The sequence below is a fragment of the Rouxiella sp. S1S-2 genome, assembly GCF_009208105.1.
Classification (GTDB): Bacteria; Pseudomonadota; Gammaproteobacteria; order Enterobacterales; family Enterobacteriaceae; genus Rouxiella.
Genome location: NZ_WFKL01000001.1, coordinates 1 through 922,746, shown reverse-complemented (window position 1 = coordinate 922,746; position 922,746 = coordinate 1). Strand labels below are relative to the sequence as shown.

The 922,746-nt window shown below is 51.2% G+C and carries 829 protein-coding genes, 19 tRNA genes, 10 rRNA genes, 7 pseudogenes and 3 riboswitches (1 of these 868 only partly in view); of the genes and pseudogenes, 396 read left to right on the top strand and 469 right to left on the bottom strand.

Features of this window, described 5'->3' with window-relative positions:
- The 3 genes from GA565_RS04330 to GA565_RS04320 all read right to left on the bottom strand — a co-directional run.
- Positions 1-420: the 5' portion of a hypothetical protein gene (locus tag GA565_RS04330; RefSeq protein ID WP_152197482.1), read on the bottom strand. The gene continues 861 nt to the left of window position 1, outside the view; only the first 420 of its 1,281 coding nucleotides appear in the window; its start codon is at positions 418-420; its stop codon lies beyond the left edge, outside the window.
- Between the two features lie 73 nt (positions 421-493).
- Entirely contained in the window at positions 494-2,677 is a 2,184-nt protein-coding gene (locus tag GA565_RS04325; RefSeq protein WP_152197481.1) for a polysaccharide biosynthesis tyrosine autokinase, read from the bottom strand.
- Between the two features lie 283 nt (positions 2,678-2,960).
- Entirely contained in the window at positions 2,961-3,518 is a 558-nt protein-coding gene (locus GA565_RS04320) for a LuxR C-terminal-related transcriptional regulator (protein WP_226950902.1), read from the bottom strand.
- An 897-nt stretch (positions 3,519-4,415) separates the two neighbouring features.
- Here GA565_RS04320 and GA565_RS04315 point away from each other — a divergent pair.
- Positions 4,416-5,165, top strand: a complete 750-nt coding sequence (locus tag GA565_RS04315; protein WP_152197479.1) for a DUF3053 domain-containing protein — start codon at positions 4,416-4,418, stop codon at positions 5,163-5,165.
- A 19-nt stretch (positions 5,166-5,184) separates the two neighbouring features.
- On the opposite strand, the gene GA565_RS04310 is transcribed toward GA565_RS04315, so the two are convergent.
- Positions 5,185-5,538 (bottom strand): helix-turn-helix domain-containing protein, encoded by a 354-nt coding sequence (locus GA565_RS04310; RefSeq protein WP_055782885.1) that lies wholly within the window; start codon positions 5,536-5,538, stop codon positions 5,185-5,187.
- A gap of 388 nt (positions 5,539-5,926) precedes the next feature.
- Between GA565_RS04310 and GA565_RS04305 the strand changes: the two genes are divergently transcribed.
- A complete protein-coding gene (locus GA565_RS04305; RefSeq protein ID WP_226951016.1) occupies positions 5,927-7,111 on the top strand; it encodes an efflux RND transporter periplasmic adaptor subunit in 1,185 nt (394 codons plus the stop codon).
- A gap of 15 nt (positions 7,112-7,126) precedes the next feature.
- Positions 7,127-10,285, top strand: a complete 3,159-nt coding sequence (oqxB, locus tag GA565_RS04300; protein ID WP_152197477.1) for a multidrug efflux RND transporter permease subunit OqxB — start codon at positions 7,127-7,129, stop codon at positions 10,283-10,285.
- Positions 10,286-10,426: 141 nt separating this feature from the next.
- Here oqxB and GA565_RS04295 read toward each other — a convergent pair whose 3' ends face one another.
- Entirely contained in the window at positions 10,427-10,891 is a 465-nt protein-coding gene (locus GA565_RS04295; RefSeq protein WP_055782879.1) for an Rrf2 family transcriptional regulator, read from the bottom strand.
- Between the two features lie 225 nt (positions 10,892-11,116).
- Entirely contained in the window at positions 11,117-12,412 is a 1,296-nt protein-coding gene (locus tag GA565_RS04290; protein WP_055782876.1) for an NCS2 family permease, read from the bottom strand.
- 326 nt (positions 12,413-12,738) lie between these two features.
- On the opposite strand from GA565_RS04290, the gene GA565_RS04285 reads away from it, so the two are divergent.
- Entirely contained in the window at positions 12,739-13,644 is a 906-nt protein-coding gene (locus tag GA565_RS04285; RefSeq protein WP_152197476.1) for a LysR family transcriptional regulator, read from the top strand.
- 29 nt (positions 13,645-13,673) lie between these two features.
- Here GA565_RS04285 and GA565_RS04280 read toward each other — a convergent pair whose 3' ends face one another.
- A complete protein-coding gene (locus GA565_RS04280; protein ID WP_152197475.1) occupies positions 13,674-14,693 on the bottom strand; it encodes a transporter in 1,020 nt (339 codons plus the stop codon).
- Positions 14,694-14,898: 205 nt separating this feature from the next.
- Here GA565_RS04280 and ppk2 point away from each other — a divergent pair, with 205 nt between their 5' ends.
- The gene (gene ppk2 / locus GA565_RS04275; RefSeq protein ID WP_055782868.1) at positions 14,899-15,822 is read left to right on the top strand and encodes a polyphosphate kinase 2; all 924 of its coding nucleotides are present in this window, start codon (positions 14,899-14,901) and stop codon (positions 15,820-15,822) included.
- Positions 15,823-15,869: 47 nt separating this feature from the next.
- Here ppk2 and GA565_RS04270 read toward each other — a convergent pair whose 3' ends face one another.
- Positions 15,870-16,754 carry a LysR family transcriptional regulator gene (locus GA565_RS04270; RefSeq protein WP_084984182.1) on the bottom strand — a complete coding sequence of 295 codons (885 nt, stop codon included), beginning with the start codon at positions 16,752-16,754 and terminating at the stop codon, positions 15,870-15,872.
- 129 nt (positions 16,755-16,883) lie between these two features.
- Between GA565_RS04270 and GA565_RS04265 the strand changes: the two genes are divergently transcribed.
- Positions 16,884-18,434 carry an MFS transporter gene (locus GA565_RS04265; RefSeq protein WP_152197474.1) on the top strand — a complete coding sequence of 517 codons (1,551 nt, stop codon included), beginning with the start codon at positions 16,884-16,886 and terminating at the stop codon, positions 18,432-18,434.
- Here GA565_RS04265 and GA565_RS04260 read toward each other — a convergent pair.
- The gene (locus GA565_RS04260) at positions 18,428-18,592 is read right to left on the bottom strand and encodes a XapX domain-containing protein (RefSeq protein WP_152197473.1); all 165 of its coding nucleotides are present in this window, start codon (positions 18,590-18,592) and stop codon (positions 18,428-18,430) included. The two genes, GA565_RS04265 and GA565_RS04260, sit on opposite strands and share 7 nt — an antisense overlap.
- A 20-nt stretch (positions 18,593-18,612) precedes the next feature.
- Positions 18,613-19,158, bottom strand: a complete 546-nt coding sequence (locus tag GA565_RS04255; RefSeq protein WP_226950901.1) for an NADPH-dependent FMN reductase — start codon at positions 19,156-19,158, stop codon at positions 18,613-18,615.
- A gap of 111 nt (positions 19,159-19,269) precedes the next feature.
- Between GA565_RS04255 and GA565_RS04250 the strand changes: the two genes are divergently transcribed.
- A complete protein-coding gene (locus tag GA565_RS04250) occupies positions 19,270-20,067 on the top strand; it encodes a helix-turn-helix transcriptional regulator (RefSeq protein WP_152197472.1) in 798 nt (265 codons plus the stop codon).
- On the opposite strand, the gene GA565_RS04245 is transcribed toward GA565_RS04250, so the two are convergent.
- From GA565_RS04245 to exbB, 4 genes are all read right to left on the bottom strand, one after another.
- Complete coding sequence (locus GA565_RS04245; protein ID WP_055782851.1) at positions 20,054-20,533, bottom strand: cold-shock protein; 480 nt, start codon at positions 20,531-20,533, stop codon at positions 20,054-20,056. The genes GA565_RS04250 and GA565_RS04245 overlap by 14 nt on opposite strands.
- Before the next feature lie 178 nt (positions 20,534-20,711).
- A complete protein-coding gene (gene alkB / locus GA565_RS04240) occupies positions 20,712-21,365 on the bottom strand; it encodes a DNA oxidative demethylase AlkB (protein ID WP_152197471.1) in 654 nt (217 codons plus the stop codon).
- A gap of 117 nt (positions 21,366-21,482) precedes the next feature.
- On the bottom strand, positions 21,483-21,914 hold the full coding sequence (gene exbD / locus GA565_RS04235; RefSeq protein WP_152197470.1) for a TonB system transport protein ExbD: 432 nt from the start codon (positions 21,912-21,914) through the stop codon (positions 21,483-21,485).
- Positions 21,915-21,921: 7 nt separating this feature from the next.
- Positions 21,922-22,905 (bottom strand): tol-pal system-associated acyl-CoA thioesterase, encoded by a 984-nt coding sequence (exbB, locus tag GA565_RS04230; RefSeq protein ID WP_226950900.1) that lies wholly within the window; start codon positions 22,903-22,905, stop codon positions 21,922-21,924.
- A gap of 303 nt (positions 22,906-23,208) precedes the next feature.
- On the opposite strand from exbB, the gene metC reads away from it, so the two are divergent.
- Both metC and GA565_RS04220 read left to right on the top strand, forming a co-directional pair.
- On the top strand, positions 23,209-24,396 hold the full coding sequence (metC, locus tag GA565_RS04225) for a cystathionine beta-lyase (RefSeq protein ID WP_152197469.1): 1,188 nt from the start codon (positions 23,209-23,211) through the stop codon (positions 24,394-24,396).
- 181 nt (positions 24,397-24,577) lie between these two features.
- Positions 24,578-25,240, top strand: a complete 663-nt coding sequence (locus GA565_RS04220) for a DedA family protein (RefSeq protein WP_152197468.1) — start codon at positions 24,578-24,580, stop codon at positions 25,238-25,240.
- A 34-nt stretch (positions 25,241-25,274) separates the two neighbouring features.
- Here the strand turns inward: GA565_RS04220 and GA565_RS04215 are convergent, their stop codons facing one another.
- Positions 25,275-26,204, bottom strand: coding sequence for an AraC family transcriptional regulator (locus GA565_RS04215; protein ID WP_152197467.1), 930 nt, complete (start codon positions 26,202-26,204; stop codon positions 25,275-25,277).
- 279 nt (positions 26,205-26,483) lie between these two features.
- Between GA565_RS04215 and dkgA the strand changes: the two genes are divergently transcribed.
- Entirely contained in the window at positions 26,484-27,314 is an 831-nt protein-coding gene (dkgA, locus tag GA565_RS04210) for a 2,5-didehydrogluconate reductase DkgA (protein ID WP_152197466.1), read from the top strand.
- A gap of 73 nt (positions 27,315-27,387) precedes the next feature.
- Here dkgA and ftsP read toward each other — a convergent pair whose 3' ends face one another.
- From ftsP to parC, 3 genes are all read right to left on the bottom strand, one after another.
- Positions 27,388-28,809: a cell division protein FtsP gene (gene ftsP / locus GA565_RS04205; protein WP_152197465.1), complete on the bottom strand. Its 1,422-nt coding sequence runs from the start codon at positions 28,807-28,809 to the stop codon at positions 27,388-27,390.
- Between the two features lie 132 nt (positions 28,810-28,941).
- Complete coding sequence (locus GA565_RS04200; RefSeq protein WP_152197464.1) at positions 28,942-29,688, bottom strand: 1-acylglycerol-3-phosphate O-acyltransferase; 747 nt, start codon at positions 29,686-29,688, stop codon at positions 28,942-28,944.
- A 279-nt stretch (positions 29,689-29,967) separates the two neighbouring features.
- On the bottom strand, positions 29,968-32,241 hold the full coding sequence (gene parC, locus GA565_RS04195; protein WP_152197463.1) for a DNA topoisomerase IV subunit A: 2,274 nt from the start codon (positions 32,239-32,241) through the stop codon (positions 29,968-29,970).
- 315 nt (positions 32,242-32,556) lie between these two features.
- Here parC and GA565_RS04190 point away from each other — a divergent pair, with 315 nt between their 5' ends.
- A complete protein-coding gene (locus GA565_RS04190) occupies positions 32,557-33,156 on the top strand; it encodes an NAD(P)H-dependent oxidoreductase (RefSeq protein WP_055782818.1) in 600 nt (199 codons plus the stop codon).
- Between the two features lie 131 nt (positions 33,157-33,287).
- Positions 33,288-33,593: a putative quinol monooxygenase gene (locus GA565_RS04185; RefSeq protein ID WP_152197462.1), complete on the top strand. Its 306-nt coding sequence runs from the start codon at positions 33,288-33,290 to the stop codon at positions 33,591-33,593.
- A gap of 47 nt (positions 33,594-33,640) precedes the next feature.
- Here the strand turns inward: GA565_RS04185 and GA565_RS04180 are convergent, their stop codons facing one another.
- Positions 33,641-34,045 carry a helix-turn-helix domain-containing protein gene (locus GA565_RS04180; RefSeq protein ID WP_193311873.1) on the bottom strand — a complete coding sequence of 135 codons (405 nt, stop codon included), beginning with the start codon at positions 34,043-34,045 and terminating at the stop codon, positions 33,641-33,643.
- Positions 34,046-34,345: 300 nt separating this feature from the next.
- Positions 34,346-34,678 carry a hypothetical protein gene (locus GA565_RS04175; RefSeq protein ID WP_152197460.1) on the bottom strand — a complete coding sequence of 111 codons (333 nt, stop codon included), beginning with the start codon at positions 34,676-34,678 and terminating at the stop codon, positions 34,346-34,348.
- A 619-nt stretch (positions 34,679-35,297) separates the two neighbouring features.
- Here GA565_RS04175 and GA565_RS04170 point away from each other — a divergent pair.
- Together GA565_RS04170 and GA565_RS04165 are read left to right on the top strand one after the other, a co-directional pair.
- On the top strand, positions 35,298-35,627 hold the full coding sequence (locus tag GA565_RS04170) for a hypothetical protein (RefSeq protein ID WP_152197459.1): 330 nt from the start codon (positions 35,298-35,300) through the stop codon (positions 35,625-35,627).
- Positions 35,628-35,661: 34 nt separating this feature from the next.
- Positions 35,662-35,955: a DUF2767 family protein gene (locus GA565_RS04165; RefSeq protein ID WP_152197458.1), complete on the top strand. Its 294-nt coding sequence runs from the start codon at positions 35,662-35,664 to the stop codon at positions 35,953-35,955.
- A gap of 1,301 nt (positions 35,956-37,256) precedes the next feature.
- Here the strand turns inward: GA565_RS04165 and gap are convergent.
- The 7 genes from gap to nudF all read right to left on the bottom strand — a co-directional run bounded on the left by gap (position 37,257) and on the right by nudF (position 43,881).
- Complete coding sequence (gene gap / locus GA565_RS04160) at positions 37,257-38,267, bottom strand: type I glyceraldehyde-3-phosphate dehydrogenase (protein WP_152197457.1); 1,011 nt, start codon at positions 38,265-38,267, stop codon at positions 37,257-37,259.
- A gap of 77 nt (positions 38,268-38,344) precedes the next feature.
- Complete coding sequence (locus GA565_RS04155; RefSeq protein ID WP_152197456.1) at positions 38,345-39,325, bottom strand: GlxA family transcriptional regulator; 981 nt, start codon at positions 39,323-39,325, stop codon at positions 38,345-38,347.
- A 111-nt stretch (positions 39,326-39,436) separates the two neighbouring features.
- Positions 39,437-41,332 carry a DNA topoisomerase IV subunit B gene (gene parE, locus GA565_RS04150; protein ID WP_152197455.1) on the bottom strand — a complete coding sequence of 632 codons (1,896 nt, stop codon included), beginning with the start codon at positions 41,330-41,332 and terminating at the stop codon, positions 39,437-39,439.
- 55 nt (positions 41,333-41,387) lie between these two features.
- A complete protein-coding gene (gene yqiA, locus GA565_RS04145; protein WP_152197454.1) occupies positions 41,388-41,969 on the bottom strand; it encodes an esterase YqiA in 582 nt (193 codons plus the stop codon).
- Positions 41,969-42,796, bottom strand: coding sequence for a 3',5'-cyclic-AMP phosphodiesterase (gene cpdA, locus GA565_RS04140; protein ID WP_152197453.1), 828 nt, complete (start codon positions 42,794-42,796; stop codon positions 41,969-41,971). The genes yqiA and cpdA overlap by 1 nt, the downstream gene beginning before the upstream one ends.
- 27 nt (positions 42,797-42,823) lie before the next feature.
- A complete protein-coding gene (locus GA565_RS04135; RefSeq protein ID WP_055782766.1) occupies positions 42,824-43,249 on the bottom strand; it encodes a DUF1249 family protein in 426 nt (141 codons plus the stop codon).
- Positions 43,246-43,881 carry an ADP-ribose diphosphatase gene (gene nudF, locus GA565_RS04130; protein ID WP_152197452.1) on the bottom strand — a complete coding sequence of 212 codons (636 nt, stop codon included), beginning with the start codon at positions 43,879-43,881 and terminating at the stop codon, positions 43,246-43,248. Before nudF ends, GA565_RS04135 begins: the two co-directional genes overlap by 4 nt.
- A gap of 227 nt (positions 43,882-44,108) precedes the next feature.
- Between nudF and tolC the strand changes: the two genes are divergently transcribed.
- From tolC to GA565_RS04115, 3 genes are all read left to right on the top strand, one after another.
- Complete coding sequence (gene tolC, locus GA565_RS04125) at positions 44,109-45,617, top strand: outer membrane channel protein TolC (protein WP_152197451.1); 1,509 nt, start codon at positions 44,109-44,111, stop codon at positions 45,615-45,617.
- Between the two features lie 234 nt (positions 45,618-45,851).
- Positions 45,852-46,517, top strand: coding sequence for a DUF1190 family protein (locus GA565_RS04120; protein WP_152197450.1), 666 nt, complete (start codon positions 45,852-45,854; stop codon positions 46,515-46,517).
- A gap of 2 nt (positions 46,518-46,519) precedes the next feature.
- Positions 46,520-47,680 carry a glutathionylspermidine synthase family protein gene (locus tag GA565_RS04115; RefSeq protein WP_055782752.1) on the top strand — a complete coding sequence of 387 codons (1,161 nt, stop codon included), beginning with the start codon at positions 46,520-46,522 and terminating at the stop codon, positions 47,678-47,680.
- 74 nt (positions 47,681-47,754) lie between these two features.
- On the opposite strand, the gene ygiD is transcribed toward GA565_RS04115, so the two are convergent.
- The 4 genes and pseudogenes from ygiD to ribB form a co-directional block, all read right to left on the bottom strand.
- Positions 47,755-48,540 (bottom strand): 4,5-DOPA dioxygenase extradiol, encoded by a 786-nt coding sequence (ygiD, locus tag GA565_RS04110; protein WP_152197449.1) that lies wholly within the window; start codon positions 48,538-48,540, stop codon positions 47,755-47,757.
- 141 nt (positions 48,541-48,681) lie between these two features.
- Positions 48,682-49,526, bottom strand: a pseudogene (locus tag GA565_RS04100) (phosphoethanolamine transferase).
- Positions 49,527-49,583: 57 nt separating this feature from the next.
- The gene (locus tag GA565_RS04095; protein ID WP_152197446.1) at positions 49,584-49,904 is read right to left on the bottom strand and encodes a hypothetical protein; all 321 of its coding nucleotides are present in this window, start codon (positions 49,902-49,904) and stop codon (positions 49,584-49,586) included.
- A 565-nt stretch (positions 49,905-50,469) separates the two neighbouring features.
- Positions 50,470-51,123, bottom strand: coding sequence for a 3,4-dihydroxy-2-butanone-4-phosphate synthase (ribB, locus tag GA565_RS04090; protein ID WP_152197445.1), 654 nt, complete (start codon positions 51,121-51,123; stop codon positions 50,470-50,472).
- A gap of 136 nt (positions 51,124-51,259) precedes the next feature.
- A riboswitch (FMN riboswitch) is annotated at positions 51,260-51,444 on the bottom strand.
- 156 nt (positions 51,445-51,600) lie between these two features.
- Between ribB and GA565_RS04085 the strand changes: the two genes are divergently transcribed.
- Complete coding sequence (locus GA565_RS04085; protein WP_152197444.1) at positions 51,601-51,933, top strand: accessory factor UbiK family protein; 333 nt, start codon at positions 51,601-51,603, stop codon at positions 51,931-51,933.
- Positions 51,934-52,033: 100 nt separating this feature from the next.
- On the opposite strand, the gene hldE is transcribed toward GA565_RS04085, so the two are convergent.
- From hldE to GA565_RS04070, 3 genes are all read right to left on the bottom strand, one after another.
- The gene (gene hldE / locus GA565_RS04080; RefSeq protein ID WP_152197443.1) at positions 52,034-53,461 is read right to left on the bottom strand and encodes a bifunctional D-glycero-beta-D-manno-heptose-7-phosphate kinase/D-glycero-beta-D-manno-heptose 1-phosphate adenylyltransferase HldE; all 1,428 of its coding nucleotides are present in this window, start codon (positions 53,459-53,461) and stop codon (positions 52,034-52,036) included.
- A 158-nt stretch (positions 53,462-53,619) separates the two neighbouring features.
- Entirely contained in the window at positions 53,620-56,472 is a 2,853-nt protein-coding gene (glnE, locus tag GA565_RS04075) for a bifunctional [glutamate--ammonia ligase]-adenylyl-L-tyrosine phosphorylase/[glutamate--ammonia-ligase] adenylyltransferase (protein WP_152197442.1), read from the bottom strand.
- Positions 56,473-56,527: 55 nt separating this feature from the next.
- Positions 56,528-57,835 carry an inorganic triphosphatase gene (locus GA565_RS04070; RefSeq protein ID WP_152197441.1) on the bottom strand — a complete coding sequence of 436 codons (1,308 nt, stop codon included), beginning with the start codon at positions 57,833-57,835 and terminating at the stop codon, positions 56,528-56,530.
- Between the two features lie 234 nt (positions 57,836-58,069).
- Between GA565_RS04070 and GA565_RS04065 the strand changes: the two genes are divergently transcribed.
- Together GA565_RS04065 and GA565_RS04060 are read left to right on the top strand one after the other, a co-directional pair.
- Positions 58,070-58,690, top strand: coding sequence for a TIGR04211 family SH3 domain-containing protein (locus GA565_RS04065; protein WP_055782729.1), 621 nt, complete (start codon positions 58,070-58,072; stop codon positions 58,688-58,690).
- Between the two features lie 163 nt (positions 58,691-58,853).
- Entirely contained in the window at positions 58,854-60,092 is a 1,239-nt protein-coding gene (locus GA565_RS04060; protein WP_152197440.1) for a multifunctional CCA addition/repair protein, read from the top strand.
- Positions 60,093-60,185: 93 nt separating this feature from the next.
- On the opposite strand, the gene bacA is transcribed toward GA565_RS04060, so the two are convergent.
- Positions 60,186-61,013 (bottom strand): undecaprenyl-diphosphate phosphatase, encoded by an 828-nt coding sequence (bacA, locus tag GA565_RS04055; RefSeq protein WP_055782723.1) that lies wholly within the window; start codon positions 61,011-61,013, stop codon positions 60,186-60,188.
- A 181-nt stretch (positions 61,014-61,194) separates the two neighbouring features.
- A complete protein-coding gene (gene folB / locus GA565_RS04050; protein ID WP_152201304.1) occupies positions 61,195-61,554 on the bottom strand; it encodes a bifunctional dihydroneopterin aldolase/7,8-dihydroneopterin epimerase in 360 nt (119 codons plus the stop codon).
- A gap of 108 nt (positions 61,555-61,662) precedes the next feature.
- Between folB and plsY the strand changes: the two genes are divergently transcribed.
- Positions 61,663-62,304: a glycerol-3-phosphate 1-O-acyltransferase PlsY gene (gene plsY / locus GA565_RS04045; RefSeq protein WP_055782715.1), complete on the top strand. Its 642-nt coding sequence runs from the start codon at positions 61,663-61,665 to the stop codon at positions 62,302-62,304.
- 78 nt (positions 62,305-62,382) lie between these two features.
- Here the strand turns inward: plsY and tsaD are convergent, their stop codons facing one another.
- On the bottom strand, positions 62,383-63,396 hold the full coding sequence (gene tsaD / locus GA565_RS04040) for a tRNA (adenosine(37)-N6)-threonylcarbamoyltransferase complex transferase subunit TsaD (protein WP_055782712.1): 1,014 nt from the start codon (positions 63,394-63,396) through the stop codon (positions 62,383-62,385).
- A gap of 347 nt (positions 63,397-63,743) precedes the next feature.
- Between tsaD and rpsU the strand changes: the two genes are divergently transcribed.
- From rpsU to rpoD, 3 genes are all read left to right on the top strand, one after another.
- Complete coding sequence (rpsU, locus tag GA565_RS04035) at positions 63,744-63,959, top strand: 30S ribosomal protein S21 (protein ID WP_001144069.1); 216 nt, start codon at positions 63,744-63,746, stop codon at positions 63,957-63,959.
- A gap of 259 nt (positions 63,960-64,218) precedes the next feature.
- Entirely contained in the window at positions 64,219-65,964 is a 1,746-nt protein-coding gene (gene dnaG / locus GA565_RS04030; RefSeq protein WP_152197439.1) for a DNA primase, read from the top strand.
- A 220-nt stretch (positions 65,965-66,184) separates the two neighbouring features.
- Positions 66,185-68,023 carry an RNA polymerase sigma factor RpoD gene (gene rpoD, locus GA565_RS04025; RefSeq protein ID WP_152197438.1) on the top strand — a complete coding sequence of 613 codons (1,839 nt, stop codon included), beginning with the start codon at positions 66,185-66,187 and terminating at the stop codon, positions 68,021-68,023.
- Between the two features lie 93 nt (positions 68,024-68,116).
- Here the strand turns inward: rpoD and mug are convergent, their stop codons facing one another.
- Entirely contained in the window at positions 68,117-68,617 is a 501-nt protein-coding gene (gene mug, locus GA565_RS04020) for a G/U mismatch-specific DNA glycosylase (RefSeq protein ID WP_152197437.1), read from the bottom strand.
- 143 nt (positions 68,618-68,760) lie between these two features.
- Here mug and GA565_RS04015 point away from each other — a divergent pair.
- The 3 genes from GA565_RS04015 to GA565_RS04005 all read left to right on the top strand — a co-directional run bounded on the left by GA565_RS04015 (position 68,761) and on the right by GA565_RS04005 (position 71,022).
- Positions 68,761-68,837 (top strand) — tRNA-Ile (locus GA565_RS04015).
- Between the two features lie 266 nt (positions 68,838-69,103).
- Positions 69,104-69,838 carry a DUF6216 family protein gene (locus GA565_RS04010; RefSeq protein ID WP_152197436.1) on the top strand — a complete coding sequence of 245 codons (735 nt, stop codon included), beginning with the start codon at positions 69,104-69,106 and terminating at the stop codon, positions 69,836-69,838.
- Positions 69,839-69,957: 119 nt separating this feature from the next.
- On the top strand, positions 69,958-71,022 hold the full coding sequence (locus GA565_RS04005; protein WP_370518089.1) for an SNF2-related protein: 1,065 nt from the start codon (positions 69,958-69,960) through the stop codon (positions 71,020-71,022).
- Positions 71,023-71,181: 159 nt separating this feature from the next.
- On the opposite strand, the gene GA565_RS04000 is transcribed toward GA565_RS04005, so the two are convergent.
- Positions 71,182-72,105: an AraC family transcriptional regulator gene (locus GA565_RS04000; protein ID WP_152197435.1), complete on the bottom strand. Its 924-nt coding sequence runs from the start codon at positions 72,103-72,105 to the stop codon at positions 71,182-71,184.
- Between the two features lie 263 nt (positions 72,106-72,368).
- Here GA565_RS04000 and GA565_RS03995 point away from each other — a divergent pair, with 263 nt between their 5' ends.
- From GA565_RS03995 to GA565_RS03985, 3 genes are all read left to right on the top strand, one after another.
- Positions 72,369-73,118, top strand: coding sequence for an SDR family NAD(P)-dependent oxidoreductase (locus tag GA565_RS03995; protein ID WP_152197434.1), 750 nt, complete (start codon positions 72,369-72,371; stop codon positions 73,116-73,118).
- A gap of 17 nt (positions 73,119-73,135) precedes the next feature.
- Positions 73,136-73,849 carry an SDR family oxidoreductase gene (locus tag GA565_RS03990; protein WP_152197433.1) on the top strand — a complete coding sequence of 238 codons (714 nt, stop codon included), beginning with the start codon at positions 73,136-73,138 and terminating at the stop codon, positions 73,847-73,849.
- Positions 73,850-74,118: 269 nt separating this feature from the next.
- Positions 74,119-75,339, top strand: coding sequence for a multidrug effflux MFS transporter (locus GA565_RS03985; RefSeq protein ID WP_152197432.1), 1,221 nt, complete (start codon positions 74,119-74,121; stop codon positions 75,337-75,339).
- A gap of 144 nt (positions 75,340-75,483) precedes the next feature.
- Here the strand turns inward: GA565_RS03985 and GA565_RS03980 are convergent, their stop codons facing one another.
- Entirely contained in the window at positions 75,484-75,816 is a 333-nt protein-coding gene (locus tag GA565_RS03980; RefSeq protein ID WP_152197431.1) for a helix-turn-helix domain-containing protein, read from the bottom strand.
- A gap of 114 nt (positions 75,817-75,930) precedes the next feature.
- Here GA565_RS03980 and gstA point away from each other — a divergent pair, with 114 nt between their 5' ends.
- A complete protein-coding gene (gstA, locus tag GA565_RS03975) occupies positions 75,931-76,557 on the top strand; it encodes a glutathione transferase GstA (RefSeq protein ID WP_152197430.1) in 627 nt (208 codons plus the stop codon).
- 50 nt (positions 76,558-76,607) lie between these two features.
- Here gstA and GA565_RS03970 read toward each other — a convergent pair.
- Positions 76,608-76,899 (bottom strand): annotated as a pseudogene (locus tag GA565_RS03970) (hypothetical protein).
- A 71-nt stretch (positions 76,900-76,970) separates the two neighbouring features.
- Between GA565_RS03970 and GA565_RS03965 the strand changes: the two are divergent.
- Positions 76,971-77,114, top strand: a pseudogene (locus GA565_RS03965) (LysR family transcriptional regulator); the annotation flags it as partial.
- 305 nt (positions 77,115-77,419) lie between these two features.
- Positions 77,420-78,094: a YecA family protein gene (locus GA565_RS03960; RefSeq protein WP_152197429.1), complete on the top strand. Its 675-nt coding sequence runs from the start codon at positions 77,420-77,422 to the stop codon at positions 78,092-78,094.
- A gap of 44 nt (positions 78,095-78,138) precedes the next feature.
- On the opposite strand, the gene GA565_RS03955 is transcribed toward GA565_RS03960, so the two are convergent.
- The 3 genes from GA565_RS03955 to GA565_RS03945 form a co-directional block, all read right to left on the bottom strand.
- A complete protein-coding gene (locus GA565_RS03955; protein WP_152197428.1) occupies positions 78,139-79,266 on the bottom strand; it encodes an acyltransferase family protein in 1,128 nt (375 codons plus the stop codon).
- Between the two features lie 403 nt (positions 79,267-79,669).
- Positions 79,670-80,836 (bottom strand): nucleotide sugar dehydrogenase, encoded by a 1,167-nt coding sequence (locus GA565_RS03950; protein WP_152197427.1) that lies wholly within the window; start codon positions 80,834-80,836, stop codon positions 79,670-79,672.
- Between the two features lie 81 nt (positions 80,837-80,917).
- A complete protein-coding gene (locus GA565_RS03945) occupies positions 80,918-81,799 on the bottom strand; it encodes a beta-1,6-N-acetylglucosaminyltransferase (RefSeq protein WP_152197426.1) in 882 nt (293 codons plus the stop codon).
- Between the two features lie 54 nt (positions 81,800-81,853).
- On the opposite strand from GA565_RS03945, the gene GA565_RS03940 reads away from it, so the two are divergent.
- A complete protein-coding gene (locus GA565_RS03940) occupies positions 81,854-82,915 on the top strand; it encodes a glycoside hydrolase family 43 protein (RefSeq protein WP_152197425.1) in 1,062 nt (353 codons plus the stop codon).
- Between the two features lie 25 nt (positions 82,916-82,940).
- Here GA565_RS03940 and GA565_RS03935 read toward each other — a convergent pair whose 3' ends face one another.
- The 15 genes from GA565_RS03935 to GA565_RS03865 form a co-directional block, all read right to left on the bottom strand.
- The gene (locus GA565_RS03935) at positions 82,941-84,176 is read right to left on the bottom strand and encodes an EpsG family protein (protein ID WP_152197424.1); all 1,236 of its coding nucleotides are present in this window, start codon (positions 84,174-84,176) and stop codon (positions 82,941-82,943) included.
- A 36-nt stretch (positions 84,177-84,212) separates the two neighbouring features.
- Positions 84,213-85,493 carry an oligosaccharide flippase family protein gene (locus GA565_RS03930; protein WP_152197423.1) on the bottom strand — a complete coding sequence of 427 codons (1,281 nt, stop codon included), beginning with the start codon at positions 85,491-85,493 and terminating at the stop codon, positions 84,213-84,215.
- Between the two features lie 20 nt (positions 85,494-85,513).
- On the bottom strand, positions 85,514-86,404 hold the full coding sequence (locus GA565_RS03925) for a glycosyltransferase family 2 protein (RefSeq protein WP_152197422.1): 891 nt from the start codon (positions 86,402-86,404) through the stop codon (positions 85,514-85,516).
- Between the two features lie 18 nt (positions 86,405-86,422).
- Positions 86,423-87,328 carry a glycosyltransferase gene (locus tag GA565_RS03920; protein ID WP_152197421.1) on the bottom strand — a complete coding sequence of 302 codons (906 nt, stop codon included), beginning with the start codon at positions 87,326-87,328 and terminating at the stop codon, positions 86,423-86,425.
- Entirely contained in the window at positions 87,315-88,307 is a 993-nt protein-coding gene (locus GA565_RS03915) for a glycosyltransferase family 2 protein (RefSeq protein ID WP_152197420.1), read from the bottom strand. Before GA565_RS03915 ends, GA565_RS03920 begins: the two co-directional genes overlap by 14 nt.
- Before the next feature lie 13 nt (positions 88,308-88,320).
- The gene (locus GA565_RS03910) at positions 88,321-89,124 is read right to left on the bottom strand and encodes a glycosyltransferase (protein ID WP_152197419.1); all 804 of its coding nucleotides are present in this window, start codon (positions 89,122-89,124) and stop codon (positions 88,321-88,323) included.
- Positions 89,125-89,154: 30 nt separating this feature from the next.
- Positions 89,155-90,207, bottom strand: a complete 1,053-nt coding sequence (locus GA565_RS03905) for a glycosyltransferase (protein ID WP_193311872.1) — start codon at positions 90,205-90,207, stop codon at positions 89,155-89,157.
- Positions 90,194-91,621, bottom strand: a complete 1,428-nt coding sequence (wbaP, locus tag GA565_RS03900) for an undecaprenyl-phosphate galactose phosphotransferase WbaP (protein ID WP_055782639.1) — start codon at positions 91,619-91,621, stop codon at positions 90,194-90,196. The genes GA565_RS03905 and wbaP overlap by 14 nt, the downstream gene beginning before the upstream one ends.
- A gap of 105 nt (positions 91,622-91,726) precedes the next feature.
- Positions 91,727-93,904: a polysaccharide biosynthesis tyrosine autokinase gene (locus GA565_RS03895; protein ID WP_152197417.1), complete on the bottom strand. Its 2,178-nt coding sequence runs from the start codon at positions 93,902-93,904 to the stop codon at positions 91,727-91,729.
- Positions 93,905-93,922: 18 nt separating this feature from the next.
- Positions 93,923-94,357 (bottom strand): protein-tyrosine-phosphatase, encoded by a 435-nt coding sequence (locus GA565_RS03890; RefSeq protein ID WP_055782632.1) that lies wholly within the window; start codon positions 94,355-94,357, stop codon positions 93,923-93,925.
- 3 nt (positions 94,358-94,360) lie between these two features.
- On the bottom strand, positions 94,361-95,500 hold the full coding sequence (locus GA565_RS03885; RefSeq protein ID WP_152197416.1) for a polysaccharide export protein: 1,140 nt from the start codon (positions 95,498-95,500) through the stop codon (positions 94,361-94,363).
- Positions 95,501-95,595: 95 nt separating this feature from the next.
- Positions 95,596-97,011: a capsule assembly Wzi family protein gene (locus GA565_RS03880; RefSeq protein ID WP_226951015.1), complete on the bottom strand. Its 1,416-nt coding sequence runs from the start codon at positions 97,009-97,011 to the stop codon at positions 95,596-95,598.
- Between the two features lie 956 nt (positions 97,012-97,967).
- Entirely contained in the window at positions 97,968-98,501 is a 534-nt protein-coding gene (locus tag GA565_RS03875; protein WP_152197414.1) for a methylated-DNA--[protein]-cysteine S-methyltransferase, read from the bottom strand.
- Between the two features lie 139 nt (positions 98,502-98,640).
- Positions 98,641-99,336, bottom strand: a complete 696-nt coding sequence (locus tag GA565_RS03870; RefSeq protein ID WP_152197413.1) for a phosphatase PAP2 family protein — start codon at positions 99,334-99,336, stop codon at positions 98,641-98,643.
- Positions 99,337-99,416: 80 nt separating this feature from the next.
- The gene (locus tag GA565_RS03865) at positions 99,417-100,031 is read right to left on the bottom strand and encodes a response regulator transcription factor (RefSeq protein WP_152197412.1); all 615 of its coding nucleotides are present in this window, start codon (positions 100,029-100,031) and stop codon (positions 99,417-99,419) included.
- A gap of 727 nt (positions 100,032-100,758) precedes the next feature.
- Here GA565_RS03865 and GA565_RS03860 point away from each other — a divergent pair.
- From GA565_RS03860 to GA565_RS03850, 3 genes are all read left to right on the top strand, one after another.
- Positions 100,759-101,040, top strand: a complete 282-nt coding sequence (locus GA565_RS03860) for a YjcB family protein (protein WP_152197411.1) — start codon at positions 100,759-100,761, stop codon at positions 101,038-101,040.
- 257 nt (positions 101,041-101,297) lie between these two features.
- Positions 101,298-103,610 carry a beta-glucosidase BglX gene (gene bglX, locus GA565_RS03855; RefSeq protein ID WP_152197410.1) on the top strand — a complete coding sequence of 771 codons (2,313 nt, stop codon included), beginning with the start codon at positions 101,298-101,300 and terminating at the stop codon, positions 103,608-103,610.
- Between the two features lie 218 nt (positions 103,611-103,828).
- Positions 103,829-105,862, top strand: coding sequence for an NADPH-dependent 2,4-dienoyl-CoA reductase (locus GA565_RS03850; RefSeq protein WP_152197409.1), 2,034 nt, complete (start codon positions 103,829-103,831; stop codon positions 105,860-105,862).
- Between the two features lie 23 nt (positions 105,863-105,885).
- Here GA565_RS03850 and rlmG read toward each other — a convergent pair whose 3' ends face one another.
- Positions 105,886-107,025: a 23S rRNA (guanine(1835)-N(2))-methyltransferase RlmG gene (gene rlmG, locus GA565_RS03845; protein WP_152197408.1), complete on the bottom strand. Its 1,140-nt coding sequence runs from the start codon at positions 107,023-107,025 to the stop codon at positions 105,886-105,888.
- Positions 107,026-107,196: 171 nt separating this feature from the next.
- Between rlmG and GA565_RS03840 the strand changes: the two genes are divergently transcribed.
- The 6 genes from GA565_RS03840 to GA565_RS03815 all read left to right on the top strand — a co-directional run bounded on the left by GA565_RS03840 (position 107,197) and on the right by GA565_RS03815 (position 113,307).
- Positions 107,197-107,703 carry a M48 family metallopeptidase gene (locus GA565_RS03840; protein ID WP_055782601.1) on the top strand — a complete coding sequence of 169 codons (507 nt, stop codon included), beginning with the start codon at positions 107,197-107,199 and terminating at the stop codon, positions 107,701-107,703.
- A gap of 70 nt (positions 107,704-107,773) precedes the next feature.
- Positions 107,774-108,787 (top strand): Gfo/Idh/MocA family protein, encoded by a 1,014-nt coding sequence (locus GA565_RS03835; RefSeq protein ID WP_152197407.1) that lies wholly within the window; start codon positions 107,774-107,776, stop codon positions 108,785-108,787.
- Between the two features lie 9 nt (positions 108,788-108,796).
- Positions 108,797-109,543, top strand: a complete 747-nt coding sequence (locus GA565_RS03830) for a glutamine amidotransferase (RefSeq protein ID WP_152197406.1) — start codon at positions 108,797-108,799, stop codon at positions 109,541-109,543.
- Positions 109,544-109,917: 374 nt separating this feature from the next.
- On the top strand, positions 109,918-110,877 hold the full coding sequence (locus GA565_RS03825; protein ID WP_304621421.1) for a TerC family protein: 960 nt from the start codon (positions 109,918-109,920) through the stop codon (positions 110,875-110,877).
- Between the two features lie 312 nt (positions 110,878-111,189).
- A complete protein-coding gene (locus GA565_RS03820; RefSeq protein WP_152197405.1) occupies positions 111,190-111,738 on the top strand; it encodes a hypothetical protein in 549 nt (182 codons plus the stop codon).
- A 651-nt stretch (positions 111,739-112,389) separates the two neighbouring features.
- Positions 112,390-113,307: a nucleoside hydrolase gene (locus tag GA565_RS03815; RefSeq protein ID WP_152197404.1), complete on the top strand. Its 918-nt coding sequence runs from the start codon at positions 112,390-112,392 to the stop codon at positions 113,305-113,307.
- A gap of 63 nt (positions 113,308-113,370) precedes the next feature.
- On the opposite strand, the gene mgtA is transcribed toward GA565_RS03815, so the two are convergent.
- Positions 113,371-116,082, bottom strand: a complete 2,712-nt coding sequence (gene mgtA / locus GA565_RS03810) for a magnesium-translocating P-type ATPase (protein WP_152197403.1) — start codon at positions 116,080-116,082, stop codon at positions 113,371-113,373.
- Positions 116,083-116,546: 464 nt separating this feature from the next.
- Here mgtA and treR point away from each other — a divergent pair, with 464 nt between their 5' ends.
- The 3 genes from treR to treC all read left to right on the top strand — a co-directional run bounded on the left by treR (position 116,547) and on the right by treC (position 120,761).
- Positions 116,547-117,515, top strand: a complete 969-nt coding sequence (gene treR / locus GA565_RS03805) for a trehalose operon repressor TreR (RefSeq protein WP_152197402.1) — start codon at positions 116,547-116,549, stop codon at positions 117,513-117,515.
- A 129-nt stretch (positions 117,516-117,644) separates the two neighbouring features.
- Complete coding sequence (gene treB, locus GA565_RS03800; RefSeq protein ID WP_152197401.1) at positions 117,645-119,060, top strand: PTS trehalose transporter subunit IIBC; 1,416 nt, start codon at positions 117,645-117,647, stop codon at positions 119,058-119,060.
- A 51-nt stretch (positions 119,061-119,111) separates the two neighbouring features.
- On the top strand, positions 119,112-120,761 hold the full coding sequence (gene treC, locus GA565_RS03795; protein ID WP_152197400.1) for an alpha,alpha-phosphotrehalase: 1,650 nt from the start codon (positions 119,112-119,114) through the stop codon (positions 120,759-120,761).
- On the opposite strand, the gene GA565_RS03790 is transcribed toward treC, so the two are convergent.
- Positions 120,758-121,279, bottom strand: coding sequence for an NAD(P)H-dependent oxidoreductase (locus GA565_RS03790; RefSeq protein ID WP_152197399.1), 522 nt, complete (start codon positions 121,277-121,279; stop codon positions 120,758-120,760). The two genes, treC and GA565_RS03790, sit on opposite strands and share 4 nt — an antisense overlap.
- Before the next feature lie 307 nt (positions 121,280-121,586).
- On the opposite strand from GA565_RS03790, the gene nrdD reads away from it, so the two are divergent.
- From nrdD to GA565_RS03730, 12 genes are all read left to right on the top strand, one after another.
- Positions 121,587-123,713: an anaerobic ribonucleoside-triphosphate reductase gene (gene nrdD / locus GA565_RS03785; protein ID WP_193311966.1), complete on the top strand. Its 2,127-nt coding sequence runs from the start codon at positions 121,587-121,589 to the stop codon at positions 123,711-123,713.
- Positions 123,714-123,717: 4 nt separating this feature from the next.
- Positions 123,718-124,182 carry an anaerobic ribonucleoside-triphosphate reductase-activating protein gene (gene nrdG / locus GA565_RS03780; protein WP_152197398.1) on the top strand — a complete coding sequence of 155 codons (465 nt, stop codon included), beginning with the start codon at positions 123,718-123,720 and terminating at the stop codon, positions 124,180-124,182.
- A gap of 213 nt (positions 124,183-124,395) precedes the next feature.
- Complete coding sequence (gene phnF, locus GA565_RS03775) at positions 124,396-125,121, top strand: phosphonate metabolism transcriptional regulator PhnF (protein ID WP_152197397.1); 726 nt, start codon at positions 124,396-124,398, stop codon at positions 125,119-125,121.
- Positions 125,121-125,564, top strand: coding sequence for a phosphonate C-P lyase system protein PhnG (gene phnG / locus GA565_RS03770; protein ID WP_152197396.1), 444 nt, complete (start codon positions 125,121-125,123; stop codon positions 125,562-125,564). The genes phnF and phnG overlap by 1 nt, the downstream gene beginning before the upstream one ends.
- A 2-nt stretch (positions 125,565-125,566) precedes the next feature.
- A complete protein-coding gene (gene phnH, locus GA565_RS03765; RefSeq protein ID WP_152197395.1) occupies positions 125,567-126,148 on the top strand; it encodes a phosphonate C-P lyase system protein PhnH in 582 nt (193 codons plus the stop codon).
- Entirely contained in the window at positions 126,148-127,242 is a 1,095-nt protein-coding gene (locus GA565_RS03760) for a carbon-phosphorus lyase complex subunit PhnI (protein ID WP_152197394.1), read from the top strand. Before phnH ends, GA565_RS03760 begins: the two co-directional genes overlap by 1 nt.
- Positions 127,232-128,113, top strand: a complete 882-nt coding sequence (locus GA565_RS03755) for an alpha-D-ribose 1-methylphosphonate 5-phosphate C-P-lyase PhnJ (RefSeq protein ID WP_152197393.1) — start codon at positions 127,232-127,234, stop codon at positions 128,111-128,113. Before GA565_RS03760 ends, GA565_RS03755 begins: the two co-directional genes overlap by 11 nt.
- Complete coding sequence (gene phnK, locus GA565_RS03750) at positions 128,110-128,898, top strand: phosphonate C-P lyase system protein PhnK (protein WP_152197392.1); 789 nt, start codon at positions 128,110-128,112, stop codon at positions 128,896-128,898. The genes GA565_RS03755 and phnK overlap by 4 nt, the downstream gene beginning before the upstream one ends.
- Positions 128,899-128,922: 24 nt before the next feature.
- Positions 128,923-129,633 carry a phosphonate C-P lyase system protein PhnL gene (gene phnL / locus GA565_RS03745; RefSeq protein ID WP_152197391.1) on the top strand — a complete coding sequence of 237 codons (711 nt, stop codon included), beginning with the start codon at positions 128,923-128,925 and terminating at the stop codon, positions 129,631-129,633.
- Positions 129,630-130,766, top strand: a complete 1,137-nt coding sequence (phnM, locus tag GA565_RS03740; protein ID WP_152197390.1) for an alpha-D-ribose 1-methylphosphonate 5-triphosphate diphosphatase — start codon at positions 129,630-129,632, stop codon at positions 130,764-130,766. The genes phnL and phnM overlap by 4 nt, the downstream gene beginning before the upstream one ends.
- Entirely contained in the window at positions 130,766-131,368 is a 603-nt protein-coding gene (gene phnN, locus GA565_RS03735) for a ribose 1,5-bisphosphokinase (RefSeq protein ID WP_152197389.1), read from the top strand. The genes phnM and phnN overlap by 1 nt, the downstream gene beginning before the upstream one ends.
- Positions 131,365-131,979 carry a DapH/DapD/GlmU-related protein gene (locus GA565_RS03730; RefSeq protein WP_152197388.1) on the top strand — a complete coding sequence of 205 codons (615 nt, stop codon included), beginning with the start codon at positions 131,365-131,367 and terminating at the stop codon, positions 131,977-131,979. Before phnN ends, GA565_RS03730 begins: the two co-directional genes overlap by 4 nt.
- Before the next feature lie 213 nt (positions 131,980-132,192).
- On the opposite strand, the gene GA565_RS03725 is transcribed toward GA565_RS03730, so the two are convergent.
- The gene (locus tag GA565_RS03725) at positions 132,193-132,630 is read right to left on the bottom strand and encodes a YhbP family protein (protein WP_152197387.1); all 438 of its coding nucleotides are present in this window, start codon (positions 132,628-132,630) and stop codon (positions 132,193-132,195) included.
- A gap of 228 nt (positions 132,631-132,858) precedes the next feature.
- On the opposite strand from GA565_RS03725, the gene GA565_RS03720 reads away from it, so the two are divergent.
- Positions 132,859-133,146: a GIY-YIG nuclease family protein gene (locus tag GA565_RS03720; RefSeq protein WP_055782525.1), complete on the top strand. Its 288-nt coding sequence runs from the start codon at positions 132,859-132,861 to the stop codon at positions 133,144-133,146.
- A 61-nt stretch (positions 133,147-133,207) separates the two neighbouring features.
- Here GA565_RS03720 and GA565_RS03715 read toward each other — a convergent pair whose 3' ends face one another.
- The 3 genes from GA565_RS03715 to GA565_RS03705 form a co-directional block, all read right to left on the bottom strand.
- Complete coding sequence (locus tag GA565_RS03715; protein WP_152197386.1) at positions 133,208-134,563, bottom strand: carbohydrate porin; 1,356 nt, start codon at positions 134,561-134,563, stop codon at positions 133,208-133,210.
- Positions 134,564-134,969: 406 nt separating this feature from the next.
- Entirely contained in the window at positions 134,970-135,473 is a 504-nt protein-coding gene (locus GA565_RS03710; RefSeq protein ID WP_152197385.1) for a GNAT family N-acetyltransferase, read from the bottom strand.
- Positions 135,467-136,018: an SCP2 domain-containing protein gene (locus GA565_RS03705; RefSeq protein ID WP_152197384.1), complete on the bottom strand. Its 552-nt coding sequence runs from the start codon at positions 136,016-136,018 to the stop codon at positions 135,467-135,469. The genes GA565_RS03710 and GA565_RS03705 overlap by 7 nt, the downstream gene beginning before the upstream one ends.
- Positions 136,019-136,299: 281 nt before the next feature.
- Here GA565_RS03705 and GA565_RS03700 point away from each other — a divergent pair, with 281 nt between their 5' ends.
- On the top strand, positions 136,300-137,295 hold the full coding sequence (locus GA565_RS03700; protein WP_152197383.1) for a peptidase U32 family protein: 996 nt from the start codon (positions 136,300-136,302) through the stop codon (positions 137,293-137,295).
- Positions 137,296-137,308: 13 nt separating this feature from the next.
- Entirely contained in the window at positions 137,309-138,187 is an 879-nt protein-coding gene (locus GA565_RS03695) for a U32 family peptidase (protein WP_055782511.1), read from the top strand.
- Between the two features lie 23 nt (positions 138,188-138,210).
- On the opposite strand, the gene GA565_RS03690 is transcribed toward GA565_RS03695, so the two are convergent.
- The 3 genes from GA565_RS03690 to GA565_RS03680 are packed head-to-tail and all read right to left on the bottom strand — an operon-like array spanning position 138,211 to position 141,514.
- The gene (locus GA565_RS03690) at positions 138,211-139,380 is read right to left on the bottom strand and encodes an ABC transporter permease (protein ID WP_152197382.1); all 1,170 of its coding nucleotides are present in this window, start codon (positions 139,378-139,380) and stop codon (positions 138,211-138,213) included.
- A complete protein-coding gene (locus tag GA565_RS03685) occupies positions 139,377-140,525 on the bottom strand; it encodes an ABC transporter permease (protein ID WP_152201299.1) in 1,149 nt (382 codons plus the stop codon). Before GA565_RS03685 ends, GA565_RS03690 begins: the two co-directional genes overlap by 4 nt.
- A gap of 11 nt (positions 140,526-140,536) precedes the next feature.
- Positions 140,537-141,514 (bottom strand): HlyD family secretion protein, encoded by a 978-nt coding sequence (locus tag GA565_RS03680; RefSeq protein ID WP_055782505.1) that lies wholly within the window; start codon positions 141,512-141,514, stop codon positions 140,537-140,539.
- 225 nt (positions 141,515-141,739) lie between these two features.
- Here GA565_RS03680 and GA565_RS03675 point away from each other — a divergent pair, with 225 nt between their 5' ends.
- A complete protein-coding gene (locus GA565_RS03675) occupies positions 141,740-142,777 on the top strand; it encodes a luciferase-like monooxygenase (RefSeq protein ID WP_152197381.1) in 1,038 nt (345 codons plus the stop codon).
- A gap of 86 nt (positions 142,778-142,863) precedes the next feature.
- Here GA565_RS03675 and GA565_RS03670 read toward each other — a convergent pair whose 3' ends face one another.
- From GA565_RS03670 to rlmE, 17 genes are all read right to left on the bottom strand, one after another.
- Positions 142,864-144,801 carry a DEAD/DEAH family ATP-dependent RNA helicase gene (locus tag GA565_RS03670; protein WP_152197380.1) on the bottom strand — a complete coding sequence of 646 codons (1,938 nt, stop codon included), beginning with the start codon at positions 144,799-144,801 and terminating at the stop codon, positions 142,864-142,866.
- Positions 144,791-144,865, bottom strand: a complete 75-nt coding sequence (gene yrbN, locus GA565_RS24930; protein ID WP_223499600.1) for a protein YrbN — start codon at positions 144,863-144,865, stop codon at positions 144,791-144,793. Before yrbN ends, GA565_RS03670 begins: the two co-directional genes overlap by 11 nt.
- Before the next feature lie 121 nt (positions 144,866-144,986).
- Positions 144,987-145,871 (bottom strand): lipoprotein NlpI, encoded by an 885-nt coding sequence (gene nlpI / locus GA565_RS03660; RefSeq protein ID WP_009636792.1) that lies wholly within the window; start codon positions 145,869-145,871, stop codon positions 144,987-144,989.
- 130 nt (positions 145,872-146,001) lie between these two features.
- A complete protein-coding gene (gene pnp / locus GA565_RS03655) occupies positions 146,002-148,119 on the bottom strand; it encodes a polyribonucleotide nucleotidyltransferase (protein ID WP_152197379.1) in 2,118 nt (705 codons plus the stop codon).
- A gap of 344 nt (positions 148,120-148,463) precedes the next feature.
- Positions 148,464-148,733: a 30S ribosomal protein S15 gene (rpsO, locus tag GA565_RS03650; RefSeq protein WP_055782493.1), complete on the bottom strand. Its 270-nt coding sequence runs from the start codon at positions 148,731-148,733 to the stop codon at positions 148,464-148,466.
- Between the two features lie 155 nt (positions 148,734-148,888).
- Complete coding sequence (gene truB, locus GA565_RS03645; RefSeq protein ID WP_152197378.1) at positions 148,889-149,833, bottom strand: tRNA pseudouridine(55) synthase TruB; 945 nt, start codon at positions 149,831-149,833, stop codon at positions 148,889-148,891.
- On the bottom strand, positions 149,833-150,246 hold the full coding sequence (gene rbfA / locus GA565_RS03640; RefSeq protein ID WP_055782486.1) for a 30S ribosome-binding factor RbfA: 414 nt from the start codon (positions 150,244-150,246) through the stop codon (positions 149,833-149,835). The genes truB and rbfA overlap by 1 nt, the downstream gene beginning before the upstream one ends.
- Before the next feature lie 98 nt (positions 150,247-150,344).
- Positions 150,345-153,044, bottom strand: a complete 2,700-nt coding sequence (infB, locus tag GA565_RS03635; protein ID WP_152197377.1) for a translation initiation factor IF-2 — start codon at positions 153,042-153,044, stop codon at positions 150,345-150,347.
- A gap of 24 nt (positions 153,045-153,068) precedes the next feature.
- On the bottom strand, positions 153,069-154,577 hold the full coding sequence (gene nusA, locus GA565_RS03630; RefSeq protein WP_055782480.1) for a transcription termination factor NusA: 1,509 nt from the start codon (positions 154,575-154,577) through the stop codon (positions 153,069-153,071).
- A 21-nt stretch (positions 154,578-154,598) separates the two neighbouring features.
- Complete coding sequence (rimP, locus tag GA565_RS03625) at positions 154,599-155,051, bottom strand: ribosome maturation factor RimP (protein WP_139804091.1); 453 nt, start codon at positions 155,049-155,051, stop codon at positions 154,599-154,601.
- 213 nt (positions 155,052-155,264) lie between these two features.
- Positions 155,265-155,341: transfer RNA gene (locus GA565_RS03620), tRNA-Met, on the bottom strand.
- A gap of 91 nt (positions 155,342-155,432) precedes the next feature.
- Positions 155,433-155,519 (bottom strand) — tRNA-Leu (locus tag GA565_RS03615).
- A gap of 111 nt (positions 155,520-155,630) precedes the next feature.
- A complete protein-coding gene (gene secG, locus GA565_RS03610) occupies positions 155,631-155,966 on the bottom strand; it encodes a preprotein translocase subunit SecG (RefSeq protein ID WP_045049016.1) in 336 nt (111 codons plus the stop codon).
- A gap of 289 nt (positions 155,967-156,255) precedes the next feature.
- Positions 156,256-157,590, bottom strand: a complete 1,335-nt coding sequence (gene glmM, locus GA565_RS03605) for a phosphoglucosamine mutase (protein ID WP_152197376.1) — start codon at positions 157,588-157,590, stop codon at positions 156,256-156,258.
- An 11-nt stretch (positions 157,591-157,601) separates the two neighbouring features.
- Positions 157,602-158,438 carry a dihydropteroate synthase gene (gene folP, locus GA565_RS03600; protein WP_055782471.1) on the bottom strand — a complete coding sequence of 279 codons (837 nt, stop codon included), beginning with the start codon at positions 158,436-158,438 and terminating at the stop codon, positions 157,602-157,604.
- 113 nt (positions 158,439-158,551) lie between these two features.
- A complete protein-coding gene (gene ftsH / locus GA565_RS03595) occupies positions 158,552-160,495 on the bottom strand; it encodes an ATP-dependent zinc metalloprotease FtsH (protein ID WP_152197375.1) in 1,944 nt (647 codons plus the stop codon).
- 56 nt (positions 160,496-160,551) lie between these two features.
- The gene (gene rlmE / locus GA565_RS03590) at positions 160,552-161,181 is read right to left on the bottom strand and encodes a 23S rRNA (uridine(2552)-2'-O)-methyltransferase RlmE (protein ID WP_055782465.1); all 630 of its coding nucleotides are present in this window, start codon (positions 161,179-161,181) and stop codon (positions 160,552-160,554) included.
- Between the two features lie 183 nt (positions 161,182-161,364).
- On the opposite strand from rlmE, the gene yhbY reads away from it, so the two are divergent.
- Positions 161,365-161,661: a ribosome assembly RNA-binding protein YhbY gene (gene yhbY, locus GA565_RS03585; RefSeq protein WP_045049011.1), complete on the top strand. Its 297-nt coding sequence runs from the start codon at positions 161,365-161,367 to the stop codon at positions 161,659-161,661.
- A gap of 158 nt (positions 161,662-161,819) precedes the next feature.
- Here yhbY and greA read toward each other — a convergent pair whose 3' ends face one another.
- Positions 161,820-162,296, bottom strand: coding sequence for a transcription elongation factor GreA (greA, locus tag GA565_RS03580; protein ID WP_055782459.1), 477 nt, complete (start codon positions 162,294-162,296; stop codon positions 161,820-161,822).
- 279 nt (positions 162,297-162,575) lie between these two features.
- Between greA and dacB the strand changes: the two genes are divergently transcribed.
- The 3 genes from dacB to pmrB are packed head-to-tail and all read left to right on the top strand — an operon-like array spanning position 162,576 to position 165,796.
- Entirely contained in the window at positions 162,576-164,009 is a 1,434-nt protein-coding gene (gene dacB, locus GA565_RS03575) for a serine-type D-Ala-D-Ala carboxypeptidase (RefSeq protein WP_152197374.1), read from the top strand.
- A 30-nt stretch (positions 164,010-164,039) separates the two neighbouring features.
- Positions 164,040-164,702: a two-component system response regulator PmrA gene (gene pmrA / locus GA565_RS03570; protein WP_152197373.1), complete on the top strand. Its 663-nt coding sequence runs from the start codon at positions 164,040-164,042 to the stop codon at positions 164,700-164,702.
- Entirely contained in the window at positions 164,699-165,796 is a 1,098-nt protein-coding gene (gene pmrB / locus GA565_RS03565; protein ID WP_152197372.1) for a two-component system sensor histidine kinase PmrB, read from the top strand. The genes pmrA and pmrB overlap by 4 nt, the downstream gene beginning before the upstream one ends.
- 56 nt (positions 165,797-165,852) lie before the next feature.
- Here pmrB and cgtA read toward each other — a convergent pair whose 3' ends face one another.
- From cgtA to rplU, 4 genes and pseudogenes are all read right to left on the bottom strand, one after another.
- A complete protein-coding gene (gene cgtA, locus GA565_RS03560; RefSeq protein ID WP_084983209.1) occupies positions 165,853-167,019 on the bottom strand; it encodes an Obg family GTPase CgtA in 1,167 nt (388 codons plus the stop codon).
- Positions 167,020-167,167: 148 nt separating this feature from the next.
- A pseudogene (locus GA565_RS24925) lies at positions 167,168-167,280 on the bottom strand (EamA family transporter); the annotation flags it as partial.
- Between the two features lie 110 nt (positions 167,281-167,390).
- Positions 167,391-167,648 (bottom strand): 50S ribosomal protein L27, encoded by a 258-nt coding sequence (gene rpmA / locus GA565_RS03555; protein ID WP_055782444.1) that lies wholly within the window; start codon positions 167,646-167,648, stop codon positions 167,391-167,393.
- An 18-nt stretch (positions 167,649-167,666) separates the two neighbouring features.
- On the bottom strand, positions 167,667-167,978 hold the full coding sequence (gene rplU, locus GA565_RS03550; protein ID WP_009636772.1) for a 50S ribosomal protein L21: 312 nt from the start codon (positions 167,976-167,978) through the stop codon (positions 167,667-167,669).
- Between the two features lie 259 nt (positions 167,979-168,237).
- On the opposite strand from rplU, the gene ispB reads away from it, so the two are divergent.
- Positions 168,238-169,209, top strand: coding sequence for an octaprenyl diphosphate synthase (ispB, locus tag GA565_RS03545; RefSeq protein WP_152197371.1), 972 nt, complete (start codon positions 168,238-168,240; stop codon positions 169,207-169,209).
- A gap of 43 nt (positions 169,210-169,252) precedes the next feature.
- On the opposite strand, the gene GA565_RS03540 is transcribed toward ispB, so the two are convergent.
- Both GA565_RS03540 and GA565_RS03535 read right to left on the bottom strand, forming a co-directional pair.
- Positions 169,253-169,618 carry a DNA-binding protein gene (locus tag GA565_RS03540; RefSeq protein ID WP_152197370.1) on the bottom strand — a complete coding sequence of 122 codons (366 nt, stop codon included), beginning with the start codon at positions 169,616-169,618 and terminating at the stop codon, positions 169,253-169,255.
- A gap of 147 nt (positions 169,619-169,765) precedes the next feature.
- A complete protein-coding gene (locus GA565_RS03535) occupies positions 169,766-170,131 on the bottom strand; it encodes a DNA-binding protein (RefSeq protein WP_152197369.1) in 366 nt (121 codons plus the stop codon).
- A gap of 651 nt (positions 170,132-170,782) precedes the next feature.
- On the opposite strand from GA565_RS03535, the gene GA565_RS03530 reads away from it, so the two are divergent.
- Positions 170,783-171,118, top strand: coding sequence for a helix-turn-helix transcriptional regulator (locus tag GA565_RS03530; protein WP_152197368.1), 336 nt, complete (start codon positions 170,783-170,785; stop codon positions 171,116-171,118).
- Positions 171,119-171,133: 15 nt separating this feature from the next.
- Here the strand turns inward: GA565_RS03530 and mdh are convergent, their stop codons facing one another.
- Positions 171,134-172,072 carry a malate dehydrogenase gene (mdh, locus tag GA565_RS03525; RefSeq protein ID WP_152197367.1) on the bottom strand — a complete coding sequence of 313 codons (939 nt, stop codon included), beginning with the start codon at positions 172,070-172,072 and terminating at the stop codon, positions 171,134-171,136.
- Positions 172,073-172,535: 463 nt separating this feature from the next.
- Between mdh and argR the strand changes: the two genes are divergently transcribed.
- Both argR and yhcN read left to right on the top strand, forming a co-directional pair.
- Positions 172,536-173,006 (top strand): transcriptional regulator ArgR, encoded by a 471-nt coding sequence (argR, locus tag GA565_RS03520; RefSeq protein ID WP_009636766.1) that lies wholly within the window; start codon positions 172,536-172,538, stop codon positions 173,004-173,006.
- A gap of 570 nt (positions 173,007-173,576) precedes the next feature.
- The gene (gene yhcN, locus GA565_RS03515; protein WP_152197366.1) at positions 173,577-173,840 is read left to right on the top strand and encodes a peroxide/acid stress response protein YhcN; all 264 of its coding nucleotides are present in this window, start codon (positions 173,577-173,579) and stop codon (positions 173,838-173,840) included.
- A 149-nt stretch (positions 173,841-173,989) separates the two neighbouring features.
- On the opposite strand, the gene mpl is transcribed toward yhcN, so the two are convergent.
- Positions 173,990-175,372 carry a UDP-N-acetylmuramate:L-alanyl-gamma-D-glutamyl-meso-diaminopimelate ligase gene (gene mpl, locus GA565_RS03510; protein ID WP_152197365.1) on the bottom strand — a complete coding sequence of 461 codons (1,383 nt, stop codon included), beginning with the start codon at positions 175,370-175,372 and terminating at the stop codon, positions 173,990-173,992.
- 168 nt (positions 175,373-175,540) lie between these two features.
- Here mpl and fbp point away from each other — a divergent pair, with 168 nt between their 5' ends.
- Together fbp and ppa are read left to right on the top strand one after the other, a co-directional pair.
- Complete coding sequence (gene fbp, locus GA565_RS03505) at positions 175,541-176,545, top strand: class 1 fructose-bisphosphatase (RefSeq protein WP_055782410.1); 1,005 nt, start codon at positions 175,541-175,543, stop codon at positions 176,543-176,545.
- A gap of 174 nt (positions 176,546-176,719) precedes the next feature.
- On the top strand, positions 176,720-177,250 hold the full coding sequence (gene ppa, locus GA565_RS03500; protein ID WP_055782407.1) for an inorganic diphosphatase: 531 nt from the start codon (positions 176,720-176,722) through the stop codon (positions 177,248-177,250).
- 104 nt (positions 177,251-177,354) lie between these two features.
- Here ppa and GA565_RS03495 read toward each other — a convergent pair whose 3' ends face one another.
- The 3 genes from GA565_RS03495 to GA565_RS03485 are packed head-to-tail and all read right to left on the bottom strand — an operon-like array spanning position 177,355 to position 183,295.
- Positions 177,355-177,705 carry a gamma-glutamylcyclotransferase gene (locus GA565_RS03495; protein WP_055782403.1) on the bottom strand — a complete coding sequence of 117 codons (351 nt, stop codon included), beginning with the start codon at positions 177,703-177,705 and terminating at the stop codon, positions 177,355-177,357.
- Positions 177,706-177,707: 2 nt separating this feature from the next.
- Complete coding sequence (locus tag GA565_RS03490; RefSeq protein ID WP_152197364.1) at positions 177,708-181,556, bottom strand: translocation/assembly module TamB domain-containing protein; 3,849 nt, start codon at positions 181,554-181,556, stop codon at positions 177,708-177,710.
- The gene (locus GA565_RS03485) at positions 181,553-183,295 is read right to left on the bottom strand and encodes an autotransporter assembly complex family protein (RefSeq protein WP_152197363.1); all 1,743 of its coding nucleotides are present in this window, start codon (positions 183,293-183,295) and stop codon (positions 181,553-181,555) included. Before GA565_RS03485 ends, GA565_RS03490 begins: the two co-directional genes overlap by 4 nt.
- A 145-nt stretch (positions 183,296-183,440) precedes the next feature.
- On the opposite strand from GA565_RS03485, the gene msrA reads away from it, so the two are divergent.
- Positions 183,441-184,088: a peptide-methionine (S)-S-oxide reductase MsrA gene (gene msrA / locus GA565_RS03480; RefSeq protein ID WP_152197362.1), complete on the top strand. Its 648-nt coding sequence runs from the start codon at positions 183,441-183,443 to the stop codon at positions 184,086-184,088.
- A gap of 206 nt (positions 184,089-184,294) precedes the next feature.
- The gene (locus GA565_RS03475) at positions 184,295-185,626 is read left to right on the top strand and encodes a hemolysin family protein (protein ID WP_152197361.1); all 1,332 of its coding nucleotides are present in this window, start codon (positions 184,295-184,297) and stop codon (positions 185,624-185,626) included.
- Positions 185,627-185,763: 137 nt separating this feature from the next.
- Here GA565_RS03475 and GA565_RS03470 read toward each other — a convergent pair whose 3' ends face one another.
- Positions 185,764-185,967 (bottom strand): DUF1107 domain-containing protein, encoded by a 204-nt coding sequence (locus GA565_RS03470; protein ID WP_055782386.1) that lies wholly within the window; start codon positions 185,965-185,967, stop codon positions 185,764-185,766.
- 418 nt (positions 185,968-186,385) lie between these two features.
- On the opposite strand from GA565_RS03470, the gene GA565_RS03465 reads away from it, so the two are divergent.
- Complete coding sequence (locus tag GA565_RS03465; protein WP_152197360.1) at positions 186,386-186,943, top strand: YtfJ family protein; 558 nt, start codon at positions 186,386-186,388, stop codon at positions 186,941-186,943.
- A gap of 62 nt (positions 186,944-187,005) precedes the next feature.
- On the opposite strand, the gene cysQ is transcribed toward GA565_RS03465, so the two are convergent.
- Entirely contained in the window at positions 187,006-187,749 is a 744-nt protein-coding gene (cysQ, locus tag GA565_RS03460) for a 3'(2'),5'-bisphosphate nucleotidase CysQ (protein WP_152197359.1), read from the bottom strand.
- Between the two features lie 259 nt (positions 187,750-188,008).
- Between cysQ and GA565_RS03455 the strand changes: the two genes are divergently transcribed.
- Positions 188,009-189,967, top strand: coding sequence for a bifunctional 2',3'-cyclic-nucleotide 2'-phosphodiesterase/3'-nucleotidase (locus tag GA565_RS03455; protein WP_152197358.1), 1,959 nt, complete (start codon positions 188,009-188,011; stop codon positions 189,965-189,967).
- Between the two features lie 73 nt (positions 189,968-190,040).
- On the opposite strand, the gene fklB is transcribed toward GA565_RS03455, so the two are convergent.
- Entirely contained in the window at positions 190,041-190,661 is a 621-nt protein-coding gene (gene fklB / locus GA565_RS03450; RefSeq protein ID WP_152197357.1) for an FKBP-type peptidyl-prolyl cis-trans isomerase, read from the bottom strand.
- Between the two features lie 194 nt (positions 190,662-190,855).
- On the opposite strand from fklB, the gene GA565_RS03445 reads away from it, so the two are divergent.
- On the top strand, positions 190,856-191,572 hold the full coding sequence (locus GA565_RS03445) for an OapA family protein (protein WP_152197356.1): 717 nt from the start codon (positions 190,856-190,858) through the stop codon (positions 191,570-191,572).
- 71 nt (positions 191,573-191,643) lie between these two features.
- Here the strand turns inward: GA565_RS03445 and rplI are convergent, their stop codons facing one another.
- From rplI to yjfP, 5 genes are all read right to left on the bottom strand, one after another.
- Entirely contained in the window at positions 191,644-192,096 is a 453-nt protein-coding gene (gene rplI, locus GA565_RS03440; RefSeq protein ID WP_152197355.1) for a 50S ribosomal protein L9, read from the bottom strand.
- Positions 192,097-192,135: 39 nt separating this feature from the next.
- Positions 192,136-192,363 carry a 30S ribosomal protein S18 gene (rpsR, locus tag GA565_RS03435; protein WP_004392491.1) on the bottom strand — a complete coding sequence of 76 codons (228 nt, stop codon included), beginning with the start codon at positions 192,361-192,363 and terminating at the stop codon, positions 192,136-192,138.
- Between the two features lie 4 nt (positions 192,364-192,367).
- Positions 192,368-192,682, bottom strand: coding sequence for a primosomal replication protein N (priB, locus tag GA565_RS03430; RefSeq protein WP_071988424.1), 315 nt, complete (start codon positions 192,680-192,682; stop codon positions 192,368-192,370).
- Positions 192,683-192,690: 8 nt separating this feature from the next.
- Positions 192,691-193,083: a 30S ribosomal protein S6 gene (gene rpsF / locus GA565_RS03425; RefSeq protein ID WP_017492198.1), complete on the bottom strand. Its 393-nt coding sequence runs from the start codon at positions 193,081-193,083 to the stop codon at positions 192,691-192,693.
- Positions 193,084-193,265: 182 nt separating this feature from the next.
- Complete coding sequence (gene yjfP, locus GA565_RS03420; RefSeq protein ID WP_152197354.1) at positions 193,266-194,015, bottom strand: esterase; 750 nt, start codon at positions 194,013-194,015, stop codon at positions 193,266-193,268.
- Between the two features lie 192 nt (positions 194,016-194,207).
- Between yjfP and bsmA the strand changes: the two genes are divergently transcribed.
- Entirely contained in the window at positions 194,208-194,531 is a 324-nt protein-coding gene (gene bsmA / locus GA565_RS03415; protein ID WP_152197353.1) for a biofilm peroxide resistance protein BsmA, read from the top strand.
- A 30-nt stretch (positions 194,532-194,561) separates the two neighbouring features.
- On the opposite strand, the gene GA565_RS03410 is transcribed toward bsmA, so the two are convergent.
- The 14 genes from GA565_RS03410 to nnr form a co-directional block, all read right to left on the bottom strand.
- Positions 194,562-196,193 (bottom strand): isovaleryl-CoA dehydrogenase, encoded by a 1,632-nt coding sequence (locus GA565_RS03410; protein WP_152197352.1) that lies wholly within the window; start codon positions 196,191-196,193, stop codon positions 194,562-194,564.
- A 195-nt stretch (positions 196,194-196,388) separates the two neighbouring features.
- Positions 196,389-197,135, bottom strand: coding sequence for a 23S rRNA (guanosine(2251)-2'-O)-methyltransferase RlmB (gene rlmB / locus GA565_RS03405; protein ID WP_152197351.1), 747 nt, complete (start codon positions 197,133-197,135; stop codon positions 196,389-196,391).
- A 132-nt stretch (positions 197,136-197,267) separates the two neighbouring features.
- Positions 197,268-199,835 (bottom strand): ribonuclease R, encoded by a 2,568-nt coding sequence (gene rnr / locus GA565_RS03400; RefSeq protein WP_152197350.1) that lies wholly within the window; start codon positions 199,833-199,835, stop codon positions 197,268-197,270.
- Between the two features lie 41 nt (positions 199,836-199,876).
- Entirely contained in the window at positions 199,877-200,302 is a 426-nt protein-coding gene (gene nsrR / locus GA565_RS03395; protein ID WP_055782345.1) for a nitric oxide-sensing transcriptional repressor NsrR, read from the bottom strand.
- Positions 200,303-200,581: 279 nt separating this feature from the next.
- Entirely contained in the window at positions 200,582-201,880 is a 1,299-nt protein-coding gene (locus GA565_RS03390) for an adenylosuccinate synthase (RefSeq protein ID WP_152197349.1), read from the bottom strand.
- A 206-nt stretch (positions 201,881-202,086) separates the two neighbouring features.
- Positions 202,087-203,097: a protease modulator HflC gene (gene hflC, locus GA565_RS03385; RefSeq protein WP_152197348.1), complete on the bottom strand. Its 1,011-nt coding sequence runs from the start codon at positions 203,095-203,097 to the stop codon at positions 202,087-202,089.
- A gap of 3 nt (positions 203,098-203,100) precedes the next feature.
- Positions 203,101-204,375, bottom strand: a complete 1,275-nt coding sequence (gene hflK, locus GA565_RS03380; protein WP_152197347.1) for an FtsH protease activity modulator HflK — start codon at positions 204,373-204,375, stop codon at positions 203,101-203,103.
- A gap of 17 nt (positions 204,376-204,392) precedes the next feature.
- A complete protein-coding gene (gene hflX, locus GA565_RS03375) occupies positions 204,393-205,751 on the bottom strand; it encodes a ribosome rescue GTPase HflX (RefSeq protein WP_055782331.1) in 1,359 nt (452 codons plus the stop codon).
- 98 nt (positions 205,752-205,849) lie between these two features.
- Complete coding sequence (hfq, locus tag GA565_RS03370; protein WP_152197346.1) at positions 205,850-206,158, bottom strand: RNA chaperone Hfq; 309 nt, start codon at positions 206,156-206,158, stop codon at positions 205,850-205,852.
- A 114-nt stretch (positions 206,159-206,272) separates the two neighbouring features.
- The gene (miaA, locus tag GA565_RS03365; protein WP_152197345.1) at positions 206,273-207,214 is read right to left on the bottom strand and encodes a tRNA (adenosine(37)-N6)-dimethylallyltransferase MiaA; all 942 of its coding nucleotides are present in this window, start codon (positions 207,212-207,214) and stop codon (positions 206,273-206,275) included.
- Positions 207,207-209,171 (bottom strand): DNA mismatch repair endonuclease MutL, encoded by a 1,965-nt coding sequence (gene mutL / locus GA565_RS03360; protein ID WP_152197344.1) that lies wholly within the window; start codon positions 209,169-209,171, stop codon positions 207,207-207,209. The genes miaA and mutL overlap by 8 nt, the downstream gene beginning before the upstream one ends.
- A 42-nt stretch (positions 209,172-209,213) precedes the next feature.
- On the bottom strand, positions 209,214-210,983 hold the full coding sequence (amiB, locus tag GA565_RS03355; RefSeq protein WP_152197343.1) for an N-acetylmuramoyl-L-alanine amidase AmiB: 1,770 nt from the start codon (positions 210,981-210,983) through the stop codon (positions 209,214-209,216).
- A gap of 7 nt (positions 210,984-210,990) precedes the next feature.
- Positions 210,991-211,458, bottom strand: coding sequence for a tRNA (adenosine(37)-N6)-threonylcarbamoyltransferase complex ATPase subunit type 1 TsaE (gene tsaE, locus GA565_RS03350; protein WP_152197342.1), 468 nt, complete (start codon positions 211,456-211,458; stop codon positions 210,991-210,993).
- A 10-nt stretch (positions 211,459-211,468) separates the two neighbouring features.
- Positions 211,469-212,983 (bottom strand): bifunctional ADP-dependent NAD(P)H-hydrate dehydratase/NAD(P)H-hydrate epimerase, encoded by a 1,515-nt coding sequence (gene nnr, locus GA565_RS03345; RefSeq protein ID WP_152197341.1) that lies wholly within the window; start codon positions 212,981-212,983, stop codon positions 211,469-211,471.
- Here nnr and queG point away from each other — a divergent pair.
- Positions 212,982-214,139 (top strand): tRNA epoxyqueuosine(34) reductase QueG, encoded by a 1,158-nt coding sequence (queG, locus tag GA565_RS03340; protein WP_152197340.1) that lies wholly within the window; start codon positions 212,982-212,984, stop codon positions 214,137-214,139. The genes nnr and queG overlap by 2 nt on opposite strands.
- Before the next feature lie 301 nt (positions 214,140-214,440).
- Here the strand turns inward: queG and GA565_RS03335 are convergent.
- From GA565_RS03335 to orn, 4 genes are all read right to left on the bottom strand, one after another.
- Positions 214,441-214,516, bottom strand: a tRNA-Gly gene (locus GA565_RS03335).
- A gap of 100 nt (positions 214,517-214,616) precedes the next feature.
- Positions 214,617-214,692, bottom strand: a tRNA-Gly gene (locus tag GA565_RS03330).
- A gap of 83 nt (positions 214,693-214,775) precedes the next feature.
- Positions 214,776-214,851, bottom strand: a tRNA-Gly gene (locus GA565_RS03325).
- A 204-nt stretch (positions 214,852-215,055) separates the two neighbouring features.
- Positions 215,056-215,622: an oligoribonuclease gene (orn, locus tag GA565_RS03320; RefSeq protein WP_055782303.1), complete on the bottom strand. Its 567-nt coding sequence runs from the start codon at positions 215,620-215,622 to the stop codon at positions 215,056-215,058.
- A gap of 108 nt (positions 215,623-215,730) precedes the next feature.
- On the opposite strand from orn, the gene rsgA reads away from it, so the two are divergent.
- The 3 genes from rsgA to mscM all read left to right on the top strand — a co-directional run bounded on the left by rsgA (position 215,731) and on the right by mscM (position 221,105).
- Positions 215,731-216,768, top strand: a complete 1,038-nt coding sequence (rsgA, locus tag GA565_RS03315; RefSeq protein ID WP_152197339.1) for a small ribosomal subunit biogenesis GTPase RsgA — start codon at positions 215,731-215,733, stop codon at positions 216,766-216,768.
- Between the two features lie 73 nt (positions 216,769-216,841).
- Positions 216,842-217,747: an archaetidylserine decarboxylase gene (gene asd / locus GA565_RS03310; protein ID WP_152197338.1), complete on the top strand. Its 906-nt coding sequence runs from the start codon at positions 216,842-216,844 to the stop codon at positions 217,745-217,747.
- Between the two features lie 22 nt (positions 217,748-217,769).
- Positions 217,770-221,105: a miniconductance mechanosensitive channel MscM gene (mscM, locus tag GA565_RS03305; RefSeq protein WP_152197337.1), complete on the top strand. Its 3,336-nt coding sequence runs from the start codon at positions 217,770-217,772 to the stop codon at positions 221,103-221,105.
- A gap of 54 nt (positions 221,106-221,159) precedes the next feature.
- Here the strand turns inward: mscM and GA565_RS03300 are convergent, their stop codons facing one another.
- From GA565_RS03300 to epmA, 3 genes are all read right to left on the bottom strand, one after another.
- Entirely contained in the window at positions 221,160-222,518 is a 1,359-nt protein-coding gene (locus tag GA565_RS03300; RefSeq protein ID WP_152197336.1) for an 8-oxoguanine deaminase, read from the bottom strand.
- 87 nt (positions 222,519-222,605) lie between these two features.
- Entirely contained in the window at positions 222,606-223,979 is a 1,374-nt protein-coding gene (locus tag GA565_RS03295) for a nucleobase:cation symporter-2 family protein (RefSeq protein WP_152197335.1), read from the bottom strand.
- A 247-nt stretch (positions 223,980-224,226) separates the two neighbouring features.
- Entirely contained in the window at positions 224,227-225,204 is a 978-nt protein-coding gene (gene epmA, locus GA565_RS03290; protein WP_152197334.1) for an elongation factor P--(R)-beta-lysine ligase, read from the bottom strand.
- Positions 225,205-225,403: 199 nt separating this feature from the next.
- Here epmA and frdA point away from each other — a divergent pair, with 199 nt between their 5' ends.
- The 5 genes from frdA to blc all read left to right on the top strand — a co-directional run bounded on the left by frdA (position 225,404) and on the right by blc (position 229,411).
- Positions 225,404-227,200 carry a fumarate reductase (quinol) flavoprotein subunit gene (gene frdA / locus GA565_RS03285; protein ID WP_226950898.1) on the top strand — a complete coding sequence of 599 codons (1,797 nt, stop codon included), beginning with the start codon at positions 225,404-225,406 and terminating at the stop codon, positions 227,198-227,200.
- Complete coding sequence (locus GA565_RS03280) at positions 227,193-227,927, top strand: succinate dehydrogenase/fumarate reductase iron-sulfur subunit (RefSeq protein ID WP_226950897.1); 735 nt, start codon at positions 227,193-227,195, stop codon at positions 227,925-227,927. The genes frdA and GA565_RS03280 overlap by 8 nt, the downstream gene beginning before the upstream one ends.
- An 11-nt stretch (positions 227,928-227,938) precedes the next feature.
- Complete coding sequence (gene frdC, locus GA565_RS03275) at positions 227,939-228,352, top strand: fumarate reductase subunit FrdC (RefSeq protein ID WP_152197333.1); 414 nt, start codon at positions 227,939-227,941, stop codon at positions 228,350-228,352.
- 36 nt (positions 228,353-228,388) lie between these two features.
- Positions 228,389-228,748, top strand: coding sequence for a fumarate reductase subunit FrdD (gene frdD / locus GA565_RS03270; RefSeq protein ID WP_152197332.1), 360 nt, complete (start codon positions 228,389-228,391; stop codon positions 228,746-228,748).
- 138 nt (positions 228,749-228,886) lie between these two features.
- Complete coding sequence (gene blc / locus GA565_RS03265; RefSeq protein ID WP_152197331.1) at positions 228,887-229,411, top strand: outer membrane lipoprotein Blc; 525 nt, start codon at positions 228,887-228,889, stop codon at positions 229,409-229,411.
- Positions 229,412-229,525: 114 nt separating this feature from the next.
- On the opposite strand, the gene GA565_RS03260 is transcribed toward blc, so the two are convergent.
- The 3 genes from GA565_RS03260 to efp all read right to left on the bottom strand — a co-directional run bounded on the left by GA565_RS03260 (position 229,526) and on the right by efp (position 230,629).
- Positions 229,526-229,660, bottom strand: coding sequence for an entericidin A/B family lipoprotein (locus tag GA565_RS03260; RefSeq protein ID WP_055782258.1), 135 nt, complete (start codon positions 229,658-229,660; stop codon positions 229,526-229,528).
- Positions 229,661-229,815: 155 nt separating this feature from the next.
- Entirely contained in the window at positions 229,816-229,944 is a 129-nt protein-coding gene (locus GA565_RS03255; protein WP_152197330.1) for an entericidin A/B family lipoprotein, read from the bottom strand.
- 118 nt (positions 229,945-230,062) lie between these two features.
- Entirely contained in the window at positions 230,063-230,629 is a 567-nt protein-coding gene (efp, locus tag GA565_RS03250) for an elongation factor P (protein WP_055782251.1), read from the bottom strand.
- 40 nt (positions 230,630-230,669) lie between these two features.
- Between efp and epmB the strand changes: the two genes are divergently transcribed.
- Positions 230,670-231,698 carry an EF-P beta-lysylation protein EpmB gene (gene epmB / locus GA565_RS03245; RefSeq protein WP_055782247.1) on the top strand — a complete coding sequence of 343 codons (1,029 nt, stop codon included), beginning with the start codon at positions 230,670-230,672 and terminating at the stop codon, positions 231,696-231,698.
- A gap of 104 nt (positions 231,699-231,802) precedes the next feature.
- On the opposite strand, the gene GA565_RS03240 is transcribed toward epmB, so the two are convergent.
- From GA565_RS03240 to GA565_RS03225, 4 genes are all read right to left on the bottom strand, one after another.
- Positions 231,803-232,147, bottom strand: a complete 345-nt coding sequence (locus tag GA565_RS03240) for a DUF4156 domain-containing protein (RefSeq protein WP_055782243.1) — start codon at positions 232,145-232,147, stop codon at positions 231,803-231,805.
- 293 nt (positions 232,148-232,440) lie between these two features.
- Positions 232,441-234,087, bottom strand: coding sequence for a chaperonin GroEL (groL, locus tag GA565_RS03235; RefSeq protein WP_055782236.1), 1,647 nt, complete (start codon positions 234,085-234,087; stop codon positions 232,441-232,443).
- A gap of 49 nt (positions 234,088-234,136) precedes the next feature.
- The gene (locus GA565_RS03230; RefSeq protein ID WP_009636718.1) at positions 234,137-234,430 is read right to left on the bottom strand and encodes a co-chaperone GroES; all 294 of its coding nucleotides are present in this window, start codon (positions 234,428-234,430) and stop codon (positions 234,137-234,139) included.
- A gap of 153 nt (positions 234,431-234,583) precedes the next feature.
- On the bottom strand, positions 234,584-235,066 hold the full coding sequence (locus tag GA565_RS03225) for an FxsA family protein (RefSeq protein ID WP_152197329.1): 483 nt from the start codon (positions 235,064-235,066) through the stop codon (positions 234,584-234,586).
- Between the two features lie 379 nt (positions 235,067-235,445).
- On the opposite strand from GA565_RS03225, the gene aspA reads away from it, so the two are divergent.
- The 6 genes from aspA (at position 235,446) to GA565_RS03195 (ending at position 242,527) form a co-directional block, all read left to right on the top strand.
- Positions 235,446-236,882 (top strand): aspartate ammonia-lyase, encoded by a 1,437-nt coding sequence (gene aspA / locus GA565_RS03220; RefSeq protein WP_055782226.1) that lies wholly within the window; start codon positions 235,446-235,448, stop codon positions 236,880-236,882.
- A gap of 173 nt (positions 236,883-237,055) precedes the next feature.
- Positions 237,056-238,357: an anaerobic C4-dicarboxylate transporter gene (locus GA565_RS03215; protein ID WP_152197328.1), complete on the top strand. Its 1,302-nt coding sequence runs from the start codon at positions 237,056-237,058 to the stop codon at positions 238,355-238,357.
- Positions 238,358-238,461: 104 nt separating this feature from the next.
- Positions 238,462-240,225: a protein-disulfide reductase DsbD gene (locus tag GA565_RS03210; protein ID WP_152197327.1), complete on the top strand. Its 1,764-nt coding sequence runs from the start codon at positions 238,462-238,464 to the stop codon at positions 240,223-240,225.
- A 144-nt stretch (positions 240,226-240,369) separates the two neighbouring features.
- Positions 240,370-240,945 carry a transcriptional regulator gene (locus tag GA565_RS03205; RefSeq protein WP_152197326.1) on the top strand — a complete coding sequence of 192 codons (576 nt, stop codon included), beginning with the start codon at positions 240,370-240,372 and terminating at the stop codon, positions 240,943-240,945.
- Between the two features lie 131 nt (positions 240,946-241,076).
- Positions 241,077-241,152, top strand: a tRNA-Phe gene (locus GA565_RS03200).
- A 454-nt stretch (positions 241,153-241,606) separates the two neighbouring features.
- Positions 241,607-242,527, top strand: coding sequence for a glycosyltransferase family 2 protein (locus GA565_RS03195; RefSeq protein ID WP_072156516.1), 921 nt, complete (start codon positions 241,607-241,609; stop codon positions 242,525-242,527).
- A 440-nt stretch (positions 242,528-242,967) separates the two neighbouring features.
- On the opposite strand, the gene dhbA is transcribed toward GA565_RS03195, so the two are convergent.
- Genes dhbA through GA565_RS03175 form a run of 4 tightly spaced genes read right to left on the bottom strand, consistent with a single transcriptional unit; the run spans position 242,968 to position 247,446 of the window.
- Positions 242,968-243,726, bottom strand: a complete 759-nt coding sequence (gene dhbA, locus GA565_RS03190; protein ID WP_152197325.1) for a 2,3-dihydro-2,3-dihydroxybenzoate dehydrogenase — start codon at positions 243,724-243,726, stop codon at positions 242,968-242,970.
- On the bottom strand, positions 243,726-244,595 hold the full coding sequence (locus tag GA565_RS03185; protein ID WP_152197324.1) for an isochorismatase family protein: 870 nt from the start codon (positions 244,593-244,595) through the stop codon (positions 243,726-243,728). The genes dhbA and GA565_RS03185 overlap by 1 nt, the downstream gene beginning before the upstream one ends.
- 3 nt (positions 244,596-244,598) lie before the next feature.
- Positions 244,599-246,227 (bottom strand): (2,3-dihydroxybenzoyl)adenylate synthase, encoded by a 1,629-nt coding sequence (locus GA565_RS03180; protein ID WP_152197323.1) that lies wholly within the window; start codon positions 246,225-246,227, stop codon positions 244,599-244,601.
- 16 nt (positions 246,228-246,243) lie between these two features.
- Positions 246,244-247,446, bottom strand: a complete 1,203-nt coding sequence (locus GA565_RS03175) for an isochorismate synthase (RefSeq protein WP_152197322.1) — start codon at positions 247,444-247,446, stop codon at positions 246,244-246,246.
- Positions 247,447-247,651: 205 nt separating this feature from the next.
- Here GA565_RS03175 and fepB point away from each other — a divergent pair, with 205 nt between their 5' ends.
- Complete coding sequence (fepB, locus tag GA565_RS03170; protein ID WP_152197321.1) at positions 247,652-248,617, top strand: Fe2+-enterobactin ABC transporter substrate-binding protein; 966 nt, start codon at positions 247,652-247,654, stop codon at positions 248,615-248,617.
- 55 nt (positions 248,618-248,672) lie between these two features.
- Here the strand turns inward: fepB and GA565_RS03165 are convergent, their stop codons facing one another.
- Both GA565_RS03165 and entS read right to left on the bottom strand, forming a co-directional pair.
- A complete protein-coding gene (locus tag GA565_RS03165) occupies positions 248,673-251,645 on the bottom strand; it encodes a LysM peptidoglycan-binding domain-containing protein (protein WP_193311871.1) in 2,973 nt (990 codons plus the stop codon).
- Positions 251,646-251,884: 239 nt separating this feature from the next.
- Positions 251,885-253,153 (bottom strand): enterobactin transporter EntS, encoded by a 1,269-nt coding sequence (gene entS / locus GA565_RS03160; RefSeq protein ID WP_152197319.1) that lies wholly within the window; start codon positions 253,151-253,153, stop codon positions 251,885-251,887.
- A gap of 213 nt (positions 253,154-253,366) precedes the next feature.
- On the opposite strand from entS, the gene fepD reads away from it, so the two are divergent.
- The 4 genes from fepD (at position 253,367) to GA565_RS03140 (ending at position 258,181) form a co-directional block, all read left to right on the top strand.
- A complete protein-coding gene (gene fepD / locus GA565_RS03155; protein WP_370518087.1) occupies positions 253,367-254,383 on the top strand; it encodes a Fe(3+)-siderophore ABC transporter permease in 1,017 nt (338 codons plus the stop codon).
- Positions 254,380-255,411 (top strand): iron-enterobactin ABC transporter permease, encoded by a 1,032-nt coding sequence (gene fepG, locus GA565_RS03150; protein WP_152197318.1) that lies wholly within the window; start codon positions 254,380-254,382, stop codon positions 255,409-255,411. The genes fepD and fepG overlap by 4 nt, the downstream gene beginning before the upstream one ends.
- Positions 255,411-256,214: an ATP-binding cassette domain-containing protein gene (locus GA565_RS03145; protein ID WP_152197317.1), complete on the top strand. Its 804-nt coding sequence runs from the start codon at positions 255,411-255,413 to the stop codon at positions 256,212-256,214. Before fepG ends, GA565_RS03145 begins: the two co-directional genes overlap by 1 nt.
- Before the next feature lie 182 nt (positions 256,215-256,396).
- On the top strand, positions 256,397-258,181 hold the full coding sequence (locus GA565_RS03140; protein WP_152197316.1) for a hypothetical protein: 1,785 nt from the start codon (positions 256,397-256,399) through the stop codon (positions 258,179-258,181).
- A 99-nt stretch (positions 258,182-258,280) separates the two neighbouring features.
- Here the strand turns inward: GA565_RS03140 and GA565_RS03135 are convergent, their stop codons facing one another.
- The 3 genes from GA565_RS03135 to fes all read right to left on the bottom strand — a co-directional run bounded on the left by GA565_RS03135 (position 258,281) and on the right by fes (position 263,781).
- Positions 258,281-262,219, bottom strand: a complete 3,939-nt coding sequence (locus GA565_RS03135) for an enterobactin synthase subunit F (protein ID WP_152201294.1) — start codon at positions 262,217-262,219, stop codon at positions 258,281-258,283.
- A gap of 61 nt (positions 262,220-262,280) precedes the next feature.
- Positions 262,281-262,463 carry an MbtH family protein gene (locus GA565_RS03130; RefSeq protein WP_084984366.1) on the bottom strand — a complete coding sequence of 61 codons (183 nt, stop codon included), beginning with the start codon at positions 262,461-262,463 and terminating at the stop codon, positions 262,281-262,283.
- Positions 262,450-263,781, bottom strand: a complete 1,332-nt coding sequence (fes, locus tag GA565_RS03125; RefSeq protein WP_193311869.1) for an enterochelin esterase — start codon at positions 263,779-263,781, stop codon at positions 262,450-262,452. Before fes ends, GA565_RS03130 begins: the two co-directional genes overlap by 14 nt.
- A gap of 282 nt (positions 263,782-264,063) precedes the next feature.
- On the opposite strand from fes, the gene GA565_RS03120 reads away from it, so the two are divergent.
- Both GA565_RS03120 and GA565_RS03115 read left to right on the top strand, forming a co-directional pair.
- A complete protein-coding gene (locus GA565_RS03120) occupies positions 264,064-266,313 on the top strand; it encodes a TonB-dependent siderophore receptor (protein WP_152197314.1) in 2,250 nt (749 codons plus the stop codon).
- A 68-nt stretch (positions 266,314-266,381) separates the two neighbouring features.
- The gene (locus tag GA565_RS03115; RefSeq protein WP_152197313.1) at positions 266,382-267,068 is read left to right on the top strand and encodes a 4'-phosphopantetheinyl transferase; all 687 of its coding nucleotides are present in this window, start codon (positions 266,382-266,384) and stop codon (positions 267,066-267,068) included.
- Positions 267,069-267,131: 63 nt separating this feature from the next.
- Here GA565_RS03115 and GA565_RS03110 read toward each other — a convergent pair whose 3' ends face one another.
- Genes GA565_RS03110 through GA565_RS03100 form a run of 3 tightly spaced genes read right to left on the bottom strand, consistent with a single transcriptional unit; the run spans position 267,132 to position 268,872 of the window.
- On the bottom strand, positions 267,132-267,377 hold the full coding sequence (locus tag GA565_RS03110) for a pentapeptide MXKDX repeat protein (RefSeq protein WP_055782155.1): 246 nt from the start codon (positions 267,375-267,377) through the stop codon (positions 267,132-267,134).
- A 60-nt stretch (positions 267,378-267,437) separates the two neighbouring features.
- Entirely contained in the window at positions 267,438-268,229 is a 792-nt protein-coding gene (locus tag GA565_RS03105) for a molybdopterin-dependent oxidoreductase (protein ID WP_152197312.1), read from the bottom strand.
- A 10-nt stretch (positions 268,230-268,239) separates the two neighbouring features.
- The gene (locus tag GA565_RS03100; protein ID WP_152197311.1) at positions 268,240-268,872 is read right to left on the bottom strand and encodes a cytochrome b/b6 domain-containing protein; all 633 of its coding nucleotides are present in this window, start codon (positions 268,870-268,872) and stop codon (positions 268,240-268,242) included.
- Positions 268,873-269,048: 176 nt separating this feature from the next.
- Here GA565_RS03100 and GA565_RS03095 point away from each other — a divergent pair, with 176 nt between their 5' ends.
- The 6 genes from GA565_RS03095 (at position 269,049) to GA565_RS03070 (ending at position 276,484) form a co-directional block, all read left to right on the top strand.
- Positions 269,049-269,771 carry a response regulator transcription factor gene (locus tag GA565_RS03095; RefSeq protein ID WP_152197310.1) on the top strand — a complete coding sequence of 241 codons (723 nt, stop codon included), beginning with the start codon at positions 269,049-269,051 and terminating at the stop codon, positions 269,769-269,771.
- 3 nt (positions 269,772-269,774) lie between these two features.
- Entirely contained in the window at positions 269,775-271,247 is a 1,473-nt protein-coding gene (locus tag GA565_RS03090; protein WP_152201292.1) for an ATP-binding protein, read from the top strand.
- Between the two features lie 100 nt (positions 271,248-271,347).
- Complete coding sequence (locus GA565_RS03085; protein ID WP_152197309.1) at positions 271,348-272,385, top strand: S66 peptidase family protein; 1,038 nt, start codon at positions 271,348-271,350, stop codon at positions 272,383-272,385.
- Positions 272,386-272,501: 116 nt separating this feature from the next.
- The gene (acs, locus tag GA565_RS03080) at positions 272,502-274,463 is read left to right on the top strand and encodes an acetate--CoA ligase (RefSeq protein ID WP_152201290.1); all 1,962 of its coding nucleotides are present in this window, start codon (positions 272,502-272,504) and stop codon (positions 274,461-274,463) included.
- Between the two features lie 54 nt (positions 274,464-274,517).
- Positions 274,518-274,829 carry a DUF485 domain-containing protein gene (locus GA565_RS03075; RefSeq protein ID WP_152197308.1) on the top strand — a complete coding sequence of 104 codons (312 nt, stop codon included), beginning with the start codon at positions 274,518-274,520 and terminating at the stop codon, positions 274,827-274,829.
- Positions 274,826-276,484 carry a cation acetate symporter gene (locus tag GA565_RS03070; RefSeq protein WP_152197307.1) on the top strand — a complete coding sequence of 553 codons (1,659 nt, stop codon included), beginning with the start codon at positions 274,826-274,828 and terminating at the stop codon, positions 276,482-276,484. Before GA565_RS03075 ends, GA565_RS03070 begins: the two co-directional genes overlap by 4 nt.
- Before the next feature lie 287 nt (positions 276,485-276,771).
- Here GA565_RS03070 and rrf (GA565_RS03065) read toward each other — a convergent pair.
- The 6 genes from rrf (GA565_RS03065) to GA565_RS03040 form a co-directional block, all read right to left on the bottom strand.
- Positions 276,772-276,887: ribosomal RNA gene (gene rrf, locus GA565_RS03065) — 5S ribosomal RNA — on the bottom strand.
- Between the two features lie 24 nt (positions 276,888-276,911).
- Positions 276,912-276,987: transfer RNA gene (locus GA565_RS03060), tRNA-Thr, on the bottom strand.
- A 56-nt stretch (positions 276,988-277,043) separates the two neighbouring features.
- Positions 277,044-277,159: ribosomal RNA gene (rrf, locus tag GA565_RS03055) — 5S ribosomal RNA — on the bottom strand.
- A gap of 126 nt (positions 277,160-277,285) precedes the next feature.
- Positions 277,286-280,193: ribosomal RNA gene (locus tag GA565_RS03050) — 23S ribosomal RNA — on the bottom strand.
- Between the two features lie 255 nt (positions 280,194-280,448).
- A tRNA-Glu gene (locus GA565_RS03045) sits at positions 280,449-280,524 on the bottom strand.
- 186 nt (positions 280,525-280,710) lie between these two features.
- A 16S ribosomal RNA gene (locus GA565_RS03040) occupies positions 280,711-282,253 on the bottom strand.
- Positions 282,254-282,784: 531 nt separating this feature from the next.
- On the opposite strand from GA565_RS03040, the gene GA565_RS03035 reads away from it, so the two are divergent.
- Positions 282,785-283,330: a gamma carbonic anhydrase family protein gene (locus GA565_RS03035; RefSeq protein WP_152197306.1), complete on the top strand. Its 546-nt coding sequence runs from the start codon at positions 282,785-282,787 to the stop codon at positions 283,328-283,330.
- A gap of 75 nt (positions 283,331-283,405) precedes the next feature.
- On the opposite strand, the gene aroE is transcribed toward GA565_RS03035, so the two are convergent.
- From aroE to dprA, 5 genes are all read right to left on the bottom strand, one after another.
- The gene (gene aroE, locus GA565_RS03030; protein WP_152197305.1) at positions 283,406-284,224 is read right to left on the bottom strand and encodes a shikimate dehydrogenase; all 819 of its coding nucleotides are present in this window, start codon (positions 284,222-284,224) and stop codon (positions 283,406-283,408) included.
- 12 nt (positions 284,225-284,236) lie between these two features.
- Positions 284,237-284,806: an L-threonylcarbamoyladenylate synthase type 1 TsaC gene (gene tsaC / locus GA565_RS03025; RefSeq protein WP_152197304.1), complete on the bottom strand. Its 570-nt coding sequence runs from the start codon at positions 284,804-284,806 to the stop codon at positions 284,237-284,239.
- On the bottom strand, positions 284,803-285,357 hold the full coding sequence (locus GA565_RS03020; RefSeq protein ID WP_152197303.1) for a type I DNA topoisomerase: 555 nt from the start codon (positions 285,355-285,357) through the stop codon (positions 284,803-284,805). The genes tsaC and GA565_RS03020 overlap by 4 nt, the downstream gene beginning before the upstream one ends.
- A gap of 70 nt (positions 285,358-285,427) precedes the next feature.
- Entirely contained in the window at positions 285,428-285,901 is a 474-nt protein-coding gene (locus tag GA565_RS03015; protein WP_055774021.1) for a DUF494 family protein, read from the bottom strand.
- Positions 285,873-287,042: a DNA-protecting protein DprA gene (dprA, locus tag GA565_RS03010; RefSeq protein ID WP_152197302.1), complete on the bottom strand. Its 1,170-nt coding sequence runs from the start codon at positions 287,040-287,042 to the stop codon at positions 285,873-285,875. The genes GA565_RS03015 and dprA overlap by 29 nt, the downstream gene beginning before the upstream one ends.
- Before the next feature lie 132 nt (positions 287,043-287,174).
- Here dprA and def point away from each other — a divergent pair, with 132 nt between their 5' ends.
- The 5 genes from def (at position 287,175) to mscL (ending at position 292,082) form a co-directional block, all read left to right on the top strand.
- Positions 287,175-287,684: a peptide deformylase gene (gene def, locus GA565_RS03005; protein WP_152197301.1), complete on the top strand. Its 510-nt coding sequence runs from the start codon at positions 287,175-287,177 to the stop codon at positions 287,682-287,684.
- A gap of 93 nt (positions 287,685-287,777) precedes the next feature.
- On the top strand, positions 287,778-288,716 hold the full coding sequence (fmt, locus tag GA565_RS03000; RefSeq protein ID WP_152197300.1) for a methionyl-tRNA formyltransferase: 939 nt from the start codon (positions 287,778-287,780) through the stop codon (positions 288,714-288,716).
- Between the two features lie 103 nt (positions 288,717-288,819).
- Entirely contained in the window at positions 288,820-290,109 is a 1,290-nt protein-coding gene (rsmB, locus tag GA565_RS02995; protein WP_152197299.1) for a 16S rRNA (cytosine(967)-C(5))-methyltransferase RsmB, read from the top strand.
- Positions 290,110-290,166: 57 nt separating this feature from the next.
- A complete protein-coding gene (gene trkA / locus GA565_RS02990; protein WP_152197298.1) occupies positions 290,167-291,543 on the top strand; it encodes a Trk system potassium transporter TrkA in 1,377 nt (458 codons plus the stop codon).
- 125 nt (positions 291,544-291,668) lie between these two features.
- Positions 291,669-292,082, top strand: coding sequence for a large-conductance mechanosensitive channel protein MscL (mscL, locus tag GA565_RS02985; protein ID WP_152197297.1), 414 nt, complete (start codon positions 291,669-291,671; stop codon positions 292,080-292,082).
- Positions 292,083-292,164: 82 nt separating this feature from the next.
- Here the strand turns inward: mscL and GA565_RS02980 are convergent, their stop codons facing one another.
- The 30 genes from GA565_RS02980 to rpsJ form a co-directional block, all read right to left on the bottom strand.
- Positions 292,165-292,356, bottom strand: coding sequence for an alternative ribosome-rescue factor A (locus tag GA565_RS02980; RefSeq protein WP_152197296.1), 192 nt, complete (start codon positions 292,354-292,356; stop codon positions 292,165-292,167).
- A 51-nt stretch (positions 292,357-292,407) separates the two neighbouring features.
- Entirely contained in the window at positions 292,408-292,845 is a 438-nt protein-coding gene (gene zntR, locus GA565_RS02975; protein WP_152197295.1) for a Zn(2+)-responsive transcriptional regulator, read from the bottom strand.
- A 232-nt stretch (positions 292,846-293,077) separates the two neighbouring features.
- Positions 293,078-293,467: a 50S ribosomal protein L17 gene (gene rplQ, locus GA565_RS02970; RefSeq protein WP_009639198.1), complete on the bottom strand. Its 390-nt coding sequence runs from the start codon at positions 293,465-293,467 to the stop codon at positions 293,078-293,080.
- A gap of 40 nt (positions 293,468-293,507) precedes the next feature.
- Positions 293,508-294,497, bottom strand: coding sequence for a DNA-directed RNA polymerase subunit alpha (rpoA, locus tag GA565_RS02965; protein ID WP_002919219.1), 990 nt, complete (start codon positions 294,495-294,497; stop codon positions 293,508-293,510).
- 25 nt (positions 294,498-294,522) lie between these two features.
- Complete coding sequence (gene rpsD / locus GA565_RS02960; RefSeq protein WP_055774040.1) at positions 294,523-295,143, bottom strand: 30S ribosomal protein S4; 621 nt, start codon at positions 295,141-295,143, stop codon at positions 294,523-294,525.
- A gap of 30 nt (positions 295,144-295,173) precedes the next feature.
- Positions 295,174-295,563: a 30S ribosomal protein S11 gene (gene rpsK, locus GA565_RS02955; RefSeq protein WP_004929731.1), complete on the bottom strand. Its 390-nt coding sequence runs from the start codon at positions 295,561-295,563 to the stop codon at positions 295,174-295,176.
- 17 nt (positions 295,564-295,580) lie between these two features.
- Positions 295,581-295,937 carry a 30S ribosomal protein S13 gene (gene rpsM / locus GA565_RS02950; protein WP_009639196.1) on the bottom strand — a complete coding sequence of 119 codons (357 nt, stop codon included), beginning with the start codon at positions 295,935-295,937 and terminating at the stop codon, positions 295,581-295,583.
- Between the two features lie 148 nt (positions 295,938-296,085).
- Positions 296,086-296,202, bottom strand: a complete 117-nt coding sequence (gene rpmJ / locus GA565_RS02945; protein WP_002227352.1) for a 50S ribosomal protein L36 — start codon at positions 296,200-296,202, stop codon at positions 296,086-296,088.
- Positions 296,203-296,235: 33 nt separating this feature from the next.
- Positions 296,236-297,567: a preprotein translocase subunit SecY gene (gene secY / locus GA565_RS02940; protein ID WP_055774042.1), complete on the bottom strand. Its 1,332-nt coding sequence runs from the start codon at positions 297,565-297,567 to the stop codon at positions 296,236-296,238.
- A 7-nt stretch (positions 297,568-297,574) separates the two neighbouring features.
- Entirely contained in the window at positions 297,575-298,009 is a 435-nt protein-coding gene (gene rplO, locus GA565_RS02935) for a 50S ribosomal protein L15 (RefSeq protein ID WP_055774045.1), read from the bottom strand.
- A 3-nt stretch (positions 298,010-298,012) separates the two neighbouring features.
- Complete coding sequence (gene rpmD / locus GA565_RS02930; RefSeq protein WP_009639193.1) at positions 298,013-298,192, bottom strand: 50S ribosomal protein L30; 180 nt, start codon at positions 298,190-298,192, stop codon at positions 298,013-298,015.
- A gap of 2 nt (positions 298,193-298,194) precedes the next feature.
- Complete coding sequence (gene rpsE, locus GA565_RS02925; RefSeq protein ID WP_009639192.1) at positions 298,195-298,698, bottom strand: 30S ribosomal protein S5; 504 nt, start codon at positions 298,696-298,698, stop codon at positions 298,195-298,197.
- Positions 298,699-298,712: 14 nt separating this feature from the next.
- Positions 298,713-299,066 carry a 50S ribosomal protein L18 gene (gene rplR / locus GA565_RS02920; RefSeq protein ID WP_009639191.1) on the bottom strand — a complete coding sequence of 118 codons (354 nt, stop codon included), beginning with the start codon at positions 299,064-299,066 and terminating at the stop codon, positions 298,713-298,715.
- Between the two features lie 9 nt (positions 299,067-299,075).
- The gene (rplF, locus tag GA565_RS02915; RefSeq protein ID WP_055774047.1) at positions 299,076-299,609 is read right to left on the bottom strand and encodes a 50S ribosomal protein L6; all 534 of its coding nucleotides are present in this window, start codon (positions 299,607-299,609) and stop codon (positions 299,076-299,078) included.
- A 13-nt stretch (positions 299,610-299,622) separates the two neighbouring features.
- Positions 299,623-300,015, bottom strand: a complete 393-nt coding sequence (rpsH, locus tag GA565_RS02910) for a 30S ribosomal protein S8 (RefSeq protein WP_009639189.1) — start codon at positions 300,013-300,015, stop codon at positions 299,623-299,625.
- A gap of 33 nt (positions 300,016-300,048) precedes the next feature.
- Positions 300,049-300,354 carry a 30S ribosomal protein S14 gene (gene rpsN / locus GA565_RS02905; RefSeq protein WP_055774049.1) on the bottom strand — a complete coding sequence of 102 codons (306 nt, stop codon included), beginning with the start codon at positions 300,352-300,354 and terminating at the stop codon, positions 300,049-300,051.
- Positions 300,355-300,368: 14 nt separating this feature from the next.
- Entirely contained in the window at positions 300,369-300,908 is a 540-nt protein-coding gene (gene rplE / locus GA565_RS02900) for a 50S ribosomal protein L5 (protein WP_017493969.1), read from the bottom strand.
- A 14-nt stretch (positions 300,909-300,922) separates the two neighbouring features.
- Positions 300,923-301,237, bottom strand: a complete 315-nt coding sequence (gene rplX, locus GA565_RS02895; protein WP_009639186.1) for a 50S ribosomal protein L24 — start codon at positions 301,235-301,237, stop codon at positions 300,923-300,925.
- Positions 301,238-301,248: 11 nt separating this feature from the next.
- Positions 301,249-301,620 (bottom strand): 50S ribosomal protein L14, encoded by a 372-nt coding sequence (rplN, locus tag GA565_RS02890; protein WP_008457164.1) that lies wholly within the window; start codon positions 301,618-301,620, stop codon positions 301,249-301,251.
- A 172-nt stretch (positions 301,621-301,792) separates the two neighbouring features.
- Positions 301,793-302,047, bottom strand: a complete 255-nt coding sequence (gene rpsQ, locus GA565_RS02885; protein WP_009639185.1) for a 30S ribosomal protein S17 — start codon at positions 302,045-302,047, stop codon at positions 301,793-301,795.
- Positions 302,047-302,238 carry a 50S ribosomal protein L29 gene (gene rpmC / locus GA565_RS02880; RefSeq protein WP_009639184.1) on the bottom strand — a complete coding sequence of 64 codons (192 nt, stop codon included), beginning with the start codon at positions 302,236-302,238 and terminating at the stop codon, positions 302,047-302,049. The genes rpsQ and rpmC overlap by 1 nt, the downstream gene beginning before the upstream one ends.
- Positions 302,238-302,648 carry a 50S ribosomal protein L16 gene (gene rplP, locus GA565_RS02875; protein ID WP_009639183.1) on the bottom strand — a complete coding sequence of 137 codons (411 nt, stop codon included), beginning with the start codon at positions 302,646-302,648 and terminating at the stop codon, positions 302,238-302,240. The genes rpmC and rplP overlap by 1 nt, the downstream gene beginning before the upstream one ends.
- A gap of 12 nt (positions 302,649-302,660) precedes the next feature.
- Positions 302,661-303,359 carry a 30S ribosomal protein S3 gene (rpsC, locus tag GA565_RS02870; RefSeq protein ID WP_045049850.1) on the bottom strand — a complete coding sequence of 233 codons (699 nt, stop codon included), beginning with the start codon at positions 303,357-303,359 and terminating at the stop codon, positions 302,661-302,663.
- A 17-nt stretch (positions 303,360-303,376) separates the two neighbouring features.
- Positions 303,377-303,709: a 50S ribosomal protein L22 gene (gene rplV, locus GA565_RS02865; RefSeq protein ID WP_004391423.1), complete on the bottom strand. Its 333-nt coding sequence runs from the start codon at positions 303,707-303,709 to the stop codon at positions 303,377-303,379.
- A 14-nt stretch (positions 303,710-303,723) separates the two neighbouring features.
- Positions 303,724-304,002, bottom strand: coding sequence for a 30S ribosomal protein S19 (gene rpsS, locus GA565_RS02860; RefSeq protein ID WP_004929772.1), 279 nt, complete (start codon positions 304,000-304,002; stop codon positions 303,724-303,726).
- A 14-nt stretch (positions 304,003-304,016) separates the two neighbouring features.
- Complete coding sequence (gene rplB / locus GA565_RS02855; protein WP_009639180.1) at positions 304,017-304,841, bottom strand: 50S ribosomal protein L2; 825 nt, start codon at positions 304,839-304,841, stop codon at positions 304,017-304,019.
- Between the two features lie 18 nt (positions 304,842-304,859).
- Positions 304,860-305,162, bottom strand: coding sequence for a 50S ribosomal protein L23 (rplW, locus tag GA565_RS02850; protein WP_009639178.1), 303 nt, complete (start codon positions 305,160-305,162; stop codon positions 304,860-304,862).
- Positions 305,159-305,764, bottom strand: a complete 606-nt coding sequence (gene rplD / locus GA565_RS02845) for a 50S ribosomal protein L4 (RefSeq protein WP_009639177.1) — start codon at positions 305,762-305,764, stop codon at positions 305,159-305,161. Before rplD ends, rplW begins: the two co-directional genes overlap by 4 nt.
- A 16-nt stretch (positions 305,765-305,780) precedes the next feature.
- Positions 305,781-306,410, bottom strand: a complete 630-nt coding sequence (gene rplC, locus GA565_RS02840) for a 50S ribosomal protein L3 (protein ID WP_017493963.1) — start codon at positions 306,408-306,410, stop codon at positions 305,781-305,783.
- A gap of 33 nt (positions 306,411-306,443) precedes the next feature.
- A complete protein-coding gene (rpsJ, locus tag GA565_RS02835; protein WP_009639175.1) occupies positions 306,444-306,755 on the bottom strand; it encodes a 30S ribosomal protein S10 in 312 nt (103 codons plus the stop codon).
- Positions 306,756-307,163: 408 nt separating this feature from the next.
- Here rpsJ and GA565_RS02830 point away from each other — a divergent pair, with 408 nt between their 5' ends.
- Positions 307,164-307,691: an A24 family peptidase gene (locus GA565_RS02830; protein WP_152197294.1), complete on the top strand. Its 528-nt coding sequence runs from the start codon at positions 307,164-307,166 to the stop codon at positions 307,689-307,691.
- 17 nt (positions 307,692-307,708) lie between these two features.
- Here GA565_RS02830 and bfr read toward each other — a convergent pair whose 3' ends face one another.
- From bfr to fkpA, 11 genes are all read right to left on the bottom strand, one after another.
- Positions 307,709-308,200: a bacterioferritin gene (bfr, locus tag GA565_RS02825; RefSeq protein ID WP_055774057.1), complete on the bottom strand. Its 492-nt coding sequence runs from the start codon at positions 308,198-308,200 to the stop codon at positions 307,709-307,711.
- 76 nt (positions 308,201-308,276) lie between these two features.
- The gene (bfd, locus tag GA565_RS02820) at positions 308,277-308,471 is read right to left on the bottom strand and encodes a bacterioferritin-associated ferredoxin (RefSeq protein WP_084984291.1); all 195 of its coding nucleotides are present in this window, start codon (positions 308,469-308,471) and stop codon (positions 308,277-308,279) included.
- A gap of 157 nt (positions 308,472-308,628) precedes the next feature.
- A complete protein-coding gene (gene tuf / locus GA565_RS02815; protein WP_152197293.1) occupies positions 308,629-309,813 on the bottom strand; it encodes an elongation factor Tu in 1,185 nt (394 codons plus the stop codon).
- 70 nt (positions 309,814-309,883) lie between these two features.
- Positions 309,884-311,998, bottom strand: a complete 2,115-nt coding sequence (gene fusA / locus GA565_RS02810; RefSeq protein WP_055776266.1) for an elongation factor G — start codon at positions 311,996-311,998, stop codon at positions 309,884-309,886.
- A gap of 213 nt (positions 311,999-312,211) precedes the next feature.
- The gene (gene rpsG / locus GA565_RS02805) at positions 312,212-312,682 is read right to left on the bottom strand and encodes a 30S ribosomal protein S7 (RefSeq protein WP_009638962.1); all 471 of its coding nucleotides are present in this window, start codon (positions 312,680-312,682) and stop codon (positions 312,212-312,214) included.
- Between the two features lie 96 nt (positions 312,683-312,778).
- Complete coding sequence (gene rpsL, locus GA565_RS02800) at positions 312,779-313,153, bottom strand: 30S ribosomal protein S12 (RefSeq protein WP_013573668.1); 375 nt, start codon at positions 313,151-313,153, stop codon at positions 312,779-312,781.
- A 142-nt stretch (positions 313,154-313,295) separates the two neighbouring features.
- Positions 313,296-313,583, bottom strand: coding sequence for a sulfurtransferase complex subunit TusB (gene tusB / locus GA565_RS02795; protein ID WP_152197292.1), 288 nt, complete (start codon positions 313,581-313,583; stop codon positions 313,296-313,298).
- A gap of 13 nt (positions 313,584-313,596) precedes the next feature.
- Positions 313,597-313,974, bottom strand: a complete 378-nt coding sequence (tusC, locus tag GA565_RS02790) for a sulfurtransferase complex subunit TusC (RefSeq protein WP_152197291.1) — start codon at positions 313,972-313,974, stop codon at positions 313,597-313,599.
- A 21-nt stretch (positions 313,975-313,995) separates the two neighbouring features.
- The gene (tusD, locus tag GA565_RS02785; RefSeq protein WP_152197290.1) at positions 313,996-314,388 is read right to left on the bottom strand and encodes a sulfurtransferase complex subunit TusD; all 393 of its coding nucleotides are present in this window, start codon (positions 314,386-314,388) and stop codon (positions 313,996-313,998) included.
- Between the two features lie 2 nt (positions 314,389-314,390).
- Positions 314,391-315,107: a transcriptional regulator gene (locus GA565_RS02780; RefSeq protein WP_193311868.1), complete on the bottom strand. Its 717-nt coding sequence runs from the start codon at positions 315,105-315,107 to the stop codon at positions 314,391-314,393.
- Between the two features lie 275 nt (positions 315,108-315,382).
- A complete protein-coding gene (fkpA, locus tag GA565_RS02775) occupies positions 315,383-316,231 on the bottom strand; it encodes an FKBP-type peptidyl-prolyl cis-trans isomerase (protein ID WP_152197288.1) in 849 nt (282 codons plus the stop codon).
- Positions 316,232-316,493: 262 nt separating this feature from the next.
- On the opposite strand from fkpA, the gene GA565_RS02770 reads away from it, so the two are divergent.
- Entirely contained in the window at positions 316,494-316,712 is a 219-nt protein-coding gene (locus GA565_RS02770) for a protein SlyX (protein ID WP_055776248.1), read from the top strand.
- A gap of 117 nt (positions 316,713-316,829) precedes the next feature.
- On the opposite strand, the gene slyD is transcribed toward GA565_RS02770, so the two are convergent.
- The 4 genes from slyD to kefG form a co-directional block, all read right to left on the bottom strand.
- Positions 316,830-317,378 carry a peptidylprolyl isomerase gene (gene slyD, locus GA565_RS02765; protein ID WP_055776239.1) on the bottom strand — a complete coding sequence of 183 codons (549 nt, stop codon included), beginning with the start codon at positions 317,376-317,378 and terminating at the stop codon, positions 316,830-316,832.
- 114 nt (positions 317,379-317,492) lie between these two features.
- Positions 317,493-317,696, bottom strand: coding sequence for a YheV family putative zinc ribbon protein (locus GA565_RS02760; RefSeq protein WP_055776236.1), 204 nt, complete (start codon positions 317,694-317,696; stop codon positions 317,493-317,495).
- A gap of 108 nt (positions 317,697-317,804) precedes the next feature.
- The gene (gene kefB, locus GA565_RS02755) at positions 317,805-319,652 is read right to left on the bottom strand and encodes a glutathione-regulated potassium-efflux system protein KefB (protein ID WP_370518014.1); all 1,848 of its coding nucleotides are present in this window, start codon (positions 319,650-319,652) and stop codon (positions 317,805-317,807) included.
- On the bottom strand, positions 319,616-320,167 hold the full coding sequence (kefG, locus tag GA565_RS02750) for a glutathione-regulated potassium-efflux system ancillary protein KefG (protein WP_152197287.1): 552 nt from the start codon (positions 320,165-320,167) through the stop codon (positions 319,616-319,618). The genes kefB and kefG overlap by 37 nt, the downstream gene beginning before the upstream one ends.
- A gap of 138 nt (positions 320,168-320,305) precedes the next feature.
- Here kefG and GA565_RS02745 point away from each other — a divergent pair, with 138 nt between their 5' ends.
- Positions 320,306-322,219, top strand: a complete 1,914-nt coding sequence (locus GA565_RS02745; protein WP_152197286.1) for an ABC transporter ATP-binding protein — start codon at positions 320,306-320,308, stop codon at positions 322,217-322,219.
- A 63-nt stretch (positions 322,220-322,282) separates the two neighbouring features.
- Here GA565_RS02745 and tauD read toward each other — a convergent pair whose 3' ends face one another.
- The 5 genes from tauD to GA565_RS02720 all read right to left on the bottom strand — a co-directional run bounded on the left by tauD (position 322,283) and on the right by GA565_RS02720 (position 326,564).
- On the bottom strand, positions 322,283-323,131 hold the full coding sequence (gene tauD, locus GA565_RS02740) for a taurine dioxygenase (RefSeq protein WP_055776230.1): 849 nt from the start codon (positions 323,129-323,131) through the stop codon (positions 322,283-322,285).
- The gene (tauC, locus tag GA565_RS02735; RefSeq protein ID WP_152197285.1) at positions 323,128-323,961 is read right to left on the bottom strand and encodes a taurine ABC transporter permease TauC; all 834 of its coding nucleotides are present in this window, start codon (positions 323,959-323,961) and stop codon (positions 323,128-323,130) included. The genes tauD and tauC overlap by 4 nt, the downstream gene beginning before the upstream one ends.
- Positions 323,958-324,725, bottom strand: a complete 768-nt coding sequence (tauB, locus tag GA565_RS02730; RefSeq protein ID WP_152197284.1) for a taurine ABC transporter ATP-binding subunit — start codon at positions 324,723-324,725, stop codon at positions 323,958-323,960. Before tauB ends, tauC begins: the two co-directional genes overlap by 4 nt.
- 10 nt (positions 324,726-324,735) lie before the next feature.
- Complete coding sequence (tauA, locus tag GA565_RS02725; RefSeq protein ID WP_193311867.1) at positions 324,736-325,725, bottom strand: taurine ABC transporter substrate-binding protein; 990 nt, start codon at positions 325,723-325,725, stop codon at positions 324,736-324,738.
- A 236-nt stretch (positions 325,726-325,961) separates the two neighbouring features.
- Positions 325,962-326,564, bottom strand: a complete 603-nt coding sequence (locus GA565_RS02720; RefSeq protein WP_152197283.1) for a LysE family translocator — start codon at positions 326,562-326,564, stop codon at positions 325,962-325,964.
- A gap of 101 nt (positions 326,565-326,665) precedes the next feature.
- Between GA565_RS02720 and GA565_RS02715 the strand changes: the two genes are divergently transcribed.
- A complete protein-coding gene (locus GA565_RS02715; protein WP_152197282.1) occupies positions 326,666-327,664 on the top strand; it encodes a hydrolase in 999 nt (332 codons plus the stop codon).
- 3 nt (positions 327,665-327,667) lie between these two features.
- Positions 327,668-327,916 carry a YheU family protein gene (locus tag GA565_RS02710; RefSeq protein WP_055776207.1) on the top strand — a complete coding sequence of 83 codons (249 nt, stop codon included), beginning with the start codon at positions 327,668-327,670 and terminating at the stop codon, positions 327,914-327,916.
- Between the two features lie 29 nt (positions 327,917-327,945).
- On the opposite strand, the gene GA565_RS02705 is transcribed toward GA565_RS02710, so the two are convergent.
- From GA565_RS02705 to GA565_RS02675, 7 genes are read right to left on the bottom strand one after another with little or no spacing between them, the layout of a single operon-like run.
- A complete protein-coding gene (locus GA565_RS02705) occupies positions 327,946-329,337 on the bottom strand; it encodes an amidohydrolase family protein (protein WP_152197281.1) in 1,392 nt (463 codons plus the stop codon).
- Between the two features lie 24 nt (positions 329,338-329,361).
- On the bottom strand, positions 329,362-330,144 hold the full coding sequence (locus GA565_RS02700; protein ID WP_152197280.1) for a cysteine hydrolase family protein: 783 nt from the start codon (positions 330,142-330,144) through the stop codon (positions 329,362-329,364).
- Positions 330,141-330,584, bottom strand: coding sequence for a cupin domain-containing protein (locus tag GA565_RS02695; protein WP_152197279.1), 444 nt, complete (start codon positions 330,582-330,584; stop codon positions 330,141-330,143). The genes GA565_RS02700 and GA565_RS02695 overlap by 4 nt, the downstream gene beginning before the upstream one ends.
- Positions 330,585-330,624: 40 nt before the next feature.
- Positions 330,625-331,563 carry an ABC transporter permease gene (locus tag GA565_RS02690; protein WP_152197278.1) on the bottom strand — a complete coding sequence of 313 codons (939 nt, stop codon included), beginning with the start codon at positions 331,561-331,563 and terminating at the stop codon, positions 330,625-330,627.
- Positions 331,560-332,681, bottom strand: a complete 1,122-nt coding sequence (locus GA565_RS02685; protein WP_152197277.1) for an ABC transporter permease — start codon at positions 332,679-332,681, stop codon at positions 331,560-331,562. The genes GA565_RS02690 and GA565_RS02685 overlap by 4 nt, the downstream gene beginning before the upstream one ends.
- Positions 332,678-334,240 (bottom strand): ABC transporter ATP-binding protein, encoded by a 1,563-nt coding sequence (locus GA565_RS02680; RefSeq protein WP_152197276.1) that lies wholly within the window; start codon positions 334,238-334,240, stop codon positions 332,678-332,680. The genes GA565_RS02685 and GA565_RS02680 overlap by 4 nt, the downstream gene beginning before the upstream one ends.
- A gap of 33 nt (positions 334,241-334,273) precedes the next feature.
- A complete protein-coding gene (locus GA565_RS02675; RefSeq protein WP_152197275.1) occupies positions 334,274-335,293 on the bottom strand; it encodes a BMP family protein in 1,020 nt (339 codons plus the stop codon).
- A gap of 139 nt (positions 335,294-335,432) precedes the next feature.
- Between GA565_RS02675 and GA565_RS02670 the strand changes: the two genes are divergently transcribed.
- A complete protein-coding gene (locus GA565_RS02670) occupies positions 335,433-336,332 on the top strand; it encodes a LysR family transcriptional regulator (protein ID WP_152197274.1) in 900 nt (299 codons plus the stop codon).
- A 21-nt stretch (positions 336,333-336,353) separates the two neighbouring features.
- Here GA565_RS02670 and GA565_RS02665 read toward each other — a convergent pair whose 3' ends face one another.
- The gene (locus GA565_RS02665; protein ID WP_152197273.1) at positions 336,354-337,175 is read right to left on the bottom strand and encodes a creatininase family protein; all 822 of its coding nucleotides are present in this window, start codon (positions 337,173-337,175) and stop codon (positions 336,354-336,356) included.
- A gap of 271 nt (positions 337,176-337,446) precedes the next feature.
- Here GA565_RS02665 and GA565_RS02660 point away from each other — a divergent pair, with 271 nt between their 5' ends.
- Positions 337,447-338,316 (top strand): phosphoribulokinase, encoded by an 870-nt coding sequence (locus GA565_RS02660; RefSeq protein ID WP_152197272.1) that lies wholly within the window; start codon positions 337,447-337,449, stop codon positions 338,314-338,316.
- 88 nt (positions 338,317-338,404) lie between these two features.
- On the opposite strand, the gene GA565_RS02655 is transcribed toward GA565_RS02660, so the two are convergent.
- Entirely contained in the window at positions 338,405-338,815 is a 411-nt protein-coding gene (locus GA565_RS02655; protein WP_055776171.1) for an OsmC family protein, read from the bottom strand.
- Positions 338,816-339,162: 347 nt separating this feature from the next.
- Here GA565_RS02655 and crp point away from each other — a divergent pair, with 347 nt between their 5' ends.
- Both crp and GA565_RS02645 read left to right on the top strand, forming a co-directional pair.
- Complete coding sequence (crp, locus tag GA565_RS02650) at positions 339,163-339,795, top strand: cAMP-activated global transcriptional regulator CRP (RefSeq protein ID WP_009638999.1); 633 nt, start codon at positions 339,163-339,165, stop codon at positions 339,793-339,795.
- A 63-nt stretch (positions 339,796-339,858) separates the two neighbouring features.
- A complete protein-coding gene (locus GA565_RS02645; RefSeq protein WP_152197271.1) occupies positions 339,859-341,937 on the top strand; it encodes a YccS/YhfK family putative transporter in 2,079 nt (692 codons plus the stop codon).
- Between the two features lie 61 nt (positions 341,938-341,998).
- Here the strand turns inward: GA565_RS02645 and GA565_RS02640 are convergent, their stop codons facing one another.
- From GA565_RS02640 to GA565_RS02610, 7 genes are all read right to left on the bottom strand, one after another.
- Positions 341,999-343,213, bottom strand: a complete 1,215-nt coding sequence (locus GA565_RS02640) for an aspartate aminotransferase family protein (protein WP_152197270.1) — start codon at positions 343,211-343,213, stop codon at positions 341,999-342,001.
- Positions 343,214-343,355: 142 nt separating this feature from the next.
- Positions 343,356-343,931 (bottom strand): aminodeoxychorismate synthase component II, encoded by a 576-nt coding sequence (locus GA565_RS02635; protein ID WP_152197269.1) that lies wholly within the window; start codon positions 343,929-343,931, stop codon positions 343,356-343,358.
- A gap of 97 nt (positions 343,932-344,028) precedes the next feature.
- Positions 344,029-344,619, bottom strand: a complete 591-nt coding sequence (locus GA565_RS02630; protein WP_152197268.1) for a putative adenosine monophosphate-protein transferase Fic — start codon at positions 344,617-344,619, stop codon at positions 344,029-344,031.
- Complete coding sequence (locus GA565_RS02625) at positions 344,609-344,788, bottom strand: YhfG family protein (RefSeq protein WP_370518013.1); 180 nt, start codon at positions 344,786-344,788, stop codon at positions 344,609-344,611. Before GA565_RS02625 ends, GA565_RS02630 begins: the two co-directional genes overlap by 11 nt.
- 45 nt (positions 344,789-344,833) lie before the next feature.
- On the bottom strand, positions 344,834-346,360 hold the full coding sequence (locus GA565_RS02620; RefSeq protein WP_152197267.1) for a helicase HerA-like C-terminal domain-containing protein: 1,527 nt from the start codon (positions 346,358-346,360) through the stop codon (positions 344,834-344,836).
- 65 nt (positions 346,361-346,425) lie between these two features.
- A complete protein-coding gene (gene ppiA, locus GA565_RS02615; protein WP_055776153.1) occupies positions 346,426-347,001 on the bottom strand; it encodes a peptidylprolyl isomerase A in 576 nt (191 codons plus the stop codon).
- A gap of 113 nt (positions 347,002-347,114) precedes the next feature.
- Positions 347,115-348,398, bottom strand: coding sequence for a cytosine deaminase (locus GA565_RS02610; protein ID WP_152197266.1), 1,284 nt, complete (start codon positions 348,396-348,398; stop codon positions 347,115-347,117).
- A gap of 217 nt (positions 348,399-348,615) precedes the next feature.
- On the opposite strand from GA565_RS02610, the gene nirB reads away from it, so the two are divergent.
- The 5 genes and pseudogenes from nirB (at position 348,616) to GA565_RS02585 (ending at position 355,608) form a co-directional block, all read left to right on the top strand.
- Entirely contained in the window at positions 348,616-351,168 is a 2,553-nt protein-coding gene (gene nirB, locus GA565_RS02605; protein ID WP_152197265.1) for a nitrite reductase large subunit NirB, read from the top strand.
- Positions 351,165-351,515, top strand: a complete 351-nt coding sequence (nirD, locus tag GA565_RS02600; RefSeq protein WP_152197264.1) for a nitrite reductase small subunit NirD — start codon at positions 351,165-351,167, stop codon at positions 351,513-351,515. The genes nirB and nirD overlap by 4 nt, the downstream gene beginning before the upstream one ends.
- Before the next feature lie 126 nt (positions 351,516-351,641).
- Positions 351,642-352,379 (top strand): annotated as a pseudogene (gene cobA / locus GA565_RS02595) (uroporphyrinogen-III C-methyltransferase); the annotation flags it as partial.
- A 283-nt stretch (positions 352,380-352,662) separates the two neighbouring features.
- Entirely contained in the window at positions 352,663-353,778 is a 1,116-nt protein-coding gene (locus GA565_RS02590; protein ID WP_226950896.1) for a collagen-like triple helix repeat-containing protein, read from the top strand.
- 111 nt (positions 353,779-353,889) lie between these two features.
- Positions 353,890-355,608 (top strand): ShlB/FhaC/HecB family hemolysin secretion/activation protein, encoded by a 1,719-nt coding sequence (locus tag GA565_RS02585; RefSeq protein ID WP_152197263.1) that lies wholly within the window; start codon positions 353,890-353,892, stop codon positions 355,606-355,608.
- A 14-nt stretch (positions 355,609-355,622) separates the two neighbouring features.
- Here the strand turns inward: GA565_RS02585 and GA565_RS02580 are convergent, their stop codons facing one another.
- Positions 355,623-356,339 (bottom strand): helix-turn-helix transcriptional regulator, encoded by a 717-nt coding sequence (locus GA565_RS02580; RefSeq protein ID WP_152197262.1) that lies wholly within the window; start codon positions 356,337-356,339, stop codon positions 355,623-355,625.
- Positions 356,340-356,462: 123 nt separating this feature from the next.
- Between GA565_RS02580 and GA565_RS02575 the strand changes: the two genes are divergently transcribed.
- Complete coding sequence (locus tag GA565_RS02575) at positions 356,463-357,845, top strand: MFS transporter (protein ID WP_226950895.1); 1,383 nt, start codon at positions 356,463-356,465, stop codon at positions 357,843-357,845.
- 155 nt (positions 357,846-358,000) lie between these two features.
- On the opposite strand, the gene trpS is transcribed toward GA565_RS02575, so the two are convergent.
- From trpS to pilM, 11 genes are all read right to left on the bottom strand, one after another.
- On the bottom strand, positions 358,001-359,005 hold the full coding sequence (gene trpS, locus GA565_RS02570) for a tryptophan--tRNA ligase (protein WP_152197261.1): 1,005 nt from the start codon (positions 359,003-359,005) through the stop codon (positions 358,001-358,003).
- Positions 359,006-359,008: 3 nt separating this feature from the next.
- Positions 359,009-359,707, bottom strand: coding sequence for a phosphoglycolate phosphatase (locus GA565_RS02565; protein ID WP_152197260.1), 699 nt, complete (start codon positions 359,705-359,707; stop codon positions 359,009-359,011).
- A complete protein-coding gene (gene rpe, locus GA565_RS02560) occupies positions 359,700-360,389 on the bottom strand; it encodes a ribulose-phosphate 3-epimerase (RefSeq protein WP_152197259.1) in 690 nt (229 codons plus the stop codon). Before rpe ends, GA565_RS02565 begins: the two co-directional genes overlap by 8 nt.
- A gap of 26 nt (positions 360,390-360,415) precedes the next feature.
- Positions 360,416-361,228 (bottom strand): adenine-specific DNA-methyltransferase, encoded by an 813-nt coding sequence (gene dam / locus GA565_RS02555; protein ID WP_055776128.1) that lies wholly within the window; start codon positions 361,226-361,228, stop codon positions 360,416-360,418.
- Positions 361,229-361,307: 79 nt separating this feature from the next.
- Entirely contained in the window at positions 361,308-362,372 is a 1,065-nt protein-coding gene (gene damX / locus GA565_RS02550) for a cell division protein DamX (RefSeq protein ID WP_152197258.1), read from the bottom strand.
- Positions 362,373-362,398: 26 nt separating this feature from the next.
- Entirely contained in the window at positions 362,399-363,487 is a 1,089-nt protein-coding gene (gene aroB, locus GA565_RS02545) for a 3-dehydroquinate synthase (protein WP_152197257.1), read from the bottom strand.
- A 56-nt stretch (positions 363,488-363,543) separates the two neighbouring features.
- Positions 363,544-364,065 (bottom strand): shikimate kinase AroK, encoded by a 522-nt coding sequence (gene aroK, locus GA565_RS02540; RefSeq protein WP_055776120.1) that lies wholly within the window; start codon positions 364,063-364,065, stop codon positions 363,544-363,546.
- A 363-nt stretch (positions 364,066-364,428) separates the two neighbouring features.
- Positions 364,429-365,754, bottom strand: coding sequence for a DNA uptake porin HofQ (hofQ, locus tag GA565_RS02535; RefSeq protein ID WP_226950894.1), 1,326 nt, complete (start codon positions 365,752-365,754; stop codon positions 364,429-364,431).
- A gap of 30 nt (positions 365,755-365,784) precedes the next feature.
- Positions 365,785-366,678, bottom strand: coding sequence for a hypothetical protein (locus tag GA565_RS02530; RefSeq protein ID WP_152197256.1), 894 nt, complete (start codon positions 366,676-366,678; stop codon positions 365,785-365,787).
- 13 nt (positions 366,679-366,691) lie between these two features.
- Complete coding sequence (locus tag GA565_RS02525) at positions 366,692-367,237, bottom strand: PilN domain-containing protein (protein ID WP_152197255.1); 546 nt, start codon at positions 367,235-367,237, stop codon at positions 366,692-366,694.
- Entirely contained in the window at positions 367,234-368,082 is an 849-nt protein-coding gene (gene pilM / locus GA565_RS02520; RefSeq protein WP_152197254.1) for a type IV pilus biogenesis protein PilM, read from the bottom strand. The genes GA565_RS02525 and pilM overlap by 4 nt, the downstream gene beginning before the upstream one ends.
- 156 nt (positions 368,083-368,238) lie before the next feature.
- Here pilM and mrcA point away from each other — a divergent pair, with 156 nt between their 5' ends.
- Positions 368,239-370,794 (top strand): peptidoglycan glycosyltransferase/peptidoglycan DD-transpeptidase MrcA, encoded by a 2,556-nt coding sequence (mrcA, locus tag GA565_RS02515; RefSeq protein ID WP_152197253.1) that lies wholly within the window; start codon positions 368,239-368,241, stop codon positions 370,792-370,794.
- 106 nt (positions 370,795-370,900) lie between these two features.
- Here mrcA and nudE read toward each other — a convergent pair whose 3' ends face one another.
- Positions 370,901-371,458 carry an ADP compounds hydrolase NudE gene (nudE, locus tag GA565_RS02510; RefSeq protein ID WP_152197252.1) on the bottom strand — a complete coding sequence of 186 codons (558 nt, stop codon included), beginning with the start codon at positions 371,456-371,458 and terminating at the stop codon, positions 370,901-370,903.
- Positions 371,459-371,861: 403 nt separating this feature from the next.
- Between nudE and GA565_RS02505 the strand changes: the two genes are divergently transcribed.
- The 7 genes from GA565_RS02505 to GA565_RS02475 all read left to right on the top strand — a co-directional run bounded on the left by GA565_RS02505 (position 371,862) and on the right by GA565_RS02475 (position 378,641).
- Positions 371,862-374,009: an intracellular growth attenuator family protein gene (locus GA565_RS02505; RefSeq protein ID WP_152197251.1), complete on the top strand. Its 2,148-nt coding sequence runs from the start codon at positions 371,862-371,864 to the stop codon at positions 374,007-374,009.
- Positions 374,010-374,059: 50 nt separating this feature from the next.
- Entirely contained in the window at positions 374,060-374,725 is a 666-nt protein-coding gene (yrfG, locus tag GA565_RS02500) for a GMP/IMP nucleotidase (protein ID WP_152197250.1), read from the top strand.
- A 47-nt stretch (positions 374,726-374,772) separates the two neighbouring features.
- A complete protein-coding gene (gene hslR, locus GA565_RS02495) occupies positions 374,773-375,186 on the top strand; it encodes a ribosome-associated heat shock protein Hsp15 (RefSeq protein ID WP_152197249.1) in 414 nt (137 codons plus the stop codon).
- A gap of 52 nt (positions 375,187-375,238) precedes the next feature.
- The gene (gene hslO / locus GA565_RS02490) at positions 375,239-376,108 is read left to right on the top strand and encodes an Hsp33 family molecular chaperone HslO (protein ID WP_152197248.1); all 870 of its coding nucleotides are present in this window, start codon (positions 375,239-375,241) and stop codon (positions 376,106-376,108) included.
- A 192-nt stretch (positions 376,109-376,300) separates the two neighbouring features.
- Complete coding sequence (gene pckA, locus GA565_RS02485; protein WP_152197247.1) at positions 376,301-377,920, top strand: phosphoenolpyruvate carboxykinase (ATP); 1,620 nt, start codon at positions 376,301-376,303, stop codon at positions 377,918-377,920.
- Positions 377,920-378,165 (top strand): plasmid stabilization protein, encoded by a 246-nt coding sequence (locus tag GA565_RS02480; protein ID WP_152197246.1) that lies wholly within the window; start codon positions 377,920-377,922, stop codon positions 378,163-378,165. Before pckA ends, GA565_RS02480 begins: the two co-directional genes overlap by 1 nt.
- On the top strand, positions 378,162-378,641 hold the full coding sequence (locus tag GA565_RS02475) for a type II toxin-antitoxin system VapC family toxin (protein ID WP_152197245.1): 480 nt from the start codon (positions 378,162-378,164) through the stop codon (positions 378,639-378,641). Before GA565_RS02480 ends, GA565_RS02475 begins: the two co-directional genes overlap by 4 nt.
- 112 nt (positions 378,642-378,753) lie before the next feature.
- Here the strand turns inward: GA565_RS02475 and envZ are convergent, their stop codons facing one another.
- Complete coding sequence (envZ, locus tag GA565_RS02470) at positions 378,754-380,103, bottom strand: two-component system sensor histidine kinase EnvZ (protein WP_152197244.1); 1,350 nt, start codon at positions 380,101-380,103, stop codon at positions 378,754-378,756.
- Positions 380,100-380,819 (bottom strand): two-component system response regulator OmpR, encoded by a 720-nt coding sequence (gene ompR, locus GA565_RS02465; RefSeq protein WP_055776081.1) that lies wholly within the window; start codon positions 380,817-380,819, stop codon positions 380,100-380,102. The genes envZ and ompR overlap by 4 nt, the downstream gene beginning before the upstream one ends.
- Before the next feature lie 327 nt (positions 380,820-381,146).
- Between ompR and greB the strand changes: the two genes are divergently transcribed.
- The 5 genes from greB (at position 381,147) to GA565_RS02440 (ending at position 388,001) form a co-directional block, all read left to right on the top strand.
- Positions 381,147-381,626 carry a transcription elongation factor GreB gene (greB, locus tag GA565_RS02460; protein ID WP_152197243.1) on the top strand — a complete coding sequence of 160 codons (480 nt, stop codon included), beginning with the start codon at positions 381,147-381,149 and terminating at the stop codon, positions 381,624-381,626.
- 122 nt (positions 381,627-381,748) lie between these two features.
- Positions 381,749-384,088 (top strand): Tex family protein, encoded by a 2,340-nt coding sequence (locus GA565_RS02455; protein ID WP_152197242.1) that lies wholly within the window; start codon positions 381,749-381,751, stop codon positions 384,086-384,088.
- Positions 384,089-384,397: 309 nt separating this feature from the next.
- Positions 384,398-384,625: a ferrous iron transporter A gene (gene feoA, locus GA565_RS02450; protein ID WP_152197241.1), complete on the top strand. Its 228-nt coding sequence runs from the start codon at positions 384,398-384,400 to the stop codon at positions 384,623-384,625.
- Positions 384,622-386,979, top strand: coding sequence for a Fe(2+) transporter permease subunit FeoB (gene feoB / locus GA565_RS02445; protein ID WP_152197240.1), 2,358 nt, complete (start codon positions 384,622-384,624; stop codon positions 386,977-386,979). The genes feoA and feoB overlap by 4 nt, the downstream gene beginning before the upstream one ends.
- Positions 386,980-387,074: 95 nt before the next feature.
- Positions 387,075-388,001 (top strand): LysR family transcriptional regulator, encoded by a 927-nt coding sequence (locus GA565_RS02440; protein ID WP_152197239.1) that lies wholly within the window; start codon positions 387,075-387,077, stop codon positions 387,999-388,001.
- Between the two features lie 25 nt (positions 388,002-388,026).
- On the opposite strand, the gene mdcH is transcribed toward GA565_RS02440, so the two are convergent.
- The 10 genes from mdcH to bioH form a co-directional block, all read right to left on the bottom strand.
- Positions 388,027-388,956, bottom strand: coding sequence for a malonate decarboxylase subunit epsilon (gene mdcH / locus GA565_RS02435; RefSeq protein ID WP_152197238.1), 930 nt, complete (start codon positions 388,954-388,956; stop codon positions 388,027-388,029).
- Entirely contained in the window at positions 388,953-389,594 is a 642-nt protein-coding gene (locus tag GA565_RS02430) for a malonate decarboxylase holo-ACP synthase (RefSeq protein ID WP_152197237.1), read from the bottom strand. Before GA565_RS02430 ends, mdcH begins: the two co-directional genes overlap by 4 nt.
- Before the next feature lie 30 nt (positions 389,595-389,624).
- Positions 389,625-390,587 carry an AEC family transporter gene (locus GA565_RS02425; protein ID WP_152197236.1) on the bottom strand — a complete coding sequence of 321 codons (963 nt, stop codon included), beginning with the start codon at positions 390,585-390,587 and terminating at the stop codon, positions 389,625-389,627.
- A gap of 151 nt (positions 390,588-390,738) precedes the next feature.
- The gene (gene mdcE, locus GA565_RS02420) at positions 390,739-391,551 is read right to left on the bottom strand and encodes a biotin-independent malonate decarboxylase subunit gamma (RefSeq protein ID WP_152197235.1); all 813 of its coding nucleotides are present in this window, start codon (positions 391,549-391,551) and stop codon (positions 390,739-390,741) included.
- Positions 391,551-392,399, bottom strand: coding sequence for a biotin-independent malonate decarboxylase subunit beta (locus GA565_RS02415; protein WP_152197234.1), 849 nt, complete (start codon positions 392,397-392,399; stop codon positions 391,551-391,553). The genes mdcE and GA565_RS02415 overlap by 1 nt, the downstream gene beginning before the upstream one ends.
- The gene (gene mdcC / locus GA565_RS02410) at positions 392,389-392,691 is read right to left on the bottom strand and encodes a malonate decarboxylase acyl carrier protein (RefSeq protein WP_152197233.1); all 303 of its coding nucleotides are present in this window, start codon (positions 392,689-392,691) and stop codon (positions 392,389-392,391) included. Before mdcC ends, GA565_RS02415 begins: the two co-directional genes overlap by 11 nt.
- Positions 392,692-392,706: 15 nt before the next feature.
- Positions 392,707-393,585: a triphosphoribosyl-dephospho-CoA synthase gene (locus tag GA565_RS02405; protein ID WP_152197232.1), complete on the bottom strand. Its 879-nt coding sequence runs from the start codon at positions 393,583-393,585 to the stop codon at positions 392,707-392,709.
- Positions 393,586-393,587: 2 nt separating this feature from the next.
- A complete protein-coding gene (gene mdcA / locus GA565_RS02400) occupies positions 393,588-395,249 on the bottom strand; it encodes a malonate decarboxylase subunit alpha (RefSeq protein WP_152197231.1) in 1,662 nt (553 codons plus the stop codon).
- 308 nt (positions 395,250-395,557) lie between these two features.
- Entirely contained in the window at positions 395,558-395,827 is a 270-nt protein-coding gene (locus tag GA565_RS02395) for a YdgH/BhsA/McbA-like domain containing protein (RefSeq protein WP_152197230.1), read from the bottom strand.
- A 244-nt stretch (positions 395,828-396,071) separates the two neighbouring features.
- Positions 396,072-396,884, bottom strand: a complete 813-nt coding sequence (gene bioH, locus GA565_RS02390) for a pimeloyl-ACP methyl ester esterase BioH (RefSeq protein WP_152197229.1) — start codon at positions 396,882-396,884, stop codon at positions 396,072-396,074.
- A gap of 58 nt (positions 396,885-396,942) precedes the next feature.
- Here bioH and gntX point away from each other — a divergent pair, with 58 nt between their 5' ends.
- Positions 396,943-397,626, top strand: coding sequence for a DNA utilization protein GntX (gene gntX / locus GA565_RS02385; protein WP_152197228.1), 684 nt, complete (start codon positions 396,943-396,945; stop codon positions 397,624-397,626).
- A gap of 59 nt (positions 397,627-397,685) precedes the next feature.
- The gene (nfuA, locus tag GA565_RS02380) at positions 397,686-398,261 is read left to right on the top strand and encodes a Fe-S biogenesis protein NfuA (protein ID WP_055776027.1); all 576 of its coding nucleotides are present in this window, start codon (positions 397,686-397,688) and stop codon (positions 398,259-398,261) included.
- Between the two features lie 37 nt (positions 398,262-398,298).
- On the opposite strand, the gene malQ is transcribed toward nfuA, so the two are convergent.
- Together malQ and malP are read right to left on the bottom strand one after the other, a co-directional pair.
- Positions 398,299-400,380, bottom strand: coding sequence for a 4-alpha-glucanotransferase (gene malQ / locus GA565_RS02375; protein ID WP_152197227.1), 2,082 nt, complete (start codon positions 400,378-400,380; stop codon positions 398,299-398,301).
- Positions 400,381-400,389: 9 nt separating this feature from the next.
- The gene (gene malP, locus GA565_RS02370; protein ID WP_152197226.1) at positions 400,390-402,798 is read right to left on the bottom strand and encodes a maltodextrin phosphorylase; all 2,409 of its coding nucleotides are present in this window, start codon (positions 402,796-402,798) and stop codon (positions 400,390-400,392) included.
- Positions 402,799-403,149: 351 nt separating this feature from the next.
- Between malP and glpE the strand changes: the two genes are divergently transcribed.
- Positions 403,150-403,470, top strand: coding sequence for a thiosulfate sulfurtransferase GlpE (gene glpE / locus GA565_RS02365; protein WP_152197225.1), 321 nt, complete (start codon positions 403,150-403,152; stop codon positions 403,468-403,470).
- A 65-nt stretch (positions 403,471-403,535) separates the two neighbouring features.
- Here glpE and GA565_RS02360 read toward each other — a convergent pair whose 3' ends face one another.
- Positions 403,536-404,612 carry an acyltransferase gene (locus GA565_RS02360; protein WP_193311866.1) on the bottom strand — a complete coding sequence of 359 codons (1,077 nt, stop codon included), beginning with the start codon at positions 404,610-404,612 and terminating at the stop codon, positions 403,536-403,538.
- 636 nt (positions 404,613-405,248) lie between these two features.
- On the opposite strand from GA565_RS02360, the gene glpG reads away from it, so the two are divergent.
- The 3 genes from glpG (at position 405,249) to glpD (ending at position 408,677) form a co-directional block, all read left to right on the top strand.
- On the top strand, positions 405,249-406,085 hold the full coding sequence (gene glpG / locus GA565_RS02355) for a rhomboid family intramembrane serine protease GlpG (RefSeq protein WP_152197223.1): 837 nt from the start codon (positions 405,249-405,251) through the stop codon (positions 406,083-406,085).
- Between the two features lie 9 nt (positions 406,086-406,094).
- Positions 406,095-406,853: a DeoR/GlpR family transcriptional regulator gene (locus GA565_RS02350; RefSeq protein WP_055776011.1), complete on the top strand. Its 759-nt coding sequence runs from the start codon at positions 406,095-406,097 to the stop codon at positions 406,851-406,853.
- A 312-nt stretch (positions 406,854-407,165) separates the two neighbouring features.
- Positions 407,166-408,677, top strand: a complete 1,512-nt coding sequence (gene glpD / locus GA565_RS02345) for a glycerol-3-phosphate dehydrogenase (protein ID WP_152197222.1) — start codon at positions 407,166-407,168, stop codon at positions 408,675-408,677.
- Between the two features lie 93 nt (positions 408,678-408,770).
- Here glpD and glgP read toward each other — a convergent pair whose 3' ends face one another.
- From glgP to asd (GA565_RS02315), 6 genes are all read right to left on the bottom strand, one after another.
- Complete coding sequence (gene glgP / locus GA565_RS02340) at positions 408,771-411,218, bottom strand: glycogen phosphorylase (RefSeq protein WP_152197221.1); 2,448 nt, start codon at positions 411,216-411,218, stop codon at positions 408,771-408,773.
- 28 nt (positions 411,219-411,246) lie between these two features.
- Positions 411,247-412,677 (bottom strand): glycogen synthase GlgA, encoded by a 1,431-nt coding sequence (glgA, locus tag GA565_RS02335; protein ID WP_152197220.1) that lies wholly within the window; start codon positions 412,675-412,677, stop codon positions 411,247-411,249.
- An 85-nt stretch (positions 412,678-412,762) separates the two neighbouring features.
- Entirely contained in the window at positions 412,763-414,040 is a 1,278-nt protein-coding gene (gene glgC / locus GA565_RS02330; protein WP_055775997.1) for a glucose-1-phosphate adenylyltransferase, read from the bottom strand.
- 24 nt (positions 414,041-414,064) lie between these two features.
- Positions 414,065-416,053 (bottom strand): glycogen debranching protein GlgX, encoded by a 1,989-nt coding sequence (gene glgX, locus GA565_RS02325; RefSeq protein ID WP_152197219.1) that lies wholly within the window; start codon positions 416,051-416,053, stop codon positions 414,065-414,067.
- Entirely contained in the window at positions 416,053-418,239 is a 2,187-nt protein-coding gene (gene glgB, locus GA565_RS02320; RefSeq protein ID WP_152197218.1) for a 1,4-alpha-glucan branching enzyme, read from the bottom strand. Before glgB ends, glgX begins: the two co-directional genes overlap by 1 nt.
- 400 nt (positions 418,240-418,639) lie before the next feature.
- Positions 418,640-419,743: an aspartate-semialdehyde dehydrogenase gene (gene asd / locus GA565_RS02315; protein WP_055775987.1), complete on the bottom strand. Its 1,104-nt coding sequence runs from the start codon at positions 419,741-419,743 to the stop codon at positions 418,640-418,642.
- Between the two features lie 227 nt (positions 419,744-419,970).
- Here asd (GA565_RS02315) and GA565_RS02310 point away from each other — a divergent pair, with 227 nt between their 5' ends.
- Complete coding sequence (locus tag GA565_RS02310) at positions 419,971-420,564, top strand: YhgN family NAAT transporter (protein WP_055775986.1); 594 nt, start codon at positions 419,971-419,973, stop codon at positions 420,562-420,564.
- A gap of 79 nt (positions 420,565-420,643) precedes the next feature.
- On the opposite strand, the gene rhaM is transcribed toward GA565_RS02310, so the two are convergent.
- The 4 genes from rhaM to rhaB are packed head-to-tail and all read right to left on the bottom strand — an operon-like array spanning position 420,644 to position 424,510.
- Entirely contained in the window at positions 420,644-420,958 is a 315-nt protein-coding gene (rhaM, locus tag GA565_RS02305; RefSeq protein WP_152197217.1) for an L-rhamnose mutarotase, read from the bottom strand.
- Positions 420,948-421,790 (bottom strand): rhamnulose-1-phosphate aldolase, encoded by an 843-nt coding sequence (gene rhaD / locus GA565_RS02300; protein WP_152197216.1) that lies wholly within the window; start codon positions 421,788-421,790, stop codon positions 420,948-420,950. Before rhaD ends, rhaM begins: the two co-directional genes overlap by 11 nt.
- Before the next feature lie 9 nt (positions 421,791-421,799).
- Positions 421,800-423,056 (bottom strand): L-rhamnose isomerase, encoded by a 1,257-nt coding sequence (locus tag GA565_RS02295; RefSeq protein WP_152197215.1) that lies wholly within the window; start codon positions 423,054-423,056, stop codon positions 421,800-421,802.
- A complete protein-coding gene (gene rhaB / locus GA565_RS02290; RefSeq protein ID WP_193311963.1) occupies positions 423,053-424,510 on the bottom strand; it encodes a rhamnulokinase in 1,458 nt (485 codons plus the stop codon). The genes GA565_RS02295 and rhaB overlap by 4 nt, the downstream gene beginning before the upstream one ends.
- A 317-nt stretch (positions 424,511-424,827) precedes the next feature.
- Between rhaB and rhaS the strand changes: the two genes are divergently transcribed.
- Both rhaS and rhaR read left to right on the top strand, forming a co-directional pair.
- Positions 424,828-425,652, top strand: a complete 825-nt coding sequence (rhaS, locus tag GA565_RS02285) for an HTH-type transcriptional activator RhaS (RefSeq protein ID WP_152197213.1) — start codon at positions 424,828-424,830, stop codon at positions 425,650-425,652.
- A gap of 12 nt (positions 425,653-425,664) precedes the next feature.
- Positions 425,665-426,516 (top strand): HTH-type transcriptional activator RhaR, encoded by an 852-nt coding sequence (gene rhaR, locus GA565_RS02280; protein WP_152197212.1) that lies wholly within the window; start codon positions 425,665-425,667, stop codon positions 426,514-426,516.
- Between the two features lie 47 nt (positions 426,517-426,563).
- Here rhaR and rhaT read toward each other — a convergent pair whose 3' ends face one another.
- Complete coding sequence (rhaT, locus tag GA565_RS02275) at positions 426,564-427,598, bottom strand: L-rhamnose/proton symporter RhaT (protein WP_152197211.1); 1,035 nt, start codon at positions 427,596-427,598, stop codon at positions 426,564-426,566.
- Positions 427,599-428,030: 432 nt separating this feature from the next.
- On the opposite strand from rhaT, the gene aldA reads away from it, so the two are divergent.
- Entirely contained in the window at positions 428,031-429,470 is a 1,440-nt protein-coding gene (gene aldA / locus GA565_RS02270; protein ID WP_152197210.1) for an aldehyde dehydrogenase, read from the top strand.
- A gap of 166 nt (positions 429,471-429,636) precedes the next feature.
- A complete protein-coding gene (locus GA565_RS02265) occupies positions 429,637-430,104 on the top strand; it encodes a DUF3574 domain-containing protein (protein ID WP_152197209.1) in 468 nt (155 codons plus the stop codon).
- A gap of 91 nt (positions 430,105-430,195) precedes the next feature.
- Here the strand turns inward: GA565_RS02265 and GA565_RS02260 are convergent, their stop codons facing one another.
- Both GA565_RS02260 and gntT read right to left on the bottom strand, forming a co-directional pair.
- The gene (locus tag GA565_RS02260; RefSeq protein WP_152197208.1) at positions 430,196-431,380 is read right to left on the bottom strand and encodes a NupC/NupG family nucleoside CNT transporter; all 1,185 of its coding nucleotides are present in this window, start codon (positions 431,378-431,380) and stop codon (positions 430,196-430,198) included.
- Between the two features lie 138 nt (positions 431,381-431,518).
- The gene (gene gntT / locus GA565_RS02255; protein WP_152197207.1) at positions 431,519-432,835 is read right to left on the bottom strand and encodes a gluconate transporter; all 1,317 of its coding nucleotides are present in this window, start codon (positions 432,833-432,835) and stop codon (positions 431,519-431,521) included.
- A gap of 276 nt (positions 432,836-433,111) precedes the next feature.
- Here gntT and GA565_RS02250 point away from each other — a divergent pair, with 276 nt between their 5' ends.
- Positions 433,112-433,645, top strand: a complete 534-nt coding sequence (locus tag GA565_RS02250) for a gluconokinase (protein ID WP_152197206.1) — start codon at positions 433,112-433,114, stop codon at positions 433,643-433,645.
- Between the two features lie 17 nt (positions 433,646-433,662).
- Here GA565_RS02250 and gntR read toward each other — a convergent pair whose 3' ends face one another.
- Both gntR and GA565_RS02240 read right to left on the bottom strand, forming a co-directional pair.
- Positions 433,663-434,658, bottom strand: coding sequence for a gluconate operon transcriptional repressor GntR (gene gntR, locus GA565_RS02245; RefSeq protein WP_152197205.1), 996 nt, complete (start codon positions 434,656-434,658; stop codon positions 433,663-433,665).
- A 140-nt stretch (positions 434,659-434,798) separates the two neighbouring features.
- Entirely contained in the window at positions 434,799-435,494 is a 696-nt protein-coding gene (locus GA565_RS02240; protein WP_152197204.1) for a pirin family protein, read from the bottom strand.
- Positions 435,495-435,882: 388 nt separating this feature from the next.
- Here GA565_RS02240 and GA565_RS02235 point away from each other — a divergent pair, with 388 nt between their 5' ends.
- Positions 435,883-436,377: a GNAT family N-acetyltransferase gene (locus tag GA565_RS02235; protein WP_152197203.1), complete on the top strand. Its 495-nt coding sequence runs from the start codon at positions 435,883-435,885 to the stop codon at positions 436,375-436,377.
- Positions 436,378-436,418: 41 nt separating this feature from the next.
- On the opposite strand, the gene GA565_RS02230 is transcribed toward GA565_RS02235, so the two are convergent.
- Positions 436,419-437,624, bottom strand: a complete 1,206-nt coding sequence (locus tag GA565_RS02230) for an MFS transporter (protein WP_152197202.1) — start codon at positions 437,622-437,624, stop codon at positions 436,419-436,421.
- Between the two features lie 505 nt (positions 437,625-438,129).
- Here GA565_RS02230 and GA565_RS02225 point away from each other — a divergent pair.
- On the top strand, positions 438,130-439,224 hold the full coding sequence (locus tag GA565_RS02225) for a porin (RefSeq protein WP_152201278.1): 1,095 nt from the start codon (positions 438,130-438,132) through the stop codon (positions 439,222-439,224).
- Between the two features lie 169 nt (positions 439,225-439,393).
- On the opposite strand, the gene GA565_RS02220 is transcribed toward GA565_RS02225, so the two are convergent.
- Both GA565_RS02220 and GA565_RS02215 read right to left on the bottom strand, forming a co-directional pair.
- Positions 439,394-439,660, bottom strand: coding sequence for a LysR family transcriptional regulator (locus GA565_RS02220; RefSeq protein ID WP_055775966.1), 267 nt, complete (start codon positions 439,658-439,660; stop codon positions 439,394-439,396).
- A 466-nt stretch (positions 439,661-440,126) separates the two neighbouring features.
- Positions 440,127-440,393 (bottom strand): LysR family transcriptional regulator, encoded by a 267-nt coding sequence (locus tag GA565_RS02215; RefSeq protein WP_152197201.1) that lies wholly within the window; start codon positions 440,391-440,393, stop codon positions 440,127-440,129.
- A gap of 370 nt (positions 440,394-440,763) precedes the next feature.
- On the opposite strand from GA565_RS02215, the gene GA565_RS02210 reads away from it, so the two are divergent.
- The 3 genes from GA565_RS02210 to GA565_RS02200 are packed head-to-tail and all read left to right on the top strand — an operon-like array spanning position 440,764 to position 443,853.
- The gene (locus tag GA565_RS02210; RefSeq protein WP_152197200.1) at positions 440,764-441,903 is read left to right on the top strand and encodes a succinylglutamate desuccinylase/aspartoacylase family protein; all 1,140 of its coding nucleotides are present in this window, start codon (positions 440,764-440,766) and stop codon (positions 441,901-441,903) included.
- 13 nt (positions 441,904-441,916) lie between these two features.
- Positions 441,917-442,894, top strand: a complete 978-nt coding sequence (locus GA565_RS02205) for a threonine/serine dehydratase (RefSeq protein WP_152197199.1) — start codon at positions 441,917-441,919, stop codon at positions 442,892-442,894.
- Positions 442,891-443,853, top strand: a complete 963-nt coding sequence (locus GA565_RS02200; RefSeq protein WP_152197198.1) for an ornithine cyclodeaminase family protein — start codon at positions 442,891-442,893, stop codon at positions 443,851-443,853. Before GA565_RS02205 ends, GA565_RS02200 begins: the two co-directional genes overlap by 4 nt.
- An 8-nt stretch (positions 443,854-443,861) precedes the next feature.
- Here the strand turns inward: GA565_RS02200 and GA565_RS02195 are convergent, their stop codons facing one another.
- The 4 genes from GA565_RS02195 to GA565_RS02180 all read right to left on the bottom strand — a co-directional run bounded on the left by GA565_RS02195 (position 443,862) and on the right by GA565_RS02180 (position 452,797).
- A complete protein-coding gene (locus GA565_RS02195; protein ID WP_152197197.1) occupies positions 443,862-444,497 on the bottom strand; it encodes a transcriptional regulator in 636 nt (211 codons plus the stop codon).
- 129 nt (positions 444,498-444,626) lie between these two features.
- Positions 444,627-450,179, bottom strand: coding sequence for a hypothetical protein (locus tag GA565_RS02190; RefSeq protein WP_152197196.1), 5,553 nt, complete (start codon positions 450,177-450,179; stop codon positions 444,627-444,629).
- 151 nt (positions 450,180-450,330) lie between these two features.
- Positions 450,331-452,202 carry an amidohydrolase gene (locus GA565_RS02185; RefSeq protein ID WP_152201276.1) on the bottom strand — a complete coding sequence of 624 codons (1,872 nt, stop codon included), beginning with the start codon at positions 452,200-452,202 and terminating at the stop codon, positions 450,331-450,333.
- 16 nt (positions 452,203-452,218) lie between these two features.
- Positions 452,219-452,797, bottom strand: a complete 579-nt coding sequence (locus GA565_RS02180; RefSeq protein WP_152197195.1) for an antibiotic biosynthesis monooxygenase — start codon at positions 452,795-452,797, stop codon at positions 452,219-452,221.
- 125 nt (positions 452,798-452,922) lie between these two features.
- On the opposite strand from GA565_RS02180, the gene GA565_RS02175 reads away from it, so the two are divergent.
- Together GA565_RS02175 and GA565_RS02170 are read left to right on the top strand one after the other, a co-directional pair.
- Positions 452,923-453,831 carry a LysR family transcriptional regulator gene (locus GA565_RS02175; protein WP_152197194.1) on the top strand — a complete coding sequence of 303 codons (909 nt, stop codon included), beginning with the start codon at positions 452,923-452,925 and terminating at the stop codon, positions 453,829-453,831.
- A 109-nt stretch (positions 453,832-453,940) separates the two neighbouring features.
- Complete coding sequence (locus GA565_RS02170) at positions 453,941-455,680, top strand: lysophospholipid acyltransferase family protein (RefSeq protein WP_152197193.1); 1,740 nt, start codon at positions 453,941-453,943, stop codon at positions 455,678-455,680.
- A 12-nt stretch (positions 455,681-455,692) separates the two neighbouring features.
- On the opposite strand, the gene GA565_RS02165 is transcribed toward GA565_RS02170, so the two are convergent.
- From GA565_RS02165 to GA565_RS02155, 3 genes are all read right to left on the bottom strand, one after another.
- Positions 455,693-457,078 (bottom strand): PTS transporter subunit EIIC, encoded by a 1,386-nt coding sequence (locus GA565_RS02165; protein ID WP_152197192.1) that lies wholly within the window; start codon positions 457,076-457,078, stop codon positions 455,693-455,695.
- A gap of 26 nt (positions 457,079-457,104) precedes the next feature.
- Complete coding sequence (locus tag GA565_RS02160; RefSeq protein WP_152197191.1) at positions 457,105-458,175, bottom strand: SIS domain-containing protein; 1,071 nt, start codon at positions 458,173-458,175, stop codon at positions 457,105-457,107.
- A 213-nt stretch (positions 458,176-458,388) separates the two neighbouring features.
- Entirely contained in the window at positions 458,389-459,438 is a 1,050-nt protein-coding gene (locus GA565_RS02155) for a LacI family DNA-binding transcriptional regulator (protein WP_152197190.1), read from the bottom strand.
- 280 nt (positions 459,439-459,718) lie between these two features.
- Here GA565_RS02155 and GA565_RS24595 point away from each other — a divergent pair, with 280 nt between their 5' ends.
- On the top strand, positions 459,719-459,865 hold the full coding sequence (locus GA565_RS24595; RefSeq protein ID WP_158086946.1) for a hypothetical protein: 147 nt from the start codon (positions 459,719-459,721) through the stop codon (positions 459,863-459,865).
- Here the strand turns inward: GA565_RS24595 and GA565_RS02150 are convergent.
- The 7 genes from GA565_RS02150 to GA565_RS02120 all read right to left on the bottom strand — a co-directional run bounded on the left by GA565_RS02150 (position 459,862) and on the right by GA565_RS02120 (position 465,161).
- Positions 459,862-460,695: a Cof-type HAD-IIB family hydrolase gene (locus GA565_RS02150; protein ID WP_152197189.1), complete on the bottom strand. Its 834-nt coding sequence runs from the start codon at positions 460,693-460,695 to the stop codon at positions 459,862-459,864. The genes GA565_RS24595 and GA565_RS02150 overlap by 4 nt on opposite strands.
- Positions 460,696-460,830: 135 nt before the next feature.
- Positions 460,831-461,136, bottom strand: a complete 306-nt coding sequence (locus GA565_RS02145; RefSeq protein WP_152197188.1) for a hypothetical protein — start codon at positions 461,134-461,136, stop codon at positions 460,831-460,833.
- A 17-nt stretch (positions 461,137-461,153) separates the two neighbouring features.
- Positions 461,154-462,419, bottom strand: coding sequence for a PTS sugar transporter subunit IIC (locus tag GA565_RS02140; RefSeq protein WP_152197187.1), 1,266 nt, complete (start codon positions 462,417-462,419; stop codon positions 461,154-461,156).
- Between the two features lie 98 nt (positions 462,420-462,517).
- Positions 462,518-462,823 carry a PTS sugar transporter subunit IIB gene (locus GA565_RS02135; RefSeq protein ID WP_152197186.1) on the bottom strand — a complete coding sequence of 102 codons (306 nt, stop codon included), beginning with the start codon at positions 462,821-462,823 and terminating at the stop codon, positions 462,518-462,520.
- A 98-nt stretch (positions 462,824-462,921) separates the two neighbouring features.
- Entirely contained in the window at positions 462,922-463,365 is a 444-nt protein-coding gene (locus tag GA565_RS02130) for a PTS sugar transporter subunit IIA (protein ID WP_152197185.1), read from the bottom strand.
- A gap of 292 nt (positions 463,366-463,657) precedes the next feature.
- Complete coding sequence (locus tag GA565_RS02125) at positions 463,658-464,224, bottom strand: AAA family ATPase (protein ID WP_152197184.1); 567 nt, start codon at positions 464,222-464,224, stop codon at positions 463,658-463,660.
- Positions 464,217-465,161, bottom strand: a complete 945-nt coding sequence (locus tag GA565_RS02120) for a tagatose-bisphosphate aldolase (RefSeq protein ID WP_152197183.1) — start codon at positions 465,159-465,161, stop codon at positions 464,217-464,219. The genes GA565_RS02125 and GA565_RS02120 overlap by 8 nt, the downstream gene beginning before the upstream one ends.
- Before the next feature lie 235 nt (positions 465,162-465,396).
- Here GA565_RS02120 and GA565_RS02115 point away from each other — a divergent pair, with 235 nt between their 5' ends.
- Complete coding sequence (locus GA565_RS02115; protein ID WP_152197182.1) at positions 465,397-466,329, top strand: sugar-binding transcriptional regulator; 933 nt, start codon at positions 465,397-465,399, stop codon at positions 466,327-466,329.
- Positions 466,330-466,424: 95 nt separating this feature from the next.
- Here the strand turns inward: GA565_RS02115 and GA565_RS02110 are convergent, their stop codons facing one another.
- Positions 466,425-467,627, bottom strand: coding sequence for an NAD(P)/FAD-dependent oxidoreductase (locus GA565_RS02110; protein ID WP_152197181.1), 1,203 nt, complete (start codon positions 467,625-467,627; stop codon positions 466,425-466,427).
- A 319-nt stretch (positions 467,628-467,946) separates the two neighbouring features.
- Here GA565_RS02110 and pitA point away from each other — a divergent pair, with 319 nt between their 5' ends.
- On the top strand, positions 467,947-469,446 hold the full coding sequence (gene pitA, locus GA565_RS02105; RefSeq protein WP_152197180.1) for an inorganic phosphate transporter PitA: 1,500 nt from the start codon (positions 467,947-467,949) through the stop codon (positions 469,444-469,446).
- A 116-nt stretch (positions 469,447-469,562) separates the two neighbouring features.
- On the opposite strand, the gene uspB is transcribed toward pitA, so the two are convergent.
- Positions 469,563-469,898, bottom strand: a complete 336-nt coding sequence (gene uspB / locus GA565_RS02100; protein ID WP_055775904.1) for a universal stress protein UspB — start codon at positions 469,896-469,898, stop codon at positions 469,563-469,565.
- 455 nt (positions 469,899-470,353) lie between these two features.
- On the opposite strand from uspB, the gene uspA reads away from it, so the two are divergent.
- Both uspA and GA565_RS02090 read left to right on the top strand, forming a co-directional pair.
- Positions 470,354-470,797, top strand: a complete 444-nt coding sequence (gene uspA / locus GA565_RS02095; protein ID WP_152197179.1) for a universal stress protein UspA — start codon at positions 470,354-470,356, stop codon at positions 470,795-470,797.
- Between the two features lie 189 nt (positions 470,798-470,986).
- Positions 470,987-471,832, top strand: coding sequence for a MerR family transcriptional regulator (locus GA565_RS02090; RefSeq protein WP_152197178.1), 846 nt, complete (start codon positions 470,987-470,989; stop codon positions 471,830-471,832).
- Here GA565_RS02090 and rsmJ read toward each other — a convergent pair.
- The 3 genes from rsmJ to GA565_RS02075 form a co-directional block, all read right to left on the bottom strand.
- Complete coding sequence (gene rsmJ / locus GA565_RS02085) at positions 471,795-472,541, bottom strand: 16S rRNA (guanine(1516)-N(2))-methyltransferase RsmJ (protein WP_152197177.1); 747 nt, start codon at positions 472,539-472,541, stop codon at positions 471,795-471,797. The two genes, GA565_RS02090 and rsmJ, sit on opposite strands and share 38 nt — an antisense overlap.
- A 9-nt stretch (positions 472,542-472,550) precedes the next feature.
- Entirely contained in the window at positions 472,551-474,638 is a 2,088-nt protein-coding gene (gene prlC / locus GA565_RS02080) for an oligopeptidase A (RefSeq protein WP_152197176.1), read from the bottom strand.
- A 107-nt stretch (positions 474,639-474,745) separates the two neighbouring features.
- Entirely contained in the window at positions 474,746-475,177 is a 432-nt protein-coding gene (locus GA565_RS02075) for a molybdopterin-binding protein (protein WP_152197175.1), read from the bottom strand.
- Positions 475,178-475,471: 294 nt separating this feature from the next.
- Here GA565_RS02075 and GA565_RS02070 point away from each other — a divergent pair, with 294 nt between their 5' ends.
- Together GA565_RS02070 and gorA are read left to right on the top strand one after the other, a co-directional pair.
- Positions 475,472-476,314, top strand: a complete 843-nt coding sequence (locus GA565_RS02070; protein WP_152197174.1) for a 23S rRNA (adenine(2030)-N(6))-methyltransferase RlmJ — start codon at positions 475,472-475,474, stop codon at positions 476,312-476,314.
- 170 nt (positions 476,315-476,484) lie between these two features.
- The gene (gorA, locus tag GA565_RS02065) at positions 476,485-477,837 is read left to right on the top strand and encodes a glutathione-disulfide reductase (protein WP_152197173.1); all 1,353 of its coding nucleotides are present in this window, start codon (positions 476,485-476,487) and stop codon (positions 477,835-477,837) included.
- A gap of 62 nt (positions 477,838-477,899) precedes the next feature.
- Here gorA and GA565_RS02060 read toward each other — a convergent pair whose 3' ends face one another.
- Entirely contained in the window at positions 477,900-480,791 is a 2,892-nt protein-coding gene (locus GA565_RS02060) for a dermonecrotic toxin domain-containing protein (RefSeq protein WP_152197172.1), read from the bottom strand.
- A gap of 266 nt (positions 480,792-481,057) precedes the next feature.
- Positions 481,058-481,936 (bottom strand): LysR family transcriptional regulator, encoded by an 879-nt coding sequence (locus GA565_RS02055; protein WP_152201274.1) that lies wholly within the window; start codon positions 481,934-481,936, stop codon positions 481,058-481,060.
- Positions 481,937-482,102: 166 nt separating this feature from the next.
- Here GA565_RS02055 and GA565_RS02050 point away from each other — a divergent pair, with 166 nt between their 5' ends.
- The 9 genes from GA565_RS02050 to GA565_RS02010 all read left to right on the top strand — a co-directional run bounded on the left by GA565_RS02050 (position 482,103) and on the right by GA565_RS02010 (position 489,752).
- A complete protein-coding gene (locus GA565_RS02050; protein ID WP_152197171.1) occupies positions 482,103-482,828 on the top strand; it encodes a pirin family protein in 726 nt (241 codons plus the stop codon).
- Between the two features lie 444 nt (positions 482,829-483,272).
- Positions 483,273-484,778, top strand: a complete 1,506-nt coding sequence (locus GA565_RS02045; protein WP_152197170.1) for an asparagine synthetase B family protein — start codon at positions 483,273-483,275, stop codon at positions 484,776-484,778.
- 1 nt (position 484,779) lies between these two features.
- A complete protein-coding gene (locus GA565_RS02040; protein ID WP_152197169.1) occupies positions 484,780-485,532 on the top strand; it encodes an enoyl-CoA hydratase/isomerase family protein in 753 nt (250 codons plus the stop codon).
- 12 nt (positions 485,533-485,544) lie between these two features.
- The gene (locus GA565_RS02035) at positions 485,545-486,366 is read left to right on the top strand and encodes a TauD/TfdA family dioxygenase (RefSeq protein WP_152197168.1); all 822 of its coding nucleotides are present in this window, start codon (positions 485,545-485,547) and stop codon (positions 486,364-486,366) included.
- 43 nt (positions 486,367-486,409) lie between these two features.
- Positions 486,410-487,552 carry a proline dehydrogenase family protein gene (locus GA565_RS02030; RefSeq protein WP_193311865.1) on the top strand — a complete coding sequence of 381 codons (1,143 nt, stop codon included), beginning with the start codon at positions 486,410-486,412 and terminating at the stop codon, positions 487,550-487,552.
- Positions 487,549-487,809, top strand: a complete 261-nt coding sequence (locus GA565_RS02025) for a 2Fe-2S iron-sulfur cluster-binding protein (RefSeq protein ID WP_152197166.1) — start codon at positions 487,549-487,551, stop codon at positions 487,807-487,809. Before GA565_RS02030 ends, GA565_RS02025 begins: the two co-directional genes overlap by 4 nt.
- Positions 487,810-487,817: 8 nt before the next feature.
- Complete coding sequence (locus GA565_RS02020) at positions 487,818-488,669, top strand: SUMF1/EgtB/PvdO family nonheme iron enzyme (protein WP_152197165.1); 852 nt, start codon at positions 487,818-487,820, stop codon at positions 488,667-488,669.
- Positions 488,656-489,204 carry a hypothetical protein gene (locus GA565_RS02015; RefSeq protein ID WP_152197164.1) on the top strand — a complete coding sequence of 183 codons (549 nt, stop codon included), beginning with the start codon at positions 488,656-488,658 and terminating at the stop codon, positions 489,202-489,204. Before GA565_RS02020 ends, GA565_RS02015 begins: the two co-directional genes overlap by 14 nt.
- Complete coding sequence (locus GA565_RS02010) at positions 489,201-489,752, top strand: CpmK protein (protein WP_152197163.1); 552 nt, start codon at positions 489,201-489,203, stop codon at positions 489,750-489,752. The genes GA565_RS02015 and GA565_RS02010 overlap by 4 nt, the downstream gene beginning before the upstream one ends.
- 105 nt (positions 489,753-489,857) lie before the next feature.
- Here the strand turns inward: GA565_RS02010 and ybiX are convergent, their stop codons facing one another.
- From ybiX to GA565_RS01995, 3 genes are all read right to left on the bottom strand, one after another.
- The gene (gene ybiX, locus GA565_RS02005) at positions 489,858-490,535 is read right to left on the bottom strand and encodes a PKHD-type hydroxylase YbiX (RefSeq protein WP_055775861.1); all 678 of its coding nucleotides are present in this window, start codon (positions 490,533-490,535) and stop codon (positions 489,858-489,860) included.
- A gap of 63 nt (positions 490,536-490,598) precedes the next feature.
- Positions 490,599-492,884 carry a catecholate siderophore receptor Fiu gene (locus GA565_RS02000; protein WP_152197162.1) on the bottom strand — a complete coding sequence of 762 codons (2,286 nt, stop codon included), beginning with the start codon at positions 492,882-492,884 and terminating at the stop codon, positions 490,599-490,601.
- A gap of 423 nt (positions 492,885-493,307) precedes the next feature.
- On the bottom strand, positions 493,308-493,949 hold the full coding sequence (locus GA565_RS01995; protein ID WP_152197161.1) for a hydrolase: 642 nt from the start codon (positions 493,947-493,949) through the stop codon (positions 493,308-493,310).
- A 359-nt stretch (positions 493,950-494,308) separates the two neighbouring features.
- On the opposite strand from GA565_RS01995, the gene GA565_RS01990 reads away from it, so the two are divergent.
- The 9 genes and pseudogenes from GA565_RS01990 (at position 494,309) to GA565_RS01950 (ending at position 502,752) form a co-directional block, all read left to right on the top strand.
- Complete coding sequence (locus GA565_RS01990) at positions 494,309-495,379, top strand: dipeptidase (RefSeq protein WP_152197160.1); 1,071 nt, start codon at positions 494,309-494,311, stop codon at positions 495,377-495,379.
- A gap of 186 nt (positions 495,380-495,565) precedes the next feature.
- Positions 495,566-495,643, top strand: coding sequence for a pyrroloquinoline quinone precursor peptide PqqA (gene pqqA, locus GA565_RS01985; RefSeq protein WP_038328232.1), 78 nt, complete (start codon positions 495,566-495,568; stop codon positions 495,641-495,643).
- 57 nt (positions 495,644-495,700) lie between these two features.
- Positions 495,701-496,612: a pyrroloquinoline quinone biosynthesis protein PqqB gene (gene pqqB / locus GA565_RS01980; protein WP_152197159.1), complete on the top strand. Its 912-nt coding sequence runs from the start codon at positions 495,701-495,703 to the stop codon at positions 496,610-496,612.
- Between the two features lie 10 nt (positions 496,613-496,622).
- Positions 496,623-497,390 (top strand): pyrroloquinoline-quinone synthase PqqC, encoded by a 768-nt coding sequence (gene pqqC, locus GA565_RS01975; RefSeq protein WP_152197158.1) that lies wholly within the window; start codon positions 496,623-496,625, stop codon positions 497,388-497,390.
- Between the two features lie 26 nt (positions 497,391-497,416).
- Complete coding sequence (gene pqqD / locus GA565_RS01970) at positions 497,417-497,674, top strand: pyrroloquinoline quinone biosynthesis peptide chaperone PqqD (RefSeq protein WP_255474466.1); 258 nt, start codon at positions 497,417-497,419, stop codon at positions 497,672-497,674.
- Positions 497,661-498,806, top strand: coding sequence for a pyrroloquinoline quinone biosynthesis protein PqqE (gene pqqE / locus GA565_RS01965; RefSeq protein ID WP_152197157.1), 1,146 nt, complete (start codon positions 497,661-497,663; stop codon positions 498,804-498,806). The genes pqqD and pqqE overlap by 14 nt, the downstream gene beginning before the upstream one ends.
- Positions 498,803-501,229, top strand: coding sequence for a pyrroloquinoline quinone biosynthesis protein PqqF (pqqF, locus tag GA565_RS01960; protein WP_226950893.1), 2,427 nt, complete (start codon positions 498,803-498,805; stop codon positions 501,227-501,229). Before pqqE ends, pqqF begins: the two co-directional genes overlap by 4 nt.
- Positions 501,230-501,418: 189 nt before the next feature.
- Positions 501,419-501,505, top strand: a pseudogene (locus GA565_RS01955) (NAD(P)H:quinone oxidoreductase); the annotation flags it as partial.
- A 119-nt stretch (positions 501,506-501,624) separates the two neighbouring features.
- A complete protein-coding gene (locus GA565_RS01950) occupies positions 501,625-502,752 on the top strand; it encodes a GNAT family N-acetyltransferase (protein WP_152197156.1) in 1,128 nt (375 codons plus the stop codon).
- Between the two features lie 7 nt (positions 502,753-502,759).
- Here GA565_RS01950 and GA565_RS01945 read toward each other — a convergent pair whose 3' ends face one another.
- Both GA565_RS01945 and GA565_RS01940 read right to left on the bottom strand, forming a co-directional pair.
- Positions 502,760-504,592 carry an ABC transporter ATP-binding protein gene (locus GA565_RS01945; RefSeq protein WP_152197155.1) on the bottom strand — a complete coding sequence of 611 codons (1,833 nt, stop codon included), beginning with the start codon at positions 504,590-504,592 and terminating at the stop codon, positions 502,760-502,762.
- 142 nt (positions 504,593-504,734) lie between these two features.
- Positions 504,735-506,252, bottom strand: a complete 1,518-nt coding sequence (locus tag GA565_RS01940; RefSeq protein WP_152197154.1) for an MDR family MFS transporter — start codon at positions 506,250-506,252, stop codon at positions 504,735-504,737.
- A gap of 85 nt (positions 506,253-506,337) precedes the next feature.
- On the opposite strand from GA565_RS01940, the gene GA565_RS01935 reads away from it, so the two are divergent.
- Positions 506,338-507,051: a TetR/AcrR family transcriptional regulator gene (locus tag GA565_RS01935; RefSeq protein ID WP_152197153.1), complete on the top strand. Its 714-nt coding sequence runs from the start codon at positions 506,338-506,340 to the stop codon at positions 507,049-507,051.
- A gap of 83 nt (positions 507,052-507,134) precedes the next feature.
- The gene (gene cytX, locus GA565_RS01930) at positions 507,135-508,400 is read left to right on the top strand and encodes a putative hydroxymethylpyrimidine transporter CytX (protein WP_152197152.1); all 1,266 of its coding nucleotides are present in this window, start codon (positions 507,135-507,137) and stop codon (positions 508,398-508,400) included.
- Here cytX and GA565_RS01925 read toward each other — a convergent pair.
- From GA565_RS01925 to GA565_RS01880, 10 genes are all read right to left on the bottom strand, one after another.
- On the bottom strand, positions 508,397-509,068 hold the full coding sequence (locus GA565_RS01925; RefSeq protein ID WP_055775820.1) for a GntR family transcriptional regulator: 672 nt from the start codon (positions 509,066-509,068) through the stop codon (positions 508,397-508,399). The two genes, cytX and GA565_RS01925, sit on opposite strands and share 4 nt — an antisense overlap.
- Before the next feature lie 82 nt (positions 509,069-509,150).
- Complete coding sequence (locus GA565_RS01920; RefSeq protein WP_152197151.1) at positions 509,151-509,945, bottom strand: carboxymuconolactone decarboxylase family protein; 795 nt, start codon at positions 509,943-509,945, stop codon at positions 509,151-509,153.
- A complete protein-coding gene (locus tag GA565_RS01915) occupies positions 509,942-510,346 on the bottom strand; it encodes a cupin domain-containing protein (RefSeq protein WP_152197150.1) in 405 nt (134 codons plus the stop codon). Before GA565_RS01915 ends, GA565_RS01920 begins: the two co-directional genes overlap by 4 nt.
- 14 nt (positions 510,347-510,360) lie before the next feature.
- Positions 510,361-511,260: an NAD(P)-dependent oxidoreductase gene (locus GA565_RS01910; protein WP_152197149.1), complete on the bottom strand. Its 900-nt coding sequence runs from the start codon at positions 511,258-511,260 to the stop codon at positions 510,361-510,363.
- Between the two features lie 21 nt (positions 511,261-511,281).
- Positions 511,282-512,628 (bottom strand): MFS transporter, encoded by a 1,347-nt coding sequence (locus GA565_RS01905; protein ID WP_152197148.1) that lies wholly within the window; start codon positions 512,626-512,628, stop codon positions 511,282-511,284.
- Positions 512,629-512,797: 169 nt separating this feature from the next.
- On the bottom strand, positions 512,798-513,193 hold the full coding sequence (locus GA565_RS01900) for a carboxymuconolactone decarboxylase family protein (RefSeq protein ID WP_152201271.1): 396 nt from the start codon (positions 513,191-513,193) through the stop codon (positions 512,798-512,800).
- Positions 513,194-513,279: 86 nt separating this feature from the next.
- Complete coding sequence (locus GA565_RS01895; protein ID WP_152197147.1) at positions 513,280-514,716, bottom strand: aldehyde dehydrogenase family protein; 1,437 nt, start codon at positions 514,714-514,716, stop codon at positions 513,280-513,282.
- Between the two features lie 2 nt (positions 514,717-514,718).
- Positions 514,719-515,606 carry an NAD(P)-dependent oxidoreductase gene (locus tag GA565_RS01890; RefSeq protein ID WP_152197146.1) on the bottom strand — a complete coding sequence of 296 codons (888 nt, stop codon included), beginning with the start codon at positions 515,604-515,606 and terminating at the stop codon, positions 514,719-514,721.
- 41 nt (positions 515,607-515,647) lie between these two features.
- Entirely contained in the window at positions 515,648-515,977 is a 330-nt protein-coding gene (locus GA565_RS01885) for an NIPSNAP family protein (protein ID WP_226950892.1), read from the bottom strand.
- 45 nt (positions 515,978-516,022) lie between these two features.
- A complete protein-coding gene (locus tag GA565_RS01880; RefSeq protein ID WP_152197145.1) occupies positions 516,023-516,832 on the bottom strand; it encodes an N-acyl homoserine lactonase family protein in 810 nt (269 codons plus the stop codon).
- Positions 516,833-517,066: 234 nt separating this feature from the next.
- Here GA565_RS01880 and panE point away from each other — a divergent pair, with 234 nt between their 5' ends.
- Positions 517,067-517,987 carry a 2-dehydropantoate 2-reductase gene (gene panE, locus GA565_RS01875; protein WP_152197144.1) on the top strand — a complete coding sequence of 307 codons (921 nt, stop codon included), beginning with the start codon at positions 517,067-517,069 and terminating at the stop codon, positions 517,985-517,987.
- 91 nt (positions 517,988-518,078) lie between these two features.
- Here the strand turns inward: panE and GA565_RS01870 are convergent, their stop codons facing one another.
- The 10 genes from GA565_RS01870 to GA565_RS01825 form a co-directional block, all read right to left on the bottom strand.
- Positions 518,079-519,725, bottom strand: a complete 1,647-nt coding sequence (locus GA565_RS01870; protein ID WP_152197143.1) for a malate:quinone oxidoreductase — start codon at positions 519,723-519,725, stop codon at positions 518,079-518,081.
- 489 nt (positions 519,726-520,214) lie between these two features.
- On the bottom strand, positions 520,215-521,846 hold the full coding sequence (locus GA565_RS01865; protein ID WP_152197142.1) for a GMC family oxidoreductase: 1,632 nt from the start codon (positions 521,844-521,846) through the stop codon (positions 520,215-520,217).
- A gap of 67 nt (positions 521,847-521,913) precedes the next feature.
- Positions 521,914-523,410: a cytochrome c gene (locus GA565_RS01860; RefSeq protein ID WP_152197141.1), complete on the bottom strand. Its 1,497-nt coding sequence runs from the start codon at positions 523,408-523,410 to the stop codon at positions 521,914-521,916.
- A gap of 160 nt (positions 523,411-523,570) precedes the next feature.
- The gene (locus tag GA565_RS01855; protein ID WP_152197140.1) at positions 523,571-524,143 is read right to left on the bottom strand and encodes a sorbitol dehydrogenase family protein; all 573 of its coding nucleotides are present in this window, start codon (positions 524,141-524,143) and stop codon (positions 523,571-523,573) included.
- Positions 524,144-524,596: 453 nt separating this feature from the next.
- A complete protein-coding gene (locus tag GA565_RS01850; RefSeq protein ID WP_152197139.1) occupies positions 524,597-525,388 on the bottom strand; it encodes an anti-sigma factor in 792 nt (263 codons plus the stop codon).
- Complete coding sequence (locus GA565_RS01845; protein ID WP_255474465.1) at positions 525,378-525,884, bottom strand: RNA polymerase sigma factor; 507 nt, start codon at positions 525,882-525,884, stop codon at positions 525,378-525,380. Before GA565_RS01845 ends, GA565_RS01850 begins: the two co-directional genes overlap by 11 nt.
- 48 nt (positions 525,885-525,932) lie before the next feature.
- Positions 525,933-526,496, bottom strand: a complete 564-nt coding sequence (locus tag GA565_RS01840; RefSeq protein WP_055775767.1) for a M48 family metallopeptidase — start codon at positions 526,494-526,496, stop codon at positions 525,933-525,935.
- Positions 526,493-527,065: a cytochrome b gene (locus tag GA565_RS01835; RefSeq protein ID WP_152197137.1), complete on the bottom strand. Its 573-nt coding sequence runs from the start codon at positions 527,063-527,065 to the stop codon at positions 526,493-526,495. The genes GA565_RS01840 and GA565_RS01835 overlap by 4 nt, the downstream gene beginning before the upstream one ends.
- A 111-nt stretch (positions 527,066-527,176) precedes the next feature.
- Entirely contained in the window at positions 527,177-527,737 is a 561-nt protein-coding gene (locus GA565_RS01830) for a GNAT family N-acetyltransferase (protein WP_370518009.1), read from the bottom strand.
- Positions 527,738-527,786: 49 nt separating this feature from the next.
- The gene (locus tag GA565_RS01825) at positions 527,787-528,545 is read right to left on the bottom strand and encodes an SDR family NAD(P)-dependent oxidoreductase (RefSeq protein WP_055775762.1); all 759 of its coding nucleotides are present in this window, start codon (positions 528,543-528,545) and stop codon (positions 527,787-527,789) included.
- A gap of 127 nt (positions 528,546-528,672) precedes the next feature.
- Here GA565_RS01825 and GA565_RS01820 point away from each other — a divergent pair, with 127 nt between their 5' ends.
- From GA565_RS01820 to GA565_RS01805, 4 genes are all read left to right on the top strand, one after another.
- Positions 528,673-529,572, top strand: coding sequence for a LysR family transcriptional regulator (locus tag GA565_RS01820; protein ID WP_193311864.1), 900 nt, complete (start codon positions 528,673-528,675; stop codon positions 529,570-529,572).
- Between the two features lie 100 nt (positions 529,573-529,672).
- Positions 529,673-530,686 (top strand): inner membrane protein YhjD, encoded by a 1,014-nt coding sequence (gene yhjD / locus GA565_RS01815; protein WP_055775755.1) that lies wholly within the window; start codon positions 529,673-529,675, stop codon positions 530,684-530,686.
- Between the two features lie 344 nt (positions 530,687-531,030).
- Positions 531,031-532,353 (top strand): MFS transporter, encoded by a 1,323-nt coding sequence (locus tag GA565_RS01810; RefSeq protein ID WP_055775752.1) that lies wholly within the window; start codon positions 531,031-531,033, stop codon positions 532,351-532,353.
- A gap of 58 nt (positions 532,354-532,411) precedes the next feature.
- Positions 532,412-533,170, top strand: a complete 759-nt coding sequence (locus GA565_RS01805) for a CDP-diacylglycerol diphosphatase (protein ID WP_055775749.1) — start codon at positions 532,412-532,414, stop codon at positions 533,168-533,170.
- A 69-nt stretch (positions 533,171-533,239) separates the two neighbouring features.
- Here the strand turns inward: GA565_RS01805 and GA565_RS01800 are convergent, their stop codons facing one another.
- Entirely contained in the window at positions 533,240-535,303 is a 2,064-nt protein-coding gene (locus GA565_RS01800) for an AsmA family protein (RefSeq protein ID WP_152197135.1), read from the bottom strand.
- A gap of 238 nt (positions 535,304-535,541) precedes the next feature.
- Between GA565_RS01800 and GA565_RS01795 the strand changes: the two genes are divergently transcribed.
- Positions 535,542-536,474, top strand: a complete 933-nt coding sequence (locus tag GA565_RS01795; protein WP_152197134.1) for a sugar kinase — start codon at positions 535,542-535,544, stop codon at positions 536,472-536,474.
- Positions 536,475-536,553: 79 nt separating this feature from the next.
- On the opposite strand, the gene GA565_RS01790 is transcribed toward GA565_RS01795, so the two are convergent.
- The 3 genes from GA565_RS01790 to GA565_RS01780 form a co-directional block, all read right to left on the bottom strand.
- On the bottom strand, positions 536,554-538,092 hold the full coding sequence (locus tag GA565_RS01790) for a pitrilysin family protein (RefSeq protein WP_152197133.1): 1,539 nt from the start codon (positions 538,090-538,092) through the stop codon (positions 536,554-536,556).
- 409 nt (positions 538,093-538,501) lie between these two features.
- The gene (locus tag GA565_RS01785; RefSeq protein WP_152197132.1) at positions 538,502-539,782 is read right to left on the bottom strand and encodes a dicarboxylate/amino acid:cation symporter; all 1,281 of its coding nucleotides are present in this window, start codon (positions 539,780-539,782) and stop codon (positions 538,502-538,504) included.
- A gap of 293 nt (positions 539,783-540,075) precedes the next feature.
- Complete coding sequence (locus GA565_RS01780) at positions 540,076-541,410, bottom strand: EAL domain-containing protein (RefSeq protein WP_152197131.1); 1,335 nt, start codon at positions 541,408-541,410, stop codon at positions 540,076-540,078.
- Between the two features lie 335 nt (positions 541,411-541,745).
- Here GA565_RS01780 and GA565_RS01775 point away from each other — a divergent pair, with 335 nt between their 5' ends.
- Positions 541,746-543,245: a PhoPQ-activated pathogenicity-related family protein gene (locus GA565_RS01775; RefSeq protein WP_152197130.1), complete on the top strand. Its 1,500-nt coding sequence runs from the start codon at positions 541,746-541,748 to the stop codon at positions 543,243-543,245.
- Positions 543,246-543,334: 89 nt separating this feature from the next.
- Here GA565_RS01775 and dppF read toward each other — a convergent pair whose 3' ends face one another.
- The 5 genes from dppF to dppA all read right to left on the bottom strand — a co-directional run bounded on the left by dppF (position 543,335) and on the right by dppA (position 549,061).
- Positions 543,335-544,345, bottom strand: a complete 1,011-nt coding sequence (gene dppF, locus GA565_RS01770; RefSeq protein WP_152197129.1) for a dipeptide ABC transporter ATP-binding subunit DppF — start codon at positions 544,343-544,345, stop codon at positions 543,335-543,337.
- Complete coding sequence (dppD, locus tag GA565_RS01765; protein ID WP_055775730.1) at positions 544,335-545,357, bottom strand: dipeptide ABC transporter ATP-binding protein; 1,023 nt, start codon at positions 545,355-545,357, stop codon at positions 544,335-544,337. Before dppD ends, dppF begins: the two co-directional genes overlap by 11 nt.
- Positions 545,358-545,367: 10 nt before the next feature.
- Positions 545,368-546,282: a dipeptide ABC transporter permease DppC gene (dppC, locus tag GA565_RS01760; RefSeq protein ID WP_152197128.1), complete on the bottom strand. Its 915-nt coding sequence runs from the start codon at positions 546,280-546,282 to the stop codon at positions 545,368-545,370.
- A 10-nt stretch (positions 546,283-546,292) separates the two neighbouring features.
- Positions 546,293-547,312, bottom strand: coding sequence for a dipeptide ABC transporter permease DppB (dppB, locus tag GA565_RS01755; protein ID WP_152197127.1), 1,020 nt, complete (start codon positions 547,310-547,312; stop codon positions 546,293-546,295).
- A gap of 141 nt (positions 547,313-547,453) precedes the next feature.
- A complete protein-coding gene (gene dppA, locus GA565_RS01750) occupies positions 547,454-549,061 on the bottom strand; it encodes a dipeptide ABC transporter periplasmic-binding protein DppA (protein WP_152197126.1) in 1,608 nt (535 codons plus the stop codon).
- 629 nt (positions 549,062-549,690) lie between these two features.
- Here dppA and GA565_RS01745 point away from each other — a divergent pair.
- The 3 genes from GA565_RS01745 (at position 549,691) to GA565_RS01735 (ending at position 553,222) form a co-directional block, all read left to right on the top strand.
- Complete coding sequence (locus tag GA565_RS01745) at positions 549,691-549,849, top strand: hypothetical protein (protein WP_193311863.1); 159 nt, start codon at positions 549,691-549,693, stop codon at positions 549,847-549,849.
- Positions 549,850-550,669: 820 nt separating this feature from the next.
- Positions 550,670-551,491, top strand: a complete 822-nt coding sequence (locus GA565_RS01740; protein ID WP_055775717.1) for an alpha/beta fold hydrolase — start codon at positions 550,670-550,672, stop codon at positions 551,489-551,491.
- 195 nt (positions 551,492-551,686) lie between these two features.
- Positions 551,687-553,222, top strand: coding sequence for an FAD-dependent oxidoreductase (locus GA565_RS01735; RefSeq protein ID WP_152197125.1), 1,536 nt, complete (start codon positions 551,687-551,689; stop codon positions 553,220-553,222).
- A 48-nt stretch (positions 553,223-553,270) separates the two neighbouring features.
- On the opposite strand, the gene GA565_RS01730 is transcribed toward GA565_RS01735, so the two are convergent.
- Positions 553,271-554,167 (bottom strand): LysR family transcriptional regulator, encoded by an 897-nt coding sequence (locus tag GA565_RS01730; RefSeq protein WP_152197124.1) that lies wholly within the window; start codon positions 554,165-554,167, stop codon positions 553,271-553,273.
- Between the two features lie 118 nt (positions 554,168-554,285).
- Between GA565_RS01730 and GA565_RS01725 the strand changes: the two genes are divergently transcribed.
- On the top strand, positions 554,286-554,711 hold the full coding sequence (locus tag GA565_RS01725; RefSeq protein WP_055775705.1) for a VOC family protein: 426 nt from the start codon (positions 554,286-554,288) through the stop codon (positions 554,709-554,711).
- Between the two features lie 105 nt (positions 554,712-554,816).
- Here the strand turns inward: GA565_RS01725 and GA565_RS01720 are convergent.
- The 4 genes from GA565_RS01720 to GA565_RS01705 all read right to left on the bottom strand — a co-directional run bounded on the left by GA565_RS01720 (position 554,817) and on the right by GA565_RS01705 (position 557,912).
- A tRNA-Pro gene (locus tag GA565_RS01720) sits at positions 554,817-554,893 on the bottom strand.
- A gap of 112 nt (positions 554,894-555,005) precedes the next feature.
- Positions 555,006-556,691: a kdo(2)-lipid A phosphoethanolamine 7''-transferase gene (gene eptB / locus GA565_RS01715; RefSeq protein WP_152197123.1), complete on the bottom strand. Its 1,686-nt coding sequence runs from the start codon at positions 556,689-556,691 to the stop codon at positions 555,006-555,008.
- Between the two features lie 179 nt (positions 556,692-556,870).
- Positions 556,871-557,296 (bottom strand): organic hydroperoxide resistance protein, encoded by a 426-nt coding sequence (locus GA565_RS01710; RefSeq protein ID WP_055775700.1) that lies wholly within the window; start codon positions 557,294-557,296, stop codon positions 556,871-556,873.
- A 151-nt stretch (positions 557,297-557,447) separates the two neighbouring features.
- The gene (locus GA565_RS01705) at positions 557,448-557,912 is read right to left on the bottom strand and encodes a MarR family winged helix-turn-helix transcriptional regulator (protein WP_055775697.1); all 465 of its coding nucleotides are present in this window, start codon (positions 557,910-557,912) and stop codon (positions 557,448-557,450) included.
- A gap of 130 nt (positions 557,913-558,042) precedes the next feature.
- Here GA565_RS01705 and GA565_RS01700 point away from each other — a divergent pair, with 130 nt between their 5' ends.
- The 9 genes from GA565_RS01700 (at position 558,043) to urtE (ending at position 570,618) form a co-directional block, all read left to right on the top strand.
- Positions 558,043-558,633 carry an HD domain-containing protein gene (locus GA565_RS01700; protein ID WP_055775695.1) on the top strand — a complete coding sequence of 197 codons (591 nt, stop codon included), beginning with the start codon at positions 558,043-558,045 and terminating at the stop codon, positions 558,631-558,633.
- Between the two features lie 157 nt (positions 558,634-558,790).
- On the top strand, positions 558,791-560,635 hold the full coding sequence (atzF, locus tag GA565_RS01695) for an allophanate hydrolase (protein WP_152197122.1): 1,845 nt from the start codon (positions 558,791-558,793) through the stop codon (positions 560,633-560,635).
- A gap of 12 nt (positions 560,636-560,647) precedes the next feature.
- The gene (gene uca, locus GA565_RS01690) at positions 560,648-564,277 is read left to right on the top strand and encodes an urea carboxylase (RefSeq protein ID WP_152197121.1); all 3,630 of its coding nucleotides are present in this window, start codon (positions 560,648-560,650) and stop codon (positions 564,275-564,277) included.
- A 20-nt stretch (positions 564,278-564,297) separates the two neighbouring features.
- Positions 564,298-565,017 (top strand): GntR family transcriptional regulator, encoded by a 720-nt coding sequence (locus tag GA565_RS01685; RefSeq protein ID WP_152197120.1) that lies wholly within the window; start codon positions 564,298-564,300, stop codon positions 565,015-565,017.
- 46 nt (positions 565,018-565,063) lie between these two features.
- On the top strand, positions 565,064-566,332 hold the full coding sequence (urtA, locus tag GA565_RS01680) for an urea ABC transporter substrate-binding protein (protein WP_152197119.1): 1,269 nt from the start codon (positions 565,064-565,066) through the stop codon (positions 566,330-566,332).
- A gap of 81 nt (positions 566,333-566,413) precedes the next feature.
- Positions 566,414-568,018 carry an urea ABC transporter permease subunit UrtB gene (gene urtB / locus GA565_RS01675; RefSeq protein WP_152201266.1) on the top strand — a complete coding sequence of 535 codons (1,605 nt, stop codon included), beginning with the start codon at positions 566,414-566,416 and terminating at the stop codon, positions 568,016-568,018.
- Positions 568,018-569,094, top strand: a complete 1,077-nt coding sequence (gene urtC, locus GA565_RS01670) for an urea ABC transporter permease subunit UrtC (RefSeq protein ID WP_152197118.1) — start codon at positions 568,018-568,020, stop codon at positions 569,092-569,094. The genes urtB and urtC overlap by 1 nt, the downstream gene beginning before the upstream one ends.
- Positions 569,091-569,897 carry an urea ABC transporter ATP-binding protein UrtD gene (gene urtD, locus GA565_RS01665; protein WP_152197117.1) on the top strand — a complete coding sequence of 269 codons (807 nt, stop codon included), beginning with the start codon at positions 569,091-569,093 and terminating at the stop codon, positions 569,895-569,897. The genes urtC and urtD overlap by 4 nt, the downstream gene beginning before the upstream one ends.
- A gap of 22 nt (positions 569,898-569,919) precedes the next feature.
- Entirely contained in the window at positions 569,920-570,618 is a 699-nt protein-coding gene (urtE, locus tag GA565_RS01660; RefSeq protein WP_152197116.1) for an urea ABC transporter ATP-binding subunit UrtE, read from the top strand.
- Positions 570,619-570,681: 63 nt separating this feature from the next.
- Here the strand turns inward: urtE and GA565_RS01655 are convergent, their stop codons facing one another.
- Positions 570,682-570,930: a GlsB/YeaQ/YmgE family stress response membrane protein gene (locus tag GA565_RS01655; RefSeq protein ID WP_152197115.1), complete on the bottom strand. Its 249-nt coding sequence runs from the start codon at positions 570,928-570,930 to the stop codon at positions 570,682-570,684.
- Between the two features lie 402 nt (positions 570,931-571,332).
- Between GA565_RS01655 and GA565_RS01650 the strand changes: the two genes are divergently transcribed.
- From GA565_RS01650 to GA565_RS01640, 3 genes are all read left to right on the top strand, one after another.
- Positions 571,333-571,590 carry a YdgH/BhsA/McbA-like domain containing protein gene (locus tag GA565_RS01650; protein WP_055775672.1) on the top strand — a complete coding sequence of 86 codons (258 nt, stop codon included), beginning with the start codon at positions 571,333-571,335 and terminating at the stop codon, positions 571,588-571,590.
- Positions 571,591-571,761: 171 nt separating this feature from the next.
- Complete coding sequence (locus GA565_RS01645) at positions 571,762-572,394, top strand: LysE family translocator (protein WP_152197114.1); 633 nt, start codon at positions 571,762-571,764, stop codon at positions 572,392-572,394.
- Between the two features lie 48 nt (positions 572,395-572,442).
- A complete protein-coding gene (locus tag GA565_RS01640; RefSeq protein WP_152197113.1) occupies positions 572,443-572,889 on the top strand; it encodes a GNAT family N-acetyltransferase in 447 nt (148 codons plus the stop codon).
- A gap of 40 nt (positions 572,890-572,929) precedes the next feature.
- Here the strand turns inward: GA565_RS01640 and yfcF are convergent, their stop codons facing one another.
- The gene (gene yfcF, locus GA565_RS01635; protein WP_055775663.1) at positions 572,930-573,559 is read right to left on the bottom strand and encodes a glutathione transferase; all 630 of its coding nucleotides are present in this window, start codon (positions 573,557-573,559) and stop codon (positions 572,930-572,932) included.
- A gap of 113 nt (positions 573,560-573,672) precedes the next feature.
- Here yfcF and GA565_RS01630 point away from each other — a divergent pair, with 113 nt between their 5' ends.
- Positions 573,673-574,215 carry a hypothetical protein gene (locus tag GA565_RS01630; protein WP_152197112.1) on the top strand — a complete coding sequence of 181 codons (543 nt, stop codon included), beginning with the start codon at positions 573,673-573,675 and terminating at the stop codon, positions 574,213-574,215.
- Here GA565_RS01630 and GA565_RS01625 read toward each other — a convergent pair.
- Positions 574,212-574,664 carry a GNAT family N-acetyltransferase gene (locus GA565_RS01625; RefSeq protein WP_152197111.1) on the bottom strand — a complete coding sequence of 151 codons (453 nt, stop codon included), beginning with the start codon at positions 574,662-574,664 and terminating at the stop codon, positions 574,212-574,214. The genes GA565_RS01630 and GA565_RS01625 overlap by 4 nt on opposite strands.
- 70 nt (positions 574,665-574,734) lie before the next feature.
- Positions 574,735-575,313 (bottom strand): helix-turn-helix domain-containing protein, encoded by a 579-nt coding sequence (locus tag GA565_RS01620; RefSeq protein WP_152197110.1) that lies wholly within the window; start codon positions 575,311-575,313, stop codon positions 574,735-574,737.
- A 157-nt stretch (positions 575,314-575,470) separates the two neighbouring features.
- On the opposite strand from GA565_RS01620, the gene GA565_RS01615 reads away from it, so the two are divergent.
- The 4 genes from GA565_RS01615 (at position 575,471) to GA565_RS01600 (ending at position 579,976) form a co-directional block, all read left to right on the top strand.
- Positions 575,471-576,664: a benzoate/H(+) symporter BenE family transporter gene (locus GA565_RS01615; RefSeq protein WP_370518008.1), complete on the top strand. Its 1,194-nt coding sequence runs from the start codon at positions 575,471-575,473 to the stop codon at positions 576,662-576,664.
- 163 nt (positions 576,665-576,827) lie between these two features.
- Complete coding sequence (gene idnD, locus GA565_RS01610; RefSeq protein WP_055775649.1) at positions 576,828-577,859, top strand: L-idonate 5-dehydrogenase; 1,032 nt, start codon at positions 576,828-576,830, stop codon at positions 577,857-577,859.
- Positions 577,860-578,025: 166 nt separating this feature from the next.
- Positions 578,026-579,054, top strand: a complete 1,029-nt coding sequence (locus GA565_RS01605; RefSeq protein ID WP_152197109.1) for an isochorismatase family protein — start codon at positions 578,026-578,028, stop codon at positions 579,052-579,054.
- A gap of 1 nt (position 579,055) precedes the next feature.
- Positions 579,056-579,976: a GlxA family transcriptional regulator gene (locus tag GA565_RS01600; RefSeq protein WP_152197108.1), complete on the top strand. Its 921-nt coding sequence runs from the start codon at positions 579,056-579,058 to the stop codon at positions 579,974-579,976.
- A 2-nt stretch (positions 579,977-579,978) separates the two neighbouring features.
- On the opposite strand, the gene GA565_RS01595 is transcribed toward GA565_RS01600, so the two are convergent.
- Positions 579,979-580,974, bottom strand: a complete 996-nt coding sequence (locus GA565_RS01595; protein ID WP_152197107.1) for an acyltransferase — start codon at positions 580,972-580,974, stop codon at positions 579,979-579,981.
- A gap of 247 nt (positions 580,975-581,221) precedes the next feature.
- Here GA565_RS01595 and GA565_RS01590 point away from each other — a divergent pair, with 247 nt between their 5' ends.
- Positions 581,222-582,457 (top strand): MFS transporter, encoded by a 1,236-nt coding sequence (locus GA565_RS01590; protein WP_152197106.1) that lies wholly within the window; start codon positions 581,222-581,224, stop codon positions 582,455-582,457.
- 61 nt (positions 582,458-582,518) lie between these two features.
- On the opposite strand, the gene GA565_RS01585 is transcribed toward GA565_RS01590, so the two are convergent.
- Positions 582,519-583,127 (bottom strand): glutathione S-transferase, encoded by a 609-nt coding sequence (locus GA565_RS01585; RefSeq protein ID WP_152197105.1) that lies wholly within the window; start codon positions 583,125-583,127, stop codon positions 582,519-582,521.
- A 239-nt stretch (positions 583,128-583,366) separates the two neighbouring features.
- On the opposite strand from GA565_RS01585, the pseudogene fdhD reads away from it, so the two are divergent.
- Positions 583,367-584,134 (top strand): annotated as a pseudogene (fdhD, locus tag GA565_RS01580) (formate dehydrogenase accessory sulfurtransferase FdhD); the annotation flags it as partial.
- Positions 584,135-584,406: 272 nt separating this feature from the next.
- The gene (gene sodA / locus GA565_RS01575; RefSeq protein WP_055775629.1) at positions 584,407-585,027 is read left to right on the top strand and encodes a superoxide dismutase [Mn]; all 621 of its coding nucleotides are present in this window, start codon (positions 584,407-584,409) and stop codon (positions 585,025-585,027) included.
- Between the two features lie 100 nt (positions 585,028-585,127).
- Here sodA and GA565_RS01570 read toward each other — a convergent pair whose 3' ends face one another.
- Together GA565_RS01570 and GA565_RS01565 are read right to left on the bottom strand one after the other, a co-directional pair.
- On the bottom strand, positions 585,128-585,487 hold the full coding sequence (locus tag GA565_RS01570) for a YibL family ribosome-associated protein (RefSeq protein ID WP_152197103.1): 360 nt from the start codon (positions 585,485-585,487) through the stop codon (positions 585,128-585,130).
- Between the two features lie 90 nt (positions 585,488-585,577).
- A complete protein-coding gene (locus GA565_RS01565; protein WP_152197102.1) occupies positions 585,578-587,089 on the bottom strand; it encodes a PLP-dependent aminotransferase family protein in 1,512 nt (503 codons plus the stop codon).
- Between the two features lie 161 nt (positions 587,090-587,250).
- Between GA565_RS01565 and GA565_RS01560 the strand changes: the two genes are divergently transcribed.
- A complete protein-coding gene (locus tag GA565_RS01560; protein ID WP_152197101.1) occupies positions 587,251-587,862 on the top strand; it encodes a LysE family translocator in 612 nt (203 codons plus the stop codon).
- Positions 587,863-587,955: 93 nt separating this feature from the next.
- Entirely contained in the window at positions 587,956-588,387 is a 432-nt protein-coding gene (locus GA565_RS01555) for a hypothetical protein (protein WP_152197100.1), read from the top strand.
- A 13-nt stretch (positions 588,388-588,400) separates the two neighbouring features.
- Here GA565_RS01555 and GA565_RS01550 read toward each other — a convergent pair whose 3' ends face one another.
- The 3 genes from GA565_RS01550 to GA565_RS01540 all read right to left on the bottom strand — a co-directional run bounded on the left by GA565_RS01550 (position 588,401) and on the right by GA565_RS01540 (position 592,367).
- The gene (locus GA565_RS01550) at positions 588,401-588,949 is read right to left on the bottom strand and encodes an MltR family transcriptional regulator (RefSeq protein WP_152197099.1); all 549 of its coding nucleotides are present in this window, start codon (positions 588,947-588,949) and stop codon (positions 588,401-588,403) included.
- A gap of 197 nt (positions 588,950-589,146) precedes the next feature.
- Complete coding sequence (mtlD, locus tag GA565_RS01545; RefSeq protein ID WP_152197098.1) at positions 589,147-590,295, bottom strand: mannitol-1-phosphate 5-dehydrogenase; 1,149 nt, start codon at positions 590,293-590,295, stop codon at positions 589,147-589,149.
- 155 nt (positions 590,296-590,450) lie between these two features.
- Complete coding sequence (locus GA565_RS01540) at positions 590,451-592,367, bottom strand: PTS mannitol transporter subunit IICBA (RefSeq protein ID WP_152197097.1); 1,917 nt, start codon at positions 592,365-592,367, stop codon at positions 590,451-590,453.
- Between the two features lie 662 nt (positions 592,368-593,029).
- Here GA565_RS01540 and GA565_RS01535 point away from each other — a divergent pair.
- Positions 593,030-593,764, top strand: a complete 735-nt coding sequence (locus GA565_RS01535; RefSeq protein WP_226950891.1) for a LuxR family transcriptional regulator — start codon at positions 593,030-593,032, stop codon at positions 593,762-593,764.
- Between the two features lie 410 nt (positions 593,765-594,174).
- Positions 594,175-594,900 carry a LuxR family transcriptional regulator gene (locus GA565_RS01530; protein WP_152197095.1) on the top strand — a complete coding sequence of 242 codons (726 nt, stop codon included), beginning with the start codon at positions 594,175-594,177 and terminating at the stop codon, positions 594,898-594,900.
- Here GA565_RS01530 and GA565_RS01525 read toward each other — a convergent pair.
- Positions 594,895-595,530, bottom strand: coding sequence for an acyl-homoserine-lactone synthase (locus GA565_RS01525; RefSeq protein ID WP_152197094.1), 636 nt, complete (start codon positions 595,528-595,530; stop codon positions 594,895-594,897). The two genes, GA565_RS01530 and GA565_RS01525, sit on opposite strands and share 6 nt — an antisense overlap.
- Before the next feature lie 890 nt (positions 595,531-596,420).
- On the bottom strand, positions 596,421-597,236 hold the full coding sequence (locus GA565_RS01520; RefSeq protein ID WP_152197093.1) for a sugar phosphate isomerase/epimerase: 816 nt from the start codon (positions 597,234-597,236) through the stop codon (positions 596,421-596,423).
- A gap of 346 nt (positions 597,237-597,582) precedes the next feature.
- Here GA565_RS01520 and GA565_RS01515 point away from each other — a divergent pair, with 346 nt between their 5' ends.
- The gene (locus GA565_RS01515; protein ID WP_152197092.1) at positions 597,583-597,945 is read left to right on the top strand and encodes a hypothetical protein; all 363 of its coding nucleotides are present in this window, start codon (positions 597,583-597,585) and stop codon (positions 597,943-597,945) included.
- Positions 597,946-598,012: 67 nt separating this feature from the next.
- Here the strand turns inward: GA565_RS01515 and GA565_RS01510 are convergent, their stop codons facing one another.
- Positions 598,013-598,798, bottom strand: a complete 786-nt coding sequence (locus tag GA565_RS01510; RefSeq protein WP_152197091.1) for a DsbA family protein — start codon at positions 598,796-598,798, stop codon at positions 598,013-598,015.
- Positions 598,799-598,996: 198 nt separating this feature from the next.
- Entirely contained in the window at positions 598,997-599,713 is a 717-nt protein-coding gene (locus GA565_RS01505; RefSeq protein WP_152197090.1) for a DUF3053 domain-containing protein, read from the bottom strand.
- 351 nt (positions 599,714-600,064) lie between these two features.
- Positions 600,065-600,167, top strand: a riboswitch (guanidine-I (ykkC/yxkD leader).
- A gap of 71 nt (positions 600,168-600,238) precedes the next feature.
- Here GA565_RS01505 and GA565_RS01500 point away from each other — a divergent pair.
- The 7 genes from GA565_RS01500 to GA565_RS01470 all read left to right on the top strand — a co-directional run bounded on the left by GA565_RS01500 (position 600,239) and on the right by GA565_RS01470 (position 609,027).
- Positions 600,239-601,300 (top strand): putative urea ABC transporter substrate-binding protein, encoded by a 1,062-nt coding sequence (locus GA565_RS01500; protein ID WP_370518086.1) that lies wholly within the window; start codon positions 600,239-600,241, stop codon positions 601,298-601,300.
- A gap of 37 nt (positions 601,301-601,337) precedes the next feature.
- Positions 601,338-602,150, top strand: coding sequence for an ABC transporter permease (locus GA565_RS01495; RefSeq protein WP_152197088.1), 813 nt, complete (start codon positions 601,338-601,340; stop codon positions 602,148-602,150).
- Between the two features lie 21 nt (positions 602,151-602,171).
- Positions 602,172-602,885, top strand: coding sequence for an ABC transporter ATP-binding protein (locus GA565_RS01490; protein ID WP_152197087.1), 714 nt, complete (start codon positions 602,172-602,174; stop codon positions 602,883-602,885).
- Positions 602,886-602,896: 11 nt separating this feature from the next.
- Positions 602,897-603,631: an urea amidolyase associated protein UAAP1 gene (locus tag GA565_RS01485; RefSeq protein WP_152197086.1), complete on the top strand. Its 735-nt coding sequence runs from the start codon at positions 602,897-602,899 to the stop codon at positions 603,629-603,631.
- Positions 603,631-604,266, top strand: coding sequence for an urea amidolyase associated protein UAAP2 (locus tag GA565_RS01480; RefSeq protein ID WP_055775563.1), 636 nt, complete (start codon positions 603,631-603,633; stop codon positions 604,264-604,266). The genes GA565_RS01485 and GA565_RS01480 overlap by 1 nt, the downstream gene beginning before the upstream one ends.
- A 98-nt stretch (positions 604,267-604,364) precedes the next feature.
- Positions 604,365-607,961 carry an urea carboxylase gene (uca, locus tag GA565_RS01475; protein WP_152197085.1) on the top strand — a complete coding sequence of 1,199 codons (3,597 nt, stop codon included), beginning with the start codon at positions 604,365-604,367 and terminating at the stop codon, positions 607,959-607,961.
- Positions 607,962-608,124: 163 nt separating this feature from the next.
- Positions 608,125-609,027: a Kdo hydroxylase family protein gene (locus tag GA565_RS01470; protein WP_152197084.1), complete on the top strand. Its 903-nt coding sequence runs from the start codon at positions 608,125-608,127 to the stop codon at positions 609,025-609,027.
- Here GA565_RS01470 and GA565_RS01465 read toward each other — a convergent pair.
- Complete coding sequence (locus tag GA565_RS01465) at positions 609,012-609,695, bottom strand: DJ-1/PfpI family protein (protein WP_152197083.1); 684 nt, start codon at positions 609,693-609,695, stop codon at positions 609,012-609,014. The genes GA565_RS01470 and GA565_RS01465 overlap by 16 nt on opposite strands.
- A 107-nt stretch (positions 609,696-609,802) precedes the next feature.
- Here GA565_RS01465 and GA565_RS01460 point away from each other — a divergent pair, with 107 nt between their 5' ends.
- Complete coding sequence (locus GA565_RS01460) at positions 609,803-610,747, top strand: GlxA family transcriptional regulator (protein ID WP_055775553.1); 945 nt, start codon at positions 609,803-609,805, stop codon at positions 610,745-610,747.
- Between the two features lie 21 nt (positions 610,748-610,768).
- On the opposite strand, the gene GA565_RS01455 is transcribed toward GA565_RS01460, so the two are convergent.
- The 3 genes from GA565_RS01455 to glyQ all read right to left on the bottom strand — a co-directional run bounded on the left by GA565_RS01455 (position 610,769) and on the right by glyQ (position 615,182).
- Positions 610,769-611,959, bottom strand: a complete 1,191-nt coding sequence (locus GA565_RS01455) for a PLP-dependent aspartate aminotransferase family protein (protein ID WP_152197082.1) — start codon at positions 611,957-611,959, stop codon at positions 610,769-610,771.
- Between the two features lie 229 nt (positions 611,960-612,188).
- Positions 612,189-614,258, bottom strand: a complete 2,070-nt coding sequence (gene glyS, locus GA565_RS01450; protein WP_152197081.1) for a glycine--tRNA ligase subunit beta — start codon at positions 614,256-614,258, stop codon at positions 612,189-612,191.
- A gap of 9 nt (positions 614,259-614,267) precedes the next feature.
- Positions 614,268-615,182, bottom strand: coding sequence for a glycine--tRNA ligase subunit alpha (gene glyQ / locus GA565_RS01445; RefSeq protein ID WP_055775539.1), 915 nt, complete (start codon positions 615,180-615,182; stop codon positions 614,268-614,270).
- A 390-nt stretch (positions 615,183-615,572) separates the two neighbouring features.
- Here glyQ and GA565_RS01440 point away from each other — a divergent pair, with 390 nt between their 5' ends.
- From GA565_RS01440 to GA565_RS01430, 3 genes are read left to right on the top strand one after another with little or no spacing between them, the layout of a single operon-like run.
- Positions 615,573-616,910: an MFS transporter gene (locus tag GA565_RS01440; protein ID WP_152197080.1), complete on the top strand. Its 1,338-nt coding sequence runs from the start codon at positions 615,573-615,575 to the stop codon at positions 616,908-616,910.
- A 52-nt stretch (positions 616,911-616,962) separates the two neighbouring features.
- The gene (locus tag GA565_RS01435) at positions 616,963-617,529 is read left to right on the top strand and encodes a DNA-3-methyladenine glycosylase I (RefSeq protein WP_152197079.1); all 567 of its coding nucleotides are present in this window, start codon (positions 616,963-616,965) and stop codon (positions 617,527-617,529) included.
- A gap of 35 nt (positions 617,530-617,564) precedes the next feature.
- Positions 617,565-617,975, top strand: coding sequence for an N-acetyltransferase (locus GA565_RS01430; RefSeq protein WP_255474436.1), 411 nt, complete (start codon positions 617,565-617,567; stop codon positions 617,973-617,975).
- Between the two features lie 34 nt (positions 617,976-618,009).
- On the opposite strand, the gene GA565_RS01425 is transcribed toward GA565_RS01430, so the two are convergent.
- A complete protein-coding gene (locus GA565_RS01425) occupies positions 618,010-618,771 on the bottom strand; it encodes a FadR/GntR family transcriptional regulator (RefSeq protein ID WP_152197077.1) in 762 nt (253 codons plus the stop codon).
- Positions 618,772-619,023: 252 nt separating this feature from the next.
- Between GA565_RS01425 and GA565_RS01420 the strand changes: the two genes are divergently transcribed.
- The 13 genes from GA565_RS01420 to GA565_RS01360 all read left to right on the top strand — a co-directional run bounded on the left by GA565_RS01420 (position 619,024) and on the right by GA565_RS01360 (position 632,358).
- Positions 619,024-619,764 carry an SDR family oxidoreductase gene (locus GA565_RS01420; RefSeq protein ID WP_152201263.1) on the top strand — a complete coding sequence of 247 codons (741 nt, stop codon included), beginning with the start codon at positions 619,024-619,026 and terminating at the stop codon, positions 619,762-619,764.
- Between the two features lie 41 nt (positions 619,765-619,805).
- Complete coding sequence (locus GA565_RS01415) at positions 619,806-620,648, top strand: fumarylacetoacetate hydrolase family protein (protein WP_152197076.1); 843 nt, start codon at positions 619,806-619,808, stop codon at positions 620,646-620,648.
- 50 nt (positions 620,649-620,698) lie between these two features.
- Positions 620,699-621,976 (top strand): L-fuconate dehydratase, encoded by a 1,278-nt coding sequence (locus GA565_RS01410; protein ID WP_152197075.1) that lies wholly within the window; start codon positions 620,699-620,701, stop codon positions 621,974-621,976.
- A 25-nt stretch (positions 621,977-622,001) separates the two neighbouring features.
- The gene (locus tag GA565_RS01405; RefSeq protein ID WP_152197074.1) at positions 622,002-622,886 is read left to right on the top strand and encodes an amidohydrolase; all 885 of its coding nucleotides are present in this window, start codon (positions 622,002-622,004) and stop codon (positions 622,884-622,886) included.
- On the top strand, positions 622,870-623,646 hold the full coding sequence (locus GA565_RS01400) for an SDR family oxidoreductase (protein WP_152197073.1): 777 nt from the start codon (positions 622,870-622,872) through the stop codon (positions 623,644-623,646). The genes GA565_RS01405 and GA565_RS01400 overlap by 17 nt, the downstream gene beginning before the upstream one ends.
- Positions 623,643-624,011, top strand: coding sequence for an L-rhamnose mutarotase (locus tag GA565_RS01395; protein WP_226950890.1), 369 nt, complete (start codon positions 623,643-623,645; stop codon positions 624,009-624,011). The genes GA565_RS01400 and GA565_RS01395 overlap by 4 nt, the downstream gene beginning before the upstream one ends.
- Before the next feature lie 147 nt (positions 624,012-624,158).
- A complete protein-coding gene (gene fucP / locus GA565_RS01390; protein WP_152197071.1) occupies positions 624,159-625,388 on the top strand; it encodes an L-fucose:H+ symporter permease in 1,230 nt (409 codons plus the stop codon).
- A 174-nt stretch (positions 625,389-625,562) separates the two neighbouring features.
- A complete protein-coding gene (locus GA565_RS01385; RefSeq protein ID WP_152197070.1) occupies positions 625,563-626,225 on the top strand; it encodes an OmpA family lipoprotein in 663 nt (220 codons plus the stop codon).
- A gap of 161 nt (positions 626,226-626,386) precedes the next feature.
- Positions 626,387-627,424, top strand: coding sequence for a LacI family DNA-binding transcriptional regulator (locus GA565_RS01380; RefSeq protein ID WP_152197069.1), 1,038 nt, complete (start codon positions 626,387-626,389; stop codon positions 627,422-627,424).
- Positions 627,425-627,653: 229 nt separating this feature from the next.
- Positions 627,654-628,436 (top strand): sugar phosphate isomerase/epimerase, encoded by a 783-nt coding sequence (locus GA565_RS01375; protein ID WP_152197068.1) that lies wholly within the window; start codon positions 627,654-627,656, stop codon positions 628,434-628,436.
- 89 nt (positions 628,437-628,525) lie between these two features.
- Entirely contained in the window at positions 628,526-629,794 is a 1,269-nt protein-coding gene (locus GA565_RS01370; protein ID WP_152197067.1) for an MFS transporter, read from the top strand.
- A gap of 115 nt (positions 629,795-629,909) precedes the next feature.
- The gene (gene ghrB / locus GA565_RS01365; protein ID WP_152197066.1) at positions 629,910-630,890 is read left to right on the top strand and encodes a glyoxylate/hydroxypyruvate reductase GhrB; all 981 of its coding nucleotides are present in this window, start codon (positions 629,910-629,912) and stop codon (positions 630,888-630,890) included.
- Positions 630,891-631,098: 208 nt separating this feature from the next.
- On the top strand, positions 631,099-632,358 hold the full coding sequence (locus GA565_RS01360) for a valine--pyruvate transaminase (RefSeq protein WP_152197065.1): 1,260 nt from the start codon (positions 631,099-631,101) through the stop codon (positions 632,356-632,358).
- A gap of 94 nt (positions 632,359-632,452) precedes the next feature.
- Here GA565_RS01360 and ibpB read toward each other — a convergent pair whose 3' ends face one another.
- Both ibpB and ibpA read right to left on the bottom strand, forming a co-directional pair.
- Positions 632,453-632,896: a small heat shock chaperone IbpB gene (gene ibpB / locus GA565_RS01355; protein ID WP_152197064.1), complete on the bottom strand. Its 444-nt coding sequence runs from the start codon at positions 632,894-632,896 to the stop codon at positions 632,453-632,455.
- Between the two features lie 127 nt (positions 632,897-633,023).
- Entirely contained in the window at positions 633,024-633,434 is a 411-nt protein-coding gene (gene ibpA / locus GA565_RS01350; protein WP_152197063.1) for a small heat shock chaperone IbpA, read from the bottom strand.
- 345 nt (positions 633,435-633,779) lie between these two features.
- Here ibpA and GA565_RS01345 point away from each other — a divergent pair, with 345 nt between their 5' ends.
- Positions 633,780-634,124, top strand: coding sequence for a YceK/YidQ family lipoprotein (locus tag GA565_RS01345; RefSeq protein ID WP_055775478.1), 345 nt, complete (start codon positions 633,780-633,782; stop codon positions 634,122-634,124).
- A 22-nt stretch (positions 634,125-634,146) separates the two neighbouring features.
- Here GA565_RS01345 and GA565_RS01340 read toward each other — a convergent pair whose 3' ends face one another.
- The 7 genes from GA565_RS01340 to dnaA all read right to left on the bottom strand — a co-directional run bounded on the left by GA565_RS01340 (position 634,147) and on the right by dnaA (position 645,598).
- The gene (locus GA565_RS01340) at positions 634,147-635,424 is read right to left on the bottom strand and encodes a DUF3748 domain-containing protein (protein ID WP_152197062.1); all 1,278 of its coding nucleotides are present in this window, start codon (positions 635,422-635,424) and stop codon (positions 634,147-634,149) included.
- A gap of 9 nt (positions 635,425-635,433) precedes the next feature.
- A complete protein-coding gene (gene yidA, locus GA565_RS01335) occupies positions 635,434-636,249 on the bottom strand; it encodes a sugar-phosphatase (RefSeq protein WP_055775472.1) in 816 nt (271 codons plus the stop codon).
- 131 nt (positions 636,250-636,380) lie between these two features.
- Positions 636,381-639,380 (bottom strand): hypothetical protein, encoded by a 3,000-nt coding sequence (locus GA565_RS01330; RefSeq protein WP_152197061.1) that lies wholly within the window; start codon positions 639,378-639,380, stop codon positions 636,381-636,383.
- Between the two features lie 158 nt (positions 639,381-639,538).
- Positions 639,539-641,953, bottom strand: a complete 2,415-nt coding sequence (gene gyrB, locus GA565_RS01325) for a DNA topoisomerase (ATP-hydrolyzing) subunit B (RefSeq protein WP_152197060.1) — start codon at positions 641,951-641,953, stop codon at positions 639,539-639,541.
- A 19-nt stretch (positions 641,954-641,972) separates the two neighbouring features.
- Positions 641,973-643,061 (bottom strand): DNA replication/repair protein RecF, encoded by a 1,089-nt coding sequence (gene recF / locus GA565_RS01320; RefSeq protein ID WP_152197059.1) that lies wholly within the window; start codon positions 643,059-643,061, stop codon positions 641,973-641,975.
- A gap of 37 nt (positions 643,062-643,098) precedes the next feature.
- Positions 643,099-644,199 carry a DNA polymerase III subunit beta gene (dnaN, locus tag GA565_RS01315; protein WP_152197058.1) on the bottom strand — a complete coding sequence of 367 codons (1,101 nt, stop codon included), beginning with the start codon at positions 644,197-644,199 and terminating at the stop codon, positions 643,099-643,101.
- 4 nt (positions 644,200-644,203) lie between these two features.
- Positions 644,204-645,598 (bottom strand): chromosomal replication initiator protein DnaA, encoded by a 1,395-nt coding sequence (dnaA, locus tag GA565_RS01310; RefSeq protein WP_055775455.1) that lies wholly within the window; start codon positions 645,596-645,598, stop codon positions 644,204-644,206.
- A 774-nt stretch (positions 645,599-646,372) separates the two neighbouring features.
- Between dnaA and rpmH the strand changes: the two genes are divergently transcribed.
- From rpmH to mnmE, 5 genes are all read left to right on the top strand, one after another.
- Entirely contained in the window at positions 646,373-646,513 is a 141-nt protein-coding gene (rpmH, locus tag GA565_RS01300; RefSeq protein ID WP_009637487.1) for a 50S ribosomal protein L34, read from the top strand.
- A gap of 18 nt (positions 646,514-646,531) precedes the next feature.
- Positions 646,532-646,891, top strand: coding sequence for a ribonuclease P protein component (gene rnpA, locus GA565_RS01295; RefSeq protein WP_009637488.1), 360 nt, complete (start codon positions 646,532-646,534; stop codon positions 646,889-646,891).
- On the top strand, positions 646,855-647,112 hold the full coding sequence (gene yidD / locus GA565_RS01290; protein ID WP_055775452.1) for a membrane protein insertion efficiency factor YidD: 258 nt from the start codon (positions 646,855-646,857) through the stop codon (positions 647,110-647,112). Before rnpA ends, yidD begins: the two co-directional genes overlap by 37 nt.
- A gap of 2 nt (positions 647,113-647,114) precedes the next feature.
- Entirely contained in the window at positions 647,115-648,749 is a 1,635-nt protein-coding gene (yidC, locus tag GA565_RS01285) for a membrane protein insertase YidC (protein ID WP_152197057.1), read from the top strand.
- A 103-nt stretch (positions 648,750-648,852) separates the two neighbouring features.
- The gene (gene mnmE, locus GA565_RS01280; RefSeq protein ID WP_152197056.1) at positions 648,853-650,217 is read left to right on the top strand and encodes a tRNA uridine-5-carboxymethylaminomethyl(34) synthesis GTPase MnmE; all 1,365 of its coding nucleotides are present in this window, start codon (positions 648,853-648,855) and stop codon (positions 650,215-650,217) included.
- Between the two features lie 74 nt (positions 650,218-650,291).
- On the opposite strand, the gene GA565_RS01275 is transcribed toward mnmE, so the two are convergent.
- On the bottom strand, positions 650,292-651,188 hold the full coding sequence (locus GA565_RS01275) for a hypothetical protein (RefSeq protein ID WP_152197055.1): 897 nt from the start codon (positions 651,186-651,188) through the stop codon (positions 650,292-650,294).
- A gap of 451 nt (positions 651,189-651,639) precedes the next feature.
- Here GA565_RS01275 and GA565_RS01270 point away from each other — a divergent pair, with 451 nt between their 5' ends.
- Both GA565_RS01270 and GA565_RS01265 read left to right on the top strand, forming a co-directional pair.
- A complete protein-coding gene (locus GA565_RS01270) occupies positions 651,640-652,362 on the top strand; it encodes a 4'-phosphopantetheinyl transferase superfamily protein (protein WP_152197054.1) in 723 nt (240 codons plus the stop codon).
- A gap of 41 nt (positions 652,363-652,403) precedes the next feature.
- Complete coding sequence (locus tag GA565_RS01265) at positions 652,404-652,973, top strand: NADPH-dependent FMN reductase (protein ID WP_152197053.1); 570 nt, start codon at positions 652,404-652,406, stop codon at positions 652,971-652,973.
- A 79-nt stretch (positions 652,974-653,052) separates the two neighbouring features.
- On the opposite strand, the gene GA565_RS01260 is transcribed toward GA565_RS01265, so the two are convergent.
- Positions 653,053-654,390 carry an NCS2 family permease gene (locus GA565_RS01260; RefSeq protein ID WP_152197052.1) on the bottom strand — a complete coding sequence of 446 codons (1,338 nt, stop codon included), beginning with the start codon at positions 654,388-654,390 and terminating at the stop codon, positions 653,053-653,055.
- 267 nt (positions 654,391-654,657) lie between these two features.
- Between GA565_RS01260 and yieH the strand changes: the two genes are divergently transcribed.
- On the top strand, positions 654,658-655,323 hold the full coding sequence (gene yieH / locus GA565_RS01255) for a 6-phosphogluconate phosphatase (protein WP_152197051.1): 666 nt from the start codon (positions 654,658-654,660) through the stop codon (positions 655,321-655,323).
- Positions 655,324-655,468: 145 nt separating this feature from the next.
- Positions 655,469-656,050 (top strand): TetR family transcriptional regulator, encoded by a 582-nt coding sequence (locus GA565_RS01250; protein WP_255474464.1) that lies wholly within the window; start codon positions 655,469-655,471, stop codon positions 656,048-656,050.
- A gap of 86 nt (positions 656,051-656,136) precedes the next feature.
- On the opposite strand, the gene phoU is transcribed toward GA565_RS01250, so the two are convergent.
- The 25 genes from phoU to ravA form a co-directional block, all read right to left on the bottom strand.
- On the bottom strand, positions 656,137-656,892 hold the full coding sequence (gene phoU, locus GA565_RS01245) for a phosphate signaling complex protein PhoU (RefSeq protein ID WP_152197049.1): 756 nt from the start codon (positions 656,890-656,892) through the stop codon (positions 656,137-656,139).
- Between the two features lie 9 nt (positions 656,893-656,901).
- Complete coding sequence (gene pstB / locus GA565_RS01240; protein ID WP_370518085.1) at positions 656,902-657,669, bottom strand: phosphate ABC transporter ATP-binding protein PstB; 768 nt, start codon at positions 657,667-657,669, stop codon at positions 656,902-656,904.
- Positions 657,670-657,712: 43 nt separating this feature from the next.
- Positions 657,713-658,600, bottom strand: coding sequence for a phosphate ABC transporter permease PstA (gene pstA / locus GA565_RS01235; RefSeq protein WP_055775420.1), 888 nt, complete (start codon positions 658,598-658,600; stop codon positions 657,713-657,715).
- Position 658,601: 1 nt separating this feature from the next.
- Entirely contained in the window at positions 658,602-659,558 is a 957-nt protein-coding gene (pstC, locus tag GA565_RS01230; protein WP_152197047.1) for a phosphate ABC transporter permease PstC, read from the bottom strand.
- Between the two features lie 102 nt (positions 659,559-659,660).
- Complete coding sequence (pstS, locus tag GA565_RS01225) at positions 659,661-660,701, bottom strand: phosphate ABC transporter substrate-binding protein PstS (RefSeq protein WP_152197046.1); 1,041 nt, start codon at positions 660,699-660,701, stop codon at positions 659,661-659,663.
- A 308-nt stretch (positions 660,702-661,009) separates the two neighbouring features.
- Positions 661,010-662,593 carry an amino acid adenylation domain-containing protein gene (locus GA565_RS01220; protein ID WP_152197045.1) on the bottom strand — a complete coding sequence of 528 codons (1,584 nt, stop codon included), beginning with the start codon at positions 662,591-662,593 and terminating at the stop codon, positions 661,010-661,012.
- Positions 662,594-662,605: 12 nt separating this feature from the next.
- A complete protein-coding gene (locus GA565_RS01215; protein WP_152197044.1) occupies positions 662,606-663,658 on the bottom strand; it encodes a hypothetical protein in 1,053 nt (350 codons plus the stop codon).
- Positions 663,645-664,928, bottom strand: coding sequence for a pyridoxal phosphate-dependent aminotransferase family protein (locus GA565_RS01210; RefSeq protein WP_152197043.1), 1,284 nt, complete (start codon positions 664,926-664,928; stop codon positions 663,645-663,647). The genes GA565_RS01215 and GA565_RS01210 overlap by 14 nt, the downstream gene beginning before the upstream one ends.
- A gap of 296 nt (positions 664,929-665,224) precedes the next feature.
- Positions 665,225-667,054, bottom strand: coding sequence for a glutamine--fructose-6-phosphate transaminase (isomerizing) (gene glmS, locus GA565_RS01205; RefSeq protein WP_152197042.1), 1,830 nt, complete (start codon positions 667,052-667,054; stop codon positions 665,225-665,227).
- Positions 667,055-667,280: 226 nt separating this feature from the next.
- The gene (glmU, locus tag GA565_RS01200) at positions 667,281-668,654 is read right to left on the bottom strand and encodes a bifunctional UDP-N-acetylglucosamine diphosphorylase/glucosamine-1-phosphate N-acetyltransferase GlmU (RefSeq protein ID WP_152197041.1); all 1,374 of its coding nucleotides are present in this window, start codon (positions 668,652-668,654) and stop codon (positions 667,281-667,283) included.
- Between the two features lie 300 nt (positions 668,655-668,954).
- Positions 668,955-669,380 carry a F0F1 ATP synthase subunit epsilon gene (locus GA565_RS01195; protein ID WP_055775404.1) on the bottom strand — a complete coding sequence of 142 codons (426 nt, stop codon included), beginning with the start codon at positions 669,378-669,380 and terminating at the stop codon, positions 668,955-668,957.
- A gap of 52 nt (positions 669,381-669,432) precedes the next feature.
- Entirely contained in the window at positions 669,433-670,815 is a 1,383-nt protein-coding gene (atpD, locus tag GA565_RS01190; protein WP_055775401.1) for a F0F1 ATP synthase subunit beta, read from the bottom strand.
- Positions 670,816-670,847: 32 nt separating this feature from the next.
- On the bottom strand, positions 670,848-671,714 hold the full coding sequence (gene atpG / locus GA565_RS01185; protein ID WP_055775399.1) for a F0F1 ATP synthase subunit gamma: 867 nt from the start codon (positions 671,712-671,714) through the stop codon (positions 670,848-670,850).
- 57 nt (positions 671,715-671,771) lie between these two features.
- The gene (gene atpA, locus GA565_RS01180) at positions 671,772-673,313 is read right to left on the bottom strand and encodes a F0F1 ATP synthase subunit alpha (RefSeq protein WP_055775396.1); all 1,542 of its coding nucleotides are present in this window, start codon (positions 673,311-673,313) and stop codon (positions 671,772-671,774) included.
- Between the two features lie 12 nt (positions 673,314-673,325).
- Complete coding sequence (atpH, locus tag GA565_RS01175) at positions 673,326-673,859, bottom strand: F0F1 ATP synthase subunit delta (RefSeq protein WP_055775393.1); 534 nt, start codon at positions 673,857-673,859, stop codon at positions 673,326-673,328.
- 14 nt (positions 673,860-673,873) lie between these two features.
- On the bottom strand, positions 673,874-674,344 hold the full coding sequence (atpF, locus tag GA565_RS01170; RefSeq protein ID WP_055775391.1) for a F0F1 ATP synthase subunit B: 471 nt from the start codon (positions 674,342-674,344) through the stop codon (positions 673,874-673,876).
- 65 nt (positions 674,345-674,409) lie between these two features.
- On the bottom strand, positions 674,410-674,649 hold the full coding sequence (gene atpE / locus GA565_RS01165; RefSeq protein ID WP_004093904.1) for a F0F1 ATP synthase subunit C: 240 nt from the start codon (positions 674,647-674,649) through the stop codon (positions 674,410-674,412).
- A gap of 50 nt (positions 674,650-674,699) precedes the next feature.
- The gene (gene atpB / locus GA565_RS01160; RefSeq protein WP_152197040.1) at positions 674,700-675,482 is read right to left on the bottom strand and encodes a F0F1 ATP synthase subunit A; all 783 of its coding nucleotides are present in this window, start codon (positions 675,480-675,482) and stop codon (positions 674,700-674,702) included.
- A 42-nt stretch (positions 675,483-675,524) separates the two neighbouring features.
- Positions 675,525-675,917: a F0F1 ATP synthase subunit I gene (gene atpI, locus GA565_RS01155; protein ID WP_082457376.1), complete on the bottom strand. Its 393-nt coding sequence runs from the start codon at positions 675,915-675,917 to the stop codon at positions 675,525-675,527.
- A 641-nt stretch (positions 675,918-676,558) separates the two neighbouring features.
- The gene (gene rsmG, locus GA565_RS01150; protein ID WP_152197039.1) at positions 676,559-677,179 is read right to left on the bottom strand and encodes a 16S rRNA (guanine(527)-N(7))-methyltransferase RsmG; all 621 of its coding nucleotides are present in this window, start codon (positions 677,177-677,179) and stop codon (positions 676,559-676,561) included.
- A 70-nt stretch (positions 677,180-677,249) separates the two neighbouring features.
- On the bottom strand, positions 677,250-679,139 hold the full coding sequence (gene mnmG / locus GA565_RS01145; protein ID WP_055775382.1) for a tRNA uridine-5-carboxymethylaminomethyl(34) synthesis enzyme MnmG: 1,890 nt from the start codon (positions 679,137-679,139) through the stop codon (positions 677,250-677,252).
- A gap of 375 nt (positions 679,140-679,514) precedes the next feature.
- Complete coding sequence (mioC, locus tag GA565_RS01135) at positions 679,515-679,958, bottom strand: FMN-binding protein MioC (protein WP_152197038.1); 444 nt, start codon at positions 679,956-679,958, stop codon at positions 679,515-679,517.
- A gap of 89 nt (positions 679,959-680,047) precedes the next feature.
- On the bottom strand, positions 680,048-680,509 hold the full coding sequence (asnC, locus tag GA565_RS01130) for a transcriptional regulator AsnC (protein WP_055775375.1): 462 nt from the start codon (positions 680,507-680,509) through the stop codon (positions 680,048-680,050).
- A 17-nt stretch (positions 680,510-680,526) separates the two neighbouring features.
- On the bottom strand, positions 680,527-681,993 hold the full coding sequence (gene viaA, locus GA565_RS01125; protein ID WP_152197037.1) for an ATPase RavA stimulator ViaA: 1,467 nt from the start codon (positions 681,991-681,993) through the stop codon (positions 680,527-680,529).
- Between the two features lie 3 nt (positions 681,994-681,996).
- A complete protein-coding gene (gene ravA, locus GA565_RS01120) occupies positions 681,997-683,505 on the bottom strand; it encodes an ATPase RavA (protein ID WP_152197036.1) in 1,509 nt (502 codons plus the stop codon).
- A 321-nt stretch (positions 683,506-683,826) separates the two neighbouring features.
- Between ravA and kup the strand changes: the two genes are divergently transcribed.
- The 7 genes from kup (at position 683,827) to rbsR (ending at position 691,742) form a co-directional block, all read left to right on the top strand.
- A complete protein-coding gene (gene kup, locus GA565_RS01115; RefSeq protein ID WP_055775365.1) occupies positions 683,827-685,695 on the top strand; it encodes a low affinity potassium transporter Kup in 1,869 nt (622 codons plus the stop codon).
- 227 nt (positions 685,696-685,922) lie between these two features.
- Complete coding sequence (gene rbsD, locus GA565_RS01110; RefSeq protein WP_055775362.1) at positions 685,923-686,342, top strand: D-ribose pyranase; 420 nt, start codon at positions 685,923-685,925, stop codon at positions 686,340-686,342.
- Positions 686,343-686,349: 7 nt separating this feature from the next.
- Entirely contained in the window at positions 686,350-687,855 is a 1,506-nt protein-coding gene (gene rbsA, locus GA565_RS01105; RefSeq protein ID WP_152197035.1) for a ribose ABC transporter ATP-binding protein RbsA, read from the top strand.
- Positions 687,856-687,861: 6 nt separating this feature from the next.
- Complete coding sequence (rbsC, locus tag GA565_RS01100; RefSeq protein ID WP_152197034.1) at positions 687,862-688,836, top strand: ribose ABC transporter permease; 975 nt, start codon at positions 687,862-687,864, stop codon at positions 688,834-688,836.
- A gap of 29 nt (positions 688,837-688,865) precedes the next feature.
- On the top strand, positions 688,866-689,756 hold the full coding sequence (gene rbsB / locus GA565_RS01095) for a ribose ABC transporter substrate-binding protein RbsB (RefSeq protein WP_084984279.1): 891 nt from the start codon (positions 688,866-688,868) through the stop codon (positions 689,754-689,756).
- 51 nt (positions 689,757-689,807) lie between these two features.
- On the top strand, positions 689,808-690,737 hold the full coding sequence (gene rbsK, locus GA565_RS01090) for a ribokinase (RefSeq protein ID WP_152197033.1): 930 nt from the start codon (positions 689,808-689,810) through the stop codon (positions 690,735-690,737).
- The gene (gene rbsR, locus GA565_RS01085; RefSeq protein ID WP_152197032.1) at positions 690,738-691,742 is read left to right on the top strand and encodes a ribose operon transcriptional repressor RbsR; all 1,005 of its coding nucleotides are present in this window, start codon (positions 690,738-690,740) and stop codon (positions 691,740-691,742) included. It abuts the gene before it with no gap.
- A 53-nt stretch (positions 691,743-691,795) separates the two neighbouring features.
- Here the strand turns inward: rbsR and GA565_RS01080 are convergent, their stop codons facing one another.
- The gene (locus GA565_RS01080; RefSeq protein WP_152197031.1) at positions 691,796-692,485 is read right to left on the bottom strand and encodes a FadR/GntR family transcriptional regulator; all 690 of its coding nucleotides are present in this window, start codon (positions 692,483-692,485) and stop codon (positions 691,796-691,798) included.
- 531 nt (positions 692,486-693,016) lie between these two features.
- Between GA565_RS01080 and GA565_RS01075 the strand changes: the two genes are divergently transcribed.
- The 4 genes from GA565_RS01075 to rrf (GA565_RS01060) all read left to right on the top strand — a co-directional run bounded on the left by GA565_RS01075 (position 693,017) and on the right by rrf (GA565_RS01060) (position 698,165).
- A 16S ribosomal RNA gene (locus GA565_RS01075) occupies positions 693,017-694,559 on the top strand.
- 141 nt (positions 694,560-694,700) lie between these two features.
- Positions 694,701-694,776: transfer RNA gene (locus GA565_RS01070), tRNA-Glu, on the top strand.
- Between the two features lie 240 nt (positions 694,777-695,016).
- A 23S ribosomal RNA gene (locus tag GA565_RS01065) occupies positions 695,017-697,924 on the top strand.
- A 125-nt stretch (positions 697,925-698,049) separates the two neighbouring features.
- Positions 698,050-698,165, top strand: a 5S ribosomal RNA gene (gene rrf / locus GA565_RS01060).
- A gap of 161 nt (positions 698,166-698,326) precedes the next feature.
- On the opposite strand, the gene mobB is transcribed toward rrf (GA565_RS01060), so the two are convergent.
- Together mobB and mobA are read right to left on the bottom strand one after the other, a co-directional pair.
- Positions 698,327-698,845, bottom strand: a complete 519-nt coding sequence (gene mobB, locus GA565_RS01055; protein WP_152197030.1) for a molybdopterin-guanine dinucleotide biosynthesis protein MobB — start codon at positions 698,843-698,845, stop codon at positions 698,327-698,329.
- Complete coding sequence (gene mobA / locus GA565_RS01050) at positions 698,842-699,414, bottom strand: molybdenum cofactor guanylyltransferase MobA (protein WP_152197029.1); 573 nt, start codon at positions 699,412-699,414, stop codon at positions 698,842-698,844. The genes mobB and mobA overlap by 4 nt, the downstream gene beginning before the upstream one ends.
- Positions 699,415-699,587: 173 nt before the next feature.
- On the opposite strand from mobA, the gene GA565_RS01045 reads away from it, so the two are divergent.
- The 4 genes from GA565_RS01045 to polA all read left to right on the top strand — a co-directional run bounded on the left by GA565_RS01045 (position 699,588) and on the right by polA (position 704,902).
- Positions 699,588-699,857 (top strand): YihD family protein, encoded by a 270-nt coding sequence (locus tag GA565_RS01045; RefSeq protein ID WP_152197028.1) that lies wholly within the window; start codon positions 699,588-699,590, stop codon positions 699,855-699,857.
- Between the two features lie 92 nt (positions 699,858-699,949).
- On the top strand, positions 699,950-700,936 hold the full coding sequence (locus GA565_RS01040; RefSeq protein WP_152197027.1) for a serine/threonine protein kinase: 987 nt from the start codon (positions 699,950-699,952) through the stop codon (positions 700,934-700,936).
- A gap of 48 nt (positions 700,937-700,984) precedes the next feature.
- A complete protein-coding gene (gene dsbA, locus GA565_RS01035) occupies positions 700,985-701,626 on the top strand; it encodes a thiol:disulfide interchange protein DsbA (RefSeq protein ID WP_152197026.1) in 642 nt (213 codons plus the stop codon).
- Between the two features lie 477 nt (positions 701,627-702,103).
- Complete coding sequence (gene polA, locus GA565_RS01030) at positions 702,104-704,902, top strand: DNA polymerase I (RefSeq protein ID WP_152197025.1); 2,799 nt, start codon at positions 702,104-702,106, stop codon at positions 704,900-704,902.
- A gap of 358 nt (positions 704,903-705,260) precedes the next feature.
- On the opposite strand, the gene yihA is transcribed toward polA, so the two are convergent.
- Positions 705,261-705,905, bottom strand: coding sequence for a ribosome biogenesis GTP-binding protein YihA/YsxC (gene yihA / locus GA565_RS01025; protein WP_152197024.1), 645 nt, complete (start codon positions 705,903-705,905; stop codon positions 705,261-705,263).
- Between the two features lie 323 nt (positions 705,906-706,228).
- On the opposite strand from yihA, the gene yihI reads away from it, so the two are divergent.
- Positions 706,229-706,759: a Der GTPase-activating protein YihI gene (gene yihI / locus GA565_RS01020; RefSeq protein WP_055773453.1), complete on the top strand. Its 531-nt coding sequence runs from the start codon at positions 706,229-706,231 to the stop codon at positions 706,757-706,759.
- Between the two features lie 68 nt (positions 706,760-706,827).
- On the opposite strand, the gene GA565_RS01015 is transcribed toward yihI, so the two are convergent.
- From GA565_RS01015 to GA565_RS01005, 3 genes are all read right to left on the bottom strand, one after another.
- Complete coding sequence (locus GA565_RS01015; RefSeq protein WP_152197023.1) at positions 706,828-707,355, bottom strand: cytochrome b; 528 nt, start codon at positions 707,353-707,355, stop codon at positions 706,828-706,830.
- A gap of 33 nt (positions 707,356-707,388) precedes the next feature.
- Positions 707,389-709,347 carry a TonB-dependent copper receptor gene (locus GA565_RS01010; protein ID WP_152197022.1) on the bottom strand — a complete coding sequence of 653 codons (1,959 nt, stop codon included), beginning with the start codon at positions 709,345-709,347 and terminating at the stop codon, positions 707,389-707,391.
- Positions 709,348-709,567: 220 nt separating this feature from the next.
- Complete coding sequence (locus GA565_RS01005; protein ID WP_152197021.1) at positions 709,568-710,305, bottom strand: A24 family peptidase; 738 nt, start codon at positions 710,303-710,305, stop codon at positions 709,568-709,570.
- A 348-nt stretch (positions 710,306-710,653) separates the two neighbouring features.
- Between GA565_RS01005 and gspG the strand changes: the two genes are divergently transcribed.
- From gspG to hemN, 14 genes are all read left to right on the top strand, one after another.
- Positions 710,654-711,073 carry a type II secretion system major pseudopilin GspG gene (gene gspG / locus GA565_RS01000; protein ID WP_055773459.1) on the top strand — a complete coding sequence of 140 codons (420 nt, stop codon included), beginning with the start codon at positions 710,654-710,656 and terminating at the stop codon, positions 711,071-711,073.
- 13 nt (positions 711,074-711,086) lie between these two features.
- On the top strand, positions 711,087-711,542 hold the full coding sequence (locus tag GA565_RS00995) for a transglycosylase SLT domain-containing protein (RefSeq protein ID WP_152197020.1): 456 nt from the start codon (positions 711,087-711,089) through the stop codon (positions 711,540-711,542).
- Between the two features lie 6 nt (positions 711,543-711,548).
- Entirely contained in the window at positions 711,549-712,724 is a 1,176-nt protein-coding gene (locus GA565_RS00990; protein ID WP_152197019.1) for a type II secretion system F family protein, read from the top strand.
- Entirely contained in the window at positions 712,721-714,358 is a 1,638-nt protein-coding gene (locus GA565_RS00985; protein WP_152197018.1) for a GspE/PulE family protein, read from the top strand. Before GA565_RS00990 ends, GA565_RS00985 begins: the two co-directional genes overlap by 4 nt.
- Positions 714,339-715,058, top strand: a complete 720-nt coding sequence (locus GA565_RS00980) for a hypothetical protein (protein ID WP_152197017.1) — start codon at positions 714,339-714,341, stop codon at positions 715,056-715,058. The genes GA565_RS00985 and GA565_RS00980 overlap by 20 nt, the downstream gene beginning before the upstream one ends.
- The gene (locus GA565_RS00975; protein WP_152197016.1) at positions 715,055-715,555 is read left to right on the top strand and encodes a hypothetical protein; all 501 of its coding nucleotides are present in this window, start codon (positions 715,055-715,057) and stop codon (positions 715,553-715,555) included. Before GA565_RS00980 ends, GA565_RS00975 begins: the two co-directional genes overlap by 4 nt.
- The gene (locus tag GA565_RS00970; protein WP_152197015.1) at positions 715,545-716,096 is read left to right on the top strand and encodes a hypothetical protein; all 552 of its coding nucleotides are present in this window, start codon (positions 715,545-715,547) and stop codon (positions 716,094-716,096) included. The genes GA565_RS00975 and GA565_RS00970 overlap by 11 nt, the downstream gene beginning before the upstream one ends.
- Positions 716,093-716,653, top strand: a complete 561-nt coding sequence (locus GA565_RS00965) for a hypothetical protein (RefSeq protein ID WP_152197014.1) — start codon at positions 716,093-716,095, stop codon at positions 716,651-716,653. The genes GA565_RS00970 and GA565_RS00965 overlap by 4 nt, the downstream gene beginning before the upstream one ends.
- Positions 716,643-718,547, top strand: a complete 1,905-nt coding sequence (locus tag GA565_RS00960) for a secretin N-terminal domain-containing protein (RefSeq protein ID WP_152197013.1) — start codon at positions 716,643-716,645, stop codon at positions 718,545-718,547. Before GA565_RS00965 ends, GA565_RS00960 begins: the two co-directional genes overlap by 11 nt.
- Entirely contained in the window at positions 718,544-719,020 is a 477-nt protein-coding gene (locus GA565_RS00955) for a type II secretion system protein (RefSeq protein WP_055773473.1), read from the top strand. Before GA565_RS00960 ends, GA565_RS00955 begins: the two co-directional genes overlap by 4 nt.
- A complete protein-coding gene (locus tag GA565_RS00950) occupies positions 719,007-719,375 on the top strand; it encodes a type II secretion system protein (protein ID WP_152197012.1) in 369 nt (122 codons plus the stop codon). The genes GA565_RS00955 and GA565_RS00950 overlap by 14 nt, the downstream gene beginning before the upstream one ends.
- A gap of 49 nt (positions 719,376-719,424) precedes the next feature.
- Positions 719,425-719,883 carry a hypothetical protein gene (locus tag GA565_RS00945; protein WP_152197011.1) on the top strand — a complete coding sequence of 153 codons (459 nt, stop codon included), beginning with the start codon at positions 719,425-719,427 and terminating at the stop codon, positions 719,881-719,883.
- A 287-nt stretch (positions 719,884-720,170) separates the two neighbouring features.
- Complete coding sequence (locus GA565_RS00940; RefSeq protein WP_152197010.1) at positions 720,171-720,860, top strand: response regulator transcription factor; 690 nt, start codon at positions 720,171-720,173, stop codon at positions 720,858-720,860.
- A gap of 224 nt (positions 720,861-721,084) precedes the next feature.
- A complete protein-coding gene (gene hemN, locus GA565_RS00935) occupies positions 721,085-722,458 on the top strand; it encodes an oxygen-independent coproporphyrinogen III oxidase (RefSeq protein ID WP_152197009.1) in 1,374 nt (457 codons plus the stop codon).
- 73 nt (positions 722,459-722,531) lie between these two features.
- On the opposite strand, the gene GA565_RS00930 is transcribed toward hemN, so the two are convergent.
- Genes GA565_RS00930 through GA565_RS00920 form a run of 3 tightly spaced genes read right to left on the bottom strand, consistent with a single transcriptional unit; the run spans position 722,532 to position 725,360 of the window.
- Entirely contained in the window at positions 722,532-723,665 is a 1,134-nt protein-coding gene (locus GA565_RS00930) for an L-dopachrome tautomerase-related protein (protein ID WP_152197008.1), read from the bottom strand.
- An 18-nt stretch (positions 723,666-723,683) separates the two neighbouring features.
- The gene (locus GA565_RS00925; protein WP_152197007.1) at positions 723,684-724,376 is read right to left on the bottom strand and encodes an RraA family protein; all 693 of its coding nucleotides are present in this window, start codon (positions 724,374-724,376) and stop codon (positions 723,684-723,686) included.
- Positions 724,377-724,379: 3 nt separating this feature from the next.
- Positions 724,380-725,360: a hydroxyacid dehydrogenase gene (locus GA565_RS00920; RefSeq protein ID WP_152197006.1), complete on the bottom strand. Its 981-nt coding sequence runs from the start codon at positions 725,358-725,360 to the stop codon at positions 724,380-724,382.
- A gap of 94 nt (positions 725,361-725,454) precedes the next feature.
- On the opposite strand from GA565_RS00920, the gene GA565_RS00915 reads away from it, so the two are divergent.
- The 4 genes from GA565_RS00915 to GA565_RS00900 all read left to right on the top strand — a co-directional run bounded on the left by GA565_RS00915 (position 725,455) and on the right by GA565_RS00900 (position 728,260).
- Positions 725,455-726,345 carry a LysR family transcriptional regulator gene (locus tag GA565_RS00915; RefSeq protein ID WP_152197005.1) on the top strand — a complete coding sequence of 297 codons (891 nt, stop codon included), beginning with the start codon at positions 725,455-725,457 and terminating at the stop codon, positions 726,343-726,345.
- Between the two features lie 339 nt (positions 726,346-726,684).
- On the top strand, positions 726,685-727,113 hold the full coding sequence (locus tag GA565_RS00910; RefSeq protein WP_152197004.1) for a DoxX family protein: 429 nt from the start codon (positions 726,685-726,687) through the stop codon (positions 727,111-727,113).
- Between the two features lie 76 nt (positions 727,114-727,189).
- The gene (locus GA565_RS00905) at positions 727,190-727,666 is read left to right on the top strand and encodes a heme-binding protein (RefSeq protein ID WP_152197003.1); all 477 of its coding nucleotides are present in this window, start codon (positions 727,190-727,192) and stop codon (positions 727,664-727,666) included.
- A gap of 123 nt (positions 727,667-727,789) precedes the next feature.
- Positions 727,790-728,260, top strand: coding sequence for a heme-binding protein (locus GA565_RS00900; protein WP_152197002.1), 471 nt, complete (start codon positions 727,790-727,792; stop codon positions 728,258-728,260).
- A 99-nt stretch (positions 728,261-728,359) separates the two neighbouring features.
- Here GA565_RS00900 and GA565_RS00895 read toward each other — a convergent pair whose 3' ends face one another.
- From GA565_RS00895 to glnA, 5 genes are all read right to left on the bottom strand, one after another.
- Positions 728,360-729,046, bottom strand: coding sequence for a TerC family protein (locus tag GA565_RS00895; RefSeq protein WP_152197001.1), 687 nt, complete (start codon positions 729,044-729,046; stop codon positions 728,360-728,362).
- Between the two features lie 8 nt (positions 729,047-729,054).
- Positions 729,055-730,344, bottom strand: a complete 1,290-nt coding sequence (locus GA565_RS00890) for a CitMHS family transporter (protein WP_152197000.1) — start codon at positions 730,342-730,344, stop codon at positions 729,055-729,057.
- A gap of 458 nt (positions 730,345-730,802) precedes the next feature.
- Positions 730,803-732,215 (bottom strand): nitrogen regulation protein NR(I), encoded by a 1,413-nt coding sequence (gene glnG, locus GA565_RS00885; RefSeq protein WP_045049689.1) that lies wholly within the window; start codon positions 732,213-732,215, stop codon positions 730,803-730,805.
- 7 nt (positions 732,216-732,222) lie between these two features.
- Positions 732,223-733,272, bottom strand: coding sequence for a nitrogen regulation protein NR(II) (glnL, locus tag GA565_RS00880; protein WP_055773503.1), 1,050 nt, complete (start codon positions 733,270-733,272; stop codon positions 732,223-732,225).
- Positions 733,273-733,509: 237 nt separating this feature from the next.
- Complete coding sequence (glnA, locus tag GA565_RS00875) at positions 733,510-734,919, bottom strand: glutamate--ammonia ligase (protein ID WP_055773507.1); 1,410 nt, start codon at positions 734,917-734,919, stop codon at positions 733,510-733,512.
- Positions 734,920-735,353: 434 nt separating this feature from the next.
- On the opposite strand from glnA, the gene typA reads away from it, so the two are divergent.
- From typA to fabY, 5 genes are all read left to right on the top strand, one after another.
- Positions 735,354-737,177, top strand: a complete 1,824-nt coding sequence (gene typA, locus GA565_RS00870; protein ID WP_055773509.1) for a ribosome-dependent GTPase TypA — start codon at positions 735,354-735,356, stop codon at positions 737,175-737,177.
- Positions 737,178-737,372: 195 nt separating this feature from the next.
- Positions 737,373-737,975, top strand: coding sequence for a glucose-1-phosphatase (gene yihX, locus GA565_RS00865; RefSeq protein WP_152196999.1), 603 nt, complete (start codon positions 737,373-737,375; stop codon positions 737,973-737,975).
- A gap of 18 nt (positions 737,976-737,993) precedes the next feature.
- Positions 737,994-738,854 (top strand): virulence factor BrkB family protein, encoded by an 861-nt coding sequence (locus GA565_RS00860; RefSeq protein WP_152196998.1) that lies wholly within the window; start codon positions 737,994-737,996, stop codon positions 738,852-738,854.
- Positions 738,855-738,861: 7 nt separating this feature from the next.
- The gene (gene dtd, locus GA565_RS00855; RefSeq protein ID WP_152196997.1) at positions 738,862-739,299 is read left to right on the top strand and encodes a D-aminoacyl-tRNA deacylase; all 438 of its coding nucleotides are present in this window, start codon (positions 738,862-738,864) and stop codon (positions 739,297-739,299) included.
- A gap of 34 nt (positions 739,300-739,333) precedes the next feature.
- Entirely contained in the window at positions 739,334-740,266 is a 933-nt protein-coding gene (gene fabY, locus GA565_RS00850; RefSeq protein ID WP_152196996.1) for a fatty acid biosynthesis protein FabY, read from the top strand.
- A 52-nt stretch (positions 740,267-740,318) separates the two neighbouring features.
- Here fabY and GA565_RS00845 read toward each other — a convergent pair whose 3' ends face one another.
- From GA565_RS00845 to gmk, 7 genes are all read right to left on the bottom strand, one after another.
- Positions 740,319-742,004, bottom strand: coding sequence for an AsmA family protein (locus GA565_RS00845; protein ID WP_152196995.1), 1,686 nt, complete (start codon positions 742,002-742,004; stop codon positions 740,319-740,321).
- A 163-nt stretch (positions 742,005-742,167) separates the two neighbouring features.
- Entirely contained in the window at positions 742,168-743,598 is a 1,431-nt protein-coding gene (locus tag GA565_RS00840) for an NCS2 family protein (protein WP_193311956.1), read from the bottom strand.
- 121 nt (positions 743,599-743,719) lie between these two features.
- Positions 743,720-745,801 carry an ATP-dependent DNA helicase RecG gene (recG, locus tag GA565_RS00835; RefSeq protein ID WP_152196993.1) on the bottom strand — a complete coding sequence of 694 codons (2,082 nt, stop codon included), beginning with the start codon at positions 745,799-745,801 and terminating at the stop codon, positions 743,720-743,722.
- Entirely contained in the window at positions 745,798-746,493 is a 696-nt protein-coding gene (gene trmH, locus GA565_RS00830) for a tRNA (guanosine(18)-2'-O)-methyltransferase TrmH (protein ID WP_055773526.1), read from the bottom strand. Before trmH ends, recG begins: the two co-directional genes overlap by 4 nt.
- A gap of 3 nt (positions 746,494-746,496) precedes the next feature.
- Positions 746,497-748,605, bottom strand: coding sequence for a bifunctional GTP diphosphokinase/guanosine-3',5'-bis pyrophosphate 3'-pyrophosphohydrolase (gene spoT / locus GA565_RS00825; protein WP_055773528.1), 2,109 nt, complete (start codon positions 748,603-748,605; stop codon positions 746,497-746,499).
- Positions 748,606-748,619: 14 nt separating this feature from the next.
- Complete coding sequence (gene rpoZ / locus GA565_RS00820) at positions 748,620-748,901, bottom strand: DNA-directed RNA polymerase subunit omega (protein WP_017493940.1); 282 nt, start codon at positions 748,899-748,901, stop codon at positions 748,620-748,622.
- Between the two features lie 54 nt (positions 748,902-748,955).
- A complete protein-coding gene (gmk, locus tag GA565_RS00815) occupies positions 748,956-749,579 on the bottom strand; it encodes a guanylate kinase (RefSeq protein WP_152196992.1) in 624 nt (207 codons plus the stop codon).
- Between the two features lie 280 nt (positions 749,580-749,859).
- On the opposite strand from gmk, the gene ligB reads away from it, so the two are divergent.
- Positions 749,860-751,590, top strand: coding sequence for an NAD-dependent DNA ligase LigB (gene ligB / locus GA565_RS00810; protein ID WP_152196991.1), 1,731 nt, complete (start codon positions 749,860-749,862; stop codon positions 751,588-751,590).
- Here ligB and GA565_RS00805 read toward each other — a convergent pair whose 3' ends face one another.
- A complete protein-coding gene (locus GA565_RS00805) occupies positions 751,591-752,208 on the bottom strand; it encodes a trimeric intracellular cation channel family protein (RefSeq protein ID WP_152196990.1) in 618 nt (205 codons plus the stop codon).
- A gap of 339 nt (positions 752,209-752,547) precedes the next feature.
- Here GA565_RS00805 and GA565_RS00800 point away from each other — a divergent pair, with 339 nt between their 5' ends.
- On the top strand, positions 752,548-753,168 hold the full coding sequence (locus tag GA565_RS00800; protein WP_152196989.1) for a TetR/AcrR family transcriptional regulator: 621 nt from the start codon (positions 752,548-752,550) through the stop codon (positions 753,166-753,168).
- Positions 753,169-753,234: 66 nt separating this feature from the next.
- Positions 753,235-754,509 carry a beta-ketoacyl-ACP synthase II gene (gene fabF, locus GA565_RS00795; protein WP_152196988.1) on the top strand — a complete coding sequence of 425 codons (1,275 nt, stop codon included), beginning with the start codon at positions 753,235-753,237 and terminating at the stop codon, positions 754,507-754,509.
- Between the two features lie 55 nt (positions 754,510-754,564).
- On the opposite strand, the gene GA565_RS00790 is transcribed toward fabF, so the two are convergent.
- Positions 754,565-754,945 (bottom strand): DUF6515 family protein, encoded by a 381-nt coding sequence (locus GA565_RS00790; protein ID WP_055773540.1) that lies wholly within the window; start codon positions 754,943-754,945, stop codon positions 754,565-754,567.
- Positions 754,946-755,188: 243 nt separating this feature from the next.
- A complete protein-coding gene (locus GA565_RS00785) occupies positions 755,189-756,052 on the bottom strand; it encodes a YicC/YloC family endoribonuclease (RefSeq protein ID WP_084982216.1) in 864 nt (287 codons plus the stop codon).
- 127 nt (positions 756,053-756,179) lie between these two features.
- Between GA565_RS00785 and rph the strand changes: the two genes are divergently transcribed.
- Positions 756,180-756,896, top strand: a complete 717-nt coding sequence (rph, locus tag GA565_RS00780; RefSeq protein ID WP_152196987.1) for a ribonuclease PH — start codon at positions 756,180-756,182, stop codon at positions 756,894-756,896.
- A gap of 87 nt (positions 756,897-756,983) precedes the next feature.
- Entirely contained in the window at positions 756,984-757,625 is a 642-nt protein-coding gene (gene pyrE, locus GA565_RS00775; protein ID WP_055773547.1) for an orotate phosphoribosyltransferase, read from the top strand.
- Positions 757,626-757,694: 69 nt separating this feature from the next.
- Here pyrE and slmA read toward each other — a convergent pair whose 3' ends face one another.
- The 3 genes from slmA to coaBC form a co-directional block, all read right to left on the bottom strand.
- On the bottom strand, positions 757,695-758,291 hold the full coding sequence (gene slmA, locus GA565_RS00770) for a nucleoid occlusion factor SlmA (RefSeq protein WP_055773549.1): 597 nt from the start codon (positions 758,289-758,291) through the stop codon (positions 757,695-757,697).
- A 234-nt stretch (positions 758,292-758,525) separates the two neighbouring features.
- Positions 758,526-758,984: a dUTP diphosphatase gene (gene dut / locus GA565_RS00765; protein WP_152196986.1), complete on the bottom strand. Its 459-nt coding sequence runs from the start codon at positions 758,982-758,984 to the stop codon at positions 758,526-758,528.
- On the bottom strand, positions 758,962-760,176 hold the full coding sequence (coaBC, locus tag GA565_RS00760; RefSeq protein WP_152196985.1) for a bifunctional phosphopantothenoylcysteine decarboxylase/phosphopantothenate--cysteine ligase CoaBC: 1,215 nt from the start codon (positions 760,174-760,176) through the stop codon (positions 758,962-758,964). The genes dut and coaBC overlap by 23 nt, the downstream gene beginning before the upstream one ends.
- Before the next feature lie 185 nt (positions 760,177-760,361).
- On the opposite strand from coaBC, the gene radC reads away from it, so the two are divergent.
- From radC to mutM, 4 genes are all read left to right on the top strand, one after another.
- On the top strand, positions 760,362-761,042 hold the full coding sequence (gene radC, locus GA565_RS00755; protein ID WP_152196984.1) for a DNA repair protein RadC: 681 nt from the start codon (positions 760,362-760,364) through the stop codon (positions 761,040-761,042).
- Between the two features lie 298 nt (positions 761,043-761,340).
- On the top strand, positions 761,341-761,577 hold the full coding sequence (rpmB, locus tag GA565_RS00750) for a 50S ribosomal protein L28 (protein ID WP_005164747.1): 237 nt from the start codon (positions 761,341-761,343) through the stop codon (positions 761,575-761,577).
- Between the two features lie 16 nt (positions 761,578-761,593).
- The gene (gene rpmG / locus GA565_RS00745; protein WP_004392084.1) at positions 761,594-761,761 is read left to right on the top strand and encodes a 50S ribosomal protein L33; all 168 of its coding nucleotides are present in this window, start codon (positions 761,594-761,596) and stop codon (positions 761,759-761,761) included.
- Between the two features lie 126 nt (positions 761,762-761,887).
- Entirely contained in the window at positions 761,888-762,697 is an 810-nt protein-coding gene (gene mutM / locus GA565_RS00740; RefSeq protein WP_152196983.1) for a bifunctional DNA-formamidopyrimidine glycosylase/DNA-(apurinic or apyrimidinic site) lyase, read from the top strand.
- Here the strand turns inward: mutM and coaD are convergent.
- The 6 genes from coaD to rfaQ all read right to left on the bottom strand — a co-directional run bounded on the left by coaD (position 762,694) and on the right by rfaQ (position 768,620).
- Positions 762,694-763,179 (bottom strand): pantetheine-phosphate adenylyltransferase, encoded by a 486-nt coding sequence (gene coaD, locus GA565_RS00735; RefSeq protein ID WP_152196982.1) that lies wholly within the window; start codon positions 763,177-763,179, stop codon positions 762,694-762,696. The two genes, mutM and coaD, sit on opposite strands and share 4 nt — an antisense overlap.
- A complete protein-coding gene (locus tag GA565_RS00730; RefSeq protein ID WP_152196981.1) occupies positions 763,176-763,958 on the bottom strand; it encodes a glycosyltransferase family 2 protein in 783 nt (260 codons plus the stop codon). Before GA565_RS00730 ends, coaD begins: the two co-directional genes overlap by 4 nt.
- Positions 763,959-763,961: 3 nt before the next feature.
- A complete protein-coding gene (gene waaA / locus GA565_RS00725) occupies positions 763,962-765,239 on the bottom strand; it encodes a lipid IV(A) 3-deoxy-D-manno-octulosonic acid transferase (protein WP_152196980.1) in 1,278 nt (425 codons plus the stop codon).
- A 66-nt stretch (positions 765,240-765,305) separates the two neighbouring features.
- The gene (locus GA565_RS00720) at positions 765,306-766,415 is read right to left on the bottom strand and encodes a glycosyltransferase (protein ID WP_152196979.1); all 1,110 of its coding nucleotides are present in this window, start codon (positions 766,413-766,415) and stop codon (positions 765,306-765,308) included.
- 1 nt (position 766,416) lies between these two features.
- Positions 766,417-767,544 (bottom strand): glycosyltransferase family 4 protein, encoded by a 1,128-nt coding sequence (locus GA565_RS00715; RefSeq protein WP_152196978.1) that lies wholly within the window; start codon positions 767,542-767,544, stop codon positions 766,417-766,419.
- On the bottom strand, positions 767,541-768,620 hold the full coding sequence (rfaQ, locus tag GA565_RS00710) for a putative lipopolysaccharide heptosyltransferase III (RefSeq protein WP_152196977.1): 1,080 nt from the start codon (positions 768,618-768,620) through the stop codon (positions 767,541-767,543). Before rfaQ ends, GA565_RS00715 begins: the two co-directional genes overlap by 4 nt.
- 227 nt (positions 768,621-768,847) lie before the next feature.
- Here rfaQ and GA565_RS00705 point away from each other — a divergent pair, with 227 nt between their 5' ends.
- Together GA565_RS00705 and GA565_RS00700 are read left to right on the top strand one after the other, a co-directional pair.
- Positions 768,848-769,804: a polysaccharide deacetylase family protein gene (locus tag GA565_RS00705; protein WP_152196976.1), complete on the top strand. Its 957-nt coding sequence runs from the start codon at positions 768,848-768,850 to the stop codon at positions 769,802-769,804.
- A 1-nt stretch (position 769,805) separates the two neighbouring features.
- A complete protein-coding gene (locus GA565_RS00700; protein WP_152196975.1) occupies positions 769,806-770,903 on the top strand; it encodes a glycosyltransferase family 9 protein in 1,098 nt (365 codons plus the stop codon).
- A gap of 49 nt (positions 770,904-770,952) precedes the next feature.
- On the opposite strand, the gene GA565_RS00695 is transcribed toward GA565_RS00700, so the two are convergent.
- From GA565_RS00695 to rfaD, 4 genes are read right to left on the bottom strand one after another with little or no spacing between them, the layout of a single operon-like run.
- Positions 770,953-771,855, bottom strand: a complete 903-nt coding sequence (locus GA565_RS00695; protein ID WP_152196974.1) for a sugar glycosyltransferase — start codon at positions 771,853-771,855, stop codon at positions 770,953-770,955.
- A complete protein-coding gene (gene rfaC / locus GA565_RS00690; protein ID WP_152196973.1) occupies positions 771,839-772,825 on the bottom strand; it encodes a lipopolysaccharide heptosyltransferase RfaC in 987 nt (328 codons plus the stop codon). The genes GA565_RS00695 and rfaC overlap by 17 nt, the downstream gene beginning before the upstream one ends.
- On the bottom strand, positions 772,813-773,874 hold the full coding sequence (gene rfaF / locus GA565_RS00685; protein WP_152196972.1) for an ADP-heptose--LPS heptosyltransferase RfaF: 1,062 nt from the start codon (positions 773,872-773,874) through the stop codon (positions 772,813-772,815). Before rfaF ends, rfaC begins: the two co-directional genes overlap by 13 nt.
- Before the next feature lie 28 nt (positions 773,875-773,902).
- Positions 773,903-774,829 carry an ADP-glyceromanno-heptose 6-epimerase gene (gene rfaD / locus GA565_RS00680; protein ID WP_152196971.1) on the bottom strand — a complete coding sequence of 309 codons (927 nt, stop codon included), beginning with the start codon at positions 774,827-774,829 and terminating at the stop codon, positions 773,903-773,905.
- A 241-nt stretch (positions 774,830-775,070) separates the two neighbouring features.
- On the opposite strand from rfaD, the gene GA565_RS00675 reads away from it, so the two are divergent.
- Both GA565_RS00675 and tdh read left to right on the top strand, forming a co-directional pair.
- Positions 775,071-776,267: a glycine C-acetyltransferase gene (locus tag GA565_RS00675; protein WP_152196970.1), complete on the top strand. Its 1,197-nt coding sequence runs from the start codon at positions 775,071-775,073 to the stop codon at positions 776,265-776,267.
- A 33-nt stretch (positions 776,268-776,300) separates the two neighbouring features.
- Positions 776,301-777,323, top strand: a complete 1,023-nt coding sequence (tdh, locus tag GA565_RS00670; protein ID WP_152196969.1) for an L-threonine 3-dehydrogenase — start codon at positions 776,301-776,303, stop codon at positions 777,321-777,323.
- A 73-nt stretch (positions 777,324-777,396) separates the two neighbouring features.
- Here the strand turns inward: tdh and GA565_RS00665 are convergent, their stop codons facing one another.
- On the bottom strand, positions 777,397-778,395 hold the full coding sequence (locus GA565_RS00665) for a divergent polysaccharide deacetylase family protein (protein WP_152196968.1): 999 nt from the start codon (positions 778,393-778,395) through the stop codon (positions 777,397-777,399).
- Positions 778,396-778,397: 2 nt separating this feature from the next.
- A complete protein-coding gene (gene envC, locus GA565_RS00660) occupies positions 778,398-779,660 on the bottom strand; it encodes a murein hydrolase activator EnvC (RefSeq protein WP_152196967.1) in 1,263 nt (420 codons plus the stop codon).
- A 397-nt stretch (positions 779,661-780,057) separates the two neighbouring features.
- Here envC and GA565_RS00655 point away from each other — a divergent pair, with 397 nt between their 5' ends.
- The 5 genes from GA565_RS00655 (at position 780,058) to cysE (ending at position 783,246) form a co-directional block, all read left to right on the top strand.
- Positions 780,058-780,489 carry a rhodanese-like domain-containing protein gene (locus tag GA565_RS00655; protein ID WP_152196966.1) on the top strand — a complete coding sequence of 144 codons (432 nt, stop codon included), beginning with the start codon at positions 780,058-780,060 and terminating at the stop codon, positions 780,487-780,489.
- A gap of 40 nt (positions 780,490-780,529) precedes the next feature.
- On the top strand, positions 780,530-780,778 hold the full coding sequence (gene grxC / locus GA565_RS00650) for a glutaredoxin 3 (protein WP_152196965.1): 249 nt from the start codon (positions 780,530-780,532) through the stop codon (positions 780,776-780,778).
- 67 nt (positions 780,779-780,845) lie between these two features.
- The gene (gene secB / locus GA565_RS00645) at positions 780,846-781,316 is read left to right on the top strand and encodes a protein-export chaperone SecB (RefSeq protein WP_055773599.1); all 471 of its coding nucleotides are present in this window, start codon (positions 780,846-780,848) and stop codon (positions 781,314-781,316) included.
- Positions 781,316-782,335 carry an NAD(P)H-dependent glycerol-3-phosphate dehydrogenase gene (gene gpsA / locus GA565_RS00640; RefSeq protein ID WP_152196964.1) on the top strand — a complete coding sequence of 340 codons (1,020 nt, stop codon included), beginning with the start codon at positions 781,316-781,318 and terminating at the stop codon, positions 782,333-782,335. The genes secB and gpsA overlap by 1 nt, the downstream gene beginning before the upstream one ends.
- A 92-nt stretch (positions 782,336-782,427) precedes the next feature.
- Positions 782,428-783,246, top strand: coding sequence for a serine O-acetyltransferase (gene cysE, locus GA565_RS00635; protein WP_055773601.1), 819 nt, complete (start codon positions 782,428-782,430; stop codon positions 783,244-783,246).
- Between the two features lie 53 nt (positions 783,247-783,299).
- On the opposite strand, the gene trmL is transcribed toward cysE, so the two are convergent.
- From trmL to cpxR, 3 genes are read right to left on the bottom strand one after another with little or no spacing between them, the layout of a single operon-like run.
- A complete protein-coding gene (gene trmL, locus GA565_RS00630) occupies positions 783,300-783,788 on the bottom strand; it encodes a tRNA (uridine(34)/cytosine(34)/5-carboxymethylaminomethyluridine(34)-2'-O)-methyltransferase TrmL (protein ID WP_084982232.1) in 489 nt (162 codons plus the stop codon).
- Positions 783,789-783,833: 45 nt separating this feature from the next.
- Positions 783,834-785,204, bottom strand: coding sequence for an envelope stress sensor histidine kinase CpxA (cpxA, locus tag GA565_RS00625; protein ID WP_152196963.1), 1,371 nt, complete (start codon positions 785,202-785,204; stop codon positions 783,834-783,836).
- Positions 785,201-785,902 carry an envelope stress response regulator transcription factor CpxR gene (gene cpxR, locus GA565_RS00620; RefSeq protein ID WP_055773604.1) on the bottom strand — a complete coding sequence of 234 codons (702 nt, stop codon included), beginning with the start codon at positions 785,900-785,902 and terminating at the stop codon, positions 785,201-785,203. The genes cpxA and cpxR overlap by 4 nt, the downstream gene beginning before the upstream one ends.
- Before the next feature lie 149 nt (positions 785,903-786,051).
- Here cpxR and cpxP point away from each other — a divergent pair, with 149 nt between their 5' ends.
- The 3 genes from cpxP (at position 786,052) to GA565_RS00605 (ending at position 789,146) form a co-directional block, all read left to right on the top strand.
- Positions 786,052-786,546: a cell-envelope stress modulator CpxP gene (cpxP, locus tag GA565_RS00615; protein ID WP_152196962.1), complete on the top strand. Its 495-nt coding sequence runs from the start codon at positions 786,052-786,054 to the stop codon at positions 786,544-786,546.
- A gap of 451 nt (positions 786,547-786,997) precedes the next feature.
- The gene (pfkA, locus tag GA565_RS00610; protein ID WP_055773606.1) at positions 786,998-787,960 is read left to right on the top strand and encodes a 6-phosphofructokinase; all 963 of its coding nucleotides are present in this window, start codon (positions 786,998-787,000) and stop codon (positions 787,958-787,960) included.
- Positions 787,961-788,156: 196 nt separating this feature from the next.
- Entirely contained in the window at positions 788,157-789,146 is a 990-nt protein-coding gene (locus GA565_RS00605) for a sulfate ABC transporter substrate-binding protein (RefSeq protein ID WP_152196961.1), read from the top strand.
- An 88-nt stretch (positions 789,147-789,234) separates the two neighbouring features.
- Here GA565_RS00605 and tpiA read toward each other — a convergent pair whose 3' ends face one another.
- The 6 genes from tpiA to GA565_RS00575 form a co-directional block, all read right to left on the bottom strand.
- Entirely contained in the window at positions 789,235-790,002 is a 768-nt protein-coding gene (gene tpiA / locus GA565_RS00600) for a triose-phosphate isomerase (protein ID WP_152196960.1), read from the bottom strand.
- 141 nt (positions 790,003-790,143) lie between these two features.
- On the bottom strand, positions 790,144-790,746 hold the full coding sequence (locus GA565_RS00595; protein WP_152196959.1) for a DUF1454 family protein: 603 nt from the start codon (positions 790,744-790,746) through the stop codon (positions 790,144-790,146).
- Positions 790,747-790,773: 27 nt separating this feature from the next.
- Positions 790,774-791,520 (bottom strand): ferredoxin--NADP(+) reductase, encoded by a 747-nt coding sequence (fpr, locus tag GA565_RS00590; RefSeq protein WP_152196958.1) that lies wholly within the window; start codon positions 791,518-791,520, stop codon positions 790,774-790,776.
- A gap of 118 nt (positions 791,521-791,638) precedes the next feature.
- Positions 791,639-792,649, bottom strand: a complete 1,011-nt coding sequence (gene glpX, locus GA565_RS00585; protein ID WP_152196957.1) for a class II fructose-bisphosphatase — start codon at positions 792,647-792,649, stop codon at positions 791,639-791,641.
- A gap of 147 nt (positions 792,650-792,796) precedes the next feature.
- Entirely contained in the window at positions 792,797-794,317 is a 1,521-nt protein-coding gene (gene glpK / locus GA565_RS00580; RefSeq protein WP_152196956.1) for a glycerol kinase GlpK, read from the bottom strand.
- 42 nt (positions 794,318-794,359) lie between these two features.
- Positions 794,360-795,202 (bottom strand): MIP/aquaporin family protein, encoded by an 843-nt coding sequence (locus GA565_RS00575; protein WP_055773613.1) that lies wholly within the window; start codon positions 795,200-795,202, stop codon positions 794,360-794,362.
- A gap of 469 nt (positions 795,203-795,671) precedes the next feature.
- Here GA565_RS00575 and zapB point away from each other — a divergent pair, with 469 nt between their 5' ends.
- Positions 795,672-795,911: a cell division protein ZapB gene (gene zapB, locus GA565_RS00570; RefSeq protein ID WP_055773614.1), complete on the top strand. Its 240-nt coding sequence runs from the start codon at positions 795,672-795,674 to the stop codon at positions 795,909-795,911.
- Positions 795,912-796,195: 284 nt separating this feature from the next.
- Here the strand turns inward: zapB and rraA are convergent, their stop codons facing one another.
- The 7 genes from rraA to priA form a co-directional block, all read right to left on the bottom strand.
- A complete protein-coding gene (rraA, locus tag GA565_RS00565; RefSeq protein ID WP_055773640.1) occupies positions 796,196-796,681 on the bottom strand; it encodes a ribonuclease E activity regulator RraA in 486 nt (161 codons plus the stop codon).
- Positions 796,682-796,805: 124 nt separating this feature from the next.
- Positions 796,806-797,723: a 1,4-dihydroxy-2-naphthoate polyprenyltransferase gene (locus tag GA565_RS00560; RefSeq protein ID WP_152196955.1), complete on the bottom strand. Its 918-nt coding sequence runs from the start codon at positions 797,721-797,723 to the stop codon at positions 796,806-796,808.
- Between the two features lie 100 nt (positions 797,724-797,823).
- Positions 797,824-799,158 carry an HslU--HslV peptidase ATPase subunit gene (gene hslU, locus GA565_RS00555; protein WP_152196954.1) on the bottom strand — a complete coding sequence of 445 codons (1,335 nt, stop codon included), beginning with the start codon at positions 799,156-799,158 and terminating at the stop codon, positions 797,824-797,826.
- Between the two features lie 12 nt (positions 799,159-799,170).
- Positions 799,171-799,707, bottom strand: a complete 537-nt coding sequence (gene hslV, locus GA565_RS00550) for an ATP-dependent protease subunit HslV (protein ID WP_055773617.1) — start codon at positions 799,705-799,707, stop codon at positions 799,171-799,173.
- A gap of 114 nt (positions 799,708-799,821) precedes the next feature.
- Positions 799,822-800,766 carry a cell division protein FtsN gene (ftsN, locus tag GA565_RS00545; protein ID WP_152196953.1) on the bottom strand — a complete coding sequence of 315 codons (945 nt, stop codon included), beginning with the start codon at positions 800,764-800,766 and terminating at the stop codon, positions 799,822-799,824.
- Between the two features lie 71 nt (positions 800,767-800,837).
- Entirely contained in the window at positions 800,838-801,866 is a 1,029-nt protein-coding gene (gene cytR, locus GA565_RS00540; protein WP_152196952.1) for a DNA-binding transcriptional regulator CytR, read from the bottom strand.
- Positions 801,867-802,101: 235 nt separating this feature from the next.
- A complete protein-coding gene (gene priA / locus GA565_RS00535) occupies positions 802,102-804,297 on the bottom strand; it encodes a primosomal protein N' (protein ID WP_152196951.1) in 2,196 nt (731 codons plus the stop codon).
- A gap of 205 nt (positions 804,298-804,502) precedes the next feature.
- On the opposite strand from priA, the gene rpmE reads away from it, so the two are divergent.
- Complete coding sequence (gene rpmE, locus GA565_RS00530; protein WP_055773620.1) at positions 804,503-804,715, top strand: 50S ribosomal protein L31; 213 nt, start codon at positions 804,503-804,505, stop codon at positions 804,713-804,715.
- Positions 804,716-804,797: 82 nt separating this feature from the next.
- On the opposite strand, the gene metJ is transcribed toward rpmE, so the two are convergent.
- On the bottom strand, positions 804,798-805,115 hold the full coding sequence (gene metJ / locus GA565_RS00525; RefSeq protein WP_004392248.1) for a met regulon transcriptional regulator MetJ: 318 nt from the start codon (positions 805,113-805,115) through the stop codon (positions 804,798-804,800).
- A 350-nt stretch (positions 805,116-805,465) separates the two neighbouring features.
- On the opposite strand from metJ, the gene metB reads away from it, so the two are divergent.
- The 3 genes from metB (at position 805,466) to metF (ending at position 810,194) form a co-directional block, all read left to right on the top strand.
- On the top strand, positions 805,466-806,626 hold the full coding sequence (gene metB / locus GA565_RS00520; protein ID WP_152196950.1) for a cystathionine gamma-synthase: 1,161 nt from the start codon (positions 805,466-805,468) through the stop codon (positions 806,624-806,626).
- A 3-nt stretch (positions 806,627-806,629) separates the two neighbouring features.
- Positions 806,630-809,065, top strand: coding sequence for a bifunctional aspartate kinase/homoserine dehydrogenase II (locus tag GA565_RS00515; RefSeq protein WP_152196949.1), 2,436 nt, complete (start codon positions 806,630-806,632; stop codon positions 809,063-809,065).
- A gap of 220 nt (positions 809,066-809,285) precedes the next feature.
- Positions 809,286-810,194, top strand: a complete 909-nt coding sequence (gene metF, locus GA565_RS00510; protein WP_152196948.1) for a methylenetetrahydrofolate reductase — start codon at positions 809,286-809,288, stop codon at positions 810,192-810,194.
- 162 nt (positions 810,195-810,356) lie between these two features.
- Here metF and ppc read toward each other — a convergent pair whose 3' ends face one another.
- Together ppc and argE are read right to left on the bottom strand one after the other, a co-directional pair.
- Positions 810,357-813,002 (bottom strand): phosphoenolpyruvate carboxylase, encoded by a 2,646-nt coding sequence (gene ppc / locus GA565_RS00505; protein WP_152196947.1) that lies wholly within the window; start codon positions 813,000-813,002, stop codon positions 810,357-810,359.
- Between the two features lie 316 nt (positions 813,003-813,318).
- The gene (argE, locus tag GA565_RS00500; protein ID WP_055773625.1) at positions 813,319-814,470 is read right to left on the bottom strand and encodes an acetylornithine deacetylase; all 1,152 of its coding nucleotides are present in this window, start codon (positions 814,468-814,470) and stop codon (positions 813,319-813,321) included.
- 205 nt (positions 814,471-814,675) lie between these two features.
- Here argE and argC point away from each other — a divergent pair, with 205 nt between their 5' ends.
- From argC to argH, 4 genes are all read left to right on the top strand, one after another.
- On the top strand, positions 814,676-815,680 hold the full coding sequence (gene argC, locus GA565_RS00495; protein WP_152196946.1) for an N-acetyl-gamma-glutamyl-phosphate reductase: 1,005 nt from the start codon (positions 814,676-814,678) through the stop codon (positions 815,678-815,680).
- A 170-nt stretch (positions 815,681-815,850) separates the two neighbouring features.
- Entirely contained in the window at positions 815,851-816,624 is a 774-nt protein-coding gene (argB, locus tag GA565_RS00490) for an acetylglutamate kinase (protein WP_152196945.1), read from the top strand.
- 78 nt (positions 816,625-816,702) lie between these two features.
- Positions 816,703-817,923: an argininosuccinate synthase gene (locus tag GA565_RS00485; RefSeq protein WP_055773628.1), complete on the top strand. Its 1,221-nt coding sequence runs from the start codon at positions 816,703-816,705 to the stop codon at positions 817,921-817,923.
- A 127-nt stretch (positions 817,924-818,050) separates the two neighbouring features.
- Positions 818,051-819,424: an argininosuccinate lyase gene (gene argH, locus GA565_RS00480; RefSeq protein ID WP_055773629.1), complete on the top strand. Its 1,374-nt coding sequence runs from the start codon at positions 818,051-818,053 to the stop codon at positions 819,422-819,424.
- Positions 819,425-819,539: 115 nt separating this feature from the next.
- On the opposite strand, the gene GA565_RS00475 is transcribed toward argH, so the two are convergent.
- Positions 819,540-820,271 carry a glutathione peroxidase gene (locus tag GA565_RS00475; RefSeq protein ID WP_152196944.1) on the bottom strand — a complete coding sequence of 244 codons (732 nt, stop codon included), beginning with the start codon at positions 820,269-820,271 and terminating at the stop codon, positions 819,540-819,542.
- A 161-nt stretch (positions 820,272-820,432) separates the two neighbouring features.
- Here GA565_RS00475 and oxyR point away from each other — a divergent pair, with 161 nt between their 5' ends.
- Positions 820,433-821,353, top strand: coding sequence for a DNA-binding transcriptional regulator OxyR (gene oxyR, locus GA565_RS00470; RefSeq protein ID WP_152196943.1), 921 nt, complete (start codon positions 820,433-820,435; stop codon positions 821,351-821,353).
- On the opposite strand, the gene sthA is transcribed toward oxyR, so the two are convergent.
- On the bottom strand, positions 821,336-822,736 hold the full coding sequence (sthA, locus tag GA565_RS00465; protein ID WP_152196942.1) for a Si-specific NAD(P)(+) transhydrogenase: 1,401 nt from the start codon (positions 822,734-822,736) through the stop codon (positions 821,336-821,338). The two genes, oxyR and sthA, sit on opposite strands and share 18 nt — an antisense overlap.
- A gap of 208 nt (positions 822,737-822,944) precedes the next feature.
- Between sthA and fabR the strand changes: the two genes are divergently transcribed.
- A complete protein-coding gene (gene fabR / locus GA565_RS00460) occupies positions 822,945-823,625 on the top strand; it encodes an HTH-type transcriptional repressor FabR (RefSeq protein WP_055773642.1) in 681 nt (226 codons plus the stop codon).
- The gene (locus GA565_RS00455; protein ID WP_055773633.1) at positions 823,600-823,959 is read left to right on the top strand and encodes a YijD family membrane protein; all 360 of its coding nucleotides are present in this window, start codon (positions 823,600-823,602) and stop codon (positions 823,957-823,959) included. Before fabR ends, GA565_RS00455 begins: the two co-directional genes overlap by 26 nt.
- Positions 823,960-824,011: 52 nt before the next feature.
- Here GA565_RS00455 and trmA read toward each other — a convergent pair whose 3' ends face one another.
- Positions 824,012-825,118, bottom strand: a complete 1,107-nt coding sequence (trmA, locus tag GA565_RS00450) for a tRNA (uridine(54)-C5)-methyltransferase TrmA (RefSeq protein WP_152196941.1) — start codon at positions 825,116-825,118, stop codon at positions 824,012-824,014.
- Between the two features lie 152 nt (positions 825,119-825,270).
- A riboswitch (cobalamin riboswitch) is annotated at positions 825,271-825,510 on the top strand.
- 68 nt (positions 825,511-825,578) lie between these two features.
- Here trmA and btuB point away from each other — a divergent pair.
- The 13 genes from btuB to yjfF all read left to right on the top strand — a co-directional run bounded on the left by btuB (position 825,579) and on the right by yjfF (position 839,268).
- Positions 825,579-827,438 carry a TonB-dependent vitamin B12 receptor BtuB gene (gene btuB, locus GA565_RS00445; RefSeq protein ID WP_152196940.1) on the top strand — a complete coding sequence of 620 codons (1,860 nt, stop codon included), beginning with the start codon at positions 825,579-825,581 and terminating at the stop codon, positions 827,436-827,438.
- A complete protein-coding gene (murI, locus tag GA565_RS00440) occupies positions 827,383-828,264 on the top strand; it encodes a glutamate racemase (RefSeq protein ID WP_152196939.1) in 882 nt (293 codons plus the stop codon). The genes btuB and murI overlap by 56 nt, the downstream gene beginning before the upstream one ends.
- Before the next feature lie 424 nt (positions 828,265-828,688).
- Positions 828,689-830,231 (top strand): 16S ribosomal RNA (locus tag GA565_RS00435).
- A gap of 72 nt (positions 830,232-830,303) precedes the next feature.
- Positions 830,304-830,380: transfer RNA gene (locus GA565_RS00430), tRNA-Ile, on the top strand.
- A gap of 134 nt (positions 830,381-830,514) precedes the next feature.
- A tRNA-Ala gene (locus GA565_RS00425) sits at positions 830,515-830,590 on the top strand.
- A gap of 212 nt (positions 830,591-830,802) precedes the next feature.
- Positions 830,803-833,710, top strand: a 23S ribosomal RNA gene (locus GA565_RS00420).
- Between the two features lie 125 nt (positions 833,711-833,835).
- Positions 833,836-833,951: ribosomal RNA gene (gene rrf / locus GA565_RS00415) — 5S ribosomal RNA — on the top strand.
- 91 nt (positions 833,952-834,042) lie between these two features.
- Positions 834,043-834,119: transfer RNA gene (locus tag GA565_RS00410), tRNA-Asp, on the top strand.
- Positions 834,120-834,172: 53 nt separating this feature from the next.
- Positions 834,173-834,248 (top strand) — tRNA-Trp (locus GA565_RS00405).
- A gap of 413 nt (positions 834,249-834,661) precedes the next feature.
- Positions 834,662-835,618, top strand: coding sequence for a galactofuranose ABC transporter, galactofuranose-binding protein YtfQ (gene ytfQ / locus GA565_RS00400; protein WP_152196938.1), 957 nt, complete (start codon positions 834,662-834,664; stop codon positions 835,616-835,618).
- Positions 835,619-835,746: 128 nt separating this feature from the next.
- Complete coding sequence (gene ytfR, locus GA565_RS00395; RefSeq protein ID WP_152196937.1) at positions 835,747-837,252, top strand: galactofuranose ABC transporter, ATP-binding protein YtfR; 1,506 nt, start codon at positions 835,747-835,749, stop codon at positions 837,250-837,252.
- A gap of 10 nt (positions 837,253-837,262) precedes the next feature.
- Positions 837,263-838,282 carry a galactofuranose ABC transporter, ATP-binding protein YtfT gene (gene ytfT, locus GA565_RS00390; RefSeq protein WP_152196936.1) on the top strand — a complete coding sequence of 340 codons (1,020 nt, stop codon included), beginning with the start codon at positions 837,263-837,265 and terminating at the stop codon, positions 838,280-838,282.
- Positions 838,282-839,268, top strand: a complete 987-nt coding sequence (gene yjfF / locus GA565_RS00385) for a galactofuranose ABC transporter, permease protein YjfF (protein WP_152196935.1) — start codon at positions 838,282-838,284, stop codon at positions 839,266-839,268. The genes ytfT and yjfF overlap by 1 nt, the downstream gene beginning before the upstream one ends.
- A gap of 15 nt (positions 839,269-839,283) precedes the next feature.
- Here the strand turns inward: yjfF and hdfR are convergent, their stop codons facing one another.
- Complete coding sequence (gene hdfR, locus GA565_RS00380; RefSeq protein WP_152196934.1) at positions 839,284-840,111, bottom strand: HTH-type transcriptional regulator HdfR; 828 nt, start codon at positions 840,109-840,111, stop codon at positions 839,284-839,286.
- 118 nt (positions 840,112-840,229) lie between these two features.
- Between hdfR and GA565_RS00375 the strand changes: the two genes are divergently transcribed.
- Complete coding sequence (locus GA565_RS00375) at positions 840,230-840,568, top strand: DUF413 domain-containing protein (protein ID WP_055773416.1); 339 nt, start codon at positions 840,230-840,232, stop codon at positions 840,566-840,568.
- Between the two features lie 25 nt (positions 840,569-840,593).
- Here the strand turns inward: GA565_RS00375 and GA565_RS00370 are convergent, their stop codons facing one another.
- Positions 840,594-842,147, bottom strand: coding sequence for a YifB family Mg chelatase-like AAA ATPase (locus GA565_RS00370; protein WP_152196933.1), 1,554 nt, complete (start codon positions 842,145-842,147; stop codon positions 840,594-840,596).
- Positions 842,148-842,467: 320 nt separating this feature from the next.
- Between GA565_RS00370 and GA565_RS00365 the strand changes: the two genes are divergently transcribed.
- The 8 genes from GA565_RS00365 to GA565_RS00330 all read left to right on the top strand — a co-directional run bounded on the left by GA565_RS00365 (position 842,468) and on the right by GA565_RS00330 (position 851,165).
- A complete protein-coding gene (locus GA565_RS00365) occupies positions 842,468-843,685 on the top strand; it encodes an MFS transporter (protein ID WP_152196932.1) in 1,218 nt (405 codons plus the stop codon).
- Between the two features lie 153 nt (positions 843,686-843,838).
- Positions 843,839-843,937 carry an ilv operon leader peptide gene (gene ilvL, locus GA565_RS00360; RefSeq protein WP_072156395.1) on the top strand — a complete coding sequence of 33 codons (99 nt, stop codon included), beginning with the start codon at positions 843,839-843,841 and terminating at the stop codon, positions 843,935-843,937.
- A gap of 150 nt (positions 843,938-844,087) precedes the next feature.
- A complete protein-coding gene (gene ilvG / locus GA565_RS00355) occupies positions 844,088-845,734 on the top strand; it encodes an acetolactate synthase 2 catalytic subunit (RefSeq protein WP_152196931.1) in 1,647 nt (548 codons plus the stop codon).
- Positions 845,731-846,006 carry an acetolactate synthase 2 small subunit gene (gene ilvM / locus GA565_RS00350; RefSeq protein ID WP_055773409.1) on the top strand — a complete coding sequence of 92 codons (276 nt, stop codon included), beginning with the start codon at positions 845,731-845,733 and terminating at the stop codon, positions 846,004-846,006. The genes ilvG and ilvM overlap by 4 nt, the downstream gene beginning before the upstream one ends.
- Positions 846,007-846,021: 15 nt before the next feature.
- Positions 846,022-846,954 carry a branched-chain amino acid transaminase gene (locus tag GA565_RS00345; protein ID WP_152196930.1) on the top strand — a complete coding sequence of 311 codons (933 nt, stop codon included), beginning with the start codon at positions 846,022-846,024 and terminating at the stop codon, positions 846,952-846,954.
- Positions 846,955-847,023: 69 nt separating this feature from the next.
- The gene (gene ilvD / locus GA565_RS00340) at positions 847,024-848,874 is read left to right on the top strand and encodes a dihydroxy-acid dehydratase (protein ID WP_152196929.1); all 1,851 of its coding nucleotides are present in this window, start codon (positions 847,024-847,026) and stop codon (positions 848,872-848,874) included.
- Positions 848,875-848,879: 5 nt separating this feature from the next.
- On the top strand, positions 848,880-850,424 hold the full coding sequence (ilvA, locus tag GA565_RS00335) for a threonine ammonia-lyase, biosynthetic (RefSeq protein ID WP_152196928.1): 1,545 nt from the start codon (positions 848,880-848,882) through the stop codon (positions 850,422-850,424).
- A 39-nt stretch (positions 850,425-850,463) separates the two neighbouring features.
- Positions 850,464-851,165 carry a DUF2461 domain-containing protein gene (locus tag GA565_RS00330; RefSeq protein WP_152196927.1) on the top strand — a complete coding sequence of 234 codons (702 nt, stop codon included), beginning with the start codon at positions 850,464-850,466 and terminating at the stop codon, positions 851,163-851,165.
- 37 nt (positions 851,166-851,202) lie between these two features.
- Here the strand turns inward: GA565_RS00330 and ilvY are convergent, their stop codons facing one another.
- Positions 851,203-852,087: an HTH-type transcriptional activator IlvY gene (gene ilvY / locus GA565_RS00325; RefSeq protein WP_055773398.1), complete on the bottom strand. Its 885-nt coding sequence runs from the start codon at positions 852,085-852,087 to the stop codon at positions 851,203-851,205.
- A gap of 284 nt (positions 852,088-852,371) precedes the next feature.
- Here ilvY and ilvC point away from each other — a divergent pair, with 284 nt between their 5' ends.
- Positions 852,372-853,847 carry a ketol-acid reductoisomerase gene (gene ilvC / locus GA565_RS00320; RefSeq protein ID WP_055773396.1) on the top strand — a complete coding sequence of 492 codons (1,476 nt, stop codon included), beginning with the start codon at positions 852,372-852,374 and terminating at the stop codon, positions 853,845-853,847.
- A gap of 93 nt (positions 853,848-853,940) precedes the next feature.
- On the opposite strand, the gene ppiC is transcribed toward ilvC, so the two are convergent.
- Positions 853,941-854,222, bottom strand: coding sequence for a peptidylprolyl isomerase PpiC (gene ppiC, locus GA565_RS00315; RefSeq protein WP_055773394.1), 282 nt, complete (start codon positions 854,220-854,222; stop codon positions 853,941-853,943).
- Between the two features lie 185 nt (positions 854,223-854,407).
- Here ppiC and rep point away from each other — a divergent pair, with 185 nt between their 5' ends.
- A complete protein-coding gene (gene rep, locus GA565_RS00310) occupies positions 854,408-856,435 on the top strand; it encodes a DNA helicase Rep (protein WP_152196926.1) in 2,028 nt (675 codons plus the stop codon).
- 39 nt (positions 856,436-856,474) lie between these two features.
- On the opposite strand, the gene gppA is transcribed toward rep, so the two are convergent.
- Both gppA and rhlB read right to left on the bottom strand, forming a co-directional pair.
- On the bottom strand, positions 856,475-857,971 hold the full coding sequence (gppA, locus tag GA565_RS00305; RefSeq protein WP_193311861.1) for a guanosine-5'-triphosphate,3'-diphosphate diphosphatase: 1,497 nt from the start codon (positions 857,969-857,971) through the stop codon (positions 856,475-856,477).
- Between the two features lie 4 nt (positions 857,972-857,975).
- Positions 857,976-859,271, bottom strand: a complete 1,296-nt coding sequence (gene rhlB, locus GA565_RS00300; RefSeq protein ID WP_055773390.1) for an ATP-dependent RNA helicase RhlB — start codon at positions 859,269-859,271, stop codon at positions 857,976-857,978.
- Positions 859,272-859,403: 132 nt separating this feature from the next.
- Between rhlB and trxA the strand changes: the two genes are divergently transcribed.
- The 19 genes from trxA (at position 859,404) to GA565_RS00205 (ending at position 880,588) form a co-directional block, all read left to right on the top strand.
- Positions 859,404-859,730 carry a thioredoxin TrxA gene (gene trxA, locus GA565_RS00295; protein WP_152196925.1) on the top strand — a complete coding sequence of 109 codons (327 nt, stop codon included), beginning with the start codon at positions 859,404-859,406 and terminating at the stop codon, positions 859,728-859,730.
- A 456-nt stretch (positions 859,731-860,186) separates the two neighbouring features.
- Positions 860,187-861,446 carry a transcription termination factor Rho gene (gene rho / locus GA565_RS00290; protein WP_055773386.1) on the top strand — a complete coding sequence of 420 codons (1,260 nt, stop codon included), beginning with the start codon at positions 860,187-860,189 and terminating at the stop codon, positions 861,444-861,446.
- Positions 861,447-861,866: 420 nt separating this feature from the next.
- Complete coding sequence (gene wecA, locus GA565_RS00285) at positions 861,867-862,961, top strand: UDP-N-acetylglucosamine--undecaprenyl-phosphate N-acetylglucosaminephosphotransferase (RefSeq protein ID WP_055773383.1); 1,095 nt, start codon at positions 861,867-861,869, stop codon at positions 862,959-862,961.
- A 99-nt stretch (positions 862,962-863,060) separates the two neighbouring features.
- Positions 863,061-864,116 (top strand): ECA polysaccharide chain length modulation protein, encoded by a 1,056-nt coding sequence (gene wzzE, locus GA565_RS00280; protein WP_370518004.1) that lies wholly within the window; start codon positions 863,061-863,063, stop codon positions 864,114-864,116.
- 108 nt (positions 864,117-864,224) lie between these two features.
- Positions 864,225-865,355 (top strand): non-hydrolyzing UDP-N-acetylglucosamine 2-epimerase, encoded by a 1,131-nt coding sequence (gene wecB / locus GA565_RS00275; protein WP_152196923.1) that lies wholly within the window; start codon positions 864,225-864,227, stop codon positions 865,353-865,355.
- The gene (wecC, locus tag GA565_RS00270) at positions 865,352-866,650 is read left to right on the top strand and encodes a UDP-N-acetyl-D-mannosamine dehydrogenase (RefSeq protein WP_152196922.1); all 1,299 of its coding nucleotides are present in this window, start codon (positions 865,352-865,354) and stop codon (positions 866,648-866,650) included. The genes wecB and wecC overlap by 4 nt, the downstream gene beginning before the upstream one ends.
- 37 nt (positions 866,651-866,687) lie before the next feature.
- On the top strand, positions 866,688-867,395 hold the full coding sequence (rffC, locus tag GA565_RS00265; protein WP_152196921.1) for a dTDP-4-amino-4,6-dideoxy-D-galactose acyltransferase: 708 nt from the start codon (positions 866,688-866,690) through the stop codon (positions 867,393-867,395).
- A 4-nt stretch (positions 867,396-867,399) separates the two neighbouring features.
- The gene (gene rffA / locus GA565_RS00260; protein WP_152196920.1) at positions 867,400-868,530 is read left to right on the top strand and encodes a dTDP-4-amino-4,6-dideoxygalactose transaminase; all 1,131 of its coding nucleotides are present in this window, start codon (positions 867,400-867,402) and stop codon (positions 868,528-868,530) included.
- 1 nt (position 868,531) lies between these two features.
- Positions 868,532-869,782, top strand: a complete 1,251-nt coding sequence (gene wzxE, locus GA565_RS00255) for a lipid III flippase WzxE (protein WP_152196919.1) — start codon at positions 868,532-868,534, stop codon at positions 869,780-869,782.
- Complete coding sequence (locus GA565_RS00250) at positions 869,779-870,864, top strand: TDP-N-acetylfucosamine:lipid II N-acetylfucosaminyltransferase (protein WP_152196918.1); 1,086 nt, start codon at positions 869,779-869,781, stop codon at positions 870,862-870,864. Before wzxE ends, GA565_RS00250 begins: the two co-directional genes overlap by 4 nt.
- Positions 870,861-872,240: an ECA oligosaccharide polymerase gene (gene wzyE / locus GA565_RS00245; RefSeq protein WP_152196917.1), complete on the top strand. Its 1,380-nt coding sequence runs from the start codon at positions 870,861-870,863 to the stop codon at positions 872,238-872,240. The genes GA565_RS00250 and wzyE overlap by 4 nt, the downstream gene beginning before the upstream one ends.
- A 2-nt stretch (positions 872,241-872,242) precedes the next feature.
- A complete protein-coding gene (gene wecG, locus GA565_RS00240) occupies positions 872,243-872,980 on the top strand; it encodes a lipopolysaccharide N-acetylmannosaminouronosyltransferase (RefSeq protein ID WP_152196916.1) in 738 nt (245 codons plus the stop codon).
- Positions 872,981-873,204: 224 nt separating this feature from the next.
- Positions 873,205-874,578, top strand: coding sequence for an amino acid permease (locus tag GA565_RS00235; RefSeq protein ID WP_152196915.1), 1,374 nt, complete (start codon positions 873,205-873,207; stop codon positions 874,576-874,578).
- A 153-nt stretch (positions 874,579-874,731) separates the two neighbouring features.
- Positions 874,732-874,808: transfer RNA gene (locus GA565_RS00230), tRNA-Arg, on the top strand.
- A 68-nt stretch (positions 874,809-874,876) separates the two neighbouring features.
- Positions 874,877-874,952 (top strand) — tRNA-His (locus GA565_RS00225).
- A gap of 55 nt (positions 874,953-875,007) precedes the next feature.
- Positions 875,008-875,094 (top strand) — tRNA-Leu (locus tag GA565_RS00220).
- A gap of 70 nt (positions 875,095-875,164) precedes the next feature.
- Positions 875,165-875,241: transfer RNA gene (locus GA565_RS00215), tRNA-Pro, on the top strand.
- Between the two features lie 269 nt (positions 875,242-875,510).
- Entirely contained in the window at positions 875,511-877,892 is a 2,382-nt protein-coding gene (locus tag GA565_RS00210; RefSeq protein ID WP_152196914.1) for a glycoside hydrolase family 3 C-terminal domain-containing protein, read from the top strand.
- A gap of 731 nt (positions 877,893-878,623) precedes the next feature.
- Positions 878,624-880,588, top strand: coding sequence for a hypothetical protein (locus GA565_RS00205; RefSeq protein WP_152196913.1), 1,965 nt, complete (start codon positions 878,624-878,626; stop codon positions 880,586-880,588).
- A 109-nt stretch (positions 880,589-880,697) separates the two neighbouring features.
- Here GA565_RS00205 and hemY read toward each other — a convergent pair whose 3' ends face one another.
- From hemY to hemC, 4 genes are read right to left on the bottom strand one after another with little or no spacing between them, the layout of a single operon-like run.
- A complete protein-coding gene (hemY, locus tag GA565_RS00200; RefSeq protein ID WP_152196912.1) occupies positions 880,698-881,891 on the bottom strand; it encodes a protoheme IX biogenesis protein HemY in 1,194 nt (397 codons plus the stop codon).
- 3 nt (positions 881,892-881,894) lie between these two features.
- A complete protein-coding gene (gene hemX, locus GA565_RS00195; protein ID WP_152196911.1) occupies positions 881,895-883,040 on the bottom strand; it encodes a uroporphyrinogen-III C-methyltransferase in 1,146 nt (381 codons plus the stop codon).
- A 22-nt stretch (positions 883,041-883,062) separates the two neighbouring features.
- Positions 883,063-883,803 (bottom strand): uroporphyrinogen-III synthase, encoded by a 741-nt coding sequence (hemD, locus tag GA565_RS00190; RefSeq protein ID WP_152196910.1) that lies wholly within the window; start codon positions 883,801-883,803, stop codon positions 883,063-883,065.
- Entirely contained in the window at positions 883,800-884,741 is a 942-nt protein-coding gene (gene hemC / locus GA565_RS00185; protein WP_152196909.1) for a hydroxymethylbilane synthase, read from the bottom strand. Before hemC ends, hemD begins: the two co-directional genes overlap by 4 nt.
- A gap of 306 nt (positions 884,742-885,047) precedes the next feature.
- Between hemC and GA565_RS00180 the strand changes: the two genes are divergently transcribed.
- The 7 genes from GA565_RS00180 (at position 885,048) to uvrD (ending at position 893,467) form a co-directional block, all read left to right on the top strand.
- The gene (locus tag GA565_RS00180; RefSeq protein WP_152196908.1) at positions 885,048-887,606 is read left to right on the top strand and encodes a class I adenylate cyclase; all 2,559 of its coding nucleotides are present in this window, start codon (positions 885,048-885,050) and stop codon (positions 887,604-887,606) included.
- A gap of 156 nt (positions 887,607-887,762) precedes the next feature.
- On the top strand, positions 887,763-887,963 hold the full coding sequence (locus GA565_RS24920) for a lipoprotein (RefSeq protein WP_055773430.1): 201 nt from the start codon (positions 887,763-887,765) through the stop codon (positions 887,961-887,963).
- 58 nt (positions 887,964-888,021) lie between these two features.
- Positions 888,022-888,846 (top strand): diaminopimelate epimerase, encoded by an 825-nt coding sequence (gene dapF / locus GA565_RS00170; protein ID WP_152196907.1) that lies wholly within the window; start codon positions 888,022-888,024, stop codon positions 888,844-888,846.
- Entirely contained in the window at positions 888,843-889,553 is a 711-nt protein-coding gene (locus GA565_RS00165) for a DUF484 domain-containing protein (protein WP_152196906.1), read from the top strand. The genes dapF and GA565_RS00165 overlap by 4 nt, the downstream gene beginning before the upstream one ends.
- On the top strand, positions 889,550-890,461 hold the full coding sequence (xerC, locus tag GA565_RS00160; protein ID WP_152196905.1) for a tyrosine recombinase XerC: 912 nt from the start codon (positions 889,550-889,552) through the stop codon (positions 890,459-890,461). The genes GA565_RS00165 and xerC overlap by 4 nt, the downstream gene beginning before the upstream one ends.
- Entirely contained in the window at positions 890,461-891,177 is a 717-nt protein-coding gene (yigB, locus tag GA565_RS00155; RefSeq protein ID WP_152196904.1) for a 5-amino-6-(5-phospho-D-ribitylamino)uracil phosphatase YigB, read from the top strand. Before xerC ends, yigB begins: the two co-directional genes overlap by 1 nt.
- A 124-nt stretch (positions 891,178-891,301) precedes the next feature.
- Positions 891,302-893,467, top strand: a complete 2,166-nt coding sequence (gene uvrD / locus GA565_RS00150; protein ID WP_152196903.1) for a DNA helicase II — start codon at positions 891,302-891,304, stop codon at positions 893,465-893,467.
- 1 nt (position 893,468) lies between these two features.
- On the opposite strand, the gene GA565_RS00145 is transcribed toward uvrD, so the two are convergent.
- Entirely contained in the window at positions 893,469-893,945 is a 477-nt protein-coding gene (locus GA565_RS00145) for a WbuC family cupin fold metalloprotein (protein WP_152196902.1), read from the bottom strand.
- A gap of 456 nt (positions 893,946-894,401) precedes the next feature.
- On the opposite strand from GA565_RS00145, the gene corA reads away from it, so the two are divergent.
- Together corA and GA565_RS00135 are read left to right on the top strand one after the other, a co-directional pair.
- Positions 894,402-895,355, top strand: coding sequence for a magnesium/cobalt transporter CorA (gene corA, locus GA565_RS00140; RefSeq protein ID WP_055773337.1), 954 nt, complete (start codon positions 894,402-894,404; stop codon positions 895,353-895,355).
- Positions 895,356-895,480: 125 nt separating this feature from the next.
- Positions 895,481-896,527 (top strand): AbrB family transcriptional regulator, encoded by a 1,047-nt coding sequence (locus GA565_RS00135; RefSeq protein WP_370518084.1) that lies wholly within the window; start codon positions 895,481-895,483, stop codon positions 896,525-896,527.
- A gap of 8 nt (positions 896,528-896,535) precedes the next feature.
- Here GA565_RS00135 and rarD read toward each other — a convergent pair whose 3' ends face one another.
- Together rarD and GA565_RS00125 are read right to left on the bottom strand one after the other, a co-directional pair.
- Positions 896,536-897,465 carry an EamA family transporter RarD gene (gene rarD, locus GA565_RS00130; protein ID WP_152196901.1) on the bottom strand — a complete coding sequence of 310 codons (930 nt, stop codon included), beginning with the start codon at positions 897,463-897,465 and terminating at the stop codon, positions 896,536-896,538.
- A 26-nt stretch (positions 897,466-897,491) separates the two neighbouring features.
- Positions 897,492-897,974, bottom strand: a complete 483-nt coding sequence (locus GA565_RS00125; RefSeq protein ID WP_152196900.1) for a thioesterase family protein — start codon at positions 897,972-897,974, stop codon at positions 897,492-897,494.
- A 210-nt stretch (positions 897,975-898,184) separates the two neighbouring features.
- Here GA565_RS00125 and pldA point away from each other — a divergent pair, with 210 nt between their 5' ends.
- The 3 genes from pldA (at position 898,185) to rhtC (ending at position 901,671) form a co-directional block, all read left to right on the top strand.
- Positions 898,185-899,063 (top strand): phospholipase A, encoded by an 879-nt coding sequence (gene pldA, locus GA565_RS00120; RefSeq protein ID WP_152196899.1) that lies wholly within the window; start codon positions 898,185-898,187, stop codon positions 899,061-899,063.
- Positions 899,064-899,150: 87 nt separating this feature from the next.
- The gene (recQ, locus tag GA565_RS00115; protein WP_152196898.1) at positions 899,151-900,983 is read left to right on the top strand and encodes an ATP-dependent DNA helicase RecQ; all 1,833 of its coding nucleotides are present in this window, start codon (positions 899,151-899,153) and stop codon (positions 900,981-900,983) included.
- A gap of 58 nt (positions 900,984-901,041) precedes the next feature.
- Positions 901,042-901,671, top strand: a complete 630-nt coding sequence (rhtC, locus tag GA565_RS00110; protein WP_152196897.1) for a threonine export protein RhtC — start codon at positions 901,042-901,044, stop codon at positions 901,669-901,671.
- A gap of 53 nt (positions 901,672-901,724) precedes the next feature.
- On the opposite strand, the gene rhtB is transcribed toward rhtC, so the two are convergent.
- Entirely contained in the window at positions 901,725-902,345 is a 621-nt protein-coding gene (gene rhtB, locus GA565_RS00105) for a homoserine/homoserine lactone efflux protein (protein ID WP_152196896.1), read from the bottom strand.
- 171 nt (positions 902,346-902,516) lie between these two features.
- Here rhtB and pldB point away from each other — a divergent pair, with 171 nt between their 5' ends.
- Positions 902,517-903,509 carry a lysophospholipase L2 gene (gene pldB, locus GA565_RS00100; protein ID WP_152196895.1) on the top strand — a complete coding sequence of 331 codons (993 nt, stop codon included), beginning with the start codon at positions 902,517-902,519 and terminating at the stop codon, positions 903,507-903,509.
- Between the two features lie 48 nt (positions 903,510-903,557).
- Positions 903,558-904,367, top strand: coding sequence for a sugar/pyridoxal phosphate phosphatase YigL (gene yigL, locus GA565_RS00095; RefSeq protein ID WP_152196894.1), 810 nt, complete (start codon positions 903,558-903,560; stop codon positions 904,365-904,367).
- A gap of 75 nt (positions 904,368-904,442) precedes the next feature.
- On the opposite strand, the gene glpT is transcribed toward yigL, so the two are convergent.
- From glpT to GA565_RS00080, 3 genes are all read right to left on the bottom strand, one after another.
- Entirely contained in the window at positions 904,443-905,795 is a 1,353-nt protein-coding gene (gene glpT / locus GA565_RS00090; protein WP_152196893.1) for a glycerol-3-phosphate transporter, read from the bottom strand.
- A gap of 317 nt (positions 905,796-906,112) precedes the next feature.
- Positions 906,113-906,679, bottom strand: a complete 567-nt coding sequence (locus GA565_RS00085; RefSeq protein WP_152196892.1) for a DcrB family lipoprotein — start codon at positions 906,677-906,679, stop codon at positions 906,113-906,115.
- A gap of 107 nt (positions 906,680-906,786) precedes the next feature.
- Positions 906,787-907,476, bottom strand: coding sequence for a 7-cyano-7-deazaguanine/7-aminomethyl-7-deazaguanine transporter (locus GA565_RS00080; RefSeq protein WP_152196891.1), 690 nt, complete (start codon positions 907,474-907,476; stop codon positions 906,787-906,789).
- A gap of 243 nt (positions 907,477-907,719) precedes the next feature.
- Here GA565_RS00080 and tusA point away from each other — a divergent pair, with 243 nt between their 5' ends.
- Positions 907,720-907,971, top strand: a complete 252-nt coding sequence (gene tusA, locus GA565_RS00075) for a sulfurtransferase TusA (RefSeq protein ID WP_152201257.1) — start codon at positions 907,720-907,722, stop codon at positions 907,969-907,971.
- A 62-nt stretch (positions 907,972-908,033) separates the two neighbouring features.
- On the opposite strand, the gene GA565_RS00070 is transcribed toward tusA, so the two are convergent.
- The 4 genes from GA565_RS00070 to rsmD all read right to left on the bottom strand — a co-directional run bounded on the left by GA565_RS00070 (position 908,034) and on the right by rsmD (position 912,214).
- Entirely contained in the window at positions 908,034-910,382 is a 2,349-nt protein-coding gene (locus tag GA565_RS00070; protein ID WP_152196890.1) for a zinc/cadmium/mercury/lead-transporting ATPase, read from the bottom strand.
- Positions 910,383-910,467: 85 nt separating this feature from the next.
- The gene (locus tag GA565_RS00065; protein WP_152196889.1) at positions 910,468-911,094 is read right to left on the bottom strand and encodes a lysoplasmalogenase; all 627 of its coding nucleotides are present in this window, start codon (positions 911,092-911,094) and stop codon (positions 910,468-910,470) included.
- A 231-nt stretch (positions 911,095-911,325) separates the two neighbouring features.
- Entirely contained in the window at positions 911,326-911,601 is a 276-nt protein-coding gene (locus tag GA565_RS00060; protein WP_152196888.1) for a DUF1145 family protein, read from the bottom strand.
- Positions 911,591-912,214 carry a 16S rRNA (guanine(966)-N(2))-methyltransferase gene (rsmD, locus tag GA565_RS00055; protein WP_152196887.1) on the bottom strand — a complete coding sequence of 208 codons (624 nt, stop codon included), beginning with the start codon at positions 912,212-912,214 and terminating at the stop codon, positions 911,591-911,593. The genes GA565_RS00060 and rsmD overlap by 11 nt, the downstream gene beginning before the upstream one ends.
- A 260-nt stretch (positions 912,215-912,474) precedes the next feature.
- Here rsmD and ftsY point away from each other — a divergent pair, with 260 nt between their 5' ends.
- From ftsY to rpoH, 4 genes are all read left to right on the top strand, one after another.
- On the top strand, positions 912,475-913,935 hold the full coding sequence (gene ftsY, locus GA565_RS00050; protein ID WP_152196886.1) for a signal recognition particle-docking protein FtsY: 1,461 nt from the start codon (positions 912,475-912,477) through the stop codon (positions 913,933-913,935).
- A 5-nt stretch (positions 913,936-913,940) separates the two neighbouring features.
- A complete protein-coding gene (ftsE, locus tag GA565_RS00045) occupies positions 913,941-914,612 on the top strand; it encodes a cell division ATP-binding protein FtsE (protein WP_055773300.1) in 672 nt (223 codons plus the stop codon).
- On the top strand, positions 914,602-915,582 hold the full coding sequence (ftsX, locus tag GA565_RS00040; protein WP_152196885.1) for a permease-like cell division protein FtsX: 981 nt from the start codon (positions 914,602-914,604) through the stop codon (positions 915,580-915,582). Before ftsE ends, ftsX begins: the two co-directional genes overlap by 11 nt.
- A 328-nt stretch (positions 915,583-915,910) precedes the next feature.
- Positions 915,911-916,768, top strand: a complete 858-nt coding sequence (gene rpoH / locus GA565_RS00035; protein ID WP_152196884.1) for an RNA polymerase sigma factor RpoH — start codon at positions 915,911-915,913, stop codon at positions 916,766-916,768.
- Positions 916,769-916,866: 98 nt separating this feature from the next.
- On the opposite strand, the gene panM is transcribed toward rpoH, so the two are convergent.
- Positions 916,867-917,274 carry an aspartate 1-decarboxylase autocleavage activator PanM gene (panM, locus tag GA565_RS00030; RefSeq protein ID WP_152196883.1) on the bottom strand — a complete coding sequence of 136 codons (408 nt, stop codon included), beginning with the start codon at positions 917,272-917,274 and terminating at the stop codon, positions 916,867-916,869.
- A gap of 412 nt (positions 917,275-917,686) precedes the next feature.
- On the opposite strand from panM, the gene GA565_RS00025 reads away from it, so the two are divergent.
- The 5 genes from GA565_RS00025 to livF all read left to right on the top strand — a co-directional run bounded on the left by GA565_RS00025 (position 917,687) and on the right by livF (position 922,575).
- Entirely contained in the window at positions 917,687-918,799 is a 1,113-nt protein-coding gene (locus tag GA565_RS00025; RefSeq protein ID WP_152196882.1) for a branched-chain amino acid ABC transporter substrate-binding protein, read from the top strand.
- 91 nt (positions 918,800-918,890) lie between these two features.
- Positions 918,891-919,817 carry a high-affinity branched-chain amino acid ABC transporter permease LivH gene (livH, locus tag GA565_RS00020; RefSeq protein WP_055773290.1) on the top strand — a complete coding sequence of 309 codons (927 nt, stop codon included), beginning with the start codon at positions 918,891-918,893 and terminating at the stop codon, positions 919,815-919,817.
- Positions 919,814-921,103 carry a high-affinity branched-chain amino acid ABC transporter permease LivM gene (locus GA565_RS00015; RefSeq protein WP_152196881.1) on the top strand — a complete coding sequence of 430 codons (1,290 nt, stop codon included), beginning with the start codon at positions 919,814-919,816 and terminating at the stop codon, positions 921,101-921,103. Before livH ends, GA565_RS00015 begins: the two co-directional genes overlap by 4 nt.
- Entirely contained in the window at positions 921,100-921,870 is a 771-nt protein-coding gene (livG, locus tag GA565_RS00010) for a high-affinity branched-chain amino acid ABC transporter ATP-binding protein LivG (protein WP_152196880.1), read from the top strand. Before GA565_RS00015 ends, livG begins: the two co-directional genes overlap by 4 nt.
- Before the next feature lie 3 nt (positions 921,871-921,873).
- A complete protein-coding gene (livF, locus tag GA565_RS00005) occupies positions 921,874-922,575 on the top strand; it encodes a high-affinity branched-chain amino acid ABC transporter ATP-binding protein LivF (protein WP_152196879.1) in 702 nt (233 codons plus the stop codon).
- The last annotated feature ends 171 nt before the right edge of the window (positions 922,576-922,746 follow it).

Below are 922,746 nucleotides of genomic sequence, written 5' to 3'. Positions count from 1 at the left end.
CCCCATGAAGAAAGAGGGAATGCCGACTATACCAATAAAGACTATCGAAGGGCACATTAAAAACAGAGCAACAATATTGGTTTTATGGTCGATGTGCAATTCTGACTTTGCCTCATCACTCCGCGTTTCTATGACAAATTTTCCCTTAAGTTCATTTTTATAAGCAATCGCGTAGCCAATGAACATAAACAGACTAAACAACAGAGTGACAAAATTGACGAAGGTTATTTCCTTAGGCAAAGGATAATTTGCCCAAGGGTATATATGCTTGGAATACTGTAAAAAAGAAGGAAATGCGAAAAACCAGACGACAAATATCAGCCACTGAGTAATGAACAGCCCTACTCTATTGACGATAAACAAAATCAAAAACATGATAATGTTTATAGATACTAATAAAAAATAAGATAGTTCAAGCATTCACTTTCTCTCAAAGGCACTTGATTACAGAGTTTAATCTTGGAAAACTCGTGTCGTGTCCATAAAGTGATTATCAGGCCTCTTTCTGGCTTGAATAGGCTATACCATAGTTGTCATAGCCGTAGGTATAATAACTACCCTGTTTTTTTTCTAAGCCATTCAATATACAGCCAGTCACCTTGACACCAGTTTGCGCGAGTCGGTTGATGCACACTTCAATCTGTTTCGCAGTATTTTCCTCAAATCTGGCAACCAGCAGTGTGGTATCTACGTATTGACCAATAATAGCAGCCTCTGTGACCGCCAGAATCGGTGGTGTATCAATAATAACGTAGTCATAGTGCTTGGATGCCCAAGACAGCAAGTCTTCTAAACGACGATTCATTAATAGTTCGGCGGGATTAGTCGGGATCCGGCCTCGCGATATATAATCGAAATTCGATCCACGAGCAATCTTAACTGCCTCATGGAACTCGGCTTTGCCCGATAGAATTTCAGAAAGTCCCAAACCAACATCCTGAGCGAATATGGCATGCAAGTTTCCTCGGCGCATATCGGCGTCAATCAATAAAACTTTTCTACCAATTTGCGACATAACTTCCGCCAAGTTTGAGCTGATAAATGTTTTACCCACTCCCGGACTGGCTCCCGAAATCATTATTAGATTATTGTCCGTTTCAATCATAGCAAAGTGAAGGCTGGTGCGTAGATTCCTGATGGCTTCTATCGCTAAATCAGCAGGATTTTCCAGTGCCAGTAAACCGCGCGTAGCTTTACTGATATTGGTTTTTTTCACGTCGTTGTACTTAGACGAGGAACGCAGTCTGCTCAAATGCCATTCTGAAATAGGAATATTTGCATAAACATTGATGCCGTACTCTTCCAGACTCTCGGAAGAGTTAATCCCTTTATGCAGCATTAGACGGACAAAGACGAATCCGACCGCAAAAATACCGCCAAAAACCACGGCCATAGCGAGTAATAATATCTTTTTGGGTTTAACCGGCTTGGGTCGAGTCAAAGGGATATCAATGATTCTGACGTTTCCAATGGCGCTGGATTTAGCGATATCCAGCTCTTGCTGCCTGTTGAGCAACTGCATATAAACAGTCCGTCCCGATTCAACATCTCGACTGAGTCGCAGTACCTGCTGCTGAGTATCAGGCATAGTTGAAACTTTGCTATTCAGACGTTCTTTTTCTTCTTTAAGCGTCTGTTTCTTTTCAAGAAGTGCTTTGTAAGTTGGATGATCTTTGGTGTAAAGCTGAGAGATCTCAGCTTCTCTAAAGGTCAATTCGTTCAATTGGTTTTCGACGTTAACAATTTGGTCGAGCACCGTTTTAGCTTCCATCGGAAGATCAATAGTATCTTTCTGCTGTCGATACTGGTTCAGCTTATCCTCAGCAGTATCAAGGTCGCTCCTGACTTTAGGCAACTGAACTTTCAAAAAATCCAAGCTTTTGGCATCATGCGCGGCCTGGCGATCGATATTCTGCGCCAGGTAATTACTGGTTATGTTATCAAGTATGCGCTTGAGAAGTATACTGTCAGTACCGGTCAACACCAGGCTAAGCATGCCACTGTCTTTACCTTGCTCGGAGACAGAGTAGTTATTTTGCAGGTTATCAATAGCATCGAATTCACTGATGTATTTAACGCTAAATTCATCACCGGGGTTGGCATCTATTTTATCGACTTTGATGGATATATTGCTATCTTCCACCAACTCGCCCACGCGTCCCTTGGTCTTAAACGTTTTACCTGAGATGAGATAGTGATTAGCATCAATAATGCTGATAATCACCTTGGGCACACTGCTGCCGTCTGCCGGCAAATAGAGTCGGCTAATGGCCAGTTGCCCCGGTGCATGCCCCATCATTCGTGCCCATCCAGGACCAAATATCGGGAAATACAGCTGCTTCACAACCGTTTGCAAATTAAGGTCACTGACGGTTTTCCCTAAGATCATCCGTGACTGCAACAGAGAAATTTCAGGCGCTGACTGCGGCGTTGAATCAGGCAGCATTTGATTAAGGCTTTCAAGAATGGCATTCCCTTCTTTTTGCTCTACCTGGATCACGGCATCAGCCTGATAAACCGGCGTAGCAAAAAGGATATAAATAAGGGTCAACAGCGTAATAGCAGCTGTAAGACAGATAATCAATCGACGATTATCCACCAATTCGCCAATGAGACGACCTGGAGATATTTCATGAGAACTTGAAACTATTTTCTTTTGAGATAGCGCAGGCGACATGCTTAGTTTCCCTGATGGATTTATCCGCTAAGTTTTGCAACCCATAACTTTCTGGATTGATTCATCAATTAATGTTTTAACTGGCATTAAAAAAACATAAATAATAAATATGCTACCGCCCCTGGCTTTCGGCTGCCACAGCGCCCATATTAAAGCTTCACGTCATCTATTACATTCAGACAAAAGTGTGCCGACCTGTCTATAAGCAGGATATTTAAGGTGGTAATATTATTTAATATATAATGTTAGGGGCTTACCCATAACTGGGTAAGCCCTATTTTTGTCAATTTATAGCTTGGCGATTTTTATTACCTACATCGTGGCATTGCAAAAAGAACAATGCCGAGCTGCTGCTAACATCAACACCAATTTTTCTTAATGAATTGCATTTATGAACGCTGATTGTTTTTACACTTAATTTTAAAATATTCGAGATATTCATGACAGACAATCCTGACATCATCATCACCAGCACCTTACCTTCCATTTTGGTAATATTATAATCATAAGGTGTATCATTGCTGGCAATGTGTTGGAGCTGGATAAATTTTTCTAACGCACTCACGACGCATGTTATGCTTTTTTTCTTCTCGATAAACTTAAATTTCTTTTTGAAAAAAAGTTCAAGCATCAACATATCCACCGAGGAAGAGATAATAAGTATTCTTTCCGGATCGATAATATGTTCATTTTCTTTTAAAAAGTCATAGCACTTTTGAAAACCACTCCCGGATGGATCTATAATTAGATAATCCTTGGTTGATATATTCACCCCGTCATTCTGATTAAAAGGAATAACGCCGTTAATGTACGGCAGTTTTTTAGAGATAATTTCTTTCAACGTCAATTTAGTAAATTGACACTCGCTCCAGATTATTATCCGAGGCATGAGGCCGCCTAAATAGTATGTTTAAAAACACTCTTCCCCCTGTGTACCGGAAGAAACAGAGCCCTTCCCGACCAAACGTTAAGTCCTGCAGTAAGCTACCAATGTCTACTTCATGTTTATTCCTTTATCTTTATGGTATGTAGAATAGTCCCCAGCCCAAACTCTTCAAATCGTTTTTGACACTTGTAAAACACGTTAATGATAGGTTACAGCAATCAATATACCTGGTTTTATCGGTACAAATCGCCTTAATGTTAGGAGTAGTCTTAAAAGCTTTGCTACTTTTTAATCAAAAGGCGCAGGATTCTGTTCAAAAATGATAAATTAGCCAATTGATCTAGGAGTTTTCCTAAACACATTAAACAGCTTTTCACCGCCAAAGCATTTTAGATTAAAAGACTTTAAACACCAATTAAGGCAGAATAAAAAACCAAAAAAATAAGGATTTAAGTTTTAATATTTAAAACTTATGACTGTTATCTCAATATCAAAACCTCTCTTTTCACTTTCTTCAGATAAATCAACCAGAATGTTAATTAACACAAACTCAGCTCTCACACATTTAACAACACAGTAACATGCTCTGACATCAAGCAAGCGTCCTAAAAGGTCGCTAAACCTACAATACATGATGATTTTCATCAGCATAAGGTCTTATGATTTGTTGCGCAGCGTTATCAATTGTGACGAATACTCTTAAGGTTTTCATCGAGGACGATAATGCAGCAGCAGTACACTGGGCGCGAGCTTGCATAAAGTTGCCGTTAACAGGCCCCACCTGGACGGCGATCGTGCTTTTACGCTAAGGTTTTCAAGAGCAATAATCTTTGGAAAAGGAGAGAAGTCGAGATGGAAAATGTCGCAGAAATACAGACTGAACGAAAATTAATAAAGCAGCATGCTCTTTTTAACTCGTCAATTATTGCAATACTTCTGTCCTTAATAATAGCAATAAGTGGCTGCGGTGATAAAGAACCGGCCCAGCGTAAAGCCTTTATTGAATTTATTCAGACCCGATTATTAGTCACTCAAACGTTAGCCGTCCCACAACTGTCTGAAGAACAGATAAAGTCATTTGGCGGATACAGTAAAGATTATGCGGTGATTACCGATTTCCACCAGCAAATGGATACTGAACTCAATGCGTCATTGGCGCCGGTATTTAGCAGTATGAATTCAGTGACGTCGGTAAATGCACTGCTGGAACAGCGGGACAGGTTACAAGAGATGGCGAATAACAGCGCCCAGTTGGCAGAAAAGATTGATGTAATAAAATTACAGGCCGATGCGCGGCACGATGCCTTAAAGCAGCCTCAGGACCTAAAAGAAGTGTATGACCAGGCCTATAACAAAGTCGTTTCAAAACCAGCGGCATTGGCGGAACAGGTGTTCACTCTACTGCCTCAGGTGTTAAAACAAATTGTTGTTAAGGCCGATTTCATTAAAAGTCAGGGTAAAAATGTGACGATTTCGGGCAGTACTTTGCAGTTCGCCACCCAGTCTCAATTGGATAAATACAACGCTATCCAGAAAAAACTGGTTCCGCTCAATGCACAGCTGATGGAACTCAGCAGGCAAATGCAGCAAACGGTGCACTAAACGCTGCGCAGGCCTTTTATCAATGGCACATATGCTGTGTGGAATGGCCGTTTTCTGCACGGCGCCAGTCACCCGGAGTTTGGCCAAACTGGCGTTTAAAGCTGCGGGTGAAAGATTGCTGGGAATCAAAGCCCAGAGAGATTGCCACGCTGACAATGGTTTCGCCGCTGCTGGCTAACATGTCGGCAGACTTTTTCATTTTCTCTGCACGAATGTATTCGCCCATCGGCAAGCCGGTGTGCTCTTTGAACATTCTCTGCAAATGCCAACGTGAATAACCGGCACGCTCGGCCACGGTTTTAATATCCAGTCTTTCTTCAAGATTATTGTCGATCCAGTCGATCAGGTCGTGAATAAAATCTTCGGTTTTCATCTCCGCTCTCCCGCTATGTTTTTTGCCCTCACCAAGAGAGCCTTGTTAAAGGCTGACGCAGTTTTGGTTAAAATGCAAGTTTTACTATTGCATTTTAAACTTTACACGACAATTGTTACTGCCTTTCACAAAAGGGCTTTTCAGATAGCACATAAAGTGCAACAATAATTCTTGCAGTTTGTCAGCCAGCTCCCTACAATCCCCTCTAGTTAATGTATCAGTTATTGATACCTTATCATATCAACGATCGACACAAACTCATAAAATCCTATCAGACAAGGGACGTTACTCCGGTGGACAGGACCGGCGGTACTGGCTGATGGCGCTTGTTCACCAGAAATAGACACTGGAAATAAAAACAATGATCAGCCTGCAAAATTTTTCCGTGATGCCAAGCGCACGTCGCTCTGGCACGCATCTTCTCCCTCGTCTCTCAGGGATAGCGCTGTTCGTCACACTTCTTGTGGGATGTGATAACAGCGTGGCACAGCGTTCTGCACCACCCGCTCCGGCGGTTAGTGCGGCCACTGTTGTCATTAAACCTATCACCCAATGGGACGAATTTACTGGCCGTATCGAAGCGGTGCAAAGCGTTCAGCTGCGTCCGCGAGTCTCGGGTTATATCGATAAGGTGAACTACCAGGAAGGTGACGAGGTTAAAAAAGGTCAGGTGCTGTTCACCATTGACGACCGAACTTACCGCGCCGCGCAGGAACAAGCACAGGCACAGCTAGTTAGAGCCAAAAATCAAGCCAGCCTCGCCCGCAGCGAGTCTGCACGTACGGAAAAATTGGTTGCCTCTGAAGCTATTTCAAAAGAGCTGTGGGAGCAGCGCCGCTCGGCTGCCGCACAGGCCCAGTCTGACGTATTGTCTGCGCAGGCTCAGCTTGATATGGCGCAGCTTAATCTCGACTTCACTCGCGTTACCGCACCGATTGACGGCAAGGCCAGCCGGGCAATGATAACCGCAGGCAATCTGGTTACCGCCGGAGACAGCGCCAGTGTACTGACGACGCTGGTGTCGCTCGATAAAGTCTATGTCTATTTCGACGTTGATGAGAGTACCTTCCTGCGCTATCAGGCCATTGCGCGCGACGCCAAACATAAAAATACCGCACTGCCGGTACAGGTCGCGCTGGTTGGCGAAACGGGTTATCCACATCAGGGCGTGCTCGACTTCACCGACAACCAACTCACCGCCAGTACCGGCACCATTCGTATGCGCGCCGTGCTCGACAACAGTGACCGCAGCTTTACACCAGGCCTGTTTGCCCGCATTCAAATGCCGGGCACGCCAATGTTTGACGCGATGCTGATTGACGATAAAGCCGTGTTAACCGATCAAGACCGCAAATATGTCTACGTGGTTGATGCCGCGGGCAAAGCTGAGCGTCGCGATATTCAGATTGGCGCGATGGCCGGCGGGTTACGCATCGTGCAGCAAGGCCTGAAAGCGGGAGATCGGGTCGTTATCGACGGCGTGCAAAAAGTATTTATGCCGGGGATGCCCGTCAACGCCAAGAGCGTCGACATGGCGGCCAACGTTACGTCGGCTACCCGCCAAGCACAATAACAGAGAATCTGACCCATGGACTTTTCCCGCTTTTTTATCGACCGGCCGATTTTTGCGGCGGTGCTGTCGATACTGATTTTAGTCACCGGTGCTATTGCAATACCGCTGTTGCCGGTGAGCGAATATCCCGACGTTGTGCCACCGAGTGTGCAGGTGCGCGCCGAATACCCCGGTGCTAACCCGAAAGAGATTGCTGAAACCGTTGCTACCCCTTTGGAAGAGGCGATCAACGGTGTTGAAAACATGATGTACATGAAGTCAGTAGCCGGTTCTGACGGCGTGCTGGTCACGACGGTCACCTTCCGTCCGGGAACCGATCCGGATCAGGCGCAGGTTCAGGTGCAAAACCGCGTTGCGCAGGCCGCGGCTCGCCTGCCTGAAGACGTGCAGCGCCAAGGCGTGACTACGCAGAAGCAGTCACCCACGATGACGTTGGTGGTGCATCTGTACTCCCCTTCCGGCAAGTACGATTCACTGTATCTACGCAACTATGCCACCCTGAAGGTCAAAGATGAGCTGGCGCGTTTGCCCGGCGTAGGACAGGTACAAATTTTTGGTGCCGGTGAATACGCCATGCGCGTTTGGCTGGACCCGAATAAGGTCGCAGCGCGGGGATTAACGGCCTCTGACGTGGTCACCGCCATGCGCGAGCAAAACGTACAGGTTTCTGCCGGTCAGCTAGGCGCGGAACCGATGCCAAAAGAGAGCGATTATCTGCTGTCTATCAATGCGCAGGGTCGTCTGAAAGATGAGACCGAATTCGGCAACATCATTCTGAAAACCAGCGAAGATGGTTCGATTGTACGCCTGCGTGACGTCGCCCGCATTGAAATGGGATCGGGCAGCTATGCCCTGCGCTCGCAGCTCAATAATAAAGACGCGGTAGGTATCGGCATCTTCCAGGCGCCGGGCGCCAACGCCATTGACCTGTCGAACGCCGTGCGTGCCAAAATGGCCGAGTTGGCTACCCGTTTTCCCGATGGGCTGACCTGGCGTGCGCCGTATGACCCAACGGTATTTGTACGCGACTCGATAAGCGCCGTGGTGCATACCCTGCTTGAGGCCGTGGTGTTGGTGGTGCTGGTTGTTATCCTGTTCCTGCAAACCTGGCGCGCATCGATTATCCCGCTGCTGGCGGTGCCTATTTCGGTTATCGGTACTTTCAGTATTCTCTACCTGCTGGGCTTTTCGCTCAATACGCTGAGCCTGTTTGGGCTGGTGTTAGCCATCGGCATTGTAGTGGATGACGCCATCGTGGTGGTGGAGAACGTCGAGCGTAATATAGAGGAAGGGTTGGCGCCGAGAGACGCCGCGCATCAGGCGATGCGTGAAGTTTCGGGTCCGATTGTAGCGATTGCTCTGGTGCTGTGCGCGGTGTTTGTACCGATGGCCTTCCTGTCTGGCGTAACCGGTCAGTTCTACAAGCAGTTTGCCGTGACTATCGCGATTTCAACGGTTATTTCGGCGATTAACTCGCTGACGCTGTCACCGGCGCTGGCCGCTATTTTACTGAAGTCCCACGGTGCGCCGAAAGACATGCCGTCGCGTTTGATCGACCGGCTGTTTGGCTGGCTTTTCAAGCCGTTTAACCGCTTTTTCAACGCCAGCTCGCACGGTTATCAGAATGCAGTATCTAAAACGCTGAGCCGTCGTGGCGCAGTATTTGTCGTCTATATTCTGCTGCTAGGCGCGGCCGCCTTTATGTTTAAAGCCGTGCCGGGCGGATTTATTCCAACTCAGGATAAACTGTACTTAATTGCCGGCGTGAAAATGCCTGAAGGTTCTTCACTGTCACGTACTGACGCCGTGGTGCGAAAAATCAGTGCGTTAGGCCTGCAAACGGACGGCGTGATCGACGCGGTAGCCTTCCCAGGGCTTAACGCCCTGCAATTTACCAACACGCCAAACACCGGCACGGTATTCTTTGCCCTGAAACCGTTGAGCGAACGTACCCGCACCGCGGCGCAAATTAATGCCGAAATAAATGCCAAGATTTCGCAGATTCAGGAAGGTTTTGCGTTCTCTATCATGCCTCCGCCGATCCTCGGCCTCGGTCAAGGTTCGGGCTATTCGCTTTATATTCAGGACCGAGCCGGTCTGGGCTATGGCGCACTACAGTCTGCGGTGAATACGATGTCGGGTGCCATCATGCAGACTCCGGGTATGGGCTTCCCTATTTCCTCCTATCAGGCCAATGTGCCGCAGCTTGAAGCGAAAATTGACCGCGAGAAAGCCAAAGCGCAGGGTGTTTCACTTGATGATCTGTTCAGTACGTTGCAAACCTATCTTGGCTCGTCATACATCAATGATTTCAACCGCTTTGGGCGCACCTGGAAGGTGATGGCGCAGGCCGACGGGCAGTTCCGCGACAGCGTAGAAGACATTGGCAATTTACGCACCCGCAACAATAAAGGTGAGATGGTGCCTATCGGCAGCATGGTGAACATCACCACCACCTACGGGCCGGACCCGGTTATTCGCTACAACGGCTATCCGGCGGCAGACCTGATTGGTGATGCCGATCCTCGCGTACTTTCTTCATCACAGGCGATGACCGAAGTGGCCGCAATGTCGAAAAATCTGCTGCCTAACGGCATGAACATCGAGTGGACCGACCTGAGTTATCAGCAGTCAACGCAGGGCAATGCGGCGCTTATCGTCTTCCCGATGTCCGTGCTGCTGGCGTTCCTGGTACTTGCCGCCCTGTATGAAAGCTGGACGCTGCCGCTGGCGGTGATTCTGATTGTCCCCATGACCATGCTGTCGGCGCTGTTCGGTGTCTGGCTTACAGGTGGGGACAACAATGTGTTTGTGCAGGTTGGACTGGTGGTACTGATGGGACTGGCATGTAAAAACGCCATCCTGATCGTTGAGTTCGCGCGTGAACTAGAGCTGCAGGGCAAAGGTATTGTTGAAGCCGCGCTGGAAGCCTGTCGCCTGCGTTTACGCCCGATAGTCATGACGTCGATCGCCTTTATCGCAGGGACCATTCCGCTGATTCTGGGCCACGGTGCCGGTTCAGAAGTGCGCGGCGTAACCGGGATTACTGTCTTCTCGGGCATGCTGGGGGTCACGCTATTCGGTCTGTTCCTGACGCCAGTATTCTACGTCGCATTGAGAAAGCTGGTGAGCAAGAAGAGTGAGTCCAAAACGGAGAACGTAACCGTAAATTAACTCGCCACGCTATGTAGGAAACGTCACTAAAACGAACAAGGGGACTCGCCGCAAGACGAGTCCCCTTTTTTGAATAAATATAATGGTAATAAAGTTAAGTTTTAATAACTTAAGATTTGAATAAACATACTGGCCGAAAAACTATTTGTTAATTGCCAGCTCGGCACCGGTGCAGTTGTAACTGCCGTTGCGTTCAAACTCAGCCAGCGCATCCGCTACCGTGTAGCGAGCAAGTACGGCCATTGAGGCTTCTTCGGCCTCACACACTACAGATTTGAAATATCCGCAGGCGTTGGCGCTCACCAAGCATTTAGCCTTGCCTTCCGGCCTGGCGGCCCACAGTCGCTTGTCTTCGATAACGCCGGTGTAAATATCACGCAGCGTAATGGTGTCGGCCATGCGGCCCAGACGAATAGAGCCGGTGCGGCCCAGCGTCGAGACGATAATTCCGTGATGCGTTAGCGGCACCATCAGTTTACGAATAAAGCTCGGATTAGCTTCCAGTCCCGCTGCCAGAGTCGCACTGGTACAGCGCTGACCTGACTTTTCAGCCAGTGCCACACTAAAAACCATCTGCATTGCTGTTGGAAAGCGAAAATCTAACATGTCGTTATCCTGGGAAAGCGGGATTAAAAATACACTCTTGCGCCCTAAAAAAAATTCGCTGGCGAAGTGCTCAATAATATAACAAATACTGGCGTATTTTTGAAGTTGGAGGGCACATAAAGGCCTATCGCGGCGACGAAAAATGAAAAAAAAAGAGGGCTTCACGCGGGAAGCCCTCTTTGCTTTTACTCAGTCCGGAATAACATCCGGCTGCATATCTGAGAGTTAGGCGCTCAACCAACCGAGCTTAATGACGAACAGGATCGACAAGATAACCAGCGCCGCATTCAGCTCACGACCGCGGCCACTCAGCAGTTTCACCAATGTCCAGGTGATAAAACCAAACGCGATGCCGTTGGCGATGGAGTAAGTCAGCGGCATGGTCAGCGCGGTAACGGTGACAGGCGCAGCAACGGTAATGTCTTTCCAGTCAATTTCGGCCAAACCTGAGGTCATCAACACCGCAATGAACAGCAGCGCGGGGGCAGTGGCGAATGCCGGAATGCTGCCGGCCAACGGCGCAAAGAACAGGCTCAGCAGGAACAAAATTGCCACCACAATCGCGGTTAAGCCCGTACGACCCCCGGCCCCTACGCCAGCCGCAGACTCGATGTAACTGGTCGTGGTTGAGGTACCCAGCAGCGAACCAAACAGGGCCGCGGCGCTGTCGGCAACCAAGGCACGGCCCATTTTCGGGATGTTCCCATCTTCGTCTGCCAGACCCGCGCGTTTGGTTACGCCAATCAGGGTACCGGAGTTGTCGAACACGTCAACGAACAGGAAAGCAAACACGACGCTAATCAGACCAACGTTAAATGCGCCCTTAATGTCGAGCTGCATGAAGGTCGGCGCGATTGAAGGCGGCATCGACATAATGCCACCAAATGGCGTGAAGCCCAGCGCGATCGCGAGAATAGTCACGGCCAAAATACCAATCAGCACTGCCCCGGTCACTTTACGCGCTTCCAGAACCACGATAATCACGAAGCCCAGCATAGCAAACAGCGGCGCTGGCTTAGTCAAATCACCCAGACCCACCAGCGTTGCCGGGTTGGCAACCACAATGCCCGAGCCTTCAAGTGCGATAATCGCCAGGAATAAACCAATACCGGCGGCAATGGCCGAACGCAGCGGCATAGGAATGCTGCGAATAATCCATTCACGAATTTTGAAAATAGACAGCGCGAAGAAAATACAGGCGGAGAGGAAAACGGCACCCAAGGCTATTTGCCAGGTGTAACCCATGTGCAGCACAACGGTATAGGTGAAGAAGGCGTTCAGGCCCATGCCTGGCGCCAGTGCTATCGGGTAGTTTGCAATGAAACCCATCAGTGCGGAACCGATTGCGGCAGCCAGACAGGTTGCAACAAACACGGCACCTTTATCCATCCCGGTCGCGCCAAGGATTGAAGGGTTTACAAACAGGATATATGCCATGGCTAAAAAGGTGGTCAAGCCTGCCAATATCTCGGTACGTACGTTAGTACGGTGAGCTTTGAGTTTAAAAATTTTCTCTAACATTCGATGTCTCTCGGTCGCGTTGTATGAACTACACGCTTGTTATAGGTTTTGTTTTTCAAAACACTTCCGCAGGCCGAGAGTCGATATGCCATAGATTCGTCCGACTCAAAAATAAAGACACACGGAAATTACTGCGTGTTTTGACGAACCCTGTCATCACTGTCTGTTTAATTATCAGCGCAAACGTTTACTTTCCAACCTATTTGGATAAAAAACGTCTGATATCGCTGTTTTACAAAGAACCATCGACCAATCTAGGAAAAATAGGTGATGCAGTCCATAATAGATATCTCACTAAATCACTGCAAAAATTAGTACACCCTCTTATGTCGCCATTTTCTCGCTTTTCACAATACTTTGTTGAGGTCGCACGAACGGGAAGTTTGCGTAAAGCCGCAGAAACGCTGCACGTTTCGGCTTCGGCAATTAACCGGCAAATTTTGCAAGCCGAACAAACTATGGAAACGCCGTTATTCGAACGTTTGCCAACGGGTTTAAAGCTAACGTCGGCCGGTGAGGTGCTATTTGATGATATTAAGCGCTGGCGCAAGGAGTTTGCCCGCACCCGTGAAAGATTTGATGAAATGCAGGGATTACGTCGGGGTCACGTTAGTATTTCGATGATAGCAGCCTTAAGTGAAGGCATCATGGCGCAGCTGATTGCAGATGTAGGTAAAGAATATCCGTATCTGACCTTTACTCTTCGTATTGAAGAGAGCCGTAATATTAGCGAACACGTCAGTTCGGCTGAGGTGGATTTTGGCCTGCTGCTTGACCCGGTCGAGCACACCGGTCTCGAGGTCCGCGCTTTTGCAGAACTGCCGATCGGCATTGCCATGCCAAAAGGGCATCCGCTGGCGCATAAAAAGGTGCTGTCTTTTAGTGATATCACCGATTACCGGCAAATCATTCCTTCTGAGCCGCTGATGGTCAATGCGCGCGCCAGGCTGTTGTACAACCGCTATCAGCTGCACGAGACGCCGTCGATCGTTTGTAATGATGTCAGAATGATGCGCGAATTAATCCGCAAAGGTGCCGGTGTAGGGGTTCTGAGCCTGCTGGACGTCATCCCGGATTTGCAGGAAAATCGACTGGCCTTTGTGCCGCTTCAGGGTCACAGCGTTAAGCCGCTGACCCTGGCACTGTGCGTCGCGCCACGTCGCCAGCTCTCACGTGCGGCACAAATCGTTATCCAGAAAATGATTGTCATGATGGAGCAGATAGCGCTTTAGAAAATGCGGGCACGCCGACCTGAGCGCGGTTAGTCATCGTCCTTCTTACGCAGAGCAAACCAGCCGGCAATCACGGTAAAGACCACCACCACTAACACCAGCAGCATAAAGCCGTGCGGGTTTGAGGCCAGCGGGATCCCGCCGACGTTCATACCAAAAAATCCGGCAATAATGTTAATGGGCAGCGCCAGTACGGTGATGACGGTCAACACGTAAAGTGTACGGTTGTTCTGCTCCATTTGGCTCGAGGAAATCTCCTCCTGCAGCAGGCGAATGCGTTCGGTTAACCCCACTAAATCGTTCAAAACCACGGTAAACTCTTCGGCAAACTGCCGTAAATCCGCCACCACTTCAGCATTCAACCAGCGTGGCGGGCGATTCATCAGTCGAAACAGTGCCGCCGGTTCCGGTGCCAACAATCGCTGAAAGCGCAGTAACTGCCTGCGCATTCGCCCGAGTCGGGTGCGGTTTTTCTTTACATGCCCACTCAGCAATCGCTCTTCAACCTGATCGACATACTGGTTAGCCTGACGAACAATCTGTTCCAGCACCTCTTCCTGCTCTTCAAGCAAATGCACTAACAGCGCCGAAGGGGTGCCTGGTGAAAGGTATTCGAGTTTGCGAAAAAGCCGCTCAATCAGCCGTAAGGGCTTATGCCGCGCCGTAATCACCAGACCGGTGCAACAGTAGAGCCACAGCGTTGCCGTCTCTTCACCCGAACTGTCGGGTTGAAAATTAGCATCGTTAAGTACCGCAAACAGCACATTGTCCTGGCTTTCAATGCGCGTGCTGTGCGATCCGTTGCGGATCTCGTCAAAAAAAAAGCTCTCGACAGAAAACTGCTTTTTAAGCCATTTTTCCGCCGCTGCATGATTCAGGTTAATGTGCAGCCAGATAAATCCGCTGGCATTTTTATGCTGGTGATATTCGTCCAGTATTTGCCCGGACGTTACCCGACGCGGTGGCCTGTTCTCATCAAATACGAAGCCATATATCAGCCCTGTGACTTCATCGTTAAAGTCTATTTTCTGCGTTTTATCTTCCAGCATACTTTATCTATATCGACCGGGAACATTGTCTCATTACGCCAGTTGCCAGAATAAAATCAACTTATTTCATTGGCCGCCGTTAATAAAATTATCAAGAGTAAACAGACGTTTAACTGTCATTTTTCTGCAATAAAAATGACACATTGGGTACGAATAATCTTAATGGAATTAATTGGCCTGCGGCATGACTTTGAGGGAAAGCGTTATGGCTATGCATGAGAATGGTTCAGCGGGTGAATTCACCTTTAACCAACGCTTATTACAAGAATTTTACGACAGCTACGACGAAGAGCTTGAAATGGAGCTAGACGATCGCCGCCTTGGTGACGGCGAGCCTGACTCGGATGACCAAAAAGCCTGGCGCAAACAGTATTTTCGCGAGCTGCTGCGCATGCAGGGCGAACTGGTAAAATTACAAGACTGGGTGATGCGCACCGGGCACCGCGTGGTGATCATTTTTGAAGGCCGCGACGCCGCAGGTAAAGGTGGAGTGATTAAACGCATTACTCAGCGCCTCAACCCTCGCACCTGCCGCGTAGCCGCCCTGCCAGCACCTAACGATCGTGAACGCACTCAGTGGTACTTCCAGCGCTATATCGCCCATTTGCCCGCCGCGGGTGAAATGGTGCTGTTCGACCGCAGCTGGTACAACCGCGCCGGCGTTGAGAAGGTGATGGGTTTTTGCAGCGATCATGAATATGAAGAGTTCTTTCGCAGCGTGCCCGAGTTCGAAAAAATGCTGACCCGCAGCGGGATCCAGATTATTAAATACTGGTTTTCTATTACCGATGAAGAGCAGGAACTGCGCTTTTTGAGCCGCATTCATGACCCGCTAAAACAATGGAAACTCAGCCCGATGGACCTTGAAAGCCGCCGTCGCTGGGAAAATTACACCGCGGCCAAAGAAGTGATGCTTAAACGTACGCACATTGCCGAAGCGCCATGGTGGATAGTGCAGGGCGTTGACAAGAAGAAGGCGCGTTTAAACTGTATCAACCATCTGCTACAGCAGGTGCCCTACGAAGAGATAGAATCGCCGCCAATCACGCTTCCCAAACGTAACTACAGCGATGACTATAAACGCACGCTGCTGCCTGAGACGATGATCGTCCCGGATCTGTACGACTGATCTGCGCTGCTTCATTCCGATCCCGCGAGACACTGCGGGATCGAGAATTATTCTCCCAATACCTTCTTTTCAGTCAGAAAATCAATAAATACGCGAATTTTCGGCAACAGATGACGGCTGCTGGGCCAAACCATCGAAAATTTTCCTGCGTCACTTAAACAGTCTTCAAGCACAGAAATTAGCTCCCCGGACGCCAGATACTCTCGCACAATAAACTGCGGCACGTAGGTTAGGCCAACTCCGCGCAGTGACGCCTGCAGCAGCCCTTCAAGGTTATTGAATGACAGCGGTACGGGGAGAGTTATGTGATAGTCCTCGTTAAAATCCCAGCTCTGAAACTGGCCATTTTTAGGAAAGCGATAGCGCAGGCACAGGTGCTGCAGCAAGTCCTGTGGGTGCTGCGGCTGTGGATGACGAGCAAAATAGCCCGGACTGCCAACGATGACAAAGCGAAACGGTCCCAGCGTGCGCGACATCATCTCGGAATCCGTTAATTCACCGCTGCGCACCGCAACATCCACGCCTTCGGCAATGATATCGACCATCCGATCGCTGAAATCCAGTTCCAGCTCAATTTCAGGATAACGTTGCATAAATTCGGCAAGATAAGGCAGCAGTATGCGATAGCCAATCGCCGGTAAACTGACCCGCAGCTTACCGCGCGGCAGGGAGGAAAGCCTGGAAAGCTCATGCTCGGCCTCTTCAATTTGCGACACAATAGCCTGACAGCGCTCGAAGAAAAGCTGGCCTTCATCGGTGAGGCTGATGCGACGGGTGCTGCGATTAAATAGCCTGACGTTGAGCCTTGTCTCCAGGCGAGCCACGCTTTTTCCCACCGCAGAAGCCGAAATCCCGAGTCGTTCTCCCGCGGCGGTAAAGCTTTGAAACTGGGCGGCGCGCACGAACGCCAGCATGCCATTGATGTTATCCATACTCTTAGCCACAACCTTATTAGAGCGCTTTTGTCCTTAATCATCGGACATAAAGCCTGTTTCCGTCAAATTACGGACATTTTATCATCATGAGACCGAGTTTTATTTTGTATGATCTGGAGAAGCCTCATGAGTAATCCTTCTATTACCGCCGCGCCGCCGAGTAAAACGCCGGTGCTGGTCGCCATCTGTCTGGCGGCGATTATTCTGCCGTTGAGCTTCGTGAGTGGCTCCATTGCCACACCGGTCATTGGCCGTGAACTGGGTGGCAGCGCGCAGGCGCTCAGCTGGATAACCAATGCGTTTATGCTGAGCTTTGGCTGTTTCTTGATGGCAGCTGGCGCACTGGCCGACGAGATTGGCCGCAAAAAAGTATTTATCGTCGGCGTTTCACTGTTTGCTCTGCTCTCTGGGCTAATAGGCTTTAGCTCTAACCTGCTGTGGATTGACGTGATGCGCGCCGCTCAGGGCGTGGCCGCCGCCGCCGCGCTGGCGGGAGGCTCTGCCTCGTTGGCGCACGAATTTAGCGGCCGAGCGCAAACTCGCGCCTTCAGTCTGCTCGGCAGCAGCTTTGGCATTGGCCTGGCCTTTGGCCCGTTTTTAGCCGGATTATTGATCGCGCATTTTGGATGGCGGTCAGTGTTTTTATCCTCAATGGTGATTGCCCTGCTTTCGCTCTCTATCGGCGTGACGCGCCTGAATGAGTCGAAAAATCCTAATGCGGCAGGAATCGACTGGCCCGGCACACTCCTTTTCACCGCCATGCTGGCTCTGCTGACCTGGGGACTGATGGATATTCCGGTGAAGGGAGCTACCAGCTTTGAGGTGATGGCTCTGCTGTTTGCCACGCTGGTGCTACTGGTGTTGTTCATTGTGGTTGAAAGGAAGGTCAGCCATCCGATGCTCGATCTTTCACTTTTCCGCTATGCGCGCTTCATTGGCGTACAGGCACTGCCGCTGGCCACCGCTTTTGCCTTTGTGGTCCTACTGGTGCTGTTACCGATGCAGTTTATCGGCATAGCCGGTATGAGTGAGGAGCAGGCCGGGCTGATGATGATGGCGCTTTCGCTACCGATGTTGGTCGTGCCGCTGCTGGCTGCATTCCTTACCCGCTGGATATCTGCAGGCATTGTTTGCACCGGCGGATTGCTGATTGCTGCCGTCGGTCTCGTCTGGCTAAGTCAGAGCATTGCCAGTCAGAATATGCTGGCGACGCTGCTGCCCATGGCGGTGGTAGGCATTGGGATTGGGCTGCCGTGGGGCTTGATGGACGGGCTTTCGATAAGCGTCGTGCCAAAAGAGCGCGCGGGGATGGCGACCGGTATTTTCAGCACCACCCGCGTTGCCGGTGAGGGCATTGCGCTGGCAATTGTCGGCGCAATGCTGGCAGGTTTTGTCGGTCAGGGGATAGTAAAACTTACGAAGGACAGTGATAGCGCATCGGCAAGCGTTGCTATACAACGACTGGCGACCGGTGACTTGCATCAGACTCAGCGAGCATTGCCGCAGGTTAGCGCCCAACAGCTTACTGAAATCTATGCCGGCGCGTTGCATCACCTGCTGCTTTGGCTTGCCGCGCTGACACTGATTTCAGCAGTGATCGTCTATGTTGCCCTGTGTTTGAAAAAACACACCGCACCACAGCCGGTTAGCGAACCACTTTACCCGCAGGATCAGTGAAAATAGGCGCTAACGGTCTTGAATAACACACTGCCCAGAAAAACGCCCGCTGCCCCGACGATGCCCACAAGGGTCGGCGGAGCAGGTAACGGCAGTTTTAACCAAGAGAAAAACAGGCCAACCGACAGTCCCGCGATCAACGCATAGAAAATCTGCATGTTACTTTCCCGGTAAGATCTTAAATTCTATCAAGGAATTGATTGAGGGTCTTCTGAACAAAGAGGCGGGTGGACTCATCGGTCAACCGCCCTTCACTGACCTTTTGTCCGACGAAAGTAATGACGACTTCAGGCAAGGGATCGAGTTTGCACAACATAGACGCTAGGGTTTCACGCAGTTGATACTGCGCTCTTACGCCACCCAGCGCGCCGGGCGAAAGGGTAACGAACATCACCGGCTTACCGACCATGCTGCTGGTAAAGGCCGGGCGCGATAGCCAGTCAAGGGCATTTTTCAGCACGCCCGGAAGACCATGGTTAAATTCCGGTACAACAATCAAAACGGCGTCGGCGTTGGCGACTAAGTCACGCGCCTGATGCACGTCGGCGGGACCCACCGGCAAATCGAGATCCTGGTTATAAAAAGGCAGTGCTCCAATCTCCAGACTGGCAAATTCGGCACCTTTGGGCAGCATTTCAACCAGCGAATTCAATACAATCTTGCTGTAAGAATCGTTACGCAGGCTACCTGCCATGCCGACAATACGCAGTGATTTAGTCATCATATTTCCTCATTTAAATGGCGCTCAGTTCAGTGAGCGGCGAATAAATGGCATTATGACAATATTAATGATAAAAACATTCGCGTAACTGACAACTCGCTTTGAGGTTATGCCATGTCGCTCTTAATCCCTCTTGAAGCCAGGCGTTTTAGTCATTCCGCTGGTACGCAGGTCGCCGAACATCGTCATCCGCAGGGGCAACTCACCTTCGTGACGCAGGGAACGTCGTCAATAACGACCCGTGACGGATGGTGGCTGGCGCCGCCGGGGCGCGCGGTGTGGGTGATGCCCGATGTCGCGCATACTGCCTCCTACAGCGAACTCTCGAACGTGATCCAGCTGCTGATTGCGCCGCAGCTTTGCGCGACCCTGCCAAAAGCGTGCCTGACGCTGCATGTTTCAGATTTACTTCGCGAACTGGCGATCGAAGCGCTGACCTTTGCCACACCCGGGCGAAATAATGCCGATATTCCGGCTATCTGCCAGCTGATCGTCCACCAGCTCGGTGCGGCGTCTTCCGGCATCTCGCTGTTTATTTCCAAGGGAAAGGATCGCCGCCTGCGCCAGATAACCGGCCTGTTGCAGCAAGATCCGGGGAGTCGTTATTCGCTTGAACAGGTCGCAGAAATTGCGGCCTGCAGCCCGCGCACGCTGGCGCGTTTGTTTCAGGCCGAAACCGGGATGACGTTTACTCGCTGGCGAGACCATCTACGGGTAGTGAGCGCCGTAGACCGACTGTCGAGAGGGCAAAATCTTACGCAGGTGGCGCTGGAGTTGGGCTATCAAAGCGCCAATGCTTTTTCGACCATGTTTACGCGGCTCTTGGGCGAGCCGCCTGGACGTTATATGCGCAGCCTGATGAGGGCTGATTCGGCTGTTAGCGCGGGTCAGACAGGAATTACAGTGCCTTGAGAATTTTTACCGTAGCGTCGACGTCAATTTCGTCTTCAGAAAAAACATAGCTGGTATTCTGGAAAGTGGTTACCAGCAGTTTTTTCATGGTTCGCGTTTCGGCTTTGGTCTCTTCGTCTTTCGGCTTAATGCGGTTCATCAACAGACCAACGGACAGCACGGCGTTCTCTTTATCGATTTTTGAGTCCGCAGGCACTTCTTCGCTGTAGGCCAGGAAGGACTTGATGCTGGTGATTTTGATGCGCTCGCCGGCAATGTGAATATGCTTGCTCTCGGGTGCCACTTTCACCGCAAAAGCCGACAGGCCTTTGTTATTGGTGGTGGGCTCAAAGGTCACCACGGCATCTTTTTTGATCAAATCAGGGTTGGCGACTTTAATCACATGGAAATAACGGTTATCACCGTTTTCATCTTTGATAAAGCCAAAACCTTTATCTTCAAACCAGGTTGTGATTACACCGTTCATCGCTCTTACCGCCTAATAAATTCGTTCAAAAAATGCCTGTTCACGCCCGACGTCTACGCTAAACGTGGGGGTAAATCAGTGAAGTCGCCTAGTTTAATGCACATTGCATGCGAAGTCCTGCGCTTTCCTGTTCTTTATAGCCCTCAAAAGAGGCCGTTTAAGAACGTCCTGTAGACGCTTAATGCGCCTTACGAAACGTCAGATTAAAGCGGTACTGGCCGGTTAACGAATGTTCACCCGTTTTCAGAGGCAAAATACCGTGGTAGCGCAGGCGCGCAGGCCCTCCCCACACCACAATGTCGCCGTGGGTCAAATTGACGCGCTGAGTTTTATCGCTGCGCTCCAGCCCGCCAAACTGAAACACGGCAGGCAGCCCGAGGGAAATCGATACAATCGGCTGTCCGAAATCCTCTTCGTCTTTATCCTGATGCAGCGACATTTTGGCACCAACCTGGTAGCGGTTAATCAGGCAGGCATCGGGCATGAAATCATCGAAACCAGCTTCGCGTGCGGCATGAATGGCCAAGGTGCGAAACAAATCCGGCATAGCAGGCCACTGCCTTTGGGTTTCAGGCGAAGTAGACTGGTAGCGATACCCCTGCTGGTCGGTCACCCACCCCAGGTCACCACAGTTGGTCATCGCCACCGACATTGCATAACCGCCAGGCGTAGCGCGATACTGAAAAGGCACCTGAATGGCAATATTGTCGATAGCCTTAAGCAGTTCACGGCAGTCGGCCAGCGCAGCACCGCGCAGCACCACGGCGCCGGGGCACAAGTCCTCACGCCAGCTTGGGTGAAAATCCGGGTGATCGAAAAGATCGAGTGTCATGTGTCCTCCTGCCAGTCAAACCAACATTAAGTATAACAGCCCCTGCCGATCTCAATAAAAAAGCCCGAGACAATGGAATGTCTCAGGCTTTTTAACGTGGTGATAACGGTGTGTCGTTTACTTGGCCGCTGCGCCGTTTTTCTCTTCGCCCACCAGACCGACTTTCAGGTAACCGGCGGTACGCAGGTTATCCATCACGCTCATGATAGTGGCGTAATCCACCGTTTTATCGGCGCGGAAGAAAATAGTGGTCTGCTTATCACCCTGGGTGAGCTGGCTCAGCATCGCGCCCAAGCTCGCCGCGGTGACCGGGTCGTCACCGAGGAACATCTGGTTGTCCGCTTTCACCGACAGGAACACCGGCTTAGGTGGGCGAGGCTGTGACTGGGCGGTAGAAGCCGGCAAATTAACCCGCACGTCTACCGTTGCCAAAGGCGCTGCCACCATAAAGATGATCAGCAGCACCAGCATAACGTCGATAAACGGCGTGACGTTAATGTCATGCATTTCGCCGCTTTCATCGAGGTCGTCGTTCAAACGAATTGCCATGATTGACTTACCCTACGCGTAACTTATGACCCGCCTGGGCGCGCGGTGCTTCATCGGCACTGGCTGCCAAATCCAGATCGCGACCCTGCAAGAGCAGAATCTGTGCCGCTACGTCGCCAACCTGATGACGGTATGACGCAATAGTACGGGCGAAAATATTGTAGATAACCACCGCAGGTATTGCCGCAATCAGACCCACCGCTGTCGCTAACAGGGCTTCGGCGATACCCGGTGCCACAACGGCCAGATTGGTCGTTTGCGTTTGGGCAATGCCGATGAAGCTGTTCATGATGCCCCATACCGTGCCGAACAGGCCGACAAACGGTGAGATAGCCCCGATGGTGGCCAGAATACCGTTACCACGCCCCATATGACGACCGGCAGCGCTTACGCGACGCTCAAGGCGGAAACCTGTCCTGTCTTTAATACCGCCGTTGTCGCTAGAACCCGCCGACAATTCAAGTTCGTTTTCGGCATCGCGCAGCATCTGGCTGCTGATGCTGTTGGCGGAGAAGCTTTCAGCCTGTTCCAGCGCCTCTTTCAGCGAGCGAACCGGCAGCAGTGAAGAAAGCTCACGGCGCAGGCGACGTTTGCCTGTGAACACTTCGGCACCTTTACTGAACAGTAAGGTCCAGGTCACGACAGAGGCTAGCAGCAGGCCAATCATGACAATTTTTACCACGATGTCGGCGTGCTGATACATGCCCAATACGGACAGGTCTTTTGGAATGATTGGCGTTTGCGAAGACTGAGCTGCGCCGTTGTCGGCACCGTTAGTGCTCTGCAGCACGGGTGCTGCGCTACCGTCTGTTGCGGTTGGCGCCGCTGCTGAAGGTTCGACAGATGCAGACGAAGTCTGCGAAGGCGCAACTGCGTTGGACGCATTGGAAGCAGGCGCTGCCCACGCGCTGCCGCTTAATCCAGCAATCAGCACCCATGAAGTCATTACAGTACCGATTCTTGCTGTACCACTTTTACGCGTACTCATCATCTGTTTTACGTCCGTCAAAAATGACACCGCTTTGTTCATCTTAATGCGACACGTTTGCACGTAGCGCCTCCAGCCATAATCATTTATTGAAAATATTAATAGCGGCAAATCATAGCAAAAAAAAAGCCACAAGTGATAGTAGTTCTCATTATTATTTACATTACGCATAAGACTAAAAAATCATCCAGGGGTGAAATATGAAACTTTCTCACACATGCTGCCAAATGACTGACCCAGGCGAGATGGCATGTTAACGTAATAAAAAGCGCCAAATGGCCCAGTTAACAAGGTGAAAGCGGTCTTATGACATCCAAGAAGATTGAAACAGCATTAATCAGCGCGGGAAGAGACAAAAAATTTACTCAGGGATCGGTTAATACTGTTATCCAGCGAGCGTCTTCACTGGTGTTTGAGTCCGTTGCAGAAAAAAAGTTCGCCACTGCCCATCGCGCCAACGGCGAATTGTTTTATGGCCGTCGCGGCACGTTAACCCATTTTTCGCTGCAGGAGGCGATGGTCGAGCTTGAAGGCGGCGCGGGCTGTGCGCTTTATCCCTGCGGTGCGGCGGCGGTGAGCAACGCCATCTTGGCATTTATAGAAACCGGTGACCACGTGCTGATGGCCAGCTCGTCCTACGAACCGACGCAGGATTTCTGCTCCAAAGTACTGACCCGCCTCGGCGTGAGTACGACTTATTATCCGGCCTCGATTGGCGCGAACATTGCCCGCATGATGCAGCCCAATACGCGCATCGTATTTCTTGAGTCCCCGGGGTCAATCACTATGGAGGTCCCTGATATTCCTGCTATCGTGCAGGCCGTGCGCGCGGTCTCGCCGGAAGTCATTATCATGATCGACAACACCTGGGCGGCAGGCATTTTGTTCAAGGCGCTGGAGTTTGATATTGATATTTCGATTCAGGCGGGCACCAAATACATTGTCGGCCACTCGGACGCGATGATTGGCACGGCGGTGTCTAACGCCCGCTGTTGGGAACAGCTGCGCGAGCAGTCTTATCTGATGGGGCAAATGGTTGACGCCGACACGGCCTATGTCGCCAGTCGAGGCTTGCGCACTATGGGCATTCGGCTCAAACAGCACGCAGAAAGCAGCCTGCGTATCGCGCAGTGGCTTGAAACACATCCCGACGTTGCCCGTGTGAATCACCCTGCGCTGCCCGGCAGTCAGGGGCATGAATTTTGGAAGCGCGATTTTACCGGCAGCTGTGGCCTGTTTTCCTTTATTCTGAAAAAGCGCCTGACCGACGGCCAGCTGGCCGAGTATCTCGACCACTTTGAGCATTTCAGCATGGCGTACTCCTGGGGCGGTTTCGAATCGCTGGTGTTAGCTAACCAGCCCGAAGAAATTCAGGCTATTCGACCCGGGGAGCAGGTTGATTTCACCGGAACGCTGGTTCGCGTACACATCGGGCTGGAGAACTGTGACGACCTGATTGACGATTTGAATTCGGCCTTTGCACGCATCGTCTGAGTGTAAGAAAATCATTGCGACAGGCCGCGCAAATCCTTACTTATCTGATAGGATTGTGTGCGGTTTTTGACCATAATATGTAAAATACTTATAAAGGTTGTTGGTACTATTTTTCTTTTCTCGTGACCTCTGGCAGTTGCCCGAAATTTCACGTTTTGCAGCACATCAGACAGGAAATACTATGGCGGTATTAACTCAGATTCTTCACGCACTCTGGCAACACGATTTTAGCGTTTTAGCCAATCCAAACGTTTTGTGGGTCGTCTACGCCGTTCTGTTTACCACGCTGTTTCTTGAAAACGGTCTGCTGCCCGCCTCTTTCCTTCCCGGTGACAGCCTGCTGCTGCTGACCGGCGCGCTGGTGTCAAAAGGGGTCATGAGCCTGGTACCGACGCTGATTATTTTAATCGTGGCCTCAAGCCTGGGTTGCTGGTTCAGTTATTTGCAGGGCCGATGGCTGGGTCATACTCGAATAGTGAAAGGTTGGCTGTTGCAGCTGCCGGCGAGCTATCACGAACGCGCTCATAATTTGTTTCTTAAACACGGCTTAGCCGCCCTTCTAGCCGGTCGTTTTCTGGCGTTTGTGCGAACACTACTGCCAACGATCGCCGGTATTTCAGGTCTTGATAATGCCCGATTTCAGCTGTTTAACTGGCTCAGCGCCGTGCTGTGGGTCGGGGTTATTGTCGGCATGGGCTATGCGCTGTGCCATATCCCTCTCGTTCAGCGCCATGAAGAAAAAGTCATGGCCGGGCTAATGATCCTGCCCGCCCTGCTGTTAGTGACCGGTCTGGTTGGCGCGGTGCTCGTGGTTTGGCGCAACCGCCGCAAGATAGCCTCTTAATTAAGAGTGCTTTCTTATCACGAGCGCTTTCTGATTAAGAGCCAAATACAGTTTCAGACAGACTCAGCGAATTGCCCTCACGCATACGGGCAATTTCGTCACTTGGGGTCACGCCGAAATAGCGTTTAAATTCCCGACTAAACTGCGATGCACTTTCATATCCGACGTTTAGGGCCGCGATACTGGCCTTCACTCCGTCATAAATCATCATCGTCCGCGCCTTGTGCAGCCGATAGTTTTTCAGATATTGCAGCGGCGACGTGCTGGTGACGGCCTTAAAGTTGTGGTGAAACGCGGAAACGCTCATATTGACATCGCTGGCCAACTGTTCAACGCTGAGCGGCTGGGCATACTGATTTTCAATTTTCCGCAGCGCTTTGGCTATCTGGCTAAAATGGGTATGACGGTTTACCAGCGCCTGCAGCGCGCCGCCGTTTTCGCTGGTAAGTATAAAGAACAAAATTTCACGGATAATTTGCGGGCCGAGCACTTTGGCGCGCAGCGGTTTATCCATCACGTCAAGCAAACGCTCGCTGGCGCAGAGAATATCTTCATCCAGCAGGCCGGAGGTAATCCCGGACGACTGATCGGGCTGGTGCGCAAACCCTTCATCCCCCATTTCCATGAGCAGGTCCTGCAGCATCACCGAATCAATACGGATAGAAACGCCTGTCACCGGGCGCTCGGGCGTGCCAAAAGTCTCACATTCAAACGGCAGAGGAACGGTAAGCATCAGATAGTTTTTGGGGTCATAAGAAAAGGTTTTATTGCCCAGATAACCCACCTTGCTGCCCTGAAATACAATCGTCAAACTCGGGTTGTACATGACAGGCTGGCGGGCGTGATAGCTTGAGTAACACATCAGCGTGGCCTGCGGCACGCTCGACTGAAATTTATTCGTACCTTCCGTCAGGCGCTCGACTTTTTTAGCCAACTCCGCGCACAGGCTCTCGACATCTTGCATTACTCATCTCCGAACAGAAACAAACTGGCAATGATTCTGCCATATTCGCCGATTTTTCTATACAGGATTGCAGGACTGGGCAAGGTTTAAACAGAAATGTGCATCTCAAATGCTCAACCATGCCGCTAAAGTGTGGGATTGGCAGCGCTGAAGTCACTTTTTAGATAAATAACTGAAAATGAATCATTAGCAAACTCAGCGAAATGGCTATTCGTTTACTAAACTTACCCCATCAGGCACTTAATGCGTGGATTACGCATCCCCCAACAGGAGAGATTTATGTCAACGCAATCCATCATACAACTTCATGACGGCAACCACATTCCTCAGCTCGGCCTCGGCGTTTGGAAGGCAAGCAATGACGAAGCGACTCATGCGGTAGGCACAGCGCTCAACGCGGGCTATCGTCATATTGATACTGCCGCAGCGTATAAAAATGAGGAAGGCGTAGGTAAAGCGCTTCAGGAAACCAGCGTTCCTCGTGAAGAAATTTTCGTTACCACTAAACTTTGGAATGACCAGCAGCTGTATGCACAGAAAGCGCTGGAAGAGAGCCTCGAAAAACTTAAACTCGACCATGTCGACCTTTATCTGATCCACTGGCCGCTGCCGGACAAAGGCAATTATGTTGAATCCTGGAAACAGCTGCTTAAGCTTAAGGAGCAGGGGCTGGCGAAGAGCATTGGGGTGTGTAATTTCCACATTCCTCACCTTCAGCGCCTTATTGACGAAACCGGCGTTGCGCCAACCGTAAACCAGATTGAGCTGCACCCTTCTCTTGCCCAGCGTCAACTGCACGCCTGGAATGCCACTCACCGCATTGCTACTGAGTCCTGGAGTCCACTCGCACAGGGCGGTGACGGTCTGTTTGATCAACCGTTAATTAAAAAACTGGCTGAGAAGTACGAAAAAACCCCGGCGCAAATAGTGATCCGCTGGCATCTGGACAATGGGCTGATTGTTATTCCGAAATCCGTTACGCCGAAACGTATTCATGAAAACTTTAACGTTTTCGACTTCAAGCTGGAAAAAGAAGAGTTAGCAGAATTTACCAAGTTGGACACTGGCAACCGCTTAGGGCCGAATCCAGAAGATGTACTCAATTTCTGATTTGAAAGAACTCTACATGGGGGAGTCACTCCCCCATTCTGCCCTTCAGCTTTGAACATACGCAGGCAGTGGACTAAAAGTTTGAAGCGGGTTGTACGACCATTTGCCCCATCGTTCCGCGGTCGGCAAGTTCCAGCGTCTGGCTATAATAGAAGAAGGGAAAGTGCTCGTAGGACGGCTGATTGAAATACACCAGCAAATCGACCTCGCCATCGACCCACACCGTATCTTTAAAACCGGCATCCTCAATCAGAGGCGCGGCGCCGTTCACCGATTTAACCAGGAAATTCACCCCCTGCACGTGGAAAGGCTGCGGCAAATCGGCGTGAATGGTCCAGCGTTCCCACGTTCCCTGCATCGCCTGCACGTCGGTTCTTGACGCATCAAATACTGCACCGTTGATCCCCGGCTGACTGTCTCCCAGACGGAACTCACGGCTGCGCACCACGTTGCCGGTGATAAGCTGATCGGCGAGCAGGCGCATGGGCAGGTTATCGGTCACCAGCGGCAACAGGCCGGTAGGTCTCAGCGTCAGAACCAGGGTGGAAACCAGAATGCTTGATGGCTGGAATAGCCCACGCAGCCGGTCCATAATGCCCGCCGCTTCACCGGCAGAAATTGAAACCTCGTCGCCCTGTGTCATATCAATCAGCACTTCTCGGCGTTCGCCCGGCGCCAACGACAGACGAGAAACACTCACCGGTGCGGGTAAGAAACCCAGGTCGGAAGCCACCACGTGGAATGGACGATTATCGCTCATGGTCAATTCATAACGGCGAGCGTTGGAGGCGTTAAGCAGGCGCAGGCGAACCCAGCCGCGTGAAACCTGCACAAACGGACTTTGCACGCCATTAACCAGCATAGTGTCGCCGAAGAATCCTCCGCTGGCCGGTGTGTCGTACTGCGGAACGCCGAAGTTGTCGAGCCGTTTGTCCTGAATGATGATTGGAAAATCATCTACACCATAATGATTGGGCAGCGGCAGGCTTTTGCTGACTTCATCTTCCACCAGCCACATTCCAGCCAGGCCGTTATAGACCTGCGGCGCCATATGGGATGGCGTATTGGCGTGGTACCAGCAGGTTGCGGCTGGCTGACGAATCGGCAATACTGGCGACCAGTCGCTGCCGGAAGACATCATTCGTGCTGCACCGCCGGTTAACGTTCCGGGCACCTGCAAACCGCTGATAGTCATTGAAGCCGGCGACGGCAGGCGGTTGCTGTAGATAAGCTTGACGTCATCACCGCTGTGAACTCGCACCGTCGGCCCGAGATACATGCCGTTGAATCCCCATACCGGTGCCTTGCTGCCGCCAAGAAAAGACCAGTGCGCCTGCTGCAATGTCAGGAAAAGAGGCTGTCCGCGGCGGGATTCAATGAGTGGAGGAATGGGCAACGCCGGCTGCGCATCACCTGCATGTGCCCTCAGCGGCAGTGATCCAGCGGCTAGCGCCAATCCGGATGCCTGTAAAAAATTGCGACGACTGAGGGACATATCTTCTCCATGAGAACAAAATCTAAGCGGCAGTATAAGCTCACTAACCCTCAATGGCGGTGAGCACTAATAGCAATCACTCAGGGAGGAGCCGACTCGCATAGACTCTCTATTACCCGAGTGATTGAAAAACTATTTATTTTTTTTCTTTAATTCAGCTTCGCGAATAGCCACTTCGGCATCTAGCTCGGCAATTTTCACACCCATTATCTGATGACAATGCTCAACTAATTCACGCATGCGCTCTTTACCGTATTGCGTGGTGTCGACCGGCGGCAGCATTTCAATGATCACCTGACCGTTATTCCAGCGATTCAGTTTAATTTTGTTGCTGGTATTAGACACGCAAATAGGCACGATGGGCACGCCTGCGGCAATGGCGGCATGGAACGCACCGGTTTTAAACGGCATAAGGCCACGGCCGCGGCTGCGGGTGCCTTCAGGGAACATCCAGATTGACACATTTTTCTTTTTAATCTGCTCGACAACCTGCGAGATAGTGCCATGCGCCTTCGCACGGTTATCTCTATCAATCAACAGGTTACCGGTCACCCAGTAAAGCGGGCCAAAGAAAGGTATCCAGAGCAGGCTTTTTTTGCCGACCGTGACCGTTCTTGGCTGTACGACGTTGGCCGCGGTCACCATGTCGTAATTGTTTTGGTGATTGGCAATATAGATGCAGTTTCCGTAATGCGCCGCTTCAGCAGGGATGCGTTTCTCAACCTTTAGGCCAAATATCGGTGCCAGTCCGCCAAAAAGATGGCCGAAAGTCGCTACATGTTTTGGATTTCTTGGGCTGAAAAGGCAATAAATCGAGCCGAAAATACACACCAGAATTGAGAAAACCACGACATAAATAAAGCGAAAAATAAGTAACATAACACCCTCTTAAGCATACAACCGAAGTCAACAGAATTGACCCTGCGGTTCCTTTGCCGCTGGGCTATTCTCGGGCCTCAGCAAGCTCTATACAATAGTTATTCTTCACCCGAAGAGGGTTTTTATTAATCCAGATAATAGAGTTTGTTACAAACGTGGATTAATTGTGCTCAGGAATAAAGATTATCAGTGCGCTACGTAAGTTAACAAGCAACGTCTCGCCTTTGTGACCCCACACAATTCAGGGCACAAAAGTGCCCTGAATATGTCGGTAAAAATTTACTCTTCGCTTTCTCCGATGGAAGGACGAGCCGGGGCGTCAACCTCAACTCTGTCAATCCTCTGGAGCCCACGCGGCAGCAGCGTACCTTTGCGGCCTCGCTCAGCGCGGAACTTCTGCAGGTCTTCAGGACGCAACGTCAGTTTGCGTTTACCTACGTGCAGCGTAACCGATGTTTGCGGAGCCAGTACCAGCAGCCAGGCGAGATTGTCCTTGCCCGCGGCAGCATCTGCCGAGGCAATAGACACAATCTTGTTGCCTTTACCCTTCGACAACTGCGGCAAGTCAGCCACCGGGAACAGCAGCATACGGCCCGCGCTGGTAACAGAAAGCAGCATATCGTCTTCGCCCACCAACTCGATAGGCGGCAACGCCTTGGCATTTTCAGGCAGAGTAATCATAGCCTTGCCTGCACGATTGCGCGCCACCAAGTCGTTAAAGGTACAGACAAAACCGTAACCCGCATCTGAGGCCATGAGCAACTTCTGGTCATCGGCGGCCATCAGCACCTGCGAAATCGTGGCGCCTGGAGGCGGCGTCAGCTTGCCGGTTAACGGCTCGCCCTGCCCGCGCGCCGACGGCAGCGTATTGGTGTCTAGCGCATAGCTGCGACCAGTGGAGTCGATAAACACCACCGGCTGATTACTTTTACCCTTGGCAGCGCTGCGGAAGCTGTCTCCGGCCTTGTAACTCAGACCGGTAGGGTCGATGTCATGACCTTTAGCACTGCGCACCCAGCCCATTTCTGACAACACCACCGTTACCGGTTCAGACGGAACAAAGTCGCTTTCGCTCATGGCCTTTGCTTCACCACGTTCGATGATTGGCGAACGGCGATCGTCACCGTAGGCTTCGGCATCGGCCTGGATCTCTTTACGGATCAGGGTACTCAGCTTGCGCTCCGAGGCCAGCAGCGCCTGCAATTGATCGCGCTCTTTTGCCAGTTCGTCCTGCTCACCGCGGATCTTCATCTCTTCGAGTTTGGCCAAGTGGCGCAATTTCAACTCGAGGATCGCCTCGGCCTGCGTTTCACTCAAAGCAAAACGCGCCATCAACACAGGCTTAGGCTCGTCCTCGGAGCGAATGATGTGGATCACTTCATCAATATTCAGGAAAGCAGTCAGTAAGCCTTCCAAAATATGCAGGCGTTTCAGCACCTTATCGAGGCGGAAATTCAGTCGACGACGAACGGTATCGCGACGATATGACAGCCACTCGTTCAGGATCTCTACCAGCCCTTTCACCTGCGGGCGGTTGTCCAGACCGATCATATTCATATTAATGCGGTAGCTGCGCTCAAGATCGGTGGTCGCAAACAGGTGATTCATTACCTGATCGAGATCAACACGGTTCGATCGCGGCACAATCACCAGGCGCGTTGGATTCTCATGATCGGATTCGTCGCGCAGATCCTCAACCATAGGCAGCTTCTTGGCCCGCATTTGGTTGGCAATTTGCTCCAGCACTTTCGCGCCCGAAACCTGATGCGGCAGTGCGGTGATAACGGCGTCACCGTCCTCTTTTTTCCACAGCGCACGCATGCGAACCGAGCCTTTGCCCGACTCATAGATTTTGCGAATTTCATTGCGCGGGGTAATGATTTCAGCTTCAGTCGGGAAGTCTGGCCCCTGCACAAACTCAAGCAAATCTTCCAGCGTACTGCCCGGTTTTTCGAGCAGCGCCACAGCAGCGTTAGCGACTTCACGCAGGTTGTGCGGCGGAATATCTGTCGCCATACCCACGGCAATACCGGTAGTGCCGTTGAGCAAAATATTGGGCAGGCGCGCAGGCAGCATTTTCGGCTCCTGCATAGTGCCGTCGAAGTTTGGCACCCAGTCAGAAGTTCCCTGACCCAGCTCGCGCAGCAGTACTTCAGCATATTTCGACAGGCGCGATTCGGTATAACGCATGGCGGCGAAGGATTTCGGGTCATCCGGCGCACCCCAGTTCCCCTGCCCGTCAACCAGCGGATAACGATAGGAGAAAGGCTGTGCCATCAATACCATGGCTTCGTAACAGGCACTGTCGCCGTGCGGATGATATTTACCCAGCACGTCACCGACGGTACGCGCTGATTTTTTGAATTTGGCATTATTGCTGAGGCCAAGCTCAGACATGGCATAAATAATGCGGCGCTGAACCGGCTTGAGGCCGTCGCCAATATAAGGGAGTGCCCTGTCCATGATTACGTACATGGAGTAGTTCAGATAGGCATTCTCGGTAAACGTGTGCAGCGCTAAACGCTCTGTACCGTCATGAGTCACTTCGCTCATTACTTTTTATCCTCAGCCCCATGGCACTGTCGTGCTGGAAAATAAACGTTCTGGAAAATAAGGAGGCCTGCTTGCAGACACGCGCAGGCGCTGCCGCACAAGGCGATGATGTTCGCGATAGTACATCATATGGCGTATAGCTGTCACAGTTGCTGTGATTTGGTCGCGCATGTTATGCTCAAAAAACTCATAAAAAGTCGATAACGCCGCCTGATTATTGCATTTTAAGCAATAGTATTGTGCTCTGGCGCACATTTTTCACGTCAACGATCTCTTGTACACTCTGTTTAACAGTTTAATAACGAGGTCATTGCCATGAGCAACATATTGATTATCAACGCAGGAAAAACATTCGCCCACTCAAAAGGCGCACTTAACATCAGCCTGACAGAAGTTGGCGACACGTTCCTGCGCGATGCAGGACACAGCGTGCGCGTCACCAATATCGAACAGGGTTATGATATTGAAGCCGAAATACAGAGCTATCTGTGGGCCGATGCCATCATTTACCAGATGCCGGGTTGGTGGATGGGCGCGCCGTGGACATTGAAAAAATACATTGATGAAGTGTTCACCGAAGGCCACGGTCGTTTGTACCAAAGTGATGGTCGTTCGCGTTCAGACGCGTCAAAAAAATACGGTTCTGGCGGCCTGATTCAAGGCACAGCATACATGCTTTCTGTCACCTGGAATGCACCACTTGAAGCCTTCGAAGATAAAGACCAATTCTTCCACGGTGTGGGCGTTGACGGCGTTTATCTGCCGTTCCATAAAGCCAACCAGTTCCTGGGCATGGATACACTGCCAACCTTTATGTGTAACGACGTTATCAAAGACCCCGACATTGAAGGCTATTTTGCCCACTATCGCGCGCACCTCGACCACGTATTTGGTCAGGCCGAAGCGGCAGAATAAGCATTCAGTTAATTCTGTAAATCTTAAGCGTGTTTGGCAAAGGCGGTGTTTATTGCCACACTCAGGGGTCACCATTCGCGTGAGTCAGTCATGTTTATGGCTCACACATTTAAAGGGAAACCGAGGTTTTTATGATAACCGTAATTGCTGAAATCATCATCAAGCCGGGCCGTCGTGATGCGGTGCTAGAAAAAATCACTCAGCTTCTACCCAGCGTTCTGGAAGAAAAAGGCTGTCATCGCTATGAGCCTTTTATCGACGTCAAAGGCCAGATACCTTGGCGTCAAAGCGCACCGGATTCTATTTTCATGCTAGAAGATTGGGAAAGCCTGGCACATCTGGAAGATCATCAGCAGGCAGCTCATATGCACGCACATCGTGAAAACATTAAAAACGATGTGGTGGATGTAAGAATTAACATTATCGAAAAAGCCTGATTTTACGGGGTCAATGCCCAGCAAGAAGACTAAACAAACCGGAGTCGTTAACGCGGCTCCGGTTTTTTATTGTCCGACTTTATCTCCAATTCATAGATGGCGATGCCTATCTTTATCAATCTCGACGTCATCTCGTCGGGTTCAACGCCGGCTATCTTCGCCTGGGTAATAATATAGTTGGATAAGTCTGTAGACACCCGCAGCCTGCCGGGCGGCATATCGCCGTCAGCGGGCGCTTCGTCATCCCGACCATAGGCAAGCCAGGTGAAAGAGACCGAAAGAGCCTGAGCCAACTTGGTCAATACTACGGGGGTAGGTTTTACCTTGCCTAACTCGTAGCGTGAAACCTGAACCAACGAGACTCCGGATTTTTGAGAAAGGCAAACCTGTGACCATCCCAACGCCGTGCGCCTAAAAATGAGCCTTTTTCCTATTTCTTCACTGTTGTTCATAGCGTTTAAATGCCATCTCATTCAGACAGGTTATTAAAGGGCTATAAAATAAAATTTATAGCGCGAGTCAGCCATACGCCCGGCACTTCCTCGCCTACGCTAGCAAAACAGGGATCAGGATACACTTTATCAGATTCAATTTTTTTGATTCAAATCCCTTAAAAAACCTCTTTCTGCGGTGAAATCCGAATCTTCCTACAGGATAATTTTTATTATAAGAAATTTTCTGGAATTCCAATCAATCTATCACTCATTACAAGAGCTTATGATAAAACATAAGCTTTTCTGATTAATCGCGACTTACCATGGAATCGGCTTTTTCTTCCAAATGTTATTTTTTTTGTTTTTAATTTTAAAGAAAAGCAAGGGTCCTATCCAAGAAGCAAGCAGGCATAATAGACCGGAGACGATGATGACTCCGCCGTCACGTACGCTTTGAAAAAGAAAAAAGAAAATCACCAAACAAGCACTAATGAGCAATATTCTTATTGCTAACATTTGTTTTCTCTGCCTGGTATTTATATATCCTTTCATCATTTCTGCGCCACAATGAAAACAATTGGTTGGGCTTTTGGATAGCGGACTATTACAAAAAGGGCAGGCTTCAAACTCTATTTTACGTTCATTGTGCATAGACAATTCCCAAAGTGCATTTTTGTAGTAGGGTAGAAAAAATCCCAATACGAAGGTTAGGATTAAGCGTGCAGGGTATTTTTATAAAATTCTACTGCTTCTATTATAAATAACACATAAACCAACTTGAAATCTGATTAAAAATTTTAAAAAAATGAGCCAACCCCACATCACTGAGCACTCATAAATTTCAGCTTAATTTTCTTTAATTTAGCTTATGGAAGCCTATTATCTTTGGCAACTTCACACGCAGTACGGCTATTTTTTTAAAAAAAATTAACGCAAAAAAAATCAACAATGCACTTTATGGGTAATATTTGTGTCAAAGTATTAATACTTGTTTTTTTTCATGAATAATGAGACGCCTAAAACTGTACATTTAAAACTTTCCTGTATAGGTTTTAAAACATTTAAAAAACGATTAATTAACACTATGCTGTCTAATTAGTATCCACCTGTAACCATAAAAACGATCAAATTCAATAACTTAGCGAAATCAATAATAAAAAAATTGATCAATATCAGTAACTTAGCTACCATGGACGGGCAGTATAAATACTAACTGCCTTTGGGTTGTGATTCAACACCAGGGAAAACGTCATTGCTGAGGTTAAAGAATATGGTAGAAATCAGCGAAACCGAACTTATAAAAATGTTTGAAAGGGTATTAATCCTTTCAAAAATTGATAGTTCAAAAAGCATAGCCATTCTTAAAAATAAATATTCTGAGCCTCAGGTAGTCAGTGCCGCGATTGCAGCTGTAACATCAACAGGAGCCAAATTCTACGTTGTTGAACTTATTGAAGATGGCAAAAATCCAAATCAGCCTCATCAGTTTACTATTTATGATGGCAGTCGATTACTGATGGGTAATGAAATCGCCAAAGAAATTTTGGATTCCGTAGACCTGGTTTTTGAAACTCAAGAACCTATGCTAGAGGACCCGTAGGCGTATTTCACTGAGGTTACATTCAGGAGAGTAAATGAATACCAATGAAGCCGACATTCTCTACGGCGAGGCATGCAGAATAATAGGAGAAAAAGCGTTTGCTTTTGCCCAGGAAGGGATCGAAACCAATAAAGCAATAATTGCCCACTCATTACGTGAAGAATTACGCCAGGTTAAAGAAAGTCGCACCTTAGAACGAAAATCACTGATGCTAGCAATACAACTATTGGAAGGTTCAATAGAAAATGAAAGCGTCGCCGATAATGGCAGTAAAGCTCAAAGAGATAATATTTCAACAGCTAACGAGGAAAAGGAAAAACATCGTTAATTCACGCATAAAGCTTAACAATGCGGTGCTAAGAGGTTAAGGAATGATGCAAATACTTGTCTGCATTTGAAGATAACTTGGCGATAATCCACACAAAGATTGCGTTAATTTCGGATAGAGCAAACAGTAAAAATAGGATAACTCCTAAATAAGTAAATAGCTTAAATAAAATGTAATATTTTGTATGTGTAATATTTCTGTCATCTTCTTTAAGGAGAGGATTTTCTGCGTGTAATTTTTGATCAAAATTTTTGGTCAATCAAGTTTTCAATTCAACTTTAGTTAGCACCTTTACTGTCAGGAACTTTCACTGTGCTCTACTTGAGCCTCTTGCACGATATGCCCACCGTGACACCTCACCTCCCAGCGAGGTCATTCATGGTGGTCAGCTTTGAACAAAGCTGGAAAGTGGGTTCGAAAAGAGGTAGAACGACCAACATTTAGTGTTTCTAACGTCATGATAAGGAAAATAAACAGCATTTGATGCTGGGAATATAAAGAGGAAACAGACTTTCCGTACTTCATACCAGGTAATTTCTCTACATTAACCTCTTTATTTCAAATTCCCATTTTAGTGTTCTTTGCCATGTGATGACCTAAGCGATTAAAAATATATTCACACGCCGTACTTGTTATAATGTAAGAAACCAATAACACATTCTCCGTAATAAATAGCTCTCTATTTTCACGCAAAAATTACATCGTGCTTTATCCAATTCTTTAGATATCCCCTCAAGCAAAGCGTTATGGCGACAGATAATACAGTCCTTAATGGCAATGCATGGAATAATGTACTGATAGGATTTACATCTTATTGCAGTTGAGGGTTACACTTTATAATGATAATAAAAATAAACCCTAACTTATTGAATATGATCAAATTTATTTGATTTTAAAATTAGCCTTCCATGAAGGTTTTATGACCAAATTGGTATCATGAAAATCCGCCAGCATTATAAAAACTCACTCTACATAGTTTTATTCACACACTGATAAATTCCGAATCACTGACAGAAGTAGTCAATAAAAACAGTCAAACTAATACTCTCCCTTCCCCTTCGTGCTCTGTACATAAATTATTTATAAGAATGAAAAAAATTAATTGCTATTGCCACCTTCGCCTTTTCTTCGCGGCTGGGAAGAATCGACCACTGCATGCTGTCCCCACTGCTGACCAGCCGCGTCAGTCGTTGCTGGATAGGCAGTGAAAATAGCGGTTCGGATCATTATCCACTGTGGGTTGAAATCTCTGCCTGATAGCGTGGATTTCAACCCCTTAGTTCTTAACCTATTAACCGGGTCTATAGGCCGCGTTTTTCCATCAGAACCGCCAAGTCGACCAGGCGGTTTGAGAAGCCCCATTCGTTGTCATACCAGGCAAGAATCTTGATCAAATTACCGCCGATGACCAGTGTGGAAAGCCCATCAATGATTGAGGAACGCGGGTCCCCCTGATAGTCGCTGGAGACTAAAGGCTCATCGCTGTAACCAAGTATCCCCTGCAGGGGGCCAGATTCTGCCGCTTTACGGAAGGCGGCATTGATTTCCTCCACCGTCACATTGCGTTTAAGCGTCACGGTCAGGTCAACGATAGAGACAACAGGAACCGGCACACGCAGCGAATAGCCGGTCAGTAGGCCGTCCAACTCAGGAATAACTTTGCCGATCGCTTTAGCCGCCCCGCTGGAGTAAGGAACAATCGACAGTGCTGCCGCACGCGCTCCGCGCAAATCTTTTTCCGGCTGATCGTGCAGAACCTGACTGTTGGTGTAGGCGTGAGTCGTGTTCATCAGGCCGTGTTCGATACCAAAGTTTTGATGCAGTACCTGCACCGCAGGTGCCAGGCCATTGGTGGTACAGCTGCCGTTGCTGACCACTTTATGGCGCGTCGGATCATAGCGCTCATCGTTGACCCCCATCACCACGGTCAGGTCATCGTCCTTGCCGGGTGCGGAGATGATCACCCTCTTGGCACCGCCTTGGGTGATGTGAACTTCGGCTTTGGCTTTATCGGTGAAAAATCCGGTGGCTTCGATTACTACGTCAACGCCCACGCTGCTCCACGGGATTTGCCCGGGGTCACGTTCACTAAAGACGCGAATCACTCGGCCATCCACCAGCAACTGTCCCTCGCCCGCTTCAACCTTGGCCGCTAACGTGCCAGAAAGTGAGTCGTATTTTAAGAGATGCGCCAGCGTTTTACTGTCAGTCAGATCGTTAATCGCCACTACCTGAAAGTCGTCGCGGCCCAGAGCGGCGCGCAAAACATTGCGACCGATTCTGCCGAAGCCATTGATACCCACCTTGACCATAATGCACTCCTCAGTTATTTGCCTATATTAAAAATAGTGCAGTGAGGATTTGGCGTAAATGACAATTAGGGATCAATTTAGGCCATATTTCGAGCATAAAAGCGCTGACGGTAATCTGCAGGACTGAGCTGAAGATTGCGTTCAAAAACGCGTCGCAGATTGAGGCTGTTGCCGAAGCCGGTATGCAAGGCGATTTGTTCAAGTTTGTCGGAGCTTTGTTCAAGATGTTGACGAGCCACATCCAGGCGAACTTCTTCGACATAGCGTGCGGGGCTGACGCCGGTTTGCCGGGTGAATACGCGAGTGAAATTGCGCGGACTCATCGATACCCGCTCGGCCAATTTTTCTACCGACAGATTGTCGGCAAGATTTTCGAGTATCCAGGACTGAAGCTCGCGAATAGGGCCTGGTGTGTTGGCCTGATTGAGCAGAAAACGGCTGAACTGCGACTGCCCGCCGGGCCTGCGCAGAAACATCACCATATCCTGCGCCACGCTGCGGGCGAGGACGAAACCGTGATCGTCTTCGACCAGCGCCAACGTCAGATCAAATCCTGAGCTGACGCCTGCCGAGGTCCAGACTGCGCCGTCCTGAATATAAATAGGCCCTTTTTCAACGTTAACCCGAGGGAACGTTGATTGCAGGGCGTCGAGCATTCGCCAATGAGTGGTTGCCCTGCGCCCGTCCAACAGACCTGCCCCAGCCAGAAGCCAGGCTCCGCCACAAATTGAGACGATACGTCGCGTATAGGGTGCTGCGCGGCGGATCCAGTCCATTACCGCGGCACTCTCCACCACGTCGGATCCCTTACCGGTTATCAACACGGTGTCACGGCTCAATTCGGGGTCAAGCTCAGAGAGGAGATGGTCTGCCAGCAGATTAAGGCCCGACATTCCATGTACTACACGATGTGGCTGGGGCGTAGCGAGGCTGACCTGGTAAGGAGCCTGTTGGGAGTCGGGGAGTCTCAAGCGGTTTGCCTGCGTCAGAATATCGGCGATCCCCGCCGGCTCGAATAACATGCCCCCGTCGGGGGCAATAATCAGGAATGTATGCATGTCCTTAAAATACAAATTGGACAAAATAAGTCAAGCCTGGGGATCACCACAGTAAGCCGGGCGACTTACTGTCTTTTCGCTAATGTGCTGAGTGGATACCGAAATTGACCCTCAAACGGACAGTTCGGCAGTGTCGCCTTTGTCCTGTAGCCAATTGCGGCGATCTTCAGAACGCTTTTTGGCGAGCAGCATGTCCATCATGCGCAATGTCTGATCGATATCTTCTTCGTCGATGGTTAACTGCACCAGGCGACGCGTGTTGGGATCCAGCGTGGTTTCACGCAGCTGCAGGGGGTTCATTTCACCTAACCCTTTGAATCGTTGAACGTTAGGCTTGCCCTTTTTACGTTTCAACTGCTCCAGCACGCCGGCCTTCTCTTCTTCATCCAGCGCGTAGAACACCTCTTTACCCAAATCGATGCGGTACAGAGGCGGCATGGCAACATAAACGTGACCTCCGCGAACCAACGACCGGAAGTGACGCACGAACAGTGCGCACAGCAGGGTTGCAATGTGCAGGCCGTCGGAGTCCGCATCCGCAAGGATACAAATTTTGCCGTAACGCAGCTGGCTCAGATCTTCGCTGTCGGGATCAATACCGATCGCCACGGAAATATCATGTACTTCCTGCGAAGCCAACACTTCGTCTGAAGAGACTTCCCAGGTGTTGAGGATCTTACCTTTCAACGGCATGATCGCCTGAAACACGCGATCGCGTGCCTGCTTGGCGGATCCGCCCGCTGAATCCCCTTCCACCAGGAACAGTTCAGTCATGTTCAGGTCTTGAGAGCTGCAGTCGGCCAGTTTACCCGGCAGCGCCGGTCCGCTGGTCAGCTTTTTGCGCACCACTTTTTTGGCTGCACGCATACGACGCTGCGCGCTGGAAATCGCCAGCTCGGCAAGCTGTTCGGCCGCCTGAACGTTCTGATTTAGCCACAGGCTAAAGGCGTCTTTCACCACACCTGAAACGAATGCCGCACACTGACGTGAAGAGAGACGCTCTTTGGTTTGCCCTGCAAACTGCGGATCCTGCATTTTCACCGACAGCACATAGGCACAGCGGTCCCAGATGTCTTCGGCCGACAGTTTCACGCCGCGAGGCAGAATATTGCGGAATTCGCAGAACTCGCGCATCGCATCAAGCAATCCCTGACGCAGGCCGTTAACGTGGGTGCCACCCTGCATGGTCGGGATCAGGTTAACATAGCTTTCGGTCAGCATTTCGCCGCCTTCAGGCAGCCACAGCAACGCCCAGTCAACCGCTTCTGTATCACCGGCAAAAGTGCCGACAAAAGCTTTTTCAGGCAGCGTGATCAGGCCATTTACCGCTTCCATCAGGTAGTCAGTGAGACCATCCTGATAACACCAACGCTGTTCAGTATTGTTAACCTGATCTTTGAAAATAATTTCAACGCCGGGACAAAGTACCGCTTTGGCCTTCAGTAAATGGCTGAGGCGACTTACTGAAAAACGCGGGCTGTCGAAGAAGCTGACGTCTGGCCAGAAATGGACGCTGGTACCGGTGTTGCGCTTACCGACCGTGCCGGTCACGTTCAAGTCCTGAACTTTATCACCGTTTTCAAAGGCCATTGAATAGACCTGGCCGTCGCGGCGCACGGTAACTTCGACTCGGGTGGACAAGGCATTAACCACAGAAATGCCCACGCCGTGCAGGCCGCCGGAGAACTGGTAGTTTTTGTTGGAGAATTTACCCCCGGCGTGAAGGCGGCAGAAAATAAGTTCTACGGCCGGAATGCCTTCTTCGGGGTGAATATCAACGGGCATGCCGCGACCGTCGTCGGTGACTTCAAGAGACTGGTCGGCGTGCAGGATAACTTCGATACGACGGGCATGGCCCGCCAGCGCTTCATCGACGCTGTTATCGATAACTTCCTGGCCAAGATGGTTTGGCCGGGTGGTGTCGGTATACATGCCAGGGCGGCGACGCACAGGTTCAAGGCCGCTAAGAACCTCAATAGAATCCGCGTTATAAGTAGATTGGCTCATCGTTTATTAATTCGTGGCTCTGGTTGTAAGTGAACGATACTGTTGTTGGCGAAGCTCAATCTGATGCCAACCCCAAGAAATCCACAATCGGTGGGAAAAAACGCTCAAAACCGACAAATGCATGATTACCTTCAGGTTCTACAGTTTGGCGGCACGACGTGTAATACGCCACGGCCTGACGGTAGTCGAGGGTCTCATCGCCGGTTTGCTGGAGTAACCACAGTAAATCCGGTGACTCCAGAGGGTCTACCTGCATCACTTTAAGATCGTAAACATGGCGAGACTCTAACACATATTGCTGGCCGGTGTAGGGGTTGTAATTGCGCCCCAAAAAGTCGTTTAACAGTTCATAAGGACGGACCGCGGGATTAACCACCACAGCAGGCAGAGTGAAACACTGCGAAAGCCAGGTGGCGTAATAACCGCCGAGAGAGGACCCCACGAGGCCTATTTTTTCGCCCGATTTGTCCATAATCAGCGTTTCGAGCTGCTCGGCGGCATCAGCAGGATGCGGTAACAGTTCGGGAACAACCATCTCTATGCCCGGATGGTGTTCGGCCAGCCAGCCTTTTAACGCCGTGGCCTTGGCCGACTGTGGAGAACTGTTAAAGCCGTGCAAATACAGCAACGTACTCATTAATATCCTTCCGCATCGGCATCTGGGCTGAATTCGTTGGTCTCGAGGCGGCAAACTTCGGTTTCTACACGCCCATTGGGATGCAGCGTAAGATAGCGCCAGCCCGGTGCAACGGTGTCGAGCGTAAAGTTGGTGCAGTGCGGTTTAAACTGCACACAAGTAGACGGCGTGGCGTACAGCCGCTTGCCGTACCAGTCGACGTCCATCTCCTGATGAATATGCCCGCACAGCAGCGTGGTGACTTTTGGGTACGCCTGCAGCGCGTTGGCCAGCGTGTGCGCATTACGCAAGCTGTGCTGGTCAAGCCAGGTACAGCCCGAAGGCAGCGGATGGTGGTGCAGCATGATCAGCGTAAATCGCTCAGGCTGCGCGTCAAGACAGCGGGTCATCCATTCAAGCTGATATTCACTGATTTCGCCGTGAGGCACGCCAAAAACCTGGGTGTCGAGCAGCAGCACCTGCCAGTCGTTGCCCAGCAACACCTGTTTGGAAGGATGAATACCCGCCTCGGCCAGCGCATTGACCATCGCCGGTTGAAAATCGTGGTTTCCTGGCAGCCAGACACAGGGGGCAGGAAGGCGATTCACCCCACGTGAGAAATGATGATAAGCCTCAAGAGACTGATCCTGCGCCAGGTCACCGGTTGCAGCAATAATGTCGACTTCGCGCTGCTGAGCACAAATAGCGTCCAGCACGGCGCGATAGCTGCGAAACGTATTCACACCCAGCAAAGTCTGATCTTCACCAGCAAAAAGATGAGTATCTGTAATCTGCAGTATCCTGACTTTGGCCCCATCTACCAAAGGCAGCTTAAACAGGCTTTCCAAATTCGATCCTTTGTTATTGAAGTCTGTCTAACAAACCGGAACTGGCATCGCTCCATGCGCCAGACAATAGCGCAACCAATCAGCGAGAAACTGGTTAATTTGATGCTTTTCGTCACGCTGATGCAACTTTTTATTAGGATAATCATAGCGTGCTTTGAAGCGAAAGATCTGTTGGCTCGCACACACTTCGGCAACCATTGCGTCGTGATAAAGACGAACGGTCATTGAAGGCAGGCTCCAATAACTGACCGCCGGTGCCGTCTGCGTGATTTCGACCAGTGAGGTGTAGCGTGTCGATTCGAGAATTTTTAGCTGGTAGGTGGCGTTGGTCACCTGATAAGACACTGTCTGTCCAACTTCATCATTTCGAGGCAGCAAACGGCGCAGCTGAGCGAAATTGGTTTCGCACAGACGCATCATTTCAGGAAAATCGGGAACATAGCGCTTTATCATTCTTTAACCCATTCTTTTTTTAAGGATTCATGGTGCAGAGTCAGCCACTGTAAGGCAATCACTGACGCGGCATTATCTATCGCTCCTTCTTCCACCCAGCGGTAAGCCTGCTCCCGGCTAACCACGTGTACCTGGATGTCTTCATTTTCAGTTTCCAGACCATGAATTCCTTCTGCCGTTGTGGCATCGACTTCACCGACCATAATAGAAAGGCGCTCGCTGGTACCACCCGGACTTGCCAGATAGCTCAGAACCGGTTTACAGCGCCCGACGACAATGCCGGCTTCTTCCAATGCTTCACGGCGGGCAACGTCTTCAACCGTTTCCCCCTCTTCAATGATACCGGCCACCATTTCAAGTAGCCAGGGGGTGTCGCTGCTTTCCAGAGCAGGAAATCGAATCTGTTCGATCAGTACCACTTCGTCACGCACAGGATCATAAGGTAGCAGAACCGCAGCATGTCCACGTTCAAAAACTTCGCGCACCACTTCGCCACTCATTTCACCACTAAACAGCCGATGACGAAACCGGTAAGCGTTAATGCGAAAAAAACCTTGGTAGCGGGTATCAACAGCAATAATTTCTACATCATCTTTGCCGAAACTCACTGGCGAACCTTTGAACTTGGTCATATTGACGTCCCCCTGTCAGCGATTGAAATAAAATTATCCCCATTTCAGGTCATTTTGATGAAGATGCGGTAATAATAATCAAGGTTTTTTGTGTTAGATTTGGATTCACGCACGTGAGATGGCACATTAAGCCACACAGTTCGCTCACCGGTCTCTGCTAGAATCCGCGTCTGTTTGTTTTAATGACAGCATTAAATAATAACATTGCTGCACTACAAGGAATGCAAATGAAGAAACTGCTCCCTCTTCTCATCACCCTGGGTCTTGGCGGCTTCAGCACGGTAACCCAGGCTGAAAATCTCATGCAAGTTTACAAACAAGCCAGGGAAAGTAACCCGGATTTGCGCGCATCTGCCGCAACGCGTGATGCTGCATTTGAGAAAATTAACGAGGCACGCAGCCCGCTGCTGCCGCAGCTGGGGTTAGGTCTCGACTATGGCTATAACAACGGATATCGCGATGCCAACGGTGTAAACAGCAACGTGGGCAGCGGATCGTTACAGTTGACCCAGACACTGTTTGATATGTCCAAATGGCGTGCCCTGACTCTGCAGGAAAAAACGGCCGGTATTGCCGACGTCACCTATCAGACGGCACAGCAGTCCCTAATTCTGAACACCGCCACGGCCTATTTCAACGTTTTGAGTGCGATTGATGCACTTTCCTATACAGAAGCGCAGAAACAGGCGGTGTACCGTGAGTTGGACCAAACCACCCAACGTTTCAACGTCGGCCTGGTTGCTATTACTGACGTACAGAACGCCCGCTCCACCTACGACACCGTGTTAGCCAACGAAGTCACCGCGCGTAATGCGGTAGACAATGCGCTGGAATCACTGCGTCAGATAACCGGCGTTTTCTATCCTCAGTTAGCTTCACTGAATATTGCGACCTTCACCACTCAGCGCCCGGAACCGGTAAACAGTCTGCTTAAAGAGGCGGAAAGCCGCAACCTGAGCCTGCTGTCAGCCCGTCTTTCGCAGGACCTGGCGCGTGAAGAAATTCGCTACTATCAGGACGGCCACATGCCTACGCTGGATCTGACCGCATCAACCGGGATCAGCAACACCAAGTATAACGGTTCGCGCACTGGCGAAGGCAGCAGCTATCAGGACAGTGATGCAGGGCAGAATAAAGTCGGTCTGAGCCTGACTATTCCCCTCTATAGCGGCGGTTCGGTCAGTTCTCAAGTCAAGCAGGCGCAGTTCAGCTTTGTGAACGCCAGCGAGCAGCTTGAAAGCTCTCATCGCACGGTCGTGCAGACAGTGCGATCGTCTTCCAACAACATTTCGGCTTCAATCGGCAGCATCAACGCTTACAAACAGGCGGTGGTTTCTGCACAAAGCTCTTTAGATGCGATGGAAGCCGGTTATAGAGTGGGGACGCGTACCATTGTTGACGTACTGGACGCCACTACCACGCTGTATAATGCCAAACAGCAGCTCTCCAGCGCACGCTATAATTATCTGATTAATCAGCTTAATGTGAAATCAGCACTGGGTACGCTTAATGAAAACGACCTGCTGGCGCTGAACGGCGCACTGGGCCAACCGGTGGCTACCAGCCCTGAGCAAGTCGCACCTGAAACCCCGCAGCAGAACGCAGCGGCCGACGGTTTAAACAGCTATAACGATAACAGCAATACCAGCGCAGCACCTGCGGCTCCGGTAAAACGCGTTAGCGCGACTCACGAACCGAAGACGGTGAAAAAGAGCGGCAATCCCTTTCAGAACTAATGACTGAAAATATCCCTGCTTTTTAAGAAACAAAAACCGCCCGAAAAAGGCGGTTTTTTTCTTTATATACCTTAAAAACCCCTTTTTCGCCGTCGATTTCACGTCTGAACGTAAAGTCTCGTAACGATTGCCATTCTTGCTTTAATAGTAAGCATCTTTACCTTATTCTTATTCTGTTACAAATGTAACCTACTCTGGGAAAGGGCGAAAAAGCCCGACTATGGGATCAATACAATGAAACGGACACAAAACATCAACCTGGCTACTTTCCGGAAATCCTGGCGTAGCTCGAAAATTACTCCCATTGCTTTTGCTATCAGTGCCGCATTTATGCTCAGCGCCTGCGAGAAAAGCGACGACAACGTTTCGCTTTATCAAAATGCCGACGACTGCTCAAAGGCGAACCCGTCCACCAGCGCACAGTGCGCCAAGGCCTTTAACGACGCCAAGGCTGAAGCGGCTAAAACGGCCCCTAAATATGCCAATCGCGCCGACTGCGTGGCCGAATTCGGTGAATCACAGTGTACCCAGGCACCTGCTCAGGCCGGTATGTCCGCTGAATCTCAGCAGGGCGGCGGCAGCATGTGGATGCCATTAATGGCCGGCTTTATGATGGGACGCATGATGAGCGGCGGCGGTTACGCGCAGCAACCGCTGTTTACCTCAAAAACCGCAGGCAGCCCGGCCAACGGCAAGTTTGTTGACGCTACCGGTAAAAGCTACGGTCCGGCAACCACCGGTCGCAGCATGAACGTGCCGCCTTCAGCCATGGCGCCTAAACCGGCAACCACCTCAACCGTAACCCGCGGCGGATTTGGTGAAAGCGTCGCCAAACAAACCTCAATGCAGCGCAGCGCAGCGTCGTCAACACGTACTCCAATGCGCAGTATGGGTGGCTAAGAATGAAACGCGTAGCTCTGCAAGAACGTCCTAACTGGCGCGAAAAGGCCACGGAATTTGGCTTTAATTTTCACACCATGTACGGCGAACCGTACTGGTGTGAAGACGCCTACTACCAATTCACGCTGGCGCAGATTGAACAAATCGAAGACGCCACCGCAGAGCTGCATCAAATGTGCCTCAAGGTGGTTGAAAGGGTTGTTAAAAGCGATGAGCTGATGGCAAAGTTTCAAATTCCCAAACATTGCTGGGAGTTTGTCAGAGCGTCGTGGCGCACTCAGCAACCCTCACTCTATTCACGGCTGGACCTGGTTTACGACGGCGTGAATCCACCCAAGTTGTTGGAAAACAACGCAGACACGCCGACTTCATTATACGAAGCGGCCTTTTTCCAGTGGCTGTGGCTTGAGGATCAGATTGCGGCTGGCAACCTGCCTGCCGGCGCTGACCAATTCAACAGCATGCAGGAAAAACTGATCGAGCGATTTGCCGAGCTGAAAACTCAGCATGGTTTCTCGCTGCTGCATTTTGCCTGCTGTCAGGACACGGAAGAAGATCGCGGCACCGTTCAATATTTGCAGGACTGCGCGCAGGAGGCCGGACTAGCCAGTGAATTCTTATTTATAGAAGAGATTGGCTTAGGTGAACGCGGCCAGTTCACCGATCCTAAAGATCAGATTATCAGCAATCTGTTCAAGCTTTATCCGTGGGAGTTTATGTTCCGGGAAGTGTTCTCGACCAAGCTCGAAGATGCGGGCGTTCGCTGGCTCGAACCTGCCTGGAAGGCGATTATTTCCAATAAGGCCCTGCTGCCGCTGCTGTGGGAGATGTTCCCGCACCACCCTAACCTGCTCGAGTCCTACTTCGCTGAAGACAATCCTCCGCCGATGGCGAGTTACGTGATAAAACCGCTTTTCTCGCGCGAAGGTGCCAACATCCGCATCATCGAGAACGGCAAAGAAGTCGCCAGCGCCGAAGGCCCTTACGGTAAAGAAGGCATGATCGTACAAGAATATTGTCCAATGCCGCGTTTTAACGACAGTTACACGCTGATTGGCAGTTGGTTGGTCAACGACCAGCCGTGTGGTATTGGCCTGCGTGAAGACCGAGCGTTGATAACCCAAGACCTGTCACGTTTCTACCCGCACAGCATTATTGGCTGATGATCTCAAAGGCCAATTCTGGGCAATAAAAAACGGATAATCGCCAATCTGCGCGATTATCCGTTCTAAAAGTATTAACCCAGCTGTACCGACAGCATACTCAGTGAACTCATCACAATCCCCTGCGTTGGCATGGAGATCGGCTCAATGCCGTCCCACGATCCCAACAGATAAAGCAGCGGAAGATAGTGTTCAGGCGTTGGATTAGATAACGCGCCACCGTCGTGCTGCATAAAGTTAACCAAAGGATGATCCTTAGCCTCACCTTTCCAGGATAGGTTATCGATAACATACTGGTTAAACGAATCGGCCCAAGGATAAGGCTCTGAGTTTCCGTCCCATTTCACCATCCGCAGGTTGTGCACCACGTTTCCGCTGGCGACAATCATCACACCTTCATCACGCAGCGCAGCCAGCTTTTTACCCAGCTCATAATGGTATTCGGCAGGCTTGGTACCGTCGATGCTCAATTGAATCATCGGGATATCCGCCTCGGGATACATCTTGATCAGTACGCCCCAAGAGCCGTGATCGAACCCCCATTCGCTGTCAGCCGTCACCGTCAAGGGTGCCAGAACGTCTTGAACGCGTTTTGCCAATGCCGGAGAGCCTGGCGCAGGATAGCGTTTATCAAACAGCGCCTGCGGGAAGCCCCCAAAGTCGTGAATAGTGCGTGGGTTTTCCATCGCGGTAACGGCGGTCCCACGGGTGTACCAGTGGGCAGAAACAGCAAGAATAGCCTTAGGACGCGGCAGACTCTTACCCAACGCTTCCCAGGCACGAGTATAAATATTATCTTCGAGCACGTTCATCGGGCTACCGTGTCCCAAAAACAGTGCTGGCATACGCAGGGTCGTCATAAAATGTTCCTTATCACTCAAGGTTAAGAGGCAACGCCAGCCAATTTGGCGGGCGTTTGATAAAGTAACGTTACTCTTTTTCATCGCCAGAAACAGCCGGATAACCGTGATGATGATATTCAATAAATTTGAATGGTAGTCTCAAAGAGCGGGACTGTCCTGCGCAAGTGATGAAAAATACACCTTGCTGTGATCGAATTTGATCACCGTATCTTGGTTATTGCGCGGAACGTTCGCCATCATATTGCAGTCGGAATTAATTAATTTATCTTTAATGCCAGTCCACTGTGAAAAAAACGACAAAAAATTAAGCGCACTTCGCGGACGATCAACCGTTTTTCTCTCATGACTGTCTGAGGCGGTAATAAACATAGGCACTCTATAATTTTGCTTAAACTTATCACCATGAATCAATCGAGCATACTGGGTGTCTTTATCAGCAAATTCCAGACCGTGATCGGCAAAATACATATGGACCAACTTTTTCCGCTCGCCTTGGCCATATCAGCAACATCAGCGAGCAGTTTATCTGTCTGAGCAATACTTTCTATATAACAGGAAATTTCTTTTGACTGGCTAAATGTTGAATATTTCTCATTGGTTCTTGAACACGCTCTTGAGTGAGAACCTATTAGATGAATAACAATAAGCTTGACCGGTTTATTTTCACTAATAGCCGAACGGATTTGCGGAAGCACTCTACTGTCTGGGACATATTTATTTTTCTGATACTCTCCTCTTTTAATAAAAATGACACTTTTAGCATTCATTGCGATAACAGAAACAGGAGTCTCCCCCTCGCCGATCATTCCCTGATTAGAGTACCAATAGGTGGAAAATCCCGCCTTATTGGCAAGGGAAACAATATTACTGCTCGAGTCAGGCTGTTCATTTATACGTAAAGTTAAACTGTTCAAAAGGGACATAGCCGTAGAAGACGCGGCAGAAATATAGTTCGTGAAGGTGACCCCTGATGCCGAGCTCATGAAAGGTGTATTTTTTATATTAAAACCATAGGCTTGCATATAGTCACTGCGAACACTTTAGCCAATAACCAAGATATAAAGCTGATAGCCGGCAGAGGTTTTTTGAAACCCCCAGCGATCTGGCAAGCCTATTTGATGCTTGAGGAGTGCACTTTGCTCAACGAACGTAAGATAATTACTGACCGCCTCACTGCTTGCTTTAAGAATCGGTAAACCGTTGCTAAATAAAGGTAATGCCCCCGTCTTCATATAGGCTTTCATTGAGGGAGAGAATAAGTAAATAAGAATATAGAGAATAATCCATCCTCTATACTTTACCTTTCCTATTTTCACATTAAAAATCATTAACGTCAGGACAACACCCATTAACGGCGTCACATAGTAAAACCATGGAATGGCTTTTAAAAACTCCAGACTTTCTGACTTACTGGCATAAAAAATATTAGCGATGGAATTATAATCCGGCGAACCATAGGTTAACGCGATGGGTAGATACGCTGATGAGAAAAACCAATAAAAATAATTAACGACTTATAGCCGCGAGAAGTAAAACTACGCACAATAATCAAAACAAGAAATAGACTTATCGAGTGTATAAGTTTAAAACTGTAGCCAAATGACAGACAAGAAAACACACAAAATAAAAAACTCTTATAATGTTTTGATTTCTTTTTATAAGATAAATAATTTTCAAATTAATACCAATGCAGCAACAAAATGATGCTACAAAGACTAAAGCTTAGCAAGTAAACCTTCTAGAAACTCGTCCTTAAAAACAAACTAATTAATTATTATCAAAGTTAATAATGATTAATAATAGTTGACTTGGCTATTAATAAAATCTAATGACCCTAATGCCCTTATTTAGCGTTGTTTAGGTGTAAAAAAACCGACATAACTTACGTCGGCTTTTTCTTATCACTATCTGAGTAACAATCGCAGATCAGCTTGCCTGCTGAGACTGTACTTGGCGATATGCCACTAAGTCGTCAATGGTGACAACCGGCATGTTATGACCGTTAGCGAAGGCAATGGCTTCAGGTGCATGGGCCATGCTGCCGTCGTCGTTAGTCAGTTCACACAGTACGCCGTAAGGACCAAAACCGGCCAGTCTTACCAAGTCGATTGTCGCTTCGGTGTGACCGCGACGCGTCAATACGCCACCGTCGCGCGCGCGCAGCGGAAACACATGACCGGGACGATTAAGGTCGGAAGGCTTGGCGTCTTTGGCTATCGCTGCGCGAATGGTGGTCAGACGGTCAGACGCCGATACGCCGGTAGTCACGCCTTCAGCCGCTTCGATGGTCACGGTAAATGCGGTTTGATAAGCGCTCGAATTATTCTCGACCATCATAGGAAGTTCAAGATGCTTGCGGTGTTCGTCGGTGATGCACAGGCACACAATGCCACTGCCGTGGCGAATCGTCAGCGCCATTTGTTCAACCGTCATGGTTTCTGCCGCGAAGATCATATCACCTTCATTTTCGCGGTTTTCGTCGTCCAGCACCATGACACCCTGGCCGTTGCGCAGCGCGGCAAGCGCACGTTCAACGCGTTCTGTCGGGGTACCGAATTCGGAAAGTAGAGTCTGATTCATGGTAAAATAACCTCATTAACACTATGAAAAATAAATGGATTACCAGAATCAGGGCGTCTTGCGGAGTTAGCATGGCCGTGCACATAGCAGGCTATCGCTATAAAATAACGTTGCGGGCATTCACGCCCGATCATTTCGTTACTCTCTCCCATCCGGACTATAACCGTCGGCCCCGGAATTACACCGGATCTGCTGACCTTAGGCTTCCATTATTTGGAAACATAAGCGCTCGCGGGCTTCCACGATGATGAAAGAGTGTTTCATCAAGTTGTTCTGTGGTTTACCGCCGGTGGGGACTTGCACCCCGCCCTGAGAATAAGCAAGGCAACTATAGCGCCAAAAAAAGGCCTGAGCAATGCGCCCAATGAGCAATTGGAGCTGTATTAAGCGCGATTAAAGCTGTCGTCAAAGGTTTATAGAATAGCATTCTGGCATTACACTAGTAGAACGCCACTTTTCTGAAACAGGTTAACGACTATGATCGACACTAAAAAAATTGAACAAATTGCTCGTCAGGTGCATGAAGCCATGCCGAAAGGGATCCGTGAGTTTGGGGAAGACACAGAAAAGAAAGTGCGCCAGGTTCTTCAGGCTCAATTCGGCCGTATGGATTTAGTTAATCGTGAAGAGTTTGACGTGCAGACCCAAGTATTGCTGCGCACGCGTGAGAAGCTCACGCTGCTGGAACAGCGACTGGCAGACATTGAAAGCAAACTGGCTACGGCTAACAGCGCACCCGCTTCCGCCTCTGCTGCATCAGTTGCGACCGCGCCCGCTTCAGCACCGAAAGCTGACAAACCGCAGGAATAAACATTCCCTGATGGTTCATAGAGTACAAAAAGTAAAAGGCCCGCATATGCAGGCCTTTTCTGTTTATAACGCGCCGAACCGCCGCGTCACTGCTGCAGGATTACTCCTGCGATTTGATCTGATTAATTATTTTGGTGGTCGATAGTCCATCTTCAAAATTCAACACTTTGACTTCACCACCGTTAGCCCACACTTCATCGCATCCGGCAATCTGGTGCGGCTGATAGTCACCGCCTTTAACCAGCAGGTCTGGCAAAATACCGGCAATCAGGCGACGCGGGGTATCTTCTTCGAAATCAACCACCCAATCCACGGCACCTAACGCAGCCAAAACAATCATTCGTTGCGACAGTGGATTCACCGGACGAGTCTCACCTTTCAGGCGCTTGGTTGAGGCATCGCTGTTCACTGCCACAATGAGCCTGTCGCCCAGTTTGCGCGCATTCGCCAGATAAGAGACGTGTCCGGCATGCAAAATATCAAAAATGCCGTTAGTCATGACCACTTTCTCACCGCGTTGACGCGCCCGCGCTACGGCAGCTTTCAGCTCTGCTTCCGTCATCACGCCAAAGCCCGTATCAGAGCGACCATGCACGGCGTTTTCAAGCTCAACGGAAGAAACAGTCGAGGTGCCGAGCTTGGCAACCACCACGCCCGCGGCGGCGTTTGCCAGGAAGCAGGCATCTTCCAGGCTGTTGCCCGCGGCCAGCACGGTGGCCAACACGCCAATTACCGTGTCACCGGCACCGGTCACATCGAACACTTCCTGCGCCTGCGTCGGCAGATGCAGCGGCGCTTTGCCCGGCTGTAGCAGCGTCATACCCTGCTCGGAACGCGTGACCAACAGCGCTGAAAGCTCAAAATCAGCAATCAACTGCATGCCTTTTTCTACCAATTGCGCTTCATCTTTACACGGGCCGACGACGGCTTCGAACTCAGAAAGATTAGGCGTCAGCAGTGTTGCACCACGATAAGGCTCAAAATCAGCCCCTTTTGGATCGATAAGCACCGGCACGCCGGCCTCTTTAGCCAGCGCAATCATCGCCCGCACGTCTTTCAATGCACCTTTGGCATAGTCAGACAGCACCAGAGCACCGGTGTGCGGCAGAGCTTGCCTGATTTTTTCCAACATCGGCTGCAGATCAATCCCCTCAAAACCTTCTTCAAAGTCGAGACGGATAAGCTGCTGATTGCGCGAGAGAACGCGCAGTTTAGTAATCGTCGGATGTGTAGGCACCGCCAGAAAATCACAGCTGACGTTTACTTCGCTCAAACGTTCACTTAAGGCACGAGCCGCATCGTCAACGCCGGTCAGGCCAATCAGCCGAGAACGCGCACCGAGAGAGGCAATGTTCATCGCCACGTTTGCCGCACCGCCCGGCCGCTCTTCAATCGTATTCACCTTAACAACCGGCACCGGCGCTTCCGGTGATATGCGGCTAGTTGGGCCATACCAGTAGCGGTCAAGCATTACGTCACCGACCACCAGAACGCCGGCACGGTGAAACTCAGGCAAAGTCACTTTCATCCCACACTCCAATTACTTTGGATATAAACTTGGAAAACAGGCTATCTGAACAAATCGTAGCCAAAAAAAGAGTTAGTTGGTCGCTAAATCGTGTTGTCATCCCGAAAACAATGCGCGCGATAATATCACAAGCGAAAAAGGTTGGGGCTAAAACCCATTTAGCCCAGCCATCGCTGCCAGCTTGCCTTAATATGTTCGCGCTCGGTGACAAACATATCGACCGCAACTTTCCCATTATGTTCCTGTAATGCCAGATGATGAATCTCATCGCGCAGCGTGACATAGGCATGCGTGAGCTGCACGGCTTCGTCCTGCGACATGATTTGATATTTCGCCATCAGCTCGAAAATGCGCACATTATCGGACCAGCGGGTTAAATCTGGCTCACTGCTGGCGTAACGCAGGACCAGGTATTGAGCGATAAATTCTATATCGGTAATGCCACCAGGATCGGCTTTGAGATCAAACACCTCGCCTTTTTTGGTCGCCAGATGGGCCACCATCTTTTCACGCATTTCACGCACTTCTTTTTTCAACACTTCGCCATCGCGCGGCTTGCAGAGTATTTCACGGCGAATACCGTTGATCTGCAGAGTCATTTCAGGACTGCCGTAGACTACGCGCGCGCGCACCAGTGCCTGATGCTCCCAGGTCCAGGCGCTCTCCTGCTGATAATCCCTGAAAGCGGCAATGGTGCTTACCAGCATGCCGGACGCGCCGGACGGCCGCAGGCGATCGTCAACCTCATACAGAATACCTGAAGCGGTGCGGGTGCTGAAAAGATGCATAATCCGCTGGGCAAGACGCAGATAAAACTGACGTCCGTCGATGCTGCGCGGGCCGTCGGTCACCACGTCCATCGGACAGTCGTGAAGGAAAACCAAATCCATATCGGAGCTGTAGCCCAGCTCCCAACCGCCCAACTTGCCGTAACCAATAACCGCAAAACCGCGCCCAGCCTGATGCTGCAAGTGTGACGGCTGACCGTAGCGCGTTAGCATATGGTCCCACGCTTGCTGGATCACCGCCGTCAAAATCGCTTCGGCGAGGTAGGTCAGATGATCGCTGACTTTCATCACCGGTAGCACGCCGGCAATATCACCCGCCGCGATGCGCAGCTGCTGCGCCTGTTTAAACTGACGCAGCGCCTCAATTTGCTGCTCTTCGTCGTCGGACGGCACGCGCAGCAAATACTGGCGCAGCTCATCGGGATAGGACTCCGGCGCAATTGGCTGATACAACGTGTTCGGGTCGAGCAGTTCATCGAGCAATATCGGGTGACGCGCCAGCTGGTTGGCAACCATCGGCGAGGCGGCACAGAGGCGAATAAGCTGTTTCAGTGCCCCCGGATATTCAACCAGCAGCTCGATATAGGTGGTTCGTGTGACGATATTGAGCAGCAAGAGTGTCAACCTTTGCAGCAGAGTATCGGCCGTTTTGTAAGTACATACTTTCGCCAAAATCCTTGGCATCAGCTGGTCGAGCTGATCACGCCCGCGTGGACCAATGGTGCGTTTATCAACATCCTGTCGAAAGTCATTGATGGTGCGCAGCAGGTTGGCACGCGCCGATTCAGAAAGTTGCTCTGCCAATGGCTGCAGGTCACTGTCGTCGAGTTGGTCGGTCCACAGGCTGTTAAACGGCTCCTGCTGCGGGTCATCTCCCGCATCGGGCGTATCGTCGCCAATCAGCTCGTCAAACACAGCGCGTACCGCCAGCATGTGTTCGGTAACGTTTTGATTCAGCGCATCCCAATGGGTGTAGTTCATTCCCCAGGCCAGCCTTGCGCGGTTGAGGTCGTCAGTGGGCAGCGTTTGCGTTTGCTCATCGGCAATGGCCTGCAATAGATTTTCCAGACGACGCAAAAAAAGATAACTGTCAGTCAGTTGGCGAACCTGCGTCTCTGGCAGTAAATTCAGCGCCTCTACTGCCTGCAGGGTCGGTAACAGCGCGCGCTGCTGCAGGGAAGGCTCACGACCGCCGCGGATCAGCTGAAATACTTGCACAATAAACTCAATCTCGCGGATACCGCCGGCGCCGAGCTTGATGTTGTCTTTCAAACCACGGCGGCGAACCTCACGGGCAATCATGCCTTTCATGTTGCGCAGGGACTGAATCACGCTGAAGTCGATATAGCGACGGAAAACGAACGGCTTCAGCATCTTGCGTATTTCCTGACTGCTGGCGTCTTCTGCGCCGCCCATCAGTTTCGCTTTGACCATGGCATAGCGTTCCCAGTCGCGGCCCTGCTCCTGATAATAATCTTCTAACGCTGAAAAACTCATCACCAGCGGACCACTGTCGCCAAAAGGCCGCAGACGCATATCAACGCGATACACAAAGCCGTCGATAGTCGGCTGATCCAGCGCTTTAATCAGACGTTGGCCGAGACGAATAAAGAACTGCGCGTTTTCAAGCTGACGCCGTCCGCCCTGAGTCTGGCCGTTTTCCGGGTAAGAAAAAATCAGATCGATATCAGAAGAAAAATTGAGTTCGCCGCCACCCAGCTTGCCCATGCCAAGTATCAACAGCCGCTGCGGGTCGCCTGCGGCATTAACCGGCGTGCCCCATTCACGACAGCAGGTGTCGTACAGCCAGTCGCGCGCGGCGACAATCAGCGTTTCTGCCAATACGCTCAGCTGTTGCAGCGTTTGTTCACAACTGCTGGTTTGCATCGCCTGAGACCAGCTGATGCGCAGCATTTTTTCCTTGCGGAACAGGCGCAGCGCCTTCATCAGCCCGGCTTCGTCATGAACCTGCGCCAGGGACGTCGCCAGCTCTGATGCATAATGTTGCCACTCATCCACTCGAGGCGGGTTGGCAGCCATCTCCTGCCACCACTGCGGATGAACAATAAAGTTCTCACTGATAAAATCGCTGCTGGCCAGCACGCGCAGCGCGCCTTCGGTCAGTTCAGGCACATCGGTGAGCTGCTGTTGTTCGAGGCTTTGTTTAAAACGCAGATGCAGCTTTTCGGCCTGAGCTTCAAGCAGCGGGGTGAGAGGCAACATTCTTCGGGTTCCTTTCATCATGTCGGCCTGACGAGGCGTCAGGCCGGGCTGTCAATTAACGAGGTTGTCCGTTTAACCAAAATGCTGGCTGCATCAAAGCATGCTGGCGCGCTGAGTCTTCCCAAGCGTGCTGCTGCTGCACAATGGCCTGCTGGAGTTCGGTCCAGACTGTAATATAAGCCATTGATTCCTCGAAAGGATAGGCGCCTGAAAGCAAATGGAAAGAGATGATTTGGCGTTTGAGGCGCGCCAGTTGGTCACGAAAACCCTCTTCCGTCAGCGATTGTGCAAATGCGTCTTTCAATTCGGCGGCGGTGCGCCCAAGCATGACATCGCAAAAACGCTTGAAGGAGCCGTCGAGTTTCTTCTGCGATTTATCATCTATGAACGGTTTCCAGGCTTCGTTTGCCAGCCATGAAGTGAGTGCTAACTTACATTCAAGATAACGGGCACTCAGGCAGACTTCCTGCGCATCAAGCCCTTTTTGATCGAGCTTTTCGGCTAATTCGGTCAACATTGCGCGAAGCTCGGTGGAGGCTTTACGCGGAATTAATCCGCCGTAGATAACCAGCGTCTGACGTACGGCCTCAACGCCCTGCAGCACGTTGATACGCACCGCTTTATCACCCCGAACCCACAGCTCTTCATGATACTGCCAATGGGCAAGAGAAAGCTCCAGCATACCGCTAAGTGCTTGTTCAACCGTTGCTTTCGGCGCAGCGTGGAATATTTTTAAGGGGCGAGGCTCACGCAAAACGTTGCCCTGAGCCAAGTGATAACCGCGCGCTGCCTTGCTCAAACCGCCGAGACGCAGCCCGCCATTTTTACCCAGCAGCGCAGCCAACGCCAGCAGATCGGCGGTGTTGCCTTCTTTAATTTCCAGCTCAATTTCGGACAGCGGTTCAGAAAGCTCACCGGCGGTCACATTGCCCTGGTCCAGGCCAAGTTCAATCTGGCTTTGCTGGTAAGTGATTACCCACTTCTCGCGAACGAAATCGGTACGAAATAGCGGTGCCAACTCGGCCTGTAGCGCGCTCACGTCACAGCCCTGCGGCCAGATATCGGCCGGGAACAGGCTCAGGTCCAGCTCGGGCTTGGCGATGCTGACGTTATACTCAGGGCGCTGGTGCAGACCCGCCACCACTTTACCGGCAGTTTTAATGGTCATCTCATAGCTGTCGTCGAAACCACGAATGCGCAGACCCATGTCCAACTTACGCAGGCGGTTATCCGCCGTCTCGTAATAAATGTTGGTGAGTTTCTGTGGCGCAGAATGTGTGGGGGTAAACGCCGCCAGCTGCTCAGGAAGTTCGGCAATGGCCGCTGGGCTGGCAATAAATTTTAATTCGATTTCTAGGGTCATAAGTCTTTGCACCGCATCTTGGCTGATAAGAACGTCTTGAATGATAAAAAATGTTTTGCCAATTCTAACACACACGCCTCGCGCGAGCCGCATGTCGTGGGATTGTAAGATAGTTCCCATTCAGGTTTATGCGTTGCGTCGTCACACTGTTGCACTTACTATCGTTCAACATTTATGTCTATCGCCATATAGGGTACCGAATACCGGCCCGCAAACTACGAAGAATGAACAATAATGAATAAATTACGCCTTTTAGGTTTCGCTTTACTCACTTTAGGCATCACCTGTGGCGCTCACGCCGATGAGAAACGCTACATTTCCGACGATTTGATCACCTACATTCACAGTGGTCCAGGTAATCAGTTTCGCATCGTTGGCACCCTGAATTCAGGTGATGAAGTTACATTAAAAAGCGTCAATAACACCACTAACTACGGTGAAGTCGTTGATGCTAAAGGCCGTAACGCCTGGATCCCACTCGACCAGTTGAGCACCTCGCCTAGCCTGCGCACGCAGGTTCCTAACTTGCAACAGCAGGTTAAAACGCTGACTGACAAACTGACCAATATTGATAATAGCTGGAATCAGCGCACCGCCGAGATGCAGCAAAAAGTCTCTTCGAGTGATGGCATTATCAACGGCCTGAAGAAAGAGAATCAGGACCTTAAAAATCAGCTTATTGTCGCACAAAAGAAAGTTAGCGCGGTCAACGTTCAGCTTGATGACAAGCAAAGAACCATTATTCTTCAGTGGTTTATGTACGGTGGTGGCGTGGCAGGTATTGGTCTAATCCTCGGTCTGGTGCTTCCGCATCTTGTGCCTCGCCGCAAGAAGAAAGATCGCTGGATGAGCTGAGTTTTTACTCGCATCATTGAGACTGAGTGAATGAAAAGGCACCGAGCGTGCCTTTTCGTGTTGCTGGTGCATAGCGCATTAGTCAGAAATTCCATTAACAAATTTGCTACAATGAAAGCCTGAAGCGCTTTTTATTTTGGTCATATTTCCAAGGAGTTAGCCCGTGAAAATCTATCTGGTCGGCGGTGCCGTCCGCGACAGGCTGTTAAACCTTGCCGTCAGTGAGCAGGATTGGGTGGTGGTCGGATCTACCCCTGAGACTATGCTCGAGCTTGGCTATCAACAGGTTGGCAAAGATTTTCCGGTTTTTCTGCACCCCGTTAGCCGCGAGGAATACGCCCTCGCCCGCACCGAACGCAAATCAGGCGCAGGCTATAACGGCTTCATCTGCTACTCCTCCCCAGATGTAACGCTGGAGCAGGACCTGATGCGCCGTGATTTAACCATTAATGCGATTGCCCGCAGCGCCGACGGCGAGCTTGTCGACCCTTACAAGGGTCAGGGTGATATTGAAGCCCGCGTTTTACGCCACGTTTCCGACGCCTTTGGTGAAGATCCACTGCGCGTGCTACGCCTTGCCCGCTTCGCCGCACGCTTCGCCCATTTAGGTTTCACTATCGCCCCCGAAACGCAGCAGCTAATTACGCAAATGGCCGCCAGCGGTGAACTTAAAGCTTTAACGCCTGAAAGAGTGTGGAAAGAGACGGAGAAGGCGCTGCAAACGCAGGATCCGCAAGTTTATTTCCAGGTATTGCGCGACTGCAATGCACTGAAAGTGCTTTTCCCAGAAGTTGATGCACTATTTGGCGTGCCGGCTCCGGCTAAATGGCATCCTGAAATTGACACCGGCATTCATACCTTGATGACGCTTAAGATTGCCGCCGAGCTTAGTCAGGATGTCGATATACGCTTTTCGGCGCTGTGCCACGATCTGGGAAAAGGGCTAACGCCGCCTGAACACTGGCCAAGCCATCACGGCCACGGTCCTGCCGGGGTCAAGCTGGTTAAGCGACTTTGTGAACGGCTGCGCGTGCCGACCGCCATTCGTGATTTGGCCGTACTGGTTGCCGAGTTTCATGACCTTATTCATACGGTTGAACGACTTCGCCCTGAAACGCTGCTCAAGCTTTTCGACAGCATTGACGTCTGGCGTAAACCGCAGCGCCTTGAGCAGATGATCCTCACCAGTGAGGCAGACGCACGCGGCAGAACCGGATTCGAACGCAATCCTTATCCACAGGGCGATTATCTACGTGCGGCCTTTGCTGCCGCCAATGACGTGTCTGTTAAAGACGTCGTGGCGCTAGGATTACAGGGCATGGCAATACGTGAAGAGTTGGGCAAGCAGCGCATCGCTGCCATCGCACAATGGCGCGCAACGCAGAGCATAATGCCCCATTAAACGACTCAACGTCATTTCAAGAAAAGAGCGTTCTGCCAACAAAAAACCCGCCGAAGCGGGTTTTTTACTGTTTATTGCACTTATATTGCCGAACTAACTGATGAATACCCAGTAAACCAGCGCAGCCACCACGAAACGATAAATCGCGAAAGGAACAAACGAAATACGTTTAATGAGCGACAGGAAGGTTTTAATCGCAATCAGCGCCACAATAAAGGCGGTCACGAAGCCCACGGCAAACATCGGCAAATCTGACCAGCTCAGGATGGAGTGGTTCTTATAAAGATCGAGCGTACTGGCGCCTAACATCATCGGAACGGCAAGCAGGAACGAATATTCCGAAGCCGCGTAACGACTGACGCCCATCAGCAAACCGCCACCAATCGTTGCGCCAGAACGCGAGAAACCAGGCCACAGCGCCAGACATTGGAAACAGCCAATCATAAAGGCCTGCAGGTATGTAATATCATCAATACCCACTGCTTTAGGAAACTTTGGCTTTACCCATTCAGCAACCAGAATATATATACCGCCAACCACCAGCGCATACATGACATATTTAGGTTCAAACAGCGCTTTAATGTTGTGGCTGAACAGTAAACCGATCACGACGGCAGGGATCATACCAAGGAGAATATGCAGCAGAGTAAGGTGACCTTTACCCACGCCTTCGTGCTCGACTTTCTTGCCAAAATGTATGCCAATCAGGCCGAAAAGACGGCGCCAGAATACCACCACGACGGCCAAAATTGAACCTAACTGTATGATAACCTCAAAAACTTTTGATTTATCATCGGTAAAGCCCATTAAATGACCGGCGATGATTAAATGTCCGGTCGATGACACCGGCAAGAATTCCGTCAAGCCCTCAACGATACCTAAAATCAGCGCGATTAATAGCTGATGACCTTCAGTTACCATAATTTCCCTGCCCTAAATAGAGTGTTCACTTAACAGCGCAATATGCTCTAACGTCTTAAGGCAAAATTAAGATTTTGCCTACTTTCACCCAATACCACTCTCCCAGAGTAATAGTAGTAATGCGTTATTATGACAACAGTTTTTCAATTTATACGTTATAAGGGCTAATTTAAATGAAAATTTATTTAATAAACTTTCCACGCTCGATAATGACACCCACGTTAGCCGCGTGTGCAATGGCGCCAGGCTTGCTAAGTTTAATTTTCACCCACGGCGTATTGAAACGCGCCATGAGTAAACTGGCCACTTCTTCCGCCACACGTTCGACCAGCGCAAAGCTTTGCGACGTGACGTGTTCGATAACTGCATCGCTGACGTCGGCGTAGCTTAAACAGTCATTAACGTCATCGCTTTTGGCTGACTTTTGATTGTCCCAGGCAAGTTCGATATCAAACACCAGCTTCTGCTGAATTGTTTGTTCCCACTCAAAAGCGCCTATGGTGGTGATTACATTTAGTTGCTCAATAAATACGATATCCATCACGCGTTCTCCTGTTTTTGGCCTTGCTGGATACCACTTCCAGCTGAAAGTGCGTATTATCCATAGAAGTAGTGATTTAAACGACCTCTAATAGACGGAATTGCTTTTATGAGTGCAACCGCGCTTGGAATGATTATTTTCGCCTACCTATGCGGCTCGATTTCCAGTGCTATTCTGGTTTGCCGCCTGGCGAGACTCCCTGACCCACGAACCCAAGGTTCTGGTAATCCGGGTGCCACCAACGTGCTGAGGATCGGCGGTAAAGCCGCTGCGGCCACGGTGCTCATTTTCGACGTGCTGAAAGGCATGTTGCCGGTATGGGTGGCCTACAAATTTAACGTGACACCGATGTATTTGGGACTGACGGCCATTGCGGCCTGCGTCGGCCACATCTATCCGGTGTTCTTCCGCTTTAAGGGCGGCAAGGGCGTGGCGACGGCGTTGGGCGCGATTGCGCCGATCGGCTGGGATCTTACTGGATTAATGACCGGCACTTGGTTACTCACCGTATTGCTCAGTGGCTACTCGTCATTGGGTGCTATTGTCAGTGCGCTGATTGCGCCCTTTTATGTCTGGTGGTTTAAACCGCAGTTCACTTTCCCGGTAGCGATGCTCTCCTGCCTTATTCTTTTGCGCCACCACGACAATATTCAGCGGCTGTGGCGAGGTCAGGAAACCAAAATCTGGACGCGACTCAAGCAGAAGAAAGCCGCCCGAAAAGCCGCTGAAGCCGCGAAGAACAACAAATAGCAGGCATAAAAAAACGACCTTTTAAGGTCGTTTTTTTTATTTCTAGCGCTTTATCATTAGCCTGCGTGAGGCACTCAATTAAACGGGTGCAAGCTCATCCAAAGGCCAACGCGGCCTAACGGAAATACTTAAGTCGGCGTTCGCACTGGTTTTCAAGCGCACCATGCCCGCATAGGCAATCATCGCGCCGTTATCGGTACAGAATTCTGGACGCGCATAGAACACTTCACCGCCGCGTTTTTCCATCACTTCAGCCAATTTGCTGCGCAACGTCCGGTTTGCACTGACGCCGCCGGCCATGACCAGACGTTTGAATCCGGTATGATCCAGCGCGCGTCTGCACTTGATTGCCAGCGTATCAACCACGGCATCTTCAAACGCGCGGGCGATATCGGCGTGCGTTTGTGCGTCACTTTCATTGCCACGAATAGTGTTGGCGGCAAACGTTTTTAATCCTGAGAAACTGAAATCAAGGCCGGGACGGTCGGTCATTGGGCGTGGGAAAGTAAAACGCCCCGCGACGCCCTGTTGCGCCATTTTCGACAGCAGCGGTCCTCCTGGGTAGTCAAGACCCAGAAGTTTTGCTGTTTTATCAAAGGCCTCACCGGCGGCGTCGTCAACCGATTCGCCGAGCAGCGTGTATTCACCGATGCCGGTCACGCTGATAAGCTGCGTGTGCCCACCGGAGACCAGCAGCGCCACAAAGGGGAATTCCGGCGGATTATCTTCAAGCATCGGGGCTAAAAGATGCCCTTCCATATGATGAACGGCAACGGCCGGAACGTTCCAGGCAAACGCCAGCGATCGCCCGATGGTTGCACCGACCAGCAGCGCGCCGACCAGTCCAGGACCGGCGGTATAAGCCACGCCATCGATGTCCTGTGCCGTTAGATTTGCCTCTTTCAGTGCTTCCTGAATAAGCGGCAGCGTTTTACGCACGTGGTCACGTGACGCCAGTTCAGGCACAACGCCGCCGTAGTCAGCATGCAGTTTTACCTGACTATACAGTTGATTAGCTAACAACCCGTTTTCAGAGTCGTAAATTGCAATCCCGGTTTCATCACAGGACGTTTCTATACCCAGTACTCGCATTACTCTTTCCATCATGTTTTCGCGCTAACTCGCGGCGCGTAGTCTAGCATACAACCTCGCGGCGGTATTGCTTCCTCACGGCCAAAGCGCGGAGTTAATGAGCACAAACGCCAGCTTTTTGTGCAAATCAGTGATTAATGTCGAGCAATTCGAATTGATTGGTATATAATCGCCGGCCGACGCAAAAGCGAGCGCACAGTCCATCATTGAAAGGATTGTAATGCGCCTGTTTCAATTTGCCATTGGGCTTTACAAGGCTAGGCAAATTGGAGTAAAATTCCGCACCATTTTGAAATGAGCTGGCACCACGCTAGCGAACAAACCGATTTTATCGAGGTGAGAGGCACATGCCTGTAATTAAAGTACGTGAAAACGAGCCGTTCGACGTAGCTCTGCGTCGCTTCAAGCGTTCCTGCGAAAAAGCAGGTGTTTTGGCCGAAGTTCGTCGTCGCGAATTCTATGAAAAACCGACTACCGAACGTAAACGCGCTAAAGCATCTGCAGTAAAACGCCACGCCAAGAAACTGGCTCGCGAAAACGCACGTCGCACTCGTCTGTATTAATTCTTCGGGGGCAACCCCACCCGCGTGATACTGTTTTTCTAAAACGCGCAGACCGAGTAGTTGCATACGAAGGCCGTGCTTTCCGAAAGGAATGCGCGGCTTGTTCTCGTTTATAGGCTATATCCAAAAGATTTCGTGATGCGGCAAGGCGGCAACCGAACGAACGCCCGAAAGCTTACCTCGGTAAGTGACAGGGTTGAGTGGGGAGAGCCAACGCAGCAGCAGTGCGAAAGATGAAGGGTAAGTGAGTAAGGGGCTTATGGCTGGGAGAATTCCGCGCGTATTTATCAATGACTTGCTGGCTCGCACCGACATCGTCGACTTAATCGATGCTCGTGTGAAGTTAAAAAAGCAAGGCAAGAATTATCACGCGTGCTGCCCATTTCACCATGAGAAAACACCCTCATTCACCGTAAACAGCGATAAGCAGTTTTATCATTGTTTCGGCTGTGGAGCACACGGCAACGCCGTCGACTTCCTGATGAACTACGACAGACTCGAATTTGTCGAATGCATCGAGGAACTGGCTACCATGCAAGGTTTGGAAGTGCCGTATGAAGCTGGCACCGGCCCGACCCCTATGGAACGCCACCAGCGTCAAAGTCTTTACCAGCTAATGGAACCGCTCAGCGAGTTCTACAAGCAGTCACTTAAGCAGCCTGCCGGTGCACCCGCTCGCGAGTATCTGACGCAGCGCGGTTTAAGCGACGACGTTATCAACCATTTTGCCATTGGTTTCGCCCCTGCGGGCTGGGACAACGCGTTAAAACGCTTTGGCAAAACCGCCGACGACAGAACGTCTCTGACCGACGCGGGTATGTTGATTACTAACGAACAAGGACGCAGTTACGACCGTTTTCGCGAACGTGTCATGTTCCCTATCCGCGATAAACGCGGCCGGGTTATTGCGTTTGGTGGACGAGTATTGGGCGACGCACTCCCCAAGTATCTCAACTCCCCGGAAACAGAAATTTTCCATAAAGGCCGTCAACTGTATGGCCTTTATGAAGCACAGGTGAATCACCCAACACCCGCCCGACTTCTGGTGGTTGAAGGCTATATGGACGTCGTCGCGCTGGCGCAGTTCGGCATTGATTATGCCGTCGCCTCGCTGGGAACCTCGACCACGGCTGAACATATTCAGCTGTTGTTCCGCGCGACCGACACCGTGATTTGCTGCTATGACGGCGACCGTGCAGGACGAGAAGCAGCCTGGCGTGCGCTCGAAACTGCACTGCCCTATTTGCAGGACGGCCGACAGCTGCGGTTTATGTTTTTACCCGACGGCGAAGACCCTGACACATTGGTGCGTAAAGAAGGCAAGCAGGCGTTTGAACAACGTATGGAAGAGGCGCATTCAATCTCGACTTTTCTGTTTGATACACTGATGCCGCAGGTAGATTTGAGCAGTCCCGAAGGGCGAACCAAACTGAGTATGCTCGCACTGCCGCTGGTGAGCCAGGTGCCAGGCGAGACGCTGCGACTGTATTTACGCCAGCAGTTAGGTAACAAACTCGGAATTTTAGACGATAGCCAGTTAGAAAAACTGATGCCGAAGCCGGCGGAGAGTGTAAATAGCTACCAGGCTCCCCAGCTAAAACGCACAACCATGCGTATACTGATAGGGTTACTGGTACAAAATCCACAACTGGCTACACTTATACCCTCGTTGCAAGGTTTAGAGCAATCGAAACTTCCGGGTCTGGACCTGCTGAAAGAGCTGGCAGACATCTGCAACGCCCAGCCAGGCTTGAAAACCGGACAGTTGCTAGAGATGTATCGAGATAATAAATTCGGCCCACAGCTTGAAATATTGGCAATGTGGGACGATATAGCAGATAGGGACATTGCAGAAAAAACATTCCTGGACGCGCTGGACCATTTATTTGACTCGGCATTGGTGCAAAGACTGGAAACATTGATTGCCCGCTCACGAACCGACGGCTTGAGTGCCGAAGAGCGGGAAGAGGTCAAGGCCATTACCGAAGCGCGCAGAAAACGTTAAAGCAGTTGTACGACTAAATTTTCCTGATGCCTCCGTCGTGATAAATGGATGAGCAAGGACCAAGAACACCAACGGCTTAAGTGCCGATATATAGCGGGATGCTACCCCGCAAAATGCCGCCATAGTGGGCCGCGGCGAAATCAAATACGCCCCAAATGTTATTGTTGGCGGTTTCGCCGACCGACACCAACCCAATACTCTGAAGTGTGGATACCGTCTTATGGAGCAAAACCCGCAGTCACAGCTTAAGCTACTTGTCACCCGTGGTAAGGAGCAAGGCTATTTGACCTTTGCTGAGGTCAATGACCATCTGCCGGAAGATATCGTCGACTCCGACCAGATCGAAGACATCATCCAGATGATCAACGACATGGGCATACAGGTACTTGAAGAAGCGCCTGATGCCGATGACTTGATGCTGGCCGAAAATAGACCTGATACCGACGAAGATGCAGCAGAAGCAGCAGCGCAGGTGCTCTCAAGCGTAGAATCTGAAATCGGCCGTACCACCGACCCTGTACGCATGTATATGCGTGAAATGGGTACCGTAGAACTTCTGACCCGTGAAGGCGAAATCGACATCGCCAAACGTATCGAAGACGGTATCAACCAGGTGCAGTGCTCGGTTGCTGAATACCCAGAAGCTATCACCTATTTGTTAGAGCAATATGACCGTGTTGAAGCAGGCGAAGCTCGCCTGTCAGACTTGATCACCGGTTTCGTTGACCCTAACGCAGAAGAAGATGTTGCACCGACCGCGACTCACGTAGGTTCTGAACTGACTAATGAAGAATTAGACGATTCAGACGACGATGAAGAAGACGACGACGATGCAGAAGACGACAACAGCATCGACCCGGAGCTGGCGCGTCAGAAGTTCACAGAACTGCGTGAACAACATGAAGCCACGCGTTCTGTTATCAAGAAAAACGGTCGTAGCCACAAAAGCTCTGCAGAAGAAATTCTGAAACTGTCTGAAGTTTTCAAACAGTTCCGTCTGGTGCCAAAACAGTTCGATTTCCTGGTTAACAGCATGCGTTCCATGATGGATCGCGTTCGTGCTCAAGAACGTTTGATCATGAAACTGTGCGTTGAACAGTGCAAAATGCCGAAGAAAAACTTCGTTAACCTGTTTGCCGGTAACGAAACCAATCAAACTTGGTTTGATGCGGCACTGGCCATGGCTAAACCATGGTCTGAAAAACTGAAAGAAGTGACTGAAGATGTGCAGCGAGGCCTGTTAAAACTGCGTCAGATCGAAGAAGAAACCGGTCTGACCATCGAGCAGGTTAAAGACATCAACCGTCGCATGTCGATTGGTGAAGCGAAAGCGCGTCGCGCTAAGAAAGAGATGGTGGAAGCCAACTTGCGTCTGGTTATTTCTATCGCCAAGAAATACACCAACCGCGGCTTGCAGTTCCTCGACCTGATTCAGGAAGGTAACATCGGCCTGATGAAAGCCGTTGATAAGTTTGAATATCGCCGTGGCTATAAGTTCTCGACTTATGCAACCTGGTGGATCCGTCAGGCTATCACCCGCTCTATCGCCGACCAGGCGCGTACCATCCGTATCCCGGTACATATGATTGAGACAATCAATAAACTCAACCGTATTTCCCGTCAGATGCTGCAAGAGATGGGCCGTGAACCAACGCCGGAAGAGCTGGCCGAACGCATGCTGATGCCAGAAGACAAGATCCGCAAAGTGCTGAAAATTGCCAAAGAGCCTATCTCCATGGAAACGCCAATCGGCGACGATGAAGATTCGCATCTGGGTGACTTCATCGAGGATACCACCCTCGAGCTGCCGCTGGATTCTGCAACTTCCGAGAGCCTGCGCTCAGCAACGCACGACGTGCTGGCTGGCCTGACTGCACGTGAAGCTAAAGTTCTTCGTATGCGTTTCGGTATCGACATGAACACTGACCACACGCTGGAAGAAGTGGGCAAACAGTTCGACGTTACCCGTGAACGTATTCGTCAGATCGAAGCGAAAGCGTTGCGTAAACTGCGCCACCCGAGCCGCTCAGAAGTTCTGCGTAGCTTCCTCGACGATTAATCTTTCTGATTAACCGCGCGTTGAAAGCAAAAGCCCCGTCTGGATTTTCCGACGGGGCTTTTTTATTGCCATCAATTGCTTAACCAAAACGCCTCAGCGCCCGTTTAGGGCTTCGTGCAACTGTTGATAGCTTTTAACCAGCTCGTCCAACGTCGCGCGGTTAAGGCCGCTAGGATTAGGCAGTACCCAAACCTCGGTGTCACCCAGCGTTATCTCCTGACGCCCCCACGCCACCTTGCGGATGCCAAACGCGCTGCTGAACGCCTGCTTGCCCAATACCGCCAGCGCCCACGGCTGATACTGCATCATTTTGGCCTTCAGCGCCTCACCGCCGTCGCGAAGCTCATTGCGCGCCAGTTCGGTTGCTTCGACGGTCGGGCGTTCAACCAGCATCGTAATCCCGCAGCCGGTATCCAGCAGATGCTGTTCCTCCTCTGGTTTGAGTAAACGATCGGTAAAACCCGCCTGATAAATCACTTTCCAAAAGCGATTATTCGAATTGGCGAAGTGAAAACCATGATGGGCTGTCGACAACCCGGGATTGATGCCGCAGAAAACCACCCGCAGATCGGCGCTGATGATGTCAGTGATCATGTTTAAGCCTTAAGCCGTTTTTAATGTAGCTATCCTAAAAACTCGCAGCAATAACAACAAGCTAAAAGTTGAACATAAAACAGGCATACGGTCGTTTGAGGTGTAGACCTAGGGTGACTAACTACCGTATAATCCTGCACCGCGGCCCCTTAGCTCAGTTGGTTAGAGCACGCGACTCATAATCGCTTGGTCACTGGTTCAAGTCCAGTAGGGGCCACCAAATTTTCCCTGTTAAATCAGGTATCTAAGCCACTTCTAAAGGAGTGGCTTTTTTATTGCCTCGAGACATTGCCTCAAAAGTGTCGCACGAGACAATTTACTCGTACACTAACTAACCAGCTCTTGTCTCAAACAAGACTTCTAACCTCAAATTTTTTAATCTCGCTTGATTAGCAGACGTGGTATCTGAAAATTAGCCCATTCGAGTTGCTTTTTAGTTTCCAAGTGATAAAAGGGAATAAGGATATAAATAGACAAGGAGTCTACATGAGCAGCGTTAATATTATGAATGAAACATTGAGCATTGATCTCGTCAATTCTTCCATAGGAATAATTACCGGAATTATTAGTTTTCTGACAGCTGCATGTGCTTTGTATAAACTATTAAAAAAAAGATTAAATTCGTTTCCAAAATATCAAAGAAAGTTATTCAAAAAAGCTAAAATAAAAACATGGAAGATGTCGTTATTTTCAATAAAAATATCATTAGATGAACTACCAATAATTACTAAGTCGGATAAAGTCCTTTCATCATTACTCATCTGTTTGGCCATAACTGGCATGTCAGTGTCAGGGTATTTTTTATATAAAATATCTTTAATTCCAGAAAACTGGGCTGCATTGACACTCAATTCTTCTAAAGAGGATTTTTTGATAACCTATGGTAAAGCAACATCATTCGACAGAAAACAAGCATGGACTATTGATAACGAAAAATGCCTTAAAATTTCAGCAGCTAACTTCGCCGTGGAGAATAATACATCTAAAAATCTTGCAGAGGTAGTCTGCGAGATGGTTAGTAAGAAAAACCAAAACCCCGAGGTTGAAAAAGCTATAAAAAACACAAAAGATGTTAAGGTGATTTATTTTATTTTTTTTCCCATTCTAAAATTGCAACTTCTTTGGTTAGTTATTAACGCCTATTTGACTTTACTCTATAAAAGAAAACTTCGGGGGGTCATAATAAGTGAATACAATAGATCTTTCCAATATTTAACTTGATAAGATAAACTTTTAGTTTTAATGAAAATAATAATTTAATATTTGCATCAAAAATGAGGCTGTAGGCTATTTGCTCACAGCCTGACTGCATTCGTATTAACTACCTTTGAACATATCAAATATCACACGGGCAAAGCTTTTGTGACAAAGTGCGCCGGGCTCTTGATAGTAATGAGAAAGAGGTTATTCTAAACGCCGACGAACAAGGCTTGGGTAAAACGCTGCAGACGATTTCTTTTTTAAGATGGCTGAAAGAAAACAACGCGGTGAGCACCGATCAAGGCAAAGAGCGCGGGCCAATCCTGATTGTTGCACCCACTTCGTTGCTTGAAAACTGGAATGCAGAGGTTGAGCAACATACGGATTCCGAAGGTTTGGGCCATTTAATGAGACTTTATGGTTCAGCGTCAAGCCAATATAAGGTATTTGACGCCAAAGGTATCGAGACAAAGGATGGAAACGCGCTGCTTGATTTTAAGCAGCTTCATGAAGCTATAGTCGAAGGTAAAGGGCATCGTTTCTGGATGCTGACTACCTATACAACGCTGACAAACTATCAACATTCATTCGCCAAAATCAATTTCTCAGCCGTAGTGTTTGACGAGATTCAGGCACTTAAAAACCCGGTATCACTGCGCGGCTACGCTGGGCGTGCAGTCAACGCTGATTACCGCATAGGGCTAACTGGGACCCCTATAGAAAACGCAACCGCCGATCTATGGGCGGTGATGGACCAACTGGCCCCAGGCTCGCTCGACACCTTACGCAACTTCAAAGAGCATTACGACGAGCCTAATGAATGCAATATGGTTCAACTGCATCAGCGAGTGTTCCACGCGCAAAACGGCCTGCCACCGCTGGCGTTTCGGCGATTAAAAGAGGACGTGGCGAAAGAATTGCCCATCAAGACGCGATACCTCTATCCCCGTTTGATGCCCGAGGGACAGGCCATTGCCTATGAGAATGCCAGGGTTAAACTTTCACAAGGCGGGCCAGGCGCTGCATTAAAAATGCTGCAGCATATTCGCGGCGTTTCCGTTCACCCAGCGATGGAAATGACAGGAGATCATCAAAGCTTCATTGAAGCCTCCCCACGTTTGCAGGCCTGCTTCAATATTCTTCATAGAATCAAGGTCATCGGGAACATTCTTTCGACTGTTTATTGCAAAGCCTCATGTCACTAAAACGCAGTCGTTAAAATAATGCATGTTGTATCTCCCCTGAGGTTGCGGCTATCAACACAGGCATAGAAATGGAAGTCTTATTAATTATTCGCAGCCATAATTAAACTCCCCCACCCCACAACACCCTTCTTACTCTACTCCACAATTAATAATCCCACTCTAATCTGGCCAATATGACTCAGCTTTCACCTTTAATAATTCACGTAAACGCTGCGCCTCTTTCAAAGGAGGATGCCCGAAGAAATGTTTAAACTCCCTGCTGAACTGTGTCGGACTCTCGTAGCCGACTTTTATTGAGGCTTCGGCAGCTGAAACTCCGCCTTTAACCATCAGTAAACGAGCCTGATGAAGGCGAGTCGATTTGAGGTACTGAATTGGGGTCGTGCCGGTAAAGTTTTTGAAGTGCACGAAAAATGCCGGGGTGCTCATACCCGCCTGTTTTGCCAGTGTTTCAACATCCAGACGCTCCTGAAATCGTCCGTGAATGGTGCGTAATGCAACGGCAATTTGCCCAAAATGCCCCTTGCCTGACAAGGCAGCCCGCAGCGTTCCGCCTTGCACATCTAACAGTACGTGATAATAAATTTCTTTTAGTAATCCGGGACCGAGCACCTTAGCGGCAATCTTGTCAGAAGCCGCCTGAATCAGCCTGAATACGGCCTCGCCCAACGATTCATTTAGCGGTGTCGACAGCATAGAGTTCGGCTCTGCTTCAGGAATATCGCACTCCGTTAATTCAAACAATATTTCCGCAATCATCACCAGATCTAATGAGATAGAAAGCGCAAGGAGGGGTTCATTATCACTGGCGACCGTTTGGCTGGTAAAGGGCAATGGCACCGACAGAACCAAATAGTGCTGGGTGTCATAGACAAACTCACGTCCTCCCAAAACGCCTGTTTTTTTGCCCTGAACGACAATAACGATGCAAGGTTCATAAAGCACCGGCGTATGCGGCATCGATTCGTTCACTCTCAAGAGCTTAACTTTGTTCAACCAGGTACGCGTATATCCTTCTTCAGGTGTCAGCGCTATCAAGGTGGAAATGAGTTTTTGCCTGAGCTCATTGCTTAAACCGGACATAGACACCCCTAAGTCATTCAATAATATATTGAGATATTTACACCTATTTTTGACGGAATTATATAGGAATAGGCAATATTTATAAAATTATCGCCATTGTTGCTAAATGACGTTTTCTCTATTCTGGCTGCAACGAACGACAGAAAGGGAGAAGACATTATGAGGCAGTCTAGCAACGCCCTAGGGGTCTGGCTTTTTGCGGGTACAGACAGTGTTCCCGGGCAAGTCATGGCGAAGTACCACACTGCTTTTAAGGGCCGAAAATGAAAGAACTCTCCTTCGGGCTAAACGATAAAGTCGCGATAGTTACCGGCGCTGCCGGTGATATTGGCAAGGCCACTGTGAATCTTTTACTGGAACACGGCGCCAGAATTATCGCTCAGGACATTAATCCAGCGGTAAACATGATGGCGATTCCCGGCCGAGTGATCCCAGTGGTGTGCGATGTGCGTTACGAAAAATCTGCAATCGACACGGTGTCTTTGGCGTGCTCAGCATTTGGTCAGCTTGATATTTTGGTGAATAACGCAGGCAAAACGCTGAACAAGCAGGTTACTGAAACCTCTGTTGATGAGTGGGACAACATTATGTCCATCAATGCCAGGGGCTATTTTTTGCTGTGCCGCGAGGCGCTGAAAGTGATGCAACCACGCCGCGAAGGCGCAATGGTGAATGTGGCATCGATCGTCAGCATTGTGGGAATGAAAACGACAGCGGCATACGCGGCTTCTAAAGGCGCCATTGCTCAGCTGACAAAAGTACTTTCGCTGGAAGCAGGTGAAAACAATATCAGGGTCAACTGCGTTGCCCCAGGGGTTGTTGAGACCAATATTCTGGACGGAATTGTTGAAGACAGCCGCGCAACGCTCGCCAGTTATGGGCATGCGCACCCACTCGGCCGAGTCGCTCAGCCCGAGGAAATCGCTGAAGCTATTGTCTGGCTAGCTTCACCCAAGGCCAGCTTTGTAACCGGTGCCGTTCTGGTTGCAGATGGCGGATACACAGCACAATAATTATCTGGAGTAATAAAATGAACAACTCAAGTATTTTGATTGTAGGGGCAGAAAGAGGTCTCGGTCTTGGTCTGGCAGAATTCTATTTATCTCGGGGATGGGAGGTTTTTGCCACCTATTATCCAGGCTCTGATCTGGCATCCCTGGAAACATTAAGTAAATCTTATCCGGGCCAACTCTCTTCAGCGCCGATTGATGTCACCGACAAAACTCGGATAGAACCGTTTATGAATCAGATTGGCGTGAGAAAGTTTGACGTAATTTTCATGATCGCCGGAATTTTTGGCCCGTTACACCAGTCTGTCTTGCAGGCCACCGATACGGAATTCCAGCAAATTATGATGACCAATTCCTTTGGTCCGGCACGTCTGGCTCGGCATTTGATCCCGACGCTCAGTCCTCAGGGAACGTTGTGCTTTATGACCTCTCACAGGGCCAGCATCGCGGCCAACGATGAGCCGGGAATTGGCCTTGAATTATACCGAGCCAGTAAAGTGGCACTCAACATGCTAGCTCGCTGTATTTATATGGATATTCAAGGTGCAGGCCATACCGTTTTGTCCATTCATCCGGGCTGGGTAGCCACTGCTATGGGTACACTGGATGGTGCAGTAGAAGCCGAGATTGATGTGAAGACCAGTGTAAAAGGCATGGCTGACGTGATAGAACAGCATCGTCACGACAATACTCATCTCTACCTTGATTACGAAAACAAAACCTGGCCTTGGTGACCTGTTTAGCCCGCAGAAAATGATTAAATGCGGGCTAACTCCTTACTGCTTTAAGGGACCCGGACAGGGCAAGTTTTTCCTGTCTGGGCTGCTGGTTGTTTAATTCTGATCCCACCTTCAAGGTGTTCTCATCCTGAGTATCCGGTTTATTATTCTGATCATTATTTATTAGTGAGTTTCTCTCATAAGGCCTATCCGCTCGCAATAGATTATCTATAGCCACAGTGTTGATAATATAGCTCATCTAACTACTGAAAAAACGGACCTCCATGTTCCATTCCCAAGTACTATCCATTAAAACAACGGGACTGCCTTTTATTATCATTCTCAGTGCATTAATGGCAGTAACCTCCTTATCAACCGACATTTATTTACCCGCCATGCCTGTGATGGCGAAAGATCTTCAGGGCGATGCAGAGTTAACGGTCACAGGTTTCTTAATCGGTTTTTGCATTGCGCAACTAATTTGGGGACCACTCAGTGACCATTTTGGTCGACGCTTGCCACTGTTCGTTGGCATAGTGTTGTTCGTTATAGGTTCTGTGGGCTGTGCCTTATCATCAGATATTGTACAAATCGTTTTCTGGCGCGTATTTCAGGCTCTGGGGGCATGCACGGGCCCCATGCTAGCGAGAGCGATGATCCGCGACCTGTATAGCCGTACTCGAGCAGCACACATGCTTTCCACCCTGATGATGGTTATGGCTATTGCGCCCATCGTCGGGCCGCTGCTTGGTGGGCAAATCATTACTGTGACCTCGTGGCATTCTATTTTTTGGCTGCTGGCGATTATTGGTACCTTAATGCTTATTTCTGTCTTCTGGCTGCCCGAGACATTGCCTGAAGAAAAACGCGTTCAGGCATCTTTATCTGGCGCTCTATACAATTATTACCAGTTGCTGACCAACACCAAATTTATGTGTTTTACGCTATGCCTGACATTCTACTATGTCGCTGCCTATGCGTTTATTACCGGGTCCCCTTTTGTCTACATCACCTACTTCGGCGTTGACCCGCAGCATTATGGTTGGTTATTTGCGTTCAATATTGTCGGGGTAATGGCGTTAAGCATCGTTAACCGACGGCTGGTGCATCGTTATCCCCTTGAAGCCTTGCTCAAGTTTGCCATATTCGTCGCCGCCCTTGCTGCCGTCGTCCTTGCTGCTGCTACCGGACTGGGGTTCGGCGGGATTAGCCTGATTGTGGGTGCAGTATTTATCTTCTTTTGCATGAATGGAATTATTTCTGCGACCTCTACGGTTTGTGCATTGGATGCCGCCCCCAATATAGCGGGTTCGGCATCGGCACTAATAGGCGCGCTGCAGTACGGGAGCGGGATTATTTCGTCTTTGTTACTTGCCCTGTTCAGCGATGGAACACCGTGGACAATGGGTTGGATAATGGCCACTTTCACGCTAGCAAGCGCAGTGATAGCGCTGACCATGCAAGCGACAAAAATGGGCAGCGAGCAATCTGCTATCAAAAACTGATAACACAAAGACCAGCTCGGAAATAGCTGAGCATCAGAAATGAGCGGATTTTACTGATAGAGTTTTCAGCGCGATGAACACAGGTTAAAGATTACAACGGCTGCTTAACCAGGAAGCGTTAAGCAGCCCCAGATCGCCATCACATCAGCACTCAACGCCTTCATTTCGCCCTTTCAGCCACAGGCCCAGTTCCTGAACGACGTTGATCACTTTTTCCAGCCTGAGTCCGTCCGGCGTTAAGTTATAAATAACCTTAACCGGGACTTCAGGGAAAACGGTCCGCAGAACAAGCCCTGCCTCTTCTAACGCACGTAAATCCATGGTGAGCATACGCTGTGAAATTGCCGGTATGTCTCTGCGTAATTCGCTAAACCTTTTAGGTTTTTCCAGGAGATAGGAAACGATTAATAATCGCCATCGGCCGCCAATTAAGTTCATCGCCTCTTCAACAGAGCACCCGGAAACAACGCTTTTCATTTTATAAACCCAGTATAATTTATGTACCTACACTACATTAATGTGCCTTCTTCCAAATTTCAACCGACGTTGTTAACCTTCTGGCCTACCTTAACGCTCAGTAAGGAAATACGCATGAAACTTTATTTTTCTCCCGGCAGCTGTTCCCTCTCTCCGCATATTGCCCTTCGCGAAGCGGGATTAGATTTTGAATTAATTCGTGTTGATACCAAGACGCACAAATACGCTAACGGACAGGACTACTACAAAATAAATGAGCTGGGATATGTCCCCGCCCTTCAAATTGAGAATGGCGAAGTATTTCGTGAAGGGGCGACGTTAATACAGTACATCGCCGATCTGGCACCTGAATCCGGCCTGGCGCCGAAGAATGGCACTATTGAACGCTATCGTTTACAAGAGTGGCTAAGCTTTCTCTCTACCGAGATTCATAAAGGGTCGATCCCTCTTTTCTACGGTGCGGGCAATTACTTTGATATTGCGAAAACCAAACTGCTCACTCATTTTAATTGGATCGATAAACAACTTGCGGACAAACAATTTCTGATGGGAAGTCAGTTTACTGTCGCGGATGGCTATCTATTTGCCCTCACGGGTTGGGTTAAAGCCGACTGGATGGCCTCTGTTTATAATCTGGATGCCGACTTAACTGATTTAAAAAATCTGGCGACGTGGTACACGCGCGTTATAAGCCGCCCAACGGTTCAAGAATCTATGAGGGCTGAGTTGCTGCTGTTCTAATACACAAAAATAAACCCACTTAATAGTGGGTTGTCATAAAATAGGCCTGATCAATTCTCGGCAAATTTCGCCAGCGCGTCGCCGTTGAGACGATAGCGGATCCACTCGCTTTGAGGTTGAGCGCCGATGCTAAGATAAAAATCTATCGCTGGCTTATTCCAGTCGAGCACCACCCACTCAAGGCGCCCACACTGGCGTTTAACGGCCAAACAAAGTGTCTCTGATTTCGTTCGGGGTAGTGACGACTTCTTGCGGTGCTTTTTCATAGACTGCCAGTTCAACAATCATGTTGTAAATTGCGTCGGCGTCGGAGGCGCGTGCCTGGCGAATGCTGATATCCATATGTTTACCCTTTTCTCTTCAGATTGATGACGGCAAGCATAAGCGGTACAGTTCAATGAATTAAGTGCAATATGAACGATCCGCTTTTTCATCGCGAAGGCCACCGGATGTCTCCCAGCGTTTATGCCTGTCAGTTGGCACCGGCAATTGCTACGGCGCTCACCTCGCTGAATCAAAACCTTTCGCCAAAGGCAGCGTTTGATCCCGCAGCCAGTGATTGGTTGAAGCAGGCTCTTAAAGGGGTTGCTGCAAAAAATCAAAGCTGACAGAGGGATGCATTTTCTCTCCTTGGTAAAATCATGCAATCTTTTTGATCGATGATGACTCGCCAAGTACTTTATAATGATCGACAGACAGAAAGCCGACTATCAATCTCAGAGAAACGAGGTGCAGACATGCTTGGAAAATGGTTGTTCATCATCGCAGCATCCGCAGCAATTCTGATCTACATAAACTGGGATAAGATATTACCGGCAGTAGAACCCCTGCTTAGATAATAAACTCCATGGGAGAGAACAGCATGAAAGAAGGACCATTAACCGAGAAAGAGCTGGAATGGCTTGAGGACGTGCTGGAGAAGTACGGCAATGACACATCTGTGGTTGACGTCGCCGAGTTGGATGGGTTGCTGACCGCCATCCTCTCCGGCCCACGAATGATCGAACCGAGCGAATGGTTAGTCGCGCTGTGGGGCGGGCCGGAACATATTCCAAAATGGGCGTCTGAGCGTGAGCTTAATCGCTTTATGGAGCTGTCCTTTCAACATATGAATGACATTTCCGACCGGTTGACTGAATATCCGGATCAATTCGAACCCCTTTTTGGCGTTCACGAGATTGATGATGTTGAGTATACAGTTGTAGAAGAGTGGTGTTACGGCTATATGCGGGGATGGTCGCTGGATGACTGGTCAGCACTGCCGGCATCGCTAGAGCCTGCACTGAAGGCCATTGCCCTACACGGAAGTGAAGAAAATGCGCCAGTGCTTGAAGAAATGACTGAGGAAGAAGTCGAGCTCAGTATTGAAAAAATCAAACCTGCGGCTTTGGCGTTGCATGACTACTGGCTAACACAGCGAGTCGATGAGCCTGAAGCGCCGGCCTTAACGCCCGTTATCGCTGCGCCCAAGATTGGCCGCAATGACCCCTGCCCATGTGGCAGTGGGAAAAAATATAAGAGCTGTTGTTTGCAGTAGAGATGAAAAAAAGCCACCTGTTGGTGGCTTTTTTTCATCTCGAATCAAGTTTGTGGAGTCGCTAATTTTGCTACTGTATTCTTTTTAAACTTAAGCCCGAAGATAAATGCCCCCACGCTACTACGTTTCAACAATGTATATAGCAGGTAGCAAAATACAATACTGATAGTTCCAACCAAGGCTATGTAAATAGTGGGCGAGCTATTCGGAATAATGGAATTAAGCAACCAGCCAAAATAGAAAGTTAGTGGGAAGTGAAAGATATATATAATTAGAGCCGAGTTTATCGTTGATGAAATAAACGTAGAATTTCTGATTTTAAGGGTTCTAAAGAAAAATATTGACTTTAACGATAGTGCAATTGAATAGGCTCCGCCAAGTAATGTACCTAGATAACGTGCGGGTCCTGAAACCTCATCAACTCTGACTACGTAGAAAATCAAGACCATTATCAACGTCATAATTGCCAATGATTTCCACGAAAGAAGCCAGCCTTTTGAAAGGTGTTCAAAACACTCGTGCCGACTATAAATAAAACATCCCAGATAAAAGAACACACAGAATCTGAGCGTTACAGGGATTATCTCAGATTCAACCCCCATTTCTCGAACCAAATATTTTACGAAAAACAAAGCAGAAGAAAGCAAATAACAAAGAATCAATATATAGGCCGCATTTTCCTTTGTAATTTTCTTAGAAATGCCCTCAAGCCATTTAAACGGAGTCAAGAAAGATATTAACGTCAAAGATAAAAGAAACCACAAATGATTCAAATTAAAGTATGAGTTAATAATTAGCTCTCTATCAATAGGCGCATCATTAACAAATGCTGTTACTATCGATATAAGTGGGCTAACTATAATGAATGAGCATAAGAAAGGAACACAAACCCTAGTTATCCTGTTGAGATAGAACCAATTAATTCCTTTTCTTGCTATCACCATAGCAGCAAAAATCCCTGACAATACGAAAAACACCTCCATCCTAAAAGTATGGATTACTTCAAAAATTGATTTGGTAAGAAGTGGATATTCTTTATCAGATGAATAATACCACCACGTTCCATTATATATTAGCTGGGATGAGTGACCAAAAACTCCGATAAGAATCAATAAGGCTCTGAACAAATCAAGACCTATAGAACGCTCTGGTAAAAACTCTTGCTTTTCCATTAAACTTACTTTCCATTAAAATATTTTTTTACTTTGAGGATAAAACTCCATATGTCTTAGCAATGGTATTAGATAAAGCGAGCGCTTAAAAGCATTTTTATACGACAATGCGGGTCTCAACGGCTCGATTGGTTAATTTTCATACAATTATTTATTTCAGAACTTCTAACATTAACCATTCAAACTTCAATACTTAAAAAATCACTATCTATTTCATCAATCACAAATAGCCCCACACGCAAATATAAAAGTGGATGTTTTAAGAGTTAGTAAATATGAAAATTTTTGTGTAGTAGCATTGAGGATAGAGGATGGAATAAATAGGAGGGAATAAATGAGGAAAAGTGTTTGTATAATAGCTATCAAAAAAGCCCGGCTAGCGGGCTTATCTATTGTGAATGAATTAGTCACTGCCGAACAAATCACGGGTATACACTTTGTCCGCGACATCTTTCAACTCATCAACCAAGCGGTTGGCGATAATGACGTCACATTCCCGTTTTAACTCGGCCAGGTCGTGAGTCACAGGTGAATTGAAGAACTGACTCTCTTCCAGCACCGGTTCGTAAACCATTACCTCAATGCCTTTAGCCTTGATACGCTTCATGATGCCCTGAATCGCAGAAGCACGGAAATTGTCAGAGCCTGCTTTCATCACCAAACGGTAAATGCCTACGCGCTTAGGTTTACGCTGAACAATGCTGTCGGCAATAAAGTCTTTACGGGTGCGGTTAGCATCAACAATCGCGTTGATGATGTTATTAGGCACGTTTTCGTAGTTGGCACGAAGCTGTTTGGTATCTTTCGGCAGGCAGTAACCACCATAGCCAAATGAAGGATTGTTGTAGTGCGAACCAATACGAGGATCAAGGCCGATGCCGACGATAATCTCACGGCTGTTAAGGCCATGATGTTCAGCATAGCTGTCTAATTCATTGAAGTAAGCAATACGCAGTGCCAGGTAGGTGTTGGCAAAGAGTTTGATCGCCTCGGCTTCAGTATCGTCAGTAAACAGCACGTCGATATCTTTTTTTATCGCGCCTTCAACCAGCAGATCAGCAAACGTCTTGGCCTTATCGCTCTTGCTACCAACAACAATACGCGACGGATGGAGATTGTCGTAAAGCGCACGGCCTTCACGCAGAAACTCAGGCGAGAAGATAATGTTATCAACGCCGAGCTTTTCTTTGAGGCTGCGAGTGAATCCAACCGGAATGGTGGATTTGATAACGATGGTGGCTTGTGGATTAATGGCAAGCACATCATTAACTACGGCTTCAACACTTTTGGTATTGAAGTAGTTAGACACGGGGTCATAATCCGTTGGCGTAGCGATAATGACAAAATCAGCACCCTGGTAGGCCTTCTGTTTATCAGTAGTTGCAGTAAAATTAAGCTCTTTAGTCGCAAGATACTCTTCGGTTTCTTTATCGACGATTGGTGAAACCCTGTTATTCAACTTATCAACTTTGGCCTGATCGATGTCAAGGGCCACAACTTCATGGTTCTGCGCAAGCAGTATGCCGTTTGAGAGACCGACATAGCCTGTACCGGCGATAGTAATTTTCATTAGCAACCTACAATAAAGTTAAAATAATCCTAAAATTATAAGCCACAAAACATTGATAGAAAATCAATGAATGACCGAAATTCAGCTTCTTATGAAAGAATTCATGAATTCTTGGTCAGCGGTTGGGCTTATTTTTCGCGCGAAAAGAGCACGGCTATCTTTGATTTTGTCTAGATCGACTACATTGAGTACTCTTGGGTATTCGGGGCCTGAAACCCAATCTATGTAGCGTAATGCGTCGTTGATGGCGGAATCATCATGGTAAATATTAATATTGGGTTTGGTTTTCAGTATGCTGTGGAAGAACACTTCATCGGCACACAGAGAATGCTGGAAAACACTAACAAAAGTCTTATTATTCTCTGTATATTCCACGATAAATTGCACAGCATCTTTGGTTAGAGTGAACCAATTTGTGCCTTTAAAAAGCTTAGGGAAAAGATGCTGATTACTGGTAAAATTTTTATTGATAAAAAGAATATTCTTAAATATTTTATGAAACTTTCTCGTTACGGAAACCGTAATGCCGGACTTCCTATTATAAAAAGCCTCGGGATAGAGATACTTAACCCGCTCTTCAGGATCAACATAGGAGTTTCTTGAGTCCTGGTAATGAATGAATTCTTTACCCATATGGTCATTCAAGAAGGCATCGATAGTGTCATTACTCATAACCGGGATATCATCACCAGATATCAGGAAAAAATATGAGTAGTTGAATTTCAATGAAAATTCCATCAACTTTAGCGTAGCCGCAATCTGAGAGAATCGTCCCCACTGTATATCAACTCTATCTTCTAAAATAATGACGTTTGTTTTAGACAGAAAAACGAAGTCATTTACGTTTGATTTAGCATCAACATGTAATATCACTGTATTATCATTATATGATGAAAGATACTTAACAGTATGAACGAGTGGAGCCGTGACTTTATGGCAAACTATAGCTATGATCTTATTCATAAACACCTTGTCTCTCAGAGAGATACTTGCATTAACTCACTCAAGAGGTAAAAAATGAAAAATTTAAGATTAATCGCATTAATAACATCTACTCTTGCGATTACTAATCCCGCATCAGCAGCAGAGAATCTATTAAGTACCAATAATGATGTTAATGGTAATTTAATAAATGCCCACTCTGGTGGAGTAATTTATAAAAATGGCACTTATTATTGGTACGGAGAATATAGAAGCCCGAAACCTAAAAATAATGCACATTGGGATAGCAATCAGAAAGTTACAATGTATGAATCGAAAGACATGCAAAATTGGAAGTATGACGGAGTCATACTAGATGTTTCAAATGACCCACAGAACTGGGATCTTGAACGCCCCAAAATAATTTATAATGAGAAGAATAAAGAGTACATTATGTGGTTCCACATGGAGCCCAATAGAAAATTCACTGAAGGCTTTGCGGGTGTCGCTTCATCAAAATCAATAACAGGACCTTATAATTTCATTGGTGCATCTAGGCCTAATAAAGACGTTCAACCTATTCAGAATTTCAAACAAGACAACAACAACTGGTTTGTAAAAAAAGCCAACGAAAAATTTAACAATTATTTACCCAACGGCCAGCAGGTGAGAGATTTAACAGCTTTTGTTGATGACGATAAAAAAGCTTATTTGATATATGAAAGTGAAGATGACTATTCATTACAAGTAGTTCAATTATCTGATGATTATAAATCTTTCTCGCCAAAATACTCACGCATATTGGTAGGCAAGCAAAATGAAGCGCCAACCATTACTAAAGCCAATGGTAAATATTTCCTTATCACTTCTGGATTAACAGGGTATAAACCTAATCCACCAAGAGTGGCAGAGGCAGACTCCATCTTGGGCCCATGGACTGAGTTAGGCAGCCCTGTTGTGTCTGAAGGAAAGGTGTCAGCTGGAACCTTATTTAATGCTCAGCCAAGCTACCTGTTCTTTGATCCCAAAAGCCAACGAAATATTTTATTAATGGACCAATGGGATATAAGTAACGGTGGTTTCTCTAACCTTTGGAAAAGTACCTACGTCTGGCTACCTGTAGACATAATCAATGGCCGCCCTACAGTAACAAACTAATTATGTGTTCAAGGGGGCTAATAATTTAGCCTCCGACACCTTGTTTATTTTTAACCCAGTTTCCATCCGCACCAACTTCTTTCAGATAGTTTTTAAAGTCTTGATCTGAATAATAAAGCAACGTAATAGGAGAAGTATAGTAACTTTTCCACAGCTGCCCCCAAATAATCGCGATCCTTTGTACATAAATATCTAAAAGGAGACCTGATAGAACAATATATCCAGTAAAGAATATAAGTATCATTTTCTTTTTAAACATAACGTCGTAGTAAGAAGGTAAAACCCTTGATAATAAAATGAGGTTACAAACAACCAAGTATCGTTGAACTGCCGAAAATGACAATGACATCAAAAAGGTGACAGGGATAAGTAAACACAAGAAATTATCAATTTTAGGATATTTGTTTTTATCCAGCAAGAAAAGAACCAGTACACCAAACTGAAGTAAGTTTCGAACTAAAAACACACCCAATGTATTTAGATTAGTTGATGCATCTGCCCAACCACTTTCGACATAACCACTCAATGCATATTGAGCAACACTCAAGAAGCTGAACTGATTCAATATAAATGGCAATGCGGTTGCACTTATTAGAAACGCCATAATTGAAAGCGGTATAACGCTTTTCTTACTCAGTGTAATGAATTTACTCGCTATAAAACACATTAGAACAAGTGCCATAGAAAAATGCACCGTTATTGCCACTATCATGGCTAATAACCCTTTTTTCTTAGAACCTGAAAAATATGTTGTTACGCCATAAACGGAAATGGCGATTGAAAGGCCAAAACGTAGACCCAAGGCAAAATTTATAATATCGAAGGCAGAAAGTATAACTAAAAAAGAAATAAATTTCTTTTTACCGCTCATCTCTATATCTACAATTTTTGTGCCATTTCTTAATGAACAAAGGACAAAGTAGATCATCATTGCGCCATAAGTTGCAGGCAATATGAAATAAGGTAAACTCAAACTTTTGAAAATAACAATCGTCAGATAAAAGAATACATCTGGATGACCGCTTAAAAATGAAAGAGCGCTGGTTGCTGTTGTAAAGCTCTCGAAGTCAAGAAATCGGCGATACGAATCTCCATAAGGAGGAATTTTAATTAAGAAACAAAAATAAAAAAAAGATATAAGTATAAAAGGCATTCTATTCATACCCTTTTTGCCGATCGCGGCGATTGAAAATACAAAGCCTGCAATTGGTAAAAAGAATGTCGCGACTATACTTAAAGGTAGATATTTACTAATTTTCATTTATTTATTACCCATAAATCAACATTTAGTTCATCACTATGCTTTAGATCTTAGTTTCTTAAAAATGGGCCAAAATGATAGCGTAGCAAGATGAAGCCTAAATATTATCCCTCTTTTAAAGAAATAGTTAAGTACGGTAAGTGATACAACTTCTGTAAGAAGAGTAGCAATAGCTGCCCCTACTATTCCATACATATTTATAAATATGAAATTCAGCGCTACACTTAGAATCGTCACGCATATCATTTTCTTCGATAAAAATGTATAACCAGAGTATTTAACAATTATCCTGGCAGATATGGTTCCTAATAAACTGATAAAAGTTGAAAAACAGAGTATTAGAAGAGGTATGTAAGATAATGAGAATTGATCTCCGTACAACAATTTTAGAATCATTTGTCCTAGAAGGTAAAAACCCAGAATAACAAGTAGTGAGACAAATATAATAACGAGATTTAAACCTGCTGTTTTGAATATCGTGTCTGTTTCCTCTTTCTCTCTGAATATGCTCGGTAGAGATGAAGTAATCAGTGAATTACAAACAAATGCCCAAGACCCTGCAAGGGTAGCAGCAACAGAAAATATTCCAACTGCTTTAGAACTTTCCATGCTGCCAAGTATCAACATCCCGAGTCGAGGATAGATTGCTACAGATAAAGTCGAAATTACCAGACTTGCGCCACATACAAGAACGTAATTTACATACTTTCTTCTATGCCGCTGAAATTTTGGTTTGATGGCAAAATTCTTTCTATAAGCAATCAATCTAACACAAAAAGGTATTAAGCTTGTTAATACAATAGGTATACACAGGAATAATGGATTAAGTTTTAAGAAAGGAATGAACCAGCGAATTATCAGACTGATAGTTAACCCTGACATATTTACCATTGTATTTTTCTTAGACTCTAATTTCGCGTCGTTATAAATAGCAAAAACATCTAAAGAAAAGAACAAACATGATAAAAAGACAGAAAAAACATACGCAAAACTGGTTAAATCATATTTTTCGTAAAAATACCACAGTACAGGTATAGAAGCAATAATATATACAAGCCCGCGTAACATTACGGTAGCGTTTATCAACTTTATCCCAGAGCGTTCATTACGAGATACTCTTTTAAAAATTAAAACGTCACTACCTAATTGGGCTAATACTTGTATTATCTGAAATAACGAAGTGGCGTATGCTATCTCACCAAATATTGTAGGACCAACATACTTTGCAACAAATGATGTGACAAATATCAGACCAAATATAGATATTACTTTTTCAAGCATCATCCATAGCGAGTTGTATAGTACTTTCTTATTCAAACCTTACCCCTAGAATACACTTAAAGCTTAAATAAAAAGTTATTAAAATATTTCATATAAATTGATACCACCAAACATTTTAACCGTTTCTTTAGGCTTACATGCACTATTTTTGGCAGTTCATTATCAATATATTCATATTGTTCAGAATCTGATAAATCATTAACGCTCACAATACGATGTTTTCTTAGCTCATCTTCTTTGGGCAATGAGAAACCACGACGTTTATACCAAACCTCCTCAGATACGATTTCATGTTTGAAGGTATCTCCGGATAACTCTCTACTGCGAACTAAAAATCTATTTTTGATTTGTTCAATCGTTCTATACTGAAAATGTTTCAGCCTTATTCTCGAGGTTGCAGCATTCAGCAGATTGCACGGCCATCCTTCTTCTTGAGTCCAACATAGATTATTTTTATTTTTTACAAATCGGATTTCAGAATGATTACATTTATACCATTTTAAATTTTTATATGTAAAATCATTACTATTATCTAGTGATAACTGAAATTTGTAGTCGTGCTCTGTGAAGTAATACTGGAATGAAGCGTTGTAAACATGATCAACGTCAGAAGGTAGTTTACCTAAAAACTCTTTGGGATTATCAATGTAGAACTCATCACCATCTAAACGACACCACCAATCATTGGTGCTCGAAAAACTTCTATACTCTCGGTATAGTATTTGACGTAAACCTTCATTAAACTTGCCGCCATACTGTCCCCAAAGAACAACATTATCATGTTTCTCTTTAAGTTCATTTAACCTATCCCATGTACTATCAGTGCTCATATTATCGATAATAAATACTTTATCAGCCCAAACGGTGGCTGATTCAATAGTATCGAAGATTATGTCACCTTCATTTTTTACAACAACAAGCGCAAAAACCTTAAAGTTATCTTTCATTTACTCCCTACCTAAATTTTATATTTTGCTAAAAGTTCTTTTTTTACTTATAAGAGAATAAATCAATTTAATTAAAGCTATGTGTTTTAATTTCTCTTTTAAATAAACTTTAGCGTTAGTAACCGTAAAGTTATTTAATAAGTTAATTAGCGTTATTGCTTGGCCTCTATTCATTAGATCTTGAAAGAATAGGCTTTTATGTTGTTCTTTAGATAAGGTGTTCGCATGTTTCTCTATAAACATACGATAGCCTGCGTAAGCTCGACTGCCGGTTGTAATTCGAGGTCTATTTTCATCGACATAGAAAATGTAAGTTGGCTGGCTCAGCTTAAAACAATTTCCAAATCTGTACACTAGCCGATACCACATATCATAGTCTTGCCAGGCGGGGAAATTAATGTCAAACCCACCCAACTCCCTGAGATAGGCAGTTTTCGTAAACACCTGATTGCCAATCAGGTTGGCATTACCCAGCATCTCACTCGTAATATCACCTTGATAAATATCACCTACATTTATCTTGGCATCATTCTTATAAAACCGAGTAGCCGTTAGAATATCTTTTTTACTGGAAAAATGAAAATCCACGAAAATTTTAATACGATCTTCAGTAAATTCGTCATCGTCGTCGAGCCCAGTGATAAAATCACCCTTAGCCAATTCGATGCATCTATTTCTTGCGAAACAGGCCCCGCGAGAGGTTTCATTTACGACATAGCTGACTCTTGGGTCTTTCTCTGTGTACTGCTGAAGTACCTCAACAGTTTCATCGGTAGAGCCATCACTACAAATAATAAGTTCAATATTTTTATAAGTTTGGTTAAGAACAGAGTCAATGGCGCGAGCAATCAGCACTCCCCGATTATGAGTGGGCATATATACGGAGACGAGTGGATGACTATCACTGAAGTTAGCTTGCTCCATTTCTATTACCTATTTTATTTTGCGTTGATTTCAAAAGCAATGCGAGTCTCGGGGAGATTTTAAGCAATATTAAGTAAAGCTTTATTTTATTACCCAAGGATTTACTTTTGAGAATATTACTTAAAGTAAATATTTTTTCGTCAGCAGAGGTTGTTACTTTAGTGATGCATTTTAGTGTATCAGTGGCTCTCTGATTTATTATCACACATGAAGTTACAAATAAACCATGATACAAGTAGCTATTAATGTAAGCTTCTCGGTATATTTCGGTTACTTGATTAGCCGTCAAAAACTCATATAATTGTTTTAATATAACAAATTTATGATCAATAATATTTTCATTAAAATCACGCATTATCGAACCATTACGAATTCTATAAAAATATAATGGATAATCTATAAACTTAACTTTTTCTTGGTAAAAGACTTTATAAACTATCGCAAAGTCTTCAAACAACATTCCCTCAGGGTATTGTAACTTATTAAAAATATCTCTTCTATAAATCTTCCCCCATGCATTAGGAATAAAATTTATAGACTCAACCACATTGGCATAAATATTCGAATCAGTAGACTTGTCGAAGTTATTCCCGACATCTCTAATAAACTGCCCAGAATCTGTAATTTCTCTGTAACCACAACAACAAATATTTGCGTCACCAATAGCTTCAAGCATCATACCGAGATAATTATTATCTAAGTAATCATCACTATCGAGGAATGTAACAAACTCACCTTCCGCAAAGGTAAGACCAAAGTTCCTTGCTGAAGACAAGCCACCATTTTTCTTGGTGACTATTCTAAAATCAGCATTCCCCTCTATTTTATTTCTTATTTTATCTACTGATTTATCTTTTGAACCATCGTCAACAAAAATGACTTCGTAGTTTTGGTAAGTTTGATTTAAAAGACTATCTACACATTCTTCTATGTATTTTTCAACATTGTAAACAGGTACGACGACCGATATTTTTTTCATGAGATTCTAAGCCTTAAACTTTCACTCTATCTTTGTTATATAAAAATGAAAGAATACCGCTTGGCACTATCCTTGTCGCTGAGCGCACCATGAAAATAAGCAACCCACCATATCGTCCTGTCAGCTTAAGCTCTCTTTTCAGTCTCATGAGTTCAATTTCACTTTTTACGTAATTTAGTCCTCGGCGTTTTGATACCATTTGCTTGCCAATTCTTGCATTAACTAAGGATTCAGGCATATTTTCAAAATGATAACCGGCCGATATCATTCTAAGCCAAAGATTATAATCTTCCATATACAGATGATGCCTGTAGCCGCCAACGGCAAGGACCTTAGACTTACGGAATACTATAGTCATGTGATTGAACGGGTTTTTCCAAATCGAAAATTTGCGAATATCGTCATTATTCTCAGGTAAAATTTTCAACCTTTGATTATTATATTCATCAAACTCGATTATACTCGCTCCCAGCATATCAACATTGTCATTTTCTGTGATAAAGTTAATTTGCTTCTCAAATCTCTCGGGCAGGCATATATCGTCAGTATCCATCCTGGCCACAATCTCATGACTACAATACTCTAAGCCTTTCTGTAGAGCTCTTCCTAGTCCAACATTTTTTTCGAGCGCGACAACTTTAATATTAATTCTATCATTGAATGATTCAACAACAGTCTTTAATCTTTCATTAATGTAACCATCAAATACGATAACTACTTCATCTGCTTGTAGAGTTTGAGATTTTATACTTTCCAAACATTCAATTAAATTTTGTGGCTCTTCTTTATTATAGAGCGACATTAGTACTGAAAACATAGACACCTCGTCAACATAATCATCGTGAGATTATACGAGTATTGATACCCATTCTTTGTAAATCTCATCCCCGGTAAAAATTCTAGAATTATGTAGCGAACGCAGGCTTAACTCTAGCCTTTGCCTATCGTCTTTCAATAATTCTTCTATTTTTCTCACAAACGCAGCATCATCGTCATAATCAATAACAAAGCCATCGTCTTTTATTATTTCTATTGGGCCAGTTTCGCAATCAAAGGCTACCGCAGGCACACCGAAGTTTTTCGCTTCAATTAAAACCATAGGTAAACCTTCATATCGAGATGTCATGACAAGCAATGATGATTTTTTATACCACTCATCTAAGTTATGCCCAGGATTCTCAATAGAAACATTATTGATATTATTCTTAGAGATAAACGCTTCTAACTGTTCACGGTCTTCTCCACTGCCAACAATGACAAGTTTCCAACCCTCTGAGTTTATCTTTATCCAGTTTGATAACAAGCGCTCAAAGTTTTTCTGATAGGTTAACCGGCCAACCGCGAGAACTATTTTTACCTTTTTAGCAATTTGGTCAACGTCTAACGTTGCATGCTCATAAGGAGAACAGTTTCTGACTACTTTCACTTTACTTCCGAGTTTTTCGGCAAGATAACGCCTGTCAGATTCAGTTAAAACAACAATCTCATCGGCCATTTTATATGCAGGCCATTTAATAATCTGTTTCGCTTTAGAAAAAGATTTGAATGAAACATGGTCATTACATATTACTTTTGCTTTTACATTAATCATTTTCAATAAAGGAACTGCCTGTGCAGATAGTTTCCCCATTGATAATACGATTACAAAATCAAACTTCTCACGTTTGATTGAAAAACCGTAATCTAAAAGATTACGGCTCCGTGAGCTATATTTTGGGGATTTAATTACTACACGTTGGTCAAAATCATAATAGGGCTTCCCCGATGACATACTATAAATTGATGTCTCTATACCATTTTTAACAAACAATCCTGATATCAGTGACGCAACACGATCAGTTCCGCCACTATTAGATATTCCATCGATAAGAATACACAATTTCATTTTAGTACGCGCCATCTCGTTTAAAAACCACGCCGACTGTTTTAAACAGGATTGCGATGTCATTCCACATTGACCAGTTCTTCACATACCAGGCATCGAAGTAAACGCGGGTTTCATAATCAACATCGCTGCGGCCACTTACCTGCCAAAGTCCGGTCATCCCCGGTTTGCTTAATAGGTAGTAATCAACCTGGTCGCGGTAACGCTCAAGCTCAGCATGAATAATCGGACGAGGACCTACCAGGCTCATCTCACCTTTTAACACGTTAAACAACTGTGGAAGCTCATCCAGGCTGGTGCGGCGCAATAGACCACCAATCTTGGTGACGCGCGGGTCATTCTTGAGTTTAAAAGTTTCATCCCATTCGGCACGCGCCTCTGCATCTGATTCCAGCAGTTCTGCCAGCAGCTCTTTTGAGTTGATTGCCATTGAACGAAACTTCAGACATTTAAACGGTACGCCACCCTTGCCGATACGCTCATGGCCGTAGATTGCCGGTCCGCCGTCTTTTTTAACTTTACGACTGATGTACAGCAGTGCAGGAGAGAGCAGGACAATAATGGCCAGTGAGGCGAAGATATCAAACAGGCGTTTGCTGATGCGTGAAGACCACTTTGCAAGATTCTGATGCACACGGAAGATCATAACTTCATGGCTAAAGATAAACGACATGTCAGTGCTGTCGAGCGGCATTCCCCTCAAGGTAGGAATGACGGACACATAGCGATAACCTTTAATCATCAACTCACGAAGCCACGAGTTGCGAATATCGCCCTCATCGTTCTCCACGGCAACAATAAACTGCATTCTCTTATCGATGCCATTCTCAAGCCACTTGGCATCACTGTGAATAACCGGCAGGCCTTCGAGACGGTCGTCAGGCAGATTGGAGGGTTTATCAGAAATAAAACCAATGATGCGCAGACCCATATTGGTTTCGCCGGTGATGGCCTTACAAGCTTCCGTAGCATTTTTACCGCTACCGATAATCATGGTATCGCGCTGCCACAGCCCCATTTTATCCAGCAGTTTTTTGGTAAGCATGCGCGCAACGGGTACCAAAATAATCACAAATGCCCACGTCATGCCCCACAAGTAGCGGGAGAAATACCACTTGGCGAAGGCAATAACCGCAATTTCAACAATTGCGAAAATAATCAGCGTCCGCAGGATCTCTTTTAGTTCAAACCAAAAAGTTTTACGGTAAAAATAGTGACGCAGGCGAACGCCACACCAGATAACCATGGTGCAGGCCAAAAGCCAGTGCAGAACAATCCAACCTTCAATCTGATCATCAGGTACATCAATATCATAATGACTCAATGTCAGGTGCATTAACCCTATTGCCAAATAAAGCGAAAGTGCAAAAGTTAAAAAATCCGAAAGCGCCAGGGCACAAGTGACCCATAAATTTCTTGCAAAACGCATTATGTGAGTCCTTACAAAGGAGAAAAAGCAATACGAGAAGTGTGTATAAATAGACTAAAAATCGGGCCTGAAGAGTTCCAGGCCCGTAAAGCAGTAAAGTACTACTTAATCTTTTTTATCGCTGTAGCTGTAACCATAATGACTGTAGCCATAGCCGTAATAACTGCTGGCCTTTTTCACTACGCCATTGAGGATACAGCCTTTAACTTCCACGCCGCTTTGCTCGAAGCGCTTCACACTGACTTCTATCTCTTTCGCGGTGTTCTGCTCGAAACGCGCTACCAGCAGCGTAGTACCTGTATAACGGCCCACAACGGCAGCATCGGTCACGGCCAGAATCGGCGGGGTATCAATCATCACCAAATCATAATTAGCCGAAGCCCAGTCTAATAACTCTTTAAAACGTTTATGCATCAACAGTTCGACGGGATTAGGCGGCAACTGGCCGCGCGAAATAAAGTCAAAGTTGACGGATGAAATAGGTTTAACACACTGCGCGATGGAAGCCTTGCCACTTAAAATATCGGATAAACCATTTTCAAAACCGGTATTAAACAGTTTATGGGTGTAGCCTTTTCGCATATCCGCATCGATAAACAGGATCCGCTGGTCGCCCTGCGCCAGAACCGCAGCAAGGTTACTGCTGATAAAGGTTTTACCGGCATTAGGGCTTGCACCGGAAATCATCAGAATGTTGTTCGAAGCTTCTAACATCGCAAAGTGCAGGCTGGTGCGCAGACCACGGATGGCCTCAATGGCTAAATCGGCCGGATTCTCCAAGGCAAGGAAACTGCCCCACTCAACCTGTTTCTTAGTTTTGAGCTTGCCGGTTTTTGCCACGTTCTGTTTGTTGAGCCATTCAGAAACAGGAACGCTGGCATAAACGTTAATACCCAGTTCTTCCAGCTGTTCCGGTGAATCGATACCACGGCGCAGGAACACTCTAAGTAATACGAGTCCAACCGATAAGAATCCGCCTAGCAGCATACCGATCAATACGATAAGAACTTTTTTAGGTTTGACCGGTTTTGGTTGAGTCACTGCATCATCAATAATACGCACGTTACCAATCGCGCTGGATTTAGCGATGCTAAGTTCCTGCTGACGATTCAACAACTGCATATAAATGGCGCGGCCCGATTCAACGTCACGGCTTAAGCGCAGTACTTCTTGCTGTGTTGCCGGCATACCTGATACACGCTTGTTCAGCTTGATTTTCTCTTGCTCGAGAACACCACGCTTTTCAAGTAAAGCCTTATAAGTTGGGTGACTCTTGGTATAGAGCTGAGATACGTCGGCTTCGCGGAAAGTCAGCTCATTAAGCTGGTTGTCTACGTTTACAATTTGATCGAGTGCTGATTTGGTTTCCAGCGAAAGATCAACCGAGTCGCTTTTACGGCGATAAGCATTCAGCTTATCTTCAGCGGTGTCTAAATCACCACGCACCTGTGGTAATTGCTGGCTGAGAAACTGTAGACTTTTCTCATCCTGAGCCGCCTGACGATCAATATTCTGTGCGAGATAGTTATCACTGATGCTATTCAGAATATCTTTAATCAAAGTCGGGTTTGGGCCTGCAAGAGTCAAGTTCAGCATACCCGTATCTTTACCTTGGTCTGCCACATTCAATGTGTTTTGCAGACCAGTAATGGCATCTAAGCGAGTCTGATAGGCAACGTTAAATTGAGTCCCTGGCTTGGCATCAATTCTATCAACCATCAAAGAAACACCTTGCTCGGTAAGCAATTCACCTACGGTGCCTTTGAAATCATGAGGAAAACTTTCACCGGAGATATGGTAATGATGAGCATCATCTACGGTTAAGACAATTTTAGGGGTTTTTCCATCGCCACTCTCAAGATAGAGCCGATTAATACTTAATTGCCCCTGTTTCACACCGGTCAAACGCGCCCAGCCGCGACCAAACAGCGGGAAATACTTCTGCTCAATAGCGGCCTGTAAGTTTAAATCATCAACCGTTTTGCCAATCACCATACGTGACTGCAGCAGGGCTATTTCAGGCGTGGACTGCGGTTGGCTGTCTGGCAATATCTGGCTGAGGCTGCTAATCAGGGCATTGCCCTGCTTTTGCTCAACCTGAATCATTGCATCGGCCTGGAAAATAGGCGTGGCAAATAAAGCATAAACAATCGCCAGGACTGTAAATACAGCAGTAACGCTAATTATTAATTTACGATGGTCAATCAATTCACCGATTAACCGGCCTAGATCAATTTCATCAGAGTCCGGGGTTGCCGGTTTATTGGAAATAACAGAAGACATGCAATGAGTTCCTAAAAGTTAACCACCCAGCTTTTTTGACCAGCTCTGGCAGGCTTGATCAATTAACTGATAAACATATTCGAAAGCTTCCTGGCTCTGGCGATATGGATCGGGGATCTCTTTTTTGTTCAACCAATGCCCTAAGAGCAGAGTTTTACCGCGCGCCTCCGTGGCCTGTTGAGTGACCTGCTCAACGTGAGATCGCTCCATCACCAGTATTAAATCGTACTGGCGAGCCAGCTGGGCACTAAACTGACGCCCACTGTGTCCTTCTAACGAAAGCCCATATTTTTCAGCAGTCCGTGAAGCTTGCTCGTCAGCCTGGTGGCCCACAAGGGCCCCCACGCCGGCTGAATCTATCTTTAAACCGGGTAATAGTTGACGAAGTCGTCTCTCTGCCGTTGGTGAACGGCAGATATTCCCGGTACAGATAACCAATACCGAATTAAACATAGATCAATTCCAGTTCTTAATATATTTAGCTGCTTGTACCGCCGAGTTGATGCCAGTGATGGTAGGGACCAACTGCGAAATTACGCGGTTCCAACGAACCAGTGGAGCACTTGTCACATAAACAGTGTCATACGGCTGAAGCTGGAACTGAGAAGCCATAATCATCGCTGAGGCATCTTTAGCATTAAGCTGATAGATGTTGGCGATATGACCCTGCGGGTCGCCCTTCAACTGACGGATAACGAAGATACCAGAGGCATCAGAGGTGGTCTGATTCACACCGTTAACATTGCCCAGCGCCTCGGCCAACGTCATGCCGCTGCGGTCCATTTTGAGCGTTCCCTGATTCACCACTTCGCCCATAACAAACACTTTCAGATTGTCATTGCGCGGCACATACAAAATATCACCCGGATACATCAGGTGGTTCTGCGTCAGGTCACCTCGTTGCAGCAGCGCATAGAGGTTAACCGTTTGGTCTTTACCATTGTGCGTCAGCACCGCATTACGCCAGTCGGCGTTCTCGGCCAATCCACCGGCGGCGTTGATTGCATCAATGACGGTCATAGGAATATTGGTAATTGGCAGTTGCCCAGACTTGGCGACTTCACCCGACATATACACTTTTTGCGAGCGGAAGGCGGCAACGCTGAGGTCAACCTGCGGACTCTCAATGTAAGTCACCAAACGGCTGGCAATTTCCTGGCGCACTTCTGCCATGGTTTTACCCGCTACGTGCACTTTACCGATGTAAGGATAGAAAATATCCCCATCCGCACCCACCCAGTTACCGGTATCGGCCGCACTGCGGTACTGGCCCGCTGGGGTTGTCAACTCGGGGTGGTCCCACACGGTGGCCATCAACACGTCGCCAACACCGATGCGGTACTGATAGTTATTGATTAAAGCCTGCAGTTCTGGGTTCGGTTTAGCCTCGATAGGCGCAGGACGGAGCTGTCTCACCAGTCCCGGCGTCATCGGATAAACGTTAATTTTTTGATTCCAATCAGAATCGCTGTCTGGAAGTTCAACGACATTTTTACGCAGGCTGTTTAAACCCTGCCCTGGAACCAACGTACACCCGCTAAGCAATCCTACAAGTACAGCCACCGCTGTTAACTTGATTACATGTTTTTTTGTCATTGATTTAGTTCAACGTTAGAGTCAAGTTACGGAAAGGAAGCGCTATCACCATCCCCCCAAATTTAATTTGCGACCAAATTATGCTGTCAGGTCGCTTAGAGGTTTAAAGGTATATCCAATTGTGCGCTGGCACCTACATCGTTGCTATCGCTGTTATTAGCATCGGTGTACCACAGTCCCAGATTCAGTCGTACTGAACGATAAACGTCGCCACCCCAGCCTAACTGCACGCCCTTGAGGGTGTCTGCATGAGGGAAGGCGCTGTTGATCTGCTCATTTTCCGGGTTAACTTTTACATAAGCTACGCGGACGCTCCAACGCTGGTTGTCTTCGGTAACCAACTCTGTTTTAGCCGCCAATAAACGACCGTCGCCACCCATGGCGTCACCCAGCGGATATCCCTGCTGGTAGTAACCGCCTTTATAAATATGGTGGGTATAACTGTAGCCGGTTCTTGAGCCATTGGTGCGGGTATCGTGCGCTTCGAGATACCAGTTGATGGCGTCTTTATTCCAGCTATGGTGACCTTCAATACCGCCGAGGTACATATTAGCGGAAGGCAATTTACCGGACTCATCTTCACCGATCATTTGTCCGTAGAAGCTAATCGGAATACCCAGCGTCGGTTCGAGTTTATATTTGAAATCAAAACCGGCAAGCTGATTACCTGGCTCATTAGGATCGTTGGCGGTGGTATTATCATTACCAATCACCCCATCCCAGAAATTGCCGAATGATTCAGGACGCCCCTGGCCACCCCATTGCAAAATACGCGATGCGCCTAATTCGAGTGAACGCCACGGAGAGAAGCTTAAGCGACCGCCGATAATTTTAGTATCGGGAACAGAGGTATATTGCGACATCTGGCTGGCGGAGATTTGATATTGCCAAGGTCCAATCCAGTTCAGCCACCACGTCGTCGGCGCAGCCTGACTGTCACGCTGTAGCATAAAGCCGGTTAAAGGACGCGCGGCATCGGAACGGATCAGGCTGCCTTCGTAACCCGGCCCCCACCACTGTGGAGTCTGACCAAATGACAACCATTGGTCCCAAATCTTAACGGCGCCGTAGCTATTGTTAGGGTTGATGTGCGAGGGAGAACCAATCTGCTCATTGCCTTCCCAGTTGCCCTGTAAATGCACGTCCCACCATTCACCGCTCTGGTTAACAGCCAGCGAGAGTTTATTATTGGCAGTAGGAGTCTGTGCGAAGCCCTGTGGTAAACCCGGTTTGTCGGTAGAGGCGAAGCCCGTAATACGCGCGTCAGACTTCAGGGTACGCATGCGTTCCTGAACCCTTTCAATGGCCAACTGTTCTGAAGAATAAGAGGGATGCGCTTTTTTCAGAGCCTGTTCAACGGCGTCCTGACTGATCGGCCAAGTGGTTAAACTGAGCTGAATCACTCCTCGGTCGGCCAACCAGGTTAAATCTGAACGCAAGTCGTTATCTGGAAGTAGCAATCCATTTGCCATTGCACTGCCAAACGGTAATAAGGCAAGCCCAATACACATCCCAATAACACGAGTTTTAGAACGAATTGGTTTTACTGCCGTTGGTTTATCCATCAGGGTGATCCCTCTCCTTTGCCGAGAATGACTGATTGTGGTCAATTACGATGGGATTGGGCCCATCCGCATTGTCGATATGGGAAAAATAGCGCAACGTTTATATAATGTATATGTTGGCTACTTCATTCTATTGGGGTTCAGACAGCGTAAGCATTCACAATAAATTTGTATGCAAAGCGGATAATGCCACAGGGGCATGAGGGGTTATATACTTTTCAACATAAAGCCTGCAGCTTTTGGGTATCTATTACCCACGCTACCGCCCTGGCTTGTCAGCTACCAAGGCACTGTGGGCTCCATGCCCCATCATCGCTAGGCGATTGTCCGGTTTTCCCGCTTAAAAACAGCACATCAACATATTATTACTACGTCGATCGCTCTGTCTGAACACAACAAACTGCCTCCTCTTCAAATTTGAAGAGTTATGCAGGTAACGCGACTAAAATGACAAGACCTATTATCGACACATTGACTTAATTGTTAAGAAAAATAAAATGAAATTAGCCATCAATTACATTTTTCTCGCGATCTACGGCACACAATCACCCCAGTTGATCGCCATTCTTGACCACAAATCATACTCGTACAGCTTCCCAATACCCTTAGTTAATCAAAACTCAAAGAACTAAACGATAGGAATAAGCTTGTTTTTCTATGCATTGTAGATTTTCTTTGTATTGTCCCAATTCCAAACCTTTGCATCTTCAGACTGAGCGGCAGAGCTCTTCCCCAACGGCAACCGCACAAACGCTGAACCCGGCTGGGTTAACGTTACGTCCATATAGTTACAATTTAATAACTCAAGCAGGAAAAAAATTAAGGATTAATTCAGCAATATAAAGGGCGATATTTAGAAGGGAAGAAAGGGGGTGCGACCGCAAAGCGCGTTCGCACGCGGATTAAAAATCTAGTTCGGACTGCAGGCACATACTGGCCTTTGAGGGCGTTGAAAAATCATGCCCTTCTAGCGTCAATAGAAAAGCTTTTGCCTCAAGGCCACCGGCAAATCCTGTTAAGGCACCCGATGCGCCGATCACCCGATGGCAGGGTGCGATGATAGAAATTGGATTTCTGCCGTTGGCCGCCCCTACTGCACGGACAGATTTGGGATTACCCAATGCGCTGGCTATTTGTGAATAACTGCGTGTTTCGCCGAAGGGAATTTCAAGCAGAGCCTGCCAGACTTGTCTCTGAAACCCGGTACCCTCAAAATCCAGCTCGAGGACAAACTGCCTTCTGGTCCCGGCAAAATACTCATTCAGCTGCTTTTCTGTCTCCAGCAGCATCGGATGATGATTATCTTCAATCAATGTTCCTAGCCTGACACGATTCTCTCGCTCACTTTCCCACAGCACGGCCGCAAGCCTGGTTTCTCTTGCCACCAGCGTTAATACCCCAACCGGCGAATTCATCAGCTTAAATGCATTTTCCATGCGGTTAACTCTCTGGGAATGAAAAGATGATCCAGTGTAGGCAAAGTTGAGGGGTTAGGAAACAACAGCAGAAGATTTATACCGTCTCCCCTTTTGCCTTATTAAAATCAAAGCCAAAAGAGGAGCAGAAACGCACTCTTTATTTTGCCATCTGAGCCTGAAGCTCAGCTTTTGCTGCGTCATACTCACGGGTAAATTCAGGTTGTTCAAACATTTTTTGCGCCATGAGCGCGGCGCCGGTGCGGCTCATTACGGTATCTGAACGGTAATGGAATCCAGCGACCAGGCGATTCTCGGCATAATCCGCAGCGCGCGTAAACAGTGCGTTACGCTTTTCAGGCACCATGTCACCTAAAACGGTAGCCATCAGATAACCAATAGTTGAATGACCTGACGGCCATGAACCTGAGGTTGATTTTTTCAGCAACGGGTGAAGCTCATCAGAAACCATATAAGGACGGGATCGGTGGAAGTATTTTTTCGCATGGTCATCAACCACATCTTCTGTGGCAACTACGCGGTCGAAAAATGCGGCCAGCTTCGGCAATTTGGCGGCGTCAAAACCCGGCCCCATGACGTCGGCAAAACGCCATACATTTTCCTGTGCATCGGCAATAGCAGCTTTTTCTTGTTCTGGCGTGCGCTTGGCCTGAATAGTCAGCAGCTCGGCTATTTCAGCTTTAGTTTGATCAGAATCATCGGCGGGTGGCGCGGGCAGGTATTGACTTAAATCGACATCTTTAGCGGTGATGAAAGGCTTGGCTTCGTCGGCAGCTTGTGCGGTAAAAACCGCCCCGAAGGTTAAAAAGGCGAGAACGGCGACAAAATTACGCAAGATAAAAACTCCTGTTATGAGAATGTTGGCAGGAGTTTATGGATGAAAGATGACAGTTAAATGACGTGATAATTTAAATATTAAAGTTTAACTTTATACTGATAACCTATTTTCAAAAGGCCAAAGCTGTTTCTAGCACCTAATTTTTGCATTACGTTTCTTTTATGTGTCTGAACCGTTTTATAACTCACGCCTAAATGCTCGGATATTTCAACAGGTGTATTATTATTCAACAATAGCGACATCACCCTTAGTTCACTTGAGGTTAATGACAACGCATTATCATCCGAGTTAACGACCGAAAGCAGATGAGGACTGCAATAATAGTCTCCTGTCATCCCTTTATTAATGGCATGCTTTATACATTCCAGACCGTCTTTTTTAGAAATAAGAACGCGCGCCTTACACTTCATTAACTCTCTGATAAGAAAGATATTATCAACATCGGTACAGACGATAAGCGTGACGTTATTCCAGTGTTGGGAATTATGCCGGATAAAATCAATGCCATCCATTGGAAATAAATTAGTGTCATAAATTTCCATGACAAGTATGTCGATCATTTCTGCATCAAGCATAGACTGTAACGGAGGGAAACCTTTTAGCGCACCTTTGACTTTCACATCTTCGGGAATAAGCGCCCTGATGGCCATACAGGTAAAGGAATGCGGCTCCATTAAGACCAAGTTTTTCATAGTTCCCTTAAATATAAAGAGTCATCCTAACGGCACATGAAAATATAAAATCAGCAGCACATCATGAATAGGCCTAATTCTCTTAATCTCAATTAAAAATAAAAAAACCAAAAATAAGGCCTATCTAGGTTTTTTGTATTGATATTGGCACTTTAGCGAAATTAAATACTACGTCTCCTTAAGCGGAAAACAGGGTTAAGCGTATTATTTACACAAAACTAACAATCAGCCATGGTAAAGCGCGTTAGGATTTTTCTTAGTAAGTTTGAAGGGACATGAAACAACTCCAAAAAAATTTATGCTTAAGTATGAAAAACACCCAAATTTATGGCAGATCGGCCGCAAGTAATAAATTTTATATTAATAAACCTACTGAATTAGGGGGAGTGTTCACCTCTCACTGAAAGTAACCGTTAGTGTTATAAAAACAGCAAGATACCTCTGACGCTTTTAAAGCAAAGCGTTTCACCCCTTTAACGGGTAAGGAAAGCTTTTCAGAAAAGAGTAGGGGTCTCCTTTTATTACTTTTATACGAATTAGGGGGATTTATATTCCAGATTGTTTTTTGCACAACCTCATAATCCGATGATAGAATGTGATCCGCATCACACTTAGTGACATTTGACGATTTACAACTTAACACTATTACTTATTTAAAATCAGTCAATTACTTGAATCAAAAACCGTTTTGAGCGTAAAAATTGACTGCATCAAAGGAAAATATTCGATGAGTACCCTGACTACTGGATTCATGATGATGCGCTGGGAATTACTAAGCGCACTGATGATGTTTCTCGCCAGCCAAATGAACGTGGTATGCCGTCAAACCAGTAAAAATACCTTGGCCTTTATGTGCAGTGGCTTAGGACTGTCCATGACCTGCTGGTTTGTGATGGGATTAATGGGCATGACATTCAGCATTGAGGCTATTACGCAATTCTGGATGACGTCCAAAGACGTATTCATCGATATTATGAGCAAAACGCCAACCAACTGGCCAATGCCTTGATAAGGGGCCTATTGCCCGGAATCTGCCGTTAAGCGAGTGCCTGCCGGTTCTCGCTGTCATTCCTCTCCTCAATGCTTTAAAGCAAATTGCGATCTTTATCCATAGAAATTAAATAATGAGTTGTTTAGCAGAGTTATTAATTGCTAAATCGCAAATTCCCGTATTAGATTCACCCTTACTTCAAAAAAAATTATTAAGCTTTCCATCACCCTTTAAGCCATTGGCCGGGTAGAAGAAGTTGGGATAAGGGATCTTGAATGAAACCGCATTACTTGATTAGCGCCGTTGTTTTACTGTTTAGCTCACCGCTTTATGCTCAAAACGCACCGCCAGCCCCTATAGATACGGGTATACCTCAGTTACAGGGTAAGGCGCGCGATGTCTTCATCTCAAACCTGATGAAAAAAATGACCTTGGACGATAAAATCGGCCAGCTCAACCTCGTCAGCGTGGGCCCCGAGAATCCCAGGGAACAAATTATCGCCGATATTCGTGCGGATAAGGTTGGCGGCGTTTTTAACACCGTCACCAAGCATGATATTCGTCAGATGCAAGATCAGGTGCAATACAGCCGACTGAAAATCCCGCCTTTTTATGCCTATGACGTCGTGCACGGTCAACGCACCGTATTCCCTATCAGTCTGGGGTTAGCTGCCAGCTGGGACATGAGCGCCGTCGCGCTGAGCGCGCGCATTTCTGCCGAAGAAACGGCGGCTGATGGCCTGAACATGACCTTTTCACCGATGGTCGATATTACCCGAGACCCGCGCTGGGGCCGCGTTTCTGAAGGTTTTGGCGAAGACACCTATCTCACCTCGCGCCTAGCCTATGAAACGGTCAAAGCCTATCAGGGCAGTGATCCTTCAGCCCCGAACAATGTCATGGCTAACGTTAAACATTTTGCTCTGTATGGCGCGGTGGAAGGCGGGCGTGAATACAACACCGTTGATATGAGTCTGTCGCGGATGTTTAACGACTATATGCCTCCCTATAAAGCAGCCCTGGACGCCGGAGCCGGCGGGGTAATGGTTGCACTCAACTCGGTGAATGGCGTACCGGCCACCTCAAATTCCTGGCTGTTAAAAGACATTTTACGTGACCAGTGGAAATTTCACGGGCTAACGGTCAGTGACCACGGTGCAATTGGCGGATTAGTTAAACACGGCGTAGCGGAGAACGACCGTCAGGCGGCCGCAATGGCGCTGAAAGCCGGTGTTGATATGGACATGGCCGACAACATGTATGGCAAATATCTTAAAGGCTTACTTAAAGATGGGCTGATATCGCAAAAGGACATCGACAGCGCGGTGCGTGACGTATTAACGGCCAAGTGGGACATGGGCCTGTTTGTCAGTCCGTATCGCCATCTGGGCCCTGTCTCATCGGACCCTGTCGATACTAACGCCGAAAGTCGCTTACACCGCAAAGAGGCGCGAGAAGTTGCCCGTACCTCGTTAGTGCTGCTAAAAAATGAGAATCAGACTCTGCCGTTGCAGAAAAAAGGCACCATTGCGCTTATTGGGCCGCTGGCAGACAGTCAGCGTGACATGATGGGCAGTTGGTCGGCGGCAGGCGTGGCCAAGCAGTCCGTTACCGTGCTTAAAGGTATGCAAGATGCTCTTGGCGATAGAGCGACCCTGCTTTATGCCCGTGGATCCAATATTACCAACGATAAAAACATTTATGATTTCCTGAACTCCTATGACAAAGCGGTAACCAACGATCCGCGAACGCCGCAGCAGATGATCGATGAAGCCGTTAAAACGGCCGAAAAAGCCGACATCGTCGTCGCGGTGGTCGGTGAGTCACAGGGCATGTCCAGCGAAGCCTCGAGCAGAACGGATATCAACATTCCTGAAGCTCAGCGAGCACTGCTCAGCGCGTTAAAGGCCACAGGAAAACCGCTGGTGTTGGTGCTGATGAACGGCCGCCCGTTGACCTTAAGCTGGGAAAACGACATCTCCAGCGCCATGCTGGAAACCTGGTTTAGCGGCACCGAGGGAGGTCATGCCATCGCCGACGTACTGTTTGGCGACTACAACCCGTCCGGCAAACTGCCGATGACCTTCCCGCGCGATGTGGGGCAAATTCCTATTTATAACAGTATGTTGAACACCGGAAGACCGTTCAATCCTCAAAAACCCGATAAATATACCTCGCGTTACTTTGATACGCCTAACGGCCCGCTGTTCCCCTTCGGCTATGGACTGAGCTATACCGAGTTCAGCGTCTCGGATATTACCCTGTCTGCCACCACGCTTGCGGCGAAAGGCGACATCAAGGCCAGCGTGATGGTTAAAAATACCGGCAAAGTCGCGGGCGCAACCGTGGTGCAACTGTATATGCAAGACGTTACCGCTTCGATCAGTCGTCCGGTGAAAGAGCTGCGCGGCTTTGAAAAAATTTACCTGCAGCCCGGTGAAGAAAAACGTGTGACCTTCAGCCTGGAAGAAAAAGATCTTCGCTATTTCGACAACCAGCTGAAATGGGCTTCACAGCCGGGTAAATTCAACATTTTTGTTGGCTTAGATTCTCAGAACGTTAAGCAAAGCAGCTTCCAGCTGCAATAATCTTCTAAACCCAGCCAATATCGCCTCTCGGGCCGTTAACTACCCGAGAGGCGAGTACTCCTGCCTCTTTCCCGCATTATTTATGACCCCTATCACAATCACAGCAGCCTTTATTTGAAAGCCACACGGCAAGCGGTAGATTTAACCCCATCTCATCCGACCACTTAATTTATTGCCCAAATTTATGGGTATGGCGGAATTTATTGATGGAGCCCGTTATGAATAATCAATCCGTCCCCTATCCTCATTTGCTTGCGCCACTTGATCTCGGCTTTACCCAGTTGAAAAACCGCGTCCTGATGGGCTCAATGCACACCGGTTTGGAGGAAAAAGAAGACGGTCCGCAGCGTATGGCGGCCTTCTATGCGGAAAGAGCCGCCGCGGGGGTTGCGCTGATTGTGACCGGAGGCATTGCGCCCAATGTTCAGGGCGTGGTGTATCAAGGGGGCGCGATATTTAATCACGCTTCACAAATTGCGCCTCACCAAATCGTGACGGACGCCGTGCACAACGCCGGCGGAAAGATTGCGCTGCAAATTCTTCACGCCGGGCGCTACAGCTATCAGCCTAACCCCGTGGCGCCCTCAGCGCTGCAGGCACCGATCAACCGTTTTTCACCGCAGGCGCTGAGTGACCAACAAATAGAACAAACTCTCGAAGATTTTTCGCAATGTGCAGCGCTGGCGCAGCAGGCAGGCTATGACGGCGTAGAGATCATGGGCTCAGAGGGGTATTTGATTAATCAGTTTCTGACCGCACGTACCAACCAGCGCGAGGACCAATGGGGAGGTAGCCCAGAGAATCGTATGCGGTTTGCGATTGAAACCGTGCGCCGCGTGCGTGCCCGCTGTGGTGTCGAATTTATCATTATTTACCGACTCTCGATGCTGGACCTGGTGGAACAGGGTTCTGACTGGCATGAAATTGAGCAGTTGGCGGTGGAGATTGAGCGCGCTGGTGCAACGCTGATTAATACCGGGATCGGCTGGCACGAAGCGCGCATTCCGACCATTGCAACCCGCGTTCCTCGCGCCGGATTCAGCTGGGTCACTCATCGTCTCATGGGTAAAGTGACTATTCCGCTGATCACCACCAACCGAATTAACGATCCGCAGGTTGCTGAGGACATACTCGCGCGCGGCGACGCCGACATGGTTTCTATGGCGCGCCCGTTTCTCGCCGACCCACAGTTTGTGCAAAAAGCCGCTGAAAATCGCGCCGACGAAATTAACACCTGCATTGGCTGTAATCAGGCCTGCCTTGACCAGATCTTCATGGGTGAGTTGACCTCGTGTCTGGTCAATCCACGCGCCTGCCGCGAAACACACATGCCGATTGTTGCCACCGAGCGGCCTAAACGGCTCGCCGTGGTGGGTGCAGGTCCGGCAGGGTTAGCGTTTGCCACTGCCGCTGCCCAACGCGGGCACTGTGTGACCCTGTTTGATGCCCAGCAGGAAATTGGCGGGCAGTTTAATATCGCCAAGCAAATTCCGGGTAAAGAGGAGTTTTATCAGACTCTGCGCTACTTCTCGCGTCAGCTTAGCCTGCTCAGTGTGCAACTTGAACTGGGCGAAAAGGTGGAGGCGGATACGCTGGCGGAATTTGATGAGGTCATTCTCGCTTGCGGGATTTTACCGCGCCTGCCAAAAATTACCGGTATCGACCACCCGAGCGTACTCACTTATCTTGACGTACTGCGTGATAAAAAACCGGTGGGTCAACGGGTGGCCATCATCGGCGCGGGCGGCATTGGTTTTGATACCGCAGAATATCTCAGCCACGTGGAACCCTCGTCCAGTCTGAATATTAAAGCTTTTCAGCAGGAATGGGGCATCGACCCCAGCCTGAAAACGCGCGGAGGTTTAGCCGCAGAAGGCCCTCATCCCACACCCTCGGCACGCGACATTACGCTTTTGCAACGCAAGAGCAGCAAAGTTGGCGCGGGATTAGGCAAAACGACCGGATGGATCCATCGAGCAAGCCTGTTGGCACGCGGCGTTCATATGCAAAATGGCGTGACCTATGAGCGCATCGACGGCGAGGGACTGCACATTATTCGTGAGGGAGAAGCCTACTGCCTGGCGGTGGATAACGTGATTATCTGTGCGGGACAGGAGTCACAGAGGAGCCTGTCGGAACCGCTGCGTCAGCGTGGAAAAATTGTTCATCTGATAGGCGGCGCAGATGTGGCCGTTGAATTGGATGCCCGTCGCGCCATCGATCAGGGCACCCGTTTAGGTCTGACTATTTAATAATGATTTTCTGAATCATAGGGTTAGTAACCGGCATTGGTTTTTACCGAACGCAGGATAACAAACTTCTGATTAGTGGCAATGGTGGTGCAGTTGCCGAACAGGCGGCGCAGTTTCTGGTAATAGTCCAGATGACGGTTGCCCACGATGCGTAATTCACCGCCCGGCTGCAGGCAGCGCTTGGCGTCGCAGAACATGCGCCATGCAGTGTCATCGCTGACCACGGTGCCCTGATGGAACGGCGGGTTGCACAATACGGCGTGCAACGTTTCACGCTCAACGCCGGCCAGCATGTTATTCACTTCAAACTCGCAGCGGGCAAGATCCTGCGGCAGGTTGTTTTCGACGTTGGCGCGACTCGATTCAACGGCCATGTAAGACTCATCGACAAACAACATTTCAGCATCTGGGTTAAGCGCCAGTGCGGTGATGCCGATGACGCCATTGCCGCAGCCGAGGTCAACCATGCGGCCTTCAATACCCTCTGGCAAATGCTGCATAAAGAAGCGCGCGCCAATATCCAGTCCCGTGCGAGAAAACACGTTGGCATGGTTGGTGATGCGCATTTCGCTGTCGTCTAACGCCCATTCGGTCGTGACCTGCTCGGCAGGCTGCATATCGCTTTCGGCCTGACAGTGTATCAGACGGGCTTTTTTCCAGGCCAGGCTGGTACGCGTAGGGCCGAGGATCTTCTCAAACAGCTGCAGCGTAGAGGTATGAATATCTCGCGCTTTGGCGCCGGCGATAATTTGCGTATCGGGCGTCACTACCTCACGCAGTGCGCGCAGCTGTTGCTCAAGCAGGGCCAGCGTTTTAGGCACCTTGATAACCACTAAACCCGGTGCCTGCGGCAGAGGTGCCAGGCTGCTTTGGTGGGTTACCCGCGAATCATCCAGGCCGTTGAGGCGCAGGTTATGCTGGGTCGCCAGTTGGCTCATAAACGAATCGCCGATGCTTACCGGTGAAAACGCCTGCAGCGCACAGGTCAGAGTACCGAAACTGTCGTTAAAAATAAGCACAGGACGGCCATTGAGTGTGTCGGTGGTCAAGGTTTGCAGCAAATACTCATCCGCCGCTTCCCATGCCTGCAACGTGGTGGATTCTTCCTGCAGCGGATAACGTTCCAGCTCAAGATGCAGTGTATCCAGTTCAAAATGGCTCATTGGCCCTCCTCAAATTTCAATTTGCGCTGTTTATCCCTTAAATTGCGCTATCAGTAAAATGTTTTTTCAGTTAAAAAGGGATTATCTGTCACCCCTTGCTGCCCGCTGGCCTTTTACGGGTGGATTGCGTGCAGGTTTTCCCCTAATTAAAGAGAGCCAAAGCAAACAGTTATGCCAGAATTGACCTATCTGCAAGGGTATCCGGAACATCTTCAGGCCCAGGTGCGCCAGTTGATCGACCAAAATCGTCTTGGCAGCGTTCTGCTGAGCCGCTATCCAGAACCTCACGAGCTGACCACCGACAAATCGCTCTATCAATATACGCTCGACTTGAAAAACCAATATTTGCGCAGCTCGTCTCCACTGAGCAAAGTGGCCTATGATAATAAAATTCACGTTATGCGCCACGCGTTGGGCCTGCATACTGCCATTTCACGCATTCAGGGCGGCAAACTGAAAGCCAAGGCCGAAATACGCGTTGCTACGGTGTTTAAAAGTGCACCGGAGGCATTTCTGCGTATGATTGTGGTTCACGAGCTGGCACACATTAAAGAAAAAGAACATAACAAAGCGTTTTACAGCCTGTGCTGTCACATGACGCCGGATTATCATCAGCTCGAATTTGATACACGCATGTACCTGACTCACCTCGATCTGTTCGGAAAACTGTATCGTTAGTAATCTGTGTTTACTCACATATTACTCATGTTTTTCTCAGATATTTTTCATGCCAATAAGGGAGTAAACCATGATTCGCTTTGCCGTAGTGGGCACTAACTGGATAACCAAAAGCTTTATCGACGCCGCCCATGAAAGTGGCAAACTCAAGCTGACGGCGGTTTACTCACGCACGCTGGAAAATGCCAAAGCACTTGGTCACGACTACCCGGTAGAACACTATTTTGATTCACTGGAAGCCCTGGCCGCTTCTGACGCAATTGACGCCGTTTATATTGCCAGTCCCAACTCCCTGCACTGCGAACAAACTCTGCTGTTTCTCAACCATAAGAAACACGTAATTTGCGAGAAGCCGCTGTCCTCCACTCTCGCAGAGGCGGAGCAGGCAATTCGCTGCGCCAACGACAATCAGGTGGTGCTGTTTGAGGCCTTTAAAACGGCCTATTTGCCTAACTTCCTGCATATGAAAAGTACGCTCGGCAGAATGGGGCCGCTGCGCAAAGCCATTTTTAACTACTGCCAGTACTCGTCGCGCTATCAGCGCTATCTGGCGGGAGAGAATCCTAATACCTTTAATCCCGCGTTCTCCAACGGCTCCATTATGGATATCGGCTATTACTGCCTCGCCAGTAGCGTGGCGCTATTTGGCGAGCCAAACACGGTGGTTGCCAGCGCGACGCTGCTGGAGAGCGGCGTGGATGCTCAGGGAACCGTGCTGATGGGCTATAAAAACACGACCTACGGTGATTTTGAGGTGGTGATCAACCACTCGAAAGTGAGTGATTCGCTGCTACCAAGTGAAATTCAGGGCGAAGAGGGCACACTGCAAATCGATAAACTATCTGAATGCCAAACGCTGCGCTATACGCCACGCGGTGGGCAAACGCTGGATCTAACGCAGCCTCAGCACATCAACACTATGCTCTATGAGGCAGAAACCTTTGCCACCCTGGTAGACAGCAAGTTTTATGGCCATCCGGGATTAGAAGTGTCGCGTATTACGGCCAAACTGCTGACTGAAATTCGTCATCAGACGGGCGTAGTCTTCCCTGCGGATAACCAGCGGGTTGTTGAAAATATTTAAGGAATTAGCATGAGTCAATGTGTCCAAAAACCCCTACTTATTTTGCAAACCGGCCAGGCGCCTGAACCTATTCGTGCGCTGCACGGCAATTTCCCGCAGATGTTTATTCGTCAGGGAAATATCGACAGTCAGCAGGTAGTCATTATTGACCTGCAGGCCGGTGAGCGCCCTCTTCCGCCGAGCCACTATGCTGGAGCGGTGATTACCGGTTCACGTAGCATGGTGACCGAACACCTTGAGTGGAGCGAGTACGCCGCTGACTGGATACGTCAGGCTATGCTGAGTAATTTGCCGATGTTGGGTGCCTGCTACGGGCACCAACTTATGTCGTATGCGCTGGGCGGAAAAGTCGATTTTCATCCCCAGGGCATTGAAGTCGGTACGGAAGAAATTGAGCTACTGCCGGCGGCCAACAATGATCCTCTGGTTTCAGCGCTTCCTGCACGGTTCAGCGCCAACCTGATCCATCTGCAAACCGTGTTGCAGCCGCCTGCCTGCGCCACGGTTTTGGCAAAATCAGCGCACGATCCACATCAGATCCTGCGCTACGGTCCCAACGCCATTAGCACCCAGTTTCACCCAGAGTTCAGCGCAGCCGTGATGAGAACTTATTTGCCATGGCTTGACCAGCAGGCATCCGACGACAGCGTTGATTACTATGGGAAGCTCGAAAACGTCAGCGAAACGCCGCTCAGTCAGGGGCTGCTACTCGCTTTCATAGCATCACTGGGAAAGCAGCGCGCACTAGCAGGTTAGTCGCCTAAATGTTTCGTGCCGCTTGACGAATGAAACATTTTGAATTACTTTCTTCTCTGCAAAGGGGAGTAACTTCCTAGTCGGCTAATCGTCAATACGGTGATTCACTTCACCCGGTTACCGAGCAACCCTAATTAAATATTCCTGTTATAGATACTGTAGCAAGGCGGCAAGTGAACGCATTCCGATGAGCCTACGAGTGTAGGTGATTCGGGTAAGTGAACGCAGCCAACGCCGCTACAGTGTCAAGAACGCAGAATATTTTGGGTTGTGAGTGAGACCTTGCCAGAAGGCGAGGTTTGCTCACAGCTCAACAAAGAGCGGCTAACGTCTTCTGACGTTAGCCGTTTTTTTGCTTTCTAGAGGGTTGTAACATGATGAATTCCGTTGGAAATCCGCTGTTGTGGGGTTCTTTCGCGGTGGTGGTGGTGGTCATGCTGGCGATAGACATGCTGCTGCAGGGGCGCAAAGGCGAGCAGAGCATGACGATGAAAAGTGCAGCGCTGTGGTCACTGCTCTGGGTGGGCCTGTCATTGCTGTTTAACTATGGTTTCTGGTGGTATCTCAACGGCGAATTTGGCCGCGAAGTTGCCGATAAGCAGGCGCTGGCTTTTCTAACCGGTTATCTGATCGAGAAAGCTCTGGCGGTCGATAACGTCTTTGTCTGGCTGATGTTGTTCAGTTATTTCAGCGTACCTGCCAGCCTGCAGCGCCGAGTATTGGTGTATGGCGTGTTGGGTGCGATTGTGCTGCGTACCGGTATGATTTTCGCCGGCAGTTGGCTGGTTTCTGAGTTCAGCTGGATCCTTTACGTATTTGGCGCGTTCTTGCTGTTTACCGGTATTAAAATGGCGCTGGCCAAAGAAGACGACGGCGCTATTGGCGACAAACCGATTATCCGCTGGCTGCGCGGGCGTTTACGCATGACGGATGAGCTGTCGGGCGAGAAATTTTTCGTACGCCGCAACGGGCTGCTGTACGCCACCCCGTTGGTTTTAGTGTTGATCATGGTAGAACTCAGCGACGTTATCTTTGCCGTTGACAGCATTCCGGCTATTTTTGCTGTCACCACCGATCCGTTTATTGTGCTGACTTCAAACCTGTTTGCGATCCTGGGCCTGCGTGCCATGTATTTCCTGTTGGCTAACGTTGCAGAGCGCTTCTCAATGCTCAAGTATGGCCTGGCGGTGATTTTGGTATTTATTGGTGCAAAAATGCTGCTGCTGGACCTTATTCACATTCCAGTGGGTATCTCTCTGGGCGTTGTGGCCAGTATTTTGGCTTTAACCTTGATCATTAACGCTTGGGTTAACTATAGAAACGATAAATCTTAGATACTTAAAAAGATAATTACTTTTGACATAATCGATTAACGAAATCTTGAAAACACCCTTTCTGCTAGCAGCTTAAATAATCAACGCAGGTAGAAAGGGTGTTTTCAAACTACCCCGCCTTTCGCCATCACGACTTTCTTCAACGATAAATACCTACGATTATTGCATGAGTTCAATCACTCCAAACTGGCTAACAAGCCTACTTAGATCAAGAAAAACATCACACATGATGCAATAAAAGCGTTTTTTGAGAATCTAAAATTCATTTTTTTCCTAGTATATAGCATTATTAAAAATATAAAGGTGAAGAAAATGCCGATGATATACCCTATTGTGTTTAGACAACCCACCGTTTCATTTATTACAAAAGCCGTTCCAAAAAAAAGTGACAACCCTAAGGGATTTAAAAAATTAATAAATAATGTGATGAATATTTTTAGAAAACCATCAAGCTTAAAAATGAATGTTAAGCTCTCGAGTAAAAAGGGCAAAGTCATGGAGTTTCCTACGCATTTGGAAGACTGCAACTACTTTATTGAGAAGGGTAACGCTACCACGCTTACTCTCACAGGGTGCAAAAAAAACTTGCGTGACATCGATCGAGCTTTTAATAACACTATAAAAAACAATGAGTACTCAGAAAATCTCTCAGATGTTGAGCAATGTACAATCCAGGATGATTTCTATGAGCTGATTGAACGTTGTTATAAAAAACCTGATCTTCTCCCGCCGCTATCGGCCGAAGATATTTTTAACGAAATATACACCAAAGAACGAAGGGATAATGATCTTGAGAAGTGCATAAGTGGCGCCAGAGAGAATACACGGCTAAAATCAAAAACACTTGGCTTAGTACCCTGAAGGTCTAGATGTCTAAAAAAATCTTCAGGCAAAAGAAATTTTAACGTTTTTTTATAGTTTATAATTATAAAACCATTAAGTTATGACAAAATAATTTTACTGAAAAAAATGTCTACACGCATCGCACAAATCAATTATTCTATGACTCACATCCGCATGCTGCCTGATAAGGCAATTTATGAATTATATAATGATAAAAATCATAACAAGGCTATTAGCACTATTCTCGGAATAAAAAAGTAGCCACAATATGTCAACATTATTGTCCATTAAAAATAGAACATAAACTGGCCCCCTACGCATTGGATCACCTTAAAAACGTTCAGAAAGACCTTATTAAACATAGAAATGTCAGCTTTGAACCGTTAGATACATTAATCACTATAATGGTTAAGACTGAAACGGTAAGACCCACCAGAATTAACAAGATCAAAAAAACTTTATTAGGATGAGATCCTGTTAGCAAAATCAAAAACTGGTTCACACAGTCCCCGCTTACTCCAGCCACCATAAAAACGGAAAATAGCCACAATGGTCAGACGCATAATGACCCCAAGTATCATTAAACGGGTTGCCGAGGCGCGGTAAGACCGCTAGTTTTATAGCCTCGGCGGCGCGCAGGCGCGCCCATCAATTAGAGGCAGGTGGTCTGTGGCACATCATAAAATTATTCTCGATTGCGACCCAGGTGTAGATGACGCGGTTGCTATTTTACTGGCACTGGCTTCACCCGAAGAGATAGAGCTGATAGGTATAACCACGGTTGCAGGCAATGTGCCACTCAAGCGTACGGCCTACAACGCGAGACGAATTTGTACCCTCGCAGGTCGTGAAGACATTCCGGTTTATGCCGGGTGCCCTCGCCCGATGCTTGAAGCCGCAGGCCCACAGTCAACGGTGCACGGCGACGACGGGTTAGGCAACGTCAAGCTTCCTGAGCCGGGTTTTGCTCTGCAAGCTCAACATGCGGTAGATTTTATCATTCATTCTCTTCACGCCGAGCCGGGCCAGATAACTCTTTGTCCCATCGGGCCGATGACGAATATTGCCCTGGCGATTATCAAAGACCCGTCTATCGTCCCGAAAATAAAACAGATTGTCTTCATGGGCGGTGCGGCTTTTTGCCCGGGAAACACCTCGCCGGTGGCCGAATTTAATATCTATGTTGACCCCTGGGCGGCACACGTGGTGCTGAGCGCGGGCATCCCTCAGGTCATGCTGGGCCTGGATGTGACACTGCAAGCTAAAATTGACGCCGCTTATCTTGATGAGCTGCAACAGATGACTCCTCTGCTGGAAATCACCACGGCAATGATGCGCAGCTATGGCGCAGGTGATCCTTGCCTGCATGACCCCTGTGCGATTGCCTGGCTCATCGACCCAAGTTTATTCAAAGGGGTACAGGGAAAAATTAGCATAAGTTATCAGAATGATACGCACCGCGGCCAAACGCTGGTTGCGGTGAAGTCGCGCCATTTGGAAAACAACGCGACCAATATTGAAGTGATTACTGAAGTGAACAATCCTCAACTTCTGAAGATGCTGAGCGAACGACTGAGCCGCCTGTAGAGCAAACGACTCCCTGCGCACCTTGCTGCATCAAGGATTAAGGGCGCAGAGAGTCTATATCGGTTACTGCCAGCCGTAGCGGCGGAAGAAAATGCCTTTAACTGCCTGAGTCAACACCATATAGGCCGCCAGAATCGCTACCAGCCATGGGAAGTAGCCTAATGGCAATGCCTGCAGTTGCAGGAATCCGGCGGCGGGAGTAAAGATAAGGCCAATGCCCACCACGACCACCAATAACGTCATCATGCACAGCGGCCACGACGCGCGACTCTGAATAAACGGCACTTTCCGCGTGCGGATCATATGCACAATCAGCGTTTGCGACAGCAGCCCTTCAATAAACCAGCCGGTCTGGAATAAAGTGTGCATTTCTGGCGTATTGGCTTTGAATACCCACCACATCAGCGCGAAAGTCAGCATATCAAACACCGAGCTTATCGGACCAAAGAACACCATAAAGCGTCCGATATCGCCCGCATTCCAGCGCTGTGGCTTCGCCAACTGCTCTTCATCAACGTTATCAAAGGGGATCGCAACCTGAGAGACATCATAAATCAGGTTCTGTACCAGCAGGTGCAGCGGCAGCATCGGCAGAAACGGCAGAAAAGCACTGGCTACCAATACGCTGAAAACATTACCGAAGTTGGAGCTGGCGGTCATTTTGATGTATTTGAGCATGTTGGCAAAGGTGCGACGGCCCTCGGTAACGCCCTGTTCCAGCACCATCAGGCTTTTTTCCAGCAGGATAATATCCGCCGCTTCTTTGGCGATATCCACCGCAGAATCCACCGAAATACCAATATCAGCCGCCCGCAGTGCCGGTGCATCATTGATGCCGTCGCCCATAAAACCAACAACGTGGCCCTGTTCACGCAGCACGCGGACAATGCGTTCTTTATGTAACGGCGCAAGTTTAGCGAAAACGCGGGTTGTTTTAGCCACCTCAGCCAGTTCAGCATCGCTAAGTCGTTCTATTTCGCTGCCGATGACAATTTTATCCACTGACAGACCGACGTCCTGACAAACTTTTCTCGCCACCAGCGGATTGTCACCGGTGAGGATTTTCACCGTTACGCCTTTATTTTGCAGCGCTTTCAAAGCCGGTGCGGTGCTCTCTTTTGGTGGATCGAGGAAGGCGATATATCCGGCCAGGACCAGGCTGGACTCATCGGCTACCGCATAGTCTCCCGTACGTGAGGGCATGACTTTATGGGCGACGGCGACCACTCTGAGTCCCTGCTGGTTAAGATCGTCGGTAATGCGGCGGATGCGCTTTAATAGTTGATCCGTCAACGATACAGTTTCATCGTTAAGCTGAACAAGGGTACAAATTGACAGAATTTCTTCCAGCGCGCCCTTACAGATCAGGCGATGATGGTCAGCGGCTTCAGACACCACGACCGACATGCGACGTCGGTCGAAATCAAACGGAATTTCATCGACTTTACTGTAGTGCTCAACCCCCTGCTCCATCTTCGCGGCTTCCGCACCTGCAAGCACCGCCACGTCGAGCAGGTTTTTCAGTCCCGTCTGATAATGGCTGTTGAGCCAGGCCAAATGCAGCACATTGTTGCACGGTGAACCCAGTACGTCGGTGTGGCGCTCAAGAATGATTTTATCCTGCGTTAGGGTGCCGGTTTTATCGGTACACAGAATATCCATCGCGCCAAAATTTTGAATCGCATCCAGATGTTTAACAATCACTTTCTGGCGGGAGAGCTTAACCGCGCCTTTTGCCAAAGTAGACGTCACGATCATTGGTAGCATTTCAGGCGTAAGGCCTACGGCAACCGACAGCGAGAACAGCGCCGCCTCCCACCAGTCACCCTTGGTGTAGCCATTAATCAGCAACACTACCGGCGTCATCACCATCATAAAGCGAATCAGTAACCAGCTCACTTTGCTGATGCCGCGCTGGAAGGCGTTAGGCTGCTCATCCTGTTTAATCACCCGTTCGGCAAGCTGGCCGAACCACGTCTGTGCGCCCGTGGATATCACCATCGCCATTGCGGTACCGCTGATAACGTTGGTGCCCATAAAGCACAGCGTGTCCTGCTCGAGCGGGTCACAATCAACCGGCAAACGGCTATTGGCCAGCTTCTCGACGGGCAAGGACTCACCGGTCAGCGCCGCTTGGCTGATAAACAGGTCTTTAGCGGAAAGAATACGCAAGTCTGCCGGGATCATATCCCCCGCCGAAAGTTTGACCAGATCCCCAGGCACGAGCTGATTGATAGGTAATTCTACCGTTTCACTGCGCCCGGTATGGGTATCACAGCGCAGCACCGTGGCAGTATTGCTGACCATGGCTTTCAAGGCGTCGGCGGCTCTGTTCGAGCGGGCTTCCTGCACGAAGCGCATCAGGGTAGAAATAACCACCATGCTGCCAATCACCAGCGTGGCTTTCATGTCTTCCGTGGCGTATGACACCGCGGCCAGCAGGGTCAGAAGCAGGTTGAAGGGGTTGCGATAGCAAATCCACAGATGCTGCCACCAGGGCGCGGGCTGCTGGTCGTCGGTTTGGTTGGCCCCTACGCGTTCGCGTACTGCGTCAGCTTCAGCATGGGTTAGCCCCTCAAAATGGCTACCGAATTGCGTATATAATTGTTCAACATCGGCGCGAGCACAGTCCTGAGAGTGCTGAACAATAGACGTTGGCACATCGTGCCCGGAGGTGGGTTGCACATTTTCCAGCATCGGAGAACGGCGGATCAGGCGGCGTGGCAAATTACGGCTGAACATAGTGAACAGTCGATGGGTGAAGGCTTTGAACATAACTCGTACCTTTATTGCGCCCACGACCCGACATTCCCTTAGGTTTTAAGGCAATATCCGCGGTAATACACGCAGACGCAGCATCAAAACACGGGCTATTACGTCGTGGGGATGGCAAAGGATTAAAAGCATTGCGAGCAATAGAGCAGGCAGATGCTTACCAAATTTTATCCGGTAAGTAGCTGCAAAAAGGCGGGTGCTTACCGGATCAGAACGAACTCACTGGGTTGGGGTCGGGATCCATAAAAATTTTCTCGGTAAGTTAAAAACATTTTCGCTGAGAGAAGGGACATGTGTAAAACTCTGACCCAGGTTGCATTCGTCTCAGGAATTCATGCCTAAAGAAGTAAAATCCGTTAGGGTATGACGGTGCGTCATTGTCGCGCATACTGCGCCACTTGAACTGATCTCGATCAATTCGGTGCGCGAAATATACTCCTCTTAACTTGAACCGTTGATAAACCATGCAAAATCGTCTGACTATTAAAGACATTGCCCGACTGAGCGGTGTGGGGAAATCTACCGTTTCCAGAGTGCTGAATAATGAAGGCCACGTCAGTCCACAAACGCGTGAACGCGTGCTGGCGGTTATCGAGCAACAGTCATTTCTGCCCTCAAAATCCGCCAGAGCGATGCGCGGTCAAAGCGATAAAGTCGTTGCCATTATCGTCTCTCGTCTCGATTCGCCGTCTGAAAATCAGGCGGTGCGCACTATGCTGCCGCTGCTGTATGAGCAGGGCTACGATCCCATCGTGATGGAAAGCAAGTTCAGCGTGCAGCGCGTGCAGGAGCATCTGCAAGTTTTACACCAGCGTGCGGCCGACGGCGTGATTCTGTTTGGCTTCACTGGCCTGGACGAGCAAATCCTAGAAGGCTGGCGGGAAAAAACCGTGATCGTGGCGCGTCAGTATCAGGGATTTTCCAGCGTGTGCTATGACGACAGCGGCGCTGTCAATCTGTTGTTGAATCAGCTTTATCAGCAAGGGCATCGCCACATCAGCTACATGGGAACTCACGAGGCCGACACCACGACGGGTGCGCTGCGTACTCAGGCTTATCAGGAATTTTGTCTGCATAAACGGCTTGAACCGGTGCTGACATTGGGCGAACTCACCTACCACAGTGGGTATGAGCTGGCACCGGGAATTTTGCGCGCTGACACCACTGCGGTAATTTGTGCCTCCGACAGCATCGCGCTTGGGGTAGCCAAGTACCTGCAACAGCAGCAGAAAAACGATATTACCCTGTGCGGGATCGGTAATAACCTATTGATGCGCTTCCTGTTTCCTCAGGCACTGACGGTTGAATTAGGCTATGGGCGCGCAGGCACTGAAGCCGTACGCCTGCTGATGTCGCAGCTGCACTCCGCCCCGTCTGAACAACATATTATTGTGCCCTGCCAGCTGGCCGATCCCCTGCCTCAGACCGTCTGATTTATTTCTTAATGCTCACAAAAAAAGGTGATTTTGTGATCTCCCGCTAATTTCCGGGAACGTTCCCAGACAGAGTTAACGTCTCAGGATATGCTCATGTTTTTCTCACACTGCCGGAAAGGCCAAACTATGAGTAAAATGAGACAGCAGGATGTAGAACAACTGATTGAATGGGTGGGCGGCAGCGAAAATATCGCCTCCGTCACTCACTGTATTACCCGTTTGCGTTTTGTACTTAACGACACCTCGAAGGCTAAGCCCTCAGAGATTGAAACCCTGCGCATGGTCAAAGGGTGCTTCACCAACGCCGGTCAATTCCAGGTCGTTATCGGTCCTGAAGTGGATGACTACTATAAGGCTCTGCTTAAGCTCACCGGTAAAAACAGCGATAACAAAGAGCAAACCAAGATCGCCGCTCGCCAGAATATGAATATATTCGAGCGCTGCATCTCTCATTTTGCCGAAATATTTTTTCCCCTGCTGCCGGCGTTAATCAGCGGCGGTCTGATCCTCGGCTTCCGAAACTTGATCGGCGACATCCCGCTCAGCGGGGGTCAAACGCTGGCGCAGATGCACCCGCTGTGGCAGACGGTTTATGATTTCCTGTGGCTGCTCGGCGAAGCAATCTTTATGTTCCTGCCGGTCGCGGTGTGTTGGTCCACGGTCAAAAAGCTCGGCGGCACCGAGATTCTGGGCATTGTTTTGGGCATCACCCTGGTGTCGCCACAGTTGATGAACGCCTATCAGCTGGGTCAGCAAACGCCAGACGTATGGCACTTCGGTTGGTTCACGGTGCAAAAAGTCGGTTATCAGGCGCAGGTTATTCCTTCCATGCTCGCCGGTATTGCACTGGCCTGGATTGAAAGTGGCCTGAAGAAAATTATTCCTAACTATCTGTATTTGGTCATTGTACCGGTCACTTCGCTGATTATTGCCGTATTCCTGGCACACACGCTCATTGGTCCGTTTGGCCGCATGATTGGCGACGGTGTTGCCTGGGCGGTTAAGTCGGTAATGACCGGAAGCTTGGCGCCGATTGGTGCCGCACTGTTCGGCTTCCTCTATGCCCCGCTGGTGATTACTGGCGTGCATCAGACCACGCTGGCTATTGATATGCAGATGGTACAAAGCACCGGCGGTACACCGGTCTGGCCGCTTATCGCTATCTCTAACATTGCGCAAGCCGCCGCGGTGCTGGGTATTGTGATCATTAGCCGTAAACACAACGAACGTGAAATCTCTGTCCCAGCCACTATTTCGGCCTTTTTAGGGGTAACAGAGCCAGCAATGTACGGGATCAACCTGAAATACCGCTTCCCGATGCTGTGCGCGATGATAGGTTCCGCCCTCGCCTGTCTGGTATGTGGCCTGTACGGCGTCACCGCTAACGGCATTGGCGTGGGTGGCTTACCCGGCATTCTGTCCATCAAATCTCAGTTTTGGTCGGTGTACCTGGTCTCGATGCTCATCGCCATTGTGGTTCCGCTGGTTCTGACCATCCTGGTTTATAAACGTAAACATCGCCGTGGTGAATTGGCCGTTTAACTTTTCTCGGCGGAAGTCCCCCTTCCGCCTAATTTGAGAGGGATTTTGTTAATGAGTACTTCTTTACCCTGGTGGCAAAACGGCGTTATCTATCAAATTTATCCCAAGAGTTTTCAGGACAGTACCGGCAGCGGTACGGGAGATTTGCAAGGCATTATTCGCCGTCTGGACTATTTGCAGCAGCTTGGCGTGGATGCCATTTGGCTCACGCCGGTTTATCTGTCGCCACAGGTTGATAACGGTTATGACGTGGCCGACTACTGTGCCATTGACCCGGCTTATGGCACCTTAGACGACTTTATCGCCCTGGTTGATGCTGCCCACCAGCGCAATATTCGCATCATTATGGATATGGTGTTTAACCACACCTCTACCCAGCACCGCTGGTTTACCGAGTCGCAAAATCCACAAAGTCCTTATCGTCAGTACTATGTGTGGCGCGACGGGGCCGCCGATGTGCCGCCTAACAACTGGCACTCAAAGTTTGGCGGCAATGCCTGGCAATGGCACGCAGAAAGCGGGCAGTATTATTTGCATCTTTTTGCCCATGAGCAGGCCGATTTGAACTGGGAACATCCTCCGGTACGTCAAGAGCTCAAAGAGATTTGCGAGTTTTGGGCCAATATCGGCGTTGATGGCCTGCGCCTCGACGTGATTAATCTGGTTTCAAAACAGCAAGATTTCCCGAATGATGACCAGGGCGACGGCCGCCGTTTCTATACTGATGGTCCGCGCATTCATGAGTTTTTACAGGAGATGAGTCGCGACGTTTTTAAGCCACTTGGCCTGATGACGGTAGGTGAAATGTCGTCAACCCGTCTGGAACACTGCCGCCGCTATGGCGCGCTGGATGGCAGCGAGCTTTCAATGACCTTTAACTTCCATCACCTCAAGGTTGATTATCCAGACGGTCAAAAATGGACGCTGGCCAAGCCTGATTACGTGGAACTCAAAAGAATCTTCAACCAGTGGCAGCAGGGAATGCACGGACACGCCTGGAATGCGCTGTTCTGGTGTAATCACGATCAGCCGCGGATCGTTTCTCGCTTTGGCGATGAGGGAATATATCGGGTTAAAGCCGCTAAAATGTTAGCCATGGTGCTGCACGGCATGCAGGGAACGCCCTATATATATCAAGGTGAAGAGCTTGGAATGACCAATCCTGGCTTTAAAGATATCAAGCAGTATCGCGATGTTGAGAGCCTGAATATGTTTGCAGAACGCTGGGCTTTGGGTCAGGACAGCAACCCCCTGCTGGAGATTCTGGCCTCGAAATCTCGCGATAACGGCCGCACGCCGATGCAGTGGGACGATACTGAAAATGCGGGCTTCACCGAGGGTGAGCCATGGATTGAGCTGTGCGCTAATTATCCCATCATCAATGCGGCAGAGGCGCTCGAAGATATTGATTCGGTGTTCTATTTTTACCAGCGGCTCATTACGCTGCGTAAAAAGCAGCCGCTGCTGACCCACGGCGACTATGTTGACCTGCTGCCTGACCATCAGGCGCTCTGGTGCTACCAGAGACGTTGGCAGAGTCAGCAACTCAGCGTGCTGGCAAATCTGAGTAACGAACCACAGTTTTTTGATTTACCTGACGTTAAAGGAAGCCTGTTGTTGAGTAACTATCCAAACAAACCGCAGGATAACATCCTACGGCCATTTGAGGCAGTTTACTGGCTGCACAATAACAACGATTAATGGCTGACCAACCTGACCGCAGCATCAACGTGCTTTGCCAGCAGCTCATCGGTCAGGTTATTCGCGCCCTGCAGCAGCAGCGGCGCGGCATAGTGCATGCCAGTACGATTAGCCATCGCGTGGAAGGGCAGCAGCAGTGACGCCACAGGATATCGGTTATAACCATCTGCCGTGTAGGCCTGCTCGTTACCGCCGGTTGATACCACCAGTTGCAACGTTTTGCCTTGCAGCGCGTTGCCTTCAGACCCGTAAGCATAACCATAGGTCAATACCGCATCCTGCCATTCGCTGAGGATAGCCGGAGAGCTGTACCAGTAAAATGGAAACATCATCACCACCCGTTGATGCGCGTCCAGCAGTTGATGCTCACGCGCCACATCAATCTTATAATCTGGATAAGCACGTGACAGCTCATGCAACGTGACGTCAGGCAGGTCTTTCAGAGCATTGACCAGCGCTTTGTTGATGACCGCACTGTCCGGGGTGCGATGGGCGCTTAAAATCAGCGTTTTTTTCATAGTAAAATCCTCAAGTCAGAATGAAAATTCCACCCCTGCGGGTGGAATGGCGTTCAATATTGAGCATTGTTTCACAGCGCTCTATCAGTCTGTAGAGTGTCACCGGTCAATTCAGTTTCAACCCAAAGTTAAAGCCACTCCATCGCACCTCGCGATAACAAAATTCTTTGTTTTAGATCAAACTGCCAGGTATTAAGCTCAGCGAAAAATCAACATGTGGTGTGTATAGTAATTTGATTAACCATATGTAGTGATTATACCCCTTTAAAGGAGTGGCCTTGTGAATTCAGAAACCCCGAACCTGCTGGTGATTAAACGCGACGGCTGCCTTGTGGCATTTGATGAGAAATTGATCGAGCAAGCCGTTCAGCGCGCCGCACAGGCCGTGGGTATTGAAGATGTGGCTTACAGCGTTCAGGTCGCGTGCAGGGTCGCCGAAAGTTTTAACGGCTGCCAGAGAGTGGATATTCACGATATTCAAAATGCAGTTGAAAATCAGCTGATGGCCGGTGCGCACAAACGGCTCGCACGGGCCTATATTGAGTACCGCCACGACAGGGACGTAAAACGCGAGCAGCGCGGCCGTTTAAATCAGGAGATCCGCGGTCTGGTTGAGCAAAGTAACCTTGAGCTGCTCAATGAAAATGCCAATAAAGACAGCAAAGTCATTCCTACCCAACGCGACCTGCTGGCCGGTATTGTGGCGAAACACTATGCCCGGCAACATATTCTGCCGCGTGATGTGGTGCTGGCCCATGAGCGCGGTGAAATTCACTATCATGATCTCGATTACTCGCCTTTTTTCCCCATGTTCAACTGTATGCTCATCGACCTAAAAGGCATGTTGAATCAAGGCTTTAAAATGGGTAATGCCGAAATAGACACGCCAAAGTCGATTTCGACCGCCACTGCCGTGACCGCCCAAATTATTGCTCAGGTTGCCAGCCATATTTACGGTGGCACCACCATTAACCGGATTGACGAAATTCTGGCCCCCTTTGTCACGCAAAGTTTTAAGAAGCATAAGAAAACTGCACGTGAATGGAGCATCACCGACGTTGAGGGTTACGCCCACCGATTAACCGAAAAAGAGTGCTATGACGCTTTCCAGTCTTTGGAATATGAGGTCAACACGCTGCACACCGCCAACGGACAGACGCCGTTCGTCACCTTCGGCTTTGGTCTGGGCACCTGTTGGCAGTCGCGCCTGATTCAGCAGTCAATTTTGCGCAATCGCATCGCCGGGTTGGGTAAAAATCGAAAAACGGCGGTGTTCCCAAAGCTGGTTTTTGCCATTCGCGATGGGCTTAACCATAAAGCGGGCGATGCCAATTACGACATCAAGCAGCTGGCGCTAGAGTGCGCCAGCAAGCGCATGTATCCTGACATTCTTAATTATGATCAAGTGGTTAAGGTTACCGGTTCGTTTAAAACCCCGATGGGCTGTCGCAGCTTTTTAGGCGTTTATGAAGAGCACGGCGAGCAAATTCACGACGGGCGCAACAACATCGGCGTGATTAGCCTTAATTTGCCGCGCGTGGCCCTGGAGGCCAAAGGAGACGAAAGTGTCTTTTGGACTCTGCTCGACCAGCGCCTGCTGTTGGCCAAAAAAGCCTTGATGACGAGAATTGCACGCCTCGAAGGGGTAAAAGCACGCGTGGCGCCCATTCTTTATATGGAAGGCGCATGCGGTGTTCGTTTGCAGGCCGATGATAATATTGCCGAAATTTTTAAAAATGGCCGCGCCTCAATCTCATTGGGCTATATCGGCGTGCATGAAACCATCAATGCGCTGTATGGCAATCGACAGCATCCGTTTGATGCCAGCGCCCTGCGCGACAAGGCCGTTGCTATTGTTGCCTATCTCAAAGCGGCCACTGAAAGTTGGAAACAAGAAACCGGTTATGGGTTCAGCCTCTACAGCACGCCAAGCGAGAATCTTTGCGACCGCTTCTGTCGCCTTGATAAGGCAGAATTCGGCATCATCGCCGGCGTCACCGATAAAGGCTATTACACCAATAGCTTCCATCTCGACGTAGAAAAAAAGGTCAATCCTTATCAAAAACTGGATTTTGAAGCGCCCTATCCCCCAATTAGCAACGGCGGCTTCATCTGCTATGGCGAATACCCCAATTTGCAACATAACCTGCGCGCACTGGAAGACGTTTGGGATTATAGCTACTCACGCGTGCCATATTACGGCACCAATACGCCAATCGACGAATGCTATGACTGCGGTTTTACCGGTGAATTTTCCTGCACCAGCAAAGGGTTTACCTGCCCGAAATGCGGCAACCACGACTCGGCCCGCGTGTCGGTAACCCGCCGTGTTTGTGGCTACCTCGGCAGCCCTGACGCTCGGCCATTCAATGCCGGAAAGCAGGAGGAAGTTAAACGTCGGGTTAAGCATCTTGCCAGCGGAAAGTTAGGATAACAGCATGAATTATCATCAATATTATCCTGTCGACGTGGTTAATGGTCCCGGTACTCGCTGCACGCTGTTTGTTTCCGGCTGCGTGCATCAGTGCCCCGGATGTTATAACAAAAGTACCTGGCGGCTAAATTCCGGCCTGCTTTTTACTCAGGAAATGGAAGACCTGATCGTCGCCAATCTGCAGGATACGCTTATCCCGCGTCAGGGGCTGTCGCTGTCGGGCGGCGATCCGTTGCATCCGCAAAATCTGCCGGCGATTAACCAGCTGTTGCGCCGCGTTGTCAGTGAGTGTCCGGGAAAAAACATCTGGATGTGGACCGGCTATCGGCTAGAGGAACTCACCGGCGAACAGCGGGAAACGTTGGCATGGGTTAATGTGCTTATCGACGGGAAATTTGTACAGAGCCTGCGCGACCCGTCATTGATTTGGCGCGGAAGCAGCAATCAAGTGATTCACTATTTGCGTTAATTTCCCCCGTTCTATTGTTCATCTCCTTGCAACCCCCGCTTCACCGAACTGTCATTTTTGCACTTCAAGATGGTGTCAACGTCGAACTGAGGTTGACATCATGCACGCTTTTACCCCAATCGCATCGTCTCTACATCAAGCGCAAAAGCGCGGCCGCCGAGCAGTTTATTACGCAGTCGCTGCACTCCTGTACGCCGCGAGGTATTCATTGTGATGGACTTATCTAGACATCCGACCAGTTACCCTACCCGCTATCAGCAAATCGCTGCCCAGCTGGAGCATGAACTGCGCAGTACCTATCGCTGCGGCGATTATCTGCCACCGGAAAATCAGCTTGCCGAACGTTTTCAGGTTAATCGTCACACGCTCAGACGTGCGGTGGATGAGCTGGTTGAACGCGGCTGGCTACAGCGCCGTCAGGGCATTGGCACGCTGGTGCTGATGCGCCCTTACGACTATCCGCTGCATTCTCAGGCCCGCTTTAGTCAGAACCTGCTGGATCAGGGAAGCCACCCCACCAGTGAACGGCTGCTGGGCGTGCTGCGTCCCGCTACCGACCACGTCGCAACCGCCGTTGGCCGCCAAGAAGGCGACACGGTTATTCACCTGCGCACGCTGCGCCGCGTCAACAATGTGCCGGTCTGTGTGATCGATCACTATTTGCCAGACCTCGACTGGTGGCCGGTGTTGCAACATTTTCAAAGCGGATCGCTGCATGACTTTATCCGCACTGAAATACATCAGCAGTTAAGCCGCCGTACCACCCGTATCAACGCCCGTCGCGCATTGGCAAAAGAGAGCAAGCTGCTGGAAATCGTCCCGCAGGCGCCGCTGCTTTGCGTGCGTACCATAAATACCTGTGACAGCAACGATAGCGTGGCGGAATACTCCGTCAGTCTGACGCGTGCTGACATGATTGAACTGACCATGGAGCACTAATGGACGCCTTACAAACTCGTCAACGCTGGATGTCGGTACTGGCCCACAGCCAGCCGTCGGAGCTGCTTGCACACTGGCAGCCGCTAAATCTCACCCCCACGTTTCAGCGCCTTCGCCCGGCAGAAACCGGACTCACTCAGCTTCAGGGCCGCATGGGCGGCACCGGAAAACGTTTTGTGATGGGCGACATGACCGTCACTCGCGCGGTGATTCAACTTGCCTCCGGCGTTTACGGCTACAGCTACGTTCGCGGCCGTGACAAAGACCATGCCGAACTCTGCGCGGTAATCGATGCCTTGCTGCAGGTCTCCGGCATGGAAGAGTTAATACACAAACGCGTAATTGCCCCTCTGGCGGCCAGCCAGCAGGCCCGTCGCGAACAGCGCGCTCGCGAAATTGCGTCCAGCCGCGTCGATTTCTTCACTCTGGTTCGGGGAGAATAATAATGTCACTTGTTGCCAGTTTTCAGCATCCGGTTGCCGATGCGCAGTACAGTTTTCGCCGCATTCTCAAGGCATTAAGCGAACCCGGTTCAGTCGTCACTCTGCCCTCGATGCCAGGTTTCGGCAAGCTCGGTTCCGCCAGTGCTTGCGTGCTGCTGACGCTGATTGATAAAGACACGCCGCTGTGGATAAGCCCGCAGCTCGACGATGATATTTTGCGCCAAAATCTGCGTTTTCATACCGGCGCGATACTGACCGAAGACCCGAGCAGCGTCAGTTTTGCTCTGGCCCAAGGCTCACTCGATAGCGCCACCTTGCTGGCTTTTCCGTGCGGCGACGAGATGTCTCCCGAGCTGGCCACCAGCGTGATTGTGCAGCTTGAGTCTCTGGAAGGCGGAACGCCGCTGCGCCTGCTGGGTCCGGGTATTGAGCACCAGCGGGTAATCTGCCCGCAATTGCCGCAGGCCGTCACGGAGTATTTGTTGAATCGTCCGCACCGTTTCCCACTGGGGCTGGATTTCATGTTTACCTGCGGTGAGCAGTTGCTTGCCTTACCGCGCACTACCCGCGTGGAGGCCTGCTAATGTACGTTGCCGTTAAAGGGGGCGAAAAGGCCATTGAGGCCGCCCATGAACTGCTGGCGCACCAGCGTCGCGGAGATAGCCGAATTGTTGAGCTCAACGCCGAACAAATTGAGCAACAGCTTGGCCTCGCGGTTGACCGCGTAATGAGCGAAGGCGGAATTTACGACCCACAGCTGGCCGCCTTGGCGATAAAACAGTCGTCCGGTGACCTGGTTGAGGCCATTTTTCTGCTGCGCGCGTACCGCACCACGCTGCCGCGTCTCGCCGTCAGCCAGCCGCTGAACACCGCCAATATGCGTCTCGAGCGCCGTGTTTCGGCAATTTATAAAGATCTTCCCGGCGGCCAGGTGTTAGGCCCGACCTATGATTATACCCATCGCCTGCTGGACTTTGCTCTGCTGGCCGAAGGGCTGGAACCCGTCGCGCCCAAAGCCGATGAAACTCTGCCCGAGGCCTGCAGCCACGTGTTTGACCTGCTGACCCATCAGCAGCTCGCGGTGCGCGAAGACGACGACGGCAGCGAGCCGGACGACATCACCCGCACTCCGCCGGTTTATCCCGCCTCACGCGCCGCACGATTGCAGCAACTGGTGCGCGGAGACGAAGGCTTTTTGCTGTCGTTGAGCTACTCCACTCAACGCGGCTATGGCCGCACCCACCCGTTTGCCGGTGAAATCCGCACCGGTTGGGTGACGGTAGAAATCGTGCCGGAAGAGCTGGGCTTTGCCATTGATATTGGCGAAATTCTGCTGACCGAATGCGAGATGGTTAACGGCTTTATTACGCCAGAAGACCGACCGCCGCATTTCACCCGCGGTTACGGGCTAGTGTTTGGCCGCGCAGAGCGCAAGGCAATGTCGATGTCACTGATTGACCGCGCGCTGCAAACCACTGAACACAATGAGCAGGTTCGCAGTCCGGCGCAGGACGAAGAGTTTGTGCTATCGCACGCCGATAACGTTGAAGCCGCCGGCTTTGTGTCACACCTGAAACTTCCTCACTACGTCGATTTCCAGGCCGAGCTGGAGCTGTTGCAGCGTTTGCGCAAACAGCGTGACGCCGCCTTGGGCAAGGACACTTCTAATGAAAAATAATAAAGCGGCTGCTACGGCCACCGGCTACAACCAGGGTTACCTCGACGAACAAACCAAGCGCATGATCCGCCGTGCCATTCTAAAAGCCGTGGCGATCCCGGGTTATCAGGTGCCGTTTGCAGGCCGTGAAATGCCGATGCCTTACGGCTGGGGCACCGGTGGCATTCAGATAACCGCCAGCGTGATCGGCCAGGAAGACGTGCTGAAAGTGATCGACCAAGGCGCCGACGACACCACCAACGCCGTGTCGATCCGCCGCTTTTTTAAAAACGTTGCCGGTGTAGAAACGACCGAGAAAACCTGCGATGCGACGCTGATTCAGACCCGCCACCGTATTCCTGAAACGCCGCTGGTGGAAGATCAGATCCTGATTTTTCAGGTGCCGATCCCAGAACCGCTGCGCTTTATTGAACCGCGCGAAACTGAAACGCGAAAAATGCACGCGCTGGAGGAGTATGGCGTGATGCAGGTGAAACTGTATGAAGATATCGCGCGCTTCGGCCACATCGCCACCACCTATGCTTATCCGGTGAAAGTGAACGATCGCTACGTGATGGATCCCTCGCCGATCCCAAAATTTGATAACCCAAAGATGCACATGATGCCCGCGCTACAGCTGTTTGGTGCCGGGCGTGAAAAACGCATTTATGCGCTGCCGCCTTTTACCAAAGTTGAAAGCCTGGACTTTGAGGATCACCCGTTTACGGTGCAGAAATGGGATCAGCCCTGCGCCCTCTGCGGATCGCACGACAGCTATCTCGACGAAGTGGTGCTCGACGATCTCGGCAACCGCATGTTTGTCTGCTCCGACACCGACTACTGCGCCCAACAGCTTGAAACCGCATCTTCCCAAGAGGCCAACACTCAATGAATCAGGTCAACTCTTCCGCCACGCCGCTGCTTTGTGTCGAGAATCTGACGCACCTTTACGCGCCAGGCAAAGGCTTTAGCGATGTGTCATTCCAGCTCTATCCTGGCGAAGTGCTGGGCATTGTCGGCGAATCTGGCTCGGGTAAAACCACGCTGTTGCAGTCCATTTCAGCGCGTCTTGCGCCGCAGCAGGGTCAGGTAATTTACAACAACGGCGTACAGCCAGCGCAGTCACTTTATCAGATGCCTGAAAGCGATCGTCGCCGCCTGTTGCGCACCGACTGGGGCGTGGTGCATCAGCATCCGATGGACGGCCTGCGTCGTCAGGTTTCGGCGGGGGGCAACATCGGCGAACGTTTGATGGCGGTCGGCGAGCGCAACTATGCGCGCATTCGCCAGCAGGCCAGTCAATGGCTTGAAGACGTCGAAATCCCGGTTTCGCGTCTCGATGACCTGCCTACCACCTTCTCCGGTGGTATGCAGCAGCGCCTGCAAATTGCCCGCAATCTGGTGACGCATCCACGTTTGGTCTTCATGGATGAGCCAACCGGCGGCCTCGACGTCTCCGTTCAGGCTCGCCTGCTGGACTTGCTGCGCACGCTCGTGGTTGAAATGCAGCTGGCGGTGGTGATTGTCACCCATGATTTGGGCGTTGCGCGGCTGCTGGCTCACCGTTTACTGGTGATGAAACAGGGTCAGGTGGTGGAAAGCGGCCTAACCGACCGCGTGCTGGATGACCCGCATCATCCTTATACCCAACTGCTCGTTTCATCCGTTTTGTCCTGAGAACCCTTTAAGAGTGATAAACCAATGACAACCAGACTCCGGGTCGAAAAACTGAGTAAAACTTTTGTCTTACATAATCAGCAAGGGATCAGGCTGCCGGTGTTTCACAACGCCAGCCTTGACGTTAACGCAGGTGAGTGCGTGGTGTTGCACGGCCATTCAGGCAGCGGAAAATCTACCCTGCTGCGCTCGCTATACGGCAACTATCTGCCGGACAGTGGCCACATTTGGGTTAAACATCAGGAACAGTGGGTCGATATGGTCAGCGCACAGGCGCGTGAAATTCTCGACGTACGCCGCCACAGCGTAGGCTGGGTGAGCCAGTTTCTGCGTGTTATTCCGCGCATCAGCGCCCTTAATTTAGTGATGCAGCCGTTGGTGGAGTTAGGTATCGACAAACCGCAGGCCGAGCAGCGCGCCAGCGCACTTTTACAGCACCTGAATGTGCCGGAGCGCCTGTGGCAGCTCGCCCCTTCAACGTTTTCCGGTGGTGAACAGCAGAGGGTAAACATTGCGCGCGGATTTATCGTCGATTATCCGGTGCTGTTGCTCGATGAGCCCACCGCCTCGCTGGATGCCACCAATCGCGCGGCAGTCGTCACGCTGATTGAAAAGGCCAAAGCGCGCGGCGCGGCGGTAGTGGGGATTTTCCACGATGAAGACGTGCGTGAGCGCGTGGCCGACCGGCTGCACGTCATGGCACCAGAATTAGCGAATGCGGAGAATTTGGCATGATTATCAACAACGTCAATCTGGTGTTGGCGGAAGAAACCGTAAAAGGCTCTATCGAAATCAAGGAAGGGATTATCGCTTCCTTTACTGATACCACCAGCCAACTGCCGCAGGCGCTTGATGCAGAGGGTGGCTGGTTGATGCCCGGTTTTGTCGAACTGCACACCGATAATCTGGATAAATTTTTCACCCCGCGCCCCAAAGTTGACTGGCCAGCGCATTCGGCGATGAGCAGCCACGACGCGCTGATGGTTGCCAGCGGGATAACCACCGTACTCGACGCGGTGGCCGTTGGCGACGTGCGTGACGGCGGTCATCGGCTCGAGAATCTGCAAAAAATGATCGACGCGGTTATCTACAGTCAGAAGGCCGGACTTAACCGCGCCGAGCACCGCCTGCACCTGCGCTGCGAGCTTCCGCACTCCTCTACACTGCCGCTGTTTGAAGAGTTGATGAACAAACCGGGCGTGTCGTTGGTGTCACTCATGGACCACTCACCGGGCCAGCGTCAATTCGCCACCCCGCAGAAATATCGCGAATATTATCAGGGCAAATACCAGCTTAACGACCAGCAGATGGAGGAGTTTCAGGCCACGCAAATCGCCAACTCGCTGCGCTGGGCACAGCCTAACCGCAGGGCGATTGCCGCACACTGCCTTGAGTTGGGTATCGCACTGGCCAGTCATGACGATGCTACTGCGGCGCACGTCAGCGAGTCGAAAGCACTGGGCAGCGTCATTGCCGAGTTCCCAACCACTGAAGAGGCGGCCCGTGCTTCGCACGCAGAAGGTCTGCAAGTGTTGATGGGCGCGCCCAATATCGTGCGTGGCGGCTCGCATTCCGGCAACGTAGCGGCGAAACATCTGGCCTCGGTAGGACTGCTTGATATTCTTTCTTCCGACTACTATCCCGCCAGCCTGATGGACGCCGTGTTCCGCATTGCGCTGGATGAAGGCAACGCCTTCAGCCTGTCACAGGCAGTGGCGCTGGTGACACGCAATCCTGCGCGCGCGCTGGGATTAGAAGACCGGGGAGTGATTGCCGAAGGCAGACGCGCGGACATGGTATTGGCGCGGGCGCACGAGAGTCATCACTATGTGCAAAACGTCTGGCGTCAAGGAATACAGGTATTCTGATGGCTAAGTTAGTCTACGTGATGGGTGCGTCTGGCGCGGGCAAAGACAGCCTGCTCGACGCGCTGCGTAACAAAACGCCGCTTGGGCTGCTGGTTGCGCATCGCTATATCACTCGGCCGGCCCATGCTGGTGCGGAAAATCATATTGCGCTCAGCCTTGACGAATTCCACCAGCGCCAGGCACACGGTTTGTTTGCCCTCGATTGGCAGGCGCACCAAACGCACTATGCGCTGGGCGTCGAAATTGACCACTGGATGCAGCAAGGTTTTAGTGTAGTCATCAACGGATCGCGTGCCCATTTGGTTGAGGCAAAAACGCGCTACGGTCATGCGCTGCTGCCTGTTTGCCTGCACGTCTCGCCGCAGGTGCTTGCCGAACGCCTCCACGCCCGCGGCCGTGAAACAGAGCATGACATTCAGCTACGCCTGCAGCGGGCCGCAGACTATCAGCACAGCCTGCCCGCCGAGTGTCATCTGCTCAATAATGACGGCCGCCTGCAGGATACGCTGGCCGAACTGTTGACGCTGCTTTCTTCACTGGCCGTTAGCCCGGCGACTTCCAATGACCACACGCTGGTTTATCCACAGGACAATGCACTATGACGCTTTCTAACCCAACGCAGAGTGAAGCAAAGATTGGTGAAAACGTAATACTGAAACAAACGCGTTTAGGCCAATACGTACATATTTCTGACGATGCTACTTTTGAAGAAGTTGACATTGACGACTACTCCTACACGGCGGGCCATAATCAGATCCACTATGCCTCAATCGGCAAATTTGCTTCCATTGCCACTTATGTACGCATTAATCCGGGTAATCATCCTACCTATCAACGTATTGCGCAGCACCATTTCACCTACCGAAGCTCGGCCTACGATTTAGGTCAGGACGACAATGACTTCTTCAACTGGCGTCGCGAGCATGCCGTTACCCTTGGCCACGACGTGTGGATCGGCCACAATGCGGTGATCATGCCGGGCGTGAAGATAGGCAACGGCGCAGTAATCGGATCCTCTTCGGTTGTCACCAAGGACGTCGAGCCGTTTTCGATCGTTGCCGGCGTGGCGGCGAAAAAGATCGGCATGCGTTTTGACGATTCACTGATCGAGAGGATCGAACGCAGCCAGTGGTGGAACTGGAGTCATCAAACGCTGCAGGAAAGGATGCCGGAGTTCAGAAATCTAGACAGTTTTGTCGAGAAGTATCTGTAAGCTGCCCCGATAAGACACTTGGCGCAAACAGCATGGGGAGGGTTTTAGATCTGCGAAAATTTGGCGTTTTTGGTTATAGACTATCACAGAGTTCAATGACTGATTAATACCTGGAATCACAATTTACACGGCCCTGTTGCCGCAGGCTGATCTTCTCTCCTTGAATACTGACCTTGCCGCCTGAATAAAAAAGGCACAAGGTCAGCCGTTAAATCACGTCTCCCGCTGCCAGAACAATTTTTTACCGAAGCCCAACGTGTTATCGGTCATTTTGATTTCATCTAACCGCAGTGCCCAAACGGGCGCTTTCATGGCAATGGCGACCGGAAACTGTTTACAGTAGCTCGCACGGGCGGCGGCATCCTCTTCACCTTCTAACATCGTGGCGCTGCCGCTGTACTGAATGCCCTGAATCAGCGCCACTGTTTTAGGCTGTTTGGCGACAGTCCCGACGACGTGAGGATTGCGGTGCATCAGTGAGCCGTGACGCGTCTTTAATTCCGTCATGAAATACAAGCACATACGCTCAATGTCCGTCACGTAAAAACAGGTCGCACTCCATATGTCACCGTCTGCATGGGCACACAGCGCCAGCACGTGATTTTTACTCAAGTAACGGCTGATAATTTTTAGATCTTCGGGATCATTCATGCCCGGCTCCTGCCAAAAAATTTGCCCTATCTTAGCGCGATGTCGACCAAGTTACAGTCTGCCGTTTTGTTCGCACAGCATGGAAGGTGTGGTTTTACTTCACTTATTCTGGCCGCTGTGGGTTAATCTGCTGCATCGTCCATTACCGCCAAGAGTCACGCCTTTATTGTGAAAAGCCTTGCCACTCACCCTTCTTCGCCTCACGCAGCCGCTGTCTGGCATCTTTACATGCTGCGCACGCCAACGGGTATGCTGTACACCGGCATCACGACCGACGTTTTGCGCCGTTTACAGCAGCATCAATGCGGGAAAGGTGCAAAGTCGCTACGCGGAAAAGGGGAACTAACGCTGGTATTCCACTGTGCAGCGGGCGACCGATCGCGAGCGTCGCAGCTGGAATATCAAATAAAGCAGTTGAGTAAAAAACAGAAAGAGATATTAGTGAGGGAGTGCCCGGAGAATATCGCTGAATATTTGGCCGTCACGACGGGATATTCACCCAAGGTTATTATATAAAGGGGGCGCCAGAAGCGCCCCGTATTAGTAAACTGGCCGATTAACGCATTCTCTGCATTAATTACAGTGCCACGTTGACCATTATGCCGCCAACAAAAGCATCTTTAACCTGGCTGACTGCGCCCGGTGCGGAAATATATTGCAGGTTCGGACGAACTGTTAGCCAATCCGTTGCCTGAATACCGTAGTAGAGTTCGTAATCATATTCAGCCCCACTTTGCACCGGCAAATAAGTTGGGTTGTTATAATTATTAACGCCGTTAGCCGCATTTTGATCGCGCTGCGTTTGGCTCAAATCACTGTTAACGTGAATACGACCTACGCCGAAGCCAAGCTCATCTTTAGGACGTGAATCGAAAATCCCTTTATAAGTAATCGCCACGGACTGATAGTTGTCAGTGCTGGAGGTTTTCTTGTCGTTCATTACGCCCTGAACGGTCAACGACAGTCCGCGACTGTTATCGCCATTAACCGCGGTCAACTGTTGCTGAACCAATACATAACCGCCGTAGGCATGCGCTTGGTCGCTGTACTGCTCGGAACCGTTTTGAATCGATCCGCTGCTGTAAACGTTGCCTTTGGTCGAGCTGTAATAGAAGCCCAGCGCGTATTTACCGGCCAATTTATCCGGCCCTAACGTCGGTGTCCAGCCAACTTCTACTGGGATCAGGTTACCAATCGAGCCAGAGCTGTCGAGACGGAAGCCGTTGCCGGTATCGTAGTTTTTAGGGTTCTGATTATAAATACCCACCTGAGTATAGATTTCAGGCGTAATATTAAGCTTGATGCGACCGCCCCATTGGGAGATTGGCCAGTTGTACCAACGATCACCGCGCCAGTTACCCGCCTGACCGCTGCCCAGCGCCAGGTTTTGGAAGTTGCTTTTCAGTGAGTCAAAATCTTCGCCAACGGTGACGCGACCGGCTTTAATATCCAGCGTATCGTTGAAATATCCCTGACGGATCCAGAATTGAGTCAGGCGCGTTGTTTGACCACGGCCCCACACTTCCTGCGACGAAGAGAGTGTGCCGGTACGCGGGTCGCCGACGGCATCGTTGGAGATGTTTCTGCCGTTACGGTTGGTGACGGTCATCTGGAATTCGGTGTCTTTCCAGTTGAGCAATTTGTCTAAATCAAGGTCGACGCCAAATTGCCACTGGTCGGCATAGCGCGCCGTCGTGCTTTTATCATAGCCGCCGGAAAAGTTGCTTGCCGCTTCACCGGTATAGTTTACCTGGAAATCAACGCCTTCCTGCTTGAGTGTGGATCGCTCGCCGCCCCAATCCCCGAGCATCCACGGAGAATTTGGCGAAAATGGCCCGCTGTCAGCGGCCAATACTTGGGCTGAGCTAAAAAGCAGTCCAACAGAACATGCCAGATACAGCTTTTTGAAACGAAGGGGGGATTTATTGGCCACTTTAGATTCCTTTTGATTCTTAAAGTTCAGTATTAACTTCAGTGACAATAATGTTATTCCCTGTAGAGTAATATTCTGTGACGTGCATTCGATTATTTAAAACAAGACAATTAAATATGTAACACAACGTTGGCGCTCGGCGGTTTAAATATCGGCAGTTTTTACCTTTTGTGCTAAAAGCAGCAATGAATGATATTAATTTATAATAATGCAGTGAATTTGGCTGTCGTTTGTAATTATTCGTAAATATCAAATAGAGTAATAATTACACTGAGATAGCTTCAGTTAATTTCTTATTACGTCGGTCGCCATTAGCAAATAAAGCTATTTTACGTAATAAGCATTTTTTACCTATAAAAAAGCCGATGTAACAACATCGGCCATTGAGCGGAATATATTTCAGCGACTAAATGTGATTAAAATGTGGAGAGTATTCCACCAACCCGCTGGCGCCTTCGAGGGCATTGTCCGCTAAAACATACAGTTGGAATGCTTTTTCGGTTTCTGGCCAGCAGCAATGGAGATTGTGCTCGGCGGCAGGTTTAAAACCAAATCGTCCATAATATTCTGGAGACCCCAGCACTACCACAGCGGCATAGCCAAATTCGTTGAGCGAATCGAGCCCCTCATACACCAGCTTTTCACCCAATCCCTGACGACGCAGTGACGCATGTACCGCCAACGGGCCTAATCCCACCCATTGACGATCTTCGCCTTGCACGTCGACCGGCGTAAATGCGGCATAACCTACCACGCCGCCTTCATCGTCTGTCGCGACAACGCCCAGCGTCAGTAAACCGTCTTCACGTAAACGCTGAACCAGGTCAGCTTCGGTATCGCGGCCAAAGGCCTCTCGCAGCAAATTATCGATGCCTGCGGCATCTACAGGTATTTCAACTCTGATTAACATGACGATACTGCCGGTGAGAATGACTCGCCGTCCTCTTGTTTACGCGTTTCAACGCAGGCCGTTTCAACACTGCCTGCGGCTACAAAGGCCGCAAGCTGGTCAAGCCCGTGGCGCAATAGCGCGGGCATGCTTTCGAGCTCGATAGAGTCCATCAGGTTTTTAACGTTCAGGCCCAATTCAGTGTCTCCTTCAATACGTAAACGCCGTTTGAAGAACAGCGTATCAGGATCTTCTCGGCGTGCGGCGACCAATATCAAATCGTTTGCCGTGCCACAGAAGCTTACGTCGGCCTCTCCCTGCTGACAAACCTCAAGTTTGCCGTCATTCACTGTCATCAACCATTGCAGATTAAGATCGGTTATCTCGATGCGCAACCAACGTCCCGACAGAAAATCGAGCTCTCCATCGGCCAGCGCTTCCTGAAATTGCCAGCCAAGCACCTGTTGCAGAACCTGGCGCTTAAGTGCAAAGGGGGTAAATTTTAACGGTACACTTAACAGTGACGGCCCTTGACGCACCATTCGTGCTCGTAGTTTTTGCAACACTGGCACTTCTCCTTTTGATAACGGTCTTCTGGGAAATATTGAGCTGAAAACAACGCATTTTGCCATATCGGCAGCAGCGCGCCGCCGTCTACATCAACATTTCCCTATAAAAATAGTGCACCAGAAATATCCCATACACAACCTCTGCCTGTTGTTGGAATCGCTCAACCGAGCATAAGCTGCCTTAAATCAAAATATTGCCTGCCAAGCTTATCTAAAATGAGCGTCAATTCCGGCCGCACGTCGTGCAGGCTTTTTAGCAGTATTTGCAGGAGATGACGATGGAGCTACTTTGCCCGGCGGGGAATCTTCCCGCGCTGAAAGCAGCGATTGATAATGGCGCAGATGCGGTTTATATCGGACTGAAAGATGATACCAATGCCCGGCACTTTGCCGGTCTCAACTTCACCGAAAAAAAGTTGCACGAAGCGGCAGAGTACGCCCATCGTCGGCGGCGTAAGCTGCATATTGCTATTAACACGTTTGCCCATCCTGACGGCTATGCACGCTGGGAACGCGCCGTGGATATGGCCGCTCAGCTAGGGGCCGATGCGCTAATACTGGCTGATTTGGCGATGCTTGAGTACGCTGCAACGCGCTATCCGCAGGTTGAACGCCACGTGTCGGTACAGGCCTCGGCCACTAACGAGCAGGCGATCGCATTTTATAAAAACAATTTTGACGTCGCCCGCGTCGTGCTGCCGCGCGTGCTGTCGATGCATCAGGTGCGGCAACTTTCGCGCAGCAGCCTGGTTCCGCTCGAAGTCTTTGCCTTTGGCAGCCTGTGTATCATGGCTGAGGGCCGCTGCTACCTCTCCTCCTACCTGACCGGTGAATCACCTAACACCGTGGGTGCCTGTTCACCCGCGCGCTTCGTTCGCTGGCAGCAAACGCCACAGGGCATGGAGTCACGCCTCAACGATGTACTGATTGACCGCTACGAACCGAACGAAAATGCCGGCTACCCTACGCTGTGCAAAGGACGCTACCTAGTGGATGACGTTCGCTATCACGCCTTGGAAGAACCCACCAGTCTCAACACCCTTGAGCTGCTGCCGGAGCTGTTTGCTGCCAATATTGCCTCTGTGAAAATTGAGGGCCGTCAAAGAAGCCCGGCCTATGTGAGCCAGGTGACACGGGTATGGCGGGCAGCCATTGACCGCTGCCGCAATAATCCTCAGGAATTTAAGACTGCGAAAAGCTGGATGGACGAGCTAGGCTCGCTGTCGGAAGGGACACAAACCACACTGGGTGCTTACCACCGCAAATGGCAATAATTAAGGGAAAATCATGAAATACTCATTAGGTGCCCTGCTTTATTATTGGCCAAAAACGGAGGTTGAGGATTTTTATACCGCGGCCATGCACAGTGAGGCCGACATTATTTATCTCGGCGAAAACGTCTGTACTAAACGGCGCGAGATGAAAGTGGCGGACTGGCTAGAGTTGGCCAAGCAGGTCAGCGCAGGCGGAAAACAGGTGGTTATCTCGACGCTGGCGCTGCTGCAAGCACCTTCAGAACTGACCGAATTAAAACGCTACGTTGAGAACGGCGATTTTCTCATCGAGGCGAATGATATCGGTACGGTCAATATGGCGGCAGAACGTAAACTGCCGTTCGTGGCCGGTCATGCGCTTAACTGCTATAACGCCGTCGCGCTCAATATTCTCTATAAGCAGGGGATGGTTCGCTGGTGCATGCCGGTGGAGCTCTCTCGTGACTGGTTGGCAAACCTAATGACGCAGTGCCAGACATTGGGCATTCGCGGTAAATTCGAGGTTGAAGTGCTGGCCTATGGTCATCTGCCGCTGGCGTATTCGGCGCGTTGCTTTACCGCCCGCGCGGAGAATCGCGCCAAGGACGACTGTGAAACCTGTTGTATTCACTATCCTCAGGGACGCAAAGTGCTGTCGCAGGAAAACCAGTTACTCTTTGTCCTTAACGGCATTCAAACTCAAAGCGGCGCCTGTTATAACCTCGGCAATGACCAGCTGACCATGCAGGGCATGGTCGACATTGTTCGGCTCTCACCGCAGGGATTTGATACGTTGAAAACGCTGGCCGATTTTCGCGCCAACGAACGCGGACTTTACCCGCTGCCGCTCAGCCAAGGCGCCGAGTGCAACGGATATTGGCAGAATATTGCCGGTCTGCAGCTACTTGAATAGCCCAGTCGCCTAGCATTGACGAGTTAATCATTACGCAGCGGCTTTTTGCGATGCAATAAGCTGCGCAAACGGCCACTGTCACGCAGTAACCCCAACCCAATGCCCAACGCGGTGTAAAACGCGCACAGCAACAGCAGCATCAAGATATCGCTGCCTACTTCATTAAACGGCAGCCCCATCTGGTTAACGCCCGCAATCGCCTTGGTCGCCCAGGTGGAAGGCAGCATGGAGGATACGCCGCGTACCCAGTCGGGCTGCGCCTGCAGCGGCCAGATGGTGCCCGAAATATAGAACACCGGCATGGTAATAAACGACAGCGTCAGGTAAATCATTTCCACGCTGCGCAGGCACTCGGTGACAAGCTTTCCCAACCCCAGCACCGCCAGCAGAAACGGGAAGGTCAGCAACAGAATTTCCCCGATACTGGCTGTTTGCCGGTAGCCCAACACCCACGGCCACAGTACGAACAGCACAATCGACAAAAATAACCAGATGGGGATCAGCGCAGACAGGCCGCCAAGAAACGCCGGAATAGCCGGTTTCCCATCGGGGGCGCTTTTTAAGGTGATATTGACCCGCACGCTGGCGATTAACAACGAGTGCTGCAAGAGCATCACCAGCAGCCCTGGGAAGATAATGGCCGCAAAGCTTATGCCAGGGTTAAATAAGTCGAGCGTTTGCCCCACAATTGGCATAAGCAGCACGCTGGCCTGTCGGTTGCTGAAGCCGCTGCTCAGCAGCAGTTGTGTATTGTATTGCGACAGCAGACTTTGATAGGCGGCTACGACGTCTTGTTGAATTTGGCCGTTGGCCAGTCGGTTGGTCGCATCCCCGTACACCGGAATAACGATGTCCTGACCGGCGAGAATTTTCTTTTCCAAATCGACCGGCATAATAACTACGGCAAACAGCTTGCGGTCTCCCAGGTCTCGACGCGCCTCAGGAATGCTGTCGTAGCTTATCGTTTTAATCTTCGACGTCGCATCAAGATCCCGCGTTAACAGGCGGCTGGCGCTGCTGTGGTCTTGATCGATAACCGCAACGGGTAAGTCCCACACCGTTCGGTTGGCATAAACCATGCTCATCAGGCACAAAGAAATCAGCAGCATCATCCACATCGGCTTTTCCAGCATGCCATGCAGAGAGTGCGTGAAGGTACGCCAGTAAATCGAAAATCCTTCGCGGCGCGTCATTTACCCGGCTCCTGTTTTTTCAGGCGCATGTAGAGTTTTCGGTGCACCAACAGGCCGGTTATCAACGGATAGACCAGTAAAATGGCACAAACACCCAGAATGCGACTGCTGGGAACCTGGCGCAGAAAGACATCGAACATGGCATTCAGCGCATGCGTTAGCGGCTCGATTTCAGAAATTATTCGCGCAGGAAGCGGCATGGATAGCTCAGGAACAGCCATACCCGAGAAGGTCAGCGCCAGACCCACGAAGATAGCCATCATTGAGTAGGCAGAAATTGTGGTACTGGTGAAGGTAAACAGCAACAGCCCCAGACTTTGGGCGGCGATCACATAAAAAAATGAGATTAACAGCATGTCGAGAGGATTACCGCTGACTCGCGCATCAAACACGCCGACCAGTAGCGCAATCTCCACCATCAGCAGCGCGGTAAAGCACAGCGTGTACGGTGCCAGTTTCCCCAGCAGGCTGAAGGTAAAAGATGGTGCAGCAAGCAGCGCCTGACTGCGCGCCATCACATAAATCATGCAGGTGACGGTAAACAGCTGTAAAAGATGAATCGTTGCGGCGAACTGCTGATAATAAATGTAGCTGCCGCTGGCGTTAAACAGGCTGCCGTATGAGAGATCGACACTGGCCAGTGAAGGTACCGTTTTACCGATTTCGGCGGCAATAATGCTGCGATAACGGGTGTTAAGTTCGGTCATTAATCCACTGAAGTCCTGAGTGGAATACAGCCCGGCACCGTAAAATAGCGCATTGTAATACAGTACAACGCTCGGCTGGCGACCGGCCAGAACGTCGGCTTCAAAGCGCGGCGGAATATACAGCAGCGCATAATCCTGAGCGGTGCGCAGCCGATGCTCGGCCTCCGGTAAACCACCGGCGTAGGCGACAACGTGGGCATGCGAACCGGCGTCGAGCTTGCGAACCAACTCCTTTGAGAGTTTACTGTGATCGTTATCGACGATCGAAACCGGCAGGTCGAGCAACGTGCCCTCCGAGAAGTTACTCGCAATCAGCGCGAACAAAATCAGCGGAAAACACCAGCACAGCCAATGGATCACCGGTTGGCGAAAAGCATGGCGGGTCTCACGGGTAAACGCGCGGCTGAAACAGCGCCATGCGGCCTTTGCTCGATGCATTGCGTGCGCCATCAGTGCGCTGCTTTCCACTGCCACAACGCACTCATACCCTGCCGAAGACCGGGAACCGGCTGTAGCGGATAGAGCCTGACCTCAAACGTTTTTAAATCGAAATCACCGGTGGCGCGGGTGGCGCGTTTCGTGGCGTAATCTCCCAACGGGGCAATATAACGGACCTCGGCCTCGACGTGTTTGTCGCCAATACCCGGTACCCGCAGCGAGATTTTATCACCCTTGCGAATTCCCGCCAAAATATCCTCACGCAGGTTAAAGACGAAATAGGCCTGCGGCAGACGCACCAACGTCAGCAGCGGACTGTCGGCGCTTTGAAGCTCACCGACCTCGGTAGGGATTGGCCCTACTTCGCCGTCGACCGGTGCCTTAACCTGTAAATCATCCGTCTGCGCTTTAATCTCCAGCAAATTCTCTTCGGCAGCACGCAGTTGAGCGGCATAAACATCACGCTGCTCAATGCGATCGCCGTTGACGCCCTCATCCAAATTAGCCTTCGCGACCTGCACCTGTTGATAGGCACTGTCGCGCGCTTCACGGGAGTCCTCAAGGTCAGAAGCCGAAATATAGCCTTTGGCTGCAATACGGGCGTTGCGATTAAAAAGGTCGCGCGCATTAGCATAGGCGGCCTGCGACTGCGCCAGTGTCGCTTTCAGATTACGGATACTCTCTTCACGGGTGCCGTTCAAAGAGAGATCAAGCTGCGCTTTAGCCTGATCGCGGGAGGCCTGAAGCGAACGTAGCTGAGCCATCAGCTCAGGACTGTCGAGAGTGATTAACAGTTGACCCGCCTTAACGTCGTCACCGCGCTGAACGTGACGTTCAACAATGCGCCCTTTAGCCTTTGAGGCAACAATAACTTCTGGCGCATCAACCTCGCCCTGTAATAACAGGGACTGATTGCTGGCGCGAAATAAAACGGCAAGAGAAATAACGACAGCAACCAGCAGCAGGGTTAATAATATCCTTTTGTTCATTTTTTCTCTCTTACCTTCTTATCTGTTTAATTCGACCATTTTTAGCACATATTGCCGTGCTTTATAAGGCATTGAATTGTTCGCGATTACTGATCAAACAACCGCAGCAGCAGTCAGTACCGCTCAAATAGCGTATTCAGGCAGTTGGAAATGGTGAATACTGGTTTTTATCATTAGCTGATAAATATTCTAAACGTTTATCAGAGAAAACAAGGTGAATAAAACATGTCTGAAGCGAACGCTAAAAACATTCCAGTCCCCTTCTCTGTGCTCGATCTTGCGCCCGTCCCTCAGGGTAAAACACCAGCCAATGCTTTCCAAAGCTCGTTAGAGCTGGCGCAGCATGCCGAAAAATGGGGCTATCAGCGCTACTGGCTGGCCGAGCATCACAACATGACCGGCATTGCCAGCGCCGCAACCTCGGTACTGATTGGTTTTATTGCCGCCGGCACTAAAACGATCCGCTTGGGATCGGGTGGCGTGATGCTGCCCAACCATTCACCGCTGGTGATTGCCGAGCAGTTCGGTACGCTGGCCACGCTCTACCCCGATCGTATCGATTTAGGGCTTGGCCGTGCACCGGGTACCGATCAACGCACCATGATGGCACTGCGCAGGCATATGTCGGGCGAAGTTGATAATTTCCCGCAGGATGTTCAGGAACTGCAGCACTATTTTGCCGACGTGAAGCCAGATCAGGCTGTACAGGCGGTTCCGGGCCAAGGATTGCACGTGCCAATCTGGCTGTTAGGCTCGAGCCTTTATAGCGCCCAACTGGCCGCTGCGTTGGGCCTGCCGTTTGCCTTCGCCTCACACTTTGCACCCGATATGCTCTATCAGGCACTGTCGATTTATCGCAGCAAATTCAAACCTTCAGCGCAGCTGCAAAAGCCGCATGCCATGGTCTGCATCAACGCGATTGCCGCCGATACCGATGAAGAGGCGCGCAGAATGTTTACCTCGAACCAGCAGCAGTTCATTAACCTGCGTCGTGGCAAACCTGGCAAGCTGCCTGCACCGGTGGATAACATTGAAAGCCTGTGGTCACCGCAGGAAAGCTTTGGTGTCGATCAGGCGCTACGCCTTTCGGTGGTCGGTAACAAAGAGACGATTCGTCACGGATTGCAGGCGATTGCCCGTGAAACCGAGGCGGATGAGTTGATGATCAACGGCCAGATATTTGACCACGCGGCTCGACTGCATTCGTTTGAAATTGTGTCGCAGCTTCAGGGGGAAATCTTTAAGCAGCCACGTATCGACTGATTCCTGACGTTTTCAGCCCATAAAAAAACCAGCCCGAGGGCTGGTTTTTTATTGCACATTTATCTCAAGCCATGCGACTGGACAGATTATGCGTCGGTAGTGCGACGTGGTGCACGGCTTGGCGGACGACGTTCGCCTGCTGCCGAGTTGCCACCTTCACGACGTTCGCCGTTGAATGGACGACGACCCGCAGGTGCGCCACCTTCACGACGATCACCGCTGAAAGAACGTGGAGCACCGTTACCACGACGCTCACCGCCAGCACCGGCCGGACGCTCACGACGATCGGCCTGAGGTACTGCATCGCCCATCAACTGCATGTTCATCGGCTTGTTCAGGATGCGAGTACGGGTGAAATGAGACAGAATTTCGCCCGGCATACCTTTAGGCAGCTCGATAGTTGAGTGGGTACCGAACAGCTTGATGTTACCGATGTAACGGCTGCTGATATCGCCTTCGTTAGCGATAGCGCCAACGATGTGACGCACTTCAACACCATCATCACGGCCAACTTCAATGCGATAAAGTTCCATTTCGCCAGCGTCACGACGCTCACGACGTGGAGCGCCATCGCGCGCAGGACGATCGCCATCACGAGCAGGACGTTCGCTACGTGCAGGACGGTCACCGCGTGCAGAACGCTCGCCACGGTCAGGACGGTCTTCAAATTCGCGACGCGGTGGACGGCTTTTGAAGATTGGGTCAGCGGCAACGATCAGTGGACGTTCGCCCTGAGCCATTTTCAGCAGTGCTGCGGCCAGAGTTTCAACATCCAGCTCTTCAGCAGGCTGAAGTTTAGCCAGCAGAGCACGGTACTGATCCAAGTCACTGCTTTCAAGCTGCTGCTGAACTTTAGCGGCAAACTTGGCCAGACGACGTTGACCCAGCACTTCTGCAGTTGGCAATTCCACTTCTGGAATAGTCAGCTTCATGGTGCGTTCTACGTTGCGCAGCAGGCGACGTTCGCGGTTCTCAACGAACAGCAGCGCGCGACCCGCACGGCCAGCACGACCGGTACGGCCGATACGGTGAACGTAAGATTCTGAATCCATAGGGATATCGTAGTTCACAACCAGGCTGATACGTTCAACGTCCAGACCACGTGCTGCCACGTCGGTTGCAATCAGAATATCCAGACGACCGTCTTTCAGACGTTCCAGAGTCTGCTCACGCAGGGCCTGGTTCATGTCGCCGTTCAGTGCTGCAGAGCTGTAACCACTACGCTCCAACGCTTCAGCCACTTCCAGGGTCGCGTTTTTGGTGCGAACAAAGATGATAGCCGCGTCAAAATCTTCAGCTTCCAGGAAACGCACCAGTGCTTCGTTCTTACGCATGCCGTGCACAGTCCAGTAGCTCTGGCTGATGTCTGGGCGAGTCGTCACGCTTGACTGAATGCGAACTTCCTGTGGATCTTTCATGAAGCGACGAGTAATACGACGAATCGCTTCTGGCATGGTTGCAGAGAACAGCGCGGTCTGATGTTCAGCCGGGATCTGCGCCATGATAGTTTCTACGTCTTCGATGAAGCCCATACGCAGCATTTCATCGGCTTCGTCCAGTACCAGACCGCTCAGGTTAGAGAGGTTCAAAGTACCGCGTTTCAGGTGATCCAGCAGACGACCAGGCGTACCCACAACAACCTGTGGACCCTGACGCAGTGCGCGCAGCTGCACGTCATAGCGTTGGCCGCCGTACAATGCAACAACGTTCACGCCGTGCATGTGCTTAGAGAAATCGGTCATCGCTTCAGCAACCTGAACCGCCAGTTCGCGGGTAGGGGCCAAAACAAGAATTTGTGGTGCTTTCAAAGAAGCATCAATGTTGTGCAACAGTGGCAGCGAGAACGCTGCAGTTTTACCACTACCAGTCTGCGCCATGCCCAGAACATCGCGGCCTGCTAACAGGTGCGGAATACATTCGGCTTGGATCGGTGATGGTTTTTCGTAGCCCAGATCGGTCAGGGCAGCAATGATAGGAGCAGACAGCCCCAGGTCAGCAAAAGAGGTTTCAAGCTCAGTAGTCATGTACACGTGCCTCATTAATAATGGCAGCCAGTCTACATAACTCGTCGAGAAAATTTTCAGTCATTTTCATTGAAAAGTGTGAACCGGCTCAAATTAGTTTATAAAACGAACAAAGCAACCCTCGCCCGTTAAGGCGATTAAAAATGGCATAGGCCATGGTTAATCAGGCTGATTAGTGTCGTCAGCTATTGCTGGTCCGATTCTGATAGGTCGTCTTGCTCTTGGCCCAAAAGCGCCAATTCCAACAATGCATAGCGGTGCTCAACAAAATTGTGAACGTTGTTAGCTACCGTCAGTTTGAACAGAGCAGAAGCGCTGTCCTTGTCCCCCAGACTTAGGTAATGTTTACCTAAATAGAAGTCAGTTTCACTGAGATGCTCAGCGAGCGAAGTGTTATCCGTTGCTTCTGCCTTCAGGCGGTCCATCAGCGTGGATTCGCTGATTTTGCCCAGGTAGAATTCGACGATATTCCATCCCCATTGCCCTCTGTCCGCTTTGTCATAACGCTGCTGCAGCGCTACTTCGGCATTCTTAGGATTGATTTCTCTTTCCACAAGATATAGCCATAACGAACGGAAGGGATCATTTGGATCGTCTCGATAAAACGCCTGCAAATCATCCTGCGCCAGCGGATATCTACCACCGTAATACAGTGCGATACCGCGATTTAAACGCGCGTAATTGTAAGTTGGATCAAGCTCTAGTACAGAATCAAACGCTTCATAGGCAGCATCGTAATTGCCTGCCTGCGTTAGGTATATCCCAAGGTAGTTAAAAACTTCTGGCATATCAGGACGAATAGACAGCGCTTGTGAGAAATCATTTCGCGCCAGTGCTCTTAGCCCGAGACTATCATACAGTACACCGCGCTCATATAATAGCTGCGCACGCTCATCATCTGTCAATGAACGACTGGCAAGTATTTGTTCCATTCGAGCCAGGATAACTTCCTGCTGCAAAGTAGGCTGCAGCGGGATTGCCAGGACTTCGTTTTTGCGCCAATCATGGTTGCTGCATCCTGCCAACAAAAGTGTTGTCGCAACATAACAACAGCGCAAGAAAGGCTTCATTTCAACTCCCGAAGACAAACATTGGACAAACTTCCTGTTATCCGCTTGCTTAGCATAAATGCGTCCTGCACTCATGATACGAACAGCTCCCGACTAAATAGCCGGGAGACTGTAAACTACAGGTTACAGATTACTCTGCAGCTGGTTCAGCTGAATCTTCAGAAGGCGTGGTGGCTTCTTTAATGCTCAAGCGCACACGACCCTGACGGTCAACTTCCAGAACCTTAACCGGAACTTCCTGACCCATCGTCAGATAGTCAGTCACTTTCTCTACGCGCTTGTCGGCGATTTGAGAAATGTGAACCAGACCTTCTTTACCGCCGCCGATGGCAACGAACGCGCCAAAGTCAACGATGCGGGTAACTTTACCCTGATAAATGCGGCCAACTTCGATTTCAGCAGTGATTTCTTCGATACGACGAATAGCGTGTTTTGCTTTTTCGTTGTCAGTCGCAGAAATTTTAACCGTGCCGTCATCTTCGATTTCGATGGTAGTACCGGTTTCTTCAGTCAGCGCACGGATTACAGAACCACCTTTACCGATGACATCTTTGATTTTGTCAGCGCTAATTTTGATGGTGTGAATGCGTGGAGCAAACTGAGAGATATCGCCACGAGACTGGCTGATTGCCTGGTTCATCACGCCCAGAATGTGCAAACGAGCACCTTTGGCCTGACTCAGAGCAGCCTGCATGATTTCGCGGGTGATACCTTCGATTTTGATATCCATTTGCAGTGCAGTGATACCTTCGCTGCTGCCTGCTACTTTGAAGTCCATATCACCCAAGTGGTCTTCGTCACCCAGAATGTCGGACAGAACAACAAAGTTTTCGCCTTCTTTAACCAGACCCATCGCGATACCCGCAACGGCGGCTTTAATCGGCACACCTGCGTCCATCAGGGCCAGTGATGCGCCACAAACGGAAGCCATTGAAGATGAACCGTTAGATTCGGTGATTTCAGATACAACACGAATGGTGTATGGGAAGTCTTCGAACTTAGGCATTACGGCCAGAACACCGCGTTTTGCTAAACGGCCGTGACCGATTTCGCGACGCTTAGGTGAACCTACCATGCCCGTTTCACCTACGGAGTACGGAGGGAAGTTGTAGTGGAACAGGAAGGTGTCAGTTTTGGCACCCATCAGTTCGTCAAGATTTTGTGCATCGCGGGTTGTACCCAGCGTTGCAGTAACCAGTGCCTGAGTTTCACCACGAGTAAACAGTGAAGAGCCGTGGGTACGTGGCAGTACACCGGTACGCACGTCCAGACCACGGATCATGTCTTTTTCGCGGCCATCGATACGTGGCGCACCGCTAAGAACGCGGCTACGAACAACATTTTTCTCGATTGAGCCCAGCAGATCAGAGATTTCGCCAGCGTCCAGCGTTTCATCTTCACCCAGCAGCGCGGTGGTGACTTCGTCTTTGATCACGTTAACGCGAGCATAACGCTCTTGTTTGTCAGTAATGCGGTAAGCGTCACCCAGTTGAGCTTCTGCTTTAGCCGCAATGCGAGCGTGCAGGTCAGCGTTAACCACTTCTGGCTGCCAATCCCACTTAGGTTTGCCAACTTCAGCAACCAGTGAGTTGATTTCGTTGATAACGATCTGCTGTTGGTCATGACCAAACACCACTGCGCCGAGCATTTGCTCTTCGCTCAGTACTTCAGCCTCTGATTCAACCATCAGCACAGCACCCTGGGTACCGGCAACAACCAGGTCCAGTTTGCTTTCAAGCAGTTCGTCGGCGGTTGGGTTCAGCACGTACTGGTCGTTGATGTAACCAACACGAGCAGCACCGATTGGGCCGTTGAACGGAATGCCTGACAGGCTCAGCGCAGCAGAAGCACCGATCATCGCAACGATGTCCGGGTTAACCTGTGGGTTCAGTGAAACCACGGTCGCGATAACCTGAACTTCGTTCAAGAAGCTGTCCGGGAACAGTGGACGAATTGGGCGGTCGATCAAACGAGAAGTCAGAGTCTCGCCTTCGCTTGGGCGCGCTTCACGACGGAAGAAGCTGCCTGGGATTTTACCGGCAGCGTAAGTACGCTCCTGGTAGTTCACGGTCAGAGGGAAGAAGCTCTGGCCTGGTTTCGCTTTTTTCTGGCCAACAACGGTAACGAATACCGCAGTATCATCCATGCTAACCATAACGGCGGCGGTGGCTTGACGCGCCATCATGCCGGTTTCGATGGTCACGGTGTGTTGACCGTATTGGAACTTACGAACTGTCGCTTTAAGCAATGTAATATCCTTTTCGTGTGACGCGCAGCTGTTATGACAGCAGTTCACGTCAATAAATTCTGAACTTCACACTACATCCTCGCGACTAATGACAATCCTTAACCCTCTCATTGGGATTAAAGTCTCTCATTAGCCGCGCGAACCTCTGTAACGGAAGATCTCGCGAACAAACTACTCTTTTTGAAACTCTACTTTTTTATAAAATCGGGTTTGTTGAACCTGCGTTACAAACTTTTATTTATAAAAAAGTAGCGTAGAAACAACAGACTTGCCAGTAAAAGCTTTTCTGTCGCTTCCTAGAATAAAGGGGCCAACTTGGCCCCTTTACACTGAAACTCGCTAACTTAGCGACGCAGACCAAGACGTTCGATAACGCTGGTGTAACGTGCTACGTCTTTACGCTTCAGGTAGTCCAGCAGTTTACGACGCTGAGAAACCATACGCAGCAGACCACGACGGCTGTGGTGATCTTTTTTGTGCTCTGAGAAGTGACCTTGCAGATGGTTAATCTGAGCAGTCAACAGGGCAACCTGAACTTCGGTAGAACCGCTGTCGTTAGTACCGCGACCATAGTCAGCAACGATTTGAGCTTTAGCTTCAACGCTTAGAGACATAATGAACTCCAAAATATTATAGATTAATTTAAACGGGCGCCGATCTCTAATTCAGCAACCCCATGCACAAGCTGCGCTATTCTACTCTTTGATATGCGCGATCGCAACATGAGCAACACTGTGTTAACCCGCATTCGGAATTCCCCGACTGCAGATTACTCAGGGTACTCTACGACCAGGCGCTTGGGAGCAACGCGGCCTTGATCATCGATTTCACCTACACCGATGAACTTTCTCTCTTCACCTTCAGTCATGCGCACCAGGCCGGAAAGCGGTACACCAGAGGCCTGCACTGGCTGACCCTGCTTGACATAACCCGCCACGAAGGGCAGCAAATTGACTTCGGGAAAATCTTCACACGGGCTGTCCATCGGCAACAGCAGAGGATCGAGCAGTAAACGCGGTTCGATACCCTCAGCTTCGGCTTTGGCAATCAGCTCCTGCAGCTGTTCCATGGTGACCATACGCTCAGACGGGTAGGTCGCCACCTGCAGGCGGCGTAGGAAGGATACGTGCGCACCACAACCGAGTTTTTCACCCAGGTCATCAACGATGGTGCGAATATAAGTGCCCTTCGAACAGTGGATCTCCAGCTCGACTTCATCGCCTTCCCAGCGAATGAACTGTAGCTCATAGACTGTGATACTGCGCGATTCACGCGGAACCTCTATCCCTTCGCGCGCATACTCATAAAGTTTACGGCCTTGGTATTTCAATGCTGAATACATCGAAGGGATTTGCTGCGTCTCACCACGGAAACTATTGAGGGCAGCCTGCAACTCGGCTTCGGTAAAGGTGACAGGGCGTTCTGAAATGATCTGACCTTCTGCGTCAGAGGTATCAGTACGCTGGCCCATGCGGGCAATCACGCGGTAACGCTTGTCGGAGTCGAGCAGAAAACGTGAAAACTTGGTCGCTTCACCCAGGCACAGCGGCAGCATGCCGGTTGCCAGAGGATCCAACGCACCGGTATGCCCCGCGCGATTGGCGTTATAAAGGCGTTTTACCTTTTGCAACGCATCGTTTGAAGACAGACCCAGTGACTTATCCAGTAACAGAACGCCGTGAATATCACGACCGCGGCGACGTGGACGACTCATTAGGATTCCTCGTCGTCGCCTGCTGCAGAACGACGTTCAGCATCATTTTTCACGACGTTGGTGACCAGGTTAGACATGCGCATACCTTCAACTAAAGAGTCGTCGTAGGCGAAAGTCAGCTCTGGTACTACGCGCAAACGCATAGCTTTACCAATCAGGGTGCGGATGAAACCTTGAGCATCCTGCAGGGCCTTAATTCCGTTTTTAACGCGGTCAGGATCCTGAGGCTCAGTGGTCAGCACGTCTAAAAATGTCACGAATACTTTGGCATACGCCAGGTCGCGGGAAACTTCTACGCCGGAAACCGTTGCCATGCCTACGCGCGGGTCTTTCACTTCACGCTGCAGGATAATAGCAATTTCTTTTTGCATCTCTTGGGAGACGCGTTGGGTACGGCTGAATTCTTTAGCCATAATTTATTACTCCAAACTTTTACTTCAACCATGCATCAGACAAATAAGGGGGCGCAAGGCCCCCCAATGGTTCTGGATGTAATCGAAAACGTAAAACGTTAAGCGATGGTGCGCTTGATTTCGATGATTTCGAATACTTCGATAACATCGCCAGGGCGCACGTCGTTGTAGTTCTTAACGCCGATACCACATTCCATGCCGTTACGGACTTCGTTAACGTCATCTTTGAAGCGGCGCAGAGATTCCAGCTCGCCTTCATAGATAACCACGTTGTCACGCAGAACGCGGATTGGGTTATTACGTTTAATCATACCTTCAGTAACCATACAGCCTGCGATAGCGCCAAATTTCGGTGACTTGAACACGTCACGAACTTCAGCCAGACCAATGATTTGCTGTTTGTATTCTGGTGCCAACATACCGCTCATCGCCTGTTTGACTTCATCAATCAGGTTATAGATCACGGAGTAGTAACGCAGATCCAGGCTTTCGTTTTCAACGACGCGGCGAGCAGATGCATCGGCACGCACGTTAAAGCCAAGGATGATTGCGCGAGAAGCGGCAGCCAGCGTTGCGTCGGTTTCGGTGATACCACCTACGCCCATACCCACAATTTTGACTTTAACTTCTGCAGTTGACAGATTCTGCAGCGCATCAGAGATAGCTTCGCAAGAACCCTGCACGTCAGATTTCAACACGATGTTAAGCTCAGAAACTTCGCCTTCGGTCATGTTCGCAAACATGTTTTCCAGTTTAGATTTCTGCTGGCGAGCCAGTTTAACTTCGCGGAACTTACCTTGACGATACAGCGCAACTTCACGCGCTTTCTTCTCATCACGAACGACGGTAACTTCATCACCCGCAGCCGGAACGCTGGACAGACCCAGAACTTCGACAGGGATAGAAGGACCCGCAGAGGTGATGTCGCGACCCATTTCGTCACGCATCGCACGCACACGGCCGTATTCGAAGCCACACAGGATAATATCACCCTTGTTCAGCGTACCTTCCTGAACCAGCACGGTAGCCACTGGGCCACGACCTTTATCAAGGAAGGATTCGATAACAACGCCGCTTGCCATGCCGGTGCGAACGGCCTGCAATTCCAGAACTTCAGCTTGCAGCAGGATGGCGTTCAACAGTTCGTCGATACCGGTACCGGCTTTCGCAGATACGTGGATGAACTGAGATTCGCCGCCCCACTCTTCTGGCATAACGCCATACTGAGAAAGTTCGGTTTTAACGCGCTCTGGATCAGCGTCTGGCTTATCAACTTTGTTCACCGCAACCACGATAGGCACGCCAGCTGCTTTCGCATGTTGTACGGCTTCGATGGTTTGTGGCATCACGCCGTCATCAGCAGAAACAACCAGAACAACGATGTCGGTAGCCTTGGCACCACGAGCACGCATTGAAGTAAACGCGGCGTGTCCAGGGGTATCGAGGAAGGTTATCATGCCGTTTTCGGTTTCAACATGATAAGCACCGATGTGCTGTGTAATGCCGCCCGCTTCGCCTGCAGCTACTTTCGTTGAACGAATGTAGTCGAGCAAAGAGGTTTTACCGTGGTCAACGTGACCCATGATGGTGACGACTGGCGCACGCGGTTCAGCAGCAGCTGAAGCGGTGTCACGGTCGCTCATCAGCGCTTCTTCCAGCTCGTTTTCACGACGCAGGATAACTTTGTGACCCATTTCTTCAGCAACCAGCTGAGCAGTTTCCTGATCGATAACCTGGTTGATGGTGGCCATGGCGCCCAGTTTCATCATCGTTTTGATGACCTGAGAACCTTTGACTGCCATTTTGTTTGCCAATTCGGCAACGGTAATGGTTTCGCCCACGACAACGTCGCGGTTCACGGCAACGACAGGCTTGTTAAAGCTCTGCTGCAGCGTGCTTGGTTTGCGCTTGCCTTTACCACCACGGCCAACGGCACGGGCTTCTTCGCGATCGGCTTTAGATTCAGACAGTTTATTGCCTTTCTTCTGCTTGGTCGCTTTACCACCGCGTGAACGGGTGCGGCGTTCGCCTTCAACTTTGGCATCATTCTCATCTTCTGCAGCACGTGCGTGCTGTGAAGTCGTCACATGATAGTCCGCAGTTTCAGCTTCGGCTTCGCTTGGCGCTGGCGCTTCAGTCCATACGCCTGAGTCAGCCATTTTGCGAGCTTCTTCAGCTACACGCTTGGCATTCTCTTCGATTTTACGCAGTGCTTCTTGTTCCGCTTTGCGCTTAAGTTCAGCGGCTTCGGCTTCACGGCGTGCTTTTTCTGCCTGAGCTGGCTTGGTTACTTCGTCGGTATGTTGATTCGTCACTTTATCTTTTTCCGCTGCGTCACGCTTAGCTTTATCAGCGGCCTCACGTTTGGCTTGCTCAGCGGCTTCACGTTTAGCTTTTTCCTGAGCGGCCACTTGCTGGGCCTGCTCTTGTGCTTCACGCTGAGCCTGTTCTTCCGCTTCACGCTTTGCCTGCTCTTCCGCTTCGGCCTGGGCAAGTTCTGCCTCGGTCATATCACGTTTAACATAAGTGCGTTTCTTGCGGACCTCGATTTGCACCGATTTACTCTTCCCGCCGGTGCTCGGAACATTAAGTGTACTACGCGTTTTGCGTTGTAACGTCAGTTTGTTTGTCGCATTCGAATTTCCACCATTCAAATGCGCCAACAGTGTTTCTTTTTCATGCTGGGTGACAGAGTCAGCTTCAGACTTGTCAATCCCTGCGTCAGCAAATTGCTGTACCAGGCGATCGACCGGAGTTTGAATCTCCGCTGCCAGCGATTTTACGGTTACATCTGTCATGCTGTTCCTTCCTGCTACAGTTGATTACGCATTGTCGCCAAACCAACAGATATTACGTGCGGCCATGATTAATTCACCAGCCTGCTCGTCATTAAGACCTTCAATATCTGCCAGATCGTCGACACCCTGCTCGGCAAGATCTTCCAGCGTGCAAACACCGATTGCTGCCAGTTTAAACGCCATGCTGCGTTCCAAACCTGCAAGATTCAGCAGGTCCTCAGCAGGCTTGTTGTCACCGAGACTTTCTTCCTGTGCAAGGGCCAGGGTGGTCAGCGCTTCTTTCGCACGTTCGCGCAGCGCATCTACCGTGTCTTCGTCCAGACCATCGATTTCTAACAACTCGTTCACCGGCACGTAAGCCAGCTCTTCGAGGGTAGAGAAACCTTCTTCAACCAGAACAGTCGCGAAATCTTCGTCGATTGCCAGGTATTTGGTGAAGGTCTCAATTGCAGCATGCGCCTCGGCCTGATGTTTGGCCTGCAGGTCGTCTGCCGTCATCACGTTCAGTTCCCACTTGTCGTCACCACGGTGCTGTTTCAACAGTTGAGAAGCTAAACGTACGTTTTGGCCGTTACGGCCGATCGCCTGTGCCAGGTTGCTGGCTTCAACGGCGATATCCATGGTGCACTTGTCTTCATCAACAACGATTGACGCGACGTCTGCCGGCGCCATGGCGTTGATAACAAATTGCGCAGGATTGTCATCCCAAAGGATGATATCGATACGTTCACCGCCCAGTTCACTGGAAACGGCCTGAACGCGCGCACCGCGCATACCGACACAAGCACCAACAGGGTCGATACGCTTATCGTTAGTTTTCACTGCAATCTTGGCACGTGAACCCGGATCGCGGGCTGCGGCTTTGATTTCAATGAGTTCTTCGCCGATTTCTGGTACTTCGATGCGGAACAGTTCAACCAGCATCTCGTTACGTGAACGGCTCACAAACAGTTGAGCACCGCGAGCTTCAGGGCGCACAGCGTAAAGTACGCCGCGAATACGGTCACCTGAGCGGAAGTTCTCGCGTGGCAACATGTCTTCACGAAGGATCACGGCTTCAGCGTTGCTACCCAAATCCAGGGCAATGCTGTCACGGTTAACTTTTTTAACTACGCCGGTAACGATCTCGCCTTCCTGTTCACGGAACGCGTCGACCACCATTGCACGTTCAGCTTCACGTACTTTCTGTACGATAACCTGTTTTGCAGTCTGCGTGGTGATACGGTCAAAGGTGACGGATTCGATTTGATCTTCGACGTAGTCGCCCAATTCAATGGAAGGATCTTCGTATTGAGCAGCTTCAAGCGTAATTTCGCGCGTCGGTTGGGTAACTTCATTTACAGCTACCCAGCGGCGGAAGGTGTCAAAGTCGCCGGTTTTACGGTCAATGGTGACGCGAACTTCGATTTCCTGCTCGTACTTTTTCTTGGTCGCTGTCGACAATGCAGTTTCCAGCGCTTCAAAAATTTTCTCGCGCGGAAGGGACTTTTCATTCGAAACTGCTTCTACAACAGCCAGAATTTCTTTATTCATCCTCGTTGCCTCATCCTAACTTTAAAAGTGGGGTACCAGGTTCGCCTTCTGGATGTTGCTCAGTGCGAACACTTCGTCTTTACCATCCACCGTAACCGTGATCATTTCGCCTTCGACAGCCTTGATTATTCCCTGCCATTTGCGGCGGTTCTGCATTGCCATACGCAATACCACGCTGACTTCATCACCGAGGAAACGTTGATAATGAGCGGCGGTGAACATAGGGCGGTCGAGGCCCGGGGAGGAAACTTCCAGATTGTAGGCAACGGTAATCGGGTCTTCTACTTCGAGTACAGCGCTAACCTGGTGGCTGACATCAGCACAATCATCAACGTTGATCCCGTCTTCACTATCAATATAGATGCGTAGTGTCGATTGGCGAGCTCGAACGAACTCAATACCTACCAGCTCGAAACCTAATGCTTCGACCGGCGCTGAAATCATCTCTGTTAATTTTTGTTCTAATGTGGACAAGTCCACCCCCAAGACATAAAAAAAGGGCCTAATAGCCCAGTGATTCTGTTGCCAAATAACAAAAAACCCCGATAAATCGGGGCTTTATGCAACTGGACCCTATTTGCCGCAATGCGGCTTCGGCTCACTTTCAAAAGGATTTTTTTCAAATGGATACTCGGAAGCACCAGGGAGATACTAGCAGTATATTTGAAAACAAATACTTGAGGAAAGTGGTTGCGGGGGCCGGATTTGAACCGACGACCTTCGGGTTATGAGCCCGACGAGCTACCAGGCTGCTCCACCCCGCGTCCGAAAACAACGTAACGCGTACATATTGTCGCGACTTGATGCCGCAAAATACTACGCTGATAACCGCAAGAATGCAAGTCATCAAAAGATTGGTACCGAGGACGGGACTTGAACCCGTAAGCCCATTCGGGCACTACCACCTCAAGGTAGCGTGTCTACCAATTCCACCACCTCGGCACTCTTTTTTTCCCAATCGCACTTACTGTCCAAGTAATTGCCATTGTTAGAAACTTTTTACTTCTACACTGACGCTGGCGTCAATGTTTGCTGCTGATACTGAACTACAACTTACTTAGGAATATCGCTGCTTGGGCCTGTAGGAGCTGCCGGTGCAGTAGTCTGCTCAGATTTAACTGGCTGACCCAGATTTTCCCACTCGCTGCCTTTTTGGCTTTTATTGGTGCTCATGTTCCCCAAGATCAAACTAATGACGAAGAACAGCGCCGCCAAAATAGCCGTCATGCGGGTCATAAAGTTACCGGAACCGCTCGAACCGAACAACGTGCCAGATGCACCTGCTCCGAAAGAGGCTCCCATATCTGCACCTTTACCTTGTTGCAGCATAACCAGACCGACAAGGCCGATTGCCACGATAAGGAAAATCACCAGAAGAGCATCGTACATAGTTGTACCTGTATCCTTGCGGGTTCACCGCGTGCTAATTGCTTCTCACCAGCTTCTTACTATGATTAGCCGTAGACCTTTAAGGACCTACTGAAGCGGGTGTGAATACTAACCAAAGCGTTATGCTCGTGCAAGGGCAATTTTCAGCTTATTGTTCAATTGCAGAAAAAAGCGCCAAATACTGCCATTTTGTCGCCAGAGTGGCGATAAGATAATCAATTGCGAGCAATATTTTCTTATTATTGCAATGACATGGCAACACCTTTGCCGATGTTGCCCTGTCAGTCAATCAAACGGCTTTTACGGCATCGGCAATGTGATTGGCCAGTTTTTCAACCAATACGGCATCTTCACCTTCGACCATCACGCGGATCAGTGGCTCGGTGCCAGATTTACGCAACAACACGCGACCTTTACCCGCCAACTGTTTTTCGACGTCTGCGGTGATACTTTTAACGTTTGCGTCTTCCAGTGGATCGCTCTCGCCGGAGAAGCGCACGTTAACCAAAATCTGCGGCAGCAGTTTCATGCCACTGCACAAGTCGTGCAAAGTCATATGATTGCGGACCATTGCAGTAAGCACTTGCAAACCGGCCACAATGCCGTCGCCGGTCGTGGTTTTGTCGAGCAAAATAACGTGCCCGGAATTTTCAGCCCCGATGCGCCAGCCTTTTTCCTGCAATTTTTCAAGGACGTAACGGTCGCCGACTTTAGCACGAGCAAAAGGGATCCCCAACTGTTTGAGTGCCAGCTCAAGGCCCATGTTGCTCATCAGCGTGCCGACCACACCGCCGCGCAGTTGGCCTTGACGCAGGCCTTCCCGGGCAATGATGTAGAGGATCTGGTCGCCATCAACCTTGTTGCCTTCGTGGTCGACCATAATGATGCGGTCGCCGTCGCCGTCAAAGGCCAGACCCAGATCGGCCTTTTCTTCAAGTACGCGCTGCTGTAATAACGCCACGTCGGTAGCCCCGCAGCCTTCATTGATGTTCATGCCGTCCGGCTCGCAGCCGATAGCAATCACTTTGGCACCCAGTTCACGCATGACGCTGGGTGCAATGTGATAGGTGGCGCCGTTGGCGCAGTCGACAACAATTTTTAATCCGCTTAGGCTAAGCTCAGCCGGAAAAGTGCCTTTGCAAAATTCAATGTAGCGGCCTGCAGCGTCAACAATACGGCTGGCTTTACCTAATTCGGCAGACTCAACACAGGTCAGCGGCTTTTCCATCTCGGCTTCGATGGCTTCCTCTACGTGATCCGGCAACTTTGTCCCGTCGGTCGAGAAAAATTTAATGCCGTTGTCGTAATACGGATTGTGGGAAGCAGAAATGACGATACCTGCCTCAGCGCGGAAGGTGCGGGTCAGGTATGCAATCGCCGGCGTTGGCATTGGGCCGGTGAATGAGGCTGAAAGCCCCGCGGCAGCAAGCCCCGCCTCAAGAGCAGACTCCAGCATATAGCCTGAGATACGGGTATCTTTACCGATAATCACTTTGCCGAAGCTGTGACGAGCCAGTACTTTGCCCGCAGCCCAACCGAGCTTTAATACAAAATCAGGCGTAATCGGGGTATCGCCAACTTTGCCACGAATGCCGTCTGTACCAAAGTATTTACGGTCGCTCATAATTTATTTTTTCATCCCTTCTTAGCTGAAAGTGTTGCTTCGACGATACGCATGGCTTGCACCGTTTCTTTGACATCATGGACTCTGACAATCTGCGCACCCTGCATGGCGGCAATCACCGCGCAGGCAATGCTTCCTGCCACTCTTTGTTCAGGGGAAACGTGCAACAGCTGGCCAATCATCGATTTTCTCGACATGCCGACGAGTAGCGGTAACCCAAAATGGTGGAATTCGGCCAGTCTGGCCAGCAATTCATAGTTGTGGTGTAAATTCTTACCGAAACCGAACCCAGGGTCGAGCAACAATTTATCTTTCGCTATTCCCGCCTCAAGGCACTGGGCAATATGTTGCACAAAATAGCCATCAACTTCAGCGATCAAATCGTCGTAATGCGGCGACTGCTGCATTGTTTTTGGGTCACCCTGCATATGCATCAGGCAAACTGGAAGCCCCGTCGCCGCCGCCGCCTGCATCGCACCGGGTTCCTGAAGCGAGCGAATATCGTTAATCAAATGCACGCCAGCCGCGGCAGATTCGCGAATGACTGAGGCCTTAGAGGTATCGACCGACAGCCACACGTCAAAACGGCGAGCAAGCGCCTCAACCACCGGCACAACCCGTGAAAGCTCTTCATCATCACTGACTTCGGCCGCACCGGGTCGCGTAGACTCACCGCCAATGTCCAAGATAGTGGCTCCCGCATCGATCATTTCATGGGCGTGCTTTATCGCCAAATCAAGATTGTTATGGCGACCGCCGTCGGAAAACGAGTCGGGAGTGACGTTGAGTATTCCCATAACCTGAGGAAAGGTGAGATTGAGGGTGCTGCCGTTCGCGGTGAGCTGCATGGTTGTGTTCCTGTAATGCTTCTTATGGGCTCAATATGTAAAAAACCCCGGTCGAGGCCGGGGTTTTATTTTAGTCACTACAGACTGTTGAAGCAAAGCCTGCAATCAGCAACTTACTTGCCGCTGAACTGCTCGCACATCGTATTACCTGGATTAGGCGTACGTGGCTCATCGACAGGCGTTGGCGCTTTAGGCGTACCATTGTTGTCATCTGAACCGGTGCTGCTTGCAGCATCCCAACCGGCTGGCGGACGAACCACATCTTTACGCAACATCAGATCGTCGATCTGTGGAGCATCGATGGTTTCGTACGTCATCAGCGCTTTTGTCATGTTATGCAGGATATCCATGTTGGCATCCAGAATTTCACGAGCGCGCTTATAGTTGACTTCGATTAACAACTTCACTTCCTGGTCGATAATACGTGCCGTTTCATCAGACATGTGCTTGGCTTTCGCCACAGAACGACCCAAGAATACTTCGCCCTCTTCTTCTGCATACAGAAGTGGACCCAGTTTCTCGGAGAAGCCCCACTGAGTGACCATGTTACGGGCAATCGAGGTAGCCACTTTAATGTCGTTAGATGCACCGGTAGAAACTTTACCCGCACCGTAAATAATCTCTTCTGCCAGACGACCGCCGTAAAGCGTGGAAATCTGACTTTCAAGTTTTTCACGGCTGGCACTGATTGCATCGCCTTCCGGCAGGAAGAACGTCACACCCAGTGCGCGACCACGAGGGATAATCGTTACTTTATGAACCGGGTCGTGACCCTTGTCTTTCAGTAACCAGCCAATAATTGCGTGGCCCGCTTCGTGGTAGGCAGTCGATTCTTTTTGCGCTTCTGTCATCACCATGGAGCGACGTTCTGCACCCATCATGATTTTATCTTTGGCTTTTTCAAACTCAACCATCGACACGACACGCTTGTTGCCACGTGCAGAGAACAGAGCCGCTTCGTTGACCAAGTTAGCCAGGTCAGCACCCGAGAATCCTGGAGTACCGCGCGCAATTACCGCGGCATCAATATCCGGAGACAGGGGAACACGACGCATGTGAACTTTAAGGATCTGCTCACGTCCGCGCACGTCCGGCAAGCCAACCACTACCTGACGGTCAAAGCGGCCTGGACGCAACAGCGCCGGGTCAAGCACGTCTGGGCGGTTAGTTGCGGCGATAACAATAATACCTTCATTACCTTCGAAACCGTCCATCTCAACCAGCATCTGGTTCAGGGTCTGTTCACGTTCATCGTGACCACCGCCCAAACCGGCGCCGCGTTGGCGACCCACAGCATCGATTTCATCGATAAAGATGATGCACGGTGCCGCTTTCTTGGCCTGTTCGAACATGTCACGCACACGAGATGCACCCACACCCACGAACATTTCAACGAAGTCGGAACCTGAAATAGTAAAGAATGGCACCTTTGCTTCACCGGCAATGGCTTTTGCCAGCAGGGTTTTACCGGTACCCGGCGGGCCCACCATCAGCACGCCTTTAGGAATTTTACCGCCCAGTTTCTGGAAACGGCTTGGTTCGCGCAGGTAATCTACCAGCTCGCTCACCTCTTCCTTGGCTTCGTCACAGCCTGCAACGTCGGCAAAAGTGGTCTTGATTTGATCTTCCGTCAGCATACGGGCTTTGCTTTTGCCAAAGGACATCGCGCCCTTGCCACCGCCGCCCTGCATTTGCCGCATAAAGAAGATCCAGACCCCTATCAGCAACAGCATCGGGAACCAGGAAATAAAGATAGATGCCAGCAGGCTCGGCTCTTCAGGCGGCTCACCAACAACTTTCACATTCTTCGTCAACAGGGTATCCAGTAATTTTGGATCGTTGACAGGGATATAGGTCGTGTATTTGTTACTGTCTTTCTTGGTAACGTTAATCTCACGTCCATTGATACGCGCTTCACGAATCTGGTCTTGGGTCAATTCGGACATGAAGGTAGAATAATCTACCCTACGGCCATTAGACTCGCTGGGCCCAAAGCTCTGAAATACAGACATCAATACAACCGCGATGACTAACCAGAGAATCAGGTTCTTCGCCATGTCACTCAAGGGATTAACCTCATATTACAACTGTGTTAACAAACAGCGTTAGGGAACTACAGTTTTCGCCCTGTCGCTACGATGTACACTTCTCGGGAACGAGCTCGGGAAGCGTCTGGCTTACGAATCTTAACCTTCGTAAACAGGGAGCGAATTTCCCGTAGGTATTCATCAAAACCATCTCCCTGGAACACCTTCACCAGGAAACTTCCGCCTGGTGCGAGTACATCACGACACATATCCAGCGCTAACTCAACCAGATACATCGATTTTGGTATATCGACTGCCGGAGTACCACTCATATTCGGGGCCATATCGGACATGACCACCTGAACCTTGCTTTCTCCTACTCTCTCGAGCAGGGCTTTGAGAACCAGTTCATCACGAAAATCGCCTTGAAGGAAATCGACTCCCACGATTGGATCCATCGGTAAAAGATCCAAAGCGATAATTCGCCCTTTGTTGCCAATCTGCGTTACGACGTACTGTGACCATCCCCCCGGAGCTGCACCTAAGTCAACCACGGTCATACCCGGTTTAAACAGCTTGTCGCCTTGCTGTATTTCATCAAGTTTAAACCAGGCACGGGAACGCAGCCCTTTTTTCTGTGCTGCTATCACATATTTATCGCTAAAGTGTTCCTGCAACCAGCGACTGGAACTTGCAGAACGCTTTTTATTAGACATTATTTAGTAACCATATAGTTTTCAAACTACCCTGAGTAGAGCCTTAACAACAAGCTCTTAGCGTCGTTTAGTCTATGGCTAAGTCGTCTTGGCACATCACTCGGTTGCATACCGAGTTGGTGATATAGATGAGATGGCGGTAGAATGCCCCGTTTTCAATCCCAACTTAAGTAAAAAAAGACGATGAATCTTAACAATAAACAAAAACAGTTCCTGAAAGGCTTGGCACATCCGTTAAAACCGGTCGTCATGCTAGGTAATAACGGCCTCACCGAAGGCGTGCTTGCCGAAATCGAACAGGCGCTGCAACATCATGAGCTCATCAAGGTGAAAATTGCCGCCGAAGAGCGTGAGACCAAGACGTTGATCGTAGACGCAATTGTGCGGGAAACCAAGGCGAACAATGTACAAGTCATCGGCAATATGCTGGTACTGTATCGTCCTTCTACCGAAGACCGCAAAATTATCTTACCGCGTTAACTTTTAAGAGTTTAACGAAAAGCGCTTTGGATTTAACGAAAAGTTGCTATCTATACGTGGTTTTACAAAAGGCCCTCTCGGGCCTTTTTCATTTTACCGTCAAAATCAACGCTAAAAAGAGCGGCAGCCCTCACAAAAACCACCGCCTGACGAATAAATTAAATATATTCTACTTTCAATACTTCGAACTCGACATCGCCGCCCGGCGTTTTAATCACCACCACGTCGTCTTGCTCTTTGCCAATCAGGCCTCGCGCTATCGGCGAATTCACAGAAATCAGGTTCTGCTTAAAGTCAGCTTCATCATCGCCTACGATGCGGTAGGTCTGCTCCTCGTCAGTATCAAGATTCATCAGAGACACTGTTGCCCCAAAGATGACACGCCCGGTGGCAGGCATTTTCATGATATCAATGACTTGTGCATTTGACAGCTTGGCTTCAATTTCTTGAATACGGCCTTCACAGAACCCCTGCTGCTCACGTGCAGCGTGATATTCGGCGTTCTCTTTCAAATCGCCATGCTCACGCGCGGTGGCAATATCGGCAATTATTTTAGGTCGACGAACGCCTTTAAGGTGGTCGAGTTCTTCACGTAATCTTTCAGCGCCACGCAATGTCATCGGAATCGGTTTCATATTTTCACTACCTCTAACTTTGTCCTTTCGGTAAAACACCGTCCTGAATTTATCAGGTAGAAATCAAGCCTTTAGGGCCAACTCGCTCTGGCGACAAACAAAAAAAACCTCACCCGGAGTAAACTCCAAGCCAGGATTGGTTTTTCATTTTGAGTGGTATTTTAGCCTAGAGTTCCTTTGGGATCATTGTTTACTTTCACCCACGTTGCACCCCCGTTCGTTGCATCGTAGTATGGCACCACGTCATCCTGCAGTTATCCAGAGCCTATACTCAAAATAATGCGTTTTTTACGAATTGTCAGTGGATTAGCCTGCGCGATTGCTTTTAATGCAAACGCCGTACAGGTAGAAAACTATACCCAGTACCTGCCAGAAGGCACTAACCTGTCGGTATTGGTAAAGAAGATTGGGGCAACCACGCCGGTACTCGACTACCACGGCGACCAAATGGCCCTGCCTGCCAGTACCATGAAGATATTTACTGCGTTGGCCGCCCTGCTGCAACTGGGGCCAGATTTCCGCTTTAATACCACCTTTGAGACTAAAGGCAGCATTAGCGGTGGCGTACTTCGTGGTGATTTAGTCGCTCGTTTTGATGGCGATCCCACGTTTAAGCGTCAGAATATTCGCAATATGGTCGCCGTGTTGAAAAAACAGGGCGTCAAAGAAATAAGCGGTGACGTGGTCATTGATACCTCAGTCTTTGCCAGCCATGACAAAGCCCCCGGCTGGCCGTGGAACGATATCACACAGTGCTTCAGCGCACCGCCTGCCGCTGCCATTGTTGACCGCAACTGCTTCTCGGTTTCGCTTTACAGCGCCGCTAAACCGGACGAGAACGCGTTTATTCGCGTGGCGTCTTACTACCCGGTACAAATGTTCAGTGAAGTTCGTACGCTGGCTAAAGGCTCGCCCGATGCCCAGTACTGTGAGCTTGACGTGGTCCCCGGTGAGTTTAACCGCTTTACGTTAACCGGCTGTTTAACCCAACGCAGTGAGCCCCTGCCTCTGGCATTTGCCATTCAGGACGGCGCGGCCTATGCCGGTGAAATCCTTAAAGACGAGCTTAAACAGGCTGATATTCAAATTGATGGCCGATTAAAGCGTCAAACGCGCGTTACGCCAGCGGGAACCATACTGGCTCAAACCCAGTCTGCGCCACTGCACGAGCTGCTGCACACCATGCTGAAAAAGTCAGACAACATGATTGCCGACACGGTGTTTCGCACCCTAGGCCATCAGCTTTATGGCGTTCCGGGCACTTGGCGTGCCGGTTCCGACGCCGTGCGTCAAATTTTACGTCAGAAAGCCGGGATTGATTTGGGCAATACCATTCAGGTTGATGGGTCAGGCCTGTCGCGCCATGACTTGGTCTCGCCTAAAACCATGATGCAGGCGCTGCAATTTATCGCCGAGCACGACAAGGATCTTGATTTCATCTCGATGCTGCCGCTGGCCGGTCACGATGGAACTCTGCAGTACCGCGGAGGGCTACATGAAGCCGGAGTAGACGGCAAAGTGTCGGCAAAAACCGGTTCACTGGCCGGCGTTTACAACCTGGCAGGCTTTATTACTACCGCCAGCGGGCAGCGCCTGGCGTTTGTGCAATATCTGTCGGGCTATGCGGTTCCGCCTGAAGATCAACGTACACGTCGCGCACCTTTAGTTCGTTTCGAGAGCCGTCTGTATCGAGATATTTACCAAAATAACTAAAGAGTCAATGGCTGAGGATCTGAGTTTATTATGAAATTATTGATTGTTGAGGATGATGATCTTCTGCGTCAGGGGTTAACATTGGCGTTACACGGCGAAAACTACGCCAGTGACAGCGCGTCCACGGCAGCAGAGGCCAACGCGCTGCTGCAAAGCAGTCAATACAGTCTGATAATTCTCGACCTCGGCCTCCCGGACACTGATGGCGCGACCCTGCTGCGCCAATGGCGGCGTCAAAATATCTCGCTGCCAGTGCTGATTTTGACCGCGCGCGACGCCCTCGAAGACAGAGTTGACGGGCTCGACGCCGGTGCAGACGATTACCTGATTAAGCCTTTTGCCCTGGTTGAACTGCTGGCGCGCGTCAGGGCACTGATACGCCGCTATCAGGGCCATAGCGATAATCTGCTCACCGTCGGGACACTGACACTCAACCTCTCTTCTCAACAAGTTTATCATCAAGAACAACTGGTTGAGATTACGCCCAAAGAGTTCGCCATTCTGTCTCGGCTAATCATGCGTGCCGGACAAACGGTGAATCGCGAGCTGCTGCAGCAGGATCTTTACTCCTGGCAGGACGATCTTGGTTCAAACACTCTCGAAGTTCATATGCACAACCTGCGTCGCAAGCTGGGTAAAGACTTAATTCATACCGTGCGCGGCATCGGTTATCGACTGGACATGCCAAAATGACCAGCATGCGCCGCCGCCTATTGGTGATGCTGGCTCTGATTTTATTTGTCACCCAACTCATTAGCGTTTTTTGGCTGTGGCATGAAAGCCAGGAGCAGATTAATTTGCTGGTCAATGACACGCTGTCTGCCAAAGTGCGCAACGCCCACGTCGAAAAAGAGATTGCCGAAGCCATTGCCTCGCTGATTGCTCCGTCGTTAACCATGCTGGCGGTGACGCTGCTGTTAAGTTTCTGGGCAATAAGCTGGATAATCAGACCCCTTAAACAGCTGCAGCGCCGCCTTGAAACACGCTCTGCCGACAATCTTTCTCCGTTACCGTTGAATAGCGAAATTCAGGAAGTGGTATCGGTAACCAACGCACTTAACCAACTTTTTACCCGACTGTCGAAAACCATTGCTCAAGAGAGATTGTTCACTGCCGACGCCGCGCACGAGCTGCGTACGCCGCTGGCTGGACTGCGCCTTCATCTTGAGTTAATGGAGAAGAATGGCGTTGACGGCAGCAGCATGCTGATAGGCCGTATCGACCTGTTGATGCACACCGTAGAACAGCTTTTAATGCTTTCTCGCGCTGGGCAGAATTTTGCTCAGGGCCAATATCAGAAAGTAGATTTGCTCAACGATGTCGTGCGGCCATTGCATGAGGAACTCAGCGAAATGCTGGCAGGCCATCAGCAGCAGTTGATAGTCAAACACGACGGGGTACCACCGGTGGAGGGCGATGCGGTTCTGCTGCGCCTGATGCTTCGAAACGTGGTTGAAAATGCTTATCGCTACAGTCCGCACCACAGTGACATAACAATATCGCTCACCCAAAGCAATCAGGGCGTTTTATTACAGATAGATGACTGCGGACCAGGGATTGACGAGAAGACGGCAGGAGAGCTGACTCAGGCCTTTAGACGAGCAGATCAGCGTTTTGGCGGCAGTGGGTTAGGACTGAATATTGTCCTGCGTATTCTTAATCTTCACGGCGGAAGGCTTGAGCTTAAAAATCGTCTTGAAAGCAGCGGGTTAAGTGCGCAATGCTGGCTACCGGAACAAGCTTTTACTCAAAACAGCACCTCTGCACATCTCGACTACGACGTATAAAAAAGGTCGCACAAATGCGACCTTTCATAACAATAATGTTCTGTATTACGAGGTGATTAACGCTCGTAAATGATTTCAACGCCCTCGTCGTCTTCATCATCCCAGTCGTCCCAATCGTCGTCTTCTTCTTCAACTTCTGCCAGCTGTTCACGGTGATAATCGTCCCACATGAACTCAACTTTCTCTGGCACGGCTGCTTCAACGGACATGTGCTTAGGATTGGCGTTGATGAACTTCATCACTTCCCAGCACAGCGCATTAACACCGTCACGGTTAGCGGCAGAAATCAGGAAGTAATCGCCTTCCCAGCCCATGCCTTCAGCAATCTCTTTTGCACGACGCTCGGCTTCTTCCTGCCCGATAACGTCAATCTTATTGAAGACTAACCAACGTGGTTTGGATGCCAGATTCTCATTGTACTGCTTCAGCTCGTTGATGATGATTTTGGCATTTTCAACCGGATCTGATTCATCGATTGGCGCAATATCAACAAGGTGCAGCAATACGCGGCAGCGCTCAAGATGTTTGAGGAAGCGGATACCCAGACCCGCGCCGTCGGAAGCGCCTTCAATCAGACCTGGAATATCGGCCACCACAAAGCTTTGCTCGCTGTCCATACGCACCACGCCCAGGCTTGGAACCAGGGTGGTAAATGGATAATCGGCAACTTTTGGTTTTGCGGCAGAAACAGCACGAATGAAGGTAGATTTGCCTGCGTTTGGCAGACCCAACATCCCTACGTCGGCAAGCAGCATCAGTTCCAGGGAAAGGTCGCGCAGTTCACCTTTGGTACCCATGGTTTTCTGGCGCGGAGAACGGTTAACGGACGATTTAAATCGGGTGTTACCCAATCCGTGCCATCCACCTTTAGCGACCAGCTGTACCTGGCCATGACGTGTCATGTCGCCCAGGACCTCACCCGTTCCCTGATCCAGTACGCGAGTACCGACGGGGATTTTAATGGTGATATCTTTGCCGCGTTTGCCGGTACAGTCTCTGCTCTGTCCGTTCTCGCCGCGCTCGGCACGGAAAGATTTTACAAAGCGGTAATCGATCAGGGTGTTCAGGTTTTCGTCAGCGATCAGAAATACGTCGCCGCCGTCTCCGCCGTCACCGCCGTCAGGACCGCCGTGTGGAATATATTTTTCGCGGCGGAAGCTAACGCAACCATTACCGCCATCGCCCGCTACGACCAGGATCGTCGCTTCATCTACAAACTTCATTTGAACTGTCTCCGTAAATCATTCACCCGGATGCTTGAATTAGCCATCAGGTCTTGTTCTGTTCCTGGTTGCATTCACAGGTCGATTGCAGACAACATTGCCACTGCAATGCCCATCAAAGCAGTAAATCAACCGGTTAAGGTCAACCTCCGCAGGACAGAAGACAGGCTACTTGCCAGCGTAAAAAAATGTCTCAGGCTTCGCCAAAGGAAGCAGTGCGATAGCACATAAAGTGTACAGCAAAATGAGAATCTGCGTTGAAGTCAGTTTTCCTGACGTCCATTTTCTTGCCGGTGTTGGCCAACAGAATGTAAAAAGCCCCGCAACTAATTGCGGGGCTTACATCAATCTATCTAGACGAGAACGGTAAATTAAGCAGCTTCGATGCTGATGAATTTACGGTTGTCCTTGCCTTTAACTTCGAACTTGACTTTACCGTCAGTCAAAGCAAACAGAGTGTGGTCACGACCGCAACCCACGTTGATACCAGCGTGGAATTTGGTGCCGCGCTGGCGAACGATGATGCTGCCTGCCAGAACTGATTCGCCGCCAAAGCGTTTTACGCCCAGACGTTTAGCTTCTGAATCGCGACCGTTGCGGGTGGAGCCGCCAGCCTTCTTGTGTGCCATAGTTCCGCTCTCCTAATCTTAAGCGCTAATGCCGGTGATTTTAACATCAGTGAACCACTGACGGTGGCCCTGCTGCTTACGGTAGTGCTTACGACGACGAAACTTAACGATCTTAATTTTCTCGCCACGACCGTGAGCAACAACTTCTGCTTTGATCACACCGCCAGCAATTAAAGGCAAGCCGATGTTGATTTCTTCACCGTTAGCGATCATCAGAACTTGGTCAAACTCAATTGTTTCACCAGTTGCGATGTCCAGCTTTTCCAAGCGAACAGTTTGACCTTCGCTTACTCGGTGTTGTTTACCACCACTTTGGAAAACCGCGTACATATAAAACTCCGCTTTCCGCGCACTCAACTTTGTATAGTCCAGAGGGCGCTATAAATATTCACAATAGGGCGCGAATTCTACGCAAAAAATCAGCATAAGACAAGAGCACAATCACTAGAAAAGAAGAAAAAAAGCGCAGTTCACTGGAACTCGTTTATCTCACTCATTTTTCAAGTACAATCTCTGCTACAGTTTGCATCATGTGCCAATGTGAGCCCGTTCTCATTGCGGTGAAGAGAAATACAGCCGAAAAATCACAATGAACCTAGAACAGATTACCGACCTCACCGAACAGGATATGGCTGCAGTTAATGCGGCAATTCTCGAACAGTTGAACTCAGATGTTACGCTCATCAATCAACTAGGCTATTACATCATTAGCGGTGGTGGTAAACGAATTCGCCCGATGATTGCCGTTCTTGCTGCACGCGCGCTTAACTACGGCGGCGACAAGCATGTGACCGTTGCCGCGCTGATAGAGTTTATTCACACTGCAACGCTGTTGCATGATGATGTCGTGGACGAGTCTAATATGCGTCGTGGCAAAGCAACCGCCAATGCTGCATTTGGAAACGCAGCCAGCGTGCTGGTTGGCGATTTCATCTACACCCGCGCTTTCCAGATGATGACTGACCTGGAATCGCTCCCTGTGCTGGCGTTAATGGCCAAAGCAGTGAACGTGATTGCCGAAGGTGAAGTGCTGCAATTGATGAACTGCAACGATCCGGACATTACTGAAGATAGCTATATGCAGGTTATCTACAGCAAAACGGCGCGTCTTTTTGAAGCTGCTGCACAGGCATCCGCCATGCTTGCCGGGGGCAGTGATGCGCAGATAACCGCACTGCAGGACTACGGCCGCTATCTGGGCACTGCCTTCCAGCTGATTGACGATTTGCTCGATTACGACGCCGATGGCGACACGTTAGGCAAAAATACTGGCGATGACCTCAATGAGGGCAAACCTACGCTGCCGCTGCTGCATGCCATGAAGCACGGTGATGCACAGCAATCCACCATGATCCGCGAGGCTATCGAGCAGGGCAACGGCAGACACTTGCTGGAACCCGTGCTTGCGGCTATGCATCAATGGGGTTCGCTAGATTATACGCGCCAACGCGCTGAAGAAGAGGCTGACAAGGCGATTTCCGCACTGCAAGTGTTGCCTGAATCACCCTACCGGCAGGCCCTGGAAGGCCTCGCTCACTTAGCCGTGAAGCGCGATTTCTAAATCGGCCGTACCATCAGGCTGCCCTTTTTTTGGGCGGCCTGACTTAATGAGATTTTTCATCACTGAATGAGATACGTTTGATCATCGCCGTCATACCTTCACGGACAATAAAAGATACGATCTGTTCGCGCTCGGCTTCACTAAGTTGCTTATAACTCTCAATCCATATGAGTAAAGGGTCGTGATAGGAAGCGCACAAATATTCTGCTGATTTTTCCTGAATAATTAACGCTGGTTTCGTCATATTCGGCAGACTGTCGATATGATATTCAACGGCCCTGCCCTGCACACCCATGCGGCGTCTTTTTTCCCATCCCTGTCTTCTTGCCATTCCATGAATTCCCTGTGTTGAAGTCGGGAGTCCATTAATTCCAACGAGATCTTTCGCTGCAAACCATTCCTTTTTCATGGCATTCCTTTTATTAGTCTTAACTCATAGAAATAACAGCAAAAATTTATACATGCTTATGCTGTACGCTCTACAATTAACACATAAGATGACACATTTACATCAACAGCCAATTAAAAAAGGGTGATAAAGCGTTCAATTAAAATCTTAATAAATACTTTTATTGGAAACATTCAGCCTATTTATCATTTCGGTCATACCTTCACGCACAATAAAGGTAATAATCATATTTCGCTCTTCTTCACGTAGCTGTTTATAACTTTCGATCCAAATGGCCAAAGGATCCTGAAAGGTTGAGTACAGATATTCTGCAGACTGCTCATTCAGTGCCAACTTTGAGGCTGCTTTTACCGGCAAACTTTCAACATGATATTCCACACCTCTTCCCTGAACACCAAAGCGCCGACGTCTCAGCCAGTTTTGTCGGCGAGCCATATTATGAACTCCCTGTGTTGTCGAAGGGAGGCCGGTAAAACTAATCAGTTCTTTAGCAGAAAACCACTCTTGATTCATAAAGTCACTCTCTAATTAATACAGGAGAATAATAATTGAAAATAACACCCTGCATATTTGGTTGATTATTTTTGTTCTTGCGAAGCCAATGAAGAAAAGCCTTTACATTGAATGCTAACTTATACCACTACACAGTACCACTGTGCATCTATAAATTAAAACACCATTACTTAAGCTTTTGTGATGAAATATTTTTATGGATAAAATGTAAATCGAGCAACTTATTTACCACCACAAGATAATTAATTTTTAATATTAAAGTATTTATTAAATTAAAACATAACATATTCAATAACATGCATTGTTAAAAAATTATTTATGCGGCTTAATTTATTAGAAAGGAAAACGGAAGTTAAACAATTTAATTGTGCTCGTACGCTCTTAATAAAATCCATTAATTCAAATATCACTTTCTAATAATCTCGACTTGACCACATAAACCCTTAAATAACAGCCAGTTATTGAATATCAAAACATGAACTAGTAGTTTGTATAATTCGTTCATTTAATGATGAAAAATAATTGTTCTTTTTGAGAAAGGCGTTTGAACAAAGTACGAAAATTTGCTCTTATATGTTTCCTAATAGAATATTGAAAACACCCTATTATTTAGGAAGTAAATTTGCCGGCTCATTATAAAAGGGAGCGACTATGTTTTTACGGAAAGAAGATTGGCACCACGCTGATATCATCGCATCATTGCATAAACAGCGAACGACTCTGGCAGCCTTATCGCGATCTGCAGGATTAAGTTCTTCAACTTTGGCTAATGCACTTTCACGCCCGTGGCCAAAGGGTGAATGGATAATTGCAAATGCGTTACAATTGCACCCGTCGGAAATTTGGCCGAGTCGATATTTCTGTCCGAAAACTGACGAATTGCTTGAAAGAAAAATGCGAATTAAAGCGCATCAGCCCAGGGCAACAACTAGCGCAAAAAGTACACCGCCGAAAGAGTTTCCGGCGGATAATGAGGAACAGGGGTAAAATTATTGTTATGGATTAGTTGTTAATGAACTGCTCACCTAGTTCTATATCCTTACGCAGAACGTCCAACATCGAGTCCAGCGCCTGTTGTTCAAATGCGCTTAACTTGCCGAACTCTTTGAGTTCGGCGACCCCATTTTTACCCAGTAATATCGGCTGAGCAAAGAAACGGGTGTATTCGCCACTTCCCTCTACGTAAGCGCACTCAACAATACCGGTTTTACCCTGCATTGCGTGCACCAGTGAAAGGCCTAACCGCGCCGCAGCCTGCCCCATAGAAAGCGTTGCCGAACCGCCGCCTGCCTTGGCTTCAACAACTTCAGTACCTGCATTTTGAATATGTTTCGTGAGCTCAGCCACTTCACTGTCGGAGAACGTAATACCCGGTACCTGAGAAAGCAGAGGCAAAATAGTTACCCCTGAATGGCCGCCAATAACCGGTACTTCTATATCTTGAGGCTGTTTTCCTTTTAACTCGGCAACAAACGTATTGGCACGCAGCGTGTCCAGCGTGGTTACACCAAACAGTTTATTCTTGTCATAGACGCCGGCTTTTTTCATGACCTCGGCCGCTATGGCCACCGTAGTATTGACCGGATTGGTAATAATTCCGATGCAGGCCTGGGGACAGGTAACCGCAATCTGCTGCACTAAATTACGCACAATGCCGGCATTAACATTAAAGAGATCCGAACGATCCATGCCAGGTTTACGGGCAACACCGGCAGAAATCAGAACAACGTCTGCCCCTACTAACGCGGGGGTTGCATCTTCCCCGCAGAATCCTTTGATTTTAACAGCGGTTGGTATATGGCTGAGATCTACCGCCACACCCGGAGTGACGGGGGCGATGTCATACAGAGAGAGTTCAGAGCCAGCTGGCAATTGGGTCTTAAGTAGAAGAGCGAGGGCCTGTCCGATACCACCTGCGGCGCCAAGGACTGCAACTTTCATCCTATACTCCTTTTTAAATGACGTTAAAAATACCGCGCATTCATTCACTTAATAACCTTAGTAAACAGCCGTATTAAAAACAAACGGCTTATAGAGAGATTGCGAGCTGGCGCAGAATTTAAAATAGGGCGCTATCGATGTGCTTTGATTATTTTGTTTTTCTTATCATTGAGATAAAACGAAGGGATACCACCAAGCCGAAGAAAAGTAACCATCTAATTTTAGTAAATTAAATGAAAAGAGGATTTATTATCAACTAATGGTTATTTTATTAAAATAATTTTAATATTAGCGCCTGTGCTAATTCATTCATTCGGCATATTCATTTAAGTTAATAATTATGAAATAAACCTGAACCTATAAAAGTTAACTCTTTCTTGCTTAATTTCCTTTTGCAGGATTGCATAAAAATGCAAATATATGCATAATCAACGCACTATCATCGTGATTCTATGGGTGCAAAATGCGTAATCCTGCTAAACAGGAAGATTTAATCAAAGCTTTCAAGGCTCTCTTGAAGGAAGAGAAGTTCAGCTCTCAGGGTGAAATCGTTGTCGCACTGCAAGATGATGGCTTCGAAAACATCAATCAGTCCAAAGTTTCGCGCATGCTGACCAAATTTGGTGCGGTAAGAACGCGCAACGCCAAGATGGAGATGGTGTATTGTTTGCCGGCAGAAATTGGGGTTCCCACTACCACCAGTCCGCTTAAAAACTTGGTACTGGATATCGACTACAATGATGCCGTGGTTGTCATTCGCACCAGTCCGGGTGCTGCGCAGCTTATCGCCCGCCTGCTAGACTCATTGGGTAAGTCAGAAGGCATTCTTGGCACCATCGCAGGTGACGACACCATTTTTATTACCCCGGCACGCAAGTTTACTGTCAAACAACTTTACGATGCAATTTTAAGCCTGTTTGAACAAGAGCTGTAATAGTTCAGGGTCGCCGCGCATCGCGCCGGCTGACCCAATATTCTTCCCTCGTCCCACAGTACCCTCGTGTTATTCGTCACTTCCCAGCTTAAGCAGCATAATCATCTGATAGATATCGCACATATAGCTAAATCAACTTAACAAATTGATTTAAATAATGTTTAGGCGCAGTCGCTCGATAAATAATCATCTATTATGCTTTTTGGTTATAAAAAAGGCAATAAGTGGGCTTTTAACACCCCTAAAAACTATTAGCAAACTATTAATATTTTACGTTATTAGATGTACACTTGTTTTCGTGATGTGAATCACATTGAGTTAAGGCATCACAACCTTGTTATAAGACGAGATTTGAATATCCATTCAAATGCCGCCGATAAAACGGATTTATCGCTGCAAAAATTCTGCATTATGTGCACAAACCTCCGTTCGCAAGACTCACGCGACCCCGTTTGGCATAACGCCCTTTTTTACAGTTCTGATAAGTCCATCAATTAAACCGTGTGACCGTCTTCACCTGCAATTTTTACCGTCAAGACAGGTCGTGCAAAGGTAAATGAGGAAATTATCATGAAAATCACTACAGCTATTGCCGCATTGGCTCTCTTTTCTGCCGTATCGTTCGGCGCTTCTGCTGCTCAACTCGTGACAAATCAGCAGGCTGAAAACCTGCAGTCTGTCGGCACAATCAGCGTAAGTGGTATCGATGGCGTGCCTAGCGATATTCGCCAGCAGCTTTCTCAGAAAGCAGACAGCCAAGGGGCATCGTCTTATCGTGTCATCGAAGCACGTAATGACGGTAACTACCACGCGACTGCCGAAATTTATAAGTAACAACGAAATATTGGCGAGAACGGCTTTACCCTAATAATTTGAATATAAACAATTAATACGCCGTTCTCTGGCGCTACCGAACCCTCGTCGTCCTGTCCGACGACACCCTTTTGCCCTCGCTTGCGAGGGCTTTTTTTAGGGTTTAACGCTTACTTCCGGTTAGCCGCAGACTCAGCTTTTTTTTCAAGCGCCGCCAGTAATTTACTGTGGATCCCGCCAAAACCACCGTTGCTCATCACCAGAATATGGTCGCCCGGCTGAGCCGTCTTGACAATCATGTCCGTCAGCCCGTCAACGTCGGCATGCCAGTGCGCCGGTTGAATACAGCGTTCGGCAACTTCAGCCACCTGCCACGGGATATTTTGCGGCTGCAGCAGGAATACCTCATCAGCACGTCCCAAAGAAGGGGCCAGTTCGTTTTTGCTCATGCCCATTTTCATGGTATTTGAACGAGGCTCAAGCACGGCAATGATCCGCGCAGTGCCGCCCACTTTGCTACGAAGAGCAGCCAGTGTCGCCAGAATAGCCGTAGGGTGATGGGCAAAATCGTCATACACGCTCACGCCGTTGGCAATACCACGAAGCTCCAGACGACGACGCGCATTGATGAACCCGTCCAGCGCCCTGCAAGCATCGGCAGGATTAACCCCCACGTGGCGCGCGGCGGCAACGGCCATCAGGGCGTTGTGCATATTATGTTCACCCACCAGCGACCACGAAACCTCGCCGGCAACTTCGCCGTTAAGCATGACCTGAAACTTGCTGGCGTCCGGCGTGGTTTTCTTGGCATTCCAGGTGCAGCCGTCACCGGCAAATTCCTGTTCGCTCCAGCATCCCATCGCCATAACCTGTTTAAGCGGCGTGTCGTGCTCGGGCAGAATGATTTTACCCTGTCCCGGAACCAGCCTGACCAGATGATGGAACTGTTTCTGAATCGCCTTTAAGTCATCGAAAATATCGGCATGATCAAATTCGAGATTATTAAGGACAAGCGTACGCGGGCTGTAATGAACAAATTTGGAACGTTTGTCGAAGAACGCACAGTCATATTCATCAGCTTCGATGACCATGAATGGGCTATTGCCCAAGCGCGCAGACACATCAAAATTGCCCGGTACGCCGCCAATCACATAGCCTGGCTCGTAACCGCACTCTTCGAGGATCCACGTCACCATGCCCGCAGTGGTGGTTTTGCCATGTGTACCGGCGACGGCAATCACCCAGCGGCCTGGAAGTACGTGGTCGTGAAGCCACTGTGGACCCGAAACATAAGGGATACCCTGCTCGAGTACCGCTTCAACGCATGGATTGCCTCGCGTCATCGCATTGCCGATGACAACCAGGTCTGGCTGCGGGTCTAACTGAGTGGGTGAGTAGCCCTGAATCAACTCAATTCCCTGACTTTCCAACAACGTACTCATCGGTGGATAGACGTTGTCGTCCGATCCGGTTACCTGATGTCCCTGTGCGCGGGCCAGCATTGCCAGTCCGCCCATAAACGTGCCGCAAATCCCAAGAATATGAATGCGCATAAATTTTCCATTATTGCTCTTAAGTCAGTGGCTATTCTAACGCTCAGAATCCTCCAGAAGAAATGGATTTGCCTATGATCCGTCCATATATTTGGGCTAAACTGCTTACGCTTCTGTAAAAGATTTATTAAAAATCGGTTACTCATCCTAGGATTCAGGGAACGTATCATGAAAACGTTAGGCGAATTTATTGTTGAAAAGCAGCAAGATTTTCCACATGCCACAGGCGAGCTTACTGCGCTACTCTCGGCAATAAAACTTGGTGCCAAGATTATTCATAGAGATATCAACAAGGCAGGTCTGGTAGATATACTCGGCACCAGCGGCGTTGAGAACATTCAGGGCGAAGTTCAGATGAAACTCGACCTGTATGCTAACGAAAAGCTCAAGGCTGCAATGAAAGCGCGCGGCGAAATTGCCGGCATCGCGTCTGAAGAAGAAGACGAAATTGTTGTCTTTGAAGGTGAACGCGCAAATAATGCGAAATACGTGATCCTGATGGACCCGTTGGACGGCTCGTCCAACATCGACGTTAACGTTTCAGTCGGCACTATTTTCTCTATTTACCGCCGTACATCACCACTGGGCCAACCGGTTACCGAAGCCGACTTCCTGCAGCCGGGCAGCCAGCAGGTTGCAGCGGGCTACGTGGTTTATGGGTCATCCACCATGCTGGTTTACACCACCGGTGCTGGCGTTCACGCATTTACCTATGACCCGTCTTTAGGCGTATTCTGCCTCTCCCACGAGAAAGTCATGTTCCCGCCAAAAGGCTACATGTACTCCATCAACGAAGGGAACTACATTAAATTCCCTAAAGGCGTTAAAAAGTACATCAAATACTGCCAGGAGCAGGACGAAGCGTCCGGCCGCCCTTACACCTCACGCTACATTGGCTCTTTGGCTGCAGATTTCCATCGCAACCTGTTGAAAGGCGGCATTTACATTTATCCAAGTACCGCAAGCCATCCTCAGGGCAAACTGCGTCTGCTTTACGAATGTAACCCAATGGCCTTCCTTGCCGAACAGGCTGGTGGTAAAGCCAGCGACGGTAAAAACCGTATTCTGGACATCGTGCCTACCAAGCTACATGAACGCGCGCCGTTCTTCGTCGGCAACAGAGACATGGTTGAAGATGCTGAACGCCTTATCAAACAGTACCCTGACGAATAAAAATCCAAGCTGGGCTGTTTGCTAAATTACTTTTAAGTACCCAAACTCCGGGGTGGCATGATGCCGCCCCGATTCTTTTTTAGGAAAAAACGGACCATGAAAAGGCGGGAATTCCTGTCGGAGTTGGCTATAATGTCCGGCACTCCATTTCTGGTTCAATAAAGGAAACCAACAATGAGCTTACTCAATGTACCGGCTGGCAAAGACATGCCAGAAGATATCTATGTTGTTATCGAAATTCCGGCCAACGCCGATCCAATCAAATATGAAGTAGATAAAGATACCGGTGCACTTTTTGTTGACCGTTTCATGTCAACGGCGATGTTCTATCCGTGCAACTACGGTTACATCAACCACACTCTGTCTCTTGATGGTGACCCGGTTGACGTTCTGGTTCCGACCCCATACCCGCTGCAACCAGGTTCAGTTATTCGCTGCCGTCCAGTTGGCGTATTGAAAATGACTGACGAATCGGGTGAAGATGCGAAAGTTGTTGCGGTTCCACACACCAAGCTGAGCAAAGAATACGATCACATCAAAGATGTGAACGATCTGCCTGAGCTGCTGCGTGGCCAGATCACCCACTTCTTCGAGCAGTATAAAGCGCTGGAAAAAGGCAAATGGGTTAAAGTTGAAGGTTGGGACAACGCAGAAGCGGCGAAAGCCGAGATTGTTTCTTCATTCGAGCGTGCTAAAGCAAAATAAGGCCGCTGCCTGCTTTGCTTTGTCGCAAAAAAAACACCGCCCGTTGGGCGGTGTTTTTTTACCGACTTTATACTTAACTGACGAAGACGACCCTTACCTTTTTCTCACTTATCTTCATCCGCACGTTTGAGCCAGTCACCACCCTTAATACGCTCTACTCCCTCGAGAGAACGAATATACAGATAGATCCAGGCACTGCCGTACGGCGTGGAGATTAGCTCACGACGGTAATCTTTGGTGTTACTTTTCAGCTCGTCAAGCTCAGCCATAATGGATGAGTTGATGCGGTAAACTTCGCAATAGATTTTCCCTTCCCCGGGAACTGCTGCCGGATAATGCCCCAAATTATAAAGGGCATAGCCGTCAAGCTCGTGGTCACCCAACCACTGAGCGTTTGTCATCCAGTGACTATTACCCTGCTTGCGTCGTAAACTGCCGTAGACAATTATTCGCATGGTTAAAACTCAAACTGATAGAGCAAATCTAATGCCTGATCTATGCCAGACACCGCTTCCAGATACAATTTAGGCATTAAACGATAGCGCAGCGTCAGGGTCGCCAGTGAGTCAAAAATACCCACTCCGTACTTAACTTGCAGCCCAGGCAGGACATAACCACTGACCACAACCTGAGAGCTGTCCCCAACGCCCTGCGTATCCAGCGCCAAATTACTGACGCCAAATGCCTCACCGATTTTACCCACAAGTTTGCCACTTTGTGCAACCCCCATGCCGATAAGCATTGAAGTCATGGCGCTACTGTCGGCTCCCGAACTGTCGAGTCCCTGTCCGCGTAACAAATAAGACAGCGCTTCTTCCTGCGACATGGTCGGGTCAGAGAAAACCTCAAGCTTAGGCGCGTCTGCTTCACCGGTTACCCGCACACCTGCCACCACGTCATTTTCGGTGGAATCCGGATTACGGATGGCCTCGAGGTTGAGCAACGGCTGGTCTGCCGGACCCGAGAACAACAGCTGGCCTTTTCTGACAATGAGGTCTTGCCCGTAGGCGTGGAACCGACCGGAAGGAATATCAATCTGGCCGTTTAATCCTAACCCACGTTTGTCCTGTTGTACTTTGAGTGCGCCTTTCAAGCGCGCTTTCAGACCAAAGGCATCGAGTCGAACATCATCTCCGATGTTCACCACAAGATTCGTGTTGATAGGTATCGAGGTCGATGCCGGAGCTATCGGCTGATGCTGGTTATTTAGCATAACCTCATCAGACGAGACGCCAACCGCGCTCTCCGGAAGCTCCTGAACCGTAATACGCGCCCAGGGAATATCAACCCTACCGTTCAACGAAAATGCCTGCGGTGTAGCATCAAACACTAGATCGGGTGAGACATCAAGCCGAACCATTGGTGGAACCGATACCCTAACCTTATCTCCCTTCGCCGCGATACGCGCACGCCAGTTATTTGGCTCACTCCAGTCTGCATTACCGTCAAGCGCCAACTGCCCGTGGTTGGTCCTGATGACCCCCGCAAGCAGCGATGACATACCGTTGAAATTAATGTTCAAATTGGCGTTAGTGATATCAAACGGCATAAACTGCGCATCAAAATCTACATCGGTCAGCGCCAGCTTGCCGTAAACCTGCGGCATTTTAGCATTCCCTGCCACGCGTAAATTGGCATTGAGTATGCCGGAAGCTTTTTCACCGTCCATAAGCGCCGGCTGCAAAATACCCATAGAGATGCGAGTGATGTTGACGTTACCGCTGAGATTACGTTTGCCCAATGGATCGGCAATCTGAATCTTGCCATCAAGCTGACCATTGTTGGCAATTTTGATTAACCAATCAAGATTCGCGCGACCGTTTTGCAGTGCAGCATTAAGGTTAAGCGTATCGAAAGCCACGGGCAGAGGATTGCCCTGCACAATCTGCTGCACTTTTACCCCTTTGCCTACCAGCGACACGCTGGCCTGCGGCAAACCACCCTGCGCCTTCCAGGCAACGTTGGCCTTGCCGCTGAACTGCCCAGCAAGCTGGGTATCGTCGGTCAGGAAGGGTTTTAGCATTGCCAAATCAAAGCGATTAAGCACGATGCTGGCCTGCCCGCTGGCACCGGCGTCGATGGTCGTCGGCACACAAACGTCGGCATTAGGGTTCTGCCAACAGTGAGGACCTATGGTCACACGCTGCTCGGTATTAAAGTAGGTCAAGGCAATCGGACGCGTTAGACGCCACTCGCCCACCGGCGTATCAAACAGCGTATTGCTGATAGTGCCTTTCCACTGCTGCGTTTTGCGTTCAAAACTTCCGTTCAGCGCCAGACGCCCGCTGACCGGTTTACCGCTCACACTGAGGTTAAGCTGATGCTGCTTTTCATTACCTTTGGCATCGAGTGTAATGTCGCTAATATCCAGCGCATCCTGCTTGAGTTGCTGAACCTTAACCGCCAGCGTGCCCTGTATCTGGTCACTTGACGTCACATCCCCCTTAATGTTGACACGGCTGACGCTCATAGCCTGCCATTTCAGATTACTGGCCGTTAAATCAGCCAGCACCTGCGGCGCTTTCAAATTACCGCGTAGCTGGATCATGCCTTTAACAATCCCCCCCAGTCCCGGCAGTGCGCCGTCGAGGTGAGGCGCATCGACGTTGGCATCCAGCACCCATTTGTCGCTAAGCTTGCCCTTAACGTCGAGGTTATTGCGGCCGAGTTCAAGATGCAGCTGCGGAATATCCCACTGGCCGTAGCTGTTGCCACGCAGATTACCGCGGGCCTTCACCAGATTCTTTTTAACGTTACCGTCGAGTTCGAGAGTAGGAACCTGAAGCTGCCAGGTGCCGCCGTACAAGCTGCCGCGCATGGCAATCTTGCCCTGCAGTTTGGCCGGCCACTCCGGCCACTGTTTGGCAGTATCAATGCCGTTCAGGGTCAGCAAAGTATTCCAGCTTACCGCCTTGCTCCAGTCCACCACGCCGGTCAGGTCGGTATTGCCCTGTAGCGCGGCCAGTCGCAGTAGCGTCAGTTTAAATTGCTCAAGGTTACCTTTACCGTCTACTGAAAGGTTGGCCGAGGGCAGTTGTTCACCGCTGAAGCTGGAGCGAAGAGACAGCGCATAGTCCGTTGCCTTGCCGCTGAACTTCATAGTAAAGCCTTTCACCTGATACTGCGGCGTACCGGTCAGCGGCCACTGCAGCGCGTCGCTTTGCAAATTCAGGTCAATCGGCAGTCCAGCTTGTGCCAGCTCGGTTTGCACCGCTAACTGAGCGCGCACTGGCCCTGAAAGGTTTACGCCGACTTTTAACTGATTTCGCAGCTCACCGCCGACGGTCAGTTTTATTTTCTCGCCCTTCAAGGGATCGATATTGACCGCGGTATTCACGGTCATATCGACCGGCCAGTTACCGCTTAGCTGCGCCTGCCCCAGGCCGTCAATGGATCCCTGCGGGGATCGAACCTCAAGCTTATCAAGCTTAAATTGCTGATTTTCAGTGGTAATTTTTAGCAATAGGCGGTTAATCAGCAGGTCGTTATCACCGGTCAAACGCAGATTTTCACCGGTGATTTGCTGAACGGTGAGATCCAGCGGCAGCTTGAAGTCCGGCAGCTCAGGCAGCAACGGTTTAGCAAACAGCGCCTTTAACGTCTCGCCAATCGGAGGCTCTTCAGCGGCAGATTTGGCTGCTTTTTCTGCTTTTTTCGCCGCATTGGACGGTTCGCCGGTCACTTTCTCCGTCACTTTTTCCACGGCTTTGTCGGTAGCTGCCTGTACAACAGGCGGCAGCGGGTGCGGCGGTGTTTTTGGCAGAGCAATAAGCAAACCAGAGATGTTGGTCGGTAGCAGCGTGAGTGCGCGGTCCTTCCACTCTATGCCGGTGCGAAACTCCGCCAGCGACACCGTTTTGTCATCAATGGTGACGTTGACATTATTGAGCGTCATCAGTCTCAGATTGATGGGATAAGGCGTGCTGAGGTTGGTCAGCGGCTCGCTGGACTCCGGCTCTGGCGCGGTTGAAGGCGCCATCTCTTGGGTGTTGACCACCACATTGACGTCCTGCGCGCGCACGGCGTTCACACACAGCTGGCTGTGCCTGAAACAGGATAAATCAACGGAAAGATGGAACTCACCGGCGTGGACGTCAACGCCGGGCATTTTATACTCCACGCCTTTTAGTGTCAGACTGCGCCAGCCGCCCTCGACGTTGGCAATCGACAGTCCCGGCACAAAGCGCTGCGCGCCGTTAAGCAACAGATGCAGACCGGTTTGCGTACCCACCAAAAAACCTACCGTGCCAATCAGCAGCAGCAGAATAATCAGGAACGCCAGGCAAATCTTTTTAAACAAACTCATAGTTCTGGACCCAGGCCGATGTAAAATTGCAATCCATGCTCGTTCTGATCACCCACCGGCGCAGCGATGTCAAATTTGACCGGACCAATCGGTGACGCCCAGCGCACACCCACGCCCGCACCCGTTTTAACGTCGCTTTTCGCGATATCATTCACCGCTTCGCCGCTGTCAACAAACACCGCGCCCCACCATTTTCCGGTCACGTTATATTGATATTCAAGGGAACCGGTCGCCAGTTTTGATGCCCCCGTCAGCTTGCCATCGTCATCTTTAGGCGAGATAGACTTATATTTATAGCCGCGAATACTGCGATCGCCACCGGCGAAGAAGCGCAGTGAAGGCGGGACTTTTTCAAAATCGTTAGTTTCGATCCAACCCACGTTGCCGCGCACCACAAAGCGGTTTCTGTCACCTAACATGCGGATCCAGACGTTTTGCGCCTGCACTACGGCAAAGTCGATATCTGAGCCCCAGGTGGTATCAGAGACGTCGAGAGAATAGCGCTGCGTATCACCCCAGGTTGGCATCAGGCCGCCGCGTGAACGGGTTCGGCTAACGGTTACACCCGGATAAATCAGCATCGTGGTGTTGGTGACGTTACCCTGCGTAAAGTGGTCGAGGCTCCAGCGCAGGTTCACCGAGCGCTGCCAGCCGCTGTCACTGTCCCAATAGCGCGCCACGTTGGCGGTACTTGAGTCAGACTTGGTGTCGTTAAGGTCTTCACGTTTGAAGCCCCCTTGCACCAGATAATATTGCTGGAGGGGATCTTTAAGCAGCGGGATTTTATAGCTCAGATCCAGTGTTTGTTCAGGTGCAGACAGGCTGACCGAGGTCTCAAGGCTCTGCCCGCGATCGTTTAGCCACGGTTTTTTCCAGTTGGCTTTCACTCGCGGCCCCACGTCGGTGGCATAACCGCCACCGAGTTCAAGGGTGTTACGCGTGCGCGGCGTGACGACAGCATTGAGCGGCAGCGTTTTACTGGCTTTGGCTTCTTTATTGTCAAAGTCAGGCGAAACGACCACGGAGTTGAACCAGCCAGTGGCGGCCAGACGGCGGTTTAGCTCGGCCAGCTGCGCCGAACTGTAGTAATCACCTTTATGGAAAGGCACGACGTTTTGCAGATAGTCATTGCGTATCTGCGCGCCTTCGAAGTTGACCTGCCCAAAACGATAGCGCTGTCCACTGTCGAAATCGATATCCCAAAATGCCTGATGTTCATCTTCAATCACCCCTAGCTGGCTCTTGCGCATATCCGCATCGAAATAGCCTTTGCGCAGGGCAAGACCGCTCAGCGAGCCTTTGAAACTGTCATAGGTTCCGTGATTGAGGAGGGTGCCATTGGCCGGTACTTTAGTTCTTTTCAGGGCTTCGAATTCGTCATCCTGTTTCGCCTGCCCTTCTATCGTGACGGTGGTTCCGGCGATTTTTATCGGCGTACCCGGCGAAACTTTAGCAATCAGAACGGGCCTGCCCGGCGGCGGCGTTTGAACAAAATCAAAATCGATGGTGGGCTGATAGTAGCCCAAGGGACGAAGCCCCAGCTGTATCGCCTCACTGACCCTGGCGCGGAAACGGCCATCGGCAGACACCTCGTCAGTTCCAATGGAAGAGAGGCGTACGCGAACGTTTTTCTGCAAGTCTCCACTCAGTCCTTCCAACTGCAGCCGCACCTTGGCAGCATAGGATAACGGGGGTACCAGCAGTACGGCTAACAAACAAAGTTCACGGTATCGTGGCACAAGCTCTCCTGCTATGTTTCATTATCCTGTTAAAATAGCTATGCAAATCGTCGCCGTAGTACGATGTGCATAAGGTGCTATTGTGTGCAAAGACACTATCAGATACAACCAACAACTTTAATGAATAATATGACTGGAGTCTCTCGTGGTCCAACTCTCAGATAAAACACAGGCAATTACTAAAGAAGATGCGCTGCCAGGTCGCACCACACCGATGCCGGTCGCCACGCTTCACGCCGTAAACGGCCATTCCATGACTCACGTTCCTGATAACATGCAGGTTGCTATTTTCGCGATGGGTTGCTTTTGGGGCGTAGAGAGACTCTTTTGGCAGCTGGACGGCGTTTACAGCACGGGGGCAGGCTACGCGGGAGGATTTACGCCTAATCCAACCTATCGGGAAGTGTGCAGTGGTCAAACCGGCCATGCCGAAGTGGTACGCGTGGTGTTTGATCCCACAATAGTCAGCTATGAACAGCTCCTGCAAACGTTTTGGGAAAATCATGATCCCGCTCAGGGTATGCGCCAAGGCGGAGATATCGGCACCCAGTACCGTTCAGCCATCTACGTGCTCAGCAGTGAACAGCAGGACGCGGCGCAGGCGAGCTTTACGCGTTTTCAGCAGGCCATGCGGGCGGCCAACGACAGCCGCCACATCACCACTGAAATCACTGAAGCGCTGCCCTTTTACTACGCTGAAGATGACCATCAGCAATATCTGTACAAAAATCCGCAAGGCTACTGCGGACTCGGCGGAATTGGCGTGTGTCTGCCACCGCAGCTTCAGAACTGATTCAGGGGCGGGGAAAACGGCTAGAGATTCAGCAGTGGCGGTTATATCATTGGCACTGCTATACTATGCGGGCCGCAATCGCGGCCCGGTAAATACGTTTCTTGCTGTTATCTTAGCTTTTATCACCTTCGCGTGATTTTTCTTTTAACAATACCAAACGATTTACCTTCCCTGTCGGCCCTGCGCCGGTGTTAAACGGATAGACTATGTTAAACAGTATCTTACTGATTCTTTTATTAATCGCGATCAGTGCCTTTTTCTCCCTTTCGGAGATATCGCTGGCTGCCTCACGTAAAATCAAACTCAAACTTTTGGCAGATGAAGGAAACATCAACGCCACGCACGTGCTTAAAATGCAAGAAACCCCAGGATTGTTCTTCACCGTGGTACAGATTGGGCTTAACGCCGTTGCTATACTCGGTGGTATCGTCGGCGATGCTGCGTTCTCTCCGGCATTTCAACTCTTTTTCGAGAAGTTCATGTCACCTGAACTTGCCGATCAAGTCAGCTTTATCTGCTCATTCGTTCTGGTCACCAGCCTGTTCATTTTGTTTGCTGACCTGACACCGAAGCGCATCGGTATGATTTCACCCGAAATTGTTGCCGTTCGGATAGTCAACCCGATGCGTTTCTGCCTGTTTGTATGCAGGCCTTTGGTCTGGTTCTTCAACGGACTGGCAAACGTCATTTTCCGCCTGTTTAAGCTGCCAACCGTGCGCAACGACGACATCACCTCCGACGATATTTATGCGGTGGTGGAAGCCGGCGCCTTGGCCGGCGTGTTACGCAAGCAGGAACATGAGCTGATTGAAAACGTGTTTGAGCTTGAATCACGCACCGTACCCTCCTCCATGACTTCCCGCGAAAGCGTGATTTACTTTGACTTGCGCGAAAGCGAAGACAGCATTAAGAATAAGATCTCTACCCATCCACACTCCAAGTTTTTAGTCTGCGACGGGCAAATTGATCAGGTTGTGGGCTATGTCGACTCAAAAGACCTGCTGAACCGCGTATTGGGTAATCAAAGCCTGATGCTAAGCAGCGGCGTGCAAATCCGCTCGGCGCTGATCGTGCCGGATACGCTGACCCTGTCTGAAGCACTTGAAAGTTTTAAAGCGGCGGGTGAAGACTTCGCAGTAATTCTTAACGAATACGCGTTAGTGGTGGGCATTATTACCCTCAACGACGTGATGACCACGCTGATGGGTGACCTGGTGGGTCAGGGCATGGAAGAGCAAATAGTGGCCCGCGACGAAAACTCGTGGCTTATCGAAGGCGGAACGCCAATCGAAGACGTCATGCGCGTGCTGCATATTGAAGACTTCCCGCAGTCGGGCAACTACGAAACTATTGGCGGCTTCATGATGTTTATGCTGCGTAAAATTCCTAAACGCACTGACTTTGTGAAATTTGCCGGTTTCAAGTTTGAAGTGGTAGATATCGACAGCTATAAAATTGACCAGCTGCTGGTGACCAGAATAACCGATAAGCCAGTGACGCCTCTGCTGCCAAAATCGCCGCAAGACATCGCCGAGTAGTCCGCGTTAGTCCTGTCATGAAAAACGAAAGGCCGCGAATCATTCGCGGCCTTTTCTGCTTTGGCGTAAAACCAGTAAATTATTGCTAATGACTTGAAACTTAATACAAATAAAGCGTAAATGACGCCTTGTCGATTCTAAGCATTAAGCTGCAAATGCATAACCTGCTTGTTTACCTCTGACATCACGCTGAAATGGCGCTTGTCGCGAATTTTTGGCAACAAAATCTTGCCCTGATCGAACTCAAATGCCCCGACATCCTTGATGTACAGGCGGCCTCTGAACAACGTTTTCACATATTTCGCCACCATCAGTGGGTTATAACGTTGGAAGATCCTCATTTTGTTTCTTTTTCCTCCCTTTTGGTATCTCGCATGCTCAGACTCGACGCTGACCAAAAGAATCAGTACAGATTGTCTGAGTGGTACTTTTCCTACACTGAGTAGACCTTGAAGGTATCACCCAGTTCCCTTTATACCAGTCCATTTCACTACTTTTACACACGCTGACGATACTGACGTTCAATTTTAAAACGCTGGGCAGTGTAACCCTTCAATATGTACCGGATATTACAGCGCATTAATTTTTCACTATTCTACTGCCTGCCGCCATCAGACAAAATCCAAATTTTTGCTAAGGACAGCACATTGTTGACGTTTCAACAGGACAGACCACTTGAAAGCATTCTATGCTTCTCACAGTTTGTACTGCCGTTTGCCTCACAAATACCCTCCCTTACCGAAATTGACAGGAGAATCTATGCTCGTTAAGTTTTTATCAATTATAGCCTGCTTATCAGTTTCATTTATGGTTTCAGCCCACAATTTTGACATCGGTAAACGCGTTAACGCCGTCGGCATTGATGATAAGGGGGAGCTTAACTACACCAATGGTGAATTTAGCTACAGTAAATGGAACAGTGCCAAGCTGCCGGGCAAGGTGCGCATTTTGCAGCACATCGCCGGACGCACCTCTGCCCGAGAAATGAATGAACCACTGATTGAGGCGATAAGAAAAGACAACCTGCCGCGCGACCGTTACCAGACCACCACCATTGTGAACACTGATGACGCCATCATTGGCAGCGGATTGTTTGTACGCCATAGCATAGAGGGCGGTAAAAAGGAGTTTCCGTGGTCGCAGGTTATCGTCGACAGCAACGGAGCAGCACAAAGGACCTGGGCGCTACAAAGCCAAAGTTCGGCCATTGTGGTATTGGATAAAGACGGCATTGTGCGTTTTGCCAAAGAAGGCGCGTTAACGGCTGAAGAGGTGCAAAAGGTGATTGATACGGTGAATCAACTGGTGAAAGAGTAGGAAGCGGATGAGCGAAAAGTAAAAGCGCACAGCGGCGCTTTTACGCTCAACACGGACAAGCCTTAAAACAGCGAGACGCGGAAGCCTGGATTGAGGAAAGACTCTTTCGGCACGTAGGTCAGCGTCTGCCCCTGCCAGTCGGTAACGGTGGCACCGGCGGCGTTGGCGACGGCATGACCCGCGGCGGTGTCCCACACGGAGGTCGGTCCAAAACGCGGATAAAGCTGAGCAGAACCTTCCGCCACCAGACAGAACTTGAGCGATGAACCGATAGTCACGGTTTGATGCTCGCCAAGCTGGGCCAAATAATCCTGCAACTCTTGGTCATTACTGTGCGAACGGCTGACTACCACCAGCGGCGGATGTGCTTCACGTGCGGTGATTTCAACGCGCTGGCCGTTTTCTTCTTTCCATGCTTTGCCATCAGCCGCCGCGTACATCACGCCGGTGACCGGCACATATACCACACCGAGCACCGGATTACCGTCCTCAATCAATGCGATATTGACCGTGAACTCGCCGTTACGTTTAAGAAACTCTTTGGTGCCGTCTAAGGGATCGACGAGCCAGAAACGTGTCCAGTTTTGACGTACAGACCACGAAGGCGGATCTTCTTCTGACAGCAGGGGAATGTGTGCGTCCAGCGCCTGCAGGCCCTTTTTAATGACGTTGTGCGCGGCAATATCTGCCGCCGTTACGGGAGAGTCATCATGCTTCTGGCGCGCGTTGAGCGGCTGCTCACCGTCGTACACCTTCATAATCGCGTCACCGGCATCACGCGCGAGCTGGCAAATTTGTTCCAACATTCTGCACCTCAGTACTTAATCTATGAATTTATCATCTTTGATTAAGCCTAGTTTTTTTTACCGTGAATAGCTATCTCGGATGCAGATTCTGTTAATGAATTAATTTCAAAGGTATTTTCTTTAGCGCCTCACGTCGCCAGCTTTGGGTCTTAAACAGATTAAGATCACATTTTATAGTGACAACTGGTTACATTCTCTAATATTTTTGAGATACATGTCGTGTTTATTCCCTCTTTTTACCTCTGACGGAGCCAATGTCATGCCTAAGCGTCACCTGAGACTTTCTGCACTCGCCCTGCTGGTCGCGGCGGGTACTGCCCATGCGGCAACGGTCGATTTGCGCATTATGGAAACAACCGACCTGCACAGTAACATGATGGACTTCGACTATTACAAAGATAAACCTACCGACAAGTTTGGTCTGGTACGCACCGCCAGCCTGATTGAAGCGGCACGGGGCGAAGTCAAAAACTCAGTTTTGGTTGATAATGGTGACGTGATTCAAGGCAGCCCGCTCGGCGACTATATGGCAGCCAAAGGGCTGAAAACAGGTGAAATACATCCTGTTTATAAGGCAATGAATACCCTGGACTATGCGGTAGGCAATCTGGGGAACCACGAGTTTAACTACGGTCTGGACTATCTCAAAAAAGCGCTGGCCGGGGCGAAATTCCCTTATATCAATGCCAATGTCATTGATGACAAGACCGGCAAGCCGCTGTTTACCCCTTTTATCATAACCAACAATCAGGTGACCGACAGCGAAGGCAAAACACATAACCTGCGCATTGGCTACATCGGTTTTGTTCCCCCGCAAATTATGGTGTGGGATAAAACCAATCTGCAGGGCAAAGTTACCGTGGCCGATATTACCGAAACCGCCAAAAAATGGCTTCCGGAAATGCGCAAACAAGGTGCCGACATTATTGTCGCCATTCCCCACTCCGGCCTCTCCGCTGAGCCTTACAAAACGCTGGCTGAAAATTCGGTCTATTACCTTAGCCAAATTAAAGGTATCGACGCCATTATGTTTGGCCATGCCCACGCGGTATTCCCAAGCGAAGAGTTTGCCAATATCAAAGGGGCCGACATTAAACAGGGAACCCTGAACGGCGTGCCTGCTGTGATGCCCGGCATGTGGGGCGATCATCTCGGGGTGATCGATTTAGTGCTCAACAATGACGACGGAGGCTGGAAAGTCACCCAAGGTAAAGCGCAAGCGCGGCCGATTTTCGACAAAGTGGGTAAAAAATCGCTGGCGGCGGAGGATCCAAAACTGGTGAAAGTGCTGGCGGCCGATCATAACGCCACCCGCGAGTTTGTCAGTCAGCCGATCGGTAAATCAACGGCCAACATGTACAGCTACCTGTCGCTGGTACAGGATGATCCTACTGTACAGATCGTAAATAATGCCCAGAAGGCCTACACCGAGCACTTTATTCAGGGCGATCCGGACTTGGCCGATCTGCCGGTGCTTTCTGCCGCTGCACCGTTTAAAGCCGGCGGGCGCAAAAACGATCCGGCCAGCTTTGTCGAGGTCGAAAAAGGTCCGTTGACCTTCCGCAACGCCGCCGATCTCTACCTCTATCCTAATACGCTGGTCGTGATGAAAGTGACCGGCCAGGAAGTGAAAGATTGGCTAGAATGTTCGGCCGGTCAATTTAATCAGATTGACGTCAACAGCAGCAAGACGCAGTCGCTGATCAACTGGGACGGTTTTCGGACCTATAATTTTGACGTGATTGACGGTGTAAAGTACCAGATTGACGTCACTCAGCCTGCGCGCTTTGATGGTGAATGCACTCTGCAAAACAAAAACGCGGAACGCATCAAGAACCTGACCTATCAGGGCAAGCCGGTGCGTGCTGACGCCGTGTTCCTGGTGGCGACCAATAACTATCGCGCCTACGGCGGTAAATTTGCCGGTACTGGCGACAAGCATATCGCGTTCGCCTCGCCGGATGAAAACCGCGCCGTGCTGGCCGCCTACATCAGCGCCGAGACCAAAAAGCACGGCGCTGTCACGCCAAGTGCCGATAATAACTGGCGTCTGGCGCCGATTGTCGCCAAAAAGCCGCTGGATATCCGTTTTGAAACCTCGCCAGACCCGAAAGCCGCCGAGTTTATCAAAACACAGGCTCAGTACCCGATGACGCCGAAAGGTACAGACGCCGTGGGCTTCGCCGTTTATCAGATAGATTTGCAGTCCAAAGGCTAACAGCCTGAACCTGCAGCAACAAAAAAGGCGCCGAGGGCGCCTTTTTTATGCTTACTTCCTACAATCGTTACGATTACAGGATTTCCAGCAACTCGACTTCAAAAGTCAGTGCGCTGAATGGTGGGATGGACGCACCCGCCCCGCGCTCGCCGTAGGCCAGGTTGTGAGGGATATACAGCTCCCATTTGGAACCCACTGGCATCAGGGTCAGCGCTTCAATCCAGCCAGCGATAACGCCGTTAACCGGGAACTCGGCTGGCTCGCCGCGCTGTACGGAGCTGTCGAACACGGTACCGTCGATAAGCTTGCCGGTGTAGTGAACGCGAACGCGATCCTGACGACCCGGGATAGGACCGTCGCCCTGAGTCATCACCGAGAATTGCAGGCCTGACTCAGTGCTGGTCACGCCTTCGCGCTGTGCGTTGGCAGCCAGGAATTCCTGACCTTCAACGGCCAATGCTTCCTGACGCTCACGACGCACGGCGTCGGCACGCTCGTGAACTTCACGCAGTGCGCGGTGAACCACGTCAACTGGCACAGCAGGGGTGTTCCCTTCTAGCGCATCGCGTAAGCCTGCAAGAAGTGCGTCAGGCTCGAGGCCTTGTAAACCAGATTCCTGCAGCTGTTGACCGACCTGCAAGCCGATACCGTAACTTGCCTGCGCTTCAACGCTGTCAAATGAAGGGGTTGTCATGGAATTTCCTTTAATCATAAAAAGTCGAAGACGCAGCATAACAGCGCAGGACTTTTGGGTAAAATGTTACAACGAAAATCGGCGCTTCTGTCGCTATCCTGGAGCGCTGTGAAACGGCTATACTTAGGGTTAATAACAAGTCGACCAATTTACATCTGATTTTATTGGCATTACGTGCAACAAGAGAGGTTGTCATGGGCAAATACCCGCCCAGGAGAAGGAAGGCCACACGCATTTATCAACCCATGTTGAGATCGTGGATTTCGATTATGCAGAAGCCGTTGCAAAAGAGGGCCACAGAAGCGGAGACAGAGACGGAAATCGCGCAGGATGAAGCCCTTGATACAGAAACCGCTGGGCGTCCGGTATTGAAGCCAAAGTCCCCGTCTCTGTTCGACAAGATTTGGCACTTTAGCGACGATTTCCACTGGATGGAACCCCTGCCCTATTTCCACCGCCGCTGGTTAATCATCAGCGTTATCGTGGTACTGGTTGCGCTGCTTTGGCCCTATTCGCCAGAGAATACCTATGCACCTTCGGATCGCTCGACCTCAATCCCGATGCAGGCCGATTTGCGCAATGAACAGGGGCGTACCACACAGATGCAACCTGATGGCGCCAATCAGTCGGCGGCTTCGCAAAATCAGGGAAACTGGAGAAGTTATCAGGTGCAGCCTGGGCAGACGCTGGCCCAGCTGTTTCGCGATAACAATTTGCTGGTTAATGACGTGTTTGCCATGGCACAAGTTGAGGGAAACGACAAGCCGCTGAGCAACCTTCACGCTGGTCAGCAGGTGAGAGTTCAGCTTAATGCGCAGGGCGTGGTGACCGCGCTGCAGGTGACTAACGATCAGAACACGACTGTGACCTTCTCACGCCAGCCAGACGGCAGCTATCAGCGCCAGCGCTAAAAACCCTGCCTCTTAAAACGCAAAACGCCGGCACAAGGCCGGCGTTCTGACGGATTACTTAACGCGTAATATTACGCTTCAGCAACCACAACTACGTTCAGCTTGGCAAACACGTCGCTGTGAACTTGGAAGTCCACTTCGTGTTCACCCAGAGTGCGCAGAACGCCCTCTGGCAGACGAACTTCGCTCTTGGAAACCTTAACACCGGCCGCAGTTACTGCGTCAGCGATGTCACGGGTACCGATAGAGCCGAACAGTTTACCTTCGTCGCCTGCTTTAGACGCGATGGTAACAGAGCCCAGTTCGTTGATGCTGGTTGCGCGAGCTTCAGCGGCGCCCAGAACGTCAGCCAGTTTGGCTTCCAGTTCTGCACGACGTGCTTCGAAATACTCAACGTTTTTCTTGGTAGCAGGAACAGCTTTGCCCTGTGGTACCAGGAAGTTACGAGCATAGCCCGCTTTAACGTTAACTTGATCACCCAGGCTGCCCAGGTTTGCTACTTTATCAAGCAGAATAACTTGCATTACCTTAACCTCTCAAAGTCGTTTATGGACAGTGGCCTATTACTGATGACGATCAGTATATGGCAACAAAGAAAGGTAGCGAGCGCGCTTGATACAACGAGCGAGCTGACGCTGGTATTTTGCACGAGTCCCAGTGATACGGCTCGGTACAATTTTACCACTTTCGGTAACGTAGTTTTTCAGCGTAGCGATATCTTTATAATCGATCTCTACAACGCCTTCCGCGGTGAAACGGCAGAACTTGCGACGACGGAAATAACGTGCCATTAGGCTAGTCTCCAGAATCTATCAAATCAATCTGCTCGGCATGTAACACCACTTTGTTCAGTCCATTGCGACCTTGATGGCAGCTAATGAATCCGGAAACAGTGAGTTGCGTGCCGACCGTTATACTGTGAGTTAATGCTTGTGACTGATGTCCACTAACAACCACGGGCATTCTGCACCATGCTTGTCGGTTAAATCCGGCTTCCTGTTGCTGCGAGCGATGCTCAAGCACAAACTGGCAGTGAGGAATACCCGATGGACTGACTTTACGAATGGGGGTCTTGCACACAGTGCCAGACAGCTCCAGGCGATTAGTCATCACAATTATTACTCTTCAGAATCCCCAGCTTCGGAATCATCGTTAGCTTCGGCGAAATCTTCACGACGCTCACGGCGTTCGTCTTTCGCTTTAACCATTGGTGAAGCTTCAGTTACGGCGTGTTTAGTGCGCATAACCATGCTACGGATAACGGCGTCGTTGAAGCGGAAGTTAGTTTCCAGCTCATCGATCGCTTCCTGCGGAGCTTCAACGTTCAGCAGAACGTAGTGGGCTTTGTGCAGTTTATTGATCGGGTAAGCCAGCTGACGACGACCCCAGTCTTCCAGACGGTGAATCTGACCCGCAGCGTTAGTGATTACAGCACTGTAACGCTCGATCATGCCCGGAACCTGTTCGCTCTGGTCAGGGTGAACCATAAATACGATTTCGTAATGACGCATAGAATTGCTCCTTACGGATTATTCAGCCTCCTGTCAGGGTCAACCGTGGCCCATGGAAGCAAGGAACGTGTTATGTGTACGGCTGAAAAAATGACGCGCAATTATATGACTGGACGCTCAGAAACTCAAGCACCCAGTCTGATTAATTTTTCGTCGTCGTACCGTTGACCGTTTGGCGTGGTTTAAAGATGGGTGGTGAAAAATTCAGTGGTGCGGATTGAGGCGTAAACCGAGACTCGATGTTTGGCTGCAGGTTCACTAATAAAAGTCAGGTTAGCCGCGTCGTTATACGCTTCAAGCGTCTGCCTGAGCCTGGCACTTTCATCGAACGGCACAACGTCATCCTGCTCACCGTGCCAGACCAACAGCGGCTTGCTGGCGATAAGCGCGGTTTTATCGCGGATATCCAGACTTAGCAGAAGTTCGGTTTCTCGCTCAAATGCCTCACGCGTCAGACCAGTATCTGCGCCAAACGAGGGATAAAGATGGTCAGCCAGCGAGGAAAAATAGCCAGATCCCATTAAATTGGCCGCCACTTTTACCCACGGAAAGTGAACCAGAGCCGCCATGGTGGTCATACCGCCCATCGATACACCGCCGACACCAAGGCGATTTTCATCGGCCAGGCCGCGGGCAACAAAGGTCTCTTTCAGCAGCGCGAGGTCGGTGACATTCGTTTGTAAAATGCGCCAGAAGTTATTGAGCAACACGCCTTCGTCAGGCTCGGCACGGGCGCCGTGCATCAACGCATCGGGTAAAATGACCCGATAACCGGCTTTTGCCAGCATGTATCCAAAGTAGGAGTAAATCTCTTTCGACGAGGTAAATCCGTGGTAGAAGAATACGGTGGGCAGTAAGTCATGATATTTCCCGACAGGCACCGCGTGGATAAGCTGAATACCTTCAACGTCTTCCTCATACATCTCAACCATCTCTCGCTCCTTAAATTTGCAGGCCCGGCTGGGTCAGGTTGCCTGTAAGCTACCTGATTCATTCTATCCACCCGCAAAAAAGCCACCACTAACTTTTGGCTATTTTTTATATTCAAAATGACACACTATCGGATTCGCCAGCGGCCTGTCTGCGGCGCTACACTGAGTCAGGCTTGTTGAGGAATAAAACCCATGAAAATGACCTTGTGCAATATCAGGCGCGTACTTGGCGCAGCCGTGTTACTCAGCGCATTGAGCGCCTGCAGCGTTTTTGAAACCACGCCGATGCCGCCTCCTGCGCCGACCAGCCACGCGCAGGAAGTGGTCAGAGCGCAAACCACTACCCTGACCAAGATAGGCACGGTTTCTGCCGATGCATTGGGCAGCCCGATGGACGTTGAGCGGGCGATTAAACACAAGGCCGACGAAGCGGGTGCACACTACTACCTGATTCTGCTGGTCAGTGACAGTATTCGTCCGGGGCGCTGGTACTCGGAAGCCATCCTTTATAAATAAATGATAACGGAGAGGTTAATCGGCACACCGCTACTGTGCACCGATAGCTCGCTCGAGAAGCTGCTGGCAAAGCCGGTCATCAATCTGGCTGTCACCGCGATCGTCCAGCGTCATACGGCACCAGGCATCGGCCAGCGGGGGCGACGAGTATTCCAGCATTTCAGCCGCGGCATACAGGTTAAACAGTTGACTGGCGATGACGCGCCCTAGCCCTTCGTCTGCCCTTTTCAGCCGTTGGGCAAACTGCCGTACCGCTTTATCAAACAAGCGGTTCTGCCCGCGCGACTGATGCAACCGGTGTTGCACCTCCTCAACCGCCGACGGCATCTTTTTCAGGCTGCGCAGCACGTCAAGGCACATGACGTTGCCTGACCCTTCCCAAATGCTGTTGACCGGCATTTCGCGATACAGCCGTGGCAGTTCACTTTCTTCGCAGTAGCCAATCCCGCCCAGGACTTCCATCGCCTCAGCCACAAAGGGGATCCCCTGGCGGCAAATTTCGAACTTGGCGGCGGGAGTAAGTAAACGGCTAATTACCTGTTCGTGCGCATCGTTCACGCTGGCGCGGGCGTGGGCCAAACGGAACAATAACGCGGTCTGTCCCTCCAGGCGCAGCGCCATTCGACTCAGCACCTGGCGCATCAACGGCTGTTCAATCAGCGGCTTGCCGAAAACCTGGCGCTGGAAGGCGTGATAAAGCGCGACGGAGAACGCGCGGCGCATCATCGCGTGGCTGCCAAGTGCGCAATCGAACCGCGTGTGCCCGCCCATTTTTAGGATGTGCCGCACGCCCTCGCCCTCATCGCCCAGCAGCCAACCGACGGCGTCGAAGAATTCAACCTCACTGCTGGCGTTGGAGCGATTCCCCAGCTTGTCTTTCAGACGCTGAATACGCACGCGATTACGCTCACCGTCGGGCAGAACTCGGGGTAAAAAGAAGCAGGAAAGTCCGCCTTCCGTCTGGGCCAACACCAGATGCGCGTCACTCTGCGGGACAGAGAAAAACCACTTGTGCCCGACCAGTCGATAGGGTTTGCCCGGTCCGCGCCCGTCGACGGCGGTAGCAATAGTGGTATTACTGAGCACGTCCGAACCGCCCTGCTTCTCCGTCATGCCCATGCCAATCAGCAGCCCGCGTTTTTTATCACCGGAAAGCAAATGTGCGTCATAGCGGTCTGAAAGCAGCGGCGTAAGCCAACCGCTGAACTCGGCAGGCAAACTCTGCTGCAACAACGGAATAGCACCGTGTGTCATGGTGACGGGGCAAAGCGTGCCGGCCTCAACCTGCGCGTGCAGCACAAAGCGGGCAGCGCGTGCCACGTACGAGCCAATGCGCGCGTCCTCTTCCCACGAGAGATTATGCACTCGATTGGCCACCAGACCCTGCATCAGCAGATGCCAGGCGGGATGAAAACGCACGTCGTCCAGCGGCTCTCCGGTTGGCTCGAAGCGCAGCAAATCAGGTGGATTAGCATTGGCCAGGCGCCCCAGCTCCAGCGACTCTGCCGAGCCCAGCTGCTGGCCCAGCGAGGCGAGTACCTCCAGGTCCCAGCCAGCATGTTGACGAACCACGGCTTCGCGCAACGCTGTATCAGAAAGGAAGAGATTACTGTTGTTTAAAGGCTTGGGTTGATTAAAAACCCGATGAGTTTCCCAATTCATTACCACCTCCGTCATCCATAGCTTCAGGATTCAGTATGGTAAAAACTGATTATTTTACCGCAGAGTGGATCACAAACAGGGGAAACGCCCGCAGCCTTGAAAGCTGCGGGAGAGGGGTCAGGCCTGACTTATTCTTTTTAAAAGAGTAAGACACTCATGGTTAAACATTCAAGCTGACCTTGCTAAAGCCGGTTATCAGCCTTTGGCTTTGACTGCACGCTGACGAACCGCTTCAAACAGGCATACACCGGTTGCCACCGAGACGTTCAGTGATGAAACAGAACCGGCCATAGGGATGCTAATAAGTTCATCGCAGTGGTCACGCGTCAGACGACGCATACCTTCGCCTTCAGCGCCCATCACCAGCGCCATCGGGCCGGTCATTTTGCTTTGGAACAAGGTGTGGTCGGCTTCACCGGCGGTGCCAACGATCCAGACGTTGTGCTCCTGCAACACGCGTAAGGTGCGTGCCAGATTAGTGACGTTAATCAAGGGCACGTTTTCAGCCGCGCCGCTGGCCACTTTTTTCGCCGTGGCATTCAGCTTGGCAGAACGATCGCGAGGCACAATTACCGCATGAACACCGGCTGCATCAGCAGTACGCAGGCAGGCGCCCAGATTATGCGGGTCGGTTACGCCATCAAGCACCAGCAGGAAGGGCGACTCCAGACTCTCAAGCAGAGCCGGCAGATCGTTTTCCTGATATTGACGCCCCTCTTTTACCCGCGCAATGATCCCCTGATGGACCGCGCCTTCAGACTTGTCGTCCAGCCACTGACGGCTGGCAACCTGAATCACGATGCCGCTAGATTCCAGCTCGTCGATCAGCGGCTTCAGGCGTTTATCGTCACGGCCTTTCAGAATAAACACTTCCAGAAAGCGCTGCGGATCGTTGTCAAGTAAGGCTTTAACGGAGTGAATACCGTAAATAATTTCGCTCATGATGCTCTTTAAAATAGGACTCTTTAAAAAAACATCATGCGGGCAAATGCCCGCATGATGGAGTGATAGCTTAGTGGCTTAACGGAGATTCTATCATTGACTGACGCAGGCATCAGTCAATAAATACGCAGATTAAGATTCAACCTGTTTTTTCTTCGCCCGTTTGGCCTTGGTGGCCGCCGCTATTTTTTGGGTTTTATCAGAAGGCTTTTTGGCTTTCTTTGGCTTGCCGTCTTTACCGACGGCACTGACCACTTTAGCGCCTTTGCCTGCCTCGGCCGTCACCGCCGCCTTCGCAGTTTCTGCCTTGCCCGTGCCCGCTCTTTTCGCTTTCGCCGGTTTGGCTGACTTGTCGCCCTCTTTGCGGAAAGCGCTATCTGGCTCAAAATTCACGTTCTTTTTGGCAGAACGACGGCGGCCTGCATTGGCTGCACCGGCTGGACGCATACTGCGTTCCCCCCCCTTCTTGGCTCTGTCGCGTGCCGTTTTACCTTCACCACGCGGTTTGCGAGTGCTGGAAACAAGAGCGAAATCGATTTTACGCTCGTCCATGTGAACAGCCTCAACGCGGATTTCGACCGCATCGCCCAGGCGATAAACGCTGCCTGAAGACTCACCGACCAGACGTTGGCCAATGTTGTCATAGCGATAGTAGTCGTTGTCCAACGATGAAACGTGCACCAGCCCGTCGATAAACAGGTCCGCCAGACGGACAAAGAAGCCGAATCCGGTCACGCTAGAGATAATCCCGTTAAAGACCTCACCCACGTGGTCTTGCATAAAGTCGCATTTCAGCCAGTCGGCGACGTTGCGGGTCGCTTCGTCGGCGCGGCGCTCTGCCGTCGAACAGTGATCGCCCAACACCACCATTTCGTCGTAATCGCTGTGGTAACCGCCAGTCGGCGTCCAACGATCTTTCAAAGTCCCATGCTCTTTTGCCAGCACATATTTGATAGCGCGGTGCAGTGCCAGGTCAGGATAACGACGGATTGGCGAGGTAAAGTGACCGTACGAAGTCAATGCCAGACCGAAGTGCCCACGGTTTTCCGGATCGTAAATCGCCTGCTTCATCGAGCGCAGCAGCATAGTTTGCAGCATCTCGCGATCGGGACGATCTTTCAGTTGATCCATGATATCGGCGTAGTCTTTCGGCTCAGGCTTCAACCCGCCGCCCATCGTCAGACTCAGCTCACCCAATACGCTTCTTAGCGCAGAAATGTGATCATCACTTGGGCGGTCATGCACGCGGAACAGTGCCGGCTCGTTATGTTTTTCAACAAAACGCGCCGCCGAAATGTTCGCCATGATCATACATTCTTCAATCAGCTTGTGCGCGTCGTTGCGCACCGTGGCCTCAACGCGCTCAATGCGACGTTCGGCGTTGAAGATGAACTTGGCTTCTTCGGTTTCAAAGGCAATACCGCCGCGCTCTGCACGCGCCTGGTCGAGCACTTTGTACATCTTGTGCAGTTCTTCCAAGTGCTTAACCAGCGGAGAATACTGCTCGCGCAGCTCTTCGTTGCCTTCGATGATGTGCCAGACTTTGGTATAAGTCAGGCGCGCGTGGGAGCTCATCACCGCTTCGTAGAACTTGGACGTGGTGAGTTTACCCGTGGCAGAAATGGTCATTTCGCAGACCATGCACAGTCTGTCGACCTGCGGGTTCAGTGAGCAGAGGCCGTTCGACAGCACTTCCGGCAGCATCGGTACAACCTGAGACGGGAAGTAGACCGAGGTAGCACGGCTGCGTGCTTCGGCGTCTAGCGCAGTGCCTGGGCGAACATAATAACTGACGTCGGCGATAGCAACCCATAAACGCCATCCGCCACCGCGTTTTGCTTCACAGTAAACGGCATCATCAAAGTCACGCGCGTCCTCGCCGTCGATGGTAACCAGCGGCAAATTGCGCAGATCAACGCGACCTTTTTTGGCCTCTTCAGGCACCTGTTCACTCAGGCCGGCAACCTGTTTTTCAACCTGCGGCGGCCAGACGTGAGGAATTTCGTGAGTACGCAGTGCGATATCAACCGCCATGCTGGTACCCATTTTATCGCCGAGGACTTCAACGATTTTACCCACGGCCTTGGTGCGGCGCGTCGGGCGCTGAGTCAGTTCGACCACCACCATATAACCCATGCGCGCACCGTTTACCGCGTCGGCCGGGATAAGAATGTCGAAGCTTAGACGGCTGTCATCGGGCACCACAAAACCTGCGCCCGCGTCGGTAAAGTAACGGCCAACAATTTGGCTAACTTTAGGCACTACGACGCGAACAATGCGCGCCTCACGACGGCCTTTGCGATCGGTTCCCACCGGCTGAGCAAGAACAACGTCGCCATGAAGGCACATTTTCATCTGCTCGGCGGAGAGGTAGACGTCGTCTTTTTTCACGCCTTCCAGGCGCAGGAAGCCGTAACCATCACGATGGCCAATCACGGTACCTTTCAGTAAATCCAGACGTTCAGGCAGTGCATAGCATTGGCGGCGGGTAAACACCAGTTGACCATCGCGCTCCATCGCACGCAGACGGCGACGCAGCGCTTCAAGCGGCTCTTCACCTGACAGATTAAGTTCATTTGCCAGCTCTTCACGGCTGGCAGGCGTTTCGCGCTTGCCTAAATGTTCGAGAATAAATTCGCGGCTGGGGATAGGCGATTCATATTTTTCTGCTTCCCGTTCCAGAAATGGATCTTGTGACATAGCGGTTCCTCCGTTGTCATCAGCAGTTTGTTGAAAATCTTTCATTCAACAAGCAATAATTTGTAGAGTTGAGAATTATCCTTGACCATATCGGCCAGTGTGTATTGATTCAACTCATCAAGAAAGTGTTCTACGGCTGTATGCAGTACCTGCTTTAAACGACATGCAGGGGTGATATGGCAAAACTCTGCCGAACAATTAACCAAGGCTAACGGCTCCAGTTCACGGATGACGTTGCCCAATAAAATGGTCTCAGCCGGCTTACCCAGTCTGATCCCACCGTTTTTACCGCGCATTGCCGTGACCAATCCTGCCCGACTCAACTGATTAATAATTTTCACCATGTGATTACGCGAGACACCATACACTTCGGTAACCTGCGAAATGTTGGTGAGCTGACCCTCAGGCAGCGATGCCATATAAATCAGCGCTCTTAAACCATAATCGGTAAAACTCGTTAACTGCACACTAACCTCTGGGTACTTTTACCCTTTTCATTCGCGATTATGATGACAGCAATAATGCGCATATACCCGAAAGATGTCAGGTAAGATCAAGATTACTCTATTGGATGGGCTGGCCGCCACAAAGTTTGTCTTTAAATCAATCACACGCTGAAAATGGGAGCATTAGCTGGAGAAAAACGTCGGCGAAGGTATTGGCTGGCACACAAATTGAAACCGGGCGCGATGCCCGGTTTTTAGTGTACCCGCCGAAGCGGTACATTTTGCAGCGCGTAATGACGTTTATGCGTCAAACGGGTCACGCAGGATCATGGTTTCGCTGCGATCAGGGCCGGTAGAGATAATATCAATCGGCACTTCGGTCAGCTTTTCTACACGTTTAATGTAGTCGCGCGCCGCCTGCGGCAGTTTATCGAGCTCTTTCACCCCAAAGGTGGTTTCGCTCCAACCGGGCATGGTTTCGTAAATAGGTTCGATACCTTCCCAATTTTCAGCGGCCAGCGGCGTAGTAGTCACCTCTTTGCCATTCGGCAGGCGATAACCGATACACAGTTTGACCTCTTTGAGGCCATCAAGCACGTCGAGCTTGGTCATGCAGAAACCTGAAAGCGAGTTTATTTGCACTGCGCGACGAACCGCAACGATGTCGAGCCAGCCACAGCGACGGCGACGGCCAGTGGTTGCGCCAAATTCGTTACCCTGCTTGCACAGGTATTCGCCGATATCGTCGAACAGCTCAGTAGGGAACGGACCTGCGCCCACACGCGTTGAGTATGCTTTAACAATACCCAAGACGTAGTCCACATAGCGCGGGCCAATACCTGAACCGGTGGCCACGCCGCCCGCGGTGGTGTTGGATGATGTCACGTAAGGATAGGTGCCGTGGTCAATGTCGAGCAATGTGCCCTGAGCACCTTCGAACATGATGAGTTCACCCTGCTTGCGGGCGTTATCGAGCAGGTCCGACACGTCAACCACCATCGCGGTCAGAATGTCAGCAACTGCCATGACATCATCAAGAACTTTTTGATAATCAACCGCTTCTACTTTGTAGTAGTTCACCAGTTGGAAGTTGTGATAATCGATAATTTCTTTCAGCTTGTGGGCAAACGTTTCTTTATTGAACAGATCACCGACGCGCAGGCCACGGCGGGCCACTTTATCTTCGTACGCAGGACCAATACCGCGACCGGTGGTGCCGATAGCTTTTGCACCGCGGGCCTTCTCGCGCGCCATATCAAGGGCAACGTGATAAGAAAGGATCAGCGGACAAGCCTCGGAGATTAGTAGACGTTCGCGAACCGGGATCCCACGAGCTTCAAGTTCACCCATCTCTTTCATTAACGCGTCAGGTGCCAGAACCACACCGTTGCCGATGATGCTGGTGACGTTTTCACGCAAAATGCCAGAAGGAATTAAATGAAGTACGGTTTTTTCACCGTTGATAACCAGAGTATGACCGGCGTTGTGACCGCCCTGATAGCGCACAACATATTTAGCCCGTTCAGTCAGCAAGTCGACAATTTTGCCCTTGCCTTCGTCACCCCATTGAGTGCCAAGTACGACAACGTTCTTACCCATCTCGATAATCACCAGGTTGCGTTAAAAAAGGATTCTACCATCCTGACCCACGCCTTTCAGTACTTTTTGCATACGATTGACTGAAAAATATCCGTTTCGTGGTACAGCTCTCTTACTCAAAAATTCTTAATATTCAGATATGACAAAAGGCCCGTAAAGGGCCTTTTGGGGTACTGCAAAGTAGACAATTTTAGCGTGAAATCGGCTTACGGCTTGATGGTTTTGGCCGGTGATTTCATATAGCGGAAGAAATCATCATTTGGACTCATGACCATCACGTCATTACCGCTGCTGAAGCTCTCTCTATAAGCCTGCAGGCTACGGATAAAGCCATAGAAGTCCGGATCGGCGCTGAATGCATCGGCAAACAGTTTAGCGGCCTGAGCATCGCCTTCACCGCGAGTAATACGCGACTGACGCTCTGCTTCTGCCAGAGTACGGGTGACTTCGTAATCGGCGGTAGCGCGCAGCTTCTCGGCTTCTTCCTGACCCTGTGAACGGTGACGACGCGCTACAGCTTCACGCTCTGCACGCATACGTTGGAAGATAGCGTCAGAAACTTCGGCCGGCAGGTTGATTTGCTTGATACGCACATCAACCACTTCAATACCGAGTGCTGCCATGCTGTTAGGGTTCACCGCAGGCACTTTGCCGTTGGTTTCCTGCTCTACGCGCTTGGCAACGGAGGCGATAGCATCATCGGCTTCGGTGGTAGCGGCAGCAGCGGCGTCATCGTCATCGGTGCCTTTATTCAGGGCATCACGCACGTCCAGAGTCAAACGGCCGCGTGAATCGGTAACGATATCTTTTACGTCCAGACGACCAATTTCGGAACGCAGACGGTCACTGAATTTACGTTTCAGCAGAACTTCTGCCTGCGACACATCGCCACCGCCCGTTGCCAGGTAATAACGGCTGAAGTCGCTGATGCGCCATTTCAGGTAGGAGTCTACGATCAGGTCTTTCTTCTCTTTGGTGACGAAGCGGTCAGCCTGGTTGTCCATGGTCTGAACGCGTGCATCCAGTGATTTCACTGATTCAACGAAAGGCACTTTAAAATGCAGGCCCGGCGCATACACCAGCGGCTTATTGTCGCCATCGCGCAGAACTTTACCGAAACGCAGCACAATGCCACGCTGGCCTTCCTGAACCACAAACAGTGAAGCATAGAGCGCCACCAGCACCACAACAACGACAAGTATTATTGACTTACGCATTGGTTATTCTCTCCCTACGCGAAGGGTGTCGTCACGCTGTGCATCTGCACGGCGTTGATCCATGACACTGCCAGAAGAACTTGAGCTGTTGCTGGCACTGCTTTTCTTAGCGCTATTTGACGGCGTGGATGACTGGCGCAGCGGGATCATGCTGCTCGCGTCATCACCGCTGTCGTTGGTTGCACCGGCTTTACCGCGCAGAAGCTGGTCAAGCGGCAACACCATCAAATTGTTGCTTTTATCGTTAATCAGCACTTTACGCGTGTGGCTCAGTACGTTTTGCATCGTCTCGATATACAGACGCTCGCGGGTAATTTCCGGCGCGGCTTTATATTCAGGCAACAGTTCGGCAAAACGGGCAACTTCACCCTGCGCTTCGAGCACGGTACGATCTTTGTAAGCTTTAGAATTTTCTAACAAACGCTGCGCCTGACCGTTCGCACGAGGCTGAACTTCGTTGGCGTAAGCTTCGGCTTCGCGAATGTATTGCTGTTCGTTTTCACGCGCGGCAATCGCATCATCAAACGCGGCTTTCACCTCTTCAGGCGGACGTGCCGTCTGGAAGTTGACGTCCTGTACCGTAATACCCATGTGATAAGGACGGATGGTCTCTTCGAGCACGCGCTGTGTATCGCTACGCACTGTAGTACGACCTTCGGTCAGAATTTTATCCATGGTGTATTTGCCGATTACGCCGCGCAGCGCACTGTCAGTAGCCTGACTCAGGCTGTCGTCAGCGTTGGCTACGCTAAACAGATAGGCGCGAGGATCGGTTACGCGGTACTGCACGTTCATTTCAACGCGTACTACGTTTTCATCGGAGGTCAGCATGATGCCAGAAGCCGCAAGCTCACGCACTGATTCAACGTTAACCGCTTGAACCTTATCGATAAAAGTGGGCTTCCAGTTCAGGCCAGGCTCAACCAAATGGCTGAACTTACCGAAACGGGTAACCACGCCACGCTCTGCTTCTTTAATGGTATAGAATCCGCTGGCTGCCCAAATCACCACCACGGCGACCACGGCAAGACCGGCGAAACGACCACTCAAGTTCTTTTGCGGGCCGGTGGTATTTCCGTTGCCGGATCCCTTACCACCAAAACCGCCAAGTTTTTTGCTGAGTTTACGAAAGATATCATCAAGATCGGGAGGGCCTTGTTCGCGCCCGCCTTTGTTGTTATTGCCACCAGAATTATTTCCACCAGAGTTGCCGCTATTGTTGCTGCTTCCCCAGGGGTCGCGGTCCTGTCCGTTATTACCGGGCTGATTCCACGCCATGTTATAGCTCCATTATTCTATGATTGGTGTTCTTCAGGCTCTATATCAGTCAAGTTATCCCAGTGGTTTTTCTCTTCGAAATCTACCGGGAATCCGTTACGGACATACTCGCCCATAGCCGGTTCTTGTTTGCAGAGGCGACGCCAGTCAACAATGGGCATACGCACCATAAGACCCACACTCCCGTCCTCTTCATTCCATTCTTTTTCAATCGCCTGAAGCTGGTAAAAACGGCTACGAAGGCGGCCCGCTTCCGGTGGCAAACACAGTTCTACCTGTGCTATTTCACCTGACAGACGCTCCGTTAATGCCTGAAATAGCAACGGGATACCTTCACCCGTCACGGCCGATAACCAGACCCTGATTGGTAAATTCTCGTCGTTACGGTCGATACGTGGAACAAAATCGTCCAGCATATCTATTTTATTCATCACTAACAGCGCAGGGATGTCATCTGCTTCAATCTCTGCCAGCACCGTATTTACCGCGTCAATATTTTCCTCAACGCGAATATCGGCTGCATCAATCACATGCAATAACAGAGATGCCTGTCGGGTTTCCTGCAACGTTGCTTTAAAAGCGGCAACTAAATCGTGGGGCAGGTGACGAATAAACCCTACGGTATCTGCCATCACCGTTTCACCCACGTCGGCAACCATAATGCGTCGCAGAGTCGGATCAAGTGTGGCAAACAACTGATTAGCCACGTAAACATCGGCATCAGTAATTCGGTTAAACAGTGTGGACTTTCCGGCGTTGGTATATCCAACGAGTGAAACAGTCGGAATATCAGCCCGCACTCTGGAGCGTCGTCCCTGCTCGCGCTGTTTGGCAACACGTTCAAGGCGACTTAAAATAAGGGTAATTCTGTCGCGTAAAAGACGGCGGTCAGTTTCAAGCTGGGTTTCGCCGGGACCGCGCGAACCGATGCCGCCACCCTGACGTTCAAGGTGAGTCCAGCCTCGCACCAGTCGGGTTGCAATATGGCGTAACTGTGCCAATTCTACTTGTAGTTTACCTTCGTGAGTACGGGCGCGCTGGGCAAAAATATCTAAAATAAGTCCGGTACGATCGACCACGCGACATTCGCACAAAGCTTCCAGGTTACGTTCCTGGCCAGGTGATAATGCGTGATCAAACAGGATTACAGATGCGCCGGTTGCTTTAACGGCATCTGCGATTTCTTGGGCCTTTCCTTCACCGACAAAGTATTTAGGGTGCGGTGCCTTACGGCTCCCGGTGATGACTTGCAACGCCTCAACACCTGCAGAAGATACCAGCGATTCAAATTCGCTCAGATCTTCAGTGACTTTGTCTTGCGAGAAATAGATATGAACCAGTACGGCCTGCTCACCGGCTTCATAACGGTCAAACAAGCGTGTGACCTCTCAATTGAGAAATAAGATTCAACGAGGGGCACATAAGCGGTTTTACACCTCTTATGAACCCCTTCGAAATTGAACAGCTGTGCGCCTTATTCGGCGTCATCGCCATCCTGCGGCTGCTGTGTAGCAGACGGTGTGCTTCCATGATGATAGTTGTTGGTCGTGCCACCACCTGGATTATTACTATGGTGAGAAACTGGGCGTGAAGGCACAACGGTGGAGATAGCGTGTTTGTACACCATCTGGCTTACCGTGTTTTTCAAAAGAATCACAAACTGATCGAAAGACTCAATCTGGCCTTGCAGCTTAATACCATTCACCAAGTAAATAGAAACCGGAACACGTTCGCGACGCAATGCGTTCAGGAACGGATCTTGCAAAGATTGCCCCTTAGCCATTCTATCTTTTCCTTATTTGTTTGTTGTTTGTAACTTAGAGCCTATAAGCTCGAAAATAAATCACATAAAAAATTTGCGCGTTGAGTACTTATCAATTGTACACAATCATCCAACCTATGCACTAACAACCTGAATTACACGGTTTAAGGCTTCTTCCGGCTTTTCTGAATCAAGCCATTCGACCCCTTCCCAACCACGCAGCCAGGTCATCTGGCGTTTGGCCAGCTGCCGTGTCGCACAAACACCACGATAAACCATTTCATCGTAGTCGATTTCGCCAGAAAAATATGACCACATCTGGCGATAACCCACACAACGAACGGAAGGCATGTCCGTATGCAAATCACCTCGAGTGAAAAGCGCCCTGGCTTCGGTTTCGAATCCGTTCGAGACCATTTGCTGGAAGCGCATTTCAATACGATCATGCAACAATTGACGACTCGTAGGTGCAATCGCAAATTGATGTACCCGGTAAGGTAAGCTTTCACCCGAAGTTTTAACGAGTTCCGTTAAAGTTTTACCCGAAATATAAAAAACTTCCAGTGCTCTGGAGAGTCTCTGCGGATCATTCGGATGAATTCGCAGTGCCGAAACGGGATCTATCTCACTCAGTGTAGCGTGTAAAGCTTCCCATCCCATCTGCGCAGCCTGCGCCTCAATGCGTTCTCGCACTTTTGGGTCCGCCGGTGGAAGAGGAGAAAGCCCCTCGAGCAACGCTTTGAAATAAAGCATTGTTCCACCCACTAATAACGGAATTTTCTTACGCGAGGTTATTTCATTCATCTCACGCAGTGCATCGGCGCGGAAATCAGCGGCCGAGTAAGATTGCGCAGGGTCCAGAATATCTATCAGACGGTGCGGAGCGGCCTGCAACTCTTCAGCGGTAGGTTTTGCCGTGCCGATATCCATGCCTTTGTAGATAAGAGCAGAGTCGACGCTAATAAGTTCAACCGGAAGATGCTGGCGCAGGGCCATCGCCAGGGCAGTTTTGCCCGAAGCCGTAGGGCCCATAATAAAAATAGCGGGAGGTAAAGCTTTGTTTTCTAGATCAGTCATGCTTGAAAGCCGCCAATGCCGGCTGTAAATCAACAGGTTGCAAGAGTCCGGACGGGGGGGACTTGACCAACTGGGGGCAAAGCCGCTCAACGTCCGTGAGTAATTGTATTGCTTGTGAAACAGTCCAGACCTCATGCTCACTGCCGATACTGCGGGCGAACCACATAGCTACCGCATCAGGAGTGACCTCCCGCAGAACCGCAATATAGCCTAACAGGTCGGGTATCAACTTTTGTAAATTTTGTTTACGTAATGGTAAAGGTACAGCGCGTAAGGTCCCACGCTGCTGTTCCAAAAGCATTTCTATACCAAAATGCTGCAACATGGCCTGATGCTGAGTAAAGGCCGTACGTTCTTCCTTACTTAACGTCAGTTTTACCGGAATAAGTAAGGGCTGAGGCCGTAATCCTTCAGAAGTGGGGGTGAGCTGGGCCGTTTTCAACCATCTTTCCGCTACGGGCAGTGATAAAAGCACAAGTTTTTGTTCACGCTCCAGCAGGGCAAAGAGTGAATTGCACACCGTCATCACCCGACCAAAGCTCTGGCTGTGCCCTTCAAGGGCATCTTCCTGAGCGGCGTTTGTATTTGTCACAGCCGCCGTTTTCTCACTCACCGCTGGCGCGGCGGATGCGTTGTTAAGCGCAGGCTTCTGTGCAGTGTTATATGCTGAATTTTCAGACGGTTGCAGCAGTTGCTGATAAAGCTCGCCCTGCGGCCTGGTGTATGGATTACCTTCTGTAAACCTTTGAGCAGGTTCACGCAGGTGTGCAGAACGCGAGGTTTCAGGAAAAACAGGTTTAGCCGCTGAGGGTGTTTTTGCCGCCGGTTCCCGCTGTGTTGACGTGCTTCTTGCCGGTTCGGAAGGTTGAGCAAAATGGTTACCGCCCGCGGCCTGACGATTCTCGGGCTGCCAGCGCGGTTGCTCTTCTGCCGTTTCTTCGGTGTTCAGCCGCGGGCTGCCCGCCTGCTGCAACACCGTCACTATCGCCTGATAGATAAAGTCGTGTACCAGCCTCGACTGATGAAAGCGAACTTCGTGCTTAGCGGGGTGCACGTTAACGTCAACCTGATGGGGATCGACGTCGAGATACAGCACATAGGCAGGCTGCTGATCATCTTTAAGCTGGTCCTGATAGGCCTGGCGGATCGCGTGGTTGATCAGCCGGTCTTTCATCATGCGGTTATTTACATAGCAATACTGCATGTCAGTCAGACTGCGTGAACCTGCAGGGTCAGCAACCCAGCCGCGAATGGCAAGATCGCCGTGACGCCATTCAACCTCAAGCGCGTGTTCAACAAAAGTGGCGCTGCAGATGCTGGCCAGACGGCGCGAATTTTGTGCCGGGTCTTTCACCGCACGATACTGTCGCATCAGCTTGCCGTTGTGGCTGAGATTAATCGCCACGTCGAAACGCGCCAGCGCAATGCGTCTGACCACTTCATCAATATGGGTGAATTCGGTTTTTTCCGTGCGCATGAACTTGCGACGTGCGGGCGTGTTGTAGAAAAGATCCAGCACTTCAACCGTTGAACCCTGCGGATGCGCGGCCGGTTTTACCGTTACCGCCATGTCGCGCCCTTCGGCATAGGCCTGCCAGGCTTCATCCTGCGTGGCGGTGCGTGAGGTCAGCATCAGACGAGAAACGGAGCTGATACTGGCCAGCGCCTCGCCGCGAAAGCCCAGGCTGAGGATGGCCTCAAGATCGTCAAGCGAGCTGATTTTACTGGTGGCATGACGCGCCAAAGCCAGCGCAAGTTCGTCTTTACCAATACCGCAGCCATTATCACGAATGCGAATAAGCTTGGCGCCGCCGCGGTCAATATCAATATCAATGCGCGTGGCACCCGCATCGAGACTGTTTTCAACCAGCTCTTTCACTACCGACGCGGGCCGTTCAACAACCTCACCGGCGGCAATCTGATTTGCCAGCTGCGGTGGCAGTATCCGAATCGGCATGGTCGCTCCTGTCATCGTGAAAAGATTACCTTCAACGCCCGGTCAGGAGTGAGGAATGGTCAGGGTCTGACCAAGCTGCACATCGCCGGATTTCATGTGATTCGCCGTTCTAATATCGCTCATGCTAACACCGTATTTTGAAGCAATGGCCGACAGCGTATCGCCGCGCACCACTTTATGCTTCGCCGCCTTTTTGGCCGACTGCGCTTTGCTGACTTTCGCCGTCACGTTTCGTGAAACCGCAGAAGTGGCTGCCGGAACTTTCAGCCGCTGCCCTACCCACACGCCGTCTTTTTTCAGCTTGTTGAGATCGCGCAGCGTACTCGGCGTAGTACCATAATGCGCCGCAATGCCTGTCAGCGTTTCACCGCGTTTTACCTGATGAATCTGTGTGGCGCCGCCCAGCGCCGCCGTGGCTTCAATCGGCCCCGGCTGGCTCAGTGATCCGCTTGCTGGCGTTGAGTCAGTTACCGCCGTTGCGCTCGCCAGCAACGGTCGGTTTTCGACCTTTGGGCCGGATTGCAACGGATGTGCCAGGAAATAACTGCGCAGGCCTTCATAGATGGCGTGAGCAATTTTATCCTGGTACGCGCTGCTTCCAAGCAGCCGCTCCCCACTTGGATTACTGATGAAGCCGGTTTCTACCAGCAGCGAAGGGATATCCGGTGAACGTAATACTCCGAGGCTGGCGTGTTCAGGCTTGGCTTTGTGCAGCGCGCCCACTTTGCGCAGCTGCTGCAATACTTTGGTGGCGACGTCATACCCTACGCGCTGTGAGTGCCCAAACTGCAAATCAAGCACCGCCTGACTGAGATAAGGATCTGAGGCGGTATTGGCCAGCATGTCTCCGGCACCGCCGAGCAGTTCCGACTGTTTCTCATGCTGTTCGAGCCAGTTACCCATTTCGCTGTTGGCACGGCGGTTGGACAGCACCCACACAGACGCACCGCTGGCACTTCGATTCGGCGCCGCATCGGCGTGAATAGAGACCAGCAGGTTAGCGCCCTTTTTACGCGCCACGTCCGAGCGGCCCATAACCGAAATAAAATAATCGCCGTCGCGAGTTAGCACGGGTTTAAACATAGGGTCGCGGGCCATCTCGGCCTGCAGCTTGCGGGCAATGGCAATGGTCACATTTTTCTCTTTCAGGCCGCCGCTGCCCTGTGCGCCAGGGTCCTGGCCGCCGTGACCGGCATCAATTGCTACAATCACCTGATTGTCAGAGGTTGTACCACGCGTTCTTGGCGTGAGGCCGGTGCTGGCAACGGGGGCACGGGTCGTGAGGGGAGCTTTATCGCCGTCAAAAGGATTACCCGCCGGCAGTGCGGCAGGCGCGGCCTTGCTGGTTGTTTGCACGCGAGAAATAGTCGGTGAGGAACCCCGCTGCGGTGCAGCGGCGTTGAGCGTAAACACCACGGTGTACTGGTTGCCGTCCAGCTGAACCTGTGCGTTAGTTCTAACCCTTTGGGTCAATTCAAATACCAGACGCTGCGTTGTCGCCTCGGCCGGGGTACTGGCGCGCACGCGTCTTACCAGATTTTGCCCGCTAAAATTCAGCGGCAGTCCGCGCATCACGCCATTTTGCTTAATATCGATCACCACCCGCTCTGGGCTGTGCAGCGGGAAGAAGGAATAGTCAGGTTTACCATCAAATGTGATGGTAACGGTCGATTGTGCGCTCCCATTGGAAACATTGATATTTTTCATGCCTGCACCAAAGGCAGGAACGATTGCAGCCGGTGCCATCAAGGTAAGCGTGAGCACCACAATAGCCGCGACTGTTTTCCAAAATCTGTTAACGCATTGAATCATTACAGCATTATCCTTGCTCTTGTAGCTTCTGCAGTAGACGGCTACCGGCCTGTGAAACGGCCTTGATGGTCGCCAATCGTCCTTCCGCCTGGTAGTCGAGCGTCAGCTCCAGGTCAGGTTCAGGCAAAACGCCCGCACCTTGCTGCGGCCACTCCACCAGACAAATCGCGTCTTCGGTAAAATAGTCGCGAATGCCCATAAACTCCAGCTCTTCGGGGTCGGCGAGACGGTACAGATCAAAATGATAAACCGCCATCGGATGAAGCTGATAAGGCTCCACCAGCGTATAAGTTGGGCTTTTAACATTGCCCTTGTGTCCGCGCGCCTGTAAAAAACCGCGGCTAAAGGTGGTTTTACCTGCGCCTAAATCTCCAAAAAGATGGATAACGGTTGAGCCCATACAGGCAGTGGCTAAATCAGCCCCAAGTTTCAAGGTTGCGTCTTCGTCTGGCAGAGGTAAGGTCAGTTGATTCATTGGATAATGTCTATTTTTCTAGGTCAGGGTTAACCAACGGGGTTATCCAGGTTAACAAATCCGTTGCCAGCATGCCGCGTGTGCCCTGGCGTTGCGCAATGATGTCTGCCGCCGCACCGTGAACTACCGTTCCGGCGCAGGCTGCATCATAAAAAGATAACTTCTGGGCGAGCAAGGCGCCAATCACGCCTGAAAGGATATCACCCATGCCGCCGCTTGCCATACCGGCGTTACCGACGTCGGCAATCGCGACTTGGCCGTCTTCAGAGCCTATCAGCGTACCCGCGCCTTTTAATACCACGACACCACCGTAGCGTTCGGTCAGGCGTTGCAAAGAAAGTAAGCGGTCGCTTTCAATTTCCTTCACTGTACAACCCAACAGTCGGGCGGCCTCACCGGGATGAGGCGTCAAGACGCGATTTTGCCGTTTCTGTGGATTTTTTGCCAGCATGTTAAGCGCATCTGCATCCCATAATGCAGGTTTTTCGCTTTCGGACGCGCGTTTGAAAGCGGATTTTCCCCAATCGTTCTGACCTAACCCCGGCCCAATGACCACCGCGCTGGCCCAATCCAGGCCCTCGGCCAACGATTCGTCGTTCAACGCCTGCACCATCAGCTCGGGACGGGCGGTGAGAAGCGGGGCAATATGTTGCTTATGAGTGAGTACTCGCACCATACCTGCGCCGGTGCGCAGCGCGGACTCTGCCGCCATGCGGATAGCGCCAGCAAAGCCCGTATCTCCGCCAATTAGCAATAAGTGTCCGTGCTCGCCCTTGTGGGAACAGGGCCGACGCGGTTTGAGCCATTCAGCCAACCGCCGTGCGTCAAGGCGCTGCAGCAGGGGCCGATGGCCGCTCAGCCAGCTTTCAAGGCCCAGCGCGCTATGCTGCAACTCACCGACGTAGTCGCGGGCCTGTCCGGTGAGCAGGCCGGGCTTCAGGGCAATAAACGTTACTGTCAGCGCAGCGTGAACCGCTTCCCCCGCCGCCGTGCCGGTTTCGGCCGCCAGCCCTGACGGAATATCAAGCGAAACAACCGGCACATTTTGCTGATTAATCGCTTTAATCACCTGCGCCAGCGGTTCCCGCGGCGCCGAAGTTAGCCCCGTGCCCAACAGTGCATCAACCAGCAGGTCAGCATCCTGCGGCCAGTCGGCGTTGATGTTGCCAACCTGCCCGCCGGCATTCAACCACCCTTTTTTTGCCTGTTCAGCTTCGGCGGGTAAGGGTTTGGAGCCGCTTACCGCCAGCAGAGTTACGCTGAGACCGGCATTTTTAGCCAGACGCGCAACTTCATAGCCGTCGCCGCCATTATTGCCGTGGCCGCAAAGCACCAGCCACTGGGTAGCATGGGGAAATTTCTGTCGAGTAGCACGAAAAGTGGCGGCGGCGGCACGCTGCATTAGCGTAAACAATGAAAGGCCTGTATCCTGCGCCGCTTGCGATTCGGCCTGCCGCAACCAGTCTGCAGAATAGACGGAATAGGGTAAACTGTGCAGGTCCTGTTTTTCAATTTGGTTAGTCATGACGCACCTCCTCGATCTCGAACAATTAGCCCAACATATCAAGCAATGGGGCCAGTCGCTAGGCTTCCAACAGGTTGGTATCTGCGATACCGACCTGTCGGCTGAAGAGCCGAAGCTACAGGCATGGCTTGATAAACAATATCACGGAGAGATGGAGTGGATGGCGCGTCATGGCATGTTACGCGCCCGCCCGCATGAGCTGCTGCCCGGAACGCTGCGGGTTATCAGTGTGCGCATGAACTACCTTCCCGCCAAGGCCGCCTTCGCAAAAACGCTTAACAATCCAACACTTGGCTACGTGAGTCGCTACGCATTGGGCCGCGACTATCATAAAGTTTTACGCCAAAGACTGAAAAAGCTCGGCGATATGATCCAGACATTTTGCACTGAATCTCAACCTGACCTTGCACTCAGCTTCCGTCCATTTGTTGATTCAGCCCCCATCATGGAACGCCCTTTAGCCGAGAAGGCTGGACTCGGCTGGGTTGGTAAGCACTCACTAATTCTTAACCGAGAATCCGGCTCATGGTTCTTTCTCGGCGAACTCCTCATCGACCTGCCCCTGCCGGTGGATAAACCGCAGGAAGAGCAGTGCGGGCGCTGCGTGGCCTGTATCACTATCTGCCCGACCGGCGCTATCGTTGCGCCCTACCAGGTCGATGCACGTCGCTGTATCTCTTATCTGACCATTGAGCTTGAGGGCGCTATTCCAGAAGAATTTCGTCCACTGATGGGTAATCGTATTTATGGCTGTGATGACTGCCAGCTTATTTGCCCGTGGAACCGCTACTCGCAACTGACCGACGAAGATGATTTCAGCCCGCGAGCCGCCCTTCATGCCCCTGAGCTCATCGCGCTGTTCAATTGGAAAGAGGAGAAGTTTCTGCGCATTACTGAAGGTTCGCCCATTAGACGCATCGGACATCTGCGTTGGCTGCGTAATATTTCCGTGGCGCTGGGCAATGCCCCCTACGATGAAAACATCGTTTTAACGCTGCAAAGCAGAAAAGGGGAAAATAGTATGCTGGACGAACATATCGAGTGGGCTATCGCACAGCAGCTGGCCAGAAGAAGCGAACACCAGATAGAGGTGCAGTCTTCACAGAAGAAAAGGCTGATCAGAGCGGTGGAAAAAGGTTTGCCGCGAGACGCATAAAATGGGGGTTATTTTGTTAATACAGAATTATCCCCGCTGTGCATAAAAATAAAATTGCTTTGCCGATCAATTGCAAAAAAAAGAGCAAGCGATCGCCATAACGTTTTAGTATTAATTTTTATCGATAAAAATCAATTAGTTATTTTTTGGCAATATGCAGCGTACGAATAACCTACAGTGCAAAAAACGAACGAAATCTGTGGATAACTCTGTTCACAAAATTAATTCAACTCATTTTTGGCAAAGGCAAAAACGCCCGTAAGAGGCATTGTGACTGGGTTGGTGATTTGAAGAAGAAAATTGGAGCGGGAAACGAGACTCGAACTCGCGACCCCGACCTTGGCAAGGTCGTGCTCTACCAACTGAGCTATTCCCGCTTAGAGATGCAATGTGCACCAGGTTGCTACTTTATTTCCAGAAGCTCTCTTCGTTGTGAAGAGTCGCCTTCTTTTCAATAAATACAACATTTGAAAAGTTTGGAGCGGGAAACGAGACTCGAACTCGCGACCCCGACCTTGGCAAGGTCGTGCTCTACCAACTGAGCTATTCCCGCGTCGCATGGTACTGCTGTTTGCTTTACTGCTTTTCTTACTATAATCGTTTCAATTAACTTTTGAAAAGCCAATCAAAAAAATTTGGAGCGGGAAACGAGACTCGAACTCGCGACCCCGACCTTGGCAAGGTCGTGCTCTACCAACTGAGCTATTCCCGCTCTGCATACTAACGAAATTCTTCATCGGTACGGGGTGCGCATTATACGAGAAATCTTTCATGCCGCAAGCCCCATTCCAGAAAAAAACCTGTTTTTATTCAATAAAGCGTTCAACTGCTGATTAAAAGAACAAAGCGTTTAATTAACCAGCAAAAGGCATCATTCAGCCTATCGAAAACAGAGTAAAAATATTTTTGCCGCCGATCACAGCTTGATAAAATGTTCACGATAGTAAGCAAGCTCAGCCACTGACTCGCGAATATCGTCCATCGCCTGATGGGTGCCCTGCTTAGTTAATCCGTCAAGAATTTCGGGCTTCCAGCGACGCGCCAGCTCTTTCAAGGTGCTGACATCAAGATAGCGGTAGTGAAAATAGGCTTCAAGCTCCGGCATGTACTTAAACAGGAAGCGCCTGTCCTGACCGATGCTGTTGCCACAGATAGGCGATTTCCCTGCGGGGACCCACTGCTGTAAAAATTCAATGGTCTTTTGCTGGGCGGTATTTTCATCGAAAGTGCTGGCTTTAACCCGTTCAACCAGGCCACTACCGGTGTGCGTACGCACGTTCCATTCATCCATCAGTGCAAGCTGTTCATCGGATTGATGCACCGCCATCACCGGACCTTCAGCCAGCACATTAAGGTTTGCATCCGTCACCAGCGTGGCAATTTCAATGATTCGGTCGCGCTTTGGGTCAAGGCCGGTCATTTCCAAATCGATCCAAATCAAATTGTTATCACTTGCGGTCGGGCTGTTATTGCTTGCAGACATAGATACTCCAGTCATGAAAAGTCCCACAACGGTTAATTAATACGAAATAGCTGGTATCATAGACGTTTTGGTCGCAACGAGCGATTAAAGCCAGTCAAGTGAGGCGCAGTGACTAAGATAAAACTGTCAAAAGGGCAACAACGTCGCGTTAACGCCAACCACGAGCGTCGTCTGACCAAGACCGACAAACGTAAAGAGCTAGACGACTCCCTGCACGGTGAACCACAAGAAGGTGTGGTGATCAGCCGTTTCGGGATGCATGCCGACGTTGAAGCTACCGACGGCAGCCAGCATCGCTGCAACATCCGTCGGACCATCCGTTCACTGGTCACCGGTGACCGCGTCGTCTGGCGTTCAGGCGAAAACGCCAGCGTTAAAGGCATTGTTGAAGCCGTACACGAACGTACGTCGGTATTGACGCGTCCAGATTTCTACGACGGCGTCAAACCAATTGCCGCCAACATCGACCAGATTGTGATTGTTTCCGCCATTTTGCCGGAGCTGTCGCTAAACATTATCGACCGCTATCTGGTGGCGTGTGAAACGGTTGAAGTCGAGCCGCTGATCGTGTTGAACAAAATCGACCTGCTCGACGATGAGAGCCGCAAGTTTGTGGCGCAAATGATGGATATCTACCGTCGTATCAATTATCGCGTGTTAGAAGTGTCGAGCTATACCGAAGAAGGCATGCCGGAGTTTATTACCGCATTGACCGACAGAATCAGCATCTTTGCCGGTCAGTCCGGGGTGGGGAAATCCAGCCTGCTGAACTCGCTGCTGCCGCCGGAAGAGAAGCAAATCGTGGTCAACGATGTGTCTGATAACTCAGGTCTGGGCCAGCACACCACTACTGCCGCTCGCCTGTATCACTTCCAGCACGGCGGCGACGTCATTGACTCGCCGGGCGTTCGTGAATTCGGCCTGTGGCACCTGGCACCCGAGCAAATCACTCAGGGCTTCGTTGAATTCCGTCCCTACCTCGGCTATTGCAAATTCCGCGACTGCAAACACGGCAATGACCCAGGTTGTGCAATTCGTGAAGCCGTCGACAAAGGCGAGATTGCCGAGGAGCGTTTTGATAACTATCACCGTATCCTCGAGAGCATGGCCGATGTAAAAACGCGTAAAAACTTTGATAGCCTCTGAAAACAGCCGTCAGTTTGATTAACATACTGGGCTGCTTTGGCTATTTATTTTCAATTTTTTTAGAGGATGACCCGTGTTAGACAGGATCAAAATAAAACTTCAATATTTAATTCCTAAACAAGGTCTTACCAGACTTGCAGGTTGGGGCGCCGAACGCCGTGGCGCCCTGTTGACCCAGTGGGTCATCAAGGCATTTGCCGGTTATTACAAAGTTGATATGAAAGAGGCGCAGGATCCAAGCTTCTCGGCCTACCCGACTTTCAACGAATTCTTCGTTCGTCCACTGCGCGCCGGTGCGCGTCCGGTGGTCAGCGGTCTTGATATGCTATGCCTGCCAGCCGACGGCGCAGTCAGCCAGCTTGGCCCGATTAGCGACGGTAAGCTGTTCCAGGCCAAAGGCCATTTTTACACGCTAGAAGCCCTACTGGCCGGTAATTATCAATTGGCCGAACAGTTCAACGAAGGCATGTTCGCCACCACTTATCTCGCGCCGCGCGACTATCACCGCGTGCACATGCCTTGCGACGGCGTGCTGCGTGAAATGACCTACGTGCCGGGTGACCTGTTCTCCGTCAACCCATTGACGGCGGCTAATGTCCCGAATCTTTTTGCCCGCAATGAGCGTGTCATCTGCGTATTTGATACTGAGTTTGGCCCTATGGTGCAGATTCTGGTCGGTGCGACCATCGTTGGCAGCATTGAAACCGTCTGGGCAGGTCAAATTACGCCACCACGCGAAGGCATCATTAAGCGCTGGACCTATCCGGCCGCCGGTGCTGAGGGCGCCATTTCGCTTGAAAAAGGCCAGGAGATGGGACGTTTCAAGCTCGGTTCAACGGTTATTAATTTGTTTGCCGCCAATCAGGTCGAGTTTGTTCCGCAGCTAAAAAATGGCACCGTCACTCGCATGGGTGAGCCGTTTGCCGAAGCTGTACGCCATCGCGCAGCCGAGCCGGTCTCAGCCGAAAGCGTTATTTAAGATTGTTGAAAGGAAATTGTCCGTGCGCCTGATACCCAGCCTATTGGTGAGTTTGCTGTTGGCGCTGCCACTGTACGCCAACGCAGCGCTCTCAGAAGACCAGCTTCAACAGGAGCTGAAGCAAGCCGAATCCAATAAGGAAATGGCCAATCAGGCTCAGGTGGTTGAGTCACTGCAGAGTGCCCTCAACTGGCTCAGCGAGTCGCGCGCTTCACAGGCACGATCCGGGCAATATCAAACGGTTATCGATGACTTTCCGCGCCTGACGCAAAGCCTGCGTCAGGAGCTAAAAGTACAAACTGATAAACCGCTGCCGGTGGACGACACGCTTTCCAGCACCGAACTCGACCAGCAGATCCTTCAGGTCAGCAGCCAGCTGCTTGAAGAAGCTCGCCAGCTTCGACAAGAGCAGGACCGTTCGCGTGAAATAAGCGACTCTCTGAGTCAGCTGCCGCAGCAGCAGTCCGAGGCACGCAACGCGCTGGCCGATATCGATCAGCGTCTGCAAAGTTTTAACAATAATAAAACCGTTCTGGCGCAGGCCAAACTTAAAGCCCTGCAGGCAGAGTCTGCGGCCCGCAAGGCGCGGGTTGATGAGCTTGAACTGGCACAGCTTTCTGCCAACAATCGCCAGGAACTTTCAAGGATCCGCGCCGATCTCTACAAAACGCGCCACGATCGTCTTGATGAACAGCTGCAAACTCTGCGCAACAATCTTAATGCCCAGCGTCAGCGTGAGGCCGAAACCGCGCTAGAAAAAACCGAGCAGTTGGCAGAGCAAAGCGGCGAACTGCCAAAGTCGATTACGCAGCAGCTGCAGGCCAACCGCGAGCTTTCATTAGCGTTAAATCAGCAGGCGCAACGCATGGATCTGATTTCATCGCAACAGCGCATGGCCGCCGCGCAAACCCTGCAAGTTCGTCAGGCATTGACCACCATTCGCGAACAGGCTCAGTGGCTCGATGCCTCACCGCTGCTCGGTGAAACCCTGCGCGCTCAGGTTGCCAAACTGCCTGAAATGCCCAAACCGCAACAGCTGGACGGCGAAATGGGCCAGCTGCGCGTTCAGCGCCTGCACTACGAAGATCTCCTCGGCAAACAGCAGCAGTATCGCCAGGGGCGTCAGGACGACGGCCAGCCGCTCAGCGCCGCGCAGCAGAGGATCCTTCAGGCCCAGCTGAAAACGCAAACCGATTTACTTAACTCACTGCTATCAGGCTGCGACACGCAGATTCTCGAGTTAACCAAGCTAAAAGTGGCCAACACGCAGCTGGTTGAAGCGCTGAAAGACATCAACGATGCCGCGCACCGCTATCTGTTCTGGGTCGCCGACGTCAGTCCAGTCGGCTTTAGTTATCCATTGCAGATCATGCATGATCTGAACCGCCTGCTGTCGCTGGATACCTTTTCCCAATTAGGTAAAGCCTCAGTAATGATGGTGACCAGCAAGGAAACGCTTCTGCCGCTGTTTGCTGCCTTGATTTTGGTGATTGTCGGCGTCAGTTCACGCCGCCATTACTATAACTTCCTCGACCGCGCCAGTAGCCGAGTGGGCAAAGTGACGCAGGATCAGTTTTCGCTGACGGCGCGCACGGTTTTCTGGTCAATTCTGGTGGCACTGCCCCTGCCGGTACTGTGGGCGGCGTTGGGCTACGGTCTGCAAAGCGCGTGGCCTTTTCCGATTGCGGTGGCAATAGGCGACGGCGTAACCGCCACGCTGCCGGTGCTGTGGCTGTTTATGATAAGTCACTATCTGGCACACCCTAAAGGTCTGTTCATCACCCATTTCAACTGGCCACAGCGTCGCGTCGCGCGCGCATTGCGCTACTATTCGCTCTCAATTTGGCTGGTTGTGCCGCTGATTATGGCGCTGATCACCTTTGATAATCTCAATGACCGAGAGTTTTCCAACACCCTCGGACGCCTGTGCTTCATCGTACTTTGCGTGCTCCTGAGTCTGGTCACCCAGAGCCTCAAACGCGCGGGCATACCGCTCTATCTGGATAAACAGGGTGACGGTGAAAATCTGCTGAACAGCACGCTGTGGTGGATGATGCTTTCTGCGCCGCTGATTGCCGCCTTTGCCTCAATGCTGGGTTATTTGGCGACCTCACAGGCGCTGCTGGCTCGACTGGAAACCTCGCTGGCAATCTGGTTCCTGCTGCTGGTGATTTATCACATTATTCGCCGCTGGATGCTGATTCAGCGGCGCAAAATCGCCTTTGAGCGTGCCAAACAGCGCCGCGCCGAGATACTGTCTCAGCGCGCGAAAGGTGAAGAGGAATCACAGCTGGCCAACAGCAGTGAAGGTGCGATTGAGGTTGAAGAGCCGGTGGTTGACCTCGATACCATCAGCGCGCAGTCGCTGCGTCTGGTTCGCTCTCTGCTGGCAATGATTGCGCTAGTGTCGCTAATTTTTCTGTGGTCAGAAATCCACTCTGCGTTTTCGTTCCTCGAAAATATCAAACTGTGGGACGTTTCCTCAACCGCGCAGGGTGTAGAGAGCATGCAGCCCATTACGCTGGGCCACGTGCTGATTGCGATTCTGGTGCTTATCATCACCACTCAACTGGTGCGTAACCTCCCAGCTCTGCTCGAGCTGGCGCTCTTGCAGCATCTGGACCTCACGCCAGGCACTGGCTACGCTGCGCTGACCATCACCAAATACGCCGTGCTGCTGATAGGCGGCCTGACCGGCTTTTCCATGCTGGGCATCGAATGGGGCAAGCTACAGTGGTTGGTTGCCGCAATGGGTGTCGGATTGGGCTTTGGCCTGCAGGAAATCTTTGCCAACTTTATCTCCGGCCTGATGATCCTGTTCGAAAAACCGATTCGCATTGGCGATACCGTGACAATCCGCAACCTCACCGGCAGCGTGACCAAGATAAATACCCGAGCAACCACTATCGTTGACTGGGACCGCAAAGAGATTATCGTGCCGAACAAGGCCTTTATCACTGAACAGTTCATCAACTGGTCGCTGTCAGACTCTGTCACCCGCGTGGTGCTCACCGTGCCTGCACCGGTTGAGGCCAACAGTGAAGAGGTAACGTCAATTTTGACCCAGGCGGCTCGCAAGTGCTCACTGGTGCTGGATACGCCGGCGCCCGAAGCTTATTTGGTTGATTTACAGCAGGGTATTCAAATTTTCGAATTGCGTATGCACGCCGCCGAGATGGCACACCGTATGCCGCTGCGTCATGAAATTCATCAGCTGATTCTGGCCGGATTCCGTGAACACGGTATTATTCTGCCCTTCCCACCTTTCCAGGTACGGATGGAAACGCTGCATCGCGCGCAAAACGGCGGCAATGCTACGCTCAGCAGCGGAGGTCCGCGCACGCCGGGGGATTTGTAGTATTGATGCCCTGATTTCCCCCTGCGTTTTTGCCCGCAGGGGGAAAAGGTCTTTCTACAGCGTTTCGAACAGCTTTTTAGCGGCCTGACGATGCTGCAAAATCAGTGATTTTATGTCCATATCGACGATCTTGCCCTCTCTGACTCGCCATTTCCCCCCCACCATCACGCTGTCTGCACGCTCAGCTCCGCACAACAATAGCGCGGCAATGGGGTCGTGACTCCCGCTAAACCGCAATTCATCCAGCTTAAACAGCGCCAGATCCGCCTGCTTGCCCACCGCGAGCTGTCCGATGTCGTCGCGACCAATGACCCGTGCCGATCCGCGCGTTGCCCAGCCCAGTATCCGCTCAGGCGTCGCGTATTCAGTCCCGTATTTCAGCCGCTGTAAATAAAGCGCCTGCCGGGCTTCGTACATAAGGTTAGAGGCATCATTAGAGGCCGAACCGTCAACACCGAGGCCAATCGGCGCACCTGCGGCCTCAAGGTCGCGGGTGGGGCACATTCCTGATGCCAGCCGCATATTCGATACCGGACAGTGGCAAATTCCGGTGCCCGCCGCGCCAAGACGGCGAATTTCTTCGTCGTTAAAATGAATGCCATGCGCCAGCCAAGTCCGGTCGCTCAACCAGCCAACGCTGTCGAGATAATCCACCGTTCGCAGCCCAAAACGTTGCAAACAGAACTGCTCTTCGTCCAGCGTTTCAGCAAGGTGGGTGTGCAATCGCACGTCTTCACGCTGCGCCATACGTGCACTTTCGCGCATGATGTCGGTCGTCACTGAAAAAGGCGAGCACGGCGCTAACGCAATTTGCATCCATGCCCCCTCGCCGCGCTGATGATAACGGTCAATCAGCCGCTGGCTGTCCTGCAAAATCACCTCAGCCGACTGCACCGTGTGCATGGGCGGCAACCCGCCGTCGTCCTCTCCCAGACTCATCGACCCACGGGTCAGCAAGGCGCGCATCCCCAGTTCGCGCACCACTTCGACCTGAACGTCAATGGCGTCTTCCATGCCCTGTGGAAACAAATAGTGATGGTCAGTTGTGGTGGTACAGCCGGAGAGCAGCAGCTCTGCCATTGCTACGCGGCTTGCCAGCGCCAATGCATCGGGCTGCAACCGCGCCCATATCGGGTAAAGTTGCTTAAGCCACGGAAACAGTGGCGCATTGACCACCGGTGCCCAGGCACGGGTTAAGGTTTGATAAAAATGATGATGGGTATTGATGAGCCCCGGCAGCAGTACGCATTCGGCGGCGTCTATCACGCTGTCTACGGGACGCGACGGCTGCTGCCCGACGGACAGCAGTTCATCAATGCGGGAACCTTCAATAACAACCCCGCCGTCGGCATTGAGCGCATTGGCGGTGAAAACGGCGAGCGGGTTTTTGATCCAAGTACGTTGCGTGAACATAACTGGCTCCTTTAGGTTAAAAGTCATAAAGTTAGCCAGCTCAGTTATGCCCTGTCTGCTGATCCAGGGGCGCCGCAGCGCAGAATTTTAATTCACTTTAATCGGTTTTACCGCCTCCACGGCCTTTTCATGCTGCTCGGCGGGCATCATGAAATTCAGCAGCATGGCTACCACACCGCCGCTGGTCACCGCATGACCAAAGATATTGCCGATAATTTGCGGGAACTGTTTCAGCACGTCCGGCACGGCCTCAACGCCCAGCCCGATACCAAATGAAATCGCGACAATCAGCATCTCACGGCGGCCTAGCGGCATCTGGGTCATGATACGGATACCTGCCGCAACCACGCTGCCAAACATCACCAGCGTTGCACCGCCCAACACCGGCGCAGGGATCTGCTGCAATACGCTGCCAATAACGGGGAACAGCCCGAGCAAGGCCAGCAGACCGCCGATGTACAACCCTACGCGACGGCTGGCTACGCCCGTCATCTGAATAACCCCGTTATTCTGAGCAAACGTGGTGTTGGGGAAAGCCGAGAACATCGCCGCCACCATGCAGCTCACGCCGTCGGCCAGAATGCCGCCCTTCAGGCGCTTGCGGAAACTTTCCCCTTCAATCGGCTGCTGCGACAACATGCAGTTGGCCGTCAGGTCGCCCACCGCCTCGAGAATGCTGATAAACGACACCAGCGCGATGGGCACGAAAATAGTCCAGTCAAAGTTGAAGCCGAAACGGAATGGCCGCGGCAGTTCAAACCAGCTGCCCTGCAGAGGTTTAAAGGTCAGATGCCCAGTCAACGCCGCCGCCAGGCAGCCAACCGCAATTCCCACCACAATCGCCGACAGACGCAGACTGCGCACTGAGGTGCGGTTAAGAATAACAATCACCAGCAGGGTCAAGGCTCCTAGACCGAGGTTAGCCGGTGCACCAAAATCTGCAGCCCCATGGCCGCCGCCCCAGTCGGTAATACTGACTTTAATCAGGCTGATACCGATGAGCACAATTACCGTGCCGGTCACCAACGGCGTGAAAGCCCGGCGCAGCTGACTAATAAAACGGCTCACGACCAGCGGAATAAATGCCGCCACAAAGTTAACGCCGAAGATCATCGCCATGATGTCTTCTGGCGAACCACCACGACTTTTAACCAAAAATCCGCCGGAGAGGATCACGCCTAAAAAGGCAAAGCTGGTGCCCTGCAGGCAGATCATCCCTGCTCCAATGCCCATAAAACGGCGCGCCTGAATAAAGGTTCCGATCCCGGAAGCCAGCAGCGACATGCTGATCAGATAGGGTAAATAGGCAGTCAGTCCTAGCACCGAGCCGATGATCAGCGGAGGCGTAATGATCCCAACGACGCTGGCCAACACGTGTTGAACAGCAGTGAAAAACGCAGGCGCGGGGGCAATGCGCGCTTCCAGTCCATAGAGCAGCTCTTTTTCATTGGATTCAGACATACGAGGTTCCGGCATAGTGGGGTAATGATTCTGCTATGCATAAATCAGGCCAGAGGAAAGGAGGGAATGTGCATAAACCGGGCGAGGTCGCGTATTACAAGGGATGAAGGGGTGTGAGTTTTTCCTGAAACTTTAAAATCAGAAAATCTTCATTTGCATACTTTTGTTTCATGAGGTGCAAATTTTCGATTTCTCAGCACTAAAACTGTGCAAATCCCCCTCGTAGTGCAAGGGGGAGAATGTTTCATCAGGCGCGGGTGACAGGAAATGCTAATACATCGGCCAGGCTTTCAGCACCCAAGGCAATCATAATCAGGCGGTCTACACCCAACGCAACCCCAGAACACTCAGGCATACCCTGTTCCAACGCCGCTAACAGGTTGTTATCGATAGGATGCTGCGGCAGCCCTCTGGCAGCCCGCTTGCGGTTGTCTTGCTCAAAACGCTGGCGCTGCTCGCGCCCGTCGGTCAATTCGCGGAAGCCGTTGGCCAGCTCCACGCCTTTGTAATAGACCTCAAAACGCTCGGCAACGCGATGATCCTCCGTACTGATTTCAGCCAGAGAGGCCTGCGTCGCCGGGAAATGATAAACAAAAGTCGGTTTGTCACGGCCAATGTGCGGCTCAACGCCCATGGCAAACAGCAGCTGTAGTAGCGTGTCGCGATCCTCCTCTTCATCGGCGATATTCGAAAGATCCAGCTTGGCGGCCACTTCACGCAGCTGGGCTTTGTCGGCTGACAAAGGATCAACCTCGAGATGGCGGATAAACACTTGCTGATAAGACACGGTTTCGGCCGTATCGCAGTCGAGGATCTGCTGCAGAAGATCGTCGACTTCATTCATCAGGCGGTACATATCGTAGCGTGGACGGTACCACTCCAGCATGGTGAATTCCGGGTTGTGATAGCGCCCGGCTTCCTCATTGCGGAAGCTTTTTCCCATTTGGAAAATCGGTCCGCTTCCAGCCGTCAGCAGGCGTTTCATGTGATATTCCGGGCTGGTCATCAGATAAAGGGTCATGCCCTCCGCCGCACCGGGTCCAACAAAGCAAGTTTCAAAAGGAAACAGATGAATGTCGGTGATCGTCGCCTGACCCATGGCCGGTGTTTCCACCTCCAATATGCCGCGATCGCTGAAAAATCGTCGAATTTCAGCGAGGATTGCCGCACGCTTCAACAAATTGGCGATAGATGCACTGGGTTGCCAGCTTGCTGTTTCGCTCATGATTACTTACTCCGATGTCAGACAGGGCATGCAGTCTACCCGCATCCCCGTATGCAAACAAATTTCGCTCATCGACGCTATTGCAGCGAAAACTGGCGAAATCAGCGTTTATATCAAATTCCACGCCTTGCTCCTTAAGTATGATCGTCAAGATCAACATCGTCCCATCCCTGTTTCCACCTCTTCATGGAGCAATATCGTGGAAATTTTTAGTGCTGATATCGTGATCGTGGGTGCTGGAGGTGCGGGACTTCGCGCCGCGATTGCCGCCGCCGAGGCCCATCCACAACTCAATATCGCCCTCGTGTCTAAAGTGTATCCTATGCGCAGCCATACCGTGGCCGCAGAGGGAGGATCGGCAGCCGTTACTCAGGATAATGACAGCTTCGCCAGCCATTTTCAGGACACGGTTTCGGGTGGTGACTGGCTGTGCGAGCAGGACGTCGTCGACTATTTTGTCCGCCATTGCCCGCAGGAAATGACCCAACTTGAGCTATGGGGCTGCCCGTGGAGTCGCAAGGACGACGGCAGCATCAACGTAAGACGATTTGGCGGCATGAAGACGGAACGTACCTGGTTTGCTGCCGACAAGACCGGTTTCCATATCCTGCACACGCTGTATCAAACTTCGCTGAAATACCCGCAGATTCGCCGATTTGACGAGTATTTTGTGGTTGATTTGCTCGTAGACGATGGCCGCGTGCACGGCCTGCTGGCCATTAACATGATGGAAGGAACCCGCGTTCAAATCCGCGCCAAAGCGGTGGTCATGGCCACTGGCGGCGCGGGCCGGGTTTATCGTTATAACACCAACGGCGGCATCGTAACCGGCGACGGCATGGGCATGGCCCTGCGCCACGGCGTGCCTTTACGCGATATGGAGTTCGTGCAATATCATCCGACGGGACTGCCGGGCTCGGGAATTCTCATGACGGAAGGCTGCCGCGGTGAAGGAGGAGTCCTTATCAATAAAAACGGTTACCGCTATTTACAGGACTACGGTATGGGCCCCGAAACGCCGCTGGGGCAGCCGAAAAATAGAACCATGGAGCTCGGCCCGCGCGACAAAGTTTCTCAGGCATTTTGGCATGAATCACTGGCGGGCCGTACAGACCCGACTCCCAGAGGCGATGTGGTCTATCTCGACCTGCGCCATCTCGGCGAGAAAAAGCTGCGTGAGCGGTTGCCGTTTATCTGTGAACTGGCGAAATCCTATGTCGGTATCGACCCGGCACGAGACCCTATTCCTGTTCGCCCCACCGCGCATTACACCATGGGCGGTATAGAAACCAACGCCCGCTGCGCCACGCGAATTGACGGACTTTTTGCCGTAGGCGAATGCTCCTCGGTCGGCCTGCACGGCGCCAACCGCCTGGGATCCAATTCGCTGGCAGAGTTGGTGGTATTTGGCCGCCTGGCCGGTGAGCAGGCGGCGCAGTTCGCACTCAACGCCAATACGGCGTCAAACTGGGCGATTACCGCACAGGGTCGGGACATTGAGCGCAGCTTGCACAGCATGATGCAGCAAGAAGGGACTGAGAATTGGGCCACAATCCGCGACGAGATGGGCCTGTCGATGGAAGAAGGCTGCGGAATTTATCGTACGCCGGAGTTGATGCAAAAAACGATCGCCAAGATTGATGAGCTGAAAGCGCGGCTAAAAAAGGTAAAAATTAAAGATACCTCCAGCGTATTTAATACCGACCTGCTCTACACCCTCGAACTTGGTTACGGACTGGACGTGGCGCAGTGCATGGTGCATTCGGCATTCCAGCGCAAAGAATCTCGCGGCGCCCACCAGCGAGTCGACAATGGCTGTACCGAACGCGACGACGTTAATTTCCTCAAGCATTCACTGGCCTTCTATATCCCCGATGGGTCGCCGCGTCTTGATTATTCTGCCGTCAATATCACCACACTGGCACCGGCGCAGCGCGTGTACGGAGCCGCCGCCGACGTGCAGGACCTCAAAGATAAGGAGCAGACAGGTGATTAAGCTCAATAATCTGCAGATTGAAATTCAGCGCTACAATCCTGAACGCGACAGCAGCCCGCATCCGGTTAGCTACCCGGTCCCCTTTGATAACCAGACCTCGCTACTCGATGCACTCGGCTACATTAAGGATAATCTGGCCAGCGACCTGTCTTACCGCTGGTCTTGCCGTATGGCTATCTGCGGCTCCTGCGGCATGATGGTCAACGGGGTGCCGAAGCTCGCCTGCAAGACGTTCCTGCGTGATTACCCACAAGGTATGAAAATAGCGGCGCTGGCGAACTTTCCGGTTGAGCGTGACCTGGTGGTGGACATGACCCATTTTATCGAGAGCCTCGCGGCAATCAAACCTTACATCATCGGTAATGACCGCGGCGTAGAACTAGGCCCCAATCGTCAAACGCCCGCGCAGATGGAGAAGTATCACCCGTTCTCCGGCTGCATCAACTGCGGTCTTTGCTACGCTGCCTGTCCGCAGTTCGGGCTTAATCCCGAGTTTATTGGTCCTGCTGCCATTGTGCTGGCGCAGCGCTATAACCTTGATAACCGAGACAATGGCAACCGGCAGCGCATGCCTATGCTCAACGCTGAAGACGGCGTGTGGCGTTGCACCTTTGTGGGTTATTGCTCTGAAGTCTGTCCAAAACAGGTCGATCCGGCGGCAGCTATTCAACTGGGCAAAGTTGCCAGCAGCCAGGATTACCTCATTGCACGATTGAGGCCTCAATGAGGGAAAAAAATATGACTCGCACGACGCAGCCTGCCAGCAAGCGCAAAGCCTATCGGCCAGAAATGTCGGCTAACTGGTGGTTGAAATCGGCTTTTACCCGTTTTTATATGCTGCGTGAAGCGACGGCGATACCAACTCTGTGGTTCAGTTTGCTGCTGCTGGCAGGACTAGTTTGTCTCAAACACGGCCCCGAGAGCTGGCAGGTCTTTGTGAATTTTCTACACAATCCGCTGGTGCTGGTTTTGAACGTAATCACCCTTTTGGCGACGCTGCTGCACGCCAAGACGTGGTTCGAGCTAGCACCGAAAGCAGTAATTGTGGTGGTGAAGGCGCATAAAGTCGGCCCACAGCCGATTATTACTCTGTTGTGGGTCTTGGCACTGCTCACCACGCTGCTGGTGCTGACCACTGCCGCGCTGTATTAAACGACGCGGACTGATAATTATCGGATTGAGGTAAAAATGAGAAAATCGACACCCGTACGCTCAAATGAACCGATTTTTTGGGGGCTGTTTGGCGCAGGCGGTATGTGGAGCGCTATTGTTTCACCGGCCATAATTCTGTTGGTCGGTATTTTGCTGCCGTTGGGCTGGTTCCCCGCTGAAGCACTGAGTTACCCCAGGCTGATGCATTTCGCACAGAGCTTTATAGGGCGAATGTTTCTGCTGCTGGCTATCGTCCTCCCTATTTGGTGCGCACTGCATCGACTGCATCACAGTCTGCATGACCTGAAAATCTCGCTGCCGGGAGCACAATGGCTGTTCTATGGTTCGGCCAGCGCATTGAGTCTGGTCTGTGCGCTGGTACTTTTCATTATCTAACGGCATAACCTCCTGCCGCTAAAAAGAGGGGCGATATCGATAGATAAGCCGCTGTATCGCTGTCTTTTATCACTAAGTCACTGTCAGACTCGCTTCCCATTATCTACACTGTAGATTCAACTTTAGAAAGGGAAGACAATGCGTATTTGGTCAAAAATAAGCGTCGTTATTACGGCACTGCTTTCGGTTGCCTGCAGCGTGACACCACCAGACAACGTTAAAGTGGTGAATAATTTCGAGATTAATCGCTATCTGGGCAGTTGGTATGAAATTGCCCGACTCGACCACAGTTTTGAAAGTGGTTTGGAACAGGTGACCGCAAACTATAGTCTACGTGACGACGGCGGGATAAAGGTGATAAATCGCGGCTTTAACCCGGCGAAAAATCGCTGGCAGCAGAGCGAAGGAAAAGGCTATTTCACCGGCCCAACGTCAAGAGCCGCGCTTAAAGTCTCGTTCTTCGGTCCGTTTTATGGCGGTTATAACGTCATCGAGCTGGATAAAGACTATGGCTATGCGCTGGTTTGCGGTCCGGATAGAAGCTATCTGTGGATCCTCTCTAGAGCGCCAAAACTTGATGAGGGTGTAAAACAGCATCTGCTTGAAACCGCACAGCATTATGGTTTTGATACCAGCAAGCTGGTGTGGGTCAAACAGCCCTAGCGCTAACTCGGTAAAGGTCAAAAGGGGTGACACTGCAGTCTATCGTCACCCGGTTAACTCTCGGTCTACTCATCAATACATCTGCGTTAAGTGCAAAATTTATGCATCCGCAAATTATTGTGCACTGCGTTGAATCGCCTGTCCGCCCGCTGAAACGTCTTCACCCACGCCGCGAGTAGTATTACAGGCGCTAAGCAGGCTGGAGAGAACAAGAACGGAGGCGATGGCGAGAATACTTTTCTTCAGCATATAAAAATCCTTCCTATAAGAGAATGTAAAGTATGGCGCTTTAAGTGTAGTAAAAAATGGCAATGACTGGAGTCAGGCTGGCGAAATTTCGGATAAATAAGAGGGAGTGCGGGCAAAAGTAGAACATGAAAGGGCAAAAAAAAGGCCGACTTTCGTCAGCCTGCTCTGGAAATGGCACCGCCGAGGTGTGACACATCTTCACCAAAACCGTGAACCGTATTACAACCACTTAACGACGCCAACATCAGCACTGAAACCACGATAAACAACATTCTTTTCAACATTGTTACGCAATCCAATTAATGGGTCGAACACGAGCACCACAGCAGCGGTGGTGCTCTCTTGCAAAACACGTTAGTGCACTGTTATTTAACGAGAAAACGTTACTTAACGCGTGAAACGTTACTTAACGCGTGAAACGTATTCGCCAGAACGGGTATCAACACGAACAACTTCGCCGATCTGTACGAACAATGGAACCTTAACAACGGCGCCAGTAGACAGAGTCGCGGGTTTGCCGCCGGTACCGGCAGTATCACCTTTCAAACCTGGGTCAGTTTCGGTGATTTCAGCTTCGATGAAGTTCGGTGGCTGGACGGCGATAGGACGACCGTCCCACAGGGTAACGATACATTCCGCGTTGTCCTGCAGCCATTTTGACGCATCAGAAACGGTCTTCTCATCCACACCGTGCTGCTCGAAAGTTTCCGGGTGCATAAAGTGGTAGAACTCACCGTCGTTGTACAGGTAGTTCATGTTGGTATCAACAACGTCCGCGCCTTCACAAGAGTCAGTAGACTTGAAGGTTTTCTCTACGCGAGAACCGGTCAGCAGACGACGCATCTTAACGCGTGCGAAAGCCTGACCCTTGCCCGGTTTAACAAATTCACTGGATTCGATCGCGTAAGGCTCGTTCTCGAACATGATTTTAAGACCCGGACGGAAATCGTTGCTAGAATAAGTCGCCATAATGGCCCTCTAATTTTAAACTGGTAGCTTAGCCAAAAAAATGGCACACATTGTAACCCTAAAAACGCCTTTTAGAGAAGATTGGTTGCATCAACTCGGCGATGTTATTACAGACCCGGACGAACTGCTTACGCTTCTGGCACTTAACGATCATGCACAATTGCAGCAGGGCCGCGAAGCCCGTCGTTTATTCCCGTTACGCGTACCCCGCGCATTTGTTGCGCGCATGCGGTCGGGCGATCCACAAGACCCTTTACTTTTGCAGGTTCTGACGGCACGCGAAGAATTTATCGCGGCACCCGGCTTTAGCACTGACCCGCTCGATGAACAAAAAAGCGTGGTACCGGGGTTATTGCACAAGTACCGCAATCGCGCACTGTTGCTGGTCAAAGGCAGCTGTGCGGTTAACTGCCGCTACTGCTTTAGACGCCATTTTCCCTATCAGGAAAATCAGGGAAACAAAAATAATTGGTCTCAGGCGCTGGAGTATATCCGTACTCAGCCCGAACTGGATGAAATAATTTTCTCCGGTGGTGACCCGTTGATGGCGAAAGACCATGAACTCGACTGGCTCATTAGCGAGCTGGAAGGCATTCCACACATTAAACGTCTGCGAATTCATACGCGTTTACCGGTAGTTATTCCTGCACGCATCACTGAGGGGCTTTGCCAGCGCCTGAGTGACTCTAGACTGCAGGTACTGATGGTGACCCATATCAATCACGCCAACGAAATTGACGACGCACTGCGTGAAAGTATGACGCGTTTGAAAAATTCGGGTGTGACATTGCTCAATCAAAGCGTATTACTTCGCGGCGTTAACGACTGCGTCGAGACCCTGGCGGCGCTGAGCAATGCGCTGTTTGATGCGGGCATTATGCCCTACTACATTCACGTGCTCGACAAAGTACAGGGCGCGGCGCATTTCATGGTCAACGACGATGAGGCAAGAGTCTTGATTAAAGGCCTGCTCAGCCGCGTTTCCGGCTACATGGTACCTACGCTAACCCGTGAGATTGGTGGAGAGCCTAGCAAAACGCCACTGGATTTAAATCTGAAACAGTCGTGATTTTTTCGTGATTTTTTTACTGATAAGTTTCAGAGTCGCATAAAGCAAAAGGGATGCCCGTTGGCATCCCTTTTTTATTGGCGGTATTTATCGGTTTTGGCCACTTAAGGGCACTTATAAACCTGACCCACCATTTTGCTGTCGAGCGGCGCGAGGCTGGACAAAATATTTTGCGTCGGGCTGTTGGCACCATAAATGGTATTGCCGCCCATTTCTGCCGCTTTGTTACGCAGGTCATTTGCTGCGCCGCGCATCGCGCTGCCGTCACCGTTGGTGCCTGAGAACCAGTTGCTCTGTGCGCCAGTTACGGTTCCCAAAGGCTGACACTGGCTGCTCGGCTTGTCGTCGGTAAATTTGACTTGTTGACCGGCAGAACTTAATTGTTGTGTTGTGCTGCAACCCGCCAGCAACATGGCAGCTGAAAGGCCAAGCAACATTTTAATCCGCATCTCTTTCCCCATTTATTTTTGAGAAGTACTTAACGCCTATCAGATAACATTTCGCAATCTAAGGCATCCGTTGCCGAGTTTACCCAAAATTCAACGCATTATCTGAAACGAACCCGTAATAGAGCGTGGCACTAGTCTACACGTTATTTAATCTGGACGATGAGACTTATCTTACTTAACCCGACAAAATAAAGGTACAAATAAAAAAACCCGACCTAAAAAGGCCGGGTTTCTTTAACTCTGACAACGCCGAAGCGTGGTCAAAATTCAGCAGAAAAGCCGCTGGGGGATGATTACATCATGCCGCCCATGCCGCCCATTCCACCCATACCGCCAGCACCGCCCATGTCGCCTTTATCATCTTTAGGCAGGTCGGTAATCATGCACTCGGTGGTGATCATCAGACCAGCTACAGAAGAGGCGTACTGCAGAGCAGAACGAGTCACTTTAGTTGGATCCAGGATACCCATCGCGATCATGTCGCCGTATTCTTCGGTGTAAGCGTTGTAGCCGTAGCTGCCTTCGCCCGCTTTCACGTTGTTAGCGATGACAGAAGCTTCTTCACCGGCGTTGATAACGATCTGACGCAGTGGCGCTTCCATTGCACGCAGTGCAACTTTGATACCCACGGTCTGGTCTTCGTTGTCGCCTTTCAGGCCAGCCAGTTTGTGCGCAACGCGGATCAGCGCAACACCACCACCGGCAACCACGCCTTCTTCAACCGCAGCACGGGTAGCGTGCAGGGCATCTTCAACGCGGGCTTTCTTCTCTTTCATTTCAACTTCAGTCGCTGCGCCAACTTTCAGAACAGCAACGCCGCCTGCCAGTTTAGCCACACGCTCTTGCAGTTTTTCTTTGTCGTAATCAGAGGTCGCTTCTTCGATCTGTTGACGAATCTGAGCTACGCGGCCCTGAATAGTCGCTTCTTCACCAATACCGTCAATGATGATAGTGGTGTCTTTATTGATAACAACGCGCTTGGCCTGACCCATATCTTCCAGGGTCGCTTTTTCAAGCTCCATACCGATCTCTTCAGAGATTACGGTACCGCCGGTCAGGGTTGCGATGTCTTGCAGCATAGCTTTACGACGGTCGCCAAAGCCTGGTGCCTTAACAGCAGCCACTTTAACGATGCCGCGCATGGTGTTAACCACCAGCGTTGCCAGAGCTTCACCTTCAACGTCTTCTGCAATAATCAGCAGTGGTTTACCGGCTTTCGCAACGGCTTCCAGCACTGGCAGCATTTCACGGATGTTGGAGATTTTTTTATCAGCAAGCAGGATGAACGGGCTTTCAAGTTCGATAGCGCCGGTTTCTGGCTTGTTGATGAAGTAAGGAGAGAGATAGCCGCGGTCGAACTGCATACCTTCAACAACGTCCAGCTCGTCAATCAGGCCAGTGCCTTCTTCAACGGTGATAACGCCTTCTTTGCCTACTTTTTCCATCGCCTGAGCAATCAGTTTGCCCACGGTTTCGTCGGAGTTGGCAGAAATAGTACCAACCTGAGCAATGGCTTTAGAGTCAGAGCAAGGAACAGACAGTGTTTTCAGCTCTTCAACAGCAGCAACAACCGCTTTGTCGATACCGCGTTTCACGTCCATTGGATTCATGCCGGCAGCAACAGCTTTCAGACCTTCAATGATGATTGCCTGAGCCAGAACAGTCGCGGTAGTGGTACCGTCACCCGCAGCATCGTTAGCTTTGGACGCAACTTCTTTCACCATCTGAGCGCCCATGTTTTCGAACTTGTCTTCCAGTTCGATTTCACGCGCTACAGAGACGCCGTCTTTAGTGATGGTCGGCGCACCGAAAGATTTGTCCAAAACTACGTTACGGCCTTTAGGACCCAGAGTAACTTTAACTGCGTTGGCAAGAATGTTAACGCCGTTCAGCATTTTTACACGTGCGTCATTACCGAATTTTACATCTTTAGCTGACATTATAATTTCCCTTCAATTCGTTCAGTTCAGAAAAAGTGATATGAGACGATTAGGCTTCAACGATAGCCAGAATGTCGCTCTCAGACATGATCAACACTTCTTCATTGTCGATCTTCTCAGCTTTAACGCCGTAACCGTCGTTAAAGATGACGATATCGCCAACTTTCACGTCGAGCGCTTTAACTTCACCGTTTTCCAGAATGCGACCATGACCGACGGCCAGAATCTCACCACGGGTTGATTTACCCGCCGCTGAGCCAGTCAAAACGATGCCGCCAGCAGATTTGGATTCAACTTCTTTGCGCTTGACGATAACGCGGTCATGCAATGGACGAATTTTCATTGATAACTCTCCTGTGAGCAGGTCTATATCTAATTATTTAGGGTTGAATGTCAGGTACAAGCCAATCCTGACCTCGTGGTTTGATTAATGGGGGCATTCCGCGCCCCTTCAAGGGCAGAAAGAAAATTTTTTGAATTTTCTTTCTGCGCAAACTTAGCGATCTTTCGGATCTTTGCGGTCATCTTCAATCTGAGAGACCAGCCGCTCAGTGTGGTCGTCTTTACGCTGGAACTCGCCGTCAAAGGTGTTACCCGTCGCTGGACCTGCACCCCCGGGGCGATAAATATTTAAATGCGGCATTAATTTTAGGGTCAGCGATTTTTGCACCGGCGGCAACAGCAGCAGAAGGCCCAAAATATCGGTGAAGAAACCAGGGACAAGCAACAGGAATCCGGCCAGCACCAGCGACACGCTTTTCACCATTTCGGCCGCCGGACTCTCACCCTGAGCCAGCTTTTGCTGCATCTGGAAGATAGTTTTCATCCCCTGATTGCGCACCAGAGAGACGCCAACGCAGGAGGTGAAAACCACCAGCAGCAGGGTCATTGCCACACCTAACACGGCAGCAACTTTGATAAATAAGGTTATTTCTATGTAAGCCAACAGAAACAACAGCAGTAGAGGTAACCAGCGCACTGCGCTCTCCTTATACTTGTAATATATCTAGAGGGCCCTGAATCACACGTTAAGCCAGCGATTCAGAACTCTATAATAGGGGCCCCATAGGCTTATCCTATGAAGGCTGACTACCATGAGATGGTATCGTTAACGGGTCATTTCAAGCCGTTGGCGATATTTAAATTGGTCGAGGTACTGATTTGTGAGAAATTTCACAGATACGTAAACCTTTCGAACAAAAGCATTGCCGTAATGCACTAAGTGCGTGCATTTCGCCAAGAGCAGCATATGATCGCCCTCGCGGTCGCTCTTAGTGGTGTATTATTTTATTTAACTCAGCGTCTGTAACATCTCTCTAATCAGCCTGTAACTGTTTAGCACCAAAAAGAAGGTTCTCATGTCAAATACGATCCGTATCGAGGAAGATCTGCTGGGCACACGTGAAGTGCCAGCCGATGCTTACTGGGGTATTCATACCCTGCGCGCTGTTGAAAACTTTTATATTAGTAACACTAAAATCAGCGATGTTCCGGAATTTGTCCGTGGCATGGTGATGGTAAAAAAAGCGGCCGCGTTAGCCAATAAAGAGCTGCAAACTATCCCTCGCAAAATTGCCGACGTGATTATTCAGGCCTGTGATGAAGTGTTAGATAAAGGGAAATGCATGGACCAATTCCCCATCGACGTTTTCCAGGGCGGTGCCGGTACTTCTGTAAACATGAACACCAACGAGGTGTTGGCGAATATCGGCCTTGAGCTGATGGGCCATCAAAAAGGGGACTATCAGTTCCTGAATCCCAACGATCACCTGAACAAATGCCAATCGACCAACGATGCTTACCCAACCGGTTTCCGTCTGGCGGTCTACGCCTCGGTGCTTAAACTTATTGATGCCATTGCCCAGCTGGGTGACGGTTTCGAGCGCAAATCGGTAGAGTTCGAAAAAATCCTGAAGATGGGCCGCACCCAACTACAAGACGCGGTGCCGATGACGCTGGGCCAAGAGTTCCACGCGTTTAACGTGCTATTAAAAGAAGAAACCCGCAATCTGCTGCGCACCGGCGAACTGCTGCTTGAGGTTAACCTTGGGGCAACGGCTATCGGTACTCGGCTGAATACGCCTGAAGGCTATCAGGCGCTGGCGGTGCAGAAGTTGGCCGAAGTCAGCAACCTTCCCTGCGTACCGGCAGAAGACTTGATTGAGGCGACCTCAGACTGCGGCGCGTACGTTATGGTGCACAGCTCGTTGAAACGTCTGGCAGTTAAACTGTCTAAAATCTGTAATGACCTGCGCCTGCTCTCTTCCGGCCCACGTGCCGGTTTGAACGAGATTAATTTGCCAGAACTGCAGGCCGGCTCATCTATCATGCCTGCCAAGGTGAACCCGGTTATCCCGGAAGTGGTGAATCAGGTGTGCTTCAAAGTCATTGGCAACGACATCTGCGTCACTATGGCGGCAGAAGCGGGCCAGCTGCAGCTCAATGTCATGGAACCCGTTATTGGCCAGGCGATGTTTGAATCTATCCATATCCTGACCAATGCCTGCTACAACCTGCTGGAAAAATGCATCAACGGCATTACTGCTAATAAAGAAGTGTGTGAATTCTATGTGTTTAATTCAATCGGGATCGTAACCTACCTGAACCCATTTATCGGCCACCACAACGGCGATATTGTCGGTAAAATCTGTGCGGAAACCGGTAAAAGCGTGCGCGAAGTGGTACTGGAGCGCGGCCTGCTGACCGCCGCCGAGCTCGACGACATCTTCTCGGTTGAGAACCTGATGCATCCGGCCTACAAAGCCAAACGTTATACCGATGAAAACGAGCAGTAGCTTTTATCCAAGCGTGTCAACGCTTGAGGTTTGAGCTTAATCAAGGGTGTGAGGATTTTTTAACCTCGCGCCCTTATTTTTAAACAAAACACTGTCACAACGCTGCGTTTTATTGATACTTCCCCATTAAACTCTCCGGTAAGTAAATTTTCGAGACTAATGGAAAAGTCATTATGGTAATCATTGAATTAATCATCGTTTTTGCAGCTATTTTTCTGGGGGCTCGTCTCGGCGGGGTCGGCATTGGTTTTGCCGGTGGGCTAGGTGTGTTGGCGCTGGCACTGATTGGCGTTAAACCCGGAACCATCCCATTCGATGTTATTTCCATTGTGATGGCTGTGATCGCCGCCATCTCGGCCATGCAGGTCGCGGGAGGAATGGATTTCCTGGTGTTGCAAACAGAGAAGTTGCTGCGACGTAATCCCCGCCACATCACTATTCTGGCGCCAATCGTCACCTACTGCCTGACCGTGCTGGCCGGCACGGGAAATATTTCACTCTCTGCCCTGCCGGTGATTGCCGAGGTGTCAAAAGAGCAGGGCATCAAGCCCAGCCGTCCACTTTCGACCGCCGTGGTTGCGGCGCAAATTGCCATTACCGCCTCTCCTATCTCTGCCGCCGTGGTTTACATGTCGTCAGTGATGGAAGGTCACGGCGTCAGTTATCTGCATCTGTTGATGGTGCTTATTCCCTCTACACTGTGCGCGATAATTCTGACCTCCATCTTCGTTAGCCTGTGTTTTGACTCAACACTGAGCGATGACCCAACCTATCAGAAGCGCTTTAAAGAAGGTCTAATCAGCCTGCGCGGCAATAAAATCCTTAAGGTTCAGCCGCGCGCCAAGGCCTCGGTGTGCATCTTTTTACTCGGCGTGTTGTCGGTTGTGGCCTACGCGGTGATCAGCAGCCCGAGCATCGGTCTGGTGACGACACCACCGATGACCACCAACAGCGCGATTCTCATCATCATGCTGAGCGTTGCCACGCTGATTACCCTGCTTTGCAAAGTCGATACCGACCTGATTCTATCGTCGGGAACATTTAAAGCCGGTATGAGCGCCTGTATCTGTATTCTCGGCGTGGCGTGGCTGGGCGACACCTTCGTGCAGGCCAATCTCGGGTGGATAAAAGACACCGCGGGCGGCATGATTCAGGCCCATCCGTGGCTGCTGGCGGTGATCTTTTTCTTCAGCTCAGCGCTGCTTTATTCTCAGGCAGCAACTGCCAAAGCGCTGATGCCGCTAGCTTTAGCGCTGAACGTTTCACCGCTGACTGCCGTCGCATCATTCTCCGCGGTCTCCGGCCTGTTCATCCTGCCCACTTATCCCACGCTGGTGGCCGCCGTGCAAATGGACGACACCGGCACGACCCGTATTGGAAAATTTGTGTTCAATCATCCGTTCTTTATTCCGGGTACAGTGGCGATAATTCTGTCAGTCATGTTCAGCTTCGCACTCGGCAGCATCATTCTTTAACAGTCTGACGTTCTCCAATTCCGCCATGGCGCGTATAATGGCGGGTGAAAAAATAGGCGACAGAAAGCCCTGTCGCCGACCAGAAAAGAGAAAATGCGCCTGTGATGGATTACCCGATTTTGAAAAAATTCTTTCTGCTGTGCGGCCTGCTGCTGTCGTCCAGCCTGCTATTTTTGCCTGCCAACAGCCACGCTTCCCTGTTTGGCGACTCAAGTTCACAGCCGTTTGTGCAGGTGAATCAAGCATTCAACTTTGATTTCTCTCAACAAGGCTCGGCGCTAAAGCTCAATTGGCAGATACGCGAGGGCTATTACCTCTATCGCCAAAAAATCGAGATAGTGCCCGAAAACGCCACCCTGGCGGCTTATTTCCTGCCACAGGGCTTGTCGCACAAGGACGAGTTTTTTGGCGATTCACAGATTTATAAAAATAATCTGAACCTGCTGATCCCAATTCGCGATGCCAAGGACAACGCCAAGGTTCGGGTGACTTATCAGGGCTGCGCGGCAGCAGGATTCTGCTATCCGCCTGAAACCCGCGAAGTGCCGCTGAACGAAGTAATTGCCGACGGTAAAGCCAGTGCCACTGCACTTGCTGAGGCACCCACCCCGTCTGCGCCGGTAACCCTTCAGACTTCATCTCAGCCCACGCCGCTGCCCTTCTCACCGCTTTGGGCGCTGATTATCGGTATCGGTATTGCGTTTACCCCCTGTGTACTGCCGATGTACCCGCTTATTTCGAGTATTATTCTGGGCCGCGAGCGTCCTCACAGTCTTAAACGCATCTTCCTGCTGGCGATGTTATATGTGCAAGGAATGGCGCTAACCTACACGCTGCTTGGCGTCGTGGTTGCCGCCGCCGGACTGCAATTTCAGGCCGCGCTGCAAAGCCCGTGGGTGCTGATTGGCTTGTCAGTGATGTTTATTGCGCTGGCCCTCTCAATGTTTGGCCTGTTCAGCCTGCAGCTCCCTTCATCGTTGCAAACGCGGCTGGCGTTAATGAGCAATGAGCAAAAAGGGGGATCGCTGATTGGCGTGTTCATCATGGGTGCTTTGGCCGGGCTTATCTGTTCACCCTGCACCACCGCGCCGCTCAGCGCAATTTTGCTCTACATTGCGCAAAGCGGTAATCCTTGGGCTGGCGCGGGTACGCTTTATCTCTATGCTTTGGGCATGGGTATTCCGCTCATCGCGGCCACTATGTTTGGTAATCGGCTGCTGCCACGCAGCGGTCCATGGATGCACTATGTAAAAGAAGGCTTTGGCTTTGTCATTCTTGCGCTGCCGGTGTTTTTACTCGAGCGGATATTGGGTGACGTCTGGGGACTGCGTCTGTGGAGCATTTTAGGCATCGCCTTCTTCGGCTGGGCTTTACAGCTGAGCCTTAAAAGCACGCGCGGCGTTTTCAGACTGCTGCAGTTGGTGTTTCTCGCTGCCGCACTGATAGTCAGCCGCCCGCTGCAGGATTGGGTATTTGCCCCTGCCGTTAGCTCGCAGACCTCAGCGCATGCGCTGAGTTTTCAGAAAATAAACAACGTTGACGAGCTGAATGCGGCGTTGCAGCAGGCTAAAGGCCGACGCGTTATGCTTGACCTCTATGCTGACTGGTGCGTGGCCTGCAAAGAGTTTGATAAATATACATTCAGCACGCCGCAGGTGCAGGATGCACTTGCTAACACGCTACTGCTGCAAGCCGACGTGACCCAAAACAGTCCACAACAGGCCGCACTGCTCAAACGCCTTAGCGTGCTTGGGCTGCCGACCATTTTGTTTTTCGGTCCCGACGGTAAAGAGTTGCCGCAGTCGCGGGTGACCGGCTTTATGGATAGCGCAAAATTCACTACACATTTGCACAATACCCAGCCTTAAACGACACTATTAGACTGAGCTATTGGTGCAGTAGCAAACATTACGATTTTATATTTCCCAATAATTGCCCCTCACATCGGGCGGCAAGCAAGCACAGCCAACGTGGCGACATAGCCAAGAATGCAGGGAAATGAAGGAGATAAAGTGCTACGAGAACAGGTTTTAGACCAGACGCTAAATTTACTGGAGCAGCGCGGCATAGCCACGCTCACTCTGGACGCCGTTTCCGAGTTGGTCGATGTGCCACTCAATGAACTAACGCTTTTCTGGCCAGACGCCGAAGCGCTGCTTTACGATTGCTTGCGGCATCACGGTGACCAGATTGACGTCTGGCGCCGCCAGTTGCTGCTCGACGAATCCCTGAGCCCGCCTCAGAAGCTGCTGGCACGCTATAAGGTGCTTAACGAGCAGGTGAGACAACATCGTTATCCGGGATGCCTGTTTATCGCTGCCTGCAGTTTTTATCCAGACCGCGACTCGTCGATTCACCAGTTGGCCGAGCAGCAAAAACAGGCCTCCTTCCTCTATACCTTCTCTTTACTGCAAGAGATGGGCTCTGATGACGCTGAAATGGTGGCGTATCAGATGGAGTTGATTCTGGAAGGCTGCCTGAGCAGGCTGTTGGTAAAACGCCAACTGCACGACGTTGAAGTCGCCAGACGACTGGCGGAAGATGTATTGAACATCGCCCGCTGTCGCGAGCACGGTGCACTGTCTTGAGCCACAGCGGTCTACTTTCATCGCTTAATGGCGTTTTTTGGCTGAAAAGCCAGCAGTTAGACGGCTTTTAACAATTTTACTGCATAAATGCGTTGACGGCGCAGAGCCAATACGGTTTAATGCGCCCCGTTGCCCGGATAGCTCAGTCGGTAGAGCAAGGGATTGAAAATCCCTGTGTCCTTGGTTCGATTCCGAGTCCGGGCACCATTTTTAGAAGAACCCGCCTATGGCGGGTTTTTTGCTTTCTGACCCCCTATCTAAAACGCTGCCAAATGTAAGCCCTGCACTTTTTACAGATAAATATATTTTCCCTGCTGCATGACAGGGCTTTGTAAGCCTGTTGTCCTGATGGCTATAACCGCAAAAATATATTTACAAGTTCAATCAATGGTTAACGAAGGTTCAACAGATTTAAACCTTTTCCCATTGCCCTGTAAATTCTCTCTAACTATGATTATTATCATACTTGAAGAAATTTTAACCCAATAAACTCGATTACTAAGATTAAACTTAAGAACAATAGTTCTTTTTAATTGTCTTAATCTACTCTGGATGTTGTTTCTTGGAATTCAACGACAGGCGTGATACGGAGTGCTAAAATGCTGAAATATTCAATGTTCAACCTGAAGAAAACACCTTAGCCACCTAAGAAATTATAAAAATGAAACTATATGACTTGAGTGTTATTGTCACCGCGCACAATTGCGCCCAGTATCTGACATCATGCTTAGACTCTATAAAAGTTGCCTTAGGGGAAAAATTTTCTCAGTGCGAAATCGTGCTCATAAACGACTCGTCCACTGATGCTACGCCTGCTATTTTTCAGGCGTTTGCTGCGGGTCAAAACAACGTCGTCTGCTTCGACGTTGCCTTTAAAAACATTGGGACAGTCAGAAACTTCGGTGTATCACAGGCTCGCGGAGAGTACATCACCATGGTTGACGGTGACGACCAGCTACAGCCTGAATCTCTGATTGAAATCATTGAGTTTTTGAACCACCATGAGCCTGACATGCTGATTACCAAACTGATGGAAATCAGAGGGGATATTATTCCTCCTAGCCTGCCACTGCTTGCAAAATCTATTACTACCACTACTGCCATCAAAAAGTATTTAATTCATCAAGAATTTCAGGCGCACTTTATTGGTAAGTTTATTAAACGTAGCGTTTTATTACGCTGCAAATTCCCTAATTATATATGTTATGAAGACTCATTTGTTTTCCCTGAGCTATTAAAGAGCTGCAAGAAAATCTATATTTCACCAACCGGTCCGTACATGTATTTCAAACATGGTAATACTTTATCCAGTGACATTGATGAAGAAAAAATTAAACTCTGCAAGCAGGGCCTGGACCAAATGTCTTTGGTTCTAAAAGAGGAATACAAATTTCTTCAGGTTTGCCACTGGATAGAATTTATTAACCGCAACCATCTGACCATCTCAAAATGGAAAGACCGCAACTCGATCAAACAAAATATTGAGGATGTTGATACTCTGCCATTTTTATTACATCCTGCTATCCGGATAAGCTATAAACGCAAGCTGATAAAAGTGAAAAAGCTCATTCGCTCATGGTAACTCTTGGCGCACAGCCTGAAAAATATTGAGATGTAATCTAACAAAATCAATACATTGAAAGTAAAGTGCTCAGACCCTCCTGGGCAGTAGCATTATCTCATCTCCCCTTCATCACCGCCTGATTTCGCATTAAAGCTTTAAACGTCTATCCTCAAAACCATCAAACCTGAACAGCGCCTTTATTGTTGCTGGCAGTATGTTAAAGCTTTTACCCTTCTATAAGCCACATCCATACACTCGCCTGACTGAGCCCTTCATAAATCACCCCCTATACGTTATGCATATAATGCGGCTCGCATTTTTTGCATAAAAACTGACAACATTATTACCCCTAAAATGTGACTTTCATCGTAGATGAAGATCGCATTCTTCACTAAAAATCCATAATTAAAAACCCGCATTACGCGGGTTTTTAGTTGCCTTTAGTATCCTGCAAATAATTAGGCTGAAAGTGTCGCACCGCCGTCGATAACAATATCTTGCATCGTGATATGACCCGCGCGGTCGGATGCCATAAATAATACAGCATCGGCCACGTCCTGAGGTTTGCCAATCTTGCCTAACGGAATGCCCAACTTAAATTGCTCGGGGAAGCCAGCGATAGTTTTCTGCTCACCCGTGGCATTGGTCCACATACCACGCTGCATCGGCGTGTCGGTTGAACCAGGTGAAACAAGATTACAGCGAACGCCGTAGGGTGCCATTTCCAGCCCAACGCTCAGGCACAGGCTGCGCAATGCCGCCTTGGAGGCGCAGTAGGCCGACATACCAATGCGCGGAACGTGAGCAGCATTAGACGCAATGCTGACAATAGCGCCGCGTTTCTGACGACGGAAAACCGGCAGCGTATAGCGGAACATGTTAAAAGCCCCGCCGGCGTTTACGGCCAGACAATCGTGCCAGTCATCGTCACTGAGCTCGTCGGTGGCGCCCATGCGTAAAATGCCCGCGCCGTTGACCAACACGTCCAGTTCATCGCATTCACTGAGCAGTCGCTGGCACACTTCGCGTACAGCCTTAGGGTCAGTAATATCAAGTAGTTCGGTGCGAAACGGGTAATCGCCGTCGCTGAAGTGTTTGTCGAAACCCACGACCTCGGCACCGGCCTTAACAAAGGCCAATGCGGTGGTGTAGCCTATTCCCTGTGCCGCGCCGGTCACCCAGACGCGTTTTTGCGAAAATTCCTGCGTGCTGTCCATTACGCTTTCTCTCCTGACAACAGCGTCCACCAGCCGTTAAGAGTTGGTGTTTTTGCCAGCGCCACAAAGTCGATATCTTCACGAATTTTACGCCAGCGCGTTGCCAGCGCCATGATACGTACGGAGTCCAGCCCGTAATCAATCAGGTTGTCGTCGTTATCGAGATCAGCGGCGTCTTCATCCAGCAATTGCAGAATTTCGTTACGCAGCTGCTCTTTGTTGGCATAGCCAGGCTTAGCCGCTTCCTTGATGAGATCGGCGGTCATCACCACGCGACCACAGCGACCAGCGGTATAACGCAGTGCCATCAAATGTTCATCGCGCGAGAAATCCGCCAAGCCGTCGGCCACCATGAAAGGCTGGATATTACGCATGAACCCGTCAATCGCCGTGGTTAAGCAGCCGATGTGCGCATAGACCCCGCAAATGATCAGCTGATCGCGACCGGTTTCCTGCAAAATATCCTGCAGCGGCGAACGATGAAACGCACTGTAGCGCCACTTCACCAGCACCTGATCGTCTTCGTCCGGTGCTAGCGCAGCAACCACTGCCTGCTGCTCAGGATGCTTATTTAGCCCAGGTCCCCACATGTCGTTAAGCAACGCGCGGTCTTCATCGCTCTGATTATTGGGCTGAGCGGTATAAAACACCGGAATACCCTGCGCCTTGCAGTAGCGACGAAGATTAGCAATGTTCTCAACCACTTGCTTAACCAGCGGGCTGTCTTCTCCCCAGAAGTTTAAAAAATACTGCTGCATGTCATGGATAAGTAACGCCGCGCGCGAGGGTTCCAGTTCCCATTTCACCTTGTTGGTGGGCAGTTCAGCCACGCTAGGCAAGGCATAAGATTCGAGTTTTGGAATAGCCATCGTTTATTCTCCAGAGGATTGGGTAGGCAACTGCGCGTCAAAAGTTTGGCGCAAAAGTTTTTTATCGATTTTACCGACCGGCGTCAGCGGCAGTCGGTCGACACGGATAAAGCGGTCGGGCAGCTTGAATTCAGCAATGCCCTGCTCGCGCAGGTGGCGGCGGAGGGCCACTGATTTCAGCTCAATATTTGAGATAATAAAGGCACAGCTTTTCTCGCCCATCAGCTCGTCGGGCATCGACACCAGGGCCGCATTGACGATTTCTGGATGGCGCAGCAGCAGGTTTTCAATCTCTTCGGCGGCAATTTTCTCGCCACCGCGATTGATCTGATCCTTAAGACGGCCTTCTACTTTTACATAGCCGTCTTCAGTCAGTGAGATAAGGTCACCGGAGCAGTAGAAGCCGTTTTCATCAAAGGCTTCGGCGTTGTGCTCGGGGCTTTGATAATAGCCGCGAAAAGTATAAGGGCCACGCGTCATCAGGCGCCCGACTTCACCGGCGGGCAGCGCATTACCCTGTTCATCCGCAACCCAGAGTTCGTCACCCGGTGACATCGGATAGCCCTGAGTGGTCAAAATATGCGACTCGTCATCGTCCAAACGCGTGTAGTTCACTAATCCTTCGGCCATGCCGAACACCTGCTGCAGCCGACAACCGATTTCATTTTGAATACGCACGGCCAGCGTTTCCCCCAGCTTGGCACCGCCAACCTGCAACAGCGTCAAGCTGGTCAGCGCCTGGTTGCTGCCCCATTCTTCAATCGCTTGCAGCCAGAGCGTGACCGCCGGAGGAACCAGCGCGGTGACGTTAATTTTATGTTGTTCAATCAGTTTGAAGCAGACCGTTGCACTCGGGTCAGCTGCCAGCACCATTTGCCCAGCGCCGTAAAACACGCCGAGTGCGCCCGGAGAACTCATCGGGTAGTTGTGCGCTATCGGCAGCGCGCATAAATAACGCGTTTCACTGTCAAAATGGCAAACCTCCACGCTGGCACGAATGCTGTAATAATAGTCGTTGTGGGTGCGAGGAATAAGCTTTGGCGTACCGGTGCTTCCGCCCGAAAGCTGGAAGAAGGCGACCTGATCCGCGGCAGTTGGCGACGCCGTAAATTCTTGCTGGGGTTCAGCTATCCACGCCGCCAGCGACTGCTCGGCGCGTTCGGCATTGCGCAGCGCAACCTGACGCAGCGAGGTGTGCTGAGCCAAAAAAGCATCAAGAAAAGTATCGTCGCCAAACAGTACGTGGTCGCGGTCGGCAATCAGCAGCGCAGGATTGATTTGGCTGGCATACGACTGTAGCTCGGTGCGTTGATGGCTGAACAACGCATTAACCGGCACCACGCCAATTTTCAACAGCGCAAAAAACACCACGTAGAATTCGTTAACGTTACCCAGCTGCACCAGGGCGGTATCGCCTGCAACCAGGCCTCGGCGACGCAGCGCGCCCGCCAGACTGTCCGACTGCTGGTTAAGCTCGCGATAACTCAGACTGCCTGTCGCATCAATCATCGCGACATGGTCATTGTTGGCCTGACGGGTAAGAATGTCGGTCAGCGGCTCATCTATCCAATAACCGCGCTCGCGGTACAGTCGTGCAAAATTCTCCGGCCAGGCGGTAAAGGTTATGCTCATATTCTTATTCTCAGACTTAGTTCAAACCAAATGCGCGAAGCATGGTATTCAGTTTTACGCCAGTTTCGCGCCACTCAGATTCAGGAGAGGAGTCAGGAACGATGCCTGCTCCAGCAAACAGCCGCACCTGATCGCCGTTAACGGTGCCACAGCGGATCGTAACCACCCATTCACCATTACCACGATCGTCACACCAGCCGACGATCCCGCCAAACAGGCCTCGATCGAAAGGTTCGAGTTGCTCGATCAAATCACGGGCAATTCGCGTCGGTGACCCGCAAAGCGCCGGCGTCGGATGCAGAAGACAGGCCAGCGACAGGGCATTTTCCTGCGGATCCAGCACGTCGCCATCAATCGGGGTAGACAAGTGCCACAGGGTCGGCGTGCTCAAAAGCTCTGGCGTGGCGGGGATGTGTAAATGACGACTGCGGCACGCCAATACCCGGCGCATGCCTTCGGTCACTATCTGGTGTTCATACAAATCCTTGCCCGAATCGAGTAAAACGCGACTCACTTCGGCGTCCTGCTGTGGGCAGCTTTCGCGACGGGCAGAACCGGCAAGTGGATTAGAGTAAAACTTATTGCCATTTTTACGCAGCAGCAGCTCTGGGCTGGCACCGATAAGCGCCCCCTGCTCCAGCGGAACGTGAAAGTGATAGCCGTTAGGGTTTTGGACAATGACGCGGTTCAACAGCGCCGGACGTTCTACCGCACCGCGCGTTTTAATCTCCAGCAGACGCGATAGTACGGCTTTATCTAACTTACCGTCGTTCATCGCCTGCACCGCATCGGTAACCATCTGCATAAACTGCTGCTGTTCAGGCAACTCCGTTTTACTTAGCACGGCCGGTAGCTCGCTTTCCTGGGCCTGAACTGCGGACATTACCGCGCTGCGCTCAATCCAGTGCGTCTTTTTTGGCACAAATAGAGCCGAAGGTTGGCGTTTATCAAAAGGTATTGCCCCGCAAAGTACGGGATGTTTGATTCCCGCTGCGCGAGCATCGGAAAATGCAGCCTGCACCGCCTGTTGAAATTTACCGTTAATCGCATCGCCATCGACGGCAGGCTCACGGACGTTGGTCAAGCAACCTTCCGTGCTCAGGCTTTTGAAAGGCGATGTAAAGAAAAAACCCGAGGTAGGGGAAAGGTCGGCAAAATTGATGTTTTCGGCCTCGCGCTGTTTACCGGCTAAATCGCGCTCTTTCATCACAGTATCCATCTGTACACTCCCACGCAGTGTATTCACACAAAAAGTAATGATAATTTGCATGATAATTATTATCATTTGTATTTGATCGCGTTTAAAGTACGTGATGAGTGTAACAGTGTCAATGAAACGGAATTTTGCCCCGGAGCAATTCGCTGGCATTCTTACTGGATTTCCCCAAATGAAACCGGCAGTTATTCACAATTAAGGTCTTAAAATGAAGTTAACAACGTTGCGCCCTTTGGCCGCTATTTTAGGAATATTCACCCTTCTGACGGTTTCGGCCCATGCAGCCGAAGGTTGGCCAAGAGAGATTAAAACCTCGCACGGGGTGATAACTCTGCAACATCCTCCTCAGCGTATTGTTTCCACCAGCGTCACCGTCACCGGCACACTGCTGGCTATTAATGCGCCTGTGATTGCCAGCGGTGCCACCAGCCCCAATACCCGCATCTCGGACGACCAGGGTTTCTTTCGTCAGTGGAGCAGCATCGCCAAACAACGTGCGGTAAAACGCCTTTATATCGGTGAACCCAACGCCGAGGCGATTGCCGGTGAAGCGCCTGATTTAATTATTATTGCCGCCACCGGCGGAGATTCTGCGCTAAAAGTTTACGACCAGCTTTCCGCGCTCGCGCCGGTGATGGTGGTGAATTACGATGACAAAAGTTGGCAGGAACTGGCAGTAGAATTGGGTGAAGCGACCGGTAAAGAAGCCGATGCGGCTAAAACCGTCGCCAGCTTTGACGCACGCGAGAAAGCCCTAAAGCAAAGTATTCATTTACCTGCGCAGCCAGTCTCGGCTTTGGTTTATCGTCCCGACGGCAAAGCCGCCAACCTGTGGACACCGGCCTCCCCGCAGGGGCAAATGCTGGAACAGCTGGGCTTTACGCTGGCACAACCTCCGGCCAATGTCGCCAGCGGTCAAACGCAGGGCATTCGCAAGGACATTATTCAGTTGGCGGGTGAAAACATGGCGATGGGCTTAAACGGCAAATCGCTGCTGCTGTTTGCCGGTGATCAAACTGATGCTAAGCGTCTGGAAAGCAATGTGTTCCTGAGCCACCTGCCTGCGGTACAAAACAAGCAGGTGTTTGCCTTAGGCAACGACACCTTCCGACTGGATTACTACAGCGCCAGCAATCTGCTGACGCAGCTGGAAACGCAGTTTAGCGGCCATTAATCCGCTTGGTGGGTTGGGGAACAGAGTGTGTTTGAGATTGAAACGACCAAGTAAACTATGCTCCCCACCCACTCATCATACCGGGTACGACAGGAATTCGTAATGTCTGCCCCACGGGTAATGGCCCTTCAAGAGATGCAAGTAAATCTCTGTTGGCGTTGAACAGTTCAACATATCGGTCTTCTCTATTGGCCCCATAGGCTTTTTTGGCAATATCTTTGAAGGTATCCCCCTCCTCAATAGTATAGGACACATAGTTTAGTGTACTATCTCTGGGAGCAATTGGCGCATTCGCTGTTACTGATTGCCTATCTATGTGAGCAATTGCCGCATTCGCTGCTGCTAATTGCCTCTCTTTGGACGCCGTTGCCAACAAATTATATACTGCTTTTGAGACTCCCCCCAAAAATCTCACTAATAAGTTGACAGCAGCGGGTGGCACGTTTAACTTTAAAAAGGCGGCGACAGTCTGAGTGTCTTTCGCAACAAAGTTAAATTTCATGCTAAATAACTTATCAACAAATTTTGAGAGGGTTATTAATTTATCATTAGGATTATCCAAGATTTTATCAGCTGTATGTCTTACTTCCTTGGCTAATGATAAACCCCTTGGAATAATCGGTCGTGTGGCTAAAATACCTGCCAATAAATGCGTTGACAATGCCGTCAAACCGTCTCTAAGATGAGCTATAGTTTTCGCTCTATCATCTTCAGCCAAGGCTTTTAATGTAGAAGGTACTGCATTACATAAACCGAGCCCTATATTGGCAGAGATACTCATTCCAGTAAATGGAGCCCAGAAAGGTAAAAGTTTAAGTAAAACTTCAATGCCCCCCGCCAACGCGAATAATGTTGATTCTCCACGCGACACGATAAGTCTATCAAAATCATCTTCGAAATTGTCAACGACGACTTTAGCTAAAATATCCTGAACACGCCCTTTTTCACCTAAGGAAAATGGCGATGTCACTCCGGTGAAAAACATCTTCAACAGATTATATTTACCTTCAAGAGACGCAAATGATGCGGGGACTTTATTCTGTTGACTCTTAGGCAATCCAGCATTCATCTCTATTAACAGTTCAGTCTGGCCCGCGAGATTGTTTTCAGCATCCTTTAATTTAACAGGCACAAAACTGCTGCTGGTACCATGAATCATTCTTCCAACCAAGAATAGATTCGAGACAGGATACCCCTTGAATTTTATCTGCTGAACATCATTGAGATCTTCTGAGCTGACCTTATCGAAATTAGTGTGCGTGGCCATATTCATTTGATTATGGATGTAAGCGTTCGTTTCGGCAGATGCTCGGATCGAATCTTTTATTGAATTAAGAGCAGTGGCTGAGGAAACTGTACGTTTCATTTTCATGTTGACATAAGTTTGTAAGCTGTCATCTGTAAAGGTCGTACTTATGCCGTTATTTTTAAACTCAGCAGGCCATTCTATTTTATAACTCTGGTTATTGTGTGCTCTATTAGATCCAATTAGTGGTGTCAGTTTTCTCAATAATTCACCCGTCGCTATCTCAAGGGGCGTTACTCTTATAAAAGTATTTTTAGTCCCTGTTAGTAGTCCCCCCTTGTTGATATTGAAGACACTCACTTTAACCTTAGTGTCCTGAATTTTCTTAAATACATCCCCAGACATACCGCTACGCTTACATTTATAGGCAAGTATCTCCGTAAAATAATCCAAGACGGGTTTATTGGGCTCCATATTTACATTTGCGTCAAGCAAAGGGTACAAATTGCTCAACGAATCGTTTGGGGCGATCGGGCCTATTATACGCCCGCCCTGAACAGCATCAGGTAGAAGTGCCAATAGCGCCGCGGCTGCACCCGCCACCGGACCTGCGATAGCCGTTACCGCCATACCCGCCAACAAACTGTTAGCGGCGGCATTTAATGGTCCAGCAGCAACTGGCATATCTGCCGCTTTTTTTGACGCGTTTTTGTCTGGCATTTCATAGCGAGATTGTCTTTGTTCGCCGATCTTGGCGTCGCGTTTTAAAGTGGGTGGCGTCTCTGGAACCGTAGTAATCGCTGAGACCGAGTTAAGCGTATGAAACAACCACAGCGCCTTCTCCGGCAGCGTCAATTTATCAAGCGCGCGTCCCTGTTCCTGAGGCTGACGAAAAGCTCTTTCCGGCTCGAGATGCGACATAGGATTATGAGGGATATCGTCTTTGAGCAGTGCGCTCTGACACCTACCCGGCAGCGCTGCAAGTAATCCCTGAAGCATACTCAGTAAAACTTCCGTTTCATTTCGAGTCGGTTGGCTTGCGCCAGTTCCGCGTTGAGCGGCAACCACAAGTTGCAGAAACTGCCTGCGGTCGATTACCCCACCCTGCTTTGAGCCTTCATCTTTACTGAAGTGACTATCAATATGCTTTCTCAGGTTTTGAAAGCTGACCTTTCCTGGATTGTCCTTCACGCTGGAGCTTTTATCAGCCTTGTCGCCAGAATCCATTCTATTGCTTAACAATGGGACCAGTTTCAATACTTTTTCACAGCAGGCAAAGTCCCATTTTTTATTGTCCAATTTATCCGATAACCCATGGATCCCTTGTTCAAGGTCTTTGAAGCTTTTCTCATATTGGTCAGCAAGTTTGAATGTCTGCTCTGAAATAGCCTGAGTGAACTCCTGCACTTTTTGGGGGGTTACCAGCAAATCGAGTTCGTGATCCTGCAGATCGCTGACATCGTGTCCTTCACACTGTGCAATGACGAATTTGATAAACGTATCTTTTTCACAGGCAGTTTTCTCTAGCCAAGAGAAGTCTAAAGAGGCCGCACTGCTCGTACCCAGCTGCTCTTTATCCGTATCCCGAACGACTTGCAGGAAAAGCGCACGCGTGCCCTGATTCCATTCTGGGCTTTGTAAACTTTCCAACTGATCGAGCACCCGGCCGTGTTCGGCATAATTAAGGCCAGAGCCCTCATCAAAGCTCTCGATGCCTGGGCTATTAAAGCTACAATACCCTGATGCCGAAGGATTATTGTTAATTGGGTTATTGATGTGCATTTCATTCCTTGAATACATTGGGCAGAAGTCCCAGGAATGAAAAATATGCAGTGAAAATTTTTTCCTCCCAGGCCTGATAGAACCCCTAGCGTAAAACTAATAACGCCGCCACATTATCGGTTTTAGTGACTTCCTATTGGATTTAGACAAATTCACGAAAAGTAGGCAGGAGAGAAGAAGTGGAAACTCAAAGCAAGCGCCAACCTAAGCTGGCGCAGTGAAACACGTTCAAGCGCGGCTTAACGCTCCTTTACTGTCTTGATGGGTTGTGAGGCCGACTCTACTTCGCCGTTACCTACCTGTCGTAGCGCCCCGAGGGAAAAGGCCAGCACCACGCCCACGATGGCAGCGCCCAGACCAAAACTCGCCGAGCTAGTGACAGGCAGCATCACCGACCCCATCGCGCCCAGCAGTAATGCTCCCAACGCATCGCCCGTCACGTTTTGCGCGGTCCACAGCCCGTTGACTCGGCCTAAATAGGCGTCCGGCGTCAGACGCTGAATTAGCCCGTACTGCAACAGTGAGTTAATGGCGCTGAGATAGCCAAAAATCGCCAAACACAACAGCGCCATGCCATACCACGGCATCAGACTAAATAGCCCGACGGCAATGAAGGCGAAGAGGGCGGTCATCAGCATCATCCTGCCGGGCCGAGCTACGCCCGCTACCCGGCCGCTGGTGAATGCGCCCATTGCCGCGCCGAGGGGAACCGCCGCATACATCAAACCGAGCCTGGAGGCATCTACCTGCCAAACGCCCGCCAGCGCCGGATAGAGCACACGCACGGCGCTGGCCATGGTGAGCAAGGCACCTATCAGCGCGACCATACCGATGATTTTATTTTCAAATAAAAAGCGGAATCCGCTGACCAAGGCGCGCAGCGGATGCTCACGAGGCTGCGGCGGCGGTGATAGTTGCGGTAAACGCAGCAATGGCACCAACGTCAGTAACGTCCCCAGCGCCGCCAGTGCGTAATTCCACACTACGCCGCCGCTGGCAATGATTATCCCCCCAACCGCAGGAGAAAGAATCGAACCAAAGCGCACGGTCAGCATGCTTAACGCACCGGCCTGAACCAGATTTTCACGCCCGACCAAGGTGGGCGTTGCAGCCAGCAGCGCCGTCACGCCCACCGCGCCAAAAAAACCGTCCCATACGGACAAGAAATAGATAACCGTGAGCGACGGCGACGGCAGCGCCGCATTAATGCACAGGCCAATAAAGCCCAGACCGCAGGTTGAGCGCGCAAACAGGATAAGCCGGCGGCGCTCGTAGCGGTCGGCCATCACGCCGCCCATGATCAATCCAACAAACATACCGCTTGCAGCCAGTGTCACTGCCAGCCCCACCAGCAGGGGGGAGCCTGTCAGTGCCTGAATTTGTACCGGCAGTGCAATACCCAACAGCCCAAGTGCCAAAATCGAGATAAAGCGGGCAAAAAACACCGAGCGAAAGGCCGGGTGGGTTTTGAGTAAACTAAAGTTAAGTAAAATCGAGGGTTTATCCATTACAAAATAAGATCCAAAAGTCACTGGGGTGTCGGCCAGACGGCCGGCGGTGGAAAGCTGCAGTGGTTACTGCAACCTTTCAATGAGTCATGCTACCATATACAAATACAAGCGATAACGATAATAAATATCATTACCATTACTTAATGAGTTAGCTTCGATGGACCGTTTCGATTGACTGTATCGATGAGAAAGGCTGCTATGTCTCGGCTTATGATGTCTACTGCCCTCCCGCCCGTTCCACGCCAACTGAGTGGAATGCTGCTCGCCATATTGCTGCTACTGGTTATGGTGGCGCTCAGCCTTTCAGTGGGTGAAAAATCAATCCCGCTCGACAAGGTGATACAGGCGTTAAAGGGCCAATGCTCCAGCGCCGACTGCGTGATTATTCTTGATGCTCGCCTACCCCGTACGCTGGCCGGCATTCTTGCGGGCGTGGCGCTTGGCCTGTCGGGCGCGCTGATGCAGATTTTGACCCGCAACCCGCTGGCCGACCCCGGCATTCTTGGCGTCAACGCCGGTGCAGGTTTTGCAGTCGTTGTCGGTATCGCCTTTTTTGGTGCGACACACATCGAACAATTTTTGTGGTACGCCTTTGGCGGTGCGCTGGTGGCGACCCTGCTGGTGGCGATAATCGGCGCACTGGGGCGGGGAAGGATCAACCCCATTCGCCTGACGCTGGCCGGTGTGGCGCTGGGTGCCGTGCTTGAAGGCATGTCTTCGGGTATCGCTTTGCTTAATCCCCAGGCTTTAGATCAATTGCGCTTCTGGCAAGCAGGTTCACTGGATATTCGCAGCATGTCGGTGATTCGCACCGTGGCGTTACCGATAATTTTTGCCAGCGTGTTAACCCTTTTCATGGGCCGAGCGCTGAACAATTTGACCATGGGCAGCGAACTGGCTACCGCACTGGGTACCCGGATTGCCCTGACGCAGCTCTGCGGGTTGCTGGCGATTACGCTGCTGTGCGGCAGCGCCACGGCGGCGGTGGGTCCGATTGGTTTTGTGGGATTGATGATGCCGCACATCGCACGACGCCTTTCTCGATCCAATCCACGCTGGATGCTGCCTTGGACGCTGGTACTCACCCCTTCGCTGCTGCTGGCCGCCGACCTGATTGGCCGCCTGCTGGTGGTGGGTGAAATGCGGGTTTCGGTGGTCACTGCCATTATCGGTGCGCCGGTATTGATTTGGCTGGTTCGCCGTCATCGGGGGCTGAGTCGAGGATGAGCAGCAATCATACTGCCGGTCAGTTGTGCGCGAGCACTAAAAAATCTCGCAGGCTGCGACCCATGTTGACTGCGGCAGGACTGCTGCTGTGCTGTGCCGCGCTGGCGGTTTATGCACTCGGTAGCGGCACGCTTGCTCTCAGCGCGCATCAGGTGATTGACGCCCTGCGCGGTGAAGGTCCAAAAAATCTCTCGGTCATCGTGACCCAGTGGCGTTTGCCACGCGTGGCGATAGCGCTGATTGTGGGCGCAGCGCTGGGAATAAGCGGCGCTATTTTTCAATCTTTAATGCGCAATCCGTTGGGCAGCCCCGACGTGATTGGTTTTAATACCGGTGCCTACAGCGGCGTGCTGGTGGTGATTGTGCTGTTTAACGGCAGCATTAATCAGATAACCGCCGGGGCGATGGCCGGAGGGATTATCACCGGTCTGCTGGTTTACTGGCTGGCGTGGCGCAGAGGGGTTGAGACATTCAGGCTGATTATTGTCGGCATCGCCGTTCGTGCTCTGCTGATTGGCTTTAATACCTGGTTAATTATTAATGCCTCCCTCGAGTCAGCGCTGACTGCCGGACTGTGGAGCGCTGGTTCACTGAACGGCATGACCTGGCTTAAAAGCCTGCCGGCTGTCGGCGTTATCGTGCTCGCCATGCTGCTGGCGCAGGGGATGTGCAAAAGAATGCGCCTGCTCGAAATGGGCGATGACACCGCCAACGCACTGGGCGTACCGGTTGAGCGCTCGCGCCTGCTGCTGCTGCTCAGCGGCGTGTCGCTTACCGCTGCCGCTACCGCCATTGCGGGTCCGATATCGTTTATCGCGCTGGTTGCACCACAAATTTCCCGCCGCCTGTGTGCCAATCAAACTCAGCCGCTATTCTTGGCGGCATTAACCGGCGCTCTGCTGCTGTTGGTCGCCGACGTGGTGGCCCAACGCGTGTTCCTGCCTTATCAATTACCCGTTGGGGTGCTGACGGTCAGTATTGGTGGCATCTATCTGATTGGGTTATTAATTCGAGAGTCCAGACGCTAATGAACACTGAACCGTTTTCCCCGTTACGGGCCGAGAATCTCACCCTTGGCTATGAAAAAAAGGTGGTGGCGAGCGACCTGTCAGTGTCGATCCCCGAAGGCAAGCTGACGGTGATTATTGGTCCCAACGCCTGCGGAAAATCCACCCTGCTGCGCACCCTCAGTCGCCTGATGCAACCGCAGGCGGGCGCGGTGTGGCTAAATGGCAAAGCCATCAGTGAGGTGCCGACCAAAGAGGTGGCCAAACAGCTTGGCTTGTTGCCGCAAAGCTCGACTGCGCCTGGGGATATTAGCGTCGCCGACCTCGTGGCGCGCGGGCGTTATCCGCATCAAACGCTGTTCAGCCGCTGGCGCAGCGAAGACACGCAGGCCGTGGACGATGCCATGCGGGCAACGGGTGTTTTCGAGCTGGCAGACAGTCTGGTCGATACGCTTTCCGGTGGGCAGCGTCAGCGCGTGTGGATAGCCATGGTGCTGGCGCAGCAAACGCCGTTGCTGCTGCTTGATGAGCCAACAACCTGGCTGGATATCGCCCATCAGATTGATTTGATGGAATTAATGTGCCGGTTAAATAAACAGAATGACCGCACGTTAGTGGTGGTTCTGCACGACCTTAACCACGCCTGCCGCTATGCAGGCCATCTGATTGCTATGAAAGACGGTAAAATTCTGGCTCAGGGTGCACCGGCGGATATTGTGACGTCTGAGCTTATTGAACAGGTGTTTGGCCTACGTTGTCACATCATTGACTGCCCAATTTCCCATACCCCGCTTATTATTCCCCTGGGGCATCGGGACTCATAAAGGCATTGTTATTGCCATATTATAAAGAGATTCTTAACTTTATTAATATGCAGATTTTTCTTATTAGAGAATAGGGCATTCGGTATCTGCTGGTGGCTTATCTCAATGTAATCATATTTAGATTAATGTAAAGTTATGTGAATGGATATTTAGTTGACATAACTTTAACGAGGATTATTTAAATGAAACTTAAAACCTTGGCATTGATCATTTCGGCCTTTTTTATCAGTAATAGCTACGCCGTACAACATATTAACAGCGAGCAATATCAGAAACTTTTACCTAAAGATGAAAGTGGACAAGTTAATTATGATCTGAAATTAGCGGATAAAATTGATGTTCAGTATCACTGCGACCTTAAAAGTGAAAACGGTGAGTTAGTCCTTGACCGAAATAATTGTGAAAAAACCCCATTCAATATTGATTGGAAGAAAAACTATCCTGATACTGTTAAATTAAACTTATACAAAGACCCAAGTAATAAAACGATTGAAGAACATAAATTGTGGGCCATGGCTTTTGCACAGGCATATGTTAGCAGCATGGTAGAAATGCAGTATGGCTTAAATAAAAAAGACGGTACTTTTGACTTATCACAGCCTTTTGGAACGGGCGAATCGTTTGGCGAGTACTTTGCGCGTAACTTAGGGCCTAACTATTATCTTTCTAAAGGATTACAAGAGAGCTCTTTAGGTAAAGATATTCCTGAGTTACAGGACGACGGCGTTTTGCAGGTTGAATATAAAATAGGTACAGATCTTAGCGCTTGGGGCGGTCTAAAAGGCTCAGGTGAGGGTGGTTTCCCATTAGTGTTTACAAAATTGGACCCTCTAAAGGTTCTTCACTCTAAACACGGCGTAGCGCGTAATATCGTGGGTTCAGCACTGACCAGCAGCTATTACAACGGGATGGCGTTGGGGATTACCAGCGGTTCTATCAAAGCCTACGACCAGGCGACCGCAGACTCGTTAAGCATCAACAAGATGAATAAGTTTTTGCAACAGGCTAAAAGCAGAGATGGTTTAGCTATTGTGATGAGCTTTATGTATAACCGTGGCGCGTATGCGGCCAGAGATCAGGTACTTAAAAATAACGAAGTATTTGAACATTGCGCAAGCGTGGTTGATAAGTTGGCGAGCGACGTTACCTGCTTTAATCAGGCAAATGACCCAGGCTCAAGATATATGCGTCAAATTCCAGACGTCAATCATACACTTTTGGCAGCCGCTGCTGATGAGTCCACCAGTTATGATGTAGAATTGACCCGCGATGATATTTCGAACTATCTTGATCTAATTCAACGCTATGGTTTCTACAGCAAAGAAGATATTGATAAAGCAAAAGCGCCAGTATTAGCCAAGTTTGATCAAATTGCTGCCAAGCAGGTTATTTCTTATCGTCACGATTTTGGTAAAATACTGGAAGTGATGATGGTGAATTTACCGATTGCTGAATTTGCAGAAAAAGCACCTATTGATATGAGTAAAAAATCAACGTTAACTAACGTCGGGAAAATGGTATTTCTTAGCGTAACGGGCGTCGACAATTACTACAGCTGGCTAAATCCTGGACAAACTGTTCCTGTCGATGCAAACAGCAAAATTACCCAATTATATCTCGCGGGTGGAAAAGCCACTGATATTGCCTGTGCAGGCGTGGTTCAGTCGGAGCTTGCCGCAGCAACAGCCGAAAAGCCTGTTCATTTGTCGTTAAGTTTGTCTGGTGGCCAGTGCCAGGTTGATAGCAACTACGTCAAACCTGATGATAAAGTTCAGCCAGTCAAAGATCTCAAAAAATGCAGCAGCTATCCCGAATGGAACGCCGACAGTGATTATAACCCACCTGCAAAAGTCGTTTTAAATAAAACCATTTATAATCTGAAATGGGGCACTGTACACGATCAAAATAATCCTTCCGCCAATGATTGGAAAGGCGGCATGTGGGAAAACAAAGGGACTTGTAACTAATCAGTGCTAAGTGACTGAAGTATGAAAAATGCCGTGATATATATCGCGGCATTTTTTTTATACCCATCAGCGTCTTTTTCTTTCTAACTACGCATAATTTTATAAAGCGCGTAATATTCGGTTAAGCATCGGCCCCAATATTTTAAACGACACCGGTGAAACGATATCAACGTGCGCACAGTCCAATTCGTGAACCTGAAGAGAATCCACATAATGTGACCAGGTCTGCTGCACGTCCATTCCCTCCTGCAGGGTGCGGCGTGCAACAAACAGCGTGGCTTCGCCGTTAAAACGTGCAGTGTGGGTGGCCGACAACAGCCGCACCGAATCGGCATAGTTGGCTTCGATTTTGTCGAACATCGAATTTTTGTCGCCCTCGTCTGTCGGGTCCAGCGCCCCTTCTGAAACCGCGATAAATTGCTGGCGTTCGCGCTGGATCTCTTTAAGCACGTTGTCGTCGAGCATCACGTCCCAGCTTTGCGTTTCTGGCGGATAGGTATCCAACAGCCCGAGGAACGCCACCTCCTCCCCTCTGGCCTGCAAACGGGCCGCAATGCCCTGCGCCAGGGTGCCGCCCAGCGAGTAACCGATAAAATGGTACGGCCCGTGGGGCTGAACGCTTAACACAGTTTGTAAATGTGCATCGCACACCTGACTCATATTTTGACTCGTGCACAGAGGTCCATCTGGATGCGGTGACTGAATGCCAACTACCGACCACTGCTGGTCAATGTAGCGCGGCAACACGCTGAACTGCCAAGAGAATCCTGAAGCAGGATGCAGGCAAAACAGCGTCGGCCCTGTGCCGCTGCGCAGCGGCAACAGTGCCTCAAACCCGCAGTTATCAGCCTCAGCCTGGCTTTGCTCCTCACCTAATAGCGCGGCCAGCTGTTCGATTTTAGAAGCCACCATAATTTGACCCACGCTGACCGGCCTGCCCAGCTCACGGCGCAGCTGCGCGGCTAAACGCATCGCCAGCAGCGAATGGCCACCGAGGGCAAAGAAATCGTCGTCAGCAAATACCGTCTCGCGAGATAACAGTTTGGAAACCGCCTGCGCTATCAGCGTTTCAAGGCCGGGTTCAGGCTCACGCCCCTGAGTTTGCTGCGCTGATTCAGGCTGTGGAAGGGCTTTGCGGTCCAGTTTGCCGTTAGCACTCAGCGGCAGCGTGGGCAGTTCGACCAATGCGACCGGCACCATGTGCGGCGGCAAAATTTCGGCCAGCGCGTTGCGCAGTGCCTCTAGACTGAGACGCACATCCTGCTGGGCGACCACATAACCCACCAGTTGGCGCGCATCGCCGCCGGTTGCGTCCTGCGCTGGCGTGCCCAACGTCATGGCATGCGCCACCGCCTGCGTGATGCCGGGCAAAGAGAGCAGCGCGTGATCAATATCGCTCAGCTCAATGCGCTGACCGCGAATCTTCAATTGAAAGTCACTGCGTCCGAGATATTCAACCGCCCCGCTCGGTAACCAGCGCGCCACATCACCGGTGCGATACATGCGGCCACCGTTACCCTGCGGGTCGGCAACAAAGCGGCTGGCGGTGAGGTCCGGCCGCCCCAGATAGCCCTGTGCCAACTGCACGCCGGTGAGATAAAGATCCCCAGCAATACCCGGCGGCACTGGCTGCAGTCGGGCATCGAGAATGTGCAGGCCGGTATTCCAAACCGGTAAACCGATCGGCACATTCGCGCCGCTGACGGCGGCCAGTGACTCCCCCCACGCCGGATGATAGCTGACGTCGACAGCCGCTTCGGTTGGCCCATAAAGATTGTGTAATGCCACGCCGGTGCGGCGCTGCCACAGGCGGCACAGCTCGGTGGGCAGCGCTTCACCGCTGCAAAATACCTGACGCAGCGAGGCACAGTGGCGCACCGCATCCGCTTCTTCCAGCGTACTGACAAACGCGGCCAGCATCGACGGCACAAAGTGCAGGGTCGTCACGCGATGGTGCGCAATTAGCTGCTGCAGCTGCTCGGGGTCACGATGGGCCTCCGGCGGTGCCATCACCAGTTTGGCGCCCACGATAAGCGGCCAGAAAAACTCCCACACCGAGACGTCGAAACTGCTCGGCGTTTTTTGCAAAACGACGTCATCACCGCCAATAGGATATTGGTTTTGCATCCACAGCAGGCGGTTAACAATGGCCTGATGCCCCACCACCACGCCTTTTGGCCGACCGGTCGACCCTGAGGTAAAGATGAGATAGGCCGGATGCTGAGGTGAGGGTCCCTTAAATACCTGAGGAAAATCTGATTTCAGGTTTAACAGGTCGTCATAAATCATCACGTTGCCTTGGCGGGCAAAGCGCGGTAGCTGGCCGTTATCAGTGATTATCAGACGCGGCGAGGCGTCTTCCAGCATCATTGCCAGACGGTCATCAGGATAGCTGGTGTCCATCGGTAAATAGGCCGCACCGGCCTCAACGATGGCCATTAGCGCCAGTGAAAGAAACACCGAACGCGGCAGCGCGACGGCCACGATATCGCCCGGTTTAACCCCTTGCGAAATCAGTCTTTGCGTCAGGGCAATAACCTGCTCGCGGGTCTCTCGATAGGTAAACTGGTGCCGTTCGTCAGCCAATGCTGGGGCGTCGGGCGTTTTCTCCGCCTGCTGCGCCAAAAGGCAGCTCAAGGTGCTCTCTTCGACCGGAAACGCGGTGTCATTCACCCGCTCAATCAACGTGCGATCGGCGTCAGTAAGCATATCGGCATCACCGGTCAGCAGCGCAGTATTGTCAGCAAACTGGCTTAGCAACAGCGGCAGGCGCTGTAAGTGTGCGGCAAGCTCATCGGGCTGATAGCGTTCGGCGTTTGCCAGTAAATCAACGGTCAACTGGCCGGACTCGTCAATATAAAGTGCTATCTCCAAATCGCGAACCGGACCGGAGGCAAGCTCGTGAGTCACCCCTTCCATCCCGTTGAAATCAAGACGGAAATCGAACATTTTAAAGTTAAACACGGTGCCATACAGCGGCTGAGAATCACCTACGCTGCCAATATCACGCGGGATCTGCTCGGCGTCGTAGCGTTGATGGCGGCGTGCCATTTTCAACTCTTGCGCAATGCTGCGGGCTACCTCGACCAAGGTCTGCTGCGGCGCCACGTTGAATCCTACCGGCAGCACGTTAATCACCGGACCGGTGGCACACAGCGCGGCCGAGCCCATACGGCGCATAAAGATAAATCCGGCACCCAATTCGGTTTGCCCGCTGAGCCGCGAAACCCACAGCGACACCAGCGCGAGCGCCATGTCGGACGGCGTCAGTTTATGCGCCTCGCCCGTTGCAGCAAGCCGAGAAAACTGCTGCGGGCTACAGGCCTGAGAAAGACGGAAAATATGCGTAGACGGCGTTTGTCCGACCAACGGCTGCGCACTGATGCTGGCGGCGGGCGGCAGCTGGCGGGCTTTTTTCAGCCAAAATTGGCGGTCGCGCTCGTAAAGCGCTGACTGCTGATACTGCTGATACTCCTCCACCACCTCGCGAAAAGGCACAAACGGCGAGGCTTCGGGCTGCTGCTGCTGGCACAGCGCGGTGTAGATCTGGGCGATTCGGCGGGCGATGGCGGTAAAGCTGAAGGCATCGACGATGGCATGGTGATAGCGCTGATACCAGAACCAGCGGTCCTTGGCTACGCGGATCACGATATGGCGAAACAGCGGCTGCCCGTCCGCCACGCGCAACTTGCCGTTAAGATCATCACGCATCAACGCCAGCGCGGCAGATGCCTGGCATTCGATCTTTTTCAGACCCTGCGCGGCGGCTTGCGACTGAGCGCTGTCGTAAAGATCGACCCACTCAACGGCGGGGATCTCTACCGCCCCGTCAACCCACTGCACCGGCACGCCGTCGTGTTCGTCAAAACGCATACGCAGCGTATCGGCCTCAGAAAGCCCCTGGCCTATGGCCTTGCACAAATTTTCGCGGTCAAGCTGACCGGTTAATTCAATATAGTGAGCAACCGCATAGGCATTGTCGTGGGGAGAAAGTTGGTCTGCAACCCAGATACCCGGCTGTGCGGCCACCAGCGGCATAACGTCGTGGCTGGCGGGCGAATGATTTTTAGATTGAAGCTTTGACGTTGCGTCCTGCACCTTAAGCACTCCTGCGAGTTAATTCGAGCCAGTTAATACAATCCGTGCGTGCTGCGGGGCCAAAAACCGCCTCCCATCCCTGAGGAATAGCGCTGAAATCCGGCCACAGGCTGTACTGATTTTCACTGTTTTTCAGCACCCACAGTGTCTGGGCCTCATCATCAAAAGGATTAAGCTTTTCCATTAGCGACTCCCGTCTGTTTAGTCACGATAAAGTCATCGGCCCACAGCGCCTCAAGCCCGTCGAGCAGCCCACCCCGCCAGCACAGCGCATCGTGTCCGCCTTCGACCACGCGGTAATGCACGCGATGCGGTGCGTTTTTAAAGGTGTCGAGCAGGTCATTGTTCACTTTGTGGATCAGCCCTTCGTGACGGCCCGCCTCCATAAATATCTTCAACGCACTCTGTTGCCCAAGCCCCTGCTCGATTTGTTTCGGCAGCCAGCAGGCGTCCTGCGGCGTTTCACCGAGCTGCAGCATGTCGCGACGCGGCCACCAGAAAGAACCCGACTGGGCGAGCACGCAGCCAAAACGCTGCGGCCAGTTCAGCGCCGCATACAGCGACGAAAGACCGCCAAAGCTTTGTCCAGCAACCACCGTTTTGGCCGGATCGGCAGAATAGGCTGCGCGCTTTTCAACTTCCGGCAGCAACTCTTCCTGTACCGCCAGCCAGAAATCAGAGTTACAGGTCAGCTCCTGTGCGCGGTGCTGACTGTCTATCACCTCGATAAGCACATAAACCGCCACCGGTAATTTGCCCTGCGCAGTTTGCTGCATCAGGGGTTCCCAAATCGGCATTTTTTGTGACCAAAACTGCCCGTCGAGTAAAATAGCCAGCGGGCGGGAAGACAGGCTCTCCCCCTCGCCGGTGGTGTAAATCCAGACATTGCGCTGGTTGCCCAATCGCTCGCTGCGCCACTGATAGCGCTGAATCTTGGCCGGAGGCGCAGGCATACACAGTCCGCTTGAGGTGTTATAGCTATCGAAATCTCGCCAGGCAGGCTGCGGCGGCGCATCGGGGAGGCTAAGGCCGGAAAGCGCATGGCCTTTTGCTCCGGGCCATGAGCGGGTTGGGTTCAGTAAATCGTGGCTCGCGTGAGAAAATATGCTGCGCCACCAGCTACGTACGGCAAACATTCGTCCGAAGGCGTCGTCGATTTCTGCGCTAAAAGGCCGGTCTTCAACGCTGGGAATAAAGCTGTAGCTGCCACGCCAGTCAGACTGGAGTTCGGTTTGCCAATACCAGACGTCAGTGCCGCTCAGCCTTTGCAGACTCTGTGGCGGGGAGGATTGATGATGGTCAGTCAGACAGTTGATGTTGATCCAGACCCGTTGATAAGAAGAGGTGAATTCGCTCCCCTGAGGATCGCGCCAGAAAAAGGTGACTTTGCAGCAGCCCTCTTGCGAAGACTCGACCCAGGGCGTTCCCCGGCGAGCCACCTCCAACCACCATCCGTTGCTTCCTGCATGCTTGCTGTTCAACAGCGTACTGCTCGCTGACATTGACAGCCGGTCTACACAATCTGGTTTCAAAACGCTTACTCTTTTTAAGGCGATAAAGAATATTCAATACTTAGAAGATGTTAACTTCTAACACCGTATGAACCCCATCTTAAACTTAAAAAGAATAGTATTGATAATTATTTTCATTTGCAATAGTGTGTAACCGCCCATCCACAGGGCTGGCTTTTCCATTAGCGGATAAGTACACACAACAGGCCATCCCGCTGTTTGCGTCTTCTTTCTACTGACAGTGTAGGGATGGGTTTCAGGGTAGAGACCAGCATGACTTTTAAACTTTCGCAATACTCTTTGGCTACAGTAATAGGGCTCGGATTAGGCACTTCTGCACTGTCGTTCTCCCTCAGCGCGGCAGAAACCCTATCCAAAGAAAACACAGACAAAGGCGACACTATTGTTGTCACCGCCGCCCAGCAAAACCTTCAGGCTCCGGGCGTTTCCACCATTACCTCCGCTGAAATTCAAAAACGACCGCCTGCGCGCGACATCAATGAACTGATCCGCACCATGCCAGGCGTAAACCTTACCGGTAACTCCACCAGCGGCCAGCGCGGCAACAATCGTCAGATTGACATTCGCGGCATGGGGCCGGAAAACACCCTTATTCTGATCGACGGACTGCCGGCCAACAGCCGAAACTCTGTGCGTCAAGGCTGGCGCGGTGAACGTGACACGCGCGGCGACACCAGCTGGGTTCCGCCAGATATGATTGAGCGCATTGAAGTGCTACGCGGTCCCGCGGCCGCACGCTATGGCAACGGCGCCGCCGGTGGCGTGGTGAATATCATCACCAAAAAAGACACCAAAGACTGGCACGGATCGTGGAATACCTATCTCAATGCGCCGCAGCACAAAGATGAAGGCTCAACCAAGCGCACTGATTTCAGCCTGTCAGGCCCGCTGGGCGATCAGTTCAGCTTCCGCTTGTTCGGCGGCTACAGTAAAACTAAGGCCGATGCGCAGGACATCAACGCCGGGCATCAGTCAGAGCGCACCGGAACCTATGCCGACACGCTTCCAGCCGGTCGTGAAGGGGTGATTGACAAAAATATCGATGCCCTGCTGCACTGGGATTTCGCCCCAATGCAGTCGCTGGAGTTTGAAGTTTCAAACGGCCGTCAGGGCAATCTCTACGCCGGTGACACGCAAAACACCAACACCAGCGCGCTGGTGAAGAGTATGTACGGAAAAGAAACTAACCGTATTTATCGCCAAACCTATGCGCTTACCTATCGCGGTGCCTGGGAAAACGGCGTTAGCACCACCCATTACGTTCAGTATGAGAAAACCACTAACTCACGCATGAATGAAGGACTGGCGGGCGGCACTGAAGGGATTTTTGCCGACGACAGCTTCAAGGATACTCATCTTGGCAACGTGCTGGCACACAGTGAAGTCAGCATTCCATTCGACCTGGGCGTACCGCAAACCGCTACGCTGGGTACTGAATGGAACCAGCAGAAGATGAAGGACGGATCGTCCAATACGCAGGCGCTGTCCGGCGGAACTATTGCGGGCATCGACAGCAGCGGTCGCAGTCCTTACTCCTCTGCGCAAATCTTCTCGCTGTTTGCCGAAGACAATATCGAACTGACCGACAGTACCATGCTAGTGCCGGGACTGCGCTTCGATCACCACTCCATTGTCGGTGATAACTGGAGCCCGTCGCTTAATCTGTCGCAGGAGCTGGGCGACCACTTTACCTTGAAAATGGGCATTGCCCGCGCCTACAAAGCGCCGAGTTTGTATCAGACCAACCCTAACTATGTGCTCTACAGTAAGGGACAAGGCTGTGCGGCAAGTACCGGCGGATGCTATCTGCTAGGTAATAAAGATCTCAACGCCGAAACCAGCACCAACAAAGAGATAGGCCTTGAGTATCACGACGGTGGTTTACTGGCGGGCCTCACCTACTTCCGCAACGACTATCGCAACAAGATTGAAGCGGGTTATCTGCCAACCGGCACCTCGACCAGTAACGTCTCGACCGACGTTTATCGCTGGGAAAATGTGCCAAAAGCCGTGGTTCAGGGATTGGAAGGCACCCTGAATATTCCGCTCAGCAGCAGCGTGAACTGGACCAACAATGGAACCTATATGATTGAAAGTAAAAATAAGGAGACCGGCGATTACCTGTCGATCATTCCGAAATTTACTGTCAATTCTACGCTGAGCTGGCAGGCAACCGAAGACCTCTCAATGCAATCCACCATGACCTGGTATGGCCGTCAAAAGCCGAAGAAATACAACTACAAGGGCGAGGATGTGACCGGCAGCGAGAAGCATGAGGTCAGCCCTTATGCCGTGTTTGGCCTCAGTGGCACCTATACAGTTTCGAAATACGTTAGCGTAACCGCGGGCATCGATAACTTGCTCGATAAACGCCAGTTCCGCGCCGGTAATGCGCAAACCGTAGGTAATGCTGTCACCAATGCGTATATGTACGGTGCCGGGGCAGCAACCTATAATGAACCGGGAAGAACCTTCTACATGAGTTTAAATACCCACTTCTAAGCTCGAATAAGCCCCTGTTTCTGTCGGGTACGGCCCGTGCCCGACAGTTACCTTCAAAGTGTCCGCCGATGAATATTCATTTTTCCTGTTTTACCCTGTCTATGCCGGACTTCATTCAGCCGATTGTGGTTGCGCACTATGATGTCAATACGTTGGAACCTGAGGATTTACTGATTTTACCTTATCGCGACGCGCTCTTAAGGGCTGTCCCTTCGCGTAAGGCAGAGCATCTTGCGGGCAGGCTGGCAGCACGAAAAGCAATGACGGCGCTGGGCATGAGGCCGCAAATCCCTGCGGTAGGTACACATCGTCAACCACTCTGGCCATCTGGCGTTGTCGGCTCAATCAGCCACACCGATCGTCTGGCGCTGGCGGCGGTTGCTCTCTCGTCTGAAGGGGTCTGCGGACTGGGCCTCGATATCGAACCGGTGATTTCAACGCAGCAAATGGCGGATATTATCGACGGTGTCCTTCTGCCTGATGAACACGGGCTGTTGTTACAGAGTGAGCTGTCAAAAGAAGAGGTTTTGACGCTGATTTTTTCGGCCAAAGAGAGCCTGTTTAAGGCGCTTTTTCCGCTGGTTGGCGAATATTTTGATTTTTCGGCGGCGTTTATGACGGCTCTATCGCCGTCGACTCAACGCTTTACGCTCACGCTAGCGGAGTCTTTGACGCCTGCACTGAAGGCAGGTATGACGTTTGACGGGCAGTGGCACTGTTTCGAGGGCGATATCCTGACGCTGATACGCTTTTAATGCAAAGAATGGAAGACAAAGGCAACCCTGAAACATCTCATTCAGAGTTGCCCAAGGTGAAGCTTACTGGCTCATGGCTGATTTTTTCTTCATTTCATCTTTGCCCATGGTGTCTTTGCCCATATGATCTTTAGACATTTTGTCTTTACCCATGTGGTCTTTACCCATAGTGTCTTTGCCCATGTGGTCTTTAGACATGCTCATGCCGTCTTTCTTCACCACAGGTTTTGTCATTGCGTCTTCAGCGTGCGCACTCATCATACCCAGCATCAATGTTGAAGAGATCATTACGGCGATTAACTTTTTCATGGTATTTCCTTCTCATTTTTAGATAATGCACGAAGCGTGCAGGGTCATTTTCAATAGCAATTAACTTCCACCAAACCAGTTGTAGCCCTGGTCTTCCCAGTAACCGCCGGGATAGGCATTAGTGATTTCAATTAGCTTGATATGCTTGGGATTTTTGTAACCAAGCTTGGTCGGCATTCTCAATTTCATGGGGAACCCGTACTTACGCGGCAAAATTTGCCCATCGTAGGTCAGTGCCAACAGGGTCTGAGGATGCAGCGCCGTTGCCATATCAATGCTGGTGTAATAGTCGTCGGCGCATTTGAAGCTCACATATTTCGCGCTAAGGTCAGCACCAACGAGTTTTAAAAATTGTGAAAACGGAATACCGCCCCACTTGCCTATCGCGCTCCATCCTTCAACGCAGATGTGTCGCGTTATCTGGCTTACCTGCGCCATCTGGTAGAGCTGCGCCAGCGACCAGGTAGACTTGTCTAACACTTTGCCTGCCACTTGCAGACGATAAGAGAGCGGGTCAACCTCGGGCGCATCCTCTTCACTGTAAAAGGCGTTAAAAGGAAAAGGCCGGGTTATCATCGACTCTGCATATTCTGGTGCCAGACGGTTTGCGCCGAATAGCCACGCCTGCACTCTGTCGTTAAATCCTGAAATTGAGACCAACGCTTTATCAACACTCGCGTTATCGCTGATATCGCAGCCGGTGAGCATCGCCATACCGCCCAGCGTCAGACCCTGACGCAAGAAATTGCGACGGGAGGACGCGTCAAGCTGCCGAGCAATCAGCCCCTGGGCTTCTTTGACGATGTCGTCTGCATCAGCGCCCGGCATGATGATTTTGCTGTCTTTTTTCATCGATATGACCTCAGCGTCCACGCAGCATGGCGAGTAATGTTTTAGGCACCAGCAGCACCATAATTAAATGTACGGCGACAAAACCGACCATCGACGACATGGCGAAAAAGTGCACATAGCGGGCCACATCAAAACCGCCCATCAGCGTACGCAGCAGCGGAAACTGTACTGACTTCCACAGCACCAACCCCGACAGCACCAGCAAAATACCGTCAACCATTACAAACAGGTAGGCGACCCGCTGCACCATGTTGTAATGACGTAAATCGTCATGCGCCAACTTGCCTTTCAGCGCTGCAAACAAGTCTGCCAATATGGCGCGTGGCGTTACCGGGAAAAACTTTGCTTTTAACCGCCCGGTGAAGATGTTCATTAACAGGTAGAACAGGCCGTTGATGCCGAACAACCACATGCCGGCAAAGTGCCACTGAATACCTCCGCCGAGCCAGCCACCCAAGGTTATCGACTTGGAAAATTCAAAATTAAACAGAGGCGATGCGTTATAAATTTGCCAGCCGCTGGTGACCATAATCAGAATCGCCAGTGCATTAATCCAGTGGGCTAAACGCAGCCAGAGGGCGTGAACAATCGCCGGTTTGCTATGGCCACCTGCCGCAGGTGGCAATTCAGTGTGTACTGTCATGCTGTGCTCCCAAACCCGCTATTTACGATGACACCTGCCGTTTCGATGGAATGAGTATTGCGCCGATTTGTTCCCCAAGACCTCACGCAAAGTTAAATAAAATGTGATAACTCCGCCTGATGACCTTGTGTAGACTGCAGTGAGATGAATACGCTTTAAACAGGTCAGGGCGCGCTATGGACAAGACTAAAAAGATTCTGATTGTCGAAGACGACAGCAATATCGCTGAACTTCTGACGCTGCATCTTCGTGATGAGGGCTATCAAATTACCCACGCGGCGGACGGCAATATTGGCGTGGCGCTGCTGGATAAAGGCGGTTGGGATGCGTTGATACTCGATTTGATGTTACCGGGCGTTGACGGCCTGGAAATCTGTCGCCGGGCAAGAAACATGACGCGCTATACGCCCATTATCATCATTAGCGCCCGCTCCAGTGAAGTGCATCGGGTGCTTGGACTCGAGCTAGGTGCCGATGATTATTTGGCCAAGCCCTTTTCGATGCTGGAACTGGTCGCGCGCGTTAAAGCGCTGTTTCGGCGTCAGGAAGCCATGGGCCGTAATCTGCAAATGGATGCGGGAACGCTGAACAGCAGCGGATTGGTGATTGACCCTATTTCGCGCGAAGTGATGCTAAATCAGCAAATTATCGAACTCACACCGCGCGAATTTGATTTGCTGTACTTCTTTGCCAAAAATCCGGGAAAAGTATTCTCCCGCCTCAGCCTGCTCAATCAGGTTTGGGGATATCAGCATGAAGGTTATGAACATACGGTTAATACGCATATCAATCGCTTACGTACCAAAATTGAGGCGAATCCGGCCGAACCTGACCGTATCCTCACTGTTTGGGGAATGGGCTATAAATTCATGCATTCCACCGAGGAGGCGCAGGGATAAATGATGAAGAATATGACGTTAGCACAGCGGCTTACGCTGGTTTTTATTGTTCTTCTGGTGGCCTGCGGCACCATTTCGGGCGTGTTGCAGGTGCGTTCCAGCAATCAGTACAGTCAGGCGGTTATACAGCGACTGTCGCAGAACCTTGCCAAGCACATTGCCGACAGCAACCCCCTGCTGAGTCAAAATGGGCTTAACAATGCCTCGGTGCATACGTTGTTTGACCAACTGATGGCGGTGAATCCCAGCGTTGAAGTCTATCTGCTCGACAAACAGGGAAATATTATTGGTGACGCCGCGCCAGCGGGCTCGTTGAAACTAAAACGGATAAATCTGCAACCGGTGCAAGCGCTGTTGCAGGGCGCAAAAATGCCGGTTTATGGCGATAATCCGCGCCATATTACCAATGATTCACATCAGGTGTTTAGCGCTGCCCCGCTGCTCGACAATGGGCAAGTGCAGGGTTATGTCTATATCGTTCTGCTTGGCGATGAATATACCGCGCTCGACAGCGATGCTCAGCTACATTCGGCGGTATTAATGGCCGTGCGCTCGATGGGATTAGTGATTTTATTTGGTCTGGTCGCGGGCGCGCTGGCTTTCCGTTGGGTGACGCGTCCGATCCGCCGTTTAACAGAGCAGGTCAGCAGCCTGGACAGCGGCGGAATGGAGGCGGTTAAAGCACTCTCTCACTCCTTACCGGATCCCAAGGCGCAGCGTGATGAAGTCTTCCAACTGCAGCAGGCGTTTATCAATATGGCTAAACGTATCGATGAACAATGGCAGAGCCTGACTCGTCAGGACCAGCAAAGACGCGAGTTTATCGCCAACATTTCACATGATTTGCGTACGCCGTTGACCTCGCTGCATGGTTATCTTGAAACACTGTCTGTTAAATCAGACCAGCTAAGTACCGAAGACCGGCAGCGTTATCTGAATATTGCGCTGGTACAAAGTAAAAAGGTGGGACGTCTGGCGCAGGAACTTTTTGAGTTGGCGCGTCTTGAGTATGGCGTGGTTAAACCGCAAAAAGAGCCATTTTCAATGTGTGAACTGGTGCAAGATGTCTATCAGAAATTTGAATTAACGGCGGAAACGCGTCATTTGGTGCTACAGGCAGACATGATGCCGGGTATTCCTCTGGTTAATGCCGATCTGGCGATGATGGAGCGTGTGATGACTAATTTGCTGGACAATGCCATCCGTTTCACCCCCGATCACGGCACCATTGAGATACGCCTTTGGCCGCAAAAAGAGAAAGTGATGGTGCAGCTTAATGACACCGGACCGGGTATTGCCGCCGAGCTTAAGGCGGACCTGTTTATTCGGCCCTCTATATTAAGTACCGGTCGAAAACGTGCTGGCGGCTTGGGGTTGATGATAGTGAAGCGGATCCTTGAGCTGCACGGCAGTGATATTGCGCTGATTGAACACCCGGGCAAAGGTGCCTGCTTTGAGTTTTCAGTGCCGGTATAACGCGAACCTTTTGGCACTTGCGCTGTGGCTATCATCTTTCTATTGAGCAAATCGGGTAAATAAGCGATGTTTAATCTCCCCCAGTAATAAGGAGATTGCCGTGATAACCCGCTATCAACCACTGTTAGCTCAACCACTTAAGCCGGGAGAAACCATTGGTTTCTTCTCGGCTTCTGCGCCAGTGACCGTCACGGCACCGCAGCGCTTCGCCCGTGCTCAACGCTTTATTCAAGATAAAGGATTCGGCCTGAAAGCCGGACTCTTGACGCAGAAATCAGACTTCTACCGCGCGGGCACCATTCAAGAACGTGCAGAAGAGTTTAACCAGCTGCTGCGCTGTCCGCAGGTTCGCTGCGTGATGTCGACTATTGGCGGCATGAACAGTAATGCGCTGCTGCCGTATATCGACTATGAGGCGATTAGAGCCGACCCTAAAATCATTATTGGTTATTCTGATACCACCGCGCTGCTGCTGGGCATCTATGCCCAAACGGGGCTTATCACCTTTTATGGCCCCGCACTGGTTGCCTCCTTTGGCGAGTTTCCTCCTCTTATTGATACCACCTGGCATTCCTTCTCCCAACTGTTGGTCACACCGCCCGCACTGCCTTATACCTATCCTCAGCCCGCCGTATGGAGCGATGAAAGGCTCAACTGGGATACCGCAGTTCCCGAGCGGCCTAAAAAGCTTTACGACAATGACTGTCAGTTTCTCGGCACCGGAAGGGTAACAGGCAGAGTTATCGGCGGTAACCTGAATACCCTCTCAGGCATTTGGGGAAGTCCTTATATGCCCGACATTGTTGAGGGCGATATTCTGTTTATTGAAGACAGTCTGAAAGACATTGCCACCGTTGAGCGCTCATTCAACATGTTAAAACTTAATGGCATATTTGACCGCGTTTCGGCGATATTGCTGGGTAAACACGAAGGTTTTAATGACTCAGGCAGCGGGCGTCTGCCAATTGATGTACTGCTTGAGGTTCTCAACGGTCAGCCACTGCCCATCGTTGACGGCTTTGACTGCTGCCACACCCATCCAATGTTAACGCTGCCGCTAGGGAGTCAAATCCGGGTAGATTTTGAGCGAAAAGTGGTTGAATTAACCTCCGCTTATTTGAGTTCTTCTGCCAACTAATTGTCTTGCAAAGGCATTGCGTGATCTGCGACCCAAAACCCAAACAAAGCTTGGGGAGCAACCTACAATTAACCATTGATTGACATAGTATTAACCTATTCATAAGGAGAAAAATGATGAGCCAATCCCATAAGCACCCTATTCCTGCGCCTATTGCAGAACGAGCCCTGATTACACCTGAGAAATATCAACAATACTATCAACAGTCTGTGGAAGATCCTGACGCATTTTGGGGGGAGCAGGCGAAAGTCATCGATTGGATCAAACCTTTTACTCAAGTGAAAAACACTTCGTTTGCACCGGGTAACATTGATATCCGCTGGTTTGAGGACGGTACGCTGAATCTGGCGGCCAACTGCCTTGACCGTCACCTCGCCGAACGCGGCGATCAGGTGGCTATCATCTGGGAAGGCGACGACCCTAAGGCCGAAAATAAATTCGTCACTTATCAACAACTGCATGAAGACGTTTGTAAATTTGCCAATGTCTTAAAAGATAAGGGCATTAAAAAAGGCGACGTAGTCGCAATCTATATGCCAATGGTGCCAGAAGCGGCGGTCGCCATGCTGGCCTGCGCACGCATCGGCGCCGTGCATTCGGTTATCTTTGCCGGGTTCTCACCCGAAGCCGTTGCAGGACGAATCATCGACTCCAATGCCAAACTGGTGATCACCGCCGATGAGGGCCTGCGCGCCGGTCGCACCATTCCGCTGAAGCAAAACGTTGACGACGCGTTGAAAAACCCGGGCGTAGTGACCATCACCCACGTTATCGTTTATCAGCGCACCGGAAAAAAAGGTGAATGGAAAGAAGGTCGCGACGTCTGGTGGCATGACGAAATTGCCCACGCGTCGGCAAACTGCCCACCAACCGAAATGAAGGCCGAAGATCCGCTGTTTATCCTTTATACCTCTGGCTCAACCGGCAAACCTAAAGGGGTATTGCATACCACCGGCGGTTATCTGGTTTATGCCGCGCTGACCTTCAAATACGTATTCGATTATCACGACGGCGATGTTTACTGGTGCACCGCTGACGTAGGCTGGGTAACAGGCCACAGCTATCTGCTGTACGGCCCCCTGGCGGTAGGCGCGATTACGCTGATGTTTGAAGGCGTGCCAAATTATCCCACCACTAACCGCATGTCACAGGTTGTTGATAAACATAAGGTCAATATTCTTTATACCGCACCCACGGCTATTCGCGCATTAATGGCCGAAGGGGATAAGGCCGTTGAAGGTACCAGCCGCAGTACGCTGCGCATTCTCGGATCGGTCGGCGAGCCGATTAACCCAGAGGCCTGGGAGTGGTATTACAAGACGATTGGTAACAGCAAATGTCCGATCGTCGATACCTGGTGGCAGACTGAAACAGGCGGTTTCATGATTACCCCGCTGCCGGGCGCAACGGAGCTTAAAGCGGGTTCGGCCACGCGTCCGTTCTTCGGCGTGCAGCCTGCCTTAGTCGATAACGAAGGCAATCCGCAGGAAGGCGCGACCGAAGGCAATCTGGTCATCGTTGACTCTTGGCCGGGTCAAGCACGTACGCTGTTTGGCGATCATGAGCGCTTTGAGCAGACCTATTTCTCAACCTTCAAAAACATGTACTTCAGCGGTGACGGTGCACGTCGTGACGAAGACGGTTATTACTGGATAACCGGCCGCGTTGATGACGTGCTGAATGTTTCCGGCCACCGTCTGGGCACGGCAGAGATTGAATCTGCGCTGGTTTCTCATCCTAAAATCGCCGAAGCGGCGGTGGTTGGTTTCCCTCACAGCATCAAGGGACAGGCAATTTATGCCTACGTAACGCTGAACCACGGCGAAGAACCGACGCCGGAGCTCTATGCCGAAGTGCGTAACTGGGTACGCAAGGAAATAGGGCCTATCGCAACGCCGGACATTCTTCATTGGACGGACTCACTGCCAAAAACCCGCTCAGGCAAGATAATGCGCCGTATTCTGCGCAAGATTGCCGCTGGCGATACCTCTAACTTTGGAGATACCTCTACCCTCGCCGATCCTGGCGTGGTCGATAAACTGTTGGAAGAAAAACAATCAATGAAAACGTCGTCATAATTTTCACCGCCTCGGCGCGGTGAACTCAATCAATGCCTCACAGGAGTCGTGTCGATGAATGATCTCATTTATCAGAAGGTTGAAAGTAATCCGCGTTTTAAAGAGTTGGTGCATAAGCGCAGCCGGTTTGCCTGGCTGCTCTCCATTATTACGCTGCTAATGTACGTCGCTTTTATCTTCCTTATCGCCTTCGAACCTCAATGGCTGGGCACGCCGCTTTACGCAGGCGCCACCATTACGCGCGGGATCCCAGTGGGCGTTGGGCTGATTGTTATCTCTTTTGTATTAACCGGCATTTATGTCGTGCGGGCAAACGGTGAATTTGACCGTCTGACGGCAGATATTATCCGCGAGGTGAAACCATGAACGCCCGCCGTCTGGGCGTTTTGGCCTGTCTGGCGCTGAGTTCTAGCGCTTGGGCCGCCGAGGGGATTTCCGGTGCTGTTAAACGACAACCGCTGAACATCGAAGCTATCATCATGTTCGTGCTGTTCGTCGGTGCCACACTGTATATCACTTACTGGGCCTCTAAACGGACCCGCTCCCGTCAGGACTACTACACGGCGGGTGGGCAGATAACCGGTTTGCAAAACGGTCTGGCTATTGCCGGGGACTTCATGTCTGCCGCCTCTTTTCTCGGTATTTCTGCGCTGGTTTATACCTCCGGTTATGACGGCCTGATTTACTCGATAGGTTTTCTGATCGGTTGGCCGATTATTCTGTTTCTGATAGCCGAACGCTTACGGAATCTGGGCAAATATACCTTCGCCGACGTGGCCTCTTACCGACTGAAACAAAAACCTATTCGTACCCTTTCAGCCTGCGGCTCGCTAGTGGTCGTCGCGCTGTATCTGATTGCTCAGATGGTGGGTGCGGGTAAGCTTATTCAGCTTCTATTTGGTCTCGACTATATGGTTGCCGTGGTGCTGGTGGGTATTTTGATGGTGCTCTATGTGCTGTTTGGCGGCATGTTGGCAACCACCTGGGTGCAAATCATTAAAGCTGTATTGCTGTTGGCGGGCGCAAGTTTTATGGCGCTGATGGTAATGAAATCAGTTGGATTTAACTTCAACACCCTGTTTGCTCAAGCGGCGGCGGTGCATCCGAAAGGTATTGCCATAATGAGCCCCGGGGGGTTGGTCTCTGACCCGATATCTGCGCTGTCATTAGGGCTGGCGCTGATGTTTGGTACAGCGGGATTACCGCATATTCTAATGCGGTTCTTTACCGTTAATGATGCCAAAGAGGCACGTAAAAGCGTCTTCTATGCCACTGGATTTATTGGTTATTTTTACATACTCACTTTTATTATCGGCTTTGGTGCCATTGTATTAGTGAGTTCCAATCCGGCCTTTAAAGATGCCAGCGGTGCCCTGCTAGGCGGTAATAATATGGCGGCGGTGCATTTGGCAAACGCGGTGGGAGGTAGCTTCTTCCTCGGCTTTATCTCTGCCGTAGCCTTTGCCACCATACTGGCGGTCGTGGCTGGCTTAACACTGGCAGGTGCCTCGGCGGTTTCACATGACCTTTATTCCAGCGTAATAAAGGACGGCAAGGCAACGGAGCTTGCCGAGCTGCGGGTATCAAAATCGACAGTAGTGGTGCTTGGTTTTGTGGCCATTGCGTTAGGTATTTTGTTTGAAAAACAGAATATTGCGTTCATGGTTGGGCTGGCATTCTCCATAGCCGCCAGCTGTAACTTCCCGATTATTTTACTGTCGATGTATTGGTCAAAACTTACGACGCGCGGTGCGATGATTGGAGGATGGTTAGGGCTGCTCACGGCAATTATTTTGATGATCCTAGGTCCAACTATTTGGGTACAAATCCTGGGTCACGCCAAGCCGATTTATCCTTATGAGTACCCAGCGCTGTTCTCAATGATCGTGGCATTTGTCGGTATTTGGTTCTTCTCGATCACTGATAAATCCCCTTCGGGCGCGGCAGAAAGGAAGCTTTTTTGGCCACAATTTGTACGCTCTCAGACCGGTATTGGCATCTCTCAGAGCAGTAAACACTAATAATTAGTCGATAATTTAAACAAAAAAGGCCTCGATCGTCAGATCGAGGCCTTTTTATTGCCGTTTTATGCTTACAAAAAACCCCAGTCTTTCGACTAAGGTTCTGTGCTTTATTTGATGCCTGGCAGGTTATGCATGACTTCGTCATACACCCTTCGGGCCGTTGCAGGCAACGTGCTAAAAGCGAAGCTTTTAGTCCTACTCTCTTATCGAGCAGGCAACCGGCCATCAATGCGCCAAACAAAAAAACCCCAGTCTTTCGACTGAGGTTTCTCTGTTTATTTGATGCCTGGCAGTTCCCTACTCTCGCATGGGGAGACCCCACACTACCATCGGCGCTACGGCGTTTCACTTCTGAGTTCGGCATGGGGTCAGGTGGGACCACCGCGCTAGTGCCGCCAGGCAAATTCTTTTAATACTTTATTTCTGGTGCTGATACCCAGAGTCGAACTGGGGACCTCACCCTTACCAAGGGTGCGCTCTACCAACTGAGCCATATCAGCATACTAATCTACTGCAACACCTAGCTGGTTAATTCACAGCAAGATGTTAAATTGATGCCTGGCAGTTCCCTACTCTCGCATGGGGAGACCCCACACTACCATCGGCGCTACGGCGTTTCACTTCTGAGTTCGGCATGGGGTCAGGTGGGACCACCGCGCTACTGCTGCCAGGCAAATTCGTTTTATTCTAACCGCTTTCCCCATCATTCAGGGTAAGCCATCAGAACCAATCTTTGAACAAGCTGATTTCATTGAAACTTAAGTCTTTTGTGTCTCTCTAAAACACCTTCGGTGTTGTAAGGTTAAGCCTCTCGGGTCATTAGTACTGGTTAGCTCAATGCATCGCTGCACTTACACACCCAGCCTATCAACGTCTTAGTCTTAAACGTCCCTTCAGGGAGCTCGAAGCTCCAGGGAAGACTCATCTCGAGGCAAGTTTCGCGCTTAGATGCTTTCAGCGCTTATCTTTTCCGCATTTAGCTACCGGGCAATGCCATTGGCATGACAACCCGAACACCAGTGATGCGTCCACTCCGGTCCTCTCGTACTAGGAGCAGCCCCTCTCAATCTTCCAACGCCCACGGCAGATAGGGACCGAACTGTCTCACGACGTTCTAAACCCAGCTCGCGTACCACTTTAAACGGCGAACAGCCGTACCCTTGGGACCTACTTCAGCCCCAGGATGTGATGAGCCGACATCGAGGTGCCAAACACCGCCGTCGATATGAACTCTTGGGCGGTATCAGCCTGTTATCCCCGGAGTACCTTTTATCCGTTGAGCGATGGCCCTTCCATTCAGAACCACCGGATCACTATGACCTACTTTCGTACCTGCTCGAGCCGTCACTCTCGCAGTCAAGCTAGCTTATGCCATTGCACTAACCTCACGATGTCCGACCGTGATTAGCTAACCTTCGTGCTCCTCCGTTACTCTTTAGGAGGAGACCGCCCCAGTCAAACTACCCACCAGACACTGTCCTCACCCCAGATTATGGGGCCGAGTTAGAACATCAAACATTAAAGGGTGGTATTTCAAGGTTGGCTCCACGCAGACTGGCGTCCACGCTTCAAAGCCTCCCACCTATCCTACACATCAAGGCTCAATGTTCAGTGTCAAGCTATAGTAAAGGTTCACGGGGTCTTTCCGTCTTGCCGCGGGTACACTGCATCTTCACAGCGAGTTCAATTTCACTGAGTCTCGGGTGGAGACAGCCTGGCCATCATTACGCCATTCGTGCAGGTCGGAACTTACCCGACAAGGAATTTCGCTACCTTAGGACCGTTATAGTTACGGCCGCCGTTTACCGGGGCTTCGATCAAGAGCTTCTCCTTGCGGATAACCCCATCAATTAACCTTCCGGCACCGGGCAGGCGTCACACCGTATACGTCCACTTTCGTGTTTGCACAGTGCTGTGTTTTTATTAAACAGTTGCAGCCAGCTGGTATCTTCGACTGTCTTCAGCTCGGGAAGCAAGTTCCTCCACCTAGCGACAGCGTGCCTTCTCCCGAAGTTACGGCACCATTTTGCCTAGTTCCTTCACCCGAGTTCTCTCAAGCGCCTGAGTATTCTCTACCTGACCACCTGTGTCGGTTTGGGGTACGATTTAATGTTACCTGATGCTTAGAGGCTTTTCCTGGAAGTGCGGCATCAACTACTTCATCACCGTAGTGACTCGTCATCACGCCTCAGGGTTAATATGTAACCGGATTTACCAAGTTACACCCCCTACACGCTTAAACCGGGACAACCGTCGCCCGGCTAGCCTAGCCCTCTCCGTCCCCCCTTCGCAGTAACACCAAGTACAGGAATATTAACCTGTTTCCCATCGACTACGCCTTTCGGCCTCGCCTTAGGGGTCGACTCACCCTGCCCCGATTAACGTTGGACAGGAACCCTTGGTCTTCCGGCGTGCGGGTTTTTCACCCGCATTATCGTTACTTATGTCAGCATTCGCACTTCTGATACCTCCAGCAGCCCTCACAGACCACCTTCAACGGCTTACAGAACGCTCCCCTACCCAACAACGCCTAAGCGTCGCTGCCGCAGCTTCGGTGCATGGTTTAGCCCCGTTACATCTTCCGCGCAGGCCGACTCGACCAGTGAGCTATTACGCTTTCTTTAAATGATGGCTGCTTCTAAGCCAACATCCTGGCTGTCTATGCCTTCCCACATCGTTTCCCACTTAACCATGACTTTGGGACCTTAGCTGGCGGTCTGGGTTGTTTCCCTCTTCACGACGGACGTTAGCACCCGCCGTGTGTCTCCCGTGATAACATTCTTCGGTATTCGTAGTTTGCATCGAGTTGGTAATCCGGGATGGACCCCTAGTCGAAACAGTGCTCTACCCCCGAAGATGAGTTCACGAGGCGCTACCTAAATAGCTTTCGGGGAGAACCAGCTATCTCCCGGTTTGATTGGCCTTTCACCCCCAGCCACAAGTCATCCGCTAATTTTTCAACATTAGTCGGTTCGGTCCTCCAGTTAGTGTTACCCAACCTTCAACCTGCCCATGGCTAGATCACCGGGTTTCGGGTCTATACCTTGCAACTTGACGCCCAGTTAAGACTCGGTTTCCCTACGGCTCCCCTATACGGTTAACCTTGCTACAAAATATAAGTCGCTGACCCATTATACAAAAGGTACGCAGTCACCCAACAAAGTAGGCTCCCACTGCTTGTACGTACACGGTTTCAGGTTCTATTTCACTCCCCTCGCCGGGGTTCTTTTCGCCTTTCCCTCACGGTACTGGTTCACTATCGGTCAGTCAGGAGTATTTAGCCTTGGAGGATGGTCCCCCCATATTCAGACAGGATGTCACGTGTCCCGCCCTACTCATCGAACTCACAATCTATGCATTTTTGTGTACGGGACTATCACCCTATACTGTGCGACCTTCCAGACGCTTCCACTAACACATAAACTGATTCAGGTTCTGGGCTGTTCCCCGTTCGCTCGCCGCTACTGGGGGAATCTCGGTTGATTTCTTTTCCTCGGGGTACTTAGATGTTTCAGTTCCCCCGGTTCGCCTCGCATGGCTATGTATTCACCATGCGATAATGTGACGTATCACATTGGGTTTCCCCATTCGGGTATCGTCGGGTATAACGGTTCATATCACCTTACCGACGCTTTTCGCAGATTAGCACGCCCTTCATCGCCTCTGACTGCCTAGGCATCCACCGTGTACGCTTAGTCGCTTAACCTCACAACCCGAAGGTGTCTTCTTTAATCAATAAAGAGCGACCACGTTCGTGCTGCGATTATTTGAGAGACTCTAATACAGGCGCCCATAACTCAGTACTTCTACGGAGAGTTATGTTCAGCTGTATCGTTTCAATTTTTCAGCTTGTTCCAGATTGTTAAAGAGCAATATCTTAAACACGACTCGTTAAAGTCATCTTTAAGATAATTTCTGACCTGCACGGTCAGAGTGATAACGACTTTCACGCGTTATCGGATGGCGTCCCCAAGGGGATTCGAACCCCTGTTACAGCCGTGAAAGGGCAGTGTCCTAGGCCTCTAGACGATGGGGACACGGAAATTGCTTAGCAAATCACTGATTTGCTATTTCCGTGTAAAGGCGAGAATTTGCTATGCAAATTCAAGCGACCGATGTTTTAACATCTCGGTAGCTTCATACGCCTTTAACGAATGGGTGCTCTTGCTCATTTACATCTATCAGACAATCTGTGTGGACACTGCACAATGCGTATCTTTAGGTAAGGAGGTGATCCAACCGCAGGTTCCCCTACGGTTACCTTGTTACGACTTCACCCCAGTCATGAATCACAAAGTGGTAAGCGCCCTCCCGAAGGTTAAGCTACCTACTTCTTTTGCAACCCACTCCCATGGTGTGACGGGCGGTGTGTACAAGGCCCGGGAACGTATTCACCGTAGCATTCTGATCTACGATTACTAGCGATTCCGACTTCATGGAGTCGAGTTGCAGACTCCAATCCGGACTACGACATACTTTATGAGGTCCGCTTGCTCTCGCGAGTTTGCTTCTCTTTGTATATGCCATTGTAGCACGTGTGTAGCCCTACTCGTAAGGGCCATGATGACTTGACGTCATCCCCACCTTCCTCCGGTTTATCACCGGCAGTCTCCTTTGAGTTCCCACCATTACGTGCTGGCAACAAAGGATAAGGGTTGCGCTCGTTGCGGGACTTAACCCAACATTTCACAACACGAGCTGACGACAGCCATGCAGCACCTGTCTCACGGTTCCCGAAGGCACTAAGCTATCTCTAGCGAATTCCGTGGATGTCAAGAGTAGGTAAGGTTCTTCGCGTTGCATCGAATTAAACCACATGCTCCACCGCTTGTGCGGGCCCCCGTCAATTCATTTGAGTTTTAACCTTGCGGCCGTACTCCCCAGGCGGTCGACTTAACGCGTTAGCTCCGGAAGCCACGCCTCAAGGGCACAACCTCCAAGTCGACATCGTTTACAGCGTGGACTACCAGGGTATCTAATCCTGTTTGCTCCCCACGCTTTCGCACCTGAGCGTCAGTCTTTGTCCAGGGGGCCGCCTTCGCCACCGGTATTCCTCCAGATCTCTACGCATTTCACCGCTACACCTGGAATTCTACCCCCCTCTACAAGACTCTAGCTTGCCAGTTTCAAATGCAGTTCCCAAGTTAAGCTCGGGGATTTCACATCTGACTTAACAAACCGCCTGCGTGCGCTTTACGCCCAGTAATTCCGATTAACGCTTGCACCCTCCGTATTACCGCGGCTGCTGGCACGGAGTTAGCCGGTGCTTCTTCTGCGAGTAACGTCAATCGTTGCTGCTATTAACAACAACGCCTTCCTCCTCGCTGAAAGTGCTTTACAACCCTAAGGCCTTCTTCACACACGCGGCATGGCTGCATCAGGCTTGCGCCCATTGTGCAATATTCCCCACTGCTGCCTCCCGTAGGAGTCTGGACCGTGTCTCAGTTCCAGTGTGGCTGGTCATCCTCTCAGACCAGCTAGGGATCGTCGCCTAGGTGAGCCATTACCCCACCTACTAGCTAATCCCATCTGGGCACATCCGATGGCGTGAGGCCCGAAGGTCCCCCACTTTGGTCTTGCGACATCATGCGGTATTAGCTACCGTTTCCAGTAGTTATCCCCCTCCATCAGGCAGTTTCCCAGACATTACTCACCCGTCCGCCGCTCGTCACCCAGAGAGCAAGCTCTCCCGTGCTACCGCTCGACTTGCATGTGTTAGGCCTGCCGCCAGCGTTCAATCTGAGCCATGATCAAACTCTTCAATTAAAAGTTCGATTTGCTGAAACAAGTTCAGCGATGCTCAAAGTTACTTCACATCATTCATAATGAATTACTGCTTGGTCACTCTAAGACTTGGCATTGCTGCCTTGATATTCTGTTGCCACCGAAGTGGCTGATATCGTCTTGTGAGTGCCCACACAGATTGTCTGATAAATTGTTAAAGAGCAGTGAGTTACGCGCTTTCGCTTGCTAACTCGAGGTGGCGTATATTACGCTTTCCTCATTTAATGTCAACCGATTATTTTATCAATCAACATCATTTTTAATTCTTCCCGACTCGTTCACACCGCGTTGCTGCTGCGTTGTTCCCTGTCGTTGGAGCGGCATTATAGGGATCCCGATTTATTCCACAAGTGTTTTTTGATCTTTTAAATTCAACCGCCTGTTTTTTGCTCCTTTCGTGGAGTTCTTGCACGATCGGATGCTTTTATCGACGATCCTGTCGGGCAATACTATGTATTAAGAGATCCAGAGACTATATTCCCAGAGACAGTCAGTCTCATAAGAGAGGAATATATGTCTAAGTTTTTACGTTCCTATAAAGGAACCCGCCCAAAATTGGGCGAACGCGTGATGGTTGATCCCACCAGCGTAGTGATTGGCGATGTAGATTTGGCGGACGACGTTAGCATCTGGCCCTTGGTTGCCATTCGCGGTGACGTCAACAATGTGGTCATTGGCTGTCGCAGCAATATCCAAGACGGCAGCGTTCTGCACGTTACCCACCAGTCCGCACATAATCCTGAAGGCTTTCCCCTGATTATTGGCGAAGACGTAACGGTGGGGCATAAAGCCATGCTGCACGGCTGTACGGTAGGAAACAGAGTGCTGGTTGGAATGGGGTCAATAGTGCTTGATGGCGCAATAATTGAAGATGACGTGATGATTGGTGCCGGCAGTTTGGTGCCGCCGGGTAAAAGGCTGGAGAGCGGCTATCTCTATTTAGGCAGCCCGGTCAAACAAGCCCGGGAACTTACGGCCGCAGAAATCGCAGGTTTGACCTACTCATCCAATAACTATGTTAAATGGAAGGATGAATACTTGTCAGGAGAAGACAGGTAACCGCCCGCACTCTTTATTCTCTTCTTTACTCAGTTCAATGCAGCGGGGATCTGAATGCGGATCCCCTTATTTAGGTTAACCAGCAAGATCTTGCTTCAACTGTTCTAGCACCGGCTCAATATCAGGCATTACGCCGTGCCAAAGATAGAAGGCGTGTGCGGCCTGCCCCACCAGCATTCCCAACCCATCGGCAGTATGTTCTGCCCCGTGTTGTTTTGCCCAGGCAATAAAAGGTGTTTCGCCCGCCTGATAGAACATGTCGTAGATGCGGGTCTGCGGTGTTATTACCGAAGAGGGTACTGCGGGTACTTCACCTTTGATTCCTGAAGCCGTGGCGTTGATGAGCAGATCAAACGGCTGTCCTTCGAGGTCAGCCATCGCAACGGCGGTAATGTCGCCTTTGGCTTCGAAAATATTCTGCAGATGCTGTGCGCGCTCAAAAGTACGGTTAGTGACGACCACGACGCAGCCGAAATCAAGTAAAGGCAGAATAACACCTCGCGCCGCGCCGCCTGCACCCACCAACAAAACGCGATTGCCAGGCTTGATCATATCCAGCCGCTGCAGATCGCTCAGCATACCAACGCCGTCGGTATTGTCGCCCAGTAGACGGCCATCCTCTAATAGCTTCAACGTATTAACGGCACCGCTCAGCGAAGCGCGGTCCGACAGTTCATCTGACTCGGCAAATGCTCGCTCCTTAAAAGGAACGGTAATATTTGCGCCTTTTGCTCCATTGGCAAAAAAACCGTGCAGCGTCTCTTCAAATTCATCATGCGGGGCCAAAACGGTGCCGTATAGATGCGCAATACCGGTTTGCTCAGCAAAAAGGGCGTGAATACGCGGTGATTTGCTATGACTGATTGGATTACCGAATACAGCAAAAGAGGACATGACTGACTTTCCTTAACCTTGGCGTATGAGTTCGCCGGTAGTGGCATCTTTAATTTCTGACGGGTTTTGACGCCCACCGACCTCGCCTTCCAGCACCGGGAAGTGTGGCCCGAATTGCAGTTTTACTTCAGCAGCCGTACGACAAGGTAGCTGACCACTGAGATTAGCACTGGTTGAAACCAGAGGCTTGCCGTACTGACGGCAAAGATCTTTCACTAAAGGGTGGTCACTCACCCGAACGGCAAGGGAGGTAAAACGCCCCGTTAGCCACTGCGGTGTGGACGCCTTTGCCGGCATAACCCAAGTTACCGGCCCCGGCCAGCTGGCAAAAATTTGCTGGAGACGCTCGGCGCTGAGCGTTGACTCGTCTATATAAGGAAGCAGTTGCTCATAGCTGTCGGCAATCAGGATAAGTCCCTTGTCGCGCGGTCGCTGCTTAAGAGCCAAAAGTGCCTCAACGGCCTGTTCACTGTCGGGGTCGCATCCCAGTCCAAAAACGGCCTCGGTAGGATACGCCACGACCTGCTGGTGTTTTAATGCCTGCAATACGGCAGGTATATTGAATTCGGATTGTTGGCTCATATTTTTATATCTGCTTTAACTACGGCTTTACCGCATAACTTACTGGCACAAAAGAGTTTGATCCCCTGCGCCGTTTTCTTTTCCATTAACAACGGATAGTGGCAAGCCTCGCAGCTGCCCGCAACCGGTTTATTGTTAATGGCAAACTGGCAGTCGGGATATCTGTCGCAAGCGTGAAATACCTTGCCGAATCTGGATTTGCGCTGTAGCAAATGCCCCTGACCGCACTGCGGGCATGACAGCGACGTTTCTTCCGGTTTATCGATAACTTCAATATGGTCACAGGCCGGATAATCAGAACAGCCGATAAACATGCCAAAACGCCCCTGACGTAAAACCAGGGTGGACTGGCATTTAGGGCATTGCTGTCCGTCTAGGATTTTAACAATGTGGCCATCGGCCAGAGTTTTTAACGGGCGGATGTGCTGACATTCAGGATAGTTGGAACAACCGAGAAAAGGGCCGTGGCGACCACTGCGGATCACCAAATCGGCCCCACATTCCGGACAGATTTCATTTTGCTTCCCAGCAAAAAGCGTTGCTTTTGTCATGCTCTGTATTTTACCCGTTACCTACAAACTACTCGCGTCGTGTTAACCACTGTAACGAACGCCCATAGCTTTAATGCAGATAACCTTCATTAACGTCAAATAACAGCTCTTCCATTTGCTGATATGCACTTTCATAGCCTGGAATATTAAAGAGAACCATCAATACGACCCACTTGAGGTCTTCAAGATCGAACTCGTCCGTATCCAGCGCCATAACACGATCGACAACCATTTCCCGGGTATCGACGTTCAACACTTTAATCTGCTCCAAAAATAACAGGAATCCCCGGCAGCTGACGTCTAAGCGACTCATCTCTTCGTCGGTATAAACTCTCAGAGCAAAGGGGTCCGCATCCAGCAAATGCGATGGCGTGCCACCCTCTTGCAAGTCTGCAAGTTTTTCTAGCCAATTTAACGCGTTGTGGATATCGGTACGGTGAAATCCGGCTTCGGTTAAATCATCTGTTAACCTATCTTGGTCGACACTCATCTCCGCTTCGTTATGAATGTAAGTTTCAAATAAGTACATTAGTACGTCGAACATGGCCTGCCCTCCTAATTCGGACATAGCCGCCGGATACAGCTGCGATCCATCCTGCTAACTCCAGTTCGAGCAATTTAACTGCTACCTCTGGCACAGGTTGGCCGGCACGTTCAGCGACGACGTCAACAGGTGTCACCTCATATCCTACGTTAGCCAACACATCGACAAATGGCAATTCAAGTTCGGTAACTTCCGCACAAATATTCACTTCTTCAGCAATTTTTTCGCTCAGCAGGGTCGAATCATCAGAAAATGCGTCATTTTCGGCAGAAAGCCAGGTCAGCCCGCTGCCAATATGTTCGGCGATATCCAGCGGATCCGTGACCAGATAAGCACCCTGCTTAATTAGCCAGTGGGTACCTTCACTGTTGGGATTATGCACTGAGCCTGGGAGCGCAAAAACCTCTCTTCCCTGCTCAAGCGCACAGCGGGCGGTAATCAGTGACCCACTGCGCAATGAGGCCTCAATAATTAAGACTCCCACGCTCATTCCACTGATGATACGGTTGCGTCGCGGAAAATTATGCGGCAACGGCGGCGCTTTAAGCGGAAACTCGGAAACGAGCGCGCCGCCATTATCAAGAATGCGCTTCGCTAAGGATTTATGAATTTGTGGATGAATATACTGCAGGCCGCTGCCCAGTACCGCGATAGTTTTGCCCTGAGCGTCAAGGGCTGCACGATGGCAAATACCGTCAATGCCCATGGCCAAGCCGCTCGTAATCGTAAAACCGCTGTTAACCAGACCGGCAGCAAAATACTGCGCCCAATGTTCACCATAGTGGCTACAGTCGCGACTTCCCACCATCGCCATCTGCGGTGAAAGCAGCAGTTCAGGCGGGCCTTGCACATAAAGCAGCCGCGGCGGTGAAGCAATTTTTTTCAGCAGAGGCGGGTATTCGGGATTGTTAAGCGAGATAAGGTGATGATTTTCCTCCTCCAGCCACGCAAGAGAAGCAGTAATATTCAACGAGTGTGGATGAAAAAACGCGCTGCGCTGTTCCTCCGTAAAACCCTGAGCACGAAGCAGAGCAGAAGTCAGCGGCGTGTCATCATCGAGTGAGTCGACCCACTGACAAAGCCGTGCTGCCCTGAGGCCTTTTACCTCAGAGAGCCTGAGCCACACTTCCTGTTGCGTCATGGTTGCTATTTCCTGTTTAAACGCCGTCCTGGCGCTGTGCTCAATTGATAGACGATGCTGTCAATCAGAGCCGGAAATGTCTAGAATAGAGATTATATATCGTCAATCCCTTGAATAAAGATCCAGAGATTTATGTCCGTATTACAAATATTGCATTTCCCAGACGACAGGCTTCGCATTGTTGCTAAACCAGTCAAAGAAGTTAACGCCGAAATTCAGCAGATCGTGGATGATATGTTCGAAACCATGTATGCAGAAGAAGGTATTGGACTGGCCGCGACGCAGGTTAATATCCACCAGCGCATCATCGTTATTGATGTAACCGATGATAAAAGCCAACAGCTGGTGCTGATTAACCCTGAACTGCTCGAAAAAAGCGGCGAAACGGGTATTGAAGAAGGCTGCCTGTCCATCCCTGACCAACGCGGTTTGGTGCCTCGTGCAGCCAACGTGAAGATCCGTGCGCTCGATAGAAACGGTAACAGCTTCGAACTTGAAGCCGACGAACTTCTGGCTATCTGTATTCAGCATGAGATGGACCATCTGGTGGGCAAACTCTTCGTTGATTACTTGTCGCCTTTGAAGCGTCAGCGCATCCGTCAGAAAATGGAAAAACTGGCAAAACTCAACGCACGAGGCTAATCCTCGCGCATTGTGTCATGTCATCACAGGCTATTTTTTTAATAAGCCAATTTTCCCAGGCGCTTTTAAAGCCCTTATTACAGGAAATAAGCTTTGCGGATAATATTCGCCGGAACCCCTGATTTTGCAGCGCGTCATCTTGACGCGCTTTTGACGTCTGAGCATCAGATTGTTGGCGTTTTCACCCAACCCGATCGTCCTGCCGGACGCGGAAACAAACTGACGCCAAGCCCGGTCAAAACATTGGCATTGCAGCACGGGATTCCCGTTTTCCAACCCAAATCCCTGCGTCCTGAAGAGAGCCAGCAGTTAGTGGCAGACCTGCAGGCCGACGTGATGGTGGTGGTGGCATACGGTTTGATCCTGCCCAAAGCAGTGTTGGCGATGCCGAAACTGGGCTGCATAAACGTGCACGGATCCTTACTGCCTCGCTGGCGCGGCGCGGCGCCAATTCAGCGTTCCCTGTGGGCAGGTGATGCTGAAACTGGTGTCACAATTATGCAAATGGACGTTGGCCTTGATACCGGCGACATGCTGCATAAAGTCTCCTGCGCCATTGAGCCGCACGACACCAGCGCATCACTGTATGACAAACTGGCCAACCTCGGACCACAGGGCATGCTGCATACTCTGCAACAGCTCGAACAAGGCACGGCAACGCCTGAGGTTCAGGACGAATCACTGGTGAGCTACGCCGAAAAGCTGAGTAAAGAAGAGGCGCGTCTCGATTGGTCTCTCAGTGCCGAACAGCTTGAGCGCTGTATTCGCGCGTTCAATCCGTGGCCGGTAAGCTATTTCGTTATTGATGAACAACCGATAAAAGTTTGGCAGGCTCAGGTCATCGACCTTGAGAAAAGCGCAGCTCAGCCAGGCAAAATACTCGCGGCAGATAAAAAAGGCATTCAGGTTGCCACGGCGCAGGGCGTGATCAATATCACCCAGCTTCAGCCGGCGGGCAAAAAACCGATGTCTGCTCAGGACCTGCTGAATTCACGCAGTGAATGGTTCACACCCGGCACGGTGCTAGACTAACTACGCCACCCGGTATCATCGTTACCATCAGGATACCGGGTTCTGCCCTCTCCCTTTTACACCTACGACGTGGGTATGCTGACTGAGGTCGGCTTTTTTGACTATGAAAAACACATATAACCTCCGCAGCATAGCTGCAAAAGCCATTAGCCAGGTTCTGGATCAGGGCCAGTCGCTCTCGGCCGTCCTGCCAGGCCTGCAGAAAAGTATTGCAGATAAAGACAAGTCGCTGCTGCAAGAGCTGTGTTTTGGCACATTACGCGTTTTGCCTGAGCTGGAGTGGTGTTTACAGCAACTGATGGCCAAGCCGTTAACCGGGAAGCAGCGCACGCTGCACTACCTGCTGATGGTAGGCCTTTATCAGATGCTGCATACCCGCATCCCTGCACACGCTATTTTAGCTGAAACCGTTGAAGGAGCCGTGGCGTTAAAGCGTCCGCAGTTAAAAGGATTGATCAATGGCGTACTTCGCCAGTTCCAGCGTCAGCAGGTTGATTTACTCCAGCGGATGCAGAATAACGACAGCCGCTATCTGCACCCCAGCTGGCTATTGAAACGAATTAAAAACGCCTACCCAGAGCAGTGGCAGCATATCGTTGATGCCAACAATCAGCGTCCACCGATGTGGCTACGTGTTAACCGTCAACATCACACTCGCGATGCTTATCTGGCACTACTTGCACAGGCTGAAATCGAAGCTTTCCCACATCCGGAGTATGCAGATGCTTTGCGTTTGGCTACGCCGTGCGGCGTAACTGCACTCCCCGGTTTCGACCAGGGTTGGGTAACAGTGCAGGATGCCTCGGCGCAGGGAAGTGTCAGTCTGCTTGACCCGCAGAACGGCGAGACTATCCTTGATTTATGCTGTGCGCCAGGCGGTAAAACTACTCACATTCTCGAAGCGGCGCCGAAAGCCCACGTGTTGGCGGTTGATGTCGACGAGCAAAGACTGTTGCGCGTGCATGAAAATCTAAAACGTCTGGGTCTACACGCCGAAGTCAAACAGGGCGACGGTCGTGAGCCTCAGATATGGGCTAGCGGGAAAATGTTTGACAAAATTCTGCTCGATGCTCCCTGCTCGGCAACCGGCGTTATACGTCGTCATCCTGATATAAAGTGGTTACGCCGAGACAGCGACATTGAAGAGCTGGCACGCCTGCAGGCCGAAATTCTTGAGGCTATTTGGCCCAGCCTGAAACCTCAGGGCGTGCTGGTTTATGCCACCTGCTCTATTCTGCCTGAGGAAAATAGCCAGCAAATTTCCGCTTTCCTGAAACTGCACCCCGACGCAACGCTGGTTGAGACGGGTGATGTTGCTAAACCAGGTAGGCAAAATCTTCCTGATGCCGAAAGCGGTGATGGTTTCTATTACGCTAAGCTAATTAAAGGCTAACCTCGATTCTTTGAGTCGACGGTTCTTGACGACAAATAAGGCAATACAGAGAGTGCGATGAAAATAATAATTCTCGGTGCCGGCCAGGTGGGCGGTACGCTGGCTGAAAATCTGGTGGGAGAAAACAACGATATTACTATTGTTGATACCAACACCACGCGTCTGCGCCAATTGCAGGACAAATTTGATCTGCGCGTCGTTCAGGGACACGGCTCTCATCCGCGCGTTTTACGCGAGGCCGGAGCAGAAGATGCCGATATGCTGGTTGCCGTAACCAACTCTGACGAAACCAATATGGTGGCATGCCAAATAGCCTATTCGCTGTTTAATACGCCTAATCGTATTGCGCGGATACGCTCTCCCGAGTACATCCGCGAGTCTGAAAAGCTTTTCCAGCCCGAAGCCGTGCCTATTGACCACCTGATCTCCCCAGAACAGTTGGTCATCGACTATATCTACAAGCTGATTGAATACCCTGGCGCGCTGCAGGTCGTTAACTTTGCGGAAGGCAAGGTCAGCATTGCGGCAGTGAAAGCCTATTACGGCGGTCCATTAGTGGGTAGCGCGCTGTCGGCGATGCGCGAGCACATGCCGCACATCGACACCCGAGTCGCGGCAATATTCCGTCAAGACAGGCCGATTCGGCCACAAGGTTCAACCATTATCGAGGCGGGTGACGAAGTATTCTTTGTTGCCGCATCGCAGCATATTCGCGTGGTAATGAGCGAACTTCAACGTCTGGAGAAACCGTACAAGCGCATTATGATTGTCGGCGGTGGTAATGTCGGTGCGGGTTTGGCTCTGCGTCTTGAGAAACACTACAGCGTAAAACTGATCGAACGCGATCAGCAACGAGCTGCAGAGCTAGCCGAGTTGCTACAGGATACTATTGTGTTCTATGGCGATGCATCCGATCAGGAGCTGCTGGCAGAGGAGCACATTGAGCAGGTCGACGTCTTTATTGCCATCACCAATGATGATGAGGCAAATATCATGTCGGCAATGCTGGCAAAACGCATGGGCGCCAAAAAAGCGATGGTGCTTATTCAGCGCAGCGCCTACGTTGACCTGGTACAGGGCAGCGTTATTGATATTGCCATTTCACCGCAGCAGGCGACTATTTCTGCACTGCTCGGTCACGTACGTAAAGCGGATATTGTCAGCGTTTCTTCCCTGCGCCGCGGCGTAGCAGAGGCCATTGAGGCTATTGCCCATGGCGATGAAAGCACCTCTAAAGTTGTAGGTCGCACGGTGGAGCAGATAAAACTGCCACCGGGCACTACGATTGGTGCGATTGTGCGTGGTAATGAAGTCATTATTGCCAACGGAAGTACCCGTATTCAACAGGGTGACCACGTTGTGATGTTTATCACTGATAAAAAATTCGTTCGCGACGTCGAAAGATTGTTCCAACCGAGCCCATTCTTCCTCTAATAGCTCTGTAAGAAGCGAAATTTATCAGGTAATTAACCAAATACTGTCAACTTTGGTAGCGCATATGCTACAAATGGTCTTTACTTTGATTGACATAATTTGTGGATTTTCCAAGGAGTCATTTTATGAGTTTTTTGAAAGAGTTTCGTGAATTTGCCATGCGCGGCAACGTTGTCGACCTTGCGGTTGGTGTAATCATTGGTGCAGCGTTCGGCAAAATTGTTTCATCTTTGGTTGCCGACATCATTATGCCTCCGTTGGGACTGCTTATTGGCGGCGTTGATTTTAAATCTTTCGCCTGGGTTTTACGCGAAGCGCAAGGCGCGGCCCCTGCCGTTGTGATGCACTACGGCGTCTTTATTCAGAACATCTTCGACTTCCTTATTGTGGCGTTAGCAATCTTCTGTGCTATCAGTTTGATGAATAAATTGCGTAAGAAAGAAGAAGCGGCACCAGCACCGTCTAAACCAACGGCGGAAGAAACCCTGCTAGCGGAAATCCGTGATTTGCTGAAAGAACAGCAAACACCAAGACTCTAAGCGAGATTTTACTGACAAAAAAGCCATCGTTGAGCGATGGCTTTTTTATTGCTGATGAATCAGAAAAACAGTGTTAACCGTTTTATACCGTGAATAATGTAAAAAGGTTAACACTGCCCTCCCAATTCGCTCCTTTGCCTTTTTTATCTTTACGGCGATAGCTTCCTTTCCCTTTAAGATTTTTTTCTACCCGCTGCCTAAATAGAGGGTCGTGCAACAGTGCCTGGATGGCATTATCCTGAATAACACCTTTTTTATGCTGATACTGACTCATAGTAACCTCGTCAAATTAACAGACTGCAGCATTAGTGCTGCGCTGATAAATTTATGCTCTATTTTCACTTTTTGCAATATCACCACTCGCCCCAGTTTCCAACGCTTCAAGAATCGAACAGCTGCTGCTTGAATGTTCACCACCGCAGCATGCTGAACTTAAACGCTGCAGTGAATCACGCATGCGGATCAGTTCACTTAACTTATGTTCAACTTCAGCCAAGCGGCTTTCGACGATCGATTTTGACTCGAGGCAAGTATGATGTGCGGGATCAATACGGATCGACAACAATTCTTTGATGGTATCTAAGGTAAAGCCGATCGTTTTGGCATAGCGAATAAATCGTAGCCGTTGCAGATCGTTATCAGTATAGAGACGATAGCCTGCCTCACTGCGTTCTCCCAGAGACATCATGCCCTGCTTTTCGTAATAGCGAACCGTATCAGGTATTACGTCAGCAAGCTTTGCCAATTCACCAATTTTATACACGCAAACCTCCATTAAGCCGACCCCGAATTAGACAACCCTAGTCAGCAATCGATGACAAATATTACCGTATCCAAAAATGGCTGCAGAGAACTAGCATAGCGCGGTCAGGTGCAAAAGCGTAGGGGAAGGAGGATCGCCAGCACAAACTTGATCCTACAAAAACAGAGGCTAGGCAAAATTTAGACGTAAAAAAACCGGGCACTAAGGCCCGGCTTTTTCATGCATCTACAGATTATTCAGCAGTTGCTACTTCTGCGCTTGATTCTGCACGATCAACGAGCTCGATGTATGCCATCGGCGCATTGTCGCCTGCACGGAAACCACACTTCAGAATACGAGTGTAACCACCGGCACGGCTCGCGAAACGCGGGCCCAGTTCATTAAACAGTTTTGCCACGATCTCGTTATCACGAGTACGGGCGAATGCCAGACGACGATTTGCAACGTTGTCGGTCTTGGCAAGAGTAATCAGCGGCTCAACAACGCGACGCAGCTCTTTCGCTTTCGGCAGGGTCGTCTTGATTATTTCATGACGAACCAAAGAGCCGGCCATGTTACGGAACATAGCCGTACGGTGGCTGCTGTTACGGTTCAGTTGACGACCACTCTTACGATGGCGCATGACCTTATCCTTCTCAGTAAAACCTTAACCTGTGATCCGGTTACTCGTCAGCAATACTTGCCGGTGGCCAGTTTTCCAGGCGCATGCCCAGAGACAAACCACGGGAAGCAAGTACGTCTTTAATCTCAGTAAGAGATTTTTTACCTAAGTTAGGCGTCTTAAGAAGCTCAACTTCGGTACGCTGTACCAGATCACCGATGTAGTGGATTGCTTCTGCTTTGAGGCAGTTAGCAGAGCGGACAGTCAATTCCAGATCGTCAACAGGGCGCAGCAGGATTGGATCGAACTCCGGCTTCTCTTCTTTGACTTCTGGTTGACGTACATCACGTAAATCAACAAAAGCTTCAAGTTGTTCAGCAAGAATGGTTGCCGCACGACGGATCGCCTCTTCAGGATCGATCGTACCGTTGGTTTCCATTTCGATAACCAGCTTGTCCAAATCAGTACGCTGTTCTACACGCGCTGCTTCAACATTGTAGGCAATTCGCTCTACAGGGCTGTAGCATGCATCTACTAACAGACGACCAATTGGGCGCTCATCTTCTTCCGAATGAATTCGGGCAGACGCCGGCACATAACCCCGGCCGCGCTGAACTTTGATACGCATGCTGATAGCAGCGTTTTCATCGGTCAGGTGGCAGATAACGTGTTGCGGCTTGACGATTTCGACATCACCATCATGGGTGATATCGGCTGCAGTCACAGGGCCAATGCCAGACTTATTCAGGGTAAGAATAACTTCATCTTTCCCTTGAACTCTCACCGCCAGCCCTTTCAGGTTGAGCAGGATTTCCAGGATATCTTCCTGTACGCCTTCTTTGGTGCTGTACTCATGCAGTACACCATCAATCTCAACCTCGGTCACCGCGCAACCCGGCATGGATGAAAGCAGAATACGGCGCAGTGCGTTGCCTAAAGTATGGCCAAAGCCACGTTCTAAAGGCTCAAGGGTCACCTTGGCGTGCGTCGAACTGACTTGCTCGATATCTACCAGGCGCGGTTTTAGAAACTCTGTCACAGAACCCTGCATTGTGTCCTCTCTTTGGTACTAAGCTTTACTTAGAGTAAAGCTCGACGATCAGGTGTTCGTTAATGTCAGCTGACAGATCGGTACGTTCAGGAATACGTTTGAACTGACCTTCCATCTTAGCAGCATCAACTTCAAGCCAAGTCGGCTTTTCACGCTGTTCAGCCAACTCCAAAGCGGCCTTCACGCGAGATTGCTTTTTAGCTTTCTCACGGATGCTGACAACGTCATTCGGAGATACCTGATAAGAAGCGATGTTGACAACGCGACCGTTTACCATAACAGCTTTGTGGCTAACCAGCTGACGTGACTCTGCACGCGTAGCGCCGAAGCCCATACGGTAAACAACGTTATCCAGACGACCTTCCAGAAGTTGCAACAGGTTTTCACCGGTGTTGCCCTTCAGGCGGGCTGCTTCTTGGTAGTAGTTACGGAACTGGCGCTCCAGAACACCGTAGGTACGGCGAACTTTTTGCTTTTCACGTAACTGCACGCCATAGTCAGACAGACGCGGTTTACGCGCACCGTGCTGACCAGGAGCTTGATCAATCTTACACTTGGTATCGATCGCGCGAACGCCAGACTTAAGGAATAAATCTGTGCCCTCACGACGGCTAAGCTTGAGCTTAGGACCCAAATATCTTGCCATTTTCTCTCTCCAACAATCCTAAAAGCAGCGTTATACGCGACGCTTTTTCGGCGGACGACAACCGTTATGAGGGATAGGAGTCACATCAGTAATATTAGTGATGCGGAAACCAGCCGCGTTTAACGCGCGGATAGTAGACTCACGACCAGGACCAGGTCCTTTAACCATAACTTCCAGATTCTTGATACCGTACTCTTTCACTGCATCTGCACAGCGCTCTGCTGCAACCTGAGCTGCGAACGGAGTGGATTTACGAGAACCACGGAAACCGGAACCACCAGCTGTTGCCCAACCCAAAGCATTACCCTGACGATCGGTAATAGTCACAATGGTGTTGTTGAAAGACGCATGGATATGAGCCACGCCGTCAGAGACTTGTTTTCTTACACGCTTACGTGTACGAACAGGTGCCTTTGCCATTTATTCTATCACCCCGATTATTTCTTGATCGGTTTGCGCGGACCCTTACGGGTACGTGCGTTAGTCTTGGTACGCTGACCGCGTACTGGAAGACCACGACGATGACGCAAACCACGATAAGTTCCAAGGTCCATAAGACGCTTGATGCTCAGGGTGACTTCACGACGCAGATCACCTTCAACAATGAACTTGGCGACTTCGTCACGCAGCAATTCGATTTGCTCTTCAGACAGCTCTCTGATCTTAACATTTTCAGCAATACCAGACGCAGCACAGATAGCCTGTGAGCGGGTCTTACCGATACCGTAGATCGAAGTTAATGCGATCACGGTATGTTTCTGATCAGGAATGTTAATGCCTGCTATACGGGCCACTATGCACTCCTACTATTTATATACGGCAACACCATTCTGAAAAGCCCGTTTTCAGGATACTCAAATAGTGATGCAGCTTACATACAAAAGATTGGCTGGCTAATCTAGCCAGCTCAACCCAACTTTGCAAGAAAAATATGCGAGATAATCAGCCTTGACGCTGTTTATGCTTCGGCTCGGCGCTGCAGATTACGCGAACGACACCGTTACGCTTAACAATTTTGCAGTTACGACATAATTTCTTGACGGAAGCACGAACTTTCATTTTTACTCTCCGTTACTTCGCAAACACACCAGATTAGCGATTATAGCCTTTCAGGTTTGCTTTCTTCAGCGCAGACTCATACTGACTTGACATCATCAGAGTTTGCACTTGAGCCATAAAGTCCATGATGACCACAACTACGATGAGTAGCGATGTGCCACCAAAGTAGAAAGGAACTTTCATTGCGTCACGCATGAACTCCGGGATAAGGCAGATGAAAGTAATATACATCGCGCCGACCAAAGTCAGGCGGGTCATTACTTTATCAATATACTTCGCCGTTTGCTCTCCCGGACGAATTCCTGGTACAAATGCACCGGACTTCTTCAGGTTATCTGCTGTCTCACGTGGGTTGAAAACCAACGCAGTATAAAAGAAACAGAAGAAGATGATTGCAGTAGCATAGAGTAACACATAAAGCGGTTGCCCAGGCTGCAAATACAGCGAAATTGTTGTCAGCCAGTTCCAACCAGTTCCGCCACCGAACCAAGATGCAATCGTGGCCGGGAACAGAATGATGCTGGAAGCAAAGATAGCAGGTATTACGCCGGCCATATTCACTTTCAACGGTAAGTGTGTGCTCTGTGCTGCATATACACGACGACCTTGCTGACGTTTGGCATAGTTAACGACGATACGACGTTGACCACGTTCCATAAACACAACAAAGAACGTCACTGCAAACACTAATACTGCAACCAACAGCAACAGGAGGAAGTGCAGGTCGCCTTGTCTAGCTTGTTCGATAGTATGACCAACAGCTGGCGGGAGACCCGCTACGATACCCGCAAAGATTATAATCGAAATACCGTTACCGATACCACGTTCAGTAATCTGTTCACCCAGCCACATCAGGAACATTGTCCCAGTAACCAAGCTCACAACTGCAGTAAAGTAGAATGAAAGGCCTGGGTTTAACACCAGACCTTGCATACCAGGCATATTCGGTAAACCGGTAGCAATACCGATTGATTGGAATACGGCCAATACCAGCGTACCGTAGCGGGTATACTGACTAATCTTACGACGGCCAGCCTCCCCTTCTTTCTTTATTTCTGCAAGCGCTGGATGAACCACCGTTAACAGCTGGATAATGATCGATGCCGAAATATACGGCATGATCCCCAGAGCAAAGATCGAAGCACGGCTAAGAGCACCACCAGAGAACATGTTAAACATTTCAATGATGGTGCCTCTTTGCTGCTCGAGCAATTTAGCAAGTACAGTGGCATCAATACCAGGGATCGGAATAAAAGAGCCGATACGGAAAACAATCAGCGCACCGATAACAAACAAAAGTCTGCGCTTCAGCTCGCCAAGTCCACCTTTAGCACTTTGAAAATCTAATCCCGGTTGCTTAGCCATCTGCTACTTATTCCTCTATTTTACCGCCAGCAGCTTCGATAGCAACACGAGCGCCTTTGGTGACACGCAGACCACGTACGGTTACCGGACGAGTAACTTCGCCTGAAAGGATTACTTTCGCGAACTCGATCTGGATACCAATTACGTTAGCGGCTTTCAGCGTGTTCAGGTCGATTACGTCGCCTTCAACAAGAGCCAGTTCAGACAGACGAACTTCTGCCGTGATCATAGCTTTGCGAGAGGTGAAGCCGAATTTCGGCAAACGACGATATAAAGGCATCTGACCACCTTCAAACCCGCGACGTACGCCACCGCCAGAACGTGAGTTCTGACCTTTGTGACCACGGCCGCCGGTTTTACCCAGGCCAGAACCAATACCACGACCTACACGCCTTGGCGCCTGCTTGGCACCGTCAGCCGGAGACAGAGTATTTAAACGCATCTCTTACTCCTCAACCTTAACCATGTAGGAAACCAGATTGATCATGCCGCGAACAGAAGGAGTATCCTCACGTTCTACAGTGTGACCAATACGACGCAGACCTAAACCAGTCAAAGTTTGCTTGTGTTTCGGCAAACGACCGATGCTGCTTTTTGTTTGAGTTACTTTAATAGTCTTTGCCATGGTTATTTCCCTAGAATTTCTTCGACGGACTTACCACGCTTGGCAGCGACCATTTCTGGGGACTTCATATCTTCCAGAGCTGCGATAGTTGCACGAACCACGTTAATCGGGTTAGTAGAACCATAAGCTTTGGCTAATACGTTGTGTACCCCTGCGACTTCCAGGACGGCGCGCATTGCACCACCGGCGATAATACCGGTACCTTCTGAAGCCGGCTGCATGAACACACGGGAACCCGTATGAGCACCTTTAACAGGGTGCTGCAGGGTGCCGCTGTTCAGCGCGACATTTAACATATTGCGACGGGCTTTCTCCATCGCTTTCTGGATCGCTGCCGGAACTTCGCGTGCTTTGCCGTAGCCAAAACCAACGCGACCGTTACCATCACCAACTACTGTCAGTGCGGTAAAGCTGAAAATACGGCCACCTTTTACGGTTTTAGATACGCGGTTTACCGCGATCAGCTTTTCCTGCAGTTCGCCAGCTTGTTTTTCGATGTGTGACATCTTACACCTCTACCTTAGAACTGAAGGCCAGCTTCACGGGCAGCATCTGCCAGTGCCTGGACTCGACCATGATATTGGAAACCAGAACGGTCAAAGGATACTTTCGAAATCCCTTTTTCCAATGCGCGTTCAGCAATAGCTTTACCTACAGCAGTTGCGGCATCTTTGTTACCGGTATACTTCAATTGCTCAGTAATAGTTTTTTCTACTGTAGAAGCAGCAACTAATACTTCAGAACCGTTAGGTGCAATCACCTGTGCGTAAATATGACGCGGGGTACGATGTACCACCAGACGTGTCGCACCCAATTCTTTGAGCTTGCGGCGTGCGCGGGTCGCACGACGGATACGAGCAGATTTCTTATCCATAGTGTTACCTTACTTCTTCTTAGCCTCTTTGGTACGCACGACTTCGTCGGCGTAACGGACACCCTTGCCTTTATAAGGCTCAGGACGACGGTAGGCACGTATATCTGCAGCAACTTGACCAATCATCTGCTTATCGGCGCCTTTCAGCACGATTTCAGTTTGACTTGGACATTCTGCAGTAATGCCTTCCGGCAGTTGGTGCTCGACAGGGTGAGAGAAGCCCAGGGCCAAACTCACCGCGTTGCCTTTGATGGCAGCACGATAACCAACACCAACCAATTGAAGCTTTTTAGTGAAGCCGTCGGTAACACCTACAACCATTGCGTTTAACAGTGCACGAGTGGTACCCGCTTGGGCCCATGCGTTTGCAAAACCTTCGCGTGGAGCGAAAGTCAGTGCGTTTTCTTCCTGTTTAACTTCAACGGCGTCATGGATAGTACGTGACAGCTCGCCGTTTTTACCCTTTACCGAAATTACCTGACCGTTGAGTTTTACCTCTACGCCGGCAGGAATGACGACGGGTGCTTTTGCAACACGAGACATGCTTTCCTCCCGATTAAGCTACGTAGCAGATAATCTCGCCACCAAGACCAGCCTGGCGAGCTGCACGATCAGTCATAACACCTTTAGAGGTAGAAATAACAGCGATACCCAAACCGGCCATAACCTTTGGCAGCTCATCTTTTTTCTTGTAGATGCGCAGGCCAGGACGGCTGATTCGTTGAATGCTCTCTACCACTGCCTTGCCCTGGAAGTACTTCAGTACTAATTCCAGTTCAGGTTTGGCGTCGCCTTCGATTTTAAATTCTTCAATGTAGCCTTCTTCTTTAAGCACGTTGGCAATTGCCAGTTTCAGCTTAGAGGAAGGCATGGTGACCGCAACTTTGTTCGCGGCCTGACCGTTACGGATACGGGTCAGCATATCCGCGATCGGATCTTGCATGCTCATCTGTCATTACTCCCGTGATTCAATTGGTGACAATTACCAGCTAGCCTTTTTAAGGCCCGGAATTTCACCGCGCATGGCGGCTTCACGGACTTTAATACGGCTCAACCCGAACTTCCGCAAGAAAGCGTGCGGACGACCAGTTTGACGGCAGCGATTACGCTGACGAGACGGGCTGGAATCACGCGGCAGAGTCTGCAGCTTAAGAACGGCATCCCAACGTTCTTCGTCGGAAGCGTTCACGTTAGAGATTGTCGCTTTCAGTTCAACGCGTTTGGCGAAGAATTTGTCAGCTAATTTCACGCGCTTGACTTCGCGTGCTTTCATGGATTGCTTAGCCATTAGTAACCCTTACCTTACTTACGGAACGGGAAGTTAAAGGCAGCCAGCAGAGCGCGGCCTTCATCATCGGATTTCGCAGTAGTGGTGATGGTAATATCCAAACCACGAACGCGATCGACTTTGTCATAGTCGATTTCCGGGAAGATGATCTGTTCACGCACGCCCATGCTGTAGTTACCACGGCCGTCGAATGACTTAGCGGACAAGCCACGGAAGTCACGGATACGTGGTACAGCAATAGAGATCAGACGCTCAAAGAATTCCCACATGCGTTCGCCACGCAGGGTTACTTTACAGCCGATCGGATAGCCCTGACGGATTTTGAAGCCTGCAACTGATTTGCGTGCTTTGGTGATGAACGGCTTTTGACCGGAGATTGCTGCTAAGTCAGCTGCTGCGTTATCCAGCAGTTTCTTATCAGCGATCGCTTCACCAACACCCATGTTCAGGGTGATCTTCTCGACCCGAGGGACTTGCATGACAGAATTGTAATTAAACTCAGACATGAGTTTCTTTACGACATCGTCTTTGTAGTAATCATGCAGTTTCGCCATCGTACTACTCCAAATTACTTGATAGTTACGCTGTTAGACTTGAAGAAACGGACTTTTTTGCCGTCTTCGAATCTAAAGCCTACACGGTCAGCCTTACCGGTTGCCGTGTTGAAGATCGCAACGTTAGAAACTTGAACTGCAGCTTCTTTTTCAACGATGCCGCCTGGTTGGTTCAGAGCCGGTTGAGGCTTCTGATGTTTCTTAACCAGGTTGATACCTTCAACAATGACCTTGCCAGAAGACAGGACATTTTTTACTTTACCACGCTTACCTTTATCTTTGCCGGTAAGCAGGATAACTTCGTCATCACGACGGATTTTCGCTGCCATGGTTTCGCTCCTTAGAGTACTTCTGGTGCCAGAGAGATAATTTTCATGAACTTCTCATTACGCAGTTCACGAGTTACCGGCCCAAAAATACGCGTGCCGATTGGCTGCTCGCTGTTATTATTTAAAATAACGCATGCATTGCCATCGAAGCGAATGACAGAACCGTCCGGGCGACGAACACCCTTCTTGGTGCGCACCACTACCGCCTTCAGCACGTCGCCTTTCTTCACCTTACCACGTGGAATTGCTTCCTTGATGGTAATTTTGATGATATCGCCAACGCCTGCGTAGCGACGGTGCGAGCCACCCAGAACCTTGATACACATTACGCGACGTGCACCGGAGTTGTCGGCCACGGTCAGCATAGTCTGTTCTTGGATCATGTTAGTGCTCCGCTAATGTCAACTACAACTTATAAGACCTAACAATAGGCCATATAGAAATCCCCACAAATGAGGGCGCAGCATTATAACACTGCTTCTTCATTATGGGTAGAAAAAATAAACGGCCCAGGTCTCCATGAGCCGCTTATTCATTTTCGAGAGCGCGATTCTATTACAGAATTGCTTTCTCTACAACGCGAACCAGTGTCCAAGACTTAGTCTTAGACAGCGGACGGCATTCGCTAATTTCAACGACGTCGCCGATACCGCATTCGTTGTTCTCGTCATGTACGTGCAGCTTAGTCGTACGCTTGATGAATTTACCGTAGATTGGGTGCTTCACGAAACGCTCAATCGCAACAACGATAGATTTTTCCATCTTGTCACTGATCACACGACCTTGCAGAGTACGGATCTTGTCACTCATTACGCGCCCGCCTTCTCAGTCAGTAAAGTCTTCACACGTGCAACATCACGACGCACTTGCTTCAACGTGTGTGTTTGCTGCAGCTGGCCGCTGGCCGTTTGCATGCGCAGGTTAAACTGCTCACGCAACAGGTTCAGAAGCTCAACGTTCAGCTCTTCCACGCTTTTTTCACGCAGCTCTTTTGCTTTCATTACATCACCGTCTTAGTTACAAAGGTGGTTTTAATAGGCAGTTTCGCTGCTGCAAGCTGGAATGCTTCACGCGCCAGCTCTTCAGGCACACCGTCCATTTCGTACAGGACTTTACCAGGCTGGATCAGGGCAACCCAATACTCCACGTTACCCTTACCTTTACCCATACGAACTTCAAGTGGCTTCTCGGTGATCGGTTTGTCCGGGAATACACGGATCCAGATCTTACCTTGACGCTTAACTGCACGGGTCATCGCACGACGTGCTGCTTCAATTTGACGAGCAGTCAGGCGACCACGGCCAACAGCTTTCAGACCGTAAGTGCCGAAGCTCACATCCGTACCTTGCGCAAGACCACGGTTGCGGCCTTTGTGCACCTTACGGAATTTTGTACGCTTTGGTTGTAACATCAGCGACTCTCCTTACTTGCGGCCTTTACGCTGCTGCTTTTTAGGTTGAGCAGCCGGTTCCGGTTGTTCAACTGCAGCCATACCACCCAGGATCTCACCTTTGAAGATCCATACCTTAACGCCGATTACACCATAAGTGGTGTGCGCTTCAGATGTGTTGTAATCGATATCCGCACGCAGAGTATGCAGTGGAACACGACCTTCACGGTACCATTCGGTACGCGCGATTTCAGCACCGCCAAGGCGGCCGCTTACTTCAACTTTGATACCTTTAGCGCCAAGACGCATTGCGTTCTGTACAGCACGCTTCATAGCACGACGGAACATAACGCGACGTTCCAACTGTGAAGTGATGCTGTCAGCAACCAATTTTGCGTCAAGTTCCGGTTTACGGATTTCGGCGATGTTAATCTGTGCAGGAACGCCAGCGATACCCGCTACGACCTTACGCAGTTTTTCGACATCTTCACCTTTCTTGCCGATAACGATGCCAGGACGAGCGGTGTGAATAGTCACACGGATGCTCTTCGCTGGACGCTCGATAACGATGCGAGAAACGGAAGCTTTCGACAATTCTTTAGTCAAGAACTGACGAACTTTAAAGTCGCTGTCCAGGTTGTCAGCGAATTCTTTGGTATTTGCATACCAGGTAGAATTCCAAGGTTTGACAATACCTAGGCGAATACCATTAGGATGTACTTTCTGACCCATTGCTAGTCTCCAGAGTCTCAGCGATCGGACACAACCACAGTAATGTGGCTGGTGCGCTTCAGAATGCGATCTGCACGACCTTTAGCACGCGGCATAATGCGCTTCATGCTTGGGCCTTCGTCTACGAAAATCTTCGTGACTTTCAGATCATCGATGTCAGCGCCATCGTTGTGTTCTGCGTTAGCAATGGCAGACTCCAGTACCTTCTTAACCAGACCAGCAGCTTTCTTGTTGGTGTAGGCCAGAGTTTCCAGAGCTTGCGACACTTTCTTACCGCGGATCAGGTCTGCAACAAGGCGGACCTTCTGAGCAGAAGAACGAGCGTGGCGATGTTTAGCTATAGTTTCCATCTCTTCCTCCTACCTTAGCGCTTTTTAGCTTTTTTATCAGCCGCATGGCCGCGATAAGTACGAGTCGGCGCGAATTCACCCAGTTTGTGACCGACCATTTCATCGGAAACAAATACTGGTACGTGCTGACGACCATTATGGACAGCGATGGTCAAACCGATCATGTTAGGAAAGATCGTTGAACGACGGGACCAAGTGCGCAAAGGCTTCTTGTCTCCGCTTTCCACCGCTTTCTCTACCTTCTTCAGCAAGTGCAGGTCAATAAAAGGACCTTTCTTGAGAGAACGTGGCATGGCTTATCCTCTAATTATTTTTTGCTACGGCGGCGTACGATGAACTTGTCAGTACGCTTGTTGCTACGGGTTTTCTTACCTTTGGTCTGAACGCCCCATGGTGTTACTGGGTGTTTACCAAAGTTTTTACCCTCACCACCACCGTGTGGGTGATCGACTGGGTTCATCGCAGTACCGCGAACGGTAGGACGAATACCACGCCAACGTGCAGCACCTGCTTTACCCAGAACGCGAAGCATATGTTCAGAGTTACCAACTTCACCCATGGTGGCGCGGCAGTCGATCTGAACTTTACGCATTTCGCCAGAGCGCAGACGCAGAGTTACGTAGGAACCATCACGAGCAACGATCTGAACGTAGGCACCAGCAGAACGAGCCAGCTGGCCGCCTTTACCTGGTTTCATTTCTACGTTATGAACCGTTGAACCAACTGGGATGTTGCGCATCGGAAGGGTGTTACCCACTTTGATTGCAGCATCAACGCCAGATTGGATCTGGTCACCCACTTTCAGGCCTTTTGGCGCCAGGATATAACGGCGTTCGCCGTCTTTGTACAGAACCAGCGCGATATTCGCGGAACGGTTCGGATCGTACTCCAGACGCTCAACCACTGCAGCTACACCGTCTTTGTTGCGTTTGAAGTCAACCAGACGATAATGTTGCTTGTGGCCACCACCGATATGACGGGTGGTGATACGGCCATTGTTGTTACGGCCACCGCTTTTGCTCAATTTCTCAAGCAGCGGGGCAAAAGGTTTACCCTTGTGCAGCTCAGGGTTAACCACTTTAACAACGTGGCGACGGCCCGGAGATGTAGGTTTACATTTAACAATTGCCATTGTGCTTACTCCTCCGACTTACTCTGCGCCGCTGATGAAGTCCAGGTTCTGGCCTTCTTTCAGGGTGACGTAAGCTTTTTTCCAGTCGCTACGACGACCAACACGCTGACCGTGACGTTTAGACTTGCCTTTAACCAGCAAGGTATTAACGTCTTCGACTTCGACTTCAAACAGTTTCTTAACCGCAGCTTTGATTTCTGCTTTAGTCGCGTCGAGGGCAACTTTGAGTACGATGGTATTGTTCTTTTCCATCGCGGCGGATGCTTTTTCAGAAACGTGCGGCGCGCGCAGCACTTTCAGCAGACGTTCTTCACGAATCATGCCAGCATCTCCTCAACTTGCTTAACTGCGTCAGCAGTCATAACGACTTTGTCGAAGGCGATCAGGCTTACTGGATCGATACCTGCTACATCGCGAACGTCAACCTTGTACAGGTTACGTGCGGCCAGGAACAGATTCTCGTCGACTTCGCCGGTTACAATCAGCACGTCTTCCAGAGCCATGTCTTTCAGTTTCTGAGCAAGCAGCTTAGTTTTAGGCGCTTCTACAGAGAACGTCTCGACAACGATCAGGCGATCTTGACGTACCAGTTCGGACAGAATGCTTTTCAGCGCGCCGCGGTACATCTTTTTATTTACTTTTTGACTGTGGTCCTGTGGCTTTGCAGCAAAGGTCACACCACCGGAACGCCAGATTGGGCTCTTTACAGAACCTGCACGCGCACGGCCAGTACCTTTCTGACGCCATGGTTTCTTACCGGAACCAGTTACTTCAGCACGGGTCTTCTGAGCGCGAGTACCTTGACGGGCACCTGCTGCGTAAGCAACAACAACCTGGTGTACCAGCGCTTCATTGAAATCACGCCCGAAGGTAGTTTCGGAAACAGTCAGCGCGCTCTGCGCGTCTTTCACTACTAATTCCATTCCTATCTCCTCGACGTTAAGCCTTAACAGCAGGTTTAACGATCAGGTTGCCACCGGTAGCACCCGGAACAGCACCCTTGACCAGCAGCAGGTTGCGCTCAGCGTCAACACGTACTACGTCCAGGCTTTGAACGGTTACACGCTCGTTACCCAGTTGGCCTGCCATTTTCTTGCCTTTGAACACTTTGCCCGGAGTCTGGTTCTGACCGATAGAACCCGGAACGCGGTGAGACAAGGAGTTACCGTGTGTAGCATCTTGAGTACGGAAGTTCCAGCGTTTAACAGTACCCGCGAAACCTTTACCTTTAGATGTACCAGTAACGTCTACTTTCTTAACGTCTGCGAAAATTTCAACGCTAATGTCTTGACCTGCAGTGAACTCTTCACCTTCTGCAAGGCGGAATTCCCACAAACCACGGCCAGCTTCTACGCCAGCTTTAGCGAAGTGACCCGCTTCTGGTTTGGTTACACGGTTAGCTTTTTTGCTACCAGTAGTAACCTGAACAGCACGGTAACCGTCGTTTTCCAGATCTTTGATCTGAGTAACGCGGTTTGCTTCAATTTCGATAACGGTTACAGGGATAGAAACACCATCTTCTGTGAAGATGCGAGTCATACCCACTTTCTTACCGACTAAACCAATCATTGTTTCAACCTCTCAATCGCTCAATGACCCTGATTAACCCAGGCTGATCTGCACGTCTACACCAGCAGCCAGATCCAGACGCATCAGAGCATCAACGGTTTTCTCGGTTGGCTCAACGATGTCAACCAGACGCTTGTGAGTGCGAATCTCATACTGATCGCGCGCATCTTTATTGACGTGCGGAGAAATCAGAATGGTAAAGCGCTCTTTGCGGGTCGGCAGCGGAATTGGACCACGAACTTGCGCACCAGTGCGCTTCGCGGTCTCAACGATTTCCGCAGTTGATTGATCAATCAAACGATGATCAAACGCTTTCAGGCGGATACGGATTCTTTGGTTCTGCATGAGACCAGAGCTCCAATTATTTTAAACGTAAAATGACTACTACTCGGTCCCATTTCGATTGATGGGAGAGTGTAATCGTTCTTCACATAACCCCCATATCGGGAGTATTGTTTGCCGAGCGGTTACTTTGCTCGACAACTAATTCTTATCGAATTAGGCTTACCAAGATTAGGTAAGCCCGCGCATTATACGTAACACAGCAAAGTAAGCAACCCCCTAAGGCAATAAAGTGCGTTTATTTCGTACACGCCCCCTCCCCCTCTTGGCTGTTGCAGTCGATTTGTGAGACGTCGCCCGAAGTTGAAAGCTCATCCCCCACGGCGTTTTTTTAGGATTGTTTGTTCGCTGGCAAAGATTATCCTCATGGCTTCATAAAGGAGTAACCTTATAGATATTGAGGGATATTAAATGTTTAACGATCTTTACCAGCTCGGTATTGTTCACGGCTATGCCTTTATCACCTGTGTGATTCTGGTCGGTTACTTACTGGCACTGAGTGTTATCGACATAGAACGGTTTCAGTTACCCGACCGCCTTACTCTTTCTCTGCTGTGGGTTGGTTTGATGCTGCACGCATTATTTACACCACAATTTCTTGCCAGCTCCGTTATCGGTGCAGCTGCAGGTTATTTTTTTTTATGGGCTATTTATTGGCTGGTGAAATTAGTGATCAAAAAAGAGGGGTTGGGTTATGGCGATTTTAAACTCATGGCGGCGTTGGGGGCATGGCTGGGATGGGAATGTTTACCGTGGGTGGCGGTCTATGCTTCGATAACGGGGATAATCGTGTTCTTTTTGCGATTCTGTTTCAATCGTAACAAAGGAGAAATACCGTTTGGACCTTTCCTTGCTGCTGCCGGGGGTATAATTTATATCAGCCAGCAAATGAACAGCCTGGCTGATCCTCGGTGTATATTCTGCGTAACGTTTAAATAACGGATTTAGTCCAAGGACTAATGCGCCGCTTTATTTGATTCTTCTTTTATCTGGGTCTGAACGTAATTTTGCAGGCCCACTCGACCTATAAGATCAAGCTCGGTTTCAATCCAGTCAATGTGGTGCTCCTCATCGGCCAGGATTTTTATCATCAAATCGCGACTTACGTAGTCATGAATTGAATCGGCGTAGGCAATGGCTTCACGTAAATCTTTGGCACCTTCCAGCTCGAGAACCAGATCGGACTTGAGCATTTCCTCAATGTCTTCACCAATGTTGAGCTTGCCGAGATCTTGCAGGTTGGGAATGCCTTCCAGGAACAGGATACGCTCGATGTAAATATCGGCGTGTTTCATTTCATCGATGGATTCGTGGTATTCGATGCCGTTGAGTCGCATCAAGCCCCAGTTTTTGAACATTCTGGCGTGAAGAAAATACTGATTAATGGCAACGAGCTCATTTCCTAGCAGCTTGTTAAGGTGCGCAATGACTTTTGTATCGCCTTTCATAGGAATACCCTCCGCTCTAGTTCTATGAAGTGTAGAACCAGTTAGCAAAGAGTCAAAAAAATAACCCTACTATTTATCAGGCAACTTCGATGATATAGGTAATGCTCTCTTGCTCCTCAACCAGGATCTGTCTGGCCTGCCTGATGCATTTTCCACAATCAGTTCCGATCGGGACTAATTGGCGAAGCTGTTTCATCGTTTGTGGCTGATGCTGCCGAATGACTTTGCGGATCACTTTGTCAGTGACTGCATTACACAAACACACGTACATACACTAACTCAATAATTAACCTATTCAGTTAACTGTAAATGAGAATAGTTTTTATTTCAATTACGTTCTGAAAAATTTACATTACAACTTTTATTAAAAGATAGGCATAAAAAAGGGTGCCGAAGCACCCTTTTCAATTGCATCAAGAAATCAGCGATTAAGCGAGAACTTTAGCAACAACACCAGCACCAACAGTACGACCGCCTTCACGGATTGCGAAACGCAGGCCGTCGTCCATCGCGATTGGGTGGATCAGGGTCACAACCATGTTCACGTTGTCACCTGGCATTACCATCTCTACGCCTTCTGGCAGTTCGATGGTACCGGTCACGTCAGTTGTACGGAAGTAGAACTGTGGACGGTAGCCTTTGAAGAACGGAGTATGACGGCCGCCTTCATCTTTGCTCAGGATATAGACTTCTGAGTCAAATTTGGTGTGTGGTTTGATTGAACCTGGTTTAGCCAATACTTGACCACGTTCGATGTCTTCACGCTTGATACCGCGCAGCAGAACACCTACGTTCTCGCCTGCACGACCTTCGTCAAGCAGTTTACGGAACATTTCAACGCCGGTACAGGTAGACTTAACGGTGTCTTTGATACCTACGATTTCTACTTCTTCGCCAACTTTAACGATACCGCGCTCTACACGACCGGTAACAACTGTACCACGGCCGGAGATGGAGAATACGTCTTCGATTGGCAGCAGGAATGGCTTGTCAATTGCGCGCTCTGGTTCTGGGATGTAAGAATCCAGGAAACCGGCCAGCTCAATGATTTTAGCTTCCCACTCAGCGTCGCCTTCCAGTGCTTTCAGCGCTGAACCACGAACGACTGGCAGATCATCGCCTGGGAAGTCGTACATAGACAGAAGTTCACGAACTTCCATTTCTACCAGTTCCAGCAGCTCTTCATCATCAACCATGTCACATTTGTTCATGAACACGATGATGTAAGGAACGCCAACCTGACGACCCAGCAGGATGTGCTCACGAGTCTGTGGCATTGGGCCATCAGTCGCAGCAACAACCAGGATAGCGCCGTCCATCTGAGCAGCACCGGTGATCATGTTTTTCACGTAGTCGGCGTGCCCTGGGCAGTCAACGTGCGCGTAGTGACGAGCTGGGGTATCGTACTCAACGTGAGAAGTGTTGATGGTGATACCACGTGCTTTTTCTTCTGGTGCGTTATCGATCTGGTCGAATGCACGAGCAGAACCGCCGTAGGTTTTAGCCAGAACGGTGGTGATAGCAGCAGTCAGGGTAGTTTTGCCGTGGTCAACGTGGCCGATAGTACCAACGTTGACGTGCGGTTTGGAACGTTCAAATTTTTCTTTAGACACGGATATATTCCTTACTATTGTGCTCTCCCCTCAAGGAGAGAGCACGGGATCATTGTGTTAAAACCTAGGCTTATTTACCACGAGCTTCGATTACAGCCTGGGCAACGTTGCTTGGCGCGTCATCATACTTCAGGAATTCCATGGAGTAAGATGCACGGCCTTTGGTCAGTGAACGCAGCTGAGTCGCATAACCGAACATTTCGGAAAGCGGAACTTCAGCATGAATCACAACGCCAGTAGCGTTAGATTCTTGGCCTTTCAGCATACCACGACGACGGCTAAGGTCACCGATCACGTCACCGGTGTTCTCTTCTGGAGTTTCTACTTCAACCTTCATGATCGGCTCAAGCAGAACTGGTTTCGCTTTCTTAAAGCCATCTTTGAAGGCGATAGAAGCGGCCAGTTTAAACGCCAGCTCAGAGGAGTCAACGTCATGGTAAGAACCGAAGTGCAGACGCACACCAAGATCTACCACTGGGTAACCCGCCAACGGACCTGCTTTCAGCTGCTCCTGGATGCCTTTGTCAATCGCACCGATGAATTCACCTGGAATTACACCGCCTTTGATTTCGTTGACAAACTCGTAGCCTTTCGGATTCGAGCCTGGCTCCAACGGATACATGTCGATCACAACGTGACCGTACTGACCACGACCACCAGACTGCTTGGCGTGCTTACCTTCAACGTCGGTAACTTTGGCGCGAATCGCTTCACGGTAAGCTACCTGCGGCTTACCAACGTTAGCTTCAACGTTGAATTCGCGACGCATACGGTCAACCAGGATATCCAGGTGAAGTTCACCCATACCTGCGATGATTGTCTGACCAGATTCTTCATCAGTCCAAACGCGGAATGATGGGTCTTCTTTAGCCAGACGGCCCAGAGCCAGACCCATTTTTTCTTGGTCAGCTTTGGTTTTTGGTTCTACAGCAACGGAGATTACCGGCTCTGGGAATTCCATACGCTCAAGAATGATCACGTTGTTCGGATCACACAGGGTATCACCCGTAGTCACGTCTTTCAGACCGATCGCTGCAGCGATATCGCCTGCACGAACTTCTTTAATTTCTTCACGCTTGTTAGCGTGCATCTGAACGATACGGCCCAGACGTTCACGCTGAGATTTCACTGGGTTAAATACAGTGTCACCTGAGTTGACGAGACCGGAGTAAACACGGAAGAACGTCAAGTTACCCACGAATGGGTCAGTAGCGATTTTGAACGCCAGAGCAGAGAACGGCTCAGAGTCGTCAGAATGGCGAACTGCTGGAGTGTCTTTACCGTCATCCAACATACCGTTGATAGCTTCAACGTCGGTTGGTGCTGGCAGATACTCAACAACAGCATCCAACATTGCCTGTACGCCTTTGTTTTTAAACGCAGAGCCACAGGTAACCAGGATAACTTCATTGTTCAGAACGCGCTTACGCAGAGAAGCTTTGATCTCTTCTTCAGTCAGCTCTTCGCCACCAAAGAATTTCTCCATCAGCTCATCAGAGCCTTCAGCAGCGGCCTCAACCAGTTTCTGGTGCCATTCTTCAGCCAGTTCTTGCATATCAGCCGGGATCTCTTCGTATTCGAAGGTCACGCCCTGATCGGCTTCGTTCCAGTTGATTGCTTTCATCTTCACGAGGTCAACAATACCGGTGAATTTCTCTTCTGCGCCGATAGCCAGCTGCAGAGGGACCGGAGTTGCATTCAGACGTGATTCAAGCTGACCAACAACTTTCAGGAAGTTAGCACCCATACGGTCCATTTTGTTAACGAACGCGATACGAGGAACTTTATATTTGTTGGCTTGACGCCATACGGTTTCAGACTGTGGCTGAACACCGCCAACAGCACAGTAAACCATTACTGCGCCATCAAGAACACGCATAGAACGTTCAACTTCGATGGTGAAGTCAACGTGTCCTGGGGTGTCGATGATGTTGATGTGGTGTGGTTCGAACTGCTTAGCCATACCAGACCAGAAACAGGTAGTCGCAGCGGACGTGATGGTAATACCACGTTCCTGCTCCTGCTCCATCCAGTCCATGGTTGCTGCGCCGTCATGTACTTCACCGATTTTATGGTTTACACCGGTGTAGAACAGAACACGTTCGGTAGTCGTCGTTTTACCGGCGTCGATGTGCGCACTGATACCAATGTTACGGTAGCGCTCAATGGGTGTTTTACGAGCCATTTGATTCCTCTATTACTAGGGCGTTCAAGTTCAGTTAATCCAAACGGGCAACTGTTGCCAGCGCCCGCTTGTTTAGCATATACCCGCAATATTTCAAATCGCAGATGCGTTAGCTGTTTCGCTCACCCCGGTCAAATACCGAAGTAAATTCCCGGGGATCTTTCAATTGCCCGCTTTCTGCAACTGAAATCTTGGGGTATCTACAACTGGTAATTACCAGCGGTAGTGGGCGAACGCCTTGTTGGCTTCGGCCATACGGTGAACGTCTTCACGTTTCTTAACAGCAGTACCTTTGTTGTCTGCTGCATCAGAAAGTTCGTTCGCCAGGCGCAGAGCCATGGATTTATCACCGCGTTTACGAGCAGCTTCAACGATCCAACGCATTGCCAGAGCATTACGACGAACCGGACGTACTTCAACTGGAACCTGATAAGTAGAACCACCTACGCGGCGGGACTTAACTTCCACGGTCGGACGGACGTTGTCCAGAGCGACTTCGAAAGCTTCCAGGCTGTCTTTACCGCTACGTTGAGCCAGGGTCTCAAGTGCGTTGTAGACGATTGCTTCTGCAGTAGATTTTTTACCATCTACCATCAGGATGTTTACGAATTTCGCCAGAAGTTCGGACCCGAACTTAGGATCTGGCAGGATTTTACGTTGACCAATGACGCGACGACGTGGCATGGAAATACTCCGTTGTTAATTCAGGATTGTCCAAAACTCTATGAGTTTATTTTGACAGTAATGTGAAAATGTTTGGCCTTACTTAACGGAGAACCATTAAGACTTCGGCTTTTTAACGCCGTATTTAGAACGAGATTGCTTACGGTCTTTAACGCCTGAACAGTCCAGTGCGCCGCGGACGGTGTGGTAACGCACACCTGGCAAGTCTTTTACACGACCGCCACGGATCAGGATCACGGAGTGTTCCTGCAGGTTATGACCTTCACCGCCGATGTAGGAGGTAACTTCAAAACCGTTAGTCAAACGAACACGACATACTTTACGCAATGCGGAGTTCGGTTTTTTTGGAGTGGTGGTGTACACACGGGTACAAACGCCACGTTTCTGCGGGCATGCTTCCAGCGCTGGAACGTTGCTTTTAGCAACCTTCGTAGAGCGTGGTTTGCGTACCAGCTGATTAATTGTTGCCATTAAAAAGCTCCTGGGATTTGTTTCGTAAACTGCTTTGTAAACACGTGATAAATCGACCCACAATCGGCAGATGCCAATATGGGACGCAGAATTTTATTGCTGACCTGTGAAAGTGTCAAGAAATATACAGCATTTCGCGAAATCACCACGCAACGTGCTGAGTGTGCTTCTCGGTTAAATCAACGAATCCAGTATAGTCGATCGGCGTCACTTTGTGTGAAATTTGACCAATCAAACCTCTAGCCTGCAGATCTTCGCTGAGCACATAAACCGGGCAACTCAGAACAGATATATGGGACTGTGCCAGACTATTTTCAAGTGCCGCCGTGACACCATCCTGCATAAGCAGCAGAGCATCAGAAGGGCTTATCAATCGGATAAGTGCTGCAAGATCACACTGTTGAGGAGAATGGGCCAAGGTAAAAAGCATCTTCTATCTCTGATTAAAATGTGAGTATTACGTGATAATTTGACAGTCGCTGGCGTAGACGTTCAGGTGAGAGTTTCTCGACGTCGAGCACCCAATCGTCAAATTCTGCCAGTCCTCGCTCACTCGCCGACGCCTCACAAAGGAAGCACTCCTCCACGTCGTAAAGCGGTAAAACACCGTAAGTGGCGATATAATTACGCGCTAAAATTTTTTCTGGCTGCTGGCCGGGTAAAAGCTGTAAAACGCCATCCGCCACAAAAAACACGCCGATATTTTCGGATAATGCCGACGTAGCGAGCAGCGCATCCAACCCTTCTCTGCCGGCCGACGTGCCATGCGGCCCCTGTGAAAAAACAAAAGCCACTTTTTTTGCGTCGATTTCTGCCTTCATAACCCTGTCCGTTCCCACCGGTTAAAACTGTACCAGACGATCGCTGCCGAGCGTGGCTTCCGCCAGGCTACCTAATCCGGTTAACGAGAAGCCGGGCTGCAGGTTTGCGTTGATGTCATCTCGGTTAGCGGCTTCATCCTGGTCAATAATGCCTCGACGCAGAGCCGCGGCCACGCAAACGTTCAGTTCAACCTGATGAGACATCGCCAGCAGTTGCCAGGCGCGCACCAGATCAAACTCGTCTGTCGCCGGTGAGCTGAGCTGATTGCCGTTAAGCACACCTTCCCGATAGAAGAATACGCTTTCAAGTTTATGACCGCGTGCAAGCAGCGCCAGAGCGAACTGATAGGCAGCGCTGGCCTGCTGGGTGCCGTAGGGCGCTCCGGTGACCAAAATACTGTATCGCAGAGTCAACCTTAATTCCCCAACGGCTCGCCGCTTTTGAACTGCCGGATATAAAGATAAACCGTGTGTTTGGAGATATTCAGACGATCGGCCACCTGGTTAATCGCATCTTTGATATCAAAAATACCTTTCTCATACAGGTTAAGCACCACCTGACGGTTTTTGGCATTATTGGTCACGTTGCGATCGGCATTCACTTCTTCAATCGTAAACTCCAGCGTCTGTGCGACGAGATCATCGACGGAAGAAGCAAAGTTCACAGAGGGAGAAACGTCCTGCGTTTCAGGCGGCATAAAGGTTTGCATGATCTGCGAAAAAGGCACGTCGAGATTCATGTTGATGCACAGCAGCCCGATCACCCGCTGGGCGTGATTCCGAATAGCGATGGTCACTGACTTCATCAACACGCCGCTTTTCGCACGGGTAAAATAGGCTTTAGACACGTTGCTGTCCGCACCCGTCATATCGTGCAACATACGCAGCGCTAGGTCAGTGATAGGCGAGCCTATCTTACGCCCGGTGTGTTCCCCATTGGCGATACGAATAGCCGAGCATTTCAGATCTTCTAAAGAATGCAGAACTATTTCACAGTGTTGGCCAATCAGCATAGCCAAACCGTCCACCACTGCTTCGTAGGAAGCAAGAATTTCATGGTCGGTTGCACTAAAAGGACGTTGGTCCAGCAAATCCAGATCACCGGTTTCGCCATTTAAAAGCGAATTAGACATTGAAGCTACCACCCTCTACATCGGGACCTTACTCATCATCTGGAGTAAGACTCACCGTTCAATCAGTTTTGGCAGGGTATCACTGCAGCAAAACAGCAGTGAAAATAGGTCCCTACGAGTTTTCAAGTTACTGACGTTAAGCTTGAGAGATAAAGTCGTCAAGTTATCATCATAGAGTAACCCCAGTAAAAATGGGGGAGAAGTGATTAAAAAGCTGAATACAAAAAAAAACCGCCGCATAAGCGACGGTTTTCTCGAACAAAAGTCAGAAATATTTATTCTGATTTTGCAGCTGCAGCAGGGTCAGCTGGCTGAGTTGCGTCTTTCGCGTCAGCTTTTGGTGCTGGTTTGATATCCAGCAACTCGACTTCAAATACCAGAGTAGAGTTGGCAGGGATACCTGGGACACCGCTTGCGCCATAAGCCTGGGCAGGTGGGATTACCAGCTTGATTTTGCCGCCTTTCTTGATGTGTTTCAGGCCTTCGGTCCAGCCTGGGATAACACCGTCAAGACGGAATGACAGTGGCTCGCCACGCTTGTAAGAATCATCAAACACAGTACCGTCTGGCAGAGAACCTTTATAGTTAACGACTACAGTATCGCTGTCTTTAGGTGCTACGCCGGTGCCTGGTTTCTCAACCAGATACAGCAGGCCAGTGTCAGTTTTCTTCACGCCTTTTTCTTTAGCGAAGTCTGCACGGAATTTCTCACCGGCGGTTTCGTTAGCTTTGGCATCAGCTTCCATTTTCTGCTGAGCTGAAGCTTTAACTTTTGCTTCAAAGGTTTGCAGTGTTTTTTCAATATCTGCATCAGACAGCTTGCTCTTATTTGCAAACGCATCCTGAACACCGGCGATCAGCTGGTCTTTATCCAGTTTGATGCCCAGTTTTTCTTGTTCTTTAAGCGAGTTGTCCATGTAACGACCGAGTGAAGCACCCAGCGCGTAAGCAGCCTGCTCATCGTCGTTTTTAAACTGTGCATTCGTGGTAGCTGGTGCTGTAGCCGCTGGTGCAGCCGCAGTAGAATCAGTCGCTTTTGCAGCATCAGCTGCCATGGCCTGAGTGGCGCCCAGGGCAAGAGCCATCGTTGTAGCTAACAGCGTTACTTTAAACAGTGATTTCATCCATTTCTCCAAGACTTGAGGCTCTTACCTCAAGTAACAATTACGAAAGTTCGCCGGTTAATATAACTGTCCGTGTCAATGCATGACAATCGCTATACTACCCGAACGCGCTTAAATAGGACCTTTTTTGCTTCAATAAGTTTCTGAAGTCGCCAGAAAATGGGTAACTCTGAGTTTTTTCTGAATATTGCGGGTAGAATATGGCCCAAAATCTGTCACTCTGATAGACAATCCTTACCAGGCGGCATTAAAGGCTCAAATTATGGAACAAAATCCCTTCGAACAGCGGATTGAAGCGCTGGAAAGTAAACTGGCTTTTCAGGAAGTCACTATCGAAGAGTTGAATCAGATAGTGACCTCGCACCAGCTCGAAATGAGCCGGTTACACGATCACCTGCGCATGTTAACCGACAGACTGCGTGCCTCTCAGCCTTCAATGATTGCCGATGCGTCAGAAGAAACGCCGCCTCCGCATTATTGATATGCCGAATGAAAGCTCGCTAATGCAGGCTAAAACCTATTGGCGAGCATGCGCTGAGCAATAAAAAAGGCGGCCATTTAGCCGCCTTTCTCATTTTCTAACCGGAAATACTGCCGATTAGTGGCTGCAACCACAGCCGCCGGTGCCGCAACCGCCTTGACCGTGGTCATGGCCGTGATCGTGGTCATGGTCGTGACCGTGCTCACCGTGAACGTGGCCGTGAGCCAGTTCTTCTTCGGTTGCTTCGCGGATAGCCACAACTTCAACGTTGAAGTTCAGGTTCTGACCCGCCAGCATATGGTTACCGTCAACCACCACGTGATCGCCGTCAACTTCGGTGATTTCTACTGGAACGGGACCCTGATCGGTGTCAGCCAGGAAACGCATGCCTACTTCAAGCTCGTCAACACCCATGAAGACGTCTTTCGGTACACGTTGAACCAGGTTCTCGTCGTAGTTACCGTAAGCTTCGTTAGCGCCTACGTGCACGTCAAAACGATCGCCAACCGCATGGCCTTCCAGCGCGCTTTCCAGACCGGAAATCAGCGAGCCGTGACCGTGCAGGTAGTCCAGGGGTGCGCTCACCGGTGATTCATCAACCAGCACGCCGTCTTCTGTACGAACCTGATACGCAACGCTGACAACCACGTCTTTAGATACTTTCATGATAACTCCTACCGTTGAAAACTATAATTTCGTCAAATACTGGATTTTGGCGAAGATTGTAGCGGAAAACCGCGCCTCTGTACCCCTAAGCATAAAAAAAGGCGCGCCATAACGCTACTCGGGATGAAAGATCCCAATCACTTGCTCTTCGGCGCGCACGTGCTTGGTCACCTGCTCATCGGTCTGGCGTTTGTGGTGCCCACACTTGGCGCACTCCACCACTTCGACCTGATCTTCCTGCCATAACATCAGTGTATCCAGTGCCTTACACTCAGGGCATACCGCACCGGCGATAAAACGTTTACGGGTTGTAGCCATTTCTTGCCTCTCATGAATTTCAGCCGCGAGGCGTTATTTCTCGCTTCGCCGTACGAAATCCTTTACAAAAAATATTCGGAAACTTCTGTCATCGTACGCGCCGAAACACTATTCGTCATCGTCCCAGCCATCGAGTTGCCGTCTTTCCTTGTGCATTTCGCTCTGGAAGATATCCTCCAGCTCGCGCCGAGCCTCTTTGACACGAGAAATCTGTGCCACGTCGCCCTGCACCTGCGGCACCAGCTCACGCAGCATACGCATGTCAAGACGACGAAAATGCTGCTGGGCGCGATAGGCGCTGTGTGGATGCATACCCAGCGTAATCAGTGCCTTCTTGCCCAACTCCAGCGCGCTGGAAAACGTTTCACGCGAGAAGTTCTGCACACCGGCCTGAAGCAGTTCGTGCGCTTCTACGCGACCGCGCGCACGCGCCAATATATTGAGGTGCGGAAAGTGTTCCTGACACAGACGCACAATTTCCATAGTGTCTTCCGGTTCATTACAGGTGATCACTATCGATTTCGCCTTTTCTGCCCCGGAGGCGCGCAGCAGTTCAAGCTTGGTTGCGTCGCCGTAATACACTTGATAACCGTAGCTGCGCATCAGGCCCACGGCGCTAATATCGCGTTCAAGCACCGTGATACGCATTTTGTTGGCCATCAGCAAACGGCCAATAACCTGGCCAAAACGCCCAAAGCCAACCACGATCACCTGCGGTTCGTTGTCCTCAACAAAATGCTTCTCGTCACTCTCTTCCTGAGCGTTATAACGACGGAACAAAATCCTGTCGACCAGTTTCAGCAGCAGCGGCGTAGTCATCATCGAAAGCGTGACCACCACCAGCAGCAGCGCCAGTTGGGACTGTGAAATCACCTTCAACGCGCCGGCGGCAGAGAACAGCACAAAGGCAAACTCGCCGCCCTGACTCAGTACAGCGGCAAACTGCAAACGTATCGAGGTGCCAAGACCAAACACACGGGCAAACAGGTAAAGCACGCAGCCTTTGACCATCACCAGCAACACGACACCGGCCAGCACAATCAGTATTTGGCTGTAAAGCACGCCGAGATTCAGCGCCATTCCCACCGAGATAAAGAACAGTCCAAGCAATAGTCCCTTAAATGGCTCGATAGCGATTTCCAGTTCGTGCTGATATTCACTTTCAGCCAGTAATATTCCGGCGATAAACGTCCCCAGCGCCATCGAAAAGCCCAGCTCCTGCATAAACAGCGCCGCACCCAATACGGTGAGCAGCGCCGCCGCGGTAAACACTTCGCGTACGCCGGAGGCAACAATAAGGCGAAAGATCGGCCGCAGAAGATAGCGCCCACCGACCAGCATGCCGACAAACGCCAGCACTTTCATGCCGATCATCGACCAGTCATTACCGCCCGAAGAGGTACCTGCCAGAACCGGTACCAGCGCCAGCGCGGGAATAACCGCGATATCCTGAAACAGCAACACCGCAAAGCCAAGCTGACCGCCTTCGTTACGGGTCATGCCTTTATCCTGCATTAACTGCATCGCCATTGCGGTGGACGACATCGCCAGCCCAATACCGCCGATCACCGCCGCCTGCCAGGCAAAATGGGTCAGGTAAAGCAGCCCGCCCAGTACCAACGCGGTGAGAATAACCTGCCCCGCGCCAACGCCAAATATTTGACGACGCAGCTGCCAGAGCTTGCCGGGATTAAGCTCTAAACCGATGATAAACATCAGGAACACGACACCCAGCTCCGAGAAGTGCAAAATTTCGTCTACGTCGCGAATAAAGCCCAGCCCCCAGGGACCAATGGCGATACCGGCCAGCAGGTAGCCGAGTACCGCGCCAATTCCCAGACGCTGTGCAATCGGCACCGCCACAACAGCGGCAAATAAAAACATCAATATTGCGGTGGGTAAATTCGAACTGTCGATAGTTAAACTCCTCCGTGTGGCATGGGGGACTGAAGCCATTCGCCGTAGGCTTCTGCGTGGCTGGCCAACACTTCCGGCTGCTGACGTCGCGCCCAGTAGATGATAATGGGCGTCATCCAGTGCATGTGGCACATGGCGGCGGTCAGCTCGAACGGCCGCATAATTTCACTCATCTTGTAGCGATTGTATCCCCCCGGTCGATAGGCGCCTTCCGGTTCGCCGGTTGTGACTACCGAACGCCAATATTTTCCACTCAGCGCCGTGCCGCCCGCACCGCTGGCAAAACCGCGAGCCAGCACGCGATCCATCCACTCCTTGAGCAACGCCGGACAGCTGTAAGTGTATAAAGGGTGTTGAAAAACAATCACCTTATGCTCACGAAGCAGCTCCTGTTCGCGATGAATATCAATAAAAAAATCGGGGTAGTGCGCATAAAGATCGTGGACAGTGACGTTATCCAACTGCCGGGCCCTGTCGAGCAATAGGCGATTGGCAACCGAATCGGGTGATTCCGGGTGAGCGTACAGCAGCAAAACCTTGGGTGGCTGCGACATCAATACCTCCAAAGCGTCGTCAGGGTGCAATTTTTCAGCTACCATGCTCCGCAAATACAAAATGGGACGTTCCAGACGTCTTATTTACCTTAATATCGTGACAGTCCAATTTAACATACCTTAATTAAACGGCGCTTTATGATAGTTTTCTCATCGTTACAAATCAGGCGTGGCACCAATGTGCTGCTTGACAATGCATCTGCCACTATCAATCCGGGCCAAAAAGTCGGGTTAGTAGGTAAAAACGGCTGCGGTAAATCGACCCTGATTTCGCTGCTGAAAAACGAAATGAGCGCCGACGCGGGCAATCTGACATTTCCGTCCAACTGGGCGTTAGCCTGGGTTAATCAGGAAACGCCAGCACTCGACGTGCCCGCCATTGAGTATGTTATCGACGGTGACCGAGAATTTCGTCAGTTAGAATCCGAATTACAGGCTGCCAACGAACGCGACGACGGTCATGCGATTGCCACGTTGCATGGCAAACTGGACGCGATTCAGGCCTGGACCATTCCGGCCCGCGCCGCCAGCCTGCTCAGCGGACTCGGCTTTAGCCAAAGTCAGCTACAAAATCCGGTGAAGTCTTTCTCCGGCGGTTGGCGTATGCGCCTCAACCTGGCCCAGGCGCTGATCTGCCGTTCTGACCTGCTACTGCTCGACGAACCTACCAACCACTTGGATCTCGATGCAGTGATTTGGCTCGAGAAGTGGCTGAAAAGCTATAACGGTACGCTGGTGCTGATTTCCCACGACCGCGACTTCCTTGACCCGATTGTCGATAAAATCCTGCATATCGAACAGCAGACGATGAATGAATACACCGGTAACTATTCGTCGTTTGAACGCCAGCGCGCCACCAAATTGGCCCAGCAGCAGTCCCTGTTTGAACACCAGCAGGAGAAGGTTTCGCACCTGCAAAGCTACATCAACCGCTTCCGCGCGCAGGCGACGAAAGCCAAGCAGGCGCAGAGCCGCATCAAAATGCTTGAGCGTATGGAGCTGATTGCTCCGGCGCACGTCGACAATCCTTTTCAGTTTAGTTTCAGGTCGCCAGAAAGTCTGCCCGACCCGCTGCTGCGAATGGAAAAAGTCAGCGCGGGCTATGGCGATAACGTCATCCTTGATTCTATCAAGCTGAATTTAGTACCCGGCTCACGCATCGGCCTGCTCGGACGCAACGGCGCGGGTAAATCAACGCTGATTAAACTGCTGGCCGGCACCATGCCGCCACTGTCGGGCGATATTGGCCTGGCAAAAGGCGTTAAGCTCGGGTACTTCGCCCAGCATCAGCTGGAGTTTTTACGCGCAGAAGACTCACCGCTGCAGCATCTGGTGCGTCTGGCAGACAAACAGACTGAACAGCAGCTGCGCGATTACCTCGGCGGTTTCGGCTTTAACGGCGATAAGGTTACCGAAAAAACCGAACGTTTCTCGGGCGGCGAAAAAGCCCGTCTGGTGCTGGCACTGATTGTCTGGCAGCGCCCCAATCTGCTGCTGCTCGATGAACCGACCAACCACCTTGACCTCGACATGCGCCAGGCCTTGACCGAAGCGCTGATGGACTTTGAAGGCGCCATGGTGGTGGTTTCGCACGACCGTCACCTTCTGCGCTCCACCACTGATGACTTGTATTTGGTGCACGCTGGCAAAGTTGAACAATTCGACGGCGACCTTGACGACTACCAGCAGTGGTTAGTTGATATTCAACGCCAGGAGACACAGCAGGACGCGCCGGAGAAAGACGCGGGGGTCAACAGTGCACAGTCGCGTAAAGATCAGAAACGCCGCGAAGCCGATTTCCGCAACCAGACCCAGCCGCTACGCAAGCAGATAACCACCTGGGAAAAGCAGATGGAAAAACTCGGCGCTGCGCTGGCAGCCGTTGAAGAGAAACTGGCGGACTCGGCTATCTATGACATCAGCCGCAAGGCCGATCTCACCGCCTGTTTGCAGCAGCAGATAAAGGTCAAGGGCGAGCTGGAAGAAGTGGAGATGCATTGGCTAGATGCTCAGGAACAGCTTGAGCAATTAGCGCAAGAGTTCAACGCCTGAGAATAGAATAACGGTATGAAAACCGGTGGCGCGAACCTGCGCCACCGGACCTCGCTAAATGCCTTACGCCTGAAAGTACGGCTTGTCTCCAAGAATGGTTGCACGATGCATAATTCGTCGCTGCGGCAAATAGTCCGCATTGGCGTAGTGCTGCGTTACGCGATTGTCCCACAGTGCGATATCGTTCTCCTGCCATCGCCAGCGCACCTGAAACTCGGGTTTGGTGATGTGGCGGAATAGAAAATCAAGCAGCGTTGCACTCTCTTTCTCCGCCAAGTCAACAATGCGCGTGGTGAACCCTTCGTTAACAAACAGCGCCTGCTTACCCGAAACTGGATGCGTACGAATAACCGGATGCAGCACCGGCGGATTCTTTTCTTTGGCTTTCAGCCACTGCTGATGCTCCTCAGGCGTTTTACGGTATTTATACTCCTGGAAAGACTTGGTGAAGTCATGCTCGGCCTGCAAACCGGCCAGTAGCTGTTTAAACGGTGCTGACAGCGCCTCATAGGCCGCAATACCGCTGGTCCACAGCGTATCTCCGCCGGTAGAGGGCAGCCGCTTTGCCGCCAGAATCGCACCCAGCGGCGGGGTTTCAATAAAGGTGACATCCGTGTGCCAGTTGTCGTTATCCGGCGGATTGTTGTCGTCGGTGTCGAGAATGATAATTTCCCGCGCCTCCGGTGTTTGCGGATAAACCGGATGAATATGCAGGTCACCAAAGCGCGCCGCCAGCGCACGCTGCTCAACCGGCGTCACCGGCTGGTTGCGGGCAAACAGCACCTGATACTTCAGCAATGCATGATACAACTGTTCAAACTGCGCATCGGATAGCGGGCGGTTAAGCGACACATCCTCCACCAACGCACCAATATACGGACCCAGCGGGGTAATTTTCAGACGTTCGTTCATTGTTGTTCTCCGTGCCAGGGGGTTAATTTGCGCTGTAGGTAGCGCAGGCCCAATTCGAGCGCACAGGCAATTAGCGCGATAACGCTAATGCCGGCGATAACCACGTCAGTCGCCAAAAACTCTCCGGCCGACTGCACCATAAATCCTAATCCACGGGTGGCGGCGATAAGCTCCGCGGCCACCAGCGTTGACCAGCCGACGCCCAATCCAATGCGCACGCCAGTTAAAATTTCAGGTAATGCCCCCGGCAAGATGACATGCCACAGCACCTGCCAGCGGCTTGCGCCTAACGCCTGCGCGGCGCGAACTCGCACCTTTGACGCGCTGCGTACGCCCGCCAGCGCCGACATTGCCACCGGCGCAAAAATGGCCAGGTAAATCAGCAGAATTTTTGATGTTTCACCGATCCCGAACCAAATCACCATCAGCGGCAAATAGGCCAGCGGAGGAACCGGGCGATATAGCTCAATGAGCGGGTCTAAAATGCCGCGCAGGGTTTCGTTTAACCCCATCGCAATCCCCACCGGCACGCCGATAATCACCGCGGCCAGCAGCGCAACCACGATCCGCGCCAGACTGGCTTCAAGGTGCTGCCACAGGGTTGCGTCCATAAAACCCTGCGGACTGGCGATAGTAATCAGCTGATGCAACACCTGCTGCGGCGCGGGCAGAAACAGCGGCGGAATAAGCTTCAACGCCGTCACCGCCCACCAGATAAACAGCAGTGTTGCCAGCGTGGCAATGCTAAGACGGACGTTGCGCGGTAGCGACCAGCTTCTTGCCGTCGGCGCATCGCGCGTTATCGCTTTAATCACCGGTTCAGCGCTCATAGCTGGGCTCCTCGCTGCTGGAACACCTGACTCAGCACGTACTCACGCTGGCGGATGAATTCTGGGTCTGACTTGATGCTGCGGCAGGACTCACCGTCGGCATAGCGTTTACCAAAGTCCAGCGAGATGCGCTCCAGCACTCTGCCCGGACCTGGCGATAGCAGCAACAGCTCACTGGCGAGAAAAATCGCCTCTTCAATGTCGTGCGTTATCAGGAAAATTTGCTTGCCGGTGTCACGCCAGATGTTCAACAACAGCTCCTGCATCTGCTCGCGAGTAAACGCATCCAGCGCACCAAAAGGCTCATCGAGCAACAGCAAACGCGGGTCGGCCGCCAGCGCGCGAGCAATCCCCACCCGTTGGCGCATGCCGCCCGAAAGCTGCCACAGGTTATGCCGCTCATAACCGGCAAGTCCTACTTTAGAGAGCATCCGCTCCGCCGTTTGTCGACGCTGGCGTTTTTCAATGCCCGCCAGTTGAAGGCCAAATTCGACGTTGCTCTGCACATCACGCCACGGCAACAGCCCTTCATGCTGAAAAACCACGCCGCGTTCGGCACCTGGCCCCGTCACTGGCGAGCCGTCCAGGCTAATCGACCCGCCGCTGGGCGAGGTAAATCCGGCAATAAGATTGAGCAGCGTGGTCTTCCCGCATCCTGACGGACCGAGTACCACCACCAACTGCCCGGCGTCTATCTGCAACGAGATGTCATGCAGCACCGGATTTCCCTGATACTCCGCAGAAAGTTGAGAGACCTGAAGCATGCCGTTCTCCTTACGATTGCGGGCTGGCCTGCACGGCCTTCACGAATTTGTTGGTCACGTAGCTGCTGTAGTCAGAATCGACCTGATCGACCTTGCCCTGCTCTTTAAGGAAACTGGCAGTGTCTTTAATGGCTTTATCAACCGGCTGTCCCAACTGCACTATCTGCTCGTCAACCGGCAGATAGCGGTTACCCTTAACCAGCCCGGCAATTTGTTCATCCGGCACGCCGCTAAGGCGCGACAGGGTATTAAGGTTTGAGGCATCTTTAAGCCACTGGTCAGGATTTTGCAGATAGGCTTTTTGCGCGGCCAATGCGCTGCGAGCAAAGGCAGTCACCACTTCAGGGTGTGCCTGAGCAAAATCTTTACGCACTACCCAAACGTCAAGCGTTGGTGAACCCCATTTGCCGACTTGGGAAGAGTCGGTCAGCACCTTGCCGGTTTTTTCCAGCTCGTTGACCGCCGGTGCCCAAACGTAGGCGCCGTCGATGTCACCGCGCGCCCAGGCGGCAGCAATGGCCGGGGGTTGCAGGTTCACGATAGTGACTTTTTTAGGGTCGATTCCCCAATGCTTCAGGGCCGAGAGCAGGCTGTAATGGGTGGTCGAGATGAACGGCACCGCGATGCGTTTGCCAATCAGGTCCTGCGGACTGTTGATGTTTTTCTTCACCACCAATGCCTCAGAACTTCCCAGCTCAGAGGCCAGCAAGAAAGCCTCGATAGGCAGCTTCTGGCTGGCCGCAACGGCCAATGGGCTCGAGCCGATATTGCCAATTTGCACATCTCCCGAGGCCAGCGCACGCAGCACGCTAGAGCCGCTGTCGAATTTGCGCCAGTCCACTTTGGCACCCGACTCCTTGGCAAAGGTATTTTCAGCCTGTGCCACTTTCGCCGGTTCCGCCGACGTTTGGTAAGCCACGGTGACATCTACCGCGTGTGCGCTAAGTGCAGTCAGTGACAACAGCAGTGCTGCGCCACGAAATATTGAACGGTTTACCATCGGTGAGTGCTCCACAAAAGTGATGAATCATTTTTCTTGGGGTGAGTAGAGCGTTTGTAGCTGAGCACAGGACGCATTAAAAGTAATAATAAATTACTGTTAATATCAAAATGGAATATGCAATGTTTTTGCTGAAAACTTTAGCCCTTCACTGACAAGAACAACTCACGAGGGGATAAAAAAACGGCCATCTCGTTGGATGACCGTCTTCATTATTAATTCACACTAAACCGGCATCAACGCCATATCAACAGCACGCAGGCAGCGGTTAACAACCCCATCGCTACGTTGAAGGTGTACCAGGCACGACGACTGCTCAGCAGGCGACCGATGACCGTACCAAAGCCCAGCCAGATAATTCCAGACACCAAATTGACGATAAACACGCCAAGACTGATTGCCGCCACCGAGTGATTGTACTGCGCACCGGCAAGGCTAAAGCTGGCGACCGCACCCAGCCCCATCAGCCAGGCTTTTGGATTAAGAAACTGCAACAGCCAGCCTTGATACAGGCGGATGGGCTTCGCCTGCGCGGCGTCAGTTTCCAGCGTTTCATAGGCTGAGGTGGCAATTTTCCACGCCAGCCACAGCAGATAAAGGCTGCCGAGCACTTTAAGGATGGTGTGCAGCGCCGGGTAAATCAAAATTAATCCACCCACGCCGAAGGCTACCAGCAGCACGATACTTTGCATACCCAGCATGATGCCAATCATCAACCACAACGAACGCATAAACCCGAAGTTTGCCCCCGAGGTGGTCAACAGCATATTATTTGGGCCCGGCGTAATCGCGGCAACCCATAAAAACCCTAGCATCGAAAGAAATAAACCCAGTTCCATTTTACAGGTGCTCCCCACCCCCAACTATTGTGCAATTAGCAGTGAAGCTATCAGTGTGGTATTGGTAGTACAAGCTTCCAACACGAGATTTTTTTCGCAAAATGGCTGAAAATTTTCACCCTCTGCGCGGCGCTAGCAATCCGCATCTACAGACGTTATTACCCCGCCTGGTCAGAAGACACGTTAAGCTCAAACCGGTTTGGCAGCGACTCGAACTACCAGACGGTGATTTTCTGGACTTGGCATGGAGCGAAAACCCCGAATTTGCCCAACAAAAACCGCGTATGGTGCTTTTTCACGGTCTGGAAGGCAGCTTCACCAGCCCCTATGCGCACGGACTTTTGCAGGCCTGGAAGGACCAGGGCGGCCTTGGCGTTGTCATGCATTTTCGTGGCTGCAGCGGTGAACCCAATCGGCTGCAGCGGATCTATCACTCTGGGGAGACCAGTGATGCCCGCTTCTTCCTCCGCTGGCTAAACGAGACTTATGGCGATGTACCCACTGCGGCAGTGGGTTTCTCACTTGGCGGCAATATGCTGGCCTGCTATCTCGGGCAGGAAGGCGCAGACTGTCGGCTCACGGCGGCGGTGATTGTCTCGGCACCGCTGATGCTCGAACCCTGTGCCCGTCGTCTTGAGCAAGGTTCTTCGCGGATTTATCAGCACTACCTGCTGGACCAGCTCAAAGCCAATGCGCGGCGTAAACTGATTAAATATCCCGGCACGCTGCCGGTGACCTTGGGGCAACTTAAGTCGATGCGACGTATTCGCGAGTTCGACGAAGCTATTACCTCCAAGGCCCACGGTTTTCAAAACGCACTAGACTATTATCGACGCTGTAGCGGCATGCCTCTACTGGCGAGAGTCAAAGTACCGCTACTGATCATTCATGCCAAAGATGACCCTTTTATGACCGACGCGGTTATTCCAAACATACAAGACCTGCCGCCTGAGGTAGAATATCAGCTGACCGAACACGGGGGACACGTCGGTTTCGTTGCCGGCAGTTGGCTCAATCCCGTGATGTGGCTAGAGCAACGAATTCCCGAGTGGCTCGCCCCGAGACTGGCATGCGAATCAACGATTGAGAAAAGAAAATAGCAGATGATCATTCCCTGGAAAGAATTGCCAACGGAAACGCTGGACAGCGTCATTGAAGGTTTTGTACTGCGCGAAGGCACCGACTATGGCGAGCAGGAACGCACGCTGGAGCAAAAAGTAGAAGATGTTCGCCGCCAGCTTAAAAGCGGCGACGTGGTTTTAGTATGGTCAGAGCTGCATGAAACGCTGAACATCATGCCGCGCGGGCAGTTTCGCGCCGGTGAAGAAGAAATAGAAAGACCGGACTATTAGTCTTACGTCTTTATTTAAAAAACGCTGCTCTAGAAAGCACTGCCGCGCCACGGCCGACGCTTAAATCGGTCGCTGCCTGCGCGCTCGGACAGACTGTTAGCTGCGCGCTGAGAGCGCCGCAGCACCTCGCGTTCATCAACTCGGGTGATTTTCCCTTGGCGTAGTACCGCTTCACCATCGACAAAAACGTCCGTGACCTCATGTCCCAACGCTGAGTAGACCAGCGATGAAACGGGGTGATGCACCGGTGTCATCGCAGGATGATCAGTACCCACCACTGCAATATCAGCCTTTTTACCGACCTCAATAGAACCAATAAGATGGTCAAGGCCGATGGCTCGCGCGCCGTCGATGGTCGCCATCTCAAGCACTTTTTCCGCCGTCATAATAGTCGGGTCACGATGTACACCCTTTTGCAGCAGTGCCGCCATTTTCATCGCCTGAAACAGACTGTGATTATTACTGCTAGCCGGTCCGTCAGATCCTAGCCCAACAGTAATGCCCGCCGCCAACATTTCAGGAATGGGTGCCACGCCGGAGGCCAAATACATATTGCTGCACGGATTATGAGACACGCGGACATCGTGATGCTTAAGCGCGCGAATATCACGGCTGCTGCACTGCACGCAGTGAACCGCCAAAACGTCCGGCCCCAGAAAGCCGATTTCACTGAGAAACTCGGTATCTGTACACTGAAAACGCAGTTGCGACTGGGAGATTTCAAAATCCGTTTCGGCGACGTGCGTGGTAATTAAAGCGCCGGTTTCATCGGCCAGCTCGCGGGTGCCGCGCAGCACTTTCTCGTCGAGCGCCCAAATCATGCTCGGTGCAATGCCCACTTTTACCCGGCTTTCCGGGCGATTGTAGCGATAAATCAGCGCACGTGCGTCGGCAAGGGCTGCTTCGGGCGTTTCAATCAGGCGGGCGGGAATGCCATGTTCTTCACCCGTGGTCAAAAAGCCGCGGCAAACGTGCCCACGAATCCCCGTCACCTCAAAGGCTTCGACCACTTTGGCGGTTAATCCGGGGCGAGGATGCGCATACATAAAATCAACCAGCGAAGTCACGCCGGAGCGCAGCGACTCCACGCAGCCGTGCATCGCCGCCGCCAAAACATCTTCTTCGGTCAGCTCAACGGCGCTGGGTCCGGTCATGCAGGTGAACCATTTTTTAAGCACCATGTCATCACCCAGCCCTTTCAGCAGAGTTTGAAACAGGTGCGTATGCGTATTTACCATGCCGGGAATAATGATGGCATCCCGACAGTCGATAACCTCGCACTGCGGATTTTTCGCCTCAAGCTGTTGGCGCGTGCCGATGGCGGTAATAAATTCGCCCTCAATCAAAATGCTGGCTTCTTCCAGTACGTCGCGCTGCGGGTTCATGGTTATCACCCAGCCGTCTGCCAAAATGTATCCCATCGACTCTTCCTCTTTCGAACCTTTTTAACCCGCCAACTGGCTGACAAGTTGCTCAGAATCAATCACGAAACCAAAGCATTGGCGAACGTTATACAGCGTGGCGTCCATACAATACTGCGGTGAAGTCGTGGCGCAGCAGTCCTCCAGCAGCAGGCAGTCATAGCCATGAAAATTGGCATCCTGCAGCGTACACAGCACGCACTGATCGGCATTTACGCCAGCAAACAACAGCGTCGTGACGTTCAAATTACGCAAAATACTGTCAAGTTCGGTGTCTTTAAAACCCGACATCCGGTATTTATTGACTCGAATGTCGTCAGCCAGCGGCGCAAGCTCATCAACCACCGCGGCGGCCCAACTGCCGGACTCCAGCACCGGCTCGCCCGACAGTGGCAAAGGGTCGCCCAATCCCACGCCCTCACCGGTGGGTTTATAAACGTGCAGCAGCGCCGGGCTAAGGTTTAATCGGTCAGCACGATTCCCCCAGTTAAGCCAAACCACCGGCATCTCGACCTCTCGCAGCGCGGGCAGCAAACGCTGCAGCGGTGCAATGGGCGCGCGGGCGGGCATAACGTCAACGCCGATATGCCCCAGCCAGCCGTCGGGATGGCAAAAGTCATTTTGCATGTCGATAACAATCAGTGCGGTGCGGTTGACGTCGAGCTGAATACGGCGCTCGCCATCCTGCGCAACGGCCACCTGCGGCGGCGGTGCATCGCGGACTAAATCAACCTCATCTGCCGAAACGTGCCAGAGATTGCGTGCGCTGGAACCTAGCGGAACCAGAGGAGTTTGCCGCTGTTTCATCGCGCAGAACTCCCCTTCACCCCACTAAGGACGCGCAGGTCCTCCTCATCCAGCTCAACCCGCTCACCGCTGCGAATCAGCTCGGCAAAGCCTTCGTTCGGGGTCATCACCGTCAGGGTATAGAGCTTGCTGCTGCCGGTATTGCGCACCACGTGTTCATTGCCAGGATTAAGCAACAATGCTTTCCCCTGGCTTAATGGCACTTCCTTATCGCCGCACAGCGCTACGCCCTCGCCCGCCAGCACATAGAAAAACTCGTGCGCATGTGCGTGCTCATTGGGCGGAGTAGCGCCTCCCACCTTGAAAATTTCAATCACGAAAATGTGCTCAATATCATCCTGATGCTTGTCAAACAGGATGGCGAAATAGTTGGTGTCCGTCGGGCCAATACGGAAAGCCTGAGCGGATTGAGCATCGGTAGCGCGAAATACAGTGGTCATAGAACTCTCCTAAAATATCCGGGCAGTGGCGATGCCACTGTTATTCCTTGCGGTAAGGCTGGGTCAGCGCGCCCGGCTGTACCGTTTTTCCGACCACGCCGGACATCGCCAGAATGGTCAACAAATAAGGCAGTGCCAATAAAACCTGTGCAGGCAGCGCGTTATCAAACAGTTGTAAAGAGAGCTGCAGTGCATCGGCAGCGCCAAAGATAAACGCCGCCAACAGCGCCTTAATCGGGCTCCAGCGCCCAAAGATGACGATAGCGAGTGCGATAAACCCTTGTCCGCTAACAATATTGTCGCGAAACAGACCGATTTGCGCGGTCACCAAATAGCCGCCAGCCAGACCGGCACCGAGACACGAAAGCATCACGCCATAGGTCCGAATGCGCTGCACGTTAAGGCCCGCGGCGTGCGCCGCGCGCGGATTCTCGCCCACGGCGCGCAACGACAGGCCAAAACGGGTGTGAAACAGCCCAATCTGCGCCACAAACACCAGCACCAGCGTCAGGTAAAGCGGCCAAGGTTGGTTGAAGAAGATGGGTCCCACCAAGGGGATCTTGGCCAGACCCGGCAGAGGTAATGGATTGAACATCGTAAGGGTCGGCGAGGTGTTATTGCCGATAACCAGACTGTAAACGTAGGTCGCCACGCCGGCGGCCAGAATGTTGAACACGATGCCCACCACCACCTGACTGGCCAAAGCCCGCAGGTAGAAGAACGCTAGAAATAAACCGACCAGCAGACCGCCTACGCCCCCGGCAAAAAAACCGAGCACGGTAGAGCCGGAATAGACCGCCACCAAATAGCTGGATAACGCGCCCATTAGCACCGTGCCTTCAATCCCGATGTTTAGCACCCCTGAACGCTCGGCATAAATTTCGCCCAGTGAGGCCAGCAATACCGGTCCGGCAAGACGCACGGCCGCCGCCAGCCAGGTGACAAAAAACGCGATATCAATGTGTGACCACAGGCTCATGATTTGCTCTCCGTGGCGGGGTCGATGAGTGCGTGCTCGGTACGACTAGGCCAGTTAATTCGGTAATAACGCAGAATGTCGCCCGCCAAAATCAGCAGCACCACCAGGCTTTCGAGAATAAAAATAACCGACGTTGGCAGACCGCTTTCACGCTGCATCGCGCTGCCGCCCACTTCGAGTCCGCCGTAGAGAATGGCCGTAGGTATCACGACCAGCGGATTGAGTCGTGCCAACAGCGCCACGACTACGCCGACGAAGCCAACGCCGCCTGCCAATCCGTCCATCAGTCGATGCTGCACGCCCAATACCGCGCACAGTCCGGCAAGGGCCGCCATACCGCCGCCGAGAAACACCGCCAACATTTGACGCCGTATCACGTTAATCCCGCCGTAGCGCGCCGCCTTAGGATTGAGTCCGCTAACGATAATTTCGTAACCCATTGGCGTTTTACGGATCAGTGCCCAGACAAAAACCGAGCACGTCAGCGCGATCAGTAGCCCCATGTGCGCCCGCGTACCGGGTAAAATAAAGCCTAACCAGCTTTCCATCGGCAAACGCGGCGTCTGCGGCAAATCGCCCACCGCACGCATCGGACCCGAGACCAAATATTGGATCAGAAAGGCGGCCACATAGTTGGCCATCAGCGAAATCAGCACATCGTTGCCGCCAAAGCGCACGCGCAGGAATCCAACCATGCCAGCCCACACGCCGCCTGCGGCAAAGGCGGCTATCAGTACCACCGGCCAGAACGCCCAGACAGGCAGCATTATTGCCATGCCCTGCGGCGTGCCGCCCAAGGCCACCCAGGAAGCCGCCGCCGCGCCCACCAGGAAGCAGCCTTCAAATCCGATATAGCCCAGTCCACCACGCCAGACAACGATAGTTGCCTGAGCAATTAAAATCAGCGGCGTGGCCTGCACCAACGTCTGAGCGAAGCCGCGCAGTGAGCCAAACGCCTCATCAAACAGCGAGGCAAACGCCGCTAACGGATTGGCGCCAAAGGGAATAAACAGCAGCCCAGCCAGAATAAAAGCCACCAGCAGTGCCAGTAGCGTTGTACCCGCCAGCGCCAGTGAAGAGTCGGCGGGGATGTGACGCTTGATGAGCAACGGCTTCATGACGCCTCCCGCGATAAACGGCCACCGGCCATCAGTTCACCAATGTGTTCCACACTGGCCTCGGCCGCGTTCAGCACGCCGGCAATTTGCCCTTCATACATCACGGCGATCCTGTCTGATAAATTCATGATTTCTTCAAGTTCTGCGGAGATCATCACAATGGCGCAGCCCTGTTGCCGCGCCTCGAGCAGCCCCTGCCACACCGCCTCCACCGCGCCAACATCAAGACCACGCGTCGGTTGCTCGACCACTAGCACCCGTGGTTTGCGCATGACCTCACGGCCAAGGATCAGCTTCTGCAGGTTTCCGCCCGAAAGTTTTCCAGCCTCAAATTCGAGGTCCGGCGTGATCACGTTAAAGTGGTTAACGATAGCCTGGGCTTTTTGCGCGATGGCTTTAGAGCTGAGAAACCAGCCTTTGGCATAAGTATGCTGCCGAGGCTCACCCAAAATGGCGTTATCGGCTATCGACATGGCGGTAACCGACCCCACGCCGCGCCGGTCTGCGGGAATAAATCCCATACCGGCGGCGCGTCGCTGGGCCGGTGAGTGCTCGGAAATATCTTCGCCGCCGAGCATGATGCGCCCCGCCTCAATCGGGCGCAGATTGAGCAACGCATCGGCGAGTTCCGACTGCCCGTTACCGTCGACACCGGCAATGCCCAAAATTTCACCCGCGTGAACCTTTAGCGCCACGCGCCAAATTTTTTGGTTACCGGCTTCATCACGCATGGCGATGTTATCGATGTGCAGCACTTCTTTGCCCGGAGCCTGCGGCACTTTTACTATCCGCAGCAACACGTCACGACCCACCATGCGGCGCGCGAGATCGGTTTCAGAGGTGTCGCCCACCGCCACGCTCTCGACCATACAGCCGCTGCGCATAACCGAAACACTGTTGGCAATGGCCATAATTTCATAAAGTTTGTGGGTTACGATGACGATTGAACGCCCCTCGACACGCAGTGAATTCAGGGTTGCAAACAGACCCTCTTTTTCACGCGGCGTCAGTACGGCTGTGGGTTCATCAAGAATTAGCACCTTGGCATCGCGGTAGAGCAGCTTGAGTATTTCTACCCGCTGCTGGACGCCAATCGGTAAATGGGCCACTTTCGCCCACGGGTCAACCGCCAGTCCGTGGCGGTCTGAAATCTGCTGCAAACGTTTTGCGGCGTCCTGTAAATCGAGGCGGCCGCTGCGCGTTTCTTTCAATCCGAGAATAACGTTCTCAACCACAGTCATCGGCTGAACCAGCATGAATTCCTGATGCACCATGCCAATGCCTAACGCAATGGCATCGCTCGGACTGCGGATACTGACCGGCTTACCCTCGACTAAAATTTGTCCTTCATCTGCCTGATACAGCCCGTACAGAATCTGCATCAGCGTGCTTTTACCGGCCCCGTTTTCGCCCAGTAGCGCGATAATCTCACCGGCACCGACTGACATGCTCACGTTGTGGTTAGCCGTGACCTTACCAAACCGCTTGGTGATGCCTTTTAGTTCAACAACCGGCACTTTGGCATTAACCGCCAACAGGCAAGGTTCAGACAGGGTCATTCACAAATTCCTCAGGTTTTACTCAGCTTTCACTCAGACTTTAATCAGTGAGGCGACGTTGATACTGCCCGCATCAAGCTGGCTCCATACGGCCTGGAATGTTGCCCAAGCGTCGGCGCTGACCAACTTGCTGTTAAAACTCTCTTTGCCATAAAGCGGAAGCCAGGCTTTCGCGACGCTAGGCTGCCACTCTTGTCCGCCGAGAAACGTTTTGTCGCGTACGCTGTGCGCTACGGACTCAACGACCCACGGCAGATTGGTTTCAAAGCTGGTCGCCACAAAGTCCGGGGCGATATTTTTTTGGTCGGCATAGCAACCGATGGCTTTCACCTTCGCCGCCGCCGCACCCTGAATCGCGCCCAGACCGGTAACGTCGGCGGTGTGCCAGATAACGTCGGCACCATTACCTATCATGGTGCTGGCGGCTTCACGGCCTTTTGCCGCGTTGTCGTAATCACCGGTCACGATACCCAAGCCTTTAATCCCCGGGCGCGTTTTTTCGGCACCGGCAATAAAGGCTCGCATCATGCCCTGCTGAGTCGGGTTATCCCCGCCGCCAACATAGCCCACTGCTTTGCCTTTTTCGGAAATTAACGCCGCCAGCGCACCGGCACCGTAGGCTGCATTTAGATAGGCAAGATTGACGAACTCCACGTTGGTCGGCGCTTTTTCGGCCGGTTTAAAGGTGGTAGCAAAGAAATAGGTATCAGGGTATTCCGGCGCAATTTGGTCAAATTCAGAGCCGTATTCAAAACTGTGCCCGATAATCAGGTTATAGCCGTCGTCGGCATAGCCACGAATAACCTGGTCCATCTGCGCCTGTGCCACGCTCTCGCTGCTGGCAACTTTAAAGCCCTGCGCTTTCAGATTTTGCAAACCCTGATAAGCCAGCTGGCTCCAGCCACCGTCAGCCACCGATCCCGGCAGTAACAGAGCAACCTTGATCTCTTTATCCGCCGCAAAGGCCTGGCGAGAAAATAACGGTGCAGCAATAGGAATCAACATCATGCTTGCCAAACCTTTGGCAAAATTACGGCGCGATAAACCAGACATAAGCTTTACTCCCCCAAGAACAGTGCTCCATTTATGCCCACAAATTCGCTACCTTAAAAGCATTGTTTTTCGCACTCTTCGATGCCTTTTTGGCAACACTTGATGAAAATATCGCCGTAACCTTTATTTGGAGAAAAATATGCTGCAACACCGACTGCTGATGTATCTCGATCAGGTTGCGCGCGCGGGTTCTATACGCAAAGCCGCAGCACGCCTGCATATTTCCGCATCCGCTATCAACCGGCAGATTCTGGCGCTGGAAGACGAACTCGGTACGCCGCTGTTTCAGCGTCTTCCACGTAAGATGGTGCTCACCGCCGCCGGTGAAGTGCTTATCCACCACGTTCGTCAGAGTTTTAAAGAACTTGAGTGGGCCCAGGTGAAAATTGAGGAGCTGAAGGGGCTGCGTCGCGGCGAGGTGACAGTGGCGATGATGAGCGGGCTGGCGGCCAACCTCATCCCACGCATGGCCAGCGAATTTCGACGCGCCAACCCGCGGGTGAAGCTTATTTTGCGGCAGTTGACCAACGGCGATGAAATCATGGCGGCGGTAGAATCCGGTGAGGCTGACCTAGGGATAGGGTTCGACTTTGACTTGCCTCCCACGCTGCGGGTGCTGTCCAGCGTAGCCGGCAGGCTGGGTGCCGTGGTTGCACCGGGACATCCGCTAGCCGATAAGACCAGTCTGCGGATCAGCGACTGTATCGCCTATCCGATTATCATCGCTGACAAAAGCACGGTCATTCGGCCCTACCTCAATGACGTGTTCGCCAAGGCGTTGGTCAGCGCACATCCGGTGATTGAAACCAATTCGATTGAGGTCATGCGCCACGCGGCGATGGTCGATCAGGGACTGACTTTCCTGACCCCATTCGACATTGAATTTGACCAACGCGCGGGCCGACTCATTTATATTCCGGTCAGAGAGTTGGGGCAGCAAACCCAGCAACTGATGCTGATTGGGCACGACAGAGGCACCAGCGCGATAGGCAGCGTACTGGCCGAAACGGTAAAGGGCATGATGTCTGAAACCGGTTGAAGTGCCGGCTTGGCTATGACGTTATTTGGCGTTAAAACGCGTTTTCTGATTGAGCGCGCTTAGCGGATACTGCGCCACTTCGCCTACCAGCGACACCAGCGCACGCGCCGCACGCTCAACCTGTTCTTCGCCTCGAGCCGCATCGGCTGCCGCTGCATTACCGGTCACGCCTGCCGGATGGAGGTCCTGAGCCTGCCAGCCAAAGCCCACGCCGCCTTCTGGGGTCAGAATACCGCCCTTTTCTGCCAGCGCTTCGGCCGCTGACACAAAGTTTTCGGCCCGCTCCATCGCCACCAATTCGGGGTGCAAATGCAGCATTACGCTGGTTTCAGACTCTCCGCCGTGGATGCCAAACTCCAGCTCATTCGCACGATAAAGGTCGCTGCTGTCGATAGTTGCAAACCAGCTAGCGCCCACTGCAAGCATGCCAAGCTCAACGCGAAGCTGGCGACATACGATGTCCATCAACTGAGGCTGGCCACCGTGGGAGTTCCAAAAAATTATCCTGCGCGCACCGGCCCGCCATGCGCTTTTCGCCACTTCAAACCATACTTTAGCCAACACCTCAAACGGCAGCGTCAAGGTGCCAGGATACTCAAGATGTTCGTCGGACTTGCCTATCGGTAAGGCGGGTAACACCAGCGCTGGCTGGTCGGCGGGTAATAACGTCACCGCACGCGCGACAATACCGGCGTTAATGGCGGCGTCAACCCGCACTGGCAGATGCGGACCGTGCTGCTCTACCGCGCCAATGGGCAGAATTACCACCACATTTTCCATATCAAGCTGGCTAAACTCCAGCGTGGACAAATCCCACCACCAGCGGGAGGAAGGCATTTTCATCAGGAAATTCTCCGAAATCTTGTGCGAGACAACCAGGAATATTGCCCTCCAGTGTAGAGAATAATGCGTGAGATTAAAGCATCAAAAAGGTGTCACTGCGTTGCGTTAAAGGCATCAATCAGAAGTGCGGTCGGTTAAAAGTTCCGATGAGAGGCTCTATAATTCAGCGCATAGATATGGTAACAATAAGCGTAATTATGCGTATTAGCCTTCCCCAATAGATTCCTGGTGCAGATGCGTTGACTGCAATTTGAAAGATGAAGGGATTACCATGTCAGCTAAACACCCAGTTATAGCCGTAACCGGCTCAAGCGGCGCCGGAACCACCACCACCAGCGTGGCGTTTCGCAAGATATTTCAGCAGCTCGGTCTGCATGCGGCCGAGCTTGAAGGCGACAGCTTCCATCATTTTACTCGTCCAGAAATGGACGCCGCCATTCGTAAAGCGCGCGACCTCGGCCGACACATTAGCTACTTTGGCCCCGAAGCCAACGACTTCTCGCTACTCGAACAGAGCTTTGTTGAATATGGCAAAAGCGGTACTGGGCGTTCGCGAAAATATTTGCATACTTATGACGAAGCCGTGCCCTACAATCAGGTACCCGGCACCTTTACGCCGTGGCAGGCGCTGCCTGAGCCAACCGACATTCTTTTTTATGAAGGACTGCACGGTGGCGTAGTCACCAACCAGGTCGATGTCGCCAAACAGGTCGATTTATTGGTCGGCGTGGTACCCATCGTTAACCTTGAGTGGATACAAAAGCTGGTGCGCGACACCGGCGAGCGCGGCCACTCGCGTGAAGCAGTGATGGACTCGGTAGTGCGGTCGATGGACGACTACATCAATTACATTACGCCGCAGTTTTCACGCACCCATATTAACTTCCAGCGCGTACCGACCATCGATACCTCTAACCCGTTTGCCGCCAAGGCCATTCCTTCGCTGGATGAGAGCTTTGTGGTTATTCATTTTCAAGGTCTGGACCAGATTGACTTCCCCTATCTGCTGGCAATGCTGCAGGGATCGTTTATTTCGCACATCAATACGTTGGTGGTGCCGGGGGGAAAAATGGGCCTGGCGATGGAGCTTATTATGGGGCCACTGGTGCAGCGGCTGATGGAAGGCAAAAAGATCGAGTAATCAGTCGATATACTTCGCAAAAACGCCGCTAACCTTCACGGCGCGGCGTTTTATCACTTTCTATTGCCTAAACAGCAAACCGGGCTGATTACTCTTGAGCATCAATCACTTCAAAACTGTGAGTGATGGTGGCCGCTTTGCCGAGCATCAGTGAAACCGAGCAATATTTTTCGGCCGACAGGCTCACGGCACGTTCAACCACTTTATCGGTCAAATCTTTGCCGGTGACGATAAAGTGCAGGTTGATGCGGGTAAACAGACGCGGCGCCTCTTCACGACGTTCGGAGGTCAGTTTCACTTCGCAGCCCAACACCTCGTTGCGGCCTTTTTGCAGAATCGACACTACGTCAATCGCACTGCAACCGCCTGCCGACATGAGCAGCATTTCCATCGGGCTAGGGGATTTGTCACCCGCATTGCCGTCCATAATGACCTGATGTCCAGACGAAGATTCTCCGAGAAACGTTAACCCTTCAACCCACTTTACCCGTGCTTGCATTTGCCTTTCTCCGGTAATAATTTTTAAAACAGACTACCCTTAACCCCTGAAACTGGCAATGGAACTCGATCCGCATCATGCTGAAGCGAGACAACACAAGACACGTCCGCAAACCTGTGCTACAAACAAAGCCGAAAGAAACTTTCCAACAAGTTGCGGCTAGGTTTTTTAGGTGTTAACAGGATAACCTTGGTGATAATGGCAAATTACAGCTGAAATCACTCCACCTGCCGCTTGCAGCATTGCTGGTCAGTTCATATGCTAAAAGAGCGCGAAGTAAAAAATCGCCGAACAGGGATTTCAAAGCCCTGTGATTTTGGGCAGCGATAATAAGAGGATAATAGCTAATGGTTCTCGGCAAGCCACAAACAGACCCTACTCTCGAATGGTTCCTGTCTCATTGTCATATACATAAGTATCCATCTAAAAGTACGCTGATTCACCAAGGTGAAAAAGCCGAAACGCTTTACTACATCGTGAAAGGTTCGGTTGCCGTTCTGATTAAAGATGAAGAAGGCAAAGAAATGATACTTTCCTACCTTAACCAAGGTGACTTCATCGGCGAGCTGGGACTCTTCGAAGAAGGACAGGAACGTAGTGCATGGGTTAGAGCCAAAACTGCCTGTGAAGTGGCCGAAATTTCCTACAAGAAATTTCGCCAGCTCATCCAGGTTAATCCAGACATTCTGATGCGCCTGTCCGCACAGATGGCAAGCCGACTGCAGATAACGTCCGAGAAAGTGGGCAACCTTGCCTTCCTCGACGTGACCGGTCGTATTGCACAAACTCTGCTGAATCTGGCTAAACAGCCGGATGCCATGACCCATCCCGATGGCATGCAGATCAAAATTACCCGTCAAGAAATCGGTCAAATAGTCGGCTGTTCACGCGAAACTGTGGGTCGAATTCTTAAAATGCTTGAAGATCAAAGTCTGATTTCAGCCCACGGTAAAACGATTGTCGTTTACGGCACCCGTTAATCGTCTTAAAAACGGCGCAGCAGATAACTGTTGCGCCGTTTTTGTTAGCCTATCTGCACAAAAATGACGCTTTGGCAAAGACTTTTTTATCACCCTGAAGTTAACTATGCGCTAAGACAAACGCTGGTTCTCTGCCTGCCCATTGCCTTCGCTATGCTGTTTGGCCAGTTGAAAATGGGTCTGCTGTTCGCGTTGGTGCCCGCATGCTGCAACATTTCAGGTCTCGATACCCCACATAAACGCTTTTTCAAACGCCTGTTGGTCGGTGGATCACTGTTCGCCGTCAGCAGTATTTTGCTACAGTTGATGTTGGTTAACTGGCATCTGCCGCTGCCGCTTATCATGCTCGGCCTGACGCTGGTCATCGGCGTGACGGGGGCGATAAGTCCGCTGCATGCGCGTCTATTACCGGGCGCGCTGGTTGCCGCTATCTTTACGCTCAGCATGGCGGGCGTAGTGCCGATTTGGCATGCGCCACTGCTGTTTGTGGTCGGGACTGCCTGGTACGGCGTATTTAACTGGCTGTGGTTTCGCCTGTCTGAAGAGCAGCCTATGCGCGAAACCCTAAGCCAGCTGTATCTCGAACTCGCCGACTATTTTGAAGCCAAATACAGCCTACTGACCCAGCATACCGATCCCGATACCGCCCTACCGCCGCTGCTGAACAGGCAACAAAAAGTCATCGACTTGATTGCTCTGCTTTATCAGCAGTTGCACATGCTGCCGACGCACGACCACCAGCATCATAAAAAGCTGTTGAGACGTTTTCAGGTAGCACTAGACCTTCAGGAGCACATTACGGTGAGTCTGCATCTGCCCACCGAGGTGCAAAAGCTGATGGAGGAGAGTCATGCCGAGGCGGTAATTCGCCGCAATGCTCAGGTGATTGCTGCCCGTCTGCGGGTGATTGCCAACGACATTCTTTATCACCGCCGTTCCGAGCGCTTCACTATGGCCAATGAGCTGGCGGCGCTGGAAAAAATATCTTCGCGCTACCGTGACAACCCGGTCGGCCAGTTTTGCTATTACCACTTCAGTCGCATTGCGAGACTGCTGCGTACCCAGCGCCCGCTTTATCGCCGTGACCTGATGCAAACCCAGGCCCGCCTGCCGTTCTGGGCGGCGTTGAAAAGCTATTTGTCATTCAAGTCGGCCGCACTGCGCAATGCGGGACGTTTGGGGGTTATTCTGGCCATCGGCAGCAGTCTGGGGCTATTTTTTAATTTACCCAAACCCTATTGGATCCTGCTGACGACCCTGCTGGTCAGCCAAAACGGCTATAACGCCACCCGCGTGCGCATTCAGCACCGTGCGTTAGGCACGCTGATTGGGCTTATCATTGCCGCAGGGCTTCTGCAGCTTGCCCTCCCGCAAAATCTGCAGCTGTTTTTCATGCTGATGATTACCTTAATTTCATACACCGTGCTGCGCAAAAACTACGGATTGGGGATGATTGGGCTGACGGTAACGGCAGTTTATACCCTGCAAATTTTGGGATTAAACGGCGCCAACTTCCTGCTGCCGAGGCTGCTTGATACGCTGATAGGCTGTGCGCTGGCGTTTGGTGGCACTATCTGGCTATGGCCACAGTGGCAGAGCGGCCTGTTGCGTACTAACGCGCATCAGGCGCTGGAGGCCGATCAGGAGGCAGTGCGTTTAGTGCTGGCGGATGACCCCGACCCTGCGCAGTTGGCCTATGCGCGCATGAAGGTCAACCAGGCGCATAATCAGCTATTTACGTCGCTTAATCAGGCGATGCAGGAACCTGGGTTCAATTCGCGCTATTTAAACGATATGCGTCTGTGGGTGATGCACAGCCAGTTTATTGTCGACCACATCAATGGAATGACGATTTTGGCCCGCGAGCACTACATGCTGACGCCCAAGCTGGCGATGCAGTATTTGCAAACCTGCGAGATTGCGCTGCAAAGCTGTCAGCAGCGCCTGACCTACGACGGTCCGAGCAGTGAAACCAAGCTGTTTAACGCCCCGGAGCTTCATCCCGATATGCCGATTACCGAAATGGAACGGCACCTTCGCCGCATGCTGGCGCACCTGAGCGCGATGCACACCATTTCTTCACTGGCGTGGAAGCAGAGGCCGCATCACGGAATTTGGCTAACGCGAAGAGTGAAGGAATAGCGTCTTGAACCCCTCCCCACGTTTTTGGGGAGGGCTAGGGTGGGGCTACAGCAAACGTCTATTAACCTACCAGTTTCTGCGCCGCTTTCTCAAAACGCGCCATGCCCTCTCTGATATCGGCGAAATCAATCACCAGTGACGGGGCTAAACGCACCACGTTAGGCCCAGCAACCAGAATCATCAAACCAAACTCGGCGGCGGCGGCCAGCAGCTCTCCGGCGCGGTTTTTGTATTTCTCCGACATTTCTGCGCCAATCAGCAGGCCCTGACCGCGGAATTCCTTAAACACGTGATACTTTTCGTTAATCGCTTCCAGCGCCTGAATAAAGGCGGCGCGGCGCTCTTCAACACCGGCAAGGACCTCTGGGGTATTTATAATGTCCAGTGCTGCTTCAGCCACGGCGCAGGCCAGCGGATTGCCGCCGTAGGTGGTGCCGTGTTTGCCCGGTGCCATCACAGAGGCCACGTCTTCGGTGGTAATCATTGCACTCACCGGGAAACCGCCGCCCAGCGCCTTGGCCGTTGACAGAATATCTGGCGTCACGCCGTAGTGCATATAGCTGAACAGCTTGCCGCTGCGGCCCATGCCGCTTTGTACTTCATCAAACACCAGCAGCGCCTTGTGCTCGTCGCACAGGTCACGCAGCCCCTGCAGAAATTCCTGAGTCGCGGGTGTGACGCCACCCTCGCCCTGAATCGGCTCAACCACGATAGCGCAGGTGTGATCGTCGATGACTGCTTTCACGGCGTCTAAATCGTTAAAAGGCACGTGAACGATGTCAGCCGGTTTAGGACCAAAGCCGTCGGAGTACTTTGGCTGTCCGCCAACGGAAACCGTGAACAACGTGCGCCCGTGGAAGGCGTTGTGGAAGGCAATGATTTTGCTTTTGTACGGGCTGTGCTTGGCTGAAGCGTAGTAACGCGCCAGTTTAAACGCCGCTTCGTTGGCTTCAGCGCCAGAATTAGCGAAAAATACGCGATCGGCAAAGGTCGCATCGATCAGTTTCTGCGCCAGGCGCAGCGCAGGCTCGTTAGTAAAGACGTTACTTACGTGCCACAGCGTTTCGCCCTGCTCGTGCAGAGCGTTAACCAGCGCCGGATGGCAATGACCCAGTGCGGTTACCGCGATGCCGCCAGCAAAATCGACATACTCGGTGCCCTGCTGATCCCAGACGCGACTGCCCTTACCTTTGACCGGAATAAACTTGGCCGGTGAATAAACAGGCAAAATCACCCGATCAAATGCATCACGACCTACTGCCGTTTTTTCTGTCATTGCCCTTTGCTCCATTGCACTGTCGCTGCTAACAGGAATTCACACCCGAAGTGAATGTGAAAATATAATCATAAAATATGCATAAAAAATCACTCACAGGCAAATATAAATCATCACTCTTGCGTAAGTAATTTTTAATGCTCTAAATTTTAAGGAAATTATCGAGCAGCTGATGCCCTTGCTCGCTGAGAATGCTTTCCGGATGGAACTGCACGCCATGCAGCGGCAGGGTTTTATGGGCGATACCCATTATTTCACCTGGGTCCTCGGCACTGCCGGTCCACGCGGTGAGGCTAAAACAGGCGGGCAGTGTCTCGGGCTTTACCACCAGAGAATGGTAGCGCGTGACGGTTAACGGGTGATTAAGGCCTGCAAACACGCCGGTTCCGTTGTGTTCTATCTGCGACGTTTTGCCGTGCATCACCTGCTGCGCGCGCACCACCTCGGCACCAAAACTTTGCGCCATGGCCTGATGTCCAAGACAGACACCGAGGATCGGCAGCGTATCGGCAAAATGGGCTATCGCGCTGAGAGAAATTCCGGCCTCGTTCGGCGTGCAGGGCCCGGGGGAGATAACCAGATGCGTGGGGTTGAGGCGGGTGATATCGGCAAGTTGCAGCTCATCGTTACGCTTTACCAGCACGTCTGCGCCTAACTCGCAAAAGTACTGGTAAAGGTTATAGGTAAAAGAGTCGTAATTATCGATTAACAGCAGCATGGTTTTCCGGTTCAACAAAGTCGGGGAATTAACCGCGCCATTCTACCTATTTTCGACGACGACCCGCAGAACTTTCCCACACTTGCCTGACCTTCGGCTAAGCATCGCTGACGATCGTTTTAAAAACCTGGCTTAAGGGCAGTTCGTCACCAAAAGCCGCCGCCTTATTGGCATCAGTCCAGCGTTGCGTATCCACCTGACTCCAGTCAATGCCATAGCCTGCATGGGTCAGGAGCTGTTCAAAGAAAATTCGCTGCGCTCGACCGCTGCCATAGCGAAAAGGATGCAGGAGATTGATTTCACTGTAATAGTGAGCGATGCGTTCGCAGAGTGCGTCCTGAGTGAGTCCGACCAAATAGTCTTCATTCTCAAGCGCCTGCATCAGGCTGTTTCCTTCGCGCTCAATGTAGGCGAAGTGGCAGAAAGGCGTATCGTCTTTAGCAATGTCGATTTCACGCAGTTTGCCGGCCCAGTCATAAATGTCCTGAAAAAGGGCGTAATGGATGGCACAAAGGTGCGGAAGTCCCATATTGGGCGGCCCCAGCTCAATCATGGCGGCCCGTAGCGGGGTTAACTCAAGTTCAGCCTGCAGAAGGCGGTGCGACTCGTGAATTTCGAGCCTGTTTCTCAGAACGTTGATCCCTTTATAGAGATAAGGGTCATCACCGGCTATCAGCTTATCGCTCATAGTGTCCCCTTAATGTCTCGATTCTTGCAAAGATCTGCTCATCCGCTAGCTCAACCAACGCGGTTTTCAGGCCGTCCAGCGCCGCACTGCTTTGAAAGTTGTGATTTCTGCGTTTCCGGTAAAACTGTTCTTTCTGTTTTTCTGTCATTTTTGTCATTTTTGTCGCCATACCTTCCTCACTTGACCAAAGACAGTGGAGTTTACGTATAGAACATCAGCGTTTTCTGCCGCCCATGATTGAGCCGAGCACGCCGCGTATAATCTCGCGCCCTATCCCTCGCGCCATGCTTTTTGCCGCTGTTTGCACCATGCCGTCGTGCTTGCCACCGCGCGGGCCGGTAGTGCCAAACAGTAAATCGTTGAGTCCGCCCATGAGTCCGCCACCGGTCGATTTTTCGGCTGCAGGATTTTTGGCATCGACATTATCCGCCGGGGTTCCCACCGTATTGAATCCCTGAACGCTCAGTTTTTCATAAGCGGATTCACGGTCGATGGCGTCTTCATAGCGACCATACAGCGGCGATTTGTTGATGGCCTTATTCATGCCCTCTTCGCCAAGCGGACCCATTTTTGACTCAGGCGCTATGACCATCGCCCGTTCAACAATTTCCGGCCGCCCTTTTTCATCAAGAAACGACACCAGCGCCTCACCGACGCCGAGTTCGGTAATCGCCGTTTCTACGTCAAACGCCGGATTGGCCCGCAGCGTTTGCGCCGCCGCTCGCACCGCCTTTTGATCGCGCGGCGTAAACGCGCGTAGCGCGTGCTGAACGCGATTGCCCAACTGCCCCAGCACCGAGTCGGGGATATCCAACGGATTTTGCGTTACGAAGTAGATGCCCACGCCCTTAGAGCGGATCAGTCGCACCACTTGTTCAATTTTGGTTAACAACGCAGCAGGCGCCTCGTTAAACAGCAAATGAGCCTCATCGAAGAAGAAGACCAGTTTCGGCTGCTCCGGGTCACCCACCTCGGGCAAATGCTCAAACAGCTCGGCCAGCAGCCACAGCAGGAATACCGAATAGAGTTTTGGCTGATTGATAAGTTTGTCCGCCGCCAGCAGGTTGATTATGCCCTGCCCGTTGGCGTCGGTTTTCATCAAGTCTTGGATATCCAGCATCGGCTCGCCGAAGAACGCGTTGGCACCCTGGCTCTCAAGGGTCAGCAGGCCACGCTGAATAGCACCAATCGAGGCCGAAGAAATATTGCCATACTGGGTTTGAAACTGTTTGGCGTTGTCTCCCACGTACTGCAACATGGCGCGCAGGTCTTTCATGTCGAGCAGCAGCAGGCTGTTGTCGTCGGCAATTTTAAAGACCAGCTGCAAAACGCCGTTTTGTACCTCATTGAGGTCGAGCAGGCGGCCTAGCAGCAGGGGACCTAAATCAGAGAGGGTGGCGCGAACGGGATGCCCTTTTTCGCCAAAAATGTCCCAGGGGATGATAGTGCAGGCCGCGGGCTGCCAGTCGGTGACGCCAATCGCTGCCAGTCGGGCATTGAGTTTATCGGAGGCCACGCCTTCGGTGCCGATCCCCGATAAATCGCCTTTAACGTCGGCTAAAAAAACCGGCACCCCAAGGCGGGAAAACTGCTCGGCCATTTTTTGTAACGTGACCGTCTTGCCGGTGCCTGTTGCACCGGTTATCAAACCGTGGCGGTTAGCCAAAGCAGGGAGAATAGCCAAGTCCTGAGCCGGTTTTCCGGCATGCATTGCTTTTGCAATAACACGAGGTTCACTCATCTTCTCTCCTTGCACGGCTGCCCTGAGGATAGCGCGGGCAGCCTGGGTTTAGGCTTTAAGAAAGGTTATGGCAGAACTTTAGCAGACAGAATCACAATCGGCGTTGTTGGCACGTTTTGATAAGGCCCCACGTTGTCAGTTTTTACCGATGAAATTTTATCAACTACGTCCATACCTTTGATAACTTTACCAAACACCGCATAACCGAAATCGGTTTGGCCGTGATCGAGGAAGGCGTTATCGGCCACGTTCAGGAAGAACTGGCTGGTTGCGCTGTCTTTGTCCGAGGTGCGCGCCATAGAGATGGTGCCACGCAGGTTACGCAAACCGTTATCCGCCTCGTTTTTGATCGGCGGGTTGGTACTTTTTTGCTGCATGTTGGCGGTGAAACCTCCGCCCTGAACCATAAAGCCCGGGATCACGCGATGAAAGATGGTGTTGTTATAAAAACCAGCCTGCACGTAATCCACAAAATTCTTGACGGAAACCGGCGCCTTCGCATTGTCGAGTTCAAGCTCGACGTTCCCCGCTGAAGTGGTCAGCAAGACATGGGTGTCCGCAACCTTGGCTGCAAATGCCGCCGGGGCCATTGCGGTGAGGGAAAGCAAAGCTGTGAAGGTCACTAAAGTACGTTTAAACATGACGGTTCCTTTCTCCAATAGGCAAGCCACAAAACGCATTGATTCTAAAGACCCACACCCCTTCGCGCCAGCCCTTTACCGTTATTTACGCAATGTGAGAGCTTACCGTTAAATCAGCGAGTAAAATCAACGGGTTCATCGGTCTTAAGATGGATGAGTGTCTCTGCCGGGCGCGTCTGCGCAATCACCTTTCCCTGACGAATAGAATAGCGCACCGGCACCTGACGTCGAATCGCATCAAAGCCATTCTCTGCCGGAAGAATAATCAGATTGGCGGCATGACCTTGAGTAATCCCATAATCCTGAAGATTAAGCGTTTTGGCGCTGTAAGTCGTGATCAGTTTCAGCCCGTCGTTAATGTGTTCGTATCCCATTAGCTGGCAAACGTGCAGCCCCATTTGTAGCACTTGCAGCATATTGGCGGTGCCCATCGGATACCACGGGTCAAAGACGTCATCATGGCCAAAACAGACGTTAATTCCGGCCTCGAGCATCTCCTTCACGCGGGTAATACCGCGGCGCTTGGGATAGGTGTCAAACCGGCCCTGCAGATGAATATTCACCAGCGGATTCGCGACAAAATTGATGCCTGATAGTTTTAACAGCCTGAAGAGTCTTGAAGTATAGGCACCGTTGTAAGAGTGCATCGCCGTAGTGTGGCTGGCGGTAACCCGCGCGCCCATGTTTTCGCGGTGGGCCAAAGCCGCAACCGTTTCGACAAAACGTGACTGCTCGTCATCGATTTCATCACAGTGCACGTCAACCATACGGTGGTATTTCTGCGCCAATGCGAAGGTTTTATGCAGCGATTCGACGCCGTATTCGCGGGTAAATTCAAAGTGAGGGATCGCGCCCACCACGTCAGCCCCAAGCCTGAGCGCCTCTTCCAGCAGGGCTTCGCCATTGGGATAAGACATAATCCCCTCCTGCGGGAAGGCGACGATTTGCAAGTCTATCCACGGCGCAACTTCCTGCTTCACCTCAAGCATGGCCTTTAGCGCCGTTAACGTCGGGTCGGAGACGTCAACGTGAGTGCGCACGTGCTGAATGCCGTTGGCGATTTGCCATTTCAGGGTGATCCACGCGCGCTGCTTCACGTCATCATGGGTCAGCAGCGCCTTGCGCTCGGCCCAACGTTCAATACCTTCAAACAGTGTACCGGAGATGTTCCACGACGGTTCACCGGCGGTTTGCGTGGTGTCGAGATGAATATGCGGCTCAATAAACGGTGGCACCGCCATGCCTCCCTGGGCATCGAGAACGTCGTCACTCGTCGCTTCACCCTGCGGCTGACTGATTATCTGACGGATCTTTCCCTGTTCAATATCAATCTGCCATAGCCCCTGACAATCGGGCAGGCGTACGTTCTTAATGGCCCGCAGGCTGTTTTGCGTCACCGTTACCTCTCTGGCTGCGTGTTATTTTTTTATCTTACTTAAAACAATAGCTGATACCGCCACATACGGAAGAACTCCATCAATTAATCGTATGTAATTTCAACAAACAATCCAGATACTCCCTAGGGGGTAGATTAATATCGCGGTTGATTTGCATCAAAACCTCACAGCGGCAAGGGCCTATGTTAGGCGTATAAACATCAAATTTGAGGCAAATATGCGCAAAGTCAGGCTCGCGATTATTGGCAATGGCATGGTGGGTCACCGCTTTATTGAAGATCTTCTGGATAAAGCCGCGCCGAACACCTTTGAAATCACCGTTTTCTGTGAAGAACCTCGCGTGGCCTACGACCGCGTGCATCTTTCCTCCTATTTTCTGCATCATACGGCCGAAGAACTGTCGCTGGTGAGTGAAAGTTTTTACGCCGACAATCAGGTAAATGTGCTGATTAGCGAACGGGCCATTGCACTCGACAGGGTGAATAAAGTCATCCACGCCGACGGTGGACGCCGCGTTCCCTACGACAAACTGATTATTGCTACCGGCTCCTATCCCTGGGTTCCGCCGATTAAAGGCGCAGACGGTGCGGACTGCTTTGTTTATCGCACCCTTGAAGACCTGGATGCCATTGAAGCCTGTGCCAAAGTCAGCAAACGCGGCGCGGTGGTAGGCGGTGGACTGTTGGGACTCGAAGCCGCTGGGGCATTAAAGAACCTCGGTGTTGAGACCCACGTGGTGGAGTTTGCACCGGGATTGATGTGCGAACAGCTCGACGTAATGGGCGGCAATCAGCTGCGACAGAAAATTGAAAACATGGGCGTGCGGGTACACACCGGTAAAAACACCCAGGAAATTATTGACGGAGGAGAGACGGCGCGCAAAACCATGCAGTTTGCCGACGGCAGCTGCCTTGACGTTGACTTTATCGTCTTTTCGACCGGTATTCGCCCGCAGGATACGCTGGCTCGGCAGTCGGATTTACTGCTCGCACCGCGCGGCGGTATTGCCATAAACGACCAATGCCAGACCAGCGATGCGGATATCTACGCCATCGGTGAATGTGCCGCCTGGAACCAGCGGGCGTTCGGCCTGGTCGCACCGGGATATAAAATGGCGCAGGTTGCCGTCGACCATCTCCTTGGCCGCGACAACGCATTTACCGGTGCAGATATGAGTGCCAAGCTCAAGCTACTGGGCGTTGACGTCGCCGGGATTGGCGATGCACAAGGCCGCACACCCGGCGCGCTCAGCTATGTTTATCTCGACGAAAGCGCTTCGCTGTATAAACGGCTGATCGTCAGTGAGGATAATAAAACCCTGCTCGGCGCGGTGCTGGTCGGCGACACGGGGGATTACGGCAATCTGCTGCAATTGGTGCTTAATAAGATCCCTCTCCCCGAACACCCTGAAAGCCTGATCCTTCCCGCCCACGGAGCCGGCGGGGGCACGACCCTGGGCACCGATGCGCTGCCGGCAAGCGCGCAAATCTGCTCCTGTTTTGACGTCACCAAGGGCGATATTATTTCCGCCGTACAGGCCGGTTGCCACACGGTAGCCTCAATCAAGTCAGAAACACGCGCAGGCACGGGCTGCGGTGGCTGCATTCCGCTGGTCACCCAAGTGCTTAATGCCGAGTTGGCAAAGCAGGGCGTTGAGGTTAATCACCACCTCTGCGAACACTTTTCCTACTCACGTCAGGAACTTTATCATCTGATTCAGGTAGATAAAATCCACAACTTTGAGCAACTGCTACAAAAATACGGTCAAGGCTACGGCTGCGAAGTGTGTAAACCTACCGTCGGATCGCTGCTGGCCTCATGCTGGAGCGACTACGTGCTTAGCCCGCAAAATGCGCCACTGCAGGACACCAACGACCTTTTCCTCGCCAATATGCAAAAAGACGGCACCTACTCGGTCATCCCCCGCTCACCGGGCGGCGAAATGACTCCGCAGGGTCTGCGGGCAATTGGCGACATCGCCGAGCAGTTTAGCCTGTACACCAAAATTACCGGTTCGCAGAGGATTGGCATGTTTGGGGCACAAAAAGACGATCTTCCCGCTATTTGGCGACTATTAATTGCCGCCGGATTTGAGACCGGACAGGCCTATGCCAAAGCGCTGCGCATGGCGAAAACCTGCGTGGGCAGCACATGGTGTCGCTTCGGCGTCGGCGACAGTCTGGGGTTTGGCATTTCGCTTGAGAATCGCTACAAAGGCATTCGTACGCCGCACAAAATGAAATTCGGCGTTTCCGGCTGTACCCGTGAATGCTCGGAGGCGCAGGGAAAAGACGTGGGCATTATTGCCACCGAAAAGGGCTGGAACCTCTACGTTTGTGGCAACGGCGGCATGAAACCACGCCATGCCGACCTGCTTGCCGCCGATTTGGATAACGACACGCTGCTGCGCTATCTCGACCGCTTTATGATGTTCTATATCCGCACTGCCGACAAACTCCAGCGCACCTCAGTGTGGCTCGAAAACCTAGAAGGCGGCATTGATTATCTGCGGGGCGTCATTATTGACGACAACCTGGGACTCAGTGGCACGCTGGAAGCCGACCTTTCCCAGCTGCGCGGACTCAGCCGCTGCGAATGGCAGCAAACGCTGGAAGACCCGTCGGCGCAAACGCGATTCCGTCATTTTATCAATAGCAATCAGCGAGACCCGCTGGTGCAGTTTGTGGCCGAACGCGCACAGCATCGCCCGGCGAGTCCGCAGGAACGCATTCCGGTGACGCAGCGTGCCGCCGAGGAGAAAACCGTATGAAATCATGGATAACACTTTGCTCTATAGATGATATTACGCCGGGCTGCGGCATATGCGCACAGGTTGGTCAACACCAGATAGCGCTGTTTCGACCGCACAGCCAGCAGGAGGTGTATGCGCTGAGCAATATTGACCCCTTTGCGCAGGCCAGCGTGCTGTCGCGCGGTATTATCGGCGAACATCAGGGGGAGTTGTGGGTCGCCAGCCCGTTGAAGAAACAGCATTTTCGGCTCATTGATGGCCAATGTATGGAAGACGAAACGCGCAGCATTGTCCGCTATTCCGTCAGAGTTGAAGACGGCAACGTGCAGATCGACAGTCGCTGTTTGTCCCTCTTGCCGCGATGAGACTAAACGATAAACACACAGCCGTGGTTAAGGGTCTCTCGGTTTTTTTACCGTTGAAGTGAGTAAAGCATGGATTATTTGCCGTTATCTTGTCAGCCCAAAGACTATGACAGCCTGCAAGCCGGGGGAGAAGTGGCGCTCGTCGGCGCAGGTCCGGGCGATGCCGGTTTGTTAACGCTTAAGGCCCTACAGCAAATGCAGCTCGCCGATGTGGTGGTCTATGACCGGCTAGTGTCCGATGAGGTGTTAAACCTCGTACGGCATGACGCAGAGCGAATTTTTGTCGGTAAGGCGTCGGGCAATCACTGCGTTCCACAGCAGCAGATCAATCAAATTTTGGTTGAACAGGCGCAGCGCGGTAAACGCGTGGTGCGTCTCAAAGGCGGCGACCCGTTCATCTTTGGCCGCGGTGGCGAAGAGCTTGAAGCGCTGGCAGCCGCAGGTATCCGCTTTTCCGTGGTGCCCGGCATTACGGCGGCATCGGGCTGCTCGGCCTACAGCGGCATCCCCCTCACCCATCGCGACCATGCACAGAGTGTCAGGCTGATAACCGGCCACGCCAAACAAGACGGCGTTCTCGACTGGCCGTGTCTGGCGCAGGGAAAACAAACGCTGGTGTTTTATATGGGACTCTCGCAGGCAGGAGAAATTCAGCACCAGCTTACCCAACACGGTTTAGCGGTGAACACGCCGGTGGCATTGATTGAAAACGGCACCACTGCGGCCCAGCGCGTTTTCACCGGGGAGCTGTGGCAGCTCAGCGCATTAGCTACGCAGGTTATCAGCCCGAGCCTGATTATCATCGGTGGCGTGGTGCAATTGAGAAGTACGCTTAATTGGTTTCCAGGCAACGGGTCGCGGTGACCCAAAAAAACCCCTTATAACTTTATGCGCACAATCCCTTATTAAACGCTATTACCTAGTGTTTAAATACCTATCTTTACATTTAAGTGGAATTAAACTGCGTAAAAATTAACCCGCACGAAATATGATCCTTTCTACAAATCCTTTTTGGAACATAAGTTCATCTAACCATTTATTTCTCCTAAAAAAAGCATAAAACACTACCCAAAGTGTAATTTTACACACATCGAACTAATATTTGAAATGCGTCAATCCGGACGTAATTTATGCGGAGGATTGCATTATGCGCTCTGAAAATAATATGAGTCAGATGAGTAAAATTGCTACGGCTGTTCTTTTCTCACTCGCGCTTGCCGCATGTAGTGGAGGAGGAGGCGGCTCACATACCACCGCAAAAACCGGGACTTCCGGTTCTGCGACAACCGGGACTGATGGCTCGGGAACAGCATCAACCGGCTCCGGCACCACCTCGAGCGGTGACGGCACAACCACGACCGGTGGCACCGGCACAACGGCTGGCAATGGCGGTACTGGAACAGGAACGGGTACCGGCGTTGGGACAGGAACGGGTACCGGTTCCGGTAGCGGTGGAAACGGGACGGGAACGGGTGGAACCGGCACAGGCACCTCAACCACGCTGGTTACCGGCAGTATTCTAGGCAGTACCGGCGGTGCGGTCAGCGGGGTGGGTAATCAGGTCAGCAGTATCGCCACCCAAACGCCTATCAGCAATATCCCGATTGCCGGTCAAGGCGTGGCTACCGTGCTCAACAGCACTGGTGTCGCCGTTTCAAATATTGGCAGCGGCGTAACAAACGGCGTCGGGCAATTCGGTTCAAATCCTAATGCCATTGGCGTCACCGCCGCCGGTGTTCCCACTGCCGTGGCTAGCCTCGGCACCGGCGTCTCCGGGCTTGGAACTTCACTTGCCAGCAACGGCGCAACAACGCCTCTTGCCGGTGTCACCACACCAACCGGTGGACTGGTCAACAAAGTCGGCACCGTCGTCACCGCGACCGGTACGGGATTGGCCAATAACTTAACCACCGGCTCCACCTCGCAAATTACTACCGGCGCGACCGGCATTGTGACGCCAGTTCTTTCATCCGTTCAAACCACTACCCAAACTGTCGGTTCGGCAACAGGGTTAGGCGCCCCGGTCAGCTCACTGTTGGGGAACGTAGGTAACACCGTGGCCGCGACAGGTACCCAGGTATCAACTAACGCACCAGCGATAGCGGGCGTGGGGTCAACCGTCACCCACGTCGGGAATGCAGTGACACAGACCGGCGGTGTGGTCTCTTCAGGCAATAGCGCCAACGGGGGGCTATTAGGCAAAGTGGTTACCACCGTCACTACGCTGCCCAATACGCTAGCCACCTTAAACACTCAAAAATAAATCTTAATCAACGGGATAGGCACGATCTGCCCTGCGCAGCGCGTGCCTTGGTTAATACACCTGTCGTAGTCATGTTGTTGCAGCTTATACCTATGCGATAAAGGAATTTCCATGAGAATAAAAACCTGCATAGTTGTTTTAATGGGATCGGCTATCGGCTACACCTCGGCCGAAATGTTCCCTACTCTCATCGACCCCAATAACCCGGCTAAACTCGCCACACCTGTTTCAGAACCCAGCATGCCCAAATCGTCGCCAAAAATCAGCCTTTCTACACCCAAACTCTCGCCTGCATTTACCCCAAGCACCTTGGTGGAAGTAAAACATCTGCAGTTTATTGGCGGCACGCGCTACTCCTTGGGGGAGTTAACGCAGCCATTTCTAAAATTCGTCGGTAAGAAAGTGGCGCTGAGCGAACTGCTGGCTGCCGCCGACAGCCTGACGCAGCGCTATCATCACGACGGCTACGTGCTGTCTTATGCCTATCTGCCTTCAGACAACTTTCAGGACGGCGTTCTTAAGGTGGGATTGGTTGAAGGCTACGTGTCGAACACTCAGGTTCACAGTGATAACACACAGGTGGGTATTTGGCTCAGTAAACTGTCGCAAAAAATCATGGCAGAGAAGCCGTTAACCGGGGACACCTTTGAGCGCTATAGCCTGCTGATGGCGCGCACGCCCGACACCAAAGTGACCGCCAGTGCCAAGAATCCTGACAATATTTACGGCGCCACCGTGATGGATGTTGAGGCCAAAAGGACGCGTAACTGGAATGTCATTACCTCGGTGGATTCGCGCAAAGGCGAAACCGACGGCGTGATTAATGCCACGCTGAGTGGCTTAAGCCAATACGGTGAGCAGCTGGGCGTGGCTACCTTGCTGCCCCTAAGTGGGTCAACCGAGAAAAAATACGCCGGCCTGAACTATCAACAGTACTTGGGGGATGACGGTTTATTGATGCAGCTGAAGGGCAGCTATTTTCAACAAAATGATAAAGACTTCAATACGCTGCAAACCTTACCCAATAATATTAACGTCGATTACAAGGCCAAGCAGACCCAATATAACGGCGGTTTTACCCTGAGCTACCCCTTGGAGTTAACGCGTAAAACGCAGTGGACCTTGAGCGGCGGCGCGGACTATCTGTACAAAAAATACAACTACGACTTAAAAGCCGCGGCAAACGGGCAGGACATCCCTCTTGAGAGTATCAATCAATACGTCCGCTACCCGGCCGTGGAGCTGTCGCTGAACGGTTACCGTGAATACAGTCAGTTTTACTGGAATGCGCGGTTCAATGTCCGCCAAGGGATCGACAGCCTTGGGGCGAGCCGCACCACGCCAAACACCGATTTGACCTTTACTCGCTGGCGCTTCAACGGTGAAAGCGCCTACCTGTTCGACAAAAAATGGCGGCTGAGCACGTCGTGGGAGGGGGACTGGTCGGATAAAAATCTACCGGAGCCAGAGCGCGCCAGCTTCGGTGCCATGCACTATGGCCGAGGCTATCAGGACGGCGAGGCGACGGGTGATTACGGATTTGGCGGGCAGGTCGAGATGCGTTATATCCATGATATTGAACAAGGAGTGTGGCTCAAAACCTTACAGCCCTATGTTGTGATGGACACCGCGCACACTGGCTTTAACCAGCCGGGGATACGCAAACAAAACTTGGCGTCTTATGCGCTAGGGATAACCTTGGCGGATAATAAACACTATTCAATTTCCGTTGAGGCCGCTCGCCCCATCGCCGATGTGCCACTCGACAGCAACAACCGCGCCTGGCGTTTTAATGCCACCTTCACTTACAACTTCAACAATGACAGCTAATGAAAAATCACGACTTAGGGCAGTGGCATAAATAAAAACGTGCCTTGCTGATAGCGAATGCCAAAATGCTCCTCAAAGGCGGCCCAACCGGTCGCCGTCACTTTCAACGATCGCGTGTCGGGTAGACGAACCAGCCATTTCCAGGCTAAAAACGCCGTCAATAGGCGGGCGCCCAGCGGGCCGGCAAGATGATATTGCCGTTCAGTCCAGTCGAGACATTGGCGCATGTTATCGGCCTGATCTGAAATAGCATGGCTAATTTCAACGCCCCGTTGTTCAAGCCAATTATGTCCCGCATCGCTCAAGATGTAGCACTGATTACCCTCCACCAGCAGTCCACGATTTAGCATTCCCTGAGTCATAGCGACGCCAATCTGACCCGCCAGATGATCGTAACAACAGCGGGCAAACCGCAGATCTTTGGCGGAGCGATTGGGTGTAGTCAGCCATTGTGATCCAACCGGACCGACCGACGCCAAACTTTCAAGAAGATGTGAGACATGCGGTCCGGCAAGCTGGTAATAGCGATGGCGGCCCACTGCCTCAACGGTCACTAAGCCGCCCTCGCGCAGTTTGCCAAGGTGAAAACTCGCCGTTTGCGCCGTAATGCCTGCCGCGTCGGCCAATGCGCTGGAGGAAAGAGACTCACCGCCGGACAGGGCTATCAACATCACTGAACGAACCGGCTCGGCAATCAGGTGAGCAACAACGGAGATGCGAAATTGGTTCATTGTGTCCATCTTTCAGTGGGATAAGTTACGATAATAGGAAATACAACACTTCGACACGCCTCGAATCATTATTTGGCGGCGGCGGGCTATAGTCAATCCATCTCACGCTATGGACCTCAGCCTTTGCCAATCGACAATGCTATCACCGCCCAAAAAGGGTTAGTTGCCGCCACCTGCCTCAGCTACGTTATCGTGATACTCGACACCTCAATTGTTAACGTTGGCCTCGCCCCTCTTGCCTCCACTCTGCAAACCACCGTGTCCGGACTGCAGTGGGTAGTGAATGCCTACACCTTAACCTTTGCCAGCCTGCTGCTCGGCGGCGGGTCGCTGGGTGATAAATTTGGCGCAAAAAAAACGTATCTTATCGGATTACTGCTTTTTGCCGCCGCCTCGGCAGGATGTGGACTGTCCTCCACCCTTCCCGCTCTTATTTTCGGCAGAATATTGCAGGGTGTAGGCGCGTCTCTGCTGGTACCCTCCTCGTTGGCGTTGATTAACAACGCGTTTTCCAACACGCATGGCCGAGCCAAAGCCATCGGCGTCTGGGCCGGTTGCGGAGGTATCGCCATGGCGGCGGGTCCACTATTAGGTGGGGTTCTGATCCACTTTTTTGGCTGGCGAAGTATTTTTCTGCTCAATGTGCCGATTGCCCTGCTTGCCGCACTGCTGGCGGTGCGCATCCCCGCCCCCGCTTCCCCCACTCACCGGAAACCGATAGATTTGAGCGGGCAGCTGCTCGCGATTATCTCGCTGGCGACGTCGATTGCCGTCCTGATTGAAATGGCGCCACGCGGCTGGCACGACCCTCTCATACAGCTTGGCACGGCAGTGGCGTTAGGCGCCTGCGGACTTTTCGTCATGGTCGAGCGTCGCTGCAAACAGCCGATGCTACCGATGAACTTGTTTCGTCTTGCAGAATTCTCCGCCTCGGCGCTGGTGTCGCTCATTTCGGGGTTAGTATTTTATGGACTCTTTTTCCTGTTGAGTCTTTATTTTCAGCAGGTTCGCGGATGGACACCGCTGGATACTGGGCTAGCCTTTCTTCCTCTGACCCTGCTGGTGACATTAGGCAGTTTTAGCGCGGGTAAAATTAACCGACTCATCGGGCCGCTTTGGCTGATTGCCGGTTGCTGCGGTTTATATGCCGCCGGCTTTGCGGGGCTGCTGTTCATGGGGGAAAACGCACCTTACTGGCGTATTGCCCTGTGTTTTCCGGCACTGGGACTGGCAGCAGGAGTGATAACACCGGTCGCAACGGCCTCACTGATGGGCAGTATCAAAAAAGACAGGGCAGGCATCGCAGCAGGCGTGCTGAACGCCAGTCGGCAAACGGGGTCGGCGCTGGGGGTCGCAATTTTTGGCAGCTTAATGATGTCGATTCAATCCTTTACCACCGGCCTGCACCTCGCCCTCTGCGTCGCTATCGCGCTGTCAGTACTGGCAGGCGTCTTGTGGACCGCGATATTATTACCCAGCTCCAGCCATAAAAAAACCACGCCCTAAAGACGTGGTTTTGATAGAACATTTCCAGAATCAAATCGGAAGTATTTGGCTTTGCAGCAAGGTGGCAAGCTTGGGCATCCCGATGAGCTGACACAGGTCAGTGATTCGGGGGACCAAGCAAAGCCAACGCAGCCGTGGATCCAAGAACGAAGGATTTACGGTGCAGGGACAAAACCGATGGCTTCATACACCTTCTTCAACGTTACCTGAGCACGCGAGCGCGCTTTTTCAGCCCCCTCACGCATCACCTGTTGCAAGAAAGCTTCGTCGGCGCGGTACTGGTGAAAACGCTCCTGCAGACCGGTCAGCATCTCGGAAACCGCTTCTGCCACAGCACCTTTCAAGTGACCATACATCTGACCTTCAAACTCCGCTTCCAGCTCGGCAATGCTCTTGCCGTTCACCCCTGAGAGAATATCCAGCAGGTTGGAAACGCCCGGCTTGGCGACCTGATCGTAACGAATGACCGGCGGCTCTTCCGAGTCCGTCATGGCGCGTTTGATTTTTTTGGTCACAGACTTGGTGTCTTCGAGCAGGCCAATCACGTTGTTGCGGTTGTCGTCTGACTTGGACATCTTCTTGGTCGGGTCCTGCAATGACATCACGCGGGCACCAGACTTCGGAATAAACGGCTCGGGAACGGCAAAGGTGTCGCCATAAAGCGCGTTGAAACGACCTGCGATATCGCGACTCAGCTCCAGATGCTGCTTCTGGTCTTCACCTACCGGCACCTGATTGGTCTGGTACAGTAGAATGTCGGCCGCCATCAGCACCGGATAGTCAAACAGACCGGCGTTGATGTTTTCAGCGTAGCGCGCAGACTTGTCTTTAAACTGCGTCATGCGGCTCAGTTCACCAAAATAAGTGTAGCAGTTCAGCGCCCAACCGAGCTGGGAGTGCTCGGCCACGTGTGACTGAACAAAAATCGTGCTCTTCTTGGGATCAATACCGCAGGCGAGATACAGCGCCAGGGTGTCGAGGGTGGCTTTGCGTAATTGAGCAGGATCTTGACGTGCAGTAATTGCGTGCAGGTCAACGATGCAGTAAATGCAGTCAAAGTCATCTTGCATTTTAACCCATTGACGCAGAGCACCCATGTAGTTACCAATGCTCAATTCACCAGAAGGTTGTGCGCCACTAAAGACGATGGGTTTACTCATTTTTTAAGCTTCCTGATCCTTTAAAGAGGGTAGCCCTAAGGTGGGCAAAAGGTCGGCAAAACATTCGAGAACCCGGTCGGGTTTACTCAGCGCGATGTCTTCACCGTAATTATAACCGTAGGTCATGCCCACACACTGACAACCCGCCGCCTGCGCCGCCTGAATGTCATTGCGTGAATCGCCCACAAACACCAGCTCACTGGCACGCAGGCCCAAATTGGCCAGCATCAGGTACAGCGGAGCGGGATGCGGTTTTTTTTGCACCACGTCGTCACCGCCCAGCACCTGGGAAAATAAACCGTCAAGACCCAACGACACCAGCAGCGGCGCAACAAAAGGCGTCGGCTTGTTGGTTATCAGGCCCAGCGGAATACCTGCCGCCGCGAGCGCATGCAGCGTTTCTTTTACCTGCGGATAGAGTTTGCTGCCACCGGCGGCGGTCTCGGCATAGTAATGGTCAAATTTGTCACGTACGCTCAGACAGAATGCGGGACTGAGATCACCTTCGGCCCAGCGCACCGCGCGCTCTACCATGACGTCGGCACCGTTACCAATCCAGGTGCTGACGCGCGCTATGCCCGCTTTTTGCAGCCCAACGTCTTCCAGTGCGCGGTCTACCGCCTCTGCCAGGCCCGGCGCGCTGTCAACCAGCGTGCCGTCGAGGTCAAAAGCGACACCCTGCGGGGAAAGAGTCTCACTCATGGGAAACCTTAGCCAGTTCGCTGCGCATGCTGTCGATCACTGTGCGGTAGTCAGGCTGGCTAAAGATAGCCGAACCGGCAACAAACATGTCGGCGCCGGCAGCCGCAATTTCACCGATATTGTCGATTTTTACGCCGCCGTCGATTTCGAGGCGAATGTCGTAGCCGCTTTCGTCAATGCGCTGGCGCACCTGGCGCAGTTTATCGAGCGTGGCGGGAATAAAGGTCTGTCCACCAAAGCCTGGGTTAATCGACATCAGCAGAATCACGTCGAGCTTGTCCATCACGTAGTCTAGATAGCTCAGCGGGGTCGTTGGCGTAAACACCAGTCCTGCCTTGCAGCCATGTGATTTGATGAGTTGCAAAGTACGGTCAACGTGTAGCGTGGCTTCAGGATGGAAAGTAATGTAGGTCGCACCTGCTTCGGCAAACTGTGGGATCAGACTGTCGACCGGCATCACCATCAGGTGAACGTCAATCGGTTTATTAATCCCTTTGTCTTGCAGATACTTATGCAAAGACTGGCAGACGTTTGGACCGATAGTCAGATTCGGTACATAGTGATTATCCATGACATCGAAATGCACCACGTCGCCGCCTGCTTCCAATGCCTTGACGGTGTCTTCACCCAGGCGGGCAAAGTCAGCCGCAAGAATGGATGGAGCAATCAAAAACTTTTTCATCCGCATCTCCTACGCTTTACGTTTAGTTAGCTATACAAAGCCAAAAGCTCGGTTACCTTGCTGCGCTGCAATATGTTACTGCTGATGGTGCGTCTTGCGGTCACGACATGCAGCACCGCAGAGGCATACCAGTCACGGGTCAATTCAGTATCGTGGTTCGATATTAATACCGGCACACGCTGCTCCAAGGAAAGTTGCTCGGCCATTCGGGCGAGGTTTTTCTGGTCAGTCATGCTAAAGCTGTTGGTGTGGTAAGCGGTAAAGTTCGCCGTAGCCGAAAGCGGCACATACGGCGGGTCGCAATACACCACGGAACCCTTTTCAGCTTTCAACAGAGTTTGCTGGTAATGTTCACACACAAACTGTGCATTCTGTGCTTTTTCAGAGAACCAATGCAATTCGTCCTCGGGGAAATAAGGTTTTTTATAGCGCCCAAAAGGCACATTAAACGATCCACTGAGGTTGTAGCGACAAAGTCCATTGTAACAATGGCGATTAAGATATAAAAAAAGCAGCGAACGACGGTAACTGTCAGTGCTGGCATTGAACTCTGCCCTGAGCTGATAGTACCGTTCGGACTGATTAAACTCTGGAGTAAAAAGCTCTCTTGCGTCACGAATGAACTCTACATGACGCAATTTTACGATGTTGTACAACGCAATCAAATCGTTGTTAATGTCGGCCAGAATATAGGCTTCATAATCAGTGTTAAGAAACACAGATCCCGCACCAACAAAAGGCTCAATCAAGCAATCTCCCGCTGGCAGATAACGTTTGATGTCATCAACCAGCGGATATTTACCACCAGCCCATTTTAAAAAAGCGCGGTTCTTCTTCATGCCGTCAGTTAGCTACTTATACAATTCACAGCCGCGGATTGTACCCTGTTTTAGACAGCACATCGCGTACAGATCAGATTCATTTTTTAAGGTCTTGCTGTACTTGATGTACAGGCTTAACCCACGGTTTTTTCGCTTGAACGTCGGCAGGTAAACTGGCTATCGCGCGTTTTGCTTCGGCAGAAGACGCATAGTTACCGCTGACTAATACAAACCAGGGTTTGCCATCGCGTGCGGTCTGATAGACGGTGTAGTTTTTAAGCCCCTGCTGACGAGCAAAAGTATTCAAAGAGTTAGCCTGCGATGCACCGCTAAGCTGCAGGGTAAAATGGCTACCTGGTGCAGATTTCAGCGCGGCAGCGCTGCCCGACTCGACGCTCGTTCTTGCGGGAGCAGCGGCATGATGCTCTGCTTCTCCTTTGATTTCAGGCTTACGCACAGGCTCCGCGGCCTTGGCAATTGGCTTTCTGGCTGGCGTAGTGTGTTCGGTACGACGTTCGGTGCGATGTTCAACGGCGGTGGTTTTTTCCGGCGTGCGGTGTGCAGGACGCGGTGTCACTGCGGCCGGCGCGCGGCCTTTAAGGCTGCTGTTGATAGTAGCCGGTGCCGTTGGTAATGAGGTCAGAGACTGATTGCCCGCATTAATGCCATCCTGAGCAGCGGCGTTAACCTGCCCCTGCTGCTGGGAAAGCGCATCGTTAATATCGCCCGGCAGGTCTACGCGCTCTTTCTGACCGTTATCGGCCTGAGGCTGAGCCTGCGTCGGGGTAGAAGAAATAGGCGGCAGACCGATGCTTTTCGGCTGCGAAGACGCATTGGCATCAGACTGAGTCGCAGACGAAGGTGTCTGAGCATTAGGCGTTGCTGGCGTGCTGCTCGCGGTTGACGCATCACTGCTCGAACCAGAAAGATTAATATCTTTCGGCCCGTTAGAAGGCGCAGCAGCGTTATTTTGAGCCGGAGACTTCAGCGCAGAGCCGATCCCCAGAATCAACAGCAGCAGCACAATAATGCCAATACCAATCATTAAATACTGACGGGATACCGCAAGCTTTGGTGCAGGCGAAGACTGTTTACGCGAGCGCTGTGGGCGGCGGTCGCTGGTATCTGGCTTAAGATCGTCTTCCGGTGTTAAATCGTCCATCTAAAATCCTCCAACCCGTCTGAATTTCAAGGCACCCGGCAATCTTCAATCGAGGCCAACACCATGTCATGAGGTACGCCTTTGCGCACTTCAGATTGCCCCACTGCCGTTGGCAGAACCAGGCGCAACTCACCGGCCAATACTTTTTTATCGCGCATCATGTGTGGCAGATAAGACTCGGCGGTCATCTCCTGCGGGCCGCTGACAGGCAAGCCTGCGCGTACCAGCAAAGACTTCACACGCTCGATGTCCTGCAGACTGAACTGACCAAGACGATGCGCGGTATAACAGGCCATAACCATGCCGGCGGCGATGGCTTCGCCGTGTAGCCAGTTGCCATAGCCCATTGCAGCTTCAATAGCATGGCCGTAGGTGTGACCCAGATTGAGCAAGGCACGCATGCCGTGTTCGTGCTCATCAGCGGCCACAACCTCGGCTTTCAGCTCGCAGCAACGACGAATGCAGTAAGAAAGCGCGGTGATATCGAGCGCTAACAGTGCATCGAGGTTGTTCTCGAGCCAAACGAAGAAATCGGCATCCAGAATAATGCCGTATTTGATAACCTCTGCCAGACCAGAAGAAAGTTCACGCGCTGGCAGAGTACGCAGGCAGTCTACATCGACCACGACCGAAGCAGGTTGATAAAATGCCCCAATCATGTTCTTGCCTAACGGATGGTTGACGGCAGTTTTGCCCCCAACGGAAGAGTCAACCTGAGAAAGCAGCGTGGTGGGCACCTGTATAAAGCGCACACCACGTTGATAGCTAGCCGCAGCAAAGCCGGTCAAATCACCCACAACACCGCCGCCAAGCGCGATGAGCGTGGTATCACGACCATGAGGTTTTTCCAGTAACGCCGAAAAAACTTCATTAAGAACAGACAGGGATTTGTACTGTTCGCCATCAGGCAGAATCACCTGATCAACACGAACGCCTGCCTGCTCCAGCACTGAACGAACTTTGTCCAGATAGAGAGGTGCCAATGTCTGGTTTGTAACCAGCATGACTTGATCACCCGCCTTTACAGGCATAAAAGAAGCCGGATCGTTAAACAATCCGGCGGCAATCGTAATGGGATAACTACGTTCCCCTAACGTTACAGTAATCCTCTCCATGTCGTGCTCAATGACCTTCTTAACTTACACCCTCAGGCTATGGTGGAATACCAAAATTAATTGCTTTCAATCATGTTAATGATTTGATTAGCAACAACTTTGGCGCTTTGGTCGTCAGTACGGATTGTCACGTCCGCTATCTCTTCGTACAGCGGGTTGCGCTCTGCCGCAAGTGCTTCAAGCACTTCACGTGGCGGAGAACTCACCTGCAACAAAGGACGTTTCTTGTCACGTTGAGTACGTGCCAGCTGTTTTTCAATTGTAGTTTCTAAATATACGACGACGCCGCGGGCTGACAAGCGGTTACGCGTTTCACGTGATTTCACGGATCCGCCACCAGTTGCCAGAACGATGCCTTGTTTTTCGGTGAGCTCGTTGATCACTTTCTCTTCGCGGTCGCGGAATCCTTCCTCACCTTCCAAATCAAATACCCAGCCCACATCAGCTCCGGTACGTCGCTCAATTTCGTGATCGGAGTCAAAAAACTCCATATTGAGTTGTTGAGCTAACTGTCGACCAATAGTGCTTTTGCCGGCACCCATAGGCCCAACCAGAAAGATATTGCGTTTCTCTGCCATGTTTTTCGGTATTACTAAGACAATTCGTTGATGATAACCCGCCCCGCCAATCACATCAGCGGCGGGACCTAAACTGAAACCTCATGAGCGATAGTGCGAGATCAGATGAAAATTATCTCAACACTCCTGGTAGTTTGGCAACCGAATAAACTACATGTAACTACTTAGCGCTCCGCAGGAGGGAAACCATACGTTTTTATCGGCGCGCTGGCATTAAAAAAATCTCGGTGCTCAATTCGGTAACCCTTGTAAGCTAAATCTGCCGCAGCGTCAAACTCAGAAGCCTTTCAAGACACAAAAAGTTGCATACGCTCAACGTTATTGTGCGGTTTCAGTCAGACAGTATACCCAAACTTTTGCTGCTTATTGGCTGTTGATTAACGTTGGGGTGATAAAAATCACCAATTCGCGACGTTGGTCATGCATAGATTGTTGTTTAAACAGCCCACCTATCAAGGGAATATTGCCTAAACCCGGTACTTTATTCTCTGTGTTTATACCCTGTTGCTGAAAAATACCGCCTAATACCAATGTCTCGCCGTCTTTCACCGTGACTTGCGTTTTAATTTCCTGCTTATCAATCGACAGCGCTTCCCCCTCCGCCTGCTTTATTTTACGCCCCGGCATGTTCTGGCTTATTTGCAGCGCCAGAGTGATGGCGCCATTGGGTAAAATCTTGGGTGTGACCTCCATGCCCAGCACTGCCTCCTTAAATTCGATAGATGTACTGCCGCTGGCACCGCTCGACACCTGATAAGGTATTTCAGTGCCCTGCTTGATGCTCGCGGTTTGCATATTAGCGGTCATCAGACGCGGGCTGGCGATGATTTCAACCTGGTCCTGCTGTTCCAGGGCGCTCAGTTCAAGTGTCAGCAACCTTTCTCCGATGCGCGCCAGCGTAAAACCGGCGCTGAGAATCGGGTTTTCTACCGCCTGCCCAATGCTCACGTCCCCCACCAGCGACGATTTCACCGCCTCTGACGGACGATTTATCCCCCAACGCACGCCCAGCTCGCGCAGGCTGTCGCTGTTCATGGTCACAATGTGCGCCGCGAGCTGAACCTGCTGAATAGGCAAGTCCATCGCCTCGACCCAGGCCTGCGCATTCTTCAGCTCCGACGGTGCATCGCGGATCAGCAGTTGGTTGGTGCGTAAATCGGCGCTGACTATCGCCCGCGGTGAGAGCAAGCTGCCCTTTTGAGCATTAAGCTGCGCAGCCACCGTCGTAACGTCGGCGTGCTTTAGCGCCAACGTTGTGCTCACTAGCGGGCGTGCCAATTTTTGCCGTTCGGCCTGCTCGGCCTTTTTTTGCTGCTGGTGCAGCAGCTCCGACTCGGGAAAGATCATCAACACGTTGCCCTGTCGCTGGCTGGTCAGCTTGCCCATGCGCATTACCACGTCCATCGCCTGCTGCCACGCAATCGCCTTTAACCGCAGGCTCAATCGTCCCTCCACGCCCTGCCCGATGATTAAATTCACCTGTTGATGATCGGCCAGTGCCTGCAGGATCAAGTTTATCGGTGCATCAAAAAATTCGAGATTCATAGGCAACTGCGGTTTTTTGTCGGCGACCTTCGTTGACCTAGGCTGCTCTGTTGCGTGCGCATTCACCATGCCCGCTGCGGCCAGTATCAGACCGACAAGCCCTAACACCCGCCTGATATTATTGTTCTTTAGATTGTGATTCATAGGATTGCCTTGCATGACGGATTGAGCGGTTCATGATTCCGCCAGAGTGAATGTGTGCCGCTGTAACCCGCACTGCGGGTCATCGAGGCTGATAAGCACCTGTTTGTTGGTCACCGCGTCAATACGCCATTTCCCGTCCGCCAGTGTTTGCCCCGACGCGGCTTTAAACCACGTTCCCGCGGAGAGCATTAACCATCCGGTGTAATTGTTTGAATTACCCAAGATGCCTTTGAGCTGTGCCAAATCCTGCCAGCGGTTTTCCTGCTGACAAGCAGTACGCTGTTGGCGAGAAAAAGGGTCTCGGCCGGACGCAGTAGAAAAAATTGTGGCCGCCCGCTTCTGCGCCGCCTTTTCTATTTGCCCGCGGTAGTCCGCCAGCAGCAGCGTCACGTCAAGCAGCGGCGAAGCGCCCTGCGGTTTACTCGTCGCACTTTGCGTCATGCGCAGGTGTTCAATCACCGCCGGTGTCAAGGTGTGGTCAAGTAACGCCTGTAAGAATTGCAACAGATCAGCATAGCGCATTTGCAGGGTAAAGGTTCCGCGCTGGCGCAGCGCATTTTGTGGTGAAGCCTCTGGTGATGCCGGTATCCAGTGCAGTAGCCTGCCACCGGCCGCGTTAAGTGGCGCAAGAATACGCTGTGGCAGCGGCAGCATTGCCATGTCGACTTGAACGATTTTGAGCAATTCAGCCTGCAGTGCAGCGCGTGAGGGTTGACGTAATAGCGTGCGCTGCTGCACCTCAATCATCTGCCGCTGCTGTTGAGCCTGTTCCCGAAGTGTAGTGGCTGACTGCAGCAGGCCGGAAAGCGCAAAATGATAACCCGAGGATATAAAGAGAAGCAGCCCTGTTGCCACACCCAGCGCAATGTGCCAGTCCGGACGCTGCAAGATTTGCCTGACCTGTTGGCGAAATTCCGTTCGCATTGTGTCCCATCCTCTATGGTTTTTCTACGGCGCGCAGTGTGGCATCTAACGAAAAATAGAGATTTTCGTCAGCCAGTTGCTTCACCTCACGCAGCTGAGTCTTAGGCAATACCGCCTCGAGGCGTAATGCTTTACTGAGCGTCAGGATCCGGTTGTAGTCTTGGCTTTGCCCTTCCAGATTGAGCAAGGCCGCGCTTTGGCTCATCTGTTTTATCCAAACGCCCGTGGGAACTGCCGTAGATAAATGCTGCAACAGCTGCACATACTGCACGCTGTGCTCAAACCGTTGCTCGCTCAACCGGTTCAACGTTGCAGCTTGCTGATAGTCGGCTTTCAACGCATTGACCTGTTCTAGCCGAGTTTTCAGCGCGTGGCGATAGTCGCTTAATCTGCCGACATCGATTTCATGCTGGCGAATCTGCCACTGTGCTCGTGCACCCAGCAGCAGCAGCAACAAGACTACGGCAGCCACCCCGGCAAGAATGACAGTGAGCCAAAAGCGATAACGTTTATCGAGCTGCTTCTCACGCCACGCCAGCAGATTGACGCGCAGCGTCATTGATCTGCCGGACGAACGGCCAGACCGGCAGCAAGGGCAAAGGCGGAGGTTTGCAGCGGCAGCGGCGGTGACATTTGTGCAAAGGCGACAAAAGGCGACCAGGCAATCGTACCCTCGGGCGGCGGGTCGTCGAAAATACTGCTGTAATAGACGTTGCCGTCGCAAAGTTTGCCTGCCCGATACTGTTTAGCGAGCGTTTTGGGTAGGTCGTCCGGGCTAGGCACTTCGTCGTCATCCAGCAGGCCAAATTGAAAGGGCAGGCCGTGGGGAGAGGCCCAAAGCCACTCTTTGCTCAGGCGATGCAGCAATAAGGAATCCGCAGGAAGGCCGGCGGCACAGGCGCCTGACTGCAGTGCGCAAGGCGTTAATTCAATGACCTGAGGAAAAAGACCGGCCTGCGCCAAACAGTGCTGCCACTGGGTCAACTCTTCCTGACGCGCGGCGGTAACAATCAGCTGCTGGCTGTCGCAGGAGTCGGCCCGATAGTCCATCACCAGCGACTCTACCGCCAGCGGCAGCTGTTTTGCCGCGCTGGTGCGGATGAAAGCGCTACGATGTGGCTCCCGTAGTCTATTATCAGGAGCGGGAAGGCGAACCTGTATAATTCTCTGTGCGGGAAGACATATCCTTAATGAAATGGTTACGGGTAAACATATTCTCCAGCGTGATAATATGGCGATTAATTGCTCAGTCTCATGTAATATTCCCTGCCGCATGACCTCCTGCGGCAACGGCTGCTGCCACCAATGGCGCAGTTGCCAGCCGTTACGTCGTCGCTGAACGGCGATAGCTCTGGCGTAACCGTTTTGAATATCCAGGCCCACTTGCCATGCAAAGTGTCGCATTTTATTCAACCTCCGTGTTGTTAAGGGTACAACCCACTCCAATTTGGATGGGTATATCTATGTGGCAGGCTTGCTTTTATACTCTGCCTTCGACTACCGTACTGCGCGCGCGGCTGTTTATAAACTGCCCAAATGTCATAAAATGGGAAATATCAGGTGAAGTTCGTAAAGTATTTATTGATCCTTGTAGTGTGTTGCATTGTGTTGGGAGCCGCCTCGGTATATGGGCTTTACAAATATATCGAACCGCAGCTGCCGGACGTCGCGACGTTAAAAGACGTTCGCTTGCAAACGCCTATGCAGGTTTACAGCGCCGACGGCGAATTAGTCGCCCAGTACGGTGAGAAGCGTCGTATTCCTTTAAAGCTGAACCAAATCCCACCGGAGATGGTGCACGCATTTATTGCGACAGAAGACAGCCGCTTTTATGAGCATCACGGTATCGACCCGGTCGGTATTTTCCGTGCGGCTTCGGTTGCCCTGCTTTCAGGCCGAGCCACTCAGGGTGCAAGCACCATCACTCAGCAGCTGGCCAGAAACTTCTTCCTCAGCCCTGAACGTACGCTGACGCGAAAAATCAAAGAAGCCTTTTTGGCTATCCGCATCGAACAGATGATGACCAAAGACGAGATCCTTGAGCTTTATCTCAACAAGATCTATCTGGGTTATCGTGCCTATGGCGTCGGCGCGGCCGCACAGGTCTATTTCGGTAAAAATGTTGATCAGTTAACCCTTAGCGAAATGGCGGTGATCGCCGGTTTGCCGAAGGCGCCTTCGACCTTTAATCCGCTTTATTCTCACGACCGTGCGCTGTCTCGCCGCAACGTGGTCCTGTCTCGTATGCTTGATGAGAAATACATCACTCAGGCACAGTACGATGACGCCCGTCAGGCTCCGCTGATTTCAAACTATCACCCGCCAGAAATTGCCTTCTCTGCGCCTTATCTGACCGAGATGGTGCGACAGGAGATGGTTAAACGTTATGGCGACAACGCCTATAACGATGGCTATAAGGTTTACACCACCATTACGCGCAAAACTCAGCTGGCCGCGCAGGACGCGCTGCGCAACAACGTGATGGCCTACGATATGCGTCACGGCTACCGTGGCCCGTCGAACCAGCTGTGGAAAGTGGGCGAAACGCCTTGGGACCAGAAAAAAATCGTTAACTCGCTGAAAATGCTGCCTGTTTACGGCCCGCTATTCCCAGCCGTTGTCACGCAAATTGACGGCGCACAGGCAACAGCGACGATGGCTAACGGCGACAGCATCACTCTGCCGTTTAGCGGAATGTCATGGGCTCGCGCCTTCCGTTCCGACACCAGCCAGGGACCCAACCCTAAAAAAGTGGCCGATGTGGTTCAGGCGGGTCAACAAATCTGGGTACGTAAAGTGGGCAATGACTGGTGGCTTGGGCAGGTTCCTGAGGTCAACTCGGCCATTGTTTCTCTTAACAACGTGACAGGCGCCGTTGAGGCACTGGTGGGCGGCTTTGACTTCAATCAGAGCAAATTTAACCGCGCCACTCAGGCATTGCGTCAGGTCGGTTCAAACATCAAACCTTTCCTGTATACCGCGGCACTGGACAAAGGACTGACGCTGGCGACCATCCTTAACGACGTGCCTATCACCCGTTGGGATGCCGGTGCAGGTACCGAATGGCGTCCGAAGAACTCCCCAGCAACCTATGACGGTCCAATTCGTTTACGTCAGGGTCTGGGCCAGTCTAAAAACGTGGTGATGGTGCGTGCCATGCGCGCCATGGGCGTAGATTACGCGGCAGATTATCTGGAACGCTTCGGCTTCCCGCCTGCAAACATTGTGCATTCAGAATCACTGGCGCTCGGCTCGGCTTCATTTACACCCCTGCAGATGGTGCGTGGCTACGCCGCATTGACCAACGGCGGTTATCTGATAGACCCTTATTTCATCGCCAAAATTGTCGATGAATCAGGCAACACGGTGTTTGAAGCCAAACCGCGTATTGCCTGTGAAACCTGCGATATTCCGGTGATTTACGGTAACTCGCAAAAAACCGCCGTGCTGTCAGACGACAACGTCGAAAACGTGGCCGTCTCTGAAGAGTCTAAAAACGCGACCGTTCCCCAGCCGCAGCTTGAGCAGGTAACGCCGGGCCAGGTGCAGAGCGACAGCGCGCAGGAGTACGCGCCACACGTTATCAGCACCCAGCTCTCTTTCCTTATCCACGATGCGCTTAACAGCAACATCTTTGGTGAGCCAGGCTGGATGGGCACAGCATGGCGTGCAGGGCGCGACCTTAAGCGTCACGACATCGGCGGTAAAACGGGTACCACCAACAGCTCCAAAGACGCCTGGTTCTCGGGTTATGGTCCTGGGGTGGTGACGTCGGTTTACATCGGCTTTGACGATCACCGTCGTGATTTAGGTCGCACCACCGCATCGGGTGAAATTGACGACCAGCTATCTGGCTATGAAGGCGGCGCGAAAAGTGCTCAGCCGGCGTGGGATGACTACATGAAGACTATTCTGGAAGGTGTTCCCGAGCAGATGCTTAGCCCGCCTCCTGGCATTGTCACCGTGAACATCGACAAACGCAGCGGAAAACTGGCCGATGGTTCGGGCAATAGCCGTCCTGAATACTTCATTGATGGCACCCAGCCGACCGAACATGCGGTCCACGACGTCGGCACCACCATTATGGACAACGGCCAGTCTAAAGAGCTGTTCTAATGCCGTTATGCGACCGTTAGACAACGGTCGCGTTTACCGATAAAAAAAGCCGGACTGAGTGATTTCAGTCCGGCTTTTTCATTCAGGTATCTGCTTCGTTTCGTCGTTACACAGCCTGACGCGTCAAAAAGTCGCGTGCTAAAAACAGGGCGCTTACGTTTCTGGCCTCATTGAAGTCTGGCTGTTGAAGCAGCTCCATCATGCGCGCAATCGGCCAACGCGTCTGCGGCAGTGGCTCAGGCTCATCACCTTCCAGACTCTGAGGATAGAGACTTTTAGCAATAACAATGTTCATCCGGCTGGAAAAGTAGGACGGTGCCATGGTCAGCTTTGCCAGCACTTCAAACTGCTGCGCGCCATAGCCTACTTCTTCCATCAGTTCGCGGTTGGCCGCCTCCAGCACGGTTTCACCCGGGTCAATCAGCCCCTTGGGGAACCCCAACTCATAGCCTTCGATGCCTACCGCATATTCATGAATCAACAGCAGATCGTCGCCAATGATCGGCACGATCAGCACGGCTTCGCGATCCGAAGGGCGCATCCGCTCATACACGCGTTCTACGCCATTGCTGAACGCCAGATCAACCGTCTCGATAGTGAATAAACGAGAGCGTGCTACAGTTTCTACTTTCAGGATCTTAGGTTTTTGCAGGTGCTTATCCATATCGTCCCCAATTTTATTATCCCCTTACGCAGTAAACCTTTACTCTGTCCAACGGCTTTTGCGTCTAATTTAGCCATTGTGCGTTATTGGCGGCCTGCACCGCAATAAGTGATTTAAACCACCCGTTTAATGTATTCCCGCCCTCGTATGGCCGTTAACAGGCAATATCAAATTCAAGCAGCATAAAAAATAGGATTATACCGATACCCACCAGGGGTATAAGATTGTTATGATTTATAGTGGTATGTTCCATTTTGTTCATGCCTGCAGTAGGTTGATTACAATAAAAAACTTTTTCTAGAAAAAAGATTCGTTCGAACAATATTGAATTAAACACCTCTTTTTATTTTGTTTAAATTTTTCAAGCAGATGACTCACACGCAGGAGTCAGAACGGGGATAGGATGAGCACAGTGGTCGAGACGCTGATTTTATTGTGTGCAGTTATTGTCATCGCGGGCCTGTGCCTGGGGTTCATGCTGCGACGCCGCCGATTGGCCTCTTCCAACATGAATTTTTCAAAACCGAATCAGCGCAAGCTTTCCCAACAAGAGCGCGATGCGGTGGAAAGGTATTTCCGTCAAAACGATCCGCTGAGTCAAACCCCCATGACTCACCGCAGCAATTTGATCCTGCAGCGCGACAAACTGGCGTTAACCGCCAAGAGCGAAAGCGTTTATGCCGTTACTCGCGCCATTACCCGCTATGGTCTTGCCAGTGATGACCCTAACAAATGGCGCTATTTCCTCGAAACCACCGAGATCCACCTGCCTTTGTTCTGGGAGCAGTATATTGCCCAGGAAAATCACGTTGAATTAATCAAAACGCAAACCATTCCGTTGGTGATTTCACTCAACGGCCACACGCTGGTTGACCACATTTACGACCGTGCGTCGGTGGCCTCTGCAGTCATCACGACCGCACCGCAAAATGCTTCAATTCGCCCGGAAGAGAACGACAACGTCGAACTGCTCAGCGTGCGTCATGAAACCAAAGAAGAGCATCAGCTGACACAGTCCAGCGGCGTGCGCGAATCAGTGGCGCTGTCGATAACCATGCTTCTGCTGTTTGTTACGCTGATAGGTCCGGCGGCCATTTTGCCATGGATGATGGCCATTATCGTGCTGCTGGTCGCCTGGGTAGGATGGCGGATTATTTCAGAAGCCATGGGTCGACATCGTAAAGAGATCCACTGCCTGCGCGGCATGCCAAAGCGTTGGGGACTGTTCGGAGAGACCAAGCAGGGCGACATCAGCAATATCTCGCTCGGCGTAGTCGACCTGGTCTACCCTACCCACTGGCAGCATTATATTTGCAGTGAGCTGGGGCAGAAGACCAATATCGACGTTTATCTCAATAGCCAGGTGGTACGTCAGGGTCGCTATCTGTCGCTGCATGACGAAGTAAAAAATTTCCCGCTGCAGCGCTGGGGCAGGAATCTGGTCATGACCTGCAGCTCGATGGTTATTTTAGTGGCCATGCTGGCTTATGTGCCTCTCAGCCTGCCGCTGAAGCTTAGCTTTGCCTGGCTGCAGGGCGCGCAAAGCACTCAGGTCAACAGCGTTGCCGCACTGGAGAAAACGCCGCTGCGCGTGGGTGATACGCTGAAAGTTCAGGGGGCGGGCATGTGCTATGTGCCGCCGCGCCTCAACGCCAATAACGCCTCGCCATTTATACCCTTTGACTGTTCGTCGGTGTACTGGAACGAAGCTGCACCGCTGCCAATGCCGGAGTCCGCAACGATTGAAGCTGCCGACGACTTGATTGCCACCGTGCGCAACCAGCTGCACCCTGGCAGTGCGGGCAACGAACAAAATATTAACCCGCAGCTGGCCACCGCGATTGAAAAATCCGGCATGATTTTGGTCGATGATTTTTCGGATATTGTGCTGAAAACTGAAGCGCTGTGCAGCAACAGTGAAGACTGCGTGCGGTTGAAGAATGCGCTGGTCAATCTGGGCAACGCCGACAACTGGGGTACGCTGGTGAAACGTGCAAAATCCGGTCAGCTTAAAGGCATGAACGTGCTGCTGCGACCGGTCAGCGCCGAATCGCTAAGCGAGCTGGTTAACAGCGCCACCACGGCGTTTTATTCACACGAAACGCTGCGCGCGGCAGCGGCACTCAACAGTCCGCCGCCGGGGGGCTTTTTGATAAGCAATGACGAAGGCAAACAGCTCGTGCCTGACGCTCAGCCACCCGTGTCACTTTTCGCTTATAATCCGCTCGAACAGTGGAAGCAGCTGCAAAATCTTTCGTCGATGCTGCTGCACACCCCCTTTTCCGCGCAAGGCGTGATAACCAACATTAGCATTGATGCAAACGGCACGCGGCATATCTCCCTGCACAGCGAGCCGGATATCTCTACGCTGTGGCGCTACTTGGGTACGACTATCTTGCTGATTGTGGTGACGGCAACGCTGCTGATTAACGGCTTTTTGCTGATAAAACGCCGCCTCAACGACAAGCTGCGCCTTGAAAAGATCCGTGCTTATTACAACAACTGCTTTAACCCGACGTTAATCACCCCCACGTCGCACACGCTCGGCTGATTGCGCAAAATATCGCCTCAGGCGAGCCGCAAAATAAAGAGTATAATTCTATGAGCCTCGACCTCGACTGGAAAAATATCGATACCGTACTGCTGGATATGGACGGTACTCTGCTGGACTTGGCATTCGACAGTCGCTTTTGGTTGGAGCAGGTTCCGCTGGCACTCAGTGAGAAACAGCAAATCCCGGTAGAGGAAGCCCGGCAATATATTCATCGTGAATATCTAGCCGTACAGCACACCATGAACTGGTACTGTTTCGACTATTGGAGTAAAAAGCTGGACCTGGATATCTATAAGATGACCACCGACATTGGCAGTAATGCCAAGCTGCGTGAAGACACTACGCCTTTTTTGCAGCAGTTACGCCAAAGCGGACGCCGAACTATTTTGCTAACCAATGCGCATCCGCACAGCCTAGCGGTGAAAGTTAAGCACACAGGTTTAGACCAGCACCTTGATTTATTACTTTCCACCCACACATTTGGTTATCCGAAAGAAGATCAGCGTCTCTGGGCGGCCGTTCAGCAGCAAACCGGGTTTGCTCCCGAAAGGACGCTGTTTGTCGATGACGGTGAACCTATTCTTGATGCGGCGAAAACCTACGGGATCCGCTACTGTCTGGGAATAGAAAATCCTGACTCAACCACGTCGGCGAAGTCATTTAAGGGTCATCCTTCAATCAGTGACTACCGCAGTCTGTTGCCTTTGGGCTAACCGGCGCGAGGTCAACCGATTACACCCTGCCCGAAACGGGAGGAATCATGAAGGCAAAAACACAACAACAGGACGAAAATGCCGTTCGTCTCGACAAATGGCTTTGGGCCGCGCGTTTTTATAAAACCCGCGCCATGGCACGCGAGATGATTGAAGGCGGTAAAGTTCATTACAACGGCCAGCGTGGCAAACCCAGCAAACTGGTCGAGCTTAACGCCGAGATAAAACTGCGTCAGGGAAATGACGAGAAAGTTGTGGTCATACTGGCCGTTACCGACCAACGACGCAGTGCAGAACAGGCTCAGATGCTTTATCAGGAAACGGAAACCAGCGTGGCAAATCGGGAGAAAGTTTCCCAGGCACGCAAGATGAACTCCCTGACAATGCCACATCCCGATCGGCGGCCGGATAAAAAAGAACGGCGCAGCCTGATAAAATTTAAATATAGCGATCCTGAATAATACCCGAGGCCGTTTGCGTTGAAGGTTCAGATCGAAGAGAAGAGAGATTTTTATGGACCAGTTACACCGTTATTTATTCACCCACCACGCCGTGCGCGGCGAACTGGTTTCACTGAGTGAGACCTTTCAGCAAATCGTGGCAGGCCATGATTACCCGCCCGAAGTGCAAAACCTGCTGGGCGAGATGCTGGTTGCGACGAGCCTGCTGACGGCAACGCTGAAGTTTGACGGCGACATTACCGTGCAGCTGCAGGGCGACGGCCCGCTGAAACTGGCGGTAATCAACGGCAACAATCTGCAGGAGATGCGTGGCGTGGCCCGTCTGCAGGGCGACATTGCTGCCGACAGCACCCTGAAACAGATGATTGGCAACGGCTACATGGTTATCACCATTGCACCGAGTGAAGGCGAGCGTTATCAGGGCGTGGTTGGCCTTGAGGGCGAAACCCTGGCCGAGTGTCTCGAAGACTACTTCATGCGTTCAGAACAGCTGCCAACGCGTATCTTCATCCGTACCGGCGAGTCTGAAGGTAAAGCGGCGGCTGGCGGCATGCTGTTGCAGGTTCTGCCCGCTCAGGAAACCGATGCTGAAGAGTTCAGCCATCTTGCTCAACTGACCACCACTATCAAGGCAGAAGAGCTGTTCACTCTGCCGGCCAACGAGGTGCTCTATCGTCTCTACCATCAGGAAGAGGTTACGCTGTACGAGCCGCAGGACGTAAGCTTCAAATGTACCTGCTCACGCCAGCGCTGTGCTGACGCGTTGCTGACGCTTCCAGATGCAGAAGTTTTGGAAATGCTCGAAGAAGACGAGAAAATTGATATGCACTGCGATTACTGCGGCAATCATTATGTCTTTGATGCGATGGATTTAGTGGCAATTCGCGCAGGTGCAAACAGCAGTAATGACAGTATTCACTGATTAATCCCCGCACAAATCTCCAGCAAAGGAGCAGGTAGTTAGCTGCTCCTGTTGCACTCCCCCGTGCTCTACTTCTCAAATCTACCAAAAATGTTCCACCAGCTTCAATTATTTGGTTCCCGTCGTGTAAAACGACTATTGTTCTCCCTACAATGTCGCGCAGACAGACGATGTATATAAAGGAGCAGGGATATGTCTACTACCTCATTTTCAGCCGACGAGCTGGCCCAATATGGGATCTCGCAGGCGAGTGAAGTTATTTATAATCCGAGTTATGACGTGCTGTATCAGGAGGAACTTGCTTCTGGTCTTGAAGGATTTGAACGCGGTCAGTTGACCGAACTTGGCGCCATCAACGTTGACACTGGCATTTTCACCGGTCGCTCACCGAAAGATAAATACATTGTCCGTGACGACACCACGCGCGATACCCTTTGGTGGGCCGATCAGGGCAAAGGTAAAAACGACAACAAACCCCTGAGTCAGGAAACCTGGCAGGCGCTGAAAAAGTTGGTGGGCGATCAGCTTTCAGGCAAACGTTTGTTTGTGGTCGACACCTTCTGCGGCACTAATGAAAACTCGCGCCTGAAAGTACGTTTTGTCACTGAGGTTGCCTGGCAGGCACACTTCGTTAAAAACATGTTCATTCGCCCTACCGATGAAGAGCTGGTTGATTTCAAACCGGACTTCGTCGTGCTGAACGGCGCCAAGTGCAGCAACCCAGACTGGCAAGAACAGGGCCTGAACTCTGAAAACTTCATCGCATTTAACCTGACCGAAGGCGTGCAGCTGATTGGCGGCACTTGGTACGGCGGCGAAATGAAGAAAGGCATGTTTGCGGTGATGAACTATTTGCTGCCGTTAAAAGGCATCGCATCGATGCACTGTTCAGCTAACGTCGGCGAAAAAGGCGATGTTGCCGTGTTCTTCGGCCTTTCCGGAACCGGTAAAACCACTCTGTCGACTGACCCTAAACGCAAACTTATCGGCGATGATGAGCACGGTTGGGACGATGAAGGTGTGTTCAACTATGAAGGCGGCTGCTATGCAAAAACCATCAATCTGAGCAAAGAAGCCGAGCCTGATATTTTTGCCGCCATCAAACGCGATGCGTTACTGGAAAACGTCACCGTTGATGCCCAGGGTATTATCGATTTTAACGACGGCTCCAGAACCGAAAACACCCGCGTAACCTATCCTATTTATCACATCGATAATATCGTCAAACCCATTTCAAAAGCGGGCCATGCCACTAAGGTTATCTTCCTGACGGCCGATGCCTACGGCGTGTTGCCACCGGTTTCGTGCCTTAATGACGAGCAGACGCAGTACTACTTCCTGTCGGGCTTCACCGCCAAACTGGCGGGAACCGAGCGCGGCGTCACCGAGCCAACGCCAACCTTCTCATCCTGCTTTGGCGCAGCCTTCCTCACACTGCACCCGACGCAGTATGCAGAAGTGCTGGAAAAACGCATGAAAGCTTCGGGCGCGAAGGCTTATCTGGTCAACACCGGCTGGAACGGTACAGGTAAAAGAATTTCGCTGAAAAACACTCGCGCGATTATCGATTCAATCCTTAACGGAGATATCGACAATCAGCCAACGACTCAGCTGCCGCTCTTCAATCTAGCAGTGCCGCAGTCGTTGCCGGGCGTTGATGCCAACATTCTAGACCCGCGCAATACCTACGAGAACGCCGAACAGTGGCAAAATAAGGCTCAGGACCTGGCAACGCTGTTTGTTGAGAACTTCAGCAAATATACTGATACCGCGGCCGGTGCTGCATTGGTCAGTGCCGGACCTAAGCTGTAATGGCGACGCTGACGATCCGTAACCTCGACGACGGAGTTAAAGACTTGCTGCGGCTTTCGGCTGCTAAAAACGGGCACTCAATGGAAGAAGAGGCTCGGGTCATTCTTCGCCAGGCGCTACAAGGCAGCCAGCCAAGCTATGGCTTAGGCAGTCGTTTGCAGCAGCGCTTCTCCCACAGCGGTGGCGTAGAGTTGACGGTTCCTCAGCGGAGTAAGCCGGTGGGTAACCGAGACAGCAAAGGATGATTATTCTCGACACACCGGTAATAGTGGAAATACTGCGGCCAAAACCGCACAAGTATTTACTGGGATGGCTGGATGCGCAGGATGCGCAGCAGCTGTTCCTTACCGCCATTTCAGTCGCAGAAATCTTCGCAGGCCTGGAGTCATTGATCGACGGCCAAAAGAAGGCGCAGGTTTCCGCGCTGTTGCTTGAGATGTTAAATCAGGATTTTGCAGGACGGCTACTGGCGTTTGACGCCCAAAGCGCGCTGAACTATGCGCAGCTTTATTCAAGCAATCAAACGCTTGTGCGCCCTTTGAACACCACAGAATTGCAAATCGCGGCCCTTTGCCAGCAGCATCACGCCCGTCTGGCAACCTCCGAGATTGTCCGCTTTGAACAGACGGGCATTGCCCTGCTCAATCCCTGGGAAAACCAGGGCAGTCCGCGCTGGCGCGAAGAAGCCGCCGAATATTTTATAATGAGTCGGAAATCTTAAGGCTTTCGGCCTGTGTAAAACCTTTCCCCCACCCTAACCCTCCCAAAGGTGGAGGGTTCAGCACACGGCCCTCATCAAATGATAGGGGAGCAAACGACGAGTAATCTGCAATTTATTCAACCGTTACCGCTACCGGCGCTTGAACCGCATGTGGCAAATACGCCCTAAACCGTAACCCACCGCGCGGGCTCTTGCCGAGATCGAGCTGTCCGGCGTGCGCATCAATAATACGCTGCACAATAGCCAATCCCAGTCCGGTGCCGCTGATGGTGCGAGCGCTGTCGCCGCGAACAAAAGGCTGGAACAGATGGGCAAGCTGGTCTGGCTCAATGCCCGGGCCATCGTCCTCAACCTGGAACCAGCTGCGATTCAGTTCGTGACCACTGCTGACCTTGATCCAGCCATTGCCATAGCGGGCCGCATTCACCACCATGTTCACCGCGGCGCGCTTGATAGACAGCGGATGAACGTTGACCAGCACCTCGCCTTCTACCAGGTCAGTCTCAATTTCACGCTCATAGCCACTTTCTGCTGCCACCACTTCGCCTAAAATAGAATTGAGATCGCAAATTTCAGTCTGCATCTCCTGCCCGGTGCGCAGATAATCGATAAACTGCTCGATAATTGCGTTACTTTCTTCGATATCTTTGTTAATCGATTCGGCCAGATAGGCGTCCTCAATGCTCATCATTTCAGTCGCGAGGCGAATTCGGGTCAGCGGCGTGCGCAGATCGTGGCTAACGCCCGCCATCAGCAGGGTTCTGTCATCGGCAAGTTGCTTCACGCCGGAGGCCATCTGATTAAAGGCGCGGGTAACCGAGCGCACCTCGGAGGCACCGTATTCGCGTAGAGGCGGAGGAATAATCCCCTTACCCACCTGCAGCGCGGCGTGCTCCAGTTCAACCAAGGGTCGGTTCTGAATGCGGATAAACAGCCAGGCACCGCCGATAGCCAGCAGCATAATCGCCAGCGTATAGCGGAACAGCGGCGAGAAATCGCCCTGATGAATTTCGGTCAACGGCACACGCACCCAGATGTCAGGCGACAACCAGGTTTTGAGCCATACGACCGGCGTATTTTTGTTCACTTCAACGCGAACGTCGGTAGGACCGCCAAGCTGCTGAGCCATTTGCTGGCTCAGAAACTCGTAGTGCTGTGCCCAGCGTAAACCACTCTCTTCGGCAGCAGAGTTGGTATACAGCGAGATGCCCAGCTCTCGGTATATTTCCCGGCGAAACGCCGGCGGCACTTCCAGCAGTGTGCCATCCTCAAGCTGCAGTTTATCGGTCATTAGCATACGAACTTCGTAGGCCAACACTTTATTGAACTGCTGCAAACTTGGCAGAATGGCGAAGTTCAGCACGACTAGATAGGTCGTCACCAGGCTGACAAACAGCAGGGTGACGATTAACAACAAAGTACGGGCAAATGAGCTACGCGGTGAAAAGCGTATTTTTCTCATGCCTTAGTGCCGTCCGGAACGAATACGTAGCCCAGACCCCAAACGGTCTGGATATAACGCGGATGCGCCGGATCTTCTTCAACCATGCGGCGAAGACGTGAAATTTGTACGTCGATAGAACGTTCCATCGCGCTGTATTCGCGACCGCGCGCCAGGTTCATCAACTTGTCACGAGAAAGCGGCTCACGAGGATGGCTGACCAGCGCTTTCAACACCGCGAACTCGCCGCTGGTTAAAGGCATAGGCTCATCTTCACGGAACATTTCACGCGTACCCAGATTCAGTTTGAATTTACCAAACGAAATCACCGCCTCTTCCTGCGAAGGCGCACCCGGCAGTTCATTGGCCTGGCGACGCAACACAGCGCGGATACGCGCCAGCAGCTCACGCGGGTTAAACGGTTTTGGAATGTAGTCATCAGCGCCGATTTCCAGGCCAACGATACGGTCAACTTCTTCACCTTTCGCCGTAACCATAATGATCGGCATCGGGTTGCTTTGACTGCGCAGGCGGCGGCAGATAGACAGGCCATCTTCGCCCGGCAGCATCAGGTCAAGCACCATCAGATGGAAGGATTCACGAGTCAGTAAACGATCCATTTGTTCAGCGTTGGCAACGCTACGAACCTGGAAGCCTTGCTCGGTCAGATAGCGTTCTAAAAGTGCGCGCAGGCGCATGTCGTCATCAACTACCAGAATCTTGTGATTCTCTTGCATTTTCTTACTCCCAAAGGCGCTTATACCCGAAGTCTCTATTGTTAAAAAAGCCGAGATGAACCAACAGCTTTTAATGGTATATATTCTAGTCGAAATTGTAACAATGCTTATGGTTTGCCCAATTTATCAATAATTTTTAGTTAATTCACGCGATCTCGCAGCAAAACGTGCGCCCATTTAGGGGCTGTTCATATCTTTATGCTTTTTACACTTTTCTGCGTGTGTCTTACCGAGCGTGCAAAATCCACTGGATCGGGGGTTCCCCTGAGGTTCTCGGCTGGGGTATTCTGCCCTTGTGCACCAACTTAACTCATAAAAAAGAAGCCGATGAAAACCAAGCTGATAACGCGTGAAGGCTACGAGAAACTGAAACAGGAGCTCGACTTCCTTTGGCGCGAAGAGCGTCCTGATGTCACAAAAAAAGTCACTTGGGCCGCCAGCCTGGGCGACAGAAGCGAAAATGCCGATTATCAATACAATAAAAAGCGACTGCGTGAAATTGACCGTCGGGTGAGATATCTCACTAAATGTATGGAGCAACTGCGCATCGTCGACTATTCGCCGCAACAGTATGGCAAAGTATTTTTTGGTGCCTGGGTGGAGATTGAAAATGACGACGGCGAGACCAAGCGTTTTCGCATCGTAGGCTATGACGAAATTTTCGGCCGTAAAGATTACATCTCTATCGATTCGCCGATGGCCCGCGCACTGCTTAAAAAAGAGGTCGGAGACAGTACGGTCGTCAACACCCCATTGGGCGACGCCGTATGGTACGTCAACGAAATTGACTACCGCCAAACCTCCTAACCTTCCAAGTGTCTCAAAACGCCACTCTACGGGGCCGGATAGCTGGCAATTTTTGCGTTCAAAACGTATAACTGTCCCCTGTTTTCACGTCACCCATTAACGATAAAAACTGATACTCAACTATGAATGATCAACTGAGCCGCATTATCGCGACAGAATTGCAGGTACGCCCGGAGCAGGTTGCCTCGGTCGTCCGTTTACTGGATGAAGGTAATACCGTGCCGTTTATTGCACGGTATCGTAAGGAAGTCACCGGCGGGTTGGATGATACCCAATTGCGTCAGTTGGACAGCCGTCTTGGCTATCTGCGTGAATTGGAAGACCGTCGACAGACTATCCTCAAATCAATTGAAGAACAGGGCAAACTCAGCAATGACCTTGCCAAAGCCATTAACGGCACGTTGAGCAAAACCGAGCTGGAAGACTTGTACCTGCCGTTTAAACCCAAGCGCCGTACCCGCGGTCAGATTGCGATTGAAGCCGGTCTGGAACCGTTGGCCGACCTCTTGTGGCAAGACCCGAGTCATGAGCCTGAACAGGCCGCTGCCGCCTACGTTGACGCAGATAAAGGCGTAAACGACACCAAGGCAGCGCTCGACGGTGCCCGCTACATTCTGATGGAACGTTTTTCCGAAGACGCCGCGCTGCTGGCTAAAGTGCGTGAATACCTGTGGAAAAACGCCCACTTGAACGCGAAAATGGTCGAGGGTAAAGAGCAGGAAGGGGCCAAGTTCCGCGACTATTTCGATCACCACGAACCTATTTCTCAGGTTCCTTCACACCGTGCACTCGCCATGTTCCGCGGGCGCAACGAAGGCGTGCTGCAACTGGCGCTTAATCCCGATCCGCAGTCTGATGAACCCCCGCGCGAAAGCTACGCAGAGCTCATCATCATCGATCACCTGGGTCTGAAGCTTAACAACGCGCCTGCCGACGTATGGCGTCGTGCCGTGGTTAACTGGACCTGGCGCATCAAAGTGCTGATGCACCTTGAAACCGAGTTGATGAGCACCGTGCGTGAACGCGCAGAAGACGAAGCCATTAACGTGTTTGCCCGTAACATGCATGACCTGTTGATGGCGGCACCCGCCGGAATGCGCGCTACCATGGGCCTCGACCCGGGTCTACGCACTGGCGTAAAAGTGGCGGTAGTGGATAACACTGGCAAACTGGTCGGCATCGACACGGTGTATCCGCACACCGGTCAGGCGGCAAAAGCAGCGCAGCAGGTGGCGTCTCTGTGCATCAAGCACAATGTTGAACTGGTGGCTATCGGCAACGGAACAGCATCACGCGAAACCGAACGCTTCTTTATTGAACTGCAAAAGCAGTTCCCGGCAGTCACCGCGCAGAAGGTCATTGTCAGCGAAGCTGGCGCCTCGGTTTACTCGGCCTCCGAACTGGCAGCGCTTGAGTTTCCGGACCTCGACGTGTCCATTCGTGGAGCGGTGTCGATTGCCCGCCGTTTACAGGACCCGCTTGCCGAACTGGTGAAAATTGACCCTAAATCTATCGGCGTGGGCCAATATCAGCATGACGTCAGTCAAAGCCTGTTGGCTAAAAAGCTCGATGCCGTGGTGGAAGACTGCGTAAACGCCGTGGGCGTTGACCTGAATACCGCCTCGGTACCGCTGCTGACCCGCGTAGCCGGTCTAACCCGCATGATGGCGCAGAATATTGTTAACTGGCGCGACGAAAATGGTCAGTTCCGCAACCGCGAGCAACTGTTGAAAGTCAGCCGTCTGGGACCAAAAGCCTTTGAGCAGTGCGCGGGATTCCTGCGCATCAACCACGGTGATAACCCACTCGATGCCTCAACCGTTCACCCAGAGACCTATCCGGTGGTGCAACGCATTTTGGCCGCCACCGAGCTGGCGCTAAAGCAACTGATGGGCGACTCCAACGTGCTGCGCGGGCTGAAAGTCAGCGAGTTTACCGATGAGCGTTTCGGCGTGCCGACGGTGACCGATATTATCAAAGAGCTTGAAAAACCGGGTCACGATCCGCGTCCAGAATTCAAGACGGCGACCTTTGCCGAGGGCGTAGAAACCATGAATGACCTGACGCTGGGTATGGTGCTGGAAGGCACCGTGACCAACGTCACTAACTTCGGTGCCTTTGTGGACATCGGCGTGCATCAGGACGGACTGGTGCACATCTCTTCCTTAGCCAACAAGTTTGTTGAAGACCCGCACACCGTGGTCAAAACGGGCGATATTGTCAAAGTGAAGGTGATGGAAGTCGACCTGCAGCGTAAACGCATCGCTCTGACCATGCGTCTTGACGAACAGCCGGGCGAAGGACCTGCGCGTCGCAGCAGTGCGCCAGTGGCTCCTGCGGCAGCGAAAGGCCGTGAAGCCCCCAAGCGCGGCGCAGCACCTGCTGCTCGCGGTAACGCCAGCAGCGCGGGCAATAGCGCAATGAGCGATGCCCTTGCCGCCGCGTTGGGTAAAAAACGCTAACCGTTAGACACCTTCTCCTTCGGGAGTTAGCCAGAATAGGGGAGCAGCAATGCAGTGCTCTCCCCTCTCTTTCCTTATATTTCCTTATTTGCGCTGAATTTTCCCTGATTCCCGTCCGATACCTGCGCCACGTCAATAAACCCTTCCCTGCTCGGGATTAGCATACTCACGCACCGAAACTATCAGCCTACCCTCTCTAAAATCGAAGCCTGTTTTGGTAATGATTATTATTAGTCTTTTTATTCAAAAAGATAGCGTCACCTGCAAGATGTCTGCTACTGGCTCATCGCGAGCCTCAAGAGGTTCAACATGAAATTTCTAACTCAGCGCAGTTATAAAATCGTCGGATTTTCCCGTGATATCAGCCCCGCCTATCGACAAAAGCTTCTCTCACTCGGCATGCTGCCCGGCTCGCAGTTTAACGTGCTGCGCGTTGCGCCTCTGGGTGACCCGCTGCAAATCGAAACACGCCGCACCAGCCTTGTGGTGAGGAAAAAGGATTTGCAGTTGCTAACGCTCCTGGAGGTTACGCCATGAAAGCGCTGACGGTTGGCCTGATAGGGAATCCTAACTCAGGTAAAACGACGTTGTTCAATCAGTTGACCGGTTCGCGCCAGCGCGTAGGAAACTGGGCCGGTGTTACGGTTGAGCGTAAAGAGGGTGAGTTCGAGACGACTCACCATCGCGTCAAGCTGGTTGACTTACCCGGCACCTACTCGCTGACCACCATCTCAAGCCAAACGTCACTTGATGAACAAATTGCCTGTCACTACATTCTGAGCGCCGACGCCGACCTGCTCATCAACGTCATCGATGCTTCAAATCTCGAACGAAACCTCTACCTGACGCTGCAACTGCTTGAGCTTGGCATTCCGTGCATTGTCGCACTCAACATGCTCGACATCGCCGCCACGCAAAAGATAGATATTGATATCAATGCGCTATCTGCACGACTTGGCTGCCCGGTGGTGGCGATGGTGTCGACCCGCGCCGACGGCATCGACGATTTAAGAAACGCCATTGATTCGCTTCCCGAACCGGTTCCACTACAACGCATTAATTACGCCCCTGCACTATTGCACGAGGTGGTACGCTTAGCCGAAGCTATGCCGGAAAAACTGTCCCGCCAGCGCCGTGAATGGCTGGCGGTGCAAATGCTTGAAGGCGATATTTACAGCGCAACCCATGCCGGAGAGGCCCGTTTACTGCTGCCGGATATTCATCGCAAGCTCGCTGAGTCCGGTATCGAAGACCCGGCGCTGGCCATTGCCGAAGCGCGCTATCAGTCAATCAACACTATTTGCGCCAGCGTCAGTAATCTTCATTTAAGTCAGCCGCACGGCCTGACTCAGAAGCTGGATAAAATTATCCTCAATCGCTTCCTCGGCGTGCCCATTTTTCTGCTGGTGATGTACCTGATGTTCGTGCTGGCGATTAACATCGGCGGCGCGCTGAAACCGCTGTTTGAAATTGGATCGGCTACTATTTTTGTTCAGGGATTACAGTGGATTGGCTATACGCTGCACTTCCCTGTCTGGCTGACACTGTTTCTTGCCCAAGGCGTTGGCGGCGGGATAGCCACGGTAATGCCGCTGATCCCGCAAATCGGCATGATGTATCTGTTTCTCTCATTTCTTGAAGACTCAGGATATATGGCGCGTGCGGCCTTTGTCATGGACCGTCTGATGCAGTCGCTGGGACTGCCCGGCAAGTCTTTCGTGCCGCTGATTGTCGGTTTTGGCTGCAACGTGCCGTCAATTATGGGGGCACGCACGCTCGACGCACCGCGCGAACGCCTGATCACGGTAATGATGTCACCCTTTATGTCGTGCGGCGCCAGGCTGGCCATTTTTGCCGTTTTCTCGGCCGCCTTTTTTGGGCAACAGGGCGCATCCGTGGTCTTCTCGCTCTATCTGCTGGGCATTATCGTGGCGGTGTTGACCGGTTTAGTGATGAAACACACCCTCATGCGTGGCGAGGCGTCCCCCTTTATTATGGAGCTGCCGGTTTACCATATTCCGCAGTTGAAAAACCTGCTGCTGCAAACCTGGCAAAGGCTGAAAGGTTTTATTCTGCGGGCCGGTCGCGTGATTGTTATTGCCTGCGTATTTATCGGCGCCCTTAACAGTTTCTCATTCAGCGGCAATCCGGTTGACAGCATCAATGACTCAGCATTGGCCAGCGTAAGCAAAGTCCTGACGCCCGTTCTTACCCCTATGGGCGTACATCCTGATAACTGGCAGGCAACCGTCGGGCTGGTCACCGGTGCAATGGCCAAAGAGGTGGTAGTCGGCACGTTAAATACGCTCTACACCGCCGAGCAGCTCAAAGCCGAACCGTTTGACGCCGAACATTACCAGCCGTTAACCCAGCTGCGCGGTGCGGTGGCCGAAACCTGGGAAAGTCTGGTCGATACCCTGAGTCTGCGTACCCTGTCCAATCCTATCGAAGCCAGCAAAGGCGACGGCGAGATGGCCGCCAGCGCCATGGGCGTAATGAGCGCCAAATTCGGTACCGCCATTTCAGCCTACAGCTACCTGATTTTTGTGCTGCTTTATGTACCGTGCGTCTCCGTAATGGGGGCCATTGCCCGCGAAACCAGCCGTAGTTGGATGACTTTTTCCATACTTTGGGGATTAAATGTTGCCTATTCGCTGGCGACCCTGTTTTATCAGGCCGCAACGTTGAGCCGTCATCCGCTGCAAAGCCTGACGATTATCGCCGCCGTACTGCTGGTTAACACACTGATACTGATTGGCCTGCGCTGTTCAAGAAGTCGAGTCGCCGAGGGGGTAGCAAACGCATCCAACAAGGCATTTATTATCCTGAAACCTGCGCCGTCGGGCGGATGCAAAGGCTGTGCAGAAGGCAAGAAATGCGGCATGCCTTAAATAACACAAACATAAGCGGGTAAAAGCAGCGGTTGCGCTGTTGTAAGCAGAGTCCAGCCGCTAAGATTGGGCGTGACCGGCAGCCTGGAGTCAAAATGATCGACAGTGAAATTACCTTCCGCAAGCTTGAGGTTTTCCTGGTTTTTATGGAAAAGCTGAACATTGCCCGCACCGCTGAACAGCTGGGACTGAGCAGCGTCAGCGTTCATCGCGCGTTGCATTCGCTTGAAGAGGGGCTGCGCTGTCCGTTATTTATTCATCGAGGGCGTAATCTGCTGCCGCTGCCCGCCGCCGATACTTTGCAACAGCACGCTATTCAGGTGATTGAGCAGATGGAGTCAGGCATACTTGCGGCGCAGCGCACCGCAGGTTTTGGTGAAAAACGCATTCGTCTCGGCACGCTCTATTCCCTGACGCTGGAAACCATTCCGCGCCTGATTATGGGCCTTAAAATCCGTCGTCCCGATCTCGAGCTGGAACTGATCATGGGTTCCAATGAAACGCTGCTGTCGCGACTCGCCGCTCAGCAGCTTGATGCGATTTTAATTTCTACCAGCGACTCATTCATTGATGAGCACCTTTACGAAAGCCTGCCGCTGTTCAATGATGATATTTATCTGGCGGTACCGGCCGACTCGGCGCTGGTCACCGAAGGGACGGTCGATTTACGCGATTTTAGAAAGCAGAAATTTGTCTCGCTGGCCGAAGGTTTTGCAACTTATCACGGGTTTCAGGAGGCATTTCAGATTGCAGGATTCGAGCCGGATATTGTGACGCAGGTGAACGATATTTTCTCGATGCTCAGCCTGGTTCAGGCCGGCATGGGCTGTACGCTGATCCCCGGGCGGATGAAAGGCGTCTATGCCGACACCGTTAAACTGCTGCCGCTGGCGGAACCCTATCAAATGCGCCAAACCATTGCGCTGGTGTTTGCCCGCAGCCGTGAACATGATCCTAACCTGCTGGCGCTGGCCGCCGAAAGCCGTATGTACGCGCGCAGCCATCCACAGAAAAACAGTTAGTTTTTGCCTGGCACACCAGAAGAGATCAGCGGCGCTCAAGCCTTTGCGCCAGTGTGTTGACCTCCTCGACGGCCGACTGGCTTAAGGATAGCGCGACCCCCTCAGTCATCACCCGCTTGGTGAGTCCAGTCAGCACCGATCCCGGCGGCATCTCGACCGCCAGCCGCACTTCCCGCTGGTATGCCGCCACCATGGCATCAAACCAGTTAACCCGCCGCGCCATATTAAACGCCAGATCATCAGCGATTTTTTCAGGTTGCCAGTAGACACGCGCACTGCTGCCGCTGAGATAGCCACAGTCTGGCCGCGTGAAAGTGACGGCACTTATTGCTTCGGCCAGCCTGGCCGCCGGCTTTTCTAACAACGAACAGTGTGAAGGCACACTTACCGCCAACGCATGACTTTTATGCGCTCCCTGCAGAGCGGCTAGCGCGCGCACCTTCTGCATTGCCTCGTCGCTTCCCGCAATCACCAGTTGGTCTTCAGCATTGATATTGGCTAAAAATACCGGCATCTGTGGCGAATTAACCTGACTTATCAATTTTTCAATCTGCTGCTGACGCAACCCCACAATCGCCGAGAGGCCAAACCCTTGTGGATAAGCCTGTTGCATCAGTTCACCGCGCAGCGCGACCAATTTGACCGCGTCATCAAACACCAGCGCGCCACAGACTACGGCGGCGGGAAACGCACCAATCGACAGACCACTAACAAAATCAGGCAGCACGCCGCTGGCGCGAAGATGTTCAGCCCAAATGACACCGCCGACCAACAGGCAAAGCTGCACCTGACGCGTTGACAGCAGTGCCTCGGCGCCGTCGAGCGTGAGAACGTCTTGCCCCAGCGCCGCGCTAGCGCGTTCGAGGTAGTCGAGCGTCATAGGCGTCTTCGGCAATTGATGCAGCATGCCAGGGAACTGCGGTCCCTGTCCGGGGAAAGTGAACAGTATTTTCATCCGGTTTTTTGCTCCTCGACGAGCGGGAGCCACGGGTTATCGACCCTAAATGGCCCGCCGTCAGTTTTTAACATCACACGAGTGTCGCGCAGCCATTCGCTTAAAGAAAATCCGCCCTGTGGCGTGTTGACCTGCACATCTGCGCGACACGGCAAGCGCGACAGCTGGTGATAGAAATCGCTGAATGCCTCCCGCGGCTGCGGCGTGTCGCAGCGGATCAGTAAATCAAGGTCGCTGTCGGCATGCATCACGGGAATATCCGTTGCCAGCGCATAGCCACAGCTACCGGTCACCCCCCAAATCCACGGCAGGCGCATCTCGATAAGGGTGATCAGTGCCTGAACGGGCTGTTGGGACACAAAAGCAGAACGCAGCAGAATATTACTGTCCGTCACCAACGATTCTGGCGTGACAATTCGGCTGACGTCTGCGGGAGAGATCCATGCCGCGGCGCGCTGACTGCGACTCATGCCACGTACGCCAACCGGCAACCGTTGCTCATCGCTCAAATCGCGGCGCACGACAAGCGGCAAATGCGTTTGCCAGCCCGCGCTTACCCACGCGGGCAATGCCTGCCCTGTTGCCGCCACGGGGCGTTGTCTGCTCCACACCAAATCATGAGCACGAGGAAAATCCATTATTTTTCCCTATAGCTAAAAAGAGAGCCGTTAATGCATTGAAGCCGTCAATGATATAAACAGCGGTAAGGTCAGAATAGCCAATATCGAGCTAATCAACAGCGACGCCTCGGCGTCGGGCGACTGAACGCCAAAGCGGTTGCCGAACACGATGCCAAAGAACCCCGCCGATAGCGCAATCATCAATACAGCTGTAATGGCCACTTCGCCACTGATACCGAAGGCCATCACCAGTCCCAAAGCAATAAATGGCTGAATCACGTTTTTTGTCAAACAGGCGATGAGCACCGGCGCATTGATTTTCAACTTACGCGCCGACAGGATAACCCCGGTAAGAAACAGCGCCGACGCCGTGGCCGCTAGACCCAAAGGCTTGATTGAGGCCAGCACGATATCCGGCATTTTTACGCCAATAGCCGACAGTACAACCCCGAGCAGCGGTCCCCAGACAATCGGTTTTTTAATCGAACGCCACATCAGAATCGGCAACATCGTCAGCGCCGAACCGTGGGATTCTCCACTTTCGCGCGCCTTCTCCCGCTCTAAAATTAGCAGACAAAACGGCGTCATCAGTACAGAGCCGCAGGCAATCGACACCGCCACCGACAGCGACGTTCCGGCATTTTCCCCCAATACGCTGCCAAGAATGGGCAGTCCCAACGCCGCATAGTTTGGCAACGCCACGGTCAGCGTCAACACCGCTGCATCCTGCGGCGACTTTTTAAAGACGTTGGTGCAGAGAAAATACAGTGCGGCGTAGGTTATCCACATTGTCAGTACCAGCAGCAGGATCAGCGGACTTTGCGCAACAATACCTAGCCACGGCGTTTGCACCGTGGCGGTAAACAGCGCCGCCGGGAGCGCAAAATCCATTACAAATACGTTTAACAACGAGACATTCTGATTCTCAACCATTTTCGCTTTCCCGGCAAAATAGCCAAGGATCATAATCACGAAAATAGGCGCGAGCGCGTGCAAGATCACATAAGTCATAGTGGGATACCTGAGGTTAGAATTATTGTAAATTCCTCGATCCACCGGCTGCGATGTTTTCTTAATACTTTCAGTCATACTCGGGATAAAGCGCCTGAGACTTCATGCTGTTTGCAGGTCAGAACCGGTCAAACAAGAGGGAAAGCTTGGACTACCACTGCTCGCGCATCAGCTCACGTACCTTGGAAGAGCTGGCTCGGTTATCGGCACCCAGCCGATTCGACAGATAAACGCCCTGTAACGCGATTTCGCTGATTGACTCATCAACCACTGATTTCACCTTGGCAATCTCTGCCTCGGTGGGATTTTCAGGGTTACTGATATCCATTAACTGCGACAACAGTCCCAGCGTGGCATAATTTTCAATGTCATAAGCCATCGGTGGAACCTCGGCAGCCAGTTTTTCCAGCGCCTCAACGGAACGCAGCGTAATGCGAGCCGCAGACTCTTTGCCCATCGCATGGATCATTACGCCAGGATTATTGAAGGCAATCAATTTGTTAGCTTGATATCCGTGGGCCAGAAATGCCCCAGACATCGCCTTACCGACAATCAGGCCGACGATAGGATGCCCGGCCAGACGCGCTTTGGCATAAGCGCCCGCCGCACCGGCCAACGACTGATGAATACCAAACGCCTCTTCACGTCGCCCATAGGCCTGACTCGGCACGTCAATGATCGCCACAATCGCGCGTTTCACGGCTTTATCGGCATCTTGATCAATCACCTGACTCACCACTTTAGCCAAGGTCCAGCCCTCAAGCAGTCCGACTTCGCCCGCCGCCGCACGGGGATAACGATTTTCTGCATCCGGGATCACTGCGATATAGCGAACATCATGCTGTCCAAGCTTGCCATCGGCGGCTTTAACCGAGGCACAGAGTCCGCTGACATGGCGCGCTCCGGACGCCAGTTGAGTAAACCAATAGTTGCCACGGCTGAAAGTATGCTGAGAAGTGCTCATTATTTGCCCTCCTGGTTTGTGGCAAAATCATTAAACAGCGCCGTCGTCACCTCACGACTGGCCTGCTCAGAGGTGTCAAAGGTTGATAACCTAGACAAATAATAGTCATAATTATCAGAGCGATGATGAGATGGCACGCCCTTGTGAATAAATGACAGCATGCTGTTTTTTACCTCCTTCAGCGAATCGTCGACCAGCGCATCAACAAACCCGCTGGCATAGCGCACGTCGCCGCCGGTCATGCTCCAGATAAACGGCCTGTCGCGCGAATCGTATTCGGCGATCCCCGCTTCTTGTTCAATAACCTGCGGGCCGTTTAATCCCAGCCGCGCTTCACGGGTCACAATTAACCGGCTGCACAAGGCAGCGGCAATCGACATTCCGCCAAAACAGCCGACGGTGCCGGCGACAATACCTATCACCGGCGTATAGCGGCGCAAATCAACAATCGCGGCGTGAATGTCGGCGATGGCCGCCAGTCCGAGATTAGCCTCCTGCAGGCGCACGCCGCCGGTTTCCAGCAATAAAACCGCCTGCGTGGCAATACCATTGTGGTTGTCCTGTGCCGCCAGCTCCAGCGCCGAGGCCATTTTCGCGCCCGACACTTCGCCCATACTGCCGCCCTGGAATGCGCCTTCGATGGCAACAATTACCGCCGATTGGCCCTCAATGGTACCGCGTGCAACCACCATGCCGTCGTCGGCCTGTGGCACAATGCCCTGGCGTTCAAGCCACGGCGAAGCAACGCGCTGGAAGGGGTCGAGCAGCTCGCGAAAAGTGCCGTCATCGAGCAGCGCACGCGCTCGCTGACGGGCATTTAATTCTATAAAGCTTTGATCAACGGACATCGGATGCCTCCTCAAAAACTTGTTCGATGCGCAGCCTTGCGACGCCGGGCGTCGCGCCGAAGTCGTTGATATCCAACTGACCTGCGGGTAATTCACGCACGCCGGTCAGATGGTCAAAAAAGCGCTGCCACAGCGGCTGGCTGCCGTCTACCGAGGTTGCCACGCGAACCACCAGCGCATCGCCCAATGCGGGTTCATACAGCGCCTCGAGATCGCCAGACCCCACCACGCCCGCTTGAGCATGGCTTGGCAAACTTTTTTTTGCCGGATAGGTAAATTCAAAACGTTCCATAACACCTCTTAATAATCATGATGTTAAACCGTGAATAGGATGAACTTTCGCGCCGATACGGTCGATGAATAAGGTAGCGGCCAGCAGGTCTGCGGCACCGCCAGGCGAGACGTTATCCGCCAGCATCCTTCGCTCAAGGCGCATCAACCGCCTGCCGCCTGCCGCCGTTTGTACCCCACCGGCTTGCAGTACCGACGCCGCGCCCTTTTGCATCGCCACCAGCGCAGGCATACCGCCGCGCGACAGTACGCAGGTATCGGCCAGTGATGTCATCACGGCAAGTAGTGCATTAAGCTGGGCATGACTTTCACTCGCGCCCGCCTCGCGGCTGCGCTGAAGCTCGGGAAGTGCCAGACGAGTGACGTGGGGGAATCCGCTTTGTGCCTCCTCTTTTGCACCCGGCAGCCGGTAACGCTTGACCGCGCACGCGCCCTTACTGAAAGTTTTCGGGCTGAATACATCGGGCAAGCGGGCAAGCTCGGCGGCGCGTCGGGCAATATGCTCGGCCCCGTTGGCGGCTGGCTGCATCGCCACCGCGCTGACCAATAATCCCACGGCCCAAATGGCACCCCGGTGGGTGTTCACGCCGCCGGTTACTGCCATCATTTCCCGTTCACCCTCGCGGCCCAGTCGGCCGACTTCCTGGCGCAGGGCAATATCCGCCGAGCGTCGCCAACAGTGCTGAGCCAAAGCATGAAAGGTCGCCGTCAAGCTGTGAGCCGAATGCTCCATGAGTGCGAGCGTGAGATCACTATGGGAACCGGAGCCGCGGCTATCGACCAGCCCGGGTTTTGGGCTAAGCCGCGCTTCATCAAGCAACGCCTGCGTGGCACTTTCTGCCAGCGTGGCCGCCAGAATATCGCCCGGCCCGGCGTCGTTTAATGTCAGCGCCATGGTTACCAGCTCCGAAATTTTGCCGGTGGGTTATATAACCCGCCGGACCAGTCAACCAGCTCACTGACACTGCTGGCCGCCAACAGAGAGCGGGTCGCATCGGTGCGGCGGATGCCCATGTCTTCCGGGAACACCACCAGCTCCTGTTTTCGCAGCTCGGCCACGCGCTTAGCGTCGACACCCAGGCCGACGTCGGTGATACCCGCAACGGCGGCCACCATCGCCCGCCGCTCTTCCAGGGACTTGGCGCGGTGCAGATGCGCAATACCCTCTTCGGTAAGAACGTGAGTGACGTCATCGCCATAAATCATGACCGGCGCGAGCGGCATACCCGACTGTAATCCGACGTCAACCGCTTCGAGTTTCTCGACAAAAGTCGGTTTACCACCGGACTGAAAGGTCTCCACCATCTGCACCACCAGCTTGCGCCCGCGCTGCATCGGGTCTGGCTCTTCAATCATGTCCAGCCAGGCCGGTGTGGCGTGACGGCGACCGTGCGGATCGTGGCCCATATTAGGCGCACCGCCAAATCCTGCCAGCCGGCCTTTCGTCACCGTGGAAGAGTTGGCCAGCCCATCGACCTGTAGCGTCGAGCCGATAAACATATCGACTGCATACTGTCCAGCGAGCTGGCAGAAGGCGCGGTTGGATCGCATCGACCCGTCAGGGCCGGTAAAGAACACGTCGGGCCGCGCGGCAATATAGTCCTCCATGCCCAGCTCACCGCCAAAGCAGTGCACCGTTTCAACCCAGCCGCTTTCGATGGCAGGGATCAGCGTCGGATGCGGGTTCAGCGCCCAGTGTTTACAGATTTTTCCTTTTAAACCAAGCTGTTCACCATAAGTGGGCAACAACAGTTCGATGGCCGCGGTGTTAAAGCCGATACCGTGGTTTAGCGATTGCACCTGATGTTTGGCATAAATTCCTTTAATCGCCATCATGCCCATCAACACGTGAACCGGCTTTATTAGACGGGGATCGCGGGTAAACAGTGGTTCGATAAAGAAAGGTTTGTCGGCCACCACCACAAAATCAATCCACGCCCCGGGAATATCGACGCGCGGCAGATCGTTTTCATCGTCGACCAACTCATTGACCTGAGCAATGACCAGCCCATTTTTGAACGCCGTTGCTTCTACGAGCGCAGGGGTGTCTTCCGTACTTGGGCCGGTATAAAGGTTGCCTTTCCTGTCGGCCTTGAAGCCGGCAATCAGAGCAATATTGGGCACTAAATCAACAAACAGACGGGCATAAAGCTCGATGTAGGTATGAATAGCGCCGATTTCCATCAGCCCGTCTTCTAACAGCTGTGCGATGCGCAGGCTCTGCGGTCCAGAGAAGGCAAAATCCAGTTTATGGGCAATCCCGCGCTCAAACAGGTCGAGATGTTCTGCCCGACTGACGCTGGGCATAATCATATGTAAATCGTGTAATTTTTCGGGATTGGCCTTCGCCAGCATACGGGAAAGAAAATCGGCCTGTTTCTGATTATTGCCCTCCATCACTACACGATCACCGGGGGAAATAAGAGTTTCCAGAATCGCGGTCATTTGGTCTGTGGGTAAAACCTTGCCTTGAGCCACAGCCTGGACACTGTCAATACGCCGTTTTTTCTCGCTGCGGCGCGTGTCCCAGACCTTTGTCGTCTGTGAGTGTTGCTTCATGCCTAAAACCTCTGGGTTAAACCTGTTTAAAGACTGTATTCAGTCTAGAAATACCCGATCCCCCCATCAATCAAGGACCAGGGCTAATCGTTAGCCTAAGAGTAATAGTTGAAATATATCTTTATATTTCAGTGGATTGAAAATAAAGAAAGGAGAGGTGTCGCACAAAAAATCGGAAAGAAATGATAAAGTGCCTGACTTGAGGATAGGGGAAATATCAAAATTGACTGTTATTTATTCAAAAATTGTGGCAAAACGGGCGAATATAAAAAAAATAAGGCGAGCATGGGAGCGCTCGCCTACGTGGATTATTTAAACGCTTCGGCAGTCGCACTGATTTTGTTGTCATTATTCGCTTCAATAACAACGTAATATTTGCCGCCTTTTTCCTCAACCAGCTTATTGATGGCTTTTTTAGCATCCATCGGTGCCGTCTGCTCGTTATCAATAGAAACCGTGCCCAGGCTAGTGTAGTTATTTTTTTTTGCGTCTTCTCTGGTGATTTCCTGGGCTGCCATCGCACCCGCCGAGAACGTACCTAACAGCACAGCAGCAACAACCATTTTCTTGTAATTCATGACATTACCTCTTTTATGAGTGATTTATTTTAAAAGCAGTCAAGTCGCTTAACTCAGACTGTCTGCGTCGGTAGTGAACTTCCTGCTCAAATACCGCAATGTCTCCCAGAGACGCAGACCCTCGGTAATTCCCCTAAAAGGGCATTACCGAGCTTCTGACGTTACCTCCTTGAGTATTAATCACTCCTGAAAATTATCCATTAAAGAGGTCGTTACACGTTATTTAACATTCATTATGTGACGGCTAGCCCAGATTTTCGGCATTAAGAAAGCCGACTACTGCTGAGCAAAAAGCATCAGGGTGGGAAATGAAAGGCGCATGCGAAGCTTTCTCGATGATGACTGAATGTGATTCTGGCCATAGCGTATCGAGCAACGGAGCAATTTTTCGTGGCACCAGGCCGTCGAGCGCGCCATAGATGCGTAAAAAAGGCAGCGTGAGTGACTGCATCGGCTGCCGTAGATCCTGATGGTTGAGAATATCCAGCCCGCCGTTAAGCACCTCCACCGGCGGCATCGGCACATCCAGCACCATCGATTTCAACAATTTGGCGTCCTGCCGAGCGCTTTCGCTGCCCAGCGTTTGCAGTGCCAAAAAGCGTTCAACCGTGCGCTGAAAGTCTTCACTGAGCTGATGCTGAAAACCCTGCAAAACTTCGTGGCGAATGCCCGGCCAGAGCGGTGACGCAGAAGTATGCTTACCCTCCTGCTCGCCTTCAGCGGCAAAGCGCGGAGAAGAGGAAACCGTTATCAAGGCCTCAACGCGCATGGGTGCAACCAACGCGGCCTGACTGGCAACCAACCCGCCCAGAGACCAGCCCAGCCACACCGCTTTTTCCGGTGCCTGTGCTAAAACAATCTCCGTCATCTCAGACAGTGAAAGCGCCCCAAAACCCTGACTGCGGCCATAGCCCGGAAGATCAACCAAGTGCAGGCGAAAATGCGGCGCCCATCGCTGGGCAATGTAACGCCATACTTCGGCGTTCAGCCCCCATCCGTGAAGCAGCACAATATCGCGTGAACCTTCACCTAAAGTCTGCCAATAGAGGCGATTCATACTGTAGTGTCCTAAAAGGGAAAACATGAAGATTTAATAAAGGAATAGTCTACCTATTATGCTCACCATTGCCAGCCGGTGTTGGCTTTGCCAGCAGCCGCTACAGCTCGCCAGGCACGGAATTTGCAGCCTGTGTATCAAGCATTTACCGGCACTGCCCTGCTGTTGTCCGCGCTGTGGATTACCCGGTAGCAATGCACGATTGCCCTGCGGACGCTGTATTTTAAAGCCGCCGCTGTGGCAATCACTGATCTTTGCCAGCGTTTATCAGTTGCCCATCAGCACCCTGCTGCTGCGCTTTAAATTTTCGTCCACGCCAGAGCTGGCCGAACCTCTGGCGCGATTGCTGTTGCTGCAGTGGCTTGCTCGTTGGCGCACAGGCAGCGTGGCTCGGCCTGAGGTGCTGCTCAGCATTCCTTTGCATCTGCGTCGCTATCGTCATCGCGGTTACAATCAGTCCGAACTGCTGGCGCGTCCACTGGCTCGCTGGCTGGGCTGTGACTATCAGCCTTATGCGCTGGAAAGAGACCGCGCCACGGTGCCACAGCAGCAGCTTTCAGAACCCGAGAGAAAGCGCAATTTACGGCAGGCTTTCAGCTGCAATTCCGCGCTGACAGGAAAACATGTTGCACTGATTGATGACGTAGTCACCACCGGCAGCACAATTAGCGAAGTCAGTAAGCTTCTGAATAAAAACGATATTGCCTCATTACAAATTTGGTGTATTTGCCGCACCTTGTAGTCAGTCTGTTAAAGGGCGTATTATAACCAACTGGAGTAGTCAACTATTGAGCCAATGTTATGATCATTATTACCGATGCTGCCCAAGAGCACTTTGCCAAACTTTTGGCGAACCAGGAAGAAGGCACCCAGATCCGCGTATTTGTGATTAACCCAGGTACGCCAACTGCTGAATGTGGTGTTTCTTACTGCCCACCCGACGCCGTGGAAGCCACGGATACAGAACTGAAATTTGAAAAGCTGTCGGCCTACATCGACGAGCTTAGCGCACCGTATTTGCATGAAGCAGAGATCGACTTTGTTACCGATCAGCTCGGCTCACAGCTTACGCTGAAAGCGCCGAACGCAAAAATGCGCAAAGTCTCTGACGATGCGCCGCTGATGGAGCGTGTTGAGTATTTGCTGCAGGCGCAGATTAACCCGCAGCTAGCCAGCCACGGTGGCCGTGTTTCACTGATGGAAATTACCGACGAGGGTCTGGCGATTCTGCAGTTCGGCGGCGGCTGTAATGGCTGTTCAATGATTGATGTCACGCTGAAAGACGGCATCGAGAAAGAACTGTTGCAGGCATTCCCTGAGCTGAAAGGCGTTCGCGACCTGACAGAACATCAGCGCGGCGAGCACTCGTTCTACTAATCTAGTCTATCCCCCACGGCAAAAGTGGGGGATGCTATCAACTATCCTCCCTCTTTCTTCTTTCGTTCAAATCCTTTAGTAACCGATCAATTCTCTGATTTTTAAACATCGCCTCAAGCGGCGTTGTCAGCTTGCGCTGCCAGTTGGGATATTCACTGTTGGTGCCCGGTACATTAACCGGCGTACTCATATCCAGCCAGTCCTCCGGCTGCAGGCCAAGCAAAGCGCTGGCGCTGTCGGCCAAATAACGCTGCAACCCGAGGTTGAGTGTTTCGCTCATTTCCATCGATTCAGCGCGTGTACTCAAGCTTTTGGGCACACAGTGATGCCGATGCAACGCATCGAGCAGCGCCTGACGAGTCAGTGCTCGCTCCCTGCGCAGGTGGGCCAATATCTCTGCATCGGGATAAATACCCAGCTTCTCGCCCAGCGTTAAATCATCCCCCTGCCAATAACCGCGCAGGGTCGGCAGGTCGTGGGTGGTCACCGTTGCCATTGCCTGCGCCACATAGTCCTGGGGGGCACGATAGATCAGCTGCTTGTCATGTTCGAAATACAGCACTTTATAAGAATAAATTCCGCTTTCACGCAGACTGGCGACAATCTCTTTAGGCACCGTGCCCAAGTCCTCACCAATCACCATGCACTGATGCCGCTGGCTCTCCAACGCCAGCACGGCGAGCAGGTCGTTTAGCGGATAACTGACGTAGGCACCAAAACCAGCGTGCTGGTCTTTTGGTATCCACCACAGCCGCAGCAGGCCCATGACGTGGTCGATACGCAGCGCGCCGCAGTCGGCCATATTACTGCGCAATAAATCGATAAATGGCTGATAGGCACGCGCCTTCATCACATTGGGATCGAGGGGCGGTAATCCCCAATTCTGCCCCTGAGGACCTAAAATGTCCGGCGGTGCACCAACGGTGGCCCCCATGCAATAAAGCGAGCGATTGCACCAGGTTTCTGCGCCACCCTCCGCCACGCCTACCGCTAAATCACGGTACAGGCCGATGGGCATTTCAAGTCCAACGCTGGTCTGATAACACTCGGCAAACTGGCAGTGTGCCAGCCACTGTAGCCAAAGAAAGAATGCCACCTCGTCGTGATAACGTTCGCAGAATTCTGCCACTTCAGCACTCTGCGGGTCCTGATAAGGCGCAGGCCACGCGGGCCATCCCCACAAGCCTTGCTCCGTCTCGCTTAGGTGTGTATGCAGCGCATCGAACACCGCCTGTTGGCGCAGGCTTTCCCCGCCCAGCAGCACAAAGTCGCGAAAATCACGTTTTCGCTGTCCCGCTTCGGCAAGAATTTGAAACTTACGCCACGCCAACTTAAGCCCTGTGATTTTCAGCGCCATCACGCCCGGATAATCGACATAGTCAACGCTGCGCGCCTTATCCAGCGCGGCGCGAGTCTCAGCGCTTTGCCACCAACTCTGCGCCTGTTGGCAACCGGTAAACTCCTCAACGGCGTTAACGTCAATATAAGTTACATTTAACCAACGGCGCGACGAAGGGCTGTAAGGGCTGGCGCTTGACGGATTTGCAGGATAGAGCGCATGAATCGGATTCAGCCCCACGAAGGCACCCCCGCGCGTTCCCAACTGTTCAATCATCTGCTTTAAATCGCCAAAATCCCCCACGCCCCAGTTATTTTCTGAACGCAGGGTGTAAAGCTGCACGCAGGCGCCCCAGAGTTTTTCACCGTTAACCAACGCTTCGGGTTCAAAACAGCGCGATGGGGCAACAATAGTCCGACATGACCACTGCTGCCGTTGCCAGGTGAGTGTCAGTTGGTGATAACCGAGCACTGTGTCACGGCTCAGCTCCAGAGGTTCACCAAAAGTGCCCTCGCCCACGGAGATGTCGCCGTTTTCCAGCGTCAGTTGCCACTGATATTGCCCCTCGCCCTGCGGGATAAAGCTCAGCCTCTCACCGGCCAGAAACACTTTAACCAACGGCAACGGACCCGTTTCCGGCTCCTGCTCATCTCGCCCCATCGCCTCAAGCAGCGCCTGTTGGGTGTGGGACGAAACGGTTTGCACCTCGTCCAGCATATTGATAAAGCTGTCTAAAATTCCTGCCCGCTTTGCTGCCTGTTCGAGTTCCTCGCCCTGCATGGCTGCTCCTTAACGTTTAGCCTGCCAAATACGCTGCTGATAATCACGAATTGAACGGTCAGCGCTAAACATACCAACTCGGGCGGTATTAAGCAGCGTGCGTCGAGTCCATTCATCACGGTCGCGATAGAGCGTGTCGACCTTTTCCTGTGCCTGACAGTATTGAGCAAAATCGGCCAGAACCAGATAGGGATCACCGCCGTCGAGCAGACTGTCGAGCAGTTGATCAAAGGCTTTTTTATCGCCGTCGCTGTAAAACCCGCTGGCCAGCTCGTCGAGCACTGCCTTGAGATGCTTATCTTTTTTGACCAGCGCCTTCGGTTTATAACCTTTTTTCAGCAGCGCTTTAACTTCATCGACGGTGTTGCCAAAGATAAAGATATTGTCGTCACCGACTTGCTCGGCGATTTCAACGTTGGCGCCGTCGAGCGTCCCCACGGTCAGCGCACCGTTTAGCGCAAGCTTCATATTGCCGGTGCCCGAAGCCTCTTTACCGGCGGTGGATATCTGCTCCGATACGTCCGCCGCCGGGATCATCATCTCGGCTACCGATACGTTGTAATCTGGGATGAATACGACTTTGATCCTGTCGGCCACCAGCGGATCGTTGTTGATTTTCTCGGCTACCTGATTGATCGCATAGATAATATTTTTAGCAAGATAGTAGCCGGGGGCCGCTTTCGCGCCGAAAAGGAAAACTCTTGGCACGATGTCGAGTTTGGGGTTGGCGCGAATCTGCTGATAAAGGTAAACGATATGCAGCAAGTTCAGATGCTGACGTTTGTACTCGTGCAGACGTTTGATTTGCACATCAAAAATCGCGTCCGGATTGAGCACAATCCCCATTCGCTGTTTAATGTAGTCAGCAAGGCGCACTTTGTTGTCGTGCTTTATTTGGCGGTAGCGTTTACAGAATTTTTTGTCTTTAACGCTGGCTTCCAACCCCTTCAGGGCATCTAAATCGGTGACCCACTCAGTCTTCAGCGTATCGTCAATCAGGGCTGAAAGTGCCGGATTACACTGCTTAAGCCAGCGCCTTGGCGTGATGCCGTTGGTAACATTGTGGAATTTTTCCGGCCACAGTTCGTGGTACTCGGGAAACAGGTCTTTCACCACCAAATCGGAGTGCAGCGCCGCCACGCCGTTGACTGCAAAACCCGCCACCACACACAGGTTGGCCATTCTGACCCGTTTGTCGTAATGCACAGCAAGCTTGGCCCACACTGCCTCGTCACCCGGCCAGTGCTTGTCGACCAGTTTCTTAAAGTTGGTATTGATCTGTTTAATAATCGCAAAATGGCGCGGCAGCAGGCTGCGCACCAGTTTTTCATCCCAGGTTTCCAGCGCTTCGGGCATCAACGTATGGTTGGTGTAGGCGAAGGTGCGGCAGGTAATGTGCCAGGCATCGTCCCAGCTCATCTGGTGTTCGTCGATAAGCACGCGCAGCATCTCGGGAATGCCGATGGTCGGGTGGGTATCGTTAAGCTGAATCACTTCATAGTCAGGCAGCTCGCGGATTTTACGTCCGAGGAAATGATGGCGACGCAGAATATCCGCCACCGAACAGGCACATTGGAAATATTGCTGCATCAACCTCAGGCGCTTACCTTCCTCATGGTTATCATTGGGATACAGCACCTTGGTTAGCTTCGCTGCGTCAATTCCCTGCTGCTCGGCCTGCAAAAACTTACCGTCGTTAAACTTCTCAAGATCGAAAGGATGAACGTGGGTGGCTTCCCACAGCCGCAGCGGCTGCGACACACCGTTGTTATAGCCAATAACTGGCAAGTCCCACGCCTCGCCGCGCAGGATAAAATCAGGCTTCCAGTAAGATTTTCCGCCTTCGCCTTTGAAAATTTTACCGCCAACGCCGACGTCTACCGCCAGCGCACTGTTGTGCCTGAACCAAGGGTAGGCATTGCGGTGCCAGTCATCGGGGGCTTCGTGCTGCTTACCGTTGACAAAGCTCTGGCGGAACAGACCATACTGATAGTTAAGGCCGTAGCCTATCGCCGGCTGTCCCACTGAAGCCATGGCATCAAGATAACAGGCCGCCAGCCTGCCCAAACCGCCGTTGCCCAGCGCAGGGTCGACCTCTTCTTCGAGCAGATTGGCCAAATTGATATCAAACGGTGCCAGCGCTTTGGCCACCTTGTCGTACCAGCCTAAATTAATCAGGTTATTGCCGGTCAGACGTCCCACCAGAAATTCCATCGAAATGTAGTTAACGTGGCGCTTAACTTTGCTGCGGCCTTTGCCGCTGTCAGGACGCGGCGGTAGCTGTTCAGCCACTGCGGCACTCACCGCGTGCCACCACTGGTGCTGAGTCATATCCTCGGCGGAGGTCAGTCCGAATGCTTGCCACTGGCGGGTCAATGCCGCCAAAAAACTGTCCTGCTTAAAAGTCGGTTTCGGCATAGGGCAATCTCTATCCTTAGGTGATAAAGCTGGGAAAGTATGCAGTCCGCGACGTGCCGGGAGCCGTACGTCAGAGACTTTTAGTGAAAAATGTGATGTGCGACACCTATATGTATAAACCCATTATCAGAACTTTGCTCATCCATTGAACGGCTAAAAGTCGTGATTTCGCCTTGGCTTAACGAAATCTCATCCCTTAAAAAGCTGAGTTTTTCATGATTTTTCGCATAGTCGGTGGACTTTTACATAAAGACCTTACACATCATCTGGTCTTGAACAGCAAAGAATTGGTTACAATAGAATTGAATATTTTTAACCGTCAGTTTTGGTCATTACGAGGCAAGAAGCAGCATGGAACAGTTTGAAGCAATCAGCGTTGAGCAGGCCCATACCCGCCTGAAAGAAGGCAATGCGGTAATGGTTGATATCCGCGACATTCAGAGCTTTAACACTGCTCATGCTCTCGGTGCGTTTCACTTAAGCAATGAGAGCATCAGCGCATTCATGCAGCAGACTGAAACCACCCAGCCGGTGCTGGTGATGTGCTACCACGGCATCAGCAGCCGCAGTGCCGCACAGTATCTGTTAACGCAGGGATTTGACTCGGTATACAGTGTAGACGGCGGCTTTGAAGCCTGGTCAAAAACCTTCCCGCAGGACGTCCAGTCCTAAGAACACAACTGAATTTCACTCACCGGGCCAGTTCATTGACATAACTCGCGGTGAGTGAATCTGCGTTAAAACACTAACTCTTTTCTCTCGGCAGCTCGGGCTTTGCTCTTTTTCTTCAACTTAAGGAAGTGAACCTCGAACAAGTAGAAGGACAGCGTGGAGACGACATAGGCTGCCAACATCGCAAGAGCGTAATACATCAGGTTGTGATTGCCCATTCCCAGCTTCTTGAATATGAGTGTAATGGCGTAGAAACAGGCAAGATGCCACATATAAAGGCCGTAGCTAATCTTCCCCGTGTAGACCAGAAAGCGGCTTTTCAAGACTTGCTTCAACGGATTTACCGTCGCCTCCTTATCCCATTTGTAGACAAAGAAAATCAGCGCACTGAAAACCATCGCCAGAGAAGTTGCAAGGTAGCCACACTTGCCCACCCAGCCTGACGGCAGCCAAAATGCGTCAAAGCCGGTAGTCACAATGGCATAGTAAGAGACAGCAATACCGGCCACCAACAGGCCCACGGCGACCGAAGCGGCATGCTTATGGTCTTTTATTTTTGCGAACAGCGCGCCCAAAATTAGCCCATCGGTGCAACTTAGCACTGTCGCATTGAACATGTAGGGATTGTCACCAGAAGCATGGTAAATGAAGCTCCGCGCCCAGACTGAAAAAATAATGAAGACGATGAATACTTTCACCATGGTCTTCTCTTTCAAAAAGAAAATAACCAGCGGCCATAACCAATAAAACTGTTCTTCTGCTGCCAGTGACCAGGTTTGGATAACAAACCCCGGCGTCGTGCCGGTTAAGCCGATATATATATTCTGCAGATAAAGAACAAACCACAGATAACCGTCAGAGGAGTGACCGGTGGCCTTGAGGTAAAGGTAGTTGATTAACAAGTAAGCATAGAATAGAGGGAATATTCTCAGCAGCCTGTTATAGAGAAAGCTGCCCAGGTACTCTTTAAAAGGTCGTTTTTTTTGCTCGAGCAAAATACCTGTTATTAAAAATCCCGACAGGCAAAAGAATAGCGGAACGCCAGCCCAACCCAGAGAAAAACCCGGAATTTCAAGATGAAAAAACATAACGATAAGCACGGCAATACCACGAACGCCGTCGAGTGCACGAATATGCTGCATGACCATTACTCTTTGATTAATATGAAGATTAATGTCAAAATGAGAGCATATAGCATAATGTTAATTTACGCAAACTTTACATAGAACTAAAAACTCATAATTTTATTCGCTACGCGCATGTGTTACTACGCATTTACAGTTTTAATTGATAATTATAAATACCCGCTTAAAATACCTCCACTCTTAATAGGTATTTAGGTAAGCAATGGGTATTTCCGCCTTATTCATAAGCATAAAAAAGGAGCGGATTTTTTTAAAACAATACATTTCTTACATCACACATTATTTGTCAAATTATTTTTATCTATTTGTGATCTGAGTTTATTAATCCAGCAAAAACTCCGTAGGGTTTACATCACCAATTTAATCATCGAATTAATTCAGTCTACGAAATATAAAAACGTGATTCTTTCAGTAGCGGTAGCCCGTCGATTCGCCAGGTAAAATGAAACACTCCTCCTCATCAGGTTTTGTCAGGATCATCGGACACATTAATAGTCATTTATCTGGCATACAGCGAAGATTGCTGACGTTATAATCAATTGTTCTTTGTCAGGGGTGAAAGCTCACCTTTGCACTCGCGTTAATGTATAATATTCATTCAAAATCAGAAGATTACAGGATCAGCGGAACAATATGACAAGAGTTTTCAGCCTGACAAACCCCCGTATCGCACAGGCGTTTGTCGATTATATGGCAACGCGTGGCGTTCAGTTGCAGGTGAAGCAAGACGGACAAGAAGTCCAAATCTGGCTTGAGGATGAATCTCGGCTGGAGGAAGTTGAAGCCGAACTGGCAATCTTTATAAAAGATCCTTTAAATTCCCGCTATCAGGCCGCGAGTTGGAGTGCAGGGAATACCCAAACCAAACTCACCTACGAGCACTACTCATACTGGCAGAGAATTCGCAGCCAGGCCGGTCCACTGACGATGGCGGTGATGGTCATCTGCATCGTGGTCTACATTATTCAGCAAATTTACGGCGACCAGCTGGTGATGCAGTGGCTGGCCTGGCCGGTTGACAGCAGTCAGTACGTTGAGCTTTGGCGTTGGTTCACCCCGGCCTTCCTGCATTTTTCACTGATGCACATTCTGTTTAATGTGATGTGGTGGTGGTATTTGGGCGGCCCGGTTGAAAAACGCCTCGGCAGCGGCAAACTGTTTACTATCGCACTAATTTCGGCATTGCTTAGCGGCTGGGGACAGTCTATTTTCAGCGGTATATATTTCGGGGGTCTGTCGGGCGTAGTCTATGCGCTGATGGGCTATGTGTGGCTTACGGGCGAACTCAAACCTGAAAGCCAGCTCTCCCTGCCGCGAGGTTTGATGGTTTTCGCTATCGCCTGGCTGGTGCTGGGTTACTTTAATGTGATGGGCCTCGCAATCGCCAACGCCGCACATGTGTTTGGTTTGGTGGTGGGTCTTATCATGGCTTTTTGCGATACGCGTGCGCCACGCATGAAACGCAGCTAGGGGATTTAGGTGAAACAAACACAACGTCATGACGCCATTGTCGAGCTGGTGCGTCAGCAAAGTTATGTCAGTACCGAAGAGCTGGTTGAGCATTTTGCCGTCAGCCCGCAAACGATTCGGCGCGACCTCAATGATTTGGCCGAACAGAACAAGATTCATCGTCATCACGGCGGTGCGGCACTGCCTTCGAGTTCGGTCAACGCCGCCTATAATGACCGCAAGGTGATGTGGTCTGATCAAAAGGCGCGCATTGCCGCCCGGGTGGCAAGCCAGATACCCGATGGTTCAACACTGTTTATCGATATCGGCACTACGCCGGAAGCGGTCGCCCACGCGCTGATTAATCATCGTGACCTGCGAATCGTCACTAATAACCTCAATGTGGCAACCTTACTGACCTCTAAAGAGGACTTCCGCATTCTGTTGGCCGGGGGCGAAGTACGCAGCCGCGACGGCGGCATCATGGGCGAAGCCACGCTCGATTTTATCTCTCAGTTCCGCCTCGATTACGGCATTTTAGGGATAAGCGGGATTGATATGGACGGCTCGCTGCTCGAGTTTGACTATCATGAAGCGCGCATCAAACGCGCGATTATCGAGAACTCGCGCAATGTGATGTTGGTAACCGACCATTCCAAGTTTGGGCGTAACGCGATGGTTAACCTCGGAAATATGAGTCTTATCGACTATATGTTTACCGATCAGAAGCCACCGGAAAGCGTGATGGCGCTGATTAACAAGTACGAAGTTCAGTTAGAACTCTGCTAATTAGCATAGATAAATGCCGGGAAGTGCCTCACGACTTCCCGGCCACACCCGTCTAATTCCTTCTATTATTCCGCTTTCATTGTTGTTCGCTTAACCTCCTTTGATGCCCCTAAAACGCGCAATAACGAAAAGCCGGATGAAATTTTCATCATTCTGTCATCCCTTCCCGTTAAATCTAGGTAAAAATGTTACCTACATCACGCATGAATGTTTTTATTTGGTTAACTCTTGGCTTGTTTGTTGGTTATCGATTACAATAATGAGCGAAAACGAACATTAAAGAGCTATAACGAACATCTGGAGGAAGATGACGTGGAAACCAAAGACTTGATCGTAATTGGTGGCGGTATAAACGGTACCGGTATCGCTGCGGATGCGGCGGGCCGCGGGCTATCCGTTCTGCTGCTTGAAGCGCAAGACTTGGCCTGCGCAACCTCCTCGGCCAGTACAAAACTGATCCACGGCGGCTTGCGCTATCTGGAACACTACGAGTTTCGTTTGGTAAGCGAAGCACTGGCCGAACGTGAAGTTCTGCTCAAACTGGCACCACATATTGCCTTCCCTATGCGTTTTCGTCTGCCGCACCAGCCACACTTGCGTCCGGCCTGGATGATCCGCATTGGTCTGTTTATGTACGACCATCTGGGTAAACGTACCAGCCTGCCGGGCAGTGAAGGCCTGAAATTTGGCCAGAATTCGGTGTTGAAGCCGGAAATCACCCGTGGATTCGAATATTCTGACTGTTGGGTAGACGATGCACGTTTAGTCGTGCTTAACGCTCAAGAAGTCGAAGAACGGGGCGGCGAAGTTCGAACCCGCACTCGTGTGAATCGCGCATGGCGTGAAAACAACCTGTGGATAGTTGAAGCTCAGGATATTGATACCGGTAAAACCCATACCTTCCGTGCCAAAGGCCTGGTAAACGCGGCGGGTCCGTGGGTAAAACAGCTGTTCGACGACGGCCTGAAGCTGAAATCACCGTACGGTATTCGCCTGATTAAAGGCAGCCATATTGTGGTTCCACGCGTTCACAGTGAGCCACAATCTTACATTCTTCAAAACGAAGACAATCGTATCGCCTTCGTTATCCCGTGGATGGACGAGTTTTCTATTATTGGTACTACCGACGTGGAGTATCATGGCGACCCGAAAAACGTAGAAATCGACGACGACGAAATTAATTATCTGTTAAAAATCTATAACAGCTATTTCAAGAAACAGCTGACGCGCGAAGACATTGTCTGGACCTATTCAGGCGTGCGCCCACTGTGTGACGATGAGTCGGACTCGGCACAGAAAATCACCCGCGATTACACCCTGGACGTTCACGATGACCACGGTAAAGCGCCGCTGCTGTCTATTTTCGGCGGCAAGCTGACCACTTATCGTAAGCTCGCCGAGCACGCTATGGAGAAACTGTCGAAGTACTATCCTAACGCGGGTCCGGCGTGGACCAAAAACGGCCTGCTGCCGGGGGGTAACATCGGTGAGGGCAGAGAGAGCTATGCGGCAGAATTGCGCCGTCGCCACGGCTGGTTGCCTGAATCGCTGGCCCGCCGATACACCCACACCTACGGCAGTCAGAGTGAAATTATTCTCGCCGACGCGACCGGCCTTGATTCATTGGGTGAAAACTTTGGCCATGATTTCTACGAGGCAGAGTTGCGCTATCTGGTTGAAAAAGAGTGGGTCGTCGAGCTTGATGATGCAATTTGGCGCCGTACCAAGCTGGGTATGTGGCTAACCAAACCGCAGCAGGCGCGGGTGGCCGAATGGTTGAAGCAGCACGCTCAGCAGCGTAAAGGGCTGTCGCTGGCGTCTTAAGTTCTTCATCGCTTGTGCCCCCTAACCCTCCCCCTAACGGGGAGGGGATCATATTAGAAACTCCACACCAAAAGTTTGGGGCGGAGATCTGTTCTAAAGTTTTACCGGTTTTATATTCCAAATCTTCTCGGCATATTCACTGATCGTTCTGTCGGACGAGAAATACCCCATATTGGCAATATTAAGCAGCGCACGGCGTGACCACTCATCCTGCTGCTGATACAGCTCGTCAACTTTATCCTGCGTATCAATATAGCTGCGGTAATCAGCCAGCAGTTGGTAGTGATCGCCTAAATTGACCAAACTGTCGAACAGGTTGTGATAACGCTTAGGCTCGCCGGGGCTGAACGTGCCGGTCGCAATTTGGGTCAGCACCTTGTGCAGTTCCTCATCGTTCTCATAATACTCGTGCGGGTTATAACCATTGTTACGCAAGGCCTCCACCTCCGGCGTGGTGTTACCAAAGATGAAAATATTCTCCTCGCCGACGTGTTCCAGCATTTCAACGTTAGCGCCGTCGAGGGTACCAATGGTCAGCGCGCCGTTGAGAGCAAACTTCATGTTGCTGGTGCCCGACGCCTCGGTACCAGCCAAGGAGATCTGCTCAGAAAGATCCGCGGCAGGGATGATCAACTGTGCCAGACTGACGCTGTAGTTAGGAATGAACACCACTTTCAGCTTGTTTTTAGTTCGCGGATCGTTATTGATCACGTCCGCTACATCATTGATCAAGCGAATGATCTGCTTGGCCGCATAGTAGGCGGAAGCCGCTTTACCGGCGAAAATAACCGTGCGTGGAACAAAGTTTTCATCGGGATCGTCAATGATTCGGTTGTAGCGGGTAATCACGTGCAGCACGTTTAGCAGTTGCCGTTTGTACTCGTGAATGCGCTTGATCTGCACGTCAAACAGGCTGTGGGGGTCGATAACCACGCCCAGCTTCTCACCAACGTAGGCGGCAAGACGCTTTTTGTTCTCATACTTGGCCTTCTGCAGCGCCTTTAAAAAGCTTGGATAGTCGATGTCCTGCTTAAGCTCGGCCAACTGGCTCAAATCGGTTCGCCAGGTATGGCCGATGGCATCATCAAGCAGTGCGGAAAGCGGCTTGTTGGCTAATCCGAGCCAGCGTCGTGGCGTAACGCCGTTGGTCATATTGCAGAAACGGTCGGGGTAAATTTTGGCAAAATCAGCAAACAGTGACTTGACCATCAGGTCGGAATGCAGCGCCGAAACGCCATTGACCTTATGGCTGGCAATGACCGCCAACCACGCCATGCGCACCTTGCGGCCGTTATTTTCATCAATAATCGATACCCGCGATTTCATTTCATTGTCGCCGGGCAGCACCTCTTCCACGTGATTGAGGAAGTGTTCGTTAATCTCGAAAATCAGCTGTAAATGGCGCGGCAAAATTTTGCCTAGCATGTCCACTGGCCAAGTTTCCAGCGCTTCAGTCATCAACGTATGGTTGGTATACGAGAACACGCGGCTCACGGTGTCCCACGCAGAAAGCCAGCTCACCTTATGCTCGTCGATCAACAGTCGCATCAGCTCGGGAATCGACAGTACCGGATGGGTGTCATTGAGGTGAATGGCGATTTTATCTGCCAGATTGGTGAAGGTTTTATGGGTCATGTAATGGCGATTAAGGATGTCCTGCACCGTTGCCGAGACCAGGAAGTATTCCTGACGCAGGCGCAGCTCGCGGCCCGAATAGGTTGAATCGTCAGGGTAAAGCACGCGTGACACGTTTTCTGAGTGGTTTTTATCCTCGACGGCGGCGAAGTAATCGCCCTGATTGAACTTGCCGAGGTTAATTTCGTTACTGGCCTGTGCACCCCACAGTCGCAGCGTGTTAGTGGCGTCGGTGTCAAAACCCGGGATAACCTGATCATAGGCGACGGCCACCACTTCTTCCGTCTCGAGCCAGCGCGTTTTTGACCCCTCGTGCTGCAAACGTCCGCCAAAGCGCACTTTGTAGCGGGTGTTGTAACGCTGAAACTCCCACGGATTACCGTATTCCAGCCAGTAGTCCGGTGACTCTTTCTGCTCGCCGTTGACTATTTTCTGTGAAAACATGCCGTATTCATAGCGAATGCCGTAACCGCGACCCGGCAAAGCCAGCGTCGCAAGCGAATCGAGGAAACAGGCGGCCAGTCGCCCTAACCCACCGTTGCCTAAACCGGGGTCATTTTCCTCGCCAATCAACTCCTCAAGATCCAGCCCCATCTCGTCCAGCGCCTGCTTGGTATCATCGTAGATACCCATCGAAAGCAGCGCATTGGACAACGTGCGGCCAATCAGAAACTCCATCGACAGGTAGTAAACCTGTCGCACGTCCTGTGAAAGCTGATGACGATTTGAACGCAGCCAGCGCTCGACCATGCGATCGCGAACGGCAAACAGCGTGGCATTTAACCAGTCGTGCTGATTAGCCACAGAGGGATCTTTACCAACGATAAACATCAGCTTATAGGCGATTGAATGCTTAAGCGCCTCAATGCTGACGGTGGGTGAGGTGTAGTTAATCGGTGAAGTCATAGTGTTATGTTCCCAATTTGTTTGTGGTTCACAGCCGTTGATAAAGATTTTTATAAGCCTGAGCGGCTACTTTCCAACCAAAATCTATCCCCATCGCATGGTGCTGAACGTGCCGCCAGTGTTTTGGTCGGCTCCACAGCACGAAAGCGCGTCGAATCGCATTGCCCAGCGATTTTCCGGTGCTCTCCTCAAACACAAACCCACTGGCCGTACCGTCGGCCAGATTTTCAAGCGCACAATCTACAACTGTATCGGCCAGTCCGCCGGTGCGTCTTACCAGCGGCAGCGTGCCATATTTCAATCCATAAAGCTGGGTCAGTCCGCAGGGTTCAAAACGACTTGGCACCATGATGACGTCAGCCCCGGCGATAATGCGGTGCGAGAACGCCTCGTGATACCCCAACTGTACGCCAACTTGCCCCGGATGGTCGGCAGCGGCGGCCAGAAAAGCCTGCTGCAAAACGGCATCGCCCGCGCCCAGCACCGCCAGTTGACCGCCCTGTTCAAGCAGTTCTGGCAGGCCTTCAAGGACTAAATCCAGCCCTTTTTGACTGGTGAGACGGCTGACCACGGCAAACACTAGCCGCGAGTCGTCAACGTCCAGTCCCATCGCCCGCTGTAAATAGGTTTTATTAATCGATTTGGCGCGCAGGTCGTCGGCGCTGTAGCGTGCAGACAGCAGCACGTCAGTTTTTGGCTCCCAAATCGCTTCATCCACGCCGTTGAGAATACCGGTCAGCTTGCCCTGATTCTGCCGCTCAAGCAGCAGTGACTCCATGCCGTAGCCGAACGCCGGTTGCGTGATCTCTTTGGCGTAGGTCGGACTGACGGTGGTGACGTGGTCAGAATAAAACAGCCCGGCTTTCAGGAACGAAATCTGCCCATAAAACTCCAGCCCGTGCATCTGGAAAAAGTCGGCGGGCAGTTGCAGCTCGGCCAAATGGTGGGCAAAGAACAATCCCTGAAACGCCAGATTATGCACGGTGAACACGGTTTTCGCCGGACGCCCGCGCGCCACGATGTAGGCCGATGTCAGGCCCGCGTGCCAGTCGTGAGCGTGCACGACATCCGGCTTCCAGTGACTGTCGAAACCACAGGCCAGCTCGCAGGCCATCCAGCTCAGCAGAGCAAAGCGCAGATGATTATCAGAATAGGCATTCGAAGACTGATCATGATAGGGGCTGCCCGGCCTGTCGTATAAACCTGGCGTATCTATCAGATAAACACCCACGCCCTGATAAACGGCATAAAGCAGGGAAACGTGACCAGCGAACGTGTCCAGCGTACCAACGAGTTGGGTCTCACCGATGCCTTTTTTAACATCGGGGAAAGCAGGGATCAAAACGCGAACATCGTCTCCCTCGGCAATTTGCGCGGCGGGAAGCGCACCGGCGACGTCTGCCAGACCGCCGGTTTTCAACAGAGGAAACAGCTCGGAACAAACATGTAAAACCTGCATTCTCGCTCCTGAAACTTCTTCACACCAAACACAGCGAATGGTGTGAAAGGAAATAAGTGAATAATTCGATCGTCTTCGGCAGGCTTTATAATTTCGCCAACATAGCGCGGGTCACCAGAACGATCCCGCTTTCCGATCGATAAAAACGCTTGCTGTCTTCCTCTGCATTTTCGCCAATGACCATTCCTTCAGGGATTTGGCAGGCTCTGTCTATCACACAGCGACGCAGACGACATGACCGACCAATCTCAACATCAGGTAATAGAATGCTTGAGTCGATATTGCAAAATGAATTAATGCGCACCCGTGGAAAAAGCACCGAATGCACCACCACCGACCCTGAAACGATGCAGCCGCCGGAAACGAGGGAGTTCATGGTCATGCCGTGACTGCCCGAGCGGTCCTGCACAAATTTCGCCGGCGGTAGCGGTTCCATATGGGTGCGAATCGGCCAGTTGGTGTCGTACATATCCAGCTCCGGCGTCACCGACGCCAGGTCAAGGTTCGCACGCCAGTAGGCGTCGATAGTGCCCACATCGCGCCAGTAGGGCGGCAACTCAGTGTTTGAGGTGACGCACGACAGGCCGAACGGATGCGCCCAGGCCACACCCTGACGGGTGATTTTAGGAATAATGTCTTTCCCAAAATCGTGGCTCGACTCTTCGCTGGCCATGTCCTCTTCCAACAGCCTGAACAAATAGTCCGCATTGAAAATATAGACCCCCATGCTGGCCATTGCCTTATCGGGCTGGCCGGGAATTGACGGCGGGTCCTTGGGTTTCTCAATGAAAGACTTAATTTGGTAGTCTTCGGCGACATCCATTACACCAAACTCACTGGCCTCGGACAACGGCACTTCGAGGCAGGCAACGGTGCATTCTCCGCCCTTTTCAACGTGGTCAATCAGCATGCGGGAGTAGTCCATTTTGTAGATATGGTCCCCCGCCAGAATCACCACGTATTCGGCACGATAGCGACGAATAATGTCCAGATTTTGGTAGACCGCATCGGCAGTGCCTTTATACCAATGCTCAGTGCTTTGTCGCTGCTGTGCGGGCAGCAGGTCCACAAATTCGTTCATCTCTTCATTAAGAAAAGACCATCCGCGCTGAATGTGCTGCACCAGCGTGTGGGACTGATACTGCGTAATCACGCCAATACGGCGTATGCCGGAGTTCAGGCAGTTCGAGAGTGCGAAATCGATAATGCGAAACTTTCCGCCAAAATGGACTGCGGGTTTGGCACGGGTGTTGGTCAAGTCTTTCAGACGCGAACCTCTCCCCCCTGCCAGGATCAGCGCTACCGACTTGAGAGGTAATTGCCTCGCCAACATCATGCGGTCATTGAATTCTAACGTAGCCATAGCTGAATCCTTCCTAATGCCCTGCTAACCTTGGGTCAATACGCAGAGCGTTTTAGCCGTCGCTCGCCAAGACGAGCTTTCCCTGACGTTTTGTTGTTCATTGTCAAAAGGCGCAACGCAGGTCCAACCGCCCTCCGGTAATGTCATTTCAACGTCATTAAGTGATGAATTGACCACCAGCAACCAGCGGTCAGACAAACGAATTTGCAGGCATTGCTGCCCGCCCTGTTCCCAGCTTTTTGTTGTCATCGGCTGTCCTGCGCCGTCGAGCCACTGCACCTGTTGCGACGTTCCCTGCCACCACCTGTCCTGATTCAATGCCGGAATTTTTTTACGCAAGGCGATCAGCGCACTGACATAGTCAGTCAACGTCTCGTCGGCCTCTGACCAGTCTATCCAGGTCAGCGCGTTGTCCTGACAATAGGCATTGTTGTTACCCTGCTGAGAATTGCCCAGCTCGTCACCCGCCAGCAGCATCGGCGTTCCCTGCGACAGCATCAGCGTTGCCAGCAGCGCACGCTGACTGAGTTTTCGCTGCTGCGCCACGGCCGTCGAGACATTCAGCCCCTCTTCGCCGTGGTTCTGGCTGTAGTTGTTATCATGTCCGTCGCGGTTATCTTCCCCGTTGGCCTGATTATGTTTCTCATTGAAGCTGACTAAATCACGCAATGTGAACCCGTCGTGGGCAGTCAGCATATTCACCGCTGAAGAAGGCAGGCGATTATCGTGATTAAACAGGTCGGCGGAGGCCGCAAAACGGGTGGCAAACGCCCCCAGAGAGAGCGTGCCGTAAAGCCAAAATTTACGTATATCATCGCGCCAGCGGTCGCTCCACTCGGCAAAAGGCGCAGGGAAATTACCGACCTGATAGCCCCCCTCGCCGATGTCCCACGGCTCGGCAATGAGCTTACAGCCGCTGAGCAACGGGTCAGCCTTAATGGCCTCAAACAGCGGAGAGTGAGGGTCAAACTCCGGCGTACGTCCGAGTAAAGTCGCGAGATCGAAGCGAAAACCGTCAATATGATAGGTTTCAACCCAGTAGCGCAGGCTTGCTATCGTCCAGGCAATGACCTCATCATCAACCAGGCGCATAGCGTTGCCACAGCCGGTCAGGTTGTTGTCACTGCCGTCCTGATTGAGCCAGTACCAGGCGCGGTTATCAAAACCGCGCAGAGAAACTGTCGGCCCTTCGACGTCCAACTCGGCGGTGTGGTTGAACACCACGTCGAGCAGCACTTCAATGCCCGCCTGATGCAGCGCCTTTACTGCCGTCTTAAATTCGTCCTGCGCGCTGACACCGTTAACACCGCTGGCATAACCGGTTTCAAGCGCCCACGGTGCCAAAACGTTATAGCCCCAATAATTGCTCAGGCCCAAACGCTGCAATCTGGGCTCATCGGCGTGGTGCTGAACTGGCAGCAGTTCCAGCGCGGTAATCCCCAAACGCTTGAAATAGTCGAGCATAATCGGGTGTCCAAGCGCAGCGTAGGTGCCACGCAGCGCCTGAGGAATATCCGGGTGCAACAGAGTGAGGCCGCGAACATGCGCCTCGTAAATAATGGTTTCACCCCAAGGAATGCCCGGTGCAACGTCGCCCTGCCAGTCAAAATCGTCATTCATCACGCGCGACTTGGGGACGACATCGGCACTGTCTCGCGCGTCGGCTACGTCAACACCGCCGCACAGGCGTGGGTCGTCGGAGAGCTTGCCTTCTATTGCTCGCGCACTGGGGTCAATCAGTAACTTTTGCGCATTAAAACGCAGCCCCTGCGACGGCGAGAACGCGCCGTGAGCACGAAAACCATAGCGTTGCCCCACTTTTGCACCCGGCAAATAGCCGTGCCAAAGATTGCCGGTGCGCGTCGGCAGAGCCAGACGCTTTTCATTGCCCTGCTCGTCAAACAGGCAGAGATCGATCTTTTCAGCCGTGGAAGAAAAAACGCAAAAATTGACGCCATCTCCATCGAAATGAGCACCAAATGGCGAAGATTTACCCGACTGAAGTGACCTCATCAGCAATCCTCCCGCCGCAGATAAATCGTGGCTAAAGGCGGGATCACCAGCGAAAGCGAGTGCTCACGCTGGTGACTTGGGTAAGCGTCGGTGTAAACATCGCCCGCATTACCGATATTGCTGCCGTGATAATGATGGGAGTCGGTATTGAGTACTTCGTGATAGCGACCCGGGCGGCTCACGCCAATGCGGTAGCCATAGCGCGGAACCGGTGTGAAATTACTGACCGCAATCAGCTCGTTGCCGTGCTCATCTCGGCGGGCAAAGGCAAAAATCGAGTTTTCATGGTCATCGACCACCAGCCACTCAAAACCGCGCGGATTGAAGTCCAGCTCGTACAGCGCGGACTGTTGTTGGTAGGTGTGATTGAGGTCGCGCACCAGATTTTGCACGCCGCTGTGCCAACCGTTCGGGTCGTCGAGCAAGTGCCAGTCGAGACTCTGGTTAAAGTTCCACTCGCGGCCCTGCGCAAACTCACAGCCCATAAACAGCAGTTTTTTGCCCGGATGTGCCCACATAAAGCCATAATAGGCGCGCAGATTGGCAAACTTTTGCCAGGCATCGCCGGGCATCTTGTCAATCAGCGAACCCTTGCCGTGCACCACTTCATCGTGCGAGAGCGGCAGGATAAAGTTTTCGGTGTAAGTGTAGAGCACACCAAAAGTCAGCAGGTTGTGGTGATACTTACGGTGAACCGGATCAAGCTGCATGTATTTTAGCGAGTCGTTCATCCAGCCCAGGTTCCACTTGTAGTGAAAACCTAGTCCGTTGGCCTCGGGCGGCATGGTTACGCCGGGATAGTCGGTAGACTCTTCGGCCATAGTGACCGCGCCGCCGAGCTCTTTACCGATGGTATGGTTGGTGTACTGCAGGAAAGAGATGGCTTCAAGATTTTCGCGGCCACCGTAGTGATTGGGGATCCACTCACCCGCCTTACGGCTGTAGTCGCGGTAGATCATCGACGCCACCGCATCGACCCGTAGACCGTCGATTCCGTAGCGCTCAATCCAGTAGAAACCATTGCCCGCCAGATAGTTACGGACTTCGTGGCGGCCATAGTTGTAAATTAGCGTATTCCAGTCCTGATGGTAGCCTTCACGCGGGTCAGCATATTCATACAGCGCCGTGCCGTCGAACTGCGCCAGCCCGTAGGCATCGCTAGGAAAATGACCGGGCACCCAGTCGAGGATCACATTTAATCCGGCGTTGTGTGCCGCATCAATAAAGGCTTTAAACTCGTGAGGCGAACCGTAGCGGCGGGTTGGCGCATACATACCCAGGGGTTGATAGCCCCAACTGCCGTCAAATGGATGTTCATTGACCGGCATCAGTTCAATGTGGGTGAAGCCCATCCATTTCGCATAAGAGACCAGCTGCTCGGCCAGCTCGCCGTAGCTCAGCCAGTAATTATTGTCCGCGTGGCGACGCCAGGACCCAAGATGTACCTCGTAAACCGACACCGGCTGATTGAGTGCATTGGCTTTTTTACGTTCTGGGGAATAGTCGACCTTTTCGGGCAGTTTACGCACCAGCGAGGCGGTATCCGGACGCATCTGCGCTTCAAAAGCATAAGGGTCGGCGCGAAGACTGACGTGACCTCGGCAGTCGATAATTTCAAACTTGTACAGTTGGCCTTCACAAGCTGCGGGCACAAACAGCTCCCAAATGCCGTTTTCACGTCGCAGACGCATCGGATGGCGGCGACCGTCCCAAAAGTTGAACTCTCCTACCACCGAAACGCGGATGGCATTGGGTGCCCAAACGGCAAAACTTACCCCGTCAACGCCGTCCAGATTCTGCGGATGCGCACCCAGTTTTTCATAGGGGCGAATATGGGTACCTTCCGCCAGCAGCCAAATATCCAGCTCCTGCAGCAAGGTACCGAAACGATAGGCATCATCAATAATATGAACGTTGTCGCCCCAGCGCACTTCGAGCTGATAGCGAAAGAATTTTTTGCGCCGTGGCAGCAGGCCGACGAAAAAACCGCGATCGTCATAGCGGCTCAGTTCAGCCACCCGACTCTGTTTTTGGGCGTCAATCACCCAGACCTGCTCGGCGTCAGGTAAAAGTGCGCGCACCTCCAGCCCTGCGGCAACCTCATGCATCCCCAGCAAAGAGAAGGGATCGGCATAGCGGCCGGAAATAATCTGATTAATGACGTGCTGGTCGGGAAGTACTGGCATGGTGTTTCGTCCTGTGATCAATTAATCAACAAATCCAATAAAATCATTGTGTCAGCCCGATCGTATTTTCCATTAGCGTCGTCTATTCATCCTGAATAAGGCCCATTTGCCAGGGTAAACCCGTAAAGATTGCACAGCCTTTTACTATGCTCCAGCTAGGGGAGCAAAGTGCGTTTGCGTTCACACTTATGAAAAAAAGCAGACAAATGCCCTACTCAAATTCAGAATCACTCTCTACTAAGCATAGACAAAGCTTTATAAGAACAAGGCCTGAATTAAAAGAAATTTTTGGTAAAGACGAGAAGTGGTAGAAAGGTCAAAAAACAGTCAAAAAGGCGGTAAAAAAGCATTAAAAAAGGGATACCCAACGGCATCCCTTAACATCACATCCGGGAGGGGATTAAAGCAAAATACGCAGCATGCGGCGCAGCGGTTCGGCAGCGCCCCACAGCAGTTGGTCACCCACGGTGAAGGCTGAAAGATATTCAGGCCCCATATTCAGCTTGCGAAGACGTCCCACCGGCGTATTCATGGTGCCCGTTACCGCAGCCGGCGTCAGTTCACGCATCGACAGTTCGCGGTCATTAGGAATAACGCGAACCCAGTCATTGTGGGTCGCCAACATCTGCTCGATTTCAGGAATTGACACGTCTTTTTTCAGTTTCAACGTGAATGCCTGGCTGTGGCAACGCAGCGCGCCGATGCGCACGCACAGACCGTCTACCGGAATAATACTCGAGGTGTTCAGAATTTTGTTGGTCTCGGCCTGGCCTTTCCACTCTTCTTTGGTCTGGCCGTTGTCGAGCTGTTTGTCGATCCACGGGATCAGGCCGCCAGCCAGAGGTACACCGAAGTTGTCCGTCGGCAGCGTGCCGCTGCGGGTCAGCGCCGTCACGTTGCGTTCAATATCAAGTATTGCCGACGCTGGGTTCTGAAGTTCGTGCGCGACGCTATTGTGCAACATGCCCATTTGAGTCAGCAGCTCGCGCATGTGACGTGCACCACCGCCTGAGGCTGCCTGATAGGTCGCTACCGACGCCCATTCGACCAGGTTGTTGGCAAACAGGCCACCGAGCGACATCAGCATCAGGCTCACGGTACAGTTACCGCCCACGAAGGTTTTTACGCCTTTGTCGATGCCTTCATGAATCACTGACTTGTTGACCGGGTCCAGAATAATAATCGCGTCATCTTTCATTCTTAAAGAAGAAGCGGCGTCTATCCAGTAACCCTTCCAGCCGATTTCACGCAGCTTTGGATAGATTTCATTGGTATAATCCCCGCCCTGACAGGTAATGATAATATCCAGCGCACTCAGTGCGTCCAGATCAAAGGCGTCTTGCAGCGTGCCCTGATGGCCGCCAAATACCGGCGAAGGCTGGCCGTGCTGCGAAGTGGAGAAGAATACCGGACGAATGGCGTCAAAATCGCGCTCTTCTGTCATGCGTTGCATGAGCACAGAACCGACCATACCGCGCCAGCCGACGAAACCTACATTTTTCATAATTACTGTCCTGCCGTGAGGGTGATAACTGCATTTATTGCGCGTTTGCACCGTTTTAGCGCAGTTTCCCCCTTTAAAGCGGGTGAAATTGCGACGTGTTGCCCCGTTAGCGCGCGAGTGTATACCTTACAAAATGTACGCTAAGTGGCAAGTGAATTTAATCGATACCAGACGCTTTGTTAGCAGCTTTGCTTATAGAGAGAATAATATCCAGGGGGATAGCGGTTATGACTGAAATGATTTCAGCCACGATATTGTTGTTTTTAATTATGGATCCACTGGGCAATCTGCCGATTTTTATGTCGGTGCTCAAGCATCTGGATCCGAAACGTCGTCGTGTGGTGTTGATCCGCGAAATGTTGATCGCGCTGATCCTGATGCTTATCTTCCTCTTTGCCGGCGAGAAGATCCTGTCCTTCCTGAATTTGCGCACTGAAACGGTGTCAATTTCCGGCGGGATCATTCTGTTTTTAATCGCTATCAAGATGATTTTCCCTTCTCAGGAAAATAACAGCTCCGGTCTGCCTGCGGGCGAAGAACCTTTTCTGGTGCCGCTGGCGATACCGCTGGTCGCCGGGCCGTCAATATTGGCCACGCTGATGCTGCTTTCGCACCAATATCCCCATCAGATTGGTCACCTGACGCTGGCGCTCTTTATTGCCTGGGGACTGTCGATGGGGATTTTACTGCTGTCGAACCTTTTCCTGCGCCTGCTAGGCGACAGAGGCGTCAGTGCACTTGAACGCCTGATGGGATTGGTATTGGTGATGCTCTCAACGCAGATGTTCCTTGATGGGATCAGGGCCTATTTGAAGATTTAGGATGTGTGTCGTTTTCCCCCCATCCTTATCTTCTGCTGCTCTTCTCAGCGGGGAAGGTAAGGATGGGGAGCAGCGACGCCTACAGCATATAAAACACTGACGTTAATTCCCGGCTCAGCGGACTATTATCCGCATTGCTCGGCATCAACTCACACATCGACAGCCACCAGCGCTGGCATACTTCGGTTTGCGCCACCGCGTCCCAACGGGACTGCGATTCAATCTCGACCACAGCGAACAGCAAATGCCGCTCTTCATCGAGAAAAATACTGTAGTGATGTGCTCCATGCGTCTTCAGAGTTTGCTCAAGTTCCGGCCAGATGGGCGCATGCCGCCTCGCATATTCAGCGTGCGCGTGCGGATGTACCTGCATCACAAAGGCTTTACGCAACATTGCGTTTGTCCAAGTGCAGTGCATCCTGCCACGGAGTAACGCCAAAGCGTTTGCCGAGCGCGATAAGCTCCTGTGTAGAAATCGTCTGCTTCATGCCGCCCATCGATATCACTTTCACCAGCACTTCCGACGATTTTTCTGCCGTATCGATCAGCCCAAACGTTTCGTCCAGAGTCGGTCCGGCGCCGAAAATACCGTGGAACGGCCACAGCACGATGCTATGATGCTTCATCTGTTCAGCAGTTTTTTCGCCGATGCCATCGGTGCCCGGCACCGTCCACGGTACGATGCCCACGCCGTCAGGAAACACCACCAGACACTCGGTGCTGCCTTCCCAAAGCTGACGGGTGAAGCGGGCGGCGTCCAATTCCAGCACGTAACTCAGCGCCATAAAGTTTGTGGCGTGGCAGTGCATAATCACCCGATCTCTGCCGTGAGTCAGCTGCTTGCGTACGCTGTGTGACTGGAAATGCGATGCCAGCTCTGACGTCGGCACGCCACCGTTGACCAGCCCCCAATGAATTTTGTACGAACGCCCGTCGTTACTGACCTGCAGCAGCACCAGCGTGTCGGCTGGATCAAGCTGCACATTGCGGAAAAACTTGCCGGAGCCGGTAACCAAAAACCAGCAGTTCGCCAGCAGTGGCGCGGCCTGAGTCAGCTCGATGTGACGCGGTTCAGTCACAAAATCCGCCTCAAACGGCTTCACGTCTTCCGCCAGCAACCGCAGGCTGATATTGCCGCCGTTGCGCTCGTCCCACCCCTTGAGCCACATATCCGCAGTGGCTTTCACCATTCCCTGCACAAACCACGAAGAAAGAATGCTTTGCATGATAAATCCTTAACGTTGACGGAGTATTTGTTGTTCGTAGCGACGCACGTCGGTAATCCAGCCGGCATCGGCGGGCACGTCGTTACGCAGACAATAGGTTTCCCACACCGCCTGCCACGGCAGAGATTTTTGCTCCTCCAGCAGCGCCAGACGCAGGGTATAGTCGCCGTCATTTTCGGCGTTGCGCAGTGGCTCAATAGGTTCTAGCAGCGCGCGCAGCAGGGCTTTTTTAGCATTGCGCGTGCCGATAACCCAAGCCGCAATGCGGTTGATGGAGGCGTCGAAGAAGTCCAACCCGATGTGAACCTTGTCAAACAGGTCGTTGCGGGCGATTTCGCTGGCGATGGCCTGAGTTTCATCATCCAGAATCACCACGTGATCGCTGTCCCAGCGTACCGGACGGCTGACGTGCAGTAGCAGTCGCGGCACGTAAAGCATGGCGGTCGAAATTTTGTCGGAAATCACTTCAGTAGGATGGAAATGACCGGCGTCGAGCGTCAGCGCAGTCTGACGGCTGGTGGCGTAGCCCAGGAAAAACTCGTTGGAACCCACCGTGTAACTCTCGGCGCCAATGCCGAACAGCTTGCTCTCAACCGCGTCGATATGCTGCGCGGGGTTCAGTTTCTCTTTGATGATTTCATCCAGCGAATTCATCAAGCGCCGACGTGGGCCCATGCGGTCAATAGTCAGGTCTTTCATGCCGTCTGGCACCCAAATGTTCATCACCGACGCCGTGCCGAGTTGCTCACCAAACGATGCCGAGATTTTGCGGCTGGCCTTACAGTGCTCAATCCAGAACTGACGGATTTCAGCGCTGGCGCTGGCGAGGGTGAAACCGTCGGCGCTGTGTGGATGAGAAAAACAGGTCGGGTTAAAATCCAGCCCAATGCGACTTTTTTTGGCCCACTCGACCCAGTTGCTGAAGTGTTTCGGCTCGATATCCGTGCGTTCAACTGGCCGGTCGCTTTCAAGATAAATCGCGTGCAGATTCAGGCGTTTTGGTCCCGGTATCAGCGACATTGCCTTATCAAGGTCAGCGCGTAGCTCAGCCGCCGTAGTCGCACGTCCGGGATAATTACCCGTCGCCTGAATGCCACCGGTCAGCGCGCCCTGCGGGTTTTCAAAACCGCGCACGTCGTCGCCCTGCCAGCAGTGCATGGAAACCGGCACGGTGTCTAAGCGGCTCAGCGCGGCCTCAACGTCCACACCTACGGCAGCAAAACGCTGTTTAGCCAGTTCAAACGCCTGATCGATAAGCTTGGTCATAAGCAAAATTCCTTATTAGGTTGGCTTAGCGCCTGAAAACGTGGCCAGTTGGCCGCGATGGCGCTGTCAGAATGGGGTTCAATGCGGTGTAGCGGGAAGCGTTCGCCGACGTGCTGGCGGAACGCGCTGACGTCGCTGAAATCGCCCAACGCGATCAGCTGACAGCCGATATTGCCCAGCGTCGAGGCCTCGACCGGACCGGCAATGACCGGCAGGCCACAGGCATTGGCGCAAAGCTGATTGAGGAAATGGTTCTGACAACCGCCGCCGACGATGTGCAGCTGGGTAAACGATTTTCCGCGCACACTGGCGAGCTCTTCAAGCACCTGGCGATAGAGCAACGCCAAACTGTCGAAAATGCAGCGCGCCAGTTCGGCAGCGGTTTGCGGCTGTGGCATAGCGTTTTCAACGCAGGCGTCCTGAATTTCACGCACCATGCTCGACGGATTAATAAAACGCTCATCGTTGGGATTAATTAATCCACGGCAGGCCTTTTGCTGCGCGGCATCGTCGATAAGTGTGCATAAATCGTCGATGTGCAGCTCGTCGCAAACTCTTTGCAGCAGCCACAGTCCCATAATATTTTTCAGCACCCGATAGCGCCCTTCTGCGCCGCCCTCGTTGGTAATGTTGGCGGCCAACGCGGCGCGACTGTTGAACGGCGTCAGGCTTTCAAAACCCATCAGAGACCAAGTGCCTGAGCTGAGATACGCCGCATCTGCATCGCCCAGTGGCGTGCCCAGTACCGCGCTGGCCGTGTCGTGTGTGGCTACCGCCGTCACCGGCACGCTTTTGCCTCTCGCGCTTGTCCATTCGCCTACCCGAGAACCTGGCTGCGACGGGCGACCAAACCATCGAGCCTTGGCGCCAGCCCAGTGCAGCAGTTTGCTGTCCCACTTGCCGCTCTCGATATTGAGCATTTGCGTGGTGGTCGCATTGGTGTATTCCCAGCAGAGTTGGCCGGTGAGGCGATAGTGCAAATAGTCGGGGATCATCAAAACGTGGGCGATGTTCGCCACCAGCTCGGGCTGTGCCTGAGTCAGGGCGCGCATCTGATAAAGAGTGTTAAAGGGCAGAAATTGAATGCCGGTTTGCCGGTAAATGGTCTCACGACTCAGCGCGCACTGCGCTTTGGCCATTACACCGTGAGTGCGCCTGTCGCGATAAGAAACAGCGGGTGCCAAGCGTCTGCCGTGGGCATCCAGTAACACAAAATCGACGCCCCAGGTATCGATGCCAAGGCTGTCCAGTGTAATACCTTCGTCGTCCAGCTGCTGCAAACCGGCGCGAATGGCCTGCTCCAGCGCGTCAACATCCCAGCATTCATGTTCATTGATGTGCACCAGATGATTAGGAAAACGGCTGACTTCCCGCAGTGTCAACGTGCCCCGTTGGAGGTCGGAACGGGCCAGCATGATGCGGCCACTGGAGGCCCCGAGGTCGATTGCGACAATATGGCGGATGGTCATTGCATTTCAGTCCCTGCTGATTCAATGCCTCCAGTCTAAAATTACTGAAATTTGCCGCCTTTTCGTTACTGCCAGCACAAAACCGTTGCTGGCAATTGTGCAAAGATGAGCTTGAACCAGCTCACACTTTTTTCTTTTGCTCTTCTCGCTCTCAAGCTGTGACTCCCGCCGCATTTCTGAATCAATTTTGTGTAATTCTTGAATAATCCGTCCACCAACGCGATTTTACGGTCAAAAATTCAAGGTAAAGTTTCGCCTCGCTCACTACCATCGGTTACGAATTTATTAATGAGGTGTTAAAAATGACCATATTACACAGCGTTGATTTTTTCCCTGCCGGTGGTTTTTCAATTGCGGTTGAGCCGCGTGCGCCTCAGGGGGCTTTTCCTGAGCATCATCATGATTTTCATGAAATTGTCCTAGTTGAACAAGGCAGCGGCGTACACGTGCTTAACGGCCAGCCGCAGACACTGTGCGGGGGCTGCGTATGTTTTATTCGCGACCACGACCGGCATCTTTATGAACAAACCGACAATTTGCATCTGACCAACGTGCTGTATCGCGGTCCCGAGGCCTTCCGATTTCTTTCGGGGCTGCGCGACCTGCTGCCGCAGGAGCAGGAAGGCAATTACCCGTCGCTGTGGCGCATCAACAATAAGGTGATGGCGCAGGCCAAAACGCTGATTGACCAACTGCCGCGCAGCGTGGCGCAATTTTGTATTGAACAACAGGCCGAACAGGAGCTGCGCTTTATGCAGCTCCTGGTGCTGCTGCGCCAGGGCCGCAGTGCGCAGCAGGACAACAATCAGGAGAGTCGCCTGCGTCATCTGCTTGATTGGTTAAACGAGCACTACAGCGAAGAAATAGACTGGGACGAACTGGCAAGCCATTTTTCCCTGTCGCTGCGCACGCTGCATCGTCAGTTAAAGCAGCAAACCGGCAGTACGCCGCAGCGCTATCTCAACCGCCTGAGGCTGCTGCAGTCGCGCCACCTGCTGCGCCACAGCGAAATGCGGGTCACGGATATTGCCTTCCAATGCGGGTTTAGCGACAGCAACCATTTTTCGACGCTGTTTAAACGTGAGTTTGGCTATGCACCGCGCAACGTGCATCAGCACATGAATTAACGCCGAGGACCTATGACACTCCGTTTGCCAAAAGCCGACTATTTGCCCTCTGAACTGATGCCGGTCGCGGTCGCCGACCGAGCGCCGCAGCCGTCATTCCCCGCGCACACGCACGCGTTCTGCGAGATCGTTATTGTCTGGCGCGGCAATGGGTTACACGTGCTGAATGACAGGCCGTGGTTGGTTACCTGTGGCGATATTTTCTATATCAAAGAGAACGACTGCCACAGTTACGATTCGGTCAACGACTTGGTGCTAGATAATATTATTTACTGTCCGGAGCGCTTTAAACTCGGGCTGAACTGGTCTGAAATACTGCCGCATGAGGCGTCGGAAAGCCCCACCCACTGGCGGCTGACCACGCGTGGCATGGCGCTGGCCCGAGGGGTAATTTTACAACTGGTGCAGGAGACTAGAAAAAGCGACGTGTTGTCGCTGCAGCTGACTGAGGCGCTGTTTTTACAGCTGGCGCTTATTCTGCGGCGCCACCGCTATGCGGCCGACAAGGCCTATGCACTGCCTGAAGGCGAACAGCTGGATTTATTGATGTCGGCGATTCAGGCAGACGTGGGAAAAAATCTTTGTCTGGCGACGTTTTGTGAACAACACCAGCTGTCGGAACGCAGTTTAAAGCAGCTGTTTCGCCAACAAACCGGCATGAGCATCGGACACTATTTACGTCAGTTGCAGCTTTGTCAGGCCAAGCACCTGCTGCGCAGCAGCGAGAGCCTGATTACCGACGTAGCGGCGCGCTGCGGCTTCGACGACAGTAACTATTTTTCCGTGGTGTTCACCCGAGAAACAGGCATGACCCCCAGCGCCTGGCGCCAACAGTTTGAGCGAACGCCAAAATTTGCGCTTTGATAAACCCTGACGTTACCAGATGCACGTCAGGATTTACCCTTTTGAGGTTAAGAGGCCATGCCCAGGCCAACGATATTTGCCGCCATCACAATCACCAGACACCCCAGACTCAACACACCGACCGGCCGCTGACCCACGTTTTTCCACTCCTTCATAATCAGTCCTACCAGTCCGCCACACAGCACGTAGAAACTCATGTGCAGCATCCAGCTGATAAAATCATACTGCGCGGGAATTTGTGCGTGGCCCCAGGCATAGAAGAAAAATTGCAGGTACCACATGGTGCCGCCGAGCAGCGCAAACAGCACGTTAGCCACTAGCAGCGGCTTTGCCACGGAGAAATCGGCTTTCACCGACAGCTCTTTTTTGGTTGCCAGACGGATAAAGCAGTACGCCAGATTCACAATAGCCCCGCCGCCCATGATAACCACGTAGCTTGGCAACGCGACGTACAGTGGATCAATGCCCAACGCAGCGGCGACTTCGTGCATCGGTTTGGCGGCGTCCATCGCAAACGACATACCTGCCGAGAAAATTCCGCACAGCACCGCCAGTACCAGCCCTTTCTTCAGGTTGAATTCCTGCGCCGTCACGCCCATTGCCCGCTCTTTCAGCAAACCGGCACGGGTGACAATCCCCACACCAATCACCGCCACCAGCACGCCGAGCAGCGTTAAACGCCCGCCCTCCGAACTAAAGAGTTCCACAAACCGGCCTTGCAGCAGCGGCGTCATTAGCGTGCCGACCACCAACGTGACCCCGATGGCGATACCAATGCCCATCGACATGCCGAGATAGCGCATGGTTAAACCATAATTGATGTTACCGATGCCCCACATTGCGCCGAAGAGAAACACTGGCAGCAACGTAGAGAAACTGAAGGAACTGTAATAGCTCCAGAAATGGGGCAGCAGAGTAGCACTGACCGCCCACGGCAGGATGAGCCACGACATAACGCCGCCAACTGACCACATGGTTTCCCACGACCAGTTGCGCACTTTTTTAAACGGGGCATAGAAACAAGCCGCACTGGTGGCACCGATAAAGTGCCACATGATGCCTAACAGGATTGCATTATTCATTTTTATTCCTTCGTAGGGTTGAGGCGAACAGGAAATAAGCGGCTTTCCTGCATACGAAGGAGTCTAAGGAGTTGTTGCCGCGCACAACCTCTGTCTGGTTGCCCACCCGCCGAGTTTTTTGGCGAAATTGGCAAGATTTCGCCGCGCGCGATCACAAATTTCTTTTCTGCCCTTAATCGGCCTTTTCCGTCGTTAACGCTGACAACTCCCGCTACAACGGGCGAAATCACAATTTTGCCGGGTAGATTCGGCCAATACGCCGATTTTTGCCACGCTGCCCGTTTCTGTGGCAATAACGAAAAGGTTTCGCATCACAATCTGCGTCATGTTTTAAGAATGAAACAATTTTACCTCAATTAATTAACAGTCCGCTTTCATTAGCACGCTTCTGTGACTTACAACGCGATCCACGCCATAACGGAGAATCTGCACATGACCATCATTCAACAGCGCATGTATATCGACGGCCAGTTTGTTGAAAACCACAGTGATAAATGGATAGACGTCATCAATCCAGCCACCGAGCAGGTTATTTCGCAAGTGCCGGAGGGCAACGCCGACGACGCCAAGCGGGCGATTGATGCCGCACATGCGGCTCAGGATGGCTGGGAGGCCTTGCCCGCGGTGGAGCGTGGCGCATGGCTGCATAGAATTGCCGAGGGAATTCGTCAGCGCGAAGCCGAGCTGACCGAGGTTATTATCGCCGAAGGCGGAAAAACACGCGGTCTGGCGCAGACTGAAGTGCTGTTTACTGCCGACTATCTCGACTACGTAGCTGAATGGGCGCGCCGCTACGAGGGCGAAATCGTGCAAAGCGATCGGCCGAATGAAAATATTCTGGTGTTCAAAAAGGCTATCGGCGTCACCACCGGCATTTTGCCCTGGAACTTCCCATTCTTTTTAATTGCGCGTAAAGCCGCCCCCGCGCTACTGACCGGCAATACCATCGTGATTAAACCCAGCGAACTGACGCCAAATAACGCCATTATCTTTGCCGAAATCGTCGATGAGATTGGCCTGCCAAAAGGCGTATTCAACCTGGTTACTGGCTACGGTCCCGTGGTCGGGCACGAACTGGCGGCCAACCCTAAAGTGGGCATGGTTAGCCTGACCGGCAGCGTTAATGCCGGTATTCAGACCATGATTGCGGCGGCGCAAAATGTCACCAAAGTATCGCTTGAGTTGGGCGGCAAGGCTCCTGCCATCGTGATGAACGATGCTGACCTCGATTTAGCGGTAAAAGCTGTCGTCAGTTCGCGAATAATTAATAGCGGACAAGTGTGCAACTGCGCCGAGCGCCTCTACGTGCAGGAAGATATTTACGATCAATTTATGACCCGTCTCACCCTGGCGTTTGAGCAGGTAACCTATGGCGATACGGCGCAAAGCGCCGCGCTGGATATGGGACCGCTTATCAGTGCAGAGGCACTAAAACGTGTTGAGGATAAAGTAGCCACCGCTGTGCAGCAGGGCGCGAAAGTCCTGCTCGGCGGCAAGCGGGCCGGCGATAAGGGCTATTTCTTCCAGCCCACTATTCTGACCCACGTAAACCAGAAAATGGACATTATGCAGCATGAGATTTTTGGCCCAGTGCTGCCGGTAACAACGTTTAAAACGCTGGAGGAAGTGATTGCGCTGGCCAATGACAGCGAATACGGCCTCACTTCGGCCATCTACACGCAAAATATCAATACCGCGATGACCGCGCTAAAAAAACTTAAATTTGGCGAGACCTATGTGAACCGTGAAAACTTCGAAGCGATGCAGGGTTTTCACGCCGGTTGGCGAAAATCGGGTATTGGTGGCGCGGACGGCCGTCACGGCCTGGAGGAGTATTTGCAAACCCACGTCGCCTATTTGCAGTATCAATAATTTATCGTGAAATAGTGGGGAGTTTTTACCGGCTTGAGTGATTGCTTAGTGGGGATATCAGACCCTATGATATTGGCGGCGGATTTTACATAAGACCGCCGATAATAATACAAACAGCGCGAAAGGTGTTGCGCTGCCATTGATAGCAAATCACAAGGAATCAGCAATGAAGACCCCCGCTCTGCTTGCCGCTCTGGTCGCCGTATCGCTTACCGGCTGTGCCGCCACGCCCCCTGCACCACAGGCTCCTTACCCACCGAAGGCCGCCGAAACCGTTACGCCTGCCGCACCGGCATTGACCTGCAAAACGGGTAACCTGATGATGCAAACCACACTTTATTTTGGCCTGAGCCGTCACAATGCCGCTCCGGTCAGCAAAGCCCAGTGGCAGTCGTTCGTCGATAAAGACGTGACGCCGCGCTTTAAAGATGGCTTAAGTGTATTTGATGCTAAAGGTCAGTGGTTGAGAAGTGAAGGCGTGGTTATAAAAGAGGACAGTAAAGCACTGATGCTTATCCGCGTGGATAGTGCGCAGGAGCAGAAAAAAATCACCGAGATCCGCGACATCTATAAACAGCGCTTCAAGCAGGATTCGGTAATGCAGGTTGATAACCCGGCGTGTGTTGATTTCTAACGAAATAGCGGTGTAGTCAGCGCCCCCATCCTAACCTTCCCCCCTGAACAAAAGTGAGGAAGGTTAGGATGGGGGCGCTGTGAGCAGAACCTTACAGCACTAATCCCGCGAAGGCCGCAGAAAGCAGGCTGACCAGTGTGGAGCCATAAACTAGCTTAAGTGCGAAACGAGAAACGACGTTACCCTGCTTTTCATTCAGCCCCTTGATAGCACCCGCCACAATACCGATAGAAGCAAAGTTGGCGAATGAGACCAGGAACACGGATAAGATCCCCAGGCCACGTGGAGAGAGTTCGCTGGCGATTTTCTGCAAATCAATCATCGCAACAAATTCATTAGTCACCAGTTTGGTCGCCATAATGCTGGCAGCCTTCAGCGCGTCAGGTGCCGGAATACCTATCAACCAGGCAAACGGATAGAAAACATAGCCCAGAATCTGCTGAAAGCTGATGCCGAAAATCGCGGTAAACAGCGCATTCACTGCAGCAATGATCGCAATAAAACCAATCAGCATTGCCATGATAATCACCGCGACCTTGAAACCGGCCAGAATGTATTCACCGAGCATTTCAAAGAAGCTTTGGTCTTCGTGCAGCTTTTCCAGCTTGATTTCAGGCTCATCGCCCAGCGGCGTAGGGTTGATAATCGACAGGATAATAAAGGTGCTGAACATGTTGAGGATAAGCGCGGCTACCACGTATTTAGGCTCAATCATGGTCATGTAGGCGCCAACAATCGACAGTGAAACGGTAGACATTGCCGCCGCGGCCATGGAGTACAGTCGGCGAGGAGAGATATCCGCCAGCACGCCCTTATAGGCAATAAAGTTTTCGGACTGACCCAAAATCAGCGTACTGACGGCGTTGAACGATTCCAGCTTGCCCATACCGTTCACTTTTGAAAGCAGAGTGCCAACAATGCGGATCAGCAGCGGCAGAATACGTAAGTGCTGCATAATACCGATTAAGGCAGAAATAAAAATAATCGGGCAAAGCACGCCGAGGAAGATAAACGCCAGTCCTGCCTTGCTCATACCGCCAAATACGAAGTCAGAACCCTGCGCCGCATAGGTCAACAGGTTTTCAAAGAATGCGGATACCGCGGTGACTATCGATAAACCGCTGCTGGCATGCAGAAAGAACCACGCCAGAAGGCCTTCAATCACAATTAATTGAAGAATAACGCGCGGGCGGATTTTTTTGCGGTCATTACTAAAAATGAACGCCAGGAAGAAGATGACTACAAGAGCCAATATAAAATGCAAAACTGAGGGCATTGAAAGTTGTCCAGCATCAAAATTATTTGGCCGTATTGAGCCACATTTTTGAGCAGCTTTCACTATTCTTGAAAAGATATTTATCGAGCAGACAAAGATTCCTGCCGCCGGTCGACGGCAGGAATCAAAGCGTGATAGTTAGACCACGTTCGCCAGCAGCAAACAACCGACCAGGCCGCTTACCGAGATAATGGTCTCAAGCACTGACCAGGATCTCATCGTTTCACCAATTGTCAGGTTGAAATACTCTTTAAACAGCCAGAAGCCAGGGTCGTTAACGTGAGAGAAAATCACGCTGCCGGAACCCACGGCAATAACCATCAGCTCAGGGCTTACGCCGGTAGTGGCAATCAACGGAGCTGCAATACCGCCCGCGGTAATCGCCGCCACGGTGGCAGAACCCAGCGCCAAACGCAGCACGGCGGCAATGGTCCAGGCCAGCAGAATTGGTGACAGCGTACTGCCCTGCATCAGCGCCGCGATGTATTTATCGACGCCGCTGTCAACCAGCACCTGCTTGAACGCACCGCCACCACCGATGATTAACAGCATCATGGCGATAATTTTAATCGAGTCAGTGATGGTCGCCATCACGTCTTCCATCTTGCGACCGCGGTTCAAACCAAAGGTGAAGATAGCAATCAGCACCGCAATCAGCGTTGCCATCACCGGATCACCGAAGAATTCGGCATAAGACAGAATCGGGTGACCTTTCGGCACGATCATCTCGGTAATCGCGCGAAACGCCATCAGAATGACCGGCACCAGGGAAGTCGCTACGCTGACGCCGAAGCCAGGCATCTCTTCTTCAGTAAAGGTTTTTGGGTTAAACAGGCCCTGCGGAACCGGCTTATCAATCCCTTTCAGGAAACGTGCATACACCGGACCGGCCAGAATAACCGTCGGCACGCCTAAAATAGCACCGTACAGCAGAGTTTTACCCATATCAGCATGGAAAATAGTGGCAATCGCCGTTGGACCAGGGTGCGGAGGCAAGAACCCGTGGGTCACTGACAGCGCGGCAGCCATTGGCACACCAACGTAAAGCAGCGGCAGGCGCGCCGAGGCAGCAACGGAGAACACCAGCGGCAGCATCAGCACGAAGCCAACTTCATAGAACAGCGCAAAACCAACAATGAAGCCGGTGATAACCAGCGCCCACTGAATGTATTTCACACCAAACTTGTCGATAAGGGTGGTCGCGATACGCTGCGCACCGCCGCAGTCGGCCAGCAGTTTACCCAGCATGGCGCCGAAGCCCATGATAAGAGCAAGACTGCCGAGCGTTCCGCCCACGCCGTTTTTGATAGACGTGATCACTTTATCGACAGGCATGCCCTGCATCACGCCGACGGCCAGTGCGACGAGAATCAGAGCGATAAAACCGTTTAATTTGAATCGGATCATAAGCAACAGCAGTATGGCAACACCAACTGCAACAATGACTAATGGCATAACTTTCCCCTTCCGCCTCTTTCCGCCCTATCCGGCCCCGAGCCAAAAAACGGCCGACGCGTTTGCGGTGCAGATAACAGTGCGCGAGTGATATTTTTTTGTAAGTTTGCGAGTTCAGCGCGAGCCTAATCAGCAGATAGCGCTAAAATTTACACAGGTTCCTTTGTGATGTTAGTCACACCTCCATTTGTTACCGGTATCATGATACCGGTAACATGCTAATATAAGGAATCGCCCACGCGGGTAAATTCTAAATATGGGACGGAGATCAAACTTATGGCAGGGCAAAGCATCATTTTGATGGGTGTGTCAGGCAGCGGTAAATCAACCGTAGGAGCAGCCGTCGCAAGAGCGATAAACGCTAAATTTATAGACGGTGACGATCTTCACCCCCGCGCCAATATTCAGAAAATGGCGAGCGGGCAACCGCTGAACGATGACGATCGCATGCCTTGGTTGGAGCGCCTGAGTGACGCGGCCTACAGCCTTGAGCATAAAAATGAAACCGGTATTATCGTGTGCTCGGCGCTGAAACGCCGCTACCGCGATGCGCTGCGCAAAGGCAACGACGGCATCATCTTCCTGTATTTGAAAGGCAGCGAAGAGGTGATTTTGCAGCGACTAAAATCACGCGCCGGACACTTCTTCTCTCAGGACATGCTGAAAAGCCAGTTCGAAGCGCTTGAAGAGCCGGGCGAAGACGAAGCCGACGTGGTACGCGTGAATATTGACCATCAGGTTGAAGGCGTTGTGAAACGCTGCGTTACCGCGCTAGAAAACGCCAAGGCTCAACACCGCACCGAGGCCTGACAGTCTTTGTCGGGCGGTTAAATACTGCCGCCCGCCGAGATGGTAAAGCCGACGTCGACCATTTTTGGCACCACGTCTTCACCACGCAGGCGCGCCAGTAAACGCTCGGCGGTAATTTGCCCCATGCGTTCACGCGGCGTGAGCACGCTGGCAAGTTTGGGCTCCATTGCCTGGCCCATATTATGTCCGTGGAAACCGGCGATCGCCATTTGTGAAGGAATATGCAGCCCCTGGCGCAGGCATTCAAAAAATGCCCCGGCCGCCAGGTCGTCATTGGTACAGAAAATACTGTCGATTTGCGGGTAATCGAGCTGAGCCTGACGCAGCAGCTCCGCACCGGCGGTGTAGCTGGACGAACGGCTGGTCATCACGCTGTAAGGCTGCAAACCTGACTCGCGCATCGCCTGTTCATATCCTTCCTGTTTAATCAACGTTCGTTCATCCTGACGTGCGCCGAAGTACACAACGTGCCGATGCCCGTGGGCAATAATTTGCTGGGTCATTTGCCGTGCGGCTTCAAAGTTGTTAAATCCAACCGCTAAATCCACGCAGGGCGACACGCAGTCCATCATCTCGACCACCGGAATGCCAGCAACTTCAATCATTTTCAGAGTACGAGCTGAGTGATTGCGCTCAGAGAGGATAAGCCCGTCAATATTATAAGAAAGCAGCGAGGTTAGACGCTGTTCTTCACGTTCCGCGCTGTAGCCATAGTGCGCCAGCATCGTTTGATAACCGTGAATATCGGTCACGCTCTCAATGCCGCGCAGCACCTCGGCGAAAACCTGGTTGGTCAGCGATGGCAGCAGCACGCCAATGGCGCGACTTTTCGCATTGGAAAGGATATCCGGTGCGCGGTTAGGTATGTATCCCAATTCGTCCAGCGCGGCGGCAATTTTCTCCTGCAGAAGTAGAGAAACCTGTTCGGGATTACGCAAATAGCGGCTGACCGTCATTTTGGTAACACCTACGCGGTCGGCGACGTCCTGAAGCACTGGCCTTTTTTTCTTCATTTTCAATGAACTGGGATCAGAGGAACAAGCACGAATTTTAGCAAAAAATGGCGGGATTTGGCACAAAAACAGCATGCGCGAGGTAGCAACAATGAATGAAGTTTCTCCTCCCGCCACTATTTAGCGGGAGGAGAGCTTTATTAGACCGGCGGAAGGTCAAACAGCAAAATTTCGCTGTCTTGCTCGGCATGAAGTGCAATCACTGATTCGTCCCAGATTGCCAGCGCATCGCTGGTCGTGATGGCCTGCCCGTTAACGGTCAGACTGCCCTTCACCACTTGGATCCATACGCGACGCTCGGCGGCAATTCGGTATTCACCGTCTTCGCCCTGCTTAAAGGCCCAGCGAGAAAGCTCCATATCCTGAAAGACTTTCAATGAACCTTCACGTGCGTCCGGTGACAGCACCAGTTGGCGTCCCTGAGGCGCGTCAAACATCCGCTGATCGTAGCGTGGCTCAAGCCCTTTAGTATCGGGAATTATCCAAATCTGATAAAGGTGCAGCGGCTGGTCCTTATTGCCATTGTATTCAGAGTGCTTCACGCCACTGCCGGCGCTCATAATCTGAAACTCCCCCGCCTGTATCTGCTCTTTATTGCCCATGCTGTCTTTGTGCTCAACCGTACCGGACAGAACATAGGTCAAAATTTCCATATCTTTATGCGGATGCGTACCAAAACCCTGACCCGCATCGATAACGTCTTCATTAATTACCCGCAGCGCGGAGAAGCCCATAAAGTTGGGGTCATAGTAGTCAGCGAAAGAGAAAGTGTGCCAGCTGTCCAGCCAACCGTGCGCCGCATGTCCGCGTTCTTGTGCTTTGCGTAGATAGATCATGTTCAACTCTCCTCAATGTTTTCTCTAGTCTAGTCAACGCCTGATAATAAGAAAGCGTAAAAACTTAACGCCAACAGTCAAAAAAATTGACTGATTACAGGTCATTAAAAGCAAAGGATTTGTTGCAGTATGAGAGGGAGGGGCAAATCGCAGGCAAAAAAAAGCCAGCACCCGGCTGGCTAAGTAATACTGGAAGCAATGTGAGCAATGTCGTGCCTCCCAGGGACCCGTTTGACTATGGTGAATAGCCATCCCCGGAACGCATGACAATAATAATCATTATCATTCGCACTTGTAAAGCATTTTTTTTCATCAACTATTAAATTGACTATTAGAAATAGACAGATAAATTAAGAGGTTATTATCCCACTACCGCATGGAGCCTTGTATGAGTCAGATTGAGATCCGCCACGTTGAGCCCGAGGATTACTCGCAGCTTCACCAGCTATTTAGCCATGAACAGGTTTACAGCGATACGCTACAGCTACCGCACCCTGCTTCGGCGCTATGGCAAAAACGTGCGGCGGATGATCAACCTGGCACCTATCGACTTGTAGCATGCTTTGGCGAGCGCGTGGTCGGGCAGATAACCCTGCACGTTCAGCCGCAGATGCGACGCCGCCATGTAGCAAACTTCGGCATGGCAGTACATCCGGAATTTCAGGGGCAAGGTATTGGCAGCCAGCTGCTGGCAGCGGTGCTTGATCTCAGCGATAACTGGCTTGGCATCAGCCGTGTGGAGCTGACCGTATTTGTCGATAACGCGGCGGCGCTGGCGCTGTACAAGAAGTTCGACTTTGTGATTGAAGGCACTTCGCAGGCGTTTGCATTGCGTAATGGCAAACTGATCGCCACCCATCACATGGGAAGAGTACGTCTTTGAATCATGCCCCTCCAGCCCTAGTGGCGGGAGGGTTTTAACGGCTATTTTGCCACCGCCAACCGTTTTTCTTTATGCACCAGCCGCAGTACTAATGCTCCGCTCAGACAAACTGCAAAAGCCGAGGCCAGATAAATTGACGACACGCCGGCGTGAATCATCAACATGCCCGCTAACGGGCCGGTAATGCCCAACGATAAGTCCATAAAAGCGGTATAGGTCGCCAACGCGCTACCCTGATTCTCCTGCGGCAACCTTTTCACCGCCACAACGCCCAGAGCAGGGAACACCAATGAGAACCCTGCACCGGTCAACATGGCACCCAGCAGCGCTATCGCTGGAATTGATGCTGCCCACACCAATAACAATCCCATGATTTCAAAAACAAAACACACCAACGCAACACGCTGCCCGCCAAAACGATTAATGCAGTTGGGAAACAGCAGCCGCATGCCAACAAACGCCGAGCTAAACAGGGTCAGAGCAAAGGCACCGCCGCCCCAGCCTTTGGCATCGTAAAACAGGGTAATAAAAGTGGCGATAACGCCAAATCCAGACGACGCGAGCCCCATTACCAATCCATAAGGCAACACTTTGCCAAGAACATGCCGAAAAGGGATAACGCTGCTGGCGGTATTTTTGCTCACGCCCGCTTTGCTCAGCGCCAGCAAAAATGCCGACAGGGCAATGGCGATAATGCACAGTGATAACAGAGCCAGGCCGCCGATATGAACAATCCACACGCCAAGCGGAGCGCCAATCGCCATTGCCCCGTAGGTCACGACCCCGCTCCAGGAAATGACTTTACCGATATGCAATGACCCCACGCGGCCAATTCCCCACAGCGTAGAGCCGGTGCCTGCAAAACTTTGCCCCACGCCGAGGATGAGTCTTCCGATGCACAGCAGCAGCAGGCTTAAAATGGGAGAGGCGTTTTGCCACACCGCCAGCAGATAAAACACGCCGCTCAACATGCATCCTGCCAGCCCAATCAGCACCACGCGCTTCGGTCCTAAAATATCCGCATAGCGACCGGCGTGCGGCCTGCTCAACAGCGTGGCAAAGTATTGAAGACTGATTGCCAGCCCCGCCCAGAAAGCGCTGAAGCCCAAATGGTCGTGAACGTAGCCGGGTAAAACCGCCATCGGTAGACCAATGGTTAAGTAATTTGCAAAGTTGAAGATCATCACGGCGAGGATCTGCAGGTTGATATTGGCCGAGGGCGTTGAAGTAGCTGCGGAAGACGACATTAGAGTAAGCAATCTCGTTAACTGTTATGACATTTGGCGGCAGTAAAACTGGCACCCCTTGCTGATGACTTTATTCGTAATAGATGACTTAATCAACGATTCTCAGGTCACTGATTTTCTCTTTTAATATCAGAACACTGTTTAGTTATAAACGCTTAGATTCCTGTTCAAAACGTCAAATAGACACCCCATTACATTCATTATATTAAATAATAAAAAGCCTTCAGTTAGCTTATCACCCATTTTGTTTTCTCTAACGAGAATAAAAAACAACAAACCTCATTTAATACCTTCCTATTATTTTAAATAATTACATTTAAAATTAACAAAACATTTTATTTTAATAATTTAAATAAGAATGGCGCGTTAGACAATAAACATCACAAATAAGGAAAATAGTTCAAATATAGTTTTTTATAAAGCCTGTTTGGCGGTAATCTACCCGAACTTAATGATACAAATCAATAAGATAAATTAAATTATTTAAAATAAAGGATGGTATATGATGATGCGCAAAACGTTGGTCATACTGATTTCCGCACTGGTGGCAACCTCAGCGGCAAATGCAGCAGAAATTTATAATAAGGATGCGAACAAATTAGACTTATACGGCAAAATGGTAGGATTAAATTATATTTCTAGTAATGCCGCTGAACACGGTGATAAATCCTATGCGCGTCTTGGCTTTAAAGGTGAAACAAAAATATCGAACCAGCTAAGCGGTTTTGGCCAGTGGGAATACAACATTAAAACCAATACCCCAGAAGCGAGCGGTAACACCAGTGCGACGCGTCTGGCGTTTGCTGGTCTGAAATTCGCCGACTTCGGCACCTTCGACTATGGCCGCAATTACGGCGTGCTGTATGACGTAGAAGCATTTACCGATTTAACCCCGGAGTTCGGTGGCGACAGTTGGTCGAGAAGCGATAACTTTATGACCGGCCGCGCAAATAACCTGGCCACTTTCCGCACCCATAATTTCTTTGGCGGCGTAGAAGGCCTTAATTTTGCCCTGCAGTATCAGGGTAAAAATGAGGAAAAGAAAGTAGTTAGCGCCAACGGCGACGGCTGGGGCGTTTCTTCAGTCTATGATATGGGCCACGACGTGAGCCTGGCAGCGGCCTATGCAAAATCGAACCGCACCATCACGCAGACGGCAGATAAGAATGGCAACAACGCCGATGCCTGGACCGCAGGGATTCGCTATGACAATAGTAAGCTGTATCTTGCCGCCATGCTGTCCGAAACACGGAACATGACGCATTACGGCGAAGATAAATTTGCCGACAAGACCCAAAACATTGAGCTCGTTGCGCAGTATCTGTTCGTCGGCGGAGTGGCAGAAGGCCTACGTCCATCCATCTCCTACTTGCAGTCAACCGGCAAGGGCCTGAATAACTTCAGAAATGCCGATAATACCGAAGTGTCTAAGCATGCGCTGGTCAAATATGTGGAAATTGGCACCAGTTACGCCTTCAACAAGAACATGTATACCTACATCGATTATAAAATTAATCTGTTGAAGAAGGACGAGTTTACTGCAGCAAATAAAATCAATACTGATGACGTGTTGGGATTGGGCCTGGTTTATCAGTTCTAATTAACTGAGGTCGGCTTCATTGACGCGTGCGATTTATCGAGTTCATGCCAAGTTTTTTCTACGGTGAGGGCTCGGTAAACCACGTTTCGCATTGATCAAGCGGATTAGTTAGTTAAGTCATGCAAAAGAAATAATCGATTCCATAGGAAGCGATTATTTCTCATTCATCTTATTCAGAAATCTCTGTGAGTCTCAGCTTTAATGAAGACTCCATTTTCTTAAACTCTAATGCATACTCATAAAAAATCTCGCCCGCTTGCGTCAAACTGAAAGGGCGCGTTCTGATAAGAAGCTTCTCCCCCATGTTCCTTTCTAGCGAACTTACGCGGATCGACAACGCCGAGGTAGTGATATTCAATATCTTGGCCGCTTTGTCAAAATTTCCATTATCAATAATAGCTAAAAACCCATTAATACTCTTAGGTTCTAAAATCATGTTAACTCCTTGTTAGTCTTAAAAGAGGTTGCAATATTCCATCAAGACTTTACCTAGTTTAATTGTTTGTAATACGACATAGAGGGATCATAAAAAGACATGCTATATCCTCAGTATAAGAAAAAGGGCTGTATTCGCTATAACATGGTGATCTCTATAAATTAATTTAACAATCCGATAACGATATTGCTCGCATAAGCAGTACTCAGGTGTGCACGTTGACATATATTTTTTAATAACAATACCAAAATTCGCTTAAAATCCTTAAAACGAATGGGTGAAACGAATTACATGAATTATTAATTGCCTTTAAATTAACTTATAAATAATATAATAAACTATTGATATGTAATGATTTAATTAATTAAATATAATAGGGGGAGTAGATTATGGTGATTGGAGTCGGGATAAAAAACCCTGAGCTAAATCAGTGTAACCCAGGGTCTATCTGCCCGGTTATAACCTGCTAGGTTGCTATTTTATCTATCTTTTGTTTTAGGCTATTTTCAAGTTCCCGCAACTGCAGAGCGTGATTATAGAGAAGATGGCCCGTTTTTGTCAGTACAAAGGGGCGTTTGCGAATCAGCAATTTTCCACCAATGAGTTTCTCCAATGTGCTAACTCTTATCGATAATGCAGAGGTGGTGATACCCAGTTTTTTCGCTGCTTTTTCAAAATTGCCATTTTCAACAATAGCGAGAAAACCATTTACTCCTTTCGGCTCAATAATCATAGATAATCCTTTACTGTAATTCCTTGGAAGAACACCTCACAAACATCATGAAATTATATGGATCGGCAATAAATGATAAATAAAAACAATAGATCCACAACAGCTATTCATTGTGAGCTAAATTGAATAGATAAGAAAACTAGCCGGTAGCATAGTTGATTCAAATAATACGACAACTATGCTGAACGCAATATATATAGTACAACAACAAACAGTAATATTTAATTTGAAGCCGCTAAATCGGACCCAATCCCAAAGCCGAACGTCCATTTCGGCCCCATTGTCACTAAGCAAAAGTAGAAAAAATCCGTTGCGACACATAGACAATAAGTCTACTGTGGACAATATTTCCACCAACGACGAGTTAGCCATGTCCGTGATAACTGAAACAACCGATTTACCCAGTTTTGCGCCTGGTACACGCCACCAATTGATTACCCATCGATTCAAAGGTGGAAAAAATTCACGCAGTGCCTACATTCAAGCTGGCGTTCATGCCGATGAACATCCGGGCCTGTTGGTGATTCAACATTTGCTGGAGCGGTTACAGGAACTTGATAGCGCGGGTCAAATGCTCGGCGAAGTGGTGATATGCCCCTTTGCTAATCCCGTGGGGCTGGGTCAAAACATCTTTGGCTATGTTACCGGCCGTTTTAATCTGGCCAATGGTGAAAACTTTAACCGCAACTTCCCGGACATTTCCCCCGCGGTCGAGGAGCTTATTGCCAAAAACAGTGACAGTGCGGCTCATTTTACCTCGTCCGAGGTGAAGAAAATCTTTGAGCAGATGCTGGCGTTGATTCCGGCCATTGATACCGTTACGACCAATAAGAAGCTGTTGCTGAAAGAGGCGTTTCGCCACGATATCGTGCTGGACTTACACTGCGATACCTCAGCGGCCCTGCATCTTTACTCCACCCTGCATCAGCAGGAGCGCGCGGTGCTTCTCGCCGGCTGTATGGGCATCGACACCGTGTTTCTTGAAGAACAGGCGGGCGGTCAGCCGTTTGACGAGGCTTTTGGCAAGCCGTGGAAGTTATTGACCCAGGCCGGACTGGCCAATCCGCAAGATTGCGGTTTTTCGACCAGCATAGAACTGCGTGGCCAGGCGGACGTTAATGACGAGGTCGCGCGCGCCGACGCTGAGGGTATTTTACAATTTCTGGCTCACGAAGGCCTGCTGACCCTGACGCCTCCGCTTGCTGAGTTAGCCAACGTTGAAGTTTACCCGCTGGAGGGAGCATCGCATTTGCAGGCCCCGGCGATGGGGCTGTTGGTATGGAAAAAGCAGCTCGGTCAATCGGTTAGCCTTGGTGAATTAATTGCCGAAATTGTACCGATTGACGCCGTACTCGGTACGCCAAGAGTCCCGGTGTTCAGCGACGTTGACGGAAAAATTATTGTGCAACCGCTGTTTAAACTGGTCAGAACCGGACAACGGGTTGCACTGCTGGCAGGAAAAACGCCGCTCACTCATCGTAAAACCGGCCAACTTTTACAACACTTTTAAACGGAAACTCGCCATGAGCACTCTCGACGATTCACTACAAAGCCTCGCTAACGCCATCGTGCGGGCGCACCAGTCGCTGCGTCCTCAGGTTGCGGTCACCGCCCTGACCCACAGCGCGCCACTTAGCGCGCAGACCGGCTGTGAAATATTTTTAAAATGCGAACATCTGCAACACACAGGGTCATTCAAGTTTCGAGGGGCCAGCAACAAAATTTTGGCGCTCACCGAAGAACAGCGTTCAAAAGGCGTGATTACTGCCTCATCAGGCAATCACGGTCAGGCATTAGCGCTCGCCGGGTTGCGCGCCGGGGTTCCGGTCACGGTTTATACCACCACCCACGCTTCCCCGCTGAAGTTGGAAGCCATCAGGGCTTTTGGTGCCAACGTTATCTCTATTGATACCGACCCACTCAGCGTCGAGCTGGAAGCAGCAAAACAGGCTCAGTTGCAGAACACATTGTTTGTATCGCCGTATAACGACCCCGATATTATCGCCGGCCAAGGCACGATTGGCGCGGAGCTGGTTGAGCAACTGCCCGACGTCGATGCCGTGTTTATTGCGGTGGGCGGCGGTGGCCTGATTTCTGGGGTTGGTGCCGCGCTGGCCCATTTGAAACCCGGCACTGAGGTAATCGGCTGCTGGCCTGAAAATGCACCTACCCTGCAGCGCTCGCTGCTGGCCGGTGAAATTATTGAAATGGAAGAAGAAGACACGCTGTCTGATGGTACTGCCGGCGGTATAGAGCCAGGCAGTATTACCTTTCCACTGTGCCAAAAAGTGGTCAATAAAACGGTGTTGGTCAGCGAGCAGGAAATTCGTGATGCGATGAAAATCGTGGCTCGCTATGAGCGCTGGATGATTGAAGGCGCCGCCGGCGTCGCGCTGGCCGGTGCAATTAAGCTCGCTGCAGACTATCAGGGCAAGAAAGTAGCCGTGATACTTTGCGGAAGAAACATTCTGCTGGAGAAATTTATTGGGGCAATCCAATGAAAATTTATAACCAGACGCAGATCATCGGCGCGATGGACATGAAAGTGGCTGCCAGTCGCATCGCCGAGGGCTTTATTGCCTATTCACAGGGCCGAGTTCAGGTTCCGCCCGTGCAAAATTTCATTTTTGAACCAGCCAACGGCGACTGCTGCATTAAATCGGCCTGGGTAGAAGGCAGCAAAACGTTTACCGTCAAAATATCGACCGGTTTCTATGATAATCCCGCTAAAGGATTGGCCAGTAATGATGGACTGATGCTGGTACTCTCGGCACAAACCGGCCAGCCGCTGGTGTTATTGCAAGATGAAAGCTGGCTAACCTGTATTCGCACCGCGCTGGCGGGAAGAATAGCGGCAGAGATACTGGCTCCCTCAGTCATTAGTGGTATCGGCATTATCGGCACCGGTGTGCAGGCGCGCATGCAGCTGGAACAGCTTATGCCGCTGACCGACTGCCGTCGGCTGATAGTCTGGGGCCGCAGCCAGGCAGCGCTCGACGATTACCGTCAGTTTGCCCAATCACTAGGCTTTGAAGTCACCCTCACTAAGGATTGTGAACAGGTTGCTCGCAATGCCAACCTGATTGTGACTACCACTCCGTCGCGCGAGGCTCTGTTACAAAGCGCCTGGATACAGCCTGGAACCCATATTACTGCGGTAGGTGCCGACGGTGGTGGCAAGCAGGAGCTTGATGCAAAACTTGTTGCCCGCGCCGACGTTATCGTCGTCGACTCGGTTTATCAGTGCAGTCAGTACGGTGAGGTTTCTCACGCATGCAAACAAGGGTTGCTGGCCAGTGAGCGTTTAATAGAGCTTGGAAAGCTGCTATATAGCCAGGCGAAAGGCCGTGAAAACGACCAGCAGATCACCCTGGCGGATTTAACCGGTGTGGCGGTTCAGGACGCCCAAATTTCCGCTTACGCCATGCAGGCCTGTCAGGAGGCATTTCCAGGCGTCTAAAAGATCCGTTAACTCAATGACTCTTCGCGCAGGGCCTTCACATATTTGTACACGGTGGCCCTGCCCATCGACAGGACGTTCGCCACATAGTCAAATGCGCTCCGCCCCTCAAAAGCCCGTTCGTGATAGAGCGCTTCAACCAGTTGGCGCTTGTCTTCACGGCGGAGACTGTTCAAGCCCAAACTATTTTTATTCAGCCAGGCGTGCATAAAGGTGTTAATACGCTCCTGCCAGTCGTCGCGAAAAAGCGCTTCCGGCTGCGGCATAATACGGCTTGATTGAAAAAATAGGTTTAGCGCATCACGTGCCTGCTCCAGCACCGAATAATTGAGGTTAATGCACAGCGCCATCACCGCCTGCCCCTGCTCGTCTCGCAAAATACTGGTGATTGAACGCAGGCGTTGCCCGTCCCAATTCAGTTTCTCATAGGGGCCGATGCTTTGAGCTGCAAACGAGTCACTGGGTAACTCATCTAGCGCAGAGTCATCGCCAATCTTACGTTTGGAGAGATTATTGGCGATGTAGACAACCTGCTGTGTTTTAAGGTCATGTAAAATCACCTCGGCGTGAGGAAAAAGAAGCGTCGCAATACTGTCAGCGATAACCTGATAATTCAAAGGCTGAAATGGGTTTGCGATGCTCATAATCACTCTCTATTTTTGGCTAGACCCGTTGATAATACAGTAATAAAGATTGCGCCAACATCTCTAACTGCACAAGCTGGGTGCATAAGTCTGCTACCGGCTTAATGTTAATTGTCATGCCGATAATAATTAAAGATCTTCAACACCGGTCTCTATTTCTTCAAACTCGTTTAGCAGCAAGCGGTAGGATTTTTCTTTGGCGCTCTCAATGCGTTGGTCAATTTGTTCTTTAGTCTTCTTTGAGTATTTAGTAGACAGAACTTCCATTTCCTTGTGGTTACCCGCCCCCACAAAAATATATCTATTGTGACTTCCCTTGAGAAAGCCGGCCCTTGCGTTGGATTTACCTCTATGCTTACCCTTGGTGCTTCGCGTGTTTTTGGGTTTGAGGACAATAGTATAAAAACGAGATTCTTTATTTTCTCGAGTATAGGGATGGAGATTTAATTCACTTGCTCTACTGTTGGAAAGGAACATTTGCATCCCCTCTTCAAGACCCCAATCTTTGTCGTAGTCTTTTTTTAAGCTTTGCCAGTCAGTTTCAATATAAAGGCTCAACTTTTCCTTATCTTTGATTGGCTTTCTCTCCACGTTGCTGGCCAATACTGATTCTGTTGCAGACATTGACTCTTCGGTAATGCTATTGCGTTGTGATCTTTTTTTATTTTTACCCTCGGAATCACTGGTGCTAGTTGTTGAATTACTGAGGTTTTCATCTTTAAATTGAGGTTCGTAGTAAACTGAAGACTGACTTTTCCCGAAAATGTCGTCCAGACGTTTTGATAACTTCTCTGCCTCAACAGTATTCTGTGTTTTTATTACATTTAGCATACCTTGCAAGGCGTTATCTTTCATGGGTGCTAAAGAAGAATGCACCCCATTATCGCGGAGTGTCTCACATTGTTTTAAAATAAAATCCATAAGTTCAATAAGCTCTAATGATTTTCCTTGCGTTAAGAAGTTTAATATAGAGCCGAACGATCTAACCAGTGTATGATTAATTGCGTTAGACTTTAATGCAAGTCCCTCACCTACAGCTAAAATGCATCGTTTAATGAATTCTGGAGAGGGTTTGTCCCCTATATCCTGATCAAACTTAAGCATGCTATGCTGCCTGGCGGGTTTGGCTTCGAAAAAGTTCTCTGGATTAAATAACCAATCAATATTTACGCTGTTAGGTATTGATTCCTGGAACGCCCCCTTAAATACCAGCCAGGTAATATCTTGCGCCAGAATAAATCTAATTAATTCTTTACGGTTCGGCCCCTCAGCGGGGTTTGATAAACTCGAAGATTGTATTTCCCTCTTAATATGCTCAATAAAAACGCCATACCCCGCGAGTTTAGGTGGAATATTGATAACTATATTCCCAAAAACTTTAAGCAGTTCATCCAGATTATTACGTCTTGCCATCATCTGATAAACCTCATGCATTAATTGGTTCCTAATGAACTCTACGCCATCGTTATTTTTCTTGGCGCATGACGTTTGAATAACTTTAGAGATAATGGACAGATAGAGGTGATCGTTAATATCCCCTTTTATTAACCTATCGTTAAGCAAGGTAAACGGTGCTTTCATCTCAATGAATTTATCGATTGAGGCAAAGTTACTCACAACATTTTCCAGCAACTTTTCAGCGTTTTTCAAACCACCGGAGTTGAATAAATTAATCTGTAGGGAAAGTATAGCCTCAAACAAACTCTTATTATTTTCGGCGGATTTCTTGTCTGTTTTTGAGTTTTCACGCCCTTCTACCAATAAGTGTTGCAAACGCACGTTAAGCTCGGAGACTTTTGATTTATTGATATTCACATCAAAACTTTCATTAGCCTTAATAATATCAGCAATAAAATTCACTTTGTTTTTATTGGCGGCATAATCTATCAGCATGCGGGAAAAAATTGCATCGCATTCTTTGTGAGTAAAAATATACTCTTCAATATAGCGGCATTTCCCTATCCAGTTGTTAGCTTTTTGCATTGATAAAAACACAGGCGACTTATCTTTAGACTCTGGCCCCGTTAAATATTTCACCTTGTCATCAATGCGTCCAAGGCCATTGCCTATTATCAAGCATTTATTCTCACCTATCGATGTTAATTTCACATCATTATATATATTCCAATATTCTAAAAGTAAATCCAGCGCCTCTTTATCATTCGCTCTATAGATAGAAGGAATAAGCGATTTAGCCATCACCCCCGACACCATAAGCAAGGCTAACGCCTGAGTACTGCTGTCTCTTTGCACGTGTTTTTGGAAAAATCTCTTAAAAATTGCTCTACCGTTTTCAGATGAAATACGCGAGTTGGCAAAAATAATAAGATAAAGCGTCGCCAGTGCTGCATTACCGTCGCGTCCGTGTTCATCAATTATTGTCTCAAATTTACTGACAACATCAACAGCCCAATTACGTGGGTATTGAAAGGCCCCCATCATTGCAAATAATAATACTTTATCTTTTATGGATATATTTTGAGGGAATTGTATTATCGGGCATATCGATCTATCAAGTAAATAGTCTCTAATTCTGGGATAAGCTTGAGTTTTAAAACGCTGGCCGGGATAGGTAAACATGGGTAAAAGAGGTTCCAAAACATCCACATGGTATTTCATGCTCCGATTTGAATTATTCAACGCAGTCGTTACACGATTACAAGCAATGATAAGTATAGTATGCAAATCCAACTGTGCATTGCTCTGACCGTCTATTTCTTTATACATGTTTTTAGCCACTATCATAAAAAGGGGATAGGCACTTATGTTTATTTTTTGGAAATGATCAGTAACCTGTATAATAAATGACTTCAATGCGTTATCTTCACTATCTTTATAAAGGATGAAAATAGTTGCTAAAAAGCACGCTAAATCGTCAATGCTATCCTCACTGTCTTTTATGGCGTGCAATAGCTTCGTTGCAATAATCTTAAACCAGGCAACCGGCGGATTTCCTATTCTTTGTAACACAGGGCTAATTAAAGAAGTGGTCCTGGCTGGAGATTCTTTTATTTTTTCAGCCAAAAGTCTAAAAAACTCACTTCTTATAACCGTTTTTCCACAAAGTTTAGTTGATAACTTTTGGAAGATATTACTACAATACAATAAGTCATCTTTTCTCGTAGTTTTATCCTTCAAATAGAGAAGATTCAAAAATTTACTGGCCTCGGCGCTAAAATCCTCCATTGTTGACATGATAACCTGATACATTTCCCGCTCATTCTGCACGGCATACAGATCTCGCGGTATAAATTTTAACGCTGCCACATTAGATTTATCGGTGTTCAGCATCGTGAGCGTTTTCATTGCCGTTTTTCTTGCCTCTATTTTTTCGTCGCGACTCTCAAAGTAAAGCACTAAACCGTCAGATATGGACTTGGGATCTGAATTTATTAGGTATGAAAGTCTCCCCTGTAAATGAACTCTGGTAATTTTATTATTTTTATCCACATAAAAAATGGGTACTGAAATAGCACATGAGAGCATCCGATAAAAATCAACAGCGCCAAGAGCTTTAATATTCTTTAAATGAATAGCGGTCAGCTCACCTGTTTTATTAGACGGTAATACTTGCGCCTGGCAGGCCGCAATAGCGGGTCGTGAAAGCGTGGACTGGGCAGACGTTAAAGGGGGACGGCTCGTCGAGGCTACTGCAGGAGTGAGAGGTGTCGCCTGAGGCAAACTCTCCCGACCCGTATTTTCTTTGCGGCGGGCCATATATACCTCATTATTTTTAAATTCCTGACTTATTTGCGCAACGTCGAGCTTCAAAGAGCTCTCTAATGTCGGTCTGAGCATCACTGCGTTCGCGGACTTGAGGGCATCATTGACCTGAGTCGACGTGATTTTATTTTTTAACCGGTCGGCCTGATGATGAGAAGCGGCTCCCAGTGTCGGCGCAACGGAAGAGGAATGCTGGCTGAGCTCGGTGTGCCGAGTAGGAGGCTGGTTGAGTTGTCGACTTACCTGCTCAATAAGTAAAGCCTGAAGATTTGAAGAGGAGGCAAATTGCGGGAATTTCTCAAAATCGTGTTGAACAACGCCGATTATCTTTCGGTTTTTCTCCTGCGAAACAGTGACTTTCCTTAATACATGACCATCAACCTTCGGTGCATTTTTATAAGGAATGGCCTGTGATAATGTCTCTATCCGCATGTTTAAAAAACCACGTCTTTTTGTTATTTCAGCAGCGAGGGCATATTCACTGTGCTTAACTGCGTTAATGACATCCTTTCGCGATAAATGCACGGCATAGCGTGACAAGTCGACTATTTTTTCGTCACAAGTGACGTGGTGATTCACCGCTCCGCCCTCATTCATTCCCACTGCCCTGATATTTTTCTCACCACTTTCTTCAACAATGATGGCCACTTTCTGATTGCGCCACTCATCCTCTGTGACTATCTCAGCCAGTAATACTTCTTTATGCCATTGATTTTCTAGTGCTTCACTGTCTTTCAACCCTCTGTACTGCGCATCCTGCGCCGCCGAATAGGCTCTTGCCTGAGTATCTTGATACGCCTTCTGCGCACTATTTATTTCATAAAAATACTGATTTATTCGATGAATATTTTCTAATACACACTCCTCGGTATTCCTGCGATTACACCTTGTCACGCTTTTTTCAAGCATGTTTTGTAGTGTATTAAAATCCCTGTTTACTTCCTCCATTTGCGCCGTTGATCGTAACGCCTTAATGGTTTCTCGCAGCTCAGCATTGAAACGGCACTCTTTTAAAACATTTTCAATTAGCGACAATTTGTCGGGCGTAGAAAACGCCTGCACAGCCTTAAAATATTGCTCTGAGAGGGAAAAATGAGGGTTTAGCAATAGTCGCAATAAGTGCCTGACCTTAACGCAGCGGTCAACCTGCTGGTCGAGATTTCGCTGTGCTAGCTCAACATTTTCTATCAAAGAGAGACGCTCTAGCATGGGTCGCAAACGCGCTTTGTCCCGTGCAGTACAGGCCTGGTTCCTTATTTCATGCAATTCGATAATTAAAGTCTTGTCTGCCTCGGGGACGGATAGCAGTACACGGGCCGTTTCATCAAGCACCTTTGAAACGTTTTTTGAGTGGGAATACAGCGAGCTTTGCTCAGAGGACAATAGTGCGGCTTTGGTCATTAAGTTAACCTGCCCAAGCAGCGAGTCCAATCGAGTGTTTAAGCTTTTAAAGAATTTTTCAGCCGCGATGCGACTACGCTCGACTTTGCATTTTAAAGAGAAAATCTTCTCTTTAATCTCTCTACTCAGTAATGCACCGTCGAACTTCTCATAGCCGCTAAGCGCATCGCTGATACTCCTAACGTATTTACTCAACGCCTCTACATATTCTACATTTTGACCGATACGGATATTCCTAACATCCTCTTCTGTACAGTCTATGTGCTCACGCTGAGAGAGAAACTCAGCACACGCAGCGGAGGTTGAGAAAGGTGTTGGTGTTAATGGCAAAAAGGAGGGGCAATCAGGCAAAGAGGGGGGAGGTGAAGGGTTAATACGTTCTGGACTTGCCTCTCGACTAAAAATTCCGCCCCCTCCGGGAGATAAAGAGCGCATTTCAAGCTTACCGCCGGAGGTAACCGCCCGAAGTGAAGAAATAACGCTATCGCACCTTGTTTCCTGCACTCTCACGACATCGTTGCGTGGGCTTGTATTGGGAATACTCTCGTTTACATTCATGATATTTCTCCGGCGTATGTTAGCTCATTGTCTTATTGAACCAACTTAAGCTTCTCGCAGTTATCGCTCTCTTCGGCGACCGGAAATAAAAAACGACCTCCTGTTTAGGAAGCCGTTAAGTTCTAGAACTGATTTGAATCAGAAAACGCGGTCAGAAGGCAAAACACGAGCAGCCGAGCGCCCCCCAAAATGCATTGTTATCGGAAACCGGCACGTCGGAGCGCCGCGAAATATCATGCTGATGCACGTGAACGCCGCACGGGCCGCTGCACTGGTGAACCTGAGCGTGTACACCAACTCGGGCAGCATCCTGCGGTGGTGCCGAGCGATAGTGTCCGGGAACCTTAACCACCGGCGACCAGTCCGGCAATACCGGAATTGAAGGCGGCGCAAGGGGAGAGAAGCTCCCCGCCGCATAGACGATATTACCGTCTACCACGGTCAGCACCGATTCGATGCCTTTAATCTCTTCCTCACGCACGCTGAAATAATCTTTAGACAGAATCACCAAATCAGCGAGTTGCCCCACTTTTATCTGCCCTTTCTTGCCTTGTTCGGTCGAGAACCACGCGCTGCCCTGCGTCCACAACATCAGCGCCGTTTCACGATCTAGTCGGGCACTGTCGTCATACATTGCCATACCCCCGACGGTGCAGCCCGAAACCAGCCAGTAGAGCGCAGTCCACGGATTGTAGCTGGCAACGCGGGTCGCGTCGGTTCCCAAACCAACCGGCAGCTCGGCATTGAGCATTTTTGCCACCGGTGGCGTATGCCTGGTCGCCTCTTTTCCGTAACGTTCGGCAAAATATTCCCCCTGAAATGCCATTCGGTGCTGCACTGCAATGCCTCCGCCCAGCGCTTTTACGCGGTCAATATTGGCTTCGGTAATGGTTTCGGCGTGGTCAAAGAACCAGTGCAGGCCGTTAAAAGGAATATCGCTGTTTACTTTCTCAAACACATCAAGCATGCGACTTATGGATTCGTTATAAGTCGCGTGTAGGCGGAACGGCCAGCGGTGTTCAACCAAATGACGCACCACGCGCTCTAGCTCGTCTTCCATGCCCGGCGCCAAATCCGGACGCGGCTCGAGAAAATCTTCAAAATCGGCGGCTGAAAATACCAGCATTTCTCCAGCACCGTTGTGGCGATAAAAGTCAGTACCCTGCCCCGGTTTGAGCATATCGGTCCAGCGCTCAAAGTCTTCCACCTCGCTGCCCGGGCGTTGGGTAAACAGGTTGTAGGCTATGCGCAGCGTAAGCTGTTTCTTCTCATGCAGCTCAGAGATAACCTGGTAATCTTCCGGGTAGTTTTGAAAACCACCTCCGGCGTCAATGGCGCTGGTCAGGCCGAGGCGGTTAAGCTCGCGCATAAACTGTCGCGTCGAGTTAACCTGCTGTTCCAGAGGAAGTTTCGGACCTTTAGCCAACGTGGCGTAGAGGATCATAGCGTTGGGCCGGGCAATCAGCATTCCGGTTGGGTTACCGTTGCCGTCGCGCTGGATTTCGCCACCGGGAGGATTCGGCGTATCGCGGGTGTAACCCACGACCTTAAGTGCTGCCCGATTGAGCAATGCGCGGTCGTAGAGATGAAGAATAAAGACCGGCGTGTCGGGCGCGGCGGCGTTGATTTCATCAAGAGTCGGCATCCGCCGTTCGGCAAACTGAAACTCGGTCCAGCCACCAACAACCCGCACCCACTGAGGCGAAGGTGTTCTTAGCGCCTGCTCTTTAAGCATTCTTAACGCATCGGCCAGCGAAGGCACACCTTCCCAACGCAGCTCGAGATTGTAGTTGAGGCCGCCGCGGATCAGGTGCAAGTGTGAATCATTCAGGCCAGGAATACCGGTACTGCCCTTTAGATCAACCGTTTGAGTTTCTGGACCGGCATAACGCATCACTTCAGCCACCGTGCCGACCGCCAAAAATTTTCCGTCTTTAATCGCCACGGCGTCAGCCCGCGGTGCCTCTCGGTCAACGGTGTGAAACTTGCCGTTGGTTAAAATAAGGGAAGCATTGTTATTCATCATGTGTCTCCAGACCCTATTGCCCTTTCGGGATCAGCCAGTTTCTCAGCAATCGCGTAACCTGCGGCATCCATAAGAACACCACCAAGGCAACCACACTGGCATCGTTTAGCAGATGCCCCCATAGCGTTCCCTTCGCTGCGGGCAGCAACAGGCCCCAGAACCACGGAACAAAATTTGTTGAGGGAAAGATCACTCCCAGCGTCACCAAAAACTGTTTCCATTTCGCCGGCGATCGCCCTTTTTTGATCTCTGGCGTAAACCAGAATGCAGCACCCGGCCGAATTTCAATGTGATCGCCATGATCCTCTCGATCTCCGTGATCGAGCAGCCCGCTGGCCTTTTCAACCAGCGCTTTGCGATTTGGCGAATTTATCCATTCATACAGCCGGTCCAGACTTTCGAAACGCACCAGAATGGTATAGGACGTGCCACCCTCTTCAGGACGAATAACACTGACCCCAAGATGCCCAGCAAAGCTTGCCGCCACCGGCATTATTTCTTCTAACCAAGCTTCATATTCCGGCTTCTTTCCGGGCAGGAGTGGGTGAGTAATGACCAGCGTGACGTGATTCTTTTGAGCCGAATAGTCCACGTTATTTTCCCTTAAAGGACGGGGCCGAAACCCTGATGTTGTTGTTTAAACAATAGGCAAATCCTTGGGTTACTGATAGCGTAAAGATTTTACGGAGTTGTTAAATTTTTTTGGGGAACAAGCAAATGAAATTAAGCCTTGAAGCACTGCTGATACTTGATGCGTTGGAGCGTCACGGTTCTTTTGCAGCAGCAGCGGCAACGTTATTCAAAACGCCTTCGGCCCTGAGTTACACCGTTCAGAAAATGGAAAGCGATTTAAACATCAAGCTGCTCGACCGTTCAGGGCATCGCGCCACGTTCACCAGCACCGGAAAATTGATGCTTAATAAAGGGCGAGTCTTGCTCCAGGCAGTCAGCGAACTCGAGCAGGAAGCGCAATACGTGGAAAGCGGCTGGGAGAGCAAGCTGACGCTGGCGCTTGATGCGTCGGTTCCCCTGTCGATTTTGAATCCTTTAATCGAAAAATTTTATGAGCAGCACCAGCATACTCAGCTGAATTTCACCCACGAAGTCTTGGCTGGAACCTGGGAAGCACTGCTTTATCATCGCGCCGACATTATTATTGGCGCAGTGCGCGAGCCGGTTACCCGAGGCGGCATTGGCTGTGTACCGCTTGGCTGGCTGGAGTATGTGTTTGCCATTTCGCCCACACATCCTTTGGCGGAAGTGGAAGAGCCGCTGGTGAGAGAAAAGGTGCGCCAGCACCGCGCCGTGGTCATTCAGGACTCATCAAAGCATAGCACTGGCGCCGATCTACGCATTCTCGATCGTCAGAAAATCCTCACCGTGCATGACTTTAAAAGTAAAATGGATGCGCAAATAGCAGCGCTGGGCTGTGGCTATCTGCCGCGATATTTGGCCCAACCTTATTTGCAATCGGGCGAACTGGTCGAAAAAGTGCTGGATGCCGACTGCCATCAGGACATGGCCTATCTGGCATGGAATGAAAACGCCAGCGGTAACGCGGCCAAATGGTGGATTGAACATCTCAAGGAATTCGACGGTTTCGCCAATCTTTACTCACGCCTCTAATCATTGGCACGACGTGGCTGGCACAGAATTCCCAATACCGTCACTGCACTGAAATAAAATCGTCATTGTTATGTCCTATGGTCGAGATAACTCAACCGGAGGACATTCTATGTTCAGCATGGACAACGTACTTCAGGACCTTGCGCCGCAGCGTAAAACGCCTTCTTGGCAGCTTAATTTGTTGAAACAGCTGTTTCGGGAAAAGGAGTTTCAGCAACTGGCTGAAACAAATCGTCATCTTAAGGGCGTGGATATGGTCGAGCAGATCCTCGACTACTTCCACATTCGCTGTGAACTCTCCGCCCGCTGTCTTGAACAAATTCCCAGCTATGGTCCGGTAGTGATCGTGGCGAATCACCCGATAGGCACGATTGAAGGGCTCGCGCTGCTCAGCGCGGTAGCTTCAGTGCGCAGCGACGCGAAAGTGGTGGCTAACCGCCTACTCTCGCAGGTGGAATCGTTGAACAGCCTGATGATCCCGGTCGACAATATGAGCAATCGTACTGGCCGTGCGCAGGTGATGATGATGCAAGAGCACCTTGAAAATCAGGGCGTGCTTATCGTGTTCCCCGCCGGTGAAGTCTCACGCGTCACATCAAAAGGCGTTCGCGATGGACGCTGGCACACCGGTTTTGTGCGACTGGCGGCTAAAACGCGTGCCGCAATTGTGCCGGTGCACATTAGCGGCAGCAACAGCGCGCTGTTTTACTTAAGCTCGATGATTTATAAACCGATTGCCACCCTGCTGCTGGTTAACGAAATGTTTGGCCATCGTGGCAGTACGCTCAAAATGCAGATTGGCGCTCGCATCCCTTACGACAGCTGGCACGACGGACATTCCCGGGCTAAAGATTTGGCTGCGCGCTTTCGTAAACACGTGTATCGACTGGGGCAGGGAAAGCCCGGGCTGTTTCGCACCGAATCGGCTATCGCCCGCGCCGAGGACCGAGCCGTGCTCAAGCATGCGCTTGAAGCCAGCGAAGTTTTGGGAAAAACCCCCGACGGCAAGTTGATTTATCTTTATCGCCGCCGCGGCGAAGACTACGTACCCATTCTTCGCGAGCTGGGACGCCTGCGTGAAATTGCCTTCCGTGCAGTGGGTGAAGGCAGCGGCCGACGTCGTGACCTCGACAGCTTTGATGACGACTATTATCACCTGGTACTTTGGGATCCCCAGGCGCTGGAAATAGTTGGTGCTTACCGTTTTATTCCCACCGCTGAACAGCTTGAAAAAGGGGGCATCAGCACTATTTACAGTCAAAGCCTGTTTAACTACGGTCATCAGATGGACCCGATTCTGGCGCAGGGTATTGAGCTGGGCCGCAGCTTTATTCAACCCGCCTACTGGGGGAAACGCGGGCTGGACTACCTGTGGCTCGGCATTGGTGCCTATCTGGCCAAGTACCCGCAGTACCGCTATCTGTTTGGCCCAGTGTCAATTTCAGGCGGTTTACCCGTGGTTGCCCGGGACCTACTGATTGCGTTCTATCGCCTCTATTTTGCTCCGTCCCTACCGCTGGCAACGTCGCGCCAACCCTATCCTGCGTCTTTGCCGGAGGTATTGGCACAGTTTAGCGGCGACAATTATCAGCAGGATTTACAGTGTCTGAAACGGCTGCTGGCGAATTTAGGCTGCAGTATTCCGCCACTTTATAAACAATATTCAGAACTTTGCGAAAGCGGTGGCGTACAGTTCATCGATTTCGGCTGCGATCCGGCTTTTAATCACTGTATCGACGGATTGGTGCTGGTTGATTTGTCGGTGCTCAAACCGTCCAAATACGAACGTTATATCGCGGTGCACCACCCACAGCCTCAAGCTGAGGAAGTGGGCAGGGTATTGAGCTAACACATTTCTTTATCACTTTGGCTGCGTTAACGGCGTGGCCAAAGTTCTTTTCATCAACGTTTTTCCGTAAACAACCGTCAGTATCGCCGGTACGCTAAAGGCGACGGCGATAGCGATAACTTCGAAAATCATTTTTGATTCAGGTCCGCTAAACAAACCTAATTCAAAGACATTAAGCACCGGCAGGAAGCTGTATGTTTTAACCCGCAGCAGCCCTGTAATCGCCCCGCCCAAAGACGCCCCGATACAGCCAAAGATAAACAGCATGCGATACTTGAGCGTAACCCCATAAAGCGCAGGCTCGGTTATTCCGAAAAAGGCGGAGATTGAGGCAGATATAGCGATTTGTTTATCTTTCGCATTTCGTGCAATAAATATTGCCCCAAATACCGCGCCAAACTGCCCCATGACCGCCGACATAAACATGGCCATGATTGTGTCGTAGCCATGAACCTGGATATTAACCAACGCTAGGGGAATAATGCCCCAGTGAACGCCGAAGACCACAAACAGTTGACCAATCCCCGCCAGCAGTGCACCAGAGAGTACCGGACTCAGTTCATATAACCAGATATAAGCATTGGCGATACCAATACCTATATAGTCCGCCACGGGTCCGATAAAGGTAAACACCATAAAACCAGTGATAATCAGCGACAGACACGGCACAAAAACCAGTGCAGCCACTTCCGGGATCACTTTCTTCAAATAGCGCTCGACGTAGCTTAAAAACAGTACGGCAAAGATCGCCGGGATCACCGCACCGCCGTAAATTTTAAGGCTGAGCGTCAGTCCGAATAGACTCATGGTGTTCGGCATTGAAGGGTCTGTCAGCGGAAATACCATCGCGGCAGTCAGCGCAAGGGCAATATATCGATTAGTCTTGAACTTTTCTGCCGCAGTAATGGCAATAAATAAGGGCAAAAAGGTGAAGACGCCGCTCGCTAACATATTAAATACGGTGAAAATATAGGTATCTGTCGCCACCCAGTGCATGGTTTGCAACAACACAACAATGCCTTTGACGACCCCAACGCCCGCCAGCACCCCAATATAGGGTGTGAAAATAGCCGAGATATTCGATAGGAATCGATTAAACAGCGACATTTTTTCTGTTGACGAAGAGGATGGGTCTGTCAACGCGGCAGGATTTTGCTGTGCAATAATTGCGGTAAAAACCTTTTCGACCTGAGGGCCAATAACAATTTGAAATTGACTAGAGGTGTTAACAATTTTAATAACACCTGATAATTCGCTGAGAATGAGTTCGTCAACAACGGTCAGATTTTTAAGGGTAAAACGCAGTCTCGTCGCACAGTGAGTGACATGCTCTATATTTGAATAACCACCAATATGTTTAATGATATCACTGGCTAATACCTGAAAGTTTATCGCCATGTTACTTCCTTACTTTTAAGGATTATTTAATTAAAGTCACCTGGTCTCGTTTTACTTTTTACTGAAACACCAAAGTCAGTATAAATACGCGTCGGCAAATCATTTCCTTTCGCCTCGGCAATATGATGTGACAAAATCTGGAATGGAATAACCATCACCAACGGCGCAATATATTCATTCACATCAATGTTGATGGCCAGCGTTCTAGGATCGTCGCTCTTTCCCAGTTTTACCGTATAGATAAAAGGCGTACATTTTTTTTCATATTCTCTTAGCAGCACCAAGCGCTCTTGCCCTGTGCTTTCGGTCTCAAGAAAGAAAATTCGGTGCTGCGGATTAACTTCAAAATATGGCCCATGCATAAAGGTTTCTAACTCAACGCCTTGTGATGGCGCACGCACCGTTTCAGCAAATTTTGTTTCCATCTCTTTGCAAACACCCACTGCCGGGCCATAGCCAATGGAGGTGAAACGCTGTCCTGTATTAAGTTCCTGCTGCCATGCCAGATAGAAAGCTTCAGTGTGGTCAATCAGCGCAGGAATGGCGTTAATCGCACGTGCAAACATCGCCAACTCTGCGGCTTCTTGCTCAGGGGTGATAAAACCATCGGCGCTAGCACTGCGTAAACCCAACAGCATTAAGGTTAAAATTGTCGCCACATAGCCTTTGGTCACGTAGCCTACGCGCTCTTCGCCAATGCGAATATCGACGGCGATATCCACCGTATTTGCCAACTCGCTGTCCATTTTACTGGTTAAGCCTAGCGTCGTTGCTATAGCAGATTTTTTTAAATTCTTAATTGCATTGATTGTCGACGTACTTTCTCCGCTTTGAGAAACGCCAATGATTAAATCAATCATTGGGTTATGTTTTTCAAAAAACTGATAGTGAAAAGGTTCCTCAATGCTGACGCGTGCCTGACAGATGTTTTCAATATAATATTTCGCGCTCTTAGCCGCATTGAAACTTGAACCCGTGGCAAGAATAAGCCACGTTTTTTTGTCTTTTATGACGGGCAGTGAATTTGGATAACTGGCCAAAATATTAGCCAATACTTCTTGCTCTTCATTAATATACGTCATCATGGTGGGTTTCATTATTTTCTCCTAATTTTGAAATTCCATTCACGTCCCCGTCAAACCTGAAAACGTTTTCAGGTTTGATAGTATGCAGCTACGTGGAGAAGATCAATGCGATCGTTGAGTAAATAATGGAAGTGTGAGCAAGTTGGCAAAATAAGGCCGAAGGGCGTAGGACGAGTTGTATCTTAATATTTAATAATAATTAACTTAACGGTCTTAAAATATAAACTAGCAAGATTCCCCTTCGAGAAATATAGGGTGGATGTCTATTAGTTCATTGTTGTGTGTAGATGACTGCATTAACGCGATCATCGTCGCCATCACTGCCTGACCTAACCGATTGTTTTGATGGTCCGCTGTGGTGATCCTGGGAATGAAATACTCACTGCCGGGAAAATACTCGCAGCTGGCTACGGCAATGTTATCTTCCGGCACCGAGATACGGTTATCTTTCAAAGCGCGGATCACGCCCATAGCAACCCGGTCATTAATCGCCAAAATTGCATCCGGCATCGCCGCATCCTGACCTAAAAGATGCTCAATGGCCGCATAGCCATGCTCGATATAGAAGTCATTGAGAATAACAAACTCGGGATGAATCGGCAGGCGAGCCTCGTGCAGTTGCGCATAAAAAGCGGCCACGCGTTCTTGAGTCACATAAACTTTTTCCGAGCCACCTATGAACGCAATATTTTTATAGCCTCTGTCAATCAGTCGCTGCGTCACCATACGCACGCAGTGGGTTTGATCGCGCTTTATACACGAATAGGCCAATTGAGGAATCTCTCTGCCGACGACGACGGTAGGGATCTGTTCAGTCAGTTTTTTCAACGCCGAAAGATAATCTGCTGGAATATCAACATAGTCGATATCCCCTCCTAGAATAATTGCCCCATCTAATTGACTGTTCATGATTGAATTAAAGATAGTCACATCAATGTTTGGCTGGGAGGAATCTGGCATATTTTGCGCTGACTGGGTGTCAAAGAGGATAACTTTATAACCGTTTTTTAAACATGCCTGCTCAATTTGCGCGACTAAAGTGACAAAATAAGGACTGGTGATATCAGAAACCACCACCGCCAACGTGTCACTTTTTTTAGAGATCATGCCACGGGCCACCAGATTAGGGCTAAACCCATACTCAGCGATCACCTTCTGTACTTTGGATTTGGTTTTATCAGAAACCCAGCTGTTGTTGTTTAATACGCGTGAAACAGTGGTGATCGATACCCCTGCAATCTCTGCAATATCCTTAATTGTGATATTTTTCTTCATTATTTTCCCTTAATGACGCTTGATGACCCTTTCGATGCGCAAAGTCATCGGTCAACTATCCTGTTGCCCCACGGCGATAAAGTTACTGGAATCACTGCGCGTATCACGACTCGACGGATGGGTGATTGACAGTATAAAGAGGAACACTACATTAAGAAAAGAAAGACATTTTGCAGGCTCAAGATCGGTTATGCTCGTAGCGAGTGTACATAAATGTCTCTCAGTTCATTGGCGTATGGGGTTCCCATGCATTGTTCGCCTGTTTTACGCTGGAATTTCAATGAAAGTGACTATCCTGGTTGTCTGTCTTTTCCTGCTCAGCGGCTGTGGCGCCGGTGCCGCTGAATCGATATTTAGAATTATCCCGAACAGTAACAACGTTTGCCCGCACGGTAACGACGTTTTCACCAACCAATGTCACGGTTAAACGTTAAACGGTGCGTCGCCCGCCAGTACGCTGTCGATGATTTTCAACACGCCTTCTTCATTATTGGAAACGGTTGAATAACTCGCTGCGGCTTTGGCAGCGGGCATCCCATTGGCCATAGCGAAACCATATCCTGCCTGTTTCAGCATTTCTACGTCGTTACCGCCGTCGCCGAAGGTGACAACCTCACTGTCGTCAATGCCCCAAATTTCTTGCAGCATTCGGAGCCCATTGGCTTTGTGGCGGCCTGGAATGATCAGGTCAGCCGAACCGTGTCCGCTGGAGACTGGCGTGATGATGTGACCCAGCGCCTTATCGAGCGAGGTCATAAAGTTTGCCAGATGTTCATCGTCAATGTTGGTCGCAAACTTGAAAATAGTGTCGTCAATTTCTTGATAACTCTCTACTTTCTTCAATCTATGGTAGTAATTCTGCATCTTTTGATAAAACGCATCCGGCTGCGATGCCAGAATATAGGCACTGTCTTTGCCGCAGACTACCGTGTTCAGACCCGGCGTATTGTCAATAAACTCAAGAATCTTTGCTACCGACTCGGCGCTGAGTGAAGCAACGGACAGATCTTGACCTTCCTTAACGATATAGCCACCGTTTTCCGCCACAAAGGCGATTTCAGAGGCTATTTCAGGGAAGAAAGACTTCAGCTGGTAGTACTGGTTTCCACTGGCTACGACAAACTTGATGCCGCGCTGCTTGAGCTGCTGATACTGAGAAAGGAATTTTGCCTTGTTGTATTCTTTTTGGTCATCCAGAAATGTGCCATCCATATCTACAGCGATTAATTTCACTGATGCTAACTTTTTACCCGACATAAGCCCTCTCGCTACGTTCAAAATATAACCACCATCATAAAAGCTATCTGTGAAAGATTAAAGAAAAAGACCAGCAACGCGAGGTCACTGGCCTTAATTATTCTTAAAAAAACCTGATTTTTAGACCGCGCTCCCTTAAAAACCGTAGCGGATGGCGTCTTTACTTTTTTGCATCAGGCCGTCAATTTTATTTGAGTAAAGCTCCAGTCCATTGCCGTCTCCCGCATGTGAGCACTCACGACGTTTGGCGTTATAGGCCTTCATCAGCTGTGCCTGAGCAAAGCCGGGCTTACCGTAACATTCCATGCTCTTTTCCCAGCAGGCAATGGCGGTATCAACATCTTTCTGTTCTGCATAGTTTTTACCCAATTCATTCAGCGCTTTTGCGCAGTCGGCCGGTGCCAGGTTTTGTGCCAGAATGGCGTCGATTTCAGGGGTCATATCAGCCTCCGTTTAACCTAGTGAAAGAAGTTGAGAATGTGACCAAATACCAGCCCGACGCTGATAACGTCCGAGTCGCTGAAGGTCACGTTAGAAAAACCGAATTTACCGAGCAGCGGCAGCAGCAGTGCCGGCAGCAGAGTGATAAACAGTCCGTGGAAGATGCCACCAATAATGGCCCCTCGGCGTCCGCCAACGGCGTTACCAAAGATGCCTGCAGTGCCACCGGCGAAGAAGTTGGTCAACATGCCGGGCAAAATCATCGCTAACCCAATGCTTGGGAACAAGAACATGCCGATGATTGAACCAATGGTGGTCGAGATAAAGCCGATGATGACCGCGTTGGGCGCATAAGGGAAAAGCACCGGGCAGTCGAGGGCGGGGATCGCATTAGGCACGATGCGCAGGGCAATACCGCGAAATGCGGGCACGATTTCGGCCAACAACAGGCGTACACCGGCCAAAAGCACATAAACACCGACCACAAACTGAATCGACTGCAGGAAAGCATAAACCAGATAGTTAACGCTGTTGGCGAACGGTGCAATTACCTCTGGGCCAGCAACGGCGGCCGGGATCAGATAAATAGGGATCATCACTACCATCATCGACAGGTAGGTATCCTGCAGGAACGACAGCGCCTGCGGCAGTTCAAGATCTTCAGTGCTTTTACTCACGTCGCCGGTCAATTTTGCCACACCGGCTTGAATGATGTAGCCAATGGTGCAGAAGTGGCCAAGCGCGAAATCGTCCGAGCCGGTAATTTTACGCACAATCGGCTGTGCCAGTACCGGCATGCCCACCGCCATAACACCGGCAATCACGCCGCCAATCAGGATCAGTTCAGTGCCGCGCAGGCCGCCCATATACCCAATAACCGAACAGACAGTCGCCATCCATAATGATGCCTGGCCCGTCAGGAAAATATATTTATAGCGGGTAAAACGTGCGATAAGGATATTAACAATAAATGCCAATACCATAATCAGTGCGGTTTCTCGACCCAGCGTTTGCTGGGCAATACCGGCAATGGATCCCACGTCGGTAACAATACCGCGCATGTGGAAACCCTTTTGGAAAATCTCACCCAAAAAGGTTAAGGTGGCGACAATAATACTGGCACCCGAAAGCAGCACTAAAAAACCGAGAAGGGTTTTCAACGTGCCGGTAATAACCTGCCCTGGGCTTTTCTTTAATGCAATAAGCCCGATCATAGCAATCAGGGATATTAAAATAGACGCCTGGCCCAGTACGTCATTGACGATAAAGTGAAGGAAAGACATATCAAGTCCCCTGTAGAGTTCACGGTGATCGAGCTATTGAGTAAGATGTTTGTAGTAAATAATTTTAATGTTGTTACTTCAGACTATGTTGTCTGATTTTACTGATGCGCCATTAGCCCCATATCTTGCAATACCGGAGTGAGCTTCTCTTTTATTTCATTTTTGTCGACCAGACGTTTTAAATAGATAATGGTTGCACTGATATTATAATGCGCAAACTGAGATCTGAAATTTTCTCCGGTGAAAATAATATCCGCACGCGTTGAGGTGGCGCTTGAAATATCACAATGAGCCAGGTCAGCGTCTATCCCTAAATCTTTCAGAGCCGCTTCAATGCTCATTTCACAGGCAAAACTGCTGCCCAGACCCGCGCCGCATACCGCCAGAATTGATAACTTTTTCATAGGTGTTCCTTTGTTTGCCGTTATTTATAAGACATACTTCGGATAACCCCGATGGCATTAAGCCAAAGGGATTCATGATGTTAAGTGACTTTCTATGCTCAGTACTGACGGATGGCCTGCAAAACGTGTTCTTTGCTTTGGCATCCTCGTAGTTTTTGTACCACCTCATCGTCACAGAAAAGATGTGAGAGGCTGGCGATCATTTCAATGTGCGAATTACTGTCTATTGCTGCTAACGCAAAGATGATATAAACCGGATCGTTATCTTCGCTGTGAAACTCAACGCCATTCTGTACAATAACCAGTGACAGCGCGGTACGAATAACCCCCTCTTCCGGTCTGGCGTGCGGCATAGCAATACCTTCCCCCAGTACATAATAAGGACCAATCTCTCTGTGCATATCGTAAATAGCCTGGAGATAACGAGCCTCAACCGCACCAACATCTATTAACGGCTGCACTGCCAATGCCACAGCACTCTGCCAATTGTCTGCGTGCTCAATAATATTAATATTACTTTCGTTAATCCAGTCAGTTAACATATTACCTCTTCAAGAGTTTTCGCCTAACGTGCATTGTTTCTAAAGCATCAATTTATAAACCGTTAGGTTATAGATTCTTACTTTATAAAAGTATACTTATCTCAGTATTCTATTAATCAAAAATAAAAACTGTGATCTAGCCACGCCTATTTGTCATTCATTGAAAATAATAATAAGTAACTTTATCCTAAATTAATGATATGGGATCTCGATGCGTACCGAGTTTCATGTCAGGTAACATTATTAAATGTATATTATATGATTGGCAGTCTTTTTAATCCGTCGCCTTCCGCTATTTAAAGGTAGAATTTACCCACTGTTTAATAGCATCAATATCCACAGGTTTTTCCTGGTCGGAATAATATACCGGCCCTAATTCCATTGGCTGTGCCTTCTCGGCCAATATTTTTAGCTCGGGTATATATTCGGCCCCCAAATGACCCGCCACTCGCTCACTCAATCGCGCTTCGTATCGTGATCCGGCAGTATGCGGCGAAATCTGACACCAGATTTCAAGCACTTCACTCACGCCCGCCTGAGTGAGATAGTCGACCAGTACCTCTTTCGGTTGGAAACCGAACCAGGCATCGACAATAAAGGTGCTGCCCTGTGGCGCATCCGCCACGATTGACCAGATAACCTGATAGCTGGCTTGACCCAGCCGGCGGTTAAAGGCCCTATCGACTCCTTCAATACGCTGAAGGAAAGGATTTTTTATGCCATCAAGCGACAGCTGCAACCAACCCGTCTTTACAGAGAGTTCAACGGCGAGACTGCTTTTACCCGATGCAGGGATCCCGTTGACCAGAATGACCCGCTTACCCGTCTCAGCGTTAAAAACTTCTCTGTTATCAGACATGTTCCACCTGTTCGGTTGATGTGCTTTTACCCTTTTGGGCCGCTTTATAATATTGCTGAATCACCGCCTGAAGCTCTTTCAGACGAGGAACCGCAACCGTTTCGAGCTTATTTTTGGTGGTGGCATGATCCAGAGAAATGCAGTCTTTCCACAGCGAGCGACCGGCAATTACGCCTGAAGCACCGGTACTCATCGCATCTTCGACCTGTTTGAGGAAGGTTTCATGATCCACGCCCGCCGACAGTACCGCCCAAGGCACATCCCCGGCAAGCTTGGTGATTGCCGCACAAGCCTGTTTTGAACCTGGATAAGGCAGTTTCAGCACTTTGGAACCGGCATCGAGGCAAATTTGCGTCCCACCATAAATCAACTCCGGCACCTTCGCTTTATATTCTTCGTCGGTTTCGCTATCAAGCTTGTAGGTCAGGAACTCGACCACCAGCAGCAGGTCTTCACTGCTGAAGTCCTTAATACATTTATGCAGGATCTCGATATTGTGCTTATTGGCCAGGGGTTGGTCAGAGCGCAGGTACACCATTATTTTACCGCCAGTCGCCCCCAGCTCACGCACGCGACGGGCATCCACACCTTTCGCCAAGCGAGAGAGGCGATAACCTTCCGGCGTATTGTCCCAACCCGACGCATCCAGCCCGATGAGCAACGCGGTATCGCGTGAAATAATCCCGTCATCGACCAGCTGTGGCACCGCACAAACCGGGTCCACCAATACGCAGGACGCTTTGCTGGCAAGATACTGGGTGATGTCGGCTTTAATCAGCCCAAGCTGCTGCTCGGAAATGGACGCCTGCTGTTGTGGGTCACTGGCAAGCAGCGTGCGCATACCGCCGCGTTGGTCGCAGGCAATAACCAGCATGGCACCGTTTTGACCACAAATCTGCTGATAGCCGCGTAATTCAGACGTTGACAACTTTGACATGGAACTCTCCTTTGCGTGAAATTTATTACAGATTAAAAAATCTCGATTACACTGGACGCTCTGTCGTTTCCCTTGCTCTCAAGGGAGGCCGAAAAATCATGAAAAACGCCGGTTTTAAAGGGTTTAAGCCCTGAGTGGAACATTGCTTTCTCACCGCTATTGAGCAATAATTCCTCAACCGACGCATTGAGTGTAATTCATTACTGAAAGGAATTTCAAGCTGAAAGAGCCAATTTTGCAAGATATTGCAGCAACGCGCACATTAATGCACATGGTAGCGAAGCTTCATTACGAGTCCGATATGTCGCAAGTCGAGATTGCGCGCAAGTTGGATGTCTCAACCGCGACCATCTCCCGACTGCTTAACAAAGCTCGCGCAGCAGGCATAGTTCGCATAGAAGTCATCGGGTTATCTTCACCCGAAAACATGACCGCCGATCTCGTTCAGCGCCTCGGCCTTAAGCATGCCTATGTCGTGGACGCGCCGCCGAACAATGTGTTGGATGCGCTGCGTACGCCACTGGCTTCGCTGCTTTCACAGGCAGGATTAAGCGCTGGCTCGGTATTAGGTATCGGCTGGGGACGTGCGGTAAGAGAGGTAACGCTGGCAGGCCTGCCGCGATTGCCGGGCGTGCTGACCGTCGCGTTGAACGGCGGCATGCAGCAGGCGGCCCCACATTTTCAAATTACCGAATTTGTTCGCCGCGCGGCCGAGCAGATGGAAGGCACCCCTTACTTCCTGCATGCGCCTTACATTTCGTCGCCGGAGCTGCGGGAAGCCTTTTTGCGTGATCTCAGCGTGCAGGAAATTATTTCTCTGTGGGACAGGCTGGACGTGGCGATTGTCGGTGTAGGTCTGACTCACGAGCCAAAACCGAGTGAAAGCAGCACCGCCACGCCGGGCGAGCAGGCGCTGAGCCACGCCACGGGCGACGTTTTACGTCATTACATCACTGAGGCTGGTGAAATTCTGCATTGGGAAGGAGAAGAGCGCATGATTGCGGCATCGGTTGAGCAGCTGCGCCGCACGCCGCTGACCATTGGCGTAGCCGCTACGCCGGAGAAAGCCGCCGCCATTATCGGCGCCGTTCGTTCAGGCATGATTAATTCATTGGTGACCGACGTGAATACCGCGCAGGCCATTTTGGACCGCCTGCCGATAAGCTAAACAATAAAAAGCGCTTGGCTTACTCCCAAAATGGGAGATTAAGCCTGAGTTGCACTCAAGGGCAATACGCTGCTGTAGACGCTAGGTGAGTTGAATTATTCCGCACGCGTCTTAATCAAGTCTTGTGCGCAGGCCCATGCCGAGCTCCAGGCCCACTGGAAGTTGTAGCCGCCGAGCCAGCCGGTGACGTCGACCACTTCACCGATAAAATACAGGCCGGGGACGGCGTTGGCGACCATGGTTTTAGACGACAGCGCCCGCGTGTCTACGCCACCTAATGTGACTTCGGCGGTGCGGTAACCCTCAGTGCCGTTCGGCTGAACCTGCCAGTTTTGCAATTGTTCAACCAACGCGGACTGCTGCGCAGGGTTGAGCTGCTTGAGCGTGACGTCGGGAATTTGTTCCAGCGTCTGCAAACACTCCACCAGCCGCTTGGGCAAATGCAAAGACAGGGTGTTTTTCAAACTTTGGTTAGGATGTTCTTGACGCTGCTGGTTTAAAAACCCCGCCAGGTCTAAGCCAGGAAGTAAGTTAACGCTTACAAACTCACCGGGTTGCCAATAGCTGGAAAGCTGTAAAACCGCCGGTCCGGAGAGCCCGCGATGGGTAAAAAGGATACTCTCACGAAACACGGTACCGTCTTCGGCAGTCAGCACCGACGGCACCGACACGCCTGAGAGGGTCTGCAAATGGTCCAGCAGCGGCTTATGCAGGGTAAAAGGCACCAATCCGGCGCGGGTTGGCAGTATTTTAAGGCCAAACTGCTCGGCAAGGCGATAGCCAAACGGTGAGGCGCCAAGACCCGGCATTGAAAGCCCACCGCTGGCCACAACAAGTGAGTGAGTGCTCACAACCTGACCGTTTAGCGTAATGTTGAAGCCCCGTTCAGTTTTTTCCACCGCGCTGATTTCACTGCGCAGGCGAACCGTGACCTGACCCTTTTGGCACTCCTGTTCCAGCATCGACACAATTTGCTGAGCGGAGTCGTCGCAAAACAGTTGGCCCAGGGTTTTTTCATGCCAGGCAATGCCGTAACGGGTGACCAGGTCGATAAAGTCCCACTGGGTATAGCGCGCCAGTGCAGATTTACAAAAATGGGGGTTTTCGGATAGATAGGCCGCAGGTTCGGCATAAAGATTGGTGAAATTACAGCGGCCACCGCCGGACATCAGGATTTTGCGGCCCAGTTTTTTGCCGTTATCAAGCAACAGTACTTTACAGCCACCTTGGCCCGCCTCTGCAGCACAAAACATTCCTGCCGCACCGGCACCAATGACTACAACGTCGTACTGTTCCACAAAAACCTCTCTGAATGATGCTTTTTGGTTGAAAAAAACCTTGGTTAGCGAACAAAAAGCGTGCAATTCAGCTTCTTGCGCGCCCGATTGTAAGCGCTGTAGCGAAGATACGCCAGATAACTGCAGAATAATCAGCGCAGGTAACGAAATGTTTCATAAGCAAAACCCCTTTTAAATCAATGAATTTAAAAGAGTCTCTTTGCACATGGCTAATTTTCAACCTACGTTTAGTCAAAAAAATGTCATATTTTCCTTTTCCACCCACCCTGTTCTCGCAGATAATGCGCGGCGTTCATGTCCACAAACTGGCGTAACAATTATGCTGCATTTATTCGCCGGGTTGGATTTCCATACCGGCCTGTTATTGATTCTCGCACTACTGTTTGTGCTGTTCTACGAAGCCATCAACGGCTTTCATGACACGGCTAACGCAGTAGCGACTGTTATTTATACGCGCGCTATGCGTTCGCAACTTGCGGTTGTGATGGCTGGCGTATTCAACTTTCTCGGCGTCATGCTTGGCGGCTTGAGCGTGGCCTATGCCATTGTTCACCTGTTGCCAACCGACTTGCTGTTGAACGTGGGTTCCGCGCATGGTCTCGCTATGGTGTTTTCAATGCTATTGGCGGCGATTATCTGGAATCTGGGAACCTGGTATTTCGGCCTTCCGGCCTCCAGCTCCCACACGCTCATCGGTGCCATTATCGGCGTAGGATTAACCAACGCGCTAATGACCCACAGCTCGATAGTGGATGCCTTAAACATTCCCAAAATGATCGGCATTTTCCTGTCATTAATTATCTCGCCGCTGGTAGGGATGATTATTGCCGGAACCATGATTTTTGTGCTCCGTCGCTACTGGAGCGGGAATAAAAAACGTAAACGTATTCACCTGACGCCGGCAGAACGCGAGAAACAGGATGGCAAGAAAAAACCGCCATTCTGGACGCGTATTGCCCTGATCCTTTCGGCCATCGGGGTAAGTTTTTCCCATGGCGCGAACGATGGTCAGAAAGGCATTGGCCTGATCATGCTAGTGCTGATTGGCGTAGCGCCCGCGGGCTTCGTGCTTAATATGAACGCGACGGGTTACGATATTACCCGTACCCGTGACGCCGTAAATCACCTGCAGCAGTACTATCAGCAACACGCTGATGCGTTGCCGCACGTGGTGGCATTGACGCCGCTGGTGCCTGCGCCAACCGACACCAGCAACGGTGCACCGGTTGAGTTCCACTGCATTAACTCGCAGGCAATGGAAGCGATAACCCGCTCTCAGGCAATGCTGGCTAACTTACAAAGCTACAGTGACCTGGCGCCGGAGCAGCGTAGCCATATGCGTCGCCTGCTAATGTGCGTGGCGGATACCGCAGATAAAACGGCTAAACTGGAAGAAACCAGCTCTGCCGATAAGCGTTTCCTTAACGACTTGCACAGCGATTTGCTGCAAACCGTTGAGTACGCGCCAATCTGGATCATTGTCGCTGTGGCTCTGGCGCTCGCGCTGGGAACGATGGTGGGTTGGAAGCGCGTGGCGACCACCATTGGTGAGAAGATTGGTAAAAAAGGCATGACCTACGCGCAGGGTCTTTCTGCACAGGTTACCGCAGCCGTATCGATTGGCGTGGCAAGTTATACCGGTATGCCGGTTTCGACGACTCACGTACTGTCCTCGGCGGTAGCAGGCACCATGATTGTTGACGGCGGTGGCGTACAGAGTAAAACCATCAAGAACATTGCGCTGGCGTGGTTACTCACTCTGCCCGTCTCAATTTTACTTTCTGGCGTACTCTACTGGCTGGCGCTAAAACTGATCTAATCGGCTTTATGCGTAAAAATAGGCGGTGCATGAAAATGCATCGCCTATTTTTTTACTCTTATATCGATACTCACTGTCGTTTTACTCTCATTCAACGGTCCTTATTTCAATGGGATTCAATACCAAATCAGCATCGCCAACATACTGATAAGAATTAATCCGCAAAGTGCAGTCGTAAGCACAAATTGACCGCGAACCCTTTCACAACGGCGGATAAACTCAGGGTCGTGGTGATCGACATACCGCTGAGCATAGATATAACGCACTAATCTTATCTGTTTACTCGGCTGTCCGTGGGCCGTAAAAAATCCACCGCCGTCAACATATTGATAAAGAAGCGGATCGCATCCTCGCAGGACGACCAACAGTGCGCGCAGAGAAGAGTAGTAACGCAGCATATTTACGACACAAACCACACATAAAGCCCAAAATAGCGCAACGGGACTTACCATGATTCCCCCTTAAGGCGACATCGAAACGCATCGGCAAACTGCCGCATGTTTCCCGCCCTTACTCTCTTCTTATGACTTAATCCCCTGGGCAATTTTCTGCCCGCCCCCCAGACTCTTTCCGGGCTAGCACCTTCAGCGTGGGCTTCACTTTCGTGAAGAGACGACGTGTCGTTCTCGCGCCTATTATTGAGTGTAGGAAATGAAATATAAATCGGGGAGCAAAAAAGCAATTTTTCTGGCGCAGCGCCCTTATGAACAATGTGATACGCATCAGTGATGCCCACCAATGATGGCACTGCATCTCGCGTTTTAGCGCTATACTTGAGGTATGATAAGTTTTCAGCCTGTTGTTTATGCAACGATTAGCTTATGCGCCCCCTAGTTTACGCAGCAGTGACAGGACGACACTCAGATAATCCGAATTAACGTTAAATGACTTATGGAAGGAGTTTCTTATGGCTTATAAACATATTTTGATTGCGGTTGACCTTTCTCCAGAAAGCAAAGTGCTGGTTGAAAAAGCGGTCTCTCTTGCCCGTCCATACAACGCCAAAGTGTCTCTTATCCACGTTGATGTGAATTACTCGGACCTCTACACCGGCCTGATTGACGTCAACCTTGGCGATATGCAAAAGCGCATTTCCGAAGAAACCCACCATGCTCTGAGCGAGCTGTCTCAAAATGCGGGCTACCCTATCGCTGAAACGCTTAGCGGCAGCGGTGACTTGGCGCAGGTGTTGGTTGATGCGATTAAAAAATATGACGTAGACCTGGTGCTGTGCGGCCACCATCAGGACTTCTGGAGCAAGCTGATGTCCTCGGCTCGCCAACTGATCAATACTGTTCACATCGATATGCTTATCGTTCCCCTGCGCGACCCTGAAGACGCGGTAGAATAAGAACGGCCGTCTAGGCAGGTTTTTTCCGGGGTGCAGCTCTGTACCCCGGCATAATGCATTTCACGATATAATGATTTAGCTCAAATTTCCCTTTATTAAATTTGTATTAACTTAAATCTAACTATACAAAGCGGTTTGTTTCACTTATAGCTAGAGGTTCATTTGTGAACAAATGGATTTTGTTAGCCTATGGACATCTATTCTTGCCTGAAAGATCGCTCGCCGCCGCTTCCCTGCCACTACAGTATTGAAACTGCAGCCCAGTATTGTGGCGTATTGCCCGCAACGCTGCGTGCGTGGCAGCGCTATGGCCTGATTAACCCTGAGCGCGATGAGAGAGGGAGCTGCTGGTACAGCGAAAGCGATCTCACCCGCCTGCATGCGATCCTGAAAAAGGTCACCGCCGGAGTACCGATCGCGCTGATCCCTCCGTACCTTAACGAGCCAGACGTCCACCCTGCCTGCGAGGGAAAAATTAAGCGCCAAAACAGCAGTTGGCGCGGTTTGCAGGCCGAGATTTTAGAGTGCCTCGGTGAGGGGAAATTGCAGAAACTGCGGCGTATTCTCTGGCGTTTTGGCCGCGAATATCCACTGCATTGCCTGGTCAATAAGGTGCTGCGGCCGATAAGAGAATTTTTGGCAACCCGCAGCCAAGGTGTGTTGAGTCAGCAAAAAGGTCTGCTAGACAGCATTATTATTGAATATGCGACTTACGTGATGCGCACCACACGCAGCCATCCCGAGACGCAGGTTTTACTGCTGCCGATGCAAATCGACGATCCTCTGGAGTTGTGGCTTGAGGCACTAAAACTGGCGGGTGAAGGGCTAAACGTGGAGTTAATAAGCCTTGAGGTGAATGACCCTGATCTGTCGGCGTTTAAGGTTGAACATTTCATGATCTGGTCAGACAGCACGCTGGACTCACGCCAGCAGGCCAAATTTGACCGCTGGCTGAATCAGGGCCTGCCGGTAATGCTGGTCGGCAAAGCCGCGAACTTTAAAGTGGCGTGTAAATATCAAAACGGTGACTTTTAGTCGTCACGGCCGCCTGAGCAGGCGTGTCGGCCATCGGCGGTGCATAGTCCGGCCGCTTTACCACAATACGCTTGGTGGCTAAACGACGCGCGGGCTCGAGCAGGCCATCGGCGTCTTCATCGGCGCCCACCAGCCCCTGAAATACCCGCATCTCCTTTTTGACCAGCGCACTTTTCTGCCGGTGAGGATACATGGGGTCCAGATACACGACCTGTGGTCGCGGCGAAATATCAGCGAGCGCAGTCAAGCTTGAGCCGTGTAACAGCGTCAAACGCTGCTGCAGCCAAACGCCGATTTCCGCATCGCGATAGCCACGCATCAGCCCGTCGTCGAGCAATGCCGCCACCACCGGATTACGTTCAATCATTCTTACTCGGCAACCTAGCGCCGCCAGCACAAAGGCGTCACGCCCCAGCCCCGCCGTCGCATCGACCACGTCGGGCAAATAACTGCCTTTAATCCCTACCGCCTTGGCAACCGCCTCGCCGCGCCCGCCGCCAAAACGCCGACGGTGGCCCATCGTTCCCCCCACAAAATCGACGTAAATCGCGCCAAGCTTAGGCTCATCGCGCTTGCGCAACTCAAGTCTTTCAGGGGTCAGCACCAGTGCCATCAGGGCATCAGGGTCAGAAATCAGTTTCCAGCGTTCGGCCAGAATAGATAAGGCGCCTTCATCGGCGCCTTCTTCACATGCTAAAAACACACTCACGGGATGTCGTTATCCTTCAAGGCTCAGCTCTTTGATATCATAATGACGCAGCATAGCATCCAGCCGTGGCTCACGGCCACGGAAGCGTTTAAACAAGTCCATTGGCTCTTCAGAACCGCCACGCGTCAGGATGTTATCCAAGAACGACTGGCCCGTTTCACGGTTGAAGATACCTTCCTCTTCAAAGCGCGAATAAGCATCGGCAGAGAGTACTTCAGCCCACAGATAGCTGTAATAGCCTGCCGCATAACCGCCGGCAAATATGTGGCTAAAGGCATGCGGGAAGCGGCCCCAGCTCGGTGAAGGCACCACAGCAACCTGTTTTTTAATTTCCGCCAGCGTCTCAAGAATGCGTGCACCCTTGGCCGGGTCATATTCGGCGTGCATGCGGAAGTCGAACAGGCCGAACTCCAGCTGGCGTAGAATAAACAGCGCTGCCTGATAATTTTTAGCGGCCAGCATCTTCTCTAGCATTTCTTGCGGCAGCGGCTCGTGAGTCTCGTGGTGGCCAGAGATAAACGCCAGCGCCTCAGGCTCCCAGCACCAGTTTTCCATAAACTGGCTCGGCAGCTCGACGGCATCCCACGGCACACCGCTAATACCGGCAACGCCTGAAGTTTCAACCTTGGTCAGCATGTGATGCAGGCCGTGGCCGAACTCGTGGAACAGCGTGGTCACTTCGTTATGGGTAAACAGCGCCGGATTTTTGCCCACTGGACGCGTAAAGTTACAGGTTAGATAAGCGACCGGATGCTGCAGTTTACCGTCGCTGCGGCGCAGGCTACCGACATAGTCATTCATCCATGCACCGCCGCGCTTGTGCTCGCGGGCATAGAGATCCAGATAGAAGCTGCCGCGCAGTTCACCGCTGTCGTCAAACAAGTCAAAGAAACGCACGTCTTTGTGCCAGGTATCCACGTCTTTACGCTCTTTGGCCGTAATGCCATAGATGCGTTTGACCACTTCAAACAGGCCAGACAGCGCGCGATTTTCCGGGAAGTACGGGCGCAGCTGCTCGTCGTTGATGGAAAACAGATGTTGTTTCTGTTTTTCAGCGAAATAAGGCAGGTCCCAGGCGTTCATTTCATCAACACCAAAATTCTCTTTGGCGAAAGCGCGAAGCTGAGCCAGCTCTTGCTCACCCTGCGGACGGGCGCGTTTGGCTAAATCATTCAGGAAACCAATTACCTGCTGCGGATTTTCCGCCATTTTGGTTGCCAGCGACATGTCGGCGTAGGAGTCGAAGCCCAGCAGCTGTGCCAGTTCGTGACGCAGTGCCAACTCTTCGGCCATCACCTCGCTGTTGTCCCACTTACCGGCATTCGGGCCCTGATCCGAGGCACGCGTGCCGAAGGCGCGATACATTTCTTCACGCAGTTCGGCGTTGTCGGCATAGGTCATCACCGGTAAATAACTCGGCGCGTCCAGCGTGAGTAACCAACCTTCCTGCTCTTTCGCTTCCGCCAGCGCTTGTGCTGCTGCCAGCGCGCTTTCAGGCAGGCCGCTCAGCGCATTGATATCAGTAATCAGCTTGCTCCAGCCCATTGTGGCGTCGAGCACGTTGTTGCTGTAAGTGGAGCCCAGCTCAGACAAGCGTGAGGTGATTTCACCGTAACGCTTCTGCTTTTCGGCAGAAAGGCCGATGCCTGACAATTCAAAATCACGCAGCGCGTTGTCGACGGCTTTCTTCTGCTCCAGCGTCAAACCGGCAAAATTATCGCCCTCTTTCAGGTCGCGGTAGGCCTGATACAACCCTTCGTTTTGGCCCGCCCAGGTGGCGAACTCAGACAGCATCGGCAGGCATTGCTCGTAGGCCGCACGCAGTTCGGGGCTGTTTTTTACAGAATTAAGATGGCCAACCGGTGACCAGATACGGCTAAACTTATCTTCGCTTTCGGCGATAGGCTGGCACAGTTTTTCATAAGTGTAAGGACCAGACTGGGCCACAACCTCTTCAATGGTTGCGCGACAGGTATCAATGGCGGACTTCACCGCGGGCACAATGTGCTCAGGGAGAATCGCAGAAAATGGCGGTAAATCGAACTGTTCCAAGAGCGGGTTTTTAGCTAACGAATCGTTTTGCGTAGATTGGGTCATAGGGCAGTCCTGGTATGAGAAACATCATCAATAAGGCGTAAAAACTAACATGAGGACACCCAAGACCAAATTCAAGGGCAGTGCTGGGTTGTCTCACGTTGGTAATCTCAGGATTTCTTCACTGCCAGTATCACGCTCGAGGCTTTAACCAGCGCCGTAATCGGTGACCCATTGGTCAGCGCCATGTCGTCTACGCTGTCGTTGGTGATAACCGCGGTCAAGATAAGTCCCTCTTCAGTGTTAATCTCTACGGTGGCATTAATCGCGCCTTTTTCCAGCGCGGTAATCTGGCCAGTAAACTGATTGCGGGCCGAGAAAATCAAATCGCTGTCAGGCGTCGCCAACAGCACCCACGAAGCCTTGATAAGTGCCGTGACCTCTTTACCTATTTTAAGCCCCAGCGTGTGCGAACTCGACTGCGTGACGACTGCGACCAGCTTCGCCCCGCTGGCCAGCTGGATTTCAATTTCGTCATTCACCGCGCCTTCAGAAAGCGAGGAAATAACACCAGACAGCTGGTTACGCGCAGAAACGGACATCGTGTTCTCCTTAGAAAAAAGTGACTTCTTAGAAGTTAGCATGCATTTATTGCTAAAGCCTCATGACATGCCGGTCTAACCTGTCGCTCGCGTTAGTTAAAGGTGGCCGTTAATGCCTGTAACTTTTTATGCCCTAAACAGTTTATACTGTCAGATATTACCTGCTTGCCGCGGCGGCTGTTTTGTAGAGAACGGCTAAAAAACGTCAAGCATGGCATTCTTGCACAGTATAAACTTTCGGTAACCTACTGATTTTACTGTCACTATAAATTATTCGGAAAACGTAAAAACATTATGTTGAGTTACCGCCACAGTTTTCATGCAGGCAACCATGCCGACGTTCTTAAACACACCGTTCAGAGTTTGATCATTGAATCTCTGAAAGAAAAAGATAAACCGTTTCTGTATCTCGACACCCATGCGGGTGCGGGACGCTATCAGCTGAGTGGTGAACACGCCGAGCGCACCGGTGAGTATCTGGAAGGGATTGCCCGTATCTGGCAGCGTGAAGACCAACCGGCCGAGCTGGCGCCTTATATGTCTGCGGTGAAACACTTTAATCGCAACGAGAACCTGCGTTACTACCCAGGCTCGCCGCTGATCGCCCGCCAGTTGCTGCGTGAAGACGACAGGCTGCACCTGACAGAGCTGCACCCGAGCGACTTCCCTCTGCTGCGTAACGAGTTTCAGAAAGACGATCGTACCCGCGTGCTGCGTGGCGACGGTTATCAGCAATTAAAAGCCCAACTTCCACCGCCTTCACGCCGTGGTTTGATTCTGATGGACCCGCCGTACGAACTGAAAACTGACTATCAGGATGTGGTAAAAGGCGTTCAGGAAGGCTATAAGCGTTTTGCTACTGGCACCTATGCGATTTGGTATCCAGTCGTTATGCGCCAGCAAATCAAACGTATGCTGCGCGATTTTGAAGCTACCGGTATTCGTCGCATTCTGCAGATTGAGCTTGGCGTGCGTCCCGACAGCGACCAGCGCGGCATGACCGCCTCCGGCATGATCGTTATCAACCCGCCGTGGAAACTTGAGCAGCAGATGAAAAACGTGCTGCCGTGGTTGCTTGAGGCGCTGGTGCCCAACGGCAACGGTCATCACCTGGTTAAATGGGTCGTGCCAGAGTAAATATTTTCTGCAACGCCGGAGGCAATCCCCGCCTTCGGCTACAAAACCTATTACAATCATAGCTGCAATCTTTGCGACAAAGCCGTTTCAGGCGTTAAACTCTATGCCATTAGATTTTGGGAACGCTTGCTTCCCGGCCTTCTTATCATTCTTAACTTATGGAAAATTCGATGACCAAACATTATGACTATCTGGCAATTGGCGGCGGCAGCGGCGGTATCGCATCAATTAACCGCGCAGCCACGTACGGACAAAAATGTGCCATTATCGAAGCAAAAGCACTCGGCGGCACCTGTGTAAACGTCGGCTGTGTTCCTAAGAAAGTGATGTGGCACGCCGCACAAATCTCTGAAGCGATCCGTCATTACGGCCCAGACTACGGCTTTGACACCCAGGTAAACGGCTTCAACTGGAAAACGCTGGTTGCCAACCGCACCGCCTACATCGACCGCATTCATACCTCTTACGATAATGTGTTGGGTAAAAACAAAGTGGACGTAATCCACGGCTTTGCCCGTTTCGTTGATGCGCACACCGTTGAAGTGAATGGCGAAACGATCACTGCCGATCACATCCTGATCGCCACCGGCGGTCGCCCGAGCCATCCTGACATTCCGGGTGCGGAATACGGAATCGACTCCGACGGCTTCTTCGATCTGATGGAGATGCCGCGCCGCGTTGCCGTCGTTGGCGCAGGGTATATCGCAGTAGAAATCGCCGGCGTGATGAACGGCCTGGGTGCAGAAACTCACCTTTTTGTGCGTAAACACGCGCCGCTGCGCACCTTTGATCCGCTGATTGTCGAGACGCTGGTTGAAGTGATGAACACCGAAGGTCCGGCGCTGCATACCGACTCTATTCCTCAAGAAGTGGTCAAAAATGCCGACGGCAGCCTGACCCTGAAACTGGAAAACGGCAAAGAGTTTGTAGTAGACAGCCTGGTTTGGGCCATCGGTCGTGAGCCAGAAACTGACAACTTCAACCTAAAAGCGACGGGTGTAAAAACCAACGATAAAGGCTACATCGAAGTCGACAAGTATCAGAATACCAGTGTGAAAGGCATCTATGCGGTCGGTGATAACACCGGTGCGGTAGAGCTGACGCCAGTGGCAGTAGCCGCAGGTCGTCGTCTGTCAGAACGCCTGTTTAACAACAAGCCGGACGAGCATCTGGATTACAACCTGATCCCAACCGTGGTGTTTAGCCACCCTCCAATCGGTACGCTGGGGCTTACCGAGCCAGAAGCCGAAGAGAAATACGGCAAGGACAACGTTAAGGTTTACAAATCTTCCTTTACCGCCATGTATACCGCGGTAACCCAGCATCGCCAACCTTGCCGCATGAAGCTGGTTTGCGTAGGCGAAGAAGAGAAAATCGTGGGCATTCACGGCATTGGTTTCGGCATGGACGAAATCCTGCAGGGCTTCGCGGTTGCCGTTAAAATGGGCGCAACCAAGAAAGATTTCGACAATACCGTCGCGATTCACCCAACTGCGGCTGAAGAATTTGTGACCATGCGTTAATACGGTTAATAAGAGCGCCCATGGGTATCATGCTGATGGGCAGCTCTGTACCATTAACGACGTCAGCGAGAGATTTTCAGCTCTTCGTTTTCGCCCCAAGGCAGTTTCATCTTTCCATCGTTCCCAATAACACGTTCTATTTTATAGGCCAGCTCCATTATCATCATAGTTTGCGTGTCTGGATTTTTTAATAATAATGCTTTTCGCAACTCCTGGTTATTAATAAATTTTACGGCAGCAGAAAACCAATATTTTTCTCCCATTTTTTTGGCAAAGTTTTCTCTCAGCAAATGAAAATCTTTAGACATGAAATACTCCATATTAAGCTTCCCCTGGGATATAAATAGCATTTCATCTCGATTTAAATTTATTCCATTTTCTTTTAACGTACTCGCCCTTAAATAAAAATAGTCCGGCGTAGGTTTTCCAGCCTCCTTAACGCCTGCATGAACAAATTCGTGCATCAATACCCTAAGCCTGTAAAGGTGATCTGGTGAAAAAAAGTGTTTAGTTAAATTTATTTTCTTACTTCCAATAGAATAAAATGCAATAGTATTTGAATTGCCTGTTCCGATATATTTCACTGTTTGATAAGTCTTATCATTATCAAGGCTTTTAATTAAAAAATTCTTCATGCCGGTTATATTTTCATTTATTGCTAAGCGATCTAATGCGGTGAGTTCGCTTCTGTTTTTCAGTCCCAGATAACGTGCGGCGATCTCTTCACCCTCTGGCAATCGCAGCCTGTTACTTGCTCTGTCTAGCGCAATTCTCAAATCCTTTAGTGAATCGGCAATCAAAGCCGCTTTGACGGCATCGCTTTTTTGGATAGCCGTAATGCCACGTTGTTCAATCTTATAATCTGCCCAGGTTGACGGCTTATTGCTGTCCAAAACTTTTACATCATGAAGTTCGTCAGTGTCTATTTTTATCGATTTATGAAGATCGCTCTCGGCAAGTTCCGCTCTTTGAACAGGAAGTTCAGCTTCATTAAGATGCTCACCAAAACCTGCCGCGCCAAATAGCGCATTGATCCCACCTTCGACAATATCTGACACTCCCTCGTTTCGCTGCTGCTGAGTATCACCATTGATGGTTTGATCGATTCCTAACCCAATCTGCACCACACCAATACCTAATAAAGCCAAGCTACCGGGGCCGGGGAGAAGCATTGAGGCAACGCCGGCCATATTAGCCGCAGGCCGGAGATTCATGATGAGTTGCTGCTTGAATACTTCACCATTGGTGGTAGTCAGTGTCTTTGCATCACTTCGGGTACGTTCCATTGCCCTGATTGATATCCAAGTAAAAGGATCGCCATAAACCAGCCTAGGATTGTAATTGATATATTTCGTATCTCGTGAGCCATCGCCCAACTCTTTCAATAGCGTATCCACCCCTGAGTATTGCCGTCCATCCTGACGATCGTATAAAGAAAAATGATTTGCCAGCGCTGTACGACTCTGCGGATTTTTTGCTTGTTTGACTACCCACTGATTAAGCTCTTGTCTATTATCAAACTCTATAAAGCTTCTCTCTTCCGTGGGCTGATACAACACAATAATACTGTTAATACTTTTATTAAAAAAATCACTTTGCGGATAGTGTATAAGGAGAATATCACTGGACTCATAACCATTAATATCAAAAGCCATAATTTCAAAATTTAATTTAATAAACGATTTTTTTAAATCATGCAAAGTTATTTTATTGAGGTTTAACTTATGGCCTAACACCGCAGAAACCACTAGGTGCAAGGCCTGATCGCTTAATTGACCCACGTGTTTAGCGAGCAGCGAGATAAATATTCCCTTATTCATAATTCGAAATTTCGAGAAATTCTTTCTCCAAAATAGATCGAGATTTTTGATATACACTCGACTGAAATCACTGTTTTTAACAATTTCAGAAAACTGTACAGGGAGAAGGCGGACTTCATTTTCCTTACCAAATACTGTACCCCATGAACCCTCAGTATAAATACCGGAATTACCACTGAGAGCATCATCATTCAGTCGGTCTTCGGTACCAAAATTCGCCAGCAGTTGCTCTGTTAGGGTTTTAGTGTCTTGAGGATGGCCAGTGTGTTCAAAGCCGGTAAAGCTAACCTCTGATGAGGTGGCAGAATTGAATCGGTTAAACCAAACTTTATTGGGGTCCAAATCCAGGTCATATTTATCTTTAATTTTAAGCTTTAAGAAGAGAGATGCGTAATTATATATCTCGGGATACTCCGCTTTAATGGTGCTTATTATTTCCTCATATTTATCTCTATCGACTTTATGAACTGACGCCCTAACGCCAATATGCCTCCCTTCTTCAACGCTCTGTTCAGGATTTTTTAAAGGAAACTCACTCAATGAGTTAGTGTTAGGCCTATTTTCTACGCGGGCCTCAGCACAATGCCAAGGAAGTATTTCGATCATGATACTACTAATGAAATTGTCTGCGCTGATTAAGGCTTCTCGCCCTAAATTATAGGCTGAACTCAGTGGGTTGGTCAGTATAGAGGGTATAGCCTCGAGAGGCGATGGCGCTTTTACAGGGCCAGTATGTGTTAAATTATTTTGAGTAAATAATTGCGCACCTGCCTGAACCCATAAGGAGCAAGATGACGGTGTCAGTTCCAAGTATGGCTGTTTCGCCAGAAGTCCCTGCCCGGCCTTGATCTTTTCTTTATTCGTACATGCCATCAGCGTTACGTTAATTAAGTCACGCTTGTAGGCCATTGCAAGTAAATTTCTTGAAGCAGTTCGAGCCTTTCTGTTTAATACAGACTTTTTATAACCCCCTTGAAAACGCCTGTGCGCGGTTCTAAAATCATTAGAATGAAGAAATTCAGAGCTGTTATGAATGCTATCCATCAGGATGTTCCGGTCCTTTTGTGCACTCGCACCTAGCTGATTAAATTTGGTTAAATTATTTGAAATAACATGGAGTATATTTTCCAGCATGGTATGCTCTCGTGTAGTTAATGGAATAGCAGTAATAAAAATAAATTACTCTGATTATTCCAACTAATTATATCCATCAAAAAAAAAGATCATACCTCTACCATTCACTTATTACTTTCAGACTTTTTCACGGAAACCTTAACGATGGAACATATTAATTATCAATCATAAAAGATGCATGAGGTTTACAAGGCGATATTTTTATTGAAATTTTTAAATGCAATATCGCCTAGCCGATTAAATGAGAGTTTAATTAACTATCCGTACTAAGGTTTCAAACGCTCCTCAAGAAAATCTAAAAAGGCCTTATTGACTTCACTCCGCTGTCTATGCTGAGGATAAACCGCACTCAACGTCAGTGGCTCAGGATAAAAATCGCTTAGCACCTCGACCAACGCCCCCCCCTTTATTGCCGACTCAACGATAAATTCGGGTAACAGCACCAAACCCAAGCCGGCGACAGCGGCATCTTTTAATACTTCGCCGTTATTACTGACCATGGGGCCGCGGACATCCAGCAGTTTTCGTTTACCTTCCTGCAGCAGTTCCCACCCATTTTGCCCTTCACGACCATAGCGCAGGCAGTCGTGCTGCAGCAGGTCTTCAGGAATTTTGGGCGTTCCAGCGCGCAGGAGATAATCGGGACTGCAACATATCACACGCTTAAGTACGCTAAGGCGGCGGGCAATCAGCGAAGAGTCGGCGAGAGAACCAATACGAATAGCAATATCAAAGCCTTCACCTATCAAGTCAACGTATCGATCCCCGAGTTCAATCTGAAACTGAACTGCAGGGTGTTGACGCAAAAACTCGGCGATAAGCGGCGAGAGGAAGCTCACGCCAAACGACATAGGAATGCTGATACGAAACGAGCCCTGCAATTCCTGACGCCTTTCTGAAACTGCCAGCTCGGCTTCCTGAATATCATCAAGAATTTTCTGTGCATGCTGTGAAAACACCAGGCCCGACTCAGTTACCGACAGCTTGCGCGTATTGCGAATCAGCAATCTTACGTCTAGTGCTGCTTCAAGAGAGGCCATTCTTCTACTGACGTACTGCTTCGACATTAGCAACTGTTCCGCCGCCGCCGTAAAGTTGCCCGCCTTTATCACTACCAAAAAAATGCGAAGATCTTCTATCTGCATCATCCACTCCCTAGAGGCCGGTTTTGGCCGCAATTTGTAGCGCCATTGTCAACCAAAACGTGACAGTGATTGTCATTACAGCCATCTGTTGCACAAATCAGTTTACGTTTATTCTCTTTACATCGGAAGGACAAACGTTCTTCTCCCTAAAACTCAGGAGCACATCATGATCGAGCAAAGACTGTCTGAACAACGCGGATTGGGCGACCACGGTTGGCTAAAATCTCACCATACGTTTTCTTTTGCGAGCTACTTCGACCCTAAACAGGTGGGTTTCTCCGACCTGCTGGTAATTAACGACGATAGAGTCGCGGCATCACGTGGTTTTGGCGCACATCCGCACAGCAATATGGAAATTATCTCCTATGTGTTGGAAGGTGAATTGGCGCATAAAGACTCAATGGGGACGGGTTCAGTGATTGTCCCGGGTGATGTGCAACTGATGAGTGCCGGTTCCGGCGTGACGCACAGCGAGTTTAACAACTCAAAAACTGACGGCGTTCATTTCCTGCAAATCTGGATTGTGCCCGCTGAAAATGGGACTGAGCCGGGTTATCAGCAGGTGTCAGTGGCTGATGCTGAAAAACGCGGCAAACTGCGCCTGATTGTTTCGCCAACCGGTGACGATAACGCGCTGCGCGTTCGCCAAGACATGAAAATTTATGCAGGTCTTTTCGACGGCGACGAGGAGCAAACTATCACGCTCGACAACGAGCGCTTTGCTTACATCCATGTCGCCCGCGGCAGTGTAAAAGTTAACGGCCTGCCGTTTAAAGCCGGTGACGGTGCGCGCGTACGTAATGAAGCAGCGCTGACTTTCAGCGATGGCGATAAAGCCGAAGTGCTGCTTTTTGACTTGCGTCCGGTAGAAGTTAACCATCCAGCGCGTTAATTGCGTAAAAGATGTGTTGTTAAAGAAGAAAGTAAATCAGGCTGGGAACTTTGTTCTCGGCCTTTTTATTTATACGTGAAAACCCCAATTTATTTTCTAAAATCAAGTTCTCTTGCCGTCGTTTTCTCACTCTAATACTTTTTAATATTAATGAAATAAAGCCTATTTATTACACGCTGGTTTTTCGTTATGTAAAGTCAACAGGAATATTTTATAACTTAACTTACCCATATTAACCCACTGTATTATCTGATATAAATATTATTTCTCAGATTTAATAGCAAAAGTTAATATAAACAGACTCAACACGAAAATACACACCGACAGTACGCTTTGTTGTCCATGAGGTTTTAATTTGATAGGTTATATTTAGCTTACACCTGACATATAACTTATACAAAATAAGTTGCCGCATGAAATTTACACTTATCTCATGGAGTCATAATGAATACCGAATTTTGTTATGTAAGAAGTTGTCCTGATAAAAAATTCCACCCACTAACTCGAGAGTGTAAAAGTGTAGAGCTATTGACTGGGGTTATATTTCTCCGGGGGGACTTTTGCACGACTAATTTTGAAAGTGATGTTTTTAAAGCTTATCTCATCGGTGACATCTATAATATAGAGATATTAAAATCTACTCTGGGAAAGTTAGAGGGAAATATCTGGTCAGCAAATGATGCTGAGGTACTTTGTCTTCTTAGAGAGCGATTAGGTGATGAAGCACTTTCGCTTGCAGAAGGTGATTTCTGTCTAATTATTGAATATAAGCAGGGAGAGATAGAGGTCCTTACTGATTCAAAAGGCCTTAATCTTGTAAGTATAGTAATGGCAGAGCAAACATGGATAACCAATAGCTTAAAAATGGTTGGGATTGTTGAAGGAGAAAAAGCATTCCACTTCTTTGAAGAAGGCGAGTTTATTAATCAATCAACAAAAAATGATACTTTCATCCCGATAAGAAATGCGACAAGGTTTAAACCAGGAACAATTAACAAACTGAGTTATTATGACAAAAAACATCCCTTTCTAGAAAGCAAACTTATAAACTCATTACAATCAAGAAAATTACTTACGCTAAATAAAAATATTCTGTATGAACTACTTGATACTGATATGAAATGTTCAATTTCAAGACTGACAAATAATAACACTTCAATTGGGATCCCATTATCGGGAGGTTTAGACTCAAGTTTGGTTACGGCTTTGGCCTGTCAATATTTTAAAAGTGTTAAAACATGGTCAATAGGGACAGAGCTTGGTGATGAATTTAGATTTTCAAAAATTGTATCTGATACCTTAGGAACGCAACATGAAGTAAAGATATTAAGTGATGAAGATATACTTTCTGGTGTTTTAAAGGCCATTTATCACAATGAAATATTTGATGGGTTGTCTTCCGAAATTCAATCTGGGTTATTTAATGTCTACGGGTTAGCACAAGGAAAAGTCAATACATTACTGACAGGATATGGGTCAGACCTATTGTTTGGAGGAATACTCAACCCACAAAAAAATTACGATGACCCAAATGAAATATTATCTGAGCAAGTGTATCGCACTCGATGGACAGGCGAGTTCTCTACACAGGGCGCGCGAAGCTATGATCTAAATGTACGTCATATTTTCTGGAGTAACACGCTCATATCTTTGTGTCGAAATTTAGACCCTCAATTTAAGATTAGAGATAATGAAGTTAAGAACATTTTACGAGAATATACAGAGAGTTTAAATTTGCTTCCCAAAGAAATAGTTTGGAGGAAAAAAATTGGCATTCATGAGGGTTCGTCTATCAATAAATGTTTCGCAAAAATAATCGCCACTACCGAAAACAATTATATAGAAAAAACAAAATTCACTTACTCAATATACAAGAAGTTTCTAACTGGGAAATTAAAGCTTTTGGATGCAAGCACCATGAGTGCACAAAATTTAAAAAAGGGAGAGTAACATGATTATTGTAACAGACGTGGATTCGATAAGAATAATAACCCTTAATCACCCCAACAAACATAATCCTTTTAGCGAACAGCTTGAATACGCAATAAAAACCGAGCTTAAAAAAGCAGATTTAGATGACAGAATCAATGCAATTATAATATATGGCGGAAAAAATCGTTCATTTTCCTCGGGCGGAGACTTTAATGAAGTCAAGAAACTATCAGGAGGTGACGAAATTGACCGTTGGATAGATCGTGTTATTGATCTTTATACCACTGTGCTTAATGTAAGTAAACCCACTGTAGCTGCTGTTGATGGATACGCAATAGGAATGGGTTTTCAGTTTGCAATGATGTTCGATGCGAGATTAATGTCAACGCGAGCCATTTTTTGCATGCCGGAGCTAAAGCATGGTATTGGGTGTTCAGTAGGTGCATCTATATTAAAATTTACACATGGTTTTAGTCTTATGCGTAAAATAATATTTGAGTGCAAAGATTTATCTGCTGAGGTATGTCTTCAATATAATATTGTCGATAAATTAACATCTGAACAAGAACTTTTAAATGAAGCTTTTTCCGTAGCAAAGAAAATTTCCGAATATCCAAAAGTAGCCTTTTCAAATACTAAAAGCCATATGAATAATAATTTTATTTGTGCTCTTAAAGATGCAGAAAAAACGTCAAAGTTAGTACACCAACGCTCTTTCGGTGCTAAAGATGCACAAAAACACTTTAAAGAAATCCTTCGTGATAAATATTAAAAAGGGAACGACATGAACAGAACGCTGCAATGGGTACCTATTATGAAGTCAGGCTTTGGTGCAAGCATCCATTCTAAGGATTTTTTGAATGCAGATATAGACGATGTAAAGAAACTACTTATGCGACAAGGTTTTGTTGTAGTAAAACAACTTGATATCGATGCAGACAAATTTCGTGATATTTACTGTCAGTTTGGAAGTATTGTTGAATATGCCGATGAGAAAATCACTGTTGGCTTTGGGTATCGCGATACCTTAAAACTTGAAGGTGAAAAGGGTAAAATAGTGACTGGGAGAGGCCAATTACCTCTTCATGCAGACGGCGGGTTACTGTTATCACAGGTTGACCAAGTGTTTCTGTACGCCGTAGAAATTTCGAACATGAAGTTTCGCGGGGCGACGACGATATGTGACCATGTACTGGCTTACAACGAGATGCCCGTCCATCTACAAAATATTTTAGAAAATGAAACATTCGAAGTGAGAGTGCTAGAGCACGGATACTATTCAAACGTTTCTCCACAAGGCTGGTTCAAAGTGCCCGTATTCACCGATCTGGGCTGGGTAAGGAAAATGCTTATTTACTTTCCTTTTAATGAAGGACAACCTCCAAGTTGGGAACCAAGAATTCTCGGTTACACCACAAATGAGACAAAGCATTTTTTTGCGGAACTGAGTACTTTTATGAAAAAACCTCGCTACTTTTATAAGCATTATTGGACCAATCAAGATCTCATAATTATGGATAATCGGCGAGTCATTCATGAGAGAGAGGAATTTGATGACGATAATATAATTCGTCGACTATATCGAGGTCAAACAGTAACGCTCTAGCATTTTTCTTAAAAATTCCCCAAGAAAAAAAGAGATATTAAATTTGAAAGATACTCTTAAAAACAGTCTCCTATCGCGATATTGTACGTCGACATTAATATTCAAGCACATTACCACGAGCTTACTAAGTAATAGAGTCACTAAAAAATCTTCCATTTATTTATTGAGATTTTTTTTAAAAATCAGATACCAATACCTGCTTAATACATTAGGTGAAATTTATTTCGGCGGGAAAAACCTTGAAGAAGCAACAAAAAAGACTGAATTTTTAAAACGGAATGAAATTTATAGTTTGTTAGACTATGCGCTCGAAGCCGGTGAGGATGAAAATTTATTTGATTTTACTTTAGAAAACATTATAAATACAATTGACTTGGCATGTGATAACATTTTTGTTCCCTTCGTCGTCGTAAAACCGTCCTCATTAGGAGCTATATCATCTTACGAATTTAATAATAACTACTATTCAGTAATAAACAAACCTAATCCTGAGTGGATCAAAATATTAGAACGATATGATAAAATATTCTCCTATGCACAGAGTAAGTCTGTAAAATTAATGGTAGATGCTGAACAATCATGGATACAACCCTCTGTTGATAAAATCGTGCTGAAAGCCATGAAAAAATATAATATCACTGAGGTACTTATTACCCTGACCGTACAGTGCTACAAAAAGGACTCCTTAAGCTACCTGAAATATTTACGCAATTATGCAGAGGAAAATAACTTCCGGATAGGCATTAAGTTAGTTCGAGGCGCATACTTAGAGGAAGAGTTACTTAATAGCAAAAGAACAGTGGGTTCGTTTTATACTTCCAAAGATGAGACAGATACAAATTATCAAAATGCAATAGATTATATTTTTCAAGAGAAACTGTATTTCACTCCTTTCTTTGCAACGCATAATGAAAATAACATGCTGTTTTTAGTAAATAAAATGAGGCAGGAAAATCTCAATTTCTGGGTGGGTCAGCTCTATGGTATAGGTGACCATGTCTCTTCATTTTTTTCTCAATATGGGATTAGAACCTGTAAGTATATTCCCTATGGCCCCTTAGAGGAATCCATCCCCTATCTATTAAGACGTATTGAGGAAAATGCCATTTCAACTTCAACATTCAAAAAAGAAAATCTAGCGATTAGAAAAGAACTCTGGTTAAGATTAAAAGGATTTATTAAATGACCAAGGATACGTTTCAGCTAATCATTGCGGGTAAATTACTTTCGATTTCTCATGATGAAACAATCTTGCAGTGTGCTTATCGTCACGAGATACTCTTGAAATATCACTGTGCATCAGGACACTGTGGGAAATGTAAAATAAAATTAATTTCCGGCAATGTTATTCTCAGACACTCTGGAGGTATATCTAAAGAAGATATCGATTTAGGGTATATACTCACCTGCTGTTCAACGCCGATCAGTCACGTAGAAATTTAAGGTTAAATATGAACATAAAATATATTATTTTTCTATTTCCCCTCTCGTTTAATGTTGAAGCCGCATCAAGCATTAAAGAATCCCTTGTAGAGCAAGGAAAATATTATGCAGGGGGTGTTTTTGGTAAACATGATTACAGCACCAATGCTAATATCACTTTAAAAAGCTTCTCTATAATGAATACCGAAGTAACCTATGCATTTTATCAACACATATATCAATGGGCAAAAATTCATCAATATGTGTTTAACGAAGGATGCAATGGTGCATCTGATGAGGATTGTCTCTTGCCTGGAGAAGGGGGAAATCAGCATCCCGTCACCAATGTGGATTGGCTAGACACTGTTGTGTTCTCTAATGCCCTCAGCGAGTATTCAGGATTAAAACCCGTCTATTATTTGGAGAATAATGAGCCAATCCATATCAATAGTACGGATGCTGTAATACATATAAACCCGTTGGCGAACGGATATCGTTTACCGACCTTAAATGAATGGCAAGTTGCGGCGAGAGGTGGCAAGCAGGCCTTGAGTGCCGGAAGTTACGGCGCGCCTTTTGCCGGGAGTTATAATAATAAGGACGTCGCCTGGTTTCCTGAATATACATCTAAGCATTTCGGCACCAATAAAGTTGGAAGCCTGAAACCTAATGCGCTCGGCCTATATGATATGAGTGGCAACGTTTCAGAATGGGTTTATACCAGCGAAGATGTTATGGGAGTAAAAATGTATTACTTCTGCGGCGGTAGCTACCTCTTTAAAACATCCAATCTTGCAAGCTGTGACACCCACAGTGCTGGCTTCTCTATGCCGGATATAGGGTTTCGACTGGTCAGGAGTGTTTTTGATGAAAAAACGTAGCCTTGGCCTACTCCTTTTATTGAGTATAAACTTCAGTGTTCATGCGATAACCACGACAAAAATGAAGCTACATGATGGCCCGAACGCATTAAATATCACGGCTCATGGTGTTAAAGGAATTTTCTTTGTTAGTACCTTTGATAATAATACCTCACACACGAGCAAAACGTTAACCCTGTTTATAATAAATAAACAGAATCGGCATTACATCGTGCCCGTCCCGAATAACTCTGGATTTACCTGGTATGACGAAGTTCTTTCCGCTGCATCAATAAAAACCTCAGGCTATGAGCTTCATAAACTGGGAAAAGTACTTTATATGATAACTGCGCGAAAAATCCTTGCTGGAAAAGACAATGGCGATATGTTTGATCAACTCCCAGTAAAATTCGTTCAATATAAGCTAATGGAGAACCATGAAGATCCAGGTGTGCCAAATTTTTATTGGGATTACGTGAAAAGTTATAAAACGTCGGATAAGTATTTAAACATTGATGAGGCGTTTGAAAAATTAAATCTTAAGGCTGAAAAATGAAACCCCTGTATTTAACTCTCTTACTGCTTATGCCTTTTATCTCTCACTCAGCCAATAACAGCATGTATATAAAAAAAATTCAAGAATCCTTAGATAAACAACCTCCCCTATGCCTGGGCACAACCGTTTGGCCAGTGCACGTTGCCACTCAAGATATCTCTTATGGCTATATTAATGCTAAAATGGAAGCCCTTACCGATGCGGAATTAACGCATTCTAAAATAATTGGCAAGCAGAAAACTTGGCAACTCACGTCATTAGGACTCAAGGAATTTAATAAGTACGGCGATCTCTGTTATGGAAAAATGGTGGTTGAACATATTGAGCGCATTTATCAAAATAAAAAGTCGGGTAGTGTCATTTTTGATTACTCGATAAGCTCATTACCTTCATGGGCCAGACATCCATCTGTGCGGTTTGCCTATACTGATGTAGACAATCTGATTTCAGGTATCAAGACGGCAAGATACCAAGCTAATTTTAAAAAAATCCCCGCTGGAAAAATTGAAATCGTCGGTGAACCCTATCAGCTCGACCTTCTTTATTAACCTGTTGAGTCTTCAGCACTGTCTGCAAAAAAATCAGCCTGAGGACACTGTGCCTGGGCTGATTTTTTTCTGAGTTTCTTCATGAGAATAGGTGGAAGATACTGACTAGATCTCTGACCACTCGCGCAACAGGTTGTGGTAAAGGTTTAGCAGCGACAATACTTCTTCACTTTCGCCATGTCGCGCTTTTAGCTTCTGAATATTACCGTCGAGCTCAAACAGCATGCTGCGTTTTTTGTCGTCGCGGATCATCGATTGCACCCACATAAACGATGCCACACGGGTGCCTTGTGTCACCGGCGTTACGCAGTGCAGGCTGCTGGAAGGGTAAAGAATCAAATCACCGGCCGGTAGTTTGACCGAATGCTGACCATAAGTGTCATTAACAACAAGTTCGCCGCCCTCATAACTCTCAGGCTCGCATAAAAATAGCGTGGCGGAGAGGTCGGTTCGCATCCAACCGGACTCGCCGTTGTTACGGACCGCCCCGTCAACGTGAAAACCATAAGTTTCATTTTGCTGATAGCGGTTGAACAACGGAGAAGAGATATTTTTTGGCAGTGCCGCCGCGAAGAACAGTGGGCTATTTTGCAATGCTTTCAACACTGTCGCCTGCAAAATTGCATAAATTTCACTGCGGGTATCAATCTGCTGGTTGTTTTTTACCTGTGCGCCTTGGGCGCCGACGGTCGCACGTCCGTCAATCCACGGGGCCTTATCCAATTCTCTATTAAAAGCAGCCACTTCGTCCGAATTTAATACTGCTGGAACGCGGTACATCATATTGGGGGTCTCATATGAAATCGTGGGGCTAAAAGCCCCACGTTATCTATTTTAAATCCGGCATTAGAAATGCACGTTCGCCGTAAGCAGGAACGTTCTTTCTTCACCCGGATGGTAGCGATATCCACTCTTGTTGATCGACGCAACGTAGTCTTTATTGAATATATTATAAACATTCAGCTGCAGGTCAACGTTGCGGCTAATTCTATAACCGGCCTTCGCATCTGCCACCCAGTAACCCTCGGTAGAGGTCGGTGTGCCTACCGCACCGTCCGTACCTCGGCTCAGGCCACCTACATAGCGCGCTCCGCCGCCCACGGACCAGTCATCGCTAATTTGATACTGGTTCCATAACGTGAAGGCGTGTTTTGGCGTGTAGGCCAGAGATGAAGAACCGTCGGAAGAGACGATAGCCCCCTGACGCACTGAGGCATGCTGTTGGGTATAACCGGCCATGATCTGCCAGGCCGAGTTAATGTTACCGGTTGCGGTAAGCTCATAACCCTGCACACGTTTGGTACCGTATTGAGAATAGGTGCCATCGTCGTTGGCCTCTACATCGTTTTCGATATCGGTACGGAACAACGCGGCGGCGAGCAGCAGGCGCTTATCCATAACTTCCCACTTGGTGCCAATTTCGGAGGTTTTAGCCTTTTGCGGTTTGAAGTCGGTACGGTTAGCGCTGTTGCCTGTGCCGCTGGCGGCCAAAGCAAAGGTATTTCCGCCCGGAGGCTGCTGAGAAATTGCATAGTTGACGTAAACATTACCGTTTTCTGTCAGATGATAAAGCGCACCGAGTTTCCAGTTAACCAGGTTGCCAGATGTGTTGGTGTCGACGGTAGTAACCGGGGTATTTTTGGGTGCTCCGACCGGACAAGCAACAGCGCCACGCCCTGTTGCTCCACAGGCTGTCGCACTGTCGTAGGAGGTGTGATAGTTATCGAGACGAATGCCGCCGTTCAGCTCAAACGACTGAGTAACTTGCAAAGTATCAAATGCATATATACCCACAGTGTCTGTGGTGCCGTTGGCGTTGGCACCGTTGCGATCCAGACCACCGATCGAGATATTGCTGTTTGGATGATAAATATTTACTGACGGCGGCGTCAGCGCATTCACGCCATAGTTGGTTTGCTGCTCGCGGGTGAATTCAACCCCGGCGCTCACATCGTGACCTACCGATCCCGTTTGGAATTTAGAAGTTATATTCGTCTGGTTGGTCAGAATTCTGTTGCTGACATCCTTGAGGTTAGCCAAACGAGACCACTGCCAGCTGCCCACGTTCGCATTTGGCTGAGTGATATTTGTCGCGCCGCCCATCACCGCAGTGAGCAGATAATCCTGCTTGATTTGAGACCAGCGCGTGGTATTACGAATAGTGGTGCTATCGGAGAAGTCGTGTTCAAAACGCATCGTCACGGTATCAGTCGTCGAATCATCATAATCCGAATCGGTACCGTAGAAGTTATGGCTGTTAACTTTGCCCGAAGAGTTCAACGCTGATGTTGCAGCATTAGGCGCGGAGTAACCCGGCAGACCGATGGTCGGAACACCGCCGTCAGGCGTATTATGCTGAGTAACGTGGAGATAATTCAGGAACAGGCGATTCGACGTGCCCAGGCCAAAGGCCAGAGACGGGGCCACGCCGTAGCGTTCATTTTGCACGCTGTCGCGGCTGGCGTCGTGCGTTTTTTCGCCCATCAGGTTTAAACGAAAGGCCGAGTTTTCACCAAACGCCTGATTATAGTCCAGCGTACTGCGGCGGAACCAGGCACTGCCCACGCTGGCGGAAGCATCAATGCCGGTATCCATGCGCGGCTGCTTGCTTATCATATTGATTGAACCGGTGGGAGCGCTGCGTCCGTAGTCGGTGCCGGAAGGGCCTTTGATAACTTCCACTTGTTCAGTGTTGAAAGTATCGCGCGACACACTGCCGATATCGCGAATGCCATCCACATAAATGCTGTTAGAGGTATCTACGCCGCGCATATAAATTGCGTCACCGGTGGACGAGCTGCCGTTTTCGCCAGCATAAAACGCGCCAACGCCCGGCACGTTTTTCAACGCGTCAGTCAGATTATTCACCCCCTGATCGTTAAGAACCTGCTTTGGAATGACGGTAATAGTGCGCGTGGTATCAACAAGCGGACGGGTAAACTTTGGGTCCGCGGACTGCCCTGGAGAATAAAGAGAAGGCACCTGAGCCTCAATAACTAACGTATCATCTTGTTTTTTATTCGTATTCTCAGCAGCCTGTGCGATTACAGGGGAGGAGATACCAATGCATAAACCGGTAAACAACGTTAGCGAGTTAAAGCTGCTAAAAGGCGTAATGTTATTTTTTTCCATTTTCTTCGTTATAAGTTTTTAGGTAGTGAGCAGGCCCATCATGCAGATAACCAACCGCCCGATATAAAAAACTTGGGTAAACAGTCAGTTATGGTGTTTCTTCATGATACTTTAAATGATAAGGATAATAGTTATCATTTATGTTCTTATTTTTATCACGAAAAACAACCGAAAAAAATACATTTCTTTACGGTTAGCATACATTTCAAACACTTTTTGTCTTAAATTTCTGAGGATGTTCTGAGGAAATGCTGAGGAAGTTCTGAGGATTGACGCGAGAGGGTTCTTTACCCGTTATAAAGGTAAATCTGAGTTGACGCTCTTAAAGGGATAACTGTTGTCACCTTAGTTTGAACAAAGCTTAACCGTTATGCCGGACCTAAAGAAAAAATCAGTGCCGACATAACAGGGGATCAAGCTCCTTTACGCCTTCCGTGCCGGCGCTTTGTGCACCAGAGTGTAGGCATAGTCCACCCCCATTCCATAGGCACCGCTGTGCTCGCGCACCAGATCCATAACGGCGTCGTAGGTCTCTTTACGCGCCCAGTCGCGCTGATATTCGAGCAACACCTGCTGCCAGGTTACCGGTACCGCGCCGGCCTGTACCATGCGGTCGATTGAGCGTTCGTGGGCGTCAACGCTGGTACCGCCAGAGGTATCGGTCACCACGTAAACCTCAAAACCTTCGTTCATCGCCATCAATGCAGGAAAAGTCAGACAAACTTCCGTCCACAGCGCCGAAATAATCAGTTTTTTCCGCCCTGTCGCCTTAACTGCTTCAACAAAACCTGCATCCTCCCATGAGTTCATGGAAGTTCGTTCAATCGGCTTTACATCAGGATGAACAGCTAAAAGCTCAGGCCAGATATAACCGCTGAAACTTTCCGTTTCTACCGAGGTATAGATGACCGGCACGTTAAAAACTTTACCCGCTTTTGCCAGTGCTACGGTGTTATTTTTAAGCTGCTGGCGATCGATATTCGCTACGCCGAAAGACATTTGTGGCTGATGGTCGATGAAAATCAACGTTGAATTTTTTGGGTCAAGCAGTTCGAATTTAGACATGTGTATATCCTCTCAGAGCGTATTGTTAAGTTAATTTGTTGTGAATATTTATAAGTTTTTTTGTTTCAACTGGCTACTGGGGATAACAATATGTCAGGGTGATTGAAGCGGATAGCGGAAAGAATTTGTCTAGTTGTTCAAAATTTTTTGACAGGTTTTGCAGCCTGAAAAAATTCATTTATTTCATATCACTAGGTCAGAGTTTTTCTGCGATATATTTAATTGATCGTGATATTTCCTTTCAACTTGATTAATTGAGCCGCACTTTTTATCGGGCGTACTTAATGTTCAATGCGCTATAATTTATTTAATATTTTTTAATAGATACGCAATCTCCTTTTCACATACTGAATATCCTGATGACCCATAATCTGCAATTCCCGCTTCAGCCTGTTTTTGACGGCCATAATGACCTTTTGCTGCGCCTTTGGTTGAACGATGCGCCAGACTCGGTGGCACTTTTTCTAGACGGCACGCTGGAAGAAAAACCTGATGGAACGCCGGACGGTCATCTGGACCTGCCTCGTATGCGTGCAGGCGGTTTTGCCGGGGGCCTTTTTGCGGTGTTTATCCCCCCCGCGTCTTACATGCCCAAGCTGAAACCGAATGCTGCTACACAGCCGCACGATCCGCTGGCGATAACTCATCAGCAAATCAGCCTGCTGCAGCGTATCGAGAATCAGTCTGCCGGGCGTGCAAAAATTTGTCGCACAGTGCGCGAGATTGAAAGTTGCATTGAGCAAGGCGTGTTGGCGATGGTGCTGCACATTGAGGGCGCAGAAGCGGTTGACGTTTCGCTGAGTAATCTGGATATGTTTTATCAGGCAGGGCTGCGCAGCCTGGGACCGCTGTGGAACTTACCGAATCAGTTTGGCGTAGGCGTGACCGGTGATTTTCCCGGCTCCCCCGACAGCGGCGATGGCCTCACGCTGGCCGGTCTTGGCCTGCTGCGCGCCTGCAATCGCAAAAAAATCCTCATTGACCTCTCGCACATGAATGAGAAAGCCTTCTGGCAGACGGCGCGTTTTAGCGATGCACCGCTCGTCGCTACTCACTCCAATGCTCATGCACTCTGCGCCCAACCGCGTAATTTGACCGATAAACAGCTGGCGGCGATTGCCGAAAGCGACGGCTTTGTTGGCGTGAACTTTGGCAACGCTTTCCTGCGTGCAGACGGTAAACGAGACGCCGACACGCCGCTGGAACGGATAGTGCAGCACATTGACTATTTGCTGGAAAAATTGGGCGAAGACCACGTCGGGCTGGGTTCTGATTTTGACGGCATCAGTGTCCCCGACGCGTTAGGCGATGTTACGGGTCTGCCATTACTGTTACAAACGATGAAACAGGCCGGTTACAGCGATGAGCTGATCGAGAAACTTGCCTATCGCAACTGGTTAAAAGTATTAAAGCAAACTTGGGGTGAATAACCTTAACAAGGGCTTACGGTGCGCATCGTGAGCCATCCCCCTACTCTTTGCGTGGTTGATATCACTTTAGCTTAGGAGGAACATCTGCCGCGCCAAATTTTGAATATTTGACAACGAGCACGTCATCTGCCGCAATAACTGTTGGCATGATGTTTTTTTAACCTGTAACACCACGAGGAGTCGACCATGACTACATGGACCAAACCTAAATTTGTTGATCTGCGTCTGGGCTTAGAAGTTACTCTGTACATCTCTAACCGCTAATCCCCCCTGCCCGCAGTTCGCTGTGGGCATTTTTTTCTTTCTACTCCTGGTCTACACATGCTGATTAACGTTCTTGGTTCCGCTGCTGGCGGTGGCTTCCCTCAGTGGAACTGCAACTGCAACAACTGTCAGGGCGTGCGCAATGGCACCATGAAAACCTCGGCACGTACGCAATCGTCGATTGCTATCAGTGACGACGGTATAGATTGGGTGCTGTGTAACGCCTCCCCCGACGTTTGCCATCAAATTGCCGCCACACCTGAGCTGAATAAACACGGTGTGCTGCGCGGTACGGCGATTGGTTCAATCATTCTTACGGATAGCCAGATTGATCACAGCGCAGGCCTGCTCAATTTGCGAGAAGGCTGTCCGCATCAGGTGTGGTGCACGCCAGAGGTTCATCAGGATTTGACCACCGGTTTCCCAATTTTCACCATGCTTTCTCATTGGAACGGTGGCCTGGTACATCACGCCATTGACCCCGACGAAGCGTTTACGACCACGGTCTGTCCGGCACTGAAATTTACCGCTATCCCGCTGCTGAGCAATGCGCCGCCGTATTCCGAATATCGCGGCAAACCGCTGCCAGGCCACAATATTGCCCTGTTTATTGAAGATACCCGTACCGGTAAGACGCTGATGTATGCGCCAGGTCTGGGTGAACCCGATGATGCGCTGATGGGCTGGCTTAAAAAAGCCGACTGCCTGCTGATCGACGGCACACTGTGGCGCGATAACGAGCTGGCCAATACCGGCGTCGGTCGCAATACCGGCAAGGATATGGGTCACCTGGCGCTGGCCGAGAAGCAGGGCCTGATGGAACTGCTCTCCACTCTGCCCGCCGAGCGTAAAATCCTTATTCATATCAATAACACCAACCCAATCCTCGACGAGTCCTCCGCTGAACGTGTGGCGCTTACCGCGCAAGGCGTTGAGGTCAGTTGGGATGGCATGCGTATTGCACTTTAGGTAACCGAAGATGAACGCTTTTAATTCCACGGCGGTGCTAATGTCGCCGCAAGAGTTTGAACAGGCACTGCGTGCGAAAGGTGCTTATTATCATATTCACCACCCTTATCATATCGCGATGCACAACGGCCAGGCCACGCGCGAACAGATTCAGGGATGGGTGGCGAACCGCTTCTATTATCAGACCAGTATTCCCATGAAAGACGCGGCAATTATGGCTAACTGTCCTGATGCCCAAACCCGCCGCAAATGGGTGCAGCGCATTCTTGACCACGATGGTCACAGCGACAGCGAAGGCGGAATTGAAGCCTGGTTGCAGCTCGGCGAGGCCGTAGGCCTTGACCGTGACGAGCTGCTTTCAGAAGAGAGGGTGCTGCCTGGCGTACGTTTCGCCGTTGACGCCTACGTCAGCTTCGCCCGCCGTGCGGTGTGGCAGGAAGCCGCCTGCAGCTCTCTGACCGAGCTGTTTGCGCCGCAGATCCATCAGTCGCGGCTCGACAGCTGGCCGAATCACTACCCGTGGATCCAGCAGGAAGGTTATCACTATTTCCGCAGCCGTCTGAGTCAGGCAAATCGCGACGTCGAGCACGGTTTGGCGCTGGCGCTGGCGTACTGTAATACGGTAGAAAAGCAGCAACGCATGCTCGAAATCCTGCAGTTCAAGCTCGACATTCTGTGGACCATGCTCGACTCAATGACCATGGCCTATGAGCTCAACCGTGCGCCTTACCACAGCGTAACGCAGCAGCCGGTATGGCATAAAGGAAAGCTTCTGTGATCGAAATTAACGTCAATCAGGTGCCAATGTTTCGTCGCGGTTTCCGCTTGCAGTGGGAGCCGACACAAGATTGCCACGTGATCCTTTACCCCGAAGGCATGGCAAAACTCAATGAAAGCGCCGCCATGATTTTGGAAAACGTCGACGGTAAACGCCTGCTTTCAGAAATCATTGACGGGCTGAATCAGCGTTTCCCAGAAGCGGGCGGCGTTGACGACGACGTGAAAGAGTTTTTTGCCCAAGCCTATGAACAAAAATGGATAATTTTCCGTGAACCTGCTTAAACCCCAGGTCAAACCGCCGCTCTGGTTGCTGGCGGAGTTGACTTATCGTTGTCCGTTGCAGTGTCCCTACTGCTCAAATCCGCTCGATTTTGCCAAGCAGGAGAAAGAGCTGACCACCGAACAATGGATTACGGTGTTTGAACAGGCGCGTGCGATGGGCGCGGTGCAAATTGGCTTCTCCGGCGGTGAACCGCTGGTGCGCAAGGACTTGCCCGAGCTTATCAAGGCGGCGCGTGATCTCGGTTTTTATACCAATCTGATCACTTCTGGCATTGGTTTGACCGAAAAGAAAATCGACGCCTTCGCCGAAGCCGGTCTGGATCATATTCAGATAAGCTTTCAGGCCAGTGACGAAACGCTCAACGCCGCGCTGGCCGGTTCTGCCAAGGCATTTCAGCAGAAACTGGATATGGCCAAAGCAGTGAAAGCCCACGGCTATCCTATGGTGCTTAACTTTGTGCTGCATCGCCATAATATTCATCAGATTGATAAAATCATCGAACTGAGCATTGAGCTGGAGGCCGACGACGTCGAGCTGGCGACCTGCCAGTTTTACGGCTGGGCGCAGCTGAACCGCGAAGGCCTGCTGCCAACTCGGCAACAAATCGCTGATGCCGAAGCGGTCGTGGCGGAGTATCGCGTCAAGATGGCCGACAAAGGCAATCTGGCCAACCTGCTGTTTGTGACGCCCGATTATTATGAGGAGCGTCCGAAGGGTTGCATGGGCGGTTGGGGTGCAATTTTCTTAAGCGTAACGCCGGAAGGTATGGCGCTGCCTTGCCACAGCGCGCGCCAGCTGCCGGTCGAGTTTCCGTCGGTGCTGGAACAATCCTTACAAGACATCTGGTACAACTCGTTTGGCTTTAATAAATATCGCGGCTTTGACTGGATGCCGGAGCCTTGTCGTTCCTGCTCGGAAAAAGAGAAAGATTTTGGCGGCTGCCGCTGTCAGGCCTTTATGCTGACCGGCAATGCCGATAACGCCGATCCGGTATGTTCCAAATCAGAGCATCACGGCATGATTTTAGAAGCGCGCGAGCAGGCCAACTGCACCAATATTCAGGTCAGCCAGCTACAGTTCCGCAACCGCAAAAACTCTCAGCAGCTGATTTTCAAAACGCCGGTGCCATGATGCAAAAAAGGCTGCAACTGGCGAACGGCCTGCGGGTCAATCTGACTCACAGCCCGCAGGCCTCACACGCGGCTGCCCTGTTTCATCTCTCGGCCGGCAGTCATCACGAACCCTCAGCGTGGCCGGGGCTGGCACACTTATTCGAACACGTGGTGTTTGCCGGCAGTCAACATTATCAGGGCTCGCAGCGCCTGATGAGCTGGGCGCAGGCCGAAGGCGCGAGGCTCAATGCCACCACGCTTCCAACGATGACCGCCTGGTTTTTTGATATCGCTGCGCCCAAGTTGGACGACGGTTTTGCCCGGCTGGTTGATATGCTGGCGCGACCGCTGCTTGCCGCAGATTCTATCGCGCAAGAAATGGCGGTAATCGACGCCGAGTTTAAGATGTTAAGCACCGATACCGACACGTTATGCGAGGCGGCGCTCGGTGCAGCGTTAATATCACCCACAGCATTAACCCGCTTTCACGTTGGAAATTTGGCGCATTTTGGCCAAGATATCGATTCGCTGCAGCAGGCGCTGAGCGATTATCACCAGCAGTATTTCCACAGCGGTAATCTGACCCTCTGGCTCTCGGGTCCACAGTCTGTAGAAGAACTCGCCGCACTGGCGACGCAGTACGCGACACTATTTCCAGCAGCACAAGAGAAACAATCGCCCCTCACTCAGCCGCTAACGCTGGGCCATGAACGTGATTTCTCGATGCAAAGCGGCGCGACGCCTCGCTTGCAGCTGTCCTTCACATTGCCAGAGACCCATCGCCCCGATGCCTCCTCGCTGACTTTATTGCGCCAGATTTTAACTGACGAGGCGCAAAACAGCCTGCTGGCAGCGCTGCGCACGCAGGGATGTTGCGACACTGTGCAGCTATCATTACCCTACTGCAGCGAAAATGGCTCGATTATCAGCATAGAGATGATGCTTAACGATGCGAGGCCTGAAACAGCGGCCCGCGCTGAGGCTCTCTTCCAGCATGGATTACGACATTTAAGAACGGTGTCGCCGCTGCAGCTGCACCATTATGCCAACCTTGCGGCTCAACCGTTTTCACAGCTGACGCCGGTCGATAAGTTACGTGCTACTGCCTTTGGTTTTCCACCGATTGAACAGAGCGATGCTGAACTGCTTGCCGGCTGGCAAAGCCTACTGGACCAACTTAAGACCGATAATCTGACGCGACTGTGGGTCACGCCAAACGTGAATAATTCAACACGATGTGTTCAAGGATTTGAGCTTGCGCTGGCCCCAATAACCTGGCCGGCTGTGAATGCCATAGACTTGCCCAAGCTGGCTTTTTATCCGCAAAACAGTGTGCCGGAACGACTATACTTTCCTGCCGAAAAAGTCGGCCTGCCTCAGATAAAAAGTGAGTATAGCGAGGGCGTGCTGATCCTCAGTCCAGCAGCGGCGACCCCCTTGACCCTGCGCAATGCCCATCAGATGCAGGCCAGCTTGCGCGCTATTGTCGGTGACTGTGCACATCGGGGAGGCAGCCTTTCCTTTGAGCGCTATCAGGGGCAGTGGCTGCTGCAGTTAAGCGGCACTGATGACGTGATACTCAGTACACTAAATGCGCTAATAGTGCAGCTTTTAACGATGCCGAAAACGCTGCAGGATCAAGGTGAAAGGCAGTATCTCCTTGCCGAGAAGGCCTTACAAAGCGATATCGCTATTCGCTGCTTGCTCAATCAGCTGCCAAGGCTGCTCAGCGGAGAGGCGACGGGTGAAAGTGAAGCCACGAACTTTAGCCGTCTTCATTGGAACGCGGCGCTTTACGGCGGAAGCTCAGGGCTTTTAGAAGGAATTGCTCATCTTTTGAGCCGTTTTCCGGGGCACATCAACGACGAAAAAGTCCAGGCGCGTGCGCCGCGTGCGGCCGAGGTCAAATCAATTTTCCCGACCGATAGCGAAGATGCCGCCGTTTTGCTGTTTTGTCCGCTGCCGGAGCAAACTGCCGTCTGCCTTGCCGCCTGGCGTATTCTGGCGTCATTTTTTGAACCGCGTTTTTTCCAGCGACTGCGGGTTGAACAAAACATGGGCTATGTCGTTACCTGCCGTTTTATGCAATCGGCGGGAGAAAGTGGAATCATGTTTGCAGTACAGTCTCCCAGTTATTCTGCTGAGCGGATTTATGCTGAAATACAGCAATTTATCGTCGATATGCAAGACATCATCCTCGAAACCTCTCCCACACTCTTCGCCGAAAAATGCTCAGCGCTAAGGCACAGTATTGAGGTCCCCGCTCAGGATAAACTTGAGCAGACTCGCGAACGTTGGTTAAGCGCACACGCCTATGCTCCCCTGCTCACCGCCGAGGCGATTTCAAGCCTTACACTGTCAACACTCCAGCACTTCCAACAGCAGTTGGTTCAGAAAACAGCACCGTGGTGGATATTGAACAATCAACCATTGTTGAAATAACGTTCAATAAAACTGACCGAACCCATCAAAAGTTTGGGATTGTTAAGTAACCAATATGCGCCGAGGATGTAATCTTTCACTCATCAACTGTCCAAAGTTGTGGAGGGTGACGTGGGATTACTGAGTCAATTCTTCGCAAGGTTATTGGGTAATGATTCGACACCTGAAACCCTGAAAGAAGAACCAAAAATGATTAAAGTTTTAGTACTTTACCATTCAATGTATGGTCACATCGAAACCATGGCGCAGAGTGTTGCAGAAGGTGCAAAACTGATAACACGGTAACCCCTCCCATCATCAAAAAGCCAGATTGCCTTAGCGTCCGACTTTTTAATTTTTCGCGCAGGTGTCATTATCAGGGAGAACTTCTTCTAGCACTTCTTCGGGAAAAACCTATGTCGTTAACGTCCCTTGCCTGTCTTGGCGATTTGCCCGCCGAAGAGTGGGATGCGTTGGTCCCTGCCGGACAGCCTTTTCTGCGTCACGCTTTTTTAACCGCACTGGAAGACAGCGGTTCGCTTGGCCCCGATTCGGGCTGGCAAAGTGAACACTTACTGTGGCAACAGGATGGCAAAACGCTGGCGGCCGTTCCCGGCTATCGCAAATCGAACTCCTCCGGCGAATACGTATTTGACCACGCCTGGGCCGATGCCTGTCACCGCGCCCGCATTCCCTATTACCCGAAATGGCTCGGTGCGGCACCGTTTAGCCCGGTTGGCGGAAGGCGTCTGCTCGGCGCGCCCGAAGTAGCACAGCAACTTCTCCGGGCGTTACCCGAGTATCTGCAGCAGCAAGGTCTCTCCAGTGCACACATCAACTTTACCGACCCGCGTGATAATCAGCTGGTTAGCGAGCAAAGCGAATGGCTGCATCGGCTGGGATGCCAGTATCACTGGCACAACCGCGGCTATCGCGATTTTCAGGATTTTCTCGACACGCTGACCTCGCGCAAACGCAAGCAGATGCGCAAAGAGCGCGAACAGGTGGTCGCGCAGGGCATTGAATTCCAATGGCTTGAAGGCGCGCAGATTACTGAGGCGCAGTGGGATTTTATCTATGCCTGTTATGCCAATACCTACGACGTTCGCGGTCGTTCACCTTACCTGACGCGTGACTTTTTCAGCCTGCTGGCCGAACGGATGCCCGAAACTGTTCAGGTGGTGATGGCCGAACAGCTGGGCCGTCCGGTGGCAATGGCGCTGAGTCTGGTCAGTGGCGACACCTTCTATGGCCGCTACTGGGGCTGCCTGGCCGAATTCGACCGGCTGCACTTTGAGACCTGTTTTTATCAGGGGATGGATTATGCAATTGCCAAAGGTCTTGCACGTTTTGACGCCGGTGCACAGGGCGAACATAAGCTAATTCGTGGATTTGAGCCAGTATTAACCGACTCATGGCATTATTTGCGTCATCCAGGTTTGCGCAGTGCGGTGGAAGATTTTTTGCAACAGGAGCGAGACGGCGTGCGCGCCTGGGCTATTGAAGCCCGCGACGCGCTGCCTTATCGGCAGGAACAGGCCTGAGATTTACTCAGTCCATACCCACAAAACCACCGGTCTGATGCTGCCACAGTCGGGCATACAGGCCTTTTTTGGCCAGCAGTTCGCCGTGACTGCCAATTTCAACAATTTGCCCTTGGTCGAGCACCACCAGCCGGTCCATTTTGGCGATGGTTGACAGTCGGTGCGCGATAGCAATGACCGTTTTGTGGGTCATCAGGGTTTCTAAACTCTCCTGAATCGCCGCTTCCACCTCTGAGTCTAATGCCGAGGTCGCTTCGTCCATAATCAGGATCGGCGCGTTTTTCAGCAGCACGCGCGCAATGGCGATACGCTGGCGCTGTCCGCCAGAGAGTTTCACCCCACGTTCGCCTACGTGCGCGTCCAGCCCCCTTCGCCCCTGCGGGTCTGAAAGCTCGGGAATAAACTCGTCGGCGCGCGCCTGACGGATAGCATTGACCAGCTCTTCGTCGCTGGCACCCGGCCGACCATAAAGCAGGTTATCGCGAATCGAGCGGTGCAGCAGCGAAGTGTCCTGCGTTATCATGCCGATTTGCGCGCGCAGACTCTCCTGCGTGACCTGAGAAATGTCCTGATCGTCAATCAAAATTCGGCCACCGTCGAGGTCATAAAGCCGGAGCAACAGGTTCACCATCGTTGACTTGCCGGCACCCGAAGGCCCAATCAGGCCAATCTTCTCACCGGGGCGAATCGTCAAATCCAACCCATTAATCACACTGCGGCTTTTTCCATAGTTGAAGTTAACATGGTCAAAACGAATCGTACCCTGACTGACTTTCAGCGCCGGTGCCTGAGGTTTGTCGGTCACGCTGACCGGCTGCGCGATAGTCTGCAGGCCGTCCTGCACCATGCCGATATTTTCAAAAATACCGTTGACCACCCACATGATCCAGCCCGACATACTGACGATACGAATAACCAGCCCTGTCGCCAAGGCAATAGCCCCGACGCTAATCAACGACTGCGTCCACAACCACAGTGCCAGTCCGGTAGTGCTCACAATCAGCACCCCGTTTAACACGGTGATAGTAAAATCCATGCTAGTCACCAGGCGACTCGCCAGCTGGGTTTTCTCGGTCTGCTCGGTAATCGCCTCGCGCGCATATTTTTGCTCGAGGTCGGTATGCGCAAAAAGTTTGAGGGTGGTGATGTTGGTATAACCATCAACAATGGTGCCCATCAGCTTGGAACGCGCCTCCGAAGAGACCACCGAACGTGCCTTCACCCGCGGCACGAAATACCACAGAGACAGGCTGTAGAGCACAATCCAGACGGTAAGCGGGATCATCAAATGCCAGTCGGCTTCGGCAAAAAGAAACAGCGCACTGGCCGCATAAATTACCACGTGCCAGATGGCATCGACTGCCTGCACCGCCGAATCTCGCAGTGAACTACCGGTTTGCATAATGCGTTGAGCAATGCGCCCGGCAAAATCATTCTGGAAAAAATTCACACTTTGGCGCAGCACATAGTTATGGTTCTGCCAACGGATCATGCTGGTCATGCCAGGGCTGATGCTTTGGTGCACCAACAGATCATGCAGGCAGATAAATATCGGTCGCATAATCAGTGCAACCGCCGCCATCCACAGCAGTTCTCCCGCGTGATCGCTAAAGAAGCTGGCGGAGGGCGTATCACGGGTCAGGTCGATAATGGTACTGAGATAGCTAAACAGCGACACTTCAATCAGTGAGCCAATCAGACCCACCACCAACAACGCGGTAAAGCTCGGCCACACCTGACGCAGATAGTAAAAGTAGAAAGGCCAGACTTTATCGGGCGTTGCCTCACTGGGAGGCGCTTTGAAAATATCAATCAACCGTTCAAATCGACGGTACAACATACGAGCCTCTCATATCCTGCTGTTATTCAAATATGGGCATCCGGAGCGGTCCTGCTCCAGTCCAAACAAGAAAAAACGTTAAGATACTCAGCTTAGTTGATTTTGATGAATAATTTCCGCCCAATTCATTCACAAAGTGCGATCACTTTTTGCGTAACGGGTAATTTTTCATAAACAGTGAAAGCAGGAAAGCCACCGCCATTACGCAGGCAGCAATCTGATAAACCTGGTGAATTGCCCCACCAAACGCCTCGAGATAGTCAGTACGTATCGCCTCCGGCAGCTGGTGAATACTTGCTGCACTCATCGCCCGTGGCAGTTGGGTGCCGTCCGGTATTGAAGCCATCAACCCGCTTTGCAAAGAATGAGTAAAAATCGCACCAAATACTGCAACGCCCACCGAACTGCCGATGGATCGGAACAGTGTGGTGCTGGACGTCGCTACGCCAACCTGCTGCGGCTCAACGCTGTTTTGCGCCGCCAGCACCAAAACCTGCATCACCAGCCCCAGACCGGCGCCGAGCAGCGCGATATAGGCATAGAGCATGTGCAACGGGGTGGCGTTTGTCAGCCTCATGCCGAGCAGCAGCATCGCCACCAGCGCCAAAAAGGTCCCGATAATCGGGAAGAGGCGGTATTTCCCGACTTTGCTGATAATCCGCCCACTGATTATTGAGGTCATCAGCAGACATCCCATCAACGGCAGCAGCTGCATACCCGCCTGCGACGGCGTCGACCCTTTTACCACCTGCAGATAAAGCGGCAGGAAAGTCACGGAACCCAGCAGCGCCATACCGATAATAAAACCTATCAGGCAGCTGAGTACAAAGGTCCGTTGGCGGAAAAGTGCGAGCGGGATAATCGGCTCAATCGCCAGCCGCTCCTCATAAATAAACCCGCCGAGGCAGACCAGGCCAAAAGCTAAAATGCACCACAGCTGACCCGAATCCCAGGCCATCACCGTGCCGCCTTCACTGGTAAACAAAATGATACAGGTCAGCGCGGCAGCCAGATAAATAGCGCCGAGATAGTCGATTTCACGTCTGATTTTAGCCACGTGCGGCTGGAATACCGCGCCAATAACCCCCAGCGCAAACAGGCCAAGCGGCAGGTTAATATAAAATATCCAGCGCCAGGAAAAATGCTGCACCAGAAAACCGCCAATCAGCGGCCCCACTACGGTTGCCAGGCCGAACACGCCGCCGAAGAGTCCCTGATAGCGACCGCGATCGGCAGGCGGAATGACGTCGGCCACCGCCGCCATGCTGATAACCATCAACCCGCCGCCGCCCAGACCCTGCAGCGCGCGCATCAGGATAAGCTCGGTCATATTTTGCGCCAGTCCACAAAGTGCAGAGCCGAGCAGAAACAGCACGATGGCGATCTGCAGCACCCTTTTACGGCCAAACAAATCGCCAAACTTGCCATAAAGTGGTACCACAATGGTGGAAGAAAGCATGTAGGCAGTGACCACCCACGAGAGTTTTTCCAGTCCGCCCAGCTCACCGACTATCGTGGGCAGCGCGGTAGAGACAATGGTTTGGTCAAGTGCGGCCAGCAGCATTACCAGCAGCAGTGCCGAAAACAGTAAGCGAATGGACGGCGCAGCGTGAGTAACCTGCTCTACACTTTCAGCGTTGAGTTGATTTTGGGTGGCCATAGAGGCTAACTTGCCTTGATATTAATTAACTAGGTAATTAATATATGAGTTTACTTCCCTTCCGGTCAATGGGTACGATGACATCATGAACAGTAAAGAATCTGAAAAAATCTTGCAGCAACAGGACCCATTGTCTGAAAAATCAGCGACTTTACCCCGTCGACCAGGGCGACCTAGAGGTGTAGCAAAAGGTGCGGAACGCCGCGCACTGCTGCTGGAAACTGCGCTGGAGATGTTTGCTCGCAAGGGAATTGCCGATACACCGCTGACCGCGATTGCCCGCGAAGCCGGTGTCACTCCTGCGATGCTTCATTACTATTTTAATACCCGCGAGCAACTGCTCGACGTACTGATTGAGGAGCGTTTTATGCCAATACGCGCCTCCTTCAGCAACCTGTTTCAGGACTCTTCCCACGATCCGGTTGCGGCAATTACCCAACTGGCCGAGCAGTTTATTGCCATCTCGGTCGAACACGCCTGGTTTGCCCCCCTGTGGGTGCGGGAAATTATGAGCGAAAGCGGCCTGCTTAAGCAGCGCATGGACCAGCGCTACGGTGACAACCGGCGTAACGAATCGCTGCGCTGCCTTGCCCGCTGGCAGGAGGAGGGAAAACTTAACGCCGATTTAAACCCTGATTTAATTATCTTCACACTGTTTGGACTGACTTTTTTCCCGATTGCCTCGTCGCGCGTGTCCAAGGGGGCGTCAGGTAAGCGGCCAGATACGACACATTTAGCCAAACACGTCGTGGCGCTGTTGCTTGGTGGACTTGGCCCGCAGCCCGCAAAAAAAGAGTAGCTGACCAAAAAGTGCGCTTGTCATCACTCTGGCACAAAGAGTGTGCTATAAAATGCGCTCTGCATGATAATGGCATTAACCACATGAAAAACAATAGTATTTACACGCCAGCCCGGCCCGTATCTGCCGAAACCCGCGTGCTGGGCTGGCGTGACTTATTTTCACTCTGGTTCTCTCTGGGAATGGGGCTGATGGTACTGCAGGCCGGTGCCATTTTGGCTCCCGGACTGGGGATGGCAGGATCACTGTTGGCGATTTTTACCGGCACGCTGGTTGGCGTAATACTGCTCGCTCTGGTTGGGGTGATTGGCGGACAAACGGGCCTGTCGTCGATGTCCTCACTCACGCTAAGTCTGGGAAAAAAAGGCATCGCCCTGCCCGCGCTGTTTAATATCTTGCAGCTAATCGGCTGGGGTGCCTTTGAGATTGTGGTCATGCGCGACGCCGCCAGTCTATTGGCCAAGCAGGCCTGGGGCGCACAAAGCTTCTGGGCTAATCCTACGCTGTGGACCCTGATTTTTGGTTTTGTCGCTACGCTGCTGGCGGTGTGCGGGCCGCTGGCGTTTATCCGCGTGGTGCTGCGTCGCTGGGGGATTTGGTTGCTGATAGGCAGTTGTATCTGGTTGACCGTGAATTTGTTCCAGCACGCGTCGCTGAGTACGCTGTGGCACAAGGCCGGGGACGGCAGCATGCCGTTTGCGCTGGCCTGCGACATTGTGGTGTCAATGGCGCTGTCCTGGTTGCCGCTGGTGTCTGACTACACGCGCTTTGGCAAATCCTCACGGCAGAACTTCCTGGGCACCGCCTGCGGGTTTTTCCTCGGCAGCCTGTGGATGATGGCGCTGGGTGCCGCCTACACGCTGGCATTTGTCAGCTCGGCAGACAGTAATGCATTATTGCTGGCACTCTCCGGCGTGGCGCTGGGTATTCCGCTGCTGCTTATTTTGGTTGATGAACACGAAAATACGTTTGCCGACATTCACTCGGCGGCGCTTTCTGGTGCTACGCTGCTTCCTAAAAGTATCAGCATCGGCAAGCTCAGTTGGGGAGTGGGCCTGATTTGTACACTGATTGCCTGGGGTATTCCGCTCGACAGATACGAGAACTTCCTGCTGCTGATAGGATCGGTTTTCGCTCCGTTGTTTGGGGTAGTGCTAATGCACTATTTCATTCTGCGCCATCGCCAGCCCGCTGAAAGCAATATGAACTGGCGAGCGCTGAGCGCCTGGGTTATCGGCATCGTGACCTATCATTTGATTGCACAATTTTACCCAAATCTTGGCGCAACGGTGCCCTCACTGCTGGTCGCCGCACTGTTTTGTCGCTTACTCAGTAAACGCCGAGCCTAGGACTCGGCCTTACTGAGCATTTGCAGCGCAACGGTCTGCGCATTGGCCACATGCAATCGCGCGGCCTTTTCTGCGCCGTCACCGTCGCGCGCCTTGATTGCCTGATACAAAGAGTCAATCTCTTGCAGGCTATGAGGCAGGCGGTCGGGGTGCATCAGCGAGGTGGCCCGCAGCAAATTGACCCGCGAATGCAGGCTGGTCAGCGCTTCTTTGACCAGCTCGTTGCCGCAGCGCTCAAGCATGATGCCGTAAAGCGCATTTTTGGCCTGCAACACACTGGCCTGATCCTGCGCCAGTCCAGCTTTACGCAGCGCCTGGGCGGCAGCGCCAAACTTAGCTATATCGGCATCGCTGGCGCACTGCGAAAACTCGCGTGCGACAAAGCCTTCCAGCAGGCCGCGCAGCGCATAGAGGTCCGTCGCCTCTTTCACCGAAATGGTGGCAACGATCGGACCTTTATGCGGAACAATATCCACCAGCTTTTCGGCTTCGAGCTTGCGCAAAGCTTCACGGATTGACGTGCGGCTCACACCCAGCGTTTCGCAAAGTTCGCGCTCAATCAACCTCTCTCCGGGGACAAATCGGCCGTTAATGATCGCTTGTCGTAACGCATTTTCTACCTGAAAACGCAGCGTTTCAGGCCGCACCAGGCCGATATCTGAAGACATGATTGTATTCCTGTCCGACAAATTTAAGTTACCCTCATCATAGCGGCCTGTCTGGTGAAAAGCGATGCCTATCTTTTAACCCTCACGACGCCTGGGAATGGGCCGCTGGCGTAAAGAGCGCAGCCTGCGCCTGCGCCAGCGCCTGTTCAACCAAGGGAGCCGCCACCGCCGCGCCGTGAATACCAATCACGCTGACAATCTCCAGCACCTCCATTATTTCCTCTTTAGTGGCACCATAATTAATGGCGTTGCGCATGTGTAGCTTAAGCCCCTGCTGATAAAGATGGGTCGCCGAGGCGTCGAAAGCGCAGTAAATCAGCTCTTTTATCTTGGGTGCCAACACGCCGGTACGCCAAGGTACCGATGAGAATTCTATATAGGCTTCAAACAGTTCGGGGTCCAGCTCCAGCAGCCCGTCCCAAGAGGCATGCCAATAGCCACGATTGTCGACAAATGCCTGTTTCAGCGTTTCCCGCCGGGCATCAAGCGGCTCGGGTCCGTGACGCAGCCCTTCTTCTTCCAGCACCTCAAGCAGCAGCGGCACGCCGATATTCGCGGCGTGAATGCCGAGCGTGCTGGTCAACTCCAGCACCTCAGTCAGCTCCTGCTGTGTGGCACCAAACGCCACCGCAGCGCGTAAATGCTGCGCAATACCGGGCAGATAAATGTGCGTCGAGGCCACGCTGGCACTCAGCGCCACAAACGCTTTCACCTTGTTTTCAAGATAATTTTTCTTCCACGGTACCGCAGAAAATTTAAGATACCCGGCGACAAAGTCAGCATCTTGACGTAGCAGGCTTTCCCACTGTGCGTCCCAGGTTTGATGTTGCTGAATAAATGCCGCCTTAACCTGTTGCTGCTGTTGAGTAAGATTCATGACGCATTCCCTCCTTTTATTGCCCGCTGATACACCTCCTCCGCGACTTCTTCCTGCCACACAGTCTTGCCAAGCGATGTCGCGGTATGCAGCATAAAACTGTCTTTACCGGCTCCGTGCCAGTGACGCTCGTCCGCCGGTATCCATACCGTGTCGCCCTGGCGTATGGCTTGGGGTGGCTCACCGTCGACGCAGACCCAACCGCTGCCCGACACCACCTGCAGGATTTGTCCCTGCTGATGGGTATGCCAGTAAGTGCGCCCGCCGGGGGCGAAAAATACGCTATTGATGGTCACGTCATCGGTGGTTGGCATCACCGGATCGCCCCAGACTTCTCCGCTAAAGGTGCTGCTGCGCTGCTCTGAAATCACCCCTTCAGCCCTGCCACGAAATACTTTCATTGCCCTTCTCCCATTTAGTTTGATTTATCATGCAGGCGAACACCGCCGGACACGTCGCCAATCGCGTCAACCACCCGATTGCTGATGACATCGCCGTAGCCGAGCGAGGTGGCCAGGCCAAAGCTCGCCAGTGGACCCGACGCATTGAGCGACACCACGCCCAGCTCGCGCACGCGGTCGACGTAAAGCGCCACGTCTTTGGTCATCAGCTTGCCCGTCAGGCCGCCTTCGAGGTAATCGCCGTCAACAATTTTGGGGAAACGATTCAGAGTGGCGAAGTTGACCCCGCTGCTGCTGTTAAGTACGTCGAGCAGGCGGTGCAGGTCCAGCCCGGCTTTTTTCCCAGCCACCATCACTTCGGCGGTGGCGGCGAGGCTCACGGCGTTGAGGAAATTGTTCAGCAGCTTGGTGGTGTGCCCGCTGCCGCTGCCGCCCATTGCAATGACCTTGGCAGCAATCGGCTTGAAAGCCCACTCTATGGCGTCTATCGCCTGCGCGTCACCGCCCACCATCAACGTTAAGGCCCCTTTTTCAGCCGCGGCGGCACCGCCCGAAATACCGGCGTCGATGTAGAAGACGCCTTTGGCGGCAAACAGGCCGTGCAGGCGAACGGTCGAGCTGGCAGCGGCGGTGCTGAGATCAATCACCGTTTGCCCGCGATGGCAGTGCGCCAGAATGCCATTTTCGCTCTCAACCACCGACTCCACCACCTTGCTGTCGGGCAGCGAGAGCATGACAACGTCGGCATAACCCATCACATCGGCCAACGACGCGGCAGCGCTGGCACCCGCGGCGGCGGCGCGTTCTGCCACGGGGTCAAAACCCAGCACGTTTATTCCGGCATCAACCAGGCAACGCGTCATGCGCCCGCCCATATTTCCCAAACCTATAAATCCAATACGCTCGGTATTCATCAGGGACTCTCCATAAATAGTTTAAAAATCGACGTCTTTGGTTTCTGGTCCCATATAGGCACCGAGGGTACCTATCACCGCGCCCAGCGCCAGCAGCACCACCGAAGTCAGTGCCAGCGGCATCAGCGCGCTGAGCCAATCCATATAAAACGCATAGAAAGAGGGAATAATGACCGACAGGCTAAAGCCCATGCCAAAGCCGGTGGCGCGCACATCAGTAACGAAACGCTCGTTGATGTAAGTCACGATCACGCCCCACGGTGAGGTCACCAGCACGGCCAATACGCCCACCAGCAGCATAATGGTGCCCAGCGACAGGCCGGGAACGGTGGTCAGCACATAGAGCAGCGCCGACCCCAGCACGGCAATCAGCGGACCGGCAATCAGGAAAAAGCGTCGGCGGCCAATTTTCTGGCCCAGCATGCCTGAGCCGATGTAGCTGAAAAACAGTACGCAGTAGGTGATAAGCAGTGTCGAGGTCATCTCAAAACCGCTGAGGTGCAGGGTATGCACCAGCAGGCCGGTCGGCAGATAGATGGTGATAATATTTTGCGTCAGCCAGAAACCACTCATCATCAGCAATACCTGCAGCAGGTTACGCCCACTTTTGCCACGCAGCAGATCGGTTAACGCCAGTTTTTCGCGCTTTTCACCGCCGGTTTCGCTTTCCCAAATTTCCGATTCCTTGACCTTAAATATATAATAAAGCGCTAAAAAGGCCGCCAGTACGCCGCCGATGATAAAGGGTATACGCCAGCCCCATTGCACATAGGGTGAATTCAGCCCATTAAGTGGAAACAGGAAGAACACCAGCATAGTGACCAGATTGATGCTGACGTAGGCGGCCGGGAATCCGCTGATAATCAAGCCACCGACGAATCCCCGCTGATGTTTTTTCGAGTATTCAATCGCCAGCGGCATCGCACCGGTGTAGCCCCCGCCGAGAAAAATCCCGTCGATAAAGCGCAGTAGCACCAGCAACACGTAAGCACCAATTCCGAGGGTCTGATAGCCCGGCAAGCAGGCTATCAGCAGCGTCACCACCCCAAAGCCGGAGACCGAATAAATAGACGCTTTGCGCCGCCCGATGCTGTCAGCCATGATGCCAAATAGCAGCGCACCCAGCGGTCTTCCGAGCAGTGTGGTGATAAACACCAGCGAGGCGAGAATGGTCTCAGTACCGCTTGATAGATTGGGCGGCTGGAAGTAAAACAGCACCGGCGAGAGAGCGACCACCGGCAGGTAAATATCAAACATATCGATGTATTCAGAAAAGAAAGCGCCTTTAATCGCACTCTTCCTTTTTACATCAATGGATTGCTCGCTTTCGGCGCGATGGGCGCCGACTTGTGCGGTCAGAGTTTCCATTTCAGTCTCCAGTCTCTTTATTGCCGCATCTCTTATGGATGCGTGTGTAGGGAACCGTCGGGCGTGAGCCAGACGGGCAGGCAATGCAGGTAAGACGTTTGCTGACGAGACTTATGCCCCCTCAGCTGACTGCCGGTGTTGGCTAAATAAAGTGCTTATGCCCGAAACATCACGCTTTGGCTTTCTCCTCCTCCCAGGCTTTGATAGCCTCACTTGCCACGCGAAATGCTGCCAAGGCCAGCGGCGCACCGCAGTAAACACCCGCCTGCATCAGCACTGCGCGGATCTCCTCTTTGCTGACGCCGTTGTTTAATGCTCCTCTGACGTGTACCGACAGCTCATGGTGCTGGCTCATCGCAGTGAGCATGGCAATATTGAGCATGCTGCGGGTTTTAAACGACAGCGTAGGATCGCCCCAAATGTCGCCCCAACAGTACTCGGTCACCAGCTTTTGCATCGGGCGATTAAACTCATCGGCGTTGGACCACGACTTCTCGACGTGAGCCGCGCCCAACACCTCTTTTCGGTTGGCAAAACCTTTCTCAAAGCTCGAATTATTTTCCATCATTGTTTCCTTTTAGCCGCACGTGATACATATTTATGTATGATTGTATGACAGTGAATTTAGGCAAATTTTTTTGCCCTCCCGCATCAGGCTTCCGGTAGACCAAAGCCGACCATCGATTTAATTTCCAGGTATTCACGCAGCCCGGCCTCTCCCCACTCGCGTCCGTTGCCCGAACGTTTATAACCGCCAAAGGGCGCATGAAAATCGGCGGGAGGATAGTTCACATGCACATTGCCGGCGCGAAGCTGACGTGCCACACCTTGGGCTCGCGCCTGCGAGGCAGACTGAACATAGGCGGCCAGACCATATTGAGTGCCGTTAGCAATCGCGATAGCCTCCGGCTCGGAGTCATAGGCGATAATCGATAGAACCGGGCCAAAAATCTCTTCCTGAGCGAGCGTCATTTCAGGCGTTACCGCGCTGAACACCGTTGGCTTGACGTAATAGCCGTGAGTGAATCCCTCAGGTCGGCCAACGCCGCCGGTCACCAGTTCAGCGCCTTCATCAATGCCCTGCTGAATCAGCTTTTGCACCCGCTCAAACTGGTTGCGGTTAACCAGAGGCCCGAGCTGCGTTGCCGGGTCGTCTGTCGGCCCCAAACGGTAGGTAAGCGCCGCCCGCTTGGCGATTTGCACGGCATCCTGTAACAGGCCGCGCGGCACCAGCAGGCGCGTAGGAATCGAACAAGATTGGCCGGAGTTGGTGAAACACGCCGCAACGGCGCGGGTCACGGCGTCCGGTAAATTAACGTCGTCGAGCAGAATATTGGCGGATTTACCGCCCAGTTCCTGCGCGACGCGTTTCACCGTTTCAGCGGCCGTTTTCGCCACTTCAATGCCTGCACGCGTTGAGCCGGTAAACGACACCATATCAATGTCGGGATGCGCGGCAAGGGCGGCACCCACGCGCGGGCCATCACCGTTGACCAGATTAAACACCCCCACAGGCACACCGGCTTCTTCCAGCACTTCGGCAAACAGCAGCGCCGTCAGCGGTGAATATTCGCTAGGTTTCAACACCATCGTGCAGCCCGCCGCCAGTGCAGGCGCAATTTTCACCACGATTTGGTTCACCGGCCAGTTCCACGGAGTGATTAATCCGCAGACGCCCACCGGCTCCAGACGCAGTCTTGTCGTGCCCTGCTGTTGCTCAAACTGAAAGGTTTTTAGCACCTCAATCATTGCCTTCAAATGCGCAGGTCCGCGCGCCGCCTGCCCCTGTCTTGAAAAGGTAATCGGTGAACCCATTTCAAGACGCATCGTTTCGGCAAACTCCTCATAGCGGCGCTCATAAACCGCGACAATGCGCTGCAGTAGAGCCAGCCGCTCGGCCGCGGTAGTCGCTGAAAACGACGGCAATGCGCGCCGTGCCGCAGCCACCGCCAGGTCAACGTCGGCGGCGTCGCCCATCGCAAGCCGCTCAAATTGGCGCTCGGTTGAAGGATCCGTCAGGTCAAACCAGGCGGGCGTAATGGGACTAACCCATTGACCATCAATATAAAACTGCGAGGCGTGAGTCATGATTACCTCCCCTCTTCATCAGCAAGAAAACGATACATTTCAGTGTGATCGGTTGCCGGTGTTGCCTGCTGCGAAACACTGTCCCAGAGATCGGTGCAGGCCACACCAAGTTTCATCGGATAGCCCACCGACATAGAAAGCGCGCGGGCAATCTTCAAGTCTTTGTTCATTAACTGCAGGGCAAAACCAGAGCCAAATGAACCGCTTAGCATGAAAGGTTTGACTTTATTTTCCGACGTATTGCTGCGCCCGGTGGAGGCATTGAGCACGTCGGTCATTACCGCAGGCTCAATGCCGAAGCGCTGTGCAATGTGTAAAGCTTCGATGGTAGCAATCAGACCGGCGGCCGAGACATAGTTATTCAGCGCCTTGGCCGCATGGCCCGATCCCGCTGTGCCAATGTGCAGAATGCTTTTGCCCATCGCCTGCAGCAGCGGGCGACAAGCCTCAAGCACCGCGGCATCACCGCCGACTAAAATAGAAAGCTCACCGGTGTTGGCTTTTTTTACGCCGCCAGAGACCGGGGCATCGAGATAGCGCAGTTCCAATTGTGTCAGCGTAGCGCCCAGTTGGCGCGAACGTTCAGGCTCGGAGGAGCTCATATCAATCACCACCGCCCCCTGCGCCAAAGCTGATGCCCATCCCCCCTCGGGGTCGAGCAGCACGCTTTCAACAATCGCCGAGTTTGGCAGCATGGTGATCAATACATCCAGCTCGCCGATATTCGCACTGCTTAGCGCCGTTGCCGGTAAAGACTCGCACAGTGCAGTGACGCGCTTTGCGTCTGCATCGGCAATAAATAGCGTATAGCCCGCCGAGGCCAGGCATTTCACCATCGGCGTGCCCATCATTCCTAAACCTATAAAACCAATCTTGTTAAGCGAAGTCATTTCATTGGGCCTTTTGGATGAAAACGTCTTTCGGTAAAAAGTTAACGAAGGGCTGAAAAGTCTGTAGGCGCTAAAAAGTGGTTCTCAATACGTTCCACAATCGGTTGCTGTGCCTCACTGGCGCTGCGCTTGGCCTGCCATTCTTGGTCGGCCTGAAAGGCGTTCCATTTCTCTTCGCGTTCAGCCAGACTCTCCCACTGCAGCAGATAAGTCAGTGCGTGATTACTAGGGCCAATAACGGTGGTCCAGAAGCCAATCTGTTTGATGTCGTACTTATCGAAAAATGCCAGCGTGGTGTTTCTAAAACGCTCCTGTAACGCCGGTAAGCGACCTGCGGCACAGTGATAGATACGCATTTCTACAATCATCATTTACTCCATTCGACGTTATTCTGCGCGTGATGCGCAGAAGGAAAGTTAATCAGGCCGACGCGGGTCAGCGTCTACCCGCGCAATCCAACCCTGAGTGTCGGCGTTGAAAGCGGGATAGTATTGCAGCACCAGCGGGTCGTGGCCGGGAATGATATGGTCATCGGAATCAGCGAGACGGCGCAGCGTGGCATAGCCTTCAAGCATGTCACCGATGTTATAAACAATAGGATAAGCCAGGTTGCGCTGCATATTGGCGTAGTAGTGTGAGGCGTCGGAGGCCAACACCACCCAGCCACGCGCGGTGTTAACGCGTACCACCTGCAGGCCATCTGAGTGGCCTCCAACTCGATGTAAAGTAATCCCTGGTGCCAGCTCCGAATCGCCGTCGTGGAACTGCACGCGGCCTGCAAATATTTTTTCGACCATTGATTTCACGTCCTCGACTTCAAAGGCGTGGCGGATGCCGTGATGGCACATACAGCGACCGGTGCAAAACGCCATTTCGCTGTCCTGCACGTGAAATCGCGCCTGTGGAAACAGGCTGTGATTCCCTGCATGGTCGTAGTGCATGTGAGTGATCACCACCTGCTTAACATCGGCAACGCGGATGCCTAACTGCCCCAATCCCTGCTCGACGCTGTGCACGATAGTGCGTCCGCGCCTGTTGGCCATTTCGGCGTCAAAGCCCATATCGACGACGTACGTTTCTGAGGTGCCGACAATGGCCCACACGAAGTAATCCAGCGGCATCGGCACATCATGAGGATCGCCGCCGATAAAGTTCTCGCTCGACATGCGATCGTGGTGCGCATATTTGATGGCATAAATTCGATACTGCTCGCTCTCGGACGACATGCTATTTCCCCGTTGCCATTTGGTGATGGTTAAAAAACATGCTTCAATCATACAATCAGTCAATATGATAAAAAGGTGACTGCACTCACACAATAATACAAAATACAAATTAGTGCGTAAGCAGTGGTTACGCTTCTGATGTTGACGCGCCGGGGCTTGCCGACCTATGTTGATAAATCGACATTTTTTAATCAGCGCTTCATTGACGGTTTTAATAACTTAAAAGGAAACAGCATGCGCATTCTGGTAGTCGGCGCCGGAGCAACCGGTGGATATTATGGCGGGCGCCTTGTACAGGCAGGCAGAGACGTCACTTTTTTGGTGCGTGAAAAGCGTGCAGAATCGCTGAAAAAGTCCGGCCTGCACATCCAGACTCCAGACGGCAACTTTTCCTTAAAACCCAAGCTGTTGCTGGCCTCAGAGTTGAAAGAGACCTTCGACGTCATTATTTTGACGGTGAAAGGCTTCTCACTCGAAGCCGTGTTAGAAGAGTTTGCACCCGCCGTCGGCGAGCAGACGATGATTTTGCCCGTATTGAACGGCATGCGTCATTTGGAAATTATTCAAAAACGTTTTGGAAAGCATAGGGCACTGGGAGGACTGTGCCGTATCAACGCCACGCTTGATAAGCAGGGACAGGTTCATCAGATGACACCGATGCATGATCTTGTCTATGGTGAGGTTGACGGCCAACGTAGCGAAAGAGTCGCCAAACTCGACGACGTATTGCAAAACGCCGGCTTTAGTGCACGTCTTTCCGAGGCGATCGTCAGCGAAATGTGGGAAAAATGGCTGTTTTTATCGAGCCTTGGTGGAATTACCTGCCTGATGCGCGGCAATATTGGTCAGGTGGCAAGAGCAGCGGGCGGCGAGGAGTTTGCCACCGGTTTCGTTAAGGAGGTTCTCTCCATCGTGGTCGCCGGAGGTTATCAGGAAAGAGCCCACACCACGGCCCATACGCTGAAAGAATTGACCAAAAAAGAGTCCGAACAAACGTCTTCGATGTATCGCGATATGATCCAGGGTCTGCCGGTTGAAGCCGATCAGATCCTCGGCGATCTGGTCGAGATCGCGTTAAAAGCGGGATTAACTACGCCGCGAGTCAATGCCGCCTACAGCCATATGTCGGTCTATCAGGAAAGTATTAAGAAATAGTCCCGTTACCCATTTTGGGCAGGATTAAAGCGGGGGAAAGGCAGAATATCGACGTCCCCCGCTTTCACTGTGAGGGACGTGATTTTATAAATTACGAGGTCAACTCTTCCTGCAGAGCTTCTTCTTCCATAACCTGAACCACTGGCTGAACCACAGCGGCTGGTTTCACCGGCGCAGCATCGGCATGGGCGTCTTCAAGCTGCAGAATACGGCTGGTGCGATTCATTTCTCTTTCTGAAAGCTCCACATTACCATTCATTTCCTGGCCATAAGACGGGATCATCTCTTTCAATTTGCTCTGCCATTCTGGCGAAGCAATTTTGTCTTTGAATACCCGCTCCATCAGCTGCAACATGATTGGCGCCGCGGTAGATGCACCCGGAGATGCCCCTAACAGTGCGGCAATTGAGCCATCCTGTGAGGTGACGACTTCAGTACCCAGACGCAGAACACCGCCCTGTTTACCTTCTTTTTCAATAATCTGCACGCGCTGACCGGCAACAACCAAACGCCAGTCCTGCTTTTGCGCATCCGGGAAATACTCCTTCAGCGCGCTCAAGCGCTGATCTTCACTGAGCATCACCTGATTAATCAGGTACTTCACCAGATCAAAGTTATCAAGCCCTACGCGAACCATCGGGAAAATGTTATGCAGATTAACGGTGCCAAACAGGTCCCACAGCGAGCCATTTTTCAAAAACTTGCTGGAAAATGTCGCAAAAGGTCCGAACAACAGCACTTTTTTGCCATCGAGCACGCGTGTATCAAGGTGCGGAACTGACATCGGCGGCGCGCCAACGGAGGCTTTACCGTAAACCTTGGCCTGATGACGTTTAACGATGTCAGGGTTATCCGTTACCAGAAACTCGCCGCCGACCGGGAAGCCGCCGTAGCGTGAAGCCTCAGGAATGCCTGATTTCTGCAGCAGTGTCAGCGACGCGCCACCGGCACCAATAAAGATAAAGCGAGTCGTTACGCTGGTTTCGCGGCCACCCTTGGTTTTGGCAAAGGTCACAGTCCAGGTTTGATCGGCATTACGTTTAATGTTTTTAACTTCGTGGCCCAGATTCAGGCTGAAGTTTGGTTTTTTGCGCAGTGACTCAACCAACTGATGGGTGATCGCGCCGAAATTGACGTCAGTACCGCTGTCGATACGGGTAGCGGCCACCTTTTCACCCGGCTTGCGGCCTTCGAGCACCAGCGGGATCCATTTTTCAATCTGCGTGCGGTCTTCCGAGAATTCCATACCACGGAACAGCGTGCTGTTTTGCAGCGCTGCGTGGCGTTTACGCAGGAACTCTACGTTTTTCTCACCCCAGACAAAGCTCATATGCGGCACGCTGGTGATGAATGAACGCGGTTCGCCGAGAACTTTTTTCTCAACCTGATACGACCAGAATTGGCGAGAGATTTGGAAAGCTTCGTTAATCTCTACCGCCTTGGAAATATCCACCGAGCCGTCGGCTTTTTGCGGGGTATAGTTCATTTCTGCTAAAGCAGAGTGGCCGGTACCGGCGTTGTTCCATCCGTTAGAACTTTCGTCAGCCACGCTATCCAGTCGCTCATACATATTAATCGACCAGTCAGGCTCCAGTTCCTGGAGGTAAGTGCCTAAGGTAGCGCTCATAATTCCGCCACCGATCAGGACAACATCAACGATTTTGTTTTCCGCCGCTGTCGCGTGTTTAGACAGCGCCATAAGGCCGATGCCTAGAGCACTGGATAGTCGATTTTTCATGGTTAACTTCTCACTTTTTAGCTAAAGCAGGTGAAAAACCCAACATTCCTTGTGACCAAGGCGGCTTAGTCTCTCATTACGGGGAGTAATCAAAAGCGGCCTACGTTTTCCACACTAACCTAGTGGTTATTTTTAACAAAAAATACCAATCTACGTAACTAACATAACATTATTGTCACTTACGCGATAATAAATTTAATAATTCAAATATTATGATAATGGCATAGTTATGAGAAAAAATTAACCAGTTATTCACGCAATCCTTTGCTTAAAACAGGACAAAAATTCGCAATAAGTTGAATTGAAAGACGAAATAAAATAGCCGTTGAGAGTGCTCACAATACGTTTAGCGGAAATTATAGAGAAATCAGAGTGCTTAAAAACCGCACAGAATGATTAAGCTCCCTCAGTCGAACTACAGAGGCCACATTTGCGACAAAAAACCAGCCCGCAGGCTGGTTTGCTAAAATACGACGGCAGAAAACGGCATCAGGCGTGAAGCATATCTTTCTTGATGGCATCTACGGCGCGCAGCGACAACGCCACCATGCTCAACGTGGAGTTGACCGTTCCCGCTGACGCCATAGCGCCGCCCGAAGCAATAAACAGATTGCGGTGGTCGTGGGTACGCATCCAGCCATCGACGACCGAATCCTTCGGATCATGGCCCATGATAGTGCCGCCCATAATATGGTTATTCGGGTTGAAGTAAGGCGTTGACTCAATTTCTGTCGCGCCGAACAGCTCTGCAATCTGCTGCAAATGCTGACGTGAGCTGGCTTCCGCGCGCCGCACGTAGTCACCCACGTCATAGGTAATGTGCGGATAAGGGATGCCAAGCCCATCTTTTTTAGTGGTGCTGAGGCGCAGGCGGTTGTCAGGATTGGCCAGAATGTCGTGGTTAACGTAAATGTCCATGCCGCAGGCCGCCCGACGGCGGATCTCTGCATCCAGCTTTTTACCCACCAGCCCCATCTGCAATGCCTTAACGCCCGCTTTGTGGTTTTGTGAAGTGTTGTTCATGCCGATTTGAATGGCAGAATGATCACGTCGGAAATCGCCGTCGCGGAAATTAGTGATTGAACTCATCTGCACCGACCCACCGCCGGTCCAGATAGGTTCCGCCGCCTGGAAGCTCATCAGGATACCCGGGTGATCCATCATATTGCGTCCGACATGGCCTGAACTGTTGGCAATGCCGTTCGGATTACGGTCGTTAGCGGCCAGCAGCAGCAGTTTCGGTGACTCAATACCGTTGCCCGCCAGCACAAATGTCTTACCGGTGACGCGGGTTGAGCGCTTATCCGGATCATAAAAGTTTACCGCCACAATTTCGTTGGCGGCATTGGTTTCCATGCTGTAGACCACGGCGTTGGGGATGACTTTCGCGCCAAACTTTTCGGCTTTAACAATGCTGTGGATACCGTTAAACATCGCACCAATCGGGCAGATTGGCATACAGTTATTGTTACCGCAGCACTGAGGTCGTCCGTTGTAAGGGCGGCTGTTTCGCGCCTGAGGAACCGGCGTGTTTTCATAACCGGCCTTGGCGACCACCTCGGTAAATCGGCGATCGGCGGGTCCGTAAGGCATTGGCTCCATAGGGAAAGGCTTTTTACGCGGTGCCACGAATTTCAAAGTGTCATCATTTGGCCCGTTAACCCCCATTTCGACTTCGGCACGGTAATAATAATCTTCCAGCTCGTCATAGGTGACGGCCCAGTCACGACCCACGCCGTAGGTAGAGTAAAGCTGAAGGTCGTGCGGCAGAAAACGCCAGGTCGAGGCCGCCCAGTGCCAGGTGGTTCCGCCGACTCCGCGAACCACACCCTGCCGATAGGCCGATGCATCCGGCCCATCCACCTGCGGATATTCATTATAAGGATGCAACTGCGGATGGACCGCCCACGGAGATGAAGGATACGGCGTGGCATAGTCTGACTCAGACTTGTTGATAGGCGGCATGTTACGCCAGTTTTCAACCACCTGTGCACGTTCCCAGCGCGGACCGGCTTCCAGCACCAGCACTGACAGTCCAGTTTGCGCCAATTCCTGGGCAACAAAACCGCCGCATATCCCGCCGCCAATAATGACGACATCTGCACTCAATTCGTTAGACATTCATAACCTCTAAAATTTCAGCCTGCGCCTTACTACGCGCAGGAGATAAACCATTACAGAACGGGGCTTAACGGCGTTTACGGCGCAGACGCCATACCACTAACAGCACCACAATAATCAGCACAATCACGCCACCGGCAAGGGAAGCGGGTGCAGCAATTTTGGCGATGAGCGGCGTCGCTCCGCCTTGACGAATCGTTTTCACGTCCTCTTCTGTCACCGAAAGCTGCGGATTACCGTACTGCTTGAGCAAGTAATTACTCAGGGTCGCAACCTGTTTATCGGTCAACGCCTGCACGTCAGAATAGGGACCAAATGCGGGCATCAGCACTGATTTACCGTTCACTGTGCGCTGGACGCCAAACAGAATGGCCGACACCAGATTGTCCGGCGAGTTGCCGCCCAGCGTGGTGTTGTGCACTAATGAGGGGTAGAAACCGTCCTGCGTTCCTTTGCCGTCGGGCTGGTGACAGCTCGAACACGCGGCGTCATAAAGCGTCTGTCCCGAGGCGTCGGCGGAGAGGAATTTCGAAATCGGATGAATGCCTCGGGTGGCCGTATCAGTATTGGAATCGGTTCCAAATTCGGCCGCGGCTTTGGTTTGCGACGGGTCACGCACCGGTGGCAAGGTACGCAGATAAGTAATAATCGCTTTAATGTCATCATCATGCAGATATTGCAGACTATTGGTTACCGCTTCAGCCATGGGACCTGCGGCCTGTGCTTTGCCGTCGACATGACCGGTTTGCAGATACTGCGCCAGGTCTTTGTCGCTCCAACTGCCCAAGCCACTCACCGGATCACTGGTCAGATTGGGTGCATGCCAGCTGCCCAACATTGCGCCGCTGTACAATGCATCACCGCCCTGCAACGCCATCAATGCATTACGCGGCGTATGACATTCGCTGCAGTGCTCGACGGTATCAACCAAATATTTACCGCGATTCCAGGTGGCGTCCCTATCTTCCTGCGGTTTAAACGGCTTGTTGTGCAAAAACAGTAAATTCCAGCCGGCCATTGAGAAACGCAGGTTGAACGGGAAACTGAGCGCGGTCTGCTGCGGCTGTTCGTCTACCGGTTTAACTTCATGCATAAAGTAGGCATAAAGCGCATGAATGTCTGCGTCGGTCAGCCCCGCATAGGACGGATAAGGCATCGCCGGATAGAGATAGCTGCCGTCACCGCGAACGCCGTCACGCACTGCGCGGGAAAACTGCTCTTCGGTATAGTTGCCAATCCCAAACTGTTTGGATGGCGTGATATTGGAGGAGTAAATAATCCCCATCGGCGAGTGGATAGCATAGCCACCGGCAAACACCTTTTGGGTATCAGGATCGGTATGACAGGCGGCACAGTCTGAGGCAATCGCCAAATATTTGCCGCGAGCAATCAGGTCAACGCCAGTTTGGTGGTCGGAGGGCGCTGCCAGCGGCAAACTTTCTGCTGCCTGTACGGCCGTGCTGCCGAGTAAAACCGACGCCGCGATGCCTGCATAATAGAAGGCGCGCCTGAACGGCAGATAACGGGGTAAAGAGTGATTTATTGGCAAAAACGTGCTCTCCATTATTCTCAATATTAATAACTACGCGCTGAATTTAGGGCAAAAGAGGCCGCAGGCTTATTCCTTTTGAAAAAACCTTTCAGACGTGAAAATTTGTAAAGTCGACCGCGCTTTCCGGTGAATTAACGCCGGTATCCCAGCTCGCACGGTAACGAGCTATTGATTAAAAGGTCAGCAGTCGGTCAACCGGAGGCGGGTTTGCCACCCAATAATCGGGTCCATTGTGCGCGTAGGTTGGAATGACCATGCCGTCACGTGGGATCTGGTACATCAACGCCTGTTGATAACCGTAAACCGTGGCGTGATAGCCAGGTTCAATAACGCCGCTGTACCACGCTTTGACGATCGCCATCATCGGCTCATGCAGAGGTTGCTGTTTTAATTTTTCGTCCAGTGTTTCAACGTCGGGAATATTGTTCTGCTGAACGTAATCAGACAACTGTTTAACCCACCCGGCAAACTGGGCATTTTGCTGACACATGGCGGAATATAAACGCTCACCGAGCTGGATATCCAAACTATTATGTCCGGTAAGTAACCGTGATAAACGAATAAATGCGGTGAAATCTGAGGCGTCATTATTTTCCGTGCTGGCCAAAGCGGGAACGGCGGTTAATCCACCGGAAACCAAGGCAAATCCGGCGATTAACGAGCCTGAACGCGAAAGTAAATTTCGACGAAATCGGCCACTCGCGCTGAGATCAGATTTTTCTTCTGAATTATTATTGTCTTTCATATTGCCTCTTACTGACACATTGCTCGATATTAAAAAAGGGCGTTTTTTAATAAACAGCCACCCCTTGACTACTTTTCACCCACTGGCTTTTAGCTAACCAAATCAAAAAACCGGTTCAGCCAAAATCATCCCTAGAGCAAAAAATGAGCATGACCTAGTGGAAATTGCGTGAATTTCATCAAATCGGACTAATAATAGGGTTATTTGGGAGGGGCGTCACGATTTAGGGCAGGGTTTTCGCATCTTAAATGTAACAAATGTACTGGAATAGGTAACCAAATGCGCACATCTGTTTAAACAAACGAATAACAATATCGTTACATAGAAAAACAATGGCTAAATCGTTTTTTTAAAATATCGTTTTGATAAAACGATCTGCTTGATACGTGTAAAATCACGATCCTTATGGCGCATGGTTTTGCATAATAGTGATTTCGCATGATGATAATGGCGTCATGAAATAGTATTCAACAGATGTATTCCCTGCTGCTGAATATCACTCGCCGGAGCATGACCGATCAGCATGAAATTAAAACCTTCCCGACGCCAATAAACAACATTCATTCCTCGACGAACTTCTGCCGTCTGCTGAATATTTTTGGAACGATCGCTGCGCGTTATACACAGCGCCAGCGGCCCGTACTTTTCGTCCAGCCAGGAGATTTGTGCGATGTTGTATTCGTCATAGCGCAGAATGCGCGCGTTCTTAAGCTGCGCACCCTTGAGTTGCAGCTGCTGTGGCGTTAATCCGATCCCGACTTCTTTGGCTACGCGGTCTAGCTCAACCTGCTGTTGCGCCGGGGAGTCAGGAATATCGGCCAGCGTATCGGCGCTGTAAAGCGACATGTATTGGGCAACCAGGCTACGCCAATTATTGTCCTGATTGTCAGGCACTGGAGCCAATACATAACGTCCGACACCCGTGCCTATAACCAAAAAGCTCACCGCCGCCGCCAGTAAACTACGGCGACTCACGCCATTATTACTTTGCTGAAACAGGGGTTTTTCTGTCAGTTTATCCAATGTAGACTGCAGTTCAACCAACGGCGCCTGCTCAAGCAGAGGCTCAAAGGCTGATACAAAATCAAACTGGCTTTGATGAAGATAAGCTAACCTGCTTGCCAACTGCGGGTCCTGCTGCAAACGCCTTTCGAGCGCATGTTGCTGCTCAGCGCTGAGTTCATTATCGAGATATGCCACCAGCAGGGTGTCGGCAATCGGAGATGATGAAATATTATCGGTCATGATTTTCTCCCCGTTGAGACAGAGCCCTCGGCTCGGCGGCGCCTTTTGCCAGTGTCTGTCGGGCGCTTGCCAGCCGACTCATGATAGTTCCAATAGGCACATCAAGAGTTTGCGCCGCCTCCAGATAGGTAAAACCTTCGACATAAACTAAAAACACCGCATTCCTTTGCGCCTCGGGGAGTTGATTGACACGCTGCATCACCTGATTGGCCTGCCGCTGATTGTCAAATTCATCAGGTGCGGCATCAAGTTCATCAATATCAACGAAACCCTGTCCCCGACGCACCTGCTGAGCACGCGTTTCGTTGATCCAAATCGAATGCAGAATAGAGAAAAACCAGCGGTCAACCCGCGAACCGGCCTCAACCTGCTGCCCACGCTCAAGTGCGCGAACGCAGGTGGCCTGAACCAAATCATCCGCCACGTCGCGTTTTTTAGACAACACCATGGCGTAACGCCATAAACGCGCCAGACAAAGACTAAGCTCATTACGCAGGTCGTGAGGGGTAATTTCTGGTTGCCTCAGGTTATCAGGCACCCTGCATCAGGATTCAGGGTGCCCTTGTATTGCCGCATGCAAGTCCCGGTACTCTTCACATCCGGTGCCGCACAGCGATTTTATGGTCGCCAACTGTGCCTTGGCTAAATCAGGTCGGCCCTTGATCATGTAGGCTTCACCAAGATACTCACGTACCAGGCTGTACTTGGCGTCAAGAGCAATTGATTTCTGATAATAGCCGATACCCTCATCTGTGCGCCCCAATTTTCGCGTGGCATAGCCGCGATAATTCCACGCCTCTTTAGTATTAGGTTGTTTCAGCGTGTCCAACAGGTTTAATGCCTGCTGATAGCGCCCGGTTTTCGCCAGATGATAGGCATACTGCGTTCTGTCTTCATCTGAAAGCATGCTGCTTTTTTCAATCATGCAGGCTTTAGTTTTACTGTCATAAACCTGACCCTTCGGGCAGTCCGGCGTTTTTTTAGAATCATCGCCCATCGCATGAGCCGCTAATGTCCAACCTGAAAGCCCGCTAACCAAGGTTAGCAACAGCAGGGGTCGGGTGAGTTTTTTTACGGTGAAAAGATGAGTTACTGTAAATAGTTTCATGGTGCCGTCCTGTCAGTAGTGGATAACATCCGCCTTAAAACACCGTCACGCAGTACATAGTGGTGAAACAATGCGGCCAGCGCGTGTAAACCGGCCAGAATAACCAGCGCCCAGGCGACGTTGTTGTGCAACATGCCAAAGGTGCGGCGCAAAGAGGAGTCGATGCCAAAAACATCGGGAATAGGAAATATCGAGAAGAAATAGAAAGGTTCGCCCTGCGCCCAGCGGAATAAAAATCCAAGGGTAATCTGCGTCAGCAGTAGGCCATAAAGCGCCCAATGCGTTAGCTTCGACACCAGTGATAGCGTGCGCGGCATAGGAATTTCATCAAGTTTAGTTCGGTGAGTCATGCGCCAGACAAGACGCCAGATAATCACCACGGCCAACAGGATGCCCACGGAGATGTGCACCGACTGTAGCCCTTTTCTTAACGGCGTTCCACGCTCCAGCACCTCCCAAATATGGGCACTGGCAAACAGAAAGATCACGCACAGGGCGGTGAGCCAATGCAGCAATATAGTCAGGTGATCGTATCGCTTTCGCGAAGGTTGAAGCTGTGTGGTTTGCATAGTCGTGCCCCAGGTGATTTAAAATATCCAAAATATGTGTCGATGCTGCTTCAAGTTCGACGGATATTGAGTAAACACCTAGGGGCTGAGTTCTATTCGAGGATTTTTGAATTATTTTTTGTGGTGCAAATTATTCCACTCATCGCGGGTTATTTCCCACAGTTCTGAATCAAATTCGCCCCCGACGTAGGCCTTCTTTTCGGTTTTTATCAGCCGCATGCCGCTGGCGCGTGAAATGCGTCGTGAGGCTTCGTTAAGCTTGGCTTTGGGCGCGCGCAGCACTTCACGATTTAGCGTATTAAACCAATAGTCGGTGACCGCCATACTGGCTTCGGCCATCAGACCCTGCCCCTGCCAAGGCGGTAGCAACCAAAAACCGCGGTTGTTATCTTCGGTATCGGTCAGGCAAATCACACCGATAAGCTCTGCTGGCGCACTTTTGCGGCGAAGGGTCCAGAACCAGCCGGTTCCCGCAGCCGTTGAAGCCAGCGCAACATTATTAACATAGTGATGCGCGCCGTTGTCCGGAAACGGCCAGGGAACCGTGGCGGCAAGATATTGCACAATTTCCCAATGCGGAAAGACACGCTGAATAATCGGCGCATCGTTCGCCGTCAAGGGTTGTAGCACCAGACGCGCAGTTTCAAGCACCGGCGTAGAAATAGTCAGCATATGAACTCCTTTTCTTTCTATAGGTTATGCTGCGCCGTTGCAACATTTCTTACAAGAACATACCGCCCGATGCCTCGATACGTTGGCCGTTTACCCAGCCGCTTTGCTCACTTAACAGCATCACCACCATATCGCCGATGTCGTCAGGCATGCCAACACGACCTAAGGCGGTATTTTGAGCAATGTACTGATTTACCTGCTGGTTGTCACGAACCGTTCCGCCGCCAAAATCAGTTTCAATCGCGCCAGGCGCCAAAATATTTACCGAAATTCCGCGCGCGCCAAGCTCTTTGGCCTGGTAGCGTGTCAGCACTTCCATTGCACCTTTCATCGTGGCGTAGGCCGAATATCCCGGCAGGCAAAAACGCGTCAGCCCGGAAGAAACGTTGAGCACACGCCCACCGTCTGCAATGAGTGGCAACAGTTTTTGGGTCAGGAAAAACGGGGCTTTAAGGTGAATATTCATCAGCAGGTCAAACTGCTCTTCGCTGGTCTCGGTGAAAGGAGCGTTAATGCCGATCCCGGCGTTGTTAACCAGAAAATCAACGTTTTTACGCTGCCACACACTCTCAAGCTGAGATTGAGTTTGCGCCACGAAATGGTCAAAGGTGGCACTTTCGACGACGTTAAGCTGCAGGGCGACGGCTTTTGCCCCTTTAGCTTCAATTTCACGCACGACTGCCTCAGCCTCTTCGCGCTGACTGTTGTAAGTTAAAATGACGTCAATACCTTGTTCTGCCAGCTTTAATGCCGCGTTTTTACCCAATCCACGACTGCCGCCGGTAACTATTGCTATTTTTTTGCTCATTCAGGACTCCAGAATTGCAACGTTGTGTGATAAACAGCCTATTGGAGTCGAAGAGAAGGATAAATAGTCTAAAATGAGTTTCACTGTCTCAATAGAAACAACAATCAGCGATTTTAGTGAGGAAGATGTGGATAAAATTCAATCAATGCAGGTTTTTGTCCGCGTAGCTGAACTCAGTAATTTTACGCGCGCCGCCGAGAGTTTGGGCTTACCTAAGGGCAGCGTCTCGCGCTTGATCCAACAGCTTGAAAGCAGAATGTCGGCGCGCCTGTTACATCGTTCGACTCGTCGAGTGCAGTTGACGCAGGACGGACAAATTTTCTATGAGCGCTGCAAAGAGCTGTTGGCCAACATGGACGAGCTTGAATCAATGTTCCAGTCCAATCCCACCACGGTCAGCGGCAAGTTACGAGTGGATATGCCGCTCACGATGGCGACGCACATGGTGTTACCGCGATTGGCCGAGTTTCTCAACCGCTATCCGGCGCTGGAAATAGAGCTGAGCAGCACCGACCATCGTGTGGACGTGGTTCGCGAAGGCTTTGACTGCGTAATCAGCGTCGGCCAGTTGAAAGACTCCGGATTGATTGCCCGCCCGCTGGGGCACCTTAGCGTGATCAACTGCGCCAGTCCGGACTATTTGCAGCGTTACGGCACGCCAGACCACCCGGACCAACTCGCGCAGCATGCCATGGTGAACTACGATCAGGCACTGCGCAGCCGCAGCAGTGATTTTGAGTATCTCGATGGCAAAGAGCTGAAAATCGTTAAATGCGGCGGCGCCATAACAGTGAACAGCACTGAAACCTACGTGGTGGCCTGCCTGTCGGGGCTTGGCATTATTCAGGTGCCAATAATCGGCATTCGCCCTTATCTTGCAAACGGGCAATTGGTGAGTATTTTGCCGCGGTTTAAGGCGCCGCCAATGCCGGTCACGCTGGTGTATCCACACCGTCGGCATATCTCGCGCCGGGTAAAAATCTTGATGGATTGGCTGAGTGAAATCATGCAAGCCTCTATTGCATAAGCTTTTTATAACGGTGATTTACTGCATAACGGGCCATAAAAGCAGATGATAGCTATACTTAATGCTGGAACTTGAACAACACTAAGGACTGAGTGGATTAATGCCATTACCCACAAAAGAAAAAATGACACCACAAGACAGCGAAAAGCCGCTGATCAATATCAAAACAGGCAATAAAAAGGTGGATGCTACCCTGACGGGGTTTTCACGCCTGGTCAGCAGGGTTCAGGCCTGGCATTGGGTAGCGCATCTGCTGCGCGCAGCCGACAGGTTTAACGACAGATTGGGCAGCCAGTTTGGGGCCGCAATCACCTACTTCTCATTCTTGTCGCTTATCCCGATTTTGATGGTCTCTTTTGCCGCTGTCGGTTTCGTGCTGGCCTCCAATCCCGATCTGTTGGCGAAGCTTATCAACAAAATCGTCAGTAGCATCAGTGACCCAAACCTGGCCAATACGCTTAAGAGCACGGTGAATACGGCCATTCAGCAAAGAACGGCGGTGGGATTATCGGGACTGCTTATCGCGCTGTATTCCGGGATAAGCTGGATGGGTAACCTGCGAGAGGCAATCCGCGCCCAGTCGCGAGACGTGTGGGAGCGAAATCCTCAGGATCAGGAGAAAATTTATACTCGCTATCTGCGCGATTTTGTCTCGCTGACCGGGCTGGTGTTGGCGCTGATTATTACGCTGTCGCTAACCTCAATTGCCGGTTCTGCTCAGCAAAGCATTGTTGATGCGTTGGGTCTGGGTGGCATCGAGTGGCTTCGTCCGGTGATGACCGTCATTACGCTGATCATCTCCATAGCCGCCAATTATCTGTTATTTCTGTGGATTTTCTGGATATTGCCGCGACACAAGCCGAGAAAAAAGGCGCTGTTGCGCGGTACGCTGATCGCCGCTATCGGCTTTGAAGTGATTAAATTTATCATGACTATGATGCTGCCTCGTTTAGCCAGCTCACCGTCGGGGGCGGCCTTTGGGTCTGTTATCGGCCTGATGGCTTTCTTCTACTTCTTCGCGCGCCTCACGCTATTTTGCGCAGCCTGGATAGCCACTGCACGCTACAGTGATGACCCACCGATGCCCGACGTGGAACACGCTCACAAGCCTTAACCAACCCCTTCATGCCAGACAGCGCCGACTGTTTGGCATGAAACTCTGATTATCAGGCTAAAAACCAGAATATAACACTAAAACAACCACTCACCCGCCGCAAAAGCCAGAATAACCCACTACCCCACTCACTTTTCTTTCACTCTTTTACAGAATGTTACTCTGAAAATAAATCATTCGACAAACTTATGACTACCCATCACGACTGTTTATGGATGAATCTCCCATTTCAGCCGAAAACCCCGTTTCATGCACCTTTTGGTCAGTTGAAACTCCTTTAGGCAGTGCTTAAGATGATTTTTTTAAACAAACCAATTTACATAAAAAACAAATAAGAAACACTTATGCAAGCCATCATCACTCCAGAACTCGAGGCTGACGCGGAACTCGTTAGCCAAAACTCTCGCGGCAAAGTTATCATCGCGTCACTGATCGGTACCGCCATCGAGTTTTTTGACTTTTATATTTATGCGACGGCGGCAGTTATTGTCTTCCCGCACATTTTCTTCCCTCAGGGTGACCCTGCTGCCGCTACGCTTCAGTCACTGGCAACGTTTGCCATTGCCTTTATTGCACGCCCAATCGGTTCTGCACTATTTGGCCACTTTGGGGACCGCGTAGGCCGCAAAGTCACGCTGGTTGCATCACTGCTGACCATGGGTATCTCAACCGTAATCATTGGCCTGCTGCCAACCTATGCCACCATTGGCGTATTCGCTCCTCTGCTACTGGCGCTGGCCCGTTTTGGTCAGGGTCTCGGGCTAGGGGGTGAATGGGGCGGCGCGGCGCTGTTGGCGACCGAAAATGCGCCACCGAAAAAACGGGCGCTTTACGGCTCTTTCCCGCAGTTAGGCGCGCCAATCGGCTTCTTCTTTGCCAACGGCATGTTCCTGCTGCTTTCATGGCTGCTGACAGAACAGCAGTTCATTGACTGGGGATGGCGCATACCGTTCCTGCTTTCTGCCGTGCTGGTGCTGATTGGTCTTTACGTGCGCGTTTCTCTGCATGAAACGCCGGTATTCGCCAAAATCGCCAAGGCGGGCAAGCAGGTTAAAGTGCCTATTGGTCGCCTGTTCAGCAAACACCTGAAGGCTACCGTACTGGGCACCTTCATCATGGTGGCAACCTACACGCTGTTTTATATCATGACTGTTTACTCACTCGGTTACGGCACCACGCCGAAGCCGGCGGGCCTGGGCATTACTCGTAACGACTTCCTGCTGATGCTAATGATTGGCGTGATTGGTTTTGGTGTAATGGTGCCTATTGCCGGGCAGTTGGCCGACAAATTTGGCCGCCGTAAAACCATGATTTGCATTACACTGCTGATTATTCTGTTTGCGCTGACTTTCCCGTCAGTCATTAGCGGCGGTTCAATCAGTGCAGTGATGGTATTCCTGATCTGCGGCTTTAGTGTCATGGGGCTAACCTTCGGCCCGATGGGCGCTCTGCTGCCAGAGCTTTTCCCGACTGAAGTTCGCTATACCGGCGCATCTTTCTCCTATAATGTGTCTTCAATATTAGGCGCTTCCGTTGCTCCTTATATTGCAACCTGGCTGGCAACCCACTACGGGCTGTTTTATGTCGGCGTTTATCTGGCTTCAATGGCAACGCTTACGTTGATTGCTCTGCTGCTGACCAAAGAAACCCGCCACCAGTCACTCTGATTATTTCGCTCGGCATCGCGGCCTCGTCGATGCCGAGCTTTATCAAAGAGCCATTCAAATGCGCTTGAAACCTCGTCTGCTGTTCCCCCTGATTATTTTTCTGGCCGTTATTGCCGCCGTGGCTTATTACGTTTGGCCAAGCTCCGGTAACCCTAGTGCGCTGTGGAATATTGTCAGTCAAAAATGCGTTCCCAATCAGCAAAAGAACGGCCAACCGGCACCCTGTGTGCAGGTTGATGAGCAGCAGGGCTTTGTGGTACTCAAGGACATGGTCGGACCGCTACAGTTTTTGTTGATGCCAACCGCCAGAATAACCGGCATTGAAAGTCCGGCACTGCTGGAAGACAACACACCAAATTTCTTTGCTCAGGCATGGCAGGCTCGGCACTACATGGCCGATAAATACGGCAAGCCGATTGATGACAGCAATATCTCGCTGGCGATTAACTCGGAATATGGCCGTAGCCAAAATCAGCTGCATATCCACATCTCATGCCTGTTGCCTCAGGTAAAAAACCAGCTCAGTGAAGAGGTGGGTCAGGTTGGCTATCGTTGGCAGACGCTGCCGGAAAAGCTGATAGGGCATACTTATCTGGCGCGTAAAGTGTCACCGGCCGAGCTGAGTGAGAAAGGCGCATTTCGACTGTTGGCTGAAGGCGTGCCGGAGGCCCGCGAGAAGATGGGGCATTTCGGCATGGCGATGGTGAGCCTGAAAGGGGGAGATTTCCTGCTGCTGGCCAATCAGCGTAATCTGCTGCAGCTCAACAACGCCTCCACTGAAGAAATTCAGGACCACGACTGTGCGGTCCTGAATTGAGTGACTCAGTGATGGCGTTTTAAACAATAAACGCTTTTCATAACAATGTACTCCAACAGAAATGAAGGCCTATTTACCGGCCTTCATTTTCTGCAGGATAGCGCCACACTGGTTTGACTCATTGTCACTCGGCGAAACCAGCGCCAGCAGTGCCGCTGCCGGCGCAACAATTGCCCCCAATGCAACCGCTGCCGCACCGCGTGCAATAAGCGGCCCCGCTTTCACCCCTGCATCCGGGTTTTTAAAGGTGCCGCGCACGTACAGCGGCGAGCGCAGCGTCAATACGCGTAGCCCCTTACTTTCAGGGTCAATCGATAAATCCAAGCGCTCAGTGGCAAAGTTGCTGGTGCCGCTGACGTTGATGACCGCATTTTCGGTATCAAACACCAGCAGGCTTGGCCGCGCGAGTCCGCTTTTAATGTTCACATCGGCTGCGGCACAGTTAATGGCCACCTCATCGTCACCGAACATTTTGGCCACCACGTAGTTACCGACGTTCAGCCCCGCGATTTCCATCAGACCACGGCTTATTACGCCATCATTAATCAACAATTTCATTTCGCCGTTGCTGGTGCCGAGCAGCGCCGCAACCGAGTTGCCTGTGCCGGTCAGCTTGGCGTCGCCGTTGAGCTGACCCAAACTTTTCTTCATCGACTGCACGTTCGGCACCAACTCTTTCAGTTGTAAACCGCGCGCGTGCATATCCACCCGCCCCTGCATCGGTGTTTTATCACCCTCGAGCCTAACGGTCGAGTTCAGGTTACCGCCCGCCACGCCAAAGCGCAGCGGATCGAGAAGCAGGTTGCCGTCATTCAGCTTAAGATGGGTATTTAGATTGCTGATTGGCAAAGACTTGCCGTGTTCAATGCGTTTAGCGCTGAACTGCACATCGGCGTCCATCACCCTCCAGCTTTTGGTATCAAATTTCTCGACCGGCAGCACTTTGTCGGACGGTTGGCGCGTCGTTTCACCGCGTTTGGCTTTGTCCTTATTCGAGTCGGCCCCAATCAGCGGCGCAAGGTCAGCGAATCTCAGCTGATTGGAGGTCAGTTCACCACTCAACTGCGGACGAGGCTTGCTGGCAAGATAGGTAAGCGAGCCGTGAATATCGCTATCGCCGATTTCACCGTTGAAGCCCTGATATTGAAATTTGGCGCCATTTTTGTCATGCAGTTGCGCAATAAGGTGGCCGTCGGTCTCATAAGGCGGCGTTTGTGGCAACAGCACGCCGGTGAGGCCATAGAGGTCCGACAGGGTCTGGCCGGAAAATTTCAGACGCAGGTCCAAAGCACCCAAATTCATGGGATCGGTTAAGGTGCCGGCCACTTGCACACGAGTATTGCCCGAGCGCACGTCAGCCTGCAGCGGGAAGCGGGCATCAGGGTCTTGAAGTGCAAGCATGCCGCCAATTTTACCGCTGCCGCTTAATGACTCACCCTTGTATTTGCCATCAACCTTCCAGCCAAATACGTAGTCTGGCGTCGCGTTTTTATCGTCATCCTTACTGCCTTTGTCGTTTTTCTTTCCTGTCACCTCAGTGAACGGCAGCGGTTTACCCAGCGGGTCAATGACTGCTCGAAAATCGGCTTTTAGCGTCGCGTCTTTAAAGTCGATTTGACCGCGGTCGAAAACAATATCGTTCATTTTGAACGACCAGGCAGAAGGCGGTTCACTGCTGTCTTTGGTGTCGCTATTGGCGAGGTTAAAGGTCCAGTTATTTTTGCCGTCGGCCAGGCGAATCAGTGAGGCATCCGGTTGCTTCAACCAGATGCGTGGAATAAAGACCTGTTTGTCGAGCAGCGCCAGCGGTGCGAGGCTGGCGTCGACACGCTGCAGATGCACCATAGGGGCATCGCTCGGAATATTTTCAGGATTGCCGAGCACGATGTCTTCAGCGTGGATGTGCGGCCACGGCACCCAGGCACGCCAACCGCCCTCATCTTTTTGGCGTGACCAGTCAACACCCAGGTCACCGCGAATGGCAAAAGGCCGATTAAGCTCGGCAGAAACCTTCTGATTTATCGTTGGCTTAAGTCGATTCCAGTCGAACAATGCCACAAAAATAATAATGGCAACGATAAGTATGACCACTATACCTGCCGTCCAGCTCAGCGCTTTTCCTGTGCGAGTCATAGGTCCGTTCCTGTCAGACAATCAATTGATAAGTTTCATTAAAGATAGTTGAGATTATGCAGCCCTGCACAATCCGTGCGGTTACAGGAGCATTTACGCGTGGAAAAACCTATAAAAAAATCTATAAACTTCGAGGCGTCTTGGAAAATAATAAAACAGCGTTTTAATACTATTGACTGATCCGGCACTTACGAAGAGACTGGAACGCATCTTCCTAAATCACTGATGGGCCCGCTTCATGACCAGTAAAAAGATTGCCGTTATCGGCGAGTGCATGATCGAATTATCGCAAAAAGGTGAGCTGTTAAACCGAGGCTTTGGTGGCGACACATTAAATACTGCCGTTTACATTGCCCGTCAGGTGGCTGATGAAGCGCTAAAAGTGCATTACGTCACCGCGTTGGGTAAAGATAGCTTTAGCAGCGACATGCTTGCCGCGTGGCAGCAGGAGGGCGTAGCAACCGATTTAATTCAGCGCCTCGACAACAAGCTGCCGGGACTTTATGTGATTGAAACCGATGCCAACGGAGAAAGAACCTTCTATTACTGGCGCAACGACGCGGCCGCCCGCTACTGGCTCAATAGCCCGAACTCGGAGGCCGTTTGCAGGGCATTGGTCGATTTTGACTATCTTTATTTGAGCGGAATAAGCCTGGCAATTCTCAGTCAGGACAACCGTGACCGCCTGATGACTTTGCTCGGCGAGTGTCGCGCACGCGGTGGAAAGGTTATTTTTGATAACAACTATCGCCCACGCCTTTGGGACAGTAAAGAGCAGACGCAACAGGCGTATCAGGCAATGTTGGCCTGTACCGATATTGCATTCTTGACCTTGGACGACGAAGACATGCTGTGGGGCAAGCAGCCATACCAGGACGTGATTTCACGCACCCATGCGCTGGGTGTGCAAGAGGTGGTGATTAAGCGCGGAGCAGAGAGCTGTATTGTTTCCAACGAGAAAGGAGAACAGCACGAAGTTCCAGCGATTAAACTGGAAAAGGAACGCGTTATTGATACCACCGCGGCCGGTGATTCGTTCAGTGCCGGGTATTTGGCAAAACGCCTAACGGGAGCCAGCGAAGAGGAAGCGGCAAAACGTGGACACCTAACCGCCAGTACGGTGATTCAGTATCGTGGTGCCATTATTCCTCTGGAAGCTATGCCAACCTGATCTATTGCGGGTTGAAACAGATGTTTATCAGGCGAAAGGAGCGCAGCCGATTGCGTAGCAGCGCTCCTCGTTACCCGTATTACTGGGCCGTTCCTGCCGCACCCGAGCCGGAAGACGTCGCAGTCTGTGCATCCGTAGCCGGTATGTCGGTGGACGACGAGGCCGCAGTAGGCACCACTATCGCGCTGTAGGTTTCTTGCAACGTTTTGACGCTCAGTTCAGCTTCACCTTTGGGTTGAACCAGCAGCATAGAAGGGTCGTGCGAAAGCTGCTGTCTCAGCTCCTGATTGAAATCAGGCAGCGTTAAGGTCGTTAAGAACGCCTGGCGCAGTTTCTGATACTGTTCAGGCGCAATATCAACCACGCCATTTTGCTGTGAGCGAAGACGCTGGCTCATCAGCACGCCGGTATCGGTGCGCGCATAGGTCGCAAAAAGCTGCCCGAGCTGGTCTTTCTTCTGGCCTATCAGCGCATCAAACTCGGCCTGAGACAGGCCGGTGTCGCGCAGTTTAACCAGTTCGGTGGCTAATCTTTTCAGGGAGGGCTGAATTGCCTCCTGTGCAGCTTCAATACGAATAGCACACTGCGCGTGTTGATACTGCACGCGGCAGTCAAAGCCCAGCGCTGGCTGCACGGAACCGCCCTCTTTGGCCTCTTTTTCTTCCGCCGGCGTTTTCAGCGCCTGTTGCAAATGCAGGAACAGCGCTTCTCGTGCCAAATCACTGCGCCAATAAGCGCTAAGTGCCGGAGAGTCCTGAATCGGCTGCCACGGCATGCTCCAGACAAGCGACAGGCGATCCTGGCTAATTGTGGGGTCAAAGGTGGCCATCGCTTTGGCCGGTAGATCAGAAAGCGTTGGCAGCGTTTGTGGCGTTTGGCGGCTTCCCTTTAGCGAGGAGAACGCACTTTTGATCTGTTCGGCCATGCCACGGCTGTCAACGTTGCCCACCACGTAAAGCGTCATGGCGTCAGGGGTGTACCACTGATGATAAAATTTGCTGAGGTCTGCTGCTTTGGCCATTTTGGACGGCAGCAGCTCAGGACTATGGCCAACCAGCGTGGAGCCGTTAATGCGATAACGCCACCACACGTCCTGAGGGTCGGACGGCACGGTGTCGATGGGATCCTGCGGTGCCTGATAGGCAGCGTGGACCGACTCAGGCGTTATCACCATTTTGCCGCTGCTATCCACAAGCCAGTTGAGCGCCGACTTAATCAAGTCAGGACGGCCGTTAGGCAGGCTCAAATTATAAGAGGTGAAATCATACGAGGTAACAACCGGCGACATCGGGCGTTGATTATCAATCGCCTGCTGCCAAAAAGACTGAAGCTGTGCAGGGGTGAAACCCTCACTGCGGATTAACGCAATACGCGGTAAGAAGTGCGCAAAGCCTTGCTGCTGCGGATTTTCTGCCAATGATCCGGTACGAACGACTAACCTCAGTTCGATGCGATCGCTGGGACGCTGCGGCGTAGTAAACAATTGCCAGTTGAAGCCGTTGTCCAGTTTACCCTGTTGCCAGGCTGGATCGGGTTGTAGTGCTTCAGCTTGCACGTTGCTGCAGGCTGAAGCCAACAACAACCCACCAACGAGTAAGCGAATTCTGGTGCCCTGCATGTGAACCCCTACGTAATAACTCTACCCGCCGTGGTTGAGTGTGCATCTGCAACAACGTCAATAACCGCGGGTAATCCAATTTTCAATAATTAAATCTTGCTCTTACCCTAATTTAAGGAGGCAAGCTCGAATGCAAAAAACGAAAACGGCGAGTGTAGCACTGTGTTAGACAGCGCAGCTTCGCATATGTCACGAACAGCCATGAAAATAATCTGGCCCGAGGCCTGATAAAGACTGACGCGCATAGCATTCGAGATTCTAGATGGAGATAAATATCAGTATATTATGAATATAATCCACCGGTTACATCAAGTAACCGGTGGATTAAAAGAGAAATTAGCGTCAAAAGGGGCGATTTTTACTAAACCGCACCACTTTTTTGCCTAAAACGTGGGTCTATAAAGAAAGATTAGGCCGCCTTATCGACAGCGATCGCCTTCTTGCCGGAAAGAGTCGCATTAAGCTGCTCCTCATCTAACTGACCGACCCATTTAGCAACCACTACGGTTGCCACACCATTGCCAATCAGGTTGGTCAGCGCGCGGGCTTCCGACATAAAGCGGTCGATACCAAGGATTAACGCCAGACCGGCAACCGGCAAATGCCCTACCGCTGAAAGCGTGGCGGCCAGCACGATGAATCCACTGCCGGTAACGCCTGCGGCCCCTTTAGAGGAGAGCAGCAACACGACCAGCAACGTAATCTGATGCCAGATATCCATGTGACTATTAGTGGCTTGAGCAATAAACACCGCCGCCATTGTCAGGTAAATAGACGTCCCGTCGAGGTTAAAGGAGTAGCCGGTTGGAATCACCAACCCAACCACCGATTTCTTGCAGCCCAGCTTCTCCATTTTGTCGAGCATACGCGGCAGTGCAGACTCAGAAGACGACGTGCCCAACACGATCAGCAGCTCTTCTTTAATATAGTTAACAAACTTGAAGATACTGAAACCGGTAAAGCGCGCAATCAGACCCAATACCACGACCACAAACAGTACGCAGGTCAGATAGAAGCAAATAATCAACTGACCCAGCTGCACCAGTGATCCGACGCCGTATTTCCCGATGGTGAAGGCCATAGCACCAAACGCACCCAGCGGCGCTAGACGCATGATCATGTTAATGATGCCGAAAATAACTTTTGAGAAGCTGTCGATGAAGTTGAAAATCAGTTGGCCTTTGTCGCCCAAGCGATGCAGTGCAAATCCAAACAGCACGGCAAACAGCAGCACCTGCAAGATATTACCGCTGGCGAAGGCACCAATCACACTGCCCGGAATAATATCGAGCAGGAAAGGAATAATACCCTGCGTCTGTGCCTGTTCGGCGTAAACGGCTACCGCTTTAGCATCCAGCGCAGCGGGGTCGACGTTCATGCCCGCACCAGGCTGGACGATATTTACGATAACCAACCCGAGGATCAGGGAAATAGTACTGACGATTTCAAAATAGAGCAGCGCAATCGCGCCTGTGCGTCCGACCGCTTTCATGCTTTCCATGCCAGCAATGCCGGTCACCACGGTACAGAAAATCACCGGAGCGATAATCATTTTAATCAGTTTTACGAAACCGTCTCCCAACGGCTTCATTTGCGCCCCCAGATCAGGATAAAAATGCCCAAGCAACACCCCAAGGGTAATGGCGGTGAGCACCTGGAAATAAAGACTCTTAAATATCGTTTTTTTCATTTTTACGGCCATCCTGTAGTGAAAGTATCCCCAAAGATTTCAATACGCTGGAACGGAGCGAACTAAAAGGAGGAGGGTACATCGCCTTGCATTTACAGCAGTCGAGCGAATAGCGACAGCCGGAAAATAACACTGAGCTAACAGGATGGAAATAAATTGTTTCGCTTTGCAATCATTGTTGTTGTAAAAAGTGAACTGAAAGGATTCAGCTAACAAATTAGATAAATATTAATATTAAGTTTCGTCAGAGTGGGAGCGGGTTTGCGGGGAGCTGGCTCAAAATTAAGCCAGCATTACTTAGAGGTGAATTTTGTCTCAAACTCGCTGAGGGGCAAAGGTGCTGAAAACAATTCACCTTGAGCAAAAACTATACCCTGCGACAGCAGCCAATCCCGCTGTGGCTCTGCTTCAACACCGTCAGCAACCAGCCGAATTGAAACCCCCAACGCGCGCAGTTCACCCAGTGCGGACTCTACACTCTCCCAATCATCAATAAGTGCCGTTTCTGTAATTTGCAGCATCAGATAACCGTGGCCTATCTGATAAAGGCTCAGCAGGGTTTTCAGCTGCTGCAAGAGACGGGGACGTTGAATTTGCACGCCAGGGAGTGTGACCGCCAGCGCTAACTTAATTTCACGACGCTGCCATTCGGCCAGTGTACGGCATGACAGCTCGAGCAATTTTTCGGCCTGCGAAGCTACCGCAGCACTCTCTTTGGCAGTGACGATAAGGTCATTTTTCTGGCCGTAATCGCCGTCAGGCAATTCTCGGCATAAGAAGGCCTCGGCACCGCTTAATTTGCCGGTAAGCAGGTTTATTTGCGGACGCAGTAAGATAATGAAATCATTATTATTTATAGCATGCAGAGGGTCATCTTCCTGCTGAGTGGAAGAGAGTTGCGGTGTTGACTGCATGGCTTTCAAGGCTTTATCAAGCAGTAGCTGATTACGATTGTAGCTGCGGATCAGCACACCGAGCTCATCATCTTCATGACGTGGGCGTGCGGCCAATTGATGATAATGCACTTCGCTTTCCGGTAATGCTTGCAGTTCGCGCGCAATCGATCGCAAAGGGTGAATGATCAGACGATTAATGCACCAACTGATGGCTATCGAAAGAATAAGCGCCAACAGCAGGTAAGTGGTCAGCATGGTCGAAAGCGCGCTGACAATAAATTGATACATCCGATAGGGGTCCGCCTGCAGCACCAAATAAGCCAGTGGCTGAGCGGTTGTGGGATTGGTCGCTGGGGAATACAGCGGCACCGAGACTTTAATCGGCAGATCAAACCCTTTCGTTACCCAAGTGGGAACCGGACGTCCTTCGGGATAGTGAGTGCTTAAGGTTTGAATTTGATTGGGCAAGACCACGTCGGCACGGTTGAGAATACCCACCGGCCGTAGCGTATTCAGGATATGCTGAGTTTCATCGAGGTCGGCATTAAGCACCGACTGTGAAAGCGGTCTGGCTACCGAATGTGCGATATTTTCAAGCTGCTGGGCGTAATCATCCCTCCGCTGTTCGACGAAGTGGAACAGTTGGATAACAATGAACACACAGATAGTCACCAGCGCTACGCTGGACACCGCCGCCATCTGTTTAATCGTTAATGAACGTCTGACCCGCAATATATCCTCCATTACCGACTGTCGGCAGCTCTTCCCGAGCGCATGATAGCAGCTAGAGAACACGGGCGCAGTAATCCTGTTTAAGCTTCGTATAACAATCAGAAAATAGGAAAATGGAGACTCTGTATAAAAAATAAAACAATATAATATTTTATAATTTTTATTAGCCGGTAAATTATATAGCCAAGAAGTTATAAACACAGTGTAAATGAAAGTGGGGTAAATAAATTTTATACCTTCTTATTCATAATTCATCCGTTATTATAAAAGTGAAAACAGCACTAATACCTAAACGATAAGAATATATAATATAATCACACGGAAAGGACTTATGGATGAATCTTATTAAAAATACAATTTTGCCCGCCGTTTTATACACAACCCTCTCTATTAGCCAGACATTACATGCCCAACCTTTACTGCGTGAAACAGCCCTCAAGACAGAAACCGACGTTAATACCCTGCTATTCGAATATCAAAAAAAATCTAAAGAGTTCCCATTAAATGCAGTATTCCTCAAGGAGGAAAAATTGCAAGGGGTTAGGGTCCGGCATTATCGGCTTACTTTTCAGACACCAAAATTGGAACAGAATTTCAAAGAGGATACATGGCTGCATGACGTGACTTTTTACATCCCTGACAAACCCTATCTTGAACGTTCCTTACTTATTATCAACAATGGTATAAACAATCCATCACCCGGTCAAAATGTGGCAAAACCTACCGACTTTACGGTCGATATGCTGATAAAACTCGCTAATGATACTCATACTATTATCACCTCAGTCAGTGATATTCCTAACCAATATCTGGTGTATGAAAAAGACGGTAAGCCACGCAAAGAAGATGACAGCGTCGCCCACAGCTGGCGTCTTTTTATGAACGACACGACAAAGAGTGTTCCACTTCAACTCCCCATGACAGCGGCCGTTTCGCAAGCCATGTCACTTGCCGAGCGCGAACTAAAGGCGTGGGATATAAAAAGCTTCATCGTCACCGGCCTGTCTAAACGTGGATGGACAGCGTGGCTGGCGGCCATTTCCGATCCTCGCGTTGATGCTATTGTCCCTTTCGTTATCGACCTGCTTAATCAACGTAAAGCATTAACCCATATGTATAACGCCTATGGTGGCAACTGGCCCATTGCCTTTGCACCTTATTACAATGAAAATATTGATACGCAAATAAACACGTCACAATTTATAAAATTAATGAAAATTCAAGATCCCCTTTCCTACCTCACCGGTCAACACAAAGAAAGACTAAGCATTCCAAAATATATTATTAACGCCAGTGGTGATGATTTTTATGCACCCGACAATGCGAGGTTTTATTACGATAAACTGCCGGGTGAGCGTTCACTCAGAATTATACCTAATTCAAACCATTATGGCGTAAAAGCTTTTGCAGTAGAGACCTTAACTTATTTCACAAATCGTATTCAACGAAATACCAAACTGCCTGACATCCGGGTTACCGTGAAAAAACAAAGTAATTCACAAATGCTAACCCTGCGTTTTTCTGAGACCCCGTTAAAGCTCTCACTGTGGTCTGCAAATAACTCTCACGCACGTGATTTCCGTTTCGCCTGTAATATTCGCTATCAACAAACAGCTCTTTTACTTCCTGTAAACAACTCGATTCAGGTTAATTTGGCCTATCCCCCCCAAGGATGGAGCGCCGCTTTTGTTGAAGCTACCTTCAGCGATGGATACGTGGCTACCACACCCATCTTCATTTCGAAAGACGATACATACCCTGACAAAGCACCTGAAAAAGTTGGCCCGACATGTCAGACGCTGCCTGGACGAGGATTAGGACTCGCGACGAAATAATTCAAAATTAACAAGGATGGGTGAAATTCACTAACAATGTGGAGAATGAATACGTCACCGACCCCATGCTGACCGGTGACGTACACAGATTAGATATTCGTTTTTTCCTGCTCGTCCTGATCGACGGCAAAGCAGGCGACGAGCTGGTCACCGTACTGTTTCAACTGCGGCTGAAATTGCGTACAGGTACTAAAAGCACGACGGCAACGCGCATTAAACGCACAGCCAGCAGGTGGATTTAACGGGCTCGGCAGCTCGCCGGTAAGCTTGATACGCTCACGGCGGTCGTCCGGATTTAGGCGCGGCGTCGCCGACAGCAGCGCTTGGGTATACGGGTGGCGCGGGTTATTAAATACCGCCTCTTTTGAGCCCTTTTCCACGCAGCGACCGAGATACATCACCATCACTTCATCAGCAATGTGCTCTACTACCGACAGGTCGTGCGAGATAAATACGTACGACAGGCCGAGATCCTGCTGCAAATCCATCATCAGGTTTAATACCTGAGCACGAACGGAGACGTCGAGCGCCGAGACCGGTTCGTCGGCAATCACCACGTCTGGGTCAAGCATCAGGCCGCGGGCGATGGCAATACGCTGACGCTGGCCGCCGGAGAACATGTGCGGATAGCGGTCGTAGTGCTCGGTTTTCAGGCCGACCTTCGCCATCATCGCCAGCGCTTTCTCACGACGCTCGGCGCTGCTCAACTTGGTATTGATCAGCAGCGGCTCTTCGAGGATTTGCCCGACTTTCTTGCGTGGATTCAGCGAGCCATAGGGGTTCTGGAACACAATCTGAATTTTCTGACGGCGCAGCTTCTCAGCGGTGACGTCAGGCTTCAGCAGGTCCTGTCCCTGATAATATAGCTCACCGTGGCTAGGCACCTCAATCATGGTCAGCAGGCGGCCAAGCGTTGACTTACCGCAGCCAGACTCGCCGACCACCGCCAGCGTTTTCCCACGTTCCAGTTCAAAAGAAACGCCGTCCAGCGCTTTTACGGTGCGCTCAGGCCTGAACAGCCCCCCTTTCACCGCGTAGTGTTTTTTCAGATCAATCGCCTTCAGCAGCGGGTGCTTTCCGGCAGTTTGATTAAGACTCATAAGTTGGTCTCCCCGCATCATCCAGCGGATAATGACATTTGGACTGGCGGCCCGGTGCACCCTGTAATTCAGGTTCTTCTTTACGGCAACGATCGTTGGCGTACGGGCAGCGCGGGTTAAGCAGGCAGCCGTTTGGACGGTCATATTTGCCTGGCACTACGCCCGGCAGAGACTGAAGTCGCGCTTTATCCGTTGAAAACTCGGGCAGCGAACGCAGCAGCGCCTGGGTGTATGGATGACGAGGCGCACGGAAAATCTCGGTAGAACGCCCAGTCTCAACCACCTGGCCGGCGTACATCACGATGATGTGATGCGCCGCTTCTGCCACCAGGGCCAAATCGTGGGTAATCAGCATCAGCGCCATGTTTTCTTTCTGCTGCAGCTCCAGCAGCAGTTCGATGATTTGCGCCTGAATAGTCACGTCGAGCGCGGTGGTCGGCTCATCGGCAATCAGCAGTTTGGGACGACAGGCAATCGCCATCGCAATCATGACGCGCTGGCTCATACCGCCCGAAAGCTGATGCGGATAGACGTCAAGCCTTGAGGCTGGGTCAGGGATCCCCACCAGGTTCAGCAGGTCGATAGTGCGCTGACGGCGGGTCTTTTTATTGCCGCCCTGATGCACCTTAATCGCTTCCATAATCTGGAAACCGACGGTGTAGCAAGGGTTAAGGCTGGTCATCGGATCCTGGAAAATCATCGCCACTTCAGAACCAACGATTTGCCGACGCTGCTTTTCACTGATCCCTTGCAGATTTTGGCCGCCAAATTCCAGCGTGTCGGCCATCACTTTGCCCGGGAAGTCGATCAGGCCCATCAGCGCCAGCGAGCTGACGGATTTACCTGAACCCGACTCGCCGACGATACCCACTACCTCACCCTGCTTCACGGTGTAACTGATACGGTCTACGGCGCGAAAAGGCTGCCCTTCGTTACCAAAATGTACCGACAGTTTATTCACGGTCAGCAGCGTTTTGCCAACCGGTACGTCTTCAATTAGTGTCGTTTCCATCTCTCGCCCCTTACTGCTTGAGTTTCGGGTCGAGGGCGTCGCGCAGGCCATCCCCCATCAGGTTAAATGCCAATACCGTAAGCAGAATGGTCACGCCAGGGAAGGTCACGACCCACCAGGCGCTTTGCGCGAACTGCAGAACATCGGAAAGCATTGTGCCCCACTCAGGCGTTGGCGGTTGTGCGCCCATACCGAGGAAGCCGAGAGCCGCCATGTCGAGAATGGCGTTGGAAAAGCCCAGAGAAGCCTGCACGATCAGCGGAGCCAAACAGTTAGGAAGGATATTAACAAACATCTGACGCGTTGGACTGGCACCGGCTACGCGTGAAGCGGTCACATAGTCGCGATTAACTTCCACCAACACCGCCGCGCGGGTTAAACGCACGTAGTGCGGCAGCGCAACAAAGGTCAGCGCCAGCGAGGCGTTAACGATTGAAGGTCCAAAAATAGCCACCAGCACCAAAGCCAGCAGCAAGCTTGGCAGCGCCAGCATGATATCGACCACGCGCATGATAATGGCATCGACCACACCGCCGTAGTAACCGGCAAACAGGCCGAAAATAACGCCGAGGATCAGCGAAAGCACGACCACCAGACAGCCCACCAGCAGCGACAGGCGCGCGCCATACATCAGGCGAGTCAGAATATCGCGGCCCACGTCGTCAGTGCCTAACAGGAATTTCCAACTGCCGCCGTCCATCCACACCGGCGGTTTGAGCAGCGCATCGCGGAACTGTTCGGCCGGTCCGTGCGGTGCCAGCACATTGGCGCCAAGGGCCAGTACCAACATAATAATGATGTAAACCAGGCCGGTAACGGCCCCTTTATTTCGCTTGAAGTAGTGCCAAAACTCACGCATTGGCGGCATGGGCGTCGGTGCGCCCGTAACCCTTTCACCGGCGACAGGTTCAGTAACTTGAGTCATTGTGCGCCTCTTATTTCTTGTGACGAATACGCGGGTTAACAATGCCATACAGCACGTCGACCAACAGGTTAACCAGGATAATCAGCGTAGCGACCAGCAACACGCCGCCCTGAACCACCGGATAATCGCGGCGTTGTAGGGCTTCAATCAGCCAGCGTCCAACGCCGGGCCAAGAGAAGATGGTTTCAGTCAAAATCGCCCCGCCGAGCAGCGTACCGACCTGCAAACCAATCACTGTCACCACCGGCAGCATCGCATTGCGCAGCGCGTGAACCACGATAACCCGCATGCGGCTTACGCCTTTGGCGCGCGCGGTGCGAATATAGTCCTCACCCAGCACTTCCAGCATTGAGGAGCGCGTCATACGCACGATAACCGCCAAGGGGATGGTGCCCAGCACAATGGCGGGCAGGATCATGTGCATCACCGCGTCTTTGAAATCTCCCGGTTCACCCCAAATCAGGGTGTCGATCAGCGTAAAGCCGGTTAACGGCAGGCTGTCATCGAGGAAGACGGTATCGCTTATTCGCCCCGAAACGGGCGTGAGGTTCCAGTGCACCGAGACCAGCATGACCAGCATGATCCCCCACCAGAAAATTGGCATCGAATAGCCGGTGAGAGAGATCCCCACCGCCGTATGGTCAAAGATAGAACCTCGCTTCACCGCGGCCAGTACCCCGACAGGAATACCCACAATGACAGCGAAAATCATCGCGCAGATACCCAGTTCCAGCGTGGCTTCAAAGCGGGGTAAAAACTCGTGCCAGACAGGCGTATGGCTACTCAATGACATGCCCAAATCACCGTGCAGCACACCGTTTACGTAATGGAAATACTGTTGATAAAGCGGCTTGTCGAGGCCCATTTCTGTCATCAACTGAGCATGGCGCTCAGGAGATACACCGCGCTCACCGGCCATAATAGTCACGGGGTCGCCGGGGATGAGGTGCACGAAGGCGAAGGTCAGCAAAGTAATGCCGATAAACGTTGGGATAACTAACCCCAAACGTCGGAGTATGAACTGCAGCATATCCCGTACTCTCTGTATAAAATGCCCGGCGAACCGTAGCTCGCCGGGCTTATTGTTAACTCACATTGCTTTTAACGATTTACATCTTTAAAAGTTCAGTCCGCTTTGGGCGCGCCCTATTTCAACACGCCCAATGGGCCATTACTTGATATCGACGTTTTCGAAGTGGTGCTTGCCGAGTGGGTCAACCACATAGCCAGTCACTTCTTTACGGACAGGTTCGTACACGGTGGAGTTAGCGATGATAAGCGCCGGAGCCTGGTCATGCATAATCACCTGAGCCTGCTCGTACAGCGCAATACGTTTGGCGTGGTCAGGTTCAGCACGGGCTGGCTGGATCACGTCTTCAAACGGCTTGTAGCACCATCTTGAGTAGTTGGAACCGTCTTTGGCTGCCTGGCAACTGAACAGGGTCGCGAAGAAGTTATCCGGATCCCCATTGTCGCCGGTCCAGCCCATCATGACAGTCTGGTGTTCGCCGTTTTTAGCACGCTTGAGGTACTCGCCCCACTCGTAGGTCACGATGGTGGCTTTCACGCCAATTTTTGACCAGTCGGCCTGAATCATCTCGGCCATGCGGCGAGCATTCGGGTTGTAAGGACGTTGAACCGGCATCGCCCACAGATCGATGGCAAATCCGTCAGGCATGCCGGCTTCTTTTAGCAACTCTTTGGCTTTGGCAGGATCGTAAGGGTAATCCTTAACGTCTTTGTTATAGCCCCACATGGTCGGTGGGATCAGGTTTTTAGCCGCCTGGCCCGCGCCCTGATAAACCGCATCGATAATCGCCTGCTTGTTCACGGCCATGGTCAGCGCCTGACGAACTTTGACGTTGTCTAACGGTTTTTTCTCGGTATTAAACGACAGATAGCCCACGTTCAGGCCTGGCTCTGACAGCAGGTTGATATTTTTGTCTTTCTTCATTGCCGCAATGTCTGCCGGGTTCGGGTACGGCATCACCTGACATTCGTTTTTCTGCAATTTTGCATAACGCACAGATGCGTCCGGCGTGATGGAGAACACCAGGCGATCGAGCTTAGGCTGAGTGCCCCAGTAGCCTTTAAACGCGGTATACAAAATGCGGGAATCTTTCTGGTACTGCATCATCTGGAACGGACCGGTACCGATTGGGTTCAGGTCGAGTTTCTCAGGCGTACCGGCTTTCATCATGTTGTCGGCGTATTCGGAAGACAGCACGGACGCGAAGTCCATCGCCATGTCGGCCAGGAACGGTGACTCAGGATGGTTAAGTACAAACTGAACGGTGTGGTCATCTACTTTGACGATTTTGCTGATCAGGTCACCCATGCCCATACCGTCGAAGTATTCATAGTTGCCGCCCGAAACTTTATGGTACGGGTTGGCAGTATCTTTTTGACGGTTGAAGGAGAACAGCACGTCGTCGGCGTTGAAATCACGCGTTGGCTTAAAGTCTTTGCTCGATTGCCATTTCACACCCTGACGCAGGTGGAAGGTGTACGTTTTGCCGTCCGGGCTCACGTCCCACTTTTCAGCCAGGCCAGGCTGAATTTCTGTGGTGCCGATTTTGAACTCAACCAGACGGTTATAGATTGGAACGGAGCTGGCATCGTAGGTGGTACCCGAGGTGAAAAGCTGCGGGTTAAAGCCTTCTGGCGAACCTTCAGAACAATAAACTAACGTTTTTGCCTGAACGCTGGCCGCCACTGTCAGCGCAATCAGACCCAAACTAAATTTTAGCAGGCCTGACTTACCCAAGGAAATTCTCATCGCTTTTGCTCCATTTATTAATGGTGATGTGGATGTGTGTGTTGTGTTTCAGCTCACCCCACCCTTTATTTTTTGTTTACGGGCGAAAGTGTGTGTCTGGAAGCTGCAGAAGTGATGTTTCAGACGTGCGACAAACGCCACCAGAGATGTTTGAGTGGAAACAATTGCACCAAAAAAGGGTGCAAATAATTACCGGATGAATCTTCTGGTCAATCCTGTTCACATCAATTTCGCAACTCTCTCAGGCGTCGTCAATATAACCCTCAGGCTTTTACAAAGACTGTGAGTAACAGCAAACAAACATAAAAAAACAGAGAATTAACATTTACAGGATTAATATTTAGGCAGTGCGCATTATTTCGGCAGATAAAACCAGATACACAACGATAACCAGCGAATAACGCCACGTAAAAAGTCTAAAAAGGCCGCGCTAAATGTCGATTATCTGAACGGTTATTTTTCAAATTTGGGTAATTGGCAGCGGAAAATGCTGATAGCCAGCGAGAAAGCGGTACGCGAAATGCGCTTATTTCACTATTGAAATAAACCTTTCAGGCCTGAAAAAGACCATTTGCTCCATGATGGTGCAAGGGTGGCACAGTTATTGTGAAGCCGATAACGTAACGACAATGACATTACGTCGGGCTGGAATTGGCTTGCTGGATCAGTCAATCATTATGGCCAATCCTGACCCCTACACAGAGTTTATAGTGCAACTCGATGCGCCTGCGCAAATAAACGCCGTACTGCAAAAAACGTTGAAAACGCCAGCACCCTGGGATAAATAAACATGACATTGGACGCGCCAGTACCGCTGAAGGAACAGCATCGACTCAGTGATTTTGACTGAAGGGAAACAAGCCTGAATGAATGATTGAACAAACGTGCGAAGAGTAATCAAATCAGCGTAGCTTCAAGAACCTTCGTCGTTTGCCAAAACACCAAAGCAATGGATGCCAGTCGTCTCCTCTTATACTTATGGCTACGTGAGTAAGCCTGCATCAGAATCTTGATAACTGAACAGGCTCACATCTGCACCCGGCCTCATCGGATCATCGAAGCAATCTTTTCAGTATCCTAGTGATTAAAATAAAACCGACATCTTGAAAGAAAATAAAAAATTATTATATTTATATATATAAAATACATAATGAGTTATTTTCTAAGAAAAATCCTAAGTAAAAGTAGCGTTATTTTACGAAATGACCGCAGATTTAAATTAATCTTCATCATTTCAGCAATATGGGTTATTTAGCTATTAACATTATTGCAATCTCTCAATTACTTCCTATAATCGAATTTAACTGCTTATTCTGGGCGCCTGCCCGATCAACTGTTATGGACAACAGTCACCTATAATAATACCAATTGTCGAATCGCGCCCTTGGTGCAACTATAACATTATAATTTACAAGGCCTTTAGGAAGCGCTCAGCGCACCTTAAGGTCAGTAGGCGTTATTGATTTTCGCAAAAGTGACGCTGCGTAATTATTATCGTCATAAATAATATTTTAAAATTCATATTAACCTCATTTGGGACATTTATATTCAGGGAAACTTTTATTGGCCGTTGCATTGACGGTATTGGCTTAACAGAGGAGGGGGTTTATGAAACCAGAATCAGAAGTGGTGCACGTCGGCGACTGGCGCGTGTACATCGAGAAGTATATTTATCCTGATGCAAAAGAAACCGTTATCTGCGTTAATGGTGCGCTGTCTACCACGTTGGCTTTTCGCAACTGTGTCCGCAACCTTAAGGATAAAGTGAATATTATTCTCTTTGATTTGCCTTTTATCGGCGGATCGCGAGAACACAATACGTTGACGCGGCCTATTCCTAAAGCCGAAGAAGTTGAAATCCTCAAACAGCTCATAGACATCTATAAACCAGAATATCTGCTGTCGGTATCTTGGGGCGGTCTAGCGACGTTGATGGCACTGGCATCCCAACCGGCTTCGGTGACTAAAGCTATCGTGACCTCATTTTCTACCCGCGTCACGCCGGCGATGGAAACTTACATTCAACGTGCCAAGCAACTGCTGGATGAAGGTAAAAACGATGAAGTGGCCACCTTGCTTAACAACGAGGTCGGTAAATTCTTGCCGTCGATACTCAAGCGTGCTAATCATCATCACATCAGCAGCCTGGACCAAGACACCTATCGCCAAGCCAGTTTCCACATTGATCAAATTAGCCGCCTGAAAGAAGAAGATTACATTGATATCTTCCATTCAATAAAAACCCCCTTGGTTTTCATTAACGGCGACTTAGACGAATACACAACAGCTGAAGATATCAGACACATTGCCAACCACATTGAAAATTGTGAGTTTGCCACTGTGCCTCAGGCTGGGCATTTCCTCGATATGGAAAATCGCTCTGCCTCTCAACACCTCTATGGGATCTTAAGCAATCATTTTGCTGCTTAACTGAGCCTGCTTAACGCTGTAAACCCCAGTTGGGAGCCGTTTGGCTCCCCTTTTTATTCCCACCCCGCTCCGAATCATCCTAATCCGCCCTCCTCATGTGGCACACGCATTTATGGCTGCTAGGCTTAATACAGTCCTGCTTTTTGTAGGGTCTTTGTTGAATAAACAACCACACATAAAAGAAAGGAGCATGTCGTGACATTTAAACAAACAGTCAAACTCTCTGAACTCGAAACGGACCAGCCTAAGCAGATAGACGTTGGTGATACCCCAATTATGCTTATTCGTCAGGGCGACAGCGTGCATGCGTATCAGGCAAACTGCCCGCATGCAGGTGCGCCGCTGGCAGAAGGTGCGGTCTGTGAGGGCAAGCTTGTTTGCCCTTGGCATAAAGCCGTCTTTAACCTGCAGGACGGCAGTCTGGAGCAGCCACCGGCGCTCGCCGGGCTGAAGCAATATGCCGCCAAGGTTGAGCGGGGTACAGTGATGGTTGACCCTGAAAATGCCAGCCAGCACACTCAGTTGGAAGCAGGAGACGAAGCCGAGCAAATCGTTATTATCGGCTCAGGAGCCGCGGGCAGTGCGGCACTCAGCGCGCTTGAAGAGAGCGGATTTCACGGAAGGATTGTGGTCATCGATCGGGAAAAATCTGCGCCTTATGACCGTACTGCGCTGACAAAATTTGTGCCCGACGGCAGCATGGGCGTCAACGACGTGCCGCCACTGCTTGAAGAAAGCGCCTTTGCCAGAAAAAATGTGCAGCGGATCGTCAGTTCTGTGACTCACCTCGACAGTAGGGAGAAAAAACTTCGTCTCGCCAATCAACAGCAGGTCTCGTTTAAAAAATTGCTCATTGCTACCGGCGGTTCACCGGTACGCCCAGACCTACCGGGCGGCGAGCTGAGCGGTATTCACGTATTACGCAATCTGCAGCAGGAAAAAACCCTGCTCTGCGCCGTTGACCAACTCAAACAGCTGGTGATTATCGGCAACAGCTTTATTGGCATGGAAATGGCGGCGGCACTGCGCAAACGCAATGTTGCTATCAAAGTCATTGCCCCTCACCCCCTCCCCTTTGAGGCGCAGTTTGGGGAAAAAATTGCCCAGTATTTCCGCGCACTGCACGAACATAACGGCGTTGAATTTATTGATGCGGAGGTCGCCGGCTTTACGGGGGATCGTCGCGTAGAGTCCGTTCAGTTGAAAGACGGGTCAGAGGTAAAAACGGACGTGGTGCTACTGGCGACCGGCGTTCAACCGGTGACTTCTTTCGTGCACGACCTCCCAATGAACGAAGATGGAAGTCTCAAGGTGGACAAGTATCTTCAGGCAGATGAAGGCATCTACGCCGTCGGAGACATTGCCAGCTTCCCGATGGACGGAAAATCAACCCGCATTGAGCACTGGCGCGTCGCCCAACAGCAGGGTCGAACTGCAGCGAGAAATATGCTCGGCGAGCAAGAGGCCTTTGACCGCGTACCGTTCTTCTGGACCCAGCATTTTGGCACGCGCTTCGAGCACCTGGGATATCCCGATAAATGGGACAACATAGACATTATCGGATCACTCGAAGAGCAGGATTTTGTCGCGTTGTTTGGTCTGAAAAACCATCTGGTCGGCGTGGTAGCGACGGGTCGCGAGAGGACCACCGGCAGGCTGCTGCTTGAGATGCAGCACGATATGACGGTCAAGCAGGCGAGAAAGCTGGTGAATGAAACTGAAGAAGGGTGATCGTTGCTCCCCCTAACCCACAAGTGGGTTAGGGTTTTTTTAGCGCGACTATCCCTCTGACTTAACGTGGGCAAGGCTATCTTGAACCACGTCATGCAGGCATCGTCCGATGAGCATATGCAACGGAGACTGCCTGTTGGCGTGGCGCATAACCAAAACCAGCTCGCGATTAAAGGTCATCTCTGCCAGCGGTAAAATCCTCAGGCTCGACTGACGCTCGAGCCATAATCCCGCCAGCGGCACCAGGGCGACCCCCAACCCACATTCAACCATTTTTACAATCGCATCGATTTCATCAATTTCCAGTACCACTTTTGGCTCTAGCCGATGGTAGCGCAGAAAATGACTCACCATGCGACCGCCGAAAGAGGTGCGATCGTATCTTATAAAAGGGTTTTCTCGCAGTAGGGTTAACGGGTCTTGGCCCTCAATGTTCTCAGGCACAATCAGTACGAAAGGTTCGTTTAACAACGTTTCACTGTGTAAATCTTTCGGCAGTGGGAAGCCCGGTTTAATAACGATCGCCAGGTCAATATTTCCGGCATCAACCTGTGTTAACAAATGAAACGACACGCCCGGCACCAGCTTCGTTTCCAATGCAGGGGCATTTTGATGCAGCCGGACCAACACTTTTGGCAGCATGCCGGTTTGAAAGGTCGAGATGGCCCCGATTTTAATTACACCCCGAAAGTCATTCAGGCTGTCGGGCTGAGACATGTTGGCGAAAATATCCAAGATCTGTTCTGCCATCGGTAAGATTCGACTGCCGGCGGCATTGAGCACCGCCGCGCGACCGGTACGGTCAAAAAGCGGCATGCCGAGATGGTCCTCAAGCCCGCGAATTTGTGCACTGACCGCCGACTGAGTCAGCCCAATACGCTGACCGGCCGCGGCAAAGGTGCCGTCCTGCGTTACCGCGATAAAAGTTTTCAACTCACGTAGCATCGCCGCCCCACTCATCTGTTTTTTTGATGAATCACAGTAATAATATTTGTTTTTAATTAAAAATATTATCGATAAGAATGGAGAAATACAACTAACCCGAACATCTACAGGACAACCTATGGCCCTCAGCCCGTTCCACCTTGCCATCCCCGTTTACAATCTCGCCACCTGCCGTGCATTTTACGGTGAAACCTTTGGACTTTCGGAAGGACGCTCAAGCGACCAGTGGGTGGATTTCGACTTTTATGGCCATCAGTTGGTTATCCACGAACATCCTAAGACTGTGACGCAGGAGTCTGCACACACCAATCCCGTTGACGGCCATGACGTGCCGGTGCCGCATTTCGGTATCGTACTAAGCTGGGAAGAGTGGGAGGCGCTGGCAGAGCGTTTGAAATCGTTCGACACCAAGTTCGTGATTGAACCTTACATCCGCTTCAAAGGCCAGGTCGGCGAACAGGCAACCATGTTCCTGCTGGACCCGTGCGGCAATGCGCTGGAATTCAAGGCGTTCAAAGACATGAGTCAGCTGTTTGCCAAGTGATTTCTGGCGATAGGCAAGGCGGGGAGAACGTTCGCCGCCAGGTTTTACTGGGCGACCAAAAAGCAAAAAACCCGCGAGCCAAAAGCCTGCGGGTTTTTCTAAATGTGGTCGGCGAGAGAGGATTCGAACCTCCGACCCACTGGTCCCAAACCAGTTGCGCTACCAAGCTGCGCTACTCGCCGAATTGGGCCGCATCTTACTGCCGCTGGTTCTGAGCGTCAATCCCTTTTTTTACCTAAGTCACCGACTGCTTATAAAACACACGAACCTCGGCTAAAATGGTGATTTAAACCGCTAAAGTGCCTTTTCTACCGCAGGTAAGGCACACCAATTATTCGCCTGATTAATACCGCCGTTGGCTGACTGATAGCCGAGACAGCCTAAAATAGTATCAAACAACTCAACGTGACGATGCGGTTTGTCGCTGCCCTGTTGGGCACGCAGCCGCTCGAAGGCCTGTTGATGTTCAGGCTGGGCCAGGAATGAGTCCGACGCCCAAACGATCATCGGCACTCGGAACTGCTCCGGTGGCGCCATTTCACGCGGGGTGCCGTGCAAATGCGAGTTTTCGCCTATCGACTCGCCGTGGTCAGCAGCATAAAACACCAGCGCCTTTTTATCCCGCACTTGGTCGATAACCTGCGTGATAAAGGCGTCGGTATAGAGCACGCTATTATCAAAAGCATTCACCAGTTGAGCCTCGCTGCACGACTCATCTACGCCCATACATTCGGGAGTAAAGCGCGCAAAGCTGCGCGGGTAACGCTGCGAATAAAGATAGTGCGACCCTTTAGTGTGCAATACCACCAAATGCTTGCCTTTGGGGTAGCGCTGGAGTGAATCTTTTAGCTCGCCCACCAGCAGCATGTCGTCCACTGTTTTGCCATCGTTACGCTTTTCAGAAGCAATCAGCTCACGGAAGGAGTAGTTATTGGTGTTGGCATTGTTATAGAACCAGACCTCACTCTGCATCGCAAACAGCTCTGAGCTAAAGCCCAATGAACGCATCACTGAAAAAATATTCTGCTCTTTCAGTGTTCGCTGGGCGTTGTTTTCTGCCCCACCTTCGCGAACAAACATACAGCGCAGCGAAAGCTTGGTCGCGGTATCGCAGGACGTGCCTTTGAAGGCGACAAGGTTTTTCTCCCTCGCCATCAGCGGCGTGGTATCACGGCCATAGCCGAGCAGTCCCATATGGTCCCAGCGAGTAGTCTCACCGATAATAAATATGACATAGGTATCGTCGATATCCGCTGGAGGCTGATAGCTGAAAGCCTTGGCCGGGTCGAAGAAATCATCAGCGCCGCGGCTTTCATCGACCTGCGTATAAGCAAACAAACCCAGCGCGGCCAGCCAGTTAGACGGCAAATAGGAGTGAGCGACCACACCGCCATAGCTGGGCATATCCACATTGTTCAACCGCTCGTTGTCCTTTTGCTCTTCGTCCATAAGACGTATCGGCAGCCAAACCAGCAGACCGGCAATAATCAGCACCACCAGCGGTTTTATCCGCTGTCCCGGCGTTTTCATCTGCTCGAGCAGCGTATTGCGCATACCGTTATAGGCAATCAGCCACAGCGGTAAAACACTCATCAGCAGCATCCACAGCACGAACTTGACCCCAATAACCTCTTTACTGAGATCAATGTCCGTAGTCATCACCGAGGCAATAATGCCATAGCCGATCACCACGTTGAAAAAGGTCATGTAATAGCTGGCGGCAACGGAGATGAGGACTATCAGGCTGGCTACAATGCGAAAGAAAATCCTGCCGCCAAATGAGAAAATCCGCAATACAAAGAAGGTGAATAATACCGTTGTCACCACCTCAACCGCGGCGGCGACCCATTGCGAGGTCAGGAATGATTCGGCGAGAGGGGAAAAGCGGCGAATGAAAACCGACAGATTTAAAAAAATTCCGATATAAATCGCTAACAATAAACAAATTTTTTGCTGCGATAGAGTCTTCACTCTATTCATGTAGGGTTATTTTCCAGATTACTTTTGAAATATTTGGAATCATTGTGACATGTAAAATGCGAAATGGTTTACATAATCTGCCAAGGAAAATCTTAAAACCCCCTTAGAAACCCTCAAAAAGAAAAGCGGGAGGCCATTGAGGCCCCCCGCTGATGCAAATAAAACAGTTTGCCTGGTTGTTACTTAACGTTCAGCGTCACGTCGATGTTGCCCCGCGTTGCGTTAGAGTACGGGCAAACCTGATGTGCTTTGGCAACCAAGTCTTCAGCAACAGCACGCTCGATACCCGGCAGGGTAATGTCGAGCTGAACTTCGATACCAAATCCACCCGGGATTGCACCGATACCGACGGCACCTTCAATTTTCGCTTCCGCAGGAATGCGTACTTTTTCCAGCGAGGCCACGTGCTTGAGTGCGCCGAGGAAACAAGCGGAGTAGCCCGCAGCAAACAGTTGTTCAGGGTTGCTCACTTCTCCGCCTGCACCACCCATCTCTTTCGGCAGACCCAGCTTAACGTCAAGCACGCCGTCTGATGAAGTAGCACGACCGTCACGACCGCCGGTTGCCGTTGCATGAGCGCGGTAAACAACTTTTTCGATAGACATAATCTGTTCCTTTTTGGCTTTCAGAGTTAATTAATTAGGGCCGGTCATCCGACCGATAATAAACGCTATTTAATCGTGCACTATTTTATAGAGTGTAGCAGAGGCGCAAAATTTTGCACCTCGGGTAATGCTAAAATATTTTCCCCACCGTTCAGGCGTTCTTCTGCAGATTTCCTCTGAGGGTTTCCAGCTGAAGTTTAAGCGCCGTTGCATCTTCCATGCTGCATTCAGCAGCGCAGCCGATAGATTCTGGAATGCCTAGAGCCTTCTGCTGTAGCGCACGTCCGGCGTCGGTAAGCGTAATAATTACCTGACGTTCATCGGCCTGCGCACGACGACGAACCAGTAAATCAGCACTCTCAAGACGTTTGAGCAACGGCGTCAGCGTCGCGGAATCAAGAAACAGCTTTTCGCCAATCTCGGACACCATCACTTCGTCCTGCTGCCACAGCACCAACATCACCAGATACTGCGGATAAGTCAGTTCCAGCTCGCTCAGCAGCTTACGATAAACTTTATTTAATGCCAGGTTGGCGGAATACAAGGCAAAGCACATTTGTTGATCAAGATGCAGCGTTTGCGATGTCGCGTCGCGACTGTCATTTTTATCGTTCATAGAAACCATCTCTTTGTTCATGCAATCAATATAGATAGCGCACGATATTATAGCAAGCACATTTACAATTGGCCGTTTTCACCCGGCTCGTGCTATAACATCAAAAAGCACAATTTTCGGGGGAACGCTCATGACCAGCTTAGTCGACAAAGCCAGACGTTATGCCAGTAAAGCCCATGCCAGTATCAATCAGCGGCGTAAATACACCAATGACCCCTACATTGTTCATCCTGAAGCGGTGGCGAATATTGTGGCCAGCGTGCCGCATACGCAAGTGATGCTGGCGGCTGCCTGGCTGCACGATACGGTGGAAGACACTCAAAGCACCCTCGATGACATTACCCGCCATTTTGGCAATGAAGTGGCCGAGTTGGTGGCGATGCTGACCAACGTAAGCGGAAATGTGCAGGGTAACCGAATCCAAAGAAAAAACCTCGATCGTCAACACACCGCCAAGGCCTGCGCCTCGGCTAAAACCATCAAACTTGCTGATCTTATCGACAATTTACGCTCACTGGTGACCCACGACCCCGATTTTGCCAAAACTTACCTGGTCGAGAAACGGCTGCTGCTGGCGGTGCTCAAAGAGGGCGACGCCACCCTGTGGCAGCAGGCAGAATATATCATCAACGACAGCCTGCAACGCCTGCACCAACCGCCTTACAACGTGCCCGGCAGCTGGTTTCAGGGAACAGAACAGATGTATCTGGCGGGGGAATAATTGCCCCTATTTTGTACAACTGCTCCGTAATGGTGGTGCACCCTGGCGACGACTCGAATCGAGGTTACAAATAAAACAATATAAATCAATACCATAAAAATTGGCACAGCGCTTGCTTAGATGAATTCAATCTTGTGTACTAGATGGAATTCAACTCATGGCATCTGTATCAACCCCTTATACCGGCTTTCAGTTACGTGACTGGCAGCACCATTATCAAAGCGCCCCGGGAAGCCTTCGCAGCTCGTTGGGTATTGTACTCAGCAGCCTCAGCGCCGCCGACAACGCCTGGCTTTACCGCGCAACCCCCGCACAGCTCGACGAGCAAATTGTGCAGCTTGAAAAGCTACGTGAGCAGGCGGGTGGATCACTGGCCGCACTGCCGCTGTTTGGCATCCCTTTTGCGGTAAAAGATAATATCGACGTCGCCGGTTGGCCAACCACCGCCGCCTGCCCCGCTTTCGAATATGTCGCGAAAGAAGATGCTGCCGTGGTGGCTAATCTCAAGGCCAAAGGCGCGGTCGTCGTCGGTAAAACCAACCTCGACCAGTTTGCAACCGGTCTGGTCGGTACGCGCTCCCCTCACGGCGCGGTAAAAAACACCTTTAATCCTGATTATGTCAGCGGTGGTTCAAGCTCCGGCTCAGCCTCGGTACTGGCGCGTGGACTGGTAGCCTTCTCGCTGGGCACCGACACCGCCGGTTCTGGTCGCGTGCCCGCCGGTTTCAATAACATCGTTGGACTCAAGCCCACCAAGGGCTGGTTGTCCAATCGCGGCGTGGTGCCCGCCTGCCGCCTGAACGATGCGGTATCTATTTTTGCCCTCACGGTGGCCGATGCCTATCAGGTTGCGTCGCTGGCCGGCGGATATGACCCGCAGGACGCCTATTCACGCGCTAATCCCCATACCGCCCCTGCCGCCATGTCCGGGCAACCGCGCTTTGCGATACCTGACACGCTGGAATTTTTTGGCGACGTTGAGTCTGAAAAAGCCTTCAATCAGGCGCTGGATAAGCTGGTGAGTAACGGCGTCAGCCTGGTAAAAATCGACTTCACGCCGTTTAAAGCTTTGGCCGAGCAGCTTTACTACGGCGCCTGGGTGGCAGAGCGCACCGTGGCGGTAGGCAAAATATTTGAAGAAACGCCTGACGTGATGGACCCGGTAGTGCGCGGTATCGTCGCGAATGGGCTGAATTACTCCGCCGTCGACGCCTGGAAAGCCGAATATCTGCGCGCCGAGCTGTCGCGCAAAATCAATCTGGCGTTAGAAGGGTTTGACGCGCTGGTGGTGCCAACCTCGCCGACCATCCGAACTCTGAAAGAGATGGAACAGGAGCCGGTGTTGTTCAACTCACAGTTTGGTACCTACACCAACTTCACCAACCTTGCCGACCTGAGTGCGCTGGCGCTGCCCGCCAGCATTCGCGAAGACGGCCTGCCCGCGGGCATTACCCTGATTGCCCCCGCCTGGCACGACGGCGCATTGGCCGCATTTGGCCGCCAGTGGCAGCGCAGTCTCTCTTTACCGCTGGGCGCTACCGGAAAATCGCTCAACGCCGACAGCGCCATGACCGGGCAGGTTGCGGTCAGCCGCGACCACGTTCGCGTCGCAGTCGTTGGTGCACACCTGACCGGCATGCCGCTTAACTTCCAGCTCACCACCCGCAATGCCGTGCGCGTTGAACAAACTCGTACCGCCAACGACTACAAACTCTATGCCCTCGCCAATACTCAGCCGCCTAAGCCGGGTCTGGTAAAAGCGGAAGGCGGCAGCAGCATCATCGTTGAGCTGTGGGACATTCCACTGGCGCGCTTCGGTGAATTCGTGGCCGAAATCCCTGCTCCGTTGGGCATCGGCACGCTGCAACTGGCCGACGGGCGCAGCGTAAAAGGCTTTATTTGCGAGCCTTGGGCGATTGCCAGCGCCACCGACGTAACCGCGTTCGGCGGCTGGAGAAGTTACGTAGAGCATTTGAAATCAACCGCCGCGAAAAACGCCTGAGGAGCCACGCACATGTTCCATACCATCCTGATAGCTAATCGCGGTGAAATCGCCTGCCGCGCCATTCGTACGCTTAAACGCCTCGGCATCACCAGCGTGGCGGTCTATTCCGACACTGACCGCAATGCGCCACACGTCACCGATGCCGATATCGCCGTGGCGCTCGGGGGTGAAAAAGCCGGTGAAAGCTATCTGCTGATCGACAAAATTTTGGCCGCAGCCAAAGAGACCGGCGCGCAGGCAATTTATCCGGGCTACGGATTTTTATCCGAAAGCGCCGAGTTTGCCGACGCCTGTGAGGCCGCCGGCATCGCCTTTATTGGTCCGACCGCCGAGCAAATTCGTGAGTTTGGCCTCAAGCACCGCGCCCGAGAATTAGCGGCAGAAGCCGACGTGCCGATGACGCCGGGCACTGCGCTGCTCGACAGTATTGACGATGCCGCCGCCGCTGCCGCACGTATCGGCTATCCGATCATGCTCAAAAGCACCGCAGGTGGCGGCGGAATTGGGTTAACCCGCTGCGATGACGAAGCCACTCTGCGCAGCGCCTGGGACAGCGTTAAACGCCTCGGCGAACAATTTTTCCGCGACGCGGGCGTGTTTCTTGAGCGCTTCGTTGACCGCGCCCGTCACGTCGAAGTGCAGATTTTTGGCGATGGCAAAGGCAACGTGGTGGCCTTGGGCGAGCGTGACTGTTCGCTACAGCGCCGTAACCAGAAAGTCGTCGAAGAAACGCCAGCGCCGAATTTGCCGCAGGCCACCCGCGAAGCCCTGCACCGGGCAGCGGTCAAACTCGGTGAGTCGGTTAATTACCGCAGCGCCGGTACCGTTGAATTTATTTACGACGCCGCACGCGACGAATTTTACTTTCTCGAAGTGAACACCCGCCTGCAGGTCGAGCATCCGGTAACCGAAATGGTCACCGGTCTGGACCTGATCGAATGCATGCTGCGGGTCGCGGCAGACCAGCCGCTCGACTGGCCGCGCATGAAGCAGGCGCCAAAAGGTGCCTCGATTGAAGTGCGCATTTATGCCGAAGATCCGCTGAAAAACTTCCTGCCAAGCCCGGGCGTGCTGACGGAAGTCTTCTTCCCGCAGGACGTGCGCGTTGACGGCTGGGTTTCTACCGGCAGTGAAGTCTCGGCGTTTTATGACCCGATGATTGCCAAACTGATTGTGTACGGCGACAACCGCGAACAGGCGTTGGAAAAAATGTCGCAGGCGCTGGCCGCCACGCGTCTGCACGGCATCGCCAGCAATATCGACTATCTGCGTCAGGTAGTAGCGACACCGCTGTTCCATCAGGGCGAAATGTGGACCCGCATGCTCGACAGCTTCGAGTACGCACCCCAGGCCGTTGAAGTGCTCTCTCCCGGCACGTATAGCAGCATTCAGGATTATCCCGGCCGCCTCGGTTACTGGGATATCGGCGTGCCGCCTTCAGGCCCGATGGACGATTTTGCTTTCCGCCTAGCCAATCGCATCGTGGGTAATCACCTCGATGCCGCCGGTTTGGAATTTACTCTGCAGGGTCCGACGCTGCGCTTTCACTGCGATGCCATCATTGCGCTCACCGGTGCAGCCTGCCCAGCCGATTTGGACGGCAACGAGATTGCCTACTGGCAGCCAGTTACCGTGAAAGCCGGACAGGTTCTGACACTGGGTCGTGCAACCGCTGGCTGCCGTACTTATCTCGCCGTGCGCAACGGGTTCGACGTGCCAGTCTATTTAGGCAGCCGCTCGACCTTCGCACTCGGCCAGTTTGGTGGCCACGCCGGTCGTACTTTGCGCGTCGCCGATATGCTTACCGTTTCACAGCCTGAACTGCCGGCCTGCACCACGCCGCCGCCGGTTGATTTACCGCAGGCCGCCGCCGCGCACATTGTTCCTGCCTACGGTGACGCGTGGAACATTGGCGTACTTTACGGCCCGCACGGCGCACCGGATTTCTTCACTAAAGAGTCCATAGACGCCTTCTTTGCCGCAGAATGGCAGGTGCATTACAACTCCAACCGCCTCGGCGTGCGTCTCACCGGTCCTAAACCGCAGTGGGCGCGTCTCGACGGCGGCGAAGCCGGGCTGCACCCGTCCAACGTTCACGACTGTGAATACGCCATCGGCGCGATCAACTTTACTGGCGATTTCCCGGTTATCTTGACCCGTGACGGACCGAGCCTCGGCGGCTTCGTTTGCCCGGTAACTATCGCCAAAGCCGAGCTGTGGAAAGTGGGACAGGTGAAGCCAGGCGACCGCATTCGCTTCCACCCTATCAGCTTTGAACAAGCGCAGGCGCTGGAGATGGCACAGCAGGGGACCATCGATTCCTTAATGCCGATTGAAGCGATGGAGATGCAGGTGCCGTCTCTGCTGCCGACCACCACTGCCTCGGCCACCATTTTGGCCGAACTGCCGTCCACCGAGCAACGTCCAAGCGTGGTTTATCGTCAGGCCGGTGACGGCTATGTGCTGATTGAATACGGCGATAACGTGCTGGATTTGGCGCTGCGCCTGCGTCTTTATCTGCTGATGAAGGCTATTCGCGAAGCCGATCAGGCAGGTATTGAAGAGCTTTCACCGGGTGTGCGTTCGCTGCAGGTGCGCTACGACAGCCGCGTGATTCATCAGTCGGCGCTGTTACAGCACTTGCTCACCCTTGAGAAGCAATTGGCGGACGTCAGCCAGTTAAAAATCCCGACCCGCATCGTGCACATGCCGATGGCCTTTGAAGACACCGCCACGCTGGGTGCGGTCGAGCGTTATCAGCAAACTGTGCGCGCCGACGCGCCGTGGCTGCCGAATAACGTCGATTTTATTCAGCGTACCAATGGGTTGGCAACACGTGAAGAAGTGAAAGATATCCTCTTCGACGCCAGCTATCTGATCCTCGGTTTGGGCGATGTGTATCTCGGCGCGCCCTGTGCCGTACCGCTTGACCCGCGCCACCGCCTTTTAAGCTCCAAATACAACCCGGCACGTACCTACACCGCCGAAGGCACCGTGGGTATTGGCGGCATGTATATGTGCATCTATGGCATGGATTCGCCAGGTGGCTATCAGCTGGTGGGCCGCACGCTGCCAATCTGGAATAAATTCCTTAAAAACGAGCAATTTACGCAAGGAGAACCGTGGCTGCTGCACTTCTTTGACCAGGTGCGTTTCTATCAGGTCACTGAGGCTGAGCTGGACGCGCAGCGCGACGCCTTCCGTGAAGGCCGTGCGCAGGTGCGCATTGAGCACACGGAGTTTGATTTCGCCGAATATACCCAATTTCTGGCCGACAATGCGCAAGATATCGCCGATTTCCGCGACAGACAGCAATCCGCGTTTATCAATGAAGTTGCCCACTGGCAGGCGCAAGAGAGTGCCGCCGTTGATGCCGCCGTTAATAACCTACAGCCGATTGAAGACTTTACCCATCAGCCGGGTCAGTTGGTGAGCGCGGATCTCAACGGCAACATCTGGAAAATTCTGGTCGAACCGGGCCAGTACGTTGAGGAAGGTCAGCCGCTGATCGTGGTAGAAGCCATGAAGATGGAGCTGTCGGTGAATGCCCCTTGCGCGGGCAAGGTGCTCAAAATTGGCTGTCAGCAGGGCCGTCCCGTTGGGCCTGGTGATGCACTTCTTTGGATTGAGACTGAGTAATAAGGGCAAAAGGCACAGTTATGCAGCTTACCGGCGCACGTAATGGACGCAGTAAAACCCGGCCCGAGGGGCTGGCAGAACGGATTTATCTTCAGCTGAAGGACGACATTTTCTGTTTTCGTCTGCTGCCCGGTGACAGGTTCAGTGAAAACGAAGTGGCCGAGCGCATGGCGGTCAGCCGAACGCCGGTGCGACAGGCGCTGTTTTGGCTTGAGCGCGAAGGCTACGTGGAAGTGTTTTTCCGCAGCGGCTGGCAGGTTCGACCCTTTGATTTTGAGTATTTCGAGCAGTTGTACGACCTGCGTATCGTGCTGGAGCTTGAGGCGGTAAAACGCCTCTGCGCCGCGCCAGCAGCGTCCGAGGCGCTGCTAGCGCTCAAGCAGTTCTGGATAGACGAGCCGAGGCTGGAGGACGGCCAAACCGTTTCCCGCTTTGACGAAGAGTTTCATATGACGCTGGTGGCGGCTGCGGGCAACGCCGAGATGGCAAAAATCCATCGCGACCTGACCGAAAAGATCCGCATCATCCGCCGGCTGGACTTTACCCAGGACGCGCGCATTAACGCGACCTATAACGAACACGCGAGCATTTTGCTCGCCATCACGCAGCGCCAAACCCAGGAGGCCCAACGCCAACTACAGGACCATATTGCCGTCAGTAAAGCCGAGGTGCGCAAAATTACTCTGCATATGTTGCATCAGGCGAGACCAGAAAATGAGGCGGACAGCCCGTCATTTTGACTTTTTTAAAACGCTTTTCGACATTTCACACAGAACAGGAGTATTTATGCAACGTCGTCGCTTTATTAAAGCCTTTGCCCTCTCGGCAACCGTGGTCAGTATGGGTCTGGCATTCAGTGCGCAGGCCGCCGACACCATCAAAGTCGGTATTATGCACTCCCTTTCCGGCACGATGGCTATCTCTGAAACACCCTTAAAAGACGTCGCGCTGATGACCATTGACGATATCAATGCGCACGGTGGCGTGCTGGGTAAAAAGCTGGAACCGGTAGTGGTTGACCCTGCGTCAAACTGGCCGCTGTTTGCAGAAAAAGCCCGCCAGCTGCTGACGCAGGACAAGGTGGCCGTAGTCTTCGGCTGCTGGACGTCGGTGTCGCGTAAATCCGTGCTGCCGGTGTTTGAAGAGCTAAACGGCCTGCTGTTCTATCCGGTGCAGTACGAGGGTGAAGAGATGTCGCCTAACGTATTTTACACCGGTGCCGCGCCAAACCAGCAGGCGATCCCGGCGGTGGAATACCTGATGAGCGAAGACGGTGGCAGTGCCAAGCGCTTCTTCCTGCTGGGTACCGACTATGTCTATCCACGCACTACCAACAAAATTCTGCGCGCCTTCCTGCACGCCAAAGGTGTTCAGGATAAAGACATCGAAGAAGTCTATACGCCGTTTGGATACAGCGATTACCAGACCATCGTTTCCAATATCAAGAAATTCTCTGCCGGCGGTAAAACGGCAGTTATTTCAACGATTAACGGTGACTCTAATGTGCCGTTCTACAAAGAGTTGGCCAATCAGGGCGTGAAAGCGACCGATGTGCCGGTTGTGGCGTTCTCGGTCGGTGAAGAAGAGCTGCGCGGTATTGATACTAAGCCGCTGGTCGGCGATTTGGCGGCATGGAACTACTTCCAGTCGCTGGATAACCCAACCAACAAAGCCTTTGTTGCCCAGTGGAAAGCTTACGCCAAGGCGCACAACCTGCCGAATGCCGATTCTGCCGTCACCAATGACCCGATGGAAGCCACCTACGTCGGCATTCATATGTGGGCGCAGGCGGTTGAGAAAGCGGGCACCACTGATGTCGACAAAGTTCGTGCCGCCATGGCCGGTCAGACCTTCAAAGCACCGGACGGTTATACCCTGACTATGGACGCGACCAACCATCACCTGCATAAACCGGTGATGATTGGTGAAATCCAGTCCAATGGTCAGTTCAACGTGGTATGGCAGACCGACAAACCGATTCGCGCTCAACCGTGGAGCCCGTATATCGCCGGCAACGACAAGAAGCCTGACTATCCGGTTAAAACCACTCAGTAGTATAACCTGACTGTCCGCCACAGCCTGCACGGTGGCGGACAGCTAGCGTATCAGTGATGTTTAAAAGCGATGATGACTATGATGAAACTCTTGCGCTTCCCCCGTTTGCGACCGGGCTTCGGCTTAAGTTTGCAAACTCTCACTTTCCTGCTTTGCTGTCTTCCGCTGTTGGCCAAGGCCGGTCCTGCTGATGATTTTGCCGCGGCCAGCCGTTCAGACCAGGCGACGCTGCTTCAGCAGTGGGCAACCGACCCGCAGCCCGAGCGTTTGCCGCTGCTCGAAGCACTCAAGCAGGAAAATGTCGTGATTGATGAGGCGCACCACGCGTTTATCAAACAAGGCGAGACTCTGACCCCGCTCGAAGGCCGCGCCGCCCCGCAGGGTGAAGTCAAAAAGGTCTGGCTAAACAATCGCCTGCGTAATCTTATTGCCAATGCGCTCTCCACCCACCGTCTGGTTAGCAAAGACAGTAGCGTGCGTTTACAGGCTGCCAAATCCCTGCAGCGCGAGGCGCAGGCCGACCAACTGCCGTTGCTGACCCAGCGTCTGGCGCTGGAGCAAGACAGCGTAGTACACGCCGCATTAAGTATCGCGTTGGCCAATTTACAGCTTGCTGACCCGAATCCTCAGGTGCGCCTGCGCGCCGTAGAACTGCTGGGAGAGTCAGCCGATCCTGACACACAGGGCCATTTGCAGCCGTTGACCGACCCGAAAATTGAAGCCGATGCCACCGTGCGCACTGCCGCGCTTGCCAGCCTGAAGGCGGTGCAGCATCGCCTGATGATAGGCGACTGGCTCGGGCAGGCCTTCACCGGTCTTTCACTGGGCTCCATTTTGCTGCTGGCGGCGCTGGGTCTGGCGATCACCTACGGCCTACTGGGTGTTATCAACATGGCGCACGGCGAAATGCTGATGCTCGGCTCCTATTCGACTTATCTGGTGCAGTCGCTGTTTCAGCATTATGCGCCCAGCCTGCTGGCGATTTATCCGCTGGTCGCACTGCCGGTGGCGTTCTTTATTACCGCCGGTATTGGCATGTTGCTTGAACGCTCGGTGATCCGCCATCTTTACGGGCGGCCACTCGAAACGCTGCTGGCCACCTGGGGCATTAGCCTGATTTTGATTCAGGGCGTGAGGGTGATTTTTGGCGCACAAAACGTTGAGGTCGCCAACCCGAACTGGCTCTCCGGCGGTATTCAGCTGCTGCCAAACCTGGTGCTGCCGTATAACCGCATCGCGGTGATCATTTTTGTGCTGCTGGTATTGGCATTGACCTGGCTACTGCTCAATAAAACCCGTCTCGGCATGAACGTGCGCGCCGTCACCCAAAATCGCGCGATGGCCGCCTGCTGCGGCGTGCCAACCGGGCGTGTCGACATGCTGGCGTTTGGTTTGGGTTCAGGCATTGCGGGACTCGGCGGGGTCGCGCTGTCGCAGCTCGGCAACGTCGGCCCCGAGCTAGGACAGGGCTATATCATCGACTCGTTCCTGGTGGTCGTACTCGGCGGCGTAGGCCAACTTGCAGGCACTGTGGTTGCCGCCTTTGGACTGGGTATTGTGAACAAAATTCTCGAGCCGGAAATCGGTGCCGTACTGGGTAAAATCCTGATACTGGCGCTGATCATCCTGTTTATTCAGAAACGTCCACAGGGACTGTTCGCCTTCAAAGGCAGGGTGATTGACTGATGACACAACCTTTAACCCTAACAGGCGTACAAAAGGCGCCGCGTCTGGCGATGACACTCGGTGTCGTGGTGTTTGGGGCGCTGTTGGTGATGCCTTTTCTCGCACTGCTGCCGCAGAGTAATCCGCTGGCGATTTCTACCTATACCCTGACGCTGGTCGGTAAGATCCTTTGCTATGCGATCGTGGCGATCGCGCTGGATCTGGTTTGGGGCTATGTCGGTTTGCTTTCACTCGGACACGGCCTGTTTTTTGCACTCGGCGGGTATGCAATGGGCATGTATCTGATGCGTCAGGCATCGGGAAATAATCTGCCCGATTTTATGTCGTTTCTTTCATGGACCGAGCTGCCGTGGTTTTGGGTCGGCACTCAGCATTTCGCCTGGGCGCTGTGCCTGATTGTACTGGTGCCCGGCGCGTTGGCCTTTATTTTCGGTTATTTCGCTTTTCGCTCAAAAATCAAAGGGGTCTATTTTTCGATTATGACCCAAGCGCTAACCTACGCCGGTATGTTGCTGTTTTTCCGCAATGAAACCGGCTTCGGCGGCAACAACGGTTTTACCGGCTTCACCACCCTGCTCGGCTTTCAGGTCACCGCCACCACCACGCGGGTTGGGCTGTTTATGACTACCGTACTGCTGCTGGGCGCCAGTCTGGCGCTAGGCTTTGCGCTGGCACGCAGCAAATACGGCCGCGTACTGACGGCGGTGCGCGATGCAGAAAACCGACTGATCTTCTGCGGTTATGATCCGAAGGGTTTCAAGCTGTTTGTCTGGACCATTTCGGCGATGATTTGCGGCCTTGCCGGTGCGCTTTACGTGCCGCAGGTTGGCATTATCAACCCAAGCGAAATGTCACCGACCAACTCCATCGAGGCGGCAATTTGGGTGGCGCTGGGCGGTCGCGGCACGCTGATTGGCCCCATTTTAGGCGCGGGCATTGTTAACGGTGCCAAAAGCTGGTTTACCGTGGCTATCCCCGAATATTGGCAGTTTATTCTCGGTGGCATGTTTATTGTCGTCACCCTGTTCCTGCCTGAAGGGGTGATTGGCCTGCTGCGGAAAAGGAAAGCGCAATGAATTCAATGACTACCACCGGCGACCTGTTCACTCAGCCTCAGCTCGCCGACAAACACCGCGAACAGACTGATCCCATTTTATCGCTGGATAAAATTAACGTCAGCTTTGACGGTTTTAAGGCGCTGACCGATCTGTCGCTGCGCATCGGTGTCGGTGAGCTGCGCTGCGTGATTGGCCCCAACGGCGCAGGAAAAACCACGCTGATGGACGTGATAACCGGCAAAACGCGGCCAAAGTCGGGGCAGGTAATTTACGACCAAAACATTGACCTCACTCGTCTGGATTCGGTGCGTATTGCGCAGTCGGGCATTGGCCGAAAATTTCAAAAACCTACGGTGTTTGAAGCCCTTACCGTATTTGAAAATCTTGAGATCGCGCAGAAAACTAATAAGTCAGTCTGGGCCTGCCTGCGCGCCAAAATGAACAGCGAACAGCGTGACAGAATCGACGAAATGCTGCTAACGCTGCGCTTGCAGGGCGAACGACATCGTACGGCGGGCATGCTGTCGCACGGCCAAAAACAGTTTCTGGAAATCGGTATGTTGCTGGTTCAGGAACCGCATCTGCTGCTGCTCGACGAACCGGCTGCAGGCATGACCGATGCGGAAACCGAATACACCGCCGAACTGTTTAAGTCATTGGCCGGTAAGCACTCTTTGATGGTGGTCGAGCACGACATGGGCTTTGTCGAGACCATTGCTGATCACGTGACTGTGCTCCATCAGGGGCAAGTTCTGGCCGAGGGATCGCTGAAAGAAGTGCAGGCCAATGAGCAAGTTATTGAAGTTTATCTCGGTCGCTAAGCCGCGCCGCAGGGAGAATGTTATGTTGCAGGTTAATGAACTGAATCAATTTTACGGCGGCAGCCATATTTTACGCGGCCTGTCTTTTGAGGCAAAAATCGGCGAAGTAACCTGCCTGCTGGGCCGCAACGGCGTAGGAAAAACTACCTTGCTAAAATGCCTGATGGGACTCATACCCGCCAAGTCCGGTACGATTAGCTGGAACGGCGCGGTCATTAACGGACGCAGGCCGCACCAGCGGGTACAGTCCGGCATTGCCTATGTCCCGCAGGGTCGCGAAATTTTTCCACGTCTGACGGTGGAAGAAAATCTGCTGATGGGCCTGTCGCGCTTCTCGGGCAGCCAGTCAAAAGCAGTGCCTGATGAAATTTATCATCTCTTTCCGGTGCTGCTGGAGATGAAGCATCGTCGCGGCGGTGACCTTTCCGGCGGACAGCAGCAGCAGTTGGCAATTGGCCGCGCGTTGGCCTGCAAGCCCAGCCTGCTAATCCTCGACGAACCCACCGAAGGTATTCAACCCTCGGTGATTAAAGAAATCGGCGCAGTTATCCGCCAGCTTGCGGCACGCGGGGATATGGCGATTTTACTGGTTGAACAGTTTTATGATTTTGCCGCCGAACTGGCCGACAGCTATCTGGTGATGTCACGTGGCAACATCATCAAGCACGGCCCGGGCAGCGAGATGGAAGCAGAGGGTGTGAGAGGGTTGGTGGCGATTTAAAACAGATCTGATCAACAAAAAAAGCCGCGACATTGCGCGGCTTTTTCAATTCTTGTCAGTCTACTACGAACGGATTTTGCGGTAGATGAACAGCACCACAATGGCACCAATTACTGCGACAACAAAGCTGCCGAAGTTAAATCCGTCTACGCGACCAAAGCCGAAGAAGGTACTGATATAACCCCCGACAACTGCACCGATAATCCCCAGAACCACGGTCAGGATAAAGCCGCCACCGTCTCTACCCGGCATGATCCACTTAGCCAGAATACCTGCAATCAGACCAAAAATAATCCAGGATAAAATACCCATTTTGACGTCTCCTAATACGTTTGTTATCGTAAATATGTTCAGCCAATGAGACTAAACGAAAATAGAAATCCCTTCCAACAAGTCCCTTAATTACCATCGAGCCTGTTACGCAGCGCTACAGACCTTTTTTCTGGTACTCGCTTATAGCGTAGCAGAATTCTACAAAATCGCTCAAAATCAGCCACAAGCATAACTTTTGTATAATTTAACAGGCAAACGTAAACCGCCTTCTGCTGGTGTAAATCTCTGCACGGTGAAAAGTAAAAGCGCGTAAATATTGAACAAATTTTTTGAATGAGTTTCTCAAATCAATCCGTTTTTAATCACTGAGACACACGCCTATTATAGCTACATCGAAAGGCAAACCCCTTTCAAAACACTCAACTGATTAGGAATGACATCATGAAAAGCATCAAATATTTTGCAATAGCTGCGACCCTTTCAATGGCCTCTTTCGCTACCTTCGCTGCGCAGGCAGTTTCTCAACCTGTTTCTGGTGAGCAGAAAATTGGCGTTGTCACTGCCAACGGCGCAACCACGTTGGACTCGCTGGAAAACAACCTGGCCAATCAAGCTAAAGAAGCCGGTGCTTCTTCTTATCGCATCACCTCAGTGACCGGTAACAACCTAATGAGCGCCAGTGCAGTACTCTATAAATAAGTTGTACCAATAGGTCGCGCGTAGTCTCCACGTTGTACCCTCAGAAAGGCCTGTGAACTCCCTGCCAAAGGTGATTTCACAGGCCTTTTGCCTTTTAAAAATTAAAATGACAATTGTTGCAAGCAGCGCTGCGGATTTATATCCTATTTCTTTCCAAAAAAGGAACAGGCCATGACCCTTATCGACTCCCTTATGTCGTTCACTTTTGCCATTACCCTGCTGACCCTGACCCCCGGTCTTGATACCGCGCTGGTTTTACGAACCGCAACCAGCGAAGGCAGCAAAAAAGCATTTCAAGCGGCGATGGGGGTAAATGCAGGATGCATGGTATGGGGTGCCGTGGTGGCACTGGGACTGGGTGCGTTACTCACCGCCTCCGAACTGGCATTTGACGTGCTGAAATGGGTGGGTGCAGTCTATCTGTGCTGGCTTGGACTGCAAATGTTGATCAAGCCGCGCAGCCAGATGGCCGCCGAGACGACGGTGGCCAATTCCTCGCACAGAAAAGGCAGCAACTGGTTTATCAAAGGCATGTTTGGAAACATTCTGAATCCAAAAGTAGGCGTATTTTATGTCACCTTTCTGCCACAGTTTGTGCCTGCCGGTTATCCCGTGGCGGCCTATACCTTTGGCCTGGCGATGATCCACGTGCTGATTGGCACCCTTTGGTCATCGACCATGATTGCCGCGACGCGCCCACTTTCACGCTGGTTAAAACGTCCGGCGGTGGTGCGCACGATGGACCGTCTCACCGGACTGGTATTTGTGGCCTTTGCCGTACGTCTGGCGACCAGCAAACGCTAAAATATTTACTTTTTAGAAAATTATTTACTTAGAAACAAGGGATTGAGCATGAAAACTCGTATTACCGCAACCCTGACTCACGACGATATTGAAGCCGTTAAAGATGGCCTGCGCGCCTATAACAAAAACTTTATTCCGCAGAACTCCTTTAAAGAGCTGGGCGTTTTTATTGAAGACGATGCGGGCAATAAAACCGCTGGACTGATTGCCGAAACCGTTGGTAACTATCTGATGATTAAGTTTCTTTGGGTGGATGAGTCGCTGCGCGGTCAGGACTGTGGCACATCACTTATTCGCCAGGCAGAAGAAGAAGCTATCGCCCGCGGCTGTCGCCATGCGTTGGTTGATACCTTCAGCTTTCAGGCACGCCCGTTTTACGAGCGCCTAGGCTATGAGTGCAGAATGACGCTGGAAGATTTTATCGACGATATCCGCGCCCCCGAAGGCGTTGACGCCTCGCATGAGCGCTACTTCTTGACCAAAAGACTGGGCTGATCGGGCACGTAGCCCGTTCAACTCGGGCTACCCTTTTTCATCACTTAGACAACGCCAGCCATTCTTTCACCGAGTCGCGCTGCCACTGGCGCTCAACGTAGTCGGCCAGCTTTTCAGGCAGTTTATCGCCGTTGAGATACAGACGATTAAGCATTAACGCCAAGTCGGTATCGGCAATACACCATTCACCGAACAAATTATTGCGATCGCCCAGCAGTCGCTCGGCGGCATCGAAAAGTTTCGCCGCCGCGGTTTCTCCGGCAGGCGTAAGCGGGGGACGATGCTGGCCGCCAAACACAATTTCGGTTGAGCGTTCTTCACGAATCGGCATTAAATCACTGCGCAACCATGCCTGAATTTCTCGGGCCTTGGCGCGATCTTCCGGGTTTGACGGATAAATAGCGGCAAAGGTCGGTGCAGGAAACAGTTCTTCAATATACTCGTCAATGGCCGAGGATTCTGAAAGCTGGAAACTGCCGTTTGACAGAGTAGGCACGCGGCGAGTAGTTGATATTGCCGAGTAATGGTCTTTGAGATTTTCCGCCAGCGCCAAATCAACGGTTTCAATATCGAAAGGAATGCCCTTTTCCGTCAATGCCACAAATGCAGACATCACATACGGACTATAATAATTAGCATCGGAATACAGCGTTAACGTGGGTTCACTCATTTTGCCTCCTCTATACGAATTCTCGTTTTATTCCCTGTTCTGAACGTTGAAACATAGCGTAATCTGTGACCAATGATTATGAGTCGATTGAATATTTACCTCCAGGAGGTGTGATGAAAAAATTTACTCTGTCATTGCTGGTGCTGCTTCCCGCACTGTTTATTAGCACCTCGACTTCTGCCGCGTCGGCAAAAGAAATCAAAGAAAAATTTAACAAGATGCAGATTGGCGACCGGACGCTATGCCTGAGCGATATTATTTATCCCAATGAGCAGACGATGAAGGTTATCGAGAACGGATTTTTGGTGCAGAAGTCGAAAGATGTGCTGGTTTATCAAACGGTGCTTATTTACTTACTCGGTAATGACGTTACGGTTAATATTCATGCGCTGATTGTGAGCCGGTTGAACAACGAGTCGTTTACCAATGAGTTTAAGGACACCTTTATTCAGGTCACCGGCCTGGACCAACCCAATCAGGCAGCGGCGAAAGGCAATATACTTAAAAGCTATCAGGAATCAGTGGTAAAACAGGTCAACAGCGTGCCCTATAGCGCACTGATTCTTAACGATAAAGGCTATGAGATAAGCCAGCAGGAAGACGAAGTGAGTGAACTGAGCACCTGCTATATTTCGCCGATAAAAACCAGTAATTAACGCTGATATTTAATAAAGTCTGTCTGCATGCCTATGCGGTCGTAGAGGCTTCTCGCCGTCTCGTTTGAAGTGCGCGTCATCCAATACACGTTGGCCTTATTGTGTTGATCGGCATAATCATAAACCGCCTCAATCAGGGCCTGACCGACACCCAGCTTCCGTGCGCTGGCTGAAACGTATAAATCTTGCAGGTACACAACTTGCTCAAGTTTCCAGCCGTGATCGTGATTAATACAGTTCACAATGCCCACTAACTTACCTCCAACTTCCGCCACAAAGCCAAACATCGCCTCATAGCTTGCCTGTGAAAGTTTTTTAAACGTCTGTGCAAAAACGTCCTCTCCGACTTCACTTTGATAGAAGCCAAGATATTCACGCCATAGCCCTTGCCATTGTTCCTGATCTGCAAGCGTTAGCGGACGAATAACCGGCATTTTTGACTCGCTCATCTTGATATCCTTAATGATAGATAAAATATGAATTTAAATTCATTTAAATTGAATATTAAGTCAACAGCATTTACGAAGTTTCGGGGGGGTAATGGATTATATCGTGAAACTTCACGCTAGCCGTACTGCCGTTATGAAGATTGTTTCGATATACGTGTTCGCAGTCTGCCCGAAAGCGTAGCCCCTCACCCGCGCCTAAAATATGAACGTCTCCGTTCACGGTCAGCTCAAGTTCACCTTCAATAACAATGACATGTTCTATAACGCCCACGGCATGTGCGGAAGATTCACTGTAGCCCGAGGCTTTAAGCTCGACCACAAACATGTCCATTCTTAATTCTGCATCATAGGGGAAAAACGACACCACGCTCATTCCCGAGCTTTTACTGTCAAACGCCGCCGAGGGCGTATAGGGCTGCAGGATGTGACCCACCACCGGCGGTGCCTGCAAAAACTGGGAGAATGAGACAGTAAAACCGCTGGCAATTTTCCACAGTGTCGCCACCGTCGGGCTGGACTCTCCGCGCTCAATTTGCCCAAGCATCGCCTTGCTGACCCCCGTTGCCTGTGCCGCCTGAGTCAGGCTCCAGCCCCGCTGCGCTCTTATCTGCTTAAGTTGCTCACCGACGTGACGCGTTAGTTCCTGCATCCTTTACTCCCGATAACTCAGCCTCATCGCTGGTATTGTACGTTATAACGCACGGTGATACTCTCAATCACAATCGTGCGCTATAGCGCACAAATAAGCATACGCCATCGGCGCAACGCTGCCAAGAAAAGTGCGATAAACACAAAAGGTCAACGCCATGTTACCCATGAATAGCCGACAAGATTGGTCATTTTCAGCGATTATCGCCGGTTTTGTCGCCGTCTTGGTGGGATACACCAGCGCCGCTGCCATTGTTTTCCAAGCTTATCAGGCGGCGGGGGCCAGCCTGGAGCAAGTGGGCAGTTGGTTTACCATGCTCGGTTTCGGCATGGGGATAACCACGATTGGATTATCACTTTATTACCGAACGCCGATCCTCACCGCTTGGTCGACGCCGGGTGCGGCGCTGTTGGTCACCAGCCTGCCTGGCATTTCGATTAATGACGCTATCGGAATATTCATCTTCGCTAATGGGCTGATTGTGTTGTCGGGCATAACCGGACTTTTTGCCAGACTGATGCGCTATATTCCGCAGGCGCTGTCAGCGGCGATGCTTTGCGGCATTTTACTGCGCTTTGGGCTGGACGCGTTCACCTCTTTGCAAAGCAATTTTTCGCTGGCGGGCAGTATGTGTCTGGTATACCTGCTGGCGCGGCGCTTTGTTCCCCGCTACACGGTCATTCTTTCACTTATCATTGGGTTAATCATCGCATCATTGCAGGGGAGTATTGCCTTTCACGGGCAGAATTTGCACTTTTCCGTGCCAGAATTTACCCCGCCGCACTTCTCATGGCCGACGCTGATTGGTATTGGCGTGCCGTTCTTCGTGGTAACAATGGCGTCGCAAAACGCTCCGGGTATCGCAACGCTAAATGCTTCGGGTTATAAGGTTGCCGTTTCGCCGCTGATTGCCTCAACTGCGCTGGTCACCATGATTCTGGCCCCGTTTGGGGTGTATGCCATAGGTATTGCGGCAATCACGGCGGCTATTTGTATGGGCAAAGACGTTCATCCAGACCCCAAAAAACGCTACACCGCCGCCGTTGCCGCGGGCGTGTTTTACCTACTGGCCGGCGTGCTTGGTGGCTCGATAGGCACGCTGTTTACCGCATTACCGCCGGCGCTTATTCATACTCTTGCCGGACTGGCGCTGTTAGCCACTCTCTCCGGAAGTCTGCATCGGGCGCTGAGCGATGAAAAACAGCGCGACGCTGCGATGGTCACCTTTCTCATCACCGCCTCGGGTATTCAGCTGTTTGGCGTCGGCTCTGCGTTTTGGGGACTGACTGGCGGAGTTATCACCCACTGTATTCTCAGTTTCAGAGTTAAAACTCAGGAAAATAATCAGTAATAGCCTGCCTTAAAACGTAATCAGGGTCCCAAAATGTTGAGGCCCTTCATGTTATGGGTAACAAGATTGAGTAACACGTCTATTAGTGACACAGATCACATTTTCATGCCGCTAAAGCCTCTTTACTGACGGAATAAATCGCCAGACAAAGAGCAAAAATGAAATGAAACTTGAAACCAAATCTTGTGTAGTGACCGGGAAAAAAGACGTTGCCGTGGTAGACCAGCAGGTGGACTATCAGGGTCAGGGCACGCTGGTGAAAGTCACCCGTGGCGGTATTTGCGGTTCAGACCTGCACTATTATGAGCACGGCGCCGTAGGCGATTTCAAAGTTCGCGAAGCAATGGTGTTAGGGCATGAAGTGGTTGGCGTAGTCGAGAAGTCCGACAACGCCGCGTTGAAGCCAGGTCAGAAGGTGGCGCTTAACCCAAGCAAGCCTTGTCATACCTGCAAATATTGCCTGGCGGGCGAAGAAAACCAGTGCACCACCATGAAATTCTTCGGCAGCGCGATGTATTTCCCACATATCAACGGTGCCTTTACCCAGTACAAAATTGTTGATAGCGCGCAGTGCATCCCGTTTGATAACGCCGTTAGCGACCGCCTGATGGTGTTCGCAGAACCGCTGGCGGTCGCCATCCACGCGGTCAATCAGGCGGGTGATGTGAAAGGCAAAACCGTGTTCGTATCCGGCGTCGGTCCCATTGGCAGCCTGATTGCCGCTGCCGCTAAAGCCAAGGGCGCGGCAGAAGTTGTCTGTACTGACCTCAGCGAGCGGTGCCTGCAAATTGTTGAAGCAATGGGTGCGACCAAAACGCTGCACGCTGCCAACGGCGATTTTGCGCCTTACCTTGAGCAAAAAGGCTATTTTGACGTCTCCTTCGACGCCTCCGGTCATCACTCCTCAATCCGCCGCTGCCTGGAAGTTACCCGTGCCAAAGGCACGTTGGTGCAGGTCGGTATGGGCGGTGCCATCCCTGACTTCCCGATGATGATGCTAATAGCCAAAGAGATTAAATGGGTCGGCAGTTTCCGCTTTACCGAAGAGTTTGTGACCGCCGTAGAATGGCTGGGCAATCAGGTCATTGACCCGATGCCACTGCTGTCGGCCGAATACCCGCAAACCGATTTAACCGACGCGCTGAATTTTGCGATGGACAAGTCTAAAGCCTCGAAGGTGCAGTTGGTGTTTTAAGCCGTTTCCCGCCGCAATATTGTGAATGCTCGGCGGCCGCTTTATCCGGCTGCCGCTCACCGTCTCAAGGTCGTCCCCCTCTGTCATCATCATGTCCGTTTTTGGCCTTCTTCTCTCGCTATACAGCGCGCAATATGGCGTTATATTAAATAGAGGAGGTCTGAAAATGTCTCATAGCGCATTATTGATAATTGACGTACAGCGTTCTTTTGAACAAAAAGATTTCTGGCAGGACGATCATTTCCCAGATTTCAAAAGGGCAATATCGCGACTGATCGACGGCTGCCAAAGCCGCAACGTGCCGCTGATCGATATTTTTCACGTCAGTCAGGGGGTATTTGCGCTCGAGTCAGGCCTGGTGACCCCAATGTCATTTCTGAGCCACGAGCCGCAGGTGCGCATCTACAAGCATGTTCACAATGCGCTAACCGAATCTGGCCTCGACCTTTGGCTGCGCGAGCGTAACATTAACCATCTGATTATCAGCGGGATGCGTACCGAACAGTGCTGCGAAACCACCACCCGCGTAGCCTCGGACCTTGGCTTTGACGTCACCTTCGTCACCGAGGCTACGCTAACGTTTCCGATGACCCATTCTTCAGGACAAACGCTCAGCGCCGAGGAGATAAAACTTCGCACTGAGCTCGTGTTGGCAGACCGCTTTGCCACCATTACCGACGTTGACGGCGCACTGGCTAAATTGGACAGTCTTGCGGCACAACCGCAGGAACCGGCCCCGTCGAAAGCATGGCTGCCAAAACCGTATCTGGCACGCAAAATTGAGCCGCTCAGCGCCTGGAAATTCAGTGGCTGGCAGCTTAAGCGCTACGGCATCGAGTTTTCGGGGACCACCTCACCGGCCGATATTTTCGAACGCGCCTATTCTCGCGTCGCCAGTTGGTTACCACCGCGGGCCACGACTGCTGACCGACCGGGCGTAGGCTGGATGCTGGAGCATCGCGGCAAAACCATGGACTACCTGGTAGTCGGTTGGTGGGACAATGAAAACGAGCTGCGGATGAAAATCTGGGTCACCGAGCAGGGTGAGTGGCGCGAGGCATTAACTGAATCCTTCTGCGTCTGGGACATGCAGGTGATGGCCTTCGAGCGCGACGCGTTTGTCGCCACCCTATTGCAGCCCAAGCCGGATATCGAAGCCTATATGAAACAGCACCTTACTATCAATCTGGAGTGATATGCAGCGCGATGTTTTCTTTGTGACACTGCCCGGCGCACTGGCGCTGGACCTTACCGGTCCAGCCGAGGCGCTGCGCCTGAGCGGTCAGTTCAGACTGCATTACATCAGCCCTCTGGTTGAAGTTGAGCTGACGACCGGACTGGTGGTCAGCCGTCTTGCTCCGTTACCGCAGCAATTGCCCGACGGCAGCATTGTTGTGGTACCAGGCGTAAACAACTCGCAAACCCAGTTTGATACGCCCCCGGCGCAGGAGGTCCGCGAATGGCTTAGCGCGCAAAAAGAGTCTATTGAGCTGGGCCGCCTGCAACTGGTATGCATCTGCTCGGGCAGTTTGCTGGCGGGAATGGCCGGGCTACTCGACGGCTATCAGTGCACCTCTCACCACGACGTTATCGCCCGTCTGCGTGCGCGAGTGCCGGCCGCGCTGGTGAAGGACAACCGTATTTTTGTGGAAGACAGACATATTTTAACCAGCGCAGGCATTACGGCGGGGATCGATTTGGCGCTGTATTTAATTGCTCAACACCTTGGGCCGCAGGCGGCGCTGGACGTCGCGCGGGAAATGGTGGTCTATTTTCGGCGCGGTGGTGAAGACCCTCAGCTATCTCCGTGGCTACAGCATCGCAATCATCTTCATCCCGCTGTTCATCGCGCGCAAAACGTCATTTCTGCCGACCCTGAATCCGACTGGCAGGTTGAAGACGTGGCCGCCAAAGCGCACATCAGCGGCAGGCACCTGACGCGCCTGTTCCGCCAACATCTAGGTATCAGTGTGCGCGACTATCACGAACAGCTGCGCATCGCGGTAGCAAAACAGCGCATCCAGCAAGGGTTGGGTCAGGAGAAAGCCGCTCTTGCCGCCGGATTTTCTTCCGGCCGACAGCTGCGCAGAGCATTGCTACGTTGGCAGCCGCAGTAGGTTCAACTCACCCAACGCCTGCGATCAATGCGGCTGAGCACAAGCGCTAGCAATAGTCCGCCTCCCAGACCCCAGGTGAACAGGTAAGCGATATTCAGCAAGGGGTGCTGTGGGAAGTCGAGATGTTGGCCGCGCAGGGCAATGATGATCAGCGCATGAAAACCATAAATTGCCAGAGAATGTTGGGAAATCAGGGCTAAAAAACGCGATGAGCAATGCGCGAGTGTCTTTTTTGCCCATACAAACAGTGAGAGGGCCGAGATAAACACCAGCGGCCCGCAGTAGGTGTAAAAGGTGTCTGCGAAGTTTTGATTTATCAGTGACTGGCGCTGAGTGCCGATCGCAATCATTACGCTGCTTGCCAGGAATATCGCCCCCGCCGCCCAGCCGTGCCAGCGCCTTCCCAGCTCCAACGACCCCAATGCGCGGCCAAACAACGCATACAGCAGGTAATAAAAAGCATCGCCGCTAATATACAAATTAAGCGGCAGCAGATGAAAACCTTGCCAGTTCAGCGCTGGAAGTTGCGGGTTTGCAAACACTCCCAAAACCAATGCCACGACCAACAGGCTTTGCGGAGGAGATTTTTTAATCTGAATAAATGGCGAAAGCAGGTAAATCAAACCCAGCGCATAGAAAAACCAAAGATGGTAAAACACCGGTTTTTGCAGAATATGGCGCAATGACGGCCAAAAACCTATTTTTGTCATCATCAGGATGTAAAGTAACGACACGGCGCTATAAAAAGTCAGGCACAGGCCAATACGTATAAAATGCCGTGTTTGAGCACTTTTCTCTCCCCAGAACAGGAAACCGGAGATCATGAAAAATAGCGGTACAGAAGGCCGTGCGGCTGAATCAAGCAGATTGGCTATCCACCAAGTTGTGGTTCCAATGGCGCTGAAATTAACCACCTGAACGCTGGTGGCGTGAATAATGACCACCATGATGCAGGCGATGGCGCGCAGGTTATCTACCCAGCCTATTTTTTGGCTCATCTCGCCCCTTTTCCTCACATATTTTTTGATTTAATGGCTGCTTCTGGCAGCTTAATCGACTATTTAATTTCTATGCCGTTAAACAATCACTCTCATAATGTGCTTAACAACAGAAAGATCGTTGCCATTTGCTCATAAAATCGGCAGAATGTGCGCTATTACTGACTCCGCTTGCGTTACCCGCCCGGATAGTTCCCTTTTTCTTGCTAATAATCAGTAAATTAGCACTTTTTTATGTGAAATGATTATGCATAATTCTCCGAATACTGCGTCCCTTCTGGGTCGGCAGGCGCTTCTGTTTCCTCTGTGTATGGTGCTGTTTGAATTCGCGACTTATATCGCTAACGATATGATTCAACCCGGCATGTTGGCGGTAGTTGCCAACTTTAACGCCAGCGAAGAGTGGGTGCCGACCTCAATGACCGCCTATTTGGCTGGCGGTATGTTCCTGCAATGGCTGCTTGGCCCGTTGTCAGACCGCCGTGGCCGTCGTCCAGTGATGCTAGCCGGCGTGGCATTTTTCGTCCTCAGCTGTTTGGCTATTCTATTCGCCCAAACAATAGAACAATTTATGGCAATCCGCTTCTTTCAGGGTATCAGCCTATGCTTTATCGGTGCAGTAGGTTACGCGACCATACAGGAGTCTTTCGAAGAGTCCGTGTGCATTCGTATCACCGCGCTGATGGCCAACGTGGCGCTGGCAGCCCCGCTGCTCGGGCCGCTGGCCGGTGCGGCAATGATTCAATTCGCGCCTTGGCAGGTAATGTTTGTGATTTTCGCGCTGCTGGCAAGCATTGCTTTTTGGGGCCTGAATAAAGCCATGCCGGAAACGGCGTCACGTATTGGCGAGCAGTTTTCAGTAAAAAGCCTGCTTCACGATTACAAAATTGTGCTGAAGAACCGGCCGTTTATCTGCGGTTCACTGGCGATTGGTTTTGCCAGCCTGCCACTGCTGGCGTGGATTGCACAATCTCCGGTGATACTTATCAGCGGTGAAGGCCTTTCGGCGTTTGATTACGGGCTGCTGCAGGTGCCGGTATTTGGCGCACTTATCTTGGGTAACCTGACGTTGGCAAAATTAACCGGCAAACGCAGCGTTGAAAGCCTGATTAAGCTTGGCGCAGCACCGATGGTGTTAGGTCTGCTGGTCGCCGCCTTAGCGACTTTCCTGTCCGGACACGCCTACCTGTGGATGGCGGCGGGTCTCAGCCTGTATGCCTTTGGCATCGGTATCGCCAACGCCGGCTTATATCGCCTGACACTGTTCTCAAGCGACATGAGTAAAGGCACGGTTTCGGCCGCGATGGGAATGATCAGCATGCTGGTATTTACCCTTGGCATCGAGCTGGCAAAGGTGGCTTATCTCAGCGGTGGAAGCGGGATGTTTAACCTGTTCAATCTAATAAGCGGCCTGCTTTGGCTGTCGCTGGTCACGGTGTTTATTCGCCATCGTAAGCCTGTGGTGGAAGGTGCAGCGGCGTAATGAACCGATGGCTCCACCCTCCCACCCTTTCCCCACTAAAAAGTGGGGAAAGGGGCTAAAGCTATTGAGGTGGTGCAGTTCGGGCGAAGCTTTCGCGCTGAAAAAGTCGCTCTACCAGTTTTATTAGCGTCGGGCGCTCTACGCACCACCCCGGCGCAATACGCCTAAAGTTAAGATAACCCAACGTGCAGGCTACGCTGATGTCGGCGACGTTAAGGCTTTCACCGTTGAGCCATTTGCGCTCACGGGCATACATTTCTAATTGATCAAGGCCGCGCAGCACCTTACCTCGCTGGCGAATAATCCACTCTTCGTTTCTATGCGCCGCATCGCGTCGGTTTTCCAATACCAGCGCGACGGCAGCATCTGTCACCCCGTCGGCCAGCGCTTCTACTTGTTTCACCCGCAGCGCGTCCAGCGGCTCCCATGGCAGTAACGTCGGAGAAACCCCCATTAACTCAACATATTGCACAATAATGGGTGAATCATAAAACACCTCGCCTTCGTCGGTAACCAGCGCTGGCACTTTTCCCAATGGATTGAAACTCGTGACTTTACTGCCCTCCGAGGTCGGCGGATCGTTGATGAATTCAAACGAAATTCCTTTCTCAATCAGCATCACCGAAATTTTGCGCACATAAGGACTGGTATAGCTGCCGATCAACTTCATTAAACCCTCCTTATCAAAGTCCGGGAAAGCTGTAAAAAAGCCGTCCACCCTCCTTAAAATTAGCAGTCGGGAAGACTTTTACCAGCCATTCGCACAGATTGAGATTCAATTTCAACAGGGTTAGGTCTACGCTAGTGAACAGTCAGAATCGAATATTACGTAAACGGAAAAATACCTTGAATAGCCCACTTAATTCCCCTTTATCCGAGCAGGAAAACCAGATTGGCCTCCAGCAGCGCCAGGTGATTCAGCGCCGCCGCCTGGACGAAAGCCAGCCGGATTGGGTGGCGGAAGAAGTTCCAATAGCCTTGGTTTATAACGGAATTTCACACGTCGTTATGATGGCATCGCCGAAAGACCTGGAGGCGTTTGCGGTGGGCTTTTCACTCTCAGAGGGCATTATTGAGTCAGTGAGCGACATTTATGGCCTCGACGCGGCGCCCAACTGTAACGGAATTGAGGTCAATATCGAGCTGTCGAGCCGACGTTTTGCCGGTTTAAAAGAACGACGCAGGGCGATGGCCGGTCGAACCGGCTGCGGCGTTTGCGGCATAGAACAGCTTGGCGATTTGTTCCGCCCGCTGGCTCCGCTGCCCTTTACGCAGACTTTTTCGCTCAATCATCTCGACCGTGCGCTGACGCAGTTGAACTCGGTGCAACCTATTGGCCAACTGACTGGCTGTACTCACGCCGCCGCCTGGATCAGTACGCAAGGTGAGTTACTCGGTGGCTGTGAAGACGTAGGACGTCACGTGGCGTTGGATAAAATGCTCGGCATCAAGGCGCGGCAGCCGCATTGGCAGGCCGGTGCGGCGCTGGTTTCCAGTCGTGCCAGCTATGAAATGGTGCAGAAAACCGCCATGTGCGGCATCGAAATCCTGTTCGCCGTTTCGGCGGCGACCTCACTGGCGGTTGACGTCGCCGAACGCTGTAATTTAACACTGGTGGGCTTCAGCAAAACGGGACGAGCCACGGTTTATAGTCATCCTCAGCGATTGGTTGAGTAAAATTAAGCTTTCCCTGCCACACAACGGCAATAACTTTGTGGTTAATTTAGGGCTGATTCATCGCCGATTGGGGCATTGGTCCTTAGACGAATTTCCCTTTTGAATAGTTTAACTTGCTCTAAGCCACGGATAACGCGGGCCGCATAATACCCACACAAAGTGCGGAGCATAGATAATCATTTTCAATATCAATTTATTAACTATAATGATCCGACTGATTACGCGGTGCTCATATTACTCTGCACTGCCCAACAATAATGGAGCTGATGAACATGAGTTATTCACTACCATCCCTGCCTTACGCGTACGATGCACTTGAGCCGCACTTCGACAAAGAAACGATGGAAATCCATCACAGCAAACACCACCAGGCCTACGTAAACAACGCCAACGCGGCGCTGGAAAGCCTGCCAGAGCTGGCAAAACTGTCTGTTGAAGAGCTGATTGCCAACCTCGATAAAGTGCCTGCTGACAAGAAAGTTGCCCTGCGTAACAACGCCGGCGGCCACGCTAACCACAGCTTCTTCTGGAAAGGCCTGAAAAAAGGCACCACCCTGCAGGGCGAACTGAAAGCCGCTATCGAAAGTGATTTCGGCAGCGTTGAAGCTTTCAAAGAAGCCTTTGAAAAAGCGGCAACCACGCGTTTTGGTTCTGGCTGGGCGTGGCTGGTCAAAAAAGACGGCAAACTGGCAGTAGTTTCTACTGCTAACCAGGACAGCCCATTGATGGGCGAAGCTGTTTCTGGCGTTTCAGGCACACCAATCGCGGGCCTGGACGTTTGGGAACACGCTTACTACCTGAAATATCAGAACAAACGCCCTGACTACATCAAAGCATTCTGGGATGTAATCGACTGGGACGTGGCGGCAGCAAACTTCGCAGCTGCGAAGTAATGGCCGTTTGCGGATTTTGTCTCTGATAAAATCCGCAAAAGATCCAATAAAAAACCGACGAAGCTGACTTCGTCGGTTTTTTTAATGTCTAAAGGTTGGATCAGAACTCTTTTTTCGAGAAACCCGTTACCGCTTTAAGACCCATTTCGCGGCCAAGCGCAGTCATCGGGTGTACCACCACGATACCGCGAACCGCTTTCTTTAGCGTGCCCATATCGGCCTGCTCTTTCTTGGTAATTTCACGGCTGAACATTTTTGAAAGCTTTTGCGCTTCTGCGCTCAGCTTCACTTCACGCACACCGCGCAGACGCTCGATTTCAGCGGCCAATTTCTCTTTTTCTTTCATATGCTGGTCAATCAGCTCGGTAACGCCTTGCTGAATAACGGTAGCATCTTTGTGATTCAGGGCGTCGAGCATATCGCTCAGACGCTTAATCTCTGCTTTTTCTTTTTCGATCATTTCGCTAACCCATATGCCATCAGGCGCCGCGATATTGCGGGGCAGGACGGCGAAAAATTAAATTCAGCCCGTAGTGTAACAGGAAGTAGGCTATTCGGCAGCCTGTGTAACGATACCAGGCGGTAATCCACTCATCTCGCAGGCTCTTCGCCCCACTCTCGCCAAGGCTTCGGTATAGCGCGCATTGAACGGATAACAGCAGGAAAGCCGCAACGCATTGCGATAACGGCCACTTGGCGAGTATAGCGTGCCTGGCGTCATGCAGATTTTTTCTTCAAGCAGCAAGTCAAACAATTTTACCGTATCGACTTCTGCCGGAAAATCGACCCAGAAAACGAAGCCCCCTTTTGGCTGCGTCGCGCGGGTTCCTTGAGGGAAATATCTCAAGATCAGTGATTTAGCCTCATCAACCTGTGCGGCGTAGCGCCTTCTCAGTGTGCGGAGATGATGATCAAACCCGCCAGACTCTAGAAACACCGCCAGTGTCTCTGACAACAGCGCTGACTCCGCCATTGAAGATACGGCTTTGAGATGGCGTAGTTTTTCGGCGAATCGCCCACCGGCAATCCAACCAATGCGAAAATCAGGCGCCAGCGTCTTGGTAAAGCTGGTACAAAATAGCACCCAGCCTTTTTTATCAAAAGATTTTACCGCCGGCGACAGCGTCGGCCCGAACTGAATCTCCGAATACAGTCCGTCTTCAATCAACGGCACCTGGTGATCGTTCATCAGGCGCGCCAGGCGTTTTTTAGCCGCCAGCGGCATAGTGAACCCCATCGGATTCTGCGCCGTTGGCATGGCAATGACCGCATTGAGACGTTTTTCACTCAGCATCAATTCAAGCGCATCGAGTGACAGGCCGTCCTGAGGATCGGTAGGAATTTCCACCGCTTTTAATCCCAGACTGGCGAGCAGCGGCAGGAGATAAAAATAGGTCGGCGTCTCCAACCCCACGCTGTCACCGGGCTTGGTCGTCACACGTAGCGCCAGCTGCAGCGCCTCCATGCAGCCGTGCGTCAGGGTGATGTCCGTAGGTTCAAGGATCATGCCTAACGCCATCGCACGGCGGGCAATTTGCTGACGCAGGTGCAAGTTTCCCGGCGGCAGCGCGTACTGACCGATGAGCTGCGGCTGGCGGCGGAGCAGTGAAGACATAATGCGCCCCAGCTTGCCGCCGGGATAGAAATCGCTGGTCTGCGGACAGGCAAGCGAGATATTGGTGTAGGCGGGATTGGTCTGCGCGGCGAACACCTTGTCGATAAGCGCCAGCACTTCATCGGCAGGCTCGGCGGCGGGCGAATGTTCCTCGACCCTGCTCACCAGCACCGGCAGCGCGCTGCTGACGTAAAAACCAGACTGTGGCCGCGCATCAATCAACCCGCGATCTTCCAGACGGCGGTAAGCCGCCACCACGGTATTGATGCTGACCTGATGCATCTCGGCGCTGCGCCTCACGGACGGAAGGCGGCTACCGGGCAACAACGTACCCCGGCGAATAGCTTCGGCCATTTGATCTGCCAGTTGGTTATAACGGGTTTCAGCCGGCGCATCGGCATCGTCCGGGAGGATGGGGTCAAAGGTTTCGGAGAGTAAATCAGTCATGGTGTCAGTTCCCGCCAGTGATATGGGTACAGTTTATCTTTTAACCTACTGTAACCCTAACAATAGCCTATATCTGGTTCTGTAACCTAACTGTTTATCCCCTTATGCTAATCACTCATCAGCCCTGCCGGCGCAGAGCGCATTTTTATAAGGAATACCCGATGCTGGATACTGCTTTTGTGAGTTACGTTACCGTGATGTCTATTACACCGGGCCCTAATAATCTGCTGCTAGCCTCTTCCGGCGTTAATTTTGGCCTGCGAAAAACGCTGCCAATGACTATGGGGATCACGCTGGGCTGTGCAATCCAATGCGCGTTAACCACGTCTTTATTAGCCGTTCTGCTGAGCTGGATGACCGTTATTCGCCTTCCGATGGCGGTTATTGGCTGCAGCTATCTATTTTGGCTGTCGTGGAAAATATTCCGTTCATCAATGCCGCAGAACAAGGCCGAGCAGCGCCCTATGCGACTGATAAATGGCGCGCTGTTTCAGGTGATAAATCCAAAAGCCTGGCTGATGGCAACCAACGTGGCCATTCTGTTCACGCCGCCATCGGGCAATATGCTTCACCACACGCTGGCGAACTGTATCGGTTTTGCCGTGCTGAATTTCCCGTGCGTGTTGATTTGGGCGATGATGGGTGACCGCCTTCGCAAGGCCCTGCAGGTAGAATGGAAGCTCAAGGCGTTTAATACCGTGATGGCAGGATTGATGGCACTGACCGCGCTGTGGCTGATTGTGGATGAGCTAAAAAATGTCGTGACTCATTGAATGCGCGTGGCTTTTTTAGTACTTTAAAATACCTGTTATCATCAGGTTATAATAAATAACCTGATGATAAGCTGAAAATTTTAGAGAATTAAAATGGTTAAGGCTTATTTTCTGGTTGGCTTCGCTTTTGTGTTCGCGCTGTTTGGTTATTTTTCACTGGATATTCTCGTCTCACAATATCTGGGTGACCATCAAGGGGCGATTATTGATTTAAGAGCCTTTATTATTCTGCCGCTAACGCTCGCCGTAGAGTACGTTATTTACTTTATGGTCTCGTATTTCTTATTTGATAAAGTCAAACCGTTAACCTTAAAGCAGGACAGTTTTTTTCAAATGCTGTCGTTGATTATCAACGCCGTATTCCTGTTTATTTTCGTTTCACTCTACAGTCGTGGCCTGAGAGATTCGGTCGCTGACGGTGTAGCATTGCGCGTTGACGATTTTCCCGCGACCAAGATTTATCTCTCTTCGATGATTGCCTCTCTGCTTTTATTGCTTGGTGCGCGTAAATTCTGGCGCCAATAAGCGCGCCCGAAGCTTAACGTTTGACAGGGGAAAGGCGGGAGGGCTGTTGATTGCTAATGTGCGCAATCAGGCCGGTGATGGAAAGTACCATGGTCGAACGCACAATTTGCTGATAGCGCTGGCGCTGCATAGCGATTAATGAGTCATCAGCTTCGCCAGGCTTGAGGAAGGTCGGCGCAGGCGGCAGCAAAGCCACGCAGTGCAGCTCCCCAAAGGGTCCAAGTATTTCATCATCGGTAAAACGGTATTCGTTGCCGTCGTAATTTAGCTCTTCTCTCAGAGCCATCAGCAATTCAGCGTCTTCATACTCATTGCGACTAATCACGCCAAGCGCATAAATCAGCTTCAGCCGCACAGCCAAATCGCCCAAGGGTCCGTTGCCGGTTAGCAACGGTTCTACAGCGTATTTCACCGCATAATCATCTTTGCGAAAGACCTGAACCACCAGAATATCTAGCGCTTCGGCCAACAACTCCACAGCGGTCATAAGAAAACTTCGTACAGTTTTACCCGCATTCAATTTTTCCAATACCCGGTTCTCAAACGCCTGTGCTTTTTCCATGGTCGCTATTCACGATGTTAAGTGAGTCTTTCAACGCCCACGGCGTCATCCTTGATAGAGGTTTGCCGGACGGCGAATATTGCGTCCGGCGAACCTTTCTTTACCTGGTGTTGGGTTAACCCGACGCCCATAAGCGGCATTCACGTTCTTTGCTCGTTGCCACTGCAGTGCCTTTGGGTTCGACGTTGATGCGCCCGTTAGTGCATTTTCTCATAAGCGCTAACCGCCTGAGCAACCACTTCACCGTCGGCAGGCAGACCAGAAATCTGCGCCAGCGCGGCTTTCGGTCCTAGCGTGTTCAGCAGCTCTACCAGTTCTTGGGCCTGAGGGTCCTGCTCGCTGCGATAGCGCATCGCGGCGGCAATACCGACCACCAGATTGGCATGAGGCAGTGCGTATTCTTCGGTGCCCAGCAGCGGTTTTACCAAACGATCACCGGCGCTCAGCTTGCGCAGCGGCTGGCGGCCTACGCGCTCGACATCGTCGTGCAGGTATGGATTTTCAAAACGAGAAAGAATTTTGTTGATGTAGGCAGCGTGCTTTTCTGCGTCAAAACCGTAGCGCTTAATGAGCACAGCGCCGCTCTCTTCCATCGCACCTTTCACCACGTCACGCACTTTAGGGTCAAGAATGGCGTCACGGATCGTCGCGTGGCCCGCCTGTTGCCCCAGATAAGCGGTGATGGCGTGGCCGGTGTTGAGGGTAAAGAGTTTACGCTCAACGAAGGCCATAAGATTGTCGGTCAACTCCATGCCTTTGATATCAGGCAGCGGACCTTTGAATTGCGTTTTATCAACAATCCATTCGCTGAATGTTTCAACAGTGACTTCGAGGGGATCGGTGGTGCCTGCCGCAGCGGGGGGCACAATGCGATCGACTGCGGAATCCACGAAACCGACGTGAGCCTCAACCCAGGCTTTTTCGTCTTCCGGCAGCGCGTTGAACACATGCTGTTTAAACTGGCTGGTACCGCGCACCATGTTTTCACAAGCAATAATATTCAGCGGGCTTTCAATGCCTTGCTGATGGCGCAGCACTAAACCTTTAGCCACATTCGGCGCAATTTTTTCAAGAACGGTTGGGCCAACGGCGGTGGTCACCAGGTCAACCTGAGCAATCAGGTTAATCGCGTCCTGACCGGCACTGTTTACCGCACTGACATTGCTGACAGGCTCAACGGTCGCCTGCTCTCCAACCACGTGCACGTCATAGCCTTTACGGCTGTTAAGCGCATCCAGCAGAACAGGGCTAACATCGGCAAAGGTTAATTCAATTTTTGCATCGGCAAGCAGTTTGCCAATAAATCCACGGCCAATGTTACCTGCACCAAAGTGTAAAGCTTTCATGATAACTCCCTAAAACGGTGACAAGAACCAGGAAGCTCTGGGCTTCGAATCAACAACCGGGTCTGCTACCCAAACGTTGGATATGACAGACCCGGTTAGTGACGTTCTCAATTTGTATAACTATCGACAACCCGAAGATTATCAATCAATCGATTTTATCCGCGAATGATCTGGAGCACTTCTTCAACACTATTTGTGTTCGCCAGACGGTCAATAACGCCATCTTCGTCGAGCGCCGTGGTCAGTTTGGTGATCACGTTGATGTGCTCGTTATTGCGGGCTGCAATACCGATAACCAGACGGGCAGAATCATCTTCATCTTCGCCCCAGCGGATACCTGCCGGATACTGGCAGAATACGATACCGGTTTTCAGTACGCGATCTTTAGCTTCGATGGTGCCGTGCGGCACCGCAATCGACTCGCCGAGATAAGTAGAAGTCAGCTGTTCACGCGCCAGCATAGCTTCTACATATTCGGGTTGGACGTAGCCGCCTTTCACCAGTTGCTCACCGGCAAAGCGAATCGCCTGCTCTTTATTGGCCGCGGTCAGACCGAGGAAGATATTTTCCGGACTCATGCGAAACAGGTTAGCGTTGTCCGCATCACTGACCAGACTGTCATTGAGCGTAGTATTTACTTTCTCTTTGTATTCGCTGGTTTTATTAACTTCAACCAAACGAGCAACCAGATCGGTATAGAGGCCGCTGTCGAGGAAGTTGGTCAGCGAAATGTGCTGCGCGTGAGGAACCTGACGCAACGCACGTTCGGTGAGATCGCGGTGAGTAATCACCAGGTCCACATCGTCCGGCAGATTGTTAATCGCCGTGTTGGTGACCGAAATATTGGTCAGCCCAGCGTCCTGCACTTTTTTACGCAGCACACCCGCACCCATGGCGCTTGAGCCCATACCCGCATCACAGGCCACGATGATTTTACGCACGGTTGACAGGTCGCCAGCAACGCCGGTCGCAGTACCGGGTTTGCCGCCTTTAGACTGCGCTTTCATGTCTTGCACGCGACGTGTTGCTTCTTCCAGCTCGTCTTCGTCTTTCACTTTCGAGCTTTTCAGCAAGATAGCCGAGACCACGAAGGAGACCAGGAACGCTGCAACAATCGCTGAGATGTTAGCGAAGTAGGCACCTTTTGGCGTCATCGCCAGAACGGCAATGATTGAACCCGGTGAAGCCGGTGATACCAGACCACCGTTCAGCACGGTCAGCGTGAACACGCCGGTCATACCGCCGAGAATAACGGCCAACAGCAGACGAGGGTTCATCAACACGTATGGGAAGTAAATTTCGTGAATACCGCCCAGGAAGTGGATAATTGCCGCACCGCCCGCTGACTGTTTGGCGCTGCCGCGGCCGAAGACCATATAAGCAATCAGCACGCCCATGCCCGGGCCTGGGTTAGCTTCAATCAGGAAGAAGATAGATTTACCGGCTTCGGTTGCCTGTTGGATCCCAAGCGGCGAGAAGATGCCGTGGTTAATCGCATTGTTCAGGAACAGGATTTTTGCCGGTTCAACGAAGATAGAGGCCAGCGGCAGCAGGTTATGAATAACCATAATATGCACGCCAGCAGCCAGCAGCTTGGAAAGCGCTTCGACTAACGGTCCAATCGCCAAGAAGGAGAGCACGGCCAGCAGCATGCCGATAATACCGGCCGAGAAGTTGTTAACCAGCATCTCAAAGCCGCTTTTGATCTTGCCATCTACCCAGCGGTCAAAGCGTTTAATACACCAGCCGCCCAAAGGACCGGCAATCATTGCGCCGAGGAACATCGGCATATCCGCACCAACGATGACGCCCATGGTGGTGATTGCCCCGACCACGCCACCGCGGTCGCCGCCAACCAGACGCCCACCGGTAAAGCCGATAAGCAGTGGCAATAGATAGGTAATCATCGGCCCGACCAGCTTGGCCAAGGTCGCGTTAGGGATCCAACCTGTTGGAATAAACAGTGCGGTGATAATACCCCAAGCGATAAATGCCCCAATGTTAGGCATTACCATGTTACTCAGGAAACGGCCGAAGTTTTGAACTCCAACCTTAACGTCTGGTGAAAGCATAAAACACACCCCTATTGATACGCGCTAACAATAAGAGCGCGTTATACGTGGTAATTATTGGGACGGTATATTTACCCATAAAGTGATGGGAGTCCGTCGAATTGCTGTCTGCAAGGCGAACTCTAGCACGTCATTATGACCACGCGTAGAGCGGCCTAGACTCGTGATAGCGATCACAGCCTACCCCCCCAACCACCCCGCGTTATGGTGATCTAGATCACACAAAAGCCCTGTAACTTAAGCACAAAGAGCAAAAATTAAGCACACTGGTAAAGTATTTGTGATCAATATCACTATTTTTCAGTCAAGGTTTATCTCAAAAGCGTGATGTTTATCACAATTTATTTTTGCATTGTGACTGAAATTTTGCTTAAAAAGACAACAGCAAGGGTAACGATGGAGTTTGGGAAGGCACCAGTGGATTGAACGTGAAATAAAATTACGGGTCAGTGATGGAGAACCTGACAAAATCGGCTTCGAAAATGAGGAGAAAGAGAACAAGGATAAAATACGGGAAAATGATTCGAGAAAATAGGCAGGGCCATTTAGTATAAATCGCTCAATGGGGCGATCAAGCAATCTGATAAGGTTAATATAAGGTATTATCTTAATAATAAGTCATTAGAATACCTTACAGTGTTGTCTCAAAAATGGAAATCATCGTGAGTATCGTATCAAACTCAGTTTATAATAATGTGGCTATCAATGAGACAATCGAAAGTTTTTTGAAACGACGACTGAGTCGATCGATTTGTCTAAAATATGCTTATACGGTTATGAATAAGAAGAACCCTTCTGAATATTTCGCAATAACAAATTACCCTGATGAATGGGTTAAAATATATAAAGATAATAATTACCAATATATCGACCCCGTGGTTACTTTTGCGCTAAATCGTATTCTTCCTTTTTCATGGAGTGATGATCTTAAAAATCATTCGAAATTAAATATATTTGATGTCTCAAAAAAATATGAAATTAGAGATGGCTATACTTTCGTGGTTCACGATAGTAAAGATAACTTAGTCAGTCTATCCATTATCATTGACGAAAGTAATAAAATGAGCATCGAATATTATCTCCATAGAAACAAAAATAGTATTCAAATGCTACTCACCGTAATACATCAAAAAATTACATCTTTATATATTGACAACAATTGTATAAAAAACTTCAATGAGACCAAAAAAAATGATCTGCTCTCTAAAAGAGAGAGTGAGGTTCTTTATTATATAAATATGGGTAAAACATATCAGCAGATATCTCTTGTCATGAAAATAAAGTTGACTACTGTAAAATTTCATTCGGGGAATATTATGAGAAAACTTCACGTTAGAAATACTAAGCAAGCAGTAAGAGTAAGTACTGAATTAAACCTTTATAAAATCACCCCATAAAAACTAATAATATTGCTGCTAATGTAACATTTTTATTACGAATAGCATCTATTTTATAATATTTTTTGACATGGTGATTAAACTTAATACAAAGACTTAATTCTGAATAAACATTACCTCACCTCACCAAGCAAATAGGGCTTCTTATTTATTCATGGCAATCATATATTGCCCTCTTTCAAATAACTTTATTTATTAATCGGTTACTATCGAGGTAATGAAATCAACTAGCCATACTACTAGTTTTAATAACGTTAAATCTCAATGTATAAGCGAGTTATTATAACAAATAAAGTAAACTCAACCAAACGACTGGCTTGTTTTGCATAGGGTACTGTAGAAAAAAATCAAGCTATTCTTTAGATTTCGAGTAAACTACTACAATCATTAACATAGTTATGGACTGAAAAATGAATGATCTATTTTATAAAAATGAAAATATAAACCTAATCATTAAAAATTTTATTGATAAAAAACTTAGAGGGTTTGAAGAAATAAAATATGCCTATGCTGTTATGAATAAAAAGAACCCCACAGACATTACAATTATAACAAACAAAGATGACTGGTTTGAACATTATACAAAGAATAAATATCAGTTGAGTGATCCCGTTCTTATTACAGCAACTAATAGAATTATTCCTTTCTCATGGGATGAAAACATCATGATTAATTCAGGCCTTCGTTTACCAAAAATTTTCAACATGGCTAAAGATTACAATATAATTAGTGGGTATAGTTTTATAGTCCACGACCATAAAAACAATGTCGGTGTTCTTTCTTTAATGACCGATGAATATTGTAAAAATGACGTCGAAGTCAAAATTGAGAGTCATAAAGATCAGTTGCAAATGCTCTTACTTACGGTACATGACAAACTCATTTCGCTTTATAGCGAAATGAGTTTGTCCGATGATAAAAATAAGAAAGCCGTATTTTCCAAGCGAGAGAATGAAGTTCTATACTTTGCCAGTTTAGGGAAGACTTATAACGAGATTGCCACTATTCTCGATATCAAATTGTCAACGGTAAAATTTCATACCGGTAATGCATTAAAGAAACTTGGAGTGAGCAACATACGGCAAGGCATAAGAATAGCAACTGAATTACAGCTTATTTATCCAATAATATTATAAATTAAAAACGAGTGGCCAAGAAATTAAATCCTTGCATGTGCTTGTTGTCGTTCTAAAGATTCGGTTAACTAACAGCTTTTGATTGTCTTCATCTACGGGCATAAAGATTAAGTATACTTTCTCTTTTTTCTCAGAGATTCCTTTTTCAACAATAATTATTTTCCAACCAGATTTTTTGAAAATTAAATACATCGGATGGCTCACTATTGCATAGATACCTGCATAACCATAGTTGCGTGCATAATTTATTTTTGCCAAAAAAAGCATTGCACATATTGGTTCTTTGTATAAGTCTGACTCTTTTAGTCTGGATTTATCGATGAATAATCGGCTTGCTTCGATGAATTTTCCCGCAGGGAGATTAAATTCTTTGAAGTAAGGAAGAAAAGTACCGGTTATCATCGTTGGATATTTTGTTTCAATAAATCGCAAACTACACAACACTACATTGTTATATACACCCACTATATAGGTCGTATTGGGCGTGTCGTATTGGTCAAACTCTAGGTTACCCGTGCATGATACTGCCCAGTTCAATCTGTCTTTGAAAACAGTCTTCCTTAACGAATAGATCTCTTCTGATTTTTCTTTAGATAGCTCACTGTATTTAATATTAAAAAACTTTATCATATTTAAATGCCCCCATCCATAGCGACTATATTATAGTTTCCCGAGGAGAATATCTGAGTCATCGATAAACAGCTACATATAATAGCATTTATTATAAATTTTACTTCTTAGATATAAATTAAATTCATTTAAAAAATACTTGTACTGTATATATAGTAAATATAGATAAATCAACACGTCCATTTACTGCGTTATAATTAAACTATCAAACAATCTTGCCTCACTGAGAATTTTCCCTTCGCACTGGCTACTTATCTGCATTCAAAACACAGCATTCTTATATTAGCTATACCAAAGTAGAGGTAGCATAGGTTAACAAACTACACCAACCGCCAGCTAACCTATCATTTTAAGAAATATAATCTACTAATACATATTATATTCTTTATGCTTATGGTGACTTCTGGAGAACAGTGTTTTATTCAATGGAGGAGAATTTTAACATGGTTACATTCACAGCCATTCTTATTGCTATGAAAATAATCTACCTTATATTAAAAATAATTATTATAATCAGAAAGTTAATTACCAACAAGCCGTAAAATTCTTATTCCTTAAATCATCTTTAACTTACCAGAAAAAAATAATAACCCTAAATCTCGAATAAAAGGTTTGGCTTATTAGATAATAAACCCTATACTTAAGACCAGTTAAGCAATATACAAATTCCCTGGTGTTGGCCATTTGGCAACCCCTTATCTCGCCGAGAATAAGGGGATTTTTTTATTAGTAATTTATAAGAAAATACTTTCCCATTAATATATCATTCGGAAATTAAGTTTCTGAATTATATATACTCCATTGCTAAATACGGGTAATTCCTCATATAAAGTCATGCAGGTCGGGAAATATTGATTTATGAATTTTCCCAAAAAACACTCCATCCTGCGTTATGCGAGTACATCCTGCAGCGCCTTCATGGCCTGCCGTGCAACATTTATCGGGTTCTCCTTTTTGAGTGAGTCACTAAATACTTCTAACCCAATTGGACCACTATAACCGCCCTCCTGCAGACGTTTAATGAGAGTCTCAAGTGGAAAATCACCCTGCCCCGGCAGTAAACGACTGTGCCGAGCGGTATCTACCAGATGTTCCGCACTCGGCAGTTCCGCCAAGTCAGAAAGCTGCACCAAAAAGATTTTATTCATCGGGATGCCGTTCAAGTCGTCCACGGTACGATGACCGACGAAGATATGAAAAGCATCGACAACCAGCCCGAGATTAGGCTCGTTAATCCGCTGAACCATCTGCCAGACGGCGGCAGTATTGTTGATATGCGTGCTCCACGCCATGCCCTCATAAGCAATGCGTAAACCACGCGATGCCGCTTGCCGAGCAAGCCAGCGTAAATCCTCCTCAACGCGATCGGCAACACACTTTTTATGCGTGGAGGCCGGTGCCAGCAAGGTTGTTGCACCCAGCTCAAACGCAGTATCCAGCATGCGAATGGCCTCCTGACGTTTTTCCTCTCGAATATTATCCGGGGCACCGTCAAAATCCAGCAATACCTGATAGTCAGTTAATTCTAACGCCAATGCATTAAGCAGCGTCCTGACCCCTGCCGTATCGCCTCCAAACGATTCTACGTCCTGCCGCCAGAGTTCAACTTGATTAAAACCGGCAGCCTGCACGGCGCGCAGTTTTTCTTCAGTGGATCCCCCAAGACATACCGTATTTATAAACAGTGGATTTTCAAACTTTCTCATTTACATGCTCTCCAGCCAATAGTTCTCGCGCGTGTTTTATAATGATTCAACATTTTACGATGCACTGAATAACGTGTTATATCAAAATAAAGGATTAATTAACTCGACATATTCAGTTTTATTATATTTAAATGAAAATAATAACCACGGTGAATTAATATTCATTAGGGAATCGTCTATAGTGTTATTTGATGAATAGTTGTTTGTAGATGTTACGGTGAAGCCGCACGATTTTGATTACTCCGTGGTTTATTAACTCATATAGTTCATCAATACGCTGGATTTTATTCCAGCAGATCTTTACTCTGGCCGCCCCTGATCAAATCCTTAGAAATGAGTGCTTGTAATGAAGAAGATTTTTCCGCTGTCAGCCATCATTATTATCGTTATCGTTGCCGTAACCGTTTGGCGGCTTAACAGAACCCCCGCACACAACCCGCACTATGATGCAACGACCTGTGCTGCAGTGGATATTTTGGGCAAGAAACCGGTTGATGATAAAGCGCTGCTGGAAAGGGTTCGTTACATTATCACCAATGAAAACAACTCTTATGCCGTCGATCAGGTTAAATATAATGAAGACTTGGCGAAGGTTTCAGTCAAGCGGTATCAGGCGTTAAGCACGCAACAAAAAACGTTCGCCGGTCAGAATATTGACAGCTGTATTCAGGCGATGACAAAGGGCGCGGCAGATAAAACGAATCAGTAGACGTAGGCCAGAAAAGGCCTTATGAATAGGCAGAGCCTTTACAAGCTCTGCCTTAATGCGTCAGTAATTACTTACCCTGCGCCTTGCTGATTGCTGCCTGCAGGTCTTCTGCAGACACTGCACCCGGCAATATCGTGGTGTTATTGGCGTTGGCATCGCGGGTTGGCATCACGATGAAACCAGGTGTTCCCTGGAAGCCCAGCGTTTTAGCCAAATCGTCATTCTTAGCCAGCGTCGCGTGCGTTTCCTGACGATGCGCATCGCTGGGCAGTGCTGCATGCACTTTTTCTACCGCACCAGAAATATCGGCGTCAGTCAGTTTGCCTTCGTCATGACCGGTAGCATAAATCGCATTGTGATAGTCCAAATAAGCCTGAGCGCCCTTCTGTTTGTAAACCGACAACCCGGTTTCAGCCGCAGTAATCGACGCCTTCCAGCGGTCACCAAAAATTGGCCACTCTTTAAACACGAAGCGTACGTTTGGATTGGCCTTAATGGTTTGCTCCACCAGCGGCGCCATGTGGCTACAGTAGAGGCACTGGTAGTCGAAAAATTCTACGAATGCGACTTTCGCATCTTTTGGACCATAAGACGGGGTATCTTTATCCTGCAACAGCGCGGGCGCATTGGCTAACACGGCGGTCAAAGAATCACTGGCCTGTTGCTGCTGCTGTTGTGCTTGCAGCTTCTGGCTCGCCTGCACCAACACTTCAGGATGCGCGATGATGTAATCAGAGGCGATTTTGCCAATAGCCTGCTGCTGCGCGTCGGTAAAGTTGGCGCTGTCTGCTGCCGCAGCCAAACCAGGCATTGCGATCAGCCCAGCCAGCAAAGTCATCATATGATGTTTCATAAAAAACACTTCCTTAGAGTTAGAGGCTTAAATTTTTTCACAAATTTAAAACAGATGAATGACATAAAAACTAAAGTATTACGCCGATGGCAGGCATCAATAAATTGTGAGCTTTTATTAATCATGCCGTTTTTTTTGATAAAAAAAACCACGCTGCTACACGTGGTTTAGATTTTGACCCACTTATTCAGCACGTTATCAGAGATTACCGGCAATAATCTTCTGCGCATCGACCAGCGCCTGTTGCTTACCCAGCAGGCCTGTCATCATCGCATTGTACTGCGTGACCTGTTGCTGAGTCGGGAACTGCACGGCACCGTTGGCAAAAGCAACCTGCGTTCCCTGCTGCCCCAGGAAATCACCGACAGCAATGATGTCTTGCGTGAAACCTGACAGAGCGGGAACAACCGGGATCAGGGCATTGGCCGGCTGAGTCACGTCCTGAGCATAAACCTGATTGTAAACCGCTTTCAAATCATCAGGCTGCTTAAGCGCTGCCTGCGCGGTGTCGGCAGTCGCTTTGGCGGTCTGAATTTGCTGCGCCAGCGTATTGAGGGTACCTGCCGCCTGCTGTAGTGCAGGCTTCTGCTGCAAATAGTCCTGTGGCACACGAATCTGGGCAATGCTGTTCACTGCAGGGGACAGACTGTTATTAATGGACTGCTTCATCTGACGGGAGAAAGTCAGAATGATGGTGTAATCGTTGACGTAGTTGCCAAATTTCTGTCTCTGGTCTTCGCTCAGCGTGGGCAAGTTTTGACCACTGCGCATCACAGTATTTTGCAAGTAGTCGATGAACGCTTTCCTTTGCTCCGGCTCTTTATCACCACAGGCGGTAAGTTGAAAAACCACCAGTAATGCAACCACAGGCGCCAGCCAGCGCGCTAAAGTCCTGCTCCTGATCCCTACAGTCATTTTCCTGACTCCTGATTTGAATTTCTTATTAAGTACTGATACTCAAAAAGTAGCTTAGTAGAATAGACCATCCTGTGGGCTTAGGATACAGCAAAGAAGTGCCTGCCCAAAGCCGGTGCACGCTGCACGAATAGGGGGATTAGCGCCGCCTCCACTGGCTTGTCTGCCGCGTTCGACCCTTTATCCTACGTCTGGATACGTTTAAATAAAAACAATTAAGACGTTGATTTTTTAACCCTTAATTATGATTTTTACCTAATTTTTCTCTCTACTTAATCAATTTGGCAAGGTTATTGCCTGTTGTTTGAGAGCAGGAGCGATAGCGGGAAACCGGTGTCGCCATACAATTTGAAATAAGGTCGCTAGGGTTCCGGTCTGCGCTGTGCAGATGGCTGGTCCGAGAGTGACCGACCGCCCTCTGGCGGTTACACGGCGGGATAAAAGCCCGGGAGGCCAAAGCGAGATCCAATCTCGCCGCCGACCTCCTGCACTTTTCCCGTGGTCAACGTCAGAGGAATTATCATGATTAAAGCTTGCCAACGCCTGCTGCTCAGCGCCCTATGCTTTGCCGCACTTCTCAGCCAGCCCGCCCTGGCCGCCGTTAAACCTACCTTTAAAATTGCCTGGTCAATTTACGCCGGATGGATGCCTTGGGACTATGCCCAACAAAGCGGCATTCTCAAACAATGGGCGGATAAATACGGCATCACGATTCAGTTTGTGCAGGTTAATGACTACATCGAATCGGTCAATCAATACACTTCAGGCGGATTTGACGGCTGCACCATGACTAATATGGACGCGCTGACCATTCCCGCAACCGGCGGCGTTGATAGCACCGCGCTTATCGTCGGTGACTATTCCAACGGCAATGACGGCATCATGCTCAAAGGTAAAGGTGACATTACATCGTTGAAGGGCCAGTCGATTAATCTGGTCGAACTTTCAGTTTCGCAATACCTGCTGGCGCGGGCGCTGGAAAAATCGGGTATGAACGAGAAAGACGTGACCGTAGTGAACACCGCCGATGCCGACCTGGTGGCCGCCTTTAGCACTCCGCAGGTGAAATCGATAGTCACCTGGAACCCGCTGCTGGCCGAAGCCAAAAAGCAGCCGGACAGCCACGAAATTTTCTCTTCCGCCCAAATCCCCGGCGAAATTCTCGACCTGCTGGTTGTTAACAGTAAAACCCTCACCGCCCACCCTGAACTCGGCAAAGCGCTGACCGGCGCCTGGTATGAAACGCTGAACGCCATCAAAGGCAACGGCAGCGACGCGGTTAAAGCGCGCACTTTTATGGCTCAGGAGTCCGGAACCGACCTCAAAGGTTTTGACCAGCAGTTGGCGGCAACCTACCTCTTAAGCTCACCGCAGCAAACGCTCGATTTCGTCAGCGGCGCGCAAATTAAAACCACCATGCAATCCGTGGCCGAGTTCTCCTTTAAACACGGCCTGCTGGGCGACGGTGCGGCCGATGCCACCACGGTGGGCATTACCACGCCTACGGGTAACTGGGGCAATCCGGCGAATCAAAAGCTGCGCTTTACCGATGAATTCGTGAAGCTCGCTGCCGCCAACAAACTGTAATCAACCGCTTTCCACCGTTTTTAAAAAGGGCATTTCGATGCGCAAAATGATCAACTACCAACCGCAACGCTTGTCACGTAGTTTGCTCGGGCTGCTGCCCCTGCTGCTGCTGGTATTGGTTTATCTGATGGCTTCGGATGCCCGCCTGGCGGTCAATGCGTTCGACAAACTGCTGCCGAGCTTCTCCTCAATGGGCGACGCTATCTATCGGATGGCGTTCGAGCCTAGTCCCCGAACCGGTGAATATTTGCTGTGGACTGACACCTACGCCAGTCTGGTTCGCCTGCTGAGCGGCATTGCCATCAGTGCTTTTCTCGGCCTGGCGCTGGGCATATTCTGCGGCGCACTGCCCGCCGTGCGCTCACTGATTTCTCCGCTGGTCACGCTGTTTGCACTTATCCCTCCGCTGGCGGTATTGCCGATCCTTTTTATCTGTTTTGGCCTCGGCGAACTGTCGAAAGTCGTGTTGATTGCCGTGGGCGTGACGCCGTTTATTGCACGTGACCTGCAGCAGCACGTGCAGGCTATTCCGCACGAACAGTTGATAAAAGCACAGACCCTAAGTGCCCACAGCGGGCAAATTCTGTGGCGAATTATTTTGCCACAGCTGATGCCGCGCCTGCTCGACGCCGTGCGGCTTTCATTGGGTTCCGCCTGGTTATTCCTGATCGCCGCCGAGGCTATTGCCGCTACTGAAGGGTTGGGTTACCGCATTTTTCTGATGCGCCGCTATCTGGCGATGGACGTGATTTTGCCCTACGTGGCGTGGATAACGCTGCTGGCCTTCCTCCTCGATGCCTTGCTGCGCCTGATAAGCCGCCGCTGCTGGCCGTGGTATTACGTTAAATAAGTTTTAAATACGGAGCGATGCATGAGCTTATTGAGTATGCGCAATCTCGAAAAACACTACGGCAATCAGGTGGTGCTGGAACGCGTTAACGCCGAGGTGCAGGAGGGCGAATTCGTGTCAATCGTCGGCGCGTCCGGCTGTGGTAAAACCACTTTTTTGAAAATGATGCTGGGTACCGAAAGCCCGAGCAAGGGCCAACTGCTGCTCGACGGGAAGCCGATTAAGCAAGAGCCGGGCGAAGATCGTGGCGTGGTTTTTCAGCGCTATTCAGTGTTTCCCCATTTGACGGCACGGCAAAACGTCATGCTCGGCGAAGAATTTGTGCAGGCACGCTGGCTGGGCCGCGTGTGGGGCAGCAAACGCAAGGGGATTGCCGACCGCGCAGAGGAGATGCTGGCTCAGGTCGGACTGGGTCATGCGCTGGATAAATATCCGCATCAGCTCTCCGGCGGCATGCAGCAGCGACTGGCGTTGGCGCAGGCGTTAACCAAGAAACCGCGTATTTTGCTGCTCGATGAGCCTTTTGGAGCGCTTGATCCCGGCATTCGTAAGGACATGCACCAGCTAATCACTGATCTGTGGAAGCAGCATCATCTGACTATTTTCATGATAACCCACGACCTGAAGGAGGGATTCTCCCTCGGCTCGCGGCTGTGGGTATTCGACAAAATCCGCCACGACCCGCAGGCGCCCGACGCTTGGGGTGCAAGCATTACCTACGATATTCCACTCTAAAGGAGAACGCGATGAGTGACTCTACAGACACCCACTATCAAACACTGCTGCCGGCCGGATCACACTGGTCGCTGCGGATAAAAAGCGGTTCCGCACTGCGCTTTACCGACGTTGAAGGCGGAGCCAATCTTGGCCTGTTGTTCTATAACCCGGACAATCTGCTCGAACGCTATAACGCGCCGGACACCTTAAAGTGCCAGCACACTTTTCGACTCACTGCAGGCCACTGTCTTTACTCCGACATGGGTCGTATTTTTTGCGGCATAGCGCACGACACGCTTGGCTGGCACGACACCGTGTGCGGCAGCATGAACGCCGCCCTGAGCGCACAGCGATTCGGCGCATTGAGCTATCAACAAGCACACAACGGCCGCTATCAAAACGGCTATGACAGCTTTTTAGTCGAATTGGCAAAATACGGGCTGGGCAAGCGTGACATGGCCGCCTGCGTCAATCTGTTCTCGAAAGTGACCGTGGATAACGACGGCAATCTGGCGCTCGAGCCGCAACACGTCCCCGGAGCCAGCGTCACACTGCGTTTCGCCATGGATACGCTGGTGGTGATGCACAGCTGTCCGCATCCTCTTACTGAGGTGCAGGATTATCCGCGCGCCCCCGTCGCTATCGCTTTGCTGGCGGGTACCGCCCCGCTGCCGCCGCACTGTTTAGCGCAGGCAGAGAACCAGCGCGGTCAGGCAAATAATGACTTATACCATCACACCCACTGCTGCCCGGGAGCACACTGATGATCCAGACCAGCCCACGCCTTATCGAAAACGCCTTAACCCGCCAGAAGATTAACGCTGGAGACTATTGGTTGCACAGAATTGAAGCCGGACAAACGCTGCGCATTATTGACAGCGAAGGCAATCAGGCGGCCGATACGCTGTTTTTTAACGCCGACGACATTGGCGAGCGCTACAGCATGACCGATACGCTACGCGGACAAAAAAATGTATTTCTGACCGCGGGAAGCGTGCTGCTCTCTAACGACTGCCGCCCAATGCTGGAAATTGTTGCAGACACCTGCGGGCGTCACGACACGCTGGGTGGTGCCTGCGCCACGGAAAGCAACACCGTGCGCTATTCACTGGAAAAGCGCCACATGCACGCCTGCCGCGACAGCTGGATGCTGGCAATTGCCGAGCATCCGCACTACGGGCTGACCAAGAGAGATATTGCCCACAACATTAATTTCTTTATGAATGTCCCGGTGACCGCGCAGGGTGGCTTGACGTTTGAAGATGGCCTTTCAGCGCCGGGGAAATACGTCGAACTGGTGGCGAAAATGAACGTCTTGGTCCTTATCTCCAACTGTCCGCAGTTAAATAACCCCTGCAACGGCTATAACCCCACACCGATCGAAGCGGTGGTTTGGTAAATCTGACCTGACAACGCGTGCCTCGGGACGACCCGCAGAATGTCACGCATCAGCAACATAGCAGGACGACCTGCCCGTCGATGCACAGAGAGTCAACCATGTTTAAATGCGTTCTGATTGCCAATCGTGGCGCTATTGCAGTGCGTATCATCCGCACCCTCAAACGGCTAGGTGTGCGCGCTATTGCGGTTTATGCCGAAGCCGACCAACACTCTTTGCACGTGCGACAGGCCGATGAAGCGTTTAGCCTCGGCGCAGGCAACGTGCGGGAAACCTACCTCAGCCAGGATAAGTTACTGGCGATAGCCCACCAGTGCGGTGCCGAAGCTATTCATCCAGGCTATGGTTTCCTGTCTGAAAACGCCACCTTCGTTGAACGCTGCACTCAAGAGGGCGTCATATTTCTTGGCCCAACCCCTGCTCAGATGTCGGCCTTCGGGCTCAAACACAGTGCTCGCCAGCTGGCTGAAACCTGCCGGGTACCGCTGTTGCCCGGAAGCGGACTGCTGCAAAACCTTGAGCAGGCGCTGCTCTGCGCCAAAACCATGGGTTATCCGCTGATGCTAAAAAGTACCGCGGGCGGCGGCGGTATTGGCATGCAACGTTGCGACGATGCCGACAGTCTCAGTGAGGCTTTCACTCGAGTAAAACGTTTGGCAGGCAATAATTTCGCCGACGATGGCGTGTTTTTAGAGAAATTTGTTGCTGCCGCACGCCATATCGAGGTGCAGATTTTTGGTGACGGTGCAGGCAACGTCATTGCTCTGGGCGAAAGAGACTGCTCCGCGCAGCGCCGTAACCAGAAAGTGATTGAGGAAACCCCGGCGCCAAATCTGCCCCAGCGGGTAAGAGATGCGCTGCAACACACCGCTGTACGCCTCGGGCAGGCGGTGGACTACCGCAGTGCCGGAACGGTGGAATATGTTTATGACGTCAGCACCGAGCAGTTCTATTTTCTTGAGGTAAACACCCGCTTGCAGGTGGAGCACGGGGTCACCGAGCAAGTCTACGGCGTTGATATCGTCAGTTGGATGGTGCAGCTCGGCGCGGGCTGTCTGCCGCCGTTGGCCGAGTTGGGTCAGTGTAAACCGCAGGGTCACGCCATTCAGGTGAGGCTTTATGCTGAAGATCCGGCCAAGCAGTTTCAGCCCTGCGCGGGGCTGCTGAGCCACGTCAGTTTCCCCGTCAGTGCGGCAAACGCCGAGCTGCGCATCGACAGTTGGATAGACAGTGGCTGTGACGTTTCGCCGTTCTATGACCCCATGCTGGCGAAGGTTATTGTCCAGGCCGACAGTCGTGAACAGGCGCTCATTGCGCTGCGCCAAACGCTGCATGAAACGGCGCTTTACGGCATTGAAACCAATCTGGATTATTTGCGCCATTTGCTGGCTCAACCGGTGGTGGCGGAGGGAAAAGTGATTACGGCAACACTGGCAAACGTTGTCTATCAGCCCGCAACTTTTGATGTGCTTTCACCCGGCACGCTGACCAGCATTCAGGATGCGCCGGGCCGCAGCGGGTATTGGCACGTTGGCGTGCCGCCTTCAGGTCCGTTCGACAGCCGCTCTTTTCGTCTTGGCAACCGGCTGCTGGGCAACGACGCGCAGGCGGCGGGGTTGGAAATTACCCTGCGCGGGCCTACGCTGCGTTTTAATCAGGACTGCGCGTTTGTTATCAGCGGGGCAGATATAGAGGCCCGGCTCGATGACCAGCCACTGCCGATGTGGCAAATCTGCAATGCGCGTGCCGGAGAAACGCTGCACCTTGGAAAAATCACGGGTGACGGCTGCCGCAGCTACTTGCTGCTGGCCGGTGGCATCGACTGTCCGCACTATCTCGGTAGCCGCAGCACTTTTACCCTCGGAAAATTCGGCGGCCATGCCGGTCGCCAGCTGCGCAGCGGTGACGTGCTGCACCTCGCTACGCCTCATAATCAACAGCCAAAAACGTTGCCCGCCAATCTGCTGCCGGAATGGGGCGATGTGCGCACCCTGCGGGTCATTTATGGCCCGCAGGGTGCGCCGACATTTTTCACCGAACAGGATATTGAGCACTTTTTCAACGCGGTATGGCAGGTGCACTATAACTCGAGTCGTACCGGCATCCGGCTTATTGGCCCGAAACCAGAATGGGCACGCACCGACGGTGGCGAAGCGGGCATGCACCCTTCCAACATTCACGATAATGCCTATGCCTTCGGCACTGTGGATTTTACCGGCGATATGCCGGTTATTCTGGGGCCAGATGGCCCGTCGCTTGGCGGGTTTGTTTGCCCGGCGACGGTTATTCAGGCTGACCTGTGGCAGCTGGGTCAACTCAAGTCGGGCGACAGCCTGCGCTTTGTGCCCGTTTCTCTAGAAGAGGCCGACCGATTATCGCATGAGGCTGAAGTAGAACTCTCAACGCTGCTTTCCCAGCCGAAGGCTGGGATCGCGATGCAGCGGAAAAATCCGGTTTTATGGCACCGGGCGGCGCAGGGAGCGCTGCCATCGGTGACGCATCTCGCCGCAGGCGATCGATTTATTTTGGTGGAATATGGCGATCCAATTTTAGATATTTCACTGCGTTTTCGTGCACATGCGCTAATGCAGTGGTTAGAAAATCATCGTTTGGCCGGCATGTTGGAACTGACGCCGGGCATTCGATCGCTGCAAATTCATTTCGACAGCCTGCTCTGCCCCCGCGATACGCTGATTGATCATTTAAAACAGGCAGAACAAACATTGGGTGATTTGCAGCAGGCCGAGGTTCCTTCACGCACCGTCTGGCTGCCGCTCAGCTGGGACGACGATGCCTGCCGTGAAGCGATTGAGAAATATACCCAATCGGTTCGTCCCGGCGCGCCGTGGTGTCCGAGCAATATAGAATTTATTCGTCGTATCAACGGTCTTGAAAGCATTGAGCAGGTGAAAGAGACCGTTTTTGACGCCCGTTATCTGGTGATGGGTCTTGGCGATGTATATCTCGGGGCGCCGGTGGCCACACCGCTCAATCCACGCCATCGGCTGGTGACCACCAAATATAATCCGGCGCGCACCTGGACGGCGGAAAACTCGGTGGGCATCGGCGGTGCCTATCTTTGCGTTTATGGCATGGAAGGACCGGGTGGCTATCAGTTTGTGGGCCGCACGCTGCAAATGTGGAATCGCGATCGTCCGACTGAGGCATTTGTGCAACCTTGGCTGCTGCGCTTTTTCGACCAGATTCGTTTCTATCCGGTCAGCGCCGAGGAGCTTAAGGCGATACGGCTGGCCTTCCCCTATGGAAACACGCCGCTACGTACCGAAGAAGGCACATTCCGTCTCGCCGACTATCAGGCCGGACTTGCGGCGCAGCAGGAGGAAGTGGACAACTTTCAGCAACAGCGACAGTTGGCCTTTGAAAAAGAGCTGGCAAGATGGCGCGCCGAAGGCCAATTCACCTACGACAGCAGTCTGCAGGAGCAATCACCGCAGAGCGAAAAGGCCATTCCCGAGGGCTGCGTAGGAATCGACAGCCAGGTAGCGGGCAGCCTTTGGCAATGGCTGGTGAAACCGGGAGACTGCATTACGCCGGGCCAAACATTGGGCATTCTTGAATCGATGAAGATGGAAATTCCCATTATTTCAACCGTAAGCGGCAAGGTGCAAAGTCTTTCGCGCCAGACCGGAGCGCAAGTACAGGCGGGTCAAACGCTGGCAGTTATCAAGGAGTGAATGCTCCCCGTTCACCGCAGCGGTGGGCGGGGCTTTTACTGCACGTGAAGATCACATTTAAATGCAAAATTTTCATTCACCCTCCTCTTTTTCGTTTAATGTGTTTTGTTTGTCTATGCTTGAATTTGATAAAATTTAATTAACAGGAACGGCAAAGCACACAATGAGCGAAAAGACCCAATTAGAAGAGCAAGAAGCGATTGTCACTTTTTCACAAAATAGCTGGGACGGGCAGCGCATTGAAGGTTCTTCGGCGGTCAATGCACTCGAGCAGGGCAAAGTCCTATTTTTCCCCCATTTGGCTTTTACCCTCAGTGCACAGCAGCAGCGGTTGCTGGACCCCGCATTGGTTGATCCTAAGAAAAAAAATATCAGCTACAGCGTAGGCAATCACTTAATTAAAGGCGTGGCCGATGCCGCGGTTGAACCACAGATAAGAAAGCTGCTGGAAAGTTATTACCAGTCCTGCAGCGCGCTAATTTCTTCCGTTCTTCCACAGTATCAACACGTTTTGCGTAAGCCGGTTAACAGCCTGCGCCTGCATCCGGTTTCTGTTTCACGCAATAATAGCGCCTGGCGCAAAGACGATAGCCGCCTGCACGTTGATGCTTTCCCTTCCCGTCCCAACTATGGTGAGCGTGTTTTACGGATCTTCACCAATATTAATCCTCACGGCGAAGACCGCGTGTGGCGAGTTGGGGAACCTTTCCCGCAGTTGGCGACAAGACTGTTACCCAAGCTGTCATCGTATTCACCGCGGAAAAGCTGGCTGCTGGAAAAAATCGGCGTCACTAAAAGCCTCCGCAGCCACTATGATCATTTAATGCTGCAGCTGCATGACAAAATGAAGGCCGACGGCCACTATCAACAATATGGTCAACAGCTAACTCAGCATTTCCCTGCCGGGAGCACCTGGGTATGTTTCTCCGATCAAACGCCTCATGCGGCGATGTCAGGCCAGTTTATGCTTGAGCAAACCTTCCTGATGTCGGTGAAAGATATGCAGAACCCTGAACTCTCCCCGTTGAAAACGCTGCAAAAGATCACCCGTCAAAAGCTAATTTGACTGATCTCGGCAATCACCTGCCGGCGCTGTTCACGCAGCGCGGCCATATTACTCATCAATTGATTAACGATTTCCGGCGGTGCCACGTCGGGATGACCGGCATTAAACGTAGGGGCGGGCGCATACTCCAGACCCAGCTGTATGCGCTGCGCCATCGCCTCGTCCGCCAGCTCGGCGACCAGCGTCAGGGCAAAGTCGATACCTGCCGTCACGCCGCCACCGCTGATAATATTACCGTCGCGCACCACCCTTTCTGACACCGGAACGGCACCAAACCACGCCAGCGTATCCAGGTACATCCAGTGGCAGCCCGCGCGTTTCCCCTTTAGTAATCCGGCAGTGGCCAGGATGAGTGAACCCGTACATACTGAGGTGATATAGGTTGCCTTTGACGCCAGTCTTTTTATTTGTTCCATAAAGTCAGCATCTTGCATCGCATCGGTACATCCTCCACCGCCCGGCACGCACAGTACGTCACAGCCGGTAAGATTTTCTAACGACTGCAGTGACGAAAAGTGCAGCCCCTCCGACTCTACCGTTTTTCCGCCGATCGAGGCAGCAATCAGCTGCGCATCAGGCAAACGGGCCAGCACCTGCCAAGGGCCGGTGAAATCGAGCTGAGTCACGCCGGGATAAAGCGGAAATACGATGTTTAACGGCTTTTTCATCACAAACTCCTGTTGGGTTAGTTGTCATCCTTAGGTTAGCCGTATTACATTTGACGCAAAGGTCATATTTCCCTCATAAAACGTCATATTGTCCGAGGCCCTCCATGATGAAGCAGCTCGGTTTTATCGTCTTCCCCGATTTTAATTTATTGGACTTTGCCGGGCCGCTTACGGCGTTTGATACGGTATCCCGGGATTTACCCGCCCCGCTTTATCAGTGCCGCGCGCTCTCGGTTGAAGGCGGCTTAATTGCCAGCACGCCGGGCATTGAAGTGATGACTCAACCGATCGTCGCAGGTCTCGAGTTTGACACCCTGATTATCGCGGGCGGGCGCGGCGTTACCCACGCCATGAATAACCCGTCGTTGCTGGATTTTTTACGCGATCAGCATCAACAGGGACGCCGCGTCACCAGCGTGTGCTCGGGTGCGTTTATTCTTGCCGCCACCGGCCTGTTGGACCAACAGCGCGTCACAACCCACTGGTCACAGGCGCGGCGTTTACAGCAGTGTTTTCCGGCGATTAAGGTCGATCAGGACAGGATTTTCATTCAGCAAGACAGGCTGTGGACGTCTGCAGGCATTACCGCCGGTATCGACCTGGCGCTGGCAATGATAGAGCAAGACCACGGCGCTGAAGTCGCGGCCAGAACGGCGAGGCAGTTAGTGGTATATCAACGACGGGCGGGCGGTCAGTCACAGTTTTCGGTACTTCAAGAGCTGGACCCCGCGTCGGACAGAGTGCGCACTGCGCTTAGCTATGCCCGAGAGCATTTGGCGCAACCGCTGTCGGTGAGTGACTTGGCCGATGCTGCCTGCCTGAGCCTTCGCCAGTTCGGACGGCTTTTTCGCAGTGAAACGGGCCAAACACCGGCGAAAATTATTGAGCAGTTGCGGGTCGAAGCCGCGCGTGAGCGTATAGAAAGCGGCCACGGCACGCTTGAAGCCATCGCCAGACAGGTCGGATTCAATGACCCCGAAAGAATGCGTCGGGCGTTTATACGCCTGACTGGCCAGCCACCGCAGGGCATACGGCGGCGGGCGCAGCGCTGATTACAATTACCGAGATTCCGATTAAAGCCCTTTCAACGCCTGTTCAAAGTCGGCGATCAGGTCTTCGGTATCTTCAATGCCGATGCTGATCCTTACCAGCCCCTCGGTTATTCCGCTTTCAAGACGTATTTTCTCAGCCACCGCGCTGTGCGTCGTGGTGGCGGGATGGCAGGCCAGCGAGTCGGTATCACCCAACGATACCGCCTGAGTCACCAGTGTCAAACTGTCGAGGAAATGACGTGCCGCCTCACGGCCTCCTTTCAGCTCAATCGCCATGATGCCGCCGAACAGCTTCATCTGCTTACGGGCCACATCGTGACCGGCATGCGTTTTCAGTCCCGGATAGAAAACCTCGGCCACTGCCGGATGTTCATCCAGGAACTCAGCAATCTTCTGTGCACTGTTAGAGCTGGCTTCAACCCGCAGCGGCAGGGTTTTAAGCCCGCGGGTCATCAGCGCGGCCTCAAAGGGGCTGAGGCAACCGCCAAACTGCTTGAGGCACAGCGTGCGGATAGGGTCAATCAGCTCGCGCCGTCCTGCCACTACGCCGCCGGTCGCATCGCCGTGGCCGCTGATATATTTGGTGGCAGAATGCAGCACCACGTCGATGCCCAGCGCCAGCGGACGCGTGAGGTAAGGCGTGGCAAAGGTGTTATCAACCACGCTGATGGCGCCCGCCTCGCGAGACAATCGTGCGGCCTCTTCAAGTGAAACGATGCCCATTACCGGATTGGCCGGCGTTTCAATAAACACCATTTTGGTTTTTTCGGTAAATGCGCTTTTCAGTGATTCGAGGTCAGGAACAAACACCGGCTTAATGCCATAGCGCGGCAGCAGATTACGGATAACGCCCTCCGTACCGCCGTATAGCGCGCCAATATGAATAATTTCGTCACCGGTTTTTAGCAGCGCAAACAGCGTCGCACTGACCGCTGCCATGCCGCTGGCGCAGGCCAACGCCGACTCGGCGTCTTCCAGTACCGCCATGCGCTCTTCGAAGGCAGTAACGGTTGGATTACCAAAACGGCTGTACATATAGCCGGGGTCTTCACCACTGAATCGTCGGGCGCCGCTGTCGAAGTCTCCATAAGAGAAAGAGGAGGTGGCGACGATCGGGGTCGAAATCGCCCCGCTTTGCGCATCTGGATGCTGCCCGCCGTGAACGGCTAACGTACGCATGCCGAGTGACGAATGATTACCTGACTTTTTCATATAACAGTCCTGAGTATTGGATCCAATGAAGCTTATTTAATGGTAGCAGGATGCCAAGTTATCAATAAGTAACGTAGTTCTTATATGCGATATGAATATCACCAATCGGTATAGTCTCGAAGTGGATAGAAATATGTACGCCTATTTTTTGTCTAACATGAGGGGATAAGAAGCAAAAAAACCGGCCCGAGCGAGGTGCCAGAACCGGTTTTTTCAGTACACGACAGGATTATTGCAGAACTGAAATATCCGCCACCTGTAAGAACAGCTCGCGCAGTTTGCTTAACAGCGTCAGGCGGTTGATACGCACCGCTTCGTCTTCTGCCATCACCATCACGCCGTCAAAGAAGGCGTCAACCGGTTCACGCAGCGAGGCCAGCTCAACCAACGCCTCTTGATACTGACCGGCAGCAAACAGCGGCTCCAGTTTGTCACGCAGCACCACCAGGTGGGTGGCCAGTTTCACTTCAGCCGACTCTTTCAATACTGAGGCATGCACGTGGTCGTACAGGGCTTCGGTCGATTTTGCCAGAATGTTGGACACGCGTTTGTTGGCCGCAGCCAGCGTTGCGGCTTCATCCAGCGTACGGAAGTAGCTCACCGCCTTCACGCGCGCATCAAAGTCGGCCGGTTTGGTCGGACGACGCGCCAGCACCGCTTGAATAGTATCAACGGCGTGACCTTCTTCCTGATACCAGGCGCGGAAACGACCGAGCATGAAATCAACCACGTCATCGACCACTTTCTCGTTGGTCAGCTTGTCGCCGTACAAACGCACCGCTTCTTCGGTCAACGTTTGCAGGTCCAGCGGCAGGTTTTTCTCAACGATAATACGCAGTACGCCCAGCGCAGCACGACGCAGTGCAAACGGGTCTTTGTCACCTTTTGGATGTTGTCCGATACCAAAAATACCGGCCAGCGTGTCCATTTTGTCGGCGATTGCCAGCGCACAGGCCACCAGCGAGTCAGGCAACTTGTCACCGGCAAAGCGCGGCTGATACTGCTCGTTCAGCGCAACGGCCACTTCTTCGGCTTCGCCGTCGTGACGCGCATAGTGCATCCCCATCACGCCCTGCGTGTCGGTGAATTCGAACACCATGTTGGTCATCAGGTCGCATTTGGACAGCAAACCAGCGCGCTGAGCATTATCAACGTTGGCACCGATTTTATCGGCAATCCAAGCAGACAGCGCCTGAATGCGGTCAGTTTTATCGCGCAGCGTACCGAGTTGTTTCTGGAACAATACGGTTTCGAGACGCGGCAGGTTGTCCTCAAGACGCTTCTTGCGGTCGGAATTGAAGAAGAACTCGGCATCGGCCAGACGCGGACGAACCACCTTCTCGTTACCAGAGATAATCTGCTGCGGGTCTTTTGATTCGATGTTGGCCACAAAAATGAAGTTTGGCAGCAGATTGCCCGCGGTGTCATACACCGGGAAATACTTCTGGTCGCCTTTCATGGTGTAAACCAGCGCTTCCGCCGGAACAGCCAAGAATTTCTCTTCAAATTTAGCCGTCAGCACCACCGGCCACTCAACCAGCGAGGTCACCTCTTCCAGCAGGCTTTCGCTCAGGTCGGCAACGCCACCGATTTCAGCGGCCGCTTTCTCTGCGCCCTGCTTGATAACAGCTTTACGCTGTTCGTAATCGGCGATCACTTTGCCGCGCTCTAACAGAATCTGTGGATACTGGTCGGCGTTATCGATAGTGAATTCCGGCTCGCCCATAAAGCGGTGACCGCGAACGGTGCGCGCCGAGTCAATGCCCAAAATGGTGCCAGGGATCAGTTCGTCGCCCAGCAGCAGGGTCACGGTATGTACCGGACGCACAAACTGCACGTCGGAATCGCCCCAACGCATCAGTTTTGGAATAGGCAATTTTTGCAGGGAGGTGGCAATCATCGCCGGCAGCAGCGCCTGAGCGCTTTCGCCTTTGACGTGGGCGCGATACACCAGCCACTCGCCTTTATCACCCACCAGACGCTCGGCCTGACTGACGGTGATACCACAGCCGCGTGCCCAACCTTCTGCGGCTTTGGTCGCCTTGCCTTCGGCGTCAAACGCCTGGGCAATCGCCGGACCGCGTTTTTCAACTTCGCGATCGGCCTGCGCCGCGCTCAGATTGGCAATTTTCACCGCCAGACGACGCGGAGCTGCAAACCACTGCACGTCGCCGTGCGACAGATTGGCCGCATCAAGCTCGGCGGTCAGGTTGGCTGCGAAAGACTCGGCAAGATTACGCAGCGCCTTGGGTGGCAGCTCTTCCGTGCCGATTTCCACCAGAAATGTTTTTTCAGTCATCACTGTTTCTCACTTCTCGTTCTTTTTGCACATCGGGAAGCCCAGCGCTTCACGGGAAGCATAATAGGCTTCGGCCACCAGCTTGGTCAGGGTACGGATGCGCAGAATGTAGCGCTGACGCTCGGTCACGGAGATGGCCTTGCGCGCGTCCAGCAGATTGAAGCAGTGGGCCGCCTTCAGAATGCGTTCATAAGCAGGCAGCGCCAGCGGTTTTTCGAGCGCCAGCAGTTTCTGTGCTTCTTTCTCGTGCTGCTCAAAGCTGTGGAACAGGAATTCGACGTCGGCGTGTTCGAAGTTATAAGTCGATTGCTCAACTTCGTTTTGATGGAACACGTCGCCGTAAGTGGTTTTGCCGAGTGGGCCATTGCTCCACACCAGGTCATACACGCTGTCTACGCCCTGAATGTACATCGCCAGACGCTCGAGGCCATAGGTGATTTCGCCGGTAACCGGTTTGCACTCAAGGCCGCCAACCTGTTGAAAATAGGTAAACTGCGTCACTTCCATTCCGTTCAGCCACACTTCCCAGCCCAGACCCCAGGCACCCAGCGTCGGGTTTTCCCAGTTATCTTCAACGAAACGGATGTCATGAATGGTCGGATCGAGACCGAGCACTTTCAGCGAGCCGAGGTACAGCTCCTGAATATTGTCCGGTGAAGGTTTGATCATTACCTGGAACTGGTAATAGTGCTGCAGGCGGTTAGGGTTTTCACCGTAACGGCCGTCGGTAGGACGACGTGAAGGCTGGACGTAGGCGGCAGCAAAAGGCTCTGGGCCCAGCGCGCGCAGGCTGGTCATCGGGTGGGACGTTCCCGCGCCGACTTCCATATCCAATGGCTGCACGATAGTACAGCCCTGTTGTGCCCAGTAATCCTGAAGCGTCAGGATCAGGCCCTGAAAGGTCTTAGTATCAAACTTTTGCATGTTGGTTTCGCACGCGAGACAAGTGAGTTTATACCCCAAATAATTCGAGTTGCGCGAAGGCGACAAGTACGTGAATCCCCGAGAGCTTAGTTAACTCAGTGACTGGGGTGAGCGAGCACAGTCAACGCATCTGCAACTTGTAGTATGACGGGTATTAAAGAGTCGGACAGTATACCCGCTGAACGGAAGATAATCAGCTATCACTTCTGATATATGCATTTTGAAAAACAGCGAATGCCACATCGCGGCGCACATCCGGCGCGCAATTGCCTGCCCATGGCGCATCCGGGACATTCAAACGCCCCCGCAGAGGGTGATTTTCGGCTACCGGCCTGACTGGCATCAAGATTGCTAGCATCCTTATGACTTGAAGGCTAAGGAGGCTCGCATATGTCAACCACACCATCCCAAAGTACTTATCGTTATCGAATTTTCGCGATGATTTTTTTCATTGCCCTCATTAACTATATCGATCGCGGCGCGCTCTCCTTTGCGGCCAATGATATTTCAGCAGAATTTCACTTCAGCAAGCTGCAGCTAGGTGCCGTGCTGGGCTATTTTGGCTTTGGTTATTTGTTTGGGTCACTGTGCGGTGGGTTTCTGGCCGACAGAATTGGCACCAAAAAAGTCTGGCTGATGGCGGGCGTGCTGTGGTCATTGCTGGAAATTGCCACCGCCTGGGCGGGCCAACTCGGCGTGGCGATGTTCAGCGGTTCTGCCATTATGGGTTTTGCGGTACTGCGCATCACCTTCGGTTTCGCCGAAGGTCCAGCCTATGCCTTGATGAATAAAACGATTGCTCACTGGGCACCGCGCAAAGAGCGCGGTTTCTCACTGGGCATTGGCCTGCTCAGCACTCAGGTTGGCGCACTGCTGACGGCTCCACTGGCAGTGGGTTTACTGCTACTGACCCACGACTGGCGCACGATGTTTATGGTGCTTGGCGTATTTTCACTGCTAGCGATCCTTATATTTGCCCGCTCGTTTACCGACACGCCTGCGCAGCATCCTAAAGTCAGCCGGGCCGAACTTGAAAAAATCAACGCTGATGCGCAGAGCGACGACAATGGGCCGCCTCAGCCTTGGTGGGCCTTTTTCACTCACCGCACGCTGGTGCTGAATGCGCTGGGCTACTTCTCTTTCCTGTATGTCACCTTTGTGTTGGTGACCTGGAGCCCAAAATATCTGCAAGACACCTTCCACTATGATCTGCATTCGCTGTGGTATGTGGCAATGATACCCTGGACCGGCGCCTGCATTACCGTGCTGCTTGGCGGAAAAATTGCCGACAACCTGCTGCGTAAAACCGGTAATCTCAGGATAGCGCGCAACGTTTTTGCGGCGGTAACCCTGCTGCTGACCGCCACCTGTTTCGTGTTTATCCCCTATGCGCATTCGCCGTTTGAAATCATTCTGCTGATGACCTTGGGTAACGCACTGAATGCGTTGGTAAATAACGTTTACTGGTCGGTGGTTATCGACGTGTCGCCGAAAGCGTCGGTGGGCACCTACAGCGGCATGACACTGGCCATTGCTAACGTGGCCTCAATTTTGGCCCCCACGCTGAGCGGTTATCTGGCGCAGTATCACGGCTATGGCGCAATGTTTACCGCCACGGCGGCGGTTTCGTTTTGCAGCATGCTGTGCATGACGCTGCTGCAGCCTGAAAAACGCATGAAACTGAACCCTGTGCCGCAGGTTAATCAGGTAGCGCTTGCAGAGAAATAGCAGAAAGACCAAGATTGCGGAGACAATTTTTCCGCAATCTTGGGGCTATACGATGACGCGCTGCAGCTGGGTTTCCAACGATCCGCTTTATATTGAGTACCACGACAAAGAGTGGGGCGTGCCAGTAAAAGACCCGCGCGAACTGTTTGAAATGCTGTGTCTTGAGGGCCAGCAGGCGGGGCTTTCCTGGATTACGGTGTTAAAAAAACGCGAAAACTATCGCCGCTGTTTTCATCAGTTTGTGCCTGAACGCATTGCTGAAATGACCTCGGAAGACGTCGATGCACTGGTGCTTGAAAGCGGAATTATCCGCCATCGTGGCAAAATAGAAGCAATTATCACCAATGCCAAAGTGTGGCTGGCTATGGAGGCAGCCGGGGAAGACTTCTCGGCCTTCATCTGGCAGTTCGTCAACCATCAACCGGTCATCAATAATCCGCAGGGTCCCGGCGATATTCTGGCCAAAAACGAGGTCTCTGACGCCATGTCCAAAGCATTGAAAAAGCGCGGTTTCAAGTTTATCGGGTCGACCATCTGCTATGCGTTTATGCAGGCCAGCGGCCTGGTGAACGATCATCAAACATACTGCTTATGCCACCCCCAACAGCAGCCTGCGTAATACGTCCTTCGGCGCGTGCCGATCTGGATGAAATAATGCTGCTCTGGTTGCGCAGTACACTGGCGGCACATCCGTTTATCGACGAGTCCTACTGGTATGAAAGTGCTGCCATGGTCAGGGAAAGTTTTTTGCCGCAGGCGAAAACGTGGGTGGCCTGTGGACTGGAACACGGCGAGATTATCGGCTTTATCAGCGTGCTTAATCAGCAATTTATCGGCGCACTTTTTGTCATTGAGCAGGTCTATGGCACAGGCATTGCGCAGCGTTTGATGGCCGAGGCGAAGAGTCATTATTCTCCTCTTCTGCTTGAGGTTTATCAGCAAAATCAGCGCGCTGTGGCATTTTACCGCAGGGAGGGGTTTGGGGTGATTGCCGACACTCATCACCCTGGCACCGGCTTGGCAACCTGGGTAATGAGCTGGAAAAGCGCCACGCAGGCCGATTAAACTACCGTGCCGTTTAGCCGATTACGTGGCTAAATCAGCCACGTCCAAAGATAGCAATTACCGCATCGAGATGCTCTTTCATGGCCTTTTTAGCGCCGCGGGCGTCGCGTGCCTCAATGGCGTTGAGGATGGCCAAATGTTCGACCTCCGAGCGGTGAGGCATGTCCTGCGTTGTGTAATGCAACTGCAGGCTGCGAAACATCGTGCCGTAGCGGTGCCCCAACAGGTGAGCGATGATAAACGCATAGGTTGGATTGCTGCTGGCCTCGGCGATGCGAATATGAAACAGCCTGTCGCCCGGATGGGTAGCTGAACCTTGCCGATTATCGCGACAGTTCTGCTCATAAGCCTGCCTGATCGCCGCAAGTTGCTCATCTGACGCATGGCGCGCGGCCAGTGCAGCGGTCTCGGGTTCGATTAAACGTCGGGTTTGTAGCAGTGAAAAAGGCGGAAGCTCGGCGGTGAAATCTAGCTCGATATTGAGTTCGTCATCGACATCGGCCCATTGATTACGACCTGCCAACGCCATCACCGGCTCCTGGGACGGCGGCACACTCCGCGCCAGCGAATCACAGACAATGACGCCATTCCCCACCTTCACATCGACCAGTCCAATCACTTCCAGAGCAATCAACGCCTCGCGCACTGAAGCTCGACTCACTTGCAACTGGCTGGCCAGTTCCCGTTCCGACGGCAGGCGGCTTCCGGGTGGAAATTCTTTATTATCAATTAACGTTTTCAGTTGATCGGCTATCTGCCTATAAATTCTAGGATTTTCGAGCTTTTTAATCGGCATAGGTCACCTGAGGTCATTTTTGATTAAGCGATTCAGCTACGGTTTTTTAGAAAATTTTGTTGCCGATTTGTTTTTAATGTGTGAAATCTAATCAAATGAAAAGGCGTTTTAAGCTGAAATCTTTTAAATATCTTATCAAAAGAATCCTGCTTAACGCGCTTTTTTTTCTCCTTAATGGCCTGACCATTAGACCTTTATGAGAAAAAAAAACGAGAGCCCCCCCGCTAAAAAACGTTAAAAACAGGAGTTATGATGGACCTGACAGGCAAAAAAGTGCTGATAACCGCCGCCGGACAGGGGATTGGCCTCAACACCGCCACCCTTTTTGCACAACAAGGCGCAGACGTCATTGCGACGGACATCAACATAGATTCGCTTAAAGACATTCCAGGCATTCGCGCCTATCGGCTCGATGTGACCGACGCGCAGGCGATTCAAGATGCCGCCGTCGAAATCGGCCCGCTGGATGTACTGTTTAACTGCGCCGGGGTGGTTCACAGCGGCGATATTTTGAGCTGCAGCGAGCAGGAGTGGCAGTTTGCGCTGGACCTCAACGTCACGGCGATGTTTCACACTATCCGTGCTTTTCTTCCCGCCATGCTGGCACGCAGCAGCGGCTCAATCATCAACATGTCTTCGGTCGCCTCCAGCATAAAAGGCGTGCCTAACCGCTTAGCCTACAGCGCCTCAAAAGCGGCGGTGATTGGTCTCACCCGTTCAGTTGCGGCCGATTATGTCACCTGCGGCATTCGCTGTAATGCCATCTGTCCGGGAACGGTCGAGTCACCTTCCCTGCACCAGCGCATTGCCGCACAGGCCAAAGCCGAAGGCCGCAGCGAAACCGAGGTTTATCAGGCCTTTGTGGCTCGACAGCCGATTGGCCGCATCGGTAAAACCAGTGAAATCGCGCAACTGGCGCTTTATCTGGCCTCCGACGCCAGCTCCTACACCACCGGCACCGTGCAGATCATTGACGGCGGCTGGAGCAATTAATTTTAGCTAATTGAATGGCTTAAACTTATAAGGATCGCGATATGAAGTTGTTACGTTACGGCCCACCCGGCAAAGAACGTCCGGCATTGCTGGATGACCAGGGAAAAATGCGCGACCTCTCGGCGCACGTAGAGGATATCAGCGGTGAGTTTTTGCTGCCCGCCACGTTGAACAAGCTTCGCCAGCTCGACGTTCACAGCCTGCCGCGGGTTGAGGGGCATCCGCGTATCGGTGCCTGTGTCGGCAAGGTTGGAAAATTTATCTGCATCGGTCTGAACTATGCCGATCATGCCGCTGAAACCGGCGCTGAAATCCCCAAGGAACCGGTGATTTTTAATAAGTGGACCAGCGCAATTGTAGGCCCAAATGACGACGTCGAAATTCCGCGTGATTCGTTAAAAACCGACTGGGAGGTCGAGCTGGGCGTGGTCATTGGCACCGGCGGACGCTACATCAGTGAAGAAGATGCCCTGTCACACGTGGCCGGTTACTGCGTGATAAACGACGTATCCGAGCGCGAGTTTCAAATCGAGCGTGGTGGCACCTGGGACAAAGGTAAAGGCCACGACACCTTCGGACCCACCGGCCCGTGGCTGGTGACCGCCGACGAGATTGCTGATCCGCATCACCTGAGCATGTGGCTGGAGGTGGACGGCAAACGCTATCAGAACGGCAACACCGACACAATGGTGTTCAAAGTTCCGCAAATTATCAGCTATTTAAGCCGTTTTATGAGCCTGCAGGCCGGCGATATTATTTCTACTGGTACACCTCCAGGCGTAGGAATGGGTCAAAAACCGCCGGTTTATCTGCGCGCCGGACAAGAGATACGTCTGGGGATAGAAGGCCTCGGCGAACAGCGCCAAAAAACGGTACAGGCCTGATTTGCATGAACGATAGCGATATTTCCCCCTCAGTAATGGAGTCGTAGCCCATGACAACAATCACCGCACTGCGCGTTGAAGACATTCGGTTTCCCACCTCACTGGCGCTCGATGGCTCGGATGCCATGAATCCGGACCCTGATTATTCAGCGGCCTATGTGATTTTAGATACCGATAACCCGGCACTCAGCGGGCACGGGCTGACCTTCACGATTGGCCGCGGCAACGAGATTTGCTGCGCCGCGATTTCCGCTCTCGAACACTTGGTGGTCGGGCGGGATTTGGCCGCTATCACCGCCGACATGGGGCAGTTCTGGCGTAATTTTACCGGCGACAGCCAACTGCGCTGGATTGGCCCGGATAAGGGTGCCATGCATCTGGCAACCGGCGCGGTCGTCAACGCGGTATGGGATCTGTGGAGTAAATCGGTGGGCAAACCCCTGTGGCGGCTGGTTGCCGAGATGTCGCCCGAGGAGCTGGTGCGCTGCGTCGATTTCCGCTACATCACCGACTGTATTACCCCAGAGGAGGCGCTGACCCTATTGCAGCAGCGCAGTGATAACAAGGCACAGCGCCTTGAGAAACTGCTGGCGCAGGGGTATCCGTGCTACACCACTTCTGCCGGTTGGCTGGGTTATTCCGACGAGAAACTGCGCCGCCTGTGTCAGGAAGCCGTCGACGCCGGATTTGATTATCTCAAACTCAAGGTGGGTCGCGATCTAGAGGACGATATACGTCGGGTGCGCATTGCCCGCGAAGTGATTGGCCCTGAACGTAAATTGATGATCGATGCGAATCAGGTATGGGAAACCAACGACGCCATTCCATGGGTCAACGCGCTGGCCTTTGCCAAACCGTGGTTTATCGAAGAGCCCACCAGCCCTGACGATATTGAAGGGCATCGCCGTATTCGTCAGGCAGTAGCCCCCATTAAAGTCGCCACCGGTGAAATGTGCCAAAACCGCATCATGTTTAAGCAGTTCATTATGCGCGAGGCCATTGACGTGGTGCAAATTGATGCTTGCCGTATGGGCGGAGTCAACGAGGTACTGGCGGTGATGCTGATGGCGGCGAAATACAATCTGCCGGTTTGTCCGCACGCGGGCGGCGTGGGTCTGTGCGAATACGTGCAGCATCTGTCGATGATCGATTATCTGTGCATTGCCGGAACTCACGAAGGCAGAGTCATTGAGTACGTTGACCACCTGCACGAACATTTTGTGCACCCTTGCGACATCAAAGGCGCGGCCTACATGCCCCCGCAGGCTCCCGGTTTCTCGATTGAAATGCATCAATCTTCAATCGAACAGTATCGCCACCGTGCCTGAACGCCAACGATAAGGAGAGGGTTTGATGAGCGTTTCTGCTGTCCCTAAAATCGATGCCCACCAGCATTTCTGGCGCTACAGTCCGGACAACTACCGCTGGATAAATGACCAGATGGCCGTGCTTAAGCAGGATTTATTGCCCGCAAATCTTGCGCCTCAGCTTGCCGTTCAAGGCATACAAGGGTCGGTGTTGGTTCAGGCCTGTTCACGTTTTGACGAAACGCGCTGGCTGCTCAATCTGGCGGAGGAAAACGATTTTGTAAAAGCGGTGGTGGGCTGGGTCGATATCGCCGGTTCAGCGCTGGTAAGCCAACTGGCGCTGTTGCAGCAGCAACCGCTGCTGCGCGGCGTGCGTCATCAGGTGCAGGACGAAGCCTCACCCACCGACTGGCTGGATAATTCGGCGGTGAATCGCGGTGTCGAACAGGTGCAACGGCAGGGTTATGTCTATGAAATGTTGGTTAATCATCAACACCTGGACGCGCTGGTCACTTTTGCGGGTCGCCACGACCGGCATCATCTGGTGCTCGACCACTTTGGGAAACCTAACCTTAATCAAAGCGTTGCGCACTGGGTGAAACGGGTTAAACCGCTGGCGGCAATGCCACACGTCAGTTGCAAACTTTCGGGACTATTGACCGAGCCGAGGCCCCGAGGCTTTGCGCCCAATGATCTGCTGCCGTGGTTTGATGCAGCACTCGCACTTTTTGGCAGTCAGCGCCTGATGTTCGGATCCGACTGGCCGGTGTGTTTGCTGGCCGGTGATTATGGCGACGGCAAGTCTCTGTGCCTGCAGGCAACGGCGGCGCTCAGCCCCACGGAACGAGACGCCATCTTCGGCGGCAACGCCTGCAAAATTTATGCATTACATTCAGATTTAACGGGAGTCAGTCATGAATCTGCATCTTGATAAAAAAGTGGTGCTGGTCACCGGAGGTGGCTCCGGGATCGGCGCGGCCATTTCCCTGACGCTGGCAGAAGAAGGCGCTGTGCCGATTATCATCAGCAACAGTGAACCACCGGCGGCGCTGCTCGATAAACTGCGTCAGTTTCAGCCACAGGCAGAATTTATTATTACCGAGTTGCGCGACGAAGCAAGCTGCGCCGCTGCGGTGAAACAGGTGTTGGCACACCACGGCAGAATCGATGGCCTGGTCAACAATGCCGGTGCCAACGACGGCGTGGGCCTTGAGGCGGGGCGCGAGGCCTTTGTGCGATCGCTGGAGCAAAATCTGATCCACTACTACTTGATGGCCCATCTGTGCCTCGGTGCTCTGCGCGCCTCTGAGGGCGCCATCGTTAATATCAGTTCAAAAACCGCACTAACCGGACAAGGTAACACCAGCGGCTACGCCTCGGCCAAGGGCGGTATTCTGGCGCTAACTCGCGAATGGGCGGCCTCATTGCTCAAAGACAACATTCGCGTAAACGCTGTTATTCCGGCTGAAGTCATGACGCCGCTGTATGAAAGCTGGATAAAAAGCTTCGATCAGCCGGAGAAAAAGCTGCAGCAAATAACCTCGCACATTCCGCTGGGTCAGCGCATGACCACGCCGCAGGAAATCGCCAATACGGTGGTGTTTTTACTCTCCTCACGCGCTTCGCATACCACCGGCCAATGGCTTTCGGTCGACGGCGGCTATACCCACCTCGACAGGGCGCTAACGTGAGTGCCTCTCACGGTGAAACTCGCCGTTATTGTCAGGCGCTGGACCTGGTTGATGACCCGCAGCTCATCGCCGAATACCAGCAGTATCACCGGCATATCTGGCCGGAGATTGCCCAACATCTGCGCCAGCACGGTATTCAAAACATGGAGATCTACCGGCTGGGTACACGACTTTTCATGATTATGGAAACCTGTGCGTCCTTCGACAGCGCAATATTTTCACGCCGCAGCCTGGAAAATCCCAAAGTCTGCGAGTGGGAAGCACTGATGTGGAAATATCAGCGCGCCACGCCGTGGACGCCGAACGGAGAAAAATGGGTGGCGATGGAGCGCCTGTTCTCCCTGCAGGAGCAAACGAGGTCGTAGCAGCAGCGTCAAAACGTCTTTACCGAAACCTACATGAACATTGGTATTCAAGCTATCTGACATAAAAAACCAGCCGTAACGGGCTGAATCATTGAATTAATGCCCGCGCTTAACCAGACGCGGGCACCAGATACTGAGGAAAGCACCATGCTCGCCAACAAAACCGAAACTCGGCCCTACAACGGTGAAAAGCCAAAAACTAATTTCCGCGTGGCCTTTACTCTCGTCACCACGCTGTTTTTCCTGTGGGGATTATCCTATGGGTTGCTGGACGTATTAAATAAGCACTTTCAAGAAGTGTTACACGTTAACAAAGCGCAGTCTGGCCTGCTGCAGGCCGCATATTTCGGCGCCTATTTTATTATCGCCCTGCCCGCAGGATTCTTTATGGACCGCTATGGCTATAAGGCGGGTATTTTAGTCGGGCTTTGCCTCTACGCACTCGGCGCCCTGCTGTTTGTACCGGCGGCGGCGGCCAGCAGCTTCACGATGTTCCTGTTCGCATTATTCGTGATTGCCCTAGGGCTTGGTTGCCTCGAAACTGCGGCCAACCCTTATGCCACGGTGCTGGGCGAGCCTTCGGGCGCAGAGAGAAGACTTAACCTTTCGCAATCTTTCAACGGATTAGGGCAGTTTATCGGCCCAATTATTGGCGGCTCGCTGTTTTTTTCCGCACAACAGGGCGCGGCACAAGACGGGTTAGCCTCGGTTAAAATCACTTATGTGGCCATTGCAGTTCTGGTACTGCTAATAGCCCTGCTTTTTGGTCGCACTCGCCTGCCAGATATTCGCGAGCAGGAGTCGGCGCAGAGTCAGGCGCTTGAAAAAGGCCTGTGGCAGCACAAACATTTCACCGGCGGGGTGATCGCGCAATTTTTCTACGTAGCGGCACAGGTTGGCGTCGGTGCATTCTTTATAAATTACACCACTGAACACTGGCACACGTTATCGAACCAAAACGCCTCTTATCTGCTCTCGATTGGTTTGATAAGTTTCATGGTCGGCCGCTTCTTTAGCACGTGGCTAATGAGTTATGTTAAACCGGCCAAGCTGTTGATTATCTATTCGGCGATAAATATCGTGCTGTGCGGCATTGTCGTCGTCGGCATCGACAATATCTCCGTTATTGCCTTGTTGGCCGTGTTCTTCTTTATGTCGATTATGTTCCCGACCATTTTTGCCATGGGCGTGAAAAACATGGGTTCGCAGACCAAACGCGCCAGCTCGCTAATGATCATGGCCATTGTGGGCGGGGCCATCATGCCTTACCTGATGGGTGCCATTGCCGACCATTACTCAACCGCCTTCTCGTATTCCTTACCGCTCATCTGTTTTGCCGTGGTACTGGTTTACGGGATACGTCAGCGGGCACAATAGCGCTCAATTTGCGACATAAACCGGCTCAGGATCCCGTGGGCCGGTAAATCTGTGTAAACACTCCCCTTATCTCACCCTATAAGCAGACTTATCTGAGTGCTAAGTTAGCGGCTTTCTCGCATAAAGAGTGCAGCAATCGCACCATGAAGAAATAACCCCAAGGGAAGAATAAAAATGAATAAACGTATTCTCGTTATTGCCAGTACGCTGTGTCTTACGCTTGGCCTGTCTGCCTGTACGACCAACCCTTACACCGGGGAATCTGAAGCAGGGAAATCAGGGATCGGCGCAGGCATTGGTGCTGCTCTGGGCGCGGGCGTGGGCATGCTTTCTTCGTCAAAACATGACCGTGGCAAAGGCGCATTAATTGGCGCGGCAGCGGGCGCAGCACTCGGCGGTGGCGCAGGCTATTATATGGACGTGCAGGAAGCGAAGCTGCGCGACAAAATGAAGGGCACCGGCGTTAGCGTAACCCGCCAGGGTGACAATATTGTGCTAAACATGCCAAACAACGTGACCTTCGATAGCAGTAGCAGCACGCTGAAACCGGCAGGCGCCAATACCTTGACCGGCGTGGCGATGGTGTTGAAAGAGTATCCGAAAACTGCCGTTAATATCGTCGGTTATACCGACAGCACCGGTGGCCAGGCGCTGAATATGAGACTGTCACAGCAGCGTGCTGACGGCGTAGGCAGTGCGTTGATTACCCAAGGCGTGGCGGGCAGTCGCGTACACACTTCGGGCGCAGGTCCGGCCAACCCTATCGCCTCCAACGCTACGGCAGAAGGCAAGGCGCAGAACCGTCGTGTAGAAATTACGCTCAGTCCGTTGCAGTAATATTTTCTCTAAAAAACCGGCAAGCCATTGCCGGTTTCATTCCCTCGTTAAAATCCACACTGCCCTGCATCCCCGCTCTGTGCTAGTCTCGAATATCCAGAAATAACCTATTTCTCTATTATCGCAACAGGTTAACTGGCGACCATCACAGGAGAGTAAACGTGAGCAGGGCTAAGACATCGCAGACACCCGCCCCTCGAGCAACCATCAGGGACGTAGCCAGCGCCGCCAAAACCGGAAAAACCAGCGTTTCGCGTTATTTAAACGGGGAACAGCATCTGCTTTCCGACGCGTTGAAAGAACGCATAGAGCGGGCGATAGCTCTGTTGGACTATCAGCCCAGCCAGATGGCCCGCAGTCTAAAAAGTGGCGAAACGCGCCTTATTGGGCTAATCATCGCCGATATCACTAATCCCTACTCGGTAGAAGTGATGCGCGGCGTTGAAGCGGCTTGCCGTCAACAGGGGTTGACGCTGCTGGTCTGCAACACCAATAACGAGATCAATCAGGAAAAACACTACCTGCAATTGCTGAGCAGTTATCGCGTAGACGGCATCGTGGTCAACGCCGTAGGCATGCGCGAGGATGCTATTTCATCCCTGCAACAGTCACAGCTGCCGATGGTGCTGATTGACCGTAAAGTGGCCAATTTTTCCTGTGATGTCATTGGCTTGAACAATGCCGAAGCGACCACCGAGGTCACGCAACATTTGCTGAAGCAGGGATTTGAGGCGATTTTATTTTTAAGTGAACCGGTGACCATTAATACCCGTCTCGATAGGCTGCATACTTTCCTCAAACAGATGCAAAAAGAGCCGCAAAAGTTTGCCGAACAGGGTGAAGTCGAGTTGAGTAACAGTCAGGGGCTTGAAAAAATGCTGCACGACTTCGCGGCCCGTTATCCTGATAAACGCCGCGCGGTTATTTCAGTCAATGGCGCGCTGACGCTGGTGATCGCCCGTGTGATGCGCAAAATCGGCATGGTGTGGGGAAAAGACATTGGCCTGCTCGGCTTCGACGACCTCGAATGGGCCGAGCTGGCGGGCGTCGGTATTACTACACTCAAGCAACCCACCTATGAAATGGGCTACGCGGCCCTCAATCAGTTAGTCAAACGTATTCAGGGCAATGATGAGCCCATTCGTGAACATGCGTTTTCCGGTGAGCTGATCGTTCGAGGTTCCACCCACCCCCTTTAATCCCTCCTCATTGTAATACGCCGAAACCGTGACTTTGATCTCGTTCTTCAAGGACGAGATTATGTTTTCCTGTTAGCGAACTTTCTATTGGTACCGGTTCCAGTTAATGTGATGTTAACAGCTTCTTCGCCTTCGGTGAAAATTGGCCTACCTTTAACTGTTAAGTTAACCGCGCTATCAAGTTTTCTTTCAAGTCTAAAAAACAACCACGCTTTTGAGGATTATTGGCATGCAGACACCAGAGAATTTGGCAAAAGTAGTTATTGTTACAGCAGCTTATGGTTATCAGACAGTAAAGGATCTCGGCGGTCAGGCTGAGCTACTTAAGCATATTGCCGAGTCCGGCGCCGACGGCGTAGAGATCCGCCGCGAGCTGTTCGAGGAGGGTGAAATCAATCATCTGGATACTCTGGCAGAAAAAATACGCCAGCACGGGCTGATTGCATTTTATTCCGTTCCTGAATCTTTGTTCCTGCCGGGTGGCGAAGTCAACCCATCACTGGCGGACTTTTTGAGTGAAGCCGAAACCCTGGGCGCGCAGAAATTGAAAATCGCTCTCGGTAACTTCAAGCCGGGGCTGGATCTCACCGCGCTTAAGGTGCTGGTTAAACAGCGCCGCGTTGAAGTGGTGGTCGAGAACGATCAGACGCCAGACGGCGGTATTCTTCATCCGATGAATGCCTTCTTCTATGCCGCCGAATCGCTACACCTTCCGGTTGCGATGACCTTTGACATGGCCAACTGGCTTTGGGTGGGTCAGGATACACTGGAAGCTGCGAAAACATTGAGCGAACACGTCAGCTATGTGCATGTTAAAGCCGCGCAGGAACGTAACGGCAAGCTTCACGCTGTCGCGCTTGATGACAGCGATGGGACTTGGAAACCGGTTCTGGCGGCATTGCCACGCTCGGCGCCGCGCGGTATCGAGTTCCCACTGGAAGGCGATGACCTCACCGCCGTGACGCGTTATTACGTTGATCTGTTACGTAAGGAAGCGGCTGAAGTCCAGTAAAAAAACAGGAGGCAAGATGAGTGCTATCACAATAATGTGCGGTCAAAAAACGCGAAATAGCAAAATATGCTCGGAAAAAGGGGTGATAAATGAGTAAGGTGAAATTAGCCGCCAGGCGTTGGTGGTTCATTATGCCCATTATTTTTATTTCCTACAGCCTGGCGTACGTTGACCGTTCTAACTTCAGCTTTGCCTCCGCTGCCGGAATTAACGATGATCTGGGCATCACCAAGGGCATGTCATCTCTGCTCGGTGCCCTGTTCTTTCTCGGTTATTTCTTCTTCCAAATTCCCGGAACTATTTATGCCGAGCGCCGCAGCGTTAAAAAGCTGGTGTTCTGGTGTTTGCTGCTTTGGGGCGGCTTTGCCTCCTTAACCGGTATGGTAAACAGCATCCCCCTCCTGGCGGTTATTCGCTTTATGCTGGGCATTGTTGAAGCCGCAGTGATGCCTGCTCTGCTGGTTTATATCAGCAACTGGTTTACCCAATCTGAACGTTCACGGGCCAATACCTTTTTAATTTTGGGTAATCCGGTCACGGTACTGTGGATGTCCGTGCTCTCCGGCTACCTCATTCACGCCTTCGGCTGGCGCGAGATGTTTATCTTTGAAGGCATTCCGGCGGTGATCTGGGCCGTTTTCTGGTGGTTCCTGGTGAAAGATAAGCCGGAACAGGTTAACTGGTTAAGCAAGGACGAGAAAAAAGCCTTAGCTGATGCACTGGCTAAAGAGCAGGAAAATATCAAGGCCGTTGCCAACTACGGGCAGGCGTTTCGCTCGCGTAATGTCATCCTGCTGTGTCTGCAGTATTTTACCTGGAGTATCGGTGTCTACGGTTTCGTTTTATGGTTACCCTCAATTCTGCGGGCCGGAAAATCAATGGGCATGGTCGAAGCCGGCTGGCTCTCCTCCGCACCTTATCTTGCCGCCACGATAGCCATGATTGTAGTCTCGTGGGCGTCCGACAAAATGCAAAATCGTAAGCTGTTCATCTGGCCTCTGCTGCTTATCAGTGCCATCGCATTTTTCGGATCCTGGGCTATCGGTCAGCATAATTTCTGGCTTTCGTACGGCTTGCTGGTGGTAGCCGGTGCGGCGATGTACGCGCCTTATGGGCCATTTTTCGCCATTATTCCTGAAATGTTACCCAAGAACGTTTCCGGGGGTGCAATGGCGTTGATCAACAGCCTTGGCGCTCTGGGCTCATTTTTTGGCTCCTGGTTTGTGGGTTATCTGAACGGCAGCACGGGGACGCCAGCGGCGTCATTCATTTTTATGGCCGTCTCTCTGCTGGCGTCCGTTGGCTTAACCCTGATGGTAAAACCGGAAAAAACGGCAACACCGCTTGAGGCTCATTGAAATAGTCTCTATTTTAATCAATGCGCCAGTGTGAATGAAAATTAGCCTTAATAAACAGTAAAAACAGCCTGACTAATTGAGTCTCTTACTAATCTTTAGCTTGATGGAGTATGTAATGAAGCCGTCTATTGTTCTCTACAAAAAAATTGCCGCCGACCTGCATCAGCGTCTTGAGCAACACTTCTCAGTCGTTGAATTCAATGGTATTAACGCCGAAAACCGTGTTCAGGTTTATGAAGCCCTGAAGCAGGCTGAAGGCCTGATTGGCTCCGGTGGACCTATCAATAAGGAGCTTATCGACAATGCGCCTCGCCTGCGTGGCGTTTCAACCGCCTCTGCCGGATTTGACAGCTTCGACGTGGCGGAATTAACCCGTCGCGGCATTCCGTTGTTCAATGCCCCTGCGGCACTCACCGACACCGTTGCAGACCTGGTTTTTGCATTGGTGCTGGCAACTTCACGCCGCGTGGTTGAACTCACCAACCGCACGAAAGCGGGTGAGTGGAACGGCAATGCCCCAACCGACTGGTTCGGCATCGACGTGCACCATAAAACCTTGGGTATTATCGGCATGGGTCGTATTGGTCTGGCCGTAGCACAGCGCGCAAATCTTGGCTTCGACATGCCGATTCTTTACAACGCACGCAGCCAGCATACCGAAGCAGAAGAACGCTTTGGTGCACGCAAGTGTGACCTGGACACATTGTTAGAACAGTCTGATTTCGTTGTAGTTATTCTGCCGCTCAGCGACCAGACTTTCCACATCATCGGTAAAGATCAGTTCGCCAAAATGAAGTCTACCGGTATTTTGATCAGCGCAGGGCGTGGTCCGGTTATCGACGAGCAGGCGCTGATTGAAGCATTGCAGAACGGCACCATCTACGGCGCAGGTCTGGACGTTTATGAGAAAGAGCCGATGCCAAAAGACTCTGGCCTGCTGAAGCTGGATAACGTCGTGACTCTGCCGCACATCGGTTCGGCAACGGCACAAACCCGTTATGACATGGATGCGTTGGCGGTAGAAAATATCATCACTGCACTGTCAAACGAAACCAACGAGTTCTGTGTCAATGGTAAAGACCTGAAGAAATCCTGATTTCTTTCTGATTGCCTCTGCAGATGTTGTTGTGCAGAGGCCGTATCAAGACGTGGCTCGGTTACGCTTCCCGGTTTTGCGCCACGCCACCTTCGCTTCCTTACGCCCCGCCCACTGCAAATTGTCTCTTAGTGTCTTCATCCGATTGCACTGCTTCGGCGCAGGCGTTAAGGTGGGCGTCACTTTTTGATAACACTAAAATCCTGCTATGACGTTTTCTGTTTTCGGCGAAAAATTTACCCGTTTTTCAGGCATAACCCGCCTGATGGGCGATATGAACGACGGACTGCGCACGCCTGGAGCGGTCATGCTCGGCGGCGGCAATCCGGCCCAAATCCCTGAAATGCAGGAATACTTTCAGGGGTTGCTCGGCGATATGCTGGCCGAAGGCAAACTCACCGAAGCACTGTGCAACTACGACGGCCCGCAGGGTAAAGACGTCTTGCGTCATGCGCTGGCCAAAATGCTCAGCGAAGAGCAGGGTTGGGAGCTTACTGCGGATAACATCGCGTTAACCAACGGCAGTCAGAGCGCCTTTTTCTACCTGTTTAACCTGTTTGCTGGCAGACGCAGCGACGGCTCATTAAGCAAAGTGCTGTTCCCGCTGGCGCCTGAATATCTGGGCTATGCCGACGCGGGCGTAGACGAAGAGCTGTTCGTCTCAGCCAAGCCGAATATCGAGCTGTTGCCAGAAGGTCAGTTTAAATATCACGTTGATTTTGATCATTTACACATTGGTAAAGATATCGGCCTGATCTGCGTGTCGCGCCCAACCAACCCGACCGGCAACGTATTAACCGACGACGAACTCATTCGTCTCGACGCGTTGGCACAGCAGCACAATATCCCCCTGCTTATTGATAATGCCTACGGCGTGCCGTTCCCGGGGATTGTGTTTACCGAGGCGACACCGCTGTGGAACCCGAATATTATTCTGTGCATGAGCCTGTCTAAGCTGGGCCTGCCAGGTTCGCGCTGCGGTATCGTGGTGGCCGACGAGAAAACCATTAAAGCCATCAGCAATATGAACGGGATAATCAGCCTGTCACCCGGTAGCGTAGGCCCGGCGATGGCCAATGAGATGATTGCCCGCGGCGATTTGCTGCGCCTTTCCGAAGAGGTGATTAAGCCGTTTTACTTGCAGCGCGTGCAGGAAACGCTCGCCACGCTGCGCCGTTACTTGCCTGAAGAGCGCTGCCTGATCCACAAGCCGGAAGGCGCAATTTTCCTTTGGCTGTGGTTCAAAGATTTGCCAATCACTACCGAAGTGCTGTATCAGCGTCTTAAAAAGCGCGGCGTGCTCATGGTGCCGGGCGACTACTTCTTCCCCGGGCTGGAGCATCCTTGGGTGCACACCCAGCAGTGTATGCGCATGAATTATGTGCCGGAAGCCAGCCAAATTGAGCGAGGCGTGGCTATTCTTGCCGAAGAGGTTGAGCGCGCCCATCAGGAACACCGCGGCGCCTGAGCCTGAACGTAAACAAACAAAAACCGGAAGCCCCTCTCGGCGCTTCCGGTTTTTTATGGCTCATTACGCCGGCTTAATTTTGTTTAGCAGCACATTACGCTGGATTACTTTCCAGCGCCGTTTTTGTGTCGACGCCGGTACCGATAGCAATACGCTGCGGCTGAAGTGCCTGAGGCACATTACGCACCAGACTTAAGTGCAGCAGCCCATTAACGAACTCGGCAGTCGAAACCTGCATGTGCTCCGCCAACGTGAAACTCAGCGTAAAGGCTTTACACACCAGCCCCTGATGTAAATATTCTACTTTCGTCTCGGCGACGGCGGGCGTTCCGCTTATCGTTAACCTCGGCCCTTCAACCTCAATATTCAAATCGCTTTGTTTGAATCCGGCGAGCGCGAGGGAGATGCGATAATGATTATCGTCTGATTTCTCAATATTATACGGCGGGAAACTTGGCTCTCCGCCCTGCAATGAACTGGCCAACTTATCAAAACCAATCCATTGACGCAGAAGTGGGGAAAGATCGTGATTACGCATATATTAACTCCTTCTATGAAGCGAGATGTTTACATTCTCTGTGCTGCCTTGGCGACAATGCCGCAGCTTAGCCCCCTGACGGCGAGCTCAGCAGAGTTTGGGTGTTAATCAATAGGTTTTTAATAAATCAAATAATATCAATGCGCCGAGGTTTTGATGATTCAGGCACAACGCGTTGCAAATCAATATAAAGTAAACCATTAGCCAGATTGGCCGATTTTATTTGAATATGTTCAGCCAGTTGGAATTTACGTTCAAAATTGCGCTCGGCAATACCCTGATATAAATAGGTCCGCTCGGTCGGTGAGTTGACACGTGCTCCCTTAACTAGCAGCAAATTATCCTGTGCCGTTATCTCTAATTCAGACTCGGCGAAACCCGCAACCGCAATAGCAATGCGATAGTGATTTTCATCAACCAGTTCAACGTTATATGGAGGATAACCGCCGCCCTGATTTTGGCCAGATTCAATCAAATTGAATAATCTGTCAAAACCAATCGCGGAGCGATACAGTGGGGAGAGATCGAAATTGCGCATTAAAACTGCCTCCTAAAAATAGTGTAGCGAGGGTGTAGACTGACCGTCCTTTAGGACCGGCCGATAACGCACAAATACCCTGACGGCGTATTTTTTTCCTGCGTCGTATGATAAAAATGGCGATGAAAAGTCACTTTTCAAGTTGCCAGAAGAAAAAAATTAAAATTAATGCTGACAATATTGCGAGTTATAGCAACGTTTTCTCTGATTTCATTAAGATATTTACCTCAGGTTAACGCTAGTTTATTAAATAGGGACTACAATTTTAAACGCACTTTCTGAACCTGTTCTTGTAGGTTTTTTTACGAAACATCCTCAGCCCGACAGTTAGAGATGAGTTTAAAGATGAAGAAATTTTTATTATTGCCTGTCGCGACAGGATGCGTCTTTATGGCAAGCGGTTGTTCAAGCGTGATGAGCCATACGGGGGAGTATCAAGGGTATTATCCGGGTGCGAAAGCCGACGTGAGAATGATTAAAAGTGATGAAACCAGCTGGGCCATGACGCCGCTGCTGATCCTCGACTTGCCGTTCAGTGCGGCACTCGACACCCTGATGCTGCCTTACGACTATTATAATCGCGACAAAAAGGGCACGCTCGACAAAATTAAAGCAAGCGAAGAGCATAACCTGGCGCTCAGCCACGGCGTTGATATTAATCACGTTCCGCCGATGACTGCCGCAAATTAACGTTTTTTGCTGCCTTAAAATCTTAAATAGATGTGATAAATATCTGATTAAATCCTGATATTTCACGCATGTAAGCCACGCGGTTGCCATCGGGTGAAAAGACCACGGCATCGGCAATAGGTGGCACGTCAGTACGCGCGGTTAAACGCCGCATTTCGCCGCTGGACACGTCCAGCAGCATTACCGAGTTGTCGCATACCAGCGCCAGTTTTCCTCCCTGAGGATGCCAGCTAAATGCCGACTGGATATCCGACGAAGCCTGGCTTATTTGCTGCGGCTCGCCCCCTTCGGGAGAGATAAGCCACAGCTGCACCACACCCTCGGCATCCCTCATCAAGAAGGCAATCTGCCTTCCGTCCACTGAGGCTCGCAACCAGTGGCGCGGCTGCAGCGCAACGCCAGGATAAGGCCTGTCGCCGGTGAAGGTTAATCGCCGTTGCACAACATTGGCTGGCGGCGCTGGCAAGCAGGTCGAGGTGCCCTGCAAAGGCGCTTCCCCGGCCTGATTATAGGCCGCATCGTCCTGCGGCAAATCTACCACAAACACTTCTGGCAGTTTTTCACCCTGTGCTGACAGCGTATCGCCGATAAATGCCAGCGCCCAGCGTTGACGGTGACCGTCAGTTCTTACGTAACCCTGCTGACCAATCCAACCCTCTTCATAAGCACGATTTATCTGGTCACTGCCGGGCTGCGGTGTTGATGTCGTTTGACTGACCAAAACACAATAATGGCTGCCGTCATACTCCCTTGGGTGACTTTTCGCCACGGCAACGGGACGGTTAGCCAGCGCGATGCCAACGTTGCGAAGATCTTCCGCAACGTTCCATTGGTGCATAACGTGATCGTTATAGGTAAAACTGAGGCGGCTGCCATCGTGGCTAAAAACATGAACGTGAGACCCCCCGCGCAGCGCACCCGGAGTGTAAGGCTCGGTAATATCACACGCGTCGAGAGTGGCAGGCATTGATGAGTTTGCCGCATCAAGAATGACGCCGCGGCGATGATGGAAGTCGTATTTCCAGTTTTCATCTGGGTTTTCAGGCCCATGAATGAAAACATAACGTGGCTGGGCTTCTGCGCTAACGGTTACAACGCCAACGTGTGCCCCCTCGGTTGCGCGATAAAGCGTTTCGACCTCACCGCTGCTAACATTGATGCGCTCAATGGTTAATCCGCTGAATTCACTGCCTTTGGGGCGAACGTCGAAGACTATCCACTGGCTATCTGCCGTCCAGACGTTGATATTGGTCAGTTGATGACCACGCGCATCGAAGGTTAACTGCTTTTCACCCGCCACGTTTTTTCCTTAATCTTTCAGAACAAATTTTTCGACCGCATAAGCCACGCCGTCTTCGGTGTTGCTTTTGGTCACAAACTGACTGACCGCTTTAACGCTGTCCAGTGCATTATCCATCGCAACACCCAGTCCGGCATATTCCAACATCGCGATGTCATTTTCCTGATCACCCAAGGTCATGATATTTTCGCGTGGAATGCCCAGTTTTTCAGCGAGTTTTTGCACGCCCGTGCCTTTATTCACTGTTTTATCGAGAATTTCCAGGAAGTAAGGCGAGCTTTTCATAATGGTATAACGCTCTTTGGCTTCGTGAGGTATCTGGCTGATGGCAACGTCCAGGAGTTCAGGATTATCGATCATCATCACTTTCGGGAAACGTAGAGCAGGATCCATCTGTTCCACGCTGCGATAGCGCAGAGGAATACCGGTGGTAAAAGACTCATGCACGGAATAAGGACTGATGTCTTTATTCGCGGTGTACAACTCACTGTGCGACAATGCGTGGAAGCCAACACCCAATTTACGCGCCAATCCTTCAAAATAAAGATAGTCCGCGAAATTAAGCGTTGTTTCGGCGAAGATACTGCCATCTTTCGCATTGTGAATTAACGCACCGTTGTTAGAAATGCAATAAAATCCTTCTTTTTGCAGATCCAACTCTTCGAGGTAACGCTTGATGCCGATTAAAGGCCTGCCGGTCGCTAAAACGACATGCACCCCTTTTTTAATCGCCGCGGTCAGTGCCTGTTTCACGGCAGGCGTGATTTCATGCTGCGGATTGAGCAACGTGCCATCCATATCTATTGCGATCAATTCAATTGCCATAGCGTCCTCAGAGTTAATGTCGTTTTTTCCATGCTAGCGCGTTTCTGCTGCGTAAAGCGAGGCAGAAAAAGGGAAAACGGCGAATCGCTGCCTTGCTGTAAAATTCGAAAAACGTGAATAAATCTTTTCCCTCAGAATTCTGAGTGCTTGATGTTTAACGCTTCGGCCGTAAAAATATTTTTTATTTTGAGTGAGTTATCGTAAGACACCTCATTTAACTTTATAAAAAATATAGGCTTATCAATTCTAGTCGGATTGCTAAATTTTACCGGGGTGATAGCGTCTATCTGGAAAAAGCTTTTGCGATTAAATAAATACTCACCTTCCATACGAAACTGTGTCGTTACACCATTAACGAAGGGCTTGCTGCTTTTGCCATTAATTTTAAAAACCACTATAGCAGCACCAGGCATATCCCTCCATTTTCTGACGAACATAAAACCTTGATTTAGCGCAATATTTGCAAGCTTTCCAGAACTTGAGGCTGACATAAATGCGGGGTAATTGCTGACAATATCACCAGGTGAAAACTTTAACATGGCAGCCTCAGGCGCATCGACGACTCGAATAAGCTGCTGACGGTTTCCCATTTTAGGCAGAGCATCTAGTGCTTCACTTAAATCGTGGGCGATTCTCAGCATTTCATCACTGGGTTTACCACTAAACAGTGCTTGGTTAAGTTTAAAATTATTGTCACTTTTTCCCTGAGCCCAATTTAATAAGGGGGAGTCTTTATAGGGTTTCTGGCCTTTTACATAAGTCCACCCCCGTAAAGCCTCTTTATAATTGTTGGGTAACAAGCTGAAATTTTTCAGATAGTCGAGGCGGTAAAATACTGAAGGTTTCGTTCCTTTCCATTTCACAGGATTGAGAATAATTTGAGTAATAAACTCTTCCCATTCAGGCGAATTAAATTTTTTGTCAAAAAAAAGAGTAAAGGTGTCGCAGGCTCCGCCAATAGCTCGACGGCAACGAGTTTTCCCAATTAATTTTTTGGAGCGAGGTCTTTTCAGTATCACTTTACGCAGTGGATTTTTTAATAGGCGATTCAGCATTCGCATCAAATCCAAGGGCGGTATAATAAAACAGGCGACCTCTTTTGCTGTTAATTTCGCCATTTTTGAGAGAGTAGGTTTTATAGCGTTAAAAATAGCCTGGCGTAACAAGGCCCCCGCCAATCCATGCAAACGCGCGGTTCTCATCGCACTAAGTGCCACTTTTATCCCGCTACTGCCCAGTTTGTATAACGGGATACCCAACATTATGAGTGTTAATCCCAGATCAATTACATCGCCTAACAAATCTGAAAAGGTTGGAGAATAGTGTGGGTCGTTAACCGAGCGCTGTATAACATCGAAAAAGGGAACCAGTGAGAGCACTTTTTCCGCAATCGTCTTATTCAGGTTATCTTCCCTAAAGGCGACAACAATGGCGATAAGCGCGTCATGTTGGAGTGTTATAAATGCATCATTGAGGGTAGGCGCCTTCATATTAATATTAATACTTTGGCTATATTTCTTAATGACCCACTGATTATCAGGGATCGATTTCTCCGTTCCAAGCCAAAGCAGATTAATCAAAGCTTGAACATCAAGCATAGAATCTAAAAAAGTCTCATCGTTGCGCAAACCCTGTATCGACACAATTTGTTGTTCAGATACTAGTTCACTAACATCAGCGGCCATAAATAACGGTTCCCAACTGCTGGCGGCGTAGATTTTCCCTGAATCACCCTGTAAAAAGTATATGCGTTTACCGCCAACGAACGTCCTCCAGTCTACCGGCTCTTTGGGGATTGTTTTGTAATATCCTATCCTTAACGAGAAAAGTGGGTGATAGCCGCGCTCTAAATCCAACGGGCTTATGCCCTGCATAGCCGTTATCTGTTTAACGGTATTCGCGGCGTCGTCAGATGCGCTATCTCTCAGATAAACGTTAAACTGCGCATAATATTTTTTAAGATCACCGATTCCACTGCGCGTTGAAAATGGCTCTGGCGTTTTACGTTGTAGAGGACGAAACTGCATTTTATAAAACGTTAAGACGGACTCAGCATCAAAAATGCGCTGACGGGTGGCGTGAGCCGCTAAAAACTGATGCTCAAAGTCTTCTTGCGAAGGGTCCAGGTCCCACTCAATGATGCGCGCCTGAATATAATAGAGTGAAGACTCATAGCGAATAAACTTTGTGGCGAGTGAAGAGATATAATATTCCGATTTATCATCTAACAATTGGTTTACATGGGAAAATAAACTCTCATCTGTCCATGACTCATATTCACTCTTGTTGTAGGCAATCCTGGCTGCCATCAGTCGATTACTGGCCAGTGAAAGATAGCTGCTCAGCGGATTATCTTTCAGATAGCGAATAATCTGATGCATCGGCCCAATCCAATGCTTGGTTTTTTCTAGCTGCTGTTTAAAGTTCAGTATGGGCGTTGTGTTAACCGGGGGCGTCGTCATATTAGAAATTGGTTGCCAATATTGCTCATCTCCCTCATTTTTCTTGTTTTTTACGTCCCTATCCAGCTGCTGTTTTTTTGTTCTGGTTCGCTCGACGTTTTTGCAATAAATTCTTTTGGTCTTAACAGCGTTGTTTTTTTCGTGCCGAATTTGCGTGTGATTATTATTTTTTACGTCCGAACAAACGCTCTTACCTCGAGAATTCGAAGCGCGAGATGTGTAACCTTGAACGTTAAAATCCGTAAGAGGAACGGGCTGGATGTTCTGCGTAGAGTTCGGCGAAGACCGTATTTTTTTGTCGCGCTGCTTAATAGAATGTTGTTTTTGTAAAACATGGGGCGATGCTTGTGGTGAAAATGCAGACTTAACGGGGCGACTTAACGATTTATTACCTGCGAAAGATTTAACTTCAAGAGAAGCAATTTTTGAATCTGCCTTTGCCCTGGAAACCGTAGCCAGCGCGCTAATCCCTACGGCAGCCGCCAAAAATAACCCTTTTGGCGGCCTGTCAGGCCTGCTTTTTAAGCTCGATAGCTGATGCGAAACATTCTTGCTACCTTCCAAATAAATTCTCTCTGACTTTCCGGCTTGAGTATAAAAATCTCGGCCTTTTATTTCACTCTTCGTATAGCTGGTCGGTATATGCTGAACACTCTTAATTCCTGGCATGTTAGTACATTTCCCTCTGTATTTAACATAATACGCCAATCGACCTTCGCCGACCGCAGACAGCTAAAGTTCCTTTAATAACTTGAAATTTAGGCGAAAAAAAACCCGAAGCAGTTTCCCGCTTCGGGTTTAGAGAGAGTATCAGCAGAGTAGCGAAATTAAATATCGATATTCGCTGCTTTCAATGCATTTTCTTCAATGAAGGCACGACGAGGTTCTACCGCATCGCCCATCAAGGTGGTAAACAGCTGATCGGCGGCGATGGCATCTTTGATGGTCACACGCAGCATGCGGCGCTGGTCTGGGTCCATTGTTGTTTCCCACAGCTGATCTGGGTTCATTTCACCCAAACCTTTGTAACGCTGGATAGACAAACCACGACGTGACTCTTTCTCCAACCACTCCAGCGCCTGTTCGAAACTGGTAATGGGTTGGCGACGTTCGCCACGCTCAATATAGGCATCTTCTTCGATCAGGCCGCGAAGTTGCTCACCCAGGGCGCAAAGTTTGCGATATTCGCCACCGTGTACAAACTCAAAGTCGAGGTCGTAATCGGTATCAACGCCGTGGGTACGGATGCGCAGCACGGCTTCGAAAATTTGACGCTCGCGGTTTTCGCGTACGATAGCGCTGTAGCTGCTGCCGTGAGACTCTTTTTCGTTAAGCAGAACAACCAGCTCTTCCATCCACTGCTGCACTTTTTCCTGACTGCTTAGGTCAGCTTCGCTCAGCGTAGGTTGGTAGATAAGGTTATTGAGCAGCGCGCGTGGATAACGACGCTCCATGCGACCAATCATTTTCTGCACCGCATAGTGCTCGGCAACCAGCTTCTCCAAAGAAGAACCCGACAAAGCAGGCGCGCTAGCGTTAGTGTGCAGCGTTGCGCCGTCCATTGCGATGGTTATCTGGTACTGAATCATCGCTTCATCATCTTTAATGTACTGTTCCTGCTTGCCTTTTTTCACTTTGTATAAAGGCGGCTGAGCAATAAAGATGTGGCCACGCTCAACGATTTCCGGCATCTGACGGTAGAAGAAGGTCAGCAACAGAGTACGGATGTGCGAGCCATCGACGTCGGCATCGGTCATGATAATGATGCTGTGGTAGCGCAGTTTGTCCGGGTTGTATTCGTCACGGCCAATGCCGCAGCCCAGCGCCGTAATTAGCGTGGCGACTTCTTGAGAAGAGAGCATTTTATCGAAACGCGCTTTCTCAACGTTCAGGATTTTACCTTTCAGCGGCAAAATGGCCTGGTTCTTACGGTTACGCCCCTGTTTTGCAGAGCCGCCCGCGGAGTCCCCTTCCACTAGATACAGTTCAGAGCGAGCCGGGTCGCGTTCCTGACAGTCTGCCAATTTACCCGGCAAACCGGCCAAATCGAGCGCACCTTTACGGCGAGTCATTTCACGCGCTTTACGTGCAGCTTCACGCGCACGGGCTGCATCAATGATTTTACCGACAACGATTTTCGCGTCGCCCGGGTTTTCCATCAGATAATCAACCAGCTTCTCGTTCATCAGGGTTTCAACCGCTGATTTTACTTCTGAAGAAACCAGCTTGTCTTTAGTCTGAGATGAGAACTTAGGATCAGGAACTTTCACAGAAACCACGGCAATCAGGCCTTCACGGGCGTCGTCACCGGTGGCGCTGATTTTTGATTTCTTGCTGTAGCCTTCTTTATCCATGTACGCGTTCAACGTACGGGTCATCGCCGTACGGAAGCCGACCAGGTGAGTCCCCCCGTCGCGCTGCGGGATATTGTTGGTAAAGCAGTAAATGTTTTCCTGGAAACCGTCATTCCACTGCAGCGCAACTTCTACACCGATATCATCTTTCACGGTAGAGAAATAGAACACGTTTGGATGGATTGGGTTTTTGTTTTTGTTCAGATATTCCACAAAGGCCTTAATGCCGCCTTCGTAGTGGAAGTGATCGTTTTTGTCATCACGCTTGTCGTGCAGGCGAATAGCTACACCGGAGTTGAGGAACGACAGTTCGCGCAGGCGTTTCGCCAGAATGTCGTACTCAAATTCGGTGTTATTGGTGAAGGTGTTGAAGCTCGGCCAGAAACGCACCGTCGTACCGGTTGCTTCCGTTTCGCCAACCACTTTCAGCGGATTCTGAGGCACGCCGTGGACGTAGGTTTGCTCGTGAACTTTACCTTCACGACGAATAACCAGCTCCAGCTTTTCAGACAGGGCGTTAACAACAGATACGCCTACGCCGTGCAGGCCGCCGGACACTTTGTATGAGTTATCGTCAAATTTACCGCCGGCGTGAAGAACCGTCATGATGACTTCTGCGGCAGAAATGCCTTCTTCTTCATGAATACCGGTAGGGATACCACGTCCGTCATCCTGAACGGATACGGAGTTATCCGCATGAATGGTAACCAGAATCTCTTTACAGTGGCCAGCGAGGGCTTCGTCGATAGCGTTGTCCACAACCTCGAATACCATGTGGTGCAGACCAGTGCCGTCATCGGTATCGCCGATATACATGCCGGGGCGCTTACGCACCGCGTCCAGCCCTTTTAATACCTTGATACTTGAGGAGTCATAAGAATTCGACATCAACGTTTCTCGCTCATTTTTAGTCCTGTGATAGAACGGCTATTTTACCTTGTTCCACGCGGAACATCTTGCCCTTTTCACCCACCATATCGGTTACTTGTTCAGCGCCAATTGCGCTGACAAAAACCTGGGCCTGGGTGGCTATAAGGCGATCGGCCAATAACCGGCGTTTGCCGGTATCCAGCTCGGAGGCAAAATCGTCAAGAAGATACAGGCAACGCCGCCCGCTCTGTCGGGTGAGAAATTCACCCTGCGCTAATCGGAGCGCGCACATCAGCAGTTTTAACTGACCGCGAGAAAGCAAATCTTCCACCGGCGTACCGTCGGCACGGATGCGAAAATCAGCTTTATGCGGTCCCGATGCTGTGTAAGTCAAGGCTCTGTCACGCTCAAACTGGCGCTCCAGCAGTTCCCCGTAGTCACTTTCTTTGTCCCAGCCGCGCTGGAACGAAAAACTTAGGGAGAACTCAGGCAGAAATTGCGCACAGGTCGCGCTGATATCAGCGGCGATAGCCTGGCTGTACTCTGCCCGCCATTCGCTGATGCGCTCGGCCAGCGGGATAAGCTCTTGATCCCAGGCGCGAATTTGCGCATAGCGACTCACCTGGCGCAGCGCGGCGTTGCGCTGCTTGAGTAACCGACGCAGGTTGCTCCAGGCGATGAAAAAACCGGGGTCGTGATGAAAACAGCCCCAGTCCAAAAATGCACGGCGGTATTTCGGCCCACCGTTTAATAATGTAAAACCTTCTGGCGTGATCAGCTGCATTGGCAGCATCTGTGCCAATTCGGACACCTTGTGCCCGTCGCTGCCGTCGATTCTAACCTTACTGTCGCCCTGACGGCTTTTACTCAAGCCGACGCTCAACTCGCGCTCACCGCCGTCATCAATACGGCCGTGCAGAACAAATTCCGGCTGGTCGTGACGAATAACCCTGCCCGCCTGTAAACTGCGAAAGGCGCGGCCATGCCCGAGGGTATAAACCGCTTCGAGCACGCTCGTTTTACCGCTACCGTTGGGGCCCACCAGAAAATTAAATCCGGGCGACGGCGCTAAGTCCGCCGCCTCGATGTTGCGGAAATCTTTAATCAGTAATCGCGTTAATGCCATCTATATATACAATTCCAGGGCGTCAGCGTCTTCGAAATCACAAACGCATTGGCATGACGACATAGGCCGCAGCCTGACTGGCGCCGTCTTCTATTTGTACGCTTGACACCGAATCGGTCAGCAACAAACGAACTTCATCGCATTTCAGCGCATTAAGTACGTCGAGAACGTAGCTGACGTTGAAACCAATTTCCATCTCGGTGCCATCGTAGGCAACGTCGAGGATTTCCTCGGCTTCTTCCTGCTCTGGGTTGTTGGCCGTGATTTTCAACTGATTCTGGCTGACGTAAAGTCGCACACCGCGGAATTTCTCATTGGAGAGAATGGCCGCGCGCGCAAACGCCTGCTTCAGTAGATCACAGCCTGCCTGCAGCGTTTTGTCGGGATTTTTCGGCAATACGCGGCGATAATCAGGGAAACGACCATCCACCAGCTTGGAGGTAAAGATGAAATCACCCACGTGAGCGCGAATGTTATTGCTGCCAATTTGCAGTTGCAGCGGGGTGTCACCGCCGTCGAGCAAACGAACCAGCTCCATCACACCTTTACGCGGAACAATCACCGAATGCGACGGCAAAGACTGGCCGATAGGCATTGAACAGACGGCCAGACGGTGGCCATCAGTTGCAACAGTACGCAGCTCTTCGCCTTCGGTTTCAAACAGCATGCCGTTGAGATAGTAGCGAACGTCCTGATGCGCCATCGAAAACTGCGTGGCTTCAATCAAACGTTTCAGCGTAGCCTGAGGCAGGGTGAATTCGACCTCGCTCTGCCAGTCATCAAGATTCGGGAAATCCGTCGCAGGCAGCGTAGACAATGAGAAACGGCTACGGCCGGATCGAACCAGCATGCGCTCGCCTTCCAGGGTCACGGTAATCTCTGCGCCTTCCGGCAAACCACGGCAGATATCAAAGAATTTACGCGCAGGGACAGTCGTCGCACCGGCGTCATGAGGTTGAGACAGTGCAACTTTGGCGACCATCTCCATTTCAAGATCGGTACCCGTCAGCAGCAACCCGCCCTCTGTGACCTGCAACAACAGGTTACCGAGAATAGGCAGTGTAGGTCGTCCACCCAGTGGGCTACTGACCTGTTGCAGTGGTTTCAGCAAATGCTCACGTTCAACAATAAATTTCATAGCGCTAGGAGGAGAGTGTCCTGATTAAGTTAGAGAAATCTTCTTTGATGTCATGGCTTTCTTCACGCAGCTGCTCAATTTTTCGGCAGGCGTGCAACACCGTAGTATGGTCACGACCACCGAACGCATCGCCGATTTCTGGCAGGCTGTGGTTGGTGAGCTCTTTTGCCAGCGCCATCGCCATCTGACGTGGGCGAGCAACCGAACGGGAACGCCGTTTGGAGAGCAGGTCTGCAACCTTAATCTTATAATACTCGGCAACAGTTTTCTGAATATTATCAATGGTGACCAGTTTTTCTTGCAGAGCAAGCAGGTCACGCAGCGCTTCACGTACGAAATCGATAGTGATGGCGCGACCGGTAAAGTTGGCATTGGCGATAACGCGGTTCAGTGCGCCCTCGAGCTCACGCACGTTTGAACGCAGGCGCTTGGCAATAAAGAAGGCCACTTCACCCGGCAGACGAATATCGTTCTCGTCGGCCTTTTTCATTAAAATTGCTACACGAGTTTCGAGCTCGGGCGGCTCAATAGCCACGGTTAAGCCCCAGCCGAAGCGGGATTTAAGCCGGTCCTCAACGCCGTTAATCTCTTTAGGATAACGGTCGGAGGTCAGAATTATTTGCTGATTGCCTTCCAGCAGGGCGTTAAAGGTGTGGAAAAACTCCTCCTGCGAACGCTCTTTATTAGCAAAAAATTGAATGTCATCGATAAGCAGTGCATCCACGGAGCGATAATAACGCTTAAATTCTTCAATGGCATTATTTTGCAGGGCTTTTACCATATCCTGCACGAAGCGCTCGGAATGCATATAAACCACTTTGGCATTCGCCTTACGGGCCATAATCCCATTGCCTACGGCATGCAGCAAGTGGGTTTTACCCAGGCCGGTCCCACCATATAAAAACAAGGGGTTATAAGCGCCACCCGGGTTGTCTGCTACCTGACGGGCCGCAGCGCGCGCCAACTGGTTAGACTTACCCTCAACGAAATTATCGAAAGTATGTTTGGGGTTAACATTGGAACGGTAAGACAGCTCGGGCTGTACCGGCGAGCTGTCCCAACTTGGACGTGAAGGCGCAGCACGCGGCAGCGTACGTGCCGCAACCGGTGAACTCACGGCAGCAGCAACGGTTTCATTAACGCGTTGCACCAGCGGCTTGCTGCCTACCTCAAAACGTAACAAAGGCGCATCCGTGCCACAAAAATCGTTCAACAGACCGTTAATGTTATTTAAGTATTTGTCACGTACCCAATCGAGGACAAACCGGTTTGGTGCATACAGCGCCAAGGTGTTGTCACTCAATTCCGCCTGCAAAGGGCGTATCCACATACTGAATTCTGTGGCAGGTAACTCATCCTGCAATCTGGCAAGACACTGCTGCCAAAGCGAAAGTGACACGGCGGACTCCACTCGAACAAGACCAAAAAAGAAAAAGGATCAGGATATTTTTTAAATCATGATTTTAGACACACGCCTCGCTCGCACATTTACAGCTACGCCACGGGATTTAACCGTAGTTCATTAATAAATGTTGAGGAGATGTCTTTAGGCCACCCTGTCAGCGGCCAAAAGCGACGTGTGAACCGATTTTTACGGTTTTTTGTCGGCTATAAGTTTTGTTTAAAAAATCTACAAGCCGATCGGCCATCCGGGACGGATCGCGATCGGAATGGCGGATCATAACGCAAACGGCGACAGAGATCCTCCCCTTCCTCACACAATAGATCCTTTTTATCCACAGGCACCGTTCGTGTAGTGGGTAAGCTTAGCCTAGCCTGCAACTGAACCTGCGACAGAACCTATGAATAGTAGGCGGGTGTCGCCAGCTTTGCACAGAAAAAAAAGATTTCATCCCGCACCATTCACAGCTTTTCAACCGAGATCACAATAACAATGCTCAAGGATCAGCCAGCGATCCTTGCGATTTAGGCAGGAGTCCGTATAATCCTCAGCCCTACGTGTGATACCCGAGCTCCTGATGGTCATCGGTGAGCACGGGAATATTTGGTAAACATTTTGGCGCGCTTTCTAGCAATGTAAATTGACTCAGGACTGTACAATTACTACAATCCCGCTTCTTTATATGATGCGACTAAGGCATCGGTTGTTTTTTCGCCGAAAGCCCACGCGTTTACCGATCAGTTTTAATTTTAAGTTTAGGTAGAAATCGCCATGAAACGCACTTTCCAACCGTCCGTACTGAAGCGCAACCGTAGCCACGGTTTCCGTGCTCGTATGGCCACCAAGAATGGTCGTCAGGTTCTGGCTCGCCGTCGCGCGAAAGGCCGTACCCGTCTGTCTGCTTCTAAGTAATAAAAGCTAACCTGTTTAGTGGTTAAGCTAGCTTTTCCCAGGGAGTTACGTTTGTTAACTCCCCGTCATTTCACTTTCGTCTTCCAGCAGCCACAACGGGCCGGCACGCCTCAAATCACCATCCTTGGCCGCCTGAACGAGCTGGGGCATCCCCGCATCGGTCTTACCGTCGCTAAAAAACATGTCAAACGCGCTCATGAACGTAATCGGATTAAACGCCTAACCCGCGAAAGTTTCCGTTTAAATCAGCATGCGCTGCCGTCTATGGATTTTGTTGTGCTGGTCAAGAAGGGGGTCGCCGATCTCGATAACCGTGCGTTAACGGAAGCGTTGGAGAAATTATGGCGTCGACATTGCCGACAGGCTCCCGCATCCTGATTGCCTTGATACGCGGGTATCAACTGGTAATCAGCCCAATGCTTGGGCCTCATTGTCGTTTTCGACCAACCTGCTCTCAATACGGTATTGAGGCAATTGGTCGCTTTGGCATGGTAAAAGGCAGTTGGTTGACGTTCAAACGCGTATTAAAATGCCATCCTTTAAACCCAGGTGGTGATGACCCCGTACCGCCGAAAACCGACAATAACAGAGAACACTAACGATGGATTCGCAACGCAATCTTTTCCTCATCGCTCTGCTGTTCGTGTCTTTCATGATTTGGCAGGCCTGGCAAACGGACCACGCTCCGCAACCAGCCAACCAGACCACGCAACAGACTGCGAACACAGCCACCGGTGATGCTGCTAACCAGGCTGTTCCTGGAAGCGGACAGGGCAAACTGATCACCGTCAATACTGACGTCCTCTCATTAACCATCAACACCCGTGGTGGCGATATTGAGCAGGCGCTGTTGACTCAATACCCAGTAGCGCTGAAATCTACAGCGCCATTCCAGCTGCTCGAAACGACTCCTTCTTTCGTCTATCAGGCTCAAAGCGGTCTGACTGGCAAAAATGGCCCAGACAACCCGGCTAACGGCGAACGTCCTCTGTTCACGTCAAGCCAGGACACCTTTACGTTAGGTGAAGGCCAGACCGAATTGCGCATCCCACTGACCTACACGGCTCAGAACGGCGCAGTTTACACCAAGACTTTTGTTATCAAACGCGGCTCATACGCGGTGAACGTTGACTACAACATCAACAACACCACAGCAGCGCCGTTGGATTTGACCCTGTTCGGTCAGCTTAAGCAAACTATCGACCTGCCTAAACATCGTGATACCGGGAGCAACAACTTTGCTCTGCATACTTATCGCGGCGCGGCTTATTCTTCCAGCGATGACAAATATCAGAAATACGCGTTCGATAAGAGCGAAAGTCTGAACGTCACGACGCAGGGCGGATGGGTTGCCATGTTGCAGCAGTACTTTGCAACGGCGTGGATCCCTTCAGCGAAGGACACTAACACCTTCTACACCACCACCAATAACGGCATCGCCTCTATTGGCTTTAAAGGTGCACCGTTTGTTGTTCAGCCTGGCGCTCAGCAACAAGTGGGTTCAATCCTGTGGGTGGGTCCAGAAATTCAGGACAAAATGGCCGCTATCGCGCCTCACCTTGACCTGACCGTAGACTACGGCTGGTTGTGGTTTATCTCTCAGCCGTTGTTCAAACTGCTGAAATTTATCCACAGCTTCATCGGTAACTGGGGCTTCTCCATTATCATCATCACCTTTATCGTGCGCGGTATCATGTACCCACTGACCCGTGCGCAATATACGTCGATGGCGAAAATGCGTATGCTGCAGCCGAAACTGGCCGCAATGCGTGAGCGTATTGGTGATGACAAACAGCGCATGAGTCAAGAGATGATGGCGCTGTATAAAACGGAAAAAGTTAACCCGCTGGGTGGCTGTCTGCCGTTGGTGATCCAGATGCCTATCTTCCTGGCACTGTATTACATGCTGTCTGGCTCCATCGAACTGCGTCATGCGCCGTTTGCACTGTGGATCCATGACCTGTCGGCACAAGACCCGTACTACATTCTGCCGGTTCTGATGGGTATCACGATGTTCTTCATTCAGAAGATGTCGCCGACGACCGTTACCGACCCGATGCAGCAGAAGATCATGACCTTTATGCCGGTTATCTTCACCGTATTCTTCCTGTGGTTCCCGTCTGGCCTGGTGGTGTACTACATCGTCAGTAACCTGGTGACCATTCTCCAGCAGCAGCTGATTTATCGCGGCCTGGAAAAACGTGGCTTGCACAGCCGCGACAAGAAGAAAGCCTGATCGGACATAAATAGTTTGCGCTGACACCCTCGGCGCATAACATAATAAGAAGGCGGTCAATACATTGACCGCCTTCTTTTTTATTAAAAATGCAGAGAACTCTATGAATACGTCAGACACTATCGTTGCTCAAGCTACGCCGCCAGGCCGCGGTGGCGTCGGTATTGTGCGCATCTCTGGTCGTGCGGCCAGCCTGATTGCGCAGGAAATATTGGGCAAACTGCCCAAGCCGCGCTACGCCGACTATCTGCCGTTTCGCGACGCTGACGGCAGCACGCTGGACCAAGGCATAGCGCTGTGGTTCCCCGGCCCTCACTCCTTCACCGGTGAAGACGTGCTGGAGCTGCAGGGCCACGGTGGGCCGGTTATTCTCGACCTACTGATAAAACGCATCATTGCGCTGCCGGACGTACGCATTGCACGTCCTGGTGAGTTCTCAGAGCGTGCGTTCCTCAACGACAAGCTTGATTTAGCTCAGGCCGAGGCGATTGCTGACCTGATTGACGCCAGTTCAGAACAGGCAGCACGCTCAGCGGTGAACTCTCTGCAGGGGGCATTCTCGTCACGTATTCATCATTTGGTGGAAGCGCTCACTAACCTGCGAATCTATGTAGAAGCGGCGATCGACTTCCCCGATGAGGAGATTGACTTCCTTTCCGACGGTAAAATTGAGGCTCAGCTCAATGCGGTGATCGGCGACCTGAATGCGGTGCGAACCGAAGCGCGTCAGGGTAGCCTACTGCGTGAAGGCATGAAAGTGGTGATTGCAGGTCGTCCAAACGCCGGTAAATCCAGCCTTCTTAATGCATTGGCAGGCCGTGAAGCCGCGATTGTGACCGATATTGCCGGTACCACCCGCGACGTGCTGCGTGAGCATATTCACATTGATGGCATGCCGTTGCACATTATTGATACCGCCGGGCTGCGTGACGCCAGCGATGAAGTTGAACGCATCGGCATCGAACGTGCGTGGAATGAGATAGAACAGGCCGATACTGTACTGTTTATGGTTGATGGCACGACGACAAACGCCACGGAACCTGCCGAAATTTGGCCGGAGTTTATGGCGCGTCTTCCTGAGTCTTTGCCGATCGTGGTGGTACGTAATAAAGCCGACGTGACCGGCGAGGCAATGGGCAAGACAGAAGTGAATGGTCACTCACTTATCCGCCTTTCGGCACGCACCGGAGAGGGAATTGACCTGCTGCGTGACCATTTGAAAGAAAGCATGGGCTTTAATCAAAATATGGAGGGTGGATTCCTGGCACGTCGCCGCCATTTACAGGCGCTTGAGCAGGCGGCACAGCACCTGTTGCAGGGTAAAGATCAGCTTTTAGGTGCCTGGGCGGGTGAACTGTTGGCCGAAGAGCTGCGCCTTTCCCAGCAGTCTCTGAGTGAGATAACCGGTGAATTCAGCTCTGACGACTTGTTAGGACGCATTTTCTCCAGCTTCTGTATCGGTAAATAACTCCATAAAAAAGTAAGCACTTACTCACGATATGGCGGAGTGAGTAAGTGCATAATCATTTACAGGGTTTTACTTTATACGGCTCTAAGTCTTTTAATACTGATCCTCAGACTCTCGCACAAAGAGTTCATATTCATCGTCACTAACAAAATATCACCTTCATTATCATTTTTATCGATAAAGTCTTTTAACTTACTTATTAATAATCCAGATTTTGTTTTTGGTGAGTTATTTCTACTTACTGCAATATCACGAAAATCATTACGTAATGTAAGCAGTACCTCTTTAGCCTTCTCAAGACCATTGATGTGATCATTTAACCAAGCTTGCCGAGAAGGATTGCTTTTTTGATATGCTTCTCTGAATTGAATTATCGTGTCATCAAAATCATTATACGTATCACGAAGATTATTGATGACATTTTTTTCGATGAAATACAATTTCCCCCTTCCCATTATTTCAGTAAATTCGGCCTTCTTATTATCGCTAGCCGTGGCGCTGCCAGATTGCTTAATAATATCCGAACCTATCACTATCTCTGATTCTTTTGCAGATCGTCGGCCTTTACTCACACTGTCATTGGGGTCGAACTCCCAATTTACTGTTCCGAAATGATCTCTCCTCTCCTCCCCACCTACATTACCGTTCATCTGGAAAACTTGTGCGTGTACGCTGCTGCCTGTCAACAGCGTGACGGCAGTTAGCGCAGCGAAAAATTTAATGGGGGCTGATAAATTTTTTGCTCTATACCCTGAAATCGATTTTTTTTCCTCCCGAGCGTCGAAATCGATAAAATTAACGTGATAACCCTCATTACTTATTAACGCTGTTCTCGCTGTTCTCGCTGTATTTTTCACACTATTAACACAGTTCGCGATGCTTGTTTTATTAGCATAATTTATTTTTACCTTTTTTATCGTTATATATCCTGGGGCGTAGTTTACATTTTGGGGGCATCTTATTTCTTTCATCACTTACCTCTTTGTTACTCATCATAATTAACATTTTTCAACGCTACAGGTAAAACCTATTAAGATAAATAAAAAAACAATCATGATGCACAAAGAGCACACTTCAATGATCACAATCAAATATATAAACACCACCTACACATAGATACCCAAAGTGATAATTACCCCACATTATTTTTCATCTCTTTTTCTTATTATTAAAAAGGCTATTAATCTATAAATTAACGTTCTATTTTTCAGGTTGAGTTCTCTTGTGAACCGACTTAACCCGCGAGGACGGGTCCTTCACCCCATGTCGGTATGGACTAAAAACGGGTTTTTCTTATTCACCTTTAGTCCTCTGCCTATGATTATCTGATTCATAAGTTATTTATGTAATTTACGTGATAGTTGTACTATTGAGCACATATTCATATAAATTATGTACGAACCATTAATCATGGAGTGAACAATGGCGTGCCACTTTGCCCGTTGGGCTATAACGGATAGCGAGCCGGATACTCACCGTTTACCCACAAAGGTTTTATCCTTCTCGAACACCCTCTCCCCCAACCAGCGGAAGCGTTTCATTCACGGGCGCGTTCTCTTGGCGGAGCTGATGTTCTATCTTTACGGCATGACTCGACTGCCGCAGATAGTTACCCTGCCCAGTGGCCGCCCCAGCTTCTCTTCTATTGGCTTACCTGACTTCAGTCTGGCCTACGCAGGCAGTACTCTCGGCGTGATGCTGAGTAGCGAAGGCAATGTTGGGCTGGACCTGGAAATTCTTCACGCCCGCAGCGCGCTGAGTCAGGTGCGACAGTCTGCACTTTCTGCGGTAGAGAAAAGCTGGATAGCGATGCAGGCTGACCCCGACGAGTCGGCATTACAGCTGGAATGTATTCGGCAAAGCGTACACAAACTCTCGGGACAAAACGATATCGTCGCAGACACGCTCAGCCTCCACCCCTCCTCAGGAAGGTTGCGCTCAAGTATCACTCCCAACGTGCAGGTCATGAGCGACATTGAAGGCCCTGTAGTTTGGTCGTGTGCGCACAGCCCTGATATTCTGCGGCTCATTTGCTGGCGTTACTCGCCGCGAGAGGGATTTGTAGGGACGCAAACATTTTCCCCACAGCAGCAGGTTGATTCACTACACTTTATGAAGTTAACCAGCCTACCTCCGGCTAAATAGCTTACCTTTCGTACAAGCCTTACTTACATCAGGAGTCGTTAATGTCTGCTCATCCACTGAAGTTTGTCACTCTGTTAGGTAGCCTGCGCAAAGAGTCTTTTAACGCCATGGTTGCCCGCACTCTGCCAAAGTTGGCCCCCGAGGGAGTGACGATTGAAGCGTTGCCTTCAATTGGCGACATTCCGCTGTACGACGCCGATATTCAACAGGCGTCCGGTTTTCCGGCCACGGTCGAGAAAATTGCCGAGCACATTCGTCAGGCCGACGGCGTGATTATTGTGACTCCGGAGTACAACTATTCCGTTCCCGGCGGCTTAAAGAATGCTATAGATTGGCTTTCCCGCCTGCCAGAGCAGCCTTTGGCAGGTAAACCGGTGCTTATACAGACCAGCTCAATGGGCCCGATTGGCGGCGCGCGCTGCCAGTATCACCTGCGTCAGATATTGGTTTTCCTGGATGCGATGGTGCTTAACAAGCCGGAGTTTATGGGGGGAGTCATTCAAAGTAAGGTCGATGCCCAGCTTGGTGAGGTGATTGAGCAAAGCACGCTAGATCACCTGACCGGCCAGCTCAGCGCCTTTTCCGACTTTACGCGTCGATTTAAAAAATAGATCTATGTAGAGTGGATTGTTTCGGCGATCCTGCCCTTTCCCCCTTTTTTCAACGGGGGAAAGGTTTTTTTGGGTCAACTTATTTACTGTCGATAAATACAATCTTCAACACGAACAGCAGTGTGACCACCACCACGCACGGGCTTATTTCTCTCCAGCGACCGGTTCCCAGCTTCATCACCACATAAGAAATAAAGCCCAGGGCGATGCCCTCGGTGATAGAGAAACTGAACGGCATCATGACGGCGGTGACAAATGCCGGAACGGCTTCAGTGAGGTCGTCCCAGGTGACGCGCGCCAGACTTGAGGTCATTAGCACGCCGACGTAAATCAGCGCACCGGCGGCGGCGTAGCTTGGCACCATGCCGGCCAAAGGCGAAATAAAAATCACCAACAGGAATAAAATACCGGTGACTACCGCGGTCAGGCCGGTCCGGCCACCAATCGATACACCCGAGCAGCTTTCAATGTAGGCCGTGACCGAAGACGTGCCGATGAAAGACCCCGCTACCGAGCTAACACTGTCAACAAACAGCGCCTGCTTCATTTGCGGGAACTTCCCCTCGCTGTCGGTCAATCCGGCCTTATCGGTTACTCCAATCAGGGTTCCAGACGAGTCGAACAGGTTAACCAACATAAACGAGAAAATAACGCCCGCCAGCCCGACGTTTAACGCACCTTTAATATCAACCTGACCCACTACCGAGGTCACACTCGGCGGCATCGACCAGATACCGGCATAGTGCACGTCACCCAGCGCCCAACCTATCAGCGTGGTGATAATGATTGAAATCAAAACGGCGGCGTGAATGTTACGGGCCGCGAGAATGGCTATGATAAAGAAGCCCAGTGCGCCGAGCAGCACCGAGTGGGAGGTCAGATTGCCAATTGCCACGAAGGTGTCCGGGTTTGCCACCACGATACCGGCGTTTTTAAGCCCCATCATGCCGATAAATAATCCGATCCCGCTAGTAATGCCGATGCGTAAACTGACCGGAATGTTGGCTATCATCCAATAGCGAACGCGGAACAGGGTCAGCAACAGCAAACCGACAGCTCCCCAGAAGATTGCGCCCATTCCGACCTGCCACGAAATCCCCATCGCACCGACCACCACGAAGGCAAAGAAAGCATTTAGGCCCATTGCCGGTGCCAGCGCGACGGGCAAATTAGCTATCAACCCCATCAGGATGCTGCCAAACGCGGCTATCAGACAGGTCGTGACAAACACCGCCTGCTTATCCATGCCCGCTACGCCCAATATCTGTGGGTTAACGAATACGATATACACCATGGTCAGGAAGGTAGTGAACCCGGCAACCGTTTCAGTTCTAAGCGTGGTGCCGTGCTGAGTCAGTTTGAACAGACGTTCTAGCAGCCCTTTTCCGGCGCTGGCGTTGTGTTGTGGTGTGCTCATTATTGAGTTCCAAAGAGGGAAAAATCAGTCGGCCGCTATCCTACCCCAAATATTTAAAAGGATGAGATGAATCTGCTGCTTTTTAGGGCACTTTTACAATCTTCAGACCACAATTCGGAGCAACTGCTGGTTTTTAACACTTATTTATTCACATTTTATCTGTCAGCAAGCGCAATAAGAGGGTCGGAACCCGCGCCTATATTCTGTAAGATGGGGATTGGCACAATGTCATAAACCAGACGAATGAATTCAGAAAAAGGATGGAATATGTCCCGGATAGAATGCGTTTTTTTTGACTGCGACGGCACGCTGGTCGACAGTGAGCGGCTGTGTTGTGAAGCCTACGTGCTGATGTTTGCCCACTTTGGCGTTACCGTTTCTTATGACGAGATGTTCACCAAGTATAAAGGGGTGAAACTGTATGAAATTGTCGCCATCATTAATCAGCAGCACGAGCTAGAGGCAACCAAAGAAGAGATGGAGGTGGTTTTCCGCCAGCACGTGGCGCGTCTGTTTGACGAGAAGCTTGAAGCCATTGAGGGGGCCAAAGAGCTGCTGGAGGTGATAAAGGTGCCAATGTGCGTGGTCTCCAACGGGCCAGTCAGCAAAATGCAGCACTCACTGGGATTAACCGGCCTGTTGCCTTTTATGGGCGATAAGCTTTACAGCGGCTACGATTTGCAGCGCTGGAAGCCGGACCCGACTCTGTTGTTCCACGCCGCCGAAAAAATGCAGGTGCCTATCGAAAGTTGCCTCTTGGTCGAAGACTCTGTGGCAGGCGTGCAGGCGGGCATTGCTGCAAAAATCCCGGTTTATTATTACTGTGCGGACCCGCACAATCCGGTGATTGATCATCCTCTGGTTACCGCCTTCACAGATATGCATCAACTCGCCGCAATCTGGCGGGAAAAAGGCTACGATATCGTCAAATAAGCGCCATCAATTTGATTTGTAACTCGACTTCACAGTCGTTACTCTTGAGCAAGACCACACAGTTTCCGTTAAGGAGAAGACGCTGACTAGCCAAAGCCCTCAGACAACGGGGCGTAAAAACGATCCCATAGGCCTCAAGCAGCGCATTTTTGACAGCGCATTAAATGAGTTCGCCGAGTCCGGTTTAATGGGCGCACGGATGGAAAACATCGCCTCCAATGCGGATACCACCAAGCGCATGGTGGTCTATCACTTTAAGTCGAAAGAAGCGCTTTATATGCAGGTTTTGGAGCACGTTTATCGCTGCCTGCGTAAACATGAGCTTGAACTCGATCTTTCGGCTTATCCGCCAGCTGAAGCGATTGTTAAACTGGTTGAGGCCAGCTTTGACTTTCACGTCGCGCACCCGGAATTCATCCGCATTGTTTCAACAGAAAACATGCTGCGCGGGCGTTTTATTCGTCAGTCCACCAGCATTCGGGCCTTGAACCAAACGGCGCTGACGCTGTTGGATGATATTTTGGAACGCGGCAAAAAAAGTCATCTTTTCAAAGAAGATGCTCAGGCGCGAGACGTTCACCGTTTGATAAGCAGCCTTTGTGTTCATCAGGTTGCCAACCAGTACACCTTTGGCGCCTTGTTTGAGAATCCGGATGAGTTTGACGCGCAAAATGCACATTATCGCCAGCTTGCGGTTATGGTTGCACTGCGCTATTTGATGATCTAGCGCCGCTGACTCAGGCCAACGATAAAAAAAACGCCCGAACAGTTATCTGTCGGGCATTTTTTTAAATCTTAGAGGACGTCAGCGCGTTACTCGGCTTTGTCAGCCTTATCAGCCCTGTCTTTAGTGCTCTTCTCACCCGCCAGCAGTTTCTCCAGCGCGTCTCCCCCTACGTGGCGGAAGTCCTGACCTTTAACGAAATAGAAAATGATCTCGCAAATGTTCTGGCAGCGGTCGCCGATACGCTCAATAGAACGGGCACAGAACAAGGCGGTCAAAATACTAGGAATGGTGCGAGGGTCTTCCATCATGTAAGTCATTAACTGACGTACGATGCCTTCGTATTCCTGATCGACCTTTTTGTCTTCACGATAAATTCGAATCGCTTCATCGAGATCCATACGTGCAAACGCATCAAGCACGTCGTGCAGCATTTGCACAGTGTGACGCCCCAACGACTCAAGGCTGACCAGCAGTGGCTGATGCAAATGCGAGAATTTTTCCAGCGCGGTGCGGCAAATTTTGTCTGCCACGTCGCCGATGCGCTCAAGCTCAGAAATCGTCTTGATGATCGCCATCACCATGCGCAAATCGCTGGCTGTGGGCTGACGTTTAGCGATGATGCGCACGCAGGCTTCATCAATCGCCACTTCCATCATATTGACCTTGTCATCGCCCTGAATAACGCGCTCGGCCAGTTCACCGTCCTGATTGTGCATCGCGGTAATAGCATCGGTAAGCTGCTGTTCAACTAGGCCGCCCATGGCCAGAACCTGAGTACGGATGTGCTCGAGCTCGGCGTTGAACTGGGCTGAAATATGTTTGTTAAGATTCAGATTGTCCATGTTGTTTCCTCAACCGTAGCGGCCAGTAATGTAGTCCTCGGTCTGCTTTTGAGCAGGTGAGGTGAACAATGAGTCGGTATCGCTGTATTCAATCAGTTCACCGAGATACATAAACGCCGTACGGTCCGAGCAGCGTGCCGCCTGCTGCATATTGTGGGTAACAATCACCACCGTGTAGTCGGATTTCAGCTCGGTAATCAGCTCTTCAATGCGCCCGGTAGATATAGGGTCCAGTGCCGAACAAGGTTCGTCGAGCAGCAGTACGTCAGGGCGAATGGCAATGCCGCGCGCAATACACAAACGCTGCTGCTGGCCACCCGAGAGGCTGTAACCGCTCTGGTGCAGCTTGTCTTTTGACTCATTCCACAGCGCCGCTTTGGTTAATGCCCACTGCACGCGCTCGTCCATATCGGTGCGCGACAGTTTCTCGAACAGACGCACGCCAAACGCGATGTTGTCATAAATCGACATCGGGAACGGCGTCGGCTTTTGGAACACCATCCCCACTTTGGCACGCAGCAGGGCGATGTCCTGCTTATCAACCAGAATATTTTCGCCGTCGAGTAAAATTTCACCCTCGGCGCGCTGGTCAGGATAAAGCTGATACATCTTGTTAAAGGTGCGCAGAAGTGTTGATTTACCGCAGCCTGACGGACCGATAAAGGCAGTCACTTCGTTTTTGGCAATGTCCAGGGAGATGTTTTTCAACGCATGGAATTTGCCGTAATAGAAATTCAGGTCGCGGACCTGGATTTTAGTATTGGATGCATCGGTCATTCGACTCATTAAGACATCTCTCTGTAATCAAAATTTTTTGTCATCACTGCTTTTTCTGGGCAAAAATGACCCTAGCCAGGATATTCAGCAGCAGTACGCACACAGTAATCAGCAACACGCCTGCCCACGCCATCTCTTGCCACTGCGAGAACGGGCTCATGGCAAACTTAAATATGGTGACCGGGAGGTTGGCGATAGGCTGCATTAAATCGGTGCTCCAGAACTGGTTGGAGAGCGAGGTAAACAGCAATGGCGCGGTTTCACCGGCGATACGGGCGATGGCCAACAAGACACCGGTAATAATTCCGGAGACCGAGGCTTTCAGCGTAATGGCAGAAATCATCTTCCACTTTGGCGTACCCAGTGCGTAGGCCGCTTCACGCAGGCTGTCCGGCACCAGTTTAAGCATGTTTTCGGTAGTACGGATAACGATAGGCACCTGCAGCAGCGCAAGGGCGATAATGCCGGCCCAACCGGAGAAGTGCCCCATCTTTGCCACGACAATCGTGTAAACGAAGAGGCCAACCACGATAGAGGGCGCCGAGAGAAGGATATCGTTAATAAAACGAATCACTTCAGCCAGCCAGGATTTACGGCCGTATTCGGCGAGATAGACGCCCGCCATAATCCCCAACGGCGTGCCCACGACCGTGGCCCACAAAATCATCAGGCCGCTGCCTGCGATGGCGTTGGCTAATCCGCCGCCGTCGGTATTAGGCGGTGGCGTGTTCTGGGTAAACAGCGCCAGAGACATGCCGTCGATGCCTTTAGTGACCGTAGTAAACAGGATCCAGACCAGCCAGAACAGGCCAAACACCATGGTCGCCATTGACAGGAGCAGCGCGAGGCGATTTTTCTGCCTGCGCCACGCCTGACGTTTGCGGCGTGATGCGAGCAGTGCGTCGTTGCTTTGCATTTCAAGAGTTGCCATCTTAACGCCCCTCATTCTTGGCAAGACGCAGGATCATCAGTTTTGACAGCGCCAGCACGATAAAGGTGATCACGAACAGGATCAGGCCAAGCTCCATCAGGGCTGACGTATGTAGACCCGAAGCGGCTTCGGCAAATTCGTTAGCCAGCGCCGAGGTAATACTGTTTCCCGGCATGTAAAGCGATGCGCTGTCGAGCTGGTAGGTGTTACCGATAATAAAGGTCACCGCCATCGTTTCGCCAAGCGCGCGTCCCAGTCCCAGCATGATGCCGCCGATAACGCCGTTCTTAGTAAACGGTAAAACGATGCGCCAAATGACTTCCCAGGTGGTACAGCCAATGCCGTAGGCCGACTCTTTCATCATCACCGGCGTTTGCTCGAACACGTCGCGCATGACCGAAGCGATGTAAGGAATGATCATGATGGCCAGAATAACGCCCGCCGCCAGAATACCGATGCCGAAGCCCGGACCGGCAAACAGCGCGCCAATAATCGGTACGCCGGAGAGAACGTCACCCACCGGCTGCTGGAAGTAGGTAGCAAACAGCGGTGCAAAGACGAACAGGCCCCACATGCCGTAAACAATACTGGGGATAGCCGCCAACAGTTCTATAGCGATACCCAAAGGACGTTTAAGCCAGTTCGGCGCCAGTTCGGTTAGAAACAGAGAGATACCAAAGCTGACCGGGACGGCAATCAACAGCGCAATGATGGATGTCACGACCGTTCCGTAGATGGGAACCAGTGCACCAAATTGCTCGTTGGGAACGTCCCAGGTTTTATTCCACAGGAAAGAAAAACCAAACTTCTCCATGCTAGGCAGGGAAGAAATAAACAGCGAGATGATGATCCCGCCGAGCAACAATAGCGTAATCAGCGCAGCCAGTTTAACCAGCGCGCCGAAGATAATGTCACCGTTTTTGCTTGGTGCTTTGAAGGACGGCGTTTTTTCAGCCATAACACTCTCTTCTTTTTCAGATTTATTTCTCTCCCGACAAGGGGTTATCGGGAGAGAATGAGACAGAAGACTCGTACTTTATATCAGACCGGGGGCCTGCTACTAGTAAAGTGCCTTGCCGCTGCTGTCTTTTACGTTGGATTTCCATGCAGCCTGAATTTGAGCAACAACAGACTGTGGCAGAGAGGCGTAATCCAGACCCGTGGTCAGCTTGTCACCGTTTTTATAAGCCCAGTCGAAGAACTTCAGCACTTCAGCGCCCTTGGCGGCATCCTGCTGTTGTTTATAGACCAGAATAAAGGTGGTGGAAGAGATTGGCCACGCGTTATCGCCCTGCTGGAAAGTCAGGTCCTGAGCAAAGGTCTTGCTCCAGTCAGCGCCTTTCGCCGCGGCGCTGAACGAGGCTTCGGATGGGGAAATGGCTTTACCGCTGGCATCAACCAGTTTGGTGTAGGTCAGGTTGTTTTGCTTGGCATACGCATACTCAACGTAACCGATTGAACCCGGCAGACGTTGAACGAATGCGGCCACGCCGTCGTTACCTTTGCCGCCCAGACCGGTTGGCCAGTTAACGGTCGTGCCTACGCCGATGTCTTTTTTCCAGTCGGCGTTAGCTTTAGACAGGTAGCTGGTGAACACGAAAGAGGTACCTGAACCATCAGCACGGCGAACCACGGCGATGTTGGTGTCAGGCAGTTTCAGGCCTGGGTTCAGCTTGGTGATTTCTGCGTCGTTCCACTTTTTGATTTTGCCCAGGTAGATATCACCCAGCGCTTTGCCGTCCAGCGTCAACTGGCCTGATTTAATACCAGGGATGTTAACGGCCAGAACAACGCCACCGATGACGGTTGGAAACTGGAACAAACCATTTTTCTCGAGGTCTGCATCGCTCATTGGCGCATCTGATGCACCGAAATCAACCGTTTTAGCGATGATCTGCTTGATACCGCCGGAAGAACCGATGCCCTGGTAGTTAACCTGAACGCCCGTCGCTTTTTGATAAGAATCAGCCCATTTAGCATAAACTGGAGCTGGGAAAGTACCGCCTGCACCGGTCAGATTAGTTGCTGAGAAGGCGGACATTGCTGTTAAAGAGAAAGTCGCTGCCACAATACCGGCGACGGTGGTACGCATCAGTTTCATGTTCCACTCCTGGTGGTTTTTATTTGATTCGACTCAAGTCGAAGCTTAGTAAAGTGTTTGGCACAGGAGGAAAATAGGACAATTTAGTGACAGTAAAATGTAGTTTATATGACAGTTTTGTGACAGCGCGCAAAATACGGACAATGTGGTTACCTATTAACCGTTATTACCCGCCCTCCCCCCTAGACACACCGGGTGGAACGTGGCAAGTAGCTTGTGCGTCCTGATACAATTCGGAAACTCCTCATTGCTGTAAGCGCTAAGGAGTAACCTCTCCGTTTCGATTACCGTTACCAGACTTTCCATTATTACTGCTCCTGAGGCGCATCATGACCGACGGATGACAGTTTTAAGTCATCCAGCCGGCGCTGACAGAGTTCTTTTAAGCTGACGCGATCGATTTTTCCTGTCGACGTTTTAGGTAATTCATCCATTACCGTAAAATCATAGGGCAGCATATAGTCGGGTAACATGCAGGCGACCCTTTCCTTAATGGAAGGCAGTGCATCGCCAGTAATCGCTAAACTGAGGACGGCGTGAAGAGTGGTGCCATATTTATCATGCGGTAGCGGTATGATGGCAACCTCTCCCACCGCCTGTACGGTAGCAAAAGCATTTTCCACATCGCCTATTTCGACTCGATAGCCACGTGTTTTAACCATATTGTCGATTCTGCCTTTGTAAACGATTTCCCTTTTATGATTGATGTAGCCATAGTCGCCTGTGCGAAAGATCAACGTAGGATAATCGTGAAACGGACTTTGAATAAGCTTCTCTTTAGTAAGATGCGGTGACTTGAAGTAACCGGCAAAAACGGTGCTTCCACGCACCAAAATCTCCCCCATGTCACCTTTGGGAAGTTTTTTCATCGCCTCGTCAACGATATAGATTTCTGCGTCATCAACGGGAAAACCAATTGGTATGCTTTCGGTATCTTCAATAGGTGTAGTCACATATTGATAGGTGACAATATTGGTTTCGGTGGGGCCGTAAATATTTGCCACCTGGGTCGCAGGCAGGCAGTCCATCACCCGCCTAAGCCAAGAGGGAGAAAACGGCTCGCCCGCATAAAGTAGCGTTCGCAGACTCGGTATTCCGCGTGCCAAATCTCCTTTGTTTAGCCAGCGAATGTAGGCAGAGGGTACCGTGTACACCACGGTAATAGCCTTATCGCGCATATAGTTGACGATATTTTTAGGTGTGTTTTCAAACCCTTCCGGCACCACAACCAGGCATGCTCCACTCAGTAAGGTGGTAAATATGTCGAATACCGAAAGGTCAAACTGCAGCGGTGCACGACTGAAAATCCGATCGTGGGGATTGATGTTAAATTCCTTTTTCATCCAGCAGATAAAGGAACAGGCATTACGATGGGTGATCATAATACCCTTTGGGGTGCCGGTAGAGCCGGAGGTATAAAGAATATATGCCACGTTATCGCTGATGTTTCTTTCAGCCTTTAGCGTTGTTGCTTTCTGCTCTTCGGCGAAATTGATATCATCCAATACGGTGATCGGTTGAGATTCCGTGAGTTGTCGAAGTGCGGAAATATATCTTTTTTGCACTAAAACATGTTTCAACTCCGCGGAAATAACTAAATTACTGACCCACACCGAGGGAGCATAGATATTGATGGGAATATAAATCAATCCTGCTGAAAGCGCCCCAAGCATTGCACTAATAGCCAAAGGAGTGACATCGGAAAGAATACCAATATGGTCGCCCTTTATCAGCCCGCAAGATTGGTAATAATGGAAAAAATACTGACTTAGCCGTTCAATATCTTGATAAGTAAATTTTTCCTCACCGAATTCAATAGCAATATTGTTGGAAAACTCGCGTAATCGACCGGCCATCATTTCGGGCAAGGTCACTGCGTTCAATAACTGCATCTATTTCATCCCTTAATGAGTGTTAATCAGAAGACTGACGATCCCCGGCGTTAGGCTGGAAGCGACTACCCGGGAAATAGTCCCCGTGGCAATCTTTGACAGTGATTTATCATCAGAGGTGGACGACGTTAGCCAAGCTAGACTGCCCTCCTTCCACCCCATATCATTGACCTTCACAGAAAGTACTTCAGCATCTTTTCCCACTCCCCAAGCGTTGGACTGGATATGCCCCATCAGGGCATGACTTTTTCCCTCCTCGACAAAACCCTGAAGCAAAAATTGCTCTTGATAAGCAGACAACATGGGCAGCGGCAATGCAGGGTTTAGTTTAAAGGGTGAGAAGAAAAATATTTCGCCAATCAACGAATGAGAAATACGTTTCGTTAACCTGAAACCAAACTCGTTCAACAGCATCTCCAGCTTTTCTGGCTGGTAAGCGAGGGACTGCAGGGATTCGTCAGACGAGATTTCTACGCCAGTATCTCTGAGTCGACTGCTTAACCCTGTGCAGCCACACCGCGCATAGTAGGCAATCCTGGCCTGAGTTGCCTTATCGCTACAGGAAAATCCGGAGATAATCACTTCAGAATTTCGCCCTTTGAGTTCCCCCAGCACGCGTAGCGGAGAACTCAAATTGCCAAAGCAATTAAACGGAAAAAACACGCAACTTTTGGCGGCAATGGACTGAGTGGGGTTAGGAAAAAGGCAGTGAAGATGCTCGGCAGAAAGATGTTCTATTTGCGCGCTGCAGTTTTTAGGCAACGGGCAGGCGTTGATTCGAGCTTTACCCAGTTCGGCCAGCCATTGAACCAGCTCCACTCCGCGATAGCTCACCTTGTGTTTCAGCGCCACGTGAAGATAACGACCATAACCGCAGCCAATCTCGACAAACTGATTAAGCGTGTTTGCCGAATTCTCGAGATAGTTGGCGATACAGCGGCTTTCTTCTACTAGAAAAGCCGCCACTTCCGCGGTTAAAATCCGGCCATCGAACATGCGCCAGCCGTTGTTTTGGCCATAAAATTTCGCCACGTTGTCTTCGGCGATCTCATCACATACCAGCATGTGATATACCCTCCGGCATTAGGGCGGCACCCGTACGTAGCCACTGCTGCTTAATATCGGTAAATAGAGTTAACAGGTGGTCAATTTGCTGCTGGGTGTTTAAGGCCGTTACGGTTATGCGCAGCGCTTCTTTGCCTTTGGGCATCGTCGGGTACGGGCAGGCGGTCAGGAAAATGCCGTTTTGATAAAGATATTTTGACGCGTTTATTAGTTGGAGGGTATTTCCGGCCCACACAGAAATAATCGGAAACAAGGTTTGCGTCATCACGTGGAAACCCAAACCACGCAGGCCCTTAACCAAAGAACAGGTAAGGCGGTAAACGTCGGCGCGTCTGGCGTCGCCAATTTTAGGCAGCAGATCCAGTGCGGCATCCAGCACACCCAGGCAGAACGGCGTTGAAGGATGGGTGTAATCCAGCGGCTTGGCGTACGCCATCAGGTACTCTTTCATTTCTGGTGTGACGGCAGCAAATGCGGCACCGGCAGCCAAGCCTTTTGCCGTACCGGCGACGTATAGGGTGTTTTTCGACGACGCAGCGCAGTAATTAATGATGCCATTTCCCCGTGTGCCATAAGGATGTTGACTGTCCGGATGTTCGCCAATAAAGCCAAAACCGTGGCCATCATCAACGAAAAGCAGCGCCTCATACTTTTCGGCCAAAGGCAACAAACCAGCAAAATCGGCATAGTCTCCGGTCATGCTGTAAACGCCGTCAACGCAGATCATTTTTCTCGGGCAGTCGCGGTGCACTTCAAGCAAAGCCTCAAGTGCGCTCATATCACCCTGCGGAAAACTCTTGAAAATAGCCCCTTTATCACGCGCCATCTGTGCTGCCTGATACATTGTAGCGTGGGCTGACTTATCAAGAATAATCACGTCGCCCTTCTGCATCAGTGCAGGAATAATACCGATACTGGTGAGCGTGGTATTAGGAAAAAGCAGCGTGTCTTCAGCGCCTATAAAAGACGCGAGTTTTTTTTCAACGTGAGTGAATAATTCGTGATATCCCATCAGTCTGGCTCGACTGGTATGCATTCCATAGTCTTTTGCTGCCTGAATACCTTTACTCAGCAATTGTTCTTGCTCACAGTCAAAGCCCAAATAATTACATGAAGCGAAGTCATAAAGTTTTTTGCCGTGAATATCGATAAGCTCGCGCTGGTCAACTTGAGCAATACGCACATCGTACTGCTGGCTTTGTTTTAATACCATAAGTAAAGGGTCGCGCTCGCTGGAACGAGACGTGAGATATTTATTTTGAACGTGCACAGTTAATTCATCCTTAACAAGATGTATTTACCCTCACCATTAATTAATCATTAACAATGAGACCTGCCGGACCCTGAAATAAATAAAATAAAACAAAAAAACCAACCAAGAGGAATATATTAACTAAAAAAAAGTAACGTATTAATCTAATTTCGATTATTTATATTTATTTAAATATGTTGATGATAAAGCCCAATAAATAAAAAAGGTCCGACAATACTTTTTTCAAAGCATCGCGGACCTAAGTTTTTTTGCCGTTTTGCCAGCCGATAACGCCAGCTGGCTTCAGGGACTTATTATTCTACCGTGACCGATTTCGCCAGATTACGCGGCTGATCGACGTCGGTGCCTTTGATAAGCGCAACGTGGTACGACAGCAGCTGTAAAGGAACGGTGTAGAAAATCGGTGCGACAATCTCTTCAACGTGCGGCAGCTGAATGATTTTCATGCCGTCACTGTCGGTGAAACCGGCATCCCTGTCGGCGAAGACGTAAAGCTGACCGCCGCGTGCACGCACTTCTTCGATGTTGGATTTCAGTTTTTCCAGCAGTTCGTTGTTAGGTGCCACCACAATCACCGGCATATCGGCGTCAATCAACGCCAGCGGACCGTGCTTCAGCTCACCGGCAGCATAGGCTTCTGCGTGAATGTAGGAGATTTCTTTAAGCTTCAGCGCACCTTCCATCGCGATCGGATACTGATCGCCACGCCCCAGGAACAGCGCATGATGTTTATCGGAGAAACCTTCCGCCAGCGCTTCGATGGTTTTATCCAGCGACAGCATCTGCTCAATGCGTGCAGGTAGTGCCTGAAGCGCGTGAACGATGTCGTGCTCTATCTTCTCGTCCATGCCCTTCAACCGGCCGACCCGTGCCACCAACATCAGCAACACGGTCAACTGAGTGGTAAAGGCTTTGGTTGAGGCCACGCCAATCTCCGTGCCTGCTTTGGTCATCAGCGCGAGGTCAGATTCACGCACCAGCGAAGAGCCGGCCACGTTACACACTGCCAGCGAGCCTAAATAGCCCAGCTCTTTCGACAGGCGCAGCGCCGCCAGCGTATCCGCAGTTTCACCCGATTGGGACAGGGTAATGATCAGGCTGCCCGGACGCACGGCAGATTTGCGATAACGGAATTCAGAGGCAATTTCGACGTCGCACGGCACACCGGCCAGCGCTTCGAACCAGTAACGCGCCACCATACCCGAGTGATAAGAGGTGCCACAGGCAATAATCTGTACGTGTTGCACTTTGGCAAGCAGCGCATCGGCGTCGGCGCCCAGTTCACTGAGATTGATTTTTCCGTGCTCGAAGCGGCCTTCCAGGGTGTTTTTAATCGCCTGCGGCTGTTCGTAGATCTCTTTCTGCATATAGTGACGGTAGGCGCCTTTATCACCGGCGTCGTACTGCACTTTAGACTCGATCTCTACGCGCTCAACCGGCTTACCGGTTTTATCGAACACGTTAACTTCGCGGCGTTTAACTTCCGCTACGTCACCTTCTTCCAGGAACATGAAACGACGAGTCACTGGCAGCAGCGCCAGCTGGTCGGAGGCGATAAAGTTTTCACCTACACCGCGACCAATGACCAGCGGACTGCCGGAACGCGCAGCCACCAGCACCGACGGGTCGCGTTTGTCCATCACTACGGTGCCATAGGCACCGCGCAGCTGCGGAATAGTGCGCAGTACGGCTTCAAGCAGCGTTCCGCCCTGAAGCAGCTCCCAGTGCACCAAGTGAGCAATAACTTCGGTATCAGTCTGTGATTCAAAACGATAACCGCGCTCGATCAGCAAAACGCGCAGCGGTTCAAAGTTTTCGATAATGCCGTTATGGACCACGGCAATATAATCAGACACGTGCGGGTGAGCATTCACCTCAGACGGTTCGCCGTGCGTCGCCCAGCGGGTGTGGGCAATACCGGTGCCACCGTGCAGCGGATGAGACTCCAGCGCATCGGCCAGCATCTGCACTTTGCCTACACGGCGCAGACGGCCCATGTGGCCTTCGTTATCGACCACAGCCAGACCGGCAGAGTCATAGCCGCGGTATTCCAAACGGCGTAATCCTTCCAACAGAATTTCAGCAATATCGCGTTGCGCTACTGCGCCAACAATTCCACACATCGGTTTTATTCCTATAGAAAGCCTGTTCACAGGCTTTTTTGATGCCTTAACCTGATTGATATCCGCGTCGGTCTTGCAGGCAAGCCGGGCGGGTTCCCCAAGCCTTGTAGAGAAGGGGATTATTATGTTTTGCCTTGGCCATTTGCTAATAAAGGCCAGGGCAAAACACAATCAAAATCATGATGTAAACGGGCACGCTGGGCCGCACCCGTTTTACTAATAGAACTTACGTGCTTCTCTTCACCGGGCGCTTCCAGTCCGGTTTGTGTACCTGGGTTACTCGGCTGATAACCAGACCACCGGCGGCAACGTCGCGGGTAATGGTTGTGCCTGCGGCGATGGTTACGTCATTGCCCACGCTCACGGGCGCGATAAGCTGCGTGTCGGAGCCAACAAACACGTTGTCGCCGATAATGGTTTGCGACTTGTTCACGCCGTCGTAGTTGCAGGTAATGGTGCCTGCGCCAATATTGACGTTATCGCCGATAACCGCGTCGCCGAGATAGCTGAGGTGTCCCGCTTTGGACCCCACACCGAGGCGCGCTTTTTTCAGCTCGACGAAGTTACCAACGTGCGCACCCTGCCCCAGTTCTGCCCCCGGACGCAGGCGGGCAAATGGCCCAACGGTGCACTCTGGCTGCAGGCTCGCGCCTTCAAATACGCTATAAGGACTGATAATGCAGTCGTCGCCGATGGTGCAGTCTTTCAGGATACAGCCTGCGCCTAGGGTTACGCGGTTGCCCAGCCTGACCTTGCCTTCAATTACCACGTTGACGTCGATACTCACGTCGATGCCGTGCGAGAGCTCACCGCGCAGGTCAAAACGGCAGGGGTCCATCAGCATCACGCCGGCCAGCAGTAAACGCTCGGCCTGCTCCTGCTGATAAACGCGCTCAAGGCGAGAAAGCTGCAGGCGGTTGTTCACACCCTCGACTTCACTCAGTCGCGCCGGATGCACGGTGGCAATTTTGTGACCTTCCGCGTGCGCCATGGCAATAATATCAGTGATGTAGTATTCACCCTGCGCATTGTTATTCGAGAGCTGGCTCAGCCAACGCTTAAACGAAGCGCCGTTAGCCACCAGAATGCCGGTATTAATTTCATTGATTTTAAGCTGCTCGGTGTTGGCATCTTTTTGCTCGATGATACCTACAACATCGCCATTGTTACGCACAATGCGACCATAGCCGGTCGGGTCACTGAGCTTAACCGTTAACAGGCCGATACCGCCTTCCGGCTTGGCGGCCAGCAGCTTTTGCAATGTTTCGACTGAAATCAACGGCACATCACCGTAAAGCATCAGCACGTCTTCGTCATCAGAGAAATGCGGCGCCGCCTGCTGCATTGCGTGTCCGGTTCCCAACTGTTCTGCCTGCAGCACCCAGTTCAGTTCGCTGGTGGCCAGACTCTGCTTAAGCAAGTCACCGCCGTGGCCATAAACCAGGTGTACATTGCTGGCACCCACGCGCGTGGCCGCATCGATTACGTGCTGAACCATCGCTTTTCCGGCAAGCGGATGCAGTACTTTGGGAAGATTGGAATACATACGAGTGCCCTTGCCTGCGGCAAGGATCACGACACTTAATGCGCTGTTAGACATAAGCAACCTGACAAATCCAGTTTGATTGACAAAAGTAACCCGTTAGCCGGTCGGATTACTACATATTTTTCATTAAAAACTACCCCGAGGCCGCACGGGCCAAGGGATGAACACTCTGTAAGCGACTCGCAAAGAAACGCGCTAAAACTGTCTTCAATAGTAGACAGTATTCCATTGAAACGGCGGGAAATGAATGACGAAGATGCCGAAAAACAGGCTTTTTTAAAGGTAAAAAAAAAGCGACCCGAAGGTCGCTTTTTCAACTGGCAGTGCTTTAGTCACTGATCTGGCAATTGCCAATCAGTAACCCGCTTTCCTGGTCAATTCGATCACGCGAAGTTTCGCGAGCGCTTTGGCCAGTTCAGCAGACGCCTGAGCATAGTCGACGTCGCCGTGAGAACCATTAATGTGGTCTTCCGCTTTACGCTTAGCTTCAAGCGCGCGCGCTTCGTCGAGGTCTACTCCACGGATTGCAGTATCAGCTAACACGGTCGTTGCGTTCGGTTGCACCTCAAGGATGCCTCCGGAGAGATAGATATACTCTTCTTCGCCGTGTTCTTTAACAATGCGCACCATGCCAGGTTTGATGGCGGTGAGCAGCGGGGCGTGACCAGGGAAAATACCCAGTTCACCTTCGCTACCCGTCACCTGGATTTTCTGCACCAGGCCGGAGAACATTCTCTTTTCCGCGCTGACAACATCCAGATGGTAAGCTTTTTCAGCCATGTCACCTTCCTCTCTCAATACTGCAACGATCTTTATCCCCTAAGGGAGAGCATTACAGTTTTTTGGCTTTTTCCACGGCTTCTTCGATAGGGCCAACCATGTAGAACGCTTGTTCTGGCAGGTGGTCGTAGTCGCCTTCGATAATGCCTTTGAAACCACGAATGGTATCTTTCAGCGGTACGAATTTGCCTGGAGCGCCGGTAAATACTTCAGCAACGAAGAATGGCTGAGACAGGAAACGCTCGATTTTACGCGCACGGGATACAACCAGCTTGTCTTCTTCAGCCAGCTCGTCCATACCCAGAATTGCGATAATATCTTTCAGTTCCTTGTAACGTTGCAGAATAGACTGCACGCCACGCGCCACATCATAGTGCTCTTGACCTACGACCAGCGGATCAAGCTGACGGCTGGTTGAGTCAAGTGGATCTACCGCTGGGTAGATACCCAGAGAAGCTATCTGACGGCTCAGTACCACGGTCGCATCCAAGTGGGCGAAGGTGGTGGCTGGAGATGGGTCAGTCAAGTCATCCGCAGGAACGTAAACGGCCTGAACAGAGGTGATTGAACCATTTTTGGTCGAGGTGATACGCTCTTGCAGAGCACCCATCTCTTCCGCCAGCGTTGGCTGATAACCTACCGCAGAAGGCATACGGCCCAGAAGTGCAGACACTTCGGTACCGGCCAGGGTATAACGGTAAATGTTATCGATGAACAGCAGTACGTCACGACCTTCATCACGGAATTTCTCCGCCATGGTCAGGCCAGTCAGTGCTACGCGCAGACGGTTGCCCGGTGGCTCGTTCATCTGACCGTAAACCAGTGCAACTTTGTCGATAACGTTGGAGTCAGTCATCTCGTGGTAGAAGTCGTTACCCTCACGAGTACGCTCACCCACGCCTGCAAACACAGAGAAACCTGAGTGCTCAGCCGCGATGTTACGGATAAGCTCCATCATGTTTACAGTTTTACCTACACCAGCACCACCGAACAGGCCGACTTTACCGCCCTTGGCGAACGGACACATCAGGTCCATTACCTTGATACCGGTTTCCAGCAGTTCCTGGGAGTTTGCCAGCTCTTCGTAAGAAGGAGCAGCACGGTGAATACCACGGCGTTCTTCTTCGCCGATTGGGCCTTTCATGTCGATTGGTTCACCCAATACGTTCATGATACGACCCAGAGTCGCAGTACCTACTGGTACTTCGATTGGGTGTTGCAGGTTGTTCACTTTCAGACCGCGACGCAGGCCGTCTGAGGTACCCATTGCGATACAACGAACAACGCCGCCGCCGATCTGTTGCTGAACTTCGAGCACCAGCTTGGAGGTACCGTTTTCTACCTCAAGAGCAGTGTACACGTTCGGTACTGCATCCTGAGGGAACTCGACGTCCACCACGGCGCCGATTACCTGGATAATCTTTCCAGTAGCCATCTTGAATCCTCTACGTAATTCGTAAACCTAGCTTAAACCGCGGAGGCTCCCCCGACGATCTCGGTGAGTTCCTGAGTGATGCTGGCCTGACGAGCCTTGTTGTATACCAACTGCAGCTCTTTGATCAGGCTGCCGCCGTTATCGGTGGCGGCTTTCATCGCTACCATTCGCGCGGCCTGTTCGCTGGCCAGGTTTTCTACGACGCCCTGATAAACCTGAGACTCTACATAGCGACGCAGGAGGGTATCCAGCAGTGCTTTAGGGTCTGGCTCATACAGGTAATCCCAGGACTTGTTCGCCAGTCCGCCGGTTTCTTCCGCAGGCGGAAGTGGCAGCAGCTGCACGATTCTTGGTTCCTGAGACATGGTATTGACGAATTTATTGCTAACAATGCACAGCTTGTCTAAACGACCTTCGTCAAAGGCTTGCAGCATCACTGCAACCGGACCGATCAGTTCTGACAGGGAAGGGTTATCCCCCATGCCAGTAACCTGGGCAACCACGTTGCCACCCACGGAACCGAAGAAAGATGCAGCTTTTGAACCGATCAGGGCCAAGTCAACCTCGACGCCTTGCTCGCTCAAACCTTTAATCTCTGTCAGCAGTTTTTTGAACAGGTTGGTGTTCAAGCCGCCACAAAGACCGCGATCGGTAGACACGACCAAATACCCAACGCGCTTAATTTTACGCTCGTCCAGGTATGGGTGCTTGTATTCCAGATTACCCTGCGCAAGGTGACCAATCACTTTACGAATGGTATCTGCATAAGGACGGCTGGCCGCCATGCGTTCCTGCGTTTTACGCATTTTGGAGGCGGCGACCATTTCCATCGCTTTAGTGATCTTTTGCGTGTTTTGCACGCTGCCGATCTTACTACGTATCTCTTTTCCGCCGGCCATCTCTGCTTCTCCTCATTACCAACCGCCCTGCCGCGTTAGCGGTAGGGCGGTTCAGTATTACCAGGACTGGGTTGCTTTGAAGGTCTCAAGGATAGATTGGAATTTACCCTCGATTTCCTTGTCGTACGCACCAGTTTGGTTGATTTGTTGCAACAGCTCAGCGTGCTCGCGGTCAGCGTAAGCCAACAGCGCAGCTTCGAAGCTACCCACTTTGGACAGCTCGACGTCTTCCAGGAAACCACGTTCTGCAGCAAACAAAATCAGCGACTGTGCAACGATTGACATCGGTGCGTACTGTTTCTGTTTCAGCAGCTCGGTCACTTTCTGACCGTGGTTCAACTGTTTACGCGTAGCTTCATCCAGGTCGGATGCAAACTGGGAGAACGCAGCAAGTTCACGATACTGTGCCAGAGCGGTACGAATACCACCGGACAGTTTTTTCATGATCTTGGTCTGAGCAGCACCACCAACACGGGATACCGAAATACCCGGGTTAACCGCTGGACGAATACCGGAGTTAAACAGGCTTGATTCCAGGAAGATCTGACCATCGGTAATCGAAATTACGTTGGTCGGAACGAACGCGGAAACGTCACCAGCTTGCGTTTCGATAATCGGCAGCGCAGTCAGAGAACCGGTTTTACCTTTCACTTCACCGTTGGTGAATGCTTCAACGTAAGCAGCGCTTACGCGAGAAGCACGCTCCAGCAAACGGGAGTGGAGGTAGAACACGTCACCTGGGTAAGCTTCACGGCCTGGCGGACGACGCAACAGCAGGGAGATCTGACGGTATGCAACGGCCTGTTTAGACAGGTCATCGTATACAATCAGGGCATCTTCACCGCGGTCACGGAAGTATTCACCCATCGCGCAACCCGAGTAAGGTGCCAGGTATTGCAGCGCAGCTGATTCAGATGCGGTAGCAACAACAACGATGGTGTTAGCCAGTGCGCCGTGCTCTTCCAGTTTGCGAACCACGTTGGAAACGGTGGAAGCTTTCTGACCGATAGCGACGTAAATACATTTGATACCGGAATCGCGCTGGTTGATGATCGCATCAATTGCCAGAGCAGTTTTACCGGTTTGACGGTCACCGATTACCAGTTCACGCTGACCACGACCGATTGGGATCATGGCATCGACTGACTTGTAGCCAGTCTGAACAGGTTCGTCAACGGATTGACGATCGATAACGCCCGGTGCGATAGCTTCAATTGGAGAGAAGCCGTCGTTTTCTACCGGACCTTTACCATCAATTGGCGCACCCAGTGTGTTAACCACACGGCCCAGCAGGCCGCGGCCAACTGGAACTTCAAGGATACGGCCAGTACATTTTACTTTCATCCCTTCGGCGAGGTCAGCGTAAGGGCCCATAACTACGGCACCTACGGAGTCGCGCTCCAGGTTCAAGGCGATAGCGAAGCGGTTACCCGGCAACGCAATCATTTCGCCCTGCATGACATCGGCCAGGCCGTGCACGCGGATGATCCCGTCAGAAACGGAAACGATAGTACCTTCATTGTGAGCTTCGCTCACTACATTGAACTGTGCAATGCGCTGCTTTATCAGTTCGCTGATTTCGGTGGAATTCAGTTGCATGCTCCAGTCCCCTTAAGACTGCAAGACGTCTGCCAGGCGTTCAAGACGACTGCGAACGCTGCCATCAATCACCATATCACCTGCACGGATTACGACACCGGCAAGAACAGACTTGTCAATTTTGCAATTCAGCTTAACTTTGCGAGACAAACGTTTTTCCATCGCAGCAGCAATTTTTGCCTGCTGTTCTTCAGACAGAACGTTGGCAGAAGTAACTTCCACTTCAACGGTCGCCTCTAAGGCTGCGCGCAGTTCAATAAACTGCTCGAGCACTTCAGGAAGAACGCGTAAACGTTTGTTATCAGCCATAACCTTAATCAGGTTCTGACCCGCTTCATCGAGTTGTTCACCACATATCTCGATAAACGTTGCAGAGAGTGCTTCAGGTGCCAGAGCACCAGAAAGCAATTCTTTGATATGTTCATCGGATGTGACTTCAGCCGTGAACGCTAGCATGGACTGCCAGCGGTCTAAGCTTTGGTGCTCAACGGCAAAGTCAAAAGCTGCTTTGGCGTAGGGGCGAGCTACCGTAGTAAATTGTGACATCAGCCCCTCCCTCCTTACAGTTCAGCGACCAGTTTATCAACGATGTCGCTATTAGCAGCTTCATCCACGGAACGTTCGATGATTTTCTCGGCGCCAGCAATGGCCAAAATACCGACTTGTTTACGTAACTCTTCACGAGCACGTTGACGTTCAGCGTCGATCTCAGCCTTCGCTTGGGTCACGATCTTGTTACGTTCCTGCTCGGCTTCAGTTTTAGCTTCATCGATGATTTGAGCTTTACGCTTGTTAGCTTGCTCGATGATCACCTGAGCTTCCGCTTTGGCTTTAATCAGTTGGTCGGTCGCATCGGCTTGCGCTAAATCCAGCTCTTTTTTGGCTTGTTCTGCGGAAGATAAACCGTCAGCAATTTCTTTTTGACGTTTTTCGATGGCAGCCATAATTGGCGGCCATACGTACTTCATGCAGAACCAGACAAACAGGACGAACGCGATAGCCTGGCCGAGGATTGTTGCGTTAAGATTCACAGCACAATGCCTCTTTCAAAGTGAATTAGTTGATGTCGGTCGTTTAACTCAGAGCGAACTCTGTGTTAGGCGACAGCAAACATCACGTACAGACCCAGACCAACAGCGATCATCGGGATGGCGTCGACCAGACCCATAACGATAAAGAACTGTGTACGCAGCAGAGGAATCAGGTCAGGCTGACGAGCAGCGCCTTCCAAGAATTTACCACCCAGGATGCCGATACCGATCGCAGCACCGATTGCCGCCAGGCCCATCATCACAGCGGCAGCCATGTACAGCAGATCCATACTCAGGTTTTCCATGACAGTCTCCAGTTTGTTTCAGTTAAAACGCAGTATTGTTGAAAGAAAAATCAGTGTTTTTCAGATGCCATCGACAGATAGACAATCGTCAGAACCATGAAGATAAAAGCTTGCAGCGTAATGATCAGGATGTGGAAAATGGCCCAAGGCACACTTAGAATCCACTGTGACCACCACGGCAGCAGGCCAGCAATAAGGATGAAGATCAACTCACCCGCATACATATTGCCAAACAGTCGCAGACCCAGTGAAACTGGTTTGGACAGCAGGCTGACGCCTTCAAGAATCAGGTTAATCGGAATGAAAACCGGATGATTGAAGGGTTGCATTGTTAGTTCCTTAACGAAACCACCAACGCCTTTCATCTTAATGCTATAGAAAAGAATCAAAATGAATACGCCCAGAGCCATCGACAACGTAACGTTTACGTCAGCGGTAGGCACAACACGCAGAGCTGGCAAACCGATAACATGCTCGCCTAAGTAAGGCAGCAAATCGATTGGCAGCAAATCCATCATGTTCATCAAAAATACCCAGACGAACACAGTAAGTGCGAGAGGCGCGATCACTTTGCTTTTACCGTGATACATGTCACGCACGTTGCTGTCGACGAAACCAACAACCAGCTCTACGGCCGTTTGCAGTTTACCGGGAACGCCACTAGTGGCGCTTTTGGCGACGCGATGGAAAATAACCAAAAAGAGTACCCCGAGGACCACGGAGAAAAACATCGAATCGATGTTAATCGACCAGAATCCCGTCCCAATCTGAAGCTGTGTCAGATGGTGACCGATATACTCTTGTGGAGTAGAGATTTCTCCTGATGCAGACATGATGCCTCTTACCCTTTAGTAGTTAAGTACGGTTATCTACGGTTACGACCGATTAATGACGGCCGGAGCTACTATCTGCGTGATTAGCACAGATAAATAGGCCACACCCAACGGAGCAAAAGCAGCCTTGAACAGACCCAGCGCGATAACCAGCAAAGTTATGGTAACCACAACCTTCAGCGCTTCCCCAATGGCAAATGACCAGGCAACTCGTCCAGAGACCGTTGTTTGCGCCTGTTGGCGCCACGCATACAGCATAAACAGTGCATTCGGTAACCAGGCAGCTAATCCTCCCATAAGAGCGGAGGTAGACCACGACAGGCTTTTCAATCCAAATGCTGCACTGAGAAGGACAAACGTCAATAGCTGCAGTATTAACAGCTTTCTCGCTACTTTCCCGCCGTTCTTATCGTATAAGGAGTAAGACACAGACATGACGTTTATTCTCTCGTACCTAACTGGAGGTATGCTGAATGCCGTATAACACTGCCTTTACCCAAAGGAGTCAAGCAGCAAAAAACGTGCAAATTATACGGGCCACTCAAACGAATTCAATGGATAAGTAGCGAAAAGGTGAACAATTATTTAAATTACCCTTTTTAGAGCTATTTTCATAAGGAAACTATAGCGCTAATTAACTACAAATCGACTGTCGAGTTATTCCATTAATCAACAAAGAATCGTGCGCGAGATCACAAAAATCTGTTTTATTCGCATTTTTCTCAGAGATTTTAAGAATTACATTATCTTATAGAAACTTCAAAAAGTCATTAAAAACAGAAGCTTAATTGATTCAGCTTTTTATAAAAATGTCGCTATCAATTAAAACCCCTCTTTTTATACATCCACACAACAAATAACAACATTTCGTTCACAATTCGAATATCGAGCACTTAACGGAAATTCAATTTCAAGTGTGATTATTTCGCAACGTATTAAAGCCAAAAGGTCAATCAGGTGATATCGAGGTGTAAAATGCAGGTAAAAAGCGAATAAACAAGCAAACTAGTTAGCTTGCTTATTTTTACCTTTATTAAACATCTGCTTTTTAGGCATTTTATTGACTCAGAACAAGCTTAGCTTGCTTTCAAAATCACCAGATGCCTTTCACCGTCCAATTCTGGTACGCGAAGCTTAATTATCTCTTGCAGCTGAATGCCCTGCGGCAAGGTATCGAGTTCATCATCAGGACGCAATCCCTTCAGCGCATAGAAACGCCCCTGCCCTTTCACCGGTAAGTGGTGACACCAGGTAAGCATATCGTGCAGCGAAGCAAACGCGCGGCTGATAACGCCGTCAAACGCCGGCTCGGGAATAAACTCCTCTACCCTGCTCTGCACTGGCTCAATATTGGTCAGGCCCAGTTCATGTTGCACTTGGCGCAGGAAGCGTACGCGCTTGCCCAGGCTGTCGAGCAGTGTGAAATGCGAGTCGGGTCGCACAATGGCCAACGGAATACCTGGCAGACCTGGACCGGTGCCAACGTCGATAAAGCGATTTCCCTCTAAATGCGGATTGACCACGATACTGTCGAGAATATGGCGCACCAGCATTTGCATTGGGTCGCGAACCGAGGTGAGGTTATACGTTTTATTCCACTTATGCAGTAACTCGACGTAGCCAATGAGCTGATGTTTTTGCTGATCGGGTAGCGCTATTCCTGCCGCAGCAAGCAGCGAGTCCAATTTCTTTTGCATGGGTTGTCCTTGGGGCATTCTGAAACCGCAGGCCCGTTTTGATGACCGGGTCTGCGGCATGGCGACTCAATCAGGCGCTGCGACGCAGCAGGCCTTGTTTTTTCAGCCAGATCAGTAGAATCGATATTGCAGCCGGGGTTATCCCGGAAATGCGAGTAGCTTGTCCAATTGACGTCGGACGATGATCGTTAAGCTTGGCGATCACCTCATTCGACAGGCCGTTGACCTGTTGATAGTCCAGCGTTTCTGGCAGAAGCGTGTTTTCGTTGCGCTGCTGTTTTTCAATCTCTTCCTGCTGACGTGCGATATAACCTTCGTATTTAACCTGAATTTCGACCTGTTCAGCAGCCTGAGGGTCACTGACTGCCGGTGCAAAAGCTTCAAGGCGGGTCAATAGGTCATAGGTCATTTCAGGACGACGCAGCAGCTCTTCGGCACTGGCTTCTTTAGAAAGCGGCGCAGAGAGATGTGTGTTTATTTCTTCAACCAGCGCATGACGCGGGTTAACCCAAATGCCACGCAGACGTTGCCGCTCAAGCTCGATCATTTCGAGTTTTTCGTTAAAGCGTGCCCAGCGAGCGTCGTCTACCAGACCCAGCTCACGGCCTTTTTCAGTCAGACGCAGATCGGCGTTGTCTTCACGCAGCATCAGGCGGTATTCAGCACGTGAGGTAAACATGCGGTACGGTTCTTTAGTGCCCAGCGTACACAGGTCGTCGACCAATACGCCGAGGTAGGCTTGATCACGACGCGGCGCCCAGCCTTCCAGCTCTACGGCGTTGCGTGCAGCGTTGAGACCAGCAAGCAGACCCTGCGCCGCGGCTTCTTCGTAGCCGGTGGTACCGTTGATCTGTCCGGCAAAGAACAGGCCCTTGATAAATTTGCTTTCCAGTGTCGGTTTCAAATCACGCGGATCGAAGAAATCGTACTCGATGGCATAGCCAGGACGCATTATCACCGCATTTTCCAACCCCTGCATGGAGCGTACGATTTTCATCTGTACGTCGAAAGGCAGACTGGTGGAGATCCCGTTTGGATAAATTTCGTTGCTGGTCAGGCCTTCAGGCTCAAGGAAGATCTGATGCGCGTTACGATCGGCAAAGCGCATCACTTTGTCTTCGATCGACGGACAATAGCGTGGGCCGATCCCTTCGATGATCCCTGAGTACATCGGGCTGCGATCCAGATTATTACGGATCACGTCATGCGTTTTTTCGTTAGTGTGCGTGATATAGCACGGGATTTGACGCGGGTGCTGCGCCGCATTGCCCATGAACGAGAATACGGGAGCAATGTCGTCGCCGTGCTGTTGGCCGAGCACGCTGAAATCGATAGTACGTGCATCAATGCGCGGCGGGGTTCCTGTCTTCAGGCGATTGACGCGCAAAGGCAGTTCACGCAGACGCTGTGACAGAGATATGGCAGGAGGATCGCCTGCACGGCCACCGCTGTAGTTTTCCAGACCGATGTGGATTTTTCCGTCAAGGAAAGTTCCCACGGTCAGCACGACGGCTTTGGCACGGAATTTTAGGCCCATCTGGGTCACAGCGCCGACAACGCGATCGTTTTCGACGATCAGGTCTTCAACAGGCTGCTGGAATATCATCAGATTAGGCTGGTTTTCTAACGCAGTTCGTACGGCCTGGCGGTAAAGCACGCGGTCAGCTTGAGCTCGAGTGGCTCGCACGGCGGGTCCTTTGCTCGCGTTTAGTATCCTAAACTGAATGCCGGCGTGATCGACTGCCGTTGCCATCAAACCACCGAGTGCGTCCACTTCTTTAACCAGATGTCCTTTCCCGATCCCGCCAATGGCAGGGTTACACGACATCTGTCCCAGCGTGTCGATATTGTGGGTCAATAACAGGGTTTGACGTCCCATTCTGGCTGAAGCCATTGCCGCTTCAGTGCCTGCATGGCCACCACCGATGATGATGACGTCAAATTGATCCGGATAAAACATGGTACTGCACCTCGAAGTTCAACGAACGATCGTATTGCGTTGGGAAAACGGATTCTACGCGAGTTTGGAGCTTCCACAAGTCCCAGGGGATCGTCACTAATTAAAAGAAGATCTTTTTATTTAAAGATCTCTTACTACTAACTCTTATTAGGATCGCGATCTTCTGTGTATAAGTCATTATTGTCTATTTAGATCAATATGCTATAGAGGATCGAATGCTGTGAATGATCGGTGATCCTGGACAGTATAAGCTGGGATCAAAAGAGCTACTTATGCACAGCCCCCCAAGCGACCTAAGGTTGTTAGAGGGATAACTACCGGTTTCACACCGCTTTTAAGCCTAGTTATCCACATCTGATCGGGTAAAATTTACACTTATCTGAGCAAATTAATCCAATTTAGGACCCAAACCTCGGCCGGATCTTCAGGAATTTCGTGTTGCGTCACGTCGATCTCAAGGCGATCGCCGATTCTTTGAGCACCCAAAGCCGTTATTTTTTGATCCAAAGTGCGGATCGCACCACAAAAAATATCGTATTCGCTGCTGCCTAAACCGACGGCACCAAAGCGAACGTTTGACAGATCGGGTTGCTGATCGTCAATTTGCTCAAGAAGGGGCTGAATATTGTCAGGAAGCTCCCCGGCACCGTGAGTGGAAGAAACCACCAGCCAAATACCGCGGGTTGGGAGCTCATACAGTTCAGGACCGTGGAACAGCGCGGTGGTAAAACCGGCTTCTTTCAGCTTCTCTTCTATATGTTCAGCAACATATTCTGCGCCGCCAAGCGTACTGCCACTGATCAGGGTGATATCAGACATAAGGCTCTTACCCGAAAAAAGAATGGCTATTGTACGCTGTGAATGAGCTGGGATCTACCTGTGGATAATGAGGTATTAAAATTTATTAATTATGGCTGGATCGTACGCATGATGGGGTTTTGTAAGGAGATTAGGGTTTCCGTAGACTGGATCTCGTCGATAGTCTGTATCTTGTTGATAAGTACCTGCTGCAGCGCATCGATGGAGCGGCACATTACTTTGATGAAGATGCTGTAGTGGCCGGTGGTGTAATAGGCTTCAACCACTTCTTCCAGGCTTTCCAGGCGCTTAAGGGCAGAAGGGTAGTCTTTGGCACTCTTGAGAATGATGCCGATAAAGCAGCAAACGTCGTAGCCCAATCGCTTCGGATCGACGTTCACTCGGGTGCCGGTAATGATGCCTGCCTGCTTCATTTTCTCGACCCTGACGTGAATAGTGCCCGGACTGACATTAAAAGACTTGGCCAGTTCGGCGTAGGCAACGCGGGCGTTTTCCATTAATGCGTTTAATATCCCGCGATCCAGATCGTCTATTTGATAGTTATCAGACATTTATTATCTCTCTTTTATTAACGCTTCCAACGTCGTTGTACGCGGCTTTTCATTCCAGTATCGAAGCGCCAGATATGGTCAAAGATACGCATAATTGCCGGTTTTCCATAGTGCGACATGGCAAGGGCGTGAAAACGATGGCGGTACTGCGTCTGCTGCTGTTTGACACGCTGTTGGATTTCGTCGGGCAGCCGCTGGGCGATAAAGTCCGAAATAATGACCGCATCAGCGTCCTGCCACTCCGGCGTCGCCAGTTTGTCGAGCGTGGCACTCAGGCAGGCGGAAAGATCCGTTCCGCCTCTGAAATGCTGTCCCAGAAAACGCATGGCCTGATCCAGACCGCTGGCCGATGTGAGTTCATAGTGAATCACTTCGCTGGCGAACAGCATGATGTAGCAGCGGCGATTGTCCGCCAGCGCAATGCGCAACAGGGCAACACAAAAGGCCTTGGCGCACTGCTCGTTGAAGCCGCCCATTGAACCTGAGGTATCGACGCACACCACAAACGGGCCACGCGGCTGCGGTTCCTGCTGTTGATATACCACCGGACGCATCACCTCTTTTTCTCGCCATACGTCACCGTGCAACTGGTAGGTCATCAGACGCTTTTCCAGCAGTCGCCGATAAAACTCGAACTCAAGCTCGGCAATGCCTATCGTCGCCAGTTCTGAGGGCAGCAGGCGCATGATGTCATCACTGTGATGGATGCCGTTCACCTCTTCAGGAACGGTGGCCGGTTCCCTGACCATCAGGCGATGCGCTTCAAGAATGGTCTCTTCGTGGGGATTGGCCTTTGCCGTCTGGCTACGTCCCAGCTGCTCAGCTAGCTGTTGCAGCTCAGGCTGTTGCTGTAAAAAGGTGCCGTAGCGGACCAGCGACTGATAGTCGCCGCGCTGGCGCTTTCCTTTACTCATGTCCCACAGTCGGCCTGCGGCACCGTCGTTTTCGACTAATAAAGGAGAGAGTTCGCCGCTCAGCTCAAGCCGCTGTTCCAATTCGTTTTGCAGCTGCTCCTGCTCTTGCTCCAGCAACTGATGATGCAGAGTCACGGTCTGGAAAGTGATATTCAGCCGCCAGCGCTGCATAAACAGGCCGTGAAAGCTGCTGTTTGGGCCTCTTTGGTTGGCGGTGGAGATATTGTCGGTTAGCGAGCGCGCCTCGGTGGCAAAAGGCGAGTTAAGCTGTTCGAGCTGAACAACCGTGCTCTCCAGCTCCGTATTAAACGTAGAGGCGCTGCTCTGCTGACAGTGCTGGTAAAGATAGAACTCTTTCGCCAACCCCTGAGGCACCGGCGTATCATGAATGCGCTGCTGTAGCCTGAAGCGCCACTCCGGCAAATCTTTGGTCAGTGCGCGCTTGAGCCGAGGGAATTTTTCAAAGAACACCTGCAGCTGCGGCGTAGCCAGCAGTGTGATGATCAGTTCATCAATAAGCTCGGCTTCTTTAATGGCCAGCATGACGTCCAGCGTTTCCAGGCTGAACATGGTTTAGCTTCTGCCAAACAGCTGTTGTTGTTGCACCAGCTGTTCATTAACGCGGATCAGACTGGCTTCTATTTTCGCCGTCCACTCCAGCGGAACGAACAGGCACGGATGGTGCTGGTTAAACAGCTGGCGCTGCTGGGTCAGAGATTCACCTAGCGTGGTTAGCGTATTTCTCATCTCCTCCGGCACCGTGATGTGCTCATTGCCTGGCAAGGTAAGGAAGCTTGGCTGACGACTCACGTCGAGAATAACCAGCTGCAGTTTATCGTCGACTTCAACGTCTACAGCCTGCGCAAAACCGATCCCGTTGAGTTTCGCCTTTAGCTGCCCACCCTTATTAAGCCATTCGACCATGGGTTCACGGTCCACCAGCAGATGGTTGACCTGAATGTCGTGCAGGTGCAGCGGCTGTTGCAGAAACAGGGTAAGGCTGGTGGACGACAGCGATTCCGGCAATTGATACTGCGGTCTGCGACTGAACATTCCTGATTTTTTACTGACTTTTAACGCCTGACGCGTGCTCTGCTGCTGCTGATAATGCATCCATTGTTGATTGAGTTGCTGAATTTTTAAACTTAAGCTTTGCTGCTGGTAGGCCTGCTCGGTGATGCTCTGCTCAATCTGCGTTTGCAATAAATGATAAGAGCTCATGTCATGCCACAGGCAGTCTTTAAGCAGCACGACATCAACCGGGGCAACCGACTGACGACCGCTAAAGAACGCGCAGGCCTGCAGCAGCCGCAGGGCTTTTTTCCAGCGACGGTCTGAAACATAAGGGGCGGTTTCAAGCGCGCCGAGGCGTTGGCGCAGCTGAAAGATAAGCTCGAAGCAGTGTTCGGTGAGGTTGACCTTCTCTATTTCCGGCTGCCACTGCTTGTACTCCTCATCGGTGATGCTAAGCCCTTCTGCCACCGGATGCGTGTTCTCAGAATGCCGGCTGGTGAGCAGTGATCTAAAGTTTTGTTTGTCCTGTACGCGGTCCAGCCACAGGCGGATCAACATGCGATCGTAGAGCGCTTCCAGGCCGCCGTCGGCCTCGGGCAGTTCGTTGGAGGCACTGACCAACAGGCGCATCGGGATCGCCTCTTCACTGTCGCCATTGCGAAAACGTCGCTCGTTTATTGCGGTCAGCAAAGTATTAAGGATCGCCGGACCGGCTTTCCATATTTCATCAAGAAAGACAATTTCTGCCTCCGGTAAATAGCCCTGAGTGAGGCGCAAATAGCGGCCTTCGTCCTTTAGTGCCTGAATTGAAAGCGGACCAAACACCTCTTCTGGCGTAGAAAAACGGGTCATCAGATATTCAAAGGCGCGGGCATCGCGAAACGCATATTTTAAACGACGGGCGATCAGACTCTTGGCGATACCCGGTGGGCCAAGCAGAAACACGCTTTCGCCACACAGCGCGGCTAACAGGCAAAGACGTATGGCCTCCTGCCGTTCATAAAGGCCGTTTTCCAACGCATTAGCCAGTCGGGTGATTCGTTCTGCCAAAAGAGGTGATTGCGCCATAATGTGTTTTAAACTGCCCCAAATAGTGACTTAAGTGATGGAATAGTGGACTGTGAGCTGCTAATAAACCATGATTTTTTTCTGAGAACTAGCCCGTTGATTATTAAAATTATTCTATTTGCAGAAATGTGATCGCCTGCGATGAATTGTTTGCTTGTCTTTGTATTAAAGGGTAGGCAATCTTATTTATTCGTGCATACTGTGCGCCTTTTGGTGGGTTTAAAGGAACTGCCAACCCACATAGCTTACGGATTTTGGGCAAAAGAATTTTTAGCCAAATACTCAAGTCAGCCAAATGACAAAGCATAAAAGAAACCAATTATGAGCACAGAACATAAACGGTCACTACCCGCAGTAACCTTGGCCGCCATTGGTGTGGTTTATGGTGACATCGGTACCAGCCCTCTCTATACACTGCGAGAGTGTTTTTCCGGCCACTACGGTTTTAACGTCGAACCCAGCGTGGTATTTGGTTTCCTCTCCCTGATTTTCTGGTTGTTGATTATTGTCGTCTCGGCAAAATATCTCTCCTTTGTTTTACGGGCTGATAACGCGGGAGAAGGCGGTATTTTGACCCTGATGTCGCTCGCCGGCAGAAATACCTCGGCAAGAACCACCGCCGTACTGGTTATTCTCGGTTTGATAGGCGGCAGTTTCTTTTACGGCGAAGTGGTGATTACGCCCGCGATGTCGGTGCTTTCCGCGATGGAAGGTCTTGAAATTGCAGCGCCAAGCCTCGATGCCTATATCGTCCCGCTCTCAATTTTTGTTCTTACCCTGCTGTTCTTCATTCAAAAACACGGAACCGGACTGGTCGGCAAACTTTTTGCCCCAGTGATGCTGCTGTGGTTTTTGGTGCTGGCGGTATTGGGTATTAACAGCATTATCGGCAATCCCGAAGTGCTACGTGCAATTAATCCGATGTGGGCAGTCAACTTCTTTATCGAGCATAAATCCTTCTCCTTCCTGGCATTGGGCGCGGTCGTGTTGTCTATTACCGGCGTCGAGGCGCTGTATGCGGATATGGGGCACTTTGGTAAACTGCCGATTCGCCTGGCCTGGTTTAGCGTAGTTCTGCCATCGCTGGTGTTGAACTACTTTGGTCAGGGCGCGCTGTTGCTTAAAAATCCTGAGGCGATTAAAAACCCGTTCTTCCTGCTGGCGCCTGACTGGGCGCTGCTGCCGATGCTGATTCTGGCCACTCTGGCGACCATTATTGCCTCTCAGGCGGTGATATCAGGAGTGTTCTCCTTAACCCGTCAGGCAGTTCGCCTGGGGTATTTGCCGCCGATGCGCATCATTCACACCTCAGAGATGGAAGCGGGACAGATTTATGTGCCGGTCATCAACTGGCTGCTCTATTTCGCGGTGGTCATTGTTATCCTCGGCTTCGAGCACTCAAGCAATCTGGCCGCGGCCTACGGCATTGCGGTGACCGGTACTATGGTGCTGACCTCTATACTCTCGTGCACCGTGGCCTATAAAAACTGGCACTGGAAAGGTTTTATTGTGGCAGTGCTGGCGGTGATTCTACTGTTCATCGACGTGCCGCTGTTCGCTGCCAATGCGACCAAAATACTGTCAGGCGGCTGGCTGCCTCTGGTGCTGGCGCTGATGATGTTTATCGTGATGACCACCTGGAAAAGCGAGCGCTTCCGCCTTATGCGCCGTATGCACGAGCACGGCAATTCACTTGAGGCGATGATTGCTTCGCTGGAGAAATCTCCGCCGGTGCGTGTTCCCGGTACGGCGGTCTATATGTCCCGCGCGACCAACGTCATTCCGTTTGCTCTGCTGCACAACCTCAAACACAACAAAGTGTTGCACGAGCGGGTGGTGCTGCTGACTCTGCGGACTGAAGATGCGCCGTTTGTGCATAACGTTCGCCGCGTCACTATTGAGCAGATGTCGCCGACTTTCTGGCGTGTGGTGGCGAGCTATGGTTTCAAAGAGACACCTAACGTAGAGGAAGTGTTCCACCGCTGTGGCCTTGAAGGTTTGTCGTGCCGCATGATGGAAACCTCATTCTTTATGTCGCACGAGTCGCTCATTCTCACTAAACGACCTTGGTATCTCTACTTCCGTGGCAAGCTGTTTATCGCCCTGAGCCGAAACGCCCTGCGCGCCCCGGATCAGTTCGAAATTCCGCCAAACCGCGTGATTGAGCTGGGAACCCAGGTCGAGATTTAATCTTTCTGGTCGTCATTATTTAAACGCCGTGGGTCAACGCCTGCGGCGTTTTGCATTTCGTCTTATCACCAGCCTTATCGTTTTATTCCACTTAATGGTTTACTCGCCGTTTACCTGTCAGCGAAACGTTTCGACAGCGATCACAAATTCATCGTCTGCCCATTGCTACGGCGTACAGATTTTCTAGAATCAGTTACCAGCGAAACGTTTCGCTGTTGGAGCTGATAATGAAGAAAGCCATGTTGTTGAATGCCGACGTTTCACAGGTTATTGCTAAATTGGGTCATACCGACACCTTGGCGATTGCCGACGCCGGTTTACCGATCCCCGCGACCACGCAGCGAATCGACCTTGCCCTGACGCAGGGTGTGCCGACCTTTTTACAAGTGTTTGCCACCGTTATCAGTGAGATGCAGGTGGAGCACGCCGTGCTTGCCGAGGAAATCAGGCAGCATAACCCCGAGCTTCACGCCACGCTGCTAGGCCAGTTGAAACAGCTGGAGCAACAGCAGGGAAACACCATTACGTTGGAATATGTTAGCCATCAGGCTTTCAAACAACAGACACAAACTACGCGTGCCGTGATCCGCAGTGGAGAATGTTCGCCATACGCTAACGTTATCCTGTCTGCCGGCGTCACGTTCTGAGGTCTCTATGCAACCTTTGCTGCAACTCTCAGGGATTGATAAAGCCTTTCCCGGTGTAAAAGCCCTGTCGGGCGCCGCGCTTAGCGTGTATCCGGGAAAAGTTATGGCGCTGGTGGGTGAAAACGGCGCGGGCAAGTCAACGATGATGAAAGTGCTGACCGGTATCTATCAAAAGGATGCCGGAACGGTTCATTTTCTCGGTAAGGAAGCCAGTTTTAACGGGCCGAAGGATTCCCAGGAAGCCGGGATCGGTATTATCCATCAGGAACTTAACCTGATCCCGCAGCTGACCATTGCTGAGAACATTTTCCTCGGCCGTGAGTTTGTTAACGGACTGGGGAGAATTCAGTGGAAAAAGATGTACGCCGAAGCCGACAAACTGCTGGCTCGCCTGAATCTGCGTTATAGCAGCCATCGACTCGTGGGTGAACTGTCGATTGGTGACCAGCAGATGGTCGAGATTGCCAAGGTGCTGAGCTTCGAATCGCAGGTCATTATCATGGATGAGCCGACCGATGCACTGACCGACACCGAAACCGCCTCCTTATTTAGCGTGATAAACGAGCTTAAGGCTGCCGGGTGTGGCGTGGTGTATATCTCGCATCGCCTGAAAGAGATTTTCGAGATTTGCGACGACGTGACGGTATTTCGCGACGGCCAGTTTATTGCTGAACGTCCCGTTAGCGAGCTTGAGGAAGACACGCTGATTGAAATGATGGTGGGACGGCGGCTTGAGGAACAGTATCCGCGAATCAACCATGCCCGCGGGCCGCTGCGCTTGTCGGTAAATAATGTTTCGGGACCGGGTGTAAAAGACGTCAGTTTCGCGCTTTACGGCGGCGAGATCCTCGGCGTTTCTGGCCTGATGGGGGCCGGACGTACTGAACTGATGAAAATTCTTTACGGCGCACGCAAAAAAACCGCAGGCACAGTCTCACTTGAAGGCCGTGAAATTCAGACCCGCACACCGCAGGACGGCCTGGCTAACGGCATCGTTTATATCTCTGAGGATCGTAAGCGCGACGGCTTAGTGTTGGGTATGTCGGTTAAGGAAAACATGTCGCTGACCGCGCTGCGTTATTTCAGTCGCCTGGGCGGCGGGTTAAAGCACGCAGAAGAGCAGCAGACGGTGAGCGATTTTATCCGTCTGTTCAATATCAAAACCCCGTCAATGATGCAGCCTATTGGCCTGCTTTCCGGCGGTAATCAGCAGAAAGTGGCTATTGCGCGCGGGCTGATGACGCGTCCCAAAGTGTTGATCCTCGATGAACCGACGCGCGGCGTCGACGTTGGGGCCAAGAAAGAGATTTATCAGTTAATCAATCAGTTCAAGCGTGAAGGTCTGAGCATCATTCTGGTCTCCTCCGAAATGCCAGAAGTCATTGGCATGAGTGACCGCATTCTGGTGATGCACGAAGGGCATTTAAGCGCTGAATTCCCTATAGAACAGGCGACGCAAGAAGCATTAATGGCGGCCGCTGTTGGCAAGCAATACGGCGTGAACCAGGAGTAAATGACAATGAGTTCTCAGACAATACCGGCCAATAAAAAGCGCTGGATCAGTAAAGAGTGGTTGTTAGAGCAGAAATCCCTGATTGCGCTGCTGGTGCTGATTGCGGTGGTCTCTTCAATGAGTCCAAACTTCTTCACGCTCAATAACCTGTTCAATATTCTGCAGCAAACCTCGGTTAACGCCATTATGGCCGTGGGCATGACACTGGTCATTCTGACTGCCGGTATCGACCTGTCAGTAGGCTCCCTGCTGGCGCTGACCGGCGCGGTGGCCGCTTCTGTGGTGGGGCTTGAATCCAGCGCCACGCTGGCTGTTATTGCCTCGCTGGCGCTGGGTGCGGCGGTGGGAGGGATCACCGGTGCTATTGTTGCCAAAGGCAAGGTGCAGGCGTTTATCGCTACGCTGGTAATGATGCTGTTGCTGCGCGGCGTGACGATGGTTTACACCAACGGCAGTCCGATAAGTACCGGTTTTAACGACGTCGCCGATACTTTTGGATGGTTCGGGATTGGTCGCCCATTGGGCGTGCCGACGCCGGTGTGGTTAATGGCTGGCGTTTTTGCTGCGGCCTGGTACATGCTGCACCACACCCGTCTCGGTCGTTATATCTACGCGCTGGGCGGTAACGAAGCAGCAACACGCCTGTCGGGTATCAGTGTCGATAAAGTTAAGATTATTGTTTATTCACTTTGCGGGCTGCTGGCGGCACTGGCGGGCATTATCGAAGTCGCGCGTCTCTCTTCTGCGCAACCCACGGCGGGGACCGGCTATGAGCTGGATGCCATTGCGGCGGTTGTATTGGGCGGCACCAGCCTCTCCGGAGGGAAAGGGCGCATTCTCGGTACGCTGGTGGGTGCGCTAATACTTGGATTCTTGAACAACGGCCTGAATTTGCTGGGCGTTTCTTCTTATTACCAGATGATTGTTAAAGCAGTCGTTATTCTGCTGGCAGTCCTGGTGGATAACAAAAGCAACAAATAACCTCCCCTACAGGAATATATACGATGACGATGTCTATGAAGAAAGTTGCATTATGGGTTTCTGCCGCTGCGTTAACCGCGTCATTCAGTGCTAACGTGCTGGCGAAAGACACCATTGCGCTGGTGGTTTCCACACTGAACAACCCGTTCTTTGTTTCTATGAAAGAAGGCGCGCAGCAGGAAGCCGATAAATTGGGCTATAACCTGGTGGTGCTTGATTCACAAAACAATCCGGCAAAAGAGCTGGCCAATGTGCAGGACCTGACCGTTCGCGGCACCAAGCTGCTGCTGATTAACCCGACAGACTCGGATGCGGTGGGCAACGCCGTGGCAATGGCCAATCAGGCGAAAATCCCGGTTATCACCCTGGACCGTCAGGCAACCAAAGGTCAGGTTATTAGCCACGTTGCGTCTGATAATAAAGTCGGGGGTAAAATGGCCGGTGACTTCATCGCTAAAAAACTGGGTGATAATGCCAAAGTTATTGAACTAGAAGGGATTGCCGGAACGTCTGTTGCCCGCGAGCGTGGTGCCGGTTTTAAAGAAGCCGCTGATGCGCATCATTTCAAAATGCTGGCCAGCCAGCCTGCAGATTTCGATCGCACCAAAGGTCTTAACGTCATGCAAAACTTGCTGACTGCGCACCCAGACGTTCAGGCAGTGTTTGCTCAGAATGATGAAATGGCGCTCGGTGCACTGCGTGCGCTGCAAACGGCGGGTAAAACAGATGTGCTGGTGGTCGGCTTCGACGGCACCGAAGACGGTATTAAAGCGGTTAAAAGCGGGAAATTGGGCGGAACCGTTGCTCAGCGTCCTGACCAAATTGGTATTATCGGTGTAGAAACCGCGGACAAAGTGTTAAAAGGCGAAGCTGTTCCAGCGGTCATTCCGGTTGATCTCAAGCTGGTTGCACAACCTTAATAGATATGGCGCCACTCTTTGGGGTGGCGCCACTGATTGGGAATAAAGGCAATGGATAAAGGTAAACTGGTGGTTCTGGGCAGCATCAACGCTGACCACGTGCTAAATATCAGGCAATTTCCGCAGCCGGGCGAAACGGTGATAGGTTCACATTATAATGTCGCGTTTGGTGGCAAAGGCGCTAATCAGGCCGTGGCAGCGGGAAGAAGCGGTGCCGATATTTCATTTATTGCCTGTGTAGGCAGTGACGACATCGGTGAGCGCGTCCGCAAACAGCTGGCCAGTGATAATATTGATACTCGTCCGGTCGAGGCAATCGCCGACACGACTACGGGTGTGGCGCTTATTTTTGTCAACGCCGACGCGGAAAACGTCATAGGTATTGATGCAGGAGCCAACAAAGCTCTGACGCCGGAATATCTCGCGCGTTATCAGCAGCAAATTATTGACGCCTCGGCTTTATTAATGCAGCTGGAATCTCCGCTCGAGTCGGTCATTGCGGCTGCACGAATTGCGCACGACAACGGAACTCAGGTTATTTTGAACCCGGCCCCGGCCTGTAAGTTGCCGGACGAGCTGCTGTCGCTGGTGGACATGATTACCCCGAACGAAACCGAAGCCGAAAAACTGACCGGCGTGAAAGTTATCACCGCCGATGATGCCGCGTGCGCCGCGAAGGTATTGCACGCTAAAGGCATTGCTACCGTTATCATTACGCTGGGCAGTAAAGGCGTGTGGCTGAGCCAGCAGGGCGAAGGCAAGAGCGTGCCAGGATTTAGCGTTAAAGCGGTAGACACCATTGCCGCCGGTGACACCTTTAACGGTGCTCTGGTAACGGCGCTGCTGGAAGGGAAGCCGATGGATCAGTCTGTGCGTTTTGCCCATGCGGCGGCAGCGATTGCCGTTACGCGGGCCGGTGCGCAGTCTTCTGTTCCATGGCGACATGAAATTGATGATTTTTTAACGCATCAGGAGTCTTAGTTGCCGACAATGAAAGATGTCGCCCGCCTGGCGGGCGTCTCAACCTCGACAGTCTCACACGTGATTAATAATAATCGCTTTGTCAGTGAGGCTATCCGTGAAAAAATTAATGCGGCGATTGCCCAGCTTAACTATGCGCCTTCCGCACTGGCCCGCAGCCTTAAAATCAACCAGACCCGCACCATCGGCATGCTAATTACCTCAAGCAGCAACCCGTTTTACTCTGAAGTGGTGCAGGGCGTTGAGCGCAGCTGTTACGAGCGCGGCTATAGCCTGATCCTGTGTAATACCGACGGTGACGAGGAGCGAATGAATCGCAGCATTGAAACGCTGCTACAAAAGCGGGTCGATGGGCTGATCATGATGTTTACTGAAAATCACTGCCCGTCGTCGGAGACGCTGAGCCGCTATCCTTCTATTCCCGTGGTGATGATGGACTGGGCGCCCTTTGCCGGCGTGAACGACATTATTCAGGATAACGCGTTTATCGGCGGCAAGATGGCGACTGACTATCTGATTGCGCAAGGGTATAGGCACATAGCCTGCATTATTGGACCGACCGATAAAACCACCTCGACCCAACGTCAGGACGGCTATCGTCAGGCAATGAAAGAGGCGGGCCTGGCGATTGCGGACGGGTTTGAAGTGACCGGTGATTTCGAGTTTTCCGGCGGGTTGTCGGCAATGCAGCAGTTACTGGCCCTGCCGCAGCGGCCAGATGCCGTTTTTGCCGGAAACGACGCGATGGCCGTTGGCGTTTATCAGGCAATTTATCAGCACGGTCTGCGCATTCCGCAGGACATCGCCGTGATGGGATACGATGATATTCAGCTGGCACAGTTTTTAACGCCCCCTTTATCCACAATCCATCAACCTAAAGACGAGTTGGGCGAGCTGGCAATAGACACTCTATTACATCGGCTCAAGGACCCCGAGGCTGAGGCGCAGGTTCTGGTACTCACCCCCGAGCTGGTGGTACGCGGATCGGTTGGCGTAAAATCCTGACTTTTTGTTCTCCCTTCTTCTCTATATATATAGAAGGAGAAGAGAGGCGATAATCAGGCCGGGTCGCGCAGTAAAATAACGCAGGCGTCTAATGCGCCATTTGCATCGCCTGCCACAATGGCATCAACAATGCGCTGGTGGTGCTCGAGCTTAATCACCTCATTGCCAGTAATGGCGCGGAAGTAACTCTGATAGACCGAGCTGAACAAATTGGCAAAGGAAGTGAGGAACGGATTTTTCCCCGCTTCGTAGATTAGCTGATGAAATTGAGCATCCACGGTAATCCAGCGCTCCCGGTCGAAGTTTTCATGAAGGTCGCGCATTTCCGACATATATAAAGAGAGTTGCTGCTTTTGTTCCGCGCTTGCCTCAACGGCGGCCAGCGAACAGGCCTGAGGTTCGAGCGCCTTACGCAGTAAAACAAAGTGTGACATAACCTGGTCGAAGTTTTCACGCGTCATCCACCAAGTCAGCAGCTCACTGTCAAGAAAGTTCCAGTTGCTCTGCGGCATTACGCGCGTTCCAATACGAGGACGCGGCAGCAGCATGCCTTTGGCCGTTAATGTCTTAACCGCTTCACGAACGGCGGTGCGACTTACCCCGAACAACTCCCCGAGTTCAATCTCTCCTGGCAGGATACTTCCCTCGGCATATTCGCCAGACAACACGCGTTGCGCAATATTCTCTGCAAGAAGATAGGAAAGGTTTCGTTGAGCTGCCTGTTGTTGGGCGTTGAGTGACATGAATTACGTCCTATACGGTAGAAAGGTCTCAATATTCAAACTAGTTTACTCCAGTAAAAGCGGAGTAAATGATGAGTTTACGGATAAAAATGGCGCTTTATTATGCGTTTATGGCGCATTTGTAGAAAAAAGAGACGGTTGGTAATTTATTTCGAATAAAGGCTTGCGGCTCCACAAAAACTCCCTATAATGCCGCTCCAACGACAGGGAACAACGCAGCAGCAACGCGGTGTGAACGAGTCGGGAAGAATTAAAAATGATGTTGATTGATAAAATAATCGGTTGACATTAAATGAGGAAAGCGTAGTATACGCCACCTCGAGTTAGCAAGCGAAAGCGCGTAACTCACTGCTCTTTAACAATTTATCAGACAATCTGTGTGGGCACTCACAAGACGATATCAGCCACTTCGGTGGTAACAGAATATCAAGGCAGCAATGCCAAGTCTTAGAGTGACCAAGCAGTAATTCATTATGAATGATGTGAAGTAACTTTGAGCATCGCTGAACTTGTTTCAGCAAATCGAACTTTTAATTGAAGAGTTTGATCATGGCTCAGATTGAACGCTGGCGGCAGGCCTAACACATGCAAGTCGAGCGGTAGCACGGGAGAGCTTGCTCTCTGGGTGACGAGCGGCGGACGGGTGAGTAATGTCTGGGAAACTGCCTGATGGAGGGGGATAACTACTGGAAACGGTAGCTAATACCGCATGATGTCGCAAGACCAAAGTGGGGGACCTTCGGGCCTCACGCCATCGGATGTGCCCAGATGGGATTAGCTAGTAGGTGGGGTAATGGCTCACCTAGGCGACGATCCCTAGCTGGTCTGAGAGGATGACCAGCCACACTGGAACTGAGACACGGTCCAGACTCCTACGGGAGGCAGCAGTGGGGAATATTGCACAATGGGCGCAAGCCTGATGCAGCCATGCCGCGTGTGTGAAGAAGGCCTTAGGGTTGTAAAGCACTTTCAGCGAGGAGGAAGGCGTTGTTGTTAATAGCAACAGCGATTGACGTTACTCGCAGAAGAAGCACCGGCTAACTCCGTGCCAGCAGCCGCGGTAATACGGAGGGTGCAAGCGTTAATCGGAATTACTGGGCGTAAAGCGCACGCAGGCGGTTTGTTAAGTCAGATGTGAAATCCCCGAGCTTAACTTGGGAACTGCATTTGAAACTGGCAAGCTAGAGTCTTGTAGAGGGGGGTAGAATTCCAGGTGTAGCGGTGAAATGCGTAGAGATCTGGAGGAATACCGGTGGCGAAGGCGGCCCCCTGGACAAAGACTGACGCTCAGGTGCGAAAGCGTGGGGAGCAAACAGGATTAGATACCCTGGTAGTCCACGCTGTAAACGATGTCGACTTGGAGGTTGTGCCCTTGAGGCGTGGCTTCCGGAGCTAACGCGTTAAGTCGACCGCCTGGGGAGTACGGCCGCAAGGTTAAAACTCAAATGAATTGACGGGGGCCCGCACAAGCGGTGGAGCATGTGGTTTAATTCGATGCAACGCGAAGAACCTTACCTACTCTTGACATCCACGGAATTCGCTAGAGATAGCTTAGTGCCTTCGGGAACCGTGAGACAGGTGCTGCATGGCTGTCGTCAGCTCGTGTTGTGAAATGTTGGGTTAAGTCCCGCAACGAGCGCAACCCTTATCCTTTGTTGCCAGCACGTAATGGTGGGAACTCAAAGGAGACTGCCGGTGATAAACCGGAGGAAGGTGGGGATGACGTCAAGTCATCATGGCCCTTACGAGTAGGGCTACACACGTGCTACAATGGCATATACAAAGAGAAGCAAACTCGCGAGAGCAAGCGGACCTCATAAAGTATGTCGTAGTCCGGATTGGAGTCTGCAACTCGACTCCATGAAGTCGGAATCGCTAGTAATCGTAGATCAGAATGCTACGGTGAATACGTTCCCGGGCCTTGTACACACCGCCCGTCACACCATGGGAGTGGGTTGCAAAAGAAGTAGGTAGCTTAACCTTCGGGAGGGCGCTTACCACTTTGTGATTCATGACTGGGGTGAAGTCGTAACAAGGTAACCGTAGGGGAACCTGCGGTTGGATCACCTCCTTACCTAAAGATACGCATTGTGCAGTGTCCACACAGATTGTCTGATAGATGTAAATGAGCAAGAGCACCTGTTGATGCAGTGGGGGAGACCCTGCGCTGATACGAAAAAGTGCCGAGTCTGTGGATTCGGTGCTGCATTTTCGTGTCCCCATCGTCTAGAGGCCTAGGACACTGCCCTTTCACGGCTGTAACAGGGGTTCGAATCCCCTTGGGGACGCCATCCGATAACGCGTGAAAGTCGTTATCACTCTGACCGTGCAGGTCAGAAATTATCTTAAAGATGACTTTAACGAGTCGTGTTTAAGATATTGCTCTTTAACAATCTGGAACAAGCTGAAAAATTGAAACGATACAGCTGAACATAACTCTCCGTAGAAGTACTGAGTTATGCGCACCTGTATTAGAGTCTCTCAAATAATCGCAGCACGAACGGGCGTCGCAAGACACCTTCGGGTTGTGAGGTTAAGCGACTAAGCGTACACGGTGGATGCCTAGGCAGTCAGAGGCGATGAAGGGCGTGCTAATCTGCGAAAAGCGTCGGTAAGGTGATATGAACCGTTATACCCGACGATACCCGAATGGGGAAACCCAATGTGATACGTCACATTATCGCATGGTGAATACATAGCCATGCGAGGCGAACCGGGGGAACTGAAACATCTAAGTACCCCGAGGAAAAGAAATCAACCGAGATTCCCCCAGTAGCGGCGAGCGAACGGGGAACAGCCCAGAACCTGAATCAGTTTATGTGTTAGTGGAAGCGTCTGGAAGGTCGCACAGTATAGGGTGATAGTCCCGTACACAAAAATGCATAGGCTGTGAGTTCGATGAGTAGGGCGGGACACGTGACATCCTGTCTGAATATGGGGGGACCATCCTCCAAGGCTAAATACTCCTGACTGACCGATAGTGAACCAGTACCGTGAGGGAAAGGCGAAAAGAACCCCGGCGAGGGGAGTGAAATAGAACCTGAAACCGTGTACGTACAAGCAGTGGGAGCCTACTTTGTTGGGTGACTGCGTACCTTTTGTATAATGGGTCAGCGACTTATATTTTGTAGCAAGGTTAACCGTATAGGGGAGCCGTAGGGAAACCGAGTCTTAACTGGGCGTCAAGTTGCAAGGTATAGACCCGAAACCCGGTGATCTAGCCATGGGCAGGTTGAAGGTTGGGTAACACTAACTGGAGGACCGAACCGACTAATGTTGAAAAATTAGCGGATGACTTGTGGCTGGGGGTGAAAGGCCAATCAAACCGGGAGATAGCTGGTTCTCCCCGAAAGCTATTTAGGTAGCGCCTCGTGAACTCATCTTCGGGGGTAGAGCACTGTTTCGACTAGGGGTCCATCCCGGATTACCAACTCGATGCAAACTACGAATACCGAAGAATGTTATCACGGGAGACACACGGCGGGTGCTAACGTCCGTCGTGAAGAGGGAAACAACCCAGACCGCCAGCTAAGGTCCCAAAGTCATGGTTAAGTGGGAAACGATGTGGGAAGGCATAGACAGCCAGGATGTTGGCTTAGAAGCAGCCATCATTTAAAGAAAGCGTAATAGCTCACTGGTCGAGTCGGCCTGCGCGGAAGATGTAACGGGGCTAAACCATGCACCGAAGCTGCGGCAGCGACGCTTAGGCGTTGTTGGGTAGGGGAGCGTTCTGTAAGCCGTTGAAGGTGGTCTGTGAGGGCTGCTGGAGGTATCAGAAGTGCGAATGCTGACATAAGTAACGATAATGCGGGTGAAAAACCCGCACGCCGGAAGACCAAGGGTTCCTGTCCAACGTTAATCGGGGCAGGGTGAGTCGACCCCTAAGGCGAGGCCGAAAGGCGTAGTCGATGGGAAACAGGTTAATATTCCTGTACTTGGTGTTACTGCGAAGGGGGGACGGAGAGGGCTAGGCTAGCCGGGCGACGGTTGTCCCGGTTTAAGCGTGTAGGGGGTGTGACTTGGTAAATCCGGTTGCATATCAACCCTGAGGCGTGATGACGAGCCACTACGGTGGTGAAGTAGTTGATGCCGCACTTCCAGGAAAAGCCTCTAAGCATCAGGTAACATTAAATCGTACCCCAAACCGACACAGGTGGTCAGGTAGAGAATACTCAGGCGCTTGAGAGAACTCGGGTGAAGGAACTAGGCAAAATGGTGCCGTAACTTCGGGAGAAGGCACGCTGTCGCTAGGTGGAGGAACTTGCTTCCCGAGCTGAAGACAGTCGAAGATACCAGCTGGCTGCAACTGTTTAATAAAAACACAGCACTGTGCAAACACGAAAGTGGACGTATACGGTGTGACGCCTGCCCGGTGCCGGAAGGTTAATTGATGGGGTTATCCGCAAGGAGAAGCTCTTGATCGAAGCCCCGGTAAACGGCGGCCGTAACTATAACGGTCCTAAGGTAGCGAAATTCCTTGTCGGGTAAGTTCCGACCTGCACGAATGGCGTAATGATGGCCAGGCTGTCTCCACCCGAGACTCAGTGAAATTGAACTCGCTGTGAAGATGCAGTGTACCCGCGGCAAGACGGAAAGACCCCGTGAACCTTTACTATAGCTTGACACTGAACATTGAGCCTTGATGTGTAGGATAGGTGGGAGGCTTTGAAGCGTGGACGCCAGTCTGCGTGGAGCCAACCTTGAAATACCACCCTTTAATGTTTGATGTTCTAACTCGGCCCCGTGATCCGGGGTGAGGACAGTGTCTGGTGGGTAGTTTGACTGGGGCGGTCTCCTCCTAAAGAGTAACGGAGGAGCACGAAGGTTAGCTAATCACGGTCGGACATCGTGAGGTTAGTGCAATGGCATAAGCTAGCTTGACTGCGAGAGTGACGGCTCGAGCAGGTACGAAAGTAGGTCATAGTGATCCGGTGGTTCTGAATGGAAGGGCCATCGCTCAACGGATAAAAGGTACTCCGGGGATAACAGGCTGATACCGCCCAAGAGTTCATATCGACGGCGGTGTTTGGCACCTCGATGTCGGCTCATCACATCCTGGGGCTGAAGTAGGTCCCAAGGGTACGGCTGTTCGCCGTTTAAAGTGGTACGCGAGCTGGGTTTAGAACGTCGTGAGACAGTTCGGTCCCTATCTGCCGTGGGCGTTGGAAGATTGAGAGGGGCTGCTCCTAGTACGAGAGGACCGGAGTGGACGCATCACTGGTGTTCGGGTTGTCATGCCAATGGCATTGCCCGGTAGCTAAATGCGGAAAAGATAAGCGCTGAAAGCATCTAAGCGCGAAACTTGCCTCGAGATGAGTCTTCCCTGGGACTTCGAGTCCCCTGAAGGGACGTTTAAGACTAAGACGTTGATAGGCTGGGTGTGTAAGTGCAGCGATGCATTGAGCTAACCAGTACTAATGACCCGAGAGGCTTAACCTTACAACACCGAAGGTGTTTTAGAGAGACACAAAGACTTAAGTTTCAATGAAATCAGCTTGTTCAAAGATTGGTTCTGATGGCTTACCCTGAGTAATGGGGAAAGCGGTTAGAATAAAAAGAATTTGCCTGGCGGCAGTAGCGCGGTGGTCCCACCTGACCCCATGCCGAACTCAGAAGTGAAACGCCGTAGCGCCGATGGTAGTGTGGGGTCTCCCCATGCGAGAGTAGGGAACTGCCAGGCATCAAATAAAGCACAGAACCTCAGCGAAAGCTGGGGTTTTTTGCTATTTGGCGTGTGTAAAAGGGCGAAAAGCCGGGTCAACTGCCACGAAAAGCGGGCCCCTGTCTGACGACAGGGGCCTTTTTGCGTCTGGTTAACTAAAAAGTTGTTTAAAAGCAGATTTAACGAGAAAGGGATGACCGGTGACGCAGCCAGTTGATGATAAAATCGCCCACTTCGGCAATGTTGTTAAGATCTAACTGAGTGATTGTTGAATTTAAAGGCATATCTGTAGCGATCGCGACAACATAATCGTCCACAATATCGTCTATACCTCGACCACTCGCCTGACGAAACAGCGCGATTTTATCGATTTTTTCATGCTTGAACCCTTCAACCAGAATGATATCGAGACTGGACTCGTCAAAACGGCTTGCCAAATAGGGCAGACTGACCGTCTCGGCGTGCGGCGTTTCCGTCATTAATGCCCAACGGCTGCTGCTGGCAACCATAGTCTGACTGGCCCCGGCTTTTCTGAGCTCAAAACTGTCCTTTCCTGGCGTATCGACGTCGACAGAATGATGACTGTGTTTAATCAGGCCCACTCTTACCTGATGCTCACGCAGATAAGGGATCACCTGTTTTAGCAGCGTAGTTTTGCCGCTGCCGCTATGTGCCACTACGCCCAATAAAGGGATCATAATGATTGCCGCCAAAGTTGAACGTCTGCCGGGGTATTTAAATTGGCAAAATTGCCTGTGTTAGCAAAGAGAACTTCTTTAGCCCCACACTGCGAGAAAAACAGCATCACTTTTCTCTCCCCTTGTTCAAGGTATGATTTAAGGCTGGGGATCAGGCTTTTATTGAGTAAGCACAACGCAGGATGAGCACGATTGCCGTCGCTCACGTAGGCCGCTGGGCTTTGCCCTTTGCCTTTCCATAATTGCTCAACCAAGTCGTCAGGAAAGTCTGGCACATCGCAGGGAACGCAGACCACCCACTCGGTTTCACTGGCCAATAACGCCGCAAGCATGCCCGATAGCGGACCGGCAAAGTCGGGAATAAGGTCACCGATCACCGGATATCGCACAGCATATTTTTCCTGATTTTGGTTACTGCTAACCATGAGGCGAACGACCTGGGGTTCCAGCCTGTTAGCGATATGCGCATAAAGCGGCAGCCCATCGACCATGACCAGCCCTTTATCTTCCCCCATTCTGGAAGAGCGCCCACCGGCCAGAATGACACCCGTAATCATGTTGCTCGTCATGTTGGTACTCCACGTTTTTACTGTTGCCTATTCTAAAACCTCGAGGCTAACTTTAAACCGTAAATGCAAAATCTTGTTCTGGATCAGCTTAATCTTTTTCCCTCTAAGACATGCTATTAAACATTAAAGAACCTGGACGTAACGCGAGATGTTAGTCTTTAAAGAGGCAAATTATGAATGACCATCGCATTAACGAACTGATTGAACTGCTGCATCCAGCCTGGAAAAAAGATCCGCACTTAACCCTGCTGCAATTTCTTGCCAGGCTGGCAGCAGAATCTGGTTTTAAGGATAAACTCGATGAATTAAGTGATGACGCTTTGATTTATCACCTTAAAATGAGGGAAAGTGCCAGCACTGACGAGATCCCAGGCTTGAAAAAAGACTATGAAGATGACTTTAAAACGGCAATTCTACGTGCGCGAGGCGTCATTAAGGATTGATGTAAACTTATGTGAACTTCATGCGTCAGGCTAAAAATTGATGGTACTATTTCAGACTATCGTCTTGCTCTCTGGCCAATCTGAATGAAGTTATGAATAATTCTGCTTTTAATTTTCAGGCACTGTCTCCAGACCTTATCCTCGATGCGCTGGAAAGTGTTGGCTTGATTGCTGAGTCAGGGTTAACTGCGCTCAATAGCTACGAGAATCGGGTATATCAATTTCTCGACGAAAACCGCAAACGCTACGTGGTGAAGTTCTATCGCCCAGAACGGTGGAGCGCCGCGCAGATAGAAGAGGAACATCGCTTCTCGCACGATCTGGACGCCGTAGAAATCCCCGCTGTTGCCCCCGTTTCCATTGACGGGAAAACGCTGCATCACCATCAGGGATATATGTTTACCCTGTTCCCAAGCATTGGTGGAAGGCAGTATGAAATAGATAATCTCGACCAGATGGAATGGGTCGGGCGTTTTCTTGGCAGGATCCATCAGGTGGGCAGCGAAAATCTTTTTACTCATCGTCCCACCCTGGACCTGACCGAGTATCTCACTGAGCCAAGAGAAGTTCTTGCTGGCAGTGTATTAATTCCCGCCAAACAACGAAGCGCATTTCTTTCGATATTGGATGAGCTAATTGCCACTATTAAAGAATATTGGCACCACGACTGGCAGCCTCGCCGTTTACACGGAGACTGTCATCCGGGGAATATTCTTTGGCGCGATGGTCCGATATTTGTCGATTTAGATGACGCACGCAATGGTCCGGCAGTACAGGATTTATGGATGTTATTGCACGGTGAACGTTCTGAGCAGCTCATTCAATTAGATATTTTGCTTGAAGCCTACGGGGAGTTTGCCGATTTCGACAGCCGTGAATTGGCGCTTATCGAGCCATTGCGCGCCATGCGAATGGTCTATTATCTGGCATGGGTGACTCGCCGTTGGCAGGATCCCGCCTTCCCAAACAGTTTTCCGTGGATGAAAGACGAAGACTTTTGGCGAGGCCAGGCCGCCGCATTTAAAGAGCAAATTAATAAATTACGGGCACCTCCTTTACAGCTGATGCCAATGTATTGAGAAATGAAATAAGCGCTATATATTTATTTAAACGGAGATGGACGAGTTATGAAGAACCTTTTTTCTGCCAGAAAGATCATGTTAGCCCTCGTAGGAATGGTATTGGCGTTTAGTGCTTCTGCGGCGCAATTTTCTGACGGCGCTCAGTACAATAAGCTAGATAAGCCTTTAGCTAACGAACCACAGGTTGTAGAGTTTTTCTCATTCTATTGCCCACACTGCTATGAATTCGAGCAAGTTTGGCACGTGTCTGACACGGTGCGTAAAAACCTGCCGCAGGGTGTGAAATACGTCAAGTATCACGTTGAATTCCTGGGTCCATTGGGCAAACAGCTGACTCAAGCCTGGGCCGTTGCGATGGCGTTGGGCGTAGAAGATAAAGTAAGCCCTCTGATGTTTGATGCCGTGCAGAAATCACAGACTGTTAAAAATGAAGCCGATATTCGCGACGTCTTTATTAAGGCCGGCGTGAGCGGTAAAGATTACGATGCCGCATTGAACAGCTTCGTGGTTAAATCTCTGGTTGTGCAGGAAGAGAAAGCCGCTGCCGACTTTGGTCTTCAGGGTGTGCCATCCGTTTATGTAAATGGCAAATATCAGGTTAAAAATGACGGACTTGATACCAGCTCAATGGATGCTTACGTTAAGCAATTCTCTGACGTGGTCAATTTCCTGACAACGCAGAAATAAGTTCTGAATTCGTTTCACACTAATAAACGCCAGCCTCGAGCTGGCGTTTATTTTTTATTTATGAGCTGGCTCGGCAAATAACGCTGTGAACTTGCCTGCTTTCTAAATGCCCACTTTGGGCGCTAACTTTTATTCTTTACCCTCATTTTTGCGCCATTATATTTCACAGTCTCATGCCAATATTCCTAATTAAATATTGAACCCCGTAGTTATATCCACAATGATGATTAAATTAAAATGACAGCATCGTTGCAGGATGCTTGCTTATAACTTGATGATTAACCGCCGTATATCGATTTGTTCTGTGATATGCAACTCAAATCTATGATCCTGTCGCAAATTTACTCACAAAGTTATCCACAGGTTGATCCTGCGAGAATCCTCGCAAGATCAACATCAAATTTTCTTTGAAGGTTCGCCTTTAACCTCAGCTATGGCATGCTTACAGGTATGACATGCGACGAATAAAGAAGAGTTATGGCCCAGATTGCTGAAAATCCCCTGATCCTGGTAGACGGTTCGTCCTACCTCTACCGCGCTTATCACGCATTCCCCCCTTTAACCAACGGAGCGGGAGAGCCCACCGGCGCGATGTACGGCGTGCTGAACATGCTGCGCAGCCTTTTGTTGCAGTATCAACCAAGCCACGTTGCCGTGGTGTTTGACGCCAAAGGTAAAACCTTCCGCGACGAACTGTTTGCCGAATATAAATCACATCGTCCGCCGATGCCTGACGATCTGCGCGCACAGATAGAGCCTCTGCATCAGATGGTGAAATCGATGGGATTACCGCTGTTGGTGGTCCCCGGCGTTGAGGCTGACGACGTCATCGGTACTCTGGCGCTTGAGGCCGAGAAGGCGGGGCATGCGGTATTAATTAGCACCGGCGATAAAGACATGGCTCAGTTGGTGACCTCGGGGGTCACGCTTATCAACACCATGAACAACTCGATTCTGGGTCCGGAAGAAGTGATCGGCAAATACGGCGTGCCGCCGGAGCTTATCATCGACTATTTGGCCCTGATGGGGGACTCTTCGGACAACATTCCGGGCGTACCTGGCGTGGGTGAGAAAACCGCACAGGCGCTGTTGCAGGGTATTGGCGGACTGGATGCTCTCTACGCCGATCTGGACAACATTGCGACCCTGAGCTTCCGTGGTGCAAAAACCATGGCCGCCAAGCTTGCCGACAACAAAGACGTTGCCTATCTGTCTTATCAGCTGGCGACCATCAAAACCGACGTTGAGCTGGAAATCACCTGCGGCGACCTTACGGTCAGTGAACCGGACGACGTGGTACTGAAAGAGATGTTTGAACGCTATGAGTTCAAACGCTGGCTGGCCGACGTCGATCAGGGCGGCTGGTTAAACGGTAAGAAAGGGGCCGTGGCGGGCAGCAAGAAGATTGCTGCATCCGAAGCCGATAACAGTGCTCAAACGCCTGTAGAGCGCGCTCAGCTCTCACAGGAGGGCTATGTCACCATCCTTGACCAGGCAGCGCTTGACGAGTGGCTGGTGTTGCTTAAAAAATCGGAGGTTTTTGCCTTCGATACCGAGACCGACGGCCTTGATACGCTGACCGCTAATCTGATTGGCCTCTCGTTCGCCATTGAACCGGGTAAAGCGGCTTATTTGCCCGTAGCGCACGATTATCTCGACTCCCCACCTCAGCTCGACCGCAGCGACGTGCTTAAACAGCTTAAGCCGCTGCTTGAGGATCCCAAGCAGGCGAAAGTGGGCCAGAATCTTAAGTTCGACCGTGGCGTGCTACTGAAATACGACATCGAACTTAAGGGCATCGATTTCGATACCATGATTGAATCCTACGTGCTCGATAGCGTTTCCGGTCGTCACGACATGGACAGCATGGCCGACCGCGTTCTTGGCCATAAGACCGTTACCTTTGAAGAGATCGCCGGTAAAGGTAAAAACCAGCTTACCTTTAACCAGATTGCGCTCGAGCAGGCCGCGCCTTATGCCGCAGAAGACGCCGACGTCACCCTGCAGCTGCATCGGGCCATGTGGCCTAAAATTGCTCAAGAGCCGGGCCTGAAAAAAGTCTTTACCGATATCGATATGCCGCTGGTTGCCGTGCTTTCTCACATTGAGCGCACAGGCGTGTTGATTGACCAGAATATTTTGGCGGCTCACTCCAAAGAGCTGGCCATTCGCCTCAATGAGCTTGAGGTCAAGGCGCATGAACTGGCTGAGGAGCCGTTCAATCTCTCCTCCACCAAGCAGCTGCAGGCGATTTTGTATGAAAAACAAAAACTGCCTATTCTGAAGAAAACGCCCGGCGGCGCACCTTCAACCAATGAAGAAGTGCTGGCCGAGCTGGCACTGGACTACCCACTGCCAAAAGTTATCCTGGAATATCGCGGATTGGCGAAGCTTAAATCGACCTACACCGATAAGCTACCTCTGATGATCAGCCCAGAATCGGGAAGAGTCCACACCTCTTATCATCAGGCCGTGACCGCCACGGGGCGTTTGTCCTCCAGTGATCCAAACCTGCAAAATATTCCGGTGCGCAACGACGAAGGCCGTAGAATTCGTCAGGCGTTTATTGCCCCGCAGGATTACTGCATTGTGGCGGCTGACTATTCGCAAATCGAACTGCGCATCATGGCACACCTGTCTAAAGATCAGGGGTTGCTGACGGCCTTCTCTGAGGGCAAGGACATTCACCGTGCGACCGCAGCTGAAGTCTTCGGCACCCAGCTTGATAAAGTGTCCGGCGAACAGCGCCGCAGCGCTAAAGCGATCAATTTTGGTCTGATTTACGGCATGAGTGCGTTCGGACTGTCACGGCAGTTGAATATTCCACGTAAAGAGTCCCAGCGTTATATGGATCTTTACTTCGAGCGTTACCCCGGCGTGCTTGAGTACATGGAACGCACTCGTCAGCAGGCTTCTGAGCAGGGCTACGTAGAGACGCTGGACGGACGTCGTCTCTATCTGCCGGATATCAAGTCCAGCAATGCCATGCGGCGTAAGGGAGCCGAGCGAGCAGCAATCAATGCGCCAATGCAGGGCACTGCCGCCGACATCATCAAACGGGCGATGATCAACGTTGCCGCCTGGTTAGAGCAGCCGGATGCACCGCGTGCGCGGATTATCATGCAGGTGCACGATGAATTAGTCTTTGAGGTGCATAAAGACGATGTCGAAAAAGCCAAAGAGACCATTCGGCAGTTGATGGAAACCAGTATGGAGCTTGCCGTTCCGCTGCAGGTTGACGTCGGCGTTGGCGAGAATTGGGACCAGGCTCACTAAGTGACGATAAAACAAGCTGATTTTGTAATTAAACAACATCAGTAAAGGGGATTTGTATGAGGCTGATCGCATATCCCCCAAGATTTGTGTAAGTAAACTACAAAAAACGCTTTTTCATCTCAAAAAAATGAGGTAAAGTCTGAGTCGTAGGGTACAGAGGTAAGATGTTCTATCTTTCAGACCTTTTACTTCACGTAATCGGATTTGGCTGAATATTTTAGCCGCCCCAGGCATTTATGTCTGGGGCGTTTTTTATTGGGCTTTTGGCCGCTTTTTAGGTAAATGTCGCCGGGTTTCAGCCATAAAAAAGGGCAGCTCTAGAGCTACCCTGATGTGTGCTGTGCCTGTCGTGTGTCGATTACTCGCCTGACAGCGCGTCTTCCAAGACTTCAGGAGGGATTTCGCTAAACCAGGTGTTGAGTTTTGCGCTCAGCTTGTCGACGCCGATTTTTTTCAGGGAAGAAAACGCTTCTACCTGAATATCGCCCATGAACGATTCCACTTCATTACGCACCAGCGTGGTCTGCGCTTTACGTGCGCCCGAAGCCAGTTTGTCCGCTTTGGTCAGCAGTACCAGCACCGGCGTGCCAACGTCAACCGCCCACTGAATCATTTGCTGGTCGAGGTCTTTCAGCGGATGGCGGATATCCATCAACACCACCAAACCTTTCAAGCAGTTGCGCATTTGCAGGTATTCACCCAGCGCGCGTTGCCATTTGCGCTTCATCTCTTCAGGAACCTGCGCATAGCCATAACCCGGTAAGTCGACCAGACGAATGCCGTTTTCAACTTCAAACAGGTTGATTAACTGAGTACGGCCAGGTGTTTTACTGGTTCGAGCGAGGCTTTTTTGCCCGGTCAGCGTATTCAGCGCACTGGACTTTCCGGCGTTTGAACGACCAGCAAATGCGACTTCAATGCCCTCATCACTCGGTAGATGCCGGATATCAGGGGCACTGATGACGAAATGGGTCATGTGATAGTTGTAAGTTTGGCTGGTCAAAACGTGTGTCTCCGTGGGGCTTCAGTAACTGGCTGGCGATTATAGCTGTAAGAGAGGCGAGATGTGGTTCTGTTTTACATAACGCATTCATTGCGGCCGTATAGTGAGCCTTTCGCGCGTTAGGGTAAAGATTTATTACTCGATGAACGCAAGCGCTAAAATAAGAGTATTATTGGTGCATAAGCACAGTAGTGTACAAAAAATCTTCCATGAAGATAAAGAAAAAGGTGCCAAGGTCAACTTGCTGCCTTTTTTCTTTGTCCGCTTTCTGCTAGATTCCGCCGCAATTCTATACTAAATGAACACACCTAAGAGTACATGCTATGAACCAGTCAGCGAAAGCACCGCGTGCCAAAGCCGCGACGTCAAAAACGAAGAAAAAAAGTCGCGTTGAGCTTGATATTGAAGCGCGCGAACGTAAGCGTGACAACAAGCGTCGTGGCCACAAACCAGGATCACGCGCTAACCCTGATGCAGAGAAGAACGCGTCCGCCTCAGCGAAAAAGTCTGACCCACGTATTGGCAGCAAAAAAGCCGTTCCGCTGATCGTTGAGACCGTTTTCAACAATTCACCGAAACCTAAGAAGGTTGCCAAGCCTAAGCAAGAAGCCAAGCCAGCGCTGCCGCCGGAAGAGGAGTTAACACTTCTGGAAAACGACGCGCGTCTGGACTCGCTGCTGGATCAGCTCGATGAAGGTAAAACCCTGAGTGCAGAAGACCAGAGCTATGTCGATCAGACTCTGGACCGTATCGACGTTCTGATGGAATTGCTGGGCATTGAGCTGGGCGACGAAGATGACGAAGACGAAGAGCAGGGTGAAAACATGTATCGCCTGCTGAAAGGCGGCAACTGATTTTTTAGCCGATTAAAAAATGCATTAAGGCCCGGCCCGTGTTTATCACGGCCGGGCCTTTTTATTGCTTAGAACATACGTTTGATAATCGACCTGTTGCCTGAAAAATAATGTTTAGCGACGGCAAAAACGTGGCCCAGTAAAATTACCCCTACGGTGATACACGCATAGCGATGCAGCTCGAAGAAGAACTTATTCACCTCAAGACTTGTGACTGGCTGCGGTATGGGGAACAGACCAAACAGGTTGTAGCCGTTTTGCAGCATTAAAAAACCTGAAATCAGCGTCACAAAAATCGCCAGATAGAAAATTTCATGGGCAAAGACCAAGACGCTTTTCTTAATTCGGCTGACGTCTGTGGCATAAGGCACGGAAGGTCGGAAGAAGCGCCAGATGAAACGCAGGATCATCACCGGCGTGGCCAGTGTGCCGAGTGTCATATTTAAAACAGAGAAAAATTGGAAATAGGGCGTGCCCTGTAGGGCATGCAATAAGTACCCCATAAACATGGCATAAATGATAATAACGGCAACGGCCCAATGTAAAATTCGACTGAACCTGTCGTAGCGGACGCGGGGTGCAATACTGTTTTCCATTAAATGTTAATCCCTTGTTTATAATAAAATATTCTAGAATTTCACCTGTAAGGAAGCCCACACATTGCGGCCCGGTTCAGGAAGTTGTTTTTGGGCCGAGAAGCCAAAGTCCTTGTTACCCGCCATATTCAGGTGCTCGGAGTACTGTTTATTAAACAGATTATCGATGCCGCCGTTGAGCTTCACTTGCGGAGTCAGCGCATAGTCTACGTTCCATGAAACCACGCCAAATCCGGCACTTGGCCCCATGTCTTTGCCAGTCACATTGCCAGAATCTCTAGCGACGCGCGTTTGTGCACTGACCAGACGCAGAAGCAGGCTGGAGTTCCAGTCATTGCCCGCATAGTTCAGCGTCAGTCTTGAGTCGACCGGCGGTATTTGCGGTAAAGGCTGGTGGTCGCTTCGATTGTTTCCCCACGCCCATGCAAGCGTAGCTTCAAGCTTCCATCGCTCACTGAGGGCGTAGGCGCTGCCGAGTTCTGCGCCCATGATCCGGGCATTAACATTGCGAGTGGCCTTTGAAGGTGTGGCGTAATCAAAGACTATAAAATCATTGACTTGACCAAGATATCCGGCGAACCAAGCTTCGGTATTCTCGCCTTTATAATGGGTACCAAAATCGAACTGAGTGGTTTTCTCGGTGCGAACGTGGTTTATATTTCCCGCGCTCGAAAACATCTCCCAGTAGTCAGGCATCCGCTCTGTATAACCCACGCCGATATATGACTTAAGCGGCAGCGTGGCCGAGGTCATTTCATAACGCGTAAAGGCACCCGGCAGTATTTCTGTGCGGGAGGTTTCTGGCGTACGCAGATCTTTCACCTGCCACCGGTCTATTCTTGCGCCACTGACAATTTTTGCTGCGCGGGTCGTTTCGGTCGTCAGCTCTGCAAACAGTCCGGACTGGGTGAGGCTGGCATTCTTTTTCCACTGCGTCATGCCATTGCTGCGATGAGAACTGCTTTGTGTATCAAGACCTGCCACTAACTGATGTACTGGGCCTTGCCAGGTGCTTGAAATTCGAGACCCGTAGGTTGTTCTGTCGACTCGCGACGCCATTTTCATGCTCGATGGTGCATCTCGCAGGGAGTAGTTATCCATAATATGGTCGGCGTGATTGTAGTAAATACGCCAGCTGAGTGTGGATAGCGTGTCGCTGATGTTGCGCTTTTCCAGCAGCAGGCCAGCGCTTTTACGGAGAAACTGCGCGCCATCCATACCGCGTCCGCCATAACGCGCCTCGCCATCGCCAGTTCCCAGACTTAACTCCGCCAGACTGTCGCTGTCCGGTGTGATGCCGAGGCTCAGATCGGCATTCCATTTATCCCAATGGCTTGGCACCTTTCGGCCATCGCCATCGCGATAATCATCTGCCCGAGACTTTCCTGCAGCCATTTTGAGATAACCTGACTCGCTGCCTAACGTAGTATCAATATTTTGATCCAGACGCCCCTGGCTGCCCACCAGTAAGTTAGCTTCACCAGTAAAAGTAGGTTGGGTGATATTTTCAGGTTTGCTCTCGAAGAGAAGGGTTCCTGCTGAGGCCATCGGCCCCCAAATAACCGTCTGCGGACCTTTAATCACGGTAAGCAGGTCGAAGCTGGCGGGAGAAATATAGGAAGTAGGCGCATCCATACGACCGCCGCAACCGCCATAAATGGCCCCGCCGTTGGTAAGAATATTTAAACGCGAGCCGAACATGCCGCGTAATACGGGGTCGCCATTACTGCCACCGTTTCGAACCTGCGAGAATCCCGGAATCGACTTTAAGAGATCTGAGCCGTCGCTGGCAGGAACCGGCTGACGAGGCGCCTTGGTCGAGGTTACGGTGGTAAGTGGAGAATCCAGCGGCGCACTGATAGTAATAATGTCGGAAGAGGGGGCGGCGTGAACACTGAATGAAGAAACAACGGCAAATAAGCAGGCCGTCCTTTTCGCTGATTTGCTCGCGATTGACGCAGAGGTATTTATTACCTCAAGATGATTACGCATTTTGAAACTCTTTAATTAATTATAATTAAAGGATGGCATGGACGAAAAACGTCTTAGACAGCCATTCCTTTAGCTGAATGATAGTGATGTTTCTTTAATGAGTTAATGATATTTAGTGACTTTATTTTTACATGTAAGACAGGGGGTGAAGATAGGCTCTGTGCTGCAGAATTCACTCCATTTTATTAAGACATATCTTTAACTGCGGTTTTATTTTTTATTAATTAATAAGGAGAATTAAAATGGTGACGATAATGGGGTAGGGACCAAAGGGGAAAGCCTGGTTGGGTCTGACTTTTAATAGAATTAATCCGCTAAGCAAGGCCAATACGCAGGAAGTTATCATAATATTCCAAAGTTGGGTATAGCCCATCCATGCGCCAAGCGCTGCAAACAGTTTTATATCCCCGCCTCCGAGTCCTTCCCGTTTCTTCAGTAAATAGAATATTTTTGAAATCGTCCACGGCACGGCATAACCTAATGCGGCGGCCAAACAGGCATCTTGCCAATCAATTCGTCCTTTGCCTGCCAAGGCAACGCCCAGTCCAACGACCAACAGTGGATACATCAGCCGGTCGGGCAAAAGCATGGTATTGGCATCAATGCAGGCAAGCGGCACCAGCAGGCAAAGTGCGAAAAGGATAATCGCAGCGTCAACGCCGGGACCGTGCTGCCATACAACCCAGCCAAACAGGGCCGCCATCAGTGCTTCAATTAAGGGATAACTCGGTGATATTGCCGACCGGCAGTCTGCACATTTACCCTTAAGTAACAGCCAGCCGAGGACCGGAACGTTGTGGCGCCAGCGCAGGGGATGAAGGCATACAGGGCAGAAAGAGGCGGGAAAGCTTAATGATATCTCTTCACCACAGAGGGCCTTAGGTAATCTATAGATAACCACATTAAGAAAGCTTCCTATCACTGCACCGATTAATATTGAAAAAATTATAATTAACATATTGGCTCTTTCATTCCTTATTTTCTCTTATTTTTCTCTTATTTATTCGGCTTTCTGCCTAACAATTGACCCATTATAATCCTGTTTCATCCCGATTGGTTTTGTTTTTTCCTGAATTTCCTTTCAACTAATGACGTTTAATGACGTTTAATGACGTTGATTTGTATTTGAAATGGATATTGTGGATTATAAAGCGGCCAGAACTTGAGAATATTCTCTAGATGGCTGAGTTAATTCTCGGTTGTTCAAAGAGGCTTCCCCTGTTATCGACTACGGCTTTGCTGAAAAATAGCAGAGAGAAATATAATTATCATATTTATCTCATTATTCACCTCACCTGAGGATTTTATGAAGTTAACGAATTTAAAACATAAAACACAAAGCGGATTTACGTTGCTTGAGCTTCTCGTTGTTTTAATGATTATCGCACTGCTTGCCGGATTTGTTGGCCCGAAACTTTTTTCGCAGGTCGATCAGGCCAAACAAAAGACCGCGCGTAGCCAAATGAAATCCCTCTCCGAGTCGTTGGGTCAATATCGTCTCGATGTGGGCCAATATCCGACAGCAAGCCAAGGGCTGAAAGCTCTGACTCATATGCCCAGCGGTGTAAAAGGTTGGCGCGGTCCCTACTTGAGCCAGGAAGTCCCTAACGATCCGTGGGGGAATGCTTACCAGTGGAATAACCCGACCAAAGACAAGAATGCCATTTACGAGGTTGATATATTTTCAATGGGTATCAACGGAAAGTCCCTGAACTACGGTTTCTAACCTTGGCCCGATAATGTGCAAATTAATTCTTCTTTGGTCATTTTTATTTTTCTGCTCACCGACCTATGCCCACTGCTGGCAAGAGGCGGGCGATCGCTACGGGATTGAACCCGAACTGCTGCAGGCCATTGGAATTGTCGAATCTAATTTAAATCCAGCGGCACGAAGTAAAAATAAAGACGGCAGTTACGATATTGGTTTAATGCAGATTAATAGCCGAAATATTCCGACGCTGAATAGATTTAATATTTCCGAGCAGCAGCTTATTGAAAATCCCTGTTTAAGCGTCATGAGTGGCGCATGGATCCTGGCGGGCTTTATTCGCCAAAAAGGCTATGGCTGGGAAGCCGTGGGTGCCTATAACGCAGGACTTTCGCCCAAGAATGCCGGGCTGCGTAAACGCTATGTTAAACGCGTTTGGCCGCACTATAAGCGCTTGATTGAACAACGTACGGCCAAACCTCGGTGAGTGTGAATGAAAACCTTTGATGTCACTTTATTGCTTAACGGTAAGAGCTCTATACAGCGAATTCGGAGCAAATCGGCCGATGAAGCAAGAATAAACGCAGCGGCGGGTGGGGCTTTAGTTATTAAGGTTAAAGCCTGCCAGCAGTGGAAAGGCAGTAAAAAGCCGTTTCCGCTAGTGCTGTTTACGCAAGAACTGGTCGCGCTGCTTGAGGCGGGATTAGTGGTGGTCGAAGCCATTGAAGCTCTGCATGAAAGCTGCCGGGAAGAGTTTCAGCGTCAGGTTCTGTTCTCCTTGCTGCAGGAACTGTATCAGGGGTGTCAGCTTTCACAGGCAATGGCCGCCCAGGCGCACATTTTCCCTGCCCTATTGGTGAGTACCGTTGCCTCTTCGGAGCAAACCGGACAGCTGGCGACCGCGCTGACCCGCTTTCAGTTTTATGAAAAACGCATCGATATTTTACGTAAACGCATCCGCTCTACCTTGCTCTACCCGTGCGTCGTACTCAGTGTGGGTGCTCTTATCATGTTCTTTTTACTCGGTTTTATTATTCCACGCTTTTCGGTGGTATTTGCCGGCATGAAGAATCCCTCTTCTAGCGCACAGTTTATTGTCTGGTGGGGAAAGTTAGTTACCCAGCATGGACTGTTGCTGCTGGTCGCAACGCTGATTTCGACGGTTGCGCTGGTGGTGTTGCTGCGCAGTAAGGCAATGAAGGCCGTGATGATGAATGTGTTAATGCGCATTCCGCAGCTTCGGGCGCAGTTTGAGCTTTCGGTTTTGATCCGTTTTTACCGCACCTTGGGCCTATTACTGCAGGGCGGAATGCCGGCGGTAGACGCGCTTGAGATGACCGGCACGCTGCTGCCTGCCAGCTACTGGCCAAGGCTCAAACGGGTATTAAGTGAAGTCCGTGAGGGAAAGGCGATGTCGCAGACGTTAAATAATTATCAATTGACTACCCCTGTTGCCGCGCGGTTGCTTGCCGTTGGCGAGCGCGGCGGTGAGCTGCCCGCGATGTGTGAGCGAATTGCGGCGTTTTATGACGAGAGTCTGGAGCGCGCTATCGAAACCTTCAGCAAAGTGTTTGAGCCGGTGCTGATGCTGCTCGTCGGCGGTATGGTCGGCATGGTGGTGTTTCTTCTTTATATGCCTATCTTCGAGATGGCGGGGAGCCTGTCATGACACAGTTCATTGATTCTACAGTAGAAGACTTTCAATTTTGGCTAACGCAGGAGAGTGCGCAACGTTGCGAGCATCTCGAACAGCTTCTACGCGATTATCCAGAAAAACTGCATCCTTTGGCCGCGGCTTTTGGACTTTATCCACTGAATGCTGAGCAGCTCGCGGGTGCAGAACTTGATTTCACCCACTTGCCGCTTGCCGAGGCTCTCTCACACGGGGCTTTGCCGCTCAGGTTCAAGGACAGCAGCTATTTGCTGCTCAGCGATCCGTTCTCCCTGCCGCTGCGGCAATGGGCGCAGCGCTATACCGATAAGCTGGGGCTCTGTCAGCCCTCGTGGATAACCGGGCAGCTTGAAATACTGTCTCGCCAGCAGCGCACCACCGACCATCTCGGCCAGCAGGAGTCCGAAGACTCGGCGGACGATTTGCTCACCGATATCTCGCTGGTGTCACTGTCACGCGAGCAAAGTCCGGTCATCAAACTGGTGAATGCCACCCTGTTTGATGCGTTGCAAAGCCGCGCCAGCGATATTCACCTTGAAAGCGTTAATGACGGTTTGGTAGTGAAATATCGTATCGATGGCGTCCTGCATTTCATCACGCGCTGCAACGGCACTCAGCAGGCTGAGCAGGTTATCTCAAGGCTTAAAGTATTAGGTTGTATGGATATTTCTGAGCGAAGAGTTCCGCAGGACGGGCGTTTCAAAGCACTTATCCAGCAGCGCCCGGTAGATTTTCGCGTGTCGATTATGCCCAGCATTCACGGCGAGGACGCGGTGCTGCGCGTTTTAGACAAGTCACATGAGCAAAATCTTCGCCTTGAAACCCTGGGTTTTGACCAACGAACGCTGGATTCAATCCGTCAGTTAACCCACATGCCTTATGGCATGGTGCTGGTGACCGGCCCGACAGGCAGCGGTAAGTCCACCACGTTGTATTCAGCGCTCAGTGAGTTGAACAGCGGTGAGAGTAAAATCATCACCATTGAAGACCCGGTTGAATATCAGCTCAGCGGCGTTTTGCAGATCCCGGTTAATGATAAGAAAGGGCTGACCTTTGCCCGCGGGCTTCGCGCCATTTTGCGCCATGACCCGGACATCATATTGGTGGGTGAAATACGCGACAGCGAAACGGCGGGCATTGCCGTTCAGGCTGCGCTTACCGGGCACGTTGTGCTGTCATCCGTACACGCCAACAGCGTTTTCAGCGTACTCGAACGCTTCCTTTATATGCAGGTCGAGCCTGTCAGTTTGATAACGGCGTTGAACGGCGTGGTGGCACAGCGGCTGGTTCGCCAAATTTGTCCGCACTGCCGTGAAGAGAAGCACCCCGATGCGCAGCAGGTAAAAGACTGGAATCTGACCCCCGAACAGCTGCAACGAGGCGTCTGGGCTCAGGGGCGCGGTTGTGAAAAGTGTCGCGACAGCGGCTATCACGGTCGTTTAGCGCTGGCAGAAGTGCTGTTTTTCAGTGATGCCATGAAAGAGGCCATGCTGGCGCGCTCGTCGATTAGAAACTTAAGAGAGACCGCCTTGAAAGACGGATTCATCCCCCTGCGAGATATCGCTATCGATGCCGCATGCAAAGGACTCACCACCCTACAGGAAGTGAAACGTGTTATTTCAATACACTAATCTGTGGCGGATTTTTGTCCATCCGCGACGGCTACGACTTTTTCTGGCTCAGCGACAGGTTTGCGAAATTATCGTGGAAGATGAGTCTGAACGGGCTGCAAGCCTCGAAAAACTTCTTAGTCACATTCCCGCTCGACTGCCTTTCGTCGACCGTGTTGAATTTATTCTCGATTTTTCCCAGCTGCATTATTTGATTATTCCCTGGCACGAGGGCGTGAAAACGCCCCACGAGCGCAATCTGTATGCAATAGCTTTCCATCAACAGCAGCAGGGGCAGTTATCTCCCCCTATGCGGGTGGCGTTTACCGACTTTGCCTATGGCAAAAACGGTCTTGCCGCCCTGATGAGTCAAGAAAGTTTCGATATCTACCGCGCAATGGCACTGCGCTGCCGCCTGCGTTTTATCGGCTGCCGCAGTCTGTTTGATTTGCTTTGGCACAGTGAAAAAACGCCCTCGCGAACCCGCGGCCTGTTTGCCTGCATCGGCGACGTGCAAAGCAGCTTTGTACTTCGCTTTGAAAACCAGTGGCACAGCGCTTTTAGCCTGCATTTGCCGGCGGCCGATCCCCAGGCGCAGTTGGCAATAGCCAACCGCCTGGCGGGATTACCTCAGTTGGATTGTCACGTGATTAACACCTGTTCTGGCGATTATCACCCGCAGTATTTTGGTCTCTCCACTCCGGCAGAAGAAAAAGTATGAGTACTTTACATTTTAGCGCTTCGCCACCTTGGGCGATAAAAGCCTCTCTGGCAGCAATCTTGCTGTTTTTGCCACTGGGATATTTTATGCAGCAGGCATTAAGCGAAAAGCAGCATTATCACCAAGTACTCGATGTGGTACAGACAAAACTGCAGGCGCACAGAGCGGCGGCGGAAAAAATTCGCCTCAGCCAAAAAGCCTTCCACCGTCAACTGCCCGGCGCGGAAAAATCGACGCCGGACCTGCTGCCGCTGCAGCTGTTAGGCACAGCAATGCGTGACGACGTTGCCCTTGTTTCACTGGAAATCGACAACTCACAGCATCAGGCACGACTGACAGTGATGGCCGACTCACTCAACAGCCTGCTGGACTTTACCGCGCGTTTACAGAAAGTGGCCAACAAGGTAGAGCTGGAAAGTCACGCCACTGAAGCCGCCCCCAAAGGTCGTTGGAAAGTCAAAGCCTCACTTAACGTGGAGTTTCGCCATGAAAATTAACTGGGGGGAAACACTCGATATGCAAGCTTTGACTGGGCGGCTGCGCTGGTATGCCTGCTCGCTTTATCAAAGACTTGGTCCGCTGCCGTTGCTGATTTTTGTTGGCTGGCTGGGGGCACTGATTTTCCTTGGCACCGTACTCAGTCCGGAAAATACGCACCTTGAGCATAGCATTGAGGACATTCGTCTTGAGCTTGGTGTCCCTTTACCGATGCTTGCGCCGGAGCAGGCCGCTCTGCAAAACAATATGAGCATTACTGAATATCAGCAGGTTAAGGCGATTTTCGACATTTTAAGCAAGCATCAGTTGATGGCCCAGGAGAGTCGCTATCAGTTTATTGAAGCAAGTGACTCCAGCCCGGAACAGTTGGGGCTTGATATACCCATGAAAGGCGATTATCGACACTTTTATGACGCATTGAGTGAACTTACGGCAACGCTGCCAGTGAAAGTTAACACTATCACCCTCAGTCGTTCACATCCCGACCTCAGCGATTTACAGATTATGCTGCGAGTCACCGTCGCTGGAGTACATCAATGAAACTCCCTCGCTATTTGCAAATTGCCCTGTTAGCAACCTGTGCGCTGGTACTTTATAGCCTGCTTGGTGACGAAGCCGATGAGCCGATACCGCTTGCTGTGGTTCATCGCGCGGCCACGCCTTCCGCGGTGGACATTTCGCCTACCGCCTCTTCGCTGCAAAAACAGGGCTTTGTCGATCTTTTCCCGTCGGCCACTAAGCCGCTTAAGCCAACGTCTGAGCAGGAATCGATGCATAAAGCCCCGGTGGTTGCCATCGTGCAGGAGCCATTGGTGCCCCGTTTGCCGTTCAACCTGGTGGGCAGCTGGTGGAGTGACGGCCAGCGTGCGCTGATGCTTCAGCAGGGCAGCCAACACTGGATTATCTGTAAAAAATGCCGCGCTCCTCAGCGCGTCTGGATAGGTATGCCGCTAAACAAAGACTGGCAGTTAAAAAGCGTCTCGACCGACAGTCTTACGTTTCTTTGGTTACCCCAAATGCGCGAACAGCGTTTGCCCCTTGGCGACATGAAATATGAGCCAACTTTTAAAGATGCAAAATATAAAAATGTTAAATAAAAAACCTCTGGTGATAGCCATCAGTCTCCTGTTGTTAGCTGGCTGCGCGGTGAAAAAAACCGACGATATTGCCAAGCCGCAAGAGACACCACAAACGACCCTGGTCAACTCGCTTAGCGAGTTGTCCAAGCAGCGCGCTGCCGATCCTGACAACGTTGAGCTAAAAAGCCGCGAGCAGATTGATACCAGTATTTTGGTCAACATGTACCTGGCGCAGGCCGAGGATGCATTGAAAGCCAACCAGTATGCACAGGCCTCGAAGCTCTGGCGCACGGTGCTGACCTATCAGTCAGGAAACAGCCGTGCAACGCAGGGTTTGCGGCGGATAAGTAATTATCGCGCTCTGGATTCCACCTATTTGATGGCTGAAAAGCTGGCGGTTCAGGACCCAGAACGTGCACTCCAGAAGATTCAGTTGGTATTGGAAGAGGAGCCGAATTGGCCGCAGGGCAAAGCACTGCGTGACCACCTGTTGCGTAAGCTTTCATCCAGTAATGTGCCCTATGAAAAAATGAATGCCGAGATGAAGAAAAATGTCTCGCTTAATTTTCAGTCACATAATCTGATCGACATCTTCAATACCATTTCGAAAATGACCGGCGTGAATATTATTTATGATAACGACGTGTCAGTGAGCGCCAAGGCCAGCATTATTGCCAATAAAACGACCGCTGAAGACGCCATTAACCTGCTGTTGTTGACTAATCAACTCAGGAAGAAAGTGCTCAACGGCAACACCTTGCTGATTTATCCGGCCAGTCAGTCGAAGGATAAAACCTATAAAAATATCGAGGTTAAAACCTTCTTCCTGGGCTACGCCAAAGCTAAAGACGTCAACATAGCCTTGCGTAACATGCTAAAAATAAAAGATATTCACGTTGATGAGCGCACCAATACTATCACCGTGCGTGCGCCTGGCGAGACCGTGGATATGGCGGAAAGACTGCTGATGACGCTCGACCGTCCCGATGCAGAAGTCACGCTGGAGGTGCAGGTTCTGGAGGTGTCGACCAGCGACGCCAAAAGTTTAGGCATCGATTACCCCAATCAAATTGGCTTACGTTTAGGTAAACCCGCAGTTTCTGATAACGAAAATAATGGTTCGGCACCTTCAGATTCCAGCATTAAGCTCAACGCGTTGACCGCCAACAACCTCTATGTAAACTTTGGCAGCACCAACGGTATATCATTAAATATTAAAGAGTTGATGAGCAAATCTACCGTGCTGGCTAATCCGCGTATTCGAGTGAAAAATGGTAAGAAAGCCGAAATCCACATCGGTGAAAAAATCCCGGTAGTCACCAGCACACTCTCCCAATACGGTAATACCAGTAAAGTTGAGTATAACGAAGTGGGCCTGAAGCTAGTGGTTACTCCAGACATCAGCCTGGATGGCACTATTACCATGGATGTTGATTTTGATCTCAGTAATCTCGGTGAGAAAGTACCATCAGGCCCCGACGCTACCTATTTTAAAACCACCAATCGGCAGGCAAAAACAGTGTTGAGCAGTGAGAATGGGGAAACACAAATTCTCGCCGGTTTAATTAAGCAGGATAAAACAAGCGGTGAGCGAGGTTTACCGTGGTTAAGTCATATTCCGCTGATTGGCGGGCTGTTTGGTAGCACTGACCGCAGCAGCAACCGAACCGAAGTTATCCTGCTCATCACTCCACACCTTGAACATAATATCGATTTACCCGGTGCGCATATCAGCACCATTCAACTTGGCACTGAGGATATGCCCGGTGCAGAGAATAATATCCTGCACTCAGAGGGTAAAATAAAACTCAACACCGAGAGGTTTGATCAGCCCGCGCGGGCACCCGCTTCACAGATGCCCGCCGCCTTGCCTGATCCGTACGCGGGTGCAATGCAGGCCGACGATTTATGAGTCAGCGCCAGAAAGGCTTTACGCTTATAGAGATGATGGTCACGCTGACCATTATGGCAACGTTGGCCGCGGCGGCGCTGCCCGCGGTGGGTAAATATGCCACCAGACAAAAAGAGCAGGAGCTGACACTCGCGCTGCAACAAATCCGCGAGGCCCTTGATGCCTATCACAAGCTCACATTGACCGGGCTGGTAGCCAAAACGGCCGATGAGCTGGGTTATCCCAAGGAACTAAGCGTGCTGAGCAAAGGGGTGGTAGAAAAAACGGCAGCCAATAAAAAACAGATTTATCTACTGCGACATATTCCACGCGATCCCTTTTGTGACTGTGAGGGGCGAAGCAACGAAGAAACTTGGAAATTACGCAGTTCAACGTCCGAACCGGGTAATTTCGATGGTGGGAAAGATGTCTACGATATTCGTTCAAGCAGCACGTTGGTCGGATCAAACGGGATACCCTATGCGCAGTGGTGAAAAAGGATTTACCTTAATTGAGCTGTTGGTGGTGATGGCGATTATTGCCGTGTTGATGTCGATTGCCGTGCCGAGATATTTTCAGCAGACAGAAAGGGCACGTGAAGTTGTGTTGAAACATAATATAAACGTATTGCGCCTCAGCCTGGATGATTATCTCAGAGATAATGGCGACTATCCTGGTTCATTGGAATCACTGATTGACCGGCAATATTTACGTCAGCTTCCGCTTGACCCTATTACGGATAAACGCACGAGCTGGGTACTCAAGGAAAATGAAGAAGGAAAAATCATTGATGTACACAGTGGCTCACCTTTGAAATCAACTGACGGGACCGAGTATGCGCAGTGGTAATTCGCAAAGCGGATTCAGTTATTTATTATTACTGATTTGGCTAAGCATTATGGCCTTTATGCTGCTTAAAAGTCAGGACCTGATTGCCAGTCGATTCCGACAACGTCAGGAGACACAGTTGTTGTTTAATGGTAATCAAATTCGAGAGGCCATTAACCACTATCGCGGCTCGGATAATATCAATGCTGAAGACGATGTTTCCAAAAGAGGAGGCTGTTTCCCGAAGGATTTTGCGCAGTTGCTGACGGATAATCGCGGCCTAAAGCCTGTGTATCATCTACGAAAAATATATCTCGATCCGTTCATGCCCAAAAAGGGGTGGATCAAAGTATTCGACAGTGAAGGCCGCTGGATTGGCGTTCATTCATCAGACCAGAGGCGACCCATGAAAAAAGAGGGATTCTCTGAACAAGACAAAGAGTTTAGCAAGGCAAAGACTTATCAGGAATGGATATTTAAAGTAGATGAAGATCCAGCAGCGCCTTTACCTGACCAATGTAAAAAATAATACCCCTCTACCTATAAACAAGACTTATCTTATAGGGTGATTAGCGAAACATTCTTGTATAATGAAGCGAGGAATCTGTCAGCTTCTATTATATTTTTTATAATTTCCATTTATTTTAATAAGTGATTTTAGTTGAATTTTATTAAATAATCAAATGACCCGCCGCTCATTATTCCGATATCGTAGCGCTTTGTGAAAACCAACGTAATATATAGATTTTATTTTATATAACATAGAGGGATTGTTTTTTAAAAATTGGTTTATGCTAAAACACTAATGGGGTGATTATGTGTATTAATATTGTTATAGCAGATGAGTTAAAGTTAGTTCGTAAAGGCGTTGTTTCTCTTATTAATAATATGCATTATGGCGAGCAACTGAGTAGCGACCCCACCAGTGGGTATAATATTATTGCCGATACCTCAACGCCCAATGAGTTGGTCAATATTCTTTCAAGTAATAACGTTGACTTGCTTATTTTGGGTTACTCACTGAGTACCAAAGAAAATACTAATCCAATTTCATCACTGGACGGCTATGCGTTAATCAAGTGGCTGACCAAGAAGTACCCCAATCTCAAGATTATTGTGATTTCACCCTATAAACACCCTAGTCTGATGCGCACCATTCTTGAAATGGGGGCCACGGGCTATATCAGTATGGACATTTGTGAGAAAACACTGGAGCGGGTCATTATCTCGGTATTGAATAATGAAGTTTATATTGAAAAGGGTATGATGAAATCACTGTTCCAGGGTAAGGATAGCAGCGGCAGAGAGGTCTCACTCAAAGAAATGGAAGTTCTGCGCTTGCTGTGTAAGGGCCTGAATTTAACCAGCATCGCCAACCGAATGAATCTCAGTATCAAAACGGTCAGCGCCCACAAGCTTAGAGCGATGAGTAAACTAGAGGTTAATTCGGACTGCCAGCTTTATTGCCTTTTGACCGAAACTCGACTATTTAACGTTTCTTTCTAGGTTTCATTGATGAATATCATTGTATTGGCGATAGCCCTATTCTTGGTATGTTTTATCGTTTGTTTAGTATGTAGACTAAAACGCCTGTCGAGACAAAAGTCCCGGCTTCATAAAGTCAGTGCTTTAAGGCCGCCCAGGCATTCTCTTCCAGTACGACGGCCGTCAAAGCGTGGTAAACGCCACTGAATAACTCAACATAACTTTAACAACAGCAGGGAGTCGGCATGCCAGCACAGGTCATTGAGTGGGATATGGCGCTGATTAAGAAATATAACTATTCTGGACCTCGTTATACTTCTTATCCCACTGCGTTGGAGTTCAGTCCTGAGTATCGTAACGATACGTTTGAACAGGCCACCTCGCGTTTTCCTGAGCGTCATCTCTCTCTTTATGTACACATCCCTTTTTGCCACCGGCTTTGCTATTTCTGTGGCTGCAATAAGCTGGTAACCCGTCAGCAGCACAAGGCCGAAGAGTATTTAGACGTGCTGGAAAAAGAGATTGTTCAGCGCGCATCGCTGTTTAAAAACCGCAAAGTGAGTCAGCTGCACTGGGGAGGGGGAACGCCGACCTATCTGAACAAATCGCAAATCACGCGTCTGGTTGGCCTGTTGCGACAACACTTCGATTTTTTACCCGGCGCCGAAATGTCGCTGGAACTTGATCCCAGAGAAATCGAGCTGGATGTACTGGATCATTTACGCCATGAGGGTTTTACCCGTTTAAGCATGGGCGTTCAGGATTTTAATAAAGAGGTCCAGCGGCGGGTTAATAGGGTGCAAGATGAGGATTTCATCTTTGCGCTGATGGCACGTGCCAAGGCTCTGGGTTTCAGTTCCACCAATATCGATTTGATCTACGGGTTGCCCAAGCAAACGCCAGAAAGTTTCGCGCTTACGCTACAGCGCGTTGCTTTGTTAAATCCCGACAGGCTGAGCGTGTTCAATTACGCCCACATGCCGACGCTGTTTGCCGCTCAACGTAAAATTAAAGACCACGACTTGCCGAGTGCGGAAGACAAACTGAAAATCTTGCAGCAGAGTATTACTTCGCTGACCGAGGCGGGCTATCAGTTTATTGGCATGGACCACTTTGCCCGCCCACAGGACGAGCTGGCCGTCGCACAAAGGAAAGGCGAGCTGCACCGCAATTTTCAGGGCTACACTACCCAAGGCGACAGCGATTTGCTGGGGCTTGGCGTGTCGGCCATTAGTATGATCGGTGATACCTACGCGCAAAATGAAAAAGATCTGAAAACCTATTATGCGCAGGTCGAGCAGCGTGGGCATGCGCTTTGGCGCGGTCTGGCAATGACCCGTGACGACTGCCTGCGCCGCGACGTGATAAAAGCCTTGATATGCCACTTTGAGCTGAATTTCTCCACCGTTGAACATCAATACGGGATCGTTTTCCAGGACTATTTTGCCGAAGATTTGCGACTGCTGGAACCGCTAATAGAAGACGGATTAGCCGTAATGGAAGCTGACCGGATTGTGGTGACTGCACGGGGCCGACTGCTTATTCGCAATATCTGCATGTGTTTTGATATTTACCTCCGCCAGCAGCTTCGCCAGCGTCAGTTTTCCCGCGTTATCTGATTTTTTCCTGATTTGTTTCTAATTTATTGAATGTGCCCGCGCACAAAAGCGCAGGCACGACTTTATTTATAGTTTATGAATGGTCTCGCGGTGACGGCTTGATAGGCAGTGGCAGTTTGTAAATTTTGACCGGGTACTCGACCGTTGACGCTTTTCCGCCGGTCGTCGCCGGTGTGCGATTTATCTGCCCCGAGGGCATCCATAGCGCGCCATGACTTACCCACATGGCATCAATCCACACCAAACGCGGGTCGGAAACAACCGTCGAGACTTTACCCTCAGGGGTGATACGTTTGATGGCGCGAGTGTTGATATCAGAGGCATAAATGTTGCCTTCACTGTCGATAGCGGTACCGCCGGTGCTCCAGGTATCGACAAACTTGTGAGCATGTTTGTTTACTTCATCAACGGGCAGTGAGGCATCATCAAGATAGCGCGTTTCGATACGCGCCATTGGCCCGGGGATCGCCTGATAATACAGCCATTTGCCATCTGGAGAGACTTCCAGCTGATCTAGCCCTACTCGCTTTTCCTGGCCGTTTGGCAGAATAAGTTTCTTACCGTCGGCATAGATTGGCGCGTGGTCAATAGACAGCGGTTGGTCGTCGAGTACGCGGTGCGCTGTGCCGGTTTGCAGATTCAATACCACCAGGCCAACGGCACCCGGATCGGTCATGTAGGCGAAATGTCCGTTGAAACGCACGTCATCAATATAGCTGGCCGGTTTAAGCACTGGCGGTTTGATAAGGTAGGTTTTAATGACTTTGTTGCTGGCGAGGTCAATTTTTACCAGCTTGGCGCCACCGTTCACCGACTTCGCGCCGGTCCCAATCCCGGTATTACCGGCGTCTACCGCCCAAAGATAGCCATCAGGCCCAATACGCAGCGCGTTGACGTGCAGGAAATGGTGTTCGGGGTCAGACGATTTCCACTGGTTCCATTCAGCATCCGGATAAGGCGTTATTTTGCCATTCTCGCCCACTTCACCCAGTTCCAGTCCCGGTCCTTCAGATTGCGTAAAAGAGGCGAAGACTCGGCCCTCTTTGGTGACCGTTACGCCATTCCAGACGTGCGGCGAGGTGGCTGCTTGCTGTAAACGTGCGTCTTGCTGCGTCGGCAGCGTCGGCGGAATTTTATCTTCTGCCTGCAGTCCGCCTGCCAGTAACAGGCCAATCGTCAAACTTAGCGTTTTTATCACGTGTTTCATGCCAACTCCTTTTGGAAATTAAACGGGGCAGCCTTTTGCGCGCAACAGACTGTTGAAACGCTCAGGGTCAGTGGTGCCGGAGGCATTGTTGACGCGAATTTGCTCTTCACGCTGGGCGTGTTTTTGCACCTTCGGCAGCAGGTCCTGCAACTCGTCGTAAGGGATGGCAATGACGCCGTCTACGTCGGCCACGATCAGGTCGCCGGGATTAACCAGCAGACCGGCGCAGGAAATAGGCACGTTGACCTGGCCCGGACCCTCTTTGCTGGGGCCGCGCAGCGTGTTACCGCGTGCGTATACCGCGATGCCACCTTCCGCCCATTCGTTCAGGTCACGGATTGCACCATCAATCACGAAGCCGGCAATCTTTTTGGTCAAGGCCGAGGTGCGCATCAGTCCGCCGATGAGCGCCTGCGTGAGGTCACCGGCGCCGTCAACCACAATCACATCGCCCGGCTGCGCCATCTCGATGGCTTTATGAATCATCAGGTTGTCACCAGGACGGACCTTTACCGTGAGGGCTGGACCGCACAGCACGACACGGTTGTCGGCGTGGTACGGATGTAGCCCGATAGCGCCGACGCTACGGCCCATTGAGTCGCCGATGTTCGGAACGGGCAGGCGGCGGAAGGCCTCAATGGTGGCAGAGTCAGGCACCAGGTCGCGTTGACCGATAAAGTAGCCGGCTGGCCATTCACTGCGAGAAGTCATTCTTTACTCTCCTTTATTCAGAGCTTCAGGATTTACACAGGCGCGAACATTGATCCGCCGCTGTTGCAAGAAATCCAGACATTGCTGCGCGGCAGAACGCGCCACAGCATCCAGTGCTTCGGGGGTTGTGCCGCCGATGTGCGGCGTCATAACGATATTGCTGAACGGGCGGAAAGGGTGGTCAAGCGGCAGTGGTTCAACGGCCACCGTGTCCAAACCGGCAGCGGCCAGCTTGCCGTCGGTGAGCGCCTGTGCCAGCGCGGGCTCGTCGATCAGTTCACCGCGCGAGGTATTGATAACGATGGCGCGGTCGGGCAACTGTGCCAGCGTATCGGCATTGAGCATCAGGCGGGTCGCCTTATTAACCGGGCAGTGCAGACTCAGCACGTTGCTGTTTTGCAGCAGCTCTTGCAAAGAGGAGTACTGCACCGCGTCGGTGGTGTCACTGCCCGGTGGGATTGCGGGGTCAAAGAAGGCGGTGCGCATGCCGATGGCCTTGGCGACGTGGGCGACGCGGCGGCCAATTTCGCCATAGCCTACCAGGCCCAACGTTTTGCCGAATAGCTCAATCCCTTGGCTGCTGCGGGTCCAACGGCCTTCAGCAATTTCCTGCTGAAAGAATGGCAGCTGTCGTGCGGCACTCAACATCAGGCCGATAGCCAGTTCGGCAACGGACTGCGCATTGGTTGCAGGCGTCGTCAGGACGGGAATAGCGCGGGCGGTAGCGGCCGCGACGTCAATGTTGGTCACGCCTACGCCGTGTTTGCAGATAATTTTCAACGAAGGGCAGGCATTAATCGCTGCGGCAGAAAGTGTGACGGTGCGAGAGATAACGGCGTCATAAGCACGGGTTGACATCAAATGCTCAACTTCACCGCCGTCGTCGGCGTTTTGCAGGTAATCAACCTCGCAGCCCGCATCCGCCAATACCTTGCGGCCAGCGGCGCCGAGGGCCTGTGCGGTCATTAAAAACTTATAGGTCATACGTTGCTCCAGTGCTATTTTTATTAATATTGGCACTGTTAAACGATAAATAATAACGCCTGAATTTTATTTATTGATTCCTATGAGGAATGGAATGGAACTGAAATACCTGCGCTATTTCCTGGCTATTCAGGACACAGGGCATCTTGGACGCGCCGCGATAACCCTTGGTATCACTCAACCCGCACTTACAAAATGCATTCAAAGGCTGGAGAAAATCTACGCCACTCGACTGATTTTAAAGGTCGGCCGAGGGATCCGTTTGACTGAAGCTGGCTTGCTACTTTGTGAGCGAGCTCAAAAAATTGTGCAGGACATGGAAGTGACCCATCGCGACATGAGCGCGTTGGCTGAAGGGACTGCGGGATACATTCGCCTCGGCGCGGCGGCCACGGCGGCGGAGTTCATGCTGCCACAGCTGGCTAAACGCCTGCTGGCAGAGGCGCCCAGCGTACGTTTGGACGTTAAAGTTGGCATGAACGACCTGCTGCAAAACACGCTGCGGGAAAAGCAGCTGGACATTATTCTGGGCTTTCTACCCGAGACCAGCAGCGAGTTTATCTCTCGACCCTTGCTAGACGATCCGGTCGTGCTGGTGGCCAGTAAAGATCATCCTCTGGCCGGCATTCATCCAACTTCCGAGCAGTTGGACCAGTACAATTGGCTGCTGCCATCCAGGAAAGTGGCGACCCGTCAATGGCTTGAACACCGCCTTCGTGCGGGAGGATATCCGCCGCCGCGAATTCAGATCGAGGCAAATTCGATAGCCACGCTTCACTCAGTGATTGTCGAAACCAACTTGCTGAGTTTTATTTCTCGTCGCGCATTGGAAGAGATCCAACATGCCATTCCGCTGGTCGAAATCCCGATGCCTTTGCTGGTTATGCCACGTACCTTTGGTCTACAGTTTCATTCCTGGAGTGAGCTATCGCCGGTGGCGCGCCAATTTGTGAAGATTGCCGAAAAAATATGGGACTATCAATAGTTACAGCCTGCAATCAACCCCAGCAAATGAAGGGTCTTTAAGTTAATAAGCTGCAGTGAAATATTCACTGTCGTTTATTGGCTTAAGAATATCTGATTATTCCAAGTTTGAATTAATCCCGCGTGGTGATATATAACTAATGATATCAGTAACCATAACTCGCTGAGTCTTTTTTTAAATCTCGGTGCATGTTAAAAATAACCGCAATTATTAACTCACGGTGATACATGTTTTTCCCATGCTACTATATTTTGTCGTGTTTATTATTGCGGTGAATGAATTCCTTCAATGAAAAACCCGGGGCTCTTTCTTTAAACATTAACTCTAGCGAAATTAAATATGAATAAGTTAACGGCTTTTTCCTGTGTGATCGCGCGCATTCTCGCCGTAGGATTATTTTTCACTTCAGGCACGGAAAAGATATTCCAATACTCGGAAAACGTGTCGACTATGGCACAGAACGGCGTGCCCGCTCTCTTTCTACCGTTAGTTATTTTGCTTGAAGTGGGTGGCAGCATTGCCATTGCCTGCGGATTTCTGACCCGTTTTACCTCCGTTTTTATGGCCGCCTTTTCCATTATTGCCGGCTTTCTTTTTTATCAGGGCTTTACCCTGCCACACCTTATTGTGTGGTTGAAAAATGCCTCCTGTGCTGCAGGGTTTATCCTGCTGGTTATCAACGGTCCGGGCCACTGGAGTGTTGATTACTGGATAAGCACCCGATTTAGGTTCAATAAAACCAACCGTATAGGCAACAGCGCGGGGTAGAAATCTAAACAGAATCTGTAAAGGCGGGTTACGTTTCTCGGACCTGCATCATGCATTAAATAAAGAGAGAGTTACGATGAAGAAATTCAGCTATGCGTTATTGGTATCCGGGCTGTTAGTCAGTTTTGCTACTCAGGCGTCGGACGATGGAATTACCCGCGTTCCCGTATTAACCCGCGATATGGCAAACGTATTATTGAAAAAAGCGGAAGATACCATTAAGTCGCACCACATTGGCGGTGCCGTGGCTGTTGTTGACGCCGCTGGCCAACTTATTACTTTTGACCGCCTTGACGGGGCTACTCCCGCTAATATTGCACTGGCACCGGAAAAAGCTAAAACATCCGCTTATTTTGACCAGCCGACGGAAACTTATCAGCAAAAGGTTTCTCAGGGTAATTTAAATATATTAGGTAATCCGCGTATTTTACCTTTCGCCGGTGGAATTCCTATCAAATTAGCCGGTCAAACGGTCGGTGCGATTGGCGTGAGTACGCCAGACGGCAATGTTGATAACGAAGCAGCCAAAGCAGCATTGGCGGCACTTCAATAAAAATAATAAAAAGTTTTATAGCTGTGTCGTTCACATTTTGTGAACGACCATTATTTAAGGGCAATGTTACTTAACTATAACCTTATTCTCTATGACTCATTACCACTTTTAAAGGGACCTTACATGAAGAAATTACTCCTGCTGGCTGCACTGTGTTCTATAAGTAGCCTGAATGCTTTCTCGGCAAATGCCACCACAACGCAGGCCATTTTAACCAGCAGCGACGCTGATAAACTCATCGCCGTAGCGGTTGATAAAGCAGGCAGGTTAAATGCCAACGTCTGTATCGCGGTGCTGGATCAATCAGGGCAACTGCTGGCGTTCAAACGTATGGATACCGCGCCGGTAGGCTGCATTGACTCGTCAATTCTCAAGGCACGTGCGGCGGCGCTTTACCGCACGCCGACCGATAAATACATGGGACGCGCCAATGGAACAGAGCCTGCGATTGCTACCCTGCCGGGCATGGTGCCTTTGGGCGGCGGAAATCCCGTTGTTTATAACGACAGCGTGATTGGCTCAGTGGGTGTGAGTGGTTCTGCCAATCCGGATGAAATCACGATCGCTCAGACCGCAGCCGATAGCTTAAAGTGATTAACAATCATCAATAAGTTGTGTCTACCGCCAATTAAAAACCCCAGAGGATTAAGTCCCTGGGGTTTTAACGTTAAAGAACATCTATCGATAAAAGCGTCAGTGGCCGTTTTTCACGGCCAGTTTGCTTTTACCTACGCCAATTGCCAGAACAACCAGTGCGCCAACAACACCGGCAATGGTTGGCAAATGATTAATGGCGGCAAAATTCAAATGCGCAATCGCGGGATCGGTGACAAACATACTGCCAGCAATCCAGCCAATCAGGGCACCCCCCAGCATGATAATAAACGGAAAACGGTTGATCATTGCCAGCACCAGCTTACTGCCGGCAATGATGATAGGGATGCTTATTACCACCCCAAGCGCCACCAGCACATAGTTGCCCTTGCCCGCTGCCGCCACGGCCAGCACGTTGTCCAGTGACATCACCACGTCGGCCACCACGATGGTCATCGCCGTTTTCCACAGGCTGGTGCCGCTTTTTATATCGCTCTCTTCGTCTTCGTTAGCGACCAGCTTGATACCAATCCACAGCAGTAAAACGCCGCCCACTAGCTTCAGATAAGGCAAGTCCAGCAGCTTGACCGCCACTATCAATAAGACCACGCGCGCAATAATCGCACCGGCGGTTCCAATCACGATCGCCTTGTTGCGCTGGTGCGGTGGTAATTTCCGGCATGCCATAGCAATAACCACCGCGTTATCACCGCCCAACAGCAGGTCGATTACGATGATTTGTAGCAGGATGGCGATGAAGTCCCATTGATCAAATAACCAAGTCATAAAACACTCTATGCAGCGTAAAAAGGAAAAATCCCGGTAAGCAGCGAAACAACAATCAAAATCAGGCTGCTTAGCAGAGACCATTTAAAGGTGAAGTACTGATTCTCTGAATAATCCAGCTTCAGCATACTGACCACCAAATAGGTTGACGCAACCAGCGGGCTCAGAATATGTACCGGTTGCCCCATTAATGCGGCGCGCGCCATCTCAATACCGCTGATGCCGTGATGTTTGGCAGTATCTGCCAGCACAGGCAAAACGCCAAAATAGAACACATCGTTTGAGACCAGCCAAGTCATCGGAATGCTCAGCAGCGCCGTCACTACCGCCATGTAAGGGCCTAACGCGTCCGGAATAATGTTCAGCAGGGCACTGCCTACCGCGTTCACCATGCCGGTTCCGGTAAATACGCCGGTAAAGACTCCGGCCGCGAAGATTAGGCTGGAAACGGCGAGGATCGGTGGCGCGTGTTGCTCCAACTGATCTTTCTGTGCCGACAGGTCCGGAAAATTAACGATAAGCGCCAGACAGGCGGCAATCATGAACAGATAGCTTAGCGGCAACACCTCAATACATAAACCAATTATCAACAAAATGGTTAAAGTCCAATTAAAGTAGAAAGTTTTTGGTCCACGGCAGCGGTGTTGCTCCTCAATCGCATTTTCAAAATGAATGTTTAGGTCGGGTCCTAAACGCGCGCGCTCTTGGCGACCAAAAAGGTAGGCCAGCACAAAAGTCCACGCCGCGCTGGCTAACAGCGCCGGGATCATCGGCACAAACATCGCGCCAATATCGACGTGCATAGAAGTGGCGGCCCGCGCCGTAGGGCCGCCCCACGGCACCATATTGCCCAGCCCTGAAACCTGCAGCAGAAGACAGCACACCATTGGCAGCGAGAGGCCAAGACGTTTGTAAATCGGTAGAAAAGCTGAAAGCACGATGATGTAGATGGTGGCCCCATCGCCGTCCAGCGCAACGAGGAACGCCAGCAGCACGGTGCCGAGGAAAATTTTAACCGGGTCACCTTTTACCGCTTTGATAACTCGCTTAACCAGTGGGTCGAACATGCCGGCTTCAGTCATCACCATGAAATAGAGCATGGCAAAGATAATCATCACCCCGTTAGGCGCAACGGTCCTGATGCCGTCCATCATGTATTTGCCGATGTGGGCATAAAACCCGCCGATCAGGGCAAACACGGTGGGAATTATGATTAGGGCTGTTAGCGCCGACAGCCGCTTGGTCATCAGGCAAAAGATAAAGAAAATGAGCATCAATACACTCAGGGTCACCAGCATCGCTTCATTCCTCTGTAGGGGGAAGATAAAAAGTATTTTGTTCGAACAGCTGTTAGCTGTTTGTTTCTTTTGGGTTATTTTTATGAATTATGTCAGTAACAGAGGGTTAAAAATGGCATCTGGTTTTATGAATAGATTCCTCGCGGGAATGATAAGTACTTCAAAATATGTTGATAAATTAAACTATAAATGTACCAAGGGGTTCGAAATTATCTACCGGCCTTGATAATAGGGACTTTTAATAAAATTCGCATCCGCAGTTTCAGCAATTTTGAGGCGAAATAGTGGGAGTGTTGCTGAACTGAGAGGGGGAAAAAGCGTTGTGACTTTGTGAGCAAGAACAAACAATTCAACTATGAGCAAGGCGGTGTTAGTGCCTTAAAGGCAAAAAAAAGCCCTGGCGTTAACGGCCAGGACTGTTTCATACGACTCCGGATCACACTTTTATCGTGCCCGGCTTATTCCATACCTAACTCTTTTAGCTTGCGCGTGAGGGTGTTACGACCCCAGCCCAGTAGCCGAGCGGCTTCCTGTTTGTGGCCCTGGGTGTGGCGCAGTGCGGTCGTCAGCAGTGTGCGCTCCATTTCAGGCTGTGCTTCAGAAAGCAGGTTTTGATGACCGGAACGCAGCGCGCGGTCTGCCCACTGTGCCAGCAGCGTTGCCCAGCTGTCTGGCAGGCTTTGCCCACCGGTCTCCGGGGCACTGCTTTCAAACAGCTCGGGAGGCAGGTCCTGAATCAGCACTTCCTGTCCCGCCGCCATCACCGTCAGCCAGCGACAGGTGTTTTCGAGCTGGCGCACGTTGCCCTGCCAAGGTAGGCGAGTCAGCGCAGTTTCCGTTTCCGGATGCAGATTTTTGGCCTCAACGCCCAGCTCTTTGGCGGCAACCTGCAGGAAGTAGCGCGCCAGACGTGGGATGTCTTCACGACGCTCGCGCAGCGGCGGCAGATGCACGCGGATCACATTCAGGCGGTGGAATAAATCCTCGCGAAATTTGCCTTCCTGAACGCGCAGCTCCAGGTTCTGGTGCGTAGCGGCAATAATACGGACGTCCACTTTTACCGGTGCATAGCCCCCCACCCGATAGAACTGGCCGTCGGCCAATACGCGCAGCAAACGGGTCTGTACGTCCATCGGCATATCACCGATTTCATCCAGGAAAAGGGTGCCATTATCGGCCTGCTCAAAACGTCCCTGGCGAATCTGATTGGCGCCGGTAAAAGCGCCTTTCTCATGACCAAAGAGTTCGGACTCAATCAAGTCCTTGGGAATTGCCGCCATGTTCAGCGCGATAAAAGGCGCCTTGGCTCGCGGGCTGTGGCGATGCAGTGCGTGCGCCACCAACTCTTTACCGGTTCCCGATTCGCCATTGATCAGCACGCTTATCGAGGAGCGAGAGAGACGGCCAATGATGCGAAAGACGTCCTGCATGGCCGGTGCTTCACCGATGATATCGGCCGTCGGCCCGCTGGCCGGTTGACTGCGTGCCGGCTGCTGTTGCTCCTGATAGTGGCTGATCGCGCGTTCAACCAAGGCAACGGCTTCATCGATATCAAAAGGCTTCGGCAAGTAGTCAAATGCACCCTGTTGATAGGCACTGACCGCCGCGTCCAAGTCCGAATGCGCGGTCATTATGATGACCGGAAGCATCGGGTGACGTTGTTTTATTTGTTTTAACAGCGCCAGCCCATCCATACCGGGCATGCGAATATCTGATAACAAAACGTCAGGGGTTTGAGTCGCAATGGCTTCCAATACTTCATTGCCGCTGTCGAACGTGGTGCAGTTTAAACCCGCCCCAGTGAGCGCGCGTTCAAGTACCCAGCGGATGGAGCTATCGTCATCGACGATCCAGACTATCCCTCGTTGCATAAGAACCTCACTGGCGAATGGGCAGGAACACCGAGAATTCGGTATGTCCTGGCCAACTGTTAAATTCAACTTTACCCGAATGCTGATCAATCAAACTGCGCGCGATGGACAGGCCCAGACCTGTACCTCCCTCGCGGCCACTGACCATAGGGTAAAAAAGTGTATCCTGCAGATGCGCAGGAACGCCGGGACCGTCATCTTCAATATCAATGCGGGCCACCAGGCGATAGCGCACACCGTGCAGAGTAATTTGGAAAGCGGTACGCGTTCTTAACGTAATAGTGCCGCCTTCTTCTCCCAATGCCTGCAAGGCATTCCGGGTAATATTAAGCAGAATCTGCTCTATTTGATCCGGGTCGTGAGCCAGTTCCGGCAGGCTTGGATCGTAATCACGGACCAGCTGGACGTTATCAGGCTTTTCCATTGAGACCAGTTGGCAAACGCGCTCCGCAACCTGATGGATGCTTTGCGTAATATGCTGGCTCGGACGCTGAGGGCCCAACAAACGGTCAACCAGATTTCGCAATCGGTCGGCCTGCTCGATAATGACTTTGGTATATTCCAGCAGGGAGGGATCGGGCAGCGCTTTCGACAGCAGCTGCGCCGCACCCCGTAATCCACCCAGCGGGTTTTTAATTTCGTGTGCCAGCCCGCGAATAAGATCCCTTGCGGCTACCTGCTGCGCGTGCTGAAGCTGTTCCTGACTCAGGCGGCGCTGGTTATCCATCGGCGCTAGCTCAATCAGAATAAAACCTTCCGGCAAAGCCTGTGCGGTCAGCGACATAATGTGCGCCCGACCATCTACCACCAGGGTGACTTCGCTGTCGGTAAACCCTTGCCCAGCCTCAATACTTTCACGCATAAGCTCAATGTTGAGCGAAAAGTAGCCCACCAGATCGGGTAACGGTGTCCCGAAAAGCTTACGTGAACTCTGCGCTAATAATTGCTGAGCCGCCGGATTGGCGTAATGCACGGCCAAGTCGTCGTCCAACAGCAGAACGCTGTTGATAAGAGAATTAAGGATCTGCCCAGCATCGGGCAGCTTGCCAGTTGCCATACAGCAGTCTCCCGCACCTGATTGGTGCATTTAAACCGCTACCCGCCAAACAGTCGGGTCAGTGGTGTCACACAGGAAAGTCGCGTGGAGAAAAAAGCCCATCCGGAGATGGGCTAACGTTTCCACGGCAACAAAAATATCGAGATATTTTTTGCTCTGCACCACTGCTAAGCACAGCGGTGCAGTATGTAAAGCTCGGGGAGCGAACCCATCCGCTCCCCTGCGCTACGGCATTTATTAGACGCTGTAGTACAGTTCGAACTCTACTGGGTGTGGCGTCATGCGAATGCGGTCGTTTTCTTCAGTACGCAGTGCGATGTAAGCATCGATCGCGTCGTCAGAGAACACGCCACCGCGGGTCAGGAACTCACGGTCTGCATCCAGGCAGTTCAACGCTTCTTCCAGGGAGCCAGCAACCTGTGGGATCTCTGCCGCTTCTTCTGGTGGCAGGTGGTACAGGTCTTTGTCCATTGCATCGCCAGGATGGATTTTGTTGATGATGCCATCAAGGCCAGCCATCAGCAGTGCAGCAAACGCCAGGTATGGGTTAGCCGCTGGATCAGGGAAGCGCGCTTCGATACGCATCGCTTTAGGGCTAGAAACGTGTGGAATACGGATAGAAGCAGAACGGTTACGCGCTGAGTAAGCCAGCATAACTGGGGCTTCGTAGCCTGGGACCAGACGCTTGTATGAGTTGGTCGTTGGGTTAGCGTACGCATTGATTGCTTTAGCGTGCTTGATGATACCCCCGATGTAGTACAGCGCAGTTTCAGACAGGCCGCCGTATTTGTCGCCAGAGAACAGGTTGTTACCGTCTTTGGACAGAGACATGTGGCAGTGCATGCCTGAACCGTTATCGCCAAACATTGGTTTTGGCATAAAGGTCGCAGTTTTGCCAAATGCGTGAGCCACGTTGTGCACCACGTATTTGTAGATTTGGATTTCGTCAGCTTTTTTGGTCAGGGTGTTGAAGCGGGTTGCCACTTCGTTCTGGCCAGCGGTCGCCACTTCATGGTGGTGAGCTTCAACAACCAGGCCCATTTCTTCCATGGTCAAACACATGGTAGAACGCAGGTCCTGAGCGGAGTCGACCGGAGGAACCGGGAAGTAACCGCCTTTAACCGCTGGACGGTGGCCTTTGTTGCCGCCTTCGTATTTGGTGCTGGAGTTCCATGCGCCTTCGATATCATCGATAGCAACGTGTGAACCCGAGATGCTGCTGCCGAAGCGAACGTCATCAAACAGGAAGAATTCTGGCTCTGGTCCGAACAGAACGGTGTCCGCGATGCCTGAAGATTTCAAGAAGTCTTCAGCACGTTTTGCCGTTGAACGTGGGTCACGGTCATAACCTTGCAGCGTGTTTGGTTCCACGATATCACAACGGATAATCAAGGTTGACTCTTCAAAGAACGGGTCAAGAACCGCAGTGCTTGGGTCTGGCATCAGAACCATGTCTGAGTCGTTGATTGTTTTCCAGCCGCCGATGGATGAACCATCGAACATTTTACCATCTTCGAAGAAGTCAGGGCTTACCTGGTGAGATGGGATGGTAACGTGCTGTTCTTTACCCTTGGTGTCGGTGAAGCGAAGGTCGATGAATTTAACTTCATTTTCCTTGATAATCGCAAAAACGTGTTCAGCGGACATACTAGTTCTCCCGAATTTCTCATTATGTCATCGTCGTGGAACGAAACGAATAATCAAACATTGTTGAAAATGGCGTGTGGCCTAAACAGCTTTTTTACTTCCTCTGATAAGACTCTTTTCACCCTGAATAGTTGATTGCGAAATCTGTGCCAACTTTGTGAAAAAGGAGCAAAGGCCATTTGACGCGGCCTTTACCGTTATTGAGTATGCACCATAACGGAAATTATGCACCATTTTGGGTCAATGTTGCCGGGGTGGTGAACCAAAATGGTGCACCAAATTGGGTCAAGGTGAGATTTGCACCGTGAAAGGGATCGTAAAATGACCAGACAGAACTTGTTTCGAAGAGAATCTTGTGAACTTGTTTAGAACCTAGCCTAATACGTGTACAATAGCGCGCTATTTCTATATTTCTAAATGCCTGAGGCAAAGCTGTGATCGAAAATTTGCGTAACATCGCCATTATTGCCCACGTTGACCATGGTAAAACTACCTTGGTTGATAAGCTGCTACAACAATCCGGTACCTTCGGAGAACGTGTAGAAGCCACCGAACGCGTAATGGACTCCAACGATTTGGAGAAAGAGCGTGGGATTACCATCCTCGCAAAAAACACCGCCATTAATTGGAAAGACTACCGCATCAACATCGTGGATACCCCAGGACACGCCGACTTCGGCGGTGAGGTAGAGCGTGTGATGTCAATGGTTGACTCGGTGCTGCTGGTTGTGGATGCAATGGATGGCCCTATGCCGCAAACCCGTTTCGTGACCAAAAAAGCATTTGCTAATGGTCTGAAGCCGATCGTGGTAATCAACAAGGTTGACCGTCCTGGCGCGCGTCCTGACTGGGTTGTAGATCAGGTATTTGACCTGTTCGTAAACCTTGATGCGACCGACGAGCAGCTTGATTTCCCAATCATCTATGCATCAGCACTGCTGGGTATCGCGGGTACCGACCATAACGACATGGCCGAAGACATGACCCCGCTGTACCAGGCAATTGTTGACCACGTCTCTGCTCCACAGGTTGACAGCAATGGCCCACTGCAGATGCAAATCTCCCAGCTGGACTATAACAACTATGTTGGCGTTATCGGCATTGGCCGTATCAAACGCGGCGTAGCTAAAGTTAACCAGCAGGTTACGATTATCGATAGCGAAGGCAAAACTCGCAACGGTAAAGTCGGTAAAGTTCTGACCCACATGGGCCTGGAGCGTATCGAAGCTGCTACCGCTGAAGCGGGCGATATCATTGCTATTACCGGTCTGGGCGAGTTGAACATCTCTGACACCATCTGTGATCCACAGAATGTTGAAGCGCTGCCAGCACTGAGCGTTGATGAACCAACCGTTACCATGTACTTCAACGTAAACACCTCTCCGTTCTGTGGTAAAGAAGGTAAGTATGTGACTTCACGTCAGATTCTTGACCGTCTGAACAAAGAGCTGGTGCACAACGTGGCACTGCGTGTTGAAGAAACCGAAGACTCCGACGCATTCCGCGTTTCAGGCCGTGGTGAACTTCACCTGTCGGTTCTGATCGAAAACATGCGTCGTGAAGGTTTCGAACTGGCCGTTTCTCGTCCTAAAGTTATCAACCGTAAAATCGATGGCCGCATGCAAGAGCCGTTCGAAAACGTGACTTTGGATATCGAAGAACAAAACCAGGGTTCAGTCATGCAAGCCATGGGTGAGCGTAAAGGCGACGTTAAGGACATGATCCCTGACGGCAAAGGTCGTATTCGTCTCGATTACCTGATCCCGGCTCGTGGCCTGATCGGTTTCCGTACCGAATTCATGACCATGACTTCTGGTACTGGTCTGCTTTACTCCACTTTCAGCCACTACGACGACGTTCGTCCAGGCGAAATCGGCCAGCGTCAGAACGGCGTGCTTATCTCTAACGGCCAGGGTAAAGCGGTTGCGTTTGCTCTGTTCGGTCTGCAAGATCGCGGCAAGTTGTTCCTGGGTCACGGTGCAGAAGTGTATGAAGGCCAGGTTATCGGTATTCACTCACGTTCTAACGACCTGACGGTTAACTGCTTGACCGGTAAGAAATTGACCAACATGCGTGCTTCAGGTACTGATGAAGCAACCACGTTGGTTCCTGCTATCAAAATGTCTCTGGAACAAGCGATCGAGTTCCTGGATGATGACGAATTGGTAGAAGTAACGCCTCTGTCTGTGCGTATCCGTAAACGTCACCTGACCGAGAACGACCGTAAACGTGCTAGCCGTGGTCCTAAAGAAGGTTAATCTTCTTCCCGGTTAAACGTTTTTCGTTAAGAGGACACCTTCGGGTGTCCTTTTTTTTAGCTATTTTTTCATTAAACAAGCATCAAGCTTGTATCCGTGTCACTGTTCAGACCTATGATTTACCGCTAACCTACTCTTTACCCGTAAAGTGAGTTACCCATAAAGTAAGCCTTATTTTGAAATCAGGAGCGTGCAATGCTGTATATATTTGATATGGGCAACGTGTTAATTGATATCGATTTCAAACGTGTGCTGGGCGTATGGAGCAATCTCAGTGGAACCCCGCTGGCGCATCTCATAGAAAGATTCAAGATGGGTGACGTGTTCGAGCAGCACGAGCGCGGCGAAATAAGCGATCAGCAGTTTGCCGAACAGCTCTGTCATGAGATGGGGATTGCGCTGAGTTTCGAACAGTTCAGTGCCGGTTGGCAGTCTATTTTTATTGGTATACGTCCCGACGCTATTGCCGTGATGAAAACGCTGCGTGAGCAGGGCCATCGCGTGGTAGTGCTGTCCAATACCAACCGTCTTCACCTGGAGCACTGGCCAACACACTACCCTGAAATCGAACAAAATGCCGATGCGATATATTTGTCTCAGGAGTTGGGGATGAGAAAGCCTGACCCGGCTATTTTCCAGCACGTGTTGGATAAAGAAGGGTTTAGCCCACAAGAAGCCGTGTTCTTTGACGATGTTGCCGAAAACGTCAATGCCGCCAGCGCACTGGGTATTCAGGCTATTCTTGTCGTCGACAACCAGACGTTGCCGCGTCATTTCTCTGGAAACCAAATCACCTAAGCATGCAAGGACGAAACAATGCCAAGGCTCCATCCCAGACTCAAGTCTGCAGCTCGTTTTAGCCACATGCTGTTTAAGCGCGCCGACAATGATGGATTAACCTTGTTGGCAGGGCATCTGGCCTATGTCTCACTGCTTTCACTGGTGCCACTGATTGCCGTGGTGTTTTCACTTTTTGCACTGTTTCCGGTGTTTTCAGATATTAGCACCCAGCTGAAAGATTTTATCTTTGCCAATTTTTTGCCCGCCACTGGCAATATCATTCAGCGCTATCTTGAACAGTTTGTCTCTAACTCGAGCAGGATGACGGCAGTGGGAACCTGCGGCCTGATTGTGACCTCGCTACTGCTAATTGCGTCGGTCGACAGCGTACTGAATAAAATTTGGAACACTCACTCCAGGCGGCCCATTGTTTACTCTTTTGCCATGTACTGGATGGTGTTGACGCTGGGACCTATTCTGCTGGTCGCCAGCGTGGCTATCAGTTCTTATCTTTTATCGTTGAACTGGCTGAGCCTAAGCGGTGTCCACTCTATAGTCGACAGATTACTGCGCGCCTTGCCGCTGCTCATTTCCTGGATTTCCTTCTGGCTGCTGTACTCGATTGTGCCTAAAGCCAGCGTCCCGACTCGTGATGCGCTGATTGGCGCGCTGGTTGCCGGTGCACTGTTTGAGCTGGGTAAGAAAGTCTTTGCGCTTTATGTGCAGCTATTTCCCTCGTATCAGCTGATTTATGGCGTATTGGCGGTGATCCCGATTCTATTTTTATGGGTCTATATCAGCTGGTGTATCGTCTTGTTGGGGGCCGAAATCACCGTTACACTCGGTGAGTTTCGTGCACAAGAGCCCGATGAAGAACCCGTGTTGCAGGAGAAATAGAGTCGTTATGATTGCGTTAATTCAACGAGTTTTACAGGCCAGCGTCACCGTGGATGGCGAAGTTTGTGGTGAAATTGGCTCAGGTTTGCTGGTCTTGCTGGGCGTCGAGCAGGGCGATGACGAGCAAAAAGCCAAGAAGCTCTGTGAGAAAGTGGCCGGTTACCGCGTGTTTAGTGACAGCGAAGGCAAAATGAATTTGAACGTGACCCAGGCGGGCGGTAGCCTGCTGGTGGTATCGCAGTTTACGCTGGTTGCCGATACCCAGAAGGGCACACGCCCCGGCTTTTCACGTGGAGCAGCACCGGCAGACGCCGACCGGCTGTATCAATATTTCAATGGTCAGTGCCGTGAGAAAGGCATTCATACCGAAACCGGACGTTTCGCCGCGGATATGAAAGTGGCTTTGGTCAACGATGGTCCCGTGACCTTCTGGTTACAGGTCTGAAGCAACGGCGCATCGCCTGAGAGAGAAAGTATCTATGTATCACCTTAGAGTTCCCGTTACCGAATCAGAACTGGCTGCCTATTATAAATTTCGTTGGGAAATGCTGCGTAAACCTCTTCATCAGCCCGAAGGGTCCGAGCGTGATGCTTATGATGCCATGGCGCACCATCAAATGGTGGTGGATGAGCAGGGTGAAACTGTCGCTGTAGGGCGCTTATATATTAATGCCGACAATGAGGCCTCCATTCGCTTTCTTGCGGTTAATCCTAACGTGCAGGCTAAAGGGCTGGGGACGCTGGTTGCGATGACGCTGGAGTCCGTTGCGCGTCAGGAAGGGGTCAAGCGCGTAGTGTGTAGCGCCCGTGAAGACGCCGTTGAATTTTTTGCAAAGTTGGGATTCATCAACCAGGGTGAGATCACCACGCCGCAGACGACGCCAGTGCGCCACTTTTTAATGATTAAACCGATCGCCACGCTGGACGATATTTTGCATCGCCCAGACTGGTGCGGTCAATTGCAGCAGGCTTGGTACGACCATATTCCACTGAGTGAAAAAATGGGCGTAAGGATTAGCCAGTATACCGGCCAGCGTTTTGTCACCACCATGCCTGAAAACGGCAATCAAAATCCACACCACACCCTTTTTGCCGGCAGTCTATTTTCACTGGCGACGCTGACGGGCTGGGGACTTATCTGGCTGCTGCTGCGTGAAAGACATCTTGGCGGCACCATCGTGCTGGCCGATGCACACATCCGCTACAGTTCACCGGTAACCGGAAGGCCTCGGGCGATAGCCGATCTCAGTTCGATAAGCGGTGATCTCGACAGACTGGCAAAAGGGCGTAAGGCTCGAGTACAGCTAGACGTACAGTTGATGGGTGAAGAGGGAGAGGGCGCGGTGTTTGAGGGGACCTACCTGGTGTTGCCGGCCTCAGCCGATGCGCCTTTAGAACCGTCAATCAATTAACAAAAAGCCCGGCTTTCACCGGGCTTATCGCTAATTCAAATAATAATTTTATTTATTGAGCCGGTCCTGTTACACCTTTGGTCATTTGCTGTTGGACTTGCTTGCCGTCGTTGCCAGTGGCGTGAAGCGTGCCACTCAATGTGGGTTTGAAATCAACGTTGGCAGGCATCTGGCCTTGCAGGTTTAGCTGCAGGTTTACATTGCCCTGTAACGAAGTTTCCGGCCATCCCCAGTTTTGCAATTCATTGGCAGGTACTGCGCGACCATTTAGTTTCACCGAGAAGTCACGCTGCGGCTGCTGGCTAACGGTGGCGGTGGCCTCAAGCAGCCCCTCTTTGGTAAAAGCGCTCAGCTCGGTAATGTTGACCTTGTCAGCACTGGCTTCCAGCGCCAGAGAAGGGCGGCGAACGTCATTTTTGTTAAACGTGGCGTCGCTGGCGTTAAGATTCAGTTTGCCCGACCAAATCCCCCACTGATGATTGTGTGCCAACTGCAGGTTGGTACCAAAACCGTCGAGCGCGGTGAGCTGGAACGGGAAATCAGGTGATATATCAATGATCAGGTTGCGGTTAGCCGTAAACTTATCGACGGAGACTTCTGACAACCAGTCCGGCAGCGTATCAACCCATAGTTGGCGCCAGTTCTGCGGCAGCGTGTATTCCAGGGCGGCAACGCTGACATCATCAAGCTTCAGACTTTTGGTTGCGCGATCCCAGCTACCGGTAGTGCGCAGCAGACCACCTTCCCAGCGGGTGCCAAATTGTCGGATGGCAACGCCCTGTGGGGAAAGGTCGAGATTGACGATCGGATCGAGGAAGTGCAGATTGCCGTCAATCAGATCGGTAGCATTCAGCGAAAGTTGTCCGTCGCTACTCTGCCAGTCGCCCTGCTGCAGCGTAACGTCGGTAATGGTCATGTCTAAATCGGTGAAGGCCCAGTTTTGACCCTGCAGGCGGGCATCAATCAGGTCCAGACGTTTGATCTCCACTTTCGGCAGTTTCACAAACTCCTGCCAGAAGGTAGAAATAGGCTGTGCGCTTTGCAGCCTGATGTTGCTCAAACGCAAATTATCCACCGTCCAGCTGCCGTCGATGCTGCGACTGGCTTTGCCTGTGAGCTGCCCACGGGCCATATCTGCGCCAAAATTACTCAGCGTCAGCTGCTGGTTGTTTATACGTCCTTGAATCAACACATTATTAGCTGGAATATCGTCCAGCGCCAGCGTGTCTGCACTCAATTGGAATTGGGCATTGTTGCCTAATACCGCGTTCTTGGCCGGTTGCCACGGCGTAATTCCCGCATTCACGTTTTTGCCCGCCACTTTCCACTGTTCAAGGCTGCCGTTCAGCGCAATATTATTTAACTGCAGCGTATTTGCCTGCAGCGGCAGATTCAACGGAGAAGGAGAAAGGTTCAGCGTGCCGTCTACCAGCACCAGCCGGTCGAAAAAGCGCGGATCGGTAATTTGACGCCAGCTCAGGTCGAAATCAACCTCGTTGGCATCAAGCACGTCCGGCTGATTTTTTTCACCAAACTTCACCCCAGAAAGCGTGATGCACGAAGGGGTAGACCAGGAGTGATCGACTTTATCAAACGACAGATGATATTCACTGTTATCACTCACCCAACGGCTAAGCGAGCCAGCGGCCCAACGTGTTTGCAGTAAAACGTACAGTATGACGATTGCCAAAACCAACAGCAGGGCTATTGTCAGCAGCAATTTACCGATAAATTTCATCGTCTGAATCCATATCCGTTGAGAAAGTCGGAAAAACGTACACCTGTTTATGCCGTAATCAGCAATCTTTCTCAATAGGTTAACATGTTACAGGCAATAAAAAACGGCGGGAGGATAACCCTTCCGCCGCTGTTGAACCTATGTTGCCTTAGTTTTCAAACCACTACGGTTCGCGCGGGAAGACCAGATTCAGCACGATGGCCGTAATACCGCCTGCGGCAATGCCGGAGGAGAGCAATGTTTTGAGCCAGTCTGGTGCAAATTGCAGGATCAGCGGCTGTTGTGAAACGCCCATCCCTACGGCCAGCGACAGCGCCATGATCATAATCGCACGGCGATTAAGACGCTCTCTCGACACGATGCGCACGCCAGATGCAGCAATAGTGCCAAACATCACGATAGTCGCCCCGCCGAGCACCGGTTCGGGGATATGTTGCACGAAGCCCGCCACCGCCGGAAACAGGCCTAGCACAATCAACATCAGCGCTACCACAAATCCGACATAGCGACTGGCAACGCCGGTCAGCTGGATAACGCCATTATTCTGGCCGAAGCAGGAGTTGGGGAAGGTGTTGAACACCGCAGACAGCATCGAGTTCAGGCCATTAGCCAGCACGCCACCCTTAATGCGTTTCATATACAGCGGACCGCTGACCGGCTGCTCTGAAACGTCGGAGGTAGCGGTGATATCACCAATGGTTTCCAGCGAGGTCACCATAAAGATAAGCATCAGCGGAACAAGCAGATTCCAGTCGAAGCCAAGGCCGTAATAGAGCGGGGTAGGCAGGGTTATCCAGTGCGTTGTTGCAGCCGGTGTCGCAGCGGGCAGCATGTCCATGCCCCAGGCAACCGCGTAGCCCACCGCCATAGCTATTACCAGCGAGGCGACACGCAAGTAGGGGTTACGCTGGCGGTTGAGCAGAATAATCACCACCAGAACCACGGCAGCCAGAATCAGGTTTTTCGGCGCACCAAAAGTGTGGTCGCTCATCGCGGCATAGCCACCGCCAATAGACGTTAATCCTACCTGAATAAGAGACAGGCCGATGATCATCACCACAATACCGGAAACCAGCGGGGTAATAATGCGGCGCGCAAGATGCAATACGCGCGAGAGCAAAATCTCGGTGCATGACGCCACCATAAGCGTGCCGAACAGCGCGGCCATCATGGTAGGAACATCGGCCCCGCCATTTTTAATCGCCATGCCGCCCATAATTAACGGTGCCACGAAGTTGAAACTGGTTCCCTGAATGGACAGCAGGCCAGAACCGACCGGACCCCAGGTTTTGATTTGCAGAATTGACGCCAAACCGGAGGCAAACAGCGACATACTAATAATGTGCTGAGTATCCTGAGCGGGCAGACCCAAAGCCTGACAAATCAACAATGCGGGAGTGATAACAGCAACAAACATCGCCAGCAGGTGCTGACAGGCCGCAAACAGCGTTTGTGGCAACGGCGGGCGGTCTTCCAGCCGATAGATTAATTCACTGTTGCGTGTAGTTTCTGGCGATTGGCGCTGAGCCTCTGGCTCGGCAGATTGTGTTGTCACGTTGGGCACCCTGTTAAGCCGAAAGCGGGCATTTTTCATGATCTTGGGCACAAAAGCAATCGTTTGCCAGCGGCATTTTTATCGCCCAAGACACAAATAATTAGCCGATGCAGCTGTCTGATATGACTTAATCAAGTGGGGGGTATTTTTGATAGGGTTATCAAGCGTTAGTGTAACGAACCCGCTCGGGCAGCCAGCGTTCGATAAGCGCCCGTGCATGTTCGGGATACTGTTGCTGAATATGGCGGGCGATGCGCTGAACTTCTGGGATCATCGCCTGGTCGCGCAGTAAATCGGCGACTTTAAATTCGGCGCTGCCGGTTTGTCGCGTACCCAGCAGTTCGCCCGGACCGCGGATCTCCAGGTCCTGCTGTGCGATGACAAAACCGTCGTTGCTGTCGCGTAATACTTGCAAACGCTTCTGCGCGGTTTTGCTTAGCGGCGTTTTATACAACAGCACGCAATGGGAGGCGATGGCACCACGCCCTACGCGGCCGCGCAGCTGGTGCAGCTGGGCTAGACCCAAACGTTCGGGGTTTTCAATAATCATCAGGCTGGCATTGGGCACGTCGACGCCAACCTCGATAACCGTGGTGGCAACCAGCAGCTGTATTTCACCTTGCTTGAAAGCCTGCATGACTGCCTGCTTTTCCTGCGCTTTCATTCGACCGTGAACCAAACCGATCTTCAGCTCCGGCAGGGCGATTTTCAGCCCTTCCCACGTCGCTTCCGCCGCCTGAGCCTCAAGCATTTCCGATTCTTCAATCAGCGTACAGACCCAGTAAGCCTGACGATTTTCTTCCATACAGGCACTTTTCACCCGCTGGATAATGTCGCTGCGGCGGGTATCAGGAATGGCAACGGTAGTGACCGGCGTGCGCCCTGGCGGCAGTTCGTCGATAACCGAGGTATCAAGATCTGCATAAGCAGTCATCGCCAGCGTGCGCGGAATTGGCGTGGCGGTCATGATCAACTGATGCGGATGGAAGCCTTGCTGCTTGCCCTTTTCCCACAGCGCCAAACGCTGGTGGACGCCGAAGCGGTGCTGCTCGTCGATAATGACCAGTGCTAGTGCGGAGAACTGAATTTGTTCCTGGAAGATGGCGTGAGTACCAACCACCATCGATACCTGTCCGCTGGCAATCGCCTCTTGCTGGGCGATGCGCGCTTTGCCTTTTTGTTTTCCTGCAAGCCAGCCGACCTGAATTCCCAGCGGTTCAAACCACTGGCGGAAGTTATTGGCATGCTGCTCGGCCAAAAGTTCGGTCGGTGCCATCAGGCCCACCTGCTTGCCTTGAGCGATGGCGCAAAGCGCAGCGAGTGCGGCGACCAGCGTTTTGCCGGAGCCGACGTCACCCTGCACCAGACGCATCATCGGGTAGCCCTGAGCCAAATCTTTTTCAATTTCGGCAACCACGCGACTCTGTGCGCCGGTCGGGCTAAACGGAAGCGACGCTAAAAATGTGTCCATCAGCTTGTGGTCTTTTCCCAGCGGCAGCGCCTTGTAGCTCTGCGTTCCGGCACGCACCGCCAGCATGCTGAGGTTGTGAGCCAGCAGCTCTTCCATAATCAGTCTGCGCTGTGCCGGATGCTGACCCTTTTCAAGGTCGGCAAGCTGCATATCAGGCGGGGGGCGATGTAACAGATGCAACGCCTGCGACAGTGGCATCAGCGCGCGGCTGAGCTCCTGCGGCAAAAGTTCGACAATGGGTTGGGTATCAAGCAGTGATAATGCCTGGTCGGTCAGCTTGCGCAACGTGGCCTGACGAATACCTTCGGTGGTGGGATAAACTGGCGTCAGTGATTCTTGTAAAACAACTTCGCTGTTTTCACCCTGCACGCGGTATTCGGGATGAATAATCTCGGCGCCAATCGTTCCGCGCTTTATCTCACCATAAGCGGTAACTCGACGACCGGCGGCGAGGCTATTTTTCATTGCCGCATTAAAGTTAAAAAAGCGCAGGGTTAGCAGACCGGTGCCGTCACTTATCTGGCAGGTGAGCATGCGACGACGGCCAAAACTGATGTCCGTGCGCAGCACTTCACCTTCAACGGTGGCAAAAATCGCCGGCAGTAAATCGTTGATGGCGTAGAGGCGTGTGCGGTCTTCATAGCGCAGGGGAAGATGAAGCAGTAAATCCTGAATAGTTTCGAGGCCGATTTTTGCGAGCTTTTCTGCCTGACTTGCGCCCACGCCGGTCAGGGACGTAAGCGGGACGGCATCCAGCAGGCGGCCCTTCATCTGGCAACCGTCATTTGCATCGCGGCCCACCAGGCGTCATCGGCAACAATGCTGCCGGTATCATCGATGAAAGGGCGGGGCAGTTTTTTGCGCAGCGCCACGTTTGCCAGCACGGGATATCCGCCCTCAAACAGCAGGCGCTGCTGCTCTTTTTCTTTTAAAACGCTGGCTGTGCGCTGATACATGCCGGCATTCTGACGTTGGCGCTGTGCTTCATAAAGAATCAGCGCCGACGCCACCGAGACGTTGAGAGACTGCACCATGCCTACCATCGGGATCACGATATCGCTGTCGGCCAGTGCCAACGCTTCAGGAGTGATACCGGTTTTTTCCTGACCCAACAGAATACAGGTTGGGCGGGTATAATCGATAGTACGGAAATCTACCGCTTTCTCAGACAGGTTGGTCGCCAGAATTTGCATGCCCATTGCCTTCATTTTGGCAACGGCGTCTTGAATTGTCTTGTGCGTTTTGACCTGCACCCAACTATTGGCACCCGCGGCAAACGAACCCTGCGTTTTCATTCGACTGGTCGGCCAAACGGCGTGAACCTCATGAACGCCAACGGCATCGGCGGTACGGATAACCGCAGACACGTTATGTGGCTTATGCACCTGCTCCATACAAACGGTCAGGTCAGGTTGGCGTGCTGCCAGCATTTCACGGATGCGCGCATAACGTTCAGGAGTCATCAGCTAGTTTCTATTTCGGGTAACTTTAATCACATCCGGCATGATACGAATTTTACGCATAATGTTAGCCAGATGAACGCGGTCACGGGTGCTCAGGCGGATAAACGCGCTGTAGACGCGACCGTCTTTTTCTTCGCTGCTCAGGCTTTGGATGTTTGACTGCGCCGCATTAATTGCCGCGGTCAGATTGGCCAGTCCGCCCTGATGATTAAACATGTCGACTTTAATCTCGGCGACAAATTCTTGCTCGGTTTCCTGATCATCCCACTCAACCGCCATAAACTTCTCAGGCTCTTTTTGATAGCCGCGAATGTTTCGGCAAGACTCGTGGTGAACCACAAGGCCTTTACCCGGGCTAACGTGAGCAATAATCGGGTCACCCGGAATAGGACGACAGCATTTGGCAAAGGTAATCAGCACGCCGTCTGCACCTTTAATCGGCAGATTACGTGAACCCGAGGAGGCCATCGAAGACTGGTCACCCATCAGATTTTTAGCCACCACCAAGCTCATGGCATTCCCTAAGCCGATTTCAGCCAGCAGGTCGTCCATGGCGGCAAGCTTCATGCGGTCGAGCTCTTTCTTGATATTTTCCGGCGGCAGGTCGGTAAGTTTACGCCCGCTTCCCAGTGCATGATTTAACAGACGGCGACCGAGTGAGACAGAGTCGTCACGTTTGAGATTTTTCAGCATCTGACGAATTTTTGCCCGCGCTCTCGAGCTGACCACAAAGTTTAACCATGCCGCATTCGGACGTGCGCCCGGCGCGGTTATTATCTCGATGGTCTGGCCGCTGGTCAGCGGCTGCGAAAGCGGGTAAGGCTGGCGGTCAACGCGTGCACCGACGCAGGCATGGCCGATATCGGTATGCACGGCGTAGGCGAAGTCGACCGGCGTCGCGCCAGCAGGCAGCTCAACGATGCGGCCTTCCGGTGTAAAGACGTAGATTTCATCAGGGAAGAGGTCAGATTTAACGCTCTCGATGAATTCAAAGGAGTTACCGGCACTCTGCTGAAGCTCGAGCAGGCTTTGCAGCCAGCGCTGAGCGCGAATTTGCGCCGTCGTGCCGTTACTTTCGCCGTTCTCTTTATAAGCCCAGTGCGCCGCCACGCCCATCTCTGCCATCTGGTCCATATCTTCGGTACGGATCTGAACTTCAACCGGCACGCCGTGTGGCCCGATTAATGACGTATGCAGAGACTGATAGCCGTTGGCTTTTGGTATGGCGATATAATCTTTGACCCTGCCCGGGCGAGGCTTGTAAAGGCTGTGCGCCTGACCGAGTACGCGGTAGCAGGTATCCAGCTCTTTAACGATGACCCGAAAGGCGTAAATATCCATAATCGAATGGAAACGCTGCTCTTTCAGATGCATTTTGAGATAAATCGAGTACAGGTGTTTTTCACGCCCGCTCACCCGACACTGAATGCCGGCCTCGGTGAGGCGACCCTCAATCTCGGAGAGGATTTTTTGGATCATCTCTTTACGATTACCGCGCGCGGCTTTCACCACTTCTTTGATAACGCGATAACGATTGGGGTACAACGCCTCAAAACCCAGCTCTTCAAGCTCGGTTTTGAGGTGATGAATACCCAGCCTGTGCGCCAGAGGGCTATAAATCTCTAGCGTTTCACGGGCAATGCGGCGACGTTTGTCCGGACGAAGAGAGCCCAGCGTGCGCATATTATGGGTACGGTCAGCCAGTTTGATCAAAATGACGCGGATGTCTTGCACCATCGCCATGATCATCTTGCGGAAGTTCTCCGCCTGAGCTTCTTTCTTGTCCTGGAATTTCAGCTTGTCGAGCTTTGAAACGCCCTCAACCAGTTCAGCAACGCTTTTACCAAATAACTGTTCCATGTCCTGGTAAGTTGCTGGCGTATCTTCGATGACGTCATGTAACAGCGCCGCCATCAACGTTTCATGGTCGAGTCTCATCTCAGCTAATATACAGGCCACGGCAACAGGGTGAGTAATGTACGGCTCACCGCTCGAGCGTGTCTGACCCTCGTGCGCGTCCCGCGCAACGAGGTATGCCTGCACGAGGCGCTTGATCTGGTCCTCTGGCAGGTATTTTTGAATCAGCTGATTCAGGCTTTCAAAGATGTACAAGATAGACCCGCTAATTAACTAGGACGACGGCCTTCGGCGATAGCAGTAACTGCTTGAATCTCGGTGGCTTCTTGCTCTTTTTGCTCCTGACGATCGCGCGCGTCGAGGATCTGATTGGTGATCAGGCCTTCTTCGATTTCACGCAGGGCAATAACGGTAAATTTGTCGTTCTCTTCAGCAACCAGTGGATCTTTACCACCAGATTGCAGCTGGCGTGCGCGGCGAGCAGCCACCAACACCAGGTCAAAACGGTTACCAATTTTTTCTACAGCGTCTTGAACAGTTACGCGTGCCATATATGTGCTACTCCACTGGGGGACGAAAGACTGGGCATAATACTGAAAGTGTCTTCAGTCTGCCAATAGTTTGGTGATTAATCCGTCATGACGAAGCTTTTGACGGCTCAGACGAAGACGTTCAGCGCGAATAATAGTTTTGAGATCCGATAGAGCCAAATCGAAATCATCATTCACAATTAAATAGTCGTACTCAGCGAAGTGTGTCATCTCGGCAACGGCCTGCGCCATGCGTTTGGCGATAACGTCTTCGCTGTCTTGACCGCGGCCACGCAGGCGGCGATCGAGTTCATCTTTCGATGGCGGCAGTACAAAAATACTGCGTGCCTGGGGCATACGCTGGCGAATTTGCTGCGCGCCCTGCCAGTCGATATCTAAAAACACATCAACGCCAGAAGCTAAAACTTGTTCAATGGCCTTGCGTGAGGTGCCGTAATAATTACCGAACACTTCGGCATGTTCTAAAAACTCGTCTTTGCCGATCATCTCGCAGAATTCGTCTTTAGAGACGAAAAAATAATGCTCGCCGTCTTTCTCACCAGGTCGAACCTGACGCGTAGTATGAGAAATCGAAACCTGCGTGTCATATAACGGTTGAGTTTTAAGATAAGCCTGAATCAGACTTGATTTACCTGCTCCACTGGGGGCGGAGACAATATATAGCGTGCCTTGAACCATGTTGACGTTTCAGCTGATTGGGTTGATATGAAAATACAGAAGAGTGATCTTCGGCACAGTATACACGTTCGCCGCTTTTGGTGCAGCGTTCCGACACATTTGAACGCAAGTAATCCGGATAAAACAGTTGAATCTCGTTCTTTTGCGAGGCTTATTCCATTAAATCGCTGTAAATTTTGCAAGATCTATAAAACTTTCCGCGACGTCCTGGAACAAATCGCATTGCCGCTGGCAAGACGTTTTGAATGCGCATTGAATAAGCGCAACAAGGAGAGTCAGCATGCGTTATTCACAGTTTATTACATTGATTTTAATTCCATTTATCTCTTTTTCCGCTTATTGCTCACCCTTACCGCGTTGTCCACTGTGGTCGCCAACGCGTTTTGAGCAAGAGATAGATAAACTGTCGTCACAGCTTGATGGTTGGGATATTGAATATCACCAGCGGGGCAATAGCCAAATTGACGATGGGCTTTACGACAGCCTGCGAGAAAAACATAAATTTTGGCAGATATGTGCCAAAAAGGTCCCTACAGAACAGGTTCTCCCCAAAAGCAAAGCTCCTTTACTGCATCCAGTTGCTCATACCGGCTTAAAAAAACTGCCCGCTCAGGCTGACGTAAAGAGATGGATGAAGGGGAGGCATGGGCTGTGGATCCAGCCGAAAATCGATGGCATCGCAGTAACCCTTGTTTATCAGCAGGGCCAACTAATTTCTTTATTAAGCCGCGGCGATGGTCAATATGGCCAAGACTGGACGGATAAAGCTCGCTCTATTCCCGCCATTCCTCTGCAAATTCCAGATGTTTCGGCGCGCGTTATTTTGCAGGGTGAACTTTTTCTGTTGATGAACGGACATCAACAAGGCGTGTCTGGCGGGGTGAATGCCCGCGCGCAAGTTGCGGGTGCCATGATGCGAAATTCTCTGTCAACGCCGTTACCCAAAATGGGTATTTTCATATGGGAATGGCCCGATGGCCCAGGGCAGATGCAAGCTCGACTGCAACGGCTGAAAGAGATCGGGTTCCCTCTAACCGCTGAATACACTCAGCCTGTTAATCACTTTCATCAGGTAAGCGAATGGCGAAATTATTGGTTTCAGCATCCTCTGCCTTTTGCGACCGACGGCGTAGTGATCCGCCAGCAGGACGAGCCGGAAGGGCGCTTTTGGCGTAATCGTCCCGCCAATTGGGCCGTCGCGTGGAAATATCCTCTGGTGCGCAAAGACACCGAAGTTGTTGGCATTGAAACTTCCGTGGGGCGCAGTGGAAAGCGCTCAGTAGTTTTACTCCTCGAGCCTATCACACTCGATGATAAACAGGTTTCGCGCGTCAGCGTTGGCTCACCCGAAAAATTAAAGCAGTGGGGGATTATTATTGGTGACCGGGTGGTTGTTAGCCTGGCGGGGCAGGGGATACCGCGTCTTGATGAAGTCGTTTGGCGTGTGGCAGTTCGCAATGAAAATACAGTCTCGGTGGAGAAAACCACTGAAAATAAAAAAGCGGATATTTTCTCCTGCTTTAAACCCGATATGCACTGCCGCGAGCAGTTTCTGGCACGATTGGTATGGCTTAGCGGGCCTCAAGGATTGAACATGAGTGGATTCGGCCCCGGGACCTGGAAAAAGTTGCTCGATGCTCACCTGCTTACGTCACTGACAGGGTGGCTTTCTCTGAGTCAGGAGCAGCTAAAAACGTTGCCCGCCGTCGGCGATATAAAAGCCAGTAAGCTTTTTGCGCAAATTGAACTCTCGCGGCAGAAGAGCCTGCGGCGTTGGATCTCTGCACTGGGTTTCCCTGCCGCTGGGTTAAAAATGGTTGATAGGTTGGACTGGCCCGAAATGCAGGCAATGAGCGCCGAACAGTGGCAAACGGGGCGTGGAGTCGGTAAAAAAAACGCGGATCGGATAATGCATTTTATTGAGCACCCCAGCGTAATTGCTTTGGTTGAGACGCTACAGCAGGAGAAGCTGCCAGCATTCAATCCGACTGGCGGCTTAGGAGAAAATTGATTAGTGGTCAGAGTCGGGATAATTAAACACCGGCAGGCCAAGTTTGAGGCGCAGGGCAATCAGTCGTGCAATGAAACCGGCTAACAGCGTTACGATTACCACCAGATTTTGCGGAATAGGGAAATGCTGTAGACCAATGTAGAGCCAGGCAGAGGCAAATGAGATACCGCCATAAATTTCTTTCTGAAATACCAGGGGGATCTGATTACATAGCATATCGCGCAGTACGCCACCAAATACGCCGGTGATCACCGCGGCAATGGAGGCAATCAGCGGTCCATGGCCGGTATCCAGCGCTATTTGTGTTCCTATAATAGAAAACACCACCAGGCCCAGTGCATCAAGTACCAAAAACAGCTTGCGCAGATGCTTCATCAGCGGAGCAAGCCAAGTGGTGAGAATAGCCGCAGCCGCGACAATCAAAATGTACTGTGGGTGCTGAACCCAACCCAGCGGGTAGTGGCCTAGAACCATGTCACGCACGGTTCCTCCGCCAATTGCCGTTGCGGCAGCAATAATAATGACCCCGAACAGATCCATTTTTCGACGCCCAGCAGCCAGCGCGCCAGTCATGGCTTCAGCAGTGATACCAATAATGTAGAGGACAGTGAGCAACATAAAATTTCGCCAATCGAAAAACCATAGAGATTTACTCACTATAGGGTAATAAGCTTTAGTTTGAGTATCGACTGAGTTTTCTTTTAATTTTATCTTCGGATTATTTTATCTCATCCTATGAGCTTAAAAAGTCATTGAATGCCTATATTCTAAGTAACAACGCTAATATTTGCATTACTTTAAATAGGGAAAATCCCACGCTAATTGTCGCTTCCTACCCTTCGTTTTACTTTTTTCTACAAATTAGCTATACCTTAATGGTGACGAATGTGTATATTTATCACCTGTTAACTTAGGCTATACCTATAGGTATTTTTTGCCTTGGCTCTGGAGAGCTTTATGAAGCCCGAAACCCCGATTGCACTGCCACAGCGTGGTCCCGCGTTGCATGAGCGCCGCGAGCAGATAATCCGGGCCGCATTGGACCATTTTCGCCACTATGGATATTCAAAAACATCCGTGGCCGATTTGGCAAAGGCCATCGGTGTTTCAAGCGCCTACGTTTACAAGTTTTTCGAATCTAAACAGGCCATTGGTGAAGCGGTTTGCACCCACTCGCTGGGGCAAATTGACGACGCGCTGCGTGAAATCTCACAAAGCGATAACAGCGCCGCCGATCGTTTGAGAGAACTGTTTGCCTCGCTGCTGAGTAAAAGTCTTGCGCTATTTTTTGAAGAAAGAAAGCTGCACGACATTGCTGCCGTTGCCGCAGCAAACCATTGGAGTTCAGCCAAGAACCACAGAGCGGCGCTGTACAGTATTCTTAAGCACGTGATTAGCGAGGGGCGTGAGTCAGGCGAATTTGAGTCCCAAACGCCACTCGATGAAGTTTGTATGGCCATCGCCAGCGTAATGACCCCTTTTTCGCATCCGTTGATGCTGGAGGAGAAAACGCCCGAGCAGCTTGAAGAACGCGTGTTGGTTATCACCAATTTAGTTTTACGCAGTCTGGTGAAGTAACCGGGCCGCCAAAAAAGATGTGTTCTCACATCTCAATTTTACGGATTGATCCGCAGAGGAAGATTTATGACTCATCGTCGTGTAGTAATTACTGGCATGGGGGCGGTGAGCCCGCTCGGTTGTGATATCGAAACGATTTGGAAACGCCTTTTGGCCGGCCAGTCCGGTATCCGCGTTCTTCCTGACGAAATCGTTGAGACCCTGACCGTGAAAATCGGCGGCCAGGTGCTTAGCGTTGAGCAGGACGCCGAATCAGGTTTTGATCCAGACCAGCACGTTTTGCCGAAAGATCAGAAGAAGATGGACCGTTTCATCCTCTTCGCAATGGCAGCGGCCGATAAGGCGATTGCACAGTCTGGATGGCACGCCGAAACTGCCGAGCAGCAGGAACGTTCTGCTACGGTGATTGGCTCCGGCATCGGTGGTTTCCCAGCGATTGCCAACGCTGTGCGCATCAACGACACTCGCGGTCCTAAGCGTTTGTCTCCGTTCACTATCCCTTCATTCCTGGTCAATCTGGCTGCGGGGCAAGTTTCTATTAAGCATCAGTTCAAAGGCCCGATTGGCGCACCGGTTACCGCCTGCGCCGCTGGCGTTCAGGCTATTGGCGATGCAGTTCGTTTGATTCGTAACGACGAAGCAGACGTTGCGCTGTGCGGCGGTGCTGAAGCCACCATTGATACCGTAACCCTCGGCAGCTTTGCCGCGGCCAAAGCAATGTCTACCGGTCATGAAGATCATCCAGAGCAGGCTTCACGTCCTTTCGACAGCGCACGCGATGGTTTTGTGATGGGGGAAGGCGCCGGTATGCTGGTGATTGAAGAGTTGGAACACGCCTTGGCGCGCGGCGCAACCCCGCTGGCCGAGATTGTGGGCTACGGCACCAGCGGTGATGCTTACCATATGACATCCGGTGCTGAAGATGGTAACGGCGCAGGACGTGCAATGAAAATCGCGTTGCGTCAGGGTGGCATTAAACCAGAGCAGGTTGAACACTTGAACGCGCACGCCACCTCAACACCGGTGGGTGATTTGGGCGAAATTAACGCCATCAAAACCCTGTTTGGTACTGACGGCAAACTGGCCATTACTTCCACCAAGTCAGCAACCGGACACCTCTTGGGCGCCGCCGGCGGGTTGGAAACCATCTTTACCGTTCTGGCCGTGCGTGACCAAATCGTGCCGCCTACGTTAAATCTGGACAATAAAGACCCTGCCGCCGAAGGATTAAACATCGTCGGTAACAAAGCGCAGCCACATGCAATCAACTATGCCTTGTCCAACGGCTTCGGCTTTGGCGGCGTCAATGCCTGCGTACTGCTGAAACGCTGGGAAGGCTAAGTTTTAGCTTGATCGATGATAAAGCCCGATAATTCGGGCTTTTTTTATTGCAGGCTTAAAGCCCGTCCGGGCGAGGAATTTCGTAATACTGACCCGAAGGATCGCGCTTGTAGTAATGACCGTTGCTGACGTAGAAACGCTCACCGTGAAAATCAAGCGGAGCCAGGTCTGGCGGTGCGGATTCATAGTCTTCTTCAGATTCTGGCGGTGGGGGCGGCGCATCATCCTGCGGCGGCGCGTCGACTTCTACATAATCATCGCCCTGTTTTTGGTAGTAATTGCCGTTTAACGCCCAGTAGGTCAAACCACCAATCACCACGGCAACAGCGGCATCAGGCAAAATATTGAATCCCGGCCCCCCGTGGCCACCGTGTGCCATCGCTAACGTCGGTGAGAGCAGGCTCAGGGTTAATAGTGATGCAGCAAGCTTTTTCATTTCATTCCCCTTGGGGGTCAAACATCAGACTGATCCAAACTTCTTCCGAGTGATATAAGGTGTAAAGCCGGTTGCGTCAATCGCGTTACGGCAATTTACACAGACGGTTACAACTGTCTACGCGATCCTCACAGGGTGAAGGGAGGGTGACAAAAGTTAACGGGAATTGGGGGAATATGGCCAGGCTCATGCTGTAAAAAAGCCCGCAAAAGCGGGCTTTAAGGTTCAAGCCGTCATTAAGATTTACTCGATATTCTGAATCTGCTCGCGCATCTGCTCGATAAGCACCTTCAGCTCGATGGCGGAGGTTGTCACATCGGAGTTGATGGATTTCGATGCCAGCGTGTTGGACTCACGATTAAACTCTTGCATCATAAAGTCCAGACGGCGGCCAACGGCTTCCTCTTTCTTGAGGATTTTATGCGTTTCTTTAACGTGTGCGTCAAGGCGGTCCAATTCTTCGGCGACGTCTACGCGCTGCGCCATCAGCACCAGCTCTTGTTCCAGACGGGTATTTTCAAGCTGAACCTGTGCGTCTTCGAGCTTGCTGACCAGCCGTTCGCGCTGCCACAGCAAAACGTTGGGCATCTGGGCACGAACCTTAATCACTTCCGCACTGACGCCGTCGAGGCGTTGTTCAATAAGCGTTTTCAGTGAAGCGCCTTCGCTTTCGCGGGCCAGAATGAAATCATCCAGTGCGCCGTCGAGTGCAACCAGCAATTCGTTGCTGATGGCGTCCAGATCTTGCTCCTCGGCAACCATCACGCCCGGCCAGCGCAGCACGTCGAGCGGGTTGATTTCCCCTTCGTCACTTTGCATTTTGACCCACTGTGCCGCTTCGACCAGCTGTTTAGCCAGCTTTTCGTTGAGCTGCAGAGTGCCTTGCGCGCTAGGGTCGAGATCGAAGCGCAAATTGCATTCAACCTTGCCGCGGGTCAGTCGGGCGCGTACGCGTTCACGAATAACCGGCTCCAGACTGCGAAACTGCTCGGGCAGACGGATGTAGGTTTCAAGATAACGTTGGTTAACGGAGCGAAGTTCCCACGCTGCGCTGCCCCAGCTTCCCTTGATTTCACGTCGGGCATAAGCGGTCATACTACGAATCATGTCTGTCTACCTGTTAATGTAAAGATGCAAGGATTATAGCCTCGCTGAACCCGTCATGATAGGCATTACCTCACGAAGCCCGTATAATGCGCAGCCAACTATGATTTGCGAGCCGGAGAACAACCCCATGCGTCCAGCAGGCCGAAATGCACAACAAGTGCGCCCACTTACCCTGACCAGAAACTACACAAAACACGCTGAAGGTTCTGTTTTGGTTGAATTTGGTGACACGAAAGTCCTTTGCACCGCCACTGTTGAAGAAGGGGTTCCTCGCTTTCTGAAAGGTCAGGGACAAGGATGGATCACGGCAGAATACGGTATGTTGCCGCGTTCTACCCACAGCCGTAACCCGCGTGAAGCGGCAAAAGGCAAGCAGGGTGGCCGTACTTTAGAAATCCAGCGTCTTATTGCTCGCTCACTGCGCGCCGCCGTTGATCTCAAAAAGCTTGGCGAATTCACCATCACTCTTGACTGCGACGTGCTGCAAGCAGACGGCGGTACGCGCACAGCATCAATTTCTGGCGCCTGCGTTGCGCTGGCCGATGCCTTAAACGCGCTGGTTGCGGCGGGTAAACTGAAAGCCAACCCAATGAAAGGCCTGGTCGCTGCTGTGTCCGTTGGCATCGTCAAGGGCGAAGCGCTGTGTGACCTCGAATACGTTGAGGACTCCGCCGCTGAAACCGATATGAACGTCGTGATGATGGAAGACGGTCGAATGATCGAAGTTCAGGGTACTGCAGAAGGTGAGCCGTTCAGCCACGACGAGTTGCTGAGTTTATTGGCTCTCGCTCGAGGGGGAATCGAGACTATCTTCCAGGCGCAAAAAGCGGTTCTGGCAGAATAATTATTCAAGGCGGCTAATGTAGTCGCCTTTTTCATATATGGCCTTCGGGCCAGCGAGTTGATAATAAAAGACGAGGAAAAAGCACCCATGAAAGCCTATCAGCGCCAGTTTATTGAGTTTGCATTGAACAAGCAGGTTTTGAAATTCGGCGAATTTACCCTGAAATCCGGCCGCATCAGCCCCTACTTTTTTAATGCAGGCCTGTTTAACACCGGTCGTGATTTAGCCTTGCTGGGACGCTTTTACGCAGAAGCCCTGATAGATTCAGGCATCGATTTTGACTTGGTGTTTGGCCCGGCCTATAAAGGTATCCCGATTGCTACCACCACCGTGGTGGCGCTGGCCGAACAGCACGAGCGCGACGTGCCTTACTGCTTCAACCGTAAAGAAGCAAAGGACCACGGTGAAGGTGGCACATTAGTCGGCAGTCCGCTGCAGGGCAAAGTGATGCTGGTGGATGACGTAATCACCGCCGGAACGGCCATTCGGGAATCCATGGAAATCATCAACGCAAATAACGCGTCGTTGGCTGGCGTGCTGATTTCTCTCGACCGTCAGGAGCGTGGCCGTGCTGATATCTCTGCGATTCAAGAAGTTGAACGCGACTATCACTGCAAGGTGATTTCTATCATTACGCTTGCCGACCTGATTGACTACCTGGAAGAGAAAACTGAGATGGCCGATCATTTGGCCGCCGTCCGTGGCTATCGCCAGCAGTACGGTATTTGAGACGTTCTGACAGGCAAAAGAAAAGGGCCAATGGCCCTTTTTTGCTTTTTCGATACGCTATATTAGCGGTTACTGAAGCTGGGCTGCGATCAGCGGCCAGCGAGTGTCAAAGTCTTGCGTTGGGCGATATTTAAATTCTGACCGAACAAACCGTGACAACAACCCTTCACAAATGGCCAATAGCTGGCTGGCCAGCAGCGTTTCGTCAGTATTGAAACCGCTACCTTCACGCATCTTCTTTTCGCGCAGCACCTGCCGAAGCTGAACCTCAATACGCTCAAAAAGCTGGTTAATGCGACCCTGTAAACGATCTTGTTCAAACATTAACGCGTGTCCGGTCATAATGCGGGTCAGTCCCGGATTACGTTCTGCAAAACCAAGAATCAGCAGCAGAATGAGACGAAGCCGATTCAGCGTATCTTTCTCATCCTGCAGGATGAGGTTAATACGGGTGATCAGGCTGTCTTCTATAAACTCGATAAGACTGTCGAACATTCGCGTTTTGCTAGGAAAATGACGGTAAAGCGCAGCCTCGGACACCCCGACATTGGCGGCAAGTTTTGCCGTAGTAATACGCTGGCTGCCATCGCTAGACTGAAGCATTTGCGCTAATGCCTGCAAAATCTCCTCGCGCCGGTTCCTTTTAGTATTTTCTTTTTCTGCCATGTCTGAATAGACCCTTGCTAAAAAACGGCTTAAAAATATAAAAAAACCGCACAATTGCCGCTTCAATCATCAGATTTTGCGGCTTATCGACCTTTGGCTTTTAATCAGACACGGGCAGTGAGCCCAGCGGGTTAAAAGCGGTAGGGTATCAGTAATTTTTTATTGTATCGGTTTGATATAAATAAGGATCTGTTCAATATCCTGCGGCCCTGCACCGCGATGTTGAACAGATTCTTACTGGCGTCCTGAGTGACCAAAGCCACCTTCGCCGCGTTCGCTGTTAGAAAAGTCTTCTACCAGATTGAATTCAGCCTGCACAACAGGCACGAATACCATCTGGGCAATGCGCTCGCCCGGTTCAATCGTGAAGGTAGTTTGCCCACGATTCCAGACTGAAACCATCAATTGACCCTGATAGTCTGAATCAATGAGACCAACCAGGTTACCTAGCACAACGCCGTGTTTGTGGCCCAGGCCTGAACGAGGCAGGATAACCGCTGCCAGATTGGCATCACCGATATGGATAGCCAGACCCGTAGGCAGCAGAGTGGTTTCACCCGGATGCAGCTCAACGGCGGTATCCAGAACAGCACGTAAGTCCAGGCCTGCAGAACCCGGTGTGGCGTAAGTTGGCAAAGGAAAATCTTTGCCAATGCGCGAATCAAGGATCTTAACGTCTATTTTTTTCATCATAACGGCTGACAATCTCGTTTAGTAAATCTTGGCCAAGCTGCTGTTTATCACTAAGGGGTAAACGCAGATCTCCATTTTGCCAAAAAAGATGCAAGGCATTGGTATCGCTATTAAAACCATGCCCGGCAAGTGAAACATCATTTGCGCATATCAGGTCAATATTCTTCCTGATACGTTTTTGTTGGGCGTATTCTTCCACATTCTGGGTTTCAGCGGCAAATCCTACGACATATGGGCGATGCTCTTTCAGGGCGCCAACGCCGGCAACAATATCCGGATTTTTGACCATTTTCAGAGTAATTTCATCACCTTGCTTTTTAATCTTCTCATCGGCAATCGTTGTAGCACGATAGTCTGCCACTGCGGCGCAGGAAATGAAAATATGCTGAGAAGTTACGCTGTGATTAACGGCCGCTTGCATTTCGAGCGCGGTGGTGACGTCAATTCGTGCCACATTGTGCGGCGTGGGTAGCGAAACGGGACCGCTCACCAGCGTAACCTGCGCACCGCGTTTTGCAGCCGCTTCGGCAATGGCAAAACCCATTCTTCCCGAGCTGTGATTACTGATGTAGCGAACGGGGTCCAGCGCTTCACGGGTGGGTCCGGCGGTAACCATAATCTTAAGATGCTGCAGGTCGAGGCGCGGCGAAAAGTGTTCAACCGCCATGCCGACAATCACCATCGGGTCAAGCATGCGGCCGGGACCCACGTCGCCACAGGCCTGGCTGCCTTCGTCCGGCCCCCACAGCAGAGTGCCTCTTGCAGACAGCTGGTGCAAATTTTCCTGGGTGACCGTTGCGCGGTACATTTGCTGGTTCATTGCCGGAACAACCGCAATGGGTGCGGCTGTCGCCAGACAAACCGTGGTCAGGAGATCATTGGCCATGCCTGCGTTCATTCGTGCCATTAAATCAGCGGTAGCAGGCGCAATAATGACGAGGTCGGCCCATTTCCCCAGTTCTATATGGCCCATCGCCGCCTCGGCAGCCGGGTCGAGCAGGGAATCTGATACGGGATAGCCAGAAACGGCCTGCAGGCTGAGTGGCGTAATGAAGGCTTTTGCTGCTTCTGTCATTACCACTCGCACTTGTGCGCCGCGATCGCGTAGACGCCGTACCAGCTCGGGTGCTTTGTAGGCCGCTATGCCGCCACTGACGCCAAGCACAATGTGTTTGCCGGAAATTCCCGTCATTATGGTTGTCCGATTGAAAGTCCAATGAGGCGATATTTTAGCATAATGCTCATTCATGACAGCTATACGGTTTCGTTATTAAGGATACCGTTCTCTCATTTTGCGAGAGGTCTCGCAGGGAAATATTTCGCCTAAACCCTCGCTTATCAGGCTATGCCACAATCCTGGTTCACAAGGAGTGGGGGATGAACAACAATAAAAAAATCTGGCAGGAAGGGGAAGGTCCCAGAGAAAAACTGATCGAAATGGGAGCCTCGAGTTTATCGGACTGCGAGCTGCTGGCCATTTTTCTACGCACCGGCGTGCGTGGAATGAACGTGATGGCTTTAGCTGAAAGCCTGGTGGCGCACTTTGGGTCTATTTATGAAATTTTGGCTGCCGATTACAACACGATTATTGGATTTCACGGGATGGGGGCAGCTAAATTTGCGCAGCTCTCGGCGGTTACGGAACTCAGCCAGCGGCGTTATGCGGAGCAACTTGCATGCGAAAATGTGTTGCTCAATCCTTTTATCACCCGTCAGTTTTTACAGAATTTACTGTCTCATCGCGAGCGAGAGGTGTTTTTAGTACTTTTTCTAGACAATCAACACCGTGTTATTCGCCATGAGGAGATGTTTGCTGGTACCATTAGCAGCGTTGAGATTCATCCGCGTGAAATTGTGCGCGAAGCGATGAAGGTTAATGCGACGGCGCTGATTCTGGCGCATAATCACCCGTCCGGCAAAGCAGAACCGAGTTTTGCGGACAAAAGGGTAACCGAACAGATAATAAAAGCGTGCCAACTGCTAGACATCCGCGTACTCGATCATTTTGTCGTAGGTGGCGGAGAAACGGTCTCTTTTGCCGAGCGTGGTTGGATTTAGACTTATTTTTTAAAGATCCCGAGGGATCTTTAGCTGTTCGGGACTTGAGCACTTACGCTCTAGAGCGTATACTACGCCACCTTTGAGAATCTTGGGTTTGGCGTTAAGAGCCTATCTCAGCAGGTTTCAATACCTAACATCTTCACGATGATAGGATTAACCTGATGATTTATGGTTTTTACCCGACGACAGTGAGTCGGTTCTCAGTGGAGTTTGCTGAGATGGGCTCTCAAAGCCTGACGAGGCGGCCATACCCTATACGAAGCTCGAGCTGATTTGATTTTTGGAGAATAGACACATGTCCCGAGTCTGCCAAGTTACTGGCAAGCGCCCGGTGAGCGGTAACAACCGTTCCCACGCAATGAACGCGACCAAACGCCGTTTTCTGCCAAACCTGCATTCCCATCGTTTTTGGGTTGAAGGTGAGAAGCGCTTTGTAACTCTGCGTGTATCTGCTAAAGGTATGCGCGTGATTGATAAGAAGGGTATCGAAACGGTCTTGGCCGAAATTCGTGCCCGTGGTGAGAAGTATTAAGGAAAGGAACTGAAACATGGCTAAAGGTGTTCGCGAGAAGATCAAGCTGGTTTCTTCTGCTGGTACTGGTCACTTCTATACCACCACGAAGAACAAGCGTACTAAGCCGGAAAAATTGGAACTGAAGAAATTCGATCCAGTTGTCCGCCAGCACGTGATCTATAAAGAAGCTAAAATTAAATAATTTTAGCGGATTAATAAAAACCCGGCTCCGGCTGGGTTTTTTTATGCCCCAAATTCCCCTTCGTACTTGAAGCTGTAGCGGCGTTGGCTACACTACATCGCACATTCATGGCTTTAGGAATATTTCATGCCAGAACTACCAGAGGTTGAAACCAGCCGTCGCGGTATTGAGCCTTATTTGGTGGGTCATACCATCATGCACGCCGTAGTACGCAATGCTCGTCTTCGCTGGCCGGTATCGCAAGAGATTATGGCGCTAAGCGACCAGGTGGTTATCAGCGTGCAGCGCCGTGCGAAGTACTTGCTGGTCGAACTAAAAAGCGGCTGGATAATTATTCATCTCGGTATGTCAGGCAGTTTGCGGGTGCTGGCGGAAGAGACTGAGCCTGCCAAGCACGACCACGTTGATTTGGTGATGGATACAGGCTACGTCCTGCGTTATACCGACCCGCGCCGCTTTGGTGCCTGGCTCTGGTGTCAGGATCTGGCGGGCAGCAGCGTTTTGTCTCATTTGGGACCGGAGCCGCTCAGTGAGGATTTCACCGCCGACTATTTGCATGATAAATCCCAAAAGAAAAAATCGCCCATCAAACCATGGTTGATGGATAACAAGCTGGTGGTCGGGGTGGGTAACATTTACGCCAGCGAATCGCTGTTTGTGGCGGGAATATCTCCCGACCGGCCGGCAAATTCGCTGTCGATGGAAGAGTACGGACTGTTAGTATCGACGATTAAGGCGGTATTGCTGCGCTCTATTGAGCAAGGTGGTACCACGCTGCGTGATTTTTTACAGTCTGACGGCAAGCCGGGGTATTTTGCTCAGGAATTGCAGGTATATGGCCGTGCGGGCGAGGCTTGCCGGGTTTGCGGAACGCTCATTGAAAGCAGCAAGCATGCCCAGCGTAGCACCTTCTTTTGCCGCATCTGTCAGCGTTAATCGGCTGCTATTTTCTCAAGTAAGGCCTGAGTCACGTGAGCAGGCAGGAAAGGCGTGATATCTCCCCCGTGTCGCGCCACCTCTTTCACTAAAGAGGACGAAATAAATGACCACTCTTTCGAAGGCATCAAGAATACGCTTTCCAGTGTAGGCATCAGATGCCGGTTCATACTGGCGAGCTGCATTTCATATTCAAAATCAGATACCGCACGTAAACCACGCACCAGAATGTTGGCCTGATTTTCTTTGGCGAAGTTAGCCATCAGCGAACTGAAGCCCATCACCTCGACGTTAGCGAGATGAGACGTCGCCTTGGCCGCCAGTGCGACGCGTTCATCAAGAGAAAAGAGCGTTTTTTTATGCGGACTGGCCGCAATAGCTAAAATAACTTTCTCAAACATCAATGATGCCCGGGTTACCAAGTCCAGATGACCATTGGTCAACGGGTCGAAGGTGCCGGGATAGATTGCCTTGGTGCTCATAGTGGCTCACTTTTTTGCAGTTGATGGCTGAACGCCCACAGGGCCGCATATTTATTAAAAGTATACTGCGCATTCACGCTGGCAAGAATCAGTCCCTGTTTACCGTCAAGAAAACCCGCGCGCAGGATCCAGGTTTTGAAAAAAGCGCCAAGGGTGTGGCTGATGATTGAAAAGAAACTGCATCGTTTACCCTGCTGATGGCGCTGTTCTGCCCAGGCCTGCGCGTAGTTCATCTGTTTGCGTTGAAAAGCGAAATAGTCGCGGCAGGTGAGGTGCAACAAATCACCTTTGAGATCGACGATATCCGCGCCCTGAACATTGAGCGATTCGTGGACGAGATCATCGTTATAGCGATATTTATCAGCCTTATACAGGCGGTTTACTCTGTCTGGATACCAACCGCTGTGGCGCATAAAACGGCCCAAAAACAGGTTGCGCCGACCAAGTCGATAGACTTTATTTTCATCGGGTTGCCGTAAACAGTCTTCAATTGATTTACGCAGCTCGGGCGAAACGCGCTCGTCGGCATCGATCATCAAAATGTATTCACCGCTGGCGTGCTCTTGGGCAAGCTGGCGCTGTTTACCGAATCCCTGCCATTGACTGTTTTCAAACACTTTTGCGCCAAGGTTGCGCGCCAGCACCTGCGTGCCATCGGTGCTGCCTGAATCGAGCAGCACCACTTCATCTGCCCAACTGACCGAGTTCAGGCAGTCTTCCAGCAGTGAGGCTTCGTTTTTAGCAATCAGCACCACCGACAGGCGTTTTTGGGCAGACATACTTTAGTGACTCCGCGGTGGAAGATGAGGCTCCATCAGTTGCAGCAGGCGCTGCAGTGCGCCCTGATTCTGACGCAATACGTCAACCGCATGGCGGCCATAGTACAAACGATAGTCCTCATCGGTCAGCAGGGTTGAAATTTCTTTGACCAGAGAGGGACTGTCATTCACGGTTATCAGCCCGTCTGCCTGAGCCAGCTTGGCGCAGATGTCTTTAAAGTTAAAGGTGTGCGGACCCATTAATACCGGAATAGCGTGCGCCGCAGCCTCAAGAGGATTATGCCCACCGCGCTCTACCAGACTGCCGCCAACAAAGGCGATATCGGCAATGCCGTAAAGCAGCATCAGTTCACCCATCGTATCGCCGATCACCACCTGCGTTTGTGCCGAAGGCACTTCGCCGGTGCTGCGCTGGATAAATGTCATGCCTGCCTTTTTAGTCAGGTCACAGGCAACGGGGAAGCGTTCAGGATGGCGCGGGACTAAAATCAGCAGCAGAGTAGGGAAAGTTTTTAACAGTTCACGATGCGCGGCGAGCAGAATCGCTTCTTCACCATCGTGTGTGCTGGTGGCTATCCACACCTGGCGACGCGAAGCCCACTGGCTGCGCAGGGTCAGCGCACGTGCGGCAAGCTCTGGGGTGACGGAAATATCGAATTTCAGGCTGCCGGTTACCGCAAGATGGGAGCGTTTCAGCCCCAGTGAGACAAAGCGTTCACCGTCTTCAGCGTTTTGCGCCGCGATGAGGGTGATTTTTTTCATCACGCCCTGAATAAATTTGCCTAACTTGCCATAGCCCTTGGCAGAGCGGGCTGACAGGCGTGCATTGGCGATAACCAGTGGAATTTCACGCTGATGTAGCGCGGTAATCAGATTCGGCCACAGCTCGGTTTCCATGATGATCACCAGCTTAGGGCGAACTTGGTCAAGGAAACGGTTAATTGAACTCGGAAGGTCGTAAGGCAGATAAACGTGACTGACGTCTTTACCAAAAGCCGATACCGCGCGTTCTGAGCCGGTAGGCGTCATGGTGGTGACCGTAATGGGCAAATAAGGATAACGATGGCGCAGTGCCCGTACCAAAGGAACCGCGGCCAGCGTTTCACCGACGGAAACTGAATGCAACATAATGCCGTCCGCCACGACTTTACCCTGGCAGAATCCATAGCGCTCCGCCCATCTTTTACGATAGAGCGGCGCTTTCCGACCACGCATCCAGAGACGAACCCAAATAAGCGGCTGGATGAGGTAAAGAAGAACGGTATACAGCGTTTGTAACATAATATCCGTAAAATCTAAGGGTAAAGGCCGAATTCTAAATAGTTACCCCATCCAAAGCTATCATTTTTATCCTCCTTCGCCCTCGGCTCCCTTGCCGGTTGCCAGCGCTGCGTATTGTTCGCAGATGGGCACTATCCCGAAATGAGTCAACTGCTGTTGGTCTATTTCCGGCGGATTGTTATAAATATCCTTAATGGTATCGGCCAATGCGGCGGTATTCAGGTCGGCAAGTCCGCGCGCCAGTTCGCCAGTGAGGATTTCAGCCGGACCGCCGGGGCAGCGGGTGCTAACGGCCGGTGTATCAAGCAATAAAGCTTCGACAAGCACGTTGCCAAATCCTTCGCTGTCCGAACTTAGAATCAGCTGCGATGCGTGGCGCACATAGGGATAAGGGTTGGACTGAAAACCTTTGAATATAACCCGTTCTGCTACGCCAAATTTCTCGGCCAGCGCTTTTAGCTTTTCAGTTTGCTCCGGCTTGCCCTGACCCAGCAGCAGCAAAGGCGCCGTTACGCCGCTTTTTGCATAGGCTTCAATCAGTCGGTCGTGTCGTTTGTTCTCATGAAAACGGCCGACGTGGATGAGGTAAGGCTGACCGGCCATTTCACAAGGCTGCTCGCCAGCGGCACGAATGGCATCAATATCGAAAGGGTTATAAATCACCTCAAGCTGCGAAAGGCGCAGGCCAAACTGCTGCTCGATGTCATTGGCGACGGCGCGGGAAACGGCCACCACATTGCGATTGTGGTACACAGATTTGATTTTTTGCTGCTTCAACCAGCGATCAAAGCCGGTGCGATGGCCAAGATACGAGGTTGAGAACATGCCGTGCAGGCAAAACCAGACTTTTTTAAAGTCCAACACTCGGCTTTTGGCGACGATACGGTCGGTTTTATGCAGGTTCGATAAGACCAAATCAAACGCATCGGTCTTGCGCAGGGCCTTGTCTAACTGTGCGGAACGGCGTGACAACTCTGTGAGCTTGCGCCACGGCGAACGACTCTGGTCTTTAATGACGACATAATTCAGGCCGGCAGGCAGAGAATATTGGCAAACGTCGCGCAGTGAAAACAACGAGACGTGGTGCCCCTGCTGTAACAATCCCTCGGCCAGCGTCAGCACCACTTTTTCTGCGCCACCACCGGGCAGGCCATCAATAACAAAGAGAATACGCATATCAGCCCACCAACTCCTGATACAGTGAAATAAGCTGTGCCGAAAGCCGCTGCGGTGAGCAGTCAATAATTCTTTCGCGCGCTTTTTCGCCCTCTGCCGATCCTAAAGCCTGTTTTGGCAGTGACATAACGGCCATCTGCAACGCGGCTACGTCGAGTGCATCGCATACATAACCGTTAACGCCTTGAACGATAAACTCGGAACCGCCGCAGGTTGGCGTCGTAATCACCGGCAGTCCGCAGGCCATCGCTTCCAGAATGACATTCGGGAACGGATCGTAAAGTGTTGGCAACAGCAGCCCGTCGGCCATTTGGTAAAAGTCCAGCGTCGAGGTCTGCATCCCAAAGAAATGTACACGATTCGTACAGCCTAACGTTGCACAAAGCGCTCGATAGTGTTTTTCATCTTTATCTTTACCCACGACCAGCAGGTGGCGATCGGTATTGGCAATGGCTTTTATTGCCGCATCCAAACCTTTACGCTCAAAGCCCGACCCTACGTAAATCAGGCAGGTTGCCTCGGTGGGGACCTGATAACGGGCACGTAAAACGCTGCGTTGTGCTTCGCTCGGCGGCAAGAATGTTTGGCTGTCGATGGCGTTATAAATAACCCGAATTTTTTCTGCGGGTACACCAAACTCGCTGATGATTTCCTGTTTAACCATCTCGGCGTTGCAAATGACCGCCTTTAGCTCCGGTGCGGCATACATTTGCTGCTCGGACTGCATCACGTATCGGTGGTAGCGGTCACTAAAAAGCTGTTTTGCCTTCCAGCCGGGAAGAACGCGGGCGCGCTGCTCTAGCCAGCGTCGATGTACGCCGTCACCCGCACGATACAGGTCACAGCCGGGGATTCGCTCATGGCTCTGTACCAAGTCAAAGGACTCTTTCTGCCACAGGCTGCGCGCGGCGTGGGCAAAACCGCGCTCGCGACTGATGCGCCCAAGCTTCCACGGGTCACAGATATGCACTTTCCAACCCGGTTTAATCTCGCCCTGCCACTGGCGGGTGATGACGTTTAGTTCGAGGTCATGGTTTTCCAGTGCTTCAAGCGCGCGTGAAACAAAGCGTTCTGCACCACCGTCTGGGCGATATTTTTGGCGCACCAGCGCCAGTCTGAAATGCTTCATGGGAGTAACCTGTCTGCCGCATCAATGACTGCCTGGGCGGGAATGGCATCAAGGTAGCGTTCGGATGTGTGTGTATCAATGTCGTCGGGGTCGGGCAGCGGACCGAAATCCCCGGCCCAAATAACTTCTCCAAGTGCCTGCCAGGGCTTCCAGAAGGTCAGTTTTGACGGGCCAAATAGCGCAATCAGCGGCGTTTGCAGCGCGGCTGCCATATGCATTGGAACGGAGTCAACGCCAATAAACAGCGCGGCCTGATCAATTAGCGCCGCCAGTTGGCGCAGCGAAAGCTTTCCGGCCAGCGAGACAATGTTGATGCCTGGGCAAAGCGCCAGAATTTTGTCCACCATCACAAGTTCGCGCTTGTCGGGTCCCGCCGTGACTACAATTGGATAGCCTTTGGCGGCTAATGCACGGAAGGTCTCGGCCATTTTCTCTTCGGTCCAGCATTTGAAAAACCAGCGGGAGGTCGGTTGCACCACAATAAAAGGGAGCTTGATTCCACTTTCGTGCAATAACTGGCTGACAGCCCGTTCATCCTCGGCTGAATAGCTCATGGTGGCGTGTGTCACCGCAGGCGTCAGTCCGAGGCGGGATAAGATAGAGAGGTTTTGCTCAACGGTGTGCAGCGCGCCGTGGCCCGCGGTGCTCACGAGTTGCGTGTGACAAAAAGGCCAGGCTTTGCCCTGACGTTTGGGAAACGCAAAGCCAAGTCGGGTAGGTGCGCCGGTCAGACGAGTGACAATCGCGCTACGCCACTGGTCGGCAAGGTTAATAACCAAATCGTATTTGCGATGCATCAGCTGGCGAGCCAGCTTGATTTCATGCGCCATGTGCGCTCGCACACCCTGTTTTTTCCACTGCCGGTCGATGGTAAAAAGATGACTCAGCGCCGGATGGCTGGCCAGCATCTCGCGGGTTTCCAGGTACATCAACATATCAATTTCGGCGTCGGGATAATGCTGATGCAGCGTATTGATAACCGGTGTGGTCAGCAACATATCGCCGTGATGACGCAGTTTGATAATAAGGATACGCCGCGGCGGTGAGGTGATAGTCGTTGCTGAAACCTGTGTCATCTTTAATCGCTATTTAAGGATTTAGGGATAGATTCTAAAGGACCCTGAAGAATGTGGCTACTGTTCGAGACCGTTCTTGCTATGGGTTAAAAAATACCAAAGAATAGACAACAGAATGAGTTAATTGTTGTCGTAATACGAATTAGTTTTAGTTCATCCCCTGTGGATGACGGCGATTAATCAGAGCTGTGCCAAGAAAATTTCATTGCGTTTTGACTGAGCATTTTATGACTAAACCAGCATTTATCATCACGATCGACACCGAAGGCGACAATCTTTGGCAGAATCACGATAGCATCTCAACCGAGAATACTCGCTACCTGCCGCGGTTTCAGGCGCTTTGCGAGAAATACGGCTTTAAACCTGTTTATCTCACTAACTATGAGATGGCAATGGATGCGCAGTACGTTGAATTTGCAAAAGACGTGATCCATCGCGGCACGGGCGAAGTCGGCATGCATCTGCACGCGTGGTACAGCCCGCCGCACCAGCCGTTGACCCCTGATGATTGGCGACATAAGCCCTATCTAATTGAATATCCGAAAGATGTTATTAGGGCCAAGGTCGACCATATGACCAAGCTGCTGGAAGACTCTTTTCAGACTAAAATGCTCAGTCATCGTGCAGGGCGTTGGGCGTTTAATGAATATTATGCCTCGTTGCTGGTGGAGTACGGTTATCAGGTCGATTGTTCGGTGACTCCGCACGTCAATTGGGCATTCTCACCGGGTAATCCTGATGGTCAGGGGGGAACGGACTATCGACATTTCCCGCGTGAGGCCTATTTCATGGATGCCGAGGATATCTGCCGCCCCGGCAAGTCCTCACTGCTTGAAGTGCCGATGAGCATCCACCTCAAGCACTCGCCGTTAATGAACGGTTTGAAACAAGGTTATGACGCGCTTCGCGGCAAAAAGCGCTCTCCTTCTGCGCTATGGTTGCGCCCTTCGGGCGAAAATCTTGAGAAAATGAAGCAGGTAGCGGCGAAGAGTCTGTCGCAGGGGCATGATTACGTTGAGTTTATGCTGCACTCGTCGGAATTTATGCCAGGCGGAAGCCCGACGTTTAAAAATGAACAAGATATTGAAGGACTTTATCGTGATTTAGAGCAGCTCTTCAGCTGGCTGAGCGAGCGCACGGTGGGATTAACATTGGCTGAATATTATCAGCGGAAAGTGAATTAAGATGGCGAAGAAGTGGAAAACAGCAGTAGCAAATAAGTTTTTGCAGGCCTACACCCTTTTTGGTGGTCAACTAAAGCCTTGTGATTCGTTTGACTCGAAACGTATCTTTACCAGTATCGTTATCTATTCGACCACCGCGCTGGGCGACTTGATGTTCAATACCCCGGCGATCCGCGCTGTTAAAAATCGTTATCCGCACGCTTTTATTACGCTGGTTTCCAGTCATAAAAATAAAGGCCTGGTCGCTAAAAGCGCCTATTTCGATGACGTGGTGTACTGGGACGAAAAGGTTCGTGATATTACCGGCGTGATAAAGGCGCTGCGTATAAACCAGCCCGAGCTGGCAATTATTCTGCACTCGAAACCACCTTATGATGTGATAAGCGCGGTGCTGGCGGGCTGTGAGTACATTGTTAAAGATGTTTACGGTGGTAAGCCGAGCGGCATTGAACGCTGGCTTGCCCATCCGGTGCCAAGTTTTGAAGGCCATTTAATTCAGAGAAAGCTCAACTTGGTTAAACTGTTGGGCTGCGAAATTAGCAACACAGACATGTTTATTCCGGTTGATTTCCCGCCGATAGCCAAGGATATGAAAAAGATAACCGTCGGCTTCCAGATGGGGGCTTCGGAAAAGCTGCGCTGCTGGCCGGTGGCTAAATTTGGCGAACTGGCGAAATCGCTGATCGCCCTCGGGCCACAGTATGAAGTCGTACTGATCGGCACCGAGAAAGAAAAAGGGCTCGAAAAGGAATTTCTCGATGCCATGTCCGAGGTGGAAAAACAGCAGGTAATCAGCTATATCGCTAAAACCAGCCTTTCTGAGCTGTTGGGTATTATGAAGAATATGGACGTGCTGGTGACCGGCGATACCGGCCCGCTGCATTTAGCCGTGGCGTTAAAGACTAAAACCGTCAGCCTGTTTGTGACCGCCGTGCCAAAGTACACCGGTCCGTATCAAGACCCCGATTTGCATCAGATTATGTGGGTACCCGCCGACGTGGAAAATTTGGATAAGGCGATAAGCGAACAACCGCTTTCTATTATTAGCAGCCAAGAAGTGCTGCAACGTATTGAGTCGTTGATAAAGCCCACTCTTTAGAACATCCGTGCGGGGAGTCAGCTCCCCATTGCTTTATTTGCGAGTTAACCTAGAGAAAAACCTGATGATAATCCGCTTTCTCAAAGATGTGGTTTGAAATAGCGCTCTTCATCGAGAGATTAACCACCCTGATATTCTTCTTCTTCAATACGTGACTCGCGTGGGTAAATGCTGGAACAATCAGCTCATCCAGACTTTCTGCCAGAAAACTCGGTAGCTTGTTGCTTTCTGACTCATAGAACCTGGGTTGATTAAAATTGTTCATATCCAGGCCAATGATATACATCTCGTTAAAACCTAAATACGCCGCAATCTGTAGCGCCCAGTAGGCCACGGTTCCGGCGTCAAACACGCCGTGGCGGATGTCGGTGGTAAAGCCAATGTCAGGGCGATTTTCAGCGAAAGAGGCACAGCGTACGTTGGCATAACAGCGACCCAGCTCCGTTGCCGGTATTTTGGGCTGGAAAATTTTAAAGGCTGCGTCTTCAATCAGCGCTAAAGAGCATTTGATTCTTGCCAGCGACACGCGGTCTACAATGCGGGCGATACCGTGCGCTGTCGTAAAGAGTGTTAACGTCGGGTCAGATACAATCTCGGCCACCATTTCTGGACGTTTGTCTAAAAATCCCATATCTACAATGACATAGAATTTAAAATCGACAGTATTGTGCAATGACCATGCGCCGTTTAACCCCATGGCAGGAACTGGTGTCGGACTTTTAAATTGAATGTCTTTTACTGATGGCCCCGTAGCTGCCAGCATGACAGGGCCAGAGCAGGCACCTGCCAATGAGGCAAGGCTGACTATCGGGATCACCTGTCCACGAAAGTTAAGGCTGATAATTTCTCCACTCGCTGCCCTTGAGATCCTCATGTAGGGCCAGAGATTCTCGTTATGTCGAAACGGGCGCTTGTGCGTGTAGCGATAGAGTTGTTTAAAGAAGGAACTCACGACTCAAACGCCCCCTATCCAGAAGTTTTTTTACCTGAGCAGCGCTGATATCTGCCATTGCGTTACCTCGCTCAGGACGACATGTGGTCTGGTTTTGGCCGTAGCCTCCGATAAGGCCGGGATCTGTCGGTCCGTAAAGCGTGATATTCGGGCGGTCCAACGCGGCGGTCAAATGGCTTAACCCGGTATCGACCGAGACAACGGCCTGTGATCCAGCAAGAATAGCCGCTACTTTTTCCAGACTCAACTTGGGCAAAACCTCGACGTGCTCAAAACCCTCGGCCAGGCGAAGTGCGCGGTGATACTCGTGGTCGGCACCCCAGGGAAGTTTAATCTTTAGTGAGGTGTCTGCCAGGAGGCCAATCAGCTCGCGCCAGTTTTCTTCCGGCCAATGTTTGTCTGCACGCGTGGTTGCATGCAGGAACACCAAATACTTTTCGGCCTCTTCTGGCAGGTTGCTCAGAAAACGCGAAGCAATGGCGTAATCACCTTGCGTAGCAGGTTTTTCATAGCCTAGGCTTTTGGCAAACAGTTCACGAGTGCGTTCCACCGCATGCTGCTTCTTATCAATATAGTGCTTTTTGTCATAAAACCAGCAGGCAAAGGGTTCACGGACGCTTTTGCTGTCCATACCGTGTTTTTCGCCTTTGGCCATTCGGGTGACTAACGCAGAACTTTTTACCAGACCCTGAGCATCAATGATGATGTCGTAAGTGCGAGATTGCAGAACACGTTTGAAGTCGCAGCGCTGTTGGCGAGTTTCTGAACCAAACCAGTTTTTACGCCAGCGGCGAATAGCTACCGGAATCACGCGGTCGACAGCAGGATGCCAGCTCGGAATTTGTGAAAACCCTTCCTCAACGACCCAGTCAAACTTGATGTCAGGGAATGCCTGCATTGCATCAGTCAGCGCAGGGAGTGTGTGTAAAACGTCACCCATTGAGGACGTTTTAACGATTAAAACCCGCATTCCAGCTCCTTTTTTGCTGCCAGGAGTTGCTGTAGCTCGCTGAAAACTTGAGTGGGTTGGATATCGATAAGACTCTGGTGATAGCCTTCTGCCGCATCGCCTTTGCGAACTTTATGGTAGCCGGTAATCAGGCGAATCACCCGCGCCTGCTCGCTGAGCGGCGGCGTAAAGTCTGGGCTGCTTGGGCCATATAGCGCGACCAGTGGTTTGTTCAAAGCAGCGGCAACGTGCATCAGGCCTGAGTCGTTGGTCACAATGGCCTGGCAGGCGGCAATCAGCACCACGGCCTGATCCAGCGATGTTTTTCCCGCAATGTTTAAACAGAAATCTACGGCTGCAGGAGACAGCGCCTGGCGGATATCTTCGCCCGCCGCGTGGTCCTTAGCCGAGCCAAACAGCACTATCTGATAGCCTGCTTCGATAAGCATTGAAGCGAGCGTGGCGTAATGATAGTGCGGCCAGCGCTTAGCGGGGCCAAACTCGGCACCTGGGCAAAAGCCGACAATGGGGCGCTCGCCGGTTAAAGCAAAAGACGCGCTGACGGCGGTAATTTCGGTTTGATTCACCGCTAGCCGAGGCCAGAGTATCGGCTTCGGCAGGTCGTTGGCAGAGTTGATTTTCAACGCTTCGTAGCCCAGCGCCGCATAGCGCTGGACCATTAAGGGAAACGCGTCTTTGTCGAGCTTACGGATGTCGTTAAGAAGGCCAAAACGCATTTCTCCCCGCCAGCCGGTACGCTTGGGAATCGAAGCAAAAAAGGGCACCAACGCCGACTTGAATGAGTTGGGTAATACAAAGGCCTGTTGATAGGCCTCTTTGCGCAGCGCAATGCCCAAACGGCGGCGCTCTCCCAATTCGAGTGCACCGTGGCCCAGCGGCATCGCCAGAGCCTGATTGACCTCTGGCATCCTGTCGAGCAGGGGACGGCACCACGCGGGCGCCATCACGTCAATCTCAGCATGCGGATTGTTTGCCTTGATAGTACGGTACAAACTCTGCGACATCATCATGTCGCCCACCCAAGAGGGCCCAATGACCAGCGTTTTCATCTCGTTAACTTATTCCCTTAAATCTAACTTAACGATTAAGCCAGTTCATGTATTCGCTCACGCCTTCCGCCACCGTTTTAAACGGCTTATCGTAACCCGCCGCGCGCAGCTGGGTCATATCTGCCTGAGTGAAAGACTGGTAGCGGCCTTTCAGTTTTTCAGGGAACGGAATAGTTTCGATTGAACCGGTTTTGTGGAAATCCACAACGGCATCAGCGACGGCCTTGAAAGATTCTGAGCGACCGGTTCCGCAGTTGAAAATGCCAGATTTACCGTTCTGCCAGAACCACAGGTTTACCGCCGCTACATCACCCACATAGATGAAGTCGCGTTTGAACTCTTCGCTGCCGGCAAACAGTTTTGGATTTTCGCCCGCTTTGATTTGGTTATTCAGATGGAAAGCAACGCTGGCCATGCTGCCTTTATGGCCTTCACGCGGGCCATAAACGTTGAAATAGCGGAAACCGGTAATTTGTGATTCAGCGTGCGGCAGGATTTCACGCACGTATTGGTCGAACAGGAATTTGGAGTAGCCGTAAACGTTTAGTGGTTGCTCGTACTTACGGTCTTCAACAAAACTGGTGTTTTGGCTGCCGTAGGTGGCCGCTGAAGAGGCATAAAGGAAAGGAATGCTGCGATCCAGACAGTAGTGCAGAATGTCTTTCGAATACTGATAGTTGTTGTCCATCATGTATTTGCCATCCCACTCAGTGGTGGAAGAGCATGCGCCCTGATGGAATACGGCATCAATATCGCCCAAATCGTCACCGGCAACGATGCTGGCGATAAACTCTTCTTTGTCTATGTAGTCCGCGATATCCAGGTCGACGAGATTGACAAATTTAGTGCCATCTTTAAGGTTATCAACCACTAAAATATCACGATATCCCATATCATTGAGCGATTTGATAATATTGCTACCGATAAAGCCGGCACCGCCAGTGACGATAATCATGGGAATCACCTTAATATTAGTTTTTGACCGGACACCATGCCCCGTCAGTCAGTTGTGCATATCATAACACTTCATCAGCCTGCTAACATTGGTAAGCTATCTGATTAGTATTCGTTTACAAAAGCTTATTTCCTCCCGTGACATATGCTACAGAATTAACATTTACCTGCCCGAATCCTCGTTATTACCCCCGCTAATTAGTAGTCTCTCTGTTGAATGCGTTATTTCAGGAGATAATCTCATGTCAGCTTCATTTTATCGTCGGTTGGAAGACGAAATCGCTCAGGCACGTTCCGAAGGACTTTTTAAACAGGAGCGTATTCTCACCTCGGCGCAACAGGCTCAGGTCACATTAGCTGACGGCAGTCAGGCGCTGAATTTTTGCGCCAACAACTATTTGGGACTCGCTAATCATCCGCAGGTGATTGCCGCCGCCAAATTGGGCATGGACCATCATGGCTTCGGCATGGCCTCGGTGCGGTTTATTTGCGGCACTCAGGATATTCATAAAACGCTCGAAAACAGGTTGGCCGAATTTTTGGGCATGGAGGACGCAATTCTTTACTCCTCCTGTTTCGATGCCAATGGCGGGCTGTTTGAAACGCTGCTGGGCGAAGAGGATGCCATCATTTCGGATGCGCTGAATCACGCCTCAATCATCGACGGTATCCGGCTGTGCAAGGCCAAACGTTTCCGCTATGCCAATAATGACATGGCCGAGCTGAAAGCCTGTCTGCAGAAGGCCAAAGACGCCGGTGCCCGCCATATTTTGGTGGCGACCGATGGCGTGTTTTCAATGGACGGCGTGATAGCCAACCTGCGCGGTATTTGTGACCTGGCCGAGGAGTTTGGTGCGCTGGTGATGGTCGATGACTCGCACGCGGTGGGGTTTGTGGGCGATGAAGGCCGTGGCAGCCATGAATATTGCGAAGTGATGGGGCGAGTCGACATCATCACCGGTACGCTCGGCAAAGCTATGGGCGGCGCATCGGGCGGCTACACGGCGGCGCGTAAAGAGGTGATCGAATGGCTGCGTCAGCGCTCGCGTCCGTATCTGTTCTCCAATTCGCTGGCCCCTTCAATTGTGTGCGCCTCACTGGCGGTTTTAGACCTGCTGGAGCACGGCGGTGCGCTTCGTCAACAGCTTTGGGACAACGCACGTCTGTTTCGTCAAAAGATGTCGGAAGCCGGGTTTGAGCTGGCCGGGGCCGATCACGCCATTATCCCTGTCATGCTGGGCGATGCGCAGCTGGCGCAAGAGTTTGCCAGCCGATTGCAGCAGAAAGGTATTTTCGCAACCGGATTCTTCTACCCGGTGGTACCCCGCGGACAGGCGCGCATCCGTACGCAAATGTCGGCAGCACACACTACAGAAAACATAGAACAGGCAATCGACGCTTTTATCACTATCGGCAAAGAGCTGGGCGTTTTGGCGTAAGTCTGTCTTTTTCGCAGTAACCGAGGAATTTTTATGAAAGCATTGGCCAAGCTTTTTCCAAAACAGGGTATCTGGATGACCGAATCTCCGGTCCCTGAGTTGGGTCATAACGACATCATGATAAAAATCCGTAAAACGGCGATTTGTGGTACGGACGTACATATTTATAACTGGGATGAATGGTCGCAAAAAACCATTCCGGTGCCGATGGTGGTGGGGCACGAATACGTTGGTGAAGTCGTCGCCATCGGGCAGGAGGTAAAAGGTTTCAATATTGGCGACCGCGTATCAGGAGAAGGTCACATAACCTGCGGGCATTGTCGCAACTGTCGCGGTGGACGCACGCACCTTTGCCGCAACACGCAGGGCGTTGGTGTCAATCGCCCGGGTGCCTTTGCCGAGTATCTGGTGATCCCGGCGTTTAACGGTTTTAAAATCCCTGACAATATTTCTGATGATCTGGCCGCCATCTTCGACCCGTTCGGCAATGCGGTTCATACCGCGCTGTCTTTCGATTTGGTGGGGGAAGACGTGCTGGTGTGCGGCGCGGGACCGATCGGTATTATGGCGGCGGCTATCTGTCGTCACGTCGGTGCAAGACACGTTGTTATCACTGACATGAATGAGTATCGCCTCGACCTTGCGCGCAAGATGGGCGTGACGCGCGCGGTAAACGTCAGCAAAGAGAACCTCAGCAGCGTAATGAGTGAGCTGGGCATGACGGAAGGGTTTGACGTCGGCTTAGAGATGTCCGGTGCGCCACCGGCGTTTCGCACCATGCTCAATGCCATGAACCACGGCGGGCGTATTGCGCTGTTGGGTATTCCGCCTTCAGATATGTCAATCGACTGGAATCAGGTGATTTTTAAGGGATTGTTCATTAAAGGGATTTACGGCCGCGAGATGTTTGAAACTTGGTACAAAATGGCGGCGCTGGTGCAGTCCGGGTTAGATCTAACGCCGCTGATTACGCATCACTTTGATATTAATGATTTTCAGCAGGGGTTTGACGCCATGCGTTCCGGTCAGTCGGGCAAGGTGATTTTGAACTGGTAACGTGTTTAGCAAAAAAAGGGGCCAGCTTATTTGCTGGCCCGAGATTGACTGGCTCAAATATTTATCGAGCCGTCTAGCGTTTAGGCGGTTCGGCGATGGGAGGCGGCGTTTGCAACGACTGCGGTGCCACCTGTTCAGGGGCCTTTCCCCATCCGCTAAACTGGCGTTCTACAAAGTTAACCAGTGACGAATTCTTGATACTGTCACCCAGCACCTCAAACATTGCTCCGGCATAAACCGGCGGCACTTTCTGTTTGATTGGGCAACTCGCGATCCCTTTCGCTTTAGATTTCGGTTTTACCGGCTTAACTGGCTGCGGCGTTGGTACAGGCCGCGGATTATGACTCACGGTCGCATTGAGCAAATCGCTCGGACGCACCAGCTGAATGTCTGACGGCAGGTTTGCCAGCTCCTGCTGAACGGCCGCTACGGTGCTTGGATGAGGGTGCCCGATAGCGATAGCAAAGCCATTGCGACGCGCAAGCGCAATCGCCCGCTGGAACTGATGGCGGATCTCGGCGTTGTTTTGCACGTCGTCCAGGAACACGTTGCGCTTAATCACCTTAGCCGAGGTGCCCTGTGCGGCCTGAACCGACTTGGTGCCCGCAATCGTCATGCTGTCGAGGAAAAACAGATGATGCGGCGCCATGGCCTGCATGACATTTTGCATGCCGCTCAGGCTCGAGGTCATTTTACTGCCCTGATGATTATTGATGCCCACGGCGTAAGGGATACTGGCGATAGCCTGGTCAACGATACGCTTGACCTCCTGACTGCTCATATCCGGCGTCAGGGTGTTTTTCTCGAGCGGCTGCTTACTGATAGGTTGCATCGGCAGATGTATCAGGATTTCGCGGCCTTGCTGGTGGGCCTTTTGCATCATCTGCTGCGAGTCGGGCGCGTTGGGAAAAATGGCAATCGACACATTGATTGGCATCTTTAACACCTGATTTTCGTTCTTCGCCTGATAGCCAAAATCATCAAATAAAATGGCCAATTTGGCTGCCTGAACATTCAGCGTGAAAACCAGCGCACCGCATAACGTCGCTAAACGTCTCTTTTTATATCGCAATGTTATTTTCCCAACCACGGCTGTGGGTTAACGGCCTGACCCTGACGACGAATTTCGAAGTAAAGTGCAGGCTGACCTTGACCACCACTGGTGCCCACTTGTGCAATAGGTTGGCCGGCTTTCACCTGCTGACCCACATTCACCAGTGCGCTCTGGTTATATCCATACAAGCTCATGTCACCTTTGCCGTGATCGATAACGACAACCAGGCCATAACCCTGCAACCAGTCTGCCAGCAGCACGCGTCCATCGGCGATGGCTCTTACATCACTGCCCTCGCGGGCGGCAATAACAATACCTTTATAACGAAGCTCACCCTGCAGCTCTTCACCAAAGCGGTGCTGTATGGCACCGCGAACCGGCCAGATATCCTGTCCGGCAGGACGTCCAAGCCCCCCGGTGCGCGATACCAGTGCCTGTTCGCTCTGCGTTGGTTTGTAGGTTGAACCTTTTGATTTTGCTTGCTGTTCTTTCGCTTTAACGGCGGCGGCTTCGCGCGCTTCCTGCTCTGCACGGGCCCGGGCGGCACGTTCGGCAGCGGCAATTTTATCCTGCAGACGCGTCTGGTTAGCGCGAAGTTCAACCAGACTCTGCTCATCTTTTTGCAGCGAGGATTCAAGTGAGGTCAGCGTTTTTTGTCGTGCTACGCGCGCCTGCTCGAGTTTTTGCTGCTGAGTTTGCTGGTCTGAAAGCGCAGACTTTTGCTGTACCTGCTTGGACTGCAGGGTGACGCGCTGTGAAGCCAAATCACTGCGGGTTTTTTTCAGTGCATCGATATTCTGCTGGCGGGCCTGATTGAAATAGCTGAAGTAGGCCAGAATACGCTCACTGCGCTGGCTCTCTTCGCCGCTCAAAATTAGCTGTAGCCCGCTTTGTTTGCCAAGCCTGAAGGCAGCGTCGAGCTGTTTGGCCAGAATGCTTTCCTGCGTTTTCTGTTGTTTTTGCAGTTTTTCGATCGAGGCATTCAGGCTGGTGATGTCTTTATTTAAGCTGGAGAGGGTCGATTGTGTATCGCGCAGCTTGCGGCTTGCGGCGGCGATGATTTTTTCCTGGGACTGGAGTTGGTCGAGCAGAGACCCGCGCTGCAGCTTTTGGGCCTTAACGCTCTTCTCCTTTTCAGCGATGCTTTGCTGAATGTTCTTGAGTTGGTCCTTATTTTCATCGGCAAAACTGTACCGTGGATGAACCAGCAGTGCACCGCAGACGAGCAGGGCAGAGCCGGAAAGGACGTTTCTCATCAAACTGTAATAGATAGATTTGCTCAAACTTTTTCCCGCTTGTCGACCCAGGATGATAGACAATTTGATCCCTATTGCCTTTATCGTAACACTAATCAACAACATGATGCGCTGATGCCAAGACAAAAAAAGTGTATCGCGAGATGCAAATAGGTCTTTTTAGAGTGTAGAACACGGTGGCTGTAAAGTGACCTGGGTTAAACAAACCGCGGCTAAGCGCGCATCTAAGCTGACACGGGCAACGGCGCAGCAGGTTGCGTGAGTATGAATACCCAGAAATATTTAGCGGTGCCCCCTTGAATTTTTCGCGATGTGCCTCAGTTTAAGTTAATTGGCGGCGCATTCGGGCTGTAATTGCGCAAGACGCAGGGTATACTCGTGAGCCTTGAATTTTCCCCCTAACTGACGGGAGTTGTTACACCCCATGCAAGATATTATGCCATTCGTTAGCGCGCACCCGGTTCTGAGCCTGGCGTGGGTTGCACTGCTGATTGCGGTGATTTTCACGACTGTGAGAGCGCGTTTCTCTAAAGTGAAAGAAATCACCCGCGGTGAAGCAACACGTCTTATCAACAAAGAAGAAGCCGTGGTCGTTGACGTTCGTGCTCGCGAAGAGTTTCGTAAAGGTCACATCTCTACTTCAGTGAATCTGCTCAGTGCAGATATCAAAAGCAACAATCTGGGCGACCTTACCAAACATAAATCGCAGCCAGTTATTGTTGTTTGTGCAAACGGACAGTCAGCCCGTTTAGCCGCAGAAGGTTTAGTTAACGCCGGTTTTGAACGCGTTTACAGCCTGAAAGAAGGTATTGCAGGCTGGAGCGGCGAGAATCTGCCTTTGGCCCGCGGTAAGTAAGAATAATCTCTATCCTAATACCATGATTCCGAGGTGTGAAATGGCTAAGATTGAAATCTTCACAAAAGCGACGTGTCCTTATTGCCACCGTGCTAAAGCCTTGCTTAACAGCAAGGGCGCAGCCTTTGACGAAATTGCTATCGATGGTGATGCGCAGAAGCGTGAAGTGATGATCGAGCGCAGTGGTCGTACGACCGTGCCTCAGATTTTCATCAACGGCCAGCACATCGGTGGATGCGACGATTTACACGCACTTGATGCCCGCGGCGGTCTTGATTCTCTGCTTTGACAGAGGTGCGCGTGATGCGCAACGCGGGTATTTTAAGGATTATTATTAACTTAAGGGTACTATTTTAATGTCAGAACAGAACAACACCGAGATGACTTTCCAGATCCAGCGCATTTACACCAAAGACATCTCTTTTGAAGCGCCAAATGCTCCACAAGTTTTCCAGAAAGAGTGGGAGCCAGAGATTAAACTGGATCTGGATACCGCCTCAAACCAGCTGGCTGAAGGCGTGTATGAAGTTGTCCTGCGTGTGACCGTTACCGCTTCGGTGGCAGAAGAAACTGCATTCCTGTGCGAAGTTCAGCAAGGTGGCATCTTCTCTATCGAAGGCATTGACGGTACTCAGATGGCGCATTGCCTGGGTGCATATTGCCCGAACATTCTGTTCCCTTATGCGCGTGAGTGCATCACCAGCCTGGTTTCACGCGGCACGTTCCCGCAGCTTAATCTGGCACCGGTAAACTTTGACGCTCTGTTCATGAATTATCTGCAACAGCAGGCGGAAAGCGAAGGTGCACAGCCACATCAGGATGCCTGATGAAAACTGTCAATGCTTCAATGACCGTTATCGGTGCCGGCTCGTACGGCACCGCTTTAGCTATTACCCTTGCCAGAAATGGCCATCCTGTGGTGCTGTGGGGGCATAACGCTTCGCATATTCAGGCACTTCAGGCCGCTCGCTGTAATCAAGCATTTCTGCCGGATGTGACCTTCCCCGATACCTTGATTCTTGAAACCGACCTTTCGCGCGCAGTGGCGGCAAGCCGCGACGTGCTGGTGGTGGTGCCGAGTCACGTTTTCGGCGACGTTCTACGTCAAATCAAACCATTTTTACGCGCTGATGCCCGCATTGTCTGGGCGACTAAGGGTCTGGAAGCAGAAACCGGTCGTTTACTGCAAGACGTCGCGCGGGAAGAGCTGGGTGAAACTATCCCTCTTGCCGTGGTATCTGGGCCAACCTTTGCCAAAGAACTGGCCGCGGGCATGCCGACTGCCATTGCGCTGGCCTCAACCGACGCGCAGTTTGGCGAAGACCTGCAGCAACTGCTGCACTGCGGAAAAAGCTTCCGCGTTTACAGCAATCCTGATTTTATCGGCGTTCAGCTCGGCGGTGCGGTGAAAAACGTCATTGCCATCGGCGCGGGCATGTCCGACGGCATTGGTTTTGGCGCCAACGCCAGAACGGCGTTAATAACCCGTGGGCTGGCTGAAATGACCCGCTTGGGTACGGCGCTAGGGGCTTCTCCTTCAACGTTCATGGGCATGGCAGGATTGGGTGATTTGGTGCTAACCTGCACGGATAATCAATCACGCAACCGCCGCTTTGGTATTATGCTGGGCGAAGGGCATGATGTGCAGAGCGCTCAGGACAAGATAGGCCAGGTAGTGGAAGGTTACCGTAATACTAAAGAGGTTCGCGCACTGGCGCAGCGTGTTAACGTTGAAATGCCCATTACCGAACAAATCTTTCAGGTGTTGTATAACGGTAAAGACGCGCGTGAAGCAGCAATCAGCCTGCTGGCCCGAGCCAGTAAAGACGAGTCAGGCAGTCGCTAACGTCGTTTCGCACATCCTGCCAGTGAAGTCCGGCTGGTAGGGCTGCTATTCTCTGTTGTAGAGCTTTATTTAATTCGCTGTAAGGAATGATGATGTCGTCAGAAGAGTTAGAACTGGTCTGGAATAGCATAAAATCAGAAGCGAGAGCGCTGGCTGAGTGTGAACCTATGCTGGCGAGCTTTTTCCATGCGACATTACTCAAACACGAAAATCTCGGCAGCGCTCTGAGCTATATTCTGGCCAACAAGCTCGGCAGCCCTATCATGCCGGCTATTGCCATTCGTGAGGTGGTTGAAGAAGCCTACCGCAACGACGAGCAAATGACCCTGTCGGCCGCGCGCGATATTCTCGCTGTACACTCGCGCGATGCAGCGGTAGACAAGTACTCGACGCCGCTGCTGTACCTTAAAGGTTTCCACGCGCTGCAAGCTTATCGCATCGGCAACTGGCTGTGGAAGCAGGACCGTCAGGCGCTGGCTATCTATTTCCAGAATCAGATTTCAGTCACCTTCGGCGTTGATATTCATCCTGCTGCACGTATTGGCTGTGGGATCATGCTCGACCATGCCACCGGCATTGTTATCGGTGAAACTGCCGTGGTTGAAAACGACGTATCTATTCTGCAGTCCGTAACGTTGGGCGGTACGGGTAAAACCGTTGGCGACCGTCATCCTAAAATTCGTGAAGGGGTGATGATTGGTGCGGGTGCCAAGATCCTTGGCAATATTGAAGTTGGCGCTGGCGCGAAGATTGGCGCCAATTCTGTCGTGTTGCAGTCCATTCCACCGCACGTCACCGCCGCAGGCGTGCCGGCTCGCATCGTCGGTCGCCCAGAGAGTGAAAAACCTTCAATGGACATGAACCAGTACTTCAACGGTACGCAGGGCTTCGAGTTCGGCGACGGTATTTAGATTCTCGGCGGCATGCGTTCGCATGCCGTTTCAACGTTTTCGCGTTAAGAAACTCAGGCGTTGCCCGGCAGTTCTTTAATCACTGCACCCGGGTAGCCCAATTGTCTCCAGGCCTCATATACCACCACCGAAACTGCATTAGACAGGTTCATGCTGCGGCTGTCTGGCTGCATCGGTATGCGGATTTTTTGCTGTGGTGGTAGATTATCGAGAATTGTGGCGGGCAGGCCGCGGCTTTCAGGTCCGAATAGCAGGAAATCATGGTCCTGATATGAAACAGCGCTGTGCGCCGGCGTGCCCTTAGTGGTGAGTGCAAACAGACGCTGAGGAGACTCACTGGCGAGAAACGCATCATAGTTTTCATGATGCTTGATGTTGGTGAACTCGTGGTAGTCCAACCCTGCACGACGCAGGCGCTTGTCGTCCCAGGCAAAGCCCATCGGTTTAATCAAATGCAACTGGCAGCCGGTATTGGCACAGAGCCGAATAATATTGCCGGTGTTAGGTGGAATTTCTGGTTCAAATAAAACGATATTAAGCATGCTACCTGCGCCCCTTTCTCTTGAGGGACGCAGAATAGCAGAATCTTAACGTTGCTGCAGCGGCAGCCAGATAATCAGACGCAGACCGCCTAACGGACTGTCTTCGGCTCTTACCCAGCCACGGTGCTGCTGTACCGCCGTTTCTACGATTGCCAGCCCAAGTCCGGTACCGCCCGACTCACGGTCACGCGCTTCGTCTGTGCGATAGAACGGACGGAAAATTTGCTCGCGATCTTCTTCACTGACGCCCGGCCCGTCGTCATCAACCATGATGGTGATGCCATCACTGTCGGCGGTGAAGTTAACCGCAATATGATGATGAGAGTAGCGCAGGGCGTTGCGAACGATATTTTCCAGCGCACTGTCGAGGGCGTTAGGATTACCAATCAGCTTCCACGGCCCTGGAGGCGCGGTGACTTCAAGGGTTTTCCCCACTTGCTCGGCTTCAAACTGCGCGTTGTCGATAACGTCTGCCCACAGCTCATTGGCCTTGAGATGCTCGCGAGTGAGCTCATTCTTGTGCTGACTGCGCGACAGCACCAGCAAGTCGTTGATCATGCCGTCGAGCCGCTGTGCTTCCATTTCGATGCGCTGCAGCTCTTTGCCTTCGCCGTGACGACGACGCAGCAGTGCGGTCGCCAACTGCAGGCGAGTCAGTGGCGTACGCAGCTCGTGCGAGATGTCTGAAATCAAACGCTGCTGAGCCGTAACCATGCGCTCAAGCGCGCTAACCATCTGGTTAAAGCTGGCTCCGGTGGCTAAAAACTCCTGCGGGCCAGATTCAAGTTCAGGGCGCTGCCTAAGATTACCGCGCGCCACGTCGTCGGCTGCATTTTTCAGCTGACGCGCAGGTTTGGCAAGGCTCCACGCCAGCCAAAGCAGCAAAGGTGCACTGATTAACATGGTGACAATCAGCAGCAGCAGCGGGCGGTCAAACATCAGATTGATAAAGTCAGACTGCGCGCTTCCGGCCGGGCGAATCAGATACAGCTGGTAGTTGTCTTCACCGTCTCGAACGGCGAAGGGGCCCACCATTTCAACCCGACCGTATTTCTTTTTCTTTGGACGATCAGAGTTATCGGACTGGCCGATAAAGTTGCGCACGATTTGCATTTCGTTGCGCTGAGCGCCAATTACCCGGCCTTCGCTGGTCACCAGCAGTAAGCGCTGGCCCGGCGGAGCCCATTTGTCGATAGCGCGAAACAGCCTGCGCCACCACATTAAGTCATTTGCCGGGTCGCCCGCCAGTTCTGCCTCAACGTGTTGCTCAATCATCAACCCCTGACGCTGCTCGCTGTCGAGCAACGGGGTTATCTGACGTGAGTCGAGTTTCGGAACCATTAAAACCAACATGAGAACCAGCGCGAGCGTGAACCAGAAAATGGCAAAAATACGCGCGGTAAGGCTGTTGATCATGTAGCGGATACCATCAAGTAACCGCGGCCACGCAGCGTTTTAAACCACGGATGCCCGTCCTGGCGGTCCGGCAGCTTTCGACGCAGGTTGGAAATATGCATGTCGATAGCGCGGTCAAAAGGGGTAAGGCGCTTACCCAATACTTCCTGGCTAAGGTGCTCACGTGACACCACCTGACCCAAATGCTTGGCCAGTAGGTAGAGCAGGGTAAATTCGGTGCCGGTCAAATCGAGAGGCTGCCCGCTAAAGCTGGCTTCCTGACGGCCCGGATTCAGCTGCAAGCCATCGACCTCCAGCGTCGGTGAACTGTTGGTTTCTCCGGCCTGCTGTTGCTCGCTCCAGTTAGAACGGCGCAGCATGGCGCGTATGCGCGCGACCAGTTCACGATCGTTAAACGGTTTAGGCAAATAGTCGTCTGCGCCCAGCTCGAGCCCCAGCACCTTGTCTAGCTCGCTTCCGCGCGCCGTTAACATAATCACCGGCGTTTGATGGCGCTGGCGTAATTCTTTAAGGGTTTCAATGCCATTTTTCTTTGGCATCATGACGTCAAGCAACAACAGGCCGATGCTGCTGTCCAGTTTTTCTAACGCCTGTTCACCGTCGTAGGCAACTACGACGCTAAAGCCTTCTATTTCAAGCAGTTCTTTCAAAAGTGAAGTCAGTTCACGATCGTCATCAACTAACAAAATTTTATTCATTATGATTACCTCTAGACGCAAAATACGTCATCAATTGCCGCTATTCCATGACTTTACGTAGTTTTACATGCACTGACGCTAGTTTGCAGCTCCAGGGTTAGACTGCTTTTCAATGATTCGCTTAGTGCGAAAGAATATAGGAGTTCGTGATGTGTAAGGTAGCTGCAATGATTATGGCCTCAATGCTTGCACTTAGTTCAAGTGTTGCGTTAGCAGAAAGCGCTAAATTCATGCCTGCAGATACTTTAGCTCATGATGGCAATATGTTGGATAGACGCAACACAATGTTCGATGGAATTAATTTAACCGAACAACAGCGCCAGCAAATGCGCGATCTGATGCATCAGGCACGAAGAGACTCGCCGCAGATCAATCTAAAGCAAATGGAAACCATGCATGAGCTGGTGACCGCCGAGAATTTTGATCAGGCTGCCGTTAGGGCACAGGCTGAAAAAATAGCGCAGGAGCAGGTCGATCGCCAAGTAGAAATGGCGCGCATTCGTAACCTGATGTTTAATCTGCTCACGCCGCAACAGAAAGAAATACTCAACCAGAAGCACGAGCAGCGTATGCAGGTCCTCGCCGCCCAAATTTCTGGTCTGCAACCGACTTCTACCCAGAAGCCCGTAATCAGTACCCAGTAGTGACGCTGTAAGAGTAAACCACAGCTTTTCCTTGCCATAGACACAATCCCTGTCTTCCCCCACCAATATGGTGGGGTTTTTTTTGCCAAAAAAACGATACGGGGCGCTTTGTAATAGATATGTTGCAATATCAGTCAGATGTCTGGATGAACAATGCTATTCTTAGGGGAGCTGGCTCAATAGATGACAAAGTTTGCGTGTTTTTCAAAGAACTTAAATTTCATTCTAAAGTTTGTCACGCGAGCCTTGTATAATCAGAGCCTATGAGTAAATTGCATTGAACAAAACTGAATTAGCGCCAACAGGTGACCTGCATCAATTCAGTTTAAGCATTTTGTTATATGATTTGTGCATCCAAGCAAAGAGCCAGGTGTTTTGACCAGAAGGGTCCGGTTTGGCGGGTATGCTCAAGAATTCTTAAGAAATTGCATCTAAAAGTTCAGAGGTAGTCATGATCAAAAAAATCGGTGTACTGACAAGTGGTGGCGACGCCCCCGGCATGAATGCGGCGATACGTGGCGTTGTTCGCGCAGCACTTACTGAAAATCTTGAAGTTTTCGGTATTTACGACGGCTACCTCGGACTTTATGAAGACAGGATGGATCAGCTGGACCGCTACAGCGTTTCAGACGTGATTAACCGCGGTGGCACTTTCCTCGGCTCGGCGCGTTTCCCCGAGTTCCGTGACGAAGCTGTACGCGGCAAAGCCATTGAAAATATGAAAAAGCGCGGTATTGATGCGCTGGTGGTTATCGGTGGCGACGGTTCTTATATGGGTGCCAAACGCCTGACTGAAATGGGCTTTCCCTGCATCGGTCTGCCTGGCACCATCGATAACGACGTGGCGGGCACCGATTACACCATCGGCTATTTCACGGCGCTAGAAACCGTGGTTGAAGCGATTGACCGCCTGCGTGACACCTCATCTTCTCACCAGCGTATCTCGATTGTTGAAGTCATGGGTCGCTACTGCGGCGACTTGACGCTGTCTGCGGCCATTGCCGGCGGCTGTGAGTTTATCGTTATTCCTGAAGTGGAATTCAACCGTGACGACCTGGTCGAAGAGATTAAAGCCGGTATCGCCAAGGGTAAAAAACACGCCATCGTTGCCATTACCGAGCACATCTGTGACATCGGCGACCTGGCGCGTCATATCGAAACTGAAACTCGTCGTGAAACGCGCGCAACGGTGCTCGGCCATATTCAACGCGGTGGTGCACCCTGTGCCTACGATCGCATTCTGGCTTCGCGCATGGGTGCCTACTCCATTGAGCTGCTACTGCAGGGCTACGGCGGTCGCTGCGTCGGCGTGCAGAACGAGAAGCTGGTTCACCACGACATTATCGATGCCATCGAAAACATGAAGCGTCCGTTTAAAACAGAAATGTGGGAAACGGCTAAAAAGCTCTACTAATCAGAAAAGCTTCTCTCGATACGTATTAAGACTAAGCCCTCAGCCAAGAGGGTTTTTTTTTAGCTCGTGCTCTATATTTCAAAAAGGAATAGAAAGAAAGTTTTTATTCTTTAATACATTCCTCTTTCTCTGGCAGGCTTTAAACAGCTGATTAAATAAATCAATCCAACTAAAACGATTTGCTGGGAGAAGCGCGATGAACAAGTGGGGAGTGGGGCTGGCATTACTGTTGGTAACGACCGGAGCGATTGCGAAAGACATTCAGATTCTCAATGTTTCCTATGACCCAACGCGTGAGCTTTATGAGCAATACAATAAAGCCTTCAGCAAATACTGGTTGGCGAAGACCGGCGATAACGTCACTATTCGCCAATCACACGGCGGCTCAGGCAAGCAGGCTACATCGGTGATCAACGGGATTGAAGCCGACGTGGTGACGCTGGCGCTTCAGTCAGACGTAGATGCCATCGCCGATCGTGGCCGCATCAACAAAGACTGGCAGACGCGTTTACCTGACAACGCAGCACCTTACACCTCGACCATCGTATTCCTGGTGCGCAAAGGCAATCCAAAAGGGATCCACGACTGGAATGATTTGATCAAACCGGGCGTGTCGGTGATCACACCGAACCCTAAAACTTCAGGCGGCGCACGCTGGAACTACCTCGCAGCATGGGGTTATGCGCTGCACCACAACAATAACGATAAAGCGAAAGCCACTGATTTCCTTCGTGCATTGTTTAAAAACGTTGAAGTTCAGGACTCAGGCGCGCGCGGTGCAACCAACACCTTCGTTGAGCGTGGCATTGGAGATGTGCTGATTTCCTGGGAGAATGATGCGATTCTGGCGGACAAAAAGCTGGGCGAAGGCAAGTTTGAAGTCGTCTACCCGAGCGAATCAATTCTGGCTGAGCCAACCGTTTCTGTGGTCGACAAGGTTGTCGACAAGCGCGGTACCCGTGAAGTGGCCGATGCTTACCTGAAATACGAATATACTCCAGAAGGTCAGACTATCGCGGCGGAAAACTACTATCGCCCACGTGACCCGGCGGTTGCCAAGAAGTTTGCCGCGCAGTTCCCGAACATCAAACTTTACACGGTTGACCAGATTGCCGGTGGCTGGCCTGAGGCGCAGAAAGAGCACTTCTCCAACGGCGGTGTTTACGACCAGATTAACAAGCGCTAAGCCTTCCTTGAGGCATAAAAAACCCCGCACTGCGGGGTTTTTTTTATGCCTGAGAGTGACTCTAGTCACAATATAAATCAGGCAATAATTATTTGGCCTTGGCCAGTGCTGCTGCTTTCACGATAACGGCAAACGCATCGGCTTTCAGTGACGCGCCACCGACCAGAGCTCCGTCGATGTCTGGTTGGGTGAACAATTCAGCGGCGTTGGCTGCGTTAACAGAGCCGCCGTACTGAATAATAACCTGTTCGGCAATCGCAGCATCATGCTTGGCAATGTGGTCACGAATGAACTTGTGAACCGCCTGAGCCTGAGCTGGGGTCGCTGATTTACCGGTACCGATAGCCCAAACGGGTTCGTAGGCGATCACTGCGCCTTCGAAGGCTTTAGCGCCCAGAGTCGAGAGCACGGCGTCAAGCTGCTTGGCGCACACGGCTTGAGTTTGGCCAGCTTCATTTTCTGCGTCGGTTTCACCGATGCACAGTACTGGCGTCAGGCCTGCTTCTTTCACCACACCAAATTTCTTGGCAATGAACTCGTCGCTTTCTTTATGGTAAGTGCGACGCTCTGAGTGACCGATAATGATGTATTGAGCACCAATATCTTTCAGCATGTCGGCAGAAATTTCACCGGTGAAAGCGCCTGACAGGTTAGCGTCAACGTTCTGTGCGCCCAGAGCAATCCGGCTACCGGAAAGCGCGTGTTTAGCCTGTGACAGATAAACTTCTGGTGGAGCGATGGCAACGCCACAGCCTTCAACGGTGCTCAACTCGGTACGCAGAGCGGCAATCAATTCGTTAACCATGTGGGTGCTGCCGTTCAGTTTCCAGTTACCCATCACTAATGGATGTCGCATTTTATTTCCTCCATAAGGGGACGCGAGTGTCGATTAAAATTTCTGCCGATAGGGCAGATAAACTGCACAATAGTATAGAGAGTATCATCCGCAAAGGCTTTGCTTTTCGTCAAATCCCCAGCGTATTCGCAAACATAATGACTAATTTGCCAACGCTAACTTGACCGGTTCGATGGCCAGCGTCAGGCCCTTTTCGCCGTTGTCAGAAATCACGTAGCGCACGGCGCCAACCTGCTGTTGATAAAAGGGTAAGCCTTTACCCTTATCAATTAGCGCATTCACTTTTGACACGCTTTGCTCGACCGACAATGTCGGGTCAAACTGACGGAGTAGATTGGCCATATAGCCGATTGCCGTAGCGTGCGCGGCCTTTTCATCCGCCCCCTGAATCGGCATGTAGGTCATCTGCATGCTTTTGATTTTGCCGGTGCCTTTCTCCAGCGCCGTAGACGCGTAGAGGTCTTCGTTTATCTTGCTGGCGGCACGGGTCAGCAGCGTATCGTCGGGCTTATCGGCAATTGAGCGAAACTCGCCAATTTGCTGCGTCGGATTGGCGATATTGTATTTTTCGCGAAAACTGACCAACGTCATTTCAAACGTTGGTGCTCCCGGCATCAGATAAGGTGCCGTCGGCGTATCATCCACGACCGTATGATCGGTTGGCGGATCGGCAAAAGCGACGCCGCTGCCCAGTGTCAGCAACAGCAGGGTTGATATCAGGCGCAGAGGCAGAGCTTTTTTCATGATTCAGATCTTTTTGTTTTGCATGGATTACCAGTAATGCTCACTCGTCATGTGGCCCGGTTTTCTTCGCAGGTGTTTGCGCATGTCGCGGGTGTCTTTCAGCACCTGCTGCGTATCGCGCACCATCTGTGGGTTGCCGCACAGCATGATGTGACTGTCGTTGGCGTCCATGGTCAGGCCTACAGCAGATTCGAGGGAACCGTTTTCAATGAGCGCAGGCACACGTCCAGTCAGTGAACCCGGCGTTTCTTCACGGCTGACAACGGTTTGAATGTGTAATTTACTGTTATAGCGCTGTTGCAGCTGCTGCATTAGCGGCAAATAGCTGAGGTCGCGCGAGAAACGTGCGGCGTGGACTAACACGATGTTCTTAAAGCGTTCCAGACCCTTTCCTTCCTGCAAAATTGACAAGAACGGGCCAATTGCCGTACCGGTTGCCAGCATCCACAGGGTATCGCACTCGGGAATTTCATCAATCACAAAAAAGCCCTGAGACTCTTTAGTTATCATGACTTCTGAACCAGGCTGCATGATGTGCAGATGCGGACTGAGTTTCCCTTCAGGCACGTTCACCAGATAAAACTCAAGATTTTCGTTGCTTGGGGCATTAACGAAGGAGTAAGCGCGCGTCACGCGTTCACCGTCTATCTCCAGCGAGAGTTTGGCGTACTGCCCGGCGGCAAAGTCATTGATAGGTGCATTAACCACAATGCTGAACAAACTGTCTGTCCAGTGCTCCACCTGTTTTACTTTACCCGTTACCCATTCAGCCATCGACTCTCTCTCCACTTTGTTTGGATTGAATTACCGGCTGATCTTATTCCATATTTTCCAGAAGGATTATCGATTAAATGTTATCAGGCCAGAGTTCACTCGGGCCTGATGGGCTAAATCAGAGAATGAAGGCGTGCAGCGCAGGGTCTTTACGGTCCAGGGAGTGGGTCGAACGAATGCGGCGAATTGTGCGTGATTTCCCACGGATCAGCAGCGTTTCAGTGGTGGCAATATTGCCCTGACGGCTGATGCCAGCCAGCAGATCGCCCTGGGTGATGCCGGTGGCCGAGAAGATAACGTTGTCATTGCGGGCCATGTCGTCGAGCAGCAGCACTTTACCGGCCTCAATGCCCATCTGTTTGCAGCGGGTCAGCTCGTCTTCGCCCAGGCGACGATTTTCCGGAGTATCGCCTTTAACATGATGACGCGCCAACAGACGGCCCTGCATGTCACCGTCTAACGCACGTATAACTGCAGCGGAAATTACGCCTTCTGGTGCGCCGCCAATGCCGTACATGACGTCGACTTCGCTTTCTGGCATACAGGTGAGGATGGTGGCCGCCACGTCGCCGTCAGGGAAGGCAAAAACACGCACACCAAGGTCATGGAGTTGGCGAATCGTCTCGTCGTGACGCGGTTTGGCAAGAATCGATACGGTCAGTTCACTCAGCGGTTTATTCAGACTGGCAGCAATGTTGCGCAAGTTTTCCGCCAGTGGCAAATCAAGGTTGATCTGACCTTTCGCACCCGGCCCGACGACCAGTTTTTCCATGTACATGTCTGGCGCATTGAGAAACGAGCCTTTGTCACCCACCGCTAATACGGCCAGAGCGTTTGACTGGCCCATGGCGGTCATGCGCGTGCCCTCAATCGGGTCAACGGCGATATCTACTGCATCCCCCTGTCCGGTTCCCACTTTCTCGCCAATATACAGCATGGGAGCTTCATCAATTTCGCCCTCGCCAATGACAATTTCACCGGCAATATCGACTTTGTTTAGCATGATGCGCATCGCCTGAACGGCGGCATTATCGGCCAGATTTTTGTCACCACGGCCAAGCCATTTATAACCGGCAAGGGCCGCAGCCTCTGTCACGCGGGAGAACTCGATAGCTAATTCACGTTTCATGGATAAATCCGTTTTAAGAAAAATGAGGGCGGTGAGCGAGGCTCATCTCAGGCGGTAAAGTCTATCATAGCGAGGAGGGCAAAAACGAAAAACTCCCCGAGCAGGGGAGTTTGAGTAGGCCGTTTTAACGTGCAGTTTGCCGAACGATTATTCGTGATCTTCCCAGGCGCGAACGCGGGCCACGGCTTTTTGCCAGCCTTTGTAGCGCACGTTACGCTCGGTGGTTTCGATACTCGGACGGAACTCTTTTTCGATCACGGCTTTGCTGCGAACTTCCTCCAAATCATTCCAGAAGCCCACCGCCAGACCCGCAAGGTAAGCGGCGCCGAGCGCGGTCACTTCGCGCACTTCAGGGCGTTCAACGCGAGTGCCGAGAATGTCGGACTGGAACTGCATCAGGAAGTTGTTTGAAACCGCACCGCCGTCAACGCGCAGCGACTGCAAACGTGTGCCAGCGTCGGCCTGCATGGCGTCAATTAAATCTCGGGTCTGATAGGCAATCGACTCAAGCGTTGCGCGAATGATGTGGTTGCTGTTGGCACCACGACTCAGGCCAAAAATGGCACCGCGGGCATACGGGTCCCAATAGGGCGCGCCGAGGCCGGTAAAGGCTGGCACGACGTATACACCGTTGGTGTCTTTAACTTTGCTGGCAAAGTATTCCGAGTCGGCAGCATCGTTGATCAATTTAAGCTCATCGCGCAGCCACTGAATGGATGCACCACCGACGAACACCGCACCTTCCAGCGCATAGTTCACTTCACCGCGTGGGCCACAGGCAATGGTGGTCAACAGGCCATTTTTAGACGCTACCGCTTCAGTGCCGGTGTTCATCAACAGGAAACAGCCGGTGCCGTAGGTATTTTTAGCCATGCCCGGTTGAACGCACAGTTGGCCGTAGAGGGCCGCTTGCTGGTCTCCGGCAATACCGGCGATTGGAATACGCGTTCCGCCTTTACCACCGATGTTGGTCTGGCCATAAATTTCAGAAGATGGGCGCACTTCAGGCAGCATTTCGCGTGGAATATCCAGCGCTTCAAGCAAGCGGTCATCCCATGTCAGGGTATGGATGTTGAACATCATGGTACGCGAGGCGTTGGTGTAATCGGTAATGTGAGCGCGCCCCTGGGTCATTTTCCATACCAGCCAGGTATCAACAGTACCGAACAGCAGCTCACCGCGTTTTGCACGCTCGCGAGAGCCTTCTACGTGGTCGAGGATCCATTTCACCTTGGTGCCCGAGAAGTAAGGGTCAACCACCAGGCCAGTGTTATGGCGGATATACTCCTCCATGCCGTCTTTTTTCAGCTGCTCGCAAATCTCTGCAGTACGACGACATTGCCAGACGATGGCGTTGTAAATGGGTTTGCCGCTCTCTTTTTCCCAGACAATAGTGGTTTCACGCTGGTTAGTGATACCGATACCGGCGATTTGGTCGGAGTTGATATCGGCTTTTGCCAGCACTTCAACCAGGACAGAGCTTTGTGACGACCATATCTCCATCGGGTCGTGTTCGACCCAGCCGGCTTTTGGGTAAATTTGAGTGAACTCGCGCTGCGAGACACTAACAATATTCGCATCATGGTCGAGCACTACCGCACGAGAGCTGGTGGTACCCTGATCGAGTGCAACGATATACTTTTTGTCGTGAGTCTTATCTGCCGTCATAATTAATGTCCTGCAAAGTGGGCTTTGAAACAGAGTAGCCTATCAGGCTTTACGTTGTTTTGGCTGTGGTGCTTTCTCTTCCGCTGCTGCAACAGTCTGTGGAAGATGATTGCTAATCAATGCTTTATAACCAACTGCACCCAGGCATGCACCTACCAACGGGCCAAAGATAGGAACCAGGAAGTAAGGGATGTCACGTGCACCGGTGAAGGCAACTTTTCCCCATCCGGCGAAGTAAGCGAACAGTTTCGGACCAAAGTCACGCGCCGGGTTAAGGGCAAATCCGGTCAATGGACCCATTGATGCACCGATAACGGCGATTAACAGACCAATCAGCAAAGGAGCCAATGCGCCGCGCGGAACGCCGTTGCCGTCATCAGTCAGTGCGAGGATCAGGGCCATCAGTACGGCAGTGATCACAGCTTCAACCAAAAATGCCTGCAGAACGCTGATGTGTGGATTCGGGTAGGTAGAGAAGATACCGGCTAAATCCAGGCTTTCAACGCTGCCACGGACCATGTTGTGGCTCTGTTCGTAGTCGAAGAAAAGGTTGTAGTAGAGGCCATATACCAACGCTGCCGCACAGAAGGCACCGGCTATCTGTGCCACGATGTAAGGCAAGACCTTGCGGCCTTCAAAGTTGGCGAACAGGCACAGCGCGATAGTGATCGCCGGATTAAGGTGTGCACCGGAAATGGCGGCCGTCAGGTAAACAGCCATTGAAACGCCAAGACCCCAGATGATGCTGATTTCCCACTGGCCGAAAGAGGCACCAGCGAGTTTCATTGCCGCGACGCAGCCTGCACCAAAAAAGATAATCAGGCCGGTTCCCAGAAACTCAGCGATGCACTGACCTTTGATTGTGGAACTCATAGTTTGGCTCATAATCGAATCCTATAAAGGATAGTTGTTAAGGGTAGGGTATAAATCACTTGGTTTTATTGTTTAGTGTTATTTAATTTTTAACATCTCATACGAGATGAGAAGTTAATGTGAATTTATCGTTAACGAGCATAAACGAGAAATACCGAAATCAAAATGTGTGTGCTGCGTCATAAAAATGAGCGAATACGCGTGTTTTGCGGTGGTAGGGTGACCATCAAAATGGGTTCTTCGCGGCGAAACTAGCGAATTTAGTGACTGGATGCGGCGGACTTTAGGTTTTTCCTGATAGTCGAGGCGAGATAATTGCAACAGACTGCGTGCAGGACCAGTATGTTGCTAGACAGGGAAGGTATGCCTACATACAATCGGTATTAATTAAAGTAGGTAGTTAATTGAATTATCGAGCCGCATCGGGAAGGTGTGGCGAGTCTTAAAAGATGTACGCCTTGCGAACATAAGGGGAATAACCATGTCATTTGAAGTATTTGAGAAACTAGAAACTAAAGTTCAGCAAGCGATTGATACCATTACATTGCTGCAGATGGAAATTGAAGAGCTGAAAGAGCAGAACAATAATCTGTCTCAGCAGGTTCAACAGGCTAGCGGTAACCACGAATCACTGGTTCGTGAAAACACCCACCTGAAAGAAGAGCAGCACGTATGGCAGGAGCGCCTGCGCTCACTGTTAGGAAAAATGGAAGAAGTCTAAATCCCTTTCACCTTTCAAGTTGCAGATGCGTTGACTGCCTATGTTCACCCCCGTCACTTACTTTAGTAAGCTCCCGGGGACTGGCTAAGTTGTCGCCTTACTGCACCTCGAAATCCACAGGGTATTGGATTTACCTTCGTTCTTGAAGTTGCAGCGACGTTAGCCACATTCGCTCGCTGCCTTGCTGCAACTCCAATGACTCGGTGATATCTTTCTCGCTCCAAAAATAAAAAAGACGCTCTTCGAGGCGTCTTTTTTGTTGTCTATTTTTTTAAAATAGAAGGTTATTCGATATCGAGCGGATCTTCCGAGAGCACGATGCCGGTGTTGTCAGCATAGAGATGATCGCCTGAGAAGAAAGTCACGCCGCCGAAATTAACGCGGATGTCGCTTTCGCCAATGCCTTCACTTGCGGCCCCTGCGGGAATAGCGGCCATTGCCTGAATACCGATGTCCAGTTCTTCGAGGTCATCAACCTGACGTACGGCGCCGTAAATGACAATGCCTTCCCATTCGTTTTGTAACGCCAGGTTTGCGAGGCCAGCATCAAGCAGGGCGCGTCTTACCGAACCACCGCCGTCAACCAGAAGAACGCGGCCACGGCCATTCTCTTCCAGCAACTCATAGAGCAAGCCATTGTCTTCGAAGCATTTCACGGTAGTGATTTGCCCGCCAAATGAAGTACGTCCACCAAAGTTGGAGAACAGGGGCTCAACGACATTCACTTCTTCATGATAAATGTCGCATAGTTCTGAAGTATCGTATTTCATAGGATTTTTATCTGGTTGCTCGCGTGAGCTTTCAGTATATCCCTTTCTGGCTAATGTTGGCAAAATCATCAATTGTTAAGTGTTAATGCGCATATTTTGCACATGATGATTGAATAACATTCAGTTAGTTGAGAAAGAGTCCGAGAGCGAACAGCATCTGGGTGAGCAACGCCGCTTTCACCATGTGTTCAAGCAGCGGCCGTGCCTGCTCGGGGACGGTGCTGCGCAGCACTTTTGTGCCGTGACTGGCCAGCATCGGCGCGGCCAGCAGAAAGAGAAAACCGCGCCAGCCAGGAAAATAGTACGTCGAAAACAGCGCCAGGCAGACTATGGCACCCAGCAGTAAAAAAAGCTGATAATAACGCGCCATCTTTGGCCCCAGTCTGACGGCCAGCGTGTTTTTACCGTGTTCGGCGTCGCTTTCAATATCGCGCAGGTTATTGATATTCAACACTGCCGCGGCCAGCATTCCGCATGCCGTCGCCGGCAGCAGCACCAGTAGGTCAATTTTCCCGACCTGCAGATAGTAGGTTCCCGCTACGCTAATCCAGCCAAAAAACAGCAGCACCGATGCATCACCCAGTCCGCGGTATCCATACGGTCGGGTACCTACGGTGTAAGTAATGGCTGCGGCAATCGAGAGCAGGCCGAGCAGCAGAAACACCAACATATCCGCAGGTTTTTGGCAGGCAACGGTAATCAGCGCCAGACCCGATATCACGGCAGCAAAAACGCACAGTTTGATTGCCCGCTTCATTTGATGGTGAGTAATCAGCCCTTTTTGCATGCCGCGCACTGGGCCGAGCCTTGCAGGCGTATCGCTGCCTTTGACGGCGTCGCCGTAGTCATTTGCCAGGTTGGAAAGCACTTGCAGCAGTCCGGCGGTTAACAATGCCAACAGTGCGACCGACGGTTTCATGCTCCCTTGAAAGCTGGCGAGCGATGAGCCGACCAGAATCGAGGCAAAGGCCAGGGGAAGGGTGCGTAATCTCAGGCTTTGAAGCCAGGCGCTGGCGGGAGTATTAAGGGGAAGCGTGCTCATAATGTGCGTTATCCGTTCTGCTCGGGCCGGATGAATTCGAGGCAATAAAAAAGGGAGGCCTTAGCCTCCCCATTTTCTTAACCACGAAGGTGTGCGCAAATTATAAGATGAATCGGCTCAGGTCTTCATCAGCAACAAGTGCATCTAAGTGGCTACGAACGTAATCTGCATCAATGTTTATTGAAATACCGTTGCTTTCGCTGGCGTCGTAGGAGATATCTTCCATCAAACGCTCAAGTACGGTGTGCAGACGACGTGCGCCGATGTTCTCGGTAGTTTCGTTAACCTGCCATGCGGCTTCGGCAATGCGGCGAATACCGTCGGAAGTAAAGTTGATGGTGACTCCTTCGGTTTGCATCAGCGCTTTGTACTGGTGAGTCAGGGAAGCACTCGGCTCAGTCAGAATACGCTCGAAGTCTTCGGTAGACAGCGCCTGTAGCTCAACGCGGATCGGCAAACGACCCTGTAATTCAGGGATGAGGTCCGACGGGTTCGAGGTCTGGAATGCGCCGGAAGCGATAAACAGAATATGGTCAGTCTTCACCATGCCGTGCTTAGTTGAGACGGTACAGCCTTCAACCAGCGGCAGCAGGTCACGCTGCACGCCTTCACGTGAAACGTCCGGGCCTGAACTTTGACCGCCGCGTTTACAGATTTTGTCGATCTCGTCGATAAACACGATCCCGTGCTGCTCAACGGCTTCAATGGCCTGCTCTTTCAGCTCTTCAGGGTTAACCAGCTTGGCCGCTTCTTCTTCAATCAGCAGCTTGTGGGCTTCCTTGATTTTCATCTTGCGCGCTTTCTGCTTCTGACCCGCCATGTTTTGGAACATCGACTGCAGCTGGTTGGTCATCTCTTCCATGCCCGGAGGTGCCATTATTTCGACGCCTGCGGGCGAATCGGCCACGTTAATTTCGATTTCTTTGTCGTCGAGCAGGCCTTCGCGCAGTTTTTTACGGAAAGACTGACGCGCAGCAGAAGGTTCCTGCGCTTCGTCCGCCTGGCCCCAGTTGTTTTTAGCGGGAGGAATAAGCACGTCGAGAATGCGCTCTTCTGCCAACTCTTCGGCGCGGTAGCGGTTCCTTTCAATAGACTGCTGGCGCACCATTTTAATCGCTGAATCGGTCAGGTCGCGAATGATTGAGTCGACCTCTTTACCCACGTAACCCACTTCGGTGAACTTGGTGGCTTCGACCTTGATGAACGGCGCATTGGCAAGTTTCGCCAAACGACGGGCGATTTCGGTTTTACCGACGCCGGTTGGGCCGATCATCAGAATATTTTTAGGCGTGACTTCATGGCGCAGCGCTTCGTCGAGCTGCATGCGGCGCCAGCGGTTGCGCAAGGCAATGGCAACGGCGCGCTTCGCATTGTGTTGGCCGATGATGTAGCTGTCTAATTCGCTGACAATCTCGCGTGGGGTCATTTCGGACATAATTTTCGATCCTTACGCTTGGGATTGCTTAGGCAATTCCAGGAAATTGAGGTTATGGTTGGTATAAATGCAGATATCACCGGCAATATTCAGCGATTTTTCCGCAATTTCACGCGCGCTTAACTCGGTATTTTCCAATAGCGCAGTGGCCGCCGCCTGGGCATAAGCACCGCCAGAACCGATAGCAATAAGCCCGTTATCCTGACGAATGACGTCGCCGTTACCGCTGATAAGCAGAGAGTCTGTTTCATCGGCCACGACCAATAGCGCTTCAAGACGGCGCAGCATACGATCGGTGCGCCAGTCTTTTGCCAGTTCAACGGCGGCTTTGGTCAAATGTCCCTGATGCATTTCCAGTTTGCGCTCAAACAGCTCAAACAGTGTAAACGCATCGGCTGTACCGCCGGCAAAGCCCGCGATCACTTTATCTTTGTAGAAGGTGCGGACTTTAACGACGTTGCCCTTCATTACGGTGTTACCCATCGTGGCCTGACCATCACCACCTACCACGACATGGCCATTACGGCGTACACATACAATTGTTGTCACGAGCTGTTCCTCGTTGCAGACGGAAAAGATCCCGTCAAAGTTATGGGACCCTGTTCAGGTCTCATAACTTTGCGGGCCATATTGAATGTATAGATTGGGGAGGATTATGGGTTTTCAACCCCCGACGGGGACCGGAATACAGCTTGAGATGCCAGAACCTTTCAAACGAGACAGTGTGCCGTCGGCGCCTGCGCGATTGTTATACGGTCCGATAACCACGCGATTCCAGCCACCGCTTGAGGTCACACGGCTCTCGAAGCCTTCAAACGCCAGTCTGGCACGCACAGATTCCGCCTGTTCGGTGCCGCGGAATGAACCACACTGCACGATGAAGCGCTGGGATTTCTCCTGCTCTTTGGGTTTCTCTTTTTCCGGAGCATTCTGAGCAATATTTTGCTGCTGTTGCGGCTGCGGTTTTTCACGTTCCGGTTTTGCCTGGGTGATCATTGGCTGCTGCTGCGGTTTTTCGTGCTCCGGTTTTGGCTGCGTAAACACAGGCTGTTGTTGAACCGGCTTAGGCCGCTGAACTGGCGCAGGCTGTTGTGCCTGAGGGGCTCTTACCGGCTGCTGCATAAACGTCGGCTGGCTGCTCGATTGCCTTGACGTCGGTGCAGTTCGCGCCGCCTGCGACGGATCGTTATAAGGCACTTCATTGAGCTGCGTCGGCGTTTGACGCATATCTGCCTGCATCTGCTCGAGCAGCTGGCGCTGTTCTGGCGTTAGCTGAGTTTTAGACGACACGTCACCGCCGGAGGTCGGCTCCGTTGGGGTTTGTACGCCCATCTGACGATTCTCGAGCTCTTTGATATAGCGCCAGCGCTCTTCTGGCTTAGGCGGTAGGCCATTACCCGGACGTGTCGCGTGCGTTGGCAGAATCTCTGCCTCTTCCATTTTCTTATGAGTCAAAAAGTATAGGCCACCGATAAAGACCACCAGAACGGCGGCGGCTATTGCCACCATCGTTTTGGATACTGTCGGGGAACTGCTTTTTTTACGGCTGGTACTTTTCTTCCGCCGTGCTCCTGAGCGTCCACGGCTCACATAGTCTTTTTGTGCCACTATCGTTTCGCTGTGTCGTTATGTTTAAAGAAGTACGTCATTTTACAGAGTCCTGAAAACTTTACTGTTAACTAGCGCTTGGGCGCAGCAGTACTGCCGCGAATAACCAGTTCACTGTCGAGCAAACGTGAACCGCTTTGTACCGAATGACCGTTAAGTTGTTCCAATAATAATAACATGGCTTCCCGGCCAATCTGGAATCTTGGTTGAGCCACCGTGGTTAACGGCGGGTCATAGAACTGGCTGATTTTAATATCATCGAAACCAACAATAGACAAATCTTGTGGGATGCGCAGCCCTAATTTTTTCGCCTCACACATTGCGCCGATGGCCATGATGTCGTTATGACAGAAAATGGCGGTCGGCGGCTTGGGCTGACTCATCAGTGTTGACAGGGCCTGCGCCCCAGATTCATAGCTAAAATCGCCGTGCGCAATGTAGTGACTTTCAACCGTTTGCCCATTGCGACGGATGGCCTGAATATAGCCCTGCAGACGATATTGGCAAAGTGGCATGGAGTCAGGACCGGCGATACAGGCGATTTGCTGATGCCCAAGGCCAATCAAATAATGGACGGCGTCATAGGCGGCGGTCAGGTTGTCGATATGCACCGTCGGCAGTTCGAGTTCCGGTGCAAACTCGTTGGCCATCACCATTGGCGGCAGGTTGCGCTGTTCTTCTTTGCTGGCGTCAAACGGTAAGTCTGAGCCGAGCAGCAGCATGCCATCGATTTGTTTGGTAATGATAAGATTAATAAAGGTTTTTTCTTGCTGATTTTGCTGGGCGCAATCGCCAATCAGCACCAGATATCCGCTTTCAGCGGCCGTTCGTTCGATCCCCTGGATCACGTCAGCGAAGAACGGATCGCAAATGTCAGGGATGATAACCAGTATTGTGCGCGATTCGTTGCGCTTGAGATTGCGGGACAGAGAGTGCGGCGAATATCCTACGGCGATAACCGCCTGTTCAACCCGTTGACGGGTCGGCGCTGAAACCTTCTCGGGGTTCATTAACGCCCGTGATACCGTGGCGGTGGAAACACCCGCCATTTCCGCCACGTCTTTCATGGTAGCGGTAGGAATAACTCTGTTCTGATCCAACGCATCTCTCCTTGCACCTGCATCAAACTGACACGACATCATGGATGTTTATTTTTTATAAGTTATTTGCAGCATCCGTGCATATTTAATATTTATTTATCAAGCTAGCAATAGCTCTGCGTAGCTCATCACATTCTAAACAGAATGTGACTAGGATTAGTTACCTAATTGCATAAAAAATGTGACTTATGTGTTTTTTCCGTGCCGTATTCCAAAAAAACGACTGTTTCTTAAATTAATTATCAATCGGATCAACATCCAGGGTCCATTTTACTTTTTTGGCCTGCGGCAAACTGCCAATGAGCGGCATTGAGCTTTTAATCAAATGCTGTAGCACCTTGCGTGAAGGATGCTGCAACAGCAGCTGCCAGCGAAAACGGCCGCTGCGCTTGGCCTGTAAAGCGGGAACTGGCCCAAGTATCCACAGCGAGTCATCCTTTAGCGGGCTGGATTCCAGCAAATTGCGCAGCTGTTGTAAAAATAGCGCAGACTGCCGATTGTCGTGATCTTCCGAACGAAAAAGAATGTGGTTGGTAAACGGCGGTAAAAATACGCTTTTCCTCTCTTCCAACGTTTGTTTTGAAAACGCCTCATAGCCCTGATGGAGTAATACCTGCAGCAGAGGATGATCAGGGTGATGCGTTTGCAGCACCACCTCACCGTTTTTGCCTGCACGCCCGGCACGACCTGAAACTTGGGTATAGAGCTGCGCGAAACGCTCGGCCGAGCGGAAATCTGCTGAAAACAGCGCACCGTCAACATCCAGCAGTGAAACCAGCGTGACGTCAGGGAAGTGATGCCCCTTGGCTAACATTTGCGTACCAATCAAAATACGCGCCCCGCCCCGGTGGACCTCGGCCAGATGCTGCTCGAGCGACCCCTTGCGGCTGGTGGTGTCACGGTCAATGCGCGTAATCGGCGTATCAGGAAACAGCGGGGCCAGTTCGTTCTCAAGCTGTTCGGTGCCTACGCCCACGGAAACCAGCTGCGTTGAGCCACACTGCGGACACTGGTGCGGCACCGGACGCTGGCTGTCGCAGTGGTGACAGCGCAGCTGCCGATAATTCTGGTGGAAAGTGTAGTAATGATCGCAACGCTGGCACTCGGCTATCCAGCCGCACTCGTGGCACAGTAGCGCCGGGGAATAACCGCGTCGATTAAGAAACAGCATCACCTGATTATCGGCTTTTAAATGCTGCTGCATACGCTGGATTAAGGGCTGCGACAACCCAACTTTAAGCGGCATCCCTTTTAAATCGACTAAGTGGTGCACGGGGGGTTTGGCATTACCGGCGCGCTTGGTCAGTGTCAGTTGGCGGTATTTACCGAGCTGCACATTGTGCAACGTTTCAAGCGCTGGGGTGGCAGAGCCCATAATTATCGGAATATTTTCCGCATGCGCGCGAAATACTGCCAGGTCACGGGCATGGTAGCGCCAGCCTTCCTGCTGTTTATAAGAGCTGTCGTGTTCTTCATCGATAATTATCACGCCAAGGCGGGCAAACGGCGTAAACAGCGATGAACGGGTGCCGATAACAATACCGGCCTCGCCGTTGCGCGCCCGCAGCCAAACTGCCAGCCGTTCACTGTCGTTTAGACCAGAATGTAAAACATCGACAGGGGCGCTAAAACGTTCGCGAAAACGGGCGATAGTCTGCGGCGTCAGACCAATCTCGGGCACCATCACCAACGCCTGCCGCCCCTGTGCCAGAATGTTTTCCAGCACGCTCAGATAAACTTCGGTTTTACCTGAGCCGGTCACACCGGCCAGCAGCCAGGCGGAGAACTGCTGGTCTTCACTGCGGATTGCGCCGACGGCGGTGGCCTGCTCGGTATTAAGCCGCAGGCGTTCACCTATCACGCTGAAATCCTTGCGCCAGTCCTGTGTGACCGGCGACACGCTCTGCAGGTCGGCCAGGCTTTTGGCTCGCAGCGCCTGCAGCGCCGCTTCGTTCAGATCAAGATGACTGACCTGATGACGATAAATTTTCCCCTGCAGCAGGGCGGCCATTGCCTGTTGCTGCTTGGGCGCGCGTTTCAGGCTGTCGAGTGGCGTTGCACGTCCTTGTTCGGTGGCAAACCACTGCCAAAGCGGGGTGAGTTCGGCCGCTTTTCCCTGACGCAACAGCACCGGCAGGGCATGAAGCAGCACTTCGCCGAGAGGAAAATGATAATAGTCGGCCGCCCAGTGCAGCACGCGCCAGAGGTCTTGCGTATAAAGGCTACGATTATCAAGCATCGCCGCCACCGGCTTGAGCTTTTCAATCGGGAAATCGCTGGTGTCGCTTACGCCGGTAACAATACCAATTGCCTCGCGTTTACCAAAAGGAACGCTAACCCGACAGCCGGGAACCACCTGCATACCGGGCGGTAATAAGTAGTCAAAGGTGCGGTTTAAAGGAACGGGTAGAGCAACGTGAGCAACGGGCATTTGGGGTCCAGACTATAAAAAAATGACGAGATAGTGTACACTGTGTGACTCGGAATGCATGAACATGATTGCGCGGTCAGTTTATATTCTGTATGATTCGCCGCCTTTGGTGCATTCCGTATCAAAGACCTAATCATTTACACTACGCGTGGTGTCCGACGGAAACACGGTTGGATAGCGATGCGGCCTAAACAGAGGTTTTCCCATGAAACAAGGTATTCACCCTAAATACGAAGTTGTTACTGCTAACTGTTCTTGCGGTAACGTTATCAAAATCGGATCTACCGTTGGTCACGATCTGAACCTGGACGTTTGTGGCGAATGTCACCCGTTCTACACTGGTAAGCAACGTGAAGTAACTACCGGTGGACGCGTTGACCGCTTCAACAAGCGTTTCAGCGTACCGGGCAGCAAATAAGCTTAGCCCGAAAGCAAAAAAAGGCGCCGGTGGCGCCTTTTTTGTTGCCTGCGTTTCTGCAATTAGAAACGCAAAACTCTTCTTAATACTCCCAAGTATCGGGATCTACACCCAGCTCTCGCATGAGAATTTTGGCGGCTTCCGGGATTTCATCGCTGCGTTCTTTACGCAGGTCTTCATCGTTCGGCAACGGCTGGCCAGTAAAGGCATGCAGAAAAGCTTCACACAGCAATTCACTGTTCGTGGCATGACGCAGGTTATTCACCTGGCGACGTGTGCGCTCGTCCGTCAAAATCTTCAATACTTTCAGAGGAATGGAAACCGTGATCTTTTTAACTTGTTCGCTTTTTTTACCGTGTTCAGCGTAAGGGCTGACATATTCGCCGTTCCACTCAGCCATGGGACACCTTAAATTTATCAAATAAAAATAAAATTCTGAAAACCCGGGGATTATGCCCGATTTCCACAGATCTCACTATATTTCCGCCGATCTCACTATAGCCGTCATATTTGCAACAATCCTGTCGGGATGTTGTTCACTTTGTCAGCGGATGCAAATTTGTGTTTAACTGCGCCAATCAGCGCAGTAGCGTCCACATAATAAGCCATATTCCTATAATTTTAGCGGGTATTATCACAATCCTCAATCTATACGCAAAGAAGTTTAGATGTCCAGATGTATTGACGTCTATCCCGCTAACGATTAATCTTTACTCCCTCATCCTCATTTAATCCCGTCGGGGAGCACATATGACGCTCAAGCAAGGCACTATCGCGGTTAGCAGTGGACTTAACATCGACCAGCAATATGGCTGCGTTGTTCCACCTATTACACTCTCCAGTACCTATAACTTTGAAGATTTTAATCAGCCAAGGGCTCACGACTATTCGCGTCGCGGCAATCCCACGCGTGACGTGGTCCAGCGGGCTTTGGCAGACCTCGAAGGCGGTGCGGGTGCCGTGTTAACCAGCAGCGGTATGTCGGCGATTCATCTGGTGTGCACCGTGTTTCTTAAACCGGGCGATTTGCTGGTGGCTCCGCACGACTGCTACGGCGGCAGCTATCGTTTATTCGACAGCCTGAGCAAGCGTGGCGCTTATCGCGTATTGTTTGTCGATCAGGGTGACCCGCAGGCGCTGAGTGATGCCTTGGCGCAACAGCCTAAGCTGGTGTTGATCGAAACCCCAAGTAATCCTCTGCTGCGCGTCGTCGATATTCAGGCCATTTGCGACGCTGCACATCAGGCCGGTGCACTGACAGTAGTAGACAACACCTTCCTGAGCCCGGTGTTGCAGCAGCCGTTGAAGCTGGGTGCGGATTTAGTGGTGCATTCGTGTACCAAATACTTGAACGGCCATTCCGACGTGGTGGCGGGCACGGTTATTTCCAAAACTGCCGAGCACGCCACCGAGCTTGCCTGGTGGGGAAATAATATTGGCGTGACCGGCGCAGCCTTCGACAGTTATCTGTTGCTGCGCGGACTGCGCACCGTTAGCGTGCGTGTGAAACAGCAGCAGGAAAATGCATTGGCTATCGTTGCTTATTTACAGAAACAATCATTGGTTAAAAAGCTGTATCATCCTTCACTGCCGGAGAACCAGGGTCACGAAATTGCGCGACGTCAGCAGCGCGGATTTGGTGCTATGGTAAGCTTCGAATTTGCAGGAGATGAGGCACGCTTACGCCACTTCCTCTCCGAATTAAAACTTTTCACGCTGGCCGAATCACTGGGCGGCGTAGAAAGTCTGATTTCACATACCGCAACCATGACCCACGCAGGCATGTCAGCAGAAGCACGGGCAGCCGCCGGGATATCCGACAGTTTACTGCGCGTTTCTGTCGGTCTTGAAGATAGCGAAGATTTAATTGCCGATCTGGAACAGGCTTTCCAGGCGGCGGCAAAGAGGTAAGTAATGAGTGCAATAGCGGTTGCAGCGCCGGCAGGAAGTCGGCAGTTACACAAATTTGGCGGTAGCAGTCTGGCCGACGCGAAATGTTATCTTCGCGTGGCTGGCATCATGGCTGAATACGGTAATCCTGGCGATATCATGGTGGTTTCGGCAGCGGGTAGTACCACTAACCAGCTGATTAACTGGCTTAAGCTTAGTCAGACCGACCGGATCTCGGCCCATCAGGTGCAGCAGGCGCTGCGTCGTTATCAGAGTGAGCTGATTACTGGCCTGCTGCCTGTCGAAATGGCTGAAACCCTGATTGCGACCTTTATTAACGACCTCGAACGTTTGGCGATACTGCTCGACGGCAAAATGACCGACGCGGTTTATGCCGAAGTGGTTGGGCAGGGTGAAGTGTGGTCTGCACGTCTCATGTCGGCACTGCTGGCGAAAATGGACGTGCCTTCCGCCTGGCTTGATGCCCGCGATTTTTTACGTGCCGAACGTGCCGCGCAGCCGCAGGTGGACGAGGGTCGTTCCTACCCGCTGCTGCAACAGCTTTTGGCCCAGCATCCTCACCAGTACTTGGTGGTGACCGGCTTTATCTCGCGCAATGACGCGGGAGAAACCGTGCTGCTCGGGCGCAACGGCAGTGACTATTCTGCTACACAGATTGGTGCTCTGGCCGGTGTGAGCCGCGTGACCATATGGAGTGACGTGGCCGGTGTTTACAGCGCTGACCCGCGCAAGGTTAAAGATGCCTGCCTTCTTCCGCTGCTGCGCCTTGACGAAGCCAGCGAGCTGGCGCGTTTGGCGGCACCGGTGCTGCACACCCGCACCTTACAGCCGGTATCGGGCAGTGATATTGATTTGCAGCTGCGTTGCAGCTATCAGCCTGAACAGGGCTCGACCCGCATTGAGCGCGTGCTTGCCTCGGGTACTGGAGCGAAGATTGTCACCAGTCACGACGATATCTGCCTGATTGAGGTGGCTATCAGTCCGGCTCATGATTTTGCGCTGGCGCATAAAGACGTTGAACTATTGCTTAAACGCGCTCAGGTTAAACCGCTCGCAACCGGCGTGCACGCTGACCGAAATCTTCTGCAGCTGTGTTACACCTCCGAGGTGGTTAACAGCGCGCTGGCGGTGCTCGAAGAGGCCGGTTTACCGGGTCGCCTGACGCTGCGAGAAGGGTTGGCGATGGTGGCACTGGTTGGGGCCGGGGTATGCAAAAACCCGCTGCACAGCCACCGTTTCTATCAGGAAATCAAAGACCAGCCGGTAGAATTCATCTGGCAGGCGGAAGACGGTATTAGCCTGGTGGCGGTATTACGCGTAGGCCCTACCGAGCATCTGGTTCAGGGGCTGCACAACACGCTGTTCCGCGCTGAAAAACGCATTGGCCTGATGCTGTTTGGCAAAGGAAATATAGGTTCGCGCTGGCTTGAGCTGTTTGCCCGTGAGCAGAAAAATATTTCTGCGCGCAGCGGATTCGAATTTGTGCTGGCGGGCGTAGTTGACAGTAAACGCAGCCTGTTGAGTTACAACGGGCTTGATGCCAGCCGTGCACTGGCGTTTTTTGACGATGAAGCACGCGAGCACGACGAAGAGTCGCTGTTCTTGTGGATGCGTGCGCATCCTTATGATGATTTGGTGGTGCTCGATGTTACCGCCAGCGCCGAGCTTGCGGATCAATACCTTGATTTCGCCAGCTATGGTTTCCACGTCATTAGCGCGAACAAAGTGGCGGGCGCCTCGTGCAGCAATCAGTATCGCCAAATTCGCGACGCGTTTGCTAAAACGGGCAGCCACTGGCTGTACAACGCCACGGTGGGTGCTGGGTTACCTATCAACCATACGGTGCGTGATCTGCGTGAAAGCGGCGACAGTATTCTGGCTATCAGCGGGATCTTTTCGGGTACGCTGTCCTGGTTGTTCCTGCAATTTGACGGCACGCAGCCGTTTACCGAACTGGTGGATCAGGCGTGGCAGCAGGGTCTTACCGAGCCAGACCCGCGTGTGGACCTTTCGGGCCAGGACGTGATGCGCAAGCTGGTCATTCTGGCACGTGAAGCGGGTTATGACATTGAACCTACCCAGGTTCGCGTGGAGTCGCTGGTGCCTGAAGGCTGCGAGACCGGTTCGGTCGATCAGTTCTTTGAGGGGGGAGAGGCGCTGAATCAGCAAATGCTGCAGCGGCTTGAGGCGGCCAGAGAAATGGGCCTGGTGCTGCGCTACGTGGCGCGCTTCGACGCCAACGGCAAGGCGCGCGTGGGGGTTGAAGCCGTCCGCGATGATCATCCACTGGCCTCGTTGCTGCCGTGTGATAACGTTTTTGCTATCGAAAGCCGTTGGTATCGTGATAATCCGCTGGTTATCCGTGGACCGGGTGCCGGACGCGATGTGACTGCCGGTGCCATTCAATCTGACCTTAACCGCTTGACCCAGCTGCTTTAATTTTTTCCCCCTGCGCAGCCTTGCCGCAGGGGGATATTTCACTTCCCGCCTGAACTTGAAATTCCTTCACTTTGAGTGAAAATTAATCATAACCCGACATCATTTTTGAGTTGACTCTTTAACCAAAATCCCGCATTTTACATCCATACGTTTAGACGTCTAGACGCTTATCAGGTGACGCCGATAATTAAAACGAAGTAATGCACGAGGTAGGGACCGTATGAGCTTTTTCCACGCCAATCAGCGCGAAGCGTTGAACCAGAATCTGGCCGAATTACAGGGGCAGATTAACGTATCTTTCGAGTTTTTCCCGCCGCGTACCAGCGAAATGGAAGACACGTTGTGGAGCTCTATTGACCGCCTTAGCAGCCTGAAACCAACATTTGTTTCAGTGACTTACGGTGCAAATTCCGGCGAGCGTGACCGCACTCACAGCATTATTAAAGGCATTAAAGATCGCACCGGTCTTGAAGCTGCGCCGCACTTGACCTGCGTTGACGCCACGCCTTCCGAGCTGCGCAAAATCGCACAAGACTACTGGCAGAGCGGCATTCGCCACATTGTTGCTCTGCGCGGCGATTTGCCTCCTAACAGCGGCAAACCTGAAATGTATGCAACGGACCTGGTGCACCTGCTGAAAGACGTGGGTGACTTTGATATTTCTGTGGCGGCTTATCCTGAAGTGCATCCTGAAGCGAAAAGCGCGCAGGCTGACCTTATCAATCTGAAGCGCAAAATTGACGCCGGAGCTAACCGCGCGATTACTCAGTTCTTCTTCGACGTAGAGAGCTATCTGCGTTTTCGTGACCGCTGCGTATCCGCCGGAATTGACGTTGAAATTGTGCCGGGCATTCTGCCGGTATCCAACTTCAAACAGCTGCAACGCTTTGCCAAAATGACCAACGTGCGCGTACCCAACTGGATGACCAGCATGTTTGAAGGGCTTGATGATGACCCTGAGACCCGCAAAATGGTCGGCGCCAACGTGGCGATGGACATGGTTAAAATTCTGAGTCGCGAAGGTGTGAAGGATTTCCACTTCTACACCCTGAATCGTGCTGAGATGAGCTACGCTATTTGCCATACGTTGGGCGTAAGACCTGAAATACCGGCATCTTTAGCACTGTAGCCTGATTGGTCCCTTTCGTTCGCCCCGGTTACTTATTCACAATACTGCTTGCTACAACGCGAACTCTGCGCGGTATTACATAGCAGAGACATAAAAAAACCCAGACATCAGAGCTGGGTTTTTTAGTATTTAACCCTTCCCGTTTTGGGGGAAGGCTAATGACTAGCCGGTATTACGCATACCAGCCGCCACGCCGGCAATGGTCACCATCAACGCTTGCTCAACGCGGGCATCAAGCTCGCCTTGCTCTTCGAGCTGGCGGGAACGATGCAGAAGCTCGGCTTGCAGGACGTTCAACGGGTCGGTATAGACGTTACGCAGTGCAATAGACTCGGCAATCCAAGGCAGGTCCGCCATCAAGTGATCGTCATTGGAGATAGCCAACACCACTTTGATGTCGTTGCTTAACTGATCGCGCAGTTTCTGACCCAGCGGCCACAGGTCTTTGCTGACCAGACGCTGATCGTAGTATTCCGCCAGCCACAGGTCGGCTTTGGCAAACACCATTTCCAGCATGCCAATTCGCGTAGAGAAGAACGGCCAGTCGCGGCACATTGACTCGAGCACGTCGCGCTTGCCGGCATCGACAACGGCTTGCAGACCTGCACCCGCACCGAGCCAGGCTGGCAGCATCAGGCGGTTTTGCGTCCAGGCGAAAATCCATGGAATTGCGCGCAGGCTTTCAACGCCGCCGCTGGCTTTACGCTTGGCAGGACGCGAACCAAGAGGCAACTTGGCCAGCTCCTGCTCAGGCGTTGCCGAGCGGAAGTAAGGCACGAAGTCTTTATTCTCACGCACGTAGCCGCGGTACATCTTGCACGAAACGTCAGAAAGCTGATCCATGACCTCAACCCAGGCCTTTTTAGGCTCAGGCGGCGGCAGCAGGTTTGCCTCAAGAATGGCACCGGTGTAAAGCGCCAGACTGCTGATAGTGACTTCCGGCAGGCCGTATTTGAAGCGGATCATTTCGCCCTGTTCGGTAACGCGCAGGCCACCTTTCAGGCTGCCCGGAGGCTGTGAAAGCAGCGCGGCGTGAGCCGGTGCACCACCGCGCCCGATAGAGCCGCCGCGTCCGTGGAACAGCGTCAACAGAACGCCCGCTTTCTCACAGGTTTTGATTAACGCATCCTGAGCGCGATACTGCGCCCACGAGGCTGCCATCACGCCCGCGTCTTTGGCGGAGTCGGAATAGCCAATCATCACCATTTGTTTGCCCTGAATGAAACCGCGATACCAGTCGATGTTGAGCAACTGAGTCATCACGGAATCCGCGTTGTTCAGGTCATCAAGAGTTTCAAACAGTGGGGCAACCGGCATGGCAAACGGACAACCGGCTTCTTTGAGCAGTAAATGCACCGCCAGCACGTCAGAAGGCGTACGCGCCATCGAGATGACATAGGCGGCAATCGAGCCTTCAGGCGCTTCTGCGGCAACCTGGCAGGTATCCAGCACTTCTTTGGTTTCCGCACTCGGGGTCCAGTTGCGTGGAACCAGCGGGCGGGCCGAGTTCAATTCACGGATCAGGAACGCCTGTTTGTCGTTTTCTGACCAGCTTTCGTAATCGCCCAAGCCGAGGAAGCGGGTGATTTCGGCAATCGCTTCGGTATGGCGATTACTTTCCTGACGGATATCAATACGTACCAGCGGCACGCCGAAACAGCGCACACGGCGCAGCGTATCAAGCAGTTGACCGTTGGCGATAATGCCCATGTTGCAGGCCAGCAATGACTGATAGCAGGCGTACAGCGGTTCCCAAAGCTGGTCATTGTTCACCAGCAGGTCTTTAGGACGCGGCAGTTTTTCGCCTTTCAGACGTGCTTCCAGGTAACCCTGGGTTGACAGCAGTTGAGCACGCACGTCTTTCATGATGGTGCGATAAGGCTCCACCACGTCTTCGCCACCGGCGCGTTCACGCAGCTCCGGTGTGGCTTCGGTCATCGACAGCTCTGAAATCAACACGTGAATGTCGCGCAGGAACAGGTCGGTCGCTTTCCAGCGGCTGAGCTGCAGCACGTGACGCGTGATAGCTGCCGTCACGTTTGGGTTACCGTCGCGATCGCCACCCATCCAGGAGGTGAATCGCACCGGCACGGCCTCGACCGGCATTTTGTAATCCAGTGAGGTTTCGAGCTGTTCATTGAATTCGCGAAGGAAAGCCGGAACGCCTTCCCACAGGCTATTTTCAACAACGGCAAAGCCCCATTTGGCTTCATCAACTGGCGTAGGGCGAATTTTACGGATTTCATCCGTGTGCCATGACTGGGCAATCAATTGGCGCAGGCGACGCATGATCTGCTTACGTTCGTAGTCGGCCAAATCGTTATGGTCGAGCTGCTTCAGGCAGTTGTTAATTTCAACCAGTTTATGGATCAGAGTTCGGCGAGCAATTTCCGTCGGATGCGCAGTCAGTACCAGCTCAATGGAGAGCGCTTCAACGGCATCGCGTAACTGCTGATCTGACAAGTTTTTAGATTTTAAACGTTCGATCAGCTGTGCCAATGCTTCTGGATTGCTGGCTGCTTCGCCGTGTGGAGAAATACTGTGGTACTGCTCGGCCACGTTGGTCAGGTTTAAAAACTGACTGAAAGCGCGAGCAACCGGAAGTAATTCGTCATTCGATAAGTTTTGCAGCGTAGTCAGCAATTCCTGACGGTCTGCCTCATTACCCGCACGAGAGGATTTGGACAACTTGCGGATTTTTTCAACGCGCTCGAGAACCTGCTCTCCCAGCGTGTCCTTGATGGTGTCTCCAAGCAGCTTGCCCAACGTGCTGACATTACTTCGCATTGCGGAATATTGTTCGTTCATATTACCTCTGACCCGTTTCTTGTTTGATTTTTTATGTCTTGTAAATAACTTTCACCCGTAAGGCGCATTCGCCTCTGTCTAGCTCGCCTTCATGGCAAATCTCGGTAGTTCAATTTCAGTACTGTAGGAACTTACCGCAAAAACCCTATTCTTCTCATTAGAAATTAGCTGAATCGAGGAATCAGGCTGAAATTTAATTACAGCCGGTGGGTTATTAGTGCGGCTAATTGGCCTGTTTGTACAATATCAAAGGGCATTGCATGATGCCCTTCTTTTGTTACATCCCATTAACAGTGAGAGGGTGGCGCCCGCGCACTCAGTGGTGGCAGAAGTGGTGCACAACCTGAGCGATCAACTCACGCGTTGGTTTGATAAAGGCGGTATCAATGTACTCATCCGGCTGGTGAGCCTGATCGATAGAACCCGGGCCTAACACCAGCGTTGGGCAAAGCTCCTGAATAAACGGTGCTTCGGTGCAGTAGTTAACAATTTCAGTTTCAGTGCCCAGCAGTTTTTCAACCACTTGCACCAGACGGTGGTCCGGTGGGCATTCGTATCCCGGGATCGGCGGATGCAGCGCTTCAATCGTCAAACGGCCCGGCCAGCGGCTGCTGACAGGTTCCAGCGTCTCGTTGAGTAAATCGTCCAAATCCGACAGTGTCAGGCCCGGCAGTGGGCGAATATCCATATGCAGTTCACAGCAGGCGCAAATGCGGTTGGCTGCGTCACCGCCGTTAATATGCCCGAAGTTCATAGTGGGATAAGGAATGGCGAAACCGCTGTGGTTGTAGCGTTCTTTTAGCGTATTGCGCAAGCCCATCAGGTGGGTGATAGAGTCGTGCATCAGCTCGATGGCGTTGATACCGCGACCCGGATCGCTTGAGTGCCCCGATTGGCCGGTAATGCGGATGGCATTGGAAATATGACCCTTGTGGGCGCGCACCGGCTTAAGCGAGGTTGGCTCACCGATAATTGCACAGTCAGGACGAATAGTGGAGGTCTTGGCAAAATAGCTGGCACCGGCCATGGTGGTCTCTTCGTCAGCGGTGGCCAAAATATACAGCGGTTTGCCCAGCTTCTCAGTATCAATATCGCGCAGTGCATCGAGAATAAAAGCAAAAAAGCCTTTCATGTCGGCAGTGCCCAGTCCGTAAAGCCTATTTTCATGCTCGGTAAGGGTAAAGGGGTCGCGCGTCCAGCGTCCGTCGTCGAAAGGCACGGTATCGGTATGGCCCGCCAGCAGCAGGCCACCGGCACCTTCACCAATGCTGGCCAGCATGTTGAATTTATTACGCGTATTGGGTACCGGCTGAATTTCGACCTTGAAGCCTAAATCGGTAAACCAGCCTGCCAGCAAGTTGATTAGGGTTTCATTGCTTTGATCCAATGCGCTGTCGGTGGCACTGATCGATGGCGTGGCGATTAACGCACGGTATAGCTCAATAAATGGAGGTAATTTCATCTTCACTGTTGACAGCCTTTGGTTAGGGTAATATAAATATTCATGCATTTAATGTGAATAAAAATACATTAAGCCGGTTCGTAAGGAAACCCTAAAAACACGCAGGTTTCCGAATGTAGATAAAAAGAACGAACAGGCTGAATTTCGCGGGTTTCTGGCGTAAAAAACGCAGTGAGCCCTCTATTTTTTTAAAAGAAGGTGAACTGAGTCCATGTTGAATACGCTGATTGTTGGTGCAACCGGTTATGCTGGAGCTGAACTCGCGCTCTACCTCAATCGTCACCCACATATGAACATAACCGGTTTAACGGTTTCAGCGCAAAGTGCAGATGCAGGGAAATTGCTTTCCGATTTGCACCCGCAGTTGAAGGGCATCGTCGATCTGCCTGTTTTGCCTCTGGAAAATGTTGTCGAAGCGGCAAAAGGCGTAGACGTTGTTTTTTTAGCCACCGCGCATGAAGTCAGCCATGATCTGGCACCGCAGTTCCTGGCGGCCGGTTGTGTCGTGTTTGACCTGTCTGGTGCGTTTCGTGTTAAAGACCCTGCGTTTTACACTCAATTCTATGGTTTTGAACATCAGCATCAGGACTGGCTCGACAAGGCCGTTTATGGTCTGGCGGAATGGCAGGCCGATAAACTAAAAGATGCGCAGCTGGTTGCGGTGCCGGGTTGTTACCCGACGGCGGCCCAGTTGGCAATTAAACCACTGCTTGAAAAACAGCTGCTGAATCAGGACCAATGGCCAGTTATCAACGCGACCAGCGGCGTGAGCGGCGCGGGGCGCAAAGCCAGCCTCGGTACCAGCTTCTGTGAAGTCAGCCTGCATGCTTACGGCATTTTCAATCATCGTCATCATCCGGAAATATCGACCCACCTCGGCACGCCGGTGATTTTCACCCCGCACCTGGGCAGTTTCCCGCGCGGGATTCTGGCCACTATTACTTGTCGTCTGAAGCCGGGCGTCAGTGCAGAGCAGGTTGCCGAGGCCTTCCAAAGCGCCTATGCCAGCAAGCCGCTGGTCCGTCTGTACGACAAAGGCATGCCAGCGCTGAAAAACGTTGTCGGCCTGCCGTTCTGCGACATTGGCTATGCGGTGCAGGGTGAGCACGTCATTATCGTGGCAGCGGAAGATAACCTGCTGAAAGGTGCATCGGCTCAGGCGGTACAGTGTCTGAACCTGCGCTTTGGTTTCCCTGAAGCCACCTCACTGGTATAACCAGCTGAATTAGTTGGCAATGCGTGAGATAACTTTCGCATTGTTAATTTTATAAAACACCTTTCTTTGAGCGTTTCTTGATAGCCTCAGGGATGGTAGATTAAACATCCATTTAACTCTCGGCGCGGCAGCTTCACATGCGCAGGGAGAGACTTTGAGGCGTGAACAGTATGAATCCATTGGTCATAAAATTAGGCGGCGTATTGCTGGACAATGAAGAAGCGCTGGAGCGCCTTTTCAATGCGCTGGTCGCTTATCGTCAGGAATTTCAACGCCCTCTGGTGATTGTTCACGGCGGCGGTTATCTGGTTGATGAGCTGATGAAGCGCCTCAATCTGCCGGTCGTCAAAAAGTCCGGCCTGCGCGTTACGCCTGCCGACCAAATTGACATCATTACCGGTGCACTGGCCGGTAGCGCCAACAAGACGCTGCTGTCCTGGGCGGTGAAAAATAACATTAATGCGGTTGGTCTCTCTCTGGCCGACGGCGGTTCCGTTAGCGTGACTCAGCTGAGCGAGGAACTGGGTTTTGTGGGTAAAGCAGAAGCCGGTTCTCCAGCGCTGATTAACACACTGACCGCGGCGGGTTATCTGCCTATCGTTAGCTCTATCGGCATTACTGCCGAAGGTGCATTGATGAACGTTAACGCCGACCAGGCTGCAACCGCGCTGGCGGCAACGCTCGGCGCCGACCTGATTCTGCTCTCCGACGTGAGCGGCATTCTGGACGGTAAAGGGCAACGTGTACCTGAAATGACCGCAGCACGAGCGGAAGAGATGATTGAGCAAGGCATTATCACCGACGGCATGATTGTTAAAGTGCATGCGGCTCTGGATGCGGCGCGTACGTTAGGCCGTCCGGTCGATATCGCCAGCTGGCGTCATGCCGAGCAGTTGCCCGCGCTCTTTAATGGTGTCGCGATCGGCACGCGTATTCAGGCATAACTCACTATTTTATTAAAAGCGCGGCGTCTATACGGTTGATAAACAGCGTCGCGAAATCAGATATTTAAGGAAATTATCATGGCAGCAACTCAAGGCATCAGCAAAATTGTTCTGGCTTATTCAGGCGGTCTGGATACTTCAGCGATCATTCCATGGCTGAAAGAGAACTATGGTAACTGTGAAGTGGTGGCATTCGTGGCCAACATCGGTCAGGACCAGGCAGACCTGGAAGGTATCGAGCAAAAAGCGCTAGATACCGGTGCTTCTGAATGTCACGTGGTTGACCTGCGTGAAGAATTTATCAAAGACTACGTTTACCCGGTGCTGAAAAGCGGTGCACTGTACGAAGGGACTTATCTGCTGGGCACCTCAATGGCGCGCCCACTGATTGCCAAAGCACAGGTTGAGCTGGCACTGAAAGTCGGGGCAGACGCCGTGTGTCACGGTGCGACCGGTAAAGGTAACGACCAGGTTCGTTTCGAAACCACCTACACCGCGCTCGCTCCGCATCTGAAAGTTGTGGCACCGTGGCGTGAGTGGGACCTGCGTTCTCGTGAAGCCCTGCTTGACTACCTGAAAGAGCGTAATATCAAGACCACCGCGTCTCTGGAAAAAATCTACAGCCGTGACGAAAACGCATGGCACATCTCCACCGAAGGCGGCGTACTTGAAAGCCCGTGGAATGCACCAAACAAAGACTGCTGGGCCTGGACCGTTGCGCCTGAAGATGCACCGGACGAAGCCGAGCTGGTGACCCTTAAGGTAGTGAAAGGCGAGGTTGTTGGGGTTAACGGCCAGGAACTGAGCCCGTTCAAATGCCTTGATGCTCTGAATGCGCTGGGTGTTAAACACGGCGTGGGTCGTATCGATATCGTTGAAAACCGTTTGGTAGGCATCAAGTCTCGCGGCTGCTACGAAACCCCGGGCGGCACCATCATGATGGCTGCGCTGCGCGGCGTTGAGCAGTTGGTTCTGGACCGTGACAGCTTCAAATGGCGTGAGCAGCTGGGTCAGGAAATGTCTTACGTGGTGTACGACGGACGTTGGTTCGCTCCACTGCGTGAGTCTATTCAGGCCGCAGCTGACTCATTGGCGCAAGACGTTAACGGTGAAGTGGTGGTCAAGCTTTACAAAGGTACTGCCACCGCTATTCAGAAAAAATCACCTAACAGCATGTACTCTGAAGAGTTTGCAACCTTTGGTGAAGACGAAGTGTACGACCACAGCCACGCTGGCGGTTTCATTCGTCTGTTCTCGCTCTCTTCACGCATCCGTGCCCTGAACGCTGCCAAGAAGTAAAGTCAGCGCCGTTCATTGGCATTGTTTACAAATACTATGCGTTACATCAGGCGTGCGAGGCACCTCGCACGCCTGAATCAACTCTTCAAATATCACTTCTTAAGCATGCAAAGTCGGGAGCATTATCATGGCATTATGGGGCGGACGCTTTAGTCAGGCTGCAGATCAGCGTTTCAAAGAACTCAATGACTCACTGCGGTTTGACTATCGACTGGCTGAGCAGGACATCGTGGGCTCGGTTGCCTGGTCGAAAGCGCTGGTCACCGTAAACGTACTGACCGCAGATGAACAGCTGGAGCTTGAAGCGGCACTGAACGTGCTGCTCGAAGAGGTTCGTGCTAATCCTCGTGCCATTCTCGAAAGTGATGCGGAAGATATTCACAGCTGGGTTGAGCAGAAACTTATCGACAAAGTCGGCAATCTGGGCAAAAAGTTGCACACTGGCCGCAGCCGTAACGACCAGGTGGCAACAGATATCAAACTGTGGTGTAAAACGCAGGTTGTTGAACTGCAGTTGGCACTAAAACAGCTCCAGCAAGCGCTGGTAGAAACCGCTGAGGCTAATCAGGATGCAGTGATGCCGGGTTATACGCACCTGCAGCGCGCACAGCCGGTGACGTTTGCCCACTGGTGTCTGGCGTATGTAGAAATGCTGGCCCGTGATGAAAGTCGTTTGCAAGATACACTGACCCGTCTCGACGTTAGCCCATTGGGCAGTGGCGCGTTGGCAGGTACAGCTTACCCTATCGATCGCGAACAGCTGGCCGGCTGGCTGGGCTTTGCTTCGGCAACCCGTAACAGCCTCGACAGCGTTTCCGACCGTGACCACATTCTTGAACTGCTGTCGAACGCCTCAATCAGCATGGTTCACCTGTCGCGTTTTGCAGAAGACTTGATTTTCTTCAACACCGGTGAGGCGGGTTTTGTTGACCTGTCCGACCGCGTGACCTCCGGCTCTTCGCTGATGCCGCAGAAGAAAAACCCAGATGCACTTGAGCTTATCCGCGGTAAGTGTGGCCGCGTTCAGGGTGCGCTAACCGGCATGATGATGACGCTGAAAGGTCTGCCACTGGCGTATAACAAAGACATGCAGGAAGATAAAGAAGGGCTGTTTGACGCGCTCGATACCTGGATGGACTGCCTGCAAATGGCAGCGCTGGTGCTTGATGGTATCCAGGTTAAACGTCCACGCTGTAAAGAAGCGGCTGAGCAGGGTTACGCAAACTCTACCGAATTGGCCGACTATTTAGTGGCTAAAGGCGTGGCTTTCCGTGAAGCACACCACATTGTGGGTGAAGCGGTGGTTGAGGCCATTCGTCAGGGTAAAGCGCTGGAAGCCTTGCCGCTGGTCGATTTGCAGAAATTCAGCGCCGCGATTGGCGACGACGTTTATCCGATTCTTGCGCTGCAGTCGTGCCTGGACAAACGTAATGCCAAAGGTGGCGTGGCGCCTGAGCAGGTTGCCTTAGCAATCCGCGAAGCGAAGGCGCGTCTAGCCTAACCGACGCTCCAGAAACGCAGCGATAAAAAAAGCGGGCCTTTCGGCCCGCTAACTGTTCATACACGACTTTCTTATTTTGCTAAGGCGTTCTGAATCTTATCGGTCTGATTTAGAATCAGGCTGCAAAGAACTGCTCCAGATCGTCGCTTCCCCCGATGTGGCGACCACCGATGAATACTTGCGGCACTGTTGAGCGACCGCTGACTGCACGCAGGCTGACGGTTGTTGCGTCTTTACCCAGTACAACCTCTTCATACTGAATGCCGCGGTCCTGCAGCATCTGTTTGGCTTTAGAGCAGTAAGGGCAGCCCGGTTTGGTAAATACAGAAACGGATTCCTGTACTTTATGTTCTGGTGCCAGATATTTAAGCATGGTGTCGGCATCCGACACTTCAAATGGGTCACCCGGCTTGTTTGGCTCGACAAACATTTTCTCTACCACACCGTTACGTACCAGCATGGAGTAGCGCCATGAGCGTGGGCCAAAGCCCAGGTCGGCTTTCTCGACCAACATATCCATACCTTTGGTGAACTCGCCGTTACCGTCAGGAATGAAGGTAATGTTGGCGGCATTTTGTTCGGCTTTCCAGGCGTTCATCACGAAAGTATCGTTAACAGAAACGCATAGAATACTGTCTACGCCGTGTTGTTTAAACACCCCGGCCAGTTCGTTATAACGCGGCAGGTGGCTTGATGAGCAGGTTGGTGTAAACGCGCCTGGCAGAGAAAACAGGATCACAGTTTTATTTTTAAACAGGTCATCGCTGGTGGTATCAACCCACTGATCGCCCTGACGAGTATGGAACGTGACTTGTGGTACGGTTTTTCCTTCACGGCTTGAAAACATGCATAACCTCTTAATTACTATTTAATAAAATTTCTCTTAACGGCGTTACCGCTTCGATGTGGGACATTATTAACGATTCAGCTTGATAGATATAATCGTTGATTGCTATCTTATCTATCGCTACTGACTATCGAATGTGCGGACTGCACAAGGGAGAAACCATGAATATACGTGATTTAGAATACCTGGTCGCGCTGGCTGAATTTCGGCATTTCCGTCGCGCTGCCGATTCTTGCCACGTCAGCCAACCGACGCTGAGCGGTCAAATCCGCAAGCTGGAAGATGAACTGGGTGTCATGCTGCTGGAAAGAACCAGTCGCAAAGTGCTGTTTACTCAGGCGGGTTTGCTGCTGGTGGATCAGGCGCGTACGGTACTGCGTGAAGTGAAAGTGTTGAAGGAGATGGCCAGCCAGCAGGGTGAGGCGATGTCCGGTCCGCTGCATATCGGGCTTATTCCCACCGTTGGGCCTTACCTGCTGCCGCAGATTATTCCCACCTTGCATAAAACATTTCCCAAACTGGAAATGTATCTGCATGAAGCGCAGACCCAACAACTGTTGGCCCAGCTCGACAGCGGCAAGCTTGACTGTGCTATTTTGGCGCTGGTGAAAGAGAGTGAGGCCTTTATCGAGGTTCCGCTGTTTGATGAGCCGATGAAACTGGCAATTTATGACGATCATCATTGGGCATCGCGTGACAAAGTCGCGATGGCTGATCTGGCGGGTGAAAAATTGTTGATGCTTGAAGACGGGCACTGCCTGCGTGATCAGGCGTTAGGATTTTGCTTCCAGGCGGGTGCAGACGAAGATACGCATTTTCGCGCAACCAGTCTCGAAACGCTGCGTAACATGGTGGCGGCGGGCAGTGGAATTACGCTTTTGCCTTCTTTGGCCGTACCGCGTGAGCGCAGCCGAGATGGCGTCACGTATCTGGGCTGTGACAAGCCGGAACCGAAGCGCACCATTGCTCTGGTGTATCGCCCCGGTTCCCCACTTCGCGGTCGCTATGAACAGCTAGCCGAAGCGATTAAAACGCACATGCAAACTTATATGGATGCACTGGCGTTAAAAAAGCCGGTTTAAGCCGTTCAATGCTGCAACGCGATAGGCCTCTGCCATCGTCGGATAGTTAAAGGTGGTATTAACGAAATACTCGATGGTATTTCCCGCCCCTTTTTGTTCCATGATCGCCTGACCGATATGAATAATCTCGGCAGCACGTTCACCAAAGCAGTGAATACCAAGAATTTGTTTGGTATCTCTGTGGAACAGAAGTTTTAAACTCCCGACGTTCATGCCCGCGATTTGTGCACGTGCGAGGTGTTTAAACTGCGCGCGGCCTACTTCGTAAGGCACTTTCATCGCTGTTAATTCCTGCTCGGTTTTACCCACGGAGCTAATCTCCGGAATGGTGTAAATACCAGTAGGAATATTTTCAATCAGATGAACTTTGGTTTCGCCCTGAATCATTGCCTGTGCGGCAATACGGCCCTGGTCGTAAGCGGCAGAAGCCAGGCTCGGATAACCCACGACGTCACCCACTGCATAAATATGCGGCAGCGCAGTCTGATACATGCTGTTGACCTTTAACAGGCCACGGCTGTCGGCTTCCAGACCAATGTTTTCCAGACCCAGCGAATCGGTATTACCGGTGCGGCCGTTGGCAAACAGCAGCGCATCAGCTTTAACCTTTTTGCCCGATTTAAGGTGCATGATAACGCCGTCGTCCAGGCCTTCGATGCGCTCAAATTCCTCATTGTGGCGAATAACAACGCCGTTATTCCAGAAGTGGTAAGAGAGCGCGTCGGACATTTCCTGGTCGAGGAACGCCAACAGACGATCGCGGGTGTTTATTAGGTCAACTTTAACGTTTAGTCCGCGGAAAATGGAGGCGTACTCACAGCCAATGACCCCTGCACCGTAGATAATGACGTGGCGCGGTTCATGTTCCAATCCGAGGATCAGGTCGCTGTCGTAAATGCGTGGGTGGGTAAAGTCGACACCGGCAGGGCGATAAGGGCGCGAACCACAGGCAATAACAATATGTTCTGCGGTGACAAAGTCTTGTGAACCGTCAGCATAGGTTACTGAAATTGTATTTGCATCAACGAAGCTGGCATCACCGGCAAAAAGTTTGCACTGATTGCGCTCGTAAAAGCCTTCACGCATGCGGGTTTGCTGGTTAATGACAGAATCTGCATGACGCAGAATTTGCGGAAAGGTCGAGCTCATGGCGCGAGAACCGTCGCTATAAAGCGGATTCTGGTTGAACTCGATGATTCTGCTGACTGCGTGACGTAGCGCTTTTGAAGGAATAGTGCCCCAGTGTGTACAACCGCCACCGACGTTATTATAGCGTTCGATAACAGCCACTCTGGCGCCTTGTTTAACCAGACCCATGGAAGCACCTTCACCGCCAGGGCCTGAGCCAATTATAATGGCATCAAAATGATAGTTCTGTTGCATGGATAAGGAACCTATTTTTATACAAAAACACAACGAGAATGTAACATCATAGACCTAATTTCCCAACGATAGGTTATCTATTCGTGGGAATGCAGCAACATTCAGAAGAACTTTATGCTGAACTTAGTATAACGGTCGTTGCACAAAAATTTGGTATAGTGATGTGAATTCAGGCGAATGAGTAGGTTGACACTATCGGATGAAGGTCATGGGCGTAAGAGCACAACAAAAAGAGCGTACACGTCGCTCGCTGATTGAGGCGGCCTTTAGCCAACTAAGCGCGGAGCGCAGTTTCGCCAGTTTAAGCCTGCGTGAGGTCTCGCGCGAAGCGGGTATCGCACCCACGTCTTTTTACCGGCATTTTCGTGATGTGGATGAACTGGGACTGACAATGGTCGATGAAAGTGGTTTGATGCTTCGCCAGCTAATGCGCCAGGCTCGCCAGCGCATTGCCAAAGGCGGCAGTGTGATCCGCACCTCGGTTTCAACCTTTATGGAATTTATCGGCAATAATCCCAACGCCTTCCGTCTGCTGCTACGTGAACGATCCGGGACGTCTGCCGCTTTCCGTGCCGCCGTGGCGCGAGAAATTCAGCATTTTATTGCGGAACTTGCCGACTATTTGCAGCTCGAAAATCATATGCCGCGCAGTTTTACCGAAGCGCAGGCTGAAGCCATGGTTATTATCGTTTTTAACGCCGGCGCAGAAGCGTTGGACGTTGATATTGCCCAGCGTCGCCAGCTTGAAGAGCGGTTGGTATTGCAGCTGCGAATGATCTCCAAAGGCGCCTATTATTGGTATCGCCGCCAGCAAGAAAGAACGGCGGACATTTTACTCGCAAAGGATAAAAGAGGGTTAGAAGATGACAGAACAACCTCGCCAGGATAATGGCACCCTGGTCTTGGCTCTGATTGCCGGATTATCAATTAACGGCTCATTTGATGCTTTATTCAGTTCGGTTGTGGCTTTTTCTATCTTCCCGATTATTGCGCTGGTGCTGGCGGTGTACTGTTTACACCTACGTTACCAGAAGTGCGAAATGCCTTTCGGGATGCCGAAACTTGCCGCTGCCTGTTTTGTGCTCGGCCTGTTGTTGTATAGCACCATTGTGCGCGCCGAATATCCGCAGCTTGGCTCCAACTTTTTACCGTCGGTAATTTGCGTGGTGTTGGTGTTCTGGATTGGCTATCGTTTGAAAAAACGTAAAGCCGACAACGCATAAGTTTGCGAGCAAGATAGTAAAAGGGCAGCCCATTGGACTGCCCTTTGTCGTTTTAAGCGCTTATGCGTTCGAGTAAAACGCCGCACTCCATGTGATGGGTATAGGGGAATTGGTCGAACAGCGCTAAACGGGTGACGCGATGCGTCTGCTGCAGTGTTTCTAGATTGGCGCACAGCGTTTCTGGATTGCAGGAGATATAAAGGATGCGTGAATATGCCTGAACCATTTTAACCGTGTCATCATCCAGGCCGCTGCGCGGTGGATCGACAAAAATAGTCTCACAATCATAGCTTTTCAGGTCCACCCCTTCTAAACGGCGGAACTCGCGTACGCCATTCATCGCCTGAGTAAAATCTTCGGCGGCCATGCGAATGATCTGCACATTATCGATATTGTTGGCGGCGATGTTGTACTGCGCGGCGGCAACGGACGGTTTGGCAATTTCAGTGGCCAGCACGCGGTTAAAGTTACGGGCCAGCGCCAGTGAGAAATTGCCGTTACCGCAGTATAGCTCAAGCAGATCGCCCTGCGAGCCGGTGGTGATCTCTAACGCCCACTCCAGCATATGAATGTTCATGGCGGCGTTGGGCTGGGTAAAGCTGTTCTCCACCTGACGATAAATCATGTCACGTCCCGCCACCGGCAGAACCTCATCTATATAGTCTTGATCGAGCATAATCTTGGTTTTCGCCGCGCGACCAATCAACTGCACGTCGAAACCGTCATGGCGAAGCTGGTCGCGCAGCGCGGTCGCCGCCTGCTGCCATGCGTCATCAAGCTTGCGGTGATAGAGCAGGGAGGCAATGATTTTACCGCTGCGGGTAGAAAGATAATCAATCTGGAACAGCTTGTGGCGCAGCGCAGGCTCAGCCTTCACGGCCTCGAGCAGGACCGGCATCAGGCGATTAATCAGTTCGCTTGCAGCAGGGAATTTGTCGACGCGAATGCGGGCCTTAGTCTGCTGATCGAACATGATGTGGTAAAGGTCGCCTTCATCGTGCCACACCCGAAACTCGGCTCGCATACGATAATGGCTAACGGGAGAACGGAAGACTTCGGCCTCTGGCGCATTAAATGGCGACATCAGCGCCGTGAGACGGGCGGTCTTTTCCGCCAGTTGGTCGTCATATTGTTCAATGGGCAAGTTTTCTGGCGTCATCTATTTTCTCGTCTTACGGCTAATCAATGGGCGAACTTTAAGGATTATGAGGCGTTTTGCCCGGTGATTGTAGGGAATGTCATGATGATGTCCAGTTTTGTCGTATTTAGTTTGCTTCATCGCTACGGCAGTCTAGATTTCCAAATAGGTTGATCGTAGGATTAATCTCAGGCCTCCATCGTTGAGTTAAAAGGGAATCCGGTGTGAATCCGGAGCTGTCGCGCAGCGGTATGGGGAAAGCACGGCGAGTGCATTACGATTCATCCACAAAACAACAATGCAAACACTGTCCTTATTATAAGGATGGGAAGTTATCGCCCGGCGTTGTTTCTATTCTCGATGAAAACAACGGATCCCAAGCCCGAAGACCTGCCTGAATTACGTCGCATTTTTCACCGTCACCGCGAAAGTGATCGTGAGTTTCTGCGGCATCCTTTATTAAGTTCGGATGCGCGTTTCTATGACAATTAAAAAGCATGTGCTGTTGACGGTTCTCTCCGTCACAGCTTTTTCGGGCTGGGCGCAAGACAGTAATTCATCGACAGACAATAGCGATAATATGGTCGTAACGGCTAACCGTTTCCCGCAACCTATTTCTACCGTGCTGGCACCGACGACTATTGTTACTCGTGACCAAATAGACCGCTGGCAATCCAAGTCTCTGACTGACGTAATGCGCCGCCTGCCGGGTGTCGACATTGCGCAGAATGGTGGGTTGGGGCAACAAAGCTCGATGTTTATTCGCGGCACCAATTCCAGCCATGTATTAATTCTCATCGACGGCATTCGCTTAAATCAGGCGGGAATTTCGGGGTCATCGGATTTAAGCCAAATTCCAATTTCGCTGGTGCAGAAGATTGAATATATCCGTGGGCCTTCTTCCGCAGTATACGGTTCGGACGCGATCGGCGGCGTCGTTAACATTATTACTACGCGTAATAAGCTGGGCAGCACAATAACGGCGGGTATCGGCTCAAACGGTTATCAATCATATGACGCCTCCACTCAGCAGAAGTTGGGTGATGATACCGTAGGAACGTTTGCCGGAAACTATACGTATACCCACGGCTACGATGTGGTCGCCAATGGCAATACCGGCGCGCAGTCACAGCAGGACCGCGACGGATTTATGAGTAGAACCTTGTACGGTTCTATTCTGCATAACTTCAATGAAAGCATCAGTGGTTTCATTCGCGGTTACGGCTTCGATAATAGAACGGCCTATGACGGATATTACACGCCGGGTAACCCATTGCTCGATACTCAACAGCTTTATAATCAGACCTGGGATACGGGCCTGCGTTATAAAGAAGGTATTTATGCGACTCAGCTGATTGGTAGCTATACCCATAGCAAAACCTACAACTTCGATCCGCGCTATGGTCAATACGATCCTTCGGCGACCCTGGATGATGTTCAGCAATATAACGTTCAGTGGGGCAATACCCTACAGGCGTGGCACGGCACGGTGAGCGGAGGCCTTGATTGGCAGAAGCAAACCACCACGCCGGGTACTAACTATCTGAGTGAGGGTTATGAGCAGCGCGATACCGGCGTTTATGCCACGACCCAGCAGCTGTTTGGTCCGGTAACGCTTGAAGGTGCCGTTCGCAGCGACGATAACTCGCAGTTTGGCCAGCACACCACCTGGCAAAGCAGCGCCGCGTACGAGTTTATCGACGGTTATCGCTTTATCGCATCTTACGGTACAGCCTTTAAGGCACCGAATTTGGGGCAGGTTTATAGTCAATACTACGGCAATACAAATCTTAAGCCTGAAGAAAGTAAACAGTGGGAAGGCGCGTTTGAGGGGCTGACCGGTCCGGTAACCTGGCGCGTGGGTGGATACAAGAATGAAATTACCAACCTGATTGATAGCGATCCGGCGACTTATCGTTACTACAATATCGGTGAAGCCAAGATTAAAGGCGTAGAGGCGACGGCATCCTTTGATACCGGTCCATTTAGCCATCAGCTTTCTTATGATTACGTTGATGCTCGTAATGCCCAGACCAATGCAATTCTGCTACGTCGCGCCAAACAACAGGTTAAATATGAGCTGGACTGGCAGGTTGAACAGATTGACTGGGCTGTCACTTATCATTATCTCGGTGAGCGTTATGATACGGACTACAACACCTATCAAACCGTGAAGCTGGGTGGTGTTAGCCTTTGGGATCTGGCAGCCTCTTATCCTGTTACTTCCCATCTAACCGTTCGTGCTAGAATTGCCAACCTCTTTGATAAAGACTATGAGACGGCATATGGCTACGCAACACCAGGACGTGAGTATTTCCTCTCTGGAAGCTATACCTTCTGATAATGCCTTAGTACCGGCTCGCCCGACGGCGCTGGTGTTTGACTCTGGCGTCGGCGGGTTATCGGTTTATCATGAGGTCCGACAGCTAATGCCGGACCTGCACTATATATATGCTTTCGATAACGTGGCGTTTCCCTATGGGGAGAAGTCGGAAGAGTTTATCGTCGAACGCGTGCTTGAAATAGTGAGCGCCGTGGCGAAGCGTCATCCCCTTTCTATCATCATCATTGCCTGCAATACGGCGAGCACCGTTTCTCTGCCTGCATTAAGGGCGAAGTTTGCCTGCCCAGTTGTTGGCGTGGTGCCGGCGATTAAGCCCGCCGCCAAATTAACCCGCAACGGTGTTGTCGGATTACTGGCAACTCGCGCAACGGTTCAGCGCCCTTATACGCATGACCTGGTTGCTCGCTTTGCCACAGACTGCAAGATTCTGATGCTGGGTTCTGCGGAGCTGGTGGAATTGGCCGAAGCTAAACTGCACGGCGAAGAAGTTTCACGTCCTCTATTAAAGAAAATCCTGCAACCCTGGCTCAAACTTCGCGAACCACCGGACACGGTTGTCTTGGGATGTACTCATTTTCCACTGCTCAGCGAAGAGCTGTCACAGGTATTACCTGATGGAACGCGGATGATTGACTCAGGATCGGCCATTGCACGTCGTGCACACTGGCTAATTGAGACGGCTTTTACCGCGATACCCGAAAAAAAAGACGGAATAGAAATAGAAAGCATTGCTTACTGCATTAAGCTCGACGCACAAGCCGCAGAGCTGCTGCCTGTTTTGCAATCATATGGCTTCAAAAGTATTCAAGAGTTGCCGCTTTAAACGTCTTTTGATTAAACATTCAGCGGTCAGAAAAGTTTTTTAAAAATAGGGGTTGCGGCCTTCTGAGAACTCCCTATAATGCGCCTCCACTGACCGGGAACAACGACTCCTCTAACGAGAACCAAGTCGCCGGGTTAGGTAGAGAAAAGAATGACTTCGAAAGAAAAAACTCTTGACTCTTCAGCGGGAAAGCGTATTATGCACCTCCCGCGCCGCATAAGATTCATTGCGAACGGCGGCACTGCTCTTTAACAATTTATCAGACAATCTGTGTGGGCACTCACAAGACGATATCAGCCACTTCGGTGGCAACAGAATATCAAGGCAGCAATGCCAAGTCTTAGAGTGACCAAGCAGTAATTCATTATGAATGATGTGAAGTAACTTTGAGCATCGCTGAACTTGTTTCAGCAAATCGAACTTTTAATTGAAGAGTTTGATCATGGCTCAGATTGAACGCTGGCGGCAGGCCTAACACATGCAAGTCGAGCGGTAGCACGGGAGAGCTTGCTCTCTGGGTGACGAGCGGCGGACGGGTGAGTAATGTCTGGGAAACTGCCTGATGGAGGGGGATAACTACTGGAAACGGTAGCTAATACCGCATGATGTCGCAAGACCAAAGTGGGGGACCTTCGGGCCTCACGCCATCGGATGTGCCCAGATGGGATTAGCTAGTAGGTGGGGTAATGGCTCACCTAGGCGACGATCCCTAGCTGGTCTGAGAGGATGACCAGCCACACTGGAACTGAGACACGGTCCAGACTCCTACGGGAGGCAGCAGTGGGGAATATTGCACAATGGGCGCAAGCCTGATGCAGCCATGCCGCGTGTGTGAAGAAGGCCTTAGGGTTGTAAAGCACTTTCAGCGAGGAGGAAGGCGTTGTTGTTAATAGCAACAACGATTGACGTTACTCGCAGAAGAAGCACCGGCTAACTCCGTGCCAGCAGCCGCGGTAATACGGAGGGTGCAAGCGTTAATCGGAATTACTGGGCGTAAAGCGCACGCAGGCGGTTTGTTAAGTCAGATGTGAAATCCCCGAGCTTAACTTGGGAACTGCATTTGAAACTGGCAAGCTAGAGTCTTGTAGAGGGGGGTAGAATTCCAGGTGTAGCGGTGAAATGCGTAGAGATCTGGAGGAATACCGGTGGCGAAGGCGGCCCCCTGGACAAAGACTGACGCTCAGGTGCGAAAGCGTGGGGAGCAAACAGGATTAGATACCCTGGTAGTCCACGCTGTAAACGATGTCGACTTGGAGGTTGTGCCCTTGAGGCGTGGCTTCCGGAGCTAACGCGTTAAGTCGACCGCCTGGGGAGTACGGCCGCAAGGTTAAAACTCAAATGAATTGACGGGGGCCCGCACAAGCGGTGGAGCATGTGGTTTAATTCGATGCAACGCGAAGAACCTTACCTACTCTTGACATCCACGGAATTCGCTAGAGATAGCTTAGTGCCTTCGGGAACCGTGAGACAGGTGCTGCATGGCTGTCGTCAGCTCGTGTTGTGAAATGTTGGGTTAAGTCCCGCAACGAGCGCAACCCTTATCCTTTGTTGCCAGCACGTAATGGTGGGAACTCAAAGGAGACTGCCGGTGATAAACCGGAGGAAGGTGGGGATGACGTCAAGTCATCATGGCCCTTACGAGTAGGGCTACACACGTGCTACAATGGCATATACAAAGAGAAGCAAACTCGCGAGAGCAAGCGGACCTCATAAAGTATGTCGTAGTCCGGATTGGAGTCTGCAACTCGACTCCATGAAGTCGGAATCGCTAGTAATCGTAGATCAGAATGCTACGGTGAATACGTTCCCGGGCCTTGTACACACCGCCCGTCACACCATGGGAGTGGGTTGCAAAAGAAGTAGGTAGCTTAACCTTCGGGAGGGCGCTTACCACTTTGTGATTCATGACTGGGGTGAAGTCGTAACAAGGTAACCGTAGGGGAACCTGCGGTTGGATCACCTCCTTACCTAAAGATACGCATTGTGCAGTGTCCACACAGATTGTCTGATGAAATAGTAACGAGCAGAAATACCTTTATAGGCTTGTAGCTCAGGTGGTTAGAGCGCACCCCTGATAAGGGTGAGGTCGGTGGTTCAAGTCCACTCAGGCCTACCAAATTCTTTCTCATGCTGCGTTATGACTTCACTCGCATAGAAAACACTATGCTTCGCGAAGCCACGCCTTGCCTGAGTAAGAATTGAAACTCTTTTTAGGGTGGGACATATAAAGGTATCTGTAAGTGACTGTATGGGGCTATAGCTCAGCTGGGAGAGCGCCTGCCTTGCACGCAGGAGGTCAGCGGTTCGATCCCGCTTAGCTCCACCATATCCATACGGGTCACATTAATACTTCAGAGTATATTGGAAACAGTATGCTGCGAAGTATTTTGCTCTTTAACAATCTGGAACAAGCTGAAAAATTGAAACGATACAGCTGAACATAACTCTCCGTAGAAGTACTGAGTTATGCGCACCTGTATTAGAGTCTCTCAAATAATCGCAGCACGAACGGCGTCGCAAGACACCTTCGGGTTGTGAGGTTAAGCGACTAAGCGTACACGGTGGATGCCTAGGCAGTCAGAGGCGATGAAGGGCGTGCTAATCTGCGAAAAGCGTCGGTAAGGTGATATGAACCGTTATACCCGACGATACCCGAATGGGGAAACCCAATGTGATACGTCACATTATCGCATGGTGAATACATAGCCATGCGAGGCGAACCGGGGGAACTGAAACATCTAAGTACCCCGAGGAAAAGAAATCAACCGAGATTCCCCCAGTAGCGGCGAGCGAACGGGGAACAGCCCAGAACCTGAATCAGTTTATGTGTTAGTGGAAGCGTCTGGAAGGTCGCACAGTATAGGGTGATAGTCCCGTACACAAAAATGCATAGGCTGTGAGTTCGATGAGTAGGGCGGGACACGTGACATCCTGTCTGAATATGGGGGGACCATCCTCCAAGGCTAAATACTCCTGACTGACCGATAGTGAACCAGTACCGTGAGGGAAAGGCGAAAAGAACCCCGGCGAGGGGAGTGAAATAGAACCTGAAACCGTGTACGTACAAGCAGTGGGAGCCTACTTTGTTGGGTGACTGCGTACCTTTTGTATAATGGGTCAGCGACTTATATTTTGTAGCAAGGTTAACCGTATAGGGGAGCCGTAGGGAAACCGAGTCTTAACTGGGCGTCAAGTTGCAAGGTATAGACCCGAAACCCGGTGATCTAGCCATGGGCAGGTTGAAGGTTGGGTAACACTAACTGGAGGACCGAACCGACTAATGTTGAAAAATTAGCGGATGACTTGTGGCTGGGGGTGAAAGGCCAATCAAACCGGGAGATAGCTGGTTCTCCCCGAAAGCTATTTAGGTAGCGCCTCGTGAACTCATCTTCGGGGGTAGAGCACTGTTTCGACTAGGGGTCCATCCCGGATTACCAACTCGATGCAAACTACGAATACCGAAGAATGTTATCACGGGAGACACACGGCGGGTGCTAACGTCCGTCGTGAAGAGGGAAACAACCCAGACCGCCAGCTAAGGTCCCAAAGTCATGGTTAAGTGGGAAACGATGTGGGAAGGCATAGACAGCCAGGATGTTGGCTTAGAAGCAGCCATCATTTAAAGAAAGCGTAATAGCTCACTGGTCGAGTCGGCCTGCGCGGAAGATGTAACGGGGCTAAACCATGCACCGAAGCTGCGGCAGCGACGCTTAGGCGTTGTTGGGTAGGGGAGCGTTCTGTAAGCCGTTGAAGGTGGTCTGTGAGGGCTGCTGGAGGTATCAGAAGTGCGAATGCTGACATAAGTAACGATAATGCGGGTGAAAAACCCGCACGCCGGAAGACCAAGGGTTCCTGTCCAACGTTAATCGGGGCAGGGTGAGTCGACCCCTAAGGCGAGGCCGAAAGGCGTAGTCGATGGGAAACAGGTTAATATTCCTGTACTTGGTGTTACTGCGAAGGGGGGACGGAGAGGGCTAGGCTAGCCGGGCGACGGTTGTCCCGGTTTAAGCGTGTAGGGGGTGTGACTTGGTAAATCCGGTTGCATATTAACCCTGAGGCGTGATGACGAGTCACTACGGTGATGAAGTAGTTGATGCCGCACTTCCAGGAAAAGCCTCTAAGCATCAGGTAACATTAAATCGTACCCCAAACCGACACAGGTGGTCAGGTAGAGAATACTCAGGCGCTTGAGAGAACTCGGGTGAAGGAACTAGGCAAAATGGTGCCGTAACTTCGGGAGAAGGCACGCTGTCGCTAGGTGGAGGAACTTGCTTCCCGAGCTGAAGACAGTCGAAGATACCAGCTGGCTGCAACTGTTTAATAAAAACACAGCACTGTGCAAACACGAAAGTGGACGTATACGGTGTGACGCCTGCCCGGTGCCGGAAGGTTAATTGATGGGGTTATCCGCAAGGAGAAGCTCTTGATCGAAGCCCCGGTAAACGGCGGCCGTAACTATAACGGTCCTAAGGTAGCGAAATTCCTTGTCGGGTAAGTTCCGACCTGCACGAATGGCGTAATGATGGCCAGGCTGTCTCCACCCGAGACTCAGTGAAATTGAACTCGCTGTGAAGATGCAGTGTACCCGCGGCAAGACGGAAAGACCCCGTGAACCTTTACTATAGCTTGACACTGAACATTGAGCCTTGATGTGTAGGATAGGTGGGAGGCTTTGAAGCGTGGACGCCAGTCTGCGTGGAGCCAACCTTGAAATACCACCCTTTAATGTTTGATGTTCTAACTCGGCCCCATAATCTGGGGTGAGGACAGTGTCTGGTGGGTAGTTTGACTGGGGCGGTCTCCTCCTAAAGAGTAACGGAGGAGCACGAAGGTTAGCTAATCACGGTCGGACATCGTGAGGTTAGTGCAATGGCATAAGCTAGCTTGACTGCGAGAGTGACGGCTCGAGCAGGTACGAAAGTAGGTCATAGTGATCCGGTGGTTCTGAATGGAAGGGCCATCGCTCAACGGATAAAAGGTACTCCGGGGATAACAGGCTGATACCGCCCAAGAGTTCATATCGACGGCGGTGTTTGGCACCTCGATGTCGGCTCATCACATCCTGGGGCTGAAGTAGGTCCCAAGGGTACGGCTGTTCGCCGTTTAAAGTGGTACGCGAGCTGGGTTTAGAACGTCGTGAGACAGTTCGGTCCCTATCTGCCGTGGGCGTTGGAAGATTGAGAGGGGCTGCTCCTAGTACGAGAGGACCGGAGTGGACGCATCACTGGTGTTCGGGTTGTCATGCCAATGGCATTGCCCGGTAGCTAAATGCGGAAAAGATAAGCGCTGAAAGCATCTAAGCGCGAAACTTGCCTCGAGATGAGTCTTCCCTGGGGCTTTAAGCCCCCTGAAGGGACGTTTAAGACTAAGACGTTGATAGGCTGGGTGTGTAAGTGCAGCGATGCATTGAGCTAACCAGTACTAATGACCCGTGAGGCTTAACCTTACAACACCGAAGGTGTTTTAGAGAGACACAAAGACTTAAGTTTCAATGAAATCAGCTTGTTCAAAGATTGGTTCTGATGGCTTACCCTGAATGATGGGGAAAGCGGTTAGAATAAAACGAATTTGCCTGGCGGCAGTAGCGCGGTGGTCCCACCTGACCCCATGCCGAACTCAGAAGTGAAACGCCGTAGCGCCGATGGTAGTGTGGGGTCTCCCCATGCGAGAGTAGGGAACTGCCAGGCATCAATTTAGTTCCTTTTTCCCCTGACAAGGAAAAACATAAGGAACAAACTGATCTCAGACCGATTGTCTGAGGTGAGTGAAAGAACCGGTGGAGCGGTAGTTCAGTTGGTTAGAATACCTGCCTGTCACGCAGGGGGTCGCGGGTTCGAGCCCCGTCCGTTCCGCCACTTATCAAAATTATGCCTGCTAAAATTTAGCAGGCATAATACTAAGTAGATTTAGGGGCGTAGCTCAGTTGGTAGAGCACCGGTCTCCAAAACCGGGTGTCGCGAGTTCGAATCTCTCCGCCCCTGCCATATTAAGGACCCTTCGCGAAAGCGAGGGGTTTTTTTTCGTTCAGAATAAGGCAAAGCCTCACTATTCCCGCTCTATAATTCCTTCGAAAGCCCAAAACATCCTCTTTAATGTTCAAAAAGAATACGAAAATTTTCCTGATTTACACCCTTTAAATCCTCTAAGAATAAATCCCTGACGCATATTTGTGGGTTTTACTGCCTAATTTTTGTGATTTTCTAGCTGAATACATGCACGAATTGATTGTTAATCATCTATGTGACCGCGCTCAACCTACCGTTTTTACAATACGCTAAAACTAAGTGTCGCCTGGTGAAGCTTTGTTCACCCGCGAAACTCGGTTTTAGCGCTTTTCTATGCCGCACCCTACATGACACAACAAAAAGTAGCTCAGACTACGCGTGAGGAAAGAACAATGTATAAACGTTTATTACTGGCAGCTGCGGTCGCAACGGCATTTTGTGGAGCGGCTCAGGCTGCACCTCTAGTCGTGGGATTTTCTCAAATCGGTTCTGAATCAGGCTGGCGTTCTGCAGAAACCAAAGTCTCCAAACTGGAAGCACAAAAACGCGGAATAACCCTGAAAATAGCCGATGCTCAACAAAAACAAGAGAATCAAATCAAGGCAATACGTTCGTTCATTGCGCAGGGCGTAGATGCCATCTTTATTGCCCCGGTGGTCGCTACTGGCTGGGCGCCGGTACTGACAGAAGCTAAAGAAGCCAAGATCCCGGTATTCCTGCTAGACCGTACAATCGAAGTCAGCGATCCATCGCTTTATACCGCCGCCGTGGCATCAGACAGCGTACACGAAGGCAAAGTAGCAGGGGATTGGCTGGTCAAGGAGGTGGCAGGCAAGCCCTGCAACGTCGTTGAACTCCAGGGAACTGTCGGTGCGAGCGTTGCGCTAAACCGTAAGCAAGGTTTTGCCGATGCTTTGAAAGCGGCACCTAATGTGAAAATTATTCGTTCTCAGTCCGGCGACTTTACCCGCAGCAAGGGCAAGGAAGTGATGGAAAGCTTCATCAAGGCTGAGCAAAACGGCAAAAATATTTGCGCGGTCTATGCGCATAACGATGATATGGCCATCGGTGCGATTCAGGCCATTAAAGAAGCAGGTTTGAAACCCGGCTCGCAAATTAAGGTCGTCTCGATTGACGGCGTGCCTGATATCTACAAAGCCATGCTCAGCGGTGAATCCAATGCCTCTGTTGAACTAACGCCAAATATGGCTGGCCCAGCGTTTGATGCGCTGATCAAGATGAAAAAAGACGGCACTCAACCTCCAAAGTTTATTCAGACTCAATCAACTCTGGTGCTGCCTGACATGGCGCAGAAAGAGTACGACATGAAAAAAGATATGGGCTACTAAACCTGCTTTCCGGCTCTGGTTGATGAGTGATATTAATTCAATATTGTTCATAACGCAGAGCCGGTTTCATTATCCCATTTTGCACATACAGCCGTTATCGTGCGCATGCTGTCGGGGTCGAGAATCTAATGGAGCATCTTCAATCATCAACCTTACTTGAGGTGCGCGGTTTATCCGTTGAGTTTCCTGGAGTAAAAGCGCTGGAAAAGGTGGATTTTACGCTTAATCGTGGCGAGATCGTGGCGCTATTGGGCGAGAACGGCGCAGGTAAATCCACGTTGATTAAAGCGCTTACCGGCGTCTATAAACGTTCGGCAGGCAGCGTTTATCTCAATGGTGAACCTATTGAGGCCATCAATACCGCTCACGCTCAGGCACTAGGCATTGGCACCGTTTATCAGGAAGTGAACCTGCTGCCGAATATTTCCGTAGCAGCTAATTTATTTATTGGCCGAGAGCCCACACGCTTCGGGCTGGTGAACCAGCGACAAATGGACCAGCAGGCAGAAACTCTGCTCGCCGGTTATGGGCTCCATCTTGACGTCGGCCAGCCTCTTGCCGCCTATTCCATCGCGATTCAGCAAATCGTGGCTATTGCCCGCGCTGTGGACCTTTCTGCGCAAGTCCTTATTCTGGATGAGCCTACCGCCAGCCTCGATGCAAAAGAGGTCAGTATGCTGCTCGATATCTTGATGCAGCTGAGAGATAAAGGGATGGGAATGGTGTTTGTCACCCATTTTCTCGATCAGGTCTACCGCATCAGCGATCGCATTACCGTATTACGTAACGGAAAACTGGTCGGCACCTCGCTTACCCAAGATCTGCCGCGCATCGAGCTTGTGCCAATGATGCTGGGACACAGTTTCGACGAGGCGTTGCTCAAGCGCGGTGAGCACCGTGCAGTAACCGGCGATCCGCTAGTTGAATTTAAAGACTACGGGCGACGCGGATTGGTCGAGAATTTTGACCTTAGCGTGCGGCGCGGTGAAATTGTCGGGCTTGCCGGTTTACTGGGGTCGGGGCGTACTGAAACCGCCCAGCTTATCTTTGGCATCAAAAGTCATGATACGGGGACCGCCAAAGTTAATGGTCAGGACGTGACGATTCGTACACCGCGCAAGGCGGCAAAACTGGGGTTTGGTTACTGCCCGGAGGATCGCAAAACCGACGGTATCATTGGTGCCGCGACGGTGCGTGAAAACATTATCTTGGCGCTGCAGGCCCAGCGTGGCTGGCTACGGCCGCTTTCGATGAAAGAACAAAATCAGATTGCCGACAAGTTTATCAAGCTGCTGGGGATCCGCACCCCCAGCGCCGAACAAGAAATACAGTACCTCTCGGGAGGTAATCAGCAAAAGGTACTGCTTTCGCGCTGGCTGGCGACCCATCCCCGTTTTCTTATTCTCGATGAGCCTACTCGCGGCATCGATGTCGGCGCTCATGCTGAAATTATCCGTCTGATTGAAAAACTCTGTGATGAAGGGCTGGCACTGCTGGTTATCTCCTCCGAACTTGAAGAGCTGGCGGGCTACGCTGACAGAATCGTGGTTCTGCGCGACCGACGGCATATTACTCAAATCGAGCAGGACCAAATTTCGGTTCCGGCCATCATGACTGCGATTGCGGTTCAATAAGGGGATATCCATGACGAACAGGAGTCTGCCGATGACAGGAAGGCCGCGCAAGGTCCGCTGGGTATTTCCTAAAGGGGCCACACAGGTCGGCGCGTTTTTGGCTATCTTGGTAATTGATAGCCTTGTCGCGCCCGGTTTTTTTAACATTCACCTGCAGGACGGCCGACTGTTTGGCAGTTTGGTCGATATTTTCAACCGCGGTGCGCCGGTGGCCATTCTTGCACTGGGTATGACGCTGGTTATCGCCACCGGAGGTATAGATCTCTCCGTCGGTGCTGTGATGGCTATCGCGGGTGCTACGGCGGCCACGATGACCGTCAATGGGTATCCTCTTACAACGGTAATATTGGCCGCCGTTGCGGTGGGTGCTGCCTGTGGCCTGTGGAACGGCTTTTTGGTCGCCGTGCTGCAAATACAGCCGATCGTTGCCACGCTGATGCTCATGGTTGCCGGACGCGGTATTGCGCAGTTGATCACCGAGGGACAAATCGTCACCTTCGAGCACAATGGACTCTCTCAGTTTGGCAGCGGATCGCTGCTGACATTGCCGATGCCGGTGATTATTGCCGCGGTGATGCTGTTGTTGCTGTGGTTGTTAACGCGTAAAACGGCGCTGGGGCTGTTTATCGAATCTGTGGGTATCAACGTTCGATCGTCTTACAACGCCGGCGTTAATGCGCGTTTGGTGCTGATTTCGGTTTATATTATCTGCGGAATCTGCGCCGCTGTAGCGGGTGTCATTGTAACGGCTGACATTCGCGGAGCCGACGCCAATAACGCCGGACTGTGGCTGGAGCTGGACGCCATTTTAGCCGTGGTTATCGGCGGCGGTTCACTGCTGGGTGGTCGTTTTAACCTACTCCTTTCGCTCATCGGCGCGCTTATTATTCAGGGCATGAATACCGGCATTCTTCTTTCGGGCTTCAAACCCGAGTTTAATCTGGTGCTCAAGGCGGTAGTGGTGTTAGCCGTGCTGGTCGTCCAGTCACCTCGCGTTTCTCTTCGCGGTCTGTTTCGGAGGAAAGAGTAATGCTCAAGCGCAATCTCCCCCTATTGATTACCATTTTGGTTTTTATCGCGGGCTACGGGTACTGCTTCTACCAGTTCCCCGGCTTTGCTTCCACACGCGTATTTTGCGACTTGCTAACGGATAACGCCTTCCTCGGTATTGTGGCCGTAGGCATGACTTTTGTTATTCTTTCCGGCGGCATAGACCTTTCGGTTGGGTCAGTGATCGCTTTTACCGGCGTTGCGCTGGCAAAACTTATTGGTGATTACGGCGTACCGCCATTCTACGCCTTTGCCATTGTGTTGATTATGGGCGCACTTTTTGGCGGTCTAATGGGTTGGATAATCGACACCCTCAAGCTGCCGGCTTTTATTATTACCCTAGCCGGAATGTTCTTTATTCGCGGCATGAGTTTTGTGCTCTCTGAAGAGTCTTTACCGATTAACCATCCGCTGTATGCCACGCTGGCTAACTATGCCTGGAAGGTGCCCGGAGGAGGGCGTCTTACCCTGCTGGCGCTGGTGATGCTTTGTGTGGTGGCGGTGGGGATTATTCTGGCTCACAGAACGCGGTTCGGTAACAACGTTTATGCCATAGGTGGCAATGCGCACTCAGCTGGGCTGATGGGTGTTCCGGTAAGGAAAACCACGATTTATATCTATATGCTTTCAAGTTCACTGGCCGTGCTGTCAGGCATTATTTTTTCACTTTACACCTCGGCCGGTTATGCCTTGGCGGCAAGCGGCGTCGAGCTTGATGCCATCGCCGCCGTAGTTATTGGCGGTACGCTGTTGAGCGGCGGCGTAGGTACGGTGCTGGGCAGTCTGTTTGGCGTGATGATCCAGGGATTGATTCAAACCTATATCACCTTTGATGGCACGCTAAGCTCGTGGTGGACAAAAATCGTGATGGGCGTGCTGCTGTTTATTTTCATCGCACTGCAGAAAGGCATGGGCTCCTATTGGCTAACTCGCCGAGCCCGTCACCCGCAGCTAAAAACGACCTGACTCATCAGCACAGTGCTAAATACCGGTGCTCATCGGTGTTTTCAGTAGCTGTCGGATCAGTACTTGCTGATCGCTGTTTTGCAGCCAAACGGCGTACAGCGGCCTGATAACCGGCGGAATGTCTTTATAAACCGACAGTTGCGGATAGTCTTTCTCCCAGTGGCTTGGGAGGAAGGCGCATCCGCCAGTGGTATCGAGCAGCTGGCGTGTTAGATGCGCGGAGGTGGTCGTTAGCACCGGTTCCTGATCGCTGGCCTGCATTCGACTTTCCTGCTGCGGAAAATCCGCGCCCCATTCCAGTCTGATGTACGCTCCCTGAGCCGTTTTATCTTGTTTATGCGAGCAAAAAAGACGTAACGAAAAATTACCCAGCAGTTGGCTGGATAGCTCATCCATCTTTGGCGGCTCGGTGGTGATGAGCAAATCGAGCTGTCTTTCATGCAGTTGTTTTACTAATGACTGGCGTAGTGCCACGCGTGCTTCCAGTCGCAATGATTCACGTTGCTCATACAAAGCCTGTAGCCACGGTGTTAAATATGCCTCCCAAAGCGAGGCCGTTGCGCCAATCGATAATTCTGTGTGCTGTAAAGAGCGTACAACCTCTTTTTTCGCTAATTGCCATGTTGACATCAGGTTTTCCGCGTAAGGCAGCAGGCGCTCTCCTGCGGGCGTCAGGCGGATGTTATTTCTATGACGTGTAAACAAATTTGCGCCAAGTTGGGTCTCCAATTGGCGTATTCGAAAGCTCACCGCTGACTGTGTCAAATACAGAGATTCAGCCGCCCGACCAAAGTGACGAGTTCTACTGACCTCCAAAAAGGTTTTCAGTAATTCCGTGTCCACTACCATCTCCAAAATTTTTTGTCGTTAAGATTTAAATGTTTTGTTTTACAGATTGTCAAGCCTATCTAATACTCCGCGCCATAACAGCACGACCATGAGAGAATTAGGAGCGTGTCAGATGGCGGAAAGTTTCACCACGACAAATCGTTTTTTTGACAATAAACATTACCCTCGCGGGTTCTCCCGGCATGGCGATTTCACCATTAAAGAAGCGCAATTGCTAGAACGTTATGGCTATGCTTTCAACGAGCTGGATCTGGGAAAACGCGAACCGGTAACCGAAGAAGAAAAGCTGTTTCTGGATGTTTGCCGCGGCACCCGCGAGCCAGCAACCGACGCTGAAAAAGTGTGGAATAAATATATTATTCGCACCCGTCGTCCAAAGAAATTCCATACGTTGTCAGGCGGCAAACCGCAGGCTGACACGGTGGAAGACTATACCGACAGCGACGATTAACAAAACGGGGCTTGTCCCCGTTTTTTTATGCCAAATTTTTATGCAACGTTAACAATAGCCGATCCATACAGCGATAGCTTAATGCTTCAGCGAGTTGCGCTTTTTGTATTGTTTCCTGCCGATTAAGATCGGCCAGCGTCCTGGCGACTTTCAATATCCTGTGCCACGCCCGTACTGATAACCCCAGCTTTTGTAACACACTTTCCAGAAACACGGCATCCTCCCGAGTTAATTTGCAAAATTGCTGTACCTCCGTGCTGCTCAAATGCGCGTTAAGCTTACCGGCTCGAGCCAGCTGACGCTCGCGGGCGGCGATCACGCGCGTTCTCACCTGCTGGCTGGTTTCCTGCGTTACGCGACTCGCCTGCTGGTGCTGTTGGCTAAGCAACCCGGGCGGTAATAGCGGCACCTCAAGGGAAAGATCGAACCGGTCAAGAAACGGGCCGGATAATCGGCTCAGGTAGCGCAGTATCTGCTGCGGCGGCGTTCGGTTGTGCTGGCCCTGATAGTGGCCGGTTGGACTGGGGTTCATCGCCGCTATAAGCTGCATACGTGCAGGGAAATCAACCTTGGCACGGGTTCGCGAGATGGTGATTTCACCCGACTCCATCGGCTGTCGCAGCGCGTCGAGCACTTTGCGCTCAAATTCGGGCAGCTCATCAAGAAACAGTACGCCGTTATGCGCCAAAGAAATTTCTCCGGGGCGCGGAATGGTGCCGCCGCCGACCAGCGCATTGAGAGAAATACTGTGATGGGGTGAGCGAAAGGGGCGCAGGCGCGTATTGGCCGAACAGCCTTCGTACTGCCCCTGGGGAGAATAAACCAGACTGGCAATGGCCGCGGTTTCCAGCGCCTCCTGCTGGGTAAGCGGGGGCAAAATTCCGCGCAACCTGCTGGCCAGCATGGTTTTACCCGTGCCCGGTGGCCCGAGTAACAAAAGATTGTGTCCTCCGGCGGCGGCAACTTCGAGCGCTCTTTTTGACTGCTCTTGGCCGATTATCTCGCTGAGGTCACCGACTTCTGGCTCGGGAGCTGATTCTGCATCGCGCTCTACGGCCAGCAAGCTGCCGGTTCCTTGTAAAAAGGCACACACTTGCAGCAGGTGATCGGTTACCCACACCTGATCTTCTTCAAGCAGTGCCATCTCCCGCTGGTTGTCGGCCGGTAAAATTAGCCTTCTCCCCTCTTTTTGTGCAGCAATAGCCGCCGGAATAGCACCATTAACGCCGCGTATCGCGCCTGACAGCCCTAACTCACCAATAAACTCGTATTTCCCCAACTGGTCGGTAGCAAGTTGCTCAGAGGCCGCCAGAATCGCAATTGCAATCGGCAGGTCATAACGGCCACCTTCTTTGGGCAAGTCAGCGGGGGCGAGATTTACCGTGATGCGTTTAGGGGGGAAGGTGAATCCACAGTTGATTAGCGCACTGCGAACGCGGTCTCGGGCCTCTTTAACCGCCGTCTCCGGCAAGCCGACCAGCGTGAGGGCGGGTAATCCGTTGCTGATATGAACCTCAATGGATACGCGGGGGGCGACCACGCCTAACGATGCCCGAGTATTCACAATCGACAGCGACATGCAGCCTCCCTGTGTGCATGAAAAACGCATTATGGTCGCGCAAACTCTGGCCGTGAATCGGCAAAGCGTTTTTCTCCAAGACCTGCCGCAGGTTTTCTTTGCAACACGCATCAACCTGCATACCTTTGCGAAGCTTCTCCAAATCCCCCGCAACACTCATTAACACTTAGCCTTTTTTCGATACAAATTAGCCCGCTAATAATCTTGCTGGCTATTTAAGCCGCGTGTATTAATTAAAGCAGTGTATTTAACAATAAATAAACAAATACATCTTACCTGAGCAGTCGTCACCCCCTACTATTCGAATAAGGTAACTCATCATGTTTGGTTGGACTTCCCGGCAACGTAATGTCGCCATTGCCAGTTTCCTTAGTTGGACTCTGGACGCCTTCGACTTCTTTCTGCTGGTTTTTTTGCTCAGTGATATCGCCACCTCGTATCACGTTGATATTAAAGACGTGACGTTGGCCATTTTACTTACGTTAGCGGTGCGACCGATTGGTGCGTTGCTGTTTGGCCGCGCGGCTGAAAAGTTCGGGCGCAAGCCGGTGCTGATGGTCAATATTCTGTTCTTCTCTTTCTTCGAACTCTGCACCGCTGCGGCGCCGTCGCTGACCGTTTTCCTGATCCTCAGGGTGATTTACGGCGTGGCAATGGGCGGCGTATGGGGCGTGGCATCATCGCTGGCGATGGAGACTATTCCAGACCGTTCACGCGGTCTGATGTCCGGTATTTTCCAGGCAGGTTACCCGTTTGGATATCTGCTGGCGGGCGTGGTTTATGGGTTGCTCTATAACGTAGTGGGCTGGCGCGGCATGTTTGTTATCGGCGCGGTGCCGATTTTCCTGCTGCCGTTTATCTATTTCAAAGTTCAGGAGTCACCGGTCTGGCTGGCGGCTCGCGAACGCCATGAAAGTACCGCGCTGCTTCCCGTGCTGAAAACGCACTGGAAACTGTGCGTGTATCTGGTGGTACTGATGGCGGCGTTTAACTTCTTCAGTCACGGGACTCAGGATCTTTATCCGACCTTCCTGAAAGTTCAGCACGGATTTGACGCCCATACCGTCAGTATTATCGCTATCTGCTACAACATCGCCTCGATCATTGGTGGTGTCACCTTCGGCATCTTGTCCGAGCGAATTGGCCGCAAGAAAGCCATTATTATCGCCGCGCTGCTGTCGCTGCCGGTTCTGCCGCTGTGGGCGTTTGCCGGTGGGTCATGGACTTTGGGACTCGGTGCTTTCCTGATGCAGTTTACGGTGCAGGGTGCATGGGGTGTGATACCGAGTTACCTTACCGAACTGGTGCCGGACAATACGCGGGCCGTTCTTCCTGGTTTCGTTTATCAGTTGGGTAACCTGATCGCTTCTGTTAACGCAACACTGCAAGTTTATATTGCCGAAAGTCATGGCCACAACTACGGATTAGCGATGGCGATGGTCGCCGGAACGGTGGCGATTGTGATTTCAGTGCTGGTGTTCTTCGGACGGGATACTCGGGGTAAGGTCATTACTGCCGCATCAAATGTTAAAGGCTAAGATCTCGACTCGAGAGCCTGAAAAACCTGAGTTTTTTGTGATTTTTTGTACAACGGCCTGAGTTAATAACGTAAGAAAAGTATTGTCTTTACTCATCTAACTGTGATAACTCTGTAGGCAATCGTTCGAAATAAGAAATTAAGAAACCTAAAAATGAAAGCCCTCGTCCTAGTACTAAGCCTAGTCGTTATTCGTGTGGTGGTGATTATTATCCCACCGTGCGGGGCTGCACTTGGACGAAGAAAGGCTTAATAAACAAGCCTGAACCTGAAAAGAACCCCCGCACCGAAAGGTACGGGGGTTTTTTTTTGGTCAGATTAATTTGTAGCGGAAAGAGGCGGGAGAAAATATGAACAACAGCATAATATTCTGCGCTAGTAGCCAAAAGGCAGGGGAATAAAGATGAATGGTGCACAGTGGGTAGTACAAGCTTTGCGTTCGCAAGGGGTCGAGATGGTCTTTGGTTATCCTGGCGGAGCAATTATGCCAGTATACGACGCACTCTATGACGGCGGCGTGGAACACCTACTGTGCCGACACGAGCAAGGCGCGGCAATGGCAGCAATCGGCTATGCCCGTTCAACCGGCAAAGTTGGCGTATGTATCGCCACCTCCGGTCCGGGAGCTACCAATCTGATAACCGGCCTTGCCGACGCGTTGATGGACTCCGTTCCGGTGGTTGCTATCACTGGTCAGGTAGGCTCCGCCTTCATTGGCACCGATGCCTTTCAGGAAATCGACGTATTGGGCCTGTCTCTGGCCTGCACCAAACACAGCTTTTTGGTTGAGTCGCTGGAGGCACTGCCGGAAATCATGGCGGAAGCCTTCGCCATAGCCAGCAGCGGCCGTCCAGGGCCGGTATTGGTTGATATCCCTAAAGACATCCAATTGGCGGTGGGCGATTTATTACCGCATCTGATGCCTGTTGAGCAAGAAATGCCGCAACCCCTTACCGAATTAGCACAGGCGTATGCCATGATCGCCGCCGCGCAGAAACCGATGCTTTACGTCGGCGGTGGCGTGGGTATTGCCGGAGCCGTTCCCGCCCTGCGCGCGTTTATTCGTGCTACGGGAATTCCCTGCGTTGCTACACTTAAAGGATTGGGCGCACCGGATGCCAACGACCCTTGTTACTTGGGCATGTTGGGCATGCACGGCACCAAGGCCGCCAATGTGGCGGTGCAGTCCTGTGACCTGCTGATCGCCGTCGGTGCACGTTTCGACGACCGCGTAACCGGCAAGCTGAACACCTTCGCGCCACATGCCCGCGTTATCCACATGGATATCGACCCGGCAGAATTAAACAAACTGCGTCAGGCGCACGTCGCACTGCAAGGCTCCTTATCCGCTATGCTGCCTGCGCTGGAACAACCATTATCAATCAATGCGTGGCGTGATGAAGTCATGACGTTGAAAGCAACCGGCGAGTGGCGCTATGACCACCCGGGTGAGGCTATTTTCGCCCCGCTGTTGCTCAAGCAAATTTCCGATCGCAAGGACGCCAATACCGTGGTGACAACCGACGTGGGCCAGCATCAAATGTGGACCGCGCAGCATATGACTTTCTCACGTCCCGAGAATTTCATCACCTCGAGTGGTCTGGGAACGATGGGCTTTGGCGTTCCTGCCGCCGTAGGTGCACAGGTTGCTCGCCCTGATGATATGGTTATCTGCGTTTCTGGTGATGGTTCATTCATGATGAATGTTCAGGAGCTGGGCACCATCAAGCGAAAACAGTTACCGCTGAAAATCCTGCTGCTGGATAACCAGCGGTTAGGGATGGTTCGACAGTGGCAGGAACTGTTTTTTGATGGACGCTACAGTGAAACCAACCTCTCAGATAACCCCGATTTTATAACGTTGGCCAGCGCATTCGATATCCCGGGCCAACGTATCAGCCGTAAAGACCAAGTCGACGCTGCTCTGGACGCTTTCTTCAATAGTAAAGGCCCTTATCTGCTTCAGGTATCCATCGACGAAAATCAAAATGTCTGGCCTTTGGTACCGCCGGGTGCAGGCAACGAAACCATGTTGGAGAAAATGTCATGATGCAGCATAACGTCTCAATTCAGGCCCGCTTCCGTCCGGAAATGTTGGAGCGCGTACTGCGCGTGGTTCGCCACCGCGGATTTCAGGTTTGCGCCATGAATATGTCCCCGATGGTCAATGAAGAAAATATTAATATTGAATTGACCGTTGCCAGCCTGCGGTCAGTCGATTTACTGTCAGTACAGTTAAGCAAATTAATGGATGTCGCCTGTGTCGAAGTCCAGCAACACACATCACAACTAACTAACCAACAAATACGCGCCAACGCGTAAGTAAGGAAAAGAAGAATGTCTACGAAGAAAGCTGATTTTATTTGGTTCAATGGCGAGATGGTTAAGTGGGAAGACGCAAAGGTAAGCGTGATGTCCCACGCACTGCACTACGGCACGTCAGTATTTGAAGGCGTCCGCTGCTACGACTCGCACAAAGGACCAGTGGTTTTCCGTCATCGTGAACATATGCAGCGTCTGCATGACTCTGCAAAAATCTATCGATTCCCTGTTAAGCAGTCCGTTGAAGAATTGATGGAAGCTTGCCGTGACGTGCTGCGCAAAAATAAACTGAAAAGCGCATATATTCGTCCGCTGGTCTTTGTTGGCGACGTAGGTTTGGGCGTTAACCCGCCGGACGGTTATGAAACTGATGTGATCATCGCGGCCTTCCCTTGGGGCGCTTACCTCGGTGCTGAAGCGTTGGAAAACGGTATCGATGCCATGGTTTCTTCATGGAATCGTGTTGCGGCAAACACCATTCCAACCGCCGCGAAAGCCGGGGGTAACTACCTTTCCTCCCTGCTGGTGGGCAGCGAAGCACGCCGCCACGGTTACCAGGAAGGTATCGCACTGGACGTGAATGGCTACGTTTCTGAAGGCGCGGGCGAAAATCTGTTCGAAGTGAAAGAGGGCATTCTGTTTACTCCGCCGTTCACTTCATCTGCACTGCCGGGCATCACCCGTGACGCTATCATTAAATTAGCAAAAGATCTGGGTATCGAAGTGCGTGAGCAGGTGCTGTCTCGCGAGTCTCTGTATCTGGCCGATGAAGTGTTTATGTCTGGCACCGCGGCAGAAATTACGCCGGTTCGCAGCGTAGACGGTATTCAGGTTGGCGAAGGCAAACGAGGTCCGATTACTCAGAAAATACAGAGCGCATTCTTCGGCCTGTTCACCGGTGAAACCGAAGACAAATATGGTTGGTTAGACCAGGTCAATCCAGAATAACGTAGAACTATATTCGGCGGACGGCGGTTGCGCCGTCCGCATAAAAGCATTTATTGGAGTGAATAGAGCATGCCAAAGTTACGTTCCGCTACCACGACTCAAGGCCGCAACATGGCCGGCGCCCGCGCATTATGGCGCGCCACCGGAATGACTGACGACGATTTTAATAAACCGATTATCGCCGTCGTTAACTCCTTTACCCAGTTCGTACCGGGTCACGTTCACCTGCGTGACATGGGCAAGCTGGTCGCAGAACAGATAGAAGCCTGCGGCGGTGTGGCAAAAGAGTTCAACACCATTGCCGTGGACGACGGTATTGCCATGGGCCACGGCGGCATGCTGTATTCACTGCCTTCGCGCGAGCTGATTGCCGACTCAGTGGAGTATATGGTCAACGCGCACTGCGCCGACGCCATGGTATGTATCTCCAACTGTGACAAAATCACCCCGGGAATGCTGATGGCCGCTCTGCGCCTTAACATTCCGGTTATCTTCGTTTCCGGTGGTCCAATGGAAGCGGGTAAAACCAAGCTGTCTGACAAAATCATCAAACTCGACTTGGTTGACGCGATGATTCAGGGTGCCAACCCGAAAGTCAGCGACGCCGACAGCGAGCAAATCGAGCGTTCTGCGTGTCCGACCTGTGGTTCATGCTCCGGTATGTTCACTGCCAACTCGATGAACTGTCTGACCGAAGTGCTGGGCCTGTCCCAGCCTGGCAATGGCTCACTGCTGGCGACCCACGCCGACCGTAAAGAGCTGTTCCTGTCTGCCGGTACGCGCATCGTAAGCCTGGCCAAGCGTTACTACGAAAAAGATGACGAAAGCGTATTGCCGCGCAGCATTGCCAGCAAAGCCGCGTTCGAAAACGCCATGACGCTGGACATCGCGATGGGTGGCTCAACCAACACCATTCTGCACCTGCTGGCTGCCGCGCAGGAAGGCGAAATCGATTTCAACATGACCGACATCGATGCGCTGTCCCGCAAGGTCCCACACCTGTGTAAAGTTGCGCCAAGTACGCCGAAGTATCATATGGAAGACGTTCACCGCGCCGGTGGCGTCTGGGGTATTCTGGGCGAGCTCGACCGCGCGGGTTTGATGAATCGTAATGTGAGCAACGTGCTGGAGATGAACTTCCCCGAGACGCTGCAAAAATACGACATCATGCTGACCGAAGACGAAGCGATTAAAAAAATGTTCCGCGCAGGCCCGGCCGGTATCCGTACCACCAAGGCGTTCTCGCAGGACTGCCGCTGGGACACGCTGGACGATGACCGTGCAGAAGGCTGTATTCGTTCTCTCGACCACGCATTCAGCAAAGAAGGCGGCCTGGCCGTGCTTTACGGCAACATGGCGATTGACGGCAGTATCGTTAAAACCGCAGGCGTTGATAAAGACAACCTGACCTTCCGTGGCCCGGCCAAAGTGTACGAAAGCCAGGATGCGGCGGTAGAAGCGATTCTCGGCGGCAAAGTGGTTGCGGGTGACGTGGTCGTTATTCGTTACGAAGGACCCAAAGGCGGACCGGGCATGCAGGAAATGCTCTATCCGACCACCTACCTGAAATCGATGGGGCTGGGTAAAGCCTGTGCGCTTATCACCGACGGTCGTTTCTCCGGCGGTACTTCAGGCTTGTCTATCGGCCACGTTTCTCCTGAAGCGGGCAGCGGCGGCCTGATTGCGCTTATCGAAGACGGCGATATCATCGACATCGACATTCCTAATCGCGGCATGGTGCTTGACGTGTCAGACAGCGAACTGGCTGCACGTCGCGAAATTGAACTGGCCCGTGGCGATAAAGCCTGGACGCCTAAAAATCGCGTTCGTGAAGTTTCCTATGCCCTGCGTGCCTATGCGTTGCTGGCGACCAGCGCCGACAAAGGCGCAATTCGCGACAAGAGTAAGCTGGGAGGCTAACTGTCATGGCGGTATCACAACCTTTGCCCGATCAACCCAGCGGAGCAGAATATCTGCGTGCCGTGTTGCGGGCGCCGGTTTATGAGGTGGCGCAAGTTACCCCATTGCAGGTGATGGAAAAAATCTCGACCCGCCTGAATAACGTTATTTTGGTCAAGCGCGAAGACCGTCAGGCGGTGCACAGTTTTAAACTGCGCGGCGCCTACGCGATGATTGCCGGATTGACCGAAGAGCAGGGCGCACGCGGCGTGGTCACGGCTTCGGCCGGTAACCACGCGCAGGGCGTTGCCCTGTCGGCAACTCGAAAAGGGATAAAAGCGCTGATTGTGATGCCGGTCGCGACGGCCGATATCAAAGTGGATGCCGTGCGTAATTTCGGCGGGGAAGTTCTGCTGCACGGCGCCAATTTTGATGAAGCTAAAGGCAAGGCGATTGAGCTTTCACAGTCACAGGGCATGACCTTTGTGCCACCTTTTGACCATCCGGCGGTGATCGCCGGACAAGGAACGCTGGCGATGGAACTGCTGCAGCAGGACGCGCACCTCGACCGAGTCTTTGTTCCGGTCGGCGGCGGCGGTCTAGCAGCGGGCGTTGCGGTGTTAATCAAACAGCTGATGCCGCAAATTAAAGTCATTGGCGTTGAAGCCGAAGACTCAGCCTGCCTGCGCGCGGCGCTGGACGCCGGTGAACCGGTTGATCTGGCGCGCGTGGGGTTGTTTGCCGAGGGCGTAGCGGTTAAACGCATCGGCAATGAAACCTTCCGCCTGTGTCGTGAATATCTCGACGACGTGATAACCGTAGACAGTGACGCCATCTGTGCGGCAGTGAAAGACCTGTTTGAAGACGTGCGTGCCATCGCCGAGCCTTCGGGCGCGCTGGCGCTGGCGGGTCTGAAGAAATATGTGCAAGAGCATAATATTCAGGGCGAGCGCCTGGCGCACGTGCTGTCGGGAGCCAACGTTAATTTCCATGGTTTGCGTTATGTATCAGAACGCTGCGAGATTGGCGAACAGCGTGAAGCCCTGCTGGCCGTAACGATCCCCGAGCGTAAGGGCAGCTTCCTGAACTTCTGTCAGCTGCTGGGCGGTCGTTCAGTCACGGAATTCAACTACCGCTATGCCGATGCCGATAATGCCTGCATTTTTGTTGGCGTTCGTTTGACGCGTGGCAACGCCGAGCGTAAAGAGATTATCGATCTGCTGAACGAAGGCGGTTATCAGGTGGTGGATTTGTCCGATGACGAGATGGCGAAACTGCACGTGCGCTACATGGTCGGCGGTCGTCCGAGCAAGCCGCTGCGCGAGCGTCTTTACAGCTTCGAATTCCCGGAGTCTCCGGGGGCACTGCTAAAATTCCTGCATACCTTGGGCACGCACTGGAATATTTCGCTGTTCCACTATCGCAGTCACGGCACCGACTTTGGCCGCGTGCTGGCTGCGTTTGAGCTGACCGAACAAGAGCCTGAGTTTGAAAAGAACCTCTCTGCATTGGGTTACGATTGCCATAATGAATCGGATAATCCGGCGTTCAGATTCTTTTTGCAGGGCTAGGTTTTACTAAAAAGTTTTATTTAAAAACAGGGACGGCGTATGAGCTCCACGTTCAGCGGTTTCAGTCAGCCAGGGCTGAATTTTCTTCAGCAGGTACGAATTGAAAACGACAAAGAGTGGTTTGAAGAAAATCGGCACGTGTACGATCGGGAAATTCTTACGCCGTTTCGCGCGCTGGTGGAAGCGCTGAGCGCCAGCATGCTGCTCATCGATCCCCAGTTCGAAATCCGTCCTGCTATCGGTAAAACGCTGTCGCGCATTCATCGCGACACGCGTTTTTCCCATGATAAATCGCGTTATCGCAGCCGCATGTGGCTGACCTTTAAACGCCCGAGCAAGGACTGGAAAGATGCACCGGTCTACTTCTTCGAGCTTGGCCCCGACATGCTGCGCTACGGCCTGGGTTATTACAGCGCCAATAAACAAACCATGGACCTGTTCCGCCATACGCTTTCTCGCCAACCCGAGCAGTTTCTTGAGGTGGCAGAGTGCTGTCGTTCACCTTTTGAGCTGGTGGGTGAGAGTTACAAACGTCTTTTGGTAAAAGAGCAGGACCCCGAGATTGCCACCTGGTACAACCGAAAGTCGTTTGCGGTGATGGCCACGGATAATCAGGTCGAGAAGCTTTTCAGTCCCGCACTGGTTGACGAGCTGGTCATCGGTTTTCAACAGCTTGAACCTTTGTACCACTGGCTAATGCGGGTTGAAACCATGAAACAGGTCGATCCTGCCGATCTTTAATCGCAGAACCGATCTTTTCATTCGGCGGTTTGACGCTTTACAACAGCAGTTGCCAGAACGCCTCAATCAGCGGTTCGTCGAGGCGTTTACGCTGCACGCACACGCCTAACGGCAGCGGAGCACCCGGCGCAACGTTGTCCAGAACAGAAATACGGTTGCGGATAGGCTCGGGGCTATTGTCGAGCACTACGCCCGGAATAAGCGCCACGCCGCAGCCTAACGCGACCATCGAGACAATGGCTTCATGGCCGGATACCGTGGCGTAAATCAGCGGGTTAGCCAGTTTTTGGTGGCGGAACCAGCTGTCGATGCGCTTACGTGCCGGCCCGTGTTCAGGGATGATAAACGGAATTTGCGACCAGTCCGGCGTCGGCACCAAAACCTGCGTACGCACCGCACAGGGTAGGGAAGGCACAATCAACGCCATGGTTATTTCACCAATCGGCGTGAAGTCTATACTTGTTGGCAGCAGTTCGGGATGTCCTGCAATGCCAAGGTCGGCTTCAGTGGACTGCACTTTTTGCACCGCGTCGGCGGCATCGCCGGTGGTCAATTTAATTTCTACCAACGGATGCTGCGCGCGAAAGCGGTCCAGTATTGGCGGTAAATGGCTGTAGGCGGCGGTCACCGAGCAAAACAGACGCAGCTCGCCGGAAAGCGTTGGGCCGTTTTGCCCCATGGCGTGACGCAGCTGCTGATACTGCAACAGCGTCTGCTGGGCGAAGGTTTTAAGCTGTTCGCCCGCTTGGGTTAACTGCACGGTGCGGTTATCGCGCTGAAAAAGCGTCTGCCCCAGCTCCTCTTCGAGCCGCTGTATTTGGCGCGAGAGCGTAGACGGGCTGACGTGCATAGCCTTGGCCGAACGCCCGAAATGCCGGCTTTCAGCCAAATTCAGAAACAGTTTCAGATCGCGTAAGTCCATAAAATTTCCCGACTGTGTCATGCGTGTAGTGTGGATTTATTCGTGTTGCAGAAACTGCAATATCATCTTCTTAATATATCAATTTAAGCAATGCTCTGCATGACATATAGTGATTTTACAGCAACCCGTCATGCTTCAAGTTGCAGATGCGTTGGCTACACTCGTTCACCCCAGTCACTTAACTAAGTAAGCGCCCGGGGACACACGAACTTGGCGCCTTCCTGCAACTCGAATCATTTAGGGCTCAACAATTTCGTACCCAACAACCGCAACGGAGTTTTACCATGGCTAACTATTTCAACACATTGAACCTGCGTCAGCAGCTGGCGCAATTGGGCAAGTGCCGCTTTATGGCTCGCGATGAATTCGCTGATGAAGCCAGCTTCCTAAAGGGTAAAAAAGTGGTGATCGTTGGCTGTGGCGCGCAGGGCCTCAACCAAGGTCTGAACATGCGTGACTCTGGTCTGGACGTTTCCTACACCCTGCGTGCAGAAGCCATCGCCGAGAAGCGTGCTTCATGGCGTAAAGCGACCGAAAACGGTTTCAAAGTGGGCACTTACGAAGAACTGATCCCACAGGCTGATCTGGTGGTTAACCTGACGCCAGACAAGCAGCACAGCGCGGTGGTAAAAGCGGTTCAGCCACTGATGAAAGACGGCGCAACCCTGGGCTACTCTCACGGTTTCAACATCGTTGAAGTGGGCGAGCAAATCCGTAAAGACATCACCGTGGTGATGGTTGCACCAAAATGTCCGGGTACTGAAGTTCGTGAAGAGTACAAACGCGGTTTCGGCGTGCCTACGCTTATCGCTGTTCACCCAGAAAACGACCCTAAAGGCGAAGGCATGGCGATTGCCAAGGCTTGGGCTGCAGCCACTGGCGGTCACCGTGCGGGCGTTTTGGAATCTTCTTTCGTTGCTGAAGTTAAATCTGACCTGATGGGCGAGCAGACTATCCTGTGCGGCATGCTGCAAGCGGGTTCACTGCTGTGCTTCGACAAACTGGTTTCTGAAGGTGTTGATCCGGCTTACGCCGAGAAACTGCAGCAATTCGGCTGGGAAACTATTACCGAAGCGCTGAAGCAGGGCGGTATCACCCTGATGATGGATCGCCTGTCTAATCCTGCAAAACTGCGTGCTTTCGCGCTGTCAGAGCAGTTGAAAGGCATTATGGCTCCGCTGTTCCAAAAGCACATGGATGACATCATCTCTGGCGAATTCTCCAGCGGTATGATGGCTGACTGGGCAGCAGACGACGTTAAACTGCTGACTTGGCGTGAAGAGACCGGCGCAACCGCATTCGAAAACGCACCGCAGTTTGAAGGAAAAATCTCTGAGCAAGAGTACTTCGACCACGGCGTACTGATGATTGCAATGGTTAAAGCGGGCGTTGAGCTGGCGTTTGAAACCATGGTTTCTTCCGGCATCATCGAAGAGTCTGCTTACTACGAATCACTGCACGAGCTGCCGCTGATTGCCAACACCATTGCCCGTAAGCGTTTGTACGAAATGAACGTGGTTATCTCTGATACTGCAGAATACGGTAATTACCTGTTCGCTAACGCCGCTGTTCCGTTGCTGAAAGAGTTTATGACTACTCTGCAAGCGGGCGACCTGGGCAAATCTGTTGCGGCCGCCGAAGTTGACAACGCACAGCTGCGCGACGTGAACGAAGCAATCCGTGCCCACGCTATCGAAGCGGTAGGCCACAAACTGCGCGGCTACATGACTGACATGAAACGCATCGCGGTTGCCAGCTAATAAATAAAGCACGGCCTGTTTTACCCTACACATTGAAAAGCACCGCCTTGGCGGTGCTTTTCTTTTACAGTGCTGACAGCCGGCAGAGCACACTTAGTTGCGGTACAGCACCTTGATCAGGTGGTAACCAAACTGGGTCTTAACCGGGCCGAGCGGCTTAAGCAGTTCACCGCTGAAGACCACTTTATCAAACGCAGGAACCATGTCGCCTTTACGGAATTCACCCAGTGAACCGCCGTCGCGTTTGGACGGGCAGGTAGAATGCTTGCGCGCCAGCTCCTGGAAATCAGCGCCTTGTTCCAGCTGAGCCAGCAGCTCGTTAGCTTTCTTTTCGTCATCCACCAGGATGTGTAATGCAGAAGCGGTGTTCGCCATAATCGTGACCTTTTAGATAAATTAATCAAAAACTGCTGAGGGGCGTAATGTAACATCTGCAACGCCGGATGTGGAATGCGCGATGTCACCCAACCTTCAAACCTGACACTTTTGACTGTCATTTCCGGCGGAAGTTTCTGCTACAATCCTCCTCCTGCATCAACCAAGTGAGCAAAATTAACCCAATGCGATTAAATCCCAGCCAACAACACGCCGTCGAATTTGTTACCGGACCCTGCCTGGTCCTGGCCGGTGCGGGCTCGGGTAAAACACGGGTTATTACCAATAAAATTGCTCACTTGATTCGCGAGTGCGGCTATCAGGCGAAGCATATTGCCGCCGTGACCTTTACCAACAAGGCCGCGCGCGAAATGAAAGAGCGCGTGTCACAAACGTTGGGACGCAAAGAGTCGCGCGGGCTGCTGATTTCAACCTTCCACACGCTGGGTCTGGAAATTATCAAGCGCGAGTTCGCGGCGCTGGGGATGAAATCCAACTTTTCACTGTTTGACGATCAGGACCAGTTAGCATTGCTCAAAGAGCTGAGTGAAAAGTGGCTTGAAAACGACAAGACACTGTTGCAGCAGTTGATCTCGACGATCTCGAACTGGAAAAACGATCTGATTGACCCCTCGGGTGCTGCCAAGCGGGCACGAACGGAGCGCGACAAGCTGTTTGCCCACTGTTATGCCCTGTATCACGACCACATGCGTGCCTGTAATATTCTCGATTTCGACGACCTGATCCTGCTGCCGACGCTGCTGCTGCAGCGCAATGAAGAGGTGCGTGAGCGCTGGCAAAACAAGCTGCGCTATCTGCTGGTGGACGAATATCAGGATACCAACACCAGCCAGTATATGATGGTGAAACTGCTGGTCGGCAACCGTGCACGTTTTACGGTGGTAGGCGACGACGACCAGTCGATTTACTCCTGGCGCGGTGCGCGTCCGCAAAATCTGGTGCTGTTGAAAGAAGACTTTCCGGCATTACAGGTTATCAAGCTTGAGCAAAACTACCGGTCTTCACAGCGCATCCTTAAAGCCGCCAATATTCTGATCGCCAACAATCCGCACGTTTTCGAGAAACGACTGTTCTCGGAGCTGGCTTATGGTCAGGATTTAAAGGTGATCACCGCCAATAATGAAGACCATGAAGCCGAGCGCGTGGTCGGTGAGCTGATTGCTCATCGTTTTATGAATAAAACCAACCACGGGGATTACGCCATTCTTTATCGCGGCAACCATCAGTCGCGGTTGTTTGAAAAAATGCTGATGCAGAACCGCATTCCTTACCGCATATCGGGTGGCACGTCGTTCTTCTCACGCCCCGAAATCAAAGATTTACTGGCCTATCTGCGAGTGTTGACCAATCCCGATGACGACAGCGCGTTTTTACGCATCGTGAATACGCCACGGCGTGAGATTGGCGCAGCCACGCTGCAAAAACTGGGCGAATGGGCTAATCAGCGCAATAAAGGACTGTTCAAGGCCAGCTCCGATTTTGGGCTGAGTCAAACCTTGACCGGACGTGGTCTTGAGTCTTTGCAGCGCTTTACTCACTGGATGGGCTCGATTGCCGAGCTGGCAGAACGCGAGCCGATCGCCGCCGTACGTGACCTGATCCACGGGATGGATTATGAAAGCTGGCTGTTTGAGACCTCGCCAAGTCCAAAGGCCGCCGAGATGCGCATGAAAAACGTCAACCAACTGTTTAGCTGGATGACGGAAATGCTTGAGGGAACCGACCTCGACGAACCTATGTCGTTAACGCAGGTGGTTACCCGCTTTACGCTGCGCGACATGATGGAGCGCGGTGAAAACGAAGAAGAGCTGGATCAGGTTCAGTTGATGACGCTGCACGCCTCCAAAGGGCTGGAGTTTCCCTATGTCTTCCTGGTTGGCATGGAAGAGGGCCTGCTGCCGCACCAAAGCAGTATCGATGAAGACAACGTTGATGAAGAGCGTCGTCTGGCCTATGTGGGCATCACACGTGCGCAGAGAGAGCTTTTCTTTACCCTGTGTCGCGAGCGCAGGCAGTACGGTGAACTGATCCGCCCTGAGCCAAGCCGGTTCTTGCTGGAGCTGCCACAGGATGATTTGGCATGGGAGAGTGAGCGCAAGGTGGTGTCGCCACAAGAGCGAATGGTGAAAGGGCAAAGCCATCTGGAGAAGATCCGCGCGCAGCTGGCCGAGGCCAAGAAAAAGGGAGCCTGAGGCTCCCTGATGTATTGCTTTACTTGACACGAACGTCGGCTATTTGCTGGCTTCTTCAACGTAAAGTGGCCAATGGACATAACTTTGCCAATGGCTTTCCTGCTCCAACTCCTCAGCGCGCAGCGGATGCTGTTCGAGCCATCCATTCGGCACTAAGACGTTGAGTTCATCATCATTGGCCCGCAGGCGAACCGCAGGCAGTGTGTCGTCACGGCGACGGCTGGCGAAAATGATCGCCAGCCGCATGATGCGGCATAAACGTTCCGCCTGACGTGGCGGCAGGGCATTTTGCTGATTGAGCAGCGCCAAATCCAGGTTGTTACTCTGGTTTTGCAGCAGCGTGGCCAACAGTTTTTTCTGTGCCGGCGTGAAACCCGGTAAATCAAGATGACGAATCAGATAGGCCGCATGGTTCTGCGCCTGTTTAAAATCGACACTCAACCCAATTTCGTGGATAAGACAGGCGCTGGTCAGCAATTCGCGTGCGCGTGCATCCAGCTGCCAGACGTTGGAAACTTGAATCGAAAAGTTTTCGGCAAGCGTTGCTACGCGTTTTGCCTGCTCCACGTCGAGCAGATAACGACGTTGCAGGTTGTGAAGCGTGCGTTGACGAATGTCCTGTTCGACCGGCAGATGCAGCATGCCATAGACCAGGCCCTCTCGCAGTGCGCCGCCTGCCAGCATCATCGACTCGATATGCAGCGTTTTAAAGATGGCGATAAGAATCGACAAACCGCTCGGGAACACCAGCGCACGTTCCAGCGTCAGGCCTTCAATTTCAAGCTCTTCAAGCTTGCCGCACTGAATAGCACGCTGCTTGAGCTGTTGCAGCTTCGCCAGCGTGATACGCTCGTCCATGCCCTGCGCCACCATGATTTCCTGCAGCGCCTGAACGGTGCCCGAAGCACCTACGCAAATTTGCCAGCCATTTGCCAGCAACTCGGGTGCTATAGGGGTTATCATTTCAACGGCAGCCTGCTCGGCCTGTTCGAAATTCTCTTTCGCCAGACTTCGGTCGGCGAAATAACGCTCAAGCCAGGTCACGCAGCCCATTGACAGGCTAAACAGTGTATTGGCCTGCGCACCTGAGCCGGTTACCAGTTCGGTGCTGCCACCGCCGATATCCACGACCAGTCGCTGATCGGGTCCGCCGGTAGTGTGAGCAACGCCGTGGTAAATCAGCCGCGCTTCTTCTTCGCCGGTGATGACCTGTATACGACAACCGAGAATGGTTTCGGCCACCTGTAGAAACTCGTCGGCATTCTTGGCCAGGCGCAGTGTCGCCGTAGCAACCACGCGTATTTGCTCGCGGGGAATATCCTGCAGACGTTCAGAAAATAATTTCAGGCATTGCCACCCTCTCTGCATAGCTTCAGCCGAGAGATGGTTATTTTTATCAAGACCGGCAGCCAAACGCACTTTGCGCTTAATTTTCGCCAGCGTTTGAATACTGCCTGCCACCTCACGGACCACCAACATATGGAAGCTGTTGGAACCCAGATCGATCGCTGCATAAAGTGAGGTGGAGCTCAGCATAATTTTAGCCCGAACGTTTGCGGTTGTTACGTGGTGCACTACCACCGCGTCGTGATGATGATGATGAATTACGGCGTGGGCCGTTACCGTTGCGGGTACGTGCAAGGCGTTTCGGCGCAGGCAATTCAGTCAGTAATGCATCGCTATTGTATTTGCTGACGGGAATACTGTGACCGGTGTAGGTTTCGATGGCCGGCAGATTCAGGGCATATTCTTCACAGGCCAGGCTGATTGAGTGACCGCTAAGGCCAGCACGACCGGTACGACCAATGCGGTGAACATAGTCTTCGCAGTCGTCAGGCAGGTCATAGTTAAAGACGTGCGTTACGGCTGGAATATGCAAACCACGTGCGGCTACGTCGGTGGCGACCAGAATATCGATATCACCCTTGGTGAAATCTTCGAGTACGCGCAGGCGTTTTTTCTGTGCGACATCGCCGGTCAGCAGGCCAACGCGGTGTCCGTCAGCGGCCAAATGGCCCCAGACATCTTCACAGCGGTGTTTAGTATTGGCGAAAATAATACAACGGTCAGGCCACTCTTCTTCTATAAGCGTTTGCAACAAACGCATTTTCTCTTCGTTAGAAGGATAGAAAAGTTCTTCCTGAATACGGTGACCCGTTTTTTGTTCCGGTTCGATTTCAATCGACTCGGCGTTGTTCATGTTTTCAAACGCCAGCTCTTTAACGCGGTATGAAAGCGTCGCGGAGAACAGCATGTTCAGGCGTTGAGTCGCAGGAGGCATGCGACGGAACAGCCAGCGAATGTCTTTGATAAAGCCCAGATCGAACATGCGGTCGGCTTCATCCAGCACCACGACCTGGATTGCACCCAGATTAACATGGTTCTGTTTTACGTAATCGATTAACCGGCCAGTCGTGCCGATCAGGATATCAACGCCACTTTCCAGCACTTTAAGCTGTTTGTCGTAGCCGTCGCCACCGTAGGCCAGACCGAGTTTCAGTCCGGTTGATTCAGATAACGCTTCGGCATCTGAATGAATTTGTACTGCCAATTCCCGCGTCGGTGCCATAATTAAAGCACGCGGCTGATTGGTCTGACGACCCTCAGCAGCAGGGTTAGAAAGCAGATAATGGAAAGTAGACGCTAAAAAAGCCAGCGTCTTGCCGGTTCCGGTTTGCGCCTGACCTGCAACATCACGTCCTGAGAGCGTGATAGGCAATGCAAGTGCCTGGATAGGCGTGCAGTAATGAAACCCTTTCTTTTCAAGGGCTTCGACTGCCAGCGGGTGCAGGGCGAAGTCGGAAAACTTCTGTTCAGTTAAGTGTGTTTTGCTCATAGTGTGGTAGAATATCAGCTAACTATTGCTTTACGAAAGCATATCCGTTGAAATAAACATAGTGAAATACAGTCAACCTACTGTTGGTTAATGCTACATCAACAAGGTAAAGATAATCCTTTGGAGTTGAACATGAGCGATAAAATTATTCACCTTTCTGATGACAGTTTCGACAAAGACGTACTGAAAGCCGAGGGATTGGTGCTGGTCGATTTTTGGGCAGAATGGTGTGGTCCTTGCAAGATGATTGCTCCGATCCTCGATGAAATTGCCACCGAGTTCGAAGGCAAACTGACTGTTGCCAAGCTGAACATCGATGAAAACCCGGGCACCGCGCCAAAATACGGCATTCGCGGCATCCCAACTTTACTGCTTTTCAAAGGCGGCGAAGTGGCGGCAACGAAAGTCGGCGCACTGTCTAAAGGTCAGTTGAAAGAATTCCTGAACGCAAATCTGTAATAGATTTGAAAGACCTAAATCAGGCGTTTGGCGGGGAGCGTGTGTTTTTCACACTGACCGCTAGACGCCTGCAAAGAAGCGTGCTAAGTTTACGCTTACTGCATATTTAAGCTTACCTGTAGTTTGATTCTAGCGTTTTACTCTGTGTCGAAAACATCTGCCTATTAAAGTTGCTTTGATAAAAACTGCCTGCGTAGAAAACGACTTGTTGAAAAACAGGTGTAATGGCGATGTGCTTTGACAATCTAACGGTTTTAAAAATCGGCTTTGAGATACCTTCAATTTAAGTCTGCCCTCTTTCAAGAAATAGTTCGCGAGCCTTGCCCACGATCTGTCATCAGAAGCTGCAAATTGAGAGTCTCTACCCTAAAGTAATTTAAGCTGGCATGGATGTCCTTGCCATCCCCATTCACGACAGATTTTCGAGATACACCCCGAGTTTAAGAACCCACCATTATGAATCTTACCGAATTAAAGAATACGCCGGTTTCTGACCTGATTACACTCGGCGAAAATATGGGACTGGAAAACCAGGCCCGCATGCGTAAGCAAGACATCATTTTTTCAATACTGAAGCAGCACGCCAAGAGCGGAGAAGATATCTTCGGTGACGGTGTTCTGGAGATACTGCAGGACGGATTTGGTTTCCTCCGTTCTGGAGACAGCTCCTACCTCGCCGGTCCTGATGATATTTACGTTTCTCCCAGCCAAATTCGCCGCTTCAATCTTCGTACCGGTGACACCATTTCCGGTAAAATACGTCCGCCGAAAGAAGGCGAGCGCTATTTTGCCCTGTTGAAAGTTAATGAAGTTAACTACGACAAACCCGAAAACGCCCGTAACAAAATCTTGTTCGAGAACTTGACCCCACTGCACGCTAACTCACGTTTGCGTATGGAACGCGGTAACGGTTCTACCGAAGACTTGACCGCTCGCGTACTCGATCTGGCATCGCCTATCGGTCGTGGTCAGCGAGGCCTGATCGTCGCACCGCCGAAAGCCGGTAAAACGATGCTGCTGCAAAATATTGCAACCAGCATCGCCTACAACCACCCAGACTGCGTGCTGATGGTGCTGTTGATCGACGAACGTCCGGAAGAAGTGACCGAGATGCAGCGTCTGGTTAAAGGTGAAGTTATTGCTTCAACCTTCGACGAACCTGCATCCCGTCACGTTCAAGTTGCCGAAATGGTCATCGAAAAAGCCAAGCGCCTGGTTGAGCACAAGAAAGACGTTATCATCCTTCTCGACTCCATCACCCGTTTGGCCCGTGCGTACAACACCGTGGTTCCTGCATCAGGTAAAGTGTTGACCGGTGGTGTTGACGCCAACGCCCTGCATCGTCCAAAACGCTTCTTCGGTGCGGCACGTAACGTTGAAGAGGGTGGCAGCCTGACTATCATCGCTACCGCGCTGGTTGATACCGGTTCGAAGATGGATGAAGTGATTTACGAAGAATTTAAAGGTACAGGTAACATGGAACTGCATCTCGCGCGCAAAATCGCCGAGAAACGCGTATTCCCGGCTATCGACTACAACCGTTCAGGTACCCGTAAAGAAGAGCTGCTTACCACCTCCGAAGAACTGCAAAAGATGTGGATCCTGCGCAAGATCATTCACCCAATGGGCGAAATCGACGCAATGGAATTCCTCATCAACAAGTTGGCCATGACCAAAACCAACGATGAGTTCTTCGATATGATGAAACGTTCATAATTCATCAATGCCGGTTTGAAGGAAGCTTGAGCTTCAAAAAAACCGGCGTACTCTAAGCATGAGTGCTGCAGCCCAGGCTGCAAATGCGCGAAAATGCAGAGTAGAACGTAAATGTGTTAAAACGCTACGTGAAGACGTGGCGTTTTCTGCTTTTGGTCGCTACGATATGTAGTGATATTACGCGTCGGCATCAGATTCAGATAACACCGGATACCCAGGATGGGTGCCATTTATTACTTTATCTCTGAGTTAGCGGGCAGGAAGGATCCTTCGGAGTACGTTAAAAGATTTTATAAAATCCGAATCGTCATCATAGGATATGACTACAAAACCGCGTGGTGGTATGGCTGTTGCCAGATTTAAGACCAAGCTGCCCTATCAATTTATGCAGATTTATTTTAATGCAGAGACGTGTTAACTGTGAATTTACTCACTATGAGTACTGAGCTTGTAGCTATCTTATTGTTTTCATTTGTCTTCTTGTTTTTGGCCCGTAAAGTTGCCAAAAAAATTGGATTAGTTGATAAACCTGACTTCCGTAAACGCCATCAAGGATTAATCCCCCTGGTTGGTGGCATCTCTGTATACGCAGGGGTCTGCTTCACCTTTTATATTAGTCATTCCACCGTACCCCATAATCTTCTTTATCTTGCCTGTGCGGGCCTGCTGGTTTTTATCGGTGCCCTAGACGATAAATTCGATATCAGTGTGAAGTTCCGCGCCTGCGTTCAGGCGCTGGTTGCCGTGGTAATGATGGTTGAAGGCGGCATGGTTTTACACGACCTCGGCAGGATTATTGGCCCTTGGCAGATGGTCTTGGGTCCATTTGGTTATCTGGTTACCCTGTTTGCCGTGTGGGCCTCTATCAACGCCTTTAACATGGTTGACGGCATTGACGGCCTACTGGGCGGTTTATCCTGCGTCACTTTTGGCTCAATGGGCATCGTGATGCTCTATTCAGGCAACGACGCGCTGGCCCTGTGGTGCTTCGCGATGATTGCCGCCATTATCCCTTACGTGCTGCTAAATCTTGGCGCCTTTGGCCGTCGTTATAAGGTCTTTATGGGCGATGCGGGCAGTACACTAATCGGCTTTACAGTGATCTGGATACTGCTGCAGTGTACTCAAACCACTCGCCCTTTTGCCCATCCTCCGATGACGCCGGTAACGGCGCTGTGGCTGATTGCCATTCCACTGATGGACATGATTGCCATCATGTACCGTCGTCTGCGTAAAGGCATGAGTCCGTTTTCCGCAGATCGCCAGCATATACACCATTTGATCATGCGCGCCGGGTTCTCCTCGCGGCAGGCCTTTGTGCTGATTACTTTGGCGGCCGCCGTGCTGGCTGCCATCGGCGTCATTGGCGAACATCTGCAGTTTCCTGAATGGCTGATGCTGGGCTTATTCTTTGTCGCATTTATGCTCTACGGTTATTGTATAAAACGTGCGTGGCGTGTGGCGCGTTTTATCAAACGAGTTAAACGAAGACTGCGCCGCCACTCGGCCAGTTAGCCCTTACTCTCAATACGACCAGTCGCTTGCAATAGTCATTAATAACAATGTGTTATCGTACAGTGGCGTGACGAATTAATTAAAAGATTGGTGAGAATAATGAAGTCAGAGACGATGTTTACAAGGAATGAACTCGCCATTGATAATGAGCTGGATATCCGTGGTCTGTGCCGAACCTTGTGGCAGGGAAAACTGTGGATTATCGGCCTTGGTCTTGGTTTTGCCATCGTGGCGCTGCTGGTTTCTTTGTTGATGACTCAGCAGTGGAGCACGACAGCGGTAACCGATAAACCTACGGTGAATAACCTGGCGTCATACTTCTCTCAGGAACAATTCCTGCGCAATCTGGACGCCAAAAATACGTTTACACCGGCGGGGGATCAGTCATCCATTTCTGACGGTGCATACAGTGAATTCATCATGCAATTGGCCGCCTACGATACGCGCCGTGATTTTTGGCTCGATAATCCTTATTACACCCAGCGAAAAACGGCTAATGCCGGCGAAAATGCGGTGTTGCTCGACAAACTGATCGCCGCCATTCAGTTTGCCCCGCGAGATGATAAAAAAGTGCCTAATGACAGTGTGAAACTGACCGCAGAGAGTGCCGCCGACGCGAATAAACTGCTGCGTCAGTACGTTAACTTTGCCAGTGCCCGTGCGGCTTCAAACCTCTATGATGAAATTCAGGGAGCCTGGGCAACGCGCGCGCAGTCGATGAAGGCGCAGGTTAAACGTCAGGAGGCAGTCGCCAATGCTATTTACAGCCGCGAGCTCAACAACACGCAGCAGGCGCTAAACATTGCGCAACAACAAAACATCGACCACAGCATGACGCAGGCCACGCCGGACAGCCTGCCTGATTCTGACATGTTTCTGCTCGGCACGCCGATGCTGCAGGCACGGCTGAAGCTGCTGCAGGCCTCGGGCCCGAGTTTTGATATCGACTACGATCAAAATAAAGCGATGTTAGCTACGCTTAATGTTGGGCCGGTATTAAATGCCAAATTCCAGACATATCGCTACCTGCGTACCCCAGAAGAGCCGGTGAAACGTGACAGTCCGCGTCGCGTTCTGCTCAGTATCATGTGGGGGATGGTGGGTGGATTAATCGGTGCAGGTGTTGCACTCGCACGGCGTCGCGTCATCAAATAAATAACGATAAAAAGATAGCGATGTATATTCGGACGCTGAATTTGCGCCCGTTCAGTCGTCAACGCTATGCGCCTAATAAAGTGCGCCTATAAAAAAGAGAATGCCTCTGTGAAAGTACTAACGATTTTCGGTACAAGGCCGGAAGCAATAAAAATGGCTCCTCTGGTTCATGCTTTGGCTAAGGACGATGCCTTTGTTTCAAAAGTCTGCGTAACGGCACAGCACCGTGAAATGTTGGATCAGGTTTTACACCTGTTCTCTATCAAGCCGGATTATGATCTCGATATCATGAAACCCGGACAGGACCTGACGGAAATTACCATTCGCATTCTGCAGGGCTTGAAACCGGTACTTGAAGAATTCAAACCCGACGTCGTGCTGGTGCACGGCGATACCACGACGGCGCTTTCTGCCAGTCTGGCCGCCTTTTATCAGCAGATCCCGATTGGTCACGTTGAAGCAGGCTTGCGCACGGGATATTTACTGTCTCCGTGGCCGGAGGAGGGCAATCGCCGCCTGACCGGGCATCTGGCAAACTGGCATTTTGCCCCGACGGAAACCGCCCGCAGCAATTTGCTCCGTGAGGGCATCGAAGACGCCCGAATCATCGTTACCGGTAATACGGTGATCGATGCACTACTGAGCGTGCGTAAATTATTCACCGACTCACCGGATCGTGCAGAAGAAATTGCCCAACGTTATCGTTTTATCGATGCTAACAAGAAGCTGATTCTGGTCACAGGCCATCGCCGCGAGAGCTTTGGCGGCGGCTTTGAACGGATTTGCAGCGCGCTGGCGCAAATAGCCAAGCAGAACCCCGACGTGCAAATCCTTTATCCGGTTCACTTGAACCCCCAGGTGAGCGAGCCGGTAAACCGTATTTTGCAGGGTATCGACAACGTTATTTTGATTGAGCCTCAGGACTATCTGCCCTTCGTCTATTTAATGGATAAAGCCTATCTGATCCTCACCGACTCTGGCGGCATTCAGGAAGAAGCGCCTTCGCTGGGTAAACCGGTTCTGGTCATGCGTGATACCACGGAAAGGCCGGAAGCGCTTGCGGCGGGAACGGTCAAGCTGGTGGGTACGAATACGGCGACTATCGTCAATGAGGTGTCTCAGTTGTTGAACGATGCGGGTGCCTATCAAAAAATGAGCCGGGCGCACAATCCTTACGGTGATGGGCATGCCTGTGGCTGCATCCTGGCTGCGCTGAATAAAAATAGAGTGACACCATGACCGCTGCAAACGAAGAACTTGCTGAAAGAGACTGCGCTTTTAACACTATTTCTGTGATTGGGTTAGGTTACATTGGCCTGCCAACGGCCGCCGCCTTCGCCTCACGCCATAAAAAAGTGATTGGCGTAGACATTAACCCGCGTGCGGTCGACATCATTAACCGCGGCGGCGTGCACATCATCGAGCCGGATCTTGAGGAGTTGGTCAAAAATGCCGTTGAAGTAGGCTATCTTCGCGCAGTAACTGCACCGGAGCCCGCCGATGCCTTCCTCATTGCGGTACCGACGCCGTTCAGTGAAGGTCATCAGCCTGACATGGTTTTTGTCGAAAAAGCGGTAACCTCACTGGCACCGGTGCTAAAAAAAGGCGATTTGATTATTCTTGAATCGACCTCCCCGGTAGGCGCCACCGAGCGAATGGCCGAGTGGCTGGCGGCGCTGCGCCCCGATCTGCGCTTTCCGCAACAGGATACAACGGCACCAGATATCAATATTGCCTATTGCCCAGAGCGCGTGCTGCCGGGCAAAGTGATGGTTGAACTGATTAAAAACGATCGGGTGATCGGCGGTATGACGCCGCGATGCTCGGTGCGGGCCAGTGAGTTGTATAATATTTTTCTGCTTGGCGAATGTGTGACCACCAACAGTCGTACCGCCGAGATGTGCAAGCTCACCGAAAACAGTTTTCGCGATGTGAATATTGCCTTTGCCAATGAGCTGTCGTTGATTTGTGATGAGCAGGGTATCGACGTCTGGGAGCTTATCCGCCTGGCCAATCGGCATCCGCGCGTCAATATATTGCAACCGGGTCCCGGGGTTGGTGGGCACTGTATCGCCGTCGATCCGTGGTTTATCGTGTCACAGCATCCTGATTTGGCTCGTCTTATTCGCACTGCGCGCGAGGTTAATGACAGTAAGCCGCTGTGGGTGGTTGATAAAGTCAAAGCGGCGGTTGCCGACTGCCTGACCGCGACGGGCAAACGTGCCGCCGAGGTGAAAATTGCCTGCTTTGGACTGGCGTTTAAACCCAATATTGATGACCTGCGTGAAAGTCCGGCCGTGCATGTCACACAACTGATTGCCGACTGGCATGCGGGAGAGACCTGGGCTGTGGAACCCAACGTCGAAAACCTGCCTGCCAGTCTTGAGAAAAAAGTCCAACTGTGCGAACTCGGACTGGCGCTAGAGCAGGCCGACGTGATAGTGATGCTCGTTGACCACACGGCGTTTAAACTGATCCCTGGACAGCAAATAAAGCAACGCTGGGTGGTCGATACTAAAGGCGTGTGGCGCTAAGTCCTTCGTAGTATGACCTTAAGGCGCTGGGGGAAAAATGAACGATAATCTTATTCGCGGGCATCTTGAATATTTGCAGTGGGAAAGTGATTTTTTCTTCCGGCCAAGTGCCAAACTGACGCTGGATCCGGCGGCGCATCCCGTCACGCGAAGCGCGCTGAGCGCCTATCCGCTGGTGCAGGTTAAAGTATCCGCCGACCAGACCGACACGCTGGATGCACTTTATCAACTCGGGTTTCATCTGGTTGAAGGTGAGATTGATTTTTCGCTCGAGGTGAACGCCGCTGGGTTAGCCCCCAGTCAGCACCAGCTTGCCTGCGAGCGCGATATCGCTCGGGTAAGTTTGTTGGCGGGCAGTGCTTTTCAACTCAGCCGCTTTCGCGCGCCGTGGTATCAGGCCAGAGATTCGGGCCGTTTCTATGCGCTGTGGGCGGAAAAAGCGATTCTCGGTACCTTTGACACCCACTGCTTGACGCTTAACGACTCCGAAGGCCATCTGCTTGGCTTCATCACCCTGCGCCCCGTCGAGCCTCTGGTCGCCAGAGTGGGGTTACTGGCCGTTGAGCCGCAGGCGACCGGGCGCGGCGTAGGCAAACAGCTTATTAACGCGGCCAGGCACTGGTGTGCCGAGCGCGGTATCGAAAAACTGAACATTGCGACTCAAACCGGAAACATCGCGGCGCTCAATCTTTATCGCGCCAGCGGCGGTGTTCTGTCTCATTCGGCCTATTGGCTGTACAGGTAATTTTATGATCCCCTTTAACTCCCCGCCAATTGTTGGCACAGAACTCGAGTACATGCAGTCTGCGATGGGCAGCGGCAAGCTTTGCGGTGACGGTGGATTTACCCGACGCTGCCAGCAGTGGTTTGAAAAGAACTTTCGCTGTCCGAAGGTGTTACTGACCCCTTCGTGTACCGCGTCGCTCGAAATGGCCGCTATTTTGCTGGATATCAAAGCCGGCGACGAAGTGATTATGCCGAGCTATACCTTTGTATCGACCGCCAACGCCTTTGTGCTGCGCGGCGCGCGTATTGTCTTCGTCGATATTCGTCCCGACACTATGAACATTGACGAGACGCTCATTGAAGCGGCCATTACCGATAAAACGCGGGCGATTGTGCCGGTTCACTACGCGGGCGTGGCCTGCGAGATGGACGTCATCATGGCGCTGGCCGAGAAGCACGGCCTGTTTGTGGTTGAAGACGCCGCACAGGGCGTGATGTCGACCTATAAAGGCCGCGCGCTAGGCACCATCGGCCACATCGGCTGCTTTAGTTTTCACGAAACTAAAAACTACACCGCCGGTGGGGAAGGGGGCGCGACGCTGATTAACAGCCCCGAACTTATCGAACGCGCCGAAATTATTCGTGAAAAAGGCACCAACCGCAGCCAGTTCTTCCGCGGGCAGGTTGATAAATACAGCTGGCATGATATCGGCTCCAGCTATTTAATGGCCGATTTGCAGGCGGCCTATTTATGGGCCCAACTCGAAGCGGCGCAGGAGATTAACAACCGCCGTCTGGCGTTGTGGAACAACTACTATAAAGCGTTGAAACCGTTGCAGGAGAAAGGCCAACTGGTGCTGCCGACCCTTGCGCCGGGCTGTGTGCACAATGCGCACATGTTTTATATCAAGTTTGAAACCAGTGAAAAACGTGATGCCCTTATTGCCTATATGAAAGAGGCCGAGATCCTCACCGTTTTCCACTACATTCCCTTGCACTCTTCGACGGCGGGTGAAAAATATGGCTATTTCTTCGGTGAAGACGTGCATACCACGGAAGAAAGCGGCAAGCTGGTGCGTTTACCGCTGTTCTACAACATGAGCAATGCGATGCAGCAGGCGGTAATTTCAACCCTGCAGAGCTTCTTCGCCTGATATGTCGTTAGCCAAGGCTTCAATCTGGACTGCCGCCTCGACGCTGATTAAAATTGGTGCTGGGCTGGTGGTTATCAAGCTGCTTGCTGTAGCGTTTGGGCCAGCTGGCGTTGGGCAGGCCGGTAACTTTCGGCAGCTGATCACCGTACTTGGCGTGCTTTCGGGTGCCGGAATTTTTAACGGCGTCACCAAATACGTCGCCGAAAACCAAGACGACGCCGAGCGGCTAAAAGCCGTATTGGGCACCGCCTCAACCCTGATTCTTGTTTTCTCTACTGCGCTGGCGTTGATTTTTTTGGTTGCCGCTCAACCGTTGAGCGTCGCGCTGTTTGGCCACGCCGAGTATCAATCGGTGGTGCGGGCAGTGGCACTGATTCAAATGGGCATTGCCTATGCCAACCTGTTTCAGGCTATTTTAAAAGGTTATCGCGACGCGCAGGGCAATGCCTTGGCGGTGATCGGCGGCAGTCTGATTGGCCTGCTGGCCTATTACGCCTGCTTTATGCTTGGCGGCTATGCGGGTGCGCTGGTGGGATTTGCGCTGGTGCCCGCGCTGGTCGTGGGGCCTGCGGCGATAATGCTGCTGCGTCGTCGCAACTTAACCTTCAGTGCTCTGGCGCTGCGCTGGGACCGGCCATTGGCCCGCCAGTTCGGCAAGTTTACCGTGATGGCGCTGATGACTTCGGTCACTCTGCCGGTAGCCTACGTGATGATGCGTAACCTGTTGGCCCAGCATGACGGCTGGGAAGCGGTAGGGATTTGGCAGGGTGTGAGCAGTATTTCAGACGCTTATTTGCAGTTTATCACCGCCTCGTTCAGCGTTTATCTTTTGCCTACGCTGGCCCGACTGACGGATAAAAAACAGATAAGCCAAGAGATCCTGAAAGCGCTGAAATTCGTGCTTCCGGCGGTAGCGGCAGCCAGTTTTACCGTTTGGCTGCTGCGCGATTTTGCTATCTGGCTACTATTTTCTTCCCAGTTTACCGCCATGCGCGACTTGTTTGCCTGGCAGCTGGTGGGGGATGTGTTAAAAGTCAGCGCCTATATCTTTGGATATTTGGTGATAGCCAAGGCGTCGCTGCGCTTTTATTTGTTGACTGAAATCAGCCAGTTTCTGCTGCTCACGCTGTTTTCGCATTGGCTTATTCCGATGCACGGCGCACTGGGCGCAGCGCAGGCCTACATGGCCACTTACATCATCTACTTTGCGCTGTGCTGTACCCTTTTTGTTATCTACCGTAGACGAGCATGACAACGCTGATTCACGTTTTGGGATCTGATATCCCGCATCATAATTTGACCGTGCTGCATTTCTTTAATGACGTGCTGCTCGCTCACGTCCCGCGCGAGCAGGCGCAAAATTTCATGGTTGCCAGCCGCGATGCATCCGCCTTAGCGCAGTTCAAGCATTTGCACATGGAGGTGCTCGCCGATAAAAAGTCGCTGGCGCAGGCGGTGATTGCCAAAGCGCAGACTGACAAAAACTGTCGTTTCTTCTTTCATGGGCAGTTTAATCCCGGCCTTTGGCTGGCGTTGCTGAGTGGCAAAATTAAGGCGCAGCAGGTGGTTTGGCATATTTGGGGGGCAGATCTGTATGAAACCTCTGGCAGTCTGAAGTTTAAAATATTTTATTCGCTTCGCCGACTGGCGCAGGGGCGGATAGGGCACGTTTTTGCCACTCGCGGTGATTTGTCTTTTTATCATCAGCGCCACGCCCGCGTGCCGTCTTCACTGCTTTATTTCCCCACTCGCATGGACCCTGCGCTGACCTTGCCCGCTGATACGCCGTTGCCGCAGGGGGTGCCGCGCGTGCTGGTGGGTAACTCGGGTGACCCGAGCAATCGTCACATTGATGCCCTGCAAGCGCTGCATCAGCAGTGGGGCGCGGGCGTTAAGGTGATTATTCCAATGGGTTATCCTGCCAATAATCAGCCTTATATTGAGCAGGTCCGTCGCGAAGCGTTGGCGCTATTTCCCGCTGAAAACGTCGAGCTGATGATCGATTCTATGGCCTTTGCTGATTATTTAGACATGCTGAAAACCTGCTCGCTGGGTTACTTTATCTTTGAGCGACAGCAGGGGATTGGCACGCTTTGCCTGCTGATTCAGTTTGGCGTACCCTTCGTGCTGAGCCGTAAAAATCCTTTCTGGCAGGACATGGCCGAGCAAAATTTGCCGGTGCTGTTCTATGACGACGCCCTTGATGCCGCCACGCTGGTGGAAGCGCGTCGCCAATTGCTGAGCACCGACCGCCAGAATATTCAGTTCTTTAGCCCGAACTATATTCAGGGCTGGGTGCAGGCATTGCGCACGGCTGCCGGAGCATCATCATGAGTCTGGCGCAATTGGGTGGCCTGAGTGTGGTGTATGCCCTTTCTCTGCTGTTTATTTTGAGCCTGACTTACCTTGAGTTTCGGCGGGTGAGATTCAGCTTCAACCTGTTTTTCTCAATCCTGTATTTGTTGACCTTCTATTTTGGTTTTCCCCTCACCTGCGTACTGGTGTTTCAGTTTGACGTCAACGTGGTGCCAGTACCTTATCTGCTGCAGGCCATGCTCTCGGCCACCTGTTTCTACGCCATCTATTACGTGGTGTATAAAACGCGATTGAGAAAGGCACGCGACGGGCCGCAGCGTGACGTTTTCTCCATGAATCGGGTTGAAACGCATTTAACCTGGATACTAATGGCACTGGTGGCTTTCGGCACATTGGGGGTGTTCTTCGCGCACAACGGCTTCTTACTGTTTAAGCTAACAACCTACAGCCAGATATTTTCGAGTAACGTCTCGGGCGTGGCACTCAAGCGCTTCTTCTACTTCTTTATTCCGGCGATGCTGGTGGTCTATTTCCTCAAGCAGAACCGCCGCAGCTGGCTACTCTTTTTGGCCGCTACCTTTGCTTTTGGACTGCTGACTTACGTGGTCGTCGGCGGCACGCGTGCCAATATCATCATCGCCCTCGCGCTGTTTTTATTCATTGGCATTATTCGCGGCTGGATCACGCTGTGGATGCTGCTGATTGCCGGGGTAATGGCGGTGCTGGGTATGTTCTGGCTGGCGCTTAAGCGCTATAACCTCGACGTCAGTGGACCCGAGGCTTTTTATACCTTCTTGTATTTAACCCGCGACACCTTCTCGCCGTGGGAAAATCTGGCGCTGCTGCTGCAAAATTACGACAAAATTCACTTCCAGGGATTGATGCCGATTATCCGCGACTTTTACGTATTCATTCCGAGCTGGCTTTGGCACGGCAGGCCTTCGGCGGTGATGAATACCGGCAATTATTTCACCTGGGAAGTACTGGACAACCACTCGGGGCTGGCGATTTCTCCTACGCTGATTGGCTCACTGGTGGTAATGGGCGGTGCCGCGTTTATCCCGCTCGGCGCCATTGCCGTGGGGCTGATTATCAAATGGTTCGACTGGCTCTACACGCTGGGTAAAAACGCGGTTAACCCTTATAAGGCAGCGATTTTGCAGAGCTTTTGTTTCGGTGCGGTATTCAATATCATTGTGCTGGCGCGTGAAGGTCTGGATTCGTTCTTCTCGCGGGTGGTATTTTTTGCGGTCATTTTTGGCCTCTGCTTGATAGCTGCCAAGCTGCTGTACTGGCTTTTTGACGTGGCCGGACTCATTCGAATTCGCTCGGGCCGCTTGCCCACTCTGGACCCGGCTGCAGCCGCCGAGCAGTACGTGCGCGATAAAGGATAACGATGCATCCTCTTTCTATCCCCAAATACACCATTCGCGGCATTGAGCTGTGGGGCTTTCGCAATATTGACCAGTTCCGCGACTATCTCTTGTCTGAGGATGGCGTAAAAACGGGCACTCTGGTGGCGATAAACGCGGAAAAAGTGCTGACTATCGAGCGCGACGCACAGCTGCGCGCGCTTATAAAAGAAGCCGATTACAAGTACGCCGACGGCGTCAGCATTGCGGCGTCGATCCGCCGTAAGTATCCGCAAGCCGAGGTTGAGCGGGTCGCCGGAGCCGACCTGTGGGAAGCGCTGATGCAGCGCGCCGGACAGCTGGGTACACCGGTATTTCTGATAGGCGGCCAGCAGGACGTGCTCTCACAGACCGAAGCCAAACTGCGCAGCCGTTGGAACGTCAACATTGTTGGCAGCCAAAATGGCTACTTCACGCCGGCCGAGCGCGACGCGCTGTTCGAGCGAGTAAAGGCCAGCGGTGCCAAGGTGGTCACGGTTGCCATGGGGTCGCCGCGTCAGGAGATTCTGATGCGCGACTGCCGCAGAGTGTATCCCGATGCCCTCTATATGGGCGTTGGCGGCACCTACGACGTGTTTATCGGCGCGGTAAAACGTGCGCCCAAGGCCTGGCAAAAGCTCGGGCTGGAATGGCTGTACCGCCTGATTAAGCAGCCCAGCCGGTTACCGCGTCAGCTCAAACTGCTCAAGTACGTATTTTATTTTTATACTCGTCGCCTGTAACGTCTTCTGCCGGCCTGCGCGGTTGCCCAGGCCGGATCGCTTTTCTTAATATCATCCTGCCGAAATTTCGACCTGCTCCGCTATTTTGCTTATTCCCGTTTGCAACTGACTGCAAAATACGGAAACATACCGCCGTTTTATCTGCCCTAACCTTGGGAAATAACAATAAAATTCTGGAAAACCCGGAAAAGAACAAACACAACAATTTGAGAAACAGAGGACTTATGGCGAGTAGCGAAGAGAAGCAGGGGCTCCACCGAGGGTTGGAAGCCCGACACATCGAGTTGATAGCCTTGGGTGGGACTATCGGCGTAGGGTTGTTTATGGGCGCGGCGAGCACCCTTAAATGGGCAGGCCCGTCTGTATTGCTGGCCTATATTCTGGCCGGCGTATTTGTCTTTTTCATCATGCGTTCGATGGGCGAGATGCTGCATCTGGAGCCGGTCGCGGGATCGTTTGCCGTTTACGCGCACAAATATCTCGGACCTTACTTCGGCTATCTTACCGCCTGGAGCTATTGGTTCATGTGGATAGCGGTGGGTATCTCTGAAATCACCGCCATCGGCGTTTATGCCCAGTACTGGTTCCCCGAGCTACCCCAGTGGATACCCGCGCTGGCAGCCGTAGCTATCGTAGCTGCTGCTAACCTGGCGGCGGTCAAGCTCTACGGCGAAATGGAGTTCTGGTTTGCACTGATTAAAATCACCACCATTATTGTGATGATCGTCGTCGGTCTGGCGGTTATTTTCTTTGGCTTTGGTAATCATGGGCAGGCAATCGGTTTCGATAACCTGACTGTACACGGCGGCTTCTTTGCCGGAGGCTGGAAAGGTTTCCTGTTTGCGCTCTGTATTGTGGTCGCTTCTTATCAGGGCGTTGAGCTGGTGGGGATCACCGCCGGTGAAGCCAAAAATCCGCAGGTCACGCTTAAACGGGCAATCAACAATATCCTGTGGCGTATTCTGATTTTTTACGTCGGCGCGATTTTTGTCATTATTACTCTCTTCCCGTGGAATGAAATGGGCACCCACGGCAGCCCGTTCGTTTTAACCTTTGCCAAGGTTGGGATTACGGCAGCGGCCGGTATTATCAACTTTGTGGTGCTGACCGCGGCGCTTTCCGGCTGTAACAGCGGCATGTATAGCTGCGGGCGTATGCTCTATGCGCTGTCGCAGAACCGTCAATTGCCGGCATTTTTGTCGAAAGTCTCGGCCAGCGGTGTGCCGGTTTACGGTATCGCGATAACGATTCTGTGCTTGCTGGTGGGTTCTGCCCTGAATTACCTGATCCCCAATCCCGAGCAGGTGTTCGTTTATGTCTACAGTGCGAGCGTATTGCCGGGCATGGTGCCGTGGTTTGTGGTGCTGGTGAGTCAACTGCGTTTTCGTGAAGCGCATCGCGAGGCGCTGAAAAGTCATCCGTTTAAATCTATTTTGTTCCCTTACAGCAACTATTTGACGCTGGCTTTCCTGATTTGCGTGCTAATTGGGATGGCAATTAACCCGGATACACGAATTTCTTTGCTGGTTGGCGGTATTTTTATCGCGGGCGTCTCACTGATTTACCGGGTTCTGGGGATGAGTCGCCACAGCCACTAGGGTCTTTTTAGGGAAATAAGTGGGGGTGGGGTGGTTGATATGCCTACTTTTAGTGCGTAATGCGCAATTCGTAACCAAACGAAACTTTTTAAAAAAAAAGCACTAGACAGTATGGCGGTTAAGCCGTAGTATCCCCACCCGCAACGGCGCTAAGCGCCCGTAGCTCAGCTGGATAGAGCGCTGCCCTCCGGAGGCAGAGGTCTCAGGTTCGAATCCTGTCGGGCGCACCATTGACCTCGGTCGGTTTTGCGCAAAGAGTTGCGGTGTTAGTTTCGGTACGTGAAGTAAAGATACGATGGTGGCTATAGCTCAGTTGGTAGAGCCCTGGATTGTGATTCCAGTTGTCGTGGGTTCGAGTCCCATTAGCCACCCCACTTCTTCCTTTAAAAGAAGAATGTGCGAGTAGTAAAGAGTAAAGTTTGTGACTGTGCGAAGGTGGCGGAATTGGTAGACGCGCTAGCTTCAGGTGTTAGTGTTCTTACGGACGTGAGGGTTCAAGTCCCTCTCTTCGCACCACACAAAACTTTAAAAGCTCTGAGCGTAACCAGAAAGACAGGTTGTAACAGTAACAGTAAAAGCAGTACATCGGCGAGTAGCGCAGCTTGGTAGCGCAACTGGTTTGGGACCAGTGGGTCGGAGGTTCGAATCCTCTCTCGCCGACCAATTCGAATAAAGAGCCCTGCAGAAATGCAGGGCTTTTTGTTTTCTATCGTTTCTGATTGTTTAATCTCTTCTACTTCCCCCTCAAATATTTTCTCAATCACGCTTAAAATTCTTTACCCTGCGGTACAGATCACTGCAAAGCCTCCCTCATAAAAGCTATAACCAATTGGTTCATAAGAACAGTTCACCGAGTGATTCGTGCAAAAGGCTCACTGGAATGGAATCTTAAATATTTCTTATTTCTAGAAATACTTCGCTAAGGGAAGAGTATGAAGATCAATAAAATTGGCCTGTTAACCGCCTTTACCCTGTTGTCTGCCCCCGCACTGGCCGTGCCGCAGTTAACCGATGCCGCCTCAATACCTGCCGTAGTTTCCGCCATGACACTGCAAGAGAAAGCCGCCTTTGTGTCGGGTACCGGTATGAACAACGCGACGAACGTTGCCGGTGCGGCAGGCTCAACGCTGGCAATCCCACGTTTGGGTGTTCCACAGATTGTCTTTGCCGATGGGCCAATTGGTGTGCGGTTAGGCGCTGGTCCGACCGGCGGCGAGAAACGTTTTGCCACCGGATTTCCAGTATCCGTTGCGATGGCCGCCACTTGGGACCCGGCTCTTATTCAGCACGTAGGCGGCGCTATTGGTGAAGAGGCCAGGTCCTACGGTGTTGATTTGATGTTAGGACCCGCCATTAACATTCAGCGCAACCCGCTTAATGGCCGTAACTTCGAGTATTTCACCGAAGATCCCCTTCTTAACGCCATGATTACTGCCGCCTATATTAACGGGATGCAGGCAGAAGGCGTCGGGGCGGTGGTCAAACATTTTGCCGCTAACAACCAAGAAACGCGCCGCCAAACGGTGAACGAGATTATTTCTGACCGCGCACTGCGCGAGATCTATTTCCCCGGTTTTGAATATGTCATGGATCACGCCCAGCCGTGGGCAGTGATGAGCTCTTATCCGGCCATTAACGGCACGCCTTCGTCGCAGAATCCTTGGTTGCTGAAAGAGGTCCTGCGCAAGCAGTGGAAATTCAACGGCTTCGTGATGTCCGATTGGTATGGTGTGACCGATCCAGTGAGGTCATTGCTGGCGGGCAATGATCTTAATATGCCCGGCGGCCTGTCTGAAAAGGAGACGCCTTTTCTACGCCGTAACACCGACCCTAAAGAGGTCGTGTTGGCAGCATTGAATTCCGGTGAAATCACTCCGCAGCAGATAGACGAAAATATTAAAAATATTTTAAATATCATCATCAAGACCCACCGTTTTAAAACACATTCTGCGCCTGTCGCCGCTGCGATTGGCGATCGCTCAGCGTTGGCGCGTCAGGCCGCAGCCGATTCGATGGTTTTGCTGAAAAACCAGTCGCAGACCCTGCCAGTGCCGGCCAATCTGCGTATTGCCGGCTTTGGCCATAATATTGATAATTTCTACGTGGTGGGCGGCGGCAGCGCCGAGGTCAATATTGATCCCAAGCGTCTGGTGACGCTGCCGCAGGGGCTTAAAAACGCCGGTCTGACCCTGATAGACAACCTGGGAGGGCATAAGCTGGATGAGCAGGCCAGTGACGACATCATTAACCGTGCCGCGCAGGCAAGCGACATGGCGTTGATATCTATTGGACGCAGCTCCACTGAAGGTGCAGATCGCTACTCAATGGCTATGCACGGCGATGAAGTTGCGATGATTGAAAAGGTGGCGGCAGCTTTCCATCGGCAACATAAAAAAGTCACGGTGCTGCTTAACGTAGGGTCACCGATTGAAATCAATGGCTGGGAGGACAACGCCGATGCCGTTCTACTCACCTGGCAGCCCGGTGAGCAGGCAGGTAACGCAGTGGCAGACATCCTGACCGGTAAGGTCAATCCTTCCGGCAAGCTGCCGCTGACGTTTCCAAAACGCTTAGAGGACTCGCCGAGTTACGGCAATTATCCGGGCAACGCTAAAACCGTTAACTACGGCGAAGGTATTTACGTCGGTTATCGTTATTTTGATACCCGCCGCATTGCGCCGATGTATCCCTTTGGCTACGGGCTCTCTTACTCAATCATTGAGTATGGAAAAATCACACCACAAAGTCCGCAGTTTAACATTGATAAGCAGGGCAGCGTCCAGGTCAGCATTTCCTTGAAAAATACTTCCAAGATAGCCGCCAAGGAGGTGGTACAGCTTTATGTGCATGATGACGCTTCACGCCTCGATCGGCCGATGCAGGAGTTAAAGGCTTTTCAAAAGGTGAGCCTCCCCGCCGGCGAAGAAAAGAGTGTGACCTTTAGTCTGGATAAGCGTGCTTTCTCCTATTATGACGCGGATAAAGGCGACTGGGTGCTTGAACCCGGTAAATTCACGCTGCGTATTGGCAGTTCATCGCGTGATATTCGTGTTGAAACACCGTTATTAGTCATTTCAAAAACGCCGGCATTTTCTTTTAATACGCCGTGGATTGACATTCAAACCTATGAAAAAGCAGCCACTATTGTTGCCAGTGTCATAGGGGATGATGCAACCAATGCCTGGATTGAGGGCAGTTCAACGCTGGGTGAAAAGCTCGATGAGGCGCTGAAACTAAACCCCGAGTTTGCTCAAGACGCGTCAAAATTACAGGATGAAAAACAGGCGATTCTCAAGCAAGTCAATACGCTGTAATTTTTTGGCGACACAATGATTTAACTCACTGTTTTATAATTATATATTTACTTTAAAAGAGAAGGTTAGACAGTTATTCCTCGCGAGTAGGGGGGTGACTGTCGCTGTGGGGAGACATTTAACCCATTGTTATTGTTGAGTTAATTTTTAACAGATCCAAGCTGTCTCTTCAGGGCGACACTCTGTGCAAGGTATTCGGCAAACGGAATGCTGGAAAGGCTCGTCGCCTAAATTAATATAAAAATATTATTTTTTAAATATGTTGTTTATCAATGATTTACTTTAATTCCTGCGTTGAGTTTATCCTTTTTTTAAATCTGGCACGCGTCATGCATTGTCTGTTGTGTAGATGCTCATTCCACCCTCTTATGACTGCGTAGCTTCATAAACCTGGGAATGATGCAGAGCCAAATTACAGTGTCTCTTGTCTATCTGACCGATAACCTTGTGGTTATCAACCAGCAGGCAATACGTTGAGTGTGACACTACCCCTGTTGTCTAAGACCTGATTGTTTTTACACTTGCCTCTCCGGCAAGTGTTTTTTTTGTCTGTAATTTCAACTTCACTTTCTTTTTTTGCGTTTATTAAATATTTAGATGTTCTTAATAAAGAATAAATAGATATATTTTGTTACATGCGTCGCTTATTATTCCTATTAATTACTAAAGGCGAGTTTTGTCAATTAATTTTTATTGAGCCAATGGAAAGTATTTAATAAGGAATTTTATCTGTGAGAAGAAAACGTGTTGGAATAAGTTTAACATCTTTGCTAGCCGTCTCATTATTAACTTCAGTGAGCGCGATAGCTCAGGGAGTTGGGCAGGCGCTAAAACCGCTGTGGTCGGTAGACTTTGACCAAACGATCGATAAGGTTGTCACCACAGGCGACGGTACAGTGGTAGCTTTCGTGACCGGCATAGAAAAATATAAGTCTGCTCCGGGATTTCACGTCGTTGATCGGAGTGGCCATGTTCAAACTTCGGTATATAATGAACAGGGTGTCAGGCGTACCCAAGTGAAGCCTTTCATCGGCAAAGATAACGGAATTTATATTCCGTCCACTAAAGATAATCATTCAGTTATATCAAAATATATCGCCGCGGATAATTATCAGGTGGAGGATTTTATTTTTCAGGCGCCAAAGACAAATGATATTAATGGGGTCCTATTTAGTCCGGATTATAGAACAATTTATGTGATGACGCCCCACGGAAAAATTACAACTAGCGGCATCTATTCTACAGGTAGCAGCATCTATGCACTTAAATTAAGCGCTTCTTCGTCCGGAATGTATCCATTATGGCGGGAAAATATTAACGAACATATAAGTTATATTACGCTTAATCATGATGGAAGCCAGATTTATGCTTCTGATTACCCCAATCATGCCTATTTTTTAAATACCGAAAAGGGAGAGAGTAGCCGAGTAGCTGATACGCAGATTGGTGGCATAAGTTTTACTCAAGACGACCAAGGCTATCTCTATGGTCCGATAACTACTGCGGGCAGCGCTGTAGTTAAGTTCCATCCGTTTAATAATCCTGCGGTTAAACAGTGGACGTTTGACAGTAAGCAACTGTCGCCTTCGTTCCGAGAAAGAAACTATATTCTCGGCCTTGAGGGTCAGCTCTACGAATCTTTCTTCAATAAAATCTATGCTATCGACACTAAAACGGGCAAAGAGCTTTTCCAAATCGCGCTACCGATAGACGAGGGTAAAAACAATGCGTTCACCGGCAAGTTGGCTATCGACACACAAACCGGGTGGGCCTATACCAGTTATATTCAAACGACGCCCGAGCCGCTGGTTAGCGTAATAGGTTTTTCACCCGACGGTAAGCAAAGTAAAACGCTGCTTGTACGTAAAGGTAAAGCTGAAACGATGTCTGCGCCGGCTATTTCGAATGGCTTGCTCTATGTCAGCGTCGATAACACCTTATACAACTATGGTCTGAACGGCCAAACTGCCGTCACGCCCGTTGAGATGGTCGACATTAAGCAAATTGAAGCCAAAGACCTGCCGCAAAAACCGCATAATATTGCCTGGGAAGTGCGCGATGAGAAAAATAATCTCGTTGAGCTGGGCAGTGTAAACATTGATGGTATCGATCCTATGCTGCTCGACAAATATCGCTGGCCGTTGTTGGTATCGGAAGCTATTAACAACAGTAAAGGCATGCTCAAGGCCGGTGTTAAGAATGAAGCTGACGAGATTAAGCCGATTGCCAGCCAGTCGCGCAATCATCTGTGGCTGCCTGATTTTTATCAGGCAAAAGGGTATACCGCCAGCCTGACCACGACTGAAACTGAGCTTAGGTATGATCCAGTGTGGGTACTTAATACAAAACCTTCAGCAATTATTACCAAAGAGGGTGATGATTTACCTGTGGGATCGACCATTGTGCTTAACGTTAATGATTCTGCTACCCAGCAAAAGAGTGAGCATACTTTCACCGTGACGCGTTCAAGCCGATTCCTTTGGGCACAAGACTTTGCGGCATTTATTAATAAAGAGGTGGGAGAGTTAGGTGTGAGTGCCGGTGAAAAGTTTAGCAACGGCAATTCACTGGCATCCCCATTAACTAGCCAATATCGTAACAAGCTGTGGGTTAAGGCTACAACAAAGGACGATATAACAACATCGACGCTGAATGTTACTTATAAAATAAATAAACGCTTAGCAGATAACAAATAACCCGTGAACGAACAGTCAGTTATTTTCCGTTGGATATAAAAAACCCCGCCAGGTTGGCGGGGTTTTTATTGGACGCGACGAATATCATCGTTAACCGCAATCGGGCTGATTACTGCTGCGAATTATTAATCGTCAGCATCAGTCCTTGATGACGCATTTCCGCAGCCTCTGCCGGCTTATGCAGTTTATCCAACGCATCCGCCAGCCAGGCAAAATCGTAGGCATCCGGACGTTGTTTAAGCGCCTCACGGAACGCGTCACTGGCCTGCAACCATTCCCCGTGCTTGAGCAGAATCTGCCCCAGCGTGCTGTTCAGCAGCGGCGTAGCGCCGTTTTGCTTAATAGATTGACGCAGGAACTTTTCAAGCTGCTCCGGATTGCCAGATTTCAGCTTCGGCATCAGCGCCACCAGACGTTCGTCGTACTGGCGTTTCAGCCCGTCGAGAATAACCTCCTGAGCCAAATCGTGGTCGTTGCACTGAATCAGATGGATTGCCATCGCCACCTGCAAAGCAGGCTCATGGCGGGTTTTACGGCTCTGATCCTTCCACCAGCGCTTAAGCCCTTCGCTGCCTTCTTCCGACATCAGCTGGTCCATCATCCCGACGTAGGCTCTTTCCTGCACGACCTGCAGCTGCTCATCGTCATAGATGTCGGCTTTTGCCATTGACGGTAAAATTTCCATCAGCGACCCATAGGCACCGGTGCGCATATAGGCCTGTTCAGCCAGACGCAGTATTTCCGGGTGTCGAGGCGACAGGGCAATCAGGCGGTCGACGCCGTGACGTGCTGCATGAATTTCTCCCTGCGCCAGTTGAATACGCACGCGGGTGATGTCCACCGGCAACTGGTCAGTATCAGCAATCTCGGCGGCGCGCTCTAGATACTGATTGGTGCGAATCTCGTCGCCACGCTGCGAGGCCGCTTCGGCAGCGAGCAGATAGTTAACCATCGGCTGTTCGGCGTGATCGGCATTGCGCGCCAACAGTTTTTCCATCTGGCGATGGTCACCCTCGGCCAGTTTGATCATGGCGCGCTGAGTTTGCTTGCGTGCTTTTGAACGTTTACGGCCAACAAACCAGCCGCGGGTGCGTGCGCCAGTGCGGAACAGGCGACGCAGTATCCATTCAATAAAGAACAGCACCACAAACAGCAGAATGGCCATAATAACCAAGCCCGTAACGCTGGTTTCAACGTTGTAATTGTCAGTCTGGATAAGCACATAGCCCTGATGGCCCGCGAGCATTGGGCCAACGACAATCCCGGCAATGACAATCAAAAACAGTATGAGAACACGTAGCATGCGTTATTCCCCCTGTTTGGCGGTGGTCGCGGCCGCGGGCTGCTGAAGCAGGTTACGCACGCGCGTTTGCATCAGTTTATCCAGCATTGGCTGGCTTTTCAGCTGGTCTGGTACGTCCATCGAAATAGACTGCTGGCTCAGGGTATCGAGGTCGGCCAGAAATGCTTTGGTCGTTGGGTCCGAGGTATCAAAATAGGCGCGAACCCAGGTCGATACGGTTTCCAGCGACTGTTTGTAGATTTCATTCTGATGGCGCGGCACGGCCTGCGCGGCAATCAGCAGACGAGAGCGGATGTTTTCGCGCAGATAAACGTCCTGATTCGGTGCCAGCAAAGGTTCTGCACTGGTATCACGGCGGCGGATAGTAATAAAATCCGACATAAAGCTGTGCCAGCTTTTGCTGAGATTTTGACGCCATTCGGTCAGAGAGCTGGAAAGCTCGCCGCCGTCACTGTCCATCGGTGAATCATCGGTGTCGTTGTCGGCCAGACGCAGATTATCTACCTGATTGGAAAGCTGGTTAACCTTCAAAATGATGCCGTCGAAATCAACCTGTGTCACCGCGGAAAGGCTGCCGACGTCTTCATTAATGGCCTTACGTACTTCAATCAGGCTGGGGTCATTCATGTCTGCCAGGCTGGCATCGGCGCTTTTCAGCAACGCGGCCGCCGTGGTGACGTCCTGATCGCTCCACAGTTTTCTACCGGCCAGTTTCACCAAGAAATCGGCCTGTGACAGCATCCAGGTTTTGGCATCGCTGCCGGAGATGCTGGCGACTTTGTCCTGCAGCTCGCTTAACTGGCGGCTGAATGAGGCCTGCTGGCGCGAGGCTTCCTGCAGAGATTTGTCTTGTTGGCCGAGCAGGGTGTCAATTTGCTGTTTGTCCTGCTGTTGGCTGCTTTTGAGGCTGGCGATTTGCGCCTGCAGTTCCTCATTGCTCGCCGCGTCAGCCTGCGCCTGTTGGTGTCCGTGATAATAAATACCCACGCCGAGAGCAATCACCAACACAATGGCAATGGCACCCAAGATTGGGCCCGTACGTTTTTCCTTTTGTACGGTTTCACGAAAAGCAGCATCTGGCTGTTGGGGGCTCTCAACCGCAGTTGTTGTATCTTCTACCTTTGCGGAAGGATTTTTTTGTTCCGTCATCTGGGCACATCCCTTAGTCAGGTTATTTTAATGCACGGATCAGCGCATCATTATCTGCGTTCTCTGCAACCCTAATAGATTGCCAGCCAAGTTGGCGGGCCAGGGTCGCCAAACGTTCGCTAACTACAATCAACGTACAGCCTAAAAGCCAGGTTGTTCGATAGTAGTCAGGAACTAACGTATATAACTGTTGTAACATTTCTCCGCTGGTGACCACCAAAGTGTCGATTCCCGCCCGCTGCCAGCTCGAGCTTTGCTCGCTCGGGTCGTAGTGAAGCGGACTGCGCCTGTAGCACTCGCAGTAGCTGACGTTAACGCCGCGCTTGCGCAGCGTGTCGGCCAGCAACTCCCGGCCACCGTTGCCACGCAATATCAACGCATTTCTGCCTTGAATCGCCTGCAGCGCCGGTAACTGCAGCAGGGTTTCACTGGTTTCGCCATCCTGAGGATAAACAATCGGCAAGCTGGTTGCGCGATGCATCAGCAAACCGGTTGTTCTTCCTATAGCATAATAGCTTACAAAATCAGGCCAGTGTTGAGTCTGCTGTTGCAGCGCGCGGTTAGCATAGTTCACCGCATACTGTGACAGGACGAAAATCATGTCCTGAGGACCTAGAGAGGATAGCATTCCAGGGAGCTGCGAAAGCTCGCTTCCTGGCGCAAACTCTATTAATGGAGAGTGATAGGCAACCCTGCCCAGCGTGCGCAGCCGGGCAACGAGCTGTTCTCCCGAGGGAGAAGGGCGGGTCACCAGAATGGTCATTTTGGCGCATTACCCTGATAAACATCTTGCAGGATTTCGCGCGCGCCACCGGCCAGCAGCTCTTCTGCCAGGTCGATACCCATGCTTTCAGCTTCAGCACTCGGGCCACGACGTTCACCGCGCACCATTTGGCTGCCGTCAGGTGAACCTACCAGCGCCCGCAGCCACAGGGTATCGCCTTCAAGCTCGGCGTAGCTGCCGATAGGAACCTGGCAGCCCCCTTCAAGGCGCATATTCATCGCCCGTTCTGCGGCCACCCGTCGCGTGGTTTCAGCGTGCGCCAGCGGTGCCAGAAGTTCGCGGGTGCGCAAGTCGTCGAGACGGCATTCGATACCCACGGCGCCTTGTCCAACGGCCGGCAGACACTCTTCAGGCGTGAGTGCTGTGCGAATGCGTGATTCAAGACCCAGGCGCTTTAAACCGGCTACCGCGAGAATAATAGCGTGATACTCACCTTTATCCAGTTTGGACAAGCGAGTACCGACGTTGCCGCGCAAATCGCGGATTTGTAGATCAGGACGCTGTTCGCGCAGCTGACACTGACGACGTAGGCTTGAGGTACCAACAATACTGCCGAGGGGCAAATCGTCGAGGCTGGCAAATTCATTGGACACAAAAGCGTCACGCGGGTCTTCGCGTTCGCAGATGGTGACCAGTCCCAGTCCTTCAGGAAACTCAACCGGCACGTCTTTCATGGAGTGCACCGCGATATCCGCGCGTCCATCCAGCATCGCCAGCTCGAGTTCTTTAACAAACAGACCCTTACCGCCAACCTTGGCCAGCGGTGTATCAAGTATGATGTCGCCTTTGGTCACCATCGGCACTAATTCAACCTGCAAATCAGGGTGAAATGCCTTGAGTTGGGTTTGCACATATTGTGCCTGCCACAGGGCCAACGGGCTTTGACGTGTAGCAATTCGGATGATTTTGTCTAACATGTTTGTTACCGTTTTTTTATTTCACAGACCATCCTACCACCTACTGTGGAAGCGTGTCAGCGTTCAGGGGAGTAACAACGGGTAAACAGGGAAATTTGTGGCATGGCGATTCAGGAAGTAAAATGTATAGAGATACAACAGTCATTGTGGTGCGTTACTTCCTTTACGGTCAAACAGCAAGGTGTTAAATTGATCACGTTTCCAGCAATAATCCGTCAAATACCTATATCAAATTAAAGTTTTTAAACTAACGGCGGATTTGGATACGGGGTTGTTTCTAGACACTGGAAAATCAGGCGAAAAGTCTTGTACCTCTACATCGAGACATTAAAGCAAAGATTAGATGCAATAAATCAGCTACGCGTTGATCGCGCTGTAGCGGCTCAAGGCCCCGCTTTTCAGCAGGTCTACAGTTTGTTGCCGGTCTTTTTACATCATCATCATCCACTGATGCCGGGTTACCTTGAAGGTAAAATGCCCCACGGCGTCTGCATTTTCACGCCTGACGATCACCAACAGTCCTACCTAAGCGACCTTGAAGAAAAATGGGGCAGCCCGTTTGAACCTACAGTAGGCGGCGAATTGCCGATTACCGGCGTTTACTCCATGGGCAGCACGTCATCGATTGGCCAAAGCCAAACTTCCGATCTCGATATTTGGGTCTGCCATCAGTCATGGCTTGATAACGAAGAGCGCAACCGCCTGCAGCAAAAATGCGTCATGCTGGAAAAGTGGGCCGCGTCACTGGGCGTTGAAGTCAGCTTCTTCCTTATTGATGAAAACCGTTTCCGCCATAATGAAAGTGGCAGCCTGGGCGGTGAGGACTGCGGTTCCACCCAGCACATTCTGCTGCTCGACGAATTTTATCGCACCGCCGTGCGACTCGCCGGTAAGCGTATTCTGTGGAATATGGTGCCAGGGGAAGAAGAAGCGCACTATGACGAGTACGTGCTTTCTCTCTATTCTCAGGGCGTGTTGACCCCGAATGAGTGGCTGGATCTCGGCGGCCTCAGTATGCTGTCGGCCGAAGAGTATTTCGGCGCCAGCCTGTGGCAGCTGTATAAAAGTATCGACTCGCCTTATAAGGCCGTATTAAAAACGCTGCTGCTCGAAGCCTATTCCTGGGAGTATCCCAACACTCAGCTGTTGGCGATGGACATCAAACAGCGTCTGCATCAGGGTGAAATCGTCTGCTTTGGGCTAGATTCCTACTGCATGATGCTCGAACGCGTAACCCGTTATCTGACCCAGGTCGAAGACTTTACGCGCCTCGACCTCGTTCGCCGCTGTTTCTATCTCAAAGTGTGCGAAAAACTCTCCCGTGCCCGCGCAGCGGTGGGTTGGCGTCGTGAAGTGTTGACGCAGCTGGTCAGCGAATGGGGCTGGAGTGACGAGCGTATCGCTATTCTTGATAATCGTGCTAATTGGAAAATCGAGCGCGTGCGTGAAGCACACAACGAGCTGCTGGACGCGATGATGCAAAGTTATCGTAACCTGATCCGCTTTGCGCGCCGTAACAATCTAAGCGTGAGCGCCAGTCCGCAGGATATTGGGGTATTAACCCGTAAACTTTACGCCGCGTTTGAAGCACTGCCGGGTAAAGTTACGCTGGTGAATCCGCAGATTTCGCCTGACCTGTCAGAAACCGATTTAACCTTTATTCACGTGCCGATTGGCCGCGCCAACCGCACCGGCTGGTATCTTTATAACCAGTCTCCGTCGATGGACTCGATAATCAGCCATCAGCCGCTGGAATATAACCGCTACCTGAGCAAGCTGGTTGCCTGGGCCTATTTTAACGGCCTGCTGACCTCGACCACGCGCCTGCACATCAAGAGCGGCAACCTGTGTGACATCGCCAAGCTGCGCGAGTTAGTGGCTGATATTTCAAATAACTTCCCGATTCGCCTGCCGGCACCGACGCCAAAAGCGTTGTACAGCCCGTGCGAAATCCGCCATCTTTCTATTATTGTTAATCTTGAACACGATCCGACGGCGGCCTTCCGCAATCAGGTGGTGCATTTCGATTTCCGAAAACTTGACGTTTTCAGCTTTGGCGAACAGCAGCAGTGCCTGGTCGGCAGTATCGATTTGCTGTATCGCAACTCGTGGAATGAAGTGCGTACCCTGCATTTTAACAGCGAGCAGGCAGTGCTTGAGGCGTTGAAAACGATTTTGGGCAAAATGCATCAGGATGCGGCACCGCCGGAGTCCGTGGAGGTCTTTTGCTACAGCCAGCATCTGCGCGGGCTGATTCGTACCCGTATTCAGCAGCTGGTTTCTGAGTGCATTGAGCTGCGATTGTCGAGCAAACGTCTTGAGCCTGGCCGTTTCAAAGCGGTGCGCGTCTCTGGCCAGACCTGGGGCCTGTTCTTCGAACGCCTCAGCGTATCAGTACAAAAGCTTGAAAATGCTATCGAATTTTACGGCGCAATCTCTAACAACAAATTGCACGGTTTGTCGGTAAAAGTAGAAAGCTCGCAGGTGCATTTGCCTTCGGTCGTCGACGGCTACGCCAGTGAAGGCATTATTCAGTTCTTCTTTGAAACCAGCAGCGACGACGTCGGATTCAATATTTATATCCTTGATGAGTCCAACCGTGTTGAGGTGTATCACCACTGTGAAGGCAGTAAAGAAGACTTGGTGCGCGACGTTAGCCGTTTCTATTCGTCGTCACACGATCGCTTCACGTACGGCTCCAGTTTTGTGAATTTCAACCTGCCGCAGTTCTATCAGATTGTTTCTCTCGACGGGCGTACCCAGGTGATCCCTTTCCGCAGTAACGTCCTGTCTCACCTGAATATCGCCGCCTCAGAAGGCAGTGCAGAGCCTGCAACGCTGGCACAGCAGTACCAAATCCACTGATTCAGTGCCGTTACGCGCAGTATCATCGGGACTGCTCCCAGCGTTAGATAATCGATTCCTATTGCTTTTCATGATCCACCTGCGATTATAGAGAGCTTGGACGATGAATCGCAGATCCTGGTTAAGATGAAAACAATCAAAATGAAAAATTTGAATATGAAAACCGCATTACGCTGGTCTTTGGCCTCGATGGTCCTGTTTGCACTCTCTGGTTGTGGTTTGAAAGGGCCGCTGTACTTCCCGCCTGCAGACAAGGCTGACGGCAAAAAAGTGGTGGTGACTAACGCCAAGCCGGGTCAGGTGACGGGCGTATCTCCCGATCAGAATGCGCAAAAAAATGGATCGGTACAGTACTAGTCCTCAAGCCACAGGGTAATTACGTCTGGTAATGACCAGAGGTCACGCGGAGTCAGATATGCAGTTCGCTAAAATGCACGGATTGGGCAATGACTTTATGGTCGTTGACGCCGTCACTCAAAATGTTTACTTCTCTCCTGAACTGATCCGCCGACTTTCCGACCGTAACCGTGGTGTAGGATTTGATCAGCTACTGGTCGTTGAGCCGCCTTACGATCCTGAATTGGATTTTCATTACCGTATTTTCAATGCTGACGGCAGCGAAGTGATGCAGTGTGGCAATGGTGCTCGCTGTTTTGCCCGCTTCGTACGCATTAAAGGGTTGACCAACAAACGTGATATTCAGGTCAGCACCCAGAACGGGCGTATGACCCTGACGGTGACGGAAGACGAGCTGGTGCAGGTCAATATGGGCGAGCCAGTATTTGAACCGCAGCAAATTCCTTTCCGCGCCCCGAAGCCAGAAAAAACCTATATTTTACGGGCAGAAGAGCACACTGTGCTCTGCGGCGTTGTCTCAATGGGCAATCCCCACTGCGTGTTGCAGGTTGACGACGTGGTCACTGCCAGCGTAGAACATTTGGGGCCACTGCTTGAAAGTCACGAACGCTTTCCCGAGCGCGTTAACGTCGGTTTTATGCAAGTACTCGACCGCGAAAACGTTAAGCTACGGGTTTACGAACGCGGCGCGGGTGAGACTCAGGCCTGTGGAAGCGGTGCCTGCGCGGCGGTGGCTATTGGTATCCAGCAGGGACTGCTCGCAGAAGAAGTTCAGGTGGAACTGCCGGGAGGCAGCCTCGACATTCGTTGGAAAGGCCCGGGCCATCCGCTGTATATGACGGGCCCCGCCACCCATGTTTATGACGGATTTATTCATCTATGAACAATCTTGATGGTCAGATTGAAAGTGCTAACGCCGCCGAGCTTGATGACGAGCTGGTGATGCAGTATCTGCTGCAAAACCCTGATTTCTTTATTAGAAATGCGCGCAGCGTTGAGCAAATGCACGTCCCGCATCCGGTCAAAGGCAGCATCTCGCTGGTTGAATGGCAGCTTGGACGGCAGCGCAATCAGATTGCGCAACTTGAAGAAGAAATTACCCTGCTGATGGAGCAGGCGACGATTAATGAAACGCTGTTTGGCCGACTGATTGAGCTGCAGGCAAATCTTGCCGACGCCACCAGCCTGCAAGACATGCTGAACCGGCTGCAGCGCTGGGGCCGTGGTTTTGGTCTGGCAGGCGCCAACGTTCGACTGTTTAGTGAAAGCTGGCGCATCGGTGCACCTTCCGACTTTACCCATCTGGCGTTAACCCGCAGCTCGTTTGAATCACTGCGTATTCAGCGCTTGGGCGACACCCACCACTTCCTCGGCAGCCTTAATGGGCCAGAGCTTTTATTGGTTTTACCCCAGGCAAAGGCGGTAGGATCGGTGGCGCTCTCGATGATGGGGGAGAATGGCGAACTGGGCATGCTCATCTTCAGCAGCCGCGACCCGCAGCACTATCAGGCGGGGATGGGCACGGTCATGCTCGACCAACTTGCCAAGATGTTACCCGGTCTGCTGTCGCGTTGGATTGAGCGGGCATGAGCCAAATTGACTCGCTGCTGCAACCCGCAGTCGAGGCATTCTTGCGTTATCTGCGGGTCGAGCGGCAGCTTAGCCCGCTGACGCAAAGCAGTTATCATCATCAGCTTCAGGCCCTTATCGGCATGGCTGACGACATTGGGCTGACCGACTGGACGCAGCTTGATGCCGCCAAAGTCAGAATGCTTACCGCACGCAGTAAGCGTGCCGGTCTCGGTGCCTCCAGTCTGGCGCTGCGTCTTTCATCTCTGCGCAGCTTTCTTGACTGGCAGGTGCATCAGGGCGTGCTCAAGGCCAATCCCGCCAAAGGCATTTCTACGCCGCGTGCCCCGCGCCATCTACCTAAAAATATTGACGTCGATGAAGTCGGGCAACTGCTGGATATCGACCTCAACGATCCGCTGGCGGTACGCGACCGCGCGATGCTTGAAGTGATGTACGGCGCGGGCCTGCGTTTATCTGAGCTGGTGGGGATTAATCTGGGCCATGTTGACCTGCCTTCCGGTGAAGTCTGGGTGATGGGTAAGGGCAGTAAAGAACGAAAACTGCCGGTCGGGCGCACGGCGGTCACTTGGCTAGAGAACTGGCTGGCGCTGCGTGACTTGTTTGGTCCAGAGGACGACGCGATGTTTCTGTCTAACCAGGGGCGTCGTATTTCTACCCGTAATGTGCAAAAGCGCTTTGCCGAATGGGGCATTAAACAGGGGGTGAACAGCCATATTCATCCTCACAAACTGCGCCACTCTTTCGCGACTCACGTTCTGGAGTCGAGTGGCGATCTGCGTGCGGTACAGGAGCTGTTAGGCCACGCCAATCTGTCGACCACGCAAATCTATACCCACCTCGACTTTCAACATTTGGCGTCGGTTTACGATGCCGCGCATCCCCGCGCTAAACGAGGAAAATCCTGATGAAGTTTTACCGTCCACTGCAGCAGATCGACGCGATCACTTTTGATCTCGACGATACCCTCTACGATAACTATCCGGTTATCCGCCGTACCGAAACTGAAACCGTGCAGTTTTTGCGTCAGTACCATCCGGTGATGGCCAATATCGAATCGGAAGAGTGGCGCGCGGTGCGGGCAGAATTGCTCGAGCAGGATGCTGAAATTTATCACGACGTTACCGCCTGGCGTCACAAGGCGCTCTATCACACCCTGCTGCGTCGCGGTTTGAAAGAAAGTGAAGCGGCCGCCGGTGCCGACGCGACAATGCAGAACTTTGCCTACTGGCGCAGCAAAATAGACGTGCCGCAAGAGACTCATGAGACGCTGACCGAACTTGGAAAGCGTTGGCCGCTGGTCGCCATTACCAATGGTAATGCCAATCCTGACCTGTGCGGGTTATCAAAGTATTTTGAGTTTACGCTGGTGGCCGGTCGCGACGGTCGCGCAAAGCCGTTTGTCGATATGTATCAAATGGCGGCGGAACGTCTCAATGTGCCGATGGCGCATATTCTGCACGTCGGCGATGACCTTACCACCGACGTAGCGGGTTCGGTGCGCTGCGGTATGCAGTCTTGCTGGATCAACCTGCGCGAAGGCAATCTGATGAAGATTCCTGATGCGCGCCTGTTGCCGCATATCGAGATTTCCTCATTGGCATCCTTAAAGACATTGCTGTAGCCTTCTCGGGCAGCTGGCAATTTCTGTCAAAATACTGTATATAACAGCAGTAAACCTCCACGGGACGTTCGAGAATTAACCGACTTGCCCGTGGACGCATTCTCTCTCCGGACAAACGGTGCTTATGGACGTCTCTGACCTGCTCGACAGCCTGAATGAAAAACAACGCGAAGCCGTAGGCGCCAAGCGCAGCAACCTGCTGGTGCTGGCCGGCGCGGGCAGCGGTAAGACCCGCGTGTTGGTGCACCGCATCGCCTGGCTGTTGTCGGTAGAGAACTGCTCGCCGTATTCCATTATGGCCGTGACCTTTACCAACAAGGCCGCGGCTGAAATGCGCCATCGCATTGAGCATCTGATTGGCACCAGCCAGGGCGGCATGTGGATAGGCACCTTCCACGGCCTCGCCCATCGCCTGCTGCGTGCCCATCATCTTGACGCCAACCTGCCGCAGGATTTCCAAATTCTCGACAGCGATGACCAATTGCGTCTGCTCAAGCGCATTATCAAAGCGTTAAACGTAGACGATAAACAGTGGCCGCCGCGTCAGGCGATGTGGTACATCAACGGTAAAAAAGACGAAGGCCTGCGCCCGCAGCACATCGAAAGTTATGGCAATCCGATTGAGGCCACCTGGCTGCGCATCTATCAGGCCTATCAGGAAGCGTGCGATCGTGCCGGTTTGGTCGACTTCGCCGAGCTGCTGCTGCGCGCCCACGAACTGTGGCTGAACAAGCCGCATATTTTGCAGCACTACCGCGAACGCTTTACCAACCTGATGGTTGACGAGTTCCAGGACACCAACAGCATTCAATACGCCTGGATCCGCCTGCTGGCCGGTGAAAACAATAATGTGATGATCGTCGGTGACGATGACCAGTCTATTTATGGCTGGCGTGGTGCACAGGTTGAGAATATTCAGCGTTTCCTGAAAGATTTCCCCGGCGCAGAAACCATTCGCCTCGAGCAAAACTATCGCTCAACCAGCACGATCCTGACTGCCGCCAACGCCTTGATTGCTAACAACAACGGTCGAATGGGTAAAAACCTGTGGACCGAGGGCGTTGAGGGCGAACCTATCTCGCTGTACTGCGCTTTTAACGAGCTCGACGAGTCCCGCTTCGTGGTGAACCGCATTAAGGCCTGGCAGGACAACGGCGGTGCGCTGAACGACTGCGCCATTCTCTATCGCAGCAACGCCCAGTCGCGCGTGCTCGAAGAAGCCTTACTGCAAATGGCCATGCCTTACCGCATTTACGGCGGCCAGCGATTCTTCGAACGTCAGGAAATTAAAGACGCACTGGCTTACCTGCGCCTGATGGCCAATCGCAACGACGATGCCGCCTTCGAACGCGTCGTCAATACCCCAACGCGCGGCATTGGCGACAGAACGCTCGACGTAGTCCGTCAGACGGCGCGTGACCGGCAGTTGACCATGTGGCAGGCCACGCGTGCGCTGCTGCAAGAAAAAGTGCTGGCAGGCCGTGCTGCCTCCTCGCTGCAGCGTTTCACCGAACTGGTCGACGCCTTAGCGCATGAAACCTCTGAAATGCCGCTGCATGTGCAAACGGACCGGGTGATTAAAGACTCCGGCCTGTTCATCATGTATGAGCAGGAGAAAGGTGAAAAGGGCCAGGCGCGTATTGAAAACCTTGAAGAACTGGTGACGGCGACGCGCCAGTTCAGCTATCAGGATGAAGATCAGGACTTGATGCCGCTGCAGGCGTTTCTTTCGCACGCGGCGCTGGAAGCCGGAGAAGGGCAGGCCGATGCCTATCAGGACGCCGTACAACTGATGACGCTGCACTCGGCTAAAGGGCTGGAATTTCCGCAGGTGTTTATCGTCGGCATGGAAGAGGGCATGTTCCCAAGCCAAATGGCGCTGGATGAAGGCGGGCGGCTTGAAGAAGAGCGCCGTCTGGCCTACGTCGGCGTCACGCGTGCGATGAAAAAGCTGACGTTGACCTATGCTGAAACCCGTCGTTTATACGGCAAAGAGGTCTATCACCGACCTTCGCGCTTCGTTGGCGAGCTGCCGGAAAACTGCGTTGAGGAAGTGCGCCTGCGCGCCAGCGTGACCCGCCAGGTTAACCACCGCAGCATGGGCACGCCAATCACCAGTCAAAATGACAGCGGATTCACTTTGGGTCAGCGCGTGCGTCACCCGAAATTTGGTGAGGGCACCATAGTGAATCTGGAAGGCAGCGGCGAGCATAGCCGTTTGCAAATTGCCTTCCCGGGAGAAGGCATCAAGTGGCTCGTCGCGGCCTATGCAAGATTAGAAGCGGTGTAAGTTAAAACTTCACTACGTCCCCGACCTTGGCGGTGAGGTACCACGCCATAACGGCCTGGGACTTGTCATCGCCTTCTGCCGGGCTGCCCGGGAAGGTATCTTCTTCAGGGACCGGAATATAAGGTCCCTGTTTGATTTCAAGGAAAGTCGACCCATTATCCAATGCGATGGCGCTGTGCCACACGCCCGCAGGGATTTCCAGTGCACGGGTTTCTTCGCCCAATACCAAACGCTCGGTAATCTGTCCCTCTGAATTGTAAGTCAATACAACAAGACGGCCGGTCAGGGTGCTCAATAATTCCCAGGTATGCGGGTGGCGGTGAATACGCACATAGCTCTCTTTATCCATGGTCACCGCCAGTCGCTGTACTGGGTCATGAACGTCCGGATGCAGGTTGAGGTTGGTGCGTAAACGCGGGGATTCACTCGCCTTGGTGGCAAGCTGGGTCAGGTTTTCGTGGGTGATCTGCTTTATCATTTTTATTCCTGAAAAGTGTGCGTCAAAGCGTAAAAGTCGGATGAGGTCTGCAACAGAGTGTAGCCAAAAAATGCCTCGCGGGTAAGCGCCTTGCACGTTGATGGGTGGTTGAAATTCATGCCGAAATGTTGCGAAATTAGGCATGTTGCCGGTTGACAGTCTTTTTCTTCTCGGCGTAACATGCGCGCACTATTATCAATGAGGATTTTCGCCTTGGACGCACCCAGTAGATACTGGCTCAATAATCTGCTTAGCAGTTTCCACTAAGGCCGTCCTCATTGCTGACGGCCAAAGCGCGGAGGTTAACTCCCGCTTAACGTGGTTGTCGGCGACCTCTTCTGTCGCTGTGAGTCAGACCTGAATCGGGTCTGAAACATTTCGGTGACCTTCACCCAGTGTTTCCCCTTGTGCTTCAACGCGTTGTCTACACCTGTCACCATTAGGGAGAACGGGCACATGCTGAGTGCTTTTAAATTAGATAACAGCCGCTTATCCCGTTTGGAACTGGATGAATCAGAGACCTCACTGTCGGAATCTCTGTGGGTCGATTTGATTGAGCCGGACGAGTCAGAGCGCGAGCGCGTTCAGACCGAACTGGGGCAAAGTCTGGCAACCCGGCCAGAACTGGACGATATCGAGGCATCGGCGCGTTTCTTCGAAGACGAAGACGGGCTGCACATTCACTCCTTTTTCTATTATGAAGATGCTGAAGACCACGCGGGCAACAGCACGGTGGCGTTCACCATTCGCGATGGTCGCCTGTTTACACTGCGCGAGCGCGAGCTTCCGGCCTTTCGTCTCTATCGCATGCGTGCCAGAAATCAGCAACTGACCGACGGCAACGCCTATGAACTGCTGCTTGACCTGTTTGAAACTAAAATCGAACAGCTGGCCGACGAAATAGAGAATATTTACAGCGATTTGGAAAAGCTCAGCCGCGTTATCATGGAAGGTCATCAGGGCGATGAATACGATGCTGCGCTGTCTACTCTGGCAGAGTTGGAGGATATCGGCTGGAAGGTTCGGTTGTGTTTGATGGATACCCAGCGCGCACTGAATTTCCTGGTGCGTAAAGCGCGCTTACCCGGCGAACAGCTTGAGCAGGCGCGAGAAGTGCTGCGCGATATCGAATCCCTCTTGCCGCACAATGAATCACTGTTCCAGAAGGTTAACTTCTTGATGCAGGCGGCGATGGGCTTTATTAACATCGAACAGAACCGCATCATCAAAATCTTCTCGGTGGTGTCGGTGGTGTTCCTGCCGCCTACGCTCGTGGCCTCAAGTTACGGCATGAACTTCGAGTTTATGCCGGAGTTGAAACTGGCATTTGGTTATCCGGCAGCGCTTGTGCTGATGCTGTTGGCCGGCCTGGCGCCTTATCTGTATTTCAAAAGAAAAAACTGGCTTTAACTGTTTTGAATCCCCGGTTCGCCGGGGGCATTCCTTGCGCATTCCCTCCCCCTTTCCCCGCGAAATATGTTAAAAATATTGCCCATGTTGTCTTAATGAAGATTCAAAAAATGTTGATGGAAAGAATGGCTCCCGCCGCCCAGTGGTGTTTTTTAATTGCCGCGTCGCTGATTCTGGGTTTTATCTTTCAGTATTTACAAGTACCTGCCGCCCTGCTGTTGGGGCCGATGATCGTTGGCGTCGTGATGGGGCTGCTTGGCGCGACGGTGCGTATCCCCGGCGTGTGTTTTAAAATTGCTCAAGGCGTGATTGGCTGCATGATAGCGCAGGCGCTGTCGCCTTCGATCCTGCCTCCCTTGCTCCATGACTGGTTTGTTGTGCTGATGGTGCTGATATTCACCCTGTTGGCCAGCGGACTCTCAGGTTGGTTGCTGGTGAGATTCAGTCATTTACCGGGACCTACCGGCGCATGGGGCTCGTCGCCCGGCGGTGCCAGTGCGATGGTTGCCATGGCAGGAGATTTCGGCGCAGACGTTCGTCTGGTGGCGTTTATGCAGTATCTTCGCGTGTTGTTCGTGGCAACCGCTGCCGCCTTCGTGGCACGTATGAGTCTGGGTGATTCGGCTTCTGCTGCGGCGTCAGTGGTGTGGTTTCCGCCGCTGGACTGGCGTTTTCTGGTCACGCCCGCGCTGGCATTAGCAGGTGTCTGGTTGGCACCCAAGCTGCACATTCCCTCAGGCGCACTGCTTATTCCGGCCGTGGCCGGTGCTTTTTTGCATTCCACCGGCACGGTGCTGCTCGAGATCCCCGAATGGCTGCTGGCGATTGCTTATACTTTTATCGGTTGGAGCGTTGGGCTGCGCTTTACGCGTCCAATTTTCAAACTGGCGCTGCGCACGTTGCCACAGATGATTGCCTCGATTATTGGCTTAATGCTGATTTGCGGAGCCATGGCGTGGGTGCTGACCAAAATTCTTCACGTCGATATGCTGACCGCCTATCTGGCCACTAGCCCGGGCGGGCTGGATACGGTGGCCATCATTGCAGCGGGCAGTCACGTTGATATTTCGTTCATTATGGCGATGCAGACGCTGCGCCTGCTGACTATTATCGTTACCGGACCGGCGATGGCGCGCTTTATTTCACGCAGCGCCTCACCAAATCCGGCATAGCGGGCGGGTTAACTCTCGGCCTTGATGCTATTTAATTTAATCGTGCCACTGTTTTTCATCTGGCGTTGGTGACGCAGTGCGTCGTAGATGAAGAACGCCAAACCGGCCCAGATGAAGGCAAAAGTGACCAGCTGTGAAGGGTCAATCGCCTCGCCATAAAACACCACCGCCAGAATAAACATCAGTGTTGGACCGATGTACTGGAAAAAGCCCAGCGTGGAGAATTTAAGCCGTGACGTGGCGGCGGTAAAGAACAGCAGCGGGATGGTGGTGATAACCCCGGCGGCGGCCAACTCCAGATTCAGCGACAGCGGATTTTGCGCCAAATTACTGGTGGCGCTGTGGGCGATAAAGAACAGGTAGACCCCGGCGGCAGGCAGTAACCACAGAGTTTCAATCAGCATGCCCGACGGCGCATCTACGGCGATTTTTTTGCGCATCAGCCCATAAAATGCAAAGGTCAGTGAAATCCCCAGGCCAATGATCGGCAGCGAACCAAACATCCACAGCTGCACCGCAACGCCACCAAAAGCCAGCGCGGCGGCCACCCACTGCAGACGGCGAAAGCGTTCGCCGAGAAACAGCATACCCAACACGACGTTAACCAATGGGCTGATAAAATACCCCAGACTGGCCTCGAGAATGTGGTTGTGATTGATGGCCCAGATAAAAAGCAGCCAGTTTCCTCCCACCAGCACCGCGCTTACCAGCAGCAGGAAAACTTTTTTCGGCGTCGCAAAAACTTTGCGGACGCCGCCCCAGCCGCGGCTCAGTGAAATCAGCAGCAGCATAAATAAAAATGACCAGATAACCCGATGCGTCAGGATCTCCTCGGCGGGGACTTGCTTGATCAATTTGAAGTAGGCGGGGGCGATACCCCAGATAAAATAGGCAATAAAGGCAAAAATCACGCCCTGACGGGTACGTTTGGCATCCATGGCAATGTCCTGCTTAAGTAATATTCCTAGCCAACTAAATAGGTCGCCGTTGCGGTAGCTATGTGAACGGCGTGTTCATTGTGTAAATCGACGCGGGCGACAGAAATTTTGTTTCCGGCGCGGATAAGCGTGCTGCTGACGGTAAATATTTCTCCGCGACCCGGGCGCAAATAGTCCACACGCAGGTCAATGGTGCCCATTTTTGATAACCGTTGGCGCATTTCTGGCTCAAGCAGCGGGTGGTCAGGTTTATCGTGGCGAATCAGCGCGCTGTTAACACATACCAGCCCGGCGGCCACGTCGAGTACCGAGGCAATCACGCCGCCGTGCAAGATTTTCTGCACGGCATTGCCGACCAATTTGGGGTGATTACTAAACGTCAGCTCGGCAATGTCTGCGTCTAGCCTACGCAATTCCAATCCCAATTCGCGATTAAACGGCATGTCGTAAATAAAAATCTCCCCAATCAACTGGCGGGCGGCATCGTGAGTTAACGGCGTAGCGGACATGAAGATTTCCTGATAACGGATAAAGATGAAAGCATTTTATTGTGAATGAACTGTTGATTTTATGCGCCAACAATATTGATTTCTTGCCGACTCATGCTAATCCTAACCAAGTATGAATATGTGTGTAGAATGACCTGCTTTTTCATAAGAATGTTTCAACAAATAACCATTATGCCGACTGTCGGCAGAACACTTTGGGGTGGAGGAAGAATGCGTAATGCTTGGGCCGTTGGTGCTGCCATGTTGGCTGTGCCGTTACTCAGTTATGCTGATGAAGCTAAGATTCAGGACGTACATGATACGCCGAGCGTGCGTGGCAGCATTATTGCCAATATGCTTCAGCAACACGATAACCCGTTTACGCTTTATCCTTATGAATCAAACTACATACTTTATACCTACACCAACCACATCAATAAAGAAGCCATTCAGTCTTACAACTGGGCCGATAACGCAAAAAATGACGAAGTTGAGTTTCAGCTAAGTCTGGCGTTTCCTCTCTGGCGCGGTATTGTGGGTGACAACTCGGTGCTGGGCGCATCCTATACCCAAAAGTCGTTCTGGCAGCTGTCTAACAGCGCCGAGTCTTCGCCATTTCGTGAGACCAACTACGAGCCACAGCTGTTCCTCGCCTGGGCGACGGACTATGAGTTTATGGGGTGGACGCTGCGTGAAGCCGAATACGGCCTCAACCACCAGTCCAACGGCCGCGCTGACCCCACGTCGCGCAGCTGGAACCGTGTCTACGCCCGTTATATGGCGCAAAACGGAAACTGGCAAGTTGACCTTAAACCTTGGTACCGTATCCCAGAAAGCGAAAGTAATGATGATAATCCGGACATAACCAAGTATATGGGTTATTACCGGCTTAAAATCGGCTATGCGTTGGGTGAAAGCGTGATTAGCGTGACCAGCCGTTATAACTGGAATACCGGCTACGGCGGTGCCGAGCTGGCATGGAGCTATCCCATTACTCGCCACGTGCGCTTCTACACGCAGCTGTTTAGCGGCTACGGTGAGTCACTGATTGACTACAACTACAAGCAGACTCGCGTCGGTGTTGGTATCATACTCAACGATATGATGTGACCGACCAACCGGCACCAGCATAACTCGGCGCTATGTTCCTGTTACTTAAGAAAAAGCGCTTGAGTGTCATAAAATTTGGGGAAAAGAGTGTCAACGGCGGCAGTGATAAATAAGGAATTACTGGCAGAGCAGGTGTTACGCGACACCTTCGGCTACCAGCAATTTCGACCGGGTCAGCAAACTATCATAAACGCAGCCATCTCTGGGCAAGATTGCCTGGTGGTGATGCCAACCGGCGGCGGTAAGTCGTTGTGTTATCAGATTCCTGCCCTGGTGATGGATGGCCTGACGCTGGTGGTGTCTCCGCTTATCTCCCTGATGAAAGACCAGGTCGATCAGCTCATGGCCGCCGGCGTTGAAGCCGGTTGCCTGAACTCCACCCAGACCCGCGAGCAGCAGCTCGACGTGATGGCCGGGTGTCGAAGCGGTCGCATTAAAATGCTCTATATCGCCCCTGAGCGTTTGACCATGGGTGATTTTCTTGAGCAGCTGCAACAGTGGAATCCGGCGATGCTTGCCGTCGATGAAGCGCACTGTATCTCGCAGTGGGGGCACGATTTTCGCCCTGAATACCGTGCGTTAGGGCAGCTAAAATTACGTTATCCGCAGTTGCCGGTGATTGCCCTGACGGCAACCGCCGATGACGCCACGCGTAACGACATCGTTCGCCTGCTTGAGCTTAATGACCCGCTCGTGCAGGTCAGCAGCTTTGACCGTCCCAATATTCGCTACACGTTGGTTGAGAAGTTTAAACCTCTCGACCAGCTGCTGCGCTTTGTGCAGGACCAGCGTGGTAAAAGCGGCATTATTTACTGCGGCAGCCGCGCGAAGGTAGAAGACACCGCCGCCCGATTGCAAAGCCGTGGCATCAGCGTGGGCGCTTATCACGCTGGGCTTGAAAACGAACGGCGCTCGCAGGTGCAAGAGGCCTTCCAACGCGACGACGTGCAAATTGTGGTCGCCACCGTGGCATTCGGCATGGGCATCAACAAGCCCAATGTGCGTTTCGTGGTGCACTTTGATATTCCCCGCAATATCGAATCTTATTACCAGGAAACCGGGCGCGCCGGACGTGACGGCCTGCCCGCAGAAGCCCTGCTGCTTTATGACCCGGCAGATATGGCCTGGCTGCGCCGCTGTCTTGATGAAAAACCAGCGGGTCCGCAGCAGGATGTTGAACGCCACAAGCTCAATGCGATGGGGGCTTTTGCCGAAGCGCAAACCTGTCGCCGTTTGGTGCTGCTTAACTATTTTGGTGAAGGCAAGCAGGAAGCCTGCGGCAACTGCGATATCTGCCTTGATCCGCCTAAACGCTACGACGGGCTGATGGACGCGCAAAAGGCGCTGTCCTGCGTTTATCGCGTCGGCCAGCGCTTTGGTTTGGGATACATCGTTGAAGTCCTGCGCGGTGCCAACAATCAGCGTATTCGCGAGTATGGTCACGACAAACTGCCAATTTATGGCATGGGTCGCGAGCAAAGTAATGAGCATTGGATAAGCGTGGTGCGCCAGCTCATCCATCTGGGGCTCATTACTCAGAATATCGCTATGCACTCTGCGCTGCAGCTCACCGAAGCGGCGAGGCCGGTACTGCGCGGTGAAATGGCGATGCAGCTGGCGGTGCCGAGACTGCAAACGCTGAAAATCCGTGGCAGTAACACGCAGAAAACCTACGGCGGTAACTATGATCGCAAGCTGTTTGCAAAATTGCGCAAGCTGCGTAAGTCATTGGCGGATGAGGGAAACGTTCCTCCTTACGTCGTATTTAACGACACCACGCTGCTTGAGATGGCAGAACAGCTGCCGGTTAGTCCTGGAGAGCTTCTGGGTATCACCGGTGTTGGTCAGCGGAAACTCGAAAAATTTGGTCGTCCATTTATGGCATTGATCCGCGATCACATTGATAACGGCGATGAGTGAGTAAACTGACGGCAGTAAAGCATTTTTTAAACAGGCGTAAATAGGGGAGCAGTAAGCAATGTTAATTCTGTTTTTAACCGTCGCAGCCGTACATCTGGTGGCGCTAATGTCACCGGGACCCGACTTCTTTTTCGTTTCGCAAACGGCCATGAGCCGATCGCGCAAAGAGGCGATGATGGGCGTGCTCGGTATTACCCTTGGGGTATTGGTGTGGGCTGCGGTAGCGCTAATGGGCCTGCATCTTCTGCTGCAAAAAATGGCGTGGTTACATCAGATTATCACCGTTGGCGGCGGCCTTTATCTGTGCTGGATGGGCTGGCAACTGCTGAAGTCAGCGCGTGCCAAAAAAGCGGCGGATGGCACGGGCGCAGACGCACCGGCTATTGTTCTGCCTGCGCGCGGTAAAACCTTTATGCGTGGCCTGCTGACTAACCTGTCTAACCCAAAGGCGGTTATCTACTTCGGCAGTATCTTCTCGCTATTTGTCGGCGACAGCGTCGGCAGCGGTGAACGTTGGGGCCTTTTTGCTCTGATAAGCCTGGAAACGTTGGCATGGTTCTCCGTGGTCGCCGTGGTGTTTGCGCTGCCGGTCATGCGCCGTGGCTATCAACGTTTGGCCAAGTGGATTGACGGCGTGGCGGGCGTGCTGTTTGCCGGTATCGGCATCCACCTGATCATTTCGCGCTAAGTCTTAATCTTTTGAATTAAAGGGGCATGCTTAAGCAAGCCCCTTTTTTTGTTTTAAATCTTGCGCGCAGTGGCCAACAACAGGCCTACCATCATAAACAGTGAACCAAAAATACGGTTGAGCAGGGTCATTTGCTTCGGCGCTTTAATCCAGCCCGAAATACGTTTTGCCAGCGTGGCATAACCTATCATCACAATAATATCGACCACCACCGTGGTAACACCCAATACCAGATACTGCGCAACCTGTGGCTGGTGTGGGATAATAAACTGCGGGAAAAGCGCGGCGAGAAACACGATGCTCTTCGGATTGGTCAGATTGACCAATACTGCGCGTTTAAACAGCCTGCGACGCGGCATGCTGCTGGCCAGCGCGTTCATATCAATGGCACCCGCTGCACGCCATTGGCAAATGCCCAGCCAGATGAGATAGGCGGCGCCGCACCATTTCAGAATTTCGAAGGCCAGCAAAGACTGCGACACCAGCGCACCGAGGCCAATTCCTACCAGCACGATATGAATCGAGAGCCCGAGCTGCAGTCCGGCAATAGACGCCACTGAACCGCGATAGCCGTGGCTAATGCCGGTGCTCATGGTGTTGATTGCGCCAGAACCTGGCGACAGACTCAAAATTGAGGTCGTTAACAAATAGGTTAGCCACCAGTCCAATGTCATTATTGCTTATCCCTGAGTGAGTTTTGGAATCCGAGTCCCGAATAAATAATCGGGTTCGCGAAATCTATTGAGATGCCTCTTTTTGTGGCACAATACGCTATTGTTAAAATTTGCGCTACGGCCTGAAAACAACTTATTTCTCCACGCGGCACTTTAGTTCTGGGACAGCCAATGTCAGCAAATTACGAGCGGTGGTTAACGCGAGAATACGGCTTTTCTGCTTTTGCCAACGGGCCGCTGCTGGACTTCTGGCGCAGCCGTGAAGAAGGCGAATTTACAGGGGTTGATGACGTCCCAATCCGCTACGTGCGCTTCTGTTCGCCCAGTCACAATAAAGTCATTCTGGTGTCAACCGGGCGTATTGAAAGTTATGTAAAGTACCCAGAGCTGGCGTTCGACCTTTTCCACTGTGGTTACGACGTCATGATCGTTGACCACCGTGGGCAGGGACGATCCGGTCGTTTGCTCGAAGACCCACATCGTGGACACGTCCAGAATTTTGACGACTACGTTACCGACCTGTCTACTTTTTATCAGCTTGAAATTGCGCCACGTAGATACGCTAAAAAATTTGCGCTGGCCCACTCGATGGGCGGGGCAATATTGGCTTTATTGCTAGCGCGAGAGCCCAATAATTTTGACGCTGCGGTGCTTTCTGCCCCCATGACCGGCATTTATTTACGGATGCCAAACTGGTTGACCCGCAAAATTTTAAACTGGGCCGAGCGCCGCCCCGTTTATCGCGACGGCTTCGCGCTGGGCACTGGCAGTTGGCGGCCTCTGCCGTTTGTGGTCAACCGCTTGACGCACAGCCGCGAGCGCTATCGACGCAATCAGCGCTTCTATTCCGACTACCCTGAGCTACGCGTCGGCGGCCCAACTTATCACTGGGTGCGGGAAAGCATTCAGGCGGGTATGCAGATACTCGAAGAAGCCAAAAATATTACGACACCGCTGCTCTTGTTACAGGCGAGTGAAGACCATGTCGTCGATAACCGGTCACACACCGCTTTTTGTCAGGCCATGGCCATCGCCGGGCACCCCTGTGAAGGGGAGAAACCACTGGTCATTGAAGGCGCACGCCATGAGATCCTGTTCGAGCGGGACGCTATGCGGGCACAGGCGCTAGACGCCATCATGCGCTTCTTTGCGCAACAAAATTAACCCGCGGTTTTCCGCGCACAACTCCATCAGAGGTTAGAACCTAACGTTATGTATCATGTTGTTGCTTCCGATTTAGACGGCACGCTGCTGTCACCCGATCATACCCTGAGCCCTTTTGCCAAAGAGACCCTGCAGCAGTTGACTCAGCGGGATATTCACTTTGTGTTCGCCACCGGCCGTCACCACATTGACGTTGGGCAAATTCGCGACAATCTGGGCATCAGCGCCTATATGATTACCTCGAACGGTGCGCGCGTGCACAACACCGACGGCGAGCTTATCTTCAGCCATAACCTTGCCCCGGATATCGCCGAAGAATTGTTTGGCATCGTGCACGGCGATCCTGATATTTTGACCAACGTTTACCGCGACGATGACTGGTATATGAACCGCGATCGTCGCGATCAGGATGACTTTTTTAAAGAGTCTATCTTCAAATACAAACTTTATGAGCCGGGCCTGCTGGAAACCGACGGCATCGCCAAGGTGTATTTCACCTGCGAAGATCATGAAAAACTTATCCCGCTCGAACAGGCGATCAACGCGCGCTGGGGCGATCGCGTAAATGTCAGTTTCTCTCTGCCGGTCTGTCTGGAAGTCATGGCCGGTGGCGTGTCAAAAGGTCACGCGCTGGAAGAAGTGTCCAAGCTGATGGGCTATACGCTGAAAGACTGCATCGCGTTCGGTGATGGCATGAACGACCTCGAAATGCTCAATATGTCGGGTAAGGGCTGTCTGATGAGCGGTTCACTGCCGCGTCTCAAGGCCGCGATGCCGGATGCCGAAATCATTGGTTCCAATGCCGATGACGCCGTGCCTCACTATCTGCGGAAAATGTATTTGAACAACGACCGCTAATCCGTTGTTAAATAAAAAATGCCCGCCAGTTCTGCAATTGGCGGGCATTTGTCGATTTTTCTACTGCCTAAATTCTTAGCCGCGTTTTGCTAACGCCGCCTTGTGCTTGTTTTCGCTGAACATGGTCATCAGCAGCAGGATCACCGCCAGCACGCAGCCGCCAATCATCAGCATAAAGCCGCCGTTCCAACCATAGCTGTCCACCGTATACCCCACGATGGCACTTGCCGCGACCGATCCGCCCAAATACCCAAACAGACCGGTAAAGCCTGCCGCCGTGCCCGCCGCCTTCTTCGGTGCCAGCTCAAGCGCGTGCAGACCAATCAGCATGACCGGCCCATAAATCAGGAAACCAATGGTTATCATGCAGGCCATATCAACGCCAGGGTTTCCTACCGGATTGAGCCAGTAGACCACGGTGGCGATAGTCACCAGCGTCATGAAGAACACACCGGTCGCCCCGCGATTGCCCTTGAACACTTTGTCCGACATCCAGCCGCAAAGCAGTGTCCCCGGAATTCCAGCATATTCATAGAGGAAATAGGTCCACGAAGACTTGTCTAGCGCGAAGTGTTTTACCTCTTTCAGATAGGTCGGCGACCAGTCCAGAATGCCATAGCGCAGCAGGTAGACGAACACGTTAGCCAGCGCGATGTACCACAGCAGCTTGTTAGGCAAAACGTACTGCATGAAAATTTGTTTCGCGGTTAACTCTTTTTCTGCCGAGTCCTTGTCGTAGTCCGGCGGATAGTCATTTTTGTACTCTTCGATCGGCGGCAGGCCGCAGGACTGTGGGGTGTCACGCATCATCACGAAGGCGAATACTGCCAGCGCAATGGCGGCAAAGGCTGGCATATAGAGCGCTGCGCGCCAGTCGTTAAACCACGCCATACCCAGCAGGAACAACAGCGGAGGAATGCCGCCGCCCACATTGTGCGCGCAGTTCCAAACGGAAACGATGCCGCCGCGCTCTTTCTGCGACCACCAGTGCACCATGGTTCTGCCGCACGGTGGCCAACCCATGCCCTGGAACCATCCACAAAGGAACAACAGGACGAACATGATGGCAATGCTTGAGGTTGCCCAAGGCACAAAGCCCATAAACAACATGACAGCGCCTGATAAAATCAGACCGGCGGGCAAGAAGATGCGCGGGTTTGAACGGTCGGAAACCGCCCCCATGATAAATTTCGAAAAGCCGTAGGCGATGGAAATCCCCGACAGCGCCAGACCGAGGTCGCCGCGCGAGAAGCCTTGCTCAACCAAATATGGCATTGCCAACGCAAAGTTCTTGCGCACCAGGTAGTAGGCGGCGTAGCCGAAGAAGATGCCGATAAATATTTGCCAGCGCAGGCGGCGATAGAGTGGATCGATATGAGTGTCGTCAACCGGCGCAATGTGGGCTGCAGGTTTGAAAATACTTAGCATGGATGCCTCCGAGGCATATTCCCTGGGTATTGAAATGTTCCATAACGAGCGTCATTAGAGTCCGAGGCGCGAAGATGGATTGGATTTATGACATTAATGTTACAGATTTATGAATCAAGAGCAGATTCTGCCGGATTTATTAACAATTTGAAATATTGATGCAGGTAAATTGGCGGGGAGAGATCACGTTTTAAGACTTAATCTGGAATTTAATGCGCATTTGTGTTCGTTTTTGAGCGAAATGGCGGGTGAGGCTGAGGGGAAGACACTGCGCGGAGAGAGGCAGTTCCCTCCGCGTTTAATACGTTTTGAATGACTTACTGAACTTTCAAGGTGCTGATAATGGACTCGGCGTCAGTCTGCGCCTGCTGCTGATTATCCGCTGGCAGGGTAATTTGCATCGTCATCAACTGGTTGTCGATTTTAGCCAGTACGATTGATGAGTAGGCTTTCTGACCGGCAGAATTAATCACGCTGTCGTACTGTTGCAGCGTCTGGCCATTAACCTGGATAGATTTGTTAGTCACCACCTGCAGATTGGTGTCACGTTCATGCTGTTGCTGTTCCAGGCGGTTGGCAATGGTTTCCAGTGAGTCAGGCGTTGAGTCGCCCAGAATAACAATCACTGCTTTTTGCCCGGTTTTGTCTGCATAAACGTGCATGTTGTTAGCCTGTGTGCCGAGCTTACCGCTCTGGTCGCTCATGCCTTGGGGCAGTGAAAACGAAACTTTGCCGTCAAGCAGGCTTATTGGCTGCATTGCTGCCGTGGCTGCTGGCGCTGCGCCCTTATCTGCCGATGCGGTTTTATCATCAGTTTTGCCATCGCAGGCGGCCAAACCGGCAACCAGCAGCGTTATTCCCATAAACTTGGCTAATTTGTGCATAGGGCTTCCTTTAAGTTTCACGCACTCTACCCCGTCACTTAGCGCAACGGGTATAGGTAATTGACTTCACGGCCTTTATGGCAACCTATTCAACGCCGAAAAGCAAGTTAGATATTGGCGGTTTTTGTGTCGTCGTTAAAGTGCACAGCATCGGTTTTACCTGATTGAGCAAGGCGCTTAAGTAGGACATTCAACAGCATACCGTACATTGGCAGGAAGAAAATCAGACAAATGAGCAATTTGAAACTGTAGTCGACCAACGCAATTTCAACCCAGTGTTGCGCCATAAATGCGTCGCTGCTTTTATAGAAGGCAATAAAGAAGAACGCCAGCGTATCGCTGATATTGCCCAGGAACATCGCGGCCGTAGGGGCTACCCACCAGCTATTGCGTTGACGCAGACGGTTAAATACCTGTACATCAAGGATTTGCCCGAGCACGTAGGCCATAAAGCTTGCCGTGGCGATGCGTGCGACCATTACGTTCAGACTGCCGAGCGAAGCAAACCCCTGCCAGCTTCCCTGATAGAACAGTGCAGAGATAACGTAGGAGATGGCCAGCGCAGGCAGCATCACTGACAAAATGATGCGGCGAGCCAGCGGAGCACCAAAAATACGTACCGTCAGGTCAGTGGCCAGGAAAATAAATGGGAACGTAAATGCGCCCCAGGTGGTGGTAAACCCAAAGATGGAGACAGGCAGTTGCACCAGATAGTTGCTGGAGGTGATGATGGCGATATGGAATAGCGCAAGCCATATCAACGCGGAAAACCGCTGTTGAGCAGAAAAGGAGTACATAAATTGTGACCTTTTTAGTGGTTGGGGTGAGGGAACCCAATAATGTCTACGGCAAAAACGGCCAGTAGATTAAATTTCGTGCTAAAGACGACGATTTTACCGCCGCGGCGCGCATACTATCCGTTTGCGCAACAAAATACTATCCCCCTTGTTTCACCGTGGGTGCCGCAACGGCGGCTTGCACCGGTGGAAATGCGGGGTAAACTGTCGCGCAATATGTTATCGGTGATGAAGAGAACAGACATGAACGACCCCTTTGACCATGCGGACCAACAGTTAGATGCACAGGGCCTGCGCTGCCCGGAGCCAGTGATGATGGTGCGCAAAGCGGTGCGCAAGATGAACGACGGCGAAACGCTGCTGATTATTGCTGACGATCCTGCGACCACTCGCGACATTCCCGGCTTCTGCCGCTTTATGGAGCATACTTTGCTGGCGTTTGATACCGAACAACTGCCTTACCGCTTTCTGTTGAAAAAAGGCACCGGCGTTTAAACACGCCAGTGCCCTTAGTCAGCGCATTTTACGCGCGGGACCGCACTACAAAACTGATTTTTTTATGATTTTTTCCTGAGTAGGCGCAGCGCATTGGCGGTCACCAGCGCGGTTGCACCCGAATCTGCCAACACGGCCAGCCACAGGCCGGTGAGTCCCATCAGCGTGGTGACCAGGAAAATAGCCTTCAGGCCAAGCGCAATACTAATGTTTTGGCGAATATTGGCGCGCGTTGCCCGTGAAAGGCGGATCATATGCGCCAGTCCGCTTAAGCGATTGTGGGTCAGTGCGGCGTCCGCTGTTTCTAACGCGACGTCAGTGCCGCTGCCCATCGCGATGCCAATACGCGCTGCCTTCATTGCTGGGGCATCGTTAATGCCGTCACCAACCATTGCAGTCACGCGGTGCTGACCTAATTCGGCCACTGCCTGTACTTTGTCCGCGGGCAGTAACCCCGCCTTGAAATCAATGCCTAGCCTTGCAGCAATACTGCGCGCGGCCAGTGGGTTATCACCGGTCAGCATCACCGTCTCAATCCCCAGGCTTTTCAACTCTGCCAGTGCGCTAACGGCATCTTCACGCAGTTTGTCCTGCATTGCCAGCAGGCCAAGAACGCGCTGTTCTACAAGCACCACGACAACCGTTTTGCCGTCTGATTCCAACGCAGTAATTTGCGCAATCGCGACAGGCGTTAACGTGTTCTGAGGCAGATGTTTAGGTGCCGCGACCAGCACGTGCTTATCATTCACCCAGCCCTCAACCCCAACGCCGGCCAGTGCTTTGCGTCGATCGGCAGTCAGTGGCGGATGAGCTGCAGCGGCGGCAATAATGGCTTTTGCCAGCGGATGATGCGAGCCAGCTTCCACCGCCGCCGCCATCGCCAGCACCTGCTCTACCGGCACATCGGCCAGCAAAACAGTGTCGGTGACTTCCGGTTTGCCCTCAGTCAAAGTACCGGTTTTATCTAGCGCAATTGTGTCTACCAGTGCCAGCTGTTCTAGCGCAGCGCCGCCTTTAATTAGCGCACCCTGACGCGTTGCGGCAGCCAGACCTGAGGTAATGGCGGCAGGCGTTGAGATAACCAGCGCGCAGGGACAGCCAATCAGCAACAGCGTCAGACCGCGATAAATCCAGGTATCCCAAGGCAGGCCCATAGCCAGCGGCGGGATAATAATGACCAGCAGCGCCATTAGCATAATGACCGGCGTGTAGTAACGACTGAAGGTGTCGAGGAAGCGCTCGATAGGCGCGCGACGCTCTTCGGCTTCTTCAATCAACTGCAGGATTCGGTCAATGGCGCTTTGCCCTGGGGCCGAGGCGACCTGCAGTTGCGCAACGCTGTCGATACACAGGCTGCCTGCTGGAACTTTCTCGCCCGGCTGGCGCTCGACAGGCACGGACTCGCCGGTCAATGCACTTTCGTCAAAGCTTGCGGCGGCCTGCACTAGCACAGCATCCACCGGCAGACGCCCACCGGCGGCGACTTCAATGATGTCGTTTTGCTGCAGGCTGGCGACCGGCACGGTTTGCAGTTTACCGGCTACTTTTTTCTGCGCACTTTCAGGAATCAAGGCCATCAGGGCTTTTATGCCACTGCGGGCGCGGCTGGCGGCAAAGGCCTCAAGCTTTTCACCGACCATAAACAGCAGCAGCACCATAGCGGCCTCGGCGGTCGCGCCGATAAACAGCGCGCCGATGGCGGCAATGCTCATCAAGGTTTCGATGGCAAACGGCGTACCGCTGCGCGTTTGTTTGATTGCCTGAACCAATACCGGCCAAAGCCCCACCAGCGTAGTAACGATAAAGGCGATGTTGCCCCAAGGATGAGTAAACTGTGCCAGCGCGGTGCTGAGCAGCATCATGATTATCAGGCCGATAAGCGGGGCATTTTCTTTCAGGCGAGAGGGCGCAACCTGAGGAAGATCTGATTTTTTTAGCGTAAAGCCGGCGGCGGTGACGGCGTTTATTACCTGTGAAGAAATATCCTCATTGGCATCGACAACCAGTTTTTCGGTAGCAAACAGTACTTTCGCATTGTTGACATGAGGCAGGCCGCTGACCGCATTTTCAATCTTGCGCGCACAGCTGGGGCAGTCCATACCGGAGACCAGCCAACTGTAGCGCTGGCTATCAGGGGCTGCTGCGCCTATATCGCTGGGGCTTTCCTCATCACCACCTCCGCCGTCACTGCCATCACTACAGCAGCTCTCTTGAGTGGGTGAGTGCTCACTGGGTGGCGTTACGTTACAACACGACGTGGTGGTTACTGGGCCTGATTCGCTGCAGCAACTCGCCGGATGTGGGCCCGCTGGCTTGATGGGGGTGATTTTCTTAAATGCCATTGCGCGAGGCGCGGAGGACGCGCAGCTTGTGCCACAGCGTTTGGAATGATGATGCTGTTGTGTTGACATAGAATCTCCTGATGCGCGTTGTTGAGCGCTGATTTCAGGAGTCTACACCCTGGAGTAAACTCCAGGGTCAAGTCGAAAACGTCGATTAAAGATAAAGCGAGCGTACGATCAGGAAGTGTCCGGCAAAATAGCAGGCGGCAACAATCGCATCGGCGGCGCGGAACTTGAAGCGGTAGTGACTGATAGTCCACACAATATTGGCCAGCAGCAGCAAAATTGAGCCACACAATACCGAAAAAGCCAAGTCGGTGCTGCGGTAAAAGTATTGTTCACCGGCAACCCACACCATTAACAGCGTCATGACGATAAAGGTCATCACCGCCCAGCGCATTTCCTCGAGCCTGCTCCAGATAATCGCCAGTAATATCACGCCGACGACCGCCAGTATTGCCGGCAGTGGCCAGAAAAAGGTAAAGCTCATCTGGCTGGCAAAACTCAGGGTATAGAGAAGATGCGACAGGAAAAAAGCCCCGATGGCATACAGATAACGCTCGCGGGGCAGCAGCAGCAGCGCATCGGCAATCAGCGTGGCCATCAGGCCCAGCACAATCAGATAACCGTTGGTGCCCATTACCGGTGCCTGCCAGGCGAGCAGCATCAGCAGCAGCAGGGTGACAGGTTTGAACACCCATCCCTGCCAGCGAGGCCCACGATAGCGCGCGTCGACATACAGCCAACCCGAAAGAAATACAGCAATAAACGGCCAACTCATTGTTTATCCTTATCTATGAAAAGTAAGCAAAGAACTGCCAAAAACGGCAGAGCGATACCCGCTCCACCTCATGCTTTCAGTGTAGGAGAGGCACGGGGTGGCCGACAATCTTAAAAGATACTTAAAATTTAGCGCGAAGAGGTAAAGCGGGATTTCAGAGAGTTTGGTTTAGCTTTGGTATAGCTTTAAGACACCGCGCAGTGAACGTGCGCAGTGCTTATCAGCGTAGGATTACTTCTTCGGCATCGGCGGCTGTTTCTTCTGCCAGGCCATTAATTCAAATACGCCAAACAGGAAAATACGCAGTTGCAGCCAAGCGCCAATAGGAGCCTGATCTTTACCCTGAGTGGCTTTGAGCAGCATCACCTGCAAACCGTGCATGAAAAACATAAACACCATCGCTACATCGAGGAAATATTTCATCGGTTTAGGGAAGGGGTGAATGATGTTAGACAGCAAAAAAATCCAGATGCAAAGCATCAATAAACGACCAATATTAATTAACATCTGACTGCTCCTGTGGCGAGGCGTCAGCAGCAAGCGTGACCTCGCAGTGATATAAGCGGTAGGCAACTTGCCCGGCAATCTTTTCCCGATGCAGGCGCCAACTGGCGGGCACGGGGATTGCGCCGTGTTCTACTTCTGATTCAATGTATATCCAGGCCTCGTCTGCCAGCCAGCCGTTGGCGTCGAGCAGGCCAATAGTGTCTTGCAGAATGCCTTTGCGAAACGGCGGGTCGAGAAAAACGACGTCATACACCTGACCATTTTTAGACAGCCAGTTCAACGTATTGACGTTAACCACTTGGCCATTTTGCGCGTTAAGCAGTGCCAGATTTTTTTCAAGCTGCTGCGCCACCGGCTTTTCGAATTCCAGTAACGTCGCGCTGCCAGCATAACGAGACAGCGCCTCAATACCGAGCGCACCGCTGCCGGCAAAGCAGTCGAGGCAACGCGCACCCTGAATAACCGGAGCCAGCCAGTTAAATAACGTTTCTCTGACCCTGTCGGTGGTCGGCCGCAGTCCTGGGCTATGCGGCACCGGTAGCTTGCGTCCACGCCATTGCCCGCCAATCAGGCGAATTTGGCCAGCAGCCGGAGTTTGCGGTTTTTTTGCCATAATTTTGCTTGTAGATTCTGGTTGTATAAAAGTCTTCGGGTGTCAGGAACACGGTTTGAGCGGCTATTCTACCGGTGTGATGCTCTGGAGGCTACCGCGACGTCACTGCTGTTTCGCATTGTTACCACGTAGTTGATTGTATGAGCAGCGAATTCATCACTCAGGCGTGTTGCGTTTAAGGGAAAGTGATAGACTGCTAGGTTATTACCCTATTAATAATCCGTTCGTCGGGAATTAACGGCGTGGAGTGAAGTTGTAAAATGGCAAAAGAGAAAAAACGCGGTTTTCTTTCCTGGTTTGGACGGGGTCGCAAGGAAGAAGAACAGCCGCAAGAGACAACGCCGGTTGAACAGCCCGTTGAGACGGTAGAGCAGGCCAAGCGCCTGTCAGAGCCCGCTCACGCTGAGGCCGATATTGCTGAAATTGCACCTGAGGCCGTTGAAGCGCCAGAGGTTATCGACGCTAAAGTGACTGAAACCCAAGCAGCAGACGCCGAGCCTATTACCGCTGAGGTTGTAGAAGCGGAAGTTGTTGCAGTGGCCGAGCCGGTTGTCAGGCAGAGCGCAGAAGAGCTGGCACAGGAAATTGTGGCGGTGACCGAAGAGGTTGCTACGCATCAACATCAGGTTGAGATTGTTTCAGAGCCAGAGCCAGAGCCAGAGCCAGAGCCAGAGCCAGAGCCAGAGCCAGAGCCAGAGCCAGAGCCAGAAATTGCGGAAGAAAAAGAGTTACCGGTTGCGCTTGAGCCACTGGTTAGCCTGCCCGCGCTTGCGCAGCAAACCGAGCAGGAGCGCCCAACGAAAGAGGGCTTCTTCGCTCGTTTAAAACGTAGCCTGGTCAAAACGCGTCAGAATCTTGGTTCCGGCTTTGTTGGTCTGTTCCGCGGTAAGAAAATTGATGACGACTTGTTCGAAGAACTCGAAGAACAACTGCTGGTTGCAGACGTTGGCGTTGAAACAACCCGTAAAATTATTACTTCGTTGACTGAACATGCCAGCCGCAAGCAGCTTAAAGATGCGGAAGCACTGTACGGTAAGCTGAAGGAAGAAATGTCCGAAATATTGGCTAAAGTTGATAAGCCGCTAGATGTCACCGGGAAAAGCCCGTATGTCATTCTTATGGTAGGCGTCAACGGCGTCGGTAAAACTACCACCATCGGTAAATTGGCACGCCAGTTCGCTGCCGAAGGCAAATCGGTGATGCTGGCGGCGGGTGATACCTTCCGTGCTGCGGCAGTAGAGCAGCTTCAGGTGTGGGGCCAGCGCAATAATATTCCGGTGATTGCTCAGCACACCGGCGCGGATTCTGCTTCGGTGATTTTCGACGCTATTCAGGCGGCCAAGTCACGAAAAATTGATGTGCTGATTGCCGATACGGCAGGGCGTTTGCAGAATAAATCTCATTTGATGGAAGAGCTTAAGAAGATTGTCCGGGTGATGAAAAAACTGGACGAGGACGCCCCTCATGAGGTTATGCTGACGCTTGATGCCAGTACCGGACAGAACGCCGTGAGTCAGGCAAAACTGTTTAACGAAGCAGTCGGTCTGACAGGTATTACGCTGACCAAACTGGATGGTACTGCCAAAGGCGGCGTGATTTTTGCCATCGCCGACCAGTTTGAGATCCCTATCCGCTACATCGGTGTGGGTGAAGGTATCGAAGATTTAAGGCCATTTAAGGCTGACGATTTTATTGAGGCACTTTTTGCCCGAGAGGATTAATACGGATGATTCGCTTTGAACAGGTCAGTAAAGCTTATCTAGGCGGGCGACAGGCGCTGCAGGGCGTCGATTTCCACATTCAGCAAGGTGAGATGGCGTTTTTGACTGGTCACTCCGGTGCCGGTAAAAGTACCCTGTTGAAATTGATTTGCGGCATTGAACGCCCGAGCGCTGGCCATATTTTGTTTGGTGGTCACGACATTAGCCGCCTGAAGGCGCGCGAAGTGCCGTTTCTGCGACGCCAGATTGGCATGATATTTCAGGATCACCACCTGCTGCTCGACAGAACCGTTTACGACAATGTCGCGATGCCGCTGATCATTGCCGGTGCCAGTGGTGAAGACATTCGACGCCGAGTGTCCGCTGCGCTCGACAAAGTCGGCCTGCTGGACAAGGCGAAGAACTTCCCTATTCAACTTTCCGGCGGTGAACAGCAGCGGGTGGGTATTGCCCGCGCCGTAGTGAACAAACCTGCGGTGCTGCTGGCCGATGAGCCTACGGGTAACCTGGACGAAGTGTTGTCGGAGGGGATTTTGCGGTTGTTTGAAGAGTTTAACCGCGTTGGCGTCACCGTGTTGATGGCAACCCACGACATGGGGCTGATTGCCAGCCGTCGCTATCGTACGCTGACCCTGAGTCAGGGAAGAATAGCCGGAGGCGCCTACCATGGCCAATAGTCCTAAGCCGGCCCGCACGGCCAAGAGCGCACGTGATACGAAAAGCAAAGCGCTACAGGGAGGATTCCGCGAGCAGTGGCGCTATGCGTGGAGCAACACCATCCGCGACATGCTACGCCAGCCGCTGGCAACGCTGTTAACCGTCATGGTCATTGCCATCTCGCTGACCCTGCCTAGCGTCTGCTATCTGGTATGGAAAAACGTGAGTCAGGCTGCGGAGCAGTGGTATCCCACGCCGCAATTAACGGTTTATCTCGATAAATCGCTGGATGATGACGCGGCTATGAATGTGATGAAAGCGCTCAAAGCCGAAGCTGGCGTTGATAAGGTTAACTACCTTTCACGTCAGGAAGCGATGAGCGAGTTCCGCAACTGGTCAGGCTTTGGCGGCGCCATGGATATGCTGGAGCAAAACCCACTGCCTGCGGTGGCGATCATCACGCCGAAAATGAACTTTGAAGATTCCAAGACACTGAGCACCTTGCGTGACCGCGTTGCCGCTGTACAGGGCGTAGATGAAGTGCGCATGGACGACAGTTGGTTTGCACGACTCGCCGCGTTAACCGGGCTGGTGGGGCAAATAGCCGCCATGATTGGCGTCTTGATGATCGTTGCCGTGTTCCTGGTTATTGGTAACAGCGTGCGCCTGAGTATTTTCAGCCGCCGCGATACCATCAACGTAATGAAACTGATCGGCGCCACCGACGGCTTTATCTTGAGGCCATTCCTCAACGGCGGCGCAATGCTCGGGTTTTGCGGTGCTCTGCTGTCGCTTATTCTTTCACAAGCGCTGGTGTTACGACTGGAGGCCGTCGTGACGCAGGTTGCTTCGGTATTCGGTACAACCTTTGATCTTCACGGGCTAGGCTGGGACGAAAGCCTGCTGCTGCTGTTGATCTCGGCGATGATCGGTTGGATCGCGGCCTACCTGGCAACGGTGCAACATTTACGACGATTTACACCACAATAAGATTTTTTTGGTATACTCTTCCCTTGTAGCTGTGGGTTGTGTTGCAAGGGAAGACCCCCATATCAATAGTCCGCGTTAAAGGATCCCTGTTATTTAGGATCTTACGAACTCTCTTCCTCTTGAGCACAATTTCCCAATCATTTTCCCTGCACCTCGCATACAGTCATTGGGCCGAATAAGGCGCTAATGAATGAACTTTGAGCGAGTTTCAGGGTCATATCAGCAGCAATGTGAGTGGTTCTTCGCTGTCGTAATACGGTGATCCGTTGGTATTCATTCCGCGATAACGTTGTGTAAAACCTTCTTACGTCACATTAGAGAGGCTTTAATGACCAAAGAAATGCAAACTTTAGCACTAGTACCCCAAGGTAGCCTGGAAGCCTATGTCAGGGCCGCCAATGCCTATCCTATGCTCACCGCAGAGGAAGAACGGGCACTGGCTGAACGGCTGCATTACGAGGGCGATCTGGAAGCAGCTAAACAGCTAATCCTGTCTCACCTGCGCTTTGTCGCTCATATCGCCCGTAATTATTCCGGTTACGGTCTGCCGCAGGCTGACCTTATTCAGGAAGGCAACATTGGCCTGATGAAAGCGGTTCGCCGTTTTAATCCCGAGGTCGGTGTACGTCTGGTTTCCTTCGCCGTGCACTGGATCAAAGCAGAGATCCACGAGTACGTGCTGCGTAACTGGCGTATCGTGAAAGTGGCAACCACTAAAGCACAACGCAAGTTGTTCTTTAACCTGCGCAAAAACAAGCAGCGTCTGGGTTGGTTTAGTCATGAAGAAGTCGAACACGTTGCCCGCGAGCTTGGCGTAACCAGCAAAGATGTGCTGGAAATGGAATCCCGCATGGCGGCGCAGGACATGACCTTTGACCCAACGCCGGACGAAGAGCCGCGTGATGGTCAGGCAATGGCGCCTATGCTGTATCTGCAGGATAAAAGCTCTGACTTCGCTGAAAGTATCGAAGAAGACAACTGGGAAACGAATGCGGCCGACAAACTGACCTTCGCGATGGAAGGCCTTGACGAGCGTAGTCAGGATATTATCCGTGCCCGCTGGCTTGACGACGATAACAAGTCAACGCTGCAGGAGCTGGCTGACAAATACGGCGTTTCCGCTGAGCGCGTTCGTCAACTCGAAAAAAATGCGATGAAAAAATTGCGACTGGCTATCGAAGCCTGATTTATTGTCTTTGAATAAATTGTCTGTGAACAGCCGGTATCATGCAAAAAAGCGACCCAGTGAGGTCGCTTTTTTTATGGCTAGAGAACAGAACCTGACTAGTGAGTCCGACCTTTCTGCCAGCTATTATCCACCTGCCTGAAACCACACGCCAGCATAAAGGCGTTGAATACCGCACTGTCAGCCTGAGTAATGCCGGACTGTGCCTGCATCGAAAAAGTCTGTATCTCGGGAAGCTGTCGCTGTAAATCCTCGATCAGATAAAAGCCTACGCCGCGTCTGCGCGTAACCTCGCGCACGCACAAATCACCTAATTCAGCCTTGGTACCTGCCACTGACACTTTTACCGCCGCCAAGAGTCTATCGTTAAATCGCGCAGCAAAAATCATCCGTTGCCCAACGATGCCGCTGTGCCAGTCAGCGCACTGCTGCTGCGGCCAAATTTTGGCTAAATCGATTTCATCCTGCGGGGTAAGTTTGTCGAGTTTTACGATGGTTAATTTCATGGTTTAGGCACAGAGAACAAAGAGAAAAGGACGACGAATAGTGTACTGGATAACCCTCACAATGGTGCGTAACTTTTTTTGTACGGTAACAGTTAGAAAATATTTTCCGCATCGATGTATAAAATATAAACGGCGGTCTAATTTTTGATAAGCAGTTTTAACCGCTGATAACCTCGCAATTTGCCGCGTTTAACCCCAAATAAAATTCTGTTTACACCTCATATTTCTGAGTGTGAGATTTGATTTGCAGAAGAAAATTCCTGTTTAATGATGTGATAAATAAGCGTTTTATTAGTGAATAAGACCAAAAAAACCTGCTAACTCATTATTACTTATGGCGAAAGCCTTGTGTGAGCATGTTTTAAGCAGGTGGATATACGACATCACAACATAATCAAACGGGGTAGTCAGGATGAAATTAACAAAGGGTAAAATCTGGTTAGCGGGCTGTGTTGCTTTGGCACTTGGCCACTCAGCCATGGCCAAGGACATTAAAGTTGCCATCGTTGGCGCGATGTCCGGACCGGTTGCCCAATACGGCGATATGGAATTTACCGGTGCAAAACAGGCGATTGCCGATATTAACGCCAAAGGCGGTATTAAGGGCGACAAGCTGGTCGGCGTTGAATATGACGACGCCTGTGACCCTAAACAGGCTGTGGCTGTCGCTAACAAAGTCATCAACGACGGCATTCGCTACGTTATTGGTCACCTGTGCTCTTCTTCTACTCAGCCTGCATCAGATATTTATGAAGACGAAGGCGTGATTATGATTACGCCAGCGGCGACCAATGCCGACCTAACCACCCGTGGTTACAAGATGATTATGCGTACCACCGGCCTGGACTCCGATCAGGGTCCAACCGCGGCTAAATATATCCTCAGTACCATCAAACCTCAGCGCATCGCAGTTATTCACGACAAGCAGCAGTACGGTGAAGGTCTGGCGCGTTCTGTACAGGACAGCCTGAAGAAATCCGGCGGCAACGTGGTGCTGTTTGAAGGTATTACGGCGGGGGATAAAGATTTCTCCACGCTGGTGGCGCGATTGAAAAAAGAGAACGTTGATTTTGTCTATTTCGGCGGCTACTACCCGGAAATGGGCCAGATCCTGCGCCAGTCCAAACAGGCCGGTTTAAACGCCAAGTTTATGGGCCCGGAAGGCGTGGGTAACTCCTCACTGTCCAACATTGCCGGGGCTGCATCCGAAGGCATGCTGGTAACACTGCCAAAACGTTACGACCAGGTCCCTGCCAACCAGCCAATCGTTGATGCGCTGAAGGCTAAAAAACTCGACCCAACCGGTCCGTTCGTCTGGACTACCTATGCAGCACTGCAGGCGTTGACCACCGGTATGACCCGCAGCGGCAGCATGGAACCGGCGGATATCGTCAAAAATCTTAAATCAGCACCGGTCGATACCGTGATGGGCCCGCTAAGCTGGGATGAGAAGGGTGATTTGAAAGGCTTCGAGTTTGGCATCTTCGAATGGCACGCCGACGGCACTTCTACGCCAATTAAGTAATAATTTTAACACTCTCGGCCATCGTCATTAGCGCTGTAGCCCCTGTTGCAGCGCTATGCCCACGAGCTGGAGTGAAATTAAGGTTCAAGGTATGTCAGAGCAGTTTCTCTATTTTATCCAGCAGATGTTTAACGGTGTGACCCTGGGCAGCACCTACGCGCTGATCGCCATCGGCTACACCATGGTTTACGGCATTATCGGCATGATCAACTTCGCCCACGGCGAGGTGTACATGATTGGCAGCTATGTCTCCTTTATCGTGATTGCCGCGCTGATGATGATGGGCATTGACGCAAGCTGGTTGCTAATAGGTGCCGGATTTATCGCAGCTATCGTCATTTCCAGCGCCTATGGCTGGAGCATTGAGCGCGTCGCCTATAAGCCGGTGCGTAATTCCAAAAGACTGATTGCGCTTATTTCCGCCATCGGGATGTCTATTTTCCTGCAAAACTACGTGAGCCTGACCCAGGGCTCGCGTGACTTGGCGTTACCGAGCCTCGTCACCGGCCAGTGGACGCTGGGCGAAACCAACGGTTTTGCCGCCACTATCAGCACCATGCAGCTGATTATCTGGGTGGTGACTTTTATCGCGATGCTGTCATTGACGCTGTTTATTCGCTATTCCCGCATGGGGCGTGCCTGCCGCGCCTGTGCTGAAGACTTGAAAATGGCCAGCCTGCTGGGGATAAGCACCGATCGCGTAATTTCTCTGACCTTTGTTATCGGCGCGCTAATGGCTGCCGTCGCAGGCGTGCTTTTGGGGCAATTTTACGGCGTGATTAACCCGTACATCGGCTTTATGGCCGGCATGAAAGCCTTCACGGCCGCCGTCTTGGGCGGTATCGGCAGTATTCCTGGCGCGATGATAGGCGGCCTGATTTTGGGGGTGGCCGAAGCGTTGACCTCGGCGTATCTCAGCACCGAGTACAAAGACGTTGTCTCCTTTGCGCTGCTGATTGTGGTGTTGCTGGTTCTGCCAACCGGGATCTTGGGTCGTCCGGAGGTTGAGAAAGTATGAAGCATCTTAACCTGCTCAATGCGCTGGTTTCGGCATTGGTTTTACTGGTGTTGGCGTCGTTTATCATGGGGCTGCAGCTCAGTCTCGACGGCACGCGGCTGGTGGTTCACGGTGCAGACGTTGTGCGTTGGTACTGGATTGCGGCCGGCTGCGCGGTGGTCTTTGTGTTTCAGCTGTTTCGGCCGCTGCTGCAAAAAGGGCTGAAAAAAGTCTCTGGCCCAAGCTGGGTTTTGCCGAGCTTTGACGGCTCCACGCCGAAGCAAAAATGGCTGGCGCTGCTGATGATTATTGCCGCCGTTGCCTGGCCGTTTATCGTTTCGCGCGGCACGGTGGATATCGCCACGCTGACGCTCATCTACATCATGCTGGGGCTAGGGCTCAACGTGGTGGTTGGCCTTTCGGGCCTGTTGGTGCTGGGCTATGGCGGCTTCTACGCAATTGGTGCCTACACCTACGCACTGCTCAATCACTATTACGGCATCGGTTTCTGGGAAGCATTACCGCTGGCGGGGCTGGTTTCGGCGGCCTTTGGTTTCCTGTTGGGCTTCCCGGTATTGAGGCTGCGCGGAGACTATCTTGCCATTGTGACGCTGGGCTTCGGCGAAATCGTGCGTATTTTGCTGCTCAACAATACCGAGATAACCGGTGGCCCCAACGGCATCAGCCAGATCCCCAAGCCCACGCTATTTGGACTCGAGTTCAGCCGCTCCGCGCGTGAAGGAGGCTGGGACACGTTCAGCCATTTCTTTGGGCTGAGCTACGACCCGGGCGACAGGATTATTTTCCTGTATCTGGTCGCGCTGCTGCTGGTTATTTTAACTCTGTTTGTGATTAATCGACTGCTGCGCATGCCGCTCGGCCGCGCGTGGGAAGCGCTGCGCGAAGACGAAATCGCCTGCCGTTCGCTTGGCCTCAACCCAACGCGCATCAAGCTGACAGCGTTTACCATCAGTGCTGCCTTTGCCGGCTTTGCCGGTACCCTGTTTGCTGCGCGCCAAGGGTTTGTCAGTCCTGAATCCTTTACCTTCGTCGAGTCGGCCTTCGTGCTGGCGATTGTGGTGCTGGGCGGAATGGGCTCGCAGTTTGCGGTAATTCTGGCAGCAATTCTGCTGGTGGTGTCGCGCGAGCTAATGCGTGACCTCAACGAATACAGCATGTTACTGCTGGGTGCATTGATGGTGCTGATGATGATTTGGCGTCCGCAGGGACTGCTGCCGATGAAACGGCCACATCTTAAATTGAAAGTGGCCGACAAGGTCGCGGCGGTCAAGGAGGAGCAGGTATGAATAGGCAACCTTTACTGACCGTTGAAGGGTTGACGATGCGCTTTGGCGGGCTGCTGGCGGTGAACAACGTCGCACTGCAGCTTAATCAGGGGGAAATTGTTTCCCTGATCGGACCAAACGGAGCCGGTAAGACCACGGTATTTAACTGCCTGACCGGTTTTTATCGCCCAAGCGGCGGCACCATCAAACTGCGCGAACAGCATCTTGAAGGCCTGCCCGGCCAGAAGATTGCGCGTATGGGTGTGGTACGCACTTTTCAGCACGTACGCCTGTTTCGCGAAATGACAGTGATTGAAAATCTGCTGGTTGCCCAGCACCAACACCTTAAAAGTGGCGTGCTCGCCGGTTTGTTCAAAACGCCGGGATTCCGTCGCGCCGAAGCCGATGCGCTTGACCGTGCGGCGCAGTGGCTCGACCGCGTTGGTTTACTCGAACACGCCAATCGTCAAGCGGGCAATCTGGCCTACGGGCAACAGCGACGCCTCGAAATCGTGCGCTGTATGGTGACTCAGCCAGAAATTCTGATGCTCGACGAGCCTGCTGCTGGACTCAACCCGCGTGAAACCCAAGAGTTAAATCAGCTAATCGCCGAATTGCGTAACCAGCACCAGGTTTCCGTGCTGCTGATTGAGCACGACATGAAACTTGTGATGGGCATTTCGGACCGGATTTATGTCGTGAATCAGGGAACGCCACTGGCGCAGGGCACGCCGCATGAAATTCGTAACAATCCAGACGTGATCCGTGCGTATTTGGGCGAGGGGTAAAAGATGTTGTCATTTAATCAGGTATCAGCCCAGTACGGCAAAATTCAGGCACTACACCAAGTGAGCCTGCACATTAACAAAGGTGAAATCGTCACACTGATTGGCGCTAATGGTGCGGGTAAAACCACCCTGCTGGGTTCACTGTGCGGAGAACCGCGTGCCTCGCAGGGGTCGATCGTTTTTGAAGATCAGGACATTACCCAGTGGCCGACGGCGCGGATCATGCGCGGCGACATCGCAATTGTACCCGAGGGGCGTCGGGTATTTTCGCGCATGACCGTTGAAGAGAACCTGGCGATGGGCGGATTTTTTGCCGCGCGTGACCAGTACCAGCAGCGCCTTGAGCGGGTATTTACACTGTTTCCGCGTCTTAAAGAGCGGCGGGCGCAGCGTTCGGGCACGATGTCGGGCGGAGAGCAGCAGATGCTGGCGATTGGCCGCGCACTGATGAGCCAGCCGAGGCTGCTGCTGCTCGACGAACCCTCGCTCGGACTGGCACCCATCATCATCCAGCAGATTTTTGACACTATTCAGCTTCTGCGCGAAGAGGGCATGACGATCTTTTTGGTTGAGCAAAATGCTAATCAGGCGTTGAAGCTGGCCGACAGGGGTTATGTGCTCGAAAACGGCCACGTGGTGCTTGAAGACAGCGGAGAGGCGCTTTTAGCTAACGAAGCGGTGCGCTCTGCCTATCTGGGCGCATAAATTTCGTTAATTAAATAAAAATCTGTGATAAATCTAGTAAACCGCACGGCAAGCGCTTTGCGGTTTTTCTTTTGTCTATAAATTAATATTTCGTACATTCTTATAAATTTTTGCACATCATCAGGAACATGACATGAACACAGAAGGTTTGCTCGCCGCCCGCATGGTCAG

What these genes read in the sequence shown, in the direction of transcription:
- GA565_RS04325 (WP_152197481.1), bottom strand. Translation starts at nt 2,677, where the DNA reads ATGTCGCCTGCGCTATCTCAAAAGAAAATAGTTTCAAGTTCTCATGAA.
- GA565_RS04315 (WP_152197479.1), top strand. Translation starts at nt 4,416, where the DNA reads ATGGAAAATGTCGCAGAAATACAGACTGAACGAAAATTAATAAAGCAG.
- GA565_RS04310 (WP_055782885.1), bottom strand. Translation starts at nt 5,538, where the DNA reads ATGAAAACCGAAGATTTTATTCACGACCTGATCGACTGGATCGACAAT.
- GA565_RS04305 (WP_226951016.1), top strand. Translation starts at nt 5,927, where the DNA reads ATGCCAAGCGCACGTCGCTCTGGCACGCATCTTCTCCCTCGTCTCTCA.
- oqxB (WP_152197477.1), top strand. Translation starts at nt 7,127, where the DNA reads ATGGACTTTTCCCGCTTTTTTATCGACCGGCCGATTTTTGCGGCGGTG.
- GA565_RS04295 (WP_055782879.1), bottom strand. Translation starts at nt 10,891, where the DNA reads ATGTTAGATTTTCGCTTTCCAACAGCAATGCAGATGGTTTTTAGTGTG.
- GA565_RS04290 (WP_055782876.1), bottom strand. Translation starts at nt 12,412, where the DNA reads ATGTTAGAGAAAATTTTTAAACTCAAAGCTCACCGTACTAACGTACGT.
- GA565_RS04285 (WP_152197476.1), top strand. Translation starts at nt 12,739, where the DNA reads ATGTCGCCATTTTCTCGCTTTTCACAATACTTTGTTGAGGTCGCACGA.
- GA565_RS04280 (WP_152197475.1), bottom strand. Translation starts at nt 14,693, where the DNA reads ATGCTGGAAGATAAAACGCAGAAAATAGACTTTAACGATGAAGTCACA.
- ppk2 (WP_055782868.1), top strand. Translation starts at nt 14,899, where the DNA reads ATGGCTATGCATGAGAATGGTTCAGCGGGTGAATTCACCTTTAACCAA.
- GA565_RS04270 (WP_084984182.1), bottom strand. Translation starts at nt 16,754, where the DNA reads ATGGATAACATCAATGGCATGCTGGCGTTCGTGCGCGCCGCCCAGTTT.
- GA565_RS04265 (WP_152197474.1), top strand. Translation starts at nt 16,884, where the DNA reads ATGAGTAATCCTTCTATTACCGCCGCGCCGCCGAGTAAAACGCCGGTG.
- GA565_RS04260 (WP_152197473.1), bottom strand. Translation starts at nt 18,592, where the DNA reads ATGCAGATTTTCTATGCGTTGATCGCGGGACTGTCGGTTGGCCTGTTT.
- GA565_RS04255 (WP_226950901.1), bottom strand. Translation starts at nt 19,158, where the DNA reads ATGATGACTAAATCACTGCGTATTGTCGGCATGGCAGGTAGCCTGCGT.
- GA565_RS04250 (WP_152197472.1), top strand. Translation starts at nt 19,270, where the DNA reads ATGTCGCTCTTAATCCCTCTTGAAGCCAGGCGTTTTAGTCATTCCGCT.
- GA565_RS04245 (WP_055782851.1), bottom strand. Translation starts at nt 20,533, where the DNA reads ATGAACGGTGTAATCACAACCTGGTTTGAAGATAAAGGTTTTGGCTTT.
- alkB (WP_152197471.1), bottom strand. Translation starts at nt 21,365, where the DNA reads ATGACACTCGATCTTTTCGATCACCCGGATTTTCACCCAAGCTGGCGT.
- exbD (WP_152197470.1), bottom strand. Translation starts at nt 21,914, where the DNA reads ATGGCAATTCGTTTGAACGACGACCTCGATGAAAGCGGCGAAATGCAT.
- exbB (WP_226950900.1), bottom strand. Translation starts at nt 22,905, where the DNA reads ATGATGAGTACGCGTAAAAGTGGTACAGCAAGAATCGGTACTGTAATG.
- metC (WP_152197469.1), top strand. Translation starts at nt 23,209, where the DNA reads ATGACATCCAAGAAGATTGAAACAGCATTAATCAGCGCGGGAAGAGAC.
- GA565_RS04220 (WP_152197468.1), top strand. Translation starts at nt 24,578, where the DNA reads ATGGCGGTATTAACTCAGATTCTTCACGCACTCTGGCAACACGATTTT.
- GA565_RS04215 (WP_152197467.1), bottom strand. Translation starts at nt 26,204, where the DNA reads ATGCAAGATGTCGAGAGCCTGTGCGCGGAGTTGGCTAAAAAAGTCGAG.
- dkgA (WP_152197466.1), top strand. Translation starts at nt 26,484, where the DNA reads ATGTCAACGCAATCCATCATACAACTTCATGACGGCAACCACATTCCT.
- ftsP (WP_152197465.1), bottom strand. Translation starts at nt 28,809, where the DNA reads ATGTCCCTCAGTCGTCGCAATTTTTTACAGGCATCCGGATTGGCGCTA.
- GA565_RS04200 (WP_152197464.1), bottom strand. Translation starts at nt 29,688, where the DNA reads ATGTTACTTATTTTTCGCTTTATTTATGTCGTGGTTTTCTCAATTCTG.
- parC (WP_152197463.1), bottom strand. Translation starts at nt 32,241, where the DNA reads ATGAGCGAAGTGACTCATGACGGTACAGAGCGTTTAGCGCTGCACACG.
- GA565_RS04190 (WP_055782818.1), top strand. Translation starts at nt 32,557, where the DNA reads ATGAGCAACATATTGATTATCAACGCAGGAAAAACATTCGCCCACTCA.
- GA565_RS04185 (WP_152197462.1), top strand. Translation starts at nt 33,288, where the DNA reads ATGATAACCGTAATTGCTGAAATCATCATCAAGCCGGGCCGTCGTGAT.
- GA565_RS04180 (WP_193311873.1), bottom strand. Translation starts at nt 34,045, where the DNA reads ATGAACAACAGTGAAGAAATAGGAAAAAGGCTCATTTTTAGGCGCACG.
- GA565_RS04175 (WP_152197460.1), bottom strand. Translation starts at nt 34,678, where the DNA reads ATGCACAATGAACGTAAAATAGAGTTTGAAGCCTGCCCTTTTTGTAAT.
- GA565_RS04170 (WP_152197459.1), top strand. Translation starts at nt 35,298, where the DNA reads ATGGTAGAAATCAGCGAAACCGAACTTATAAAAATGTTTGAAAGGGTA.
- GA565_RS04165 (WP_152197458.1), top strand. Translation starts at nt 35,662, where the DNA reads ATGAATACCAATGAAGCCGACATTCTCTACGGCGAGGCATGCAGAATA.
- gap (WP_152197457.1), bottom strand. Translation starts at nt 38,267, where the DNA reads ATGGTCAAGGTGGGTATCAATGGCTTCGGCAGAATCGGTCGCAATGTT.
- GA565_RS04155 (WP_152197456.1), bottom strand. Translation starts at nt 39,325, where the DNA reads ATGCATACATTCCTGATTATTGCCCCCGACGGGGGCATGTTATTCGAG.
- parE (WP_152197455.1), bottom strand. Translation starts at nt 41,332, where the DNA reads ATGAGCCAATCTACTTATAACGCGGATTCTATTGAGGTTCTTAGCGGC.
- yqiA (WP_152197454.1), bottom strand. Translation starts at nt 41,969, where the DNA reads ATGAGTACGTTGCTGTATTTGCACGGCTTTAACAGTTCTCCACAGTCG.
- GA565_RS04135 (WP_055782766.1), bottom strand. Translation starts at nt 43,249, where the DNA reads ATGATAAAGCGCTATGTTCCCGATTTTCCTGAAATGATGCGTCTGTGC.
- nudF (WP_152197452.1), bottom strand. Translation starts at nt 43,881, where the DNA reads ATGACCAAGTTCAAAGGTTCGCCAGTGAGTTTCGGCAAAGATGATGTA.
- tolC (WP_152197451.1), top strand. Translation starts at nt 44,109, where the DNA reads ATGAAGAAACTGCTCCCTCTTCTCATCACCCTGGGTCTTGGCGGCTTC.
- GA565_RS04120 (WP_152197450.1), top strand. Translation starts at nt 45,852, where the DNA reads ATGAAACGGACACAAAACATCAACCTGGCTACTTTCCGGAAATCCTGG.
- GA565_RS04115 (WP_055782752.1), top strand. Translation starts at nt 46,520, where the DNA reads ATGAAACGCGTAGCTCTGCAAGAACGTCCTAACTGGCGCGAAAAGGCC.
- ygiD (WP_152197449.1), bottom strand. Translation starts at nt 48,540, where the DNA reads ATGACGACCCTGCGTATGCCAGCACTGTTTTTGGGACACGGTAGCCCG.
- ribB (WP_152197445.1), bottom strand. Translation starts at nt 51,123, where the DNA reads ATGAATCAGACTCTACTTTCCGAATTCGGTACCCCGACAGAACGCGTT.
- GA565_RS04085 (WP_152197444.1), top strand. Translation starts at nt 51,601, where the DNA reads ATGATCGACACTAAAAAAATTGAACAAATTGCTCGTCAGGTGCATGAA.
- hldE (WP_152197443.1), bottom strand. Translation starts at nt 53,461, where the DNA reads ATGAAAGTGACTTTGCCTGAGTTTCACCGTGCCGGCGTTCTGGTGGTC.
- glnE (WP_152197442.1), bottom strand. Translation starts at nt 56,472, where the DNA reads ATGTTGCCTCTCACCCCGCTGCTTGAAGCTCAGGCCGAAAAGCTGCAT.
- GA565_RS04070 (WP_152197441.1), bottom strand. Translation starts at nt 57,835, where the DNA reads ATGACCCTAGAAATCGAATTAAAATTTATTGCCAGCCCAGCGGCCATT.
- GA565_RS04065 (WP_055782729.1), top strand. Translation starts at nt 58,070, where the DNA reads ATGAATAAATTACGCCTTTTAGGTTTCGCTTTACTCACTTTAGGCATC.
- bacA (WP_055782723.1), bottom strand. Translation starts at nt 61,013, where the DNA reads ATGGTAACTGAAGGTCATCAGCTATTAATCGCGCTGATTTTAGGTATC.
- folB (WP_152201304.1), bottom strand. Translation starts at nt 61,554, where the DNA reads ATGGATATCGTATTTATTGAGCAACTAAATGTAATCACCACCATAGGC.
- plsY (WP_055782715.1), top strand. Translation starts at nt 61,663, where the DNA reads ATGAGTGCAACCGCGCTTGGAATGATTATTTTCGCCTACCTATGCGGC.
- tsaD (WP_055782712.1), bottom strand. Translation starts at nt 63,396, where the DNA reads ATGCGAGTACTGGGTATAGAAACGTCCTGTGATGAAACCGGGATTGCA.
- rpsU (WP_001144069.1), top strand. Translation starts at nt 63,744, where the DNA reads ATGCCTGTAATTAAAGTACGTGAAAACGAGCCGTTCGACGTAGCTCTG.
- dnaG (WP_152197439.1), top strand. Translation starts at nt 64,219, where the DNA reads ATGGCTGGGAGAATTCCGCGCGTATTTATCAATGACTTGCTGGCTCGC.
- rpoD (WP_152197438.1), top strand. Translation starts at nt 66,185, where the DNA reads ATGGAGCAAAACCCGCAGTCACAGCTTAAGCTACTTGTCACCCGTGGT.
- mug (WP_152197437.1), bottom strand. Translation starts at nt 68,617, where the DNA reads ATGATCACTGACATCATCAGCGCCGATCTGCGGGTGGTTTTCTGCGGC.
- GA565_RS04010 (WP_152197436.1), top strand. Translation starts at nt 69,104, where the DNA reads ATGAGCAGCGTTAATATTATGAATGAAACATTGAGCATTGATCTCGTC.
- GA565_RS04000 (WP_152197435.1), bottom strand. Translation starts at nt 72,105, where the DNA reads ATGTCCGGTTTAAGCAATGAGCTCAGGCAAAAACTCATTTCCACCTTG.
- GA565_RS03995 (WP_152197434.1), top strand. Translation starts at nt 72,369, where the DNA reads ATGAAAGAACTCTCCTTCGGGCTAAACGATAAAGTCGCGATAGTTACC.
- GA565_RS03990 (WP_152197433.1), top strand. Translation starts at nt 73,136, where the DNA reads ATGAACAACTCAAGTATTTTGATTGTAGGGGCAGAAAGAGGTCTCGGT.
- GA565_RS03985 (WP_152197432.1), top strand. Translation starts at nt 74,119, where the DNA reads ATGTTCCATTCCCAAGTACTATCCATTAAAACAACGGGACTGCCTTTT.
- GA565_RS03980 (WP_152197431.1), bottom strand. Translation starts at nt 75,816, where the DNA reads ATGAAAAGCGTTGTTTCCGGGTGCTCTGTTGAAGAGGCGATGAACTTA.
- gstA (WP_152197430.1), top strand. Translation starts at nt 75,931, where the DNA reads ATGAAACTTTATTTTTCTCCCGGCAGCTGTTCCCTCTCTCCGCATATT.
- GA565_RS03960 (WP_152197429.1), top strand. Translation starts at nt 77,420, where the DNA reads ATGAAAGAAGGACCATTAACCGAGAAAGAGCTGGAATGGCTTGAGGAC.
- GA565_RS03955 (WP_152197428.1), bottom strand. Translation starts at nt 79,266, where the DNA reads ATGGAAAAGCAAGAGTTTTTACCAGAGCGTTCTATAGGTCTTGATTTG.
- GA565_RS03950 (WP_152197427.1), bottom strand. Translation starts at nt 80,836, where the DNA reads ATGAAAATTACTATCGCCGGTACAGGCTATGTCGGTCTCTCAAACGGC.
- GA565_RS03945 (WP_152197426.1), bottom strand. Translation starts at nt 81,799, where the DNA reads ATGAATAAGATCATAGCTATAGTTTGCCATAAAGTCACGGCTCCACTC.
- GA565_RS03940 (WP_152197425.1), top strand. Translation starts at nt 81,854, where the DNA reads ATGAAAAATTTAAGATTAATCGCATTAATAACATCTACTCTTGCGATT.
- GA565_RS03935 (WP_152197424.1), bottom strand. Translation starts at nt 84,176, where the DNA reads ATGAAAATTAGTAAATATCTACCTTTAAGTATAGTCGCGACATTCTTT.
- GA565_RS03925 (WP_152197422.1), bottom strand. Translation starts at nt 86,404, where the DNA reads ATGAAAGATAACTTTAAGGTTTTTGCGCTTGTTGTTGTAAAAAATGAA.
- GA565_RS03920 (WP_152197421.1), bottom strand. Translation starts at nt 87,328, where the DNA reads ATGGAGCAAGCTAACTTCAGTGATAGTCATCCACTCGTCTCCGTATAT.
- GA565_RS03915 (WP_152197420.1), bottom strand. Translation starts at nt 88,307, where the DNA reads ATGAAAAAAATATCGGTCGTCGTACCTGTTTACAATGTTGAAAAATAC.
- GA565_RS03910 (WP_152197419.1), bottom strand. Translation starts at nt 89,124, where the DNA reads ATGTTTTCAGTACTAATGTCGCTCTATAATAAAGAAGAGCCACAAAAT.
- GA565_RS03905 (WP_193311872.1), bottom strand. Translation starts at nt 90,207, where the DNA reads ATGGCGCGTACTAAAATGAAATTGTGTATTCTTATCGATGGAATATCT.
- wbaP (WP_055782639.1), bottom strand. Translation starts at nt 91,621, where the DNA reads ATGCGTTTTGCAAGAAATTTATGGGTCACTTGTGCCCTGGCGCTTTCG.
- GA565_RS03895 (WP_152197417.1), bottom strand. Translation starts at nt 93,904, where the DNA reads ATGTCTTCTGTTATTTCCAATAAACCGGCAACCCCGGACTCTGATGAA.
- GA565_RS03890 (WP_055782632.1), bottom strand. Translation starts at nt 94,357, where the DNA reads ATGTTTAATTCGGTATTGGTTATCTGTACCGGGAATATCTGCCGTTCA.
- GA565_RS03885 (WP_152197416.1), bottom strand. Translation starts at nt 95,500, where the DNA reads ATGACAAAAAAACATGTAATCAAGTTAACAGCGGTGGCTGTACTTGTA.
- GA565_RS03880 (WP_226951015.1), bottom strand. Translation starts at nt 97,011, where the DNA reads ATGTGTATTGGGCTTGCCTTATTACCGTTTGGCAGTGCAATGGCAAAT.
- GA565_RS03875 (WP_152197414.1), bottom strand. Translation starts at nt 98,501, where the DNA reads ATGGAAAATGCATTTAAGCTGATGAATTCGCCGGTTGGGGTATTAACG.
- GA565_RS03865 (WP_152197412.1), bottom strand. Translation starts at nt 100,031, where the DNA reads ATGAAAAACTTGGTCTTAATGGAGCCGCATTCCTTTACCTGTATGGCC.
- GA565_RS03860 (WP_152197411.1), top strand. Translation starts at nt 100,759, where the DNA reads ATGAGTACCCTGACTACTGGATTCATGATGATGCGCTGGGAATTACTA.
- bglX (WP_152197410.1), top strand. Translation starts at nt 101,298, where the DNA reads ATGAAACCGCATTACTTGATTAGCGCCGTTGTTTTACTGTTTAGCTCA.
- GA565_RS03850 (WP_152197409.1), top strand. Translation starts at nt 103,829, where the DNA reads ATGAATAATCAATCCGTCCCCTATCCTCATTTGCTTGCGCCACTTGAT.
- rlmG (WP_152197408.1), bottom strand. Translation starts at nt 107,025, where the DNA reads ATGAGCCATTTTGAACTGGATACACTGCATCTTGAGCTGGAACGTTAT.
- GA565_RS03840 (WP_055782601.1), top strand. Translation starts at nt 107,197, where the DNA reads ATGCCAGAATTGACCTATCTGCAAGGGTATCCGGAACATCTTCAGGCC.
- GA565_RS03835 (WP_152197407.1), top strand. Translation starts at nt 107,774, where the DNA reads ATGATTCGCTTTGCCGTAGTGGGCACTAACTGGATAACCAAAAGCTTT.
- GA565_RS03830 (WP_152197406.1), top strand. Translation starts at nt 108,797, where the DNA reads ATGAGTCAATGTGTCCAAAAACCCCTACTTATTTTGCAAACCGGCCAG.
- GA565_RS03825 (WP_304621421.1), top strand. Translation starts at nt 109,918, where the DNA reads ATGATGAATTCCGTTGGAAATCCGCTGTTGTGGGGTTCTTTCGCGGTG.
- GA565_RS03820 (WP_152197405.1), top strand. Translation starts at nt 111,190, where the DNA reads ATGCCGATGATATACCCTATTGTGTTTAGACAACCCACCGTTTCATTT.
- mgtA (WP_152197403.1), bottom strand. Translation starts at nt 116,082, where the DNA reads ATGTTCAAAGCCTTCACCCATCGACTGTTCACTATGTTCAGCCGTAAT.
- treR (WP_152197402.1), top strand. Translation starts at nt 116,547, where the DNA reads ATGCAAAATCGTCTGACTATTAAAGACATTGCCCGACTGAGCGGTGTG.
- treB (WP_152197401.1), top strand. Translation starts at nt 117,645, where the DNA reads ATGAGTAAAATGAGACAGCAGGATGTAGAACAACTGATTGAATGGGTG.
- treC (WP_152197400.1), top strand. Translation starts at nt 119,112, where the DNA reads ATGAGTACTTCTTTACCCTGGTGGCAAAACGGCGTTATCTATCAAATT.
- GA565_RS03790 (WP_152197399.1), bottom strand. Translation starts at nt 121,279, where the DNA reads ATGAAAAAAACGCTGATTTTAAGCGCCCATCGCACCCCGGACAGTGCG.
- nrdG (WP_152197398.1), top strand. Translation starts at nt 123,718, where the DNA reads ATGAATTATCATCAATATTATCCTGTCGACGTGGTTAATGGTCCCGGT.
- phnF (WP_152197397.1), top strand. Translation starts at nt 124,396, where the DNA reads ATGGACTTATCTAGACATCCGACCAGTTACCCTACCCGCTATCAGCAA.
- phnG (WP_152197396.1), top strand. Translation starts at nt 125,121, where the DNA reads ATGGACGCCTTACAAACTCGTCAACGCTGGATGTCGGTACTGGCCCAC.
- phnH (WP_152197395.1), top strand. Translation starts at nt 125,567, where the DNA reads ATGTCACTTGTTGCCAGTTTTCAGCATCCGGTTGCCGATGCGCAGTAC.
- GA565_RS03760 (WP_152197394.1), top strand. Translation starts at nt 126,148, where the DNA reads ATGTACGTTGCCGTTAAAGGGGGCGAAAAGGCCATTGAGGCCGCCCAT.
- GA565_RS03755 (WP_152197393.1), top strand. Translation starts at nt 127,232, where the DNA reads ATGAAAAATAATAAAGCGGCTGCTACGGCCACCGGCTACAACCAGGGT.
- phnK (WP_152197392.1), top strand. Translation starts at nt 128,110, where the DNA reads ATGAATCAGGTCAACTCTTCCGCCACGCCGCTGCTTTGTGTCGAGAAT.
- phnL (WP_152197391.1), top strand. Translation starts at nt 128,923, where the DNA reads ATGACAACCAGACTCCGGGTCGAAAAACTGAGTAAAACTTTTGTCTTA.
- phnM (WP_152197390.1), top strand. Translation starts at nt 129,630, where the DNA reads ATGATTATCAACAACGTCAATCTGGTGTTGGCGGAAGAAACCGTAAAA.
- phnN (WP_152197389.1), top strand. Translation starts at nt 130,766, where the DNA reads ATGGCTAAGTTAGTCTACGTGATGGGTGCGTCTGGCGCGGGCAAAGAC.
- GA565_RS03730 (WP_152197388.1), top strand. Translation starts at nt 131,365, where the DNA reads ATGACGCTTTCTAACCCAACGCAGAGTGAAGCAAAGATTGGTGAAAAC.
- GA565_RS03725 (WP_152197387.1), bottom strand. Translation starts at nt 132,630, where the DNA reads ATGAATGATCCCGAAGATCTAAAAATTATCAGCCGTTACTTGAGTAAA.
- GA565_RS03720 (WP_055782525.1), top strand. Translation starts at nt 132,859, where the DNA reads ATGCTGCGCACGCCAACGGGTATGCTGTACACCGGCATCACGACCGAC.
- GA565_RS03710 (WP_152197385.1), bottom strand. Translation starts at nt 135,473, where the DNA reads ATGTTAATCAGAGTTGAAATACCTGTAGATGCCGCAGGCATCGATAAT.
- GA565_RS03700 (WP_152197383.1), top strand. Translation starts at nt 136,300, where the DNA reads ATGGAGCTACTTTGCCCGGCGGGGAATCTTCCCGCGCTGAAAGCAGCG.
- GA565_RS03695 (WP_055782511.1), top strand. Translation starts at nt 137,309, where the DNA reads ATGAAATACTCATTAGGTGCCCTGCTTTATTATTGGCCAAAAACGGAG.
- GA565_RS03690 (WP_152197382.1), bottom strand. Translation starts at nt 139,380, where the DNA reads ATGACGCGCCGCGAAGGATTTTCGATTTACTGGCGTACCTTCACGCAC.
- GA565_RS03685 (WP_152201299.1), bottom strand. Translation starts at nt 140,525, where the DNA reads ATGCATCGAGCAAAGGCCGCATGGCGCTGTTTCAGCCGCGCGTTTACC.
- GA565_RS03680 (WP_055782505.1), bottom strand. Translation starts at nt 141,514, where the DNA reads ATGAACAAAAGGATATTATTAACCCTGCTGCTGGTTGCTGTCGTTATT.
- GA565_RS03675 (WP_152197381.1), top strand. Translation starts at nt 141,740, where the DNA reads ATGTCTGAAGCGAACGCTAAAAACATTCCAGTCCCCTTCTCTGTGCTC.
- GA565_RS03670 (WP_152197380.1), bottom strand. Translation starts at nt 144,801, where the DNA reads ATGACTACTGAGCTTGAAACCTCTTTTGCTGACCTGGGGCTGTCTGCT.
- nlpI (WP_009636792.1), bottom strand. Translation starts at nt 145,871, where the DNA reads ATGAAGCCTTTCTTGCGCTGTTGTTATGTTGCGACAACACTTTTGTTG.
- rpsO (WP_055782493.1), bottom strand. Translation starts at nt 148,733, where the DNA reads ATGTCTCTAAGCGTTGAAGCTAAAGCTCAAATCGTTGCTGACTATGGT.
- truB (WP_152197378.1), bottom strand. Translation starts at nt 149,833, where the DNA reads ATGAGTCGTCCACGTCGCCGCGGTCGTGATATTCACGGCGTTCTGTTA.
- rbfA (WP_055782486.1), bottom strand. Translation starts at nt 150,246, where the DNA reads ATGGCTAAAGAATTCAGCCGTACCCAACGCGTCTCCCAAGAGATGCAA.
- infB (WP_152197377.1), bottom strand. Translation starts at nt 153,044, where the DNA reads ATGACAGATGTAACCGTAAAATCGCTGGCAGCGGAGATTCAAACTCCG.
- nusA (WP_055782480.1), bottom strand. Translation starts at nt 154,577, where the DNA reads ATGAATAAAGAAATTCTGGCTGTTGTAGAAGCAGTTTCGAATGAAAAG.
- secG (WP_045049016.1), bottom strand. Translation starts at nt 155,966, where the DNA reads ATGTACGATGCTCTTCTGGTGATTTTCCTTATCGTGGCAATCGGCCTT.
- glmM (WP_152197376.1), bottom strand. Translation starts at nt 157,590, where the DNA reads ATGAGCGACCGTAAATACTTTGGTACAGACGGCATTCGTGGCAAAGTT.
- folP (WP_055782471.1), bottom strand. Translation starts at nt 158,438, where the DNA reads ATGCAGCTCACCGCGAACGGCAGCACCCTCAATCTCACCTTTCCTCAG.
- ftsH (WP_152197375.1), bottom strand. Translation starts at nt 160,495, where the DNA reads ATGGCGAAGAACCTGATTCTCTGGTTAGTCATCGCGGTTGTATTGATG.
- rlmE (WP_055782465.1), bottom strand. Translation starts at nt 161,181, where the DNA reads ATGTCTAATAAAAAGCGTTCTGCAAGTTCCAGTCGCTGGTTGCAGGAA.
- yhbY (WP_045049011.1), top strand. Translation starts at nt 161,365, where the DNA reads ATGAATCTTAACAATAAACAAAAACAGTTCCTGAAAGGCTTGGCACAT.
- greA (WP_055782459.1), bottom strand. Translation starts at nt 162,296, where the DNA reads ATGAAACCGATTCCGATGACATTGCGTGGCGCTGAAAGATTACGTGAA.
- dacB (WP_152197374.1), top strand. Translation starts at nt 162,576, where the DNA reads ATGCGTTTTTTACGAATTGTCAGTGGATTAGCCTGCGCGATTGCTTTT.
- pmrA (WP_152197373.1), top strand. Translation starts at nt 164,040, where the DNA reads ATGAAATTATTGATTGTTGAGGATGATGATCTTCTGCGTCAGGGGTTA.
- pmrB (WP_152197372.1), top strand. Translation starts at nt 164,699, where the DNA reads ATGACCAGCATGCGCCGCCGCCTATTGGTGATGCTGGCTCTGATTTTA.
- cgtA (WP_084983209.1), bottom strand. Translation starts at nt 167,019, where the DNA reads ATGAAGTTTGTAGATGAAGCGACGATCCTGGTCGTAGCGGGCGATGGC.
- rpmA (WP_055782444.1), bottom strand. Translation starts at nt 167,648, where the DNA reads ATGGCACACAAGAAGGCTGGCGGCTCCACCCGCAACGGTCGCGATTCA.
- rplU (WP_009636772.1), bottom strand. Translation starts at nt 167,978, where the DNA reads ATGTACGCGGTTTTCCAAAGTGGTGGTAAACAACACCGAGTAAGCGAA.
- ispB (WP_152197371.1), top strand. Translation starts at nt 168,238, where the DNA reads ATGAACCTAGAACAGATTACCGACCTCACCGAACAGGATATGGCTGCA.
- GA565_RS03540 (WP_152197370.1), bottom strand. Translation starts at nt 169,618, where the DNA reads ATGAAAAAGGAATGGTTTGCAGCGAAAGATCTCGTTGGAATTAATGGA.
- GA565_RS03535 (WP_152197369.1), bottom strand. Translation starts at nt 170,131, where the DNA reads ATGAATCAAGAGTGGTTTTCTGCTAAAGAACTGATTAGTTTTACCGGC.
- GA565_RS03530 (WP_152197368.1), top strand. Translation starts at nt 170,783, where the DNA reads ATGTTTTTACGGAAAGAAGATTGGCACCACGCTGATATCATCGCATCA.
- mdh (WP_152197367.1), bottom strand. Translation starts at nt 172,072, where the DNA reads ATGAAAGTTGCAGTCCTTGGCGCCGCAGGTGGTATCGGACAGGCCCTC.
- argR (WP_009636766.1), top strand. Translation starts at nt 172,536, where the DNA reads ATGCGTAATCCTGCTAAACAGGAAGATTTAATCAAAGCTTTCAAGGCT.
- yhcN (WP_152197366.1), top strand. Translation starts at nt 173,577, where the DNA reads ATGAAAATCACTACAGCTATTGCCGCATTGGCTCTCTTTTCTGCCGTA.
- mpl (WP_152197365.1), bottom strand. Translation starts at nt 175,372, where the DNA reads ATGCGCATTCATATTCTTGGGATTTGCGGCACGTTTATGGGCGGACTG.
- fbp (WP_055782410.1), top strand. Translation starts at nt 175,541, where the DNA reads ATGAAAACGTTAGGCGAATTTATTGTTGAAAAGCAGCAAGATTTTCCA.
- ppa (WP_055782407.1), top strand. Translation starts at nt 176,720, where the DNA reads ATGAGCTTACTCAATGTACCGGCTGGCAAAGACATGCCAGAAGATATC.
- GA565_RS03495 (WP_055782403.1), bottom strand. Translation starts at nt 177,705, where the DNA reads ATGCGAATAATTGTCTACGGCAGTTTACGACGCAAGCAGGGTAATAGT.
- GA565_RS03490 (WP_152197364.1), bottom strand. Translation starts at nt 181,556, where the DNA reads ATGAGTTTGTTTAAAAAGATTTGCCTGGCGTTCCTGATTATTCTGCTG.
- GA565_RS03475 (WP_152197361.1), top strand. Translation starts at nt 184,295, where the DNA reads ATGTTAAACAGTATCTTACTGATTCTTTTATTAATCGCGATCAGTGCC.
- GA565_RS03470 (WP_055782386.1), bottom strand. Translation starts at nt 185,967, where the DNA reads ATGAGGATCTTCCAACGTTATAACCCACTGATGGTGGCGAAATATGTG.
- GA565_RS03465 (WP_152197360.1), top strand. Translation starts at nt 186,386, where the DNA reads ATGCTCGTTAAGTTTTTATCAATTATAGCCTGCTTATCAGTTTCATTT.
- cysQ (WP_152197359.1), bottom strand. Translation starts at nt 187,749, where the DNA reads ATGTTGGAACAAATTTGCCAGCTCGCGCGTGATGCCGGTGACGCGATT.
- GA565_RS03455 (WP_152197358.1), top strand. Translation starts at nt 188,009, where the DNA reads ATGCCTAAGCGTCACCTGAGACTTTCTGCACTCGCCCTGCTGGTCGCG.
- fklB (WP_152197357.1), bottom strand. Translation starts at nt 190,661, where the DNA reads ATGACAACCCCTTCATTTGACAGCGTTGAAGCGCAGGCAAGTTACGGT.
- GA565_RS03445 (WP_152197356.1), top strand. Translation starts at nt 190,856, where the DNA reads ATGGGCAAATACCCGCCCAGGAGAAGGAAGGCCACACGCATTTATCAA.
- rplI (WP_152197355.1), bottom strand. Translation starts at nt 192,096, where the DNA reads ATGCAAGTTATTCTGCTTGATAAAGTAGCAAACCTGGGCAGCCTGGGT.
- rpsR (WP_004392491.1), bottom strand. Translation starts at nt 192,363, where the DNA reads ATGGCACGTTATTTCCGTCGTCGCAAGTTCTGCCGTTTCACCGCGGAA.
- priB (WP_071988424.1), bottom strand. Translation starts at nt 192,682, where the DNA reads ATGACTAATCGCCTGGAGCTGTCTGGCACTGTGTGCAAGACCCCCATT.
- rpsF (WP_017492198.1), bottom strand. Translation starts at nt 193,083, where the DNA reads ATGCGTCATTACGAAATCGTATTTATGGTTCACCCTGACCAGAGCGAA.
- yjfP (WP_152197354.1), bottom strand. Translation starts at nt 194,015, where the DNA reads ATGGTTGAGATGTATGAGGAAGACGTTGAAGGTATTCAGCTTATCCAC.
- bsmA (WP_152197353.1), top strand. Translation starts at nt 194,208, where the DNA reads ATGAAAATGACCTTGTGCAATATCAGGCGCGTACTTGGCGCAGCCGTG.
- GA565_RS03410 (WP_152197352.1), bottom strand. Translation starts at nt 196,193, where the DNA reads ATGAATTGGGAAACTCATCGGGTTTTTAATCAACCCAAGCCTTTAAAC.
- rlmB (WP_152197351.1), bottom strand. Translation starts at nt 197,135, where the DNA reads ATGAGCGAAATTATTTACGGTATTCACTCCGTTAAAGCCTTACTTGAC.
- rnr (WP_152197350.1), bottom strand. Translation starts at nt 199,835, where the DNA reads ATGTCACAAGATCCATTTCTGGAACGGGAAGCAGAAAAATATGAATCG.
- GA565_RS03390 (WP_152197349.1), bottom strand. Translation starts at nt 201,880, where the DNA reads ATGGGTAAGAACGTTGTCGTACTTGGCACTCAATGGGGTGACGAAGGC.
- hflC (WP_152197348.1), bottom strand. Translation starts at nt 203,097, where the DNA reads ATGCGTAAGTCAATAATACTTGTCGTTGTTGTGGTGCTGGTGGCGCTC.
- hflK (WP_152197347.1), bottom strand. Translation starts at nt 204,375, where the DNA reads ATGGCGTGGAATCAGCCCGGTAATAACGGACAGGACCGCGACCCCTGG.
- hfq (WP_152197346.1), bottom strand. Translation starts at nt 206,158, where the DNA reads ATGGCTAAGGGGCAATCTTTGCAAGATCCGTTCCTGAACGCATTGCGT.
- miaA (WP_152197345.1), bottom strand. Translation starts at nt 207,214, where the DNA reads ATGACTGATCTAGAAAACAAAGCTTTACCTCCCGCTATTTTTATTATG.
- mutL (WP_152197344.1), bottom strand. Translation starts at nt 209,171, where the DNA reads ATGCCGATTCGGATACTGCCACCGCAGCTGGCAAATCAGATTGCCGCC.
- amiB (WP_152197343.1), bottom strand. Translation starts at nt 210,983, where the DNA reads ATGATTCAATGCGTTAACAGATTTTGGAAAACAGTCGCGGCTATTGTG.
- tsaE (WP_152197342.1), bottom strand. Translation starts at nt 211,458, where the DNA reads ATGAATCAACTGACCTTACCTCTGCCAGACGAAGACGCAACCTTGAAA.
- queG (WP_152197340.1), top strand. Translation starts at nt 212,982, where the DNA reads ATGACGCACCTCCTCGATCTCGAACAATTAGCCCAACATATCAAGCAA.
- nnr (WP_152197341.1), bottom strand. Translation starts at nt 212,983, where the DNA reads ATGACTAACCAAATTGAAAAACAGGACCTGCACAGTTTACCCTATTCC.
- orn (WP_055782303.1), bottom strand. Translation starts at nt 215,622, where the DNA reads ATGTCTGCAAGCAATAACAGCCCGACCGCAAGTGATAACAATTTGATT.
- GA565_RS03300 (WP_152197336.1), bottom strand. Translation starts at nt 222,518, where the DNA reads ATGTTCACGCAACGTACTTGGATCAAAAACCCGCTCGCCGTTTTCACC.
- GA565_RS03295 (WP_152197335.1), bottom strand. Translation starts at nt 223,979, where the DNA reads ATGTCTGAATCCAATGAAAAAGAGCTGCTCTATGGACTGGAAGCGCGC.
- epmA (WP_152197334.1), bottom strand. Translation starts at nt 225,204, where the DNA reads ATGAGCGAAACAGCAAGCTGGCAACCCAGTGCATCTATCGCCAATTTG.
- frdC (WP_152197333.1), top strand. Translation starts at nt 227,939, where the DNA reads ATGACTCGCACGACGCAGCCTGCCAGCAAGCGCAAAGCCTATCGGCCA.
- frdD (WP_152197332.1), top strand. Translation starts at nt 228,389, where the DNA reads ATGAGAAAATCGACACCCGTACGCTCAAATGAACCGATTTTTTGGGGG.
- blc (WP_152197331.1), top strand. Translation starts at nt 228,887, where the DNA reads ATGCGTATTTGGTCAAAAATAAGCGTCGTTATTACGGCACTGCTTTCG.
- GA565_RS03260 (WP_055782258.1), bottom strand. Translation starts at nt 229,660, where the DNA reads ATGCTGAAGAAAAGTATTCTCGCCATCGCCTCCGTTCTTGTTCTCTCC.
- GA565_RS03255 (WP_152197330.1), bottom strand. Translation starts at nt 229,944, where the DNA reads ATGTTGAAAAGAATGTTGTTTATCGTGGTTTCAGTGCTGATGTTGGCG.
- efp (WP_055782251.1), bottom strand. Translation starts at nt 230,629, where the DNA reads ATGGCGACTTATTCTAGCAACGATTTCCGTCCGGGTCTTAAAATCATG.
- epmB (WP_055782247.1), top strand. Translation starts at nt 230,670, where the DNA reads ATGGCACACATTGTAACCCTAAAAACGCCTTTTAGAGAAGATTGGTTG.
- GA565_RS03240 (WP_055782243.1), bottom strand. Translation starts at nt 232,147, where the DNA reads ATGCGGATTAAAATGTTGCTTGGCCTTTCAGCTGCCATGTTGCTGGCG.
- groL (WP_055782236.1), bottom strand. Translation starts at nt 234,087, where the DNA reads ATGTCAGCTAAAGATGTAAAATTCGGTAATGACGCACGTGTAAAAATG.
- GA565_RS03230 (WP_009636718.1), bottom strand. Translation starts at nt 234,430, where the DNA reads ATGAAAATTCGTCCATTGCATGACCGCGTTATCGTCAAGCGCAAAGAA.
- aspA (WP_055782226.1), top strand. Translation starts at nt 235,446, where the DNA reads ATGTCAAATACGATCCGTATCGAGGAAGATCTGCTGGGCACACGTGAA.
- GA565_RS03215 (WP_152197328.1), top strand. Translation starts at nt 237,056, where the DNA reads ATGGTAATCATTGAATTAATCATCGTTTTTGCAGCTATTTTTCTGGGG.
- GA565_RS03210 (WP_152197327.1), top strand. Translation starts at nt 238,462, where the DNA reads ATGGATTACCCGATTTTGAAAAAATTCTTTCTGCTGTGCGGCCTGCTG.
- GA565_RS03195 (WP_072156516.1), top strand. Translation starts at nt 241,607, where the DNA reads ATGAAACTATATGACTTGAGTGTTATTGTCACCGCGCACAATTGCGCC.
- dhbA (WP_152197325.1), bottom strand. Translation starts at nt 243,726, where the DNA reads ATGGACAGCACGCAGGAATTTTCGCAAAAACGCGTCTGGGTGACCGGC.
- GA565_RS03185 (WP_152197324.1), bottom strand. Translation starts at nt 244,595, where the DNA reads ATGGCTATTCCAAAACTCGAATCTTATGCCTTGCCTAGCGTGGCTGAA.
- GA565_RS03180 (WP_152197323.1), bottom strand. Translation starts at nt 246,227, where the DNA reads ATGAGCATAACCTTTACCGCCTGGCCGGAGAATTTTGCACGACTGTAC.
- GA565_RS03175 (WP_152197322.1), bottom strand. Translation starts at nt 247,446, where the DNA reads ATGGATACTGTGATGAAAGAGCGCGATTTAGCCGGTAAACAGCGCGAG.
- fepB (WP_152197321.1), top strand. Translation starts at nt 247,652, where the DNA reads ATGAAGTTAACAACGTTGCGCCCTTTGGCCGCTATTTTAGGAATATTC.
- GA565_RS03165 (WP_193311871.1), bottom strand. Translation starts at nt 251,645, where the DNA reads ATGCACATCAATAACCCAATTAACAATAATCCTTCGGCATCAGGGTAT.
- entS (WP_152197319.1), bottom strand. Translation starts at nt 253,153, where the DNA reads ATGGATAAACCCTCGATTTTACTTAACTTTAGTTTACTCAAAACCCAC.
- fepD (WP_370518087.1), top strand. Translation starts at nt 253,367, where the DNA reads ATGATGTCTACTGCCCTCCCGCCCGTTCCACGCCAACTGAGTGGAATG.
- fepG (WP_152197318.1), top strand. Translation starts at nt 254,380, where the DNA reads ATGAGCAGCAATCATACTGCCGGTCAGTTGTGCGCGAGCACTAAAAAA.
- GA565_RS03145 (WP_152197317.1), top strand. Translation starts at nt 255,411, where the DNA reads ATGAACACTGAACCGTTTTCCCCGTTACGGGCCGAGAATCTCACCCTT.
- GA565_RS03140 (WP_152197316.1), top strand. Translation starts at nt 256,397, where the DNA reads ATGAAACTTAAAACCTTGGCATTGATCATTTCGGCCTTTTTTATCAGT.
- GA565_RS03135 (WP_152201294.1), bottom strand. Translation starts at nt 262,219, where the DNA reads ATGCCGCTGGTGGCCGCACAGCCGGGTATCTGGGTTGCAGACCAACTT.
- GA565_RS03130 (WP_084984366.1), bottom strand. Translation starts at nt 262,463, where the DNA reads ATGGAAAAGCTTAATCCTTTTGATGATGAGGCCCAGACACTGTGGGTG.
- fes (WP_193311869.1), bottom strand. Translation starts at nt 263,781, where the DNA reads ATGTCAGCGAGCAGTACGCTGTTGAACAGCAAGCATGCAGGAAGCAAC.
- GA565_RS03120 (WP_152197314.1), top strand. Translation starts at nt 264,064, where the DNA reads ATGACTTTTAAACTTTCGCAATACTCTTTGGCTACAGTAATAGGGCTC.
- GA565_RS03115 (WP_152197313.1), top strand. Translation starts at nt 266,382, where the DNA reads ATGAATATTCATTTTTCCTGTTTTACCCTGTCTATGCCGGACTTCATT.
- GA565_RS03110 (WP_055782155.1), bottom strand. Translation starts at nt 267,377, where the DNA reads ATGAAAAAGTTAATCGCCGTAATGATCTCTTCAACATTGATGCTGGGT.
- GA565_RS03105 (WP_152197312.1), bottom strand. Translation starts at nt 268,229, where the DNA reads ATGAAAAAAGACAGCAAAATCATCATGCCGGGCGCTGATGCAGACGAC.
- GA565_RS03100 (WP_152197311.1), bottom strand. Translation starts at nt 268,872, where the DNA reads ATGACAGTACACACTGAATTGCCACCTGCGGCAGGTGGCCATAGCAAA.
- GA565_RS03095 (WP_152197310.1), top strand. Translation starts at nt 269,049, where the DNA reads ATGGACAAGACTAAAAAGATTCTGATTGTCGAAGACGACAGCAATATC.
- GA565_RS03090 (WP_152201292.1), top strand. Translation starts at nt 269,775, where the DNA reads ATGAAGAATATGACGTTAGCACAGCGGCTTACGCTGGTTTTTATTGTT.
- acs (WP_152201290.1), top strand. Translation starts at nt 272,502, where the DNA reads ATGAGCCAATCCCATAAGCACCCTATTCCTGCGCCTATTGCAGAACGA.
- GA565_RS03075 (WP_152197308.1), top strand. Translation starts at nt 274,518, where the DNA reads ATGAATGATCTCATTTATCAGAAGGTTGAAAGTAATCCGCGTTTTAAA.
- GA565_RS03070 (WP_152197307.1), top strand. Translation starts at nt 274,826, where the DNA reads ATGAACGCCCGCCGTCTGGGCGTTTTGGCCTGTCTGGCGCTGAGTTCT.
- GA565_RS03035 (WP_152197306.1), top strand. Translation starts at nt 282,785, where the DNA reads ATGTCTAAGTTTTTACGTTCCTATAAAGGAACCCGCCCAAAATTGGGC.
- aroE (WP_152197305.1), bottom strand. Translation starts at nt 284,224, where the DNA reads ATGTCCTCTTTTGCTGTATTCGGTAATCCAATCAGTCATAGCAAATCA.
- tsaC (WP_152197304.1), bottom strand. Translation starts at nt 284,806, where the DNA reads ATGAGCCAACAATCCGAATTCAATATACCTGCCGTATTGCAGGCATTA.
- GA565_RS03020 (WP_152197303.1), bottom strand. Translation starts at nt 285,357, where the DNA reads ATGACAAAAGCAACGCTTTTTGCTGGGAAGCAAAATGAAATCTGTCCG.
- GA565_RS03015 (WP_055774021.1), bottom strand. Translation starts at nt 285,901, where the DNA reads ATGTTCGACGTACTAATGTACTTATTTGAAACTTACATTCATAACGAA.
- dprA (WP_152197302.1), bottom strand. Translation starts at nt 287,042, where the DNA reads ATGACGCAACAGGAAGTGTGGCTCAGGCTCTCTGAGGTAAAAGGCCTC.
- def (WP_152197301.1), top strand. Translation starts at nt 287,175, where the DNA reads ATGTCCGTATTACAAATATTGCATTTCCCAGACGACAGGCTTCGCATT.
- rsmB (WP_152197299.1), top strand. Translation starts at nt 288,820, where the DNA reads ATGAAAAACACATATAACCTCCGCAGCATAGCTGCAAAAGCCATTAGC.
- trkA (WP_152197298.1), top strand. Translation starts at nt 290,167, where the DNA reads ATGAAAATAATAATTCTCGGTGCCGGCCAGGTGGGCGGTACGCTGGCT.
- mscL (WP_152197297.1), top strand. Translation starts at nt 291,669, where the DNA reads ATGAGTTTTTTGAAAGAGTTTCGTGAATTTGCCATGCGCGGCAACGTT.
- GA565_RS02980 (WP_152197296.1), bottom strand. Translation starts at nt 292,356, where the DNA reads ATGAGTCAGTATCAGCATAAAAAAGGTGTTATTCAGGATAATGCCATC.
- rplQ (WP_009639198.1), bottom strand. Translation starts at nt 293,467, where the DNA reads ATGCGCCATCGTAAGAGTGGTCGTCAACTGAACCGTAACAGCAGCCAC.
- rpoA (WP_002919219.1), bottom strand. Translation starts at nt 294,497, where the DNA reads ATGCAGGGTTCTGTGACAGAGTTTCTAAAACCGCGCCTGGTAGATATC.
- rpsD (WP_055774040.1), bottom strand. Translation starts at nt 295,143, where the DNA reads ATGGCAAGATATTTGGGTCCTAAGCTCAAGCTTAGCCGTCGTGAGGGC.
- rpsK (WP_004929731.1), bottom strand. Translation starts at nt 295,563, where the DNA reads ATGGCAAAGGCACCTGTTCGTACACGTAAGCGTGTAAGAAAACAAGTC.
- rpmJ (WP_002227352.1), bottom strand. Translation starts at nt 296,202, where the DNA reads ATGAAAGTTCGTGCTTCCGTCAAGAAATTATGTCGTAACTGCAAAATT.
- secY (WP_055774042.1), bottom strand. Translation starts at nt 297,567, where the DNA reads ATGGCTAAGCAACCGGGATTAGATTTTCAAAGTGCTAAAGGTGGACTT.
- rplO (WP_055774045.1), bottom strand. Translation starts at nt 298,009, where the DNA reads ATGCGTTTAAATACTCTGTCTCCGGCTGACGGTGCCAAGCAGGCGCCA.
- rpmD (WP_009639193.1), bottom strand. Translation starts at nt 298,192, where the DNA reads ATGGCAAAGACTATTAAAGTAACTCAAACAAAAAGCAGCATCGGTCGT.
- rpsE (WP_009639192.1), bottom strand. Translation starts at nt 298,698, where the DNA reads ATGTCACACATCGAAAAACAAGCTGGCGAACTGCAGGAAAAGCTGATC.
- rplR (WP_009639191.1), bottom strand. Translation starts at nt 299,066, where the DNA reads ATGGATAAGAAATCTGCTCGTATCCGTCGTGCGACCCGCGCACGCCGC.
- rplF (WP_055774047.1), bottom strand. Translation starts at nt 299,609, where the DNA reads ATGTCTCGTGTTGCAAAAGCACCCGTCGTCATTCCTGCCGGCGTAGAG.
- rpsH (WP_009639189.1), bottom strand. Translation starts at nt 300,015, where the DNA reads ATGAGCATGCAAGATCCGATCGCGGATATGCTGACCCGTATCCGTAAC.
- rpsN (WP_055774049.1), bottom strand. Translation starts at nt 300,354, where the DNA reads ATGGCTAAGCAATCCATGAAAGCACGCGAAGTCAAGCGCGTGAAATTA.
- rplE (WP_017493969.1), bottom strand. Translation starts at nt 300,908, where the DNA reads ATGGCGAAACTGCATGATTACTACAAAGACGATGTCGTAAAGAAACTC.
- rplX (WP_009639186.1), bottom strand. Translation starts at nt 301,237, where the DNA reads ATGGCAGCGAAAATCCGTCGTGATGACGAAGTTATCCTGCTTACCGGC.
- rplN (WP_008457164.1), bottom strand. Translation starts at nt 301,620, where the DNA reads ATGATCCAAGAACAGACTATGCTGACCGTGGCCGACAACTCCGGTGCA.
- rpsQ (WP_009639185.1), bottom strand. Translation starts at nt 302,047, where the DNA reads ATGAGTGACAAGATCCGTACTCTGCAAGGTCGTGTGATCAGTGACAAG.
- rpmC (WP_009639184.1), bottom strand. Translation starts at nt 302,238, where the DNA reads ATGAAAGCAAAAGAGCTGCGTGAAAAAAGCGTGGAAGAGCTGAACGTT.
- rplP (WP_009639183.1), bottom strand. Translation starts at nt 302,648, where the DNA reads ATGTTACAACCAAAGCGTACAAAATTCCGTAAGGTGCACAAAGGCCGC.
- rpsC (WP_045049850.1), bottom strand. Translation starts at nt 303,359, where the DNA reads ATGGGTCAGAAAGTACATCCTAATGGTATTCGCCTAGGTATTGTCAAA.
- rplV (WP_004391423.1), bottom strand. Translation starts at nt 303,709, where the DNA reads ATGGAAACTATAGCTAAACATCGCCACGCTCGTTCTTCTGCTCAGAAG.
- rpsS (WP_004929772.1), bottom strand. Translation starts at nt 304,002, where the DNA reads ATGCCACGTTCTCTCAAGAAAGGTCCTTTTATTGACCTGCACTTGCTG.
- rplB (WP_009639180.1), bottom strand. Translation starts at nt 304,841, where the DNA reads ATGGCAATTGTTAAATGTAAACCTACATCTCCGGGCCGTCGCCACGTT.
- rplW (WP_009639178.1), bottom strand. Translation starts at nt 305,162, where the DNA reads ATGATTCGTGAAGAACGTCTGCTGAAAGTGCTGCGCGCGCCGCACGTT.
- rplD (WP_009639177.1), bottom strand. Translation starts at nt 305,764, where the DNA reads ATGGAATTAGTAGTGAAAGACGCGCAGAGCGCGCTGACTGTTTCCGAA.
- rplC (WP_017493963.1), bottom strand. Translation starts at nt 306,410, where the DNA reads ATGATTGGTTTAGTCGGTAAGAAAGTGGGTATGACTCGCATCTTCACA.
- rpsJ (WP_009639175.1), bottom strand. Translation starts at nt 306,755, where the DNA reads ATGCAGAACCAAAGAATCCGTATCCGCCTGAAAGCGTTTGATCATCGT.
- GA565_RS02830 (WP_152197294.1), top strand. Translation starts at nt 307,164, where the DNA reads ATGTTTAACGATCTTTACCAGCTCGGTATTGTTCACGGCTATGCCTTT.
- bfr (WP_055774057.1), bottom strand. Translation starts at nt 308,200, where the DNA reads ATGAAAGGCGATACAAAAGTCATTGCGCACCTTAACAAGCTGCTAGGA.
- bfd (WP_084984291.1), bottom strand. Translation starts at nt 308,471, where the DNA reads ATGTACGTGTGTTTGTGTAATGCAGTCACTGACAAAGTGATCCGCAAA.
- fusA (WP_055776266.1), bottom strand. Translation starts at nt 311,998, where the DNA reads ATGGCTCGTAAAACACCCATTGAGCGCTACCGTAACATTGGTATCAGT.
- rpsG (WP_009638962.1), bottom strand. Translation starts at nt 312,682, where the DNA reads ATGCCACGTCGTCGCGTCATTGGTCAACGTAAAATCCTGCCAGATCCT.
- rpsL (WP_013573668.1), bottom strand. Translation starts at nt 313,153, where the DNA reads ATGGCAACAATTAATCAGCTGGTACGCAAACCACGCTCTACGAAGGTT.
- tusB (WP_152197292.1), bottom strand. Translation starts at nt 313,583, where the DNA reads ATGCTTTTTACCTTGGCCCATTCTCCTCAACAGTGTGATCTTGCAGCA.
- tusC (WP_152197291.1), bottom strand. Translation starts at nt 313,974, where the DNA reads ATGAAGGCAGAAATCGACGCAAAAAAAGTGGCTTTTGTTTTTTCACAG.
- GA565_RS02780 (WP_193311868.1), bottom strand. Translation starts at nt 315,107, where the DNA reads ATGTCTAATTCGCTTTTAAATGGCGAAACCGGTGATCTGGATTTGCTG.
- fkpA (WP_152197288.1), bottom strand. Translation starts at nt 316,231, where the DNA reads ATGAAATCACTGTTTAAAGTAACGCTGTTAGCTACAACGATGGCTCTT.
- GA565_RS02770 (WP_055776248.1), top strand. Translation starts at nt 316,494, where the DNA reads ATGGAACAAAATCCCTTCGAACAGCGGATTGAAGCGCTGGAAAGTAAA.
- slyD (WP_055776239.1), bottom strand. Translation starts at nt 317,378, where the DNA reads ATGAAAGTATCTAAAGACGTGGTTGTCAGCGTTGCGTATCAGGTTCGT.
- GA565_RS02760 (WP_055776236.1), bottom strand. Translation starts at nt 317,696, where the DNA reads ATGGCTACAACCCGTAAACGTTTTATCGCCGGTGCGGTATGCCCTGAG.
- kefB (WP_370518014.1), bottom strand. Translation starts at nt 319,652, where the DNA reads ATGGCTTCAGTCCCCCATGCCACACGGAGGAGTTTAACTATCGACAGT.
- kefG (WP_152197287.1), bottom strand. Translation starts at nt 320,167, where the DNA reads ATGTCGCAGCCACCCAAGGTTTTGCTGCTGTACGCTCACCCGGAATCA.
- GA565_RS02745 (WP_152197286.1), top strand. Translation starts at nt 320,306, where the DNA reads ATGATAGTTTTCTCATCGTTACAAATCAGGCGTGGCACCAATGTGCTG.
- tauD (WP_055776230.1), bottom strand. Translation starts at nt 323,131, where the DNA reads ATGAACGAACGTCTGAAAATTACCCCGCTGGGTCCGTATATTGGTGCG.
- tauC (WP_152197285.1), bottom strand. Translation starts at nt 323,961, where the DNA reads ATGAGCGCTGAACCGGTGATTAAAGCGATAACGCGCGATGCGCCGACG.
- tauB (WP_152197284.1), bottom strand. Translation starts at nt 324,725, where the DNA reads ATGCTTCAGGTCTCTCAACTTTCTGCGGAGTATCAGGGAAATCCGGTG.
- tauA (WP_193311867.1), bottom strand. Translation starts at nt 325,725, where the DNA reads ATGGTAAACCGTTCAATATTTCGTGGCGCAGCACTGCTGTTGTCACTG.
- GA565_RS02720 (WP_152197283.1), bottom strand. Translation starts at nt 326,564, where the DNA reads ATGGAACTGGGTTTATTTCTTTCGATGCTAGGGTTTTTATGGGTTGCC.
- GA565_RS02715 (WP_152197282.1), top strand. Translation starts at nt 326,666, where the DNA reads ATGGCTGAAAATTTTCACCCTCTGCGCGGCGCTAGCAATCCGCATCTA.
- GA565_RS02710 (WP_055776207.1), top strand. Translation starts at nt 327,668, where the DNA reads ATGATCATTCCCTGGAAAGAATTGCCAACGGAAACGCTGGACAGCGTC.
- GA565_RS02705 (WP_152197281.1), bottom strand. Translation starts at nt 329,337, where the DNA reads ATGGGATACATTTTGGCAGACGGCTGGGTGATAACCATGAACCCGCAG.
- GA565_RS02700 (WP_152197280.1), bottom strand. Translation starts at nt 330,144, where the DNA reads ATGAAACAGCGGCAAACTCCTCTGGTTCCGCTAGGTTCCAGCGCACGC.
- GA565_RS02695 (WP_152197279.1), bottom strand. Translation starts at nt 330,584, where the DNA reads ATGACCACTGTATTTCGCGCTACCGATGCTCAATCCGCTCAGGCTTTC.
- GA565_RS02690 (WP_152197278.1), bottom strand. Translation starts at nt 331,563, where the DNA reads ATGAGCCTGTGGTCACACATTGATATCGCGTTTTTTGTCACCTGGCTG.
- GA565_RS02685 (WP_152197277.1), bottom strand. Translation starts at nt 332,681, where the DNA reads ATGAAGCCGTTGCTCATCAAGCGTCACATCCCCGCCGACTCTTCACTG.
- GA565_RS02680 (WP_152197276.1), bottom strand. Translation starts at nt 334,240, where the DNA reads ATGACCCTGTCTGAACCTTGCCTGTTGGCGGTTAATGCCAAAGTGCCG.
- GA565_RS02675 (WP_152197275.1), bottom strand. Translation starts at nt 335,293, where the DNA reads ATGTCTGGTTTATCGCGCCGTAATTTTGCCAAAGGTTTGGCAAGCATG.
- GA565_RS02670 (WP_152197274.1), top strand. Translation starts at nt 335,433, where the DNA reads ATGCTGCAACACCGACTGCTGATGTATCTCGATCAGGTTGCGCGCGCG.
- GA565_RS02665 (WP_152197273.1), bottom strand. Translation starts at nt 337,175, where the DNA reads ATGAAAATGCCTTCCTCCCGCTGGTGGTGGGATTTGTCCACGCTGGAG.
- GA565_RS02660 (WP_152197272.1), top strand. Translation starts at nt 337,447, where the DNA reads ATGTCAGCTAAACACCCAGTTATAGCCGTAACCGGCTCAAGCGGCGCC.
- GA565_RS02655 (WP_055776171.1), bottom strand. Translation starts at nt 338,815, where the DNA reads ATGCAAGCACGGGTAAAGTGGGTTGAAGGGTTAACGTTTCTCGGAGAA.
- crp (WP_009638999.1), top strand. Translation starts at nt 339,163, where the DNA reads ATGGTTCTCGGCAAGCCACAAACAGACCCTACTCTCGAATGGTTCCTG.
- GA565_RS02645 (WP_152197271.1), top strand. Translation starts at nt 339,859, where the DNA reads ATGACGCTTTGGCAAAGACTTTTTTATCACCCTGAAGTTAACTATGCG.
- GA565_RS02640 (WP_152197270.1), bottom strand. Translation starts at nt 343,213, where the DNA reads ATGACAGAAAAAACGGCAGTAGGTCGTGATGCATTTGATCGGGTGATT.
- GA565_RS02635 (WP_152197269.1), bottom strand. Translation starts at nt 343,931, where the DNA reads ATGCTGCTGTTAATCGATAATTACGACTCTTTTACCTATAACCTTTAC.
- GA565_RS02630 (WP_152197268.1), bottom strand. Translation starts at nt 344,619, where the DNA reads ATGAGCGATAAGCTGATAGCCGGTGATGACCCTTATCTCTATAAAGGG.
- GA565_RS02625 (WP_370518013.1), bottom strand. Translation starts at nt 344,788, where the DNA reads ATGGCGACAAAAATGACAAAAATGACAGAAAAACAGAAAGAACAGTTT.
- GA565_RS02620 (WP_152197267.1), bottom strand. Translation starts at nt 346,360, where the DNA reads ATGAGTGAACCTCGTGTTATTGCAAAAGCAATGCATGCCGGAAAACCG.
- ppiA (WP_055776153.1), bottom strand. Translation starts at nt 347,001, where the DNA reads ATGTTTAAACGTACTTTAGTGACCTTCACAGCTTTGCTTTCCCTCACC.
- nirB (WP_152197265.1), top strand. Translation starts at nt 348,616, where the DNA reads ATGCGCAAAGTCAGGCTCGCGATTATTGGCAATGGCATGGTGGGTCAC.
- nirD (WP_152197264.1), top strand. Translation starts at nt 351,165, where the DNA reads ATGAAATCATGGATAACACTTTGCTCTATAGATGATATTACGCCGGGC.
- GA565_RS02590 (WP_226950896.1), top strand. Translation starts at nt 352,663, where the DNA reads ATGCGCTCTGAAAATAATATGAGTCAGATGAGTAAAATTGCTACGGCT.
- GA565_RS02585 (WP_152197263.1), top strand. Translation starts at nt 353,890, where the DNA reads ATGAGAATAAAAACCTGCATAGTTGTTTTAATGGGATCGGCTATCGGC.
- GA565_RS02580 (WP_152197262.1), bottom strand. Translation starts at nt 356,339, where the DNA reads ATGAACCAATTTCGCATCTCCGTTGTTGCTCACCTGATTGCCGAGCCG.
- trpS (WP_152197261.1), bottom strand. Translation starts at nt 359,005, where the DNA reads ATGAGTAAACCCATCGTCTTTAGTGGCGCACAACCTTCTGGTGAATTG.
- GA565_RS02565 (WP_152197260.1), bottom strand. Translation starts at nt 359,707, where the DNA reads ATGAGTGAGACTCTTTCCCCGCAGGGTGTCGCTTTTGACCTCGACGGC.
- rpe (WP_152197259.1), bottom strand. Translation starts at nt 360,389, where the DNA reads ATGAAAAAGTTTTTGATTGCTCCATCCATTCTTGCGGCTGACTTTGCC.
- dam (WP_055776128.1), bottom strand. Translation starts at nt 361,228, where the DNA reads ATGAAGAAGAACCGCGCTTTTTTAAAATGGGCTGGTGGTAAATATCCG.
- damX (WP_152197258.1), bottom strand. Translation starts at nt 362,372, where the DNA reads ATGGACGATTTAACACCGGAAGACGATCTTAAGCCAGATACCAGCGAC.
- aroB (WP_152197257.1), bottom strand. Translation starts at nt 363,487, where the DNA reads ATGGAGAGGATTACTGTAACGTTAGGGGAACGTAGTTATCCCATTACG.
- aroK (WP_055776120.1), bottom strand. Translation starts at nt 364,065, where the DNA reads ATGGCAGAGAAACGCAATATCTTTCTGGTTGGGCCTATGGGTGCCGGC.
- hofQ (WP_226950894.1), bottom strand. Translation starts at nt 365,754, where the DNA reads ATGAATCACAATCTAAAGAACAATAATATCAGGCGGGTGTTAGGGCTT.
- GA565_RS02530 (WP_152197256.1), bottom strand. Translation starts at nt 366,678, where the DNA reads ATGCGAACGGAATTTCGCCAACAGGTCAGGCAAATCTTGCAGCGTCCG.
- GA565_RS02525 (WP_152197255.1), bottom strand. Translation starts at nt 367,237, where the DNA reads ATGACGCTGCGCGTCAATCTGCTGGCGTGGCGTGAGAAGCAGCTCGAT.
- pilM (WP_152197254.1), bottom strand. Translation starts at nt 368,082, where the DNA reads ATGCGACACTTTGCATGGCAAGTGGGCCTGGATATTCAAAACGGTTAC.
- nudE (WP_152197252.1), bottom strand. Translation starts at nt 371,458, where the DNA reads ATGGATAAGCACCTGCAAAAACCTAAGATCCTGAAAGTAGAAACTGTA.
- GA565_RS02505 (WP_152197251.1), top strand. Translation starts at nt 371,862, where the DNA reads ATGAGCACAGTGGTCGAGACGCTGATTTTATTGTGTGCAGTTATTGTC.
- yrfG (WP_152197250.1), top strand. Translation starts at nt 374,060, where the DNA reads ATGAGCCTCGACCTCGACTGGAAAAATATCGATACCGTACTGCTGGAT.
- hslR (WP_152197249.1), top strand. Translation starts at nt 374,773, where the DNA reads ATGAAGGCAAAAACACAACAACAGGACGAAAATGCCGTTCGTCTCGAC.
- hslO (WP_152197248.1), top strand. Translation starts at nt 375,239, where the DNA reads ATGGACCAGTTACACCGTTATTTATTCACCCACCACGCCGTGCGCGGC.
- pckA (WP_152197247.1), top strand. Translation starts at nt 376,301, where the DNA reads ATGTCTACTACCTCATTTTCAGCCGACGAGCTGGCCCAATATGGGATC.
- GA565_RS02480 (WP_152197246.1), top strand. Translation starts at nt 377,920, where the DNA reads ATGGCGACGCTGACGATCCGTAACCTCGACGACGGAGTTAAAGACTTG.
- GA565_RS02475 (WP_152197245.1), top strand. Translation starts at nt 378,162, where the DNA reads ATGATTATTCTCGACACACCGGTAATAGTGGAAATACTGCGGCCAAAA.
- envZ (WP_152197244.1), bottom strand. Translation starts at nt 380,103, where the DNA reads ATGAGAAAAATACGCTTTTCACCGCGTAGCTCATTTGCCCGTACTTTG.
- ompR (WP_055776081.1), bottom strand. Translation starts at nt 380,819, where the DNA reads ATGCAAGAGAATCACAAGATTCTGGTAGTTGATGACGACATGCGCCTG.
- greB (WP_152197243.1), top strand. Translation starts at nt 381,147, where the DNA reads ATGAAAACCAAGCTGATAACGCGTGAAGGCTACGAGAAACTGAAACAG.
- GA565_RS02455 (WP_152197242.1), top strand. Translation starts at nt 381,749, where the DNA reads ATGAATGATCAACTGAGCCGCATTATCGCGACAGAATTGCAGGTACGC.
- feoA (WP_152197241.1), top strand. Translation starts at nt 384,398, where the DNA reads ATGAAATTTCTAACTCAGCGCAGTTATAAAATCGTCGGATTTTCCCGT.
- feoB (WP_152197240.1), top strand. Translation starts at nt 384,622, where the DNA reads ATGAAAGCGCTGACGGTTGGCCTGATAGGGAATCCTAACTCAGGTAAA.
- GA565_RS02440 (WP_152197239.1), top strand. Translation starts at nt 387,075, where the DNA reads ATGATCGACAGTGAAATTACCTTCCGCAAGCTTGAGGTTTTCCTGGTT.
- mdcH (WP_152197238.1), bottom strand. Translation starts at nt 388,956, where the DNA reads ATGAAAATACTGTTCACTTTCCCCGGACAGGGACCGCAGTTCCCTGGC.
- GA565_RS02430 (WP_152197237.1), bottom strand. Translation starts at nt 389,594, where the DNA reads ATGGATTTTCCTCGTGCTCATGATTTGGTGTGGAGCAGACAACGCCCC.
- GA565_RS02425 (WP_152197236.1), bottom strand. Translation starts at nt 390,587, where the DNA reads ATGACTTATGTGATCTTGCACGCGCTCGCGCCTATTTTCGTGATTATG.
- mdcE (WP_152197235.1), bottom strand. Translation starts at nt 391,551, where the DNA reads ATGAGCACTTCTCAGCATACTTTCAGCCGTGGCAACTATTGGTTTACT.
- GA565_RS02415 (WP_152197234.1), bottom strand. Translation starts at nt 392,399, where the DNA reads ATGTCCGTTGATCAAAGCTTTATAGAATTAAATGCCCGTCAGCGAGCG.
- mdcC (WP_152197233.1), bottom strand. Translation starts at nt 392,691, where the DNA reads ATGGAACGTTTTGAATTTACCTATCCGGCAAAAAAAAGTTTGCCAAGC.
- GA565_RS02405 (WP_152197232.1), bottom strand. Translation starts at nt 393,585, where the DNA reads ATGGCGCTGACATTAAACGACGCCGGGCCGGGCGATATTCTGGCGGCC.
- mdcA (WP_152197231.1), bottom strand. Translation starts at nt 395,249, where the DNA reads ATGAAGCAACACTCACAGACGACAAAGGTCTGGGACACGCGCCGCAGC.
- GA565_RS02395 (WP_152197230.1), bottom strand. Translation starts at nt 395,827, where the DNA reads ATGAATTACAAGAAAATGGTTGTTGCTGCTGTGCTGTTAGGTACGTTC.
- bioH (WP_152197229.1), bottom strand. Translation starts at nt 396,884, where the DNA reads ATGAATCGCCTCTATTGGCAGACTTTAGGTGAAGGTTCACGCGATATT.
- gntX (WP_152197228.1), top strand. Translation starts at nt 396,943, where the DNA reads ATGCTCACCATTGCCAGCCGGTGTTGGCTTTGCCAGCAGCCGCTACAG.
- nfuA (WP_055776027.1), top strand. Translation starts at nt 397,686, where the DNA reads ATGATCATTATTACCGATGCTGCCCAAGAGCACTTTGCCAAACTTTTG.
- malQ (WP_152197227.1), bottom strand. Translation starts at nt 400,380, where the DNA reads ATGCAGGGCGAGGAACTCGAACAGGCAGCAAAGCGGGCAGGAATTTTA.
- malP (WP_152197226.1), bottom strand. Translation starts at nt 402,798, where the DNA reads ATGCCGAAACCGACTTTTAAGCAGGACAGTTTTTTGGCGGCATTGACC.
- glpE (WP_152197225.1), top strand. Translation starts at nt 403,150, where the DNA reads ATGGAACAGTTTGAAGCAATCAGCGTTGAGCAGGCCCATACCCGCCTG.
- GA565_RS02360 (WP_193311866.1), bottom strand. Translation starts at nt 404,612, where the DNA reads ATGCAGCATATTCGTGCACTCGACGGCGTTCGTGGTATTGCCGTGCTT.
- glpG (WP_152197223.1), top strand. Translation starts at nt 405,249, where the DNA reads ATGACAAGAGTTTTCAGCCTGACAAACCCCCGTATCGCACAGGCGTTT.
- glgP (WP_152197221.1), bottom strand. Translation starts at nt 411,218, where the DNA reads ATGACTTCACCGATTAACTACACCTCACCCACCGTCAGCATTGAGGCG.
- glgA (WP_152197220.1), bottom strand. Translation starts at nt 412,677, where the DNA reads ATGCAGGTTTTACATGTTTGTTCCGAGCTGTTTCCTCTGTTGAAAACC.
- glgC (WP_055775997.1), bottom strand. Translation starts at nt 414,040, where the DNA reads ATGGCTACGTTAGAATTCAATGACCGCATGATGTTGGCGAGGCAATTA.
- glgX (WP_152197219.1), bottom strand. Translation starts at nt 416,053, where the DNA reads ATGAGGTCACTTCAGTCGGGTAAATCTTCGCCATTTGGTGCTCATTTC.
- glgB (WP_152197218.1), bottom strand. Translation starts at nt 418,239, where the DNA reads ATGCCAGTACTTCCCGACCAGCACGTCATTAATCAGATTATTTCCGGC.
- asd (WP_055775987.1), bottom strand. Translation starts at nt 419,743, where the DNA reads ATGAAAAATGTAGGTTTCGTCGGCTGGCGCGGTATGGTCGGTTCTGTG.
- GA565_RS02310 (WP_055775986.1), top strand. Translation starts at nt 419,971, where the DNA reads ATGACTGAAATGATTTCAGCCACGATATTGTTGTTTTTAATTATGGAT.
- rhaM (WP_152197217.1), bottom strand. Translation starts at nt 420,958, where the DNA reads ATGTTGCGTAAAGCCTTTGTGATGCAGGTACATCCGCACGCGCACGCT.
- rhaD (WP_152197216.1), bottom strand. Translation starts at nt 421,790, where the DNA reads ATGCAAAGCATTCTTTCTTCGTGGTTTGTGCAGGGAATGGTGAAAGCC.
- GA565_RS02295 (WP_152197215.1), bottom strand. Translation starts at nt 423,056, where the DNA reads ATGACCAAGCTTATCGATCAGGCGTTTGAACTGGCTAAACAGCGTTTT.
- rhaS (WP_152197213.1), top strand. Translation starts at nt 424,828, where the DNA reads ATGACCATATTACACAGCGTTGATTTTTTCCCTGCCGGTGGTTTTTCA.
- rhaR (WP_152197212.1), top strand. Translation starts at nt 425,665, where the DNA reads ATGACACTCCGTTTGCCAAAAGCCGACTATTTGCCCTCTGAACTGATG.
- rhaT (WP_152197211.1), bottom strand. Translation starts at nt 427,598, where the DNA reads ATGAATAATGCAATCCTGTTAGGCATCATGTGGCACTTTATCGGTGCC.
- aldA (WP_152197210.1), top strand. Translation starts at nt 428,031, where the DNA reads ATGACCATCATTCAACAGCGCATGTATATCGACGGCCAGTTTGTTGAA.
- GA565_RS02265 (WP_152197209.1), top strand. Translation starts at nt 429,637, where the DNA reads ATGAAGACCCCCGCTCTGCTTGCCGCTCTGGTCGCCGTATCGCTTACC.
- GA565_RS02260 (WP_152197208.1), bottom strand. Translation starts at nt 431,380, where the DNA reads ATGCCCTCAGTTTTGCATTTTATATTGGCTCTTGTAGTCATCTTCTTC.
- gntT (WP_152197207.1), bottom strand. Translation starts at nt 432,835, where the DNA reads ATGCCATTAGTCATTGTTGCAGTTGGTGTTGCCATACTGCTGTTGCTT.
- GA565_RS02250 (WP_152197206.1), top strand. Translation starts at nt 433,112, where the DNA reads ATGGCAGGGCAAAGCATCATTTTGATGGGTGTGTCAGGCAGCGGTAAA.
- gntR (WP_152197205.1), bottom strand. Translation starts at nt 434,658, where the DNA reads ATGAAGAAAAAAAGGCCAGTGCTTCAGGACGTCGCCGACCGCGTAGGT.
- GA565_RS02240 (WP_152197204.1), bottom strand. Translation starts at nt 435,494, where the DNA reads ATGATCTATCTACGCAAAGCACAAGAACGCGGACATGCGGCGCACGGT.
- GA565_RS02235 (WP_152197203.1), top strand. Translation starts at nt 435,883, where the DNA reads ATGAGTCAGATTGAGATCCGCCACGTTGAGCCCGAGGATTACTCGCAG.
- GA565_RS02230 (WP_152197202.1), bottom strand. Translation starts at nt 437,624, where the DNA reads ATGTCGTCTTCCGCAGCTACTTCAACGCCCTCGGCCAATATCAACCTG.
- GA565_RS02225 (WP_152201278.1), top strand. Translation starts at nt 438,130, where the DNA reads ATGATGCGCAAAACGTTGGTCATACTGATTTCCGCACTGGTGGCAACC.
- GA565_RS02220 (WP_055775966.1), bottom strand. Translation starts at nt 439,660, where the DNA reads ATGATTTTAGAACCTAAGAGTATTAATGGGTTTTTAGCTATTATTGAT.
- GA565_RS02215 (WP_152197201.1), bottom strand. Translation starts at nt 440,393, where the DNA reads ATGATTATTGAGCCGAAAGGAGTAAATGGTTTTCTCGCTATTGTTGAA.
- GA565_RS02210 (WP_152197200.1), top strand. Translation starts at nt 440,764, where the DNA reads ATGTCCGTGATAACTGAAACAACCGATTTACCCAGTTTTGCGCCTGGT.
- GA565_RS02205 (WP_152197199.1), top strand. Translation starts at nt 441,917, where the DNA reads ATGAGCACTCTCGACGATTCACTACAAAGCCTCGCTAACGCCATCGTG.
- GA565_RS02200 (WP_152197198.1), top strand. Translation starts at nt 442,891, where the DNA reads ATGAAAATTTATAACCAGACGCAGATCATCGGCGCGATGGACATGAAA.
- GA565_RS02195 (WP_152197197.1), bottom strand. Translation starts at nt 444,497, where the DNA reads ATGAGCATCGCAAACCCATTTCAGCCTTTGAATTATCAGGTTATCGCT.
- GA565_RS02190 (WP_152197196.1), bottom strand. Translation starts at nt 450,179, where the DNA reads ATGAATGTAAACGAGAGTATTCCCAATACAAGCCCACGCAACGATGTC.
- GA565_RS02185 (WP_152201276.1), bottom strand. Translation starts at nt 452,202, where the DNA reads ATGAATAACAATGCTTCCCTTATTTTAACCAACGGCAAGTTTCACACC.
- GA565_RS02175 (WP_152197194.1), top strand. Translation starts at nt 452,923, where the DNA reads ATGAAATTAAGCCTTGAAGCACTGCTGATACTTGATGCGTTGGAGCGT.
- GA565_RS02170 (WP_152197193.1), top strand. Translation starts at nt 453,941, where the DNA reads ATGTTCAGCATGGACAACGTACTTCAGGACCTTGCGCCGCAGCGTAAA.
- GA565_RS02165 (WP_152197192.1), bottom strand. Translation starts at nt 457,078, where the DNA reads ATGGCGATAAACTTTCAGGTATTAGCCAGTGATATCATTAAACATATT.
- GA565_RS02160 (WP_152197191.1), bottom strand. Translation starts at nt 458,175, where the DNA reads ATGAAACCCACCATGATGACGTATATTAATGAAGAGCAAGAAGTATTG.
- GA565_RS02155 (WP_152197190.1), bottom strand. Translation starts at nt 459,438, where the DNA reads ATGAAGAAAAATATCACAATTAAGGATATTGCAGAGATTGCAGGGGTA.
- GA565_RS24595 (WP_158086946.1), top strand. Translation starts at nt 459,719, where the DNA reads ATGAAAGTGACTATCCTGGTTGTCTGTCTTTTCCTGCTCAGCGGCTGT.
- GA565_RS02150 (WP_152197189.1), bottom strand. Translation starts at nt 460,695, where the DNA reads ATGTCGGGTAAAAAGTTAGCATCAGTGAAATTAATCGCTGTAGATATG.
- GA565_RS02145 (WP_152197188.1), bottom strand. Translation starts at nt 461,136, where the DNA reads ATGACCCCTGAAATCGACGCCATTCTGGCACAAAACCTGGCACCGGCC.
- GA565_RS02140 (WP_152197187.1), bottom strand. Translation starts at nt 462,419, where the DNA reads ATGTCTTTCCTTCACTTTATCGTCAATGACGTACTGGGCCAGGCGTCT.
- GA565_RS02135 (WP_152197186.1), bottom strand. Translation starts at nt 462,823, where the DNA reads ATGAAAAAGTTATCAATTCTGGCGGTATGCGGCGCGGGTCTGGGCAGC.
- GA565_RS02130 (WP_152197185.1), bottom strand. Translation starts at nt 463,365, where the DNA reads ATGTTAACTGACTGGATTAACGAAAGTAATATTAATATTATTGAGCAC.
- GA565_RS02125 (WP_152197184.1), bottom strand. Translation starts at nt 464,224, where the DNA reads ATGTCTGATAACAGAGAAGTTTTTAACGCTGAGACGGGTAAGCGGGTC.
- GA565_RS02120 (WP_152197183.1), bottom strand. Translation starts at nt 465,161, where the DNA reads ATGTCAAAGTTGTCAACGTCTGAATTACGCGGCTATCAGCAGATTTGT.
- pitA (WP_152197180.1), top strand. Translation starts at nt 467,947, where the DNA reads ATGCTGCATTTATTCGCCGGGTTGGATTTCCATACCGGCCTGTTATTG.
- uspB (WP_055775904.1), bottom strand. Translation starts at nt 469,898, where the DNA reads ATGGTAAGTCCCGTTGCGCTATTTTGGGCTTTATGTGTGGTTTGTGTC.
- uspA (WP_152197179.1), top strand. Translation starts at nt 470,354, where the DNA reads ATGGCTTATAAACATATTTTGATTGCGGTTGACCTTTCTCCAGAAAGC.
- GA565_RS02090 (WP_152197178.1), top strand. Translation starts at nt 470,987, where the DNA reads ATGGACATCTATTCTTGCCTGAAAGATCGCTCGCCGCCGCTTCCCTGC.
- prlC (WP_152197176.1), bottom strand. Translation starts at nt 474,638, where the DNA reads ATGACCCAATCTACGCAAAACGATTCGTTAGCTAAAAACCCGCTCTTG.
- GA565_RS02075 (WP_152197175.1), bottom strand. Translation starts at nt 475,177, where the DNA reads ATGTCCGTTTCTGCGCGTAACCAGCTGTCTGGTGTTATTTCCTCGCTT.
- GA565_RS02070 (WP_152197174.1), top strand. Translation starts at nt 475,472, where the DNA reads ATGTTGAGTTACCGCCACAGTTTTCATGCAGGCAACCATGCCGACGTT.
- gorA (WP_152197173.1), top strand. Translation starts at nt 476,485, where the DNA reads ATGACCAAACATTATGACTATCTGGCAATTGGCGGCGGCAGCGGCGGT.
- GA565_RS02060 (WP_152197172.1), bottom strand. Translation starts at nt 480,791, where the DNA reads ATGCTGGAAAATATACTCCATGTTATTTCAAATAATTTAACCAAATTT.
- GA565_RS02055 (WP_152201274.1), bottom strand. Translation starts at nt 481,936, where the DNA reads ATGCAGATAGAAGATCTTCGCATTTTTTTGGTAGTGATAAAGGCGGGC.
- GA565_RS02050 (WP_152197171.1), top strand. Translation starts at nt 482,103, where the DNA reads ATGATCGAGCAAAGACTGTCTGAACAACGCGGATTGGGCGACCACGGT.
- GA565_RS02045 (WP_152197170.1), top strand. Translation starts at nt 483,273, where the DNA reads ATGAATACCGAATTTTGTTATGTAAGAAGTTGTCCTGATAAAAAATTC.
- GA565_RS02040 (WP_152197169.1), top strand. Translation starts at nt 484,780, where the DNA reads ATGATTATTGTAACAGACGTGGATTCGATAAGAATAATAACCCTTAAT.
- GA565_RS02035 (WP_152197168.1), top strand. Translation starts at nt 485,545, where the DNA reads ATGAACAGAACGCTGCAATGGGTACCTATTATGAAGTCAGGCTTTGGT.
- GA565_RS02025 (WP_152197166.1), top strand. Translation starts at nt 487,549, where the DNA reads ATGACCAAGGATACGTTTCAGCTAATCATTGCGGGTAAATTACTTTCG.
- GA565_RS02020 (WP_152197165.1), top strand. Translation starts at nt 487,818, where the DNA reads ATGAACATAAAATATATTATTTTTCTATTTCCCCTCTCGTTTAATGTT.
- GA565_RS02015 (WP_152197164.1), top strand. Translation starts at nt 488,656, where the DNA reads ATGAAAAAACGTAGCCTTGGCCTACTCCTTTTATTGAGTATAAACTTC.
- GA565_RS02010 (WP_152197163.1), top strand. Translation starts at nt 489,201, where the DNA reads ATGAAACCCCTGTATTTAACTCTCTTACTGCTTATGCCTTTTATCTCT.
- ybiX (WP_055775861.1), bottom strand. Translation starts at nt 490,535, where the DNA reads ATGATGTACCGCGTTCCAGCAGTATTAAATTCGGACGAAGTGGCTGCT.
- GA565_RS02000 (WP_152197162.1), bottom strand. Translation starts at nt 492,884, where the DNA reads ATGGAAAAAAATAACATTACGCCTTTTAGCAGCTTTAACTCGCTAACG.
- GA565_RS01995 (WP_152197161.1), bottom strand. Translation starts at nt 493,949, where the DNA reads ATGTCTAAATTCGAACTGCTTGACCCAAAAAATTCAACGTTGATTTTC.
- GA565_RS01990 (WP_152197160.1), top strand. Translation starts at nt 494,309, where the DNA reads ATGACCCATAATCTGCAATTCCCGCTTCAGCCTGTTTTTGACGGCCAT.
- pqqA (WP_038328232.1), top strand. Translation starts at nt 495,566, where the DNA reads ATGACTACATGGACCAAACCTAAATTTGTTGATCTGCGTCTGGGCTTA.
- pqqB (WP_152197159.1), top strand. Translation starts at nt 495,701, where the DNA reads ATGCTGATTAACGTTCTTGGTTCCGCTGCTGGCGGTGGCTTCCCTCAG.
- pqqC (WP_152197158.1), top strand. Translation starts at nt 496,623, where the DNA reads ATGAACGCTTTTAATTCCACGGCGGTGCTAATGTCGCCGCAAGAGTTT.
- pqqD (WP_255474466.1), top strand. Translation starts at nt 497,417, where the DNA reads ATGTTTCGTCGCGGTTTCCGCTTGCAGTGGGAGCCGACACAAGATTGC.
- pqqF (WP_226950893.1), top strand. Translation starts at nt 498,803, where the DNA reads ATGATGCAAAAAAGGCTGCAACTGGCGAACGGCCTGCGGGTCAATCTG.
- GA565_RS01950 (WP_152197156.1), top strand. Translation starts at nt 501,625, where the DNA reads ATGTCGTTAACGTCCCTTGCCTGTCTTGGCGATTTGCCCGCCGAAGAG.
- GA565_RS01945 (WP_152197155.1), bottom strand. Translation starts at nt 504,592, where the DNA reads ATGTTGTACCGTCGATTTGAACGGTTGATTGATATTTTCAAAGCGCCT.
- GA565_RS01940 (WP_152197154.1), bottom strand. Translation starts at nt 506,252, where the DNA reads ATGGCCACCCAAAATCAACTCAACGCTGAAAGTGTAGAGCAGGTTACT.
- GA565_RS01935 (WP_152197153.1), top strand. Translation starts at nt 506,338, where the DNA reads ATGAACAGTAAAGAATCTGAAAAAATCTTGCAGCAACAGGACCCATTG.
- cytX (WP_152197152.1), top strand. Translation starts at nt 507,135, where the DNA reads ATGAAAAACAATAGTATTTACACGCCAGCCCGGCCCGTATCTGCCGAA.
- GA565_RS01925 (WP_055775820.1), bottom strand. Translation starts at nt 509,068, where the DNA reads ATGTCTTCAGATATCGGCCTGGTGCGGCCTGAAACGCTGCGTTTTCAG.
- GA565_RS01920 (WP_152197151.1), bottom strand. Translation starts at nt 509,945, where the DNA reads ATGAATCTTACTCAACAGCAGCAACAGGTTAAGGCGGCATTTATTCAG.
- GA565_RS01915 (WP_152197150.1), bottom strand. Translation starts at nt 510,346, where the DNA reads ATGAAAGTATTTCGTGGCAGGGCTGAAGGGGTGATTTCAGAGCAGCGC.
- GA565_RS01910 (WP_152197149.1), bottom strand. Translation starts at nt 511,260, where the DNA reads ATGAATACCGAGCGTATTGGATTTATAGGTTTGGGAAATATGGGCGGG.
- GA565_RS01905 (WP_152197148.1), bottom strand. Translation starts at nt 512,628, where the DNA reads ATGGAAACTCTGACCGCACAAGTCGGCGCCCATCGCGCCGAAAGCGAG.
- GA565_RS01900 (WP_152201271.1), bottom strand. Translation starts at nt 513,193, where the DNA reads ATGGAAAATAATTCGAGCTTTGAGAAAGGTTTTGCCAACCGAAAAGAG.
- GA565_RS01895 (WP_152197147.1), bottom strand. Translation starts at nt 514,716, where the DNA reads ATGACTCACGCCTCGCAGTTTTATATTGATGGTCAATGGGTTAGTCCC.
- GA565_RS01890 (WP_152197146.1), bottom strand. Translation starts at nt 515,606, where the DNA reads ATGACTTCGCTTAACAAGATTGGTTTTATAGGTTTAGGAATGATGGGC.
- GA565_RS01885 (WP_226950892.1), bottom strand. Translation starts at nt 515,977, where the DNA reads ATGATGATTGTAGAAATGCGTATCTATCACTGTGCCGCAGGTCGCTTA.
- GA565_RS01880 (WP_152197145.1), bottom strand. Translation starts at nt 516,832, where the DNA reads ATGTCGTCCGAGAGCGAGCAGTATCGAATTTATGCCATCAAATATGCG.
- panE (WP_152197144.1), top strand. Translation starts at nt 517,067, where the DNA reads ATGCGCATTCTGGTAGTCGGCGCCGGAGCAACCGGTGGATATTATGGC.
- GA565_RS01870 (WP_152197143.1), bottom strand. Translation starts at nt 519,725, where the DNA reads ATGAAAAATCGACTATCCAGTGCTCTAGGCATCGGCCTTATGGCGCTG.
- GA565_RS01865 (WP_152197142.1), bottom strand. Translation starts at nt 521,846, where the DNA reads ATGTCTAACGAATTGAGTGCAGATGTCGTCATTATTGGCGGCGGGATA.
- GA565_RS01860 (WP_152197141.1), bottom strand. Translation starts at nt 523,410, where the DNA reads ATGGAGAGCACGTTTTTGCCAATAAATCACTCTTTACCCCGTTATCTG.
- GA565_RS01855 (WP_152197140.1), bottom strand. Translation starts at nt 524,143, where the DNA reads ATGAAAGACAATAATAATTCAGAAGAAAAATCTGATCTCAGCGCGAGT.
- GA565_RS01850 (WP_152197139.1), bottom strand. Translation starts at nt 525,388, where the DNA reads ATGACCGATAATATTTCATCATCTCCGATTGCCGACACCCTGCTGGTG.
- GA565_RS01840 (WP_055775767.1), bottom strand. Translation starts at nt 526,496, where the DNA reads ATGAAACTATTTACAGTAACTCATCTTTTCACCGTAAAAAAACTCACC.
- GA565_RS01835 (WP_152197137.1), bottom strand. Translation starts at nt 527,065, where the DNA reads ATGCAAACCACACAGCTTCAACCTTCGCGAAAGCGATACGATCACCTG.
- GA565_RS01830 (WP_370518009.1), bottom strand. Translation starts at nt 527,737, where the DNA reads ATGCTGACTATTTCTACGCCGGTGCTTGAAACTGCGCGTCTGGTGCTA.
- GA565_RS01825 (WP_055775762.1), bottom strand. Translation starts at nt 528,545, where the DNA reads ATGAGCAAAAAAATAGCAATAGTTACCGGCGGCAGTCGTGGATTGGGT.
- yhjD (WP_055775755.1), top strand. Translation starts at nt 529,673, where the DNA reads ATGCCATTACCCACAAAAGAAAAAATGACACCACAAGACAGCGAAAAG.
- GA565_RS01810 (WP_055775752.1), top strand. Translation starts at nt 531,031, where the DNA reads ATGCAAGCCATCATCACTCCAGAACTCGAGGCTGACGCGGAACTCGTT.
- GA565_RS01805 (WP_055775749.1), top strand. Translation starts at nt 532,412, where the DNA reads ATGCGCTTGAAACCTCGTCTGCTGTTCCCCCTGATTATTTTTCTGGCC.
- GA565_RS01800 (WP_152197135.1), bottom strand. Translation starts at nt 535,303, where the DNA reads ATGACTCGCACAGGAAAAGCGCTGAGCTGGACGGCAGGTATAGTGGTC.
- GA565_RS01795 (WP_152197134.1), top strand. Translation starts at nt 535,542, where the DNA reads ATGACCAGTAAAAAGATTGCCGTTATCGGCGAGTGCATGATCGAATTA.
- GA565_RS01790 (WP_152197133.1), bottom strand. Translation starts at nt 538,092, where the DNA reads ATGCAGGGCACCAGAATTCGCTTACTCGTTGGTGGGTTGTTGTTGGCT.
- GA565_RS01785 (WP_152197132.1), bottom strand. Translation starts at nt 539,782, where the DNA reads ATGAAAAAAACGATATTTAAGAGTCTTTATTTCCAGGTGCTCACCGCC.
- GA565_RS01775 (WP_152197130.1), top strand. Translation starts at nt 541,746, where the DNA reads ATGAATCTTATTAAAAATACAATTTTGCCCGCCGTTTTATACACAACC.
- dppF (WP_152197129.1), bottom strand. Translation starts at nt 544,345, where the DNA reads ATGAGTCTTAATCAAACTGCCGGAAAGCACCCGCTGCTGAAGGCGATT.
- dppD (WP_055775730.1), bottom strand. Translation starts at nt 545,357, where the DNA reads ATGGAAACGACACTAATTGAAGACGTACCGGTTGGCAAAACGCTGCTG.
- dppC (WP_152197128.1), bottom strand. Translation starts at nt 546,282, where the DNA reads ATGACTCAAGTTACTGAACCTGTCGCCGGTGAAAGGGTTACGGGCGCA.
- dppB (WP_152197127.1), bottom strand. Translation starts at nt 547,312, where the DNA reads ATGCTGCAGTTCATACTCCGACGTTTGGGGTTAGTTATCCCAACGTTT.
- dppA (WP_152197126.1), bottom strand. Translation starts at nt 549,061, where the DNA reads ATGAGAATTTCCTTGGGTAAGTCAGGCCTGCTAAAATTTAGTTTGGGT.
- GA565_RS01745 (WP_193311863.1), top strand. Translation starts at nt 549,691, where the DNA reads ATGACATTACGTCGGGCTGGAATTGGCTTGCTGGATCAGTCAATCATT.
- GA565_RS01740 (WP_055775717.1), top strand. Translation starts at nt 550,670, where the DNA reads ATGAAACCAGAATCAGAAGTGGTGCACGTCGGCGACTGGCGCGTGTAC.
- GA565_RS01730 (WP_152197124.1), bottom strand. Translation starts at nt 554,167, where the DNA reads ATGCTACGTGAGTTGAAAACTTTTATCGCGGTAACGCAGGACGGCACC.
- GA565_RS01725 (WP_055775705.1), top strand. Translation starts at nt 554,286, where the DNA reads ATGGCCCTCAGCCCGTTCCACCTTGCCATCCCCGTTTACAATCTCGCC.
- eptB (WP_152197123.1), bottom strand. Translation starts at nt 556,691, where the DNA reads ATGAATAGAGTGAAGACTCTATCGCAGCAAAAAATTTGTTTATTGTTA.
- GA565_RS01710 (WP_055775700.1), bottom strand. Translation starts at nt 557,296, where the DNA reads ATGTCTATCGAAAAAGTTGTTTACCGCGCTCATGCAACGGCAACCGGC.
- GA565_RS01705 (WP_055775697.1), bottom strand. Translation starts at nt 557,912, where the DNA reads ATGAACGATAAAAATGACAGTCGCGACGCGACATCGCAAACGCTGCAT.
- GA565_RS01700 (WP_055775695.1), top strand. Translation starts at nt 558,043, where the DNA reads ATGACCAGCTTAGTCGACAAAGCCAGACGTTATGCCAGTAAAGCCCAT.
- atzF (WP_152197122.1), top strand. Translation starts at nt 558,791, where the DNA reads ATGGCATCTGTATCAACCCCTTATACCGGCTTTCAGTTACGTGACTGG.
- uca (WP_152197121.1), top strand. Translation starts at nt 560,648, where the DNA reads ATGTTCCATACCATCCTGATAGCTAATCGCGGTGAAATCGCCTGCCGC.
- GA565_RS01685 (WP_152197120.1), top strand. Translation starts at nt 564,298, where the DNA reads ATGCAGCTTACCGGCGCACGTAATGGACGCAGTAAAACCCGGCCCGAG.
- urtA (WP_152197119.1), top strand. Translation starts at nt 565,064, where the DNA reads ATGCAACGTCGTCGCTTTATTAAAGCCTTTGCCCTCTCGGCAACCGTG.
- urtB (WP_152201266.1), top strand. Translation starts at nt 566,414, where the DNA reads ATGAAACTCTTGCGCTTCCCCCGTTTGCGACCGGGCTTCGGCTTAAGT.
- urtC (WP_152197118.1), top strand. Translation starts at nt 568,018, where the DNA reads ATGACACAACCTTTAACCCTAACAGGCGTACAAAAGGCGCCGCGTCTG.
- urtD (WP_152197117.1), top strand. Translation starts at nt 569,091, where the DNA reads ATGAATTCAATGACTACCACCGGCGACCTGTTCACTCAGCCTCAGCTC.
- urtE (WP_152197116.1), top strand. Translation starts at nt 569,920, where the DNA reads ATGTTGCAGGTTAATGAACTGAATCAATTTTACGGCGGCAGCCATATT.
- GA565_RS01655 (WP_152197115.1), bottom strand. Translation starts at nt 570,930, where the DNA reads ATGGGTATTTTATCCTGGATTATTTTTGGTCTGATTGCAGGTATTCTG.
- GA565_RS01650 (WP_055775672.1), top strand. Translation starts at nt 571,333, where the DNA reads ATGAAAAGCATCAAATATTTTGCAATAGCTGCGACCCTTTCAATGGCC.
- GA565_RS01645 (WP_152197114.1), top strand. Translation starts at nt 571,762, where the DNA reads ATGACCCTTATCGACTCCCTTATGTCGTTCACTTTTGCCATTACCCTG.
- GA565_RS01640 (WP_152197113.1), top strand. Translation starts at nt 572,443, where the DNA reads ATGAAAACTCGTATTACCGCAACCCTGACTCACGACGATATTGAAGCC.
- yfcF (WP_055775663.1), bottom strand. Translation starts at nt 573,559, where the DNA reads ATGAGTGAACCCACGTTAACGCTGTATTCCGATGCTAATTATTATAGT.
- GA565_RS01630 (WP_152197112.1), top strand. Translation starts at nt 573,673, where the DNA reads ATGAAAAAATTTACTCTGTCATTGCTGGTGCTGCTTCCCGCACTGTTT.
- GA565_RS01625 (WP_152197111.1), bottom strand. Translation starts at nt 574,664, where the DNA reads ATGAGCGAGTCAAAAATGCCGGTTATTCGTCCGCTAACGCTTGCAGAT.
- GA565_RS01620 (WP_152197110.1), bottom strand. Translation starts at nt 575,313, where the DNA reads ATGCAGGAACTAACGCGTCACGTCGGTGAGCAACTTAAGCAGATAAGA.
- GA565_RS01615 (WP_370518008.1), top strand. Translation starts at nt 575,471, where the DNA reads ATGTTACCCATGAATAGCCGACAAGATTGGTCATTTTCAGCGATTATC.
- idnD (WP_055775649.1), top strand. Translation starts at nt 576,828, where the DNA reads ATGAAACTTGAAACCAAATCTTGTGTAGTGACCGGGAAAAAAGACGTT.
- GA565_RS01605 (WP_152197109.1), top strand. Translation starts at nt 578,026, where the DNA reads ATGTCTCATAGCGCATTATTGATAATTGACGTACAGCGTTCTTTTGAA.
- GA565_RS01600 (WP_152197108.1), top strand. Translation starts at nt 579,056, where the DNA reads ATGCAGCGCGATGTTTTCTTTGTGACACTGCCCGGCGCACTGGCGCTG.
- GA565_RS01595 (WP_152197107.1), bottom strand. Translation starts at nt 580,974, where the DNA reads ATGAGCCAAAAAATAGGCTGGGTAGATAACCTGCGCGCCATCGCCTGC.
- GA565_RS01590 (WP_152197106.1), top strand. Translation starts at nt 581,222, where the DNA reads ATGCATAATTCTCCGAATACTGCGTCCCTTCTGGGTCGGCAGGCGCTT.
- GA565_RS01585 (WP_152197105.1), bottom strand. Translation starts at nt 583,127, where the DNA reads ATGAAGTTGATCGGCAGCTATACCAGTCCTTATGTGCGCAAAATTTCG.
- sodA (WP_055775629.1), top strand. Translation starts at nt 584,407, where the DNA reads ATGAGTTATTCACTACCATCCCTGCCTTACGCGTACGATGCACTTGAG.
- GA565_RS01570 (WP_152197103.1), bottom strand. Translation starts at nt 585,487, where the DNA reads ATGATCGAAAAAGAAAAAGCAGAGATTAAGCGTCTGAGCGATATGCTC.
- GA565_RS01565 (WP_152197102.1), bottom strand. Translation starts at nt 587,089, where the DNA reads ATGACTGATTTACTCTCCGAAACCTTTGACCCCATCCTCCCGGACGAT.
- GA565_RS01560 (WP_152197101.1), top strand. Translation starts at nt 587,251, where the DNA reads ATGCTGGATACTGCTTTTGTGAGTTACGTTACCGTGATGTCTATTACA.
- GA565_RS01555 (WP_152197100.1), top strand. Translation starts at nt 587,956, where the DNA reads ATGGTTAAGGCTTATTTTCTGGTTGGCTTCGCTTTTGTGTTCGCGCTG.
- GA565_RS01550 (WP_152197099.1), bottom strand. Translation starts at nt 588,949, where the DNA reads ATGGAAAAAGCACAGGCGTTTGAGAACCGGGTATTGGAAAAATTGAAT.
- mtlD (WP_152197098.1), bottom strand. Translation starts at nt 590,295, where the DNA reads ATGAAAGCTTTACACTTTGGTGCAGGTAACATTGGCCGTGGATTTATT.
- GA565_RS01540 (WP_152197097.1), bottom strand. Translation starts at nt 592,367, where the DNA reads ATGCTTTCACCAGACGTTAAGGTTGGAGTTCAAAACTTCGGCCGTTTC.
- GA565_RS01530 (WP_152197095.1), top strand. Translation starts at nt 594,175, where the DNA reads ATGAATGATCTATTTTATAAAAATGAAAATATAAACCTAATCATTAAA.
- GA565_RS01525 (WP_152197094.1), bottom strand. Translation starts at nt 595,530, where the DNA reads ATGATAAAGTTTTTTAATATTAAATACAGTGAGCTATCTAAAGAAAAA.
- GA565_RS01520 (WP_152197093.1), bottom strand. Translation starts at nt 597,236, where the DNA reads ATGAGAAAGTTTGAAAATCCACTGTTTATAAATACGGTATGTCTTGGG.
- GA565_RS01515 (WP_152197092.1), top strand. Translation starts at nt 597,583, where the DNA reads ATGAAGAAGATTTTTCCGCTGTCAGCCATCATTATTATCGTTATCGTT.
- GA565_RS01510 (WP_152197091.1), bottom strand. Translation starts at nt 598,798, where the DNA reads ATGAAACATCATATGATGACTTTGCTGGCTGGGCTGATCGCAATGCCT.
- GA565_RS01505 (WP_152197090.1), bottom strand. Translation starts at nt 599,713, where the DNA reads ATGACTGTAGGGATCAGGAGCAGGACTTTAGCGCGCTGGCTGGCGCCT.
- GA565_RS01495 (WP_152197088.1), top strand. Translation starts at nt 601,338, where the DNA reads ATGCGCAAAATGATCAACTACCAACCGCAACGCTTGTCACGTAGTTTG.
- GA565_RS01490 (WP_152197087.1), top strand. Translation starts at nt 602,172, where the DNA reads ATGAGCTTATTGAGTATGCGCAATCTCGAAAAACACTACGGCAATCAG.
- GA565_RS01485 (WP_152197086.1), top strand. Translation starts at nt 602,897, where the DNA reads ATGAGTGACTCTACAGACACCCACTATCAAACACTGCTGCCGGCCGGA.
- GA565_RS01480 (WP_055775563.1), top strand. Translation starts at nt 603,631, where the DNA reads ATGATCCAGACCAGCCCACGCCTTATCGAAAACGCCTTAACCCGCCAG.
- uca (WP_152197085.1), top strand. Translation starts at nt 604,365, where the DNA reads ATGTTTAAATGCGTTCTGATTGCCAATCGTGGCGCTATTGCAGTGCGT.
- GA565_RS01470 (WP_152197084.1), top strand. Translation starts at nt 608,125, where the DNA reads ATGAGCGAAAAGACCCAATTAGAAGAGCAAGAAGCGATTGTCACTTTT.
- GA565_RS01465 (WP_152197083.1), bottom strand. Translation starts at nt 609,695, where the DNA reads ATGAAAAAGCCGTTAAACATCGTATTTCCGCTTTATCCCGGCGTGACT.
- GA565_RS01460 (WP_055775553.1), top strand. Translation starts at nt 609,803, where the DNA reads ATGAAGCAGCTCGGTTTTATCGTCTTCCCCGATTTTAATTTATTGGAC.
- GA565_RS01455 (WP_152197082.1), bottom strand. Translation starts at nt 611,959, where the DNA reads ATGAAAAAGTCAGGTAATCATTCGTCACTCGGCATGCGTACGTTAGCC.
- glyS (WP_152197081.1), bottom strand. Translation starts at nt 614,258, where the DNA reads ATGACTGAAAAAACATTTCTGGTGGAAATCGGCACGGAAGAGCTGCCA.
- glyQ (WP_055775539.1), bottom strand. Translation starts at nt 615,182, where the DNA reads ATGCAAAAGTTTGATACTAAGACCTTTCAGGGCCTGATCCTGACGCTT.
- GA565_RS01440 (WP_152197080.1), top strand. Translation starts at nt 615,573, where the DNA reads ATGTCAACCACACCATCCCAAAGTACTTATCGTTATCGAATTTTCGCG.
- GA565_RS01435 (WP_152197079.1), top strand. Translation starts at nt 616,963, where the DNA reads ATGACGCGCTGCAGCTGGGTTTCCAACGATCCGCTTTATATTGAGTAC.
- GA565_RS01430 (WP_255474436.1), top strand. Translation starts at nt 617,565, where the DNA reads ATGCTGCTCTGGTTGCGCAGTACACTGGCGGCACATCCGTTTATCGAC.
- GA565_RS01425 (WP_152197077.1), bottom strand. Translation starts at nt 618,771, where the DNA reads ATGCCGATTAAAAAGCTCGAAAATCCTAGAATTTATAGGCAGATAGCC.
- GA565_RS01420 (WP_152201263.1), top strand. Translation starts at nt 619,024, where the DNA reads ATGGACCTGACAGGCAAAAAAGTGCTGATAACCGCCGCCGGACAGGGG.
- GA565_RS01415 (WP_152197076.1), top strand. Translation starts at nt 619,806, where the DNA reads ATGAAGTTGTTACGTTACGGCCCACCCGGCAAAGAACGTCCGGCATTG.
- GA565_RS01410 (WP_152197075.1), top strand. Translation starts at nt 620,699, where the DNA reads ATGACAACAATCACCGCACTGCGCGTTGAAGACATTCGGTTTCCCACC.
- GA565_RS01405 (WP_152197074.1), top strand. Translation starts at nt 622,002, where the DNA reads ATGAGCGTTTCTGCTGTCCCTAAAATCGATGCCCACCAGCATTTCTGG.
- GA565_RS01400 (WP_152197073.1), top strand. Translation starts at nt 622,870, where the DNA reads ATGAATCTGCATCTTGATAAAAAAGTGGTGCTGGTCACCGGAGGTGGC.
- fucP (WP_152197071.1), top strand. Translation starts at nt 624,159, where the DNA reads ATGCTCGCCAACAAAACCGAAACTCGGCCCTACAACGGTGAAAAGCCA.
- GA565_RS01385 (WP_152197070.1), top strand. Translation starts at nt 625,563, where the DNA reads ATGAATAAACGTATTCTCGTTATTGCCAGTACGCTGTGTCTTACGCTT.
- GA565_RS01375 (WP_152197068.1), top strand. Translation starts at nt 627,654, where the DNA reads ATGCAGACACCAGAGAATTTGGCAAAAGTAGTTATTGTTACAGCAGCT.
- GA565_RS01370 (WP_152197067.1), top strand. Translation starts at nt 628,526, where the DNA reads ATGAGTAAGGTGAAATTAGCCGCCAGGCGTTGGTGGTTCATTATGCCC.
- ghrB (WP_152197066.1), top strand. Translation starts at nt 629,910, where the DNA reads ATGAAGCCGTCTATTGTTCTCTACAAAAAAATTGCCGCCGACCTGCAT.
- GA565_RS01360 (WP_152197065.1), top strand. Translation starts at nt 631,099, where the DNA reads ATGACGTTTTCTGTTTTCGGCGAAAAATTTACCCGTTTTTCAGGCATA.
- ibpB (WP_152197064.1), bottom strand. Translation starts at nt 632,896, where the DNA reads ATGCGTAATCACGATCTTTCCCCACTTCTGCGTCAATGGATTGGTTTT.
- ibpA (WP_152197063.1), bottom strand. Translation starts at nt 633,434, where the DNA reads ATGCGCAATTTCGATCTCTCCCCACTGTATCGCTCCGCGATTGGTTTT.
- GA565_RS01345 (WP_055775478.1), top strand. Translation starts at nt 633,780, where the DNA reads ATGAAGAAATTTTTATTATTGCCTGTCGCGACAGGATGCGTCTTTATG.
- yidA (WP_055775472.1), bottom strand. Translation starts at nt 636,249, where the DNA reads ATGGCAATTGAATTGATCGCAATAGATATGGATGGCACGTTGCTCAAT.
- GA565_RS01330 (WP_152197061.1), bottom strand. Translation starts at nt 639,380, where the DNA reads ATGCCAGGAATTAAGAGTGTTCAGCATATACCGACCAGCTATACGAAG.
- gyrB (WP_152197060.1), bottom strand. Translation starts at nt 641,953, where the DNA reads ATGTCGAATTCTTATGACTCCTCAAGTATCAAGGTATTAAAAGGGCTG.
- recF (WP_152197059.1), bottom strand. Translation starts at nt 643,061, where the DNA reads ATGGCATTAACGCGATTACTGATTAAAGATTTCCGCAACATCGAGGCG.
- dnaN (WP_152197058.1), bottom strand. Translation starts at nt 644,199, where the DNA reads ATGAAATTTATTGTTGAACGTGAGCATTTGCTGAAACCACTGCAACAG.
- rpmH (WP_009637487.1), top strand. Translation starts at nt 646,373, where the DNA reads ATGAAACGCACTTTCCAACCGTCCGTACTGAAGCGCAACCGTAGCCAC.
- yidD (WP_055775452.1), top strand. Translation starts at nt 646,855, where the DNA reads ATGGCGTCGACATTGCCGACAGGCTCCCGCATCCTGATTGCCTTGATA.
- yidC (WP_152197057.1), top strand. Translation starts at nt 647,115, where the DNA reads ATGGATTCGCAACGCAATCTTTTCCTCATCGCTCTGCTGTTCGTGTCT.
- mnmE (WP_152197056.1), top strand. Translation starts at nt 648,853, where the DNA reads ATGAATACGTCAGACACTATCGTTGCTCAAGCTACGCCGCCAGGCCGC.
- GA565_RS01275 (WP_152197055.1), bottom strand. Translation starts at nt 651,188, where the DNA reads ATGAAAGAAATAAGATGCCCCCAAAATGTAAACTACGCCCCAGGATAT.
- GA565_RS01270 (WP_152197054.1), top strand. Translation starts at nt 651,640, where the DNA reads ATGGCGTGCCACTTTGCCCGTTGGGCTATAACGGATAGCGAGCCGGAT.
- GA565_RS01265 (WP_152197053.1), top strand. Translation starts at nt 652,404, where the DNA reads ATGTCTGCTCATCCACTGAAGTTTGTCACTCTGTTAGGTAGCCTGCGC.
- GA565_RS01260 (WP_152197052.1), bottom strand. Translation starts at nt 654,390, where the DNA reads ATGAGCACACCACAACACAACGCCAGCGCCGGAAAAGGGCTGCTAGAA.
- yieH (WP_152197051.1), top strand. Translation starts at nt 654,658, where the DNA reads ATGTCCCGGATAGAATGCGTTTTTTTTGACTGCGACGGCACGCTGGTC.
- phoU (WP_152197049.1), bottom strand. Translation starts at nt 656,892, where the DNA reads ATGGACAATCTGAATCTTAACAAACATATTTCAGCCCAGTTCAACGCC.
- pstB (WP_370518085.1), bottom strand. Translation starts at nt 657,669, where the DNA reads ATGACCGATGCATCCAATACTAAAATCCAGGTCCGCGACCTGAATTTC.
- pstA (WP_055775420.1), bottom strand. Translation starts at nt 658,600, where the DNA reads ATGGCAACTCTTGAAATGCAAAGCAACGACGCACTGCTCGCATCACGC.
- pstC (WP_152197047.1), bottom strand. Translation starts at nt 659,558, where the DNA reads ATGGCTGAAAAAACGCCGTCCTTCAAAGCACCAAGCAAAAACGGTGAC.
- pstS (WP_152197046.1), bottom strand. Translation starts at nt 660,701, where the DNA reads ATGAAACTGATGCGTACCACCGTCGCCGGTATTGTGGCAGCGACTTTC.
- GA565_RS01220 (WP_152197045.1), bottom strand. Translation starts at nt 662,593, where the DNA reads ATGCAGTTATTGAACGCAGTGACCTTGCCCGAAATGATGGCCGGTCGA.
- GA565_RS01215 (WP_152197044.1), bottom strand. Translation starts at nt 663,658, where the DNA reads ATGCTGGTATGTGATGAGATCGCCGAAGACAACGTGGCGAAATTTTAT.
- glmS (WP_152197042.1), bottom strand. Translation starts at nt 667,054, where the DNA reads ATGTGTGGAATTGTTGGCGCAGTAGCGCAACGCGATATTGCTGAAATT.
- glmU (WP_152197041.1), bottom strand. Translation starts at nt 668,654, where the DNA reads ATGTCTAACAGCGCATTAAGTGTCGTGATCCTTGCCGCAGGCAAGGGC.
- GA565_RS01195 (WP_055775404.1), bottom strand. Translation starts at nt 669,380, where the DNA reads ATGGCTGAAAAAGCTTACCATCTGGATGTTGTCAGCGCGGAAAAGAGA.
- atpD (WP_055775401.1), bottom strand. Translation starts at nt 670,815, where the DNA reads ATGGCTACTGGAAAGATTATCCAGGTAATCGGCGCCGTGGTGGACGTC.
- atpG (WP_055775399.1), bottom strand. Translation starts at nt 671,714, where the DNA reads ATGGCCGGCGGAAAAGAGATACGTAGTAAGATCGGCAGCGTGCAAAAC.
- atpA (WP_055775396.1), bottom strand. Translation starts at nt 673,313, where the DNA reads ATGCAACTGAATTCCACCGAAATCAGCGAACTGATAAAGCAGCGCATT.
- atpH (WP_055775393.1), bottom strand. Translation starts at nt 673,859, where the DNA reads ATGTCACAATTTACTACGGTAGCTCGCCCCTACGCCAAAGCAGCTTTT.
- atpE (WP_004093904.1), bottom strand. Translation starts at nt 674,649, where the DNA reads ATGGAAAACCTGAGTATGGATCTGCTGTACATGGCTGCCGCTGTGATG.
- atpB (WP_152197040.1), bottom strand. Translation starts at nt 675,482, where the DNA reads ATGTCTGCATCAGGAGAAATCTCTACTCCACAAGAGTATATCGGTCAC.
- atpI (WP_082457376.1), bottom strand. Translation starts at nt 675,917, where the DNA reads ATGTCTGTGTCTTACTCCTTATACGATAAGAACGGCGGGAAAGTAGCG.
- rsmG (WP_152197039.1), bottom strand. Translation starts at nt 677,179, where the DNA reads ATGCAAAAGAAATTGGACTCGCTGCTTGCTGCGGCAGGAATAGCGCTA.
- mnmG (WP_055775382.1), bottom strand. Translation starts at nt 679,139, where the DNA reads ATGTTTTATCCGGATCAATTTGACGTCATCATCATCGGTGGTGGCCAT.
- mioC (WP_152197038.1), bottom strand. Translation starts at nt 679,958, where the DNA reads ATGTCTGATATCACCCTGATCAGTGGCAGTACGCTTGGCGGCGCAGAA.
- asnC (WP_055775375.1), bottom strand. Translation starts at nt 680,509, where the DNA reads ATGTCTGATAACTATCAAATAGACGATCTGGATCGCGGGATATTAAAC.
- viaA (WP_152197037.1), bottom strand. Translation starts at nt 681,993, where the DNA reads ATGTTCAGCCTGGAAACGCTGGACGTCATGCTGGCCATTAAAGAAGCC.
- ravA (WP_152197036.1), bottom strand. Translation starts at nt 683,505, where the DNA reads ATGGCGCAATCACCTCTTTTGGCAGAACGAATCACCCGACTGGCTAAT.
- kup (WP_055775365.1), top strand. Translation starts at nt 683,827, where the DNA reads ATGAGCACAGAACATAAACGGTCACTACCCGCAGTAACCTTGGCCGCC.
- rbsD (WP_055775362.1), top strand. Translation starts at nt 685,923, where the DNA reads ATGAAGAAAGCCATGTTGTTGAATGCCGACGTTTCACAGGTTATTGCT.
- rbsA (WP_152197035.1), top strand. Translation starts at nt 686,350, where the DNA reads ATGCAACCTTTGCTGCAACTCTCAGGGATTGATAAAGCCTTTCCCGGT.
- rbsC (WP_152197034.1), top strand. Translation starts at nt 687,862, where the DNA reads ATGAGTTCTCAGACAATACCGGCCAATAAAAAGCGCTGGATCAGTAAA.
- rbsB (WP_084984279.1), top strand. Translation starts at nt 688,866, where the DNA reads ATGTCTATGAAGAAAGTTGCATTATGGGTTTCTGCCGCTGCGTTAACC.
- rbsK (WP_152197033.1), top strand. Translation starts at nt 689,808, where the DNA reads ATGGATAAAGGTAAACTGGTGGTTCTGGGCAGCATCAACGCTGACCAC.
- GA565_RS01080 (WP_152197031.1), bottom strand. Translation starts at nt 692,485, where the DNA reads ATGTCACTCAACGCCCAACAACAGGCAGCTCAACGAAACCTTTCCTAT.
- mobB (WP_152197030.1), bottom strand. Translation starts at nt 698,845, where the DNA reads ATGATCCCTTTATTGGGCGTAGTGGCACATAGCGGCAGCGGCAAAACT.
- mobA (WP_152197029.1), bottom strand. Translation starts at nt 699,414, where the DNA reads ATGACGAGCAACATGATTACGGGTGTCATTCTGGCCGGTGGGCGCTCT.
- GA565_RS01045 (WP_152197028.1), top strand. Translation starts at nt 699,588, where the DNA reads ATGAATGACCATCGCATTAACGAACTGATTGAACTGCTGCATCCAGCC.
- GA565_RS01040 (WP_152197027.1), top strand. Translation starts at nt 699,950, where the DNA reads ATGAATAATTCTGCTTTTAATTTTCAGGCACTGTCTCCAGACCTTATC.
- dsbA (WP_152197026.1), top strand. Translation starts at nt 700,985, where the DNA reads ATGAAGAACCTTTTTTCTGCCAGAAAGATCATGTTAGCCCTCGTAGGA.
- polA (WP_152197025.1), top strand. Translation starts at nt 702,104, where the DNA reads ATGGCCCAGATTGCTGAAAATCCCCTGATCCTGGTAGACGGTTCGTCC.
- yihI (WP_055773453.1), top strand. Translation starts at nt 706,229, where the DNA reads ATGAACCAGTCAGCGAAAGCACCGCGTGCCAAAGCCGCGACGTCAAAA.
- GA565_RS01015 (WP_152197023.1), bottom strand. Translation starts at nt 707,355, where the DNA reads ATGGAAAACAGTATTGCACCCCGCGTCCGCTACGACAGGTTCAGTCGA.
- GA565_RS01010 (WP_152197022.1), bottom strand. Translation starts at nt 709,347, where the DNA reads ATGCGTAATCATCTTGAGGTAATAAATACCTCTGCGTCAATCGCGAGC.
- GA565_RS01005 (WP_152197021.1), bottom strand. Translation starts at nt 710,305, where the DNA reads ATGTTAATTATAATTTTTTCAATATTAATCGGTGCAGTGATAGGAAGC.
- gspG (WP_055773459.1), top strand. Translation starts at nt 710,654, where the DNA reads ATGAAGTTAACGAATTTAAAACATAAAACACAAAGCGGATTTACGTTG.
- GA565_RS00995 (WP_152197020.1), top strand. Translation starts at nt 711,087, where the DNA reads ATGTGCAAATTAATTCTTCTTTGGTCATTTTTATTTTTCTGCTCACCG.
- GA565_RS00990 (WP_152197019.1), top strand. Translation starts at nt 711,549, where the DNA reads ATGAAAACCTTTGATGTCACTTTATTGCTTAACGGTAAGAGCTCTATA.
- GA565_RS00985 (WP_152197018.1), top strand. Translation starts at nt 712,721, where the DNA reads ATGACACAGTTCATTGATTCTACAGTAGAAGACTTTCAATTTTGGCTA.
- GA565_RS00975 (WP_152197016.1), top strand. Translation starts at nt 715,055, where the DNA reads ATGAGTACTTTACATTTTAGCGCTTCGCCACCTTGGGCGATAAAAGCC.
- GA565_RS00970 (WP_152197015.1), top strand. Translation starts at nt 715,545, where the DNA reads ATGAAAATTAACTGGGGGGAAACACTCGATATGCAAGCTTTGACTGGG.
- GA565_RS00965 (WP_152197014.1), top strand. Translation starts at nt 716,093, where the DNA reads ATGAAACTCCCTCGCTATTTGCAAATTGCCCTGTTAGCAACCTGTGCG.
- GA565_RS00960 (WP_152197013.1), top strand. Translation starts at nt 716,643, where the DNA reads ATGTTAAATAAAAAACCTCTGGTGATAGCCATCAGTCTCCTGTTGTTA.
- GA565_RS00955 (WP_055773473.1), top strand. Translation starts at nt 718,544, where the DNA reads ATGAGTCAGCGCCAGAAAGGCTTTACGCTTATAGAGATGATGGTCACG.
- GA565_RS00950 (WP_152197012.1), top strand. Translation starts at nt 719,007, where the DNA reads ATGCGCAGTGGTGAAAAAGGATTTACCTTAATTGAGCTGTTGGTGGTG.
- GA565_RS00945 (WP_152197011.1), top strand. Translation starts at nt 719,425, where the DNA reads ATGGCCTTTATGCTGCTTAAAAGTCAGGACCTGATTGCCAGTCGATTC.
- GA565_RS00940 (WP_152197010.1), top strand. Translation starts at nt 720,171, where the DNA reads ATGTGTATTAATATTGTTATAGCAGATGAGTTAAAGTTAGTTCGTAAA.
- hemN (WP_152197009.1), top strand. Translation starts at nt 721,085, where the DNA reads ATGCCAGCACAGGTCATTGAGTGGGATATGGCGCTGATTAAGAAATAT.
- GA565_RS00930 (WP_152197008.1), bottom strand. Translation starts at nt 723,665, where the DNA reads ATGAAACACGTGATAAAAACGCTAAGTTTGACGATTGGCCTGTTACTG.
- GA565_RS00925 (WP_152197007.1), bottom strand. Translation starts at nt 724,376, where the DNA reads ATGACTTCTCGCAGTGAATGGCCAGCCGGCTACTTTATCGGTCAACGC.
- GA565_RS00920 (WP_152197006.1), bottom strand. Translation starts at nt 725,360, where the DNA reads ATGACCTATAAGTTTTTAATGACCGCACAGGCCCTCGGCGCCGCTGGC.
- GA565_RS00915 (WP_152197005.1), top strand. Translation starts at nt 725,455, where the DNA reads ATGGAACTGAAATACCTGCGCTATTTCCTGGCTATTCAGGACACAGGG.
- GA565_RS00910 (WP_152197004.1), top strand. Translation starts at nt 726,685, where the DNA reads ATGAATAAGTTAACGGCTTTTTCCTGTGTGATCGCGCGCATTCTCGCC.
- GA565_RS00905 (WP_152197003.1), top strand. Translation starts at nt 727,190, where the DNA reads ATGAAGAAATTCAGCTATGCGTTATTGGTATCCGGGCTGTTAGTCAGT.
- GA565_RS00900 (WP_152197002.1), top strand. Translation starts at nt 727,790, where the DNA reads ATGAAGAAATTACTCCTGCTGGCTGCACTGTGTTCTATAAGTAGCCTG.
- GA565_RS00895 (WP_152197001.1), bottom strand. Translation starts at nt 729,046, where the DNA reads ATGACTTGGTTATTTGATCAATGGGACTTCATCGCCATCCTGCTACAA.
- GA565_RS00890 (WP_152197000.1), bottom strand. Translation starts at nt 730,344, where the DNA reads ATGCTGGTGACCCTGAGTGTATTGATGCTCATTTTCTTTATCTTTTGC.
- glnG (WP_045049689.1), bottom strand. Translation starts at nt 732,215, where the DNA reads ATGCAACGAGGGATAGTCTGGATCGTCGATGACGATAGCTCCATCCGC.
- glnL (WP_055773503.1), bottom strand. Translation starts at nt 733,272, where the DNA reads ATGGCAACTGGCAAGCTGCCCGATGCTGGGCAGATCCTTAATTCTCTT.
- glnA (WP_055773507.1), bottom strand. Translation starts at nt 734,919, where the DNA reads ATGTCCGCTGAACACGTTTTTGCGATTATCAAGGAAAATGAAGTTAAA.
- yihX (WP_152196999.1), top strand. Translation starts at nt 737,373, where the DNA reads ATGCTGTATATATTTGATATGGGCAACGTGTTAATTGATATCGATTTC.
- GA565_RS00860 (WP_152196998.1), top strand. Translation starts at nt 737,994, where the DNA reads ATGCCAAGGCTCCATCCCAGACTCAAGTCTGCAGCTCGTTTTAGCCAC.
- dtd (WP_152196997.1), top strand. Translation starts at nt 738,862, where the DNA reads ATGATTGCGTTAATTCAACGAGTTTTACAGGCCAGCGTCACCGTGGAT.
- fabY (WP_152196996.1), top strand. Translation starts at nt 739,334, where the DNA reads ATGTATCACCTTAGAGTTCCCGTTACCGAATCAGAACTGGCTGCCTAT.
- GA565_RS00845 (WP_152196995.1), bottom strand. Translation starts at nt 742,004, where the DNA reads ATGAAATTTATCGGTAAATTGCTGCTGACAATAGCCCTGCTGTTGGTT.
- GA565_RS00840 (WP_193311956.1), bottom strand. Translation starts at nt 743,598, where the DNA reads ATGAAAAATGCCCGCTTTCGGCTTAACAGGGTGCCCAACGTGACAACA.
- recG (WP_152196993.1), bottom strand. Translation starts at nt 745,801, where the DNA reads ATGAAGGGCCGCCTGCTGGATGCCGTCCCGCTTACGTCCCTGACCGGC.
- trmH (WP_055773526.1), bottom strand. Translation starts at nt 746,493, where the DNA reads ATGACTCCTGAACGTTATGCGCGCATCCGTGAAATGCTGGCAGCACGC.
- rpoZ (WP_017493940.1), bottom strand. Translation starts at nt 748,901, where the DNA reads ATGGCACGCGTAACTGTTCAAGACGCTGTAGAAAAAATTGGTAACCGT.
- gmk (WP_152196992.1), bottom strand. Translation starts at nt 749,579, where the DNA reads ATGGTTCAAGGCACGCTATATATTGTCTCCGCCCCCAGTGGAGCAGGT.
- ligB (WP_152196991.1), top strand. Translation starts at nt 749,860, where the DNA reads ATGCGTTATTCACAGTTTATTACATTGATTTTAATTCCATTTATCTCT.
- GA565_RS00805 (WP_152196990.1), bottom strand. Translation starts at nt 752,208, where the DNA reads ATGTTGCTCACTGTCCTCTACATTATTGGTATCACTGCTGAAGCCATG.
- GA565_RS00800 (WP_152196989.1), top strand. Translation starts at nt 752,548, where the DNA reads ATGAAGCCCGAAACCCCGATTGCACTGCCACAGCGTGGTCCCGCGTTG.
- fabF (WP_152196988.1), top strand. Translation starts at nt 753,235, where the DNA reads ATGACTCATCGTCGTGTAGTAATTACTGGCATGGGGGCGGTGAGCCCG.
- GA565_RS00790 (WP_055773540.1), bottom strand. Translation starts at nt 754,945, where the DNA reads ATGAAAAAGCTTGCTGCATCACTATTAACCCTGAGCCTGCTCTCACCG.
- GA565_RS00785 (WP_084982216.1), bottom strand. Translation starts at nt 756,052, where the DNA reads ATGATTCGTAGTATGACCGCTTATGCCCGACGTGAAATCAAGGGAAGC.
- rph (WP_152196987.1), top strand. Translation starts at nt 756,180, where the DNA reads ATGCGTCCAGCAGGCCGAAATGCACAACAAGTGCGCCCACTTACCCTG.
- pyrE (WP_055773547.1), top strand. Translation starts at nt 756,984, where the DNA reads ATGAAAGCCTATCAGCGCCAGTTTATTGAGTTTGCATTGAACAAGCAG.
- slmA (WP_055773549.1), bottom strand. Translation starts at nt 758,291, where the DNA reads ATGGCAGAAAAAGAAAATACTAAAAGGAACCGGCGCGAGGAGATTTTG.
- dut (WP_152196986.1), bottom strand. Translation starts at nt 758,984, where the DNA reads ATGATGAAAAAAATAGACGTTAAGATCCTTGATTCGCGCATTGGCAAA.
- coaBC (WP_152196985.1), bottom strand. Translation starts at nt 760,176, where the DNA reads ATGACGGGAATTTCCGGCAAACACATTGTGCTTGGCGTCAGTGGCGGC.
- radC (WP_152196984.1), top strand. Translation starts at nt 760,362, where the DNA reads ATGAACAACAATAAAAAAATCTGGCAGGAAGGGGAAGGTCCCAGAGAA.
- rpmB (WP_005164747.1), top strand. Translation starts at nt 761,341, where the DNA reads ATGTCCCGAGTCTGCCAAGTTACTGGCAAGCGCCCGGTGAGCGGTAAC.
- rpmG (WP_004392084.1), top strand. Translation starts at nt 761,594, where the DNA reads ATGGCTAAAGGTGTTCGCGAGAAGATCAAGCTGGTTTCTTCTGCTGGT.
- mutM (WP_152196983.1), top strand. Translation starts at nt 761,888, where the DNA reads ATGCCAGAACTACCAGAGGTTGAAACCAGCCGTCGCGGTATTGAGCCT.
- coaD (WP_152196982.1), bottom strand. Translation starts at nt 763,179, where the DNA reads ATGAGCACCAAGGCAATCTATCCCGGCACCTTCGACCCGTTGACCAAT.
- GA565_RS00730 (WP_152196981.1), bottom strand. Translation starts at nt 763,958, where the DNA reads ATGTCTGCCCAAAAACGCCTGTCGGTGGTGCTGATTGCTAAAAACGAA.
- waaA (WP_152196980.1), bottom strand. Translation starts at nt 765,239, where the DNA reads ATGTTACAAACGCTGTATACCGTTCTTCTTTACCTCATCCAGCCGCTT.
- GA565_RS00720 (WP_152196979.1), bottom strand. Translation starts at nt 766,415, where the DNA reads ATGCGTATTCTCTTTGTTATTGATGGCCTGCCCGGTGGTGGCGCAGAA.
- GA565_RS00715 (WP_152196978.1), bottom strand. Translation starts at nt 767,544, where the DNA reads ATGAAGCATTTCAGACTGGCGCTGGTGCGCCAAAAATATCGCCCAGAC.
- rfaQ (WP_152196977.1), bottom strand. Translation starts at nt 768,620, where the DNA reads ATGACACAGGTTTCAGCAACGACTATCACCTCACCGCCGCGGCGTATC.
- GA565_RS00705 (WP_152196976.1), top strand. Translation starts at nt 768,848, where the DNA reads ATGACTAAACCAGCATTTATCATCACGATCGACACCGAAGGCGACAAT.
- GA565_RS00700 (WP_152196975.1), top strand. Translation starts at nt 769,806, where the DNA reads ATGGCGAAGAAGTGGAAAACAGCAGTAGCAAATAAGTTTTTGCAGGCC.
- rfaC (WP_152196973.1), bottom strand. Translation starts at nt 772,825, where the DNA reads ATGCGGGTTTTAATCGTTAAAACGTCCTCAATGGGTGACGTTTTACAC.
- rfaF (WP_152196972.1), bottom strand. Translation starts at nt 773,874, where the DNA reads ATGAAAACGCTGGTCATTGGGCCCTCTTGGGTGGGCGACATGATGATG.
- rfaD (WP_152196971.1), bottom strand. Translation starts at nt 774,829, where the DNA reads ATGATTATCGTCACTGGCGGTGCCGGCTTTATCGGTAGCAATATTATC.
- GA565_RS00675 (WP_152196970.1), top strand. Translation starts at nt 775,071, where the DNA reads ATGTCAGCTTCATTTTATCGTCGGTTGGAAGACGAAATCGCTCAGGCA.
- tdh (WP_152196969.1), top strand. Translation starts at nt 776,301, where the DNA reads ATGAAAGCATTGGCCAAGCTTTTTCCAAAACAGGGTATCTGGATGACC.
- GA565_RS00655 (WP_152196966.1), top strand. Translation starts at nt 780,058, where the DNA reads ATGCAAGATATTATGCCATTCGTTAGCGCGCACCCGGTTCTGAGCCTG.
- grxC (WP_152196965.1), top strand. Translation starts at nt 780,530, where the DNA reads ATGGCTAAGATTGAAATCTTCACAAAAGCGACGTGTCCTTATTGCCAC.
- secB (WP_055773599.1), top strand. Translation starts at nt 780,846, where the DNA reads ATGTCAGAACAGAACAACACCGAGATGACTTTCCAGATCCAGCGCATT.
- gpsA (WP_152196964.1), top strand. Translation starts at nt 781,316, where the DNA reads ATGAAAACTGTCAATGCTTCAATGACCGTTATCGGTGCCGGCTCGTAC.
- cysE (WP_055773601.1), top strand. Translation starts at nt 782,428, where the DNA reads ATGTCGTCAGAAGAGTTAGAACTGGTCTGGAATAGCATAAAATCAGAA.
- trmL (WP_084982232.1), bottom strand. Translation starts at nt 783,788, where the DNA reads ATGCTTAATATCGTTTTATTTGAACCAGAAATTCCACCTAACACCGGC.
- cpxA (WP_152196963.1), bottom strand. Translation starts at nt 785,204, where the DNA reads ATGATCAACAGCCTTACCGCGCGTATTTTTGCCATTTTCTGGTTCACG.
- cpxR (WP_055773604.1), bottom strand. Translation starts at nt 785,902, where the DNA reads ATGAATAAAATTTTGTTAGTTGATGACGATCGTGAACTGACTTCACTT.
- cpxP (WP_152196962.1), top strand. Translation starts at nt 786,052, where the DNA reads ATGTGTAAGGTAGCTGCAATGATTATGGCCTCAATGCTTGCACTTAGT.
- pfkA (WP_055773606.1), top strand. Translation starts at nt 786,998, where the DNA reads ATGATCAAAAAAATCGGTGTACTGACAAGTGGTGGCGACGCCCCCGGC.
- GA565_RS00605 (WP_152196961.1), top strand. Translation starts at nt 788,157, where the DNA reads ATGAACAAGTGGGGAGTGGGGCTGGCATTACTGTTGGTAACGACCGGA.
- tpiA (WP_152196960.1), bottom strand. Translation starts at nt 790,002, where the DNA reads ATGCGACATCCATTAGTGATGGGTAACTGGAAACTGAACGGCAGCACC.
- GA565_RS00595 (WP_152196959.1), bottom strand. Translation starts at nt 790,746, where the DNA reads ATGAAAAAAGCTCTGCCTCTGCGCCTGATATCAACCCTGCTGTTGCTG.
- fpr (WP_152196958.1), bottom strand. Translation starts at nt 791,520, where the DNA reads ATGGCTGAATGGGTAACGGGTAAAGTAAAACAGGTGGAGCACTGGACA.
- glpX (WP_152196957.1), bottom strand. Translation starts at nt 792,649, where the DNA reads ATGAAACGTGAATTAGCTATCGAGTTCTCCCGCGTGACAGAGGCTGCG.
- glpK (WP_152196956.1), bottom strand. Translation starts at nt 794,317, where the DNA reads ATGACGGCAGATAAGACTCACGACAAAAAGTATATCGTTGCACTCGAT.
- GA565_RS00575 (WP_055773613.1), bottom strand. Translation starts at nt 795,202, where the DNA reads ATGAGCCAAACTATGAGTTCCACAATCAAAGGTCAGTGCATCGCTGAG.
- zapB (WP_055773614.1), top strand. Translation starts at nt 795,672, where the DNA reads ATGTCATTTGAAGTATTTGAGAAACTAGAAACTAAAGTTCAGCAAGCG.
- rraA (WP_055773640.1), bottom strand. Translation starts at nt 796,681, where the DNA reads ATGAAATACGATACTTCAGAACTATGCGACATTTATCATGAAGAAGTG.
- GA565_RS00560 (WP_152196955.1), bottom strand. Translation starts at nt 797,723, where the DNA reads ATGAGCACGCTTCCCCTTAATACTCCCGCCAGCGCCTGGCTTCAAAGC.
- hslU (WP_152196954.1), bottom strand. Translation starts at nt 799,158, where the DNA reads ATGTCCGAAATGACCCCACGCGAGATTGTCAGCGAATTAGACAGCTAC.
- priA (WP_152196951.1), bottom strand. Translation starts at nt 804,297, where the DNA reads ATGCCCGTTGCTCACGTTGCTCTACCCGTTCCTTTAAACCGCACCTTT.
- rpmE (WP_055773620.1), top strand. Translation starts at nt 804,503, where the DNA reads ATGAAACAAGGTATTCACCCTAAATACGAAGTTGTTACTGCTAACTGT.
- metJ (WP_004392248.1), bottom strand. Translation starts at nt 805,115, where the DNA reads ATGGCTGAGTGGAACGGCGAATATGTCAGCCCTTACGCTGAACACGGT.
- metB (WP_152196950.1), top strand. Translation starts at nt 805,466, where the DNA reads ATGACGCTCAAGCAAGGCACTATCGCGGTTAGCAGTGGACTTAACATC.
- GA565_RS00515 (WP_152196949.1), top strand. Translation starts at nt 806,630, where the DNA reads ATGAGTGCAATAGCGGTTGCAGCGCCGGCAGGAAGTCGGCAGTTACAC.
- metF (WP_152196948.1), top strand. Translation starts at nt 809,286, where the DNA reads ATGAGCTTTTTCCACGCCAATCAGCGCGAAGCGTTGAACCAGAATCTG.
- ppc (WP_152196947.1), bottom strand. Translation starts at nt 813,002, where the DNA reads ATGAACGAACAATATTCCGCAATGCGAAGTAATGTCAGCACGTTGGGC.
- argC (WP_152196946.1), top strand. Translation starts at nt 814,676, where the DNA reads ATGTTGAATACGCTGATTGTTGGTGCAACCGGTTATGCTGGAGCTGAA.
- argB (WP_152196945.1), top strand. Translation starts at nt 815,851, where the DNA reads ATGAATCCATTGGTCATAAAATTAGGCGGCGTATTGCTGGACAATGAA.
- GA565_RS00485 (WP_055773628.1), top strand. Translation starts at nt 816,703, where the DNA reads ATGGCAGCAACTCAAGGCATCAGCAAAATTGTTCTGGCTTATTCAGGC.
- argH (WP_055773629.1), top strand. Translation starts at nt 818,051, where the DNA reads ATGGCATTATGGGGCGGACGCTTTAGTCAGGCTGCAGATCAGCGTTTC.
- GA565_RS00475 (WP_152196944.1), bottom strand. Translation starts at nt 820,271, where the DNA reads ATGTTTTCAAGCCGTGAAGGAAAAACCGTACCACAAGTCACGTTCCAT.
- oxyR (WP_152196943.1), top strand. Translation starts at nt 820,433, where the DNA reads ATGAATATACGTGATTTAGAATACCTGGTCGCGCTGGCTGAATTTCGG.
- sthA (WP_152196942.1), bottom strand. Translation starts at nt 822,736, where the DNA reads ATGCAACAGAACTATCATTTTGATGCCATTATAATTGGCTCAGGCCCT.
- fabR (WP_055773642.1), top strand. Translation starts at nt 822,945, where the DNA reads ATGGGCGTAAGAGCACAACAAAAAGAGCGTACACGTCGCTCGCTGATT.
- GA565_RS00455 (WP_055773633.1), top strand. Translation starts at nt 823,600, where the DNA reads ATGACAGAACAACCTCGCCAGGATAATGGCACCCTGGTCTTGGCTCTG.
- trmA (WP_152196941.1), bottom strand. Translation starts at nt 825,118, where the DNA reads ATGACGCCAGAAAACTTGCCCATTGAACAATATGACGACCAACTGGCG.
- btuB (WP_152196940.1), top strand. Translation starts at nt 825,579, where the DNA reads ATGACAATTAAAAAGCATGTGCTGTTGACGGTTCTCTCCGTCACAGCT.
- murI (WP_152196939.1), top strand. Translation starts at nt 827,383, where the DNA reads ATGGCTACGCAACACCAGGACGTGAGTATTTCCTCTCTGGAAGCTATA.
- ytfQ (WP_152196938.1), top strand. Translation starts at nt 834,662, where the DNA reads ATGTATAAACGTTTATTACTGGCAGCTGCGGTCGCAACGGCATTTTGT.
- ytfR (WP_152196937.1), top strand. Translation starts at nt 835,747, where the DNA reads ATGGAGCATCTTCAATCATCAACCTTACTTGAGGTGCGCGGTTTATCC.
- ytfT (WP_152196936.1), top strand. Translation starts at nt 837,263, where the DNA reads ATGACGAACAGGAGTCTGCCGATGACAGGAAGGCCGCGCAAGGTCCGC.
- yjfF (WP_152196935.1), top strand. Translation starts at nt 838,282, where the DNA reads ATGCTCAAGCGCAATCTCCCCCTATTGATTACCATTTTGGTTTTTATC.
- GA565_RS00375 (WP_055773416.1), top strand. Translation starts at nt 840,230, where the DNA reads ATGGCGGAAAGTTTCACCACGACAAATCGTTTTTTTGACAATAAACAT.
- GA565_RS00370 (WP_152196933.1), bottom strand. Translation starts at nt 842,147, where the DNA reads ATGTCGCTGTCGATTGTGAATACTCGGGCATCGTTAGGCGTGGTCGCC.
- GA565_RS00365 (WP_152196932.1), top strand. Translation starts at nt 842,468, where the DNA reads ATGTTTGGTTGGACTTCCCGGCAACGTAATGTCGCCATTGCCAGTTTC.
- ilvL (WP_072156395.1), top strand. Translation starts at nt 843,839, where the DNA reads ATGAAAGCCCTCGTCCTAGTACTAAGCCTAGTCGTTATTCGTGTGGTG.
- ilvG (WP_152196931.1), top strand. Translation starts at nt 844,088, where the DNA reads ATGAATGGTGCACAGTGGGTAGTACAAGCTTTGCGTTCGCAAGGGGTC.
- ilvM (WP_055773409.1), top strand. Translation starts at nt 845,731, where the DNA reads ATGATGCAGCATAACGTCTCAATTCAGGCCCGCTTCCGTCCGGAAATG.
- GA565_RS00345 (WP_152196930.1), top strand. Translation starts at nt 846,022, where the DNA reads ATGTCTACGAAGAAAGCTGATTTTATTTGGTTCAATGGCGAGATGGTT.
- ilvD (WP_152196929.1), top strand. Translation starts at nt 847,024, where the DNA reads ATGCCAAAGTTACGTTCCGCTACCACGACTCAAGGCCGCAACATGGCC.
- ilvA (WP_152196928.1), top strand. Translation starts at nt 848,880, where the DNA reads ATGGCGGTATCACAACCTTTGCCCGATCAACCCAGCGGAGCAGAATAT.
- GA565_RS00330 (WP_152196927.1), top strand. Translation starts at nt 850,464, where the DNA reads ATGAGCTCCACGTTCAGCGGTTTCAGTCAGCCAGGGCTGAATTTTCTT.
- ilvY (WP_055773398.1), bottom strand. Translation starts at nt 852,087, where the DNA reads ATGGACTTACGCGATCTGAAACTGTTTCTGAATTTGGCTGAAAGCCGG.
- ilvC (WP_055773396.1), top strand. Translation starts at nt 852,372, where the DNA reads ATGGCTAACTATTTCAACACATTGAACCTGCGTCAGCAGCTGGCGCAA.
- ppiC (WP_055773394.1), bottom strand. Translation starts at nt 854,222, where the DNA reads ATGGCGAACACCGCTTCTGCATTACACATCCTGGTGGATGACGAAAAG.
- rep (WP_152196926.1), top strand. Translation starts at nt 854,408, where the DNA reads ATGCGATTAAATCCCAGCCAACAACACGCCGTCGAATTTGTTACCGGA.
- gppA (WP_193311861.1), bottom strand. Translation starts at nt 857,971, where the DNA reads ATGCTGAGCTCCACCTCACTTTATGCAGCGATCGATCTGGGTTCCAAC.
- rhlB (WP_055773390.1), bottom strand. Translation starts at nt 859,271, where the DNA reads ATGAGCAAAACACACTTAACTGAACAGAAGTTTTCCGACTTCGCCCTG.
- trxA (WP_152196925.1), top strand. Translation starts at nt 859,404, where the DNA reads ATGAGCGATAAAATTATTCACCTTTCTGATGACAGTTTCGACAAAGAC.
- rho (WP_055773386.1), top strand. Translation starts at nt 860,187, where the DNA reads ATGAATCTTACCGAATTAAAGAATACGCCGGTTTCTGACCTGATTACA.
- wzzE (WP_370518004.1), top strand. Translation starts at nt 863,061, where the DNA reads ATGAAGTCAGAGACGATGTTTACAAGGAATGAACTCGCCATTGATAAT.
- wecC (WP_152196922.1), top strand. Translation starts at nt 865,352, where the DNA reads ATGACCGCTGCAAACGAAGAACTTGCTGAAAGAGACTGCGCTTTTAAC.
- rffC (WP_152196921.1), top strand. Translation starts at nt 866,688, where the DNA reads ATGAACGATAATCTTATTCGCGGGCATCTTGAATATTTGCAGTGGGAA.
- rffA (WP_152196920.1), top strand. Translation starts at nt 867,400, where the DNA reads ATGATCCCCTTTAACTCCCCGCCAATTGTTGGCACAGAACTCGAGTAC.
- wzxE (WP_152196919.1), top strand. Translation starts at nt 868,532, where the DNA reads ATGTCGTTAGCCAAGGCTTCAATCTGGACTGCCGCCTCGACGCTGATT.
- GA565_RS00250 (WP_152196918.1), top strand. Translation starts at nt 869,779, where the DNA reads ATGACAACGCTGATTCACGTTTTGGGATCTGATATCCCGCATCATAAT.
- wzyE (WP_152196917.1), top strand. Translation starts at nt 870,861, where the DNA reads ATGAGTCTGGCGCAATTGGGTGGCCTGAGTGTGGTGTATGCCCTTTCT.
- wecG (WP_152196916.1), top strand. Translation starts at nt 872,243, where the DNA reads ATGCATCCTCTTTCTATCCCCAAATACACCATTCGCGGCATTGAGCTG.
- GA565_RS00235 (WP_152196915.1), top strand. Translation starts at nt 873,205, where the DNA reads ATGGCGAGTAGCGAAGAGAAGCAGGGGCTCCACCGAGGGTTGGAAGCC.
- GA565_RS00210 (WP_152196914.1), top strand. Translation starts at nt 875,511, where the DNA reads ATGAAGATCAATAAAATTGGCCTGTTAACCGCCTTTACCCTGTTGTCT.
- hemY (WP_152196912.1), bottom strand. Translation starts at nt 881,891, where the DNA reads ATGCTACGTGTTCTCATACTGTTTTTGATTGTCATTGCCGGGATTGTC.
- hemX (WP_152196911.1), bottom strand. Translation starts at nt 883,040, where the DNA reads ATGACGGAACAAAAAAATCCTTCCGCAAAGGTAGAAGATACAACAACT.
- hemD (WP_152196910.1), bottom strand. Translation starts at nt 883,803, where the DNA reads ATGACCATTCTGGTGACCCGCCCTTCTCCCTCGGGAGAACAGCTCGTT.
- hemC (WP_152196909.1), bottom strand. Translation starts at nt 884,741, where the DNA reads ATGTTAGACAAAATCATCCGAATTGCTACACGTCAAAGCCCGTTGGCC.
- GA565_RS24920 (WP_055773430.1), top strand. Translation starts at nt 887,763, where the DNA reads ATGAAAACCGCATTACGCTGGTCTTTGGCCTCGATGGTCCTGTTTGCA.
- dapF (WP_152196907.1), top strand. Translation starts at nt 888,022, where the DNA reads ATGCAGTTCGCTAAAATGCACGGATTGGGCAATGACTTTATGGTCGTT.
- GA565_RS00165 (WP_152196906.1), top strand. Translation starts at nt 888,843, where the DNA reads ATGAACAATCTTGATGGTCAGATTGAAAGTGCTAACGCCGCCGAGCTT.
- xerC (WP_152196905.1), top strand. Translation starts at nt 889,550, where the DNA reads ATGAGCCAAATTGACTCGCTGCTGCAACCCGCAGTCGAGGCATTCTTG.
- yigB (WP_152196904.1), top strand. Translation starts at nt 890,461, where the DNA reads ATGAAGTTTTACCGTCCACTGCAGCAGATCGACGCGATCACTTTTGAT.
- uvrD (WP_152196903.1), top strand. Translation starts at nt 891,302, where the DNA reads ATGGACGTCTCTGACCTGCTCGACAGCCTGAATGAAAAACAACGCGAA.
- GA565_RS00145 (WP_152196902.1), bottom strand. Translation starts at nt 893,945, where the DNA reads ATGATAAAGCAGATCACCCACGAAAACCTGACCCAGCTTGCCACCAAG.
- corA (WP_055773337.1), top strand. Translation starts at nt 894,402, where the DNA reads ATGCTGAGTGCTTTTAAATTAGATAACAGCCGCTTATCCCGTTTGGAA.
- GA565_RS00135 (WP_370518084.1), top strand. Translation starts at nt 895,481, where the DNA reads ATGGCTCCCGCCGCCCAGTGGTGTTTTTTAATTGCCGCGTCGCTGATT.
- rarD (WP_152196901.1), bottom strand. Translation starts at nt 897,465, where the DNA reads ATGGATGCCAAACGTACCCGTCAGGGCGTGATTTTTGCCTTTATTGCC.
- GA565_RS00125 (WP_152196900.1), bottom strand. Translation starts at nt 897,974, where the DNA reads ATGTCCGCTACGCCGTTAACTCACGATGCCGCCCGCCAGTTGATTGGG.
- pldA (WP_152196899.1), top strand. Translation starts at nt 898,185, where the DNA reads ATGCGTAATGCTTGGGCCGTTGGTGCTGCCATGTTGGCTGTGCCGTTA.
- rhtC (WP_152196897.1), top strand. Translation starts at nt 901,042, where the DNA reads ATGTTAATTCTGTTTTTAACCGTCGCAGCCGTACATCTGGTGGCGCTA.
- rhtB (WP_152196896.1), bottom strand. Translation starts at nt 902,345, where the DNA reads ATGACATTGGACTGGTGGCTAACCTATTTGTTAACGACCTCAATTTTG.
- pldB (WP_152196895.1), top strand. Translation starts at nt 902,517, where the DNA reads ATGTCAGCAAATTACGAGCGGTGGTTAACGCGAGAATACGGCTTTTCT.
- yigL (WP_152196894.1), top strand. Translation starts at nt 903,558, where the DNA reads ATGTATCATGTTGTTGCTTCCGATTTAGACGGCACGCTGCTGTCACCC.
- glpT (WP_152196893.1), bottom strand. Translation starts at nt 905,795, where the DNA reads ATGCTAAGTATTTTCAAACCTGCAGCCCACATTGCGCCGGTTGACGAC.
- GA565_RS00085 (WP_152196892.1), bottom strand. Translation starts at nt 906,679, where the DNA reads ATGCACAAATTAGCCAAGTTTATGGGAATAACGCTGCTGGTTGCCGGT.
- GA565_RS00080 (WP_152196891.1), bottom strand. Translation starts at nt 907,476, where the DNA reads ATGTACTCCTTTTCTGCTCAACAGCGGTTTTCCGCGTTGATATGGCTT.
- tusA (WP_152201257.1), top strand. Translation starts at nt 907,720, where the DNA reads ATGAACGACCCCTTTGACCATGCGGACCAACAGTTAGATGCACAGGGC.
- GA565_RS00070 (WP_152196890.1), bottom strand. Translation starts at nt 910,382, where the DNA reads ATGTCAACACAACAGCATCATCATTCCAAACGCTGTGGCACAAGCTGC.
- GA565_RS00065 (WP_152196889.1), bottom strand. Translation starts at nt 911,094, where the DNA reads ATGAGTTGGCCGTTTATTGCTGTATTTCTTTCGGGTTGGCTGTATGTC.
- GA565_RS00060 (WP_152196888.1), bottom strand. Translation starts at nt 911,601, where the DNA reads ATGTTAATTAATATTGGTCGTTTATTGATGCTTTGCATCTGGATTTTT.
- rsmD (WP_152196887.1), bottom strand. Translation starts at nt 912,214, where the DNA reads ATGGCAAAAAAACCGCAAACTCCGGCTGCTGGCCAAATTCGCCTGATT.
- ftsY (WP_152196886.1), top strand. Translation starts at nt 912,475, where the DNA reads ATGGCAAAAGAGAAAAAACGCGGTTTTCTTTCCTGGTTTGGACGGGGT.
- ftsE (WP_055773300.1), top strand. Translation starts at nt 913,941, where the DNA reads ATGATTCGCTTTGAACAGGTCAGTAAAGCTTATCTAGGCGGGCGACAG.
- ftsX (WP_152196885.1), top strand. Translation starts at nt 914,602, where the DNA reads ATGGCCAATAGTCCTAAGCCGGCCCGCACGGCCAAGAGCGCACGTGAT.
- rpoH (WP_152196884.1), top strand. Translation starts at nt 915,911, where the DNA reads ATGACCAAAGAAATGCAAACTTTAGCACTAGTACCCCAAGGTAGCCTG.
- panM (WP_152196883.1), bottom strand. Translation starts at nt 917,274, where the DNA reads ATGAAATTAACCATCGTAAAACTCGACAAACTTACCCCGCAGGATGAA.
- GA565_RS00025 (WP_152196882.1), top strand. Translation starts at nt 917,687, where the DNA reads ATGAAATTAACAAAGGGTAAAATCTGGTTAGCGGGCTGTGTTGCTTTG.
- livH (WP_055773290.1), top strand. Translation starts at nt 918,891, where the DNA reads ATGTCAGAGCAGTTTCTCTATTTTATCCAGCAGATGTTTAACGGTGTG.
- GA565_RS00015 (WP_152196881.1), top strand. Translation starts at nt 919,814, where the DNA reads ATGAAGCATCTTAACCTGCTCAATGCGCTGGTTTCGGCATTGGTTTTA.
- livG (WP_152196880.1), top strand. Translation starts at nt 921,100, where the DNA reads ATGAATAGGCAACCTTTACTGACCGTTGAAGGGTTGACGATGCGCTTT.
- livF (WP_152196879.1), top strand. Translation starts at nt 921,874, where the DNA reads ATGTTGTCATTTAATCAGGTATCAGCCCAGTACGGCAAAATTCAGGCA.